General features: G+C 64.0%; 850 protein-coding genes, 7 tRNA genes, 31 pseudogenes and 2 riboswitches (2 of these 890 running past the window's edge). Of the genes and pseudogenes, 510 read left to right on the top strand and 378 right to left on the bottom strand.

Annotated elements, in window-relative coordinates; genetic code table 11:
• From ilvD to AAFG50_RS30295, 5 genes are all read left to right on the top strand, one after another.
• Nucleotides 1-1180 carry the 3' portion of a dihydroxy-acid dehydratase gene (gene ilvD, locus AAFG50_RS30315; protein ID WP_028174452.1) on the top strand. The gene continues 515 nt to the left of window position 1, outside the view, so the window shows 1180 of its 1695 coding nt (coding positions 516-1695); its start codon lies off the left edge, out of view; its stop codon occupies nucleotides 1178-1180.
• A gap of 125 nt (nucleotides 1181-1305) precedes the next feature.
• Nucleotides 1306-2151, top strand: a complete 846-nt coding sequence (locus AAFG50_RS30310; RefSeq protein ID WP_028174453.1) for an ABC transporter ATP-binding protein — start codon at nucleotides 1306-1308, stop codon at nucleotides 2149-2151.
• Nucleotides 2148-2933: an ABC transporter permease gene (locus tag AAFG50_RS30305; protein ID WP_028174454.1), complete on the top strand. Its 786-nt coding sequence runs from the start codon at nucleotides 2148-2150 to the stop codon at nucleotides 2931-2933. The genes AAFG50_RS30310 and AAFG50_RS30305 overlap by 4 nt, the downstream gene beginning before the upstream one ends.
• Nucleotides 2930-3697 carry an ABC transporter permease subunit gene (locus AAFG50_RS30300; protein WP_028174455.1) on the top strand — a complete coding sequence of 256 codons (768 nt, stop codon included), beginning with the start codon at nucleotides 2930-2932 and terminating at the stop codon, nucleotides 3695-3697. The genes AAFG50_RS30305 and AAFG50_RS30300 overlap by 4 nt, the downstream gene beginning before the upstream one ends.
• Before the next feature lie 38 nt (nucleotides 3698-3735).
• The gene (locus tag AAFG50_RS30295) at nucleotides 3736-4782 is read left to right on the top strand and encodes a peptidase M29 (protein WP_028174456.1); all 1047 of its coding nucleotides are present in this window, start codon (nucleotides 3736-3738) and stop codon (nucleotides 4780-4782) included.
• Here the strand turns inward: AAFG50_RS30295 and AAFG50_RS30290 are convergent.
• From AAFG50_RS30290 to AAFG50_RS30270, 5 genes are read right to left on the bottom strand one after another with little or no spacing between them, the layout of a single operon-like run.
• Entirely contained in the window at nucleotides 4779-5771 is a 993-nt protein-coding gene (locus AAFG50_RS30290; protein WP_028174457.1) for a 3-hydroxybutyryl-CoA dehydrogenase, read from the bottom strand. The two genes, AAFG50_RS30295 and AAFG50_RS30290, sit on opposite strands and share 4 nt — an antisense overlap.
• 3 nt (nucleotides 5772-5774) lie before the next feature.
• Nucleotides 5775-6863: an NAD/NADP-dependent octopine/nopaline dehydrogenase family protein gene (locus tag AAFG50_RS30285; RefSeq protein WP_028174458.1), complete on the bottom strand. Its 1089-nt coding sequence runs from the start codon at nucleotides 6861-6863 to the stop codon at nucleotides 5775-5777.
• Nucleotides 6860-8395 carry a long-chain-fatty-acid--CoA ligase gene (locus tag AAFG50_RS30280; RefSeq protein WP_028174459.1) on the bottom strand — a complete coding sequence of 512 codons (1536 nt, stop codon included), beginning with the start codon at nucleotides 8393-8395 and terminating at the stop codon, nucleotides 6860-6862. Before AAFG50_RS30280 ends, AAFG50_RS30285 begins: the two co-directional genes overlap by 4 nt.
• A gap of 2 nt (nucleotides 8396-8397) precedes the next feature.
• Nucleotides 8398-9687, bottom strand: coding sequence for an acyl-CoA dehydrogenase family protein (locus tag AAFG50_RS30275; protein ID WP_028174460.1), 1290 nt, complete (start codon nucleotides 9685-9687; stop codon nucleotides 8398-8400).
• A 7-nt stretch (nucleotides 9688-9694) separates the two neighbouring features.
• Nucleotides 9695-10513: an alpha/beta hydrolase gene (locus AAFG50_RS30270; RefSeq protein WP_028174461.1), complete on the bottom strand. Its 819-nt coding sequence runs from the start codon at nucleotides 10511-10513 to the stop codon at nucleotides 9695-9697.
• Between the two features lie 196 nt (nucleotides 10514-10709).
• Between AAFG50_RS30270 and AAFG50_RS30265 the strand changes: the two genes are divergently transcribed.
• The 3 genes from AAFG50_RS30265 (at nucleotide 10710) to AAFG50_RS30255 (ending at nucleotide 13790) form a co-directional block, all read left to right on the top strand.
• Nucleotides 10710-11471, top strand: coding sequence for an SDR family oxidoreductase (locus AAFG50_RS30265; protein ID WP_028174462.1), 762 nt, complete (start codon nucleotides 10710-10712; stop codon nucleotides 11469-11471).
• Nucleotides 11472-11514: 43 nt separating this feature from the next.
• The gene (locus AAFG50_RS30260; RefSeq protein WP_028174463.1) at nucleotides 11515-12351 is read left to right on the top strand and encodes an enoyl-CoA hydratase family protein; all 837 of its coding nucleotides are present in this window, start codon (nucleotides 11515-11517) and stop codon (nucleotides 12349-12351) included.
• Between the two features lie 188 nt (nucleotides 12352-12539).
• Nucleotides 12540-13790, top strand: coding sequence for a flavin-dependent oxidoreductase (locus tag AAFG50_RS30255; RefSeq protein WP_028174464.1), 1251 nt, complete (start codon nucleotides 12540-12542; stop codon nucleotides 13788-13790).
• 95 nt (nucleotides 13791-13885) lie between these two features.
• On the opposite strand, the gene AAFG50_RS30250 is transcribed toward AAFG50_RS30255, so the two are convergent.
• Together AAFG50_RS30250 and AAFG50_RS30245 are read right to left on the bottom strand one after the other, a co-directional pair.
• On the bottom strand, nucleotides 13886-14341 hold the full coding sequence (locus AAFG50_RS30250; protein ID WP_011088820.1) for a cupin domain-containing protein: 456 nt from the start codon (nucleotides 14339-14341) through the stop codon (nucleotides 13886-13888).
• Nucleotides 14342-14368: 27 nt separating this feature from the next.
• Nucleotides 14369-15544, bottom strand: coding sequence for an ABC transporter substrate-binding protein (locus tag AAFG50_RS30245; RefSeq protein WP_028174465.1), 1176 nt, complete (start codon nucleotides 15542-15544; stop codon nucleotides 14369-14371).
• Between the two features lie 277 nt (nucleotides 15545-15821).
• Between AAFG50_RS30245 and AAFG50_RS30240 the strand changes: the two genes are divergently transcribed.
• The 3 genes from AAFG50_RS30240 (at nucleotide 15822) to AAFG50_RS30230 (ending at nucleotide 18635) form a co-directional block, all read left to right on the top strand.
• On the top strand, nucleotides 15822-16313 hold the full coding sequence (locus AAFG50_RS30240; protein ID WP_011088818.1) for a MarR family transcriptional regulator: 492 nt from the start codon (nucleotides 15822-15824) through the stop codon (nucleotides 16311-16313).
• Between the two features lie 149 nt (nucleotides 16314-16462).
• Nucleotides 16463-18154, top strand: a complete 1692-nt coding sequence (locus AAFG50_RS30235; protein WP_028174466.1) for a benzoate-CoA ligase family protein — start codon at nucleotides 16463-16465, stop codon at nucleotides 18152-18154.
• Between the two features lie 16 nt (nucleotides 18155-18170).
• Nucleotides 18171-18635: a RidA family protein gene (locus AAFG50_RS30230; protein WP_186363042.1), complete on the top strand. Its 465-nt coding sequence runs from the start codon at nucleotides 18171-18173 to the stop codon at nucleotides 18633-18635.
• Between the two features lie 28 nt (nucleotides 18636-18663).
• Here the strand turns inward: AAFG50_RS30230 and AAFG50_RS30225 are convergent, their stop codons facing one another.
• Nucleotides 18664-19392 (bottom strand): CBS domain-containing protein, encoded by a 729-nt coding sequence (locus AAFG50_RS30225; RefSeq protein WP_011088815.1) that lies wholly within the window; start codon nucleotides 19390-19392, stop codon nucleotides 18664-18666.
• Between the two features lie 210 nt (nucleotides 19393-19602).
• Between AAFG50_RS30225 and AAFG50_RS30220 the strand changes: the two genes are divergently transcribed.
• On the top strand, nucleotides 19603-21444 hold the full coding sequence (locus AAFG50_RS30220) for an alpha/beta fold hydrolase (protein WP_028174468.1): 1842 nt from the start codon (nucleotides 19603-19605) through the stop codon (nucleotides 21442-21444).
• Here the strand turns inward: AAFG50_RS30220 and AAFG50_RS30215 are convergent.
• Genes AAFG50_RS30215 through AAFG50_RS30205 form a run of 3 tightly spaced genes read right to left on the bottom strand, consistent with a single transcriptional unit; the run spans nucleotide 21441 to nucleotide 24971 of the window.
• Nucleotides 21441-22415 carry a CHAD domain-containing protein gene (locus AAFG50_RS30215; RefSeq protein WP_028174469.1) on the bottom strand — a complete coding sequence of 325 codons (975 nt, stop codon included), beginning with the start codon at nucleotides 22413-22415 and terminating at the stop codon, nucleotides 21441-21443. The two genes, AAFG50_RS30220 and AAFG50_RS30215, sit on opposite strands and share 4 nt — an antisense overlap.
• 15 nt (nucleotides 22416-22430) lie before the next feature.
• On the bottom strand, nucleotides 22431-23963 hold the full coding sequence (locus tag AAFG50_RS30210) for a bifunctional aminoglycoside phosphotransferase/ATP-binding protein (RefSeq protein WP_028174470.1): 1533 nt from the start codon (nucleotides 23961-23963) through the stop codon (nucleotides 22431-22433).
• A gap of 24 nt (nucleotides 23964-23987) precedes the next feature.
• Nucleotides 23988-24971, bottom strand: a complete 984-nt coding sequence (locus tag AAFG50_RS30205) for a zinc-dependent alcohol dehydrogenase family protein (protein ID WP_028174471.1) — start codon at nucleotides 24969-24971, stop codon at nucleotides 23988-23990.
• Between the two features lie 193 nt (nucleotides 24972-25164).
• Between AAFG50_RS30205 and AAFG50_RS30200 the strand changes: the two genes are divergently transcribed.
• Both AAFG50_RS30200 and AAFG50_RS30195 read left to right on the top strand, forming a co-directional pair.
• Nucleotides 25165-26004: a universal stress protein gene (locus AAFG50_RS30200; RefSeq protein WP_028174472.1), complete on the top strand. Its 840-nt coding sequence runs from the start codon at nucleotides 25165-25167 to the stop codon at nucleotides 26002-26004.
• Between the two features lie 70 nt (nucleotides 26005-26074).
• Nucleotides 26075-28768: a bifunctional acetate--CoA ligase family protein/GNAT family N-acetyltransferase gene (locus AAFG50_RS30195; protein WP_028174473.1), complete on the top strand. Its 2694-nt coding sequence runs from the start codon at nucleotides 26075-26077 to the stop codon at nucleotides 28766-28768.
• A gap of 110 nt (nucleotides 28769-28878) precedes the next feature.
• On the opposite strand, the gene AAFG50_RS30190 is transcribed toward AAFG50_RS30195, so the two are convergent.
• Both AAFG50_RS30190 and AAFG50_RS30185 read right to left on the bottom strand, forming a co-directional pair.
• Complete coding sequence (locus tag AAFG50_RS30190) at nucleotides 28879-29367, bottom strand: phage holin family protein (RefSeq protein ID WP_028174474.1); 489 nt, start codon at nucleotides 29365-29367, stop codon at nucleotides 28879-28881.
• On the bottom strand, nucleotides 29368-29643 hold the full coding sequence (locus tag AAFG50_RS30185) for a hypothetical protein (RefSeq protein ID WP_011088807.1): 276 nt from the start codon (nucleotides 29641-29643) through the stop codon (nucleotides 29368-29370).
• A 174-nt stretch (nucleotides 29644-29817) separates the two neighbouring features.
• Between AAFG50_RS30185 and AAFG50_RS30180 the strand changes: the two genes are divergently transcribed.
• Genes AAFG50_RS30180 through AAFG50_RS30170 form a run of 3 tightly spaced genes read left to right on the top strand, consistent with a single transcriptional unit; the run spans nucleotide 29818 to nucleotide 32843 of the window.
• Nucleotides 29818-30954: an ABC transporter permease gene (locus AAFG50_RS30180; RefSeq protein ID WP_028174475.1), complete on the top strand. Its 1137-nt coding sequence runs from the start codon at nucleotides 29818-29820 to the stop codon at nucleotides 30952-30954.
• A gap of 2 nt (nucleotides 30955-30956) precedes the next feature.
• Nucleotides 30957-31736: an ABC transporter ATP-binding protein gene (locus AAFG50_RS30175; protein WP_028174476.1), complete on the top strand. Its 780-nt coding sequence runs from the start codon at nucleotides 30957-30959 to the stop codon at nucleotides 31734-31736.
• Nucleotides 31737-31739: 3 nt separating this feature from the next.
• A complete protein-coding gene (locus AAFG50_RS30170) occupies nucleotides 31740-32843 on the top strand; it encodes an ABC-type transport auxiliary lipoprotein family protein (RefSeq protein WP_028174477.1) in 1104 nt (367 codons plus the stop codon).
• Between the two features lie 6 nt (nucleotides 32844-32849).
• Here the strand turns inward: AAFG50_RS30170 and AAFG50_RS30165 are convergent, their stop codons facing one another.
• Complete coding sequence (locus AAFG50_RS30165; protein WP_011088803.1) at nucleotides 32850-33167, bottom strand: cytochrome c; 318 nt, start codon at nucleotides 33165-33167, stop codon at nucleotides 32850-32852.
• A gap of 158 nt (nucleotides 33168-33325) precedes the next feature.
• Between AAFG50_RS30165 and AAFG50_RS30160 the strand changes: the two genes are divergently transcribed.
• From AAFG50_RS30160 to AAFG50_RS30150, 3 genes are all read left to right on the top strand, one after another.
• A complete protein-coding gene (locus AAFG50_RS30160; RefSeq protein WP_028174478.1) occupies nucleotides 33326-34039 on the top strand; it encodes a helix-turn-helix domain-containing protein in 714 nt (237 codons plus the stop codon).
• Nucleotides 34040-34134: 95 nt separating this feature from the next.
• The gene (locus AAFG50_RS30155) at nucleotides 34135-34260 is read left to right on the top strand and encodes a hypothetical protein (protein ID WP_257787574.1); all 126 of its coding nucleotides are present in this window, start codon (nucleotides 34135-34137) and stop codon (nucleotides 34258-34260) included.
• A gap of 282 nt (nucleotides 34261-34542) precedes the next feature.
• Nucleotides 34543-35271: a Crp/Fnr family transcriptional regulator gene (locus AAFG50_RS30150; protein WP_011088801.1), complete on the top strand. Its 729-nt coding sequence runs from the start codon at nucleotides 34543-34545 to the stop codon at nucleotides 35269-35271.
• Between the two features lie 10 nt (nucleotides 35272-35281).
• On the opposite strand, the gene AAFG50_RS30145 is transcribed toward AAFG50_RS30150, so the two are convergent.
• Complete coding sequence (locus AAFG50_RS30145; protein WP_028174479.1) at nucleotides 35282-36058, bottom strand: cyclase family protein; 777 nt, start codon at nucleotides 36056-36058, stop codon at nucleotides 35282-35284.
• Between the two features lie 436 nt (nucleotides 36059-36494).
• Between AAFG50_RS30145 and AAFG50_RS30140 the strand changes: the two genes are divergently transcribed.
• From AAFG50_RS30140 to AAFG50_RS30120, 5 genes are all read left to right on the top strand, one after another.
• Nucleotides 36495-36653: a hypothetical protein gene (locus AAFG50_RS30140; protein ID WP_156149851.1), complete on the top strand. Its 159-nt coding sequence runs from the start codon at nucleotides 36495-36497 to the stop codon at nucleotides 36651-36653.
• 22 nt (nucleotides 36654-36675) lie between these two features.
• Nucleotides 36676-37647, top strand: coding sequence for a TRAP transporter substrate-binding protein (locus AAFG50_RS30135; protein ID WP_011088799.1), 972 nt, complete (start codon nucleotides 36676-36678; stop codon nucleotides 37645-37647).
• Nucleotides 37648-37711: 64 nt separating this feature from the next.
• Nucleotides 37712-38260, top strand: coding sequence for a TRAP transporter small permease (locus AAFG50_RS30130; RefSeq protein ID WP_028174480.1), 549 nt, complete (start codon nucleotides 37712-37714; stop codon nucleotides 38258-38260).
• Entirely contained in the window at nucleotides 38251-39543 is a 1293-nt protein-coding gene (locus AAFG50_RS30125; protein ID WP_011088797.1) for a TRAP transporter large permease, read from the top strand. Before AAFG50_RS30130 ends, AAFG50_RS30125 begins: the two co-directional genes overlap by 10 nt.
• A 78-nt stretch (nucleotides 39544-39621) precedes the next feature.
• Entirely contained in the window at nucleotides 39622-40428 is an 807-nt protein-coding gene (locus AAFG50_RS30120) for an SDR family oxidoreductase (RefSeq protein WP_028174481.1), read from the top strand.
• Between the two features lie 536 nt (nucleotides 40429-40964).
• Here AAFG50_RS30120 and AAFG50_RS30115 read toward each other — a convergent pair.
• The 3 genes from AAFG50_RS30115 to AAFG50_RS30105 form a co-directional block, all read right to left on the bottom strand.
• Nucleotides 40965-42029 (bottom strand): IS110-like element ISBj4 family transposase, encoded by a 1065-nt coding sequence (locus tag AAFG50_RS30115; RefSeq protein ID WP_011087397.1) that lies wholly within the window; start codon nucleotides 42027-42029, stop codon nucleotides 40965-40967.
• 102 nt (nucleotides 42030-42131) lie between these two features.
• Nucleotides 42132-43394, bottom strand: coding sequence for an ABC transporter substrate-binding protein (locus AAFG50_RS30110; protein ID WP_231166549.1), 1263 nt, complete (start codon nucleotides 43392-43394; stop codon nucleotides 42132-42134).
• A 14-nt stretch (nucleotides 43395-43408) separates the two neighbouring features.
• Nucleotides 43409-45307, bottom strand: a complete 1899-nt coding sequence (locus AAFG50_RS30105; RefSeq protein WP_011088793.1) for an adenylate/guanylate cyclase domain-containing protein — start codon at nucleotides 45305-45307, stop codon at nucleotides 43409-43411.
• Nucleotides 45308-45749: 442 nt separating this feature from the next.
• Here AAFG50_RS30105 and AAFG50_RS30100 point away from each other — a divergent pair, with 442 nt between their 5' ends.
• Together AAFG50_RS30100 and AAFG50_RS30095 are read left to right on the top strand one after the other, a co-directional pair.
• Nucleotides 45750-46238, top strand: a complete 489-nt coding sequence (locus tag AAFG50_RS30100; RefSeq protein WP_038966995.1) for a hypothetical protein — start codon at nucleotides 45750-45752, stop codon at nucleotides 46236-46238.
• On the top strand, nucleotides 46231-47463 hold the full coding sequence (locus AAFG50_RS30095) for a biotin/lipoyl-binding protein (RefSeq protein ID WP_011088791.1): 1233 nt from the start codon (nucleotides 46231-46233) through the stop codon (nucleotides 47461-47463). Before AAFG50_RS30100 ends, AAFG50_RS30095 begins: the two co-directional genes overlap by 8 nt.
• Before the next feature lie 264 nt (nucleotides 47464-47727).
• Here AAFG50_RS30095 and AAFG50_RS30090 read toward each other — a convergent pair whose 3' ends face one another.
• From AAFG50_RS30090 to AAFG50_RS30075, 4 genes are read right to left on the bottom strand one after another with little or no spacing between them, the layout of a single operon-like run.
• A complete protein-coding gene (locus tag AAFG50_RS30090) occupies nucleotides 47728-48426 on the bottom strand; it encodes a substrate-binding domain-containing protein (RefSeq protein WP_011088789.1) in 699 nt (232 codons plus the stop codon).
• Nucleotides 48423-50549, bottom strand: coding sequence for a molybdopterin cofactor-binding domain-containing protein (locus tag AAFG50_RS30085; RefSeq protein ID WP_028173130.1), 2127 nt, complete (start codon nucleotides 50547-50549; stop codon nucleotides 48423-48425). Before AAFG50_RS30085 ends, AAFG50_RS30090 begins: the two co-directional genes overlap by 4 nt.
• Nucleotides 50546-51013, bottom strand: a complete 468-nt coding sequence (locus tag AAFG50_RS30080; protein WP_028173131.1) for a (2Fe-2S)-binding protein — start codon at nucleotides 51011-51013, stop codon at nucleotides 50546-50548. Before AAFG50_RS30080 ends, AAFG50_RS30085 begins: the two co-directional genes overlap by 4 nt.
• A gap of 15 nt (nucleotides 51014-51028) precedes the next feature.
• Nucleotides 51029-51985, bottom strand: a complete 957-nt coding sequence (locus AAFG50_RS30075) for a tripartite tricarboxylate transporter substrate binding protein (protein ID WP_186363048.1) — start codon at nucleotides 51983-51985, stop codon at nucleotides 51029-51031.
• A gap of 251 nt (nucleotides 51986-52236) precedes the next feature.
• Here AAFG50_RS30075 and AAFG50_RS30070 point away from each other — a divergent pair, with 251 nt between their 5' ends.
• Together AAFG50_RS30070 and AAFG50_RS30065 are read left to right on the top strand one after the other, a co-directional pair.
• The gene (locus tag AAFG50_RS30070) at nucleotides 52237-54324 is read left to right on the top strand and encodes a molybdopterin-dependent oxidoreductase (RefSeq protein ID WP_028173133.1); all 2088 of its coding nucleotides are present in this window, start codon (nucleotides 52237-52239) and stop codon (nucleotides 54322-54324) included.
• A 130-nt stretch (nucleotides 54325-54454) separates the two neighbouring features.
• Nucleotides 54455-55237, top strand: a complete 783-nt coding sequence (locus AAFG50_RS30065) for an enoyl-CoA hydratase/isomerase family protein (RefSeq protein WP_028173134.1) — start codon at nucleotides 54455-54457, stop codon at nucleotides 55235-55237.
• 1423 nt (nucleotides 55238-56660) lie between these two features.
• Here the strand turns inward: AAFG50_RS30065 and AAFG50_RS30060 are convergent.
• Nucleotides 56661-57050: a hypothetical protein gene (locus AAFG50_RS30060; RefSeq protein ID WP_131234203.1), complete on the bottom strand. Its 390-nt coding sequence runs from the start codon at nucleotides 57048-57050 to the stop codon at nucleotides 56661-56663.
• Nucleotides 57051-57333: 283 nt separating this feature from the next.
• On the opposite strand from AAFG50_RS30060, the gene AAFG50_RS30055 reads away from it, so the two are divergent.
• The 7 genes from AAFG50_RS30055 (at nucleotide 57334) to AAFG50_RS30025 (ending at nucleotide 64127) form a co-directional block, all read left to right on the top strand.
• Complete coding sequence (locus AAFG50_RS30055) at nucleotides 57334-57804, top strand: hypothetical protein (protein WP_131234204.1); 471 nt, start codon at nucleotides 57334-57336, stop codon at nucleotides 57802-57804.
• 714 nt (nucleotides 57805-58518) lie between these two features.
• Nucleotides 58519-58881, top strand: a complete 363-nt coding sequence (locus AAFG50_RS30050) for a hypothetical protein (RefSeq protein WP_039185647.1) — start codon at nucleotides 58519-58521, stop codon at nucleotides 58879-58881.
• A gap of 242 nt (nucleotides 58882-59123) precedes the next feature.
• Entirely contained in the window at nucleotides 59124-59768 is a 645-nt protein-coding gene (locus tag AAFG50_RS30045; RefSeq protein WP_157862140.1) for a DUF3102 domain-containing protein, read from the top strand.
• A gap of 219 nt (nucleotides 59769-59987) precedes the next feature.
• Nucleotides 59988-62090, top strand: coding sequence for a MobA/MobL family protein (locus AAFG50_RS30040; RefSeq protein WP_028173138.1), 2103 nt, complete (start codon nucleotides 59988-59990; stop codon nucleotides 62088-62090).
• A 236-nt stretch (nucleotides 62091-62326) separates the two neighbouring features.
• Nucleotides 62327-62491 (top strand): hypothetical protein, encoded by a 165-nt coding sequence (locus AAFG50_RS30035; protein WP_156149850.1) that lies wholly within the window; start codon nucleotides 62327-62329, stop codon nucleotides 62489-62491.
• Nucleotides 62492-62737: 246 nt separating this feature from the next.
• Nucleotides 62738-63670 (top strand): DUF4357 domain-containing protein, encoded by a 933-nt coding sequence (locus AAFG50_RS30030; RefSeq protein ID WP_028173139.1) that lies wholly within the window; start codon nucleotides 62738-62740, stop codon nucleotides 63668-63670.
• A 13-nt stretch (nucleotides 63671-63683) separates the two neighbouring features.
• Nucleotides 63684-64127: a hypothetical protein gene (locus AAFG50_RS30025; protein WP_028173140.1), complete on the top strand. Its 444-nt coding sequence runs from the start codon at nucleotides 63684-63686 to the stop codon at nucleotides 64125-64127.
• On the opposite strand, the gene AAFG50_RS30020 is transcribed toward AAFG50_RS30025, so the two are convergent.
• Nucleotides 64124-64324: a ribbon-helix-helix protein, CopG family gene (locus AAFG50_RS30020; RefSeq protein ID WP_028173141.1), complete on the bottom strand. Its 201-nt coding sequence runs from the start codon at nucleotides 64322-64324 to the stop codon at nucleotides 64124-64126. The two genes, AAFG50_RS30025 and AAFG50_RS30020, sit on opposite strands and share 4 nt — an antisense overlap.
• Nucleotides 64325-64565: 241 nt before the next feature.
• Here AAFG50_RS30020 and AAFG50_RS30015 point away from each other — a divergent pair, with 241 nt between their 5' ends.
• The 6 genes from AAFG50_RS30015 (at nucleotide 64566) to AAFG50_RS29990 (ending at nucleotide 69475) form a co-directional block, all read left to right on the top strand.
• On the top strand, nucleotides 64566-65417 hold the full coding sequence (locus AAFG50_RS30015) for a hypothetical protein (RefSeq protein WP_179883768.1): 852 nt from the start codon (nucleotides 64566-64568) through the stop codon (nucleotides 65415-65417).
• 150 nt (nucleotides 65418-65567) lie between these two features.
• Nucleotides 65568-65759 (top strand): hypothetical protein, encoded by a 192-nt coding sequence (locus AAFG50_RS30010; RefSeq protein ID WP_039185643.1) that lies wholly within the window; start codon nucleotides 65568-65570, stop codon nucleotides 65757-65759.
• Nucleotide 65760: 1 nt separating this feature from the next.
• Nucleotides 65761-66660: a metallophosphoesterase gene (locus AAFG50_RS30005; protein ID WP_080668112.1), complete on the top strand. Its 900-nt coding sequence runs from the start codon at nucleotides 65761-65763 to the stop codon at nucleotides 66658-66660.
• Nucleotides 66661-66682: 22 nt separating this feature from the next.
• Nucleotides 66683-67288, top strand: coding sequence for a hypothetical protein (locus tag AAFG50_RS30000; protein ID WP_028173144.1), 606 nt, complete (start codon nucleotides 66683-66685; stop codon nucleotides 67286-67288).
• Nucleotides 67285-68847 carry an AAA family ATPase gene (locus AAFG50_RS29995; RefSeq protein ID WP_028173145.1) on the top strand — a complete coding sequence of 521 codons (1563 nt, stop codon included), beginning with the start codon at nucleotides 67285-67287 and terminating at the stop codon, nucleotides 68845-68847. Before AAFG50_RS30000 ends, AAFG50_RS29995 begins: the two co-directional genes overlap by 4 nt.
• Before the next feature lie 169 nt (nucleotides 68848-69016).
• Complete coding sequence (locus tag AAFG50_RS29990) at nucleotides 69017-69475, top strand: DUF433 domain-containing protein (RefSeq protein ID WP_182869028.1); 459 nt, start codon at nucleotides 69017-69019, stop codon at nucleotides 69473-69475.
• Between the two features lie 270 nt (nucleotides 69476-69745).
• Here AAFG50_RS29990 and AAFG50_RS29985 read toward each other — a convergent pair whose 3' ends face one another.
• Both AAFG50_RS29985 and AAFG50_RS29980 read right to left on the bottom strand, forming a co-directional pair.
• A complete protein-coding gene (locus AAFG50_RS29985; protein ID WP_257787575.1) occupies nucleotides 69746-69877 on the bottom strand; it encodes a hypothetical protein in 132 nt (43 codons plus the stop codon).
• Between the two features lie 398 nt (nucleotides 69878-70275).
• Complete coding sequence (locus AAFG50_RS29980) at nucleotides 70276-70608, bottom strand: hypothetical protein (RefSeq protein WP_129557349.1); 333 nt, start codon at nucleotides 70606-70608, stop codon at nucleotides 70276-70278.
• Between the two features lie 64 nt (nucleotides 70609-70672).
• Here AAFG50_RS29980 and AAFG50_RS29975 point away from each other — a divergent pair, with 64 nt between their 5' ends.
• Together AAFG50_RS29975 and AAFG50_RS29970 are read left to right on the top strand one after the other, a co-directional pair.
• Nucleotides 70673-70900: a hypothetical protein gene (locus tag AAFG50_RS29975; RefSeq protein WP_129557348.1), complete on the top strand. Its 228-nt coding sequence runs from the start codon at nucleotides 70673-70675 to the stop codon at nucleotides 70898-70900.
• Nucleotides 70901-70933: 33 nt separating this feature from the next.
• The gene (locus tag AAFG50_RS29970; protein WP_231166548.1) at nucleotides 70934-71404 is read left to right on the top strand and encodes a hypothetical protein; all 471 of its coding nucleotides are present in this window, start codon (nucleotides 70934-70936) and stop codon (nucleotides 71402-71404) included.
• 980 nt (nucleotides 71405-72384) lie between these two features.
• Here AAFG50_RS29970 and gspG read toward each other — a convergent pair.
• Nucleotides 72385-72848, bottom strand: a pseudogene (gene gspG / locus AAFG50_RS29965) (type II secretion system major pseudopilin GspG).
• 200 nt (nucleotides 72849-73048) lie between these two features.
• Nucleotides 73049-73447 carry a MarR family transcriptional regulator gene (locus AAFG50_RS29960; protein WP_231166547.1) on the bottom strand — a complete coding sequence of 133 codons (399 nt, stop codon included), beginning with the start codon at nucleotides 73445-73447 and terminating at the stop codon, nucleotides 73049-73051.
• A 718-nt stretch (nucleotides 73448-74165) separates the two neighbouring features.
• Between AAFG50_RS29960 and AAFG50_RS29955 the strand changes: the two are divergent.
• Nucleotides 74166-74492: pseudogene (locus AAFG50_RS29955) on the top strand (hypothetical protein); the annotation flags it as partial.
• 1105 nt (nucleotides 74493-75597) lie between these two features.
• Here AAFG50_RS29955 and AAFG50_RS29950 read toward each other — a convergent pair.
• From AAFG50_RS29950 to AAFG50_RS29920, 7 genes are all read right to left on the bottom strand, one after another.
• Nucleotides 75598-76209 carry a hypothetical protein gene (locus AAFG50_RS29950; protein ID WP_143279747.1) on the bottom strand — a complete coding sequence of 204 codons (612 nt, stop codon included), beginning with the start codon at nucleotides 76207-76209 and terminating at the stop codon, nucleotides 75598-75600.
• Between the two features lie 134 nt (nucleotides 76210-76343).
• Entirely contained in the window at nucleotides 76344-76757 is a 414-nt protein-coding gene (locus tag AAFG50_RS29945; protein ID WP_028173150.1) for a hypothetical protein, read from the bottom strand.
• 453 nt (nucleotides 76758-77210) lie between these two features.
• Entirely contained in the window at nucleotides 77211-77603 is a 393-nt protein-coding gene (locus AAFG50_RS29940) for a hypothetical protein (protein ID WP_028173152.1), read from the bottom strand.
• Nucleotides 77604-77933: 330 nt separating this feature from the next.
• Nucleotides 77934-78224 carry a hypothetical protein gene (locus tag AAFG50_RS29935; RefSeq protein ID WP_039186009.1) on the bottom strand — a complete coding sequence of 97 codons (291 nt, stop codon included), beginning with the start codon at nucleotides 78222-78224 and terminating at the stop codon, nucleotides 77934-77936.
• A gap of 1070 nt (nucleotides 78225-79294) precedes the next feature.
• A complete protein-coding gene (locus tag AAFG50_RS29930) occupies nucleotides 79295-79723 on the bottom strand; it encodes a heme-binding protein (protein WP_028173154.1) in 429 nt (142 codons plus the stop codon).
• The gene (locus AAFG50_RS29925; protein ID WP_028173155.1) at nucleotides 79716-82691 is read right to left on the bottom strand and encodes an FAD-binding and (Fe-S)-binding domain-containing protein; all 2976 of its coding nucleotides are present in this window, start codon (nucleotides 82689-82691) and stop codon (nucleotides 79716-79718) included. The genes AAFG50_RS29930 and AAFG50_RS29925 overlap by 8 nt, the downstream gene beginning before the upstream one ends.
• 103 nt (nucleotides 82692-82794) lie before the next feature.
• Nucleotides 82795-83532, bottom strand: coding sequence for a GntR family transcriptional regulator (locus tag AAFG50_RS29920; RefSeq protein ID WP_028173156.1), 738 nt, complete (start codon nucleotides 83530-83532; stop codon nucleotides 82795-82797).
• 82 nt (nucleotides 83533-83614) lie between these two features.
• Between AAFG50_RS29920 and AAFG50_RS29915 the strand changes: the two genes are divergently transcribed.
• The 4 genes and pseudogenes from AAFG50_RS29915 (at nucleotide 83615) to AAFG50_RS29900 (ending at nucleotide 88361) form a co-directional block, all read left to right on the top strand.
• Nucleotides 83615-84868, top strand: coding sequence for an alanine--glyoxylate aminotransferase family protein (locus AAFG50_RS29915; RefSeq protein WP_074076743.1), 1254 nt, complete (start codon nucleotides 83615-83617; stop codon nucleotides 84866-84868).
• 55 nt (nucleotides 84869-84923) lie between these two features.
• A pseudogene (locus AAFG50_RS29910) lies at nucleotides 84924-86206 on the top strand (MFS transporter).
• 116 nt (nucleotides 86207-86322) lie between these two features.
• Nucleotides 86323-87522: an aminotransferase class V-fold PLP-dependent enzyme gene (locus tag AAFG50_RS29905; RefSeq protein WP_028173158.1), complete on the top strand. Its 1200-nt coding sequence runs from the start codon at nucleotides 86323-86325 to the stop codon at nucleotides 87520-87522.
• Nucleotides 87523-87563: 41 nt separating this feature from the next.
• Complete coding sequence (locus AAFG50_RS29900; RefSeq protein ID WP_342714022.1) at nucleotides 87564-88361, top strand: enoyl-CoA hydratase/isomerase family protein; 798 nt, start codon at nucleotides 87564-87566, stop codon at nucleotides 88359-88361.
• Nucleotides 88362-88448: 87 nt separating this feature from the next.
• Here AAFG50_RS29900 and AAFG50_RS29895 read toward each other — a convergent pair whose 3' ends face one another.
• Nucleotides 88449-88823, bottom strand: coding sequence for a hypothetical protein (locus tag AAFG50_RS29895; RefSeq protein ID WP_049832463.1), 375 nt, complete (start codon nucleotides 88821-88823; stop codon nucleotides 88449-88451).
• A gap of 1327 nt (nucleotides 88824-90150) precedes the next feature.
• On the opposite strand from AAFG50_RS29895, the gene AAFG50_RS29890 reads away from it, so the two are divergent.
• From AAFG50_RS29890 to AAFG50_RS29875, 4 genes are all read left to right on the top strand, one after another.
• On the top strand, nucleotides 90151-91125 hold the full coding sequence (locus AAFG50_RS29890; protein WP_028173160.1) for a tripartite tricarboxylate transporter substrate-binding protein: 975 nt from the start codon (nucleotides 90151-90153) through the stop codon (nucleotides 91123-91125).
• A 224-nt stretch (nucleotides 91126-91349) separates the two neighbouring features.
• Nucleotides 91350-91892: a tripartite tricarboxylate transporter TctB family protein gene (locus tag AAFG50_RS29885; protein WP_028173161.1), complete on the top strand. Its 543-nt coding sequence runs from the start codon at nucleotides 91350-91352 to the stop codon at nucleotides 91890-91892.
• A 12-nt stretch (nucleotides 91893-91904) separates the two neighbouring features.
• The gene (locus AAFG50_RS29880; protein ID WP_028173162.1) at nucleotides 91905-93422 is read left to right on the top strand and encodes a tripartite tricarboxylate transporter permease; all 1518 of its coding nucleotides are present in this window, start codon (nucleotides 91905-91907) and stop codon (nucleotides 93420-93422) included.
• Between the two features lie 228 nt (nucleotides 93423-93650).
• Nucleotides 93651-94418, top strand: coding sequence for an outer membrane beta-barrel protein (locus AAFG50_RS29875; protein WP_231166545.1), 768 nt, complete (start codon nucleotides 93651-93653; stop codon nucleotides 94416-94418).
• Nucleotides 94419-94512: 94 nt separating this feature from the next.
• Here the strand turns inward: AAFG50_RS29875 and AAFG50_RS29870 are convergent, their stop codons facing one another.
• From AAFG50_RS29870 to AAFG50_RS29845, 6 genes are all read right to left on the bottom strand, one after another.
• Nucleotides 94513-95706 carry a CoA transferase gene (locus AAFG50_RS29870; protein ID WP_028173164.1) on the bottom strand — a complete coding sequence of 398 codons (1194 nt, stop codon included), beginning with the start codon at nucleotides 95704-95706 and terminating at the stop codon, nucleotides 94513-94515.
• Nucleotides 95707-95971: 265 nt separating this feature from the next.
• A complete protein-coding gene (locus AAFG50_RS29865; protein WP_131234206.1) occupies nucleotides 95972-96214 on the bottom strand; it encodes a hypothetical protein in 243 nt (80 codons plus the stop codon).
• Nucleotides 96215-96235: 21 nt separating this feature from the next.
• A complete protein-coding gene (locus AAFG50_RS29860; protein ID WP_049832482.1) occupies nucleotides 96236-97420 on the bottom strand; it encodes a glycosyltransferase family 4 protein in 1185 nt (394 codons plus the stop codon).
• Between the two features lie 17 nt (nucleotides 97421-97437).
• Entirely contained in the window at nucleotides 97438-98394 is a 957-nt protein-coding gene (locus AAFG50_RS29855) for a GDP-L-fucose synthase (protein WP_028173165.1), read from the bottom strand.
• A complete protein-coding gene (gene gmd, locus AAFG50_RS29850; RefSeq protein WP_028173166.1) occupies nucleotides 98375-99457 on the bottom strand; it encodes a GDP-mannose 4,6-dehydratase in 1083 nt (360 codons plus the stop codon). Before gmd (AAFG50_RS29850) ends, AAFG50_RS29855 begins: the two co-directional genes overlap by 20 nt.
• Before the next feature lie 237 nt (nucleotides 99458-99694).
• Nucleotides 99695-102685, bottom strand: a complete 2991-nt coding sequence (locus AAFG50_RS29845) for an NF038122 family metalloprotease (protein WP_080668134.1) — start codon at nucleotides 102683-102685, stop codon at nucleotides 99695-99697.
• A gap of 497 nt (nucleotides 102686-103182) precedes the next feature.
• Here AAFG50_RS29845 and AAFG50_RS29840 point away from each other — a divergent pair, with 497 nt between their 5' ends.
• The 16 genes from AAFG50_RS29840 to AAFG50_RS29765 all read left to right on the top strand — a co-directional run bounded on the left by AAFG50_RS29840 (nucleotide 103183) and on the right by AAFG50_RS29765 (nucleotide 118384).
• Nucleotides 103183-103827, top strand: coding sequence for a winged helix-turn-helix transcriptional regulator (locus AAFG50_RS29840; protein ID WP_028173168.1), 645 nt, complete (start codon nucleotides 103183-103185; stop codon nucleotides 103825-103827).
• The gene (locus AAFG50_RS29835; protein WP_028173169.1) at nucleotides 103824-104339 is read left to right on the top strand and encodes a transcriptional activator RfaH; all 516 of its coding nucleotides are present in this window, start codon (nucleotides 103824-103826) and stop codon (nucleotides 104337-104339) included. The genes AAFG50_RS29840 and AAFG50_RS29835 overlap by 4 nt, the downstream gene beginning before the upstream one ends.
• A gap of 106 nt (nucleotides 104340-104445) precedes the next feature.
• Entirely contained in the window at nucleotides 104446-105387 is a 942-nt protein-coding gene (locus tag AAFG50_RS29830) for an ABC transporter permease (RefSeq protein WP_049832464.1), read from the top strand.
• Nucleotides 105315-106724 carry an ABC transporter ATP-binding protein gene (locus tag AAFG50_RS29825; protein ID WP_245285072.1) on the top strand — a complete coding sequence of 470 codons (1410 nt, stop codon included), beginning with the start codon at nucleotides 105315-105317 and terminating at the stop codon, nucleotides 106722-106724. Before AAFG50_RS29830 ends, AAFG50_RS29825 begins: the two co-directional genes overlap by 73 nt.
• Nucleotides 106725-106751: 27 nt before the next feature.
• Nucleotides 106752-107294, top strand: coding sequence for a dTDP-4-dehydrorhamnose 3,5-epimerase (gene rfbC / locus AAFG50_RS29820; RefSeq protein WP_028173170.1), 543 nt, complete (start codon nucleotides 106752-106754; stop codon nucleotides 107292-107294).
• A 34-nt stretch (nucleotides 107295-107328) separates the two neighbouring features.
• Nucleotides 107329-108150: an NAD(P)-dependent oxidoreductase gene (locus tag AAFG50_RS29815; RefSeq protein ID WP_049832465.1), complete on the top strand. Its 822-nt coding sequence runs from the start codon at nucleotides 107329-107331 to the stop codon at nucleotides 108148-108150.
• Nucleotides 108147-108905, top strand: coding sequence for a CmcI family methyltransferase (locus tag AAFG50_RS29810; RefSeq protein WP_028173171.1), 759 nt, complete (start codon nucleotides 108147-108149; stop codon nucleotides 108903-108905). Before AAFG50_RS29815 ends, AAFG50_RS29810 begins: the two co-directional genes overlap by 4 nt.
• A gap of 12 nt (nucleotides 108906-108917) precedes the next feature.
• The gene (locus AAFG50_RS29805; RefSeq protein ID WP_049832466.1) at nucleotides 108918-110039 is read left to right on the top strand and encodes an acyltransferase; all 1122 of its coding nucleotides are present in this window, start codon (nucleotides 108918-108920) and stop codon (nucleotides 110037-110039) included.
• A 25-nt stretch (nucleotides 110040-110064) separates the two neighbouring features.
• Nucleotides 110065-111015: a glycosyltransferase family A protein gene (locus AAFG50_RS29800; protein WP_049832467.1), complete on the top strand. Its 951-nt coding sequence runs from the start codon at nucleotides 110065-110067 to the stop codon at nucleotides 111013-111015.
• 7 nt (nucleotides 111016-111022) lie between these two features.
• On the top strand, nucleotides 111023-112111 hold the full coding sequence (locus AAFG50_RS29795) for a glycosyltransferase family A protein (protein ID WP_060908273.1): 1089 nt from the start codon (nucleotides 111023-111025) through the stop codon (nucleotides 112109-112111).
• An 11-nt stretch (nucleotides 112112-112122) separates the two neighbouring features.
• Nucleotides 112123-112896, top strand: coding sequence for a glucose-1-phosphate cytidylyltransferase (gene rfbF / locus AAFG50_RS29790; RefSeq protein ID WP_028173172.1), 774 nt, complete (start codon nucleotides 112123-112125; stop codon nucleotides 112894-112896).
• Nucleotides 112897-112901: 5 nt separating this feature from the next.
• Nucleotides 112902-114167, top strand: a complete 1266-nt coding sequence (locus AAFG50_RS29785; RefSeq protein ID WP_039185636.1) for a class I SAM-dependent methyltransferase — start codon at nucleotides 112902-112904, stop codon at nucleotides 114165-114167.
• 37 nt (nucleotides 114168-114204) lie between these two features.
• Nucleotides 114205-115164 (top strand): glycosyltransferase, encoded by a 960-nt coding sequence (locus tag AAFG50_RS29780; protein WP_157862139.1) that lies wholly within the window; start codon nucleotides 114205-114207, stop codon nucleotides 115162-115164.
• Between the two features lie 114 nt (nucleotides 115165-115278).
• Nucleotides 115279-116829 (top strand): glycosyltransferase family 4 protein, encoded by a 1551-nt coding sequence (locus AAFG50_RS29775; RefSeq protein ID WP_129557341.1) that lies wholly within the window; start codon nucleotides 115279-115281, stop codon nucleotides 116827-116829.
• Nucleotides 116826-117527 carry a nucleotidyltransferase family protein gene (locus tag AAFG50_RS29770; protein WP_028173173.1) on the top strand — a complete coding sequence of 234 codons (702 nt, stop codon included), beginning with the start codon at nucleotides 116826-116828 and terminating at the stop codon, nucleotides 117525-117527. Before AAFG50_RS29775 ends, AAFG50_RS29770 begins: the two co-directional genes overlap by 4 nt.
• Nucleotides 117524-118384 carry an NAD-dependent epimerase/dehydratase family protein gene (locus tag AAFG50_RS29765; RefSeq protein ID WP_028173174.1) on the top strand — a complete coding sequence of 287 codons (861 nt, stop codon included), beginning with the start codon at nucleotides 117524-117526 and terminating at the stop codon, nucleotides 118382-118384. Before AAFG50_RS29770 ends, AAFG50_RS29765 begins: the two co-directional genes overlap by 4 nt.
• Here AAFG50_RS29765 and AAFG50_RS29760 read toward each other — a convergent pair.
• Nucleotides 118381-119634 (bottom strand): polysaccharide biosynthesis protein, encoded by a 1254-nt coding sequence (locus AAFG50_RS29760; protein ID WP_231166544.1) that lies wholly within the window; start codon nucleotides 119632-119634, stop codon nucleotides 118381-118383. The genes AAFG50_RS29765 and AAFG50_RS29760 overlap by 4 nt on opposite strands.
• A 206-nt stretch (nucleotides 119635-119840) precedes the next feature.
• On the opposite strand from AAFG50_RS29760, the gene rfbG reads away from it, so the two are divergent.
• From rfbG to AAFG50_RS29735, 5 genes are all read left to right on the top strand, one after another.
• Nucleotides 119841-120878, top strand: a complete 1038-nt coding sequence (rfbG, locus tag AAFG50_RS29755) for a CDP-glucose 4,6-dehydratase (protein WP_231166543.1) — start codon at nucleotides 119841-119843, stop codon at nucleotides 120876-120878.
• On the top strand, nucleotides 120865-121806 hold the full coding sequence (locus tag AAFG50_RS29750; protein ID WP_028173177.1) for an NAD(P)-dependent oxidoreductase: 942 nt from the start codon (nucleotides 120865-120867) through the stop codon (nucleotides 121804-121806). Before rfbG ends, AAFG50_RS29750 begins: the two co-directional genes overlap by 14 nt.
• A 7-nt stretch (nucleotides 121807-121813) precedes the next feature.
• Nucleotides 121814-122728 carry an alpha-1,2-fucosyltransferase gene (locus tag AAFG50_RS29745; protein WP_028173178.1) on the top strand — a complete coding sequence of 305 codons (915 nt, stop codon included), beginning with the start codon at nucleotides 121814-121816 and terminating at the stop codon, nucleotides 122726-122728.
• A 233-nt stretch (nucleotides 122729-122961) separates the two neighbouring features.
• Nucleotides 122962-123225 (top strand): hypothetical protein, encoded by a 264-nt coding sequence (locus AAFG50_RS29740; RefSeq protein WP_129557340.1) that lies wholly within the window; start codon nucleotides 122962-122964, stop codon nucleotides 123223-123225.
• A gap of 96 nt (nucleotides 123226-123321) precedes the next feature.
• Complete coding sequence (locus AAFG50_RS29735; RefSeq protein WP_157862138.1) at nucleotides 123322-124194, top strand: glycosyltransferase family A protein; 873 nt, start codon at nucleotides 123322-123324, stop codon at nucleotides 124192-124194.
• Nucleotides 124195-124220: 26 nt separating this feature from the next.
• Here the strand turns inward: AAFG50_RS29735 and AAFG50_RS29730 are convergent.
• Nucleotides 124221-124701: pseudogene (locus AAFG50_RS29730) on the bottom strand (lysylphosphatidylglycerol synthase domain-containing protein); the annotation flags it as partial.
• A gap of 232 nt (nucleotides 124702-124933) precedes the next feature.
• Between AAFG50_RS29730 and AAFG50_RS29725 the strand changes: the two are divergent.
• The 5 genes and pseudogenes from AAFG50_RS29725 to AAFG50_RS29705 form a co-directional block, all read left to right on the top strand.
• Nucleotides 124934-125361: pseudogene (locus tag AAFG50_RS29725) on the top strand (cupin domain-containing protein); the annotation flags it as partial.
• Between the two features lie 209 nt (nucleotides 125362-125570).
• A complete protein-coding gene (locus AAFG50_RS29720; protein WP_080668119.1) occupies nucleotides 125571-126704 on the top strand; it encodes an acyltransferase family protein in 1134 nt (377 codons plus the stop codon).
• Nucleotides 126705-126827: 123 nt separating this feature from the next.
• Complete coding sequence (locus AAFG50_RS29715) at nucleotides 126828-127031, top strand: hypothetical protein (protein ID WP_028173183.1); 204 nt, start codon at nucleotides 126828-126830, stop codon at nucleotides 127029-127031.
• A gap of 347 nt (nucleotides 127032-127378) precedes the next feature.
• Nucleotides 127379-127939, top strand: coding sequence for an HAD family hydrolase (locus AAFG50_RS29710; protein WP_039185975.1), 561 nt, complete (start codon nucleotides 127379-127381; stop codon nucleotides 127937-127939).
• Nucleotides 127940-128846: 907 nt separating this feature from the next.
• Entirely contained in the window at nucleotides 128847-129743 is an 897-nt protein-coding gene (locus AAFG50_RS29705; protein ID WP_049832474.1) for an NAD(P)H-binding protein, read from the top strand.
• A gap of 271 nt (nucleotides 129744-130014) precedes the next feature.
• Here AAFG50_RS29705 and AAFG50_RS29700 read toward each other — a convergent pair whose 3' ends face one another.
• On the bottom strand, nucleotides 130015-131238 hold the full coding sequence (locus AAFG50_RS29700; protein ID WP_028173184.1) for an AMP-binding protein: 1224 nt from the start codon (nucleotides 131236-131238) through the stop codon (nucleotides 130015-130017).
• Nucleotides 131239-131324: 86 nt separating this feature from the next.
• On the opposite strand from AAFG50_RS29700, the gene AAFG50_RS29695 reads away from it, so the two are divergent.
• Nucleotides 131325-132479 (top strand): AGE family epimerase/isomerase, encoded by a 1155-nt coding sequence (locus AAFG50_RS29695; protein ID WP_028173185.1) that lies wholly within the window; start codon nucleotides 131325-131327, stop codon nucleotides 132477-132479.
• Here the strand turns inward: AAFG50_RS29695 and AAFG50_RS29690 are convergent.
• The 6 genes from AAFG50_RS29690 to AAFG50_RS29665 form a co-directional block, all read right to left on the bottom strand.
• On the bottom strand, nucleotides 132476-133315 hold the full coding sequence (locus AAFG50_RS29690) for an ABC transporter ATP-binding protein (protein ID WP_028173186.1): 840 nt from the start codon (nucleotides 133313-133315) through the stop codon (nucleotides 132476-132478). The genes AAFG50_RS29695 and AAFG50_RS29690 overlap by 4 nt on opposite strands.
• 152 nt (nucleotides 133316-133467) lie before the next feature.
• Complete coding sequence (locus AAFG50_RS29685) at nucleotides 133468-134751, bottom strand: ABC transporter substrate-binding protein (protein ID WP_028173187.1); 1284 nt, start codon at nucleotides 134749-134751, stop codon at nucleotides 133468-133470.
• 46 nt (nucleotides 134752-134797) lie between these two features.
• Nucleotides 134798-135871, bottom strand: a complete 1074-nt coding sequence (locus tag AAFG50_RS29680) for a branched-chain amino acid ABC transporter permease (RefSeq protein WP_028173188.1) — start codon at nucleotides 135869-135871, stop codon at nucleotides 134798-134800.
• 3 nt (nucleotides 135872-135874) lie between these two features.
• Nucleotides 135875-136768 carry a branched-chain amino acid ABC transporter permease gene (locus tag AAFG50_RS29675; protein ID WP_011088705.1) on the bottom strand — a complete coding sequence of 298 codons (894 nt, stop codon included), beginning with the start codon at nucleotides 136766-136768 and terminating at the stop codon, nucleotides 135875-135877.
• A gap of 60 nt (nucleotides 136769-136828) precedes the next feature.
• Nucleotides 136829-138760, bottom strand: coding sequence for a long-chain fatty acid--CoA ligase (locus AAFG50_RS29670; protein WP_028173189.1), 1932 nt, complete (start codon nucleotides 138758-138760; stop codon nucleotides 136829-136831).
• Entirely contained in the window at nucleotides 138757-139578 is an 822-nt protein-coding gene (locus AAFG50_RS29665; RefSeq protein WP_011088703.1) for an ABC transporter ATP-binding protein, read from the bottom strand. The genes AAFG50_RS29670 and AAFG50_RS29665 overlap by 4 nt, the downstream gene beginning before the upstream one ends.
• Nucleotides 139579-139915: 337 nt before the next feature.
• On the opposite strand from AAFG50_RS29665, the gene AAFG50_RS29660 reads away from it, so the two are divergent.
• Nucleotides 139916-140590, top strand: a complete 675-nt coding sequence (locus AAFG50_RS29660; RefSeq protein ID WP_011088702.1) for a Crp/Fnr family transcriptional regulator — start codon at nucleotides 139916-139918, stop codon at nucleotides 140588-140590.
• Nucleotides 140591-140599: 9 nt separating this feature from the next.
• Here AAFG50_RS29660 and AAFG50_RS29655 read toward each other — a convergent pair whose 3' ends face one another.
• The gene (locus AAFG50_RS29655) at nucleotides 140600-141850 is read right to left on the bottom strand and encodes an MFS transporter (protein ID WP_028173190.1); all 1251 of its coding nucleotides are present in this window, start codon (nucleotides 141848-141850) and stop codon (nucleotides 140600-140602) included.
• A 504-nt stretch (nucleotides 141851-142354) separates the two neighbouring features.
• Between AAFG50_RS29655 and AAFG50_RS29650 the strand changes: the two genes are divergently transcribed.
• Nucleotides 142355-145675: an adenylate/guanylate cyclase domain-containing protein gene (locus AAFG50_RS29650; protein WP_028173192.1), complete on the top strand. Its 3321-nt coding sequence runs from the start codon at nucleotides 142355-142357 to the stop codon at nucleotides 145673-145675.
• 21 nt (nucleotides 145676-145696) lie between these two features.
• The gene (locus tag AAFG50_RS29645) at nucleotides 145697-146377 is read left to right on the top strand and encodes a redoxin domain-containing protein (protein WP_028173193.1); all 681 of its coding nucleotides are present in this window, start codon (nucleotides 145697-145699) and stop codon (nucleotides 146375-146377) included.
• Between the two features lie 17 nt (nucleotides 146378-146394).
• Here the strand turns inward: AAFG50_RS29645 and AAFG50_RS29640 are convergent, their stop codons facing one another.
• Nucleotides 146395-147234, bottom strand: a complete 840-nt coding sequence (locus AAFG50_RS29640) for a uroporphyrinogen-III synthase (RefSeq protein ID WP_011088697.1) — start codon at nucleotides 147232-147234, stop codon at nucleotides 146395-146397.
• 159 nt (nucleotides 147235-147393) lie between these two features.
• Between AAFG50_RS29640 and purU the strand changes: the two genes are divergently transcribed.
• Nucleotides 147394-148257, top strand: a complete 864-nt coding sequence (gene purU / locus AAFG50_RS29635; protein WP_028173194.1) for a formyltetrahydrofolate deformylase — start codon at nucleotides 147394-147396, stop codon at nucleotides 148255-148257.
• Nucleotides 148258-148418: 161 nt separating this feature from the next.
• On the opposite strand, the gene AAFG50_RS29630 is transcribed toward purU, so the two are convergent.
• A complete protein-coding gene (locus tag AAFG50_RS29630; protein WP_028173195.1) occupies nucleotides 148419-148703 on the bottom strand; it encodes a hypothetical protein in 285 nt (94 codons plus the stop codon).
• 527 nt (nucleotides 148704-149230) lie between these two features.
• On the opposite strand from AAFG50_RS29630, the gene AAFG50_RS29625 reads away from it, so the two are divergent.
• From AAFG50_RS29625 to AAFG50_RS29600, 6 genes are all read left to right on the top strand, one after another.
• On the top strand, nucleotides 149231-150409 hold the full coding sequence (locus tag AAFG50_RS29625; protein ID WP_028173196.1) for an ABC transporter substrate-binding protein: 1179 nt from the start codon (nucleotides 149231-149233) through the stop codon (nucleotides 150407-150409).
• A gap of 196 nt (nucleotides 150410-150605) precedes the next feature.
• On the top strand, nucleotides 150606-151475 hold the full coding sequence (locus AAFG50_RS29620; protein WP_011088693.1) for a branched-chain amino acid ABC transporter permease: 870 nt from the start codon (nucleotides 150606-150608) through the stop codon (nucleotides 151473-151475).
• Between the two features lie 8 nt (nucleotides 151476-151483).
• Nucleotides 151484-152512 carry a branched-chain amino acid ABC transporter permease gene (locus AAFG50_RS29615; RefSeq protein ID WP_028173197.1) on the top strand — a complete coding sequence of 343 codons (1029 nt, stop codon included), beginning with the start codon at nucleotides 151484-151486 and terminating at the stop codon, nucleotides 152510-152512.
• Nucleotides 152509-153264 carry an ABC transporter ATP-binding protein gene (locus tag AAFG50_RS29610; protein ID WP_028173198.1) on the top strand — a complete coding sequence of 252 codons (756 nt, stop codon included), beginning with the start codon at nucleotides 152509-152511 and terminating at the stop codon, nucleotides 153262-153264. The genes AAFG50_RS29615 and AAFG50_RS29610 overlap by 4 nt, the downstream gene beginning before the upstream one ends.
• Entirely contained in the window at nucleotides 153257-153973 is a 717-nt protein-coding gene (locus AAFG50_RS29605) for an ABC transporter ATP-binding protein (protein WP_028173199.1), read from the top strand. The genes AAFG50_RS29610 and AAFG50_RS29605 overlap by 8 nt, the downstream gene beginning before the upstream one ends.
• Before the next feature lie 21 nt (nucleotides 153974-153994).
• Nucleotides 153995-155113 (top strand): cobalamin-independent methionine synthase II family protein, encoded by a 1119-nt coding sequence (locus tag AAFG50_RS29600; RefSeq protein ID WP_011088689.1) that lies wholly within the window; start codon nucleotides 153995-153997, stop codon nucleotides 155111-155113.
• 125 nt (nucleotides 155114-155238) lie between these two features.
• Here the strand turns inward: AAFG50_RS29600 and AAFG50_RS29595 are convergent.
• Nucleotides 155239-156907, bottom strand: a pseudogene (locus tag AAFG50_RS29595) (caspase family protein).
• Nucleotides 156908-157073: 166 nt separating this feature from the next.
• Here AAFG50_RS29595 and AAFG50_RS29590 point away from each other — a divergent pair.
• The 7 genes from AAFG50_RS29590 (at nucleotide 157074) to AAFG50_RS29560 (ending at nucleotide 164756) form a co-directional block, all read left to right on the top strand.
• Nucleotides 157074-158429, top strand: a complete 1356-nt coding sequence (locus tag AAFG50_RS29590; protein ID WP_028173200.1) for a hypothetical protein — start codon at nucleotides 157074-157076, stop codon at nucleotides 158427-158429.
• 63 nt (nucleotides 158430-158492) lie between these two features.
• Complete coding sequence (gene metK / locus AAFG50_RS29585) at nucleotides 158493-159689, top strand: methionine adenosyltransferase (protein ID WP_011088686.1); 1197 nt, start codon at nucleotides 158493-158495, stop codon at nucleotides 159687-159689.
• 123 nt (nucleotides 159690-159812) lie between these two features.
• Nucleotides 159813-161234, top strand: a complete 1422-nt coding sequence (gene ahcY, locus AAFG50_RS29580) for an adenosylhomocysteinase (protein ID WP_011088685.1) — start codon at nucleotides 159813-159815, stop codon at nucleotides 161232-161234.
• Between the two features lie 169 nt (nucleotides 161235-161403).
• Nucleotides 161404-161823 carry a nuclear transport factor 2 family protein gene (locus AAFG50_RS29575; RefSeq protein ID WP_011088684.1) on the top strand — a complete coding sequence of 140 codons (420 nt, stop codon included), beginning with the start codon at nucleotides 161404-161406 and terminating at the stop codon, nucleotides 161821-161823.
• 51 nt (nucleotides 161824-161874) lie between these two features.
• Nucleotides 161875-163341 (top strand): NAD(P)/FAD-dependent oxidoreductase, encoded by a 1467-nt coding sequence (locus AAFG50_RS29570; protein WP_028173201.1) that lies wholly within the window; start codon nucleotides 161875-161877, stop codon nucleotides 163339-163341.
• 142 nt (nucleotides 163342-163483) lie between these two features.
• The gene (locus AAFG50_RS29565; RefSeq protein ID WP_011088682.1) at nucleotides 163484-164146 is read left to right on the top strand and encodes an AAA family ATPase; all 663 of its coding nucleotides are present in this window, start codon (nucleotides 163484-163486) and stop codon (nucleotides 164144-164146) included.
• Nucleotides 164109-164756 (top strand): phasin family protein, encoded by a 648-nt coding sequence (locus AAFG50_RS29560; RefSeq protein ID WP_028173202.1) that lies wholly within the window; start codon nucleotides 164109-164111, stop codon nucleotides 164754-164756. The genes AAFG50_RS29565 and AAFG50_RS29560 overlap by 38 nt, the downstream gene beginning before the upstream one ends.
• A 25-nt stretch (nucleotides 164757-164781) precedes the next feature.
• Here the strand turns inward: AAFG50_RS29560 and AAFG50_RS29555 are convergent.
• The 3 genes and pseudogenes from AAFG50_RS29555 to AAFG50_RS29545 form a co-directional block, all read right to left on the bottom strand.
• A pseudogene (locus AAFG50_RS29555) lies at nucleotides 164782-166016 on the bottom strand (YbfB/YjiJ family MFS transporter).
• A 32-nt stretch (nucleotides 166017-166048) separates the two neighbouring features.
• Complete coding sequence (locus AAFG50_RS29550; protein WP_028173203.1) at nucleotides 166049-166285, bottom strand: 4-oxalocrotonate tautomerase family protein; 237 nt, start codon at nucleotides 166283-166285, stop codon at nucleotides 166049-166051.
• A gap of 19 nt (nucleotides 166286-166304) precedes the next feature.
• Nucleotides 166305-167015 carry an SDR family oxidoreductase gene (locus tag AAFG50_RS29545; RefSeq protein ID WP_028173204.1) on the bottom strand — a complete coding sequence of 237 codons (711 nt, stop codon included), beginning with the start codon at nucleotides 167013-167015 and terminating at the stop codon, nucleotides 166305-166307.
• A 213-nt stretch (nucleotides 167016-167228) separates the two neighbouring features.
• Here AAFG50_RS29545 and AAFG50_RS29540 point away from each other — a divergent pair, with 213 nt between their 5' ends.
• The 4 genes from AAFG50_RS29540 (at nucleotide 167229) to AAFG50_RS29525 (ending at nucleotide 169999) form a co-directional block, all read left to right on the top strand.
• Nucleotides 167229-168152 carry a LysR family transcriptional regulator gene (locus tag AAFG50_RS29540; protein WP_028173205.1) on the top strand — a complete coding sequence of 308 codons (924 nt, stop codon included), beginning with the start codon at nucleotides 167229-167231 and terminating at the stop codon, nucleotides 168150-168152.
• Between the two features lie 145 nt (nucleotides 168153-168297).
• Nucleotides 168298-168453 (top strand): hypothetical protein, encoded by a 156-nt coding sequence (locus AAFG50_RS29535; protein WP_165448167.1) that lies wholly within the window; start codon nucleotides 168298-168300, stop codon nucleotides 168451-168453.
• A 145-nt stretch (nucleotides 168454-168598) separates the two neighbouring features.
• Nucleotides 168599-169528, top strand: coding sequence for an aspartyl/asparaginyl beta-hydroxylase domain-containing protein (locus tag AAFG50_RS29530; protein ID WP_028173206.1), 930 nt, complete (start codon nucleotides 168599-168601; stop codon nucleotides 169526-169528).
• Nucleotides 169529-169540: 12 nt separating this feature from the next.
• Nucleotides 169541-169999 carry a nuclear transport factor 2 family protein gene (locus AAFG50_RS29525; protein ID WP_028173207.1) on the top strand — a complete coding sequence of 153 codons (459 nt, stop codon included), beginning with the start codon at nucleotides 169541-169543 and terminating at the stop codon, nucleotides 169997-169999.
• A 65-nt stretch (nucleotides 170000-170064) separates the two neighbouring features.
• Here AAFG50_RS29525 and AAFG50_RS29520 read toward each other — a convergent pair whose 3' ends face one another.
• The 3 genes from AAFG50_RS29520 to galE form a co-directional block, all read right to left on the bottom strand.
• Entirely contained in the window at nucleotides 170065-170766 is a 702-nt protein-coding gene (locus tag AAFG50_RS29520) for a fumarylacetoacetate hydrolase family protein (protein ID WP_028173208.1), read from the bottom strand.
• Between the two features lie 34 nt (nucleotides 170767-170800).
• Nucleotides 170801-172603, bottom strand: a complete 1803-nt coding sequence (locus AAFG50_RS29515; protein WP_028173209.1) for an ABC transporter ATP-binding protein — start codon at nucleotides 172601-172603, stop codon at nucleotides 170801-170803.
• A 118-nt stretch (nucleotides 172604-172721) separates the two neighbouring features.
• Nucleotides 172722-173735: a UDP-glucose 4-epimerase GalE gene (galE, locus tag AAFG50_RS29510; RefSeq protein WP_028173210.1), complete on the bottom strand. Its 1014-nt coding sequence runs from the start codon at nucleotides 173733-173735 to the stop codon at nucleotides 172722-172724.
• Between the two features lie 126 nt (nucleotides 173736-173861).
• Here galE and AAFG50_RS29505 point away from each other — a divergent pair, with 126 nt between their 5' ends.
• Complete coding sequence (locus tag AAFG50_RS29505) at nucleotides 173862-174899, top strand: glycosyltransferase family 4 protein (protein ID WP_028173211.1); 1038 nt, start codon at nucleotides 173862-173864, stop codon at nucleotides 174897-174899.
• A gap of 175 nt (nucleotides 174900-175074) precedes the next feature.
• Here AAFG50_RS29505 and waaF read toward each other — a convergent pair whose 3' ends face one another.
• Nucleotides 175075-176145: a lipopolysaccharide heptosyltransferase II gene (gene waaF / locus AAFG50_RS29500; protein WP_028173212.1), complete on the bottom strand. Its 1071-nt coding sequence runs from the start codon at nucleotides 176143-176145 to the stop codon at nucleotides 175075-175077.
• Nucleotides 176146-176304: 159 nt separating this feature from the next.
• On the opposite strand from waaF, the gene rfaD reads away from it, so the two are divergent.
• From rfaD to AAFG50_RS29475, 5 genes are all read left to right on the top strand, one after another.
• Entirely contained in the window at nucleotides 176305-177285 is a 981-nt protein-coding gene (rfaD, locus tag AAFG50_RS29495) for an ADP-glyceromanno-heptose 6-epimerase (protein ID WP_028173213.1), read from the top strand.
• 12 nt (nucleotides 177286-177297) lie between these two features.
• Nucleotides 177298-178782 carry a D-glycero-beta-D-manno-heptose-7-phosphate kinase gene (rfaE1, locus tag AAFG50_RS29490; protein WP_028173214.1) on the top strand — a complete coding sequence of 495 codons (1485 nt, stop codon included), beginning with the start codon at nucleotides 177298-177300 and terminating at the stop codon, nucleotides 178780-178782.
• On the top strand, nucleotides 178779-180065 hold the full coding sequence (locus AAFG50_RS29485) for an O-antigen ligase family protein (RefSeq protein ID WP_028173215.1): 1287 nt from the start codon (nucleotides 178779-178781) through the stop codon (nucleotides 180063-180065). The genes rfaE1 and AAFG50_RS29485 overlap by 4 nt, the downstream gene beginning before the upstream one ends.
• Before the next feature lie 85 nt (nucleotides 180066-180150).
• Nucleotides 180151-182064 carry a nucleoside-diphosphate sugar epimerase/dehydratase gene (locus AAFG50_RS29480; protein WP_028173216.1) on the top strand — a complete coding sequence of 638 codons (1914 nt, stop codon included), beginning with the start codon at nucleotides 180151-180153 and terminating at the stop codon, nucleotides 182062-182064.
• Nucleotides 182065-182433: 369 nt separating this feature from the next.
• Nucleotides 182434-182727, top strand: a complete 294-nt coding sequence (locus AAFG50_RS29475) for a hypothetical protein (protein ID WP_028173217.1) — start codon at nucleotides 182434-182436, stop codon at nucleotides 182725-182727.
• Here AAFG50_RS29475 and AAFG50_RS29470 read toward each other — a convergent pair.
• Together AAFG50_RS29470 and AAFG50_RS29465 are read right to left on the bottom strand one after the other, a co-directional pair.
• On the bottom strand, nucleotides 182715-183734 hold the full coding sequence (locus AAFG50_RS29470) for a glycosyltransferase family 4 protein (protein ID WP_028173218.1): 1020 nt from the start codon (nucleotides 183732-183734) through the stop codon (nucleotides 182715-182717). The two genes, AAFG50_RS29475 and AAFG50_RS29470, sit on opposite strands and share 13 nt — an antisense overlap.
• The gene (locus AAFG50_RS29465; protein ID WP_028173219.1) at nucleotides 183731-184690 is read right to left on the bottom strand and encodes a lysylphosphatidylglycerol synthase transmembrane domain-containing protein; all 960 of its coding nucleotides are present in this window, start codon (nucleotides 184688-184690) and stop codon (nucleotides 183731-183733) included. The genes AAFG50_RS29470 and AAFG50_RS29465 overlap by 4 nt, the downstream gene beginning before the upstream one ends.
• A gap of 221 nt (nucleotides 184691-184911) precedes the next feature.
• Here AAFG50_RS29465 and AAFG50_RS29460 point away from each other — a divergent pair, with 221 nt between their 5' ends.
• The 11 genes from AAFG50_RS29460 (at nucleotide 184912) to AAFG50_RS29410 (ending at nucleotide 198704) form a co-directional block, all read left to right on the top strand.
• Nucleotides 184912-185901 carry an SDR family NAD(P)-dependent oxidoreductase gene (locus AAFG50_RS29460; RefSeq protein ID WP_028173220.1) on the top strand — a complete coding sequence of 330 codons (990 nt, stop codon included), beginning with the start codon at nucleotides 184912-184914 and terminating at the stop codon, nucleotides 185899-185901.
• A 7-nt stretch (nucleotides 185902-185908) separates the two neighbouring features.
• Nucleotides 185909-187321: a mannose-1-phosphate guanylyltransferase/mannose-6-phosphate isomerase gene (locus tag AAFG50_RS29455; RefSeq protein ID WP_028173221.1), complete on the top strand. Its 1413-nt coding sequence runs from the start codon at nucleotides 185909-185911 to the stop codon at nucleotides 187319-187321.
• 185 nt (nucleotides 187322-187506) lie between these two features.
• Nucleotides 187507-188511 (top strand): Gfo/Idh/MocA family oxidoreductase, encoded by a 1005-nt coding sequence (locus AAFG50_RS29450; RefSeq protein ID WP_028173222.1) that lies wholly within the window; start codon nucleotides 187507-187509, stop codon nucleotides 188509-188511.
• A 51-nt stretch (nucleotides 188512-188562) separates the two neighbouring features.
• The gene (locus AAFG50_RS29445; protein WP_039185625.1) at nucleotides 188563-189714 is read left to right on the top strand and encodes a DegT/DnrJ/EryC1/StrS family aminotransferase; all 1152 of its coding nucleotides are present in this window, start codon (nucleotides 188563-188565) and stop codon (nucleotides 189712-189714) included.
• A gap of 187 nt (nucleotides 189715-189901) precedes the next feature.
• Entirely contained in the window at nucleotides 189902-191431 is a 1530-nt protein-coding gene (gene murJ / locus AAFG50_RS29440; RefSeq protein ID WP_028173224.1) for a murein biosynthesis integral membrane protein MurJ, read from the top strand.
• 263 nt (nucleotides 191432-191694) lie between these two features.
• Nucleotides 191695-191970 (top strand): DUF1127 domain-containing protein, encoded by a 276-nt coding sequence (locus tag AAFG50_RS29435; protein WP_028173225.1) that lies wholly within the window; start codon nucleotides 191695-191697, stop codon nucleotides 191968-191970.
• 58 nt (nucleotides 191971-192028) lie between these two features.
• The gene (locus AAFG50_RS29430) at nucleotides 192029-192553 is read left to right on the top strand and encodes a GNAT family N-acetyltransferase (protein WP_063623018.1); all 525 of its coding nucleotides are present in this window, start codon (nucleotides 192029-192031) and stop codon (nucleotides 192551-192553) included.
• Between the two features lie 229 nt (nucleotides 192554-192782).
• The gene (locus AAFG50_RS29425; RefSeq protein ID WP_028173226.1) at nucleotides 192783-195092 is read left to right on the top strand and encodes a xanthine dehydrogenase family protein molybdopterin-binding subunit; all 2310 of its coding nucleotides are present in this window, start codon (nucleotides 192783-192785) and stop codon (nucleotides 195090-195092) included.
• Between the two features lie 125 nt (nucleotides 195093-195217).
• Nucleotides 195218-195667: a cytochrome c gene (locus AAFG50_RS29420; RefSeq protein ID WP_028173227.1), complete on the top strand. Its 450-nt coding sequence runs from the start codon at nucleotides 195218-195220 to the stop codon at nucleotides 195665-195667.
• Nucleotides 195668-195862: 195 nt separating this feature from the next.
• A riboswitch (ZMP/ZTP riboswitch) is annotated at nucleotides 195863-195948 on the top strand.
• A gap of 34 nt (nucleotides 195949-195982) precedes the next feature.
• Complete coding sequence (gene glyA, locus AAFG50_RS29415) at nucleotides 195983-197272, top strand: serine hydroxymethyltransferase (RefSeq protein ID WP_028173228.1); 1290 nt, start codon at nucleotides 195983-195985, stop codon at nucleotides 197270-197272.
• Nucleotides 197273-197420: 148 nt separating this feature from the next.
• Nucleotides 197421-198704 carry a cystathionine gamma-synthase family protein gene (locus tag AAFG50_RS29410; RefSeq protein ID WP_028173229.1) on the top strand — a complete coding sequence of 428 codons (1284 nt, stop codon included), beginning with the start codon at nucleotides 197421-197423 and terminating at the stop codon, nucleotides 198702-198704.
• Nucleotides 198705-198713: 9 nt separating this feature from the next.
• Here AAFG50_RS29410 and AAFG50_RS29405 read toward each other — a convergent pair whose 3' ends face one another.
• The gene (locus AAFG50_RS29405) at nucleotides 198714-198944 is read right to left on the bottom strand and encodes a VF_A0006 family four-cysteine protein (RefSeq protein WP_231166541.1); all 231 of its coding nucleotides are present in this window, start codon (nucleotides 198942-198944) and stop codon (nucleotides 198714-198716) included.
• Between AAFG50_RS29405 and AAFG50_RS29400 the strand changes: the two genes are divergently transcribed.
• Nucleotides 198927-199178 (top strand): hypothetical protein, encoded by a 252-nt coding sequence (locus AAFG50_RS29400; protein ID WP_162494043.1) that lies wholly within the window; start codon nucleotides 198927-198929, stop codon nucleotides 199176-199178. The genes AAFG50_RS29405 and AAFG50_RS29400 overlap by 18 nt on opposite strands.
• Nucleotides 199179-199254: 76 nt before the next feature.
• Here the strand turns inward: AAFG50_RS29400 and AAFG50_RS29395 are convergent, their stop codons facing one another.
• Complete coding sequence (locus AAFG50_RS29395) at nucleotides 199255-199674, bottom strand: CHRD domain-containing protein (protein ID WP_011088650.1); 420 nt, start codon at nucleotides 199672-199674, stop codon at nucleotides 199255-199257.
• A 154-nt stretch (nucleotides 199675-199828) separates the two neighbouring features.
• Between AAFG50_RS29395 and AAFG50_RS29390 the strand changes: the two genes are divergently transcribed.
• Complete coding sequence (locus AAFG50_RS29390) at nucleotides 199829-200752, top strand: c-type cytochrome (protein ID WP_028173231.1); 924 nt, start codon at nucleotides 199829-199831, stop codon at nucleotides 200750-200752.
• A 3-nt stretch (nucleotides 200753-200755) separates the two neighbouring features.
• Here AAFG50_RS29390 and AAFG50_RS29385 read toward each other — a convergent pair whose 3' ends face one another.
• A complete protein-coding gene (locus AAFG50_RS29385) occupies nucleotides 200756-201001 on the bottom strand; it encodes an Lrp/AsnC family transcriptional regulator (protein ID WP_014493934.1) in 246 nt (81 codons plus the stop codon).
• 124 nt (nucleotides 201002-201125) lie between these two features.
• Nucleotides 201126-203105, bottom strand: coding sequence for a PAS domain-containing sensor histidine kinase (locus AAFG50_RS29380; RefSeq protein ID WP_231166540.1), 1980 nt, complete (start codon nucleotides 203103-203105; stop codon nucleotides 201126-201128).
• 311 nt (nucleotides 203106-203416) lie between these two features.
• Between AAFG50_RS29380 and thiD the strand changes: the two genes are divergently transcribed.
• From thiD to AAFG50_RS29360, 4 genes are all read left to right on the top strand, one after another.
• Nucleotides 203417-204217 (top strand): bifunctional hydroxymethylpyrimidine kinase/phosphomethylpyrimidine kinase, encoded by an 801-nt coding sequence (thiD, locus tag AAFG50_RS29375; protein WP_028173233.1) that lies wholly within the window; start codon nucleotides 203417-203419, stop codon nucleotides 204215-204217.
• Between the two features lie 216 nt (nucleotides 204218-204433).
• Nucleotides 204434-205246: a UDP-2,3-diacylglucosamine diphosphatase gene (locus AAFG50_RS29370; protein WP_060908231.1), complete on the top strand. Its 813-nt coding sequence runs from the start codon at nucleotides 204434-204436 to the stop codon at nucleotides 205244-205246.
• A complete protein-coding gene (locus AAFG50_RS29365) occupies nucleotides 205246-206319 on the top strand; it encodes a glycosyltransferase family 1 protein (RefSeq protein ID WP_028173235.1) in 1074 nt (357 codons plus the stop codon). Before AAFG50_RS29370 ends, AAFG50_RS29365 begins: the two co-directional genes overlap by 1 nt.
• 63 nt (nucleotides 206320-206382) lie before the next feature.
• Nucleotides 206383-207366: a threonine/serine dehydratase gene (locus AAFG50_RS29360; RefSeq protein WP_028173236.1), complete on the top strand. Its 984-nt coding sequence runs from the start codon at nucleotides 206383-206385 to the stop codon at nucleotides 207364-207366.
• Nucleotides 207367-207448: 82 nt separating this feature from the next.
• Here the strand turns inward: AAFG50_RS29360 and AAFG50_RS29355 are convergent, their stop codons facing one another.
• A complete protein-coding gene (locus AAFG50_RS29355) occupies nucleotides 207449-209257 on the bottom strand; it encodes a caspase family protein (RefSeq protein WP_028173237.1) in 1809 nt (602 codons plus the stop codon).
• A 187-nt stretch (nucleotides 209258-209444) separates the two neighbouring features.
• Here AAFG50_RS29355 and AAFG50_RS29350 point away from each other — a divergent pair, with 187 nt between their 5' ends.
• Together AAFG50_RS29350 and AAFG50_RS29345 are read left to right on the top strand one after the other, a co-directional pair.
• Nucleotides 209445-209888: an RbsD/FucU domain-containing protein gene (locus AAFG50_RS29350; RefSeq protein ID WP_011088641.1), complete on the top strand. Its 444-nt coding sequence runs from the start codon at nucleotides 209445-209447 to the stop codon at nucleotides 209886-209888.
• Nucleotides 209889-210035: 147 nt separating this feature from the next.
• Nucleotides 210036-210395 carry a hypothetical protein gene (locus tag AAFG50_RS29345; RefSeq protein ID WP_039185965.1) on the top strand — a complete coding sequence of 120 codons (360 nt, stop codon included), beginning with the start codon at nucleotides 210036-210038 and terminating at the stop codon, nucleotides 210393-210395.
• 260 nt (nucleotides 210396-210655) lie between these two features.
• Here AAFG50_RS29345 and AAFG50_RS29340 read toward each other — a convergent pair whose 3' ends face one another.
• The gene (locus AAFG50_RS29340; protein WP_028173239.1) at nucleotides 210656-212062 is read right to left on the bottom strand and encodes a hypothetical protein; all 1407 of its coding nucleotides are present in this window, start codon (nucleotides 212060-212062) and stop codon (nucleotides 210656-210658) included.
• A 75-nt stretch (nucleotides 212063-212137) separates the two neighbouring features.
• Between AAFG50_RS29340 and AAFG50_RS29335 the strand changes: the two genes are divergently transcribed.
• Entirely contained in the window at nucleotides 212138-213334 is a 1197-nt protein-coding gene (locus AAFG50_RS29335) for a major facilitator superfamily domain-containing protein 6 (RefSeq protein WP_342714020.1), read from the top strand.
• Here the strand turns inward: AAFG50_RS29335 and dgcA are convergent.
• Entirely contained in the window at nucleotides 213304-214299 is a 996-nt protein-coding gene (gene dgcA / locus AAFG50_RS29330; protein WP_011088636.1) for an N-acetyl-D-Glu racemase DgcA, read from the bottom strand. The two genes, AAFG50_RS29335 and dgcA, sit on opposite strands and share 31 nt — an antisense overlap.
• A 134-nt stretch (nucleotides 214300-214433) precedes the next feature.
• On the opposite strand from dgcA, the gene AAFG50_RS29325 reads away from it, so the two are divergent.
• The 7 genes from AAFG50_RS29325 to AAFG50_RS29295 all read left to right on the top strand — a co-directional run bounded on the left by AAFG50_RS29325 (nucleotide 214434) and on the right by AAFG50_RS29295 (nucleotide 223481).
• The gene (locus AAFG50_RS29325; RefSeq protein ID WP_028173241.1) at nucleotides 214434-215567 is read left to right on the top strand and encodes an ABC transporter permease; all 1134 of its coding nucleotides are present in this window, start codon (nucleotides 214434-214436) and stop codon (nucleotides 215565-215567) included.
• Between the two features lie 2 nt (nucleotides 215568-215569).
• Nucleotides 215570-216352: an ABC transporter ATP-binding protein gene (locus AAFG50_RS29320; protein WP_028173242.1), complete on the top strand. Its 783-nt coding sequence runs from the start codon at nucleotides 215570-215572 to the stop codon at nucleotides 216350-216352.
• 19 nt (nucleotides 216353-216371) lie between these two features.
• A complete protein-coding gene (locus AAFG50_RS29315) occupies nucleotides 216372-217250 on the top strand; it encodes an MlaD family protein (protein ID WP_028173243.1) in 879 nt (292 codons plus the stop codon).
• A gap of 225 nt (nucleotides 217251-217475) precedes the next feature.
• Nucleotides 217476-217652 carry a DUF3311 domain-containing protein gene (locus AAFG50_RS29310; protein WP_028173432.1) on the top strand — a complete coding sequence of 59 codons (177 nt, stop codon included), beginning with the start codon at nucleotides 217476-217478 and terminating at the stop codon, nucleotides 217650-217652.
• Nucleotides 217642-219132, top strand: coding sequence for a sodium:solute symporter (locus AAFG50_RS29305; RefSeq protein ID WP_028173244.1), 1491 nt, complete (start codon nucleotides 217642-217644; stop codon nucleotides 219130-219132). The genes AAFG50_RS29310 and AAFG50_RS29305 overlap by 11 nt, the downstream gene beginning before the upstream one ends.
• 126 nt (nucleotides 219133-219258) lie before the next feature.
• Nucleotides 219259-222831: a PAS domain-containing hybrid sensor histidine kinase/response regulator gene (locus AAFG50_RS29300; RefSeq protein WP_028173245.1), complete on the top strand. Its 3573-nt coding sequence runs from the start codon at nucleotides 219259-219261 to the stop codon at nucleotides 222829-222831.
• Nucleotides 222828-223481: a response regulator transcription factor gene (locus tag AAFG50_RS29295; RefSeq protein ID WP_011088629.1), complete on the top strand. Its 654-nt coding sequence runs from the start codon at nucleotides 222828-222830 to the stop codon at nucleotides 223479-223481. Before AAFG50_RS29300 ends, AAFG50_RS29295 begins: the two co-directional genes overlap by 4 nt.
• A 68-nt stretch (nucleotides 223482-223549) precedes the next feature.
• Here the strand turns inward: AAFG50_RS29295 and AAFG50_RS29290 are convergent, their stop codons facing one another.
• Entirely contained in the window at nucleotides 223550-229261 is a 5712-nt protein-coding gene (locus AAFG50_RS29290) for a negative regulator of septation ring formation (protein ID WP_028173246.1), read from the bottom strand.
• Between the two features lie 399 nt (nucleotides 229262-229660).
• Here AAFG50_RS29290 and AAFG50_RS29285 point away from each other — a divergent pair, with 399 nt between their 5' ends.
• Both AAFG50_RS29285 and AAFG50_RS29280 read left to right on the top strand, forming a co-directional pair.
• Nucleotides 229661-230035, top strand: a complete 375-nt coding sequence (locus AAFG50_RS29285) for an Hpt domain-containing protein (protein ID WP_028173247.1) — start codon at nucleotides 229661-229663, stop codon at nucleotides 230033-230035.
• Nucleotides 230036-230206: 171 nt separating this feature from the next.
• The gene (locus AAFG50_RS29280; protein ID WP_011088626.1) at nucleotides 230207-230527 is read left to right on the top strand and encodes a 2Fe-2S iron-sulfur cluster-binding protein; all 321 of its coding nucleotides are present in this window, start codon (nucleotides 230207-230209) and stop codon (nucleotides 230525-230527) included.
• Between the two features lie 18 nt (nucleotides 230528-230545).
• Here the strand turns inward: AAFG50_RS29280 and AAFG50_RS29275 are convergent, their stop codons facing one another.
• A complete protein-coding gene (locus AAFG50_RS29275; protein WP_028173248.1) occupies nucleotides 230546-231013 on the bottom strand; it encodes a thioesterase family protein in 468 nt (155 codons plus the stop codon).
• A gap of 178 nt (nucleotides 231014-231191) precedes the next feature.
• Here AAFG50_RS29275 and AAFG50_RS29270 point away from each other — a divergent pair, with 178 nt between their 5' ends.
• Nucleotides 231192-232220, top strand: coding sequence for an NAD(P)/FAD-dependent oxidoreductase (locus AAFG50_RS29270; RefSeq protein ID WP_011088624.1), 1029 nt, complete (start codon nucleotides 231192-231194; stop codon nucleotides 232218-232220).
• Nucleotides 232221-232326: 106 nt separating this feature from the next.
• Entirely contained in the window at nucleotides 232327-232941 is a 615-nt protein-coding gene (locus AAFG50_RS29265; protein WP_028173249.1) for a DUF2147 domain-containing protein, read from the top strand.
• Nucleotides 232942-233231: 290 nt separating this feature from the next.
• Here the strand turns inward: AAFG50_RS29265 and AAFG50_RS29260 are convergent, their stop codons facing one another.
• Nucleotides 233232-234332, bottom strand: a complete 1101-nt coding sequence (locus AAFG50_RS29260; protein WP_231166539.1) for a hypothetical protein — start codon at nucleotides 234330-234332, stop codon at nucleotides 233232-233234.
• A gap of 401 nt (nucleotides 234333-234733) precedes the next feature.
• Between AAFG50_RS29260 and AAFG50_RS29255 the strand changes: the two genes are divergently transcribed.
• Nucleotides 234734-235090, top strand: a complete 357-nt coding sequence (locus AAFG50_RS29255; RefSeq protein WP_028173251.1) for a hypothetical protein — start codon at nucleotides 234734-234736, stop codon at nucleotides 235088-235090.
• Between the two features lie 176 nt (nucleotides 235091-235266).
• On the opposite strand, the gene AAFG50_RS29250 is transcribed toward AAFG50_RS29255, so the two are convergent.
• The 3 genes from AAFG50_RS29250 to AAFG50_RS29240 form a co-directional block, all read right to left on the bottom strand.
• Complete coding sequence (locus AAFG50_RS29250) at nucleotides 235267-235536, bottom strand: hypothetical protein (RefSeq protein WP_028173252.1); 270 nt, start codon at nucleotides 235534-235536, stop codon at nucleotides 235267-235269.
• Between the two features lie 190 nt (nucleotides 235537-235726).
• A complete protein-coding gene (locus AAFG50_RS29245; RefSeq protein ID WP_028173253.1) occupies nucleotides 235727-237091 on the bottom strand; it encodes a HAMP domain-containing sensor histidine kinase in 1365 nt (454 codons plus the stop codon).
• Nucleotides 237088-237768, bottom strand: coding sequence for a response regulator transcription factor (locus AAFG50_RS29240; protein ID WP_028173254.1), 681 nt, complete (start codon nucleotides 237766-237768; stop codon nucleotides 237088-237090). Before AAFG50_RS29240 ends, AAFG50_RS29245 begins: the two co-directional genes overlap by 4 nt.
• A gap of 340 nt (nucleotides 237769-238108) precedes the next feature.
• Between AAFG50_RS29240 and AAFG50_RS29235 the strand changes: the two genes are divergently transcribed.
• Together AAFG50_RS29235 and AAFG50_RS29230 are read left to right on the top strand one after the other, a co-directional pair.
• Nucleotides 238109-239002, top strand: a complete 894-nt coding sequence (locus AAFG50_RS29235) for a MipA/OmpV family protein (protein ID WP_039185617.1) — start codon at nucleotides 238109-238111, stop codon at nucleotides 239000-239002.
• A gap of 5 nt (nucleotides 239003-239007) precedes the next feature.
• Nucleotides 239008-239748, top strand: a complete 741-nt coding sequence (locus AAFG50_RS29230) for a hypothetical protein (protein ID WP_028173256.1) — start codon at nucleotides 239008-239010, stop codon at nucleotides 239746-239748.
• A 3-nt stretch (nucleotides 239749-239751) separates the two neighbouring features.
• On the opposite strand, the gene garD is transcribed toward AAFG50_RS29230, so the two are convergent.
• From garD to AAFG50_RS29190, 8 genes are all read right to left on the bottom strand, one after another.
• Nucleotides 239752-241293 (bottom strand): galactarate dehydratase, encoded by a 1542-nt coding sequence (gene garD, locus AAFG50_RS29225; RefSeq protein ID WP_028173257.1) that lies wholly within the window; start codon nucleotides 241291-241293, stop codon nucleotides 239752-239754.
• Between the two features lie 113 nt (nucleotides 241294-241406).
• Nucleotides 241407-242855 (bottom strand): aldehyde dehydrogenase family protein, encoded by a 1449-nt coding sequence (locus AAFG50_RS29220; RefSeq protein ID WP_028173258.1) that lies wholly within the window; start codon nucleotides 242853-242855, stop codon nucleotides 241407-241409.
• A gap of 23 nt (nucleotides 242856-242878) precedes the next feature.
• Nucleotides 242879-244237 carry a glucarate dehydratase gene (gudD, locus tag AAFG50_RS29215; RefSeq protein WP_342714019.1) on the bottom strand — a complete coding sequence of 453 codons (1359 nt, stop codon included), beginning with the start codon at nucleotides 244235-244237 and terminating at the stop codon, nucleotides 242879-242881.
• Nucleotides 244238-244261: 24 nt separating this feature from the next.
• On the bottom strand, nucleotides 244262-245206 hold the full coding sequence (gene kdgD, locus AAFG50_RS29210) for a 5-dehydro-4-deoxyglucarate dehydratase (RefSeq protein WP_028173260.1): 945 nt from the start codon (nucleotides 245204-245206) through the stop codon (nucleotides 244262-244264).
• 123 nt (nucleotides 245207-245329) lie between these two features.
• Complete coding sequence (locus tag AAFG50_RS29205; protein ID WP_011088611.1) at nucleotides 245330-246235, bottom strand: LysR substrate-binding domain-containing protein; 906 nt, start codon at nucleotides 246233-246235, stop codon at nucleotides 245330-245332.
• 122 nt (nucleotides 246236-246357) lie between these two features.
• Nucleotides 246358-247698 carry an MFS transporter gene (locus AAFG50_RS29200; RefSeq protein ID WP_028173261.1) on the bottom strand — a complete coding sequence of 447 codons (1341 nt, stop codon included), beginning with the start codon at nucleotides 247696-247698 and terminating at the stop codon, nucleotides 246358-246360.
• 326 nt (nucleotides 247699-248024) lie between these two features.
• Nucleotides 248025-249977, bottom strand: a complete 1953-nt coding sequence (locus AAFG50_RS29195) for a hypothetical protein (RefSeq protein WP_028173262.1) — start codon at nucleotides 249975-249977, stop codon at nucleotides 248025-248027.
• A gap of 101 nt (nucleotides 249978-250078) precedes the next feature.
• Complete coding sequence (locus tag AAFG50_RS29190; protein ID WP_011088608.1) at nucleotides 250079-251161, bottom strand: YbhN family protein; 1083 nt, start codon at nucleotides 251159-251161, stop codon at nucleotides 250079-250081.
• 428 nt (nucleotides 251162-251589) lie between these two features.
• Between AAFG50_RS29190 and AAFG50_RS29185 the strand changes: the two genes are divergently transcribed.
• From AAFG50_RS29185 to AAFG50_RS29175, 3 genes are all read left to right on the top strand, one after another.
• Nucleotides 251590-252096 (top strand): ferritin-like domain-containing protein, encoded by a 507-nt coding sequence (locus tag AAFG50_RS29185; RefSeq protein ID WP_011088607.1) that lies wholly within the window; start codon nucleotides 251590-251592, stop codon nucleotides 252094-252096.
• Nucleotides 252097-252307: 211 nt separating this feature from the next.
• Complete coding sequence (locus tag AAFG50_RS29180) at nucleotides 252308-253717, top strand: MFS transporter (RefSeq protein ID WP_028173263.1); 1410 nt, start codon at nucleotides 252308-252310, stop codon at nucleotides 253715-253717.
• 113 nt (nucleotides 253718-253830) lie between these two features.
• Nucleotides 253831-256230 (top strand): EAL domain-containing protein, encoded by a 2400-nt coding sequence (locus tag AAFG50_RS29175; RefSeq protein WP_028173264.1) that lies wholly within the window; start codon nucleotides 253831-253833, stop codon nucleotides 256228-256230.
• Nucleotides 256231-256235: 5 nt separating this feature from the next.
• Here the strand turns inward: AAFG50_RS29175 and AAFG50_RS29170 are convergent, their stop codons facing one another.
• The gene (locus AAFG50_RS29170; RefSeq protein WP_011088604.1) at nucleotides 256236-256670 is read right to left on the bottom strand and encodes a hypothetical protein; all 435 of its coding nucleotides are present in this window, start codon (nucleotides 256668-256670) and stop codon (nucleotides 256236-256238) included.
• A 91-nt stretch (nucleotides 256671-256761) separates the two neighbouring features.
• Between AAFG50_RS29170 and AAFG50_RS29165 the strand changes: the two genes are divergently transcribed.
• Both AAFG50_RS29165 and AAFG50_RS29160 read left to right on the top strand, forming a co-directional pair.
• On the top strand, nucleotides 256762-257349 hold the full coding sequence (locus tag AAFG50_RS29165; protein WP_028173265.1) for a hypothetical protein: 588 nt from the start codon (nucleotides 256762-256764) through the stop codon (nucleotides 257347-257349).
• Nucleotides 257350-257411: 62 nt separating this feature from the next.
• Complete coding sequence (locus tag AAFG50_RS29160) at nucleotides 257412-258011, top strand: YdcF family protein (protein WP_028173266.1); 600 nt, start codon at nucleotides 257412-257414, stop codon at nucleotides 258009-258011.
• A 71-nt stretch (nucleotides 258012-258082) separates the two neighbouring features.
• On the opposite strand, the gene AAFG50_RS29155 is transcribed toward AAFG50_RS29160, so the two are convergent.
• The gene (locus AAFG50_RS29155; RefSeq protein ID WP_028173267.1) at nucleotides 258083-259426 is read right to left on the bottom strand and encodes a PLP-dependent aminotransferase family protein; all 1344 of its coding nucleotides are present in this window, start codon (nucleotides 259424-259426) and stop codon (nucleotides 258083-258085) included.
• 183 nt (nucleotides 259427-259609) lie between these two features.
• On the opposite strand from AAFG50_RS29155, the gene AAFG50_RS29150 reads away from it, so the two are divergent.
• Entirely contained in the window at nucleotides 259610-259846 is a 237-nt protein-coding gene (locus AAFG50_RS29150; protein WP_028173269.1) for a DUF1127 domain-containing protein, read from the top strand.
• Nucleotides 259847-260585: 739 nt separating this feature from the next.
• On the opposite strand, the gene AAFG50_RS29145 is transcribed toward AAFG50_RS29150, so the two are convergent.
• Both AAFG50_RS29145 and AAFG50_RS29140 read right to left on the bottom strand, forming a co-directional pair.
• The gene (locus AAFG50_RS29145; RefSeq protein WP_011088599.1) at nucleotides 260586-261011 is read right to left on the bottom strand and encodes a universal stress protein; all 426 of its coding nucleotides are present in this window, start codon (nucleotides 261009-261011) and stop codon (nucleotides 260586-260588) included.
• A gap of 65 nt (nucleotides 261012-261076) precedes the next feature.
• The gene (locus tag AAFG50_RS29140; protein ID WP_028173270.1) at nucleotides 261077-261613 is read right to left on the bottom strand and encodes a histidine phosphatase family protein; all 537 of its coding nucleotides are present in this window, start codon (nucleotides 261611-261613) and stop codon (nucleotides 261077-261079) included.
• A gap of 195 nt (nucleotides 261614-261808) precedes the next feature.
• On the opposite strand from AAFG50_RS29140, the gene AAFG50_RS29135 reads away from it, so the two are divergent.
• The 9 genes from AAFG50_RS29135 (at nucleotide 261809) to AAFG50_RS29095 (ending at nucleotide 275458) form a co-directional block, all read left to right on the top strand.
• Nucleotides 261809-263266 carry an FAD-binding oxidoreductase gene (locus tag AAFG50_RS29135; protein WP_028173271.1) on the top strand — a complete coding sequence of 486 codons (1458 nt, stop codon included), beginning with the start codon at nucleotides 261809-261811 and terminating at the stop codon, nucleotides 263264-263266.
• An 83-nt stretch (nucleotides 263267-263349) separates the two neighbouring features.
• On the top strand, nucleotides 263350-263862 hold the full coding sequence (msrB, locus tag AAFG50_RS29130; RefSeq protein ID WP_028173272.1) for a peptide-methionine (R)-S-oxide reductase MsrB: 513 nt from the start codon (nucleotides 263350-263352) through the stop codon (nucleotides 263860-263862).
• A gap of 270 nt (nucleotides 263863-264132) precedes the next feature.
• Complete coding sequence (locus tag AAFG50_RS29125) at nucleotides 264133-266397, top strand: flagellar hook-basal body complex protein (protein WP_011088595.1); 2265 nt, start codon at nucleotides 264133-264135, stop codon at nucleotides 266395-266397.
• A gap of 34 nt (nucleotides 266398-266431) precedes the next feature.
• On the top strand, nucleotides 266432-268315 hold the full coding sequence (flgK, locus tag AAFG50_RS29120; protein WP_028173273.1) for a flagellar hook-associated protein FlgK: 1884 nt from the start codon (nucleotides 266432-266434) through the stop codon (nucleotides 268313-268315).
• Nucleotides 268316-268336: 21 nt separating this feature from the next.
• A complete protein-coding gene (locus AAFG50_RS29115) occupies nucleotides 268337-270220 on the top strand; it encodes a flagellar protein (protein WP_028173274.1) in 1884 nt (627 codons plus the stop codon).
• 71 nt (nucleotides 270221-270291) lie between these two features.
• Nucleotides 270292-271074 (top strand): hypothetical protein, encoded by a 783-nt coding sequence (locus tag AAFG50_RS29110; RefSeq protein WP_028173275.1) that lies wholly within the window; start codon nucleotides 270292-270294, stop codon nucleotides 271072-271074.
• A complete protein-coding gene (locus tag AAFG50_RS29105) occupies nucleotides 271064-272707 on the top strand; it encodes a hypothetical protein (RefSeq protein ID WP_028173276.1) in 1644 nt (547 codons plus the stop codon). The genes AAFG50_RS29110 and AAFG50_RS29105 overlap by 11 nt, the downstream gene beginning before the upstream one ends.
• A gap of 1 nt (nucleotide 272708) precedes the next feature.
• Nucleotides 272709-273962 (top strand): hypothetical protein, encoded by a 1254-nt coding sequence (locus tag AAFG50_RS29100; protein WP_342714018.1) that lies wholly within the window; start codon nucleotides 272709-272711, stop codon nucleotides 273960-273962.
• On the top strand, nucleotides 273959-275458 hold the full coding sequence (locus AAFG50_RS29095; protein WP_028173278.1) for an aspartate aminotransferase family protein: 1500 nt from the start codon (nucleotides 273959-273961) through the stop codon (nucleotides 275456-275458). The genes AAFG50_RS29100 and AAFG50_RS29095 overlap by 4 nt, the downstream gene beginning before the upstream one ends.
• A 103-nt stretch (nucleotides 275459-275561) precedes the next feature.
• Here the strand turns inward: AAFG50_RS29095 and flbT are convergent, their stop codons facing one another.
• Nucleotides 275562-276002, bottom strand: coding sequence for a flagellar biosynthesis repressor FlbT (gene flbT, locus AAFG50_RS29090; RefSeq protein ID WP_011088588.1), 441 nt, complete (start codon nucleotides 276000-276002; stop codon nucleotides 275562-275564).
• A gap of 321 nt (nucleotides 276003-276323) precedes the next feature.
• On the opposite strand from flbT, the gene AAFG50_RS29085 reads away from it, so the two are divergent.
• The 5 genes from AAFG50_RS29085 to flaF all read left to right on the top strand — a co-directional run bounded on the left by AAFG50_RS29085 (nucleotide 276324) and on the right by flaF (nucleotide 286998).
• The gene (locus tag AAFG50_RS29085) at nucleotides 276324-278597 is read left to right on the top strand and encodes a DUF1522 domain-containing protein (RefSeq protein ID WP_039185607.1); all 2274 of its coding nucleotides are present in this window, start codon (nucleotides 276324-276326) and stop codon (nucleotides 278595-278597) included.
• 358 nt (nucleotides 278598-278955) lie between these two features.
• Nucleotides 278956-281229, top strand: coding sequence for a DUF1522 domain-containing protein (locus AAFG50_RS29080; protein ID WP_039185603.1), 2274 nt, complete (start codon nucleotides 278956-278958; stop codon nucleotides 281227-281229).
• A gap of 323 nt (nucleotides 281230-281552) precedes the next feature.
• Nucleotides 281553-283826, top strand: a complete 2274-nt coding sequence (locus tag AAFG50_RS29075) for a DUF1522 domain-containing protein (RefSeq protein WP_028173280.1) — start codon at nucleotides 281553-281555, stop codon at nucleotides 283824-283826.
• A 217-nt stretch (nucleotides 283827-284043) separates the two neighbouring features.
• Nucleotides 284044-286335: a DUF1522 domain-containing protein gene (locus AAFG50_RS29070; RefSeq protein WP_011088584.1), complete on the top strand. Its 2292-nt coding sequence runs from the start codon at nucleotides 284044-284046 to the stop codon at nucleotides 286333-286335.
• A gap of 294 nt (nucleotides 286336-286629) precedes the next feature.
• A complete protein-coding gene (gene flaF, locus AAFG50_RS29065; protein ID WP_008554779.1) occupies nucleotides 286630-286998 on the top strand; it encodes a flagellar biosynthesis regulator FlaF in 369 nt (122 codons plus the stop codon).
• Nucleotides 286999-287203: 205 nt separating this feature from the next.
• On the opposite strand, the gene AAFG50_RS29060 is transcribed toward flaF, so the two are convergent.
• From AAFG50_RS29060 to AAFG50_RS29045, 4 genes are all read right to left on the bottom strand, one after another.
• Nucleotides 287204-287563: a hypothetical protein gene (locus AAFG50_RS29060; RefSeq protein ID WP_011088583.1), complete on the bottom strand. Its 360-nt coding sequence runs from the start codon at nucleotides 287561-287563 to the stop codon at nucleotides 287204-287206.
• 158 nt (nucleotides 287564-287721) lie between these two features.
• Complete coding sequence (locus tag AAFG50_RS29055) at nucleotides 287722-288219, bottom strand: hypothetical protein (RefSeq protein WP_028173281.1); 498 nt, start codon at nucleotides 288217-288219, stop codon at nucleotides 287722-287724.
• A gap of 11 nt (nucleotides 288220-288230) precedes the next feature.
• Nucleotides 288231-288599: a flagellar assembly peptidoglycan hydrolase FlgJ gene (flgJ, locus tag AAFG50_RS29050; protein ID WP_028173282.1), complete on the bottom strand. Its 369-nt coding sequence runs from the start codon at nucleotides 288597-288599 to the stop codon at nucleotides 288231-288233.
• Nucleotides 288599-289723: a flagellar basal body P-ring protein FlgI gene (locus AAFG50_RS29045; RefSeq protein ID WP_028173283.1), complete on the bottom strand. Its 1125-nt coding sequence runs from the start codon at nucleotides 289721-289723 to the stop codon at nucleotides 288599-288601. Before AAFG50_RS29045 ends, flgJ begins: the two co-directional genes overlap by 1 nt.
• Nucleotides 289724-289992: 269 nt before the next feature.
• On the opposite strand from AAFG50_RS29045, the gene AAFG50_RS29040 reads away from it, so the two are divergent.
• On the top strand, nucleotides 289993-290406 hold the full coding sequence (locus AAFG50_RS29040) for a flagellar assembly protein FliX (RefSeq protein WP_028173284.1): 414 nt from the start codon (nucleotides 289993-289995) through the stop codon (nucleotides 290404-290406).
• Between the two features lie 157 nt (nucleotides 290407-290563).
• Here the strand turns inward: AAFG50_RS29040 and AAFG50_RS29035 are convergent, their stop codons facing one another.
• Nucleotides 290564-290935: a helix-turn-helix domain-containing protein gene (locus AAFG50_RS29035; protein ID WP_028173285.1), complete on the bottom strand. Its 372-nt coding sequence runs from the start codon at nucleotides 290933-290935 to the stop codon at nucleotides 290564-290566.
• 149 nt (nucleotides 290936-291084) lie between these two features.
• Here AAFG50_RS29035 and AAFG50_RS29030 point away from each other — a divergent pair, with 149 nt between their 5' ends.
• Nucleotides 291085-291696: an NAD(P)-dependent oxidoreductase gene (locus AAFG50_RS29030; RefSeq protein ID WP_028173286.1), complete on the top strand. Its 612-nt coding sequence runs from the start codon at nucleotides 291085-291087 to the stop codon at nucleotides 291694-291696.
• Between the two features lie 215 nt (nucleotides 291697-291911).
• Complete coding sequence (gene dksA, locus AAFG50_RS29025) at nucleotides 291912-292277, top strand: RNA polymerase-binding protein DksA (RefSeq protein WP_008554760.1); 366 nt, start codon at nucleotides 291912-291914, stop codon at nucleotides 292275-292277.
• Nucleotides 292278-292557: 280 nt separating this feature from the next.
• On the opposite strand, the gene AAFG50_RS29020 is transcribed toward dksA, so the two are convergent.
• On the bottom strand, nucleotides 292558-292956 hold the full coding sequence (locus tag AAFG50_RS29020; protein ID WP_028173287.1) for a helix-turn-helix domain-containing protein: 399 nt from the start codon (nucleotides 292954-292956) through the stop codon (nucleotides 292558-292560).
• A 96-nt stretch (nucleotides 292957-293052) separates the two neighbouring features.
• Here AAFG50_RS29020 and AAFG50_RS29015 point away from each other — a divergent pair, with 96 nt between their 5' ends.
• Together AAFG50_RS29015 and AAFG50_RS29010 are read left to right on the top strand one after the other, a co-directional pair.
• Complete coding sequence (locus AAFG50_RS29015; RefSeq protein WP_028173288.1) at nucleotides 293053-294081, top strand: aldehyde reductase; 1029 nt, start codon at nucleotides 293053-293055, stop codon at nucleotides 294079-294081.
• 108 nt (nucleotides 294082-294189) lie between these two features.
• The gene (locus AAFG50_RS29010; protein ID WP_028173289.1) at nucleotides 294190-294969 is read left to right on the top strand and encodes a fumarylacetoacetate hydrolase family protein; all 780 of its coding nucleotides are present in this window, start codon (nucleotides 294190-294192) and stop codon (nucleotides 294967-294969) included.
• Nucleotides 294970-295244: 275 nt separating this feature from the next.
• Here the strand turns inward: AAFG50_RS29010 and flgH are convergent, their stop codons facing one another.
• Genes flgH through flgF form a run of 4 tightly spaced genes read right to left on the bottom strand, consistent with a single transcriptional unit; the run spans nucleotide 295245 to nucleotide 298732 of the window.
• Complete coding sequence (flgH, locus tag AAFG50_RS29005; RefSeq protein WP_011088573.1) at nucleotides 295245-296009, bottom strand: flagellar basal body L-ring protein FlgH; 765 nt, start codon at nucleotides 296007-296009, stop codon at nucleotides 295245-295247.
• A 3-nt stretch (nucleotides 296010-296012) separates the two neighbouring features.
• Nucleotides 296013-297155 carry a flagellar basal body P-ring formation chaperone FlgA gene (flgA, locus tag AAFG50_RS29000; RefSeq protein ID WP_028173290.1) on the bottom strand — a complete coding sequence of 381 codons (1143 nt, stop codon included), beginning with the start codon at nucleotides 297153-297155 and terminating at the stop codon, nucleotides 296013-296015.
• Nucleotides 297156-297165: 10 nt separating this feature from the next.
• Nucleotides 297166-297954, bottom strand: coding sequence for a flagellar basal-body rod protein FlgG (flgG, locus tag AAFG50_RS28995; RefSeq protein ID WP_011088571.1), 789 nt, complete (start codon nucleotides 297952-297954; stop codon nucleotides 297166-297168).
• A 16-nt stretch (nucleotides 297955-297970) separates the two neighbouring features.
• Entirely contained in the window at nucleotides 297971-298732 is a 762-nt protein-coding gene (flgF, locus tag AAFG50_RS28990) for a flagellar basal-body rod protein FlgF (RefSeq protein WP_011088570.1), read from the bottom strand.
• Between the two features lie 385 nt (nucleotides 298733-299117).
• Here flgF and fliL point away from each other — a divergent pair, with 385 nt between their 5' ends.
• The 5 genes from fliL (at nucleotide 299118) to AAFG50_RS28965 (ending at nucleotide 302928) form a co-directional block, all read left to right on the top strand.
• Entirely contained in the window at nucleotides 299118-299618 is a 501-nt protein-coding gene (gene fliL / locus AAFG50_RS28985; protein ID WP_011088569.1) for a flagellar basal body-associated protein FliL, read from the top strand.
• Nucleotides 299619-299647: 29 nt separating this feature from the next.
• On the top strand, nucleotides 299648-300850 hold the full coding sequence (fliM, locus tag AAFG50_RS28980) for a flagellar motor switch protein FliM (protein WP_011088568.1): 1203 nt from the start codon (nucleotides 299648-299650) through the stop codon (nucleotides 300848-300850).
• Nucleotides 300847-301293, top strand: coding sequence for a DUF6468 domain-containing protein (locus AAFG50_RS28975; RefSeq protein ID WP_028173291.1), 447 nt, complete (start codon nucleotides 300847-300849; stop codon nucleotides 301291-301293). The genes fliM and AAFG50_RS28975 overlap by 4 nt, the downstream gene beginning before the upstream one ends.
• Nucleotides 301294-301303: 10 nt before the next feature.
• Entirely contained in the window at nucleotides 301304-302065 is a 762-nt protein-coding gene (locus AAFG50_RS28970) for a flagellar protein FlbB (RefSeq protein ID WP_028173292.1), read from the top strand.
• Between the two features lie 662 nt (nucleotides 302066-302727).
• A complete protein-coding gene (locus AAFG50_RS28965) occupies nucleotides 302728-302928 on the top strand; it encodes a hypothetical protein (protein WP_039185590.1) in 201 nt (66 codons plus the stop codon).
• A gap of 22 nt (nucleotides 302929-302950) precedes the next feature.
• On the opposite strand, the gene AAFG50_RS28960 is transcribed toward AAFG50_RS28965, so the two are convergent.
• Nucleotides 302951-308155, bottom strand: coding sequence for a DUF5801 repeats-in-toxin domain-containing protein (locus AAFG50_RS28960; RefSeq protein ID WP_049832477.1), 5205 nt, complete (start codon nucleotides 308153-308155; stop codon nucleotides 302951-302953).
• A 447-nt stretch (nucleotides 308156-308602) separates the two neighbouring features.
• On the opposite strand from AAFG50_RS28960, the gene AAFG50_RS28955 reads away from it, so the two are divergent.
• The 3 genes from AAFG50_RS28955 (at nucleotide 308603) to AAFG50_RS28945 (ending at nucleotide 314225) form a co-directional block, all read left to right on the top strand.
• Nucleotides 308603-309259 (top strand): FecR family protein, encoded by a 657-nt coding sequence (locus tag AAFG50_RS28955; protein WP_028173295.1) that lies wholly within the window; start codon nucleotides 308603-308605, stop codon nucleotides 309257-309259.
• 85 nt (nucleotides 309260-309344) lie between these two features.
• A complete protein-coding gene (locus AAFG50_RS28950; RefSeq protein ID WP_231166538.1) occupies nucleotides 309345-310175 on the top strand; it encodes a tetratricopeptide repeat protein in 831 nt (276 codons plus the stop codon).
• Between the two features lie 306 nt (nucleotides 310176-310481).
• Nucleotides 310482-314225 carry a hypothetical protein gene (locus AAFG50_RS28945; protein ID WP_039185951.1) on the top strand — a complete coding sequence of 1248 codons (3744 nt, stop codon included), beginning with the start codon at nucleotides 310482-310484 and terminating at the stop codon, nucleotides 314223-314225.
• Between the two features lie 54 nt (nucleotides 314226-314279).
• Here AAFG50_RS28945 and fliP read toward each other — a convergent pair whose 3' ends face one another.
• On the bottom strand, nucleotides 314280-315032 hold the full coding sequence (gene fliP / locus AAFG50_RS28940) for a flagellar type III secretion system pore protein FliP (protein ID WP_028173298.1): 753 nt from the start codon (nucleotides 315030-315032) through the stop codon (nucleotides 314280-314282).
• Nucleotides 315029-316009 carry a flagellar biosynthetic protein FliO gene (locus AAFG50_RS28935; protein ID WP_011088558.1) on the bottom strand — a complete coding sequence of 327 codons (981 nt, stop codon included), beginning with the start codon at nucleotides 316007-316009 and terminating at the stop codon, nucleotides 315029-315031. The genes fliP and AAFG50_RS28935 overlap by 4 nt, the downstream gene beginning before the upstream one ends.
• 351 nt (nucleotides 316010-316360) lie before the next feature.
• Between AAFG50_RS28935 and flgB the strand changes: the two genes are divergently transcribed.
• The 9 genes from flgB to atzF all read left to right on the top strand — a co-directional run bounded on the left by flgB (nucleotide 316361) and on the right by atzF (nucleotide 325580).
• Complete coding sequence (flgB, locus tag AAFG50_RS28930; protein ID WP_011088557.1) at nucleotides 316361-316765, top strand: flagellar basal body rod protein FlgB; 405 nt, start codon at nucleotides 316361-316363, stop codon at nucleotides 316763-316765.
• A gap of 39 nt (nucleotides 316766-316804) precedes the next feature.
• Nucleotides 316805-317230 (top strand): flagellar basal body rod protein FlgC, encoded by a 426-nt coding sequence (gene flgC / locus AAFG50_RS28925; RefSeq protein WP_007602149.1) that lies wholly within the window; start codon nucleotides 316805-316807, stop codon nucleotides 317228-317230.
• 16 nt (nucleotides 317231-317246) lie between these two features.
• Complete coding sequence (fliE, locus tag AAFG50_RS28920) at nucleotides 317247-317555, top strand: flagellar hook-basal body complex protein FliE (protein ID WP_011088556.1); 309 nt, start codon at nucleotides 317247-317249, stop codon at nucleotides 317553-317555.
• Nucleotides 317556-317673: 118 nt separating this feature from the next.
• A complete protein-coding gene (fliQ, locus tag AAFG50_RS28915; protein WP_011088555.1) occupies nucleotides 317674-317937 on the top strand; it encodes a flagellar biosynthesis protein FliQ in 264 nt (87 codons plus the stop codon).
• 17 nt (nucleotides 317938-317954) lie between these two features.
• Nucleotides 317955-318725 carry a flagellar biosynthetic protein FliR gene (fliR, locus tag AAFG50_RS28910; protein WP_011088554.1) on the top strand — a complete coding sequence of 257 codons (771 nt, stop codon included), beginning with the start codon at nucleotides 317955-317957 and terminating at the stop codon, nucleotides 318723-318725.
• Between the two features lie 7 nt (nucleotides 318726-318732).
• Nucleotides 318733-319812 (top strand): flagellar biosynthesis protein FlhB, encoded by a 1080-nt coding sequence (gene flhB, locus AAFG50_RS28905; RefSeq protein ID WP_028173299.1) that lies wholly within the window; start codon nucleotides 318733-318735, stop codon nucleotides 319810-319812.
• Nucleotides 319813-319966: 154 nt separating this feature from the next.
• Complete coding sequence (locus AAFG50_RS28900; protein ID WP_028173300.1) at nucleotides 319967-322552, top strand: PAS domain-containing protein; 2586 nt, start codon at nucleotides 319967-319969, stop codon at nucleotides 322550-322552.
• A 471-nt stretch (nucleotides 322553-323023) separates the two neighbouring features.
• The gene (locus AAFG50_RS28895) at nucleotides 323024-324025 is read left to right on the top strand and encodes a Tim44 domain-containing protein (protein ID WP_011088551.1); all 1002 of its coding nucleotides are present in this window, start codon (nucleotides 323024-323026) and stop codon (nucleotides 324023-324025) included.
• A gap of 169 nt (nucleotides 324026-324194) precedes the next feature.
• Entirely contained in the window at nucleotides 324195-325580 is a 1386-nt protein-coding gene (atzF, locus tag AAFG50_RS28890; RefSeq protein WP_028173301.1) for an allophanate hydrolase, read from the top strand.
• A 10-nt stretch (nucleotides 325581-325590) separates the two neighbouring features.
• Here the strand turns inward: atzF and AAFG50_RS28885 are convergent, their stop codons facing one another.
• The 4 genes from AAFG50_RS28885 to AAFG50_RS28870 form a co-directional block, all read right to left on the bottom strand.
• Nucleotides 325591-326316, bottom strand: coding sequence for a Crp/Fnr family transcriptional regulator (locus AAFG50_RS28885; RefSeq protein ID WP_028173302.1), 726 nt, complete (start codon nucleotides 326314-326316; stop codon nucleotides 325591-325593).
• A gap of 90 nt (nucleotides 326317-326406) precedes the next feature.
• A complete protein-coding gene (locus tag AAFG50_RS28880) occupies nucleotides 326407-327246 on the bottom strand; it encodes an ABC transporter ATP-binding protein (protein ID WP_028173303.1) in 840 nt (279 codons plus the stop codon).
• Nucleotides 327247-327266: 20 nt separating this feature from the next.
• Entirely contained in the window at nucleotides 327267-327971 is a 705-nt protein-coding gene (locus AAFG50_RS28875; protein WP_231166537.1) for an ABC transporter permease, read from the bottom strand.
• Between the two features lie 134 nt (nucleotides 327972-328105).
• Complete coding sequence (locus AAFG50_RS28870) at nucleotides 328106-329107, bottom strand: NrtA/SsuA/CpmA family ABC transporter substrate-binding protein (protein ID WP_028173305.1); 1002 nt, start codon at nucleotides 329105-329107, stop codon at nucleotides 328106-328108.
• Nucleotides 329108-329424: 317 nt separating this feature from the next.
• On the opposite strand from AAFG50_RS28870, the gene AAFG50_RS28865 reads away from it, so the two are divergent.
• Both AAFG50_RS28865 and AAFG50_RS28860 read left to right on the top strand, forming a co-directional pair.
• Nucleotides 329425-330099, top strand: coding sequence for a hypothetical protein (locus tag AAFG50_RS28865; protein ID WP_028173306.1), 675 nt, complete (start codon nucleotides 329425-329427; stop codon nucleotides 330097-330099).
• 78 nt (nucleotides 330100-330177) lie between these two features.
• Nucleotides 330178-330885 carry a glutathione S-transferase gene (locus AAFG50_RS28860; RefSeq protein ID WP_028173307.1) on the top strand — a complete coding sequence of 236 codons (708 nt, stop codon included), beginning with the start codon at nucleotides 330178-330180 and terminating at the stop codon, nucleotides 330883-330885.
• 312 nt (nucleotides 330886-331197) lie between these two features.
• Here the strand turns inward: AAFG50_RS28860 and AAFG50_RS28855 are convergent, their stop codons facing one another.
• From AAFG50_RS28855 to AAFG50_RS28845, 3 genes are all read right to left on the bottom strand, one after another.
• The gene (locus AAFG50_RS28855; protein ID WP_011088543.1) at nucleotides 331198-331872 is read right to left on the bottom strand and encodes an isoprenylcysteine carboxylmethyltransferase family protein; all 675 of its coding nucleotides are present in this window, start codon (nucleotides 331870-331872) and stop codon (nucleotides 331198-331200) included.
• Between the two features lie 118 nt (nucleotides 331873-331990).
• Complete coding sequence (locus AAFG50_RS28850) at nucleotides 331991-332164, bottom strand: hypothetical protein (RefSeq protein ID WP_166465998.1); 174 nt, start codon at nucleotides 332162-332164, stop codon at nucleotides 331991-331993.
• Between the two features lie 291 nt (nucleotides 332165-332455).
• Entirely contained in the window at nucleotides 332456-332935 is a 480-nt protein-coding gene (locus AAFG50_RS28845; RefSeq protein ID WP_028173308.1) for a hypothetical protein, read from the bottom strand.
• 248 nt (nucleotides 332936-333183) lie between these two features.
• On the opposite strand from AAFG50_RS28845, the gene AAFG50_RS28840 reads away from it, so the two are divergent.
• The gene (locus AAFG50_RS28840; RefSeq protein WP_028173309.1) at nucleotides 333184-334839 is read left to right on the top strand and encodes a fumarate hydratase; all 1656 of its coding nucleotides are present in this window, start codon (nucleotides 333184-333186) and stop codon (nucleotides 334837-334839) included.
• 181 nt (nucleotides 334840-335020) lie between these two features.
• Here AAFG50_RS28840 and AAFG50_RS28835 read toward each other — a convergent pair whose 3' ends face one another.
• From AAFG50_RS28835 to AAFG50_RS28810, 6 genes are all read right to left on the bottom strand, one after another.
• Nucleotides 335021-335941 carry a hypothetical protein gene (locus AAFG50_RS28835; RefSeq protein WP_028173310.1) on the bottom strand — a complete coding sequence of 307 codons (921 nt, stop codon included), beginning with the start codon at nucleotides 335939-335941 and terminating at the stop codon, nucleotides 335021-335023.
• A 12-nt stretch (nucleotides 335942-335953) separates the two neighbouring features.
• Entirely contained in the window at nucleotides 335954-336250 is a 297-nt protein-coding gene (locus tag AAFG50_RS28830; RefSeq protein ID WP_011088538.1) for a hypothetical protein, read from the bottom strand.
• Between the two features lie 106 nt (nucleotides 336251-336356).
• Complete coding sequence (locus AAFG50_RS28825) at nucleotides 336357-336911, bottom strand: septation protein IspZ (RefSeq protein ID WP_011088537.1); 555 nt, start codon at nucleotides 336909-336911, stop codon at nucleotides 336357-336359.
• Nucleotides 336912-336923: 12 nt separating this feature from the next.
• The gene (locus AAFG50_RS28820) at nucleotides 336924-337499 is read right to left on the bottom strand and encodes a hypothetical protein (protein ID WP_028173311.1); all 576 of its coding nucleotides are present in this window, start codon (nucleotides 337497-337499) and stop codon (nucleotides 336924-336926) included.
• A 75-nt stretch (nucleotides 337500-337574) separates the two neighbouring features.
• Nucleotides 337575-337829, bottom strand: coding sequence for a hypothetical protein (locus AAFG50_RS28815; protein ID WP_028173312.1), 255 nt, complete (start codon nucleotides 337827-337829; stop codon nucleotides 337575-337577).
• Between the two features lie 133 nt (nucleotides 337830-337962).
• Complete coding sequence (locus AAFG50_RS28810) at nucleotides 337963-339360, bottom strand: carotenoid oxygenase family protein (protein ID WP_028173313.1); 1398 nt, start codon at nucleotides 339358-339360, stop codon at nucleotides 337963-337965.
• Nucleotides 339361-339463: 103 nt separating this feature from the next.
• On the opposite strand from AAFG50_RS28810, the gene AAFG50_RS28805 reads away from it, so the two are divergent.
• Nucleotides 339464-340192 (top strand): TetR-like C-terminal domain-containing protein, encoded by a 729-nt coding sequence (locus AAFG50_RS28805; protein WP_028173314.1) that lies wholly within the window; start codon nucleotides 339464-339466, stop codon nucleotides 340190-340192.
• Nucleotides 340193-340214: 22 nt separating this feature from the next.
• Here AAFG50_RS28805 and AAFG50_RS28800 read toward each other — a convergent pair whose 3' ends face one another.
• Nucleotides 340215-340838, bottom strand: a complete 624-nt coding sequence (locus AAFG50_RS28800) for a hypothetical protein (protein WP_074076767.1) — start codon at nucleotides 340836-340838, stop codon at nucleotides 340215-340217.
• 145 nt (nucleotides 340839-340983) lie between these two features.
• Between AAFG50_RS28800 and AAFG50_RS28795 the strand changes: the two genes are divergently transcribed.
• Nucleotides 340984-341544 carry an SET domain-containing protein gene (locus tag AAFG50_RS28795; RefSeq protein WP_011088531.1) on the top strand — a complete coding sequence of 187 codons (561 nt, stop codon included), beginning with the start codon at nucleotides 340984-340986 and terminating at the stop codon, nucleotides 341542-341544.
• A gap of 131 nt (nucleotides 341545-341675) precedes the next feature.
• Here the strand turns inward: AAFG50_RS28795 and AAFG50_RS28790 are convergent, their stop codons facing one another.
• Both AAFG50_RS28790 and AAFG50_RS28785 read right to left on the bottom strand, forming a co-directional pair.
• Nucleotides 341676-342074 carry a hypothetical protein gene (locus tag AAFG50_RS28790; protein WP_028173316.1) on the bottom strand — a complete coding sequence of 133 codons (399 nt, stop codon included), beginning with the start codon at nucleotides 342072-342074 and terminating at the stop codon, nucleotides 341676-341678.
• Between the two features lie 54 nt (nucleotides 342075-342128).
• The gene (locus AAFG50_RS28785) at nucleotides 342129-342359 is read right to left on the bottom strand and encodes a hypothetical protein (protein WP_080668125.1); all 231 of its coding nucleotides are present in this window, start codon (nucleotides 342357-342359) and stop codon (nucleotides 342129-342131) included.
• 199 nt (nucleotides 342360-342558) lie between these two features.
• Between AAFG50_RS28785 and xylB the strand changes: the two genes are divergently transcribed.
• From xylB to AAFG50_RS28755, 6 genes are all read left to right on the top strand, one after another.
• A complete protein-coding gene (xylB, locus tag AAFG50_RS28780; RefSeq protein WP_028173318.1) occupies nucleotides 342559-344004 on the top strand; it encodes a xylulokinase in 1446 nt (481 codons plus the stop codon).
• A gap of 126 nt (nucleotides 344005-344130) precedes the next feature.
• The gene (locus AAFG50_RS28775) at nucleotides 344131-345654 is read left to right on the top strand and encodes a sugar ABC transporter ATP-binding protein (protein WP_028173319.1); all 1524 of its coding nucleotides are present in this window, start codon (nucleotides 344131-344133) and stop codon (nucleotides 345652-345654) included.
• On the top strand, nucleotides 345647-346687 hold the full coding sequence (locus tag AAFG50_RS28770; protein ID WP_011088527.1) for an ABC transporter permease: 1041 nt from the start codon (nucleotides 345647-345649) through the stop codon (nucleotides 346685-346687). Before AAFG50_RS28775 ends, AAFG50_RS28770 begins: the two co-directional genes overlap by 8 nt.
• A gap of 121 nt (nucleotides 346688-346808) precedes the next feature.
• Complete coding sequence (locus AAFG50_RS28765; protein WP_028173320.1) at nucleotides 346809-347756, top strand: ABC transporter substrate-binding protein; 948 nt, start codon at nucleotides 346809-346811, stop codon at nucleotides 347754-347756.
• 241 nt (nucleotides 347757-347997) lie between these two features.
• Nucleotides 347998-348819, top strand: coding sequence for a helix-turn-helix transcriptional regulator (locus AAFG50_RS28760; protein WP_028173321.1), 822 nt, complete (start codon nucleotides 347998-348000; stop codon nucleotides 348817-348819).
• 71 nt (nucleotides 348820-348890) lie between these two features.
• Complete coding sequence (locus AAFG50_RS28755) at nucleotides 348891-349556, top strand: DsbA family oxidoreductase (protein ID WP_028173322.1); 666 nt, start codon at nucleotides 348891-348893, stop codon at nucleotides 349554-349556.
• Nucleotides 349557-349563: 7 nt separating this feature from the next.
• On the opposite strand, the gene AAFG50_RS28750 is transcribed toward AAFG50_RS28755, so the two are convergent.
• The 6 genes from AAFG50_RS28750 to AAFG50_RS28725 form a co-directional block, all read right to left on the bottom strand.
• A complete protein-coding gene (locus AAFG50_RS28750) occupies nucleotides 349564-350733 on the bottom strand; it encodes a GNAT family N-acetyltransferase (protein WP_028173323.1) in 1170 nt (389 codons plus the stop codon).
• Between the two features lie 163 nt (nucleotides 350734-350896).
• Nucleotides 350897-352336 carry a cytochrome c oxidase accessory protein CcoG gene (gene ccoG, locus AAFG50_RS28745; RefSeq protein ID WP_028173324.1) on the bottom strand — a complete coding sequence of 480 codons (1440 nt, stop codon included), beginning with the start codon at nucleotides 352334-352336 and terminating at the stop codon, nucleotides 350897-350899.
• 28 nt (nucleotides 352337-352364) lie between these two features.
• Entirely contained in the window at nucleotides 352365-352754 is a 390-nt protein-coding gene (locus AAFG50_RS28740) for a DUF302 domain-containing protein (protein ID WP_011088521.1), read from the bottom strand.
• Nucleotides 352755-352796: 42 nt separating this feature from the next.
• Complete coding sequence (locus AAFG50_RS28735; RefSeq protein ID WP_011088520.1) at nucleotides 352797-353000, bottom strand: DUF2892 domain-containing protein; 204 nt, start codon at nucleotides 352998-353000, stop codon at nucleotides 352797-352799.
• A gap of 28 nt (nucleotides 353001-353028) precedes the next feature.
• Entirely contained in the window at nucleotides 353029-353472 is a 444-nt protein-coding gene (gene trxC, locus AAFG50_RS28730; RefSeq protein ID WP_011088519.1) for a thioredoxin TrxC, read from the bottom strand.
• On the bottom strand, nucleotides 353469-354755 hold the full coding sequence (locus tag AAFG50_RS28725) for an FAD/NAD(P)-binding oxidoreductase (protein ID WP_028173325.1): 1287 nt from the start codon (nucleotides 354753-354755) through the stop codon (nucleotides 353469-353471). The genes trxC and AAFG50_RS28725 overlap by 4 nt, the downstream gene beginning before the upstream one ends.
• 117 nt (nucleotides 354756-354872) lie before the next feature.
• Between AAFG50_RS28725 and AAFG50_RS28720 the strand changes: the two genes are divergently transcribed.
• The 4 genes from AAFG50_RS28720 to AAFG50_RS28705 all read left to right on the top strand — a co-directional run bounded on the left by AAFG50_RS28720 (nucleotide 354873) and on the right by AAFG50_RS28705 (nucleotide 359877).
• Nucleotides 354873-355172, top strand: a complete 300-nt coding sequence (locus tag AAFG50_RS28720) for a metalloregulator ArsR/SmtB family transcription factor (protein WP_231166536.1) — start codon at nucleotides 354873-354875, stop codon at nucleotides 355170-355172.
• A 127-nt stretch (nucleotides 355173-355299) separates the two neighbouring features.
• Nucleotides 355300-356289, top strand: a complete 990-nt coding sequence (locus AAFG50_RS28715; protein WP_028173327.1) for an efflux RND transporter periplasmic adaptor subunit — start codon at nucleotides 355300-355302, stop codon at nucleotides 356287-356289.
• Complete coding sequence (locus AAFG50_RS28710; protein WP_028173328.1) at nucleotides 356286-359510, top strand: efflux RND transporter permease subunit; 3225 nt, start codon at nucleotides 356286-356288, stop codon at nucleotides 359508-359510. The genes AAFG50_RS28715 and AAFG50_RS28710 overlap by 4 nt, the downstream gene beginning before the upstream one ends.
• Nucleotides 359511-359520: 10 nt before the next feature.
• Entirely contained in the window at nucleotides 359521-359877 is a 357-nt protein-coding gene (locus tag AAFG50_RS28705; protein ID WP_011088514.1) for a carboxymuconolactone decarboxylase family protein, read from the top strand.
• A gap of 79 nt (nucleotides 359878-359956) precedes the next feature.
• Here the strand turns inward: AAFG50_RS28705 and AAFG50_RS28700 are convergent, their stop codons facing one another.
• Both AAFG50_RS28700 and AAFG50_RS28695 read right to left on the bottom strand, forming a co-directional pair.
• Nucleotides 359957-360289: a hypothetical protein gene (locus AAFG50_RS28700; RefSeq protein WP_039185571.1), complete on the bottom strand. Its 333-nt coding sequence runs from the start codon at nucleotides 360287-360289 to the stop codon at nucleotides 359957-359959.
• A gap of 385 nt (nucleotides 360290-360674) precedes the next feature.
• The gene (locus AAFG50_RS28695) at nucleotides 360675-361079 is read right to left on the bottom strand and encodes a hypothetical protein (RefSeq protein WP_028173330.1); all 405 of its coding nucleotides are present in this window, start codon (nucleotides 361077-361079) and stop codon (nucleotides 360675-360677) included.
• 154 nt (nucleotides 361080-361233) lie between these two features.
• On the opposite strand from AAFG50_RS28695, the gene AAFG50_RS28690 reads away from it, so the two are divergent.
• Nucleotides 361234-361467 carry a hypothetical protein gene (locus tag AAFG50_RS28690; RefSeq protein ID WP_028173331.1) on the top strand — a complete coding sequence of 78 codons (234 nt, stop codon included), beginning with the start codon at nucleotides 361234-361236 and terminating at the stop codon, nucleotides 361465-361467.
• A gap of 170 nt (nucleotides 361468-361637) precedes the next feature.
• Nucleotides 361638-361865: a hypothetical protein gene (locus AAFG50_RS28685; protein WP_028173332.1), complete on the top strand. Its 228-nt coding sequence runs from the start codon at nucleotides 361638-361640 to the stop codon at nucleotides 361863-361865.
• A 57-nt stretch (nucleotides 361866-361922) separates the two neighbouring features.
• Here AAFG50_RS28685 and AAFG50_RS28680 read toward each other — a convergent pair whose 3' ends face one another.
• Entirely contained in the window at nucleotides 361923-362165 is a 243-nt protein-coding gene (locus tag AAFG50_RS28680; protein WP_027548601.1) for a PilZ domain-containing protein, read from the bottom strand.
• A gap of 184 nt (nucleotides 362166-362349) precedes the next feature.
• On the opposite strand from AAFG50_RS28680, the gene AAFG50_RS28675 reads away from it, so the two are divergent.
• Nucleotides 362350-362643, top strand: a complete 294-nt coding sequence (locus AAFG50_RS28675) for an HdeA family protein (protein ID WP_028173333.1) — start codon at nucleotides 362350-362352, stop codon at nucleotides 362641-362643.
• A gap of 120 nt (nucleotides 362644-362763) precedes the next feature.
• Here AAFG50_RS28675 and AAFG50_RS28670 read toward each other — a convergent pair whose 3' ends face one another.
• On the bottom strand, nucleotides 362764-363228 hold the full coding sequence (locus tag AAFG50_RS28670) for a PaaI family thioesterase (protein ID WP_028173334.1): 465 nt from the start codon (nucleotides 363226-363228) through the stop codon (nucleotides 362764-362766).
• Nucleotides 363229-363583: 355 nt separating this feature from the next.
• Between AAFG50_RS28670 and AAFG50_RS28665 the strand changes: the two genes are divergently transcribed.
• On the top strand, nucleotides 363584-363883 hold the full coding sequence (locus tag AAFG50_RS28665; RefSeq protein WP_028173335.1) for a hypothetical protein: 300 nt from the start codon (nucleotides 363584-363586) through the stop codon (nucleotides 363881-363883).
• Between the two features lie 101 nt (nucleotides 363884-363984).
• Nucleotides 363985-364239 carry a hypothetical protein gene (locus AAFG50_RS28660; RefSeq protein ID WP_028173336.1) on the top strand — a complete coding sequence of 85 codons (255 nt, stop codon included), beginning with the start codon at nucleotides 363985-363987 and terminating at the stop codon, nucleotides 364237-364239.
• Here AAFG50_RS28660 and AAFG50_RS28655 read toward each other — a convergent pair.
• Nucleotides 364208-364483: a hypothetical protein gene (locus AAFG50_RS28655; protein WP_049832478.1), complete on the bottom strand. Its 276-nt coding sequence runs from the start codon at nucleotides 364481-364483 to the stop codon at nucleotides 364208-364210. The two genes, AAFG50_RS28660 and AAFG50_RS28655, sit on opposite strands and share 32 nt — an antisense overlap.
• Before the next feature lie 142 nt (nucleotides 364484-364625).
• On the bottom strand, nucleotides 364626-364814 hold the full coding sequence (locus tag AAFG50_RS28650; RefSeq protein ID WP_028173337.1) for a hypothetical protein: 189 nt from the start codon (nucleotides 364812-364814) through the stop codon (nucleotides 364626-364628).
• A gap of 520 nt (nucleotides 364815-365334) precedes the next feature.
• On the opposite strand from AAFG50_RS28650, the gene AAFG50_RS28645 reads away from it, so the two are divergent.
• Both AAFG50_RS28645 and AAFG50_RS28640 read left to right on the top strand, forming a co-directional pair.
• On the top strand, nucleotides 365335-365586 hold the full coding sequence (locus tag AAFG50_RS28645) for a hypothetical protein (RefSeq protein WP_162185873.1): 252 nt from the start codon (nucleotides 365335-365337) through the stop codon (nucleotides 365584-365586).
• Between the two features lie 101 nt (nucleotides 365587-365687).
• Nucleotides 365688-365927 carry a DUF2798 domain-containing protein gene (locus tag AAFG50_RS28640; protein WP_028173338.1) on the top strand — a complete coding sequence of 80 codons (240 nt, stop codon included), beginning with the start codon at nucleotides 365688-365690 and terminating at the stop codon, nucleotides 365925-365927.
• A gap of 752 nt (nucleotides 365928-366679) precedes the next feature.
• Here AAFG50_RS28640 and AAFG50_RS28635 read toward each other — a convergent pair.
• Nucleotides 366680-366847: a hypothetical protein gene (locus AAFG50_RS28635; RefSeq protein WP_053815136.1), complete on the bottom strand. Its 168-nt coding sequence runs from the start codon at nucleotides 366845-366847 to the stop codon at nucleotides 366680-366682.
• Nucleotides 366848-367177: 330 nt separating this feature from the next.
• On the opposite strand from AAFG50_RS28635, the gene AAFG50_RS28630 reads away from it, so the two are divergent.
• A complete protein-coding gene (locus AAFG50_RS28630) occupies nucleotides 367178-367411 on the top strand; it encodes a hypothetical protein (RefSeq protein WP_028173339.1) in 234 nt (77 codons plus the stop codon).
• Nucleotides 367412-367422: 11 nt separating this feature from the next.
• Here the strand turns inward: AAFG50_RS28630 and AAFG50_RS28625 are convergent, their stop codons facing one another.
• Nucleotides 367423-367665 (bottom strand): hypothetical protein, encoded by a 243-nt coding sequence (locus tag AAFG50_RS28625; RefSeq protein WP_028173340.1) that lies wholly within the window; start codon nucleotides 367663-367665, stop codon nucleotides 367423-367425.
• Nucleotides 367666-369158: 1493 nt separating this feature from the next.
• The gene (locus AAFG50_RS28620; RefSeq protein ID WP_074076773.1) at nucleotides 369159-369365 is read right to left on the bottom strand and encodes a hypothetical protein; all 207 of its coding nucleotides are present in this window, start codon (nucleotides 369363-369365) and stop codon (nucleotides 369159-369161) included.
• A gap of 399 nt (nucleotides 369366-369764) precedes the next feature.
• On the opposite strand from AAFG50_RS28620, the gene recA reads away from it, so the two are divergent.
• Together recA and AAFG50_RS28610 are read left to right on the top strand one after the other, a co-directional pair.
• Complete coding sequence (gene recA / locus AAFG50_RS28615) at nucleotides 369765-370853, top strand: recombinase RecA (protein ID WP_011088499.1); 1089 nt, start codon at nucleotides 369765-369767, stop codon at nucleotides 370851-370853.
• A 104-nt stretch (nucleotides 370854-370957) separates the two neighbouring features.
• Nucleotides 370958-371953, top strand: coding sequence for a hypothetical protein (locus AAFG50_RS28610; protein WP_039185560.1), 996 nt, complete (start codon nucleotides 370958-370960; stop codon nucleotides 371951-371953).
• Between the two features lie 138 nt (nucleotides 371954-372091).
• On the opposite strand, the gene gcvP is transcribed toward AAFG50_RS28610, so the two are convergent.
• The 3 genes from gcvP to gcvT form a co-directional block, all read right to left on the bottom strand.
• A complete protein-coding gene (gene gcvP, locus AAFG50_RS28605) occupies nucleotides 372092-374956 on the bottom strand; it encodes an aminomethyl-transferring glycine dehydrogenase (RefSeq protein WP_028173344.1) in 2865 nt (954 codons plus the stop codon).
• A 162-nt stretch (nucleotides 374957-375118) separates the two neighbouring features.
• The gene (gene gcvH, locus AAFG50_RS28600) at nucleotides 375119-375487 is read right to left on the bottom strand and encodes a glycine cleavage system protein GcvH (RefSeq protein ID WP_028173345.1); all 369 of its coding nucleotides are present in this window, start codon (nucleotides 375485-375487) and stop codon (nucleotides 375119-375121) included.
• Nucleotides 375488-375498: 11 nt separating this feature from the next.
• Complete coding sequence (gcvT, locus tag AAFG50_RS28595; protein WP_028173346.1) at nucleotides 375499-376644, bottom strand: glycine cleavage system aminomethyltransferase GcvT; 1146 nt, start codon at nucleotides 376642-376644, stop codon at nucleotides 375499-375501.
• A gap of 145 nt (nucleotides 376645-376789) precedes the next feature.
• Nucleotides 376790-376880: riboswitch (glycine riboswitch) on the bottom strand.
• Between the two features lie 231 nt (nucleotides 376881-377111).
• Between gcvT and alaS the strand changes: the two genes are divergently transcribed.
• Nucleotides 377112-379790 carry an alanine--tRNA ligase gene (alaS, locus tag AAFG50_RS28590; RefSeq protein ID WP_028173347.1) on the top strand — a complete coding sequence of 893 codons (2679 nt, stop codon included), beginning with the start codon at nucleotides 377112-377114 and terminating at the stop codon, nucleotides 379788-379790.
• A gap of 4 nt (nucleotides 379791-379794) precedes the next feature.
• Nucleotides 379795-381021, top strand: coding sequence for a cyclic nucleotide-gated ion channel (locus AAFG50_RS28585; RefSeq protein WP_028173348.1), 1227 nt, complete (start codon nucleotides 379795-379797; stop codon nucleotides 381019-381021).
• A 4-nt stretch (nucleotides 381022-381025) separates the two neighbouring features.
• On the opposite strand, the gene AAFG50_RS28580 is transcribed toward AAFG50_RS28585, so the two are convergent.
• Nucleotides 381026-381526 (bottom strand): DUF3455 domain-containing protein, encoded by a 501-nt coding sequence (locus tag AAFG50_RS28580; protein WP_028173349.1) that lies wholly within the window; start codon nucleotides 381524-381526, stop codon nucleotides 381026-381028.
• A 97-nt stretch (nucleotides 381527-381623) separates the two neighbouring features.
• Entirely contained in the window at nucleotides 381624-382838 is a 1215-nt protein-coding gene (locus AAFG50_RS28575) for an NADP-dependent isocitrate dehydrogenase (protein ID WP_028173350.1), read from the bottom strand.
• Between the two features lie 337 nt (nucleotides 382839-383175).
• On the opposite strand from AAFG50_RS28575, the gene AAFG50_RS28570 reads away from it, so the two are divergent.
• Together AAFG50_RS28570 and AAFG50_RS28565 are read left to right on the top strand one after the other, a co-directional pair.
• Complete coding sequence (locus AAFG50_RS28570; RefSeq protein WP_028173351.1) at nucleotides 383176-384372, top strand: TrmJ/YjtD family RNA methyltransferase; 1197 nt, start codon at nucleotides 383176-383178, stop codon at nucleotides 384370-384372.
• Between the two features lie 161 nt (nucleotides 384373-384533).
• The gene (locus AAFG50_RS28565) at nucleotides 384534-387044 is read left to right on the top strand and encodes a patatin-like phospholipase family protein (protein WP_074076777.1); all 2511 of its coding nucleotides are present in this window, start codon (nucleotides 384534-384536) and stop codon (nucleotides 387042-387044) included.
• An 18-nt stretch (nucleotides 387045-387062) separates the two neighbouring features.
• On the opposite strand, the gene AAFG50_RS28560 is transcribed toward AAFG50_RS28565, so the two are convergent.
• From AAFG50_RS28560 to mddA, 4 genes are all read right to left on the bottom strand, one after another.
• Nucleotides 387063-387983 carry a hypothetical protein gene (locus AAFG50_RS28560; RefSeq protein WP_028173353.1) on the bottom strand — a complete coding sequence of 307 codons (921 nt, stop codon included), beginning with the start codon at nucleotides 387981-387983 and terminating at the stop codon, nucleotides 387063-387065.
• A gap of 321 nt (nucleotides 387984-388304) precedes the next feature.
• On the bottom strand, nucleotides 388305-389057 hold the full coding sequence (locus AAFG50_RS28555) for a hypothetical protein (RefSeq protein ID WP_028173354.1): 753 nt from the start codon (nucleotides 389055-389057) through the stop codon (nucleotides 388305-388307).
• 32 nt (nucleotides 389058-389089) lie between these two features.
• On the bottom strand, nucleotides 389090-390067 hold the full coding sequence (locus AAFG50_RS28550) for an NADPH:quinone oxidoreductase family protein (RefSeq protein WP_028173355.1): 978 nt from the start codon (nucleotides 390065-390067) through the stop codon (nucleotides 389090-389092).
• Entirely contained in the window at nucleotides 390064-390843 is a 780-nt protein-coding gene (mddA, locus tag AAFG50_RS28545) for a methanethiol S-methyltransferase (protein ID WP_028173356.1), read from the bottom strand. Before mddA ends, AAFG50_RS28550 begins: the two co-directional genes overlap by 4 nt.
• 139 nt (nucleotides 390844-390982) lie before the next feature.
• Between mddA and AAFG50_RS28540 the strand changes: the two genes are divergently transcribed.
• Nucleotides 390983-392524, top strand: coding sequence for an alpha/beta fold hydrolase (locus AAFG50_RS28540; protein ID WP_028173357.1), 1542 nt, complete (start codon nucleotides 390983-390985; stop codon nucleotides 392522-392524).
• Between the two features lie 107 nt (nucleotides 392525-392631).
• On the opposite strand, the gene AAFG50_RS28535 is transcribed toward AAFG50_RS28540, so the two are convergent.
• Nucleotides 392632-393279 (bottom strand): TetR/AcrR family transcriptional regulator, encoded by a 648-nt coding sequence (locus AAFG50_RS28535; RefSeq protein ID WP_028173358.1) that lies wholly within the window; start codon nucleotides 393277-393279, stop codon nucleotides 392632-392634.
• Nucleotides 393280-393526: 247 nt separating this feature from the next.
• Here AAFG50_RS28535 and AAFG50_RS28530 point away from each other — a divergent pair, with 247 nt between their 5' ends.
• The 3 genes from AAFG50_RS28530 to AAFG50_RS28520 are packed head-to-tail and all read left to right on the top strand — an operon-like array spanning nucleotide 393527 to nucleotide 396165.
• Entirely contained in the window at nucleotides 393527-394069 is a 543-nt protein-coding gene (locus tag AAFG50_RS28530; protein WP_011088482.1) for an OsmC family protein, read from the top strand.
• A gap of 35 nt (nucleotides 394070-394104) precedes the next feature.
• A complete protein-coding gene (locus AAFG50_RS28525) occupies nucleotides 394105-395238 on the top strand; it encodes an acyl-CoA dehydrogenase family protein (RefSeq protein ID WP_028173359.1) in 1134 nt (377 codons plus the stop codon).
• A gap of 48 nt (nucleotides 395239-395286) precedes the next feature.
• Nucleotides 395287-396165, top strand: a complete 879-nt coding sequence (locus AAFG50_RS28520; RefSeq protein WP_028173360.1) for a sulfurtransferase — start codon at nucleotides 395287-395289, stop codon at nucleotides 396163-396165.
• 6 nt (nucleotides 396166-396171) lie between these two features.
• On the opposite strand, the gene AAFG50_RS28515 is transcribed toward AAFG50_RS28520, so the two are convergent.
• Nucleotides 396172-398100: a sigma 54-interacting transcriptional regulator gene (locus AAFG50_RS28515; RefSeq protein WP_028173361.1), complete on the bottom strand. Its 1929-nt coding sequence runs from the start codon at nucleotides 398098-398100 to the stop codon at nucleotides 396172-396174.
• A gap of 159 nt (nucleotides 398101-398259) precedes the next feature.
• Here AAFG50_RS28515 and AAFG50_RS28510 point away from each other — a divergent pair, with 159 nt between their 5' ends.
• From AAFG50_RS28510 to cynS, 4 genes are all read left to right on the top strand, one after another.
• Entirely contained in the window at nucleotides 398260-399639 is a 1380-nt protein-coding gene (locus AAFG50_RS28510; protein WP_053815137.1) for a CmpA/NrtA family ABC transporter substrate-binding protein, read from the top strand.
• Between the two features lie 154 nt (nucleotides 399640-399793).
• Nucleotides 399794-400633 (top strand): nitrate ABC transporter permease, encoded by an 840-nt coding sequence (ntrB, locus tag AAFG50_RS28505; RefSeq protein ID WP_028173363.1) that lies wholly within the window; start codon nucleotides 399794-399796, stop codon nucleotides 400631-400633.
• A 6-nt stretch (nucleotides 400634-400639) separates the two neighbouring features.
• On the top strand, nucleotides 400640-401563 hold the full coding sequence (locus AAFG50_RS28500; protein ID WP_028173364.1) for an ABC transporter ATP-binding protein: 924 nt from the start codon (nucleotides 400640-400642) through the stop codon (nucleotides 401561-401563).
• 15 nt (nucleotides 401564-401578) lie between these two features.
• Nucleotides 401579-402067, top strand: coding sequence for a cyanase (cynS, locus tag AAFG50_RS28495; protein ID WP_011088475.1), 489 nt, complete (start codon nucleotides 401579-401581; stop codon nucleotides 402065-402067).
• A gap of 116 nt (nucleotides 402068-402183) precedes the next feature.
• Here cynS and AAFG50_RS28490 read toward each other — a convergent pair whose 3' ends face one another.
• Nucleotides 402184-402507 (bottom strand): DUF1476 domain-containing protein, encoded by a 324-nt coding sequence (locus AAFG50_RS28490; RefSeq protein ID WP_011088474.1) that lies wholly within the window; start codon nucleotides 402505-402507, stop codon nucleotides 402184-402186.
• 309 nt (nucleotides 402508-402816) lie between these two features.
• Between AAFG50_RS28490 and purC the strand changes: the two genes are divergently transcribed.
• Together purC and purS are read left to right on the top strand one after the other, a co-directional pair.
• Nucleotides 402817-403584: a phosphoribosylaminoimidazolesuccinocarboxamide synthase gene (gene purC / locus AAFG50_RS28485; protein ID WP_008974302.1), complete on the top strand. Its 768-nt coding sequence runs from the start codon at nucleotides 402817-402819 to the stop codon at nucleotides 403582-403584.
• Between the two features lie 13 nt (nucleotides 403585-403597).
• Nucleotides 403598-403837, top strand: a complete 240-nt coding sequence (purS, locus tag AAFG50_RS28480; RefSeq protein WP_014494125.1) for a phosphoribosylformylglycinamidine synthase subunit PurS — start codon at nucleotides 403598-403600, stop codon at nucleotides 403835-403837.
• 155 nt (nucleotides 403838-403992) lie between these two features.
• Here purS and AAFG50_RS28475 read toward each other — a convergent pair whose 3' ends face one another.
• Nucleotides 403993-405009, bottom strand: coding sequence for a magnesium and cobalt transport protein CorA (locus AAFG50_RS28475; protein WP_028173365.1), 1017 nt, complete (start codon nucleotides 405007-405009; stop codon nucleotides 403993-403995).
• Nucleotides 405010-405176: 167 nt separating this feature from the next.
• Between AAFG50_RS28475 and purQ the strand changes: the two genes are divergently transcribed.
• A complete protein-coding gene (gene purQ / locus AAFG50_RS28470) occupies nucleotides 405177-405878 on the top strand; it encodes a phosphoribosylformylglycinamidine synthase subunit PurQ (RefSeq protein ID WP_028173366.1) in 702 nt (233 codons plus the stop codon).
• Entirely contained in the window at nucleotides 405875-406849 is a 975-nt protein-coding gene (locus AAFG50_RS28465; protein ID WP_028173367.1) for a tripartite tricarboxylate transporter substrate binding protein BugD, read from the top strand. The genes purQ and AAFG50_RS28465 overlap by 4 nt, the downstream gene beginning before the upstream one ends.
• A 9-nt stretch (nucleotides 406850-406858) precedes the next feature.
• On the opposite strand, the gene AAFG50_RS28460 is transcribed toward AAFG50_RS28465, so the two are convergent.
• Both AAFG50_RS28460 and AAFG50_RS28455 read right to left on the bottom strand, forming a co-directional pair.
• A complete protein-coding gene (locus AAFG50_RS28460; protein WP_028173368.1) occupies nucleotides 406859-407824 on the bottom strand; it encodes a DMT family transporter in 966 nt (321 codons plus the stop codon).
• Nucleotides 407825-407899: 75 nt separating this feature from the next.
• A complete protein-coding gene (locus AAFG50_RS28455; RefSeq protein ID WP_028173369.1) occupies nucleotides 407900-408379 on the bottom strand; it encodes a PaaI family thioesterase in 480 nt (159 codons plus the stop codon).
• A 183-nt stretch (nucleotides 408380-408562) separates the two neighbouring features.
• Between AAFG50_RS28455 and purL the strand changes: the two genes are divergently transcribed.
• The gene (gene purL / locus AAFG50_RS28450; protein ID WP_028173370.1) at nucleotides 408563-410773 is read left to right on the top strand and encodes a phosphoribosylformylglycinamidine synthase subunit PurL; all 2211 of its coding nucleotides are present in this window, start codon (nucleotides 408563-408565) and stop codon (nucleotides 410771-410773) included.
• Between the two features lie 120 nt (nucleotides 410774-410893).
• Here the strand turns inward: purL and AAFG50_RS28445 are convergent, their stop codons facing one another.
• A complete protein-coding gene (locus AAFG50_RS28445) occupies nucleotides 410894-412084 on the bottom strand; it encodes an acyltransferase (protein WP_028173371.1) in 1191 nt (396 codons plus the stop codon).
• Nucleotides 412085-412260: 176 nt separating this feature from the next.
• Between AAFG50_RS28445 and AAFG50_RS28440 the strand changes: the two genes are divergently transcribed.
• Nucleotides 412261-412434: a DUF1328 domain-containing protein gene (locus AAFG50_RS28440; RefSeq protein ID WP_007612121.1), complete on the top strand. Its 174-nt coding sequence runs from the start codon at nucleotides 412261-412263 to the stop codon at nucleotides 412432-412434.
• A gap of 100 nt (nucleotides 412435-412534) precedes the next feature.
• Here AAFG50_RS28440 and AAFG50_RS28435 read toward each other — a convergent pair whose 3' ends face one another.
• Nucleotides 412535-412894 (bottom strand): DUF427 domain-containing protein, encoded by a 360-nt coding sequence (locus AAFG50_RS28435; protein WP_028173372.1) that lies wholly within the window; start codon nucleotides 412892-412894, stop codon nucleotides 412535-412537.
• A gap of 195 nt (nucleotides 412895-413089) precedes the next feature.
• Between AAFG50_RS28435 and AAFG50_RS28430 the strand changes: the two genes are divergently transcribed.
• Together AAFG50_RS28430 and AAFG50_RS28425 are read left to right on the top strand one after the other, a co-directional pair.
• Nucleotides 413090-413326 carry a BolA family transcriptional regulator gene (locus AAFG50_RS28430; protein WP_011088461.1) on the top strand — a complete coding sequence of 79 codons (237 nt, stop codon included), beginning with the start codon at nucleotides 413090-413092 and terminating at the stop codon, nucleotides 413324-413326.
• Nucleotides 413327-413349: 23 nt separating this feature from the next.
• A complete protein-coding gene (locus AAFG50_RS28425) occupies nucleotides 413350-414543 on the top strand; it encodes a low temperature requirement protein A (RefSeq protein WP_028173373.1) in 1194 nt (397 codons plus the stop codon).
• Between the two features lie 260 nt (nucleotides 414544-414803).
• On the opposite strand, the gene egtD is transcribed toward AAFG50_RS28425, so the two are convergent.
• Nucleotides 414804-415775 carry an L-histidine N(alpha)-methyltransferase gene (gene egtD / locus AAFG50_RS28420; protein WP_028173374.1) on the bottom strand — a complete coding sequence of 324 codons (972 nt, stop codon included), beginning with the start codon at nucleotides 415773-415775 and terminating at the stop codon, nucleotides 414804-414806.
• A 50-nt stretch (nucleotides 415776-415825) separates the two neighbouring features.
• Entirely contained in the window at nucleotides 415826-417124 is a 1299-nt protein-coding gene (gene egtB, locus AAFG50_RS28415) for an ergothioneine biosynthesis protein EgtB (protein WP_028173375.1), read from the bottom strand.
• A 239-nt stretch (nucleotides 417125-417363) separates the two neighbouring features.
• Here egtB and grxD point away from each other — a divergent pair, with 239 nt between their 5' ends.
• The 4 genes from grxD to AAFG50_RS28395 are packed head-to-tail and all read left to right on the top strand — an operon-like array spanning nucleotide 417364 to nucleotide 420842.
• On the top strand, nucleotides 417364-417690 hold the full coding sequence (grxD, locus tag AAFG50_RS28410) for a Grx4 family monothiol glutaredoxin (protein ID WP_027548651.1): 327 nt from the start codon (nucleotides 417364-417366) through the stop codon (nucleotides 417688-417690).
• A gap of 3 nt (nucleotides 417691-417693) precedes the next feature.
• Nucleotides 417694-418245: an O-acetyl-ADP-ribose deacetylase gene (locus AAFG50_RS28405; protein ID WP_028173376.1), complete on the top strand. Its 552-nt coding sequence runs from the start codon at nucleotides 417694-417696 to the stop codon at nucleotides 418243-418245.
• A 46-nt stretch (nucleotides 418246-418291) separates the two neighbouring features.
• Nucleotides 418292-419578, top strand: coding sequence for a serine hydrolase domain-containing protein (locus AAFG50_RS28400; protein WP_028173377.1), 1287 nt, complete (start codon nucleotides 418292-418294; stop codon nucleotides 419576-419578).
• 1 nt (nucleotide 419579) lies between these two features.
• Nucleotides 419580-420842, top strand: coding sequence for a serine hydrolase domain-containing protein (locus AAFG50_RS28395; protein WP_028173378.1), 1263 nt, complete (start codon nucleotides 419580-419582; stop codon nucleotides 420840-420842).
• Between the two features lie 16 nt (nucleotides 420843-420858).
• Here the strand turns inward: AAFG50_RS28395 and AAFG50_RS28390 are convergent, their stop codons facing one another.
• From AAFG50_RS28390 to murI, 6 genes are all read right to left on the bottom strand, one after another.
• A complete protein-coding gene (locus AAFG50_RS28390; protein WP_028173379.1) occupies nucleotides 420859-421926 on the bottom strand; it encodes a threonine aldolase family protein in 1068 nt (355 codons plus the stop codon).
• Between the two features lie 335 nt (nucleotides 421927-422261).
• Nucleotides 422262-422879, bottom strand: a complete 618-nt coding sequence (gene rpsD / locus AAFG50_RS28385) for a 30S ribosomal protein S4 (RefSeq protein ID WP_011088452.1) — start codon at nucleotides 422877-422879, stop codon at nucleotides 422262-422264.
• Between the two features lie 282 nt (nucleotides 422880-423161).
• Entirely contained in the window at nucleotides 423162-423929 is a 768-nt protein-coding gene (locus AAFG50_RS28380) for a hypothetical protein (RefSeq protein WP_028173380.1), read from the bottom strand.
• Between the two features lie 106 nt (nucleotides 423930-424035).
• Entirely contained in the window at nucleotides 424036-424419 is a 384-nt protein-coding gene (locus AAFG50_RS28375) for a cupin domain-containing protein (RefSeq protein WP_028173381.1), read from the bottom strand.
• A gap of 67 nt (nucleotides 424420-424486) precedes the next feature.
• Nucleotides 424487-425260, bottom strand: coding sequence for an aldolase/citrate lyase family protein (locus AAFG50_RS28370; RefSeq protein ID WP_011088449.1), 774 nt, complete (start codon nucleotides 425258-425260; stop codon nucleotides 424487-424489).
• A gap of 61 nt (nucleotides 425261-425321) precedes the next feature.
• A complete protein-coding gene (gene murI / locus AAFG50_RS28365; RefSeq protein ID WP_028173382.1) occupies nucleotides 425322-426119 on the bottom strand; it encodes a glutamate racemase in 798 nt (265 codons plus the stop codon).
• A gap of 173 nt (nucleotides 426120-426292) precedes the next feature.
• Here murI and AAFG50_RS28360 point away from each other — a divergent pair, with 173 nt between their 5' ends.
• Together AAFG50_RS28360 and AAFG50_RS28355 are read left to right on the top strand one after the other, a co-directional pair.
• Complete coding sequence (locus AAFG50_RS28360; RefSeq protein ID WP_039185539.1) at nucleotides 426293-426844, top strand: cytochrome b; 552 nt, start codon at nucleotides 426293-426295, stop codon at nucleotides 426842-426844.
• 171 nt (nucleotides 426845-427015) lie between these two features.
• Nucleotides 427016-427657, top strand: a complete 642-nt coding sequence (locus AAFG50_RS28355) for a glutathione S-transferase (protein WP_028173383.1) — start codon at nucleotides 427016-427018, stop codon at nucleotides 427655-427657.
• A gap of 7 nt (nucleotides 427658-427664) precedes the next feature.
• Here the strand turns inward: AAFG50_RS28355 and AAFG50_RS28350 are convergent, their stop codons facing one another.
• Nucleotides 427665-428471, bottom strand: a complete 807-nt coding sequence (locus tag AAFG50_RS28350; protein WP_028173384.1) for a cyclic nucleotide-binding domain-containing protein — start codon at nucleotides 428469-428471, stop codon at nucleotides 427665-427667.
• A gap of 252 nt (nucleotides 428472-428723) precedes the next feature.
• Entirely contained in the window at nucleotides 428724-429806 is a 1083-nt protein-coding gene (locus AAFG50_RS28345) for a preprotein translocase subunit SecD (RefSeq protein ID WP_028173385.1), read from the bottom strand.
• A gap of 247 nt (nucleotides 429807-430053) precedes the next feature.
• Between AAFG50_RS28345 and AAFG50_RS28340 the strand changes: the two genes are divergently transcribed.
• From AAFG50_RS28340 to AAFG50_RS28325, 4 genes and pseudogenes are all read left to right on the top strand, one after another.
• A complete protein-coding gene (locus AAFG50_RS28340; protein WP_028173386.1) occupies nucleotides 430054-431961 on the top strand; it encodes an acyl-CoA synthetase in 1908 nt (635 codons plus the stop codon).
• Between the two features lie 208 nt (nucleotides 431962-432169).
• Entirely contained in the window at nucleotides 432170-433975 is a 1806-nt protein-coding gene (locus tag AAFG50_RS28335) for a caspase family protein (RefSeq protein ID WP_049832480.1), read from the top strand.
• Entirely contained in the window at nucleotides 433975-435849 is a 1875-nt protein-coding gene (locus tag AAFG50_RS28330; protein ID WP_049832486.1) for a caspase family protein, read from the top strand. Before AAFG50_RS28335 ends, AAFG50_RS28330 begins: the two co-directional genes overlap by 1 nt.
• Nucleotides 435850-436053: 204 nt before the next feature.
• Nucleotides 436054-436475: pseudogene (locus AAFG50_RS28325) on the top strand (hypothetical protein); the annotation flags it as partial.
• 5 nt (nucleotides 436476-436480) lie between these two features.
• Here the strand turns inward: AAFG50_RS28325 and AAFG50_RS28320 are convergent.
• The gene (locus tag AAFG50_RS28320; RefSeq protein WP_028173390.1) at nucleotides 436481-437842 is read right to left on the bottom strand and encodes an extracellular solute-binding protein; all 1362 of its coding nucleotides are present in this window, start codon (nucleotides 437840-437842) and stop codon (nucleotides 436481-436483) included.
• 202 nt (nucleotides 437843-438044) lie between these two features.
• Here AAFG50_RS28320 and AAFG50_RS28315 point away from each other — a divergent pair, with 202 nt between their 5' ends.
• Nucleotides 438045-439898, top strand: a complete 1854-nt coding sequence (locus AAFG50_RS28315; protein ID WP_028173391.1) for an ATP-binding protein — start codon at nucleotides 438045-438047, stop codon at nucleotides 439896-439898.
• A gap of 55 nt (nucleotides 439899-439953) precedes the next feature.
• Here the strand turns inward: AAFG50_RS28315 and AAFG50_RS28310 are convergent, their stop codons facing one another.
• Both AAFG50_RS28310 and purB read right to left on the bottom strand, forming a co-directional pair.
• On the bottom strand, nucleotides 439954-441126 hold the full coding sequence (locus AAFG50_RS28310; RefSeq protein ID WP_011088437.1) for a M20 aminoacylase family protein: 1173 nt from the start codon (nucleotides 441124-441126) through the stop codon (nucleotides 439954-439956).
• A gap of 129 nt (nucleotides 441127-441255) precedes the next feature.
• Entirely contained in the window at nucleotides 441256-442563 is a 1308-nt protein-coding gene (purB, locus tag AAFG50_RS28305; protein ID WP_028173392.1) for an adenylosuccinate lyase, read from the bottom strand.
• Nucleotides 442564-443107: 544 nt separating this feature from the next.
• On the opposite strand from purB, the gene AAFG50_RS28300 reads away from it, so the two are divergent.
• Nucleotides 443108-443695, top strand: a complete 588-nt coding sequence (locus AAFG50_RS28300) for a TetR family transcriptional regulator (protein ID WP_028173393.1) — start codon at nucleotides 443108-443110, stop codon at nucleotides 443693-443695.
• Nucleotides 443696-443710: 15 nt separating this feature from the next.
• Here AAFG50_RS28300 and AAFG50_RS28295 read toward each other — a convergent pair whose 3' ends face one another.
• The 3 genes from AAFG50_RS28295 to AAFG50_RS28285 form a co-directional block, all read right to left on the bottom strand.
• A complete protein-coding gene (locus AAFG50_RS28295; protein ID WP_028173394.1) occupies nucleotides 443711-444016 on the bottom strand; it encodes a hypothetical protein in 306 nt (101 codons plus the stop codon).
• 105 nt (nucleotides 444017-444121) lie between these two features.
• Nucleotides 444122-444775, bottom strand: coding sequence for a response regulator transcription factor (locus tag AAFG50_RS28290; protein ID WP_011088434.1), 654 nt, complete (start codon nucleotides 444773-444775; stop codon nucleotides 444122-444124).
• 7 nt (nucleotides 444776-444782) lie between these two features.
• Nucleotides 444783-446153, bottom strand: a complete 1371-nt coding sequence (locus AAFG50_RS28285) for a histidine kinase (RefSeq protein ID WP_028173395.1) — start codon at nucleotides 446151-446153, stop codon at nucleotides 444783-444785.
• A gap of 199 nt (nucleotides 446154-446352) precedes the next feature.
• Between AAFG50_RS28285 and AAFG50_RS28280 the strand changes: the two genes are divergently transcribed.
• From AAFG50_RS28280 to AAFG50_RS28260, 5 genes are all read left to right on the top strand, one after another.
• Entirely contained in the window at nucleotides 446353-447123 is a 771-nt protein-coding gene (locus AAFG50_RS28280; protein WP_011088432.1) for a MotA/TolQ/ExbB proton channel family protein, read from the top strand.
• Nucleotides 447120-447791: a hypothetical protein gene (locus AAFG50_RS28275; protein ID WP_011088431.1), complete on the top strand. Its 672-nt coding sequence runs from the start codon at nucleotides 447120-447122 to the stop codon at nucleotides 447789-447791. Before AAFG50_RS28280 ends, AAFG50_RS28275 begins: the two co-directional genes overlap by 4 nt.
• Nucleotides 447784-448389: a hypothetical protein gene (locus AAFG50_RS28270; protein WP_028173396.1), complete on the top strand. Its 606-nt coding sequence runs from the start codon at nucleotides 447784-447786 to the stop codon at nucleotides 448387-448389. The genes AAFG50_RS28275 and AAFG50_RS28270 overlap by 8 nt, the downstream gene beginning before the upstream one ends.
• A 117-nt stretch (nucleotides 448390-448506) precedes the next feature.
• Nucleotides 448507-449247, top strand: a complete 741-nt coding sequence (locus AAFG50_RS28265) for a metallophosphoesterase family protein (RefSeq protein WP_011088429.1) — start codon at nucleotides 448507-448509, stop codon at nucleotides 449245-449247.
• Between the two features lie 6 nt (nucleotides 449248-449253).
• Nucleotides 449254-450687 (top strand): bifunctional serine/threonine-protein kinase/universal stress protein, encoded by a 1434-nt coding sequence (locus tag AAFG50_RS28260; RefSeq protein ID WP_028173397.1) that lies wholly within the window; start codon nucleotides 449254-449256, stop codon nucleotides 450685-450687.
• Nucleotides 450688-450713: 26 nt separating this feature from the next.
• On the opposite strand, the gene AAFG50_RS28255 is transcribed toward AAFG50_RS28260, so the two are convergent.
• From AAFG50_RS28255 to rpe, 3 genes are all read right to left on the bottom strand, one after another.
• A complete protein-coding gene (locus tag AAFG50_RS28255; protein WP_028173398.1) occupies nucleotides 450714-450905 on the bottom strand; it encodes a hypothetical protein in 192 nt (63 codons plus the stop codon).
• Nucleotides 450906-450929: 24 nt separating this feature from the next.
• A complete protein-coding gene (locus AAFG50_RS28250) occupies nucleotides 450930-451109 on the bottom strand; it encodes a hypothetical protein (protein ID WP_028173399.1) in 180 nt (59 codons plus the stop codon).
• A 304-nt stretch (nucleotides 451110-451413) separates the two neighbouring features.
• The gene (gene rpe / locus AAFG50_RS28245) at nucleotides 451414-452115 is read right to left on the bottom strand and encodes a ribulose-phosphate 3-epimerase (protein WP_011088426.1); all 702 of its coding nucleotides are present in this window, start codon (nucleotides 452113-452115) and stop codon (nucleotides 451414-451416) included.
• 254 nt (nucleotides 452116-452369) lie between these two features.
• Between rpe and AAFG50_RS28240 the strand changes: the two genes are divergently transcribed.
• Nucleotides 452370-453152 carry an EF-hand domain-containing protein gene (locus tag AAFG50_RS28240; RefSeq protein WP_011088425.1) on the top strand — a complete coding sequence of 261 codons (783 nt, stop codon included), beginning with the start codon at nucleotides 452370-452372 and terminating at the stop codon, nucleotides 453150-453152.
• Between the two features lie 155 nt (nucleotides 453153-453307).
• Here the strand turns inward: AAFG50_RS28240 and AAFG50_RS28235 are convergent, their stop codons facing one another.
• Both AAFG50_RS28235 and AAFG50_RS28230 read right to left on the bottom strand, forming a co-directional pair.
• Nucleotides 453308-454306 carry a P1 family peptidase gene (locus AAFG50_RS28235; RefSeq protein WP_028173400.1) on the bottom strand — a complete coding sequence of 333 codons (999 nt, stop codon included), beginning with the start codon at nucleotides 454304-454306 and terminating at the stop codon, nucleotides 453308-453310.
• Between the two features lie 59 nt (nucleotides 454307-454365).
• Nucleotides 454366-457191 (bottom strand): PAS domain S-box protein, encoded by a 2826-nt coding sequence (locus tag AAFG50_RS28230; RefSeq protein ID WP_074076787.1) that lies wholly within the window; start codon nucleotides 457189-457191, stop codon nucleotides 454366-454368.
• 225 nt (nucleotides 457192-457416) lie between these two features.
• Between AAFG50_RS28230 and AAFG50_RS28225 the strand changes: the two genes are divergently transcribed.
• A complete protein-coding gene (locus AAFG50_RS28225; RefSeq protein ID WP_028173402.1) occupies nucleotides 457417-457803 on the top strand; it encodes a response regulator in 387 nt (128 codons plus the stop codon).
• Nucleotides 457804-457895: 92 nt separating this feature from the next.
• Here AAFG50_RS28225 and AAFG50_RS28220 read toward each other — a convergent pair whose 3' ends face one another.
• The 5 genes from AAFG50_RS28220 to AAFG50_RS28200 form a co-directional block, all read right to left on the bottom strand.
• Nucleotides 457896-459014 carry a branched-chain amino acid ABC transporter substrate-binding protein gene (locus AAFG50_RS28220; protein ID WP_011088421.1) on the bottom strand — a complete coding sequence of 373 codons (1119 nt, stop codon included), beginning with the start codon at nucleotides 459012-459014 and terminating at the stop codon, nucleotides 457896-457898.
• A 150-nt stretch (nucleotides 459015-459164) separates the two neighbouring features.
• A complete protein-coding gene (locus AAFG50_RS28215) occupies nucleotides 459165-459905 on the bottom strand; it encodes an ABC transporter ATP-binding protein (protein ID WP_011088420.1) in 741 nt (246 codons plus the stop codon).
• Nucleotides 459902-460735: an ATP-binding cassette domain-containing protein gene (locus tag AAFG50_RS28210; RefSeq protein ID WP_011088419.1), complete on the bottom strand. Its 834-nt coding sequence runs from the start codon at nucleotides 460733-460735 to the stop codon at nucleotides 459902-459904. Before AAFG50_RS28210 ends, AAFG50_RS28215 begins: the two co-directional genes overlap by 4 nt.
• A complete protein-coding gene (gene livM, locus AAFG50_RS28205; RefSeq protein WP_011088418.1) occupies nucleotides 460732-462057 on the bottom strand; it encodes a high-affinity branched-chain amino acid ABC transporter permease LivM in 1326 nt (441 codons plus the stop codon). Before livM ends, AAFG50_RS28210 begins: the two co-directional genes overlap by 4 nt.
• 11 nt (nucleotides 462058-462068) lie before the next feature.
• Entirely contained in the window at nucleotides 462069-462986 is a 918-nt protein-coding gene (locus AAFG50_RS28200; protein ID WP_011088417.1) for a branched-chain amino acid ABC transporter permease, read from the bottom strand.
• A 277-nt stretch (nucleotides 462987-463263) separates the two neighbouring features.
• On the opposite strand from AAFG50_RS28200, the gene AAFG50_RS28195 reads away from it, so the two are divergent.
• Both AAFG50_RS28195 and AAFG50_RS28190 read left to right on the top strand, forming a co-directional pair.
• Nucleotides 463264-463449, top strand: a complete 186-nt coding sequence (locus AAFG50_RS28195; RefSeq protein ID WP_028173403.1) for a hypothetical protein — start codon at nucleotides 463264-463266, stop codon at nucleotides 463447-463449.
• A gap of 279 nt (nucleotides 463450-463728) precedes the next feature.
• A complete protein-coding gene (locus AAFG50_RS28190) occupies nucleotides 463729-464253 on the top strand; it encodes a hypothetical protein (protein ID WP_028173404.1) in 525 nt (174 codons plus the stop codon).
• Here the strand turns inward: AAFG50_RS28190 and AAFG50_RS28185 are convergent.
• From AAFG50_RS28185 to AAFG50_RS28175, 3 genes are all read right to left on the bottom strand, one after another.
• Nucleotides 464215-464607 carry a carboxymuconolactone decarboxylase family protein gene (locus AAFG50_RS28185; RefSeq protein WP_011088415.1) on the bottom strand — a complete coding sequence of 131 codons (393 nt, stop codon included), beginning with the start codon at nucleotides 464605-464607 and terminating at the stop codon, nucleotides 464215-464217. The genes AAFG50_RS28190 and AAFG50_RS28185 overlap by 39 nt on opposite strands.
• Nucleotides 464608-464735: 128 nt before the next feature.
• Nucleotides 464736-465518, bottom strand: coding sequence for a 3-oxoadipate enol-lactonase (pcaD, locus tag AAFG50_RS28180; RefSeq protein WP_028173405.1), 783 nt, complete (start codon nucleotides 465516-465518; stop codon nucleotides 464736-464738).
• 72 nt (nucleotides 465519-465590) lie between these two features.
• The gene (locus AAFG50_RS28175; RefSeq protein WP_028173406.1) at nucleotides 465591-466946 is read right to left on the bottom strand and encodes a 3-carboxy-cis,cis-muconate cycloisomerase; all 1356 of its coding nucleotides are present in this window, start codon (nucleotides 466944-466946) and stop codon (nucleotides 465591-465593) included.
• A 172-nt stretch (nucleotides 466947-467118) separates the two neighbouring features.
• Here AAFG50_RS28175 and AAFG50_RS28170 point away from each other — a divergent pair, with 172 nt between their 5' ends.
• The 8 genes from AAFG50_RS28170 to AAFG50_RS28135 all read left to right on the top strand — a co-directional run bounded on the left by AAFG50_RS28170 (nucleotide 467119) and on the right by AAFG50_RS28135 (nucleotide 473987).
• A complete protein-coding gene (locus tag AAFG50_RS28170) occupies nucleotides 467119-467565 on the top strand; it encodes a carbon monoxide dehydrogenase subunit G (protein WP_011088412.1) in 447 nt (148 codons plus the stop codon).
• A gap of 135 nt (nucleotides 467566-467700) precedes the next feature.
• On the top strand, nucleotides 467701-468186 hold the full coding sequence (locus AAFG50_RS28165; RefSeq protein WP_028173407.1) for a (2Fe-2S)-binding protein: 486 nt from the start codon (nucleotides 467701-467703) through the stop codon (nucleotides 468184-468186).
• 36 nt (nucleotides 468187-468222) lie between these two features.
• Nucleotides 468223-469029: a xanthine dehydrogenase family protein subunit M gene (locus tag AAFG50_RS28160; RefSeq protein ID WP_028173408.1), complete on the top strand. Its 807-nt coding sequence runs from the start codon at nucleotides 468223-468225 to the stop codon at nucleotides 469027-469029.
• A gap of 62 nt (nucleotides 469030-469091) precedes the next feature.
• The gene (locus tag AAFG50_RS28155) at nucleotides 469092-470000 is read left to right on the top strand and encodes a MoxR family ATPase (protein ID WP_011088409.1); all 909 of its coding nucleotides are present in this window, start codon (nucleotides 469092-469094) and stop codon (nucleotides 469998-470000) included.
• 144 nt (nucleotides 470001-470144) lie between these two features.
• Nucleotides 470145-471347: a VWA domain-containing protein gene (locus AAFG50_RS28150; protein WP_028173409.1), complete on the top strand. Its 1203-nt coding sequence runs from the start codon at nucleotides 470145-470147 to the stop codon at nucleotides 471345-471347.
• A gap of 11 nt (nucleotides 471348-471358) precedes the next feature.
• Nucleotides 471359-471682, top strand: coding sequence for an XdhC family protein (locus AAFG50_RS28145; protein WP_011088407.1), 324 nt, complete (start codon nucleotides 471359-471361; stop codon nucleotides 471680-471682).
• Nucleotides 471683-471684: 2 nt separating this feature from the next.
• On the top strand, nucleotides 471685-472386 hold the full coding sequence (locus AAFG50_RS28140) for an XdhC family protein (protein WP_028173410.1): 702 nt from the start codon (nucleotides 471685-471687) through the stop codon (nucleotides 472384-472386).
• Complete coding sequence (locus AAFG50_RS28135; RefSeq protein WP_039185526.1) at nucleotides 472383-473987, top strand: molybdopterin-binding/glycosyltransferase family 2 protein; 1605 nt, start codon at nucleotides 472383-472385, stop codon at nucleotides 473985-473987. The genes AAFG50_RS28140 and AAFG50_RS28135 overlap by 4 nt, the downstream gene beginning before the upstream one ends.
• Nucleotides 473988-474148: 161 nt before the next feature.
• Here AAFG50_RS28135 and AAFG50_RS28130 read toward each other — a convergent pair whose 3' ends face one another.
• Nucleotides 474149-474640 carry an avidin/streptavidin family protein gene (locus AAFG50_RS28130; RefSeq protein WP_028173412.1) on the bottom strand — a complete coding sequence of 164 codons (492 nt, stop codon included), beginning with the start codon at nucleotides 474638-474640 and terminating at the stop codon, nucleotides 474149-474151.
• Nucleotides 474641-474826: 186 nt separating this feature from the next.
• Here AAFG50_RS28130 and AAFG50_RS28125 point away from each other — a divergent pair, with 186 nt between their 5' ends.
• From AAFG50_RS28125 to adhP, 3 genes are all read left to right on the top strand, one after another.
• Nucleotides 474827-475216 (top strand): DUF4189 domain-containing protein, encoded by a 390-nt coding sequence (locus AAFG50_RS28125; RefSeq protein WP_011088403.1) that lies wholly within the window; start codon nucleotides 474827-474829, stop codon nucleotides 475214-475216.
• 121 nt (nucleotides 475217-475337) lie between these two features.
• Nucleotides 475338-475748 carry a DUF2000 family protein gene (locus AAFG50_RS28120; protein WP_028173413.1) on the top strand — a complete coding sequence of 137 codons (411 nt, stop codon included), beginning with the start codon at nucleotides 475338-475340 and terminating at the stop codon, nucleotides 475746-475748.
• A gap of 143 nt (nucleotides 475749-475891) precedes the next feature.
• The gene (gene adhP / locus AAFG50_RS28115; protein ID WP_028173414.1) at nucleotides 475892-476917 is read left to right on the top strand and encodes an alcohol dehydrogenase AdhP; all 1026 of its coding nucleotides are present in this window, start codon (nucleotides 475892-475894) and stop codon (nucleotides 476915-476917) included.
• Nucleotides 476918-477036: 119 nt separating this feature from the next.
• Here adhP and AAFG50_RS28110 read toward each other — a convergent pair whose 3' ends face one another.
• From AAFG50_RS28110 to AAFG50_RS28100, 3 genes are read right to left on the bottom strand one after another with little or no spacing between them, the layout of a single operon-like run.
• A complete protein-coding gene (locus AAFG50_RS28110; protein WP_028173415.1) occupies nucleotides 477037-477450 on the bottom strand; it encodes a GFA family protein in 414 nt (137 codons plus the stop codon).
• 12 nt (nucleotides 477451-477462) lie between these two features.
• Complete coding sequence (locus tag AAFG50_RS28105; protein WP_028173416.1) at nucleotides 477463-477921, bottom strand: SRPBCC domain-containing protein; 459 nt, start codon at nucleotides 477919-477921, stop codon at nucleotides 477463-477465.
• Nucleotides 477918-478253: a metalloregulator ArsR/SmtB family transcription factor gene (locus AAFG50_RS28100; protein ID WP_011088398.1), complete on the bottom strand. Its 336-nt coding sequence runs from the start codon at nucleotides 478251-478253 to the stop codon at nucleotides 477918-477920. Before AAFG50_RS28100 ends, AAFG50_RS28105 begins: the two co-directional genes overlap by 4 nt.
• Before the next feature lie 110 nt (nucleotides 478254-478363).
• Between AAFG50_RS28100 and AAFG50_RS28095 the strand changes: the two genes are divergently transcribed.
• From AAFG50_RS28095 to AAFG50_RS28050, 10 genes are all read left to right on the top strand, one after another.
• Entirely contained in the window at nucleotides 478364-479044 is a 681-nt protein-coding gene (locus AAFG50_RS28095) for a TetR/AcrR family transcriptional regulator (RefSeq protein ID WP_028173417.1), read from the top strand.
• The gene (locus tag AAFG50_RS28090; RefSeq protein WP_231166534.1) at nucleotides 479041-479964 is read left to right on the top strand and encodes an efflux RND transporter periplasmic adaptor subunit; all 924 of its coding nucleotides are present in this window, start codon (nucleotides 479041-479043) and stop codon (nucleotides 479962-479964) included. The genes AAFG50_RS28095 and AAFG50_RS28090 overlap by 4 nt, the downstream gene beginning before the upstream one ends.
• Nucleotides 479961-480893 (top strand): ABC transporter ATP-binding protein, encoded by a 933-nt coding sequence (locus AAFG50_RS28085; RefSeq protein ID WP_028173419.1) that lies wholly within the window; start codon nucleotides 479961-479963, stop codon nucleotides 480891-480893. Before AAFG50_RS28090 ends, AAFG50_RS28085 begins: the two co-directional genes overlap by 4 nt.
• Nucleotides 480890-482053 carry an ABC transporter permease gene (locus AAFG50_RS28080; RefSeq protein WP_028173420.1) on the top strand — a complete coding sequence of 388 codons (1164 nt, stop codon included), beginning with the start codon at nucleotides 480890-480892 and terminating at the stop codon, nucleotides 482051-482053. Before AAFG50_RS28085 ends, AAFG50_RS28080 begins: the two co-directional genes overlap by 4 nt.
• A gap of 106 nt (nucleotides 482054-482159) precedes the next feature.
• Nucleotides 482160-483467 (top strand): adenylate/guanylate cyclase domain-containing protein, encoded by a 1308-nt coding sequence (locus AAFG50_RS28075; RefSeq protein ID WP_028173421.1) that lies wholly within the window; start codon nucleotides 482160-482162, stop codon nucleotides 483465-483467.
• 28 nt (nucleotides 483468-483495) lie between these two features.
• Nucleotides 483496-483780 carry a hypothetical protein gene (locus AAFG50_RS28070; RefSeq protein WP_231166533.1) on the top strand — a complete coding sequence of 95 codons (285 nt, stop codon included), beginning with the start codon at nucleotides 483496-483498 and terminating at the stop codon, nucleotides 483778-483780.
• Between the two features lie 130 nt (nucleotides 483781-483910).
• Nucleotides 483911-484642, top strand: coding sequence for a GntR family transcriptional regulator (locus AAFG50_RS28065; protein ID WP_028173423.1), 732 nt, complete (start codon nucleotides 483911-483913; stop codon nucleotides 484640-484642).
• Nucleotides 484643-484692: 50 nt separating this feature from the next.
• Nucleotides 484693-485934: an MFS transporter gene (locus tag AAFG50_RS28060; protein WP_028173424.1), complete on the top strand. Its 1242-nt coding sequence runs from the start codon at nucleotides 484693-484695 to the stop codon at nucleotides 485932-485934.
• Nucleotides 485935-485956: 22 nt separating this feature from the next.
• A complete protein-coding gene (locus tag AAFG50_RS28055) occupies nucleotides 485957-486850 on the top strand; it encodes an amidohydrolase family protein (protein ID WP_028173425.1) in 894 nt (297 codons plus the stop codon).
• Nucleotides 486851-486974: 124 nt separating this feature from the next.
• Nucleotides 486975-487889 carry a PhzF family phenazine biosynthesis protein gene (locus AAFG50_RS28050; protein WP_028173426.1) on the top strand — a complete coding sequence of 305 codons (915 nt, stop codon included), beginning with the start codon at nucleotides 486975-486977 and terminating at the stop codon, nucleotides 487887-487889.
• A 122-nt stretch (nucleotides 487890-488011) separates the two neighbouring features.
• Here the strand turns inward: AAFG50_RS28050 and AAFG50_RS28045 are convergent, their stop codons facing one another.
• The 7 genes and pseudogenes from AAFG50_RS28045 to AAFG50_RS28015 all read right to left on the bottom strand — a co-directional run.
• Nucleotides 488012-488473, bottom strand: coding sequence for a DUF488 domain-containing protein (locus tag AAFG50_RS28045; RefSeq protein WP_028173427.1), 462 nt, complete (start codon nucleotides 488471-488473; stop codon nucleotides 488012-488014).
• Nucleotides 488474-488482: 9 nt separating this feature from the next.
• Entirely contained in the window at nucleotides 488483-489319 is an 837-nt protein-coding gene (locus AAFG50_RS28040; protein WP_011088387.1) for a DUF72 domain-containing protein, read from the bottom strand.
• Nucleotides 489320-489927: 608 nt separating this feature from the next.
• Nucleotides 489928-490386, bottom strand: a pseudogene (locus AAFG50_RS28035) (DNA polymerase IV); the annotation flags it as partial.
• A gap of 40 nt (nucleotides 490387-490426) precedes the next feature.
• Nucleotides 490427-490699, bottom strand: a complete 273-nt coding sequence (locus AAFG50_RS28030; protein ID WP_028173430.1) for a hypothetical protein — start codon at nucleotides 490697-490699, stop codon at nucleotides 490427-490429.
• Between the two features lie 125 nt (nucleotides 490700-490824).
• Nucleotides 490825-491553, bottom strand: coding sequence for an SOS response-associated peptidase family protein (locus AAFG50_RS28025; RefSeq protein WP_028173431.1), 729 nt, complete (start codon nucleotides 491551-491553; stop codon nucleotides 490825-490827).
• Nucleotides 491554-491555: 2 nt separating this feature from the next.
• Nucleotides 491556-491888, bottom strand: a pseudogene (locus tag AAFG50_RS28020) (hypothetical protein); the annotation flags it as partial.
• Nucleotides 491889-492050: 162 nt separating this feature from the next.
• A pseudogene (locus AAFG50_RS28015) lies at nucleotides 492051-492218 on the bottom strand (PAS domain S-box protein); the annotation flags it as partial.
• Between the two features lie 34 nt (nucleotides 492219-492252).
• Here AAFG50_RS28015 and AAFG50_RS28010 point away from each other — a divergent pair.
• Nucleotides 492253-492435: a carbohydrate porin gene (locus AAFG50_RS28010; RefSeq protein WP_082901065.1), complete on the top strand. Its 183-nt coding sequence runs from the start codon at nucleotides 492253-492255 to the stop codon at nucleotides 492433-492435.
• On the opposite strand, the gene AAFG50_RS28005 is transcribed toward AAFG50_RS28010, so the two are convergent.
• The 3 genes and pseudogenes from AAFG50_RS28005 to AAFG50_RS27995 all read right to left on the bottom strand — a co-directional run.
• On the bottom strand, nucleotides 492432-492866 hold the full coding sequence (locus tag AAFG50_RS28005; RefSeq protein ID WP_011090440.1) for a DUF3147 family protein: 435 nt from the start codon (nucleotides 492864-492866) through the stop codon (nucleotides 492432-492434). The two genes, AAFG50_RS28010 and AAFG50_RS28005, sit on opposite strands and share 4 nt — an antisense overlap.
• A 5-nt stretch (nucleotides 492867-492871) precedes the next feature.
• On the bottom strand, nucleotides 492872-493213 hold the full coding sequence (locus AAFG50_RS28000) for a DUF3147 family protein (RefSeq protein ID WP_038967813.1): 342 nt from the start codon (nucleotides 493211-493213) through the stop codon (nucleotides 492872-492874).
• Nucleotides 493214-493233: 20 nt separating this feature from the next.
• Nucleotides 493234-493596: pseudogene (locus tag AAFG50_RS27995) on the bottom strand (divalent metal cation transporter); the annotation flags it as partial.
• 370 nt (nucleotides 493597-493966) lie between these two features.
• Here AAFG50_RS27995 and AAFG50_RS27990 point away from each other — a divergent pair.
• Together AAFG50_RS27990 and AAFG50_RS27985 are read left to right on the top strand one after the other, a co-directional pair.
• A complete protein-coding gene (locus AAFG50_RS27990; protein ID WP_211434525.1) occupies nucleotides 493967-494509 on the top strand; it encodes a phosphatase PAP2 family protein in 543 nt (180 codons plus the stop codon).
• A 2-nt stretch (nucleotides 494510-494511) separates the two neighbouring features.
• A complete protein-coding gene (locus tag AAFG50_RS27985) occupies nucleotides 494512-495120 on the top strand; it encodes a cysteine hydrolase (protein WP_074076791.1) in 609 nt (202 codons plus the stop codon).
• Here the strand turns inward: AAFG50_RS27985 and AAFG50_RS27980 are convergent.
• The 3 genes from AAFG50_RS27980 to AAFG50_RS27970 all read right to left on the bottom strand — a co-directional run bounded on the left by AAFG50_RS27980 (nucleotide 495042) and on the right by AAFG50_RS27970 (nucleotide 495864).
• Nucleotides 495042-495236 (bottom strand): hypothetical protein, encoded by a 195-nt coding sequence (locus AAFG50_RS27980; RefSeq protein WP_074076792.1) that lies wholly within the window; start codon nucleotides 495234-495236, stop codon nucleotides 495042-495044. The genes AAFG50_RS27985 and AAFG50_RS27980 overlap by 79 nt on opposite strands.
• A 164-nt stretch (nucleotides 495237-495400) precedes the next feature.
• Nucleotides 495401-495649 carry a hypothetical protein gene (locus AAFG50_RS27975; protein ID WP_038967815.1) on the bottom strand — a complete coding sequence of 83 codons (249 nt, stop codon included), beginning with the start codon at nucleotides 495647-495649 and terminating at the stop codon, nucleotides 495401-495403.
• The gene (locus AAFG50_RS27970) at nucleotides 495646-495864 is read right to left on the bottom strand and encodes a hypothetical protein (protein ID WP_038967816.1); all 219 of its coding nucleotides are present in this window, start codon (nucleotides 495862-495864) and stop codon (nucleotides 495646-495648) included. The genes AAFG50_RS27975 and AAFG50_RS27970 overlap by 4 nt, the downstream gene beginning before the upstream one ends.
• Before the next feature lie 560 nt (nucleotides 495865-496424).
• On the opposite strand from AAFG50_RS27970, the gene AAFG50_RS27965 reads away from it, so the two are divergent.
• Complete coding sequence (locus AAFG50_RS27965; protein WP_231166531.1) at nucleotides 496425-497435, top strand: PAS domain S-box protein; 1011 nt, start codon at nucleotides 496425-496427, stop codon at nucleotides 497433-497435.
• Nucleotides 497436-497641: 206 nt separating this feature from the next.
• Here AAFG50_RS27965 and AAFG50_RS27960 read toward each other — a convergent pair whose 3' ends face one another.
• The 4 genes from AAFG50_RS27960 to AAFG50_RS27945 all read right to left on the bottom strand — a co-directional run bounded on the left by AAFG50_RS27960 (nucleotide 497642) and on the right by AAFG50_RS27945 (nucleotide 500154).
• Nucleotides 497642-497791, bottom strand: coding sequence for a hypothetical protein (locus tag AAFG50_RS27960; RefSeq protein ID WP_156149849.1), 150 nt, complete (start codon nucleotides 497789-497791; stop codon nucleotides 497642-497644).
• 124 nt (nucleotides 497792-497915) lie between these two features.
• A complete protein-coding gene (locus tag AAFG50_RS27955; protein ID WP_074076794.1) occupies nucleotides 497916-498116 on the bottom strand; it encodes a hypothetical protein in 201 nt (66 codons plus the stop codon).
• 1544 nt (nucleotides 498117-499660) lie between these two features.
• Nucleotides 499661-499816: a hypothetical protein gene (locus AAFG50_RS27950; protein WP_157839456.1), complete on the bottom strand. Its 156-nt coding sequence runs from the start codon at nucleotides 499814-499816 to the stop codon at nucleotides 499661-499663.
• A gap of 74 nt (nucleotides 499817-499890) precedes the next feature.
• A complete protein-coding gene (locus AAFG50_RS27945) occupies nucleotides 499891-500154 on the bottom strand; it encodes a hypothetical protein (protein WP_028176062.1) in 264 nt (87 codons plus the stop codon).
• Nucleotides 500155-500533: 379 nt separating this feature from the next.
• Between AAFG50_RS27945 and AAFG50_RS27940 the strand changes: the two genes are divergently transcribed.
• From AAFG50_RS27940 to AAFG50_RS27925, 4 genes are all read left to right on the top strand, one after another.
• Complete coding sequence (locus AAFG50_RS27940; protein WP_038967817.1) at nucleotides 500534-500773, top strand: hypothetical protein; 240 nt, start codon at nucleotides 500534-500536, stop codon at nucleotides 500771-500773.
• Between the two features lie 78 nt (nucleotides 500774-500851).
• Nucleotides 500852-501403, top strand: coding sequence for an RNA ligase family protein (locus AAFG50_RS27935; protein WP_311997709.1), 552 nt, complete (start codon nucleotides 500852-500854; stop codon nucleotides 501401-501403).
• Between the two features lie 1646 nt (nucleotides 501404-503049).
• The gene (locus tag AAFG50_RS27930; RefSeq protein WP_074076795.1) at nucleotides 503050-503970 is read left to right on the top strand and encodes a hypothetical protein; all 921 of its coding nucleotides are present in this window, start codon (nucleotides 503050-503052) and stop codon (nucleotides 503968-503970) included.
• A gap of 72 nt (nucleotides 503971-504042) precedes the next feature.
• Nucleotides 504043-504804, top strand: coding sequence for a hypothetical protein (locus AAFG50_RS27925; protein ID WP_166465999.1), 762 nt, complete (start codon nucleotides 504043-504045; stop codon nucleotides 504802-504804).
• 312 nt (nucleotides 504805-505116) lie between these two features.
• Here AAFG50_RS27925 and AAFG50_RS27920 read toward each other — a convergent pair whose 3' ends face one another.
• The 4 genes from AAFG50_RS27920 to AAFG50_RS27905 form a co-directional block, all read right to left on the bottom strand.
• Entirely contained in the window at nucleotides 505117-505308 is a 192-nt protein-coding gene (locus AAFG50_RS27920) for a hypothetical protein (RefSeq protein ID WP_011090426.1), read from the bottom strand.
• Nucleotides 505309-505524: 216 nt separating this feature from the next.
• Nucleotides 505525-505827, bottom strand: a complete 303-nt coding sequence (locus AAFG50_RS27915; RefSeq protein WP_060910340.1) for a hypothetical protein — start codon at nucleotides 505825-505827, stop codon at nucleotides 505525-505527.
• Between the two features lie 87 nt (nucleotides 505828-505914).
• Complete coding sequence (locus tag AAFG50_RS27910; protein ID WP_063789849.1) at nucleotides 505915-506556, bottom strand: hypothetical protein; 642 nt, start codon at nucleotides 506554-506556, stop codon at nucleotides 505915-505917.
• Nucleotides 506557-506560: 4 nt separating this feature from the next.
• Nucleotides 506561-506737: a hypothetical protein gene (locus AAFG50_RS27905; RefSeq protein ID WP_166466000.1), complete on the bottom strand. Its 177-nt coding sequence runs from the start codon at nucleotides 506735-506737 to the stop codon at nucleotides 506561-506563.
• A gap of 1750 nt (nucleotides 506738-508487) precedes the next feature.
• Between AAFG50_RS27905 and AAFG50_RS27900 the strand changes: the two genes are divergently transcribed.
• The 3 genes from AAFG50_RS27900 to AAFG50_RS27890 all read left to right on the top strand — a co-directional run bounded on the left by AAFG50_RS27900 (nucleotide 508488) and on the right by AAFG50_RS27890 (nucleotide 510715).
• Nucleotides 508488-509366: a hypothetical protein gene (locus AAFG50_RS27900; RefSeq protein ID WP_166466001.1), complete on the top strand. Its 879-nt coding sequence runs from the start codon at nucleotides 508488-508490 to the stop codon at nucleotides 509364-509366.
• Nucleotides 509363-509647 (top strand): hypothetical protein, encoded by a 285-nt coding sequence (locus AAFG50_RS27895; protein WP_166466002.1) that lies wholly within the window; start codon nucleotides 509363-509365, stop codon nucleotides 509645-509647. The genes AAFG50_RS27900 and AAFG50_RS27895 overlap by 4 nt, the downstream gene beginning before the upstream one ends.
• Before the next feature lie 438 nt (nucleotides 509648-510085).
• Nucleotides 510086-510715: a helix-turn-helix domain-containing protein gene (locus AAFG50_RS27890; RefSeq protein ID WP_231166741.1), complete on the top strand. Its 630-nt coding sequence runs from the start codon at nucleotides 510086-510088 to the stop codon at nucleotides 510713-510715.
• 171 nt (nucleotides 510716-510886) lie between these two features.
• Here the strand turns inward: AAFG50_RS27890 and AAFG50_RS27885 are convergent, their stop codons facing one another.
• Together AAFG50_RS27885 and AAFG50_RS27880 are read right to left on the bottom strand one after the other, a co-directional pair.
• A complete protein-coding gene (locus AAFG50_RS27885; RefSeq protein ID WP_028176054.1) occupies nucleotides 510887-511648 on the bottom strand; it encodes a porin family protein in 762 nt (253 codons plus the stop codon).
• A gap of 1004 nt (nucleotides 511649-512652) precedes the next feature.
• The gene (locus AAFG50_RS27880; RefSeq protein WP_028176055.1) at nucleotides 512653-513804 is read right to left on the bottom strand and encodes a L,D-transpeptidase; all 1152 of its coding nucleotides are present in this window, start codon (nucleotides 513802-513804) and stop codon (nucleotides 512653-512655) included.
• 291 nt (nucleotides 513805-514095) lie between these two features.
• Here AAFG50_RS27880 and AAFG50_RS27875 point away from each other — a divergent pair, with 291 nt between their 5' ends.
• From AAFG50_RS27875 to AAFG50_RS27860, 4 genes are all read left to right on the top strand, one after another.
• The gene (locus AAFG50_RS27875) at nucleotides 514096-515295 is read left to right on the top strand and encodes a transglycosylase SLT domain-containing protein (RefSeq protein WP_028176056.1); all 1200 of its coding nucleotides are present in this window, start codon (nucleotides 514096-514098) and stop codon (nucleotides 515293-515295) included.
• A gap of 676 nt (nucleotides 515296-515971) precedes the next feature.
• On the top strand, nucleotides 515972-517312 hold the full coding sequence (locus AAFG50_RS27870; protein WP_028176057.1) for an adenylate/guanylate cyclase domain-containing protein: 1341 nt from the start codon (nucleotides 515972-515974) through the stop codon (nucleotides 517310-517312).
• 317 nt (nucleotides 517313-517629) lie between these two features.
• Entirely contained in the window at nucleotides 517630-519426 is a 1797-nt protein-coding gene (locus AAFG50_RS27865; RefSeq protein ID WP_028176058.1) for an NAD(P)/FAD-dependent oxidoreductase, read from the top strand.
• Between the two features lie 473 nt (nucleotides 519427-519899).
• On the top strand, nucleotides 519900-520145 hold the full coding sequence (locus tag AAFG50_RS27860; RefSeq protein ID WP_039184876.1) for a hypothetical protein: 246 nt from the start codon (nucleotides 519900-519902) through the stop codon (nucleotides 520143-520145).
• A gap of 1234 nt (nucleotides 520146-521379) precedes the next feature.
• On the opposite strand, the gene AAFG50_RS27855 is transcribed toward AAFG50_RS27860, so the two are convergent.
• The 3 genes from AAFG50_RS27855 to AAFG50_RS27845 form a co-directional block, all read right to left on the bottom strand.
• Nucleotides 521380-521697 carry a PilZ domain-containing protein gene (locus tag AAFG50_RS27855; protein ID WP_011090412.1) on the bottom strand — a complete coding sequence of 106 codons (318 nt, stop codon included), beginning with the start codon at nucleotides 521695-521697 and terminating at the stop codon, nucleotides 521380-521382.
• Nucleotides 521698-521717: 20 nt separating this feature from the next.
• The gene (locus AAFG50_RS27850) at nucleotides 521718-521927 is read right to left on the bottom strand and encodes a hypothetical protein (protein ID WP_162185855.1); all 210 of its coding nucleotides are present in this window, start codon (nucleotides 521925-521927) and stop codon (nucleotides 521718-521720) included.
• Nucleotides 521928-522419: 492 nt separating this feature from the next.
• A complete protein-coding gene (locus AAFG50_RS27845) occupies nucleotides 522420-522620 on the bottom strand; it encodes a hypothetical protein (protein ID WP_011090410.1) in 201 nt (66 codons plus the stop codon).
• 173 nt (nucleotides 522621-522793) lie between these two features.
• On the opposite strand from AAFG50_RS27845, the gene AAFG50_RS27840 reads away from it, so the two are divergent.
• Nucleotides 522794-522946, top strand: coding sequence for a hypothetical protein (locus AAFG50_RS27840; protein ID WP_162185854.1), 153 nt, complete (start codon nucleotides 522794-522796; stop codon nucleotides 522944-522946).
• 6 nt (nucleotides 522947-522952) lie between these two features.
• On the opposite strand, the gene AAFG50_RS27835 is transcribed toward AAFG50_RS27840, so the two are convergent.
• From AAFG50_RS27835 to AAFG50_RS27805, 7 genes and pseudogenes are all read right to left on the bottom strand, one after another.
• Complete coding sequence (locus tag AAFG50_RS27835; protein WP_162185853.1) at nucleotides 522953-523540, bottom strand: hypothetical protein; 588 nt, start codon at nucleotides 523538-523540, stop codon at nucleotides 522953-522955.
• Between the two features lie 483 nt (nucleotides 523541-524023).
• A pseudogene (locus tag AAFG50_RS27830) lies at nucleotides 524024-524522 on the bottom strand (ribonuclease HII); the annotation flags it as partial.
• A gap of 315 nt (nucleotides 524523-524837) precedes the next feature.
• On the bottom strand, nucleotides 524838-525479 hold the full coding sequence (locus AAFG50_RS27825) for an HD domain-containing protein (RefSeq protein ID WP_011090406.1): 642 nt from the start codon (nucleotides 525477-525479) through the stop codon (nucleotides 524838-524840).
• A gap of 183 nt (nucleotides 525480-525662) precedes the next feature.
• Nucleotides 525663-526637 carry a GlxA family transcriptional regulator gene (locus AAFG50_RS27820; protein WP_011090405.1) on the bottom strand — a complete coding sequence of 325 codons (975 nt, stop codon included), beginning with the start codon at nucleotides 526635-526637 and terminating at the stop codon, nucleotides 525663-525665.
• A 220-nt stretch (nucleotides 526638-526857) separates the two neighbouring features.
• Nucleotides 526858-527280 (bottom strand): cupin domain-containing protein, encoded by a 423-nt coding sequence (locus AAFG50_RS27815; protein WP_028175787.1) that lies wholly within the window; start codon nucleotides 527278-527280, stop codon nucleotides 526858-526860.
• Between the two features lie 354 nt (nucleotides 527281-527634).
• The gene (locus AAFG50_RS27810) at nucleotides 527635-528306 is read right to left on the bottom strand and encodes an HD domain-containing protein (RefSeq protein ID WP_011090403.1); all 672 of its coding nucleotides are present in this window, start codon (nucleotides 528304-528306) and stop codon (nucleotides 527635-527637) included.
• Between the two features lie 75 nt (nucleotides 528307-528381).
• Nucleotides 528382-529371, bottom strand: coding sequence for an NADP-dependent oxidoreductase (locus tag AAFG50_RS27805; RefSeq protein WP_074076801.1), 990 nt, complete (start codon nucleotides 529369-529371; stop codon nucleotides 528382-528384).
• A gap of 1002 nt (nucleotides 529372-530373) precedes the next feature.
• Here AAFG50_RS27805 and AAFG50_RS27800 point away from each other — a divergent pair.
• The 7 genes from AAFG50_RS27800 to AAFG50_RS27770 all read left to right on the top strand — a co-directional run bounded on the left by AAFG50_RS27800 (nucleotide 530374) and on the right by AAFG50_RS27770 (nucleotide 538731).
• Entirely contained in the window at nucleotides 530374-531675 is a 1302-nt protein-coding gene (locus AAFG50_RS27800; RefSeq protein WP_231166530.1) for a calcium-binding protein, read from the top strand.
• Nucleotides 531676-531797: 122 nt separating this feature from the next.
• Nucleotides 531798-533513, top strand: coding sequence for a type I secretion system permease/ATPase (locus AAFG50_RS27795; RefSeq protein ID WP_231166529.1), 1716 nt, complete (start codon nucleotides 531798-531800; stop codon nucleotides 533511-533513).
• Nucleotides 533510-534871, top strand: a complete 1362-nt coding sequence (locus AAFG50_RS27790; RefSeq protein ID WP_011090398.1) for an HlyD family type I secretion periplasmic adaptor subunit — start codon at nucleotides 533510-533512, stop codon at nucleotides 534869-534871. The genes AAFG50_RS27795 and AAFG50_RS27790 overlap by 4 nt, the downstream gene beginning before the upstream one ends.
• Nucleotides 534872-535049: 178 nt before the next feature.
• Nucleotides 535050-536132, top strand: a complete 1083-nt coding sequence (locus AAFG50_RS27785; RefSeq protein WP_162185852.1) for a helix-turn-helix transcriptional regulator — start codon at nucleotides 535050-535052, stop codon at nucleotides 536130-536132.
• Between the two features lie 17 nt (nucleotides 536133-536149).
• Nucleotides 536150-537160, top strand: coding sequence for a M23 family metallopeptidase (locus tag AAFG50_RS27780; protein ID WP_231166528.1), 1011 nt, complete (start codon nucleotides 536150-536152; stop codon nucleotides 537158-537160).
• Between the two features lie 612 nt (nucleotides 537161-537772).
• On the top strand, nucleotides 537773-538228 hold the full coding sequence (locus tag AAFG50_RS27775; RefSeq protein WP_162185851.1) for a hypothetical protein: 456 nt from the start codon (nucleotides 537773-537775) through the stop codon (nucleotides 538226-538228).
• Nucleotides 538229-538395: 167 nt separating this feature from the next.
• Nucleotides 538396-538731: a hypothetical protein gene (locus AAFG50_RS27770; protein ID WP_028175781.1), complete on the top strand. Its 336-nt coding sequence runs from the start codon at nucleotides 538396-538398 to the stop codon at nucleotides 538729-538731.
• Nucleotides 538732-539246: 515 nt separating this feature from the next.
• On the opposite strand, the gene AAFG50_RS27765 is transcribed toward AAFG50_RS27770, so the two are convergent.
• Nucleotides 539247-540233 (bottom strand): AraC family transcriptional regulator, encoded by a 987-nt coding sequence (locus AAFG50_RS27765; RefSeq protein WP_039185315.1) that lies wholly within the window; start codon nucleotides 540231-540233, stop codon nucleotides 539247-539249.
• A 236-nt stretch (nucleotides 540234-540469) separates the two neighbouring features.
• Here AAFG50_RS27765 and AAFG50_RS27760 point away from each other — a divergent pair, with 236 nt between their 5' ends.
• Both AAFG50_RS27760 and AAFG50_RS27755 read left to right on the top strand, forming a co-directional pair.
• A complete protein-coding gene (locus AAFG50_RS27760; protein WP_028175779.1) occupies nucleotides 540470-540649 on the top strand; it encodes a hypothetical protein in 180 nt (59 codons plus the stop codon).
• A gap of 172 nt (nucleotides 540650-540821) precedes the next feature.
• A complete protein-coding gene (locus AAFG50_RS27755; RefSeq protein ID WP_131234240.1) occupies nucleotides 540822-541100 on the top strand; it encodes a hypothetical protein in 279 nt (92 codons plus the stop codon).
• Between the two features lie 261 nt (nucleotides 541101-541361).
• Here the strand turns inward: AAFG50_RS27755 and AAFG50_RS27750 are convergent, their stop codons facing one another.
• Nucleotides 541362-542027, bottom strand: coding sequence for a methyltransferase (locus tag AAFG50_RS27750; RefSeq protein ID WP_231166527.1), 666 nt, complete (start codon nucleotides 542025-542027; stop codon nucleotides 541362-541364).
• A 95-nt stretch (nucleotides 542028-542122) separates the two neighbouring features.
• Nucleotides 542123-542311 (bottom strand): annotated as a pseudogene (locus tag AAFG50_RS27745) (methyltransferase dimerization domain-containing protein); the annotation flags it as partial.
• 378 nt (nucleotides 542312-542689) lie between these two features.
• On the opposite strand from AAFG50_RS27745, the gene AAFG50_RS27740 reads away from it, so the two are divergent.
• Entirely contained in the window at nucleotides 542690-544432 is a 1743-nt protein-coding gene (locus AAFG50_RS27740) for an adenylate/guanylate cyclase domain-containing protein (RefSeq protein ID WP_028175778.1), read from the top strand.
• Nucleotides 544433-545388: 956 nt separating this feature from the next.
• A complete protein-coding gene (locus AAFG50_RS27735) occupies nucleotides 545389-545625 on the top strand; it encodes a hypothetical protein (RefSeq protein ID WP_049832599.1) in 237 nt (78 codons plus the stop codon).
• 284 nt (nucleotides 545626-545909) lie between these two features.
• Here AAFG50_RS27735 and AAFG50_RS27730 read toward each other — a convergent pair whose 3' ends face one another.
• The gene (locus AAFG50_RS27730; RefSeq protein ID WP_080668282.1) at nucleotides 545910-546119 is read right to left on the bottom strand and encodes a hypothetical protein; all 210 of its coding nucleotides are present in this window, start codon (nucleotides 546117-546119) and stop codon (nucleotides 545910-545912) included.
• Nucleotides 546120-546487: 368 nt separating this feature from the next.
• Nucleotides 546488-546832 (bottom strand): hypothetical protein, encoded by a 345-nt coding sequence (locus AAFG50_RS27725; RefSeq protein ID WP_231166526.1) that lies wholly within the window; start codon nucleotides 546830-546832, stop codon nucleotides 546488-546490.
• A gap of 87 nt (nucleotides 546833-546919) precedes the next feature.
• On the opposite strand from AAFG50_RS27725, the gene AAFG50_RS27720 reads away from it, so the two are divergent.
• The 7 genes and pseudogenes from AAFG50_RS27720 (at nucleotide 546920) to AAFG50_RS27690 (ending at nucleotide 551472) form a co-directional block, all read left to right on the top strand.
• Nucleotides 546920-547582 carry a phytochelatin synthase family protein gene (locus tag AAFG50_RS27720; protein ID WP_011090390.1) on the top strand — a complete coding sequence of 221 codons (663 nt, stop codon included), beginning with the start codon at nucleotides 546920-546922 and terminating at the stop codon, nucleotides 547580-547582.
• 796 nt (nucleotides 547583-548378) lie between these two features.
• Nucleotides 548379-548600 (top strand): hypothetical protein, encoded by a 222-nt coding sequence (locus AAFG50_RS27715; RefSeq protein ID WP_028175774.1) that lies wholly within the window; start codon nucleotides 548379-548381, stop codon nucleotides 548598-548600.
• A 302-nt stretch (nucleotides 548601-548902) separates the two neighbouring features.
• Nucleotides 548903-549043, top strand: coding sequence for a hypothetical protein (locus tag AAFG50_RS27710; RefSeq protein ID WP_166466004.1), 141 nt, complete (start codon nucleotides 548903-548905; stop codon nucleotides 549041-549043).
• 723 nt (nucleotides 549044-549766) lie between these two features.
• Nucleotides 549767-549952 (top strand): hypothetical protein, encoded by a 186-nt coding sequence (locus AAFG50_RS27705; RefSeq protein ID WP_231166525.1) that lies wholly within the window; start codon nucleotides 549767-549769, stop codon nucleotides 549950-549952.
• 91 nt (nucleotides 549953-550043) lie between these two features.
• Nucleotides 550044-550190: a DUF1259 domain-containing protein gene (locus AAFG50_RS27700; RefSeq protein WP_231166524.1), complete on the top strand. Its 147-nt coding sequence runs from the start codon at nucleotides 550044-550046 to the stop codon at nucleotides 550188-550190.
• Nucleotides 550163-550308: pseudogene (locus AAFG50_RS27695) on the top strand (DUF1259 domain-containing protein); the annotation flags it as partial. The gene AAFG50_RS27700 and the pseudogene AAFG50_RS27695, both read left to right, overlap by 28 nt.
• A gap of 588 nt (nucleotides 550309-550896) precedes the next feature.
• On the top strand, nucleotides 550897-551472 hold the full coding sequence (locus AAFG50_RS27690; protein ID WP_028175772.1) for a hypothetical protein: 576 nt from the start codon (nucleotides 550897-550899) through the stop codon (nucleotides 551470-551472).
• 366 nt (nucleotides 551473-551838) lie between these two features.
• Here the strand turns inward: AAFG50_RS27690 and AAFG50_RS27685 are convergent, their stop codons facing one another.
• Nucleotides 551839-552027, bottom strand: coding sequence for a hypothetical protein (locus AAFG50_RS27685; RefSeq protein ID WP_039184865.1), 189 nt, complete (start codon nucleotides 552025-552027; stop codon nucleotides 551839-551841).
• 104 nt (nucleotides 552028-552131) lie between these two features.
• On the opposite strand from AAFG50_RS27685, the pseudogene AAFG50_RS27680 reads away from it, so the two are divergent.
• The 3 genes and pseudogenes from AAFG50_RS27680 (at nucleotide 552132) to AAFG50_RS27670 (ending at nucleotide 553791) form a co-directional block, all read left to right on the top strand.
• A pseudogene (locus tag AAFG50_RS27680) lies at nucleotides 552132-552493 on the top strand (PRC-barrel domain-containing protein).
• A gap of 77 nt (nucleotides 552494-552570) precedes the next feature.
• Entirely contained in the window at nucleotides 552571-552948 is a 378-nt protein-coding gene (locus AAFG50_RS27675; RefSeq protein WP_011090385.1) for a response regulator, read from the top strand.
• 159 nt (nucleotides 552949-553107) lie between these two features.
• Nucleotides 553108-553791: an HAD family hydrolase gene (locus tag AAFG50_RS27670; RefSeq protein ID WP_231166740.1), complete on the top strand. Its 684-nt coding sequence runs from the start codon at nucleotides 553108-553110 to the stop codon at nucleotides 553789-553791.
• 72 nt (nucleotides 553792-553863) lie between these two features.
• On the opposite strand, the gene AAFG50_RS27665 is transcribed toward AAFG50_RS27670, so the two are convergent.
• From AAFG50_RS27665 to AAFG50_RS27655, 3 genes and pseudogenes are all read right to left on the bottom strand, one after another.
• The gene (locus AAFG50_RS27665; RefSeq protein ID WP_342714013.1) at nucleotides 553864-553995 is read right to left on the bottom strand and encodes an SDR family oxidoreductase; all 132 of its coding nucleotides are present in this window, start codon (nucleotides 553993-553995) and stop codon (nucleotides 553864-553866) included.
• Between the two features lie 44 nt (nucleotides 553996-554039).
• Nucleotides 554040-554800, bottom strand: a protein-coding gene (locus AAFG50_RS27660) for an IS5 family transposase (RefSeq protein ID WP_231088440.1) whose coding sequence is annotated in 2 segments (ribosomal slippage) — nucleotides 554040-554461 and nucleotides 554461-554800 — 762 coding nt in all. Because the reading frame shifts where the segments join, the coding sequence is not laid out codon by codon here.
• A 49-nt stretch (nucleotides 554801-554849) separates the two neighbouring features.
• A pseudogene (locus AAFG50_RS27655) lies at nucleotides 554850-555358 on the bottom strand (SDR family NAD(P)-dependent oxidoreductase).
• Between the two features lie 195 nt (nucleotides 555359-555553).
• Here AAFG50_RS27655 and AAFG50_RS27650 point away from each other — a divergent pair.
• Nucleotides 555554-555871 (top strand): annotated as a pseudogene (locus AAFG50_RS27650) (DJ-1/PfpI family protein); the annotation flags it as partial.
• A 150-nt stretch (nucleotides 555872-556021) separates the two neighbouring features.
• Here the strand turns inward: AAFG50_RS27650 and AAFG50_RS27645 are convergent.
• The 5 genes from AAFG50_RS27645 to AAFG50_RS27625 form a co-directional block, all read right to left on the bottom strand.
• Nucleotides 556022-556627 carry a hypothetical protein gene (locus AAFG50_RS27645; protein WP_011090380.1) on the bottom strand — a complete coding sequence of 202 codons (606 nt, stop codon included), beginning with the start codon at nucleotides 556625-556627 and terminating at the stop codon, nucleotides 556022-556024.
• Nucleotides 556617-556919: a hypothetical protein gene (locus AAFG50_RS27640; RefSeq protein ID WP_053815165.1), complete on the bottom strand. Its 303-nt coding sequence runs from the start codon at nucleotides 556917-556919 to the stop codon at nucleotides 556617-556619. The genes AAFG50_RS27645 and AAFG50_RS27640 overlap by 11 nt, the downstream gene beginning before the upstream one ends.
• A 554-nt stretch (nucleotides 556920-557473) precedes the next feature.
• Nucleotides 557474-557830 (bottom strand): PRC-barrel domain-containing protein, encoded by a 357-nt coding sequence (locus tag AAFG50_RS27635; protein WP_011090378.1) that lies wholly within the window; start codon nucleotides 557828-557830, stop codon nucleotides 557474-557476.
• Between the two features lie 393 nt (nucleotides 557831-558223).
• Nucleotides 558224-559336 (bottom strand): FAD-dependent oxidoreductase, encoded by a 1113-nt coding sequence (locus AAFG50_RS27630; RefSeq protein WP_038967337.1) that lies wholly within the window; start codon nucleotides 559334-559336, stop codon nucleotides 558224-558226.
• Nucleotides 559337-559512: 176 nt separating this feature from the next.
• A complete protein-coding gene (locus tag AAFG50_RS27625) occupies nucleotides 559513-561018 on the bottom strand; it encodes an FAD-dependent oxidoreductase (RefSeq protein ID WP_028175740.1) in 1506 nt (501 codons plus the stop codon).
• A 207-nt stretch (nucleotides 561019-561225) separates the two neighbouring features.
• Here AAFG50_RS27625 and AAFG50_RS27620 point away from each other — a divergent pair, with 207 nt between their 5' ends.
• Nucleotides 561226-561741 (top strand): ferritin-like domain-containing protein, encoded by a 516-nt coding sequence (locus AAFG50_RS27620; protein ID WP_011090375.1) that lies wholly within the window; start codon nucleotides 561226-561228, stop codon nucleotides 561739-561741.
• A gap of 80 nt (nucleotides 561742-561821) precedes the next feature.
• On the top strand, nucleotides 561822-562337 hold the full coding sequence (locus AAFG50_RS27615; protein WP_011090374.1) for an inorganic diphosphatase: 516 nt from the start codon (nucleotides 561822-561824) through the stop codon (nucleotides 562335-562337).
• Between the two features lie 1160 nt (nucleotides 562338-563497).
• On the opposite strand, the gene AAFG50_RS27610 is transcribed toward AAFG50_RS27615, so the two are convergent.
• Nucleotides 563498-563908: a hypothetical protein gene (locus AAFG50_RS27610; RefSeq protein WP_028175741.1), complete on the bottom strand. Its 411-nt coding sequence runs from the start codon at nucleotides 563906-563908 to the stop codon at nucleotides 563498-563500.
• A gap of 307 nt (nucleotides 563909-564215) precedes the next feature.
• Here AAFG50_RS27610 and AAFG50_RS27605 point away from each other — a divergent pair, with 307 nt between their 5' ends.
• The 5 genes from AAFG50_RS27605 to AAFG50_RS27585 all read left to right on the top strand — a co-directional run bounded on the left by AAFG50_RS27605 (nucleotide 564216) and on the right by AAFG50_RS27585 (nucleotide 567312).
• Nucleotides 564216-564416 (top strand): hypothetical protein, encoded by a 201-nt coding sequence (locus AAFG50_RS27605; RefSeq protein ID WP_028175742.1) that lies wholly within the window; start codon nucleotides 564216-564218, stop codon nucleotides 564414-564416.
• Nucleotides 564417-564433: 17 nt separating this feature from the next.
• A complete protein-coding gene (locus tag AAFG50_RS27600) occupies nucleotides 564434-564838 on the top strand; it encodes a hypothetical protein (RefSeq protein WP_038967338.1) in 405 nt (134 codons plus the stop codon).
• A 106-nt stretch (nucleotides 564839-564944) separates the two neighbouring features.
• Nucleotides 564945-565154 (top strand): hypothetical protein, encoded by a 210-nt coding sequence (locus AAFG50_RS27595; protein ID WP_028175743.1) that lies wholly within the window; start codon nucleotides 564945-564947, stop codon nucleotides 565152-565154.
• Between the two features lie 131 nt (nucleotides 565155-565285).
• Entirely contained in the window at nucleotides 565286-566419 is a 1134-nt protein-coding gene (locus tag AAFG50_RS27590) for a glycosyltransferase family 4 protein (protein ID WP_028175744.1), read from the top strand.
• Between the two features lie 383 nt (nucleotides 566420-566802).
• Nucleotides 566803-567312 carry a PRC-barrel domain-containing protein gene (locus tag AAFG50_RS27585; RefSeq protein ID WP_011090371.1) on the top strand — a complete coding sequence of 170 codons (510 nt, stop codon included), beginning with the start codon at nucleotides 566803-566805 and terminating at the stop codon, nucleotides 567310-567312.
• A gap of 251 nt (nucleotides 567313-567563) precedes the next feature.
• Here the strand turns inward: AAFG50_RS27585 and AAFG50_RS27580 are convergent, their stop codons facing one another.
• Entirely contained in the window at nucleotides 567564-567791 is a 228-nt protein-coding gene (locus AAFG50_RS27580; RefSeq protein ID WP_011090370.1) for a hypothetical protein, read from the bottom strand.
• A 229-nt stretch (nucleotides 567792-568020) separates the two neighbouring features.
• On the opposite strand from AAFG50_RS27580, the gene AAFG50_RS27575 reads away from it, so the two are divergent.
• The 3 genes from AAFG50_RS27575 (at nucleotide 568021) to AAFG50_RS27565 (ending at nucleotide 570016) form a co-directional block, all read left to right on the top strand.
• Nucleotides 568021-569109, top strand: a complete 1089-nt coding sequence (locus tag AAFG50_RS27575) for a DUF1236 domain-containing protein (RefSeq protein WP_049832594.1) — start codon at nucleotides 568021-568023, stop codon at nucleotides 569107-569109.
• A 186-nt stretch (nucleotides 569110-569295) separates the two neighbouring features.
• A complete protein-coding gene (locus AAFG50_RS27570; protein WP_166466005.1) occupies nucleotides 569296-569463 on the top strand; it encodes a hypothetical protein in 168 nt (55 codons plus the stop codon).
• A 325-nt stretch (nucleotides 569464-569788) separates the two neighbouring features.
• Complete coding sequence (locus AAFG50_RS27565) at nucleotides 569789-570016, top strand: hypothetical protein (protein WP_028175746.1); 228 nt, start codon at nucleotides 569789-569791, stop codon at nucleotides 570014-570016.
• Nucleotides 570017-570085: 69 nt separating this feature from the next.
• Here AAFG50_RS27565 and AAFG50_RS27560 read toward each other — a convergent pair whose 3' ends face one another.
• Nucleotides 570086-570508: a response regulator gene (locus AAFG50_RS27560; RefSeq protein ID WP_231166523.1), complete on the bottom strand. Its 423-nt coding sequence runs from the start codon at nucleotides 570506-570508 to the stop codon at nucleotides 570086-570088.
• A gap of 500 nt (nucleotides 570509-571008) precedes the next feature.
• Between AAFG50_RS27560 and AAFG50_RS27555 the strand changes: the two genes are divergently transcribed.
• The 3 genes and pseudogenes from AAFG50_RS27555 to AAFG50_RS27545 form a co-directional block, all read left to right on the top strand.
• Nucleotides 571009-571473, top strand: a complete 465-nt coding sequence (locus tag AAFG50_RS27555; protein ID WP_028175747.1) for a hypothetical protein — start codon at nucleotides 571009-571011, stop codon at nucleotides 571471-571473.
• A 208-nt stretch (nucleotides 571474-571681) separates the two neighbouring features.
• The gene (locus AAFG50_RS27550) at nucleotides 571682-571930 is read left to right on the top strand and encodes a hypothetical protein (protein ID WP_028175748.1); all 249 of its coding nucleotides are present in this window, start codon (nucleotides 571682-571684) and stop codon (nucleotides 571928-571930) included.
• Between the two features lie 24 nt (nucleotides 571931-571954).
• A pseudogene (locus tag AAFG50_RS27545) lies at nucleotides 571955-572272 on the top strand (cell envelope biogenesis protein TolA); the annotation flags it as partial.
• Nucleotide 572273: 1 nt separating this feature from the next.
• Here AAFG50_RS27545 and AAFG50_RS27540 read toward each other — a convergent pair.
• Nucleotides 572274-572525, bottom strand: a complete 252-nt coding sequence (locus AAFG50_RS27540; RefSeq protein ID WP_049832596.1) for a SemiSWEET family transporter — start codon at nucleotides 572523-572525, stop codon at nucleotides 572274-572276.
• Nucleotides 572526-572619: 94 nt separating this feature from the next.
• On the opposite strand from AAFG50_RS27540, the gene AAFG50_RS27535 reads away from it, so the two are divergent.
• From AAFG50_RS27535 to AAFG50_RS27520, 4 genes and pseudogenes are all read left to right on the top strand, one after another.
• A complete protein-coding gene (locus AAFG50_RS27535; protein WP_049832597.1) occupies nucleotides 572620-573195 on the top strand; it encodes a phosphatase PAP2 family protein in 576 nt (191 codons plus the stop codon).
• A pseudogene (locus AAFG50_RS27530) lies at nucleotides 573182-573788 on the top strand (cupin domain-containing protein). The gene AAFG50_RS27535 and the pseudogene AAFG50_RS27530 overlap by 14 nt, the downstream one beginning before the upstream one ends.
• The gene (locus AAFG50_RS27525; RefSeq protein WP_028175749.1) at nucleotides 573785-574144 is read left to right on the top strand and encodes a DUF3147 family protein; all 360 of its coding nucleotides are present in this window, start codon (nucleotides 573785-573787) and stop codon (nucleotides 574142-574144) included. Before AAFG50_RS27530 ends, AAFG50_RS27525 begins: the two are co-directional and overlap by 4 nt.
• Nucleotides 574141-574605, top strand: a complete 465-nt coding sequence (locus tag AAFG50_RS27520) for a DUF3147 family protein (RefSeq protein ID WP_028175750.1) — start codon at nucleotides 574141-574143, stop codon at nucleotides 574603-574605. Before AAFG50_RS27525 ends, AAFG50_RS27520 begins: the two co-directional genes overlap by 4 nt.
• Nucleotides 574606-574623: 18 nt before the next feature.
• Here AAFG50_RS27520 and AAFG50_RS27515 read toward each other — a convergent pair.
• A pseudogene (locus AAFG50_RS27515) lies at nucleotides 574624-574814 on the bottom strand (DUF892 family protein); the annotation flags it as partial.
• A 1039-nt stretch (nucleotides 574815-575853) separates the two neighbouring features.
• On the opposite strand from AAFG50_RS27515, the gene AAFG50_RS27510 reads away from it, so the two are divergent.
• The 4 genes from AAFG50_RS27510 to AAFG50_RS27495 all read left to right on the top strand — a co-directional run bounded on the left by AAFG50_RS27510 (nucleotide 575854) and on the right by AAFG50_RS27495 (nucleotide 579666).
• Entirely contained in the window at nucleotides 575854-577575 is a 1722-nt protein-coding gene (locus AAFG50_RS27510; protein WP_028175751.1) for a PQQ-binding-like beta-propeller repeat protein, read from the top strand.
• Between the two features lie 90 nt (nucleotides 577576-577665).
• Entirely contained in the window at nucleotides 577666-577992 is a 327-nt protein-coding gene (locus AAFG50_RS27505; RefSeq protein ID WP_162185850.1) for a cytochrome c, read from the top strand.
• 18 nt (nucleotides 577993-578010) lie between these two features.
• Nucleotides 578011-578796, top strand: coding sequence for a transporter substrate-binding domain-containing protein (locus tag AAFG50_RS27500; protein ID WP_028175753.1), 786 nt, complete (start codon nucleotides 578011-578013; stop codon nucleotides 578794-578796).
• Between the two features lie 6 nt (nucleotides 578797-578802).
• On the top strand, nucleotides 578803-579666 hold the full coding sequence (locus tag AAFG50_RS27495) for a sugar phosphate isomerase/epimerase (RefSeq protein WP_028175754.1): 864 nt from the start codon (nucleotides 578803-578805) through the stop codon (nucleotides 579664-579666).
• Nucleotides 579667-579803: 137 nt separating this feature from the next.
• Here AAFG50_RS27495 and AAFG50_RS27490 read toward each other — a convergent pair whose 3' ends face one another.
• Nucleotides 579804-579998: a hypothetical protein gene (locus AAFG50_RS27490; protein ID WP_162185849.1), complete on the bottom strand. Its 195-nt coding sequence runs from the start codon at nucleotides 579996-579998 to the stop codon at nucleotides 579804-579806.
• 567 nt (nucleotides 579999-580565) lie between these two features.
• Between AAFG50_RS27490 and AAFG50_RS27485 the strand changes: the two are divergent.
• Together AAFG50_RS27485 and AAFG50_RS27480 are read left to right on the top strand one after the other, a co-directional pair.
• Nucleotides 580566-581301, top strand: a pseudogene (locus tag AAFG50_RS27485) (IS21 family transposase); the annotation flags it as partial.
• A gap of 45 nt (nucleotides 581302-581346) precedes the next feature.
• Nucleotides 581347-581514 carry a hypothetical protein gene (locus AAFG50_RS27480; RefSeq protein WP_166466006.1) on the top strand — a complete coding sequence of 56 codons (168 nt, stop codon included), beginning with the start codon at nucleotides 581347-581349 and terminating at the stop codon, nucleotides 581512-581514.
• A 176-nt stretch (nucleotides 581515-581690) separates the two neighbouring features.
• Here the strand turns inward: AAFG50_RS27480 and AAFG50_RS27475 are convergent, their stop codons facing one another.
• The 3 genes from AAFG50_RS27475 to AAFG50_RS27465 form a co-directional block, all read right to left on the bottom strand.
• Nucleotides 581691-582200, bottom strand: a complete 510-nt coding sequence (locus tag AAFG50_RS27475; protein WP_231166521.1) for a PAS domain-containing protein — start codon at nucleotides 582198-582200, stop codon at nucleotides 581691-581693.
• 736 nt (nucleotides 582201-582936) lie between these two features.
• A complete protein-coding gene (locus tag AAFG50_RS27470) occupies nucleotides 582937-583182 on the bottom strand; it encodes a hypothetical protein (protein WP_028175757.1) in 246 nt (81 codons plus the stop codon).
• 5 nt (nucleotides 583183-583187) lie between these two features.
• Entirely contained in the window at nucleotides 583188-583406 is a 219-nt protein-coding gene (locus tag AAFG50_RS27465; RefSeq protein WP_028175758.1) for a hypothetical protein, read from the bottom strand.
• A gap of 269 nt (nucleotides 583407-583675) precedes the next feature.
• Between AAFG50_RS27465 and AAFG50_RS27460 the strand changes: the two genes are divergently transcribed.
• Complete coding sequence (locus AAFG50_RS27460) at nucleotides 583676-584605, top strand: Ku protein (protein WP_028175759.1); 930 nt, start codon at nucleotides 583676-583678, stop codon at nucleotides 584603-584605.
• A gap of 12 nt (nucleotides 584606-584617) precedes the next feature.
• Here AAFG50_RS27460 and AAFG50_RS27455 read toward each other — a convergent pair.
• The 3 genes and pseudogenes from AAFG50_RS27455 to AAFG50_RS27445 all read right to left on the bottom strand — a co-directional run bounded on the left by AAFG50_RS27455 (nucleotide 584618) and on the right by AAFG50_RS27445 (nucleotide 586211).
• A pseudogene (locus tag AAFG50_RS27455) lies at nucleotides 584618-585311 on the bottom strand (VIT1/CCC1 transporter family protein).
• Between the two features lie 47 nt (nucleotides 585312-585358).
• A complete protein-coding gene (locus AAFG50_RS27450; RefSeq protein WP_028175761.1) occupies nucleotides 585359-585925 on the bottom strand; it encodes a cytochrome b/b6 domain-containing protein in 567 nt (188 codons plus the stop codon).
• Nucleotides 585926-585935: 10 nt separating this feature from the next.
• On the bottom strand, nucleotides 585936-586211 hold the full coding sequence (locus AAFG50_RS27445; protein WP_028175762.1) for a PepSY domain-containing protein: 276 nt from the start codon (nucleotides 586209-586211) through the stop codon (nucleotides 585936-585938).
• A gap of 147 nt (nucleotides 586212-586358) precedes the next feature.
• Between AAFG50_RS27445 and AAFG50_RS27440 the strand changes: the two genes are divergently transcribed.
• From AAFG50_RS27440 to AAFG50_RS27420, 5 genes are all read left to right on the top strand, one after another.
• On the top strand, nucleotides 586359-586673 hold the full coding sequence (locus tag AAFG50_RS27440; protein WP_028175763.1) for a PepSY domain-containing protein: 315 nt from the start codon (nucleotides 586359-586361) through the stop codon (nucleotides 586671-586673).
• Complete coding sequence (locus AAFG50_RS27435; protein ID WP_028175764.1) at nucleotides 586673-587338, top strand: response regulator transcription factor; 666 nt, start codon at nucleotides 586673-586675, stop codon at nucleotides 587336-587338. Before AAFG50_RS27440 ends, AAFG50_RS27435 begins: the two co-directional genes overlap by 1 nt.
• Nucleotides 587335-588753, top strand: coding sequence for a HAMP domain-containing sensor histidine kinase (locus tag AAFG50_RS27430; protein ID WP_028175765.1), 1419 nt, complete (start codon nucleotides 587335-587337; stop codon nucleotides 588751-588753). Before AAFG50_RS27435 ends, AAFG50_RS27430 begins: the two co-directional genes overlap by 4 nt.
• Nucleotides 588754-588849: 96 nt before the next feature.
• The gene (locus tag AAFG50_RS27425) at nucleotides 588850-589140 is read left to right on the top strand and encodes a PepSY domain-containing protein (RefSeq protein WP_028175766.1); all 291 of its coding nucleotides are present in this window, start codon (nucleotides 588850-588852) and stop codon (nucleotides 589138-589140) included.
• Between the two features lie 126 nt (nucleotides 589141-589266).
• Nucleotides 589267-589395, top strand: coding sequence for a hypothetical protein (locus AAFG50_RS27420; protein ID WP_257787577.1), 129 nt, complete (start codon nucleotides 589267-589269; stop codon nucleotides 589393-589395).
• Here the strand turns inward: AAFG50_RS27420 and AAFG50_RS27415 are convergent.
• A pseudogene (locus tag AAFG50_RS27415) lies at nucleotides 589392-589660 on the bottom strand (hypothetical protein). The gene AAFG50_RS27420 and the pseudogene AAFG50_RS27415 overlap by 4 nt on opposite strands.
• Before the next feature lie 263 nt (nucleotides 589661-589923).
• Between AAFG50_RS27415 and AAFG50_RS27410 the strand changes: the two are divergent.
• Nucleotides 589924-590100, top strand: a complete 177-nt coding sequence (locus tag AAFG50_RS27410) for a hypothetical protein (RefSeq protein ID WP_231166520.1) — start codon at nucleotides 589924-589926, stop codon at nucleotides 590098-590100.
• Here the strand turns inward: AAFG50_RS27410 and AAFG50_RS27405 are convergent.
• Both AAFG50_RS27405 and AAFG50_RS27400 read right to left on the bottom strand, forming a co-directional pair.
• On the bottom strand, nucleotides 590078-590521 hold the full coding sequence (locus AAFG50_RS27405) for a hypothetical protein (protein WP_063623034.1): 444 nt from the start codon (nucleotides 590519-590521) through the stop codon (nucleotides 590078-590080). The genes AAFG50_RS27410 and AAFG50_RS27405 overlap by 23 nt on opposite strands.
• 583 nt (nucleotides 590522-591104) lie before the next feature.
• Nucleotides 591105-592538, bottom strand: coding sequence for an ATP-binding protein (locus AAFG50_RS27400; RefSeq protein ID WP_049832598.1), 1434 nt, complete (start codon nucleotides 592536-592538; stop codon nucleotides 591105-591107).
• Nucleotides 592539-592733: 195 nt separating this feature from the next.
• On the opposite strand from AAFG50_RS27400, the pseudogene AAFG50_RS27395 reads away from it, so the two are divergent.
• The 3 genes and pseudogenes from AAFG50_RS27395 to AAFG50_RS27385 form a co-directional block, all read left to right on the top strand.
• A pseudogene (locus tag AAFG50_RS27395) lies at nucleotides 592734-593276 on the top strand (DNA ligase); the annotation flags it as partial.
• Nucleotides 593277-593738: 462 nt separating this feature from the next.
• Entirely contained in the window at nucleotides 593739-594911 is a 1173-nt protein-coding gene (locus AAFG50_RS27390) for an HWE histidine kinase domain-containing protein (protein ID WP_039184849.1), read from the top strand.
• Nucleotides 594912-594970: 59 nt separating this feature from the next.
• Complete coding sequence (locus tag AAFG50_RS27385; protein WP_039185300.1) at nucleotides 594971-596122, top strand: YihY/virulence factor BrkB family protein; 1152 nt, start codon at nucleotides 594971-594973, stop codon at nucleotides 596120-596122.
• Nucleotides 596123-596545: 423 nt separating this feature from the next.
• On the opposite strand, the gene AAFG50_RS27380 is transcribed toward AAFG50_RS27385, so the two are convergent.
• Nucleotides 596546-596923 carry a response regulator gene (locus AAFG50_RS27380; protein ID WP_039184846.1) on the bottom strand — a complete coding sequence of 126 codons (378 nt, stop codon included), beginning with the start codon at nucleotides 596921-596923 and terminating at the stop codon, nucleotides 596546-596548.
• Nucleotides 596924-597000: 77 nt separating this feature from the next.
• Nucleotides 597001-597362: pseudogene (locus AAFG50_RS27375) on the bottom strand (PRC-barrel domain-containing protein).
• A 103-nt stretch (nucleotides 597363-597465) separates the two neighbouring features.
• Between AAFG50_RS27375 and AAFG50_RS27370 the strand changes: the two are divergent.
• Both AAFG50_RS27370 and AAFG50_RS27365 read left to right on the top strand, forming a co-directional pair.
• On the top strand, nucleotides 597466-597654 hold the full coding sequence (locus tag AAFG50_RS27370; protein ID WP_028175462.1) for a hypothetical protein: 189 nt from the start codon (nucleotides 597466-597468) through the stop codon (nucleotides 597652-597654).
• 543 nt (nucleotides 597655-598197) lie between these two features.
• A complete protein-coding gene (locus AAFG50_RS27365; RefSeq protein ID WP_049832573.1) occupies nucleotides 598198-598770 on the top strand; it encodes an NYN domain-containing protein in 573 nt (190 codons plus the stop codon).
• A 755-nt stretch (nucleotides 598771-599525) separates the two neighbouring features.
• On the opposite strand, the gene fetB is transcribed toward AAFG50_RS27365, so the two are convergent.
• From fetB to AAFG50_RS27350, 3 genes are read right to left on the bottom strand one after another with little or no spacing between them, the layout of a single operon-like run.
• Entirely contained in the window at nucleotides 599526-600332 is an 807-nt protein-coding gene (gene fetB / locus AAFG50_RS27360) for an iron export ABC transporter permease subunit FetB (RefSeq protein ID WP_028175461.1), read from the bottom strand.
• Nucleotides 600329-600925 carry an ATP-binding cassette domain-containing protein gene (locus AAFG50_RS27355; protein WP_028175460.1) on the bottom strand — a complete coding sequence of 199 codons (597 nt, stop codon included), beginning with the start codon at nucleotides 600923-600925 and terminating at the stop codon, nucleotides 600329-600331. The genes fetB and AAFG50_RS27355 overlap by 4 nt, the downstream gene beginning before the upstream one ends.
• A gap of 3 nt (nucleotides 600926-600928) precedes the next feature.
• A complete protein-coding gene (locus AAFG50_RS27350) occupies nucleotides 600929-601960 on the bottom strand; it encodes a Cj0069 family protein (protein ID WP_028175459.1) in 1032 nt (343 codons plus the stop codon).
• A 564-nt stretch (nucleotides 601961-602524) separates the two neighbouring features.
• On the opposite strand from AAFG50_RS27350, the gene AAFG50_RS27345 reads away from it, so the two are divergent.
• The 7 genes and pseudogenes from AAFG50_RS27345 to AAFG50_RS27315 all read left to right on the top strand — a co-directional run bounded on the left by AAFG50_RS27345 (nucleotide 602525) and on the right by AAFG50_RS27315 (nucleotide 608246).
• The gene (locus AAFG50_RS27345; protein ID WP_231166519.1) at nucleotides 602525-602728 is read left to right on the top strand and encodes a hypothetical protein; all 204 of its coding nucleotides are present in this window, start codon (nucleotides 602525-602527) and stop codon (nucleotides 602726-602728) included.
• 17 nt (nucleotides 602729-602745) lie between these two features.
• Entirely contained in the window at nucleotides 602746-603642 is an 897-nt protein-coding gene (locus AAFG50_RS27340; protein WP_028175457.1) for a DUF1259 domain-containing protein, read from the top strand.
• Nucleotides 603643-603669: 27 nt separating this feature from the next.
• Nucleotides 603670-604342 (top strand): annotated as a pseudogene (locus AAFG50_RS27335) (Fe-Mn family superoxide dismutase).
• Nucleotides 604343-604436: 94 nt separating this feature from the next.
• Nucleotides 604437-604871: a hypothetical protein gene (locus tag AAFG50_RS27330; RefSeq protein ID WP_049832572.1), complete on the top strand. Its 435-nt coding sequence runs from the start codon at nucleotides 604437-604439 to the stop codon at nucleotides 604869-604871.
• Complete coding sequence (chrA, locus tag AAFG50_RS27325; protein ID WP_028175456.1) at nucleotides 604871-606055, top strand: chromate efflux transporter; 1185 nt, start codon at nucleotides 604871-604873, stop codon at nucleotides 606053-606055. Before AAFG50_RS27330 ends, chrA begins: the two co-directional genes overlap by 1 nt.
• Before the next feature lie 10 nt (nucleotides 606056-606065).
• Nucleotides 606066-607481, top strand: coding sequence for a YncE family protein (locus AAFG50_RS27320; protein WP_231166518.1), 1416 nt, complete (start codon nucleotides 606066-606068; stop codon nucleotides 607479-607481).
• A 24-nt stretch (nucleotides 607482-607505) separates the two neighbouring features.
• Nucleotides 607506-608246 carry a hypothetical protein gene (locus tag AAFG50_RS27315; RefSeq protein WP_231166517.1) on the top strand — a complete coding sequence of 247 codons (741 nt, stop codon included), beginning with the start codon at nucleotides 607506-607508 and terminating at the stop codon, nucleotides 608244-608246.
• A gap of 71 nt (nucleotides 608247-608317) precedes the next feature.
• Here the strand turns inward: AAFG50_RS27315 and AAFG50_RS27310 are convergent, their stop codons facing one another.
• Entirely contained in the window at nucleotides 608318-608608 is a 291-nt protein-coding gene (locus tag AAFG50_RS27310) for a hypothetical protein (RefSeq protein WP_028175454.1), read from the bottom strand.
• 402 nt (nucleotides 608609-609010) lie between these two features.
• On the opposite strand from AAFG50_RS27310, the gene AAFG50_RS27305 reads away from it, so the two are divergent.
• The gene (locus tag AAFG50_RS27305) at nucleotides 609011-611722 is read left to right on the top strand and encodes a family 16 glycoside hydrolase (protein ID WP_080668248.1); all 2712 of its coding nucleotides are present in this window, start codon (nucleotides 609011-609013) and stop codon (nucleotides 611720-611722) included.
• Between the two features lie 97 nt (nucleotides 611723-611819).
• Here the strand turns inward: AAFG50_RS27305 and AAFG50_RS27300 are convergent.
• From AAFG50_RS27300 to AAFG50_RS27280, 5 genes and pseudogenes are all read right to left on the bottom strand, one after another.
• Nucleotides 611820-613137, bottom strand: a pseudogene (locus tag AAFG50_RS27300) (MFS transporter).
• Between the two features lie 6 nt (nucleotides 613138-613143).
• Nucleotides 613144-616392 (bottom strand): CusA/CzcA family heavy metal efflux RND transporter, encoded by a 3249-nt coding sequence (locus AAFG50_RS27295; protein WP_028175453.1) that lies wholly within the window; start codon nucleotides 616390-616392, stop codon nucleotides 613144-613146.
• Between the two features lie 3 nt (nucleotides 616393-616395).
• On the bottom strand, nucleotides 616396-617556 hold the full coding sequence (locus AAFG50_RS27290; RefSeq protein ID WP_028175452.1) for an efflux RND transporter periplasmic adaptor subunit: 1161 nt from the start codon (nucleotides 617554-617556) through the stop codon (nucleotides 616396-616398).
• 11 nt (nucleotides 617557-617567) lie between these two features.
• Nucleotides 617568-617849: a metal-sensing transcriptional repressor gene (locus AAFG50_RS27285; protein ID WP_028175451.1), complete on the bottom strand. Its 282-nt coding sequence runs from the start codon at nucleotides 617847-617849 to the stop codon at nucleotides 617568-617570.
• A 103-nt stretch (nucleotides 617850-617952) separates the two neighbouring features.
• Nucleotides 617953-618096, bottom strand: a pseudogene (locus AAFG50_RS27280) (nickel/cobalt efflux protein RcnA); the annotation flags it as partial.
• A 905-nt stretch (nucleotides 618097-619001) separates the two neighbouring features.
• Between AAFG50_RS27280 and AAFG50_RS27275 the strand changes: the two are divergent.
• From AAFG50_RS27275 to AAFG50_RS27250, 6 genes are all read left to right on the top strand, one after another.
• On the top strand, nucleotides 619002-619244 hold the full coding sequence (locus tag AAFG50_RS27275; protein WP_156149848.1) for a Wadjet anti-phage system protein JetA family protein: 243 nt from the start codon (nucleotides 619002-619004) through the stop codon (nucleotides 619242-619244).
• Between the two features lie 404 nt (nucleotides 619245-619648).
• A complete protein-coding gene (locus tag AAFG50_RS27270; protein WP_131234230.1) occupies nucleotides 619649-620212 on the top strand; it encodes a TnsA endonuclease N-terminal domain-containing protein in 564 nt (187 codons plus the stop codon).
• A 1287-nt stretch (nucleotides 620213-621499) separates the two neighbouring features.
• Complete coding sequence (locus AAFG50_RS27265) at nucleotides 621500-621880, top strand: hypothetical protein (protein WP_011088386.1); 381 nt, start codon at nucleotides 621500-621502, stop codon at nucleotides 621878-621880.
• Between the two features lie 88 nt (nucleotides 621881-621968).
• Nucleotides 621969-622163 carry a hypothetical protein gene (locus tag AAFG50_RS27260; RefSeq protein ID WP_028175448.1) on the top strand — a complete coding sequence of 65 codons (195 nt, stop codon included), beginning with the start codon at nucleotides 621969-621971 and terminating at the stop codon, nucleotides 622161-622163.
• 244 nt (nucleotides 622164-622407) lie between these two features.
• Nucleotides 622408-623541 carry a glycosyltransferase family 2 protein gene (locus AAFG50_RS27255; RefSeq protein WP_028175447.1) on the top strand — a complete coding sequence of 378 codons (1134 nt, stop codon included), beginning with the start codon at nucleotides 622408-622410 and terminating at the stop codon, nucleotides 623539-623541.
• An 18-nt stretch (nucleotides 623542-623559) separates the two neighbouring features.
• A complete protein-coding gene (locus tag AAFG50_RS27250) occupies nucleotides 623560-625062 on the top strand; it encodes a glycosyltransferase family 39 protein (protein WP_028175446.1) in 1503 nt (500 codons plus the stop codon).
• 44 nt (nucleotides 625063-625106) lie between these two features.
• On the opposite strand, the gene AAFG50_RS27245 is transcribed toward AAFG50_RS27250, so the two are convergent.
• Both AAFG50_RS27245 and AAFG50_RS27240 read right to left on the bottom strand, forming a co-directional pair.
• Nucleotides 625107-626993: an adenylate/guanylate cyclase domain-containing protein gene (locus AAFG50_RS27245; protein WP_028175445.1), complete on the bottom strand. Its 1887-nt coding sequence runs from the start codon at nucleotides 626991-626993 to the stop codon at nucleotides 625107-625109.
• Between the two features lie 37 nt (nucleotides 626994-627030).
• Nucleotides 627031-627552: a FecR domain-containing protein gene (locus tag AAFG50_RS27240; RefSeq protein WP_028175444.1), complete on the bottom strand. Its 522-nt coding sequence runs from the start codon at nucleotides 627550-627552 to the stop codon at nucleotides 627031-627033.
• 685 nt (nucleotides 627553-628237) lie between these two features.
• Between AAFG50_RS27240 and AAFG50_RS27235 the strand changes: the two genes are divergently transcribed.
• On the top strand, nucleotides 628238-629338 hold the full coding sequence (locus AAFG50_RS27235) for a DUF2778 domain-containing protein (RefSeq protein ID WP_028175443.1): 1101 nt from the start codon (nucleotides 628238-628240) through the stop codon (nucleotides 629336-629338).
• A gap of 73 nt (nucleotides 629339-629411) precedes the next feature.
• On the opposite strand, the gene AAFG50_RS27230 is transcribed toward AAFG50_RS27235, so the two are convergent.
• The 4 genes from AAFG50_RS27230 to AAFG50_RS27215 all read right to left on the bottom strand — a co-directional run bounded on the left by AAFG50_RS27230 (nucleotide 629412) and on the right by AAFG50_RS27215 (nucleotide 633023).
• Nucleotides 629412-630236 carry an SDR family NAD(P)-dependent oxidoreductase gene (locus AAFG50_RS27230; RefSeq protein WP_028175442.1) on the bottom strand — a complete coding sequence of 275 codons (825 nt, stop codon included), beginning with the start codon at nucleotides 630234-630236 and terminating at the stop codon, nucleotides 629412-629414.
• 82 nt (nucleotides 630237-630318) lie between these two features.
• On the bottom strand, nucleotides 630319-631668 hold the full coding sequence (locus tag AAFG50_RS27225; protein WP_028175441.1) for a caspase family protein: 1350 nt from the start codon (nucleotides 631666-631668) through the stop codon (nucleotides 630319-630321).
• A 110-nt stretch (nucleotides 631669-631778) separates the two neighbouring features.
• The gene (locus AAFG50_RS27220; RefSeq protein WP_028175440.1) at nucleotides 631779-632417 is read right to left on the bottom strand and encodes a glutathione binding-like protein; all 639 of its coding nucleotides are present in this window, start codon (nucleotides 632415-632417) and stop codon (nucleotides 631779-631781) included.
• A 12-nt stretch (nucleotides 632418-632429) separates the two neighbouring features.
• Complete coding sequence (locus tag AAFG50_RS27215; protein ID WP_028175439.1) at nucleotides 632430-633023, bottom strand: cysteine hydrolase family protein; 594 nt, start codon at nucleotides 633021-633023, stop codon at nucleotides 632430-632432.
• 128 nt (nucleotides 633024-633151) lie between these two features.
• Here AAFG50_RS27215 and AAFG50_RS27210 point away from each other — a divergent pair, with 128 nt between their 5' ends.
• The 6 genes and pseudogenes from AAFG50_RS27210 to AAFG50_RS27185 form a co-directional block, all read left to right on the top strand.
• Nucleotides 633152-633985 (top strand): LysR family transcriptional regulator, encoded by an 834-nt coding sequence (locus tag AAFG50_RS27210; RefSeq protein ID WP_028175438.1) that lies wholly within the window; start codon nucleotides 633152-633154, stop codon nucleotides 633983-633985.
• A gap of 193 nt (nucleotides 633986-634178) precedes the next feature.
• Nucleotides 634179-634248, top strand: a tRNA-Phe gene (locus AAFG50_RS27205).
• A gap of 4 nt (nucleotides 634249-634252) precedes the next feature.
• Nucleotides 634253-634318 (top strand) — tRNA-Asn (locus tag AAFG50_RS27200).
• Nucleotides 634319-634653: 335 nt separating this feature from the next.
• A complete protein-coding gene (locus AAFG50_RS27195) occupies nucleotides 634654-635805 on the top strand; it encodes a slipin family protein (protein WP_028175437.1) in 1152 nt (383 codons plus the stop codon).
• 163 nt (nucleotides 635806-635968) lie between these two features.
• Entirely contained in the window at nucleotides 635969-636715 is a 747-nt protein-coding gene (gene lepB, locus AAFG50_RS27190) for a signal peptidase I (RefSeq protein WP_028175436.1), read from the top strand.
• Nucleotides 636716-636778: 63 nt separating this feature from the next.
• A pseudogene (locus AAFG50_RS27185) lies at nucleotides 636779-637064 on the top strand (GIY-YIG nuclease family protein); the annotation flags it as partial.
• Between the two features lie 182 nt (nucleotides 637065-637246).
• Here AAFG50_RS27185 and groL read toward each other — a convergent pair.
• A complete protein-coding gene (groL, locus tag AAFG50_RS27180) occupies nucleotides 637247-638887 on the bottom strand; it encodes a chaperonin GroEL (RefSeq protein WP_011088372.1) in 1641 nt (546 codons plus the stop codon).
• A 42-nt stretch (nucleotides 638888-638929) separates the two neighbouring features.
• On the bottom strand, nucleotides 638930-639244 hold the full coding sequence (locus AAFG50_RS27175; protein WP_011088371.1) for a co-chaperone GroES: 315 nt from the start codon (nucleotides 639242-639244) through the stop codon (nucleotides 638930-638932).
• Nucleotides 639245-639623: 379 nt separating this feature from the next.
• Here AAFG50_RS27175 and AAFG50_RS27170 point away from each other — a divergent pair, with 379 nt between their 5' ends.
• Entirely contained in the window at nucleotides 639624-639911 is a 288-nt protein-coding gene (locus AAFG50_RS27170; RefSeq protein WP_011088370.1) for an usg protein, read from the top strand.
• An 8-nt stretch (nucleotides 639912-639919) separates the two neighbouring features.
• On the opposite strand, the gene AAFG50_RS27165 is transcribed toward AAFG50_RS27170, so the two are convergent.
• Nucleotides 639920-642046 carry a tetratricopeptide repeat protein gene (locus tag AAFG50_RS27165; protein ID WP_028175434.1) on the bottom strand — a complete coding sequence of 709 codons (2127 nt, stop codon included), beginning with the start codon at nucleotides 642044-642046 and terminating at the stop codon, nucleotides 639920-639922.
• Between the two features lie 217 nt (nucleotides 642047-642263).
• Here AAFG50_RS27165 and AAFG50_RS27160 point away from each other — a divergent pair, with 217 nt between their 5' ends.
• Complete coding sequence (locus tag AAFG50_RS27160) at nucleotides 642264-642791, top strand: cupin domain-containing protein (RefSeq protein ID WP_028175433.1); 528 nt, start codon at nucleotides 642264-642266, stop codon at nucleotides 642789-642791.
• Between the two features lie 149 nt (nucleotides 642792-642940).
• Here AAFG50_RS27160 and AAFG50_RS27155 read toward each other — a convergent pair whose 3' ends face one another.
• Nucleotides 642941-644191 (bottom strand): nucleoside transporter C-terminal domain-containing protein, encoded by a 1251-nt coding sequence (locus AAFG50_RS27155; protein ID WP_028175432.1) that lies wholly within the window; start codon nucleotides 644189-644191, stop codon nucleotides 642941-642943.
• Nucleotides 644192-644352: 161 nt separating this feature from the next.
• On the opposite strand from AAFG50_RS27155, the gene AAFG50_RS27150 reads away from it, so the two are divergent.
• Nucleotides 644353-645591, top strand: a complete 1239-nt coding sequence (locus AAFG50_RS27150; RefSeq protein WP_039185291.1) for an MFS transporter — start codon at nucleotides 644353-644355, stop codon at nucleotides 645589-645591.
• A gap of 294 nt (nucleotides 645592-645885) precedes the next feature.
• Here the strand turns inward: AAFG50_RS27150 and AAFG50_RS27145 are convergent, their stop codons facing one another.
• The 7 genes from AAFG50_RS27145 to AAFG50_RS27115 form a co-directional block, all read right to left on the bottom strand.
• Nucleotides 645886-646644, bottom strand: coding sequence for an SDR family oxidoreductase (locus AAFG50_RS27145; RefSeq protein WP_028175430.1), 759 nt, complete (start codon nucleotides 646642-646644; stop codon nucleotides 645886-645888).
• A 25-nt stretch (nucleotides 646645-646669) separates the two neighbouring features.
• On the bottom strand, nucleotides 646670-647428 hold the full coding sequence (locus AAFG50_RS27140; protein ID WP_011088363.1) for a proteasome-type protease: 759 nt from the start codon (nucleotides 647426-647428) through the stop codon (nucleotides 646670-646672).
• 106 nt (nucleotides 647429-647534) lie between these two features.
• Nucleotides 647535-647942 (bottom strand): carboxymuconolactone decarboxylase family protein, encoded by a 408-nt coding sequence (locus tag AAFG50_RS27135; protein WP_028175429.1) that lies wholly within the window; start codon nucleotides 647940-647942, stop codon nucleotides 647535-647537.
• Between the two features lie 54 nt (nucleotides 647943-647996).
• Entirely contained in the window at nucleotides 647997-649196 is a 1200-nt protein-coding gene (locus tag AAFG50_RS27130) for a flavin-dependent monooxygenase (protein WP_028175428.1), read from the bottom strand.
• 148 nt (nucleotides 649197-649344) lie between these two features.
• Nucleotides 649345-650187 carry a transglutaminase family protein gene (locus AAFG50_RS27125; protein WP_028175427.1) on the bottom strand — a complete coding sequence of 281 codons (843 nt, stop codon included), beginning with the start codon at nucleotides 650185-650187 and terminating at the stop codon, nucleotides 649345-649347.
• Nucleotides 650188-650315: 128 nt separating this feature from the next.
• Nucleotides 650316-651260: an alpha-E domain-containing protein gene (locus AAFG50_RS27120; RefSeq protein ID WP_011088359.1), complete on the bottom strand. Its 945-nt coding sequence runs from the start codon at nucleotides 651258-651260 to the stop codon at nucleotides 650316-650318.
• A gap of 4 nt (nucleotides 651261-651264) precedes the next feature.
• Nucleotides 651265-652683, bottom strand: a complete 1419-nt coding sequence (locus AAFG50_RS27115) for a circularly permuted type 2 ATP-grasp protein (protein WP_028175426.1) — start codon at nucleotides 652681-652683, stop codon at nucleotides 651265-651267.
• Between the two features lie 277 nt (nucleotides 652684-652960).
• On the opposite strand from AAFG50_RS27115, the gene AAFG50_RS27110 reads away from it, so the two are divergent.
• The 3 genes from AAFG50_RS27110 to AAFG50_RS27100 all read left to right on the top strand — a co-directional run bounded on the left by AAFG50_RS27110 (nucleotide 652961) and on the right by AAFG50_RS27100 (nucleotide 655014).
• Nucleotides 652961-653698 carry a molybdopterin-binding protein gene (locus AAFG50_RS27110; protein ID WP_011088357.1) on the top strand — a complete coding sequence of 246 codons (738 nt, stop codon included), beginning with the start codon at nucleotides 652961-652963 and terminating at the stop codon, nucleotides 653696-653698.
• A gap of 38 nt (nucleotides 653699-653736) precedes the next feature.
• Nucleotides 653737-654264 carry a xanthine phosphoribosyltransferase gene (gpt, locus tag AAFG50_RS27105; RefSeq protein ID WP_028175425.1) on the top strand — a complete coding sequence of 176 codons (528 nt, stop codon included), beginning with the start codon at nucleotides 653737-653739 and terminating at the stop codon, nucleotides 654262-654264.
• 132 nt (nucleotides 654265-654396) lie between these two features.
• On the top strand, nucleotides 654397-655014 hold the full coding sequence (locus AAFG50_RS27100) for a hypothetical protein (protein ID WP_028175424.1): 618 nt from the start codon (nucleotides 654397-654399) through the stop codon (nucleotides 655012-655014).
• An 18-nt stretch (nucleotides 655015-655032) separates the two neighbouring features.
• On the opposite strand, the gene AAFG50_RS27095 is transcribed toward AAFG50_RS27100, so the two are convergent.
• Complete coding sequence (locus AAFG50_RS27095; RefSeq protein WP_011088354.1) at nucleotides 655033-656055, bottom strand: methionine synthase; 1023 nt, start codon at nucleotides 656053-656055, stop codon at nucleotides 655033-655035.
• Between the two features lie 109 nt (nucleotides 656056-656164).
• On the opposite strand from AAFG50_RS27095, the gene AAFG50_RS27090 reads away from it, so the two are divergent.
• The 3 genes from AAFG50_RS27090 to AAFG50_RS27080 all read left to right on the top strand — a co-directional run bounded on the left by AAFG50_RS27090 (nucleotide 656165) and on the right by AAFG50_RS27080 (nucleotide 658607).
• Nucleotides 656165-656866 (top strand): glutathione binding-like protein, encoded by a 702-nt coding sequence (locus AAFG50_RS27090; RefSeq protein ID WP_028175423.1) that lies wholly within the window; start codon nucleotides 656165-656167, stop codon nucleotides 656864-656866.
• Nucleotides 656867-657021: 155 nt separating this feature from the next.
• Nucleotides 657022-657630 carry a 2-hydroxychromene-2-carboxylate isomerase gene (locus AAFG50_RS27085; protein ID WP_028175422.1) on the top strand — a complete coding sequence of 203 codons (609 nt, stop codon included), beginning with the start codon at nucleotides 657022-657024 and terminating at the stop codon, nucleotides 657628-657630.
• The gene (locus AAFG50_RS27080; protein ID WP_028175421.1) at nucleotides 657630-658607 is read left to right on the top strand and encodes an NADPH:quinone oxidoreductase family protein; all 978 of its coding nucleotides are present in this window, start codon (nucleotides 657630-657632) and stop codon (nucleotides 658605-658607) included. The genes AAFG50_RS27085 and AAFG50_RS27080 overlap by 1 nt, the downstream gene beginning before the upstream one ends.
• A 118-nt stretch (nucleotides 658608-658725) precedes the next feature.
• Here the strand turns inward: AAFG50_RS27080 and AAFG50_RS27075 are convergent, their stop codons facing one another.
• From AAFG50_RS27075 to AAFG50_RS27040, 8 genes are all read right to left on the bottom strand, one after another.
• Nucleotides 658726-659616, bottom strand: a complete 891-nt coding sequence (locus tag AAFG50_RS27075) for a crotonase/enoyl-CoA hydratase family protein (RefSeq protein ID WP_011088350.1) — start codon at nucleotides 659614-659616, stop codon at nucleotides 658726-658728.
• Nucleotides 659617-659765: 149 nt separating this feature from the next.
• Nucleotides 659766-661187 carry an amidase gene (locus AAFG50_RS27070; RefSeq protein WP_028175420.1) on the bottom strand — a complete coding sequence of 474 codons (1422 nt, stop codon included), beginning with the start codon at nucleotides 661185-661187 and terminating at the stop codon, nucleotides 659766-659768.
• Between the two features lie 2 nt (nucleotides 661188-661189).
• Complete coding sequence (locus AAFG50_RS27065) at nucleotides 661190-662353, bottom strand: M20 aminoacylase family protein (protein ID WP_011088348.1); 1164 nt, start codon at nucleotides 662351-662353, stop codon at nucleotides 661190-661192.
• Nucleotides 662354-662366: 13 nt separating this feature from the next.
• The gene (locus AAFG50_RS27060; protein ID WP_028175419.1) at nucleotides 662367-663872 is read right to left on the bottom strand and encodes a M81 family metallopeptidase; all 1506 of its coding nucleotides are present in this window, start codon (nucleotides 663870-663872) and stop codon (nucleotides 662367-662369) included.
• A 252-nt stretch (nucleotides 663873-664124) separates the two neighbouring features.
• On the bottom strand, nucleotides 664125-665774 hold the full coding sequence (locus AAFG50_RS27055) for an ABC transporter ATP-binding protein (RefSeq protein ID WP_028175418.1): 1650 nt from the start codon (nucleotides 665772-665774) through the stop codon (nucleotides 664125-664127).
• Nucleotides 665775-665901: 127 nt separating this feature from the next.
• Nucleotides 665902-666789, bottom strand: a complete 888-nt coding sequence (locus AAFG50_RS27050) for an ABC transporter permease (RefSeq protein ID WP_028175417.1) — start codon at nucleotides 666787-666789, stop codon at nucleotides 665902-665904.
• A 19-nt stretch (nucleotides 666790-666808) separates the two neighbouring features.
• Entirely contained in the window at nucleotides 666809-667750 is a 942-nt protein-coding gene (locus tag AAFG50_RS27045; protein ID WP_028175416.1) for an ABC transporter permease, read from the bottom strand.
• A 218-nt stretch (nucleotides 667751-667968) separates the two neighbouring features.
• Nucleotides 667969-669099: a M20/M25/M40 family metallo-hydrolase gene (locus AAFG50_RS27040; protein ID WP_028175415.1), complete on the bottom strand. Its 1131-nt coding sequence runs from the start codon at nucleotides 669097-669099 to the stop codon at nucleotides 667969-667971.
• 270 nt (nucleotides 669100-669369) lie between these two features.
• Here AAFG50_RS27040 and AAFG50_RS27035 point away from each other — a divergent pair, with 270 nt between their 5' ends.
• Both AAFG50_RS27035 and AAFG50_RS27030 read left to right on the top strand, forming a co-directional pair.
• Nucleotides 669370-670980 (top strand): ABC transporter substrate-binding protein, encoded by a 1611-nt coding sequence (locus AAFG50_RS27035; RefSeq protein ID WP_028175414.1) that lies wholly within the window; start codon nucleotides 669370-669372, stop codon nucleotides 670978-670980.
• 221 nt (nucleotides 670981-671201) lie between these two features.
• On the top strand, nucleotides 671202-672797 hold the full coding sequence (locus AAFG50_RS27030) for a glycosyltransferase family 39 protein (RefSeq protein ID WP_333937944.1): 1596 nt from the start codon (nucleotides 671202-671204) through the stop codon (nucleotides 672795-672797).
• 201 nt (nucleotides 672798-672998) lie between these two features.
• Here AAFG50_RS27030 and AAFG50_RS27025 read toward each other — a convergent pair whose 3' ends face one another.
• Nucleotides 672999-674249: a multidrug effflux MFS transporter gene (locus AAFG50_RS27025; RefSeq protein WP_028175412.1), complete on the bottom strand. Its 1251-nt coding sequence runs from the start codon at nucleotides 674247-674249 to the stop codon at nucleotides 672999-673001.
• Nucleotides 674250-674527: 278 nt separating this feature from the next.
• Here AAFG50_RS27025 and AAFG50_RS27020 point away from each other — a divergent pair, with 278 nt between their 5' ends.
• The gene (locus tag AAFG50_RS27020) at nucleotides 674528-675484 is read left to right on the top strand and encodes a hypothetical protein (RefSeq protein ID WP_039184824.1); all 957 of its coding nucleotides are present in this window, start codon (nucleotides 674528-674530) and stop codon (nucleotides 675482-675484) included.
• A 95-nt stretch (nucleotides 675485-675579) separates the two neighbouring features.
• On the opposite strand, the gene AAFG50_RS27015 is transcribed toward AAFG50_RS27020, so the two are convergent.
• A tRNA-Leu gene (locus AAFG50_RS27015) sits at nucleotides 675580-675668 on the bottom strand.
• 173 nt (nucleotides 675669-675841) lie between these two features.
• Here AAFG50_RS27015 and AAFG50_RS27010 point away from each other — a divergent pair.
• On the top strand, nucleotides 675842-676258 hold the full coding sequence (locus AAFG50_RS27010) for a hypothetical protein (RefSeq protein WP_011088338.1): 417 nt from the start codon (nucleotides 675842-675844) through the stop codon (nucleotides 676256-676258).
• A 25-nt stretch (nucleotides 676259-676283) separates the two neighbouring features.
• Here AAFG50_RS27010 and AAFG50_RS27005 read toward each other — a convergent pair whose 3' ends face one another.
• Nucleotides 676284-677486, bottom strand: a complete 1203-nt coding sequence (locus tag AAFG50_RS27005; protein ID WP_011088337.1) for an FAD-dependent monooxygenase — start codon at nucleotides 677484-677486, stop codon at nucleotides 676284-676286.
• A 19-nt stretch (nucleotides 677487-677505) separates the two neighbouring features.
• Entirely contained in the window at nucleotides 677506-677751 is a 246-nt protein-coding gene (locus tag AAFG50_RS27000) for a zinc-finger domain-containing protein (RefSeq protein ID WP_007602543.1), read from the bottom strand.
• Between the two features lie 318 nt (nucleotides 677752-678069).
• Between AAFG50_RS27000 and AAFG50_RS26995 the strand changes: the two genes are divergently transcribed.
• Nucleotides 678070-679206, top strand: coding sequence for a hypothetical protein (locus tag AAFG50_RS26995; protein ID WP_028175410.1), 1137 nt, complete (start codon nucleotides 678070-678072; stop codon nucleotides 679204-679206).
• Between the two features lie 35 nt (nucleotides 679207-679241).
• A complete protein-coding gene (locus AAFG50_RS26990; protein ID WP_028175409.1) occupies nucleotides 679242-679997 on the top strand; it encodes an alpha/beta hydrolase in 756 nt (251 codons plus the stop codon).
• Here AAFG50_RS26990 and AAFG50_RS26985 read toward each other — a convergent pair.
• On the bottom strand, nucleotides 679983-681353 hold the full coding sequence (locus tag AAFG50_RS26985; RefSeq protein ID WP_028175408.1) for a hypothetical protein: 1371 nt from the start codon (nucleotides 681351-681353) through the stop codon (nucleotides 679983-679985). The two genes, AAFG50_RS26990 and AAFG50_RS26985, sit on opposite strands and share 15 nt — an antisense overlap.
• A 275-nt stretch (nucleotides 681354-681628) precedes the next feature.
• On the opposite strand from AAFG50_RS26985, the gene cysE reads away from it, so the two are divergent.
• Both cysE and AAFG50_RS26975 read left to right on the top strand, forming a co-directional pair.
• Nucleotides 681629-682453, top strand: a complete 825-nt coding sequence (gene cysE / locus AAFG50_RS26980; RefSeq protein ID WP_028175407.1) for a serine O-acetyltransferase — start codon at nucleotides 681629-681631, stop codon at nucleotides 682451-682453.
• A 125-nt stretch (nucleotides 682454-682578) separates the two neighbouring features.
• Nucleotides 682579-682797, top strand: coding sequence for a DUF3126 family protein (locus AAFG50_RS26975; RefSeq protein WP_007602550.1), 219 nt, complete (start codon nucleotides 682579-682581; stop codon nucleotides 682795-682797).
• An 87-nt stretch (nucleotides 682798-682884) separates the two neighbouring features.
• Here AAFG50_RS26975 and AAFG50_RS26970 read toward each other — a convergent pair whose 3' ends face one another.
• Both AAFG50_RS26970 and AAFG50_RS26965 read right to left on the bottom strand, forming a co-directional pair.
• Nucleotides 682885-683394, bottom strand: a complete 510-nt coding sequence (locus AAFG50_RS26970) for a PaaI family thioesterase (RefSeq protein ID WP_231166516.1) — start codon at nucleotides 683392-683394, stop codon at nucleotides 682885-682887.
• Between the two features lie 166 nt (nucleotides 683395-683560).
• On the bottom strand, nucleotides 683561-684268 hold the full coding sequence (locus AAFG50_RS26965; protein ID WP_028175406.1) for a hypothetical protein: 708 nt from the start codon (nucleotides 684266-684268) through the stop codon (nucleotides 683561-683563).
• Nucleotides 684269-684490: 222 nt separating this feature from the next.
• Between AAFG50_RS26965 and AAFG50_RS26960 the strand changes: the two genes are divergently transcribed.
• Entirely contained in the window at nucleotides 684491-684820 is a 330-nt protein-coding gene (locus tag AAFG50_RS26960; RefSeq protein ID WP_011088330.1) for a hypothetical protein, read from the top strand.
• 86 nt (nucleotides 684821-684906) lie between these two features.
• Nucleotides 684907-685437 (top strand): gamma carbonic anhydrase family protein, encoded by a 531-nt coding sequence (locus AAFG50_RS26955; RefSeq protein ID WP_011088329.1) that lies wholly within the window; start codon nucleotides 684907-684909, stop codon nucleotides 685435-685437.
• A 2-nt stretch (nucleotides 685438-685439) separates the two neighbouring features.
• Here AAFG50_RS26955 and AAFG50_RS26950 read toward each other — a convergent pair whose 3' ends face one another.
• Nucleotides 685440-685604, bottom strand: a complete 165-nt coding sequence (locus AAFG50_RS26950; RefSeq protein ID WP_165448165.1) for a hypothetical protein — start codon at nucleotides 685602-685604, stop codon at nucleotides 685440-685442.
• Nucleotides 685601-685831 (bottom strand): hypothetical protein, encoded by a 231-nt coding sequence (locus AAFG50_RS26945; RefSeq protein ID WP_039184817.1) that lies wholly within the window; start codon nucleotides 685829-685831, stop codon nucleotides 685601-685603. The genes AAFG50_RS26950 and AAFG50_RS26945 overlap by 4 nt, the downstream gene beginning before the upstream one ends.
• Nucleotides 685832-686048: 217 nt before the next feature.
• On the opposite strand from AAFG50_RS26945, the gene AAFG50_RS26940 reads away from it, so the two are divergent.
• Nucleotides 686049-686447, top strand: coding sequence for a hypothetical protein (locus AAFG50_RS26940; protein WP_028175405.1), 399 nt, complete (start codon nucleotides 686049-686051; stop codon nucleotides 686445-686447).
• A 189-nt stretch (nucleotides 686448-686636) separates the two neighbouring features.
• Here AAFG50_RS26940 and AAFG50_RS26935 read toward each other — a convergent pair whose 3' ends face one another.
• From AAFG50_RS26935 to AAFG50_RS26910, 6 genes are all read right to left on the bottom strand, one after another.
• A complete protein-coding gene (locus tag AAFG50_RS26935; RefSeq protein WP_028175404.1) occupies nucleotides 686637-687131 on the bottom strand; it encodes a hypothetical protein in 495 nt (164 codons plus the stop codon).
• A 178-nt stretch (nucleotides 687132-687309) separates the two neighbouring features.
• Nucleotides 687310-688041 carry an aspartate/glutamate racemase family protein gene (locus AAFG50_RS26930; RefSeq protein ID WP_028175403.1) on the bottom strand — a complete coding sequence of 244 codons (732 nt, stop codon included), beginning with the start codon at nucleotides 688039-688041 and terminating at the stop codon, nucleotides 687310-687312.
• 21 nt (nucleotides 688042-688062) lie between these two features.
• Nucleotides 688063-688941 (bottom strand): ABC transporter permease, encoded by an 879-nt coding sequence (locus AAFG50_RS26925; RefSeq protein WP_011088324.1) that lies wholly within the window; start codon nucleotides 688939-688941, stop codon nucleotides 688063-688065.
• Between the two features lie 3 nt (nucleotides 688942-688944).
• Nucleotides 688945-689904: an ABC transporter permease gene (locus tag AAFG50_RS26920; RefSeq protein WP_028175402.1), complete on the bottom strand. Its 960-nt coding sequence runs from the start codon at nucleotides 689902-689904 to the stop codon at nucleotides 688945-688947.
• Nucleotides 689905-689908: 4 nt separating this feature from the next.
• Nucleotides 689909-691198 carry an extracellular solute-binding protein gene (locus tag AAFG50_RS26915; RefSeq protein ID WP_028175401.1) on the bottom strand — a complete coding sequence of 430 codons (1290 nt, stop codon included), beginning with the start codon at nucleotides 691196-691198 and terminating at the stop codon, nucleotides 689909-689911.
• Between the two features lie 42 nt (nucleotides 691199-691240).
• Complete coding sequence (locus tag AAFG50_RS26910; protein ID WP_028175400.1) at nucleotides 691241-692227, bottom strand: ABC transporter ATP-binding protein; 987 nt, start codon at nucleotides 692225-692227, stop codon at nucleotides 691241-691243.
• Nucleotides 692228-692497: 270 nt separating this feature from the next.
• On the opposite strand from AAFG50_RS26910, the gene AAFG50_RS26905 reads away from it, so the two are divergent.
• The gene (locus AAFG50_RS26905) at nucleotides 692498-693205 is read left to right on the top strand and encodes a GntR family transcriptional regulator (RefSeq protein WP_011088320.1); all 708 of its coding nucleotides are present in this window, start codon (nucleotides 692498-692500) and stop codon (nucleotides 693203-693205) included.
• Between the two features lie 17 nt (nucleotides 693206-693222).
• Here the strand turns inward: AAFG50_RS26905 and AAFG50_RS26900 are convergent, their stop codons facing one another.
• The gene (locus tag AAFG50_RS26900; RefSeq protein ID WP_028175399.1) at nucleotides 693223-693432 is read right to left on the bottom strand and encodes a hypothetical protein; all 210 of its coding nucleotides are present in this window, start codon (nucleotides 693430-693432) and stop codon (nucleotides 693223-693225) included.
• 397 nt (nucleotides 693433-693829) lie between these two features.
• Between AAFG50_RS26900 and AAFG50_RS26895 the strand changes: the two genes are divergently transcribed.
• A complete protein-coding gene (locus AAFG50_RS26895; RefSeq protein WP_028175398.1) occupies nucleotides 693830-695185 on the top strand; it encodes an amidohydrolase family protein in 1356 nt (451 codons plus the stop codon).
• Between the two features lie 121 nt (nucleotides 695186-695306).
• On the opposite strand, the gene AAFG50_RS26890 is transcribed toward AAFG50_RS26895, so the two are convergent.
• The 3 genes from AAFG50_RS26890 to AAFG50_RS26880 all read right to left on the bottom strand — a co-directional run bounded on the left by AAFG50_RS26890 (nucleotide 695307) and on the right by AAFG50_RS26880 (nucleotide 698289).
• Entirely contained in the window at nucleotides 695307-695930 is a 624-nt protein-coding gene (locus tag AAFG50_RS26890; protein ID WP_028176078.1) for a transglutaminase-like cysteine peptidase, read from the bottom strand.
• Between the two features lie 330 nt (nucleotides 695931-696260).
• Complete coding sequence (locus AAFG50_RS26885; RefSeq protein ID WP_028176079.1) at nucleotides 696261-696872, bottom strand: PilZ domain-containing protein; 612 nt, start codon at nucleotides 696870-696872, stop codon at nucleotides 696261-696263.
• Nucleotides 696873-697047: 175 nt separating this feature from the next.
• Nucleotides 697048-698289 (bottom strand): MFS transporter, encoded by a 1242-nt coding sequence (locus AAFG50_RS26880; protein WP_257787578.1) that lies wholly within the window; start codon nucleotides 698287-698289, stop codon nucleotides 697048-697050.
• 386 nt (nucleotides 698290-698675) lie between these two features.
• On the opposite strand from AAFG50_RS26880, the gene AAFG50_RS26875 reads away from it, so the two are divergent.
• On the top strand, nucleotides 698676-699827 hold the full coding sequence (locus AAFG50_RS26875) for a zinc-binding dehydrogenase (protein ID WP_028175838.1): 1152 nt from the start codon (nucleotides 698676-698678) through the stop codon (nucleotides 699825-699827).
• A gap of 207 nt (nucleotides 699828-700034) precedes the next feature.
• On the top strand, nucleotides 700035-700547 hold the full coding sequence (locus AAFG50_RS26870; RefSeq protein WP_028175839.1) for a hypothetical protein: 513 nt from the start codon (nucleotides 700035-700037) through the stop codon (nucleotides 700545-700547).
• Nucleotides 700548-700570: 23 nt separating this feature from the next.
• Here the strand turns inward: AAFG50_RS26870 and AAFG50_RS26865 are convergent, their stop codons facing one another.
• Nucleotides 700571-700924 (bottom strand): cupin domain-containing protein, encoded by a 354-nt coding sequence (locus AAFG50_RS26865; RefSeq protein WP_028175840.1) that lies wholly within the window; start codon nucleotides 700922-700924, stop codon nucleotides 700571-700573.
• Between the two features lie 112 nt (nucleotides 700925-701036).
• Entirely contained in the window at nucleotides 701037-701567 is a 531-nt protein-coding gene (locus AAFG50_RS26860) for a hypothetical protein (protein WP_011088311.1), read from the bottom strand.
• Here AAFG50_RS26860 and AAFG50_RS26855 point away from each other — a divergent pair.
• Nucleotides 701554-701898: a hypothetical protein gene (locus AAFG50_RS26855; RefSeq protein ID WP_131234243.1), complete on the top strand. Its 345-nt coding sequence runs from the start codon at nucleotides 701554-701556 to the stop codon at nucleotides 701896-701898. The genes AAFG50_RS26860 and AAFG50_RS26855 overlap by 14 nt on opposite strands.
• Complete coding sequence (locus AAFG50_RS26850) at nucleotides 701895-703832, top strand: DEAD/DEAH box helicase (RefSeq protein ID WP_049832603.1); 1938 nt, start codon at nucleotides 701895-701897, stop codon at nucleotides 703830-703832. The genes AAFG50_RS26855 and AAFG50_RS26850 overlap by 4 nt, the downstream gene beginning before the upstream one ends.
• A 78-nt stretch (nucleotides 703833-703910) precedes the next feature.
• On the opposite strand, the gene AAFG50_RS26845 is transcribed toward AAFG50_RS26850, so the two are convergent.
• Both AAFG50_RS26845 and AAFG50_RS26840 read right to left on the bottom strand, forming a co-directional pair.
• Nucleotides 703911-704228 carry a hypothetical protein gene (locus AAFG50_RS26845; RefSeq protein ID WP_028175843.1) on the bottom strand — a complete coding sequence of 106 codons (318 nt, stop codon included), beginning with the start codon at nucleotides 704226-704228 and terminating at the stop codon, nucleotides 703911-703913.
• A gap of 124 nt (nucleotides 704229-704352) precedes the next feature.
• On the bottom strand, nucleotides 704353-704874 hold the full coding sequence (locus tag AAFG50_RS26840) for a GNAT family N-acetyltransferase (RefSeq protein ID WP_028175844.1): 522 nt from the start codon (nucleotides 704872-704874) through the stop codon (nucleotides 704353-704355).
• A gap of 138 nt (nucleotides 704875-705012) precedes the next feature.
• Here AAFG50_RS26840 and AAFG50_RS26835 point away from each other — a divergent pair, with 138 nt between their 5' ends.
• A complete protein-coding gene (locus AAFG50_RS26835) occupies nucleotides 705013-705402 on the top strand; it encodes a hypothetical protein (RefSeq protein WP_028175845.1) in 390 nt (129 codons plus the stop codon).
• Between the two features lie 82 nt (nucleotides 705403-705484).
• On the opposite strand, the gene AAFG50_RS26830 is transcribed toward AAFG50_RS26835, so the two are convergent.
• On the bottom strand, nucleotides 705485-705898 hold the full coding sequence (locus AAFG50_RS26830; protein ID WP_039185285.1) for a GFA family protein: 414 nt from the start codon (nucleotides 705896-705898) through the stop codon (nucleotides 705485-705487).
• Between the two features lie 199 nt (nucleotides 705899-706097).
• Here AAFG50_RS26830 and AAFG50_RS26825 point away from each other — a divergent pair, with 199 nt between their 5' ends.
• Entirely contained in the window at nucleotides 706098-706904 is an 807-nt protein-coding gene (locus AAFG50_RS26825; RefSeq protein WP_011088305.1) for a transglutaminase family protein, read from the top strand.
• A gap of 34 nt (nucleotides 706905-706938) precedes the next feature.
• On the opposite strand, the gene AAFG50_RS26820 is transcribed toward AAFG50_RS26825, so the two are convergent.
• Nucleotides 706939-707367 (bottom strand): cupin domain-containing protein, encoded by a 429-nt coding sequence (locus AAFG50_RS26820; RefSeq protein WP_028175847.1) that lies wholly within the window; start codon nucleotides 707365-707367, stop codon nucleotides 706939-706941.
• A 508-nt stretch (nucleotides 707368-707875) separates the two neighbouring features.
• On the opposite strand from AAFG50_RS26820, the gene AAFG50_RS26815 reads away from it, so the two are divergent.
• Nucleotides 707876-708361 carry a phasin gene (locus AAFG50_RS26815; RefSeq protein WP_028175848.1) on the top strand — a complete coding sequence of 162 codons (486 nt, stop codon included), beginning with the start codon at nucleotides 707876-707878 and terminating at the stop codon, nucleotides 708359-708361.
• 279 nt (nucleotides 708362-708640) lie between these two features.
• On the opposite strand, the gene AAFG50_RS26810 is transcribed toward AAFG50_RS26815, so the two are convergent.
• Nucleotides 708641-709429, bottom strand: a complete 789-nt coding sequence (locus AAFG50_RS26810) for a Crp/Fnr family transcriptional regulator (RefSeq protein ID WP_038967886.1) — start codon at nucleotides 709427-709429, stop codon at nucleotides 708641-708643.
• A 235-nt stretch (nucleotides 709430-709664) separates the two neighbouring features.
• Nucleotides 709665-710219, bottom strand: a complete 555-nt coding sequence (locus AAFG50_RS26805; RefSeq protein ID WP_028175850.1) for a PAS domain-containing protein — start codon at nucleotides 710217-710219, stop codon at nucleotides 709665-709667.
• A gap of 778 nt (nucleotides 710220-710997) precedes the next feature.
• On the opposite strand from AAFG50_RS26805, the gene AAFG50_RS26800 reads away from it, so the two are divergent.
• On the top strand, nucleotides 710998-711813 hold the full coding sequence (locus tag AAFG50_RS26800) for a rhomboid family intramembrane serine protease (RefSeq protein ID WP_028175851.1): 816 nt from the start codon (nucleotides 710998-711000) through the stop codon (nucleotides 711811-711813).
• A 190-nt stretch (nucleotides 711814-712003) separates the two neighbouring features.
• A complete protein-coding gene (locus AAFG50_RS26795; RefSeq protein WP_011088299.1) occupies nucleotides 712004-712432 on the top strand; it encodes a CBS domain-containing protein in 429 nt (142 codons plus the stop codon).
• Between the two features lie 6 nt (nucleotides 712433-712438).
• Here the strand turns inward: AAFG50_RS26795 and AAFG50_RS26790 are convergent, their stop codons facing one another.
• A complete protein-coding gene (locus tag AAFG50_RS26790) occupies nucleotides 712439-713467 on the bottom strand; it encodes a patatin-like phospholipase family protein (protein WP_028175852.1) in 1029 nt (342 codons plus the stop codon).
• Nucleotides 713468-713715: 248 nt separating this feature from the next.
• On the opposite strand from AAFG50_RS26790, the gene AAFG50_RS26785 reads away from it, so the two are divergent.
• On the top strand, nucleotides 713716-714789 hold the full coding sequence (locus AAFG50_RS26785; RefSeq protein ID WP_028175853.1) for a hypothetical protein: 1074 nt from the start codon (nucleotides 713716-713718) through the stop codon (nucleotides 714787-714789).
• A 192-nt stretch (nucleotides 714790-714981) separates the two neighbouring features.
• On the opposite strand, the gene AAFG50_RS26780 is transcribed toward AAFG50_RS26785, so the two are convergent.
• Entirely contained in the window at nucleotides 714982-715875 is an 894-nt protein-coding gene (locus tag AAFG50_RS26780) for a LysR family transcriptional regulator (RefSeq protein ID WP_028175854.1), read from the bottom strand.
• 101 nt (nucleotides 715876-715976) lie between these two features.
• On the opposite strand from AAFG50_RS26780, the gene AAFG50_RS26775 reads away from it, so the two are divergent.
• Nucleotides 715977-716960, top strand: a complete 984-nt coding sequence (locus AAFG50_RS26775) for an aldo/keto reductase (protein WP_028175855.1) — start codon at nucleotides 715977-715979, stop codon at nucleotides 716958-716960.
• Nucleotides 716961-717260: 300 nt separating this feature from the next.
• The gene (locus AAFG50_RS26770) at nucleotides 717261-717455 is read left to right on the top strand and encodes a hypothetical protein (RefSeq protein WP_018322145.1); all 195 of its coding nucleotides are present in this window, start codon (nucleotides 717261-717263) and stop codon (nucleotides 717453-717455) included.
• A 58-nt stretch (nucleotides 717456-717513) separates the two neighbouring features.
• Here the strand turns inward: AAFG50_RS26770 and AAFG50_RS26765 are convergent, their stop codons facing one another.
• A complete protein-coding gene (locus tag AAFG50_RS26765; protein WP_306421875.1) occupies nucleotides 717514-718506 on the bottom strand; it encodes a zinc-dependent alcohol dehydrogenase family protein in 993 nt (330 codons plus the stop codon).
• 103 nt (nucleotides 718507-718609) lie between these two features.
• Here AAFG50_RS26765 and AAFG50_RS26760 point away from each other — a divergent pair, with 103 nt between their 5' ends.
• Both AAFG50_RS26760 and AAFG50_RS26755 read left to right on the top strand, forming a co-directional pair.
• Nucleotides 718610-719461: a LysR family transcriptional regulator gene (locus AAFG50_RS26760; RefSeq protein WP_028175857.1), complete on the top strand. Its 852-nt coding sequence runs from the start codon at nucleotides 718610-718612 to the stop codon at nucleotides 719459-719461.
• A 1070-nt stretch (nucleotides 719462-720531) separates the two neighbouring features.
• Nucleotides 720532-722994 carry an EAL domain-containing protein gene (locus tag AAFG50_RS26755; RefSeq protein WP_028175858.1) on the top strand — a complete coding sequence of 821 codons (2463 nt, stop codon included), beginning with the start codon at nucleotides 720532-720534 and terminating at the stop codon, nucleotides 722992-722994.
• Here the strand turns inward: AAFG50_RS26755 and AAFG50_RS26750 are convergent.
• The 5 genes from AAFG50_RS26750 to thrS all read right to left on the bottom strand — a co-directional run bounded on the left by AAFG50_RS26750 (nucleotide 722980) and on the right by thrS (nucleotide 729814).
• Nucleotides 722980-724248, bottom strand: coding sequence for a serine hydrolase domain-containing protein (locus AAFG50_RS26750; protein ID WP_028175859.1), 1269 nt, complete (start codon nucleotides 724246-724248; stop codon nucleotides 722980-722982). The genes AAFG50_RS26755 and AAFG50_RS26750 overlap by 15 nt on opposite strands.
• 63 nt (nucleotides 724249-724311) lie before the next feature.
• A complete protein-coding gene (locus AAFG50_RS26745) occupies nucleotides 724312-724875 on the bottom strand; it encodes a nitroreductase (protein WP_028175860.1) in 564 nt (187 codons plus the stop codon).
• A gap of 98 nt (nucleotides 724876-724973) precedes the next feature.
• A complete protein-coding gene (locus AAFG50_RS26740; protein WP_028175861.1) occupies nucleotides 724974-725339 on the bottom strand; it encodes a hypothetical protein in 366 nt (121 codons plus the stop codon).
• 2 nt (nucleotides 725340-725341) lie between these two features.
• On the bottom strand, nucleotides 725342-727036 hold the full coding sequence (locus AAFG50_RS26735) for a YadA-like family protein (RefSeq protein WP_028175862.1): 1695 nt from the start codon (nucleotides 727034-727036) through the stop codon (nucleotides 725342-725344).
• A gap of 735 nt (nucleotides 727037-727771) precedes the next feature.
• Nucleotides 727772-729814 (bottom strand): threonine--tRNA ligase, encoded by a 2043-nt coding sequence (thrS, locus tag AAFG50_RS26730; protein WP_049832605.1) that lies wholly within the window; start codon nucleotides 729812-729814, stop codon nucleotides 727772-727774.
• A 186-nt stretch (nucleotides 729815-730000) separates the two neighbouring features.
• Between thrS and AAFG50_RS26725 the strand changes: the two genes are divergently transcribed.
• Both AAFG50_RS26725 and AAFG50_RS26720 read left to right on the top strand, forming a co-directional pair.
• The gene (locus AAFG50_RS26725) at nucleotides 730001-731170 is read left to right on the top strand and encodes an MFS transporter (protein WP_028175864.1); all 1170 of its coding nucleotides are present in this window, start codon (nucleotides 730001-730003) and stop codon (nucleotides 731168-731170) included.
• A gap of 90 nt (nucleotides 731171-731260) precedes the next feature.
• Complete coding sequence (locus AAFG50_RS26720) at nucleotides 731261-731650, top strand: hypothetical protein (protein WP_011088283.1); 390 nt, start codon at nucleotides 731261-731263, stop codon at nucleotides 731648-731650.
• Nucleotides 731651-731668: 18 nt separating this feature from the next.
• Here the strand turns inward: AAFG50_RS26720 and AAFG50_RS26715 are convergent, their stop codons facing one another.
• Both AAFG50_RS26715 and AAFG50_RS26710 read right to left on the bottom strand, forming a co-directional pair.
• A complete protein-coding gene (locus AAFG50_RS26715) occupies nucleotides 731669-732091 on the bottom strand; it encodes a GrlR family regulatory protein (protein WP_231166515.1) in 423 nt (140 codons plus the stop codon).
• A 75-nt stretch (nucleotides 732092-732166) separates the two neighbouring features.
• Complete coding sequence (locus tag AAFG50_RS26710) at nucleotides 732167-733492, bottom strand: alpha/beta hydrolase (RefSeq protein WP_028175866.1); 1326 nt, start codon at nucleotides 733490-733492, stop codon at nucleotides 732167-732169.
• 328 nt (nucleotides 733493-733820) lie between these two features.
• Here AAFG50_RS26710 and AAFG50_RS26705 point away from each other — a divergent pair, with 328 nt between their 5' ends.
• Both AAFG50_RS26705 and AAFG50_RS26700 read left to right on the top strand, forming a co-directional pair.
• Nucleotides 733821-735188 (top strand): amino acid permease, encoded by a 1368-nt coding sequence (locus AAFG50_RS26705; protein WP_028175867.1) that lies wholly within the window; start codon nucleotides 733821-733823, stop codon nucleotides 735186-735188.
• Between the two features lie 2 nt (nucleotides 735189-735190).
• Entirely contained in the window at nucleotides 735191-736402 is a 1212-nt protein-coding gene (locus AAFG50_RS26700) for a hypothetical protein (RefSeq protein ID WP_271551821.1), read from the top strand.
• A 21-nt stretch (nucleotides 736403-736423) separates the two neighbouring features.
• Here the strand turns inward: AAFG50_RS26700 and AAFG50_RS26695 are convergent, their stop codons facing one another.
• Together AAFG50_RS26695 and AAFG50_RS26690 are read right to left on the bottom strand one after the other, a co-directional pair.
• On the bottom strand, nucleotides 736424-736987 hold the full coding sequence (locus AAFG50_RS26695) for an XRE family transcriptional regulator (protein ID WP_011088278.1): 564 nt from the start codon (nucleotides 736985-736987) through the stop codon (nucleotides 736424-736426).
• A 36-nt stretch (nucleotides 736988-737023) separates the two neighbouring features.
• Complete coding sequence (locus tag AAFG50_RS26690) at nucleotides 737024-737218, bottom strand: hypothetical protein (protein ID WP_028175869.1); 195 nt, start codon at nucleotides 737216-737218, stop codon at nucleotides 737024-737026.
• Nucleotides 737219-737342: 124 nt separating this feature from the next.
• On the opposite strand from AAFG50_RS26690, the gene AAFG50_RS26685 reads away from it, so the two are divergent.
• The 3 genes from AAFG50_RS26685 to AAFG50_RS26675 are packed head-to-tail and all read left to right on the top strand — an operon-like array spanning nucleotide 737343 to nucleotide 740166.
• Nucleotides 737343-738656, top strand: coding sequence for an MFS transporter (locus tag AAFG50_RS26685; protein WP_011088277.1), 1314 nt, complete (start codon nucleotides 737343-737345; stop codon nucleotides 738654-738656).
• Between the two features lie 38 nt (nucleotides 738657-738694).
• Nucleotides 738695-739216, top strand: coding sequence for an MOSC domain-containing protein (locus tag AAFG50_RS26680; RefSeq protein ID WP_028175870.1), 522 nt, complete (start codon nucleotides 738695-738697; stop codon nucleotides 739214-739216).
• The gene (locus AAFG50_RS26675) at nucleotides 739213-740166 is read left to right on the top strand and encodes a PDR/VanB family oxidoreductase (protein ID WP_028175871.1); all 954 of its coding nucleotides are present in this window, start codon (nucleotides 739213-739215) and stop codon (nucleotides 740164-740166) included. The genes AAFG50_RS26680 and AAFG50_RS26675 overlap by 4 nt, the downstream gene beginning before the upstream one ends.
• Before the next feature lies 1 nt (nucleotide 740167).
• Here the strand turns inward: AAFG50_RS26675 and AAFG50_RS26670 are convergent, their stop codons facing one another.
• Nucleotides 740168-740380, bottom strand: coding sequence for a hypothetical protein (locus tag AAFG50_RS26670; protein WP_028175872.1), 213 nt, complete (start codon nucleotides 740378-740380; stop codon nucleotides 740168-740170).
• Nucleotides 740381-740471: 91 nt separating this feature from the next.
• Entirely contained in the window at nucleotides 740472-740810 is a 339-nt protein-coding gene (yidD, locus tag AAFG50_RS26665; protein WP_028175873.1) for a membrane protein insertion efficiency factor YidD, read from the bottom strand.
• 248 nt (nucleotides 740811-741058) lie between these two features.
• Between yidD and AAFG50_RS26660 the strand changes: the two genes are divergently transcribed.
• Complete coding sequence (locus AAFG50_RS26660) at nucleotides 741059-741958, top strand: hypothetical protein (protein ID WP_028175874.1); 900 nt, start codon at nucleotides 741059-741061, stop codon at nucleotides 741956-741958.
• 117 nt (nucleotides 741959-742075) lie between these two features.
• Here AAFG50_RS26660 and AAFG50_RS26655 read toward each other — a convergent pair whose 3' ends face one another.
• Nucleotides 742076-742531, bottom strand: a complete 456-nt coding sequence (locus AAFG50_RS26655; RefSeq protein WP_011088271.1) for an iron-sulfur cluster assembly scaffold protein — start codon at nucleotides 742529-742531, stop codon at nucleotides 742076-742078.
• Between the two features lie 241 nt (nucleotides 742532-742772).
• Between AAFG50_RS26655 and folE the strand changes: the two genes are divergently transcribed.
• The 4 genes from folE to AAFG50_RS26635 all read left to right on the top strand — a co-directional run bounded on the left by folE (nucleotide 742773) and on the right by AAFG50_RS26635 (nucleotide 746525).
• Nucleotides 742773-743462, top strand: coding sequence for a GTP cyclohydrolase I FolE (folE, locus tag AAFG50_RS26650; protein WP_011088270.1), 690 nt, complete (start codon nucleotides 742773-742775; stop codon nucleotides 743460-743462).
• Between the two features lie 27 nt (nucleotides 743463-743489).
• On the top strand, nucleotides 743490-743912 hold the full coding sequence (gene hisI, locus AAFG50_RS26645) for a phosphoribosyl-AMP cyclohydrolase (protein WP_028175875.1): 423 nt from the start codon (nucleotides 743490-743492) through the stop codon (nucleotides 743910-743912).
• A 186-nt stretch (nucleotides 743913-744098) separates the two neighbouring features.
• Nucleotides 744099-745178 (top strand): transglycosylase, encoded by a 1080-nt coding sequence (locus AAFG50_RS26640; protein WP_028175876.1) that lies wholly within the window; start codon nucleotides 744099-744101, stop codon nucleotides 745176-745178.
• Between the two features lie 171 nt (nucleotides 745179-745349).
• Nucleotides 745350-746525 carry a DUF2336 domain-containing protein gene (locus tag AAFG50_RS26635; protein ID WP_028175877.1) on the top strand — a complete coding sequence of 392 codons (1176 nt, stop codon included), beginning with the start codon at nucleotides 745350-745352 and terminating at the stop codon, nucleotides 746523-746525.
• 179 nt (nucleotides 746526-746704) lie between these two features.
• Here the strand turns inward: AAFG50_RS26635 and AAFG50_RS26630 are convergent, their stop codons facing one another.
• The 3 genes from AAFG50_RS26630 to AAFG50_RS26620 form a co-directional block, all read right to left on the bottom strand.
• Nucleotides 746705-747283: an Hpt domain-containing protein gene (locus AAFG50_RS26630; RefSeq protein WP_011088266.1), complete on the bottom strand. Its 579-nt coding sequence runs from the start codon at nucleotides 747281-747283 to the stop codon at nucleotides 746705-746707.
• A 27-nt stretch (nucleotides 747284-747310) separates the two neighbouring features.
• Nucleotides 747311-747856: a response regulator gene (locus AAFG50_RS26625; protein WP_008549760.1), complete on the bottom strand. Its 546-nt coding sequence runs from the start codon at nucleotides 747854-747856 to the stop codon at nucleotides 747311-747313.
• A 108-nt stretch (nucleotides 747857-747964) separates the two neighbouring features.
• A complete protein-coding gene (locus AAFG50_RS26620) occupies nucleotides 747965-748744 on the bottom strand; it encodes an NAD kinase (protein WP_028175878.1) in 780 nt (259 codons plus the stop codon).
• Nucleotides 748745-748990: 246 nt separating this feature from the next.
• On the opposite strand from AAFG50_RS26620, the gene AAFG50_RS26615 reads away from it, so the two are divergent.
• Complete coding sequence (locus AAFG50_RS26615) at nucleotides 748991-750553, top strand: peptidase S10 (protein ID WP_028175879.1); 1563 nt, start codon at nucleotides 748991-748993, stop codon at nucleotides 750551-750553.
• Here the strand turns inward: AAFG50_RS26615 and AAFG50_RS26610 are convergent.
• Both AAFG50_RS26610 and AAFG50_RS26605 read right to left on the bottom strand, forming a co-directional pair.
• A complete protein-coding gene (locus tag AAFG50_RS26610) occupies nucleotides 750543-751928 on the bottom strand; it encodes a serine hydrolase domain-containing protein (protein ID WP_028175880.1) in 1386 nt (461 codons plus the stop codon). The two genes, AAFG50_RS26615 and AAFG50_RS26610, sit on opposite strands and share 11 nt — an antisense overlap.
• Before the next feature lie 108 nt (nucleotides 751929-752036).
• Complete coding sequence (locus AAFG50_RS26605; RefSeq protein ID WP_028175881.1) at nucleotides 752037-752579, bottom strand: tetratricopeptide repeat protein; 543 nt, start codon at nucleotides 752577-752579, stop codon at nucleotides 752037-752039.
• Nucleotides 752580-752830: 251 nt separating this feature from the next.
• On the opposite strand from AAFG50_RS26605, the gene AAFG50_RS26600 reads away from it, so the two are divergent.
• From AAFG50_RS26600 to AAFG50_RS26585, 4 genes are all read left to right on the top strand, one after another.
• Nucleotides 752831-753199: a hypothetical protein gene (locus tag AAFG50_RS26600; RefSeq protein WP_028175882.1), complete on the top strand. Its 369-nt coding sequence runs from the start codon at nucleotides 752831-752833 to the stop codon at nucleotides 753197-753199.
• A gap of 196 nt (nucleotides 753200-753395) precedes the next feature.
• A complete protein-coding gene (locus tag AAFG50_RS26595) occupies nucleotides 753396-753830 on the top strand; it encodes a hypothetical protein (RefSeq protein WP_186363043.1) in 435 nt (144 codons plus the stop codon).
• 286 nt (nucleotides 753831-754116) lie between these two features.
• Nucleotides 754117-754821, top strand: coding sequence for an outer membrane protein (locus AAFG50_RS26590; RefSeq protein WP_342714012.1), 705 nt, complete (start codon nucleotides 754117-754119; stop codon nucleotides 754819-754821).
• A gap of 252 nt (nucleotides 754822-755073) precedes the next feature.
• On the top strand, nucleotides 755074-755316 hold the full coding sequence (locus AAFG50_RS26585; RefSeq protein WP_011088257.1) for a DUF6719 family protein: 243 nt from the start codon (nucleotides 755074-755076) through the stop codon (nucleotides 755314-755316).
• Nucleotides 755317-755337: 21 nt separating this feature from the next.
• Here the strand turns inward: AAFG50_RS26585 and AAFG50_RS26580 are convergent, their stop codons facing one another.
• Complete coding sequence (locus tag AAFG50_RS26580; protein WP_011088256.1) at nucleotides 755338-755592, bottom strand: hypothetical protein; 255 nt, start codon at nucleotides 755590-755592, stop codon at nucleotides 755338-755340.
• A gap of 305 nt (nucleotides 755593-755897) precedes the next feature.
• Nucleotides 755898-756287, bottom strand: coding sequence for a hypothetical protein (locus AAFG50_RS26575; RefSeq protein WP_028175885.1), 390 nt, complete (start codon nucleotides 756285-756287; stop codon nucleotides 755898-755900).
• 103 nt (nucleotides 756288-756390) lie between these two features.
• Between AAFG50_RS26575 and AAFG50_RS26570 the strand changes: the two genes are divergently transcribed.
• The 6 genes and pseudogenes from AAFG50_RS26570 to AAFG50_RS26545 all read left to right on the top strand — a co-directional run bounded on the left by AAFG50_RS26570 (nucleotide 756391) and on the right by AAFG50_RS26545 (nucleotide 761741).
• Nucleotides 756391-756570, top strand: coding sequence for a hypothetical protein (locus AAFG50_RS26570; protein ID WP_028175886.1), 180 nt, complete (start codon nucleotides 756391-756393; stop codon nucleotides 756568-756570).
• Nucleotides 756571-756831: 261 nt separating this feature from the next.
• Nucleotides 756832-757351 (top strand): annotated as a pseudogene (locus AAFG50_RS26565) (methyl-accepting chemotaxis protein); the annotation flags it as partial.
• A gap of 245 nt (nucleotides 757352-757596) precedes the next feature.
• Nucleotides 757597-758316: a class I SAM-dependent methyltransferase gene (locus AAFG50_RS26560; RefSeq protein ID WP_011088254.1), complete on the top strand. Its 720-nt coding sequence runs from the start codon at nucleotides 757597-757599 to the stop codon at nucleotides 758314-758316.
• A gap of 80 nt (nucleotides 758317-758396) precedes the next feature.
• The gene (locus tag AAFG50_RS26555; RefSeq protein WP_028175889.1) at nucleotides 758397-759110 is read left to right on the top strand and encodes a class I SAM-dependent methyltransferase; all 714 of its coding nucleotides are present in this window, start codon (nucleotides 758397-758399) and stop codon (nucleotides 759108-759110) included.
• Between the two features lie 102 nt (nucleotides 759111-759212).
• A complete protein-coding gene (locus AAFG50_RS26550) occupies nucleotides 759213-761051 on the top strand; it encodes a PQQ-binding-like beta-propeller repeat protein (protein ID WP_028175890.1) in 1839 nt (612 codons plus the stop codon).
• Nucleotides 761052-761327: 276 nt separating this feature from the next.
• Complete coding sequence (locus AAFG50_RS26545; protein WP_028175891.1) at nucleotides 761328-761741, top strand: GFA family protein; 414 nt, start codon at nucleotides 761328-761330, stop codon at nucleotides 761739-761741.
• A gap of 19 nt (nucleotides 761742-761760) precedes the next feature.
• On the opposite strand, the gene AAFG50_RS26540 is transcribed toward AAFG50_RS26545, so the two are convergent.
• Nucleotides 761761-761835: transfer RNA gene (locus AAFG50_RS26540), tRNA-Thr, on the bottom strand.
• A 163-nt stretch (nucleotides 761836-761998) separates the two neighbouring features.
• A complete protein-coding gene (locus AAFG50_RS26535) occupies nucleotides 761999-762451 on the bottom strand; it encodes a hypothetical protein (protein ID WP_011088250.1) in 453 nt (150 codons plus the stop codon).
• A gap of 306 nt (nucleotides 762452-762757) precedes the next feature.
• On the opposite strand from AAFG50_RS26535, the gene AAFG50_RS26530 reads away from it, so the two are divergent.
• A complete protein-coding gene (locus AAFG50_RS26530) occupies nucleotides 762758-763243 on the top strand; it encodes a hypothetical protein (protein ID WP_011088249.1) in 486 nt (161 codons plus the stop codon).
• 44 nt (nucleotides 763244-763287) lie between these two features.
• Nucleotides 763288-763767: a hypothetical protein gene (locus AAFG50_RS26525; RefSeq protein ID WP_028175994.1), complete on the top strand. Its 480-nt coding sequence runs from the start codon at nucleotides 763288-763290 to the stop codon at nucleotides 763765-763767.
• 109 nt (nucleotides 763768-763876) lie between these two features.
• On the opposite strand, the gene rlmB is transcribed toward AAFG50_RS26525, so the two are convergent.
• The gene (gene rlmB / locus AAFG50_RS26520) at nucleotides 763877-764707 is read right to left on the bottom strand and encodes a 23S rRNA (guanosine(2251)-2'-O)-methyltransferase RlmB (protein ID WP_028175995.1); all 831 of its coding nucleotides are present in this window, start codon (nucleotides 764705-764707) and stop codon (nucleotides 763877-763879) included.
• A 206-nt stretch (nucleotides 764708-764913) separates the two neighbouring features.
• Between rlmB and AAFG50_RS26515 the strand changes: the two genes are divergently transcribed.
• A tRNA-Tyr gene (locus tag AAFG50_RS26515) sits at nucleotides 764914-764999 on the top strand.
• Between the two features lie 121 nt (nucleotides 765000-765120).
• On the opposite strand, the gene AAFG50_RS26510 is transcribed toward AAFG50_RS26515, so the two are convergent.
• Nucleotides 765121-766152, bottom strand: a complete 1032-nt coding sequence (locus AAFG50_RS26510) for an LLM class flavin-dependent oxidoreductase (RefSeq protein WP_028175996.1) — start codon at nucleotides 766150-766152, stop codon at nucleotides 765121-765123.
• Nucleotides 766153-766292: 140 nt separating this feature from the next.
• Complete coding sequence (locus AAFG50_RS26505) at nucleotides 766293-767216, bottom strand: LysR family transcriptional regulator (protein ID WP_028175997.1); 924 nt, start codon at nucleotides 767214-767216, stop codon at nucleotides 766293-766295.
• Nucleotides 767217-767329: 113 nt separating this feature from the next.
• On the opposite strand from AAFG50_RS26505, the gene AAFG50_RS26500 reads away from it, so the two are divergent.
• The 3 genes from AAFG50_RS26500 to AAFG50_RS26490 are packed head-to-tail and all read left to right on the top strand — an operon-like array spanning nucleotide 767330 to nucleotide 770448.
• Nucleotides 767330-768688 carry an MFS transporter gene (locus AAFG50_RS26500; RefSeq protein ID WP_028175998.1) on the top strand — a complete coding sequence of 453 codons (1359 nt, stop codon included), beginning with the start codon at nucleotides 767330-767332 and terminating at the stop codon, nucleotides 768686-768688.
• Complete coding sequence (locus AAFG50_RS26495) at nucleotides 768685-769188, top strand: GAF domain-containing protein (RefSeq protein ID WP_028175999.1); 504 nt, start codon at nucleotides 768685-768687, stop codon at nucleotides 769186-769188. The genes AAFG50_RS26500 and AAFG50_RS26495 overlap by 4 nt, the downstream gene beginning before the upstream one ends.
• A gap of 12 nt (nucleotides 769189-769200) precedes the next feature.
• Nucleotides 769201-770448, top strand: a complete 1248-nt coding sequence (locus AAFG50_RS26490; protein WP_028176000.1) for an amidohydrolase family protein — start codon at nucleotides 769201-769203, stop codon at nucleotides 770446-770448.
• A gap of 6 nt (nucleotides 770449-770454) precedes the next feature.
• Here the strand turns inward: AAFG50_RS26490 and AAFG50_RS26485 are convergent, their stop codons facing one another.
• Nucleotides 770455-772512, bottom strand: a complete 2058-nt coding sequence (locus AAFG50_RS26485; RefSeq protein WP_028176001.1) for an ATP-dependent helicase — start codon at nucleotides 772510-772512, stop codon at nucleotides 770455-770457.
• 128 nt (nucleotides 772513-772640) lie between these two features.
• Here AAFG50_RS26485 and AAFG50_RS26480 point away from each other — a divergent pair, with 128 nt between their 5' ends.
• Nucleotides 772641-773231, top strand: a complete 591-nt coding sequence (locus AAFG50_RS26480) for a TMEM175 family protein (protein WP_028176002.1) — start codon at nucleotides 772641-772643, stop codon at nucleotides 773229-773231.
• A 15-nt stretch (nucleotides 773232-773246) separates the two neighbouring features.
• Here AAFG50_RS26480 and AAFG50_RS26475 read toward each other — a convergent pair whose 3' ends face one another.
• Nucleotides 773247-773621, bottom strand: coding sequence for a YciI family protein (locus AAFG50_RS26475; protein WP_028176003.1), 375 nt, complete (start codon nucleotides 773619-773621; stop codon nucleotides 773247-773249).
• A 203-nt stretch (nucleotides 773622-773824) separates the two neighbouring features.
• Here AAFG50_RS26475 and AAFG50_RS26470 point away from each other — a divergent pair, with 203 nt between their 5' ends.
• Both AAFG50_RS26470 and AAFG50_RS26465 read left to right on the top strand, forming a co-directional pair.
• Nucleotides 773825-774010: a hypothetical protein gene (locus AAFG50_RS26470; protein ID WP_027549099.1), complete on the top strand. Its 186-nt coding sequence runs from the start codon at nucleotides 773825-773827 to the stop codon at nucleotides 774008-774010.
• A 39-nt stretch (nucleotides 774011-774049) separates the two neighbouring features.
• Nucleotides 774050-774253, top strand: coding sequence for a hypothetical protein (locus tag AAFG50_RS26465; RefSeq protein ID WP_011088238.1), 204 nt, complete (start codon nucleotides 774050-774052; stop codon nucleotides 774251-774253).
• 9 nt (nucleotides 774254-774262) lie between these two features.
• On the opposite strand, the gene AAFG50_RS26460 is transcribed toward AAFG50_RS26465, so the two are convergent.
• A complete protein-coding gene (locus AAFG50_RS26460) occupies nucleotides 774263-774976 on the bottom strand; it encodes a transporter substrate-binding domain-containing protein (RefSeq protein ID WP_028176004.1) in 714 nt (237 codons plus the stop codon).
• Nucleotides 774977-775310: 334 nt separating this feature from the next.
• Here AAFG50_RS26460 and AAFG50_RS26455 point away from each other — a divergent pair, with 334 nt between their 5' ends.
• The 3 genes from AAFG50_RS26455 to AAFG50_RS26445 all read left to right on the top strand — a co-directional run bounded on the left by AAFG50_RS26455 (nucleotide 775311) and on the right by AAFG50_RS26445 (nucleotide 778705).
• Nucleotides 775311-777716, top strand: coding sequence for an ATP-binding protein (locus AAFG50_RS26455; protein WP_028176005.1), 2406 nt, complete (start codon nucleotides 775311-775313; stop codon nucleotides 777714-777716).
• 318 nt (nucleotides 777717-778034) lie between these two features.
• A tRNA-Gly gene (locus AAFG50_RS26450) sits at nucleotides 778035-778108 on the top strand.
• Nucleotides 778109-778495: 387 nt separating this feature from the next.
• Nucleotides 778496-778705, top strand: a complete 210-nt coding sequence (locus AAFG50_RS26445; protein ID WP_011088234.1) for a hypothetical protein — start codon at nucleotides 778496-778498, stop codon at nucleotides 778703-778705.
• A gap of 117 nt (nucleotides 778706-778822) precedes the next feature.
• On the opposite strand, the gene AAFG50_RS26440 is transcribed toward AAFG50_RS26445, so the two are convergent.
• Entirely contained in the window at nucleotides 778823-779062 is a 240-nt protein-coding gene (locus tag AAFG50_RS26440; protein ID WP_028176006.1) for a hypothetical protein, read from the bottom strand.
• Between the two features lie 295 nt (nucleotides 779063-779357).
• Between AAFG50_RS26440 and AAFG50_RS26435 the strand changes: the two genes are divergently transcribed.
• Nucleotides 779358-780650: a c-type cytochrome gene (locus AAFG50_RS26435; protein ID WP_028176007.1), complete on the top strand. Its 1293-nt coding sequence runs from the start codon at nucleotides 779358-779360 to the stop codon at nucleotides 780648-780650.
• Nucleotides 780651-780709: 59 nt separating this feature from the next.
• Here the strand turns inward: AAFG50_RS26435 and AAFG50_RS26430 are convergent, their stop codons facing one another.
• Nucleotides 780710-780991, bottom strand: coding sequence for a hypothetical protein (locus AAFG50_RS26430; protein ID WP_342714011.1), 282 nt, complete (start codon nucleotides 780989-780991; stop codon nucleotides 780710-780712).
• 16 nt (nucleotides 780992-781007) lie between these two features.
• Nucleotides 781008-782978 (bottom strand): 4Fe-4S binding protein, encoded by a 1971-nt coding sequence (locus tag AAFG50_RS26425; protein WP_028176009.1) that lies wholly within the window; start codon nucleotides 782976-782978, stop codon nucleotides 781008-781010.
• 151 nt (nucleotides 782979-783129) lie between these two features.
• On the opposite strand from AAFG50_RS26425, the gene AAFG50_RS26420 reads away from it, so the two are divergent.
• The 10 genes from AAFG50_RS26420 to AAFG50_RS26375 all read left to right on the top strand — a co-directional run bounded on the left by AAFG50_RS26420 (nucleotide 783130) and on the right by AAFG50_RS26375 (nucleotide 792340).
• Complete coding sequence (locus AAFG50_RS26420; protein WP_231166513.1) at nucleotides 783130-783885, top strand: biotin/lipoate--protein ligase family protein; 756 nt, start codon at nucleotides 783130-783132, stop codon at nucleotides 783883-783885.
• A 2-nt stretch (nucleotides 783886-783887) separates the two neighbouring features.
• The gene (locus AAFG50_RS26415; RefSeq protein ID WP_028176011.1) at nucleotides 783888-784427 is read left to right on the top strand and encodes a DUF6505 family protein; all 540 of its coding nucleotides are present in this window, start codon (nucleotides 783888-783890) and stop codon (nucleotides 784425-784427) included.
• Nucleotides 784424-785431, top strand: coding sequence for a DUF6352 family protein (locus AAFG50_RS26410; RefSeq protein ID WP_028176012.1), 1008 nt, complete (start codon nucleotides 784424-784426; stop codon nucleotides 785429-785431). Before AAFG50_RS26415 ends, AAFG50_RS26410 begins: the two co-directional genes overlap by 4 nt.
• Nucleotides 785428-785946: a DUF3305 domain-containing protein gene (locus AAFG50_RS26405; RefSeq protein ID WP_028176013.1), complete on the top strand. Its 519-nt coding sequence runs from the start codon at nucleotides 785428-785430 to the stop codon at nucleotides 785944-785946. Before AAFG50_RS26410 ends, AAFG50_RS26405 begins: the two co-directional genes overlap by 4 nt.
• Entirely contained in the window at nucleotides 785943-786569 is a 627-nt protein-coding gene (locus AAFG50_RS26400) for a DUF3306 domain-containing protein (RefSeq protein ID WP_011088229.1), read from the top strand. Before AAFG50_RS26405 ends, AAFG50_RS26400 begins: the two co-directional genes overlap by 4 nt.
• Nucleotides 786570-786701: 132 nt before the next feature.
• Nucleotides 786702-787481: a molecular chaperone TorD family protein gene (locus AAFG50_RS26395; protein ID WP_011088228.1), complete on the top strand. Its 780-nt coding sequence runs from the start codon at nucleotides 786702-786704 to the stop codon at nucleotides 787479-787481.
• 29 nt (nucleotides 787482-787510) lie between these two features.
• Nucleotides 787511-787729 carry a twin-arginine translocation signal domain-containing protein gene (locus AAFG50_RS26390; protein WP_011088227.1) on the top strand — a complete coding sequence of 73 codons (219 nt, stop codon included), beginning with the start codon at nucleotides 787511-787513 and terminating at the stop codon, nucleotides 787727-787729.
• Nucleotides 787730-787731: 2 nt separating this feature from the next.
• On the top strand, nucleotides 787732-790674 hold the full coding sequence (locus tag AAFG50_RS26385) for a formate dehydrogenase subunit alpha (RefSeq protein WP_028176014.1): 2943 nt from the start codon (nucleotides 787732-787734) through the stop codon (nucleotides 790672-790674).
• Nucleotides 790675-790686: 12 nt separating this feature from the next.
• The gene (fdh3B, locus tag AAFG50_RS26380) at nucleotides 790687-791283 is read left to right on the top strand and encodes a formate dehydrogenase FDH3 subunit beta (RefSeq protein WP_011088224.1); all 597 of its coding nucleotides are present in this window, start codon (nucleotides 790687-790689) and stop codon (nucleotides 791281-791283) included.
• Nucleotides 791284-791326: 43 nt separating this feature from the next.
• A complete protein-coding gene (locus AAFG50_RS26375) occupies nucleotides 791327-792340 on the top strand; it encodes a formate dehydrogenase subunit gamma (protein ID WP_028176015.1) in 1014 nt (337 codons plus the stop codon).
• 17 nt (nucleotides 792341-792357) lie between these two features.
• Here AAFG50_RS26375 and AAFG50_RS26370 read toward each other — a convergent pair whose 3' ends face one another.
• Together AAFG50_RS26370 and AAFG50_RS26365 are read right to left on the bottom strand one after the other, a co-directional pair.
• Entirely contained in the window at nucleotides 792358-792480 is a 123-nt protein-coding gene (locus AAFG50_RS26370) for a hypothetical protein (RefSeq protein ID WP_256380430.1), read from the bottom strand.
• A gap of 114 nt (nucleotides 792481-792594) precedes the next feature.
• Nucleotides 792595-792909, bottom strand: a complete 315-nt coding sequence (locus AAFG50_RS26365) for a hypothetical protein (protein ID WP_028176016.1) — start codon at nucleotides 792907-792909, stop codon at nucleotides 792595-792597.
• 238 nt (nucleotides 792910-793147) lie between these two features.
• Here AAFG50_RS26365 and AAFG50_RS26360 point away from each other — a divergent pair, with 238 nt between their 5' ends.
• On the top strand, nucleotides 793148-793402 hold the full coding sequence (locus AAFG50_RS26360; protein WP_028176017.1) for a hypothetical protein: 255 nt from the start codon (nucleotides 793148-793150) through the stop codon (nucleotides 793400-793402).
• Between the two features lie 52 nt (nucleotides 793403-793454).
• Here AAFG50_RS26360 and AAFG50_RS26355 read toward each other — a convergent pair whose 3' ends face one another.
• Nucleotides 793455-793835 carry a hypothetical protein gene (locus AAFG50_RS26355; RefSeq protein ID WP_028176018.1) on the bottom strand — a complete coding sequence of 127 codons (381 nt, stop codon included), beginning with the start codon at nucleotides 793833-793835 and terminating at the stop codon, nucleotides 793455-793457.
• A gap of 123 nt (nucleotides 793836-793958) precedes the next feature.
• A complete protein-coding gene (locus AAFG50_RS26350) occupies nucleotides 793959-794378 on the bottom strand; it encodes a hypothetical protein (protein ID WP_028176019.1) in 420 nt (139 codons plus the stop codon).
• 345 nt (nucleotides 794379-794723) lie between these two features.
• Between AAFG50_RS26350 and AAFG50_RS26345 the strand changes: the two genes are divergently transcribed.
• Nucleotides 794724-805925 carry an immunoglobulin-like domain-containing protein gene (locus AAFG50_RS26345; protein ID WP_166466008.1) on the top strand — a complete coding sequence of 3734 codons (11202 nt, stop codon included), beginning with the start codon at nucleotides 794724-794726 and terminating at the stop codon, nucleotides 805923-805925.
• A 60-nt stretch (nucleotides 805926-805985) separates the two neighbouring features.
• Here AAFG50_RS26345 and AAFG50_RS26340 read toward each other — a convergent pair whose 3' ends face one another.
• The 4 genes from AAFG50_RS26340 to AAFG50_RS26325 form a co-directional block, all read right to left on the bottom strand.
• Nucleotides 805986-807041 carry a transglutaminase-like cysteine peptidase gene (locus tag AAFG50_RS26340; protein ID WP_039184778.1) on the bottom strand — a complete coding sequence of 352 codons (1056 nt, stop codon included), beginning with the start codon at nucleotides 807039-807041 and terminating at the stop codon, nucleotides 805986-805988.
• A gap of 216 nt (nucleotides 807042-807257) precedes the next feature.
• Entirely contained in the window at nucleotides 807258-808508 is a 1251-nt protein-coding gene (locus AAFG50_RS26335) for an HlyD family type I secretion periplasmic adaptor subunit (protein ID WP_011088217.1), read from the bottom strand.
• Nucleotides 808498-810753, bottom strand: coding sequence for a type I secretion system permease/ATPase (locus AAFG50_RS26330; RefSeq protein ID WP_028171351.1), 2256 nt, complete (start codon nucleotides 810751-810753; stop codon nucleotides 808498-808500). The genes AAFG50_RS26335 and AAFG50_RS26330 overlap by 11 nt, the downstream gene beginning before the upstream one ends.
• 191 nt (nucleotides 810754-810944) lie before the next feature.
• Nucleotides 810945-812663 carry a TolC family outer membrane protein gene (locus AAFG50_RS26325; protein ID WP_028171352.1) on the bottom strand — a complete coding sequence of 573 codons (1719 nt, stop codon included), beginning with the start codon at nucleotides 812661-812663 and terminating at the stop codon, nucleotides 810945-810947.
• Nucleotides 812664-813226: 563 nt separating this feature from the next.
• Between AAFG50_RS26325 and AAFG50_RS26320 the strand changes: the two genes are divergently transcribed.
• From AAFG50_RS26320 to AAFG50_RS26305, 4 genes are all read left to right on the top strand, one after another.
• Complete coding sequence (locus AAFG50_RS26320) at nucleotides 813227-813547, top strand: hypothetical protein (RefSeq protein WP_049832405.1); 321 nt, start codon at nucleotides 813227-813229, stop codon at nucleotides 813545-813547.
• Between the two features lie 507 nt (nucleotides 813548-814054).
• Entirely contained in the window at nucleotides 814055-815125 is a 1071-nt protein-coding gene (gene gmd, locus AAFG50_RS26315; RefSeq protein ID WP_011088213.1) for a GDP-mannose 4,6-dehydratase, read from the top strand.
• On the top strand, nucleotides 815106-816059 hold the full coding sequence (locus AAFG50_RS26310) for a GDP-L-fucose synthase (RefSeq protein ID WP_028171353.1): 954 nt from the start codon (nucleotides 815106-815108) through the stop codon (nucleotides 816057-816059). Before gmd (AAFG50_RS26315) ends, AAFG50_RS26310 begins: the two co-directional genes overlap by 20 nt.
• A 152-nt stretch (nucleotides 816060-816211) precedes the next feature.
• Nucleotides 816212-816415 carry a hypothetical protein gene (locus tag AAFG50_RS26305; RefSeq protein WP_028171354.1) on the top strand — a complete coding sequence of 68 codons (204 nt, stop codon included), beginning with the start codon at nucleotides 816212-816214 and terminating at the stop codon, nucleotides 816413-816415.
• A 34-nt stretch (nucleotides 816416-816449) separates the two neighbouring features.
• On the opposite strand, the gene AAFG50_RS26300 is transcribed toward AAFG50_RS26305, so the two are convergent.
• A complete protein-coding gene (locus tag AAFG50_RS26300) occupies nucleotides 816450-816737 on the bottom strand; it encodes a hypothetical protein (RefSeq protein WP_074076842.1) in 288 nt (95 codons plus the stop codon).
• 183 nt (nucleotides 816738-816920) lie between these two features.
• On the opposite strand from AAFG50_RS26300, the gene AAFG50_RS26295 reads away from it, so the two are divergent.
• From AAFG50_RS26295 to AAFG50_RS26265, 7 genes are all read left to right on the top strand, one after another.
• The gene (locus tag AAFG50_RS26295) at nucleotides 816921-818318 is read left to right on the top strand and encodes an MFS transporter (RefSeq protein ID WP_342714010.1); all 1398 of its coding nucleotides are present in this window, start codon (nucleotides 816921-816923) and stop codon (nucleotides 818316-818318) included.
• A gap of 124 nt (nucleotides 818319-818442) precedes the next feature.
• Nucleotides 818443-819270, top strand: coding sequence for a 3-keto-5-aminohexanoate cleavage protein (locus tag AAFG50_RS26290; RefSeq protein ID WP_028171356.1), 828 nt, complete (start codon nucleotides 818443-818445; stop codon nucleotides 819268-819270).
• A 134-nt stretch (nucleotides 819271-819404) separates the two neighbouring features.
• The gene (locus tag AAFG50_RS26285; protein WP_028171357.1) at nucleotides 819405-820610 is read left to right on the top strand and encodes an MFS transporter; all 1206 of its coding nucleotides are present in this window, start codon (nucleotides 819405-819407) and stop codon (nucleotides 820608-820610) included.
• Nucleotides 820611-820793: 183 nt separating this feature from the next.
• Nucleotides 820794-822023, top strand: coding sequence for a CaiB/BaiF CoA-transferase family protein (locus tag AAFG50_RS26280; RefSeq protein ID WP_028171358.1), 1230 nt, complete (start codon nucleotides 820794-820796; stop codon nucleotides 822021-822023).
• A 207-nt stretch (nucleotides 822024-822230) separates the two neighbouring features.
• Nucleotides 822231-823106, top strand: coding sequence for a 3-keto-5-aminohexanoate cleavage protein (locus AAFG50_RS26275; protein ID WP_028171359.1), 876 nt, complete (start codon nucleotides 822231-822233; stop codon nucleotides 823104-823106).
• Nucleotides 823107-823263: 157 nt separating this feature from the next.
• Nucleotides 823264-823479 (top strand): hypothetical protein, encoded by a 216-nt coding sequence (locus tag AAFG50_RS26270; protein WP_028171360.1) that lies wholly within the window; start codon nucleotides 823264-823266, stop codon nucleotides 823477-823479.
• Between the two features lie 95 nt (nucleotides 823480-823574).
• Nucleotides 823575-823967, top strand: a complete 393-nt coding sequence (locus AAFG50_RS26265) for a RidA family protein (RefSeq protein ID WP_028171361.1) — start codon at nucleotides 823575-823577, stop codon at nucleotides 823965-823967.
• Between the two features lie 3 nt (nucleotides 823968-823970).
• Here AAFG50_RS26265 and AAFG50_RS26260 read toward each other — a convergent pair whose 3' ends face one another.
• The gene (locus tag AAFG50_RS26260) at nucleotides 823971-824642 is read right to left on the bottom strand and encodes a TetR/AcrR family transcriptional regulator (RefSeq protein WP_028171362.1); all 672 of its coding nucleotides are present in this window, start codon (nucleotides 824640-824642) and stop codon (nucleotides 823971-823973) included.
• A 324-nt stretch (nucleotides 824643-824966) separates the two neighbouring features.
• Here AAFG50_RS26260 and AAFG50_RS26255 point away from each other — a divergent pair, with 324 nt between their 5' ends.
• From AAFG50_RS26255 to AAFG50_RS26245, 3 genes are all read left to right on the top strand, one after another.
• Nucleotides 824967-826202, top strand: coding sequence for an acyl-CoA dehydrogenase family protein (locus tag AAFG50_RS26255; protein ID WP_011088203.1), 1236 nt, complete (start codon nucleotides 824967-824969; stop codon nucleotides 826200-826202).
• Between the two features lie 139 nt (nucleotides 826203-826341).
• A complete protein-coding gene (locus tag AAFG50_RS26250; RefSeq protein ID WP_028171363.1) occupies nucleotides 826342-827400 on the top strand; it encodes a phosphotransferase family protein in 1059 nt (352 codons plus the stop codon).
• 220 nt (nucleotides 827401-827620) lie between these two features.
• Nucleotides 827621-828247 carry a LysE family translocator gene (locus AAFG50_RS26245; protein WP_028171364.1) on the top strand — a complete coding sequence of 209 codons (627 nt, stop codon included), beginning with the start codon at nucleotides 827621-827623 and terminating at the stop codon, nucleotides 828245-828247.
• A 123-nt stretch (nucleotides 828248-828370) separates the two neighbouring features.
• Here the strand turns inward: AAFG50_RS26245 and argE are convergent, their stop codons facing one another.
• The 3 genes from argE to AAFG50_RS26230 all read right to left on the bottom strand — a co-directional run bounded on the left by argE (nucleotide 828371) and on the right by AAFG50_RS26230 (nucleotide 832139).
• Nucleotides 828371-829543 carry an acetylornithine deacetylase gene (argE, locus tag AAFG50_RS26240; protein WP_028171365.1) on the bottom strand — a complete coding sequence of 391 codons (1173 nt, stop codon included), beginning with the start codon at nucleotides 829541-829543 and terminating at the stop codon, nucleotides 828371-828373.
• Nucleotides 829544-829667: 124 nt separating this feature from the next.
• Complete coding sequence (locus AAFG50_RS26235) at nucleotides 829668-830234, bottom strand: hypothetical protein (RefSeq protein WP_049832385.1); 567 nt, start codon at nucleotides 830232-830234, stop codon at nucleotides 829668-829670.
• Nucleotides 830235-830441: 207 nt separating this feature from the next.
• Nucleotides 830442-832139 carry a YadA-like family protein gene (locus AAFG50_RS26230; RefSeq protein ID WP_162185847.1) on the bottom strand — a complete coding sequence of 566 codons (1698 nt, stop codon included), beginning with the start codon at nucleotides 832137-832139 and terminating at the stop codon, nucleotides 830442-830444.
• Between the two features lie 451 nt (nucleotides 832140-832590).
• Here AAFG50_RS26230 and AAFG50_RS26225 point away from each other — a divergent pair, with 451 nt between their 5' ends.
• Nucleotides 832591-833589 (top strand): AraC family transcriptional regulator, encoded by a 999-nt coding sequence (locus tag AAFG50_RS26225; RefSeq protein ID WP_049832387.1) that lies wholly within the window; start codon nucleotides 832591-832593, stop codon nucleotides 833587-833589.
• A gap of 901 nt (nucleotides 833590-834490) precedes the next feature.
• Here the strand turns inward: AAFG50_RS26225 and AAFG50_RS26220 are convergent.
• Complete coding sequence (locus AAFG50_RS26220; protein ID WP_028171367.1) at nucleotides 834491-835276, bottom strand: SDR family oxidoreductase; 786 nt, start codon at nucleotides 835274-835276, stop codon at nucleotides 834491-834493.
• A gap of 133 nt (nucleotides 835277-835409) precedes the next feature.
• On the opposite strand from AAFG50_RS26220, the gene AAFG50_RS26215 reads away from it, so the two are divergent.
• Complete coding sequence (locus AAFG50_RS26215; protein WP_028171368.1) at nucleotides 835410-836108, top strand: histidine phosphatase family protein; 699 nt, start codon at nucleotides 835410-835412, stop codon at nucleotides 836106-836108.
• Nucleotides 836109-836248: 140 nt separating this feature from the next.
• Complete coding sequence (locus AAFG50_RS26210) at nucleotides 836249-837016, top strand: SDR family oxidoreductase (protein ID WP_011088190.1); 768 nt, start codon at nucleotides 836249-836251, stop codon at nucleotides 837014-837016.
• A 118-nt stretch (nucleotides 837017-837134) separates the two neighbouring features.
• On the opposite strand, the gene AAFG50_RS26205 is transcribed toward AAFG50_RS26210, so the two are convergent.
• Nucleotides 837135-838358, bottom strand: coding sequence for a serine hydrolase domain-containing protein (locus AAFG50_RS26205; protein ID WP_028171369.1), 1224 nt, complete (start codon nucleotides 838356-838358; stop codon nucleotides 837135-837137).
• Between the two features lie 150 nt (nucleotides 838359-838508).
• Between AAFG50_RS26205 and AAFG50_RS26200 the strand changes: the two genes are divergently transcribed.
• Nucleotides 838509-838584, top strand: a tRNA-Trp gene (locus AAFG50_RS26200).
• A gap of 99 nt (nucleotides 838585-838683) precedes the next feature.
• Here the strand turns inward: AAFG50_RS26200 and AAFG50_RS26195 are convergent.
• From AAFG50_RS26195 to AAFG50_RS26185, 3 genes are all read right to left on the bottom strand, one after another.
• A complete protein-coding gene (locus AAFG50_RS26195) occupies nucleotides 838684-839445 on the bottom strand; it encodes a glycosyltransferase family 2 protein (protein ID WP_039184768.1) in 762 nt (253 codons plus the stop codon).
• A gap of 126 nt (nucleotides 839446-839571) precedes the next feature.
• Nucleotides 839572-840078, bottom strand: coding sequence for a hypothetical protein (locus AAFG50_RS26190; protein ID WP_028171371.1), 507 nt, complete (start codon nucleotides 840076-840078; stop codon nucleotides 839572-839574).
• A gap of 7 nt (nucleotides 840079-840085) precedes the next feature.
• On the bottom strand, nucleotides 840086-840592 hold the full coding sequence (locus tag AAFG50_RS26185) for a hypothetical protein (RefSeq protein ID WP_028171372.1): 507 nt from the start codon (nucleotides 840590-840592) through the stop codon (nucleotides 840086-840088).
• Nucleotides 840593-840723: 131 nt separating this feature from the next.
• Here AAFG50_RS26185 and AAFG50_RS26180 point away from each other — a divergent pair, with 131 nt between their 5' ends.
• Nucleotides 840724-842418 carry a hypothetical protein gene (locus AAFG50_RS26180; RefSeq protein WP_028171373.1) on the top strand — a complete coding sequence of 565 codons (1695 nt, stop codon included), beginning with the start codon at nucleotides 840724-840726 and terminating at the stop codon, nucleotides 842416-842418.
• Here AAFG50_RS26180 and AAFG50_RS26175 read toward each other — a convergent pair.
• From AAFG50_RS26175 to AAFG50_RS26100, 16 genes are all read right to left on the bottom strand, one after another.
• Nucleotides 842408-843409, bottom strand: coding sequence for a Gfo/Idh/MocA family oxidoreductase (locus AAFG50_RS26175; RefSeq protein ID WP_231166510.1), 1002 nt, complete (start codon nucleotides 843407-843409; stop codon nucleotides 842408-842410). The two genes, AAFG50_RS26180 and AAFG50_RS26175, sit on opposite strands and share 11 nt — an antisense overlap.
• Nucleotides 843410-843445: 36 nt before the next feature.
• Nucleotides 843446-844651, bottom strand: coding sequence for a class I SAM-dependent methyltransferase (locus tag AAFG50_RS26170; protein WP_028171375.1), 1206 nt, complete (start codon nucleotides 844649-844651; stop codon nucleotides 843446-843448).
• Nucleotides 844644-845861: a class I SAM-dependent methyltransferase gene (locus AAFG50_RS26165; RefSeq protein WP_028171376.1), complete on the bottom strand. Its 1218-nt coding sequence runs from the start codon at nucleotides 845859-845861 to the stop codon at nucleotides 844644-844646. The genes AAFG50_RS26170 and AAFG50_RS26165 overlap by 8 nt, the downstream gene beginning before the upstream one ends.
• 407 nt (nucleotides 845862-846268) lie before the next feature.
• Complete coding sequence (locus AAFG50_RS26160; RefSeq protein ID WP_039184764.1) at nucleotides 846269-846847, bottom strand: WbuC family cupin fold metalloprotein; 579 nt, start codon at nucleotides 846845-846847, stop codon at nucleotides 846269-846271.
• The gene (locus tag AAFG50_RS26155; RefSeq protein WP_028171377.1) at nucleotides 846825-847490 is read right to left on the bottom strand and encodes a class I SAM-dependent methyltransferase; all 666 of its coding nucleotides are present in this window, start codon (nucleotides 847488-847490) and stop codon (nucleotides 846825-846827) included. Before AAFG50_RS26155 ends, AAFG50_RS26160 begins: the two co-directional genes overlap by 23 nt.
• A 25-nt stretch (nucleotides 847491-847515) precedes the next feature.
• Nucleotides 847516-847908: an LIC12192 family sporadic carbohydrate cluster protein gene (locus AAFG50_RS26150; protein ID WP_011088179.1), complete on the bottom strand. Its 393-nt coding sequence runs from the start codon at nucleotides 847906-847908 to the stop codon at nucleotides 847516-847518.
• Entirely contained in the window at nucleotides 847901-848707 is an 807-nt protein-coding gene (locus AAFG50_RS26145; protein ID WP_028171378.1) for a sporadic carbohydrate cluster 2OG-Fe(II) oxygenase, read from the bottom strand. Before AAFG50_RS26145 ends, AAFG50_RS26150 begins: the two co-directional genes overlap by 8 nt.
• The gene (locus AAFG50_RS26140; protein WP_028171379.1) at nucleotides 848704-849822 is read right to left on the bottom strand and encodes a DegT/DnrJ/EryC1/StrS family aminotransferase; all 1119 of its coding nucleotides are present in this window, start codon (nucleotides 849820-849822) and stop codon (nucleotides 848704-848706) included. Before AAFG50_RS26140 ends, AAFG50_RS26145 begins: the two co-directional genes overlap by 4 nt.
• Entirely contained in the window at nucleotides 849812-850918 is a 1107-nt protein-coding gene (locus tag AAFG50_RS26135) for a DegT/DnrJ/EryC1/StrS family aminotransferase (RefSeq protein WP_028171380.1), read from the bottom strand. Before AAFG50_RS26135 ends, AAFG50_RS26140 begins: the two co-directional genes overlap by 11 nt.
• A gap of 8 nt (nucleotides 850919-850926) precedes the next feature.
• Nucleotides 850927-851886, bottom strand: a complete 960-nt coding sequence (locus AAFG50_RS26130; RefSeq protein WP_028171381.1) for a transketolase C-terminal domain-containing protein — start codon at nucleotides 851884-851886, stop codon at nucleotides 850927-850929.
• Nucleotides 851887-851896: 10 nt separating this feature from the next.
• Nucleotides 851897-852745 carry a transketolase gene (locus AAFG50_RS26125; protein ID WP_039184759.1) on the bottom strand — a complete coding sequence of 283 codons (849 nt, stop codon included), beginning with the start codon at nucleotides 852743-852745 and terminating at the stop codon, nucleotides 851897-851899.
• On the bottom strand, nucleotides 852720-853757 hold the full coding sequence (locus AAFG50_RS26120; RefSeq protein ID WP_039184755.1) for an aminoglycoside phosphotransferase family protein: 1038 nt from the start codon (nucleotides 853755-853757) through the stop codon (nucleotides 852720-852722). Before AAFG50_RS26120 ends, AAFG50_RS26125 begins: the two co-directional genes overlap by 26 nt.
• Nucleotides 853754-854365: a hypothetical protein gene (locus tag AAFG50_RS26115; protein ID WP_231166509.1), complete on the bottom strand. Its 612-nt coding sequence runs from the start codon at nucleotides 854363-854365 to the stop codon at nucleotides 853754-853756. The genes AAFG50_RS26120 and AAFG50_RS26115 overlap by 4 nt, the downstream gene beginning before the upstream one ends.
• A gap of 5 nt (nucleotides 854366-854370) precedes the next feature.
• A complete protein-coding gene (locus tag AAFG50_RS26110) occupies nucleotides 854371-855372 on the bottom strand; it encodes an SDR family oxidoreductase (protein WP_028171385.1) in 1002 nt (333 codons plus the stop codon).
• A gap of 24 nt (nucleotides 855373-855396) precedes the next feature.
• Nucleotides 855397-856962: a PfkB family carbohydrate kinase gene (locus tag AAFG50_RS26105; RefSeq protein WP_097532105.1), complete on the bottom strand. Its 1566-nt coding sequence runs from the start codon at nucleotides 856960-856962 to the stop codon at nucleotides 855397-855399.
• An 83-nt stretch (nucleotides 856963-857045) separates the two neighbouring features.
• Nucleotides 857046-858074: an SDR family oxidoreductase gene (locus AAFG50_RS26100; protein ID WP_011088169.1), complete on the bottom strand. Its 1029-nt coding sequence runs from the start codon at nucleotides 858072-858074 to the stop codon at nucleotides 857046-857048.
• A 160-nt stretch (nucleotides 858075-858234) separates the two neighbouring features.
• Between AAFG50_RS26100 and AAFG50_RS26095 the strand changes: the two genes are divergently transcribed.
• The 14 genes from AAFG50_RS26095 (at nucleotide 858235) to AAFG50_RS26030 (ending at nucleotide 879513) form a co-directional block, all read left to right on the top strand.
• A complete protein-coding gene (locus AAFG50_RS26095; protein WP_231166508.1) occupies nucleotides 858235-858822 on the top strand; it encodes an SIS domain-containing protein in 588 nt (195 codons plus the stop codon).
• Nucleotides 858823-858870: 48 nt separating this feature from the next.
• Nucleotides 858871-859857 carry a lysylphosphatidylglycerol synthase transmembrane domain-containing protein gene (locus AAFG50_RS26090; RefSeq protein WP_231166738.1) on the top strand — a complete coding sequence of 329 codons (987 nt, stop codon included), beginning with the start codon at nucleotides 858871-858873 and terminating at the stop codon, nucleotides 859855-859857.
• Nucleotides 859858-859942: 85 nt separating this feature from the next.
• Nucleotides 859943-861211 carry a class I SAM-dependent methyltransferase gene (locus tag AAFG50_RS26085; protein ID WP_028171388.1) on the top strand — a complete coding sequence of 423 codons (1269 nt, stop codon included), beginning with the start codon at nucleotides 859943-859945 and terminating at the stop codon, nucleotides 861209-861211.
• A gap of 358 nt (nucleotides 861212-861569) precedes the next feature.
• Nucleotides 861570-861761 (top strand): preprotein translocase subunit SecE, encoded by a 192-nt coding sequence (gene secE, locus AAFG50_RS26080; protein WP_007611620.1) that lies wholly within the window; start codon nucleotides 861570-861572, stop codon nucleotides 861759-861761.
• Entirely contained in the window at nucleotides 861761-862315 is a 555-nt protein-coding gene (nusG, locus tag AAFG50_RS26075; protein WP_007602985.1) for a transcription termination/antitermination protein NusG, read from the top strand. The genes secE and nusG overlap by 1 nt, the downstream gene beginning before the upstream one ends.
• A 133-nt stretch (nucleotides 862316-862448) precedes the next feature.
• Entirely contained in the window at nucleotides 862449-862877 is a 429-nt protein-coding gene (rplK, locus tag AAFG50_RS26070; RefSeq protein WP_011088164.1) for a 50S ribosomal protein L11, read from the top strand.
• 6 nt (nucleotides 862878-862883) lie between these two features.
• A complete protein-coding gene (rplA, locus tag AAFG50_RS26065) occupies nucleotides 862884-863576 on the top strand; it encodes a 50S ribosomal protein L1 (protein WP_011088163.1) in 693 nt (230 codons plus the stop codon).
• 107 nt (nucleotides 863577-863683) lie between these two features.
• Nucleotides 863684-864637 (top strand): 2-hydroxyacid dehydrogenase, encoded by a 954-nt coding sequence (locus AAFG50_RS26060; RefSeq protein ID WP_028171389.1) that lies wholly within the window; start codon nucleotides 863684-863686, stop codon nucleotides 864635-864637.
• Nucleotides 864638-865218: 581 nt separating this feature from the next.
• Nucleotides 865219-865737, top strand: a complete 519-nt coding sequence (gene rplJ, locus AAFG50_RS26055; RefSeq protein ID WP_011088161.1) for a 50S ribosomal protein L10 — start codon at nucleotides 865219-865221, stop codon at nucleotides 865735-865737.
• A 54-nt stretch (nucleotides 865738-865791) separates the two neighbouring features.
• Complete coding sequence (gene rplL, locus AAFG50_RS26050; protein WP_011088160.1) at nucleotides 865792-866169, top strand: 50S ribosomal protein L7/L12; 378 nt, start codon at nucleotides 865792-865794, stop codon at nucleotides 866167-866169.
• A 483-nt stretch (nucleotides 866170-866652) separates the two neighbouring features.
• On the top strand, nucleotides 866653-870771 hold the full coding sequence (rpoB, locus tag AAFG50_RS26045; RefSeq protein ID WP_011088159.1) for a DNA-directed RNA polymerase subunit beta: 4119 nt from the start codon (nucleotides 866653-866655) through the stop codon (nucleotides 870769-870771).
• A gap of 131 nt (nucleotides 870772-870902) precedes the next feature.
• Nucleotides 870903-875099 (top strand): DNA-directed RNA polymerase subunit beta', encoded by a 4197-nt coding sequence (gene rpoC, locus AAFG50_RS26040; RefSeq protein ID WP_028171390.1) that lies wholly within the window; start codon nucleotides 870903-870905, stop codon nucleotides 875097-875099.
• Between the two features lie 192 nt (nucleotides 875100-875291).
• Nucleotides 875292-877352 carry an FAD-dependent oxidoreductase gene (locus AAFG50_RS26035; RefSeq protein ID WP_011088157.1) on the top strand — a complete coding sequence of 687 codons (2061 nt, stop codon included), beginning with the start codon at nucleotides 875292-875294 and terminating at the stop codon, nucleotides 877350-877352.
• A 133-nt stretch (nucleotides 877353-877485) separates the two neighbouring features.
• Entirely contained in the window at nucleotides 877486-879513 is a 2028-nt protein-coding gene (locus AAFG50_RS26030; protein WP_028171391.1) for an ABC transporter ATP-binding protein, read from the top strand.
• Here the strand turns inward: AAFG50_RS26030 and AAFG50_RS26025 are convergent.
• Nucleotides 879432-880679 (bottom strand): NAD(P)/FAD-dependent oxidoreductase, encoded by a 1248-nt coding sequence (locus AAFG50_RS26025; protein ID WP_028171392.1) that lies wholly within the window; start codon nucleotides 880677-880679, stop codon nucleotides 879432-879434. The two genes, AAFG50_RS26030 and AAFG50_RS26025, sit on opposite strands and share 82 nt — an antisense overlap.
• Before the next feature lie 687 nt (nucleotides 880680-881366).
• Between AAFG50_RS26025 and rpsL the strand changes: the two genes are divergently transcribed.
• The 29 genes from rpsL to rpsK form a co-directional block, all read left to right on the top strand.
• The gene (rpsL, locus tag AAFG50_RS26020) at nucleotides 881367-881738 is read left to right on the top strand and encodes a 30S ribosomal protein S12 (RefSeq protein ID WP_007603006.1); all 372 of its coding nucleotides are present in this window, start codon (nucleotides 881367-881369) and stop codon (nucleotides 881736-881738) included.
• A gap of 15 nt (nucleotides 881739-881753) precedes the next feature.
• Nucleotides 881754-882224, top strand: coding sequence for a 30S ribosomal protein S7 (rpsG, locus tag AAFG50_RS26015; protein ID WP_011088154.1), 471 nt, complete (start codon nucleotides 881754-881756; stop codon nucleotides 882222-882224).
• A gap of 33 nt (nucleotides 882225-882257) precedes the next feature.
• A complete protein-coding gene (gene fusA / locus AAFG50_RS26010; RefSeq protein ID WP_011088153.1) occupies nucleotides 882258-884330 on the top strand; it encodes an elongation factor G in 2073 nt (690 codons plus the stop codon).
• Nucleotides 884331-884370: 40 nt separating this feature from the next.
• Nucleotides 884371-885561, top strand: a complete 1191-nt coding sequence (gene tuf, locus AAFG50_RS26005) for an elongation factor Tu (RefSeq protein ID WP_011088152.1) — start codon at nucleotides 884371-884373, stop codon at nucleotides 885559-885561.
• A gap of 81 nt (nucleotides 885562-885642) precedes the next feature.
• Nucleotides 885643-885951: a 30S ribosomal protein S10 gene (gene rpsJ / locus AAFG50_RS26000; RefSeq protein WP_002712302.1), complete on the top strand. Its 309-nt coding sequence runs from the start codon at nucleotides 885643-885645 to the stop codon at nucleotides 885949-885951.
• 52 nt (nucleotides 885952-886003) lie between these two features.
• Nucleotides 886004-886720, top strand: a complete 717-nt coding sequence (gene rplC / locus AAFG50_RS25995) for a 50S ribosomal protein L3 (protein WP_011088151.1) — start codon at nucleotides 886004-886006, stop codon at nucleotides 886718-886720.
• A 1-nt stretch (nucleotide 886721) separates the two neighbouring features.
• Entirely contained in the window at nucleotides 886722-887342 is a 621-nt protein-coding gene (gene rplD / locus AAFG50_RS25990) for a 50S ribosomal protein L4 (RefSeq protein ID WP_011088150.1), read from the top strand.
• Nucleotides 887339-887641, top strand: a complete 303-nt coding sequence (locus AAFG50_RS25985; RefSeq protein ID WP_011088149.1) for a 50S ribosomal protein L23 — start codon at nucleotides 887339-887341, stop codon at nucleotides 887639-887641. The genes rplD and AAFG50_RS25985 overlap by 4 nt, the downstream gene beginning before the upstream one ends.
• Nucleotides 887642-887653: 12 nt before the next feature.
• Nucleotides 887654-888487 carry a 50S ribosomal protein L2 gene (rplB, locus tag AAFG50_RS25980; RefSeq protein WP_011088148.1) on the top strand — a complete coding sequence of 278 codons (834 nt, stop codon included), beginning with the start codon at nucleotides 887654-887656 and terminating at the stop codon, nucleotides 888485-888487.
• Nucleotides 888488-888499: 12 nt separating this feature from the next.
• On the top strand, nucleotides 888500-888778 hold the full coding sequence (gene rpsS, locus AAFG50_RS25975) for a 30S ribosomal protein S19 (protein WP_008136357.1): 279 nt from the start codon (nucleotides 888500-888502) through the stop codon (nucleotides 888776-888778).
• A gap of 10 nt (nucleotides 888779-888788) precedes the next feature.
• On the top strand, nucleotides 888789-889178 hold the full coding sequence (gene rplV, locus AAFG50_RS25970; protein ID WP_011088147.1) for a 50S ribosomal protein L22: 390 nt from the start codon (nucleotides 888789-888791) through the stop codon (nucleotides 889176-889178).
• Between the two features lie 18 nt (nucleotides 889179-889196).
• Entirely contained in the window at nucleotides 889197-889922 is a 726-nt protein-coding gene (gene rpsC / locus AAFG50_RS25965) for a 30S ribosomal protein S3 (RefSeq protein ID WP_011088146.1), read from the top strand.
• Between the two features lie 30 nt (nucleotides 889923-889952).
• Nucleotides 889953-890366, top strand: a complete 414-nt coding sequence (gene rplP, locus AAFG50_RS25960) for a 50S ribosomal protein L16 (RefSeq protein ID WP_008549252.1) — start codon at nucleotides 889953-889955, stop codon at nucleotides 890364-890366.
• A gap of 5 nt (nucleotides 890367-890371) precedes the next feature.
• Nucleotides 890372-890578 carry a 50S ribosomal protein L29 gene (gene rpmC / locus AAFG50_RS25955; RefSeq protein WP_011088144.1) on the top strand — a complete coding sequence of 69 codons (207 nt, stop codon included), beginning with the start codon at nucleotides 890372-890374 and terminating at the stop codon, nucleotides 890576-890578.
• A gap of 13 nt (nucleotides 890579-890591) precedes the next feature.
• Nucleotides 890592-890840 carry a 30S ribosomal protein S17 gene (gene rpsQ, locus AAFG50_RS25950; protein WP_011088143.1) on the top strand — a complete coding sequence of 83 codons (249 nt, stop codon included), beginning with the start codon at nucleotides 890592-890594 and terminating at the stop codon, nucleotides 890838-890840.
• A gap of 84 nt (nucleotides 890841-890924) precedes the next feature.
• On the top strand, nucleotides 890925-891293 hold the full coding sequence (gene rplN, locus AAFG50_RS25945) for a 50S ribosomal protein L14 (protein WP_007603030.1): 369 nt from the start codon (nucleotides 890925-890927) through the stop codon (nucleotides 891291-891293).
• The gene (gene rplX / locus AAFG50_RS25940) at nucleotides 891293-891607 is read left to right on the top strand and encodes a 50S ribosomal protein L24 (protein ID WP_011088142.1); all 315 of its coding nucleotides are present in this window, start codon (nucleotides 891293-891295) and stop codon (nucleotides 891605-891607) included. Before rplN ends, rplX begins: the two co-directional genes overlap by 1 nt.
• A complete protein-coding gene (rplE, locus tag AAFG50_RS25935; protein WP_011088141.1) occupies nucleotides 891600-892157 on the top strand; it encodes a 50S ribosomal protein L5 in 558 nt (185 codons plus the stop codon). The genes rplX and rplE overlap by 8 nt, the downstream gene beginning before the upstream one ends.
• 46 nt (nucleotides 892158-892203) lie before the next feature.
• Nucleotides 892204-892509, top strand: a complete 306-nt coding sequence (gene rpsN, locus AAFG50_RS25930) for a 30S ribosomal protein S14 (protein WP_011088140.1) — start codon at nucleotides 892204-892206, stop codon at nucleotides 892507-892509.
• Nucleotides 892510-892523: 14 nt separating this feature from the next.
• On the top strand, nucleotides 892524-892922 hold the full coding sequence (gene rpsH, locus AAFG50_RS25925; protein ID WP_011088139.1) for a 30S ribosomal protein S8: 399 nt from the start codon (nucleotides 892524-892526) through the stop codon (nucleotides 892920-892922).
• 16 nt (nucleotides 892923-892938) lie between these two features.
• On the top strand, nucleotides 892939-893472 hold the full coding sequence (rplF, locus tag AAFG50_RS25920; RefSeq protein ID WP_011088138.1) for a 50S ribosomal protein L6: 534 nt from the start codon (nucleotides 892939-892941) through the stop codon (nucleotides 893470-893472).
• 11 nt (nucleotides 893473-893483) lie between these two features.
• Nucleotides 893484-893846, top strand: a complete 363-nt coding sequence (gene rplR, locus AAFG50_RS25915; protein ID WP_007603036.1) for a 50S ribosomal protein L18 — start codon at nucleotides 893484-893486, stop codon at nucleotides 893844-893846.
• Between the two features lie 44 nt (nucleotides 893847-893890).
• A complete protein-coding gene (gene rpsE / locus AAFG50_RS25910) occupies nucleotides 893891-894484 on the top strand; it encodes a 30S ribosomal protein S5 (RefSeq protein WP_008136332.1) in 594 nt (197 codons plus the stop codon).
• Nucleotides 894485-894508: 24 nt separating this feature from the next.
• Complete coding sequence (rpmD, locus tag AAFG50_RS25905) at nucleotides 894509-894703, top strand: 50S ribosomal protein L30 (protein ID WP_011088137.1); 195 nt, start codon at nucleotides 894509-894511, stop codon at nucleotides 894701-894703.
• A gap of 75 nt (nucleotides 894704-894778) precedes the next feature.
• Nucleotides 894779-895264, top strand: a complete 486-nt coding sequence (gene rplO / locus AAFG50_RS25900) for a 50S ribosomal protein L15 (RefSeq protein WP_011088136.1) — start codon at nucleotides 894779-894781, stop codon at nucleotides 895262-895264.
• A 148-nt stretch (nucleotides 895265-895412) separates the two neighbouring features.
• Nucleotides 895413-896744, top strand: a complete 1332-nt coding sequence (gene secY, locus AAFG50_RS25895; RefSeq protein ID WP_011088135.1) for a preprotein translocase subunit SecY — start codon at nucleotides 895413-895415, stop codon at nucleotides 896742-896744.
• 279 nt (nucleotides 896745-897023) lie between these two features.
• Complete coding sequence (locus AAFG50_RS25890) at nucleotides 897024-897917, top strand: adenylate kinase (RefSeq protein ID WP_028171393.1); 894 nt, start codon at nucleotides 897024-897026, stop codon at nucleotides 897915-897917.
• A 185-nt stretch (nucleotides 897918-898102) separates the two neighbouring features.
• Entirely contained in the window at nucleotides 898103-898471 is a 369-nt protein-coding gene (gene rpsM / locus AAFG50_RS25885) for a 30S ribosomal protein S13 (protein WP_011088133.1), read from the top strand.
• A gap of 123 nt (nucleotides 898472-898594) precedes the next feature.
• A protein-coding gene (rpsK, locus tag AAFG50_RS25880) for a 30S ribosomal protein S11 (RefSeq protein ID WP_007603045.1) crosses the window boundary here: on the top strand, nucleotides 898595-898856 show its 5' portion. The gene runs 128 nt beyond the window's last position; the window shows 262 of its 390 coding nt (coding positions 1-262); the start codon lies at nucleotides 898595-898597; its stop codon lies beyond the right edge, outside the window.

Genomic DNA, 898856 nt, shown 5'->3' with positions numbered 1-898856 from the left:
CGGAGAGATCGACGGCGCCACACTGGAGCGGATCGAGCGCGCCTGCCTGCCGACCATCGGTGCGTGCGCCGGCCAGTTTACTGCGAACACCATGGGAATGGTGTCGGAGGCGATAGGGCTGACCATTCCCAACGTCTCGATGGTGCCTGGTGTCTACGCCGAGCGCGCGCAGATCTCGCGACGCGCCGGGCGGCTGATCATGGAAATGCTGGAACGCGGCGGGCCGCTGCCACGAGACATCGTGACGCGGAAATCCCTGGAGAATGGCGCGGCGATCGTCGCCGCTACGGGCGGCTCGACCAACGCCGCGCTGCATCTGCCGGCGATCGCGAACGAGGCCGGCATCGCATTCACGATCGACGATGTCGGCGAGGTCTTTGCCAGGACACCGCTGATCGGAAATCTGCGGCCCGGAGGCAAATACACGGCGAAGGATGTCCACGATATAGGTGGCGCCGCCGTAGTGATCCAGGAGTTGATCAGAAGCGGTCACATCGACGGTAACTGCATCACCATCACCGGCCGGACGCTTGCCGAAGAATATGGCGCGGCCAACGCGCCGGACGGCGAGGTCGTTTACGCGGCAAGTGCGCCGATCATGCCGGATGGCGGTGTCGCGGTGCTGAAGGGCAACCTCTGTCCGGACGGTGCGGTCATCAAGGTCGCAGGTTTGAAGAGCCAGTCCTTCGAGGGCGTTGCGCGCGTTTTCGAGGATGAGGAGGCCTGTGTCGCAGCGGTTCGCGACCGCAGCTACAAGGCAGGTGAGGTCCTGGTGATCCGCAACGAAGGGCCGGTTGGCGGCCCCGGCATGCGCGAGATGCTCGGCGTCACCGCGCTGATCTACGGGCAGGGCATGGGCGAAAAGGTGGCCCTGATCACCGACGGGCGGTTCTCCGGCGCGACCCGCGGCATGTGCATCGGCTACGTGTCCCCCGAAGCATTCGTTGGCGGTCCGTTGGCCCTCGTTCGCGACGGCGACAAGATCCGGATTGATGCTGCAAACCGGCGTATGGACATGCTGGTCGACGAGCAGGAGCTGGCGGCGCGCCGACGTGATTGGAAGCCGCGCCCGCCGCGTCACCGCGCAGGCGCGCTCGCAAAATATGCGCGGCTGGTTGGCCAGGCGCCGGGCGGAGCGGTCACCCATGAGGGGCCGGCAGAATGGCCTTGGTTCGAATGACGCGGCGTACCTGTGCGAGAACGGCCACCTGTCTGGCAAGTTTCTTGCTAAGCTCCTGCCGCTGACGGAGGACATCCAGCAGACAAGTTGCGCGACGTTCGTGCGCGGGTGAAGTGGGAGACGGGATGAAGGTCGTGCCTTCGAGATCGAGCGAATGGGTGGGAGCGGTGACGCCACAAAAGCCGGCTTCTGCGATCATCGAGATCGACCGCGTCTCGCAGGTTTTTCAGACCTCGTCGCGCAAGGATCATTTGGCGCTATCGGAGATCTCGCTGACGATCGACGAGGGCGCCTTTGTCTCCATCCTTGGTCCGTCGGGGTGCGGCAAGTCGACACTGCTCTACATCGTCGGGGGCTTCGTCAGCCCGACCAGTGGCGCGGCGAAGATCAAGGGACAGGCGATCACAGGACCCGGTCCTGATCGCGGGCCGGTGTTCCAGGAGTTTGCGCTCTTCCCCTGGAAGACCGTGCTGGGCAATGTGATGTACGGGCCGCGTCAGCAGGGCGTGCGGACCCCTGAGGCCGAAGCGCAGAGCCGGGCGCTGATTGAGATGGTTGGCCTCAAGGGCTACGAGAACTTCTATCCCAAGGAGCTGTCGGGCGGCATGAAGCAGCGCGTGGCGCTGGCTCGAACGCTCGCCTACCATCCCGAAGTGCTGTTAATGGACGAGCCGTTCGGCGCGCTCGACGCTCACACCCGGACGCGCTTGCAGAACGATCTCCTGAACATTTGGGAGCGCGACCGCAAGACGGTGCTGTTCGTCACACATTCGGTGGACGAAGCCGTCTTTCTGTCGGACAAGGTCGTGATGATGTCGAAGTCGCCCGGCCGCATCCGGCAGGTGATCGATATCGATCTGCCGCGGCCGCGCCGCCGCAACGAGCTGTTGCTCGATCCGCGCTACCAGAAGTACGTCGTCGATATCGAGCGCATGTTCGACGAGGTCGACGAGACCGGATCGCCGTCATGACATTGCTGGCTACCTCCGCCAGACGTGCTGCCCCGGTGTTCGCCTGCATCGGGCTGCTGGCGATATGGCAGGTCGCCTCGATCGCGCTGAAGAACGACAGCTTTCCGACGGCGATCGAGGCGATCCGGGCGATTCCGGATATTCTCGGCGACAAGGAGTCGCTGATCAATATCCTGGCCTCGCTCCGCCGCATGGCAATCGGGTTCGGTGTTGCAGTGCTTGTTTCGATTCCTCTCGGCCTGCTTATGGGACGCAGCCGCGCAGTTGCGGCCTTCTTCAATCCGCTTCTGATGGTGATCTACCCGGTACCGAAAGCGGCCTTGATGCCGATCATCATGCTGTGGCTGGGGGTCGGTGATATCGCCAAGACGCTGGTGATCTTCCTCGGCGTCAGCCTGCCCGTGATCTATCATAGCTTCGAGGGCGCCAGGGCGGTCGAAGAAAAGATGCTGTGGTCAGGTGCGGCCATGGGGCTCTCGCCCTTGCAACGGTTGGTTCGCATCGTGTTGCCGGCGGCGCTGCCGGAGATCCTGACTGGATGCCGCACGGGCTTGGTGCTGGCGCTGATCACAATGATCACCAGCGAAATGATTGCCCGCCAGTCCGGCGCCGGCAACATCCTGTTCAACGCGCTCGACATGGGTCAGTACGACACCGTCTTTGCGATGATCATCATCGTGGGAGCGATGGGAATCTGCCTCGATGCGATCTTCGAGCGGGTCCGCGCAAGGCTTGTGCGCTGGTCCGAGCCTCAGTTCGACATACCGCTGAGCTTCTCATGACGCCGCGTATTCTCCCATCAAATGTCCTTCTCGGAATCGCGCCAATCGTGCTGGTGATCGCGGTTTGGCAAGGCCTGGTGTCATTCGGCTTTGCGCCTGCGGTCCTGCTGCCGCCGCCCGGGTTCGTCTTCAGCCGGTTGCTCCAGCAGCTCGTGACGTGGACATTTCAGCAGGAGATCGCGGCGACCTTGATCCGGTTGTTTGCCGGCTTCGCGATTGCGGTCGTGCTTGGTGTCAGCTTCGGCATCGCGGCTGCTGCCAGTCCCGCGATCGATGCTGTGGTTCGGCCGATCGTGCGCGTGTTGGCGCCGTTGCCAAAGGTTGCGCTCTATCCGGCGCTCCTGCTGCTGCTCGGCTTCGGCCACGGATCGAAGATCACGCTGGTGGCCGCGGATGCGCTGTTCCCTATTCTGTTGTCCACCTATTACGGCGCCTCGACCGTCGAGCAGAAGCTGATCTGGTCGGCCATGGCGGCGGGAACGCCGCGCTATGAAGTCCTTTTCAAGGTGGTGCTGCCGGCGGCGATGCCGTCGATCCTGACCGGCTGCCGGATCGGCCTTGTCATTTCCTGTATCGTGGTGTTTCTGGCCGAGATGATCACGTCGACGGACGGGCTGGGTCATGCCCTCGTCACGGCGGCCCGGACGTTCCAGGCCGTCGACATGTTCGTGCCGCTGATCACGATCTCGCTGCTCGGGTTGATCTTGAACGCGCTGCTGGGCGTCGTGCGATCGTACCTCCTACGGGGCTTTCCCGAAGCGTGATCTGACGGAACAAGAAACCACGATACCGGGAGTGAACCATGCTGGCTGATCGCATCGAAGCAAAATGGATCGACGCATTTTGTGAGATTTTCGAACGATGCGCCGTCAAGGCCGGCGATACCGCGGCGATCCTCTCGGAGACGCAATCGCGTGCGCTGAATGTACATCTGGCGGAACTCGCGCTGCTGCGGATGGGCGCGCGGCCATTTCATGTGGTGATGCCGACGCCGCGCAATCGCAATATCGTTCCGGTTCGTTCGACAGGCGCGAGCGAGGCGATCCAACGGCTCGGCCCGGTAATCAGCGCGCTTCAGCAGGCCGGCTTTGTGGTTGATTGCACCATCGAGGGCCTGATGCACGCGGTGGAGACGCCCGAGATCCTCAAGGCAGGCGCGCGGATCCTGGTGATCTCCAACGAGCACCCGGAGGCGCTGGAGCGGATGGTGCCGGACCCCGCACTCGAGAAGCGCGTTCGCGCGGCGGCGAAGATGCTGCGCGGGACCAAGCGGATGCGGGTCACCTCGAAAGCCGGCTCGGCGCTCGACGTGGACATGGTCGGTGCTTCAACGGTCGGCGTGTGGGGCTGGACCGACAAGCCCGGCACGCTCGCGCATTGGCCGGGCGGCATCGTCGTCAGCTTTCCCAAGAGCGGGACGATCAACGGTACGCTTGTGATGGCGCCCGGCGACATCAACCTGACATTCAAGCGCTACCTGACGTCACCTGTGAAGATGACGTTGAAGGACGATTACGTCGTCGAGCTGGAAGGGGAGGGCACGGATGCCGCAATGATGCGTGCTTATCTTGCCGCCTGGGGCGATCGCGAGGCTTACGCCGTATCGCATGTCGGCTTCGGCATGAACCCTGGCGCGCGCTATGAAGCACTGTCGATGTACGATCAACGCGACACCAATGGCACGGAGATACGTGCGGTCTCCGGCAATTTCCTGTTCTCGACCGGCGCGAACGAATTCGCCGGCCGCTACACGGCGGGTCATTTCGACCTGCCGATGATGGGAACCACTATCGAGCTAGACGGCGTCGCGGTTGTGCGGGACGGCGTGCTTCAGGACGTCTTCGGTTAGTCGCGGTCGAGCACTGGCGGGCGAGCCAGCTCGAAATGCCGGAGCAGGTCGACCATGGCCTGAAGCCGCTTGGCCCGATAGGCGTCGACATCGAGCCCGGAATAATCGAGAAAGCCTGCGCCGGTTCGCAGGCCGATCCGGCCTTCGTGCATGTTGCGCGAGATGACGTCCGGCGCGCGATAGCGGTCGCTGCCGAGGGCACCTTCGAGATAACGGCTCGCATAGTAGAGGATATCGCCGCCGCCCCAGTCGATGAACTCGAGCAGCCCTAGCACGGCGTAGCGGAAGCCGAAGCCGTAGCGGATCGCCTTGTCGATCTCCTCAGCGCTGGCGACGCCTTCCTCGACCATGCGCGCGGCCTCGTTCATGGCCAGCGCCTGGATGCGCGGGACGATGAAGCCGGGCGTCGCCGCGCAGACCACCGGAACCTTGCCGATCCCTTCAAGCAGCGCCTTGACCTCCTCGATGATGGCTGGATCGGTGGCTTTGCCGGGCGAAACCTCGACCAGCGGGATCAGATAGGCCGGGTTGAGCCAGTGGACGTTGAGAAAGCGGCGAGGGTTCATGATCGCGCCGGACAGATCGTCGACTAGAATGGTCGACGTGGTCGATGCAATGATCGTGTCGGGCTTTACCTGTCTTGAGGCCGCCCCCAGCACCTCCCGCTTGAGTTCGACGACTTCAGGGACGCCCTCAAAAACCATTCCGGCGTCGGCAAGCGCTGCGCCGCTCTGGCTAGCCGTCACAACCGAGACGCGCGCGATGAGCGGATCGACATCTGCCGCGGTCAGCAGCCCCAGGTTCGAGAGGCTCGCGAATGTCTTCCTGATTTCGCCGAGCGCATCCGCTTCCAGCTTGGCGAAGTCCTCGGCGGAACGGGGCTTGACGTCGATCATCGTGACCCTGTGCCCGGCATAGGCGAACGCGACGGCGATGCCGCGCCCCATGCGGCCGGCTCCGAGACATGCGATGTTGGCGCGACTGGTCATCGATCAGAATCCATTGCGAAGCAGCGTCTGCAATTCGGCCTTGCCGAGGCCGCCGAGACCCAGCGTATCGAGCGTTCGGCCGCCTTGGGCAAAATCCTCACCGCAGATCGAGCCACCGATGGCGAGGAAGGCCTTGGCCAGCGGCGTAGCCACGCCCGCAAGGCCGGCGACGGACACCAGCAGCGACAATCCAAGCCGCAAATCCTCACGCATGTAGCGGTGCTCGGTCAGCACGATGCGTTCGCGCCAGTCGCCGGAGTCCGTCAGCCGGTCATGCGAGCCGCGACCATACATCCAGATTTCGCCCTCCTTCGCGTAGTGGTGAGCGAGCGGGAAATGCGGTGCACCGTAGCCGAGCGCCTCCCGTACCGCGATCCGCTCGGCGTCGAGCGCGTCGGTCACCCGGCGGATCGAGGCCTGCGTTCCTTCCTTGTGGATGTCCCATCGCTCGAAATGTTCGATCGGGCCGGTGTTCATCACGATCAGTGGCGGATGGATGATGGGACCTGCATTCATCAGCGCGCCGGACAGCGCATCTCCGCATGGTTCGATTGCGTCGGGGAAGGCGCGTCCGATCACGTCGAGTGCGTGCGGCGCCCGGTCGAGCGGAAAGACGCCAACCGGCAGCCGCTTCGCGCGGATCGTTATCGCGACCTCGAACGGCCCGTGCTTGCGGGTGAGCCAGGGCAGCGTGCCCGTTTCGGCAAAGCTCGCCTTGGCCTGGTTGCCGGCGTCGTGGGCGGCCTTCGCGAAGATCATCGAGCCGAATGTCGCGGGCGGCAGAAACACGACCTGGCCGTCCCGCAGGTGCGGTGCGACGAGCCTTGCAATATCCGGCTGTGCGAAGGCGGGGGCAGGGCACAGGATCAGTTCGACACCGTTCATGGCTTCGGCGATGTCGGTCGTCACCAGCGCCAGCTTCATGTCGTGGCGGCCGTTATGGTCCTTCACCAGAATGCGCGAGCCGTCGGCGCGATGCGCGGCGACCTGATCCCTGTCGCGGCGCCAGAGCCGGACCTCATGTCCCGACAGCGCAAAATCGCCCGCGGCCGCGAAAGAGCCGTTTCCCCCGCCCAGAACTGCAATCTTCAAGAGGCTTCTCCCCGTGCGCGCGACTGCGCGTCAAGCTGCTTCAGCAGAAAATGCTGGACCTTGCCCAGCGCCGTGCGCGGCAGGTCGGTGACGAAGACGATCTCGCGCGGAACCTTGAAGCGCGCAAGCTGCGCCTGGAGATGCGCCCTCAGTTCCTCCGCTTCGAGCCGACAGCCGGATCGCCGGATCACATAGGCGATCGGTACCTCGTCCCAGCGCGGGTCCGGCCTGCCGATCACGGCGCATTCGCTGACATCGGGGTGTTCCAACAGGACGCGCTCGACCTCGGCCGGGTAGACATTCTCCCCGCCGGAAATGATCAAGTTCTTCTTGCGGTCGCGGATCCAGAAGTAACCGTCGGCGTCGCATAGGCCGATATCGCCGGTGCGATACCAGCCATCGTTCAGCGCATCGTGCGTGGCGTCCGCATTACCCCAATATTCGAAGAACACGTTGGGGCCGCGCACCGCGATCTCCCCTGGCGTGCCCGCCGGCACCTCACGGCCGGCCTGATCAATCACCTGCGCTTCGCAGCACAGGCCCGCAAGTCCGGTTGATCCCTCTCGCGAGAGATCGCCGCCAAGCCGCGTATAGATCGCGATGGGGCAGGTTTCGGTCGAGCCATAAACCTGAAGCACGGGAACGCCGCGCGCGACAAAGCGGTCGATCAGGTGCGGCGGTACGATGGTCGAACCGGTGGCCACGGCCTTGAGCGATGAGAGATCGGCCGTGGTCCAGGCGGCATGCTCGCTGACGGCCTGAATGATGGCCGGCACCATCACCGTCAGCGTGGGGCGATCGCGCGCGATCGATGCGAGCGCCGTATCCGGCGCGAAGCGGGCGTGGATCGTGACGGTCGCACCAAGCTGAAGCGCCGGCGTGGTCTGGATATTGAGACCGCCGACGTGGAACAACGGCAGCACCGTCAGCACGTGATCGTCGGACGTCATGTTGTGCATGTGCTGGCTCATGACGCCGTTCCAGAACAGCGCTTCCTGACGCAGCACCGCGCCCTTCGGCCGGCCGGTGGTCCCTGATGTGTAGACGATGAGGAGCGGGCAAGAGAGGTCGGTGTGCGGATTCCGGCTGGAGCCGTCGCTATGCGCCAGCAGGCTTTCGAAAGTCGTGCCGCGCGGCGGCGCAAAGTCGAGGCCGACAACGGATGTCCCCGGCGCTGTCCGCACGAGCTCGGAAAGAACTCCCTCAAATGCCTGCTCGAGCACCAGGACCTTGGCGCCCGCATCGGTGAGAATGAAGAGCTGTTCGGCGATCGCCAGCCGCCAGTTCAAGGGCACCAGCATCGCCCCGAGCCGCGCGCAGGCATAGAGCAGAACCAGATAGTCCGGCCGGTTCAGGCTGAGGATCGCGACGCGATCGCCCCGGCCGACGCCGAGCTCCTGCTTCAAGGCCGTGGCGGTCTGCTCGATACGCGCGGCAAACGCCGCGTAGCTCAGCCGCTCCCCCTCGAAGGCGATAGCCGTCTTGTCTGGCGCGAACGCCGCGTTGCGGTCGATCAGACTACAGAGGTCCACCGTCAGTCGTCCGTTTCGCCAGCCTCATACAGCGCCTCGCGCCCGATACGGTCGAGACAGAGCTCGGCCGTCCAGGGCAGCATCAGCGAGCCGCAGCGGCTGTCGCGATAGATCCGCTCCAGCGGGAGCGAGCGAAGCATCGCCTGGCCGCCGCAGGTGCGGATCGCGAGTGCGGCGAGCTCATTGGCCCCCTCCATCACCGAATATTGCGCGGCGTAGGCGCGCAGCACCTGCTCCTTGCTCGGATTGGCGCGCGCCTCCGTGACGGCCTGGAACCAGATCGACTTGATCTGCTCGAGCTTGATCTGCATCTGCGCGACCGCGATCTGCTTGGTCGGGTACATCCGTCGCTTGACCGGCGGCATGCCCGGCACCTCGCCGCGCAAGTAACGCACGGTGAAATCATAGGCCGCTTGCGCGAGACCCATATAGGTCGGCGACAGCGTCAGGAACATGTGCGGCCAGCGCATCGCGGCCTGGAAATAGACGCCGCGTGGCATCAGCGCGGAATCCTCCGGGACGAACACGTCCTCGAACAGCAGCGTTCGCGAAACAGTTCCGCGCATGCCGAGCGGATCCCAATCGCCGACGACGGAGACGCCCTGCGACTTCGCCAGAATTGCGACGTAAAGCGTGTTGCGGCGCGAGGCCTTCTGGCCCTCCTCGATTTCGGTGCAGAGCACGCCATAATAGTCGGCGTGGCCGGACAGCGATGCAAAGATCTTCTTGCCGTTGACGATCCAGCCGCCCTTGACGGGCTTTGCCTGCGTTCCGAAGGCGACGCCGCCGGCGGCCGCCGCACCGCCTTCGGAGAAGGGCTGCGAATAGATCGCGCCGTCCTCGACGATGCGCTTGTAGTGGACGGCGCGCCGCCGCTCGTGCTCGGCGCGGGTCTCCGCGTCCATGTCGAGATCGTCCGCGAGGGGACCCGACCACAGGGTGGAGCAGACATGCATGTTCCAGGTCAGCGCGGTCGCGCCGCAATAGCGGCCAATCTCGGCTGCGGCCAACGCATAAGTCTGGTAGTTCGCGCCGAGGCCGCCGTGCTTCTTGGGGACGGCGATGCCGAGCAGGCCGACGCGATGCAGGTCGCGATAATTCTCGGTCGGAAAGATCGCCTCGCGGTCGTAGGTCGCAGCGCGCCCGGCGAACACGCTCTGGCCGATCTCGCGGGCGCGCGCGATGATGCCGGCCTGTTCGTCGCTCAGGCGGAACGCGACGGGATCGAAGATCGGTGCATCGAGCACGACCTTGTCACTCGCGCCGATCGTCTTGCTGACTTGCATGGTCATTGCGCAGTCACCTGTGTTTTGCAACGACGGAGTCGAGGAACTTGCCGAGCGCCTCGTCAAAGGCCTCGGGACGTTCAAGGTTCGCGAGATGGCCGACGCCGGCCAGCTCGACATATTGAGCCGAGGGAATGTAGGTCGCCGTCTTCGCCATCATGGGTGCCGGTGCGTTGTTGTCCTTGGAGCCGGACAGCAGCAGCGTCGGCACGGAAATATCCTTGAGCGTGCTGCGCTGATCGAACCCGATCAAGGCCAGCATCATGGCGCGATAGCTCGCTTCGGGTACGCTTCCCATGCACGCACGCGCAAGTTCCATCCCTTCCGCATCAGGATTGTCCCCCACAAGCTCCTTCACCAGCGAGGGCGCCAGCGACCTCATCGTCTCGCCGCGATCGAGCGGTCCGAGCCGTGCTGCGATGAACGATTTCTGCCAGTCGCCATCGGCCTTGCCGAACGCCGGGCTGGTCTGCGCCAGCACGACCGCGCGCGCCAGTTTCGGCGATTGCTCCAGCCATTTCTGGACGATCATGCCGCCGATCGAATGTCCGACCAGAATGGGCGTTGTTGCGCCGAGCTGCTCGATGAATTGCTGGAGCGCATCGGCCAGGGCAGCGATGCTGACGCGGGCAAGCGGCGCCGATCCGCCATAGCCCGGCATGTCCCATGCGATCGCGCGGAAGCGGTCGCCGAATGTGGCAAGCTGGTGCCGCCAGGCGCGCGCCGCGCCGCCAATCCCATGCAGGAAAATCAAGGGTATCGCGCCCGGATCGCCGGCGGCTTCATAGGCGAAGCGTCCGTCCTTTGTTATCATCGGCGCAGGTTGCGGCACGCGATATCCTCTTGCTGGGCCCGGCGATGCTAACAGGCCTATCGTCGATGGAAAGAGATAATTTTATACTTAAAGCAATTTTCGGGCCGGTCTTTCCCGCGTGGGCTTTCGCGACGTCGACTGGCGCCGTCGTTGCAAAAGTTTGAAGGTTAAAATATATCGGAGGCACGATCAGCAGATCCCAAGGAGCCAGCGCATGTCCGGATTGCCGCACTCGCCGCACGCACTGGTAACCGGTGGCGGCCGTGGAATCGGCCGCGCGATTGCAGCATCCCTCGTCGGCGCCGGCGCCACCGTGACGGTGCTCGGCCGGAATGCCGCAGTTCTGGACGAGGCGGTCCGCGCGGGAGCGGCGCATTCTGCAGCTGTCGCCGATGTCTCGGACGAAGCTGCGCTGAAAGCAGCCATCGTGGAGGCGCATGCGCGAAAGCCGATCGACATTCTGATCGCCAACGCGGGCAGTGCGGAGTCCGCACCGTTCTCCAAATCGGACAGCGCCCTGTTTGCGCGCATGATGGACGTCAATTTCATGGGCGTGGTCCATGCCGTTCGCGCCGTACTGCCGGGGATGAAGGATCGCCCTTATGGCCGCATCGTCGCGGTGGCGTCGACGGCGGGGCTGAAGGGGTACGCCTATGTTAGCGCGTACACCGCGGCCAAGCATGCAGTGGTCGGTCTCGTGCGCTCGCTCGCCCTCGAGATGGCCGGCAGCAACGTGACCGTGAATGCGGTGTGTCCCGGCTTCACGGACACCGATCTGGTCGCCGGCAGCATCGAAAACATCATGAAGAAGACAGGGCGAACCCGCGAGCAGGCGATCGCCGAGCTCGCCAAGCACAACCCGCAAGGGCGGCTGATCTCGCCTCAGCAGGTGGCCGACGCCGTGCTTTGGTTGTGCGGCGAGGGTGCCGGTGCGATCACGGGGCAGGCGATTGCCGTTGCCGGCGGTGAGATCTAGCGTGCGCGACGCAGGCCCGGAACAAGGAAGCTAAGGAGATCGTATGAGCAGACCAGCCAATCCCGTGACCCTGCCGCTCGCGGACTATTCGCCGCAGCACTTCCTGCTGGCCGTGGTCGACGGCGTTGCCACGGTGACGCTCAATCGTCCCGAGCGGAAGAATCCGCTGACCTTCGAGAGCTACCGGGAGCTCACTGATTTCTTCCGCGCCTGCGCGTTCGACGATGCGGTCAAGACGATCGTTGTCAGCGGTGCCGGCGGCAACTTTTCGTCCGGCGGCGATGTGTTCGAGATCATCGGCCCGCTCGTGAAGATGGATACCAAGGGGCTCACTGCCTTTACCCGCATGACGGGAGACCTCGTCAAGGCGATGCGGGCGTGCCCTCAGCCGATCGTGGCCGCGGTCGAGGGCATCTGCGCGGGCGCCGGTGCGATCGTCGCCATGGCGTCGGACATGCGCCTTGCCGCGAGCGGGGCCAAGGTCGCGTTCCTGTTCAACAAGGTGGGCCTCGCCGGCTGCGACATGGGGGCGTGCGCGATCCTGCCGCGGATCATCGGCCAGTCCCGGGCCTCGGAGCTGCTCTATACCGGCCGGTTCATGACCGCGGAGGAGGGCGAGCGCTGGGGCTTCTTCAGCCGCATCGTCACGCCGGAGCAGGTGCTGCCCCAGGCGCAGCTCCTGGCAAAGCAGATCGCCGAAGGGCCGACCTTCGCCAACACCATGACCAAGCGGATGCTGGCGATGGAATGGGCGATGTCGGTGGAGGAGGCGATCGAGGCGGAGGCCGTTGCTCAGGCCCTGTGCATGACCACAGCGGATTTCGAGCGTGCCTTCCAGGCCTTCGCCAGCAAGGTCAAGCCGGTCTTCAGGGGCGACTAAGGCGGTTGCTTTTACCCGTGGAGGGGCCAGCAATGGGGGACTTGCGCGAAATTGGGAGCTGAGAATTAAGGCTAAGCCCAAGACCCCGGCCAAGCTCAAGGTGGAGGCGACAAAGCCGCTTGCGGCGGAGTGACCGCCCATGCGACGTTAACCCCATTGCCTGGCGTATTTCGAGTGGAGTAAGGGCGATGAAGGCGATTATCGTCGGTGGCGGTATCGGAGGTCTCACCACGGCATTGATGCTGCGCTCGCGCGGCATCGCTTGCGAGGTTTTCGAGCAGGCCGACACCATTCGCGAGCTTGGTGTCGGCATCAACACGCTGCCGCACGCCATGCGAGAGCTTGCCGGCCTTGGCCTGTTGCAAAAGCTTGACGACGTCGCGATCCGCACCGATCAGCTCTACTACCTCAACCGCCATGGCCAGGAGGTCTGGCGCGAAGCCCGCGGCATCGACGCGGGGCACGACGTGCCGCAATTCTCGATCCACCGCGGTCGCCTTCAGGGCGTCATCCATCGCGCCGTCGAGGAGCGGCTCGGGGCGGAGGCAATCCACACCGGCTGCCGTCTTGGTGCGTTCACGCAGGACGAAGGCGGCGTTACGGCTTTCTTCTTCGATCGCTCAGGCGCACACATCCACACGGCGCGCGGCGATATCCTGATCGGTGCCGATGGCATCCATTCGCGCGTGCGCGACACGCTGTTCCCGAACGAAGGACCGCCGTGCTGGAACGGCCTGATGCTGTGGCGCGGCGCGCGCGACTGGCCGCTGTTCCTCACCGGCAAATCCATGATCGTGGCCGGTGGCCTCAACGCCAAGGTCGTGATCTACCCGATCGCGGAGGGCTCGAGCCCCGCGAGCCGTCTCACAAATTGGGCGGTGCTGGTGAAGGTCGGCGAGGGCAATGCGCCGCCGCCGCGGAAAGAGGACTGGTCGCGTCCGGGCCGGCGCGAGGAACTGATGCCGCATGTGGCGCGCTTCTCGGTGCCCTACATCGATGTGAAAAGCCTGATCTCGGCAACGCCTGAGTTCTACGAATATCCGACCTGCGACCGCGATCCCTTGCCCTATTGGTCCTCGGGACGCGTCACGCTACTCGGCGATGCCGCGCATCCCATGTATCCGGTCGGCTCGAACGGCGCCTCGCAGGCGATCCTCGATGCGCGGTGCCTTGCCGACGCGCTGGTGCGCGCCGAGCATCCGCGTCAGGCGCTGGTCGAATATGAGAAGAAGCGCTTGCCGATGACCGCCGATATCGTTCGCTCCAACCGGCGCGGCGGCCCCGAAGGGGTCATCGACGCCGTCGAGCAGCTTGCGCCTGATGGCTTCGACAATGTCGACAACGTTCTGAGCTATTCCCAGCGTGAGGCGATCGTGCGCGGCTATGCCACCAAGGCCGGCTTCGCTGCGGTGCCGGGGCTCGCGGCGGTGCGCGCCTGAGACGCAAAAGGGCGATGAACCATCATCGCCCTTTTGGTTTTTGATTGAGCAAGACCTTCCGGGAAACCGCCGCGCGCTTTTCCGGGGCCGTGCCGCTAGCCGCCGGGAGGCGGCGGCAGGAAGTGGATGTTGAACTCGGCGGCCATCGCCACCACGTCCTCAGGCTTCTGCTCCTTCATGTTGTGAAGGCCCCAGAACAGGTCGAACAGCTTGCGGCTCGGCGCCACCCAGAACAGCACTTTTGCGGTCTGCTCCGACTTGTTGAAGATGCCGTGCGGCACGCCCATGCCGAGGCGGATCAGGTCGCCTGCGGTTGCCTGTGACTCCGAATTGCCGAGCATGAAATCGAGCTTGCCCTCCAGCATGTAGAGATACTCATCCTGGTCGGGATGAATGTGCGGTGGCACGAATGTGCCCGGCGGCAGCGTTGCGTGCCAGGAGAAGCTGTTCTCGGCATAGCTCTTCGGCACATAGGTCTGGCCGAGGATGTTCCAGGAAATGCCCTGGATGCCCTCATTGGCCCGTGTGATGCCGGTGATTTCGCTCTTCATTGCAGTCCTCCCGTAACGCGATGCGGCTTAGTTTACCGCCTTGCAGTCCTTGGCATAGCGGTCGCCGTAGTTCTCAAACACCTTCTGGACGATCTCGGTCTGGAACTTGCCGTCCGGACGCTTGGCGACCTTGGTCAGGTAGAAATCCTGGATCGGATAGCCGTTGGTGTTGAACTTGAAGGCGCCGCGCAGCGAGGTGAAGTCGGCCTTCTTCAGGGCAGCCGCAACGGCGTCCTTGTTGGAGAGGTCGCCCTTCACGCCCTTGATGGCGCTGTCAATCAGCATGGCGGCGTCATAGGCCTGGAAGGCGTAGGTGCCGGGCACGCCGTTGTAGGCAGCCTCATAGGCCGCGACGAATTTCTTGTTCTGGGGATTGTCGAGATTGGGTGCCCAGTTCGCGCCGCCGAACATGCCGACGGCCGCGTCCTGTTGCGCCGGCAGGGTCGATTCATCCACCGTGAAAGCCGAGAGCACCGGAATGCTATCGGCAAGGCCGGCCTGCCTGTACTGCTTCACGAGATTAACCCCGAGACCGCCCGGCATGAACGTGAAGAGCGCATCGGGCTTCTGCGAGGAAATCTTGGAAAGCTCCGGCTGGAAGTCCAGCGTGTTCAGCGGCATGTAGGATTCCTCGACGATCTCGCCCTTGTAGTCGAGCTTGAAGCCGGCGACCGAGTCCTTGCCGGCCTGATAGTTCGGCACCATCAGGTACATGCGCTTGTAGCCGCGATCCTGCGCGACCTTGCCGAGGATCTCGTGAACCTGATCGTTCTGGTACGAGGTCACATAGAAGAACGGGCTGCAGTCCTTGCCGGCAAAGGTCGACGGGCCGGCATTGGGGCTGATCAGGAAGACTTTCGATTCCGTCACGGGGCGGTGGATCGCCTGGAGAATGTTGGAGAAGATCGGCCCGACCACGAAGTCGACCTTGTCGCGTTCCAGAAGGCCCTTGACCTTGGTCACCGCTGCGTCCGGCTTGAGCTCGTCGTCGACCACCACGACCTCGACATCGCGGCCGCCCATCTTGCTTCCGAGATCCTTCACCGCGAGTGCAAAGCCGTCGCGAACCTGCTGGCCGAGCGCGGCGGCGGGTCCCGACAGGGTCACGATCACACCGAGCTTGATCTTCTCCTGGGCGAGGGCGGGGCTCATTGCCGTGCCGAGCAGCAAGGCGGCTGCGGCCAAGGTCGTTTGCGTCTTCATGGTCTGTCCCCCGTGACATCAGGGCCTGCGCTGCAAGCCGCGTACTCCAATACAAGCTTATGCCGATGATGGCTGCCGCGGCAAGCAAAGCTCAAGACGCCGCCATCTCGCGAGGCAGCGAGCATGCAAGCGGCGCGCCAATTACTTGAAGCCTAAAGAAATCGACGTGCGGTCGATTGCTGCAGCTTTGGACTTGCGGCCGGCTTCAATTTATTTGAAGCTCAAAACGTTGGGAATCCGTGCTGGCGCCAAAGCCTGCCGTCAATGACTGCATCAGATGCTTGATTCCGAGACCAAGGCCGTCGAGACGCCGGAGGACCACGCCGAAGAGCTTCGGCTGTGGCTGCGTATGCTTACCTGCACGACCCTGATCGAGGGCGAAGTCCGCGGCCGCCTGCGGCAGCGGTTCGACGTCACGCTGCCCCGTTTCGATCTGATGGCACAGCTCGACAAGGCGCCCGATGGCATGACGCTGTCCGATGTCTCCAAGCGCATGATGGTTTCCAACGGCAACGTCACCGGCCTCGTCGAGCGTCTGGTGGAATCCGGCCATCTCGACCGGCGCACGTCGGAGACCGACCGCCGGGTCCAGGTGATCCGCCTGACAAAGCTCGGGCGCGCCGAGTTTCGCCGGATGGCGGCGGAACACGAGACCTGGATCGCCGATCTCTTCGCCGACCTGACGCCGAAGGATGTGCGCGAGCTGATGCGGCTCCTCGCCAAGACCAAGGCGTCGGCGCAGAAGTCGGCTGGCCGCCGCCGGGCGTAGGTCCCGCGGGCCGATGCGCCCGCCAATCCCACCTTGCCGCAGGAAAATGCACGGGATGCCCAAAATCCACTATTGCGCCAAATTGTTTTAAGCCTAAAATGTTTCGCAGTTAGTGCTGCCGGGTGCTTCCATGCGCAAAGGAGCGTGCGATGGCCAACGCCGCCAAGGTTCAAATGTCGGGCTCGTCTGACGGCAATGCTGCGACGGCCCATGTCGATACGTTCGCACGGCAACATCTGCCGCCGCGCGAGCTGTGGCCCGATTTCATCTTCACGCGGCCTGAGCTGCAATATCCGCCGCGATTGAACTGCGTCGGCTATTTCCTCGATCGCTGGGTCGAAGAGGGCCATGGCGACGCGCCTTGCGTCATCAGCCCCGCGGTCAGCTACAGCTATCGCGAGCTGCAAGCACTCGTGAATCGCATCGCCAATGTTCTGGTCGGCAAGCTTGGTCTCGTGACCGGCGGGCGCGTGCTGCTGCGCTCTGCCAACAATCCGATGATGGTCGCGACCTATCTTGCGGTGATCAAGGCCGGGGGCATTTGCGTCGCGACGATGCCGCTGCTGCGCGCCAAGGAGCTGTCCTATCCGATCCAGAAGGCGGAGATCACGCTGGCGCTCTGCGACGGAAAGCTCGCCGACGAGATGGAGAAGGCGAAAGCCGCGGCGCCCGGTCTCAAGCAGGCCGTCTATTGGGGTAACGGCGCGGCCGACTCGCTCGAGGCGCTGATCGCCGACGCAAGCCCGGAGTTCAAGGCCGTCGATACCGCCTCCGACGACGTCTGCCTGATCGCCTTCACGTCGGGCACGACCGGCGATCCCAAGGGCACCATGCATTTCCACCGCGACATGCTGGCCGTCTGCGACGGCTACGCGCGCAACATCTTGCGCGCCGAGCAGAAGGATCGTTTCGTCGGCTCCGCACCGCTCGCCTTCACGTTCGGCTTCGGCGGCGTGCTGTTCCCCATGCATATCGGCGCCTCCTTCGTCGTGCTGGAGAAGACGACGCCGGACGACATCCTGACGGCGATCGAGCAGTACAAGACCACGGTCTGTTTCACCGCGCCGACCGCGTATCGCGCCATGATCGGCAAGCTTCCGGGCCGGGACATTTCTTCGCTTCGCAAGTGCGTCTCCGCTGGCGAGACACTGCCCAAGCCGACATTCGATGCCTGGTTCAAGGCCACCGGCATCAAGCTGATGGACGGCATTGGCTCGACCGAGATGCTGCACATCTTCATCAGCGCGACCGAGGACGAGATCCGTCCGGGCGCAACCGGCAAGCCAGTGCCGGGTTATGAGGCGAAGATCGTCGACGACGCCGGCAATGACGTCCCGACTGGGACGATGGGCCGCCTCGTGGTTCGCGGTCCGACCGGGTGCCGCTATCTCGCGGACGAACGGCAGCGCAGATACGTCCAGAATGGCTGGAACATCACCGGCGACACCTACCTGATGGATGACGACGGCTATTTCTGGTACCAGTCGCGCTCCGACGACATGATCGTGTCGGCCGGCTACAACATCGCAGGCACTGATGTCGAGGCGGTGCTGCTGACGCATCCCTCCGTCGCCGAGTGCGGTGTGGTTGGCGCACCGGACGAGGCACGCGGAATGATCGTGAAGGCTTATATCATCGTCGCGCCCGGCGTAGCGCCGGATGCTCAACTTGCGGCCGAGTTGCAGGAATATGTCAAACGCGAGATCGCGCCCTACAAGTACCCGCGCGCGATCGAGTTTGTGACGCAATTGCCGAAGACCGAGACCGGCAAGTTGAAGCGTTTTGCCCTGCGCCAACTGGCTCAGGCTGCGGCGACGTCGTCGGGCGTTGCGGCAGAATGAGGGAAGGACGGAGAATTTGTCCGTGACAACGCCGAAAGGCCCGCAGCTCGCGGTGCTGTCGACCGCCGATGAGAAGGTCACGCTTTCGGCGGCGCAGATCCTCCAGCCGGCCGGCTGGCCGGTGCCGAAAGGCTACGCCAACGGCATGGCCGCCGACGGGCGGATCGTCGTCACCGGCGGCGTGATCGGTTGGGATGCCGAAGAGCGTCTCGCGGACGGCTTTGTCGCGCAGGTCCAGCAGGCCCTGAGCAACATTGCCGCGATCCTGACTGAGGCCGGCGCATGCCCTGAGCATCTCGTGCGTCTGACCTGGTACGTCGTCGACATGGACGAATACCTCGCGAACCTGAAGGAGCTCGGCAAGATCTACCGTGCCGTCTTCGGTGCGCACTATCCGGCGATGGCGCTGCTTCAGGTGGTACGGCTGGTCGAGAAGGCGGCGCGCGTCGAGATCGAGGCCACCGCCGTCATTCCCCGCTGAGCCGCGGTTGCTTCCTCAGCTTGCCTTGTTAGCTCGCTTTGGCGAGGTCGTCGTCCTCGGGCGAGTTCAGATAAACGCCGGACATGGTGTCGACCCAGCACAAATGGTCGTGCACCTTCTTCACGCCCTCGACGTTCTCCGCCGCGACGACCGCGGCCTGCCGTGCGCGTTCTTCGGTGATGACGCCGCTGAGGTGAACGATGCCGTCGCGAACGATGACGTTGAGTCCGAACGGGCACCAATCGTTCCTCTCCATGGTATCGATGATGCGGTTGCGAATATGATCGTCATCGGCCGTCGGATCCGGCACCTCGCGGGCGAGCCCTGCGACAGCCTGCAACAGGTTGGCGCGGGACACGATCCCGACGACCATGTCGCCGCGTACCACCGGCAGGCGCTTCACGTTGTTCCGTTCCATGAGGTCGACGATCTCCGCGAGTGCCGTGTCCTCGGTGATGGTCACGGGCGAGGCGGTCATCACCTCCGAGACCTTGCGGCCGTGCTCGTGGACGAAGTCGCTGGCCGATTTGCCCGGACCGAGGATGAACCGCAACCAGCGCCCCCGCTTGCGCCCGGTGCCGATCTCGCTGCGGCGGATGAAGTCTCCTTCCGAGACGACGCCGACGAGCTTGCCGGTGTCGTCGACCACCGTGAGGCCGCTGACGTGCCGCTTCAGCATGATGTTGGCCGCCTCGACGATGCTGGTATCGGGGGTGACCGAGATGACCGACCGGGTCATGATCTGATGGGCGCGCATGGACGACTCCGCTGGCTTGTCGAATTTCAATGCGCAAAGCCTAGCCCGGCCGTCGGGGTGTGGTTTGACTCAGGTCAAGCGATCCAGGCCGCTTCTCCCTGGTTGAGCAATTGTGATCCGTGCCCAGATTTGATGCAGCTCAACACGTATCGGAAGCGTCGCCATATCCTGCTGCCGACATAGACCAGAAGCCCGCAGGATCATTCAGCCATGAGCGTCGTGAAGGTATTTCCACGGGCCGAAGAGCCGCCGGCACAGGCTCTCCCCGCCAATTCGGCTGCCGAAGCCCCTGCGAAGATCCCCGAAAGGATCCCTGAGAAGCCGGTCGTCGCCAATTCCCTGCCTGCATCGGAGCCGTACCCTTTCGACCGCGCGTTTCATGCGGTGCTGGCGCGGTTCACGGGCGGGATTTCGCCTGTGGCCTTGTCGCTCGCCTGGCTCGACTGGAGCACGCATCTTGCCGCGGCGCCGGAGCGCCGGATGCAGATGTTCCGTAACGGTCTTCGCGATACCGGTATGCTCCTGCAAGCCGTCGCGCACGCGACCTCGCAAAAGCCGTGGTCCGTGATTGAGCCGCAGGGACGCGATCGTCGCTTCAAGGACCCGCAATGGGAGACCGCGCCGTTCAATCTGCTTGCGCAGGCGTTCCTGCTGTCGGAGCGCTGGTGGCACGATGCCACGACCGGCGTGCGTGGCGTGTCGCATGCAAACGAAGCCGTCGTCGAGTTCTCGGTACGCCAGATGCTCGACATGCTGGCGCCGTCGAATTTCGCGGCCACCAATCCGCAGGTTCTCGAAAAGGCGTTCCAGAGCGGCGGCGAAAATTTTGTGTTCGGCTGGCAGAACTGGTGCAGCGATCTGATGCGGCTGCTCTCTGTCTCGAAGCCGGCGGGTGACGAGCAGTTCGTCGTCGGCAAGACGGTGGCAGCTACGCCCGGCAAGGTCGTCTACCGCAACGATCTGATCGAGCTGATCCAGTATCATCCCACGACCGCGCAAGTGCGACCCGAGCCGATCCTGATCGTGCCGGCCTGGATCATGAAGTATTACATCCTCGACCTGTCGCCGCAAAATTCCCTGGTCCGGTATCTGACCGGTCAAGGCTTCACCGTGTTCGCGATCTCCTGGCGCAATCCGGATGCGAAGGACAGGGATGTTGCCTTCGACGACTATCGCAAGCTGGGAGTGATGGCCGCGCTGGACACGATCGGCCGGATCATGCCCGATCGGAAGACCCATGCGCTCGGCTACTGTCTGGGCGGCACGTTGCTGTCGATCGCCGCGGCGGCCATGGCGCGCGACGGCGATGGCCGTCTCGGCACCATCACGCTCCTTGCCGGCCAGACCGACTTCACCGAGGCCGGCGAATTGACGCTCTTCATCAACGAGAGCCAGGTCGCCTTCCTCGAAGACATGATGTGGCAGCGCGGCTATCTCGACACGACACAGATGGCCGGTGCGTTCCAGCTGCTGCGCTCCAACGAGCTGATCTGGTCGCGGCTGTCGCGTGACTATCTGATGGGCGAGAGTTCGCAGCCGAGCGATCTGATGGCCTGGAACGCCGATGCCACGCGGCTGCCTTATCGCATGCACTCGGAGTATTTGCGCAAGCTGTTCCTCGACAACGATCTGGCCGAAGGCCGCTATCGCGTCGAGGGCAGGAGCGTCTCGCTCTCCGACATTCACGCGCCGATGTTTGTGGTGGGCACGCTCGCCGACCACGTGGCGCCGTGGCGATCCGTCTACAAGATCCACTATCAGGCTGATGCCGACGTAACCTTCCTGTTGACCAACGGCGGCCATAATGCCGGCGTCGTCGCGCCTCCTGACGAGCCCTGGCACACCTATCAGGTCATGACCAAGGCCGCGGATGCGCCGTATGTCGGCCCGGACGAGTGGCTGAAGCTGGCGCCGCGTGTTGAGGGATCGTGGTGGCCGGAATGGGCCCAATGGCTGGCGGCGCGCTCAGGTGAGCCCTGTGATCCACCGTCGATCGGTGTCGGGGGTGCTGACGGTCTGCCCGACGCGCCGGGAGACTACGTCCACACCTAATCCTCAGGCTCCGCGCTCGGCGCAAGGTCTGACGAGCGGAAGGGCTTGGCCTTGTCGAGTTTCCGGTAGGCCGTAGAGGCGGTTCGCAGCAGCCTCTTTTCCCGCTTGCGGTCGAGGAAGCGAATGCCAGCCTCGGGGCCGGCGCCGTTCAACGACGCTGCCAGCGCTTGCCCGCGCGCATCGTCGTTCAATTGTCCGAGGGACCTTTGTGCCTTGCGCAATTGCTTGAGGATGGACTTCTGCTTCGTCAGGGAATCGTCATCGAACAGGTCCGTGAGCGACTCGATCGAATAGGTCAGCCGCTTGTTGAGAAGCCGCAACCTGTGTCGCTTCTCGACATCGAGCTTGCGCAGCTTCCTGGCCTTCCTGAGCAGCGTCTCTTCCCACTCGGTCAGCCGCGCCGTCGCGTGGTCGGCGAGCGAGCAACGGCGCAACCTGACGGCTTCCTTGCTGCGCCGGGTCGACCAAGGCCCGCTCTCGATCCACGCCGAGGTCTGCTCGACCAAGCGCTTGTAGCGCGCGGATTGCAGCGCGCGCGCGAGCAGGCGGTGGCTCTCGGCGCGCTTCTCGTCCCAGTGCTGGAGCTCGGCGATCACGGCGAGCTCGTCGCCACTCTCGGCGACGACCCGCTCGATCGCCACGTCGAGATCCCGCACCAGGCCGAGCTGGCTGTTGAGCCATTTCAGCTCGGCCCAGACGTTCGGCCGCAGCGTGTCGTCCACCATGGGCGAGAAGAAGCGGATGGCGGTGCGCAGATGCGTCAGTGCGATGCGGATCTGGTGCAGCGCGTCGGGATCGCCGCGGCAAGTGCCGTCGTGCTGGGCAAGGACCGCACCGAGGTGGCGGCGGGCGATGATCCGGAACGCCGTATCGCAGGCCATGCCGGGGCTGAGGCGGCCGGGCAGGGCATTGCGCCGCGTCGCCGGCTTGGCGCGCGCGGTCGCGGTCGAACTCGTGGTGGGTTGCGACATCCTTGCCCGCGTCAATCAGATTGCCTTATTTTGCCCTGCGATTGCGTCCCGGCAGCGCTGGAGCGTCTGCTCTTGTGTCCCGGATGCATCGATGGTCGCCCAACCGACATGGCCGATATTATAGTGCTCTTGCTGCGCAGCAACCTCTTGCGTGGCGTCGGAGGCATCCCCGTGGCGGCTGCCGATGCGCGCCTGACGGGTCGCGAGGTCGGCGACGAGGAATAGTCCGCTCAGCGGCACGTTGCATTGGCGGGCCATGGCGGCCAGTTGCTCCCGTTCGGATTCGCTTGCAAAGACGGCATCGACGATTGCGGAATGGCCTTGCGCCAGCACCTGTCGGGCGCTCTGCACCAGGACCTCGTAGACGCGTGCCGTGACCTCGGGCCGGTACGTGGACGGCGGCAGCCGGTGGGTGTGTTCCACCTGAAACAGCTGCTTGCGAATGATGTCGCTGCGCAGCACGACGGCTCCCGGTTGCGGCGCGACGTTGGGTGCCAGCGCGCGGGCGAGGGCGGACTTGCCGGTGCCCGATAGTCCGCCGACTGCAATCAGGCGCGGGGTGGGCGGGTGGATCAGAGCCCGGGCGAGATCGAAGTAGCGGTGCGCCTCGTGAAGAATTCCTGTCCGGTCGGCATCGGGCCGCGTCAGCCGCGCCAGCGCCACCTGGGCGCGGATTGCCGCGCGAATGGACATGAACAGCGGCAGGACCGAGAGCGCATCGAGGTTTTCGGGCGGCGTTGCGGCGAGATACCGGTTCAGGACGATATTGGCTGCGAGCGGTTGACCATGGTGCAGCAGGTCCATCAGCGTGAACGCGAGGTCGTAGAGCACGTCGACAGTTGCGATTCTCGCATCGAACTCGATCGCGTCGAACAGCACCGGCTGGTCGTCGATCGCAACGATATTCGCAAGATGCAGGTCGCCGTGGCAGCGGCGCACGTATCCCTGACGGCCGCGTTCTTCGAGCAGCGCCCGCAGGCGCTGCAATATCGTGTACGAGGCTTCGCCGAGTTGCTCGATCTCTTCGGCTTCGAGATGGTTGCCCTTCCGCAAGCCGTCGCCGTTTCCATCGACGAGGCCGGGGATGGAGGCAACCCATGCCGTGCCGTCGGCGCGAGGTGCCATCGCGTGCGACGCCACGATGGCATCAGCGGCAGCCGAGGCGAGGTTCGCATCCAGCGGGCCGGCCTTCGCCAGATGATCCAGCGTCCGGGTTTCGTCGAAGCGGGACATGTCGACCGCATACTCGACCGGCCGGCCGCGGCCGTCGACCTGCAGCGATCCGTCCGGCTCCTCGGTGATCGCCACGACGCGGTGATAGATCTGCGGCGCCAGCGGCCGGTTGATCCTGATCTCCTCCTCGCAGGCCGTCTTGCGTTTCTCGAGCGTCGAATAGTCGAGGAACGGAAATCGGACAGACCGCTTGATCTTCAGCGCGCGGCCGCCGTCGAGAAACACCGACGCGGCATGCGTATCGATCCGTATCACGCCCGGATGCGCGCAGAGCGCCGTGAAGATCCGTTCCTGGGCAGCCGTTTCGTCTGTCATCGAAGCTGGTATTCCGAGATAAGGTCAGGGTCTGAGCACGGCGGCGCCAAGAATCTGTCCATTCCGCAGCATGTCCAGAACTTCGTTGGCCTGATCGAGCGGGAATGCGGTCGTCTCGGTGCGCACGCCCGCCTGCGGAGCGATCCTGAGAAAATCGAGACCGTCCTGTCGGGTGAGATTGGCAACGGAGATCAGCTGCCGTTCCTGCCAGAGCAGGTCGTACGGAAAGCTCGGAATGTCGCTCATATGGATGCCGGCGCAGACCACGCGGCCACCCTTGCGAACGGCGCGCAGCGCGGCCGGCACGAGCTCGCCGGCGGGGGCGTAGATGATGGCGGCGTCGAGCGGTGTGTCGGGAATTTCGTCCGAGGCGCCCGCCCAGACGGCGCCGAGCCGGCGGGCGAGGTCCTGTGCGGCCAGATCGCCGCGCCGTGTAAACGCGTGGACAGAGCGCCCCTGCCAGACCGCGACTTGCGCGACGATATGGCCGGCGGCGCCGAAGCCGTAGATGCCCAGCCTCTCAGCCTGGCCGGCGAGGACCAGCGAACGCCAGCCGATCAGGCCTGCACACAGCAGAGGGGCGAGAGCCACGTCGTCGCCGGCCTCGCCCAGCGGAAAGGCATAGCGCGCATCGGCGACCACGTGCGTTGCATAGCCGCCGTCCCTTGTATAACCGGTGAAGAGCGGGCGGTCGCAGAGGTTCTCCATGCCCTCCCGGCAAAACCGGCAGTTTCCGCAGGTGAACCCGAGCCAGGGAATGCCGACCCGGTCACCCAGCGCATGCGTTGCGACATCGGGGCCGACGAGATCGATACGGCCGACGATTTCATGGCCAGGTACGATCGGGTAGCGGATGTCGGGCAATTCGGCGTCGACGACGTGAAGATCGGTCCGGCAGACGCCGCAGGCGCTGACTCTCACCCGGATCTGACCTTCGCCGGGGATTGGATCGGGGCGCTCCTCCATCCGCAGCCGTGCTCGCGGGGCAGCCAACACCATCGCACGCATCAGTCTCTCCGGGGCGAACCGCTCCGATCGAACTATCCATAGAATGACAGCGCGGGGCCAGTCCTTGACCTCCCTCAATGCTCGCCTTTGCCCGTCTGGACGGTTCCCCAAGGCTTGTTGAGGATCAAAAGGCTTGATGAGGATCAATGGTGTTGACGAAAGCCGGCCTATTCTGGTGGCAAGGAGAACCCCGATGCCTCTGAAGGACGTTTTTCTGCCGCTTGTCGGCCAGCCGCGCGGACCGGCTGTTGCTGCGATCGAAAAATGCGTGGCAGTCGCCGCCGACCTCGGCGCCAGGATCACCGCGCTCGCGCTCGAGGAAGACGTTTTCGTGCGGCCGATGGTGCTGCTCCCCGATGATCCCGATGCCGCCGTGGCAAAGGGGCCCCTTGGAGCGGACGATGTGCAGCATCTTCTGAATGCCTTCACTGATGCGGCGGCTCGCGCCAACGTTCGGACCCAAAGCCGGTCGGGCAAGGTGCCGGCGGACCAGATTGCGTCGATACTGGCCGAACAGGCGCGTTTCAGCGATCTCACGCTGGTTCCCGTGAAGTCGCACGACAGCCGAACGGAGCACATCATCGAGACGATCCTGTTTGAATCCGGGCGGCCGCTGCTGCTCTGCCCGGAGCAGCATGTGGACGTGCTGCGACCGGAATTCGAGAAAGTCATGATCGCTTGGGATCACTCCGCGCGCGCGGCGCGGGCGGTCGGTGACGCGCTGCCGATCCTTCAGGCTGCGGCCTCGGTCCGCGTGGTGACCGTGGCCGACGACAAGACCGACGCGATCGTGCAATCCGGGACCGCCCTCGTCGATCATTTGAGCGAGCACGGTGTCCAGGCCTCGTTCGAGACGGCGAAAGGCGGCGGCAGCTCGATCGGCAAGGTGCTCGGAAGTTGGGCAAATTCCAATGCCATCGATGCGATCGTGATGGGCGCCTATCATCATTCGCGCCTGAACGAGATCGTCTGGGGTGGTGTGACAAAGACTGTCATTGGCCAGCCACCGTGCTGGGTTATGATCTCCCACTAGGCTCGCCGCCAGCTTGCCGGCCTGATCTTTCAACCATCGGAACCACCACCGACGGGGCGCATTTGCTTTCATGTCCACCTATCGCCTGAAGAACCTGCTGTCGCCGCGTTCGGTTGCGCTTGTCGGGGCGAGCGCCCGTCCGGTTTCCGTGGGGCGCGCCGTTCTGGAGAACATTCGCAAGGCTGAATTCACGGGACAGTTCGGCCTCGTCAATCCGCGTCATGCCGAGATCAGCGGCGTTGCCGCAGTGGCGAGCCTCGACAGGCTGGCATTCGTGCCCGAGCTCGTGGTCATCACCGCGCCGGCCCGGGAGGTTCCCGGCATCATCGACCAGGCCGGACGGCGCGGCTCGGCGGGCGCACTGATCGTCACGGCCGGACTCGGCCATGGGCCGGGATCGCTGCAAGAGGCCGTGATCGCCGCGGCTCGCAAATACGGCATGCGGCTGATCGGGCCGAACTGCCTCGGCATCATGATGCCCGGCGTGAGCCTCAATGCCAGTTTTGCCGCGCACATGCCGGGAGCTGGAAATCTCGCGCTGATTTCGCAATCCGGCGCGATCGCCGCCGGCATGGTGGACTGGGCCGCGCAGCGCGGCGTCGGCTTCTCCGGCATCGTCTCGATCGGCGACCAGATCGACGTCGATATTGCCGACCTGCTCGACTATTTCGCGATGGATCACAAGACCCGTGCGATCCTGCTCTATATCGAGGCCATCAAGGACGCGCGTAAATTCATGTCGGCGGCACGCGCCGCGGCGCGTGTGAAGCCGGTTGTCGTGGTGAAGTCCGGCCGCATGGCGCAGGGTGCGAAGGCGGCAGCGACCCACACCGGCGCGCTTGCGGGTGCCGACGCCGTCTATGATGCGGCGTTCCGCCGCGCGGGTATCCTGCGGGTCTCCGATCTGCGCGAGCTGTTCGACTGCGCCGAGACGCTCGGCCGCGTCGAATCGCCGACCGGAAAGCGCCTCGCCATTCTGACCAATGGCGGCGGCATCGGTGTCCTCGCCGTCGATCGACTGGTCGAGCTTGGCGGAATTCCCGCGTCCATCTCGGCGGATGCCCGCAAGAAACTCGATGACGCGCTGCCGCCGACCTGGTCCGGCGCAAATCCCGTCGACATCGTGGGCGATGCCGATGCAGCGCGCTACGCGGCGGCGCTCGAGGTGCTGCTCGCCGACGCCGACAATGACGCAGTTCTCGTCCTCAACGTGCAGACGGCGATCGCCTCGGCTTCCGACATCGCGAGGACCGTGACGGAGCTCGTCGGCAAATATCGCGAGAAGCACCGCAGTTGGGCAAAGCCGGTGCTTGCCGCCTGGGTCGGGGCCGATCAAGCGATCATTCAGACGCTCTCCGGCGGGGGGATTCCGAACTATCCGACCGAGGACGATGCGGTGCGCGGCTTCATGCATCTGGTCCGGCACCGCGAAGTGGTCGAGGAACTGAGCCAGGTTCCCCCTGCAATGCCCGACACGTTCGTGCCTGACGCCCGGGCGGCCAGGCAGATCGTAGCCGCAGCCATCGCCGATGACCGCAAATGGCTCGAGCCTGTCGAGATCAAGCACCTACTCGAAGCCTACGACATCGCGATGGTGCCGACCTATGCCGCGGCCGACGTCGAGCAGGCCGCGGCGTACGCGAACGAGATGTTCGCGCAAGGTGCCACCGTCGTGCTGAAGATCATGTCGCGCGACATTGTGCACAAATCAGATGTCGGCGGCGTCGTGCTCAATCTGACGACGCCGGAGGCGGTGCGTGCGGCTGCCTCCGATATTCTCGCCCGGGCAAGGAAGCTGCGGCCCGAGGCCCGTATCAGCGGCGTCATCGTCCAGGCGATGGTCGTCAAGGCGAAGGCGCGCGAGCTGATCCTCGGTCTTGCCGACGATCCCACGTTCGGCACCGTCGTCGTCTTCGGCCGGGGCGGAACGGCGGTGGAGATCATCAATGACAGGGCGCTGGCGCTGCCGCCGCTCGATGTGCAACTCGCCCGCGACTTGATCGACCGCACGCGGGTCTCGCGGCTGCTGCGCGCCTACCGGGACGTGCCGGCCGTCAAGCAGGACGCCGTCGCCATGGTGCTGGTCAAGCTCGCCCAGATGGCGGCCGATATCCCTGAGATCCGCGAATTCGACATCAACCCGCTGCTCGCGGACGAGACCGGTGTGACGGCAGTCGACGCCCGTGTCGCGGTGGGGCCGTCGCAGCGGAAGTTTGCCGGCTCAGGCCCCGCCAATTTCGCCGTTCGCGCCTATCCCTCGCAGTGGGAGCGCCGCCTCAAGCTCAAGGACGATTGGCGCATCTTCGCGCGGCCGTTGCGCCCTGACGACGAGCCGACCATCCACGAGTTCCTGCGTCATGTGACGCCTCACGACCTCCGCCTGCGCTTCTTCGCGCCGATGAAGGAGTTCACCCACGAATTCATCGCGCGCCTGACCCAGCTCGACTACGCGCGCGCGATGGCTTTCATCGCATTCGATGAGGCTACTGGCGAGATGGTCGGCGTGGTCCGGCTCCATTCGGACTCGATCTACGAGAGCGGTGAATACGCGATCCTGCTGCGGTCCGATCTCAAGGGCAGGGGGCTTGGATGGGCCCTGATGCAACTGATCATCGACTATGCGAGATCCGAAGGGCTGAAGGCCATATCGGGCGACGTGCTTCAGGAGAACACCGTGATGCTCGAAATGTGCCGGCAGCTCGGTTTCGAGGTCAAGCCGGATCCGACCGAGCCTGATATCTGCGACGTCCGGCTGAAGCTCTGAGCGAGCCGGCTAAAGCATGATCCGGAAAAGTGCGTGTCGGTTTTCCGAAAAGATCATGCTCAAACAACAACCCAAAGCACGATGACGATTCATCCCAATCTCATCGCGCTTCAGGAGCGCGCTTCGGCCGACGTTGCAGCGGCAGTCTCCTTGGTCGTTTTCCGCAGGCTCTTGACGATGATCGCGATCAGCGGCACCAGCACTGGCACGATCGTGCTCAGCGGATGATGCACCGCTCCCGACACCTGGGTCTGGAGCGCGCGCGCCTCGAGCTGAAGGGCCTCGATGGATGCGCCGTGAATTTCATTGGCGAGCTCGATGTCGCGGCCGGACGGAGCCCGCCCGGCGATGACGAAGAGGACCGCCGCGATGGCAAAATTGACGGCGCCGAGGATGGCCGCTGCCGCAATGGCGCTCCAGATCTGGACCAGCGCGAAATAGGCCGACAGCTCCAGCATCAGGAGCCCGAATGCCGCGATCAATGCCGCAAAGGCGCGCAGGCCGAGGCCTACCAGCAGATGGCGCAGCCTGATGTCTGCGATGATCCTGTCGGTCCGCCACAGCACGCGCAGATGTTTGACGACGTTCTCGGTATTCACCTAGTGTCTCCTCAGCATGAAGCCGACGACGACGCCGAGCGCGAAGGCGGAGGCGAGCGACGTCATCGGGCGCTCCGCGATGAGGCCCTGAAGCTGCTCCTGCTCGTCGCTGACGGTTTCGCCGAGCTCGGCAAGCGCGGCCTTGATCTGATCGGCCAGAGCCTCGGCGCGGTCCTTCGAACTCTCGAACATTTCCTCGCCGGCCGTGCTCAGCAGGCGGGTGACGTCCACCTTCAACGTCCGCAGTTCTTCGCTCATCCTGTCGCTGTCGAACATGGATTTGATGTCTCCATTGAATGGAGCGAACCTAAGACCCGCCGGCGTGACCGCGCTTGATTTGCGTCAAGGGGTGGGCAGGGGCCTGCCCTTGAGACAGGTCAAACCGCCCGCCACACGCTGGCCTAGAAGTGGCGGCTGAATGGGGACCGATTGTCCCGATGAGGTGGAAGCGTGAACTCCGAACCGCTGTTGCTGGCAACGCCGTCTGGCGAGGGGCTGAAATTGCGCCCGCAAGGGTCCTGGACCGCGGCGAATGTGGCGATGCTCGAAACTCTGTCCCGCTCGGTCGGCGCGGATGTCGATCGATCCAGGGCCGTGACGCTGGACATGTCGGGCGTCAGTGCGCTGGATACGCTCGGCGCCTGGGTCCTGGAGAAGCTGTCGCGCAGGGCCGCAACGTCAGGCAGATCGGCCGAATTCGTCGGCGTCGCCGATCATTTCAGCGGTCTGATGGACGAGGTGCGTGAGGTTAACCGCCACACGCCGGCGCCGGTAGCTGCGCCAAATCCGCTTCTGCTCAGGCTCGGCGATCTCGGCAAGTCCACGGTCGGCGCGCGGGAAGACATTACGATCTTCCTGCAAATGCTCGGCGCATTGTTCATGGCCATTTTCGGTGTGCTGCGCCGGCCGCGGTCGCTGCGGCTGACGTCGCTGGTCTACCAGCTCTACCGCATCGGATGGCAGGCGATTCCCATCGTCGCGCTGATCACCTTCCTGATCGGCGCCATTATCGCCCAGCAGGGATTCTTCCATTTCCGCAGGTTCGGTGCTGAGTCCTATACCGTCGATATGGTGGGCATCCTCGTGCTGCGCGAGCTTGGCGTTCTGATCGTCGCCATCATGGTCGCCGGCCGGTCGGGGAGCGCCTACACCGCCGAGCTCGGTTCGATGAAGATGCGCGAGGAGATCGACGCGCTGTCGACGATGGGGCTCGATCCCGTCGGCGTCCTGATCCTGCCGCGTGTTGCGGCGCTGGTCATCGCACTGCCGATTCTCGCCTTCATCGGATCGATTGCCGCGCTCTATGGCGGCGGCCTGGTCGCGCAGTTCTACGGCGACATGGGGCCGGCGATCTACATCGCACGGCTGCATGAGGCCATTTCCGTCACCCATTTCGAGGTGGGCATCCTGAAGGCGCCGTTCATGGCGCTGGTGATCGGGATTGTCGCCTGTAGCGAGGGCTTGCGCGTCAAGGGCAGTGCCGAGTCGCTGGGGCGGCAGACGACGACGTCGGTGGTCAAGTCGATCTTCCTGGTGATCGTGCTCGACGGCCTGTTCGCAATCTTCTTTGCCTCGATCGGGATGTGACGATGGGCGAACCGCAGGAACAGTTCGCGATCCGCGTCCGCGACCTCGTGGTCGGCTTCGGCCGCCAGACGGTGCTCGACCATCTCTCGCTCGACGTTCGCAAGGGCGAGATTCTCGGGCTGGTGGGAGCGTCCGGCGGCGGCAAGTCGGTCTTGATGCGAACCATCATCGGCCTCATCCCGCGCCGAAGCGGTACCATTGAGGTCATGGGGCACGAGATCGGCGGCACGCATGACCGCGGCACGCAAGGCGCGGCCGCGACATGGGGCATCCTCTTCCAGCAGGGCGCGCTGTTCTCCTCGCTGACGGTCCGCCAGAACGTCCAGTTTCCGCTGCGCGAAAATCTCGTCCTGTCGCAGGAGCTGATGGACGAGATCGCGATCGCCAAGCTCGAAATGGTCGGGCTGCGGGCGCAGGACGCCGACAAATATCCGGCGGAGCTGTCCGGCGGCATGACCAAGCGCGTGGCGCTGGCGCGCGCGCTCGCGCTCGATCCGCCGATCCTGTTCCTGGACGAGCCCACCTCCGGCCTCGATCCGATCGCCGCCGGCGATTTCGACGCGCTGATCAAGACGCTGCAAAAGACCCTGGGACTGACCGTGTTCATGGTCACCCATGATCTTGCCAGCCTCACCACGGTCTGCGACCGCGTGGCCGCGCTCGCCGACGGCAAGATCGTTGCGATTGGCCCGATGCGCGACCTGCTGCAATCCGAGCATCCCTGGGTGCGCGCCTATTTCCACGGCAAGCGCTCGCAGATGCTGCAACACGAGATGAGATGAGACATGGAAACCCGCGCTCCCTACGTGCTGATCGGCACCTTCGTGCTGGCCGCGATCCTCGCGGTGTTCGGCTTCATCTATTGGCTGAACAACACCGGCGGCATCGGGCCGCGCACGAACTACCATGTGCAATTCCAGGGACCGGTACCGGGGCTCCTGGTTGGCGCCGGCGTGTTGTTCAACGGCATCCGCGTCGGCGAGGTGGCCCAGCTTGGGCTCGCGCCGGACAATCCACGCTTCGTTAATGCGACGATTTCGGTTGCCTCCGCCACGCCGGTGCGCGCCGACACCCGGGTCGGGCTCGATTTCCAGGGGCTGACCGGCGTGCCGGTGGTGACACTGGAGGGCGGCATGATCGTCGCCAAATCCGGCGAGCCCCTGACCTTGATCGCCGAGGCCGGCGCCGGCCAGAGCATGACGCAGGCGGCGCGCGGTGCGCTGCGACGGGTGGATTCGGTGCTGGAGGACAATTCCGGCCCGCTGAAGGACACCATCGCGAATTTCAAGACGTTCTCCGACGGGCTCGCGCGCAACACCGGCAAGCTCGACGGCATCCTGGCGGGTCTCGAGAAGATGACCGGCGGCGGCGCGCCGGCGCAGAAGATCACCTATGACCTGCGCACGCCGCAGAACCTCGGACCGGCCGCCAAGACGCTTTCTGCGTCGCTGGCCATTCCCGAGCCGACCGCGGTCGCGATGCTCCAGACCCAGCGCATGCTGTTTGCGCCGGTCGGGGATAATCCAGGCTTTGCCGATTTCCTCTGGGCCGACAGCATTCCAAAGCTGGTGCAGGCGCGGCTGATCGACAGCTTCGAGAACTACGACATCGCCCATGCGCCGTTGCGCACGAGCGATCTCGGGCAGGCGGACTACCAACTGCTGATCGACATCAGACGCTTCCGGATTGCCACGGACGGCGAGACAAGGGTCGAGATCGGACTATCGGCGCGGATCGTCGACAAGAACGGCAAGGTGGTCGCGTCCCGCCTCGTCGAGACCAGCGAGAAGCTCGACAAGGTCGAACCGGCCGCTGCGGTCGCAGCGTTCGACGCGGCGTTCGCCCGCATCGCCAAGGAACTGATCGGCTGGACGGTGCTGGCGGTGTGAGGCCGCCTATTCCAGCGTCTTGAGGTAGGACAGGAGGTCGTGGATCTGGTCCGGACTGAGCTCGAAGGCGGGCATGTCGGCGTGGCCCGTGTAGATGCCTTCGGCCAGCGCCTCGCCAAGGGTCGCGATCGGATAATTCCGGTGCAGCGTGCGCAGCGGCGGGGCGATCTTGAGCGGGCTCTCGGAGACGCGGTCGATCGCGTGGCAGCGCGCGCAATTGGCCCGTGCAAAGGCCTTTCCGCGTTGTTCGGCGGTCGGTGCCGCCAGCGCAGGCGTGATCAGAAAGAGGCCAATCAGGCCCTGGCGGAGCGCATGGTGAAGCATGGAAGGCGGGATCCCGTCGAACTCTCGGCGCAGAATAGAGAGCGGAGACCCGCCAGGATTGATCTGGGTCAACCGCGTTTGTGAGGGTGCAGTAAAATGCGGGTGCGTATGGCGGACTCGGCCGGGGGGCGGAGCTGGACCGACGCTAGGAGCGGTGGATGAAGCCTTCCGTGGTCATGATTGAACCAAACGGGCATTTCTGCAGCGATTGTGCCATACGCACATCGGCGGTTTGTTCGTCGCTGGATGCGGCCGAGCTCAGGGAATTCGAGCATCTCGGACGCCGTGTCCATTTTTCCTCAGGCGAGACCGTGTTCTCCGAGGAGGACATCACGACCTCGTTCTACAACGTTCTCGAAGGCGTTATGCGGCTGTACAAGCTGCTCCCCGACGGCCGGCGGCAAATCGTCGGCTTCGCCTTGCCCGGCGATTTCCTGGGGATGAATCTGTCCGGCCGCCATAATTTTTCCGCCGATGCAATCGGCGCGGTGACCGTGTGCCAGTTCGCGAAGGCGCCCTTCGGGCGTTTCATCGAGGAGCGGCCGCAACTGCTCAGGCGGATCAACGAGCTGGCCATTCGCGAGTTGAGCCAGGCACGCGACCATATGGTCTTGCTCGGCCGCCGCTCGGCGGACGAGAAGGTAGCAAGCTTTCTGCTTGGCTGGCGCGAGCGGCTGCTCGCGCTCAAGGGGGCGTCCGACACGGTTCCACTTCCGATGAGCCGGCAGGACATCGCCGATTATCTCGGCCTGACCATCGAGACCGTCAGTCGCACCTTTACCAAGCTTGAACGCCACGGAGCGATCGCCATCATTCATGGCGGTATCAGCCTGCTCGACCCGGCTCGCGTCGAGGCCTTGGCCGCGGCCTGACAGCCTTTTCACGATGCTCTCGGATTTTTGATCCCGATCAATGACGCCGTCCACCGGCCGCAAATAATGCCCCTCAAACACCCGGGAGGAGCATGATGCCCACTGACGCGTTGCTGATGACCATTGTCGTCGTGGCGATCTTCGTCACTTTCGCCGCAGCTCTGGCATGGGCGGACCGACAAACCAACGCGGGCCGGCTCGACCCCGATTCCAAGCGCTGAAGCCCCCGATCGTAAGCCTCCTCTGACGCGCTAAGCGCCGACGCTCGCCGGGCCGGCTCTTGGCTGTCCGGCAGCGCCTCAACGCAATCGCGGCGTGCGGTGCCTGCAACTCTGCATCGACCGGGACGCATTGGCGCATCCTTCGGATGCGGCCCTTGAGCCGGGCGGCGGGCATTTTCGCCGCATTTGCCTTAAAGCGCGCGCATGCTTTCCGGTTGAAATGCCGGGCAACACTGACTACGCAGGAACTCCAGTGCCTCGCAGTCTTAGGAGCCCAGCGGCGTGCCTCAGGACAAGACCGGCGACCCCCGACAATCGGCGGCGAACAAATTATCGGTCCTGCGCAAGCACCCGATCTTCGCGGATCTGGAGCCGGATGCGCTCGATCAGCTCTGCCGCTACGCCAAGCACACCACCGTGAAGCGCGGTGCGACGATCGCCGCCAAGGGCGACCCCGGCAACAACCTGTTCGCGGTGATCTCGGGGACGGTAAAGATATCCTCCTCTTCGCCCGACGGGCGGAATGCCATTCTCAATCTCATCGGTCCCGGAGAAATCTTTGGCGAGATCGCGGTTCTCGACGGTGCGCCGCGTTCGGCGGATGCGACCGCCAACACCAATTGCGAGCTCTACATCATCGATCGCCGGGACTTCCTGCCGTTCGTGAAGAGCCAGCCGGCGCTGGCGATGAAATTCATCGAGCTGCTCTGCGCGCGGCTGCGCTGGACCAGCCAGCAGGTCGAGCAGGTGATCCTGCAAAATCTTCCGGGCCGGCTCGCAAGCGCGCTGCTCGGTCTCACCGAAGAGCGCAAGTTCGACTCCGGCAGCGGTACGCTCGCCATCACCCAGCAGGAAATCAGCGAGATGGTGGGGATGACGCGCGAGAGCATCAACAAGCAATTGCGCGCCTGGGCCGGACGCAACTGGGTTCGCCTCGAGCACGGCGCCATCGTGGTGCTCGACACCGATGCGCTGCGCGAGCTCGCCGAAAGCGGCCTCGGCGGCGAGTGATTGCGTTCGCTTAACCGTCGATGATGGCGACCGCGCGGGTCCAGCCGGCGGAGGCGCGTTCGATCTTCACCGGGAAGCATGAGACCGTGAAGCCGGCCGACGGCAATCGATCGAGATTGTGCAGCTTCTCGAGATGGCAATAGCCGATGTGCCGTCCCGCCTTGTGGCCTTCCCAGATCAGGCCGGCATCTCTTGTTTCGGCATATCTCTTCGCGGTGTAGACGAACGGAGCGTCCCAGCTCCATCCGTCGGTGCCGGTCAGCCGCACGCCGCGCTCGAGCAGATACATGGTGGCCTCGTAACCCATGCCGCAGCCGGAATTGACGTAGTCGGCCTGGCCGAATTTGGCGCCCGCGCTGGTGTTGACGACGACGATCTCCAGCGGCGACAGCGTGTGGCCGATGCGCTTGAGCTCCTTTTCGACGTCGGCGGCGGTCACGACATAACCATCGGGCAGGTGCCGGAAGTCGAGCTTCACGCCGGGCTGAAAGCACCATTCCAGCGGCACCTCGTCGATCGTCCATGACCGCTCGCCGCGATTCATGGTCGGGTGGAAGTGCCAGGGCGCATCGAGATGCGTGCCGTTATGCGTCGACAACGAGACCTGCTCGACGGCCCAGCCCTGGCCGTCCGGCAGGTCCTGCGCCTTGAGGCCGTCGAAGAACTGGAGCATGCGCGGCAGGCCCTGCTGGTGATCGATGTAGTGGATCGTCGGGTGATTGCCCGGCGGGTCGGACGTCACGTCGTTTCTGAGCGGCACGGAGATATCGATCAGCGTCCGCGGCATGGGCATTCCCTTCGAGATGTTCCGGTCTGTTTCGCAGCATTTTGTCGGGGCTGCGCCGGTGGCGTCAAGTAACGCGCCGGTGTGCGAATATTCGGAAAAACGGACATTTCCTCGATCGCCCTCGTGGAGCGACGGCGTGGCCGATCGATGCAACTCCAGCATTGATCGATGCTGGATTTGGCTTGGACTCAGAATGCCGCCCGCCCTAGGGACGAGACTGGCGACATTGCGCTGATGAAGCGCGCATCGCACAAGGATGGGGCGACCGTCTCGTCCGCACCTCTAAGCCGCAGCCAATAGCGGCCGAGCCTAGAACCAGAGGAACGTCGATGGGTATGACGAGCATCGTCACCTCGCATCCGGCATCGGCCGATGGCGGGGCGGGATTTCAGGGAAGCCGGCACCTGCCGCGCAAGTCCCCGCCGGAGACGGCGCGATGAAGCTCGCACCTTCCGTCGCCGTGATCACCGACCAGTCAAATCCGCTCGACTCCGCCGCGCAATCCTACCAAGGTGGTGCGTTTGTAACGCTTGACTTTACACCTGAAGTGGAGCGACCCAAGGCGGCGCGCAGCAACTGCCCGACAACGACATAATCAAACTCAGGAGGAAGCCCAGATGAAGACACTCACCGGTATCATCGCAGCCGCTGTGCTCGCGGTCTCAGCGCCCTTGGCGACCGCACGCGATTTCCGCTCCGCCGACATCCATCCCGCCGACTATCCGACCGTCGAGGCCGTCAAGTTCATGGGCAAGCAGCTCGCGACGGCGAGCGGCGGCAAGCTCGGCGTGAAGGTGTTTCCCAACGGCGCCCTGGGCTCCGAGAAGGACACCATCGAGCAGCTCAAGATCGGCGCGCTCGACATGATGCGGATCAACGCATCGCCGCTGAACAACTTCGTGCCCGAGACCATCGCGTTGTGCCTTCCCTTCGTCTTCCGCGACACGCAGCACATGCGCACCGTCCTTGACGGGCCGATCGGCGACGAGATCCTGGCGGCGATGGAGCCCGCGGGCCTGGTCGGCCTTGCCTATTACGACAGCGGCGCCCGGTCCATCTACACCGTCAAGGCACCGGTCAAGTCGCTCGCGGACCTCAAGGGTCTGAAGATTCGCGTCCAGCAATCCGACCTGTGGGTCGGCATGATCCAGAGCCTCGGGGCCAACCCGACGCCGATGCCGTATGGCGAGGTCTATACCGCGCTCAAGACGGGTCTGGTAGACGCGGCCGAGAACAACTGGCCTTCCTACGAGTCCTCGCGCCATTTCGAGGCAGCCAAGTTCTACAACATCACCGAGCACTCCCTGGCGCCCGAGGTTCTCGTGATGTCCAAGAAGGTCTGGGACACGCTGAGCAAGGAGGATCAGGCGATGATCCGCAAGGCGGCCAAGGAATCGGTGCCCGTCATGCGCAAGCTCTGGGACGAGCGTGAGCAGGCGTCCCGCAAGACCGTCGAGGCGGCTGGCGTCCAGGTCGTCACGATCGCCAACAAGGCGGAATTCGTCGACGCGATGAAGCCGGTCTACGCCAAGTTCGCCGGCGACGAGAAGCTGCAGGGCCTCGTCAAGCGCATCCAGGACACGAAGTAAGGCCATAGCGTCGGGTCCGGCGTCGCCGCGAGGTGACGCCGGACCCTCGCAGGGAGATGCGGGAATGACCGACCCTCACGTCGCAAGCCACGAGCAGGACGTAGCCGGACGCCCGTCCACCGGCCTGCTGTCGCGGATCAATGCCCCCGTTGCGCGCGTGGGCATGTATCTGTCCGTGACCGGCCTGCTCGTCATCGTCACCATCGTGTTCTACCAGGTGTTCGGACGTTACGTGCTCAACTCCAGTCCGACCTGGACGGAGAACCTTGCGCTGGTCCTGATCCTGTATGTCACGCTGATCGGCGCCGCCGTCGGCGTTCGCGATGCCGGACACATCGGCATGGACAGTCTGCTGGTGATGCTTCCGGATAATGTGCGTGAGAAGATCGAGCTCGTGATCCACGTTCTGGTCGCCGTGTTCGGCGTTGCGATGGCCTACAACGGCTGGATCCTCGGGGCGTCGGTCGGCACCGTGAAGATTCCCAATCTCGGCCTTCCCGAGGTCATCCGCTACGTCCCGCTGATCGCCTCCGGCGTCCTGATCGTGTCCTTTTCAATCGAGCACATCATTGCTCTCCTGCGCGGCGAAGAGGTCGTCCCCTCATGGAACTGATCATCCTCGGCGCCTCCTTCTTCGGCTTCCTGATCCTCGGCGTCCCGGTCGCCTTTGCGATCGGCCTCTCGGCGATCTGCACCATCCTCTACGAGGGCCTGCCGGTTGCCGTCATCTTCCAGCAGATGATGTCGGGGATGAACATCTTCTCGTTCCTCGCCATTCCGTTCTTCGTCTTCAGCGGTGAGCTGATGCTGCATGGCGGCGTCGCCGACAAGATCGTGCAGCTCGCCAAGAATCTCGTCGGACACATCCGCGGCGGGCTCGGCATGTCGAACGTGGTCGCCTGCACGCTGTTCGGCGGCGTATCCGGTTCGCCCGTGGCCGACGTGTCGGCGATGGGCGCGGTGATGATCCCGATGATGAAAAAGGAAGGTTTCGACACCGACTACGCCGTCAACGTCACCACCCACGCCTCGCTGGTCGGAGCCTTGATGCCGACCAGCCACAACATGATCATCTATGCCCTGGCCGCCGGCGGCAAGGTTTCGATCGGCGCGCTGATCGCCGCAGGCCTTCTGCCGGCGCTCGTGCTGATGGTGTGCATGCTGGTCGCCGCTTACGCGGTCGCGGTGAAGCGCGGCTATCCGGCCGGCAAGTTTCCGGGCTGGTCCGAGGTTTTCCGTTCCTTCGCGGCGGCGCTGCCCGGCCTGCTGATCGTCGGCATCATTCTGGCCGGCATCCTGTCCGGCGTCTTCACGGCAACTGAATCCGCAGCGGTCGCGGTCACCTACACGATCCTGCTGACGTTCTTCATCTACCGCACCATGACCCTGCCGAACTTCCTGCGGGCCGCCGCCAAGGCGGTGAAGACGACGGGCGTGGTGCTGCTGCTGATCGGCGTCTCCACCATGTTCCAGTATCTGATGGGACTCTACGAGGTGGCCGATTTCGCCGGCGACCTGATGAGCAAGGTGTCCACGCAGCCCTGGATCATCTTCCTGCTCATCAACGTCATCCTGTTCGTGCTCGGCACGTTCATGGACATGGCGGCGACCATCCTGATCTGCACCCCGATCTTCCTGCCGATCGCGATGAAGGCGGGCATGGATCCCGTGCAGTTCGGCATGCTGATGCTGATCAACTGCGCGCTGGGGCTGAACACTCCGCCGGTCGGAACGACGCAGTTCGTGGGCTGCGCCATCGGCGGCATCTCGGTGGGCGCGGTGATGCGCACCATCCTGCCGTTCTACGCCGCGCTGATCGCGGCGCTGATGTTCGTCACTTACGTTCCCGCATTCTCGCTGTGGCTGCCGCGCCTGCTGATGGGATACAAGGGATAGCTGCCGTGCGCGCGCCGGCACTTGGCCGGCGCAGCGGGCTTGCGTAGTTTGCGTCACAACAACAGGGAGAATCTGTCCGTGACCGACTATCGCAAGCTCTTCGATCTCACCGGCAAGACGGCCGTCGTGCTCGGCGCCGCCTCGGGCATCGGCAAGTCGTCGGCCGAAGCACTGGCCGGGCTCGGCGCCCGTGTCGTCTGCGCCGATCGGGCGCTCGATGCAGCGGAAGCGACCGCCGCGGGCATTCGCGACAAGGGTGGCTGGGCGGAAGCTGCTAGCTGCGACGCCGCGATCGCTGCGGACGTCAACGCGCTCGCCAAGAGCGTGATGCAGAAGTTCCCGCGGCTCGACATTGCCGTGACGACGCCCGGGCTCAACATCCGCAAGACCATCCTCGACTACACCGAGGAGGATCTCGACCGTGTCCTTAACCTCAACGTCAAGGGCACGGTCTGGCTCTTCCAGGCTTTCGGCCGCATCATGGTCGGGCAGAAGGGCGGCAGCATCATCGCCTGCTCGTCGGTGCGTGCGGTGACCATCGAACCGGGCCTTGGCGTCTACGGCTCGACCAAGGCGGCGATCGGCCTCCTGGTGAAGGGCTTTGCCTCCGAGGTCGGTCATGCCGGCGTGCGCGTCAACGCCATCGCGCCGAGCATCGCCGAGACCGCGCTCACCGGCCCGTTCAAGCAGCGGCCCGACATCTACAATCTCTACGCCGGCCACACCGTGTTCAACCGCTGGAGCAGCGCCGACGAGGTCGCAACGGCGGTGGCCTATCTCGCCTCGGACGCGGCCAGCTATGTCAGCGGCAGCACGCTGTTCGTCGATGGCGGCTGGACCGCGGTCGACGGTCCGCCGACCGGTCTCACCCAATTGCACAAATAGGGCGACGATCTGCGCCTAGGGCATGTACTCATAAAGTCGGCTTACCAACGCAAAGCGGAAGTCTGCCACCTTGAGTGTGATCGGCGGCTTGTGACCCGAATGTATGGTCCGGCCGTGCGTAGCAAGAGGTTCGTCGATCAGGTGGTGTGGTCTTGCATCAATGTATCCGGCCTTTGATTGGAGCATTTTCTCCGGGCCATCATGGATATCAGCGCGCGTGCGTTCTCATTAGCGGACAGGCCTCGATTGGGCCATTTGGGTCACCAGTGTTCGCATGCGCCGGGAAGACCGAACCTCCATCTCGTCTCATCCTCTCGCAGACCTCGGCTGGAACCTGTTGATGGGGTTACGTCATCGCTTGCTCCTCCTACCTCGCAGTTCCTGTGTTCGAGCCAGGGGCCGTTCCTTCGTCCCGGCCCGCAGGACGTGCGTCGCGTCGCGCGCACGGGCGGTCAAGGCCGGCCGTTGCGCTTTGCTTGCGGCTGGCTCCGGCGTTGCCAGGCCGCGCCTTGACCGCGCCGAGCACGGCGCGACGATCAAGCGGGTCGGACGCCTGCATCGTTGGTCCTTGTCAGCTCGAAGGCGCGTCCTTTAGCCAGCACCGCCCAGGCGATGCGGGCAAGCTTGTTGGCGAGTGCGATCGCCAGCACGTTGTGGTGCAATCGCTTCTTGGCGGCTTCGATCCAGGATCTGAGTCCGTAACGTTCCCAGTTCTTGATCCTGACCAGCACCACCCATGCCGCCTGGACGAACAGAACGCGGAGGTAGCGATTGCCGCGCCTTGAGATTTTGCCGAGGATCGTGCGGTCTCCCGTCGAGATCTGCTTGGGCACCAGCCCGAGCCAGGCGCCGAAGTCACGGCCTTTGGAGAAGACGTCTCCAGTGCCGATCGCGGCCACCATGGCGCTCGAAATGATCGGCCCGATGCCAGGCACCGTCATCAGGCGCGAACATGCCTGATCTTGACGGGCCAGTGCTTCGATCTCGCCGGAGAGCCTATCGATGCGCTGATCCAGCCGACGCCAGTCGCCTGCCAACTCCTCGATGACACACAACATGCGTGGCGACAGGGCATCGGTGCGCGTCGCAAGGATGGTGGGCAGTTCTGTGCGCAGGAAGCCGATACCCTGGCGCACCGCGATCCCGCGTTCCAGCATGAAGGCGCGAATCTGGTTGATGATGCCGGTGCGTTGCGACACCAGCCGCTCGCGCACCCGATGCAGCGCCTGCAGATCCAGTTGCTCCGCGGTCTTGGTCGCCACGAACTTCATCGTCGGGCGCTGCACGGCTTCGGCAATCGCTTCGGCGTCATTGAAGTCGTTCTTCGGTCCTTTGCTATAAGGGCGGACATATTTGGCCGGCATCAACCTGGCATCGTGACCTAACGATGCGAGTTTGCGGCTCAAATGATGTGCGCCGACGCAGGCTTCCATGCCGATCAGGCAAGGCGGCATATTGGCGAGCCGCGCCTCGACCTGGCCACGCGACCACTTTTGCCGCAGCACGACGGTGCCGCGCGTATCGTGGCCCACGACGTGGAACGAGTTTTTGCCGATATCGATGCCGATCACGGCGATCGCGGTACTGGGTGTCTGGGACATGGCGTGCTCCTTGTCTTGGCGCCCCTGGCCAGCTTATCGCTGGCGGGGCAGGAGCACGGCCGGACCATCCCATTAGCAGACTCCAGGCCGCACCAATCTGGTTCACCATTCCTTGAATGTCGGCTCGGCGCACCCGCCGCATACCCACGGAAATGTCCAGTCGGCGGTAAGCTTTGCGCTCTCTGGAATGTAGCGGCTCCAGACCGAAGCCTTGATCGGGTTGATCGAGCGCCAGACCACGTCGAACCTGCCATCCGGATTGAGCTTGCCGATCATCGCGGGCTTGGAAAGATGATGATTGGTATTCATCACCACCTCAAAACCGCTCGGCGCCTTGATCCTCTGACCGTACATAGCCTGACGGACCGCATTCGCGTCTGATGTACCTGCCTGAGTGACGGCCTGCGCCCACATCCGGAAGCCGATGAAGGTCGCCTCCATCGGATCGTTCGTGATGTTGTCGCGCTGCTCGTTGAAGTCGGTCCACATCTTGACGAATGCGTCGTTCTCCGGCGTCGTGACCGACTGGAAGTAGCTCCGCGCCGCCATGTGCCCAACAAGCCGGCTGACGTCTACACCTCGCAATTCTCGTGCTGTAACGGAGAGCCCCATGACAGGAATCTTGCGGGCCTCAACCTGCTGGGCCGCCAATTCGTTGTACAGATGGCCGTTAGCATCTCCGCTGATGGTTGAAATCACGGCGGTCTTTTTACCCTGTGAGCCAAGGACCTTGATCTTCTCGACGATCTCGCGCCAGTCCGAATGGCCAAGCGGCGCATAGATCGTGGTGACGTCCTCGGCATTCACGCCTTCCGCGGCGAGGTATGCGCCGAGGATCCGGTTGGTCATGCGCGGATAGTCGCTTTCGGTTCCGAGGAGGACCCAGCGGCGAATACCGCCTCCCTCCTTGCTCATCAAGTAGCGAACGGCCGGAATCGCCTGCTGGCTCGGCGCCGCGCCGGTGTAGAAGACGTTCCGCGAGCTTTCCTCACCTTCGTGCTGAACCGGATAGAAAAGCAGGCCGTTCAGTCGCTCGAACACCGGAATGACGGCTTTTCTGGATGTTGAGGTCCAGCAACCGAACACGACCGCGACCTTTTCGTTCGCGAGCAACTCGCGCGCCTTGTCGGTGAATGCGTCCCAGTCCGAAGCGGGGTCGGCGACGACCGGCTCCAGTTTTCTGCCGAGCAACCCGCCCTTCTTGTTCTGGTCCGCAATCATCATCAGAACCGTGTCCTTCAGCGCGGATTCGCTGTTGGCCATGGTCCCGGACAGGGAGTGCAGAATGCCGACCTTAATGGTGTCTTCGGCGCCATGAGCCATCGAAGCAAAAAGAATGAGCGGCACGGCAAAGAACCCGCGCAAGGAACAAATCCACCTCATGCCGAAGCTCCGACGAGTTCGAAAATGCGGGTTTCTTTTGTCATGCCCTTGGCAATGACCGCATCGAAGGCCTTGAATTCGAATTGATCGCGAACGCGCAAGTATACGTCCTCGCTTGCGAGGACGGTTGTCCCGACCTGCTTGTTCAGGCCTTCCAGCCGTGCGGCAAGATTAACCGTGTTTCCGAGAGCGGTGTAATTCATGCGCTCGGACGATCCTACATTGCCGACGACGGCTTCCCCGACATGAATGCCGAACCTTGTGACGAAAGGCGTCAGGCCTTCAGCCGCGAATTCGGCATTGAGCCGTTCGCCCGCTGCTTTGGCCGCAAGCGTCGCCCGGCACGCACGGGCGACATGGTCGGGTTGTGGATGGGGGGCATTCCAGAACACCATGACAGCGTCGCCGATGAACTTGTCGACCGTGCCGCCCTCGGTGAGGAATGCGTCCGTCATCACGGAGAAATACCGCGATGTCTGCCGCATCAACCCATCGGGATCGGCTGCTTCCGCAATCGTCGTAAAGCCCTGAACATCGGTGAAGACCAGCGTGATCTCCTGTTTGACACCGCCGAGCGTGGTGGAGATGGAATTGTCGATGAGGCCGCGGACGATCTCCTTGGGGACGAAATGTGCGAACGACCATATCGCCCGCTGCGCCAGATTGACGGTGCTGCCCAGCTCGTGAATCTCGCGAATATACGAGGTTACCGGCGCGAGGCTGGGTTCAGCCAGCGTCTGAAGCTGGCCAGCCTGCGCCGTGATGCGTTTCAGGGAGTGCGACATTGTGCTGCCGAACATCCAGACCAGCGGCACAAAGGCCGCACCGACGATGATCGCGAGGATCAATCCGGTAAACTGGAGCCGTCGAACATTCTGAACGAAGTCATCCTCGGCAGCCAGCAGCAGGATGCTGCCGTTGTATCCTTCGCCAAGTGTGAACTTCGTCAATCTGAACAGGTAGCCCTGTCCGTCCTCATCGCGGATGAGGCCCTCGTTGTGGTCGCGGTTATGCGACCGTCGAACAACGGAGGCCACCATTCCGGAATTGATCTCGTCGATGCTGGGCAACTGCGATTGCGAAGGATGCGTCATCGCGCTTTCGACAAGTCCCGTAAATTCGGGATGCGCGATGAGCGAGCCGGCTTGGTCGAATATCATGACCGTGCCATTCTGGCCCGGCCGTTGCGCCTGGACGAATGCACTGAAGGTATCGAGCTTGAGATCGGCTGCGAGAACGCCCGGCACCTTGCCCCGCAACGGGGCGCTGACGGTGATCACCGGCGCGTCGATGCTGAACGACAGATAGGGTGCCGAAACATATGGCCGGTCCGACCGCAGCGTTTGCCAGTACCAGGACCGCTTGCGGCCGTCGTATCCGTAGTTCCACAGGTCGATTTCGCCGACCTCGTTGCCCTGACGGTCCTGAAAGACACGGCGCATCGGCAGATCGCCAGCTGGCGTCGGACGAATCAAGCTGATCGCAAATTCGGCGCTCGCCGGCGCCCGCAGCCGGTCGCGCTGGTCTTCGCTGAGACTGCTGGTGCGCCTCACCTGCAGCCATGCGCCATTGTCGAAGCCAGCATAGATGCTGTCCATCTGCGGCATTTCCTGCAGCGCCGCTTTGAACAGGGGGATGGCCCGGCCGGTCTCCGACCTTTCATTGGAATCGGCTACGCTCGAACTGGTCGCCAACACATTCACCAGCGACGCGATGGCATTCAGTTCGCCCTGCAGACGGCCCAACGACTTGGTGCTGGCGGAGTCCATGAATGCCGACGCGGCTTCATGTGTCGCCGCGCGCAGCGAGCGGGCTTGTATGGCTATCAGCAGCCCAGCGAGCGCGACGACAAACGTCATCACCGCCAGTGTGATCGAGGTTCGGAAGGTGAACATGCCAAGCCTCCTCGTCGTTTTGCTCAGGCTATAGTCTTTCCGGAGAACGTCCAGCAATAGATTCGCGGTGCGATTGCGTACATAGACATTCGCAGCCCGCGCAACGTACTCCAGTTTACTGTGTGGCCGTGTAGCGCGGCGAGAGGTCCAGGATGAGGTCTTTGGGCTTCGCCCTTCCTGGAGTGGCCGCGACCTCGTACGCAGCGGCGTCCGAACGGCACCGCTGTCTCACGGCGGATCTCCGTCCTAACAGACCGATCGGATAGTTACATATAGAAGGCGTGGATTGCTGCTGCGAGCGTCGTCGGTGGCGCCGAGCGACCTTTGGAGGTTGTTATGGCGCTGCTGCAAGCAAAGCTTGCCAAGTGTCGTCATTGTGCGAGTATGTAAGCCGCAAGCCCTGTTTTAACACAGTGCCACCCGGTTATTTGGGGGAGTGGACGTGAGCGACCTGCATTCGGCTGCACCTCATCATCTTCCAGGCTTCATCACTGCTCCAGACGACACCGATATCCTCATGTTGGTTGTCGGCATTATCTTGATCGGGGCCGTTCTTTTGGTCGGCAATTTCTATTTGCACCTGCACACGATGCCGGAGCGGATGGCCCATAAGTCGCAGAAGTTTCAGTTTGAAATCGTGGCTATGCTGGGGCTTTTGGCGCTGTTCACGCACAACCACCTATTCTGGGTAATCGGCCTGTTCCTCGCTATGATCGATCTACCAGACTTCAGCACGCCGCTCCGGAAGATCGCTCGAGCAGTCGAAAAAATGGCCGGCGTTGCACTAGAGCCGGACGCTACCGACGCGCCGAGCCACGCTGCCCCTCATGCAGCCAATACGTCAGATGTGATGAAGACCAGTGCCGCCGTCGACGAGATCAAGAGCAGGATTGAACGCGATCTGAAGCGGGGGACGCCGGGCAATGCTTGAACTCCTCCTCTGCGCCACCTTCACCATCCTTCCGGACTATCTCTATCGTCGCTATCGGCAGGGAAAGCGCATAGGGCGTGAAATCACGCTCTATTCAGTCTGGTTCGAACTGCGGTTTGGCATCGTCGCCTGTCTGATGCTGACGGTGTCGCTGATCACAATGATCTTCTATTTTCATCCATCGACCTCGTCGGCGACGATGTTCTATCGGACCGTCCCGATCATGACGGAAGTCAACGGCCGGGTTGCCGAGGTTCACGTCGATGTCAGTGCGGACGTCAAGCAAGGCGACGTGATTTTCAGGCTCGACAGCGCCAAGCAGGAAGCTTCGCTTCTGAGAGCCAAGCGCAAGGTGGCCGAAGTCGATGCCGCTATGCTGTCGGCGCAGGCCGATGTGATGAAGGCGGAAGGCCAGCTTCAGGAGGCAAAAGGCTCGCTGCAGCAAGCGCAGGACGAACTTGATACCAAAACTGAATTGCAGAAGCGCAACCCTGGAATCGTTCCGCAGCGCGACATCGAAAAGCTTGGTGTGGCGGTTGCAGGTCGTCAGGGCTCCCTCGACGCCGCGACCGCCTCCAAGCAATCCGCCTCGACGCGGTTGAACGATCTGCTACCGGCGGAGAAGGCAAGCGCTGAGGCAGCATTGGCCGAAGCCCAGGTCGATCTGGACAAAACTTTCATTCGCGCCGGCGTTGACGGACGGGTCGAGCAGTTCGGACTGAAGCCGGGCGATATCGTCACTCCAAATATGCGCACGGCCGGTGTGCTGATTCCGGAGGGCGCCGGACGGCGTGCTTTAATGGCCGGATTTGGGCAGATCGAGGCTCAGGTTTTGAAGGTCGGAATGGTTGCCGAGGCCACCTGCATCTCCAAGCCATGGACGATCATTCCCATGGTGGTGACCAGCGTGCAGGACTACATCGCGGCGGGCCAATTCAGGGGCGGCGAACAACTGATTGAGGCGCAGCAGGTTGCGCGTCCAGGCACCATTCTCGTCTTCATGGAGCCGATCTACAAGGGCGGGCTGGAGGGCGTGACGCCCGGCAGCAGCTGTGTCGCCAATGCCTACACCAGCAATCACGATAGGATTGAGGACAAGCAGACGGGCACGCTTAAGCGCTTTGCCCTGCACGCTGTCGACGCTACCGGCATCGTGCACGCCATGCTGCTGCGCATCCAGGCGCTGGTGCTACCGGTCCAGACGCTGGTGCTGAGCGGACATTGAGTGGGTGGTCGGATGGTGCTGGCGACGACGTAGCTGTGATTTGCAGAATGCGCACTCGATTCCGTTGATGTGCCTTCTGCGACCTCCAGCGATGTCCGCTATTGCGCTGCTAGGGCCGATGGCGGCTCCTCAGGTCGAACAAAATGTGCGATGTCGCTTGTTGGCCCATCTCGGACCTGAGGTGAGGTGCGCCAACGCGCCGCTATCAGAGGCAGAGCGGACCTCATACGAAGTGCAGCGCAAGTTTATGAGTGCTCGCCCGCCCTAGCCAGCAAAGCCCGCGCGCTCGCGCAGCTCCTTTCGGTCCGCGCCTGTCAGCAAAGCGATCAGCGCGGCGGTTTCCTTCGGATGTGCGGCCTGCGTGGTCACGCCGGCCGTGTACATCGTCATCAGTTCGCAGCCCGGCGGCAGCGATCCCGACAGCACAATGCCGTCGGTCGCGATGATCTCGGTCGCCTGGGTGCAACCGAGCGGTCTTTGCGCGGTGGATGTCGCAAGCTCCCGCATCGCGGTCGCGCCGTTGGGGAATATCTTGAGGCGCGATGCGACCTCGTAGGCGATGCCGAGCTGATCCAGGATCTTTGCGACGTGCTGGCCCGCGGTCGAAGCCCTGGTGTCGGGCACATAGATGGCGTCTGCGGCACGCAGGACCTCGCGCAGGTCGGCTTCAGTCTTCACGGCCACCTTGGGATCGCGGTTGCGGACCGCCAGCGCGGTTTCAACTCTGCCGACATCTGCGATCGAGGAGGGGACGACGAGCTTCTCCTCGGCAAGTTTCGCGAGCAACGCCTGCGTTAATATGACGAGATCGGCCGGCGTGCTCGCACGCAGCTTGTCGGCCATGATACCGACCGCACCGAACTCGCCGTCGATGCCGAACCCGGTCTGCGTCTTGAAGGCCTCGCTGAGGCCGCGCACCAGGCCTTGCGCCGCGCCGCCGCTCAGAATATTCACTGTCGTCACGATGCAAGCTCCATGGCTGCGATGATCTTGTCGCGCGTGATCGGCAGGTCGCGCACGCGCACGCCGAGGCAATCGTGGACCGCGTTCGCGATCGCCGCCGTCACCGGGCCGTGTGCGGCTTCGCCGGCGCCGACCGGCTCGATCTCCGGCCGCTGGATGATCTCGACATCCACCGCCGGCGCCTCGCTGGAGGTCAGGATCGGATAGTCGGTCCACGATGTCGATGTGATGCGTATGCGGTCGAAGCGGACGCGCTCCTTCAACACCCAGCTCGTCGCCTGGATCGCGCCGCCTTCGATCTGGTTGATCACGCCGTCGGGGTTGATGGCTTCGCCGACATCGACCGCCAGCGTCAGCCGCCTCACGCGGATATCGTCGGTGCCTTCGATCTCGGCAATCGCGGCGCAATAGGCGCCCGTGTTCTTGTAGCGCGCAAAACCGACGCCGTGGCCGATACCGGTTCGCTTCTGCGGCTTCCACTGCGCGCGTCGGGCTGCGGCGCGAATGACGTCCTTCGCGCGCTCATCGCGCAGATGGCGCAGACGAAACGCGACCGGATCTTCGCCGCGCAGGGCGGCGATCTCGTCGAGCAGGGATTCGATCGCGAACACGTTGCCTTGCCCGCCCAGGGTCCGCAGCGCCGAGGTGCGCACCGGCATGGTCAGCAGGCGGTGGCTCGTGATCGTCCAGGCCGGGAGGTCATAGAGCGGAACGGAATTGCGGTCGCCGCCGCCGCCATTGGCCGCCGGCGGGTTCGTCGAGATCATGCGCGGATAGGGATTTGCGATCTCGGTTGCCGCGAGCAGCGCCGGCTGTGCCGCGCGTCCCGGCCGCGCCGCGTGGCCGTTGCTCCAGATCGCATGGCGCCAGCCGACGATCTCGTTGTCCGCATCGAGATCGGCCTCGATCTCGATGGCCATGGCCGCGCCGAACGGCGCGTGGGACATCTCGTCGTGGCGCGACCACTGCACCCGGACCGGACGGCCGTCGACCGCTTTCGCCAGCAGCACGGCATCGAGCGCGACGTCGTCGGCCGCATTGTGCCCGTAGCAGCCGGCGCCCTCCATGTGCTCGACGACGATGTTTTCTGCCGGCAGCCTGAGCACGATCGCGAGATCGGCGCGCAGCAGATAGACGCCCTGGCTGTGGGTCCAGACGTGGACACGATCGCCCTCCCACCGCGCCATCGCACAGGACGGCGCGATCGAGGCATGCGCGATATAGGGGCGGGTGTATTGCCGGCGGAGAGTGCGCGCGGCCTTCTGTGGCGACGCGGCCGATCTGGTGTCGATGGTGGTCGTCTTGACCGGTTGGCTCTTCAGGAAGCCCGCCAGATCGTTTTCGTCGGGCAGCGGTTCGCCGGCCGACCATGTCGCGCCCTTGCGCAGGGCATTCAGCGCGGATTCCGCCGCCACCTCGCTGTCGGCGACCACGCCGGCGAAACTGCCGTCGCGAGCGATCGCGACGAGGCCCGGAACGGTGCGCACGGCTGTTTCGTCGAGCGCGGTCAATTTGGCGCCCGAGATGTCCGGCCGCAGCACGCGGCCGTGCAACAGTTCCGGCAGCGCATGGTCGTGGATGAAGCGCGGCCGTGCGAACACCTTGTCGGGAATGTCCACGCGCTGGATCGAATGTCCTGCTACGGCACGCGTGGCGGCGGCCTTCGCAGTCGCGCCAGCAGTGGCATCCTGGTCGAGCGAGACGTCGCCCGCCAGCTCCCAATAGCTGGTCCTGACATTGCCGGGACCTGAGATCGTGCCGTCATCGACATCGAGCCGCGAGGCATCGACGCCGAGCCGCTCCGACGCTGCGGCGAGGAAGATCTGGCGCACTTCGGCGCAAACGTGTCGCAGCGCGCGGCCGGATTGCTGGATCGAAAGGCTGCCCGAGGTGACGCCTTCGTTCGGGCTGGTTGCGGTCGAGGCGCGGATCATTTCGATTCGGCCGATATCGACGTCGAGCTCGTCCGCGGCGATCTGGGCCAGCGCCGTGACGATGCCCTGGCCGATCTCGACCTTGCCGGGCGAGATCGCGACGCGGCCGTCGCCGGTGAACCGCACCCAGGACGACAGTCTTGGACTGGTCACGAGGCTGACCGGCAGTTTCGGGGCAGGGGGCGTCATGGGGTGGCCATCTCCGAGGCCGCGCGCAGCACGGCGCGGACCATGCGGTTATGCGATCCGCAGCGGCACAGGTTGCGGTCAAGCGCCGTTCTGACCTCAGCCTCCGTCGGCGACGGATTGCGCTTCAGCAGGGCCGCCGCACTGATCAGGATTCCCGAAACACAATAGCCGCATTGCATCGCCTGTTCGGAGATGAAGGCGCGTTGCAAGGCGTGTGGCTGCTCCGCCGTGCCGAGGCCTTCGATCGTGACGACGTCTTTGCCGGCAACCGACCACATCGGCATGTCGCAGGAGGCCATCGCGCGGCCGTCCACCATGACGTAACAGGCCCCGCACTCATTGGCACCACAGCCAAAATGCGGACCGGTAACGCCGAGGCGGCCGCGCAGAACATCGAGCAGCCTCTGATCTGGATCAGCGTCCACAGCCGTCGCCGTGCCGTTGAGCTGGAATTGAATCGGCATGGTCGTTCTACGGCCTCAGGACTTGTCGAACTTCTTGACGACATCGGCCCATTTCTCGATGTCGCCGCGCAGGAACTTGTCGAATTCCTCCGGCGTCATCGACATGGGCACGGCACCCTGCGCGGTCCAGAGCTTGACGATGTCCGGACGTTTCACCATCGCGTTCACGGCGGCGTTGAGCTTGTCGATGACTGGCTTCGGCGTGCCGGCCGGCGCCATCAGGCCCAGCCAGATCGTGGCCTCATAGCCTGCTGTGCCGGCCTCGCCCGCGGTCGGCACGTTCGGCAGCACCGCTGAACGCTGCTTGCCGGTGGTGGCGAGCGCGCGGACCTGGTTCTCGGCGATGTTCGGCGCCATCGCCGGCACGGCGTCGATCATCATCTGCACCTGTCCGCCGATCACGCCGCTGCGCGCCTCGCCGCTGTTGCGGTAGGGCACGTGGACGACGTTGATGCCCGCCATCGCTTTGAACAGCTCGCCAGCCATGTGATAGGGCGTGCCCTGGCCGGAGGAGGCGTAGTTCAGCTTCCCCGGTTGCGATTTGGCGAGCGTGATGAACTCTTGCAGCGTCTTGGCTGGAACCTGCGGGTTCACCACGATGACGAGATCGGAATAGTTCACCGGCGCGATCGGCGCGAGGTCGCACATCAGCTCATATTTGCGTTGCTCCGGCGTCAGCAGCGATTCATTCGCGGTCTGGGTGTTGGACATCATCAACAGCGTGTAGCCGTCGGCCGGCGACTTCGCCGCTTCGACGGTGCCGATGACGCCCCCCGCGCCGGTGCGGTTCTCGACCACGAAGGGCTGGCCAAAACTCTCCTGGAGCGCGTTGCCGATCAGCCGGGCCGCGACGTCGGCCGGCCCGCCGGCGCCGAAGGGCACGACGATTCGGACCGCGTGCGTGGGATAATCCTGCGCCAATGAGGGGGCTGCGGCGACTACGCCGAGCAGGCCGGCGGCCAGCGCCAGCATGAATTGTCGGGCCGTCACGCCCACCTCCCTGATATCGTTCTTGTTGGGCGCACTGTAGCGGCAGGGAACGCGGACTGTCGACGCCTCACAACGTCGATCGCGCCGGGAATATCGGGCGGCTTTCGGTGTGGCCGGGCCGGATTTCGTGCTTTCGGCAGGAACCGGCCGCGCGTGCGGTTTGAGCAAATCGCATGGGCGTTGCCGGATAAATGCTCTCGGCCGGCCGGTATTTTGGTGTTACGAACTGGGGCATGAACCAGCACGCCAAGATCGAAATCCGCCATTCGACCTGTCCGCACGATTGCCCCTCAGCCTGCGCCCTCGATGTCGAGGTGGTCGAAGGCCGCAGCATCGGCCGCGTCCGCGGTTCGAAGAAGCAGACCTATACGGCCGGCGTCGTCTGCGCCAAGGTCGCCCGCTATGCCGAGCGTATCCATCACCCTGAACGGGTGATGTATCCGATGCGCCGCACCGGGCCGAAGGGCTCCGGGCAGTTCGCGCGCATCTCCTGGGACGAGGCGCTGGACGAGATCGGACATCGGTTCAACCAGGCCGAGCGCGAGTTCGGCGCGGAATCGGTCTGGCCCTACTACTACGCCGGCACGATGGGGCTGGTGATGCGCGACGGTCTCAATCGCCTCACGCATGTGAAGAAATATTCGCGCTTCTATCAGACGATCTGCGCCAATGTCGCACGGATCGGATATGCGATCGGCACCGGCAAGATCGCCGGCGTCGATCCGCGCGAGATGGCGCTCTCCGACCTCGTCGTGATCTGGGGCACCAATCCGGTCAACACCCAGGTCAATGTGATGACGCACGCCGCGCGGGCGCGCAAGGAGCGCGGCGCCAAGATCGCGGCCGTCGACATCTACGACAACGAGACCATGAAGCAGGCTGACATCAAGATCATCCTGCGTCCCGGCACCGACGGGGCCTTCGCCTGCGGCGTCATGCACGTCCTGTTCCGCGACGGCTATGCCGACCGCACCTACATGGACAAGTACACCGATTGCCCTGCCGAGCTCGAGGCGCATCTGAAGACGCGCACGCCGGAATGGGCCTCCGCCATCTGCGGCGTCCCGGTCGCCGAGATCGAGGCTTTTGCGAAGGCCGTCGGCGAGACCAAACGCACCTTCTTCCGCTATGGCTACGGCTTTACGCGCAGCCGCAATGGCGCCACACAGATGCATGCGGCGAATTGCATCCCCGCAGTGACCGGGGCCTGGCAGTATGAGGGCGGCGGCGCCTTCTTCAACAATTACGCGCTGTGGCACTTCAACGAGGCCATCATCGAGGGCCACGACGCGATCGACCGGACCACGCGTGCGCTCGACCAGTCGAAGATCGGCCGCATCCTCACCGGCGACGCCGAGGCCCTGCTCGGCAAGGGACCGGTCAAGGCGATGCTGATCCAGAACACCAATCCGATGACGGTGGCGCCGGAGCAGGCGCTGGTAGCCCAAGGCTTTGCGCGCGAGGATCTGTTCGTCGCGGTGCACGAGCAGTTCATGACCGAGACAGCGCTGATGGCCGACATCGTGCTGCCGGCGACCATGTTCATGGAGCACGACGACCTCTATTACGGCGGCGGCCATCAACACATCTCGGTTGGACCCAAGCTGATCGACCCGCCCGACGAATGCCGCTCAAACCACCAGGTGTTGCAGGCGCTGGCACCGCGGCTTGGCGCCAGGCATCAGGGCTTCGAGATGACGCCGCGCGAACTGATCGACGCAACGCTGAAGCTCAGCAACCACGGCGACATCGCCGGCCTCGAAGCCGACATCTGGCGCGATCTGCAACCGGATTTCCGCACCGCGCATTTCCTCGACGGCTTTGGCCATGCCGACGGCAAATTCCATTTCAGGGCGGACTGGGCGCATCCGCCGTTCGGCCAGACGATGGGCGATGTCGACCAGATGCCGTCACTGCCCGACCATTGGGCGGTGATCGAGCATGCCGACCAGGCCCATCCGTTCCGGCTTGCGACCAGCCCCTCGCGCAGCTTCCTCAACACCACGTTCAACGAGACGCCGTCCTCACAGGCGCGCGAGGGCAAAGCGAGCGTGATGATCCACCCGCTGGACGCAGCCCCCCTCGATATCGTCGACGGCGACGCCGTGACGCTCGGCAACACCCGCGGCGAGACCACGCTGAATGCGGTGCTGTTCGAGGGCGTGCGGCGGGGAGTCCTGATCGCGGAATCCGTGCATCCGAACAAGAATCATATCGGCGGTCGCGGCATCAACACGCTGACCGGTGCGGACACCATCGCCCCGATCGGCGGCGCTGCATTCCACGACAACAAGGTCTGGATCAGGAAAGCGGCCACCTGAGCGCGCATGGCGATTGCCTTGCAATTTGTGTCGAGGCGCTAAAGCGGCGCTGCGCCGCAGTTTGCGCTTGCACCTCTCGCCCGACCTGCCGCAAATGGCAGCAAAACGGGAGCAAGGAAGCGAGCGTGCCATGACCGACACCACAGCCGTCGTCACCGAGAAGCGCGGGCAGGCGTTCTGGATCACCATCAACCGGCCGGAGAAGCGCAACGCGCTGAACGGCGACGTCATCGCCGGCATCACCAAAGGCTATCGCGATGCGCATGACGACAAGGACGTCCGCGTCATCGTGCTGACGGGCGCGGGCGACAAGGCGTTCTGCGCTGGCGCGGACTTGCAGAATTCCGGTGCGGCCTTTGCGATGGATTTCTCCAGGCCGAATGTCGACTACGCCGATCTGTTGCGCCTGTCGCAGAACGCGACCAAGCCCGCGATCGCGCGGGTCGGCGGCGTCTGCATGGCCGGCGGCATTGGCTTGCTGTGCATGACCGATATGGCTGTGGCGGCCGATCACGTCATCTTCGGCCTGCCGGAGGTGAAGGTCGGCGTGTTTCCGATGCAGGTGCTGAGCCTGTTGCAGGAGATCGCATCGCGGCGCCTCGTCAATGAATGGGCACTCACAGGCGAGCCGTTCGATGCGAAGGCGGCGAAGGACGCCGGCCTGCTCAACTACGTCGTGCCGACGGCCGAGCTCGATGCCAAGGTCGACTGGCTGATCGGCCGTATCGTCGACAAATCCCCGACCGCGATCCGCCGAGGCAAATACGCCATGCGTGCGATTGCCTCGATGTCGTTCGACGAAAGCATCGCCTACACCGAGAGCCAGATCGCACTGCTGGCGATGACCGAGGACGCCAAGGAGGGCCTGAAGGCCTTCAGCGAGAAGCGCAAGCCGAGTTGGCCGGGAAGATAGATGCCGTGCTGCAGCCTCCGTCTCGGCTGGCAGCGTCAGGAAAGCGCATCTTATCCATTGGCGCTAGCTAAACATGGGATTTTCCGGTCGAACAAAAGCGGCTGGTCAACAAGTCGGCGAGCAGACGATAAAGCTGAAGGAGGCTCGGGGGCTCAGAGATCCGGATCCGCTTCTAAGGGAAGCCGCCAGCCGAAGAGGATGTTGTGTGCGCCACTGATGCCTGACGCCAGCGAGATTCGCGCCTCGAACGATCAGGCGAAGCAGTCGAAGCGCGGCCGTGACGATGCTAGAGGGCAGTGGAGGCGTGCCCGACACGACTTACTTGAACGGACAAAACGGGCCTTTGCGATGCGCTCGCCCGCCTTTCCGGCTGGAAAGCAAGAAAGAGCGCCTCCGGAGAGACGCTCTTTTGCCACCCCATTCCGGGGTTAGGACATCCGATTGCACAGAAAGCACTACGCTATCGCACTTTCAACTTCCCCCACGCCTCACGTGGCATAAGGGATTCTTCAGTCGAATTGCCAGGTGGCACACGGGATTAGCTCGAACAACAACATCTAAATGCTAATGGTTAACAACGCAGGAAAGTCTCGAGATGCCCATGAACGCGGAGCACAGTTCCGAGATGAGAGGCGGGGCTCTTCCAAGGCTCAAGCTGGGTGCTCCTAGGAACTCCGATCTGATGGGCAGCATTTTACGATTCACTGCCCTTTGCGGCGAAATTCTAACGAGCGAAGTGGCGGATGCGGGATCACGGTCGATGCGCGCCCGACCCTATTATTCGCGCTGGCAGAAGGCAGCGTTGCGATGCATTAGACGAAAGCAACAAAAGCGCCTCCGGAGAGACGCTCGGTCAACACATGCGATTGCACAGAAAGCACTACGTTATCGCACTTCAACTCCCCCACGCCTCACATAAGGGGTTCCACAATCGGGCACCTAAGTAGCCAACGAGATTAGCTCGAACAACAACATCTCAATGCAAATGGTTAACCACGCCGGAAAATCTGGGACGCTCGCGAACTGGGAGCACACTTCCGAGATGAGAGGCGGAGCTATCCTTCCAAGGCTCGAGCCGGTGCTGTAGGGGACTCCGATCTGATGGGCAGCATTTCACGATTCACTGCCCTTTGCGGATCATCGATACAGGCGAAGAGCCGGCGGTGGTGGCGCTAATCAGGACAGTTGGTGAGATCAAATCCCAATGGAGTATCGTCAGATTTCTTTATGATAGTACTAGTTGGGTAGCCGGTAGGCGCTTGTCTTGATTTAAGAGGCGGGCGTCGCACAGTATAGTGCGGGCGGGTGCCCACGTCAGAGCGTGCTATGTTCGGGCTGGCTCGTTCTGATCCGGAGCGAAATGCCCAGTCCGTATTCGCGCCTCGCACGCAGGCTGTTCACGTGGCGTGTTCGCCGGCAGCATTTAGCACGGGGATTTTTTCTGTAGGGAACGAATTATTGAGGCCGTCATGATCACGGTCGTCGCTCGATCCTGATTACAATCTCCAGCCGGCAGCTTGAGCGCGATGCGCATGCCAGGCGCTAGAGAGGTATAGCCTGCCGCCTGGCATCGATCGTTTTGAAAGCCAATTGCCACGCGCATCTGTCGAGACGACGACACATGGTCTGCGCCGGCAGTTGGCGTCTGCTCGCGACGTTCTCGAATTGGCTCTCTCTGTAATTCGGGATGGCGTCCAGTATTGCTCGATTTCGCCAGGCCGTGATTGAGAGCCAGCTTGCCTGGGTCGCGGATGCGCGGATTGAAAATCAGTAGGTCGCGCGGGGTGTCCCCCGGTGCCAATTCGGTTGTCATTCAAGGTCCGATCGTGCCGGCATTATGCGGGTATAATGCCGGCATTATACGGTGCGATCGGAATTCGAGCTTTTGACTCAAAAGCTTACCATGGGATCTGGCGCGTGTTGAAAACTCAACTCGCGGCCGCGAGAACGCAGGCCGGAGGCGCGTAGGTCGCCCTTGGAGCCCTGAGGGATGAATAGGGTGGTCCTCAACGGCAATGGGTGCAATTTCGTCTTGCAGGAGCAAGCGATGCTGGTGCGTCCGCGTCGTCCATTATACGTTGCGGCCGAAGGCCGCGGTGCAAAAGCTTGTGACCGGGATCATCAATGTGTTGATTGACGATCCAAATTCGGATTGCGTGCGGCAAGACGTGATCGGGTCCATGCTGACGATCTGGGTGTCACTCAATGATCACCTGGTGGTTGGGCAGCGGCTCTCGGTAATGCTGGATGGACGTCCCGGCGAGGCGGAATTGCCGCGCCAGCGGCGCCGGCGACGCCTTTGGCGGGCGTGTCACGCAGTGGTGATGGATTCGATTGCTGAACTCGTGCCTCGCGCCCGTATGGGCGACCATCACCAGGTGTGGCAACTTGGGAACAACCGAAACCCCCGCAGAACGAAGGGGAAAATGGCGATCGCACCGAAGGCGCGCGCGACCGGATTGCCGGTAGCCACGCTCGATCTTGCAGCGGCCGCTCAAGCGAAAACCGATGCGCAGTTTCTCTTGAAGCTGGCGCGCGCCTGCAAGCCTTGGCTGCGCGTCGGTTGAAGACGGCATCTGTAGCGCAGGGGCGCATCGCAAGCTGGATCGCTACCATGATGGAGGCGGCCCACAAGGCCTTAGTTTCCCCCGCGCCGACGAGGCTCGGCGCGGGCCTCGAACGGCTCACGCACCGGGTGACGAAGCGGTCGAGGAGTTAGTTCAGCGTCTCGCCTGCTCGACCAGCAGTCTCAAGCTGTTGAGCGATGCTCCTTTCAGCCTGCAACTGATCAAGGCGTCGCACCGCAAGTGCCTCGCGTCACTTCTGGATTGTGAGCACACTGATCCGTGCGAACGTGCGCTGAGCCGACTGGGGCGCTGGATGGACATGATTTGGACGAGCTGCAGACGCTGGAGGACTCCCGCGCCGAGCGGTGAAACAGCCGTGTCGAAAGAGGTGGTTCGCACGTTGAGGGTGAGGCCAACGAGCCAATGCGCTGCGCGAGGACTGCCGATCCGCACTCTAGAGGCGCGACGTTGAAAAGCTCATCTTCATCAAGATGCGATCTGATGTAGATCCGGACGCTCAACCAGGCGTCCTCTTAACAGGAACTGAAGGATATGGTTGCCAATACTCCCCAGATGCAGGTCACGCACGCGTGTGGGCACTCTGCAATGCGCGTCAAGTCTCAGCATGATACTCTAATGGAGATCAGGATCCGCACTGCCAGACGTACTTTGTGCGAGGCCTGCCTCACTGCGCATAAGGCAAAGCGAGATTGCATGGTCTCCAATTCGGTTCAGCGAACCAAAGAGGCGGCCGCCGCGACCAAGCTGATTGGCAGCAAGAAGCAGATCGAATGGGCCAGCCGTATTCGTGAGAAGTGGCTGTATATCGTTAAGCGCGAACTACCAACGCAGGTTCTGTTCAGTTTTGACAAAGTGCGGGGGGCTGACGTATCCCCCGAGGCCATCGAGCAGGCCGCTACCACCGTACTCGCCGTGCGCCTGGCTGCAATTGATGATGTAGTTACGCACAGCCAGGCTGCCTGGTGGATTGACTTCCGGGACCATCTTGAATCGATGGTTAATCGGCTGACGGATGTCGCCATCAAGTCTGAATGTTCGGCCCTCCTCAACAAGTAAGGCCGATCAAGCAGGCGCGGCCGTCCCTGCAGTCCTCGCGCAACTCTTTCCTTCGATCAGTCGATTCCGCTGCACGCTCCTTGTCCGAGGCAGGGAATGCGAAAATTTTTCGCATTCGGCGCGATGCGCCCACTGAGGCTGTCGCAAGGTGCCATCATTTTGATATTGTTGACAAATTCGAAAAGGCTCTGTCATTATTGAAGCGAGGTTTGCGACGAGAGATGTCATCAGGAGTACTCATCGTGACGAGCGCGGAGCAGTTCAACTACGATCAGGTTGAGCCGGACAAGGCGGAGGAGCTGCGTGAGCTTGCTGGCGTGATCCGCCTGGGTGTGAGACTGCTGACGCGGACGGCCGTGGAAATAGGCAGATCGCTGACCGAGGCAAAGGCCGGCCTGCCAGGTCGGGTGTTCCTGAAGTGGTGCCGTCTGGAAGCGGGCTTCGAGCCGCGCACGGCCCAGCTCTACATGAATCTTGCGGCTCTATACGAGCGCTACGGAGAGGATGTGTATCACGTGCCGCTCAGCGCTGCGCTGGATCTCGCCGCGCCGTCGGTTGACGAGGCCACCTGTGTCGACATCCTGGCGCGGGCCCGCCGTGGCGAACGGCTGACGGTCGAGTTCGTGAAGGAATGCATTCGGCGGGCAAAGAGCAAGGCGGGCAACCCCGACGAGTCGGTGTCCGAGGGTGCTGCCGCGATATCCAACATGCTTGCGAACGAGATCGGCATCGCCACGAAGATGGCGCTGCAGAAGTACCTCGGGGCTAGCCCGGGGGCACATGATCGGCTCTTCATGAAGAGCTTTCGGGAGCGCATCGCGAAAGACCTGCGTCAGAACAGTGTGCGCGTGCGCATGCCATTGACCCACCGGCTGCCCGCAGCCTGAGCGGCGTGTCTTGCTCACCTGGTGATGCAACTTGAGGTCACGACGGGTTGGGCCGGGCGTCTTCGGCCGCGACCTTATGTGTATGCCTTCGGGCACGCGAGCTTTGCTCCGACGGCCGGCCATGATGGCGCGGAGATCTGTTCAGCTCGTCAGCGAGCCTTTCCAATCTATTTGTGAAAGCGCCTCTGCGGAGACGGATTGCTATGGATATGGCCTGGATTGCGCGCGGCCGATGAACAGGGCGGCCCTCAGCGGGAATTGGGTGCAATTTCCGACTTGCAGGAGCGGATGCGATGTTGGCGCGTCGTCCATTATACGTTTGGAGACAACGTGTCGCATTGCTCCATCCACACCCGCGTCATTCAACCCAGCAAGGGTAATACCGCTGCGGCGCGGTTCGCTTACCAGACTTGCTCGACCGCAGACGATCGTTTCGGGCACGTCGACTACCGGTGCTATGCGCCTTACCGTGTCGGAGGCTGCGTGTTGCTGCCGATGGGGGCGCCAGCGGAGCTCGCCGAGTGGGAGAATTTCTCCAAAGCCGTCATTTCCAGGGAGACGCGGCGGAACGCACAAGAAGGCAGAGTTCTCGATTTTGCGTTACCGCGCGGGGTCGCCCGTGAGCTGCTGCTGCCGCTTGCGGCGTTTGCGCTGTTGCCGTTCGTCGAACTCGGGATGGCGGTGCGGCTCGATATCGAGTGCGTGGACGCGAGCGACGGTGAGCCCAATCCGCACGCTCACGCCTGGCTCTCGCAACGTGAGCTGAAGCAGGGCGGTTTCGGTCTGAAGGTGCGACCTTGGAACACGCTGTTCCGGCGCGACGGCTGCAGGCACATACGGGCCCTTGTCGCGGCGAGGCTGACGTTGGGCTGTGCGATCCTCGGCGTAGAAGCCTACGTCGATCCGCGCCGCAATGATGTGAGAGGAGCTGGCGCTCCGGAGCTGCGGCTGACGCGGGTGCTGTGGAGCATGTACAGTGAAGGTAGGCATGTCGAGGCGATCGAGCAGTTGAAGGCGAGCCGCCAGCCGAAGGGAGATCGCATGGCAGCGAAGCATGCCCCGGGGCCGGTGGTTGCGAGTGTAAGGATAACGAACGCAGCAGTGTATTACCGTGACGATGATGAGGAGGCTGCCGAACTCCTGAGGCGGTTTGCGGATGCCGCGCAGGAGGCCGGTTATGAGCTGGAGCTGGCATCGGGCTCGCCGGCGTTGGCGCTGAGCGGGACGGCTGTTGCCTTCGACGGTCGGGCCTTCACGATCGCAGACATCGGCAGCTCGGAAGATGCTGCAATCGTCGCGCGGTTTGCGCGCCGGCTCGAATGGCCAGGCCTGGTGGTCGAGGGAGGTGCACGCCTTGCCGATCTGATCGCGATCGCTGGCGCCGCCGAGGGCGTGTTCATGATCAATCGAGCTCCCTCGGCCGAAGCCCGTGATCGCATTGCGCGGGCGTACTATAGCGAGATGAAGGACGACATTGCGCACCACGATCCGCTCGGGATCGCTGCAGGGTTCTTCGCGAACTCTGAGGCGAACAAGGTTGCCGCGCAGCCGGCGGAGGTGCTCGATGCTGCTCTGCAGGTGAATGTGGGCTGCGATCCTCAATCGCCGGCAAACCTGGTGGTGCCGAACACCGCCCCGGCCGGGTGGAGCAATGTCGCCGAGCCGGCATCCGTCGTTGCGCCGATCGCAACGTCGGACAGTGAGAAGCGCGTGGCCGCCGGTTGGGATGATGTGAGGCGAACCGCTGCTTTCTCGTCCAAGGCGATCGCTCGAACGTCTGGAGATCGCAGTGAGGCTCGCCGGCCGCCCAGAGTGGGCGTGACCTCCAACCCTCCTCGATCGCCGGCAGACCTGAGGGCGCCGAGCACCGCTCCGCTCCGGCCGAACGAGGTCGCCGGCCTGGCTTCAGCGGTTGCGCCCATGGCGACGTCGGGCAACGACAGCCCACGCGGGGCCGCTGGTGCCGATGCGCGGCGAACCGCCGGTTCGTCGTCCCAACCCTTCGAAGGCCTCGAAATGCTCCCGCAGGACGATTCCTGGAAGGTCGCACCCGATCCAAGCAGGTCGGCGCGCGATGCGCTTGCACTCGAGGTCGGTTTCAGGCGGCAGCGGCAAACTCACGAAGAGCTTGACGAATTCCTGCGTCGGAAGACGCGGCAATCGTCCGGGCTTCGGCGTGAGGGCGCCGTTTCGCCTGGGAACGCGAAGCTTCAGCAGCCGACGAGGCGTCCCCAGCCGATCCCGCAGTGGCCTGCCGAAATTCCCGCCGTCGGTCAGGCGGTCGAGACGGAGGAGCCCGACTACCAGGCGCCGCGTCCCTGACGCGCCGACACTGCGGTCTTGCGCTCGTGCATCAGCTCATGCTCGGCATGCAACACCAGCCTGCCTCAAGGGGCTGTCGTTAACCATACGTATTGAACGAGCGCTCTGTTCGGCTGGAATATTCCGAGAACAAGCGCATATTGCAGCTCACCTCGCGGATCCCTGCGAGGCGGCCGCCGCCGGTGCTTCCAACACCGCCGGCAGCCTAACCACAACCGACTATCACGGAGTCAGCCATGGCTAAGCGCCACTATATCGCCGATTCGGCGATCCTTCTTCCGTCCTCTCCGATGCAATGTGCGCTGTCCGATGGGAGCGGCGGCTCATTCATGCCCGATCTCGGGCCCATGGTGGGCGGCATCTCCCTCCTCGCCATTACCTTTACCATCACCATCAGCTAGGCACGGATCGCGAGGCCCGACGTCATGCGGCGCGCCGGCGTCGCATGAATCGGTCCCGGTCCGTTGCCTTGCGTTGGCAATCCCGTGGGTCGGGGACGCCAATCCTGGCGGCCGCGATCTCTGCGGATCATGTCACGCAAGCTGCAATGACGCCTGCGCCCTGCGATGTCTGGCAGGACGTCCCGTGGTGCGTCAGCCGGTCCGAAGTCGACCTCGCGATCTCCCAGAGGACAGAGAGATCGATCCATGAAATTTCCCAACGAGACCATCCCGATGGTGCAGCCCTGCACCCACACGATCTATCGCCCGTTCGGTGGCGTCGAAGGCTATCGCCAGATCCACGATCCGGCCGGCCGGCTCGTCGTCACCGCCTTTCCCCTGGCGATGGCCAGGAGCCTGGCGGCGACCTGCAATCTGTGGTCCGCGTGCTACGTCATTGTCGGGCGAGACGAAGCCTATATCGGGGAGAGCAACCGGGCGGTCAGGTGCGTCGCCGAGCATGCCGCGGACTCCTCCAACGTCTTTGGCGCGGAGGCCTACCTGCTCCACGCGCAGGAGCCGCATACACTGCCATGGTCGGCGCGGCTCCGCCTTGCACACCGTCTGAACGAACTAGCCAAACAGGTGGGTCTGGTCACCTTGGCCAACACCGTTGAGCCGCGGGGGCTTCCTTGCCTGGTCGAACAGGCCGCAGCGATGGAGCGGCTGGTGGCCGATGGCCGTTGCCTGCTGTTCGATGCCGGTTGCCGGATCTTCAACGCCAACGTTGTGGGCGAGCTGCCCGCGGAAGTCGAATCCGATGACAACCAGGATGTGAACGAGATCGTCGAGATCGGCTTGCCGATTGCGCCGCCGCCCGAAGGCGAGCTCGAATTCGATTATTGCGGTATCTGGGCGCGCGGCCACCACGACCAAGAGGGGTTCGTGGTCCGGTCCGGCTCAGAGGTGCGCAACGTCGAGACCCCGAGCCTCAGGAAGAACATCAAAAAGCTCCGCGCAGATCTCCTCGCCATGGGTGTCGTGGTGCCGATCGCCGGCATCAAGGATCGCCTGCGCTTTCAGGTCGACTGGCACTTCTTTTCTGCCGCGGTCGCGGCCAAGTTCGTTGCGGGAGCGCATGTCTCCGGCACCAAGTGGGTGCGCCCGCGCACTCCCTGGCCGATCGCGCGCGCGGAGTAGGGGGAGCGGTCAGATGTCCAATTCCACGACGATGCCGGGGCACCAGCCCCGGCAAGATGGCGAGGCCCGTCTTCCCTGCCATCATGGTGAAGGCGGCGCGCCGATCAGGAGCACCGAGCCGTCCGGCGGGGCGACGACGCATCCGCGCGCGGGCCGTGACGGTCGCATGCTTGATGCCTCATCGCCGATCATCCGTGCGCTCGTCGAGATCTCGCCGCTCAGCTGGTGGCGGTCGATGTCGGCCGACGCCTTTCGGGCGGCGGAGTACCTCGCGGTCCGGTCCGCCCTCGAGGAGGTCGCAAGGCTGATCGAAGGCGCACCGTGCGGAAGCATGCGGAGCATGGCGCGGATGTATGCTGCGCAAAGGACGCCCGAGGGGATCGAACTCGTTGCGAGGGTGCGCTCCAAGTCGCACAAGCCGATCGCGCCCTCGCTGCCGACCCACCAGCAAGGCTAGCGCTTGGGCGCCTTCTTACGCCGCTCGAGCCAGTCTCTCGCAGCTTCCTCAAGAATCTCCGAGGCGCTGGTGTCGTCCTCAAGCGCGACGCGCTTGATCGATTTGATCAGCTCGGCGTCGAGGGTTGCGAAGAAGTTGCGTCTTGGCTGCGGGACCGCCGTCTTGCCTGCTTTTGCGGGTTTTCCTTGCTCGGCCATGGGCTCTCCGTGGGTGATCAGGGGCAAGGATTCGCCGGTAGTCGAATCCTTGAAGCCAGGCCGAATGTAGGCCGGGCTCAGCCAAATGGCCATAGGTAACTTGTTGGATATGGACATATCCTATGTTCATATGGATACAGATGAACGTTGACATGTACGTTTGTTTATGGTTCGTTCCCGGTCGCGGCGGTAGCGAGGGATTGTGATGGCGCGTGACGAGAGGGATTGGCGGAGGGAGCTCGTGCTGGCCTATCCGGATTTATTTCACCCGGCGGGCGATCCGCCGCCAGCGCGGACCTTGCCGGACGTCGCCGACGGCTGGCGCGATTTGCTGGAGCGCGTCTGCGCGCGCATGCAAGCGGCGCTGCAGCCGGGCGAGACGATCCGGATCATCCAGATCGACAAGAAATCCGGCAGCCTGCGGGTCTACTGGCGCGGGGACGTGACGCCGCAGACCGCCGCCAGGCTGTACGAGGCGATTGCGCTTGCCAAGGCACGCTCCACCTGCACCTGCGAGTCGTGCGGCGCGGAGGGGCAGCTTTGCTTTGTCGGCAGTGGCTACATGATCCGTTGCGCCGCCCACGTCCAAGGCGAGCTGATTCCAACCCCGTCTGGCCGGGAGAACGTCCACCTTGTCCGTGTCTCGATGGCGGACGGCTACCGGATTGTGGCGCGGCGCTACGATCGCCTGGCCGACCGTTTCGCTGACGAAGACCCGGCCGTTCGAGAAACGAGGAGGCCTGAGACAACTGTCACAGCGAATTGGCGCATCGATCTCATGCAGGCTCATCCGAAGCTGTTCGCGATCGTCCAGTCCAAGCCTCAAGCGTCGTTCGGCTATCCATCCTGCAACGCAGGGTGGCGCGATGTTCTCGACCAGCTTTGCCGGAGAATTGAAGCCGCATTGGCGCACAATGAGACCTTCAAGTTCGTCCGCATCGGCACCAAACTGGGCCTGCTCTGGATCAAGTGGGAGGGCGAGGTCTCGGGCGAGAGCCGCGCGAAGATCGAAGACGCCATCAGCCTCGCCCTCCAGCGCGCGGGCTCGACCTGTGACATCTGCGGCCTGGAGAGATCGGCCTCAGCATGCTGACGCCTTCAACACGGTGCTTTCCGAACACACCATGGGCATTGCCAGAAGGCCAAGCCATGGGCGGAGCGAGAACATCCGTCGACCGCAGGGGCCTTGCTTCGCGTGCCCCCGGAAGGGGCACCCCGCCTGCGCGAGGAATGGAGCGATAGGATGGCTGGATTCCGGTGCGCGGCCTGTGAGCGCGAGGGCGCGTGCGATTATGAGCCGCACCGCCATGAATGTCCGCTCTGCGGAGCGGCGGACGTCGTGTTCGCGCTTGGCATCGATGAGTTGCCGGACGAGCTCGTGGCGGCGCTGCTTGATGTCGAGCCTCTTGATGACCACGACAATGATGAGGACTGACGTGCGTCTATGGGTTGTGTCGGATCTGCATGTGGAACTAACGCGTGGCTGGGACCTGCCGGCTCCCGATGCGCGGCCGCGGTTCGACGTCCTCGTGGTCGCCGGCGATCTGATCCCGCGCATGGAGCGGGGCGTAAGGTGGCTGCTCGAACGCGTCCCTGATCGGCCGGTGATCTACGTGCCCGGCAACCACGAATTCTATGGTGCCGATATCGATCGGACGGTCGAGAAGGCGAGAGCGGCGGCAGCCGGCACGAACATTCATGTGCTGCAGCACGACTGCGTCCGGATCGGCGATGTCACTTTCGCCGGCGCAACAATGTGGACGGATTTCGATCTGTTCGGCGACGCGGATCGCGCCATGTTTCTCGCGGGCGAGCGGATGAATGATTTCCGGAAGATCCGGATCGGCGGCTATGCCAGGCGATTCCGACCGTCCAACGCGCTGATCCGGCACCAGCAGGCCCGTGCGTTCTTCGAATCGCAGATGCGCGGGCCCCGTCCGGGCAGGCTTGTCGTGATCTCCCATCACGCCCCTCATCCCGGCGCGACTTTGCTGCCGTCCGATCCCCCGAGGCCGGACGACATGCTCAGCGCCGCCTATCGCAGCGACCTGACCGCTCTCATGCGCCCGGCGGCCAATGATGGAGGCCGCGCGCTGAAGCCCGCTGACCTCTGGATCTACGGCCATACCCACGAGTCCGACGACACCGTGATCGGCGCAACGCGCGTGGTTTCGAACGCAAAGGGCTACGGACCCTGGCCGCCGCAGCAGCGCGCCTGGGACAACCGGAGCTTCGATCCAAAACTGACTATCGAGATCCGAAGGGGCAGCGAGAATGCCATGACGGATATCGAAGACGGCCGGACGCAGGCGGACGTGCTTACGTCCTTTCCATGACGGTAAAACAAGGTGCAAGAGTATGTGTGACACGACAGACGCCCAGAGCCCCAACGATTCTTTTATCTCGGCCAAGACCGCGACTGCGATCCCTGTACGGCACCCGGCACTCCGGGATGCGCTGATTCAGGCGTCCCTCGATCCGCAGGTGCGCTCCATCGATTACGTCGCGAGCGCCCAGGTTGCCTCCGCGCAGGTCGCGCTCGATGCCGTCGTCCTCCAGCGCGAGGATGGTCGTTATGTCCTCGACATCGTGCCGGCGCGACGCACCGTCGACCTCGACGAGGGAGGCCTCGTGCTGATCGCATGGGATGAGCTCAAGCTCGAGCCGCTTGAGCTGACCCTTGAGGAAATCCGGCGCGAGCCGCGCCGCAGCAATGCGAACCTGGTCTGGGCGTATAGCGGCGTGGCAGTTCCGGTCGGCTTGCGCCTGCGCATCCAGCAAGTCCTGCTCGAGGAGGGGCCGATGGCGCTCGGCCAGCTCCTGAAGTCTTTGGACGGAGAAGGTGATGCCGCGGTGGCAGTGATGGCGCTCGCCTGCGCCAATCTCGTCTGTCTCGATCTCTTCTCCCAGCCGCTGAGCCCGACCACGCTTGTCCGGCTCTGCATGCAGCCGGAGCGCGCATGAACTCTGAGGATGAGACAGCCGATCTTCCGGCTGTCGTGGAAGACGCCGTCTCGACAGGCGCGGCGGCGGATTCCGTCGACTGTGACGAGCGCCTGAAGGGACTACCACGCCTTCTGCGCTACGCCGTGCTGAGCACCAACGGAGCCCAGCATGTCGCGGAGCGACTGATCGCAGAGATCCATGAGTTGTGCCCGCAGCTGCCGCACAGCGCCGCCTGGGCCTCGGAGCGAACGTTTGATGCCGGAGTGGCACTCGCAGCCGAACTCGATCATCGTGCCGTCACGCGAGACGAGCCGAACTTGCGGAGCCTGGCCGACTGCGTCCGGTTGCTGTCGCTGCCGACGCCGCGCAGTTCTCATCAGCTTGAGGAGCACCAAAGGGTCGGCAAAGCACTGGTTCACGCTCTTTATGAGACCCTTGGGCATGTGGAGAAGGAGCTCAGCTGCGATATCGAGCAGTTCACCTCCGGTTGGGCAGCGCTGCCGGCTTGCACAGGAATGCTGTCCGGCAGCCTTTCGGCAGCGGCGAACGCGATCTACCTCGGAGGCCGCATAGTCGAGCGCCGCCTCGCTGCTGCAAAGGCAAAGATCCGGCAGCAGTTCGAGGAAGAGTACCGGCAGAAAGCTGAGAAGGAGGACGAGAAGTCCGCCGGCGGGGAGGCGCCGGCGAGCGTCGACGCGAAAGCCATTCCCAAGCGCCACGTCATGGTCGCCCGCCTGTCCGAACTCGAGATGAAGAACACCAAGCTCAAGGAAATCCTGGTCCCTCTCAAGCATGCCATCAACACGCCCCTGCCGCTGATCGAGGCGCCGCCGTTGCACAAGGTCCGCAACGCGCTGGCATTCGAGTTTCCCTGGGCGATGAACGTGATCGACTTCGCGCTCGCCGATCTCGTCGGCCGTGCGACGGTCCACCTGCGCCCCCTGCTGTTGGTCGGCCCGCCCGGCGCTGCCAAGAGCCGATTCGCCCGACGGCTCGGTGAGACCCTCGGCGTCAGCATTTGGCGGGAGGATGCCGCGCGCGCCGACGGCGCCGTGTTCGGCGGCACGGACAGGCGCTGGAATTCCGCCGAACCCTGCCACGCATTTCTGGCTATCGCACAAGGCAAAATCGCCAATCCGCTCGTGTTGATCGACGAATTGGAGAAGGCCGGCACGCGCTCCGACTATGGCCGGCTTTGGGACGCCTTGCTCGCCTTTCTCGAGCCCGAGACCAGTGCCCGTTTTCCCGATCCGGCCTTGCTCACGCTCGTCGATGTCTCGCACGTTTCCTACATAGCTACGGCGAACAGCCTCGATCCGCTGCCCTCGCCGATCCGCGACAGGTTTCGCGTGGTGACGTTTCCGAGCCCGGCTCCCGACGACCTCGACGCCCTGCTGCCGGCCGTGATGGTCGATCTCGCGCGGGAGCGCGGCCTCGATGCCGTTTGGGTCCCGCCGCTGGACGGCACCGAGCGCGCGGCGATCGCGCACAACTGGAGGGGCGGCTCGTTGCGGCAGCTGCGCCGCATGGTGGAGGCGATCCTGCGCGAGCGCGATCTGCGGGCGGCGAGAAATTGAAGATGGTGGGCTCTGTGAATATCGGCCTCGTCAATGTGCCTGCAGAACGCTCCCCACGGGCCGGTAGTATCGCCCTCGACGTTAGCGATGGCCTCCCAGAGCGCCCCGTCCAGCGTCGGCAAGCCCACGAAATTCGGACAAGCCGTTTATGCAAGGTCTTATTATGAGATTGCTGGATGCCCAAGTATGCGAGGGCGAGTTGCTGCTCGTCCTCCGCGGAGATTCCGCCGAGATGTTCACCGCTAAGGCGATGATCGCCGATATTCTCGGAACTAGGGTTCATCTCGTCACGCCGGGAATGATGCGCCGGATCAGGAGCGGCCAGAGCAAAGCCGGCGAATCCACGCTGGAGTTCCTCGCTCGGATCGCAATTATCGAGACCATTGCCGGCAGCCTCTCGGCGGATGAGCCGGTCATCGTGCGGTACTCCGGCGTAATGAGCGGCAATCCGGTCTTCCGGGGCACGCGCGTGCCGCCGGGGCCGGTCTTCGCGACACTGGCCAACAGATCGGCCGACGAGATCGTGCGCGTGGACTATCCCTCGCTCTCACCGGATGAGATCAAAACTGCCCTGCAGCAGGCCTGCCGTCTGCTCGAGCGCGATGCGCCGGTGGTGAAGCGGGGCTGAAATGACCCTTGTCTCCACCAAGAGCGACCGGACTACTTGCACACGGCTACGTCACAATGTTCGGCTCGGAGAGGGAGAGCTTAGGTACAGATGGACGTTTTCGGGTTAAACGACCTCACGGCTGCATTGGGTCTCCTCCATGGAGAATAGCTCACGGCCGCTGGGGCTCGAACGCCTTCGCGGCGAGCAAGATCGCTTCCCGCAAAATCGCAAAGACAAGCAGTCGAAGGAGCCGTACCTATCCGCTGAGCGCCGCGATCCTCTCTCGCATCACTGTCCGCGCTCCTCGGGATCGTGCGCGACGAACCCGAAGCGCAAGCCATTGAACTCGCGACCGGCGGCAGCCGCGACGAAATCCCCGGCCGGCCCTTCGCCGAGCCGGACCACGGGCGCAGATATCATCACCCCCAAGATCGAAGCTCAGTCCTGGCTTGCACCCGAGGCCCGATCGCGACTTTGGGAAGGGAAGAGGACGTCTTGCCGAGCTGCGTGCTTCGTTCACGTCGAAATCAGGATCTCGGGCAATTTTCGTGCGCGCTTGGAGACATCATTCTAGCCTCGCAAGTGTCTGCGTTGATTCGCAAAAATCCGATCGCACCGTATGATGCCTGTATAATACCGGCATTATGCCTGCGCGATAGACACTAACCGAGGTAATAAAGTTGCTCGCTGACTTATTGAGCCTCTGAGATCCATTTCGCGTCTTCGAACACCTGCCTTCACGCAAAGGCCCAACGCGTCGCTCACGGCCACGCATGCCCAGTCGGCTTGGGCTTTGGTTGCAGGGGCCTCGAAGGAGATCACAAATCTTGCTTCCAATGAAGGAGACTGCGATTGATTCCGCGGAAGCCTAAATATCTCTGGTGGGCGCCCTGGTGCGGCGCGTTCCGGCCGAGGGATACGACTCGATCGCCGGCGCAACCATCTGGACGGACTTCGACCTGTTCGGCGATCCGCATCGCGCCATGATGGTCGCGGTCGAACGGATGAATGATTTCCGCAAGGTTAGGATCGGCCGCTATGTCGAGCGCTTCCGGCCAAGCCACGCGCTGGCCCGGCACCGGCAGGCCCGCGCGTTCCTCGAACTGGAGATGCGCAAGCCGCGCGTGGGCAAGCTGGTCGTGATCACCCATCACGCCCCGCATCCTGGCGCTGCTTTGGCACCGTCAGATCCCCCGAGGCCGGACGATATCCTCAATGCGGCCTACCGCAGCGACGGCCTTGATGCGGCCTGCGGCGGATGGCGGGCGCGGCGCCTTGAGGCCCGCCGATCTCTGGGTCTACGGCCATACCCACGAGTCCGATGATACCGTCATCGGTGCAACGCGTGTGGCGTCGAACGCCAAGGGCTACGGACCCTGGATGCCACAACAGCGTATCTGGGACAACCGGAGCTTTGATCCCAACCTGATCAACGAGATCTGAAGGCAGAGCACTTATGAGTGAACGTTCAAGGTCATGTACGACACAAAAGAGGCCGAGGGCCTCACCGCTCTCTTCGTCTGGATCAAGACCACGACCGCGATCCCGGTGCGACACCCGGCGCTGCGCGATGCACTGGTCCAGGCCTCCCTCGATCCGCGGGTGCGGTCCATCGATTACGTCGCCTCAGCCCGCGTTGCGTTGGCGCAGGTCACGATCGATGCGGTCGTCGTCAACTATGAGGATGGCCCCTATTTCCTTGACGTTGTCCCAGCGCGGCGCATGCGCGACCTCGAGGACGAGGGCCTCATGTTGATCGCGCTAAGTGAACTCCAGCTCAAGCCGCTTGTTTTGACGGCCGAAGATATTCGGCGCGAACCGCGCCGCGCCAACGCGAACCTGGTCTGGTCCTACTGCGACGTGACTATTCCGATCGGGCTGCGCATTCGCATCATGCAGATCCTCCTCGACGAGGGGCCAATGCCGCTCGGCCAACTGCTCAAGTAAGCGATCCCGCGCCGACGGTGATGGCGCTCGCCTGCGCCAATCTCGTCCATCTCGATCTCTCCGCCCAGCCGCTGAGCTTGACCACGCTCGTGCAACTTAGCAAGCAAGCAGGCTACGAATGAACTCCGACGAAGAAATATGCGAACTGCCGGCTGCCGTCGAAGAGGTTGTCGCAATGGGAGCCGATCCGGCCGACTGTAACAAACACGTCGGCAACCCTACCTCGACTCGGCTCCGGTCCCTGTGATTGTCGAACCAGAGTGGAGATTGTTGGTCGCCGCCACCTCGGGCCCGAAAAGGCGGTCGCTCGGCACGCTACCGGGATGTTCATTGTGGCCGAATAAGCTCGCTCCCGGCCTCCGGAACGTGAACCGGAGTGACCCGGCCGCGAAGCGGCGCAAAATATCGGTTTTCCCCGCATCCCTCGTCGGGCGTTATTGACTCTTCTCGCTACAGAGGTCCGACTAAGCCGCCAAGTGATCCTCAATCCCCTGATGTCGCCAAGGAGTTGTCCGATGAGTCGAAATGCTGCCAAGCCCGTTGCGGCTCGGCCCAAGCTTGTACTCCATACGCCCCCATTCAAGGACGGACGTCCAAACTGGGTTAAATATTGGTACATCGTAGACGGAGCCAGGCTGATCCCGACCGATAAGACCTATAGCGAGGAGAAGAGTGCACGCCGCCTCCTCGCGCAGCACGTGATGGCGAATGCCAAACGTCCCCGACGAGGCGTGGCGGCCCCACGAGTTCGCTAGTCGGCTCGGAGGCCGCTGTAGCTGTCGCGGGGCGGTGTTTCCCGATTTAAGAAGCACCAACGACGATTCGGGCAGAGTAGAAGCCCTGCACCGGCGGAGATCGAAGCCGCGATGGGTCACGTGATGGGGACGGGCGTATCGTGCTCGAAATCGAACGGCCGGGCGCCCAGAGCTCTGCCGATAGCACATCATGTGTCCCAATTGTGAGTCGTCGGGCGACGCGCACTATTTCTGCCAGTTGGCAATATCGGCAGCTTGCTCGGTGCCCCCCTCGCGACTGTCAGCTCCAAGGGATCCGAGGTCATACGCTAACCCATGCGTCCCCGGGAATGCATACGTATAGGGGTTTGCCCCAGGGATCGTTCGGAACCACGTTGCCTTTCAAGTAAGGGCCGTTCCGGCGCTCGACATTGGTCGGCTTCTGCACAAGCACAGCCAATCCAACACCAGTCGCCGGATACGTGCCATTGTCGAGTTAATGCAGGTCAAGCGCCTGGGCGAAGCCTTCGATTTGAATTCTGGCTGCCTTGATTTTCGATTCCGAAAGATGGTTGGCCGACGAGGCCCACGACGAGACCTATGATGGTAATCACGACGAGCATTTCAACGAGCGTGAAGCCGTCCTGCTGTACCAAAAGGCGGTGAAGGGAGCGGTTTGACGGATTCAAACGATGCTGACGTTGGCGCATTACTCGACCTGACCTTGCTAGGAGACCGCAAGAAAAACTCGCTTGGACAGTGGATTGACGCCGCTCAGCCTTTGACCCACACCGCGACTCAGGAGTTGGCTCCGCATGCGCAATCATGCGCTCGATCGAGGCAAGCTATGGTCGCAGCTAGAGGTCCGCTTTCTGACGAGAATGCCGCGCGGATGATGGCTGCGCTTCCTTCAGGGATCCCGCATCCGGTCCAGCGCACGTTGCATTTCCCTGAAGCGGCGCGGTCCAATCCTTTCGGCGATCGCCGTCTCGCATCCGGCGATCGCCGGCCGTAAGCGGCCTAAGAGTGCGGCGCCGGCTTCGGTCAGATAAAGCACGTAGTAGCGGCGGTTGACGGCAGAGGCGGAGCGCTGCACCAGACCGTGCCGCTCCAGATGGTCCACTAGCCTTCCGATTCCAGCGCGATTAATCGATAGCGATTGCGCGATGGCGAACTGATTGGCGCCCGGATTGGCCTCGATCATGGACAGCACGAAGAATTGCGACGGGCCGATCTCAAAGGCCGCGAGCCGGCGGCTGACATCTTTGAACATCCAAAGTTGTGCCCGCCGGATGCGATCGATGAGCAAATGGGATAGATCCGCAGGGGCTAGCACCGCTGGCCCGGCCGGTTCTGCGGCTGGCGCGGCTCGCGGTGGCCTTGCGACGCGCGGCCGCCTCAGTCTCTTGGCGATGCGTCTCCTATCGCCTGCCTTCTCCGGCTCCATCGACGGCCACAATTGTGTTCGGGTTCAGCACGGCTAGAATCGAGTAGTTCCGGTGACGTTTATCATGATGCTCAAATCAAAAAAGGCCGCGTCGCAACAAGTTCATTTTTTTGCTTTCAGCCCAATCTTGACCAGCCGGCGGATGGCTTCGGAGCGTGAGGGAAGGTCCGCCTGTGCGCTGGCCCATTTGTCGACGGCAGTAGCGACATCGGGCGACAATCGGACAGCGGAGACGGGATAGACCCCACCAGCCTTCTTCGGACGCCCTCGAGATTTTTTGTTTACGGAAATTGATTTTTTCATATTTTCAGTTTACAGAAAATCGAGCCGAAACGGAAGTTGCAATTCGGCTCGGCTCTAAACCTGCACCATATAAAGGGTTTTCAAGATGCCAAGGCTGACAGCGTGAATAGCACGCCACGGGCAAACTCGCCCAGAACGGCCAGCGGATTCTGCTGGTGAGCTTTACCGTCGAACCGACATTTCCCCCGAGCAGTTCTTCCAACCGCTCGGGCGCGCCCGCCGGGCCGCCCGTGACGAAATCGAGCGGCTGATAGCCCTCCTCGACGACAGCGACCTGACGGGCTTGAACTGGGTGCTTGCACTGTGCCGGAAGAAGAAATTTTCCGAGTACCTGCTCTACGGCCATTTTGTCGCGAATTCGCTGGCGCACCTGGCCTCACACCATCTCACGGAAGATGGCATCGTCGTCTCGCATTGGGACGACACCTGCCTAGATCGCTCCGCAATCGAAGCGATGATGAAGGCCGCCTCGCCCGACCAGGCCGCGCTTTGCATCCAGTCGTATTCGTCGACCTCGATCGACTACGTCTTCCGGCTGCACTCGCGCGACAGGGGGGCTCCTAATCTTGCTCCCGATCAGTTGGAAAATGCGGCTTTGGATTGAGTAAGGCATTCCGCAATCAACGCGCCGACGTAAGTACCTCGCAAATTGCCGATCTCTCGGCCACGGAGCGCGCGCGAGCTGCTGCCCGTCGTGGATCCTGAAGTCACCGGGTGGCCGAGTTAATCCTCCGCGATATCGAACGGCTGGCCCACACGAAGCGCTGGCGCCGACTGCACAGGAAGCGTGACCGGCAGCGGCCGGCGGCTTTCTTTTTGAGCCGCAACTGCCGATTTGATGATTTGATGGGCTCGTCAGGCAGATCGATCTGACCTATAAGAAGGGCCGCGGTCGGTAGCTGATCGCAATCTACAGTCCAAATAAACTCCCGCTGGCTCGCAAGGCTGGCGGGTTTCTTTTTGCAGTCCGCTTGCTACGGGGCGAAATAACCTGCTTTTGCTGCTACGCACCACACTGCGGAAGTCAGGACGAAAGCCATAAAGACCTTAGGAACGATCGTGCCGTCATCCGGCATGGTACCTTGCGATCGAGCCTTGAGCCTCAGCGCTATGTTGACCACGTTGCTCGCCAATGCGATCGAGCCGACTGCTAGTGCGAGCAGGTTGAGCCCCGCTGCGAAGCAGAAAAGCGCAATGATACCTAAGAACCCAGTCCCTGGCCACCTTCGCCCACTTTAACCAACACACCGCCAAGTAATCGCGATCAGCAACGACTTCAGCTACTGTGCGGTTCCATGGAATACTGGTGGATTGCCCCAACACTGTTCATTTGCGTACTCGCGGCCATCCCGTTCTCTGACCGCCTGGCCCGCTTAAAGTGACGCACTACCTGAAATCGCGGTGCAGTGCACTGGGAAATCTACGGGTGGGCGCCGTTTCACGCTGGCGGGCCCTTCACTAAGTGTTTCGATACCGGAAATTGCGGTGGCTTGCCGCTGTCGAAATCAGGCCCGACCTCAGCCCCCCGGTTGCGGAATCCGCCACAGACAAAGAGCGGCTCGACGTCAGATGCCGGTGCCGCGCAGACCGATGTCCCGCTCGTATTTCCGACCTGGCCGGGGACCCATAGCTTCCAGTGCTTGCAGAGCACGCGGCCGTGCTCGGCCTCCTCCAGCCAACGATTCCAGCGCGCGCAGGTCGTCGTCGCTTTAGGGCGCGCCCTTTGGCGAATAGAGATACAGTTCTTCGCAGAAGCGATCGGTCGGCTTTAGCCAGCGCGGGTTGGTGAAGCGAACCGGCGCCTCCGCCCAGCGGTCGAGTTCGAGCGTGTCCGCGGTCGCGAGCGGGATGTGAAACGCGCGGCGGCGCTTGCGCGTCTTCTTCGGCCGGTACCAGATGCTGTTGCGCCCGCGGTGTTCCGGCCCCATCCGGATCATGTCGCAGCCGCGCTGGCAGGTCATGATGCCGAGCCGCAGCATCGGCACCAGGTCGGCCGGGGCGTGCGCCTGCACATACGCGATCGCCATGGCCAGCCAGGGAACGCGTCCGCGATGGGGGATGTCGAAGTTACGGACCTTGTCGAATGGGTTGGCCTCGGTGAGTGCGAGTTGAGTGGCCCAATCCCAGATCGTGCGGTGCGTGCGCGGGACGCCAAACGCAAGGCGGAATACGAGGCCGAGCTGGCCTGTCCGCCTGTCCGCCGGCTCTCGGTCACGTCTGGAATTAGGCTTGCCGCGCGCCGCTCGGCCGGTTTCTCCGGCAATCCGATCAGTTTCCTTGAGATCGAGGCGTTCCAGCGCTTTGACCGGCTTCCGCTTCATGCCGCTCGAGGCCAGCAGACCCAGCAGCTCGTCGATTTGGCCTTCGGAAATCCCAGGGTGGTTCAACATGGAATGCATCTAGAAAATTGTCGGCCAAGCTAACGGGACAGTTTTCGGTAAGCGCGACGGCGCCGTCACTTGTGCGATCCCGCCGGAGCCGGCCGGCATAACGCGGTTGCTGTCGCTCGAGTAAAGCAGCTGGAGCGGCGATCAAGTTCTGGGGATTGGCTGGTGGCCGCGAGCACGCGCAGCGCGGCGTCGAGGTTTTCGCGCTCATAGATGCGATTGAACGTATCGGCGAACAGCACGACCTCGCGGCCGCTCTCCGGGCCGACCGCTTCCGCAGGCGGCGCGAGCACGTCGTTGCGGAAGGCGGGTAGCGCCCGGTGCGCGCTGATGCCGGCAAAGCGCTCAAGCAGTTTTCGCAGCAGTGGCTGTGATTGCGCAAATTCGCCAGCGGCGAAAAGCGCGAGGCGAGGCCGGCATAGATCCTGCGCCGCGCCCTCGACCAGGCCATCTTCGGCGGCGTCGCGCCCCCTCGCCGACAACCGGCCCTGACGGTTGTGCGATGGTGCCGTCTCAGTTAGAAGGAGGGGTCTTCTCTGGGGCAGTTTGCGTCTGTGGATCATGATTACGTACAAAGAGTACCATATCGAGCGATATGAGCGCGGGCCCAGTCGCTGGGTGGCTCGCATCAGGCGAGCGGACGGACGGAAACTTCGCACGATCATGCCTGCGTCCGAGCATGCCTTCCTGGACACGAAGCCGGCTGAGACCGCCGAAGCGGCCGAGAAGCTTGCAAAGGAAGGCGTGGATTTCGGCGGAGTCGTGTAACCTTAATGCGCCGATGACGGCACGCGGGGAGAGCGCTGGGAACCCGTGCCAGCATGTGGCACTCCAGACAATTTCCGTCAGCTTTCCGCGCGCCGATCCCAAGCTTGCGCGAAGTGCGGGTGGGCGTTGCGGGGGTGGCGGATACTCGTTCCTATGGCGCCTATTGTCTAGCCCTTGCTGTCATCCTCACCGGGCCGATCATCCGCGCGCTGGTCGTACTCTTCCCGAAGTCTGGTCCAAATGGGCTCCAGCGTCTGTTGGCGCTTCTCGCCCTCGTCAGCCTTTTGTCCTCTCCGCAGCCGTCGGCTGAGGGCGTCATACGCTTCGAGGAGCGGCGGCGTTAGCGAGAAGAACACGCCTAGACCGATCGCGATGATGACATGGCGAAGCGAGGCAGGAGGGTCACCGTCCGGCGGGTCCCCATCAGTTCGGATCGGTTCCGGCATAGGGCCGCTGATCGTGCGATCCGACGCCCGCGGCTTCCTCGGCGGGATCATGACGACAACGAACAAAATATTGATCAACAGCCAGACGCAAAGAACGATGAGCAGCGTACGCATAGACAATTCCGAGGGCAGTGCCGCCTAAATCTATGGCAGTATGATATTTTCTGAACTAGTTGCTTCTAAAACCTCACTATCCCGAAGCGGATCGCGGAAGCAACGCAAAACCTTGGGCTGAAGGACGCCTTCCAATTTAAGGCTAATTTCGACCGCGATCGGCAACGGATGCGGTGTCTTGCAGGATTTCAAACGACCGGTGCGCTCGACTTCCTTTCAGCTGCGCGTGCCCATCCTAGGTTTTGCCGATGCCCTTCCCCAAGGGCGACCCCGATTGACCCCAGCTCATTCCGCCCCTGCGAGCCGGGGCCTTTCGTTCACGTGCAGGTCTCACCCCTGCCAGGGCCGGCTGGGGGCGGCGCCGAGCCGGCGCGCCTCGCAGATCTGGTCGTAGCTGACGTTCGATTGCAGCTCGTCCCATGCGCTGCGGAAGTCAGCCTTCGCCGAAGCCAGTGTCGGCGCGATGCCGCGAAAGTGAGAGCGCTGCGGCACGTTCGGCAGAAAGCAGCTCCACGTCCAGCCGTGCCGCCCGCCGACCGCGATCGACTTGAAGATGCGGCCGATCGGTATCTCGTCCCAGATCACGACATAGTCGTCGGGCTTGGTTTCGCCGCCGACCATGGAGCAGGACGTCGCGCCAATCGAGGCGGGGTGGAGACGCTTTTGGGGCCGGTTGCCGAGTAAATAGACGATCCGATCGCCCAAAGCGGAGTCTCGCAGCCCAAAACGGCCAATCGATAAGACTGGCAGATGCGCTATAGATCAATAGGCTGATTTCTAGCGATGGGTCACCGATCAGATGCTGAGGTTGTTGGTGTTAGTCGCCTTCTTGCTTCTGCCGACAAATCCACTAAGGGCCGGCGCTACGATTGTCGGTGCTGGGTCTCAATCCTGCACGGCCTGGACGAACAGAGCCAAGAGCGTCGTTGTCAAAGGCGTTTTTGAATCTTGGGTCGTTGGCTTTATCAGCGGATTAAATGTTAGTGGCGATAGGGAAATTGTAGGTGGCGGCGATTTCGCCGCGATTGTCGGGTGGATGGATCGACGCTGCAAATCGCATCCTGCAGACCAAATCGGGATCGCAGCTTTAGATTTAGCGATGGAGCTAGCTGGCAGCGCGGCCAAGCGCTGACTTTGAATTGGTTGGATTCCTCTTGGCTTGGCCGCTGTGCCGCGGACGCTTGCAATCGGTGCCGCCGATCGCAATTTAAAGTCCACATAAGCGCCCACCGGCTGCGGTTTCAATGCCAAGACGGTCACAGGCAACGGATCCTCTGGTGGAGGCTTATCCCAACCGGGAGCTCGTGCCCGGCGCGCCACGCGACTGCGATGGAGAGGACGGCGACAGGTTGGCGTGGCCGCGATCTAGACGAATGTGCCGGTGGCGTACGGTTAGGTCACTACAGTCGGCCGCTACCAACACTCTGGCAGACTTCGACAGGTGAGCTTCTTCAGCCGGTCCGTAATTCTCACACGGCGGGTCTTAGTGGCGAGACAAGAGTGGTTTTTGAGATCGCGGCCCCTATCGATGGTCCGAACCTGCCCGCCGACGGCAACCTCTCGCCATGCCGTGCCAGGCGGTCGGGCTGTCCTGTAGCTGGGCGTGAGCTGCTTATGTTGTTTTCCCTCAACCGGCAGGCAACTTTCGGCATAGACGCAGTCTTGTGCGTGGCGTACGACGCGGGCGAGCGCTATCCCGGTTTGGCGTCTAGCCCCGCAGCCTCGATGCCGGTTATGGCACAGGCCTCGTCATTGTCGGAGGTGTCGCCGGAGACGCCGACCGCCCCGAGCAGCGTCGCGCCGTCCATGATCAGCACGCCGCCGGGGACCGGCACCAGCGCGCCCTTGGCAATCGTGTTCACGGCGTCGATGAAATAGGCCTGCTCCTGGGCCCGCTGGTACAGTGCGCGCGAACCCATCCCCAAGGCGAGGGCGCCATAGGCCTTGCCGTGCGCGATCTCGCCCCGCATCAAGCTGGTGCCGTCCTGGGCTGCCGCGATCTTGAGCACGCCGCGCGCGTCCAGGATGGTGACGACGAGCGGCTTCAGCTTCAGCTCGGTGGCTTTCGCGAAGGCGGCGTCGAGGATCTTTCGGGCGGTGTCGAGCGTCAGTTCAGCCATGGTTGGGTTCCTTTGCAGCTGGAGAAGTCGAATTCGTCTTGGCGCGATCGAGGCTCATCGCCAGCACGCGCGCGACGTGAAGCGCTTCGCGCTTTGCGCCGTCGTGGATCTGGTGCCGGCAGGAGGTGCCGTCGGCGACGACCAGCGTCGCCTCGTCTGCGCGCCGCACGGCGGGCAGCAGCGACAGCTCGGCCATCTCGATCGAGGCGTCATAGGTCTCAGTGCCATAGCCGAAGGCACCGGCCATGCCGCAGCAGCTGGACTCGATGGTCTCGACCTCAAGGCCGGGAACGAGCCGCAGCACCTGCTCGACGGGCTTGAAGGCGCCGAAGGATTTTTGGTGGCAATGGCCGTGCACCACGGCCTTGTCGGCGACGGTGCCGAGCGGCAGTTGCAGCCGGCCGGCCTGGGCCTCGCGCACCAGGAATTCCTCGAAGGTCAGCGCATGGGCGCTGATGGCCTTGGCGTCATCGTCCTTGCGCAGCGAGGCAAGCTCGTCGCGCAGCGTCAGCAGGCAGCTCGGCTCGAGACCGATGATCGGCACGCCACGTGCAGCGAGGGGGGCAAAGGCGGCCACCAGCCGGTCGAGCTCGGACCTGGCCTCGTCGACGAGACCCGCCGAGAGGAAGGTGCGGCCGCAGCACAGCGGGCGGCTGCCGCTTGCGGGCTTGGGCAGATGCACGCGATAACCGCCGGCCGCGAGCACGCGCAGCGCGGCGTCGAGGTTTTCGCGCTCATAGATGCGGTTGAACGTGTCGGCGAACAGCACGACCTCGCGACCGCTCTCCGGGCCGACCGTTTCCGCAGGCGGCGCGAACACGTCGCTGCGGAAGGCGGGTAGCGCCCGCCGCGCGCTGATGCCGGCAAAGCGCTCGAACAGTTTTCGCAGCAGCGGGCTCCGATTGCGCAAATTCGCGAGCGGCGCGAGGCGCGAGGCGAGACCGGCATAGCGCGGAAGATAGCCGACCAGGCGGTCGCGCAGCGTCAGGCCGTGGGTGGCTGCGCGTGCCGCGAGCACCTCGATCTTCATCTTGGCCATGTCGACGCCGGTTGGGCATTCGTGGCGGCAGGCCTTGCAGGAGACGCAGAGCTTTAGCGTCTCCATCATTTCGTCGGAGGACAGCGCATCGGGGCCGAGCTGGCCGGAGATCGCGAGCCGCAAGGTGTTGGCGCGCCCCCGCGTCACGTCCTTCTCGTTGCGCGTCGCGCGGTAGGACGGGCACATCACGCCGCCCTCGAGCTTGCGGCAGGCGCCGTTGTTGTTGCACATCTCGACCGCGCCCTGGAAGCCGCCGCCGGCGCCGGGATAAGCGGACCAGTCGAGTTTTGTCTTGAGCTCAGCTACGCGATAGTCGGGCTTGAAGCGGAACAGCGAGCGGTCGTCCATCCTGGGCGCATCGACGATCTTGCCGGGATTGAGGACGCCATCGGGATCGAAGCGCTGCTTCACCTCCCTGAAGTCGGCGACAAGACGCTCGCCGAACATCGTTTCGTGGAATTCGGAGCGGACCAGGCCGTCGCCATGCTCGCCGGAATGCGAGCCCTTGTATTCGCGCACCAGCGCGAAGGCCTCTTCGGCGATCGCGCGCATCGCCTTGACGTCCTTCTCCAGCTTCAAATTCAGCACCGGGCGCACATGCAGGCAGCCCTCAGAGGCATGCGCGTACATCGTGCCGCTGGTGCCATGCTTGGCAAAAACCTCGCTCAAGCGTGCGGTGTAGTCGGCGAGATGCGGCAGCGGCACGGCGCAGTCCTCGACGAAGGAGACCGGCTTGCCCTCCTGCTTCATCGACATCATGACGTTGAGGCCGGCGGCGCGGAAATCGGCGATGCCGCTCTGCAGCGCGGGCTCGGTGATCTCGACCACGCCGCCCCATTTGCGCGTGTCGTGATTCCAGCCGAAGCCGAGATCGCCCATCAGCTCGCTGAGCTGCTTCAGGCGCAGGAGATTGTCGGCCTGGTCCTCTTCGGCGAATTCGACCACCAGAACGGCGTCCGGATCGCCCTTGATCGCAGCGGAGATGATCGGCCTGAACATCGCGATGTCGCGGCCGAGTGCGATCATGGTGCGGTCGACCAGCTCGACCGCGATCGGCTTGAGCTTGACCAGATGCTGGGCCGCATCCATCGCCTCGTAGAAGCTGCCGAAATGGCAGACGCCGAGCGCCTTGTTGCGGATAACGGGCCAGAGCTTCAGCTCGACCTTGGTGGTGAAGGCGAGGGTGCCTTCGGAGCCGACCAAGATATGCGCCATGTTGTTCGGCGCATTGCGCGGCACCAGCGCATCGAGATTGTAGCCGCCGACGCGGCGCTGCACCTTTGGGAAGCGCGCGGCGATCTCGTCGGCCTCGCGGGTGCCGAGATCGAGCATGTCGCGAAAGAGTGCCCGTGCGTTGTCGCCCGCATCAATATCGGAGAGATCGCGCGACACCTCGCCGAAGCGGCTGAGCGTGCCGTCGGCAAGCGCCGCCTCCATCGACAGCGTGTTGTCGCGCATGGTGCCGTAGCGCAAGCTGCGGCCGCCGCAGGAATTGTTGCCGGCCATGCCGCCGATGGTGGCGCGGGAGGCGGTGGAGACGTCGACCGGAAACCACAGGCCGTGCTTTTTCAGCTGGCGGTTGAGGTCGTCGAGCACGATGCCGGGCTCGACCACGCAGGTGCGGCCTTCGACGTCGAGCGACAGGATCCGGTTGAGGTGCTTTGAGAGATCGACCACCAGGCCGTCATTGACGGTCTGGCCGCATTGCGAGGTGCCGCCGCCGCGCGGGGTGACCTTCCGGCCCTCGTCACGGGCGATCGCCAGGGCCCGCAGTGCCTCGTCCATGGTCTTGGGCACGACCACGCCTGCTGGCACGATCTGGTAGAACGAGGCGTCGGTGGCGTAGCGGCCGCGGCTGAAGCGGTCGAACAGGACGTCGCCGGTCAATTCCGACCGCAGGCGCCGTTCGAGCGAGGAGGCGTTTGTCATCCCTGATCCCGGACTGACCCAGCGAGGCTCAGCCTTGCTGAGTTATTCATTATTATTCATGACCGATTATATTATGAATTCAAAATGAGCAAGCCGGCCGCCGTCAGGGCGAGGCCGGCGCGTCCTCTTGGGGCTCGGTCAGGTGCTCGATCGCGGCCGTCCGCTTGTTGCGCAGGTGCTGGAACAGGATGTCGCTGAGCTCACTGCCGGCGCGGCGGCGCAGCGCGTCGAGGATGGCCTCGTGCTCGCGCATGGCTTCCGCCCAGCGCTGCCGCTTGCGGGCGAAATTGGCGGAGTAGCGGACGCGGCGGATCCTTCCTGCGAAGTTGGCGTAGGCCGTCTTCAGCGTCTCGTTGCGCGCGGCCGCGACAATGCTCTCGTGAATGCGCTGGTTGGTCTGGAAATAGCCGTGCATGTCGCGGTGCAGATAGCGGCCGTACATCTCGTAATGCAGCTGCTCGATCGCGGTGATTTCCTCGTCCGTAATGGCCTCGCAGGCGAGGCGCCCGGCAAGGCTTTCCAGCCCTGCCATCACGTCGAACAGCTCCTCGAGGTCGCGCTGGCTGAGCTGGCGCACCCGCGCGCCGCGGTTCGGCAGCAGCTCGATCAGGCCTTCGGCGGCGAGCACTTTGAGCGCCTCGCGCAAGGGTGTGCGGGAAATGCCGAGCATCTCGCAGAGCTGGCGCTCGGGAACGCGCGCGCCGTCGGGAATGTTGCCTTCCACCACGTAGTCGCGCAGCCGCAGCAGGATCTCGTCGTGGAGCGAGGCCTCCTGGCGGTCGCCGCCGTTTCCGGCGGGCGGGGTGATCGGAACCCCGGTGTCGGGAATCGTGGATCTCATTTGCAGCACAGTAGTTTGCCCGTTTGGTCACGTCGACGTCCACAATAGAATACCAAATTTCGATTGAAATGACAAAAAATGAATGCAAAATAGTCGCCAGAGCCGGCCAGAACCCGCCGACAGGGAGGTTTTCATGCACCAGGGACGCCATTTCCTTCAGATTCCGGGCCCGAGCCCGGTCCCCGAGCGCGTCCTGCGCGCCATGGACATGCCGGTCATCGACCACCGGAGCGCCGAATTCGGCGAGCTCGGCCGCACCGTGCTCGAGGGCAGCCAGAAGATTTTCCAGACCGTGGGGCCGGTGGTGATCTTCCCCTCGTCGGGGACCGGCGCCTGGGAGGCCGCGATCGTCAACACGCTGTCGCCGGGCGACCGGGTGCTGATGGTCGAGACCGGCCATTTCGCCACCCTGTGGCGCCAGATGGCGGGCCGCTTCGGCATCGAGGTCGACTTCGTTCCCGGCGACTGGCGCCGTGGCGCCGATCCCGCCGTGATCGAGGCCAGGCTCACCGAGGACAAGGCGCGCGCGATCAAGGCCGTCATGGTCGTGCACAACGAGACCTCGACCGGCGCGACCAGCCGCATCGCCGAGATCCGCGCCGCGATCGATCGCACGGGCCATCCCGCGCTGCTGATGGTGGACACCATTTCCTCGCTCGGCTCGGTCGACTACCGCCACGACGAATGGAAGGTCGACGTCAGCGTCAGCTGCTCGCAGAAGGGTTTCATGCTGCCGCCCGGCCTCGGCTTCAACGCGATCTCTGAGAAGGCGCGCGCAGCTTCGAAGACCAACAAGATGCCGCGCTCCTATTTCGACTGGGAGGAGATGCTGAAGCCGAACGCAAAAGGCTTCTTCCCCTATACGCCGGCGACCAACCTGCTCTACGGCCTGCGCGAGGCAATCGCGATGCTGCTCGAAGAGGGGCTCGACAACGTCTTCGCCAGGCATCAGCGGCTTGCGGCGGCCACGCGCGCCGCCGTCAATCATTGGGGCCTCGAGGTGCTGTGCCAGGAGCCTTCAGAGTTCTCGCCGGTGCTCACGGCCGTGCTGATGCCGCCGGGACATGACGCCGACCAGTTCCGCCAGATCGTGCTCGACAACTACAACATGTCGCTCGGCTCGGGCCTGTCGAAGGTCGCCGGAAAAGTCTTCCGCATCGGTCATCTCGGCGAATGCAACGCGCTGACGCTGCTCGGCGCGCTCACCGGCGTGGAGATGGGCCTGTCGGTTGCGGGCGTGCCACATCGCTCCGGCGGCGTCGATGTCGCGATGAAGCTTTTGGAGCAGCGCCCGCAGGGCAATGCGTCGCCGCATCTGAAGGTGGTCGGCACTTAAGTCGCGCGGGACACGCGGGCAGCAATCATAACAACAGCAATTCGGGAGGGGTGAGATGGGAGTTCGGTTCAAGGCCACGCATGTTGTCTTGGCGATGCTCTGCGCGATGTATTTCATCACCTATGTCGATCGGGTGAACATCGGCACGGCGGCGGGCGAGATCCAGAAGGAGCGGGGCCTGTCGAACACCCAGCTCGGCCTCGTCTTCTCGGCCTTCGCCTATCCTTATCTCCTGTTCCAGGTGATCGGCGGCTGGGTCGGTGATCATTTCGGCCCGCGCAAGACGCTGTTCTGGTGCGGCATGATCTGGGCGGCCGCGACCATCATGACCGGCTTCGTCAACGGTCTCGCCGCGCTGTTCGTCGCGCGCTTCGCGCTCGGCTTCGGCGAGGGCGCGACGTTCCCGACCGCGACGCGCGCGATGCAATACTGGACGCCGGCCAACCGCCGTGGCTTCGCGCAAGGCCTGACCCATTCCTTCGCCCGGCTCGGCAATGCCGTGACGCCGCCCGTGGTGGCGCTGCTGATCCTCTGGCTGACCTGGCGCGGCGCCTTCGTCGTGCTCGGCTTCGTCAGCCTCATCTGGGGCGTGATCTGGGTCTGGTACTTCCGCAACGAGCCGAAAGAACATGCCTCGATCACCGAAGCCGAGCTCGCCGCGTTGCCGCCGCGCCCGACCGGCGAGCGGCCGCGCGTGCCGTGGGGCCCGCTGCTCGGCCGGATGTGGCCGGTGACGCTGACCTATTTCTGCTACGGCTGGTGCCTGTGGCTTTATCTCAACTGGCTGCCGCTGTTCTTCAGAACAACTACAGTCTCGACATCAAGAATTCGGCGCTGTTCGCCTCCGGCGTGTTCTTCGCCGGCGTGGTCGGCGACAGCGTGGGCGGCGTGCTGTCGGACAAGATCCTCGACCGCACCGGCAACGTCCGCCTGGCGCGGCTGAGCGTCACCGTTGCGGGATTTACGGGGGCGCTGCTCTCGTTGTTTCCGATCCTGTTCGTCCACGACATTACCATCGTCGCGCTGTGCCTGTCGGCCGGCTTCTTCTGCGCCGAGCTCGTGATCGGCCCGATGTGGTCGATCCCGATGGACATCGCCCCGAAATATTCCGGGACCGCCTCGGGAATCATGAACACCGGCTCGGCCTTCGCGGCCATCGTCTCCCCGCTGGTCGCGGGTTTCGTGATCGACGTGACCGGCAACTGGTACCTGCCGTTCCTGATGTCGATGGGGCTGCTGCTGCTCGGCGGCTTTTCCGCCTTCCTGATGCATCCGGAGCGTCCGTTCGCGGAGGTCGAGGGCAGGCTGCCGTCCGGAAAGGTGGTGGCCGCGGAATAGGGGCGGCGGAGGTCCGCCGCCTGTGCATGGGAGGAGCCTTAAGGAGAGGGGACAAGCCGGTCAAATGGTGCTATTCGGCGGCCATCAAAATCAAGGCAAGACCGGGAAGGACGCCGATGACCGTGCATACTGGAAGGCATTTCCTACAGATTCCAGGACCGACCAACGTGCCCGACCGCGTGCTGCGGGCGATGGACATGCCGACGCTGGACCATCGCGGTCCGGAGTTCGCCGAGCTCGGCTTCGGCGTGCTTGCCGCGATGCAGCGCGTGTTCCGCACCAAGCAGCCCGTGATCATCTTCCCCTCGTCCGGCACCGGCGCCTGGGAAGCGGCGATGGTCAACGTGTTTTCGCCCGGCGACAAGGTCCTGATGTGCGAGACCGGCCAGTTCGCCGTGCTGTGGCGCGGCATCGCCGACAAGTTCAAGCTCGACGTCGACTTCATCCCGAGCGACTGGCGCCATGGTGCCGATCTCGCCGAGATCGAGCAGCGCCTTGCCGCCGACAAGCAGCACACGATCAAGGCGGTCTGCGTCGTGCACAACGAGACCTCGACCGGCTGCGTGACGCCGCCGCTGGAGGTGCGCAAGCTGCTCGATCGCGTCAAGCATCCGGCGCTGCTGATGGTCGACACCATCTCCGGCCTCGGCTCGATGGAATACGAGCACGACGCCTGGGGTATCGACGTCTCGGTCGCAGGCTCACAGAAGGGTCTGATGCTGCCGCCCGGCCTCGGCTTCAACGCCGTCTCGGAGAAGGCGCTCGCTGTCGCCAAGGCCAACCCGGGCATGCGCTCCTATTGGGACTGGCAGGAGGTCATCAGCTTCAACAAGCTCGGCACCTTCCCCTATACGCCCGCGACCAATCTGCTCTACGGCCTGCGCGAAGCGGTCAAGATGCTGGAAGAGGAAGGGCTGGAGAACGTCTGGACCCGCCACAAGCGCCACAGCGCGGCGACCCGCGCCGCGGTCAAGGTCTGGGGCCTGGAGACGCAATGCGCCGATCCTGCCGCGCATTCCCCTGCGCTGACCGGCGTGCGCGTGCCGGATGGACACGACGCCGACGCCTTCCGCAAGGTGGTGCTGGAAAACTTCGACATGTCGCTCGGCACCGGCCTGAACAAGGTCAAGGGCAAGGTGTTCCGCATCGGCCATATCGGCCATTTCAACGATCTGATGCTGATGGGCACGCTCGCCGGCGTCGAGATGGGCCTGGATCTTGCAAAGATTCCGCACCGGAGCGGCGGCGTGCTGGCGGCCATGGACGTCCTGAAGGGACGCGATGTGGTGCCGATGGCCAAGGCCCAAGTAGCTTAAAGGCGCAGGTGGCCTGAACTAACCCAGAAAGTGAGCGCGCGATGAACGCACCGACGACGACCAACGAAGACCTGCTCTACTCCGTCCAGGACGGCATCGCGCGGATCACCTTCAACCGCCCCCAGGCGCGCAACGCAATGACCTTTGCCATGTATGACCGCATGGCGGAGATCTGCCTGGAGATCAGCGCCGACCGCTCGATCAAGGCGCTGATCCTGACCGGCGCCGGCGACAAGGCGTTCGCCTCCGGCACCGACATTTCTCAGTTTCGTGCGTTCCAGACCGCGCAGGATGCACTCGATTACGAGGCCCGCATCGACCGCGTGCTCGGCACGCTCGAGCAGTGCCGGGTGCCCGTGATCGCGGCGATCGCCGGCGCCTGCACCGGCGGCGGTGCCGGCATTGCGGCCTGCTGCGACCTCCGCATCGGGACTGAGACGACGCGAATGGGCTTTCCGATCGCGCGTACGCTCGGCAACTGCCTGTCGATGTCCAACATCAGCCGCGTCGTCGCGCTGGTGGGACCCGCCCGCACCAAGGATCTGATCTTCAAGGCGCGGCTGGTCGAGGCGCCGGAAGCGCTCGCCCTCGGCCTGCTCAACGAGGTCGTGCCCGACGTCGAGACGCTTCAGCGTCGCGCCGACGAGACCGCAAAGCTCGTCGCGAGCCACGCGCCGCTGACGCTCGAGGCGACCAAGGAGGCGGTCCGCCGCATCCGCCGCACGCTGTCGCGCGAGGAAGGCGAGGATCTGATCCTCAAGGCCTATATGAGCGAAGATTTCCGCGAAGGCATGGACGCCTTCCTCAACAAGCGGACGCCGGTCTGGAAGGGTAAGTAAAAACCAGATTGATACTGCAACTATCGAAGCCCGCTGTTCCCGTCCGGGAGTTCCTGGGCGGATTGGCGTTCAGGCCCTTTACTGCGCCTATTTCTCACGAACTTTTTGATAACCCGTAGCTTTATCAATGAGGCGTATCGTACCAGAGCCTTGGAGATGCTCTGAGATAATTCGTACGCGGTCAGCGATGTAGCGCTGGGTGGCGTTTAGGACTCCGGCGCGTTGGGCGCGCGCAAAGACATCACAGACCTCCGGAAGCAAGTTCGCTGAGTAGCCGAGCGCCTTAGCGCCTTGCTTAGTGCGGAATTCAATCTGCTTAGCGATCACAGCAAAGTCTTCGCCGATGAAGGGTTCTAGGTTCTGCAATGTCAAAAGAGAAGGCAGTTTGACGCCGCCCCGGTGATGCTGACGTCCTTTGGAGAGGCGACCTAGGCCCATCATGAAGCCACTGTACGTGATCACTCGCTGCCCATCGTTCAGTCAGAACGGCAGCCTCAATCTCGTGTCTCCAAATCGAATGTCGCCTTCATGCGTCGCCTGCGGCAAATGTCTCGCCCAACGGGCTTTAACGGCCTTGCGAGCAATCTCCCTCCGCTCGTCATCTGATAGCGCAGCTGCTCTTGCCATGCCGCCAGCGGCACGGGCGGGCACTCCCCACTGCACTCTCCACCGCGTTTTCCTCCGCTCGGGGTTGCGATCCGAGCTAACACTCTCCCTTGCACCCATATTTCAGGAGTGTGGTTGGGCCAGACAATCGCAAGCACGAAATTGCACAGACGTATACAAGCTGATGCGGGGAGCTGTTCGGCTGTAGGACGTTTCGGGGCACGGAACCAAAATTGGCCTTACGAAGCGGAGCTGACGGACAGCAACGTTACTCCTCGGGCCGCGCCGGCTCTTCTAATGCGACCTTAACTCGTGCGGGTGAAGAGCAGTGCCAAACTGCTGTACAGAAAGCTTTCAATATCACGTCCTTGCACCCAATTTGTGGAACCGGCGGATACGTTGCCGTGAGAGCTTGCGCAACCCGTAGCGCTTGGTAGACATCCCGCTCCTCATAGAGCTTCGGACCAAAAAGGCCTCCCAGCAATCCGCCCCAAAAGCTATGCTTGTGAGACCGTATTAGGACTCCCTTTTTACCAACAGAGATCCAACAGGCGTCTCCGCTGTCTAAGACAATTGTCGCGTCGTGGCCAAATCTCTCGTTAATGTAGAGAAGCTGCGGCATATTTCTACCAACTATTGTCTTCGACAAATCCGTTTGAACCGACACTTCGGGGGGTAACCGATCTGCGATAAGGCTGTCGGCGAACCGCGGTGCTGCCGAGTCCAGCGCGGGGCGCGGGTATCGCATCGTTCTTTCTTTCGTCAAGCCGTCGTCTTGAATTCGATCGAACGGGCGGCATAGGCTCCGATACTTGTCATCATTTATTCGCAACTGGGCCTTAATCCTTCGCACGCGCGCCCATAGCGACCGTCTCCCTAGCCCCTCCGGACGTCGACACTCCGTGGATCAGGGGGGCGGTCGCAGGTCTTGCTCAGACCTCATCAACATCTGAGTTTCTGTTGCCGGCACAACGACACTCATGGACCGCGCGCTTGCTGCTCAATGTAGTAATTGACTTATTCTACTCAATTTTTGAATAAGTTGTTCTCATCCCAAAGTCATAAGCAATGTTGCGCCGCGTGGCTTGAATCCAGCCGAATTCGCCAGCACAATGGGCGCTGAATTCATCTTTGAATTTCCAATCCGAACAAGAAATTAGGGAAGACGCACGTGGGACATGGAATGAAGGCCACGATCGTGCTGGCGGCCGCGCTTTGTGGCACGCCGGCTTTTGCCGGCTGGGAACCGACCAAACCGGTCGAGATCGTGGTGGCGGCCGGTGCGGGCGGTGCTTCCGATCAGATGGCGCGAATGATGCAGGCCGCGATCCAGAAGAACAATCTGATGAAGCAGCCGATGGTCGTCTCGCTCAAGGGCGGCGCCTCGGGCGCGGAAGCGCTGATGTACATGAAGTCCAGCGAGGGCGACCCCAACAAGGTGCTGATCGCCTATTCGCTGATCTACATGCTGCCGCTGTCGGCGAAGATCCCGTTCAACTGGCGTGAGCTGACCCCGGTTTCGGTGATCGCGCTCGACCAGTTCGTGCTGTGGGACAACAGCGCCGGTCCCAAGACGGTGAAGGAATTCGTCGAGGCCGCGAAGGCGGCGAGCTCGCCGTTCAAGATGGGCGGCACCGGCTCCAAGCGCGAGGATCACGTGCTGACCGTGTTCCTGGAGCAGAAGACCGGCGCGAAATTCTCCTATCTGCCCTACAAGTCCGGCGGCGAGGCCGCGACCCAGCTCGTTGGCAACCATACCGAGGCCAACGTCAACAACCCCAGCGAAAACCTCGAAGTCTGGCGCGCCGGCCAGGTGCGTCCGCTCTGCGTGTTCGACAAGGAGCGCATCTCCTACACCAGCAAGGTGACGGACACGCAGTCCTGGGCCGACATCCCGACCTGCAAGGAGGAGGGCGTCGACGTCCAGTATCTGATGCTGCGCGCGATGTTCCTGCCCGGCAAGGTCACGGCCGAGCAGCAGGCCTTCTATGTCGAGCTGTTCCACAAGGTGACGCAGACCGCCGAGTACAAGGACTACATGGAGAAACAGGCGTTGAAGCCGATCTTCCTCACCGGCAACGACATGGTGCAATTCCTCGAGGAGGACGATGCCATCAACAAGGCGCTGATGACGGAAGCCGGATTCGTCGCGAAGTAGCCGTCTCTCTTTTCCCTCTCCCCGTTCTTACGGGGGAGGGCAGGGGTGAGGGCGGTCTCGGCCAGTCCAGCTTTCCCCGTCCCTGCCGAGAGTCCCCCTCACCCGGCGCTTCGCCATAGCCGAGGCTTTGCTTCGGCGTCCTAGAAAACGGCCGCGGATGCGACCTCTGCCTCTCCCCGCAAGCGGGGGCGAGGTGACATCATTCCGGCTTTGCAAAGCAGCACATGTCCCAAACCGATATAGAAATCGTCGTCGACGATCCGACCGCGCCTGAAGAGGACTCGCCCTCCATCGTCAGCTCAGGCACGATCGAAATCCTTGTCTGCCTCCTGCTGCTCGCGCTGGCCATCACGCTCGGCTACGACAATTGGCGCACCGGGGCTTCCTGGGACGCAACCGGGCCCGAGCCCGGCTATTTCCCGTTCTATCTCTCCGTCATCCTCGGCGGCGGCAGCCTCTACGGCCTGATCGCGGCGCTCGTCGCGCGCCGCGCGGCGTCCGGAAGCTTCGTCACGCGCGCGCAGGCCCGCCGCGTGATGGCGGTGTTCGTGCCGACGCTGCTGTTCTGTCTGGTGACGCAGTTCCTCGGCCTCTATGTCGCGAGCTTCTTGCTGATTGCGGCCTTCATGCGCCTCGTCGGCAAGATCGCGCTGTGGAAGTCGCTGCTCACCGCCTTCCTGTTCACGGCGATCATGTTCGTCACCTTCGACATCGCCTTCGACGTCATCATGCCGAAGGGGCCGCTCGAAGCGGCCTTCGGCCACTAGGACGGACCCGCGATGGAAGCTCTCGGTCTCCTGCTTCACGGCTTCGCCGTCCTGCTGACGTGGAAGACGCTCGTGCTGATGATGGTCGGGCTGGTGCTCGGCATCTTCGTCGGCGTGCTGCCGGGCCTCGGCGGCCCCAACGGCGTTGCGATCCTGTTGCCGCTGACCTTCACGATGGACCCGACCTCCGCCATCGTGATGCTGTCCTGTATCTACTGGGGCGCGCTGTTCGGCGGCGCGATCACCTCGATCCTGTTCAACATCCCGGGCGAGGCCTGGTCGGTCGCGACCACCTTCGACGGCTATCCGATGGCGCAGCAGGGCAGGGCGGCGGAGGCGCTGACCGCGGCGTTCACGTCCTCCTTCATCGGCTCGCTGGTCGCAGTGCTCCTGATCACCTTCCTCGCGCCGATGATCTCGTCCTTTGCGTTGAAGTTCGGCCCGCCCGAGTTCTTCGCGGTGTATCTGCTCACCTTCTGCTCCTTCGTTGGCCTGGGGCGCGAGGCCAAGCACAAGACGGTCATCTCGATGTCGCTGGGGCTGCTGCTCGCCGGCATCGGTATGGACACGGTGTCGGGCAATCTGCGCATGACTTTCGGCTCGGCCGAGCTCTTGCGCGGTATCAACTTCCTCGTCGCCGTCATCGGCCTGTTCGGAATCAGCGAGATCCTGCTGACGATGGAGGAGCGGCTGGCACTGCGCGGCCACGCGGCAAGCATCTCGCTGCGCGTCGTGCTCGGTGTCTGGAAGGACCTGCCGAAATACTGGGTGACGTTGCTGCGCTCCTCCTTCATCGGCTGCTGGCTCGGCATCACCCCGGGCGGGGCGATCGCGGCCTCCTTCATGGGCTACAATCTCGCCAAGCGCTTTTCCAAGGATCCGGAGAGTTTTGGCAAGGGTCGCATCGAGGGCGTGTTTGCGCCGGAAACGGCGGCGCACGCCTCCGGCACCGCGGCGCTGCTGCCGATGCTGGCGCTCGGCATTCCCGGCTCCGGCACAGCCGCGATCCTGCTCGGCGGGTTGATGGTATGGGGGCTCAATCCGGGGCCGCTGCTGTTCGTCGAGCACAAGGATTTCGTCTGGGGCTTGATCGCTTCGATGTATCTCGGCAACGTCGTCGGCCTCGTGCTGGTGCTAACGACGGTGCCGATCTTCGCATCGATCCTGCGCGTGCCCTTTGCGGCGGTGGCGCCGATGATCGTGGTATCCTGCGCGATCGGCGCCTATGCGATCCAGAACGCGATGTTCGACATCTGGCTGATGCTGGGCTTCGGCGTCGTTGGCTACGTCTTCAAGAAGATCGGAATTCCGCTGGCGCCGTTTACGCTCGCCCTCGTCCTCGGCAACCGTGCCGAGGACGCATTCCGCCTGTCGATGATCGGCTCCGGCGGCGACCTCAGAGTGTTCTGGGCGAACGGGCTGGTCGGGTCGATTACCACGCTGGCGATTCTGCTTCTGTTCTGGCCGCTGATCGATGGCCTGCTGGGCCACTTCGGATGGACGCAACGGGCGAAAACCGCATCACGGTAAATTCGCTCTTAAACTATAAGTAGATCAAAAGCTTAGTTTGTCGATGACGTCGCAGTCCAAGTCCTGGCGCCATCCGATTGTTTCCAAATGTTGCCGCCGCGCGACAGCCGCGCTGGAACCGAAGGCGTATGGTCCCATCCAGATTTTGGTTTTTGTGGCAGGGGCGAAGTTATGAAGCGGATTGTGATGGGAATTGCGGCAGCGGCCTCGCTGGTTGGGACGAACGCGATGGCCGCCGATCTGGCGGCGAGGCCCTATGTGAAGGCGCCGCCGATCGTCGATCCCGGTTATAACTGGACGGGATTTTATGCGGGTTTGAACGGCGGCTATAGCTGGGGCAGGACAACCGCGACGGCTGTGATCGGCGCGCCCTTTCCCGCGGGATCCATCGGCACGGCCAAGCAGAACGTGGATGGCGGCCTCGGCGGCGGCCAAGTTGGCTACAATTGGCAGCTGGACCGGAAATGGGTCGTCGGCGTCGAGGCCGACATTCAAGGCACCGGCGAACGCGGGCGATCGAACGACGTGCTAGGCACGATCCGAATCGGCAGGTTTGGTGTCACGGCGTCCACGGCGACCAGCACCGATTTTCCCTGGTTCGCAACCTTCCGTGGACGAGGCGGCTTCCTCGTTGATCCGAGCTTGCTGCTCTATGCCACCGGCGGTCTGGCGGTCGGCGAGGTCAAGTTCTCGAGCACGCCGACGCTTACGCTTCAGGCGTTCGATGGCAACGACCCCGTCGGCGCGCCCATATCGGCCACCGGCGCGACAGTGTCGGAAAGCCGGACCCGGGTGGGCTGGACGCTCGGCGCAGGCCTGGAAAAGAAGTTCGCACCCAACTGGTCGGCGAAGCTAGAATATCTCTACATCGATCTCGGCACCAAGACCTACTTCGCCGGGACAGGGAATGACATCGACGTCAAATTCCGCGACCATATCCTCCGTGCTGGCTTCAACTACCAGTTCACGGCGGGCCCGGTCGTCGCCAAGTACTGAGCCAAGTACTGATCGGCAGGCAGTTACGGATGGAAAAGCCCCGGTTTTCCGGGGCTTTTTTCATGGTTCGAAGTCCGGGCGCCTCGGCGTTCGCTTACACCACCTTGCGCTGCCTGAGCTCCGCGATCTCCTCCTTACCGAAACCGAACTCGGCCAGCACCTCTTCCGTCTGCTCGCCGAACTCCGGTGGCCGCGCCACCATCTTACTCGGCGTGCGCGACAGCGTCACGGGCTGGCCGACCAGGCGGATGTGGCGGTCCTCGTCGCTCGGCACATCCTGCGCGATGCCGAGATGCCTGACCTGCGCGTCCTCGAACATCTGGTCGATGGCGTAGATCGGCCCGCAGGGCACACCAGCGTCGTTGAACTCCTGGACCCACGTCTCGGTCGACTTCGTCACGGTGCGCTTCTCGATCTCGGCGTTGAGCGCGTCGCGGTTCTTCGAGCGGGCCGGCGCGGTCGCATAGTCCGGATGGCTGTAGAGCTCCGGCGCGCCGATCGCCTGCGCGCAGCGCTCCCAGATCCGCCCGCCGGTGGTGGCGATGTTGATGTAGCCGTCCGAGGTCTTGAACACGCCGGTCGGGATGCTGGTCGGGTGGTTGTTGCCGGCCTGCCTGGCGACCTCTTTCTCCATCAGCCAGCGCGCGGCCTGGAAGTCGAGCATGAAGATCTGGGCCTGGAGCAGCGAGGTCTGCACCCATTGGCCCTTGCCCGAGACCTCGCGTTCGAGCAGCGCGGTCAGGATGCCCATGGCGCAGAACAGGCCAGCGGTGAGGTCGGCGACGGGAATGCCGACCCGCATCGGGCCTTCACCCGGCGCGCCGGTGATCGACATCAGCCCGCCCATGCCCTGCGCGATCTGATCGAAGCCTGGCCGCTTGTGATAGGGGCCGTCCTGGCCGAAGCCGGAAATGCTGCCATAGACGATGCGCGGGTTGATCGCGGTGAGGCTGTCATAGTCGATGCCGAGCTTCTTCTTCACGTCGGGACGGAAATTCTCGACCACGACATCGGCCTTGGCGGCGAGCCGCTTGAACACGATGAGCCCGCGCTCGTCCTTCAGGTTCAGCGTCATCGCCCGCTTGTTGCGGTGCAAATTCTGGAAGTCGGAGCCCCGCCGCGGTCCGCCCGGCTGCTCGCCGCCGGCATCCTCGGTCAGCGCATCGATCTTGATCACGTTGGCGCCCCAGTCTGCGAGCTGCCGCACGCAGGTGGGCCCGGACCGGACACGGGTCAGATCGAGCACGGTAAAGCGCGACAGGGCTTGTGAAGCATGCGGGACGGGCATCTGGAAAAGCTCCAAGAGGATGATTTCGGATCGACAATAGAGCTGGAGAGTTATCCAGCAAGCCTGCTCAATGCAGACCACGGTTCTTGAATTCAATGAGTTGGCCAGCTGATGTCTTTTGAAGCCTCGCTTTCATGCTGGCGCCATAGATTCTGTTGTAGAGCCGGAATAGCTTAGTGACAGAAGGCAGGGGATCGTGGAATGGAGCGGCAAAGTAGGCGCGTTCACCAGCTCGTCTGGGGAGCGACGCGCTCCGGAACGGACATTATCGCAAGGTACGCGGTTCCCCTGTTCTCGTCGCGATTTCGATTCGACGCGGGTTGATGCCGAACCGCATTGTAACTAGTTCGCCGACTTCGCCGCGCCGCGTGGCGGTCAGTCGCAGGGGTATGTGAATGGTCGGACGGCTGGGATTGATCCGATTGGCCGCGCTGTGGATCATCCCTGCCTTGGGTGCAGGGGCGACGATGGCGGCGACCTCGTCCCGAATCGAGGTAAGCACGTTCATGGCTGTTTGCTGCGCGGCACTTCAACGTGCGGGTGGAGAGAAGGCCGCCGACAGCGCGGCGCGCTTTTCGTTACTGAGCTTGTTGTAGAGCTCGACGATGGATCGGCCGATGATGTGCGCCGAGAGCTTGTCCTCGACCAGTTTCCGCGCGGCAGCGCCAAAGCGTGCGCGCAACTCCCGCGACTGCGCAAGCGTCAGGATAGCGCTGGCGAGCGCCGGCGGATCTTCGATTGGGACCAATAGCCCGGTCTGATTGGCGATGCAGATCTCGCGGCAGCCGGGCGCATCGGTGGCAACCAGCGGCCGGCCACAAGCCGCCGCTTCCATCAGTGCGACCGGCAGGCCCTCGCGATGCGAGGGCAGCACTGCGATATGCGCCGTGCGCCACAGCGTGGCGATATTGTCGACATAGCCGAGCCGGGCAACGCCGGGACGCCTGATCCAGGATTCGACCTCGTCGGGCGACACGGACGCCGGATTCGCCGGATCCGGATCGCCCCTGATAATCAGATTGATATTGTGCCCCTGAGTCCGCAAGATATCATGGGCCGCGACCAGCGCGCGGATGCCCTTGTCGACCAGGAGTCGTCCGACAAAGCCGATGGTGATCGGGCCATCAGGCTCGGGCAGCGGCTGCAGCCTGTCAGCATCGACGCCGGAGCCCGGGATCAGCGTGATCCGCTCGGGCCTCGCGCCAAGTGCCAGCAGTGCGTCGCGGTCATCAGGATTTTCCACCAGAATGTTGCTGTGCCTGCGGTTGAGTAGCCACGGCAAAAGCAAGACCATGCCCTGTTTCAACAGGCGCGCTAGAAGACTCGGCGAGGTGAAGATGTAGCCGAGCCCGGTGATGGCATTCACGATCGGAAAATCGCGGTCGAGTGCGGCAAGCGAGCCCAACACGCAGCATTGCAGAGCGGAGTGATGCACGACCGCAGGATCGATCGCGTTCTCGATCTTGCGGATCGCAAGCACCGCACGCATGGCCGCAAGCGGCGACAGGCCGCCGCGCTTGAAGGGAATCGGGTGGAGCACAAAGCCTTCCGCCTCGATCGCGGCCCGGCCTTCGTTCACATTGCTCGCGACATGGACCTCGAAACCAGCGTCGCGGGCGGCGCGCGCCATCGGTAGGCGGCTGAGCAGGAAGGCCCAATCCTCGATCACGACATAGAGGAGGCGCGACGGTCGATTGATCGCGCCTGAGGTCATCGGATGAGGGCCGTCGGTCACTCCGTCGCCTGCTTGTTCTCGCTGAGATAGGCGCGGTAGGCCAGCGCAATGCCGTCCTCCAGCGAAGTACGGGCGCGCCAGCCGAGTGCGGCGAGGCGGCTGACGTCGAGCAGCTTGCGGGGCGTGCCGTCGGGACGAGAGGTGTCGTAGCTGATCGCGCCCGTATAGCCGACGGTGCGCGCCACGACATTCGCGAATTCGGCAATCGAGATGTCCTCGCCGGTGCCAATATTGACCATGTCGCTCGACGAATGCACTTTCATCAGGTGCACGCAGGCATCTGCCATATCGTCGACATACAGGAACTCCCGCTGCGGCGTACCGGTGCCCCAGACCACCACGTTTGCAGCTCCGGACAGCTTCGCCTCATGGAACCGACGGATCAGCGCGGCCACCACGTGACTGTATTCGGGATGGTAATTGTCGCCGGGGCCATAGAGGTTGGTTGGCATCACGCTGATGAAATCACAGCCATACTGGCTGCGATAGGCTTCCGCCATCTTGATGCCGGCGATCTTTGCCACCGCATAGGGCTCGTTGGTGATCTCCAGCGGACCCGTAAGCATGTAGTCCTCGCGCAGGGGCTGGGGCGCGAGCTTTGGATAGATGCAGGAGGAACCGAGGAACATCAGTTTCTCGGTGCGGTTCAGATGCGCCGCATGGATGACGTTGGTCGCAATCGCAAGGTTGTCGTAGAGGAACTCCGCGCGCAGCGTGTTGTTGGCGACGATGCCGCCGACCTTGGCTGCCGCCAGGAACACCGCCTGCGGCTTTTTCTTTGCAAACCACTCGAACAGCGCGACTTGGTCGCGCAGGTCGAGCTCGGCCCGGCTTGCAGTCAGGATTTCGACATTCTCCTGTGCCAGCCGGCGGGCAATCGCCGCGCCGACCATCCCGCGATGGCCGGCCACGAAGACCGTCTTGCCCTTCAGCTCAAACGGCGTGCTTGCCATTGGCGACCTCCAGCCGGGCCTCGCTAAGATCGCCCGCCACCATTTCCTTCACCAGCTGAGCAAAGCTCGTCTTCGGCTTCCAGCCAAGCTTCTGCCGCGCCTTGCTGGAATCGCCGATCAGAAGATCGACCTCGGTGGGGCGGAAATAGACCGGATCGATCCGCACCACGGTCTTGCCGGTCTTCCTGTCGATGCCGGTCTCCTCGACGCCTTCGCCGCGCCATTCGACGCTGCGGCCGACCTCGGCAAAAGCAAGCTCCACGAACTCTCGCACCGAGCGCGTCTCGCCGGTCGACAGCACGAAGTCGTCAGGGCTATCCGCCTGCAGGATCGCGTGCATGCCCTCGACATAGTCCCGCGCATGACCCCAGTCGCGCTTGGCCTCGAGATTGCCGAGATAGAGCGTCTCCTCCAGCCCCATCTCGATGCGGGCGACCCCGCGCGTGATCTTGCGGGTCACAAAGGTCTCGCCGCGGATCGGGCTCTCATGGTTGAACAGGATGCCGTTGCTGGCAAACATCCCATAGGCCTCGCGGTAGTTCACCGTGATCCAGTAGCCATAGAGCTTTGCCACGCCGTAGGGCGAGCGCGGATAGAACGGCGTGGTCTCCTTCTGCGGGATCTCCTGCACCAGGCCATAAAGCTCGGAGGTCGAGGCCTGGTAGAAGCGGGTCTCTTTCTCCATGCCGAGGATGCGGATGGCTTCCAACAGGCGCAGCACGCCGATCGCGTCCGCATTGGCGGTGTATTCGGGGCTCTCGAAGCTGACGCCGACGTGGCTTTGCGCAGCGAGATTGTAGATCTCGGTCGGGCGGATCTGCTGCACCAGGCGGATCAGATTGGTCGAATCCGTCATGTCACCATAGTGCATCAAAAACGGCACGTTGCCGACATGGGGGTCCTGGTAGAGATGATCGACGCGGGCGGTGTTGAAGGAGGACGAGCGTCGCTTAATGCCATGCACCGTATAGCCGAGCCCGAGCAGATATTCGGCGAGGTAGGCGCCGTCCTGTCCCGTCACGCCGGTAATGAGCGCCACGCGCTTCTTGTCCTGTGCCTGCATCTTGTCTCCACCAAACGCAGCTGCCGCGGCGCCCTCAGCCCCGTCGCATCGGCCCTGCCGCCTCCGCCGATGCCTCGGCCTGACAGCCCTTGTTCCTTTGCACCGGGAATGACGAGTGCGACCAGCAGCCTCGATAAAGCAAGGCCATAGCATCGGCGCTTTTCAAAGTCTAATGGCAAGGCAGCCGGAACGGGATGGAGACGGCCGGGGTGGCGGTCCGTTGCCGGTCTCAGCGCCTTAAACGAAATGGAAGTCGTTCTGATGGGCGGCGAGCTGGGCGGTCGCGACGCGCTGGAGCGTGATGGTGTCGTGGAGGGCGTCGGTAATGACGGCATTGCCGGAACCGTCGTCATGGGCGGCTGCCAAGAGCGCGGTGACGTCGGCAAAGACGGTCTTGCTGAATTGCAGCGTATCGGTCGCGGGCGCGAAGCCGGGCAGGGTGATGTTGCCGAAATTCGGCGCGAAAACGAAGGTGTCGTGCGCGGCGAAGTTGGAGACTTCGTTTGCGACGGAGGCCAGCGTGGCAGGCGCGGCGGCGGCGACCAACGTTCCACCATTGCCGTCGTCGGCGAAGTGAAAACTGTCCTGTGAATATTGCCCGAGAAACTGCAACGACGCCGCGCTCGACCCGCTGCTCAAGGAGAGTGTACCCGACGCGGTGTTGAAGCCAGTATGCAGGGTGTAGAAGTTGAAGCCGCGCAAATCGACCTGGTCGGAGCCCGTAAGCGTGCCGTCGCCGCCAAAGCCTACGAGCTGCCCACTGAACGCCGACGGCGTATTGAGCGTCAGCGTCTGGCCGTCGAACGAGGTTTGCGAAGCCTGCGCCGGCTGCGCCGCGGCGGGTGACGTTCCGGCAGGGATACCGATCGTGCCGTCGCCGTTGAGGTCCTGGTGGAAGATGGTCTCGAGCGACTGCAGCGCGGCGTTGCTGCCGGGCACCGCAGCAACCAAGAACGACTGCAGGTTGCCGCTGCCATCGGTGCTCCAGACCGTGTACTGATTGGCGCCGGGATTCTTCCAGGCGACATCGAAGCCGCCGCTCACCTGGATTGCGCCATAGGGCACCCAGGTGCCGAACTCGCCGGCTGTCACGGGCAAGCCGTTGTACTTCAGCTCCGGTCCTGTGACGCCGCTTCCGACAGTGTTCAGAAAGTAATTCGATCCGATCTCAACCAGGCTGGTCGTGCCGTCGGTCTGTACCACCGTCGAGAGAATGCCAAAGGTGCCGTCGCCGTTGAGGTCCTGTTGGAAGGTGGTCTCGAGCGCTTCTAACGTGGCGTTATTGCCGGGGGCGGCGCTGACCAGGAACGAGACCAGGTTGCCGTTGCTGTCGGTGTGCCACACCGTGTACTGATTGGCCCCGGGATTTTCCCAGGCGACATCGAAGCCGCCGCTCACCTGGATCGCGCCATAAGGCACCCAGGTGCCGAACGCGCCGGCTGTGACAGGCGCGCCGCCATACGTTAATTCCGGTCCCGTGCTGCTGCTGCCGACGGTGTTCAGAAAATAATTCGATCCGATCTCGGCCAGACTGGTCGTCCCGTCGGTCTGTATGACCGTGGCGATGATGCCGATGCTGCCGTCGCCGTTGAGGTCTTGGTGGAAAGTCGTCTCGAGCGATTCCAGCGTGGCGTTGCTACCGGGCACGGCGCTGACGAGAAACGCGACCAGGTTTCCGTTGCTGTCGGTCTCCCACACCGTGTACTGATTGGCGCCGGCATTTTTCCAGGCGACATCAAATCCACCAGCCACCTGGATCGCACCATAGGGCACCCAAGTGCCGAACTCGCCAGCCGCAACAGGCGAGCCGTTGTAAGTCAGCTCCGGTCCGATGTTGGGGCTGCCGACGGTGTTCAGAAAAAAGTAACCGCCCATCTTGATCAGATTGGTCGTCCCATCGGTTTGCAAGATCGTCGCGGCGGGAAGGCCGATGGTGCCGTCGCCGTTGAGGTCCTGTTGGAATGTTGTCTCGAGCGACTTCAGCGTGGCGTTGCTGGCGGGCACCGCGGCGACCAGGAACGAGATCAGGTTGCCGTTGCTGTCGGTATTCCAAACAGTGAACTGATTGGCGCCAGGATTCTTCCAGGCGACGTCATATCCGCTGCCTACTTGGATCGCGCCATAGGGCGTCCAATTTCCGAACTCGCCGGCTGTCACACCCGAGCCGTTGTACTTTAATTGCGGTCCGGCGCTGCTGCTGCCGACTGTGTCCAGAAAATAACCCGATCCGACCTGCACCAGGCTCGTCGTGCCGTCGGTCTGGATCACGACAGGCGTTTGGGAGGCTAGGTGAAATCCAAGCGCATCCAGCTGTTTCAGGTCGATGGCGGTCAGCTGCTGCAGGGTGCCGTATGAGTAGTATTCGTTGAAGGGATCGCTTCCGCCCTGCACGCCGCTGTTGAGGAAATCGCTGGGATCGGAGTTCCGGCCATAGTCCGCGATCTTGGTATAGCCGCCATCCAGGGAAAAATAGGAGGCGCTCGCGGGGATGTTGTCGGTGAGCAGCCTGACGCCCGGGCTCTTGAAGCGGTAGAGATCGAAAACGTCCGGCTGGGGGCCATACGGCACACGGCCCATCGCATGGGTCAGCTCGTGCAGCGCCACCCCCACCAGGAGATTCGGATCGATGTCGGTTGCGAAGGTCGCGGTGCCGTCGTCGGTCGTGGTGTCGTTGGCTCCAACCAATCCCCAGAGCTTGAGCTGTGCATTCCAGACCGCGACACTCGACTGGCCCTGGATGGTCGATGCTGTCGGCAACGCGTTGAATGAGGTGTCGCCGGGCGAGGCATTGTTGATGAGATCGGCTCTCACCGTCGAATAGCTGACCCATTGGCCGCTATCGGGACCGGCTGCCGCGCCGCCGCCCGTCCCGCTGTAGTCGATGTTGAAGTTCAACGTGATCTTGTCGGAGATCGCGGAGCTCAGGAGCGCGGCCGCCTGCTCGATACCGGCGCGGAAACTGGCAGGCGCAGCCATCGCGGCCGCGTCAAAAATGAGATTGATGGTCAGCCCACCGGAGGTTTCGGCGACCACGGAGCCAGGACCGCCAGGGCCGGAGGCGCTGACTGCCGCCTGGGCTTCGTACGTCTCGGCGGGAAGGACGACGGGGGTCGGCGGCGCGCCGGACTGCCCCTGTTGCAACAGCAACTGGAACGCCGATCCGCTCGAAAAGCTGTCCGACGGATCCGAAGCGTCCAGCGGATCGTGGAGGGTGGATTTCAAGCTCATCGCGGATTTCCAGAACCGGCTGTCCAGCGCGTTGGCTTTGACCGACGCAACGAAGGGATCACGCAATAAACTACTCGAGGACAGAACCCTGTGCGCGATTTAGGAGGATGGCGATCGACCCTTAATTTTGGGTTGTACCCAGCCCTGCAATTGAATCGAGACGCGACCTTGGATCGCAACTGCCGGCGGCGCGGTCAACCCGTTCGTCTACGGCCGATGCTTTCCAGTTGCCGCAACCATTTGCGTCAAAGCAAATGGTATCATGGGACAGCTGACGCAATGATGAAGCTCGAAGGTTGTCGCCGTCGACGGCATCTTGCCCTGCTATATGCGGTCCGGTCGCGCCGCCCTCTATATCGTCCCGCCAAACTTATTTTATCTACGGAGAAAATGTATTTGATTTCAATGGATTATATGTATTCACGTCTTGAACGTTCCGCTTGACGTTCACGGCTTGAACGCGGTAGTAGCCTTCGCTGAGGCTGGAGGCTTGAGAGGTGGAGCGCTTGCTAAACGCAGACCATGAGAACGAGCGAATCGTTCTTGGCCTGTTGAGTTCGGTGGAAAGCGATGGTGCGCGCTCGCAGCGTCACATCGCCGCCGAGCTCGGCATCGCGCTCGGCCTGGTCAATGCCTACCTCAAGCGCTGCATCAAGAAGGGGCTGGTCAAGGTGAGCGATGCGCCCGCGCGCCGCTACGCCTACTACCTGACGCCGCAGGGCTTTGCCGAGAAATCCCGTCTCACGGTTCAATACCTGTCCAATTCGTTTTCCTTCTTCCGGCTGGCCAAGAGCGATTGCGCGCGCGTGCTCGACGAGGCCAAGGCGAGAGGTTTTTCCCGCGTGGTGCTGGCGGGCCAATCGGACCTGGCCGAGGTTGCAATCCTCTGCGCGGTCGAGGCGGGCGTTGCGGTAGTGGCGGTCGTCGATCCCGCAACCGAGATTGCACGCTTTGTCGGCGTCAATGTCTTCAGGTCCTATGACGAGGTGAAGGAGGCGTTCGACGCCGTGATCGTCACCGACGTCGCGCACGCCGGTGCATCCTATGACGCGGCCGCCGCGGTGTGCGGTGCGGAGCGGGTGCTCGCGCCGGGTCTGCTGGGCTTGCGCGAACGAAACGGGAAAGCGGAGGGCGCACCATGAGCGAGGCGGTCGAGGCGCGCTGGTATGTGGTGCAGACCCAGGTGAACGGCGAGGCCAAGGCCGCGCATAACCTGTTGCGCCAGGGCTATGAGATCTATCTGCCGCGCTACCTGAAGCGCCGGCGCCATGCGCGCAAGGTCGATTTCGTCGCAAAGCCGCTGTTTCCGCGTTACATCTTCGTGGCCATCGACATGGCGACGCAGCGCTGGCGCGCGATCCAGTCGACCCAGGGCGTGTCGCATCTCGTCTGCAATGGCGAGGAGCCGGCCGCAGTGCCGAGCGGCGTGCTCGGTGCGTTGAGGGCGCGCGAGGACGAGCGCGGCTTTGTCAGGATGGAAGCCAGGCCGGCGTTCGCGCCTGGCGATAAGGTGCGGGTGCTTGCAGGCGCCTTCATGGACAATGCCGGGCTGTTCGACGGAATGGGGGACCATCACCGGGTCGCCATTCTGCTCGACATGCTCGGCCGCAAGGTCCGCGTTCATCTTGACGTGGATCTGGTCGCAGCCGCCTGAGTGCGGCTTTTCGTGCGGCGATCCGATCGCTGCGCTTTGTGTTCGCTCCCTCTGGGAGTCTCCGGGTGGAGGGCTTTTCACCCGGACTGCGGTAGCATGGACGTTTTTGACGAATGACGACTCTGGTTGGAAATCGCCACGGCTGCAGGGCCGTGCGCAAGGTTGGCAGCCGCGCGGCGAGCGCGCGGGGATCGTGGAGCTCACGATGACGATGGTCTTGGAACCGGTTGGCGAGCTCAACCCCGAACTTCGCTCATTGGAAGAAACCGCCGCCGAGGATCTGGTGCGCGGCCTCTCCAAGCGCGAGCTATGGGGGCGACTGGGCTGGCTCGATGTCAAACGACGCTATCGCAGGACGACGATCGGTCCGTTCTGGACCTCGATCACGCTTGCGATCTACACGCTGTCGGTCGGTTTCGTCGGCGCGGCACTCTGGCACCAGAATATCTATGAATACCTGCCGTTCCTGGCGAGCGGCATGGTCGTGTGGATGCTGGTTTCGACCATTGCCACGGAGGCCTGCAGCATGTTCATCGCTGGGCAGGCGTTGTTCCGAAACATCCGGTTCGACTATTCCGTCCTCGCCTACGCCCTAATCTGGCGCAACCTCCTCGTCTTCCTGCACAACCTCGTTGTCTACTTCCTGGTCGTGCTGGTGCTGAAGCCCTCGCTCATCAGCTTTACGCTGTTGCTGGCGCTGCCGGGGCTCGCGCTGGTGATCCTGAATGCCGTTTGGATCTCGCTGTTCCTGGGGCTGGTCTGCCTGCGATTTCGCGACGTGCCGCAACTAGTGACGAGCGTGATCCAGATTTCGATGCTGGTCACACCATTGTTCTGGCCGGCCGATACGCTGACGGGTATGCGGCGCATCTTGTTCGTGGACCTGAACCCGCTCTATCACGTGCTCGACGTGGTGCGCGCGCCGATGATGGGCAGGGTGCCGGACGCGATCAGCTACATGGTCATGATTGTGATGTGCATCGGTGGATGGTGGTTGAGCTATGCGATGTTCAAGCGCTTCCGCAGGCGCATCGCCTATTGGAGCTGACAGAAGTGGCGACCGTCGTCTTCGAAAATGTGAGCGCGCATTTCCCGATCTATGGAGCGCAGCAGCGTAGCCTGCGCAAAGCCCTGTTCCAGCGCGCGACAGGCGGCGCAATCGAGCGAGAGGGCAAGAATAATGACCGCGTCACCGTCAAGGCCCTGAACGACATCTCGTTCACGCTGCGTGACGGAGACCGTGTCGGACTTGTCGGCCACAACGGCGCCGGCAAGTCGACGCTGCTGAAGCTCATGGCCGGCATCTATCATCCGGTCTCCGGTACCGTTCGGGTCGAGGGGCGCGTCACGCCGCTGTTCGACGCCATGCCCGGCCTCGACGGCGAGGACACCGGTTACGAGAACATCATCACCTCCGGAATGCTGATCGGAATGACCCGACGGCAAATCGAGGCGAAGATTCCGGAAATCGAGGAGTTCTGCGAACTCGGCGAGTATCTCAGCCTTCCGGTGCGCACCTATTCGACGGGCATGACGATGCGTCTCGGTTTCGCGTTGGTGACCTCGCTCGACCCCGGCGTGATCCTGATGGACGAAGGGTTCGGCACCGGCGACCTGCGTTTCACCGAACGCGCCGAGGCGCGCATGAAGGATTTCATCGGACGAAGTCCCATCATGGTTCTGGCGAGCCACTCCGACAAGATCATCAGGTCGATGTGCAACAAGGCCATCCTGATTGAGGCCGGCCGGATCGTCGCGTTCGGTCCAGTGGACGAGATCTGCGACCAATATTACGCGAGCGTTCACGCCGCGGCCGTATCGGCGGAGCGTGCAAGGCACCTAAAGCATGGGAAAGCGGAAACGCACGACGGCGCCCTGGAGTTGGCGGAAGAAGCCGCGGCCGAGAGGGTCGCAGGCAGATCCTCGATGACTTTTGCCCCGGATGCCATTGCACCAGGCGATGACGTCGCGCGGCTCTGCAGCGCACGGCTGGTCGTCGATCAGTTCAATGATACCGATACGGTCGACAGAAACGAGCTGATCAACATCGAGATGAAGTTCGAGGTGCTGAAGCCGGGATATGTCATGGTTCCGAACTTCCACGTGTTTCTGCAGGATCAATACGTCTTTGTAAGCTCTCCGCCGCAAACCTCCGAACTTGCACCCGGTGTCTATAGTTGCACAATGTCCATTCCTCGCGGCTTCCTCAACCTTGGCTCGTTTGTCGTTGGGGTGGCGCTGACGTCCGTCAATCCTCAGAAGGTGCATTTTTACGTGCAGGATGCTCTGCGCTTTTTCGTTTCGGAGCTGCGGGCGACTGGTCTGTTTGACGCGATTCCGGGCCCCGTTCGGCCATCACTGGAATGGAACGTCACCCGTGTGTGACCAGCCGCCGCCCTACCGAAACGTCCCATGATTATCGAGGAACTTCATCTCCCCGGCGCCTTCCGTATCGTGCCGCAGTTGATCTCCGATCAACGTGGAGCTTTCGCCCGGAGATTCTGCGCCGAAACCTTCCGTGCGCATGGGCTCGAATCTGATTTCGTCCAGTGTTCGGTCTCCTACAACACGCGTGCTGGTACGCTGCGCGGCATGCATTTCCAGGCTCCGCCGTATCTCGAGACCAAGTTGGTCCGATGCACGCGCGGTGCGATTTTCGACGTTATGGTTGATCTGCGCCAGAGCTCACCAAGCTACGGTCGGTGGCACGGTGAAGAGCTAAGTGCCGACAATCGTATTATGCTCTACATTCCGGAAGGGTTCGCACATGGTTTTCAGACGTTGGTCGACGACACCGAAGTCGACTACGAAATCACGCCTGCCTACGTTCCGGATGCTGGTCGGGGTTTTCGCTTCGATGATCCGCTGCTGAACATCGGCTGGCCTCTCAACTCCATGATCATGTCCGATCGCGACAAGGCGCTGCTGCCATCGTTCAGGGGCATCACTCTGTGATCATCCGGCGACTGAAGATTCGAGCGTGTGCCGTATGACTGATCGGATCACCGTATTCGGCGCTGCGGGCTACGTCGGATCCGCACTGGTGGAGAGTCTGCGGCGGTCGGGGGCCGACGTGATCGCGGTGACGCGTGACACCATTGCACAGACGCCGGCCGATCTTGGACACGCGGTCTACGCGATTGGCCTGACGTCGGACTTTCGCAGCAAGCCCGTCGAAACCGTTCAGGCTCACGTCGTATGTCTTGCAGACTTGCTTTCGAGCAAGGACTTCACGTCCTTTACTTATCTCTCATCGACGCGCCTCTACAAGTCCGAGCGGACGACGGACGAACTGACGTCCATCGCGGCGTCTTCCGTTGATGCCGACGGTATCTACACGCTGAGCAAGCTCCTCGGGGAGGCGCTAACATTCCGCCTCGCGGGCGATCGCGGCCGCGTTTGCCGCCTTTCGAACGTTTACGGCGGGAACGATCGATCGTCGAATTTTCTGACGTCGATTCTTGCGGATGCGCGCAGTCGTCGGAGCGTTTGGATCATGCAAGCACCCGCGAGCACGAAGGACTACATACATATAGACGATGCATGTCGGGCCATCGCGGCGGTGGCGGTGCAAGGAATGGAACCGATCTACAACGTGGCGTCCGGCCAAAACACGAGCCACCGACAAATTGCGGATCAACTCGGGAAGGCCGGAGTCTCAGTTGAATTCGGCTCGGGTCCGATCGTCAGCTTTGAGCCGATCAACGTTCAGCGACTGCGCGATTTGCTCGACTGGAAGCCGCGGTCTCTTGTCGATGATCTGCCTGGGCTCTTGTCGACGCCAGATGCGATCAAGGAGTTTTCAACGTGATCTTGATTGATGAGAAAGACGGCTGGATTTCTCCGGATAATGGAGCGAGCAAGCTCACTTTTGCCTCAAAGGAGGGCTTCGAGCTGATCTCCAAGGTCTGGCTGCGGGCGACGTGGGACGCAAAATATGTCTATAATTTTGCTTGGATGGGGCGCCCGATCATCCAGTTGCCCGACGATTTGATCAGGCTTCAGGAGCTCATATGGCAATTGAAGCCTGACGTCATTGTCGAGACTGGCATTGCGCACGGTGGCTCGCTGATCTTCCATGCCGGGCTGTTGCAGGTGATCGGGCGCGGTCGCGTGATCGGTGTCGATATCGAAATCCGTCCACACAATCGGAAGGCGATCGAGGAGCACAAGCTCTTCCCCAGCATAACGCTCATCGAAGGCTCGTCGGTAGCGCCGGAGACGATCGCGAAGGTAAGTTCCCTGATTGCTCCCGATGAACGCGTGCTCGTCATTCTGGATGCGAAGCACAGCAAGGATCACGTACTGGCAGAGCTCGCGGCCTATTCTCCGCTGATCAACGTCGGATCCTACATTCTTGCATGCGACGGTATCATGGAGATGGTCGAGGGTGCCCCGCGATCGGCGCCCGATTGGTCTTGGAACAATCCGCGTCAAGCGGCGCTCCAGTTCGTAGAGCAGAATCCCGATTTCAGGATCGAGGAGCCCGAGCTGCCGTTTCGCGAGGGAGTTTCGGCAGCTCGCGTCTCTTATTGGCCGGACAGCTATATCAAGCGAATCGCCTGAAGAGAATCGGCGATGGGCGGCCAAGTCAGATACGGATATATCGACGCGTTGCGCGGCTACGCAATTCTGCTCGTTATTTTTGTGCACTCATCGCAGATGATCGGTGGGCTGCAAGGCTATGTTTACCAAATCGGTGACCAAGGCGCACGCGGCGTCCAACTGTTCTTTGTGGCGAGCGCGATCACACTTTGTATGTCGTACCACAGACGCACCGACGGTGTGGGCGCATTTTACATTCGGCGGCTCTTTCGTATTGCGCCGATGTTTTGGCTTGCCATAATCTACTTTACCCTAAAGGACGGGGTAGGGCCAAGGGGACTTGAGCCCGACGGGATCGGCGCTACGCATATCATTCTGACGACGCTGTTCGCGCACGGCTTTCTGCCGAGTACATTCAGCAGTGTCGTTCCTGGTGGCTGGAGCATCGCTGTCGAAATGATGTTTTATGCCGTCTTCCCGATCCTCGTGAGCTATATCAAATCATGGCGGGCTGCAGCGGTGGCGGCCTTGATTGCGCTGGCGCCGGCCGCAATCGCCTACGCATCGATCCAAGCGGCGGCAAAACATGTCACGCCACAGTCGTGGAACGTCGTATACCAGGTTTTTTCAACGTTGAACTTCGTCCATCAGCTTCCCGTGTTTCTGATCGGGATGACGGCTTACTTCATCATCCGCGATGAGGGGCATGAAGTCGTGCGCCGGCCATTTCAAGTGGCCTTCATCTCGCTCATGCCAGTTATCATTGTACTCGAAGCGTATTATCGGTTCGGTATCGGGTGGGCCGAATTCGGCTTTCACGCCTCTTTCGCGGTAGCTTTTGCGGGGATTGCGATCACACTTGAGAGATTCCGTAGCACTACCTTCGTCAATCAGTATATCGTTTGGATCGGAAAGATCAGCTTTAGCGGATACCTTTGGCATCTTGCGTTGATCCACGCAGTTCCCGTCAATATCTCCTGGCTATCGCCCATGGCAAATTTCGTTTGGTTTTACCTGGCTCTAACGGGCCTCACGCTAGCCGCATCATCAGTCACATATTTCGTGGTCGAAAAGCCCTTCATTGCGTTTGGCAATGCGTGGCTGCGTCGCTCGCTCGCTCGCCAGGACGTACGGAAAAGCGCAGCTACGGCGTGACCGTCTCGATGATTTGCAGTCAGGCGTGACCGAACCACTCGTCACAGTCGGCATACCGACGTTCAACCGAACGGAAGGCCTGGCGCGGACGCTGGCGTCGATTCAAGCCCAGACCTACCGGCATATCGAGATCATCGTATCGGATAACGCGTCGCCGGATCCGGCTGTTCGGGCGACGGTCGACGATTTCGCCAGCAGAGACGAGCGGGTCACGTATTACCGGCATCCGGAAAACATCGGCGCGATGCGAAATTTCTCCTCTCTGTTGCCGAGGGCCCGCGGCGAGTTTTTCATGTGGGCAGCAGACGATGATCGCTGGGAGCCGTTTTTCGTCGAGCGCTGCGTCGAGCGGTTGAAGGCGGATCCCCGGCTCGTCGTGTGCCAGATGGAAGCGCAATACGAAGTCGACGGGAAGATGTTGTTTCCGTTCTTTTTCGAAGGCGCCCCTTTTAAAGCGTTTTCCTCACGGTCGCCGGTGGAGCGGGTGAAGCATCTGCTCCGGCACGTCTACGGCAATCTGGTCTACGGCGTGTTCAGGCGGGAGGCGCTGTTTCACAACGGCAAGCCGATCACAGAATGGATCGGTGCGACGCTCAACGAAATTCCGATGCAGATCTTGTTGGCTTTCCGGGGAGACATACGGGTTATTCCTGAAATCGGTTTCTACAAGACGGCGCCCCGCACCGTTTGCGAGCAGGCGAGATGGGAACAGGTCGGCGGCCGGCTGCCCAACTGGCGGGGATGGCAGAACTACATCAGGGATTGCCGGTCGTTGCACCGATATCACAAGATGGTCATGCACGAGAATTTCGCGGCAATCGACGCGCTCGGTCTGGAATCGCGAACGACCGGGCAGTTGCGTAAGTTCGCCGCGTATTGCCTGTTCAGGCACGAACTCCTGCTGGCCCTGCGCTGGAAGCCGGCCGGCCCTGGCCTGTCGCATCCCATTGCGTCGCATGTGGCTCCACAGAACTGACCGTTAGATGACCGATAGCGTACCTCGTGTTTCCGTTGGCCTTCCAACCTACAATCGCCCCGAACTGCTCGCACTGGTGCTCGAGAGCTTCCAACAGCAGACATTTGCCGATTTCGAACTCATCATCTCGGACAATGCCTCGACCAATCCCGCGGTCAGGCGATTGTGCGAACGCTACGCTGGCACCGACCCGCGCTTCCGTTATATGCGCCAGGAAGCCAACCTGGGGGCGGAAAAAAACTTCTGGTTCGTATACGATCAGGCGCGGGCTCCGCTGTTTCTCTGGGCCTCCGACGACGATTTGTGGCCGGCCGATTTCCTCGAACGGGGGGTCGCAGCGCTTGACCGAAATCCGCGTGCCTCGGCCTGGTTTTGTCAGGTCGTCAATATCAACATGAACGGCGACGTTGTCCGGTCCTACCCGAGTTTCAAACGCTTCCAATCGAGCGCCTTCAAATTCGTCGATTTGGCGCGATTTCTCTGGGAGCCTGAAATCATGGGTAAGGCCAACCTGATCTATTCGATCTTCCGACGGCAGGAGCTGGCGCGGGTGATCGACCTATTTCGCGATCGCCCCTCGACCTGGGGCAGCGACATGAACCTAGTCTATGCCTATTTGTGTCGCTCCAACCTCGTCATCGACGATGGACTGGTGCTGCAGAAGCGCGTCCCAACGGACATCGTCGATTCCGTGGTCAGCCCGCGCTCGCAGATCTATCCGCGGGAAGAGCGCTCGACTTATTTCGAGAACTATCACCGCGCAGCGGCGGATAGCTATTATCGACCGCTGACAGTGGCGGTACTGGCCGTGAGATCTGCGTACGACTATCTCGCATCGGGCAGAGCCGCATGGGACTACGAACATTCGGAGTTGAAGCGCGACCTCGATGAGCGGAAGCACGATTTTGAGAAGTGGAAGACGACAAGGTCGCAAGAGTTCCAGACGTGGAAGGCCCACGCTTCCGGCTTTATCGCGCGGAATGTTGCCAGAACCGCCGGACTTTTCACGCGAAATCTGGCGCGAGCCTCCCGACTTCTCGCGCAGAATCTTGCACGAATTAGAGCTCGAATCCCTGGATCAGGGGGCGGCAGGTAGGGAGTCATGAAATGAAAGCAGTCATTCTCGCAGGTGGCATGGGTACGCGAATATCCGAGGAATCACTGGTGCGGCCTAAGCCCATGATCGAGATCGGCGGGCGACCGATCCTCTGGCACATCATGAAGCTCTATGCGCATCATGGGATCACGGATTTTGTGATCTGCCTCGGCTACAAGGGGTACATGATCAAGGAATACTTCATGAACTTCGTGCTGCATCACTCCGATGTCACCATCGATGCCACGAAGAACAGCGTCACCTACCATCAGAGCAGCGTCGAGCCCTGGCGGATCACGCTGGTGGATACGGGCGAGACTACGCTCACAGGCGGTCGGCTCAAGCGTGTGCGCAACTATCTCGATCCGCAGGAGCCGTTCTGCTTCACTTACGGCGACGGACTGTCTGATATCGATATTGCCGCCAGCATCAAGTTTCACCGCAGCCATGGCAAGCAGGCGACAGTGACGGCGGTGCGACCGCCGGGCCGCTACGGCGCGTTGGAAATCGATGAGTCGACGGTGAAATCCTTCGTCGAGAAGCCACCCGGCGACAATGCCTATATCAATGGCGGCTTCTTCGTGCTCAATACAGCGGTGATCGACCGGATCGAGGGCGACAAGACCTCCTGGGAGTCGACGCCGCTCGAAGCGTTGGCTCGCGACGCGCAGCTCGCCGCTTACCGACATTACGGTTTCTGGCAGCCGATGGATACGCTGCGGGACAAGATGATGCTGGAAGAACTCTGGCAGTCGGGTCGTGCGCCTTGGCGGCATTGGGGCTAGGTGCGATGGCCATTGGCTCTCCGATGTGTCGGTCTTGCGGCGCGCCGCTTACGGCTGTGCTGGTGGATCTCGGCATGACGCCGATTTCGAATGCGTTTGTTCGCGCCGAACATGCCTCGCTCAGCGAGCGGTTCTATCCGCTCAAGAGCTTTGTCTGCGACCATTGCTGGCTGGTGCAGCTTGAGGATTTCGAGACACCGGAGACGCACTTCCACGCGGATTACGTCTACTTCTCGTCCTTCTCGGATAGCTGGCTCGTCCATGCGAGGACCTTTGCGGAAAAGGCCACGGCTCGCCTTGGTCTCGGTGCCAGCTCTCGCGTCGTGGAAGTCGGCAGCAACGACGGCTATCTGCTGCAATATTTCGTTCAGCGTGGCATCCCCTGCCTCGGGGTCGACCCGGCGGCCAACTGTGCCAAGGCGGCCTGGGAGCTGCGGCGTGTACCGACCGAGGTGGCGTTCTTCGGATCAAAGTCGGCGACGCGGTTGCGCGAGCAGGGTGGCACTGCCGATCTGATCATTGCCAACAATGTGCTTGCGCATGTGCCCGACATCAACGATTTCGTTGCCGGTTTCAAGATTTTGCTCGGCGAGAAGGGCGTTGCGACTTTCGAATTTCCGCACGTTCTGGAAATGATCCGCAATGTCGAGTTCGATACCATTTATCACGAGCATTATTCCTATTTGTCGCTGTTGGCACTGGAGCCGCTGTTCGCGCGCCACGGCTTGCGGGTGGTCGATGTCGAACGCCTCTCTACTCATGGGGGCTCGCTTCGACTGTATGTTGCGCACGACGACCGCACGGAAGTGCCTGATGAAGTCAAGCAGCTCAGGCGCGAGGAAGCTCAGGCCGGTCTGGACCGGCTTGCCACCTATGAGACGTTTGGGCATCGGGTCCGGCAATTGAAACGATCGCTGCTGCGTCTTCTGATCGAGCTCATAGAAGCTGGGAAATCGGTAGCGGCCTACGGCGCGCCTGCGAAAGGCAATACGCTGCTCAACTACTGCGGAATCGGCCGCGATTTCATCTCCTTCACGGTGGATCGCAACGTGCATAAGCAGGGTTTGCTGTTGCCGGGCACCAGGATTCCAGTCCTTGCCCCGAGTGAGATCGCAAGCAGGCGACCCGATTATGTTCTCATCCTGCCCTGGAATTTGCGGCAGGAGATCGTTCAGCAGATCAACCAGATTCCCGATTGGACAGGGCAATTCATCATTCCGGTGCCTGAGCCCGTGATTCTGGACAGCCGTGAGAATTCATATAATGACTGATCAGGATCGCGCACCCACCGTCAGCGTCGTGTTGTCGGTGCGTAACGGCGGCGTCGACTTGCCGGAGGCGCTCGGCACGATCCTCAATCAGTCATTCACCGATTTCGAGCTGATTGCGATCAACAACGGCTCGACCGACGGTACGCGAGAGTTCCTCGATCAGGTCGCTGATCCAAGGGTGCGCGTGTATCATCAAGAGGACAGGGGCCTCGCCGCCGCGCTCAATCGCGGCATTTCACTGGCACGTGGCCGGTATATCGCGCGGCAAGATCACGACGATTGGGCGTTGCCGACCCGCATCGCGCAGCAGGTGGCGTTTCTTGATGCCAATCCCGATCATGCGCTGGTCGGCACCCGCGCCGAGGTTTGGATCGGGAATAGCCCGACCGGCCGGTTTCACGATCATCCCACGAATGATGCGGACCTGCGCTTCGCGCTACTGTTCAACAATTATTTCGTCCATTCCTCGGTGATGATGCGCAAGACTGCGCTCGATCAGGTCGGCGTCTACACCACCGACCGCTCGCGCCAGCCACCTGAAGACTATGAGCTTTGGTCGCGCATCGCACGACAGTTTCGGGTCGCCAACCTTCCGGAGCGGTTGACGATCTATCGCGAGGTGCCGACCAGCATGTCGCGCGAGGGCGCCAATCCGTTCATGGAGAAGCTGATCTTGATCTCTGCTGAAAACCTGGCGGCTGCGGCGACCGGCGTGCCGCAGCCTCAGCCCGTTCATCAGGATATCGCGTGCCTAGTCCACGGTCAGCCGGACAAGATGTCGCGAGACGCTGATATCGAAGCCATGTGTGCTGCAATTGCCATGGCTGGGAAATTGATCTTCGGTGATCGGAGCTTTGACCCGGACAGTGATCCCGTCGCGTTCTGGTGCCGGAACCTGCGGCATCATTTCGCCATTCATCGCTATCGGCTGAATGGCGCGCGGACTGTCGCTCGCAGCGTGAGAACAGCGTTGCGTCGATTTGGCTTTCCGATTTAAGGTTGATCGCGTTTGAGCGGCAAATCATCGTTGCGGATAATGAAGGGACATTGATTGCGCCTCCTGCTTTGCTGTGAATCCTATCCGCCGCACCGAGGCGGCGTGCAGGAGGTCATGCGGCAGATCGCCGAACGCATGGCCGCGCGGGGCCATGACGTCACGGTGGCCACGAGTATCCATCCGGACAGGCGATCGAAGGTTGTCAACGGCGTCAGGATTCGCGCGTTCGATGCGGGCGGGAAGTCGGCCTATGGCCTGAACGGCGAGATCGAGGCTTATCGCGAGTTCGTCAGGACGTGCCCCGTCGACGCGATCCTCATCATGGCCGCGCAGCAATGGAGCTTTGATGCGCTGTGGACTGTGTTCGACGACATCAAGGCGCGCAAAGTATTCATTCCTTGCGGCTTTTCGGGGCTCTACGAGCCCGATTTCGCGGACTATTTCCGGAAGCTTCCGGACATCCTCAAGAAGTTCGATCATCTCGTCTTCAACGCCGAAAGATATCGCGACATCGATTTCGTCCGAAACATCGGCCTGACTAATTTGACGGTGCTGCCCAACGGCATCAGCGAGGCCGATTTCGAGCGGGAAGCGGATCCTGACTTTCGCCAACGGATGGCGATACCGGAAGATGCGTTCCTGTTCATGACCGTCGGCAATCCGATCGAGGCCAAGGGCCATCGCGACGTCGTCGAGGCGTTCTTGCACTTGGATACAAGTGGACGATCCGCGGTGTTGCTGTCGATCGCGGGATGGCCCGCCATCGAGTCGGGATATCTCCGGCACGTAAAGGCCGCCGTTCGCTTTGCCATGACCCTAGCTACTCGTGCGGTCGCCGTGACCAGGCGCGAGGGCTGGCCCGGGTTGCGACGGCTTGTGCGGCGGGCGCTGGAAAAATTGCGCCAGGCTATCGTCATCCGTCTGGTCAACTCGCGGCTGGGTCACGTCGCCCGCTTTATCGACTCTGCCGTCCGGCGCGTTGCTCACATCGCGCGGGTCGAAGGATGGCCAGGCATCAAGCAACTGGCCCTGCGCAAGCTTGGCAGGAGGCCGCGCGCACCCATCGGCGTGGCCCCTTGTTCCGATATGCAGCGTGAAGGCGCACACATAGCTACCACGGGCACGCCGCCGCCATCTGCACGCCTTGAGAGCATCGAGAGCATAGCTGCAAGAGCCTCCGCGCAACCGCTGAAGCGGGCGATCCTGACCGATCTGACGCGGCCGGAGTTGATTCAGGCCTACATGGCTGCCGATCTCTTCGTCTTTGCCTCGCGGATCGAATATTCTCCGCTGGTATTGTACGAGGCGGCCGCGGCCGGAACGCCATTCCTGACGGTTCCGGTCGGCAATGCCGACGAGATCGTGCGCTGGACCGGGAGCGGACTGCTCTGCGAGGCTTCAAAAGACACTTTCGGCTATACCCGCGTCGATCCGCAAAACCTCGCCAAGGCGATGGCAAATTGCATGCGCAAACCAGACATGCTTGCCCGGTTGGGGACGACCGGACGAGAGCGGTGGCGCAAGCACTTCACCTGGGAGGTCGTTGCCGGGTACTATGAGGACATTCTTTCGGGCAAGACGCCCGATGTCTGTATCACTGACCTGCAGTCCCGGGATCAGCCAGCGCTGGATCCGCCGGGGCAGCCAATCTCGAGCGTAGCATGAAACACGCAGTCATCCTGGCCGGCGGTCGGGGCACCCGCCTCCGGCCCTACACCCTGACGCTTCCGAAGCCGCTGGTCCCGCTGGTGGACACGCCGATCGTGGAGATCGTGATCCGCAAACTAACGAATGCCGGCTACGATGGGGCGACGCTGGCGATCAATCACATGGGCGATCTGATCAAGGCCTATTTCGGAACCGGCGAGCGATGGGGACTGAAGCTTCGCTATTCCCTTGAAAACGAGCCTCTGGGCACGATCGCGCCTCTTCGACTGATCAGTGATCTTCCGGACAATTTTCTGGTCATCAATGCCGACGTGTTGAGTGATCTGAATCTGTCAACATTTCTTGCAGATCACGTCGCATCCGGCGCGATCTTTACCATCGGTGCGACCAGTCGCGACCAGGTCCTGGACTATGGCGTTCTTGGCGTCGAGGGTGAACGCCTGCTGGAATTCCGGGAGAAGCCGAAGCTGCCCCAACTTGTCAGCATGGGCATCTATGGCGTCAATCGGCGCGTGCTTGATCATATCCCGCCGACCGGCCCCTTCGGGTTTGATCAATTGATGCTCAAACTCATCGCGACCGGCGAGCCGGTCAATGTCAAACGGCATGATGGCTACTGGCTCGATATCGGTCGACCGGACGACTACGAACGCGCCACCATCGAGTTCGAGAAGGACCGGAAGCGCTTCCTGTGACCGACCGTGTGCTGGTGACGGGCGGCCGCGGCTTTGTTGGCCGCAGGCTCGTCCAGCTTCTGAGAGAGCGGGGCGTCGAGGTCCATGCACCGGACCGCGGCGTGCTCGACGTAGCGGCAGGCGCCTTTCCAGACGTTACCGTCGACTGGGTCATTCATCTCGCGGGCCGAACCTTTGTGCCGGCATCATGGAGCGAACCGGCCGATTTCTACCGCATAAATGTGCTCGGCACGGTCAATGTGCTCGACTATTGCCGGAAGACCCAGGCGAGGCTGATCCATGTGAGCGGCTATTGCTACGGCATTCCCGAGACGCTGCCGATCCCGGAAACCGCGCCGCTGAAGCCGAACAATCCCTATGCCTTCTCGAAGAAGGCCGCCGAAGACGCCTGCCGCTTCTTCTTCGAATGCCTGCAGGTCTCGGTGATGATCGTGCGTCCGTTCAACATCTACGGCCCGGGACAGCCGGTGAATTTCCTGATTCCGCACATCGTCGAGCAGGCGATCGATTCTAGCGCCGCCATCGTGGTGGAGGACGATACGCCGAGGCGCGATTACGTGCATCTCGACGACGTCGTCGGCGCTATCGACTGCATTCGCAGGAATCCCAGACCCGGGGCTGTCTTCAATATTGGTTCGGGAAAGTCCTACTCGGTCGCGCAGGTGGCGGAGATCGTGCGCAGCGCCGCCAATGTCGGCAAACCGTTCGTCAGCCGTGGCAACCGGCGCGTCAACGACATACCGGACGTGATCGCCGACATTGCGGCGATCAGGGATGCGACCGGCTGGTCGCCGTCGATTACGCTCGAGGATGGGCTGCGTGGCCTGGTTGCCCACGCCAAAGGCCGGGGCGCCTAGGTGCGGTCGTCCAGGCTGCGGCCGGTCTCGATGTGCTTGAAGCCGGGAACGACAGAGGCGACGTGGCGCGCGATGTCCGATTTCTCCAGTTTCATGCCCGCATCCGTCGCGATCTCGTCGAAAAACGCCAGGGCCGGTTCGAGGGGGATCGGGGGCGGCACGTATCGCAACGCGCTCAACGCGGCGAAGTCCGTCGGTGCTGGCTTCTCGTCGACGGCCACGAACTCTTCGTAGGGTTTTTCGCCACTGGTATCGAGCGGGGTCAGCAGAACGGGATAGGAGCCGCGCTTGAGTTCGGTCTCGGTTGCCGCACATGCCTCCGCCTCGTGCTCGTAGAACGCAGGCTGCAGACCAAGTTCTTGCAGCAGCGCCACGGCAATATCGACCAGGGGCCGCAAGTGTTCGTTCGGATCAAGTCGGGGAAAGGTGATGTGTCCGGGTGCGGCGGCGCCCGCGGTCAACAGACAGATCTCCGCCGCTTCCCTCGGGCTCACAAAGTAGCGGCGTACCTCACGCGGCACGGCCAGGGGCTGTCGGCGGGCGAGCCGGTACAGAAAGCCTTGCAGCAGGCTTCCATTGGAAAAGGCGACATTGGCGAAACGCGTGGATGTCACCGAAGCGCCTTCGTTGCCGATCGAAAACAGCACATGCTCCATCAGACGTTTGCTCGCGCCCATCAGGCTGGTCGGGTTCGCCGCCTTGTCGGTGGATACCGCGAAATAGCGCTTTCCATGGCCGTACTTCTGCAGCCATTTGGTGAAGCGGTGCATCTTGACGACGTTGGTGTCGATCATCTGGATGACCGATGGAACGTCCTTCTCGGACCGGACGTGTTTGTGGGCCGCAAAGTGCAGCACCAGATCGTAGGGCTTCTCCGTCTGCAACAGGCGCTCGGCGGCGGCGCTGCCATAATCGATTGGCAACAGGCGGAATTCGCCGCTGACCAGCGACTGCGGGCGCGAGCGGAAATCACGGACCAGTTCGACAAGGCCGTTTTCGGCAAGGTCGATGACGTGAACGGCGGCAGGGGCGTAAGGGAACAGCAGCTCGAGCGTGGCGCTGCCGATGCTTCCGGCGCCGCCGGTCACCAGGATGCGCCGGCCGGCGATGGCCGACCTGAGCTCAGCATCGTGCGCTTTGATGTCCTCGGCAAAAAGCGAGGTGGTCCGACTTGTGGTCAGACGGCTCAACTCGGGATTAAAGAACAGGGACCCCGTGTCCATCAAACCGTTGCCTGAGAAGGCTTTCATAGCATGTCCCATTCTTGCTAAAGGGGGGCAGGTCGGAATCCCGGCTCGGGCGATCCTCGGGCAGGCTCCCATTCGCAACTTTTTCGTCAGCCCGTGCTCTCTTTAAGGTGATCGGTGTCCATTCTGCAAGGTCGTAAATGAGTGCCATAAGCCCTGAATCTCCTCTGCTCGACTTCGAGCTCGTATTGCGGGGAGCGCGTGTATTCGTGACTGGACACAGCGGCTTCACCGGCGGCTGGCTCGTCAGCTGGCTGAAGCGCATCGGCTGCGATGTCGCGGGGCTTGCGCTTGAACCTGCGACCGAGCCCAGCCTGTTCGTGGCGGCAAACATCGCAGACGGTATCTCTTCGACCATCGGCGATATCCGCGATTTCGCCACGGTGCGCGGCGCGATTGCAAGGCATCGGCCGCAGGTCGTCATTCACCTCGCGGCGCAGCCGCTGGTCTCGAAATCCTTTGCGGACCCGATCGAGGCTTTCGCCACCAATGCGCTCGGCACCGCGCATGTGCTAGAGGCGGCGCGACTCACGCCGGACGTCAAGTGCGTCGTTTGCATCACCACCGACAAGGTCTATCGCGACCAGGACTGGGTGTGGGGCTATCGCGAGCAGGATCCGCTCGGCGGCAAGGATCCCTACAGCGCCTCCAAGGCCTGCGCCGAGCTGGTTGCAGCCTCCTACCGCGCGACGCTGGCCGAGCGCGGCAATGGTGTGCTCATCGCTAACGCCCGCGGCGGCAATATCATAGGCGGCGGCGATTGGTCGGCCGACCGGATCGTCCCGGACTTCGTTCGCGCCGTGACGAAGCGCCAGCCGATCTCGCTGCGCAACCCGGGCGCGGTGCGTCCGTGGCAGCATGTGATGGCGCTGGTCCATGGCTATCTGGTGCTCGCGGCTCGGCTGTTGGGCGGCGACCGCTTGGCCGCGGACAACTGGAACTTCGGTCCGAGCGATGAGGCCGCCCGGACAGTTCGGGATTTGGTCGAACAGCTCAGTGCTAGCTGGACAACGCCGGAAATTACCTACGCGCCCGGCAGTTTCCCCGAAACACGCTTCCTCCATCTCGACAGCACCAAGGCTCGAAGCCTGCTGGGTTGGGCGCCCCCTTTATCCTTCAAGGATACGATCGAACTGAGCGCTGGCTGGTATCGCGACTTTACAGCCAATCCAGCAGACGCTGCGCAAATCACCGATCGGCAAATCGAACACTATCGTAACGCCTTGAGGAATCATGCCGACCGTTAACGTTCTCGTCACTGGCGCCTCGGGCTTTATTGGGGCTCATCTCGTCGCTCGCCTGCTGTCGGAAGGCAGCCGCGTCACGGTTTTGACGAGATCATCCAGCGCGCTGCCGCCGGAATGGCACGACCGGATCAGCGTCATTGCCTGCGACGATTTCACCGAGACGGGCTTGCGGCGGCTGCTTCATGCGCCCTTCGACACGGTCTTCCATCTGGCGGCTTATGGTGTCCGACCGAACCACCGCGACATCGATGAGATGATTCGTATCAATGTGGAGCTACCGGCGACCCTAGTACGGCTTTGTACCGAATGGCGTGCGCGGATGATCATGGCGGGCACCTTTTCGGAGTATCGAAGTCCATCGACCCAGGAACCGCTTACGGAAGATTCGCCCCTAGAGCAGGGCAAGCTCTATGGTTCATCGAAGGCGGCCGGCGGACTCATGGCAAGCGCGATCGCTAAAAGCAACGGCGCCGATTTCCGGCTGTTACGTCTCTTCAAGGTCTATGGTGCGGGTGAAGCACCTCATAGGCTTCTGCCGGCGCTCGTCAGCGGCCTGACGAAACGCGAGCGGGTTGCCATATCGGCCGGCACGCAGATCCTCGACTTCGTCTACATTGACGACGTTATCGAGGCCATGCTTCGGGCCGATTCGCATTGTCGCGACAAAGGTGGCATCGCGACCTGGAACGTTTCTACTGGTCGCGCCCATTCGGTTCGAGATTTCGCCGAGCGCGTCGCGGCGGCGATGGGCGCGGATGCGTCCCTGCTTGGTTTCGGTGCAATCAACATGCGCAGGGACGACGAGCCTTGGCTCGTCGGCTCGCCAGATTTGCTTCGTTCGGAACTCGGCTGGCAGCCTTCGGTCGGGCTTGATGAAGGCGTACGTGCTGCGGTCGCCGTGCTTTGCCGCGCCCACTCAGCGGAATAGGTGCCAAGTGATTACGGTGTCTCTCATCGGCGGGCTAGGTAACCAGATGTTCCAATATGCGGCCGGCAAGGCGCTTGCGGAGCGTCATGGCGTCCCTCTTGCCCTCGACCTCAGCGGATTCCGCAATTATGCGCTCCGCTCGTTTCTGCTGGACCGCCTGCTTGTGCCGGAGGCCGTCGCCTCGTCGGCGCAAGCTGAAATTGTGCCGCAGCCCGATAAAAATTTTTCGCCCGTCAAATGGAGGGGGCGGATCGATCGGCTGCTCGGGCGGGCGGGCCTGCCGAAGCTTGCGCCGTCGCCGCATGAATATCGCGAGCCGCATTTCCACTACGACGCTGCGTTCGAGGCGCTCGGGCCGCAGACCTCGCTGTTCGGCTATTTCCAGAGCGAGCGCTATTTTGGCTCGATCACGGAGAGCTTGCGTGGCTGGTTTTCTCCCCGCGAGCCGTTCGGCGGCGCGGCCGCTGACGTGCTTTCGCGCATCGAAGCCAGCCGGCTGCCCATATCGGTGCATGTCCGGCGCGGCGATTATCTCAATCCTGGAACGGCCGAATTCCACGGCATTCTGGGCGAGCCCTACTACAGCGAGGCGCTCGGCCGCCTCGAAGGAGAGATCGGCGAGCGGACGGAGCTTTTCGTATTCTCCGATGATCCTGCCGCGGCGGAACAGATCCTGAATTTCGTGCCGAAATCGCGCCTCGTTCACGTCCGCGGCGATCCGGAGCGGCCCTGGGAAGACATGGCGCTGATGGCGCGTTGCCGCCATCACGTCATCGCCAACAGCTCCTTCAGCTGGTGGGGGGCGTGGCTCAATCGCGCGCCGGACAAGATTGTCGTCGCGCCGCGGGCGTGGTTTGCGGCGACTGAATTGGCCAAGCGAAAAACTGGTGATCTTTATCCCCCCGGATGGCTTCTGGTCTGATAGACTGGTGATTGACCAGCGCGCGCGATACGGAACAAGGGGGCATCATGCCGCTTCCGAGTGCACGCGTGTTCGTCGGCAAGCTCCCCGCAAGGCTCAGGCCATCAAGTCCCGGACCGTCAAGTCTCGGACCGTCGAGGCTCAGGTTGTCAAAAGCTCCTGGCCTGATCCCGTCCGCAACCCGATCGCGTCCGAGTTCAAGGTCGATCTTCTGGACGCTATCGAGCTTGCTTTTGGAGAAGATCGTACAGGTGGCGGGCACGCACCCATACCCGAAGAACGAATTGCTGCTCATGACTGTCGCGCCATGCCACCTCAAGCCATCGGTGGTGTTCGACTGGGGAACGCATATCGGCGTGTCCGCTCGGATCTTTTACGAATGCGACCAGGCGTTCAAGCTCGGCTATGAAATCCATCACGCGCCGTCGAGGAGACCATGGAAAAATTCCCCTTACGCTTCTGCGTCATCAAGTCCGGCCTCGGGCTGCCGGGCATGACGCTACTGGCCACGATGTGATGCCAGCGCGAAAACTGCGGCGATCACCGGCCTGCAAATGAGCATCCCGGATCGGCCGCCCCTCGTTTCCGTCATCATGTCGATGCGCAACAGCGCCGTGACCGTGGAGGCGGCTGTGCGCTCGGTGCTGCAGCAGACGCTTGCGGATTGGGAGCTGATCGTCATCGATAACGGCTCCTTCGACGAGAGCGGTGCCATTGTCGCTGGCTTCAACGATCCGCGCATTCGGCTGGTCCGCGAGGCGAGCACGTCGTGCCTTGCGGTCCGACTGAATCAGGCGGTCACGCTCAGCCGCGGTGAGTTCATTGCGCGGATGGACGCTGACGATATCTGCTTCCCGGATCGTCTGTCCCGGCAGGTCGCGAGGTTGCGCGAGGATCCCAGGCTCGATCTTATCGGCTGCGGCGCCGTGGTCTTCACCAGCGCGGGTGAGCTCGTCGGCGAGTTGCCGGTCGGTCGTGTCCATCAGGACATCGTGGCGCGGCCTTTTGCCGGCTTTCCGTTTCCGCACCCCACCTGGTGCGGGCGCGCGACCTGGTTCAGAGACAACCCATATGATTCCAGCATTGGCTATGCGGAAGACCAGGATCTCCTGCTACGCAGCTTCCGACACTCCAGGCTGGGCGCCGTCGATGCCGTGCTGCTCGCCTATCGCCAGGATCGGCTCTCCCTGAGGAAACTGGTTACCGGCCGCCTGACCTTCATGGGATCGCTCTGGCGCCATGGGCTTGCGACCCGCGAAGTCCTGCCGGTGCTCGCAGGAATGACAAACCACATCGTCAAGGCGGCGGTCGATATTGCGACCGTAAGCACCGGCCTGAACCGATCCATGCAACTTCGTCGGTTGAGGCCGATTTCGCCGGCGATTGCGCCTCAGTGGCGTGAGCTGCGACAGGTGCTCCTGGCGCCCACGAACCTCGCCGGAAATCCCGGTCCATGCGCGGCATAGCGGGCCGACCTAACGTCGGCGCGCGATCAGTCCTCTACGGCGTGAGCTACCTCGATATGGCCTGACGCTTTCTCTGCGCTGAAGATCCAGACCAGCCCGCCGTGCGCGCCCACGATGAAGTAGACTGCGCCGAACAGGATCGATACCACGGTGCCGTCGGTCTGGGCGAGCCCGGCATAGCCGAACGCCACCATCGTGGTCGCCTCGCGCACCTCCCAACCGGCGATTGAGATCGGCAACATGGTGATGAACGGCGGGGTCAGCATGAACAGCTGCTCGAAATCGCCGGCCGCTGCGATCGAGCGCACGCAGCACCAGGCGATCACCACCGCGAGCACGTGAATGGTGAGCGAGAGGACGGCGATCTTCGGCCCGCTCTTTCCTTGAGAAAAGCACCTGATTGGCAATCACCGAGCAGGCATGGATATGCTTGGTCGCCCACCAGTGCTTCAGCCAGGCCCAATGCAGGCGGCCGAGCAGCAGGAAGCCCAGGCCGCCGGACAACGCCGTGGCCGCGGCGTTCGCGCGCGCGGGCAGCCCGGTGATCGGGTTCGACATCGATGCCGTAAGGGTCCGGGAACTTCAGGCGGGGCAGCACCGCACCGTGAGGTCGAGGCTTCCGACCTTACGCGCGACGCTGGTTTGACTAGCGAGAACGCCAGGCTCCCGCTTGCGACTTTTTCATCATCCCGGTCCCGACTCCGATCGATGCTGCCAACAGGCCCGATTTGAACGCCATGTGCGAGTGGCGACCCAGGCCGCCGTGCTGGTGTCGCGGCAGAGGGACGCCAACGGCCTGAAGCGGCTTGTGGCAAACTCAAGAGGGCGGCGCCGCAGGTCACCATCGATCATCTCAAGGTGCACCGACCCTGTGGCAGCTACCAGTCGGTCGACAATGCGCACGCCCTCAGGTCAAGCGCATCATCGTCAAGCCGGGCCAGCGACTGTCGCTGCAGAAGCACTATCATCGCTCAGAGCACTGGATCGTTGTGCGGGGCGCTGCGCGCGTCACCGTCAACGAGCAAGACCGTGCACGAGAACGAATCGATTTATATCCCGATGGACGCCGCGCATCGGCTTGAAAATCCTGGCAAGATCATGCTGGAACTGATCGAGACCGGCGGCTATCTCGGCGAGGGCGACATCATCCGCATCGAGGACGACTACGCCGCTCGTGAAGCGGAATTCGCGGGGCGTTATCTTGGAATACCGTACGCAGGCGGCAAAGCCGACGACACCGAATCAAAGAGGCAAAGAAAGTGTTTTGAACCGCCATCGCGCTTTAGGTCTTTGATCCGGCTTGCTCCTTTTGGAAACCCGCAGCATACTTTTCCGGATGTTGCTGTTATGCTGCGCTTGGTTTCCAAAGAGGCTGCATGTCCGATAGATTGCCGCAACCCGCGGTTCGCGATGGATTTCTCGACTGCCTGAAGGGTTTTGCGATCCTCACCGTAGTGGCCGGTCATACGTTCCAAGGCGCGACCCTGGAATTTGACGACTACTGGCCGTTCAAATTCATCTACGCATTCCACATGCCCATGTTCATGTTCGTTTCGGGCATGACAGCAGCGTTTTTCTTCAAGCGGCAAGTCCTGGAACGGCACGTCACCGCGCAAATCGATGTTTCCGTCTTTGGCCTTGACCTCTGGAAGAAGGCGCAGCGTCTTCTCATTCCGTTCTTCACCTGGGCTGTTGTCAGCTACGCGCTGAATCCTTCGGGTGACTTTGTCTCCTACATGGTCAAGATCATCCAATATCCGGACAATGGGCTATGGTTTCTGCCAGTTCTTTTCCAATGCAGCATTGGCTTGACGGCGGCAGGCCTGCTCGTGGTTGCGTTCCGTCGCTTGTGTCCGGAAAACTGGTCCATCTCCTGGGACGATCGTAGGACCCAGGCTCTTGCCTTCATCGTTGCAACTGTCCTTGTGAACTACGCCAGTCGTTGTCTTCCCAGCGGGCTTGGTCTTTATCTTGCGCGGCTGCACTTTCCCTACGTTGCCGCCGGCCTCGTTTACCAGATCGGGCTTTCGCGCGGTTTGCCGGCTATTCTTCGTCCGCTTCCCTACGTGATTTTCCTGGCGCTTGTTCCCTTCTGGCACCGCACCGACGTGTCGTCGCTCGTCGCTTATTTCCCGCCTTCCTGGGGGCATCCGCGGTCGATCAATGGCATCTACCTCATGATCGTCGCCATGGCCGGTACTCTGGCATTCGTCGATCTTGCAGGAATTATCTATCGCCGCTTGCCAGCCTTCCTGGAGCGCTCGCTGGTGTTTCTTGGCCAGCGATCCCTGGATATCTATGCCGTCCATTTTCATTTTCTCGGAACGTGGCCTCCGATCATCGCTCCGACATTGTACAGCCTGGCGGTCTCGACGGTGCTGAGACTGAATTCATCGACCGCCTGGATCTTCTTTGGCCAGCGGCAAAGCCTATTGTCGCGAGGTTCGCGTCTTGCCGATCATGCTCCCGTCGTGGTTGATGCGAGGCCGATTGGGCGTGCTGCGCCGTGAAGTGTGTGGCAGGGACGTGGCGCCGGCACCACAACTGGTCCAGGCTCCCAAAAGAGTCGCGTCCGTGCTAGGCTGCTCCGCGATGGATTGCGCCATGGCGAAGGGCCGAGGAGGAGACGCGCGATGCTGATCAATCCGTTTCGCCGTTCGCGGTCCGAAGGCCCGTTTCGGACCCGCGCGCCTGCCCGAGACCATGAGGCGGACAACCAGCTGGTCGGCCAGGTCGCATCCGCCATTGACGAGGCGCTGCAGAAGGTCGCGGCGCAACGAGACGGTCTCAGGCGGCGGCTCGCCCTCGACCATGTGCATCGCCGTCGTAGGTATTGAAAGGCTTTGCTCGCTTCGCTATGAGCGACTTGGATGAACTGAAGAGTGTTGTCGAAACACTTCGGCATGGTTTCGACCGGGTCGCGAGCTTCCATCCGCGAACGAGTAGGGAAAATCTAGCCAATGCGCGGCGCTGCGAAGAATCGGTCTCTGATGAAGCAGCTAATCCGGTCGTCAGATCGCAGGCGCACTCCCTATTTGGGAACAGAGAGCTGACCGCCTGTTGGCATGAGAGTTTCGGCACAGGAGGGCGAACGTTGGGAGACTATTTGTGGCGAGCGGCTCCACGCTCGTGCGTGGTATGACTCTGACCGCTGTCGTCTGTGGGAACGAAGATATTGAAAACCATACGTCCGGCAGTTTTCTTTGATCGTGATGGCGTCCTCAACGAGGACGACGGCTACACTTTTGATCCGAACAAGGTTCGGTGGGTGGAAGGAGCCCAACAGGCCGTAAAAGGAGTCAATGACGCCGGGTATTTTGCGTTTGTAGTGACGAACCAATCGGGAATCGCTAGGGGATTTTACGAGGAGCGACATGTTCGCAACTTGCACGAATGGATGTCGCGTGAGCTTGCTATTGTTGGTGCCCATATCGATGCGTTCGAATTTTGCCCACATCACCCTGATGGCCTGGTTGAGCGTTACCGTGTCCGCTGCAACTGTCGTAAGCCGCAGCCGGGGATGATTAGAGCTCTGCTTGAGCGGTACCCCGTAGCTATCGACGCTAGTTTCATGATCGGCGACAAGCAGAGTGATCTTGCTGCGGCGCAAGCAGCCGGCATCGCGGCCTATATGTTTGACGGGTCAAACCTCCATGCGTTCATCGCCCCGCTGTTAATAGATCGATCCGCCGATCTCCCGCAGCAACCACGGCCGGATCGCGGTGGCTCCGGAACCGAAGATTGATGCCGTCGATTTCGTGAGCGTTTGATCGCTAGCGAAATCAAGGAAGCAAGTTGCGTCAGAGCGACAGCTCGAATCCAATCGCGCGAACGCAGCGAAGAGTACCGGCCCGCAAACAAGGGATGGGTAAGCGTGGAGCCCAGCCAATAGCCGACGAATGCAAGGCTTTATCCGATTTGCCGGAGGTAGGCGAGGGCCAATGGATACGGCCCGCCCAATTTAGCGCCCTGATTCTGATCCCGAAATGGACGAAGGCGACACCTCCGCAAGCCAAGAACTCACTTGGGCGCAGGACCTTCGAGAAAACAACCTCGGCGGATTCAAGAAAGCGATCGGAAAAGGGTTGAACGAAATCGTCTCCAGGCACAAGGATCTTGCTAGGTACGAGGCGCTATTCTGTTCGATGACGGTTCGATAGGTGATTTTCATACAGATCGCCTCTCCGCCGCCGCTCGGGGCATGTCGGAGGGAAGACACTCGACAGTCTAGGCGGTTCTCTCGAGCCGGCTTATCTCATTGGAAAGACGCTCAAGCGTCTGGCGGCGAAGAAGTTTGCTGCGGCGGTTCCGAGACGAGCCAAAGGCCGCGGCGACATTGATTTGCCTTGGAGCCGATGAGATCCATACACCATTGCGCGCCCCTCGCGCGCCGATCTCGGCCGGTGTTTCCGCGTCACAAATCTGCGGAAAGGCACGCTGATCGAGGCGCTGTCGACCGATTTAGGCCGTTCATAGCCGGCCGCTGTGTCGATCTGGGGCGCGCAGCCGCCGATGCGCTTGGCATCGGCGGTCTAGGCTGGGTGCGCGTCGAGACGTTGGATTGATTTCTTAATCAGCAAGACTTGCAGTTCGCGCATTGCCTCCGTAGCCTGTCAAAATAGCCAGATCAGTCTGAATTGAGCGTATGGAAGATGGTGGAATCGAAGAGCTTAGTCATTGGTGCGTCCGGGATAGTCGGATCGCGCATTGTAGAGCGGCTTTTGGTTACCGGCGAGAGGCCGACCGGGCTGTCGCGAAATCATCGAAGATCGGCAGGCGTTACATGGATCAGAGGCGATCTCTTAGATCCTCAGAGCGTTGCGTGGCCTGATGTTGAGATTATCTACTGCACTGCGAGCGCAAGACTTCTAGCAGACGCCATCCCCAGCATGGCACGGCCTTCGCTGAGGCGTGTCGTCCTTTTCACGACCACCAGTATTTCGACCAAAGTCGATTCTGCGGACCCCGAGGAACGGGCCGGCCTCGCCGAATACGCGAGGGCAGAAATGGATGTCATAGAAGGCTGCGAGAGCCGCGGTATTGGTTGGACGGTGTTGCGGCCGACTCTGATCTACGATGAAGGCAGGGATGTAAATGTCACTCGGATAGCAAGCTTAATTTCAAAGATCCGCTTTTTCCCATTGTGCGGTCGTGGGCATGGCTTGCGGCAGCCAGTGCATGCAGCGGATTGCGCTATTGCCGCTGTAAGTGCCGTGTCTACAGCTAGGGCGGAGAACAAAATATATAACCTGCCCGGCGGAGAAACTATAACTTATCGCGAAATGATTGGTCGCATTTTTGACGGCATCGATCGAGCCCGATGCATCGTGCCGGTGCCTCCATTCTTGTGGGAGGCGAGCTTTCATCTTTTGCGTAGTAAATTCCCCCACATCAAACCCGAGATGGGGAAGCGAATGGCCAAGAACATGGTCTTCGATCAAGCGCCTGCCAGATCTGATCTCGAATGGAAACCTCGACCGTTTAAGCCGTCATTCCGAGGTGTACTTGACAGGCGCGCGCCTACGGCGGACCTCGGCGGCGTCGACTAAGCTTCCAGCTCCCGAACGCGAGACCGCAGAGGCTGCGCATCGGCGAACCTAGGATTCCAGTCGGGCCGGAAGGAACGGCTTTGGCGGCCGCGGGCAGGCAGAATTCGAACGCGGTGGCCATGATCGGCAGATGGGGGAGAGACAGTGGAATCGCGAATCCCTTTAGAGTGTTTTGCGGCTCACGTCCGCCGCGAAACATCGCTCGCGTGTCAAAACCAAATTCACGCAAGTATGAAACGCGCCGCCCGGTGTTCTTCGTCGCCCCGGCGTTTTACCGCTCGTCCGCGATCACCTTGCCGTCGTTCGGCAGCGTGCCGGGGCCGACCAGCTCGACCGCGCCACCGAGCTTTGTCACCATCCGCAGCGTGCCCGCGATCTCCTCGCGCAGAACCTCGCTTGCTGCCGCTGCTTCCGCTTTCAGCGTCATCGCATCGGTCTCGCCCTGGCGCGTGACGACGAGACGCAGGCGGCCGAGTGCGGAATGCCGCTTGCTGATTTCGGCGACCTGCTCGGGACGGACGAACATGCCCTTGACCTTGGTGGTCTGGTCGGCGCGGCCCATCCAGCCCTTGATCCGCATGTTGGTGCGACCGCATTTGCTCGAGCCCGGCAGCGCCGCGGTGAGGTCGCCGAGCGCGAGGCGGATCCAGGGATGATGCGGGTCGAGCGAGGTGACGACGATCTCGCCGACATCGCCTTCCGCAACGGGATCGCCGGTGCCGGGCTTGACGATCTCCATGATCAGGCCTTCGTTCACGACCATGCCCTCGCGCGCCTCCGTCTCGAAGGCGATGAGACCGAGATCGGCGGTTCCGAAGGCCTGGTAGGCGTCGATGCCGCGCGCCTTGATCTCGGCCTGGAGCGAGGGCGGGAAGGCCGCACCCGAGACCAGCGCGCGCTTGATCGAGGAGACGTCGCGGCCCGCGGTCGCCGCTGCATCGAGCAGGATCTTCAGGAAGTCGGGCGTGCCGCTATAGCCGACCGGCCGGTAGGCCTCGATCAGCTCGAATTGCTGCTCGGTATTGCCGGGCCCGGCCGGGATCACCGCGCAGCCGAGCGCGCGCGCCGAAGCATCGAAGATGAAGCCGCCGGGGGTGAGGTGGTAGCTGAAGGTGTTGAGCACGATGTCATCGGGCCGGAACCCGGCCGCGAACAGCGCCCGTGCCCCGCGCCAGGGATCGGCCTGCCGGCCCTCCGGTTCGAAGATTGGGCCCGGAGAGGTGAAGAGCCGTGCGAACGAGCCCGGCGCCGCCGCCACGAAGCCGCCGAAGGGCGCGGAGGCCTTGTGGAGGGCCGGCAGTTCCGACTTGCGCAGCACCGGCAGGCGCGCCAGCGCCGCGCGGGTGGTCACTGTGGCCGGATCCACACCTTTGAGCCGTTCGGCGTAGGCGGGCGCCGTCATCGCGCTGCGCAGCACGCTCGGCAGGCGCGAAAACAGCTCGGCCTCGCGCGCGGCTTGCTCGCGCGTCTCGAGGGCGTCGTAATGGGCGGTCATGGCTGATCTTTCCGGGTTGGCATCCGTTGCACGCCGCCGCTGGCATGGGTATCAGACGGCCATTGTCGGGACGTGGAGAGCGCGAGATGGCGGACGAACGGATCAAGGCGGCGGGGGAGGCGGCTGGCGTCGTCGCGCGCCTGAAGCGCCGCATGATCGACGACGCGATGCCGCTGTGGTCGACGGTCGGCTGGGACCCTGTCGCGGGCGGCTTCATCGACCGGCTGCACCGCGACGGCACGGCGGATGCCGCCGCGCCGCGGCGCGTGTTCGTGCAGGCCCGCCAGATCTACTGCTACGCCAAGGCGGCGCAGATGGGCTGGTATCCTGAGGGGCGCGGCATCGCGCTGAAGGGGCTGGAACACCTGCTGGCACGCGCGAAGGCGCCCGACGGCAGGCCCGGCTATGTGCACCGGCTGACGCCGGAGGGCGCGGTGCTGGACGGTCGGCGCGACGCCTACGACCACGCTTTCATCCTGTTTGCGCTCGCGACCGTCTATGCGCTCGACAAGGACGCGCAGGTTCGCGCCGAGATCGACACGCTGCTCGCCTTCCTCGACGGCCACCTGCGCTCGCCGCATGGCGGCGTCCACGAGGGGCTGCCGGTCTCGCTGCCGCGCCGGCAGAACCCGCATATGCACCTGTTCGAGGCGATGATCGCGTGCTTCGACGCGACCCACGATCTGTCGTTCCAGAACCGCGCCGGCGAATTCTTCGCGCTGTTCCTCGCCAACCTCTACGACAAGCAGAAGCACGTGTTGTCGGAGTATTTCGAGGAGGACTGGTCGAAGATCGAGCCGGTCAGTGTCGAGCCTGGCCATCAGGCGGAGTGGGTCTGGCTGCTGAAGGGATTCGAGCGCATCACGGGCTGCCCGACCGGGCAGCGGCGTGCGGAGCTGCTGGCGACCGCGCTGCGCTATCGCGACGAGGCGACGGGCTGCCTGATCGACGAGGGTGATGCCGCCGGCAACATCCGTCGCAGCACGCGCCGGCTGTGGCCGCAGACCGAGATCGCGAAGGCGTGGATTGCGCAGGCCGAATCCGGCGAGGCGGGTGCGGCGGACGAGGCGCGCGCGGCCCTGGTGCGGCTCGAGCGGCATTATCTCAGCCATCCCGTGCGGGGCGGCTGGTACGACCAGTTCGATCGCGACGGCAAATCGCTGGTCGACACCATTCCTGCGTCGTCGTTCTATCATGTTCTCTGCGCAGTCACGGAAGCGGAGCAGGTGTTGGACGGTTAGAGCCAGCGCTTGCGCCGCTTGAAGCTCTTGAGGTTCTTGAAGCTCTTGCGCTGGTCACCGGCGCCGCCCAGGTAGAACTCCTTGACGTCCTCGTTGTCGCGCAATTCGTCCGCGGTGCCGTCGAGCACGACCTTGCCCTGCTCCATGATGTAGCCGTGGCTCGCCACCGACAGCGCAGCGCGCGCGTTCTGCTCGACCAGCAGGATGGTGACGCCGAGATCGCGGTTGATCTTCTGGATAATGGAAAACACCTCTTTCACCAGCAGCGGCGACAGGCCCATCGACGGCTCGTCCATCAGGATCATCTTCGGACGTGCCATCAGCGCGCGGCCGATCGCGAGCATCTGCTGCTCGCCGCCGGAGAGATAGCCGGCAAGGCCGGTGCGCTCCTTCAGGCGCGGGAAATAGTTGAAGACCATGTCGATGTCGGCATCGACCTCGCGGTCCTTGCGGGTGAACGCGCCGAGCTTGAGGTTTTCCAGCGAGGTCATGTCGGAGACGATGCGGCGCCCCTCCATCACCTGGAAGATGCCGCGGCGGACGATCTTGTCGGGGTCGATGCCGTTGATGCGCTCGCCCTCGAACAGGATCTCGCCGCGCGTGACCTCGCCGTCCTCGGTCTTGAGCAGCCCCGAGATCGCCTTCAGCGTCGTCGACTTGCCGGCACCATTGGCCCCGAGCAGCGCCACGATCGCGCCCTTGGGCACGTCGAGGCTGAGGCCGCGCAGCACCAGGATGACGTCGTCATAGACGACCTCGATGTTGCGCACGCCGAGAAGGGGTGGCGCGGGCACGATACTGGGCGAGGGACGAGTGGCTTCGTGAATTTCGGTCATTGGGTGTGCCGCCAATCTGGTGCGCTCGTCATGCCCGGGCTTGTCCCGGGCATCCACGTTCTTCGTGCCGAGTGGTCAGACGTGGATGGCCGGGACATCTGCGCGAAGACGCGCTTCGCGCTTTTGCCCGGCCATGACGTCGAAGGTTACTGTCACCACCCCAGCAATTCCGCCTTGCGCGGCAGTTCGACCGTCTTGACCTTCTCGAGCTTGATCGTGCCCTTGGCCATGAGATCGTTGAGGTCGCCGTCGGTCGCACCCGCGATCTTGGTGCGATAGAGGTCGACCTTCAACGTGCCGCGGTGGTCCTTGTCCGTCCAGGTCGAGGGATTGCAGACGCCGTCCATTCCAGCCGGCACCCAGTCCTTCTTCTGGTAGAAGCCCTTGGCGACGTTGTCGCCGGTGGCGCCGCCGTTTTTGACAGCCCAATCGAGTGCCTCCTTCATGTACAGCGCCGAGCAGACTGCTGCGATGTAATGCACGGGCCGGTAGACCTTGCCGGTCGGGTCGGACATCTTGGAGATCTCCATCACCGTCTTCATGCCGGGCGCATCGCCGCCCCAGCTGACCGCGGTGCGCAGCGGGAAGATCACGCCGTTGGCGGCGTCGCCGGCGGTCTTGGCGGCGTTCTCGTCCATGCCCCAGACATTGCCGAGGAACTGAATCTCGACGCCGGCGGTCTTGCAAGCCTTCATCACCGAGATGTTGGAAGCGGCGGTGTTGCCCAGATAAGCGTAGTTGGCGCCCGAGGATTTCAGGCTCAGGCACTGCGCGCTGTAGTCACCCGGCGCGAGCGCGAACACCAGCGGCGGCAGCACCTCGAAGCCGAGCTCCTGCGCCATCGCTTCGCCTGCGGCCTTCGGCGCGTTCGGATAGGGATGGTTGGCGCCCATGTGCACGAACTTCGGCTTGCCGGGCTTGCCCTTGGCCTTCCAGTCCTCGGCCGCCCACATCAGCATCGCGCGCAGCGAGTCCGAATAGCTCGGGCCGTAGAAGAAATTGTAAGGCGCGGGCTTGGCCTTGCCGCTGACGCCTTCGGGATCGGTCAGTGCGGCGGCATAGGAGCCGGAGAGATCGGGGATCTTGTCCTGGGCGAGGAAGCCGGTCAGCGCCTCGGTGTCAGCGGTGCCCCAGCCCATGATCGCCGCGACCTTGCTGTCCGGCGCCGACCATTTCTTGTAGAGCGCGATCGCGCGCGGCACCTGGTAGCCGTAGTCGTTGGTGTCGACACTGAGCTGCTTGCCGCCGACGCCGCCGTTCTTGTTGACCCACGCGAAGGTGTCGGCGACGGCCTGGCCGTAAGGCGTGCCGACGTCTGAGGTGCCGCCGGAATAGTCGGCGAGATGCCCGATGGCGATCTGGGCCTGCGCGCCCGCCGAGAATGCGGCGATCACCAGCGCGAGCGATGCAGTGCTCAAAAGGGATTTTGTCTTCATTGGTTGCCTCCTCCTGTTTATTCGTTGGTTCGTAAGTTACCCGTTCTCAATGCGAGAACGGGTAGAGTTTCCAGTACGCCTTGATCTGCCGCCAGCGATGCGCGAGCCCGTCAGGCTCGAACATCAGGAACGCGATGATGATCACCCCGATCGCAATCTCGCGCAGGAAGGTAATGTTGTTGTTGAGCGACAGCGCCTTGTCGATCGCGCCGCCCTTCAAGTAGATGCTGAGGAATTCCATCGACTCCGGCAGCAGGACCACGAAGGCGGTGCCCATCAGCGTGCCCATGATCGAGCCGGTGCCGCCGATAATGATCATGGCCAGGAACAGGATCGAGCGCTCGATGCCGAAGCCTTCCTGGGATACCACGAGCTGGTAGTGCGCATAGAGCGCGCCGGCGATGCCGGCGAAGAAGGCGGCGAGCCCGAACGACAGCGTGCGGTATTTGGTGAGGTTGATGCCCATGATCTCCGCGGAGAGATAATGGTCGCGGATCGCCACCAGCGCGCGGCCGTCGCGCGTGCGCATCAGATTGGTGACGAGGATGTAGCTCGCCAGCACATAGGCCAGCACGACGTAGAAATACTGCTTGTCGCCGCGCAAGGTGAAGCCGAAGATCGAGAACGGATTGGCGCTGGCCGGTACCGAGCCGCCGGTGAACCATTCGGCGCGCGAGAAGAAGTCGAGCAGGATGTATTGCGCGGCGAGCGTCGCGATGACGAGGTAGAGTCCCTTCAGCCGCGCCGCCGGAATGCCGAAGACCAGCCCGACCAGCGCGGTGACGACGCCTGCGAGCGGGATCGCGAAAAACACCGGGATCGGCGCATTGTTGGAGATGTAGGCCGAGGTGAAGGCGCCGAGCAGGAAGAAGGCGGCATGCCCGATCGAGATCTGGCCGGTGAAGCCGACCAGGATGTTCAACCCGAGCGCCGCGATCGAGAAGATGCCGATCTGGATCAGAATGCTGAGCCAGTAGCCGCCGAGGAATTGCGGCACGAGGCAGAGCAGAAGTGCGCCTGCGATCGCAAAATTGCGGCTGGTGGCCGTCGGGAAGATCGTGGTGTCCGCCGCATAGGAGGTGCGGAAATCACCAGCAGGGATGAGGGCAGGGCCGGCCATGGGTCAGATCCGCTCGATGTCGTGGGTGCCGAACAAGCCGTAGGGCTTGATCATCAGCACGATGATGAGGACGTAGAACGGCGCGATCTCGTAGAGATTGCCCCAGTGCAGATACTCGCTGTCGACATATTGCGCGACGTTCTCGAGCAAGCCGATGATGATGCCGCCGAGCACGGCGCCGCCGACTGAATCGAGCCCGCCGAGGATCGCCGCTGGAAACACCTTGATGCCGTAGGCGGCGAGGCCCGAGGACACCCCGTTCACCACGGCGACCACCACTCCGGCGACCGCTGAAACCGTTGCCGAGATCGCCCAGGCCATCGCGAACACGCTTTTCACGGAAATGCCGAGCGACTGCGCGACCTGCTGGTTGAATGCGGTGGCGCGCATCGCAAGGCCGTATTTGGATGCGCGGAAGAACCAGGCCATGCCGATCATCATGGCGACCGAGACCACCAGGCTCATGACATAGACGGTCTGGATCTGAAGCCCGAACAAGCTGACGGACTGGCTCTCGAACACGCGCGGGAAGGGCTGCGGGTTGACGCCGAACATCCATTTCAGCGTGGCCTGGAGCACCGTCGAGAGGCCGATCGTCACCATGATGACCGAAATGATGGGCTCGCCGATCATCGGCCGCAGGATCAGCACCTGGATGGCGATGCCGAACACGAACATGAACACCAGCGTCATCGGCATGCCGATCCAGAACGGCACCTGGTATTTCGCAAGCAAGGCCCAGCACACCCAGGCGCCAACCAGCAGCAGCTCGCCTTGCGCGAAATTGACGACCTGCGTCGCCTTGTAGATCAGCACGAACGACATCGCGACCACGCCGTAGAGCGTGCCGACCACGAGGCCGTTGACCAGGAGCTGGATGAGGAAGGCGGTGTTCATGTTATGCTATCCTTCGCCTCTCTCCGCTTGCGCAACGAGCGGCCTGTATCGGAAGCGAGTTCACTCCGCAGCCTCCGCCAGGTGCCCGGGTCCGCCCAGATTCACCACCCGCAGCGTCGTGCGCACTCTCTGCGTGGTGCCGTCCTGGAAGCGGATCACGGTGTCGACGGGGATGTCGGCGTCGCCGCGGTAGATCGCATCGATGATGCCGGCGTATTTCTCGTTGATGACGCTGCGCCGCACTTTTCGCGTGCGGGTGAGTTCGCCGTCATCGGCATCGAGCTCCTTGTAGAGCAGCAGGAAGCGCGAGATGCGTTGCGCCGGCGGCAGCGTGGCGTTGACGGTCTCGACCTCCTTCTGGAGCAGCGTGTAAACCTCGGGCCGCGAGGCGAGGTCGCTGTAGGTCGTGAAGGAGAGGCGGTTCTTCTCCGCCCATTTCGAGATGATGGAGTAGCGGATGCAGATCATCGCCGCGAGCGCGTCGCGGCCCGCGCCGAGCACCACGGCTTCGGCGATATAGGGCGAGAACTTCAGCTTGTTCTCGATGAATTGCGGCGAGAAGCGCTCGCCGCGCGAGGTCTCGGCGAGATCCTTGATGCGGTCGATGACGACGAGCTGCCGGTTGGAGTTGAAATAGCCGGCATCGCCCGACAGCATCCAGCCGTCCTTGATGTCGGCAACGCTTGCCTCCGGGTTCTTGTAATAGCCGAGGAACATGTTGGGATGCCGCACCACGATCTCGCCGACGCCGTGGACGTCGGCATTGTCGATGCGAATCTCGACGCTGTCGGCCATCGGCACGCCCGTCGTGTCAGGATCGACCTTGCCCTCGGGATGCAGCGTATAGGCCCCCAACAGTTCGGTCTGGCCGTAGAGCGTGCGCAGCGGCACGCCCATCGCCTGGAAGAACTTGAAGGTATCGGGCCCGAGCGCCGCGCCGCCCGTCGCAGCCGAGCGCAGGCGGGTGAAGCCGAGCCGGTCGCGCAGCGCGCGAAACAGGATGGCGTCGGCAAAACCCGAGCGCTTGCCGTCGGCAAGCGCGGCCAGGCCCGACTTCATCCCGATATCGAACAGGCGCTGCTTGAAGGGCGTGGCGTCCATCACCTTGGCGCGGACGTCGGCGGCGATGGATTCCCAGACGCGCGGGGCGAACAGCACGAAGGTCGGCGCGATCTCGCGCAGATCGTTCATCATCGTGTCGGGCTCTTCGACGAAGTTGATCTTCATCCGGCACAAGAGGCCTTTGCCGAGCACATAGACTTGCTCCATGATCCACGGCAGCGGCAGCACCGAGACGTATTCGTCGTCGGGTCCCTTCGGATCGAAGGCGAGATAGGTCGCGCAATGGCCGAGCACGCGGCCGGCGGCGAGCATTGCGAGTTTTGGATGCGAGGTGGTGCCTGACGTGGTGCAGAGGATTGCGACATCCTCGCCCTTGGTCGCGTCGACGAGCTTGTCGTAAAGCCCCGGCTCGCGCGCAGCGCGGGCGCGGCCGAGCTCGGCGAATTTCTCCGCCGACAGCAGCCTGGGGTCGTCATATTTCCGCATGCCGCGCGGGTCGGAATAGATGATGTGCTTCAGCCGCGGCACGCGGTCGGCGAGGGTGAGCAACTTGTCGACCTGCTCCTCATCCTCGGCGAAGACCAGCTGCGCCTCGCCGTAATTGAGGAGATAGGAGGCCTCTTCGTCCAGCACGTCGCGGTAGAGCCCGAGGCTCAGGCCGCCGATCGCGTGGGTGGCGATTTCCGCGGCGACCCAGTCCGGCCGGTTGTCGCCGATGATGCCGATGACGTCGTTGTGGCCAAGGCCGAGCTCGACGAGGCCGAGCGCGAAATCGCGCACGCGCGTCTGGTAGTCGTTCCAGGTGAAGACACGCCACAGCCCGAGATCCTTTTCGCGCAGCGCAATCTCGTGGCCATGCTCCCTGGCGTTGAGCCGGAGCATTTTGGGATAGGTATCGGCCTGCGCGACGCGGCCTGCATAATCCATCATGCCGCGCTCTCCTGCGCCGGCGGCGCATCGTCCGGATCGACCAGCACCTCGTCCTCCTCGCCGAGATAGGCGCGCCTGACGTGGGGATCGGCGAGCACCGCACCCGGATCGCCCTCGGCGATCTTGCGGCCGAAATCCAGCACCATGACGCGGTGGGAGATGTCCATCACCACGCCCATGTCGTGCTCGATCATCACCACCGTCATCCCAAATTCCTCGTTGAGATCGACGATGTAGCGGGCCATGTCCTCTTTCTCCTCGAAGTTCATGCCGGCCATCGGCTCGTCGAGGAGGATGAGGCGCGGCTCCAGCGCCATGGCGCGGGCGAGCTCGACGCGCTTGCGCAGGCCGTAGGAGAGGGTGCCGGCTTGCGCTTTCCGCACTGACTGGAGGTCGAGGAAGTCGATGATCTCCTCGACCTTGCGGCGATGCGCGAGCTCTTCCTTGCGCGCGCCGGTGAGCCAGTAGAGCGAGCCCGTGAGGAAATTGTTCTTCAACAGGTGATGGCGGCCGACCATGATGTTGTCGAGCACGCTCATGTGGTGGAACAGGGCCAGGTTCTGGAAGGTGCGGCCGATGCCGAGCGAGGCGCGGGCGTTCGGCGTCAGGCCGGTGATGTCGCGGCCCTGATAGAACAGCTGGCCCTCGGTCGGCTTGTAGCGGCCGGAAATACAGTTCACGATCGAGGTCTTGCCGGCCCCGTTGGGGCCGATGATCGAGAACAGCTCGCCCTCCTTGATGGCGAAGCCGACATCGGTCAGCGCACGGACGCCGCCGAACCGCAAAGACACGCCGCGCACTTCAAGACTGGTAGCCACCAAACAAGTCCCTCCCCGGTGATGGCGCTTTCTGTGGCGCTCTTCGTCGGTTCCTGTCGGGCGATCCTAGTACGGTCGTGCCGGCCAGACCATGCAGCTATTGGTCTCGACCGGACCCGCGAGGCTCTCGCTCCCGTTAGGGATCAAAAGCCGCATCGCCCGAGGTGGCCCTCAATAGGGGAAAGCGCTATTTTGAAATGTCTCCGGCCTGACAATTCTGCGACAAAGTTTTTCAGGCGAGACGGCCTTCATCTTTCGTCGGATGGCGGTCGATGCGGTCGTGTTGCAGTGCAACAGAAGGGCGGAGTGACGAAACGGTGCGGCTGGCTTCGGGATCATGATTTCAGAGGATCAACTGAAGCGCATCGCCGCTTGGTCGCGCGAGCTCACGCAAGCGGAGATCGAGGTCGCTCGCGCCGGAATCACGGAGCGGTCCTACGGCATCGGCGAGGCTGTGTTCATGCGCGGCGACACGTTCGGCTATTGGGCCGGCATGGTCTTTGGCCTTGCCCGGATGGGCGGGGTGTCGCGCGACGGCAAGGAGGCGAGCCTTGCCGGGCTGACTGCGGGGGCCTGGTTCGGCGAGGGCAGCGTGCTCAAGAACGAGCCGCGCCGCTACGACGTGGTCGCGCTGCGCAACAGCCGTGTCGCGCTGATGGAGCGCAGCGCCTTCATGTGGCTGTTCGAGAACAGCGTCGGCTTCAACCGCTTCCTGGTCCGCCAGCTCAACGAGCGGCTCGGCCAGTTCATCGGCATGCTCGAGGTCAACCGTACGCTCGATGCGACCTCGCGCCTCGCGCGCGGCATCGCCTCGTTGTTCAACCCGATCCTCTATCCGGAATCGACCGCGCATCTGGAGATCACCCAGGAGGAGATCGGGGCGCTCTCCGGCATGTCCCGCCAGAACGCCAATCGCGCGCTGAACCGGCTGGAGAAGGAGGGCCTGCTGCGACTCGAATATGGCGGCGTCACCATCCTCGATATCGAGCGGCTGCGCGGGTACGGGGACTAGGGCGCCCCGTCATCGCGCATTGGCGGGGGCGTGCAGGGGCCAGAGGTCCGCGCGCCAGCGCACCGCGATCGCCGCCATCGCGATGAACCCCGAGACGGCATAGAGCGAGCCCGTCGCGGAATAGCCGATGAGGTCGATCAGGCTGCCGGCCGCGAGCAATCCGAGCGGCAAGCCGTAGATCACCATCATGCGGACGCCCATGACACGGCCGCGCAGATGCGCGCTCGCCGTGCGCATCAGGATCACGGCGGCCGATATCATCGACATGCTCTGGGCGATGCCAGCGAGAGCGAGGCAGGCCATGGCCACCGGCATGGTCCTGATTTCGACGAACACCAGCAGCATGGCGTACCAGGCCAGCGTCGCGCCGATCAGAAGCCGGGCAATGCGCAGGCCGCCGACCAGGCTGAGCGTGATGGAGCCGATCAGCGAGCCGACGGCGAAGCTGGCCGAGAGATAGCCGAGCCCGGTCTGGTCGGTGTGAAAGATTTCGCGCGCGATGTAGGGCAGCAATCCGCCCGTGAAGGGAAATGCGGTGAGATTGGCGAGGAAGGCGACACACAGCGCGGCGCCCATTCCGGGGCCATTCCAGGCGTAGACAATCCCTTCCTTCAGCTCGTCGAGCAGTTTTGAAACGGCGCGGCTGTTCGCCGGCAGGTCCATCGTGGCAACGGTCCTTTCCGGTCGGGTCAGGCAGGACATGAGAATCGCGGCCACGAGGTAGAGGCTGGCGACTGCCGCATACACCAACCCAATGCCGAGCACGGCGAAGAGGCCGGCGCCTGTCAGCGCTCCGGCAATGCGGGCGCTGTCCTGGGTCGTCCGTGACAGGCCGATCGCGCCCACCAGCTGCTTGGCCGGCATGATGTCGGCGAGCAGCGCGCTGCGAATGCCGAGATCGGAGGAGCGGATCAAGCCCATGATTGCAACGATGATCATGACGTTGAGTGGCGCCAGACGGCCGGTCAGTGCCAGCACCATGATGGTCGAGGCGAGCGCCGTATAGGTGAGGCGCAGCACGACAAGGAGATCGCGATGACCCATGCGGTCGCCGATCATCCCGAGCACCGGTGCGACCAGCGTTCCCACATATTGCAGCGAGGCGAGAATGGTCAGCAGCAGCACCGATCCGGTCTCGACCAGGATGTACCAGCCGAGCACCAGCGTTTCGATCTCGAAGGCCCAGGAGGTGAGCAGGTCGGACGGCCACTGGAAGCGATAGTTGCGGATGCGGAATGGCGCGAGCGCGGATGTGCTCAAGATGCAATGACGGGTTTCACGGCGATTCCCTGCCCTTATTCTTGTTCTTTCTAATCCGGCAACGTAGCGCTGACACTGCTCGTGTCAATCAGCGCTGCCGCATACCAACCCGCTCGAACGCCACAAGGTTTGCCGCGCGGCTTCTGGGGGCGCTGTTTCTCGTGAGCGTCGTCGTGTCGCCTTCCCAGGCGGGTCCGCAGGACATGCTCGCCTTGATGCAGCGCACTACGTCGCTCGCGAAGGAGACCGCTATGGCGAGGCGGTGTGGCTTGCGCGAAAGCTTGTCGGAGAGGCCGAGATAAGTGCGGGCGACGATCGCCGGGGGTGTCTATCCTCAGCACCGAAAGACGGTCCGGTTGCGGGGAGGGGTGAGGCCGCGCGCGCGGCCGTTAACCGACCACCGCTTGCTCTTCCCGTGCGACGAGCCCATGCTTGCCCGGTTCCTGGGCCCGTCCGGCAGGTCCAGGAGATTGCACCATCGCGGCTTCCGCGAGGTCTTGACCCATGAACTGCTCTTGCTGTGGTTTAGAGGTCCAGAGCGGCTTTGCCTTCTGCCCGAAGTGCGGCACGAAGCAACCGAACGCGTGCCCTGGCTGCGGCTTTCCATGCGCGCCGGATTTCGCCTATTGCCCGAAATGCGGCGCCTTCGTCGCTGAGGTCCCCACAGGCGGGCAGGCATCGGCGCGGACGAGCCCGACGACGCTCCCGATCCGGTCCTCCTCTCCGCCGCTCGCGCCGGCGGAGGAGGCTCAAGCCGCATTTCGACCTCAGCTGGACAAGATCGACAGCGAGGCGAACCGCCGCACCATCACCGTGCTGTTTGCCGACCTCAGCGGCTTCACTGCGATGAGCGAGCGGCTCGACCCCGAGGTCATGCAGACGCTTCAAAACGGGTTGTTCGAGGAGTTGACGGCCGCGGTGCAAAGCTTCGGCGGCTTCGTGGACAAATTCATCGGCGATGCGCTGCTTGCTCTGTTTGGTGCGCCGGCGGCGCACGAGGACGACCCAGAGCGGGCGGTGCGCGCTGCCCTCGACATGATCGACCGGACGGCGCGCCTCAGCGAACGCGCGAAGGCGTATGCAGGTTCACCGCTGCTGCTCCATGTCGGCATCAACACCGGGCACGTTGTTGCGGGCGGGCTCGGTGCGGGCGTTGCCAAATCCTATTCGGTGACCGGCGACACGGTGAATACCGCCCAGCGACTACAATCGATGGCGGCTCCGGGCGAGGTGCTGGTCGGGCCGTTGACCCACCGTCTGACGCGGCATGCGTTCTCCTATGACTCGCTTGGCGAGGTCTCGCTCAAGGGCAAGATGGGCAGCGTACTGGTCCACCGTCTGAAGGAGCCGCTCGACACGCCCCGTGCGGCGCGAGGTCTCGACACGCTGGGCCTCAATGCGCCGTTGATCGGGCGCGACGCCGAGCTTGCGCGCATGATCGGCAGCCTTGATCTCGCGTGCGGCGGCGCGGCTCAACTGGTGCGGCTGGTCGGTGAGGCCGGCATCGGGAAGACGCGCCTGGTCAGGGAGTTCGTCGCCCGCATCCGCGATCAGGATCGATTCGCAGGCGTGGCGATCCGGCAGGCGGCGTGCTCGCCGCTCGGCGAACAGTCCTACGGCACACTCGCCGCCGTGCTGCGCAGCGCCTATGGCATCGCGCAGAAGGCGGGCGCCACAGAGGCGGAGGCGAAGGTCGCCGAAGCGCTATCGGAGCTGGGCCTCGCGACCGACGAAGCCGACCGCCTGATGCCCCTCTATCTGCACGTACTCGGCCTCGGCGACCCCAACGCCGTGCTCAGGCACGTCGAGCCCGAACAGCTCCGCCGGCAGATATTCTTCGCGATCCGCACCGTCTTCGAACGCCGCCTGGCACTGTCGCCACTGCTGATCATCGTCGAGGATCTGCATTGGGCCGATGCGGTGTCGCTTGAAGCGTTGCGCTTCCTGATGGACCGACTGGAGCGGACGCGGCTGATGCTGCTGTTTACGCATCGGCCGATGCTGGAACTGGACCAGTTCGGTTCGAGCAGGATCAGTCACGCTACCCTCCGGCTGCCCCCGCTTGGGGACGCCGACGGACAAAGGCTGCTCGCGGCCTATTTCAGTCACGGTTGGCGTGAACCACCGGGACGTCTGTTCAATCGAATCCTCGATCGCGCCGGCGGCAATCCGCTTTTCCTCGAGGAGATCATACGCGGCCTGATCGAAGCCGGCACTCTGGAGCGCGACGGCGTGCAGTGGCGGATGACGTCGGATGAAGCCGCCGCCGATATTCCGGCAAGCATTCAGGCGTTGTTGCTGGCGCGTCTCGACCGGTTGCCGCATCAGGTGCGCCGCCTGGCACAGGAGGCCGCGGTGATCGGCCCGCGTTTTGATGCGGCTGCTCTCGGTGCGGCGGCAACCGAGCCGGCAAGGGTCGAAGCAGGGCTCGAACTTCTGTGCGACGCGGAAATCGTCGAGGAGATCGCGGGCTCGAATTCGATTTCGCTGCGGACCTACCGCTTCACGCAAACCATGCTTCAGGACGTGATCTATCAAAACCTGCTTCTGCAGCGCCGGATCGAGCTTCATGGACGGATTGGTGGGGCGCTCGAGAGGCTGTATGGCCATGAGCCCGAGCGCCTCGAAGATCTCATACTGCTCGGACATCACTTCAGTCTGAGCGCGAGCAAGCCGAAAGGCGCGCGCTATCTGCGCGCGGCCGGCGATCGCGCACGCGCCAGCTATGCCAATGACGATGCCATCCGTCTCTACCAACAGGCCCTCGCCGTGCTGTTGGCCGGCGGCGAACGGGAGCCGGAACGTCTGGTCCTGTACGAGCGGATCGCGGACCTCTGTGGCGCGGCTGGCCGCCGGAACACGGCCGAGGAGCACTATCAGAGCGCGTTGGAGGGGCACCGCGCCCAACAGGACCGGATCAGCGAAGCGCGAATTCTTCGCAAGCTTGGCCGATTGCTGTGGGACGCCGGCAAGCGGATCAAGGCAGAGACGCATTACGCCGAGGCGGCCAACCTGCTTGGAGGGATCGACGCGCCCATCGAGTGGGCGCATCTCTTGCAGGAGCGCGGCCGTCTCGCGTTTCGGACGGGCGATCACGTGGCCGCCGCAAGATGGGCAGACGAGGCGCTCGGCTATGCACGGTCCGTACCGGCGGACGCGGACAAGCAGGGAGGGCACGAGGCGGCACGTGCCATTGCGGAGGCCCTCAACACCAAGGGGGTTGCGCTGGCGCGGCTTGGACGACACGAGGAGGCGGTGCGCGAGGTGGAGCAAAGTGTTGCAGCCGCCGAAACTGCCGGCTTCCTCAACGTAGCCTGCCGCGGCTATACCAATCTCGGTGTGCTCTACACGATTGTCGACCCGGCGAAAGCCGTGGAGGTCTGCCGGCGTGGACTCGATGTCGCGCGTCGGATCGGGGATCTCGGCTTCCAGGCGCGTCTTCTTGCCAATTTTGCCGTTGCCTGTTGCACCTTCACGGACAGATGTACCGAAGAAGGGGTGCCGGCTGCCGAAAAGGCGATCGAAATCGACCGCGCGCTCGATCAGCGCGAGCATCTCGCCGTGCCCTTGATCGTGCTCGGGCAAATCCATCAATGCCATTTCCGCCCCGATCTGGCCGCCCTCTGCTACAACGAGGCAATCGAGGTGGCGAACCAAACCGGCGAACCGCAGCAGCTTTTTCCATGCTATGATGGTCTCGCCACGCTGAGCCTTGATCGAGGCGACATGCCCGAGGCCGACCGATATTTCGCGCTGGCCCATGATGTCTGCGCCCGCCACGGGCTTGATCCCGCCGGGCTGATCGTACTGCCGTTTCTTGACTAAGTCATATGAAGGAGTTCAACCATGTCAGAACTTCATGTCGACGGACCGCTTCAACCGGGCGATCGCGCACCGAACATCGTGCTGGACGCCATCACCCGCGATGGAACGATCGCGCTCCAGGATTTTCGCGGGCATAGCCCGATATTGATCGGCTTGTTTCGAGGGCTGCACTGCCCGTTCTGTCGGCGCCATATCGCGGCACAGGCGCAACTTGGCGCAGCGCTGCGCGACAAGGGCGTCGAAAGTCTCACGGTCGTGAACACGCCCATCGAACGCGCGCGGCTCTACTTCCGCTATCATCCCTTGCCCAATCTGCTCGCCGCGTCCGACCCCGAGCGGGTCTCGCACCGCGCGTTCGGCCTGCCCAATCTCGAGTTTACGGACCACGAGACCGAGTGGCCGCGCAAGGTGGGTATGGACGTCGTCATGAGCATGCAGGTCGATATGCCCGGCGAAACGCCGGGGCCGATGAATCGGCTGGCGGCTGCCGAATACCTCAACAACAAGGACGGCTACGAGATGATGGAGGCCGATCAGCGCATGGCGGCAACCGGCCAGGGCCAGCTGTTCGGCCAGTTCCTGCTCGATCGCGAGGGGATCGTGCGCTGGACCTTTACCGAGGTTCCTGAAGGCGGCCAGCGCATGTTCGGGGCTCCGAGCCCCCAGGAGTTGATGTCGGCCGCCTCGCAGGTGGCAAGCTAGGCATCGTCGCCTGGTGATTAACCCGCCACCTTCGGCCGTTTCTCGGCGAGCGCTGCGGCCATCGCCGAAATCAGCGGCCGCATGAAATACGCATCTTCCGCCGGTGCGATGTCCGTGCGCAGGCCATGCGCGGCGAGCTCCCCCGACACCGCAGGGCCCACCGACGCAATCAGCGTCCGCTCCAACCCTGCGCGCAACTTCGCTTCGCTGCCATGTGCCTTTGCGGCTTCGATCAGGCGGCGGACCTGGCCGAGATTGGTCAGCGCGATGGAATCGATCCGTCCCTCCGCCATGTCGTCGATGGCGGCGACGATGTTGGCATCCGCCGCCTTTGAATCGTAGACATAGGGCAGCACGGTATCGACCTCGGCGCCTTGCGCCGAGAGTGCGCCGGTCAGGGTGCTGTGGTCCTTGTCCGGATAAAGCTGGAGGCCGAGGCGCCGCCCCTTCAGGTCGAGCTTGCCCAGCATCTCGATCACGCCCTCGGTGGTCGGCTTCTCCGTGGTCTGCTGCGCCTCGAGCGAGATCTCGCGCAGCGCCTTGCCGGGCTTCGGCCCGCGGGTGAATTTTCGCGATTTGGCGAGGGCCGCGACCAGAGCCTGGTCGAGACCACGGGTCCGCGCGAGCTTCATGATCCGCCGCAGGCCTTCGCCGGTCATCAGCACGAGATCGTCGAAGGGCCTGTCGATGGCGCGGCGGATCCAGGCCTCGACCGGGGCTGGGTCCGGCGCATCGTGGATGGTGAACATCGGGCACTGCACGACATCGGCGCCTTGCTCGGCGAGGAGCTTTGAGAACTGCGCCTCCTCGCGCGTTTCCAGGATCAGGATGCGGTAGCCGTTCAAGCGGTCGGCCATGGGCGTGCTCCAGTACAAATCGCAATGGTCCGTTCATCCTGACTCTGCACTTTACGTAGAAGCAAGTCTTGGGATTGGCGCAAGGGCGGGGTCGGTGATAGAGCAGGGCGCAAATCGCGAGTTGTTCCGCATCATTTGCCCAAACCTTCATCAAGAGCCATGCCCGATCACCAATATGTCCTGACCCTGTCCTGTCCGGATCGCCCCGGCATCGTCTCGGCGGTGTCGACCTTCCTGGCCCATAACGGACAGAACATTCTCGACGCCCAGCAGTTCGACGACGTCGAGACCAAGAAGTTCTTCATGCGGGTGGTGTTCACCGCGGCCGATCTCGCCGTGGAGCTCACCGCGCTCCAGACCGGCTTTACCGCGATCGCGGAGCGCTTCGGCATGGAGTGGCAGATGCGCGACCGCGCCGCGCATCGCAAGGTGATGCTGCTGGTGTCGAAATCCGACCATTGCCTGGTCGACATCCTCTATCGCTGGCGCACCGGCGAATTGCCGATGGTCCCGACCGCGATCGTCTCCAACCATCCGCGCGAGGTCTATGCCGGGCTCGATTTCGGCGGCATCCCGTTCCATCATCTGCCTGTGACCAAGGAGACCAAGCGCGAGCAGGAGACGCAGATCCTCGATCTGGTCGCCAAGACCGGAACCGATCTCGTCGTGCTCGCGCGCTACATGCAGATCCTGTCGGACGATCTGTCGGCCAAGCTCTCCGGCCGATGCATCAACATCCACCACTCGTTCCTGCCGGGCTTCAAGGGCGCAAAACCCTATCACCAGGCCCATGAGCGCGGCGTCAAGCTGATCGGCGCCACCGCGCATTACGTCACGCGCGACCTCGACGAGGGCCCGATCATCGACCAGGACGTCGAGCGCATCAGCCACCGCGACACGCCCGAAGATCTCGTCCGCAAGGGCCGCGACATCGAGCGCCGCGTGCTGGCGCGCGCGATCCGCTACCATCTCGACGACCGCGTCATCCCCAACGGCCGCAAGACCGTGGTGTTTATGGATTGATGTTGTTTCACCTCTCCCCGCTTGCGGGGAGAGGTCGGATTGCATCGACGATGCAATCCGGGTGAGGGGGACTCTCCGCGACTCCAACTGTCACCGTCCCCGTGGAGACTCCCCCTCACCCCACCCCTCTCCCCGCAAGCGAGGCGAAGGAGCGCACCGACCTAGCGCACCGCGCCGCTCGACGGAGTGCCCGTCGCGCCTTTCTGCGCCTGCTCTTCCTTCTCGCGATCGGCCGCCGGCAGCAGCCGCTTGCGCTCGCGCTCCTTCATGTAGGCGCCGTATTGCGGCGTGCCTGCCCGCGGCGGGGCGTCGGCCGGCAGGCCGCCGGCCCATTGCGGGACGTAATCGCCGACGCCGGCCGACAGCTTCTCATTGACCGTGCCGCAGCCGGACAGCCCCACGGCAAGCGCGAGGAGGGGCAGGAGGAAGCGGAAAGGCTTGGGCATTGTGGGGGCGCGCTGGTTCGGTCTGGTTGGACGCCGGGTCAGGCTGGCGCCGCGAGAGTAGCCTTCAACAAGGTAAAATAGACTTATTCGAGGTAGGTAATAAGTTACCGGGTTGGAGCCGGCGCGAGGCCCCAGATGTACCAATTCTGCAAAAGAAAGACGAAATCTTCCATCCACGCGGCCCGTCGCGTTTCTAGACTGCGGCGCCGGGCTCGCGACAACGTGGCTTGGCCGGCGAGGGGGCTTTTTCGTTGACAGGTCCATTTTATTTGTACAATCGTACAAATAAAAGCGGCCAAGGTCGGGGCGTTCGGGTCACCTCGACGTAACCGCGACATCACTCCCCGCCGTCGGAAATCGGGACGCTCGGCTTGCGCCGAATGGTCGCCAAACGTCCGATTGACAAGGGGGGCGCCAAGGACGCCATGTGGCGCGCGATAAGGCTCGCGCGTGAGCTAGAGTGAGGCAAGGACCGGGCACTCGGTTCGCCGCACAAGAGGTCAGGAATCAAGGGGAGGGACACTCTGATGTTCGAACGCAAACAACTTTCTTGGGCAGCCGCGGTGGCCGCCGTTGCAGGCCTGGTGGCCGTCGCGCCGGCCAGGGCCGAGGACACCGTCAGGGTCGGCCTGATCCTGCCGATGACCGGCGGCCAGGCCTCGACCGGCAAGCAGATCGAGAACGCGATCAAGCTCTACATGCAGCAGAAGGGCGACACCGTCGCCGGCAAGAAGATCGAGATCATCCTCAAGGACGACGCCGCGATTCCCGACAAGACCAAGACCGCCGCGCAAGAGCTGATCGTCAACGACAAGGTCAATTTCATCGCCGGCTTCGGCGTGACGCCGGCAGCCCTCGCCGCCGCGCCGCTGGCAACGCAGGCCAAGATTCCGGAAGTCGTGATGGCGGCAGGCACCTCCATCATCACCGAGCGCTCGCCCTACATCGTGCGCACCAGCTTCACCCTGGCGCAGTCCTCGACCATCATCGCCGACTGGGCGGTGAAGAACGGCATCAAGAAGGTGGCGACGCTGACCTCGGACTACGCGCCGGGCAACGACGCGCTGAACTTCTTCAAGCAGAATTTCACCGCCGGTGGCGGTGAGGTGGTCGAAGAGGTCAAGACGCCGCTCGCGAATCCCGATTTCGCGCCGTTCCTTCAGCGCATGAAGGACGCCAAGCCCGACGCAATCTTCGTGTTCGTGCCGGCCGGTCAGGGCGGCAACTTCATGAAGCAGTATGCCGAGCGTGGCCTCGACAAGGCCGGCATCAAGGTGATCGGACCGGGCGACGTCACCGACGACGATCTCCTCAACAACATGGGCGATGCCGTGCTCGGCACGGTCACCGCGCACCTTTATTCGGCGGCGCATCCGTCCGCGATGAACAAGGATTTTGTCGCGGCCTACAAGAAGGCCTTCGGCACTCGTCCGGGCTTCATGGCGGTGAGCGGCTATGACGGCATCCACCTCATCTACGAGGCGCTGAAGAAGACCGGTGGCGACACCGACGGCACCAAGCTGGTCGAGGCGATGAAGGGCCAGAAGTGGGAGAGCCCGCGCGGCCCGATCTCGATCGACCCCGAGACGCGCGACATCGTGCAGAACATCTACATCCGCAAGGTCGAGAAGGTCGACGGCGAGCTCTACAATGTCGAGTTCGCGACCTTCGAAGCCGTCAAGGACCTCGGCAAGACCAAGAAGTGACGCGCGAAAGCGCGTCATCCCGGGGGGCGCATTGGCGCGAGCCCGGGATCTCGCGCCCCGCTCTCGTCATGCCCGGGCTTGACCGGTGCATCCACGCGAGAGCCGAAACAGGAACGTGGATGGCCGGGACATTTGTTTGAAGACGGACGCACTTCGTGCTTTTGCCCGGCCATGACCGATAACCCAAGCTGAGACGATGACCTCTATCCTCACCAACCTGTTCGATGGCGTTGCCTACGGCATGCTGCTGTTCGTGCTCGCTTGCGGGCTCGCGGTCACGCTCGGCCTGATGAACTTCGTCAACCTCGCTCACGGCGCCTTCGCCATGACCGGCGGCTATGTCTGCATGGTGCTGGTCAACCGGATGGGCTGGCCGTTCTTCGCCGCGCTGCCGCTCGCTTTCGTCTCGTCGGCGGCGATCGGCATCGTGCTCGAGCGTACGCTCTACCGCCATCTCTATACGCGCAGCCATCTCGACCAGGTGCTGTTCACCATCGGCCTGACCTTCATGTCGGTCGCGGCGGTCGACTACATCCAGGGCTCGTCGCGGGTCTTCATCAACCTGCCGGCCGCGCTCCAGGGCCAGTTCGACCTGTTCGGCGTCGGCATCGGCCGCTACCGGCTGATGATCATCGTGATCTGCGGCCTGCTCACCATCGCGCTCCAGATGGTGCTGGCCAAGACCCGTTTCGGCAGCCGGCTGCGCGCCGCCGTTGACGATCCGCGCGCCGCCAGCGGCCTCGGCATCAACGTGCCGCAGGTGTTCGCTTTCACGTTTGCATTCGGTTGCGGGCTCGCCGGCCTCGGTGGCGCGCTCAGCGCCGAGATCCTCGGCCTCGACCCGTATTTCCCGCTGAAGTTCATGATCTACTTCCTGATCGTGGTCACCGTCGGCGGCTCGTCCTCGATCACCGGCCCGTTCCTGGCCTCGCTCCTGCTCGGCATCGGCGACGTCGCCGGCAAGTACTACGTGCCGAAGATGGGCCCCTTCGTGATCTACACCATGATGATCGTGATCCTGATCTGGCGCCCGAACGGCCTGTTCGGCCGCACGGCCGCGCGTTGAGTTCGCCGATGAGCGCTTCCTCCGACGTCGGTTATCACGCCCAGCGGCATGCGCGCTGGCACTATGGCGAAGTCGCGTTCTGGCTGATCGTGCTGGCCTGCGGCTTTGCATTTCCCACGCGCTATCTGATCATGACCGACATCCTGCGGCTGGCGCTGTTTGCGATGTCGCTCGATCTCATCCTCGGCTATGCCGGCATCGTCTCGCTCGGCCACGCCGCCTTCTTCGGCGTCGGCGCCTATGCGGCGGGGCTGCTTGCTCTTCACGGGATCATCAACGAGCCCGTGCTCGCGCTGATCGTGGCCGGCCTTGCCGCGATGGTGCTGGGCTTCGCCACCAGCTTCCTCGTGATCCGCGGCGTCGATCTCACCCGGCTGATGGTGACGCTCGGCATCGCGCTGCTGCTGGAGGCGCTCGCCGAGCGCTTCTCCAACATCACCGGCGGAACCGACGGCCTACAGGGCATCGAGATGCAGCCGATCTTTGGCGAGATTCCGTTCGACATGTTCGGCAAGGCCGGCTTCTTCTATTCATTGGCCGTGCTGTTCGTGTTGTTCCTGTTCGCCCGCCGCGTCGTGCATTCGCCGTTCGGCCTGTCGCTGCGTGCGATCAAGAACAATCCGCTGCGGGCCGCGGCGATCGGCATCCCCGTCAACCGCCGCCTGATCGCGATCTATACGCTGGCGGCGTTCTATGCCGGCATCGCAGGCGCGCTGTTCACCCAGACCACCGCGATCGCCTCGCTCGACGTGTTCGCCTTCGAGCGCTCCGCCGACCTGATGCTGGTGCTCGTCATCGGCGGCGCCGGCTATCTCTATGGCGGGCTGGTCGGCGCGGTGGTGTTCCGTATGCTCCAGGAATTGTTCTCCACCATCACCCCGCAATACTGGCAGTTCTGGATCGGCCTCGTGCTGGTCGTGATCGTGCTGGTCGGCCGCCAGCGCCTGCATCGCTGGGTGCTGTATGTGCCGAACCTGATCATCAAGCAGGTCGCGGGCCGTAAAGCGGTCGTCGCCGTGCCGGAGAGCGACGCATGACCATCGCGCTCGAAACCCAGAACCTCGAAAAGCAGTTCGGCGGCCTGCGCGTCACCCGCGATCTCTCGCTCAAAATCGAGCAGGGCGCCCGCCACGCGCTGATCGGCCCGAACGGCGCCGGCAAGACCACTGTCATCAACCAGCTCACCGGCGTGCTGAAGCCGAACTCCGGGCGCATCCTGCTGGAAGGCCAGGACATCACGGACGTGCCCGTGCACAAGCGCGTGTTGCGCGGCCTGTCGCGCACCTTCCAGATCAACCAGCTCTACCCCGACCTGACCCCGCTCGAGACCATCGGCCTTGCCGTCTCCGAGCGCCTTGGCCATGGCGGCGACTGGTGGCGGCGGATGGGCACGCGCAGCGACGTCAATGGCGAGATCGCCGATCTCCTGACGCGCTTCCATCTTCTCGATGTGATGAACGAAGAGACCGTGACCCTGCCTTACGGCAAGCAGCGCCTGCTCGAGATCGCGGTCTCCATTGCGGCCAAGCCGCGCGTACTGCTGCTCGACGAACCCGCCGCCGGCGTGCCCGAGAGTGAACGCCACGATATTCTCGCCGTCGTAGGCAGCCTGCCGCGCGACGTCACGGTGCTGCTGATCGAGCACGATATGGATCTGGTGTTCTCCTTCGCCGACCGGATTTCGGTTCTGGTCTCCGGCGCGCTGCTCACAGAAGGCCCGCCCGAGCAGGTCGCGCGCGACCCGCAGGTCAAAGCGGTCTATCTCGGCGAGGAGGCGGTCAATGTCTGACCTGCTCGAGATCGAAGCCTTGCGCGCGGGCTATGGCGAGGCGGTGGTGCTGCCGAAGATGTCCCTGCGCCTCGCCGAAGGGCAGGTGCTGGCGCTGCTCGGACGCAACGGCACCGGCAAGACCACGCTGATCAACTCCATCGTCGGCGTCACCCGCCGCTTCTCCGGCACCGTCGCGCTCGCCGGCACGGATGTCACCACGCTCCGACCCGACCAGCGGGCGCGCGCTGGCATCGGCTGGGTGCCGCAGGAGCGTAATATCTTCCGCTCGCTCACGGTCGAGGAGAACATGACCGCGGTGGCCCAGCCCGGTCCCTGGACGGTCGAGAAGGTCTACGAGATGTTTCCGCGGCTGAAGGAGCGGCGGGGCAATTTTGGCAACCAGCTCTCCGGCGGTGAGCAGCAGATGCTGGCGATCGGCCGTGCGCTGACCCTCAACCCGAAGGTCCTGCTGCTGGACGAGCCGACCGAGGGCCTTGCCCCCATCATCGTCGAGGAGCTGTTGAAGGCGATCGGCACCATCACCCGCGCTGGCGGCATCTGCTCGATCATCGTCGAGCAGAATGCGCAAAAGATTCTGGGGCTCGCCGACCGTGTTGTGATATTGGAACGCGGAACGATCGTCCACGACGCCCCGAGTGCCGCGCTGAAGGCCGACCCCTCGGTCCTGGAGCGCCACCTCGGAGTCGCAGGGGCGGCGGCCCACTAAAAAATCCTCGGGAGTTCAAGAATGCAGCGAACCAAAGCCCCCTTCCGTGCCGACGAGGTCGGCAGCCTCCTGCGCCCCGCCAAGATCAAGGAAGCCCGCGCCAGGCTTGAGAAGGGAGAGATCTCGGCCGACGATCTGCGCAAGATCGAGGACATGGAGATCGAGAAGGTCGTGCACAAGCAGGCCTCGGTCGGGCTGAAGCTTGCGACCGACGGCGAATTCCGCCGCTCCTGGTGGCATTTCGACTTCCTGGCCAAGCTCACCGGCTGCGAGCTGTTTCACCCCGACACCGGCATCCAGTTCGCCGGCGTGCAGACCCGTCACGATGCGGTCCGCGTGATCAGCAAGCTCGACTTCCCCGACGACCACCCGATGCTGGACCATTTCCGCTTCCTGAAGAAGTGCGCCGACCAGGCCCACGTCACCGCCAAGATGACGATCCCCTCGCCGGCGGTGCTGCACTTCCGCGGTGGCCGCAAGTCGATCTCCAAGGACGTCTATCCCGATCTCGATGCCTTCTACGAGGACCTCGGCAAGACCTATCGGAAGGCCGTGAAGGCGTTCTATGACGCCGGCTGCCGCTATCTCCAGTTCGACGACACCGTGTGGGCCTATCTCTGCTCGCCGGACGAATTGCAGAAGGCGCGCGAGCGCGGCGACAATCCGGATGGTCTCCAGCAGATCTATGCGCGCATCATCAACTACGCGCTGGCCGAGAAGCCCGCCGACATGGTGGTGACGACACATGTCTGCCGCGGCAATTTCCGCTCGACCTGGATCTCCTCGGGCGGCTACGAGCCGGTGGCCGAGACCATGCTCGCCGGCACCAATTACGACGGCTACTTCCTGGAGTACGACAGCGACCGCGCCGGCGGTTTCGAGCCGCTGCGCTTCCTGCCCAAGGGCAACAAGGTCGTCGTGGTCGGCGTCATCACCTCGAAGTTCGGTGAGCTCGAGAAGAAGGACGACATCAAGCGCCGTCTGGAAGAAGCCGCCAAGTTCGCGCCGCTGGAGCAGCTCGCACTGTCCCCGCAATGCGGCTTCGCTTCGACCGAGGAGGGCAACATCCTCTCCGAGGAAGAGCAGTGGGCCAAGCTGAGCCTTGCTGTGGAGATCGCGAAGGAAGTGTGGGGCAACTGAGGCACAGCGTCATCCCGGGGCGCGCGTAGCGCGAACTATGGTGCGCGCTTGCGCACCTGAGGATCTCGAGATCCCGGGTCTGGTGCTTGCGCACCATCCCGGGATGACGACGCGCAAGCGCGTCGTCACTTCTCCGCCAGGTAGACCTCACCCAGCAGCGACGAATTCGACCACGGCACCTGCTTGTTCTTCGTAGTCGACACCACTTCCGCCCGCACCCGCGTGAGCATCTGCTGCACCTCCAGCCCGGGCGTGCCGATGTGACGGGATAGCGCGGCGGAGAACGGCGAGTTGGCGCCGTCGCCGTCGAGCGCGACCTGGCCCGGTGCGGTGGCGAAAGCGATCAGCGTGCCGGCGCCGAGTGTCGCCCCGGCGCCGAGGCTCGTTGGAGCCGCGAGGCCCGAGGCGCCCTCGATGCCGCGATTGGCAGCGGCTGAAGCCACCTGCTGTGCCATCGGGTTGTTGCGGCAGGCATCGAAAATCAAAATGTTGGTGCGAACCTGATCGTCGAGGCCGGCCATGATCGTGTCCATGTCGATCATCGCCTCTGTCATGGCCGTGCCCGGCTTGAGTTCGACGTCGACGGGAATGAGATAGTTGCGGCCGTCCACCTGCACGCCATGGCCGGCATAGTAGACCACGGCGACTTGCGCCCGGGCCGCATCGCGCAGGAAGTCGCGCGTCATCTTCTGCATCGCGGCGCGGTCGAGGTCGACGCCCTCCGACACGGTGAAGCCGATGTCGCGCAGGCTCTTGGCGACGGCGCGGGCGTCGTTGGGTGGATTGGGCAGCGCCTTCACATGCGCATAGGCGCCGTTGCCGATAATCAGCGCCATGCGCGTGCCGCGCACGGCCGGAGCAGGCGAGGGCGCGGATGCCGCGCCGGTCTGCTGCGGGGCAGGGGCCGCTGTCGGCTGCGTCGTGGGCAGCGCATCGCGCGGGATCGGCACAGCTGCATCGCTCACCAGCGACAGCCGCACTTTTGCGGTCGCCTGGTTGGCCTTGCTGCCGGCGTCCGACGCCACGATCGCCAGCGTCGCCTTGTAGTCGTCGCGTGCGCGGGCGTAGTCGCCTTTCGCTTCATAGGCCAGCGCGCGATGGGTATAGCCCGAGATCAGCACGCTGTTCGGCGGCGTCATGATGTTGGCCGGCGGCTTTTTCTCGGCGAGCCGGATCGCCTCGCTGCCATCGGCGATGGCGCGATCGAGATCGCCCTTGGCGCGCCAGATCGAGGTACGGTTGATCAGCGGCTGCGGCAGCGTCGGGTCGAGCCGGATCGCTTGGTTGATGTCGGCGAGCGCGCCGTCGAGATCGCCGAGTGCTTCTTTCGAGATGCCGCGGTTCTGGAACGAGAACGCCGATTTCGGATCGGCTTTGATCGACATGTCGTAGTCGGCGATCGCCTTGGTGTAGTCGTGCTTGCCCCGCCAGGCGTTGCCGCGATTGTGGAAGATGATGCCGCTGGGAGGTCCGAGCTTCAGCGCATCGTCGAAATCGGCGATCGCGATGTCGTAGTCGCCCTTGTCGTAATAGGCCGAGCCCCTGAGGTTATAGACCGCCTGGCTCGGCTGCAGCCGGATTGCCTCCGTGGCATCAGTGATGACCTTGGTGTAGTCGCCCTTCTTGTTCCAGCCCACCGCGCGCCAGAAATAGACGGTCGCGAGCTGTTCGCCCTTGAACACCTTCAGCGCGATGATCTTGGTGCAGGCGTCGACCGTTGCGCGCCTGCGCCTGGGCCGACGCCGACCCCAGCACGACGGTGAGCAGGCAGAGCGCGACGAGCAGGCGGCGCATGGCGGTCGTCCCGGAAGAGGAGAAGTGCTTGTTTGTTGCCCGGCGGTACGCCGGGGTTCACGCTCCCGTCGTTGGACCTGGGGTAAAGCAAGCGAGGGTATTCCCCCGGTGGGCAGACTTTGCTAAGAGGTGGGACCCAACATCGCTGCCCACCACCTTCCCACTCATGAAAAACGACGAAATCCTGAGCCAGATCACCGAGTTCTGCCGCAAGGCGGATATGGCGGAATCGACGTTTGGCCGGCGCGCGGTGAACGATGGGAAGCTGGTGCATCGCCTGCGCGAGGGAAAGCGCATCACCATCGACACGCTGGAGCGGATCCAGGCCTATATGGCGGCGTCGATGGCCGGCGGCGTGCCGCCGCCACGAGGCCTTCAGGTGCCTCCGGAAAAGCGCGATCCGCGTGGTAATTTCCGTTTCTTCGAGAACCGGCAGAAATATCTGCTGTTCGTCCACACCTGTAGCGAAAAGCGGGTGATCGCGGACCGGGTTGCGCTGGAACTGGCCGCCATCCATCCGCGCCCGCCGGCGCTGCGCCTGTTCGACGCCGGCGTCGGCGACGGCACGGTGCTGGCGCGGGTGCTGCGCGCGACGCACCAGCGCTTTCCGCACATGCCGTTCTATGTCGCCGGCAAGGAGCTCAGTCTCGAGGACCTGCGCCTGACGCTGGAGAAGGTGCCGGATCGCATTTTCGAGCATCCTGCGTCGGTGTTCGTCTTCACCAACATGTTCTATTCGGAGGCGCCCTGGCTCACGCCGGCATCGCCCGCAGCGGCGGCCGCCACCGTCTGGCACGAGGTTCCGCTACGTGGCGCCTCGTCGGGCGAGTTCGAGCAGCAGATCGCAGAGCTGCGGCCGTTCCTGGAGCAGAACTGGCGCGCCGCGATCAGCCCGCGCACGGCCATGCCGCTCTACGAGCGGCCGGTCGTCCTGGTGCTCTATCGCGAGGATCACCGGTTCCTGCTGGATTCGACCATTCCGCGGCCGGGCCAGACCGAGGCCAATTTCGACCTCGTTATTGCATCCCAGCCATACCGTGCGCTGTCCTCGGTCAATTTCCGGGCAAAGCGGATCATTGCGCCTCTGGCGCGGGCATTGCGGCCGGGGGGGCGCCTGATCGGTATTCACTCCCATGGTCACGATCCGGGCATGGAAATGATCCAGGCAATCTGGCCCGGAGAAAATCCTTTCGCGGTCAGTCGTCATGAGCTATTGCGCGCAGTTAAGTACGAGCTCGGATCGTTGGGCCGCGACCTAAATTTTAATGCCTACGCGGACAACCGCTCGATCTTCAGGTATGATATGGAAGCGCTGCCCAACGAGGTGACGGGTACTATCGGAACCTCGACGGCCTTTGCAGCGTGGAATGCGGCGGTGTATGTCGCTCAGATCGAGGACGACCGGTTGGCAGAAATGACTCAAAACGGCCGCACTCTGGATGCCGCCAGGGACGTGCTGAGAAAGTACAACGGGCTCTGGTTTCTTGACGAATCCTACGTCATCTCGCGCCGGCGTGATTGACATAATCCAAAGGTAAACATCGCAAACGAACCGCCGTGCAGTGGCGGAACAAGGGGTTTCTTGATGCGCGCGTCCTATCTCTTCACCAGCGAGTCCGTGTCCGAGGGCCATCCGGACAAGGTCTGCGACCGGATCTCCGATGAAATCGTCGATCTGTTCTACCGCGAGGGGCCGAAAGCCGGCATCGACCCGTGGCAAATCCGCGCCGCCTGCGAAACGCTTGCGACCACCAACAAGGTCGTGATCGCCGGCGAGACCCGCGGCCCGAAGTCCGTCACGAACGAGCAGATCGAGGGCGTCGTGCGCGCCGCGATCAAGGACATCGGCTACGAGCAGGAAGGTTTCCACTGGAAGACCTGCGACATCGAGATTCTGCTGCATCCGCAGTCGGCCGACATCGCCCAGGGCGTCGATGCGCTTCAGCCGGGTGAGGTCAAGGAAGAAGGCGCGGGCGACCAGGGCATCATGTTCGGTTACGCCACCAACGAGACGCCTGACTTGATGCCGGCGCCGATCTTCTACGCCCACAAGATCCTGCGCCTCATCTCCGAAGCGCGCCACTCCGGCCGCGAGAAGGTGCTGGGCCCGGATTCCAAGAGCCAGGTCACCGTGCAGTACGAGAACGGCAAGCCGGTTGGCGTGCGCGAGATCGTGGTCTCCCACCAGCATCTGGTGCCGGACCTCACCTCCAGCCAGGTGCGCGACATCGTCGAGCCCTATGTGCGCGAGGCGCTGCCGAAGGACTGGATCACGCCGAAGACCATCTGGCACATCAACCCGACCGGCAAGTTCTACATCGGCGGTCCCGACGGCGACGCCGGCCTGACCGGCCGCAAGATCATCGTCGACACCTATGGTGGCGCGGCCCCGCATGGCGGCGGTGCGTTCTCCGGCAAGGATCCGACCAAGGTCGACCGTTCTGCGGCCTACGCCGCGCGCTACGTCGCCAAGAACATCGTTGCCGCCGGTCTTGCCGACCGCTGCACGCTGCAGCTTGCATATGCCATCGGCGTGGCGCGGCCGCTGTCGATCTACATCGACACCCACGGCACCGGCAAAGTGCCGGAGGAACAGCTCGAGAAGGCGGCGGCGCAGGCGATGGATCTCACGCCCCGCGGCATCCGCAGCCATCTCGACCTCAACCGCCCGATCTACGCGCGCACCTCGGCCTACGGCCATTTCGGCCGCACGCCCGACAACGAGGGCGGCTTCTCCTGGGAGAAGACCGATCTCGTCGAGCAGCTGAAGCGCGCGCTCTAGTTCACTTGCGTCATTCCGGGGCGCCGCGACAGCGGCGAACCCGGAATCTCGATCCTCCGGATTCCGGGTTCGCTCTTTTCGCGAGCGCCCCGGAATGACGAGTCAAACAAACAGGAACCCCCTATGAACGCGAAGCCCGGCTTCACCGATTACATCGTCAAGGACATTTCGCTCGCCGATTTCGGCCGCAAGGAACTCTCGCTCGCCGAGACCGAGATGCCCGGCCTGATGGCCACCCGCGAGGAGTTCGGCCCGAAGCAGCCGCTGAAGGGCGCGCGCATCGCCGGCTCGCTGCACATGACGATCCAGACCGGGGTGCTGATCGAGACGCTGGCAGCACTCGGCGCCGACATTCGCTGGGTCTCCTGCAACATCTATTCGACGCAGGACCACGCTGCCGCCGCGATCGCGGCCGCTGGCATTCCCGTCTTCGCCGTCAAGGGCGAGACGCTGACCGAATACTGGGACTACACCGCCAAGCTGTTCGACTGGCACGGCGGCGGTCATCCGAACATGATCCTCGATGACGGCGGTGATGCCACCATGTACGTCCATCTCGGTCTGCGTGCCGAGAACGGCGACACCGCCTTCCTCGACAAGCCCGGCTCCGAGGAAGAGGAAGTCTTCTTCGCGCTTCTGAAGAAGCAGCTCAAGGAAAAGCCGAAGGGCTACTTCGCCGAGATCGCCAAGAGCATCAAGGGCGTTTCCGAAGAGACCACCACGGGCGTGCATCGTCTCTATGACATGCAGAAGGCCGGCACGCTGCTGTGGCCGGCGATCAACGTCAACGACAGCGTCACCAAGTCCAAGTTCGACAACCTCTATGGCTGCCGTGAATCGCTGGTCGACGGCATCCGCCGCGGCACCGACGTGATGATGTCGGGCAAGGTCGCGATGGTCGCGGGCTTCGGCGACGTCGGCAAGGGCTCGGCCGCCTCGCTGCGCCAGGCCGGCTGCCGCGTGATGGTCTCCGAAGTCGATCCGATCTGCGCGCTCCAGGCCGCGATGGAAGGCTACGAGGTCGTGACCATGGAGGACGCCGCCCCGCGCGCCGACATCTTCGTCACCGCGACCGGCAACAAGGACATCATCACCATCGAGCACATGCGCGCGATGAAGGATCGCGCCATCGTCTGCAACATCGGCCACTTTGACAACGAGATCCAGATCGCGGGTCTGCGTAACCTGAAGTGGACCAACATCAAGCCGCAGGTCGACGAGATCGAATTCCCCGACAAGCACCGCATCATCATGCTGTCGGAGGGGCGCCTCGTGAACCTCGGCAACGCGATGGGTCATCCGTCCTTCGTGATGTCGGCGTCCTTCACCAACCAGACGCTGGCGCAGATCGAGCTGTTCGCCAACAACAAGGACGGCAAGTACAAGAAGGAAGTCTACGTGCTGCCGAAGACCCTCGACGAGAAGGTCGCGCGCCTCCACCTCGCCAAGATCGGCGTCAAGCTCACCGAGCTGCGCAAGGACCAGGCCGACTATATCGGCGTGAAGCAGGAAGGCCCTTACAAGAGCGATCACTACCGCTACTGAGCCAGCCTCATCGAAACATCAAAGCCCCGGAGCGATCCGGGGCTTTTTTGTTGCCCACCCGTCTGATACGCTCTCAGGTAGAGCCAGAAAAAGCCTGCCACCTTCGCAGCGGGCGGCCCATTGCCCGGCACATATTGTCTGACACCGAAAGCATTGTGGAGGAAGTGCGATGTCCAACGAGGCCGCTAACGTCAAGATCTTGCAGGACGCCTATCACCGGTGGAACGAGAGCAAGGGAGGTAGCGTCGACCATTGGTTCGACGTCGTCGTTGCTCCGAAGATCAACTTTGCCTCGATCCCGCGCGGCGTCGAGCCGCTGGCATTTGCCACGGAATACCACGACAGCGTGAAGCTCCGCGATTATTTCGACACGCTGCTGTCCGAGTGGAGCATGCAGCATTACACGATAAATGAATACGTGGCGCAGGGCGACGCGGTCGTCGCGCGAGGCTCCTGCGCCTGGATCAACAAGCGGACCGGAAAACTCGCCGAAACGCCCAAGCTCGATTTCTGGCGCTTCAAGGACGGCAAGGCGATCGAATTCTACGAGTATTTCGATACGGCCTGCGTAGTCGCCGCAGCGACCTGACGGTTGCAATTCGGCGCGGCGCCGCCCATCCTGTGTGGAGGGAGAAACGCGATGGCCGAAGCCAAAGAACGTGTCGACGTGCTGATCGTCGGTGCCGGCCTGTCCGGCATCGGCGCGGGCTATCATCTTCAGGCGAAGTGCCCGGGCAAGAGCTACGTCATTCTCGAGGGCCGCGACTGCATCGGCGGCACCTGGGATCTGTTCCGCTATCCCGGCATCCGTTCGGACAGCGACATGTTCACGCTCGGCTATTCGTTCAAGCCTTGGACTGATCCGAAGGCGATCGCCGACGGGCCGCAGATCCTGAACTATGTGCGCGAAACCGCGGCCGAGAACGGCATCGCGAAGCACATCCGCTTCCGCCATCGCGTCAAGCGTGCGGCGTGGTCGACGTCGGATGCGCGCTGGACCGTGGAGGCCGAGCGCATCACGGGCGAGGGCGCGACCGAGGTCGTGCGCTTCACCTGCAATTTCCTGTTCATGTGCTCGGGCTATTACAAATACGAGGCGGGCTATACGCCGGAGTTCAAGGGCGCGGCGGATTTCGCCGGCCGCATCGTGCATCCGCAGAAATGGACCGAGGACATCGACTACGCCGGCAAGCGCGTCGTCGTGATCGGCTCGGGCGCGACCGCGGTGACGCTGGTGCCGGAGCTCGCCAAGAAGGCGGCGCAGGTCACCATGCTCCAGCGTTCGCCGACCTATGTGGTGTCGCGTCCGGCGCAGGACCCCGTCGCCAACAAATTGCGCCGCAACCTGCCGGCGCGGCTTGCCTATCATCTGATCCGCTGGCGCAACGTGATGTGGGGGATGTTCTTCTTCCAGCTCAGCCGGCGCAGGCCCGCGAAGGTGAAGGACCTCATTCTCAAAGGCGTGCAGATGGCGCTCGGCCCGGGCTACGACGTCGCGACCCATTTCACGCCGCGCTACAATCCCTGGGACCAGCGGCTGTGCCTCGTGCCGGATGGCGACCTGTTCAAGGCGATCCGCGAGCAGCGGGCTTCCGTCGTCACGAGCGAGATCGACAATTTTACCCGCGACGGGATCCGCCTGAAGGACGGCCGGGAGCTCGCGGCCGATATCATCGTCACCGCGACGGGGCTGGTGCTCCAGGTCGTCGGCGGTCTCGAGATCAGCGTCGACGGCCGCGCTGTCGATTTCGCCAATACGCTGACTTACAAGGGCATGATGTATGCCGACGTGCCCAACATGGCGTCGGCTTTCGGCTACACCAACGCGTCCTGGACGCTGAAATGCGATCTCACCTGCGAATATGTCTGCCGGCTCATCAACTACATGGCCCGGCACAATTTCCGCCAGTGCATGCCGCACAATGACGATCCGACGATCACCGCGCAGCCGTCGCTCGATTTCACCTCGGGTTACGTGCAGCGCTCGGTCGCCAAGATGCCGAAGCAGGGCTCGAAGCAGCCGTGGCGGCTGTACCAGAACTATGCCCTCGACATCGTCTCCTTGCGCTTCGGCCGGATCGACGACGGTGTGATGCAATACTCCTGATCTTGCTACGTAAATTACCGGGAGAGGCTCGCGATCGCTTGAGACGAATCGCGACTTGGGGTAGAATTTTTGCGCTGCAAGAAGTTTATTTCCGGCGGTGTCTGAGTTCCACGTTGTTGCCGTCCTGAGGAGAACGCGGAACATGTACATCCTTGCTCTGGTCACGCAGAAAGGCGGAAGCGGCAAGAGTACGCTGTCCGTTGGGCTGGCGGTGGCAGCGATGCAGCGCGGCGAGCGCGTCGCTCTCATTGAGGCGGATGCGCAAGGTACGATCTCGAGATGGAAAGGGCGCCGTGAGAAGCCCTATCCTCGCGTCGATTGCGTCACCGATCCCAGCGAAATCGAGCCGGTGATATCCCGCCTCAAGGCCGAAGGGGTTTGGCTCGCAATCATCGACACAGCTGCCACGAACAATGCCTTGGCGACGCGCGCCATTGCCAGTGCCGATCTTTGTCTCATCCCGGCTCGTCCGAGCCCGGCCGATATCGAAGCCGCAATACCAACGCTGATCGCTACCCGCAGGCTCGATCGCCGGTTTGCCTTCATCCTCAATCAGGCGCCCACACGGGGAGGCCGGTTGAGCGAAGCTGCCACGTCGCTCAACTCGCTCGGCTTGCTTGCGCTCCCCTTCATTGGGCAGCGCAACGACCACCAGGATGCGCTCGGGGCAGGGCTGGGCGTAACCGAGTACGCGCCGGAGGGAAAAGCCTCGGAGGAAATTGCGGCCCTGTGGGGTTGGATCTCGGAGCGCCTTATCGTGGAGTCGAATGATCATGGGCAAGCCGCGCTCAAGACAGCCTGCTGACGTTGCACGCGCCGGGCGTCGCTCGCTGGTGGAGCTGGCGGCCGAAGTGAGCCGCGCCGTCGACGAGGGCTTGGCGATGCCGCCGGGCTCGGTCTCCGCCGTCCTGCAAGATGCGCCGCAGATCGCGCAAGCTGCGCCCGCTCCGATGACTGTTCCGGTACAAGAAGCGGCCGGCGTCATCGCTGCAAGACCTGAACCTCCGGGCACTACCACCATTGATCTCATGGTGGACATCGCCAAGGATTGTCAGGCGCGTGCTTTGGACGGCATGAAGACTGGTGCTCACGCTGCGCTGGATTATGCCAGGGACCTCGCCAAGCCACGGCTGGCCGATGTGGCATCGGAGGCCAATGGAATCGCCGCCGGAGAAGGCCACCTCATCGAGGCAATTGGAACGGCGGCTGAGTGTCGCGTCGTCGTGCTCGAACTGATGAAAGTCAATGCGGGCGCGACCTTGGAGTATGCGCGGGAGTTGGGCCGTGCGAGAACCCTGGCGGAGTTGGTTGAGCTGTCGAGCACGCATGCGCGACAGCAATGTGAGTTGGTCCTGAAGCAAACCGAGCTGCTGCGATCGCTTGCTCAAATCATGACAAAGCCCGGTGCCGGGTAGCACCGCTCGCCTGCCGTCATCGCGCTCAGGATCTGCGCGGGACGATCAGTGCGAGGCCGAGATCAATCGCGAGCGCCAGGACCGCTGCGCCGCCGCCTAAACCGAACAGCACGAGATAGTCGCCCCCGGTCTGCGCATAGATCCAGGAGAAGCCGTAAGCCGCGGCCGCCTGGAACAGCGCAAAGCTGGTGGTGGCATGGCTCCATGTCGCGCGCTGCTGCTCGGTTGCGTGCGGGACTAGCTCGTGGATTCGTCCGAGCACCAGCGGCACGATGCCGGGCGTGAAGCCGCCGACCACGACGCTCGACACGATCAGCGAAACCGGCGCGGTGCTGACGGTCGGCAGCAGCACGGCCGCCGCCTCGATCAGGAAGGCTGCTCGTAGCGCCGGACCGAAGCCTGACCGGTCGCCAAGATGGCCGGTGACGAGCGGGCCGACGATCGCGCCGAGACCATACAGCACCCAGTACCGCGATCCCGCGGGAATGCCCTGGCCGAGCCCGCGCGCCACGAAATCGACGATGAACACCATGTGCGGCACCAGCGCCACCGCGTTGAGGCCGTATTGGACCAGCAGCGCGCGGGCCGCCGTCGATGCATGGTGGTGCTTCGCGTGATGCAAAGGCGCAGCATCAGCCTTCGTTTCCGCAGGCCAGTTCCACCAGCTTGCGAGGGTGAGCAGGGCGGAGAGGGCGCCAAGACCATACCAGCTCTGCTGCAAGCCTTGTTGCAGCAGCAGCGGCACCAGCGTGCCCGACGCGGCGACGCCAAGGCCAACGCCCGCAAAGATCACGCCGCCGACGATGCCGCGCCTCGCGGCCGAAATGTGCGGCAGGATGACGGACGCCGCCAGCACCATGATGACGCCGCAGGTGAGACCCGACAGGAAACGCCAGGCGAAGAACCAGGAGAACGACACCGGGGCTGAACTGGCAAAGAAAGAGAGCGTGGCGAGCAGCATCATCGCACGCAACGCGCGGACTGCGCCGACGTGGGCGGCGACGGCCCGGGCCGCGAGTGCGCCCGCAAGGTAACCGGCAAGATTCGCCGCGCCGAGATAGACGACATTCGACGCGCTGAACCACTTTGCCGCGATCAGCGCCGGGATCAGAGGCGTGTATAGGAGAAGCGGGCGAGGCCAAGTCCGACCAGCGAGGCGGACAAGCCCGCCACCGCATATCGCCAAATCTGCGGTGATTCCGATCCCGGCCGCTGATGCGGCCGGGTCTGGGCGTGCTGCTTCGTGTCTGCGTTGGTCATGTCATCCTCCTGCGTGCTCGATCGCGCGCGGATCATCCTGTCTGGGCGGCGCGGCGACGCCGGAATTCCGGCACGGGCAGGCCGCCCCAGCCCCAATTGTCGGTGTCGACTTCCTCGATCACGACGAAGGTGGAATCGAGCGGCTTGCCGAGCACGTCGAGCAGGAGCTGGCTCGATCCCTTGATCAGCGCGGCCTTCTCTTCCGCCGTGAGCGACGCCGCGCCCGGCGTCGTTCCTTCGCGGGTCACTTGAATGGTGACGATGGGCATGGTGTCTCTCCTCTCGCGCTCAGTGGCCGGCGCTCTGGCCGCCGTCGACATGCAGGATCTCGCCGGTGACGAAGGACGCACCCTCGAGATAGAGCACGGCATCGACGATGTCGGACATCTCGCCCATGTGGCCGACCGGATGCAGCGCGCTGAGCTCGGCATGCGTCGAAACCGGATGCATCGGCGACCTGATGACGCCGGGCGCCACTGCGTTCACGCGGATGCCGCGCCTGGCGTATTCGATCGCAAGCGACTTGGTCGCGGCGTTCAGCCCGCCCTTGCTCAGCGAAGCCAGCACCGAGGGCACGTTCGAATTGGCGTGATCGACCAGGGTCGTCGTGATCTGCACGACGTGGCCAGAACCCTGCTTCTCCATCTCGGCGATGGCGAGCTGCGTGATATTGAAGAACCCGGCGACGTTGGTGCCCATCACCGCCGCGTAGTCCTCGGCGGTGTACTGCGTGAACGGCTTTGCGACGAAGATGCCGGCATTGTTGACCAGCGTGTCGACGCGGCCGAAGCGGGCGACGGCTTGCGAAACCACGCGTTCGGCGGTGGCCCGGTCGGCGATGTCGCCGGGAACGGCGAGGACGTCGTCGTCGCCCGACGGCTTGATGGAGCGCGCCGTTGCAACGACGCGATAATTGCGATCGCGAAAACCCTGGACCAGGGCGGCGCCGATGCCCTGCGATGCACCGGTGATTATGGCGACCTTCTGCTCGATACCCATGACGGACTCCTGTTGTTGGGTTTCAGAACCTGCGCCAGCGGCTGCTGGCTTGCGCGCTGAGGTACGCCGCGGCGGCCCGGCTGCGAATACACGTTGTCCGGCAGACACTGTTACGCGGCGCGAACGAATGCCGGATCGGCCGCGGCGGCGGTTGTCGCGGCACGGGCGAACGCCTAGCTTGTCACCGGAATTTGATGGTGTGGCGGGAAGCGTATGGATCGTCTGGATGCGATGAAGGTGTTCGTCCTTGCGGTGGACGAGGGCAGCCTCGCCGCCGCCGGGCGCAAGCTCGGCCGCTCGCCGGCGGCGGTCAGCCGTGCCATCGCCTTCCTGGAGGAGCGGGTCGGCGCCGAGCTGCTGCACCGGACGACGCGGTCGATCAAGCTGAGCGAGGAAGGCGAGCGCTATGTCGCGATCTGCCGCCGCGTGCTCACCGAGCTGGAGGAGGCCGACGACATCGCGGCCGGACCGCGCGCGGCGCCTCGTGGCCTGCTCACGATCACGGCGCCGGTGGTCTCGGGGGAGATGGTGCTGCGGCCGATCCTCGATGCGTTTCTCGACGCCTATCCGACCGTGTCGGCAAAGCTCCTGCTGTTCGACCGCGCGGTCAACCTGATCGAGGAGGGCGTCGACATCGCGCTTCGCATTGGCCATCTCGCGGATTCGGCGATGGTGGCGATGCGGATCGGCGAGATCAGCCGTGTCGTGGTGGCTGCTCCCCGCTATCTGAAGCAGCATCCGCGCATCACCGAGCCCGGCGATCTCGCCAAGCATCAGATCGTGGCGATGGCGCATCTGCCCAATTCCTGGACCTTCGCGCCACAGGCGGGCTCGTCGGCAGCCCGCACGGTTCAATTCACGCCGCGGCTCGTCGTCAACAGCACCTATGCGGCCGTGGCGTCCGCGGTCGCCGGGCGCGGCGTCGCGCGGATGTATTCGTACCAGGTCGCCGAGCAGGTCGCGCGCGGCGAGCTCGAGATCGTACTGGCCGCCGACCAGGATCCGGAGATGCCCGCGCATTTGATCTGCCCGCAGGGGCGGCTCTCGGTGCCCAAGGTGCGGGCGTTCACCGACTTTGCCGTGCCTCGGCTGAAGAAGCAGTTCGCGTTGCTGAAGAAGAGCATCAATGCGCGCTGAGCCGCCGCGCGCCCGGCAATGCGTTGTTTTGCGTATACGGCTGCCGGGCTGAATCGGCGATGCTGCCCTGACGGTTAACGCGGATTTAACGGATGAGTCCTAGCCTGTCTCGGCCGGGGTTACTCGCAAGGCCGAGGTGAGCCCAATGGAAGCCCAGAAGATCGCGGTCGACGCCGTCGTCGCGCTGACCGATTGCGACCGCGACGCCGTCATCGCGTTCATCCGCCGGCTCTATCTCGCCGGCGTAACCGACCCCAAGCGCCTGACCTTCAAGGGTCTCCAGGCACTGGCGCGGGCGTAATTCGACTCGTTTCGGCCGGTTTCAGCCCCAGGTTCCGTACCCGCGCTCTCCCCAGCGTGATTGCAACCTACCGGCGAATATCTTGCCGCTCGGGCCGGCTCGGAGTAGATCACGTCCCCGGCTGGGTCACTCGGGAACTGGGGAAATGCTGAAACAGCTTTTTGCGCCGCAACTCGTCATTCTGTATGTACTCGCGGCATCGACAATCTACGTTCACTTCCGCGGCAAGCAACGGCTGCGCTTCGCGCGCCAGCTTGGCGATCACTCGACCTATCTCGCCCCCTACAATGTGCTGATGTATGCGGGCTCGGCGGTGCCGAACAAGCCGGTGATCCCGGTCGAGCAGTTTCCCGAACTCAAGCCGCTCAGCGAGAATTGGGAGACCATCCGCGACGAGGCCGTGCGCCTGTTCGACGAAGGCTTCATCCGCGCAGCCGCCAAGAACAACGACTGGGGCTTCTACTCGTTCTTCAAGAGCGGCTGGAAGCGGTTTTACCTGAAATGGTACGACGACTTCCTGCCGTCGGCGCGCACGCTGTGCCCGAAGACGGTGGAGCTGCTCAATTCGATTCCGAGCGTGCACGGCGCGATGTTCGCGATGCTACCGCCCGGCGGCAGGCTGGGCGCGCACCGCGATCCCTTTGCCGGCTCGCTGCGCTATCACCTCGGCCTCGTCACGCCGAACTCGAACAAGTGCCGCATCCTGGTCGACGGCGTCGAATGCGTCTGGCGCGACGGCGAGGCCTTCATGTTCGACGAGACCTTCATCCACAGCGCGGAGAACGCGACCGACGTCAATCGCATCATCCTGTTCTGCGACGTCGAGCGCCCGATGAAGTTCGGCTTCATGACCGCGATCAACCGCTGGGTCAGCCATCACATCGTCAAGGCGTCGGCGACCCAGAACGTCGACGGCGAAAGCGTCGGCGTGCTCAACAAGGTGTTCGGCAAGCTTTACGAGATCCATCTCGCCAGCCGCAAGGTCAAGGAGTGGAACCGCAACGTCTACTACACGCTGAAATACTCGCTGACGGCGCTGATCCTCGGTCTGATCGTGATGTCAGCGTTGCGGTAAACCGAGGTGCGAATGGTCCCCTTGCCGACCGCGAACACCGAGATAGTGCAATTCTTCCGCCAGTGGCTGGAAACCTTCGCGGGCTATGTCCGCGAGGTCGACTACGCTTCGGCGAGGCCGCTGTTTCATCCCGAGGTGCTTGCTTTCGGCACGCACAACGATGTCATCCCGGGCCTCGACCAATGGGTCTCAACGCAATGGGACAACGTCTGGCCGAAGACGGCCGACTTCCGTTTCGTGCTCGAGCAGACTTCGGTTCTGGCATCCCCCGACGGCGCGATGGCAACCGTGATCGCGCCGTGGACGAGCACGGGCTATCATCCCGACGGCAGCGCGTTTCCGCGTCCGGGCCGGGCGACGATGGTGTTCTCCAAAACCGCCGACGGCTGGCTGTGCGTGCATTCCCACATGTCGCTCAATCGCGGTGTGCCGCAGGTGAGCCACGCCAATCGGCCGGTGAAGGCCCGATAGATGCGATCCGAACAGAAAAGGCCCCGGACATGTCCGGGGCCTTTCGATTCGAGATGTCGTGCAGCCTATTCCGGCTGACCGATCGAGACCTTCAGGGTGCCGACGCCGTCGACGCCGCATTCGAGCTTGTCGCCGGGCTGGAGCTGGGACACGCCGGCCGGCGTGCCCGTCATGATGATGTCGCCGGCGGCGAGCTTCACCTGCTGCGAGAGCTGCCAGATGATTTCAGGCACGTTCCAGATCAGCTCGCTGAGGTCGCCCTTCTGCGCCTCCTTGCCGTTGACCGTGAGCCAGATCTTGCCCTTGGCGGGATGGCCGATCTTCGCGGCCGGCTGCACGGCGGCGCAGGGCGCGGAATAGTCGAACGACTTGCCGATCTCCCACGGACGCTCCTTCTTGCGCGAGGCGATCTGGAGGTCGCGGCGGGTGAGGTCGATGCCGACGGCGTAGCCGTAGACATGGTCGAGCGCCTTGTCGGCGGGAATGTTCAGCCCGCCGCTCTTCATCGCGACGATCAGTTCGACCTCGTGATGCAGGTCCTTGGTCAGCGGCGGATAGGGGATGGTGGCGCCATCGGGCACCAGCATGTCGGCGTGCTTGGCGAAGAAGAACGGCGGCGCGCGCTCGTCATTGCCCATCTCGCGGATGTGCTCGAGATAGTTGCGGCCGACGCACCAGATGCGGCGCACCGGATAGCGGCCGCTTTCACCGACGACGGGAAGCGAAGCCTGGGGCGGAAGCGGGATGACGTAGGAGGCGGCGTTCATGAAGCGGTCTCGCTGCTCTTGGGGTGAAGGAATTCTATGCGGTTGCGCTGACCGGCGCCAGAGTGCCGGCGTCGTGATGTTGCAACCGGAAGAACGAGGCGTAGCGGCCCGAGCGGCGCAGCAACTCGTCGTGCCGGCCCCGCTCGACGATCTCGCCGCCCTCGACCACCAGGATCGCATCGGCATGCATGATGGTGTGCAGGCGGTGCGCGATCACGATGGTGGTGCGGTTCCGGCAGAGATGCTCGATCGCCTCCTGCACCTGCTTCTCGGACTCGGAGTCGAGCGCGGCGGTGGCTTCGTCCAGCAGGATGATCGGTGCGTTCTTGACCAGCGCGCGCGCGACCGCGATGCGCTGGCGCTGACCGCCCGAAAGCTGCGTGCCGTGCTCGCCTACCGGCGTGTCGTAGCCGAGCGGGAAGCTCATGATGAAATCATGCGCGCAGGCCGCTTTCGCGGCATCGATGATCTGGTCTTCGGTCGCGCCCGGCTTGCCGAAGGCGATGTTGTTGCGGATGGTGTCGCGGAACAGGTAGACGTCCTGGCCGACATAGGCGGTCTGAGCCCGCAGCGACTTGCGCGAAACCGCGCCGATCGACTGGCCGTCGATGACGATGTCGCCCTGCGTCACCTCGTAGAAGCGCAACAGCAGCCCCAGCACGGTCGACTTGCCGCCGCCGGAGGGGCCGACCAGCGCGGTGACCTTGCCGGGCTCGGCGGTGAAGCTCATGCGGTTGAGGACGGTCTCGCCAGCGCGATAAGAAAAGCTGACGTCGCGCAGCTCGATCCGCGCGTCCGACAGCTTCAGCGCAGGCTTGTCGTCGTCGGAGTGCTCGCTCGCCGGGCTGTCGACGACCTCCAGCAGCATGCGCGCGCCGACGAGCTGGCTGTTGAGGTCGATGTTGAGCCGCGCCAGCCGCTTGGCCGGCTCGGTCGCCATCAGGAAGGCGGTCATAAAGGAGAAGAACGCGCCGGGCGTGGCGTTGAGCGCGACCACGCTGTAGCCGCCATAGAGCAAGCAGCCGGCGACCGCGAAGCCGCCGAGCATCTCCATCAGCGGATTCGACCGGTTGGCGACGCGGGCCATCTTGTTGGCGTTGCGCTCGACGATCGCGATGTTCTCGTCGATGCGCTTCTGCATGGTCTCTTCGAGCGTGAACGCCTTGACGGTGCGGATGCCCTGCAGCGATTCCTGCATCGTCTCCATGATGTCGGCGGTGCCGGTGAACTGGTTGAAGGCGAGGCCCTTGATGCGCTTGACCAGCTTGCGCAGCACCAGCATCGCCGGCGGCACCGCAACGAGGCCGATGAACGACATCAGCGGGTCCTGCCAAACCATCACGCTGATCATTGCGAGCAGCATCAGCAAGTCGCGCCCGATGGCGTTGACCAGCATGTTGAGCACGTCGGTGATGGACTTGGCGCCAGCCGTCAGCCGCGCCAGGAATTCCGAGGAGTGCCGCTCGGAGAAGAAACCGATGCTCTCGCGCATCAGCTTGGCGAACAGCTGGCGCTGATTGGTGGCGAGGATCGCGTTGGAGATCTTGGTCAGGATCACCATGTGGCCGTAGGTCGCCACGCCCTTGATGAACAGCAGGATCACCGTGATGCCCGAGAACATCGCGATGCCCGGGATGTTCTTGTCGACATAGGCCTGGTTGATGACCTGGCCGAGCACGTAGGTCGCGCCCGCGGTCGATCCGGCGGCAAGCGCCATCAGCGCGAAGGCGGCAAGGTAACGCCGCCAATAGACGATCCCCTGTTCCGTGACCAGGCGGCGAATCAGGACCGCGGCCGTATAGGGATCGTCGGTGATTTTCTTTGGAAACTGGGCCATCCGTAGTCCATTGACGGCGCAGGACAAAGCCTGCCCGCGCGTCAGGGATCGAAGGGCCTCTGTGCCCGCTAAAGCGGGGTTTTTCAAGCCCAATTAAGGGCTTGCGTCCGGATGGAATCTAGGCCGAGACGGCGTGGCGGAGCTCGCCGTGGCGCTCGCGGTACAGCTTGTCCTCCCAGGCCAGCGCATGGGCTGCGATGGTCTCGAGGTCGTCATATTGCGGCTTCCAGTCGAGCAGGCCGCGGATGCGGCTGGTGTCGGCGACCATGGTCATGATGTCGCCGGGCCGGCGCGGAGCGTATTGCACGGCGAAGCTGCGGCCCGAAACCCGGCGCACCGCGTCGATGGTCTCCAGCACCGAATAGCCGCGGCCATAGCCGCAATTAAGCGTCGTCGAGGCGCCGCCATTGCGCAGGTAAGCCAGCGCCGAGCGGTGCGCCTGCGACAGGTCCGTGACGTGGATGAAGTCGCGGATGCAGCTGCCGTCCGGGGTCGGATAGTCGGTGCCGAACACGTCGATCTTGGCGCGCTGGCCGGTCGCGGCCTCGACTGCGATCTTGAGCAGATGCGTGGCACCGACGGTGGCAAGGCCGATGCGGGCCTGCGGATCGGCGCCCGCGACGTTGAAATAACGCAAGGTCACGTACTGCATGCCGTAGGCGGCGGCGACGTCGTGCAGCATGATCTCGGTCATCAGCTTGGACGAGCCGTAGGGCGACAGCGGCCGCGTCGGCGCGTGCTCGGGCACCGGCACCTGGTCCGGATCGCCGTAGACGGCGGCGGTCGAGGAGAAGATGAAGCGGCCAATGCCGCGCTTGACCGCGACGTTGAGCAGGTTGCGCGCGGTCATGAAGTTGTTGCGGTAGTAGCCGAGCGGATCGCGCATCGAATCCGGCACGACCACCGAGCCGGCGAAATGGATGATGCTCTCGATGTTGTGCTGGGCGATCACGCCTTCGAGCAGGTTCTCGTCGCCGGCGTCGCCAATGAACAGCGGCACGCCCTCCGGCAGATAGGCGGAGAAACCGGTGGAGAGATCGTCGATCACGACGACGTCCTCGCCGGCTTCCGCCAGCGCCAGGACCGTGTGACTTCCGATATAGCCGGCGCCGCCGGTGACTAGCACAGTCATGATCTCACCCGTCTTCGATCAACGCGGGATGCTAGCGTTTGCGCGGTGAAGAGGGGGTTTCGGCGCGGCTGAACTGGTCACTATGCTTAATGTTGCGTATAGGGGGCCTGCTAAACGGAGCGTGACGTGGCGAATCCCCCGGACGATCTGCAAGTGATCGTGCCAAATCTGCACAGGCGCTATTCCGGGGTCACCGCGACCAACCGGATGGTGGCGCCGCGGCTGGCGAAACTATATCGCGCGGCGTGGTTCGGCTCCGACGCGCCGGAGGGGATCGCGCGCCTGAGCGGTGCCGATTTCCTCAAGCTATGGCGCCGCAAGACGCCGCTGATCTGGCATGCGCGCCGCAACAACGAGATGATCGCCGGCGTCGTGCTGCGCGCGCTCGGCTGGCCCTTGAAACTCGTCTTCACCTCGGCGGCGCAGCGGCACCACAGCTGGATCACGCGATGGCTGATCCGCCGGATGGACGCGATCATCGCGACGTCGGACATCTCGGCCTCGTTCCTGAAGGTGAAGGCCACCGTGATCCCGCATGGCGTCGACACCGACGTCTATGCGCCGCCGACCGATCGCACGGCTGCCTTCGCGGAAGCCGCGCTGCCGGGCCGCTACGCGATCGGCTGCTTTGGCCGGGTGCGCGCGCAGAAGGGCACTGACGTGTTCGTCGATGCGATGTGCCGGCTGCTGCCGCGCTATCCTGACTTCACCGCCGTCATCGTCGGTCAGGTCACGCCCGAGCAGACGCCCTTCGCGAACGAACTGAGGAAGCGCATCGAGGCCGCCGGCCTGCAGTCGCGCATCGTCATCACCGGCGAGCTGCCGATCGAAGCGGTGCAGCGCTGGTACCAGCGGCTGACGATCTATGCCTTCACCTCGCGCAACGAAGGCTTTGGCCTGACGCTGATCGAGGCGATGGCGGCCGGCAGCGCGCTGGTCGCCGCGCGCGCCGGTGCGGCCGAACTCGTGGTGGAGGATGGCGTGACGGGAGTGCTGATCCCGACGGGGGATGCCGACGCGCTCGTGGCGGCGCTCGAGCCGCTGATGCAGGACGTCACGGCGGCCACTGCGATGGGCGAGCGCGGACGGGCTCGGGTGCTCGCAAAGTTCAGTCTCGATGCCGAAGCGGCGCGGATCGGCGAGGTCTATCGGCCGCTGCTCTGAGCCGCCGCTGTCGCGTCCCAAACAAAAACCGCGAAAACAACCCCATGCACGAGTCGGTGCCAGCAGAATCAATGGCTTGGCGGCGGGGTCGCCGCGCTGCGGATTTTACGAAGCCAATTTGACTCGTCGGGCAAGACACTGGCAGGATGTCATCATCGGCGCAGCCCGAATGGCCTCAAGTCGTAACGCGCGCGCCCGCCTCCCTCAGCACCCGCTGCGCAATCCCTACCACCTCGCTTGCCGCGATGTCGCGCATGCAGCGGTGGTCGTTCATCTTGCAGATGGTGCTCTGGCAGGGCTGGCACGACAGGACGCTCTTGTCCTGGACCACGGTCGCGGCAAGGCCGTTGAGGGGGGCCCAGAGGTAGGGGCTGGTCGGGCCGAAGATGCCCATGGTGGGCGTGCCGAGCGCGGCCGCGATGTGCATCAGGCCGGAATCGTTGGAGATGGAAACGCCCGCCGCGGCCATGGCCAGCACGCCGTTGCGCAAATCGGTGCCGGTGAGGTCGCGGACCCCCGGGCCGCCGGCCGCGACGATCTCCTGGGCGAGGCCCTTTTCCGCGGGGCCGCCGACCACCCAGACCTCCAGCCCGCGCTCGACCAGCAAGCGGGCGGCCTCCGGATAGTAGGTCCAGCGCTTTGAGACGCCGACCGAGCCAGGGGCAAGCGCCACGGCTGCCCCGGCGCTGAGACCATTGGCCTGCCGCCAACGGACGATGTCCTCAGCCGGGACCCGCAATTGCGGCACCGGCCATTCCGGGGGCAGGGGCGCGCCGTCGGGCTGGGCCAGGGCGGCGTTCTTGTCGATGAAGCGGGGCAGCTTTTTTTCGCCCCAGCGCCAGCGGTTGAGGAGACCGAACCGGAACTCACCGACGAAGCCGACCCGCTCGGGGATGCCGGCCAGCGCGGGCGCGATGGCCGCCTTCCAGGTCCGGGGCAGCACCAGGGCCGTGCCGTAGTTCCGCTCGCGCAGGAGCTTTGCCAGGCCGAACTGGCGGCCAACGGCGAGCCGGCTGCGCGGCAGGTCCCAGACGATTCCAGCGCGCACGCCGGGCATGTAGTCGACCAGCGGCGCGCACAGGGATGTGGTCAGGAGATCGACCGGCCGGTTCGGCCAGCGCTCTTTCAGAACCCGCACCACGGTGTGATTTCGGACGAAATCGCCGATCCACATGTAGGGAACGATCAGGATCGGGCGGGTGTCGCTCCGATCTGCGCTTCCACTAAGTTGCGAATCTCTGTTCATTCGTTAAAAGGACCGAAGGCGAGCTGATGTGGCGGTTCGGTTAGCCGCTCCCGGCCGACAGGTAAAGCCGGGAGAGCGCTGGTCCCAAAATGCTTACACTTTGGCAAATGATGCGCTACGGCAGGGATCGGGCCGCAAACATCGGGCAGGGTAGTTGGAATGTTGCTGGTGACCGGCGGAGCCGGTTTTATCGGGTCGAATGTCGTGGCTGCGTTGAACGACGCCGGCCGCAGTGACGTCGCCGTGTGTGATTTCCTCGGCACCGACGGCAAGTGGCGCAATCTCGCCAAGCGCCAGCTTGTGGATATCGTCCCCCCGGCCGAGCTGCCCGACTGGCTGAACGGCCGCAGGCTCGACGCCGTGATCCATCTCGGGGCGATTTCCGCGACCACCGCGACCGACGGCGATCTCGTGTTCGAGACCAATTTTCGCCTCTCCATGCGCCTGCTCGACTGGTGCACGGCGAATGCGGTGCCGCTGATCTACGCCTCCTCGGCGGCGACCTATGGCGACGGCGAGGCAGGCTTTGACGACGACGCCTCGGTCCCTGCGCTGAAAAAACTGCGGCCGATGAACCTCTACGGCTGGAGCAAGCATATGTTCGATCTCGCCGTGGCCGAACGGGTCGCGCGCGGCGAGAAGCTGCCGCCGCAGTGTGTGGGCTTGAAATTCTTCAACGTGTTCGGCCCCAACGAGTACCACAAGGGCTCGATGATGAGCGTGCTGGCGCGGCGCTTCGACGACGTCAAGGCGGGCCGCGTCGTGCAATTGTTCAAGTCGCATCGCGAAGGCATTGCCGACGGCGACCAACGCCGCGATTTCATCTATGTCGACGACGTCGTGCGCGTCATCATGTGGCTGCTGGCAACGCCCTCGGTGTCCGGGCTGTTCAACGTCGGCACCGGCAAGGCGCGCAGCTTCAAGGATCTGATGCTGGCTGCCTATGCGGCGCTCGGGGCGAGGCCCAACATCGAATATATCGACATGCCCGAACAGATCCGCAACAGCTATCAATACTTCACCCAGAGCGAGGTCGATCGCCTCTGCCGCGCCGGCTATAACGGCGGCTTCACGACGCTCGAGGAAGCGGTGAAGGCCTATGTCGGGGATTATCTCGACCGGCCCGACCGCTTCCGCTGAGGCTCCAGGATCATGCCGACGCCCATTCTCGATTTCGACGCCCTCGCGCAAACGATCTCAGGCCGCATGGTGCTCTGCATCGGCGACATCATGCTGGACGAGTTCGTCTATGGCGAGGTGTCGCGGATCTCGCCGGAAGCGCCGACGCCGGTCATCGTTGCCCAGCGCAGCGAGATCCATATCGGCGGCGCCGGCAACGTCGCGCGCAATGTCGCCTCGCTCGGTGCGCGCTGCATCTTCGTCGGCCTCGTCGGCGAGGACGATGCGGGCAAGCGGCTCGCGGCCGCGCTTGCCGACCAGGCTGCCATCGAAAGCGTGCTGGTGTGCGATCCGTCGCGGCCGACCACGCGAAAGGTCCGCTTCGTCTCCGAGCATTTCTCCACCCACATGCTGCGCGCGGATTGGGAGCAGGCGCAGCCTGCTTCCGACGAGGTCGAGGCGAAGCTGATCGAGGCGATCCTGCCGCAGATCGCGCGCGCCGACATCGTGCTGCTGTCCGACTACGCCAAGGGTGTGCTGACGGCGCGGGTGATCCGCCACACCATCGACGCCGCACGAAAGCTCGGCAAGCCGGTGATCGTCGATCCCAAGAGCCTGAACTGGGCGATCTATCGCGGCGCGACGCTGCTCACGCCCAATCGCAAGGAGTTTGCCGAGGCCACCCGCAGCCGCGCCGACACGCCGCAGAGCATCGTCGATGCCAGCGAGGACGTGATGCGGCTCGCCGATTGCGAGGCGATTCTGGTCACGCAAGGCGAGCACGGCATGACGCTGGTGCCGCGCAACGGCGTGGCCGTTCACGTTCCGGCCGTCCCGGTGAAGGTGCGCGACGTCTCCGGCGCCGGTGACACCGTCGCCGCCGCGCTCGCGGTCTCGCTCGCGGCGGGCGCGGACTGGGACACGGCGCTGCGCGTGGCCAATGCCGCCGCTTCCGTCGCCGTCAGCAAGCTGGGCACCGCCATTGTGAGCACAGCCGAGCTGCGGCGAAAGATCCTGCCGCACGCCTATCTCGCGGCCGAGGAGAAGATCGTGCTCGAGCCGGCGGCGCTCGACGCGCAGCTCGCGGAATGGCGCACGCAGGGCTTGCGGGTCGGTTTCACCAATGGCTGCTTCGACATCCTGCATCCCGGCCACGTCAAGGTGCTGACCGCGGCGCGCGGCGCCTGCGACCGCCTGGTCGTGGGCCTCAACAGCGACGCCTCGGTGCAGCGGCTGAAGGGCGCCGACCGTCCGGTCCAGGACGAGCGCGCCCGTGCCGAGGTGCTGGCCGCGCTCGAAGCGGTCGATCTCGTCGTCATCTTCGAGGAGGACACGCCGATCGACCTGATCACCCGGATCAAGCCCGCTGCGCTGGTGAAGGGCGGCGACTACACCCGCGAGCAGGTGGTCGGCCATGAGGTCGTCGAGGCCGCCGGCGGGGTGGTCGTGCTGGTCGACATCCTCCAGGGTTTCAGCACCACGGCGCTGGTGCATCGCGCCCGGGGAGGGACGAAGTGACGGCACTTGCCCGCGAGACGGCGAGCCAGATGCTGTGGCGGCGCCTGCGCAGCCCGGCGGCCTGGAGCGAGACCGTCGATCTGTTCGCCATCCTCACCGCGGCCTCGCTGCCCTGGTCGACGTCGCTTGCGGGCATCTTCAACGCCCTGATGCTGCTGTGCATGGTGCCGTTCCTCGACGTCCGTGCGTTCGTGCAATCGCTCAAGCGTCCGATCTGCGTTGCGCCGATCGCGCTGGTTCTGCTCGCGCTGGTGGGAACGCTGTGGTCGGACGCGGCCTGGGGCGCGCGTTTCTATGCTGTCAATCCGACCGTCAAGCTGCTCGTGCTTCCGGTCCTGCTCTATCATTTCGAGCGCTCGCGGCGCGGACAATGGGTGTTCATCGCTTTCCTGGTGTCTTGCGGGTTGTTGTCGGTGATGTCGTGGCTGGTCGTTTTCTACCCGAGCCTCGCGCTAAAGACCGACCCCATGGAGCGCGGCATCTTCGTCAAGAACTACATCGACCAGAGCCAGGAATTCACGCTTTGCGCGGTGGCGCTTGCCTATCCGATCGTGATGCTGCTGCGCCAGAAGCGCTACTGGTTCGCCGGGCTGCTCGCGGCGCTGGCGCTGAGCTTCTTCGTCAACATGGCCTTCGTGGTGGTGTCGCGCACCGCGCTCGTCACCGTTCCGATCATGGTCGGCGTATTCGCGCTGCTTCACCTGAAGGGGCGCGGCATCGCGATCATCCCCGCCATCCTGCTCGCCAGCGCCGTTCTCGCCTGGCAGGCCTCGCCGCAATTGCGCAAGACCGCCGACAGGTTTGCCGACGAGTACACGCGCTATGTTGAGAAGGGCGAGCCGACCTCGGCGGGCTTGCGGCTCGAGTTCTGGCGCAAATCTCTCGGCTTCTTCGTTGAGGCGCCGATCGTGGGACACGGCACGGGTTCAACGCGCGGATTGTTCGAGCGCGCCGCGACACCCAGCGGACAGTACCTGGCTTCCGCAGAGGTGATCGGCAATCCGCACAACCAGACGCTGAACGTCGCCGTGCAATGGGGTGTCATCGGCGTCGTCGTCCTCTACGCGATCTGGATCCTCCATCTTCTCCTGTTTCGTGGCGACGGGCTTGCCAGCTGGGTCGGCCTTCTCGTCGTCGTGCAGAATATCTTCACCTCGCTGTTCAACTCCCATCTGTTCGACTTCCACGAGGGCTGGATGTACGTCATCGGCGTCGGGGTCGCCGCCGGCATGGTGATCCGGGCTCAACCGCCAGCCGCAAATGTAGGAGAAGCTGGTTCCTGAACGGCCCGGGCGGCTGGCAAGTCTTGTCGAGATGAGCTATCAGCGCGGTCAGGTTGCACCTAACGGGATATTCATCGGTCGGCGGATGACGCGTCTTTCGCATCTCACCTTGCGCAATTTCCTGATCGCGCTCCACGACCTGCTGGCGACCACCGCGGCGCTGTTCGCAGCATTCTACCTGCGCTTCGAGGGCGGCGATGGCTTCTACGACCGCCTGCCGCTGCTGCTCCAGATCCTGCCCTACTTCCTCGCCTTCAGCGTGGTCGTCTTCTTCGTCTTCAACCTGACCACGACGAAATGGCGCTTCATCTCGCTGCCCGACGCGCTGAACATCATCCGCGTCGCGAGCGTGCTGACGGTTGCCCTCCTGGTGCTCGACTACATCTTCGTCGCCCCCAATGTGCGCGGTGCCTTCTTCCTCGGCAAGGTGACGATCGTCCTCTACTGGTTCCTTGAGGTCTCCTTCCTCAGCGCGTTGCGCGTGACTTACCGCTACTTCCGCTATACGCGGGTGCGGCGCCACGCGAGGACCCAGGATACCGCGCCGACGCTGCTGATCGGCCGCGCTGCGGATGCCGAGGTGCTGCTCCGCGGCATCGAGAGCGGAGCGATCAAGCGGATCTGGCCGGTCGGCATGCTGTCGCCGTCAAGCTCGGATCGCGGGCAGCTCATCCGCAACGTTCCGGTGCTGGGCGGCATCGATGATATCGAGGACGTCATCGGCGACTTTGCCAAGCGCAACAAGGCAATTGCGCGCCTCGTCATGATGCCGTCGGCGTTCGAGCCGGAGGCGCACCCGGAATCGATCCTGATGCGGGCGCGCAAGTTAGGGGTGATCGTCAACCGCATGCCGTCGCTGGAGAGCGGCGATACGCCGCGCCTCACCGCCGTCGCGGTCGAGGACCTGCTGCTGCGGCCGAGCGAGACAATCGACTATGCGCGGCTCGAAGCCCTGATCAGGGGCAAGGCAGTGATCGTCACCGGCGGCGGCGGGTCGATCGGTTCCGAGATCTGCGAGCGCGTCGTCGCGTTCGGCGCCGCGCGCCTCCTGATCGTTGAAAATTCCGAGCCGGCGCTCTACGCGGTGACGGAGGCGCTGGCCGTGCAGGGCTCGGCTGCCGCGATCGAAGGGCGCATAGCCGACATCCGCGACCGCGAGCGCATCATGCGCCTGATGGCCGAGTTCAAGCCGGACATCGTGTTTCACGCCGCAGCGCTCAAGCACGTGCCGATCCTGGAGCGCGACTGGAGCGAGGGCGTCAAGACCAACATCTTCGGCTCGATCAACGTTGCCGACGCCGCGCACAACGCCGGCGCCGAAGCCATGGTGATGATCTCGACCGACAAGGCGATCGAGCCGGTGTCGATGCTCGGCCTGACCAAGCGCTTCGCCGAGATGTACTGCCAGGCGCTCGACCATGATCTCGCCGCAGGCAGCGGCGGCGCCAAGCCGCCGATGCGGCTTATCTCGGTCCGGTTCGGCAATGTGCTCGCGTCGAACGGGTCAGTGGTGCCGAAGTTCAAGGCCCAGATCGAGGCCGGCGGCCCCGTGACGGTGACGCATCCCGACATGGTCCGCTACTTCATGACCATCCGCGAGGCCTGCGATCTCGTCATTACGGCGGCGGCGCACGCGTTCGGAACGCAGCGTTCGGACGTCTCGGTCTACGTGCTCAACATGGGTCAGCCGGTGAAGATCGTCGATCTCGCCGAGCGCATGATCCGTCTCTCCGGCCTCCAACCCGGCTACGACATCGAGATCGTATTCACGGGCATGCGGCCCGGCGAGCGCCTGCACGAGATCCTGTTCGCCTCCGAGGAGCCGACCCGCGAGATCGGCGTCGCCGGCATCATGGCCGCGCAGCCGAACGAGCCGCCGATGCAGACGCTGCGTAAGTGGATTGCGGCGCTCGAGCAGGCGATCGCGCGCGACGATCGCGCCACCATCAGGACCATCCTGAAGGATGCAGTTCCGGAATTCGGGTCCACCGCTGCCTGACCATATAGTTGGCAGCATTGTTGCCGCCTTACCTTAGCACAACCGCGACTCTAGCGCACGAGGGCTGGTCGGTCCGCCGTGCCGTGCTCAGCCCGGAAGGGGAGCGTCGACGAGGTCGTGATCAAATCGACCGGTCCTGAAACCCATTGGCAGACCGCACTCGAAGGCGTCGACGCAGTCGCCGCGCACGTGCATCACAAGCGGGAGAAGCACTCGGTCCAGCTCTATCCGCAACATCAACATTGCCGGCACGCTGCACCCGACTCGCTGCGCGGCGATGGCCGGCGTCCGCCAGTTCATCTTCATCAGCACGGTGCTCGTGCACGGCCGTAGCAATGACGGCTGCACCCCATTCAGCGAGAAGACATTGTGACGCCGCGCGGCCTCTACGGCATGTCCAAGGCCACGGCCGAGGCGGGCTTGAGGACGCTAGCGCGCCAACGACATGAGATCTCGGGAATCAGGCCGCCGCTGATCTATGGCGCAGACGCCAAGGGCAATTTCGCGCTGCTAACGCGCGCGGTGAGCCTGGAACTGCGGCTGCCCTTTGCCGCGATTCGCAATCACCGCGCCTTCCCGGCCGTGCAGAACTTGTCCGGCTGGGAGCCGCAGGTCTCCCTCGACGGGGGCTTGCAGCTCGCGCTGTCGGCTCAGGACGCCTGAGGGTGGGAGAAGCGCCGCAGGACGAAGCCGATGGCGATCGCGCCTGCGAGCAGGCAGGCGATCGTGACCGTGATCGAACCGGCGCGAACGGTGAGGATCGCCAGCAGTGCCAGCACGAGATTGAGCGCGAACACCTCGCCGACCACCCGCCGGACCTTGAAGCCATGGTCGGTCGCGCGCTGGTAAAAGTGCGAGCGGTGCGCCGACCAGAATTGTTCGCGGCGGACGATGCGGCGAAACAGCGTGATGGTGGCATCCGCGAGGTAATAGGCCGGCAGCAGCAGCGCCGCGGCTGGCTGCCCGTGCCAGGCGAGCTCCAGCAGGCACCAGCCGAGCAGAAGGCCGATCGGCAGGCTACCGACATCGCCGAGAAACACCTTGGCGACGGGACGATTGAACGGCGCAAAGCCGAGCGTGGCGCCGCACAGGGTGGTGGCGAGCAGGGCGGCCGGCCAGGACAGGTCGCCGAGCCATCCCAGCAGCAGCAGCGCCGCGGTGATCGGCACCACTTCCACGACCGTCATCAGGTCGAGCCCGTCCATGAAATTGACGAGGTTCACGAACCAGATTCCGGCGAGCAGGAGGAGGCCGCGCTCCAGCGCGAGCGGCAGCGCCGGGACGATGCGCGCCGTTTCGGGCGCGGTGAACACGACGGCTCCGACGGCGGCGGCTTGCAGCAGGAGCCGAACCAGCACCGGCAGCGAGACGATGTCGTCGGCAAATCCCACCAGGGCGATCAGGACCGTCGCAGCGATCAGTGACGGCGGGATCGCGACGTTTACCCAGGCCGCCCAGGCCGATGCGACCAGCAACGTCGCGGCAATCACCGCGATGCCCGCGCCCTGCGGGGTCGGAACGCGATGCGAGGACCGCGCGTTGGGCCGTGCCAGTGCGTAGCGCTGGAGCAGGGGACGGCTGGTCCAGATGATGATGGCCGACACCAGCGCGGCGATCGCAACGGCAAGCAGCGAGGGGACGGCGGCGAGCGCGTCGGCGGCGGGGTTCACTCCGGCACTCCGATCGGAGCCAACCCTTGCGCGGCCTTCTCCGCGCTGAGGATCCAGACCAGGCCGCCGATCGCGCCGACGATGAAATACACGGCACCGAACAGCAGCGAAACGTTGACGCCCTCGCTTGCGGCAAGTCCCGCGAAGCCGAACGCCAGGCCCATCGTGGCTTCACGCAGGCCCCAGCCGGCGATCGAGATCGGCATCATCGTGATCAGCATCACCGGCGGCACGAGCAGGAAGACGTCGCTGAAGCGGACCGGAGCGGCGATCGACTGCACGACGCACCAGGCGACGACGGCGGCGAGCCCATGCACGGTCAGCGACAGGATCGCAACGATCGGCCCGCGCCTGCGGCTGAAGATCACGCGGTTCGCGATCACCGCGCAGGCGTGGATGTGATGGGTGGCCCACCACGTCTTCAGCCATTTCCACTTCAGCGCGCCGAAGACCAGGAAGCCGAGGCCACCCGCGAGCGCGGCAAGGTCGACGAGCAGCAGGGCCGAGCGTCCGTGCGGATCGGTGATGAGGGTATAGCTCCACGGCAGGCTCGCGACGATGAGGATCGCGAGCGCGACGAGGCCGATCGCGCGATCGACGAAGATGGAGTAGGTGGCCGCACGCCATCCGGCGCCGGCGCGCGCGACCAGCCACAGCCGGACCGCATCGCCGCCGATCGCGGAAGGCAGGGTCTGGTTGAAGAAGGATCCGATCACGTTGTAGCGCATGGCCCGGCCGAGCTCGAGCGGCGCGCCGCATTCGGCGCTGATCTGGCGCCAGCGCAGCACGCCGACGAAGATTTGCAGGAACGTGACGGCGATCGCGATGCCGATCCAGAACAGGCTGGTTACGGTGAAGCGCGACAAAAGTTCGGACAGATCGACCTTGCGCAGTGCCAGGTAGAGCAGCGCCGCGGAAATCAGGATCTTGGCCGTCGACAGCAGGATTCGGCGCATCTCGCCCGCATGAACAGGGTTTGCGAAGATTTGAGGCAACCCGACGCGAGGCGCCGAATTAGGCCGCTTTGGTATGGTCTTGGCGCCGATCTTGCAATAGCGGTTATCATGAGCGGTTATCGCGACCCGTCATGGCGGGCGGCGGGGCTATTGCGACCCCCTCGATGCGGCGGCTAAAGAAGCGCCGCAGGTGATCGAGCTAGGGATCCCTTGGGAACAGGATGATGGATCAGGCGATTTTGGTCACGGGTGCCGCCGGCTTCATCGGCTTTCACGTCGCCCGGCAGCTGCTCGCCGAAGGTCGGCCCGTGATCGGGCTCGACAATCTCAACAGCTATTACGACCCGGCGCTGAAGCAGGCGCGGCTCGAGCTGTTGCGTAGCGATTCCCGCTTCTCGTTCGTCAAGGCCGATCTGGCCGACCGCGAGACCATTGCGGCGTTGTTTGGACAACACGCGTTTGCCAAGGTCGTGCATCTGGCCGCCCAGGCCGGCGTGCGCTACTCGATCGAGCATCCGCAGGCTTACGCCGATTCCAATCTCCAGGGCTTTCTCAACGTGCTGGAGGGCTGCCGCAACAACGGCTGTCGTCATCTGGTCTACGCCTCGTCATCCTCCGTTTACGGCGCCAACACAAAACTGCCATTTGCCGTGCAGGACCGGACCGATCATCCGGTGAGCTTCTACGCCGCGACCAAGAAGGCCAACGAAGTGATGGCGCAGTCCTACAGCCATCTCTACCGGCTGCCGGTCACGGCCTTGCGATTCTTTACCATATACGGCCCGTGGGGACGGCCCGATATGGCCATGTTTCTGTTCGTGAACGCGATCATGGCGGGGACGCCGATCCGGCTCTTTAACCATGGCAGGATGCGACGCGACTTCACCTATATTGACGACGTAACCCGTGTCGTGTCCAAGCTGATCGATCGGGTGCCCGCCGATGACCCGGCTGCCGCAAATGCGCCGTCTAAGGTCTACAATGTCGGCAACCACCGCCCCGAGGAGCTGATGCATGTCGTCGGACTTCTGGAGCAGGAGCTGGGTCGGACGGCGATCAAAGAATTGCTGCCGATGCAGCCGGGAGACGTTTTGGAAACGTTCGCGGATGTCGAGGACCTGATGCGCGACACCGGCTTTGCACCGTCAACGCCGATCGAGCACGGGGTTCGTAATTTTGTCACCTGGTATCGGGACTACTTCAAGGTTTGAGATGACGATGGACAAACGCATTATCCCCCTGATCATGTGCGGCGGTGCCGGCACGCGGCTGTGGCCGGCCTCGCGCGAGGTGCGCCCCAAGCAGTTCCTGCCGCTGTTCGGTTCGCGCTCGACCTTCCAGGACACGCTGCTGCGCGTCTCGGACGCCTCGCTGTTCGATCGTCCGATCGTCATCACCAATGCGTCCTATCGCTTCATGGTGCTGGAGCAGCTCGCCGAGATCGGCATCGAGGCCGACGTGATCCTCGAGCCGATGCGCCGCGACTCCGGTCCTGCGATCGCCGCGGGCGCGGTGTTCGCGCAGAACCGCGCCAGTGAAGCGATCGTGCTCGCGCTCGCCGCCGACCACGTGGTGCAGGACAAGGCCGCCTTCGTCGCGGCCTGCCGCGAAGGCCTCACCGCCGCGAGCGCCGGGCGCATCGTCACCTTCGGCGTCAAGCCGGAGCGGCCGGCGACCGAATACGGCTATATCAGCCTGGGCGAGGTGATCTCCGGCGAGGTGCACGCAGTTGCGCGCTTCGTCGAGAAGCCGGACGCGGTGAAGGCGGCCGACTACGTCAATTCGGGCTATCTGTGGAACAGCGGCAACTTCATGTTCCCGGCGACCGTCCTGCTCGACGAATACCGCAAGGTCGATGCGGCGAGCGTGGAGGCGGTCTCCAATGCGGTCACCAACGCCGGCCGCGATCTCGGCTTCGTGACGCTGGAGCCCGAGGCGTTCGGTTCGGCGAAGGCGATCTCGATCGACTACGCGGTGATGGAGAAGACCTCGCGCGCGGCCGTCGTGCCGGTGTCCTGCGGCTGGTCCGACGTCGGCTCGTGGCACGCGGTGTGGGAATTGTCGGAGAAGGACGCGCAGGGCAACGCCGCGCACGGCGCCGCCGTGTTCGAGGATTCGCGCAACTGCAACGTCACCACCGATTCCGCGCTGGTCGCGCTCGAAGGCGTCGACGATCTCGTCGTGGTCGCGACCGCCGATGCGGTCCTGGTCTCGCGCCAGAAGGATGCCAACGGCCTGAAGCGCCTGGTGACCAAGCTCAAGGCGGTCGCGCCGAAGGTCACCGAGGAGCATCTCAAGGTGCACCGGCCCTGGGGCAGCTACCAGTCGGTGGACAATGGCGAGCGTCACCAGGTCAAGCGCATCGTGGTCAAGCCCGGCGGGCGGCTGTCGCTGCAGAAGCACCATCACCGTGCCGAGCACTGGATCGTGGTTCGCGGCGCGGCGCGGGTCACCGTCAACGAGACCGTGAAGACGGTGCACGAGAACGAGTCGATCTACATCCCGATGGGCGCGGTGCACCGGATGGAGAATCCCGGTAAAATCATGCTGGAACTCATCGAGGTCCAGACCGGCAGCTATCTCGGGGAAGACGACATCATCCGGATTGAAGACGACTATCAAAGGTCGTAACCAGCAGGCTCCGAATCACGCGACCCGGGCCGAAAGAGCAGTATCTTTCAGCGGCTTAAGGCCCGGGGAACGTGTAACTTTTTGAATCAAATCGTGTCCGGGCCGGAAGCTCTGCATTCGCCACAAATGTGGCGCCCGTGCTAGAAGCGGCCCGGGGATTTGCGGTTGAATCGGGGTTTGCTCAGATGAGTTCCAAAGGGTCAGCACCTGCCAAAGCAGGCTTGCGTGTCGGTGTCGTCGGCGCGGGCGTGATGGGCAGCAACCATGCGCGCGTGCTCGCGGGTCTTCCCGGCGTCACCCTCGTCGGCGTGGTCGATCCCTCGCCGACGCACCTGACGCGCACCACCGAGCTTGCCAACTGCCAGGGCTTCGAGACGCTCGACCAGCTCCTGGCCGCCGGCGTCGATGCCGTCACCATCGCAGCGCCCACCCATCTGCATCACGAGGTCGCGCTCGCCTGCATCGCCAAGAACATCCACGTGCTGGTCGAGAAGCCGATCGCCTCCACGGTCGCCGAAGGCCGTGAGATCGTCGCCGCCGCGCAAAAGGCTGGCGTCACGCTGATGGTCGGCCATGTCGAGCGCTTCAATCCGGCGGTCGCCGCGGTCAAGCAGGCGATCGCGGGCGAGGACATCCTCTCGATCGCGATCACCCGCGTCGGTCCATTCCCGCCGCGCATGTCCAATGTCGGCGTCGTCATCGACCTCGCCGTGCATGACATCGACCTGATCCGCTGGTTCACCGAATCCGACATCGTCGAGGTGCAGCCGCAATTGTCGAGCGCGGTCGCCGAGCGCGAGGATATCGCGCTGCTCCAGTTCCGCACCGCCAACGGCGTGCTCGCCCACATCAACACCAACTGGCTGACGCCGTTCAAGGCACGCAGCGTCACGGTCGCGACCCGCGGCAAATACGTGATGGGCGATCTGTTGACGCGCCAGGTCACCGAGTGCTTCGGCTTCAAGCCCGACGGCAGCTACTCGATGCGGCATCTGCCTGTCGGCCATGACGAGCCGCTGCGCGCCGAGCTGATCGCGTTCCTCAAGGCCGTACGCCACGGCGAGACGCCGGCGGTCACGGGCGATGAGGGCGTTGCCAGCCTCGAGATCGCCACGCAGTGCCTGGAGACGCCGTCGCGTCCCGCCGCGACGTCGCCCGCCCGCAAGGGTCCGCGCCGCGTCGCCGGCTGATCTCCATCCATGTCGGCTTCCCAAACTTCGCAAGACAATCAGCAAGGCGCCATGAACCAGCATCTGCGGTCCGAACCCATTCCCTTCATCGACGTCGGCTCGCAGCGCCGCCGGCTCGGCGCCTCGCTCGATGCGGCCGTCAAGCGCGTGCTCGACCATTGCCAGTTCGTCAACGGCCCTGAGGTCGCCGAGCTCGAGAAGCAGCTCGCGGCCTATTGCGGCGCCAAGCACGTCATCGGCTGCGCCAGCGGCACCGACGCGATCCTGATGGTGATGATGGCGAAGAATGTCGGGCCCGGCGATGCCGTGCTGTGTCCGTCCTTCACCTTCATCGCGACCGCCTCGCCGGTGGCGCGGACCGGGGCGACGCCGGTCTATGTCGACGTGGACGAGGCGACCTTCAACATGAGCCCGGAATCGCTCAAGCGCGGCATCGCGTCCGCCCGCAAGGCCGGCCTCAAGCCGGCAGCGGTCATTCCGGTCGACCTGTTCGGCCAGCCCGCCGATCACGACGCCATCGCCGAGATCGCAAAGGCCGAAGGCCTGTTCGTGCTCGACGACGCCGCCCAGGGGTTTGGCGCGAGCTACAAGGGCCGCAAGCTCGGCACCCTGGCGCTTGCTACCGCCACCAGCTTCTTCCCGGCAAAACCGCTCGGCTGCTTTGGCGATGGCGGCGCGATCTTCACCGATGACGACGAACTCGCGGCGACGCTGCGCAGCATCCGCGTGCACGGGCAGGGCGTCGACAAATACGACAACGTCCGTCTTGGCCTCACCGGCCGGCTCGACACCATGCAGGCTGCGGTCCTGATCGAGAAGCTGAAGATTTTTGACGACGAGATCGCTGCCCGCAACCGGGTTGCCGAACGCTATGAGCGCGGGCTCAGCAACGTGGTCACCGTGCCGCGCCTTAGCCCCGGTAACACCTCGGTCTGGGCGCAGTACACCATCCGCCTGCCCGAGGGGACCGACCGTGACGGCTTTGCCGCGGCGCTGAAGGCCCAGGGCGTGCCGACCGCGATCTATTACGGCAAGTCGATGCATCAGCAGACCGCCTACAAGCAGTATCCGGTCGCCGAGGGCGGGTTGCCGGGTTGCGAGAGCCTGTCGCAGGACGTCATCAGCCTGCCGATGCACGCCTACCTGACCGAAGCCGATCAGGAGCGAATCATCGCCGCCGTGCGCGGGGCGATTGCGGGTTGATCTTGGTTCACCTCTCCCGCTCGCGGGAGAGGTCGGCGCGAAGCGCCGGGTGAGGGTTCTCTCCTCTGGGGGAGTCTTTCTTGTTGAGACACCCTCTCCCCAACCCTCCCCCGCGAGCGGGGGAGGGAGCAGACCGTCCTCGCGGTTTGCACCTAGACCTGATCTCGCCATGCTCTAAAACAGACGCATGCTCGGACGCATCTTCACGGTCGGTGGTTACACGCTGCTTTCGCGGCTGACGGGGTTTGCCCGCGACATCATGCTCGCGGCGATCCTCGGCGCCGGCCCGGTGGCCGATGCCTTTTTCGTGGCGCTGCGGTTGCCCAACCATTTCCGCGCGATCTTCGCCGAGGGCGCGTTCAACGCCGCCTGGGTGCCGGCCTACGCCCATGTCCATGGCGAACGCGGGGAGGGGGCGGCAAAACTGTTCGCCGACCGCATCTTCACGCTGCTCCTGGCCTCGCAGGTGGTGCTGCTGATCGCCGCCTGGCTGTTCATGCCGCAGGCCATGAGCTTGCTTGCGCCCGGCTTCAGTGAAGATGCCGAGCAGCGCAAGCTCGCGATCGAGCTGACCCGGATCACCTTTCCCTATCTGCTGCTGATCACGCTGGTGACGCTCTATGGCGGCATGCTCAACGTGATGCAGCGCTTTGCCAGCGCCGCGGCCGCGTCGATCTTCCTCAACGTCGCGATGATGATGACGCTGGCAGTTGCCGTCTGGTTTCCGACCGCGGGCCACGCCGCGGCCTGGGGCGTCCTGATCTCGGGCTTCCTGCAATATTTCCTGCTCGCCGGCGATCTCGCCCGCCATGGCGGCCTGCCGCGCTTTGCGCCCTTGAAGCTCGACGAAGACGTTCGCGGCTTCTTCAAGGCGCTGGGGCCGGCGACGCTGGGCTCGATGGGCACGCAGGTCGCGCTGTTTGCCGACACCATCATCGCGACCTTCCTGCCCGCGGGCGCGCTGTCGGCGCTGTATTATGCCGACCGCCTCAACCAGCTCCCGATCGGCGTCATCGGCATCGCCATCGGCACGGTGCTGCTGCCGGAGATGTCGCGGCGCATCACCGCGAACGACCATGACGGCGCGATGAAGGCGCAACGCCGCGCGTTCGACTTCACGCTGCTGTTCTCGATCCCGTTCGTCGCGGCCTTCATCACCGTGCCCGATGCGATCATGCGCGCACTGTTCACCCGCGGCGCGTTCTCCAAGGCGGATGCCGCCGCCGCCGGCGCCACGCTCGCCGCCTATGCCATCGGCTTGATCCCCTTCGTGCTGATCCGCAGCGCGGTCGCGACCTTCTATGCCCGCAAGGACACCGCAACGCCGGTGCGCGCCTCTCTGACCGGCATCGCCGTCAATGTTGCGTTGAAGGTGGCCCTGATGGGATCGCTGGCCCAGATCGGCCTCGCGCTGGCGACCGCCGTCGGCGTCTGGACCAATCTCTTGCTGGTGCTGTTCTTCGCCGTGCGGCGAGGTTTTCTCGTGCCGGACCGCGCCTGGCTGCTGTCGCTCGCGAAGTTCCTGCTGACCGGATTGATCCTCGCCGCAGCCTTCTGGCTGATCGCGCGCTTCAGCCCGGCCGCTCTTGCCTCCGTGCACGCCTTCCGGGACGAATTGGCTCTGGTCCTGCTGGCCGTCGGGGGCACGATCGTCTATGCGCTCGCGATCCTCGTTCTGTTCGGCCGCCGCTGGCTGATCGCGCTGGTGCGCGGCTAGGCGCCGGAGCGTAGCACTCGCCTCCAGGGTGTAAGTGACCTCCGCACATCCCTTGATTTTGCACGATTGCTGTGGTACGGTCGCCTCATGATCAAATCAGTGCGCAACATCAACTCGATGCACGTGACCCGCTTCGGCTGGGCCGTGGGAGGAGTCGCGCGCTAGGAATTCGACGACGACATCTTTCCACCAGGCCCCGCCGGCATCGGACGGGGCCTTTTGTTTGGCCACGCTCCCTGCCGGCACAACAGCAGGAGCGTCCCATGCCACCGCAACAGACTAACATCACCTCCGAGACGGGGGGTGATGCTGCGCGGCTTCGCCTCGACCTCTCCACCGTCTTGAGCCTGCTCAAGCGATATTGGCTTGCATTTCGGGATCGGCGTCAGAGCCCGCGCGTCTCCTTGCAGGACCTGAGTGACAGGGAATTGATGGATATCGGCTTGACACGTGGCGAGATCGACTACCTCACGCCAGAACGCGCAATAGACAGGCTTAGAGATGGCACGACGGGCCTGTGGGGCCGTGGTGTGATGTGACTGACCATAAATCTCTGCTTATGCGATCCCGCGCCACTACAATAGAAAGGTGGCGATCATGACGTCACATGTTGCTATTGCTCAGGCGGACGTAGAAGTCCGGCGATTGACTGTCGATGATCTGGATCTCTTTCGCGAAATTCGCGCGGAGGCGCTTCAGAAGTACCCTCAAACGTTTGGTTCTCCTGAAGAGGACGAAGGGGGTGAAGCGATGTTGATGGCTTATCGCCATTGGCTCAGCGGCACTATTCTTGGCGCGTTTGAATCCGGGAGCTTGATCGGCGTCGCGGGCCTCTATGTCTCACCCTACAAGAGATCGCAGCACCGGGGTCAAATCTTCACGGTCTATGTAAGAGAAAACGATCAAGGGAAAGGTGTCGGAGATCGGCTCATCAAAGAGATTCTTGCCCATGCCGAGGCACGTGTCGAACAGGTACATCTTGCCGTCTTGTTAACAGCAACCGCTGCAATCAAGACCTACAAGCGGAACGGGTTCGAAGTCTACGGCACCGATCCTGGTGCCATCCGCATCGGGGATATCACGTACGACCAGTACCTTATGATGAAGAAATTCATCCGCTGAATTCGATTTGGCATGGCCTGGTCTGGTCGGAAACCGGGCGTAGCGACGGAGCGCCGAATCCTCGGACCCACGGGAAATGAGCGGACTTCAGCCTTTCCAAGCAAATTCCGTTGACGGATGAACGATGCTTTTCCCGGCCTGCGATCAACGTTCACGCCCAAACCCATTTGCCTTGCCACTTTTTCCACGGCAATATGCCGGCAAAACAACCATGAGAACGGGATAGAAAATGGCTGCTCCCATCAAGTTCGGCGTTGGCCAAAGTGTGCTGCGCAAGGAGGATGACGCGCTCATCCGCGGCAAGGGCCGCTATACCGACGATTACGCGCCGCAGGCTGCGCTCCGCTGCTTGATGCTGCGCTCGCCGCACGCGCATGCTAAATACACCATCGATGCGAGCCGCGCCCGTACGCTGCCCGGCGTCGCGCTGATCCTGACCGCCGCCGACGTTGGGGATCTCGGCAATCTGCCCTGCCTGTTCAATCTCGAGACCGATCCCTTCACCGGCCCGCCATACCCGATCCTCGCGAAGGATGAAGTGCGCCATGTCGGCGATTCCATCGCCTTCGTGGTCGCCGAGACCATCGACCAGGCCCGCGACGCGATCGAGGCGATCGAGGTCAAATGGAGCCCGCTGCCGGCGGTGACCGGCGTCGTCAACGCCGTGAAGAAGGGCGCGCCGCAGGTCTGGCCGGACAAGGCCGGCAACGTGCTGTTCGATGTTTCGATTGGTGACAAAGCCGCGATCGAAGCTGCCTTTGCCAAGGCGCATGCGGTCGCCGAGATCGCCATCGTCAATCCGCGCGTGGTCGCAAGCTTCATGGAGACGCGCGCGGCGGTCTGCGAATATGACGCCAAGCGCGACCATCTGACGCTGACGGTCGGCAGCCAGGGCAGCCATCGTCTGCGCGACATCCTCTGCCAGAACGTGCTGAACATCCCGACCGAGAAGATGCGGGTGATCTGCCCCGACGTCGGCGGCGGCTTCGGCACAAAACTGTTTCCGTACCGCGAATACGCCCTGATGGCGGTTGCCGCGCGGCAACTGAAGAAGGCGGTGAAATGGGCAGCCGACCGCTCCGAGCATTTCATGGGCGACGCGCAGGGCCGCGACAACGTCACCACCGCGAAGATGGCGCTGACTGAAGACGGCAAGTTCCTCGCCATGGATTGCGACTTGATGGGCGACATGGGCGCGTATCTGTCGACCTTCGGGCCCTATATCCCGCATGGCGGCGCCGGCATGCTGCCGGGCCTCTACGACATCCAGGCCTTCCACTGCCGGGTGCGCACCATCTTCACCCACAGCGTGCCGGTCGACGCCTATCGCGGCGCGGGCCGGCCCGAGGCGGCCTATGTCATCGAGCGCCTCGTGGACGCGTGCGCGCGAAAACTCGACATGACGCCGGACGCCATCCGCCGCAAGAACTTCATCCAGCCAAAGGCGCTGCCGTACAAGACGGCCACGGGCAAGGTCTATGATTCCGGCGACTTCGCCGCGCATCTGAAGCGCGCCATGGAGATCGCCGAGTGGAAGGAGTTTCCCAAGCGCGCCAAGGCGGCCAAGAAGCAGGGGCTCATTCGCGGCATCGGCCTTGCGAGCTATGTCGAGATTTGCGGCGTGATGGGTGAGGAGACGGCCAACGTCCGCCTCGATCCCAATGGCGACGTCACTGTCCTGATCGGCACGCAGTCGAGCGGACAGGGGCACCAGACCGCCTATGCGCAGATCGTCGCCGAGCAGTTCGGCGTGGCGCCGGAGCGCGTCCACGTCCGTCAGGGCGATACCGACGAGATCGCGACCGGTCTCGGCACCGGCGGCTCGGCTTCGATCCCGTCAGGCGGCGTCAGCGTCGAGCGCGCCACGCGCGAGCTCGGCGCGAAGCTGAAGGAGATCGCGGCGCAGGCGCTGGAAGCCAGCGCCGGCGACCTCGAGATATCGGAGGGCGTGTTGCGCATCGCCGGCACCGACCGTTCGATCTCGTTCGCCGATCTCGCCAAGCGGCCGGGCGTCGATCCGTCGAAGCTGAACGGCAGCGCCACCTTCGCCAGCGCGGACGGCACCTATCCCAACGGCACCCATGTCGCGGAGGTCGAGATCGATCCGGCGACCGGCATCATCAAGATCGTCAACTACGTGATCGTCGACGATTTCGGCAAGACGCTCAACCCGCTGCTGCTCGCCGGGCAGGTGCATGGCGGCGCCATGCAGGGCATCGGCCAGGCCTTGATGGAGCAGGTGGTCTACGGGGCCGGTGACGGCCAGCTGATCACCGCGACCTTCATGGACTACGCGCTGCCGCGGGCGGCTGATGGTCCGGACTTCGTGTTCGAGACCGCCAACGTTCCATGCAAGACCAATCCCATGGGCGTGAAGGGGGCGGGCGAGGCCGGCGCGATCGGCTCCTGTCCGGCCGTCGTCAACGCCATCGTCGACGGGCTCTGGCGCGAGTACAAGATCGACCACATCGACATGCCGGCGACCCCGGAACGGGTGTGGATCGCCATCAGCGAGCACCGTCGCCGTCACAGCCTGTAAGCCACAATCCTGCCGCGCGGGAATAAACGCCCCGCGCGGGGTTCTATCCATGGATGGATCGCGACTCCCGTGAAGCGGGTGGAGGGTCCAATCCCAAGGCATTTGCGAGTCGGAGAAACTAACCAATGAAACGGACGATGATTGTCGTGACGACCCTGCTATTGGGCGCGGGCGCCGTGATGGCGCAGCAGGAGGTCGCGGTTCAACAGGATAATCTGATGCGCTCGCAGGCCAAGAGCCTCTATACGGTCATCCTGAAGATGACCAAGGGCGATATCCCCTACGACCAGAAGGCCGCCGACGAGGCGATCGCCAATCTCGAGACCGACGTCGCCAAGATCGCCAAGACCTTCGAGGTCAATCCCAAGCAGGACGTGGTGAACGCGACCTATGGGGCCTCGCCGAAGGTCTGGAAGAACAAGGCCGATTTCGACTCCAAGATCCCGCCGGTGCAGAAGGCGATCGCGCAGGTCAAGGGCAAGATCACCGACGTCGCGAGCCTCAAGGCCGCCTATACCGCGATCAACGATCGTTGCACCGACTGCCACGAGACGTATCGGCTGAAGTTGAAGTAGCCACCTCACTTTTTTCCACGCTCGACCTCGAAGCCCGGATGAGCGCAGCGATATCCGGGAAGGTGACCCCGCATGTCGCTTCGCTCATGCGGCTCCGAGCGTTGCCTCAACCGGCACGGCCTGCGGGAACCGGTAGTTGCTGCAGGTCCGCAGGTCGGCTAAGCTTTACTTTACGAAGAGTCTCCGTGCTCATTCGTCCTATCGCGCGACTGGCGAGCTAACGTGGAATCGACCACGGTGAAGCGCGAAGGGTTCCGACGCCGATCGCCTGGGCAACCAATCTGCTGGAAAAACAGCGTGTTGAGGAGCCCGAGCATGCCGTCGTTTCGCAACGAACTGTCCATCAACGATCAAGAGATCGCCGCCGCCCTTGCGGGGGAAGAGCGCCGCCAACAGGACGGCGTCGAACTGATTCCGTCCGAGAATTACACCTACCCGGAGGTGCTTGAGCTGCTCGGATCGGTCTTCACCAATAAATATTCCGAGGGATATCCGGGACGCAGATACTACGGCGGCCAGCAGTATACGGACGAAATCGAGCGCCTCGCACGCGAGCGCGCTTGCTCGCTTTTTCGTGCCGAGCACGCCAACGTTCAGCCTCTTTCCGGATCACCGATGAATCAGGCCGTCTATCTCGGCCTGTTGGAGCCCGGCGACACCATTCTCGCCATGGACCTGTCCCATGGCGGTCATCTCACCCACGGCGCGCCGGTGTCCCACATGGGGCGTTTGTTCAACTTCATTCGCTACAAGACGGCTCCGTCAAACGGCGGCGCGATAGATTTCGACGAATTGCGCGCGATTGCGCGTGAAGCGCGTCCGAAGATGGTGTTGTGCGGTTACAGCTCCTATCCGCGCGACCTGGACTATGCGGCATTCAAGAGTATTGCCGACGAAGTTGGCGCGCTCACGATGGCTGACGTGAGCCACTATGGCGGATTGGTTGCCGCGAATGTCATGCGCAATCCGCTTGATGCCGGCTTCGACGTCATGACGACGACATCCCACAAGACACTGCGCGGCCCCCGGGGCGGGATCATCCTGTGCCGGAAAGAAAATGCCGGTCGGATCGATGCTTCCGTATTTCCCGGTTTGCAGGGCGGACCTCACATGAACGTCGTGGCCGGGATTGCCGTGACGCTCAAGAAGGCGGCGACCTCGGATTTCCAGGTTTACGCGCGGCAGGTTTTGCGCAACGCGAAGGTTCTTGCCGGCGCGCTGATGGAGCGCGGGATGAAGCTGGTCACGGACGGAACGGACAATCACATGATGGTCGTCGATACGGCAGCGTCCGTCGGACTGGACGGGCGGGCCGCCGAGGATGTGCTTGATGCCATAGCCATCACCACAAACAAGCAAGTGATTCCGGACGATCCGCGCCCGCCGCTCAGGCCGAGCGGTATTCGCCTTGGGACACCGGCGGCGACTACGCGTGGCATGGGAGAGCCCGAAATGCGTCGTATCGGCGAGTTCATTGCGGCGGCTCTGCAGGCGAACGGCAACGATGTGGTCGTCGCGCGCCTCAGGTCAGAGTGCGTCGAGATGTGCCGGGCTTTTCCTGTTCCAGGCGTGATGTCCAGAGCTAATTCTGTTGCCAAGACCTGACGGATCGTTGTGAGAGTGGTTATCTTCGGTCGAGCCGCCGCGGCGTTGATTCGACCTGCTGGATGCCGGCGCATCTCGCTCCCGATTGCCTCACGATGTTTGGAGTTCCAACGCGCGGCGCGGATCCTAGTCAACAGCGAGACTGGCCATGGTAAAACCCTTTCCGTCGAAGACCCACATCGGCAACCATATGCTGCATCCGGAAACGCTGATGCTGACCTATGGCTATGATCCGCAGCTGTCGGAAGGCGCCATCAAGCCGCCGGTGTTCCTGACCTCGACCTTCGTGTTCAGGACCGCCGAGGACGGGCAGGACTTCTTCGATTTCGTCGCCGGCCGGCGCGAGCCGCCGGAGGGGATGGGCGCGGGCCTGGTCTATTCGCGCTTCAACCACCCCAACAGCGAGATCGTCGAGGACAGGCTCGCGGTCTATGAGCGCACCGAGAGTTGCGCGCTGTTCTCCTCCGGCATGGCGGCCATCGCAACCACGATCCTCGCCTTCGTGCGCCCCGGCGACGTCATCCTGCACTCCCAGCCGCTCTATGGCGGGACGGAAACCCTGCTGACCAACACGCTTGCGCGCCTGTCGATCGGCGCCGTCGGCTTTGCCGATGGCATCGACGAGGCGGCGGTCAAGCAGGCCTCGGAGGAGGCGATGGGCAAGGGCCGGGTTTCGATGATCCTGATCGAGACCCCGGCCAACCCGACCAATGGCCTCGTCGACGTCGCGATGATCCGCCGCATCGCCGACGCGATCGGAAAGGCCCAGGGGCATATGCCGATCATCGCCTGCGACAATACGCTGCTCGGGCCGGTGTTTCAGCGGCCGATCGAGCATGGCGCGGACCTTTCGCTGTACTCGCTGACCAAATATGTCGGCGGTCACTCCGACCTGATCGCGGGCGCCGCGCTCGGCGCGAAGGCGATCATGAAGGGCATCAAGGCGCTGCGCGGCGCCATCGGCACCCAGCTCGATCCGCATTCCTGCTGGATGATCAACCGCTCGCTCGAGACGCTGAGCCTGCGCATGGAAAAAGCCGATGCGAATGCGCGCCTCGTGGCGGCTTATTTGCGCGATCATCCCAAGGTGGCCAAGGTCCACTATCTCGGTCATCACGAGGAGGCATCGCCGGCGGGGCGTGTGTTTGCGAGGCAGTGCCTGGGGGCGGGATCGACATTCTCGTTCGACATCGCCGGCGGCAAGGAGGCCGCGGTCAAATTCCTCAACGCGCTGCAAATCCTCAAGCTGGCGGTGAGCCTCGGCGGCACGGAGTCGCTGGCCAGCCTGCCGGCGACGATGACCCATTCCGGCGTTCCCGCCGACATCCGCCAGAAGATCGGCGTGCTCGATTCCACGATCCGGCTGTCGATCGGCATCGAGAACCCGTCGGATCTGATCGCGGACCTCGCGCAGGCGCTGAACGCGGCTTGAGCGGGGGGATCAAAGCGGATTGGACGCGCGGCATGCCGACATGATCGCCGCGGCAGCCTCGTTGCTCTGCGCGCCCGAGAGCTGCCGCACGAGGCAGACGTAATAGCCCTTGCTGGATGCGTTCAACAGGGAATCGCCGTTGACGACGAGCCAGTTGCAGGCGGAGCGGATGTACTGCACGGCAAGGGGCGATCGTGTATCGCGGATTGCGGACAGCTCGCATTGAGCCTGCTTTTCCATGTCGCTCTGCGCGAGCACCGGTCCGAAGAAGCAAAGAAACGCTCCGGCGGCGACGAGGCCTGGCACAACGTGCCACGGCGCGCGCGCCGATCTTCTGATGCCGGCGTCGCCGGGCCGATCGAAAACGCTGGAAACGAGCCGCACGGTGCCACTCTGGAGATTGGTGAGGCCGAAGTTTACGGCGGAACGCGCGAGGCTGGCAAGGCACGAGGTCCGGACATTCCCGCACGTTAAGGTCCTCGCCCGAATCGAAAAGGCCGGACGCTCCCTCCTTGCGTCCGGCCTTTCCGCGACGAAGCCGCGTTTTCGCTTACTTCGTCACCTGGCCGCGGATCTCGCCGCCCGGATTCGCCGCCGTGTGGATGTTGACGTAGAGCTTGCCGGCCAGCAGATCGGCGGCCTGCGCGTCGGTCAGCGTCGCAGAGCCCTCGACCGGGCTCGACGTCGCATTCGGGATCGCGATCGCTACGCCGGCGTTCTTGCCGGCCTCGGCGGGCCCGTGGAAATGAGCGGCGGTGGCGGGGCCGGAGAGGCCGGAATAGGTCACCTTCCAGGAGAGCTTCTTGCTGGCGGCGTCATAGTCGAGATCGGCCGTTCCGGTGCCGCTGGTGGTGGTGGCGGGCACCTCGGACTTGCCGTCCAGCGTCGCCTTCAGTTTCTCCGCGCTGGCCGGGGCGGCGAACGCGACGGCAGCTCCGAGTGCCAGCGTGGCAAAAATTGCTTTGTTCATGGGTCTCTCCCTGTTGACGTCTGATTGCGGTCAACTTGCAAACAGTGCGCGCAGGAGTTTATTCCCGGATCAAGCTCAAACCATCTAAATTATTCGTGGCTGGAGCGGCCACCGGCGAATCCGTAAGTTCGGCCGATCTCCATGGGATACCTCGATGCTGCGACGAACAATTCTTGTCATGCTGATCGCTGCCGTTGCAGGCTTCGGCGTCTATTGGTGGTTGACGGCGCCGGCCGCATCGGCCGTGCCGTTGCCATCCCGGGCGCCGGATCTTGCCAACGGGCAGGAGATATTCAATGCCGGCGGATGCTCCTCCTGCCATGCCGTGCCCAACCAGCCCGACCGCTTGCGGCTCGGCGGGGGCCTGGCGCTCGGCTCGCCGTTCGGCACGTTCTACGTGCCCAACATTTCCCCCGATGCCGCCGACGGCATCGGGCGCTGGAGCGAGACCGAATTCGTCAGCGCCGTGATGCGCGGCGTGTCGCCCGAGGGCCAGCACTACTTCCCGGCATTTCCCTACACGTCCTATCATCTGGCTAAGGTGGAGGACGTTCGCGATCTCTTCGCCTATCTGAAGACGCTGCCGCCGGTGTCCGGCAGGGTGCGCGACCACGACCTGCCGTTTCCCTTCAACATCCGCCGCAATGTCGGCATCTGGAAATTGGTGTTCATGCAGAGCGGGCCGTTCGTCGTGGACGCGACGCACTCGCCGCAATGGAATCGCGGCGCCTATCTCGTCAACGGCTTCGGCCATTGCGCGGAGTGTCACAGCCCGCGCAATCTGCTCGGCGGCATCATCACCGCGCAGCGTTTCGCCGGCGGGCCCAATCCGGAAGGCGAGGGGTGGGTGCCGAACATCACGCAAAAGGGCATCGGCGAATGGAGCGTGAAGGATATCGCCAATTTCCTGAAGACCGGCGAATTGCCCGAGGGCGACAGCGCCGGCGGCGCGATGGCGCGCGTGATCAAGAACACCTCGCAATTGTCGGATGAGGACATTGCGGCGATGGCGGATTACCTCAAGTCGCTGCCGCCGGTGGACGGACCGCCGCGCCCGAAACGCAAGGATGCTGGTTAGAGGCTAGCTCGCGCCGAACGCCTTGAAGGTGATGATGGTGAGCGTGTCCTGGATGCCGGGCAGCACCTGCACCTTTTCGTTGATGAAGTGGCCGATGTCGGTGTCCTTGTCGACGTAGAACTTCACCAAGAGGTCGTAATGGCCGGCCGTGGAGTAGATCTCGGAGGCGATCTCGGCTTCGGCGAGCGCATTGGCGACCGTATAGGACTGGCCGAGCTTGCATTTGATCTGGACGAAAAAGGGAACCATTGCAGTCACTCCGAAGGCATATCTGGCGGCTAATAGGCCAAAACCGGGGGGGCTTGGCAAGCGAACTTGCCGCCTCGCGGCTGCCCGAGGGATTGGTCCTGGCCAAGCCCCTCTACAAGGCCCTCTAGGAGGGCAGGGGCGCGCCGGCAAACGCCTCCCTGAGCCGCCGGGCCAGCTCGGCATTGCGATAGGGCTTGGTCAGGACGATCGATTGCGCGTGCGCGCGGCCCTGCTCGACCAGGGTCTCCAGGGCATAGCCGGAGGAGAACACGACCGGGAGTCCGGGCCGGATGCGCCGGGCCTGGTCGGCGAGCTCCCAGCCGCTCATTCCGCCGGGCATCACGATGTCGGTGAACAGGAGGTCGATGGCCGGGTTGGTGCGAAGCTGCTGCAAGGCCTCCTTGCCGTTGACGGCCGCGACCACGCGATATCCCAGCGCCTCCACGCGCAGCGTGACGGAGGAGCGGACGAACGGATCGTCCTCGGCGACCAGGATCGTTTCGTGCCCCCGGGGCGCAGCCTCCTCGCGCGCCTCGATGTCGCCGAGCGACTGCTCGCCGCCGGCATGCGGCAGATAGATGCGGACCGTCGTGCCGAGGCCCGGCTCGCTGTAGATCGAGACGTGTCCGCCTGATTGTTTGGCGAAGCCGTAGACCATGCTGAGGCCGAGGCCCGAGCCCTTGCCGACCTCCTTGGTGGTGAAGAACGGCTCGAAGGCGCGCTCGATGACGTCAGGCGTCATGCCCTCGCCGTCATCGGTGATCGAGATCAGGGCGTAGCTGCCGGACTCCACCTCCGGATGCTGGACGCGATAGTGCTCGTCGATCGCGGTGAGCTCGGTGCTGAGGGTGAGATGCCCGCCCGCCGGCATGGCGTCCTGCGCGTTGAGCGCGAGATTGAGCACGGCGGATTCGAGCTGGGCGCGGTCGGCGAAGGCGAGGATGGAGCCGGCGCCGAACGCCGTCGTGATCTCGATGTTTTCGCGCAAGGTGCGCTTGAGCAGCTTGTGCATGGAGGTCAAGAGCTCGCGGCACTCGATCGCGCGGGGTTGCAGCAATTGGCGCCGGCTGAACGCCAGCAGCCGCTGCGTCAGCTCCGCGCCGCGTTCGCCCGACTGGCAGATGTCGTCGGCGAAGCGCCTGAGGTCGGGACGGGCCCTGAGCTGCTCGCTGAGAAACTCCGCGTTGCCGATGATGACGGTGAGCAGATTGTTGAAGTCGTGGGCGATGCCGCCGGAGAGCTGGCCGACCGTCTCCATCTTCTGCGCCTGCTGGAGCTGCTGCTCGGTCAGCTTGCGCGTGGTCAGGTCGTGGACGATGCCGACGTAGATCAGCTCGCCGTCCTGCCACGCCTGGCCCACCGACAGATCCATCGGAAAGGTCGATCCGTCCTTGCGCACACCGGCGGCTTCCCCGGTTGCGATGCGCAGCGTATGACCCGTGGATGAGGGCCTCTCCTCATTGGACATCAGCATACCGATGTCGAGATTCATGACCTCGTCGGCGCGATAGCCGAACAACCGTTCGCAGGCGGGATTGAACAGGAGAATGCGGGCTTGCGCGTCGAACAGGATGACGCCGTCGACCGCGGTCTCGACCACGGCGGTGAGGCGTGTCATGCTCTCGCGCAGCGCGCGCTGGGCTTCACGAACCTGGCCGAGGAGCTGGGCCGCATCCCGGTTCTTGCTCTCCTCCTCCTCGAGCGCGGCCTGGACCTGCCGGAGCTCGAACGGCGAGGGGATGGTCAGGATCTTCGGCAGAAGCGGCCAGAGCGCTCCCGCGGTGATGACCGACGCCACGGCGGTGAGCGCCTTGACGATGCCCTCGACGCCGTAGACGGGCACCCAGAGCGTGTAGATTGACAGCACATGCGTCAGGCCGCACGCCATGATGAAGACGGCGAACGCCCAGAAGACCCACCCGAATTCGAGGTCGCGCCGCTTGGTGACGAGGATCGCGAGTGCAAACGGGATCGAGAAATACGCAAGCGCAATGCAGGCATCCGAAACGACATGCAGCCATATCAGCTCGGGCTCCCAGAGCAGGCAGATGCCGTGCGGGGAGAGCATCGAGGAGTCGAGGATACGTTCGAGGTAGGCCAACATGTGATTGCTTCCCGAAAGGATTGCGGCCGGGGCCGGCCCGCAACATGGCATCGCTGGACGAATCCGCCAATAAACGTCTCACTCACCGGGATGGGCGCCAAGGCCGGGCTATGCCGAGGGCATATTTTCGCGGGATGTGCACACTCGCGGGACGACAAGGCGGGCCGGGCCCTTATCCGGCTGATTCGCCGGGGCCGGACCGGCATGGGTTAGCTCGTCGCGGCGCCCGCGGCCGGCCCGGCTTGCTGGCGCATCCGCGGCACGCTAGGACAAGGCATGGCGGTGTCCCTCTCAAACCAATGTATCCGGCGATGACGACGCCCGTGGCTCTCACCATTGCAGGTTCCGATTCAAGCGGCGGCGCCGGCATCCAGGCGGATCTGAAGACCTTCGCGGCGCTCGGCGTCTACGGCGCCTCCGCGATCACGGCGCTGACGGCGCAGAACACGCGCGGCGTCACCGGCATTCATGCGGTGCCGGCTGATTTCGTCACCGCGCAGATCGATGCGGTGTTCTCCGATCTCGACGTCGGCGCGGTGAAGATCGGCATGGTGGCCCGGGCCGCCAGCATCGATGCGATCGCAGCCGCGCTGGCGCACTGGAAGCCGCGCCATGTGGTGCTCGATCCCGTGATGGTCGCGACATCGGGCGACCGCCTGCTGGCGTCCGAAGCCGTGGAAGCCCTGCGCATGCGACTGACGCCGCTGGCCTCGGTGATCACGCCGAACCTGCCGGAGGCGGCAGCTCTCCTCGGCGAGCCCGCCGCGGCCAGCGAGGCCGGGATCGAAGGCCAGGGGCGCCGGTTGCTGGCGCTCGGCTGCCGTGCGGTCCTGATCAAGGGCGGACACGGCGAGGGCGCCGAGAGCATCGACTATCTCGTCACGTCCGAAAGCACGATCGCGCTCGCCGCGCCCCGCGTCGCGACCAAGAACACCCATGGCACCGGCTGTTCGCTGTCCTCCGCCGTGGCGGCGGGTCTCGCCAAGGGCGAGACTCTCGAGCAGGCGGTGCGCAACGCCAAGGCCTGGATCAGCGCCGCGATTGCTGCTGCCGACCGCTTCGGCGTCGGCCACGGCCACGGGCCGATCCATCATTTTCACAAATTTTACTGACGCCGGCTTCGAGCTGCGCGCCGGCCCCGGCCGTTAACCAACAAGGCGACGGGGACCGGGCTTTTGCGGACAGCCATGGCCGCTTCGTGTCGCCTGATTGTCGCATGCGACTGATATTCGCGGGGAGGGCGAGGCGAGGTTTGATTCGTATCTGAGGGTGCCTCAAAGGTTCAATCGGTCATCCCCCTGTCACGGGATATTGTTACAGGCTGTCGCATGGGAAGCTACGATGTGAGTGACGAAAGCCCTGAAAGGCGCTTTCGCACCTTGTTCATCTCCGACGTTCATCTCGGAGCCCGCGGTTCACAAGCCGACCTTCTGTTGGACTTCCTGCGCTACCATGACGCCGAGACGATCTATCTCGTCGGCGACATCGTCGACGGCTGGGCGCTGAAATCGAGCTGGCACTGGCCGCAATCGCATAACGACCTCGTGCAGAAGCTTTTGCGCAAGGCGCGCAAGGGTGCCAAGGTGATCTACATCCCCGGCAATCACGACGAGTTCCTGCGCAACTATTACGGCACGCATTTCGGCGGCATCGACGTGGTCGAGAACACCGTCCACACCGGCGTGGACGGCAAGCGCTATCTCGTCATCCACGGCGACATCTTCGACCTCGTGGTGCAGAACGCGCGCTGGCTCGCCCATCTCGGCGACAAGGCCTACGACTTCGCGATCCAGATGAATCGCTTCGTCAACTTCTTCCGGCGCATGTTCAAGGTGCCCTATTGGTCGCTGTCGCAATGGGCCAAGCAGAAGGTCAAGAACGCCGTCAACTATATCGGCGCGTTCGAGCAGGCGCTCGCCGCCGAAGCGCGCCGTCACGACGCCGACGGCGTGATCTGCGGCCACATCCACTATGCCGTGATCCGCGACGAGGCCGGCATCCGCTACATGAACTGCGGCGACTGGGTGGAGAGCTGCACCGCGCTGGTCGAGCACGACGACGGCCATTTCGAGATCATCACCTGGGCGGATCAGTTGCAGAAGCCCGCGCAGGTGCCGCAAGTGGCAGCAAGGGCCGCCTGATGCGCATCCTGGTCGCGACCGACGCCTGGCACCCGCAAGTCAACGGTGTGGTTCGGACGCTGACCAAGCTTGCTGACGCCGCCAAAGGGCTTAGCGTTGAAGGTGTTGGCGTCGAAGGTCTTGGCGTCGAGTTCAATTTCCTGACGCCGCAATCGTTCCGCACCTTCGCGATGCCGAGCTATCGCGACGTGCGGCTCGCGATGCCGCGCCCGGCGCGAATCGCGAAGCTGATCGCGGAAGCCCGTCCCGAGAGCATCCATATCGCGACCGAAGGGCCGATCGGCCTGATGGTCCGCCGCTATTGCCGCCAGCGCAAGCTGCCGTTCACGACCAGCTTCCACACTCGCTTCCCTGAATATGTCCGCGCCCGTGTGCCGGTTCCGGGCTCGCTGATCTGGCGGGCGCTGCGTCGCTTCCATGCGCCCAGCCGCGCCGTGATGGCGGCGACCCCGGCGCTTGCCCGCGAGCTGACCGAGCGCGGCTTTGACAATGTCGTGCTGTGGCCGCGCGGTGTCGACACGCACTTGTTCCATCCCCGCGCGATCGATCTCTGCCTGCCGGCCCCGGTGTTCCTCTCGGTCGGCCGCGTCGCGGTGGAGAAGAATCTCGAGGCGTTCCTCGACCTCAAGCTGCCCGGCACCAAGGTGGTCGTCGGCGACGGCCCGGCGCGGGCTTCGCTCGAAGAGGCCTATCCCGACGCGATCTTCCTCGGCGAGAAGCACGGCGAGGCGCTGGCGGAAATCTACGCGGCCGCCGACGTCTTCGTGTTCCCCAGCAAGACCGACACGTTCGGCCTGGTCCTGCTGGAAGCGCTCGCAAGCGGCCTGCCGGTCGCGGCCTTCCCGGTGAAGGGCCCCCGCGACGTGATTGGCGATGCACCGGTCGGGGCCCTCGATCATGATCTGCGCAGCGCCTGCTTCACCGCGCTCAGCATCTCCCGGCAGGATTGCGTCGAATTCGCCGCCAATTACACCTGGGAGGCCTCGGCGAGGGCCTTTATCGACAGCATAAGGGCGGTCGGTGCGGTGCTGCCGGGCCGGAACGGGGCGGAGCAGCGACGCTTCGTCGCCTGAAGAAGAAAAACCCTCGCGCGGAGGTGTCTTGCCCGGGCGTCATCCGCCGCGATAAGGTCGGCCATGACCGAACAGCCCCTTCCGATCGGCCCTGCCGATATCGATGCCGCAGCGCGGGTGATCGCACCCTTCGCCATCCGCACCCCGCTGTTGTCCTTTCCCGTGCTCAACGAGCGCGTCGGCGCAAAAGTGTTCCTGAAGCCGGAGATGCTCCAGCGCACCGGCTCCTTCAAGTTCCGCGGCGCCTTCAACAAGGTTGCCTCGATCCCGCAGGACAAGCGCGCCGGCGGCGTCGTGGCATTCTCTTCCGGCAACCACGCCCAGGGCGTGGCGGCGGCGGCCAAGATCCTCGACATGCAGGCGACCATCGTGATGCCCGCGGACGCGCCGCTGTCCAAGCGCGAGCGCACTAAATCCTACGGCGCCGAGGTCGTGCTGTACGACCGCGACCGCGACGACCGCGAGGCGATCTCGCGCGGCATCGCCGAGAAGCGCGGCGCGACGCTGGTCAGGCCGTATGACGATCCCTTCGTGATCGCTGGCCAAGGCACCGCCGGCCGCGAGATCGCGGACGACATGGCAGCGCTGGGCCTCAGCCCCGACATCGTGGTGGCACCGGCCTCCGGCGGCGGCCTGATCGCCGGCGTCGCGACCGCCGTGAAGGCACGATATCCGCTGGCGCAGATCGTGGTGGCCGAGCCGGAGGCGTTCGACGATCACGGCATTTCGCTGACTGCAGGCCATCGCGAGCCGCATGGGCCGGCAGGCCGCACCATCTGCGACGCGCTGATGGCGCTGATCCCCGGCGAGATGACGTTTGCGATCAACAGCAAGCTGCTCGCGCGCGGCGTCACCGCATCCGACAAGGAAGTCGGTGCGGCGGTAGCGTTCGCCTATCGCGAGCTGAAGCTGGTGGTGGAGCCGGGAGGGGCCGTCGGCCTTGCCGCGCTGCTCGCGGGGCGTCTCGACGTCGCCGGCAAGAACGTCGTCATCGTCCTCTCCGGCGGCAATGTCGATGCCGATCTGTTCGCCGAGCTCGTGGCCTGATTCTTCTCGCCTGATTTCCTGACATGCGTAGGGGCGGAGCATCACTGCTCCGCCCCTTTGTCGTCTGCGCTTCTTGCCGCGATCAGTGCATGAAGCCGCGGTGATTGTTGCCGCTGCCCATGGAGGGCGCCTGGTTCATCGACTGCCGGAAGTTGTTGCCGCCGTTGTTGACCATGCGGTTGGTCGCATTGAACTGCGGGTGGTTGTTCTGCTGGGTGTTCTGGACCTGCACCTTGTTCACCGGGTTGTTGTTGAGCTTCACGATGCCGGTGTTGCCGTTGTTGACGCGGCTCGGGTTGTTCTGCGTCTGAACATTGACCGGCTTGGTCTCGACAGTTGAACCGGCCTTGCCGACATTCACCGGCATGCTCACGATCTTGCCGGGGGTGCCATTGCCGGCGTTCGGCGTGTTGTTGGTCGCGGGCAGCGTCACGATCTTGCCGATGCCGCCATTGTTGTTGGTGGTGTTGGTCGGCGCAGGCAGGGTGACGATCTTGCCCGGGGTCTGCGAGGGCGTGCCGTTCGGCTGGCTCGGCTGGTTGTTGCCCGCCGGCAGGTTGACGACCTGGCCGCCATTGCCGAGCTTGCCGATGACGTTGCTGTCCACGGGCTTCTGCACGACCGGCAGATTTCCATTCATCTGACCACCGCCATTGCCCTGCTGCAGCGGCATGTATTTGGGCTGGCCGAGATTGCCGATCTTGAAGGTCGGCGCAATGTTCTGCGGCGCCAGGAACTTCGTCGCCTGCATCAAGGGGACCAGCTTCGGCTGGGCTGCGAGCTTCAGCGCGGACACGGCGTAGGGGCTGTTGCCATAGCTGTCGTAGAAGGTCTGGTAGCCGAGCGGCGAGTTCGCGAGCACCGCCTTGTGCCAGGCCTGCGTGAGCAGGAGGTTGTTGAGCAGCCAGCGGATGTGATCGCACAGCGGGTCGTGCGGGTACATCTGGATGAACTCCTGATAGTACTCCGGCCGTCCCTCCGAGACGACGTAGTCATAGGCCTGGCGGGTTGAGCGGCTCGGCAGGTTGGAGGCCATCTGCACGACCGGCGCATTCACCGGCGCGCGGTTGGCGGCGACAGCGGTGTTGCCGAAGAAGGTGAAGTCCGACGTCAGCGAGGAGCTTTCCCACGGGATCTGCGCACCGCTGGTGGTCTGGTTCACTGCGAGGCGCACGCGCTTGAAGAGCTGCTCGATCGGCACATTGGGCTCGCGCGCGACGCTCAGGAAGGCCTGGGTGTAGGGGCTGTGGCCGCCGGTGCCGTCGAGCGCCTCGGCGCCCGGCGCGGTCGAGTAACCCACGATCGAGCCGTTCGGCGCATCGACGATTGCCAGGCCGCGGCCGGCATCGTTCACGGAGGGGAAGGGGTTGTTGCGGCAGGCATCGAGGATGACGATGCGCATGCGGCTCGGGATCGTCTCCAGCGTCGACATCACGTCGACCAGACGCACCGAATTGTTGACGAGCTCGGTCGGGCTCGAGACCCTGGCGTCGACGGGAACGAGATAGTTCTCGCCGGCGAGCTGCACGCCGTGACCGGCGTAATAGACCATCGCCACCGTGTTCGGACCGCGCGCGGAGACTTTTGCGGAAAAGTCCTGCACCACGCGGAGCATGTCGTTCTGCGTGAGGTCGGTCGCGGCGACCACCTCGAAGCCGGCCGAATTCAGGAACTTCGCCATCGACTCGGCGTCGTTGTCGGGGTTTTGGAGCTGCGGCGCGTTCTGGTAGTTCGAATTGCCGATCACCAGCGCCACCCGCTGCTCCGGGCCTTGCAGGGCGGTGGGGGCCGGCTCGACCGGGGCGACTTGCGCGGACACCGGGCCGCAGGCAAAGCCGAGCAGGCTTCCCAGGAGGCCTGCAGTCATCAGGAAAGGCTTTAGGCGGAACATGGCGTGCTCCTCTGGCACTGATCTCGATGCGAGATTGGTTGCGAGGAAGCCTTGCCGCGTTCGAGCCCGGGGTCCGTGATCCCTGTCACCATGGGTGGCAGCGTGATCTGAATCACGCATGGAACCTGCTATGGTGAATGACCGGTTTCGCCGGCGAAAGACAAGCCTTCAGGGGAAATGCCGTCACATGCTGAAATCGATCGATCCGATCCTGACGCCCGACCTGCTCTGGCTCCTGGCCTCGATGGGCCATGGCGACGACCTCGTTTTCGTCGACGCCAATCATCCGGCAACGCGTATCGCCAAAACGACATCCTCGCAGCGCCTGATCCAGCTGCCGGGCATGCGCATGGAGACCGCCGCCCGCGCCATCATGTCGGTCTATCCGCTCGACGATTTCGATCCCGATCCGGTGCGCGTGATGATGCCGGTGGACGATCCCGATCGCGTGCCCGACGTGCAGCGTGCGGTGCTCGCGGAAATCGAGCGCGCCGCCGGCCGCACTGTCGCTCCCGGCAAGCTGGCGCGTCCGGATTTCTATCGCGCGGCGGCGGCGGGCTTTGGCGTCGTGCAGGTCGGGGACAGCAGGGGCTATGGATGCTTCCTGATCCGCAAGGGCGTGATCGGTTAGCGGACGCCTTGCGTTCGATCAACAGATCGCCGCTCCTCACGCAGGGTGTGACGCAATTCCCGTCTGCGATATCCTGCGCATGGCTGCAAACAGTTCTGCACTCGAATTTGAATGGTCATCTCGCAACCGGCTGTCTATGGTCGATCCATGTCGCGCCTTATGTGTCTATTCGTTGCTGTCATCCTTTCTCTGCTGCCGGCCGTCGCGCCCGCCGAGCCCGCTCAAAAGCGCCCCAAGCCGGTCTGGCACGGCTACGGCTTCCTGCCGGGCTATCGCCAGCCGCTGAGCAACAGCATTCCGCTCTATAAGCAGAAGGACGCGATGCGCCGTCTTGCGCGCAACGACCGGCGCCACTGGTACATCGATCCGGTTCCCCAATATTATCGCTGGGACGGCGAGTGGCATTATTTCGGCCGCCCCGGCTTCGGCGGCGGCCGCTACAACGGCGGCAGCTTTGGCCCGTGCTGGACGCGGACACCGATCGGCGCGGTGTGGAATTGCGGGTGATGAGCTGATTTCGCGGCAAGGGGATCTAGCACCGTCACCCTGAGGTGCTCGCCTCTTCGGCGAGCCTCGAAGGGCGACGGCCCGGCTGCATCTCGGCCGTTCATCCTTCGAGGCTCGCCGCGTGGCGCGGTGCGCCCCACGGCTCACACCTCAGGATGACGGAGCCCATATCTCACCGAAGCAATCAGACTGTGGCCACGGAAAGACTCTGGATTGCTTCGCCGCGCTCGCAATGATGATGTTGAGAGAGCGCTTGCCGCTTACGAGAAGAACGCGATCTTCTCGGCCTGGGTCATGCGGCGGATCGGCGCGAGCGGGTCGTTGGCGGGCGCGCGGGGTTTTTGCAGGATGCCGCTGGCGAGGATGGTGGCGCCAAGCGAGGACTCGGACAAGGACGCCGACAAGGGCGAGGGCATCGGCAGCGGCGCGGTCGGCGCGGCTGCGAATGAGGCCGTGGCCGCCATGGCCGGGGCGGGTTGCTCCATCACTTCGGCGGCGGCTTCCGCGATGGCATTGGTAAGGCGCGCCAGCGATTCCATCGCGATCGGCGCTTCTTCTGCGTGCGCCTCCACGATCGGCGCGGCGGCGGGTTCCGGCGCGGCCGGCTCCCGAAGCACGGCAGCAACGGGCGCGGCGACCTCCGCGATCAACGGCTCGGGGATGGCCGCTGCCATCTCGACCGGCTCGATGATCTCGTCGAAATCAGGATCGGGCGCGGCCATCTCCAGCGCGATGGCTGCGAGCACGGCTTCGTCCTCGGCTTCCGCGGCGGCGTCGAGTGAAAACTCGTCGGCGACTTCCGCGAACGCGGGCGCTTCGAAAGCGGCGTCTTCCGGGGCGGCATCTTCGAGCGCGATCGGGCTTTCGGCTGCAATCTCCGGCTCGACGGCGGCATCCATTGCCTGCTCGGCAATTGCGAACGCTTCAGCGTCGCCGGCCGTCTCAGCGGCGGCTTCGGGCTCGGCAGCCACCGTGATGTCCTGCGACGGCTCCGCAAAAGCCACGGCGGTTTCGCCCGCCATCGCGGCGGGCGCGGCCGCGAGAGGCGAAGCTTCTGCGACGGACGGCGGTGCTTCCTGCACCGGAGCTGCCGAGGAACGCACTGCCGTCGCCTGCGGCGTTGCGTCGCCGTCGGCATCGAGCTGCTCGACCCGATCCCTGAGCAGATCGAATGCGGCCTTGAGCTCGGTGCGGGGATCGAGGGTCGAAACCTGTCCGCAGGCGGCCTCGATCGAGGCGAGCTGCGAATCAATGAGGTCGCAGATTCGCCCGTCGGCGCCGATCTCGCGCCAGCGCCAGGAGATCTCCTTGATGATGCGCACGCCGCGCGGGATCGGGGCAAGGCTCGCCTCGATCGCCGCGGGGTCGAACGTCGCGATCGCGATCGTCTCGGCTTCCCGGATCGCTCGGCGGATCTCGACCAGCGCCTCGGGCAGACGGTCCTCGACGACGGGTTGTCGCTGTGCCGCAAGGGTTTCTTCGATTTTGGCGACCGCATCGAGCACCATGCTCGTGTCGGCATTGCGGTTGCGCTTGGCATATTCGCCGAGGAACCAGCGGCCGCGCGCGGTCTCCATGAAGGCTTCGCGGATCGCGTCGTAATCCTGCTCGTTCGGCTCGGCCGCGCGGGCAGACATGGGCGAAAGGGCGAATGCTTCGTTGGCCATGACAATCTCGTCGCGCAAATCACCGCGCGTTACTGTAACGATCACCACGATATCGACCGAATCGCAATTGGTTTGATGGCAGGCGAATCACAAATCCCCACGCAAGCCGCCGTGAAGCGGCGATTCGCCGTGAGCCTGGCCCTGTTCTACTCGGCCTTCTTCGCGGTCCTGGGCACGCATATGCCCTTCTTCCCGGTTTGGCTGAAGGCGATAGGTATCGACGCGGCCTGGATCGGCCTCATCAACGCGCTGCCGGCGATCACGCGCTTCACCACGCTGCCGCAGGTCGCGGCCTTCGCCGAAAAGCGACATGCCATTCGCGCCGGCATCATGGTGTCGGTGCTGGCGACCGCGATCGGATTTGCGGCCGTCGGCCTGCAGCAGCAGCCGCTGGCGCTGTTCCTGATCTACGCGCTGACCTGCATGATGTGGACGCCGACGATGCCGCTGACCGATGCCTATGCGCTGCGCGGTGTCGCCCGTTACGGACTCGATTACGGACCCTTGCGGTTGTGGGGCTCGGCGGCGTTCGCCGCCGGCTCGCTCGCCTGCGGCTATTTCGTCGACAGCATCGCGGCGCGCGACCTGATCTGGGTGATCGTCGCGTGGGCCGTCGTTGCGGTTCTCGCCAGCCTGCGGCTTCAGCCGCTCGACGATCTCAGGCGGAGGACGACGGAGACGCATGCCGGCAAGGCGCTGCTGCACGATGCCGGCTTCTGGGCCGTGATCGCCTCGGCGGCGCTGATCCAGAGCTGCCATATCGCCTTCTACACGTTCTCGGCCATCACCTGGCAGCTCCATGGTCACGGCGGGCTGACGATCGCGGGGCTGTGGACGCTGGGTGTGATCGCCGAGATCGTCGTGTTCGCGCTGTCGCCGCGCTTCTCGCTGCATCCGTCCTCGCTGATGGCGATCGGGGGACTGAGCGCCGTGGTGCGCTGGATCGTCACCGCCAGCGAGCCGTCGCTGGCGCTGCTCGCGATCGTGCAGCTCGGCCACGGCCTCTCCTTCGGCATGACCATGGTCGGCACCATGAATCTGCTGGTGCAGCGCGTGCCCTCGCATCAGATCGCGCGGGGGCAGGGCTACTACGCCGCCTGCAACGGGTTGCTGGGCGCAACCACCTCGATCGCGTCAGGCGCGATCTACGCCCGCATCGGCGATGGCCTGTATTACGTGATGGCCGCGATGGCCGCGGCCGGCGCGCTCGTGATCTGGTCGGCGCGACACCGGCTCAAGGCTCATCCCCACAGCGAGGGGGAGGGCGGATAGACCAGGCTGTCGTCATAGCGCAGGCCGTGATCGCGGTCGCGCGCCAGCAGCAGCGGGCCGTCGAGATCGACGAAGCGCGCCTGCGGCGTCACCAGCATGGCAGGGGCCATCGACAGCGAGGTTGCGACCATGCAGCCGATCATGATCTCGAAGCCGAGCGACTGCGCCGCATCCGCCATCGCAAGCGCCTCGGTGAGGCCGCCGGTCTTGTCGAGCTTGATGTTCACGGCGTCGTAGCGCTCGCGCAGGGGAGCGAGGGAGCTGCGGTCGTGCACGCTCTCGTCGGCGCAGACCACGAGCGGCCGCCTGATCCGCGCTAGCGCGTCGTCCTTCCCGGCGGGCAGCGGCTGCTCCACCAGGGTGACGCCGACGGCGTCGCAAGCGGCGAGATTGTGCTCCAGATTGGCCTCGGTCCAGGACTCGTTGGCATCCACGATCAGCTCGGATTCGGGGGCGGCCTTGCGCACCGCTGCGATGCGGGCGTCGTCGCCGTCGCCGCCGAGCTTGATCTTGAGCAGCGGCCGGTGCGCCGCTTTCGCGGTCGCCGCGGCCATGGCCTCGGGTGTGCCCAGCGAGATCGTGTAGGCGGTGGTGCGCTCGCCCGGGATCGGGCGGTCCAGCAGGCTCCAGGCCCGCAGGCCCGCCGCCTTGGCCTCGAGGTCGATCAGGGCGCAATCCAGCGCGTTGCGGGCGGCGCCCGGCGGCATGGCGGCTTGCAGCGCCTGCCGGGTGATACCGCCTGCCACGGCCGCCTGCATGGCCTGGACGGCGGCCAGGGTTGCCTCGGGGGTCTCGCCATAGCGGGGATAGGGCACGCATTCGCCGCGGCCGGTGAGGCCGTTCTGGCTCACTTCGGCCACAACGGTCACGGCCTCGGTCTTGGCGCCCCGGCTGATGGTGAAACTGCCGGCGATGGGAAAGCGCTCGATTCGCGCCCGAAGTGCCGGAACTTTGCTGGAAGTCATTTTGAACTCTGGCGAAATCTGAACCTGCTAGTTACCTCTAGCAACTAACATTAACCAGTTGGGGATACCTTCTCCGGGTAAGGGCGCGTGCGCAACTATCTGATTTCCTCCGCCCCGGCACGGGAGCGGACATCTTGAGCAGCGATCCGAAGCTGGAACGGATTGCGAAGGGCAATGCGCTGGCACTCTGCGCCACCGGAACCTGGACCGCGAGCTTCGCGCCGGTCCTGGAGCGGATGGTGGCGGATGCCGAGAAGTTGGCCGGCAGCCCCCAGAGCATCTTCATCGACGTCTCCGAGGTCGCCAAGCTCGACACGTTCGGTGCGTGGCTGATCGAGCGGCTGCGCCGCAGCCTGACGCAAGGAGCGGTCGAGGCGCAGATCGCGGGCCTTTCCGCCAATTATTCGAGCCTCGTCGACGAGGTCCGGCGGGTGAGGGCGACGCCGGTGGTCGACGCCGGCACGATCACCATCACCGGCATGCTGGAGCAGATCGGCCGGGCCGTGGCCGGTGTCGCCGGGACGGTTGCGGGCCTGATCGACATGCTCGGCGCGGTGCTCGCGGCGGGCGGCCGCGTGCTGATCCATCCGCGCTCGTTCCGCCTGACCTCGACCGTGCACCACATGGAGCAGGTCTGCTGGCGCGCGGTGCCGATCATCGTGCTGATCACCTTCCTGATCGGCTGCATCATCGCCCAGCAGGGCATCTTCCATTTCCGCAGGTTCGGCGCCGACATCTTCGTCGTCGACATGCTCGGCGTGCTGGTGCTGCGCGAGATCGGCGTGCTCCTGGTCGCCATCATGGTCGCGGGCCGCTCGGGCAGCGCCTACACCGCCGAGCTCGGCTCGATGAAGATGCGCGAGGAGATCGACGCGCTGCGCACCATGGGCTTCGACCCGATCGAGGTGCTGGTGCTGCCGCGCATGCTGGCCCTGGTGCTGGCGCTGCCGATCCTCGCCTTCCTCGGCGCCATGGCCGCGCTCTATGGCGGCGGGCTCGTCGCCTGGCTCTATGGCGGCGTCGATCCCGAAGCCTTCCTGCTCCGCCTGCGCGATGCCATCTCGATCGACCATTTCATCGTCGGCATCGTCAAGGCGCCGGTCATGGCCGCCGTGATCGGCATCGTCGCCTGCGTCGAAGGGCTCGCCGTGCAGGGCAGCGCGGAATCGCTCGGACAGCACACCACCGCATCGGTGGTGAAGGGCATCTTCTTCGTCATCGTCATGGACGGCGTGTTCGCCATCTTCTTCGCCTCGATCGGGATGTGACGATGGCCCAGGAAACCCAAAACGGGATCCAAAATCCCATCATCCGCGTCCGCGACATCACCGTGCAGTTCGGCGCGACGCGCGTGCTCGACGGCCTCAACCTCGACGTCAAGCGCGGTGAGATCCTCGGCTTCGTTGGCCCATCGGGCGCGGGCAAGTCGGTGCTGACGCGCACCATCATCGGCCTCGTGCCGAAGGTCGCAGGCTCCATCGAGGTATTCGGCGTCGACCTCGATTCCTCCAACACCTCGCAGCGCCGCAATGTCGAGCGGCGTTGGGGCGTGCTGTTCCAGCAGGGCGCGCTGTTCTCCTCGCTGACCGTGCGGCAGAACATCCAGTTCCCGATGCGCGAATACTTGCGCGTCTCGCAGCGGCTGATGGACGAGATCACCATGGCCAAGCTGACCATGGTGGGCCTGAAGCCCGAGGTCGCCGAGCGCTTCCCGTCGGAGCTCTCGGGCGGCATGATCAAGCGCGTGGCGCTCGCACGCGCGCTTTCGCTCGATCCTGACCTCGTTTTCCTCGACGAGCCGACCTCGGGCCTCGACCCGATCGGCGCCGGCGACTTCGACGAGCTGGTCAGGACGCTCCAGCGCACTTTGGGCCTGACCGTTTTCATGGTAACGCACGACCTCGACAGCCTTTACACCGCTTGCGACCGCATCGCCGTTTTAGGGAACGGTAAGATCATTGCGGCAGGGTCGATCGCCGACATGCAGGCCTCGCAGCATCCCTGGCTGAGGCAATATTTCCATGGCAAGCGCGCCCGCGCGGTCATGGGCTGAGTGGTAGCCGGAGTACCTGATGGAAACGCGGGCGAATTACGTACTGATCGGATCGTTCACGCTGGCAGTGATTGCCGCGGCGATCGGCTTCGTGCTGTGGTTCCAGTCGCTGCACACCACCAAGCAGCGCAGTCCCCTGCGCGTGGTGTTCGAAGGCCCGGCGGCGGGCCTGCGCAACGGCGGCAGTGTCAATTTCAACGGTATCCGGGTGGGTGAAGTGGTCTCGGTGAAGCTCGACAACCCGCGGCGGGTTGTCGCACTCGCCATGGTCGAGAACAACGCGCCGATCCGCAAGGACACCCTGGTCGGCCTCGAATTCCAGGGCCTGACGGGCGTCGCCGCAATCTCGCTCAAGGGCGGCGAGGAGGCAGCGCCGCCGCCGCCGCTCGACGAGGACGGCATCCCGTCGCTGACCGCCGATCCCAACAAGCTCCAGGACGTCACCGAGGCGATCCGCGGCACGCTCCAGAACATCAACAAGATCGTCGCCGACAATCAGGAATCGGTGAAGAACTCGCTGAAGAACCTCGAGACATTCACCAACTCGCTCGCGCGCAACTCCGAGAAGATCGACGGCGTGATGGCCAAGGTCGACGGCGTGATGCTCAAGGCCGACAGCCTCATGCTCGGCCTCAACACGCTCGCCGGCGGCAAGGACGGCGGCGAGCTGTTCCAGGCGGTGAAGTCGATCCGCGAACTCGCCGACGATTTCGACAAGCGCTCCGGATTGCTGATCTCGGACGGCCGCCGCACCCTCGGCGACATCAGCCGCGCCGTGAACAATTTCGACCGCAACCCGACCCGCGTGCTGTTCGGCGCCAGCAACAGCGCGCCGGCAGCCGCCCCGCCGCCAGCCGAGCCGCCGAAGCCGGCGGCGAGCGAGCGCAAGCGGCAGTAGCGGTCCCTCCGTCCATCATTCGTCTCACGCGCGACACGCATCGGCGTCGCGCGATGACCGCGGCGTGCGCGCTGCTCAGGACGGCGAGAGTCCGGTGACGATACGAAAGTATGGGGGTCTGGCCGAGCCAAGGTAGGGGGCGGGGCCGGCGGCGATGTCAGCTATATCGCGCTCAAGTCGCGCGCCAAGGACGCGCGTCGTTTCACTCACAGGGGAGGAGAGCGCGTGGTACGCCTATTGCTGTTGTTGCCGTTCGTCGGCCTGATGATCGTGCCGTTCTACAATATCCGGGAGCCCCAGCTGCTCGGCTTCCCGTTCTTCTACTGGTACCAGCTCGCCTGGGTGCCGCTGACCTCGCTGCTCACCTACATCGTCTACAGGAGCGTGCGTCGTGCTGACTAATGTCGATAGCGCGGCGTTCGCCGTTTTCCTCGCACTGTTCGTCCTCGTCACCGGCATGGGCTTCGTCGCAGCGCGCTGGCGCAAGCCGGAGACGCTCGCCCATCTCGACGAGTGGGGCCTCGGCGGCCGCAAGTTCGGCACCTGGATCACCTGGTTCCTGGTCGGCGGCGACTTCTACACCGCCTACACGGTGATCGCCGTTCCGGCTCTGGTCTATGCGGTCGGCGCCTACGGCTTTTTCGCGCTTCCCTACACCATCATCGTCTATCCCTTCGTATTCGCGGTGATGCCGGTGTTGTGGAAGGTCGCCAAGGAGCGCGGCTACGTCACCGCAGGCGACGTGGTTCGCGGTGCTTACGGCTCGCGCGGGCTCGAGCTCGCCGTTGCGGCGACGGGCGTGCTTGCGACGATGCCTTACATCGCACTCCAGCTCATCGGCATGGAGGTGGCGATCAAGGCGCTGGGGCTGAGCGGCGAGGTGCCGCTCGTCCTCGCCTTCCTGGTGCTGGCGCTCTACACCTATTCGTCGGGCCTGCGCGCGCCGGCGCTGATCGCCTTCGTCAAGGACATCATGATCTACATCGTGGTGATCGCCGCGATCGCGATCGTGCCGTCGAAGCTCGGCGGCTACGGCGCGATCTTCACCGCGGCGGATGCGGCATTCGCCGCCAAGGGCTCGGGCGGCATCCTGCTGTCACCGGCACAGGTCGTGCCCTACGCCTCGCTGGCGCTCGGCTCGGCGCTCGCCGCCTTCATGTACCCGCACACGCTGACCGGCATCTTTGCCTCGTCCGGCGGCAACACCATTCGCAAGAATGCGATGCTGCTTCCGGCCTATACGCTGCTGCTCGGCCTGCTTGCGCTGCTGGGTTACATGGGACACGCGGCGGGACTGAAGCTCGCGAGCAACAACGACGTCGTGCCCGCGCTGTTCAAGACGCTGTTTCCGAGCTGGTTCGCGGGCTTTGCCTTCGCCGCCATCGCCATCGGCGCGCTGGTGCCGGCGGCCGTGATGAGCATCGGCGCGGCCAACCTGTTCACCCGCAACTTCTGGAAGGTGTGGATCGATCCGAAGGTGACGCCGTCGGGCGAGGCGAAGGTTGCCAAGATCACCTCCATGCTGGTGAAGGTCGGCGCGCTGCTCGCCATCCTGCTGATGCCGACGCAGTTCGCGCTCGACCTGCAACTGCTCGGAGGCCTCTGGATCCTGCAGACGCTGCCGGCGCTGGTGTTCGGCCTTTATCTGAACTGGTTCTCGAGCACCGCGCTCCTGGCCGGCTGGGCCGTCGGCCTCGCAGGCGGATCGTGGCTGGCCTGGTCGGACGGGTTGAAGCCGCTGCACGGCATTGACCTCGGGGCTGGCCCGGTTGCGATCTACACCGGTCTGTTGGCGCTCGCCCTCAACATCGTGGTTGCCGTCGTGGTCAACCTGGTGCTCAAGCGCATGCCGCAGGAGCGGCTGTCCCGCGAGGCAGCCTGAGGTTGGCCTCACCGGCGGCCGGAGATCTCCGGCCGCCAATCCCTCCGGCATGAATAGCCTTCCATGCGATTGAAAACGCTCTAGTATCCGCCCCGGCGCTCCGGCCGCTCGTCGGGGGCGGATCGGATGGTCTCGGGTGAGGATGTCTTGCAGGCGTGGTTCGTTCTTGCGGTCGCTGCCGGCTATGTGACCACGCTGTTCCTGGTGGCCTGGTGGGGCGATCGGCGGAGCGCAGGTGGGCCGCTGGTCTCGCCAAATTCCTGGGCGGCCGCGATCAGCTATTGCCTGACGCTTGCGGTCTACAACACCTCCTGGAGCTTCTACGGATCGGTCGGGCGTGCCGCCACCAGCGGACTGGACTTCGCCACGATCTATATCGGCCCGACCCTGGTGTTGTTGTTCGGCCAGACGCTCCTGTCCAAGGTCATCGCGATCGCGAAGGCGCAGAACGTCACCTCCGTTTCGGACTTCATCGCCGCGCGCTACGGCAAGAGCCAGGTACTCGCGGCCTTCGTGACGCTCGCATCGCTGCTTGGCGTGCTTCCCTATATCGCGCTTCAGCTCAAGGCCGTCGGCAAGAGCTTCGATTATCTGATCCTCCAGCCGGAGCGGGCGGGCGGCGAGGCGCTGCGGTTCTGGCAGGACTCCGCATTCGGCGTCGCCGCCTCGATGGCGCTGTTCGCGATCGTGTTCGGCGTCCGGCATGTCCACGCCAGCGAGCATCATCGCGGGCTGATGCTCGCGATCGCGTTCGAGAGCGTCGTCAAGCTGATCGCGTTCCTGATTGTCGCGCTGTTCGTGCTGTTCGGGCTGTCCGGCGGGCCGGGCGCCCTGCTGTCGCAGTTTCAATCGGATCCGCAACTGACGGGAATCCTGAGCTTCGACCCGATGCAGCCGGTCTGGCCTTCGACGATCATCATCTCGGCTATCGCCTTCCTGTGCCTGCCGCAGGCATTTCATGTGGCCGTGGTCGAGAACGAGGCGCCGGTGCATACGCGCACCGCGGCGTGGCTCTACCCGGCCTATCTTGCGCTGTTCAGCCTGCTGATCCTGCCGATCGCTGCGGCGGGGCTCACCAGGTTCGGCGCCATGATGGACCCCGACACCTACGTCATCTCGCTGCCGATCGCGGCGGACGCGAGCACCGTCAGCCTGATCGCCTTCCTGGGCGGTCTGTCGGCCGCCACCGGCATGGTGATCATGACATCCGTCGCGCTCAGCACCATGCTCTGCAACGATGTCATCATGCCGCTGCTGCTGCGCTCGCGGTTCTTCGGCCTGCGTGCGCAGAGCCGGCCGATGACCTCCGTGCTGGTGGCGGTGCGCCGGCTCTCGATCCTCGGCATCCTGCTGCTCGCCTATCTGACGCACCGCCTGGTCAACCAGGCCTATCCGTTGACCGTGATCGGTCTGTTGTCGTTCGTCGCCGTCGCACAGTTCGGACCGGCATTCGTCGGTGGCTTGTACTGGCCGCGCGCCAACAAGGTCGGCGCGTCGGTCGGGATCGCGGCCGGATTCTGCATCTGGGCCTATACGTTGCTGCTTCCCTCGGCCGCGCCGCTCTGGCCCGCGGTCGGGGAGATCGTTCGCCTGGGCCCATGGCAGCTCGCCTGGCTCAAGCCAAACGCGCTGTTCGGTATCGACGGGCTCGATCCGATCTCGCATGCGACGCTGTGGAGCCTTGCGGCCAACCTCGTCTGTTTTCTGGCATTCTCGACGCTCGGACGGCAGTCGACCGTCGAGCGCAACCAGGCCGCCGCATTCGCCGACGGCGTCGTCCGCGAGATGGTCCCGAAGCTGTCCTCGCGCGTGGTGGTTCGCCTCGACGATCTCCGCGCGCTGACGCTGCGTTTTGTCGGCGTGGAGCGGGGCTCGGCGGCTTTCGACGGCTATCTCGCCTCCCGCACGACCGGTACCGGGCCGCGTCTCGACCCATCGGGTCTCGTCGATCTCGACTCGATCCGATTCACGGAGAACCTTCTCGCCGGCGCAATCGGCGCGGCGTCGGCGCGCGTGGTGATCGCAGCTTCGCTGGAAGGGCACTCGCTGTCGCGGCGGGAGGCGATGGCGATGCTGGACGAGGCCTCCGAGGCGTTGCGCTTCAACCGCACGCTTTTGCAGAGCACGCTCGAAAGCGTACCGCAGGGCATCTGCGCGTTCGATGCCGATTTCAACATCACGGCCTGGAACGGCCGCTTCATCGCGCTGTTAGACCTGCCTCCGGACTTCGTGCGTGTCGGCCTCCCGCTGGCGGACCTGATCGCCTTCAACGTCGAGCGCGGCGAATATGCCGCATCCGAATTCGCCGCACTCCTGGTCAATCGTGACGTCGCCACGCAGAGCTGGCCCTATCTGTACGAGCGCAAGCGGCCGGATGGCACCGTGCTCGAGATCGTCTACGATCGCATCGCGGAGGGCGGCTACGTCTCGACCTATACCGACGTAACCGAGCGTCACCGCGCGGCGGAAGCCCTGCGGCGGGCCAACGAGGATCTCGAGCTGCGTGTCCGTGAGCGGACCGAGGCGCTCGAGCGGGCCAAGGCGGAGGCCGAGCAGGCCAATCTCGGCAAGACCCGCTTCCTGGCGGCGGCCAGCCACGATCTGCTGCAACCGCTGAACGCGGCGCGGTTGTTCCTGTCCGCGCTCGACGAGAGTCTGCACATCTCCGCATCATCGGGCGGAGTCGACAAGGAGCGCAACCTGGCGAGCAGCGCGATCACGGCGCTACGCTCGACCGAACATGTGCTCGACAGGCTGCTCGACATCTCCTCCTATGATGCCGGCGCCGTTCGTGCCGAGCCGTTCGAATTCCCGATCGCGGACCTGCTCGTGCAGCTGAAGGTGGAGTTCTCGGCGATGGCGCGGGAGCGCGGGCTTGTCCTGCGCGTCGTCGATTGCGGGCTCGCGGTGCGCAGCGACCCGCATCTGTTACGGCGGATCCTCCAGAACCTGCTGTCGAACGCGCTGCGCTATACGCCCAAGGGCCGTATCCTGCTCGGCTGCCGGCGGCGCGGCGGCGATCTGCGCATCGAAGTGTGGGACACCGGCGTCGGGATCGCGGCGGAGGATCAGAAGCGGATCTTCGAGGAGTTTCAGCGTCTCGCGCCCGGACCGGAGAAGGGCCTGGGCCTCGGCCTTGCGATCGTGGATCGTGTCTCCCGGCTGCTGGGCCACGCCGTCGACGTCCGATCGCGGCCGGGACGCGGTTCCGGCTTTGCCGTCACGGTACCGCTGGCGCGCGGCGCGGGGACATCGCTTCAGCGCAAGCCGGCAAGCCCGGCGCCTGCGGCCGCCGAGCGCGCGATGACGATCCTATGCCTCGACAATGATGTGACCATTCTCGATGGCCTGACGGCACTGCTCGGCGGATGGGGGCACCATGTGCTGGTCGCTGCGGACGCTGACGGAGCGATGCTCGCTGCCGCGGCCAGTCCGCCGGATATCGTGCTGCTCGATTATCACCTCGATGGCGGCCGCAGCGGCTTGGACTTTCTCGATGATCTCAGGCAGAAGTCGGGTCGCGACGTCCGCGCGCTGGTCGTCACCGCCGATCGCAGTGAGGCGGTGCGCAAGGAGGCGGGGGCACGCGGCTGCGCGATCCTGTCGAAGCCGGTCAAACCGGCGGCGCTGCGGCGCTTCCTCGGCGGCGAAGCCCTGAGCCGGCAGTTCGGAGCGAAACAGAGGACATCCCCGGCGTGACCATGCGCATCCTCATCGGTGACGATCACCCGCTGGTACAGGCCGCTTTGCGCAGCGCTCTTTCGACCGTGCTGCCCGATCTCGACATCGTCGCCTGCCAGTCGCTCGACGAGGCGCTGAGCGTGCTGTCATCCCAGTCCGACGAGATCGACCTGATCCTGTGGGACCTGACGATGCCGGGCATTCAGGGATTTGCCGCGCTGTTCATCTTGTCGGCGCAGTTCCCGACGGTGCCGGTCGCGATCATCTCGGCGCGGCAGGATGCCGCCACGATCCGCCGCGCCATTGCCTATGGCGCGTCCGGCTATATCCCGAAATCGCTCAGCCTGCCGGAGATGGCCGACGCGATCACAAAAATCCTCGCCGGTGAAATCTGGATGCCGCCCAATGTCGGGGGACGGGGCTCGATCCAGAGCGCCGATGTCGAGCTGGCCGCGCGCATGGCCACGCTGTCGGCGCAGCAGCTCCGCATTCTCGCGATGATCGTCGAGGGCAAGCTCAACAAGCAGATCGCGGGCGAGCTCGACATTGCCGAGCAGACGGTGAAGGGCCATGTCTCGACCATCCTGCGCAAGCTCGGCGTCGGCTCACGCACGCAGGCCGCCGTCCTGGCCGAGCGGCTGTCGTTCGGCCAGCCCGGCGGCAATTGAGCCCAGGACATCCAAACGAAAACGGAGGCCGCGAGGCCTCCGTTTTTTATTCGCGATTGGCTTGAGTGTTACCCCAGCCGTCCCGCCGCGTGCGCGAGCAGCGTGTACACCAGGCCGGTCTCCGAGGTCAGGTGGCCGCGCAGCTCCTGCGGGCCGCGGCCGTCGCGGGCGACTTCGTCGAGCAGGCGTTCGAACTCAGCGACATAGCGGTCGACCGTGCCCTTGAAGTTGCGGTCGGCGCGATACTTGCGGGCGACCTCGTCGAAGGCCTTCTGGCCGGCGGGCGTGTAGAGGCGCTTGGTGAAGGCCTTGTTCTCGCCGCGCTGGTAGCGGTCCCACATCTCGGCGGCGAGGTTGCGGTCCATCAGCCGGCCGATGTCGAGCGACAGCGATTCCAGCGGATTGCTGCTACCTTGCGGAGCCTGCGGCTGCGGAGCCGGTGCAGGCTGGCGGCCGCGCGGGGCCTCGCGGCCGTTCGGAGCGCCCTGGTTGGCGTCCGTGCGGTTCAAGAGGTCCGACAGCCAGCCGTCGCGGCCCTGGTCGTTGCCAGCCGGCGCAACCGGCGGAGCTTCGGTGCGGCGCGAAGTGGCCGGCATGCCGAGGTCCGGCGGCGGCAGCGTCGAGGCGCTGCCGGTGTCGCGCAGGCGGGTCTCGGTGCTGCGAGCGCCGACGGCCGCCAGCAGCGGCTCTTCCTGGCGCTGCACGCTGGCGCGGCCCGCCGTCGAGACGTCGAGGCCACGGCCATGCTGGGCCACGATGCGGTTGAGCTCGGCGAGGGCCTCGATCTGGTCGACGATCACCTTGCGCATCTGCGCAGTGCTCTCGGCGGCCTCCTGCGGCATCTCGAGCACGCCGCGGCGCAGCTCGTTGCGGGTGGCTTCGAGCTCGTTGTGCATCTCGAAGGCCATCTGCTTCATGCTGGAGACGAGGTTGGAGAACTTCTCCGTCGACTGCTTGAACATCGCATCCGCCTCGTCGGTGGTCTGGCGGTAGATGTCGTGCATGGCGTCGAGGGTCTGCCGGTGCTCTTCCTCGGAGGCCGCGCGCACCGCCTCGAACTGGCGGGTGATTGCGGCGGAACCTGCGCCGGCGGTCTCCGCGACGACGCGGGCGATGTCGCGGGCGCGCTCTTCGGCCGCGGCCAGCGATTCATCGAGCAGGCCGGTGAAGCGCGACAGGCGCTGGTCGAGATCGGCCGTGCGCAGGTCGATCGTGGTGACGAGCGATTCCAGCGCCTGCTTGCGTTCGGCGAGCGAGGCGGTGGTGTTCTTGTTGCTCAGCTCGACGACCTGGGCGGCCTCGACGAGCGCCTTGCCGTGCGCGTCGAACTGGGTGGACAGCTCGCCGAGATCCTGGAGCGCCCGCGTGGTCTTCGTGTTGAAGACGTTGAGCTGGTCTTCCAGGTTCTGCGTCGCAGCGCCGTTGCGCGAGGTGACGTCGTTCATCGCCGAGACGAAGTCGGCAACGCGCGTCACCAGCGCCCGCTCGAGCGAGTTGAGGTTGTCGTGCGCACCGGTCAGCACCTCCTGGAGGAGGATGTTGCCTTCGCGCAGACGCTCGAACAGGGCGACCGTGTCGGTGCGCAGGATCTTGCTGGTCTCCTGCATCTCGGTGACGGCCGCGATCGAGACCTGGCGCGACTGGTCGATCGCCGCGCGCGAAGCCTGCTCGAGGTCCTTGAGCGACTTGCCGACCGCGCCGGTGGCCATCTCGCTCGCCGCGTTGATGGTGCGGGCGACTTCGGAGCCGTTGCCCATCATCGTCTGCGAGAACGCATGGCCGCGCGTCTCGATCGACTTCAGCGCGTCCGAGGTGACTCGGTCGATGTCGAGCGTGAGCTGGCTGGTCTTGGAGCCGATCGCATCGACCAGGGCGCCGCGCTTGGCGTCGATCATGTTCGACAGACGGTCGGCCTGCTGCTGCACATAGGTGACGATCTCGTCGGTCTTGCCGGTCATGGCCTGGCCGAAGCTGCTGCTGGCGGCGAGCACGGAGCGCTCGACGTCGGCCGAACTCGACTTGACCCGCGAGCTCGCCTCGTTGGAGGCGGAGATCAGCGCGTTCTGGGCGTTGAGCGCGCTGGTCTGGATGTCGTTGGTCGCGTTCGCGGTGGCCGCGCTCAGCGCGCGCTCGATCTCGGTCGAGATCGTGCGGATCTGGCTCGCGGCATCCGCCGAGGTCGAGGTCAGCGAGGTCTGGGCCTCACGCGCGCTGTTGAGGATGGTCGAGGCGGTGTCGGCGCCGACCGCGGTCAGCGTGCGCTCGATGTCCGTGGTCAGCGACTTGATCTGGCCTGCCGCGTCCGTCGAAGCGGAGATCAGCGTGCCCTGGGCCTCGCGCACGCCGCTGGTGAGCGCCTCGATGGTGGCGCCGCCGGCGGTCGCCAGCGCGCGCTGCATCTCGGCCGCGAGCGAACGGACCTGGCTGGTCTGTTCGGCCGAGACCGCGAGCAGGGTGCTCTGGGCGTCGCGGGCGCTGGTCGTGATCGTCTCGGCGGTCGACTGGCCGACCTGCGAGAGCGAACGGTGCACTTCGGCCGCGAGCGACTTGACCTGGCTCGCCGCATCCGAGGACGCCGTGACCAGGGTGTTCTGCGCCTCGCGGGCGCCGGTCGTGATGGTCTCGGCCGTCGCGGTGCCGGCCATCGAGAGCGAACGCTGGACGTCCGAGGACAGCGCCTTGATCTGGTTGGCGGTCTCGCTGGAGGCCGCGATCAGCGCGCTCTGCGCATCGCGCGCCCCGGCGGTGATGGATTCCGCCGTGGTGGCGCCGGCCAGCGACAGCGAGCGCTGCACGTCGGCGGTGAGCGTCTTGACGTGGGTGGCCGCATCCGAGGAGGCGGTGACGAGCGTGGTCTGCACCTCGCGGGCGCCGGCCAGGATCGAGGCTGCGGTCGCAGAGCCGGCCGCCGACAGCGTGCGTTCGACGTCGGCCGCGAGCCCCTTGATCTGGTTGGAGGCATCGCCCGAGGCGGCGACCAGCGTCGACTGCGCTTCGCGGGCGCTGGTCAGGATCGAGTTCGCGGCACCGGTGCCGACCGCGGTCAGCGCGCGCTCGACCTCGGAGGAAGTCATCTTGAGCTGGGCGTTGACGTCGGAGGAGACCGTCATCAGCGACTGCTGCGCCGTGCGTGCCCCGGTCTGGATGGTCTCGCTGGTGTTGACCACGAGGTTTGTGAGCGAACGCTCGGCGTCCTCGACATGCGAGCGGATCGCGGTCGAGATCATCTCGGCGCGGGACATCATGTCCTCGCTGGCCTGGCGGCCGCTGCTCTCGATGCGGCCGGCGACTGCCTCGACGCGCGAGCCGAGCAGGTCCTCGAACTGCGCCACTCGCACGTCGATGTCGCTGGCGACCGAGCCGACCTTGGTCTCGATGGCCTGGTGGATGTCCTGGAAGCGCGCCGTGACCGTGTCGGTCAGGTGCATGCTGCGACCGTCGATGATCTCGGTGACGCCGGTGATGCGGCGGTCGACCGCCTCGATCGCCTGCGCGGTGCCGTCCGTGAGGGTCGAGGTCAGGAGGCTGAGGCGCGAGTCGATCGACTGCACGGCCTGCGAGGCGCCGTTCGTCACCGCGCTGGTCAGGTAGGTGAGGCGGGAGTCGATGGATTCGAGCGCCTGCGAGGCGCCGCCGGTGAGCGTGGTCGTGAGGTGCGTCAGGCGCGTATCGATCGTCTGGATCGTCTGGGATGCGCCGTCGGTCAGCGTCGTCGTGAGGCTGGTCAGGCGGGAGTCGATGGACTCTAGCGCCTGCGAAGCGCCTCCGGTCAGCGACGTCGTCAGATGGGTGAGGCGGGAGTCGATCGACTGGATCGCCTGCGCGGCACCGTCGGTCAGTGACGCGGCGAGCGTGTTGAGACGTCCGTCGATGGTCTCGGTGACGGACCTCGCGCGGGTGTCGAACGATTGTTCGAGCGCGGTGACGCGGCCGCCGAGCTGCTCGTCGAAGGTCTTGATGTGGCCGTCGATCGTGCTGTCGAGGCTGGTGATCTTGCCGTTCAGCGAGTCATCGAGGTTGGCGACGCGTTCGCCGACAGTGGTCTCGAACTGCATCAGGCGCTGGTCTAGCACGGCCGTGATCCGGCCGCCGTGCGAGGTGAAGCGGGTGTCGAAATTGTCGACATAGGTCTTCAGCGTCTCGGCAATGTCCTGCGTTCGCTGGCCCATGCGCTCCACGACCTCGCCGCCGAACGTCTTCACGGTGCGGTCGAACTCGGAGATGTGACGGGTGATCAGCGCGCCCAGCGTGCCGGAATCGCGGGCGAACTTCTCGACCAGCTCGGTGCCCTGGTTCTTCACCAGTTCGTCGAACGCGCTCATCTGGAGCGACAGCGAGTCGTGCGCGGTCTCGGTCTGGCTGACGACCTTGGCGACCAGGGTGTTGACGGTGGCGTCGAGCGCGTCGCTCGCCTTGTCGCCGGAGGTCATGATCTGGTTGGCGAGCCGGTTGCCGGCATCGTCGATCTTGGCGGAGAGGTCGTTGGAGCGCAGCTCGAGCTCGAGCAGCAGGGAGTCCGACGAATTCTTCAGGCTGTCGTGCACCTGCTCGGTGCGCTCGGAGATGCCGTCGACGATCGCGGCGGAGCGCTGCTCGAACTCGCCGGTGATGCGGTCGATGCGCTCGTTCAGCATCTCGTGGACGCGGTCGGCGAGGTCGACGAACTCGTCGTGGACGTGGCCGGTCTTGAAGTTGAGGCTGGTGGTCAGCCGCTCGCTGGCGTCGAGCACGGCGCGCGTGGTCTCGTTGCTGGCTTCCTCGAGGCGGTCGAGCAGGTCGCCGCCGCGCTCGCCGAGCGCGAGGATCATGTTGTCGCCGGCATTGCTCAGGGCGCCGGTGATGTGGGCGCCGCGCTCTTCGAGAGCGCCGGTGATGCTCTTGGCGACCTCGTCGACGCGCGAGGCGATCGCATCCGAGATCAGCGCGATGTCGTGGCGCAGGTCGATCTGCACGCCGGAGATGGCGCTGCGGACCTGCTCGGCCTGGCCGACCAGGTTGTCGCGCTGATGCGCGATGTCCTGCAGTAGGGCGCGGATGCGCACCTCGTTGTCGGAATAGGCGCGCTCCAGCGCCGCGACCTCGTTGGCGACCAGCGTCTCGAGCTCGCCGGCGCGCGCGATCGCGCGCTCGATGCCGTCGCCCATCGCCGCGACCTCGCGGCGGATGGCCTGGCCGACGGTGACCATGGAATCGGAGGCCGAGCCTTCCGGCTCGGAGAAGCGGATCGCAACCTGCGCCATCGCCTGTGCGATCATGCGCATTTCCTGGCCGCGCCAGACCAGGCTCGCGAGGAAATAGAACAGCATGATCGGCGCGAAGAACATCGCGATCAGGCCGGCGATGACGAGCACGCCGCCGCTCTGGCCCATGGCGGCCTGGATCGAGGGCAGGAAGCCGACGGTCAGCGCGGCGCAGGCCGCGAGCCAGACGCCGGCGAAGATGGTGGCGAAGGTATAGACGCTGCGGGCAGGGCGGCCCTTCTGGAGCGCCTGGAGCAGCTGGCCGATGGTCTCGCGGTCGTCATTGGCGGCGCGGCGCGTCGAGCGCGGCTCCTCGATCGTATCGAACACGGTGGCCCGCTCGTTCGCGGCAGGGCGCGGCTCGAAGCTCGGCTCGTCAAAGATCGGGGGCTCCGGGGGCGCCACCGAAGACGCCGTTTCGTTGCGCATCGAGGCGTTGCGGCTGGTGTCCGCAGCGGTGTCGCTGATGTTCAGAGCTTCCTGGATCGCAGAAAGCGCAACTTCTGTCGGGTCTTTGACCTTTTTCGGAGTGTTCGCCATGTTCAGTCCGAGCCCTCGTTACTTGTACGCGTCCCCCCGCGAGCCCCGCGCGCTACGCAAGCCCACAGACCGGATCATGCCGCTTGCGCGGATCTTTCAGCCGTCCCCACCCGGACGGCTTGTCCGCCAATTTCTCCAACATCCTATTGGCAGAGCGTCGCGAATGAAATGCCCGCGATTAAGACAATCTTAATCATCGTTAACAGGATCGGGCCGTAACGCCTTAGCAATAAATGCAATTCTCCACCGGACTCGGCCGATTGCGGCAATTTTTCGTCAATAAACGGGCGGATTTACGTAAGGCGGCCCAAACATTTCGTTAACCACTTCCATGCTTGGCTGGGAGGAACCGCACCGCCGAACCGGCGGAACCGTCGCGCGATGCCGGGGTCCTGCGCCATGACGCCTGAACTGCAACGGATGGAATGGATGCCCTCGCCCCCGCTTGCGCCCGTCGACAGCCCGCTCGATCTCGACCACCTCTCCCGCATGACGCTCGGCGACGCCGAGCTGGAGCAGGAAGTGCTCGCAATGTTCGCCGAGCAGGCGGTTCGCCTGCTCGCCGCGATGACCAATTTGCCGGCCGAGGCCGGCGCGCTCGCGCACAAGCTCAAGGGCTCGGCCCGCGGAATCGGCGCCTTTGCGGTAGCGGATGCCGCCGCTCACCTGGAGACCGCGATCCGGACCGGCCACGACCGGCACCACGCCTTCGCCGCGCTGAAGGAGGCCGTGGCCGAGGCCCGCGCCGCCATCGAGGCGATCCTGAAGCACTAGGCCGGCGACCCCCGCAAACGGCGGTGTCTCTAGTCTTTTGTTTTGACGCGTTTTCTGCCCGCAAACCGGGATCCAGCTCGCATCAAAACGCTATGGCGCCGGGCTAACCGACCCGTTATAGGACAGCCCGGACCCTCCTTCATTCCCAACATCGCGGCAGCACGAGCACACATGGCCAAGATTCACTTCGTCGACCACAAGGGCGAAACCCGTACGGTGGAAATCGAGAACGGCGCAACCGTGATGGAAGCCGCCATCCGCAACAGCATTCCCGGCATCGAGGCCGAATGCGGCGGCGCATGTGCCTGCGCGACCTGCCATGTCTATGTCGACGAAGCCTGGCGTGAGAAGGTCGGCAGCCCGACGCCGATGGAAGAGGACATGCTCGACTTCGGTTTCGACGTGCGCCCGAACTCGCGCCTGTCCTGCCAGATCAAGGTCTCCGACGAGCTCGACGGGCTGGTCGTGTCGACGCCGGAACGCCAGGCCTGATCCGACCGTTCCCCTGCATCAGGTGCCAGGCGGCGCGACCTCGATGCCGCGCTTGTGCCAGGGTCTGAGCTTCTCGACGATCTCCGCGGTCAGCGGCGCCGGCCGCCGCGTCGCCTCGTCGAGCATGACGCCGACCGACGTCGCCGAGGCGATGCATTTTCCCTGCGAGAACACGACCTGCTCGAAGGTCACTGACGTCCGTCCCAATTTCACCACGCCGAGGCCGAGCTCGATCGTGTTCGGCCAGTGCAGCTCGGCGCGGAAATGGATGTCGAGCCGCACCATGATCCAGGCGAGGCCCGGCGGCGTCAGCCCGTAGTCCGGGCTCTTCATCAGGGTGACACGGCCGGTCTCGAAATAGGTGGCATAGACCGCGTTGTTGACGTGCTGGTTGGGATCGAGATCGCCGAAGCGGACGTTGTCGCTGAGGCGGTAGGGGTAGTCCTCCAGGCGCGGCGTCGTATCGAGGCGGCTTGGTGCGTTCACCGATTGATCTCCGTCATATCCAGCCTCGTTACAGCCCAGTTATTTTGACCCGGCAAGTGGGCGCGGTTGCGGGGCGCTCCCGCTTTTATGCCTTCCCTGATCCATCCCCGTTGGCTAGACAGGCAGGGTCACCTCGGCCCAAAGGGCGCCGTCCAACCGATAACGATAAAGAGACGACATGAGCGACGTGATCAAAACCGATGTGCTGATTATTGGCGCCGGCCCCTGCGGTCTGTTCGCCGCCTTCGAGCTCGGCCTTCTCGATATGAAGGCCCATTTCGTCGACATCCTCGACAAGGTCGGCGGCCAGTGCGCCGAGCTCTATCCGGAAAAGCCGATCTACGACATTCCCGGCATTCCGCATGTTTCGGGGCAGGGGCTCACCGACGCGCTGATGGAGCAGATCAAGCCGTTCCATCCGACCTTCCATCTCGGCGAGATGGTCGAGACGGTGGAGAAGATCGGCGATCCCGCATTTCGCTGCACCACCGATGCCGGCAAGGTGTTCGAATGCAAGGTGCTGGTGATCGCGGCCGGCGGCGGCTCGTTCCAGCCCAAGCGTCCGCCGGTGCCGGGCATCGAAGCCTATGAAGGCACCTCGGTGCATTACGCCGTGCGCAAGATGGAGACGTTCCGCGACAAGAACGTGCTGATCGTCGGCGGCGGCGATTCCGCGCTCGACTGGACGCTCAATCTGCATCCGGTGGCCAAGCGCATCACGCTTCTGCACCGTCGCGACGAATTTCGCGCAGCCCCTCACAGCGTCGAGCAGATGCGCGCGCTGGTCGCGGCCGGCAAGATGGATCTCCGGCTCGGCCAGGTCACTTCGCTCGCCGGCACTGACGGCAAGCTGACCGGCGCGACGATCAAGGGCAACGACAACAACGTCACCGAGATCGCCTGCGATGCCATGCTGCCGTTCTTCGGGCTGACCATGAAGCTCGGTCCGGTCGCGAACTGGGGCATTGCGTTGGAGAACAATCTGGTACCGGTCGAGACATCCGCGTTCGAGACCAACATATCAGGCATCTTCGCCATCGGCGACATCAACACCTATCCCGGCAAGATCAAGCTGATCCTGTGCGGCTTCCACGAGGGCGCGCTGATGTCGCAAAAAGCCCATCGCTACGTCTATCCGGAGAAGCGGCTCGTGTTCCAGTACACGACCTCGTCCTCCAGCCTGCAAAAGAAGCTCGGGGTCAGCTGACCGCGAGCGGGGCGGGAAGGATGCCCCATGTTTCTGGTGCTGGAACCGTTCGCGAAATCGCCGTAGTCTGCGGCCATTCCAGTCGTGGAATAGCAAGGTGATCATAATGCGGAATCCGTTTCCCAGCTTTCGGCTGCTCTCGCTCCTCACGCTCGCGCTGTCGCTCGGCGCGGTGAGCCCGGCTGCGGCGCAAGCCCCGGTTGCGACGTCGGCCCAGCCAACCGCCGCAGGGCTCTGGCAGAAGGTCGAAGACGGCAAGACGGTGGGATGGTTCCTCTTCGTCGACCACAACGGTGTGTTCGAAGGCGTGATCGCCAAGACGTTCCCGCGGCCCGGCGACGATCCGAACGAGGTCTGTGCGAAGTGCACGGACGATCGCAAGAACGCGCCGGTGCTAGGCCTGTCCTTCATCCGCGACATGAAGCGCGACGGGTTGAAGTATGATGGCGGTAACGTGGTCAATCCGCGCGACGGCAATATCTGGAAGGCCAAGATGACGGTGAGCCCCGATGGCCAGACCCTGACCATGCGCGGCTTCCTCGGCATCTCCCTGTTCGGCAAGGACGAGACCTGGACGCGCCTGCCGGACGCCAACATCGCGCAGGTCGATCCCGCCATCGTCGCCAAATATCTGCCCGCACAGGCCGCAGCGACCAAGCCCGCACCCGCGCCCGCGGCGAAGAAGGGCGGCGCAATGATGGCGCCGGCGCCGAAGCAGTAGGCTCTACAGTCGTTGTTTCACATGCCGCTGTCATTCCCCGCGCAGGCGGGGAATCCAGTACGCCGCAGCCTCTCGATTCAATCACGTCCGTCACGGAGTACTGGATCGCCCGCCTTCGCGGGCGATGACAGCTGAGTGCGTGGCACGTGCGCGCCTCATCTCGTCATTGCTAGCGTAGCGAAGCAATCCAGTAAGGTTGCTTCCGCATTCTCTTGTCGCCCGCATGAGCGAAGCGATATGCGGGACCACTCGTCCCTGATATCGCTGCGCTCACCCGGGCTACGGAATTGTCAATACGTCCGCGCCTTCTTGCACGGCGCATAGAAGGTGCCGTTGCCGGCAACGACCCGCTCGAGGCATTGCCGGGGATCGGTGATCTCGCCGTCGACCTGGAAATAATAGGCCTGCGTGCCCAGGCTCAGGACGTAATGTCCGGGCGCAAGTTCGAGCTCTGAATCGCCGGTGTGAAGCTCGTGCATCTCGGGTGTCCCTGGAATCGGTGACACCCGGAACGGATAGGCGAAGTTGCGGATGACGCCGACGTCGTCTCCGCCATTCAGCGTCTTGCCTGCGGCGTCGGTCGAAAACTCCCTGGCGATCTTCGCCACGACCCGAACCTCGACGCGTTCGGGAATCGCATGTGCGGCGTCGCGGCGGAACACGATGAATTTGACGCGGCCGTTCGGCAGATGCGGCCGGTCGGGCTTCTTGAACTCCGGTGAAATCGCGACGCGCATGTCCGGCGCCATGACGCCGGTCGAATTCAACTCCGCCAGCGATTTGTCGTCGATCAAGGCGTAGACGCCGTAGTCGGTTGGAAGCACGCGCGTCGGTTTCAACGGCGGTGCGACGGCGGTCACCATTTCCGGCTTGCTGACCGTGATCGTCGTCTCCGGTCTGGGCGGGACCAGCGCGATCTCCTGGGCCTGGGACGAAACCAGCCGGCGCAGCGCGGCGATATGGTCTCGCTGCGAGATGAGAAGAACGATGGCGCCGGCGGCAAGCAGGATGGCCCCCGTACGCTTCATCACCGGCCAAAGCGGACCCGAGATCGCAGGCCGCCTGGATGTCTCGATCGCCGATCGCAGGACCGGAGCGTCGGCGGACAGAAGTGGGCCGCCTGTCTCACCCGCCTTCGACGATGTGAGTTGATGTTGCGGCAACCGCTTCAGCGGCGCCTCTTCACGCGAGAACTTCTCGACCTCCTCGATTGCGACCTCGAGCGCCCGCTTCATCTGGTCGATGTTCTTGGCGTCGGCGTAGGTGAACTGCTCCTGGAGCTTGTAGCGGGCAAGATCGTAGACGAGCTGCCGCCTGAACTCCGGATCATCCTTCACCGTCTCCAGCATGCGCGAAATCACCAGCGCAAACTGCACCTCGTTTGCTGGCAAATCGGTCGCGTCCTGCTGGCCAGGGAGCAACTCTCTCGAACTCATAGCGCTGCCGGTCCAATGCCAGTCACGCCGTCACCTGATTTCTCTAATCGAAACAGCTGGTTAAACAAATGCGATAGGTTTCGCGGCCACGTTCGTACACGTTGAGGTGCGACAAGGAAAGCCTCGAAAATGCGCGACAAATCGCCGGCACCCGGAGCATGCAGGACGTGCGTGCCGACATGGGCAACACCGTGCGAGCAGTAGTTCTCCGGAATGCGCGCTGGCGCCGGATTTGCATAGCTGTCGCAAAGCCGCTGGGGAGCGAGTCGCCGTCTCCACGCCTGCCGCCACCGTGCGGAGGGCCGACGGCGGCGCCTGTCCCTCGCGGCGCTGATTGCGATCTGCGGGAAGACGACATGCGACTTGCCAGACTATGTGCGGCGGCGCCGCTGGGGCTGATGGCGCTGCTTGCGACCTCGGCGCTGGCGCGCGACGACGGCCGCTACGCCAACTCGCCGCTCAAGCCCTGGTTCGAGAGCCTGCGCAGCGAATACGGACAATGCTGCTCGGATGCCGACGGCTACGTGGTCGCCGACGTCGATTGGGAATCCGACAAGGGGCGTTACCGTGTGCATCTCGACGACGAATGGGTGGTCGTGCCCGACGGTGCCGTGATCACCGAGCCGAACAAGATCGGCCGGACCATGGTGTGGAAGCACTATATCGACGGCCATCCGCGCGTGCGCTGCTTCATGCCGGGTAGCATGACGTAGAGACGTGCGAGCGCCGAACTCCTGACGGCGCGGAAGAGGTTCGTCATGCCCGGGGCTCGTCCCGGGCATCCACGTTCTGAGTGGCCTCGGCAAGACGTGGATGGCCGGGACGTGCCCGGCCATGACGTTGTGGAAACTTCAGCTCAACGATGCGATCGTTGTCCGGTGACGGACGCTTAGCGCGCCTCGCTCGCCGAACCGGCGCTCGCGAGCCGCTTGACCCGCGGCGACAGCACCGAGACTTGCGCGGGCGAGGCGGGCATGCCGGCGACGGTCATCACGGGCGAAGCCGACTGCTCCTCGACGCCGGCGCCGCCGAGCACCTGCACCTGCGTTGCCGAGATCGGAAACGACTTCATTTCGTAAGAAGGAAGCTCGCCGGCGAACGCCCCGGCCGAGCTCGCAATCATCGCGCCGGCAATGGCAATCATCGAGAGAACACGCATTGGAAAATCTCCGTGAAAGATGGCAATCGGAGGTTTGGTCGCATCGATGTCGCAACAGGTTCGCTGGTGTGCGAGCATTCGATCGCCGCCGGCGCTCTATTTGATTGCGTGATGCGACAGGCGCGAAACGCGGAAGAAGTTTTCCGCGCCAATGTTTCCGGACGGTTTCACGGAAGGGCCGAGGCGATCGCTAGCGCGTTTGCAGATCGAGCTGCCGGGACCTGGTCGTCGCTGCGGCCTCGGGAAAGCACAGGCGCATCGTCGTGCCGCGGCCGGGCTCGGAGGAGATGACCAGCTCGCCGCCGTGGGCGGCCATGATCTCGCGGACGATCGACAGGCCGAGGCCGGCGCCGTCGCCCGCGCTGTTGCCGGTCTGAAACGGCTCCAGCAACTTGTGCTCCGCATCGTCGGGCAGGCCCGCGCCGTCATCGTGGATCGAGATGCTGCCGCGATCGAGCGTGGCGGTGATGCGTCGCGCGCCGCGGGCGTGGATGAGTGCGTTGCCGACGAGATTGGCGAGCGCGCTGCGGATGGCGGCGTCCACGCCCTGCACCAGCAACGGTCCCTGGTCGGCCCGCTCCAGCGCAAGCTCTATGCCGGCGTCCAGCGCCGAGGGGCCGAAATCGGCCAGCACGTCCAGCGTGATCTCGGCAAGGTCGATCGGCCGCTTCTCGATCGCGTGATTTTGCAGGCGCGCGAGGTCGAGCATGGCGGACACCAGCGAGGTGAGGCGGCGGACGTCGCGCACCAGCTCGACCTTCAGGGCTGGATCGGGCACGTCGTCGATCTTCGCGCGCAGCAGCGTCAAAGGCGTGCGGAGCTGATGGGCGGCATTGCCGAGAAAGCGGCGCTGCATCCTGATATAGGCGTCGATCTCGCCAAAGGCGCGGTTCAGCGCCTCGACCAGCGGCTTCAGCTCGCGAGGGACCTCGCACAGGGAGATCAGACCTTGCGGTGCTGCAGGGTCGATTGCGAGCGCGCGAAGCGCCACCCGTTCGATACCGCGTGAGACGAAACGCGCGGCCAGCGCCGCGCCGACGGCAACGGTCGCGGCAAAGGCCAGCGCCAGCAGCGTGATCGAAAAGACACTGCGGATGAGAAAGTTTCTTGCAAGCCGGGCGAAACGGACGTGAGGCTCGCCGACCATCATCGCGAGCTGCAGCGAACCCCTTTGCACGACGGCGAGGCAGAAGGTGCTCTTCTGGTCGAGCGTGCTGAAGACCGATGAGCCGACAGGCCCGTGATAGGGAAACGCGAAGGGGAGGGCCGGCCGGCGTTCGCTGCCGTACTCGCTGACCATGTCGCCTGCGGACACGACGTACCAGAGGTTCGGGCTGTCCGCCTTTAGCTCTTCGAGGGCGGGCGTCGGGCGCACCGTCAGGTTTTGCCCTTCGACCATGGTGGCGCGATCGAGAACGGCGGCCACGACCCGGCAAGCCCTGAACTCGCGTTCCTCCATCGGATAGCGCCAGATGAAGAGGCCGAGCATGATCAGGAAAATCGTCGTCGCGGCGATGCCGAGCGACAGCGCAAAGGTCCGGGCGATCGACGTCATCGCGGCGTTGCCAGCCGCAGGATGTAGCCGATGCCGCGCATGCTGCGGATCTCGACGTCGCCGCCGAGCGCGGCCAGCTTCTTCCTGAGGCGCGAGACCTGCGCTTCGAGCGTGTTGGATTCGATCTCGTCGTCGAAGCCGTAGATCTCCTCGATCAGGGCGGCGCGGGTGATGACGCGGTCGCGGCGCATGAGGAGCGCTCCGAGGATCAGCGCCTCGCGTCGCCGCAGCAGGATTTTGGTGTCGGCGACCACCGCCTCGTTGCTGCCGAGATGCAGCTCGACATTGCCGAGCGACAGCACCGCGGGTGCGAGCAGGCGAGGCCGGCGCAAGACGGCGCGCACCCGCGCAATCAGCTCCTGCGGCTCGAACGGCTTGCCGAGATAGTCGTCGGCGCCGCCGTTGAGGCCGTCGACGACATCCTCCTTGGCGTCCTTGGACGTCAGCATGATGATGGCGGGGCGTTCCGGCGACCGGCTCAGCGCCGTGACCACCTCGAGCGCATCGCCGTCCGGCAGCATCCGGTCGACGATGGCGAGATCGTATTTGAAGTTGTCCAGCGCCTGCCGGGCATCGGCAATCGAGCCGACAAGGTCGACGACGCCGTGCAATTGCCCGAGCAGGCGGCTGACATAGGCGCCGATCTGCGGTTCGTCTTCGATCACGAGGGAGCGCACGCGGGTCGTCCTTGACTCTGCTGGGGCAACAAAACCCCGACCTTGACGCTCGCTGGCCGAATTCCGGCAGTTCGGTTCGTGCGCGAGGTTCCCTTTAAGGCAGCGAGCTTGGCGAATAAAAGGCAGGGACGAGAGCGCTCACCTCGCGCGCGGTCAAAGTTAGGAGCTTGAACGTGGCCCGGGCAATGTTCAGGCAATGTTGATCCGGCGGCGCATCTGGCGCGCGGAATGTCGCAGGGACGGTTGCCCGTTGCAATCTTGGGGCAATTTTGCCGGATCACATGCTGGGCTCCTGACCACACCAGTCGACCGGCCAGCGGGGCCGGTCCGGGGCCCAGTAATGAAGCATCTTGACGAAGCCGCTCTCGATCGTGCCGCGCGCGCGCAGCAAAGCTTGCTGAGCGTATTCCTTGCCGCACTCGGCGCGATCATGGCGATCCCTCAGTCTGCATCGGCGCAGACCGCGTTTACGCTCCCGGCTCCGCCGTTCGATGTACCGATGCTGCCCTCGCCCTCCGGCAACTGGACCGTCATGGTTGGCATCGGCGGCGAATACACGCCGGACTTCGTCGGGTCGAACAACGGAAAATTCCGCCCGATCCCGATCTTCTCGATTCGCCGCGCCGGATCGTTCGACCAGTTTCGCGGCCCCCGCGACAGCGCCAGCATTGCGCTGCTCGACGTCGGCAATTTTCGCGCAGGGCCTGCGTTCAAATACGTCTCGTCGCGCAAGAGCGACAAATATTCCGAGCTGACAGGTCTCGGCGACGTCAAGGCCGCATACGAGCTCGGCGGCTTCGTCGAATACTATCCGGTCGACTGGTTGCGTCTGCGCAGCGAACTGCGTCAGGGCGTGGGTGGCCATACCGGCACCGTGGCCGACGTTTCCGCCGACGTCATCGTGCCGCTGATTCAAAGGCTCACGATCTCGGCCGGCCCGCGCTTCACCTGGAAGAGCACCAAGGCGACCGCGCCGTATTTCGGCGTCGATGCGGCGCAGGCGCTGGCGTCGGGACTGCCGACGTACGATGCCAGGGGCGGTGCGCACTCGGTCGGCTTCGGCAGCCAGATCTCCTATCGCATCAATCCCCAGTGGGAGGTCCATGCCTATGTCGAATACGAGAAGCTGCTTGGCGACGCCGCGGACAGTCCGCTGGTGAGGCTGCGTGGATCGTCGAACCAGACCACGATCGGCCTCGGTGCGTCCTATTCGTTCGACTTCAGGATTCGATAGTCGTCATGCGCCGTCATGTTGTTCTATGGATCGCCCTTGCGGTGACTTCCGTCGTCCTCAGTGCCGCCGCGGCGTTCGAGACGCGCGCGAGCCGGCTCCAGGCGATCAAGACCGTCGGCATCGTCTCGGCCATCGGCGAGGAGATGAGCCTGACGCAGGCCGGCCTGACCGCGCTCGGCAACACCGGGCAAAGCGCCTCGATCAGCGCGTGGGGGCTGGACGAGATGATCGTCCAGCAGGCGACGACGCTTCTGAGCCCACGCTTTCGCGTGCAGCCCGTGAGCTACAGGCGCGCCGCGTTTGCCGCGATCAGGGATTCGGCGGTCGCGCCCGTCAATCTCCTGCGCAGCGATCCGTTCAAGGAGCTGGTTCGCAGCGATGTCACGCCACAGGGGCTGGATGCGTACATCGTCATCACAAGGGCAAGATCGAAGCTTGGAAACGGCCGCAACGTCGAGGGTGTCGGGCTCGCCGAATACCGGACGCTGCTTGCGGATTACGGCCTGATCCACGCGCTCTATGAAGTTCGTGTCATCGACGGCAAGTCATTCGACGTGATCGAGAAGCGGGCGGCTGCGCCGCTCGACAACACCGGCACCCTCCGGCTCGCCGGCCCGAGCGGGCCGGTTGACGAGACGTTCGGCGGTTCGGCTTCGGGCGAACGGCTGCGCGCGGCGATTGCGGACCTCATCACGCGCAGCCTGCCCATCACGCTGGGCGACATGCACCTGACCGACAGTCCGTGACTCTCAGGTCACCGGCGCCGGATTGAACAGCGTGAGGTCGTTGTGGATGCCCCAGCGATCCGACCACGGTTTTGTGCGGCCGGAGGCGACGTCGAGGATCAGGCGGAACAGGTCCCAGCCGCATTCCTCGATGGTCTTCTCGCCGGTGGCGATGCTGCCTGAATCGAAGTCGATCAGGTCCTTCCAGCGCCGCGCGAGCTCGCTGCGGGTCGCGACCTTGATCACAGGCGCTGCCGCAAGGCCGTAGGGCGTGCCGCGGCCGGTGGTGAACACCTGCAAGGTCATGCCGGAGGCGAGCTGGAGCGTGCCGCAGATGAAGTCGGAAGCGGGCGTTGCCGCAAACAGCATGCCCTTCTGCGTCGCCTTCTCGCCGGGCGCGAGCACGCCGGTGATCGCGGACGAGCCGGACTTCACGATCGAGCCCAATGATTTCTCGACGATGTTGGCGAGGCCGCCCTTCTTGTTGCCGGGCGTGGTGTTGGCGCTGCGGTCGGCGCCGCCGCGGGCCAGATAGGAATCGTACCAGGCCATCTCGCGCACCAGCGCGCGGCCGACATCCTCGTTGATGGCGCGTCGCGTCAGGAGCTGAATCGCGTCGCGCACCTCGGTGACTTCCGAGAACATCACGGTGGCGCCGGCGCGCACCAGGAGGTCGGCGGCGAAGCCGACCGCGGGGTTCGCGGTGACGCCGGAGAACGCGTCGCTGCCGCCGCATTGCAGGCCGATGACGAGATCGGAGGCCGGGCAGGTCTCGCGGGTGCGCTTGTTGAGAATCTTCAGGCGCGCTTCGGCCTGTGTCATGATCGCATCGACGATCGCGCCAAAACCGTCGAAGGCTTCGTCCTGCATGCGGACGATGGCATCGCTGATGCCTTCCGGCACCAGCCGCTCGGGCGCGAGCTTCTCGCAGCCGAGGCTGATGACCAGAATTTCGCCGCCGAAATTGGGGTTGAGCGCGAGGTTCTGCAGCGTGCGGATCGGCACCACCGCGTCGGGCGCGTTAATGGCGACGCCGCAGCCATAGGCGTGCGTCAGCGGCACGACGTCGTCGACGTTCGGGTATTTCGGCAAGAGCTCGGCGCGGATGCGCTTCACCGCATATTCCATCGTGCCCTTGACGCATTGCACGGAGGAGGAGATGCCGAGGATGTTCTTGGTGCCGACCGAGCCGTCCGGATTGCGGTAGCCCTCGAAGGTGAAGCCTTCGAGCGGCGGCAGCGGAGCGGGCACGGCGGTCGAGATTTCCAGCTTGTCGAGGGCAGGGGCCTCCGGCATGCGGATGCGCGCCTCATCCACCCATTCGCCGGCCAGGATCGGCGAGAGCGCGTAGCCGATCACCTCGCCGTAGCGGATGATCGGTGTGCCTTCCGCGATGTCGACCAGCGCCGTCTTGTGCCCCTGCGGCACGAAGGCGCGCAGTGTCAGGCCGCAGGCGAAGCGGGAGCCGGCGGGAAGCCCGAAATCATTGACCACGATCGCGACATTGTCGCGCTCGTTGAGCTTGATGTAGCGGGGCTGCTCTTTCGCTGCGACTGACTGGTCCATCTGCGCTTGCCTCCGAAATCGTAGGGTGGGCAAAGGCGCAACGCGCCGTGCCCACCGTCTTCACACCGAGCGTAAGTGGTGGGCACGCTTCGCTTTGCCCACCCTACGATGTCTCAACCCGGATAGGTATAAGCGGTCTTCACCGTCGTGTAGAACTCGCGGGCATAGGAGCCCTGCTCGCGGGCGCCGTAGCTCGAGCCCTTCCGGCCGCCGAACGGCACGTGATAGTCGACGCCGGCGGTCGGCAGGTTGACCATCACCATGCCGGACTCGCTGTTGCGCTTGTAGTGCGAGGCGTATTTCAGGCTGGTGGTGCAGATGCCGGAGGCGAGGCCGAACTCGGTGTCGTTCGAGATCGCGAGCGCTTCCTCGTAGTTCTTGGCGCGAATGACCGCGGCGACCGGGCCGAAGATCTCTTCGCGCGCAATGCGCATGTTGTTGTTGGCTTCGGTGAACAGCGCCGGCTGGAGGTAGTGGCCGGGCGTCTCGCGCTGGAGCAGCTCGCCGCCGAAGGCGAGCTTTGCGCCTTCGTCCTGGCCGATCTTGATGTAGCGCAGGTCCTGGTCGAGCTGGCTCTGGTCGACGACGGGGCCGATATGCACGCCGGCCTTGAGCGCGTCGTCCACCGACAGGCCCTTCAGGCGCTCGGCCATCGCGGCGACGAAGCGGTCATGGATGCCTTCGGTGACGATCAGACGCGAGGAGGCGGTGCAGCGCTGGCCAGTCGAGAAGTAGGAGCCGTTGACGGCGACCTCGACGGCGGTCTTGAGGTCCGCATCGTCGAGCACGACCAGCGGATTCTTGCCGCCCATCTCGAGCTGGAATTTCTTCATCGGGTTCGACAGCACGCAGGCCTGCGCGATCTTGCGGCCGGTCTGCACCGAGCCGGTGAAGGAGATCGCGGCGACGTCGGGGTGATCGAGCAGGGTCTGGCCGACCACGGAGCCGGAGCCGACGACGAGGTTGAACACACCCGCCGGAATGCCGGAGCGGGTGATGATCTCGGACAGCGCATGCGCCGAGCCCGGCACCAGCTCGGCAGGCTTGAACACGACCGTGTTGCCGTAGCAAAGCGCCGGCGCGATCTTCCAGGCCGGGATCGCGATCGGGAAATTCCAGGGCGTGATCATGCCGACGACGCCCATCGGCTCGCGGGTGAGCTCGACGTCGAGGCCGGGGCGGACGGATGCGCCCTTCTCGCCGATCAGCCGCAGCGCTTCGCCGGCGAAGAACGCAAAGATCTGGCCGGCGCGCGCGACCTCGCCGATGCCTTCGGGCAGGGTCTTGCCTTCCTCGCGGGCGAGCAGGCGGCCGAGCTCCTCCTTGCGGGCGAGGATTTCGAGAGAAATCTTGTTCAGCGCGTCGTAGCGCACCTGCGGGGTCGACTGCGCCCAGGCGGGGAAGGCGGCCTTGGCGGCTGCGATCGCCTTCTCGGTCTGCGCCTTGTCGGCCTTGGCGTATTCGCCGACGAGGTCGTTGGTGTTGGAGGGGTTGATGTTCTTGGTGACGCCGGAGCCGTCGACCCATTCGCCGCCGATGAAGTTTTTCAGGATCGCAGTCATCTCATTCCTCCAGGGAAAGTTTCTTACCGAACGAGGCAGGGACGCTTGTCGTCGAAGGTCCAGCCGGGGATCAGGTCCTGCATGGCAATAGCGTCATCGCGGGCGCCGAGTCCATGCTGCTTGTAGAGGTCATGCGCGGCGTCGATGGCCGCCCTGTCGATTTCGATACCCAGGCCCGGCCTGTCGGGGACCGCAATCTTGCCGCCCTTGATCTGGAGCGGCTCCCTGGTCAGCGCCTGGCCGTCCTGCCAGATCCAGTGGGTGTCGATCGCGGTGACCTTGCCGGGGGCGGCGGCGCCGACATGGGTGAACATCGCGAGCGAGATGTCAAAGTGGTTGTTGGAGTGCGAGCCCCAGGTCAGGCCGTTGTCGCGGCAGGTCTGGGCCACGCGCACCGAGCCCTGCATGGTCCAGAAGTGGGGATCGGCCAGCGGAATGTCCACCGCGCCGAGACGCAGCGCATGGGAGAGCTGGCGCCAGTCGGTGGCGATCATGTTGGTCGCTGTGGGCAGACCCGTGGCGCGGCGGAACTCGGCCATGATCTCGCGGCCGGAGAAGCCGGCCTCGGCGCCGCAGGGGTCCTCGGCATAGGCGAGGATGCCGTGCATGTCCTTGCAGAGGCTGACAGCCTCGTCGAGCGACCAGGCGCCGTTCGGGTCCAGCGTGACACGCGCGTTGGGGAAGCGCTTGGCGATCGCGGTGACGGCCTCGATCTCCTGCTCGCCGCAGAGCACGCCGCCCTTGAGCTTGAAATCGGCGAAGCCGTAATGATCCTGGGTGGCTTCCGCGAGCCGCACCACGGTCTCCGGCGTCATCGCCTCCTGATGGCGGAGGTTGAACCACTCCGCCTTGCCGGTCTCGCCCGTGACGTAGTCGAGCCTGGACTTGCTGATATCGCCGACGAAGAAGAGATAGCCGAGCGTCTCGACGCTCTTGCGCTGCTGGCCTTCGCCGAGCAGCGCGGCGACCGGCAGGTTGAGATGCTGACCGAGCAGGTCGAGCAGCGCGGACTCGATCGCCGTGACCGCATGGATCATGACGCGCAGGTCGAACGTCTGCTTGCCGCGGCCGCCGGCGTCACGATCGGCGAAGGCGGTGCGGACGTCGGCGAGGATGTTGTTCATCGCGCCGACGGTCTTGCCGATCACGAGATCGCGCGCGTCCTGGAGCGTCTGCCAGATCTTCTGGCCGCCCGGCACCTCGCCGACGCCGGTGTGGCCGGCATTGTCGGTGAGGATGACGATGTTGCGGGTGAAGAACGGCGCGTGCGCGCCGCTTAGGTTGAGGAGCATGCTGTCGCGGCCCGCGACCGGGATCACCTGCATCGCCGTGACGACCGGTGCGCCGGCGACTGGCGCGCCGGAGATGTCAGTCTGGGCCATCGCACGCTCCTCCCTGTTGTCTTGTTATTCTGCAGCCTGTTGTGACGATCGGATGGCGGGCAGCTTCTTGACCAGCGCGGTCAGCTCCGCAATCTCCTGCTCGGTGAGATCGGTCAGCGGCGGGCGGACCGGGCCGGAGTCGCGGCCGATCACCTTCATGCCGGCCTTGATGATCGAGACCGCATAGCCCTTCTTGCGGTTGCGGATCGCGATCAGCGGCAGGATGAAATCCTTCAGCCCGGCATGGATCGTGGCGTGATCGCGCTTGCGCACCGCGGCGTAGAAATTGATCGCGAATTCCGGCACGAAGTTGAACACGGCGGAGGAATAGGTCGTCACACCCATGTCGAGATAGGGCAGCGCGAAGGTCTCCGCGGTCGGCAGGCCGCCGATATAGGTGAGGCGGTCGCCGAGCTTGGTGTAGACGCGGGTCATCAGCTCGATGTCGCCGATGCCGTCCTTGTAGCCGACGAGGTTCGGGCAGCGCTCGGCGAGACGGGCGAGCGTGTCGGGCTGAAGGATGGCGTTGTCGCGGTTGTAGACGATGACGCCGATCTTCACGGCGGCGCAGACCGCCTCGACATGGGCGGCAAGGCCCTCCTGCTCGGAGTGGGTGAGATAGGGCGGCAGCAGCAACAGGCCGTCGGCGCCGGCCTTCTCGGCGCCAACAGCGATCTCGCGGGCGATCGCGGTGCCGTAGCCGGTGCCGGCGAGCACGGGCACGCGGCCCTTGGTCTCCTCGACGGCGATCTTGACGATTTGCGGAACCTCGGTCGGCGTCAGCGAGAAGAACTCGCCGGTGCCGCCTGCGGCGAACAGGCCCGCGACGTCATAGCCGCACAGCCAGTCCATGTTGGCGCGGTAGGTCGCCTCGTCGAAGGAGTAGTCCGCCTTGAACGGCGTGACGGGGAAGGACAGGAGGCCCGATCCGATCGTCTGGGCCATTTCCTGCGGGGTCATCTTGCTCATGGGCGCGGCTCCCTAATTGCGTGTTGTGGAGGACGCAAGCCTGCGCGTCCATGCGCCGTGGTTTAGGAGACCGTTCGATGCGCGTCCAAGCCAAAGCCTATATCGACCGATGCGAAATCAGCATCAATCTTCCATGGTCTCCGCGGAGGACAATTCACCGGCGATTTTGACCAGCGCCGACAGCAGCGGATTCTCGTCGTCGCGGCGCCAGACCATGAACAGCTCGACCGGGACGCGCGTGCGCAATTTGAGCGGCCGCAGCCGCACGTCGGAGATCTTCAGGCTTGCGGCCGCGGCCGGCACGATGGCAAGGCCGAGGCCGGCGCGGACCATGGCGAGGATCGAGTGGATCTGGCTCAGATGCTGGACATAGCGCGGCAGCACGTCGGCGCGGGTGAACAGCGCCACCAGGAGATCGTGGAAGTAGCGGCTCTCATAGGGCGAATACATCACGAAGGGCTGGTCGTCGAAATCCTTGATGGTGATGCTGTCGGCGCTCGCCAGCGGATGCTTCTTCGGGATCGCGGCAAGCAGGGGCTCGGCGACGACGCGGCGGCTGGCCACTTCGGGGCGCGCGATCGGCGGCCTGAGCAGGCCGGCGTCGATCTGGCCGGAGCTGAGCGCCTCGAACTGGTCGCCGGAGACCATCTCCTTCAGCGAGAAATCGACTTCGGGCAGCTTGGCGCGGCAGGCCGCGACCAGCTCGGGGAGGAAGCCGTAGGCGGCCGCCGCCGTAAAGCCGATCTTGAGCGAGCCGGTCTTGCCCAGCGCGATGCGGCGGGCGACCTGCGAGGCGCTTTCCGCAAGCTTCAGGATGCGCCGCGCCTCCGGCAGGAAGCTGCGGCCGGCCGGCGTCAGGCGCACCGAACGGCTGGTGCGCTCCAGCAGCGGCGCGTCGATGATGTGCTCGAGCACCTGGATCTGCCGCGACAACGGCGGCTGGGTCATGTTCAGCCGCGCGGCGGCGCGGCCGAAATGCAGTTCCTCCGCCACCGTGACGAAACAGCGGAGCTGGTTGAGGTCGAACATCGATACATGCCTTAGATGAATAAGGCGTTTCCCCGGCACTTCTAGCATCGATCATCCCCAAAACAAAGACGGCGGCTTTTGAGCCGCCGTTGAGTTGCCTGGTCAAGCTCCCGCGGGAGCCCTCAGGAGGAACGTTTGAGCACCACCCGCTCGATCTTGCCCACCACGACGAGATAGGCGAACGCGGCGACCAGCGCATTGGCGCCGACGAACAGCAGCGCGCCATTGAAGGAGCCGGTCGCGGCCAGGATGTAGCCGATCACGATCGGGGTGGTGATCGAGGAGAGGTTGCCGAAGGTGTTGAACAGGCCTCCGGAGACGCCGCCGGCTTCCTTCGGCGAGGTGTCGGAGACGACAGCCCAGCCGAGCGCGCCGATGCCCTTGCCGAAGAAGGCGAGCGCCATGAAGCCGACCACCAGTGCATGTCCGTCGACATAGTTGCAGGCGATGATCGACATCGACAGCAGCATGCCGCCGACGATCGGAATCTTGCGCGCCATGGTCAGCGAACCGGTGCTGCGCAGGATCGCGTCCGAGATGATGCCGCCGAGCACACCGCCGATGAAGCCGCACAGCGCCGGCAGCGTCGCGACGAAGCCGGCCTGCAGGATCGACAGGCCGCGCTCCTTGACGAGGTAGACCGGGAACCAGGTCAGGAAGAAATAGGTCAGCGTGTTGATGCAGTACTGGCCGAGATAGACGCCGAGCATCATGCGGTTGGAGAGCAGCTGGCGGATGTGGTCCCACCCGGAGCCGGACTGAGGCGCACGTTCTTCCTTGGGCGCGTCGAGATCGACCAGCGCGCCGCCCTCCTTGATGTAGTCGAACTCCGCCTCGTTGATCCCGGGATGCTCCTTCGGGCCGTAGATGGTCTTGATCCAGACGAGACCCATGATCACGCCGAGCGCGCCCATCACGAAGAACACGTAGCGCCAGCCGTAATCGTGGGCGATCCAGCCCATCAGCGGCGCGAAGATCACGGTCGCGAAATACTGTCCCGAATTGAAGAAGGCGGACGCGGTGCCGCGCTCGTTGCCGGGAAACCAGGCGGCGACGATGCGGGCATTGGCGGGGAAGGACGGCGCTTCCGCGACGCCGACAAGGAGGCGGAGTGCGAACAGCACCACGATGGCAGCGCCGGCGCTGAGGAAGCCGACCCAGCCCTGCATCAGCGTGAACAGCGACCAGACGATGATGCTGAAGGCATAGACGAGGCGCGAGCCGTAGCGGTCGAGCAGCCAGCCGCCCGGCACTTGGGCGATCACATAGGACCACCCGAAGGCCGAGAAGATCCAGCCCATCGCGACGGGATCGAGATGCAGCTCCTTGGAGAGCGCGGGGCCCGCGATCGAGAGCGTGGCGCGGTCGGCGTAGTTGACGGTCGTGACCAGGAACAACATGGTCACGATGAACAGCCTGACGCGAGACCTCCTCACGTCCGCTGCGGACACCACTGCGCTCATCACGCGCCTCCTTAGAACTCGAAATGTTTCCTCACCACGACTCCTAGAGGCGCGCGCGGCAAAGTGTCCAAGTTCAAGGGAGTATCGATCGATGCCGTTTTTGGATTGATGGAACGGCAGGTGGGAGGGAACGATCGTGAGGATGGAGACCGCGCTCGTCCCAATCGTCGTTCTGGCGAAAGCCAGGGCGACTCGGGGAGATAGTATTCGTACTCACAGCGCGTCATTGCGAGCGCAGCGAAGCAATCCAGAATCTTTCGGCGGATGGACTCTGGATTGCTTCGCTGCGCTCGCAATGACGGTGTGGAGAGCGCTCGCTCTTGCTTCTATTGCCGCGCGCTCGGTAGCAGCTGCGGCAGCAGTCCCCGCGTCACGGGCGGCGGTACTGCGTCCAGCCCGAGCACGCTGCTTGCGGCCGGCAGCGCCGCATCCGCCATCGCGGCGTGGCCTTCGGCGCTTGGATGCACGGCGCCGCCATAGACGGCGGAGAGCACGCCCCAGGTGGCGTCGTGGATGTCGGTCGGCTGGCTCGCGGCCGGCAGGCCTTGCGGATAGGTCATCGCGGCGAAGTAGCTGTCATTGGCGTCGCGGATCCAGCGCGCGCGCGGCAGATAGGCGCGATACTCGGAGGCGCCGCGGCCGCACAGCATCGGCTGGCTCGCCGCGCTCACGATATCGGGATTGAAGCTCTGGCCGTTCTCGGCAAAACACGTGCGGTCGAATTCGGGATCGTTGCCCGCATGCGCGCAGAAGCCGTGATCGGCGAACGCTGCCTGATGCGCATCGACGAACGTCATGCGGTCGGCTTCGGGATCGCGGCACAGCGCGCCGCGGGTGCAGGTGGCGAGCCCCTTCAACTGAGGCAGGAATTCGGTGTCGACGAAGGTCGAGACGCGGGCGAGGCGCTGCGGATCGGCGTTGAAGGACGGATGAATGTCGAAGCCGGCGCGGCCGCCGCGGCAGGGCACGCCGCCATCGGCAAGCGCCGGATTGGCGTAGGAGACATAGACCACATGCGAGAGGTCGCCGCCGACCAGCGGCTTCAGCGCCTCGCGCAGCTTGACGAAATTCTGCGGCAGCTCGCGCGCCAGCGCATCGCGGGAATCGTCGACGCTCGCCATCACGCCGGAGCGGCGGAACAGCGCGCGCTCGGTCGCGGTGTCGACGATGACGTCGGCGACGAGACCCGAGAAGTAGACATCATTGGCACCGATCGAGAGCAGCACGAGATCGAGCGTGCGGTCCGGCTGGCGCTTCTTCGCCGCGGTGAGCGCCTCGCGCAGCTCGGCGACCTGCGCGTTCACGCTGGTCTGGCAATTGCCGTTTTTGCTGGGCGCGCATTCGCGGGCGCGCTGCGAGCCGAGCAGCCCGTCGCCGATGCTGGCGCCGGTGCAGGCGAGCGGCAGAAAGGTCACCGCGATGTGGGTGTAGCGCACCGCGAGCGCCAGCGCGGTGCGGGCCTGGTAGCTGTAGAGCGAGCGGTGGCAGGGGGAGTTGAACCAGAGCGCGCCGTAGCGCTGCCAGTTGGCGAGCGTATCCGGCGCCTCGCAGGCGCGGCCGCCTTTATAGCCGGCGCGGCTCGGCCGGTAGTACTGCGCGCCGGCGGTGCCGAGATAGGAGCGGAAGCAGAAACCTTCGTCCGACAGCGCGAGCGGCCGGTCGGGATTGCCTTCGCCCGAGGCGATGCTGTCGCCGAGGCCGGCGACGAAGATGTCGCGGACCTGGATCTCGGTCTGAACGCGCTGGGTCGGATCGGAGCCGGAGGAGACGTCGACGCTCGCGACCGTCTGCCGGCCGTAGCGGACGCGCAGATTGACCGGCTCGGCACAGTCGAAGGTCGAGGTCTGCGGCCCGTCGCCGTCGTCGAACGACCAGGCGCAGGTGGCGCCGACCGGCACCGCGCCGGTCAGGCGCACGGTCACCGGATGGTCGATCGGGGTGAGGTAATTCTCTTTGACGTTGTCGCGGGTGCAGGGCTGGTTGACCCGGCCCTGGAGGTCGATGCAGAGCCGGTTGACCATGTTGCGGGCCCAGCCGCGGCCCTCGCTCTGGAGCTCCAGCGACTGTTCGGCGGCGAGGATGCTGCGGTTACGCGCGTTCTCCACATGAAGCAGAAAGTCGCGCTCCTCGCGGAACAGGCGGAAGCGGTTGCGCACCTCCCAATTGATCTGCATGGCGCCGGCGTCCTGCGCGACTGCGCGCTCGGGCGGCAAAGCGGTCAAAATCCCGGCAAGCAGCAGGGCGCCCGCGAAGAAGGTGCGAAGAGATGGTCGGATCATGGCCCGCGTGTTCAACGGCAAAGTTGAGGCGGAAATAAGAGAGGATTGCTCCCCCCGCCCGCAACCTTGTCTGACGATTTTTGCGGGCGCCGTCCAGCGCCCTAGCGCTTGCTGGCCTGTCGCAGCGACCGCTCGCGCTCCATTGCCGCCACCTGCTTGGGCAGGTTGGCCTGGGCGCAGGCCTCCGCCAGCCGCCGTCGCTCCTGCCAGGGCTCGACCACGTTCATCCAGAGCTCGCGCGTGCCCATGATGGAGATGGCGAGGCCGAACGGGATCACGAAATAGAGCAGGCGGAACACCAGCAGCGTCGCCAGAAGCTGCTCGCGGCCGAATTCCGGCAGCGCCACCAGCATGGCGGCATCGAATACGCCGATCGAGCCGGGGGCATGGCTGGCAAAGCCGAGCAGCGTCGCCAGGATGAACACGACCGCCAGCGACAGGAAGTCGATCGGCGGAGTGGCCGGTATCAAGAGATACATTGCCGTGGCGCAGAAGCCGAGATCGACCACGCCGATCAGGATCTGCACCAGCGTCAGCGGCGCCGAAGGCAACACCACCTTCCAGCCCTTCTGGCCGAGCTCGCGGCGTTTCTCGCCCATGCAGAGCCAGACCAGATAGGCGCCGATCGAGGCGAGGCCGCCGAGCGCGATCAGCCGGTTGATCGACGAGGGCAGCTGATCCATCGAGGAGGCGGCATCGGGATGGACGGCCATGCCGATCGAGAGCACGAAGATGTTACCGAGCCAGAAGGTCAGGCCCGACAGGAAGCAGATCTTTGCGACGTCGATCGCGTTCAGCCCGTAATCCGAATAGATCCGGAAGCGGATCGCGCCGCCGGTAAAGACGGTGGCGCCGATGTTGTGGCCGATCGAATAGGACGTGAAGCTGGAGAGCGCTGCAATGCGATAGGGCACGTGCTTCTTGCCGATCGTTCGCAGTGCAAAAAAATCGTAGAAGGTCAGCGTACAGAACGCGAAGAAGACGCAGATCGCCGCCAGCCCGATATTCCCGCGGGGAATCTCGGTCAATGCGGTCAGGATGACGCCGGTATCGATACCTTTGAGGGTCCGCACCAGCGTGGTGATTGCGAAGGCGATGATGAAGACGCTCGCGGCAATTCCGAGCCGTCGCCAGCCAATCCATCTCTTGAAGCCGCGTTTCAGCGCGGGCAGCAGTCCGTGCATTCATCCTCCCGGCAGGGGGCAAGACCGACAAGGCCAGGCATTGGCCAGTCGGGCGCGATGGTTGCCAAAGGCAGGCGTCGATCGCTAGGCATGATCTTGCTCATTTAAGACAAAAACGGTGACTTGTGCAGCCCTTGACAAGGATAGGTTCTGTGCCGGACCGGCGACTTTTGTCATATGTGGTTCACATCGGACGCGCGTTAAGCATATGAGTCGCCAAACCGGCCAGGCCCGCGCGTTCGTATATTGGCATGCTTTCATATCGTGCCGTCCGCGGCATTGTTCCAGCGCAAGCGATGCCGGCTTTTTTGGAACGTCGATGCCGCGTGCCCGTTAGCGCCCCATCAGCAATCGAACATGGCGGGAATATGCGGCTATTCGTGCGAGCCGGTGCCCCCGTGTTCCCGAAACCCAAGAGGATCGGAACGATGGGACTGTTCACAAAAGACATCAAGACCATGAACGACCTGTTCGTGCACCAGCTCCAGGACATCTACTATGCCGAGCAGCAGCTCACCAAGGCGCTGCCGAAAATGGCCGATAAGGCCACCGACCCGCAGCTGAAAAAGGGCTTTTTGACGCACCTCGAGGAAACGAAGCAGCACGTCAAGCGGCTCGAGGAAGTGTTCAAGATGCACGGCGCACAGGTGAAGGCGGTCGACTGCCCGGCGATCGACGGCATCATCGAGGAGGCCGACGAGACCGCCGGCGAGGTCGCCGACAAGGCGGTGCTGGACGCTGCGCTGATCAATGCGGCGCAGGCCGCCGAGCATTACGAGATCGTGCGTTACGGCAGCCTGATCGCCTGGGCCAAGCAGCTCGGCCGGAGCGACTGCGCCGCCGTGCTCGCCAAGACGCTCGAGGAAGAGAAGGCGACCGACAAGAAGCTCACGGCGCTCGCCGAGAGCAAGGTGAATCTGCGCGCGGCGAGCTAGCGCTGGTGTAGCCTGGAAAGCGCCGCGCGGTGGTTCGCGCGGCGCTTTTGCCCTTGCTTGCCACGGCCGTCGTCATTCCCCGCCTGCGCGGGCGACGACGCCGAGTTTCGGGTGGGCACGCTCGCCACACATCCATCCTTCGGCCATTGTCGAAACATGACGGCAGGCCGGAAGCCTATATGTCGCGTGGGGCTGCAACCGAGGTGGCAGCATGCGAGCAAGCACCATCAAATACGAAGCCTTCGACGACGGAGCCGGCGCGCCGCGCGCCTCATCGCGTCCTGCAACCTCCCTGACGTTGGCCGCGATGAGTCTCGGCTATGGCGTGGTGCAGCTGGACGTCACCATCGTCAACACCGCGCTCGACGCGATGGGCAGGGCGCTCGGCGGCGGTGTCGCCGAGCTGCAATGGGTCGTCAGCGCCTATACCATTGCCTTTGCCGCCTTCATCCTGACGGCCGGCGCACTCGGCGACCGGATCGGCGCCAAGCGCGTCTTCATGGCCGGGTTCGCTATCTTCACTGCGGCCTCGCTCGCCTGTGCGTCGTCCCCCAATGCAATCGTGCTGATCGCGGCACGACTGGTCCAGGGCCTGGCGGCGGCGATCCTGGTGCCGAATTCGCTGGCGTTGCTCAGTCATGCCTATGCCGACGACCGCGCGCGCGGCCGCGCCGTCGCGATCTGGGCTGCCGGAGCGAGCCTAGCGCTGACCGCGGGCCCCTTCGTCGGCGGCGCGCTGATCACGCTGGTCGGGTGGCGCGCGATCTTTCTCGTCAACCTTCCGATCGGCCTCATGGGCCTTTGGCTGAGCTGGCGTTATGCGACGGAGACTACGCGCGCGCCCTCGCGCGAGATCGATCTGCCCGGCCAGCTTACGGCAATCGGCGCGCTGGGGGCGCTCGCCGGCGCGATCATCGAGGGCGGCGCGCTTGGCTGGGACCATCCGGCCGTGCTCGCGGCCTTCGCTTCAGCCCTCGTCCTCGCCGTGCTGTTCGTCTGGCGGGAGAGCCGCGCGGCGCAGCCGATGCTGCCCTTGTCCCTGTTCGGTCACCGGCTGTTTACCTTGACCGCGCTCGTCGGCCTGCTCGTGAACATCGCGATCTACGGCCTGATCTTCGTGCTCAGCCTGTACTTCCAGAGGATCAACGGGCTGTCGGCGTGGTGGACCGGACTCGCCTTCGTGCCGATGATGGCCGCGGTGCTCCCGGTCAATCTGCTGGCGCCGCGCCTCGCCGAGCGCATCGGACCGTGCCCGACCATTGTCGTCGGCGCATGCGTCTCGGCGCTCGGCTGTCTCGGCCTGATCTGGATCGAGGCTGACACGAGCTATTGGATGATCTGCGCGCAGATGATCGCGATCAGCGGCGGACTTGGGCTGCTGGTGCCGCCGCTGACCTCGACCCTGCTGGGCAGCGTCGAGAAGGCGCGCTCCGGCATCGCGGCGGGCGTTCTGAACGCGACGCGGCAGACCGGCAGCGTGCTCGGCGTTGCGCTGTTCGGCTCGCTGGTGGCCTCGGAAGGTGCATTCATGACCGGCCTGCACGCATCGCTGGTGGTATCGGCCACCGTCCTGCTGCTCGCCGCCGCCGTGATCGGGATCGGCGCGCCTTCGCGAAGATGAACAATGTGAGCAAACGTACACATCTTCCGTTCACCATCGCCGAACCCAGCACATAGCCGGTTACCGACTGTCCATCTCTGCCCGCTCTAGTGCGGGTCGGATAGGGGCCGGCAATGTATCAAGTTCTTTACTGTCTCACGGACCAGCATGACTGGCGCCTCGTCGCACTCGGCGGCGCAGTGTGCCTGCTCGCGAGCGCGGCGGCGATCAGCCTGTTCCAGCGCGCGCGTGCGGCAAGCGGCGGTGCTCGCGTATCGTGGATCGCGCTGGACGCCGTCGTCGCAGGCTGCGGCATCTGGGCAACCCATTTCATCGCGATGCAGGCTTACGGGCCGGGCGCCGGCGGCGCCTACAACATCCCCGTGACCGTTCTGTCGCTGATCTTCGCGATTGCGGTCACCTTCGTCGGGCTGAGCATCTCGGTGTCGGTGACGCGGACGATTCCGGTCGCGCTCGGTGGCGCCGTCGTTGGCGGCGGCGTTGCCGCAATGCATTACACCGGCATGATGGCGCTCGAGATTCCCGCGCGCATCGGCTGGGCGACCGACACCGTGGCGGTCTCGATCGTTCTCGGTATCGTCTTTGGATCGCTTGCGCTGGTCGTCGCGGGGCGGCGCGACGGCGTGGCGAATGCGCTCGGTGCGACGGTGCTGCTGACCGTCGCCATCGTCTCGCATCATTTCACCGCCATGGGCGCCGTGGAGCTGACGCCGGATCCTTCGATCGTCATCAGCGGCATGTCGATCCCGCCGGCCTCCTTGTCGGTCCTTACCGCCAGCGCGGCCGTCGCGATCATCGCGATCGCGCTCGCAGCGGCTGTGCTCGACCGCCGCGCCAAGGGCGAATTGGGACGCCAGCAGGTCGTGCTCGATACCGCGCTCGAGAACATGTCGCAGGGGCTGTGCATGTTCGACGCGGACGGCAAGATCATGCTGTTCAACGAGCGCTACGCGGCGATGCTTCGTCGCACCGATATCGCGCTGACCGGCCGCCTCTTGGTCGACGTGCTGCGGGAAGAGCAGGCCAAGGGCCAGTGGCAGGGCGACGCGGATGAATTCTTCGCGCGCCTCGTGATCGACGCGCGCGAGGGCCGTACGACCAGCCAGGTCGTCAACCGGTTTGGCCGCTCCATCCGGGTCGTCAACCAGCCGATGCAGGGCGGCGGCTGGGTCGCGACCTTCGAGGACATCACCGAATGGCTGGAGGCGCAGGCGAAGATCTCGCACATGGCGCGTCATGACGCGCTGACCGGTCTGCCGAACCGCGTGCTGTTCCACGAGCAGCTCGAGCAGGGACTGCGCCGGACGGGTTCGGGCGACCAGCTCGCGGTGCTCTGCCTCGATCTCGATCACTTCAAGGACATCAACGACTCGCTCGGCCATCCCATCGGCGACGCGCTGCTCAAGGAGGTCGGCCGCAGGCTGAAGGCCACCGTCGGCGAGAGCGACACGGTGGCGCGGCTTGGCGGCGACGAATTCGCAGTGGTCCAGATCGGACGGTCGGAGGAAGCCGCAGCGAGGTGCCTTGCCGGCCGCCTCGTCGAGGTGATCTCGGCGCCTTACGAGATCGACGACCATCAGATCGTCATCGGTGTCTCGATCGGCATCTCGCTGTCGCCGCAGGACGGCAGCAACGCGGACGAGCTTCTGAAGAACGCCGACCTTGCGCTGTACCGCGCAAAGGCGGACGGCCGCGGCACCTACCGCTTCTTCGAGACCGGCATGGATGCGCGCGCACAGGCGCGCCGTCTGTTGGAGATGGATCTCCGCGCAGCGCTGCAACGCGACGAGTTCCAGCCGTACTATCAGCCGATCCGCGACGTTGCCAGTGGTCGCGTCGTCGTCTTCGAGGCGTTGCTGCGCTGGAACCATCCGCAGCGCGGCCTGATCGCCCCCATCAACTTCATTCCGCTGGCCGAGGAGACCGGACTCATCGTCCAGCTCGGCGAATTCGTGCTGCGTTCCGCCTGCACCGACGCGGCCACCTGGCCCGACGATGTCGATGTCGCGGTCAACCTGTCGCCGGTGCAGTTCAGGAATCCGAACCTGATCGCATCCGTGACCGCGGCGCTGACCGTCTCGGGACTGCCGGCGCGCCGGCTCGAGCTCGAGATCACCGAATCCGTGCTGCTTCAGAATAGCGAGGCGACGCTGACCACCCTGCACGAGCTGCGCGCCATGGGGGTGCGGATCTCGCTCGACGATTTCGGCACCGGCTATTCGTCGCTGAGCTATTTGCGCAGCTTCCCGTTCGACAAGATCAAGATCGACCGCTCCTTCGTGTCGGAGCTCGCGACGCGGGAGGATTCCATGGCGATCATCCGCGCCGTGACCGGGCTCGGCCGCAGCCTCGGCATCGTGACCACCGCGGAAGGTGTCGAGAACGACGCGCAGCTCGAGCTGCTCAGGCGCGAGGGCTGCACCCAGGCGCAGGGCTATCTGTTCAGCAAGCCGCGGCCTGCCTCGGATGTGGCGTTGATGCTGGAGCGCCCGCGGCTGCGCGCCTCGGCCTAGAAAGGCTAGCCGCGGCGCAGCGCGAAATGCGCGCCGCAGAATGCCATCACGGCGCCGAGGCACAGCGCGGCGAGCCCGGCAAGCACGCCCGAGACCGTCGGGATCGGGCTCGGGGCCGAGGCCACCTGGCCGGCGCCCGCAAGCAGGAGCACGCCGACCGCGATCAGGAATTGCCGCATCCGTTGCGGGATCTGGCCGTGGGCGGCGCTCTGCATCAATGTCGCCGTGAAATACCCGCCGGAAAAGCCGACCGTGGCGATCAGCCACCAGGCGATCGCAGCGCCCGCCGGAATGAACTCATGCGTGTCGGAGCGCCAGAGGCCGCCGAGGTCGAGCCCGTAGCGCGCGCCCAGCATGTGCACCGCGAGCGCGAGCAGCACGCCGCAGATCACGGCAGCCCCGAGAATCAGGCGGCGCGGAAAAAAGGTCGTCTCAGCCATGCCCCGCTTGTAGGATGGGCGAGGGCGACCGCGCAAGCGGGTCGCAGACAGGATTGCGCGGACGGGATTGCAGACGGGGTTGATTGTCGAGATGCGGGTTTCGGACGCGCAGGGCGCCCCAGGCGTGAGCTATGCCTACAAGGCGTCGCTGATCGGCTCGGCGCATCGCTTCGAGCTGACCGACGCGGGACTGTCCTGGCACATCGGCGGCCGTTCCGGCCTGTGGCGCTACGACGAGATCAGCGCAATCCGGTTGTCGTTCCGCCCGGTGTCGATGCAGCAGCATCGCTTTCGCGCCGATGTCAGCCGCAGCGGTGGCGGCCGCATCGCGATCCTGTCGACGAGCTGGCAGACTGCGGCGCTGATGGCGCCGCAGGACAATGGCTTTCGCGACTTCATCGTCGAGCTCCATGCGCGGATGGCGAAAGCAGGCAGCCGCGCGGTGCTGACGGCAGGCCTCGGCCGCAACACCTATGCCGCGGTGCTGGCGTTCATGGCGGTGCTGACGGTGGCGATGACTGGGCTCCTGATCCGCGCGCTCATGATCGACGCCTTCGCCGGCGCGTTGTTCATCCTCGGCTTTGCCGCGCTGTTCGCCTGGCAGGTCGGCGGCTTCGTGCGGCGCAACCAGCCGCAGAGCTACAGCTTCGATCGCGTGCCGAAGGCCTTGTTGCCTTAGCTGCAATCGGCCGCAATCAAACGTGACTTCGCGCCCCGGTGCCGGTGTCGCATCGTGCGGCCATGTCAGCGATGGATTGCAGCACGCGCCGGCCTGCGGCGGATGAGATCGCCAGGATCAACCGCACGCATCTGATCGACACGCCGCTCCGGCCGGCCGACCTCTTGTTCATGTTCGGCACCCGCGAGGACATCGCACTCCGCGCCGACACCGCCGCAAGGCTGTGGCGCGAGGGCTTGTTCCGCTGGTCGATTGTCAGCGGCGGCGTGACGCCGGGCTCGGAGCAATCCGAGTGCACCATCATCAAGGCGGCGATGGTCGCGGCGGGCATTGCGGCGGACCGGATCCTCGAGGAGCATGGCGCGACGAATACCGGCGAGAACGTGATCTTCTCGCTGCCGGTCATCGACGCGGCGCTTGGGCTGCAAAATATCCGCAGCGTGATCTGCCTCGGCAACACCTGGACCGCGCGTCGCTACCCGATGACGCTGCACCGGCACTGGCCCGAGGTCGAGCAGATGCTGCTCACCGTCGACAGCTTTGCGACGCCGCGCGCGCTCTGGCACACCGATGTCGAATTTCGCCGTCGTGTCCTGCATGAATGGGACAAGATCGAGCCGTACAAGGCGAGGGGCTTTATCGCGGAATGGCCGGACGGCTGACGGGCAAGATTCTAGTTTTGACGCGTTTTCTTTACGCGAACCGGTATCCACTTCGCTCGAAAACGCTCAGGTTACTCCGTCGAGTCAAAGTCCTCTTCCTTGGTGCCGAGCAGCGAGACGAGCGTGCGCAGGCCTGAATCGAGCTGCTCGAACGTGGGCGGGGCGAGCGCGAGACGCACCGCATTCGGCGCGTGACCATGCGCGATTGCAAAAGTCGAGGACGGCGTCAGCGCGATGCCGCGCCTGGCGGCTGCGGCAACGAAGGTCTGCGAACGCCAGTGCGGCGGTAGCGTGAGCCAGAGATGATAGGAGCGCGGGTCGGCGGCGAACTGGTAGCCGGCCAGCAGCCTGGCCGCGGTCTGCTGGCGGCGCGCGGCGTCGATGCGCTTCAGGCGCGTCAGCTCGGCGACGGTGCCGTCGGCCATCAGCCGCTGCCCGGATGCGAGCGCATGGCCGGAGGCGATCCAGCCGCCGGTGCGAACCGCGCTCATCACGCTCTCGCGCAGACGCGGCGGGGTGACGAGGATGCCGAGCGCAAGGCCCGGCGCGACCTTCTTCGACAGACTGTCGATCACGATGCAGCGGTCCGGCCCGAGCGCGGCCAGCGGCGTGTCGTCGGCGAGGAAGCCGTAGACGGCGTCCTCGATGATGGTCAGATCGAGCTTCTCGGCGACGCGCATGATGTCGGCGCGCCGCGTCGCGTTCATGGTGACGCCGAGCGGGTTCTGGATGATGGGCTGGAGATAGAGCGCCGACAGGTGCGCCTCGCGATGCGCCTTCTGGATGGCGTCGGGCCGCGCGCCATGCTCGTCCATCGAAATCGGGACCAGCGTCACGCCGAGCCGCGCCGCAATGCTCTTGACGTAAGGGTAGGTGAGCGCCTCGACGCCGCAGCGGCCGCCGGTGGGGACGAGCGCCGTGAGCGCGGCCGCGAGCGACTGCTTGCCGTTGGCGGTGAAGACGATCTGCTCGGCCTGCGGCGCAAAATCCTTGCGCGCGAGATAGGCGGCCGCCGCATTGCGCGCGCTCTTGGTGCCTGTGCTGGTCGAGACGCGCAGCGCGGATTCCAGCGCGTCGACGCGCTCGAGCCCCGCAAGGCTCTTGGCGATCATGGCCCATTGCTGCGGCAATAACGGATAATTGACCTCGAAGTCGATCCGCGCGTCGCGCGGCTCGCTCAGCGCCTCGACTTCGCGCCTGATGTCGCCGGAGATGAAGGTGCCGCGGCCGACTTCGCCGACCACGAGGCCGCGGCGGAGCAATTCCGTATAAACCCGGCTCGCGGTCGAGACCGCAATGCCACGGTCATAGGCAAAATTGCGCTGCGGAGGCAGCCGGTCGCCGGGCCTTAACGTGCCATTAGAGATATCCGAGGCAATGGCATCGGCAAGCTTCACATACTCGAACTTGGACATTATTGCACCGAGAGCAATGTTTTCCTTGCTCCGAGCAATGTACTGGAGCATTTAAGTTCCATCAAGGTCCGCGTTGAGCCGAGGAGAGCGAGAGCAATCCTATGGCAAATGAGGTGCAGGCGCTCCAGCGTCTGCGCCAACGGCGCCCGCTTCGCCGCGTGGACAATAGGCCGGAGAAGAAAAATGACCACGATCTCGCAAGCTGCCGGGCGGAGTTTACGCCCATCCTCGTCGAGCGGATTTTTCCGCGCTCTCGCCAGCGCCATCCATGCGCTGTTCGACCGCCTGGAGCGCCGCTCCGCCGTCAAGACGCTGAGCGAACTCGACGATCACGCCCTGCGCGACATCGGGATCACGCGCAGCCAGATCGAGGACGCGGTCTACGGGCAGTTCAAAGCCGAGATGACGCGGTATCTGTAACGTGTTTTGACGTCCGCCGTGCCCGGTAGATCTGGGCGCGGTGACCTCGCAATGACGGAGTGCGGGCACGGGCATCGCTCGATCAACTCATATCTCACTCGCAGACACACTTTCGCATCCTCGCGGCTTGTTTCGCCCGAGCTTTGCTTCGTCGCGTCACGCCCAACGAAAGAGGGCGCAGGGAAGACCGGGAGCCGGCTGGCTCCCATTGACCGCCATGCGAGAAGCGGATTGCGCTACGATGCACAGCGGGAAACAGGGCAACCGGAGAGACATCCCGGCCTTCCCTGCGCAGTGGTTGGAACGGCTTATGTCGTGCTCTCCCCGGGGAGCGATGCACTATTGCCCCCGTCGCCTTGCGGATGGCTGACGCGCGCGGTCCGGTCGGGCCGCACACATCACCGCAAGACTTGGCGCACAGACCCCGGGCGCCAGGACGACACGATTTGGCCGTACGCCGATCACACCGGTCGTGCGCGCGACGTCCTCGCTCACGGTTGCCCGCCCTGCGAAACCCTTCGCGCCGATGCAACTAGCGTCCACCGCCGCCCGGCCCGCGTTCGTGACGATCGCGATACGCCCCTCTTCCTTGGGCCGGAGTGAGCGCACTATCCGCCAATTCCGAATTTCGGTAAAGTGGAATATTTTGGGCGACGGGAATTGACCTGCCGTTTGGGTGTTTTGCCCGACGGGCAACGCAAGGGCTTGTAGCCCGGAACAACAGGCTACGGAGCAGCCCTCAGTGCCTGACCACCAGCACCGAGCACTTCGCGTAGCGCACCACGTGCCCGGCATTGGAGCCGAGGAAATAGGTGCGCATCGCCGGCCGGTGCGAGGTCATCACGATCAGATCGGCCTTCATGTGCACGGCTTCCTCCAGAATCTCGTGGTAGATGCCGCCCTGGCGGACCACGCTGGAGATGTGGGAGGCCTCGATGCCGGATTCGCGCGCGACGATGGCGAGCGCTTCCTCCGAGGTCTGGCGCTGCTGTTCGTCGAAATCGGCCGGCACGTATTCTGCCAGCATCACCGGCGTCATCGGCAGCACGTTGAGCAGGCGCACCGTGCCGCTCCAGGTCTGCGACAGCGTTGCCGCGGTCGCGATCGCCGGCTTGGCGAGATCGGTGTCGGCGAGGTCGATGGGCACGAGGATGGACTTGAACATCTGCGCCTCCAAATCTTCCAGTCAGCTCTCGATCAGCTGCATCAACCGGTCGAGACCCGCGGGTCTCATCCCGATCGAAGCAGCTTGGGGCTGACGAACAGCACCAGCTTGCCGCGGCGGTAGGCCACGTCCCCCCAATCCTTGACGTCAAAGTCGAAGATCGCAAGCCCCGCGGTGGGCAGGTTGTGGGTGAGCGCCTTGGCGCCGGCCGGATCGCCGCCGCCCATCAGCATCAAGGCGATCTCGTGCATGCCGGGATTGTGGCCGACCAGCAGCAGCCGCTTCGGGTTGCCCGGGTTGGTTGCAGTGCGAATGGATTTTAGGATCTGCGCGGGATCGGCGCCGTAGAGTTCCGGCAGGACCTCGACCTCAGGCGCGGGGACGCGGCCCTTCATCGTCGCCCAGGCGATGTCCCAGGTCTGCCGGGCGCGGACGGCATGCGACACCAGCACGGTATCGGGGAAGGGGGGATGGGAGGCGATCCAGTCGCCGATTTCGGCGGCATCCCTATGGCCGCGGTCGTCGAGCCGGCGATCCTGGTCACGGCCGCTCGGCGCGTCAGTCTCGGTCTTGGCGTGACGCAGCAGCATCAAACGGCGCATGGCACTCTCGAATCGTTGCACGTCCAGAATAATCTACAGGCGCCGGTTGAGGACAAGGTGACAAGCGCCCGATCGGTCCTTTAAAGCGCGATGAGATTTGGACAAACCCTCATCGCGCTTTAAATTTTTGTTCTGAGCATGATCTTTTCGGAAAACCGCTGCACACTTTTCCGGATCATGCTCTAAGAAAACGATATGAGCGAGACTTTCACAAGCGTGTCCCAGGAAGAAGCCGGCTTTCGCGAGCGCGCGCGGCTGTCGTTCGATCTCGATGCCGATATCTGCGTGATCGGGGCAGGGCTTGCCGGGCTCTCCATTGCACTGGAGGCGGCCCGGCTCGGGGCCAGTGTCGCGGTGCTCGAGGGGCGCCATATCGGCTGGAACGCCTCCGGCAACCAGCTCGGCACCGTGATGCCGGGCTTTGCGCTGCCGCTCACCGACCTGATCGAGCGCATCGGCTTCGAGGACGCGCGCGAATTGTGGACGCTGTCGAAGGAGGGAGCCGAGTTCGTCCGCGCCAACGCCACCGAAGAGAACATGCCGGGGATCGCCCCGAGCGACGGCGTGCTCGAGGTCTCCAACGTCGATACCGGCGACCGGTTGATCAGCCGGTTGCAGATGCTGCACGAGGATTTCGACACCGAGGTCGAGGGCTGGCAGGTCGATCGCGTCCGCGACGTGCTCAAGACCGATCGCTACTTCCACGGCGTGTACTATCCCAAGGCGTTTCAAGTCGACGGCCGCAAATACGTGCACGGTCTTGCGGCGCTGGCGCGGCGGGCCGGCGCCCGCATCTTCGAGGATACGCCGGTGGTCAGCATCGACCATTCCGGCATCCGCAAGCGGATCGTCACGCCGTCGGCGCGGCTGCGCGCAACGCACATCGTGCTCGCCGGCAACATCCATCTCGGCGCGCCCTTGAGGCGCCTGTCGGAGACGCTGCTGCCGGTCTGGCGCTATGCCGGCATCACCGCGCCACTCGGCGAGCGCGTGCACGAGATCATCGCCTTCAAGGGATCGGTGATGGATTCCGACGGCGTCGATCATTTCCGTATCGTCGACGGCGACCGGCTGATGTGGGAGAGCCCGGAGACCACCTGGGCCGCACGGCCGCAGCGCTTTGCAGGCGGCGTCAGGCGGCGGATCCGGTCGATCTTCCCCCAGTTCGGCAATGTCGAGATCGCCGATATGTTCGGCGGCGCGACCGGCCAGACCGTGCACGGCATGCCGCAGATCGGCCAGTTGCGCAAAGGTCTGTGGGTGGCGAGCGGGTTCGGCCGCCAGGGCATGAACACCTCGGCCATGGCCGGGCAGATGATCGCGCGCAGCATCCTGTGGGGCGACGAGCGCTGGCGGCTGTTTTCGCCGTTCGAGCTGGTCTGGGCGGGCGGCGCGACCGGACGGGTCGCGGGTCAATTGGTCGGGATCTGGGGCAGGACGAGCTCCGCCGCCGCAGGTACGCTCGCCCGCTACCGCGAGCGGGCGCGGGTCAAGGACAGGGAACGCGAGGCGCGGCTGGCCGAAGCCAACCGGGCTGCCGGCACCGGTCCGCGCCGTCCGCCGCCGGGTGTACGGCCGCGGCCGGCCCCGCCGCCGAAACCCGCGACTGAAGCCTTGGAACCGGCCTCGCACGACGACAGCGTCTCGCAATAAGTTGAGAAAAATCGCGCCTGGACGTGTAACGTCGGCCGTTAGAACCCGTATCTCAGGGCGTGGACTCGCGCACGGAGAATGAGATGTTTGACCGCCGCATCCTGCTAACGACTGTCGCCGGCCTGTTCGGCCTTTCCGCCTTCCGCTGGCTGAGAGGGACACCTGCCGAGGCCGGCGAGAAGGCCGCGGAAAAGTTCGAGATCACGAAGACGGAGGCCGAATGGCGTGCCCAGCTCACGCCGCAGCAATACGAGATTTTGCGCAATCACGGCACCGAGCGGCCGGGCTCCAGCCCGCTGCTCAAGGAGCATCGCAAGGGCGTTTTCGCCTGCGCCGGCTGCGACCTGCCGCTGTTTGCGTCCGACACCAAGTTCGAGAGCGGCACCGGTTGGCCGAGCTTCTATCAGCCGATCGAGGGCAATGTCGGCAAGACCGAGGACCGCACCTACGGCATGCTCCGCACCGAGGTGCATTGCCGGCGCTGCGGCGGCCATCTCGGCCACGTCTTCGACGACGGTCCGAAGCCCACTGGATTGCGCTACTGCATCGACGGTTTCGGGCTGGTTTTCCACCCGGCCGCCGCGTCCGCGACGTAGCTCTCGCTGGAGTCATTCCGGAGCGATGCGTGAGCATCGAATCCGGAATCTCGAGATTCCGGGTTCGGTCCTGCGGACCGCCCCGGAATGACCCGATGCCCCGGCAATTGTTGCCGGCCCGGCAATTGTGCCCCGGTCGTCCGACCGGGGTCCATTCATTTAAGTCATTGATTTCATAGAAATACCCGCCTTGGCATAGCCCTTGCGACTGTCTCTCCCGACTGCGGCCCTGGTCGACCGGCCGCCGAGATCGGATTTGGAGACAAAGTTATGGGTATCTTCGATGCAATGAACACCTCGGTGGGTGGTCTGCAGGCGCAGTCCTACGCGCTTCAGAACATTTCCGGCAACATCGCGAACTCATCCACCACCGGTTACAAGGGCATCGGGACCAGCTTCGTCGATCTCATCCCGGACGCCTCGGTGCCGAGCAAGCAGGTCGCGGGCGGTGTGACGGCCAACGCGAAAGCGACCATCACCACCCAGGGCACGATCTCGTCCTCCTCCGTCGCGACCAACATGGCGATCACCGGCGACGGCTTCTTCTCGATCCAGAAGGCGACTAGCGTCGTCGACAACCTGCCGCAGTTCGGCGGCGTCACCTACTACACCCGCCGCGGCGACTTCCAGCTCAATTCCAACGGCAATCTGGTCAACGGCGCCGGCTACTACCTGATGGGCGTCACGGTCGACCCGAAGACCGGCAACCCTCAGGGCAACGTGGCGACGGTCCTGAAATTCCAGAACAACTTCATTCCGGCGCAGGCGACCACTTCGATCCAGTACGCGGCGAACCTGCCGACCCAGCCGAACACGGCTGCGAGCTCGACCGCAGCCAGCAAGACGCTGCTGGCGGCTGGCGGCCTGAACCCGTCGGACTTCCAGGCCAACCCGCTGCCGGTGGGCACGCCGCCCGCGCCCTATACCAGCGCGACGGTGTCCGGTGCAGCCGCCACCGGCAACATCCGCTCGGCCTATTCGTCGACGACGGGGACGGGCACGGTTCCGCTCCAGAACAACTCGTCCGCGGTGGCTTCGACTTCCACGTCCCTTGACAACACCGTGGGCACGCATCTCGCCTCCAGCATTCTCACCGCGCTGAGCGGCCAGGTCCTGACGATCAACGGCAGCAACACGATCACCTTCAACGGTGGTACCACCGTCTCGACGGTCGGCAACAACACAACGATCGGTCTCGGCGCAGGCACGACGGCCACGGTGGCCAGCATCCTGAACGCGATCCAGACCGCCGGCGGCGCCGGCGTTACGGCCTCGCTCTCCGCCAGCGGCAACATCCAGATCTCGACCGGCACCGGCACCGACGTGTCGATCGGCAGCGGCACGGCAGCCACGGCGCTCGGCATCAGCAGCGTGACACGCGGCGGCAACGTGCTGTCCTCGCCCGCGCTCACCGGCGCCACGGTGCTGAGCGGCAGCGCGACCGCCGGCGGCGCCGAGGTGCTCTCGTCCGGCTTTTCGGCAGGCCCGCCCGCCGACACCATCACCGTCAACGGCCAGACGCTGACTTTCATGGCCTCGGGTGCCTCCGGTCCGAACCAGATCAACATCACCGACAACATCACGACCCTGCTCGGCAAGATCGACGCGCTCTCCGGCGCCTCGGGGTCTTCGATCAGCCCCGGCGGCGTGATCACGCTGAACACCGGCACCGTTTCCAACCTGTCGGTGTCCAGCTCCAACAGTGCGGCTTTCGCCGCGCTCGGCTTCACCTCGACCATCACCAAGAACCGCGACGGTGGCGGCACCGCCGGCACCGGCGGCGTGATCGGCAACGACATCGCGACCTTCACCAAGGAATCGATCAGCGGCGGTGCGGTCACCGCCTACAACGCCGCGGGCACGCCGGTGAACCTGCAATTGCGCTGGGCCAAGACCGACAGCGCGTCGCTGGGCACGGGCCATTCCGATACCTGGAACCTGTTCTACCAGACCGATCCGAATGCGACCGGCACGACGGTCGGCTGGGTCAACACCGGCCAGGCCTTCACCTTCGCCGCCGATGGCTCGCTGACCTCGCCGAGCGGTTCGGGCATCACCATCAACAATGTCAGCGTCGGCGGACAGGCGCTCGGCTCGGTCGCCTTCAACATCTCCTCGGGCGGGCTGACGCAATATGCCAGCACCAGCGGCGCGGTGACCATCAACACCATCACCCAGAACGGCTACGCCGCGGGCCAGCTCCGCTCGGTTGCCGTCAACAACAACGGCCTCGTGGTCGGAACCTTCTCCAACGGCCAGAACCTTGACCTCGCACAGGTATCGCTGTCGCACTTCAACGGCACCAATTACCTGAAGGCGCTCGACGGCGGCGCCTATGCCGCGACCGAACAGTCAGGACCGGCGATCGACGGCGCATCGGGCACCATCAGCGGCTCGTCGCTGGAAGGCTCCAACACGGACATCGCCGACGAATTCACCAAGCTGATCGTGACCCAGCAGGCCTATTCGGCCAACACCAAGGTGATCACGACCGCGAATTCGATGGTGCAGGACCTCCTGAACGTATTGCGCTGATCGGCGCGTGACGTAACCAAAGGCGGCCAGTGATATGGGTTTGAGTTCAGCCCTCGCCAGTGCGATGAGCGGTCTGCGTGCCAACCAGGCCGCGCTCTCGATCGTCTCCTCGAACGTCGCCAACTCGCAGACGCCGGGTTACGTCGTCCAGACGCCGAACCAGATCGAGGTCACCACCGGCGACTTCGGCTCGACGGCGATGACGACCGGCGTCAGCCGGGAGCTCGACAGCTACGTGCTGAACCAGCTGCGCACCGAGACCGGCGGCAGCGGTTACGCCGACCAGATGGCCAACATCCTGAAGCAGCTTCAGAGTGTCTATGGCACGCCCGGTAACAGCGGCACGCTCGAAACCGCGCTGAACAAGTTCACCACCGCGCTGCAGGCGCTGTCGACCAGCGCGGGTGCGTCGTCGGCGCAGACCGTTGCGCTGGGCGCGGCGCAGGCGCTGGCGCAGCAGCTCAACGTCACCACCAAGGGCATTCAGTCGCTGCGCTCCAACGTCGAGCAGGATCTCGGCACCTCGGCGCAGCAGGCCAACGCGTCGATGCAGCAGATCGCCGACATCAACACCAAGCTCCAGGGCCTGTCGGCAAACGACCCCTCGGCTGCGACGCTGATGGACCAGCGCGACCAGGCCATCAACACGCTGTCGAAATATGTCGACGTCCGCGTCACCACCGACGGCTCGAACCAGGCCAACATCTACACCACGACAGGCATCCAGCTCGTCGGCGCCGGGCTCGCCTCGCAATTCACTTTTGCGTCTGCCGGCGCGCTGTCTGCGACCTCGCTCTACAACATGGATCCGGCCAAGTCCGGCGTCGGCGCGCTCAACATCAGGCTTCCGAACGGCTCGCAGGTCGACGTCGTCGCCAACAACGTGGTTTCCTCGGGCCAGATCGCGGCCGACCTCAAGCTGCGCGACCAGACGCTGGTGCAGGCGCAGAACCAGATCGACCAGCTCGCCGCGACGATGTCGAGCGCACTGTCCGACAAGACCACGGCCGGCAGCACCGTCTCCGGCCCGCCGGCCGGGTTCGACATGGACCTTGCCGGGGCGGCGCCGGGCAACACGGTCAACATCACCTACACGGACACGACGACCAACACGCAGCGCCAGGTCACGCTCGTCAACGTGACCGACCCGGCGGCGCTGCCGCTTCAGAATGCGACCAACGCCAATCCGATGCGGATCGGCGTCAACTTCTCCGGCGGCATGGGCGCGATCGCCTCGGCGCTCAACACCGCGCTGTCAGGCTCGCACCTGTCGTTCTCCGCCGCCCCGTCGCCGGCAACCGCCACGACGCTGCGGGTGACCGACGACAACACCGGCCTCGCCAAGGTCAACTCGTCCTCGATCAGCAAGACGATCTCGTCGTTGACCTCGGGCAACCCGCAACTGGCGGTTTTCACCGACGGCGGACAGGCGCTCTACACCGGCGCGATCACCGCATCGGGCTCGCAGATGACCGGCCTTGCCGGGCGCATCGCGGTGAACACGCAGCTGGTCAGCGATCCCACGCGGCTGTCGGTCTACAACACCTCGCCGGTGACGCCCGCGGGCGACACCACGCGTTCGGACTATCTTTATTCGCAGCTCACCAACGCGGTGTTCTCCTATTCGCCGACGACCGGCCTCGGCTCGGCCAACCAGCCCTTCACCGGCAGCGTTTCGAACTACCTCCAGCAGTTCCTGAGCATCCAGGGCAACGCCGCGACCCAGGCGACCCAGCTCCAGCAGGGCCAGAGCGTCGTGGTCTCGACGCTGCAGGCGAAATTCAACTCGACCTCCAGCGTCAACCTGGACTCGGAGATGTCGAACCTGATCCAGCTCCAGAATGCCTATGCCGCCAACGCTCACGTGATGTCGGTGGTGCAGAACATGATGAACACGTTGATCCAGGCTCAAGTGTAACAAGTAACAGGGCTCTGAAACATGTCGATCAGCAGCATCAACTACTCCTCGTCGGTTCTCGGCTCGCAGATCCGCAACATCAATCAGCAGCTCACCGACCTGTCGACGCAGCTCTCGACCGGCAAGCTGTCGCAGAACTATTCCGGCATGGGCACCAACGAGGGCTTTGCGATCGCCGGGCGCGCGCAGATCTCCAATATCGCCGCCTATACCGACACCATCACCAACGTCAACGTCAGCATCAACCTCGCCAATACCGCGTTGCAGTCGCTGACCAAGATCCGCAGCACGGTGCAGACGGGCTCCGCCAACACCGCGCAGGATCTCAACGTCAACGGCCAGACGGTCGCGCAGAACACCGCTGCCGCCCAGTTCGGCTCGATGGTCGGCGTGCTCAACACGCAGACGGGCAACCGCTATCTGTTCTCCGGAACCGCCGTCAACACGCAGTCGGTCGCGGATGCCGGCGACATCATCAACGGCACCACGACGCAGGCGGGTTTCAAGGCCGTCATGGCGGAGCGCCAGGCCGCCGATCTCGGCGCCAACGGCATGGGCCGGCTGGTGCAGACGCAGCCGACGCCAAGCTCGGTGCAGGTATCGGAGGACGTCGCGGGATCGCCGTTCGGGCTCAAGATCAAGGCGGTCTCCTCGACGTTGACGGGCGCGACCGTCACCGGCCCGAGCGGCTCGCCGGTGTCGTTCTCCGTCGATCTCAACGGAACCAATCCCAGCAACGGCGACAAGCTGAGCGTCCAGTTCACGCTGCCTGATGGTACGACCGAGCAGATCGACCTGACGGCGTCGACGGCGACGCCGACGCCGCTCGGGAGCTTTGCGATCGATGCAAGCGTCCCGGTTAACCCGAACAATACCGCGGCAAACCTCAACACCGCGCTGAACACCGCGATCAAGAAGCTTTCCAACACCTCGCTTGTGGCAGCGTCGGCCGTGACCGCCGGCGACAATTTCTTCAACACGGCCAGCTCTGCGATCGGTACTCCGAAGAGCAACCAGGCGGCTCCACCCGCACCGATCAGTGGGGCGACGGCGCTGTCCGGCACGAGCCCCTCGGATTCGATCTCGCCGGGCTTCGTCGCCGGCGACACCATCACCGTCAACGGAACCACGCTCACTTTCGTCAGCTCGGGTGCGACCGGCAACCAGCTCAATGTCGGCGACAGCATCCAGACCCTGATGAGCAAGATCGACCAGATCACGGGGACTTCGAAGCCCTCGACGATCCACGGCGGTTCGATCACGATCAACACGGACGATGCGGCGAGCCTGAACATCACGAGCTCGAATACCGGGGCGCTGGGTTCGCTCGGTTTCAGCGCGACGCCGGTCACCGCGACGCAGCCGCCGCTGCGCGTCGGCTCCTCGCCTGCGAGTTCCGCGACGACGCTGGTGAACGGCTCGGCCACGACGGTGAAATGGTATCTCGGCAATGACGGGCCGGGTTCGCCGCGCTCCACCGCGATGGCGCGGGTCGACGATTCCGTCACGGTGCAATATGGCGCGCAGGCCGACGAGGATGCGATCCGGCGGCAGTTGCAGGCGATCGCCGTGTTCGGGACGTTCTCGACCTCGCCGACCGGGCAGTATTCGGGCGGGCAGGTCTCGGCGCTGAGCCTGCGGGTGACGCAGGCGCTGACCCAGCAGCCGGGCCAGCAGCGTATCGAGGACATCCAGACCGACATCGCGATGGCCCAGAACACGATGAAGGACGCGAGCACGCGCCAGACCCAGGCCAAGGCGCAGCTCCAGACCATCATCGACCAGGCGGAATCGGCCCCGCCGGACCAGGTCGCGAGCGAGATTCTGGCGCTCCAGAACGCGCTCCAGGCCTCCTACCAGGTGACCTCGAAGCTGGCGCAGCTCTCGCTCGTCAAGTTCCTGTAGGGATGCGTTAAGGCGCCGTTAACCATGCCTGTTTACCTCTTGGTGAGGATTGGAGCGGGGCGGGGCTTTCGATGTCGGACAAGATGCAGCTGGTGGTGGCAACGCCTTGCTTCGGCGGGCAGGTGTCGAGCATCTATGCGAGCTCGATCTTCGCGCTCCAGCGCGCCGTGCACGGCATGTCCAATCTCGAGTTCAAGGTGCTGCTCCGCGACGGCGACGCCCTGATCACGCGCGCGCGGGCCAACCTGGCCGCGATGTTCCTGGACGATCCCAAGGCGACGCATTTCCTGTTCATCGATGCCGATATCGGCTTCAAGCCGGAGCAGGTGTTCCGGCTGATCGAATGCGGCGCCGACGTCGTCGCGGGCTGCTATCCGATCAAGCGGGTCAACTGGGACAAGGCGAAACGCGCGGTCGAGGCGGGCCGCGCCGACGTGCCGGCGGCTTCGCTCGACTACGTGCTCGAGATCGAGGACCCCGACCGCATCGTGGTGGTCAACGGCTTCACCCGCGTGCGCTATGCCGGCACCGGCTTCCTGATGATCCGGCGCCACGTGCTGGAGGCGATGTGCCGCCATCCGAATTACGCCGGCCTGCAATTCTTCCGCGAGCATTCGCACGATACGCTGGCGGCGAGCCAGAACCGGTTCGCGCTGTTCGAATGCATGATCGATCCGGCCACCGGCACCTATCTCTCCGAGGACTTCGCCTTCTGCAAGCGCTGGACCGATATCGGCGGCGAGATCTGGGCCGACATCCAGAGCTCGATCGACCATGTCGGGCCGTCGGTGTTCCACGGCGACATTGCCTCGCAATTCGCGCCGGCGCCCGCGGCGGCGGCCGATGCGGCGTGAGCCTCTCGGGATGAGCGTCGGCGCATCCCGTCTGGCAGACCTGGAGCGAGCGTCCGACGGCGACTCGCGCTACCGCTTGCGCGATCTGTTCACGCCGCTCGACACGCTGCTGGTCTGCGGCGGAGATCCGCGCCTGACGCTCGAGCCGAAGGACCGCGTCAACGCCTATGGCTGCGCGGCCTCTCCGGAGCCGGAGATGTGGAATTTCGCCTCCTCGACCGCGTCGGTGATCTCGCAATCGGCCTATGACCGCGCTGCGCTGGCGCGCGAAGAGCTGATGCACAAGTGCCTGTTCGACGAGGTCGAAGTCGCCTTCGATGCGCGCTGCGAGGACATGCGCGAAGAGCTGCGCGGACACCTCCAGGTCTCGCCGCGCGTCGACGTCGTGTTCTCGCCGTCCGGCACCGACTCCCAGCTCCACGCCCTGTTTCTGGCACGCGCGGTGCTCGGCGCCTCGCCGGTGACGATCGTGGTCGGCACTGATCAGACCGGAAGCGGGACGCCCCATACCGCACGCGGGCACCATTTCAGCACGATGACGGCGAGCGGCTTTTCGGTCCGCAAGGACGGTGCGGTAGCGGGGCTCGCCGGCGACAGCGTCGCGGTTCCGCTGCTCGACACGGCGCCCGGCATTGCGATGCGCCCGGATGCGGATGAAGCGGTGCTGCGCGCGGTCGAGACCAGCCTCGCGCAAGGTCGGCGCGTTCTGTTGCAGATCATGGATTCTTCAAAACTCGGCTGGCGCGCGCCGAGCGTGGCCTGCCTCGACGAGATTGCGCGACGCTGGCCCGGCAAGGTCCAAATCGTCGTCGATGCCTGTCAGGCGCGGCTCGGCCGTCGCCGGCTGCGCGCCTATCTCGACCGCGGCTATATGGTGCTGATGACAGGCTCGAAATTTTTCGGCGGCCCCGCCTTCAGCGGTGCGCTGCTGGTGCCGAAAGGCCTGTCGCGCTCGCTCGGCCGGATCGGCGAGATCGCGCCGGGCTTCTTCGATTATGCCGGCCGCAGCGACTGGCCGAAGGCCTGGACGGGGCTGCGCTCGCGCTTCGAGCGCCGGCCGAATTTCGGTCAATGGCTGCGCTGGGAGGCGGCGCTCAGCGAGATCGGCAGCTACTATGCCGTGCCCGGCGCATTCCGCGCCAAGGCGCTGGCCGAGCTCGCGGCCGGCATCGACAGCATGATCGCGCTGTCCCCGTCGCTTCGGGCCGTTCCGGCCGCGATCGGGGTGTCCGGGACGGACGACGAGGAATTCGCGCAAGCCACGATCTTTCCGTTCACGCTGCTGCGCGACGGCAAGCCGGTCTCCATCGCCGAGACCGGCGCCGTGCATCGCGCCCTGGCGCGTGACATGAACGGCGACATCGACGGCAGTGCGGCGGATCGGCAGGTTGCCGCGCAACGCTGCCTCGTCGGCCAGCCAGTACGGTTTGACCAGCCGGACGGCAAGCCGCAGGCCGCGCTGCGGCTGTGCGTCGGCGCGCGGCTCGTCACCGAAGCCTGGTCCGCGGACGCCGCGCAAGCGCAACGCAATTTGCAGCATATCCTCGATCGCATCGCCCACGTTGTGGTGAAGATCGAGCTGCTGCTTGACAGTGCCGCGGCTGCGCCGGGAAAGCCTGTGTTCGAGGTCTAAGATGTTGCATCCTGTTTCAGCGCCGAACGGCGCGACGGCGCCGGACTATTCCGACCGCATCGGCTTTGCGCAGTTGACGCGCCGGGCCTTCGAGGGCGGCGATCTGCATCCGTTGCGCGAGCGGCTTCTGGCGCGGATCGCGGAAGGGACGGCGGAGGCGGGCGAAGGCCTGGATCTGTCGTTGATCGCCCAGCTCCTCGGCGAGAAGGAGGCCGGGCTCGTGATCCAGACCGAGGTGCTCGCCTTCCACCAATTGTTTCGTGCGCCTTGCGCGGTTGCGAAGCCCCGCCTGCGCGTGCTCGCGCTGGCGGCCGATATCGACATGGGTGGCAACACGCCGATCGAGTTTCTGCTCGAAGGCTCCGATATCGAGTTGTTGACGCTCTACGTGGTCAAAGGCGTCGGCCTGCCGGAGACATTGCCTGATCACGACGTCGCCATCGTGGTCGCATCCGATTCCGAGGAATGCCGGGAGGCGCTCGCCGTCATCGAACGGGCCGCGCCGCACTGGCCGCGGCCGTTGCTCAATCGCCCCGAGCTCATCGGCAATCTCGATCGCGACAAGCTGTACCGGCTGTTGGCGGGCATCCCCCGTCTCGACATTCCCGCGACCGTCCATGTGACGCGCGCGCAATTGTCGGATATTTCGGAAGGGAAGATCGCCTGCAAGGACATCGTGAGCGAACTGCACTTTCCGATGATCGTGCGGCCGCGCGGCACGCATGCCGGTGTCGGGCTCGCGAAGATCGACGATGCTGCGGCGCTCGCGGCCTATCTCTCTGATCGGCAGGAGCAGGACTTCTTCGTCGCGCGCTTCGTCAACTACGCGAGCCCCGACGGGCTTTACCGCAAATACCGTCTTACCATGGTCGACGGCAAACCCTACGCCTGCCACATGGCGATCGCCGACCGCTGGGACATCTGGTATCTCAACGCCTACATGGCGTTCAGTGAAGAGAAGCGAGCTGAAGAAGCCGCCTTCATGCTCGAGTTTGATCATGCATTTGCCGCGCGTCATCGCAACGCGCTCGACGAGATGAGCCGGCGCGTCGGCCTCGACTATTTCATCGTCGATTGCGCCGAGAATCAGGACGGCGAGCTGCTGGTGTTCGAGGCCGACAACACCGCCGTCGTGCACAACATGGATCCGCCGGCCGTGTTTCCATACAAGCCGCCGCAGATGCGCAAGATCTTTGCCGCGTTCACGGCAATGCTGTCGCGGCACGCAGGGGCCGGCGAGGAGAGTGCAGCATGAACGAGATCGTCCGCAAGACGCAAGCCGCCGCCACTGACACCTCGCTCGATCCGCAGGACTGGAGCGCGTTTCGTGCGCTCGCCCATCGCATGCTGGACGAGACGATCGACGGCATCGCCAACATTCGTGCGCGTCCGGTGTGGCAGCCGATCCCCGATGACGCCCGCGCGGCATTCAAGGCCGACGTGCCACGCGAGGCAAGCGATCTCGCCGATGTCTATCGCGAATTCGTCGAGCATGTCGCGCCCTATGCGACCGGCAACGTCCACCCCGGCTTCATGGGCTGGGTGCATGGCGGCGGCACTGCGGTCGGCATGCTCGCGGAAATGCTCGCCGCTGGCCTCAACGCCAATCTCGGCGGCCGCGACCACATGCCCATCGAGGTCGAGCGCCAGATCGTCGACTGGATGCGCCGCCTGTTCGCCTTCCCGGAGAGTGCGAGCGGCATCTTCGTCACGGGCACGTCGATGGCCAATCTGATGGCGGTGCTGGTGGCGCGTACCAGCGCACTCGGTACGCTGGCGCGGCAGTACGGCATCGGCAATGACGGCGCGCTGCTCACCGCCTACACGTCGCGTGCCGCGCATGGCTGTATTTCGCGGGCGATGGACATTGCCGGTCTCGGCACCGATGCGCTGCGCAAGATCGACGTCGATGCCGATCATCGCATCGATGTCGCCGCGCTGCGTGCGCAGATCGCCGTCGATCGCGAGGTTGGCTTCAAGCCGTTCCTCGTCGTCGCCTCCGCAGGCACGGTCGATATCGGCGCGATCGACGACCTCAAGGCCGTCGCGGAGCTGTGCCGCGAGGAAGGAATCTGGTTTCACGTCGACGGCGCGTTCGGCGCGCTCGCGATCCTGGCGCCCGAGCTCGCGCCGCTGCTCGGCGGCATCGAGCTTGCGGATTCCATTGCGCTCGATTTCCACAAATGGGGACAGGTGCCCTACGACGCCGGCTTCCTGCTGGTGCGCGACGGCGAGCAGCACCGGCAGGCCTTTGCGCAGCCGGCGGCCTATCTGAGCCGCGAGGCGAGGGGGCTTGCGGCGGGCACGGTCTGGCCCTGCGATCTCGGCCCCGATCTGTCGCGCGGCTTCCGCGCGCTGAAGACCTGGTTCACGCTGAAGACGTTCGGCACCGACCGGCTGGGCACGGTGATCGCGCGAAGCTGCGCACTGGCAAAATATCTGGAAGCGCGCGTGCTGGCCGAGCCGCGGCTGGAGTTGCTGGCGCCGGTGAACCTCAACATCGTCTGCTTCCGTTACCGCGCCAATGATACGGTCAATCGCGAGATCGTCGCTGATGTCCAGGAATCCGGCATCGCTGCGCCATCGAGCACCACGCTGGACGGCAAGTTCGCGATCCGCGCCGCGATCGTCAATCACCGCACCGACGAGACGGACATCGATGCGCTGATTGCGGCCGTGCTGGATTTTGGCGCACGGCGGGTTGGCGAGGGAGTGATCGAGGTCGAGGCGCCGCCGCTCGCGGCGCAGTAGCATCGATGCATGGCCGAAACGACAACGGCCCCGGAGGCGATCCGGGGCCGTTGTCGTTGGGCAGCGTTGTCGTTCGCGCGGCTCGGCCGCGTGAACGCCGTGATCAGGCGGCGGTGCTGACGTCGTCCTTGTCCGCTTCCGCCTTGGGATGCGTGGCCTCGTACTGGCCTCGCAGCTTCTCCTCATAGGCGATCAGCTTGCGGGCATCCTTCAGCGCCCGGTAGAGGTCGCCGTTCAGGATGTTGTTGTTGATGGCTTCGATGATCGGCCAGGAGCTCGGCACCGCTGTGACGATGTCCCGCACGAGGTTGAAATAGGTGCCGTGCTGGGTCTGCGGATCCGGCGAGATATACATGAGCTGGACGGCCAGATAGACGAGCTTGGCGGGCGTGTTTGCGGTCTCCGGCGTGAGGATGTCGCGCTCGCGCAGGATCGGCACGTTCTCGCCGTCGATCAGGAGGCGGGCGCGCTGGTCCGTATTAGTGATCACCGAGTTGCCGACGATGATGCGTTCGTGCGGTTTGAGCTCGACCTTGAGAGCCATGCCTGTTCTCCATCAACGCTTTCGTAACCGAGCGCTCGTTGCGGCTTATCAGGGCGTGATTCTCGCTCGGAATTAGTTAACGAGCTGTAAATCTCCCGCATTTGCGCGAAAAAACTCAATCTTCCCAACGCCATGTCCGTGCGGCGGCGCGGCGACGTGCGGGGCTTCCCCCGGCCGAATCACGCGGCGTTCGGCAAAAGCACGGGTTTCATTTCATGTTTCGTTAGAGGTCTCGACGCCAGGGTCCGCCGGTCGCTGGGTCAATCTCGATCCAAGCAGACGCGTAACAGTAGCGTCGTTTACCAGAAGGGTAACAGAGTCATGTCCGGTATCGTCCTCTCCGCATCGGTTCGTCAGAACCTCCTCTCCCTCCAGTCCACCGCCGACCTCCTCGCCACCACGCAGAACCGTCTGTCGACCGGCAAGAGCGTCAACTCGGCCCTGGACAATCCCACCAACTTCTTCACCGCCCAGTCGCTCGACAACCGCGCCAGCGACATCAACAATCTGCTCGATGGCATCGCCAACGGCGTGCAGGTGCTGCAGGCTGCCAACACCGGCATCACCTCGCTGCAGAAGCTGATCGACTCCGCGAAGTCGATCGCCAACCAGGCGCTGCAGACGACCGTCGGTTACTCCACCAAGTCGAACGTCTCCGCCACGATCTCCGGTGCGACCGCGGCCGATTTGCGCGGCACGACGTCCTTTGCCAGCGCGACGGCGCTCGGCAATGTGCTGTACAACGGCACGGCCGGCGGCACCACCGCGGCAGGTTCGTCCGCCACGCTCGGTGCGAGCCAGGGCTCGTTCGCGGGCACCGGGGGTCTTGCGGCTGACGGTACGACCGGCATCTCGTCGGCCACCACGCTGCTCGGCACCACCGCCAGCGGCAAGCTGACCACCGCTCCGACCGATGGCGACACGCTGACGGTGAACGGCAAGACCATCACCTTCCGTTCCGGCACTGCGCCGGCTTCGAGCGCCGTTCCGAGCGGTTCTGGTGTCAGCGGTCATCTCGTCACCGACGGCGGCGGCAACACCACGATCTATCTCGGTGACACCGCCACGACTTCGACGCTGGCGACCGTGGGCGACATTCTGGCCGCGATCGACCTCGCCAGCGGTGTCAAGACCGCGACGATCTCCGCCGGTGCTGCGACCATCGGTGCCGCCTCCGGCGCATCGCCGTCGACTGCCGCCGCGGGCGTTGTGACGCTCAAGAGCTCGGCTGGTGCCGATCTGTCCCTGACGGGCAAGGCTGACTTCCTGAAGGAGCTCGGTCTGACGGGTGCGACGGGCGGCGGAAATGTCACGGTGACTGCGACCCGCACGACCAGTTCGGGCTCCCTGAGCACGCTGATCTCGGACGGCTCCTCGCTGAATGTCGATGGCCACGTCATCACCTTCAAGAACGCCCCGGTTCCGGGATCGAGCAACGCTCCGGCGATCCCGAGCGGCTTCGGTGTCAGCGGCAACGTCCTGACCGATGGCGCCGGCAACTCGACGGTCTATCTGCAGTCCGGCACGGTTGCCGACGTGCTGAACGCAATCGACCTTGCCACCGGCGTGCAGACCTCCTCGATCGCGGCCAACGGCACGGCGACGCTGAGCCCCGCAACCGGTCAGATCGCCTCGTCGATCAACGCCTCCGGCCAGCTCAAGCTGTCCACCGGCGTCAACGCCGACCTGTCGATCACCGGCACCGGCAATGCGCTGAACGTGCTTGGACTTGCCGGCAACACCGGCACGGCAACCGCCTTCACCGCGGCTCGCACCTCCGGCATCGGCGGCATCAGCGGCAAGACCCTGACCTTCTCCTCCTTCAACGGCGGCACGGCGGTCAACGTCACCTTCGGCGACGGCACCAACGGCACGGTCAAGACGCTCGATCAGCTCAACTCCGCGCTTCAGGCCAACAACCTGACGGCGACGATCGACGCCAACGGCCTGCTGACGGTTTCCACCACCAACGACTACGCGTCCTCGACCATCGGTTCGAGCGCCGCGGGTGGTGCGATCGGCGGTACGCTGACGACGGCGCTGACCTTCTCGACGGCTTCCACCCCCGTCCAGGACACGGTTGCGCAGACCTCTCGTGCCAACCTCGTCAACCAGTACAACAACATCCTGAACCAGATCGACACGACCTCGCAGGACTCCTCGTTCAACGGCGTCAACCTCTTGAACGGCGATCAGCTCAAGCTGGTGTTCGACGAGACCGGCAAGTCGAACCTCAGCATCACGGGCGTGACCTACAACTCCAAGGGTCTCGGCCTTGCTGCGCTGACCAGCGGTGTCGACTTCATCGACAACGCTGCCACCAACAAGGTGCTGACCAACCTGAACGCCGCGTCGAGCACGCTGCGCTCGGAAGCTTCGGCGCTCGGTTCGAACCTGTCCGTGGTGCAGGTGCGTCAGGACTTCAACAAGAGCCTGATCAACGTGCTGCAGACCGGCTCGTCCAACCTGACGCTGGCCGACACCAATACCGAAGCGGCCAACAGCCAGGCGCTGTCGACCCGCCAGTCGATCGCGGTCTCCGCGCTGTCGCTGGCCAACCAGTCGCAGCAGAGCGTGCTGCAGCTGCTCCGCTAACAAGCGGCAGACATCGCAAAACCAATATGGCGGCGGGGCTTCGGCCCCGCCGCTTTCTTTTGTGCCGGCATCAGACTGCCGCTCGGCTGATGAAAGCGATGCATTCCGGTACAGCGAATTGCCCACTCTGGGTTATGGTTGACAAGTGGCAAACGCTTCATCGGTGTATCAAAAAGCATCATCCGATCATGACGATACGGCGAAGCCAGATGCTGCGTCGATCGCCCATATGGTGAATCCCGACAAGGACTGCCGCGACACGCTTCATGCTTTGTTAGCCCTCCGCGTTCACCGTCCCGAGCATCGATTAATCCTAATCGAAGTTTTGTTGCGTTGCGTACCAGAAGGGTAACACTCAATGTCCGGTATCGTTCTCTCTTCCTCGGTTCGTCAGAACCTGCTCTCCCTCCAGTCCACCGCTGATCTTCTCGCCACCACGCAGAGCCGCCTGTCGACCGGCAAGAGCGTCAACTCGGCCCTGGACAATCCCACCAACTTCTTCACCGCACAGTCGCTCGACAACCGCGCCAGCGACATCAACAATCTGCTCGACGGCATTGCCAACGGCGTGCAGGTGCTGCAGGCCGCCAACACCGGCATCACCTCGCTGCAGAAGCTGATCGACTCCGCGAAGTCGATCGCCAACCAGGCGCTGCAGACCACCGTCGGCTATTCCACGAAGTCCAACGTCTCCACCACCATCTCGGGTGCGACGGCGGCCGATTTGCGCGGCACGACGTCCTTTGCCAGTGCGACGGCGCTCGGCAATGTGCTGTACAACGGCACGGCCGGCGGCACCACCGCGGCAGGTTCGTCCGCCACGCTCGGTGCGAGCCAGGGCTCGTTCGCGGGCACCGGGGGTCTTGCGGCTGACGGTACGACCGGCATCTCGTCGGCCACCACGCTGCTCGGCACCACCGCCAGCGGCAAGCTGACCACCGCTCCGACCGATGGCGACACGCTGACGGTGAACGGCAAGACCATCACCTTCCGTTCCGGCACTGCGCCGGCTTCGAGCGCCGTTCCGAGCGGTTCTGGTGTCAGCGGTCATCTCGTCACCGACGGCGGCGGCAACACCACGATCTATCTCGGTGACACCGCCACGACTTCGACGCTGGCGACCGTGGGCGACATTCTGGCCGCGATCGACCTCGCCAGCGGTGTCAAGACCGCGACGATCTCCGCCGGTGCTGCGACCATCGGTGCCGCCTCCGGCGCATCGCCGTCGACTGCCGCCGCGGGCGTTGTGACGCTCAAGAGCTCGGCTGGTGCCGATCTGTCCCTGACGGGCAAGGCTGACTTCCTGAAGGAGCTCGGTCTGACGGGTGCGACGGGCGGCGGAAATGTCACGGTGACTGCGACCCGCACGACCAGTTCGGGCTCCCTGAGCACGCTGATCTCGGACGGCTCCTCGCTGAATGTCGATGGCCACGTCATCACCTTCAAGAACGCCCCGGTTCCGGGATCGAGCAACGCTCCGGCGATCCCGAGCGGCTTCGGTGTCAGCGGCAACGTCCTGACCGATGGCGCCGGCAACTCGACGGTCTATCTGCAGTCCGGCACGGTTGCCGACGTGCTGAACGCAATCGACCTTGCCACCGGCGTGCAGACCTCCTCGATCGCGGCCAACGGTACGGCGACGCTGAGCCCCGCAACCGGTCAGATCGCCTCGTCGATCAACGCCTCCGGCCAGCTCAAGCTGTCCACCGGCGTCAACGCCGACCTGTCGATCACCGGCACCGGCAATGCGCTGAACGTGCTTGGACTTGCCGGCAACACCGGCACGGCCTCCGCATTCTCGGCGGCACGCACCTCGGGTGTCGGCGGTCTCACCGGCAAGACCTTGACCTTCTCCTCCTTCAACGGCGGCACGGCGGTCAATGTCACCTTCGGCGACGGCACCAACGGCACGGTCAAGACGCTCGATCAGCTCAACTCGAAGCTTCAGGCCAACAACCTGACGGCGACGATCGACGCCAACGGCCTGCTGACGGTTTCCACCACCAACGACTACGCGTCCTCGACCATCGGTTCGAGCGCCGCGGGTGGTGCGATCGGCGGTACGCTGACGACGGCGCTGACCTTCTCGACGGCTTCCACCCCCGTCCAGGACACGGTTGCGCAGACCTCTCGTGCCAACCTGGTCAACCAGTACAACAACATCCTGAACCAGATCGACTCGACTGCGCAGGACTCCTCGTTCAACGGCGTCAACCTCTTGAACGGCGATCAGCTCAAGCTGGTGTTCGACGAGACTGCAAAGTCCAGCCTGAGCATCACGGGCGTGACCTACAACTCCAAGGGTCTCGGCCTTGCTGCGCTGACCAGCGGTGTCGACTTCATCGACAACGCTGCCACCAACAAGGTGCTGACCAACCTGAACTCGGCGTCGAGCACGCTGCGCTCGGAAGCTTCGGCTCTGGGTTCGAACCTGACGATCGTGCAGGTTCGTCAGGACTTCAACAAGAACCTGATCAACGTGCTGCAGACCGGCTCGTCCAACCTGACCCTGGCCGACACCAACGTCGAGGCCGCCAACAGCCAGGCGCTGTCGACCCGCCAGTCGATCGCAGTCTCCGCGCTGTCGCTGGCCAACCAGTCGCAGCAGAGCGTGCTGCAGTTGCTCCGCTAACAAGCGGCAGACATCGCAGGCAAGATCCGGCGGCGGGGCTTCGGCCCCGCCGTTTTTCTTTTATCGCTCGAGATTTTGAGAGGCAGGCGACACTCCGAAAAGTAACCAGCGGTTATGGTTAATGGAACGTAAGCGCAAAAAATTGCCAATGATTTCAGGCTGATTGCCATCTCACTCTGAGCTTCCTACCCTCCTATGGTGAACCGGCGCTTATGCAGGCGATGTTCGTTTCACCCTTTGTTAGCCATGTCACGGCACGCTGGCCCCGTCACTCGATCCAGAAGCGATCGAACGAAGACGCGTAAGCCAGAAGGGTAAGAGTCATGTCCGGTATTGTTCTCTCTGCGTCGGTTCGTCAGAACCTCCTGTCTCTCCAGTCCACCGCTGATCTTCTCGCCACCACACAGAACCGTCTGTCGACCGGCAAGAGCGTCAACTCGGCCCTGGACAATCCCACCAACTTCTTCACCGCCCAGTCGCTCGACAACCGCGCCAGCGACATCAACAACCTGCTCGATAGCATCGCCAACGGCGTGCAGGTGCTGCAGGCCGCCAACACCGGTCTGACTTCGCTGCAGAAGCTGATCGACTCCGCGAAGTCGATTGCCAACCAGGCACTGCAGACCACGGTCGGCTACTCCACCAAGTCCAACGTCTCCACCACGATCTCGGGTGCGACCGCCGCTGATCTGCGCGGCACGACGAGCTTCGCCAGCGCAACGGCGAGCAGCAACGTGCTGTATAACGGCACGGCCGGCGGCACGACCGCGGCGAGCGGCACCACGACCCTCGGCGCGTCCATCGGCTCCTTTGCAAGCACCGGCGCAACGGCCGGTGACGGCACCACGGCGCTGACCGGCGCCATCACCCTGATCGCCACCAACGGCACGACCGCAACCGGCCTGGCCGGCAACGCCCAGCCTGCCGACGGCGACACGCTGACCGTGAACGGCAAGACCATCACGTTCCGCAGCGGCGCGGCTCCGGCGTCGACCGCCGTTCCGTCCGGTTCGGGCGTCAGCGGCAACCTCGTCACCGACGGCAACGGCAACACCACCGTCTATCTCGCCTCCGCGACGGTCAACGATCTCTTGTCCGCGATCGATCTGGCCAGCGGCGTGAAGACGGTATCCATCAGCTCCGGCGCTGCGACGATCGCCGTGAGCGCCAGCCAGCCAGGTGCTGCGGTCTCGACCGCCGCCGCCGGCGCCGTCACGCTGAAGAGCTCGACGGGTGCGGATCTGAGCGTCACCGGCAAGGCTGATCTGCTCAAGGCTCTCGGCCTGACGACGTCCACAGGTGCTGGAAATGCCACCGTCAACGTCAACCGGACCACGAGCGCGGCCTCGCTGGGTGCGACCATCGCGGACGGCTCGACGCTGAACGTCGACGGTCACGTCATCACCTTCAAGAACGCGCCGATCCCGGGCTCGACCGGTGCGCCGAGCGTTCCGAGCGGCTTCGGTGCCTCCGGTAACATCCTCACCGACGGCAACGGCAACTCGACGGTCTATCTGCAGGCCGGCACGGTCAACGACGTGCTGAAGGCGATCGACCTTGCCACCGGCGTGCAGACCGCGACGATCAACGCCAATGGCACCGCGACGCTTGCGACCGCCACAGGCCAGTCGAACTCGTCGATCAACACCTCCGGTCAGCTCAAGCTCTCGACCGGCGTCAACGCCGACCTGTCCATCACCGGCACCGGCAATGCGTTGAACGTGTTCGGCTTGGCCGGCAACACCGGCAGCGCAACCGCGTTCACCGCGGCACGCACCTCGGGCATCGGCGGCATCGCCGGCAAGACCTTGACCTTCACCTCATTCAACGGCGGCACGGCGGTCAACGTCACCTTCGGCGACGGCACCAACGGCACGGTCAAGACGCTCGATCAGCTCAACACGAAGCTTCAGGCCAACAACCTGTCTGCAACGATCGACGCCAACGGTTTGCTGACGATCACCGCGTCCAACGACTATGCGTCATCGACGCTTGGTTCGACGTCGGCAGGCGGAGCGATCGGCGGCACGCTCACGTCGGCGCTCACGTTCTCGACGGCTTCCAACCCCGTCCAGGATGGCGTTGCGCAGACGGCCCGTGCGAACCTGGTGTCTCAGTACAACAACATCCTGAACCAGATCGACACGACCTCGCAGGACTCCTCATTCAACGGCGTCAACCTGCTCAATGGTGATCAGCTCAAGCTGGTGTTCGACGAGACCGGCAAGTCGAGCCTGAACATCACCGGCGTGACCTACAACTCCAAGGGTCTGGGCCTTGCTGCGCTGACCGTCGGCGTCGACTTCATCGACAACGCCGCGGCCAACAGGGTGCTGACCAACCTCAACGCCGCGTCGAGCACGCTGCGCTCGGAAGCCTCGAGCCTCGGCTCGAACCTCTCGGTCGTGCAGATCCGTCAGGACTTCAACAAGAACCTGATCAACGTGCTGCAGACCGGCTCGTCCAACCTGACGCTGGCCGACACCAACGTCGAGGCGGCCAACAGCCAGGCGCTGTCGACCCGCCAGTCGATCGCGGTCTCCGCGCTGTCGCTGGCCAACCAGTCGCAGCAGAGCGTGCTCCAGCTGCTCCGCTAGTAAGTAGCTGAAATAACTTGGTAAAATAGAGCGGCGGGGTTTTGTGCCCCGCCGCTTTTTTGCGTCCGGAGGCGGGCAGGGGCGTTCATTCGCCATTAACCCTATCGCTTAAACCGGCGTTAACCATACTTTAAAGGACACCTCCTAAAACTGGACCAAAGCCCGCTTTCGAGACCGCGCGGCCGATTCGTATCCGGTTCAAGAGGAAGACTCGCCAATGTCCAACATCGTTCTCTCGGCGTCAGTTCGCCAGAACCTGTTGTCGCTGCAGTCGACGGCCGACTTGCTGGCCACGACGCAGGAGCGGCTGTCAACCGGTAAGAAGGTCAACACGGCGCTCGACAATCCCACCAACTTCTTCACCGCGCAGGGGTTGGACAACCGGGCGAGCGACATCAGCAACCTGCTCGACGGCATCAACAACGGTGTGCAGGTGCTCCAGGCGGCCAACACCGGCATCACCTCGCTGCAAAAGCTGATCGACAGCGCGAAATCGATCGCCAATCAGGCGCTGCAGACCACGGTCGGTTACTCCACCAAGTCGAACGTCTCCACCACGATTCCCGGTGCGACACCGGCCGATCTGCGCGGAACGACCTCCTACGCGAGCGCAACCGCCAACAGCAACGTGCTCTATACCGGTGCAGCCGGTGGCGTGACCCCGGTGACGGGGACTGCCGCGCTCGGCGCCTCACTGGGTTCGAACGCGGGCTCGGCGGTCGGTTTTGCTGCGACGGCCGCCGACGGCACCACCGTACTGTCAGGTACCGCCACGCTGCTCGGCACCACGGCATCCACCACCTTCGGCGCGCCACCCGCGGACGGCGACACCATCACGGTGAACGGCAAGACCATCACCTTCCGCACCGGTATCCCGCCGACGACGCAGCCGACCGGCTGGGGTCTCGACGCCAGTGGACACATCGCCACCGACGGCAATGGCAACTCGATCGTCTATGAGGGAACCGCGGTTGCGCCCAGGGCGACCGTCAACGACGTCCTCAGCGCGATTGACCTCGCCAGCGGCGTCAAGACCGCAACGATCAGCGCAGGCGCGGCGGCCATCGCTGTCAGCGGTTCGACCGGTCCCATCGGTACGCTTCAGGTGGCATCGTCCATCTCGGGCGGCGGCCAGGTCACGCTGAAGAGCTCGACCGGCGCCGATCTGAGCGTGACCGGCAAGGCTGATTTCCTCAACAAGCTCGGTCTGACCACGGCGACCGGCGCAGGCAATGCGAACGTGACCGCGAACCGGTCGACGACCGCGGGCTCGCTGGGCACCCTGGTCCAGGACGGCTCGACGCTGAACATCGATGGTCACACCATCACCTTCAAGAACGCCCAGACGCCACAGTCGGCGGCCAGCGTGACCTCGGGTGGCGTCAACGGCAACATCGTCACGGACGGCAACGGCAACTCGACCGTCTATATCCAGAGCGCGACGCTCACCGACCTGCTCAACTCGATCGACCTTGCCACCGGCGTCAAGACCGCCAGCATCTTCAACGGCGCGGCGTCGCTGACGACCACTGCGGGCCAGATCCCGTCGTCCGTCAACAGCAGCGGCCAACTTGCGCTCTCCACCGGCATCAACGCCGACTTGTCGATCACCGGCACCGGCAACGCGCTCCACGCGTTCGGCCTCAGCGGCAACACGGGAACAGCGACCGCCTTCACCGCGGCGCGCACCTCCGGTGTTGGCGGTGTCAGCGGCAAGACGCTGACCTTCACTTCCTTCAACGGCGGCACGCCGGTGAACGTCACCTTCGGCGACGGCACCAACGGCACCGTCAAGACGCTCGACCAGCTCAACGCGCAGCTTCAGGCGAACCATTTGACGGCGACGATCGACGCCAATGGCTTGCTGACGGTGACCACCGTCAATGAATATGCTTCCTCGACGCTCGGTTCGACAACTGCGGGCGGCACGGTCGGCGGCACGATCACCGGCATTCTGGCCTTCACCACCGCGCAGCCGCCGGTCCAGGATCCCGTCGCGCAGACCGCGCGCTCGAACCTGGTCAACCAGTTCAACAACATTCTGGCGCAGATCGACACGACGTCGCAGGACTCCTCCTTCAACGGCGTCAACCTGCTCAACGGCGACACGCTGAAGCTCGTCTTCAACGAAACCGGCAGCTCCACGCTCGGCATCAACGGCGTGGTGTTCAACGCGGCAGGTCTTGGCCTCAGCAACCTCGTCAACGGCGTCGACTTCATCGATAACGGCGCCACCAACAAGGTGCTGACCAGCCTGAACGCGGCCTCGAGCACGCTGCGCTCGGAAGGTTCGGCGCTCGGTTCGAACCTCTCGATCGTGCAGGTGCGTCAGGACTTCTCCAAGAACCTGATCAACGTGCTGCAGACCGGCTCATCGAACCTGACGCTCGCCGACACCAATGAGGAAGCGGCCAACAGCCAGGCGCTGTCGACCCGCCAGTCGATCGCGGTCTCCGCGCTGTCGCTCGCCAACCAGTCGCAGCAGAGCGTGCTGCAGCTGCTCCGCTAATTTCGCAGCGCAAGACCGTTACTCGAGATATCGCGGCGGGGCTAACGCTCCGCCGTTCTTTTTACGGAGATCGCTAAGGCAGGATTAGCTGAGATTGATGCCCATCACGCGAAGCAAGTTTACAGCCTGTGTGCGTGCATCTAGCTTTGCGCTGACGAAGAAACTCCGCGACCCGTAATTATCCGGAGTGCTTCCAAGCGCACACGTAAGCAAATCTTAAGCGGTGCTGCCTAGGGTTGGGAAAGAAATCCTTAAGCGCGTTCAACGGGCTAGGTAACCTCCAGGGTGTGATTGATGTCGAATTCCGCTGCCTCGGCTTACGCGCGTGTTGCAACGACCACCGCATCTCCTCGCGACATCGAGGCCCAGACCCTGCTCAAGGCCGCCAACAAGCTCCAGGATGCGGTGAACAACGCTGATCCGCTCAGCGAGCAGACCATGCAGGCGCTGATGTTCAACCGCAAGCTCTGGACGATCTTCCTGAGCGAGGCGATGCGCGACAACAATCCGCAGCCGATTGACGTTCGCCAGAAGATCGCCAACATCAGCGTGTTCGTGCTGAGCCAGACCGCGGCGCTGCAGATGAGCCCGCAGTTCGATCACTTCCGCCCGCTGATCGAGATCAATCGCAATATCGCTGCCGGTCTGTCCGGACGGCCGTGATGGAGGCCCGTCGTGGCCGACATCATGAGCATTTTGTCGACCGCGTATAAGCCGAACGTTCTTTCCAGACGGCTCGTTCCGTTTCGGGAATAGCAAGTTCACGCTGACTGACGCGCGCAAGGCCCAGATCAAGAACGTCGTCACTGATCCAGCGACGGACTCGACTTATCTCGAGACCGCGGTTGCCACGCTCGATACCTGAGCGTCAGGCGCTGACATCCGTATTGAGCGGACGCGAGGGTTTGGACTTCAGATCCTCTGCATGGAAATAAGCTCGCCGGCGCAGCATCGCTTCGTCGGGGAACTGATTGACCACGGCGTCGGTCCTGTCGTTGACGACCTGGAAGACGAAGGATGCGGCGGCCTGGTCGAACACCACCTGCCGCGAGATGTTCTCGCTGTTCGGCAAATCATTGCGCACGGGCGCGCTCGTATCGCTCGCGGCGACCGTCTGGCTCACCGGCAAATCGGTTTGCACGGCCTCGTTCGCCGCCGCATTCGACGTCGTTATGATCTGCGCGGGGGCCGGTATCCCCACCGGCCTGATGCTGAAATCTGTACTCATGGCAGCCTCCTGGTTGCCTCGTCCGAGTCAAATCCCAACCCCTCTCAATGCGCAACCATGGAACACCAGGATTGAAGACCCGGTAAGGAAACGTGACTAACCGCGCGACGATATCGCCGCGCGGTTTTTCGTAAAATTGTCGCTTGTTTTCTGCGCGTTCAGAGCGAGCGGCTGACGGTGAGCGGGGTGATGTGGCGCGGGCCCGGAGTGGCGCGGCGTCCCGCGGCCGTATAGGTGTTCGGCACGTTGCGCTTCTGGATCTCGGCATTGACGCCGCGCACGACGCTCTCGGAGACCGCGTGCGCGGTCGCGAGCACGGTGAGATTGACCTGGAGCATCGCGCGGAACGCATCGTGATGCCGATGCAGCGTCGAAAGCAGCTCGGGCGCCGATTTCGCGAGCTGGGCCTGGTTGGCCTTCAACTGGCTGACGGCGCCGACATAGTTTCGCGACAGCTCCTGTTTCCTGCTCTCGAGCATCATCGCTTCGCGGGCGTTGCCGGCGCGAACGAGTTCGGTCTCACGCTCGATCAGTCCGAGCAGGGCGCTCATCGCATCCATCAGGTCTTCGGCGAGCTTGCGCGCCTGGGCGTTGCCGGGCGCGGTGTTCGGGCGCTGCGCTTGCATCGGCTGACGTGAGGCGGTGAACTGGTTCATCTCGTTTGACCTTATGCCGTGCGGACGGTTTTCGCCTGCTGCATGATGAGAGTGCGATAGACCTCGGTGGCGACGCCGACGCCGCCGGCCTTGGCGAAGTTCTTGGAATACTGCTCGGTCAGCATCGAGCGCCATACGCCGGTGCCCGTTGTGTCGCCGAACGGGCCTTCGCCCTTCAGGCCCGAGGTCATCTGCGAGAACATGCTGTTGAGGAACATCGCCTCGAAATCGGTGGCGGTCTTCTGCGCCTTGGCCTGCTGCTGCGGCGAGACCTTTTGCAGCGCGGCGGCTAGCTCGAAGTCGGGCCGGCCGCTGCGGCTTTCCACCGAGAAGGCCGAGGAGGCGGCGGCGCGCGGGGTGTTGATCATGCTCGTCTGCATCACATCACCTCGATATCGGCTTCGATCGCGCCGGCGGCCTTGATCGCCTGGAGGATGCTGATCATGTCGCGGGGGCCGATGCCGAGGCCGTTGAGGCCGTCGACGAGCTGCTGGAGCGAGACGCCATCCTTGACGAGTGCCAACTTCCTGCCGTCCTCGGTGACGCTGACGCTGCTGCGCGGCGCGACCACGGTCCGCCCTCGGGACAGCGGATTGGGCTGGCTCACCTGCGGGCTTTCGGAGATCGTGACAGTGAGGTTGCCTTGCGCCACCGCGACGGTGGCGACGCGAACGTCGCGGCCCATCACGATGATGCCGCTGCGCTCGTCGATGACGATCTTGGCGGCGAGATCGGGATCGACCTGGAGCTGCTCGATCTCGGTGAGGAAGGCGACGACGTTGCCCTTGAACTCCGGCGGAATCGAAAGCTGCACCGTCGATGGATCGATCGGCTCGGCGGTCTTGACGCCGAGATAGTCGTTGACAGCCGCCGCGATGCGCTTGGCGGTGGTGAAGTCGGCATTGCGGAGCGCCAGGCGCACGTTCGGCAGCCGGTTGAGCGCGAACTCGATCTCGCGCTCGATGATGGCGCCGTTGGCGATGCGCCCCACGGTCGGAACGCCGCGCACGATCTTCGCCGCTTCGCCCTCGGCCTGGAAGCCGGAGATCGCGAGCGAACCCTGCGCAACCGCATAAACGTTGCCGTCGGCGCCGAGGAGGGGCGTGACGAGCAGGGTGCCGCCCTGGAGGTTCTTGGCATCGCCGAGCGCGGAAACGGTGACGTCCATGCGCGTGCCTTGGGTGGCGAAGGCCGGCAGATTGCCTGTCACCATCACGGCGGCGACGTTGCCGGTGCGGATGGTGGCGCCGCGGATGTTGACGCCCATGCGCTCGAGCATCGCTTGCAGCGACTGCTTGGTGAAGGGGATGTTGTTGAGCGTGTCGCCGGTGCCGTTGAGGCCGACGACGAGGCCGTAGCCGATGAGCTGGTTCTGCCGCACGCCCTCGATATTGGCGAGGTCCTTGATGCGCGAGGTCGCGCTTGCGGACGTGACCGACAGTGCCAGCGCTGACAGCGCGGCGCAGGCCACCCCAACAATCCTCACCCAACGAACGCCTGGCATCCTCTGCTCCCCGAGGCTCCTCAAATCTCGGACCATCCTCGACACTCCCATGACGAGCTGGTCCGACGCTTTCCTTGCGAGTGCTGTGCCAACGCGGGGCAGTGGGCGTAGGTCGCTGAATAGGTTGAATAAATCTGTTTCGACCGGTGTCAGCGGGCGTTGTCCCTGAGGAGCGAAACTGCCGCCCGTCGGCAGATTTTGCCGGGCTGTTTACGCGCCGTTAACCATAAAACAGCGAAGGTGAGGCATCGATCACCCGGATTGCTGCGATGCGCATCTACGGACCGAACGGCACCACGCTTGGAACGCCGGCCAGCCAGGCCAGGCGGACGGGCTCCGGCACCTTCGTCTTGCCCGACACCTCGTCGGCGCAGGAGACGCGAGCGGCTGCGGCGCCGAAAGCAGCGGCCAACATCGATGCCCTGCTCGCGTTGCAAGGCATCGAGGAGGATCCGGTCGAGCGCCGCAAGCGCTCGGTCGCGCGCGGCAGGACCGCGCTCGACGTGCTCGACGATCTCAAGATGGGCCTCTTGTCCGGCAATCTCGACGCGTCCACCGTGATGCGGCTGCGCGACGCTGCGGCGAACCTGAAATCGTCCTCGGGCGATCCCGGGCTGGACTCCGTGCTCTCCGAGATCGAGCTGCGCGTCGAGGTCGAGCTGGCGAAGGCGGGACAGGCGTAGTCGGGCAGGCTGTCGTCGCCCGGCTTGACCGGGCGACCCAGTATTCCAGAGAGAGTAGTTTTGAATCGAGACGCCGCGGCGTCCTGGATGCCCCGGTCAAGCCGGGGCATGACAGCGGAATTTCCTGTGAGCGCGCCGCGTACGTTTGAGAAAGGGCTTACGCCGCTTCCTCCTCCTTCTGCGCGTCGTAGCGGCGCTGGGCGGCGAGCACGTCCTTCAGGTTCTGCTCGGCCCAATCGCGCAACGGATCGACGGCCGCGGCGAGTGTCAGCCCGAGCTGCGTGATCGAATATTCCACCGTCACCGGTACGGTCGCGATGGCGCGGCGCTTGATCAGGCCGTCGCGTTCGAGCGATTTGAGAACCTGGCTCAGCATCTTCTGCGAAATGCCTTCAATCGTGCGACGCAACTGATTGAAGCGCATCGGCTCCTCGCGCAGCAGCAGGAGGATCAGCACCGCCCATTTGTCGCCGACGCGATCGAGAATCTGGCGCGTGGGGCAGTTCGCTGCATAGACGTCGGGCTTCATCTTCGGGTCCTCGATCCATTGAAGTCGCTTGCCGGCTCGCTTGCCGGTTACTCCTGCGTAATCAGGTGAGCACAAAGTGCTCTCTTAACACCAGCTTTCTTTGAGATATCTAGTCGCTGCTAGTTACCACAGAAGCAAAGGAGCCTTCCATGAAAATCGCAGTCGCCGGCGCCTCGGGCCGGGCCGGGTCGGAGATCACCAAGGAACTGTCCCGCCGCGGCCATAGCGTCACGGCCATCGCCCGGAACCCCGAGAAGATCGCGGCCCTGCCGAACGTCACACCCACCAAGGGGGATGTGCTCGACCAGGCGGGTCTCGCAAGGCTGTGGGCCGGGCACGACGTCGCCGTGAGTTCCGTGCACTTCCTGGCCAGCGACGCGCTCAAGCTGATCGGGGCAGCCAAGGACTCCAAGGTCGGCCGCTACCTCGTCGTTGGCGGGGCTGGCAGCCTGGAGGTTGCACCAGGCGTGAAGCTGGTCACAACTCCCGGTTTTCCGGCCCAATACAAGGCCGAGGCGGAGGCTGGCTCCGCCTTTCTCGACCTGCTGCGGCTGGAAAAGGAACTGAACTGGACCTTCATCTCGCCATCGGCGCTGTTCGTCGAGGGCGAGCGCACGGCCAAGTTCCGGCTCGGGACCGATCAGCTTCTCGCAGATGCGAACGGCAAGAGCTGGATCAGCTTCGCCGACTACGCCATTGCGCTTGCCGACGAGGTCGAGCGGCCGGCCCATTTGAGGCAGCGTTTCACGGTCGGATACTAGGCCTTCGGCCGCTCCCGGGCCCTTGCGGATAAACCTTCCTGTGCAAGGGCTTGGGGGCGCCGGCTGGGCGATCAGGGAAATATTGTCTGTCACAGGAGGCCGCTATATAACGCCCCGCTCAACGGACCCCGTTCCGTTTGCGAGTCGTTGCTTAGACAGATAGGCCGCCCTTGGAAAAGTTGAAAAACTACCGACCGACCGAAAAAGAGCCTTTCATGAACGACCGGCAGAAGGAGTACTTCCGGTTGAAGCTCCTTGCCTGGAAGGATGAGATCCTCAAAGAGTCCAAGCTCACCCTGCAAGCCCTGCAGGAGGAGAACGTGAACCACCCCGATCTCGCTGATCGGGCATCGTCCGAAACCGACCGCGCCATCGAACTCCGCGCCCGCGACCGCCAGCGCAAGTTGATCGCCAAGATCGACGCCGCGCTTCAGCGTATCGAGGACAACACCTACGGTTATTGCGAGGACACCGGCGAGCCGATCTCGTTGAAACGGCTCGAGGCCCGGCCCATCGCAACACTCTCGGTGGAAGCGCAGGAGCGCCACGAGAAACGCGAGAAGGTCTATCGCGACGAATAGAGTCAGAGCCGCAGCGATGCGGCTCTTTGTTTTTGGACGCAAGGCGCCATTTCGCGCCGCGGTCAGGATATTGCCCGTCGCTTGCCGTCGCGCTTCAACGCGCGACCGCAATCGCGAAAAATGAATCGCGATCAATGAGCTAGAGTCACATCCTCCGAGCTCACGTGAGTTCGGATGAGAAACAGCCTTCACTTCAGGTGCGGGAGATTTTGCGAGTCGCATCAACGGGATCGACTCGAACGCTGAGACACCGATCCAGCTGCATCAAGCATCGCTGCAATCAGGCCTGGTGCGACGCCACGAGGCGCGCGGCCCCATAAAGCCTGGACCAGCTCAATATTTCCTTAAACGCCGGCAACAGGCCGTAGGCCGCATCCGTCAGCTCGTACTCGACCCTCAAGGGCTTCTCCGCGAAGACGGTTCGCGACACCAGTCCGTCCTGCTCGAGCTCGCGCAGCTGCGTGGTCAGCATGTGCTGGGTGATGCCGCCGATCGATCGCCGTAATGCGCCGAAACGGACCGCGCCGTTCATCAGCGCGAACAGGATCTCCAGCTTCCACTTGCCGCCGAGCGCGTGGATGGCCCGCTTGAAGTCGGCGAGCAGGGCAGGGTCGGGGCTGCAATCGCAGTCGCCGTCGCAGGCACTGGTCAGGTTTTCCATACCGGTCTCGAAATCCATTCTACTTGTTCGCAAGCACATAGTGACCAGATGCCGCCTTGAGCAGGGCCTTGATGGAACCAATTCGCCGGCCCGTGCAACGAGGGGAATTTGGCAATGAGCATTGTTCTGGTCACGGGCGGGTCGGGTTTCGTCGGCATCCACGTCGTCCTGCAACTTCTGGCCGCCGGCCACACGGTGCGGACAACGGTGCGCCGGCCGGAGCGGCAGGCCGACGTGCTGGCCATGCTGCGCGAGGGCGGGGCGGCATCGCCCGAGAGCCTGTCCTTCTTCACCGCCGACCTCGTCCGGGACGAGGGGTGGCGTGAGGCCGTCGCGGGCTGCGACTACGTTCTCCATGTTGCCTCGCCGCTCTCGACCAGTGTTCCCAAGGATGAGGACGAGATGATCATCCCGGCGCGCGACGGCACGCTGCGGGTGCTGCGGGCCGCGCGCGAGGCCGGCGTCAGGCGCGTGGTGATCACCTCGTCGCTGGGTGCGATCGGGTATGGCCACAAGCCGCGGGAAAAACCGTTCGACGAGACCGACTGGACCAATCTCGGAGGTGCCGACGTGCAGGCTTACATCAAATCCAAGACGCTGGCCGAGCGGGCGGCCTGGGATTTCGTGGCGCGCGAAGGCGGCGGGCTCGAGCTCTCGGTCGTGAACCCCGCCGGCATTTTCGGTCCCGTGCTGGGGCCGGATTTCTCCGGCTCGATCGAGATCGTCAAATCGCTGCTCGACGGTGCCATGCCGGCGGTGCCGCGGGTCTATTTCGGCGTGGTCGACGTGCGCGATGTGGCCGACCTTCATCTGCGGGCGATGATCGCGCCTGAGGCGAAAGGCGAGCGCTTCATCGCGGTCTCCGGCGAGGCGATGTCGATCCTCGATATCGCCAGGGTGCTGCGGCGGGAACTCGGACCGAGGGCACGCCGGGTTCCACGGCTCCAGGCGCCGGACTGGCTGGTGCGCCTGGCCGCCAACCGGATTCCGCTGCTGCGTGCGGTCGTGCCGATGCTCGGAAGGGTGCGGCATTCCACCAGCGTCAAGGCTCGGTCGCTGCTCGGCTGGCAGCCGCGCGCCAACGATGAGGCGATCCTCGCGACGGCCGAGAGCCTGATCCGGCTTGGCCTGGTCAGGGCGTGAAGCCGCTGTTTGGCCGACCTTAGGACCGTTCTTTGGGCCGCGCTTGTCAGGCCGCAGCGGGGATGCTGAAGTGCCGCCCTCGAATGCGTAGCGTGGGAGGCGGCGCCGATGGACAACATTCTCGAAGCCGCAAAGGCGATCGCGCTGGCGCGCCGCAACCATGCGCCGCTTGCGGCGCTCGAGTTTCCGCCAGCCGACGAGGCCGAGGGCTACCAGGTCCAGCGTGCGCTGCACGATCTCCTGCTGCCGCATGCCGGGCCGCTCGTCGGCTACAAGATCGGCTGCACCAGCCAGGTGATGCAGGACTATATCGGCATCCCGCATCCCTGCGCCGGCGGCGTGTTCCAGAAGGGCGTGCACGATAGCGGGGTGAAGCTCGCGGCTTCCAAATATGTCCGGGTCGGCGTCGAATGCGAGATCGCGGTGCGGCTGCAGCGTGACCTTGCCGCCGGCGAGGCGCCGTTCACGGCCGAATGGGTCGGCGAGGCCGTCGATGCCTATCATCCCGCGATCGAGATCGTCGACGACCGCTATGTGAAGTGGGAGACGATGGGCGCGCCGACGCTGATCGCCGACGATTTCTTCGCCGCCGGCTGCGTGCTGGGGCCGTCGGTTCCGCGCTCGTCGGTGCCGGACCTGAAGGCGGTCAAAGGCCGCGCCATCGTCAACGGCGAGGAGGTCGGCCACGGCACCGGCGCCGACGTGCTCGGCCACCCCCACAACGCGCTCGCCTGGCTCGCCAACCATCTCGCCGCCGAGGGCAAGGGTCTTCACGCGGGGCAGCTCGTGCTCACCGGGAGCCTGGTGAAGACGCTGTGGCTGAAGGCCGGCGACAAGGTGCGGATGGAGCTGGACGGGCTGGGCGTGGTGGAGGCGGAGTTCAAGTGAGGGGCGCAACCGCGCTTCTCCGTCATTGCGAGGAGCTCTTGCGACGAAGCAATCCAGAATCCTTCCGCGGGCGCATTTCTGGATTGCTTCGCTACGCTCGCAATGACGGAATTTGAGGCAACTGCGCCGCTATAATCGCACGACCGGCCTGGTTGAGTGTGGCGCACCACGCCAAAATACATGCGGCCTCCGGCAGGGGAGCTACCGGAGGCCGCGTAGTACATCGTCGTTCGCGCCTAGGTTCGCGAACACGATGTGGGAGCTCTTAAAGAGGCTTAGAAGGGCAGCAGCACGTCCATGACCTGCTGGCCGTAGCGCGGCTGCTGCACGTCCATGATCTGGCCGCGGCCGCCATAGGCGATGCGGGCCTGCGCGATCTTGCTGGAGTCGATGGTGTTGTCGCTCTGGATGTCTTCGGGGCGGACGATGCCGGCGACCACGAGCTCGCGGATCTCGTAGTTGACCCGGATCTCCTGCTTGCCTTCGACCACGAGGTTGCCGTTCGGCAGCACCTGCGTGACCACCGCGGCGACGTTGGTCTGCAACGCTTCCTGGCGATTGACCGAACCCTTGCCGTCGGCGGAGGATGTCGAGTCGGTGGTGAGAAGGCGGCCGGGCAGGACCTTGAGCGGCTGCGTGACCGTCTGGCTGCCGATAAAGTCGGTAATTCCCGAATCTTCCTTGGCGGTGCGGCTGCGCTGGGTTTCGTTGGCGATGTTGGCCTTGTCGGTGATGTTCACGGTCACGGTGAGCAGGTCGCCGATCTGGTGGGCGCGCTGGTCCTTGAAGAAGGCGCGGCTGCCGCTGCGCCACAGCGAGTTCGGATTGTAGGAGGCGACTTCCGGCTTCGGCATCGGCATCTGCACCGGCTTGTAGCCGGGCTGCGCCGTCGGATTGTCGATCGCGGACAGTTTCGGTTGCTCGCCGATCTGCGACAGGCGGTCGATCGAGGAGCAGCCGCTTGCCAGCGCGCCAATGGCCAGCAGCAGGGCAGAGATCGCGATGCGACGAGGACGGAAAGCCGAACTGAACGGGGACATGACTTACTCTGACTTGGCTGGAGCTTGCGAGACGCGGGCTTGCGGGATCTGGGCTTGTGCGATCTGGGCCGGAGACGTGGGCGCCTGGATCAGGCTTTGGGCGAGCGCTGCGGCCGCAGCCGCAGGGGCAGGCGTTTCGTCACGCTTGAGCGAGGAGGTCTGCTCGACTGCAGGCGCCATCGGCGGCGACTGGCTCGCGCCCTGGACCGTGATCTGGCCGCGGCCGGTGACGACGCCGGTTAGCGTGCGCTTGGATTGCAGGTTGAGCACGCTGACGGTGTCACCCTCGGCGCCGCTCTCGATCGCCTTGCCGCGCGTGGTGAGGTAGAGCCCGGGCACCTGGTAGATGATGGTGACGTTCTGGTCGCGCTGCACGAAGTCGGGCTTGACGATGTCCGCGACGCGGATCGGCGTGCCCGCCCGCATCGGCCGGCGCAGCTGCATGCCGATGGTGCGGTCGCGCGAGGCGGCCTCGCCGGTGACCTCGGCCTTGGGCCGGCGCTCCAGCGTGACGTCGGAGGATTTCAGGAGGTCGGCGCGGTCGATGTCGCGCGTCAGCACGGCCACTTCCACGGTCTCGATCGCGGTGCCGGTGAAGCGCAGCTTGGTCGGCGCCGGATTGTTGTCGTTGTTGATCTCGAAGGCGATGTCGAAACGGCCGCCGCGGGCGTCGTAACGCGTCGCGACCGGCTGGAGCGCGCCGGTGTTGGAGGCGTCCAGCCGCATGTCGGCGACGCCGCGGTCGAAGGTGACGGTGATGTTGGCGGCATCGCCAAGGCCGAAGCGGCGCTCGAGCGCGGAAGCCACCGCGTTTTCGAGGTCCTTGTTGGCGAGGGTGCGGGCGAGGCGGGTGACCTGGACTTCCCTGATGTCGCCGGTCATCACGCCGATCACCTGCTTTGCGCGCAACACCGACAGCACATGCGCGACCGGCAGCGCGCCGGTGGTGCCGAGATCGGGCGAGCGGTAGACCGGGATCAGCGCGGCCGAGCCGGCATTGTCGATGAGATCGCCGACCCGCACCACGTCCGAGGTCACGGTGACGCTCGCGCGCAGCGTCGGCGCCGCGATGACGTCGTCGGCGGCCTGCGCCGGCAGCGCCAGCAGCAGGAGAGCGGAGATCGTGGCGAGGGTGGTGCGGATCATCGTCATTGCCTCAGCGGAACAGCGCCGTGGTCGATTGCATCATCTGGTCGGCGGCGCTGATGACCTTGGCGTTCATCTCGTAGGCGCGCTGCGCGGCGATCAGGTCGCTCATCTCCGAGACGACGTCGACATTGGCCTGCTCCAGGCTGCCCTGCGTGATCTTGCCGTAGCCTTCGGTGTTCGCGGTGCCGTCCTGCGGCGGGCCGGAAGAGGGCGTCTCGGTGAACTGATTGTTGCCGACGGGCTGGAGGCCCGCCTTGTTGATGAAGCGGGTCAGGCCGAGCTGGCCCTGAACGGCCGACGTCGAGGAACCCGGCAGCGTCACCGAGACCTGGCCCTGCTCGTTGACGGTGAGGCCGGAGGCGTTGTTCGGGATGGTGATGGTCGGTTGCACCGGGTTGCCCTGCGCGGTGACGACGCGGCCCTGGTTGTCCATCTGGAAGGTGCCGTCGCGGGTGTACTGGAAGGTGCCGTCCGGCATCAGGATCTTGAAGAAGCCTTCGCCCGAGATCGCGAGGTCGAGGTCGTTGCCGGTCTGCGATAGCGTGCCCTGCGTCATGCTGCGCGGCGTGCCGACGGTCTTGACGCCGCCGCCGATGTCGACGCCGACAGGCACGATGGTGCCCTGGTCCGAGGCCTGCGCGCCGACGCGGCGGACGTGCTCGTAGATCAGGTCCTGGAACGCCGCGGTCTGCTTCTTGAAGCCGGTGGTGCGTAGGTTCGCGATGTTGTTGGAGATGACCTGGACGTTGAGTTCCTGGGCCGCCATTCCGGTCGCAGCGGTGTGGAGCGCTTGCATGTCAGTGATCCCCTAGTCAGGCCGGAACGTCGGCGAGCTTCTCGATCGCCGATTTGTGGAGGTCGCTCTGCTGCTGGAGCAGATTGGCGATGGCGGTGTAGCTGCGCATGACTTCGACCATGCGGCTCATCTCGCCGACCGAGTTGACGTTCGACTTCTCGATGTAGCCCTGTTGCACGGTGGACTTGGTGTCGACCTGCTGGTTGGCCGAGCCGGCGCTGTAGAGGTTGGCGCCGAGCTTGGTGAGCTTGGCCGGATCGTCGAAGGTCACCATGCGGATCTTGCCGCGGATCGAGTCGGTCTTGGCCGTGCCCTCGAGCACCGTGACGGTGCCGTCGGGGGCGATATTGATGTCGTGGTCGGTCGGCTGGAAGGTGATCGGGCCGGCGGTGCCGAGCACGAGGTTGCCGTCGGAGGTGACGAGCTGGCCGGTGCTGCTGAGCGTGAACTTGCCGTCGCGGGTGTAACGCTCGGCGCCATTGGCCTGCACGGCGAAAAAGGCGTTGCCGTTGATCGCCATGTCGAGCGGGTTGTTGGTCGCCTCCATCGGCCCCTGGCCGACGTCGCGGAAGGTGCCGCGGTCCTGCACATAGGAGACCCGGCGGTCGGAACCGACGAAATTGTCCTCACGCGCGTTCGAGTTGAGAAACTCCTCGAACAGCGAATGGTCGGCCTTGAAGCCGTTGGTGTTGGCATTGGCGACGTTGTTGGCGATGACATCCATCTGCCGTTCCAACGTCATCTGCCGTGACAAGCCGATCAGAAGCGCGTTCTGCATCGGAAGATCTCCCCTGAGTGAGATCTGCCTCCTCGCTCTCCCAAGCGCCTTGGCGGACCCCGTGAACGAGACCGTCAGGTTCTCCCAAACCCCCGGGTCTCGGTCCTTTCTCAGCGAAAGCCGTGCCAACGTAGAAAATTGTTGAATATCAATGTCTTGCTGATTTTTCGAGGGTGCGGGAGGGCGGCAGAAAGGTTCTGTTAGCCATGTTTGCCCGGCAGATTTTTCCTAGTGGCGGCCCAATCGAAAGGTTCCGTTAACCATTATTACCGTAGCGTTTGCGTGCAAGAGGAGCGCATTGCGCTGGGGCATTTGTATCGCGTCATTGTCTGCCAGGGGGCTTCGCTCTTTCGATTCCTATAAGAGATGAGCGAGCCGGGCGACCATGGCAGAGAATGAAGCGGAAGGCGGCGCAGCCACTGAGGGCGCTGAAGCCGCTCCCCCGAAGAACAAGCTCAAGCTCATCATCATGGCCGTCGGTCTGCTCGCCGTCCTCGGCGGCGGCGCGGCGACCTGGTTCTTCTTCTTCCGCCACGGCGACGACGAGCACCATGCCGAGGCGGCGCCTCCGCCGAAGCCGCCGGCCTTCGTCGAGGTGCCCGACATGATGGTCAACCTCGCCGGCGCTCCGGGCGAGCGCGTGCAATATCTGAAGCTGAAGATCGTGCTGGAGCTGAAGGAAGAAAAGCAGATCGAGGCGATCAAGCCGGCGATGCCGCGCGTCACCGACATCTTCCAGACCTATGTGCGCGAGCTGCGCTCCTCCGACCTCAACGGCTCCGCCGGCATCTTCCGCCTCAAGGAAGAGCTGACCAAGCGTGTCAACGCGGCGGTCGCACCGGTCCAGGTCAGCGCGGTGCTGTTCAAGGAAGTCGTGATCCAGTGACGGCTCAGGGAAGGTAATGGGCTAGCGTCATGGCCGGCAACGAGCAGATGGACCAGGATGCGATTGCCGCCCAATGGGAGGCTTCGCTCGATTCCGAGGATCCCGCGGAGGCCGCGAAGGCCGCTGCCGAAAACGAACTCTCCGAGACCATGGCCCTGCAATGGGCGGCCATGGTCGAGGACGGCAGCCGCGACCTCGGCTCCGGCAAGAACTCCGGCGAGCGGGTGCTGTCGCAGGAGGAGATCGACAACCTCCTCGGCTTCACCGTCGGCGACGTCACGCTCGACGACCATTCCGGCATTCGCGCGATCATCGATTCGGCGATGGTCTCCTACGAGCGTCTGCCGATGCTCGAAATCGTCTTCGACCGCCTGGTGCGGCTGTTGACGACGTCTTTGCGCAATTTCACCTCGGACAACGTCGAAGTCTCGCTCGACCGCATCACCTCGGTGCGCTTCGGCGACTACATGAACTCGATCCCGCTGCCGGCCGTGCTCTCGGTGTTCAAGGCCGAGGAGTGGGACAATTTCGGCATGGCGACGGTCGATTCCAACCTGATCTACTCGATGATCGACGTGCTGCTCGGCGGCCGCCGCGGCACCAGCCAGCTCCGCATCGAGGGCCGGCCCTACACCACGATCGAGACCGAGCTGGTCAAGCGGCTTGTCGAGGTGGTGCTGGCCGACGCCGAGCAGGCGTTCCGGCCGCTGTCGCCGGTGACCTTCACGATCGACCGGCTCGAGACCAACCCGCGCTTCGCCGCGATCAGCCGTCCCGCCAACGCCGCGATCCTGGTGCGCCTGCGCATCGACATGGAAGACCGCGGCGGCAATATCGAGCTCTTGCTGCCTTACGCGACCATCGAACCGATCCGGGGCGTCCTGCTCCAGATGTTCATGGGCGAAAAGTTCGGCCGCGACCCGGTCTGGGAAGGCCATTTCGCCACCGAGATCGGCCAGGCCGAGATCTCCGTCGATGCAGTGCTCTACGAGGCCGACATCCCGCTCAAGCAGCTGATGCGGCTGAAGGTCGGCGACACGCTGCCGCTGGACATGCGCGCGGATGCCAATGTCACCGTGCGCTGCGGCGACGTCACAATCACCGAAGGACGCATGGGCCGGGTCGGCGACCGCGTCGCGATCAGGGTGACGAAACCCCTGCGCAAGCCAAGTACGACACTTGCGATGTTCGAGAAGGTGGACGAGCAGAACAAGATGATGGAGGCCCCATGAACCACTCCCTTGGAATGGCGATCGAGACGCTGGTGGCTATCTTGCTGATGCTCACGATCGGCTACTGCATCCTGCTGAACAAGCGGCTGACGCGGCTGAAGGCGGACGAGCATTCGCTGAAGGCGGTCATCGCCGAGCTGATCACCGCGACCGAGATCGCCGAGCGCGCGATCGGCGGGCTGAAGCTCGCCGTGCGCGACGTCAACGAGAACCTCGGCAGCCAGCTCGCGGCGGCGACCCAGATGTCGGACCAGCTCTACAAGCAGCTGGGCGAAGCCGACAACGTGGTGCGGCGCCTGTCCAAGATCGCGATCGCCGCGCGCCCCGTGACCAGTCCGGAAACGGTTGCCGTGCCCGTGGCCAAGCCCTCGTCGGCGAAGGCGGTGGCGGCTGCGGCCGAAGCCTTCTCCGAGCGTCGACGATCCAACGGCCTTGCCGCATGAAGTCAGGGGTATGAAGTCCTTTCGTAACATCCGCGTCATACCGGTCGTCCTGGTTGCCGTCGCAGGTCTCGCCACGCTCAAGGTCGCGGGCCTCGTGATCAATGGCGGCTATGTCTTCGACTACCAGCCGAACCAGGCCAAGAAGTCCTGGGCGCAGGAGAATCTGAACTTTCCGACGGGACGGGAAGACCCCGACATCACCGGCTCGACCCATGGCGCGCCGAAGGAGGCGCCGAAGCCGGCCGCGCCCGAGACCAAAACCGAAGGCACCGTGGTCAAGGTGGAGGAAGCCCAGCCGCAGGTCTCGGCCTCGGAGCGCGCGATCCTGGAGCGGTTGCAGTCGCGCCGCCAGGAGATCGAGGCCCGCCAGCGCGAGATCGACATCCGCGAGAGCCTGCTGAAATCGGCCGAGAAGCGCATCGAGAACAAGGTCGAGGAGATGAAGGCGGTGGAATCCCGCATCTCCGCGACCCAGGCCGAGCAGAAGGCCGCCGAAGCCCAGCGCATGAAGGGCCTCGTCACCATGTATGAGGGCATGAAGCCGAAGGACGCCGCGCGGGTGTTCGACCGCCTCGAGATGGGCGTGCTGATCGAGATCGCCTCGGCCATCGCGCCGCGAAAGATGTCGGACATCCTGGGGCTGATGTCACCGGAGGCCGCCGAGCGGCTGACCGTCGAAATGGCCCGCCGGGCTAATGGCGGCGGCGATCAATCCGCCTCGGCCGGCGACCTGCCCAAGATCGACGGCAAGCCGACGCAAAAGCCGAATTGAGGGCTCGAGAGCCGCGGCGCGTTACGGCAACCTGCGCGCAATCGCGCGGTCGTTCGGCCTGCACGCGGCTAGACGCCTTGCGTGTCTAGCTCGCGAACCGCTGCTGAACCCTGCGACCTGCCGAGCTCAGCGGTTTCTCGACGGGAAGGAGGGTCTCGCAGTGCTGCTTGATCAGCGCAGCCTTCGTCATTCGAGTCACGAGATGAAGGGTGCTGTGGCAGCAGGAGCACTCGTATACCTTCAGTGCATAACCCCGCGCGATTGGAAAGACGGCTACGACCGCTCTTGCCTGGCTACATACAATGCAGTTGGCTTCTTCGCTCATTGATTGCTCCCCCAAAAAGTTGACCAATCGAATTCGCATCGCAATGATCACATCTGATTCAGAGTCGTTGATGGACCGCAACACCCCTGAGGTTGTGCGCGCCTGTTCGGCAACCGAGCACGCAGATCAAACGCGCCGGGGAGTGGGGTGATCGCCGCGAGTTTGACGTCCTTGCCGCACGAGGCACGTCGACTCGCGTTGCGGATGCAGCCGAAGCAAGAGGCATCTTCTGAGGCTGCGATGAGTTGACGCGTACAAATGTGAAGTGGAGTACAGTGGCGCCGCAGAGTTCGTCCTAGGCTCCCGCCATTCGCAATCCGCAGCGCGGGAGGAAGCTATGAACTACTCGTCCGTAGCAGAACGCGCAATCGAAGCCGTCAATCGGCTGCTCATCGCGGCGATGACGTTCGCCTGGACATCCGCGCTAGACCATCAGCATGCATGGCCGCCGCAGGGGGAAGATGGCGACGCTGAAGATGACGCTGGTCTCGAGCGAGAGAACTCCTCCGCGCCGGATTGCGCGGGACCGCAACACTGAAGAGACGGTCGCCTTGTGTGCGTCACACGATCAGATCGTGCAGCACGTGAGCGCCAGTTGTGCCTGCCCCGTGAGCCGGATCAATATGCGACGGGGACAGTTCGTGCATTGACGCCGCCTCGGATTCGTGGGCTTTCCCGGCGTGCTCGTGATGACCGGACGGGTCTGAGGGATCATCCAATTGGACGCCGTGCTCCGGACCCTGGCCATGCGAAGCGCCATCCTTGAAGTCAAAGGAGTCGCCGACCTGGTGCGAACCGGCAGGCGCAGAGCCGTGCGCTGCATGACCGGCAGAGGGCGGATCGACATCCACCGGGCCGTGCTTCGGCGCATCGTGCTGTCCGGCTGCCTCGCTTGGAAGCGAATGACTGGCGCCGCCGTGGGCATGAGCAGCATTGTGGGCGCTGTCTGGAGCCGATGCACCGTGGTCCTCGTTGCCCTTCTCCAGCGTACGCCCGTGCCGGGCGAGCTGTTCGGCCGCATCTTGGAGCGCCGCGAAAGCAATCTCAGGCATGGGGGCACTTCCGGCGATCGCGTCATTGTTTCCGATCGTCGTATCGGTGCTGTCGGGCAGCGTTAGCTGATCGAAGACAAAGCCGGTCGCCGTCGGTGCGGCCACATCGTGCAGGATCGTGGACAGCCCGCTCGGTGCGGGCGTTACCGCGTCACTGCTGGTAATCTCGGCAGCGCGCGGCTGCACCCCGTCTGAGCTGGCGAAGCTGGGATGTTCGGTCCATGCAAACTGGTCCGAACTGGCAAAGACGCTGTGGGTCTGGTCGGTTGATCTGTCCGTCGCGTTCCAGTCAGCGAGGAGCGTGCCGTCGCTGGGTGTGGTCTCGGACGAACTGGTCGTCGTCACGGCGGTGGCGTCGCCTTGTGTCGTTGCGCTGAGATCGAGCGGGTCGCTGCCGGCCGCCAGCACGGCTGCCGCCGCCGGCGTCAGGGTGAAATCCGACGCGTCGATGGTCGCAATGCCCTGCAGATGGATTTCGATCAGGCCGGAATCGCCAATGTGCAGGGTCTGGTCGCTCGGATTGACATACACGATCGTTTCATTGGCCGCGCTGTCGTAGAGCCAGGCGATCGTGTGAGCCGGCACGGACGTGCTTGCCGAGCTCAAGGCCAGGAGAAGGAAGCCAAGCCCGCCGAGAGCCGTCAAGTCGATCTTGTCGGATCCCGGGTTGAGATCGGTGATGGTGCCGAACCGGCCGGCCTTGGAATCCGCCGCGGACAAATGGACGAAACGGTCGTTCCCGGTGCCGCCGGTCAATTGGTCGGCGCCAAATCCGCCGATGATCGTTTCATTGCCCTTGTTGCCGTTGACCGCATCGATTCCCGCGCCACCGTGCGTCGTGTCATCGCCGTCATTGCCTTTGATCGTGTCGTTGCCGGAGCCGCCATGAAGAATGTCAGCCTGGCCAGTGCCGTTGACGGTATCTTTGCCGGCGCCCGTGGAGATGATCTGGCCCACATCGCCACCGGCCGCGATGGTTTCACTTCCGTGAGTCACAGGGGCGAAGGGAGGATCGCTCGTCACGGCCGGTCCAGCGGCCAGGTTATCGAAACCGTTGGGGGCGTCGCCGGCGCCATGGGCGGCGATGGTCACGACCTGCGTCGTCCCGTCGATGCTGGTCACGGTGAACGTGTCGGTCGGCGTGTCGCCAACATCGAGCGCCTGCACCACACTATTGTTGTTGTCCAGCGTGTAGGTCCACAGGCCCGCCGCGGTCATCGTGAACATACCGTAGCCGCCGTCGCTCGCCGTTGGCGAGCGCACCGCTGTGAAAGTGTTGGGCAGATTGACGTCGGTGTTGGTGAGCGCACCGGAAGCGGTCGGCGTGCCAGGCGCGCCGCCCGCAGCCTCGATCATGGAGCCGGTCGCGGTCCCGGAGAGAGTGGCCCCATCGTTGGTGCCGTTGACGGCAGTCGTCACCGGCTGTGGGGGATCGCTCAAGGTGACACCACTCGCAACGTTAGTGCTGCCCAGAAGGTCTACTTGCAGGCCGGTCGTTGACGCATCGCCGTCACGGTCGACGGCCGTCACGTCAAACAGCAGATCGGTGCTGGGGATCCTGGATCCCTCGCTGTATGTGATGTTGTTGACGGTAAACGTAGCGTTGCCGGCTACCGCGTGATCGTACGACACCTCTATTCGGTTGAATTCCGATCCAACGTAGAGCGTATAGGTCGAAGTTGCGCCATCAAACGAGTAAGTGTTTACAAGCGCGAGATTCGAAGTCTCTTTCACCACGACGTGGGCGTCACCCGATGGCTTTGGAATGTTTATGCTGAAGTCGTGGATGTCGTTGGTGCCATCAAAGACCTTGAAGACGACGTCCGCAGCTCCGTTTCCTTGCCACTGCGTCAGCGCGAAACTGACGTCCGTTTGCACCGGCGTGAAGGCCAGATTCAAGGTTTCGTGTTGATCCATTTGCAGTCCGGTGTCGCCGACCGCGATGCCGTTGCTCGACGCTTTGACGTCAGCAGGGGCACCATTGAAATCGCCGGTGATGACGAGCAGACCGTCCGGAGCGGTGAGTGACGGCTGGCCACTGCCGGATGCTCCGAAATCGGAGCCGGTCACCGTCGTCTGCTGCAAGAAGCCGACGGTCTCGATGTCAAACGTGTAGGTTCCGTCTGGATTGATCAGCAGCCTAAAGTATGGATCGCTCAGCGTCCCGCTTGTATCGGTGAAGAACGCATCCAGCTCCACGCCGCCGCTCACCGCCTTGGTCGTATAATAGAAGGTGTAGTCATCACCGTTCCCGGTCACGTGTACCGACGTGATGCCGCCGCCCAGATCCGTTGTCGCCAGATCGTACCCATTAACAGTGCCATTGTGGACGGCCACGCGCATCGCGCCCTCGCCATCCGCACCGAAGCTCACGTTGTAGGTGCCGTTCGCAACTTGATCGTCCTTGGCGACGATGGTTGCGATGCCAAAACCTCCAATCGTCGGGCCGTCGTCGGTGATGGTCAGCCGGCTGCCGAGATCAAGGCTCGCCGTCTGGAAGTCACCGTCCTTGTCAGTGATTGTCGCCGTCAGGTTCACAATCCCGGCGGTCAGCGAGACGCCTTCCCCGCCGTCGGGGTTGGTGCCGAAAGGCTGCGTCACCGCACGGTACTCGGTGAAGGTCACGATTCCTGTCGCCGGATCGAGCGTGATGGTGAACGCCAGCGTGCCGCCGACGGTGCCAACATGGCCTTCAATGGTATTGCCTTTTTGCACCAGCACATCGGCCTGGCCAGTGTGCGAGTCGAGCAGACCCGACGCCATGCCGTTGCCGCCGGTGACAGACAGCGCATAGCCGATCGTCGCACCGTCCGCCCCCTGGATCGACGTGAACGCTGTCGAGAAGTTGCCTGACGTCGTCGTCAGCGTCGCGTCCGGCGTCGAGCCGGCGATGCTGTCGTCCAGCGCCGTAGCTGTCAGATGCGTCTCGCTCAGCGTCAACGACGGAGCCGTCCCCGTCGCCGCAATCGTCGGGCCGTCGTCGGTGATGGTCAGCCGGCTGCCGAGATCACGGCTCGCCGTCTGGAAGTTGCCGTCCTTTTCGGTGATCGTCGCCGACAGGGTCACAGTCCCTTCGGTCAGCGAGACGCCTTCCCCGCCGTCCGGGTTGGTGCCGGAAGGCTCCGTCACTGCACGGTACTCGGTGAAGGTCACGATTCCTGTCGCCGGATCAAGCGTGATGGTGAATGCCAGCGTCCCGCCGGTAGTGCCAACATGGCCTTCGATGGTGTTGCCGTTCAGGATCAGCACGTCGGCCTGGCCGGTGTGCGAGTCGATCAGGCCCGATGCCGTGCCGTTGCCACCGGTGATCGACAGCGCGTAGCTGATCGTCGCACCGTCCGCCCCCTGAACCGAGGTGAACGCCGTCGAGAAGTCGCCTGACGTCGTCGTCAGCGTCGTGTCTGGCGCCGAGCCAGCGATGTTGTCGTCCAGGGAGGTTGCCGTCAGTTGCGTCTCGCTCAGCGTCAGCGACGGGGCCGTTCCGCTCACCTCAACCAACGGGCCGTGGATGGTGATCGTCACCACCTGCGGGGTGCCGTCGATGCTGGTCACCGTGAAGCTGTCGGTCAGGATGTCGCCGACATGGAGTGCTTGCACCTGACTGTTGGCCTTGTCGAGCGTATAGGTCCACACGCCGGCCGTTGTCATCGTGAAGGTGCCGTACTTGCTCGCGGCCGGCGAGCCGATCGCCGTAAAGGTATTGGGCGGGTCGTCGGGATCGGTATCAGTGAGCGTTCCGGTCGCGATCAGCGTGCCGGGCGAGGCATTGACCACGCCACCGGCCGCGATCGCTGAGCCGGTCGTCGTACCGGAAATGAGGGCTGCATCTTCGACGCCGTTGAGGGTGATCGGGAAGGGCTGACTGACCAAGAGCGAGCCATCCGCCACCGTGATAATGAAGCTTGTGGTCGTTGGCGCCTTCAGCGCATTGATCGCATCACTGTTTGGGACGAAGGTGTAGGCGCCGCTCCCGCTGTTGAGGTAAAGGGTGCCATAGGGGCCGGTTTGCGATACATCATACGTCACCCCGCCCAACACCGTGTTGCCGTTGGTGCCGCCGCTGATACCGAAGGTCAGTGTGGCATCACTGTTGCTGCTGCTTGCGGTGAACGTCCCGCTCGTCGCCGTGAATGTGTCAAACACCACGGTATCGAGTTCGGCCGGGCCGGCTCCGGTGTTCAGCGTCGGCGGCGGATGTATGATCAGAGGCGGAGGGAGGAAAAACGGTGAGACAGGCGCCAGCAAATCTTGCGCCGCGGGAGCCTCGGGCGGAATGAAATTGATCGGCTGTAGCGGCTGGGATTTGACGAAAGGAGGTGTGCCCGACCCGTGGGGGTCTCGCCCTTCCAGATTGGCAAGCGCGTCCTGCTGTGCCGCCCGCAACTCCTCCATGCGAGCAGCCGTGTTCGTGACCTGGTTCACGCTGACCGAGGAGCCGACCTTTTTGACGACGATCGTTTCGCCGGGATCCTCGACGATGATGTGCCGCGGGATCGGCTCCTTGGTCACAAGCTCGTATGCACCGTGCGCAAGGTCCTTGTAAGTAATGGCGTCGTCATCCAGGAACGTTACGTTCGGGTCTGCGGCCTTGACCTGTTTGATCATCGAGAAGAGCATTGCCGTGAGCGACAGCATCCCGAAGCCGCCGGCAGAGGCCCGCTCGCGAATCTGCGCAACGGGTCCATCAAGAGGGCCGCTCTTGGCCGCGTTCACTCGGTGACGCCTGATCGCAGCGGCTTCGCGCTCGTCCCCGGGCCTTCCAGCGGGCGTGACGGACATTGTTCGACCTCGATTGCCCAGCGTCGACCTCAGACATCGCCGTAGCTTTGCTGGCTTGCCGCGTCACGCGATCGGGAGCAATTTTGAACCGGCAACCTTGGCCAGGCCCGCTGAAGGTCGTTGTTTCCGAGAATTCCGCCCAGGCCAGTCACGGCAGAATTGCTGTCGCTTCGCCTGACGGCACGGGGGAAAAGCTCGTTGAAATTGCCCGGCACGGATAGTGGCTCTTTCGGGCACGGCGATCAGCCGTTCGGATTAATCCGGAATAACCAGTTTGCCTGTCGTGGTTTGTTGCCGCTGGTCTGCCATGATGCCCGGTGGTGCCGACACCGTCGGAGCCGTTCGGATGCTCAAAACAACATCTTAAAAAAGGGGTGAGCCATGCGCACTCACGCAGCGACTGTTCTCGTGACAGGTATCGCCCTTGCGCTGGCCGCCTCGTCACCCCACCCAGTCCAGGCGCAGAGCGATTCTCCGCGGCGGGCCGTCCTGGATTCGTCGTCAAAGCCAATCGGGAAAGTTGTGGCAGCCGAGGGCTCGGTCATCATCGAGCATGTGGGAGCTGTCATTGTCCAGGCAAAAGTCCCGGGCGAATCCATCCAGACCAAGATTGGCGATCCGGTCTATTTGGGCGATGTGGTTCGAACCGATGCCGACAGTCGGGTCGGCATCAACTTCGTGGACGGAACTTCGTTCAACTTGTCGAGCAACGCCCGCATGAAGTTGGACGAATATGTCTACGAGCCGGCTGGAAAGTCCAATTCGACGAGCTTCAACCTGACCAAGGGGACGTTCGTCTTTGTTGCCGGCCAGGTTGCGAAGACCGGCGACATGAGGATCGAAACGCCGGTCGCCACGATGGGCGTTCGAGGCACGACACCTCATGTCGAAATCTCAGATGACGGAACCACCAAGTTTTCCACTCTTATCGAAGAGGGCAAGAACAAATATCTGAAGAAGTCCGGCGGCACGGGGTCGCCGCGACCCGAGCAAAGGGCCGAGCACAAGCTCAATCTGAACATCTGCCGCGGGTGCTGACGCTGGTTCTAGCCTCCGCGCAATCGCCAGATCTCAGGGGACGGGGCCTGACATGGAACCAAGATCGTCCGTCGCAAAAAGCGGAGTGGCGCTTGGCGTCCTGCTGTTGATTGGCTTGCCAGTCGCGGCCCAGAATTCCAAGGTGAAGACCAACTATCTCAGTCATATTGAACCGTGCAACGGGGTGGGTGCCACCCCGCTCGATGTCCGGATCGATGCCTGCACGGCTTTCATAGAGGCGAGTCAGGGTACGACGGCAGCTCTGGCTATCGCCTATAACAATCGCGGCAATGCCTACACCGCAAAGGGCGACTACGACAAAGCCATCCGCGATTTCGATCAGTCGATCGCGCTCAAGCCGACATACGCAAAGGCCTTCAACAACCGCGGTGTGGCTTACTTGAGGAAAGGCGAGTATGAGCTCGCGATCGAAGCCTTTGATGATGCGATCAAGCTCGATCCCGACTATGGCGCTGCCTTCGTCAACCGCGCCGGAGCCTATCTGAAGAAGAATGACCACCAGCGCGCGGCGCATGACTACGACGAGGCCATTCGTCTCCAGCCGGATTCGCAGGCCGCACGGAGCGGACGATGCTGGACCCGGGCGGTGCTTGGTGCCTGGCAGGCCGCGCTGGAGGACTGCGACAGAGCGCTTCAATCCGGATCGACCAGTGCTGCCGTGTACGACTCGCGCGGGCTGATTCACCTGAAGATGGGTGAGTTCGGTGCGGCGATCGCCGACTACAATTCTGCCTTGCGAGCCGCCCCGGAATTGGCGAGCGCGCTTTTTGGCCGCGGGCTTGCCAAGCTGAAGCAGGGCGACGCGATTGGCGGAGATTCCGACATTTCGGCTGCAAAGACGATTCAGGGCAACATCGGCGACGAGTTCGCGCATTATGGCGTCGGTCGCGACTGAGTTCACGACTGGATCTGGCTCGTCGATCATCGTGGAGGATTTTGTCGAGACGGCAGGCTGCGGCCCGGGCCGCGCCGGTCCCGCCCGGCGCCGGTGACGACGTGGTGTTAACGTCTCCTTAACCACTTGCTCTCCAGATTTGGAGCGCGAACGCCTAAGCCCACACGCGAGGCGTCGCGACGCGCTGCGCCGGATCAAGTCGCCATTACAGCATTAACAAGTCCTTAATTGGCAAAACCTACATTCGACGACATGGGCCGGCGCAATGTGCCGGTATGGGTCGTCGAACCGGAAGAAATGCCGCCAATGGCGCAGAAGGCTGCCGCTGGATTTGTGTCGCGAGCCCGCGCCCTGGCGTGGGGGCTGTCGCGTCATGTCCGCAACGCACCTGCGCTGGCAACCATCCTCCTGGTCGGCCTGATCGCCGCAAGCCCGGCGCGGGCGGACCCGATCCGGGGCGAGGCCAGTTTTTCGGCCGCCGGCGGCTTCGCGCGTCTCGTGATCAGGCTCGGCGAGGATGTTCCCTCCGAGGTCACGACGGCCGGCTCCATTCTCATCATCCGTTTTGACCGGCCGGTCGACGTGCCCGTCGACCGGGTTCCGGAGGGCGCGCCCGACTACGTCAACTCCGCCCGCCGCGATCCCGACGGTGGCGCCATCCGCCTGTCGCTGGCGCGGCGCGTCACCGTCAACACCATGAATGCCGGCGAGCGCACTTTCATCGACCTCTTGCCCGAGGGCTGGAAGGGGCCGCCGCCGAGCCTGCCGATGGACGTGGTCAAGGAACTCGCCGAGCGCGCCCGCGTCGCCGAACGCGCCTTGCGCGCCCAGCGCGCCGCGGCCGAAAGCAAGAAGCGTCCGCAGATCCGCGTCCGTGCTTCGGTGCAGCCGACCTTCGTGCGCTTCGTGTTCGAGATGCCCGACGGCGTCGGCGTGTCTTCCGTGCTCAACGAGCAGAAGCTCACGCTCGCCTTCAACGCCAACCTCAGTTTCGACCTCGCCGACGCGGTGGTCGCCGCGCCGCCGAACGTTGCCTCGATCAAGCAGAAGGCCGACATCGACCAGACCAATGTCGAGATCGCGCTGATCGGCGATTCCGACGTGCACTCCTTCCGCGACGAGAAGAACTACGTCGTTGACGTCTCCTTCCAGCCGGACAAGGGCAAGACGGCTGCGACGCCGGAGGCCGCGATTGCGCAGGCCAAGCCGGCCAGCCAAGGCCATGGACCGGCACCGGCCGCGGAAAAGCCGGCGGCCGAGAAGAAGGACGCCCATCGCGAGATCGCACCGCCGACCTCCGAGACGATCGCGCGCGAAGCCAAGATCGATATCAAGCCCGAGGTGAAGCCGGAAGCGCCTGCCGCGATGCCCGCCGCCGAAGCGCCGAAACCGGCGCCGGCTCCCGCGGCCGAAGCTGCGCACGCTGCGGAAGCGCCCAAGGAAGCGGCGAAGGAAGCCGCGAAGCCCACCCCGCCTGTTGCCGAGGCTCCAGCCGCGCCTGCAATGGTCGAGGCGCCCAAGGAGGTCGTGAAGGAAGCGGCGAAGGAGCCGGTCAAGGAAGCAGCCAAAGCTGCGCCCGCCGAGGCGCCGGCCGCGCCGCAGCCGGCCGCACCAAGCGTCGATGCGCGCCGCGACAGCGACGGCTTGCGCGTGACGTTCCCGCTTCAGGTCACAACGCCTGCGGCGGCGTTCCGCCGCGGCGATACCGTCTGGCTGGTGTTCGACACGCCGAAGCCGATCGACGTCGAGGCGATCCGCACCAAGGGCGGGGCGATGATCGGCGAGGTCGGCCGCATCCCCCTCGACAAGGGGCAGGCGGTACGCATCCGTCTCACCCGGCCGCTGGTCTACTCGCTGACGAGCGAGGAGGTCGGCAAGGAGACCAACTGGCTGCTGACGCTCGCCGACAAGATCCAGGCGACGCCGCTGCCGCTGATGATGTCGCGCAACATCACCGACCCCGCGCTCGCCAACATCGCGATTCCCTTCGCCAATCCGGGCCTGCTGCACAAGCTCACCGATCCCGACGCCGGCGACATGCTCTATGTCGTCACCGCGCAGCGGCCGGTGCGCGGCTTCATCAAGCGTCAGGACCTCGTCGATCTCTCGCTGCTGGAATCCGCCCATGGCATCGCGATCCGGCCGAACTCCGACGAGGTCGGCGTCGAGGTCGGATCCGACAAGGTCATTCTCGGCAAGAAGGGCGGACTGACGTTGTCGCCGGTCGACATCTCCGCCGAGCGCGCCCCGACCGCGGTGCGCCCGATCTTCAGCCCCGAAGCCTGGCGCAAGGGGCAGTCGGAAAACTTCATGACGCGCCAGAGCGATCTGATCATGGCGATCTCGGCCGTCGAGCCTGCGCTGCGCTCGCTGCCGCGGCTCGACCTCGCGCAGTTCTACATGTCACGCGCGATGTATCACGAGGCCAAGGCCGTGACCGAATTGATGCTGAGCGATCCGCTCAACAAGGAGGAGAGCGGCGCGCTGATCATGCACGCGATCGCGAGCATCCTGATCGGCCGGCCGGCGCAGGGCCTGAAGGACCTCGCCAATCCCGTGATCGGCAACAGCCACGACTCCCAGCTCTGGAAGGCGCTCGCCCATGCGCGTCAGGGCAAATGGGCGGACGCGCGCGAGAAGTTCAAGAACGTCGAATTCGCGATCGCCTCGCTGCCGCTCGACATCCAGCGCATCGTGACGATGGACGCGATGCGCGCCTCGCTCGAGGTGAAGGACTATGCCGGCGCCTCCAAGCGGCGCAGCGAGCTCGAGATCGTCGGCGTATCGCCCGAGGCTGCACCCGGCTTCGCCGTTTTGCGCGGCAGGCTTGCCGAGGCGCTCGGCCACGACAAGGATGCGCTCGACGACTACAAGTTCGCGGTCGCCTCGAGCGACCGGCCGGCTGCGGCCGAGGCCAAGCAGCTCGAGGTCGCGTTGCGGCAGAAGCGCGACGAGATCAGCAAGGAAGACGCGCTGCGCGAGCTCGAGACGCTGTCGATGACCTGGCGCGGCGACGCGATCGAGGTCAAGACACTCCAGATGCTGTCGCAGATGTACGCCGAGAACGGGCGCTACCGGGACGCGCTCACGGCGGCGCGCACCGCGACGAAGCTGCAGCCGAATGCGGAAGCCTCGCGCCAGGCGCAGGATCTCGCCTCCGACCTGTTCACGCAGATCTTCCTGGGGCCCAAGGGTGACGAGCTGCCGCCGGTCGAGGCGCTCGGGATGTTCTACGAGTTCCGCGAGCTGACGCCGATCGGCCGCCGCGGCGACGAGCTGATCCGCCGTCTCGCCGACCGTCTCGCCTCGATCGATCTGCTCGACCAGGCCGCCGAGCTCTTGCAATACCAGGTCGACCACCGTCTCGAAGGCGCCGCGCGTGCCCAGGTCGCCGCGCGTCTTTCCATGATCTATCTCGCCAACCGCAGGCCGGACATGGCGATCTCGGCGCTGCGCGCGAGCCGCATCAGCGATCTCTCCGGCGAGCTCAGGCAGCAGCGTCTGCTGCTGGAGGCGCGGGCGCAGAGCGACGTCGGCCGGCACGATCTCGCGCTCGACATCGTCTCCAACGTCTCCGGACGCGAGGTGCTCCGCCTGCGCTCCGACATCTTCTGGGCGGCGCGGCGCTGGCGCGAGTCCGCCGAGCAGATCGAGCTCTATTACGGCGAGCGCTTCCGCGACTTCAAGCCGCTCAATGCGGTGGAGAAGAGTGACATCATCCGCGCCGCCGTCGGCTACGCGCTCGCCGACGATTCGATCGGCCTGTCGCGCTTTCGCGAGAAATACGCGCCGCTGATGAGCGAGAGCGCCGACCGTCTCGCCTTCGACATCGCCAGTAAGCCGGCCGCGGCCTCCAGCGCCGAATTCGCCGAGATCGCCAAGCTGGCTGCGAGCGTCGACACGCTCGACGGCTTCCTGCGCGAGATGAAGCAGCGCTTCCCCGACGCCACCGCCCGCGCGCCAGCCGGGCCGCAGGCCAAGGAAGAGACCGACCACACCGGCTCGCTGCCGAAGATCCCCGCCCTGCGGCAGATCAAGATGACGCGGTAGCAATCTCGCGACGCGAGACAGGTCCGGCTTCGTTGCCTGAGGACGGCTGTCGCCTCATCCCCCGTAGCTCTGCACCAAGCTCCCAGCCACCAGCGACCAGCCGTCGACCAGAACGAAGAAGATCAGCTTGAACGGCAGCGATATCGTTGCCGGCGGCAGCATCATCATGCCCATCGACATCAGCACGGAGGCGACGACGAGGTCGATGATCAGGAAGGGCAGGAACAGCAGGAAGCCGATCTCGAAGGCGCGCTTCAGCTCGGAGATCATGAAGGCGGGGATGAGGATGCGGAGCGCGAGCTCGTCGGGGGTGGCCGGCGGCGGCTCGCCGGAGAGGTCGAGGAACAGCTTGAGATCCTTCTCGCGCACGTTCTTCTGCATGAAGCCGCGCAACGGGACCGAGGCGCGCTGGAGCGCATCCTCGACGCCGATCTGGTTGGCGACGAGCGGACGGATGCCTTCGTCGTAGGATTTTTGCAGGACCGGCCCCATCACGAAGAAGGTGAGGAACATCGCGAGCGCGATGATCACCGAGTTCGGCGGCGCGGTCGCCGTGCCCATCGCGGTGCGCAGGAGCGACAGCACGACCACGATGCGCGTGAACGACGTCATCATGATCAGGATCGACGGCGCGATCGACAGCACCGTGAGCAGCGCGATGAGCTGAATCGCGCGCTCGGTGACGCCGCCGCCCTGGCCGCCGAGATTGATGCTGATGTCCTGCGCATGCGCCAGGCTTGCGAGCGAAGCCGCGCCGATCAGGACAGAAAGAAAAAGAACTCTACGCGGGAGGGCCGGCAGCCTCACGAAGACGGCTTCGGACGGCCGAGCAGGGAGGCCATCTCGTCTTCGAGATTCTCAAAGCTGGTCTTTTCCGGGGCAGGCTTCGGCGGCGGGGCCGGGGGTGCCGGCGGCTCGCTGCGTGCTGCGCGCGGGGGAGCGGCCGGCGGCTCCGGCGCAACCGGGGGCGCGACCGTCTCGCCGGCCGGGCGGCGCAGCGCAGCCTCTAACCGCTGCGCCATTTCGGCCAGATTCTGTTCGGCGCTCGAGGGCGCAGCAGGCGCGGGGGGCGGCGGCGGAACGGGCGGAGCCTGCGGCACGGGCGGAGGCGGCGGCGCAACCGCGCGCTCGGCGCGCACGGGCGGCACCTTCGCCGGCTCGCTTTGGCGCGGCGGACGCGGCATCAGCGGCGGCTCGCTGCGGGCAACGCGCGGTGGTAGCGGCAGCGGCTCAGGCCGCGGCTCGCGCTCGGGACGCGGCGCGATCGGTTCGGGCGGAAAGCCGGCCAGCGGCGGCTCGCTACGGCGTTCGGCCAGTGCGGGCGCGGGCCGGCGGACTTCGTCGGCGAAGGACGGGCGCGCGGGCCGCGGCGGCGGCTCGGGCATTTGCGGCTCGGGATGATCGAGCATCTCGGGCCGCGGCACTTCGTCGGCCCAGCTGCCGGCATCGGGCATCGGGGCAAGGCGCGGCGGTTCGGCGGCGTTGGGACGCTGCGGAAGCTGGTCGCGGCCGGGCGCGGCGCGCACGATGTTGGGCTCGACGACGATGTCGGTCGGGCCGCCGATCATCAGGAGGTGTTCGACATTGTCGCGCCGGACCAGCACCAGGCGGCGCCGGCCGTCGACGGCGGCAGCATCGATCACGGCGAGCCGGGGCATCCGGCCGCGCTGGGTGTTGGCGCCGAGCCGGCTGCTGGCGAATCGGCGAACCAGCCATGCAGCGACGCCGATCAACGCCAGAACGACGATGAACGCGACGATGAAGGTGATAGGGCTGCCTTGCATACTTGTCCCCGAGAAATGGCGCTCTTCTCGTGCCAATGGTCAGACGCGCCAACCACCGGCCTACGATGCCCCAAACTGCGATCTCTTAACGTCCCACGGCAAGTTTTGCCGTCCCCAACTCTTAATAACCTATGAATCGCCCGATCCAAAACGACTTCTTGGCCTGTGCATGCGCCGCCAAGCGGTTGGGTTAATGCCACTTTTGGAGGCGTAGAATCACGGGGGAACGAATCCGTGTCCCGGCCCGGGACATGCATCTGTGACATCCTTAACCACCTGTTAACCATAAAGGCGGCAAATTCTGCCTAGCTTCGGACCCTGGGTCCGGAAGAGGCGGAAGGAGCCGCGACGATGTCCATCAACGACCTCCCGGTGCTGTCGGCGCTTCGCACCAAGATGCAGTGGCATCAGGAACGCCAGCGCGTCCTGTCCGAGAACGTCTCCAATTCCGACACGCCCAAATTCCGGCCGCGCGACCTGGTCGAGCCGAAGCTCGACAGGGCTGGCGCGGTCACGGGGTCGATGGGCCCGCTGGCAATGACCGTCACCAGCGCGTCTCACATGACGCCATCGGGCGCGGCCTCGGGTTTCGACCAGAACAGGAATGCCGGCTTCGAGACCCGCCCTGCGGGCAACGCCGTCAATCTCGAAGAGGAGATGATGAAGGCCGCCAGCAACCAGATGGACTACGCGGCGGCGACCTCGCTCTATTCGAAAAGCCTGCGTCTGCTCAAGACCGCGATCGGCAAGGGCTAGAGCATGATCCCGGAACAGAAGAGCTAGAGGAGGCGCATCATGGCCAATGACAGCAGCGACTTTGCCCGCTCGATGGCGATCGCGACCTCCGGCCTGCGCGCGCAGGCCGGGCGCATGCGGGTGATCTCAGAGAACATCGCGAACGCGGATTCGACGTCGCAGACCGCAGGCGGCGATCCCTACCGGCGCAAGGTGCCGACCTTCTCCTCCGCGCTCGACCGCACGCTCGACGCGCAGGTCGTCACCCTCGGCAGGATCAAGCCGGACCAGTCGAACTTCCGCACCAAATACGAACCGAACAATCCGGCCGCCGATGCGACCGGCAACGTCAAATATCCCAACGTGAACTCGGTGGTCGAGATGACCGACATGCGCGACGCGCAGCGGTCCTACGAGGCCAATCTCAACATCATCAGTGCGACGCGCCGGATGATCCAGCGCACGCTCGACATCCTCAAGAGCTGAACAGGACATTTGAGCCATGGCATCACCGACAATCGCCGCCAACGCCTATGCCAACCTTGCCCGCGTGCTGGAGAACAGCGGCGCCGGCAAGGGCAGCGAAGCAAGCGGGCAGTCCTTCGCCTCGCTCCTGAAGGACGCCGTCGGCAGCGTCATGGAGTCCGGGCGCAAATCCGACGCGCAGACCGTGGCGATGGCCGCCGGCAAGGCCAACGTGATGGACGTGGTGACGGCGGTCGCTGACACCGACGTTGCCGTCTCCACGCTGGTCTCGGTCCGCGACCGCGTAATCTCGGCGTATGAAGACATCATGAAGATGCCGATCTGATTTTTAGGCACGTCATTCCGGGGCGGTGCGAAGCACCGAACCCGGAATCCCGAGATTCCGGGTTCTCGCTTCGCGAGCCCCGGAATGACGACAAACAATTCAAAGTGAGAAATCGAAAATGACCGGACCCGAGACCCTCGACGTCGCGCGCGATGCGATCTGGACGATCGTGATCGTGTCGTCGCCCCTGATGGTGGTCGGCCTTGTGGTCGGCGTGATCGTGTCGCTGTTCCAGGCGCTGACGCAGATCCAGGAGCAGACGCTGATCTACGTGCCGAAGATTCTGGCCATCTTCGCCACAATGCTGTTGGCGCTGCCGTTCATGGCCGACTCGCTCCACGCCCACATGCTGCGGATATCGTCGCGAATCATCGGCGGCTGAGGCAAGATGCGTAGATTATGCGCATCGACGTCTCGCTGCTGCCGGCGCTTGCGGCGGCCTTCATGCTCGTCTTCGCCCGGGTCGGCGCGATGGTGATGCTGTTGCCGGGCCTGGGCGAGACCAACATCCCGACGCGGGTGAAGCTGTCGATCGCGCTCCTGCTCACGCTGATCATCCTGCCGCTGCATCGCAGCGCCTATCACGTCGACATGGGCTCGCTGGCGCCGCTTCTGGTGCTGATGTTGCATGAGATCGCGATCGGCATCGTGCTGGGGGCAACCGCGCGCGTGACGCTGTCGGCGCTCCAGGTTGCGGGTTCCGTGATCGCGCAGCAGATGGGGCTCGGCTTCGTCACCTCGGTCGATCCGACGCAGGGACAGCAGGGCGTGCTGGTCGGCAACTTCCTGACCATGCTCGGGGTGACGCTGCTGTTCGCCACCGACAGCCATCACCTGGTGATCGCGGCGCTGAACGACAGCTATGCGATCTTCTCGCCGGGCGAGACCGTGTCCAGCGGCGATGTCGCCTCGCTTGCAACGCGCGCCTTCGCCGCCGCGTTCCGCCTCGGCCTGCAGCTCTCCGGACCGTTCCTGGTGTTCGGCCTCGTCTTCAACATTGGGCTCGGGGTGCTGGCGCGGCTGATGCCGCAGATGCAGGTCTATTTCGTCGGCGTGCCGCTGTCGATCTTCGCCGGCTTCCTGGTGCTGGCCGTGGTGCTCACCGCGATGATGGGCACCTTTCTGGACTATTTCATCGGTGTCATGCACCAGATGATGCCGCTCAAGTAGGTGATCGATGGCGGAAGACAACGATCCAGAGAGCCAAACAGAAGACCCGACGCAAAAACGCCTCGACGAGGCGCTCGAACGCGGCGACGTCGCCAAGAGCCAGGAGATCAACACCTGGTTCATGATCGCTGGCGGCACGCTCGTGGTCTCGACCTTCTCGGGCTCGGTGGGCAGCGGGCTGGTGACGCCGATGCGCAACCTGCTCGCCAATTCCTGGATGATCAAGACCGACGGCCGGGCCCTGCTTGCGCTGCTGCAGCAGATCGAATTCGCGGTGCTTGCGGCGATCGGCGTGCCCCTGCTGATGCTGGTGCTGGCGGCCGTCGCCGGCAACATGCTCCAGCACCGCCTGGTCTGGTCGGCCGAATCCCTCAAGCCCAAATTCAGCAAGCTCTCGCCCGCGGCCGGTTTCAAGCGCATCTTCGGCAAGCAGGCGGCCGCGAACTTCCTGAAAGGCCTCGGCAAGCTGATCGTGCTCGGCGTGGTCATGGGCACGATCCTGTGGCCGGAGCGGCATCGCATGGAGGCGATGGTCAGGCTCGATCCGGCCGCCATGCTCGGCGCCACCACCAGCTTGACCATTCACCTGCTCGGCGCGGTGGTCGCGGCGCTCGCGATCATCGCCATAGGCGACTACTTCTTCCAGTACCGAAGCTGGTTCCAGCGGCAGAAGATGTCGCTCCAGGAGATCAAGGAAGAGTTCAAGCAGTCCGAAGGCGACCCGCACATCAAGGGCAAGATCAGGCAGCTGCGGCAGCAGCGCGCCAAGAAGCGCATGATGGCGGCGGTTCCCAAGGCCTCCGTGATCATCACCAACCCGACCCACTATTCGGTGGCGCTGTCCTACGAGCGCGGCATGCAGGCACCGATCTGCGTCGCCAAGGGCGTCGACAATCTCGCCTTCAAGATCAGGGAGATCGCGCGCGAGCACGACATCCCCATCGTCGAGAACGTGCCGCTGGCCCGTGCGCTCTACGCCACCGTCGAGATCGACCAGGAAATCCCGACCGAGCACTACCATGCGGTCGCCGAGGTCATCGGCTACGTCATGCGGCTGAAGCGCGGATTCGGCGCCGGGCGGGGATAAAATACCCGAAAAGTACCGGAAATGGCCGTAATCTGGGAATCAGCGTACCTTTCGCCCTTGCTGCCCTTGCGCCTGCGGGTCCGATTCAGGCAGGGAGGACCCCACGCGCGCCGCAGCGCGTTGATTCTCTGCCGACAGGCTGCGCCAGCTCGAGATGACTGCTGAGACCGACCACGACCTCACACGCGAGCCCGTTGCGGCGCACGAGCCTTCGCCGCGCTCGGGCAGCATTGCGCTGGTGCTGCTGGTGGCCGCCGGCCTGGTCGCGGTCGCCGTCGGGCTGATGACGCTCGGCCGCGCGCAGGCGCAGCCCTATATCCTCGGTATCCTCGCCGTGCTGGCGATGGTCGGCCTGTTCAACCTGTTCGCCTTCGCTGCCGGCATCATCCGCTTCGCCGACCGCAGTCTCGACGATCCAGTCGTGGGTCGTATCGCCGATCATGGCTTCGACGGGCTGGCCGTGACCGATCCGCGCGGCCATGTGGTCTATTCCAACGCGGCCTATCTGACCCTGACCGGCGCCACGGGCCCGCAGGACGTGCGCCCCGTCGAGCGCGTCTTCATCGGCAATCCCGACGTCTCCGAAGCCGTGTTCCGTCTGCTGAAGGCCGCCCGAGAGGGCAAGCGGCAGCAGGAAGAGGTGCGCATCTCCGGCCATGACGGCAGCCAGGGCCGCTGGCTGCGCATGCGGGTGCGCCCGCTCGGCACCGGAAAGCGCGAGGCGAAATACGCGGTGTGGTCGATCGCCGACATCACCCGCGACCGCGAGCGCCAGGAGGACGTGTTCCAGGAGCTCCAGCATGCGATCGAATATCTCGATCACGCGCCTTGCGGCTTCTTCTCGGTCAATCCGGCCGGCGAGCTCGCTTACGTCAACGCGACGCTGGCGAACTGGCTCGATTACGACCTCGCCGAGATCGGCTCGGGCGGGCTGAAGCTCGCCGACATCGTCTCCGGCGACGGCGCTTCGCTGCTCAGCTCCATCGTGGCCGTGCCGGGCGAGGTGAAGACCGAGGTCTTCGACATCGACCTGCGCATGCGCACCGGCAAGACCATGCCGGTGCGGCTCTATCACAAGCTCGCCTTCGGCGCCGACGGCGCGCCGGGGCCGTCGCGCACGCTCGTGATCAGCCGCGCCCGCGACGAGCGCAGCGATCCGGACCGCGCCGCCGAAGTGCGTTTCATGCGCTTCTTCGACCACACGCCGATGGCGATCGCCACCGTCGACCGCGGCGGCAACGTCGTGCGCGCGAACGCGCGCTACGCCAAGCTCGCGCAGGGACTCGGCCTCGACAGCGCCAGCAAGTCGATCTTCCGCGCCATCAATTCACGTGACCGCCACCTTGTGATCACGGCCATCAACCAGGCCGCGGAAGGCAAGGCCGACATCGCGCCGGTCGAGGTGGCGCTGGAAGGAACCAAGGAGCGCTGGGGCCAGTTCTTCGTCACGCCGGTCGACGCTGCCGAGAACGACGCTGAAGCCGCCATCGTGCACATGCTCGAGACCACCGAGCGGCGCGCGCTGGAGAACCAGATCAACCAGTCGCAGAAGATGGAGACGGTCGGCCAGCTCGCCGGCGGCATCGCCCACGACTTCAACAACGTGCTGTCCGCCATTATGATGGCGAACGACTTCCTGCTGAACGCGCACAAGCCGACCGATCCGTCGTTCCAGGACATCATGCAGATCAAGCAGAACGCGACGCGCGCCGCGACGCTGGTGCGGCAGTTGCTCGCGTTCTCGCGGCGGCAGACGCTGCGCCCGCAGGTGCTGGATCTCGGCGATGCGCTTTCCGACCTCACCATGCTGCTGCGCCGGCTGATCGGCGAGAAGGTCAAGCTCGATCTGATCCACGGCCGCGACCTCTGGCCGGTGAAGGTCGACGTCTCCCAGTTCGAGCAGGTGATCGTCAATCTCGCGGTGAACGCCCGCGACGCCATGCCCGACGGCGGCAAGCTGATCATCCGCACCGCCAACGTCGCCACCGAGGATGCGGGCAAGCTCGCCTACAAGGGCATGCCGGCGGCGGACTATGTGCGGATCGAGGTCGCCGACACGGGCACCGGCATCCCCGCCGACATCCGCGACAAGATCTTCGAGCCGTTCTTCTCGACCAAGGAAGTCGGCAAGGGCACCGGCCTCGGCCTCTCCACCGTCTACGGCATCGTCAAGCAGACCGGCGGCTTCATCTATGTCGACTCCGAGCCGGGGCAGGGTACCTCGTTCCACATCTTCCTGCCGCGCCACCATGCCGAGCCGGAGGTGCAGGTCGAGCAGCCCGCGGCAGTGGTCAGCACGGCCAATGGCGCCGCGAAGGAAGCCGTGCCCGCCACGGCCGAAGCAAAGCCGCGCACCGATCTGACCGGACAAGGCACGATCCTTCTCGTCGAGGATGAAGAAGGCCTGCGCGCCCTCAACGCACGCGGCCTGCGCTCGCGCGGCTACACCGTGGTCGAGGCCGAGAACGGCGTCGAGGCCATGGAGATGCTGGAGGAGCAGAGCGGTGCGATCGATCTCGTCGTCTCCGACGTGGTGATGCCGGAGATGGACGGCCCGACGCTGCTGAAGGCGATGCGCGAGAAGAACCCTGATATCAAGTTCATCTTCGTCTCCGGCTACGCCGAGGACGCGTTCGAGAAGAGCTTGCCCGAGGGCCAGCAGTTCGACTTCCTGCCAAAGCCATTCACGCTCAGCCAGCTCGTGGCGGCGGTGAAGGAGACGATGACGAAGCAGGGGTGAGCGCTGCGCGTGGGATGCACACACCGCGCGGCAATCTCTGCCGTCGTCCTGGCGAACGCCAGGGCTTATACCGCGTGATCCATCGATTGCGCGCGCTGCCAATCCCGAACGACCAGTCTTCGCCAAACCGCCTCTTGGGGTAATGGGTCCTGGCGTTCGCCAGGACGACATCGAGGAGACCGCGCGCAATTGTCCCAACACCGTCATTGCGAACGTGGCGAAGCAATCCAGACTGTCTCCGCGGAACCAGACTGGATTGCCTTGTCCCAAGGGCTCAATGACGAGGAAAAAGCGAAATTTTAGCCCTAAAGGCCGCCGGTAACGGGCGACCATGGCCCTTCGCGCGCGGCCCGGCCAAACCCCCGCCAAATATGGGCTTTTGCCACATCCCCGCGACTGAGGGCCGCAGCTACAAGTTCCGAAACCGGCTTCACTTTTCGCTCCGGCTGACCATCTTAGGGGCACGTCCCCATGCCGGGGATTTGGGAAACGAACATGAATTTCTCGCAACGCTCCCGCAGTCTCTTCAAGACGATCGCCGTCGTGCTGGCGCTTGCGCTGCCGACAGCGCTGGCGATCTCGTCCGCCGACGCGCGCGTCGGTGGCGGCATGTCGTCGGGTTCGCGCGGCTCGCGGACCTATTCGGCGCCGCCGTCAACCACGACCGCGCCGGGCTCGACCTCGCAGTTCAACCGCACCTACACCCAGCCGGGCGCAGGCATGAATTCGGCCGCGACCGCGCCCGCGCGCGGCGGCCTGTTCGGCCGCGGCGGCGGTTTCCTGGGCGGCCTTGCGGCCGGCTTCCTCGGTGCAGGCCTCCTGGGCATGCTGTTCGGCGGCGGCCTGTTCGGCGGCCTCGGCGGCCTGTCGTCGATCCTGGGCCTGATCATCCAGATCGTGCTCGTGGTGTTCGTGGTGCGGCTGGCGATGTCGTGGTGGCAGCGCCGCCACACGCCGCAGGCGGCCTATGCCAACGCTGATGCAGGTAGCGGTCCGGGACCGCAGACGAGCTATCGCAGCGGCCTCGGTGGCGGTCTCGGCGGCTTCGGTTTCGGCGCCAACAACGCGCCGCTCGAGATCAAGCCGGTCGACTATGAGGCGTTCGAGCGCCTGCTCGGCGATGTCCAGACCGCATGGTCGAACGAGGACGTGGCCAAGCTGCACACGCTCGCGACGCCGGAAATGGTCTCCTATTTCGAGCAGGACCTCGGCCAGAACCGCGCGCGCAACGTCGTCAACAAGGTCACGAACGTGAAGCTGTTGCAGGGCGACCTCGCGGAAGCCTGGCGCGAGGGCGAGACCGACTACGCCACGGTGGCGCTGCGCTTCGCGCTCACCGACAAGACGCTTGACCGCAACACCGGCGCTGTGGTTGCCGGCAGCGAGCAGCCGGGTGAGGTCACCGAAGTCTGGACCTTCGCCCGACGCCCGGGCGGCACCTGGGAATTGTCGGCGATCCAGCAGACCAACTGATCGCGAGCGAATTGAACAATCAGGGCGTCGTGCTTCGGCACGGCGCCTTTTTCTTTGAGCCGCATTTATCCCCGATCCGGCCGACCATTTGGGCGAAGCACTTAATTGCTTGTTGCCCGCGCGCTGCTCCCGCAATTTCGCGCCTGCCGGTCAGCGAAGGAGATATTCGGTGAGTCAGTCTGTCGCGCGCTCCAGGACAAATCACGAAACCATCGCCAGGAATTCGTCATCGGCGCTGGAGGCGATCGAAACGGCGTACGACCGGATCGAGGCCGAGCGCGAGCGCAATTGCTGGATCTATCTCCGCCCGCGGGAGGAGGCGCTGGAAGAATGCCGCAAGCTGGTGGCGCGCGCGCGGACGGGCGAAAATCTTCCGCTGCTCGGCATTCCCTTCGGTGTGAAGGACAATATCGACGTCGAGGGAATGCCGACCACCGCCGCATGCCCGGCGTTCAGCTACACGCCCTGGCATTCCGCGCACAGCGTCGAACGCCTCACCGCGGCCGGCGCAATTTGTCTCGGAAAGACCAATCTCGACCAGTTCGCCACAGGCCTGTCCGGCGCGCGTTCGCCCTATGGCCCCTGCGCGTCGGTTGCCGACGCGCGCTATGTTTCGGGCGGCTCCAGTTCCGGGTCCGCGGTCGCCGTGGCGGCCGGGCACGTCGCGTTCGCGCTCGGCACCGATACCGGCGGATCCGGCCGCATACCTGCCGGCTTCAACAACATCGTCGGAATCAAGCCGACCGTTGGGCTGGTGTCATCACGCGGGCTGGTGCCGAATTGCCCGACGATCGATTGCGTCTCGGTGTTCTGCAATACCGTCAGCGACGGCGAGGCGATCATCGAAATTATCGAGGGGTTCGATTTCGAAGATCCCTACAGCCGCGTGCCCAGGGCCTTTTCTTTCGCCACAGGGACGGTGCCATCGTTCCGGTTCGGCCGCATCGCGTCCGCCGATCTCGAATGCTTCGGCATGCCGGAATGCGGCGAGCTCTATGAGCGCGCCTGCGAGCGTTTCACGCAGATCGGAGGAACGGCGATCGAGGTGGACTTCGCCCCGTTCCGCCAGGCCGGGGAGTTGATGTTCAGCGGGCCCTGGGTCGCGGAGCGGCACTCGGCCATCGCTTCGCTGATGGACATCGATTCCGGCTCCCTGCTTGACATCACGAGGACCGTGCTGGGCTCAGCCGCCGGCTATTCAGCGATCGACACGTTTGGTGCCATTCACCGGTTGCACCGACTTCGCCGCGACGCCGAGGCGATCTTTGCGGGTATCGATGCGCTGGTGGTCCCGACCGCACCGCGGCCGTTCACGCTGGAGGAGATGGATCGCGATCCGATCACGCTCAACAATCGCCTCGGCTACTACTCGTACTTCGCCAATCTGCTCGATCTCTGCGGCGTGGCGGTTCCGAACGCGACATTGCCGAACGGCATGCCCATGGGCGTGACCCTGCTGGCGCCGGCCTGGCATGATCGCGCGCTGATCGGACTGGCGCGGCGGTTCGAGGCCAGTGCAGGCCGAGCGGCTTTCGAATTGAAGTCTGGCGGCTGAAGGGCGGATATTATTCCATCCCTTGCCCGAGCGTCGAAAGATCCAGGATCGAAATCACGGATCTGTCGTACCTGATCACGCCTTCCTCCTGGAGCCGCGCGAGTTGTACTGTTACCCATTGGCGGGTGGAGCCGATGAGATTGGCGAGATCGCCGTGGGTAAACGGCATCCCGACGACGATCTCGCCGCCGCGCTTCACGCCGTAGACGTGCGACAGGAAGATCAACAGGCTGTGCAGCCGCTCGGTCACCGAGCGCGTCCCGAGCATCTGGGCCATCGCCGAATAGCATCGCGCCTTGAATGCCAGGGCATCCAGCAAGGCGACGGCGATCGTCGGCGATTCGAGCGCAAGCCGCCGCAGCGCCGGTCCGGGCATGAACGTCAACCGGCTGCGTTCGGCCGCAACCGATGTCCACATGTGCGGGCCCGTTCCGAATATATCGGGGCCGCCGACGAAGTTGCCGGGAAACCAGTAGGCGAGCGTGACCTCGCGCCCCGACGGCGCCGCATAGTAGCTGCGGATGCGTCCCTCGCTGATCAGGTAGATCCCGGCCTGTGTGTCGCCCTGAGACCAAACGAGTTGGCCGGCTTCCAGGGCCTTCTCGCGTCCGATCGCACGCAGCCGATTGCAATCGGCCCGGCTGAGACCGTCCAGCAAGCCGGGCAGCGGCCTGACGAGATTGTCCGACTCGGCCAGCATCACGCCTGCCGCTATCGCGCTATTCGCCCTGTGCATCGCCGGCTCCACTGTGAGACCCGGCATCGATTATTCAAGAACCATGCCAGCGCGCTGCCGGCTGCTGCTCGATTTCCGAGTTCTGGGCGATCAGCTCGCGTCCGACTGATTGAACGCCCGCAGCCCTTCTGCGCGGATGACGTCGAGACAATCCTTCTTGAGGGAAAGATAGGTTGGCTCGACCATGACGGCACTCGACCGCGGGCGCGGCAGCTTGACCGCGACTTCGCGCAGGATGCGGCCGGGTCCCGCGCTCATGATGAGAACGCGGTCGGCCAGCACGATGGCTTCATCGATGTCATGGGTGACGAACACGATCGTCGCCTTGATCCGGTCGCGCAGCTCCAGCAGATTGTCTTGCATCACCGCCCGGGTCTGGGCGTCGAGGGCTCCGAAGGGCTCGTCCATCAGCAACACGCGGGGCTGATTGGCCAACGCTCGCGCGATCGCCACGCGCTGTTGCATGCCGCCGGACAGCGTGTTCGGATAGGCGTCGGCGAAACGCTTGAGACCGATCATCGCGATCAGATCGTCGGCGATGGCGTTCGCTTCCGTCGTGGACTTCCCAAGCATCCTGGGGCCGTGGGCGATGTTCTTGCGGACAGACTTCCAGGGGAAAAGATGCGGCTGCTGGAACACCATGCCGACATCGGGGCGCGGGCTGTAGACACGCGAGCCCTCGACCAGGATGTCGCCTTCAAACGGCACTTCCAGTCCGGCGATCGTATTGAGCACCGTCGACTTGCCGCAGCCGGAGGGCCCGACGATGCAAACGAACTCGCCAGGCGCCACGTCAAAGGAAACGCGATCCACCGCGATGGTCTGCCCGCGATTGGTGTCAAATACGATGCTCAGGCTTGAGACTTGAATGGCCGGTTGTTTCCGCGCCGATTCGACGGAGGCCGGCGAACTTGCCAGAGCCAGTTTTATGATCGATCGAGGTCCCGACATCAGCGCCACCAGACGGTACGTTCTGCAAGCGCCGAAAACAGACGGTCGGCAATGAACGAAATCAACCCGAGCGCTGCGAGCCCGCCCATGACCTGGCCCGTTTGCAAATTCTGCTGCGCAATCTCGATCCTGTAGACAATGCCGGCGAAAGCGCCGGCAAGTTCGGCCGCGACAAGCGTGTAGAAGGAGATGCTGACGGCGGTGCGCAATCCGACCACGATGTAGGGAAGCGCGCCCAGCAGGACGATCTCCTGAAGCATCTGCCGCCGTGGCGTGCCGAGCATCAACGCCGCCCGAATGAGGCCGCGGTCGACCTTTTGCACGCCGATGTGGGTCGAAAGCCAAACCGTGAAGAACACGCCCCATACGACGAGGAACAGTTTTCCCGCTTCCGACAGGCCGAACCAGAGGATGACGATCGGCACGAAGGCAATCGGCGGAATTGGCCGCAGGATATGGAATAGCGGGGAGAGCAAGCTCGAGATGACAGGGAATTGGCCGGTGAGGATGCCGAGCAGGATGCCGAGCGCGCCGCCCACGATGAACCCCGTGGTGACGCGAAAGAGGCTGGCCAGCAGATCGCCAAGGAACTGTCCGCTTCGTATCCACTCGAGGACCGCCGCAGCAACCACCGTCGGCGGCGGAAACAGCACCATGTTGACGGCCCCGGAACGGGAGACCAGTTCCCAGAGACCGACGAACAAGGGAAGCGAAAGCGCCCCGACCAGAATGTTGAGACGGCGAAGACGGGCTGAATTCGGCCGCCGACCGTGACCGTCGGTGCGGAGAGCAATTTCCTGTCGTGCTGAAGTGCCGTCCTGCATGGCTGTGCGGGTGTCTATTTCCACGAGAGGGTGACGCGTGCGGGGTCGACCTTCTTCAGTGGCTCGGCGACGACGACCTTGCTGAAGTCGGGCATCGCCGCTCCCGGAGGATGGTTGCCGCTCTCGAGGCGCCATGCGGAGTGAGTCTTGAGGATCTCGATCAGCCGATCGTCGAGACGCACCCGGTAGACATAGTCGGCCCAGATGGGAGCGAGGTCGTCACGCTTCATGCCGACCGCGTCCGCCACCACCGTGATCGCTTCGTTCTGATGTGCCTTCACCCAGACCTCGGCATCGATCAGTGCGGCGATGAACTTCTCGACCACCGCAGGGTTGGCATCCAGATAGGTTTTCATGACGACGATGTTGAACGTCTCGGAGTAGGTGCCCGTTGTATCGAGCTCAGCGACGGCTTCGCCCAGGGCCTTCTTCGCGTTGGCGATGTGGGGTTCCCAAGTGTCGATCGCGTCGATGCTTCCGGCTGCAAGTGCCGGCAGCATTTCCTGCGGCCGCAGGTTGACGAGGGTGACATCCTTGGCAGTCAATCCCGCCGACTTCAGCAACGTCGCCGTGTAGACCTCGCTGCCGGTGCCGGCCGTGAATCCGATTCGCTTGCCGCGAAGCTCTGCCTTGGTCTTGACGCCGGCCTTGGCCGCAACGACCGTCTTGAGGTCGGAATATTCCATGCCGGCGATGAAGGCGATGGGCTGGTTTGCCATCGCCGAAGCGGTGACCGGCGCCTCCGCCGTCGTCGCGATGTCGGCGCCGCCCCCGATCACGGTGTCCAGGCACTGCTTGCCGGACGTGAAGTTCGAGACCGTGATGTCCAGTCCGTTCTTTTCGAAAATCCCCTTCGATTTGGCGACGATTGCAAGGCCGGAGATCGGTCCGAGGTTTTGCGCGAGCCGGGCTTTGAGCAATTCCGCGGCCGAGGCGCAGCCCGGACCGATGGCAAGGCAGCAAAGCGCGGCATAGCCGGCAATTGCCGCGATTGGGCGGACGGTGTTCCAGTGCATGACGATCTCCCCTCGCGCCGCGCCCGGCGGCAGCCCCGATGTGCTCGCGGATGCCGCCCTGAACGGCCCCGCAACGGACTCCCGCGTCCTCCCCTGGGCGATCGCTTGAGGATCGGCCCGTGCTGGGCATGCTCACCCGGCGCTACGGTCGCGGGAAGCAATTAATCGACACGGCCTTCGGGGGCGGCCGGTCCCGCGCCTCCGCTCGAGGTGACGCGCGGTGGGCGGCCGGAATAATGTCCGTCGTGACGGGTTCGTGTCAGAGGGTCAAAGACGGGCCAGCCAAGAGCAATCGCAGGACCAAACGGGAGGATAGGATGAACTTTATTGCCAGAGTCATCGTACCAGCAGGCGCTGCGCTCGCGGTCTTCGCAAGTCCATCGGTGCTGGCGCAGTCAGCCGATATGACCTTCTTCGTGACCTCGAGCGGGCCGGGCAAGGGTGCCGATCTCGGCGGCCTGGAAGGGGCCGATGCGCACTGCCAGAAGCTCGCTCAGGCCGTCGGCGCCGGCGCCAAAACCTGGCGCGCCTATCTCTCGACCCAGGCCGCCGACGGCAAGCCGGCCGTCAACGCGCGCGACCGCATCGGCAAGGGGCCGTGGCAGAATGCGAAGGGCGCGGTCATCGCCAAGGATGTTGCCGAGCTTCATGGCCCCGCCAACAACCTGACCAAGCAGACGGCGCTCAGCGAGAAGGGTGAGGTCTCCAACGGAGTCGGCGATACGCCGAACCGCCACGACATTCTCACGGGGACGCAACCCGACGGCACCGCATTTGCCGCCGGCGACGACAAGACCTGCAAGAACTGGTCGTCCAGCACGCAAGGTACTGCGGTGGTCGGCCATGCCGACCGGCGGGGCCTGCGTGACGACGAGCCGTCGAAATCGTGGAACAGCTCGCACCCCTCGCGCGGTCCCGATGGCGGCTGCTCGCAGGCCGATTTGAAGAGCACGGGTGGCGACGGGCTGCTGTATTGCTTCGCGGCGAATTGAGGCGCGGAACACCGTCCACCGTCATCGAGTTCGTGGTTGCGTGCTACACTTGCCGCAACGCAATCACGGACTGTTTCCATGAAGTACGAGCTTTACTACTGGCCCGAGATTCAGGGCCGCGGCGAATATGTGCGGCTGGCGCTGGAGGAGGCGGGTGCGGCCTACGTCGACGTTGCGCGCGGCCCGCGCGGAACAGCTGCGATGATGAAGATGATGGACGCGCATGAGGGCACGCCGCCCTTCGCGCCGCCATTCCTCAAGGCCGGCAAGCTCGTCATCGGCCAGACCGCCAACATCCTGCTCTATCTCGGCGCCCGCCACGCCCTTGCGCCGCAGACGGATGCAGGCAAACTCTGGGTGCACCAGCTCCAGCTCACCATCGCCGATCTCGTGCTGGAGGTTCACGACACCCATCATCCACTTGGGCCCTCGCTCTATTACGAGGATGCGCGGCCTGCGGCGAAGAAGCGCACGGCCGAGTTCTGGAGCGAGCGCGTGCCGAAATATCTCGGCTATTTCGAACAGCTGCTCGCCGGCAATGGCGGCACTTACGTCACCGGCCGCCGGCTGACCTATGTCGACCTCTCGCTGTTCCAGATCGTCGCCGGGCTGCGCTATGCCTTCCCCAGGCGCATGAAGGCGTTCGAGGCAGACATCCCGGGCCTCGTCGGCCTGCACGACCGCGTCGCCGCGCGACCGAACATCAAGGCCTACCTTGCGAGCGAGCGTCGCATTGCCTTCAACGAGCAGGGCATCTTCCGGCGCTACAAGGAGCTCGATAGTTAGCCGGTCCGGAGGGAGGCTGGCGGCAGCCCCCGTTCCGGACCGGCCGTTTCGGGCGCGATCAATCGCCCGAACGCGTCGTGGCTCCCGAGCATCTGTGAACGCTCCGGACCAGATCGATCGTTTGAATCATGAGGGGCGGGAGCGAGGTCATGCTCGTCAGGGCAGGGGGGCTTGCAGAACATCGTCGCGTCTCCCGTTCACGTGGATGCGGGCTCCCTCTAGCGGGGTTCGGTTGCGGCGACGTCAGTCGATCGGAGGAGGGCAGGCGCTTTCCTAGGAGTTTCGACTCCTGCACGGGACAGTGATGCGCGCTCACCACACGCCGGGCAGCAGACGGTAGCGCACCCGCATCGCATAGTCGGCATAGCCCGGCAGGCCCTCGCGCAGCGTGCGCTCCTCGATGCGGATACGGACTGCTAGCAGCGCGAGGAAGAGCGGCTCCATCGCAAGACCCCACCACGAGCCCAGCAGCAGCGGGACGCCGGCGAAGAACAGGATCATGCCGCTGTACATGGGATGGCGCACATGCGCGTAGGGCCCCGTCGAGATCACGTGCTGCGCGCGTTCGGCTTGCAGCTTCACCACCGGCGCGGCGAACGAGTTTTCGCGGAACACCCACATTGTGAACAGCGTCGAGGCGAGGAACAGCACGAGGCCGAGGACCTGCAAAGCGAGCGGCATGCCGGAGGCAAGCTGGCGCCGGTCGAGGCCCATCGCGACCAGCCAGGCCAGTATCGCGAGCACGAACACGGCGATGAACGCCTTGTCGGCGGGCGGCTGGTCTTTCTGGATGACCGGACGGAGACGCTCGGCGAGCAGCGCCGGATCAAGCCGGTAGAGCCACCAGCCGCAGAGCGGGCCGAGTAGCGCGGAGGCGATCAGCATCACCCAGGCGCCGGGCCACTGCAGCGTGCCGGCGGACGCGAACAGCAGCGCGCCCGTCGCGACGACGAAGACCGTGTTCTGCAACAAGAGCCGTGCGATCATGCGCGCAGGTCCCGGGGCAATCCCACGCCATATTGACCCGGCTATCCGGCAAAGATGCGGCCGGACACGCGAAAAGCCCGATCGACCGGATCGGGCGCTTCAACTTCGGCAGGCCGGATCAGGCGAGCTGATCGATCCGCGTGCCCTGACCCGGCGGCAGCGGCACGGGCGGCTGCGGCTTGTAGGTCGGGTCGGTATCCTCAGTCTTGGCCTGATCGTCCTGCTGCTTGGTCGTGTCGTAGCTCGGGACCACGATCGCGATCGGCGGCGGCGCAACGGTAGAAACGCTCATCCACAAATCCTCACACATGGAAACAATTGAGTCTGTCCTGCGAGGAGCGAAATTTCCCTCAAGCCAATCGTTAAAATGCGAGGGATCTGGTGCGGTGGGAGGCGTCTTCGCGCCTGTCATTGTGCAATTTCAACGGGCGCCAACTCTCTCATCCGTCATTGCGAGCGCAGCGAAGCAATCCAGTCTGTCTCCGCGGAGGGACTCGCAATGACGGAGTATGCAGCGGGCGACGTTACGACACACGCGAGTCGCGCCTGCGGAAAGCGCGAGGCCTGCGGCAGACGCGCCGGCCTACTCGTCCTTCGGACGCGTGATCGCGATCGAGGCTTCCGTCTTGGTGCGCGAGCAATCCATGTTGAGGCGCTTGAAGCGCATCGACACCTTGTCGCCGCGGAGCAGGCCCATGCGCTTCAGGCAGCGCGTTGCGCCTTTGGCGGTGTCGTCCTTCGGCACCGTGAAGATGATCGCGGCCGCGGACGCGACGAGGTCATAGAACTGCGGCGTCGGCTTGCGATCGCCCTTGGCATAGAGCTCGTTGGAATAGTTTTGCCCCTGCGCGCGGCAACCGAGCGAGAGCTCCTTCGCCGCCGGGTGGGTGAGGTAGATGATGTTGGCGGCCTTGAAGTTGACCTTCAGCCTGTCGATGCCGCTCGCAAGCTGCTTTGCGATGTCATCGCACTGGTCCGCGCGGGCAGGCGAGGCGAGGGTCACAAGGCCGGTGATGGCGGCGGCGACCAGGATCGCGCCGCGGACGTTCGGTTCGAAAAACATGATGAAAAGCCCCTTAGGGCGCGCATTCAACCTTCGTCGCGCGCCGAGCGCAAGGGGTGGACGCAAGGCCTGCCGGGCACGATCATCGCCACCTGCGTCCGGCCGACGGTGACCGAAAAAGGACCGTCATGACGTCGAATCGGGATGCCCCGATCGCGCCGGAACGCCTTCCCTTTACGGCAAAAAAGCTTAGAACGCTTCTATGCCAGGGGCCCGCGCGAGGGCTCCAAAACCCCGAGATTCGCTCCATGAACGCTCCCACCGCCTTCCCCGACCCCGCAAAGCCCGTTCCGCCCTACAAGCACACCCCGCTGTTCCCGCTGGGCAAGGACGAGACGCCCTACAAGAAGATTTCGTCCGAGGGCGTCCGGGTCGAGAAGGTCCTGGGCAAGGACATGCTGGTTGTGTCGCGCGAGGCGCTGCGGGCGCTGTCGGAGGCGGCTTTCGGCGACATCAACCATTACCTGCGCCCCGGCCATTTGAAGCAGCTTCGCGCGATCCTGGAGGACGGCGAGGCGAGCCCGAACGACAAGTTCGTCGCGCTCGACTTCTTGAAGAACGCCAACATCGCGGCCGGCGGCGTGCTGCCGATGTGCCAGGACACCGGCACCGCGATCATCATGGGCAAGAAGGGCTGCAACGTCATCACCGACGGTGACGACGAGGCGGCGCTGTCGGAAGGCGCGCGCGATGCGTACCTGCGCCGCAACCTGCGCTACTCGCAGGTCGCGCCGCTCTCGATGTACGAGGAGAAGAACACCGCCAATAACATGCCGGCGCAGTGCGAGATCTACGCCGAGGGCGACGACGCCTACAAGTTCATGTTCATGGCGAAGGGCGGCGGCTCCGCCAACAAGAGCTTCCTGTTCCAGGCGACGCCTTCCGTCCTGACCAAGGACCGCCTGCTCGCGTTCCTGAAGGAAAAGATCCTCACGCTCGGCACCGCGGCGTGCCCGCCCTATCACCTCGCCATCGTGATCGGCGGCACTTCGGCCGAGCTCTGCATGAAGACGGTGAAGCTTGCGTCGGCCCGCTATCTCGACGCGCTGCCGACCCACGGCTCGCCCGACGGCAACGCCTTCCGCGACGTCGAGATGGAGAAAGAGATCCACAAGATGACGCAGTCGCTCGGCGTCGGCGCTCAGTTCGGCGGCAAGTATTTCTGCCACGACGTCCGCGTGATCCGCATGCCGCGCCATGGCGCCTCGCTCCCGATCGGGCTCGGCGTGTCCTGCTCGGCCGATCGCCAGGTGCTCGGCAAGATCACCAGGGACGGCGTCTATCTCGAGGAGCTCGAGCACAACCCGGCGCAATACCTGCCGCAGGTCGAAGAGGCGCTCGGCGGCGAGGTCGTCAAGATCGACCTCAACCAGCCGATGAAGGACATCCTGGCGACGTTCTCGAAGTACCCGATCAAGACGCGGGTCTCGATGACCGGCACCATGATCGTGGCGCGCGACTCGGCCCATGCCAAGCTGCGCGAGCGGCTGGAGAAGGGCGAGCCGCTGCCGGACTACTTCAAGAACCATCCGGTCTACTACGCCGGCCCCGCCAAGACGCCGGAGGGCTATGCCTCCGGTGCATTCGGTCCGACCACCGCGGGCCGCATGGATTCCTTCGTCGACCAGTTCCAGGCCGCGGGCGGCTCCATGGTGATGGTGGCCAAGGGCAACCGCGCGCCGGCCGTGCGCGAGGCCTGCAAGAAATATGGCGGCTTCTATCTCGGCTCGATCGGCGGCGCCGCGGCGAACCTCGCCGAGCATTGCATCAAGAAGGTCGAGGTGCTCGAATATCCCGAGCTCGGCATGGAAGCGATCTGGCGCATCGAAGTCGTGGATTTCCCGGCGTTCATCATCATCGATGACAAGGGGAACGACTTCTTCAAGGAGTTGAATCTGGGCTAGCTCTTCACCTCTCCCCGCTTGCGGGGAGAGGTCGGACTTTGCGCGTCGCGCAAAGTCCGGGTGAGGGGGACTCTCCACGAGTCCAACTGTCACCGTCCTCGCGGAGACTCCCCCTCACTCCAACCCTCTCAGGGCGAGCGAAGCTCGTCGCGTCCCCGCAAGCGGAGCGAGGGGGAAGAGTTCAACTGCAATTCGTGACCTGGTTGGAGCACAGCGCGCGCCACCAGCCGCGGACGCCGTCGTGGCTCTCGACGAGGCCCCAGAGACCGCTGCAAGCGAGCAGGCGCTTGGGGCCGCCGTCGGTATCGATCGCGCCGCCGAGCTCGCGCTGGGCCGGCATCCATGTGGCATCGACGAACGGCGCCTGGAACAGCCCGCCCATGCGCGTGGCGCCGTTGGCGTAGGCGGCGCCGACCTTGTTGGAGGCGACCCAGCCGCGCCCGGCATAGGGCTTTGGCGCGCTGCGCGGATATCTCTTGTCGTCCTCGTAGTCCTTGCCCGGCGGCTTGGCGCCTTCGATCAGAAACCAGCCGTCCTTGAATCCGATGATGCGGAATTCGGTCAGCCAGCCGCCGTCGGGCGTGTTCTCGGCGCCGCCCAGTCTTAGCCGATAGGGTGGCGGCAGCGTGCCGAGCACACGCGCCTTCACTGACGGCTCGGCGCGCACGTTGAGGCCATCAGGGTCCTTGTCGATCGACCAGGCGCCGAGATCGCAGGGCTCGGTGCCGTCGAGCAGCGACGAACGCTTGGCGGCGAGATCGGCGTGCAGTTTTGCGAAATCGGTGTCGTCGTTGTCCGGGTCCGGCCCGGTGCGCGGCTTCAGCTCGGCTGAGACGGCGCGCGTCGCATCCGGCGTCAGTGTGACCACGAGCGCCTGGCGTGCGGCGAACACGCTTGCGGGCGTCTTCGGATCGTTCGATGTCGCCGGATAAACGGCGAGGTAACCGGTCGAGCCGTCGGTGCGATAGGCGGTGCCGGCCACAAAGCCCGCCGGCACCATGGCGAGCGCGCTTGCGCGCCACGCCGGTTCGGTGTCATCCGCGCGCGCTGCTTGTGTGACGACGCACAGCATCGCCGCCGCGATGAAACGGAGCACGCGCATGGCTGCGTGGCCTTACGCCCGCGCGCCCGTGAACGGGAAGCTGCCCATCGGGCCGATGCCCATCTCGCCGCTGATGCTGTCGCCGGAGACGGTACCGCTGAATTCGAGCGTGAGCGGCATCGGTTTGTCGATCGAGACTTTCCAGGAGACGTTGTCGCCAGAGACGCTGCCGTCGAAGATCTCGGCGGAGTTACCTTCCGCAACCTGCGCGCCCGTGAGCGTGCCGCCCGCGGCCTTCAGGCTGAGCGTCGAGTTGCGCTCGCCCATCGGCGTCGTCATGGTCAGATTCCAGTTGCCGTCTACGGCCATTCCCGTCTCCCGAACAAATCCCGGCGGGCCGCGACGATCCGCGGCCAGTCCTGAGCGAGCCTATAACCCAACTCGGCGCGCCTGCCTAACGCTGCATTGGAGGCATTTAGGCGCGGGCCGCGGCGCGCCGGCGGCTGGTGACGATGAGCCGGAGCACGACATACTGCACGGCAAAGGCGAGGATCTTGGCGCCGCCCGCGACCACCGTGATGTAGAACGCCCACAGCTTCAGATCGCCCGTAGCGGCGACCGCGATCATGCCGGCTCCGATCACGAACATCAGCGCCGCCCAGGCATAGCCCGCAGCGGTGACATATTCCGGAACGGTCTCGGCGACGATCGGCGGCATGTAGCGCAGCATCCAGCCGCGCTTGAGCATGATGGCGCCGATCGCGAAATGCGCGATCGAGGGCTTTGCCAGCATGAAGCGGGGATCATTGGTCAGTAGCGTGACCGTGCCCAGCACGACGACGAGCGCGAGGCTTGCATAGGTCATGTAGTTGAGCTGCTGCCCCTTGACGCGGGCGTAGATCACCTGCGCGATCGCACCGGCAATCGCCACCGACGTTGCCAGGACGACGTTGTCGGTGATGAGGTAGACGACAAGGAAGACGATGGCGGAGAGGAAGTCGGAGGCGAGGCGGGCGAATACGTCCTTCATCGTCGATCCTGTTCAGCGGGCGTTGGGCAGCGCGGCGGCCGGCGTACCGTACTTGATCTGGCGATACTCGGGATACCATTTTGTGAAGTAGATCGCGCTGTTGCGGGCGGCGAAGGCGACCGCAAGGCTCGACCAGAGCGGCAGGCCCGGGACATAGAGTAGCACGAGATTGGCGGCTGCCATCAGCAGCGCCGCCGCGGTCCAAGCGCCGGTGATGACGTAATTGGCATAGAGAAAGCCGGGCATCGCCGCGGTCTCGGCCGGGACCGATTCGATCGCATATTGCAGGGTGAAGGGACGGCGGACCAGCATCGAGCCGAGCGAGATGACGAAGATCCCGACATCGACCGACAGCTTGATGCCGAGCGTGCCGAGCGCGGGGTCGATCAGCGCGAGGTAGAGGCCGATCGCGGCGAACTCGATCGCGGAGCCCGCAGCCAGGATCTTCACCGAGCGGCCCTGCGCCACGTCGATGGCCACGGTGGCGAGGCAGATCGCGGAGGCCGCGAAGACGCTGACCGTGGCCGACGTCACCAGCATCAGGAAAGTGTAGGCGCCGTAGGGCGCGAGGATCAGGAAAATCGTCATGGGCCGCCTCGGCGAACCGATCTTTACAATGGAAAGATTCCTACTTCAGGGGCGCGCGTGGGTCAAGCAATATCTTTACAGTGTCAAAATCACGTAGGCGACCTCCAAAAGATGAAGGCCTGCAACGACTTGGTCCGATGCCTCCGCGGCCAATTCCGCCCAGGGCAGGAGCGGCAGCGCGCAGCCGGTCATGAAGCCGGCGGAGAGCAAGATGCCGCCGTTGAAGGTGCCATGGCTTCCCCGCCACAGCCAGGTCATCCAGAGTGCGAGCGCGGCGCAGGCCAGGGCGAGGACGGCGAGACAGTCGGCGGTGATCGAGGGCATGTGCATGGGAAACTCCTCTTTCCGTCATTCCGGGGCACGCGAAGCGTCGAGCTACGATGCGCAATTGCGTGTTTGAGGATCCGTCGAGCCGCAGAAATGGATTCCGGGTTCGCGACTTCGTCGCACCCCGGAATGACGGCTATGCCGCTCCCACCCAATTGCCGTGAAAGCCGTCGGGCACGCGGTGGCCGAGCTGCACCAATGCGGCGGGGCCGGCCTCGATGTCGGTGGCATTGAACACGGCGAGGTCGCTGCGGTTCTCCCGCGCGCGCCACACCACGGCGAGCAGCCAGCCGTCGCCTTCGGCTGCATCGCTCGACCGCTCGACGAAGACCGGCTCGGAGATGGTGTCGCCGGCCGGCAGCAGATAGTGGCCGAGCCGCCGGCCATTGCCGTCGACATGGACGATGCCGGACAGCGCGCCGAACATCGGTAGTTTTGGATTGGCGCAGGCGTACCAGCCGTGACGGCTCTTCAGCCCGGCGCGGCGATCGTCGATGCGCGGGAATTCGCCGGTGAGGTCGTCCAGGTACGTCTGCTGGAAGCGATCGGTATTCCCCGAGAGATCGAAGGTCCAGCGGCAATGGCGGGCGCGCGATTTCTCCGGATCGGTCGGCCGGCCGTCGGGATGCGGGAACAGCGGCGCCTCCTCGAACTGCATGACGTCGGCGATGATGCGGCCATTGTCCTCCCACGCGTTCATGACGTGGAAGACGTAGCAGGCTTCGCCGCGAAACCAGACGATGTCCTTGGCCGTGCCGTTGCGCTTCATCACGCCGACATAGGCGCCCTTGTCCGGCTCCCAGGCATAGGGCGGCCGTCCGCTCATCGCGCGCTCGATGCTGCCGGCGATGGGGAGGATCGGAAACAGCACATGGTTCGCGGTGACGATGAAGTCGTGCACCATGCTGGCATAGGGCGCCTCGAAACGTTCGAACCGCGTCGCCTTGCCGGCGGCATCGATCGATCCGTAGGAGAGGGCAGGCGTCAGCGGTCCCGCGGCGTTGTAACCGAAGAACAGCATCTCGCCGGTGACGGGATCGACCTTCGGATGCGCCGTGAAGCTGCCGGCGACGCGGCCCCGATAGTTGTGATAGCCGCGCGTGGCCAGCGTGCCCGGCTCGATCTCGGTCGGCAGATGCGCTTCTTCCAGCGCCAGCAGCTTGCCGGCATGGAAGATGATGTTGGTGTTGGCGACGCCGCCGTCGGTGAGATCAGGTGGGGCATCCGGCAGCTTGCGGCCGAAGCCGCCGAACAAAGCGCGGCCGGCGTCGTGCTCGGCGAGCCATTTCGGCGTGCGGACCCAGCGGTTGCGGTAGCTGGCGCGGCCATTCTCGAGGTGGAAGGCGTGCAGCATGCCGTCGCCGACGAACCAGTGCGCGCCGGGCGCGTCGAATTGCGGATTGGGGCCGTTGCGAAAGAGCGTGCCGTTCAGCTCGCGCGGCAATTCGCCGATGATCTTGAGGAAGGGCGCGTCGGCCTCGAATGGAATCGGCGCGATATTGTTGCGGCGCTCGGCGATGGCGTCGTGCTGCACGGCGTGCCCCTTATCTTTACATCGTAAAGATCAATTAGCCGCGTCGGCAGTTCTGGTCAAGTGAAATCTTTACACTGTCAATATTGCGTCATATAGCTTGCAAATGGCCAAGACCGACACCAAAGGCGAAACGGCGCGAAGCTCGCGTGCCCCCAGAAGAACGACGTCGACCGCGGCATCGCGCCCGGTGCGCCGTGCGGCGAGTGCGAAGACGGAGGCGCCGTATCATCACGGCGCGCTGCGCGAGGCGCTGCTCCAGGCCGCCGAACGGGTGCTGGAGCGCGACGGGCTTGCGGGCCTGACGTTGCGCGCGGTGGCGCGCGAGGCGGGTGTATCGCATGCTGCGCCGACCCATCATTTCGGCGATCTCACCGGCCTTCTCAGCGAGCTCGCGGCCGTCGGCTTCCGCCAGTTCAACGCGGCGATGGCGTCAGCCTGCGACACCGCGACCACGCCGCTCGCGCGCGCGCTGGCGCGGCCGAAAGCCTATGTCGCCTATGCGCAGGCCCATCCCGGCATGTACGGCATCATGTTCCGCACCGAGCGGCTCGACTATTCCAGGCCCTCGCTGCACGAGGCTGCCGAAGCCTCCTTCGCCGGACTTGCCAACGCCATCGGCGCGATGCGGCAGGAGCAGATCAGCGGCGACGCGCTGACGCTCGACCAGGGCGCCGCGATCGCGCGCGCTTGGTCGATGGTGCACGGCTTCACCACCCTGCTGCTCGACGGACGGCTCAAGGATATTTTGGAGCGGCTGCCCGAGGGGACGACGGCCGAACGGCTGCTTGAGGTGATGCTGACGGCGCCGATTACAGCGAAGTTGCCGACATAGCGCCTTCGATCGGGCGCAGCCCCTACCGCATCGTCGCGAGCTCGACGGCGCGGCCGCGCGTGCCGATGACCTTCACCTCGTCCTTGCAGCAGGTGAAGCCGCGGGCAAAATCGTCCGCGGCCTTGCGTGCGAGCTCATTGGCGTTCGGGTTGGCGATCGCATCGACATAGGCGACGTGGCAGACCGGGCCCGGCGGCAGCCGCGTGACGACCAGCATGGCCTTGGTGTTCGGCCGCCCCTGCTTGTCGGGATCGGTGCCGTCGGCGATGTGCCAGCGCTGGATGATCGCAAACGGCTTTTGGCCGGCGGCGCGCCACTCGACGGTGGTCTCGGATGAATTGAACGGGGCGAACCAGATCTTGGCCGCCGGTTCCTCGGCCGCTTCCTTGCGATTGCGCCCGACCGAGACGATCTCGCGAAGATCGTCCTCGGCGATCAGCACCATCAGGCCATCTTTGCCGGGACACATACGCGTCGTGCTGCCGTCGAGCTCGCTGGGCTTTCCGAGCTGGCGGCAGTCCTTGGGCGCCGTCGAAGTGTACGTGCTGCCCACGGATTGGGCGTTTGCGCCACCAAGGACGGTGCACATCAGCAACACGGCCAGACACGTTGTGGTGATGCGGGTCATCATGAGGCTTTGATGCATCGGGAACTCCGTACCATCAGACGTCTTGATTGTGGGCAAGGTTCAAACAGGCCTACCTGAGACCTGACAGCGGCGCGGAATCGTTCTAGAAGAGCGGCTTCGCTTGGGCCCGTCCGGCCTTGTTCGCGTCCTCGTTCTCCAGATCATGCCAGCCATTTCGTCGAACAAACCTTATCGCGTCGGCCGCTCCAAGACCGGGCTCGGCCTCTTCGCCACCAAACCGATCAAGAAGGGGACCCGGATCATCCGTTATTTCGGACCGATCCTGGACTCGCGGATCCCTGCGCACGACGAGATCGAGAACAAATATCTGTTCGAGCTCAACGGCCGCTGGACCATCGACGGCTCGGTGCGCAAGAACCTCGCCCGCTACATCAACCATTCCTGCCGGCCCAACGCCGAGTCCGACGTTCGCCCGCGCGAGCGCAAGGTCTTCATCCGCGCCATCAAGAACATCGAGCCGGGCGACGAGATCAACTACGATTACGGCACCGACTACTTCAAAGCCTATCTGAAGCCGATCGGCTGCAAATGCGCCTCCTGCGAGACCAAGCGCAAGAAGCTGCGCGCCGAGGAGCGGGCCGAACGCGCCAAGGTGAAGGCGCGCACGGAAGCCAAGGCCAAGAAGGCAGGCGCCAAGGCCGTCAAAAAGAAGAAGCTCAACGGCCACGCCGTCGGCAAGGCCAACGGCAGCGCGCGGGCGTAGCCGTTCATCGCGGTGTCATGCCCCGCGAAAGCGGGGCATCCAGTACGCCGCGGCTTCTCCATATCCCTCAGGCGTCTCTGGAATACTGGGTCGCCCGGCTAAACCGGGCGACGACAGCAGCAGATGCGGCCTCACGCCGCCACGACGCGCCCGCTCTTCCGCAATCCCACATATTGCAGCTCGGCGAACACGCCGGTGGCGATCGCCTGGGCCACGACCATGAGCTCGCCCGCGATGTTCGGCGAGACCGCGCCCGAGAGCAGCAGCGCGATGCTGCCGACCGTCCAGGCCGCGTTGCCGACCACGACGAGCAGGACGAGCGGCTTCGGCACCGCGGCGCGCGCGGCAAGCCAGCCGACCAGCGCGGTGTAGGCGATCAGGAACAGGCCGGTCTCGCGCAGCAGCGCTTCGGGCAGGTTGAACAACGTTGCGAAGGCGCCTGCGCCGAAAGTGAAGCCAAGGGCGGCCACGCCGCTGAAGATCGCGTCGGCGAGCAGGGCGCGGCGCAGGAAGGTGGATGCGTCAATCATCGTAGGTCTCCTTGCTTGGGTTGGGCTTGGGGGTGGAATCTTGGGGGGGGGAATTCAGCGCAGTCTGCGCCACCAGGCGCGGAGCAGGCGGGCGATGCGGAACGGGCAGAGGCTCCTGCCGACGCCGTGCTCGAAGGCGAGCACCTGTGCGACCACATAGTCGCCGGTCGAATGCACCAGCGGCTCGGGCATGTTGAGGCTGCGCGCCAGCATGCGGGTGGCGAGCGCCATGGCCCAGGGAACAAGGTGGTCTGCAACGGTCCGGTAGAGCAGCAGCGCGATCATGGTCATCTCCTGTGCTAGGGAAGATGCGCCGCAGCGACGCCGAATTCGATTACCTCGCAGGTAAGCGGGGCGGCTCTGCGGCTCTTTCAGCCTGGAGATCGACGAATGGCAGAGCCTGCCTTGACGCGATCAGGCTTCTTGGATTGATTGGGCTATCCGACCGCCGTCGTCCATCCGGCGTCGGCAATTGTACGCATCCATGTATCTCGGCATCGATCTCGGCACCTCGGCGGTCAAGACCGTTCTCGTCGACTCCGCGCAGCGCGTGATTGCCAGCGAAAGCCGGCCGCTCGCGACCGCTTCGCCGCGGCCCGGCTACTCCGAGCAGGATCCCGCGCAGTGGGTCGAGGCGACCTTCGCCACGCTGGATGCCTTGAAGGCGACGCATGCCGGCGCGTTGGCCGTGGTCGAAGGCATCGGACTGTCGGGCCAGATGCATGGCGCCACGCTGCTCGACGCGAGCGCAAGACCGCTGCGGCCTTGTATCCTCTGGAACGACGGGCGGTCCGTCGCCGAGTGCCGCATCCTGGAGCAACGCTGGCCCGCCTTGCGCGCGACGACGGGCAACAAGGCGATGCCCGGATTCACCGCGCCAAAGCTGCTCTGGATTGCGACGCACGAGCCCGAGGTTTTTGCCGCGACGAAACGCGTCCTGCTTCCGAAGGCCTATTTGCGCCTGGTCCTGACGGGCGAAGCCGTCGAGGATGTCTCGGACGCATCGGGCTCGCTGTGGCTCGACGCCGCGCGCAGGGACTGGTCGGATGCAGCACTGGCCGCGACCGGCCTGTCGCGCGATCACATGCCGCGACTGGTCGAGGGCTGCGCGCCCGCGGCAACATTGCGCAGCGAGCTCGCGCAACGCTGGGGCATGGTCAGACGGCCGACCTTCGCGGGCGGTGCGGGTGATAATCCGGCGGGTGCCGTCGGCATTGGCGCGATCAGGGCGGGAACCGCGTTCATCTCGCTGGGAACCTCGGGCGCCTTGCTGGTGCCGACGAGCAGGATCGCCGCCAACCCGGATCGCGGGGTGCATACGTTCTGCCACGCCATTCCCGCAATGTGGATTCAGGCTGGCGCGATTCTCTCCGCGGCCTCCTGTCTTGCCTGGATTTCGCGCTTGTTCGGCATTGCCGAGGCGGAATTGCTGGCACCGCTTGGGTCGCGCCCGCAGATGCCCTCGCCGGTGAGCTTCCTGCCTTACCTGGCGGGTGAGCGGACACCGCACGACGATCCTGCCGTGCGCGGCATGCTCGATGGCTTGAGCCACGGCACCGATCGCGAGGCGATCGTGCAGGCCGTGCTCGAGGGCGTTGCCTTCGCGCTCGCGGATTGCCGCGACGTGCTCGCGGATGCCGGCATTGCGGTCGCGGAAGCCGATGCCATCGGAGGCGGTTCACGGTCCCGGTTCTGGTTGTCGGTGCTGGCAAGCGTTCTGAATGTTCCGATCCATCGCTTTGCCGAAGGTGAAACCGGCGCGGCGTTCGGTGCGGCAAGATTGGGGCGTCTTGCTGTCACGGGTGAGGCAATCGACGCCGTCTGCACGCCGCCGCGACGCGTCGAGACGTTCGAGCCTGATCGCGTGCTCGTCGATGCCTATGCCGATCGGCTTCCCGCCTGGCGCGAACTGTATCGGCCACGCCGCTAGCGCCGTTTCGATTTCGCTTTCCCGTCTGTTCGGTATTGCCCTGTGCCGCGGCGTTTTGTTTAATGCGCGAACCGCGCTGAGAAAACGAGACGCGGGTGGGAAACGCATTGTGCGTCGGGAGGCACGATGAACGATCCGATCCTCGAGATGCGCGGGGTCTCGAAAAGCTTCTTCGGCATCAAGGCGCTGCGTGCCGTCGATCTCACCGTCTATCCCGGCGAAATCCATGCCCTGATGGGCGAGAATGGCGCCGGCAAATCGACTCTGATGAAGATATTGTCCGGCGCCTACCGGCCCGATCCGGGCGGAGAGATCCGCATCGAAGGCAGGCCGGTGCGGATCGAAGGCCCGCTCGGCGGCCGCGCCGCGGGCATCTCCATCATCTATCAGGAGCTGTCTTTGGCTCCCAATCTCAGTGTCGCGGAGAATATTTATCTCGGCCGCGAGATCTCGCGCTCGGGCTTGCTGGCGCGCGGCGCCATGCGCCAGGGCGTCGGCCCCATCCTGGAACGGCTGGGCGCGGACTTCCAGCCATCGACATTGGTGGCGCATCTGTCGATGGGCCAGCGCCAGCTCGTCGAGATCGCGCGTGCGCTGCACGCGAGGTCGAAAATCCTGATCATGGACGAGCCGACCACTGCGCTGTCGGCCGGCGAGAGCGAACGGCTGTTCGCGCTGATCCGTCAGCTCCGCGCCGAGGGGCTCGCCATCATCTACATCTCGCATCGCATGGACGAGGTCTACGCGCTCGGCGACCGCGTCACCGTCTTGCGCGATGGCCGTCTCGTGGGCTCACTCGACAAGCCGGAGATCCGCGCCGATACCATCGTGCGGCTGATGGTGGGGCGCGACGTCTCCTCCTTCTACAAGAAGGACCATGACCCGGAGGCGGGGCGGGGACACCCCGTGCTCAGTGCGATCGACATGTCTGACGGCCGGCGCGTCAAGGGCTGCTCGCTCACCGTGCATGCCGGCGAGGTAGTGGGGCTTGCCGGCCTGATCGGTGCCGGACGCACGGAGCTTGCGCATCTCATCATCGGCGCGGCGGCAAAAACGTCGGGCCGTCTCGAACTCGAAGGCCGCCCGATCGACATCCGCACGCCCGGCGAGGCGCTCGAGGCCGGCATCGCCTATCTGACGGAGGACAGGAAGGCGCTCGGCCTGTTTCTCGACATGTCTTGCCTGGACAACATCAATCTCGCGGTGCTCGGGCGCGATGCGAAGCTTGGCTGGTTCCTGGATGGTGACAAGGCGCGCGAGCGCGCCGACAGGGCCTTCGCGGGGCTCAGCATCCGCGCGGCCAATGTCGGCGTGCCGGCCGGGGGCCTGTCCGGCGGCAACCAGCAGAAGGTGCTCTTGTCGCGGCTTCTCGCCATCGCGCCAAAGATCCTGATCCTCGACGAGCCGACGCGCGGCGTCGATGTCGGCGCCAAGTCGGAAATCTATTCGATCATCGACAATCTCGCCAAGGCCGGTACCGCGATCCTCGTGATCTCGTCCGACCTGCCTGAGATCATTGGCATCTGCGACCGCGTCATCGTGATGCGGTCGGGACATATCGCAGGCGAAGTCAGCCGAACCGAGACGGCGCCGCTCAATCAGGAGGATATCATGGCACTTGCTACGGGGATGGAGCATCTCGATGCCTGATAACGGATCGACGCAGGCGAAGGCCGCCACGGCAAACGGCCTGGCCGCCGCCCAGGAGACCAGGCGTCAGCGCATCAGGCTTCTGATCCGCGCGGCCGGCATGCTGCCGGTGCTGCTGCTGCTATGCGCCGGCTTTCACTACCTGTCGGATGGCCGTTTCTTCACCGGACAGAATCTCGGCATCGTCTTGCAGCAGGCCGCCGTCAACACCGTGCTTGCCGCGGGCATGACCTTCGTCATCCTGACCGGCGGCATCGATCTCTCGGTCGGCTCGATCCTGGCGGCGTCCGCGATGGCCGGCCTGACGATCTCGAAACTGCCGGAGCTCGGGGCGCTGTGGCTGCCGGCCGCCGTTCTCACCGGCCTCGGCTTCGGTGTCGTCAATGGCGCGCTGATCGCGCTGTTGCGCCTGCCGCCGTTCATCGTGACGCTGGGCTCGCTCACCGCCGTGCGCGGTCTGGCGCGGCTGCTCGGCGCCGACACCACGGTGTTCAATCCTTCCATTCCCTACGCCTTCATCGGCAACGGCTCGCTGACGCTCGTTCCGGGCGTTGCTTCGATCCCGTGGCTCTCGGTGATCGCTTTGCTCGTCATCCTCGTCTCGTGGCTGGTGCTGCGCCGGACCGTGCTCGGCGTGCACATCTACGCGGTGGGCGGCAACGAGAGCGCGGCGCGGCTTGCCGGCATCAAGGTCTGGGCCGTGCTGATCTTCGTCTACGGCGCGTCGGGGCTGCTGGCCGGACTTGGCGGCGCCATGCAGGCGGCGCGGCTCTATGCGGCCAACGGTCTTCAACTCGGCCAGTCCTATGAACTCGACGCCATCACCGCCGTGATCCTCGGCGGCACCTCGTTCGTCGGCGGTATCGGCTCGATCTGGGGCACGCTGGTCGGCGCGCTGATCATCGCGGTGCTTTCGAACGGCCTGATCCTCACCGGCGTCTCGGACATTTGGCAATATGTGATCAAGGGCCTGGTGATCATCGGCGCCGTGGCGCTGGACCGCTATCGGTTGCAAGGCTCGGCCAGAACCTAAGGGGCTCGGCCAGAACCTGAAAGGTGCGGCGCGCAGCTGAGCGCGGGTGGTTCGATGTGAGATTCCGGTACGGCAACTGGTCAGCCGTGCCGGAGATGAAGACAGACCAGGGAGGAAGCCAATGTTGAAGACGATCACGCTTGCCGGCGCCGCGACGGTGCTTGCCCTAAGCACCGCGCCGTCCTTCGCCAAGGAGCTCAAGTCGATCGGCGTTTCGCTCGGCTCGCTGGGCAACCCGTTCTTCGTCGCGCTGTCGAAGGGCGCCGAGTTCGAGGCCAAGAAGGCCAATCCCAATGTGAAGGTCACCACGGTCGGCTTCGAATACGACCTCGGCAAGCAGGTCACCCAGATCGACAATTTCATCGCCGCCGGCGTCGACCTGATCCTGTTGAACCCCGGCGACCCCAAGGCGATCGGACCGGCAATCAAGAAGGCGCAGGCGGCGGGTATCGTCGTCGTCGCGGTCGACACCGCGGCCGAAGGCGCCGATGCCACCGTGACCACGAACAACGTCCAGGCCGGCGAAATTTCCTGCCAGTACATCGTCGACAAGCTGGGAGGCAAGGGCGACGTCATCATCGAGAACGGGCCGCAGGTTTCCGCCGTGATCGACCGCGTTGTCGGCTGCAAGAACGTCTTCTCGAAGAATCCCGGCATCAAGGTGTTGTCCAACGACCAGGACGGCAAGGGCTCGCGCGAGGGCGGCCTCACCGTTGCGCAGGGTTACCTGACCCGCTTCCCCAAGATCGACGCCATCTTCGCCATCAACGATCCGCAGGCGATCGGCACCGACCTCGCAGCGCGCCAGCAAAACCGCACCGGCATCGTCATCACCGCGGTGGACGGCGCGCCCGACATCGAGGCCGCGCTGAAGGATCCCGCATCGCTACAGATCCAGGCTTCCGCGTCACAGGATCCGTTCTTCATGGCGCGGCGCGCCGTGCAGGTCGGTGTCGGTATTCTCAATGGCCAGAAGCCGGCATCGACCGTCGAACTCCTGCCGTCGAAACTTGTGACCCGGGACAATGTCGCCGAGTACAAGGGGTGGACGTCGGATCGGTCGCAGTAGTCATTCTGCACCTGTCGCGGGACTTATCGGCCGGTGGCGCTCGGACGGTGCAGGCTGCGCGTTCGAGGCCGCCGTGGGCGCGCCGGAAGACGGCCCAGGAAATGCCCGGCAATGGTCTTGCATGACCATTGCGCGGACATCGACGCGCGTCGGCAATCCAGCGATTTCAGGAACTCAAGCGCCAATTCGATTACCTCGCGGGTAATGGAAGGGCTGAAATCCGCGTGCTAGGTTTTCGACCATGAACGCACATGCATCCACGGCGCACGCCGAACGCAGCCAGCCGATCCATATCGGTGACCATTTGCGCGAATGGCGTCAGCGCCGCCGGATGAGCCAGCTCGATCTGGCGGGCGAGGCGGAGATTTCCGCGCGGCATCTGAGCTTCGTCGAGACCGGCCGCGCCGCGCCCTCGCGCGACATGGTGCTGAGGCTCGCCGAACGTCTCGACGTGCCCTTGCGCGAACGCAACGTGCTGCTGGTCGCCGCCGGCTTTGCGCCGGCGTTTCCGCAGCGCGCGCTGGAGGATCCCGCCTTGAAATCAGCCCGCCAGGCGATCGACCTCGTCCTCAAGGCTCACGAGCCCAATCCGGCGCTCGCGGTGGACCGGCACTGGAACCTGGTCTCCGCAAACCGCATGGTGGCGCCGTTGCTCGACGGCATTCCGCAGCGGCTGCTCGGCCAACCGTTCAACGTGCTGCGGCTCGCGTTTCATCCCGAGGCGCTGGCGCCGCGCACGGTCAATCTCGCGGAGTGGTGCGGGCATCTGCTGGAGCGGCTGCACCGGCAATGCGAGGCAACGGCCGATCCGGAGCTGATCAAGCTCTACAACGACCTGAAGAGCTACCCGATCCCGGCACGCTCGGCGCCGCTGTCGAGCGACAATGTCGCCATCCCCTTCAAGCTGCGCCACAACGGCGAGATACTAAGTTTCTTCTCCACCACCATGGTGTTCGGCACGCCCGTGGACATCACCCTGTCGGAGCTTGCGCTGGAGACGTTCTTTCCGGCCGACGAGCGTACCGCGGAGCGGCTGAAGCAGATGGCAGCAGCTATGACATAGCGCTCTTGCCTCGGGCCGGGTTCGGCCTATCTTTGGGCGAACCCTTAAAGTGCCCGAAGGAGGCGCCTGACATGAGCACGCTGAAACCGCTCCAGATCGACGTCGTCTCCGACGTGGTGTGCCCGTGGTGCTATATCGGCAAGCATCGCATCGAAAGCGCGCTGGCGCTCGTGCCCGACGTTCCGGTCAGGCTGAATTTCCGCCCCTTTTTCCTCAATCCGTGGGTGCCGCGCGAGGGCATCAGCCGCGAGGCCTATCTCACCCAGAAGTTCGGCTCGGTCGAGGCCTATAAGGGCATTGCGGGGCGCGTCGTCGCGGCCGCGAGCGAAGAGGGCCTCGTCTACAAGCCGGAGCTGGTCGCACGTCAGCCCAACACGACCGACTGTCACCGCCTGATCCTCTGGGCGGAAGCGATCGGCAAGGCGCCCGAGATGAAGCAGCGCCTGATGGAGCTCTACTTCCGCGATGGCGGCGACCTCACCGACGTCAACGTGCTGGTGCAGGCGGCCGCCGATGTCGGCCTCGATGCCGACGACGTGCGCAAGCGCCTTGCCACCGACGAGGACGTCGCGCGCGTCTCGGCCGACGCGCAGGAAGCCTCCGAGAAGGGCATCTCCGGCGTGCCGACCTATGTCTTCGCGCAGAAATACGCCGTCTCCGGCGCGCAGGACCCGAACCTGCTCGCCCGCGCCATCCGCCAGGTCTCGGCGGAGATCAACGCGCAGGCGGCGGAGTAGGTTTCGCTTATTTGCGGAGGCGGCGGACCACGCGTCGCGTGGCCTCGTGCGCGGCGTTGAGGCCGACCAGTGCTGCGTGAACGAGCGGCACGACCGGATCGTTCCGCCGCAGCGGGATCAGCACGTCACCGATCGCAAACCGCCCGCGCCAGATCGGGTTGATCATGGGGTGGTCGGCGCTCGCGGTGGAATCCGCGCTGGCGATGGCGGGGTCGGCGCAGAGATGGCGGGTGAGGTCGAGCGTGAGCTGCACGCCCGGCGAATATCTTGCAAAGCGTTCGTCGATGCCGAGCTTGAAGAAGAAGGCGCGGTCCTGATGGCGCAGCACGATGCCGGCGGCGACCGGAATCGTGCCGGCGCGCAGCGTGACGATCTCGCACTGCGCGGTCTCTGCCAGCGCCGGCACCGCGCGGCGGATGAAGGTCGCATCGCCCGCATGCTGGATCAGCGCGGTGCCGCGCTTGCCCTTCCAGCCGCTGGCTTCGAGCTGCAAGAATGTTTCGAGTGCGGGCCCGATCTCGTCAGGCCGGCGCGCGACCTCGAACACGACGGGGCCGTGCTCTTCGAGACGATGGCGCTGGCGACGCAGCTCCTTGAGCTTCCTGGCGCCGAGCGCCTCGCGCAGCAGCGTCTCGCCGTCCTGCGTAGCATCGAGGCTGGCGCGGATGTAGGAGCTGAGAACACGCGGCTTCAGGCCGTCGCGATTGAGAGCCTGTTTGAGCGACGCCATGGCCGCGCCGTCGAGCGCGACGTCGTTCAGCACGAGCGCATGCGCGCCGGTCTCTCGCGCCTGCTGCAGCAGACGCGTCGCCGCCTCGATCGGCGCGTCGCGGTCGATCAGCGGGCTGCACAGCGTGCCATAGGGATGCGCGCTCACCAACGCGGGCAGGGGAATCTTCCATGCCCGCCACAGCGAGATCACCGGCATCAGCCCGATCAGTCGCGTCGAATATCCGTCGAATGCGGGCAGTGCCGAGGCCCCCGTGCGGCCGCGCGCGGTCGCGCTGACGGCGAGCTCCCAGGCGGGCAGGTAATATCCGTTCGGCTCGACCGCCCGCTGCGCGAGCGCGCGCCATTGGCCGGCTTCAATTGCATCAAGCGGGACGAGCGCGCGCGTCGTCGTGGCATGCTTTGCCGATGCCGGATTGATCGCTGCCTGGTGCGCGATGTCGACCACGTCCCGTCGTCCCCGTTCACGCGGGCTGAGCCCGGATTACGCGGTCATCCTTAGCGCAAAGATTGGAAAATCCCGTTGGGATACCGCTTCAATTCGAGCGGTAGTGTTAACGTCTCGTTCAGCATCCGGCGGCAGCCGCCGGATGCGCCATGGCATGTGGGAGCTACTGCTCGCCCGGCACGAAATGATCGCGGGCGCTTGCGCGTCCGCCACCGGCGGTGTCGGTGATGGCGATGCCGACGTCGCGGGAGGTCTTCGGCAGGTCGCCGGGACCGACCTGCACCGACAGCCTGACCTCGCGGGTCTGATCCTGCCCGACCTCGATGACGGGCTTGCCGTCGGAGCCGGCTTCGATGCCGGCGACGCGAACGGTGGCGCCGGGCAGGCCGGAGACCTCGAGCGCAAACGATCGCTGCGCGCCCTTGTTGAGGATACGGACGGTGTAGTCGTTGCGCACCCCGCCATCCGAGAGCTGGACGAAGAGGGGATTGCGCTCATGCAGCACGTTGACGTCCATCGTCGTACGCGTCGCGAGGGCATAGAGCATGATGCCGCCGACGATGGCGATGGCCGCGGCATAGGTCAGCGTGCGCGGACGGATGATGCGGTAGAGCGGCGCCTTGCCCTCGCGCCGGCGCTGCATGTTGATGTCGGTATCGTAGCCGATCAGGCCGGCGGGCCGGCCGATCTCGCGCATCACGTTGTCGCAGGCGTCGATGCACAGGCCGCACTGGATGCAGCCGAGCTGGATTCCGTTGCGGATGTCGACGCCGGTCGGGCAGACACTTATGCACTGATGGCAATCGACGCAGTCACCGGCGCGATCGCCATGCGCGCGGGCCGCGTCCGCCTTCTTCACCGACATGCGCGGCTCGCCGCGGTCGCGGCGATAGGTGACGTTGAGCGCCCATTCGTCGGTCAGCGCCGCCTGGATGCGCGGCCACGGACACATGTAGATGCACATCTGCTCGCGGGCGTGACCGGCAAAGACATAGGTCGTGGCGGTGAGGATGCCGATCCAGAGATAGGCGATGAACGGGGCCTGGAAGGTAGCGAGCTCCTTCACCAGCGTCGGCGCGTCGGAAAAATACAGCACCCAGGCGCCGCCGGTCCACCAGGCGATCATGATCCAGAGAAAGTGCTTCAGCGCGACCTTCCGGATGTGATCGAACGTCCAGTAGCGCTTGTCGCCCTGCATGCGCTCGCGCCGGTCGCCCTCGACCCAGCGCTCGACCGCGTAGAACAGGTCGGTCCACACCGTCTGCGGGCACATGTAGCCGCACCACAGCCGGCCGGCGACCGCGTTCATCAAAAACAGCGTCATCGCCGCGATGATCAAGAGCCCGGTGAAATAGTAGACCTCCTGCGGCCACAGCTCGATGAAGAAGAAGTAGAAGCGCCGATGCGGAAGGTCGATCAGCACCGCCTGGTCCGGCAGGCCGGGTCCGCGATTCCAGCGCACGAAGGGCAGGAGATAGTAGGTCCCGAGCGTGACGCAGAGGATCGCCCATTTGATGCGGCGGAAAGGGCCCTGGACGGATTGCGGATAGACCTTCTTCCGCTTCTCGTAGAGAGGTCCCTCGATGAAGGTGTCGTCGCTCATGGTCGGCCTCTGCAATCTGCGAATGGTCTCACGCAATCTCGGCGACGACTTGCTTCAGCAACTCGCGAACCTGTCCGGCGACGGCGCCGAGCTTCGGATTCTCGATCGCCGCCATCGAGGCGACGGGATCCACTGCCGAAATCTCGACCTTGCCGCCCTCCCGCTGCTGAACTACGACGTTGCAGGGAAGCATCGTACCGATCTTGTCCTCGAGGGTCAGCGCCTCATAGGCGAGCTTGGGATTGCATGCTCCGAGGATGAGGTAGGGTCGAAACTCGGCCCCGAGTTTCTTGTTCAGGGTATCCTTGACGTCGATCTGGGTGAGCACGCCGAAGCCATGGTGCTTCAGCGCCGCGGTCGTGGCCGCAACCGCCGCGTCGAACGGCAGGTCGACCGTTTTCGAGAAGTGATAGGTCATGGACTGTCTCCGTGGAATTGGGCTGTCTTCGCCGCGTCGCGCTCAGGAGAACGCGCAGCCGCTGCTCAGGCCGAGCTTCTTGAACACGATCGCAGCGGGGCAGAAGCCCGTGAACGAGGCCTGCAGCATGTTCAGCCCGGCGAACGCCGTCAGCAGATACCAGTACGCATTCACGTAGGTGCCCAGTGCGAGTCCAAGCAGGACGACGAAACCTGCGAAGGCGAGAACGGCTTTGTCGACATTCATGGCATGCTCCTCTTTGACTATGTTGGCGTTACGAACGGGTCAGGCTGGCTTGGGTCCAAGCCACAATGCTGCGTGCATCCATCGCGCCGGCGTGGCGGGCGATCTCGCGGCCGCCGCGCATCAGCAGCAAGGTCGGGATGCCGGTGATGTTGAGGCGCGACGACAACGCAGGAGCGTTGTCCGAATTGAGCTTCAACAGCCGGATCTGCGGCTCCAGTTGCTGCGCGGCGCGTTCGAACATCGGCGCCATGGCGCGGCATGGCCCGCACCAGGGCGCCCAGACGTCGACCAGAACGGGAATGTCGCTGTTGACGACATGACGTCCAAAGGCTTCCTCGTCCACCTCGATGGGATGGCCGGTAAACATCGGCTGGTGGCAGGCGCCGCAGCGCGCGCCTTCCGGCGTACGCTCGGCTGGCAGGCGGTTGGTCCGCCCGCAATGCCCACAGACGATCTGGCGTGTCTCGCTCATGTGCCCGTCCGGACCTCCTTGATCTTGGCGATGTTCAGCTTGTCGAGCAGGAAGCGTTCATAGAACGGTTCGCTCTCGCCGCGTCGCATCTTGCGGAGGAAATACTTCTCGAAGGCGACCTTGGCGTAGTGCACCCACTCGCCCTTGGACGACCAGTTGACATTACGCGGCGGAATCTGCGGTTGCGCCAGGAAGGCGACGCCGGAATCGCCGAAATCGGCAAGGCAGATCGCATTCCAGGTCGGCTGGGCGCTCGGCTCCTTGCCCCGGAGCAGGGCGCCGATATTCAGCGCGGTCGCGGTCACCATGGATTCGATCATGAAGCCGGTTTTCGGCACGCCTACCGACACCGGCGTTGCACCGACCGGCGCGATTGCCACGCAGACGCCGACGGCAAAGACATTTGGGAAGGCGGGGTTGCGCTGGTGCTTGTCGACTATCACGAAGCCGCGCGGGTTGGTCAGCTTGTCGATGCCGCGAACCGCCTCGACGCCGCGGAACGCGGGCAACATCATGGAATATGCAAAGGGCAGCTCGTGTGTCTTGTACACCGCGCCGCCCTCGCCGAGCTCTTCGACGACCATCTTGCCCGCCTCGACGCCCTTGACGCGTGCGTTGGTAATCCACTTGACGTGCTTCTCGCGCATCTCGCCTTCGAGAAGGCCCTTGGTGTCGCCGACGCCGTCCAGGCCGAGGTGGCCGACATAGGGCTCCGAGGTGACGAACGTCATGGGGACTTGATCGCGTAGCTTGCGCCGGCGCAACTCGGTTTCCAGGATGAACAGGAATTCGTACGCCGGGCCGAAGCAGGAGGCCCCTTGGACCGCGCCGATCACGACCGGGCCGGGACGGGCTGCGAGCTTTTCGAATGCGTCCTTGGCGTGCGAGGCGTGATCGACGTGGCAGATTGATTGCGTGTGGCCTTGCGGGCCCAGGCCGGGAATCTCGTCGAAGGCAAGCTCGGGCCCCGTCGCGACGACCAGATAGTCGTAGTTGATCGACGTGCCATCGCTGAGTTCGACGCGGTTCTCGGTCGGGTGCAGGCGCTTGGCGCCCTGCGTCAGTAGCCGCACGCCCTTGCGCTTCATGATGTCAACGAGATCGATCTCGATCTCATCGCGCTTTCGCCAGCCGACCGCGACCCAGGGGTTCGATGGGACGAAATGATAGATAGCGCCCTGCGAGATCACGCTCAGACGATCGTCCTTTCCGAGCTGGGGCAGCAATTCATAGGCCATCAGCGTCCCGCTAAGACCGGCTCCAATTACGACAACTTCCGCCATGGGTTACCTCCGCTGGATAAGCGGCTCCGCCAGTTGGGCCTGGCTGTTCTGCCGCGACGCTTGACAAGATATTCATAAATTCGTATATACGCAAGTATGAAAATAGATAGCGAAACCATGGAGCGGGCGGCCGACCAGGCGAGCGACCTGTTGAAGGCGCTTTCCAACCGCCACCGGCTTCTCATCATCTGCCAGCTCATCGAGGGTGAGCGCTCGGTCGGCGAACTCGCCGAGTTCCTGAGCCTGCGAGATTCCACGGTCTCTCAGCATCTTGCGCTCCTCCGCAAGGATGGCCTTGTGTCCTCACGTCGCGACGCGCAGACGATTTTCTATTCGATCGCGAGCGAGCCGGCCCGCGAGATCCTGAAGACGCTCTATCAGGTGTTTTGTGCACCCAAGTCCGCAAGGTCGAAGTGAAATCTACGAGCGCTCAAGTTGCGGCGCGTTGAGCAAGATCAACGCGCGACCCCGATAAAGCTGAACGAAATCACACAAGGACACCGCGCCGCGGTGCAATGGTTCCATGATTGCCCGGACACGCCCCATGCGACTCCTAGGATTGTTGGCGGTTCTTGCGGCCACCGCCCTGCAGACCGGTCTCGCCGCTGCGGAAGCGTTCACCGTGACACAGCACCCCGTCGCAGACGAAAAGGCCGTGTTTGCAACGGTGGAGAGTGTCAGCGTGGTGCCCGCGCGCGGACGTATCGGCGGAATTGTGGTCCAGCTCAATGTCAGGGAAGGGGATCCTGTTACTGCCGGCCAGGCGATCGCGATCATTGGTGACGAGAAGCTGGCCCTTCAGATGAAGGCCCTCGATGCGCAGATCGAGGCGCTCCAGGCTCAAGCCAATCAGGCGCAGATCGATTTCTCGCGGATCGAAGGCCTTGTCGAACGCGGCACCCTCCCGCGCGTCAAGCTTGACGAGGCGAGGACCGCGCTGAACGTCGCCGAGAACGGGCTGCGCGCGAAGACCGCCGAGCGCGCCGTGATCGCGCAGCAGCTCAGCGAGGGTCAGGTGCTGGCGCCTTCCGGTGGCCGGGTGTTGAGAAAGCTCGTGACTGTCGGCTCTGTGGTGATGTCCGGCGACGCGATCGTCACCGTCGCGCAGCAGCACTTCAAGTTGCGGTTGCGGGTGCCGGAGCGGCACGCGCGTCTGCTCAAAGCCGGCGACAGGATTCGGGTCGACGGCGCCGAGCTTGGCGAGGATGCGTCCAAATGGGGCGTCATCGATCTCGTCTATCCGCAGATCGAGGAAGGTCGTGTCATTGCAGACGCCAGCGTCGACGGTCTCGGCGAATACTTCGTCGGGGATCGGCTGCGGGTGTGGATCTCCGGCGGCCTGCGGCAGGCATTCGTCATTCCGGCAGGCTACGTGACGACCCGGTTCGGGATCGACTACGTGCGGCTTCAGAAGGCGGGCGGGGTTGTCGACGTGCCGGTGCAGCGCGGTCGCGAGCTGCCGACGCCCGCGCTTCCCGATGGGCTTGAGATCCTGTCCGGCATCCGTGCCGGCGACCAATTGGTGCGGCCGTGAATCTCGGACTCTCGGGCCGGCTTACCAAGGCGACGATCGCCTCGCCGTTGACACCGTTGTTCCTGCTCGCGGCGCTCGTGGTCGGCCTCATCGCCGTAGTGGTGATCCCGCGTGAGGAAGAGCCGCAAATCAGCGTGCCAATGGTCGATATCCGCGTCAATGCCGATGGCTTGCGCGGTCCCGACGCAGTTGAACTCGTCACGAAGCCGCTGGAAGCGATCGTCAAGGGCATCGACGGCGTCGAGCATGTCTACAGCCAGACCGAGGACGACCGCGTGATGGTCACCGCGCGGTTCCTGGTCGGAACGAAGTCGGAGGATGCGATCCTCCGCGTCCATGAGAAGATCCGCGCCAATATCGATCGCATCCCAGTCGGCATCCCCGAACCGCTGATCGTCGGTCGTGGCATCAATGATGTCGCGGTGACGGTATTGACACTGGCGCCGAAGCCAGAGGCGGCCGGGCGCTGGACGGACAAGGACCTGTTCGAGCTCGCCGACAAGCTGCGCTCGGAGCTCATAAAGATCGACAGCATCGGACTGACCTACATCTCTGGCGGCGCGGCGCAGCAGATCAGGGTCGAGCCAGATCCGGAAAAATTGTCGCTGTTCGGCGTCACGCTGCAGCAGCTCGTAGCCAAGGTGAAGGACGCCAATCGCTCGTTCCTGGCTGGCCAGGTCCGCGATGCCGGCGTCGTGCGCAATGTCGCGGCCGGCCAGACGCTCGCGGGCATTCCCGACATTGGATTGCTCTTGATCTCGACGCGCGACGGTCGGCCGGTCTATGTCAAGGACGTCGCTTCCGTCATCATCGGACCAAATACGGCCGAGCATCGGGTCTGGAACGACGCGCGCGACGAGAAGGGGCAGTGGACGCGTGTACCCGCGGTCAGCCTGGCGCTCGCCAAGCGCGCCGGCGCCAATGCAGTCGTGGTCTCGGCCGACATCGGCCGGCGCCTCGAGGGATTGAAGGGGCGCCTCATTCCCGACGACGTTCAGGTAACGGTGACGCGCGACTATGGCGAGACTGCCAACGAGAAGGCCAACGAACTCCTATTCCACCTTGGGCTCGCCACGGTCTCGATCGTAGTGCTGATTGCGATCGCGATCGGATGGCGCGAGGCGGTTGTGACCTTCGTCGTCATTCCTACGACCATCCTGCTCACGATGTTCGCGGCCAATCTGATGGGTTACACCATCAACCGGGTCAGTCTGTTCGCGCTGATCTTCTCGATCGGCATCCTGGTCGATGACGCCATCGTCGTGGTTGAGAATATCGCGAGGCATTGGGGCATGCGCGACGGCCGGCCGAGATTGCAGGCGACGATCGAGGCGGTGGCGGAGGTCGGCAACCCGACTATCGTTGCCACGCTCACGGTGGTCGCTGCGCTGTTGCCGATGCTGTTCGTCTCTGGATTGATGGGCCCTTACATGGCGCCGATCCCGGCGAATGCCTCGGCGGCGATGCTGCTCTCCTTCTTTGTAGCGATGGTCGTAGCACCCTGGCTCATGCTCAAGCTGGCGCCGAAAACTGAGGCTGCAGGGATCGAGGCCGGCCACCAGGAAGGGCGGCTGGGGCGGCTCTATCGGCGCTTTGCCACTCCCATCGTTCGGAGTAAGCGCGCCGCCTGGATCTTCCTGCTCGGCGTCGGCATCGCGACTCTGCTGTCAATGATGCTGTTCGCGACCAAGTCGGTCACGGTGAAGCTGCTGCCGTTCGACAACAAGTCGGAAATCGCCGTTGTGGTCGACCTTCCGGAAGGGGCGAGCCTGGAGGCGACCGAGCGCACGCTGTTCGGCGCGGCGGAGATCGCGCGGCAATTGCCGGAGGCCACCTCGCTACAATCCTATGCCGGCACGCCGGCGCCGTTCAATTTCAACGGCCTGGTGCGGCACTATTATCTGCGCGAAAAGCCAGAGATGGGCGAGCTGCAGGTCAACCTGGCTGCCCGCGGCGAGCGCCATCGGGCAAGCCATGACATCGCTCTGGAGCTGCGGCAGAGGCTGAAGGCGCTTGACATCCCGAAGGGCACCAGCATCAAGGTGGTCGAAGTGCCGCCCGGGCCGCCGGTGCTGGCGACGCTGTTGGCCGAAATCTACGGTCCCGACGCCGCGACGCGCCGCGCTGTGACGGCCGAGCTGAAGAAGGTCTTTGCCGAGGTCCCCTTCATCGTCGATGTGGACGATTCCATCGGCGAGAAGCGGCCGCGGCTGCGGCTGTCGATCGACCAGGACCGGCTCGAGTTTTTCGGCGTCGAGCAGCGCGATGTCTATGACACGATCCAGGCATTGTTCGGCGGCATCTCGATCGGCTACTCGCATCGTGGCGAGGATCGCAACCCGATCGAGATCGCGGTGCATCTCGGCAAGCGCCACTTGGTCTGGGACGAGGCACTGGCCTCGACACCGGTGCCGGCCAACACGCTGCCCGGCAGCAAGACGGTCGTCGAGCTGGGCCAGGTCGTGAAGGCGACCATGGAGGAGGGCTCGCCGACGATCTTCCGCCGCGACGGGCGCTTCGCCGACATGGTGATGGCTGAGCTTGCCGGGCGTTTTGAAGCGCCACTCTACGGCATGCTGGCTGTTGCGGATCGCGTGGATGCGCATGATTGGAGCAATCTGCCGAAGCCTGCGATCAGCCTGCACGGTCAGCCGACCGATGAATCCCGTCCCACTTTGCTGTGGGACGGCGAATGGGAGATCACATGGGTGACGTTCCGCGATATGGGTGCCGCCTTCGGTGCAGCCATTCTCGGCATTTACGTGCTGGTCGTCGCTCAGTTCAAGAGCTTCCGCCTGCCGCTCGTGATCCTGACGCCGATCCCGCTGACGCTGATCGGCATCCTGGTGGGACATTGGCTGCTGGGCGCGCCGTTCACGGCCACCTCGATGATCGGCTTCATCGCGCTTGCCGGCATCATCGTGCGCAACTCGATTCTGCTTGTCGATTTCATCCGGCACAGTGGCGGGGAAGGCAAGTCGCTTCGTGAGGTCGTGCTTGAAGCCGGCGCCGTTCGTTTCAAGCCGATCTTGCTGACCGCACTTGCCGCCATGATCGGCGCCGCGACCATCCTGCTCGATCCGATCTTCCAGGGATTGGCGATCTCGCTTCTCTTCGGGCTCGGGTCCTCGACGCTGCTCACCGTGCTCGTCATCCCTGCGATCTACGTCGCCCTGCGCACGCCGCACAAGGCGGCTTCCACGACGACTAAATCCAGCTAGCGAGGATTTGATGGACAAGAACTACGTTGATATCACCCGGAATATCTCCGCCAATCTGCGCAAGCTGCGGAGTGACATTCCCGACACCATGAAGGGATTTGCCGCGCTGGCCCAGGCCGCGACGCGTGACGGCGCGCTGGACAAGAAGACCAAGGAGCTGATGGCGCTGGCGCTCGGCGTCGCCGCGCATTGCGACGGCTGCATCGGCTTTCACACCGAGGCCCTCGTCAAGCTCGGTGCAACGCGCGAGGAGATCGAGGAGACGCTCGGCATGGCGGTCTATATGGGCGGCGGGCCGTCGCTGATGTACGCCGCCGATGCGATCGCAGCCTACGAGCAATTTCAGCAGCAATCGGTTGCCGCCTGACGCCTGTGACCGGATGCAATCATATGTGATGGGACCGGGCGAGTTGCCTCGTCCGGTCCCATCCGTCTTGGTTCTACTTTTACCAGCGGTCGCCGCCGACGCCGACGCCCACGCTGACGCCGGGAGCGCGAATGCCGACGCCGCCTCGCGGGCCGTCGTCCCAGTCGCGATAGGTGCGGCGCTCATAATAGCGCTCACGCGGCATCGTGGCATAGGAGTCGCGCACGATCACGCGCGCGCCGCCGCGGGTGCGATAGCAATTGCCGGCGTCATCGCAGACGAGCCGGACTTCCTGGATGAGATCGGGGTTGACGTATTCGCTGGTCGTGTAGATGTCGGCAGCCTTCGCGCCGCTCGCCGCAGCGAGGGCCGCGACGCCCGCCAGCAGTGCAATCGAAAATGTCCGCATCATATCCTCCTCCGAAACTGCCCACTGCGGTAACAAGAATGGGAGGCGGCGATCGTTCCGGCCCAAATGCAGGATTTTCCCGGAACTGGATTTGGCACGTCGGCAATGTTCCCGGGGGCGAAACCCATCAATCCGGCGAATCATCATGATTGCTTGGAGCCGTTTGCCGATTTCCTTTCTGGGGGAGGCTGAAGCGCTACCGGATGCCGACGGCCGCCATGATCGTCCAAGCCTGCCTTAACGGCGCACGTCCAAATGACATTCACCCTCAACTGCCGGTATCGCGATTGCTCTTCATGATGCAGCTTGAGCGAGCGGAAACGCCGATCTGGTCTCGGATGCCCTCAAGGTATTCCGCCTTACACAGAGCTGACGGCGCCGCTTGTTCCTAGATCGGCTCGTAGGTCTCGGTCCCGCAGATGTCGTCGGCTTCCGCGCGCCGGCGATCGACGACCTTTCCACCAGTGATGGTCACGATGTAGGTCTGGGCGCCGAGCGCGGAGCCGGTTGCGGAGGTGAGCTGCGCGCGGACGCAGGCCGTCCAGCCGGGTCCTCGCACCTCACGATGCGGCGGGGCGACGTGCACTTCGCGCGGATAGGACGTGTTGACGAAGACGACATCGATCTGCTCGCGCACCACGCGCTTGACGTCGGGGGGCGGCTCGGGCGGTGGCTGCTCGGTTTCCTTCATGCGCATGAACTCGGGCACCGGCGCGCGGCTGTCGGCAAAGCCGCAGGCACCGAGCGCGAGCGCGCCGGCCAGCAGCGCCGCATGAGCAATGATCCGCAACATCCGTGAAGGTCCCCCCCGCGGGCCAAGAGATAGGCACGAATGCGATCTGGCAAAATCCCGGCCGATCAAGATTTGCTGAAGGCCTGGAACCCCCGGCATTTGCTATTACGGGATTGCGGGCTAGTTTGTATCCCAGACGAGGGGGATTGCACCGATGAGGATTTTGGTCATAGCGGCGGCGGTGCTGGCGCTGACGGTTGCCTCGGCGCAGGCGCAGATGGGTGGCGGCAGACGCCAGCCGAACGAAGGCGCCCAGAAGACGGACAACAAGCCCAAGGTCGACGAGAAGGCCTACAAGGCTGCGCTTGAGCGCATTCCGGAGCCCAAGGAGAAGTACGATCCGTGGAGCGGAGCCCGTCCGCCTGAACCTGCCAAGAAGCCCAAATGAGCGCGATGGGCACTGGCGACACGCCTGTGCCGTTTGACCGCTCGCATCGCGCTGTTCTTGTCGTCGTCGCGGCCGGGCAACGCGTGAGAAGCGTCGGGGTGGCGATGGGGCGACAAGCGCCCGAACGATAGCGGGTACGCCTCGATACTGGCGACAGTCGGCGCGACGCCGTGATCCGGCCGACCAGGCAGGGTCTTGTCGTCGTGCTCGACCGCGACACCTGCGGGCCGATCTGGCCGGTCGAGAGCGAGATGGTCGCAGTCGATCTGACGGCCGGCAGGATCCTCCGGCGCTCGGCGTCACCGATGATCTCGAACATCCCAGTGCAAGAGTTTGCGGCATCGTCGGCGATCGCACGCGCGATGGCGGGCCTGCGCCTTGCGCCGCTGCCATCGTAGCAGGCACTCATAACCGCATTGTGGATGCGATACGAACAGTCGTTCACATCGTGCGCGCTATTGCACGAAAGCGAGACCGACGCGCCTGTCGCTGCGCCATACGGGGCGGCAAGTCCGCACGAAATTGTCGCGCGCGATCGAGAGTGTGAACGATTGCGGCAATGTGACGGGGGTCTCGAGGTCGATCGCCACGCCGCCCGCGGACATGTTTCGCACGGTGCACGCGATGCCGTTGTTTTCAAAGGTGATCGTTCCACCCTTGAAAACACGGTAACGTTGGGCTGCACGTTTCTCGGTCATCTGCGTTAATCCACAATGATGATTGTGAAGTAGTGCATAGAAATTACGTTGAACTAAACTCAATACTGGCGCTATTTGCACAGCGCTTCAGACTTCGTTTACGACGTTGAAGCGGTCAGTCACGTCCCGCCGACTTTCCTCACAAGCCTTTCCTTTGTGGCCTTACGCGCCGATGGAGATTCCGATGAAGACCATGCTTTCGATCCTGTTCGCCGCAGCGCTCTCGCTGTCGTCGATGCCCGCCCACGCCGTCAAGTGGGACCTCTCGACGATGACCTGCAAGCAGTTCCTCGAGAGCGGCGAAGACAACATCGCGGTCGTGCTGACCTGGATGGACGGCTGGTACAAGGGCGACGAGGACAACGCGATCATCGACACCGAGGTGTTCATCGAGAACGCCAAGAAGTTCGGTGCCTATTGCGGAAAGAATCCGACCGTCAGCGTCGTCACCGCGGCCGACGAGATCCTCGGCAAGTAACTCTTGAAGCGGACTGAAGTGCGGACGCAATCGCGCTTCGGCCTCTCGCTTCGATGCGAACGTGATGGAGAGCCGCGATGCGCCTTGCGTTCACGCGGCTCTCTTCATTTTTCGTGGGGCTCATCCCGGCAACATCGCGAACGCGCTCGACACCATCGCCACCGGCTTGTTGTCGGCGGCCGAGAGCAGCGTGACGCGGCCAAAGCTCATGGTGCGCCCGAGCCGCACCACGCGGGCGTCTGCGAGCACGTCCGACGAGGTGGCGGCGCGCATGAAATGCGTGGTCTGGTCGACCGTCGTCATCGGACGGTAGCCGCGATTGGCGGCGAGGATTGCGATCACCATCGCGGTGTCGGCGAGGGCCATCAGCGCCTGGCCACAGACCACGCCGCCGTTCCGGCACAGCCGCTCCGAAAACGCCATCCGGAGCAGCGCGCCCGGCTGCCAGTCCGTCACATCCGCGGGCTGCGCGTGCTCGATACGCTCGACCGAGAGGTTGAGATCCTGGACCCAGGGTGCAAAGACCTCGCCGAGGATGCGTCTGGCCTCGGTGATGCCGAACTCGGCTTCTGGCTGCGATGGCATTGCTGTCGTGTCCTCCATTGTTGCCGGATGTTTCGGCCATTCTGCGCGGATCGGCGCGGCAAAGTCACCCGGTCTGATGCCGGTCCGGTCGGCTTGAAAATGCCCGACTTCGCCCGATATGATGCCTTGGTTGGGTACGGGTGGGTTATGTTGCGTCGGTATGTCCTCGTCTTTTGTCTGATTGCGCTTGGTCTGGCGCTGAACGGGTGCACCAGGTGCGGCCCGATCTGGGACGACTGGCTGCACGCGCCGAAATCGTGCCGATCGTAGCGGTTCCTGCGGCCCCTCAGCGGCCGCACTGGGATGACAAGGCACGGGCGATCCGCGCCTCCATGAATGGTCTAAGGAGTCAAAGATGAAGCTTTTCCGTATGGCGGCGGTGCTGCTGGCCGTGCTGGCGGGACCGGCCTACGCGCAAATGCCCAATCTCAATTTGTTGCAGGAGGGCCCGGGCAAGACCCCGGAGGAGAAGGCCGCGGAAGCCGAGCGTGACAAGGCCTACAAGGAAACGCTGAAGAAGATTCCGGACGCCAAGGCGTCCAACGACCCCTGGGGCGGCATGCGCTCCGATCCGCCGAAGCAGGCTGCGCCGAAGGCGTCCGCCGCAACCACCGGCGCGCCGAAGAAGACCAAGACCGGCACGGCCGCCAACTGAAGCTGGCGGCCGGAGGCGGCATGCGCCTTTCGGCCGGGACTCCTCATCGTCCGGCCCGCTCCCTACATTATTGGCAGGTGTTGCGTAGAGGAGGACAGGTCATGGCCGATCGTCCGCGAGATCTCGCCGAGCGGATGGCGCGCCGGCGCAGGATCGGCGGCAAGCCGGGCGAGCGCACCGGCGACGGCTATCTGCGCGAGACTTTCAAGCTGCCGCGCGCGGCGGCGCGGGCGAGGGCGCAGGCCTTCTTCGCCCGCTACCCCAAGGCCGGCTATATGAGCGCGGTCGAGACCTGGCGCGAGCTGCCCGGCGGCGACATCGAATTCACCATGCGGCGGCTGCCCAGCGCCGATTGAGGTCCGCGTCTAGTCGAGCGTCTCGGCCGACGATGCGGATGCGGAACACCGGCTCCTTGGCCTCGTCCAGGAGCTCCATGTGCCATTCGGAGTTTTCCTGGAGCTTGCGGGCGATGCCAGCGGCCATGTCGGCGCAGGCGCTGGTCATCTCCTTCCAGGCCAAATCGCGATCGGCAAATTCCGACGCCTGGTCCGCACAGCCGGAATAGCGGCCGTTTCGGATTCGAAAGAAATAGAGCGGCATGGCTGGCCCGATCGCGTGACGGCCCCGCCCCCAAGGCCGTGGCGCGCAGTGCAATCCCAAACCACAGGCAGATCAATTCCGGGCGGCTACGGGATGCGCCGGGGCGCCGCCGATCTGGTGCGTCCGGTTCAGGCCGTGTTGTTCAGGCCGTCTTGCGCCCGATGGCCTTCAGTTCCCGATTGATCCGCAGCTGCACCCGCCGGATCGCCAGCTGGTCGATCTTGGTCTCGGTCTTGCCGGTCTTGACCTGCTCGCCGATTCGGAACTGCCATTGCCAGATTCCAGGAATGGCCGTCTTGGCGACGGTGAACTCGATGCCCCTGTGATTCATGGTTACCTCCCCACGATTCACCTTCGATCACTCTAACATGGTGAGCGTGATTATATTCCCGGGACAAGCAAAATCCGCTGTTAAGCCTTGGACAGTTCACGGAAATTTCGAAAGCGCGCGCGCTCCGAAGCAAACGAAATCGCATTCCGAAAGATGCCAGCCCGCCAAGCGGTGCAAGTCCATCGCCCGCTGCGCTGATGCAGCTGTGCGCGGCTCAGGAACTCTGTTCATGGTCGGAGAACCACGGGGCCATTCGATGGTCATCGGTTAACGATCGGTTGCTCCAGGACTCAGCGCCGGGAATCTTCGCGTCGATGGCCGCAGGCGACATGCCAGGTTGAACGCGGGAGTGGCGAGACATCCTGCGCTCCATCGCAGATGTGAGGAACCGCAACTGTGCGGGCGCGGCTATTCGAAGCGAGCATGTGCGCTTGAAGCATTTCCACTTTTGCGTGCCGGGCACCTATGCTGTGCTGACATCGAAGCACGGCACGAGCACGCCGTCAGCGAAGAGGACCGCGTGAACTGGCTGAGGCGTCTTGCGTTACGTTGGGGTGTACGGAAGTTCTCGCTGGTCTGTCCGCATTGCCGGCATCCGGCGTCGTCCCCGACATTCAGGCGCGGCCGCTTCATGCTCGGTGACGAGACGCTCGTCTGCGAAGAGTGCGGCGAGGCCAGCCTCGTCACCTTCTGGCGCTTCGAAGGATTGTCGTGCTGCTCCGATCGCACCGAGCCGATGCGGGGCGCGCCGCTGTCCAACGCGCGGCACTGACTGACGATCCCGATCGAACGGGAAGAGTCCAGGCCCGCCGCGATGCGGGCCCCGGCATGTGCCTTGCTTGGCCTCGTGACGGCAAGCAACATGGGCGCGTCATGCTCGGCATTCCCCGCCGCTACAGTCATTTCGTCTTCGGTGTCCTCCAGTCCGGACTGACCTCGCTGATCGCGGCGGGGATCGCCAGCCTGCCCGCTGACGGCGCGATGCTGTTCGCCCGGCACTGGATGGTGTCATGGCTGATTGCATGGGCCGCGATGCTGCCCGTGGTGCTGCTGGCGGCGCCCGCGATCCGCGCCTTCTCGCTGCGGCTGACGCGGGAGGAGAGGGGTTCGTGAACCGGCCGGCATGAAAAAAACCCGCCCGGGGAGAGCCAGGCGGGTCAGAGGTTATTGGAGGCTGAGGTGCTGGGCTGCAACACCATAAGCCGGACGACCCTAGCTGGCTGAGCTTACGACAGCCTGACAAGTCCGCGAATCGAATCCTGGCCGGCGCCCACCCATGCCCGCAAACAGAAAACCCCGCTCGGGGGTGAGCGGGGTCGTCGGTTGGGTATGGAGGCCCGGTGTTGGTCCACCGGGCGGGACGACATTAGGCGATCAGGCTTACGGGTGCCTGACGGCGGCATCGAGGCCCGCGCGGGAGAGAGCCGCAGACTGGCCCCGCACCGGTCCCAATTTGGTCACCCGATCGCAACACTCGAGCCACAGCCGCAGGCGAGATTCCGCAAGGTCCGGTGCTGCCATGGGGGAAACGTGGCACGCCGGCAACGGGGTGGCATCATGGATAACGTAGAGCGGTCGTTCGCCGCCGCGACGGCGATTGGCTTCGTCGTGCTGGTGATCGGCATCGGGCTGCTGGCGCTGATGTAGGTCCGGCCGGCATGCGCGGGTAGGGAGATGGCAGCGGGGCAAGGCCGGCATGCGCCGGCGGCTGGCACTGTCTTTCAAGAAATTGGAAAACAACCCCATGCACAGTAGGCGGGCTGGGGATTTCGCTGTTCGATCAATGATTTAGAAGTAGTATCTAGGTACCTTTCGCGCGCAATCGGCCGTGAGGCGGGCATGGCCGACGCGTGATGCCGGGCTCGCTAATGAACCTTGATCACGTCCAGGGGCAGGTGGAGCTCGGCGGCACGCTCCTGGCGATCCCTCTTGCGGAACTCGTTTTCCTTCCGCTCGAACTTGACCATCTCCTCATGCGCCGCCTCGAGCAGATGATTGCGCCTGGTTGCATCCTGGTGCGCGTTTTCCGTCATGACCGAGATCCCCACTGTTGCGGTCCAATCCAGAGAAGCCGCAGACCGCGAAAAGGTTCGATGCCGCAAGATTGCGGAAGCATGACGGCGCCCTGCTCATGCGTCTTTGATGCACGTCAGCTTGAGTCGAAAAAGGACGCTCTTGCTTCAGCTCCGGGCTGGTGCAGTACGATGAGATCGCGAACGGATTGCGCTGGCTGCCTCGCTCGCCCATTTCGAAAAGGCCGCCTTGAGGGAGCGCGGCGACGAAGCGGCAGAACCAAATTAGGCCCGTGTGAAACTTGGAAGGCCGCCAACCGAGGGAGCCTTCAAGATGGAGTCGATCTTCCAATGGCGTACTGGGTGAAGCGCATTTGTCTCAAGAGCGGAGAACTGGTGACGGAGCGCGAGCTTCGGGTCGACGAAAATCTGTTCCAGGGCGAGGCACCCGTCGTTGGCGACACGATCAAGGTCATGTGCCGCGGCCGTTCATTCGACGCGAGGGTTATCTGGGGCAACTGGCCGGGCCGCAATGAAGGCAGGCCGTTGGACGTGGTCGTTCCTCTTCGGGTTGAAGAGATCTGACCGAAGCGGTCTCACTGCCACCGGGTGATATCGAAGACGAACCTGACCTGCATCACAGGGCCATGCGTGTCCCTGACTTCAATCGACATCCTGTGACTTTGCGCGCCTTTGAAGTTTTGCACGGAGTCCCACGAGAGGCCGGCGAGCGCGCGGGCGGCTTCTTCCTGCACCGCGAGCAGGTCTCGCAATTCTACACCTTCTTCGTCGGGAACAATCTCGTCCCCGTCGCGCAGGTCGAAGTAATAGATGGCCATCGCAGGCGCTCTCCAGAATGCAGGCGGGAGCGCGCATCTCTCTCAGTCACCGGCGCCTACGGCAGAGCCCCCGGCCGGTGATGGGGGACAATGAGTTGGCGGCCAGTTGGTTGCAGCCTTCAATCCGGCGGTTGCAGTCCGGGCGATCTCAGCCACTCGCTGATGTGAGCGCCGATCTCGGCTTGCCGGGCTTTGCGGATTGTACGCTCACGCTCGATGCCTGGTGGAAGCGATCTGGCTTCCGCATGGAGTCGTTGCGCTTGTTCGGCAAGGCGCTCTTCAAGGGACGTGGTGTGCTTGACATGGCGTCGCTGCATGGCGCTGCTCCTTTCCGGAGGAGACGGGAGCGCTGGTGGCGTTCTCATCACCGATCAAAGCCAGGGGGCGCGCGGTGACGGCACAGTCTGACATGTCCGCTGCCGGACACATGGTCAATCTTGACCACCTCGGGAAAAGTCAACGAAAGCAAATCAGCCTCCGCGATCTTCAAACCGGCCGCTGAGGCCGGCCACTGCCACGGCCTTAATTCGAGGCGAGAGGCTTGGACGGTTCCTTGCCGCTCCTGCCAGCACCAAAATCCGGGTGCTGTCCAATTGGGACACCCGCAATACCGAATTGGGACACCCGAGGGATGCCCCTTTTGAGCAGTCACGACTTCCCGCTAACGGGCATAGGCTGAATTGGCCCACCGGACGGATCCAGCCCCAGTCCGGAGAGCAGGCGGCCCCACCGCGCATCCAGCGAGGCGGGGCCGCTGCATGTGGGGCACTCGCTTGCAAATCCTGACTAAGCCGATTGCCCCATCGCCCGGGGATGGCGCCCTGGTGCATGTTGATGCGCCTGGGCCGGCGGTAGCCTTGGCTGGCCCAGTACCTTGGCCCCAGCTCCCCGTTCCCCTTGAGTTGGGGCCTTTTGCTGTCCGCAAATAAAAACGCCGCCCGCTCAAATATGGCGCGGGCGGCGGCTTTCCAGCCCCAGGGGGGATGATGCAAAACCCCGGTAATCCTTCGTCTGCACACGCCATGCCAAGGTTCATTGTGCCGGAGCAGGACACCCGCGGAGGGGGAATCAGGACCCAGTTCGGTTTAATGCCGATCGAACTCCAGAAGGACCCCAACGTCATTCAGCCCGGGACACTGGGAATTAGCGAAGGAGCCGCCGACAAACAGGACTACTGGCCGCCAACTGAGGCGGCCTTTATTTATTTTTTTCCAGGGATCTGAGCAAAACCGAACATGCAGGATCGCCGAAGCGGTTCATGCTGAGGTCACGACCGCAAAAGCGAAAAAGCTCACCCATGAAGAGTTCGCCTCTTTGCTCGCGGTCGGTCATGCGGCTGCAAATAGCGCTGCGCCTGCGATCCCTGCCAAACATCGCGCCCGATTGATCGCGCTAGGCTACATGGTCTTTCTTCAGGGCAGGCTGCGAATGACCACGCCGGGACGAATCCGGATCTATGCCGGGCAACTCGATACCTGAGGCGTGCTTTGCGCCTACGCTGGCTTTGGCGGTTGAAGCCCCGGCGATGTGAGCCACTCGCTCATGTGCGAGCCGATCTCGGCTTGGCGGGCTTTGCGCAGGAGGTCCTCTCGTTGAGGACCATGGGGGAGGGCTTTGGCCCGTTCGCGGAGACGTTTCGCTTCTTCGGAAAGTCGCTCCTCAAGAGGGACGGTTTGCGTGAAACGACGGCGCTGCCTCATGACACAACCTCGTCTTGGTCTTTACGGGTCCTAACCGCAGGGTTTGAGTTCTTGCGAGCTTAATATGCAGTCAGCCTGCCTTCTGTTCCAAAGTGAACGTTTCAGGGTGTTCTTCTGGTGGCCAGGGTGTTCTTCTGGCGGAACGCCCCGGCCCTTATACGCTACACCCATAACGAGTTAATCCTAAACGCGCATGAACAGGTTGTGTCCGATCAAGAACAAATTAGGACATTTCCGAATTCAGCTTAGGACACTGGGGGTTAAATACGGACAGTACCGAAGTCCGCAAAAGAACATATTGCGAACCAGGAACAAATAGGGTACATTGCTTTTATCGCCGGCCCGCCTCGCCAATCGTTTGTCCCCCTAGCGAATCCTCGCCATAAGGAGCACGACCCAATGTCCGCAACTGCCCTGCGTATCGTCGAAGGATCTTCCATGGACAAGAGTAAAGCTCTGGCCGCCGCGCTCTCCCAGATCGAGCGCCAGTTCGGCAAGGGCTCGGTGATGAAGCTCGGCAAGAACGATCGGTCGATGGATGTCGAGGCGGTGTCCTCCGGTTCCCTCGGGCTCGACATTGCGCTCGGCATCGGCGGCCTGCCGAAGGGGCGCGTCGTGGAAATCTACGGGCCGGAATCCTCGGGCAAGACCACGCTGGCGCTGCACACGGTGGCGGAAGCGCAGAAGAAGGGCGGCATCTGTGCCTTCATCGACGCCGAGCACGCGCTCGACCCGGTCTATGCGCGCAAGCTGGGCGTCAACATCGACGAGCTGCTGATTTCGCAGCCGGACACCGGCGAGCAGGCGCTGGAAATCTGCGACACGCTGGTGCGCTCGGGTGCGGTGGACGTTCTGGTGGTCGATTCGGTCGCGGCGCTGGTGCCGAAGGCCGAACTCGAGGGCGAGATGGGCGATGCGCTGCCGGGTCTCCAGGCCCGCCTGATGAGCCAGGCGCTGCGCAAGCTGACGGCCTCCATCAACAAGTCCCACACCATGGTGATCTTCATCAACCAGATCCGCATGAAGATCGGTGTGATGTATGGCTCACCGGAGACCACCACCGGCGGAAACGCGCTGAAGTTCTACGCCTCCGTCCGCCTCGACATCCGCCGCATCGGCGCGATCAAGGAGCGCGACGAAGTGGTCGGCAACACCACGCGCGTCAAGGTGGTGAAGAACAAGCTGGCGCCGCCCTTCAAGCAGGTCGAGTTCGACATCATGTACGGCGAGGGCGTTTCCAAGATGGGCGAGATCCTCGATCTCGGCGTCAAGGCCGGCATCGTCGAAAAGTCCGGCGCCTGGTTCTCCTATGACAGCCAGCGCCTCGGCCAGGGCCGCGAGAACTCGAAGGCGTTTTTGAAGGCCAACCCCGACATCACCGCCAAGATCGAGACCGCGATCCGCCAGAACTCGGGCCTGATCGCCGAGCAGATCCTGGCCGGCACCCCCGAGCGTGACGCCGACGGCGAGGAGCCGGCGGACGAGTAAGTCTTAACGCGGAGAGTTTTTCGCGAGGAGCGGGCACTGAGGACGTTGAGTTGCCGACGTCTTCGGGGCCCGTTTCGTTTTGTGTGGGGGCGGGCGCATCGACGATGAAGCGTATGATCCTGACCAGTTCGTCCGGCGTCGGTCTCACCTACGCGGACCGCGCCGACATGGTTGTCCCGCTCATCTTTCGGTTCGTGTCAGGACCGCTGCCGACGTCGCACCACCTCGATAACTACCTCAAAGGGGGCTCTTTCAGAGGCGAGCCGGACGTGCGGTGGTCCGATCTTGTTGTCCAATCGCCCCAGACCGGTCGTGCGCACCGAGAACTCGGACTGGTCTGGTTCTGCGAGACCTGCGGTGTCGAGCTCATCGAGCTGTGGTTTGATCCCAGCCCGAACAATCAATTGCAGTTGGTCTGGATCCTCGACTATCTCCGCGCCGAACCCTACATGGTCGAGCGTCTGCGATTGCGGCTGGTCGATTTCGATTTGCTCGGAGCAGACGTCGCGGGGCTCCGCGAGCGTACCGTGCGGGCGCTCGATGTGACGGAGCGCGACTTCGAGGTTGCCCGCATGGCCTGGGAGGCCTACCGCGCGCCAACGCCTGAGCTCTGTCTCGGGCTCCTGAGCAGGGATTTCCCCAGGCTACCTTTCCTGAAGCCGGCGATGGAAGCATTGCTGGCAGAACTGCCGTCACCAATCACCGGATTGGGCGCGACGGAAGCGCAGCTTCTCGAACTGATTGCAAGGGGACACAACCGTACCAGGGAGCTGTTTCAGCCGGGCGGCCTGCTCGAAACACGTGTGTACGACCAGTGGGAGCTCGGCCCTTTGCTCGAAGGGCTCGCGTCCGGTCCGATGCCGGCGGTCGCGGGTCTCGAGTCGAAACTCGCAACCCTCGCCCCGCACGATGCGCGAGGTCGCAACGCCGCCTATCGGCGGAGCCGGCTGTTGCTGACGGAGTTCGGCAAAGCGGTGCTTGCGGGCCGGGACGATTTCCGCAGCCACAATCCGATCCGGCGCTGGTGGGGCGGCACGCTTCTGACCAACGAACGGCTCTGGCGCTGGGACGCGCAAAGTCGTTCGCTGGTGGCGCCTTGAGCTAGGTTGCAGGATGGGTAGAGTGCAGAGCCGTAAGGTGGGCAAAGGCGCGCGAGAGCCGTGCCCACCATATCTCAACGTGCACAAATGTGGTGGGCACGCTCTGCTTTGCCCACCCTACGAAACTTCCGTCGCGTCTTACTCCGCCGCTTCCGCGTAGTCGCTCACCGGCGGGCACGAGCACACCAAATTGCGGTCGCCATAGACGTTGTCGACGCGTCCGACCGGGCTCCAGTATTTGTCGGTGCGCGAGACGCCGTCGGGGAAGCAGCCCTCGGCACGGCTATAGGCGCGGGCCCACGCATCGTCGGCGATGTCGTGCACGGTGTGCGGGGCGTGGCGCAAGGGCGAGGCCTCGATCTTGAAGCGGCCGGCCTCGACCTCGGCGATCTCCTTCCGGATCGCGATCATGGCGTCGCAGAAGCGGTCCAGCTCCGCCTTCGATTCCGATTCGGTCGGCTCGATCATCAGCGTGCCCGGCACCGGGAAGCTCATGGTCGGCGCGTGGAAGCCGTAATCGATCAGCCGTTTGGCGATGTCGTCCACGGTGACGCCGCTGGTCGTCTTCAGCGCACGCGGATCGACGATGCACTCATGCGCGACGCGGCCCTTCGCGTTCTTGTAGAGCACGGGGAAATGCGCATCGAGCCGTGCGGCGATGTAGTTGGCGTTGAGGATCGCGATCTCGGTGGCGCGCTTCAGGCCTTCGCCGCCCATCATCAGGATGTAGATGTAGGAGATGGTCAGGATCGAGGCCGAGCCGAACGGCGCAGCCGAGACCGGGCCGACCGGTGCGTCGCCTCGCGTCGCCGGATGGCCCGGCAGGAACGGGGCGAGATGCGCCTTCACGCCGATCGGGCCCATGCCCGGGCCGCCGCCGCCATGCGGGATGCAGAAGGTCTTGTGCAGATTGAGGTGGCTGACGTCGGCGCCGTAATCGCCGGGCCGGGACAGGCCGACCTGCGCGTTGAGGTTGGCGCCGTCCAGATAGACCTGGCCGCCATGGCCGTGGACGATGTCGCAGATCTCGCGGATATGCTCCTCGAACACGCCGTGGGTCGAGGGATAGGTGATCATGACCGCGGCGAGGTCATTCGCGTGCTTGTCGGCCTTGGCGCGGAGATCGTTGACGTCGACGTCGCCGTTCTTCTCGCAGGCAACCACCACCACGTCCATGCCGACCATCGCGGCCGAGGCCGGGTTGGTGCCGTGGGCGGAGGAGGGGATCAGGCAGATCTTCCGGTGGCTCTCGCCGCGCGCGGCGTGATAGCCGCGGATGGCCAGAAGGCCGGCGTACTCGCCTTGCGCGCCGGAATTCGGCTGCAGCGAGATCGCGTCATAGCCGGTGATGTCGCACAGCCACTTCTCCAGCCGCGCGAACAGCGCGTGATAGCCCTTGGCCTGCTCGCGCGGGGCGAACGGGTGCAGGCTGCCGAATTCCGGCCAGGTCAGCGGCATCATCTCGGTGGTCGCGTTCAGCTTCATCGTGCAGGAGCCGAGCGGGATCATGGCGCGGTCGAGCGCGAGGTCGCGGTCGCTGAGCTTGCGCATGTAGCGCAGCATCTCGGTCTCCGAGCGATGCGCGTGGAACACCGGGTGGGTGAGGAACGCGGTCGTGCGCTTCAGCGCCTCCGGCAGCGCCTCGCGCGTGGTCGCGTCCAACTCGGCGTAAGCGAGCTGGCCGCCGAAGGCGCGCCAGACCGCCTCGACGGTCGCCGGCGTGGTGGTCTCGTCGAGCGCGATGCGCAGCGCGGTTTCACCGACGCCGAGATTGATCTTCTCGGCCGCCGCGCGCGCGACGATCTCGGCGCGTTTGGCGCCGGCATCGACGCTGAGTGTGTCGAAGAAGGTTTCCGATTGCGGCGCAAAGCCGAGCTTGCGCAGGCCCGCGGCGAGCACGGCGGCGCGGCGATGCACCTGGCGTGCGATCTGCGAAAGCCCCTCGGGGCCGTGATAGACCGCATACATCGCGGCGATCACGGCGAGCAGCACCTGCGCGGTGCAGATGTTGGAGGTCGCCTTCTCGCGGCGGATGTGCTGCTCGCGGGTCTGCAGCGCGAGGCGGTAGGCCGGCATCCCGCGCGAATCCACGGAGAGGCCGACGATGCGGCCGGGCAGCGAGCGCTTCAGCGCATCGCGCACCGCCATGTAGGCCGCGTGCGGTCCGCCATAGCCCATCGGCACGCCGAAGCGCTGCGCCGAACCGATGGCGATGTCGGCGCCGAGCTCGCCGGGCGAGGCGAGCAGTGTCAGGGCCAGCAGGTCGGCGGCAACGATCGCAAGTGCGCCCTTGGCCTTCAACGCCGCGATCGCGGGCCTGAGGTCGCGCAACGCGCCCGATGAGCCCGGATATTGCAGCAGCGCGCCGAGCACGTCGGCCTTGTCGAGATCGGTGAGGGGATCGCCGACGATCAAATTCCAACCCAGTGGCTCGGCGCGGGTGCGCATCACCGCCAGCGTCTGCGGATGCACGTCCTTGTCGACGAAGAAGGCCTTTGCTTCGACCCGCGAGTGCCGCTCCGCCAGCGCCATCGCCTCGGCGGCCGCGGTGGCCTCGTCGAGCAGCGAGGCGTTGGCGACGTCGAGCCCGGTGAGGTCGCAGATCATGGTCTGGAAGTTGAACAGCGCCTCCAGCCGGCCCTGGCTGATCTCGGGCTGGTAGGGGGTGTAGGCCGTGTACCAGGCCGGATTCTCCAGGATGTTGCGCTGGATCACCGCGGGCAGGATCGTGCCCGAATAGCCTTGGCCGATCAGCGAGGTGAAGACCTGGTTTTGGGCAGCGAGCTCGCCCATATGCGCGATCGCCTCGGTCTCGCTGAGCGGCTTGCCGAGATCGAGCGGGGCGGCCTGCCGGATCGAGGCCGGCAGCGTCTCCGCCATCAGCGCGTCGACGCTTTTGGCGCCGACGGTCTCTAGCATCGCGGCGACGTCGCGCGCCGACGGGCCGATGTGGCGGCGAGCGAAATTGGTGGTGTCGCCGTTGGATTTGCGGTGCGCGGTCATCATGGGTCCTCGCTTTAGATTTCGCTGTCGCCGTCATGCCCCGCGAAGGCGGGGCATCCAGTAAACGCAGCCATCACGGCTAGAACCGAGAAGCCGCGGCGTACTGGATCGTCCGCCGTCGCGGACGATGACACCGAATGTGAGGTCAGAGTTCGCTTCATCTCACGCCGTGTGTACCTTGTAGGCGGCTTCATCCATGAGGCCGCCGAGTTCGCTCTTGTCGGCAATCTTGATCTTGAAGAACCAGGCCTTGCCTTGCGCATCCGAGTTCACCAGCGCCGGCTCGGCGGCGAGCGCATCGTTGGTCTCGAGCACCTCGCCCGTCACAGGCGCGTAGACGTCGGAGGCGGCCTTCACGGACTCCACCACGGCGGCGGCTTCCGCCTTCTTCAGCGCGCGGCCGAGCTTGGGCAGCTCGATGAACACGACGTCGCCGAGCTGCGACTGCGCGTAGTCGGTGATCCCGACGGTGGCGACATCGCCCTCGATGGCGAGCCATTCATGGTCGGAGGTGTACAGCGTCGTGGTCATTTCTGAAGTCCTCAGCGTTTGTAGGTGTTTTTCACGAAGGGCATGGCGGCGACCGTCATTGGCAGCCGCTGGCCGCGCACCTCGGCGAACAGGCTTGTGCCGAGCGCGCTCGATGCGGTGGGCACGTAGCCCATCGCGACCGGCGCGTTCAGGCTCGGGCCGAAACCGCCCGATGTGACTTGTCCGATCGGCTCGGCGGATGCGCTATCAGCAAACAGCAGCGCGCCCTCGCGCACCGGCGCGCGGCCTTGCGCGCGCAGGCCGACGCGGCGGCGGGCCGCACCCTGGTCGATATGAGCGAGAATCTTCTCGGCGCCGGGGAAACCACCCGCGCGCGCGCCGCCGCTGCGGCGGCTCTTCTGTACCGACCATTCCAGCGCGGCCTCGACCGGCGTGGTGGCGGTGTCGATGTCGTGGCCGTAGAGGCAGAGCCCGGCCTCCAGCCGCAGGCTGTCGCGGGCGCCGAGCCCGATCGGCATCACGTCGGGGTTTTCCAGCAGCGTTTTCGCCAGACGCTCAGCGTCCGCAGCGGGAACCGAAATCTCGAACCCGTCTTCGCCGGTGTAGCCGGAGCGCGAGACGAAGCACTTGATGCCGGCGACCTCATGCGGACCGGCGTCCATGAACTTCATGGACGGCGCCTTTGCACAGAATTTCGCCAGCACCGCTTCCGCCTTCGGACCCTGCAGCGCGATCAGCGCGCGGTCGGCCAGCGAATCGATGACGCAGTCGTCCGAGAGATGCGCGCGCAGATGCGCCTCGTCCTCTGCCTTGCAGGCGGCGTTGACGACCAGGAACAGGTGGTCGCCGAAATTGGCGACCATCAGGTCGTCGAGAATGCCGCCATCGGCATTGGTGAACTGGGCGTAGCGCTGCCGGCCCGGTGCAATCGCGACGATATCCTGCGGCACCAGCCGTTCCAGCGCGCGGGCGGCGTCCTCGACCTTGCCGGATTTCGGCAGCAAGCGGAGCTGGCCCATGTGGGAGACGTCGAACAGGCCGGCCTGGCTGCGGGTATGGAGGTGTTCCTTCAGCACGCCAGCGGGGTACTGCACGGGCATGTCATAGCCCGCGAACGGCACCATCTTGCCCCCGAGGGACACATGAAGGTCGTAGAGGGGCGTACGTTTCAGGGAGTCTTGGTCGTGAGCTAGCATCACAGGGGCCCTCGGCGGTTCCCCGGGGACGATTCCCCGAGCCAACCAGTCGAAGCCCCATCTGTCGCTGTGCCTGAGAGTATTATCCCGTCGGCGGACGCTGTCCGAGCCTCAAGCTCGTCGGCGCCTCTTTCCAGATGCTGTCAAAGCCACGCGGTCCTTTTGCCTGAGAGTTTCCGGGGCGGTTGCTCCTTCGGCGCCGGCTGCCTAAAGCCGGTCTCTCCCGACGTGGCCGTACGATACAGATGGGTACAGACCACAGGCCAGCCAAGCCTGTCAACGCGGCCTTTGCGTCTTTCAACGGGATTGCAACGGGATTGAGCGCCTGCGGCAACCCTCTGATCTCTCTGCACAGTTTCTGGACAGCGAAGCTGGCCTTGTCTAAAAGCGCTTTGACCCGCAGATATCAGCCTTAATTTCCGGTTTGGACGGCGGTCGCGGGTCCGAACACACCCGATTGGATGAACATGAGCGGCGTCAACGAGATCAGGTCGACCTTTCTGAACTTCTTTGCCGAGAACGGCCACGAGATCGTGCCGTCCTCGCCCCTGGTGCCGCGCAACGACCCCACGTTGATGTTCACCAACGCCGGCATGGTGCAGTTCAAGAACGTCTTCACCGGCGTCGAGAAGCGGCCCTATCAGCGCGCCACCACCTCGCAGAAATGCGTGCGCGCCGGCGGCAAGCACAACGACCTCGACAATGTCGGCTACACCGCGCGCCATCTCACCTTCTTCGAGATGCTCGGCAACTTCTCGTTCGGCGACTATTTCAAGGAGCGCGCGATCGAGCTGGCCTGGACGCTGATTACCCGCGAGTTCGGGCTGAAGAAGGACAAGCTGCTCGTCACCGTCTACCACACCGACGACGAGGCGGCCGGGCTGTGGAAGAAGATCGCCGGCTTCTCCGACGACCGCATCATCCGCATCCCGACCTCGGACAATTTCTGGGCGATGGGCGACACCGGGCCGTGCGGCCCGTGCTCGGAGATCTTCATCGATCGCGGCGAGCACATCTGGGGCGGACCTCCGGGCTCGCCGGAAGAGGACGGCGACCGCTTCCTCGAATTCTGGAATCTCGTGTTCATGCAGTACGAGCAGGTGACGAAGGAGGAGCGCGTGGATCTGCCGCGTCCCTCGATCGACACCGGCATGGGCCTCGAGCGCATGGCCTGCATCATGCAGGGCGTCGACAGCGTGTTCGAGACCGACCTGTTCCGTCACTTGATCGACGCGACGGCCTCCGCGCTCGGCAGCGGGCCGAACGAGCAGACCGTGGCCTCGTTCCGCGTCATCGCCGACCACTTACGCTCCTCGGCCTTCCTCGTCTCCGACGGCGTGCTGCCCTCCAATGAAGGCCGCGGCTACGTGCTGCGCCGGATCATGCGCCGCGCGATGCGCCATGCTCAGCTGCTGGGTGCGAAAGAGCCGCTGATGCATCGGCTGGTCTGGGCGCTGGTCCGCGAGATGGGCCAGGCCTATCCGGAGCTGATGCGCGCGGAGAAGCTGATCGAGGAAACGCTGCGGCTGGAAGAGACCCGTTTCCGCAAGACGCTGACGCGCGGCCTCGCCATCCTCGACGAGAAGAGCGCTTCGTTGAAGAAGGGCGACATGTTCGACGGCGACGTCGCCTTCACGCTCTACGACACCTACGGCTTCCCGCTCGACCTGACGCAGGACGCGCTGAAGTCGCGCGGCATCGGCGTGGACCAGTCCGCCTTCACCGATGCGATGGAGCGCCAGAAAGCCAAGGCGCGCGAGTCCTGGAAGGGCTCGGGCGAGGCGGCTTCCGAAGCGATCTGGTTCCCGCTGCGCGAGAAGCTCGGCGCCACCGAATTCCTCGGCTACGAGACCGAGAGCGCCGAAGGCGTGGTCTCCGCGCTGGTGAAGGACGGCCAGGAAGCCGCCAGCCTCAAAGCCGGCGAGACCGGCGCACTGGTGCTGAACCAGACACCGTTCTACGCGGAGTCCGGGGGCCAGGTCGGCGACACCGGCGTGCTGCTAGGCGAAGGCGGCGTCAAGTTCCGCGTCACCGACACGCAGAAGAAGCTCGGCGATCTCTTCGTCCACGTCGGCACGGTCGAGAGCGGCGAGCTGAAGCTCGGCACCGCGCTGCAGCTCGAGGTCGATCATTCGCGCCGCTCCTCGATCCGCGCCCATCACTCGGCGACGCATCTCATCCACGAGGCGCTGCGCCAGGTGCTCGGCGACCACATCGCCCAGCGTGGCTCGATGGTCGCGCCCGACCGGCTGCGCTTCGACTTCGTGCATCCCAAGCCGATCACGGCGGAGGAGCTTGCCCGCGTCGAGGACATCGCCAACGACGTGGTGCTGGAGAACGACGAGGTCACGACCCGCGTCATGGGCGTCGATGAAGCGCGTGAAGCCGGGGCGCGCGCGCTGTTCGGCGAGAAATACGGCGACGAGGTCCGCGTCGTCTCGATGGGCAGGACCGCGCGCGAGCGCGGCGCCAACGCGCTCGGCTGGTCGGTCGAGCTCTGCGGCGGCACCCATGTGCGGCGCACCGGCGACATCGGCCTGATCACGCTGACCGGCGAGAGCGCGGTCGCCTCGGGCGTGCGCCGCATCGAGGCGCTGACCGGCAACTACGCGCGCAAGCACGCCAACGACACCATGGCGCTGGCGAAAACCGCGGCAAACGAGCTGCGCACCTCGATCGACGACGTGCCGGCGCGCATCACAGCCCTGATGGAGGAGCGCAAGAAGCTCGAGCGCGAGCTTTCCGACGCCCGCAAGAAGCTCGCGATGGGCGGCGGTGCTGCCGCCAGCAATGGCGCAGCCTCCGGCGTGCGCGCGGTCGGCGACGTCAAGCTGATGGCGCGTGCGGTCGAGGGCATCGAGATGAAGGATCTCAAGAGCCTCGCCGACGACGGCAAGAAGCAGATCGGCTCCGGCGTGGTCGCCATCGTCGGCGTCACCGGGGACGGCAAGGCCGGCATCGTGGTGGGCGTCACCGCCGATCTCACCGCGCGCTTCAACGCCGTGAACCTCGTGCGTGTCGCCTCCGAAGCGCTCGGCGGCAAGGGCGGCGGCGGCCGCCCCGACATGGCGCAGGCCGGTGGCCCCGACGGTGCCAAGGCGCCCGAGGCGCTTGCGGCGATCGAAAAAGCCATGGCGGGCGCGTGAGGCCGTGGGCCTCGTTCCGCGAGGACGTGGGCTTCGCGACCCCAATTTGAGGGATCGCCTCTACGAACTGCTGGAGCACGATCCGCTGGCCTATTCGGTCGGGTCGCGCTTCATCCAGCTGATCATCGGCGTCATCGTGCTCGACGTGGTCGCGATGGTCCTCGCCTCGGTGCCGGATCTGGACGCGCAGTTCGGCACGCTGTTCTCGGCGATTAAGGTCTTCGCCGTGATCGTGTTCGCGCTGGAATATGCCGCGCGGCTGTGGACGGTCGCCGGACACACCCAGCGCAAGGCGTCCGCGCTGTCCGACCGGCTCTCCTATGCCTTCTCCGCGCTCGGCATCATCGACCTCATGGCGTTCCTGCCCGCGGCAATCGTGCTCGCCACGGGCCGGCATGCGACGCTGGCGGCGCTCGGCGTGCTGCCGTTCTTCAAGCTGATCCGCTATTCGCCGGCAATGCGCTCGCTGCTCGCCGCCGTGCACGCCGAGCGGCGCGCGCTGATCGGCTGCATCGTCATCCTGATCGGCGTGGTCCTGACCTTCGCCTCGCTGCTCTACGCCATCGAGCGCGACGTGCAGCCGGACAAGCTCGGCACCATCCCGCAGGCGATGTGGTGGGCGATCGTGACGCTCGGCACCGTCGGCTATGGCGACGTCGTGCCGGTGACGGCGCTCGGCAAGTTCGTCTCGGTGTTCGCGATCATCTCAGGCTTTGCCATGATCGCGCTGCCGGTCGCGATCATCTCGACGGCCTTCGCGGAAGAGGTGAAGCGGCGCGACTTCGTCGTCACCTGGGGCATGCTGGCGCGGGTGCCGCTGTTCTCGCATTTGTCGGCCTCGGAGATCGCCGACATCATGCGGCTCTTGCGGGCGCGCACCATCGAGCAGGGCGAGATCCTGGTGCGGCGGGGCGATGCCGCTACGTCGATGTATTTCATCACCGCCGGCGAGGTCGAGATCGCGCTGCCGACCCAGAATGTGCGGCTCACCGACGGCACCTTCTTCGGCGAGATCGCACTGCTGCACAAGACCAAGCGCAGCGGCACGGTGACGGCGACGCGCAAGACGCGCCTGCTGGTGCTCGACGCCCAGGATTTCCACGCCCTGATCGAGCGCATGCCGACGCTCGCGGCCCACGTCCACAAGACCGCGAAGGCGCGGCTGGAAGAGACCGGCGATCTCGCTGCGGCGGAACTGGCCCAGGCCGAGCGCGAGGGCACCGACCGCTGAGCGGTCAGCCCTTCTTCAGGAAAACATAGTCCGCCGAGTACGGCGCGCTTTTGAACTCGCCGGCCTTGTCGCAAGACCCCTCGAGCTTGCCGCCATGGGTGTTGATGCGCTGGACGGTGGTGACCGGCGTCAGGACGCCGCTGCCGCGGCGGGAGGCGACCTCCAGCTTCAGCCAGGGGATGTCGGCGCCCGTGGCGCCCGGCGCGTTGCCGATGGCCTTGCCGACCACGGCGCTGCTGTCGGCAAGCTCCCAGCTCGGACCGGCATAGTGATGGCCGATCGTCTTGCCCTCGGAGAGAAGCGTCGCGATCGGCTCGCGGAAGGCCCAGGCGAGCTTGCCGTCGGCGCCCGCCTTGCACTCGTAGACCTGCGCACCCTCGGCGTGGACGCTGAGCACGACGGTCTCGCCCGGCGCGGCGATGGCCTCGGGAAGCGTCTCCGCAGCCCCGGCCGGTCCGATCAGGGCCGCGAGCATCAGGGTGGGGGCGGCAAGCTTGCTGAACATGGCGGTCTCCGCAAAGGGTTTCAAAAAACAAACGGGCCGCGCTCAAAGGCGCGGCCCGTGATGATGTCCGGCCCAGTCGGGCGAAATTGCGGTCGGCTTACGCCGCCATCGCCTTGGTGAGGTTCTCCGCGACTTTGTCGAGGAAGCCGGTGGTCGAGAGCCAGCGCTGGTCGGCACCGACCAGCAGCGCGAGGTCCTTGGTCATGTAGCCGGCCTCGACGGTGTCGACGCAGACCTTCTCGAGGGTGTTCGCGAACTTGGCGAGCTCGGCGTTGTTGTCGAGCTTGGCGCGGTGGGCGAGGCCACGGGTCCAGGCGAAGATCGACGCGATCGAGTTGGTCGAGGTCTCCTTGCCCTTCTGGTGCTCGCGGTAGTGGCGGGTCACCGTGCCGTGGGCGGCTTCCGCTTCCACGGTCTTGCCGTCGGGGGTGAGCAGCACCGAGGTCATCAGGCCGAGCGAGCCGTAGCCCTGCGCAACCGTATCGGACTGCACGTCGCCGTCGTAGTTCTTGCAGGCCCAGACATAGCCGCCGGACCATTTCAGGGCCGAGGCCACCATGTCGTCGATCAGGCGGTGCTCGTAGGTCAGGCCCTTGGCCTCGAAGTCCTTCTTGAACTCGCGGTCGTAGATGTCCTGGAAGATGTCCTTGAAGCGACCGTCATAGACCTTGAGGATGGTGTTCTTGGTCGACAGATAGACCGGGTAGTTGCGCAGCAGGCCGTAGTTCAGCGAGGCGCGGGCGAAGTCGATGATGGAGTCGTCGAGATTGTACATCTCCATGGCGACGCCGGCGCCGGGGGCCTTGAACACTTCCTTCTCGATCACGGTGCCGTCCTCGCCGACGAACTTCATCGACAGGGTGCCCTTGCCCGGGAACTTGAAATCGGTGGCGCGGTACTGGTCGCCATAGGCGTGGCGGCCGATGATGATCGGCTTGGTCCAGCCGGGAACCAGGCGCGGCACGTTCTTGCAGATGATCGGCTCGCGGAAGATCACGCCGCCGAGGATGTTGCGGATGGTGCCGTTCGGCGACTTCCACATCTGCTTGAGGTTGAACTCCTTCACCCGGGCCTCGTCAGGGGTGATGGTGGCGCACTTGACGCCGACGCCGACCTTCTTGATGGCCTCGGCGGCGTCGATGGTCACCTGATCGTTGGTGTGGTCGCGGTATTCCATCCCCAGGTCGAAATACATCAGCTCGACATCCAGGAACGGGGTGATCAGCTTGTCCTTGATGTACTGCCAGATGATCCGGGTCATCTCGTCGCCATCGAGTTCGACGACGGGATTGGATACCTTGATTTTTGCCATGATCGGGGAAGCCTCTTGGGAACGGCGCTATTGGCGCGCCACGGGAATATCCGCCGCCTCTTAGCACCGCCGCGCGGCGGGCGAAAGCCAAGGGATTATGCACTTTTAGCTCATCCAGCTTCCCCAGATGGGGGGCGGGGAGCGGCCCGCCGGCGGGGGCTGGCCTGAGGCTTCAGAAGAGATTCAAAAGTCGAATCCAAGTCGTTATTTCCCTTGAGAATTTCGTCAGGACAGGCAAACGACAGGCGGCAGGGCGCGCCGGCTGGCGGTGGGCCTTGAATCAATTCCTGAGAGCGCCTTGCCAAGGCCTTGAGACGAAGAGTGAAAGCGAAACGAAATGTCGGGGACTGACAAGAGCAAGGCGGGTCTTTCCCTCGACGGTCCGATCGTGATCCTGGTCGAGCCGCAGCTTGGCGAAAACATCGGCATGGCCGCGCGCGCCATGGGCAACTTCGCCCTGAGCCGCTTGCGCATCGTCAACCCCCGCGACGGCTGGCCCAACATCGCCGCCCAGCGCGCTGCCGCCGGCGCCGACTACATTCTGGAAAAGGTCGAATTGTTCGACACGGTCGGTGAGGCCGTCGCCGATCTCGACCTGCTGTTCGCCACCACCGCGCGCCCCCATGACCAGGCCAAGCCGGTGGTGGGTCCGGAAGCCGCAGCGGCCGAGATCTCCGGGCACGTCGCGACCGGGGGCAAGGCCGGTATCCTGTTCGGCCGCGAGCGCTGGGGGCTGACCAACGAGGAGGTCGGCCTCGCCAACCGCATCATCACCTTCCCGGTCAATCCGGGCTTTGCCTCGCTCAACCTCGCCCAGGCCGTGCTGCTGATCGGCTATGAATGGTTCAAGCTGGCGACATCCGGCGAGCTGCCACACGCCATGCCGGAGCGCTCCGAGCGCGCCTCGCAGCACCAGATGCAGGCCTTCTTCGACAATCTCGTGCGCGAGCTCGATAAGGTCGAGTTCCTGCGGCCGGCCGAGAAGCGCGACACCATGCTGGTCAACCTGCGCAACATCTTCAGCCGGATGGAGCCGACCAAGCAGGACATGCACACCCTCCATGGCGTCGTCATGGCGATCGCGGAGGGGCGCAAGGGCCCGGCCAAGGGCGGCGTGCTCGACGGCGAGCAGGCAACCCGCCTGCGCGCGCTCTTGGCCGAGCACGGCCAGGGCGGCGGTGTCCCCGACAGCGGATCGACCGTGCGCGGGCTCGCCCGTCTGCTCCGCCGCAACCCGACCGACGCCGAGCGCCTGCTCTGGCAGTCGCTGACCCGCGACCGCCGCTTCGCAGGCCAGTTCAAGCGCCAGACCCCGGTCGGCCGCCACATCCCGGACTTCGTCTCGTTCCCGCACCGGATCGCGATCGAGCTGGTGAACCCCGGCGAGGGCGAGACGATCGCGGCGGACCGCGCGGGCCGGCGGACGTGGCTCGAGGCGCGCGACTATCGCGTGCTGGAGATCCGGGCGGCGGATGTGGAGCGGGATCTGGAGAGTGGCCTTACGGTTCTCCAGTCCATGATGTCCAAGACCTGAAGTACCCAAGACTTATCCACCACGGCCGATGCCTCAGCGGGCTGAACTGTGCCGAAATCCAGGTTTTGCCTTTCCGTCCACGGACAAGCGGCTAAGATTGTCGGGCTTGTTCACCTCATTCGCTGGTTGTGGGGGCGCCTGTGCTTTTTCGAAAAAGGAGCTTGACGCAGGCGGGGGCCACAGCGATCGCGCGGCAGCACGAAGCCGCCGTTTTGCAGGATGAACGCGCTGCTGTGGCCGTGGGCCGGAAGAGAGCTGTAACCGGCCCCTGGATTGGGCTCGCGCTGTCAGGGGGAGGCATTCGCTCGGCGACGTTCTGTCTCGGTGCATTGCAAAGATTTGCCAACAGCGGCTTGCTCAAGCATTTCGACTACATATCGAGCGTGTCCGGCGGCGGATATGCCGCGTCGGCGGTGCAGTGGAAATGGCATGACGATCCCAACACCGACGCGGGCGCAAACTTTCCCTATGGCAGCGAGCAAACGCAATCTCTTGCGAGTGAAAATGAGAGCCTGAAGTATTTGCGCTGGCACGCCAGCTTTCTCGCGCCAGGCGGCGGCATCTCGATCTGGTCGGGAATCGCGGTTCTGCTTCGCACGTTTCTGATCAGCGTTTTCTTCTGGCTGCCACTGGCGATCGCGTTCATGCTGGTCGTATTCGTGGCCACCGGCTTTCACGCCTTCTACGAATCGTACGGGACCATGGGAGAGCTAACCGTCCCAAAACTGGAAGCCATGACCCTGTCGTTGCCATGGATCGGCATCTGCGTTTCGGCGTTTGCCGGTGTCTTCATTTTCGCCATTGTGTTGCTTCTGGCGATTGCGCTGATCGGGACGATATTCCTTGCGATCATCTCGATCCTCATTCCTCCCGAGACCACGGAAAACCGCGGTGACCGCATCGCCCGGGCCGGGCGTTGTGCCGCCGTCGGCATCGCCGGGCTGCTGGTCTCCTACTTCACGTTCGGTCACTTCGGAGCACGTTTCGATCTGGCTACTGTCGATCCCGTCACTTCGGCGTTGTTGATTGCGACCGCCGGATTCGGTCTGTTCGGCGCGTGCGCGATTATTGTCGGCATTCTGCAGCTTTCAGGGATACTGGAGTTCGGCGTCAACTATGCGGTGCGGCGCAAATACGAGCTGGCCGCGACGGTGTGGTTTCCCACCCTGATCGCGTGCCTCACGTTCGGATCTCTTCCCTTTGTGTTCGAGGCAATCGCGGATTCCACCAAGAGCTATCCAACCGGGGGAAAGGCGCTGATCGGAATCTTCACCGTCGCCAGCGGATTTCTTTCCGGTCTTTATGGTCACTTCGTGCAGGCGCAGCGGCTCGCGCCCTCTCTTGCCACCCGCGTCGCGGCCACTTTGGCGGCCGGTGCCTTTCTCTATCTCATACTCGTGATCGCCTATGCTGGAGCGAGATTTCTAATCCAGCCGCAACATCTCACCGCAGACCAGGCACAATATTGCCGCGAGTTTTTCGCTGCGCTCCTGGTGTTTTCAGTTGCCTTTGGATGGTGGAGCAACGTCAACTACCTCGGTCTGCATCGCTTCTATCGCGATCGCCTGATGGAAGCCTTCATGCCGACGATTGAGCAAAAGGCGGCGGATGCGCCAAATTATAGCGATGCGGACCGGTTGCCATTGGCGGCGATATGGCCACCCAAACAGACCAGTCCGCTTCCTTATCCACTGATCAACACCAACGTCATTCTGATCAACGACCTCGATCAGACGGTTGCGCTTCGCGGCGGAGCCAGTTTTCTGTTGAGCCCGTGTTATGTCGGGAGTTTTACAACGGGATGGCTTTCGACATCGGACCACGGCAAGCGACATGGTCCAATGACGCTCGCCTCTGCCATGGCAGCCTCGGGCGCCGCTGCCAACGCGAATGCCGGTTTTATCGGGACCGGCATCACGCGTGATCGGTTGATCTCGACCGTCATGATGCTCTTCAATCTCCGCCTCGGCCTTTGGATTGGCGCTCCCGGCGCATCTCGGGGAACGCCGAACTATTTCTCGCCGGGCCTCAAGTACGGGGTGTTTCGGTCCGGCTATCAGCGCGACAGCGATTTTCTCGAGCTGAGCGACGGAGGGCACTTCGACAATCTGGGAGCCTACGAGCTCATCCGGAGGCGCTGCGATGTGGTGATCGTGCTCGACTCGGAGGAGGACCCGTCAACGGCAATGTCGGCCCTCGCCTCGGTATGTCAGCGAGTGCGCGAAGATTTTGGTGTCATCATCAAGATCGAGGCAGAGGCAGATACCATCGCGCCCGCAGGGGACATGGGCTATCCGGCCGGCGCGAAGTTCGCGAAGAAATCCTACTTCGTGGCCTCGATCGATTATCCTGCCGAGCACCGTGCCGGGATTGCGGACCAAGCGAAGACCGGAACATTCGTTTATCTGAAATCGGGAATGATCAAGCAGCTCAGCTTTTCCACCAAAGGGTACAAGGCCAAATATCCTGATTTCCCGAATCAATCCACTGTCGATCAGTTTTTCGACTCGGCCCAGTTCGAGGCATATCGAGACCTGGGCTGGTCCAGCGTCGAAATGATGGCAAATGCATTTGGGTTGGATGCCGCTGCCACAGCAGACGACTTCGTTCGGCGGTTGACGGGGGCCCCGCCTTTTGCTGCTCCGGCTCCGAGCGCGCCCACTGGTCGATGAGTCGCGCTGCCGGCGCTTCTAAGGCTCCCCTCCGGTTGTCGGACCTAGCCGGATTTCCTTCACTCTGCCGAAGTCGAACCCAACCTGTTTCCTGCGATCGAGATCGTTAACTCGGATCACCTGCGCGGTGCCTCGTGGGCTGATCCGGAAGGGTACGCAAGCGATGCCGGCAACTGTCTGATAGGGCTTGATCTCAACCCGACGCTCCCGCAAATTTTCTCTGTTGGCAGAAGCTGGAGGAACAATCAGGGACGCGACCCACCGAAAGCCCCCCGAGGCCGCTTGCGAAGCCGCGCCGCTGATGCCGTGGTCGACGATATCTGTCACAAACGAAAATTGTGAGCGGTTACTTCGCGCTTCGTAGCTTCCATCGTAACGCTTTTTGTCATCCGTTCGCCTGCATTTCTGGTCACGAGAAGCATAGTCCGTTGCGTCGTAGCCAGTATGGAAGTGTTGCAAGGTAGTGAGGCCAGTGTCGCTCCCGTCCGGGCGCTCCAGGATCTCGCCGCGATCGTAACCCAGGTCGTGATAGGCCTCGTATGCGAGCGTTGAAACGCTGTTCAAATATGAACGCTGGCTTCCACAATTCGAGCCGACGCCGGATCGTCGCAACAAGACGCGGCCATAGTCCGGCCGGTCGGAGGTCAGTTGCGGTCCAAGCCTCGCCGTCTTTATCACGATCGCACCGGCCCGGTCATCGCCGGCCGTCTTGACGACGAAATAGAGAGTTGTCCACTTTCGCTGGGGGGCCTCGAACTCATTCGCGGAAATGACCGGGGTCATCGTTCGACCGTCGAATGCGTACAGCGTGTCATCTTCAAGCGCGGCGGATGCCATGGGACAGACGTAGGTTGGGTTCGCCGGCGCCGAACTGTCGCACAGTAGGAAAAATCCAAACAGGCTGGTCGAAAAGAGCAGAGAGGCTGGGGCAAGACGCATCAGGCACTCCTATCGCATAAGCACTATATTTTTGCAGGCGGCGCATTTCGAAACTGCAGCCGCGAGCGCACCAAAGTGATTTTCGAAGCAATCGCACCGCGCGGCGGAAGCCGCCGTCCGAAGCCCGGACGGCCGGCAGAGTAACACAGGTTGCGGTAGTTAAAAATGCCCGATTGAGGTGTGAACAGCCTCGGACCGCCACGGGCCGTTCGGCGTGGCTTGGTCGCATCGCGTTTGGTTGGCCGAAGTCAGCTCATCGCCGCGGCGCTTTTGCTCTTGAAAAGGTATGGGGCGGGGGCTTCTCCCGTCGCCCGCCGAGCATCACCCGCACCCCAGCTGCACCTCGCGCTCCACCGCAATCCATGTTGCCCGCGCCACGGCCAGCAACCTCCCGTTTTCATCATGCACTGCGGCCTCGGCCGTGCGCTTGCGGCCGTCGCGGCCGGTCGGCCAGGCCGTGATGACGCAGCGGTCGCCGGGGGGCGGCCGGGCCTCGATCCGCGCCGACATCCGTCCCAGCAGGAGCGGCGCCTGGTCGAAGCTGTCGCTCTCCTGATTGTAGTTGCAGGCATAGCCGGTGGGACAATCGAGCGCCGACCAGAGAAATTCGCTCGCGACAAGGCCGTCCTCGGCGGCCAGATTCGGATCCGGTATCCAGCTCGCCGCGAGAACGGCATTCCGCACATCACGCCCGAGCGGTCCGGCGAAAATGCGAAGGCCGTCGCCCTTCGCCCTGGCGGGTCCGCACACGAAGCAGGTCGGCAACGGGTGCTCGTGCGGCTTGACCGGCGTCCGCAGCTCGGCGGCGCGGGCCTCCTCGAAGCTGGCTTTCTCCAGCCGCGCCAGTTCGACATTTGTCGGCCGCCCGGTCGCGACGAGCTTGGCGCCATCGCGGAGCTCCCATGTGCCGTCGTCGGTCGCGACCGCATCGAGCGGCCGGTCCAGCGGCGGCGGTGCGCGCAGCGTCACCTCCGCAGCCCCGGGAATGTGCCGTGCCAGCCGGCCGCAGACATAGCCGCCGTTGCCGGAGTTCGGAGGACCGCAATAGCGCTTGTCAATGATGATCCAGGTCATCAGTCTTGTTCTCTCTTCCTCGTCGGCACACTCTACCTGATCTTGAGGACAATTCGTCCCTGAACCGTGCGATTGGCCACGGCGCGCATGGCGTCCCCGGCCTCCTCCAAAGGGAGGACACGGTCGATATGCGGGCGGATTCGTCCGTCGGCCAACAATTGCATCAGAGTGACGTTCATGCGCGCGGCCTCCGCGGAAAACCTCTCCGCCCAGGCGCCGACGAAGACGCCGATGATGGAATAGTTTTTCAGGAGCGGCAGGTTCATCGGGACCTGTGGAATCTCGCCGCTGGCGAAGCCGATCGGCAGCAGCCGTCCGCCCCATTTCATCAGCCGCGCCATCTGCTCGAAGACCGCGCCGCCGACATTGTCGAAGCCGACGTCGATGCCTTGTCCCGATGTGATCGACTTGATCCGGTCGCGCAGGTCCTCGCTGCGGTAGTTGACGATTTCGCTGGCGCCGTAACCGCGCACCAGGGCGGCCTTGTCATCGGAGCCGACACCGGCGACGACGCGCAGGCCGAAATGGCGGCCGAGGTCCACGGCGGCTAGTCCAACGCCGCCGGCAGCGCCGGTGATGAACACGGTTTCGCCGGCTTGCGCCCGTGCGCGCTCGACCAGCGCATAATAGGCCGTGCCGTAATTGTGAAGCACCGTCGCTGCCGCTTCGAACGCGACGCCGTCGGGCAGACGCACGCTCTTCGATTCCTTCGCGGTCATCCGTTCGGCGTAGCCGCCGGTCCAGCTGCTGCACGCCACCCGATCGCCCGGGGCGAATGCCGTGACCTTGTCGCCGACCGCGACGACGATGCCGGATGCTTCCGTGCCGGGCACGAAGGGGGTCGGCGGCCGCATCTGGTAAAGGCCCGAGACCATTAACTGGTCCATGAAGCTCACGGACGCCGCGTGGACGTCGATGAGAATCTCGTCGCCGGCAGGCCTCGGCTCGTCGATCTTGCTGAGGCGCAAGTCCGCAGGGCCGGTGAACGAGCTGCACAGAACCGCTTTCATCGGGGTGCTCCAACGGGACGAGGCGATTTCCGATCGTCCGTCCGGCGGCGGGCGAAAAGGCGCGGCACCAGCATGGGAACGCGGCGGCGATAGTCCTGGTAGGTCGCGCCGAACTCGGCGATCAGATCCCGCTCCTCGAACTGCAACGCGACCAGGATGTAGGCCGTGTTCGCGAGCGCGAACAGCAAGTGGCCGGCGGTCATCGCGGGCGTCGCCCAGAACGCGAGCAGGAAGCCGAGCATGAGCGGATGCCGCACGATCTTGTAGAGCAGCGGCGTCCTGAAGGATTGACCTGATATCTCGGTCCCGCGGAAGGCGACGAAAGCCTGACGCAGACCGAACAGATCGAAATGGTCGATCATGTGGGTCGAGGCAAACGCGATCAGCCAGCCGAGCCAATGCACGCCGATCAGCAACCAGGCCGCTATTGCGCTCGTTTGCCAGACCGGCGTCGGGATCGGACGCCACTGCCAGAACAGCAGCAGGAGGATCAGGCTGGAGAGCAGTACGTAGGTGCTGCGCTGGCAGGCCAGGGGAAGGAATTTGGCCCACCATCGTTTGAAGGCCGGGCGCGCCATGACGCTGTGCTGGATGGCAAACAGGCTCATCAGCAGCAGGTTGACGAGGATGGCCTCGCCCAAGTTCGTGGGGCTGCCGACGTCGATCGACTTCGGCACGACATAATTGCCGACGAAACCGAGGGCGTAGAGAAATGAGACCGTGAATACGGCATAGCTCACGATGGCGTAGAGCAGGATTGCGAGGCGCGCGAACATGTTTTTTCCTATTGTGCGGACGGCGGCAGTGCCGCATGCAGGAGCCTCAATCGCTCACTGGCGAGCGGGCTCGATCTGACCCGACTGTTATCGCTGGACCGTCCCCTGAGCGTCCCCCGGCCGGGGAGGGAGGATTTCCATGACGGCCTTCTCGCTGGGAACATTTGGCTTCCCCGAGGTCCATGCCGACGACCGCCTGATCAAGCTGGCCTTACGCAAGGGTCTTGCGCTGCTGGTCTATGTCGCGGAGGCCAAGGGTGCTGTGGCGCGGGACGTCGTGGCCACGCTGCTGTGGCCCGAGAGCCCCGGCGAGACCGGACGTGCGCGATTGCGGCGGCTGCTTCACCGCATCGAGCAGACGCTCGGCCAGCCGGTTTTCGAGACTGATCGCGCCAGCGTGCGATGGTCACCCGCGATCGCGCTGAAAGTCGATACGCATCTGTTCGAGAGCGCCTGCGACCGCGGCGACTTTGAGCAGGCCTGCCGGATCTACCGGAGTGACTTCCTCGCCGGCTTCGCGCTGGACGACTGTCCCGAATTCGACGATTGGGCGTTCTTCCGCCGGGAGGCGCTGCGGGGGCGGCTCATGAACGCGCTGGAGCGGCTGGTGCAGGACAAGAACGCCGCGGGCGAGCATTTTGCCGCCACAGTGCACGCGGGACGCCTGGTCGAGCTCGATCCGCTCAGCGAAGTCTATGGCCGCCATCTGATCCGCAGCTTGCTGCTGGCCGGCGACCGAAGCGCGGCCGAGCGGCACCACGCGGCACTGACGCAGCGGCTGCGCGGCGAGCTCGGGGTTGCGCCGGAAGCCGAGACCGAGGCGCTGATGAGTCCCGCGGCGGCAGCGCTTGCCGTTCCGACGACACGCTATGTGAAGGGCGCCGGCGTGCATCTGGCGTATCAGACCTATGGCAGCGGCCCGCTCGATATCCTGGTCATGCCCGGCTTCGTGTCGCATGTGGAGCGCGCCTGGGAGCATCCCGCGAGCCGGACGTTTCTGGCGTCGTTGATGAAGCTCGGGCGGCTGATCGTGTTCGATCGTCGCGGCATCGGGCTGTCCGACCGGGTCGGATCGGCCCCTGGCATCGACGTCACCGCGGAGGATATCGGCACTGTCCTGCGCGCGGCGAATGCGCGCCGCGTCGTGCTGTTCGGCGCATCCGAGTGCGGGCCGGCCTGCATCAAATTTGCGGTCGATGAGCCGCGCCTCGTGGCCGGGCTCATCCTGTTCGGCGCCCTGGCCAAGGGCTGCTGGTCGCAGGACTATCCGCATGCGCTGCGCGCCAGCCAGTATGACGCCTGGCGCCAGCAGCTCGTCGCGCAATGGGGCGGTCCGGTCGGGATCGAAACTTTTGCGCCGAGCCTGGCTCGTGATGCCCAGGCGCGCGCCTGGTGGGCGGGGCTGCTGCGCGCGGCCTCCAGTCCCGGCGGCATCTCCGCGGTGCTGGAGGCGTTTCGCGACGCCGACGTGCGGCATCTCCTGGCGCAGATCGCCGTGCCGACGCTCGTGTTGCACCGGCGGGGCGACCGGGCGGTGCGGATCGCGGCCGGCCGCGACATCGCGAGCCGGATCAGCGGCGCGGAGTTCGTCGAGCTCGACGGCAACGATCACTGGTTCTTTGCCGGCGATCAGCAGCCGGTGCTGGCGGCGATCGGGGGATTTATGAAACGGACATTGTAGGGTGGGCAAAGCGAAGCGTGCCCACCATCTCGATCAACAAGGTCGAGAAGATCTGGTGGGCGCAGCGCTTTGCGCCTTTTGCGCACCCTACGGGATCATGGCGAGGCTTACACCGCCTCTAACTGATCCGCGGCGCGCTTCTTCTTCGTTCTGGACTGGCCGAGCAGGGGGCCGGCCGTGAGCGCGGCCGTATCCGCCACGCCCGGGTCGCGCGAGATCATCGCCGCGACGATCGCGCCGTCGATGATGAGGCCGAGCTGGTGCGCGAGCACTGCGGGCTCGCTCGAACCGAGCTCGCCGGCGAGCTTCTCGATGTGGCCGAGCACGATCTTCTTGTGCTTCAGCGCGATGTTGCGGAATTGTTTTGCGTCCTTGTCGTGCTCGCCGACGGCGTTGATGAACGGGCAGCCGTAGAAGCGCTCCTCGGCGAACCAGCTCTTCAGCGCCGGGAAGATGCGCGTGAGTTTTGCCTGCGCGTCGCCGCCGCCTTGCTCCATGGCGCCGATGAACCATTCGCGCCACTGCTTGCCTTCGCTCTCCAGCACCGCGTTGACGAGGTTGGTCTTGGAGCCGAACAATTTATAGAGCGTGGTCTTGGCCGTGCCGGCTTCCTCGATGATCGCGTCGATGCCGGTGGCGTTGATGCCGTTCTTGCAGAACAGATGCGTCGCGGCGCTCAAGAGGCGCCCGCGCGCGGATTCGTCTTCGCCGGCACCGGCGTGGGGCGAGTTCTTCTTCGATGACGTCTTTGCCATGAGTCCAAACTTACCCGCAGCGACGCCGCATCAGCAAGCCGCATCTGTTCCGCGCTGAAAAGATTCGCAAAGCGCAACCCATCTGCATCGCCTTTGAGCATGGGGCGGCTGATCAATCCGCAGGCAGCGCCGGCTAAGCGGCTCCAATGCTTCGCCTTTTGTTTTTGGCCGCCTCTGGCACGCTCCATGCAAGGAAACAGACCGTTCGGTATCCTGCCGATTTCCTCGGCTGCCAGGGAGAAAACTGATGACTGCCGTCGTTCAAAAGACCGTGCTGACGGGTTGCCTCGCGCCCATCGACAAGAATGGCCTCGAGCAACTGATCGCGAGCGGCAAGGCCAATCCGAAGGTCGTCAAGACCTTGAAATGCAAGACGGTCGCGGAAGGAAAATTCCGCCACGCCAACTACATCCGCAATCTGCAGCCCTACATCGTCGACGAGCCGCCGGGCCTTCTGGGTGACGATACCGCGCCCAATCCGTCGGAAGCCTCGCTCGCCGCGCTCGGCTCCTGCCTTGCGGTCGGCCTGCACGCCAACGCCGTGCATCGCGGCTGGATCGTCAACAAGCTCGAGCTCGAGCTCGAGGGCGACCTCAACATCACGGCCGTGTGGGGCACCGGCGATGTCTCCGACAAGCCCGTTGGCTTCACCGACGTGCGCGTCAAGGTCGACATGGAGTGCGAGGGCATCTCGCAGGACGAGATCAACGCGCTGGTCGCCCATGTGAAGAAATGGTCGCCGGTCGCCAACACCTTCACCCGCCCGGTCAATCTCGAGGTCGGCATCTAGGCTGACGGCAACAGGACAAGGTGCGGGAGGCGATCATGGGTTCACTGGCTTTATCGCGGGTCGACGTTTTGGATCAGCCCGCACCGTCCATTGCAGGCGAGGTGGCGCGGATCGCGCGCGAGCAGCTCGCGCCGCTCGCCGCCGGTATCGACGACGGCTCGGTCTATCCGGCCGAGGTGCTGCGCGAATTCGGCGCCGTCGGCGCGTGGGGCAGTCACATGCCGCACGAAGGTCCCGCGGATTTGCGCTGCGCCATCCAGGCGATGGCAGCGATCGGCGAGGTCTGCGGCGCGACGGCGTTCATGGCCTGGTGCCAGAACACGCTGGTCTGGTACGCCGCCAACTCCACCAATATGAAGCTCGCGAGGCGCTTCGGCGATGCCTTCTCGACCGGCCGGGTGCTCGGCGGCACCGGGCTCTCCAATCCGATGAAGAGCTTCTTCGGCATCGAGAAGCTCAAGCTGAAAGGGCGGAAGGTCGAGGGCGGCTACATCGTCCGCGGCGCGCTGCCCTGGGTCTCCAATCTCGGCCCCGATCATTATTTCGGCACCATCTTCCAGTGCGAGGACGATCAGGGCATCGCAAGTGGCGAGCCCGGGACTGTGATGTTTCTGGCCGACTGCTCCGATCCCGCCATCACACTCACGCCATGCAAGCCGTTCCTCGCCATGGACGGCACCGGCACCTATGGCGTGCAGTTCCGCGACGTCTTCGTGCCGGATGAGCTGATCCTCGCCGATCCCGCAGGTCCCTTCGTCAAGAAGATCCGCGCCGGCTTCATCCTGCTCCAGGCCGGCATGGCGCTCGGCCTCATCCGCGACTGCATCAACATCATGGACGAGGTCGGCGGTCCCCTCGGGCACATCAACCGCTATTTGCCGCAGCAGCCGGTGCATTTCGGTGACCTCGCCGCCGAGCTCGAGGCGGAGACCATGGCGCTGGCGCGCGATCCCTACAACGCGGAGGAGACCTATTGGCGCAAGGTGATTGCGCTGCGCCTGCGTGCCGGCGAGGCCAGCGTCGCCGCGGCGCATGCGGCGATGCTGCATTGTGGCGCGCGCGGCTATCTCAAAAGCCACCGCGCGCAGCGACGCCTGCGCGAGGCCTATTTCGTCGCGATCGTCACACCTGCCACCAAGCAGTTGCGCAAGATGCTCGCCGATTCCTGATCTTTGCGAGTCCACCCGAAGACCCCCAACCTCAACGGAGAGGCTGCCATGACTGACGTTCTGATCACTGCCGTCGAACTCGCCGATCTCTTGAAGCTAGAGCCGTGTGTCGTCATCGACACCCGCAATCCCGATGCCTACGCCGCCGGCCATCTGCCCAATGCCGTGAACGTGCACGAGATCTTCACGTTCCTCGCGACCTCGACGCCTGAGGGCATGACTGAACTGAAGACGAAATTCGCCGATGCGTTCGGCGGCGCCGGTCTCTCCGGCAAGGAGACGGCCGTGATCTACGAGCAGTCGATGAACTCGGGCTTCGGCCAGTCCTGCCGCGGCTATTACCTGCTCACCATGCTCGGCTATCCCAAGGTGAAGGTGCTGCATGGCGGCTTCGATGCGTGGTCGGCCGCGGGCTTCCCGGTGACGAAGGACGTGCCGACGCCGGCGAAGGCGTCGTTCGCGATCGTGCCTGAGGCGGGCGAGATCCTGATCGATGCGAAGACGATGCTTGGCGCCGTCGGCAAGCCCGGCATCGCCATCCTCGACGTGCGCGATGTCGACGAGTGGATCGGCGACAGCTCGTCTCCTTATGGAAAGGATTTCTGCCCGCGCAAGGGCCGCATCCCCGGCGCGGTGTGGCTGGAATGGTACCGCATGATGAAGCCGACCGCCGAAGGCCCGCGCTTCAAGTCCAAGGACGAGATCCTGGCCGAATGCGCCACCGTCGGCATCTCGCAGACGACGCCGGTCTATCTCTACTGCTTCAAGGGGGCGCGGGCCTCGAACACGTTTCTGGCGCTGAAGAACGCCGGCGTGAAGGACGTGCGGATGTATTTCGGCTCCTGGAACGAATGGTCGCGCGATCCCTCGCTGCCGATCGAGCAGGGGCTGCCGATCGCATCCGAGGTGACGACCAAGGCGGCGTGAGCGTCGCTAACCGAAGGCCCGCGGACGGGGCGCGATCCCGAGCGCCTTGATCCGCGAGGCCAGCGTGGTCGGCTTGATATCCAGCATTTCCGCCGCGCCGCCGGGGCCGAACACCTTTCCCGCGCAGGCCTCGAGCGCGGCGAGAATATTGGCGCGCTCGTGGTCGCGCATCTCCGCTGACGTCATCACCGCCGGACGCGCATCGGCCTTCTGGCGCGCGGTGCCGGCCGGAGCTGGCGTGCCGGAGGTATCAGGCAGGTCGATGCGCAGGCGGCCGTTCTGCGACAGGATCGCGGCGCGCTCGATCACGTTCTGCAATTCGCGGACATTGCCGGGCCAGTCGTAGCGCGTGAGCCGCCGCGCATCGCCTTCCGACAGGCGCAAATTCGATTTCAGCGCCTTGCCCTCGCGCGTCAGAAAATGCTGGGCGAGCAGGGGAATGTCCTCGCGCCGCTCGCGCAAGGGCACCGTCTCGATCGGAAACACGTTGAGGCGGAAATAGAGGTCCTCGCGAAAACGTCCGCGCTGGACCTCCTGCTTGAGGTCGCGGTTGGTCGCGGCGATGACGCGGACGTCGACCGCGCGGGTGCGCTCCTGGCCGACGCGCTCGAAATTGCCTTCCTGCAACACGCGCAGCAGCTTGCCCTGCAATTCGAGCGGGATCTCGCCGACCTCGTCGAGGAACAGCGTGCCGCCGTCGGCGAGCTCGAACCGGCCGATGCGGTCGCGCGTCGCGCCGGTGAAGGCGCCGCGGACATGGCCGAAGAACTCGCTCTCGAACAATTCGCGCGGGATCGCGGCGCAGTTGACGCGGATCAGCGGCCGGTCGCTGCGGGTGGAATCCTCGTGGATGGCGCGGGCGATCAGCTCCTTGCCGGTGCCGGACTCGCCGGTGATCATCACCGCCGCGGTGGTCGGCGCCACCAGCTTGACCTGCCGCAGCGTCTTCTGGATCGCCTCGCTCTGGCCGATGATGCCGCGCGGGTTGGTCTCGATGCGGATTTCTTCCTGGAGATAGGCGTTCTCGAGCTCGAGCCGCTCACGCAGGCGGTCGACCTCGGTGAGCGCGGCGTGCAGCTTCTCGTCGGCCTCGCGGCGCTGGCTGACGTCGCGAAACACCACGACGGCGCCGACCACGACGCCGCGGTCGCGGATCGGGGTGGAGGTGTATTCGACCCAGGCCGGCGAGCCGTCCTTGCGCCAAAACACCTCGCCGTCAACCTGATGCACGGCGCCGTCGCGGAACGCCGCGTAGATCGGACAGTCATGGTTGTGATAGTGCCGGCCATCGTGATGGGTGTGGTGCACGATGGGGTGGATCTCCTTGCCGACCAGCTCCTCGGCGGTCCAGCCCAGCATGCGTTCGGCCGCGGGATTGACGAAGGTGGTCTTGCCTTCCGCGTTCACGCCATAGATGCCTTCGCCGGCGGCGCGCAGGATCAGCTGGTTCTCGCGCTCGATGTCCTGGAACACCCGCTCGACCCGCTGCCAGGTCGAGATGCCGCTGCGCATGTGGTCTTCGGCGGCGGCATCGACATTGCGGCGCCGGCGCGCGTCGAGATCGGTCAGTGTGAGCAACACCAGCGTGCGGCCGTCATGGGGCAGCACGCAGCCGGCATATTCCAGCCGGAGATTTTGCCCGGTGGCATGGCGGGGGGTGAGCACCGTGGTCCAATAGGCGCCCTTGTGCAGCACGGCCTGGGTGAACACGGTCAGGGCCGGAAGCTCGCCGGCGTGCAGGGTGCTCGCCCTGGTCTGCCGCAGCAGCGCGCGGTCGTAGCCGAGCAGGGCGCAGGCGGCCGGATTGGCATCGATGATCTGGTCGGCATAGGGGTCGACCAGCAGCGTGGCCTCGACCGAGGACTCGAACGCGGCGACGCGCGGATCGATCGCCTCGGCGGTATCATCGGAAACGAGCATTGGCGTCGTTGCCATCACGAAATCTCGTAATTGAACTACGAATTATCGTGTATCACGAATTCTCGTAGCAGCAAAGCGTGACCAAAAGTGCTGCGTCATCAAGGCACTGGACGGCCGAAAGGTGGTGGCATGCTCCTTGCGTAATTGCTCCTGCAATGACGCGCAGGAGGTCCGATGTCCACGTTCGACAATCCGTTTGATCCCGATCGCAACCTTCGAGCCGGCTGTGCCTGTGGCCAGCATCAATCCGCGGCGGAGCACGAGCAGGCCACGGCGTTGCGCTGCGCACAGATCGAGAGCGAGGAGAAGCGCTACGAGGGCGTCGTCGCCTCCGCCGTGATGCGCGCGATGTTTCCGCAGGATGTGGCGCGGCGCGCCTTCCTGAAATCGGTCGGTGCGTCCACGGCACTGGCGGCGCTGTCGCAGTTCTTCCCGCTTCAGACCGCGACCGAGGTCTTCGCGCAGGCCGGCACGCCGGAGAAGAAGGACCTCAAGGTCGGCTTCATTCCGATCACCTGCGCCACGCCGATCATCATGGCGGCGCCGATGGGCTTCTATGCCAAGCACGGCCTCAACGTCGAAGTGGTCAAGACCGCCGGCTGGGCCGTGATCCGCGACAAGACCATCAACAAGGAATACGACGCCGCGCACATGCTGGCGCCGATGCCGATCGCGATCTCGCTGGGGCTTGGCGCCAATGCGATTCCATTTGCTGTCCCCGCGATCGAGAACATCAACGGGCAGGGCATCGTGCTGGCGACCAAGCACAAGGACAAGCGCGATCCGAAGGACTGGAAGGGCCTCAAGTTCGCGATCCCCTTCGATTACTCCATGCACAATTATCTGCTGCGCTACTATCTCGCCGAGCACGGACTCGACCCCGATACCGACGTGCAGCTGCGCTCGGTGCCGCCGCCGGAGATGGTCGCGAACCTCCGCGCCGACAACATCGACGGCTTCCTCGCGCCCGACAACATTTGCCAGCGCGCGATCTATGACGGCGTCGGCTTCATGCACCTGCTCTCGAAGGAGATCTGGGACGGCCATCCCTGCTGCAGCTTTGCCGCCAGCCGCGAATTCATCACGACGGCGCCGAACAGCTTTGCCGCGCTGACGCGCGCCATCGTCGATGCCACCGCCTACGCGTCGAAGGCGGAGAACCGCAAGCAGATCGCGGAGGCCATCGCGCCCGCCAACTACATCAACGCGCCGGTCACGGTGCTGGAGCAGGTCCTGACCGGCACCTATGCCGACGGCCTCGGCGGCGTGAAGACCGACGCCAAGCGCGTCGATTTCGATCCATTCCCCTGGCAGTCGTTTGCGGTGTGGATGCTGACGCAGATGAAGCGCTGGGGCCAGATCAAGGGCGACGTCGACTACAAGGCGGTGGCCGAGCAGGTGTATCTGGCGACGGATACCAAGAAGCTGATGACCGAGATGGGCCTGTCGCCGCCGGCAACCGCCTACAAGTCGTTCGCGGTGATGGGCAAGACTTTCGATCCGGCAAAGCCCGAGGATTACCTCGCGAGCTTCAAGATCAGGAAGGCGTCGTGATGGGCCGTGCGCTCTCTTCACCTCTCCCCGCTTGCGGGGAGAGGTCGATCGCGAAGCGATCGGGTGAGGGAGACTCTCCGCGAGTCCAACTCTCACCTCCCTTGCGGAGGGCCCCCCTCACCCCAACCCTCTCCCCGCAAGCGGGGAGAGGGAGATGAGCACCAACCTCCGCCTCCGCGCCGGCCTCGTCTCGATCGTGCTGCTGGCCGCGTTCCTCGGCATCTGGCATCTCGCCACGCGCTCGACCGCGCCGGTCGCGACGATGAGTCCGGAATATGCCAAGCTGATGGGCCTGACTGCGACGCAGGGCAAATCCGCCATGCCCGGGCCGCTCGATGTCGGCGCCAAGCTGTGGGAGCACCTGAAGCGGCCGTTCTACGACAACGGGCCCAACGACAAGGGGCTCGGCATCCAGCTTGCCTATTCGATCGCGCGGGTCGGCACCGGTTATCTGCTCGCCGTGCTCGTCGCCATTCCACTCGGCTTTTTGATCGGCATGTCGCCGCTGCTGAGCAAGGCGCTCGATCCTTTCATCCAGGTCTTGAAGCCGATCTCGCCGCTCGCCTGGATGCCGCTCGCGCTCTACACCATCAAGGATTCGTCGATTTCGGCAATCTTCGTGATCTTCATCTGCTCGATCTGGCCGATGCTGCTCAATACCGTGTTTGGCGTTGCCAGCGTGCGCAAGGAATGGATCAACGTCGCGCGCACGCTCGAGGTCGGCACCATCAGGCGCGCCTTCACGGTGATCCTCCCCGCAGCGGCGCCGACGATCCTGACCGGCATGCGCATCTCCATCGGCATCGCCTGGCTCGTGATCGTCGCGGCCGAAATGCTCGTCGGCGGCACCGGCATCGGCTACTTCGTCTGGAACGAGTGGAACAACCTCTCGATCACCAACGTCATCATAGCGATCCTCTTGATCGGGATCGTCGGCATGCTGCTCGACCAGATCCTCGCGCGCTTCACGCGCATGGTCACGTTTCCGGAGTAGGGGCCGATGACCGACAAATTCATCTCCATCGAAGGCATCGCAAAACGCTATCCGGGTGCGGGCGGTGCCGCGACCACCGTGTTCGAGAATCTCTGGCTGTCGATGCCGCGCGGCGAGTTCTGCTGCGTGATCGGCCATTCCGGCTGCGGCAAGACCACCGTGCTCAACATTCTCGCCGGCCTCGATGCGCCGAGCGAGGGTGCGGTTATCGTGGACGGGCAGGCGATCTCGGGCACCAGCCTCGACCGCGCTGTGATCTTCCAGAGCCACGCGCTGCTGCCCTGGCGCACCGTGCTCGGCAACGTCGCCTATGCCGTGAGCTCGAAATGGCGGAGCTGGGATCGGGCGAAGGTCAAGGCGCATGCGCAAACCTTCATCGATCTCGTGGGCCTGACGGGCTCGGAGCACAAGCGTCCCTCGGAACTCTCCGGCGGCATGAAGCAGCGCGTCGGTATTGCCCGTGCGCTCTCGATCACGCCGAAAATGATGCTGATGGACGAGCCGTTCTCGGCGCTGGACGCGCTGACGCGCGGCACGCTTCAGGACGAGGTGCGGCGCATCTGTCTGGAGACCGGGCAGACCGCGTTCATGATCACCCACGACGTGGACGAGGCGATCTATCTCGCCGACAAGATCTTCCTGATGACCAACGGGCCCGGCGCGGTGCTGGCCGAGGTCGTTGAAAATCCGCTGCCGAAGGATCGCGGCCGCACCGATCTGCATCGCCATCCTCTGTACTATGCGCTGCGCAACCACATCATCGATTTCCTGGTGACGCGCAGCAAGACATTCGCGGCCGAGAAGCCCGATCACGATCCGCGCAACGTGCCCGTGGTGCATATCGGCAAGCCCGGACTGACGGTCGCAACTGGCGGCGAAGAGCAACGACAGACTTGGACACCCGGGACCAGTCCCGGACTCACTGCCTAAAAAGGAGATCCTGACATGAAACGCGAAGACCTCACCGAGAAGCTGCTCGACATCAAGCGCGAGAAGGGCTGGAGCTGGAAATACATTTGCGAGCAGATCGGCGGCTATGCGGAGGTGCTGATCGTCGGCGCGATCCTCGGCCAGATGAAACTGACGAAACCCCAGGCCGCCAACGCCGGCGAGCTGTTCGGCCTGTCGAAGGCCGAGACCGCGATGCTCAACGAGGTGCCGATGCGCGGCACTGGCACGCCGATGCCGCCGACCGATCCCTTGATCTACCGCTTCTACGAGATGGTGATGGTGAACGGCCCGGCCTGGAAGGCGCTGATCGAGGAGGAATTCGGCGACGGCATCATGTCGGCGATCGACTTCGACATGGGGATCGAGCGCGTCGCCAACCCCAAGGGCGACCGCGTCAAGATCACCATGAGCGGCAAGTTCCTGCCGTACAAATATTACGGCGCCAGCGGCAACGTGCCGGAGTATGGCTTCAAGGAGGGGTGACCTCCCGCTCCGTCATGCCGGGACGATGCGAAGCATCGGACCCGGAATCTCGAGATTCCGGGTTCGGTCCTCACGGACCGCCCCGGAATGACTGCCAGTGTGGGACGCGCGCGGCGCTACTTCCCCGCTTTCACCTCGGCCGCGGCCACAGCGAGCAACTCGCTCATCTTGGCGCGAATCGCCTGCTCGGTGACGACGACGCTCTTGGTGGCGAAATCGGCCATGAGCTTGCGCAGGACGTCGGCGTCGCCGGCCTCCTCGAAATCGGCCGCGACCACCTCCTTGGCGTAGGCCGTGGCGGCCTCGCCGGTGATTCCGAGCTTTTCCGCGGCCCATAGCCCGAGCAGCCGGTTGCGGCGGGCCTCCGCCTTGAACTTCTGCTCCTCGTCGAGGGCGAACTTCTTCTCAAAGCCTTCCTCGCGCTTGTTGATCTCGCTCATGCCTTTTCCAATTCCCTGCTGACTGGACCCGGCGGCCCTCGTTGCGACAGCCCCGGCGCATGCCTAGATAAGGAGCACGAATCGGCAAAACAACGAGCCGTTAAGCCGCAGGCAAAACGGTATAAGTTGGTGCCGGACGGCCGGATCGATTGTGCTCGGACAGCCAATCGGATAGGTTGCCTAAAGGCTTGGTTCCCGTTCTGTTTCTACGGGTTCCCGGCCGTTCACGGCAGCTCCGCTGTGGGTCGTAATCCTAGTCAACCGGAGCACACCAAATTCATGGATTTCAACAAAACACGGTACATCCCAATGAGCCGTCGGCGTCGCATTTATGAAGGCAAGGCAAAGGTTCTTTACGAAGGCCCGGAGCCCGGTACCCTGATCCAGCACTTCAAGGATGACGCCACCGCGTTCAATGCGAAAAAGCATCAGGTGATCGAGGGCAAGGGTGTCCTCAACAACCGGATCTCGGAGTACCTGTTTCAGCACCTCAACGACATCGGGGTGCCGACCCACTTCATCCGCCGCCTCAACATGCGCGAGCAGTTGATTCGCGAGGTCGAGATCGTGCCGCTGGAAGTGGTGGTGCGGAACGTTGCCGCCGGCTCGCTGTCGCAGCGCCTCGGCATCGAGGAGGGCACGCAGCTGCCCCGTTCGATCATCGAATTCTACTACAAGAACGACCAGCTCAACGACCCCATGGTGTCGGAAGAGCACATCACCGCCTTCGGCTGGGCGACGCCCCAGGAGATCGACGACATCATGGCGCTCGCCATCCGCGTCAACGACTTCCTCACCGGCCTCTTCCTCGGCATCGGCATCCGCCTGGTCGACTTCAAGATGGAGTGCGGGCGGCTGTTCGAGAACGAGATGATGCGGATCATCGTCGCCGACGAGATCTCGCCGGATTCCTGCCGCCTGTGGGACATCAAGTCGAACGAGAAGCTCGACAAGGATCGTTTCCGCCGGGATCTCGGCGGGCTGCTGGAGGCCTATACCGAAGTTGCAAAGCGCCTCGGCATCCTCATGGAGAACGAGCGTCCGGCGGGCTCCGGCCCGGTGCTGGTGAAGAGCTAAAGGGGTTTTCGACGTGAAGGCACGTGTCACCGTTACCTTGAAAACGGGCATCCTCGATCCGCAAGGCAAGGCCATCGAAGGCGCGCTGAAGTCGCTCGGCGTCGACGGCGTCGCCAGCGTCCGCCAGGGCAAGGTGTTCGACATCGAGCTCGCCGGCGCCGACAAGGCCAAGGCAGAGGCGGCGCTGAAGGAGGCCGCCGACAAGCTGCTGGCGAACACCGTGATCGAGAATTACCGGGTCGAGATCGTTTAGCCCTGCCTTGTCGCCCCTCATGGTGAGGAGGCGCGAAAAGCGCCGTCTCAAACCATGCAGGCCCGGCTCTCGCACCTTGGCCTTCATCCTTCGAGACGCGCGCAGAGGGCGCGCTCCTCAGGATGAGGAGCTACATTGGTCGTGTACGTTCGCGCTCACAGCCACCCGACGCGGCGGAAGCGCCAGTACAATCCGAGGCAGGCGAGCGCCATCAATCCCAACACGATGAAGTAGCCGTATTCCAGCTGTAGCTCCGGGATGTACTTGAAGTTCATCCCGTAGATGCCGGCGACTGCGGTCGGGACGGCCAGGATCGCGAGCCACGAGGCGAGCTTCTTGGAGACCGCCGTCTCCTGCGCCTGGCCCACCAACAGGCTCGCTTCGAAGGCGAAGGCCAGCACCTCGCGCATGGAATCGATGCGCTCCTGGATGTTCCTGACGTGGTCGGTGACGTCGCGGAACAGCGGTTGCATTGTCGCGCGCACCATCGCCAGCTCGTCATGCTCCAGACGGCGGCAGACCTCCACCAGCGGGCCGATCGCATTCCTGAGCCGCAGCAGGTCGCGGCGCAGCATGTAGAGCCGCTCGATCTGCGCCTTGCTGATCGGCTTGGAGAGCACGTCGTCCTCGATGCCCTCGACCTCGTCGTGGATGCTCTCGAGCACCGGCGAGTAGTTGTCGACGATGAAATCGAGGATGGCGTAGAGGATGTAGTCCTCGCCGCGCGCGAGCGCCCGCGGGCAGCTTTCGCAGCGCTCGCGTACCGGCGTGTAGGAGGTCGAGGCGCCATGGCGCACCGAGACCAGATAGCCTTCGCCGACGAAAATGTGCGTCTCGCCGAAGGCGATCCGGCCCTCGATCAGCTGCGCCGTCCGCGCCACGATGAACAGGGCCTCGCCGTATTGCTCGATCTTGGGCCGCTGGTGGGCGTGGGCGGCGTCCTCGATCGCGAGATCGTGCAGGTCGAACTGCTTCTGCACGGCGCCGAGCAGGGCCGTGTCCGGCTCGTGCAGCCCGATCCAGACCACGTGGCCGGGCTTGGCCCGCCAGCTCGAGGCCTCGCTGATGGCGATGTTGGCGACGCGCCGGCCGTCGACATAGGCACCCGCGGCGACGACGCCCTCAGTGGACACCGGCTGGGAGGAGGATGCAGGCAGCGACGGGACGTTCATGGCTGCAATCCCGGGCAAAATCGTCAGGCAAAAGCGCCGTGGCTATGGCCTGTGTACAAGGCCGTCCGGCGAGGCTAGCACTGGTAAAATCCCCGTCAAATGGCTATGTCTCTGCACGAATTGGCCCTTCGGCCAGCCCGATTCCCGTCACCGTCGGAACCCCTGCCATGAAAGCCGCCATCCTCGTCTTTCCCGGAATCAACCGCGAGCGTGACATGGCGCGCGCGCTGAGGCTGATCTCGGGCAGCGAGCCCGCGATGGTCTGGCACGCCGAGACGTCGCTGCCTGCGGGCACCGATCTCGTGGTCGTGCCGGGTGGGTTCTCCTATGGCGATTACCTGCGCTGTGGCGCAATCGCCGCGCGTGCGCCGGTGATGGACGCGGTGCGCGATTATGCGGCGAAGGGCGGCCTCGTGCTCGGCGTCTGCAACGGCTTTCAGATCCTCTGCGAATCCGGCCTCTTGCCGGGCGTGCTGATGCGCAATGCGCGGCTGAAATTCATCTGCCGCGACGTGCATCTGCGCGTCGAGCGTTCCGACACGCCGTTCACCCGTGGCTACAATGCCGGCCAGGTGATCCGCGTGCCCGTCGCCCATGGCGAGGGCAATTACGAGGCGGACGAAGAGACCATCAAGCGCATCGAAGGCGAGGGGCGGGTGCTCTATCGCTACTGCTCGGCCGAGGGCGTGGTCGACGAGGCCGCCAACATCAACGGCGCGGCGCATTCGATCGCCGGCATCGTCAACGACAAGGGCAATGTGCTCGGCATGATGCCGCATCCGGAAAACCACGTCGAAGACATCATGGGCTGCACTGACGGCCGCGGCCTGTTCGCCGGTCTCGCCCAGCATCTGGAAAAGGCCGCGTGATTTCACCCGTGTTGAAGCGGCTGTCGGTCGCTGCCGCCGTCGCTGCGTTCGCTACGGCCGCGTTCGCCCAGGATTTCCCCAAGCGTCCGATCACCATGATCGTGCCGTTCGCGGCCGGCGGCACCTCGGACGTGATCGCGCGCACCGTCGCCGAGCAAATGAGCGTCGCGCTCGGCCAGACCATCGTGATCGAGAACGTTGCGGGTGCCGGCGGTTCGACCGCGCTGGCGCGCGCCTCACGCGCCGAGCCCGACGGCTACACGATTGCGATCGGCAATGCCGGCACCAATGCCGCGACCTACACGATCTATCCGAAGCTGCCGTTTACGCCGGACTCCTTCGTACCGATCGCGATGGTGGCGAAGACGTTCGGCATCATCGCCGTGCGCAAGGATTTTCCGGCGAAGGACCTCAAGGAGTTCATCGCCTACGCCAGGGCCAATCCGGCCAAGATCAATCTCGGCCATGCCGGCGTCGGCTCCTCGAACTATTTGATCTGCAAGAGCTTCGTCACCGCCGCCGGGATCGACGCGACGCTGGTCGGCTATCGCGGCGCAGCCCCTGCGCTGACCGATGCGATCGGCAGCCAGATCGACGGCGTCTGCGACGCGGCGGCCTCGGTCTCGCAGTCGATCAACGAGAAGCTGGTGAGGGGACTCGTGGTCGGCTCGACCGTACGGCTCGCGACGTTGCCGGACCTGCCGACGTCGTCTGAAGCCGGGCTGCCGGAGTTCGAGGCGCAGGGCTGGAACGGCCTGTTCGCACCCAAGGGCACGCCGCCGGCCGTCATCGCCAGGTTGAATGCGGCGGCGCGCACCGCGGTCGAGACCGATGCGGTGAAGAAGCGCTTTGCCGACCTGTCGACCGTTGCGCCCGACGACAACGAGCATACGCCGGAGCTGCTTCAGCAACTGGTGACGCGCGACGTCGAGAAATACCGGAAGATGCTGGCGGACGACGCCAAGCAATAGCGCCTTGCGCTAGCGCCGCTTCAGCCGCTCCGCCGGCACCGTCATCGCGGCGACGCCGGCCATGACCAGCAGCAGGCCCAGCGCCAGGTTCGAGGGCACGCTTTCGCCGAGCAGCAGCACGGAAAGGCCGACGCCGATCGGGATGCGCAAATAGCCTTGCGCGTTCGTGGTCAGCGTGCCGAGCCGGCCGAGGCAGACGTAGAACAGCATCAACCCCAACGCGCTGGAGACGATGCCCATGACGATGGTGGCGACGATCGCCTGAAACGTCGGGTGCAGCGTCCAGGGCTGGTCGATGATCAGCGAGGGCGGGAGCAGGATGAGGCCGCCGAACAGCAACGAGCCGGCCGCCACCACCATCGGGTCGTAGTCGGATAGCCGGAGGCCGAAGATCGTCGCGCAGGCAAAGGAGATGGTGGCGAGCAGGATCGCGATCTCCGCGACGATCTCGCGGCTGAAGCCGCCGAGGGCATCGAGGCCGACGATGGCGACGGTGCCGGCGAGGCCGAGGATCGCGCCCGCGAGCTTCAACAGCGTGGCCGGCTCGTGCCGCGTGATCAGCGAGGTGATCAGGAAGGCGAAGATCGGCGTGGTCGAGGCCAGCACCACCGTGTTGGACGCCGGCACATATTGCTGCGACCAGGTGATGACCAGGAACGGGAAGGTCGAGTTGATCAGCTGCTGGGTTGCGAACAGCTTCCAGGCCTTCGCGTCGGTCGGGATCCTGACGCCGCGCATCCACAGGATCGCGAACAGGAAGGCGGCCGCGATCAGGGAGCGCGCTGAGATGAAGGTGATGGGCGGAATCGTGTCCAGCGCGAGCTTGGCCAGCGGATAGGTGGAGCTCCAGCAGCAGGCGAGCGCGAACAGCAGCGCATAGTCGCGCCAGCTGCGCGCGCCGGTGGCGGCCATGGACGACAGCGGCGTTGATGCGGACGCCGTCGTGCGACCCGCCCCCGACGTGCTCTTCGGCACCTTGTTCTTGCTCCCCGGCGCGACCGCGCTTCTCGCAAGTCTGGGCGAGGGGGCGCCAAAAGGGAAGGCGTCGAGCTATGCGTTTGGCTGAGGGAGCGACTTCCGCTTGGCCCGCTTGATCGTCCCGGAAAAGGTGAACAGCAGGCGCTCGCCGGAGGCCATCTGCCCGCGCAGGAAGATCAGCGAACCACCGGCGCGGGTGACCTCGCCGGTGCACTCGATCAGCTCGCCCTCATGCCCGGCATCCAGGAACTCGCAGGCGAAATTGACCGTCACGCCGCGGCCGTTCAGCGCGTTCCGGCCGATCGCGAACAGGCAGTAGTCGGCGAAGGCCATGAAGCAGCCGCCATGGACGTTGCCGGAGCCGTTCAGGTGCTTCTTTTCGACCCGGAAGGCGCAGCGGACGCTGCCGTCCGCCTCCAGGCGGTGCCAGAAGGGGCCGATATGGTTCTCAAAGCTGTCCCTGATCCAGGTCTGCCAGCCCTTGAACTCACCCTCGGTCGCGACATGCAGCTCGGGGCGGGGCGGAGCAGCCGTTTTGGTCAATTCGTGCAAGGAAATGGGCCTTCAATTGCGGGTCTTCAGCCCTTAAATCCGATCCGTCCGCGCCGTGCAATTCCCGTTCCCGCACCCCTCGGCCGCAAAACGTGGGACAGTGGGAAAATGCGCCATAAAGGGCTTTTCGCGAGGCCCCGATCTTCCTAAGAACGGCAAAACGCCGTCGAAAGCCCCGAATCCATGAAGAACGAACCCAAGATCACCCCCGAACTGGTTGCCGCCCACGGGCTCAAGCCCGACGAGTACGAGCGCATCCTGAAGCTGATCGGGCGGGAGCCGACCTTCACCGAGCTCGGCATCTTCTCGGCGATGTGGAACGAGCATTGCTCGTACAAGTCCTCGCGCATCCATCTGCGCGGATTGCCGACCAAGGCGCCCTGGGTGATCCAGGGCCCCGGCGAGAATGCCGGCGTGATCGACATCGGCGACGGCCAGGCCGTGGTCTTCAAGATGGAGAGCCACAACCACCCGAGCTACATCGAGCCCTACCAGGGCGCGACCACCGGCGTCGGCGGCATCCTGCGCGACGTCTTCACGATGGGCGCACGGCCGATCGCCTGCCTCAATGCGCTGAGCTTCGGCGCGCCCGAGCATGCCAAGACCCGGCACCTCGTCTCCGGCGTCGTCGCCGGCGTCGGCGGCTACGGCAATTCCTTCGGCGTGCCGACGGTCGGCGGCCAGGTCCGTTTCCACACCCGTTATGACGGCAACATCCTCGTCAACGCGATGGCCGTGGGCCTCGCCGATGCCGACAAGATCTTCTATGCGGCCGCCTCCGGCGTGAACATGCCGATCGTCTATCTGGGCTCCAAGACCGGCCGCGACGGCATCCACGGCGCCTCGATGGCCTCGGCCGAGTTCGACGACAAGTCCGAGGAGAAGCGCCCCACCGTGCAGGTCGGCGATCCCTTCGCCGAGAAGCTTTTGCTCGAGGCGTGCCTCGAGATCATGGAGAAGGGCTGCGTCATCGCGATCCAGGACATGGGCGCGGCGGGCCTGACCTGTTCGGCTGTCGAGATGGGCGCCAAGGGCGACCTCGGCGTCGATCTCGATCTCGACGCGGTGCCGACCCGCGAGACCGGCATGAGCGCCTATGAGATGATGCTCTCGGAGAGCCAGGAGCGCATGCTCATGGTGCTCAAGCCCGAGAAGGAGAAGGAAGCCGAGGCCATCTTCAAGAAGTGGGGGCTCGACTTCGCCGTGGTCGGCTACACCACGCCGAGCAAGCGTTTCGTGGTCAAGCATGGCGGCGACGTCATGGCCGACCTGCCGATCAAGGAGCTCGGCGACGAGGCGCCGCTCTATGACCGGCCGCATGTCCCCTCCGCCGCGCTGCCGGTCGTGCACGCGCGCGAGGTGCCGGCACCGTTGGGCGTAGGTAGCGCGCTGGAGAAGCTGATCGGCACGCCTGACATGTGCTCTAAGCGCTGGGTCTGGGAGCAGTACGACCACGTCATCCTCGGCAACACCATGCAGCGCCCCGGAGGCGATGCCGCCGTGGTGCGCGTGCAGGATGGCCCGAAGGGCCTGGCGCTGACCGTCGACGTCACGCCGCGCTATTGCGAGGCCGATCCGTTCGAGGGCGGCAAGCAGGCGGTGGCGGAAGCCTGGCGCAACATCACCGCGGTCGGCGGCAAGCCGCTCGCGATCACCGACAATCTCAACTTCGGCAATCCTGAACGGCCCGAGATCATGGGCCAGTTCGTCGGCTGCCTGAAGGGCATCTCGGAAGCCTGCCGCACGCTGGACTTCCCGGTCGTCTCCGGCAACGTCTCGCTCTACAACGAGACCAACGGCCGCGCGATCCTGCCGACGCCCTCGATCGGCGGCGTCGGTCTGCTCGACGATTTCACCAAGTCCGCTTCGCTCGCCTTCAAGGCCGAGGGCGAGGCGATCCTCTTGATCGGCGAGACCCATGGCTGGCTCGGCCAGTCGGTGTACCTGCGCGACATCTGCGGTCGCGAGGAGGGCGCGCCGCCGCCGGTCGACCTCGCTGCCGAGAAGCGCAACGGCGACTGCGTGCGCGGCATGATCCATGCGGGCACCGCGACCGCCGTGCACGACCTCTCGGACGGCGGCCTCCTGATCGCGCTCGCCGAGATGGCGATGGCGAGCGGCATCGGCGCAAAGCTGCTGGCGGCGCCGACTTCGCTTGTCTCGCAGGCCTATTGGTTCGGCGAGGACCAGGCGCGCTATCTCGTCACCGTGCCGGAAACGGAGGCCGGCCGCGTGCTCGCCAAGATGCGCGGCTGCGAGGTGCCCTGCGTGCGGATCGGCACCACCGGGGGCGATGCGATCGCGATCGCCGGCGAAGCGCCGGTAACGATCGATACGCTGCGCACCTCGTTCGAGCGCTGGCTGCCGGAGTATATGGGCGGGAAGGCGGCCTAGCGACGCCATCTCCCCGTCCTTGCGAGGAGCGAAGCGACGAAGCAATCCACACTGCTGCCTGCGGTGAGATGGATTGCTTCGCTGCGCTCGGAATGACGATAGGAGGCCGGTGCCGTTTCCTCAAAGCACCTTCGTCGCGCCCGGGATCTGCCGCAATGCTCGCGTCAGCGCCCAGCTCGCCGCGACTGTCAGTACAAACCCGAGCGTGGCCTTGACGACCGCCGGCAGGTCATAGTCGAACAGCCAGTATTGCAGCCACAGTGCGATCGGATAGTGCACCAGGAACATGCCGTACGCGTCGCTCTGCATTGGATCGAGCAGCTTGGCTGAGCCTGATTGCTTGAACCTCTGGAAAAAGGCCAGGATCAGAAACATGATGGCGACGCTGAAGACAGTGAAGCAGATGGCATAGAGCGCTTCATACCAGTCCGGCAACGGCGACGGGTTGCCCAGGATTTCGCGCTTGATGAAGATCAGCACCCACAAGAGGCAATAGGGAACGATCGCCAGTACCATCCAGTCCCAGCTGACCCTCGCCATCCGGCCGTCTGCAGCGAGCAGCCCGCGATCCATTTGCGCAACGCCGATGCCGGCACCGAAAAAGAAGTAGGTCGCGTAGAGCATCACGCGCCCGTGCTGGACCGAGAACGGCCCGAACTCGAACCAACTGCCTGCTCCGAAGTGAACCCGCCCGGGAATGTAGAACGCCGCGGTGACGGCAAGCATGACCGCGAAGAATACGGCGGGCCGACGGCGACCATATAGCGAGAGGCGATTGATCGGATCGAGCAGATTGGGCGACAGCCGGTGCAACAGGCAGGCAACCAGGTCGAAGGCGAACAAGACCCAAAGGAACCAGATCGGCCCGCTCGGCCACGGGCCCTTCGTGACCATATTCCACCAGAATTCCGAAAAGCCGATCTCGGGATGGTGCCGCAGGGAGATCGCGTAATAGGCGAGCGGAATGACCGTAAGGGCGCAGATCGCGAAGGGTAAGCCCAGCCGAAGCAGGCGATCTGCCAAATAGCTCCGCGCTCCCTTCCGGGCGATACCAGACCAGGCGAACAGTCCCGACAGGAAGAAGAACATCGCCATGAAGAAACTGTCGGTGGCGAGCACGATCATGTCGAAGCCGAAGAAGTACTTCGGATCGGTATGACCGAAATAAGTATAGGGGATCACCGCGTGATGCAGCAGCACCACCAGTGTCAGGAAGGTGCGGGCGCGATCGAGCGACACATTGCGCGTCTTGCTCTTCGGCGCGGCGTGAGCCTCCGTACCGATCGTCGCTGAATGTGACATCGTCATCATGGCCGCCCCGGTCTTGCTCCTGTCCCGGCCAGACTGTGCCGCCGGGAACCCGATTCAGCAAGGGCAGTCTGTGCTGCGCCTTGACCCTGCTGTGCCGTTAGGAACCAGTTCCGTGCAGCGAAGTTAGCATCCGCGCATTGGAGGGCCGCGGTGCGGCACCCAAGTCGGAGTTGGCGATGACGATCCTGAAATGGGCGCTGATCTTTCTCTTGGTCTCGATCGTGGCTGGCGTGCTCGGCTTCACCGGCATCTCGGCCGCCTCCGCCGACATCGCCCGCTTCCTGTTCTACGTCTTCGTCGTGATCTTCCTGGTGCTGCTGATATTGGGGCTCACGATCTTCAGGGCGTAGCTCGATATGTCATTCCGGGGCGGTCCGCAGGACCGAACCCGGAATCTCGAGATTCCGGGTTCGCGTCTGCGACGCGCCCCGGAATGACGCCGCCTCCAGACTACCCCACTTCCTCGATCTTCACCTTGTCCGGATAGAAGGCGAGGTGGCCGGAAATCTCCGTCATCGCGGGGAAGGGCGTTTCATAGGTCCAGATCGCGTTGTCGAGCGTCTTGCCGTCGGCCTTGATGCTGTAATAGCTCGCGTCGCCCTTGTAGGGGCAATGGGTGACACGGTCGGTGCGCTCCAGCAGCGTCATGTTGGCATCCTGTCGCGGTACATATTGCACCGCCGGATATTTGGCCTCCTTCAGCGTCAGCGCCTTGCTGGTCTCGGCGATCACGATGTCGCCCGCCGTGACGCGGACGCGCTTCGGGTTTGGGGTGATGGTGATGGGGTGGTCGGGCCCTGGAAGCTTCATGATTTCACGCCTTTTCGATCAATCTGCCGCGCGCGGCACTTTGTCGTGCCTTTATCCTGATGGGATCAGGGATATAGTGCCTGAGTGCGTGACGTAGAAGGCCGTTCACGCTAAGTTTGGCCCTGCCGGTCCGGGGACCCCGGCAGCGATTCGACGACGAGGCTGATCTCAGCCGAGATAAGGAGCAAGACCCGAATGCCCATGGACGCCCACGATATCGAGGCGATGATCAAGGCAGCGATCCCCGATGCCGAGGTGACGATCCGTGACCTCGCCGGCGATGGCGACCACTATGCCGCGACCGTGATCTCGGAATCCTTCCGCGGCAAGTCCCGCGTCCAGCAGCACCAGATCGTCTATCAGTCCCTGCGCGGCCAGATGGGCGGCGTGCTGCATGCGCTGGCGCTGCAAACCGGGGTACCCGGCACCTGACCTGATCGCAGCGGGGACCGATGATGGCTGCGGACAATCCGCGCGGCGCGATGTTTCGCGTCATCCTGCCGAACCAGCCCAGCCGCGTCACCAATGCCGAGCTGTTCTTCGATCTCGTCTTCGTCTTTGCCGTCACGCAGGTGTCGCACACGCTGCTGCACCATTTCACGCCGCTCGGCGCGGTCGAGGTCACGCTGCTGTTCCTGGCGGTGTGGTGGGTGTGGGTCTACACCGCCTGGGTCACCAACTGGCTCAATCCCGATCTGACGCCGGTCCGAATCCTGATCTTCCTGATGATGCTGGGCGGCCTCGTGCTGTCGACGACGATCCCGACCGCCTTCGATGGCCGCGGTCTCTGGTTCGCGATCGCCTACGCAACCATGCAGGTCGGACGCACCGCGTTCTGGCTGTTCGCAACCCCGCGCCACCGCACGGAAGTGCGGCACAACGCGATCCGCATCCTGGTCTGGCTCTCCGGCTCCGCGATCTTCTGGATTCTCGGCGGCCTCGCGCACGGGGAGGAGAGGCTGTGGTTCTGGATCGTGGCGCTCTCGATCGAATACGTCTCGCCCGCCGTGCGATTCTGGGTGCCGAAGCTGGGGTTCTCCTCGGTCGAAGCCTGGGCCGTCGAGGGCGGCCACATGGCCGAGCGCTGCGCCGGCTTCATCATCATCGCGCTCGGCGAGGCCGTCGTCGTCAACGGCGCGACCTTTGCCGAGTTGGAGTGGACCGCGGACAACATCCTGGCCTTCGTCTCGGCGCTCACCGGCGCCATCGCGATGTGGTGGATCTATTTCCACAAGGGCGCCGAGGCCGGCTCCGAGCGCATCTCGAAATCCGCAGAATCCGGCCGGCTGGCGCGGCTCGCCTACACCTATCTGCACATGCCGATCGTCGCCGGCATCATCCTGACCGCGGTGTCGGACGAACTGGTGCTGAAGCATCCGACCGGCCATTCCGACGTCCGCACCATCGTGAGCACGATCGGCGGCCCGCTGGTGTTCCTGGTCGGCACGATCCTGTTCAAGCACGCGATCCGCGGCTTCCTCCAGCTCTCGCACGGCATCGGCATCATCCTGCTCGCGGCGCTGTGGTGGTTCGCGGCGGAGCTCTCGCCGCTATGGCTGTCGGTCGCGACCACGGTGATCATGATTGTGGTCGCGGTGTGGGAATCGGTGTCGCTGGGATCGAAGCCCGAAGAGGCCGAGGAGCACTGAAGCACGGCAGGCCGGAGGGCGTCGTACGTGGCCTCGCGGAGCAGTCCGAGCGCGCGCCTCGTCCTTCGAGACGACCGCTCCGCGATGTCCTCAGGATGAGGCTAATCGGCCTCGGTGCTCCTCGAAACTGCTGCCGCGCACTCCGTCCTCATCCTGAGGAGCCCGCCCGAAGGCGGCCGTCTCGAAGGATGCGCCGCAGGGAAACCGCCTATATTGAATAGGCCCTCAGGCCGGCTGTCCGGGGGAAGCGGTGAGAGCGTTTAATCCGCAACCTGCAGCGCATGCACCGAGAACATCTTCGCCGCATCCGTCCAGCTCTCGCGCACCCGCCAGCCGGCGCCGTGGGCCAGCGCGGCGAAGCGCTCGAGGCTGTATTTGTAGCTGTTTTCGGTGTGGATGCTCTCACCGGGGCGGAACGAGAAGCTGGTGCCGAGCAGGCGCACGGTCTGGTTCTTCTTGCTGATCAGGTGCATCTCGATGCGGTGCCGCTCGCGATTGTAGATGGCGCGATGGGTGAAGGCGGAGAGGTCGAAATTGCCGCCGAGCTCGCGGTTGATGCGGACCAGCACATTGAGGTTGAAGCGCGCGGTGACGCCGGCAGCATCGTTATAGGCGTCATAGAGTACGCGCTCGTCCTTTTCGAGGTCGGCGCCGATGATCATCTGCGCGCCCTTGCCCAGGATCTGGCGCGCGCTCTTCAGAAAAGCCTGCGCCTCATGCGGCTCGAAATTGCCGATGGTCGAGCCCGGGAAGAAGCCGACCTTGGGCATCGATGCGACCGCCTTTGGCAGCTCGAACGGCGTGGTGAAGTCGGCCGCCACCGGATAGATGCCGAGCGAGGGGAAGTCCCGCTTCAGGCCGTTCGCCTGCGCGTTCAGGAAGTCGCCGGAGATGTCCACGGGGACATAGGCGGCGAATTGGCAGTGGTTCAGCAGCAGGCGGACCTTCGTGGTCGCGCCGGCGCCGAACTCGACCAGCGCCGCATGCTCCGGAATGATCTTTGCGATCTCGCTGCCGCGCTCCTTCAGGATCGATAGCTCGGTGCGCGTCGGATAATATTCCGGCAGACGCGTGATCGCCTCGAACAGCTCCGAGCCGGTCGCGTCGTAGAAGTATTTCGGCGACAGCTTTTTCGGCTGCTGCGAGAGGTCCTCGATGGCCTCGCGGGCGAAAGCGGTGGTCTGCTCGTCGGGAAGATGGGCTTCGGCCAAAGCGCTGGCGTGCACATTCATGATACTCTCCTGAACGCGCTGTCCGGCGCGCATTGATCGTCGGATGAGAACTAGTTGTAATCGGCGAGCCGCAGTCCCGTGAATTGCCAGCGGTGGTGCGGATAGAAGAAGTTGCGATAAGTAATACGGCTATGCCCCTCCGGGGTTGCAAGCGAGGAGCCGCGCAGCACCAGCTGGTTGACCATGAACTTGCCGTTGTATTCGCCGAGCGCGCCTTCGATGGCGCGGTAGCCGGGGTAGGGCGAGTAGGACGACCGTGTCCACTGCCAGACGATGCCGAAGGCATCGTTGAGTTGGCCGGCGCGCGCGGCGACCTCCCACTCCATCTCGGTCGGCAGATGTTTTCCGGCCCAGCGCGCGAACGCATCGGCCTCGTAATAGCTGACGTGGCAGACCGGCGCGTCGGGATCGACCGGCCTGAGGCCGGCGAGCGTCATCACCTGCCAGGCGCCATCGACCTCGCGCCAATGGCCCGGCGCCTGCCAGTCTTCCTTGCTGACCACAGCAAAGCCGTCCATCAGCCACAGCGTTGCGTTCGCGTAGCCACCGTCGCGCATGAAGGCGAGCCATTCGCCATTGGTGACGAGATTGCGTGCGATCTTGACCGGGCCGACGAGGGCGCGATGCGCCGGCTTCTCATTGTCGAAATGAAAACTGTCGTCGACATGGCCGACGGTGTGGATGCCTTCGTTGAGGATCAACCAGTCATCGCCGGTGCGCGTCGCGGATGGAAAGCGCCAGTCCGGATCGTAGGCCGGATAGACCGGATTCTGCGCAAAGGCGTGCAGGATGTCGGTGAACATCAATTCCTGATGCTGCTGCTCGTGATTGAGCCCGACCTCGACCAGTGGCGCGATGGCACGGAGCTTGTCCTCACCGGCCTCGCGGAAGAATTTGACGACCGCCGCATCAACGTATCTGCGATAGGCGCCGACCTCGCTGGCACCGGGCCGGGTGATGTCTCCGCGGTGATTCCGAGCATGACGGGGGCCGGCGCTGACGTAATAGGAATTGAACAGGAAGGCGAAATCCGGGTGGAAGGGCTGATAGCCCTGGCAATGCTCGCCGAGCAAAAACTGCTCCCAGAACCAGGTGGTGTGGGCCCGGTGCCATTTCGCGGGGCTCGCATCCGGCATGGACTGGATCTGCTGGTCCTCGGGCGACAGCGGCGCGGCCCGGCGCTCGGTCTCGTTGCGGACGGCGAGAAAGGCGTCCTGAAGCCGCTGGGCGAGCTTGCCTGGGGCGGAGGACGGTGACGAAAGCGGGGCGGGGGCCGTAGCGGAAGCTTGTTTCGTCACGTTTTTCTCCAGACAGGACAAGAGAACGTTGTTGGCGTTGCCCGGTTCCAAAACCAAGGTTCGTCCTAGATAGGGGCTCCGTTACGGTATGAAAGTCCTCCCCGGTGATGATATTCGTGTCATCATGCAATGGCTTCGGGGCTGCCCAGGCCGCTCGCCCAGGGCCTTTTCCCCCCATTTTACTTTGGATGCACAACGGTTTGGGCTACATATATAGGAAGGTATCGGGTTAAATCGGCTGAGCCGGCCCGGAGTGGTTGTTGAGGGCTCCGCCCCAGAAGGACATGGATATGAGCATCGAGGAATTCATCGCCAACGAAGTGAAGTCGAACGACGTGGTTCTGTTCATGAAGGGCACGCCGCAATTTCCGCAGTGCGGTTTCTCCGGCCAGGTCGTGCAGATCCTCGACCACCTCGGCGTTGGCTATAAGGGCCTCAACGTCCTCGAATCCGCAGAACTGCGCAACGGCATCAAGACCTTCTCGAACTGGCCGACCATTCCACAGCTCTATGTGAAGGGCGAATTCGTCGGCGGCTGCGACATTGTCCGCGAGATGTTCCAGGCCGGCGAATTGCAGCAGCTCCTCTCCGAGAAGGGCGTCGCGGTTGCGGCCTAATACGTGACCCAGCTGACGCGCCGGATTGGTGGCGCGGAGTTCGAGGTCATTGTCGCTGACATCACCACACTGAGCGTTGACGCCATCGTCAACGCCGCCAACACGTCGCTCCTTGGCGGGGGCGGCGTCGATGGGGCGATCCATCGGGCCGCCGGGCCCGATCTGGTCGCCGAATGCCGGATGCTCCACGGCTGCGAAACGGGCAACGCCAAGATCACCATGGGCTATCGGCTCAAGGCCGCGCACGTGATCCACACCGTTGGTCCGGTCTGGAATGACGGCACGCTGGACGAAGACGGTCTGCTCGCCTCCTGCTATCGCCGTTCGATGGAGCTGTGCGGGAAGCACAAGCTGACCTCGGTGGCATTTCCCGCGATTTCGACCGGCATTTTCCGCTTTCCCGCCGACCGGGCGGCGGAGATCGCCGTGCGCACGACGGTCGAGGCGCTCCCTGCCGCGCCATCCGTTGCGCGCGTGGTGTTCTGCTGCTTCGCCGAGCCGAGCGCCAGGCTCCATGCCGAGGCGCTAGCACGACACAGCAGCCCTTGTGCCTGATGACGCGGTCAGTACACTCCGTCCAGCCATGTTCCGGGGAGGGGATATGATTTCACAGTCTGGACTGCGTGCGCTCGCCTGCGGCGCGCTGATGTCGCTTGGCGCGATGTCGTTCGCACGGGCAGAGGGCACCTACGAGATTCCGGCCGGCGCGCATTTCAATCAGGACAAGCTCGCCAAGGTCAGCGAGTTCTTCAAGAACGAGGTCGCGACCGGCAAGATCGCCGGCGCAACCGTGCTGATCCAGCAGCACGGCAAGCCGGTCTATCACGAAGCCTTCGGCGTGCAGGACGTGGTCAGCAAGGCGCCGATCACCGACAAGACGATTTTCCGCCTGTTCTCGATGAGCAAGGCGATCACGTCCGTCGTCGCGGTGCGACTGATCGAGGACGGCAAGATCAAGCTCGACGATCCTGTCTCGAAATACATCCCGTCCTTCGCCAATGTGAAGGTCGGCGTCGAGAAGAAGGCCGACGACGGCACCAAGTCGCTCGAACTGGTGCCGCCCACGCGGCCGATCACGGTGCTCGATTTGATGCGCCATACCTCCGGCATCACCTATGGCTTCTATGGCGACAGCCTGGTCCGCAAGGCCTATCGCGACGCCAACATCTATGCCGGCGATTTCGACCTCGCCGAATTCGCCGAGCGCATCGCGAAACTGCCGCTGCACAACCAGCCGGGCGCGCTGTGGCAATATGGCCATTCCACCGACATCCTGGGGCGGGTGATGGAGATCGCGGCGGGCAAACCGCTGACAGACATCATGCGGGAGAAACTGCTCGATCCGCTCGGCATGGTCGATACCGGCTTCTTCGTCACGGCCCCCGAGAAGCAGAAGCTTCTGGCGCAGCCGGTGCCGAACGATGCCGATTTCCGGGTCGGCCGCATCAACGATCCGACGGTGGTCAAGAAGATCCAGTTCGCCAGCGGCGGCATGGTGACGACCATGGCCGATTACGAGCGCTTTGCGCAGATGCTGCTCAATGGCGGCAGCCTCGACGGCAAGACCATTCTCAAGCCCGAGACGTTCAAGCTGATGGTGACCGATCAGGTCGGCCCGGGCTCCGGCGTGGACCGCGACTATTTCTACTTCCCCGGCGACGGTTTTGGCTTCGGCCTCGGCCTTGCGGTCCGCACCGACCCCGGCAATGCCAAGCCGCCGCCGCCCGGCGATCTCGGGGAGTTGAAGTGGGACGGCGCCTCGGGCTGCTATTTCGTGGTCGACCCCAAGCAGGACATGTTCTTCGTGCTGCTGGAGCAGACCCCGACCGAGCGCCAGCGCGTGCAGCGGACACTGAAGCAGTTGGTTTATGAAGCCATGGAGAAGTGACATGACCGGGCGCCGCGCGCTGATCGCGGCGCTCGTCGTTCTGGTCGGTGTGGTCGGCGCGAGAGCAGGCTACGAGGGGCGCCCCGCGCACAGCCTTTCGCCTGAAGGCTTGGCAAAAGTCTCCGACTACATCCGCAACGAGGTCGCGACCGGCAAGATACCCGGCGCGATCCTGCTGCTCCAGCAGCACGGCAAGCCGGTCTATTACGAGAATTTTGGCGTCCGCGACGTCGCGACCGAGATCTCGATGAGCGCGGACACGATCTTCCGCCTCTATTCGATGTCGAAGCCGATCACCTCCGTGATGGCGATGATGCTGGTCGAGGAGGGCAAGCTCGCGCTCGACGATCCCGTTTCAAAATACATTCCGGCCTTTGCCGGCATGAAGGTCGGCGTCGAAAAGAAAGCCGAGGACGGCAAGGTCGGGCTGGCGCTGGAGCCGCTCGATCGTCCGGTGACGATCAAGGATCTGATGCGTCACACCTCCGGACTGCCTTATGGCTATTACGGCGGCGGCGCGGTGCGCGAGCTCTATGCCGAGGCGAAGCTCTTCAACCGCAATCTCAGCAATGCCGACTTCGCCGCGAAGATCGCCACGCTGCCGCTGGTCGAGCAGCCGGGCACGGTGTGGGATTACGGCTTTTCCACCGACGTGCTCGGACGCGTCGTCGAGGTGATCTCGGGAAAGACGCTGCTCCAGTTCGAGAGGGAGCGGCTGCTGGGTCCGCTCGGCATGACCGAGACGGCATTCTTCGTCGCCGATCCCGCCAAGTTTCCCCGCATTGCCGAGCCGATGCCGGAGGACCGCAACATCAATCCGACGACGCAGGTCCGCGATATCAGGCGGCCGGCGACCTGGGAGTCGGGCGGTGGCGGGATGGTTGGCACCGTCGGCGACTACGCCCGTTTCGCGCAGATGCTGCTGAACGGCGGCACCTATGACGGCCGGCGCTATCTCAAGCCCGAGACCATTGCGCTGATGGCGTCGGACCATATCGGACCGGAGACCAGAATCGCGCGCGACCAGAACTATTATCCGGGCGCGTCCTCCGGCTACGGCCTCGGCTTTGCGGTGCGCACGTCCGTGCCGGCGGGTACGTCATGGCCACTCGGCGAATATCGCTGGGACGGCGTCGGCGGCACCTTCTTCTTCATCGATCCCGAAGACGATCTGTTCGGGATATGCATGGCGCAGACCCCGTCGCAGCGCGGCCGGATCCAGCTGGCGCTGAAGACGCTGATCTATCAGGCGATGGGGCGCTGATCGCGGGCTACGGGACTTACGCCCCGCGCACGATCTCGCGCACGTATCCGATCGTTTCCTCGATCTGGCTCGCATTGACGTCGAGATGCGTGCAGGCGCGGATGCGGCCGTCCATCATCGCGAGCGTCACGCCGCGCTGGCGCAGTGCGGCGACCATCTTGTCGCCGGGGACGCCGGCGCCATCGGGCTTGAAGAACACGAGGTTGGTCTCGGGCTCCTGCACCTCGATGCCTGCGATCTGCGACAGTCCGCGGGCGAGTGCGCGCGCATTGGCATGATCGTCGGCAAGGCGATCGACGTGGTGGTCGAGGGCGTAGATGCAGGCGGCGGCGCAGATTCCGGCCTGCCGCATCGAGCCGCCGAGGCGCTGCTTCCACTGCCAGACCGCGTCGATGAAGGCGCGCGAGCCGGCGAGCACACCGCCGATCGGCGCGCCCAGGCCCTTGGAGAAGTCGATCCAGGCCGAATCCCAGCCAGCGGTCATGTCGCGCGGAGAAATGCCGCTCGCCACCGTGGCGTTGAGCAGCCGCGCGCCGTCCATGTGGGTGACGAGGCCGTGCTGCCTGGCGATCTCGACGATCTCGTCGAGTGCGGCCTTCTTCCAGATCGTGCCGCCGCCGATATTGGCGGTCTGCTCGACGCTGACGACGGTCTGCGGCGGCTGGTAGCGCGTGCGCGGGTGCAGAGCTTTCCGGAACGTCTCCGGCGTGAACTGGCCGTCGGCGCCCTTGAGCTGCGTAACCTGGAAGCCGCCGATCGCGGCATGCGCGCCGCCCTCACGGGCGATGATGTGCGCGGTCTCGTGCGCGAGAATCTCGTCGCCGGGCCGGCAATGCACCAGCGTCGCGGTGACGTTGCACATCGTGCCCGAGGGCATGTACACGGCGGCCTCCTTGCCGAGCAGATCCGCAACGCGCTCGCACAGCGCGTTCACGGTCGGATCGTCGCCGACCTGCTCGTCGCCGACCTCAGCGCGCGCCATCGCCTCGCGCATCGCGGCCGTCGGCTTGGTCTGGGTGTCCGACAGCAGATTGATGCGCACCGGCGGCGCCTTGGGATCGATCGGGGGCGGGGTGTAGAGCATGGCTGGTCTCGTCATGTCATCTAGTCGAACAATTGCGACGTACTGCGTGCATCGTTTCTCAGCCACGGGAACGTTGAGCGATGCGGTGTCGCGCGGCAAGAAGGATGTCGTCTGGCGTGTCCGCTGTGAACATATTGCAATCGGGATGAGCGAACAGCCCCCGATATCGGCAGACCTGCTGGTCGCGGGAGAGGGCCGCCCACGCCCGAATCGCCGCTTCAGTGCCGAAGGCAGAGCGTTGGCGAACTGGCCGGCCATCCGAGACATCGATGGCATGCTACCAAACAAAAAGGCCCCGGAAAACCGGGGCCTTTGAACGTTGGTGTGCCGAGTTATCAGCGCGAATAGAATTCGACGACCAGATGCGGCTCCATCTGCACCGGGAACGGCACGTCGGAGAGGCCGGGGATGCGAATGTACTTCGCGGTCATCTTGCCGTGGTCGACGTCGAGATAGTCGGGGGTGTCGCGCTCGGGGAGCTGGCTGGCTTCGAGCACGTGGGCGAGCTGCTTGGAGGCTTCCTTGACCTCGACCACGTCGCCGACCTTGAGCTGGTAGCTCGAGATGTTGACCTTGCGGCCGTTCACCTTGATGTGGCCGTGGTTGATGAACTGGCGCGCGGCGAAGATCGTCGAGACGAACTTGGCGCGGTACACGACCGCGTCGAGACGACGCTCCAGGAGGCCGATCAGGTTCTCGCCGGTGTCACCCTTGAGGCGGCTCGCCTCGACATAGATGCCGTGGAACTGGCGCTCGGAAATGTTGGCGTAATAGCCCTTCAGCTTCTGCTTGGCGCGCAGCTGCACGCCGAAGTCGGAGAGCTTGCCCTTGCGGCGCTGGCCGTGCTGGCCGGGGCCGTACTCGCGGCGGTTCACGGGGCTCTTCGGGCGGCCCCAGATGTTCTGGCCCATACGGCGATCGATCTTGTACTTCGCCTCACTGCGCTTAGTCATCGCGTCCTCTTCGGTTGCATGGTTTGAGGAAACGCGCCCTCCTGTGTGACAGGCCAAAGCCCGGCACCGACAGGTCCGATCCCCAAAGCTTAAGGGAGAGGACCACGGGTCGCGAAACGCTTCGCGGGCCGAAATCGGCCCGCGAGCAGGCGGCTTTTAGGGGAGTTTGGGGTTCGCTGTCAATTCTTTAGCCCGTCATTCCGGGGCGCTCAAAGAGCGAACCGGAATCTCGAGATCCGGGGCTCGGTGCTATCGCACCGCCCCGGGATGACCGCTGAGCGGTCAAGTCCCGACCACCCGGATCGGCTTCGGGCCGGCCGCCCGCAATTCGGCAGCGATTTCAGTGTTCAGGACCTGTTCCAGCCGGGTCAGGACCCGGGCGATGGGGGCGGCGTCGGTGACCCGGTGGTCCCAGCGGATCACGACATGGATGGTCTGGTCGGGCGCGACCACCCCATAGCTGACGATGAAGGGGCCGGGCGTGACGGGATGCAGCTCGCCGCCGCCATAGGCGGCCACCGAGCTCACCGCGAAGCTGCCGAACCAGTTGCCCCGCTGCCGGCCGAAATTGAGCCCGATGGCCCAGGACAGCCGCCGCAGCGGCAGCGGCAGGCGGGTCGCCCGCATGATCTTGCGGAACATGGGAACGTCGTTGATCGGCGCCGTCTTGCCGCGCCGGATCTCGGCATCGACTGCGGCCAGGGAAAGAGCCTCCGGGGCTGCGATTCGCTGCGGCAGCACGCATTCCTCGCCGTCCTCGACCCGCGCGATAGCCACCAGCGCGACGCTCTTCGGCAGCTCGTAGAGCATCGGCCAAGGCCATTTGGCGTAGACCGTGCGCAGAATCGGCTCGTCCCTGGCGACCAGGGCGAAGGCCTTGACGAACATCGCCGCCCAGCCGGCGGGCGCCATCGCGCCCGAGCGCGCCTCCAGCAGGGGGCGGATATTGAGCGAACGGGACAGCGAGACGAAGGGCACGTCCATCGACGCGCGCATCAGGTCGCAGATCAGGCGGCGCGGCAGCGAAATGGTCTTGGGTGTCCCGCGCATGGGTCTTTCGGTTCCTGCGGACTAAAATATGTGCAGCGAGCGGGTCGCCCGCTCGCCGCGTGCTCTAGCACGAACCAACCCGCTTGGGGTCGGTCGGTTCGCCGCATCAGGGGGCTGGCGTCGCCAGCGGCTTGGTCTTGTCGTAGACGTAAATACCAATGATTTTCAATGATTTATCGCCGTTGGTCTTGGCGTCGTGGACGACGCCGGCCGGGATCAGATAGGAATCGCCGGCCTTCAGGTGCTTGTCAGGCTGGCCTTCGACGAGGAGATCGGCCTCGCCTTCCAGCACATAGCCGGTCTCGATCCCGGGATGGGTGTGACGGCCAGCGGCGCCGCCGGGTGGCACTTCGGCGATGGCGGTCAGGGTCGTGTAGCCGTCCGGGAAATCGGTCTTCTGGAGTGGGGTGCGCTTGATGGCGGGCTGCTGGGCGAAGGCCGCAAAGGCAAGGCCTGCGAAGGACAGAACGAGCAAAGTCTTTTTGAGCATTATTTCCTCCCTGGAAGGGCCGACCCTAGCAGCGCGGCAGTTCCCGGCAAGGTGGCAATCGGCCTGTTCAGCGCCTGATGCCCTCGAACGCCGCCATGATGCCGCGCTGGAACAGCGACCAGTCGAAGCCGAGCGCGATGGCGCGGTAGCCACGGTCGACCAGGGCGTTGGCCTGGTCGGCGGTGCGGGCGACGCCGCCGATCGGCACGCCGCTTCTGAGGATGCCGGCCTCGGCGCGCGCGACCAGCTCCAAGAGCTCCGGATCGTCCATCTGGCCGCGCTTGTTGATGGAGGTGGCGAGATCGCCGGGGCCGATCACCGCGACGTCGATGCCAGGCGTGGCCATGATCTCGTCGATGCGGTTGACGGCGTCGACATGCTCGATGGTGATCATGCAGATCATCTCGTCGTCGGCGCCGGCCATGTAGTCCGGCATCGACTGTCCCCAGCGGAATGGCGCGTGGAAGGGACCCCAGAGACGATCGCCGCGCGGCGGATAGCGCACGCTGCGCACCGCTTTCTCCGCCTCGCTGCGGTTCGTGATCATCGGAAAATTGATGCCGAAGGCGCCGATGTCCATCGGCGCCTTCGCAAGCCACGGTTCGTTCGCCGCGATCCGCACCAGCGGCGTGCACGGCGTGCCGGTCGTGGCGGCGATCATCGCATGCGCCTCGGTGAGGCCGATCGGCCCGTGCTCGAGATCGACGATGATCCAGTCGAGCGAGCGCGCCATGATCTGCACGGTCTGCACGCTCGGGATGGTCGCGATGGCGCCGAAGGCGGGGCGGCCCTCGCGCCACAATTGGCGGAGACGGTTGAGCGGCGTGGTCTGGACCGACATGAGAAAACCTGCGCGGAGATGACGACGGCGAAGCCTAGCAGCGCGTCGTTGGCGCGGAAAGTCAGGCCAGCGCGCGGCCGCCGAAGAACGGCGTCAGCGTGGCCGAAAGGTCATGCACACGGTTCGAGGTGAAGATCATCTCGGCGCCGGACTGCATGATGCCGCCGATAGCCGGGCCGAGCAGATCCGATACGCGGCGGGCGATGGCGGGTGCCGGGTCGATCCAGTCCACCGGCCAGGGCGCGAGCCTGGTCAGCCGGTCGAGCAGGAGCGGATAATGCGTGCACGCCAGCACCACCGTGTCGGTACGCGCGCCTGCGTCGGCGGCATCGCCGACGAAGCAGGGGGTGAGCTCGGCAAGGATGTCGTCGTCGCTGATCGGATGGCCGCCGAGTGCGCGTTCGGCGAGCGAGGCGAGTTCGGGCGAGCCGACCAGCGTCACCTCGCATCCCTGCGCGAAGTCGCGGATCAGCGCCTTGGTGTATTCGCGCTTCACCGTGCCCTTGGTGCCGAGCACCGAGACGCGCCGGCTCTTCGACTGCGCACAGGCCGGCTTGATCGCCGGCACCGTGCCGACGAAGGGCAGGGAATAAGCGGCGCGCAGGTGCGATAGGACCAGGGTGGACGCCGTGTTGCAGGCGATGACGACGAGGTCCGGATCATGGGTGCCGATCAGCTCCCCCATCAGCGGCACGACGCGGGCGATGATCTCGTCCTCGCTGTGGTGGCCGTAGGGGAAGAAGGCGTCGTCGGCGACGTAGACGTAATGCGCGTCCGGGCGCGTGGCCACGACCTCACGGAGCACCGTGAGCCCGCCAAGGCCGGAATCGAACACCAGGATCGTCGGGGAATTGGTCACGTCGTTACCTTAAAGCGTCTTGGTTACCATTCGGTTTTTGGGGCGGTTTTGCGGCGGTGGCACCTGGGGCCAATTTTGAACGATTCAATTTCGCGATTGCCGCATGTTCCCGCTATCAGCACGGGTGTTGCACTGCGGACGGGGACATATCCGCAGAATTCCGGGGAGCCGACATGATCAGAAACACCAGTAACGGCTGGGGCAGCGTTTCCCGCTGGCTGCACTGGATTTTGGCGCTGACGATCATCGGTATGATCGGCTTCGGCTGGTGGATGAACCACATCCCGGCGCGGCCCGACCGCTTCTTCTACCGCTCGATCCATGCCGATATCGGCTATGTGATCCTGCTGCTCACGGTGCTGCGCCTGGTCTGGCGCGTCGTCAACCCGACGCCGGCGTTGCCGGCCGACAGCCAGCCCTGGCAGAGGCTGGCCGCCCGCATCAGCCATGGCGCGCTGTATCTCGCCGTGATCGTGGTCATCATGCTTGGCTGGGCGCATTCCGGCGCGCACGCGCCTGATTATTCGGACTTCTTCGGCCTGTTTCACGTGCCGCAATTCACTTCTCCCGACCGTGCGGCGGCGAACGCCTATGAGGACCGCCACATCCTCTTTGCCTATGTGCTGCTCGCCCTGATCGCGGTTCACGTCGTCGCCGCCCTCTGGCACCACTTCATCCGCCGCGACCGTGTCGTGACGCGGATGGTGGCGGACGAGGCGGGGTAGGGCTTTCCCAAACGCGTTGCTCGCAATCCCGTCATCCCCGCGCAACCGCGAAGCGGTTGTCGCTGGAGGCGCGAGGCTTGCGATGCGCACGCATCGCAAGCGGAGCCTCGTAGGGTGACGGCGATGCTATGATGCGGCATCACGATCCATCCCACGGCCGCAGGAGGCGCCATGCTCACCGTCCATCATCTCGGCAAGTCGCAGTCCGAGCGCATCGTCTGGCTGTGCGAGGAGCTCGAAATCCCCTATGAGCTCAAGCGCTACGCTCGCGATTCCGTCACCATGCTGGCGCCTCCCGACTACAAGGCGCTGCACCCGATCGGAGCGGCGCCCGTCATCACCGACGGCGATCTCGTGCTCGCCGAATCCGGCGCGATCGTCGATTACATCATGGCCAGATACGGCAATGGGCGCCTCGTGCTCCGCCCGGACGACCCTGATTTCGCGCAGTTTTTGTACTGGTTTCACTTCGCCAACGGCACGCTGCAAGCCGGCATGGGCCGCTTGATGATCCTGAACCGGCTCAGGCCCGCCGAGGACAATCCGATGCTGGTCGCGACCAGAGGGCGCGTCGACCGCGCCTTCGATCTGGTCGACGCGCGGGTTCGTGACGCCGAATATCTCGCCGGCAACACCTTCACCACCGCCGACATCATGATGGGCTTTTCGCTGACCACGATGCGCTACTTCCAGCCCTATGATCTCCAGCGTTGTCCGAACGTGGTGAAATATCTCGGCCGCATCGGTGCGCGGCCGGCCTACCGGCGCGCGATGGAGAAGGGCGATCCCGGCGTGGCGCTGCTGCTGAGCTGAGCGGCGGTCACGCGATCCTGTTCGTCGTCGCCGCCCGTTCCGTGGCGAGCTGCTTCTGCAAGCGATCGATGTTTTGCAGGAGGCGCTGGCTGGTCAGCACCAGGAAGTAGTAGCCGAACTGCGGATCCTGGAAGTAGATCTCGAGCAGCCGGTCATAGGTGATCGTCAACACCTGGCCGTCTTCGACGCATTCGATCGTTCCGGTGCGCCGGTTGTCCGGCGTCAGGAAGCCGAGCTCTCCCATGAGAGCTCCGGGCCCGATCTCGACATTGATCTCCTTGACCAGGAATTTTCCGGTGACCGTAAGGAGCATCTCCTTGGCCGGATCGCCCAGTTTGAACAGCGTGTCGCCGCGGCGATATTTGCGCTCGGTCATGAACGGCTTGAGCCACTCGATCGACATGTCGCCTTCGGCCGCATGTCGCGCCTTCTTGACCAGCTTGAGCATCTGCCGCAGGCGAAGAGCGTTGATCGGAAGCAGCAGCAGATAGAGCAGGAAGGTCGAGACGTTGGCGGAGAGCGCGCCGAACACGGCGAAGAATGCACAGCCGACCATGTTGGCGACGCGCAGGGGCACCATGGTCCGCATCAGGAGGGTGGCGACGAAGAAGCCGGCGCCTACCGCGGCGAACAGATTGGCCAGGGTGATGTTTTGGACAAAGATCTCCAGCATCCGATTGAAGATCGCGTCGTAGGTGACGTTGTTGGGATCGAGGCCCATCTGGACCAGGATCTTCGCGATCCTGAGGTTGTCCGTCGCCGCATCGAGAATGCGGTCGAGGATCGACGAAATGTCTGCGCTGCCGGACGGCATGGTACTAACCCCGCGTAAGGCCTTCAGTCCTGGTCGGTATTCGTATAGCCGAAATCGAATGACGACCGCTTGAATGGAGCCTTCGGCCGTCATGCCGCAAGAGGCAAATTTTAGCCTGATCGTGCGTTTCGGCAATTGCCCGTTGGTTGCGCGTATCGCCGTGGCGACCTGTGATTCGGCCCCGGGGCGCGGACTTCGGCGCCGTTGACCGACCTGAGGCCCCCGACGAGGGGGCGTGAGGCGATCTTCGCCTTACGGCTTGCTGGCGGGCTGGATCACCTGCTGCTCGACCAGGCCGAGGTGCCCCGGCAGCGAGCCGGCGCGCAGCATCATGGCGACGCTGCTCGCTTCCTCCAGGGTGAAATTGCCGGAGATCTGGCCCGAGCCGCCGGTGATGGGCTCGCGGATCACGGGAGCGGAGATCACCCTGTCGTCGAGCACGATAGCGAAGGGTCTTCCGACGTTCTCTGCGGTGATGTGGGCGAAGCGCCGCGTGCCGCGGCCGTTGAAGCGGAACGAGGCGATCGGGTCCTTCGTGCCGCTCGCAAAGCCGGGACCGGCATAGCTGATGTCGTCGCCGTCGAGCGCGCTCTCCTTGGCAACCAGATAGGGCTGCTTGTCCTTGAAACCGAGCAGGACTTCTGTGCCCGCGGGCAGCGCACCGGATTGGGCCTGCTCCGCCGGCATCGAGAGGTCGACCAGGCGGAGGCTGACCTTGACCTTGGTGGCGAAGATCCTGGTCACCTGCTCGGGCTCCATCATGCCGGGCAGGAAGATGCGGATGCGGTCCGTGCCGTCAGGCTGGACGCTGGCGAGCCTGATGCCGGCATCCTTGAGGCGCTGCTCGATCATGGCGATGGCGTCTTCGACGAGATCGCGCAGCCGCGCGGCGGATGCGGCATCGGTGGGCGCGAGCCGGACCAGTCCGTCGCCACCGTCGGTCATGGCGAGCGCATGCGATGGCAATCCCTCCGCGGCTGAGGCGAGCTTGCGCTTCAGCTCTTCGCGGCCCTTGGCGTCCACGATCTTCAATTCGACGCCGCCGTCGCGGATCGCAAGACCGGAGAAGGCGATCTTGCCCTCGCGCAACGTCTTGTAGACGTCGTCGCGCAAATCCGTGACGACGCTCTCGCGCAAGCCGTCGGTGTCCACCTTGTAGATGATGCGCGAGCCGCCCAGCTTCTCCATCTTGTCCGCGATGAAGGCCGTGATCTTGGCGCGCATCTTGTCGAGCTGGCTGTCCTCGGCGAGCCCCGCGCGGGGCAGCGCGATCGCCGCTGCGATGGCGAGCGCAATAGTAAGCCGTCCGATGCGATCCCGCAGGGGCATAGTCATGATGACCTCAAGTCTTGCGGCAGGACGCTGGCAGGCGAATCCTGTGCATGTTCTTGGTCCCCGGATCGGGCGCGGAGGTTCAAATTCCGTCTGGATGAGCCTTGTCGCTGCAGCCGTTAGGCAATGGACGAACGGCAAATCATCCCTCATTGTGTTGGCGTTCGACCGGCCATCGGTCGAGGCCTCGCCGACCAAAATGTCAAAAGACAGGAGGCGGGGAAATGCACCTGAGGGAGGACGGAATTCCATGGCGGGCATCCACGCGCTCGATCGGCTGATTGGCAACGACTATCCGGACCTGGCGACTGACGAAGAGGTCCGGGCCTTCGAGCAGGTCCCCTACGCGGATCGCGTCGCGGCCGAGAGCACCTATGACGCGATCAAGTTAGGTGCTGCGCGCAATCCCGACGGCGCAGCGATCCAGTTCCTGCAAAACGCCGATCCGGCCGATACGCCGGTTGTGGTCACGTACCGCGACTTCGTGGCGCGCGTCACGCAGGCCGCCAACATGTTTCACGCGCTCGGCGCGGAGAAGGGCGACGTCATCAGCTTCATGCTGCCGCTGGTGCCCGACGCCTTCGTGACGCTGTTCGGCGCGGAAGCTGCCGGCATCGCCAATCCCGTCAATCCGCTGCTCGAGCCGCACCAGATCGCGGAAATCCTGGAGGCCGCGAACACGAAGATCCTGGTGGCGCTCGGGCCGATGCCCGGCACCGACATCTGGCAGAAGGTCGAGCAGATCCGCCCGCAGCTCAAGCATCTCAAGGCGATCGTACAGGTGTTCGGTGGCGGCGACCCGGCGAACGGCGTGTTTGCTTTCAACGATTTGATCAAGCAGCAGCCGTCCGATCGGCCGATCAGCGGACGCAAGATTCTCGGCAGCGATATCGCCGCTTATTTCCATACCGGCGGCACCACCGGTACGCCGAAGCTGGTGCGGCACACCCATGCCAACCAGGTCTACCAGGCCTGGGCGCTCAATCTGCTGCTGAAACCCAAGCCCGGCGCCAACCTGTTGTTCGGCATGCCGTTGTTTCACGTCGGCGGATCGCTGACGCAGGTGCTGCTGACGCTGTCGAGCGGCGGCTCGCTGGTCGTGCTGTCGCCGAGCGGCTGGCGCAATCCGAATGCGGTGAAGAACATCTGGGGGCTCGTCGAGCGCTTCAAGCCCGAGGCGCTGTCGAGCGTGCCGACGGTGCTCGCCGCAACGCTGGCGGTGCCGCCGGGCAATGCCGACATCTCCAGCCTGAAATATGCTGCCGGCGGCGGCTCGGCGATCCCCGTCGCCGTCGGCTCGGCGATCCAGGACAAACTGAAGCTGCCGGTGGTCGAAGTCTACGGCATGACTGAGACCTCGAGCGTGCACACGCTCGCTTATCCGTCACGGCCGATCCGGCTCGGCTCGGTCGGCCTGCCCATGCCCTATGCGCGCGTGCGCATCGTGCAGCTCGATGCCGACGGCCGCCTGATCCGCGACTGCGCGCCGGACGAGATCGGTGTCGTGATCATGGCGGGGCCCGGCGTGTTCGGCGGCTATCTCAACGACGAGCACAACAAGGGCGCCTTCGTCGACGAGGTCTGGGTCAATTCCGGGGATCTCGGCCGGCTGGACGCCGACGGCTATCTCTGGATCACCGGTCGCGCCAAGGATCTCGTCATCCGCGGCGGCCACAACATCGATCCGGCGCCGATCGAGGAGATCATGTTCCGCCATCCCGCCGTTGGCTTCGCCGCGGTGGTCGGCCAGCCCGACGCCTATGCCGGCGAACTGCCGGTCGGTTACGTGCAGTTGAAACCGGGTGCCAAGGTCGAGCCGGGCGAGCTTGAGGCGTGGGTGCGCGAGCGCACGCCGGAGCGCGCCGCCGTGCCGGTGCAGGTCATCCCGATCGATCCGATGCCGGTCACGGGGGTCGGCAAGGTGTTCAAGCCGCAGCTGCGCTGGGACGCGGCCGAGCGCGTGTTCACGAAGGTGCTGGCGCCGCTCGCTGCGCGCGGCATCGACTGCAAGGTCAGGGTCGGCGCTCATGGCAGCCACGGCTCGATCGCCACCGTGACGCTGGCGGGCCTGCCGGCCGACCAGCGCGAGGCGGTCGCGGGCGAGGTGCACACCCTGCTCGCGCCGTTCGTGATGCGGCACGAGGTGGTGCAGGTGTAGCAGGCCCAAACGCAGCCCGGCGTCGGTCTGACCGCGCCGGAAGGGCGACGCTCCCCGCTCGATCATGAAGGTCGTTTGAGTCCCTGTGTGACTAATGTCACATATGGAAGAATTGGCATTCGGCCATACTCCGAATAGTCTCATGGAATTGCATCCGGGGGGACGCAAAGTGATTCCGCTTCGGCTATTTGCTTTGTTGATATTTGCGATGGGCCTAGCCTGCGGACCGGCGCATGCCGACCGGCGGGTCGCGCTCATCATTGGTAATTCCGCCTACAAGAGCGCGCCGAAGCTCGGCAATCCCGTGAACGATGCCACCTTGGTTGGCGGCATGTTCAAGAAAGCCGGCTTCGATTCCGTGGACGTCAGGCTTGATCTCAGCGCCAGCGAGATGCGGCGCATGCTGCGAGAGTTCGCCGGCAGGGCGCGCGACGCGGACATGGCGGTGATCTACTATGCCGGCCACGGCATCGAGCTCGACGGCAACAACTATCTCATTCCGACGGATGCGACACTGGAGACCGATGGCGACGTTCTCGACGAGACTATCCCGGTCGAGCGTGCGCTGTTCGCGGTCGAGCCGGCCAAGCAGCTCCGTCTCATCATCCTCGACGCCTGCCGCGACAACCCCTTCTCAAAGACCATGAAGCGCACGCTGGCCTCGCGCGCGATCGGACGCGGCCTGGCCAAGGTCGAGCCGACCAGTCCCAACACCATGATTGCCTTCGCGGCCAAGGCCGGCTCGACCGCGTCCGACGGCGACTCCCGAAACAGCCCGTTCGCCACCGCGTTGGTCGAGCACCTGCCGAAGCCGGGCCTTGATCTGCGCAAGGCCTTCGGCTTCGTGCGCGATGACGTGCTCAAGGCTACCAGCTACAAGCAGGAGCCTTATGTCTACGGCTCGCTCGGCGGCGACGACGTGCCGCTGGTCCCGACGCGCCCGATTGCGACCGGTCCACAGGCCAATCCGCAGGATGCCGTGCGCAGGGACTACGAGCTCGCGCTCCAGCTCGCCACGCGTGATGGCTGGGAAGCGTTTCTGGCGCAATATCCCGACGGATTCTATTCCAACCTTGCCAAGGGCCAGTTGAACAAGATCGCCGCCGAAGAGACGCGCGCGGCGGCCGAGCAAAAGGCCAAGGCGGCGGAGCAGGAGAAGACAAGGCTCATTGCCGAGCGCGCTCAGAAGGCCGAGCAGGAAAGGGCGGCCGCGGCGGCCAAGGCCGCCGAGGAAGCACGGATCGCGGCCGAAAAGAAGAAGGAGATCGAGCAGGCGAAGGCTGAAGCGGCCGAACGCGAGCGCAAGGCAGCGGAAGCGGCGGCTGCGAAGGCGCTGGCCGAGAAGCAGGCGGCGGAGAAGGTCAAGGCCGAACTCGCCGCAAGGCAAGCCGCCGAGAAAGCGGAGCAGGCGGCAAAGCCGGCGGCCGACCGGCAGATGCCCGAAGTCGAGAAACAGAAAGTCGCCGCGCTTTCGCCTGAGCCGACCTCAACATTATCCGCGGCTGATCTCGCCAAATCAGTGCAGAGCGAATTGCGCCGCGTTGGCTGCCTTGCGTCGGCTGCGGAGGGCGAGTGGACGTCGGCCGCGCAACGTTCGATGACCCTGTTCAACAAATACGCCGGCACCCAGTTCGACGTGAAGCTCGTCAGCGTCGACGCACTCGATGCGCTCAAGGCGAAGCCGGGACGGGTCTGTCCGCTGGTGTGCAATTTCGGTTTCAAGGCCGACGGCGATCAATGTGTGAAGATCACCTGCCGCGCCGGCTATCGCGTCGGCGACGACAACGAATGCGAGAAGATCCCGGAGAAGAAGCCGGTCGCGACGCGGGAGGATTCGAGGAGGCGGGACCAGGACCGCAAGGAGGCGGAGTCCACGGCGCCGAAGTCGCAGTCCTCCGGGCAGATGATCTGCAACAACGCCGGATGCAGGCCGATTGCCAAGGGCTGCCGACTCGGCACGACCAATCATCCTTCGAATCCCGCCTATAAAGTGCCGGCCGAAATATGCAACTGATGACGAAGCATAACTTTCGGACTTCCGCCATCGGGCTCGGAGCTCTTGCTTTTTTTGTTCTTGCAAGCTGCCTCGGCTGCGGCCCGGCACTCGCCGAGAAGCGCGTTGCGCTCGTCATTGGCAATTCCGCCTACAAGAGCGCGCCGAAGCTTGCCAACCCGGTGAGCGATGCCGGCTTGATCGGCGGCATGTTGAAGAAGGCCGGCTTCGATACGGTCGACATCAGGCAGGACTTGAACGCATCCGAAATGCGCAAGGCGCTGCGCGAGTTCGGCGCGCGGACGCGGGATGCCGACGTCGCGATCATCTACTATGCAGGCCACGGCCTCGAGGTCGACGGCACCAACTACCTGATCCCGACCGATGCAGCTCTTGAGACCGACACCGACGTCTACGACGAGGCGTTGCCTATCGATCGCGTGTTGGTGAGCATCGAGCCTGCCAAACAGCTTCGGCTCGTCATCCTCGATGCCTGCCGCGACAACCCCTTCGCCAAGACGATGAAGCGGACGGTCGCCTCTCGGGCGATCGGCCGCGGGCTCGCCAAGGTCGAGCCGACCAGCCCGAACACCATGATCGCCTTCGCGGCCAAGGCCGGATCGACGGCGTCCGACGGAGATTCCAGAAACAGCCCGTTCGCCACGGCGCTTGCAGACCACCTCCCAAAGCCTGGGCTGGACCTGCGCAAGGCCTTCGGCTTCGTGCGCGATGATGTGCTGAGGAGCACCGCGAACAAGCAGGAACCCTTTGTGTATGGCTCGCTGGGCGGCGAGGACGTGCCGCTGGTTCCTGCCAAGCCGGCCGCAACCGGTCCGCAGGCAAATCCGCAGTCTGAGCTCAGGCGCGACTATGAACTCGCGCTTCAGCTCGGCACGCGGGACGGCTGGGAAGCATTCCTGGCGCAATATCCGGAGGGCTTCTACGCGAATCTGGCCAAGGGCCAGTTGAACAAGATCGGCGCCGAGGAGACGCGCGCGGCAGCCGAGCAGAAGGCGAAGGCGGCGGAGCAGGAGAAGACAAGGCTCGTTGCCGAGCGCGCCCAGACGGCCGAGCAGGAGAAGGCGGTCGCGGCGGCCAAGGCCGCCGAAGAGGCGCGCATCGCGGCGGAAAAGCAAAAGCAGATCGAACAGGCGCGGGCCGAGGCCGCCGAGCAGCAGCGCAAGGTCGCCGAGGCGGCGGCCGCGAAAGCGCTGGCCGAGAAGCAGGCGACGGAGAAGGCCAAGGCCGAGCTCGCCGCCAAACAGGCGGCCGAGAAGGCGGAGCAGGCCGCAAAGCTGTCGGCTGATCGTCTGATACCAGAGGCCGAGCAAAAAGTTGCAGCCCTTTCACCGGCGCCGGCTTCCACATTATCTGCAGCTGATCTGACAAAATCCGTGCAGAGCGAACTGCGCCGCGTCGGCTGCCTGTCCGCCGCTGCCGATGGCGACTGGAGCGCCACGTCGCAGCGCTCGCTGACGCTGTTCAACAGATATGCCGGCACCCAGCTCGACGTGAAACTCGCGAGCGTCGACGCGCTCGATGCGCTGAAGGCGAAGCCGGGGCGGGTCTGTCCGCTCGTCTGCAATTTCGGCTTCAAGGCCGACGGAGACCAATGTGTGAAGATCACCTGCCGCGCAGGCTATCGCGTCGGTGACGACAACGAGTGCGAGAAGATCCAGGAGAAGAGGCCGGTCGCCAGGCGCGAGGACTCAAGGAAGCGGGATGCGGACCGGAAGCAGGTTGAGGCGACACCATCCAAGCCGCAAGCATCTGGCCAGATCTTTTGCAATGCTGCCGGATGCCGCCCTGTCGGCAAGGGATGCAGAATAGAGCGCGCCGGCACCGCTGATGCGAGCTCAGTGATGGCGGGCCGGACCAGAGAAGTCTGCGATTGAGGTGAGAGCGAACGAGCCAGGGCTTGCATGCCTCGCCGCACGCGAGCATTCCGCCGTCACCTTCAGCAATTGTCGGGCGTGTTCGGATCCGCCGCGCTGTCCGGGTGGTCGAGGTCCGCATTCAGAGGCGGAGATTCCGCCCGAAGGTATCGGCAAGGACATCCAGCACATCTCCTACAGCGACATCGGCGGCCGGCCCGACCGAATGCGGAGAAATGCGCCAAAGGCCTGTTCCACACATTCGTTGTCGACGTGCGCGCGCCGGAGAATCCGGTGCCGATCGCAACCCTGCCGACCCCGCGCGACCGTGATTTCTGCACGAACGGCACCTTCGGCCCGCATAATCTGCACGAGAACCGCCCGGGCTGGTTCCAGAGCGAGGAGACGATTTTCGCGACCTACAACAATGCCGGCGTCAGGGTGTTCGACATCAGGGACGCCTTCGCACCGAAGGAGGTCGCTTATTGGGTGCCGCCGGTACCGAAAAAGCTCGTCGACCCGCGCCCGAACATCGGGCTCGCAGCCAAGACCTGCGACGCCTATGTCCGGCCCGACGGCTGATGTTCGTGTCCGACTGGAACGCCGGCCTGCACGTGCTGCAATATCAGGTGCAATATCAGGGATGAGCTGGCTACCCGCGGATCGCCGCATTGGCCCTCTCGGCCGCGCCCGTCATCGCTTCCTTCGCCGGCCTCGCACCGTTGACCACTTCGTTCACGCCGATCATGAAGGCGTCCAGGATCAGTCTCGATTGCGGATGGAAAAGAACTGCCTTGGCGCGGTCGACGTCGGCATTCTGCAAGTTTGTCAGCGCCGCCTCGGCTGCCTGCGGGCCGAACGCCTTCTTGAAGCCCTCGCTCGACCAGGCCGACACGCGTGTCGTCGCCAGCCCCGCTGCAGCGGTCCGCAGCGAGGTCGCCTTGCTCGTCGCCCAGAGCAGGAACAGGAAAGCCGCCCGCTTGTTTCGAGATTTGGAATTGATGCACGCCTGCCAGTGCGACATGAAGGGGACGGGTCCGCGACCGGCGAGATGCGGAAAGGTTGCAAACCCAGCCTGCTTGGCGACACGGCTTTTCGCGGGATTGGAGATGTCGGTCGCGAAGTTGCTGCTGTCGATTGCCATGGCCGTCCGCCCCTGCAGGAAGTCGTCCAGCACGTGGTACCATTCGTAGCTGCCGACGCCAGCAGGCCCGGCCTGACCGAGCACCTGTCCGTACATCTCGATGGCCGCGATCCCCTCCGGGCTCGCGAAAGCGACCCTGTTGTGCTCGACCATGGCCCCACCGTAGGAGAACAGGAAGCCCATGGCTGGCGGGGAGGAATTGCCGCTGGCCTGGGCCCGCATCGCGATCCCCGACATCCCGTTGGTCTTGACCGCCTTGGCGGTGACGAGCAGCTCCTCGAAAGACTGGGGAATCGGCAGGCCCTTGGCTGCCAGCGCATCGTTGTTGATGAACAGGGTCATTGCCTCTGAGGTAATCGGGACGGCGTACCGTTCGCCGTCCGACCACAGCGGGAAGGCTCGGGCCGTCTTGAGCAGGTCGCTCTCGTCATACCAGGCGGGGTCGGTCAGCGACCTCAGGGAATAATAGCCGTTCAGTGGCTCCACCCATCCGTTCGAGATGCCCTGGCCATAGGTCGTGAACATGAAGACGTCGGGCGTGCTGCTGCCGCGAGCGAGCCTGACCGGCAGCGCGCCGAGGAAGGCGGTTTCCAGCTGGAAATCGATGGTGACGTTGATGCCGGTGAGTATGGTGAACTCCGGCAACAGCGGCGTGATCGCGTTCGACCACGGATGGATCGCGCCCGAAAGCGCGATCGTCTGTCCCGTAAATTGCTTCCAGTCGATCGCGGCGTTGGCGTAAGCTGCAGCGGTATCCTCGGCAAAGCTCCAGCGCGGCAGCGCGGTCAGGCCCGCGCCAGCCGCCCCCAGTCCCTTGATGAAACTGCGCCGGCTCGCCGGATGGCTCAATGAGTGTTCACCCCGTGCCATGATGATGCTCCTTGAAGCAACCAAGGGCATTCATTCATAGCACACGCACGGGGCCGCAGCCCTGCGACATCACGGCCCTTACGCCGGGCGTATCCGATGAATGTCGGGTTCCCGACCTCCCTATCCGTGCTATTGTCCTGTCATGCTCTGGCGTCGGCACCAGAACACGCGCGGTCACTCGAGCATCGAAGACCCACGGCCAATGTCCGTTCCTGTTCGGGCCCTGCCTCTGCGATGGTTAGCTCGTCCGCTGATCCTTGCGGTCGCAGTGCTTGTGACCCTGTTTGCCGCGACCAGCTTCCTCGGCCTGCAATATTGGCAGGAGCGGCAGGCAGCTCATCACTTCATCGAACACAGCCGCCAGGTCCTCGAAACGCTCGATCGGCTGCGGGCGATCGTCGCGGAACTGGAGACTGAAAGGCGCGGGTATCTCATGACCCTCGACCCCACCTATCTCAAGGCCTACGGCGTCTCTGACGAAAGTGTACGGCGGGAGGCTCAGGCGCTGCAGATGTTGGTCGCGGACGATCCGTTGCAGGGCCTTCGCGCCGGACATCTGGCGCTGACCGTTACAGCCACGCTGCGCGAGATCGACGAACTGCTGAAGACGGCCGGCACATCCGGGCTGGCCGCGCTGGCGATGATCCGCAGCATGGACGAGATCCGCTCGCAAATCGACCAGATGGTGGATCACGAACGCTTTCGGCTCGCCGACCGGGAGGCGCACGCCGAAGCATTCGAGCAACGCTGGACCTGGCTGATCGCCGGCGCCGTTGTCCTCGTCATCGCGCTGGCCGGAGCGGCGCTGGCGCTGGCGCGGCTCGAAGCGAAACGGCGGAGAAAGGCGATCGAGGAGAATATCCAGCTCCAGAGTGATCTTGCAGCACGGGATATCAAGATCAGGCGCCTGTTCGACGCCAACATCATCGGCATCATCATCTGGGAAGTCGAGGGGCGCATTCTCGAGGCCAACGATGCCTTCCTGCGCATCGTGGGATACGACCGGGAAGATCTCATCGCAGGACGCCTGAACCGGACCGACCTCACGCCGCCGGAATGGCGCGCCCGCGACGTGCAAACCGTGGCGGAACTGAAGCGGGTCGGGACGGCCCAGCCATTCGAGAAGGAGTATGTGCGGAAGGACGGAAGCCGTGTGCCGGTGCTGATCGGCGGGACCATGTTCGGAGCAGGTACGGAGAACGGCGTCGGCTTTGTCCTCGATCTGACGCCTCTCAAGCGGGCGGAAGCTGAAGGCCGCGAACACGAGCGGCGCTACCGTGAAGCGCTGATGGAGCTCGCGCACGCCAATCGCGTCACCACGATGGGGCAACTCACCGCGTCGATCGCCCACGAAGTCAACCAGCCGATCGCCGCGATCGTGGCGAACGCCGAGGCCGGGTCGAATTGGCTGGAGGCGCAACCGCCAAATCTGGAGCGGGTTCGACAGACGCTCGACTGGATCACAAAGGACGGCATGCGAGCCGGCGATATCATCGGCCGGATCCGGGCGCTGATCAGGAACGCGCCCCCGCAAAAGGAGACTCTGGAGATCAACCAGGCGGTGCTTGAGGTTATCGCGCTGACACGCAGCGAAGCGTTCAAGAACGGCGTGTCGGTGCGAACGCAATTTGCCGAGGGCTTGCCGCCGGTTCAGGCCGATCGGGTTCAACTTCAGCAAGTGGTGCTCAACCTGATCGTCAACGCGATCGAGGCGATGGCCGCGGTCGGCGAGGGGGGACGCGAGTTGGTGATCAGCACCGGTCGGGATGCATCGGACGGCGTCCACGTCACCTTGCGGGATTCCGGTCCGGGGCTGGATCCGAAGAACGTGGACCGCCTGTTCGAAGCGTTCTACACCACCAAGCCCACGGGCATGGGGATGGGTCTCGCCATCTGCCGCTCGATCATCGAGGCGCATGGCGGGCGGATGTGGGCTGGCGCAAACGAGCCGCGGGGCGCCTTCTTTGAGTTCACCCTGCCTCTCGCGTCAGACGAGAGCGCATCTCGCCCGCTGGAGGCGGATGAGCCAACGGAGCAACGCTCCGCGGCCCGATGACGGGCTCCGCGCAGCCCGGTCCTTTGCGCGAATGTTGCCTGCTGCGAAGCCGGCCTTAACCCGCCGGCATCCTCGTCTCGATCAAGCGCACCCAGAACGAGGCGCCGTGGCCGAGGATGTTGTCGTTGAAGACATAGGACGGGTGGTGGCATTCGTTGCCGTCGCCCATGCCGACCAGCACCATGGCACCGGGACGCGCCTCCAGCATGAAGGAGAAGTCCTCGGCGCCCATCATCGGGATGAACTTGTCGTTGACGCGCTCGGCGCCGACGATGTCGCGGGCGACGTCGGCGGCAATCCCGGCCTCGCGCGCATGGTTCATCGTCACCGGGTACATCCGTGTGTATTTCGTCTCCGCCGAGCCGCCATAGGCGCGCGCGACGCTCTCTGCGACCTCGCCGATGCGGCGTTCGACCAGATCGCGCACCTCGGGATCGAGCGTGCGCACGGTGCCGCCGAGCTCTGCGACCTCCGGGATGATGTTGAAGGCGGTGCCGGAGTGGAATTGCGTGATCGAGATGACGGCGGATTTGAGCGGATCGATGTTGCGCGCGACGATCGATTGCAGCGCATTGACGATCTGCGAGCCGATCAGCACGCTGTCGACCGATTTGTGCGGACCCGCGCCGGCGTGACCGCCCTTGCCATGGACCGTGATCTGGATGTTGTCGGAGGAGGCGAGCATCGCGCCGGGCGTGGTGGCGAAATGGCCTTCGGGCAGGCCCGGCATGTTGTGCATGCCGTAGACCTCCTGGATGTTCCAGCGCGTCATCAGGCCGTCCTCGACCATGGCCTTGCCGCCGCCGCCGCCTTCCTCGGCGGGCTGGAAGATCACGATCGCGGTGCCGTCGAAATTGCGGGTCTCGGCGAGATATTTTGCGGCGCCCAGCAGCATCGCGGTGTGACCGTCATGGCCGCAGGCGTGCATCTTGCCGGGGACCTTGGAGGCATAGGGCACGCCCGAGGTTTCCGTGATCGGCAGCGCGTCCATGTCGGCGCGCAGGCCGATGGTCTTGCCGGAGGCCGATTTGCGGCCGCGGATCACGCCGACGACGCCGGTGCGGCCGATGCCCGTCACCACCTCGTCGCAGCCGAACTCGCGCAAGCGATCGGCGACGATGCCGGCTGTACGGTGGACCTCGTAGAGCAGCTCCGGGTTCTCGTGGAAGTCATGGCGCCAGGCGGCCATTTCGTCGGAGAGGGCGGCGATGCGGTTGACGATGGGCATGAGGGGGATCCGTTTCTTTTGGGTTCTCTCGTCATCCCGGGGCGATGCGTCGCATCGAACCCGGAATCTGGATGTCGTCGCGCGAGATTCCGGGTTCACGCTTCGTGTGCCCCGGAATGACGAGAATAATCAGCTCTCGCCGAACACGCGCTTGAAGATCGTGTCGACGTGCTTGAGGTGATAGGCGAGGTCGAACTGCTCCTCGATCTCGGCGTCGGTGAGATATTTCTTCACCTCGGCGTCCTGCTTCAGGAGCTGGAGGAAGTCGCCTTCGCCGCGCCAGACCGGCATGGCGTTGCGCTGCACCAGCTTGTAGGCGTCCTCGCGGCTCGCGCCCTTCTGCGTCAGCGCCAGGAGCACGCGCTGCGAATGCACGAGGCCGCCGAGGCGGTCGAGATTCTTCTGCATGTTGGCGGGATAGACCAGCAGCTTGTCGATCAGGCCGGCAAGGCGCACCAGCGCGAAGTCGAGCGTCACGGTCGCGTCCGGACCCATCATGCGCTCGGCGGAGGAGTGCGAGATGTCGCGCTCGTGCCAGAGCACGACGTTTTCCAAGGCCGGCGTCACATAGGCGCGCACCATGCGGGAGAGGCCGGTGAGGTTTTCGGACAGCACCGGGTTGCGCTTGTGCGGCATGGCGGAAGAGCCCTTCTGTCCCTCGGAGAAGAACTCTTCGGCCTCCAGCACCTCGGTGCGCTGCATGTGGCGGATCTCGACCGCGATGCGCTCGACCGAGGAGGCGATCACGCCAAGGGTCGAGAAATACATCGCGTGGCGGTCGCGCGGGATCACCTGGGTCGAGATCGGCTCGGGCACGAGACCCATGGCTTTTGCAACGTGCTCTTCGACCCGCGGATCGATCTGCGCGAAGGTGCCGACGGCACCGGAGATAGCGCAGGTCGCGACCTCCTTCCGCGCCGCGATCAGGCGTTCCTTGGCGCGCGAGAATTCGGCGTAGGCATAGGCGAGCTTGAGGCCGAAGGTCACGGGCTCGGCGTGGATGCCATGGCTGCGGCCGATGGTCGGCGTCATCTTGTGCTCGAAGGCGCGCTTCTTCAGCGCCGCCAGCACCTTGTCGAGATCGGCGAGCAGCAGGTCGGCGGCGCGGGTGAGCTGGACGTTGAGGCAGGTGTCGAGCACGTCGGAAGAGGTCATGCCCTGGTGCACGAAGCGCGCCTCGGGGCCGACGATCTCGGCGAGGTGGGTGAGGAAGGCGATGACGTCGTGCTTGGTTTCGCGCTCGATCTCGTCGATGCGGGCGACGTCGAAGGTGGCGTTCTTGGCCTTCGCCCAGACCGTCCTGGCGGCCTCCTTGGGGATGGTGCCGAGCTCGGCCAGGGCGTCCGCCGCATGCGCCTCGATCTCGAACCAGATCTTGAACCGGGTCTGCGGCTCCCAGATCGAGGCCATTTCCGGACGGGTATAGCGGGGGATCATCTGACGGCTCCAGCAAAGGTGGGCGGGCGGCCCTGAGGGGCGGCACCGGCCAAAATGTTTTTTACGCCGTGATTTAACAGAGCGGGGAGGGCGAAACAAACGGCGGAGGCAAGGTAACGGGGGATGACCACCGGACCCGCCCGCGGGGCCGGGGGGGCAAAAAAGTAACTGTCAATCACGGATCATTGACTGACAGATATTGAAATCTGTCAGCGAGACGTGTATATCCGTTTCCGGACGCTCCGATTGGGCGTCCCGCGGCTACCCCCGGAGGCCCCGACGTCCGAAACAAATGCGGATCGAGGGACGAAATTGAAGAGAGGGGACCGTGGACGAATGGAGACTTACGACAATGACGACCGAAATCATCAATTTGACCGGGACGATTGGGCATTGGCTCAATTTACTGGTGGCGCGCCAGATCGCGGCGCAGGCTGCAAAACTGCCTCATTGAGGCGAGAGCGTTCCGAACGACCGGCAAGGGCGCTTCGGAAGCAGCGCCATCGCCGGATAAATGAACCCCGAGCGGGAACATGGTGCTGGCATGAATGAAGCCGTTGTCTTGACGCCGGAGCGGATCCTCGAAGTCACCGAGGACGTACTCAGGCGCTACGGACTTGCCAAAGCCACCGTGGTCGATGTTGCCCGTGCGCTCGATGTGAGCCACGGCAGCGTCTATCGCCATTTTCCGAGCAAGGCCTCGCTGCGCGAGGCCGTTGCCAAGCGGTGGCTTGACCGTATCGACGCGCCGTTGCTCCAGATCGCCAGGGAGGAAGGGCCCGCGCCGGTGCGGCTCGACCGCTGGCTGCGCACGCTGTTCGCCGCCAAGCGTTCGCGTGTGCTCGACGATCCCGAGATGTTCGAGACCTATCTCACGCTGGCGCGCGAGGCCTGCGCAGCCGTCAAATGTCACAAGGACACCATGATCGACCAGATCGCGGCGATCCTGACCGACGGCGTGAAGCAGGGCGTATTCGCTGTGGACGACGTCAAGGCCACCGCGCGCGCGATCTTCGATGCCACCGTCCGCTTCCACCATCCGGCCCATGCCGACGAGTGGAAGGACGCCGATCTGCCCGCGCGCGTCGATGCAACGCTCGCGCTGCTGCTGCGCGGGTTGAAGGCGGCATAGACCGCGACGCCTAACTCACCCTCTTGCCTTGTGAAGAAGCGCGCCCTCGCGAACGGAGGGCGAGGCAGTTGCGTGCCTGCGCGGGTGAAGCGCGCCGTTGGCTGCTGGAACGACCGGCGGGCTCTCCGGATATGCATTGACCGCGATTTCGACGACATCCTTTGACCGCTTTCGAAGCCGGTAGAATGTCAGTTCCTGTTCGAGCATGGGGCAGCGGAAGTGGACGACGGCCGTATCGGGCAAGCGGCAGAGTTCGTCGATAAGCTCGCCTACGGTGATGATCGGGGGATGGTCGATTGCCTTGTGATGAGCCTTACTCATGGCGATTCCTCCACTACTACTAACCGGAGCTGGATGGCCTCCGTTCCATCCCGCTCAGCAGATTCAAGAACAACACGTCGCTTGAGGAATCCGGCAGCCCCGCTGCTAGATCTTCGTCAGCCCGCAACTCGCCGCCAGCCGCACGAGCTGTGCATCGGTGCGCGCGCCGGTCTTGGTCTTGATCAGATAGTGATAATTCTGCACCGTCTTGACGCTGAGATTGAGATGCGTCGCGATCTGCTCGGTGGTGGCGCCGCCGGCGAACTGGCGCAGGATCTCGATCTCGCGTTCGCCCAGTTGGTCCAGCACTGAGCCGGTCGGCGACAGGCTGTCGTCGGCCAGGATATGCGCGATGTCGTCACTCATGGCGCGCTCGCCGCGGGCGACGCTGCGGATTGCATTCACGACCGCGGACGGCTCGCTGCTCTTGGTGACGAAGCCGGAGGCGCCGGCGCTGAAGGCGGCCTTCACCAGCACGGCTTCGTTGTGCATGGTGAAGACGAGGATCCGCGCCCGCGGGCTGCGGGCGCGGATGTTGCGGATCGCCTCCAGCCCGCTGGCACCGGGCATCGAGATATCGAGCACGACGACATCAGGGTCGTGCGCCTTGAAGGCGCCGTAGGCATCCGCGGCGTTGTCGGCTTCCGCCACGACATGGAGGTCACCCTGGCTTTCCAGCACGCGCCGGTAGCCTTGCCGAACGATGGGATGGTCGTCGACCAGCAGCACGGAGATGCCTGTTGCCGCAACCTCGCTCATCTCGGCCTCACGCGGCGAGCGGAATGGTGGCGGCGACGCTGAGGCCGCCTCTGGCCGGCAGGATCGACAGCGACCCGCCGGCGGCTGCGACGCGCTCGCGGATGCCGGTGAGGCCGAAGCCCGCCGACCGCGCCACGCGTTCCGCATCGCCGCCGCCGTCGTCCTCGACCCGGATCAGCAGCGCGTCGTCCTCGCCGGCGCGCCGCTCGACGCGCAACGATATCTCGCGTGCCGCGCCGTGGCGCAGCGCATTGGTCAGGCATTCCTGGGCGACGCGATAGGCGGTGGTGGCGGCCGGGCCGCTGATGTCGGTGAGATCGCCCCTGAGATCGAGCTGGATGGTCGGCCGCGCCGCGCTCTGCGAGCGCCAGCTGTCGACGAGATTGACGAGGCTCGCCTCCAGCCCGAGCTCCTCGGGCAGGGGATTGCGCAGCCGCTTCAGCGCATCGCGCAGTGAGGCCATCAGATGATGGGTCGCCTGCGAGATCATCCTTGCGTCCTGCGCGATGCCGTCTTCCCTGTTCTGCTTCGCGCTCGCCGTCTCGATGGTGTCGGCGAAAGCGAGGATGGCCGCGAGGTTTTGCCCGAATTCGTCGTGCAGCTCGCGGGCGAGGGCGCGGCGTTCGTCGTCGCGGATCTCGATCAGCCGCCGCGTCAGCGCCGCGCGCTGTTCGGTGGCTTCTTCCAGCCGGGTGCCGAGCTCGCCGACGGCGCCCCCGATCATTGCAAGCTCCATCGAGCGGAAGCGCGGCAGTTTGGTGCGATAATGGCCGCGCGCCATGCGCTGGAGCGCGGTGACGATCGCGCGTGCCGGCGCCAGCGTATGCGCGATCGCAAGCGACGCCAGCAGCGCAATCGCCGCCGCCATCAGCAGCGCGACGTCGATGACGTTGAGGATGTATTCCCAGGCGAGCGAGATCGCGGCCGCGGCATCGGGCGTCGCAACCACCGTGCCGGCGGCCGCGGCGCGCGGACTGACCGGCCGCACCACCTCGGCGTGGCTGCCGAGGAAGGTCGGCACGATCGACGCGAACCAGCGCGGCGGCGTCTTGCCCAGCCCCTCGCTCTGGCCGCACAGCGGCTTTTCGAATGCCACGGCGGGCTGGAACTCGACGCAGACGCCGGGCGAGATCAGCTTCATCGTGTCCAGCGTGCGCCATTCCGGAACCGGCAGCAGGTGCTCGCGCGCCCTGCTGCTGCGCAACAACAGCTCGTGCCAGTACAGCGCCTGAAGCGTCTGCGCGACCCGCTGCGCCGAGGCCGCAGTCGCCCGGTCGACGCTGCGATAGGCCTCGAACGTGGCCCATACGGTCGCCGCGCCCAGGCAGAGCGCCACAATGAGAAGCAGACGGGCGACAAGCTGAAGCACGAGGCGCATGCGATCACCCCAAAGTTTGGTAAGGTCAGCCTAACAACGCCGCCGCGCCTTGCCAATCGCAGGGATTGGGCCGGATTGCAGCTCGGGCAAATTTCCCAAGCCGGATTGGGCATGGGTCTTTGGACCGCGTGCGGCGGCTTTGATCTAATCGGGGTGGAATCGTTGCAGGACAATCCCTGCAAGCCAGGAGCGGTGCAGCATGAGTTCGATGACGATTGGACCGATCGCAGGGTCTGCTGCCGACCCGTCCGAGCGCAGCGCGCTCCTGTTCTGGATGATCTTCACCGGGCTTTCGATCTTCGCCGTCGTGCTGTTGTGGCGCTTCGGCCTGATCCACCTGATGCTGACCTCGGACCGGACCTACATTTCCAGCGTGATCGCGCTGCTCTATGTCCTCACCTGCGGCCATTGCTTCCTGCGCACGCGGGCGATCGCGCGGGAGGGGGCGGCGGCGCGGCGCTGCAGGGCGGCGCTCGCGGCGCCCGGCGGCAGCAAGCTGCTCGATGCGAGCGCGACGGCTCTGCCGCGCGGACTGGTGCGCGATCATATCGACAGCCTGGTCACCAAGGCCGCCGCGCAGGATTACCGGCCGGTTGACCAGACGCTGCTGCTGCGGACGCTGGCCGACCGCCTGCGCGGCTCCAACGGCTTCGGCGCCTTCGTCTCGGACACGCTGATGAAGCTCGGCCTGCTCGGTACCATCATCGGCTTCATCATCATGCTGGCGCCGATCGCCGGGCTGGATGCCGCCGACAAGGTCGCGATGCGGTCCTCGATGGGGCTGATGAGCGACGGCATGGCGGTTGCAATGTACACGACGCTGGCGGGCCTCGTCGGCTCGATCCTGGTCCGCATCCAGTACTACATGCTGGACGCCGCGACCCAGCGGGTGTTCTCGGATGCGGTGGTGCTGACCGAGACGTACGTGACGCCGGTGCTGGAACGCAAGGGCGCCGGAATCCCGTCATGATGGATGATTTCGGTCTCTATCCGCGCGAGGAGCCGTTCGATCCCCTGGGCGTGATGCTGTTCAAGGCGCTCCAGGTGATCGCGTTCCTGTTCTTCCTGGCGCTGCTTGCGGTCTCGCCAGATGCGAAGGACGGCAAGATCGACTCCAAGGCCGAGTTCATGATCACGCTGGACTGGCCGGACAATCACCCTGACGATCTCGACCTGTTCGTGCAGGATCCGGCCGGCAACATCGCCTGGTATCGCCATCGCGAGGCCGGCTTCCTCACGCTCGACCGCGACGATCGCGGCGGGGCCAACGATTTCATCATCGTCAACGGCAAGAAGATCGCTTCGCCCATCCGCGAGGAGATCGTCACCGTGCGCGGCATCGTTGCCGGCGAATACACCGTCAACGTCTCCCACTTCGTGGCCACGACCGGCGAGCCTGTGACGGCCAATGTGAAGGTGCAGAAGCTCAATCCGACCGCGCAGGTCATCTTCGACAACAAGTTCACGCTCGACCACACCGGCGACGAGAAGACCGCGGTGCGGTTCCGGCTCGATGCGGAAGGCAAGGTCGTCAATGTGGACCAGCGGCCGAAATCGCTGCTGGAGACGTTCCGCAGCAGCTGGCGCAACGGCGCCGACGTCGATGCGAAGACCGGTGTGAGGATACGCCGTGAGTAACCTGCAGACGGTCATCCTCACGCTGTCGGTCGCCTATGCCGTCATCGGCGCGCTGCTGCTGGTCGTGCTGGTCTATGCGCGGCTGCACTGGGCGCTGAAGGCGGTCGCGGTGGTCGTGACCAGCGCTTTCTACGTCGTCAGCTTCACCGAAATGCGCGGGCTGCTCGGCTGGGCCAGCGCCGACCGGCTGCCTGCTGCCTTCAAGCTGCTACAGGCCCGCATCGTCGAGCCGCATTCGCTGGAGGGCGATCCAGGCTCGATCTATCTCTGGGTCGAGCAGCTCGACGAGGACAATCGTCCGAGCGGCATCCCCCGGGCCTTCCGCGTGCCCTATGACGACCGGCTGGCCAACAAGACCCACGCGGCGCAGAACGAGATCGCGGCCGGGCATCCGCAGGGCGGCCGCGCCGCGGATTTCGGCGGTGGCGAGGGCAGCTTGATCGACATGGTCCGGGAATATGTGACGCCCAAGACCATCCTCGAGACCAGCGGGGGCGATTCCTCGACCGGCGAGTTCAACGCCCCGCCGGCCGGTGCGCAGGGCGCGGTATTCACCCCGCTGCCGCCGCCCCGGATGCCGCCGAAGGACGAGCAATAGACCCTTGACCATCGCGGCGGGGGCACGCTGGAAAACGGCCCCGCGCTGGCGCATCTTCTTGACGTCCCTCAATTTGGCCTTATCGGCTTTCGATAAGAACCTGAGGGTGGAGGGTGCGTGCTTCTCGCTGTCTTTTCGGATATCCACGGCAACCGGCAGGCGTTCGAGGCTTGCCTGAAGGTTGCCCGTGCGAAGGGCGCAGAGCGGTTCATCCTGCTCGGCGACTTCGTCGGCTATGGCGCCGATCCGGAATGGGTCGTGGATACCGCGATGGAGCTCGTCGCCGGGGGCGCCGTGGCCGTGCGCGGCAATCACGACCAGGCGGTCAATTCCTCGGCCGAGACCATGAATGCCGAGGCGCAGATCGCGATCGAATGGACCCGCGGCCGGCTTGATGCCGCGCAGCGCCGGTTCCTGGCCGAATTGCCGATGCTGGTGGCGGACAGCGACCGGCTGTTCGTGCATTCGGAAGCCTCCAGTCCCCAGCGCTGGCACTACGTCCGCTCGACGGCGGATGCCGCCAAGAGCCTGATCGCGACGCCCGCCCATGTCACGTTCTGTGGTCACATTCATCGTCCGGCGCTCTATTCGATGTCGGTGACGGCGAAGATGACGAGCTTCGTGCCGAAGACCGACGTCCCGGTGCAGCTTTTGCGCGGACGGCAATGGCTCGCCGTGCTCGGCTCGGTCGGCCAGCCCCGCGACAGCGATCCATCCGCATCCTTCGTGCTGTTCGACACGGTCTCGTGCCAGATCACCTATTGCCGCGTGCCCTATGACATCGCGAGCGCGGCGAACAAGATCCGCGAGAACGGCCTGCCGCCCTGGCTCGCCGACCGGCTGTCGCAGGGACGCTAGAGGCCGATGCCGAAACCCCTGGTCAAATCAGGCGCGGAGATCAACGGCTACACCATCGGCGAATGCGTCCATGCCGGCGGCATGGCGACGCTGTGGACGGTCACCCATCCCGGCATCGACGTCCCGCTGCTGATGAAAATTCCGCGGGTGTCGGAGGGTGAGGACCCCGCCGCGATCGTCTCCTTCGAGATGGAGATGATGATCCTGCCGCGGCTCGCGGGCCCGCACGTGCCCTCGTGTTTCGGCACCGGCGATTTCGCCCACCAGGCCTATGTCGTGATCGAGCGCATCCCCGGGACCACGCTCTACAAGCGGCTGGCCGACCTGCCGCTGCCATACGAGGAGGCGCGGCTGCTGGTCGCGAAGATCGCGACCGCGCTCGCCGATCTGCATCGGCAGAACGTGATCCATCACGACATCAAGCCGAGCAGCATCATGTTCCGCGAGAGCGGCGAGGCGGTGCTGATCGACTACGGCCTGTCGCACCACAACCATCTGCCCGATCTCCTGCAGGAGGAGTTCCGCCTGCCTTACGGCACCGCGCCCTACATGGCGCCGGAGCGGCTCCTGGGCGTGCGCGACGATCCGCGCAGCGACCTGTTCTCGCTCGGCGTGCTGCTCTATTTCTTCACGACCGGCGAGCGGCCGTTCGGCGAGGGCGAGACGCTGCGCGCGATGCGGCGCCGGCTGTGGCGCGATCCGCACCCGCCGCGCGCACTGCGCGCCGACTACCCGCCTTGGCTCCAGGAGGTGGTGTTGCGCTGTCTCGAGATCGAGCCGGTGCGGCGCTATCCGACCGCGTCCCAGCTCGCCTTCGATCTGACCCATCCGGACCAGGTCAGGCTCACGACACGCTCGGAACGGATGAAGCGCGACCCCCTCGGCGTCGCCTGGCGGCGCCGCTTCAACCAGGGCGTCATGCAGCCGCGCGCGAAATCGGATGTCGCAGCCCAGATCGCATCGAGCCCGATCCTCGCGGTCGCGCTCGACACGGCGGAAGGTGCGCCCGAGCTGAACGAGGCGCTGCGCGTCACCACCGAGCGCATTCTCGCCACGCTGCCCTCGGCGCGGCTTGCCTGCCTCAACGTCCTGAAGCTCAACCGCATCGCGATCGACCGGACGCTGGACGAGCAGGGCTCCAACAAGCATATCGACCGGCTGGTGGCGCTCCGGCATTGGGCCACGCCGCTGAAGCTGGACGAGAGCCGGCTGTCGGCTCATGTGCTGGAGGCGGTCGATCCGGCCGCTGCGATCCTGGAATTCGCCGAGGTCAACCACGTCGACCACGTCATCATCGGGGCGCGGCAGGGCTCATTCAGGCGCACGCTGCTCGGCAGCGTCTCGGCCAAGGTGGCCGCGGAAGCGGCCTGCACCGTCACCGTGGTGCGGCCGCCGCGAATGGCGGGTGATGAGGCCGATGCCGGCGAGGCGGCGGGATAGGCGCGCCCGGCGTCGCCGAGAAGAGATCAGGCCGCGTGGGCGGTATGGCCGGTGCGCCTGCGGCGGATGGGCCAGGAGAATTGCGGACCGGGCTCGCCGTGATCCGCGCTGCCGCCGAAATACTGGATGATCTCGCGGCAGGGCTCGCAATTGAACAGGTTACGCGACGCGGATGCCTTGGTCATTTCCTTCAGGCAGTTCGGGCAATGCGGTTTCATGGATTTGATCCGGAAAGGAGGTTCTCAGTGTCGGCGCTGCGAGGGCAACGAATGGTCGAGCTCCGAATTGTCGAGCTCGGCATCGTCATCCATGGCGCCGTCGGCGCGCTCGAGGCGGCCGAAGAAATAATCGAGGCTCGGATGCGGGCGACGCGGAATCCGGCACCTGCGCTTCGGCTGACATTTTACGACCGCGATCTGCATGGACGTCAGCCCCGGCGATGAAGGCGATGGACGCGAGCGGAACGTGCCGCAACCTTCTCCGGTCCGACCGTTGGGCCAAACACCACAAATGCACTGAAACCAAGCCACAACGCCACGCCAGTCCAAACCAGGGTCGTCGTCATGATGTGCTCCCGTCAAAAGCAGGCAGGAGCCAGTAGCGGTGATTTGCGCGAATCAGTGAAGCCCGGATGAGTACGGGTCGCAGTTGCAATTTTAGGCATCGCGCGCTGCGGCACCCGTAAGAGCCGCAGGTTTTCGCCGCTCGTGCAGAGTCCGATGCGGCTCAGATGGCTTCGCCGCGGGCGCCTGCGGCGGCATTGCGGATCGCGGCAATATTGGTCCTGTAGGCGTCCTGCGTGCCGCCCCTGAACACGGAGGTGCCGGCGACGAAGGCGTTGGCGCCGGCCGCGGCGAGCGCGCCCGCGACGTCGGGACCGACCCCGCCGTCGACCTCGATGTCGATCGGACGGCCCGCCGTCATCGCGCGGATGTCGCGGATCTTGCCGATCGCGGAGGGAATGAAGGCCTGGCCGCCGAAGCCGGGATTGACCGACATCACCAGCACGAGATCGACCAGGTCGATGACGTATTCGAGTACGCCGATGGGCGTGCCCGGATTGAGCGAGACGCCCGCCTTCTTGCCGAGCGCGCGGATCGCCTGGAGCGAGCGGTGCAGATGGGGACCTGCTTCCGCATGGACCGTGATGTGGTCGCAGCCGGCTTTGGCGAAGGCCTCGAGGTAGGGATCGCAGGGCGAGATCATCAGGTGCGCGTCGAACACCTTCTTGGTGTGCGGGCGCATCGCCTTGATGACGTCGGGGCCATAGGAAATGTTCGGGACGAAGTGCCCGTCCATCACGTCGAGATGGATCCAGTCGGCGCCGGCGGCGTCCACCGCGCGCACCTCTTCGCCGAGCCTGGAGAAATCCGAGGCCAGGATCGAGGGGGCGATTGCCAGGGGGCGGGGGGTGAAGGCTTGGGTCATGGCGCTGTTTCCCGTGGCGGCCGGAAGAGGAATGGGCCTCGCCTAACATGGGCCTTCGTGGCGGGCAATGCAGGACAGGCGCGCTGCCTGTGGGCGGAAATTTCTGCCGTCTGCGGCACGAATTGCCGATATCGCCGGGCCGCGCCAGGTGCGCTGGAAGCGGAATTCATTGAGCTTTTCGCGCTGGCACGGCGCTTGCTGACTTCCTCCCCGGAACATTGACCGCGGCATGCCGCATCGGTTGGAGTTGTGCAATGCTGTTTGCTCTTGGCGCCGTCTCGACGGCGCTTGACGCGATCCAGTCGCTGACGAACCCGAAATCGTCGTCGTCGACGCAGAAGACGGGATCATCGCAAAGCGCGCCGACCAATCCGTTCGCGATCGACAGCGGCAGCAACAGCACGAGCAGCGGCGCGACCTCGTCGGCCAACTCGGGCAATTGCTCGCAGATCGCGCCGGAGACGATGAGCGCGCTGATCGCCGCGCAAAGCCAATCGTCGGACGGCACCAGCAGCGCGACGACCTCGACCTCGTCGAACTCGTCGTCCTCGACCCGCCGGGACGCTGCGCTGAAGGACCTGTTCTCGCAGATCGATGCGGACGGCGACGGCAAGATCACCAAGTCCGAATTCGAGAAAGCGCTGGGAGCCGGCGGCACCAATCTGGCGCAGGCCGATGACGTGTTCTCGAAGCTGGATTCGAATTCCGACGGCAGTGTCAACCTCGACGAGATGTCGAAGGCGCTGAAGAGCGGCCATCGCGGCCATGCCCACGGTGCCAGCGGCTCCGGCGAGGGATCGGATTCCTCCTCGAAGCCGAGCGGCGGATCGACCTCGACCACGACGACCGCCGCCGACGGCTCGACCACCACCACCGTCACCTATGCCGACGGCTTCAAGATGTCGACGACGGTCCCGGGCGCCTCCAGCTCCCCTAATTCGGCTTACGATCTGTTCGCGCAGTTGATGCAGCGGCAAGGCGGGCAGGGGCAAGGCGCCTCAGCGACCGCCGGCTCGTCGATGTCGATGAGCGTGTGAGCCAAGAACGCTCTCTCGCCAAATTGCGCTGTCATGCCCCGCGAAAGCGGGGCATCCAGTACGCCGCGGCCTTTCGGTTCAATCACAACCGTCTCTGGAATACTGGATCGCCCGGTCTTCGCCGGGCGATGACACCTGATGTGACGGGCGTTCAACTACCCACCAAACCGGTCCCGCCATGCCGGCTGCGCGCCGCCGAACGGCAGCGCGGTTGCGCAATACACGCCGCGTGCGATTGCGCGCGCGACCACGTTGGCGGCGACGGTGCCGAGCTCGGTGAGGCCGACCAGCGGCTCGATCGACTTCTCGCAGGTCGCAGCCGCGTACAGCACGTCGCCGTCGGTCGGTGCATGCACCGGATAGATGGCGCGCGCGAAGCCGGTGTGGGCGATCATCGCCAGCCGCTTGGCCTGGGGCTTGGTCAGCACCGCGTCGGTGACGACGGCCCCGATGGTGGTATTTTCGCGCGCGCTCGCGGCGGGACCGCCCTTGATGCGCATGCGGAGCATGTCGTCGGTGAACTTGTCGGGCAGGCCGCGTCCGCCGTATTCGCCGTCCACCTCGAACGGCGCCGCCCAGAACCACGGCCCGTTGCCGACGGTGACACTGCCCACCGCGTTGACGGCGACGATCGCCGCGACCTTGACGCCATCAGGCGTCACCGCCGAGGCTGAGCCGAGCCCGCCCTTGAACGTTGCGGTGGTGGCACCTACGCCCGCGCCGACGCTGCCGATCGCGAAGTCCGTGCCGGCGGCGGCTGCCGCGGCGTAGCCGAGGTCGCGATAGGGCGAGAAGCGTCCCCAGGCCTTGTCGCCGCCGTTGAGGAGATCGAACAGGATCGCGCCCGGCACGATCGGGATCAGGGCTTCGCGAACCCGGTGACCGCGGCCCTGCTCGGCGAGCCAGGCCTGCACGCCGCCGCCGGTATCGAGGCCGAAGGCGGAGCCGCCCGACAGCGCGATCGCGTCGACGCGTTCGACGGTATTGGCGAGATCGAGCAGTGCGTCCTCGCGCGTGCCGGGGCCGCCACCGCGGACGTCGATCGCCGCGACCGCGGGGGAATCGAAAATGATCGCGGTCGTGCCGGAGGCGACTTTGGCATCCTCGGCATGGCCGACGCGGACGCCGGCGATGTCGGTCAGCAGATTTTTCAAGGTGGCCTCGCGCGCTGATGAGGAGTTCGCTTCTGCGATAGCGCAGAGATGCCGCAGGCTCAACTGGCGAGCGCCGTTCTGAGCATCTTGGCCAGCTCGGACTTGCGGTAGGGCTTGGCCAGCAGCAGCACGCCGGAGTCGAGCCGGCCGTGATGGACGATGGCGTTCTCGGTGTAGCCCGAGGTGAACAGCGTCTTCAGATCGGGGCGGCGGCGGGCCGCTTCATCGGCGAGCTGGCGGCCGTTCATGGCGCCCGGCATGATGACGTCGGTGAAGAGCAGGTCGATGTCCTTGTCGGCGTCGATGATGGTGAGGGCGTCGGCCGCGTTGGCGGCTTCGAGCGCGGCGTAGCCGAGGCTCTTGATCTGGGTCACGACATATTGCCGTACCAGAGCGTCGTCCTCGACGATCAGGATCTTCTCGCTGCCGCCGGCGACGGGCGCGTTCTGGAGCGCCTCGAACTCGGTCTCCTGCACGCCGGTGGAGCGCGGCAGGTAGATCTTCACGCTCGTGCCGTGGCCTTCCTCGCTGTAGATCTTGATGTGGCCGCCGGACTGCTTGACGAAGCCGAACACCATGCTGAGCCCGAGGCCGGTGCCCTTGCCGACCTCCTTGGTCGTGAAAAACGGATCGAACACCCGCTCGATCAGATCGGCCGGAATTCCAGTGCCGGTGTCGCTGACCGCGATCATCACGTAATTGCCGGCAACGATGTCGGGATTCATGCTGGCATAACCGTCGTCGAGGAAGACGTTGCGGGTCTCGAGCACCAGGGTGCCGCCGTCGGGCATGGCATCGCGCGCGTTCAGCGCGAGGTTGAGGATGGCGGTGGAGAGCTGGCCGGGATCGACCAGTGTCGGCCAGGCGTCCTCGGTGAGCTGGGGCATGATGGTGATCTGCTCGCCCAGCGTCGGATGCAGCAGCTTGGCGGCCTCGAGCGTCAGCGCATTGACGTCGATCTCGCGCGGCTGGAGCGGCTGCTTGCGGGCGAAGGCGAGCAGGTGCTTGGTCAGCTGCGCGCCGCGCTCGGCGGCGTCGTCGATCAGCTTGGTGATGGCGGCGAGTTCGGGACGATCGGCGACCGCATCCGCAAGAATACCGATCGTGCCGGTGATGACGGTCAGCACGTTGTTGAAGTCGTGGGCGACGCCGCCGGTCAACTGGCCGATCGAATCCATCTTCTGGACCTGCCGGAGCTGAGCTTCGGCGGCCTGCTTCTCGGTGAGGTCGCGGCCGATGAAGAAATGGCGCCGCACCGGCTCGGACCAGGTGCCCATCCAGTTCAGCGTGACCTCGTGACCATCGTAGTGATAGTAGCGCGCCTCGAAGCTGCGCTTGACCGCGCCGCGCCGGGCCGCGCGCATCTCGCTGCGCGTCTTCTCGAGGTCGTCAGGGTGGATGAACTCGATCGCACTGTGCCCGACCATGTCGTCCGGGCTGAAGCCGAGGATGTCCTTCACACTGGGGCTGACCTGGATGAAATTGCCGAAACCATCGGTGACCAGGATCAGGTCCTGCGAGGTCTCGAAAATGCGCTGGCGCTCCTCGATCTCCCGATTGAGCGCCATCTCCGCTCGCTTCCGCTCGGTGACGTCGCGGGCCACCTTGGACGCGCCGATGATCTTGCCCTCGGTCGATCGCAGCGGGACCTGGCTCAGCACCACGTCGATGGGTTGACCGCTCTTGTGCAGCCGTACGGTCTCCTGCTGGTCGATGACCTCGCCGTTGCGGGTGCGGGCCAGATTCTCGGCGACATCGTCACGCTGATCGTCCGGCATGATGATGTCGATGGAACGGCCGACCGCCTCGTCGGCGGAGTAGCCGAAGACGCGCTCGGCCGCGCTGTTCCAGGTCGTGATGGTGCCGTCGAGCGACTTGGTGATGATGGCGTCGTTGGAGGATTCGACGACGGCGGTGAACAGCCGCTCGCGCTCGGCGTGATAGTCGCGCTCGGCGTCCGATCGGCGCTTCAGCGCGCCGACCATGCTCGCGGTCTGCGCCTGGAGGCGGACATTCTCGACCAGGAGCACCGCGAGCACGAAGGTCGCCGCGCAGAGGCCGTAGAGGCGGCCGACGTAGAAGCCGAGATCGAAGCGCGCGACGTTCACGATCGCCGAGAGCGCGATATCGAACAGCCAGGCGCACATCACGACCATGAGCCAGACGTCGATCACCGAATGCGGCCTGCGGAACCAGAGCGAGACGAGGGCGGCAAAGCTGAGCGACCATACGAAGGATACGACGCCGATCATGTCCGGCATGTAGTGGCCGTCGCGCAGCAGGACCGGGAGCAGATCGTGCCAGGCGGTGACGATCCAGGCGAAGACGGCCATGGCGGCGGCGACGCCGAACACGATGGCGCAGATCGCCCTGATTGTCGTGCCGCGGATCCTGGCGCCGCCGTCGGCCTCCTTCAGCCAGGCATAGCCCAGCACGAACACCGGGAAGCCGCCGTGCCAGATCATATAGAGCCAGACCGTGGTTTGCCCGCCCGCGCCGAAAAGTCCGGTCGGGGTGAACAGTCCGGGGAAGGTGAGGGCATGAACCAGCGCCGCGGCGGCGGTGAACAGATAGCCGCTCGCGAGCCACAGCAGCGCGCGGGTCCGCAAGACCGAAAACTGCGACAGCAGCAGCACCGCGGTGACGATGTCGCTTACGGCGAGGGCCGATTGATAGCTCGCGACAAAGGCCGGGACGGGCAGGAGCGGGGTACCCGCGAAAGGGACGGCCAATGCGAACAGGATTGCGGATATGCCGACGATCGCCAATGCGGCGGTGCGGTCGGTCGAGGTGGCCGGCAGGGTCGAAAGGAATGTGCTTCGGTCGATCGTCGCGGGCACGTCCACCTCTCGCAGACCGGTCTTCGCCATTTTCATCGACGTCATTCGGATCCCCGCAGGCCGGCGCTATGGTAGCGGGTTACGGGCGCACATCTTGAACTGTTGCGGCCGCGACTCAACCGAAGGTTACAGATTACTTAATTCTGGTGGGACCACGGAATAGGGGTCGGGTAAGATGCGCTTTACTGGACGGTGCCATAATGCCCTCCCGCCGGAGTGGGTTCCAGGTTTGAATCATCGATTTTGATCGATATCCGGGAGTTCTTCCCTATGCCCCGTGTTCTCATCATCGACGACCAGAAGGACGTCCGTGCGATGGTCGCGATCGTGCTTCGGGTCCATCGCTTCGAGGTCGCGGAGGCCGAAAGCGGTGCGGCCGGGCTGAAAACCTTCGCGGAAAGCCCGTTTGACGTGGCGATCGTCGATATCTTCCTTGGCGACACCAGCGGCGTCGACGTCATCGCGAGCCTGCGGGAGCGTGCGCCGGGCCTCCCCATCATTGCGGTGTCCGGGATGACGGCGCTGGATTTCATGGAACAATCGCCTCACCTTGCCAACGTGGTCTGCCTGCAAAAGCCGTTTCGGCCGAACGATCTCCTGCAAGCGCTGCGGAAGGCCCAGGCCGCGGCGGGCGGCGAACTGCCCGCAGCTGTCTGACCCTTGTCCAGGACGCTTGCCCAAGAAGAACGCCCCGGGCAAGCCGGGGCGTGATGATGCTTGGATAACGGCCTTGGGGCCCGGCAAGCGCGTTAGGTGCCGTTGCCTTTGATCTCGGCGTAGCCGCCCTTGGCATCCCATTTGTAGACGACGTAGTCGATCTGCTTGATGTCGCCCTTGGCGTCATACTCGATCGGGCCGATCACGGTGTCCCACTTGCCGGCCTTCATCGCCTCCATCACCTTCTTGGCGTCGGTGGTGCCGGCCTTCTTGGCCGCCTGCGACCAGACCTGCATCGCCGCATACGTGTAGAGCGTGTAGCCTTCGGGGTCGATGTTCTTGGCCTTGAAGGCATCGACGATCTTCTTGGCGGTCGGCTTGTTGCGCGGATCGGGGCCGAAGGTGAACAGCGTGCCTTCGCCGGCCGGGCCGGTGATGGAGGCGTACTCCTTGTCGGCGAGCGCGTCGCCGGCCATCAGCACTGTCTTGAGACCCTGGTCGCGCATCTGGCGCAGGATCAGGCCGCTCTCCTGATGGTAGCCGCCGACATAGACGAGATCGATGTTGTCGCGCTTCAGGCGCGAGACGATCGCGTTGAAGTCCTTGTCGCCCTTGTTGTAGGACTCGTACATCTTCTCGGTGATGCCGGCCTTGTTGAGCGCCTTCTTGGTCTCGTCCGCAAGACCCTTGCCGTAGGTGGTCTTGTCGTTGAGGATCGCAATGTTCTTGCCCTTGTAGTTCTTGGCGATGTACTGCGCCGCGATCAGGCCCTGCTGATCGTCGCGGCCGCAGACGCGCGCCACGTTCCACAGCTTGCGCTCGGTGAAGAGCGGGTTGGTGGAGGCTGGGGTGATCTGGAGGACGTTGCCGTCTGCATAGGCCTCCGAGGCCGGGATCGACGACGACGAGCAGTAGTGTCCGGCGACGAAGGGGATCTTGGCGCCGGCGATCTTTTCCGCAATCGAGCGCGCCTGCTTGGGATCGCAGGCATCGTCCTCGACGTTGAGCGCGAGCTTCTTGCCGTTGATGCCGCCGGCGGTGTTGATATCAGCCACGGCCATCTCGGCGCCGTTCTTCATCTGGCGGCCGAAGGCGGACTCTGTGCCTGTCATCGGGCCTGCGACTGCGATGGTGACATCCTGCGCGAATGCCGCGCTCGACAGCGCGATCGACGCGCCGAATGCCAGACCGATGAGCTTCAGTGATTTCATGAGATACCTCGCGGGTGGTCGCCTGTGGAAGTTGCCGGGCATGCCCGGTCCAAACCGGCGCCATTCTTGAATGAATTCGAGGAGAAGTCACCGGCAAAATACGGGCATTGGCGGAGATATCTCGCCACATTCGGCCGCACGTGGCCCGCCTCAGCCGTGCCGGCCGCCTTCCAGATAGGCGGCCCGAATCTCGGGGCGCTGCAACAACTCGGCGCCGGTCCCGGCCAGCGTGATCAGGCCATTGACCATGACATAGCCGCGATGGGCGAGCTTGAGCGCATGGTTGGCGTTCTGCTCGACGATCAGGACGGTCAGGCCGTCCTGCCGGTTCAGGGTGCGGATCGCATCGAAAATCTGGCGCGCGATCAGCGGCGCGAGCCCGAGCGAGGGCTCGTCGAGCAGGAGCAGGCGGGGACGGCTCATCAAGGCGCGGCCGATCGCCAGCATCTGCTGCTCGCCGCCGGACAGGGTTCCGCCGCGCTGGGCGTAGCGTTCCTTCAGCCGTGGAAACAGATTGAAGACGCGTTCCAGCGTCGCGTCGCGCTCGGAATCGGTGCATCCGGTGGCATCGGCACCCATCTGGAGGTTCTCCGCCACGCTCATGCGCGGGAAGATGCGCCGTCCCTCCGGCGATTGCGCGATGCGCAAATGCGCGATCTCGTGGGTGGGCACGTCGGTGATGTCGCGGCCTTCGTACAGGATCTGGCCGGCACGGGCCCGCGGCTTGCCGAAGATGGTCATCATCAGCGTCGACTTGCCGGCGCCGTTGGCGCCGATCAGCGCCACGATCTCGCCGGCATTGATTTCGACGTCGACGCCCTTCAGCGCCTCGATCTTGCCGTAGGCGGCGCGAAGGCTGCGGATCGCGAGCAGGGGAGTGGGTGAAGTCACGACCCGCTCTCCATCACGGCCACGGCTTCTTCCTCGTCGGCGCCGAGATAGGCGGCGATCACCTTGGGGTCGTCGCGGACCGCGCGCGGCGAACCTTCGGCGATCTTCACGCCGTGGTCCATCACCACGATATGGTCGGAGATTTCCATCACCACCGACATGTCGTGCTCGATCAGCAGGATCGAGGTGCCGAGCTCGTTGCGGATCGAGAGCAGGAGCTCGCTCAAGGCGGCGCTCTCGCGCGCGTTGAGGCCGGCGGCCGGCTCGTCCAGGCACAGAAGCGCGGGCTCGGTGCACATCGCGCGCGCGATCTCGAGCCGGCGCTGGTCGCCATAGGCAAAATTGCCGGCGGCATCGTCGGCGCGGTCGAGCAGGTTGACCCGCCTGAGCCAGTCGGTGGCCAGATCGATCGCGCGCTTCTCGGCATCGCGATAGCCGGGCGCACCGATCAGGCCGAGAAAGGTGAGGCCGGAGGCCCGCATCAAGGCGTTGTGCTGCGCCACCATCAGGTTTTCCAGCGCGGTCATGCCGGGAAACAGGCGGATGTTCTGGAAGGTGCGCGCCACCTTGGCCAGCTTGGCGATGCGGAAATCGTTCAGCCGCTCCAGGGCGATCGTCCGGCCATCGTCATGGGTGAGGCGAATGGTGCCGCCGCTCGGCTTGTAGAAGCCGGTGATGCAGTTGAAGACCGTGGTCTTGCCGGCGCCGTTCGGCCCGATCAGCGCGGTGATCTTCTTGCGCTCGGCCGAGAGCGACAGGTCCTGCACGGCAACGATGCCGCCGAAGCGCATGGTCAGCCGGTCGACGTTGAGAATCTTGTCGCCGCTCATCCGTGCCCTTCCTTGACGAGGTCGGAGGAGATCGCCTGCGCCTTGGTCAGATACACGGTCGGCGCGCGATGGCCGACCAGGCCGCGCGGCCGCCAGATCATGATCAGCACCATGGCCATGCCGAACACCAGCATGCGGTAGGTCTCGAGGCTGCGGAACAGCTCGAAGCCCCCGATCATGGCCAGCGCGGCGAGCGCCACGCCGAGTTGCGAGCCCATGCCGCCAAGCACGACGATGGCCAGCACCAATGCCGATTCCTGGAAGGTGAAGGATTCCGGGCTGATGAAGCCCTGGCGGGTGGCGAAGAACGCACCGGCAAAGCCGCCGAACATCGCGCCGGTCGCGAACGCGGTAAGCTTGGTGGTCGTGGTGTTGATGCCGAGCGCGCGGCAGGCGACCTCGTCCTCGCGCAAGGCCTCCCAGGCGCGGCCGATCGGCAGGCGGCGCAGGCGGATCGTCACCCAGTTGGTGAGCAGCGCGAGCGCCAGGATCAAATAGAACAGGAAGACGATGCGGTGGGTCGCTGAGTACTCGATGCCGAGCTTGGCGGCGAGCCCGTCGTCGCTGTTGTCGAGCGGGATGCCGAAGAAGGTGGGGCGGGGAATGCCGGAGACGCCGTTGGGGCCTCCGGTCAGGCTCTGCCAGTTGATGATGACGAGGCGGATGATCTCGCCGAAGGCCAGCGTCACGATGGCGAGATAGTCGCCGCGCAGCCGCAGCACGGGAAAGCCGAGCAGCACGCCCCAGAACGCGGCGAGGATGCCGGCGAGCGGCAGGCAGATCCAGAACGACCAGCCGAAATTGGTGGCGAGCAGGCCGTAGGAATAGGCGCCGACCGCATAGAAGGCGACGTAGCCGAGATCGAGCAGGCCGGCGAGGCCGACCACGACGTTCAATCCCCAGCCCAGCATGACATAGGTGAGCACGAGGATCGCGAGGTCGAGGATGTAGCGCTGGTTATAGAAGATGACGGGCACCAGCAGCGTGAAGATCAAAAGCGCGGGCGCGAGGTAGCGGCCGACGAACGACATCCCGCGATGCACTGCAGGCGGCACCAGCTTCTCGGCGCCGGTCGGGCCGAGCCATTGCCGGAGCAGCTCGATCACGATCGAGCCGCCGAACACGGCGGCGACAAGCGCTGCGACCTCGCCGAAGCGCGTCCAATAAGTGAGCTGGCCGTCGGAACCGGCCTCGGTCCGGACGCCGACCATCAGTGAGAACAGCACCAGCGCGACCAGTGCACTGAGCAGGGATTTCTTCAGGATATAGGTGATGCCGGCGGTGCGGCTTGCGTGCTTGGTCTCGTGCGGAATGGCTGTCACGCGGCGGTCCGTCAGACTTTTTCGACTTCGGGACGGCCGAGCAGGCCGGTCGGCATGAAGATCAGCACGACGATCAGGATCGAGAATGCCGCGACGTCCTTGTATTCGACCGAGAAATAGGCCGACCAGAACGTCTCGATCAGGCCGATCGCAAGACCGCCGAGCATGGCGCCCGGCAGCGAGCCGATTCCGCCGAGCACGGCCGCCGTGAAGGCCTTGATGCCGGCGACGAAGCCCATGAAGAAATCGACCAGACCGTAATAGAGCAGGTACATGAAACCCGCGACCGCGGCGAGCGCCGCGCCGATCACGAAGGTCATGGAGATCGTGCGGTCGACGTCGACGCCCAGCAGGGCCGCCATGGTCTGGTCCTGCTCGCAGGCGCGCATGTCGCGCCCGAGCCGCGTGTGCGACACCAGCCAGGTAAAGATCGCCAGCAGCACGATGGTGGTGATGACCACCATGATCTGGATGTTGGAGAGCTGGATGACGAATCCGTCCGCGCTCTCATGCAGCGTGTAGCCGCCGGTGATGAAGGGCGGGATCGGCTTGACGCGGGCGCCTTGCGCCACCTGCGAGTAATTGGTCAGCACGAACGACATGCCGATCGCCGACAGCATCGGGGCGAGACGGAAGGAATGCCGCAGCGGCCGGTAGGCGATGCGCTCGATGGTCCAGCCATAGAGCGCCGTGATCGCCATCGCGACCAGCAGCACGACGAGCAGGATCACCGGGATCGCGGTCAGGCCGAGCGAGATCAGGATCAGGAAGGTGATCAGGGCGATGAAGCCGCCGATCATGAAGACGTCGCCATGGGCGAAGTTGATCATGCCGACGATGCCGTAGACCATCGTGTAGCCGATCGCGATCAGGCCGTAGATGGAGCCGAGCACGAGGCCGTTGATGAGCTGCTGGGCGAAATAATCCATAGGCTGCCGTTACCCAAACTTGACGCGGGCTCAAAGGGAGCTCTTCGAGAGAGTTCTTGGGCCCCGGCAGCCCTTGAGCATTCTTCTCGTTTTGTAACAGGAGGGAACTGGCGGCCGCAACTGGGCAGGCCTAGGCATAACGGCTTGTACAGAACTCATTTGGTTACGGATGTCGTCTCCCGGTTCCGCAGCTGCGAGGAACCGGGTTCCGCGTGGCAACCAAATCCGAGGGCGGTTGTTAGCTTCCCTCTGACGTCCAACAAGGGAGTTCCCCCCGATGACGAAGCAGCAGAACCAGAATCCGGGTCAGCAGACTCAGAACCCCGGCCAGCAGCGCCCAGGTCAGCAGCCAGGGCAGCAGCAGGGCGGTGGGCAGAAACCCGGACAGCAGCAGCAGGATCCGATGCGCCAGGGTGACAAGCCCGGCCAGCAGCATGGTGGCCAGCGCGGTCAGGACAACTAGTTTGGGAGCCCAGTGAGTGAGCAGGAGTGAAGAAGGGCCCCGCTGCAAGGTGGGGCCTTTTTTTCGCTGCTTGGCGTCGTTCCGGGGCGGCTCGAAGAGCCGAGCCCGGAATCTCGAGATTCCGGGTCTGGTGCTGACGCACCATCCCGGAATGACGACGTGTGCGGGTGCCCCGTTAAGGTAAACAAAGGGTTTAAATTGCCGCCACGGACTGATGCGAGTTAGCTCTCGGCAAAGCCTTCCCATCGAAGGCGCGTGGCAGGCGAAGCGGGAAGCGGCATGTTCAGGAATTGGCGGATCGACTCGGTCAACGGCGCGCTGCTGGCGGCCTATTTCATCCCGGCCTGGACGCTGGTCGCCTTCAACATCATGGTGGCGCCGGTGCACGGCCTCTACGAACGGCCGAGCGTCGCGGTCGCGCTGTTCCTCAGCGACAATCTCCAGATGGCGGGGATGGACACGGTGCGCGCGGCCTGGCTGCTGGCGCTGGGACGGTTGACCGTGGTGGCGTTCTTCGCGATCTACCTCGCGCTGCTGTGCATTCCCCGCGTCCGCAGGAATGGCGGCAGTGACGAGGCGCTCGGCATTGCGCTGGCGATCGGCAGCGTGATCTCGTTTGCGAGCATGGTCATGGCCTCGAAGGTCGGCGAGATGGACGCGCTCCGGCTGCACGCGACCGAGCTCTTGCTGCTGCTGGGGGCTGCGATCGTGATGGTGATCGAGCGCCCTGTGGCGGCTCCCAAGAGCGTCGAGGCCGCCGCGCCGCTAGGTCTTGAGCAGGCCGAGCTCCTGCACAATCGCTGAGGCCTCCTTGACGGCGTGGTTCGCCGCCGGCACGCCGCAATAGATCGCCTGCTGGAGCAGGATTTCCTTGATGTCGTCGGGCGTGAAGCCGCCCTCGGCGAGCGCCGCGCGGACATGCAGGCGGAATTCGTCCCATTGTCCGAGCGCGACCATGGTGCCGATGACCAGCACCCGCCTTGTGCGCTCGTCGAAATGCGGCCGCGTCCAGATCTCGCCCCAGGCGTAGCGTGTGATCAGATCCTGGAAATCCGTGTTGAAGGCATTGCGATTGGCGACTGATTTGTCGACCCAGGCATTGCCCAGCACCTTGCGGCGCACGTTCATGCCGGCATCGCGGCGCTTCTGGTCGTCCATGTTTGTTTCTCCGGATCAGTCATTCCGGGGCGCCTCGAAGAGGCGAACCCGGAATCTCGAGGTTGTGAATGCCGATCGAGATTCCGGGGGCGATGCTTTGCATCGCTCCGGAATGACGACAGGCGCAATCAGCGTTGCGTCAGGAACCCCACCACCGCATCGGTGAACGCGTGCGGCTGCTCGACATTGGAAATATGGGCGGCGTCGATGATGGTCATGTTGGCGCCGGGAATTTTCGAGCGGATCAGCTCGCCCGCCGAGATCGGCGTCGCCATGTCGTGGCGGCCGGCGATCACCAATGTCGGGCTCTTGATCTTTGGCAGCAACTCGCGTTGGTCGAGCGTCGACAGCGCCTCGCAGCAGGCGAGATAGCCCTCCACGGGTGAGGCGAGCAGCATCGCTTTCATCCGGGCGGTGATGTCAGGCTCGCGCTCGCGGAAATCCTGGGTGAGCCAGCCCGCGATCACGGCATCGGCCACCGCCGCGATGCCGCCCTTCTTCACGGCATCGATGCGTTCCAGCCATTTGGTCGGCTCGGCATAGTAGCAGGAGGTGTTGGCGAGGATGAGCTTGCCGAAGCGCTCCGGCGCATTCGCGCCCAGCCATTGTCCGACCATGCCGCCCATCGACAGGCCGCACCAATGCACCTTCTCGATGTTGAGATCGTCAAGGATCGCCAGCACGTCGCGGCCGAAGCGCTCCATCGTGTAAGGGCCGGGGGGAACGTTCGACTTGCCGTGGCCGCGGCGGTCATAGCGGATGACGCGGAACACCTGCGTCAGCGCCTTCATCTGCGGCTCCCACATCTGAAGCGTGCAGCCGAGCGAATTGGACAGCATCAAGGTCGGCCCGCCGTCGCGGCCTTCGACGGAGACGTTGATCAGGCAACCGTCGGCATCGATCATGGGCATGCGGCGTCTCCGTTCTGGAGCATGATCCGGAAAAGTGTGGAACGGTTTTCCGAAGGGATCATGCTCAAACAATCAATCTCGCTCGAGGCTGTCGAGCAGCCGGTCGATCATGGCTTGGGAAGCCCCTTGATAGGCCATCGGCTCGAACAATGCCGCAATTTTTTCCGGCGAAAGATGCGCTGTGATCTGCGAATCGGCCGCGAGAACCTCGCGCAGATGCTTCTTCTCGGCGACCGCGCGCTTGCTCGCGGCCTCGATGAGATGATGCGCATCGCTCTTGCCGATCCTCTCGGCCAGCGCAAAGGTGACCGCCTCGGCCATGATCAGCCCGTGCGTCGCATCGAGATTGCTGCGCATGCGCGCGGCATCGACGTCCAGGCCCTCGGCGATGTCGACGATGGCGGCGAGCGCGCCCGAAGTGACCAGCATCAGTTGAGGCAGCGTCGGCCATTCCGCATGCCAGGGGCCGGCGCTGCGCTCGTGGTCCTGTACCTGCGCCGCAAAAATCGTCGCGGCGAGCTGCGGGGCCATGGTGGCACATCCCAGCGCGCTTGCGGCTGCGACCGGGTTGCGCTTGTGCGGCATGGTCGAGGAGCCGCCGCGGCCTTCGCCGGCCGGCTCGAACGCCTCGGCGACATCGGTCTGCATCATCAGCGAGACGTCGCGCGCGATCTTGCCGCAGCTTCCGGCGAGAATCGCGAGGGCCGATGCGGCTTCCGCGATGCGGTCGCGATGGGTGTGCCAGGGTGCTTCCGGCAGCGGCAGGTTGAGCTCCTGCGCCAATCGTTCGGCGACCGCGAGCCCCTTGTCGCCGAGGGCCGCGAGCGTGCCGGCCGCGCCGCCGAATTGCAGCGCGAGGCCGTCGCGGGAGAGCCGCCTGAGGCGGCAGCGGGCGCGAGCAAGGCTCGCGGCATATTCGGCGGCCTTGAGCCCGAACGGCATCGGCAGCGCGTGCTGGAGCCAGGTCCGCGCCACCATTGCGGTGTTGCGATGATTGCGCGCCAGTGCGGCAAAACCCTTGATTGCGCGGCTGAGGTCGGCATCCAGCGCGTCGATGGCGGCGCGCAGCGTGAGCATGGTCGCGGTGTCGATGACGTCCTGGCTGGTCGCGCCCCAATGCACGTAGCGTGCGGCCTCCGCATCGGCCTTCGCGACGTTGGCGGTCAGCGCCTTGACCAGGGGAATCGCGAGATTGCCGGACCGTGTCGCGGCCTCGGCCAGCGCGGCGATGTCAAAGGTATCCGCCTTGCAGGCGGTTTCGATCGGGCCCACGGCGGCCGCGGGAATCACGCCGGTGGCGGCTTCGGCGCGCGCCAAGGCTGCCTCAAAATCGAGCATGTTCTGGAGCGTTGACCGGTCGTCGCAGACGGCGCGCATGGCGGCGCTCGACAGCATCGGCGCAAGCAGGGGGGAGAGGGCTGTGCTCATGTTGCGCGGGACCTAACCATCATGGCCCGCCTGTGCCAATCCAAAACCGACCGCGCAAGATTTTTTGCAGTTGCGAATATGCATTGCACGTGGCCGGAGGCCGCCCTTTCCTTTGCGGCCTACGTGCGTTACTTGAACAGCATTATAATTGCACGATCCCGGGAGGCACCCCATGGCCATGACGATGAACGGCGAAGTCCAGCTTGCGGCGCCGCGCGAGGCTGTGTGGGCCAAGCTCAACGATCCCGAGGTGCTGAAGGCCTGCATCCCCGGCTGCGAGGAGCTGGAGAAGACCGACGACGGCGGCTTTCGCGCCACAGCGAAAATGAAGGTCGGCCCGGTGTCGGCGCGCTTCAAGGGCAAGGTGACGCTCTCCGATCTCGATCCGCCGAACGGCTACAAGATCTCCGGCGAAGGCGAGGGCGGGGTGGCGGGCTTTGCCAAGGGCGGCGCCGTGGTCAAGCTGGCGGAGAAGGACGGCGGCACGCTGCTCTCCTACGACGTCGAGGCGCAGATCGGCGGCAAGTTGGCGCAGCTCGGACAACGCCTCATCAACGGCGCCGCCAAGAAGCTGGCCGACGAGTTTTTCGCGAACTTCGCCAAGGCGGTACAGGGCTGAAGGCTATCGCCTTTCGGCATGGCGCCTTGCGTCCGGGGTGATGTTGCCCCGGGGCATAATGGCCCATATGATGGGTTGGAATAATTATAAGAACCGCTTCGACGGGACCCGTCGGGGCGCTGATAGAGAGTGCTTATGGCGAAAATCTCCCTCATCGTGAACGGCAATCCTGTGACGGCCAACGTCGATCCCCGCACGCTTCTGGTGCAGTTCCTGCGCGAGAATCTACGGCTGACCGGCACCCATGTCGGCTGCGACACCTCGCAGTGCGGCGCCTGCGTCGTGCATCTCGACGGCAAGGCCGTGAAGTCCTGCACCACGCTTGCCGTGATGGCTGACGGCCACGAGGTCAAGACGATCGAGGGGCTGGCTGCCGACGGCGCGCCGCTGCATCCGATGCAGGAAGCCTTCCGCGAGCACCATGGCCTGCAGTGCGGCTTCTGCACGCCCGGCATGATCATGACCGCGATCGACATCGTCAATCGCAAGGGGCACGAGGTCGACGACCACACCATCCGCGAGGAGCTGGAAGGCAATCTCTGCCGCTGCACCGGCTACCAGAACATCGTCGCCTCGATCTCCGCCGGCGCCAAGGCGATGGCGAAATCCGACCTCGCCTAAATCGACACGCGCGCATCCCGCGATCAGGACATTCAGATGTACGAATTCAAATATCATCGCCCCGGGACCGTTCGGCAGGCCGCCAACCTCCTGGTGAAGAACGAAGACGCCAAGGTGATCGCCGGCGGCCACACGCTGATTCCGGTCATGAAGCAGCGCCTCGCGAGCCCTCCGCATCTGGTCGACCTCTCCCACATCGAGGGGCTCAACGCGATCGAGATGAAGGGTCGCTCGCTGGTGATCGGCGCCACCGCCAAGCACGCCGAGGTCGCGACCTCCGCCGTCGTCGGCGAAGCGATCCCGGCGCTCGCGAGCCTTGCCGGCGGAATCGGCGATCCCGCCGTGCGCCACAAGGGCACGATCGGCGGCTCGCTCGCCAACAACGATCCGACCGCGGACTATCCGGCCGCGGTGCTTGCGCTCGGGGCGACCATCGTCACCAACAAGCGCCGCCTCAAGGCCGAGGAGTATTTCCAGGGCCTGTTCACGACGGCGCTCGAGGCCGACGAGATCATCACCAAGGTGATGTTCCCGCTGCCGAAGAAGGCCGCCTACATCAAATTCCGCAACCAGGCCTCGCGTTACGCGCTGGTCGGCGTGTTCGTGGCGCGGCGTCCGTCGGATGTCCGTGTTGCCGTCACCGGCGCCGGCTCCGAGGGCGTGTTCCGCGTCACCGCGTTCGAGGAAGCCCTGAAGAAGCGCTTCTCGGCGAAAGCCCTTGATGGCATCGAGGTGCCGGCCGAGGGTCTCAACAGCGACATCCACGGCAGTGCCGAATACCGCGCGCACCTCATCGGGGTGCTGACGCGGCGGGCCGTCGACGCCGCCAATGCCAAGGAATGATGGGCCTCACCAACTGGCCCAACGACTTGCCCCGGTGAGGGCGTAACCAAGACTGGCCTTTCATGACTTCAGCCGCCCTGCCGGCATCGGTTGATGCGATGCTCGAACTCCTGACGTCGCGCGGCTATCTCGCCGAGCGGTCGCTGGCGACGGTGACGTATCTGTCGCTGCGCATGGGCCGGCCGCTGTTTCTCGAAGGCGAGGCCGGCGTCGGCAAGACCGAGATCGCAAAAGTGCTGTCGGCGGCGCTGGGGCGGAAGCTGATCCGCCTGCAGTGCTACGAAGGCCTCGACGTCTCCTCGGCCGTGTACGAGTGGAACAGCGCCGCGCAGATGATCGCGATCCGGATGGCGGAAGCCGCCGGCGACACCGATCGCGATCAACTGTCGAGCGACATCTTCGCCGATCGCTACATGATCAAGCGACCGCTGCTCCAGGCGCTGGAGCCTGACGTCGCGGGTCCGCCGGTGCTCCTGATCGACGAGCTCGACCGCGCCGACGAGGCGTTCGAAGCCTATCTCCTGGAAATCCTCAGTGACTTCCAGGTGACCATTCCCGAATTCGGCACCGTGAAGGCGCCGTATCCGCCGATCGTCATCATCACCTCCAACCGCACCCGCGAGATCCACGACGCGCTGAAGCGGCGCTGCCTCTATCACTGGGTGGATTATCCCGCCGCCGAGCGCGAGCTCGCGATCGTCAAGACGCGCGTGCCCGGCATCTCCACAAAGCTGTCGCAGCAGGTGGTGCGCTTCGTTCAGGCGCTGCGCAACCAGGACTTCTACAAGTCGCCGGGCGTCGCCGAGACCATCGACTGGGCCACCGCGCTGTCCGAGCTCGACGCCCGCTCGCTGACCCCGCAGGTGGTCGGCGACACGCTGGGCGCGCTGCTCAAGTATCAGGACGACATCACCCGGATGCAGGGCGACACCCTGCAGAAGGTGCTGAAGGAAGCGACGAGCGAGGATTGATCTCGCGTCAAATTGCGCCCGTCATTCCGGGGCGCGCGTAGCGCGAACCCGGAATCCATCGGGCCGCAGAGTTCGTGGATGACTGGATTCCGGGCTCGCGCCAAAGAGGCGCGCCCCGGAATGACGAGGGGATGGATACGACCCATGGCCATCAACCACCTAGCGCCCGAGCAGACCGAGCAGTTCGCCGACAACATCGTCGGCTTCGCCCGCGCGTTGCGCGCGGCGGGCATGCCGGTCGGGCCGGGCGCAGTGATCGATGCCATGAGCGCGCTCCAGGTGATCGACATCGGCAACCGCGCCGATGTCTTTGCCACGCTGGAGGCGATCTTCGTCAAGCGCCACGAGCATGCGCTGATCTTCAAGCAGGCCTTCAACCTGTTCTTCCGCGCCTCGGAGGAGTGGAAGCACATGCTGGATTCGGTGCCGCTGCCGGAGCAGGCCAAGAAGAAGCCGCAGGCGGGTGCGCGCCGCGTGCAGGAAGCGATGTCGCAGCCGCGCATGACGGAGACGCCGCAGCACCAGGAGCAGGATCTGCGCCTGTCGGTCTCCGACAAGGAAATCCTTCAGAAGAAGGATTTTGCCCAGATGAGCGCGGCGGAGATCAGCGAGGCCCTGCGCGCCGTCGAGCGGATGCGGCTGCCGCAGGCCGAGCTCCTGACGCGCCGGCACCGGCCCGATTCCCGTGGCCTGCGCCTCGATCTGCGCCGCACGCTGCGTGCGTCATTGCGCACCGGCGGCGACATCATCGACATTCATCGCCTGGGGCGGATCGAGAAACCGGCGCCGATCGTCGCGCTGCTCGACATCTCGGGTTCGATGAACGAGTACACGCGCCTGTTCCTGCATTTCCTCCATGCCATCGGCGATGCGCGCAAGCGCGTCTCGGTGTTCCTGTTCGGCACCCGCCTCACCAACGTCACCCGCGCGCTGCGCCAGCGCGATCCCGACGAGGCGCTGGCGAGCTGCTCGGCCTCGGTCGAGGATTGGGCCGGCGGTACGCGGATCTCGGCCTCGCTGCACAACTTCAACAAATTGTGGGCGCGCCGGGTCCTGAGCCAGGGCGCCATCGTGCTCCTGATCTCCGACGGGCTGGAGCGGGAGGCCGATTCCAGGCTCGCCTTCGAGATGGACCGGCTGCACCGCTCCTGCCGGCGGCTGATCTGGCTCAACCCGCTGTTGCGCTTCGGCGGCTTCGAGGCCAAGGCGCAGGGCATCAAAATGATGCTTCCGCACGTTGACGAATTCCGCCCGGTACATAATTTGAGTTCGATCCAGGAGCTGATCACGACGCTCTCCCGGCCGCTGCCGCCGCATCACCGCAGCCTGATCCGCTCCGCAGCTTGAGAGGTTACCCCATGCTCGATCGCGACGAGGACATTCTGAGGGCGGCGGAGGACTGGCAGAAGGCCGGCCGTGGCGTCGCGCTCGCCACCGTCGTCGAGACCTGGGGCTCGGCGCCGCGCCCGGCGGGCTCGAGCCTCGTCATCAACGACGAGGGCACGTTCTTAGGCTCGGTCTCCGGCGGCTGCGTCGAGGGCGCCGTGGTCACCGAGGCCATGGACGTGATCGAGAGCGGCAAGCCCAAGATGCTGGAGTTCGGCGTCGCCGACGAGACCGCCTGGAATGTCGGGCTGTCCTGCGGCGGCACCATCCGTGTCTTCGTCGAGAAGGTCGGCTAGCCGTGAAGCTCGCGATTTTGCACGAACTCAATGCCGAGCGCGCCGCGCGCCGCCCGGCGATCTTGGTGACGGACACCGAGAGCGGCGAGCAGCGCCTGGTCAAGGCGCAGGATTTTGCGAAAGACCCGCTGCGCGTCGAGCTCGAAAAACAGCTTCGCATGGGCAAGAGCGCCAATGTCGAGGTCGGCGGCAAAAAGCTGTTCCTCAACGTCTACGCGCCGACCGCAAAGCTCGTCATCGTCGGCGCGGTCCATATCAGTCAGGCGCTGGCGCCGCTGGCGCGCTCGCTCGGTTACGACGTCACGGTCGTCGATCCGCGCACAGCCTTTGCGAGCGCAGAGCGCTTCCCAGACATTCCGCTGGTGGCCGAATGGCCCGACACCGCGCTGCCGCCGCTCAACGTGGATGCCTACACGGCTTTCGTCGCGGTGACGCACGATCCCAAGATCGACGATCCTGCGCTGCTGCACGCCTTCGAGCGCGGCTGCTTCTATATCGGCGCGCTGGGCTCGCGGAAGACCCATGCCAAGCGCGGCGACCGGCTGCGGGCGCAGGGCGCCAAGGACAGCGACATCGCGCGCATCCACGCGCCCATTGGCCTTGCGATCGGCGCCGTCTCGCCGTCGGAGATCGCGGTGTCGATCATGGCCGAGATCACGGCGGTGCTTCGGCTGCCACCCAAAGAAAAAGAAGAAGCGGCATGAAATTCGGCCCGGCGAGCCCCAAGGATGCGATCGGCGGGGTGACCGTCCACACCCTGCGCCAGGGACCGCTGGTGCTGAAGAAGGGCACGACGATCGGGCCCGCCGAGGTCGAGGCGCTGGAGCGCGCCGGCATCAAGGACGTCGTCGTGGTGCGGATGGAGGAGGGCGACGTCTCCGAGGATATCGCCGCCGCCAGTATCGCGCTTGCGGTCGGCGGCGAGGGCATCCATGTCGAGCGCGCCTTCACCGGCCGCGCCAATCTGTTCGCGGCATGCCCGGGCGTGCTGGTGATCGACCGCGCCGCGGTCGATCGCATCAACAATATCGACGAGGCCATCACCTTTGCGACGCTCACCGCCTACAAGCCGGTGGTCGAGGGCGAGATGGTCGGCACGGTCAAGATCATCCCGTTCGGCGTCGAGGGCGCTTTGCGCGACGCCGCGGTGAAGGCGGCCGGCCGGGACGTCCTGAAGATCGCGCCCTACGTGATCAAGCGCGTCGGCGTGGTCTCGACGCTGCTGCCGGGCCTGTCCTCCAAGGTGATCGACAAGACGCTGCGCGTCACCGCCGAGCGGCTGGCGCCGGCCGGCGCCGGCATCATCGCGGAGCGGCGGGTCCAGCACGACGAACACGCGCTGTCGGCCGCGATCAAGGAGCTGCTCGCGCTTGGCGCGGAACTCGTCATCGTGTTCGGGGCGTCCGCGATCGCGGATCGCCGCGACGTGATCCCGGCGGCCGTCACCGGGATCGGCGGCGAGATCGAGCATTTCGGCATGCCGGTCGATCCCGGCAATCTGCTGCTGATCGCCCGCGCCGAGGGCGTGCCGGTGCTGGGCGCGCCGGGCTGCGCGCGCTCGCCGGTCGAGAACGGGTTTGACTGGGTGCTGATGCGTCTGCTCGCCGGCATCAAGGTGACCCGCGCCGAGCTGATGGGCATGGGCGTCGGCGGGCTCCTGATGGAGATCGTCACGCGTCCGCAGCCGCGCGCGAGGCCCGAGATCGAGGGCAACAGCCAGGTCGCCGCCATCGTGCTCGCGGCAGGGCGCTCGACCCGCATGGGTGGGCCGAACAAGCTGCTCGCCGAGCTCGACGGCAAGAAGCTGGTGCGGATCGCGACCGAGCAGGCGCTGGCCTCCAAGGCATCCGAGGTGATCGTCGTCACCGGCCATCAGACCGAACTGGTCGAGCAGGCGCTGCAAGGCTTGAAGGTGAAATTCGTCCGCAATCCGGATTTCGCCGGCGGCATCGCGAGCTCGGTCAAGGCCGGCATCGCGGCCGTGCCCGAAGCTTGCGACGGCGCCGTGGTTTGCCTCGGCGACATGCCGCTGATCGATGCCGGCCTGATCGACCGTCTCATCGACAGCTTCGCACCGGACCGCGGCAATCTCATCGTCGTGCCCGTCAGCGAGGGCCGCCGCGGCAACCCCGTGCTGTGGTCGCGCCGCTTCTTCCGGGAGCTGATGACGCTCGATGGCGACGTCGGCGCGCGCCACCTGATCGCCAAGCACACCGAGGCGGTTGCGGAAGTGCCCGTCGACGGCGAGGGCGCGTTCCTCGACATCGACACGCCGCAAGCGCTGGAAGCGGCAAGACGGGGATAGTGTGTAGGGTGGGTTAGCCTTGCGGCTGCGCGCAAGCGCAGTCCGCCAGACGTAACCCGCCAACGTCGCCCCGCATGCATTGAAGCATGTTGGGTTACGCCGAGCGACTGCGCTTCGCGCAGCGCTAACCCACCCTACGATACCGGATTGCTTTCGTCCGCCTACTTCTTGGTGTTCGACAGCTTCTCGCTGCCGGCCTTCAGCTCGACGCCGCTCTTGGTCAGGAGGGCCTTGTCGCCGCTGCTGAACGTGAACGTGTCGGCGCCCGCGCTGATGCCGTTCCACGCCACGGCTTCGGCGAGGGACAGATACCACAATCCCTGGAATCCCGACGCATTGTTCAATTGCCCCGTCCAGACGGTGGTCGATCCGCAGCCGAGGAAGTTCACCGAGAAACTGATCGCAGTGCCCGTGTTGCCGTAGGCCAGCCAACCCGTCACACCTTGCGGCTTGCCCTCGTCACAACTGTTTGCAGCGTTGTTGGTATAGGTCCCCGCGATAGCACCCGTGTTCGAGTTGAAGCTGGCGATGGCCAGGGTCGAGCCATACTGGTTGGTCCAGGTCCAGTTCACCGACTGCGCATATGCGGGCAGGGGTCCGATCAGGGACGCCGACGCAATCATCGCCAAGAGCATTCCGTTGAAGTGACGCATGGTTGTTTCCTCCGGCTCTCTGCTTGGAGCATCAACTACTTTAAATGATGCGCTTCACAAATACAACTAAAAGATGTATGAGGTCGCTCGTGCGTCCGTCAGGCTTTTCAACCACTCGTTCACCATCTGGAAACGGTCCCGCGCTTAGAGTTCCTTCCACCTGCCTTGGGGGGAGGGGTTTTTTCCATGGCTTCGAATGTCGTCGCGCGCCGTTGCGCGATGTTTTTCTTTGCGTTGTCTGTTTGTGTCGCGGGCGCTCGCCACATCACGGATGCACGCGCCGCCGGCGCGTTTGCGGTCGGCAAGTGCGGTGCCTATGGCCAGGCTTTCGATTACGGCGCCGAGCACGAAGCCCGCGCCGCGGCGCAGAAGCAGTGCAAGGGCGACTGCACGACGGTGACGATGAAGCGCGCCTGCGCGGCGATGTCCGTCGATCTGTCCAATCCTTGCGGTGCCTATGGCTATGCCGTCAAGCCGAAGATCTCCGCCTCGCTCAACGCCGCCACGCGCGAATGCTACAAATACGGCGGCAAGGAATGCGTGATCCGCGCCTGGGCCTGCGACGCGAAGGGTTGAATTCTCCTCCGTCATTCCGGGGCGTCGCGCAGCGACGAACCCGGAATCTCGTGCGATAATCTCCAGATTCCGGGTCTGCGCCTGACGGCGCATCCCGGAATGACGATTTGTGGAGACATGTATGCAGTTCGATACCAAGATCGCCGTGGTGATCCGCAGCGATCTCCAGGCCTGGCAGAAGCTCAACGTCGCGGCTTTCCTCACCAGCGGCATCGCCGCCGCCTTTCCGGAATGCATCGGTGAACCCTATGAGGACGCCTCGGGCACGACATATCACGCGCTGATCGGCCAGCCGATCCTGATCTACGGCGCCGAGGGTCCGGCACTGTCGCGCGCGCTCGACCGTGCGCTCACCGGAAACGTGGTGCCGGCCGTCTATACCGAGGACATGTTCAAGACCACGCACGATGCCGCCAATCGCGAAGCGGTAAAGGCGGTGGCACGCGCGGACCTCAATCTCGTCGGGATCGCAATGCGCGCCGAGCGCAAGGTGATCGACAAGATCGTCGACGGGCTGAAGTTCCATAGCTGACGCGATCCGCACGTTGCGCCGCGTCGTCATCGTGATGTCACGATCGCGCGAGTCTTGCGTAAACTTTGTGCGGTTTGACTCCAATCAAGGGGGCGCCGCCCGGTGCCGCTAGTTTGCCTCCGTCATTCAAACGGAGCAGACAGATGCCGACCATGAAAGCCGCAATCGTCAGACAATTCGGCAAGCCGCTCGTGATCGAGGACGTGCCGGTGCCGCAGCCCGGACCCGGCGAGGTTCTGGTCAAGGTCAAGGCGTGCGGCGTCTGCCATACCGATTTGCACGCAGCCTCCGGCGACTGGCCGGTGAAGCCGGTTCCGCCTTTCATCCCGGGCCATGAGGTTGCCGGCATCGTCGCCGCGCTCGGATCCGGCGTGAAAAATCTGAAGGTGGGCGATGCCGTCGGCGTCGCCTGGCTGCACGATGCCTGCATGTCCTGTGAATATTGCGAGACCGGCTGGGAGACGCTGTGCGAGCACCAGCACAACACCGGCTACAGCGTGAACGGGGGCTTTGCCGAATATGTCATCGCCTCGGCTGCCTTCGCCGCCAAACTGCCGGCGACGATCGATTTTGCGGGCATCGCGCCGATCCTGTGCGCGGGCGTCACCACCTACAAGGGCTTGAAGGAGACGGAGGCAAAGCCCGGCGAGTGGGTCGTGATCTCGGGCGTCGGCGGGCTCGGCCATGTCGCGATCCAGTATGCCAAGGCGATGGGCCTCAAGGTCGCGGCCGTCGATATCGCCGACGACAAGCTCGAGCTCGCGCGCGAGACCGGCGCCGACCTCGCCGTCAACGCGCTCGCGGCCGATGCCGTGGACAAGGTCCTGGCGGTAACCGGGGGAGGGGCGCACGGCGTGCTGGTGACGGCGGTCTCGATCGCCGCGTTCGCCCAGGCGCTGAAGATGGTGCGCCGGAAGGGCACCGTCAGCCTCGTCGGTCTGCCGCCGGGCGAATTCCCGACGCCGATCTTCGACGTCGTGCTCAAACGCATCACCGTGCGCGGCTCCATCGTCGGCACCCGCCGCGATCTCGACGAAGCCATCGCATTCGCCGCCGATGGCAAGGTCAAGGCCGAAGTGACGAAGGTGCCGCTCGCTGAGATCAACGACGTCTTCGACCGGATGAAGGCCGGCAAGATCGAAGGCCGCATGGTGCTGGATTTTGGCTAGTGCGTTGTGAAACGAGCCGTTGCCGCGAAGGAGGTGCGCTCCCTCCCCCGCAAGCGGGAGAGGTGCACCGAGTTTGCGGCGATGCTTTTCGTATCAAAGGGACGTCGCTCTCTCGCTGCCTACCCCGGCGGCATGCCTTCGAATTTCGGCAAGTCCGGATCGAGACGATCCCATTGATGGCCGCGCGCGGCGTAAGTCACCACCTGCGGCTTGTAGCGGGCGGGCTCGTCGAGGCTTGCGGCGCGGATGGTGAAGATGTCGGGCATTGCCGCAAAGGTCAGGTAAACCGGCAAGCCGCACCGGGCGCAGAAGCCGCGCGTCTTCACGTTGCCGCTGTCGCCGACGATGTCCCAGTGCTTCGCCTCGCCGGTTACGGTGACGCCGGCGCGCGCGAAGGTCGCGTAGGAGCCGTGGCCGCTTCCGCTTTCCCGCTGGCAGTCCCGGCACTGGCAGTGATTGCTGAATATGGGCTCACCGACAATCGAATAACGGATCGTGCCGCAGGCGCAGCCGCCTGTATAGGGCTTGTCCATCGCGATAACTCCTTACTCGCCACTGATCTCGTCAAGCTGGCGGACGACCTTCTTCCAGCCGCCACTCATCACCGTGTAGGCCGACTCGTTTCTGGGCAGGACGAAGCCGGCATGAACCAGGCGGATCCGCGTGCCGGCTTCGACCGGGGTGAGGGACCACGTCACGACAGTGTCGAGCGGCGCGCCGTAGCCGGTGTTGCGCTCATCGCCGCCCTTCCAGGCGTAGACGAGGCGCCGGTTCGGCACGACCTCCAGAACCCGGCAATGGATGACGCCGTCCCAGTTGCCGCCCGGAGTGGTCTGGAACGTGAAGGCCTTGCCTTCGACGGCTTCAAAACCGGTCGGCGGCATCAGCCAGCGCGCGATCAGCTGGGCGCTGGTCAACGCCTTCCAGATCGTCTCCGGCACGTGAGGGAACACCTCGTCGATGACGATGTCTTTGGTCTCGGCTTTCAACTCGGCAGCACTCACGGATCGATCTCCTTCAAGAGGTCACGCAGGTTCTGGAAGCGCTCGCGCCAGAAGACGCCGTAATGATCCATCCAGGTCACCAGCGGCTCGAGTCCTTGCGGCGCGGCGCGGTAGTAGACGTTGCGGCCCTCCGCGCGCTCGGCCACGAGGCCGGCCTGCTTCAGCGACTTCAGGTGTTGCGAGATCGCGCCTTGCGTCACGCCACTGCCGCGCGTCAGCTCGGCGACGCTGATCTCCTTGCTCTCGAAGACGCGTTCGAACACGGCGCGGCGGGTCGGATCGGCGAGGGCGCGCATCACGGTGGTGACGGGGTTTGGGGCGGCTTCGATCATGGCGATAAATTAGTGAGAGCTAATTCATTAGTCAATGCTAATTTAATTCGGCCGCGCTCTGTCTGGCGTCAGCAATTGACTATGACTGACTAGTCAGTCATAAATTGACTATGACGAAGAAGCCCACCAAAGCCGCCGCGGCATCTGCAGCCCAGGCTGGGAGCCAAATGCTCGAAGCCGCGCCCGCCTCGAACCGTGCCACCCGCGCGGCGGAGCGGCGTGCGGCGATCGTGGAGGCGGCGATGGAGGAGTTCATTGCGCGCGGCTTTGCCGCGACGCGGCTCGACGACATCGCCAGACGTGCCGGCGTCGCCAAGGGCACGATCTACCTGCACTTCAAGGACAAGGAATCGATGTTCGAGGAGCTGGTGCGCGTCGTGATCGTGCCTGTGGTGGCGCGGCTGACGACGTTGCCGCCGCCGGTGGGCTCGGTGCGCGACCTCATCGAAGCCTTCGCCGGCAACTTCCTCAAGGAGGTGATCGGCACCAGGCGCGGTGATCTCGTGCGCCTGATCGTGGCGGAGGGGCCGCGCTTTCCCTCCGTCGCCGACTTCTACTACCGCGAGGTGGTCTCGCGCGGCGTTGCCGCCATGCGCGCGCTGATCGAGCTCGGCATCGCCCGCGGCGAGATCCGCGAGAAGGAGCTTGCGCGCTATCCGCAGATCCTGATCGCGCCTGCGATGATCGCGGTGATCTGGCAAAGCCTGTTTGAGCGCCACGCGCCGCTCGACGCGCGGGACATGCTGCGCGTCCATCTCGATTTGATTTTTGGCGAACGGAGGACGACATGAGGTCGTCGCAAACCATCTCTCACCTCATCCTGAGGAGCGCGGAACGCGCGTCTCGAAGGATGCAGGCCCGGCTGTGGCCCTTCGCCCTTCGAGACGCTGCTTCGCAGCTCCTCAGGGTGAGGGATCGACAGCTTTGGTCGCTGCAAGCAATTTTCAGATTTGCATTGGCCGTCCTTTTCGCAACCGCGCTGGCGGCTTGCAAGGAGAAGCGCGATCCCGGCTTCCAGGGCTGGGTCGAGGCCGACATGATCTTCGTCAGCCCGGACGAAGCCGGCCGCGTGACGAAGCTGAACATCCGCGAGGGTGACGAGGTCAAGGTCGGCGACGCCCTCTATTCCGTCGACGACGATCTCCAGCTTGCCGATCTCAACCAGAACAAGGCGACGCTGGCCAACGCGCAGCAGACCTATGACCGTGCGGCCTCGCTGAACAAGACCGGTTCGGGCACGCAGGCCAATCTCGATTCCGCCGTCTCCGCCCTCCGCGTGGCGGAAGCGCGGGTGGCGACGTCGGAGACGCGGATGGCGCGGCGCAGGGGCTTTGCGCCGGTCGCCGGCACCATCCAGCAGATCTATTTCCGCGAGGGTGAGATGGTGGCGGCGCAGCGGCCGGTGCTCTCGATCATGCCGCCCGGCAACATGAAGCTGCGCTTCTTCGTGCCGGAGACCGAGCTGCCCAAGCTTGCGATCGGCGACACGGTGCGAATCGGCTGCGACAATTGCGCGGCCGACCTGACCGCAAAGATCTATTTCATCGCGACCTCGGCCGAATACACCCCGCCGGTGATCTACAGCCTCGATGAGCGCAACAAGCTCGTCTACCTGATCCAGGCGCGGCCCTCGCGCCCCGATGCCTTGCGCGTCGGGCAGCCGATCGACGTCTATCTCAATCCAAAAACCCCGGTGGCGGACAAGCGATGAACGGCGGCAACGAGATCGCAATCGACGTCAAGGGCCTGACGAAGTCGTTCGGCGGCCGCGAGGTCGTGCACGATCTGTCGATGCAGGTGAAGCGCGGCTCGATCTACGGCTTCCTCGGTCCCAACGGCTCGGGCAAGACCACCACCATCCGCATCCTCTGCGGCCTGCTCACGCCCGACAGCGGCGAGGGGACGTGCCTCGGCTACGACATCCGGCGCGATGCCGAAAAGATCAAGCGCCAGGTCGGCTACATGACCCAGCGCTTCAGCCTGTACCAGGACCTCTCGGTGCGCGAGAACCTCGAATTCGTGGCACGGCTCTATGGCCTTGTCGATCCACGCGACGCGGCGCGTGATATGGTCAAGCGGCTCGGGCTCTCGGGGCGCGAGGAGCAGCTCGCTGGCGAACTCTCCGGCGGCTGGAAGCAGCGGCTGGCGTTAGGTGCCTGCACGCTGCCCAATCCGCAATTGCTGCTGCTGGACGAGCCGACCGCCGGCGTCGATCCCAAGGCACGGCGCGATTTCTGGAACGAGATCCACGCACTCGCCGCCGACGGCCTCACCGTGCTGGTGTCCACCCACTACATGGACGAAGCCGAGCGCTGCCACGAGATCGCCTACATCGCCTACGGCCATCTGCTCGCGCACGGCACGGTGGAGGAGGTGATCGCGAAATCCGCGCTGACGACCTACACCGTGACGGGTGAGGATTTGAACGGGCTCACCGCCGAGCTCACCGGCAAGCCCGGAATCGACATGGTGGCACCGTTCGGCACCTCGTTGCACGTCTCGGGGCGCGACGTCGCCGCGCTCGAAGCCAGCATCGCGCCGTGGCGCGAGAAGAGCGGCCTGCACTGGCAGAGCTCGCATCCTTCGCTCGAAGACGTGTTCATCGAACTGATGAGCCGCTCCAAGGACAATTTCCAATGAGCACCGTCGATCATCCGGCTCCCGCACGCGAAATCCGCGAGCGCTTCGGCTTCCTGCGACGCTCCTATGCGATGCTGATCAAGGAGTTCATCCAGCTGAGGCGCGATCGCGTCTCGTTCGCGATGATCGTGATGCTGCCGGTGATGCAGCTCATGCTGTTCGGCTATGCCATCAACACCACGCCGCACCATCTGCCGAGTGCCGTGCTGCTCCAGGAGGACTCCGATCTCACCCGCTCGATCCTGAAGGCGCTGGAGAACACCGCCTATTTCCGTTTCATCTACGAGGTGCACGACGTCGACGATTTCGACAATCTGCTGAAATCGGGCAAGGTCCTGTTCGGCGTCGAGATCCCGCGCGGATTCGAACGGGCGGTGCGGCGCGGCGACAAGCCGGCGCTGCTGGTCGCGGCCGACGCCACCGATCCGGTCGCGGCGAGCTCGGCGATCGGCTCGCTCGGCATGGTCGTGCAGACCGCGCTCAAGCACGATCTCTATATCGGCAATCCCCCGGAGATGCCGTTCGAGATCCGGGCGCATGCGCGCTACAATCCGGCCGCAGCGTCGAGCCTCAACATCGTGCCGGGTCTCGTCGGCACCATCCTCACCATGACCATGCTGATCTTCACCGCGCTCTCGGTCACGCGCGAGGTCGAGCGCGGCACCATGGAGAGTCTGCTGTCGATGCCGATCAAGCCGGTCGAGGTGATGTTCGGCAAGATCATCCCTTACGTACTGGTCGGCTTCGTCCAGGCCTTCCTGATCATCAGCATCGGCGTCGGCCTGTTCGGCGTGCCCGTGCTTGGCAATCTGTTCCTGCTCGCGCTGCTCTCGACGCTGTTCATCACCACCAACCTGTCGATCGGCTACACGATCTCGACCGTCGTGCAGAACCAGCTCCAGGCCATGCAGATGTCGATGATGTTCTTCCTGCCGAGCATTCTGCTGTCCGGCTTCATGTTCCCGTTCGCCGGCATGCCGGCCTGGGCGCAATATGTCGGCGAGGCCTTGCCGCTGACCCATTATTTGCGCATCGTCCGCGCCATCATGCTGAAGGGGGCGAGCATGCAGAATCTGCGGTTCGACGCGCTGGCGCTGGCGGCCCTGATGCTGATCGCTATGACCATCGCCGTGACGCGCTTCCGCCGTACGCTAGATTGAGGCAAACTAGTCCTTGAGAGTCATTCCGGGGCCTACGAAGTGCGAACCCGGAATCTCGAGATTCCGGGTTCACGCTGCGCGTGCCCCGGAATGACTGGGGGATGGAATGGTCAAGTTTACGAGCAGGAAAGCGCGGCAACACGCCGCCTTGTCGGAGGACTTCGAGCGCGAGCTGACGCGGGAAGTGCTGCGCACCGAGCTGTTGCGGGTGCGGACACTGATCATCACCGGCTGCGTCATGATCTTGTTCCTCACCTCAACCTTCCTGATCGACCCCGCTCTGGTGAACCGGGTCTGGCGCGGGACGGAGGGCCTCGTCCGCGAATATATTCTCTTGGGAGGTTTCATCCTCTTCGAAGTCTGGATCCACAGCCAGATCAGGCGAAACCTCAAGCTCGATCGCGACCTGCCGGTGATCAGGCGCTACGTCGGCGCCTTTATCGAAACGTCGCTGCCGACGATCATCCTGATCCTGCAGATCCGAAGCATGGGTGCGAGCCAGGCGCTCGGTTTCGTGCTGCCGCTGGTCTATTTCATCTTCATCATTCTTTCGACGCTGCGGCTCGATTTCTGGCTGTCGACCTTCACGGGATTCGTGGCTGGAGCCGAACTCCTGGCCGTCGCGCTGCATTACAATTCGGCCAGCGACGCGGGCGAACCCCTGATCTACTTCCACGCCGTGCGCAGCACGGTCATCCTGATCTGCGGCGTGCTCGCCGGCTCCGTCGGTGCGCAGCTGCGGCGGCAATTTGCCGCGAGCATCGCGGCTGCCACCGCGCGCGACCGGGTCACCAATCTGTTCGGCCAGCACGTCTCGCCGCAGGTGGTGGAGCGGCTGATGGCGGAGGGGACGAGCGCGGCCGGCGACCTCCGCCGCGTCGCGGTGATGTTCGTCGATTTCCGCGGCTTCACCGCCGGGGCGCAGTCGCGCACCCCGCAGGAGGTGGTCGACCGGCTCGATGGCGCCTTCGCGGTGCTGGTCGACATCCTCGACCGCCAGGGCGGCATCGTGAACAAGTTTCTCGGCGACGGCTTCCTCGCGCTGTTCGGCGCGCCGCTGGAGGCCTCCGACGCCGCGCACCGCGCGGTCGCCGCGGGCCGCGAGATGCTGGCCGCGATGGACCGCATCAATGCGGAGACGAGCTGGCCGCTGCGGATCGGCATCGGCATCCATTTCGGCGAGGTCGTCGCCGGCAATATCGGTTCGCCCCGGCGCAAGGAGTACACGGTGATCGGCGACACCGTGAACTTTGCCTCGCGGCTGGAGGCGCTGAACAAGGAGTTCGGCTCGCAGCTGCTGATCTCGGCGTCCGTGCGCGAGGCGCTCGGCGATGACGGCGAGGATGCTGTCGCGCTCGGCGAAGTCGAGGTGCGCGGCTACGAGCAGAAGGTGGCGGTGTTTCAGCTCGGGTAGACCGCTCGCGTTTCGTTGAAGGCGCGTGATGAAATATCGCGCCGCGTTCTCCGTTCCTGCACTCTGGAAGCCGAAGCATCGGTTTCCGTTTGTCATGCGGAGAAAACCAATGACCAGATTGTCCGTTGTTGCGGCCGTCCTGATCGCCGCCGCCGTCTACCAAACCCAGGCCGCTGCCGCCCGCGACGCCGCTTCTCGGCGCGCCGCAACCCACGTGACGACGGACTGCGTCAGGGCTCCGGCGGTGGGCGCCTATGCCTCTGCGCCCTACAAGCAACCGCCTTGCCTGCCCAATACGACGACGATGAACTGACGATCACAGCAGACGAACCCGGGCTGGTGAAGTCCGCCAGCCCGGCTTCGCGTCATCCATGGCGGCCCTTCCGCCGGCGGTATTTTCGTAGTGCTTGACTCCTTCATCATATAGTCATCTATATGACTACATGAATTCAGCGCCGCTCGACGACCGCCTGCCACGCTACCAGCGCCTGCGCGACGACCTCGCCGCGCGGATCAACCGCAATGAATGGCGGCCGGGCGAGCCGATCCCGTCGGAAGCCGAGTTGGCTGCGCATTACGGCGTTGCCATCGGCACCGTGCGCAAGGCGATCGACCAGCTCGTCGCGGATGCCGTGCTGGAGCGCCAGCAGGGCCGCGGCACCTTCGTGCGCCGCGCGCGCTTCAACTCCTCGCTGTTCCGCTTCTTTCGCTTCCAGTCGGAGAGCGGCGAGCGGCGCGTGCCGAAGAGCCGCATCATCCGGCGCAAGAGCGTGCTGGCGACATCGGCGGTCGCATCCGCACTCCGCATCCCGGTCGGCGAGCCCGTGATCAGCCTGTCGCGCCTGCGCCTGATCGACGACGTCCCGCTGCTCGCCGAAGAGATCTGGCTGCAGCAATCGCGCTTCGCGCCGATCCTCGACATCGACACCGCCGAGTTCGGCGACCTCCTGTATCCGCTCTACGAGGAGCGCTGCGGCGAGGTCGTGGTTTCCGCCGAGGAAATCCTGACGGTCGAGACCGCCAACGAGATGCAGGCACGCCTGCTGCGGCTCGAGGCGCATGCGCCTCTGATTGTCATCGAGCGTCTCGCGCTCGACCTCGAACGGCGGCCGATCGAATGGCGCCGTTCGCGCGGGCCGGCCAACCGCTTCCGCTACCACGCCGAGATCAGGTGAAGCGGCTCTTCAACGACACCAAGCAATAAACGAGTACAGGGGTAGGAAAAATGTCGAACTGGTACAGCGAAAGCTCGCCGCTGGAGCGGCGCACGTTCTGGGCAAGCTTTGGCGGCTGGGCGCTGGATGCGCTCGACGTCCAGATGTTCGGCCTTGCCATCCCCGCGCTGATCGCGGCGTTCGGCATCAGCAAGGCCGATGCCGGCCTGCTCGGCTCGGTCACGCTGTTCTTCGGCGCGTTCGGCGGCTGGCTCGGCGGTGCGCTCGGCGACCGCTTCGGCCGCGTCAAGGCGCTTCAGATCACGGTTGCGACCTTCGCACTCGCGACCTTCGCCTGCGCATTCGCGATGACCTACACCCAGCTCCTGATCCTGAAAGCGGTCCAGGGCCTCGGCTTCGGCGCCGAATGGGCCTGCGGCGCGGTGCTGATGGCCGAGATCATCCGCGCCGAGCATCGCGGCAAGGCGCTCGGCTCGGTGCAGAGCGCCTGGGCCGTGGGCTGGGGCGCAGCCGTGCTGCTGTCGGCGCTGGTCTTCACCTATGCGCCCGCAGACATCGCCTGGCGGCTGCTGTTCGCGCTCGGGCTGTTGCCCGCGCTCCTCATCATCTTCATCCGCCGCGGATTGAAGGAGCCGCCGCGCGCCATCGCCAGCGAAAAGACGCCGTTCTTCGCGACGCTCTCGGGCATCTTCCATCGCGACGTGTTGCGCGCGACGCTGATCGGCGGCCTGTTCGGCATCGGCGCCCATGGCGGCTACGCGGCGCTCACCACCTTCCTGCCGACTTACCTGCGCGAGGTGCGGCATCTGTCGGTGCTGGGCTCCAGCGGCTATCTCGCCGTCATCATCGTCGCCTTCTTCTGCGGCTGCGTGGCGAGCGGCATCATCAGCGACCGCATCGGTCGCCGGGTCAACGTCGCGTTCTTCGCCAGCGCCTGCATCGTCACCGTGCTGATCTACATCTTCGCGCCGCTGACCGATGGGCAGATGCTGGTGCTCGGCTTCCCGCTCGGCTTCTTCTCCGCCGGCATCCCCGCCAGCATGGCGGCGCTGTTCAGCGAGCTCTATCCGGCCGGCGTGCGCGGCACCGGCGTCGGCTTCTGCTACAATTTCGGCCGGATCGTCTCCGCCGCGTTCCCGTTCCTGGTCGGCTTCCTCAGCGATCATATCGGGCTTGGACCTGCGATCGGCATCGATGCGGCCTTCGCCTATTCGCTGGTGCTGATCGCGGTGCTGCTGCTGCCCGAAACCCGCGGCAAGGTCTTTGAACAGACCGCCGCGACGCGCGCCTGACGCGGGATGGGGAGGAGCCACCATGACATTGTCCCAGCGCGGCCTGACGCGCCGCCAGTTTGGCGCGGGCCTCGCATCGCTCGTGACGCTGGCCGCGACCACAGCCAGCAGTGAGGCGGCCTTGCCGACGATCGATACCCACGCCCATGTCTTTCACCGCGGCCTCAAGCTCGCACCTAGCCGCCGCTACGCGCCGGACTACGACGCGCCGCTGTCGCTCTATCTGGAGCAGCTCGACCGCAACGGCATGTCCAATGGCGTGCTGGTGCAGCCGAGCTTTCTCGGCACCGACAATTCCTATCTGGTTGCATGCCTGAAAGAGGCGGGCGGCCGCCTGCGCGGCATCGCCGTCGTCGATCCCGCTGTTAGCGCGGACGAGCTGCGCATGCTCGATCGCGCCGGCATCGTCGGCATTCGCCTCAATCTCGTCGGCCAGCCCTTGCCCGATCTCGCTGCCGGCGAATGGAAGACGTTGCTCGCGAGCGTGAAAGTGATGGGCTGGCAGGTCGAAATCCAGCGCAACGCGGCCGATCTCGCCGCGCTTGCGCCGCAGCTTCTGGATCTCGGCGTTGCAGTCGTGCTCGATCACTACGCGCTGCCCGATCCAAAGCTCGGTGTCGACGATCCCGGCTTCCAGTCCGTGCTGAAGCTCGGCGCAACGCGAAACGTCTGGGTCAAGATCTCGGCGCCGTATCGCAATGGCGCGGCCGGCGAGAGCTTTGCGAAGCAAGCCTATCCGCTGCTGCGCAAAGCTTACGGCCTCGATCGCCTGTTGTGGGGCAGCGACTGGCCGCACACGCAGTTCGAGGCGTCGCAGGCTTACGGAAAGAACCGGCAGTTTCTCGATACGCTGATCACTGATCAGAGCGAGCGTGCGCAAGTGCTGGCATCGCCGTATCAGCTCTTCCGCTTCTGACACGTTCGGTCGCGATTGCTCCGATTGCTCCGAATTTTGGGGCATGACGGACGATGTCGCCGGCTTGTAGACTGCTGCACGATGCAGCCGACCCGCGGCTGCGATTTGCATGAGGAAAGCAAAGATGCAGCGCCGCTACATCACCGTCGACGTGTTCACCGACCGCGCCTTCGGCGGCAACCAGCTCGCCGTGGTGCTCGATGCCGGCGGCTTGTCGACGACGCAGATGCAGGCGATCGCGACCGAGTTCAACTATTCCGAGACGACCTTCGTGCTGCCGCCGCGCGACAAGGCGAACGATGCGGAGGTGCGCATCTTCACGCCGGTGCGGGAGCTGCCCTTTGCCGGTCACCCCAATGTCGGCACCGCCTTCGTGCTGGCGACGATCGCAAGGGAGCCCAAGCCGCGCCTGCTGTTCGAGGAGAAGGCGGGGCTCGTGCCGGTCGAGATCGTACGGGAGCAGGGCAGGGTGGTCAGCACCGAGCTGACCGCGCCGCAGCCGCTGGCCCGCCTCGCGACATGTTCCGCCGAAGAGGTCGCGGCCTGCATCTCCCTGACCGCGGAGGATATCAAGATCGATCGCCATGCCCCGCAGGTCGTCGGCGTTGGAACGCCCTTCGTGGTGGCGGAAGTGGGGTCGCGTGAGGCTGTGCGGCGGGCCAAGCCTGATGCTGCGGCGTTCAGCCGGATGTTGCCGCGCGATGGCGCCTTCTCGGTCTATTTCTACACGCGCGACGTGCCGGCGGCGGAAGCGCCATGCGAGCGGCAGGCGCGGATGTTCTTCCCCGGCGCCAGCGGCCTGATCGAGGACCCCGCCACCGGCAGTGCCACGGTCGCCGCCGCCGCGCTGTTCGCCGATCTCGATCCCGCGCGCGATGGCGAGTTGAAGCTCACCATCGGCCAGGGGTTCGACATGGGCCGTCCGAGCCTGCTCCTGACGCGCGTGCGCAAGCAGGACGGCAAGATCACGTCCGCTCATGTCGGCGGCAGCTGTGTGCAGATGATGGAGGGGACGTTTGGGCTGGAGGGGGAGGGGTAGGTCCATCAACCCGTCATTCCGGGGCGCGCGCAGCGCGAACCCGGAATCCATTCCTCCACTAGCTCTGCGGCCCGATGGATTCCGGGCTCGCGACTTTTTCGCGCCCCGGAATGACAGCGCAGCTAAATCTGCCGCCCCGCCAAATTCCTCACCGTCACCCCATCGCGCTCCTCGATGATCTCCGCGATCATCTGGCGGTGACAGTGGGTGTGGTCGCGCTCGTAGCAGAGCAGGCACACCGGGCCTGCCTTCTTCACCAGGGCCGAGAGCTCGTCCATCTCTTCCTTCGCCTGCGGCGTCTTCAGGTGCCTTGAATAAATCCTCTCCAGCGCGTCGTACTGGCCGCTGCGAGCGGCAAGGCGCCCCTCCTTCGGCGTGCCGAGCGCGGCGAGATGGACATAGGCGATGCCGCGCTCGTCGAGCCCGGCGGACAACTGCTTCTTGGAAAAACCCGGCCGGCGCGACGACGTCACCGCGCGCACGTCGACCACGAGCTTGACGCCGGCGTGCTCCAGCTCGTCGAGCACGGCCTTGGGCGGCGTCTGCTCATAGCCGATGGTGAAGAGCTTCTTCGCCTTTGCCATGAACAATCCTCAACTCACTCGCGCGATCAGTTCCATGGCGCCGTGCGGTGCGCGCACCTTGCCTTCGTGGATGACGTAGGCGAACACGTCGCGCGGCTCCTTCTTCGGCTTTGCCTTGTCGACCTTCGGCAGATCGTCCGGTTCGCTTCCTTCGGCCCAGTCCTTGAAGCGCTGGGCCCAGGCATCGAGCTGCTTCGGCGGATAGCAGGTCTTGATCTCGTCATTGCCCTTCTGCAGCCGCGCGTAGACGAAATCGCCGGCAACGTCGGCGATGGCGGGATATTTGCCGTGCTCGGCGAACACCACCGGCGTCTCGAATTCGCGGATCAGCGCGACGAAGTCGGGCGTGCAGAAACTGTCGTGGCGGACCTCGACCACGTGGCGCAGCGCGCGCCCGTCGAGCTTGCGCGGCAGCAGCTCCAGGAACTTGCCGAAATCGGCGCCGTCGAACTTCTTGGTCGGCGCGAACTGCCACAGCACCGGCCCGAGATGGTCGCCGAGTTCCAGCACGCCGGAATCATAGAAGCGCTTGATGGAATCGCCGGCTTCGGCCAGCACGCGGCGATTGGTGGCGAAGCGCGGCCCCTTCACCGAGAACACGAAACCTTCAGGCACTTCGCTGGCCCATTTGCGAAAGCTCTCCGGCTTCTGCGAGCCGTAATAGGTGCCGTTGATCTCGATCGAGGTCAGCTTCGAGGCCGCGTAGGACAGCTCTTTCGCCTGCGTCAGCTTCTCCGGATAGAACACGCCGCGCCATGGCTCGAATGTCCAGCCGCCGACGCCGATGAAGATATTGCCGGATTTTTTGGACACGGTTTTTGTTTTGGCCACGGAAGGATCTCGCATCGACGTGGAGGGGAGGCCGGCATCCTAGTCAAACGAGTTGTGATTGGCCAGTTGCCGCGGCCCGTCTAAGCTTCCGACAAGATCATCTGCGTATCGAGAGACAATATAGTTTCTACATCGACAGAAAGTCTTTACCTCGACAGAAAGTTTTTACGGGATAGAACGCTTCTGGTTAGCGCGAAAATTTCACTATTTGTGGCCGATTCAACGATCTCCCGGATCTCTCGCCTGCCTGACGCAGCATCAAGCGGGAAATAGAACCACTACGTCAGATGTGCCGCCCCGCTAACCGCTCGAAATCGCGGGTAAGTTAAATTATACCGTATTACATTCGCGGTACCCTTTCGAAATGCGTCTCGCAAATGGTGGTGGACGGTCGAGCAATAACTGCGAAAGCGTCACCAAATACCGCGAAAGTTTCCACCTCCAACTCCGCAGCACGAGCCGGGCCCACCTGCTCGGCGCCTACCCGCGGGAGGCTATGAGCGGTCTTGGCGACGAGACGCGACAGCTGCTCGTCAGAACGCAGGAGGCAGCGCGGAGTCACGTATCCGAGATTCGTCGCTTTAATCGCGGTGTAGCCCTCATCGAGGCCCAGGACGAGCGCGAGCCGAAGCGTTGAGGCCGGTCTCGGCCTTGATCTTTTCACGAATGCGCAAAGCGATGTCCCTGGCGAGCGGGATGTCTTGAAGATTTTCGGTAACGTCAAGATAGGCCTCGTCGAGCGACAAGGGTTCGATGATCGGCGTGTGCTCGGCGAAGATATCGCGAATCTGTCGGCTGATCGCCTTGTAGACCTCGAAGCGTGGCTTGACGAAGATCAGCTCAGGACATTGTCGCTTCGCGGTCACCGACGGCATCGCGGAGCGAACGGCGAATTTGCGGGCTTCGTAGCTCGCGGCGGCTACGACGCCCCGCTCCGCCGAGCCGCCCACCGCGACCGGCTTGCCGCACAGGTCCGAATTATCGCGCTGTTCCACGGATGCATAGAACGCATCCATGTCGATATGGATGATCTTGCGATGGGGCGCCGTCGAGACGTTTTGCTCCGGATCGGATGGGTCCATGCGCGGATTATCCAGGTCCGCAGTCGAGTCGTCGCAGCCGTTAGACCAGATCCTCGGGCGGACACTCCGGACAGGTGTCGCCGATAGACTCCAAGACCTCTGCGATCGCGACCGTGGCCGCCTCCGGCGAAACGCCGGCCGGTGGATCCCGGCGGACGATATCGAACGCGCGGTCGCGCGCATGGGGATCGGCGCGATCCTGCAACCACCCGTGCTCCTCGCATTCCCTAATGGCGCCGGCATCGTTGAGCACCGAGATGGCCCAACCTCGCAGCGTCCGGACCGCAGGCCACCTATCCTTGAACATCAGCATCGAATTCGCTCCACCGGGACGAATCCTCGTCTCCCGCCGCCGTTCCGGCCGGTTAGCACAGGGCAGGGATTCGAAATCGCGGGCAATGTAGCTTGTCCACGTGTTCCACCTTCCTGCGCACAACACTATGCGGCCGCAGCGGGATCTTCCTTCTCGCCCGTCGCGATGATCTTCAACGCGCCGTCCAGCAGCGGCCGCTGCAGCACCTTTGCCTCGTCCCAGGGCGCGCCCATCCAGACGTCGTACTCCTCCGCCGTCGTTAAGACCACGGGCATCGCTTTGGGATGGACGCGCTTTACCTCAGCGTTCGGATCGCAGGTAAGGAACCCAAAGAGGTCGGCTGTGACCTCGCCTTCCTTTGCCTTTCGCACACAGGTCCAGTTTGTCCAGATGCCGGCGAAAGCGACGAGCGGGCGAGACTCATCGAGGGCGAACCACACCGGCACCTTCTTGCCGTCGATCGTGTCGTACTCGGAAAACGACGTGAGGGGCACTAGACAGCGGTGGTCTGGCTCGAGCCAGCGCTTCCAGTGGCTGCTTCTTGTGTTGCGGATGTTGGTCGTGCCGCTGTCCGGCTCCAGCCGGAGCAGCTGTTTGAAGTCTACGGTCTTGCCCTTGGCCTCGAGCTTCTCCGCGCGCCTCTTGGTTGCGTCCATGATTGCTTTTGCCGAAGACGGCATGCCCCAGCGTGCCATGACAAGCTCGCGCCCCTCGGCCCCGTTGCGCACGATCGGCGCCGGGTAGTCGGGGAAAATGCCCGGCATCGACGGCAGGTTTCCGACGCGGCTGTTCAGCGCCCCGAACAACCGGCGGATCGCATCTACGTTTTTGGTCATCGAATAGAGATTGCACACAATCAGATCTCCGGTGCGGCCTGGCGGGAGCGCGATGCCAGCTGCAGAAGGGTAGCTGAGGGCCGGCGACCTGCCTTGCCACATTTGCTGCAGCGGAGGCGGCTGGCCAGGTCATGGACGAATGTGGTCGGTGGATGGCGCAGCGCCGCCAGGTCGACGTCTCGCCGGGTCTTGCACCGCGAGCACTCGATCTCAAGCCAGGCGTAACCGCCGTTGATGCCCTGGTCGACAGTCGGCGATGGGTCGATCGGTCCTCCGTCGGCCCACATCCTCTCATTCCACGATTCGCAGAGCAGCTTGTCTGCCTGTCGGATAAGGGTCTCGCCCTTAGCGCGGGTTAAGGGCGGCCTCGTAACAATCGGTGGGCGAGGTGCAATGCTGCAATCGCTCCGAAAAGGCAAACAGCGCTGCGTGTTCTTCCATGCGACGGGATAGTGCCTCTCAGCTCGCTTGCGATTGGTGATGTCGTGCTGAACGCGAACCGCATAAAGAAAGCGCCCGTCAGCATCGCGGACGCTCGACGACGTCACCTGGGCCCAGATATGGCCGCCATCCTTGCGGGCAATGCGCTTTTCGATGCTGCAGCGCTCGAACTCGCCCGCGAGCTGGCGCTGGAATTGACGGCGATCCTCCGACACATCTTCCGGATGCGTCTCCTCGAAAATTGTTAGGCCCAGCAGTTGGGCCGCCGAATAACCTGTGAGCGAAGGCCTTCTAACCGCCGTCTATCAGTACCAGATCAGGGATGGCTGGACGCTGCAGCCCAATTTTCAGTACATTATTCACCCCGGTGGAGGAGCAACGAACCCTTCAGGACCTCTAGCCGGAACGCCACTCGAGAATGCTTCCGTGTTCGGCTTGCGGACGACTCTTAAATTTTAGGAGGGACTTCCGAAACGTAGTTCGCGCCGTAGGCGCCACATGAGGACGGCGACCGCGAACCAGACGAGCGAACCCGCTGCGAGGCAGAGCGCGGGCTGTAAAGCGCGTCCGTGCCAGATGAAGAGCGCGAAGCAGGCAAGGCCCAGACTTCCCCATCCGGCCCCGGCGGCATCAAGTGCGGCGGCAGCCTTTCCGCGTCGCTGCCCGCGCAGGCCGTTTTTCTCCTTGCGCTCACGCTCATGCTTCTCGATCAAGGTCGCACTGGCACAGAAGATCGCTGGAAAGGCCAGCATCAGCCCGCCGGCCTCCGGCCCTGCCCCGTCCGCGACAAGGCCAGCCACCACGGTTGCCAACCCGCCCAATGCAAAACGCACGACATATTCGTAAAGTCGTCCCTGCTTGAGTGCGGAGAACTTGAAGTGGACAACCATAGTGGTCAGCCTATCAAAAATTGCTTGAGGCCTATCGCGGCCACAAGCCAGATCGCGAAAGCGGCGAGGGTGGCCTTGAGCGCCGACCATTCGGCCCGTATCAGCAACTGACAAACAGCAACGCTGTAAGCCGCGAGCGCGATCGAACCGAGCATCATCGAGCGGCCTTCGATCGCAACATAGTCGCCGCCATGTTTTGAGAAGGCGAGGCCGAGCGTTGCTAGAGCTACGGAGGGCGCGGCGCCAAACAATCCCGCGAAGCTCTTGGGCCGCAGCACGTCGCCTATGACCGCAAACAGGGAAACGACCAAGCCGCCAATCAGAAAGCGCAGCGCGTAGTCCACCATTTCCTCCTTGATCGCCGTTTCTAGGACGATCTTGGTACCAGCATGCTGACCGCCATGCCGACGATGCAAAGAGCCATCGCCGCCGTCGACGCCCAGCCGAGCCAATACAGCCAGCCTTCGACCACGAGCTTGCCCATCACGTCACGCCGTCTGACAAGCAGCATTAAAACGGTCATTACCGGTGCTGCTAGCACCCCGTTAATGACCGCACTCCAGTAAAGCGTCTTGATCGGATCAATTGGCGTGAAATTGAGCGCCACACCGAGGCCGACCGAGAGGGCAAGCACCGAATAAAACGCCATGGCCTGCCGCGGTTTGCGGGCGAGGCCAACGGGGCATCTGCGGCCTTCGCCAATGGCATAGGCTGTCGAGCCGGCCAGCATCGCATGAATATTACATCAGGGCTGCTCAGGGCACTTTGACAGTCCTTTGGCCGACAGGCTCGCCTGACCTGTGCCGCTGGTTTAATGGTGCCAGAAGATCGCGAGCAGCAGAATGATCGGCAACGGTATGCCCAGCAACCACAACAATGCGCCTCGTCCAAAGCCCATGGCTCTCTCCTCCATTGATCTGTCCCTCGCATCCAACGCGTCCGTCCGGCGCACAGTTCCTCGCCGGGAACGGTTTTCGAGGCGGTTGATTGAAAGACCAGGTCGACTTGCTCTGCTTTCCAATCACTCTTTTACGGAGATTGCTGCAGGGCATAAGGACATCTGCGAGAGAAGGCAGTCGATGACGATACGAGTACATCCTTTGTCCGCCGATATCGAACTTGCGCGTGCGATTGCGCGACACACCCGTCCGCTGCCGGAGCGGATTTCGGGCGCGCTGACCTGGGGAGCGGATGAGCATATTCTGACCGCGGTTGCCGTCGGATGGTGGCTCTGGTGTCGCGCCAAACCACTGCCGCAGCGGCACGCAAGCGATCATGTGCTGCTGACGACGCTCGCCTCTGTCCTGTTGCCACATCTTCTAAAAACGCATTTTGACCAGGTGCGGCCGGACCGGCGCACCGTGCGCGGCCATCTGCATGGCATCCCACTCTCCGGCCGCGCGCTGGATGCGTTCCCCTCGGGGCATGCCGTGCATGTCGGTGCCCTCGCATCCGCCGCCGCGGTCCTGTCGCCCGCCAAGCGCAATCTCGCGTGGGGCCTCGGCGCCGTTCTGGTGTCGACGCGCGTGTTCCTGCTGGCTCACTGGGCAAGTGATGTACTTGCGGGTCTGGCGATCGGAGTCGCGCTGGAGCGCGTCATAAGGCGGCTGACGGGATTTGGTCGTCAGGGAAGATCGGGCTAGTCATGGGGCAACTGCTCGCACCCCCCGGTCCTCACGCCGTCCATCTCTGCATCGACATGCAAAGGTTGTTCGCACCGTATGCCCCGTGGGCAACGCCCTGGTTGGAGCGTGCGCTACCCGAGGCGGTCAGGCTGATTGCGCACGCGCCGCCACGTACCGTCTTCACGCGCTTCATTCCGGTCCGTAACAAGGCCGAGGCGCGCGGCGTCTGGAAAGCCTATTATGAGAAATGGGAATGCGTGACACGCGACAAGGCCGATCCGGGGTTGCTTGAGCTGATGCCGGCCCTGACACGCTTTGTGCCGCCTGCCACAGTCATCGACCGCCAGACTTACTGCGCATTCACCAATAGGCGCCTGCAAGCCTTTCTGGATGAGCATCAGGTGGACACGCTGATCGTGTCTGGCGGTGAGACCGATGTCTGTGTGCTCGCAACGGTGCTGGCTGCGGTCGATATCGGCTACCGTGTTATCCTCGCTGAGGACGCGCTCTGCAGCTCGTCTGATGAAAGTCACGATGCGCTCATCAATCTCTACACCAAGAGGTTCAGCTTGCAGATCGAGGTGGCGCCGGTTGCCAGCATCCTTGCGCGCTGGAGCGTCGTCAGGTGATCAGCCAACCTCGTAAAAAGCTCTCGTTTCTTCGGGGCGGTCGCCAGGTCACGGATGAGGGCGCACTCGGCAGCATCCGTGCGGAGCTTTTCCAATTGAGCCTGCATGCCTTTCATTGCGATCAGTTCCGTTCCCGAGCGGAACCATACCGCTTGTGTACGAAAGCGCACAGACCTGATTGCCAGTTTTTCCTAAGCTAGGGATGCTTAGCGACCCACTACCGCCAAGCACCTCCAACGGTCCCAGCATAGGGGTATGCTGGGGCCGTTTTTATTGGACCTCAGCCTTGATTAAGCCGCACGAAGGTTCCGCTCTCGTGCAGCTCGAGCCAGCCTCTCTCGACCGCATGCTGGATGCCGGTGCCGAACTCCGGGCCCGTCGCCTTGCAGCCGTTCCTGGAGAGGAACGGCGCGTTGATCTTCTCGATGTGAATGCGCCCATTGACGGGCTCGACGCCGGCGGCGAGCTCGAGGAGCTTGCGTGCGGCAACTTGCGGATCTGCGAAGTGGCGGGTCTCGACGTGCTTCATGCGCTGGCGCCGGCGAGCTTGTCGCGCTCGATGCGAGCCAGTTCCTTGGCCTTGGCCTCGGCCTCGTTGCGCGTCAGCAGATCCGGTCGAAGCCGCCGGCCGGGCAGGTCGCCCCAGTAGAAATAGACGCTCGGACGGCCGTCCGCGAAGCGGACCTTATAGCTGCCGGTGTCGGGGACGCGTTCGTGCTTCTTGATCGTGATCGGCGTGGTCATGGGGGCTTTAATAGGAGCTCGGCACGGGCGCTGTCACGTATCAATCTTTGCGGTGGACCGCCAATAGCATAGGTCTAGGAGTTCGGTACCATAGAGCACGTCGCCAACGGGGTCGCGGGGCACCAGGAAAACTTGGCAGCCGCCCTGCCACATAGACAAGGGCCGCCGACTCGCCATCAGCGGCCCCGTCCGGGTTTCAATAATTCCGAGATCAAATGGTCTAGCCAGCCCCGGATTGCCGATTTTTCCCGATCCTAAAGATTCTCGCAAGCACATTTGTGAATCGTCTAATTGATTTTTTCGCTGCCACAGACGCAGCAGATTAGGCGGGTGTCTCCTGTCTGCCCCTGCGAGTGTCTTAACTAGGGCGCGGACTCATAACGCGCAGCCAGCCCTGTCCAGACGCAACGCTTCCGGGCAGGCCCCGGTTGGACACTTACCGAGTAGAAGGGGACCGACAATTTCCGCTGAAACCGTCCCAACGGACACCTTCTTGCCTTTGCTTTCGGTGCTATGATTGGGCACCAACGGCAGTGCAACATCTGGGTTTGGGGGTCCTATTGGCGATTAAAGGAGAGCCGGGACTTCAACGCGAAGCTCTCGTCAGCGAGCTGGCCCTGGACCGTGCCGAGCGGTTGGCCAATCTGCTGGCCTCCATAGTTGAATCTAGCGACGACGTGATCGTTAGCAAGAATCTGGACGGCATTATTACAAGTTGGAATAAGGGGGCTGAGCGCATCTTCGGCTATTCGGCCGCCGAGGCGATCGGCCAGCCTATCACACTTGTGATCCCGGAGGACCGACAAAGCGAAGAACGCGAGATTTTAACCCGCATCCGACGAGGTGAGCGCCTCGACCATTTTGAGACTGTTCGCCGACGTAGGGATGGTAGCTCAATCGTCGTTTCGCTGACCGTTTCTCCTGTCAAAGATGCCCACGGCAACATCATTGGCGCATCTAAGATTGCTAGAGATATTACCGAGCACAAGCGAGCTCAGGAGCAGATTCGCATTCTGGCTCGCGAGGCGGAGCACCGAAGCAAGAACATCCTCGCGAACGTACAGGCAATCATCAATCTTTCTCAGTCCGACACCTCCGAGCGCCTCAAGGAAGTGATCAGCGGGCGCATCCAAGCGATGGCAAATGTTCACTCGCTGTTTGTTGAAACGCGGTGGATAGGAGCCGAGGTCTCGGCGATCGCCAAGCAAGAGCTCGCCCCTTATCTCCAAGAAGGCCAAGACAAGCGGATTGTGATGGAGGGTCTGCAAATTGTATTAGAACCCACCGCTGCACAGGCGATTGCTGTGGTTTTGCATGAATTAGCGACCAACGCTGCCAAGTATGGAGCGCTGTCTAACGCGAAAGGCTGGATTGGATTGGATTGGTCGCGAGCCGAGGATGGACAGCTAATGCTCCGCTGGACCGAATTGGGCGGTCCGAGGGTAAATGCGCCCGAACGCAAGGGCTTTGGTAGCCGCCTCATCGAAGGAACGATCACCCCACTTGGCGGCAAGGTGCATTTTGACTGGCGCGCGGAAGGGCTAGTTTGCGAAATCGCCGTTCCGACGTAAAACCCAATCGAGCTTGGCTTCGCTGCTCTCACGACATATTGCGCTGCCCCAAGAACTTGGTCGCTATAGGAGCAAAGCAGACGTAGTCACCAGTCACATGACGCCGCCGGGTTTATAGGTACACGGCCTAGGACAGCACCCGATAAACCTTCGCGCGTTGAGCCGCTCGATCCTCGAACAGGAGAAGCCGCCAACTGAGGCGGCCTTTATTTGGTGAGATGGAGGGCGATCTTCTCGGCTTCGATTTTCTCGACCATCGCGCCGATTGCGGCGACTGTCTGTGCATCAGTTACCTTCGCAAGCAAGCCTTTCAGGTGGTTGATCCGTCTATCTAGCTCCACGCAATGTTCGCACATGCTTGCCATCCACGGTGGGAGGCGTGAACAAGGACTCGCAGTCACCGGCAAAGGCCAAATGTTGTAACGGTGATGGCGATCAACCGGCCTATGCCGGCAAATGTTCCTGAAACCGCTGAGCGGATTACTCAGGCAGTGGCAATCCGGGCGATCTCAGCCACTCGCTCACGTGCGAGCCGGTTTCGGCTTGCCAGGCTTTGCGGAGCTTTTCTTGGCGCTCCATTCCTGGGGGGAGGGATTTGGCCTCTTCACGGAGGCGTTTTGCTATTTCGGCTAAACGTTCTTCAAGGGACTGTATTTGTTTGAAACGGCGGCGGCGCTGCATGACAACACCTCGTCTTACGGGTCCTAACCGCAGGGTTTGAGTTTTCCGATTCCTAAGATGCGGATCCCGACAAGTTGGTTCCATCTGGAGGAACAACGGTGGTGGGCTATCGTATGTGGCTCGCGAACACTCAGTTCGCAATGAAAATCGAACACTAGACCGCCAACTGAGGCGGCCTTACGCTGGTTTTTCAGCCCGAATATGCAGAACGTAGAGCGTGTTCTGAAACTCGTCGGCCACTTCCATCCGCCAGTCTCGGCCCGGTACTAGGTTCCCGTCAATGCCCTGTAGTATCTGTCCGGCGGTGACAGTGGCCTCCTTCCACGCGGCATGCTTGTCCGGGAGGTCCTCGCCCACGCGGTCGATCTCGGTGCGCTCGTGCGTAATGTGAAAGAAATATCTCGGCATGCGCGGTAATGCGGTACGTCAGGCTCACGTTCCAATCGGGCCGAAAAGCGTGCTCATTCAGCGGGGGCTGAATAGGGTAGTTCGAAAATAACATCGAAAGATCAAAAGGTTGCCCGCGCTTGGGAGACTAGGGTCGGAGGTTCAAATCCTCTCGCTTTGCAGGACGCGCTTCTCGGGACACCGGCCTCGACAGCCTCCGAGCCGGGGCGAATTTCAAGGGCCTTCTTAAAAGCTTTCTCTTGCGGTGTACGTCACCGCCTCAATCTTGTTTCCATCGAGGTCGCGTACGAAGGCACCAAAATAATTCGCGTTGTAATTGTCTCGGATGCCGGGAGTCCCTTCGTCAACGCCTCCAAGCGCAAGTGCGGTCGCGTGGAAGCTCTCACTGTCTCGCGATCCGGTGCTTGAAAAGCTACGTGAGTGCCATTTCCTGCCGTTGCCCGAAGCCCGTCTATCGGGGTTTCGATACTGAAAATGATATCCGAGGCGCCGTAGTGGAGCGAACGGTCCGAGTGTTTGAGGAGCCGCAGTCCGAGAAGGGACATCAGCGGATCGTAGAAAGCTCTTGCGCTGTTGACATCGTTACTGCCGAGCGAGACGTGATGGATCATCTGGTCACCGTTTGAGGCAATACCGTCGCTTCAATCTTTCGGTCGTGGTCTCTGCGGCATAATGGATACGCCCGAAGTCGGCTTCGTCCTTTGCGGTGACATGAAGCCTCCAGGTCACGTCTCGGGCCTCGCCAGCGACGCATTCGACCTCGACAGAAACCGCATGCTCGCCGCCCGGGAAGCTCCGAATCTGCTGAAGCGCCATAAGCTCCAAGTCGGTCTTCGAGATCGATGTTCTTGCCACCGCAGCCTCCTCCCGCCGCCCCGTCCTTTCATCGGCAATCACTCGGCCAACCGACCGCGCGCGGAGATGTTCCTCGGGCGCTTGAAGGCCGCTCGTGCGGTCAGCTCCCTCAAGACTTGTCGAAACGCGAATGTCGCTGAGGACGGCTTTTCGTACGCTCGATATCGCGGCCACGTTCTTTGCCGCTGGGGCGCACCCACACAAAGATCGCTCGATAAGTCAGCTTTTCTCACAGTATTCATCCGGAGCTGTAGTTACACGGACTGGCGACGCCGGCGATCTCAACGGCAGGCGATGTGGCGAAGATGCAGCGAAGAAGATTGCGAATTCGACGAATGCAGGTCGGTATCAGCCTGCAGCGGAAGTGCGCAGTCTTCAGGCCGCGGCTTGGCTGACTGTGCGGATACGAAAACGGCGAAACAGGTGATCGCAAACATCAGCCGAGCACCTGCGAGCGGCCAGCAACCGCGCTCGCACAATATGCGCGGGTGAGCGCCAGACGGATGGCTCTCTACGACGCGCAAAGCGGACATTCACCGTCAGCGGCTTCACCTAGCTGCCGACCAATCTCGCCCATAAGAGCCCGCGGGTCCCAGTTCGTGCCGTCACTCTTGACGACTCTCTTCGCGCGCTCGAAAGCATGGCTCTCGGCCGCATCATCCCCTATGCGGATGGTCACTTGAGAATGGAAGGGGCAGACCGCGATTGCACGGGTCGTCTCTAGAGCAAAGCGCACGGTCGCGCGGAGATCATCGGCGTAATTTTCGGCGGACACGTTAGCCTCCTGTCGCACATCGCCTGCGAGATCAACACACAGTCAGGGGCGGATAGGCAGTTAAGGCGAGGCCCGGTGCGCCTAGGAGCCCAGGGCCTCATAACCTCAGAAGCCTGACAATAGGTTGTTCGGCTACGCGTCCAGTCTGTCCGACATGGCAGGATATCGCTTTGACGCTGCGCAAAGCCCCTCGGACCAGCCCGGCCCACTTGCGGCGGTACGGAGGGGACAGTTGCGGGGCCGAGCGGTCCGACGGGCTGGCGCCGTGAGGAGGCGCCACGCAATTGGAGGCTAGTCCCAGTCGGCGATATCGCTCTGTTCACTTGTGACCCGGAATAGGTATTTGTAATGTTCCCGCACTGGAACATCGAGGCCGCAGATGAAAGACATGCAGGCCCAACTGGAGAAGCTACAGCGAGACGCCGCTGAGTGCGCCCTTATTCGCGACTTGGCGACGGACCCCAAAAAGCGCGAACTGTTTGCCAAACTGGCTGAACACCTTGCGGTGCTCGCATCCGCAGTAGAGCAGGCTATCGGTGAGAGCACGGCAGCGACATCGCTCCTGATCTGCCGCCCAAGCCGTAAAAATGTGGACGCCAGCTTGACCGAGTTGCCCTAAGCTCCATCTCGTAATCAGGCATCGAATGCCTATTTTTCCTGAATGCGTTCATTTGAGTTTTGCCTTCCCAGCAGAGGCGTGGCGGTCCCTAGCGGGCCGGATTGGCTTCATGAAGTAAAGTATGACGGCTACCGTCTTCGCCTTGAGCGCGAGGGCCACCGGGTACGCCTGATCACGCGCGGCGGGTACAACTGGGCCAGTCGCTATCCTTGGATCGTCGAGGCCGCGCGCAAGGTCCGCCAGAAGCATTTCGTCCTCGATGGCGAAGCAGTCGTGCTCGGCGTCGATGGCATCTCCGATTTCAACGCACTTCACTCGCGCAAGCGCGACCACGAAGTGCAGTTCTGCGCCTTCGATATTCTCGCCGAAGGCGGCGACGATCACCGCAGGCTCTCGTTGTCGATGCGGAAGACGAACTTGGAGCGCCTGCTGGCGCGGCGTCCTGAAGGCGTTTTCGTTAATCCCTTTGAGCGTGGCGAGCTTGGACCTGACCTATTCCGCGCCGCGTGCAACATGGGTCTTGAAGGATTGGTATCGAAGCGTCGCGACCAGCCTGATCAGGCGGGCCGGAGCAAGCATTGGGTAAAGGTAAAAAAACGCAGTCACCCCGCGATGGAGCGGGAGCTGTGAGGTCGCGAACAAGCAAGTTGGCAGGCACTAGCATGTTGCACGCAAGCAACTCTTCTCTTGTTCCATGATTTGCACCGTGGTTTCGGCTTCACACGATAAGCCTGACCTGCGTAGATAATCTGCGCTAAAAATTGGCTGGTAATATTGTGATCGGCGGGGAAGAAGCCACGCGCATCCGGCGCCTACAGAAAGACCGTCTGTAGATGGTCTTTCTGTAACGCGCGGCCGTTCGTATTAGTCACGCAGGAAAATATTTTGGGCTTTCTCGCGAAGCCTAAGCCGCTACATTCATACTATTGCGATCTCATATTTTATGATGGGGCCGACTATGTTGGACGACGAATTTAATAGGCAACGTGCGAAAATATTACGTGAACTCGCAGAGCAAGCCGACCCATTCATCAAAAAGCGCCTTTTGAATTTAGTGCAGCGCTACGAACCCAGGCGGCAGCCAACGCCCGTGGACGAGCGGTTTGCAACCCGCGGAGATAACGTCGATAGATAGGCGGCCGTGGCGAGGCCGATCCGTTTCCCCTGACACAAAGCAGAAAGGCCCCGACGATGTCGCACGTCGTCGCCCTTCACGATCATCAGGCCGGTTACGTCCGCCGTGCCTGCTGATCCAAACAGAAACTGACCACCACCGTCTCGACCAAAGGCCAAGTGATATTGCCCAGGGCGATCCGAGACAGCGGCAGTGGCCGGCCAGAACGAAACTGACCACGGAGAACGCCCCCGAGGGCGAACTTGCAACCGCGCCCGGCTCGTCAGCAGCCGACGCCAGAGCAGACGTGGTGGGGATGCGGCCAAATGAACGCGAATGACCCGTTGCAGACATCAAGACAACACTTCGGCCGGCGTAACGACCTGCCAATTGCAATCTTTAGCTGTGCATGTTCAAACCAATTGAATACATTGTAGAGCCACTAGCAGAGTAACTTGTATTCTCGCGGTTCGATTTCCGTAGCCTAACGACTGGTTGAAGGACATGGGAGATGCGCTCGGGCTCGGCGGGTTGGGTATCACTATTGGTCGTGGTACTTCCATCCATATGTTGTGAAGAAGCGATGGGAGGAGATCCGACGACTTTCGATTTCAACTATTTCGAGTCCTTGCCGCGAAAAGAGATTGTAGCGCCGCGCAAACGTATCTGAACAGTCGCTTTCCTGCGGGTTCAGATCTTCAAGTTTTGCAGAAAGAGCTGGTTTCCGCTGGCGCGAGATGCGCGAGGGGAGTCGGGCGGCGCGGCGTGTACTACGAATGTGATTACGAACGATGGGCTGGAGTGCCGCTGGTCACAATGGAATGGAAGATAATATTGCGTCCGGATGCAGTGAGAAGAGGCTGCAAGAGATATCAGTAAACCGTGCACTGACGGGGCTTTAGAACGCGCTGTCCGCTCCTGGCCCCAAGCAGCCACTGGAGAACGTCCGCTATTCCGCCGCTTATCAGGGGCAAGCGGACATCTGATCTGAGGCCATTTGCAAGTGCGCCCGCCCAACGATCCGGCAATCATTGGGCATCACCACAACAATTGCCCTTGAATGCCCAGCCATGTGGCGCAGGCCACAGGTCCATCATTCGCAAATCGGTTTGCTCTCCGTAGGCTAGGAGGCATGACACCATTCTTCCGACGAAAATCACCCATGGAAAAGCTTGAAGCCGAACTGGCCTCGCTGCGCACGCGCGCCGCAGCCTTGAATAGCCGCCATTCCGCTGCGGAAGCGGCCCACGATGACGCCAAAGCGAAACTCCAGCGTCACCACCTCGATGCCGATCTTGATGCCGATGACAAGGCCCGCGCGAAGTTGGAGACGGCGGTCGCCGCCTGCGCTGTGACCCGCGACGGTTACGCGAATGCGCTCGTGGAGGTGCAGGCGAAGATTACCGATGCCGAGCAGAAGCTCGCAGCAGAACGCGCTACTGTCGAACGCAAGGCCGCAAGCGAAAAGCTGGCCAGTGATCTCGATGCCGTCGAGCGGGCGCTGCCGGATTATCTGGCGGCTGGCAAGCGCTTTGCCGACGCCCTGGAGAAACTTCACTTCCACCATGAGAGCGGCGCAATGGTCCGCTTTATCTGCAACACCGCGACGCAGGTCGAAGTCGCTGCCGGTTTTGCGCTCGTGGAGCTGCGCGGCATGGTGGTCGCGGTCCGCGAGGGCGTTGCGCCTATCCCGGCAGCCCAGCCGGTCACCACTTCGGTCCCGATTGCTGAGCCGTCGCCGCCGACGCAAATGATCTTCATGATGAAGTCTGCAAATTTCCGCGATCACGACGGCCGCATCCGTTTCGCCAAGCAATTTGAAGATGCAACCATGCCGGTGACGACTGCGCAGCGTGCTCTGCGCATGGGTGTGGCGGTCTTGGTGACGGATCCGAAGCGCGCTCGGCTCCGTGGTACGCGCGGCGGCGACTTCAATCCGCGCGCGCCCGATGTCATCGATCTCGATGTCGTCGAGGAGCCCAAGAACCTGCCGCACTTCGATCCTGTGCCGCGCTCAGCGAACTTCACTCCGCTCCCCGCCGCGGAACCGCGCACGATCCTGATTGACGTTCCGCGTTCGTGAATAAGATTTCGCGGAGTCGGTGGAAGGCGGCCAGCTCATCGGACGCGATGAGCTGGCCGCAGGAGTTCCGGCATGAATGATGACAACATGAGCTTTGGCGACGAGCACGACGAATACGACGATCTGCTCGCCGAGATCGGTCGCACCGAGTGCGAGGACGAGCGGATTGCAATTCATGGAGCCGGTCACGCCGTGGCAGCGCGCTTGCTCGGCAAGCCGCTCGGCGGAGCGACAATCAATCCCGATCAGAACGGGAAGTACGGCGGTCTCGTGTGGGGGCCGCGCCACAGCGTTGCCTTCGGCAGCGATGACGACGCTGCTGATGTGCCGGAGCTGTGCGGCCAATTGCGGGACCTCATGCCCCAGGATGGCGAGGTTCGCGGCGATGCCGCAGATACGTACTTGCACGTGCTCGACCGTTGCATTGAGCTGGGCGCGGCATCTGTCGCGGAACGTATGCTTCTGCCAGGTGAGCCCGTGCCCTCCGTTAGTGACGTTGAGCAAGCAGTTGCGCTCGCGACATTGGTCTGCAAGTCGGCAGAGGCTGTCGAGCGGTTCCTGTCGTTCTGCGAGCAGCAGGCGCACGATCTGCTGCGCCCACACGGCCCAATCATCATGGCCCTGAGCATCGTGCTGAAAATTCGCCAGACCTTAACGGGCGCGGAGATCGACGACGTTATCGCAACGACGGTCGCGGGTCTACAATTGGCGGCCGAGCGCCGACGGCGCGCCGAGTGGCGCAAGGGCGAGCTGGCGGCCGAGCGCTTTCGCGCCGCATGTGATTACCTCAATGCCGTGCGGCTGCCATCATCTGCACAAAATCGGGTGCAGTAATCGGCGACATCTGGATCAGAGGGCACGGCGGATGTAACCGGCCTGATAATCTTGAAGGGCCCCGACGTGCAAAGCGTCGGGGCCATTTGTTGTGGTCGAACGTAGCCGTCTTTCCCTCGTTCCCTTAATGTCGCCGCTGCGCGTATATGGCGAGGAGACCCACTTGCCTCGCCCCGATCCGCCGATTGGATTTGTCAGCGCCAGAATTGTGCAGGATGTTGTAGGCATGTTGGTATCTTATCCCTAGACGCCGAGCAATTTCCGCAGTGGTCGGGCCGTCGCCCGCCAAAGGTCGTACTCGATCTGAGGTGGTCATTTCGGTCCGACCATAATCGGCGGCGGCTCGACCGTGCTCAGGTCCATTTCCATTGCGGATTGTTCTTCGGACAGCCGCCTTTCGAGGTAGTGCCGTTCGGCCTCACTTAACTCAGTTTCGAGCAGGCGCCGATATCGATCAATATTGTTCCTATGGGTACGTAAACGAGCAATTCGTTCTTCGGTCATCGTCGATCTCTCCGACGGACGTGGTCGCAATTACTTGGGATCGGCGTTGAGGTACTGGACGTCGTAGGTATCCCATTCCGTGGAAGCAGAGGGATTATTTTGACAACCTCGTGGTGAAAACGTGCCTGCTGTCCCATGCTCGGAAATGGCACCTCAAACGGCACGGCGTTACTACGAGCTGCATTGCCTCTCATCACAGAAGGAAGTCAGATCAGGTCATTCATTGCCTTCAGCCTGAACCGGCGGCTTCTGCGCGCCCTGCACACTCTGGCTCAGCGACGCCAGCGCGGTGTTCAGCTCATCAGAGATGGGCGCGAGGTCCCTAATGTCCTCGAAGGCTTGGGCGATGCGCTCATTCGCTGATTTCTCGAACGGCTCGAAGCCTTCAGAGATGCGCGTTCCTGCTCCAAGAACGGTGGAAGCGGCCATCGGCCCAAGCAGGAGGAGTGCGGTTCCGATGATGCCGATCTTGCGGATGCGAGCCATCGGCGGTGGCCGCAGGAGGCGGTCATTGATCATTGTCTTCACCTCACGGCGTACAGTCCGTGCATCATGCCAATCGTTGCGAACAAACGGTAGATCGGGCGTCTACCATTAGGAGGTAACTCAAGCAGAGGCGCGTTCTTGTCGAGTTGCCCGTGGCGCAGATCGTGGGCGCCGCGCAAGTAGGCGTTCTAGATTGGACTTGCGAAGATGCAGCGGCAGCCTCCGCAGATCGTCGCCCGTGTGGCTTTTACGGCCTTGGGCGGCAGGCTTGCCAATCGCCCGCTCCACCTCCGATGCGAGCACAGACAGGTGTTCGGCTAGCCTGGCAAACAGGTAGTGCCAGCGCCCGACGGGGTCAGCGCCGACAGTGCCAGCGTCCTGGCGGCCAGAGAAAGCGAGCGTCAACCTCCGCGCCCCACGCAGCACAAGTGCTTGCGGGCGCGGTTGATGTTTTACAATCCAGGGCCGCTTCATCATCTGACGATTCGTGTACGCTCTCACGCGCTTCTTGCGCGGCTTGACGAACGGCTTCTGATGTCGGCTAAGCGCACGCACAACGCCGACGCGAGCGAAGATCGTCGGGCCTCCGAGATCGACCACCAGCATCAGCGCCTCGATGGCGGCCTGCCATTCCGGAGCATCATGCTCGGGCTTCGGCAGCTTCGTGATGACGGTGGCGGCGTCGTGCAGCGTGATCAGCTTGCGGCCATCTGGCAGTAGGATCGGATCGTCGAAAGTCCCCTGCCAGCCTTGGTTGTTCATTACGCTACTGCGGCTCGTGCTTGTCCGTCAGTTCTCGCGCCGCCAGGCTAAGCTCCAGCTCTCGAAGCCGCTCTATCAGCAGTTCGACGATCTGCTCGTAGTCGGAGGGCGACAGCGAATTCACACCACGCAACGTCATCTGGCCTTGGAGAATGGTCGCCATCATGGCTTTGACGCTCATGGGACCTCGTCTGAAATTAGATCGTCATAAGAACAATCTGAAGTAGACGCCAAACGTTAGGGATGCGCATCGCCGTAGAATTACGGGCTATGGCAAGGACCTTTGCACTGCAAACTCGACAACCATTTTGGCGCCGCTCGACAATTGAGCGCGAATAAGAAGCACGGGTTGCGTCCGTTGTTTTCGGGACGCGATTTGAGGCGTAACGAAAGCCGAATCGCGCTTGCAAACCTAAAAATTGGTTCTGCGTCATAATCATAATGACTCCGACGCAAAAATAGAAAATAGGGTGGAAAAAACAAAGATATTGGGAGGAGTAGGTGGATACTCTAAGTCGCCTGCGCGCGATGGCATCGCTGTGCCGTCAGACTGCTGCGCATCACCCTGATCGAAGTTGGAAACTGCTCGCCGAAGCTGAGTTTTGGGAGCATTTGGCCGATGATGCGCTGCGCGATCAGTCATGCACATCTGCCTTCCCGCTCCCAGCAATTGGAGATGATGCGAACACCACGCAATCGGCCCACAGTAGGGCGGCATGAGCGCTTTCGGTACCAAGTCCCCTTGACGGTCACAGCTAGCTCTCACTCTTTGCAGAGCGTTCTGTTCTAGGGAAGGAGATCTCAAATTTCCTGGCGGGGTACGAGCGAGTCAGCGGTTGGAATCGCAGTAGATCACGGAAAACGCTGAACTGAATTTTTTCGGCAGGGGTTGCGTTCATGGATAGCGTAGAGCGGTGCTTCGCCGCAGTGACGGCAATCAGTTTCTTTGTGACCGTCGTCGGAATGATATTGTTGCAAACGATGTGAGTTCTGCTTGGCCAGCTCGCGACGCGCCGCGCAGCGGCAACGCACCTCCTTCAGCTAGGTGGTGCAGCGATGCGCGCCTGCGCAAGATCGACGCGGCTTGCTTCGCCAGGTTATTAGCCTCGCCCCGTAGCCGAACAACCTGCCGTTCAGGCTGCTGAGGTTATGGGGGCTCGGGCCCGGAGTGTCACCGCTGCGCTACACACGGGAGCACGCAGCGGCGCTGGTCCGCCCGAACAGAGGCGAGCGAAACAGTTCATTAGCTTTCTTGTGGCTTGCTGGGAGCCGTGCCGATTACCGCTGATTACGGCACACGGAATGGGAATGTCGGCCCCGGCTGTTTCTCCCAACCTGCGGCTGGGGCCGATTTGAACTTTCGCTGTATGGTTCAACCCGGTCCACAACCATATTTAGAGGCATAGCTATCGCGCTATTTGGGCTGAGCATTCTTTCGCAGCTCGATCAGGCGCTCTTTTACGGCCGAAATACTGACGCTGCGTTCAGGCTTGTGCGGGAGATTGGCCGCGGTTTTGGGCTGTAGGGCCGCCGCCCTGCATTCAACGGATCAGGCGTCGAACGACGGCTACTTCTTCAATAGTATTCCCATCGTTCGCGCCATTCGCCTCACCGACCCCGCATGGCGGCCCAGTTCGGTGGCTATCTTCGATACGCCAACGCCCTGCCGGGCGAGCCTGACCAAGCGTCGGATTTCCTGCTCGGCCCATTGCTTTGGCTTCGGTGCTTTCATGGTACGGCGCTCAGAACCTGCCGACCACTTAACCAGCGCGCCTAGTCGCCAACACTTGGGAAATTTACGGGTAGCGCCCCACCACGAGGCACAGCGGCACGGCGGATTTGGCCCTCGCGAGAGGGCGCGTAAGCGGCGTCCCGAGTATCCAGGACAGCACCGCGCTTATCCATTGTCGTGCTTCCCTTCATCAACCTCAGTGGCGATCCGGGACAGGATTATTTCGCACACGGACGGCCTGACAACAGATCTCTCGCGAATTCAGGGCAGCTTCGTTATCGCGCGCAACACGGCGTTCACCTACAAGGGCAAGTCGATAGATGCCCGCCAGATCGGGCGTGAACTCGGTGTCCGCTTCGCGCTCGAAGGTAGCGTGCAGCGCGTCGGCGATCAGGTTCGAGTCAATGCGCAGCTGATCGATACTGAAACTGGCGGCCATGTCTGGTCGGACCGCTTCGATCGTCTGCGGAGCAACTATCTGGAATTGCAAGATGACATAACCGGCCGGATCGCCCGCACTCTGGGATTGGAACTGGTTGTTCTAGCGGCCCGCAGCATCGAACTGGAGCACCAGACCAATCCTACCGCGTCGGACCTTGCTTTGCAGGGATGGGCTGCCGTGTACAAGCCGACCACGCCCGAGACGCGTGAGGAAGCTCGGCGCCTGTTTGAGCATGCGCTTGAGATTGATCCGCATACATTAAGGGCGATGACAGGACTTTCCCTGACACTAGCCAATCTGGTGATCAATGGACAATCCCCCGACCCGGCAGGAGATTTAAGTCGCGCCGACGAGCTCTCGCAGCAAGCAGTCGGGCTCGATCCGAATAATGCGGCCGCTCATGCGTTGCGCGCCCGGGCCCTGCAGGCACAGAAGCGGCAGAAAGAGGCCGCCGAGCAGTACAGGATCTCCCTGCAAATCAACGGCAATATAGCGACAACGACGCTTTTCTTGGCGAGACGTTTGTCTTCACCGGGAAATCTCTTGACGCAATCCCGCTGTTCGATCGGGCCATTGAACTCAGTCCACGCGACCCGGGTCTTGGAACGTGGCAGTTTGAAATGGGGCGCGCGATGATCCTGCTCAGGCGCGATGATGAGGCGCTAACCTGGCTCAGCAGGTCGGTGGCGACGAATCCGAGACTGGCATATGGCCAACTTTACTACGCCGCGATCATGGCTATCAAAGACGACATAGCGGCTGCCCGCGCGGCACTCGCGGCGGCGGGTCGCCTGAATCCGAACTACACCAGTCTTGCGAAATTCCGGGCCACCGATCTGTCGGACGATCCTGCCTACGTGGAGCAGCGCGCTTACGTGGAAGGAGCGTTGCGCAAAGCGGGGCTACCGGAGCAGTGACTTCCGCATATGGCCCATCGCGTCCGTAGGCGCGGTGTAGCGGGATGTCAGTTCATAGGGGCAGACCGGAAGTTTGTAGCCGAGCGCCAGACGGTCGCTTTTGACCCATAGCGGGCGTCCATCGACTCCACCCGATATCCAGCTTGATCCTGATCAACATGCGATCCTTTCGCTAGAGCTAATGGAGACGTTGCGTAGCCCCCACTACGCGACCCCACCCCAAAGCCGCTGGCTTCCCCAAGGGCTGGCGGCTTCCTTTTGTACGCATTTTTCCGGCCAGCCAAGAGAAGCACCCGCCTCCGGTTGACTACGTAGGTCCGCCCCAATTTGCGCCTGATCAATCTCGGGGATTTGCTCTATGCTCAACTCCTTGCCAAGCTACAAAATGGGGATGGTTGAACGGTGCTAGTCAATGCGAACGCTGCCACCCGCCAGCCTATTGACGGGCACCTCGCCGATCTCGCTGGCGAGCGCGTCTTCTGCAGCGAGTTCAAGTATCGCAAGGGCATCGAGATTTTTGGCGAAGGGGGGCACGCCGAATACGTCTACCAGATTACTTCCGGAGCGGTGCGGACGTATAAGATGCTCCCAGATGGTCGCCGCCAGATCAATGCGTTCCACCTCCAGGGTGACATGTTCGGATTTGAGAATGGCGTCGCGCACCGGTTTAGCGCTGACGCTCTCGTCGAAACCCACGTTCGCATCATAAAGCGAGGCAGCATCCTCGATGCCATGCAAAATCGAGTAGTCAGCACAAAAAACCTCATTTGCTTTGTTACGCAAAACCTGCAGCACGCGGAAGATCACATGCTTCTCCTGGGGCGGAAGACTTCCCTGGAGAGAGTTGCCGCCTTCCTTCTTGAAATGGATGAACGGCTAGCACATCCCGCGATGATGTTGCTGCCAATGAACCGCCGCGACATCGCCGACTATCTCGGCATCACCTTGGAAACCGTCTCCCGCGCGTTTTCCATACTTCGAGACGAAGCGCTGCTGCGCTTTGACGGAAACATTCAGCGGCGGATCGAATTGCTAGATCGTCATGCTCTCGCGGAGTTCGACGCCTGACTTCCGGTAGCGAAGCGGCGACACGCCTCATTGAGGTCCATTCAACGGGGCATAGCAGACCCGAGCTTACGTTGAGTCCTTCGCATTTTGACCCACCTCAGACGCTAGCAATTCATAGCCCGCAAAAAAGCCCCGGCGAGCCGGGGCTTTGGTTTGCACAGACTGGAGCGATCAGTATCTCGCCGCGATCGGAGCCCCGTAACCACCAAAGCGATAGTTGAACCGAACGGTGACCATGTCCACGTCCTGGCTGATCCGGTCGTTGAGTACCGCCGCAAGGCGCGGATCGACCACGGAGAAGGAGTTATTTGCGTGCCCCATCCACAGGTGGTCGTACTCAACACCGACCGACCAGTTGGGCGTGAAGCCATACTCAAAGCCGACACCCAAGGTACCGCCCCAGCGCGTATTATCTGCCGAGACCAGACCGATCCCGGTGGTGTTGTCGAATATAGTCAAGCGATTGCTGGTCACAGCCGCACCGCCCTTCACATAGAGCAGCGCCGAATTCCAAGCCCAACCGAGTTGCCCGGTGAACAGACCGATGGCGTCAGTCTTTGCCGTGGTTGAGAGCGTCGGATTGAACAGGCTCACCCGCGTGTTCTTGAGGTCGGCCCAATCGCCTTGGGCTTCCAATCCGAACACAAACTGACTGGTTTGCCAGCGATATCCAATTTGCCCGCCGACGACGCCTCCCGACCGATCACCGCACCCGCTCGCGACCGTTCCAAGGGCAGTTACGAAATCCACGCAACTGTGGCTTTGGCCCCAACCGCCGTTGGCACCGATGTAGAATCCCGTCCAGTCATAGATCGGCGCGACCACCGGGGGCGGCGCCTTGGTGTAGGGACGGGCCGCCAGATCAGCCGCCGACGCAGGGGCGGATAGACCCACGGCCATCATCCCGGCCGCGGCAATCAGAAGCTTTTTCATTACGAGAAATCTCCCCAGAAAGAAGTTCAAAAAAGGCACGACGCCCACCTGAGGAATCAACGCTATCCCGTTCGCCTGAAGGTTGATGTAGCTAAGCTGCAACACTCGGCGCAGATATCTAGCGGAAATTCTTTATATATATTAAGAACTTGCTGGGAACCAAATGCACGTCAACGTGCATATTACGGGACTGTAGATCGCGATCGGGGCTTCCGGTCGCCGTTCGACTGTCGCATGGAACCCCGGCGCGAACCGGCGTCACAAGCCTGTGGCATGACCATTGCACAATGCAGGACGACTGGGATTTCAGCGCTCAGTTAGAGAATAAGCGCTGCCGGGACGCTTATTTCGAGCCCGGCGACGCTTCACTTCCTTTCGCTTGCGCCATCACTACGACGCATCTTGTTTCGACGAGCGGGGTATTCGGCGCATGACTTACGACACGGTAACAGTACATATGCTCCGCGACGTTCTAGACGACGTTCTTTCCAGTCCGTCATTCACTCGTCAGCAGCAGCGATCTGCGGTGGAAGTTGCCGAGCGCGTTCTCTTACTCGCTTCCCAAGGCGAGCGTGAACCGATCAGGATCAAACGACACCTGCTAAATGAGTTTTTGGCATCCGCTGCCAGCGAAGCCAACCGGGGCCGCCCCCTTCGCCTGATCGACGGTGAGCCTGCTAGGTGACCAAGTGCCGCTGGTAACGCCCAGCCGGTTCGATCGTGTCTGCCATGCCACCACTGCCGCTCATCGGAGCATTCCCTGCCCCCTGGCAGGTCGGCTTATGGCCCTTAGCGACAGAAGTTCATGTCCGCTCGCATGTCGGCGACCGAGGCAAGAGCGGACTCGTTGTGCTCAACGTGAGGTTTGTCGCTCGTGACCCAGAACGGACCTCGCGCCGTTTTGGCTTAGGTGCGGACATCAAGAATTTTGCACCAGAATTGCGGTCGAACAATTCCAACGGGTTGCGCAGCGGCGTCGTTTGTTGGTGGGTTGCGTCGCCGCATCAATGCGTTACCACGATGAAATCCGTGTCTTTTCCGGTCTCATGGCTAAATCCGTTGTCGGAAATAATCAATGAAGAGGCCGGCGTCAGAAGTTTAGAGATCCTCTCAACCGTATCCTGAGGTATTTCGATGCGGTTGAGGACAGCGTTGGCCTGATCGGGCGACGGTACCGATAGGGCGGTTTGCTTCACGGGCGCCTCGCGCCCTTTCGTGGCACCCTCGATGCGAGGAAATTCGTCCGGAATCGACACGACGGTCCAGCGAATAGCCGTTCCCTCGTTCTGGAATTCCATTGCGGTAAACACGTGTGTTCCCAGCGGCTCCTCCGAATTTTCGATCTTGACCGGGACATCAAACAACGGCGTGAATCCCTGACGCACGAACAGCTTGCTCAACTTACGACTGACGAAGATGGAGATTGGGACGATTTTTTTTGGCGCGCTTGCAGCGGGAACCGAGCCCGGCACCTGGAGACTGGCGGCTTCCGGAGTCTCCGCGTTTGACACCAGTGATCCCTGCGTTGCTGCGGCTGTACCGATGCTCTTGGTTGCGACGGTGGCAGTCTGGAATTCCGACGAAGCGGACGCGGCTTTCGCTTGAAAAAGATGCGGATTGGTTATCTCGACCGGCTGGACATCACCGTGCGCAATGATCACGCGCGTGCCGCGCTTCGTGAGATGCCAGAGTCGAACGGCAAAATCATTCTTCAAACGGATGCAGCCGTGTGACGCCGGATGCCCAGGCACGACACCGGCGTGCAACGCTATCCCTGACCAGGTGATGCGTTGCATGTAGGGCATGGGTGCGGCGCTATAAATATTTGAACGGTGCCATCGTTGTTTGCTGATAACGCTGAACACGCCGAGGGGCGTAGGATGCCCCTCCATTCCCGTGGACACCGAAGAGCGTGCAATCAGGGCGCCGTTGTCAAAAAGCGAGACTCGTTGGTCTGCTATTGAGATGATGATCTGGAGCGGGCCCTTCGGAAGGGGCTCGGGCGCGGTTTCAGAGTTTGTCTGCCGGTGGTGGTGCTTGTGAGCGTATTGGCCCGGCCAGAACGTGTGTTGGGGTTCAAACAGAAATTGAGCGTGTACGATCCCCGCAGGGAGCATGAAGATGGCGAATACAGCCGTTGTTATCGCGCGCTGCATTGCTCGTAATCCCTGAGCGAACATCGCCCGGTCCAATAGGCACGATTCCATCGTTTCGAAACGATGCGCGAAGCCGACGCCTGATGCGTCATCCCGACCAGCGCGCCAAGCCTCTCCTTCAAATCTGGTCGCAGTGGGTCGAAAATAGGACCGTACTCACAATTACGGTGGGAGTTGCCGTTGAGACGGGCGCAATTGCTTGTGATCGGCGCGTTGCAATCGGGCAACATGTTTTGGAGAAATTGACGAGCGGCCGTTTGCGCCATTGCGCGACCCACATTGATCCCAAGAATGAGCCTCTTCGCATGCTTGGCTTTTCTACACGGCTCCGGCGGAGCCTATGGAGGCGACGGCATCATGAACCCGCGGCGATTTGCGATAGTGGCGCCAACGTTTTGCGGGACGGTCGTTCTCGCGGGGGGGATCGTTGGCTGGCTGGCTGGCTTCGGTTCGGCCGGCACCGAGAACGCCCGCGCAGTGCCAATCGAGGACCGCGCAGCATCTCTCGCCGCCACCGCTCGGCTCGCGGATGAACCGCAGGCAATCGCAATGGCCAACGCCGTTGTCGCAAACACCGTTGTCGCGAACGCCACTGTCGCTAGCACCGAAGTGGCGACGGCCGCCGAACCCGCGGCAGGGACGACCACCGACACGACGGCGGTATCGGATAAGCCGGAATCGATCGTCGCGTTGCCCGATCCGTCGCAGATGCTGTCGGCCGATTTACCGCCTGTGCAGGAATCGGTGGGCTTGGGCCACCGTGATGTCGCCCAACCGGCGCCGACAAGGTGTGGTGCATCCGGCGGTTCCTCCAACTCGGGGCCGCAGGATTTTCGGTATCTCATTTGTTATGTCTGGTCCGAACTGCCGCCTGCCGAGAAGCCGGCTGCGATCGTCTTGCGTTCGTTCAAGGACATCCCGGTCGGAACGCCGGTGGAAGAGATCAAACGCGCGTCCGACGCTTTCGGTCTGGATTTCACTTTCATGAAGGCGGTGGCTAAGGTCGAGTCCGGTTTCGACCCCAAGCAACGCACCGGGTCGTATATCGGACTGTTCCAGCTGAGCAAATACGAGTTCGGCAAATTCGGCTCCGGAGACATTCTCAATCCCCGCGATAATGCCGTTGCGGCAGCCTACAAGGTCATCATCGAAGGCATTCTGTTTCAGTGGGTGACGCACAGGGAGCCGGACTTGAACGATCTCTACCTGATCCATCAGCAGGGCTGGGAGGGCGCCGCGGAGCACCTCAGCCAACCCAAGCGCATAGCCTGGAAATCGATGTGCGCCACCAGCGAAGGCAGGGAGAAGGGCGAAAAATGGTGCAGGCGCGCGATCTGGCGCAATACGCTTCCGGCCGTCAAAGAGGCGTGGAAATCGGTGGAGAAGCTAACGTCGGAGGCGTTCGTCGGAATGTGGCGCGAGCGGGTTGCTCATTTCTATTCGAAATACATGACCACCGCCACCGCCGATGCCGAGCGGGCGCACCAGTAAATTTCCGTTGAGTGTTTGGCAGGAGTTGCCGCACCCGCGGGCCGAGCGGGGCCTCACCGCCGCTGGTCGCGCGGATGCACTTTACGTCGTCAACGACGCGCTCGGGTCGTTCCTGCTGCGCGCTAGCGAGGTGATCGATCAGGTGCCGATGTCTGCTTGCGCTTCGCACGCGGCGATATGAGGGACCACATCGTTTCCCACAAAAACGACCACGGAGCTTCGTATGGGCGCTACGGAGCATTGCAGTGGTGGAGCTGGCTAAAATCAGCTTTTGCGAGATTTTCGGCGTCGTTCAGCTTTCGACTTTTGCAACACTATCGGCCCTTCGGCGACATGCAGATCTCGCCTTGTGTCCGCTTTGCGCCCAAGAGCGGCCCTCCCTTCTGGCCCATCGCTGACGTGCGACCCAAATGTTTTCAGATCCGCTAAACGCATCAAAAGGGACGTCGGCCATCGACCGACTTCTTTCATAACATCTCACTTGCGAATCCGCTCGTGGACGCGAAGCGGACATCTGGCGAGATAGTCGACAACGGCTAAGGACCAGAAGGCGAAGCCTGATTGATCTTGGGCAGGCGCATCAGGGAAGCCGTATTGACGCATTGATCCTCCGCCGTGGACTTGCGCAGTGTAGTTGTCGTGGGCGACAATGACGTAATCCGACGGGTACCAGGCTATGGTCCCTGCAACCCACTACGCCAAGAGCGGCGACGTTCACATCGCCTACCAAGTCGTTGGTGATGGGCCCATCGACTTGGTGCTGGTTCATGGCTGGATTTCTCATCTTGAGTACCAATGGGAAGATCCCGCATTAGCCAGGTTCCTCAACCGTTTGGCCTCTTTCAGTCGCCTCATCGTCTTTGACAAGCGCGGCACGGGCCTGTCGGACCGCGTCGCGGAGAGCGCGCTGCCCACCCTCGAAATGCGGATGGATGATATCCGCGCGGTCATGGACGCAGCAGGTTCAAATCGCGCCGTCATCTTCGGCATCTCTGAGGGGGGGCCGCTTTCGACGCTGTTTGCCGCGACCTATCCCGGGCGCACCGCCGCACTGATCATGTACGGCGCTTACGCCAAGTGGATTCGCACCGACGACTATCCGTGGGGCCCCACACGTGAGCAGCACGAAGCCGCCTTCAATGCTTACGAAAAGCATTGGGGAACACCGATCGGCCTCAAGACGCTGGCCCCCAGTGCTGCCAATGACGAACGGGTGCGTCAATGGTGGGCCCAGTTCATGCGCATAGCCGCCAGCCCAGGCGCCGGCATCACGCTCTATCGGATGAATGTCGAGGTCGACATTCGCGCGATCCTTCCGACGATCAGGGTGCCTACCTTGATCCTCCACAGGAGAGGCGATCGATTGCAGCCTTGCGAGGGCGCTCGCTACATGGCCGGGCAGATCCCGGGTGCAAAGTTCGTCGAGCTGCCCGGCGACGATCACATGCTCTGGATCGGCGATGCCGATTCGCTGCTTGCAGAGATCCAAGAATTTCTGACGGGCGAAACTCCGATGTTGGAGGCGGACCGCGTTCTCGCAACGGTCCTCTTCATTGATGTTGTCCAGTCGACCCAGCGCGCCACGGAGATCGGAGACTCACGTTGGCGCGACCTGGTCGACAACTATCATCAGCTCGTTAGCAAGGAAGTCGCGCGTCTCGGCGGTCGCGTCGTGAACACTGCCGGCGATGGTGTGTTCGCAACCTTCGACGGCCCGGCGCGCGCGATCAAATGCGCGCGCGCGGTCAGGGACGTGGTTGGCAGTTTGGGGTTGGCGATCCGCTGCGGTATTCATACTGGCGAGTGCGTAATTGAAGGCGACGACGTGGCTGGCATCGCTGTGCACATCGGTGCGCGCGTGGCAGCCCGCGCTGATCCTGGCGAGATACTTCTTTCCAGCACCGTGAAGGACCTGATCGCTGGCTCAAGAGTAGAATGCTCGGACCGGGGTTCTCATACTCTCAAGGGCGTCCCCGGCCGCTGGCGGCTTTTCGCAGTTCAAGAATGTGCACGTTAGGCCTTGTCGGTTGCGGAAAGCACCTGCTTCGGGTCAACAAGCGACTTGGCCGGATGGCGGGTCCTCGCGCAAAGCGGACATTCGGTCGGACCGGCAGTTCGCAAAAGAGTGGGTCCTATCATCCGCTTGCTGACAAATTTTCGGCAAAGCGACCACGAAACATGAGCAATTTGCGGACTGACGCACCGCGGCAAGGTGCCGCTATCCGATCAGAAGCGCTGCGAAAAAGTTGATCCGCGCGAGTCTGGTTTCGGCCGATCGTTCGGATAAGCTTGCAACAATTGCGGAAAGATCAAAAAGCTTCTTGGGAGGAAATGATGCTCGACACCACGCTTAACGCGCGCATCCAGGCCTTTCTCGACAAATTCGAAGCGGCGCTTGTGGCGGGCGACCTGGACGCCGCCGTAGCGATGTTCGCACCCGAGTGCTACTGGCGCGACCTCGTTGCCTTCACCTGGAACATCAAGACCATGGAAGGTCGCGATCAGATCCGCGAGATGCTCAACTCCTGCTTGGCACAAGCAAAGCCACGCAATTGGAAAATAGCCGACGCGGAAAGCGCTACTGAAGCCGACGGCGTAATCGAATGCTGGATCACGTTCGAGACCGAGGTCGCGCGCGGCTACGGTCTAGTCCGTCTCCAGAACGGCCAGATCTGGACGCTTTTGACGACGATGGTCGAACTGAAAGGTCACGAGGAAAAGGCGGGCTTCACCCGGCCGCTTGGTGCCCGCCATGGCGTCAATCCCGGCGCCAAAACATGGAAGGAATTGCGGGACGAGGAAACCGAGCAGCTCGGCCTTAAGACGCAGCCGTACGTGCTCATCATCGGCGGCGGTCAGGGTGGCATCGCACTCGGCGCGCGGTTGCGCCAGCTCGGCGTGCCCACCATCATCGTCGAGAAGAACGCCCGTCCCGGCGACTCCTGGCGCAACCGCTACAAGTCGCTCTGCCTGCATGATCCGGTCTGGTACGATCATTTGCCGTACATCGACTTTCCGAAGAACTGGCCGGTGTTTTCGCCCAAGGACAAGATCGGCGACTGGCTGGAGATGTACACCAAGGTCATGGAGCTGAACTACTGGACCGGCACCACGGCCAAACACGCTGACTGGGACGACGCCAAAAAGGAATGGACGGTTGTCGTCGAGCGCGATGGCAAGGAGATTACGCTCAAGCCGAAGCAGCTGGTTTTCGCGACCGGCATGTCCGCCAAGCCGAACATGCCGCAATTCAAGGGTATGGACACCTTCAAGGGTGAACAGCACCATTCCTCGCGCCACCCAGGTCCCGATCGCTACAAGGGCAAGAAGGTCGTCGTGATCGGCTCGAACAATTCGGCACATGACATCTGCGCCGCGCTGTACGAGGCCGGCGTCGACGTGACCATGGTGCAGCGCTCGACCACCCATATCGTGCGCTCGGATTCGCTGATGGCATCCATCGCGGACCTCTATTCAGAGCGCGCGGTCCGCGGTGGAATGACGACAGCCAAGGCCGATCTGATCTTCGCTTCGCTGCCCTACAAGATCCTGCATCAGTTGCAGAAGCCGGTTTATGACAAGATCCGCCAGGATGACGCCGATTTCTATGCAGGGTTGACGAGAGCCGGTTTTCGGCTCGACTTCGGCGACGACGATTCCGGTCTGTTCATGAAGTACTTGCGTCGCGGCTCGGGCTACTACATCGACGTTGGCGCCTCGCAGCTCATCATCGACGGAAAGGTCAAGTTGGTCGCAGGCCAGGTCGAGGAAATCACGCCCAATGGTGTCAGACTCTACGACGGGAAGGAGCTGCCCGCCGATGTGATCGTCTACGCCACCGGCTACAGTTCGATGAACGGCTTTGTCGCCGACCTGATCAGCCGGGACATGGCCGACAAGGTCGGCAAGGTCTGGGGACTAGGCTCGAATACCACCAAGGATCCCGGCCCATGGGAAGGCGAACAGCGCAACATGTGGAAGCCGACGCAGCAGGAAGGGTTATGGTTCCACGGCGGTAACCTGCACCAGTCGCGTCACTACTCGCAATTCCTGTCCCTACAGTTGAAAGCTCGCTATGAGGGCGTTCCGACCCCGGTCTATGGCCTGCAGCCCGTTCATCACAAGGCATAAAGCTTCGTAGCACATGGTTGGGTTCGCGGTTTGACGTGGCCCATTGCCGCATGGGCCTGACAAGCTCGTGCGGACCCCGCATCGAAGACCCACTGGTCCGCTGCGCCAGCTTTAGCGCCTGTGTCGCGTCGACCGGTTGAGCCGGCAATGCAAGGCGGAGATCAAGATAGATTTCGGCCCGGTGTCTAGTTTGAGGTCGGTCTATGGCCGACTTCTTCCATAACAACTGATGTGCGCATTGTGGCTTATCTCGCCTTGTTTGCTTTGCGGGCTCCGGTGGTCCGAAAACCCAATTGTCACATAAAGATCGGATGGGTGAAGGCGCGGCTGTTTCTGTCGATACTCGGCTCGCAGCCGGCTTCTTTCGCTTTGCGTGTTCTACTTCCGAAGGCCTTTTGCGCCCGTCTGAAGGCCGGTATCGTTGCTGCGAAAGCCGTGTCCCTTAGGTCCCGGCAGCAGTCGCGGGGGAATAGATGCAAAAGAACGGCGCGGCGATCGTCTTCAGCGCAGGCGACTTGGTCGGGCACCTGAATTGTCGTTACCTCACGTACCTCGATCTCAAGGTCGCGCAAGGCGAGCTGGCGAGGCCAAGGGTCCGCGATGACCCAACTCTCGATGCGCTGACAGAGCGCGGCAAGATCCACGAGCGGGGCTTCGTCGACCATCTTGCCGAGCAGGGCGGCTCCGTCGCTAGGCGATGGTCCGCGGCGACGCAGTGATCGTCCAAGCGGCATTACAGGATGGACATTGGAGTGGTCGCGCCGATGTGCTGCGTCGGGTCGAGATACCAAGCGGCTTGGGCGCTTGGTCTTCCGTTGTGGAAGACAAGAAACAAGCGCTCGACCTCGTCGACAGAGTTCTGTCCAAAAACCCGGCAAGCGCGAGTGCCCATAGGACCAAGGGAGCCATTCTTCTATTTGGACACCCTGAGGAGGCAATGGCTGAATACGATGCAGCGCTCGAAATCGATCCAAATAATCCAGCTGTCTACGCTGCTAAAACAATTACACTTATCGTAACCGGGCGGGCGCGCGAAGCCTTCTCGCCGCTCCAGTTGGCTCACTGCTATGTCTGTTTTGGCCACTGCGCACGAGTTGCGGAGGCACGTTGTTCTATACGAACTCAAGGCGCGGGATTGAGACGCGTAGCCTTATTGGCGCGCTCCCGAACCTAGCTTGGGGAGTGCTTGAGGGTGTGCATGAGGCTCGGGGGGTATGAAGTGTCAGGTGCTATTGAGCTGATCGTGGAGGGTTACGTTTCCCTCAGAGACCAAGCCGCTCTTGATGAGCTTCGGACACAGCGCCGCAAACTTATCGCAGATCTCAATTCATGTACCGGGATCGACTGCACGAGCACTATTCGACAGATCGAGGAAGACATCGTCGTGATTGAGGCTGGGCTGGCGCGGTTGGATGGCGCAGCGACGAGATCGCCAACCAGTTGTTCCCGTTCAGCCCGCCGCCTTAACTTCCTTCTCCGCTCCACGCATCACAATCTTGAGCGCGCCATCCGGCAACGGCCGCTGTAACGCCTTCGCTCATCCCACGGCGCGCGCATCCAGACATCACGCTGCTCGTCTGCGCCGTCAGGATCACGGCATTGTCTTTGAATGAGACCGGCTCCAATCACGAAAACATTCGGCCTGGTCGACAGGAACCATAGACAAGGTGTGGTCCGGGGATTGGCTGCGTGTCTAAGTCGGGACGTAATGCCTCATACCCAAAATGATCCCGGCTCCTCTGAGGACTCATTTAGCCATAACAGAGCTTGTCGCGGCTCTAGAAACAAGACGCGTTCTTCCCTGGCCGATGCTAAATCACCGCTAGAAAGATAGAGGACGAAGCCTCTGCGATTGTCATGCAGTAACGCTTCTCTGGCGTGGCTCTCTGAGAGGGATTGAGTATCGATGAACGGAATAATTCGAGAGGAAATAAGCTGCACTTAAAGATCTTCCTATTGTGAACAAACACGTTGTTTCTCTGCGTTCGCTTTGCCCTTTGTCCGCGCGGTGACGAAATGAATTCCGACCTGAGATCCATCGACCCAAATCAGTTCGCATCGCCGAAATGCCAGACCTGTGGTGGATAGAACGAGGAAAAATTCTTGTGCCTTTAGAGGATCGGTTGAGCCTTCAACCTCAAGTTTGGCACCGCTTTCAGACGCGTCGAGAAGATGACACCTTCGCTGCCATGTCCCATCGGCTCCCATGATCCTAACGATATGTTTGTGGTCAAACCGAACGCGATTTGTCTTTCGATTATTTCCAATCATCTGAAATTCCAATGCTTCAATCAACTTTTCAGAATAGATGCGTCCCTGCGCGCGGCTCCAAGGCGCATATCGATCATCGCAGAATGAGCAAGTAGCGCCTTTCTGACCTCTTCATCCAAATTGGTCTGCCCGACGATCAGCCGGATGCAAGTATTCGCGAGTTCAAGAAGAAAAATGGCCTGGCGGGCGTCATCTGCTGTCTTAATTTTTAGAGCTTCAACCTGCGACAACAGAGCGGCGACGTTCGCTAAAACGTCGGGCAGTCTCTGGTCTGAGGGACTTGTCCCAGATTTCAATTTGCGAGGCCGCTGAAATCTAAGGACCGAAGACATTGTCGTAAATCTCTTTTGCGGTCGGCAATTACTGCCGCAATGACGTTGCTTTGTCGAAAGCGATCAAAAAAACGATGAAAAAAATATAGCTTCACGCGAGACAACGGTCGAACAGACCAACTCCGACTAGAGTTGCCGTGATAATCACGGCTGCCCGATACGCAGTAGAAATCCGTGTTTTAGTTTCACGCCTAAGTGGTTAACGAAAGTTTATCAGGTTGCGCGCGGTCGGTATTGAAGTATCCAAGTTGCAGAAAATAAGTGATCGAATTTCGGCAAGCATCGATTTACCGGATCATCCGGCACTACGCAGGCGCGGGGCATAGCAGTTGACCACGCGGTAGGGCGCGAGGATGGCGCTTGGTCGGGGGTGATGCTGACGCACTCGACCTACATCAATCCCTTATCGGTAACGCGCAAGCGGCGGACGTAATAGCCTTGGCTCTGAACGGCCAGCCTGATCTCGGCGCTGACTTTGAAAACTCTTTTTCTGCTCTTGCGCCACTTATGTGCAGAGTAAAGCACGGGTACGGCAGAGCCTGTACTTAGAACGAGCAAGTCGCGCTTGTCATTGCGATAGACATCAAACACCTTTTGTCCCCCGCTAATCTTATTGAATGAAATATGTTTTGGTCGTCTCAATCGACGAGCTTAGTATCTCAAATGACTGTGCGGGTTGTAAATGTGCAACTGTTAGCCGCGAATCATTGCCGGATCGAAGCGTGGGCCTGATGCCGTGGCAAAGTCTACGGTGCTATCCCACCTTGAGCGCGCTGGATCAGCCCTATGGCGATCCCGGTGCGAAGCGCGAAGGTGCCGAATTGGCGCTGCGCATGCAGCGTTGCGGTGTTTCGCGGTGGCATCCCGATCCCGTTGCCGCCTGCGAAGCCACCGAGGCAGGCCGCGAAGTGAAGTGAGGGCTCTTACGTCACACCCCTTATCGTGACGCGAATGACCTTAACGAACAGATCGAAGCTCGGAATAAGAAGCAGGCCGTATCCGCAGAATGCTAAAAGCAAGAAGCACGTAAGTGCCAACCGATGCTTGACGTCATTCCGGAAAAAATTCTCTATGAGGATCGACCGGAGCAGGCCTTCAAACTTACTCTTTGCTAGATTCCAGTTCCCGACATCGGGATTGTTCCGTCCTGTCGCAACATCGACGAAGCTGTCAAATTCCGCGTCATCATATTTCCCATGCAACGTGCGGTGACCTTCGTGTCTGATAACCCCGTTTAGATCGATGTAATTGTCCACGGTGAAATGAACCAGCGCTCGCTCCACGTAATCAAACTGATCGGTGCCGACCCGGAAAATATAAGGTCGCCGCAATCGGTAAAGGATGTTTGCTGAACCCAAAAAAATTAGGCCAAAGTATATCAGCTTCAGTCGCCCGGACGCCGTGAGGCTAAGCACCGACAGTTGATGTTCGCTTGCAAGATCATTGAACGATATGTGCTGGGAAACACCGTCGTTGAATAAAACTAGATAGCCAACGACGGGTACGGCCATCGCGCATTTCGCGATCCACCCATCCAAGAACCGAACCCAACGAGACCACCCAAGGTTATAGTGAAAGGTGGACCACTCCGTTCTCCAGTAGTCTATCCCGATCATGGATCGAGGCCCGACGCAGGAAGATCGCGACCGCGATCATAAACCGCTTTCCAAAGCGGCTCGGGATGCAGCGCGGAATCGCCCTTTGCGTCGGCAAGTATCTTAGCCACGGCGAAAGCAAAATCGCTGCCGTAGGGGGGGCTCTCGACGAATAGCTCTATAACCCGTCAGGGACTCTGACGTCGGAGCTGCCATGGCCAACCCGAGCCGCCTGCTTATGTTTGCCGCGAGTTGGTTTGCTTTGGCTGGAAGCATGCCGCCTTCGTCGCGCAGTATCTGAGAGATCATTCGTTCAGCCTTGTCAGCGTCAATTCGAATTTCCGCCATTGGGGGCTCGTTTTCCATTTGTGCGAATCAGAGTGGTCACGCTGGCACAATGCGGGGTGGCAACCGTAGCCCCCGGACCGCACGCTGCATAGCCTGGATGCCGGCCCAATAGATATTGATCGCGTCGATCTCCTCGACCTCGACGAACGCCACACACCAACTCTCCGCCTTTTCCTTGATCTCCTTCGCGAGTTCTTCGCGTGCCGCGGCATCGAGCTTTTTCGAGTCGTCGATCCCGACTATCCGCGTGCCAGGTTTCAGGATCACGGCGCCAGCGGAGACCGGCCCGGCGAGAGGGCTCATTCCGGCCTCGTCCACACCTGCCACGGCAGCATGGCCACTTTCCCAGAGGGAGGTCTCGAAGCGGAGCATCTTGCGGAGCCGCTGCCCTTCGGACCTATTCTCGAAGCGGCGTTTATCGATTGAAGCCAAGATCGCCCGCGCTCCCGCGCGGGTGTCTGCCCGCAAGATCTGCTCGACACTTGGCTTCAAGCGGTCTTTTCTCCACGACATAGCGCTGACGCAACACATCGAGTGAATACTGGGACATCGCGGCCTTCGTGGAGACTGACTGTCGGGGTCGTGTCAGTGAACTTTGTGGCGATTGTCTGAAATAGCTGTCCTGTCTCTTCTGTATGCAATGGCCTTTCGGAAGGAACCGGCCGGCTCCCATTTGAGGTCCGATTCTGCGCTGCCCCCCACATCGCGTCCGCCGACCTCAGAGGGAACCAACTGGTGTCTTCATCCCTTTAGAAAGAGCGGAACCTCGATCCCCCTGCGCAACGACATCTCACCGTGCCGATTTCGGTACCTTCAGGACCAGACATGCTCGTATGGGCTGGTATCGGCTGGGAGCAACGAGGGCTCAGTGCGGCCACGCTGAGCCAAGGATGATCGAGCAGAAGTTCTGACGGACGTAGTTCATGTCCTTCAGCGCGAGGACGTCGGCCTTCACGTTTCCGAACGTCGTCAGCGGCTTCTTGATAATTCCATTGGCGAAGTGATCGATGATGTTCTCCTTGAAATTTGCCTCACGCGGATGATGGACGCAGACATGGTCGCGCTGTTCATGCGTGAAGTCGTGATAGGCGATGCCGAGCACGTCCATCTCCACACCGGCGGTCACCAGCGCGATGGTCGGGCGCATGTGCTCGGGGATTCCGGGCGTGGTGTGGAGCGCGATGGCAGTCCAGACGTCCTCGATGTCACGCTCGGGCACGCCGTAGCTTTTCATGAATTTGCGGGCGGCATTGGCGCCGTCGACCTCGAAGCGCAGATCGGGGCTCGAATATTTCTCGGTGAGGCCCAGGTCGTGGAACATGGCGCCGAGGTAAAGCAGCTCCGGGTCGTATTTCAGCCCGCGGCGCTCGCCGGTGAGCGCGCCCCACAGGAAGACACGCCGACTATGGTTGTAGAGCAGGTCGTCTTCGGTATCGCGCACGAGCTGCGTGGCTGCGCGCGCGATGGCGCTGTCAGGCACGCGAATGCCGGCGATGATTTCGGACATGGAGTAATCTCCTCGGTTGGATAACGGGCTGGTTGCTTGTCGGGATTAGGCAACAGAGCTCTGCTCCGGACAACAAGCGGGATGCTACGGATCAGGACAGCCGTACGTCGTTTCCTGACAAAGGGCCGCTCGGAGCTTCAGGGCAGTAGGAGCCCGCAGTTTCGTCCTCGGATAGCTCGCGAACTATTGCGGTTCTGCTCGTCGGAAGCTGGCGCGATATTGGACAGGGGTCACGCCGAGACGGGTGCTGAAGACAATCCTCATCCGATCCGCAGATCCGAAGCCGCAATCGAAGGCAATGGCCTTCAGCGGTCGGTCGCTTGCTTCCAGCATCATGCGCGCGGCATCAATACGGGCGCGCTCGATGAACTCGTGCGGTGTGGTCCCGGTCACCTGCCCGAAATGCCGGGCCAGATTCCGGGGGCTCATGCCGACCACAGCGGCAAGCGACTCCAACGTGTGGCGATCCCCAATATTGGCCATGACATGGTCCTGGATGCGTGCGATTGGCGATTCCGGATCCGCAGGTGCCGTGAGGTAGGGACTGAACTGCGATTGTCCGCCCTGGCGCTGGGCAACTACAACCAGCCGCTTGGCGACCTTGAGCGCCGTTTCCGCGCCGTGTCGCTGCCCGACGAGCGCCAAGCCCAAATCTATCCCCGCAGTCACACCAGCCGCGGTGATCAACCGTCCATCGCGGACATAGATCAGATCCGGTTCGACTTTGGCCTTCGGAAACCTGGCCGCCAGCGCCTGTGCATCCTGCCAATGGGTTGTGACACGCCGATCGTCGAGGAGGCCGGCATAACCGAGCACAAAAGCCCCAGTGCAGATCGATCCATAGACGCTGGAGCGCCACGGTAGCTCCTTGACCCACTGAAGCAGGCACGGTTCGGGCTCCGCTTCCGGTGGCGTCGGAGTGCCGGCCACCAGAACGATGTCGAAGCCGCCCGCCGCCTCATCGAAAGTCAGGTCGGCGACCATGCGTATGCCGTTCGACGCGCGCAGCGGATTGCGGTGAGCAGCAACCAATACCGTTTCGTAGCGATACGCGCTGCCGAGAAACGTGTTCGCCTCGCTGAACACATCCATCGGCCCCGCCACGTCCAGGGCCTGGACCCCCTCACAGACGACGATCGCGACAGCCTGTACCGGCACCTGTTACAGCCTCTCCACTCGGAGCCTTATTATGCAGGTAGTCCGGCCCCCGCAAAAGGCCTGGGGCGATCCGAGAGGCAACAGAACGAACATCCGTGCATCCGGGATAAACCAGGGGCTATGGACCTCTATTGGTCGATTTTGCTCTCCCACCGGCCAATCAAGAGGCCCATGGAGGTCCAAAAAGATCGTCACGGCAACAGGCGAATTTGTCGCGCCATTATTGTGATCCCGGCGCCTTGTCCGGCGTCGTCAATGGCTCGTCCTTGGAATCCACAACGAAGACCGCCAGTAAGCTGGCGGACTCCTTGTCACTCGCGTTCTCACTGACCCTGTGATGCGAACCGGGCATTTCGTAAAAGCTTTCGCCTGCGTGATAGATCTTCGCGGGTTCGTCGCCGACTTGACTACGGATGGCCCCCGACAGCACGTAGGCGTAGATAAAAGCTGACGCTGCGTGGTGATGAGCGAGCGATTTGGCTCCGGGAGGATAAGTCACCGTCACAGCAACCAGCCTCTTTCCTTCGACATTCGGCAGTGCGTGCGCGAAGGCGACTTTCACCTGCTCCCGGTCCTGCGCGATCGCCGGGGAGGCTCCCAGGGCGATCGCTGCTGCTATCAGCGGGACGGCGGCCGTTCGCAGTGCTCTTCTCGCTGCTTTTGCCGACATACCTCGAGGGTCTGATACAGCACCAATCCGATAGGCAAATCCACTGATCGACATCATCGCACATCCTCTTCTAACGAGTTCACGCAACTGCTTGAAACCAGGACTCAGAGCCGAACCGATGGTCATGGTGAAGCTTCCGATGAGAAGCCATTGCCTCCGCCATCACCTTCGGCCTGATGTGCTGCTGCCGCTGAGCAGCACCGACAACAGAGAGCCCGGCGATCATGAACCCCTTCGCCAAGGGTTAACCAGATTGGGGAGGCCAGCGAGTCGGCGCTGGTAACTTGCGCGCGATCGGGCTTGAGCTCCTGGAGCACCGGATAGGTCCTAGTCATGATTGTGAGTCTTGTGCTGGGAATCCGGGAAGGGAGAAGCAGTGATCAGGTCGCAGGCGTTGGGACTCTTGAACCCCGGGATGAAACGCTCGCAAACGGCGGCGTTGACGGTGCCGTACGTGGTCGCTGGCTTGTGCGCAAAACCGGCGAAATACTCCTGAATGAAGCCTTCTCTGAAATTCGTGCGCGGGTACTTGGCGACGATTTCCTCGCGCAGCTCCGCAGGAAATTGCTCGAACCCCACTCCAATGACATCGAGAAGAACACCGGAATTGAGGAGCGCTACTTCAGGACCCATATACTTCGGGATGCCGGGAGTGGTGTGCAGCGCGATTGCTTCCCAGACGGTCTGCATCTGATCTTCAGCGATGTTATGGGTGCTAAGAAACTGCCGTGCGGCATTTGCGCCATCGACCTCGAAGCGCTCGTCTGGGCTCGAGAACTTCTTGATCAGGCCGAGATCGTGAAATGCGGCGGCGACGTACAGAAGCTCACGGTCGAAGCGCAGATTCCTCTGACGACCCTGCTCAGTCGCGAACAGGTAGACGCGGATCGAGTGATTGAACAGCAGATCGGTGGAATGTTCGCGCAGGATGTCTGTCGCCTCTTTCGCGAGCAAGGAATCGGGAATGACGAGAGCCTGGGCGAGATTTCGGGCTGTCATTGTTGCGTCCTTTCTAGGATTACTGTGGGGCTTGGCTGCGCATTGCGCGGGAGCGCAACTGCGACGTTATCCTGATCAACTCGCTCCGACGTCGAGCACGATCTTTCCTTTCGGCTGAGGCCGCACGCGTTCCAGCATCAAATGAGCCTCGCGCGCATCCGCGAGCGGTAAGACTGTCCCCACGTTTGTTCGTAGTTTTCCACCATCGATGAAGCGAGCGACCTTGGTCAGACATTCGCTCCTGACGTTGACCAGAAAGAAGGCGGCTTCAACACCGTAGCGCTTTGCAAGGTCCTGACCCGGGCGAGACACTGCCGAAATCAGCTTGCCGCCGCGACGAAGGACCTGGAATGAGCGTTCTTGAGTTTCGCCGCCGACCAGATCAATAACAGCGTCCGCGTCCTGTACTTCTTTCTCAAAGCGCTGGGTCCGGCAATCAATCACGGTGTTTGCGCCGAGGTCGCGCACGGCGGAAATATCCTCCGTCGATACGGATGCGATGGTTTGCACACCTGCCTGACGAGCCAGTTGAACCGCATAGGATCCTACGTTACCGGCCGCTCCCTGAATGACCACCGTTTGACCTGCTTTGAGTTGGGCGTGATCAAACAATGCCTGCCATGCGGTGACGGCAACGACAGGAACGGAGGCGGCTTCGACGTGGGTTAGCGAGGTTGGCTTAGTCGAAACCATCCCTGCGGAAGCGACAGCGTATTCGGCGTAGGCCCCGACAAACTGCGGGTTCGTAACACCGTACACCTGATCTCCCACAGCTAACTCGGCAACGTCATGGCCCATGGCGACGATTTCACCAGAAAGATCTGAACCCAAAGTGAGAGGAAGCGGTTGCGGCAAAGCGCTCTTGCCAGCCCTGATCCAGCCATCCCATGGTCCGACTCCAGCGGCTTTGACTTTGACCAGGACCTCGCCAGCGCCTGGCTCGGGCCGTGGAACGCGCTCGAACTTCATGATCTCTGGTGGCCCGAACTCGCGAACGCGCCAGGCCATCATTGTTGAAAGAGTTCGCTCTTCAGTAGCGTCACGAATCATGCTGCTCGGAATCATCTGAAACTCCTGGTGCTTAGCTGGCTTGTCCGCATGTGGCCACGGGACGCTGCTTTGAACAACAAACCCGATCCTACGGATCAGGACAGCCGCACGTCGTTTCCTGACAAGATCGGCGCGAACGGGCGCTCTTATCGGGTGCTATCGAGGGCCCTGACAAAGCGACTTGCAGAACCCCACCTTTAGAAGGTCAGGATCTCAAGGCCATGTCAGACTTTCTGTGCCGCGGAGATCTGCTGCAACTTCCGTTGTGAGCAATCTCTGGCCGCGTCGACATAGGGATCAGGCCGAAGCGAGAGTCGTGGGCACGCTCCCACGCTGGCATGTGGTCAGATCGGCAAGTCGTGCTGCGACTCTGCGTCGGCGACCGTCTGCAGCGAGGCAAGCGAGATTCCGGGCAGCCTAGATGCCGACCAGCCCATTTGGCGCGGCAGCTCGAGGTCGACTTTCTGGGCAAATAGGTCGTGCAGGGTTTGGAAAGCGCTGCAACCGGTCTCCGGGCTGATTTAACAGGATCGCAGACCCGGGGTTTGCACCACTGTAGCTGAGCTGATTGGAGGTGGCTCGACGCCAGAATTCATTAGTTTGAATGTACGTGCGTAAGGCTCCAGCGTTCATTCCTCGCCACTGGCACGATCCGAATGATTCCCGAGCAAGTGCGAAGAAGTTGAAGCCAGAGCCATCGAGCAGCACCTCTCGTAACAGCACCACCGTCATCTCCGCTCGCACGCCGACATCACCTTGACGGACTCATCGGTTGAACGAGTGAGGGTCGTTCGCGCCTGAGACGAAGACTGTGGCCGTCATTGGGTCCACCAGCTTGCCGTATTCTTTTGTCCCCAAATGGGGATTGCTGGATCGCTCTTCTTTCATCCAAGGTTGCTTGATCGGAGCCCACATCGATCGGTGATGGGCATCAAGCCAAACCCAAAATCTGCGACGTCCATGACGGGCCGCAATCCGACCCGCGTCGCGCATTTCCATGCAAAGGGAGCGGAGACCATGGCACTCATCAACGGAACAGCAGGCGACGATGTATTGCCCGGCACGGCTGCGGACGATCAGATCAATGGCCTGCAAGGTAACGACACCATCACGGGTCTCGACGGCAACGATACCGTAAGCGGCGGCCCGGGCAACGATAACATCGATGGGGGTGCCGGCAACGATACCCTGGATGGAAATGCCGGTATCGATACGATCGCCGGTGGCGATGGCGATGACACGATCAATGGCGGCGCGGGCGACGATACGCTGAACGGAAATGCCGGCGTGGACACCATCCATGGAAACGCGGGCATCGATACAATCGATGGTGGAACCGGCGACGATCACCTCTTTGGTGACGCCGGCGACGACAGCATCCATGGCGGGGACGGCAACGATGACGTCCATGGCGGCGCAGGCGCGGACACCCTGTGGGGCGACGCCGGCGACGATACGTTGAGCGGCGACGCCGGCAATGACGTATTGAACGGCGGCGACGGTAACGACGTACTTAACGGCGGCCTCGGGGATGACACTCTGAATGGCGACGCCGGTAACGACACGCTGAACGGCGGACTTGGCAATGATCTGCTGAATGGCGGTACGGGCGACGACATCCTGAACGGTGGTGCCGGCGCCGATACGCTGAACGGTGGCGACGGTATCGACACCATGCATGGCGATGCCGGCGATGATCTCATGGATGGCGGCGGCGGCAACGATGTGATGTTCGGCGATGCCGGAGACGACCTCATGGCCGGCGGTGCGGGCAACGACACCATGAGCGGCGGTAACGGCGATGACGAACTCAGCGGCGGAGCCGGCAACGACACGCTGAACGGCGACGCCGGAGACGACACGCTGGCCGGCGGCGACGGCGCCGATGTCCTGAACGGTGGAGACGGGGCCGACTCCCTATCGGGAGGGGCCGGCAACGACACCCTGAATGGCGATGCCGGCGATGACGAGTTGAGCGGCGGCAACGGCGCCGATGTCCTCAGCGGCGGGCTCGGCGACGATGTGCTGACGGGCGGCGGAGGTACCGATACGCACAATTTCGGTGACGGTACGGCAACCAATTTCGGCAATGATGAGGTCACCGACCTCAGTGCCGCTGATGGCGATGTCGTTCATGTCGATGCTCCGGCAGGCTTTGACCCGGCCACGGTCGTCGTGGACGACGACGGCACCAACACGGTGCTGGATTTCGGCTTCGGCACAATCCAGCTCGACGGCGTCTCGGGCGGCGCGACACCGTTCGAGTCGATCGATGATATCAACAATGCCGCCGGTTATACGGCGATCGAAGTTGTCTAGCGCCGACTAGTAGCGTGGCGGCTGTTAGGCCGCCCCGCCCTCATCTCAGTCAGTGATAGTGCTGGCAAGTTATGTATTCGCGTAACCGTGGTGCGATCCCAGCATCTGGTCAGAGATTGCTGGTGGCCTTAATTCCGGGACGATTCGCATTGGTGTGGATCGTGTGTTTCAGTGTGTCCGTAAACCTGCTGCTGCTGGTCGTACCTTTCTATTCCATCGAAGTGTTCGACCGCGTGCTCAGCAGCGGAAGCGTCGAGACGCTTGTCGGCCTGACCGTCATCGCCGTCGGCGCTCTCGCCTTCAGCGCCGCCTTCGACACGTTTCGTAACCGTCTGTTGAGCCGGTTCGCGGTCGGGTTCGAGCACTGCCTCGCTCCGATCATCCTTGAAGGTAGCATCACCGGCGCGGCGCCGGGCGACGGCCGGCAGCACGATCTCGTCAAGCTTCGCGAGTTGAGAAGTTTCCTGTCGAGCGGAACGGTCACATCGCTGATAGATGCTCCATTCCTCCCGGTGTTTATTCTCATCCTGTTCTTCCTGCACCCCTGGTATGGCGTCATAGCCCTGATCGGGGTTGGGGTCCTGCTGGCGATGGGTGTTGCAAGCCACTGGATCGCGCGCGGGGAAATTGCGCAGGCTTCGCAGGCCGCGTTGAAGACGCAGGCGTTGCTCGATGGAATCGTCCGGCACTCCAGCGTGGTGCGGGCGATGGGCTGGACCCGGGGCGCCATCCGCGCGTTCATGAGCCTCAATGACGAAGCCCTGTCTCCGGTGGTGCGGGCCAGCGAACGCATCTACACGATTAGCGCCGCCGCGCGAACGGTCAGGACCATCCTGCAGATTGCCGCGATCGGCTGTGGTGCCTGGCTCGTGCTCCAGAACGAGGTGCTGTCCGGCAGTCTGATCGCGAGCTCGATCCTGATAGCGCGCACATTGCAGCCCATGGAAGGGTTAGTCTCGGCCTGGCGCGCGCTGGTATCTGCGCAGGACGCCTGGACGCAAGTCTGCAACGCCGCGATGCCGGTGCTTGCGCGTCCGCGGAAGACGTTGCTTCCGCCGCCATCCGGCATCCTCCAGGTCGAACGGGTGACATTCCGGATTGGCGGGACGCAGCGTCCCATTCTCGCGGGCATATCCTTTCAATGCCGTCCGTCCGAACTTATCGTCGTGATCGGACCGACCGGTGCTGGAAAATCCACATTGCTGCGCTTGATGGCAGGCCTCGAGCGGCCGACCAGCGGTACGATCCGGTTGGACCACGCAGCACTCCATACCTGGGATCCCGACCAGCTTGGGCAATTCGTCGGCTATCTCCCCCAGGACGTGCAGCTCCTGGATGGAACGGTGGCCGAAGCCATTGCCGGGTTTGATGAATGCGCACGGGACGAGGCCATCGTCGCGGCGGCCATGCTCGCGCAGGCGCATGAGATGATCCTGTCTCTTCCGGCCGGCTACCAGACCGAGATCGGCCGCGACGGCTGCAGGCTATCCGGGGGCCAGCGTCAGCGCCTTGGTCTTGCACGCGCTTTCTTCGGCGATCGCAAATTGATCCTGCTGGATGAGCCCAATGCTAATCTCGACCCGGACGGCGAAGAAGCGTTGTGCTCCGCCATTCAATCGGCCAAAGCGCGCGGCGCAGCGTCGGTGATCGTCACCCACCGGCCGCGGCTGTTGACCATCGCCGATGCCGTGCTGCTGTTGCGGGACGGCAACCAGATCGCCTTCGGACCGCCATATGAGGTTCTTCGTACCCAGCGGCCGGCACCGGTACCGGGTTCGCCAGGGCCCCCTCGCAATGTCGAACCTCAGAGGCTGCCAGGCAGGAGGGTCATTCCATGACGCAGACCGGTCATGCCTCCGCGATGTCCGCGCCTGTTGCCGGCCGGTCGAAGACGTGGCCGACGGAGCAACCGCGATCCGACATGCGACGGATCATCGCCTGGGGTTGTGTATTGCTCGTCCTGCAATTTTGCGGCTTCGGATTGTGGGCAACCACGGTTCCGCTCCGCGGCGCCGTCGTGGCACCGGGATTCATCAAGGTCCATTCAAAGCGCAAGGCGGTGCAACATCTGGAAGGCGGAATCATCAAATCGATCTATGTCCGGGAGAACGATCACGTCGAAGCCGGTCAACTCATTGCACGGCTCGACACCGCGCAGATCGAAGCGACCCTTGGTTCCCTCGAAACGAAGTTCTTTGCCGACCTGGCGATGGAGGCCCGGCTGGCGGCGGAGCAAGACGCCGCCAAGTCAATCCGGTTTCCGGACGAATTGCGGGAAAGTGCGACCCGTCTCTCCGCACGTATCGCCATTCAAACCCAGGAGGCTGAATTTGCCGCGCGACTGGCCGCGATTGAAAACGAGCGCAAGGTGATCGATCAGCAGATGCTCCAAAACGCGGACGCCATCCGCGGCCTGGAGAGCAACACTCAAGGACTTGAACAGCAACTCAAACTTTTGCGAGAAGAGATAGCCGACACGAGCTATCTCCTCGCAAAGGGCCTCGCCCGGAAACCACGTGTGTTGGCGTTGCAACGCGCGGAAGCCGAGGCTGCCGGACAGGTCGATCGCAATGCCGCATCAATTTCGGAGATGCAGGGCAAGATCTCGGAGTTGCAGGACAGACGCCGGCAACTAGGGTTCAACCAAAATCAGGATATCGCCAAGCAGCGGCATGCGACGAGCGAGGAAATCGGTGACCTCAGACATCGAATTGCCGCGTTGCGTGCCCAGCTTGTCCGGTCCGAATTGCGTGCCCCGGAAAGTGGAAGGATCGTCGGCCTCAACAGCAGGGACCTCAATGCCGTGCTTGGACCTCGGGAAACCCTTTTGGAAATCGTTCCGACGCAAGATCGGCTTGTCATCGAGGCGACATTGAAGCCTGCCGATCGGGAAGAGGTCTATGTCGGACAGATGACGCGTGTGCGGGTTCACGCGCTGAACGTTCGTCGCCGGCCGATGCTCGAGGGAAGGGTCGTCGGCGTTGCGGCAGACGCGCTGACCGACACCCGTTCCGGCGAGAGCTCCTATTTGGCCGAGGTTGAGCTGGACCCCAACGCGCCGACAGCCTCCTACATCTCCACATTGATGCCTGGAATGCCTGTCGAGATATTTGTCGAGACGGGGGAACGAACCTTTGCGGAATATCTTTTGCAGCCGATGACGCTACGGATCAACCGTGCGTTCAGGGAGAATTAGGCGCTGGTGAGGGGTGGGCCGGCCTGCGAGGGAGGCGACCGTGCATGAATGCAGTAAGGCACTACCGTCCGCACAGGATGATTTTCGTTCCGGTTGCGTCGAGCGCGCCTCGAAGCAAGGCAATGACGGATGTGGTCTATCAGGGCCGTGTCCGGAGCCGCGCCCGCCACAGATCGCAATGGAATATTTCGCGAAGGCCATGGCGGAATTGCTCGGTTGCCGGAGCTGCTACGTAGCCATGATATCCTCCTCCGGGCTTGAAGAAGTCAGAATCGGAGACGCCCCAACCGACCCGTCATGCACGACGGTGGTTGAGCGAATTGCGCGCACGGGCACCCCTGAGGACGTCGCCTCGCTCGAGCCGATCAATTCCCGGACCTCGTTCGTCCGCAAGTTGATCGGTGCGGAACCCCCGGTAAAGAGTCATTCAGTCATTGGCAGGTTTGCTTCCGATGAGCGAGCCACGGTCGTATTCGTGGCCGGATGGCGACCGGCCGCGCTTGCGGCAGCCGAGATTCCCGGTTTGGCGCATACCGTGCGCCCGTTATGGAAGGCCGCTCATTCACTTGCCCGGCAAACGCCGGAGCATGTCGATGCGCAACTCTGGCTCGAAGAGCTGACCTTTCCCGCCATCGTCGCGGACCAGAGTCTGCACATTTACGCAGTCAATCGTGGTGGACGAGTACTGCTTGCCAAGCGCCAGCTGCTAAGGATGGACGGAGGCAGGCTCGCGGGCTCATGCGGTTCCGTGACCGAGAGCTTGCGGGAGGCAGTCGGGAAGGTGCTGATCGAGAGCGGGACTCATGGATGGTTCAATACCACGGTACCGCTCTCGATGGATCGTCAGCAGTTCGCCTTCGCCAAGATCGGCGCTGTTCCAACGCATGACAAGCTGGGACAGGCCCTCATTGTCGTGCCGCAATTCGACGACGTGCAGGGCGCGCACTGCATTGCATCTGCCTTCGGATTGAACTGGGCCGAGGAAAGAATCGTCACCCGGATTCTTCAATTCCATTGCCCTCGCGATATTGGAGCCGAGCTTCGGCTGACCGAGGCAACGGTGCGAACCTACACCAAGAGGATCATGCTCAAATTAGGGATCAATCGACAGTCGGAATTCTTTCTTCTGTATCATCTCACCCAGTCGCCTTTTGGCGCTGGCAGGCGGGAGAACTCGGTGAGCCGGCCGGCCTTCGACTGTCAATTGGACGAAGAGGGTCCGATGAGATTGCGGAGGGCTGGCAAGCGTTCGCCTGACTGAGTACGGGGGTCTCCGCGATGTCGAGTCGCATGAGCTGCGCAGGTTTGCTCCACCGGGCGTTTGCCGCCCTCGTATTGGTTGGGGCCGGCTTCCATGCCGATGCCCAGAGCATTCAATTGGCGCTTCCTATTGCCTGCGAGCCTGGCCGTACCTGCTACATCCAGAATTACACGGATCTCGATCCGTCTCGGTCGGCGCGAGATTACAAGTGCGGCACGCTGACTTATGACGAACACAACGGCACCGACTTTCGCTTGCCCTCACTGGCAGTGCAAAAGGCCGGCGTGGAAGTGCGCGCAGCGGCAGGCGGCAGCATTCTTCGTATCCGCAATGACGCTCCAGACGGGACTTTTACAAAATTGGGGCGCGAAGCGGTGCGCGAGGCCGAATGCGGCAATGGCGTCGTCATCGAACACCCGGAGCAGTGGGAAACCCAGTACTGCCACCTGGCCGCCGGAAGTGTGTTGGTCAAACTTGGAGACAAGGTCGAACTTGGACAGCCGATCGGCCGTGTAGGTCTCTCCGGCCTCACGGAGTATCCTCACCTGCATTTCACCGTGAGGCACAATGGCGTGGTCGTCGATCCCTTTGCGTATGGCGTTCGTCCCGAGTCTTGCCAAGGCGGTCAATCCCTCTGGCTTACTGCCTTGCGCTCGAAACTCGAGTATCAGGAACGAGCCATCCTCAATGCGGGCTTTACGACGGGTCCGGTCACGATGGAGCTCATCGAGGACGGCAGTGCCGAGAGGCAAATGCCGTCTGCCAGTTCGATGGCGATCGTCGCATTCGTGCGGGCTATCGGGCTCAAGGCAGGCGATGCGCAATGGCTGGTCATCAAGGATCCTCTCGAGAACGTCATTGCGGAAACTCGGTCTGCGCCACTTCAGGCCAACAAGGCGCAATTCATGCTCTTTGCGGGGAAGAAGCGACCTCCTGGGGGGTGGGAACGCGGGTCCTACAAGGCCACTTATGTTGTCGAGCGCGATGGCCAGGTCGTGCTCAGGAAAGACCTGGAGCTCATGCTCTAGCGCTGCGCCTGTGCTCGGGGGGCCTGACTCCACGGGCCTTTTAAGGTCTGATCGGTTGCCGGAACTGGCCCGCTCCCGCTATAGGGCGCGGAGAGGGTGATTTGTTTCAGATGAGATCGCACTGGCGGCCTCCGACGACAGGGGAGACTCGAAACCAACGAAAGTGGTCGCCGATTTGCTTATGATCCGCACCGACGAGAACGGAGCATGCGAACTTGTTAACGTTGAGCTGAAGTCTCAGCGAACCACCGAGACCCACCGTCAAACTCGGGGTTTCTGGCAATTCATGGGGCCAAGCCAAGTGATTCTCTGGCGGGAATTCGTTGACGTTGTGCTGGAAGGCGCCAATCGAACCTGGAAGACCGACAGCGAGAGCAGAGGGATAGTAATTTGGCCTAACGCCGTTAAGCCCTCAAAGTCTACCGCTGAACTCATTGCTCGATACAGGTCGAAAGAGAATATCGAGACGATCTGCTACTCAGGTCCGAATTATAGCCTTGCTCTGGGGTCGTGAGCCTGGCGCGGATCAGCTATTGCGTTAACCAAACAAACAGGTAGCCTTAATCTGGGCAAAATGTCGTCTAGGCTCGATCCCTCGGTGTGGGCATCGCTGTGATCAAGGTCGTCGTACTTGGATTGATTTGTGTTGGGGGCGTCGGAGCTATTGCTGCCGCCACCTCCAAGTCTCCTCCGGTGCCGATGACATCAATCACCTATCCTGCTGTAGCCGGCAATAAGGCTGATCGGCTTTCGCTGGTCAGCATGCAGGACATCCAGCCGAGGGTGGAGCAGGTTGCCCTTGCTTACACAACACCTTCCGAGCCGCCGGTACCACCTCAACCTAAGCCAAGGGAAGTGGCCAAGACGAAGGCTCCAGAATTCATTGCTCGCCACTGGCACGATCCAAATAACACCCGAGCCAGTGCGAAGAAGTTGAAGCCTGAGCCATCGCGAAGCACCTCCCGAAGCGACTCCTCCGCCAAGGTAGCTGCGTCACAAGACTGTCGAACAGATGGCATCGGCTCTCTGATGCGAAGACTTAACTTACAACCGGCCTGCGACCATTGAGGCTCATTGGTCTGCGCCGCCGATAGTTCTAAGAGGTCGTCTATCGTTGATGGCCTAATCCGATTTTGCAGTACCGAATTGGCCGAGTGGCCCTTTGTTTTTGCGCCGTTCATTTTGATCACTGGTGCTTAAGCTGGTCTCTCCAACCTCTGTCCGGTGCACGTGTGATGAACAGCATCCAACCAGCCTTCAGCGAAGGCTCTGCGAGCGAAACTGCGCGGAGAATCGACTCTGTCGCGTGGGCCGCGTTCTTCATTTGGGTAGGCATCGCCATGCTAATGGGGGTGCCGTGGGACTGGTTTCTTGTGGGCGTCGGCGTCCTCACTCTAGCGGCGCAGTTTTTCCACTGGAGCATGGACAATAAGGTTGACCTGTTTTGGATTGCCTGCGGCGTAGCTTTTCTCGCAGGAGGCGTGTGGATGCTTCTGCAGTTTCCCTGGCCGTTGGCACCGATATTGATCATCCTGCTCGGAATAGTGTTGCTCAGCAAAGCCCTTCGCTGAGCCAGAGCGACGATAGATGATCGCATTTCTGCGAAGTGGCGCGCTACGTCGAAGATGTCCGACGACGGCTTGCGCTTCGTACCACCGCAACGAGGCAGCCGCATATCCGCCTATACCGGCGACTTCTTGAGGAGGAGAAGAATGAGGACAAGCGGGCCCTCATCCGAAAGCTCCTAGCCGAAGAAGAAGCCAGAGACGTGCCCGCAACTCCGCGTGGGACACTCACGACAATCCAAAAGCAACAATAACATTCGCGGCTAGATGGGAGTCACCTTTCCCTGTCCGCACAGAACCTCGCCGCGCGGCCCCTCCGGGCGGAGTTTGCTTCTGAGAGGTTGCTTACGTCGGCCGAGACGTACACCGACGCTTTTGACCCCATGCGGAATACCGAGATTGAGCCAGCCGTGCTGTCGGGGACGGCCCCGGCGCGCAGTTACAACTCGAATTTCGGCTCGGCAGAGATGCTGAGCGGCGGCGCGAAACGCCGCCCCATCTTGATTACATGCGTTTGGACGCTACCTCGCTCGCTGTGCTCGCGCGAAAACTTCGGAGGGAAGCTCCCCGAACATTTGCCGGAAATCACCGGCGAAATGGCCCAGATTGCCGAAACCGCATTTGAAAGCGATTTGGGAAACGGAAGTTTTCGGATTCCCTTCCAGGAGCATCTGCCTTGCACGTCGCAAGCGCACGGTTTTTGCAAATCTCATCGGCGAGTACCCGCGGTATTTCTTGAAAGCCGCGTAGAGGCTACGGATGCTGGTGTTCGTCTGTGATGCCAGCTCCTCAATGGTAATAGCGCGAGCCCAATTTGCTTCGACGTATTCTTCAGCCAAGCGGACTACGAGCGGCGCCGGTTCCGTGGCGGAACTCTCCAACAGGTCGGTGAAGTTGTGCCGGTGAGCCGAGAGAAACGAGACGATTAGCGCTTGCTCAAGCTCTTGGAGCATCGACTTGGGCAGCTGCGCTGCCGTTGAATTTAGCTGATTGGCTAGGAACATGATCAGCTCACGCAACAGCTGAGCAGTCGGCGGCTTCGGAGGCGCCGTCGGGTCGAACACCAGCGATCCCCGAGGTTTTGCGCCGAGCAGTGTTGTTAAAGCGTTCTCCAGCGCCCCGGTTTTTATGCGAAGGATCAGCTGCTCGAACCCAGGTTCAAACACAATGGTTGTTGGCTGTCCCGGCGGCGTAATGCCGGGCTGCTGCTCATTCACGGGGATCGTCGCCGTGCTGCCTAAAATGACCCCTGCCTTCCCCTTAAGACCGATTTGTAATCTTGCGAAATCGCCTTCAGGAAACTCGACGACTGTCTTCGCACCATATCCACAAAAGCCAAGCCCGATCTTGGACAATAGTAGGTAATTCGCCACTCCTTCGAAGTCGGCTGGTTTAGCGACCGCAAATCCAGTTGCCCCATACACCGTAAACAGCGCATTCCTCATCGTCTCCGGATCGCGGGTGCGAACGACCGGAGATCGACTGAGCGGGTATTCAAGAAGATCCATGATCCAAATCGACCGGGACCTCGTCACATCATTGTGCCGAGTAGGAAATCGCTACATCGGGAGATGGATGCTGAAACTGATCCAGATCAATACCCAGTCTGGCTCAAAATCTGCAAGGAACACTCAATTTGTGATGACCCAGATTGAGCAATGTCTGCAGGATTTGGCCGTTGAAAATCATTCTTGCTCGCGCACCGCGTACCGTATGAATGAGTGCGTGAGAAGGCGAGGCTCGAATGACTGACTTGGAAAGCTTCATCGTCAGCCAGAACCTAGTTCATTACAAGAAGCTCCTGCGAGAGGAGACGCACCCGGAAAAGCGCAGCATATTGCTCTGGTTGCTCGAGAACGAAATTGGGAAACTACCCCCCTCTGCGAAGCGCGTCGAGATGACTAAGATGTCCGGCTTTCAATGACCTAACTATATTGGTTCGTCGGTGTGGCAGCCCCCCAAACGCTCACCACGTCACACCGAACGAATTGGGCCGTCGAATGTTGGGTTCGACGGCCTTTTTTTAAAGAGCGAGGCGGGCGAGCGAAGTTCAGCAGCAATTCTTGTTTGTAGGTAGTCTCTCTGTGGAGTAGCTGATGGCGCCGACGAAGAGCGAGTGGTCGCACACTTATCCTCGTGCCGTATTGCGAGGTATTCTGGCGAATGCCGCAGAGACGCTGCCCGAAGCAAGGCGAACCCCTTCATTGATGGCATGCCTCGCCGAGAAGATTTTGATCCTGGCCGCTGACGGTCAAAAGAACCCGATCGATCTCCGTCGGGTCGCGATCAAGAGGGTGCAGGACTCTTGTCCTGACTGCCGCGCATGCGACGGGTTGCAATTGACTCAAAACAGGGGTGACTCCTCTGCAAGCTGATAGTCTCGTTCCACCTGTGGCCCGAAGGCGAAGATCGCAACGGCTATCCGCGCGTCGGTTCGCGGCCAAGATCTGTAATTCCCTTTTCCGAAGTAGCGTCTGGCCTCGCGGATGTCCGCTTACTGAGGCATGGGGACTAGACTTGCTCAGGTGAATTCTTCGCGTTGTGACCCGGAACGCACCGGAGGCCGGGCGGGCCGCCTTGTGCTCAATATGGCCGGGCCTCGATGACGTTGATTCTACCCGATGGCACAACGCGCGTCAGCTCGAAGCCAGATTTGGCAAGCAGGTCAGAGAACTCGTCGCGGGTCCGCTCCCGCCCACCGGCAAAGCCAACATGTGGAGGTCCATGAATTTTGTCGCCGGTACTTCGTTCGCAGGCGCGATAATTCGCTCGATGAGAACCAACTTCGCCGTCTCCCGCATCGCACGCCGGCACGCCTTCAAAATGGCGATCGCTTCGTCGTCGTCCCAATCGTGGATTACTACCCGCATGACGTAGGCATCTCCGCCTTCAGGTACCGATTCGAAGAAACTTCCGCTCACCATTCGGCAACGGTCGACGACGCCGTGCGCTTCCAGAACCGCCTCGGCTCCGGCAATGACCCCTGGCTGATCAAACAACGCGCCCTGCATCCTGGGATGAGCGGTCAGAATGGCTGCCAGCATTAAACCGCGTCCGCCACCCACATCCACAACATGATGGAAAGCGGAGAAATCATACGCGCCGATAACGGCTTCAGCGCCGCCGCGCGAAAACTCCGTCATAGCGCGATCGAAGACCGCGCTCTCCTCCGGACGTTCGGCGCGATAATTCCAAATGTCCTTACCGTTGAGACTTTGAAAGGCATTCTCGCCGGTTCGAATGCTGTGCAGCAGATGGCCCCATGTGCTCCAAACGTAGGGACTTCCGACGACTCCGCCCACGCGCCGATCGGTGTCGCGGAGTCAGTGCGCAAACAATCTCCCATTGGTGTCAGCGCAAACCTTCGGTCTTCATCTTCCTCAAGAACGCCCACTGCGGCGAGCGCCCGCAGCAGTCGGTAGAGAGCGCCTGGATGGCTTTGCGTTAAGGGCGCCAACTCCTCTGCCGAACGAGAGCCGCCTTTCAGATGGTCTGCGATACGAAGAGTTGACGCGACATGAATTGCCTGTGTGACCTGGAAGCCGTTGATCAGTCCGAGGAGAGTGAGCCAAGGGTTGGATGTCACGGAAGAACCTCCGTAGGAGAGGAAGCTAAGACGCTAGTTACTGTGCTCGGCGGATGTCCGTTGAACAAGTCTCTCTTATGGCCCTTTTGCGAAGTGGCCGCCGACGCCGGGTCCGTCCGATTAGCGGTGCAGACCGGAAGTGCGCGGGCCGTAGCCAAAACGGCGCTTTTGACCCGTAAGAGACATAGTGCATTGAATTGGCCGGGGCGCTTTGCCTTGCACCCGGCAATGGAAAAGCGAGTGCAGCCCGTGCCACGGCGGCCCCGAATTTTGGGCAAGATAGGGTCTCTCCGGCGATTACCGCTCACATGTCCGCAACAAAGTGCTACGCTCCGCCTTGTCCCAGCGGCGGGGTTAGTCTGGTCGTTCGGAGGGGCTGTGACCGAGCAGCGGGTTCAGAGGCGACTAGCGGCGATCTTGGCCGCCGACGTGGTTGGTTACTCTGCGTTGATGCAACGCGCTGAGGAGGCCACCTACGCCGAGTTCGAGCGGCTCAAGCGAGAATTGATCGAGCCTAGCCTCTCCCGCCACGACGGGCGACTGATCAAGACAACGGGTGATGGCGCGCTCGCCGAATTCGCGAGTCCCTTAGCCGCCGTGAGATGCGCGACTGAGATGCAGGATCATCTCGCCGAGGGGAGCGGTCCATTCAAGCTACGCATCGGGCTCAACCTTGGTGACGTGATCGTTGGGCAGGACGGCGACCTCTATGGCGACGGGATCAACATCGCTGTCCGGCTGGAGGGGATCGCCGATCCGGGCGGCATCCTGATGTCCGAAAAGGTCTATAGCGAAGTCGAAGGCAAGCTGGACGTTGGCTTCGAGGATCGCGGCGAGCAGCAGCTCAAGAACATCGCCAAGCCGGTCCGCGCTTACGCTGTCCGTGCTGGAGCGTCTAGCGCGCTGACCGAGAGACTAAGCGCGGCCCCGCCACTTCCAGCCAAGCCATCCATCGCCATGCTGCCGTTCGAGAACATGAGCGGCGATCCCGAACAGGAATACTTCGCGGACGGAATGGTTGAGGAGATCACCACCGCGCTTTCGCGGTTCAAATGGTTGTTCGTGATCGCCCGCAATTCCAGCTTTACCTACAAGGGCAAGGCGGTGAACGTGAAGCAGGTCGGGCACGAGCTGGGCGTGCGCTATATCCTTGAGGGGTCTGTGCGCAAGGCTGCCGGGAAAGTTCGCATCGCCGGACAGTTGATCGACGCGATTACAGGGGCGCACATCTGGGCGGACAGATTCGAGCGTGATCTGACGGACATTTTCGCTCTCCAAGACGACGTTGCGCTCGCCGTTGTCTCGGCCGTTCAGCCAAAGATGCTTCAAACAGAGATTGCAACGGCTGCGCGGCGGCGACCAGAGAACCTCACTGCCTATGATTTTTTTCTCCGATCCATGCAACAGTATTACCTGACGACCCGCGAAAGTTTGGCCGAGGCGATTAAGCTTGCTCATCGCGCTTTGGAGCTAGACCCGAGGTTCAGCTCTGCAGCGGCTCTGGCAGGTGACTGTCACGCGAGCAACGTCGCTTTAGGCTATGCCAACAATCCCGAGTTCGACGCCAAGGAAGCAATTCGGCTTGCTCGTTTGGCATTGAGCCTCGATGATGGTGATCCGGACACGTTGTCAAGGGTTGCCGTAGTCTCGGCGTGTGTGGTCGGCGATAGTGAAGCCGAAATCGAAATGGCTGACCGGGCGGTCGCGCTCAACCCGAATTCATGGCGCACTTGGAACAATAGAGGCTGGGTCTATACAATGGCGGGGCTGCCCGAAGAGGCTATTCGAAGCTTTGAACGTGCCATTCGCATGAGCCCATTAGACCCGCTGCTGCATATGACGTTTCTGGGCATTGGGCATGCTCTTGTGGGCCTTCGCCGGTTTGACGAGGCGATCATTGTATTGAAGAAAGCCCTTCGTCAGAATCCTTCCTTTATGCCAGCTTGCCGCGGACTGGCGTCTGCCTTCGCCCATCTCGGACGCGACGCTGAGGCGCACGCCGCAGCGGCGCGTGTGCTTGAGATCGATCCAGCCTTTACAATATCGGGGCATATCGCCCGGGTCCCCAAAAGCTCAAAGATGTTTATTGAGGGTCTCCGCAAAGCGGGGTTACCCGAATGAACTGTGCTCGCGCGCGACGACGAGGTGATCAATAGAACCCCCTGTTGCTGCGGTGCATGAGTCAGCAATTGGCCCTTCGCGGACCTGAACAGCGGAGCCGGTGATGTCCGCTCACAGTGGCAAAACAGACCATCCATAGACCCGCCGACTTCCGAGTTTGACCCAAAGGCGACTATGCCTACATGAAACAGATACTCATGATCGCCACCGCGATGAGCGCTACGCCACCGACGACGGCGACGGCAAAACAGATGCGTGCTAAGATCGAGTAAGGGTCGAAGTGAGGTTGTTCGATCACGGCACCCTCGCTTGCTGGGCAGGCGGGAATCCAACCGGCTTTCATCACCAAGCGCCGACCAACCAGCTTGGTAATGTCAATAAATAAGCTCGCCTTAGCCCGGAACCGCGTTCCGCTGATGAATACACTTGCGTTCGCAATCCGTTCGCTGGATCCAAGTTCTTGACGCTATGGGTTGAAGCAGGCCAGCGCCCTGCGAAAGGCGGTGTCCTCATTCCTCATCCGCGAGTGTATGACGCGCAGCAACCCCGCCTCGCTGATCGCGCGGTAGGGCCGCCTGCCTCACGGATTGGGGCTGGAAGGGGCGAGCCAGCCCGATGGGCGAGTTCCAATTTACGCCGGTGAAGTGGAAAAGATGACTGCCCAAAAGGGGCACTCCTTTGGAGCCCAGCGGGGCCGGTCTTAGTGGACTGTGCGCCGCAGCTACGAACCGACGGCCATCGTTCCTTGGCAGAAGTACCGTCCCCGCAATGGGCTCAAGTCAGAAAGTGAACAGCCGACCCCTGGCTGTCTCAACCGCAAAGACACAATGCCGGGCCAGGCTAGACCCGCTTTCTTTGTCTCGGTCTGCGACAAGAGGCATGGTGACTTTTTCGCATTTTAGGAACGAGGCAAGAACGTTGCGTGTTGGTTGAGAAATGGGCGCGCGAGCCTCGCAATGATCAGTGTGTCAAGGAAAAACCTGGAGTTGATAGCGCTGCAGGAGATCCGGAGCTTTTCGGGCGGCGAACTGGTTATCGCGGTCGAAGTTGAATGCGATGAAGATAACCCGAGCACTATGAATTGGCGTTTGAACGTTACTGCGGCCGACGGCGCCGACATTGACCGCATCGATTATGCTGCTCGGACGACAACCGAAAGATTAAAACGTCGATACGCTCTCCAGCGACACTGAATATCAACAGCGAGAGCGTCTGGAGCCAAGGTTTGCACCCAGTACGTAGGAGCAAACGACGCCCAACTTAAGTCAGGATGACATTCGTATTCGTGCCAACGAGCTTGGGCGTGCTGGCGAGCCAAACGGGGACGTGGATGCCTTCTGGTATGAAGCCGAGAAGGAGCTTCTGACGGGACGGTCGCAGCCAGATGAGCTGCCGCCCGGCATGACCGACAATTTACAGGTCTAAGAGCGATCAAGACGCGTGGCGATTACGCCACGCGTCTTCGAGCAACGAGCCGTCAACGTTTAGCGGGCGGGCCGCTCTTGTTTCCCGGCGGACCTTTGATATTCGATGAGTCCTGTTGCTGAGTCGACATGTTCTGACCGACAGTACCTTTTGGAGAGGGGCCGCTTTTGCCACCCGGTGCTCCGGCAATCCCTGTTCCGGAATTTTGAGCGCTAGGTGCTGTTGTCGTGGAATCGGCGCGACCTGAGCTACTGCCCGGGATTTGCGCTGCGGAACCTGGTCTGTCCTGCTCACCGACGTAACCCGACGCGCCGGAGTTCTGAGTTTTGATGCCCTTATCGGCTTCGTTTTGCATGTTTGGCGAGGTCTGTTGAGCCACCACTGGCGTCAAGCCAGCAGCAAGAACGATTGCTGCAAGTGCGATTCGACGCATGCTTTCCTCCTCAGGTTGTTTGCTCAACAACGTGAGAAGGACCCACTGTTTCCTAAGTTCCTGTAATTCTTTGAAGATCGATCGCACCCAAGTTTCACGAGGGCGTCGTTCTGTCCCGGTAGTCTTCGAGTTTCCTGATCGCATTCGCGGCCAGCACGCCGCGACGCGCGAGGTACAGATCAATCACCTTCTGCGCCTTATCGACGCTCCAGCATAGCGCCTCGGCGATCTCCGGCGCCGGCTTCGGCGAGCAGCGTCGCGGCCGTGCCGCGGTTCTCGTGGAAATTAAGGTCCGCCGTTTTGACGTATTCGGCGTTTTTGCCGTTGGCCGCGGTTTCAGCATTGATCGCGTCGACCTTGTCGCAGTCCTTACGCCAGTGCTCGTTGAAATAGCGCTTGGTGTAAGCCCTTCCTGTCGGCGTCAGCATCATCAGCGCGCCGGCCTTCGTTTCTTTAGCTTGTCGAGGTGCGCCTTCAGCTCGGGCGTTGCGGGGATCCGGGACTGGCTGACTGCCGCCATCGAGAGCAGCTGTTGCCCCCATGGGACGCTCACACAATATCTCTCGCCAGTTGGCTTGAAAACATAATCTTGCCGGCCAATGTCGTCATTGCCGCTAAGGTTCTGATCCATGAAGCGATGGCGCTACGCCAGTATCAGCAGCACGGTTATCGCCGTGGGTCTGGTTTGTGCCGGTGCCCTGGTGGTCGGTCAATCGCACGTGCCATCAGACGCCATAGCGTCATCGGTAACACGTGCTCCGGAGCTTATGGAGCGTGCGTGGCACCTGCCCGTGGCAGCCACATTCCAAAGACACGTTGACTGGCAGTCAAATGGCTCTCGCTGCGGACCTGCAGCTGTTGCGAATGCCTACCGGTCGCTTGGCGAGGCGGCACGGACGGAGGGCAAGGTGTTGGCCGGTACATGGAGCTGCTGGACAGGCGTGTGCATCATGGGTCTCACGCTCGACGAGCTGGCCAAAGTCGCCCAGACCAACACGAGCCGGAAAGTCACGGTCTTACGCGATCTCAGCGAGAACCAGTTTCTGGAGCATCTCCGTCGCGCCAACGATCCGGGCCGACGCTACATCGTGAATTTCGATCGCGCTCGAATTTTTGGTGCTGGTAGCGGACATCACTCCCCAATTGGGGGCTATTTCGAAGCCGAGGACCTCGTTTTCGTGCTCGATGTCAATTTCAACTTCCAGCCATGGCTGGTCGAGCGGAAGCGGCTGTTCGACGCTGTAAATACGCTCGACGGCGATAAGAAGCGGGGGCTGCTGTTGATAGAGTAATATCCCACTGCATGTCGCCTATTGGGCCCATCTGCGACCTCGGGGAATGTTCGCTCTTCAGCCACTGTTGGGGGTTGACCGGACATCAGTCGGCCAGCCGCTCATAATGAGTGCATGCTCTAGGATTGCGGGATGCGCCGCCGCGTGGGACGTGGGTCCGGTAAATGCCAGCGGGCCGTTTACCGCGATTTACGCACGCGGTCGCGTCCCACACAGCCCTCACTTGGAAACGCGCGAGTGGCGCACTCTAGCAAACTAAATTCGAAAATCGTCCGGGTGAAATGCGCCGAAAAGGTGCGGTCTCACGTCCCCGCACTTCAAGGGCCCTTTCGGAGAGCCCGCGAAAGCGCTGACACAAATTTCGAGAGTAGCCGGGATGGCGCACCGCTCCGGCGATCCGGCGCGGCCGATGGGGCGTCGCCATCCAAGTCGGTCAGCCGCTCCACCATGCCTTGCAGTCGCAATGGTAGCGGGGTGAGATCGTCCGTGAGGGTGCCGCGAAGTCGCTCACCAATCTCGTTGCAGATCGCCCGGCGATGATCCGGATGATCTAAATTTGGCGGATGGACCACGGGCGCGGTCGAAGGGGTATCTGCCATGGCTGCCACCGTTGGCCTTGACGTGCACCGCCTCCTTGCCATGCACGGATATCCTGCCGCCGCCGTAGTAACGTGCGAGATGCCACCTTGATCCCAGCTTCGCGCTGATACCGCTGCTCCGAGCTTCCGAAGTTTTCAATCGCCAACGGGGTTCGCGTGCTATCCTGCTCTCCCGCGTGGGCTTGGGGAGGCAAGAAGTGTCTACCTACCTGCGATTACAAACCGCCAATTTAAAGCCGGAAATGGTCAGCCGCATCACGGCAGCTTACGAGCAGGCACTCCATACGCTTTGTGTCCAAGACCGCGACGATCCGCTCACGGAAATGGTCGCGAGCAAGATAATCAAGATCGCGCAAACGGAGGTCTTCGCCCCGGCAGAAATTGCGGCTTTGGCGATCAAGGAACTCGAGATGCGTTAGGCATCTTGTGGCTAACGCGCTTGGACCTGAAACATTCCCGACTTCGGCGGGTTGGCTATTGGGCTTCGGGGCTTCGCAATATGCGAGGCACGCTATGACCCCTCTACCACCGGGCGAAGCAATTCTCACTGTCGGCATCATGGGCCTCACTGTCCTAATCGAGGTTGCGCTTTTCGCCTTGATCGGAATGTTCTGAGAGATCCGCGTATGGCGGTTGGCCGGGTGGACGCCTCAATTCCGGCCAAACTTTTTGACCGTCCACGCAACCATGGACCTCGTTCGCGTCAATTGCGGGGCGCGTTATGAACGACGACGAGGAGCTTCAAGATCAGATCATGCGCTACCGCATGATGGAGCGCGACGTCACTAATCCGCTTGCACTGGGCCTGTTGCTCGACATCGTTGCAGAATTGGAGGCGGCTCTGCGAGCGGATCACGAGTAGTCGGTCGCCGCAGCCAGAAATGCGGTGGCCAATCGCTCGCAAGCGGGTCCAGTTACCGTGAAAGGGCGAAGGGCATCTAGCCATTAGCACTGTCATATGTGGAATGGCCACGGCCCCGACGTACCCTCTCATCACCGTCGCCGTTTCTTTTCGCTGTGGAACTCTTTCGGAGCGCCCGCAGCGGAACCAATTTTGAGCGAACACAATTGCCTTGTCGTCAGCGATGGAGGATCGCCATGAGGATAAAATATCTCTCTGCGATTGTGATAGCTGTTCTTGCCGCTGGTGCTGGGCTGGCAATCAATTCCATCGGCTCGCTGCCCACCGAAGGGCGGTCCACGCCTAAGATGCAAGTGGCAGACCGACTAGCTGCCTCGGTCGATCCATTCTTGCTTCGGTCCGGAGGCTAGCAGGGGGCGTTGCAGCCAAGGGTACTTGCATCCAGTGGTAAGTTATTTCGCGCTGTAGTTGGATATTTATTCGCGGAGCAGCGCTCTTAAGTTGTTTGACGAAGTTATGCGGAAACAGAAGGCTGCTATAATCTTTTTTAGGTAATCAGCCCTGTTCCTTTTGCACCGACCTGCAAGCCAGCCAATCGTCCTTTGAGTTTTTGAATTGGCTCGGCCTGTAAATGGTCACATCGGACAGCCATCGCCGGGGCAACGATTATCCGAATCCGTGGTGGAAGTTATCTCTAGCGATACTCAAACGATGGGGGTATCCATGCCCGCCATATTCGACTTGCTCTACCGCGAATATTGCCGCGCCCGCCTCGCCGAAATGCGGAAACAGCTTCTGATCGCGCGTGAAACTCCTCAAGTCCTGCAAGCGGATTATGATCCTGCTGATCAGGGTAGCGTTGGCAGGACAGACACGCGGCACGAAATCAGTCACGGCGCACCAAATTGAAGCGGCAGCGCGACATTAGCCCTCCTCGACGCCGCAATAACTAAGGAGGCGGCGATGGCTCGGGAGGCAAATGTTATACTGGGATGATCGCTTGCGGCGCGAAAGACCGGCTGGTGGTCCGCCACCGTACACCGCCGTGCACAACCATCCCCTGCGCGCGAGCCCTGCGACGTTCTACATGCACGTCGCCGGACATGGCGACCCCGTCAAGCGCTACGTTCCCACGGCATCGATGTGACCGCGCTTCATAGCCGCATGCTGGACAAGCAGCCACGGCTTTCTTCCTGCACTTCTGGGCGAATATGATGCGGTCAAGCTCGCAGAAGGCTTGCGCGGCACTCGATAAGACGGCCAGCAACGAAGAGTTGAGGCAGAGGTCGCAAGACCGAGGCCGAGTTCCGAGCTTCAGAACAACTACGGCGGCGCGGCGAAGCGGCTCAACGCGATCAGCGCGCATCTCGCAATCCCTTGCTTAACGCTGCGACCCTGCGATGTCTGCCCGCTCCAGTGGTCCTGCCGCAATGAAGGCCACGTATGTACGTTTCTCACCACTTCAACGTGCGACTTCCTGAACCGCAACTGCACCGTATTATTCCAGAGATTCCTGCACATAGGACGCATTACCACTGCGGCATGGGAAGACCGTACCCGCGCGGCGACCGTTCACTATCGCTGCCGTTTGCTGGTCTCCCATCACCAATCCGCGTCGAGAACGCAAGCCGCGAACGCCTCCCAAAATAGCCCGCCGCAGCGGGTCATGTTGCCGTAGGCTTCGCCGGCCGCGATCTCGTCAGCCACGTGGGCGAAGTCGGTGAGGAGGAGGATAGCAATTCAAGTTTGCCGGGGCTGCACACGCGCGTGTAACGACGTGCGGTCTTCACGAAGCATCCGCGATCCTCGTTGTTGAGCATGATGATGCCCTTCCTGAACGACGAGCAGGGGTCATGGCGTCGACGGCTTCGAGGAAGATGGATCCGGACGAAGCAGGCAATCCACTGTTCGCGGAGGGCGATCGCAGGCGCCGGTACCTGCTGCAGCCCTATTTGATCTGTCTGCTGATGAGCAAAGGCATTCCGATGCTCTGGCAAGGCGAGGAGTTTGCGGAGAACTATTTTTTGCCCGATTTCGGAATGGGCCGGGTATCGCTGCTGCGGCCCATGCGTTGGGACTTTTTCTACGATGAGTCAGGCCGGCCGATCGTGAGCCTGGTGCGCAGGTTGCTGCGCATTCGGCGGCAGAGAGACCACATTCGTCAAGGCACATACTTCTTCTTCAATGATTGGGATCGGTATCAGCAGTTCGGCATCCTGCTGTTCGCGCGTCACGACGGCGCCCAGTACACCTTGATCGCCACTAATTTCGGCGACACCGACCGGACCGTTCCGTTCTGGTTTCCTAAGGCCGGCAACTACGTCGAAGAGCTGCATGGGGTCGCTCTAGATCTGAAGAATGTTCCTGCGCTGCAGCAGGTCTGGCTGGACATTCCCTCGCACTACGGACGAGTTTGGACGCTGACGTAAGCTCCATCCACGCACGTTTTTCGTCGTCGAGTAAGACTGGCACAACGCCGCTCCGGAGGGACCTGGCGAGGCCGCGGCGGCAGTTGTCGGAGCTTCTCGTTACATGCCGGACGCGATGCCAACTTCGACGATTCGGGGGCGTTTCTCTAACCTGTGAGGCGGCCTCGGCCGATGGCTAAGTTCTGCAGGATCCTGGATACGACGATTATCGTTCCTCCGAACTTGAGGCTCCAGGGTGCCGCCGCGGCATTCCGCTGCCTCGCAGGAACCTTGGACCTGGGCCGCGCTTGCAGGCAAAGCGTTGCGGCCGAGGTCATCCGATCGATCGTTCAGCCGGGAACGGAACCTGGGATTCCCGAATCGCGTTTACGCGGCCGCCGCTCGCCCCGCGTCAGTGATCCGGTATTCGATATCGCCGGATGGAAGCGGTTCGGTTTCCACGAGACCGAGCTCCACCAGCCGGGCCACGATCTCATGGTCGAACATCGGCGGGCTGACCCAGGATTCGCCGAGCAGCTTCCTCAGAAATTCGCGCTCCAGCTCGGTCAGTTCCATGCTCGAACTCCGCTCATCCAAAACTAGGGCCACCGAGGCTTTCAGCCAGGAACGGCGCCATCGTCCTCCCGTTGACTCCAGAAGACAACATTCGGGAGGTCAATATGGCCATGGAAGATCGTGAGACCTTCAGCCTGATCGGAAGCGACAACGTCGAGGGTACGAATGTCTACGGGGCCGACGGCGAAAAGGTCGGCTACATCGAGCGCGTCATGATCGACAAGGTCAGCGGCAAGGTATCGCACGCGGTGCTGAGCTTCGACGGCCTGCTCCGCATCGGCGACGTTCACTATCCGCTGCCTTGGCAGGCGCTGAAGTACGACACCAATCTCTGCGGCTACGTCACCGGCATTACCCAGGACCATCTCCGCAGCGCCCCCAAATACGCCGACGAGAGCAGTTGGAATTGGAGCGATCCCGCGCCGCGCGCTCCGTGAATGCCTACTACGGTGTTCCGGTGGCTTGAGCGGCGGGCCACTCGCGGCCGAACGCACCCGCCGTGACGGGACAGGATCGGCCCCGGTCGCAAAGGAGACTTGAAAAGTGAGCAATGCCCTTCGTGTTCTCGTGGTCGAGGATGAAGCTCTGATCTGCAGCTTCATCGAGGACGCCTTGTCGGACGGCGGCTTCGAGGCCTGCTCGGTCCATTCGGGAGAGGCGGCGATGTCCACCTTTCGGGACGGCCGGGAGCAGTGTCGGGCGCTGCTGACGGACGTCAACCTGGGTGACGGCATCAGCGGATGGGAGCTGGCGCGGCAAATCAGGGAAATCACGCCTGGGTTTCCTGTGGTCTACATGACGAGCGCCAGCGCGCCAGACTGGAAATCGCAGGGCGTCGATGGCAGCCTCCTGATTGAGAAGCCCTTTGCGCCGGCGCAATTGGCTGCCGCCGTCTCGCAGCTACTGGATACCCGGGCCTAGCCGGGTCGAACCGGGATCGTTGTGAAACTCCGATCCTTCGATCAAGCCCGCAATGGTCGCCGGCGGATCCGCGTAGTGGCGATGCCTTGGCCGTGCATGCTCAACCGGCGCATAGCGAAGAACACGCTCTAGCGGATTGGTGCGCATCGCTTGGTCGTGATGGACATGGAGGACAGCGAATTGCCTAAAGCAGCCATTTTCGATCTCGACGGCACGCTTCTGGACTCGGTAGATCTCCACGCGCTCGCCTGGCAGGAAGCGATGGTGGAATTTGGTCACGACGTCACCTTCGAGCAGGTGCGCAGCCAGATCGGGAAGGGCGGGGATAAGCTCATCCCGGTTTTTCTGTCCGATGAACAGCAGCGAGAACACGGCAAGCATTTGGAGGAGTGGCGCGGCAACCGCTTCAAGTCGACTTATCTACCGCTCATCCGTCCCTTCTCGGCGGTCTCACAACTCCTGCAGCGCGTCCGCGAGGCCGGTCTCCGCATCGCTGTAGCATCCTCGGCGAAGGAGGACGAACTCAAGAAGTACCTCGACATCGCTGCCATCTCCGATCTGGTAGACGTCGCTACGTCCTCCGAAGACGTCGATGAATCCAAACCGGCCCCGGACATCTTCGAAGTCGTGCTGAAGAAGCTTGGCATCAAGGGGTCTGAAGCGGTCGCGATCGGCGACACGCCCTACGATGCTATCGCGGCCCGCAAGGCGGGCGTCTCGGCCATCGGCGTCCTCTGCGGCGGATTCACCGAAAACTCGCTGCGGGAAGCTGGGTGCGTCGAAGTGTACCCCGGTCCAGGCACCCTTTACGCTCGGTTCGGCGATACAGCGCTCACAAAATAGGACCGCGACCGGCGCTCTACGGCTATTCCTGCGGCGGTTGCCCATTGGAGGCGGATACGCCCCCGTCCACCGCTAGGCGCCGGTCATGAAGCTCGCGTCTTCGCTTGCCAGGAACGCAATCACGGCGGCAACTTCCTCTGGTTCGCAGACGCGGCCCAACGGAATCCGCTCGGCGAACTTCGCGAGCAGTTCCTTGTCGTCCATCATGTCTTCCGTAATGCCCGTACGCGTCAGGCTAGGGTCCAGACTCAATTGAGCCAATATGCGACGAGAGCGGCGAGATGAACAGCGGCCAAAAAATTACGGGCGAGCTTGTCATATCGCGTGGCGATGCGCCGGAAGTCCTTGAGCCTGCAAAAGCAGCGTTCGATGACATTTCGTCCTTTGTAGGCGCGTTTGTTGAAGCGATGGATGACGACACGGTTAGATTTATTGGGGATTACGGGCTTGGCGCCACGACGAATGATTTCGCCGCGAAGCTTGTCGCCATCATACCCTTTGTCGGCGAGGAGCACGCTCATGGGTGGCGCGAGCGCCAGGACATCGGGAGCCGCAGCGACATCGGCATCCTGGCCTGGAGTCAGATGCAGGACGACCGGCCGGCAGAGCGGATCGCTCAGCGCATGGATTTTTGTCGTGCGGCCTCCGCGCGAGCGGCCGATTGCTTGATTGTGCTCCCCCCTTTTCCGCCGGAGGCACACCGGTGAGCTTTAATCGAGGTCGAGTCGAGCGACAGTACGACGCCGTCTTCGCCAGGCTTGGCCAGCGCTTCGAAGATTGCGCACCATCGTCCTCGCTTGGCCCAGCGATTGAAGCGATTGTAGATCGTCGTGTAAGGGCCGTATTCACGTGGACAATCACGCCATCGTGCACCCGATTGCAGCATGTGAATGATGCCGCTGACGATGCGTCGGTCGTCGTCCCGATCCGGCCCCGTCAGTCCCCTCGGCAGATGCGGTTCGATACGCGCCCATTGCCTGTCGTTCAGCCAAAACAAACCAGCGCGCATTCTCTCGCCCCCGAATCAACACGTAGGCAAGAGAATCACGTGGCGCTATTTAGGTACAGACCCTAGGACAGACCGCGTTCACGCGGATGCCCTTCTTGCCGAGGTCCAGGGCAAGGGCGCGCGTCAGATTGACGACGGCGCCCTTCGCCGCGTTGTAGGGGCTCATGCCCCAATCGCCATCGGTCCCGGAGACTGACACCCTGTTCACGATCGAGCCCCTGGTCTTTTCAAGGTGGGCAGTGCCGCGCGGCAGCCATAGAACACGCCGTCGACGTCAGTCGACATTACCGTCCGCCATTTCTTGTCGGTGATGGAAGCGGGGGCGCCCCCTTCATGGACGCCCGCGTTGTTTACGACAACGTCCAGCCGTCCGAAGCGGTCGACAACCGCCGCGACCATTTCGTCGATGGCGCTCGAGTCCGACACGTCGGTGGCTTGGACCATCACCTGGTCGGCGGGCAGACTCTTGGCGACTTCTTCCAGTAAGGCTCTATTGCGGTCGACGAGGGCTGCCTTCGTGGCCTCTGTAACGAAGCGGCGAGCTGTCGCTTCTCCGATGCCGGAAGCTGCTCCTGTGACGATGACGACTTTGCCATTGAACCTGCCAGCGATGCGAGGCGCTCCTGCTGCTTCTAACCCCTGATAACCGTCGTCTCGGCGGTCGAATCCTAACTCTCGACCGAGCTATCTCTTCAGGAACGATGTTGAGACGATCGATTGTTGGACAAAACCCCGAAACGAAGGATTGGACCCATGGATCTGACCGGCAAAAGGATCGCCATTCTCGCCACGAACGGCTTCGAGCGGGCCGAGTTGGAAGTATCGCAGGATCGCTTGAAGAAGGCTGGCGCAACGGTCGATGTCGTCTCGCTCGCCGCCGGCGAGATCAAAGGCTGGGACAAGAAGGATTGGGGGCGGCCGGTGAAGGTCGACAAGGCGCTCGAGGAGGCATCGGCCCCCGACTACGACGCGATTGTGTTGCCCGGCGGGCAGATCAATCCGGATCTTCTGCGAGTCGAGCCCAAGGCGCTTTTCATCAAGGATATCTTCGATGCCAAGAAGGTCGTCGCGGGCATCTTCTCGAAGGAAAGGTTCGACCGACGCTCGAGTTGGTCGTCGCGGACACGCCAGCTCATCTCAGGCGGAGGAAGAAGCCAGATATAGGCATAGCGCTGATCGATATCGGGACATGAAAGACGTGACGAGTTTGTCGGCGTCAGATTAGGCCATTCCAGGATGGGCTCTGACGTCGCCCGCGAAACGGTTAGTCGTCGTGGTCAATGTCTCTCGGAGAGGTCGGAAGATCCAGCGTGCCGCCTTCACCATGCTCGTGATCGCGGTTCGCACCTCCGTCTTGTCCGCGTCCTTGATGATGGACCCGCGCATCTCGCGCAGTGTCGTTGCGGGGCTCGGGAAGGTGACAGCGACATAAGGGACTCCATGGTTGTTCGATGATGAGGATGGGTGTTTGACGATGAGGTCACCTTGAACATGAAACTTGGGTTGAGCCGTCCAGCGTGAGGTCGCTGGCTGGCCTATCGCCCTGCCGGAGATTTTTGAGAACAGGCGATAAGCTTCGACGACTATTCGGTAGAGCGCCGCGGATTTGGAGCGCGTCCTAGCCAATATCGAAGTCCCGATCGCGTCGCGCCAGGTTTCGTTCCTTCGGTACCTCTCGCGCGTAACTTTTTCGGCCACGCGATCCAACGCGCGGTTTGGATAGTGATAGCTGAGGACGCCATAGATCAGCGCCGTGAGGAGTACAAACGCTCCAAGGAAAAGACGGCTTCGAGACCCGTCTTCCCTTTCGATGACTTTACGCAGCACGTCGTTTTCTGGTCTTGGCCGCCTTTTTGGCGGACCTCGAACGCTCCGATGCCGGCCGCTTGGCCGACGCCGCGCCGCCCAATCTGCCACCTTTGCGGGACGGCGAATGGTCTTCCTCAGTGCCTCGACCCGAGCCGCTCTTCTTCCCGCCGTGGGTCTCCTTGTTTACGGTCGCCCAGGCGCGCCGCTCGGCTTCCTTCTCCGGGACGCCACCGTGTTCATAGCCTTCCTCGATATGCTCGGCCTGTCGCTTCTGCTTGTCGGTGTAACTTGACTTGTCGCCACGAGGCATGACGCTCCTCCCGTCGTTTGGAAATATTCGGTTCAAGATCGGAAAAGCCTGTAGGTTCCATCGGGGTGCGGATACAACGGCCGCCATCGGGGTGCTGGCCGCGATAATGCGGAATGGCTGTCAACATGATTGAGTCGCTATGGTATACGGGGGCATGCGTATTAGCCGCACAGATTTCGCGGATTTTGCCAATTTCGTTGCGTTTCGCCGCGCTCGCGAAGCATCGCAGCTTTCGCCGACCCAATGAACAGCGAACCCGGCAAGGCCGGGCGCGACCGGCATGCCTGCGCATACCGCGATGGAATCAATCCGCTCCAGGATCCCGTGCGCAGATGGACAGAAAGCTCGCTGAGGCCGTCCGATGGCTCGAGCACTCTAGAAGCGGGACCCGGAGGGCTTAGGCGCCGGGCCCCACAACCGTAAGAGCACGTGAGTGCTAACGCCACTCGGTACAACTCCAAGTCTGGCCTTGCTTCGCCTTGACCCATTTCAACTTCGCGTGCGGCACCAGCCGGAAGCGCGCTCGCGACAAAGGGCCTCGACCGCCGGCAAGGCTAGAAGCCGGAATAGTAGTCGTTCACCGCTCTCGCTCGCGTTGGGTCGTCCCAATTCCAGTCGTTATCGTTGCCGTAGTGCGGCGCTCCTTGCAGCCTGTCGGCGCTGAGATTGGTCCGATACCCGCCAAGGTTCGTGTCGTACTTCAGTGACTGCCATGGCAGCGGGTAGTGGTCGTCGCCGATGCCTAAGAACCCGCCGAAGCCGAGAACCGCATACGACACCTGCCCGCTCACCTTGTCGATCATCACGCGCTCGATCGACCCAATCTTCTGGTCACCCGCGCCGTATACCGCCGTGCCTTCGACCTTGTCGCTGCCGATCAGCGTTCCCGTTTCACGTCTTTCCGTTTCCATCGTCGTCCTCCTCCTGAAAAGATTGATGCAAGACAAGTGAGATCGGCAGGTGCTCGTTCCTGCGATTTCTCAGCGCGTGTGGCCGCCGACCTGTTCGCCGCACCGGCGGGAGCACCGCGCTGGCGCGCCGGAATTCACGATATTCGAAGCTGAAACCATCGCGTCCCTGCGCGCGGTCCTCTCCGGCGCGCCGTAAGTCGTCAATCCTACGGTCCCGGCAGAAATTGCAGCACAACGACGCACGCCCCCGCGAGGAGGCACGAAATGGCTTCCAGGGTCCAATTCGGTCTCGTGTGCGGCAGAGTTTGGAAGAGGGGCAACCGCCCGGCCGGGCGCGCGCCTTTCTGCGTGATGTGGTCCGGGAGGCCCCACTGCCGTCGCTGCTCGTCGCCTTCATGCTTGGCTATCTGATGGCGCGTCGTTAGCTGGGAGATCGCGGTCGAGCGCAAGAACGTCGAGCAGGGGCGAAGAGCCTCCTGAAAGCAGCGTGCCCAGCAGTTCCGCCGCGAGGAAGCTAAAGGTAATCCCGTTGCCGCCATAGCCGAAGGCGGCAAGGATATTCCTGTAGCCGGGCACAGCGCCAATCAGCGGCAACCCGTCACGGGTGGTATCGAACGCGCCGGACCAGGTGAAGGCCACCTCGGTGGATGCGCGGGGCCAAAGCGCCTTCAGGCGCTCCTTGAGCGCTCTTACCTTTGCCGGCGTCGCGGCAGCGCGAGCTTCGGGATCGATGATGGCATCATCATCTTCGCCACCAAAGATGACGCGGCCATCCGGCGTAGTGCGCGCATAGTGATAGTTGCGGGTCGCTTCCCAGATCAGCGCTTGCTCGGGCCACAGAGCGTTCGGCCGACGTCGGGTCGCGATTGCCCAGCTGGAGGCTGGCTGGTTCGATGTGGAGCCCACAATATTCGGCATCACATAGCCGGTCGCGAGCACGACATGGCGCGCTTCGATCGAAAGCCCGTTTTCAAGGCCGACGGTCACAGTTGACGCCGCGCTGTCGTAGGCAACCGCGTTGGCCTTCAGGAGGCGGGCGCCGCGTTGGAGAGAGACATCAAGTAGGCCACGTGTGAGTCGCACCGGATCGGCGTCGGCTGCGTCCCTTGACAAAAGGGCGCCTGCCCGCGCGATGCCGAAGCGGTTGAGCAGCTCGACACGATCGAGAAACAGTGTCGGCAGATCAGCGCGGCTCCTCAGGGCATATTCATTCCGAACAAGCTTCGGACTGTCATCGACGGCCAAATAAAGCGAAAGACGTGGCCGCATCTGGCAGGCAATTCCGTGATCGGTGACCAGGGCAAGTAAGCCCCGCGCGGCATGGTGGCTAGCCCGATAGCAGCGGACCGCTTTCTCGAAGTTATAGAGCTGCGCGAGTTCAAAGAGAGGACGGTCGGTCTCCCAGAGCAGCATCGCGGTGCTCGCAACTGTGCTGCCGAGGCTGGGAAGCTCGCGATCGATGATGACCACCTGACGACCTTGCCGTGTCAGGCGTTCGGCCACCAGAGCACCCGTTATGCCGGCGCCGATTACCAGAGCATCGCAACGAAAGCTGTCGGCGATAGGCTTTATCGGTGGGGGAGGTAGGGCCGCCCAAGGGGTGCGGGAGCTGCGCAGATCATCCTGCTCGATGTCTTCGTCCTTAAAGATGGAACTCTCCCGAGAGCATAGAAGCAGTTTCGTTAGACCTTTACGGGTCGCAAGGCGGACACGGCTGGTGCATTGATCGGTTGTCCGTTTGGCGCAAAGATCGAGCCGTGGCATGGACAGTCCCAGCAGGTCTCGAAGCTGTTCCAGTGCAGATGACAACCGATATGCGTGCAGCTTGCCGAATGAAGGTGCAGTTCGCCGGCCTTGTCCCTGTAGGCGGCAATCTTTTCGAAGCCCCGCCGTAGGATGGCGCCCTCACCCGGCTCAATCTTCTCAAGGGAGGCAATTTCACCCGGTGCCACATACTCGGCAAGGTTTTGTAGGATGGTCAGGTTCTCGCGCAAGAAATTCCTGGCGGCCGCAAGTGGTGTGCGGCCAGGCGCATATACAGCACTCCAGGGGTTGTGCTCGCCGAGAATAAGGGACGTGTTCAGCATCGCGCCCATCACGCCATGGGTCAGCCCTTGGCCGGAATCCCCCATCGCGAGGTAGATGCGTTCGCTGCCAGGCTCGCGGCCGATGAAGCCGGCATAGTCAATGGTATCGAGAACCTGGCCGGACCAGCGGTGTGTGACCCTGCCAAGGCCCGGGATCAATTCGCGCGCCCAGCTCTCCAATTTGGCAAAGCGCTTCTCGGCGTCATTTGCTTCACCGCTCTTGTGGTCTTCGCCGCCGATAAGGACGACGTCATGATCGTCGGAACCTAGTTGCAGCCGCACATAGTGATAGGGATCCTCGGTATCCCAATAGAGCGCGTCGGGGAGTTCGCCCCGTGCAATCGCGAAAGCGAGCACGTAGGTGCGGTAGGGAGCGACTTTGGAATGCAGTTGATAGCGGTCGGTAATTGAGGCGTTGGTCGCGATCACGGCGTTACCGGCCGTAATCTGCCCTTGTGCGGTTCGGAGCGTAACGTCGCCATCTCCTTGCGCAACCTCTTCGACCGGACTGTTAGCGAAGAAGCGGACGCCGTGGGTCTGGCAAACTGCGGCCACGCCGGCAAGATATTTGAGGGGGTGGAAGGTCGCCTGGCGCGGATAGCGAAGCACATGACGGTTCTCACATCCCTTGAGAGGAACGCCGACCAGCCGATGGACGGGGGCACCGACTTCGCGCACCGCTTCCAGCTCCTCATCGAGCACATCGGCCGGCATGCCGTGGCCCTGAAAGAGATACCCATCGAGACGCCGAAAGTCACAGGCGATGGTTTCGCTCGCCTGGATTTCCTCGATACGATCGACGGCCGCCGCCTGACTTTCGTAGAACAGCTTTGCGATTTCCGGGCCACGCAGCTTCCTGAATTCACTCATCAGATCATCGCAAAGCGGCGCAAGATGCGCCGAGGTGCGCGCCGTCATACCGCTCGCGATGCCCTTACGGTCGATGACAATCACCGACTGATCACGCTTGGAGAGCTCGTAGGCGGTCGACAGACCGGCAATCCCCGAGCCGACAACGGCTACATCGCAATGCACATCACCTTTGAGCGCACTCGCCTCCGGCAATATCTCGGTATCCATCCATAGCGAGGTGCTGACCATGCAAAACTCCGCAAAAAAGCAAAACACCGGCTTGATGCTAGAGTTCCTTCTTGCCACGCGGCCGGCCGCCGCAACTCCGTTCCCCCGCAGCGCGAATCGTCAATCCCGAAGACGCGAGGGGGTCCTTGGGCGGCCGCTGGACGGAGCCGCGGAGGAACAAGGTTCGCAAGCGCGCGTTCCCATGCCTTAAGAATGAGGAGGGAAGCTATGGGATTCTTCACAAAAGACCTCAAAACAATGGATGACTTGCTCCTACACGGCTTGCAGGACATTTATTACTCCGAGCAGCAGATCATAAAGGCGCTCCCGAAAATGATCGAGAAGGCGACCAACCGCGATCTGGTGGCGGGCCTCAAGAACCATTTGGAAGAAACTAACAAGCAGATCGAGCGTCTCGAAAAGGCTTTTGAGAAGCTGGGCAAGGGGCCGAGCGGCACGCAATGTCCCGCTATCGACGGTCTGATCAAAGAAGCGAACGAGACGGCTGGCGAGATCGAAGATAAGACGGTGCTTGACGCGGCGATTGTCGCGAACGCGCAGGCCGTCGAGCATTACGAGATATGCCGTTACGGTACGCTGATTGCCTGGGCGGAAGAACTTGGCCACGACGATATCGTGCGATTTTTGACCACAAATCTGAACGAAGAGAAGGCGGCGAACACCAAGCTCAATACCGTCGCACTGCGCAAGGGCGTCAACAAGAAAGCGTCCACCGCCGCGTGATGTCAGCAGGGGGCCTGACCGACGCGATTTCGTCGGGCCCGTCCCCGTTGTCGGTGCGAAATGCGTGATCGACTGTTGCGATGACCGATCTGACGAAATTGCCGAGTTGGGCCGACGACGATAATATCTTCGCCGTGGTCGAAACGCCGCGGGGCAGCTCGTGCAAACTTGATTTCGATCCCAAGCTTGGCGTTTTTGCCCTGGCGAAGCCGCTGATGGCAGGTCTGACCTATCCCTACGACTGGGGCTTCATTCCCTCGACGAAAGCCGAGGACGGCGATCCGCTGGATGTGCTGATCCTGCATGACGCGCAGACATACCCCGGTGTCGTGCTGCGCTGTCGTCCAGTTGGCATTCTTGAGGTCGAACAGAAAAGCAAGGGCAAGAAGGAACGAAACGACCGCGTGTTTGCGGTGCCTGACCGATCACCGCTCGAAACGGATATCAAGGACGTCCGCAAACTGCCTTCCCGCGCGCGCGACGACCTTGAACAATTCTTTCGGGCGACGAATGCGCTTGAGAACAAGGAGCTGGAATTTCTCGGATGGCATGGTCCACGCCGGGCGGCTAAGGCAATCCGGCGTCTGGCCCGCTAGAGGCGTAGGCTTGCTGAACGCAGTCTGATACTGGCTGCAGTCAGGGCTCGTCCGAATCCTTTGTGTGCTTCCGCCTCTTTGGAAGCGCTGAGCGCCCCAGCGCGCCTCTTATATTCCTCAGCCAGCGCCTCGATCTTCGCGGCCGCATCTCGATCATTAATGGATGCGGCCACCCCAGCGTTCGCGCGCTGGGGATTTTGCTTCTGCGTGGGGCGAACCACGCCGACGGGCCTATCACGTCGTACTCGTCGAGTCGGTCCCTTATCGGGTCTCCGTCCAATGGCGGCCTTGGCGGCCGCTTCTTGAAATGCCCGCGGATCGGCAGCGGGATCAAGAGACGCTTGCACATCTGATGGAGGGCGTACTCTGAAAGTGGCTTGCTCCAGAGCAGATCGCGGTGCGGCCCGCTCAATTCCTCGATGTCGGTTTCCAGCCATAGGACTGGCGCGGAATTTGGCCAGTGACGTCGATGTCCTTCTCGTCAGAGAGGCGCCAGGCCGCCACTCCAAAGCAGACGGTCAAAATTACCGCGGTAACTAGCAGAAGCGTCGACAGAAACTGGCTCACTCCTACACCCCGGAACGTGGCGCGTGGTTGAGCCACCATGAACTGTCGATTCGGAAAATACAGAAGCGTTGACCTAATGGCAGAATGTCCCCAAGCTTCTGCGAGGGAGAGCGCATGTTGCTCGTGAGTTGCACCGTTAGCCGACGATAACGATGGATATTGTTTCGGTGCGCGCGAAAAGTGCGTCGAACATCATGTTGGCCCATCGCGTCGGTTAGTCCGATGCAGCGGTTTGTCTGGAGTTGGAGGCAAAGCTTCGACACGCGCCTGCGCACCGATGTTCCGAAGATCGCGCGGAGGCTGATCCCATGCCGGAAGAACCGGAGCAATCAGTGGGAGAGGCGATGGCCTCGATGCCTGCAGCACCGCCGTCCGACGCCAAGAAAGAGCCGCCGGCGCGCAAACGCGCAGAAGTTCGCCCGCAGGCGAAGCGGTGGACGAAAATCCGTGAGGAGGCCAGCCGAACCACGGCTGGCGTTCGGCCGGCACGACTTCTTCACCGGCGGATGGTGGTGACCTGCAATATCCTGCTCCACGAAGGCCGCGCCCGTTCGGAGCGCGGCCTGACGGGGGCCTCAAGGGACGGCGCCGTATCACCAGTGGTGATGATGCCAGTGGTGCCGCACGACCGGATAGGCGCCGCGGTAATAGGCGTAGGCGGGCCGGACGACGCGGCGGTACCGGTAGCCATAGGACACCGGCGCGGTGTAGTAGGTCGTGGCGTAGCCGCCGCCCCAGCGGTAGGGCGCATCGTACCCATAGTCATAGGCGTAGGGTCCGCCATAGTATCCGGCGCCGTAGTAGCCCGGACCGTAGTCGTAGTAGCCCGGCCCCCAGGCATACGCCGAGGAGGCAAGCCCGCCGATCACCGCGCCGGCGATCAGGCCGCCGGCTATACCCGGTCCCCAGCCACCTCGCCAATGAGCCTCGGCGGGCGACGTCGCCGCGATCGAGCCGAGACCGAGAGCGCCGACCGTCGCCGCCACCATTGCAATCTTCTTCATCGGATTCCTCCTCTCCACGTTTCTGGCCCGGCCAGACAACGGGAAAAATAGGCAATGGTTGCTGGTTGCCCCGGTGCCGAGGGGCAATGGTGCTCGGCGCCGGGACGTCGTCACTTGAGAGTTTCGAGCTTGGAACACAAACATTTCGACCGAAGACCGGTTCAATCCGCGTGCGGTGCGGCGACTTTTCGGAGCTTGCCGAGCTGGACTTCGAGTGTAGACTTGGCCAGATATTGGGGCGCTTAACACTGTTGATTTCGGCGCCCCCGCGATTGCGCTACGATTATTTCTCCTTTTGGGGCCTCCCATGTTCTATCCGGCAACGACCGCGCTTCTGCGCGCCGTTCTCGACGAAGTCTGCGCAGACGTCTCGCGCTATGAGACCGGCGCACGCAGCTTCGTGGCATCCAGGATTCTGGAAGCCGCCACGAACGGCGACACTTCGCGCGAGAGACTAAAGCAGGTCGGCTGCGAGGCTCTCCACGACGCACCGACGATGTGGCGGTAGCGGAAGGGAGCCGGGGCGTGAACTTCCAGGTCACCGTGCTCAAGATCCTCGTGAGCTATCCCGATGGATTCGCAGTCATGGCGGACCTCAAGCGCGACATGGCGATCCTTGCGACGAGCGGACGTGACTGGGTAGAGCGCACCAAGCGCCTGGCCGCGCGCGTGCCGGATCTGGATATCTTCTCGCAAGGACTGGTCGAGCGACTGAACGGTGGCTGGCGCATAACCGAGAAGGGCCGGGTAGTGCTGGAATTCATGGAAGCGCGGCCTCGCGAACTGGAGCCCACAAGCGAAGGCCTCGGAGCCGAACCTTCATCTCTAGCCCCCGCGCCCCGACCTCACGCCTCCACAACGTCCGGCCGAAGCAACCGACTGCAACGCCGCCGAGCCGCCCGCGAGCGGGCGCGAGGGAGGGCCTCCTGACTCCTCCTCGCGGATCTCCGCCGGTATTTCGAGGCTTCGGGAAAAACTAGAAACTTTCCGAACCCTCTTGAGTTGCCTGCGATTGGTGCGGTCGCCGGAGGTGAAGATGGTCGACGAAGTCGCCTTGATGAGGGCCGCGGAGACCGCCTGGACGGTGTACCGGGCGAGGCACCCCGACGTCGATGCACAGGACAGCCGTCGCTGCCTGCTCGAGCGCCACCTGCAAAGGAGAGGGGATGAGCGAGAGAGCGATGCCGAAGAACTCGCCAGCTTCGGGATAGCCTACCTGCACCGGCTTCCCGAAGACGAATGTTGACGGGGATGAAAATGCTCGCCGCACGCGTGGCTCGCGGAAGCACAAGGCCGAGTTGGACAATGCTCGCGATTTCATCCCTCATTTCCGCGACTATCGTGACGGTCCTGCGGTTCGTGCTCGGGGCCTAGCCGATGCGGATTGCCCAGCTTGCTCCGTTGGCCGAGAGCGTTCCTCCAAAGCTGTATGGTGGCACGGAGCGGGTGATCGCCTGGCTGATGGACGAACTGGTCGAGCTCGGACACGACGTCACCCTGTTCGCGAGCGGAGATTCGAAGACGAAGGGAAAGCTCCACCCGGTGTGGCCGCGCGCACTGCGCCTGGGCCGGAGGGGCGCGGACCCGAGCGCCGCCTGCGCGTTGCTGATAGAAGCCATTGCCGAGCGCGCGAGCGACTTCGACGTGATCCACTCCCACGTCGACTGGTTGCCACTTCCTGTGCTCAGCCGGACCGGGGTGCCTTTCCTCACGACGATGCACGGCCGCCTCGACCTTCCCGGTCTATCGAAGGTGATCGGGGCCTTTCCGAACGCGGGCTTCGTCTCGATTTCCGACAACCAGCGTCGGCCGCTTCCGGATGCGAACTGGATCGCAACGATCCAGCACGGCATGCCCAAGGACCTGCTTCGGCCCTCTTACGACCATGGTTCGTACCTGGCTTTTCTCGGGCGGCTGACGGCAGACAAGGGACCGGAAGCCGCCATACGTATCGCGCGGGCCGCGCGGATGCCGCTGCGGGTCGCCGCCAAGATTCCTCGCGCGGAGACGGCCTACTTCAAGAAGAAGCTCGAACCGAACATCGATGGTGAAGAGATCCGGCTCGTCGGCGAGGTGGACGAAATCAGGAAGCAGCCCTTCCTCGCCGGGGCCGCCGCGTTGCTGTTTCCGATCAATTGGCCGGAGCCCTTCGGGCTCGTCATGATCGAAGCGATGGCGTGTGGGACGCCTGTGATCGCTTACCGGTGGGGCTCGGTGCCCGAAGTGGTGGAAGACGGCGTGACCGGCTTTATCGTCGACAACGAGGAGCAGGCGATCGCGGCGGTGAACGAACTGGGCCGGCTGGACAGAAGAGCAGTCCGCGCCCGGTTCGAGGAGCGCTTCGCCGCGAGCCGGATGGCGAGGGAGTACGAGATCCGATATCGCGAGTTGGTCGATCGCGGAGTCCGCGCAGCCGAGAGTGTTCAGATACCTGGAGGAGACGAAGGATTCGCGAAAGGGGCAGCACAGTCTTCCCGACCTGTCGGAACGGCTTCGGACTCTGGTCGTTGAGTTGGCGATCGAGGACACATGAAAACCATTATTTCCGCAACGGCAGCTTTCGTTCTGCTCGCAACGACGGCGGCTCTTGCGGATGAGGCGCCTCCTCCGCAGCCGCAGGTCCAGCCGGCAAGCGATTCCACGAAGGAAGCGGAAGTCTGTTCGAAGCAGGTTTGGCCGCATTTCTCGGAAGCCTGCCTCCGCTCCGACGGTAAGCGCATTCCCGTCCGGCTTGTTACCACCGAACGTCGGTAGCGCACCGGCGTCCGCAGCGCGGATCGAATCCTTCGCGAGAGCACCGTTCTGAACAAGAGTCAATTCAGGAACAAGTGGCAGCCCCGGGCGTTGGCGCCGGCATCTGTACGGATGTTGGCTCACGTTGGAGGAGATAATCGATGAAAAGCTTTCTTGCCGTCGCTCTGCTTGGCACTGCTGTGATCGGCGGCGCTGCGTACGCGCAAACCACTCAGCCGGCCGATCGCGCCGCGCCGGCGGCCACCCACTCGGCCGATGCGAAGATCGCGCTCAAGGGAAATTGGCGCGCCTCGAAGCTCATGGGCCTGAACGTCTACAACGAGGCCAACGAGAAGCTCGGCGACATCAACGAGCTGCTCGTCGACAAGAGCGGTAAGATCAACGCGGTGGTGATCGGCATCGGCGGTTTTTTGGGGATGGGTGAGCACGACATCGCCGTCTCGATGGACAAGCTGAAGTTCGTCGAAGAGCCGGTCCGGACCAGTTCGAGCAGCACCTCGACCACGTCGCGCGACACCACCACCGGCGCCGCAGCGACAACCACCACGAACCGCAGCACGAACGATTGGGTCCCTGACCACGCCGTCATGAGTGGCAACAAGGAGCAATTGAAGGCGCTCCCGCAGTTCAAATACTCAGATTACAACTAAATGGGACGAGAGTTCAGAGATGAGGGCCCCATCACGGGGCCCTTTTTTGTCCGCCGTGAGCCACCGACGGTTGTCGGGAAAAAAAGACCCGCCCGGATCATCGGGCGGGTCGTCGTTCAGTGCATGTGAATTAAGAAATAGCCGAGGCCACCAATAACGAGGACGGCAGGAACGGCCCACAAAATGAGTACGGGCATTTCCTCCAATTGCTGTCCGAACGCTTCCGAGTGGCCGCCTGAAGCCCGCGATATTTACTGTTCGGTGCACACCTTGGTGGTCTTCACCGCGGATTCGGCCTCGACCTTGGTCTTGTAGACGCCGTTGCCCACCACCGTCGTGGTCGTAGTGGTCGGCTTGGTGTCGACGACAGTGCACTTCTTTGTGGTCGCGTCGCGCACGATGTAGAACTCGGCGGCGCTGGCGGCCTGCGTGCCGAGGGCGAAAGCGGCAAGCGCGCCGCACACAATCAGCTTCTTCATGGTGTGTCCTCCTCAAATGATTCGTAAGTAGTCACTGCCAACGGCGTGGTTTGACTGAAGTTCCGTTTGTTCGCGGCTGCAGCGCCCCAGCGCCATTTCGGCACAACCGCGATCTTGGGCCTACCGGAAGAAATTCACCTCCCGCCGCCACGAGAGCTGCCGGGTTTTCCCGAAAAGGAACCGCGTGCCGCATCGGAGGTTGATCGACATCCGCATTTAGGAGGTTCAGATGGACAAGCGTTTATTCTTGGCTACGACGGCTGCTGTCGCGATCGCGACTTCGGCTCTTGCGCAATCTTCTCCGAGCACGTCGAACTCCAATCCGTCAACTACGCAGCGTCAGCCGGATTCCACCTCGACGACGCCGTCCTCTTCAACACCTTCGGGATCCGCGCAGACCAATCCTTCGACCAATTCGGCCCAGACGCAGTCTCCGTCATCGACCGGCCAGAGCGCTGCAGGCCAAACGACCAATTCCGGTACGGGCACCAACACCACGCAGGCGCCCACCTCGAACAACTCGACCAATCAGGCGCAGACCAGCCAGCCCTCCAACCAGACCAATGCGCCTTCGGACCAGACGCAGACCAACCCGCCTACGGACAACCGGGCGCAGAGCGCGAACCCGCCAGCTTCGGGCGCCAGTCAGGCGCAGTCTCCGACGGGTAGTAACTCGACGAACACGGCCGAGCAGCCGAGCACCCAGCAGAATACGGCCGATCGTTCGTCGAACACGAACGTGAATGCCTCGGTGAACATCAATGATCAGCAGCGGACACGGATCAGCACGTCGATTTCGCACCTCAACGTGCAGCCCCTCAACAACGTGAATTTCTCGTTGTCCGTGGGCACTGCCGTGCCGCGGGATGTCCGTCTGCAGCCGCTGCCGGCGGAGGTCGTCGAGATCGTGCCCCAGTACCGGGGCTACAACTTCGTCCTGGTGAAGGACGAAGTCGTGATCGTGGAGCCCTCCAGCTACAAGATCGTCGCGGTCCTGCCGTACTCGGGCCGGTCCACGGCGGCCGCTCCGGCGCGCACCGAGCAGCGGAAGACCACGTTCAGCGATCGTGATCGCGAGGTGATCCGCAAGCACGTCAAGGCGCGTCCCGTCGAGCGCGAGCGGCAAACGACCGGCAGCACAGTGCGAACTGAGATCCGCCGGGGCGAGCGCCTACCGGACGGCGTGGAAATCGATGCCTTCCCCGACGAGGTCTATCGCGAGGCGCCGAGCCTGCGGGAGTACCGATACATTCACCGGGATAGCCGAACCTACATCGTCGAACCGCAGGAACGTCGCATCATCGAAGAGATCGACTGATTTCGCCAAGGAAGGAGAACATTCATGAAGATCATTGCACTGGGAATGCTCGCCGCCTCCCTTTTGGGATCGGCTGCGAGCGCCGCCCCGCTCAGCGGCTTCAGCTTCGGCAACCCGTAGCCGGTTACCAAGAAAGGGCCGCTCTCCGAGCGGCCCTTTCGATACGGTCGACATTGCGGTGATCGGATGTCCGCTCTTGCGAAGCTGCTGGGACAGAAAGAGCAATTGCTGGCGCGGCTTGAAGCCGGACCCGGCGCGAACGAGCGCGCCGAAATCCAGGCGCTCCTCGCCAAGATCGATACGGCGCTGAAGCTTCTCGGGTCCAAGGACTCTCGGAGCAGAGCCGACGGATAGCTAAGGACCGGGCCGTTACACGCTACCTCAACACTAGCCTCCTCTCGACACCCGACAACCGAAAGCCCCAGCTCGGGGGCCGGGGTGTGAGCTGAGGCCAATTCGAGCTATCGTTCCTTCCGCGTCCCAGAGACGTTTCGAGTCCAGTCGCCCAGGAAACGCGCGAAGGTCCCCGTTCTCCTCTGCGACGCCTTTCTTCGCCGCCGGCCGCCTGCAAACTCCCTGAACGTAGCAAGCGCAGACTACGGAAGTTAAGATTTGCTGCTAAGATGCAATGCTCCCTCAGCAGATCAGTGCTACGCTGCGCCCTGTAGAGGGATAACAATTGGTCATCTACCGGATACTTCAAAACTCGCCTCTGGGGCCCGAAGAGATCACACGGCTTTCGAGAGCTTACGAAGAGGCGCTGCGTTCGATTGGCGTACAGGATCGGAACGACCCTCTCACCGAGTTGATCGCCAAGAAGATCATCGAGATCGGTCAGACGGGCCTCAAGGACCCCTCCGAAATCTGCGTTCGGGCCGTAGAGGAACTGGGCCTGCCCAAAGGGTGATTACGCGGCAAAGGGCATGGTGCGCCCAAGCTGCGGATCCTAGGTGGTCCAGGCTGCGGCGATCGCAGGTTAAGCTAGGCCGCGAGTAGACCGGCTAACTCGGCGGCGCTCCCTTTTCCTCGCCAAGCTCTTTGACCATCCGGACGATCTCGTGCGGATGGAAGGGCTTCCACACGATGCGGCTCCCGGGAACGGGACGTGAAGTGGCGGGAGAGAAGCCCTGGCGTAGATGACCGGCAGTTCCGGATCCTGCTCGCGGAAGCGCTCCGCTAATTGCCATCCATCGACCTGTCCGGGTAGCCTGACGTCGGTGACCAGCACACCCGCGGCGTGGCGCTTGCACCAGGCCAGCGCTTCCTCCCCAGTGCTCGCGTGGATCACGTGATAGCCTGCCTCGCGCAGCGCTTCGACGATGAATTCGCGGATCAAAGGGTCGTCCTCGACAAGAAGTACGCTCGCTGGCGGCTCATATCCGATAGCATTTGTTCTCATGTCGAACGGCCAAAATGCGTAGCCGTTCCTGGGTAGCCCGCCGACGAGTATGACTGGAAGCCGGTTCTGGTGGTCTTATGATGGCTGCGGAAGTCCCCTTGAAGGCGGGCTCGTGGAGGCGTCAGGGTTTCGGAGTTGGTTGCGACGCGGGGCGGGACGGGCTGCGGTGCAGGGCGGTCGCGGGCTGCTGGGGAGGCGCGGCAGACGGCTGATCGTTTCCGCCGTAAGGGACACATGTACCGAGGTTGCTCAGCGGCCGCCCGGAGGTCACGTGCCTTCGGATACTCACGTCGCCGGTCGATGTTTGCTGCGGCCCATCGATCCCCTGCCTCGAACGCGTCAGCGTGGTGCTTTCGCATCTGCTTCTCGGCAGAGAGGCATTGATGGCGAAGGATCAGGCCTCTTGGAACGTAATTGGCCTCGCGGCTTTTCCTGGTATGAAGGGATGCAGCCGGCTCGCTGCCTATGTCTCGGTGGGGGTCTGCGAAGGAGGAGGTTTGATGAAAGCGACAGCTCTGGCGATGGCCATTTTCGCTGTCTCGGCCGCTTCGGTTTCGGCGCAGCCCGTAAGGTGGACGACCTACCGCATTCCACAGACCGGCACGTCGGTCGACTTCCCTTATTCGATCTTCACCGAAGAAGCGGGCCGGCCGGACGGTTACGGGCAACGCTTTCGAACTGCCGACGGCCGCGCCGACCTCACGATACAGGCTGCTCCCAACGTCGGGAGCGATTCGCCCGCTGTTTTCCTCGCGAAAAAAGGACTGCCGGCGCGCATTCAGTACAAGAGAGTGACGCCGCGGTTTTTTGCGGTTTCCAGCTACAAGGGCGACAAGGTCTGGTATGACCGCTGCAACTTCTCCGGCGGGTTGGTCCATTGCGTGCTGATCAATTATCCGGCCAGCGAAGAGCGCGCCTGGGATGGGATCGTTACGCGCATCAGCCTCTCGCTGAATGGCGGGTGATCCATCCGTCTTCGCGTCGGGCGACGGTTTCTGGAATCTTGGGCTCGGCGTTCGGCCAAGCCGGCCAAGAAGCCGGAGAAAGTATCGGCTGGCCAGAAGGAAATGCTGATGTCGATCACCGGGAAGAAGCCGGCGAAGGAAATGGCCGCCAAGAAGCCCTCGGCCAAGCCGCAGCGGAAGTCGGACTGACCCCCTTGTAGGAGGCCGCATGGATATGAAAGAAGTTTCGGCAATGACGGAACCCTCCGGGTTGACGGACGCTCAGGGCGGCATCGAGCGGGCATCGGAAGCTGGGCCGAGTGGCCGGGCGGAGCCGCGAGTATTTCAAAGGCACTCACCCCAATCGGACATGGCGGTGCGCTGGGCCGACCAGTTGCGCGAGGTGACCGTGAAAGCCCCCCTGCAGTCGCTCTTCGTCGCGTTCCTGCTGGGTCTCTGGGTCGCGCGCCGGCGCTAGGAAATCCGCGGGCCGGCACGCTCCATGGCCAGGAAGCTCAAGACATTTCGGACCTCGCTGGGCTTCTACGATCTTGCGATCGCGGCGCCCTCGATGAAGGCGCCGCTGGAGGCGTGGGGCGCCGACAGCAATCTCTTCCATCAGGGCGTCGCCAAAGAGACGGACGATCCGGATGTGGTCGCCGCGACGATGTCGAAGCCGGGCGTGGTCCTCAAGCGGCCGGCGGGGTCGTCCGGACGTTTTGCCGAGCACTCCGATCTACCAATCAATCTGGAGTCCGGCGAGAACCGAATTCAGCGTGAAAAGCGTCGGCCTAAGCCGGCGAAGCGAACCGCTCCCAAGATCAGCGAGCGGGAAGAACGTTGGACAGCACGATGACCCAATCTTCCCGCATCAGGCCGTACACGGCCCAGAGGCCGAGCCCCAGCGTCAGTGCCGTCAGCATGCCGAGCGAAAGATCGTCCGTGGAATTGCGCGGCCAGGCTTTCCGAACCTGCGGAATGTAGGAGAGCGATGCAAGGAAAGCGGCGATGTTGCCGAGGTAGGTGGAGAGAGAGAGAGAGAGAGAGAGAGAGAGCCGGACATGGTCCGTCAACGGGGGCGACTAGCGGCCGTTCCTCGGCGCGAACGCTTGGCACCCAGAGAGCTGCCCCGCGTTTTAGGATTCCCTGTTGAATTTCAGAGGATCGATGTCCCTTCTCACCGTGAAACCGACCAAGATCGACGAGAGGATCGCGCGGACGGTGGCGCGCAAGACTAACCGTCGTGCGGAAACGGTCGCCCGCGGGTTGACCTGGGGCGCCGACGAGAAAATCCTTCTGGCCTTGGCGGCAGCGGGTTGGATCCTGTCACGTACGCAAGGAGAGCCTTTGCGCCGCGCCGGCAATCATGCGCTGCTTGTGGCCGCTGCGGCCTCCGTGCTTCCGCACTTGTTGAAGTCGGTCTTCGACCAAACGCGTCCGGACCGGAAGACGGTGTTGGGGCATGTTCACGGGATCTCGTTTTCCGGCAAACGCGAAGACGCCTTTCCGTCGGGACACGCCCTGCACATGGGCGCGCTGGCATCGGCGGCGGGGCCACTTCCGGCAGGGCCCCGCCGGGCGATCCGCGCGCTGGCGGTGGGCCTCTGTCTGACGCGCATCGTCGTGCTGGCGCACTGGGCGAGCGACGTCGTCGCCGGCTTCGCCCTTGGTGCGGCGCTCGAACGAATGCTTCGCCTATGGACGGGCTATCCCGTCAAGGAGACAGATGATGCCGCTACTTGAGGACCTTAAGGAATACGCCGAACGCGCCACCGGTCTTCGTCGCCCGGGCAAGCGTCGGGCTTCCGAACTGCCTCGTCCGCGGAAGCCACACGTGGTCCGCTTTAGGGATGACGGCCTTGTGCCCAATCACCCGCGCTGGCCCCTGATGCTGTACCGAAGCGCCGTCAGACTCGACGAGCAGCACGATCCTGCGGCGGTGCTCGAAGACCTGTTCGAAGGCAACGGATGGGGGGATAGCTGGCGCGACGGCATCTACGACTATGTTCACTACCATTCGAGAATCCACGAGGTCCTCGGGATAGCGCGCGGCAAGGGGCGCGTCCGCTTCGGCGGCAACAAGGGGCGGACCTTCACGCTGAAGGCCGGCGACGTCGTAGTCCTGCCCGCTGGGACCGGCCATCAATGCCTGGCGGCGGACAAGGACTCTCTCGTCGTCGGCGCCTATCCGTCGGCAGGCACCTACGACGAGTGCACGACTGTCGAGGACCGTCCGCGCGCGCTGAAGACCATTCCGAATGGTACCGGTGCCGCGCAAGGACCCGGCCTATGGCGGCGCGGGGCCGCTCAAGAAGCTTTGGAAGAGGCCGAAATGACCGAGTACCTCATCCGTTTCCTGATCGGAGGCGCAGTCGTTTTGGCGTTCTCGATGTTGGGCGACGTGCTGAAGCCGAAGAGCTTCGCCGGCCTCTTCGGGGCGGCACCTTCGGTTGCGCTCGCGACACTGGGCATCGCGATTTATGAACATGGCGCCGTCTACGCCGGGGCCCAAAGCCTTTCCATGATGGCCGGCGCGGTCGCGCTGGTGGTCTACAGCATCCTGGTCTGCCAGCTCCTCATGCGCGCCCGGATGCGGGCGTTGCCGGCGACGATCGTCTCTATCGTCGTCTGGTTAGGCGCAGCCTTCGGTCTATGGGCGCTCGCGGGAGGGTACGCGCGAGGCTTCCGATGAAGGTCTCGCCCTCGTCGCTGCGGGAAGGGCGGTGGTACGAATACTTGGTGCGTTTCGGCCTAGGCGGCGCCGCCACCGCGTTCACGGGATTGATCAGCAGTCGTTACGGAGCGTCGATCGGAGGTCTCTTTCTCGCGCTCCCGGCGATCTTCTGCGCCAGCGCGACCTTAATAGAGAAGCACGAACTCCGTCGCAAACGGGAGGCTGGTCTCGAAGGGAGGCGGCGAGGGCGGGAGGCCGCCGCGCTAGATGCCGCCGGTGCCGCACTTGGCGCTCTCGGTATGCTCGCCTTCGCCGCAGTGTTCTGGTTCCTCGTCGAGCGGAGCGTCGCAGGCGCATTCATCGGCGCTTCGCTGGCTTGGCTGACCGTGGCCGTCGCCGCCTGGTTCGTGCGCCGGCAGGTCCGCCTTGCCCGATTGGCACAACGAGACAGCGGCACCGCGTTGTCGCGGTGCCGCTGAAACCGCCTTGAAACTCGATCAGGCCGCGCTCGAAGCCTTGGCGTTGACGCCCTTGCGCGGCGCCACTGTGTTGAGCATGGTGCCGGCCGCCTTCTCTTCGTTCAGATTTGGTGAGGAAGCACACGATATCATCGTGACCAAGCTCCTCGGCCCGGGCGCTCAGCGAGCTGTTCGGAGTGCTCGACGGCCTGCACATTCGCGACGATGGCCTCGCTCTTCAACAGCGACTGGACAACAATCGCAATGATTCTGACAGGCGTCGCGCTTACATACGGCACGCGCGTGCTGGCACTATGGATGTTTGAGAAGGTCTGATCAGGCGCGGGATGGCGGCCATAAGCCAGACCGATAGAGCCACTTCGCCGGCTAATTTGGGGAGCGCTTTGGTAAGGAACTGTGTCGCTCTCCTGCGCGCCTTAATCGTGCCAACGGATGCTCGACTGTCTTTCAACGCTGGCGCTTGGCTCGTGTGCTTGCATCCAGGCGCTGCTTCGCAGCTTCAAGCAGAGTCTCATGCTCCATCGCGGAATGCGCCCTGGTCCTGTCAAATGCACTGCGAGTTAAGCGAACAATCTTGATAGGCTGTAGTTCTGTAAGGCCGTGGGGGCTTGCCTTCTCCTCGCTCGTGATTGGTCGATAGGCGAAGTCTGCCTTACCCCAAGGAAGAACGGACTTCCATGCGACGCGCCGGCCGTTTCGGTGTGGGATGCCCGTGAAGTCTTTAGGTCAGCTCAGGTGACGAAATCCCGGTTTAGTGCGCGACCTGCTTGCCGTCTTCACAAAATCGCCTTGGATGATACAACTCGGCGCCGTGTCGCCACATTCCGCGGCAACGATGCCGTCAAGCAAGCCGAAACTCGCTGCAATGGGCCATTCGAGGCTGAGAGGCAGTTAGACGCGATGGCTGCAAACGCTCTGCATGTGCAAAGTGGAAGCCGGCCGCCGATTGTGCGATGCGTCAATCGAGTCGTCCGCAATGCCGCGATAAGCGCGGGCATTGCCTGCAGGCGATATCGTGTGCCCAGCAAACAACTGTTGGACGAAATGACTGACGAGATGCGGGTGCATCTCCGTGCGGAAAGCAGCCCCTTCAGTGGAACTCGACGAAAGCCTCGATGCCGGGGTTCCTATGATGCGAGGTGAGATTGTTGGCACGCCGTATCTATTCGGGTCGACAAATGAACAGGGCGCAGCGCGCCCAGCAAGGCAATGACCAAGTGCCATAAAAATGAAATGGAGGACGAGCATATGAAGAAACGGTGGGGTTATTTGTCTTTGCCTGTGGTTGTTGCGATTGGTGCGACGTTTGCCGCGTCGTCAACCGTTGCCCAAACTGTGGATACCGCGCGCATCGAGACCGGCGGCCAGAACGACTGGCTGACTTATCACGGTTCCTATAAGTCTTATCACTACAGTCCCCTCTCGCAGATCAATACGAGCAATGTCGGTAACTTAAGCGTTGCCTGGATCCATATTCCGGGACGGTCCACCCGTGGCTTGCAGTCAATGCCGCTTGCGGCCGACGGCGTGCTCTACTACACGGGCTCTTACAGTCGAGTGTTTGCGCTGAACGGCGCGACAGGGGAGGTGATCTGGTCCTATTTCCCCGAACTTGACGAAGCCCTGATCGCGCGGCAGACGCACTCTCCCTATAATCGCGGCGCTGCGCTCGGAGAAGGCAAGGTCTACGTCGGCACGATGGATGGCCGGCTCATCGCGCTTGATATGAAGACTGGAAAGGTCGCCTGGGACACCAAGCTTATCGATTCCCAAAAGCTGACGGTCGGTTTCACCGGCGCGCCCCTCTATGCGAAGGGCACGGTGATCATTGGCGCGCAGGGCGGCGAATGGCCGGGCCGCGGCCCGATCTTTGCTGTCGATGCCGCCACAGGAAAGAAGAAATGGGAGTTCCTGACGGTTGCGGGCACCGACGAAGCCATGAAGACTTGGGGCAGTGACTCCTGGCGCACCGGCGGCGGCGGCGGCTGGATGCCAGGCACCTACGATTCCGAGACTAACACCATCTTGTGGGGCACCGCGAACCCGGCGCCGCTCTACGATTGGTCGGGCTCCGATTACAAGACGCAAGGCGCCCGCCCAGGTGACAATCTCTATACGACCTCAGTGATCGGTCTCGATCTCGATAGCGGCAAACTAAAATTCTATCATCAGGAGCTGCCGCACGACGCATGGGACTTCGACAGCGCGGTCGGTGAGTTTGTAATGCTCGATCGCGACGGGCAGAAGCTCGTGGTGCACCCCAATAAGAGCGGCTACATCTTCGTCTATGACCGTAATTTGGGTATCAAGAATGTCTGGCGGATCACTCAGAACAGCAACTTCGTCAAGGATATCGATCCCAAGACAGGTGAGTTGATCGGCCGTCGCGACTTCTCCGCAGGCAAGGTCAATGAACCCCTCTGCCCGCATATTTCCGGCGGTGTCAGCTTCAACTCGGGTTCATACAATCCGAAGACGGGTCTATACTACAAGCTCGGCCAAGAATGGTGCATGACGCTCGAGGTCATGAAGACCACACCGGTGACCGCGCCCCAAGCCCAGCTCAACATCGGCGCCGACTTTAAGATCGCGCCTCCTCCGGGCGGCGAGATCTACGGTCATCTCGACGCGCGCGACCCGGTGACCGGAATCAAGAAGTGGGAGGTTCGCTACCCCGAGCCGCCGCTTGGAAGCGTGCTATCGACCGGTGGCAATCTCGTCTTCGTGCCTGACTCGCGCGGCACCCTTCATGCTTACGACGCCGAGTCGGGTGCCGAGCTGTGGAGCCATTCCGACGGCACTGGCCACCAGGGCGGCATCGTCAGCTACGCCGTTAACGGCAAGCAATATGTCGCCGTGACCGCGGGCTTCGGCGGCATGGCGTCGGACGACTACGCGCCGACCTTCGGCGGCGTTTACAAGAGCATGCCGCGCGATGATGGCGCGCTCATCGTGTACAGCTTGAAATAGGGGTTTTCGGACAATCTGGCGGGGAGCGACAGAAGCTCGCTCCCCGTGCCTTGGAACGGTCAGGGCTAACGGAAAGTGGAGTTCTGCGTCATGAAATTGAGCTTGATGGCGCTGGCCACTTGGTTCGCATGTGCCACGCCTGTCTCCGCGCAGACGGATTCCGCTGCGCCGGACAACGGGAACTTCGATGTTAAGCAGCTGTTCGCAACGACCTGCGGCTGGTGTCATTCCGATGGCGGCCGCGCGGCGGGTAAGGGACCGCAGCTCATGAACACGACGCGCGATGACGATTTTATTCGCGACCGTATCAAGAACGGCAAACAAGGCGCGATGCCTGCATTCGATTCTACCTTCAGCGATGCTCAGATCGACCAAATCATCAAGTACATCCGGGAATTAAAGCCGCGAGAGGGATGAGCCGGCGAGTCAAACTCCATGCGCAAGGTACGCGGAACAGAACTGATCCTCCCGCTCATCATCGTGGCGGTGGCAGGTTTGCTGGGGCCGGCACGGGCTCGATCCCTCGAGACAATCCGCTCGGCCGGCGTACTTGGGTTATGTGCTCACCCGAACTCGCTTCCATTCGCGAGCAAAGCCGGGGATCCTCCCGGATTTCAGGTTGAATTGGGACAAGCACTGGCGCGGGAGCTCGGCGTCTCCCTGAGGCTTGATTGGATCATTACCCAGTACCAAATGCGTAGCGCTGGCTGTGACATTCTTCTCGATGTGATCGCCGACCGCGAGGCGCAAGGCGAAACTCACTTGAGGATCTCGAAACCGTACTATCGCACGGGCGTCGCGTTGGCCGTGCCATCCGCCAGCACGCTTACGTCGTTCAAGAGCCTCAACGAGCATACCAAGGTCGGGGTGCAGGTCGGGTCCGTCGCAGCCATGATAATTAGTCAGCGGCACGTACCTACATCGACCTTTGGTTTCGAGAGCGACAGTCTCGAGGCCCTTTCGAATAACGAGATCGACGCCGCTGCGGTGACGCCCACCGTGGCGAGCTATTTCAATCTGACGCATCCCGACAAGGCGCTCCGCATCCTTGATCGCGACGAGAGCACGGTGGATCTCAACTGGAATGTCGCCGTCGGCATGGTTCGCCCTGATGATGCCTTACGCGAAGCCATGGATGGAGCTCTCGATCGGTTACGAACCGATGGCACCGTCGATCGGATATACAAGAGCTATGGCGTCGTACTGCAGGCACCAAGGTAGCCGAGCGTGCTGGCGCCACTCAGCAGACGCACTGTTTTGGGAGGGATCGCGGCCGGTGCCACGATGGGAATCGAGCCGGTTTCCGGTCGGGAACTGTGGAATATCGGTCTCCAACTCTACACCGTCCGCGACCCGCTGAAGGCCGACTTCGAAGGAACGCTGAGGAAAGTCGCGAATTTCGGGTATCGCGAGCTGGAGTTTGCCGGCATTCTCGGGAACGACCTGAGGCTCACCCGCAAGCTCCTGCGCAGCCTGGATCTCACCGCACCATCGCTGCATCTCGACTACGCCAGCCTGCGGAACAACGCCAACTCAGCATTCGACATCGCCCATTTGCTCGACAGCCGGTTCGTCGTTTGTCCCTGGCTGGACGTATCGGAAAGGCAAACACTCGATGATTGGCAGCGGATTTGTGACACTCTGAACACGATCGGTGAACTGGCGCAGCGTTCCGGGCTAACGCTTGCCTATCACAATCATGATTTTGAATTCGGGAACTTGGCAGGTGGCATCCAGCCATACGACGTTCTGCTCAGCCGCACCGATGAGCGCTTTGTCATGTTCGAGCTCGATGTTTACTGGGCAACCAAGGGACATCTCGATTCAGCGCGCGTCTTGAGAGGGCATCCATCGCGATTTCGCCTCCTGCACCTGAAGGACATGGCAAAGGACGGATCGACCATCGAACTTGGTCACGGTACGATTAACTTCGCCGAGATACTCGAAGCCGCCGCGGAGAGCGGTGTGCAACATGTTTTCGTCGAACAGGACGTTTCGGCTGATCCGATGCGGAGCATACAGACGAGCATCGCCTTCCTTAAGCATCAGCGACTTCTGACGCGCAGCTCTGTTTTGCCACGTACACCTTGACGATTTCGACACCGGATTGTGATCCCTCGACTTCGGTGGAGGAGCTAAGATTGTGTTGCCGGCTATCCCCTTGCCGGTCCCAATCGAGAGGCTCAGCCCCAGCTTCGAAGGTCCGGAGCTGGGGCTATTCTCAGATCTCAGCTCTGGCATGCGCGATCGTCTTCATCGGCGCGACCACCGACTTCGCCGATACGCGAATGGTTCGGCTGAAGAATCGCGAAGGCAATGCTGACCTCGTGATGGCGTTGCCGTGCTCGAATCCGCGCCTGCGCCCTTACGATCAGATCACGGCAGGTCGCTTCATAGAATACGAGGGCAAGCTCAAGAAACATGTTGAAGTCGGAGTGCAAGGCATCAGACGGTAATTTATTGCCGGGTCGAACGATCGCATTTGCGATACTTGACCCGGGTCCGTTCGATGGGGGAGTTTTGCAAAAAATTGCTGAAGATCTTTGCGTCGATGTTGATCGCCTTCCTCCCAGCGCTTGCTGTCGTCCAACCGGTGTGGGCGAAGCGTAAGTGGCATCCCATCTTGTGCGAAGTCAATGCTCTCTTGTTCTTGGTCCGACCGAAGCCCTTATCCGAATAGCCAGCGCCAGAAGCGTTGCCAGAAGTTTGCTGGTGTCTCTCCTGCGAAGAATTGATTTTTGGTCTCGCGCTCCCGGGTGCGCGCCGCAGCGATCTTGTCGTCCGACCATGGGACGTCCCAAGCAACTGCGTTCTGTCGTATCCAGTAAACCTATCAGACCTCCCTGGGCTTCTTCGATCTGGCGACCGCCGCTCCCTCCATGAAAGCGGTTCTGGAAGTCCGTTCACCAGGCTTGACCGGAAGTCCTCGGTGGCCTGTCAAACCGACGCGATTGACCTGAACTGCCCACCATCCTTGCGACGCGCACCGATGCACGCCAGCGTCGGGCTGGGAGAAGGGGCAGGTCGAGAACCAGGTCGGGCTGGTCAGGGAACGCTTCTTCACGCCGCGGCTGCGGTTCAAAAACCTCGACGAGTTAAACGCCTGGCTGCTCGACAAATGCATCGCTTACGCCAAGGCTCATCGCCATCCGGAACTGGTCGATCGGACGACCTGGGAAGTGTTCGAAGCCGAACGCCGCAAACTCGTTGCCTATGCCGGCCGCTTCGACGGCTTCCATGCGGTGACGGCGTCGGTCTCGAAGACCTGCCTGGTGCGCTTCGACAACAACAAGTACTCGGTCGCAGCATCGTTGCCGAGCACCCGGGATCCTTTGGCCGCGGCGATACCGTCTACGGCCCCTGGCATATGTGCCGGTGCTCGCCCGCAAACCCGGCGCCTTGCGCAAGGGTGCTCCCTTCAAAGACTGGGTGCTGCCAGCCGCGATCGAGCGGATCCGGCGCAAGCTTGCCAGCACCGACGATGGCAATCGGCAGATGGTCGACATCCTCAACGCGGTGCTGACTGACGGTCTGCCCGCGGTGGAAGCGTCCTGTGCCGAAGCGCTCAGTCACAGCGTCCATTCCGCCGATGTCGTTCTCAATATCCTGGCCCGTCAACGTGAACCCGACCCACCGGCCAACATTATGACGCCGGCCGCACTGACGCTCCGTCATGCACCGATCGCCGATCGTGCCCGCTACGACAACCTCCGGAGGACCATCTGATGGAACGATTGATTTTATGACGGCCCATTTTTCAGACGGGGGCTCATGAGCGTCAAAGCCATGATGGCGACCATTCTCCAAGACCAGATGACGTTGCGTGGCGTGAATTCGCTGTCGCCCTCCGACTATGAGCAGATCGTCGAACTGCTGATTGAACAGCTCAGAGAGCTTGAGCTGGCGGCGCGAGAGGTGACCGACACGCGCGAGCGTTAGCCGACGAGCTGGCTGATGACCGAGGAAAAGCGCAATCAGGCTGAGGCGCGACGAATTGCAAAGGTCCCCTACCTTAGCTCGGACCGCTGCTTGTGTCGCGATGACATCAAATGATCCGGCTGCGGCGCCGCTCAAGCCGCTACGACGCGCAAAGAGGACATTCACCGTCAGCGGCTTCACTTAGCTGCCGACCAATCTCGCCCATCAGAGCCTTCGGCTCCGTGGACGATCTGACCGGTGACGTCTTCCACGTGATGCAGCAGAAAGACAAGTTGTCCGCCGTCGTCGTGGACCGGCGTGTTGATCGGCTGCCAATGGCACTCCACGAAGGAACCGGCCGTGTCCTTGATGTCGTAGCGCTGGACGGCCATGGCGTGCGGCCTCCCGGTCTGCGCGACCGTCTTCAGCGAATTGTACAGGTTCGTGACGCCGTCCGCGAACGGTTGGTCCGGATCGTCCGGGAAGACCTCGAACAGTGAGCGTCCGAGGATGTCGGCTCGACTTGTAAAGGTCACGACGGCATACGCGGCGTTCACGTCGACAATCTGTAGCCCGGGTCCGGGATCGAGCAGCAGATAAGGATGTGGCGAGGTCCGCGAGAAACGCCTCCCGGATCCGCGAAGCGTCCGCGCCGGGGAGCTGAGGGCCCCGACGCTCGCGGCATCGAGCACCGCCAGTTCGCGCAACTGACTAGCCAGCAGTTTTTCCAGCGTCCTCCGCTGGATTTAGTCGGGCGCGTCTTCCAGCAGTTTGCGGAAATGCGCGATGTTCTGCTCGCAAATGAACTTCTTCATGTTTCCGTCGGTCGGGTGATGTGGGGCCCACCCGCTGCGATCCCGGCGCAGCCTTGGGCCCGTTCGGTCCGATGAAGTGACGGAAAGATGCCACGGGACGCAAGGAGCGTCCAGCGGCCTCGCTGCGGCGTGAGATGCCTCGGCCGCGTCGCGTGCGGCTTCTTCCGAACAATCCCGTGTAGAGGCAGATCAGGAACAACAAGAAGTGAACGGTTGCTCACCACGCCAGCCGTCAGGTTCTGAGTTCGGATGCCGCGCCTGCGCGGTAACTTCCGGCCTCGCATTTCATTCCTCCCGAGCCCAGAGGCTCGAATTGCTCACACTCGCCGAGGGATTTGCCGACCATGTCGCCGAGCGGTCTCCTCACGCGATCTTGAACCGCAGCGGCGCTATCGCCGGGACGTTTCCTCGGAAGCCGGGTTATTGCCTTAGGGGTCTTCAAGCGCGCTGCAGCATGCCTCGTACCAATCAAATTCCGTCTTGCCCGCGTTGCAGGACGCCGATGACGTTGGCCACGCCTCGAACAGGCAAAGGGTCTCCAGTTTGGCGATGTTTCAAATGCGAAGCGGTGGATCGATTCCGGTTTGAGCCGCGGTCCGGTGCGCCGAAGATCATCGACCAATCTTGATTATAGCGCGCTCAAGTCGTCCGGCACCTCGCCGAACTTCCGGATCACCTTGGCGTCGCCGAAGTCGCCGCTGGCCGGATCTCCGGTCCGCGAGAAGGCGACCGCGCCCATGACGCCGGGCTTGCGCGAGAGGGTCTCGGCGCGCATCACGGCGGCGGTGGCTGAGAGGCACTCCGTCGCCTCGCCGACGGCGATTCCATCGTCGGCGGCCACGAAGGGCAGGGCAACGTAGGAGGTGACGTCCATCGCGGTCACTCCTTGCGATCGCGCGATCGATCGAACCGGCCTCGCGCATAGCCGGTGGAGACCGACGCTTGTAGCGCCTCGAGCTCTGCCTCGAGAAAACCGTTGGCCACCAGCAGCGCCTTCACCGCCTCCCGGGCGTCCCCGCGGCAGGTCGCGATGGCCTGGTCGGCGGCGAACTCAAGATCGCCCTCGGAGGGCGCAGCGGGTTCGGGTGCAGCGAGCATGATAGATGTTCGTGTTTTGTTCAATGAGAGTCAAGCGGGCGAACGAACGGCAAGCTCAGGCACGCTCTGCCGAATTCGTCCGCCCGCCCCAAAAAGGGGCGCCGAACCTGCGCTAGATCAAGGTAAAAATACCTACGGAACAGATCGCGAAAGTTCGCTAGCCCCATAGCGGAGGAATGAAATGGGCATCCTCGGTCGGGCATCGTGTCGGAACCAGGCTGCCACGTTCGTCTTGAATCCAAGCCGCCCTGAACTGGAGTTCTGCGTACATGGCCCCGCGCGCCAACTGGAAAGGCTTCCTGCGTCTGTCCCTCGTCACCTGTCCGGTCGCGCTGTATCCGGCGACCTCCGAGAGCGAGAAGATCTCATTCAACCAGCTCAACCGGCAGACCGGCCACCGCGTCAAGTATCTGAAGGTCGACGCCGACACCGGCGACGAGGTGGCCAACGAGGACATCGTCAAGGGCTACATGCTCGACAAGGACCAGTTCATCGAGGTGACGAAGGAGGAGCTCGAGGAGATCGCGTTGGAATCCACGCGCACCATCGAGATCGATGAGTTCGTAGACAAGACCGACATCGACCCGCGTTACCTGATCCGGCCCTACTATCTGCGGCCAGACGGCAAAGTCGGGCACGACGCCTTCGCCGTGATCCGCGAGACCATCCGTGAGATGGACAAGGTCGCGATCGGTCGCGTGGTGCTGACCAACCGCGAGCACATCATCGCCCTCGAGCCGATGGACAAGGGGCTCGTCGGCACCCTGCTGCGCTACCCCTACGAAGTACGCTCGGAGCTTGAATATTTCGACGAGATCCAGGACGTGAAGGTCACGAAGGACATGCTCGATCTCGCCAGGCACATCGTGAACCAGAAGGCCGGTCGGTTTGACCCCGGCAAGTTCGAGGACCACTACGAGACCGCGCTGATCGACCTCATCAACAGCAAGCGCAGCGGCAAGCCGATCACTCCGAAGGAGAAGCCCGCATCGACCAACGTCGTCGACCTGATGGAGGCGCTGCGCCGAAGCGTCGGCGGCGCTGCGGCAGAAGCCAAGGTTCCGAAGAAGCTGGCCAAGAAGCCGCGGAAGGCGGCGGCCGGCCAGAAGGAAATGCTGATGTCGATCGCAGGCAAGAAGCCCGCGAAGGAGGCGGCGGCGAAGAAGCCCACGGCCAAGCCGCAGCGGAGGTCGGCGTAGTTCTCACGAGGTCTAGCCGAACAGGTGCGCAAGCCAATACGCCGCCGCTGCGGCCAATCCACCGACCAGCAATGTTTGCAGCGCCGACTTGATCTTGTTGACGCCTGTGAAGTGCCCTTTGACGGCTCCGAAGCAGAGCAGGGCCAGGCCGGTCGCGGCGACCGAGATCTGCAGGGCCGTCCCGATGTCTTTCGTGAACATGTAGGGCACGAGCGGAATCAGGCCGCCCACCACGTACGAGCCGCCGATCGTTGCAGCGCTGATCAGCCCGTTTCGGATCCGGGCGCTCCAATCCCAGTTCGAAGCGCATCATAAAGTCGACCCATCGCTGCCGGTTTGAAGCGATGGCGCCAACGACGGACTTCAGCACATCTCCTTCGAGACCGTACTCGCGGAAGATCTGCTCCACTTCGTCGATCTCCCGCTCGCGAAGGTGATCGATTTCGTGATGCTCGCGCTGCTCTTCGGCGGCGTAGTGCTCGGCGTCCGTGCGCGCGGCGAGATAGCCGCCGAGGCCCATCGCGATGGCGCCGGCGACCACCTCGGCGAGGCCGGCGGTGACGATTACGTCCGTGTTGGCGACCGCCGCGGAAAGACCGGCCGCCAGCGCGAACGGCACGGTCAGGCCGTCGGCCATCCCGATCACGACGTCGCGGACGCTTTCGGAGGAGGTGAAGTGCTTTTCGATGTGCGGGGTGGCTGGCACAGGGACGCTCCAGGTTGGACGGCATTCGCGGATTCGAAGAGGGCTGCCTATTCGGCGGCCCTCTTGCGGCCGGAGATCATGGACGCGACCAGATTTTCGCGATGCTCGAAGCTTGCGATCAGCACGCCGATAACGTGCGCGACGACCAGGCCGACGGTGAGATTAGCCAGAAACTCGTGGACGTGTTCGATCAGCTTGGAGCCCCAGTAGGCGTCCGTGGTCATCATGTAGCCCGTGGCGCAGGTGCCGATCAGCGCGACCAGGAGCGCCACGATCATGGCTCCGCCCGCGGGGTTGTGCCCGATGAAGCGGGGCGCCCTGAGCATTGCGATGTCGCGAAGGTAGGAGAGGATCTCGCGCGGCGGGCGAACGAAGTTCGCGAATCGCGCATGCTGCGGACCGACGAGGCCCCAGATGATGCGAGCGCCAAGGAGGCCAGCGATGGCGTAGCCGGCGGCGACGTGCACCCGCTCGATCTCGTCGCCGGTGGCATAGGCTACGACGAATAAGGCGACCAGGGACCAATGGAAGATCCGGACGAACGGATCCCAGACCTTGATCGTGGCCGGCGGCGTCGCGCCGCCGGCTCCGATCTTGTTGCTCACGATTCTCATTTGCCGACCATCACATCTGGCCGATGATCTGGCCGTTGGTCGGGTCGACGAACAGCTCGACCCGGTTGCCGCTTTTGTCGAGGGTGTAGAGTTCGCCGCAAGCGTTCTTGAGCTTGGCCTTCTGGACCTTGTAGCCTTGGGCCTCGACCTTGGCCTGCAACTGCGCCATCGGCAGCCACTGTGCCTCGGGGGCCGACGTGCACGGCTTGCCGAGGCTGACGGCCTGAGCGGACGCCGCAGCCCCGAGCGCCATGGCGACAGTGGTGAGGATTGCGATCTTGCGCATAGATGTCTCCTGAAAGTGGCCGGCCGCACCATGCGGCGGCGATGCGGGCAACCTGCCAGAAGCGGCCTGACCGACACCTGTTGAGCCATGTCAGCGATTTGTCAGCCGGGGTTTGGCATCCATATCTTTCGGATGACGAGTTGCCCCATGAACCTGCGCCTGCCTCGCCTTCGCGCCCTGATCCTTGCGGTCGCTCTACTGGCCGCGGGCGGCGGCGCATCGTCGTTCGCCCGGGATCACGACGATGCGCGGCGGGCCGTCGAGGCCGGCGAGATCCGTCCGCTTGCGGACATTCTGAATGTCGTCAGGGGGAAGCTGCCCGGCGACGTCGTCGGCGTGAAGCTCGAACGGGAAGCCGGCGTCTGGAAGTACGAACTGCGGGTCGTCGACGACAAGGGGCGGCTGTTCGAAATCCATGTTGATGCCCGCAGCGGCGAAGTCGAACGGACGAAGGAGAAGTGATGCGCGTGCTCGTTGTCGAGGACGACCCGAGGATCGCGTCCGACGTCGCGCGCACGCTCGAGGCCTCCGGCTACGTGGTTGAGACCGTCGCCAACGGTGAGGACGCCTGGTTTCTCGGAGACACCGAGGATTTCGGAGCCGTTATCCTTGATCTCGGTCTGCCGGGCATGGACGGCCTCGCGGTCCTGAAGCGCTGGCGCGCCAACGGGCGCCACATGCCCGTTCTCATCCTCACGGCGCGGGGTAGCTGGGCGGAGCGCGTAGACGGGATCGACGCCGGCGCCGACGACTACCTGCCGAAGCCTTTCCGGATGGAGGAGTTGCTGGCGCGGCTGCGGTCCATCGTGCGGCGCTCGGCGGGACATGGCTCCTCGGTCATGACCGCCGGCGAGATCGTGCTGGACGAGCGGCAGATGAAGGTGACTCGCCGCGGCGTGCCGATCACGCTCTCGCCGCTCGAGTACAGGCTGGTCGCCCATCTCCTCCGGAATCGCGGGCGCGTCGTCTCGCAGCAGGAGATCGACGAAAACGTCTACGGTCACGGCGAGGAGCACGACTCCAACACGCTCGAGGTGCTGATCGGCCGCGTGCGCAAGAAGCTGGGTGCCGATGCCATCGAGACGCGGCGCGGCTTCGGTTATCTGATGCCCGAGGAACCCGCATGAACCGGCATTCGCTCAGGCTGCGACTGGTCGCAGGCGGGGTCATTGCGATCCTGATCGCGCTTGCGGTCGCCGGCGGCGCGCTCGTCGTGGTCTTCGAACGCCATATCTCGCGCACCCTTGCCCAGGATCTCGACGTCCATCTGAAGCAGCTTCTCGCGGGTATCGACGTCGATCCGCAAGGCAAGCTGGTATTGACGCAAACGCCGGTCGATCCGCGGTTCGCGGATCCTCTGTCCGGGCTCTACTGGCAGGTCGGCGACGACGGCGGGCAGGTCCTGCGTTCGCGCTCCCTGTGGGACTCCGCCATGACGCTCCTGGCCGACCGGCTGGGGCCTGGCGAAACCCATCAGCACGAAGCCACGGGACCCGGAGGCCAGCGCGTGCTGGTCGCCGAGCGCGCCGTCACGCTTTCCGCGGACGGGAAGCCGGTTGTCGTCCGCCTCGCCGTCGCCGAGGACCTGGCGAGGGTGTCGGCCGCGACCTTGGCGTTCGCCAAGGACCTTGCGATCGCGCTCGTTCTGCTCGCCTGCGTGCTGGCCGCTGCGACGTGGGTCCAGGTCGGCGTCGGCCTGCGTCCCCTGGCAGCGCTGCGCCGCGGAGTGGCGGATATCAGGGCGGGCCGAACCCGGCATTTGCCGTCCTCGGTTCCGACGGAAGTCGGGTCCCTGGTCGAGGAAGTCAACGCGCTCATTGATGCGCAAGAAGGCGAGATCGAGCGGTCCCGCGGACGCGCCGCGGACTTGGCGCACGGACTGAAGACGCCGCTTTCGGCGCTCGCAGCCGATGTGTCGCGCCTCCGCGAGCGGGGCGAGCGCGACATCGCCTGCGACATCGAAGCCGTCGGCGAGGCGATGGGGCGCCACGTCGACCGCGAGCTCGCGCGCGCCAGGGTCCGCGGCCGCGCCAGAGGTAGCGCCCCAGCATCCACTTCCGTGAAACCGCTCGTGGGATCCATCGTCGCGACTTTGTCGCGCACTGCCGACGGCGGGCGAGTGAGGTTCGAAAACCTGATCGCCGACAGTGTTTGCGTCCCACTCGACAGAACCGACCTCGCGGAAATCCTCGGGAATCTAATCGAGAACGCCGCTCGCCACGCCGCGGGATGCGTACGCCTCACGGTCGATGGAAGCCGGCCATCCGTTGCCGTCGAAGATGACGGCCCAGGCATCGAACCTGTCCACCTCTCGCGCGTGCTGGAGCGCGGCATCCGCCTCGACGAGCGAGGTGGCGCTGCGGGCCTGGGTCTTGCCATCGTGCAGGACGTTCTGGACGCGTACGGATGGGGACTGGAGCTCTCCACTTCGGAGCTCGGCGGTCTGAAGGCGGCAATCGCTCCGAGACCTGCGCTGCTCGAGAAGCGAAGCGGTCCGGCCGAAAACGCGGCCCCGTCCACAACTGTTGCGCAGCAAGCCTGACGGTTTGCTGACATCGGCCGTCAGCGGCTTGAGGGCCGGGCTGGAGTAACGGTTGCGCGTGCGGCAGACGCCGCGCCTCCAAAACGAGAGATCACAATGCGCAAGCCAGTCATCGACGCCGCCATCGCCCTGTTCGCCGCTTCGACCGGCAGCGCGTTGGCGGAAGACGCCGATACCTCTTTCCACCGGGCCTCGCGAACTGGGGCGATGGCGGCGGACCAGCTCAAACGGCAGATCGACGCCCTCGGTTACGATCTCGGCAGCTTCGAGCCGGACGACGGTGCCTTCAATACCCGCATCGTCGACCGTCAAAGCGGACTCCCGGTGAAGGCGCAGTTCGATAAAGTCACCGGCGAGTTGCTACGGGCTGCTCTCGGTTCTCGATGAGCGTCGATGCCGGCACCGGGGGGCCGGATTCTTACGGTCTCCCCGGTGCGTGATCATTTACGATCCGTGACTACATTGCGTTCGATGAAGAGCGATTACGATCCTCGGCGCGAAGCGGAAGCGGCCATGAAGCTCGCCATGGCCGCCGACGGACCGGAGCGACAACGCCTGATTGGCCTAGCCATCGCTTGGCAACAGCTTGCCCTTATGCACCCGGCCTCGACGCCCAACGGCCGCAAGGAGCAGGCCGCCTAACCGGGCTCCGACGGGCACTCGGGACAGGTATCACCGATCGTGTCGATGAAGTCTTGCACCTCGGCCACGGCTTTCTCGGCGGAGACGCCGTCCGGCGGATCCCGGCGGGCGATGTCGAAGGCACGCTCGCGGGCGTGCGGATCGGCGCGGTCCCGCATCCAGCCGTGCTCCTCGCATTCGCGGATGGCGCCGGCCTCCTGCAGCAGGGAGATCGCCAGCCGCGTAGCGTCCGGATCGTGGGTCGCCTTTCCTTGAGCATCAGCATCGAGATCCCTCCTGCCAGGGCGAATCCTTCCGCCCCCTTGCTCGTTCCGGGCGGTTAGCACGGAGCAGGGATTCCCAATCAGCAGGGCTAGGGATTGTCCACGTGTTCCGCAGCGCCAGAGTTCAGAGTGTCTCCTCAAATTGGCAAGCGCTGGGCGGCTCGTCTGTCGACCCCCCGCTCCGGAGCGGCGCCTTCCTGAATGGACCGCCAGACATTGGCGTTTTCGCGTTCTCCCGTTCGTGCTTCAAGAATGCGTGTAATCCGTGAAGCTTGAAGACTTCATCAAATTCGTCGCTGAACACGACTGCATCCCCGTCAAACGCGATACGAACTTCATCGCCCGGATCCTCTTCGAGAGCCTGGGGAGCTGTGCCGAGTTTCGCTGCGGCGGCCCGCATCTAGTGACGCCGTCTGATTTCATTGGAGAGAAAGAGATCTAACTCCCACGCGGAGATGAACGGGCCGAGCGAGCGGCCGCTGGTATTGGGCAGCTTGCCGCCGCGCCACAACTTCAAATCTAGTCTCGGCTGCCGAGCGACTTTTGAAGCTTCGCGCGCCGCCGCGTGCGCGACTGTCGCGATCGTGTCGCCATTCCGCGAAGGCGCCGTCGGGGATGGTTGGCAGAAGCTCGGCCCATGTGGCCTCGAAGGCCTCCCGGGCGGCCGCGAAGCTGCCGGCGATGCCGCGGCGGTGCGCTTTCGGCTCCATCCCGGGATAAAAGCCGACCGACCGCGCCCCTTGATCGGCGTGGATGGGAATGCCGGCGCGCTCGCCGATCACGCCGACCCGGACGTCGCCGAAGTAGATGTGCCAAGTCTCCTGGAGCGGATTGACGGCGCGGCGGCAGGCGAGGGTGGACATTGGCTAACCTTGATTGGCGAACCTCTGGTAACCCTGAAATATCGCTTGGAGTTGCGCATTTGTGAAGCGCCACTCAGAATAGTCGCGGGACGCCTCCTGGCATCTTTCGCTGCTCAACCTCGCGTTTGCCCTGCGGCGTCGGCCTGAAGCCTTTCGTCACGGTGGCTTGTCGTCGGCACATAGTCGCCTGGCCCGGCGCCAAGAGCGCCTGAGGCCTATATGGCGTCCAGCCAGGGTAAGCTGGTCGACGATCCCAATCCTTCGCCCGGCCCCAAAAAAGCGAGAACGGCCGCCCCCATCGGCACCGAAAGCCAGCCCCATGGCGGGAAGCTAAGGGAGGAACTCATTCTCCGCGGTGCGATTGATTTTCGCGGAGGAGGTCGATGGCCAAGACCACGATGTCGGACGCCCGGCGGGTGTCCGGCAGAGACGTTCGCCAGATGCTGACCCATGGAAGTCCGCTGGAAGCGCATATTCGCCCGCGGCCGGAAGCATAGTACGTCCGCGATCCGAGAAGCGGCGAGCCATCAAGCGTTGGCTTGCAGGCCGACGTGGACGTACCACGTTGCGTCGTATTCTGTGCTCACGCCGGAGATGGTGCCGGATGCGGATCTGGCGCGCGCACCAGTTCTTCCATTTCGAACAGGCACACACCGGCGTCAGTTTCGGCGATCTTTCGCAGTTCGTCCGTGAAGCCCTTGCGGGCGAAGAACACCAGATGCTTCGATCTGGCGTCTTCCGCGTATCTGGTCTTCGCGATGGCCTCTTGGAGGCGCTTGCGGACGGATTCGCCGATCTGAGCGTTCTCCCATTTGCATTCGCCGAATATTGCGGATCCATCGAGAAGGCGACCGGCTACGTCGATCTCGAAGTCGCCGCCCCAAAGGCGCCCGATCTCTCCCGCCGGCACGTCGAACCTCTCCTGCGCATGGTCGCGCAGATGTTCGCGAGACACGGACTCGAAGGCGGACCCCATGTAGTCGTTGAAGTGCGGTTTGACGGCCCGCGTCCAGATGTCGTCTCCGAATCCTCGGCCGAGAGCGCTCAGGTTGGGCCGCACGAAGCGGTACCAGAACCTGAATAGCGGGTCCCGTAGCGAGTACCGGGTGTTGCGCGAGCGCTCGTCGGCGTCGAGAGAGCGTTCGCGCGAGACGATGCGCATCTGCTGAAGGCGGGCGATATAGGGCGACACTTCGGACGCGGCGGTGAATGCGTGCACGCGCGAGACGATCTCCGAAGGTTTGGTGGCACCGTCGGCGATCGCTGCCGCGACGCTCGCGTAGCGTCTGGCATCGTTCAGCTCCGAGCGCAGGAGGAATTCCGGCTCCTCCTGCAGCGGAGCGGAGGGCGTCAAAAACAGCTGCTTGATGTTCTCCGCCAGCGTCAGCGATGGATCGCACTTGTCGAGGTAGTACGGCACGCCGCCGAGGACGGAGAACAACGCGATCGTGTCCGCTGGATCCCACATGGGCATGAACTCGGCGGCCTCCCTGAGCGGCATCGGCCCGATCTCTCGCGATAGCGTCATCCGGCCAAAGAGCGGATTCCGTTCCGCCAGCAGTTCCTCCATCTGTGCGATCAGCGATCCGCAGAGGATGATCTTCAGCGCTCCGGATTCGGCCGCTCCGGAATCCCAGAACTTCTGGATGATGGAAGGCAAGCCGGAGTTGCCTCCGACGAGGTAGGGAAATTCGTCGAGCGCGACGATCAGGCCAGGCTTCTGCTCGGCCTTCCCCGCGACGTAGTGAAGGACGCCCAACCAATCCGACAAACCATCGAGAATCGGGTCGCTCCCCAGCGCACGCGCGATTTCCTTCTTGAAGGCTTCGAGGTTGAGCGAGTCGTCGACCAGCGTTGCCTGGAAATAGATCGCGGGCCTGCCGAGCGAAGCCTGCCGGATCAAGGTCGACTTGCCGATCCGCCTCCGTCCATAGAGGATGGCAAGGGATGCCTTCCGTTGACTGAACTCGCGGTCGAGAACGGCTAGATCCTGCTCCCGTCCAATAAATCCGGTCATTTGCCGCCTCATAATCCAAATTATACTAATTCATACTATACTAACCTGCTTTCTGCAATTGTTCAATGCCCCGTGCTCGTTCTGTACGGATCGAATGCCGTCTTATGCGGCCGTGTTTGCTGCTTGTCGGCTGGTACCTGTCGGGCTCCAACCTGAGGCATTGGCTTCCCCTGCGGAAATGATGCGTAAGGCCACTACCTGAACGGCCGTGATCTGCGGAAGCTTCCCCTCCGCCAACGAAAGGCGGAGCTCAAAAAGATCATCGCCGGGACCGATGTCCAGTTCAGCGAGAGCTTCGAAATCGAAGGCCAGGATGTGTTCGCGCACGCCTGCAAACTGGGGCTGGAAGGCGTGGTCTCCAAGGTCCGCGACAGCACGTAGGTGAGCGGCCGCGGCAACAATTGGGTGAAGAAGACTTGCGCGCAGCGCGAGACGTTGACAATCGCCGGCTTCGCCCTCGACGGCACCAAGTGGGACGGCCTTTACGTCGGCCGGCGGAAGGGCGACGATCTCGTCTACGCGGGCAAGGTCGACCACGGCTTCGACAAGGCCTCGACCGCGGAGCTCCGGAGGCGGCTGGAGCCGCTCGCCCGGAAAACGCAGGCCTTCGCGAAGCGGGTCGCGCACAAAGGCATCTGGGTCGAGCCAAAGCTGAAAGCCGAAATCGAGTACCGAGCGAAGTCCGCAGAAGGGAAGGTTCGGCACCCGTTCTTCAAGGGATTGCGCGAGGATCTTTGATAAGGCTCGAGCGGCCGAACTATATGTGAGAACAGGCGTTTCCGATCATGTCAGACGCTTCCGACTACTTCCGGGCTTACGCTGTCCGCGCTCTGTGTAAGGCCCGATCCATGCTGCTCGGCAGGATGAAGCATCTGCAGCTGCTGGCCGGGCGGATCCTATAATCTCCTCAAGAAAGAGGCCGCTTACGGCCCGAATACGCAGCACCTTGAGGACTTCCGGGCAGCCCAGAAGCTTGAGAGGTCTCTCGACCCGGCGAAGGCTCGGGCGCTGGGAATCGCTTTGGTCCGCCGAGGTCGCAGGACACAGGACGGGAGGCTTGTTGAGTGCCTTCCCTCGACACCCGTGGTGTAACAATCCTAGGCGTTCCTGGCCGGGAGCGGCGAGATCCGCTTGCGGACTTGCTGGTAAGGGCGGCTTGATAGTGTCACGATGTGCTATCGACAAATCCGGGGGTGCTTCATGCGATCGCAGGTCCGGCTTCCCGATCCGATCGCCGCCGTCTTCATCACGGAGCAGCTTGCCGATCGCCAAGCTGCCGCGCCCGACTTCTTGCGCGAGAAGCTCGCCATCCAGAACCTTGCCGAGGTGATGTCCGACCATCCGGACGAGGTGCTGCCCCGGCTGGTCAAACTCGGCATGGAAATCTGCGAGGCTCACTCCGCCGGCATCAGCATCCTCGAGCCGGACGCCGGCCAATTCCGCTGGCACGCGCTCGCGGGCGAACTGGCGACCTTCGAAGGCGCGACGACACCGCGGAATTTCAGCCCCTGCGGGGTCTGCCTCGATCTGGCCCAGCCCATCCTCATGGAACATCCCGAACGTGCCTACGACTGGATCCAAGACGCCGGAATCACGGTGCCCGAGGTGCTGCTCGTCCCATTGACCATGAAGGGGGCGGACGCGATCGGGACGCTTTGGCTGGTCGCCGCCGACACAGGCCACTTCAACAAGGAGCATGCGCGGGTGATGGCCGAACTGTCGGCGTTCACGGGCATGGCCCTGCGCACGGTCCAGACCGCGCAGCGGCTTAAGCTCGCTGTGCAGCAGCAGGAAACCCTCATGCGGGAGATGAGCCACCGCATCAAGAACCTCTTCAGCGTCGCCGACAGCATGGTCCGGATGACGGCCCGGAACGCGGCGACCAAGGAAGAACTGGCCGAGACCTTGTCGGGCCGTCTGCATGCGCTGGCTCAGGCAAATGGTCTGATCCGTCGTTCCTTCGGCTCGGATGTCGCCGCCGTCGCGAGCCTCTCCGATCTGGTCGAACGAATCCTCCGCCCGCACGAAAGACAACCGTCGGTCCTAGAGGGACCGGACCTCGCGATCGGAGAGCAGGCGGTGAACCATTTGGCGCTGATTTTCCACGAACTGGCGACCAACGCCTCCAAATACGGTGCCTTGAGCCACGAAGGGGGCCGTGTGACCGTCACTTGGGCGACGGAAGCGGAGCGGCTCCGGATGGAGTGGACCGAGATCGGCGCTTGCGGGGTTGACGCTCCGAAGACCATCGGTTTCGGCACAAAGCTGGTCGAGACCACGATCGAGCGGATCGGCGGCGAGATCGAGCGCGACTGGCGCCGCGAAGGTCTCCGTGTCCGGATCTCGCTGCCGCTTAAATCGCTGCGAAGCTGACGAGCCTCTCAAGCAGGAACCCAACCTCCGCGGTGAAATTGAAGTTCGCGGAGGACATGATGGCAGAACTCGGAAAGATTGGATCCAGACGCCCCGATGGTCCCGGATGGAGTTTGGCGGCAGCTCTAGGTCTCGTGGCCGTCGCCTTTCTGTGGGATCGCATCTCACCGCCCGACCGAGTCGCTCAGGCGGAAAAGGACGAAACATTCCCAGAAACCGGAGAAGCCGACAGACACGCCTCGCCCACCGAAATCGCGACCGAACGAGGAAATCGCGGACGCCAGGCCAGTTCGCCCGCCGAGATCCCGGCACGAGGATGGAAGGACATCCTCTGGCGGGTCTATGGCAATATCGGCGATCACCGCGTCCTCGCGCTCGCCGCCGGCATGACCTACTACAGCTTGCTCGCCATTTTCCCTGCCATTGCGGCGCTCGTCGCCATCTACGGTCTGTTCTCCGATCCCAGCAGCATCGCCAAACACCTCGACGACGTCTCGGGCTTCATTCCGGGAGGCGCCGTCGAAGTGGCGCGCGAGCAATTGACGCGCGTCGCAACGAAGGGTAATCGGACCCTTGGTTTTACTTTCGCGATCGGTCTTGCGATCTCGCTCTGGAGCGCGAACGCCGCCATGAAGTCGTTGTTCGACACCCTGAACATCGTCTACGGCGAGCAGGAGAAACGCGGTTTCTTCAAGCTGAATGCGATGTCGCTAGGATTCACCGTCGGCGCGATCGCCTTCGTCGTGGCCGCGCTTGGCGCCGTCGTTGTCATCCCGGTGGTGTTGCAGTACGTCGGATTGTCGAATGCGACGGACCTGCTTGTCCGGATCGGACGCTGGCCTGCACTCTTCGTGGCGCTGGCCTTTGCCCTCGCCTGCATCTACCGGTTCGGTCCCAGCCGCCAGGCGCCGCGGTGGACGTGGATCAGCTGGGGCAGCGCGGCTGCGGCCCTGCTCTGGCTCGCGGCATCCGGCCTGTTTTCTTTCTACGCCGCGAACTTCGGCACCTTCAATGCCACCTATGGGTCCTTAGGCGCGGTGGTAGGCTTCATGATCTGGCTCTGGATCTCGGCGATCGTGATCCTGCTCGGAGCCGAGCTCAACGCCGAGATGGAGCACCAGACGGCGCGCGACACCACGACGGGACAGCCTAAGCCGCTCGGCACCAGAGGCGCCAAGATGGCAGACACCGTGGGAGCCCCCCGATCTTGATGCACACCGTCGCGGGCGCGTCGTGGCAGTGGCTGCCGACAGCGACACCGCTTCAGCAAACCGGTGCAGACCATATTACGCTGATGAAAGGGCACGGCGTCGACCGCGACGCCCACGCCGGCGAGTATGTGCGGCAACGGGCGTCTTGCGAAGCACAGCCCTCACCCTAACCTGCGTCAGGTCCACTTCATTCCAAGCGAACTCTTTATGGCCGTCCGCGAGGCGGGTTACGACGTTGGGTCCGGCCAACTCGGCGAGAACGCCGCGGCCTTGACGCCGTCCGTCACCGTGGCGGAGGCTCGCGCTGGGGCCGCACGCACGCTCAATGCATCGCCCCCACGTTGACTATCCGCTGATCCCCCGCCCAACATTGCGGGCTTGATCGAAGGATCGGAGTTTCACAACGATCCCGGTTCGACCCGGCTAGCCCCGGGTATCCAGTAGCTGCGAGACGGCGGCAGCCAATTGCGCCGGCGCAAAGGGCTTCTCAATCAGGAGGCTGCCATCGACGCCCTGCGATTTCCAGTCTGGCGCGCTGGCGCTCGTCATGTAGACTACGGGAAAGTCAGGCGTGATTTCCCTGATTTGCCGCGCCAGCTCCCATCCGCTGATGCCGTCACCCAGGTTGACGTCCGTCAGCAGCGCCCGACACTGCTCCCGGCCGTCCCGAAAGGTGGACATCGCCGCCTCTCCCGAATGGACCGAGCAGGCCTCGAAGCCGCCGTCCGACAAGGCGTCCTCGATGAAGCTGCAGATCAGAGCTTCATCCTCGACCACGAGAACACGAAGGGCATTGCTCACTTTTCAAGTCTCCTTTGCGACCGGGGCCGATCCTGTCCCGTCACGGCGGGTGCGTTCGGCCGCGAGTGGCCCGCCGCTCAAGCCACCGGAACACCGTAGTAGGCATTCACGGAGCGCGCGGCGCGGGATCGCTCCAATTCCAACTGCTCTCGTCGGCGTATTTGGGGGCGCTGCGAAGCTGGTCCTGGGTAATGCCGGTGACGTAGCCCGCGAGGTTGGTGTCATATTTCAGTGCCTGCCAGGGCAGGGGGTAGTGATCGTCGCCGATGCCGAGCAGGCCGCCGAAGCTCAGCACCGCGTACGAAACCTTGCCGCTGACCTTGTCGATCATGACATGCTCGATATAGCCGACCTTTTCGCCGTCGGCCCCGTAGACGTTCGTGCCCTCGACCTTGTCGCTTCCGATAAGGCTGAACGTCTCGCGATCTTCCATGGCCATGTTGACCTCCCGGATGTTGTCTTCTGGAGTCAACGGGAGGACGGATGGCTCCGTTCCTGGCTGAAGCCATGGTGGCCTTGTTCTGGATGAGCGGAGTTCGAGGATGGAACTGACCGATCTGGAGCGCGAATTTTTGAGGAAGCTGCTCGGCGAATCCTGGGTCAGCCCGCCGATGTTCGACCATGAGATTGTGGCACGGCTGGTGGAGCTGGGTCTCGTAGAAACCGAACCGCTTCCATCCGGCGATATCGAATACCGGATCACTGACGCGGGCCGAGCGGCGGCCGCGTAACCGCAATTCGGCCAGTTAAGGCTGGCGCCGCTCAGCTATCTGAACGGCTGCGACCCAAGCGCCGCCGGCTCTTATCCGAATCACAAAGCCGGACCGATCCGGCACCGGCGCCGAGCAGCATCTGAAACAGTGCCCGGTTGGCCCTGTATCTGGCGGCGGGCCGGCTGGCTTCCGAACTCTGGATCAGCAAGCGGCCGTCGGCCGTGCACAAGTACCACGTCCATCTTCGGCCGCGCTTTCTCAAGTGGGTCTCGAAAACAGCGAAGTGGTCTGCCATCGCCACTCTCAAACCGTCAGGGGGACTTCCATTGTAATCTGTCTTGCCATCTGGACGCAGGTTCAATCCGCAGTAACTGCACAGAGACCGCTTAGAGGAAAAGATTTGGACGCTGGAATAATTGGAGGTAGCTCTAGAGTTGAGGTCGAATTTCCGGGCGAAAGCAATATTGTGAGCCTAACCAGCTCACCATAAGCCATTCCGGTGACCTGAGCTTGTGCGGAAGCGCGTCCCTCCGCATCGCTCAAATTTACGGCGGCGCCCGAATGTCATCCGCCCCTGACAAGATCGCGCTTTTCATCGATGGCGCCAATCTATACGCCGCCGCCAAGACATTGGGATTCGACATCGACTACAAGCGCCTTCTGCAGGAATTCCAGGGCCGCGCCACGCTGCTGCGCGCCTTCTACTACACGGCAGTCATCGAGGATCAGGAATATTCCTCGATCCGACCGCTGATCGACTGGCTCGACTACAACGGCTACACCGTGGTCACCAAGGCTACGAAGGAATTCGTTGACGCCTACGGCCGCCGCAAGGTGAAGGGCAACATGGACATCGAACTGGCGGTCGATGCCATGGAGCTTGCCGGGCATGTAGATCAGATTGTACTGTTCTCAGGCGACGGTGATTTCCGACCGTTGGTCGAGGCGCTGCAGCGGCGCGGCGTCCGCATCACAGTGGTCTCGACCATCGCCAGCCAGCCGCCGATGATCGCCGACGAACTGCGCCGCCAAGCGGATGTCTTCATCGACCTCGTCGAGCTCCGTTCCAAGATCGGCCGCGATCCTTCCGAGCGTTCTGGCCCGCGCGAGCGCGGGACGGTGTCGACCGCATAGTCGCTTTCGTCGCTCCCTCGGATTTGATCCGCCCTACGCCGCCATGTCGGCGATGTCCCGACGGGGAATCGGCCGGAGTTCGCGCCAGCGGCTTCGGCATCAGAACATCCCGAGAAGGGCAAGAAAGACGACCTCGGCTATGAAGGCGGTGGTCATGATCACGACCGTGAGAAAGACGTCGCCTATCGGCATCAGGGGCATGACAAGACCCGCGTCCAACGCAGCCCCATCCTCAATTCACGAGGGGCGGAAAATGTTTCCGGGGCCGGGTTCCCGATGTATTCTCGTCTCGGGCAGGGCCCTCGGGGGCCGTTTCATGCGCATACTTGAACTGTCCTGCTGGTGCGTGACCGGGGCAGGCCTGGTGATGATCGCGATTTTCGCGCTGCACTGATTTGAGTGAGATCCTTGCAAACTGTCGTCTGGTGTCCGCCGGGCCGCGCACCGATGTTCGGAAGCTGCGAGATTGCCGCGGGCAGTCCTGCCGGTGGCGCTGAACTTCATCGGCCTATTTATCGAATACCGCCGATCTTCTCGTTCGCGTCCCCGATGGCCCGCGATGATCGTCGCCGTCGGCGCTGGCGCTCATCTATCGCGATGCGGATGATTGGCATGATGCGGCAGTCCGGCGACGGCACGGGCATGGAGACGATCGATGGGCTGGCGTGGGGGACCGGTGGTGCTGCACCCCAGCGACCGGGTCACAGACGGGAGCAGGATTGCGCAGCGAGATGGCCTCTGAACGTCCAGAGCGTTCAAGTGGACTTTTCCGGGGCGAGGCGATCCAGACGCAGCCGATGTCTATGATCAGTGAGCAGGCGTGCGCCGCCCAAGACGGCCGCGAGCGTCCCCAGCCCGGTCCCGCCCGCAATCAGGAACATGATCAGCAGTTGATATTTGACCGCATCGACAGGCTCGACGCCCGCAAGGATCTGGCCGGTCATCATTCCCGGCAAGGAGACAAGGCCGATCGCGGCCATGCTATTCATGATCGGCATGAAGCCGCTTCTCAACGCGTCCCGTATGACCGGCAGCAGGGCCTGATACCGGGTGCCGCCAAGCGCGAGACAAGCTTCCACGGCGGCCCGTTCGCGCACCAGGCTGTTCGTCAGTACGTCCAGGCCCAGGCTTATACCGGTCATGGTGTTGCCCAAAATCATGCCCAGCAGAGGCAGCGCATAGCGCGGATGATACCAGGGATCGGGGCGTAGCTCCGTCAGGAGCGCGAACATTGTGACCGTACCGGCGGCGAGCAGCGTGCATCCGGCGCCTAGGCCGTACTTCCAAACGCCCGGAAGGCGCCGCTTCTGTCGCGCGACGATCTCCCGCGATGCGAAGAGGACCATGATCAGAGCGGCGAGAGCGGTCCAGAGCGGCGACACGGCCGCAAACAGAAACGTCAGCACGTATCCGACGAGGACTAGCTGAACCACCATGCGCGCGGTCGCAATGGCCAGTTGCATTTCAAGCTTGAGGCGGAGAACAAGCGAGAGGACTCCGTCCATGACGACAAGGAGGGCGGGCAGGACCAGATCGCCGTACGAAAGCTGGATGTAGGTCACGGTCGGCGTTCCTCGATGCAGCCGTCCGGCCTCATCGCGAGTATCCTCAACCCGATGCGGCGGGCCTGAGCGTCGTCGTGGGTGCTCCAAACGACGCTCGTTCCACACGAAACGCGCTCCGAGATCAAGGATTCCACGGAGGCGGCAGATGCCGAGTCGAGCGCCGAGGTCGGCTCGTCCAGCAGGAGCACCCGCGATCGCAGCATGAGCGCCCTGACAAGTCCGAGCCGCTGTCTCTCTCCGGAGGAGAGCCTCTGGATCGGCCAGGGTCCGCAGTCATCCGGTAGCCCCAAGCGTTTAACCAGCAGCAGGGCGTCATCCCAGTCCGTGAAGTGCGCTTGCACGGTGTCCGACCACCAGCCGGGCTCGGCGGCGACGTAGGTCACTCGCTTTCGCCAGGCGGGGGCGGGCATCGCTTCTCTCAGCGTTCCGTCCAGCTTGACCGTTCCCTCGTTGGGATCGAGATCCGCGATGGCACGAAGCAGCAGGGTCTTCCCGACCCCGGAAGGCCCTTGCAGGGCGACGCATTCGCCGTCCTGCAAGTCGAATGATACTGAGATGTGCAGGCGCTTGAGCCCGCTGACCGTCAGCATGCGTCAAAGCTTAAACTGCAGCCGATCGGCAACCCGCCTGGCGATCTCCGCCGGCGCCTCGCGCGGGTAGGGATGTACGGAGCTGACGTTGATCTCACCGAGCACGTAGCTGTCGCTCCCGTCGGCTTGGACGGGGCCGAGCATGAAGTCGGCGTCCCAGATGGCAGGCAGGTCGTCTCGCGCGATATCCAGCAACGAGGTCAGTTGTGGCGTCCACTCCTCCTCCATCAGCCGGCGCAGCCGCTGGAAGCGCGGGTCCGCATTCGATGTGTAGAGCCGCGGTCCGGCCTCGGAACGCGCGGCCGGCGAGTCGACCAGGGCTTTGACTTTGTGATAGCCGAAGCCGGCGCAGCGGTCGCCGGCCATGTAGCAGCGGACCACGCCCTCGCTCAGGCGAGGCTGGAACGGTTGGTCGATGACGCTGCCGTTTTCGAAATACTCCGCGCAGCGACGGAGGAAATCATCCAGGGGCAGTTCCTCGGACGCCTCCTTTGTTGCGTCGAGCACCCTTATCTTGAGGGAAGCCGGCAGCTTCTCGACCTTCCAGACGCCTTGACCACCGTTGCCGCGGTTGCGCTTGATCACGCGCGGGCCGTCGGCCAGGCGCGTCGGCAGTTCTGCGCCCATCTCGGCGGCGGTTCGATACAGCGCAGTATCGCTTCCCCATCCCATCGAGCGGGTACGATAGAGTACCTCCTTGGTGCCCATCTTGAGGATGACGTCCGGATGAGCGCTGACCCACACGCCTTGGGCGGCGACGTCGCGCAGCAGGGCGTCGAGACCGGCGCGGTTTCTGCCGTCTTGAATGGGGTTGACCCAGACGAGCACGCCGTTGACCGCGAGCAACTGTTCGCGGACCTCCTCGGTAAAACTTTCATCATAGATCGCCGGGCGCCCTTCGACGCCGACGGCGGCGAGTGCTTCGAAGACGTCGACGAAGCGGCTGTTTTTCGAGGTCGCATCCCGACGCGCGACGGCGTCTCCTCGCGAGAGGATGGCGACGGTGCGTTGAGGGATGTTTCTTTCGGTGTCCATGCGCGAGCTCCACGTGGTGCGTGCTGCGCAGAGCTTGGACCGAAGTCTCACGGGGAGTCTGCTTGTCCCCTCGGGAACATTGTACGGGAGAACGTCAGGGCCTTTCAAGACGAGCGAAGAGGCTTTCTCCCGGGCGCGGCCGCTCGATGTCGGCATCGCCGGAGTGGCTCGGAACCACTGAAATCTACGTGATGTTCCCGCGTGGAGTCTCGGGTGCGGCGTGTTGACAGCTTGGTGCTCCGGGAGTTCAATTCAGGGCATCGGGGATTTGCGATCTCCCCGCGAGGCGACATGCCCAAGAATCGCGTCCACCAAGGGCGCAGCATGCCTTCATTCCTCATCCACATTTCGCCCGACACCTTTCCCAGCGATAGTCGCGTCGACCGCGCCGAGGCTCATCGATCTCGTGCATCGACACGGAGCTCTCCGCCGAACGCTCGTCTTGGCTTGCCGCAACGGCAAGAAGTTGGAGCGGAGGCATCGCGGCCCTTCTCCGCTGCACCCGGGTAGAACTCACATGCCAGGAGAACCCAAATGCGAATACCGATGATTTGTCGCGCCGCCATGCTGACGGCGATCGTGGGATGGCTATCGCCCGCCCAAGCCCTGACACAAGAGGAACTGATCGCCAAGATCCAGACCGCCGGCTACTCGCAGGTCAGCGACATCAAGTCGACGGCAGAAGGCACGACCGCCAAGGCGATGAAGAACGGCAAGCCAGTGACGCTCGTCATCGACAGCAGCGGTCAGATCAAAGAGCGAAACTGAACTCGAGGAGCAGTACGATGAAACGGACAATTCAGGCAACGGTCGCGCTCGGCGCATGCATCGTGGCTTTTGCTGCGCCGGCGCGTGCGCAGAGCGTCGACTGGCAGAAGGTCGACGAGACGCTGGGGCGGAAGGCTGCCGTCTCGGACGACGTCCATCGTTACGGTTTTCCCCGTACTGATCTGTCCGTCACGCTGGACGGGGTGGCGATCAAGCCGGCGCTGGCGCTCGGCGGCTGGGTCGCCTTCAAGCCTGCGCATGGCGACGCCATGGTCATGGGGGATCTTGTGCTGCTTGAGACCGAGATCAATCCCGTCATGGCGAAGATGATCGCGAGCGGCCTCGAAATCACCGCCGTGCACAATCATCTGCTGCGCGCGAGCCCAGCGACCTTCTACATGCACGTCGCCGGTCACGGCGACCCCGTGAAGCTGGCCTCGGCGGTCCACGATGCGCTGGCCGAGAGCAAGACGCCACTGACGGCCGCGGCTCCCGCGAGCCAGCCGCCGGCCCTCGATCTCGACACGGCGAAGCTCGACCAGATCATCGGCGTGAAGGGCCAGGCCAACGGCGGCGTCTATCAGTTCAACGTCAAGCGGCGAGACCCGATCACGCAGGACGGCATGCCCTTGACCCCCGTCGGTCCGATGGGCGTCGCGATCGGCATCAATTTCCAGCCGACCGGGGGCGGGAAGGCCGCCATCACGGGCGACTTCGTGTTGACCGGCGACGAGGTCAACCCGGTCATTTTGGCGCTGCGGACACATGGCATCGAGGTGACCGCGCTGCATAGCCACATGCTCGACGAGCAGCCCAGGCTGTTCTTCATGCACTTCTGGGCGAACGACGACGCCGTGAAGCTCGCCGACGGCCTCCGCGCAGCCCTCGACAAGACTGCCAGTACGAAGAGTTGAGCCAAAGATCGAGCCAAGGAGTCGCCGATGCCTTACGAAACCAAGCCGCTGCCGTTCGATCCGAAATCGATCAGCGGCATCTCCGAGAGGGTGCTAGTCAGCCATTATGAGAACAACTACGGCGGCGCGGTGAAGCGGGCTCAACGCGATCAGCACGCAACTCGCCGAGTTGGACTTCGCCAAGGCGCCGAACTTCGTCATCAACGGCCTGAAACGCGAAGAATTGATCGCGGCGAACTCGATGATCCTGCATGAGAACTACTTCGATGGTCTCGGCGGTGCGGGCAAGCCGAACGGCGCGCTCGCCGAGGCGATCGTGCGCGACTTCGGGAGCATCGAACAATGGCGCGCGGAGTTCGCGGCGATGGGAAAGGCGGAGGGCGAGGGCTCCGGCTGGGTGATCCTTTCTTTTTCTCCCCGCGACAAGCGGCTCGTCAACCAATGGGCCGCCGATCATACGACCACGCTCGCCGGCGGCCGTCCCGTGCTGGTGCTCGACATGTATGAGCACGCCTATCACATGGACTTCGGCGCTGCGGCAGCACGCTATATCGACGTCTACATGGAGGCCTTCGCTGGGACTCGCCTCCGCGCTCTACGATCAATACGCGAAGGAAAACCGGGGAGAGATGAGGTGAGAGGGATGAGAAACCTTGCCGCCGCGGTGTTCGCGTTGGCCGGTCTGCTTGCTGCCCCATAGGCGGCGCGCGCACAAACTTGCAAGGTCTGCGCCGACCAGCGAGCCGCCTGCATGAAGAACTACGCCGGCCCCCCTGCAAGACCGAGTACCAGATGTGTCGGAAGGCGTGCAAAAAGTGAGGCTGGCGGAATCGAAGAGCCAACTTGCGAGGTGTCTCATCGCGGCACTCGCTACCGGCATCGGGGGACTGGTCACTCTCGATGCCGGCTTTGTCGCGGCCGAGAGCGTTCGGACGTTAACCGGCGCGCAGATTCGAGCGGCTTTCACTGGTAAGCAACTGACCGACGAGGTCCACTATCGGTTTGCTTATGACAGCGACGGGACGCTACGAACTTACTCGATGGGCGCAAAGCAGGTGGGAACATGGCGCATCGAGAAGAATGAGCTCTGCCTATTCCTCAAGGACATGGAGGACAGCTGCTATCGCGTGACGCAAAGCGGCGAGCGGTTCGAGCTGAAGCCGACGGGGCTCGGGGGTCCGCTCGACGGCATTTTTGAGCCTGCATATCACGGGGACGGGGAGAAGTGATGACGACGACAACGACGAGCACTGAACGCGGAAGAATGGACGAGATGGTGCGATACCTCCTCAGACTGGGTTTTCTCGGGTTCGGCGGGCCGGTCGCGCTGGTCGGCCAGATGGAACGCGAGCTCGTCGACGACAAGAAGTGGCTTACCAAGGAGCAGATGCGCGAGACCATCGCCATTTGTCAGTCGCTCCCCGGCCCGCTCGCGATCCAGGTCGGGATCTTCATCGCCTATTTGCGCTGCGGCTTCTGGGGGGCGTGGGCCGGTGGCTGGTCCTTCATCCTGCCGAACTTCGTCATCGTCGCGGCGCTCGGCGCACTCTTTGTCCATCTAGGAGATCTGCAGCCGGTCACGGGCATCTTCTACGGCGTCAGCCCCGCCGTGATCGCCCTGATCCTGCATTCCTGCTATCGGCTCGCCAAGCTCGGCATGGAAGACTGGCTGCAGTGGGTGATCGCGGCGGTCTGTCTGGCCGTCACCGTGATCCTGAAGGCCGAGGTCGCGCTGCTGTTCATCGGGGCAGGCATCGTCGGTATCGTCTACTACGGTCACATCAGGCGTCCGGCCGTCGCACTGCAGCTTGCGTTGATCCCTGCAGCGGCACCCGCGGCCGTGCCGGCCGCGACCGGCTCGACGCTGGGCAAGCTGCTGCTGTTCTTCCTCAAGGCAGGCTCGCTCACGTTTGGCAGCGGTCTGGTGATCGTTCCGTTTCTCGAACAGGGCCTGGTTCAGCAGTACGGCTGGCTCAACGAGCGCGAATTCCTGGTGGCCGTCGCGATCGGCATGATGAGCCCCGGGCCGGTCGTGATCACGGCGACCTTCGTCGGCTATCTGGTGGCGGGCTTCTGGGGCTCCCTGGTCTCGACGGTCGGCATCTTCTTGCCGTCCTTCCTGCTGGTTCTGATCGTGGCGCCGTTGCTGGCGCGCCACCGCAAGAATCCGAATGTGCAGGGCTTCGTGAAGGGCGCATATGCGGCGGCGATCGGAACCATACTGGGTGCAAGCTTCCTGCTCGGCAAGATCGCGAGCGGCGACTGGCTGACCGCGCTGATCGGGATCGTGTCGCTCGCCGTGCTGTTCCGCTGGAAGGTGAGCAATCCCTTGCTCATTGCCGCGACGGCGGTCATTGGACTGGTAGCCTATCCGATCCTGCAACCGGCATGGGTGCTCACGGGGCTGAAGTGAGATGCGGACGATGCGAGCGCTGCTCGGGAATGCTCAGACAGGGCTGCGCCTGGCGATCGTAGTCCTGGCGATTCTGCTGACATCGCTCGCCCCGGCGCAAGCGGCTGATGGCGAGACTGTCGTCTTCGTCTGCCAGCACGGGGTGGTGAACAGCCAGATCGCTGCGGCGTATTTCAACAAGGCCGCGCAGGAGCGAGCGCTACCATTCAGAGCGGTCTCGCGCGGCATCGATCTTTATCGGACGCTGCCTGTGCGGATCCAGGACGGCCTTTCACTGGACGGTCTGGAGGCGGCCAACACGCCACAACAGCTCGTCCGGGAAGACATGGCGGCAGGTCTGGTGGTAGCATTCGACGAAATTCCGGCGGAGCGGCGAGGGGACGCCAACGTGACCTACTGGTCCGGCATTCCCTTGGGTATCGATGATTATGAGACGACGCGCGACCTGATCGTCCGGCGCATCGACGGGCTCATTCCGACCCTGGCGGCAGCGACCGAAGCCGCAGCAGAAAAAGCGCCTCTCCAACTCGAAAGCAAGATCCCGCTCGGCGACGTCCGCGGCCGGATCGATCACCTCGCAGTCGACCTGACGCGGCAGCGATTGTTCGTGGCCGAACTCGGCAATGATAGTATCGGCGTGGTCGATCTGGCCGCACATAGCCTCCTCAAGACCATCACGGGGCTGAGCGAACCCCAAGGCGTCGGCTATGAACCATCGACCGACACACTCTACGTCGCCAGCGCGCGCGATGGATCGGTCCGTCTCTACGACGCCAACGAATACAAGGCGACTGGACGGATCGAGCTCGGCAGCGATGCCGACAACATCCGGATCGATACGGCCGCCAAGCGCGTCATCGTCGGCTATGGCGATGGTGGTCTGGCGGTCCTCGATCCGGCGACCCGCAGCAAGGTCCTGAGTGTGCCATTGAAGGCGCATCCGGAGAGCTTCCAGCTTGAGCCCGGCAGCGGGCGCATCTTTGTCAACCTGCCCAATGCGCGCGCGGTCGCAGTGGTGGACGGCGCATCCGCAAAGCAGATCTCCAACTGGCCGATGGACAAGGGCGGCAATTTCGCGATGACCATTGATCCTGGCCGCAGCCGCGTGCTTCTGGCGTTTCGCAGCCCCGCCGCACTTGTCGTATTCGCGACGGACGGCAAGCCGATCGCGCGTGCCGACACCTGCGGCGACGTCGATGATCTCTTCGTCGATGCAAAACGTGAACGTGTCTACGTGAGCTGCGGCGCCGGCTACGTCGACGTGTTTGAAGTCGATGGATCGACTTATCGACGGATCGCACGCCTGCCGACGGCAACGGGCGCGCGAACGTCGCTCTTTGTGCCGGAGTTGGACCGCCTGTTCGTAGCGGTGCGTGCCGGCCCCTCCGGACCGGCAGCGATCTGGGTGTTCAAGCCAATGCCTTGAGATCGACAATGCGGGAGGACGTGCATGCACGTATTGAGCCGAGGCTTTCGCAACTTTTCGAGAAGGCTCGCGTCCAGCCTGTTGGTCGCGTTGGAATTGGTGGCCTGGTCTTCTCCAGCGTCGGCCTATCGCCCCTTCGACGGGACCGATGCGGCCGTCGCAAAGAAAGGGGAAATGGAATTCGAGCTGCAACCGGCCGGCCGTCTGCGCGACGAGAGCGGAGCAAGTCTAATCGCGCCGGCTTGGGTCATAAACTACGGTTTGAGCGAAGACTGGGAAGCCGTCTTCGAGGGTCAGGGACAAACGCCGCTTTCTCCACCTGGACCAACCAGCCTGACCGCAGCCGGAGCGTTCCTCAAGCATGTGGTGGTACCCGGGAGCCTGCAGGACAAGACCGGCCCAAGCATTGCGACCGAATTTGGCGTCCTGTTACCTGACAGCACCGGGGATTCAGGCGTCGGTTTAAGCCTGGCCGGGATCGTCTCACAGCGCTGGGATTGGGGGACCATCCATCTGAATGCCGAGACGGCCCTGACCCGCGACCATCACGGCGACCTCTTCCTCGGTGTCATCATCGAAGGACCGGCGACGTGGACACTGCGGCCCGTAGCCGAGATCTTCTATGAGCATGAGTTCGGAAAGGAGGAGACGTTTTCCGGCTTGGTCGGATTGATTTACCGGGTCCGAGACGATCTGAGCTTCGACGTCGCGGTTCGTCATGCGCTCACCGGGAGGCCCCGGCGAACGAGATTCGAGCGGGCTTGACCTTCGGCTTTCCGCTTTCCTTCTTCGAAGGTCACGCCGCGCGCCAGGCGTCGCCAGTTCCGCCTCGATAGCTACTTGCGCTCCTGGTCCTCGGGATGCGCCCGCCAATCGCGTCCGACGGTCTGATGGCTGTCGTCCGGTGTTGCCTGGTTGGCATGGTCGCTCTCGCCACCCTCGGCTTTCCAGTCCCGCCCGATCTTGACGTCCTCTGCGCGACTGCGATCCTGTTGACGGGATTGCTCGGACTGCTGCGGCGTCTGAGACGGTTGTACTTGGGTGGATTGGGCTTGTGCACAGGTCCCGGCGAATGCGAGAGCCAGTGCGAGAGTTGTCGAGAGTGCCAGCGATCTGGATTTGCTCATAGGTATCTCCCTTCGTCGTTGGAACAGTGCACCAACTCGCCGTCATGAGCATTGTTCGAAAATGAGCGATGTCTTTGCTCCCGAATGCCAGGGCCGCAATGGTCAATATCTCTGCCGGTGTGGCGTGGCCCATTCTCGCGCATGTTCGATCCGCACGTGCTGCACGGACACACTCACGCGCTGCGTCACCGGCAAGTTGTTCATGCGTTTTCGCCAGCGGTGGAATGCCGGCGAGGCGATCTACATCTCCAGTACCCTAAGGCGCCGGCCTTCGCGGCAGAAACAACCTTTGATCATCAGTGTGAAGTAATTCACGTCAAGAACGTCGCTGCGGATCTATAAGCGGTAAGGGCCTGCGCCGTCGGTCCGACGTGAGTGCGAAGCCCAGGATTGGAGTGCTCCATGAACATTGGCTCGTCCTCGCAACCAACCGACTTCGCTCTCGACGTGCTGGGGCGCTACGTCTGCAACACTTTCGACGAAGCGCTCGCCAATTCTGATCCGGCCTATCGCGCCAACGCCCGGGACATCAAGGGCAATCCGTTGCCGGGCCGTGGCGACATGCGGCCGTTCGATTTCGTCGTGATCGGCGGGGGCACGTTCGGCTCTGCCGTCGCCGAGCATCTGTGGTTCCGCAGCACCGGTCGATCCGAACGAATCCTTGTCCTCGAAGCTGGACCGGTTCTGCTTGCCGAGCACATGCAGAACCTCCCGTCGATCAATCTCGGTCGGGAGGTTTGGGGACTGTCGTGGAACGCTGCCCCTGTCCTTGGCTATGCGGCATCCGGGCTGGCCTACTGCGTCGGCGGCCGCTCGATCTGGTGGGGCGGGTGGTCTCCGCGGCTGCTCGATACGGAGACCCGCACCGATTGGCCACAGGCTGTGCTCGACGACCTCAACGCGAAGAAGCTGCCGAACGGCGATAACGGCTACTTCCGCCAATCCGGACAGCAGATCGGCGTCGTGGCGACGAACGACTATATCTTCGGCGAGTTGCACCATGGGATGCGGGAGCAGCTCTACGGCGCGATCACCGCCAATCGGATTTCCGGCGCGGTCGACCTTGCCACTCTGCCCGAGGCCCCTCCGGTAGAAATCCTCGATACGCCGCCCACACTCGATGATCTCGCCGGTCTTCTCGGACTGGCGCCACCAAATCCGCCCTCGGATCCGGCCCAGAGCCAGCAGATCGAAGCCGAGATGCGCAATAAGCTAAAACTGGAAGCGCCGCTCGCTGTCCAGGCGCGGCCCGAACATGCGGGCTTCTTCCCGCTCAACAAATTCAGCGCAGTGCCGCTGCTAATCAAGGCGGCGAGGGGGGCCTTCAGCGAAGCGCCCGGTGACGACGTGCGCAAGCGCTTGATGGTCGTACCGCGTTGCCACGTGTCGCGACTGACCGTGACCAACGATCCGGACGGGGTGCTCGTCGACGGCGTACTCACCGAGCGCGGACGCATTCCGCTCTCGCCCGATGCGAAGGTGATCGTGGCCCTCGGCACCATCGAGAGCACGCGGCTTGCCCTCTCATCCTTCGGAGCCGACGGTCGGATCGGCACCAACCTCATGGCTCACTTACGTTCCAACGTCACGTTGCGTGTGCCGCGCGAGGCATTCAGCACCGTTTCCCCCAGCGTGAAAGCGCTGCAAACCTCTGCACTGCTGCTTAAGGGTCGGCATCCGTTCTTGGGGGCGGACAACAACCCGGACGGCACTTTCGGACACTTCCATTTCCAGATCACCGCGTCGGGCCTCGGTAATGCGGGATCCAATTCGGAGGCGGAGCTGTTTCAGAAGGTCCCCGACATCGACACGGTCCAGCAGCACCTGAATGCCACGGATTCGCATGTCATCGTTACGATCCGCGGCATCGGCGAGATGCAGGCGAATAACGCCGCAAGCAACGTCACGCTCGATCTCGACCCCGCCCAGGTTGACTTCGGCGAACGCAAGGCCTTCGTGAACCTGCAACCGAACCCGAAGGACGTGCAGCTCTGGGAGGCAATGGACAAGGCCTCCGACGAACTCGCGGTTGTCTTTGCGAACGGCCACAAGGTCGACTTCCTGCATCCCGTTACGGGCGCGGACGTGCAGCTCGGCGCGGATGCGACGAGCGTTGCGGCCGTCATTCCTCACGTGCGGCGCGATCAGCACCCAAACGGCCGGCGCGATCCGCTCGGCTCGACGCACCACGAAGCGGGCACATTGCGCATGGGGGACGACCCGACAGCGTCCGTTACCGACGCGAATTGCCGCTTTCACGGGGTCAAGAATGCCTATGTTGTCGGTCCTGCTCTGTTTCCGACGATCGGTTCGCCAAACCCGATGCTGACCGGCATCGCGCTCGCCCGACGTCTGGGCGATCATCTGCTGCCTCCACCACCCGCCGCGGTCGCCGAGGCCGGCTTCCGATATTTATTCGATGGTTCGGAAAAATCCGCCGATCTCTTCGCCAAATGGAACCGGGTGGGAGGCGGAAATTTCGCCCTGGTCCGGCGAACCCTCATCGCGCAGCCCGACTCGAACGGCATCGGGTTGCTTTACTACGCGGCCGAGCAGTTCGACGATTTCACCCTGCGGCTGGACTTCTGCCTCCCGCACCCCCGGGGCAACAGCAACGACAATTCGGGGGTCTTCCTGCGCTTCCGCAATCCGAAGTTGCCCGAGTTGCCGGGAACACCCGGGCCCGACGTACCCGGCAATCTCGCGACTGTGGCGGTCGACACCGGTTACGAGGTTCAGATCGACGAGGAAGCGCGGGGCGATACCCGGAAAGGCGAACTCGACGGCTTCCTCTTCAACCGCACTGGTGCGATTTACAAGGTCAAGACGATCGGCACCTCGCCAGGGCAGCAGAACTATACGAACGGGCAGAGGCTTGCGGCCGGCACATGGCACAGCTTCGACATAACCGTGACTGGTCGTACGTACGAGGTGTTGCTCAACGGTCAGCCGTCGACGAAGTTCACGGCTGACCCTGCCGACCCCAACGAGCGCTTTCGCGGACGCATGACGAGCGAGGATCCGGATTCGGGCTTCATCGGCCTGCAGGTACATACCGGCAGCGTGGCCTTCGCAAATGTCCGCATCCGATCCAACGTTCCCCTCACGGTTTGAACCATCATTCTGTCGCCTGCGGGGGGCAGCAGGTTGATCGAATAGGTCGGAATTTCCGGGGGGAAGCCGCCCCTGATTGGAGGCAACCGCGCGAGTCCTAAGGCCACCGAGGATCCAGGTCGTCGAGCACATAGACGTGCGCGTGATCCGGTGACTGCCCGCGCAAATGCGGGTGATCGGGCGGTAGCTCGGGATGTTGGTGAGGGACGAGGTCCGCCTCGACGGCCGGCCAGAAATAGAACGCCAGCGCGACGCCACTCAACGTCAGGATTGCGAGCACCCAGGCGGTCGGCGCGATCCCGGCGGACGAGCCGAGCCACCCGGCAAGCGGGTACGTCAACAGCCAGCACAGGTGAGACAACGCGAACTGGCGAACACGGCCGGCCGGTCCGCAGCGCCGGCCGACCGGCGCAGCAGGCGCCCGGCGGGCGTCATCACGCCGGAGTAGCCCATCCCAAATAGCACCCACGTCGGCAGAAGTGCGTGCCTGACGACCTCGTGTCCGGATATCGCCATGATCGCGCCGAAGGCGATCAGCGCTGCAGCCAGCATTCCCGCCGACGAGAGCATGATCCTTCGGTCGGGCAGCCGGTCGAGCAGGCGTGGCAGCAGGAGCGCCGCCGCCATAGAGCCGCCGCCGAAGCAGGCGAGTGCGACCGCGACGTTGCCGTCTGCTCCGCCCAGCGTCCCTTCACCAGGACGACGGTATTGACGAACACCATCGATCCCGCCGCAGCCACGGAGAGGTTCAGCGCCAGCAGGCCCCGCAAGCGGGGCGTCGCCAGGTAGATGCGCATGCCGCGTGTGGTGTCCTCGTAGAAGCCGCGGCAGGGTCGTGTCGCCGGCGCCTTGGGAATCGTGACCGAGACCACCAGCGCCGCCGAACAGAAGAGGCCGATCACGGTTCCGAAGAAGAGCCAGTTGAAGGTGACCAAGGTCAGCAGGCCCGCCGCAAGCGTCGGGCTCAGGAGGCTTTCCAAGTCATACGCCAGGCGCGACAGCGACAGCGCCTGTGTGTAGTCGCGCTCCTCCGGAAGCACGTCCGGAATGGTCGCCTGAAACGTCGGAGTGAAGGCGGCGGAAGCCGACTGCAGTACGAAAATGAGGACATAGACCTCCCAAACCAAGTCGATGAAGGGCAGCGCGATGGCGACCGCGGCACGGGTCAGATCCATCGCGACCAGAAAGGTTCGCCGCGGCAAGCGTCCGGCGAGGCCGCCGACGACCGGCGCGACGAACACGTAGGCGACCATCTTGATGGCGAGTGCAGTCCCCAGCACCGTCCCCGCGCTCGCGCCGGCGATACGGAACGCCAGCAATCCTAGCGCGACGGTCATCAATCCCGTTCCGATCAACGCGATGACCTGGGCGGCGAATAGATGGCGGTAGGTGCGGTGGGCAAGGACTGACAGCATGGGCCGCTACTCCGCCGCTCGGTCGTGGACGAGGGGCACGACCGAGCCGCTGCGCCTGTACGCCGCGGCGGGAACGGCGAAACGGGCGTACAAGGCGGGCAGAACGACCAGCGTGAGCAGGGTCGCGGTCAATAGCCCCCCAATGACGACGGTCGCCAGCGGCTTCTGGACCTCGGCACCCGTCCCGGTCGCCAGCGCCATCGGAACGAATCCGAGCGAGGCGACGAGCGCGGTCATCGCGACGGGTCGAAAGCGGGTCAGCGCCCCCTCGCAGATCGCCGTTCCGGGATTCACCCCTTCGACTATCAGCCTCCGGATCTGTGTCAGCATGACCAGACCATTCAGCACGGCCACGCCGGACAGCGCGATGAAGCCGACGGCCGCGGAGATGGAGAACGGCATACCGCGAAGCCAGAGCGCAGCTATTCCGCCAGTCAGCGCGAGCGGAACCGCGCTGAAGACGAGCGCCGCGTCCCGTGCAGAGCCTAGCGCCCCGAACAGCAGCATGAAGATCAGTACGAACACCCCGGGCACGACGAAGACGAGGCGCTGGCGGGCGACCGCGAAGTTCTCGAACTGTCCGCCCCAGGAGAGATAGCTGCCCGGTGGCAACTTCACCTGTTCGGCGACCTCCGCCTGCGCCTCGGTCACCAGGGAGCCGATGTCCCGACCTCGGATCTCGGCGGTGGCCACCACCCGGCGCTTGCCGTTCTCGCGGCTGATCTGGTTGTAGCCGACGGTCTGCTCGAACGAGGCGATGTTTCGGAGCGGGATGGACGCTGCCGGCGCGTTCGCATTCGCATGCGGGAGCGGGACCGGAAGCTCCTCGAGCGCCGGGATGCTGTCCCGCAGTTCGTCCGGGAGCCGCACCACGATCTTGAAGCGCCGGTCGCCCTCGAAGACGAGGCCGGCGTCGGTGCCACCGATGGCGGTGGCGATCAGGTCCTGCACCGCGGCGAGGCTCAGGCCCCGCCGCGCGATCTCCCGCTTGTCGATATTGATGTCGAGGAACGGGAGACCGGTCGTCTCCTCCGTCTTCACGCTCTCGGCGCCGTCGATCTTCCGGATGACGTCGGCGATCTGGCCGGCGGTCTTCTGCATCCGCTCGAAGTCGTCGCCGAAGACCTTGACGGCGAGATCCTCGCGCACGCCGGCGATCAGCTCGTTGAACCGCATCTCGATCGGCTGCGAGAAGCCGATCTTGTTGCCGGGAAGCTTTGCGGTCACCGCCTCGATCTTCTTGATCAGATCCTCCTTCGTCATCGTGGGATCGGGCCATTCGTCCTGCGGCTTGACGATGATGTAGGTGTCCGAGGCCGACGGCGGCATCGGGTCGGCGGCGAGATCGGGCGTGCCGGTGCGCGAGAAGACGAACGAGACCTCGTCCAGGGTGCTGATCTGTTTTTCGATGAGAAGCTGCATCCGCTGCGACTGCGCGAGCGCGGTCGACGGCACGCGCTTCACCTCCATGACGATGTTCTTCTCGTCGAGGGTCGGGGTGAATTCCTGGCCGAGACGCGTGAACAGGAGCGCTGCACCGATGAAGAGAAGCCCGGCGGCGGCGATGATGGGGAGTGGCCTCGCGATCGAGCCAGCGAGGAGCGGGGCGTACCAGCGCTTCAGGGTCCTGACGATGACGTTCTCGCGCTCGCTGACGCGCCCGCGTATCGCGATGGCGATGGCCGCCGGGACGAACGTCAGGGACACTACGAAGGCGACGGCGAGGGCGGTCATCACCGTGAGCGCCATCGGCTCGAAAGTCTTGCCCTCGACGCCGGAGAAGGCCAGCAATGGGGTGTAGACCAGTATGATGATGATCTGGCCGAACACGGACGGGCGGATCATCTCGACGGTGGATGCCGTCACGGTGTCCAGGCGCTCCTGCAGCGACAGGGCGCGGCCGAACTCGCGCTGGCGTTCCGCCAAGTGCCGGAGACTGTTCTCCGCGATGATGACGGCGCCATCGACGATGAGGCCGAAGTCCAGCGCACCGAGGCTCATGAGGTTCGCGCTGATCCGCCCCTGCAGCATCCCGCTCGCCGTGACGAGCATCGTGACCGGGATGACGAGGGCGGTGACGAGCGCGGCACGGAAGTTTCCGAGCAGGACGAAGAGCACGGCGATCACCAAAAGTGCGCCTTCGGCGAGATTCTTCGCGACCGTTTGGATGGTGGCGTCGACCAGTTGGGTGCGGTTGAGGACCGTGTGGGCGTAAATTCCCGGCGGGAGCGTTCTGCCGATCTCCTTGATCTTGGCGTCCGCCGCGGCCGCCACCGTCCGGCTGTTGCCGCCGATCAGCATCAACGCGGTTCCGAGCACGACCTCGCGTCCGTCGACGCTCGCGCTGCCGGTCCGGAGTTCCTTCCCGATCGCTACGTCGGCCACGTCCCTGACGCGGACCGGCACGCCGCCACGCGTCGCGACGACGATGTTCTCTATGTCTCCGAGGTTCTCGACGCGGCCGGAGGCGCGTACCACGTATCCTTCGCCGTTTTGTTCGATATAATTCGCACCGCGGCTGGCATTGTTGGCCTCGATCGCCTCGACCACCTGTTTCAACGACAACCCGTAGCCGACGAGCTTCGCCGGATCGGGCTGCACTTGGTATTGCTTGACGAAACCGCCGATGGCATCCGCCCCGGCGACGCCGGGCACCGTCTTCATCTGCGGCCGCACGATCCAGTCCTGCACCGTCCGGAGGTAGACAGTACGCTGGAAGTCGTCCGTGAGCCGCTCGCCTTCCGGTGTGAGGTAGCTCCCGTCGGTCTGCCAGCCGGGCTTCCCGTCGCGGATCGGTGAGGAAGCGCCGGGTTTTTCGTATTCCACCGCCCACCAGTAGATCTCGCCGAGGCCCGTCGAGACCGGTCCCATCCGGACGTCGACGCCGGGGGGCATACCCGACTTGGCTTCGTTGAGACGCTCGGAGACGAGCTGCCGCGCGAAATAGATGTTGGTCCGGTCGCCGAAGACCGCGGTGATCTGCGCGAAACCATTGCGCGAGAAGGAGCGCGTCGATTCCAGACCGGGTATGCCGGCGAGCGCCGTCTCCAACGTGACGGTGACCTGCTTTTCGATCTCGACCGGCGTCATGGCCGGCGCCACGGCGTTGACCTGCACCTGGACGTTCGTGACGTCGGGCACGGCGTCGATGGGAAGCTTCGTCAGCGACCAGGCGCCCGATGCAGCGGCGGCCAGGGCGATCAGCACGACGAGCCATCTTCGGCGGACCGAGAACTCTACGATGCGTTCGATCATCGATCAGTCCTCGTCGCCGGGCTTTGATACCTCGGCCTTGAGCGGGAACGTGTTCGAGACCGCGACGGTCTCGCCGGCAGTGAGGCCGGAGACGATCTCGACGACCGGTCCGTCCCGTCCGCCGAGCACGACGTCGCGCGCTTCGAATCCGTCCTTGGTCCGGGCGAAGACCGCCTTGCGTCCATCGACGGTCTGGACCGCGGCGAAGGGGACCGCGACCGCCGCATCATGCTTTTCGACCGCGATGTTCGCCGTGACGAAGGAGCCAGGGCGCCATCGGCCGCCAGCGTTGTCGAGCGAGACCACGACGCGGGCTGTGCGCGTGTCCTTGTCGAGCAGGGGGCTGACGAACGTGATCTTGCCCGAGCCGGTCTCGGCGATTCCACGCACGGCCACGGCGACATCCTGGCCCTCCCTGACCAGGGGCAGGTCGGTCGACGAAACCGCCAGATCCACCCAGACGCGGCTGAGGTCGACGATGACGAAGAGTTCGGTCTCCAGGCTGTCCCTTCCGACCGCGGTGCCGAGTTCCACCTTTCGTTCGACGATACGGCCGGAGATGGGGGCGCGGACGTTCTGGCTGCGCAGCGTACCGTCCGGCGCCTGCGGCAGTCCGGAGATCTCCGCGTCGCTGACGCCGAGAGCCATCAGCTTCTGGCGAGCGATGCCGAAGCGCATTTCGGTCTGCGCCGCCGCGTTGCGGGACTTGATGTACTGCTGCTCGGGGACGGCTCGGCCTTCCCAAAGCGACTTGTCGCGGGCGGTGAGGTCCTGCTGCAGTTCGTTCGAGAGTTTGGCGGAGAGGTACTCGCTCTTGGCGTCGGCGACCTCCCGGCTCTCAAGAACGCCCAGAACTTCGTCTTTCGCGACGTCGTCGCCGATGTTCTTCCGCAGATCCGCGACCGTGCCGGAAACCTTGATGGAGACGTGCGCGACCCGGCCTGCGTCGGGAACGATCGTGCCCGGCACGGTCAGCCGCTTGGCGATCGGGGCAGGTCCTGCCTGGCGGAGTTCGATGCCTGCGAGCTTGATGCGATCGTCGTCCATGACGATGGCCGCCGGCTTCGCGGAATTCGACTGCGCGGTTGCAGGCACGATGGTGCCCGCCATCGCCGCGAGCGTCGCGACCAGGATCATGGATGCCGTCCGAAAACGCGGGACCATCTTATGCTCCGCTACAGGTAGCGCGAGATCGCCTTGAATTCGGCGAGGACGCTCTTGGTCGACTTGCCCGCCCCGCCGTTGGCGGCCGCGTCCAAGCAGTGGTCGACGTGATCGTGAATCAGGGTCTTCTTCGCCTCGGAGATCGCTTTCTCGACGGCGTGGAGTTGCTGCGCCAGGTCGAGACACGGTCGACCTTCCGCGAGCATCGCGATGACCTTTTGGAGATGCCCGTCGGCCCGCTTCAGCCGTTTGACGATCTCCGCATGACTTTCGTGTATGTGGTCCTTGCTCATGGCTCCGATATCCTATCCCCTGGGAGGGGATACTGAAGGCCGGGGGTTCCGGCAACGGCCCGCTGCGGTCCGCCGCCACGGCAAATCGACGCGGCCGCCCGGCTCAGATCATCAGTTCGTGCCATCCGGACCAGCCGGTATAGAGACCGACGAGCACGATCAGGGCGGCGGAGACGTAGGGCGCGCGATGGGCGAAGCGGCTGAAGCCACTCCAATAGCGTTCGACGTGCCGCATGCTAAGAGCGGCCCGCCAAGCTCCATGACAGCGGTCGGGACGGTCCGCTTCACTTCGAACCTCGCGCATGCAGCAGGCGCGCGTGCGTCGTGCTTCGGAGCAGGCGCCACACGTCGAACCGTCTCCTGATGGCTCGAAATCGCTCGAGTTTGACGACCGAATCGGCCGGTCCGGTGGTACACAGCGGTGGTCACAAATTCCGACCGGTCTTTTCCGGAATCCTTGTTTTTCGGCGGTTTTCGCGCAACCGCGGCATGGGGGAAGGGAGTCCCATCTCTCCGCCACCTGACAATCAGCGCCGATCGGTGCCCGGTAATACCGCCAAGCGGCAAGGCTGAAATTGCGCGGTTTTGAGGGAATGAGCTTCGCGTTACGGTAACAAACCCTAGCAAATTCAACGCTCCCGCCCAGACTACGAATCTGAGGTGCGGCCGTTCGAATGTCTTGTGGGCCCGCCGGTTTCGCTAGGTTTTGCTTCACCGGGAAGTTGTTACCGAGCGTTACCGTGGGCTCGTTTGAGGTTCTTGAGCGCGGCAAGCACTGGAGCAAAACGACTCGATTGGACCACCAAAGAGCCTGGCAAATCTGTGCCGCGGTATGAATTGAGGACGCCGTAACTGATCCCGCCTGTTTAAACGGGATCTTCGTAGCGCTGAGCCGCGATCCGTCATCTAAAGCACGATTCAAAGCCGCTTCGACTTCGCGACGATACCTTCGTTACCTCGCGCTGATCAGGTCGGAGTAACGTGCTCGTCGTCCGCTCGATCTCCGAGCCGGTAGATTCGATTCCAGGTGCGTGCCCACCTGCGGTTGCGGTCGAGCCAGATCAACTGCGAGGTGCGAATCGTCCTAGCGTCAGAGTGCTGCGGATGCTTGGTGACGCGTCCCACCAGTATCAGGACGGACAGCATCAGATCTTGTTGGCGCCTGAACTGCATCACGGCCGTACGCCAGTTCTCAAGCAAAGGCGCGCAGGCGAGCTCAACCGGCGACGGCTCGCCCGCAACATGCGCCGCATTCTCGCCGGCATGCGTGAGATCGAGGACCGCATCCTGGGTATTCCGAACGCGGCGGCCATCCTTCGTACGTTCTTCCATGACTTCGTCGACGGCCTGCTGATCGCCGACTACAAGCAGCTCAAGACGTCCAACAATCCCTAAACGCCTTAGTAGCGGCCGGTTCTACAAACCTTAACCGAGGCCAGCCTAGAAGGACTCGCTCTCAAGGACGCAGAATTCGCTCGTACCACCTCATCCAGCTGCCGTTCGTAGCGCAGGCACGGGCGGCGAAGGACTGCGCATGGATATCGGCTATGTCGCGTCGACGCTATTCTTGGGACGAAAGGCGGATCGCCAAATAGGTTCGTGTTGGGCGCGGGATAGGGGCGGGCTCACAGTACACTCCATGGCTAACGACCGCGGATGTGCCCTCTCGAGGGCGGAGCCATCGACTATTCTGGAGAAAATCGGCTCGTGTACATCATTTTCTCTCAGACAATGAATACAGTGCGTTCTTGCATCATTGTTATGACGACGATGTAATCGACGTCCGCGAACAATTTCCATTGGATCGGAGCGAGACGATCCTGCTCGCTGACCTGCTCGGCGTTCATCACCCAGTTGATCGCGCATCGAGAACTCCTCTCGTGATGACAACCGACTTGCTTATTACCCGAAGAGCTTCGCGCGGGGATTGCCTGTTTGCTTACGCAATAAAGGAAGACGAGGATCTCCAGAACCTGCGTACGATCGAGAAGTTGGAAATTGAAAGAGTCTACTGGTCGATAAGAGGGATTGCGTGGGAGATACAGCTCAGATCCCAACTCAAGACCAACACCGCGCGGAACCTCGCTTGGCTATTCGACTCAGATCTCTCTGTGCGGGCTGAGAATGCTTGGATACAACGGATAAGAACGCAGGTGCAGACCACGAGCCTTGCTTATCCGACAGTGCCGATCAGACTAGTGTGTCGCCTGATAGATGGTCAGCTTGGACTAGAAAGGGGCTCAGCCCTAGGCGTTGTCCGCGCGCTGCTGGCCAGAAAGGAAGTGCTCGTTGACTTGAACCATGCCCCGCCTCTGGCGGAAGTTCCCTGTGCAAAGTTCTCCTTCGCGGAAAGCCAGACATGACTGGCTTGCGCCCCTCGATAGCATCGCTCGCTATCCGCGTGCTTGTCCGCGATCGGGACGACAACCGGCTGAAGCGAATTGTCCACGTGGACGCCTCGATTGATGAGATATGGCTCAAGGATATTGATGACAGAATTTGGCCGTATCGACTAAGCTATTCAGAGTTTATTGCAGACTATAAAGGACCTTCTCCGCGATATGAGGTAGTGTTCGATGAGCCGCAGCAGGTATACATTGCGCCGCCGAATGGCAACACTGCCACGGACGAGAGACAGAGCACGCATTGGGCGATCGTAGCCGTCCTCCTCGCCGGCGCCAGAGACGAGCGATCGCTTTTGTTTTCGGTTAATCGCAGACCGCTCATCGCGACGGCTTGCAAGCAGTTCGGTGTGACGCGACAGACTGTCGTGAACATTCTATTCCGATATTGGGCGCGCGGAATGACGTCGGACGCGCTGCGGCCGGATTTCCGAAAATGCGGCGCGCCTGGTGTGCCACGAAATATTTTGGGCGGAGTAAGGGCCGGGCGACCAAGCGACTTAAGGACGAGGGGCTTTCGATCGGCAAAGTGGCCTCTCGAATGGGGCTGTCCGTCAGTACCGTCGCGCGTTTGTTTGCAGGAAAAGCGAGCCGGTCCGAGCGTGCACGCGACGAGCGCACGATCGCTCAATTGCGGAGAACATGGCTGAGGACGAGACGACTTGATGTGTATTCCAAGCTCTACGCCCTTGATCGTGGTTGGCTAAAAACCGAGGAAGGTTTGGGTGGCGTGGCTCCACGGGGCCTAAAAAAGACTGGCAAAAATTGGATAAAACGTACGCGCCTCTACTTAGGTCGGCGATGTCGGCGCTGAGGTCGAAGTCTGGGAAAAAGCGAATTTCTTACGCCGCTTTGGGGCGCGAATGCGGTATCAAGAATCTGAAGACAAAGATTGCGAAATTGCCGGAGTGCGCGAGAATCCTATCCAAGCCTTATGTGGGCAGGACGGTGACGAGGCGGAGTCGGCCGACTCTGGCATAGCAACTGCCACGTGCCCTGGAAACCAAGCTCATCAATCGAGAAAAGCGTGCCGCTTCGTTGTGGTCGCAAATGTGCTGGCGCCGATCAAGTGGTCTCGTATGAATTCCCAAGGGGTAAAAACTATTCAGCTAGTACGAACTGCACCCAGAACTCGTAGCCAAAACTTTATGAATCACGCTGGCTCAAAGGGTTTTGAAATGGTTGGGCATTTTGCCGTATCTTTAAAAACTATAATGTCAAATGACATCTGCGAAGAAGGAGAACAAGATGCGGATGCTGATGCTGGGGGCGGCGCTCATGATGATGACATCTGCTGCCATCACATATTCTGCCATGGCGGATGACGACGACGCCAAGGGCGCGCAGAAGCTCGCCATGCAGGGCCGCGACGATTACTGGCATTGCCTGGCGCGGGAATATTCGCGCGACAGCAATCAGGGCCTGTCGGAACAGGATTTTGGCCGTTCGGTTGCGGGCGCCTGTCCGTCGGAGCGGCAATATTACCGGGTGGCATTGCTCGACTATCTCACCACGCAATATCCGAACATCGATTCCGGCGCCCATCTCGCGACCGCGAACAGGGCGGTGGAGTCGGCGCAGAAGGACATCGTGACGGCTTTCATCAAGCATAGGCCGCCGCAGAAATAGGTCGACAGCGGTCGCGGTCCCGTGGCCCTTCCGGCTCCGCGTTCATCCGTGGTATCAATGATCGCATCTGGAACAGGGATGGGCTTCCATGTCGTCTGAGTCGGTGGGTGGCATTTTGGGCGCGATCGTCGCGGCGGTCGTGCTTGCGGTCGCCGTCGTCCTCGGGCCGATCGGCCAGTACGGCAAGCCGCCCAAGCCGGCAAAGGTCGATCCGGGCCCGGCGGCCATGGCGCCGGCAGCCCCCGCGCCGCGCGGCCCGGTGATCAAGGAAGTCCCGAACTAGTCGTCGGCCTGAAAAAGGGTGCTTTTGCCCCTTGAAAAGCGGCTTTGCCGTCCCCATCTAGCTACTAACGGCAACGTTGAGTCACGATCTCCGTTGCTGGAACGACCTTGGAATAGCTAAGGCTGCGCCGGATGTACGCGCGCCCGCCGTTCCGGGGTCGTTGGCATTTTAGGGCCCATTTGGGCCCTTCCCCTTGGAAACCCCGGCTTGGCAGCGCAGGACGCGGCGGATATACGCTGCCGTCATGAATGAAGCGATCAGACCGGGCCCCGACAATCCGCCCCAGGCTCAAGAGGGGCCGGAACTGTCGGTCATCGTCCCGACCTTCAACGAGCGCGACAACGTAACGGTGCTCTACCGGCGCCTGGAGGCGACGCTCGCCAGCGTCGCCTGGGAGGTCGTGTTCGTCGACGACAATTCACCCGACGGCACCTGGGACGTCGTGCGCGCGCTGGCCCAGCGCGACAGCCGCGTGCGCTGTGTCCGCCGCATCGGCCGCCGCGGCCTGTCCGGCGCCTGCATCGAAGGCATCCTGGCCTCCAGCGCACCCTTTGTCGCCGTGATCGACGCCGACCTTCAGCACGACGAGACGCAGCTGCCGAAGATGCTGCTGCTGCTTGCCAGCGACGAGGCCGATCTGGTGGTCGGCAGCCGCTATATCGAAGGCTACAAGAGCGAAGGTTTCAACAAGCAGCGCGCCGGCGCCAGCGCTCTGGCGACCGAGGTCGCCAGGAAGATGCTGCGGGTCGAGATCGCCGATCCCATGAGCGGATTCTTCATGGTCCGCCGCGATCGTTTCGAGGAATTGGCGCCAAAACTTTCGGTGCATGGCTTCAAGATCCTGCTCGACCTGGTCGCGACCGCGCATGGCAGCTTGCGGGCCGTCGAGATTCCCTACACCTTCGGCGCCCGCCAGCACGGTGAGAGCAAGCTGGATTCCATGGTCGCGCTCGACTTCCTGGGCCTCGTGCTGGCCAAGCTGAGCAACGACATCCTCTCGCTGCGCTTCATCCTGTTCGCGATGGTCGGCGGCATAGGTCTCGTGGTGCACCTGGCCACGCTGTTCATCGGGCTTCACGTGTTCAAGGCGCCGTTCGCGGAAGCGCAGGCGGCAGGCGCCGTCGTCGCTATGACCAGCAACTTCGTCCTCAACAACTTCCTCACCTATCGCGATCAGCGGCTGAAGGGCTTTGCGCTGCTGCGCGGCCTGATCGCCTTCTACATCGTGTGCAGCGTCGGCCTGCTCGCCAATGTCGGCGTCGCCTTCTCGGTCTACGACCAGGAGCCGATCTGGTGGCTGGCCGGCCTGGCCGGCGCGCTGATGGGCGTGGTGTGGAACTACGCGATGTCCGGACTGTTCGTCTGGCGCAAGAAATAGCGCGCCAAGGAAACCGGTATGGGCGGGGCTGACGCGCGGATTGTCCGCAACACGGCGCTGGTGATTCTCGCGCTGGTGGCCCTGCGGCTCGTCGCGGCCGCATTCACGCCGATCACTTTCGACGAAGCCTATTACTGGATGTGGTCGAAGAACCTCGCCGGAGGTTATTACGACCACCCGCCGATGGTCGCCTATGTCATCCGCGCCGGCACCATGATCGCCGGCGACACCGAGCTCGGCGTCCGCCTCGTCTCGATCCTGCTCGCGCTGCCGATGAGCTATGCGATCTATCGCTCGGCCGCGATCCTGTTCGGGGGTGCCCGTGTCGCGGCCACCAGTGCCATCCTGCTCAACGTGACGCTGCTGGCCGCGGTCGGCACGCTGATCGTCACGCCCGATGCGCCGCTGCTGGTCGCCTCCAGCTTCGTGCTGTTCTTCCTCGCCAAGGTGCTGGAGACCGGCCGCGGCGTCTGGTGGCTCGCGGTCGGTGCCGCCGTCGGTGCGGCGCTGCTGTCGAAATACACCGCGATGTTCTTCGGGCCGGCGATCCTGATCTGGCTCGCGGCCGTGCCGAAGCTCAGGCGCTGGTTCCTCTCGCCCTGGCCCTATCTCGGCGGCCTCGTTGCCCTTGCGCTGTTCTCGCCGGTGATCCTCTGGAATGCGGATCATCAATGGGTCTCGTTCGCAAAGCAGCTCGGGCGCGCCAGGATCGAGGATTTCCGCCCCGTCTTCATCGCCGAGCTGATCCCGACCCAGATCGCGTTCGCGACCCCGCTGGTCTTCATTCTCGGTGCCATGGGGCTACACGCGCTGACCTGGCGCCGCGCCGGCGCGCTGGCCTCGCGGGTGCTCATCGAGACGATGTTCTGGACCATTGTCGCCTATTTCGTCTGGCATTCGCTGCATGCGCGCGTCGAGGCCAACTGGTTCGCGCCGGTCTACCCGCCCTTCGTGATTGCGGCCGCGGCCGCCGCCAACCTCGTGCAGTGGAAGCCGCGTGCGCGGCGCCTGGTCGATTTTTGCCTGCGCTGGGCTGCACCCGCCGGCATCGTGATGTTTGCGGCCCTGATCGTGCAAGCCAACACGGGCATCTTGTCCGGCTATCGCCGTGACGCGACCGTGCGCAGCGTCGGCGTCGGTTGGCGCGAACTCGCCGCGGAGATCGAAGCCGTGCGCGCCCGCACCGGTGCGACATGCGTGCTCGCGCCGGACTACGGCACCACCGGCTGGCTCGCCTTCTATCTGCCGCGCGGCACTTGCGTGGTGCAGCAGAACCAGCGCATCCGCTGGGTCAACATGCCCGAGCCCGATCCAAAGCAGCTTGCCGGCAAGCTGATCTATGTCGATGAGCTGCGTGAGGGCGGCCATCCCGCCGTCAACGATCTCTTTGCGCAGGTGACGCAGGTTGCGCAATTGCAGCGCAAGCGCGGGCCGCTCGTGATCGAGACCTACGGCATCGATCTGCTCGAAGGCGCCAAGGGCGACGTGCTGGACCGTTCGCCGCCACCGGAAGCGCGGTAATCACCGTCGTCCCGGCGGAGTGTTGGGCGGGTAGCGGTGGCTATTCAGTCGATCATCTCGGCCTTGGCGGTGGCCTGGCTCGGCCTGTGCCGGTCGCGCCAGAACCAGACGGTCACGACGCCGGAGCGGCCGCGGACCTGCGTGAGCAGGGGGCCTGTCAGGACGCCGTTGGGAGTGCCGTGGAAGTCGGCCGCATCCAGCAGCGTGTCGGTCAGCGCGAGCCGCGCATCGTTCTGGGCGGCGACCTCCATCAGCCGGCTTGCGACGTTGACGGTGTCGCCGGTCGCTGTGATGTGCTGGTGGCTTTCGCCGAGACGGGAGGCGACGATCGGGCCGAAATGCGCGCCGATCTTGAAACCGAGCTGGCCCCCGATCGCAGGGGGCAGCGAGGCGATCCAGCGTTCGACGCCGCGATGCAGGTCGATCGAACAATTCAGCGCACGCGCCGCGTCATCCGGCATGGCGTGCGGCAGTCCGAACAGGAGCATGGCGCCGTCGCCGAGAAAGCCGGTGACCATGCCGCCGCAATCGACTGCCGCCTTGTCGATCAACGCGTGAAACGCCTTCAGGAGATCCCTGAGCGCGTCCGGATCGGTCCGTTCGCTCAGCGCCGTAAAGCCGGAGAGATCGATGAAGACCACGGCGGCATCCTGCCGGACGGGCTTCGACAGGAAGTTCGGATCGCGCGCCAGCCACTCCTGCACGGCCGGTGCCTGGAAGAGCGCAAGCGACCTGCTCTTGGCGGCGAAATACTGCGTGCGGCGGCCTCCCGCCCATAGCTGCACGCCGGCAAAGATCGCAACGGGCGGAACCGCGGCCGCAAGCGTGGTCGCGGCGTTCAGCCAGACCCCGTGCGTGAACGCGAACAGATTGAGCCCGGCCCAGGCGATCATCACCGCCGCCGCCGCCATGATGCCGAGCGCGCTGCGCCGCCAGGCGAGCAAGCCCACCAGCAGCACCGGCAGCAGGATGGCGGCAAGCGCGTCGGCGATATGCACCTTGCGGTCGCGCACGATGCCGTCGCCGGCGACGAGATGGGTGATCGCGGTCGAGATCACCTCGACGCCGGGCATGAGGGAATCGAACGGCGTCGGATAGAAATCACCGCCGCCGGCGACCGAGGCGCCGATCACGACGATGCGGTTCTCGATGGCGGCGCGACTGAGCGTGCCGTCGAAGATGCTCTGCGCGCTGACGGTGCGGATGGTGCGGCGCGGGCCGTAATAGGTGATCGGCAGCGCGAAGTCGGTGTCGGTCGGCACCGCGCGATCGCCGAGCATGAGATGATCCGGCGCGATCGTCAGCGGCTTGTCGAGCGCGCGGGTCGCGACCCGCAAGGGGAACGACAGCTCGACCTTGTCGTGCGTCCGGAACAGCATCGGTATCGAGAGCGGCGAGCCGGACTGTCCCGTCGCGACGTTGACGACGCCAACCTCGGCGTGGTCGGCAAATGCGGGCAAGGGCAGCAGGAAGCGCTCGGCTTGCGGCAGGACGGCGAGGGGGCCCCGGCTGCTGGACTCCACGGTCTCGCTGGCGGACGGGAAGATCGCTGCGGCGGCCAGGACCATGGGACCGGTGGCGAGCGTGTTGGCCAGAGTGGCATCGCCGATCGCGGCGCTGCGGTCGACCAGCAAGAGGTCGATCGCGACGACCTTCGGCTTGAACTGCACGATGGTGTCGACGATCCGGGCGAGATCGGCGCGCGGCAAGGGATAGCTGCCGCCGCGTTTGACGACGGTGTCGTCGATCGCGACGATGGTGACGAGATCGGGCGGAGCCTGCACGCCGCGGATTTGCGTCCGCAGGTCGGTCAGCGTCGCTTCGAGGCGGTCGAGAAAGCGCAGATGGCCGTTGGCGTGAGCGGCATAGATGCCTGCACCCCACAGCGCGGTGAGGACGAGTGGCACCAGGATCTGAACGCGTCTAGTCATTACGTACTGCAATCTTCTTCGCTTTGTCGTCCGGGCCTTATTGACCCAGTCTTGCCATCAGCGCGTCGACGCGCGGCTGGCCCCATGTCTTGACGGTCAATGGACCGGTTGCCTCGACATCGACGCCTTCGCCAGGGCCCAGAACGACGCCGCGTCCGCGGCTCCTGCGGCTGACGCCGACACGGCCGTCGGCGACGAAGACCGAGGTTTTTGCATCGGCGACGTCCACGGCCCATTTGGTGCCCCGCACCGCGGCGATCGCCTGCGGTGTCAGCACCTTGAAGGGATTGCCGCCGGGCTTTTTGGGAACCTCGACCAGCAGCGCTTTGCTGCTCAACTCCACGGAGTCAATATGTCCGTCGCGGTTCGCGTCCTTAAGTTCAAATCTGGCGCCGTTTTCCGCAACGATGGTGATGCCGTTGTTGCAGCGCCAGGTTTGCGTGCCGGCGGCGGATGGCGACGGCGTGCAGCCCGCATTGGCGGGCTGCGCGGCCACGTATCCCGTCAACAACGACGACCACGCCAGGGCGAAAAACCCGGCACGTGCGATCCCTCTCATGCCAGCCTCCGTTTGCGTGCGTGGCACAGTTCAAGGCGATGTTGATACGGTACCGTATCACGCGCAGAGGCTGCTGAAAAGTGCCGGGTCTGGCAGCTATTTCGTCGCTGCGGCCTTTTCCAGACCGGCGCGATCAACTTTCGGTCACGGCGCCGTGCTGCGTGAGCGCTCAGTGCGATGTGTGATGTGTGTGTGCGTTGTCGCCATTCCGCTGACATCGGTGCGCCGAAAGACGGAGGGATGGCCAGCGCGACCAGCCTCGCGCAACGCTTCACCGCTATGGTCAGGCCGCATTGAAGACCACGAAAATGACTTGGTTGGATGCGCCTAGAGAGGCCGTCAAAGACGTCCGCTGACCGCACCGATCCAGCCGAGAATTATAGTTAACAGAAGCGTCTAAGTCCGTAGTTCTGCGGGCTTTTTTCTCGAAATGGGACGGCATTAACGAGTTGCCCCATATCTGCCCGAACTTAATCCGCATTTAACTAAAAGTCGCCTTAATGACGCTCCGACCCTCTGCGAGATGCTGTTCCCGGAACCTGACCAGCAGCGGCACTTCGAAGGGGGACTGAGTGACACCGTCCTGGACGCAAGGCGAATGAGTACGAGTATCGCTGCGCAGAGTAACGCGGCACGGAAGTCCAAAAATCCTGGCAAGAATCCACATCGGAAGCCTTCCCGGAAAATGACCACCAAAAACGTGCTTGGCGCCGCTTTGATCGGCTGCGTCGTGCTTGGCGCCGGCTGGACCGTCTACAGCAACATCTTCGCCGCCAGCGTCTATCCGACCGTCGGCAGTAACGGTTACGACGAGCCCGTGATCAAGCGCGCGCCGAAGGTCGCGCTGCGCGAGGCGGGCGATGCCATCAAGGAAGCCTTCGCTCTCCTGCCGGACCGCTTGCAGGTCGCCGCGCCGATCTCGCGCGAGATGTTCAACGAGCGCTTTGCCGCGGCCGCGACGCAAGGGGTGGAATCCAATGCGGCGAGTGCCGTAGCTCAGGCTCCCGCGACGAAGGTCGCCGACACCGCGAAGCCGGGCGTGATCGCGAAGGTCGCCGAAGCGCTGAAGCCGTCCGCCCCGGCCAAGGCCACTGACAAGGCCACTGAAAAGATCGCCGATGCCGCCAGGGCCAAGCGCGCTCCGGATGCTCAGTTGCAACTGGCTTCGGCCGATCCGGCCGAGATCGTGCCGGTGCCCGAAGCGAAGCCAAAATCCTTTGCCGATCGCGCCAAGGCCGCGGTGATGTCGATCACCGGGCCGCGCCAGTCGATGGTCGAGAAGCTCTGGGGCAAGCGCGAGTCCTCCGGCGGACTGCTCGCCTATGCCTCGGCCGATGCCAGCGTGACCGCGTCCATCGCGCCGAGGGAGCAGAACCCCATGCTCGGCGGTTCGGCGCCCTATGAGCGCGACACCGCGGTCTACGACATCACCGCCAAGACGGTTTATCTGCCCGACGGCACCAAGCTCGAGGCGCATTCCGGCCTCGGCTCCAATCTCGATGATCCCCGTTCCTCGCGCGTCCGCATGCGCGGCGTGACCCCGCCGCACATCTACACGCTGAAGCCGCGCGAGGCGCTGTTCCACGGCGTGCCGGCGCTGCGCCTGACCCCGATCGGCGGCGAGAGCGCGATCTACGGCCGCGACGGCCTGCTCGCGCACACCTTCATGCTCGGGCCGAACGGCGACTCCAACGGCTGCGTGTCGTTCAAGGACTACTACGCGTTCCTCGACGCCTACCGCAACAAGGGCATCCGCAAGCTCGCGGTGCTGGCGCGGGTCGATTGATCCCGGTTCATTCCCGATGAGAAAAGGGCCGCTTGCAGCGGCCCTTTTCTTTGTCCTGCGTTGTGGACGCGCTTCAGCCCGGCCAGCACTGTCCGCCGCCGTCGATCCTGAGGACCTGGCCGGAGACGAACGCGCCCATGGGACCGGCGAAGAATTCGACGACGCGCGCGACCTCGTCGACGGTCGCGATGCGGTCGAGCGTGCCGGTCTCGACCATCCGGTCAGGGTCCACCGCGCGCGTGCCGAGGAAGCGGCCGGTGCGGGTATCGCCCGGTGCGATGCAGTTGACGGCGATGTCGTAGGGGCGGAGCTGGTCGGCCAGGCATCGCGTGTAGTGGGTCACGCCGGCCTTCGACACCGCATAGATCGCACCGTTGGTGCGCCCCTTGAAGGCGGCGACCGAGCCAAGCGTGACGATGCGGCCGCGGCGCCGCTCCATCATGCCGCGCGCGACCGCCTGGCAGGTCAGGATGGTCGAGAGCAGATTGCGCTCCAGCACCGCGCGCACATCGGCCTCCTTGATATTCACCGCGTCGTTCGGATCCGGCTTGCCGCCGGCGGCTGCGATGTCGCCGCCGGCGTTGTGCACCAGAATGTCGATCGGTCTGAGCGTGTCTTCTGTCTCGGCTATCACACGCGCGATGTCCTCACCCTTGGTGAGATCGCCGAGCACGCGCTGGGTGCGGACACCGAATTGCCGGCCGATCTCCGCGGCGACCGCGGTGAGGGTGGTACCCTCGCCATATTCCGCCGGCCCGTTCTCGCGCATGCCGTGGATGGCGACGTCGGCGCCGAGCGCGGCAAGCTTCTCCGCAAAGGCGCGACCGAGCCCGCGCCCCGCGCCGGTCACCAGCGCAGTCTTTCCTGCCAAAACCTTGGCCCTGTCATGCGACGTCATGATCTTCTTCCTGTCGTGAGGTGTCAGTCCGCTGCGGGATCGAGGCCGATCGCCTTCGCCTGCACTGCGCGATATCGCACGATCAGCGTTTGACGAAAACCAGGTTGCAGGCACGCGCCTCGTTGCGCTTGCCGCTGCCGCGGGTGCGTTCGAACTGCGCATCGACCGTAAAGGCGTAGGGCGAGCCGGGCGGCAGGTTATTGAGGGTGTAAGTGCTTGCCCCTGTCGTGCCGCGCGCGCTCAAGGTCGTCTTGCCGTCCGGCGGGATCTGGCCATCGATCTCCAGCCGGTTGACGCCGTTCAGGCTCTGCGCCTCGGCGTGGAATACGCCGTTCGCAACGGTGGCGGACAGAGGCCTGGTGAAGCCCTGCGCCTTGCCGGTCGCCTGGCAATTCAACGTCACGTCCCAGTTGCCGTCGAAGTCCTTGCTGCCGCCGGTTCGGGCGTTGCCGGCCGCCGGCGCAAGCGCCGTCTTCTGTTTCAGGCCTTCGATTCGCGCCTTGGCGAGGGTTGCGAAGATGCAATTCGGGAATCGGGCGAGATGGTCTTCGTAGGCACCCAGCGTACCGATGCCATCCGCAGCCTTCCAATGGGCCTCCGCGGCTGCGCAGGGATCAGGCCGCGGCGCGGCTTGCGGGGCCGCTGGCGCGACCGTGACCGCCACCGGCCCGTTCAGGTAGAACTTGCCGATGATCGAGAGCGACAGCTCCGGCAGCTGGGTCTTGCCGCTGGCGTCATAGACGTCGCTGCTGATGTCGCGAAAGACGTCGCCGATCTCCTGCGGCTCCTCGATGTGCTTCAGGAACGCCGTCGTGTAGGGGCTGTTGCGACCGGTGCCATCGGCGGCGACCTGCCCCGATTGCGTCGAGAACGACACGATCGTCCCGCGCGGCGCTTCGACCTTCGACAATCCGCGTCCGAGCGAGGCGGCGCGAGTCGCGGAGCGCTTGAGGTTTTCCGCCAGCGGATTGTCGCGGCAGGAATCGAGCACCAGGATACGCAGGTTCTTGGCCTGTTGCAGGTCGTTCACGATGTCGTCGACGCGCACGAAGCGCTTCAGGTCGGCTTCGTCGGTCAGCACGGCATCGACCGGCATCAGATAGTTCACGCCGTTGTACTGCATCGCATGGCCGCTGTAGTAGAACATGGCGACGTCGGCCCGGCTCGCCGCGCGCGCGAAGCGGATGGTCAGGTCCTGCATGTCGGCCTGGCGCAGGTCGATACCCTCCAGCACCTCGAAACCGCTGCGCCTGAGCGAGCTTGCTACGTCTTCGGCATCGTGCGGCGGGTTGGGAAGCTGCGCCGTCGAGGCATAGGCGCCGTTGCCGATCACCAGCGCCACCCTAGTCTCCGCCGATGCGGGACCCAGGCACAGCCAGCAGGCGAGGAGGGCCAGGAAAAATCGAGGCAAAATTCCAGAAGGAGCACGCATGAATGCCTTCCAGGGAAATATCGAAAAATATCTCTCCAGATTAGCGCATGTCGCGCCGGCATCAATGGCCTCGCTATGGAACCGTCAATTTTGCCGGCCGTGACATCCTGTCACGCCGGGTTCGCCGCCACGGTCTTGCGCAGCGCCATCTCGGTTGCGATCGCCTCCCTCACGGCGGGCCGCGCCTGCATGCGTTCGAGATAGGCCGACAGGGATGGCCATTGCGCGATGTCGACCCCCGCGGGACGCAGCAGCAGCAAGGCCCAGGTGAGGTGGGCATCCGCGACGGTGAAGCTGTGGCCGACGAGGAATTTGCGGTCCGCAAGGTGCGCGGCAGGTACCGACAATGTCTGCGCGATGCGTGCACGCGGCTTGGCGAGCGAGCCGTCGTCCTTGTACCAGAAGGTCGGAAACAGGAACGCCTTGTGGATCTCGGCGCCGATGAAGCTCAGCCATTCCTGGAGGCGATAGCGATCGGGATCGGCGAACCGCGGCGCGAGCCCCGTCTCCGGCTTCAGATCGGCGATGTATTGCAGCACCGCCGCGCTCTCGGTCAGCCGTTCGCCGTTCTCCAGAACCAGGACCGGCACCGCGCCCTTCGGCGAGGCGCCGTGGAAGTCGCTGTCGTCGTCCACGACCTTCTTCGTCAAGAGATGCACCTGATGATAGCGCGCATCGAGGCCGGCTTCCATCAGCGCGATGCGGCTCGCGAGCGAGCAGGCCATCGGCGAGAAATAGAGTTGCAGCATCGCGTTGCTCCGTTATTTCAGCGCATCGCCGCGCGCGATGATCGCGAAGCGGTCGGATAGCTCGGCGAGTGCAACCTCGTGGATGGTCCGGGCGTCCAGCGTGCCGCCGCGGCCGTCGGGCAGGTCGCGCGTGGCGCAGGCGTCGGCGTCGATGGTCGTACGAAAGCCGAGGTCGAGCGCGGCGCGCGCCGTGGAGCTGACGCACATATGCGTCATGAAGCCGGCCAGCACGATGTTCTTCCTGTCGGTTGCGGCAAGGCGCGCCTGCAAATCCGTGCCGGCAAACGCATTCGGCAACTCCTTCTCGATCACCAGTTCGCCGGCACGGGGGCTCAGCTCGGCGACGATGGCGCCGCGCTCGGTGCCGCGATCGAACAGGCTGCCGGCCTTGCCGCGATGGGCAATATGGATGATCGCGGCTCCGCTCTCGCGTGCCCGCGCCAGGAGCGCAGCCGCCCGCGCGATCGCAGCGCGGGCGTCGGGCAACGCGAGAGGGCCTGCGAGATATTCGTTCTGGATATCGATCAGCACCAGCGCGGCGTCGCCAAGGCGCGGCGGGTTGAGATCGGCACCGGCGAGCTGCAGCAGGGTCTTTGCGGTCGTCATGGTCTTGGAAATCTCCGGGGCAAAAGGCTCTGCGAACATAGCCCCGGGAGTGCCTGCCGATATGCAGGGATATTGCAGCGGGTGGCTGCAATATTGCAGGCTGCGCCCGGCCGGTATAACCTCAAACAATGAACTGGGACGATCTGCGCATCATCGCTGCCGTCAGGGACGAAGGCACCTACGCGGGCGCCAGCGCGCGGCTGCGCATCGACGAGACGACGGTCGGGCGCAGGCTGTCGCGCATCGAGCGTGCGCTCGGTTTGCGCCTGTTCGAGGCCGCCGACGGCGTCCGCAGGCCGACGCGGAGTTGCGAGGCGGTGCTGGCGCATGTCGAGGCGATGGCCGCACATGCCGCCGAGATCGGCCGCGTCGGCGAGAGCCTGGCAGGTCCGGTGGGACGCCTGCGCATCGCCTCCACCAACACGGTCGCCGAGGAGGTGCTGTCGCCGCGCGCGAGCGACTTCCTGCGCGCCAATCCCGGCCTGACGCTGCAATTCCTTACCTCGAGCGAGAACGTCAAGTTCTCGCGCTGGGAGGCCGATCTCGCCATCCGGCTGCGCAAACCCGACAAGGGTGACTTCGCGATCTCCAGGCTCGGCGACGTCAAGCTCTATTATTTCGAGCCTGTTACGACCGAGGGCGAGCCGATGCTGTGCGCCTATCCGGACGAGCTCGGTGCCATTCCCGAGATGCAATTCCTGCGAATGAAGCAAGCCCGCGCGCGCTGCGTCACCGACAACGTTCGCGTCATCCGTAACCTGATCCGCGCGCATCAGGCCGCCGGCGTGTTGCCGGAGCATGTTTGCACGGACCTGCTCGGCGATCGCCGCCTGCGCGCCACGCTGCTGCCGAAGCGGCGCGACGTCTGGCTGCTCGTGCAAAACCACCTCAAGCGCGACGCCGCAACGCGCGTGACGATCGACTGGGTGAGGGCGTGTTTCCAGGAGATGTCGCGCAGTTGACGTCACGTCGCGGTGTGACGATCGCGTCACAACGCAAGACGCGCGACGAAAAATCTCAGCTTTCCCCCTTGCAACCCGAACCTGCCTCGTCTATTAGCCCGCTCCTTCGCTAGGCCATGGGTTCGGGCTCTCTGAGATCCCGACTGGCGCGGGCCGGTTTCCGGTTTCGTGTTCCGCCGAATGAAGGAGAAACGCAGGACGTAGCTCATGGAGAGCGTCGGGCTGAACGCCCGAAGGCATCGGTTCGATTCCGGTCTCTTGCACAAGGGATAGCTCAGTTGGTTAGAGCAGATGACTGTTAATCATCTTGTCGCGGGTTCGATTCCCGCTCCATCGCTCCGGGTCAGCCTGAAAAACTGACACCTCTGACGAGGACCGGACGCGCGCTTCAGTCGCAGTCCGGCCGTTTTGCCGAAAGGCTTTCCGTCCGAACCTAGACACTGTGAGACCGGCTTTGCGCCGCGGGTAGATACCGCTTGCGCCTATGCCGGGTGGCTCCGCATGACCGCTCGACACGCGTCGAGCGATCGCGCGCGTGCGCCCGTCGTCACGCAAGCTCAAGCCCAGGCCCGCCGATTTCCCGGGAAGCGTCGTCCGCGTCCTCACGTCCTTTGCAGACGAAGCCTGTTGTCCGGCATCCGGCCGGGCGCAAATGAAGGAGGCGTGCCATGACTTGGCACTTGCTGATGCTGAACGTGACGGTGAAGGATGGCGAGCGTGCGTTGCTGACGCGCAACGGGCAGCTCGTGCGCGTGCTCGCGCCCGGCAAGCACCGGCTGTTCGATCCCCTGCACGAGCTGAAGGCCGAGGTGCTCGACGTGGTTCGCAGCGAATTCTCTGCGGATCGCTACGCGGTGCTGAAGGCCGCGCGGCCTGATCTCGCCGCCGAGCTGTTCGAGGCGGTCGAGACCAAGGCGGACGAGATCGCCATCGTCAGCCTCGACGGCCGGCCCGTGCATCTGATGACGCCCTGGCAGGTGCGCGTCTACTGGAAGGTCGCGACCCGCATCGATGTCGAGCGCATCGATGTGTCCGCCGATCCCAAGGTCAGCGCGCGGCACCTGACCATGATCGAGCGCAACCGCTCGACCGTCGTGATGGAAGCGGTGGTCGAGAACCACGAGGCGGGCCTGCTCTACGTCGAGGGCCGGCTCGTGGAGCGGCTTGCGCCCGGCCGGCACGCCTTCTGGACCGTCGGCCGCAAGATCGAGGTGAAGCGCCTCGACCTGCGGCCCCATGCGGTCGAGATCACCGCGCAGGAGATGCTGACCAAGGATCGCATCGCGCTGCGGGTGACGCTGACGGCGTTCCGCCGGATCGTCGATCCCGAGCGGACGGTTGCGACCGTTCCCGACGTGGATGCGTGGCTGTACCGCCTGGTGCAGTTCGCGATCCGCGAGGCGGTCGCGGGCCGGACGCTGGACGAGGTGCTGTCTGCGAAGGCGGCGCTGGATGCGGAGCTGCGCGACTATGTGCGTGCACGCATCGCGGAGTCTGGCGTCGAGGTGACCGAGCTCGGCGTCAAGGACGTGATCCTGCCCGGCGAGATCCGGGAGCTGGTGAACAAGGTGGTGGAGGCGGAGCGGGTCGCGAAGGCGAACCTGATCCGCCGGCAGGAGGAGACCGCGGCAACGCGTTCGCTCCTGAACACCGCCCGCCTGATGGAGGACAACCCCCTGCTGCTGCGGCTCAAGGAGCTGGAGTCGCTGGAGCGGCTGGTCGAGAAGGTCGGCCGCATCGACCTCCATGCCGGCAACGGCGAGGGCCTCGATGCCCTGCTGACCCGGCTCGTGCGCCTGAAGGCGCCCGAGAACGCGTGAAGCAGAAGGGCCGCCCATGGGCGGCCCTTCACATCTGCGTTGTCCTCTGTCGCGGTGAACGCGCAAGCGGGCCCGTGCGACCAAAATCCTGCGAGGGGATTGCGCGCCCGCAAGGGTTGCGTAATCTCACGATGACGATCACGGTCTTGATCAGGGCAGGCCCATGACCACTCTTGAGCAAACGATCCGCCCCTCGGCGCAATCGCGGGAATGGAAGGCGATCGTCATCCTGATCCTGCTGGTCCCGGTGCTGTGGTCGCCGCCGTTCCTGTTTCGCTTCTTCCTGTACCAGCCGTTCAACATCCCCTCCAATTCGATGGCGCCGACGCTGATGGTCGGCGACTACGTCTTCGCCGCAAAATCGGCCTACGGCTACGACCGGTATTCGTTTCCCTATGCGCCATCCTGGATCTCGGGCCGTTTCTTTGCCGCCGATCCCGGCTACGGCGACGTCGTCGTGTTTCGCACGGCGAAGGACGCCTCGGTGGACTACGTCAAGCGTGTGGTGGCGCTGCCGGGCGACCGGGTCCAGATGCGCGGTGGGCAACTCGTCCTCAACGACAGGCCGGTGACCCGCGTCGCGCTGGCGAGCGTGGCGGGCGGGGCCGTCTGCGGGACCGACGACGGCACGAAGATCAAGCGCTGGCGCGAGACGCTGCCGAACGGCGCGAGCTATGTGACCTACGATTGCGTCGACAATGGCTACCTCGACAACACCAGCGTCTACACGGTGCCGCCGGGCCATTTCTTCGCGCTCGGCGATAACAGAGACAACTCCACCGACAGCCGCATGATATCGGCGATGGGCTTCGTCCCGATGGACCATCTCGTCGGCAAGGTGACGCGGATATTCTGGTCGCTCGACGCCGACGGCCGCTTGCGAGGCGAGCGGATGGGGAAGGTGTGGTAGCTTTGGTCATTCCGGGGCGGCGCAAAGCGCCGAGCCCGGAATCCATAACCCCAGGCGGATGGAATGGCCTACTACGTCTACATCCTCGCGAGCAGGAGCACGGCACGCTCTACATTGGCGTGACCAATGATCTCGTGCGCCGTGTCTACGAGCACAAGGAGCAAAGCCGTCCCCGGCGTCACGACGAAGTATGGCATCGACAAGCTCGTTTTGTTCGAGATCTACGACGACCCCGCGAGCGCCATCGCACGCGAGAAGGAGCTCAAGAAGTGGGCGTCGGGATTGGAAGACGCGCTTGATCGAGGAGCAGAACCCGAATTGGGATGATCTCTATCCTGGGATAGCCAACTCAGGTTCGTGGTTATGGATTCCGGGCTCGCGCTTCGCGCGCCCCGGAATGACGAGGTGGGGAGAGTTGCGCCACAAACAAAAACCCCGGCATCGCTGCCGGGGCTTCGTATTTGTAGAGCGAGATCCCGGATCTGTGGTGCACCGCTTTGCGCTGCACCGCGTCAGGGACGACTTCGTCGCTTAGAAGTCCATGCCGCCCATGCCGCCGCCCGGAGGCATCGCGGGGCCGGCGCCGCCCTTCTTGGGCAGCTCGGCGACCATCGCTTCCGTGGTGATCAGCAGGGCCGCAACCGAGGCTGCGTTCTGGATCGCGGTGCGGACCACCTTGGTCGGGTCGATGATGCCCTTGGTGACCAGGTTGACGTACTCGCCGGTCTGGGAGTCGAAGCCGTAAGCGTACGTCTTGTTCTCCAGGATCTTGCCGACGATCACCGAGCCGTCTTCACCGGCGTTGATCGCGATCTGGCGAGCGGGAGCCGACAGCGCCTTGCGCACGATCTCGACGCCGGTCTTCTGGTCGTCGTTCTTGGTGCGCAAGCCCTTGAGCTGCTCGGAAGCACGGAGCAGAGCGACGCCGCCGCCCGGGACGATGCCTTCTTCCACAGCCGCGCGGGTCGCGTGCATCGCGTCATCAACGCGATCCTTGCGCTCCTTCACCTCGACCTCGGTCGCGCCGCCGACGCGGATCACCGCGACGCCGCCAGCGAGCTTGGCGAGACGCTCCTGGAGCTTCTCACGGTCGTAATCCGAGGTGGTTTCCTCGATCTGCGCCTTGATCTGGGACACGCGCGCCTCGATGTCGGCCTTCTTGCCGGCGCCGTTGACGATCGTGGTGTTCTCCTTGTCGATCATCACCTTCTTGGCGCGACCGAGCATGTTGAGCGTGACGTTCTCGAGCTTGATGCCGAGATCTTCCGAGATCGCCTGGCCGCCGGTCAGGATCGCGATGTCCTGCAGCATGGCCTTGCGGCGATCGCCGAAGCCCGGAGCCTTGACGGCCGCGACCTTCAGACCACCGCGCAGACGGTTCACGACCAGGGTCGCGAGGGCTTCACCCTCGACGTCCTCGGCGACGATGACCAGCGGCTTGCCGGTCTGCACCACGGCCTCGAGCAGCGGCAGCAGCTCGTTCAGCGAGGAGAGCTTCTTCTCGTTGATGAGGATGTAGGCGTCGTCCATCTCAACGCGCATCTTGTCGGCGTTGGTGACGAAGTAGGGCGAGATGTAGCCGCGGTCGAACTGCATACCCTCGACGACGTCGAGCTCGGTCTCGAGCGACTTGGCTTCCTCGACGGTGATGACACCCTCGTTGCCGACCTTCTTCATGGCGTCGGCCAGGAACTTGCCGATCTCCGCGTCGCCGTTGGCCGAGATGGTGCCGACCTGGGCGATCTCGTCGTTCGAGGTGACCTTCTTGGAGTTTTTGACGAGGTCCGCAACGACGGCTTCGACCGCGAGGTCGATACCGCGCTTGAGGTCCATCGGGTTCATGCCGGCGGCAACCGACTTGGCGCCTTCGCGCACGATCGCCTGGGCGAGCACGGTCGCGGTGGTGGTGCCGTCGCCGGCCGCATCAGCGGACTTGGAGGCGACTTCGCGCACCATCTGCGCGCCCATGTTCTCGAACTTGTCCTCGAGCTCGATCTCCTTGGCGACGGTGACGCCGTCCTTGGTGATGCGGGGAGCGCCGAACGACTTGTCGAGCACGACGTTGCGGCCCTTCGGACCGAGCGTGACCTTCACCGCGTTGGCGAGAATGTCGACGCCGCGCAGCATCTTGTCGCGCGCATCAACCGAGAATTTGACTTCTTTAGCTGCCATCTGGATTTTTCCTTGAGGTTGGCTGGGGGCGAGAGGGGGCTCTTAGGCCGCCTTCTTCTTGGAAGCGGGGACGTCGAGGACGCCCATGATGTCGCTTTCCTTCATGATCAAGAGATCGACGCTGTCGATCTTGACCTCGGTGCCGGACCACTTGCCGAACAGCACGCGGTCGCCGACCTTCAGGTCGATCGGGATCAGCTTGCCGGCTTCGTCGCGGCCACCGGGGCCGACGGCGACGACTTCGCCCTGGGAGGGCTTTTCCTTGGCAGTGTCGGGAATGATGATGCCGCCAGCGGTCTTCTCTTCTGCGTCGATGCGCTTGACCACGACGCGGTCGTGAAGCGGACGGAATTTCATGCAGTCCTCCTAAGCAATTGCTCGGGTTGATGATTTCAGATTGTTAGCAGTCTGTGCCCGCGAGTGCTAGCACGGGTGAGGCTGAAATAGGACAGGAATTTTGCGGGGGCAAGGGCTTCTAGCAGAAAAATAAGCACTCGGAAGGCCCGGCTGCCAGAATCTCTTTCCCATCGTTAACCGTCCGCCGGACCGTATTAGCACGGAGCCGTCTCTGCTGCTAACGCATTGAATTTCAACAGCTTGTTAAACTTTTGGGCTTGAGATGGGTTGTCAGTTTGCGTCACATTTCTCTCATGTGAGCGCATCTCCACCGGGTGGCTCGTAAGCAGCGTACCGGATCAAGCCACCCCCTGAATGCGCTCCTGCAAAGGAGGTTGGCATGGTCTCGCGGGTTGGGGTTGTTTCCGACGACTTCCGGAAACAGGTGCTGGGTTACGGGCTGACGACGGCTGAAATTCTCTATCGGATGCCGGATCATCCTTCGCTGCTTCAGACCTATGTCTGGCAGAACTACGATCTCTTCCCGAAATTCCCGGCGCTGACCGATTTCCTGGCGTTCTGGCAGCAAAAGCTCGACGGTCCCCTCTATTCGGTCACCGTCGCGCATTCCAAGCTGATCAAGCCGGCCGAGCTACGTGCGGTGGACGGCGTGTTCAGGCTGCATTGACGCAGCGATCAGGCGTCGCTGCTGCAATAGCGCTTCCACATCGCGCGATAGGCCTCGTCCGCCGCTTGCGCGTAGGCGACCGGGTTGCAGGCGGGCGCAGCCCTGACCTGTCCGGGCAACTCGCGGCGCAATTTGTCGAGGTCGTCGATCTCAGTCGCGCGGCTCACCGCGATGTCGACATATGCCTCCTCGCTGTCCGTAACCCAGTCCGGCAGGCCAAGCGCGGTGAGGATGGAGCCGGCGGCACGGCTGGGCAGACTGTTCCCGAGCTTCGCCACCACGGGCACGCCCATCTGCAAGGCTTCCAACGTGCTGACGCCGCCATTCTGCGGGAACGGGTCGAGGGCAATATCGACGCGATTGAACGATGCCAGATGATCGACTCGCAAGGTGGTTCCGAGCAGATCGACGCGTTCGGCCGGCACTCCGCAAGTTGCAAGCCTCGCCAGCAGATTGTCGCGGACCAGTTGATCGTCCAGCGCAACATCCTTGATCAGCAGTCGTGACCCCGGCACCCGCTCGAGAATCCGGGACCAGGCCTGCGCGGCCTGGTCCGAAATCTTGCTGATGCGGTTGAAGACACCGAATGTGACGAAGCCGTTCGAGATCGCCGGCGTTGAGGCCCGCGCAAGCTCGATCGGCAGCGGCTCCAGCGTCACAAAGCACGGCAGGTCGACAACGGTTTCCGCAAACAGATGCCGGACCGCGGCAGGAATCGCGACCGGGTCGGAGAACAGATAATCGATCGTCGGCAGCCCGGTGCCGGTGCCGTGACCCCAGCCATGGGCCTGGATCGGCGCCGGCTTGCGCGCAAACACGCCGAGGCGGTTTCCTTTGGTGTGGCCGGATAGATCGATCAGGATATCGACGCCATCGGCGCGGATCTCGGCGGCGAGGCGATCGTCGCTCCATTGCGAGGCGTCGCGCCAGCGATCGGCGATCTTTTGAAATTCGTCGGTCGCCGCATCCACTTTCGACGAACAAGAGTAGCACACGATCTCGAATTGTGCCCGGTCACGGTATTGCAGGACCGGCTTGAATATGAACGCGGCCGAATGCGCGTTGAAATCCGACGAGACATAGCCGAGCACCAGGGGGCGATCCGGATCGCGGCTGTTGTCGTGCGGTCTCGCCGCTTCTGAGGCGAACTTCGCGCCGATCCGCTCCCACCAGACTTGCCGCGCTCGCTGATGCTGCTCGACGCTGGCATCCGCCGCGAAATCGAGCGTGAAAATCTTGTTGGAGATCGCGCTCGGGAAGTCAGGCTCGATTTCAAGGGCTCTGTCGTAACTGGCCAGGGCTTCGTCGACCCGCCCAAGTGCGGCAAGACAAATGCCCCGTACCAGGTGAGCTTGAACAGCATCGGGATCGACAGCGATCGCTTTCTCGCTATCGTGCAGCGCTTCGGCCATGTGCTGGACCTGGAGCCAGACACTGGCGCGCCCGAGCCACCCGTTCATATCGTTGGGCTCCACGGCGATTGCCCGATTGCAATCCGCCATGGCTTCGTCAATCCGCAGAAGCTCCTGCAAAGCGAGGGCGCGGTTCGCCAGCGCCGAGGCATAGGCGGGCTTGATCGCTAGCGCACGGTTCAAGCTGGCGATGGCCTCGTCATAATTGCGCAGACGGCAGAGCACCCAACCCCGGCCGTTGTGGGCTTCGGCAAGGTTTCCGTCGATTGCGAGCGCCTTGTCGAAGCACGCGAGCGCTTCCTGAAGATCGAGGGTCACGCTCGCGTTACCGAGATTGGACAGGGCTACGGCGAAGTTGGGGCGCAAGGCGAGGGCCCTTCGATAGCTCTCACAGGCCTCACCGTGACGTCGTAGCCCGTTCAGCGCGACGCCTCGGCTCATGTGAGCATCGGCAGATCGCGGATCCACGGCAACCGCCCGGCTCAGCAGAATTTCGGCCTGCTGATAGTTTTTGGTATCTGACTCCAAGCTGCCGAGCATATGCAGCGCGATGAATTGGTCGGGCGCCAGCTGCAGAACCTGGCGGTAGGCAGCCTGGGCCTGGGCGAGAAGCCCTTGCTTGTGCAACTGGAGGGCCTGCCCGAGCAACGGCAGCACATCGGCTTTCTGCCGCTTCTGAAGCCGGGCATTTTGAAATGCACGCTGACCTACGCTGTTGCTCATGAATCAATCCCCCAGAATCTCCCAGCGAGATTAAATCGGCGAGGGAACGAATACGAGACGACGGCCGTTCGCGACGACAGCTTCGGACAAGCTACGAACGATCCCATTATCGCGCTGCTGATCCAAGCCCTGCAATTGCTGCCTCGTCCAGGACTGGCTAATCTGCCGTCCGGTTGCACCCATCCGGCGGGCGCGGCTGAGATCAGGGAGGCAGACAATGGCCAAGCAAAAGGCATCAAGACCCGCAAGCAAGACCGCGGTGAAGAAGCGGAGCGGCACCAAGGCCGCGGCGCGATCCTCGGCACGCAAGGCGGTCAAGGCGAAGGCGCGCACAGCCTCTCCGAAGAAGCCCGTACGTCCGAAGCAGCGCATCGCGATCAGTCATCACCGCGAGGAAGACTTCAAGGCCGATGGCCTGCGCGCCTACGCGAAGTACCGCGACCTCGGTATCGCCGAAGCAAGCCACGGCCTCGCGCAAGCGCACGTGATCCGGCTGCAGGGCCCCTGCAATCCCGCAGAAGTCTCGAAGCTTCACTTCCACGACGTCGAATTCCAGATGGTCTACGTGCTCAAGGGCTGGGTGAAGACCTACATGGAGGGCGAGGGCGAGACGCTGATGAAGGAAGGCAGCGCCTGGACCCAGCCGCCGAGGATCAAGCACATGATCCTGGATTACTCGGACGACGTGGAACTGCTGGAGGTGATTTTGCCGGCGGAGTTCAAGACGGTGGAGCTGAAGGCGTGAGGCGCTCTCTCTTGGGCTCCGGTCTCTCCGCTCGTCATTCCGGGGCGCCGCATAGCGGCGAACCCGGAATCCATCGGGCGGCAATACGCGCGGTAAAATGGATTCCGGGCTCGCGACTTCGTCGCGCCCCGGAATGACGGTGGAGAGACTTACGCCAACACCCCCACCACCGCTCCCATCAAGCACGTCGTCAGCGTCCCCGACACGATCGACTTCAGCCCGAGCGCGTTGATCTCCTCGCGGCGCTCCGGGGCCATCACCCCCAAGCCGCCGATCATGATGCCGAGGCTGGCGAAGTTGGCGAAGCCGCACATCGCGTAGAGCATGATCAGGCGCGAGCGTGCGTCCAGTGCCTCCGGCGCGAGCTTCGACAGGTCGACATAGGCGATCAGTTCGTTGAGCACGGTTTTCGTGCCCATCAGGCTGCCGGCCGTCACCGCCTGATCCCAGGGCAATCCCATCAGCCAGCACACCGGCGCCATCACAAGCCCCAGCATGCGCTGCAACGAGATCGCCGCGCCGCCGATGTGCGGCAGCAGGCCGAGGATGGCGTTGACGAGGTAGACCAGCGCCACCAGCACCAGCAGCATCGCAATGATATTGATCAGCAGCTCAATCCCCGCGCCGGTGCCCTTCACGATCGCATCCATCGTGCCGGAGACCGCCATCTCGGGATCCTCCAGCGCGCCGCCGGTGCGCTTGTCCGACGTCTCCGGCACCATGATCAGGCTGACAAGGATCGCGGCCGGCGCGCCCAGCACCGAGGCGATGACGAAATGCGCGGCGGCGTCGGGGATGAGCGGAGCAAGGAGCGTCGCATAGAGCACCAGCACCGTGCCGGCGATGCCGGCCATGCCGCCGGTCATCACCAGGAACAATTCGCTGCGTGTCATCTGTGCCAGATACGGCCGCACGAACAGCGGCGCCTCGACCATGCCGAGGAAGATGTTGGCCGCGGTCGACAAGCCCACCGCGCCGCCGACGCCGAGCGTGCGTTCGAGCAGCCAGGCCATGCCGCGCACGATCGGCGGCAGAACCCGCCAATAGAACAGCAGCGTCGTCAGCACGCTCATGACGAGCACGATCGGCAGCGCCTGGAACGCCAGGATGAAGTCGGCGCCCGGTACCTTCAGGTCGAAGGGCAGGGGACCGCCGCCGACATAGCCGAACACGAAGGAGGAGCCGGCGCGCGAGGCCGCCGAGATCGCGCCGACCGCGTCGTTGATGGCGCCGAAGGCATGGGCGACGGCCGGCAGCTTCAGGAGCACGGCCGCGGTGACGAAGGTCATGACAAGGCCGATCGCCGCCTGGCGCAGCGAGACCGCGCGGCGATTCTCTGCCAACGCCCACGCGATCAGCAGCAATGCGAAAATGCCGAGTGCCGATTGCAGCCGCAGCATGATGTCCCCAAACCCTCTGTGATTATGGCCGCGCGTGCGTTGCAAACGCAATGCCGGGACATGCGGGAAACGCCCGGCTGTTGACAAGCCGGCCCGCCTCAGTCACGCGGGGGCATGTCGACGTCAAGGGGGCGAGCGGTCGGAGGGTGACCCAAAAGGCGATGCCAGAGCAGCCAATATCCGAAAATCCGCCGGTCAGCGCCGGCGTGCTCCTCTCCCACCGCGCCTTCCTGTTCTTCCTGCTCTCGCGCAGCCTGTCGCGCTTTTCCAGCCAGATCGCGGCGGTCGCGATCGGCTGGCAGATCTACGACCTCACCGGCTCGGCCTTCGACCTCGGCATGGTCGGCCTCGTGCAGTTCCTGCCCACCGCGCTGCTCGTGTTCGTCGCCGGCCACGCCGCCGACCGCTTCGAGCGCAAGCGCGTGGTTCAGCTCTGCCAGCTCGTGGAGGCCGCGACCGCGCTCTATCTCGCAATCATCACCTATCTCGGCGCAGTCAGCGAAGTGCAGATCTTCATCGCGACCTTCGTGCTCGGCATTGCCGGCGCCTTCGAAAGCCCGACCACCGCGGCGCTGCTGCCGCTGATCGCGCCGCAGGGCTCGCTCCAGCGGGCAACGGCCGTCGCGAGCGGTGCGGGGCAGGTCGCGACCATCACGGGTCCCGCGCTCGGCGGTTTTGCCTACGCGGTCGCGCCGCATCTTGCCTATGCCGTGATGCTGCTGTTCTGGATTCTCGGGATGATCCTGACCGGTTTCATCCGGCCGCGCCCGCAGGCGGTCGCCAAGGAGGGCACGGACGCCGACAACATCTTCGCCGGTGTTCGCTTCATCCGGAGCAATCCGGCGATCCTCGGCACCATCTCGCTCGACCTGTTCGCGGTGCTGTTCGGCGGCGTCACCGCGCTGTTGCCGATCTATGCCCGCGACATCCTCCAGACCGGCCCGGTCGGGCTCGGCGTGTTGCGCGCCGCGCCGGCAGTCGGCGCACTGCTGATGACCATGGTGCTGGCGCGCCACGCCATCTCGCGGCATGTGGGCCTGCGCATGTTCCAGGCCGTGATCGTGTTCGGCATCGCGACCATCGTGTTCGCGCTGTCGTCATGGATGTGGCTGTCGGTGCTGTCGCTCGCGATCCTCGGCGCCGCCGACACGATCAGCGTCGTAATCCGCTTCTCGCTGGTGCAGCTCTCAACGCCCGACGAGATGCGCGGCCGCGTCGGCGCGGTGAATTTCCTCTTCATCAACGCCTCCAACCAGCTCGGTCAGTTCGAGAGTGGAGTGGCAGCCGCGCTGCTCGGCGCCATGCCGGCGGCAGTGTTCGGCGGCGTCTGCACCATTGCGGTGGCGCTGCTCTGGATGAAGCTGTTTCCGACCCTGCGGCGGGTGGAGAGCCTGGAGTAGGGCCCTTCTTCGCCTCTCCCCGCTTGCGGGGAGAGGCCGGAATTCGCGCGTAGCGCGGATTCCGGGTGAGGGGGACTCTCCGCGAGTCCAACTCTCACCGTGATTGCGGAAGCAGCCCCTCACCCCAACCCTCTCCCCGTAAGAACGGGGAGAGGGGGAAGAGAGAGCCGCTGCGCGCGCAATGACGATTGTTGAGATAGCTCGTGGACTTGTGTCGCGTCACCCCGGCGGCCGAGCGGCAGTAGGCGCCTCTTGACGCCTACTGTGCATGGGGTTGTTTTCGCGTTTTTTAGTTCAGCCCCGTCCAACGAACGGCATCTTGGTCGCCATGACCGTCATGGTCAGCACGTTGGCGTCCAGCGGCAGGCCGGCCATGTAGGCGACGGCATCGCCGACCGCTTTCGCGTCCATGCGCGGCTCGTGCTTGGTGGTGCCGTCGGGCTGGAGCACGCCGGGGCCGTTGACCATGCGATCGGTCATCGGGGTCGCCGCATTGCCGATGTCGACCTGGCCGACTGCGATGTCGTACATGCGCCCGTCGAGATTGCTCGCCTTGGTGAGGCCCGTGATGGCGTGCTTGGTCGAGGTGTAGGCCGCCGAGAACGGCCGCGGCGCATGCGCCGAGATCGAGCCGTTGTTGATGATGCGGCCGCCGCGCGGGCTCTGGTCCTTCATGATGCGGAAGGCGTGCTGGGTGCACAGGAACGGGCCGGTGAGGTTGGTGTTCACCACCGCCTGCCACTGCTCGAGGCTGAGATCCTCGAAGTTCACCGCTGGCGCGCCCATGCCGGCATTGTTGAAGAGCACGTCGAGGCGGCCATAGGTCGCCTTCACCTTGTCAAACAGCGCGGCGATCTGGTCCGGCTTGGTCATGTCGGCGGTGACGCAGAGGCTTTTTCCCGCGGGACCGAGCTTCGCCGTTTCCTCGAGCATCTCCATGCGGCGCCCCACGAGCACCACGGTGAAGCCGGTGTTCATCAGCGCCAGCGCGGCCGCGCGGCCGACACCGGTGCCGGCGCCCGTCACCACTGCGATCTTTTTTGCTTCACTCATCGTTTCCTGCCTTTTCTCTAAGCTGTCAGGTTTTGGGTTCTTTTTCGTTCTTGTAGGGCGGGCGCGGAATGTTCTGGTGCGCGGCGCGCAAGGCTGCCGACCAGCGCGAGCGCAGATCGTGGAAATAGGGCTCGCCCGCCTCGATGCGGTGGTTGAGATCGGCATCGCAGGCGTCGGCGCGCACCACCAGCACGTCGATCGGCAGGCCGACGCCGAGGTTGGAGCGCATGGTCGAGTCCATCGAGATCAGGCCGGTCTTCAGCGCCTCGTAGAGCTCGACGTCGTAATGCATGGCACGGTCGAGCACCGGCTTGCCGTATTTGTGCTCGCCGATCTGCAAGTAGGGCGTGTCGGTGGTGCACTCGATGAAGTTGCCGGCGGTGTAGACCATGAACAGCCGCATGCGCGCGCCCTTGATCTGGCCGCCGAACAGGAAGGAGACGTCGAACGAGACGTCCTCGGATTTCAGCGCGGGCCCTTCGGTCGCATGCACCGCCCGGATCGCCCGGCCGATGCGCTGGGCGGCCTGGAACATGGTCGGCGCGTTCATCAGCGTCTCGATCTCGCCCGTATTGGGGTCCTCGAGGCCTTCGGTCAGCGTGGACAGCACCGACTGGCTGATGGCGAGGTTGCCGGCGCTGGCGATCGCCATGATGCGGTCGCCGGGCTTGGAGAAGATGTGCAGCTTGCGGAAGGTCGAGACGTTGTCGAGGCCGGCATTGGTGCGGGTATCGGCGATCATCACCAAACCGTCCCGAACCAGGATTCCGCAACAATAGGTCATTTCCAGTCCCCGAACGCGTTTGCGCGGAATTACTAGCCAATTTCGGGGGCCGCTCCAACCCCAATTCCCGGGATGAGGTCGTCATTCCCGGGCGCGACGGCTGACCTCAGTCGGCGGCGCCGACGAGAAACGCCTCGTCGACGGGAACGCCGAGCGCCGTGACCAGCCGGTTCGTCTCCGCAGCCATGCCGACGATAGCGAGCAGCTCGCCATATTCGGCCTCGGTCATGCCTTTGGCTCGTGCGCCGGCGGTGTGCGAATGGATGCAATAGCTGCAGCCATGCGCCACCGAAACCGCGACATAGAGCATTTCCTTGACCTTGGGATCGAGCGCCCCCGGCGCCATCACCTCCTTGATGCTCTCCCAGGTCCGCCGCAGCGTCTTCGGATCATGCGCCAGCGCGCGCCAAAAATTGTTGACGAAATCCGACTGCCGCACCTTGCGGATGTCGTCGAAAACGGCGCGCGCCTCGCTGGAGAGCTCATCGTCCGAAAGCAGCTTTACGGTCGCCATGGGGGTCCTCGCAGGGTCTGATCTGACCCTGCGAGTGTAGCACGCCCCACGTGGTCAGCCGGCAAGTTCAGTCGAGCGGCGCAAGGCCAGCTTGCCGACATCGACATATTGCCGCTGCTGCGCGTGGGCGTGCTGTGCTGCGACGTGAAGGTCACGCAGGCGCCGCTGCAGCGGCGAGCTGTCGTAGACCGCACTGCTTCCGGCCAGGCTAAAGCAGGCGTCGGCGATGCCGACGCAGGTCGTGGCGAGCCAGGTCGCCGATCGGGTCCCTTCGACGACAAGGTCTTCGTCATTCAACGTTCCGGCCAGCGCGTGACGCCAGTGACTGGCAGCCTGGACCTCGTGAAACGCCTGCGCGGCCCCGAGCTCGGCGGAGATCCGGCCGAGTTCGTACTGGAATATCTCGGACTCCCGCATCGGGACAGCCGCATACAATTGCTGCCTCCCGGTATTGGCCAGCGCGAGCAGTTCATCGACGGTGCTCTCGGCCATGCCTACCACAAATGCGCCGTGCACCAATGGCAGCAATTGCCGCAATGCTCGATAGAGCGGACCCGACTGGCGCGGGGCAGCATCGAGATCGAAGAAATTGGCCTCGGGAACCAGTGTCTTCCGCAGCGTGACGTGATGGCTGCCGGTGCCCTCGAGCCCCGCCACGTGCCAGGTGTCCTCGATCTCCCAGTCGCGAGCCGGCAGCATAACGGCGCGAAGCAGTGGCTTGCCCTGCGGGCCGGGGACCGGTTTGCCATTTTCGGTGACAATGCAGATTCCACCGATCCAGTCCGCATGCATGCAACCGCTGGCGAACGGCCAGCGGCCCTTGACGCGGTAGCCGTCGGCCACGCGCTCTGCCGTTCCACCCGGCTGGGATGAGCCGCAGATCGCCGTATCAGGTCCGTCCTGATAGACGCGCTTGTACAATTCCGGGGGCGACGCGGCGACGAAGAGGCTGCTGACCCCGGCGACAGCCGCGATCCAGCCGATCGAGCCGTCGAGACGGGCCAATGTCTTGATGACCTCCAGTCCCGCCGGAAACTCCAGCTCCAGCCCGCCATGGCTGTGCGGCACGAACATCCGAAAGAGACCGATCGACCTCAGCCGCTCCACCAGGTCGGGCGGGATGCGGCGTGCAGCTTCTATCTCGGCGGCACGTGCCTTGATCTCGGGAGCGAGCTCCCGGATGCCCACCAGCATGTCTTGGTGGGGATCGCGCAGGGGCGCCGAATGGCTTTTGTTTTTTTCGTGAAGCTGCATCTGTTCAACCTCTGTTGCGGAAACGGATCGCGACAGACGTTGAATAGATGGTGCTACGGGGCGGTTTCAGCGCGGCAGTCGTGGATTACAGCTGTAACGTAGCGGCTTGATTACGCCGCAGATGTCTCGCGACGCGATCTCGCCGGATTTAGCTCTGCCGCTGCGACTGCGATTGCCCGCCGCGGCCGGCCTGCTCGACCTTGACGGCCACCGACAGCGTCTCTGCGCCGCCGCCATAGCGGGTGCCGCGCACGGGGGCTGCGCCGAGATAGTCGAGCCCGATCGCGACGCGGACATGGGCGTCGGTGGCGCAGATGCTGTTGGCGGGATCGAAGCCGACCCAGCCGAGATCGGGGACATAGGCCTCCGCCCAGGCATGGCCGGCATCCTGGTGCACCGTGCCGTCCGAGCGCAAAAAGTGGCCGGAGACGAAGCGCGCCGGCACCCCGCCGGTGCGGGCGCAGGCGATGAAGATATGCGCGTAGTCCTGGCAGACCCCGCGCTTGAGCGTGAAGGCTTCCGCCGCCGACGTGCCGCTGTTGGTCGGATCCTCGTCGAACGTCATGTGGTCGCCGATCTCGCTCATCAGCGTGTGCAGGAACCCGAGCGTGTCGCTCTCGGCCTCGCTGCACAACTGGCGCGCGACTGCGGCCATGGCCGGATTGACGGAGGTGAGGTCGGTGGTGCGCAGGAACATGCCGGCCGGAAAGCGCTCGTCGGCGCCGCGCAGCACGCCGCCGGTGTCGTGGGTTTCGATCAGGCCCTCGGCCGTGATCTTGATATCGCCGACGGGCCCGCAGGACAGAACATGGGTGACGTTGCCGAAGGCGTCCTCATGGGTGTCGAGCTTGGTGTCGGTCGAGACGTCGATCTGCCATTCCGCCACATACTGCCCGTCATGGCTGCACGGCGTCATGCGCAGGATCTGGATCACGCTGGTCGCCGGCGGCTCGTAGCGATAGGTCGTGGTGTGCTGGATTCGCAGGCGCATGGTGGACCGTTGTTCTGGCGTCAATCCGGGGCGGTGCACAGCACCGAACTATGGTGCGCAATTGCGCACCTGAGAATCTCGAGATTCCGGGTCTGGTCCTTCGGACCATCCCGGAATGACGGCGTGTATCAGATCAAATACTGCTTCGTGATGATTTCGCCCAGCCTGGAATTGTCCGCGATGAATTCCTGAATGAATTCATGCACGCCATGCTGGAAAATGTCGTTCATATTGCTGTGTTCGAGCCGGTTGCGGATGCCGCGGGCGTGGCGCTGGGCGGGGCCCTGGCGGCCATAGGCGACGCCGATCTGGTCGAGATTGCGCACGAGATTGCCGTAGCAGCTGGCCAGCGAACGCGGCAGCGTGTCGTTGAGGATGAGCAGGTCCGCAATCAACCAGGGCTTCAGCGTCTCGCGATAGACCCAGTGATAGGCGGTCAGCGCCGAGACCGAGCGCAGGATCGAGCTCCACTGATAGAAGTCGAGCGGGCCGCCGACATGCTCTTCCTCGGGCAACAGCACGTGGTACTTCACGTCGAGAATGCGCGCGGTGTTGTCGGCGCGTTCCAGATGCACGCCCATCCGCGAGAACCAGTAGGCGTCGTTGCGCAGCATGGTCCGGTAGGCCGAACCGTCGAAGCGCAGCGAAGTCTCCTGTACGAAGCGCAGGAATTTTGCGAGGTCCTCGCGCGTCGAGGTGCCCTTGCTCCAGACCTCCTGCAATTCGATCCAGGCCGAGTTGATGGTGTCCCACATCTCGCTGGTGAGCGCGGTGCGCACCGAGCGCGAGTTCAGCCGCGCCGCCTCGATGCAGTTCCTGATCGAGGACGGATTGTTCGGCGAGAACGAGAGGTATTCGACGACGTTGTGCTCGTTGGCTTCCTCATAGGTCTGATAGAAGCTTGCGGCGACGCCGGCGGTCAGCAGCGCCGAGTCCCATTCGTTGGTCTTGCCGATATAGGCAGCGGGAAGCGCGGTGACGCGCAGCGTCGCATCGATGGTGCGCGCGAGATACTCGGCCCGTTCGACGTAGCGGGCGAGCCAGTAGAGGTTTTCGGCGGTACGCGACAGCATCTGACTACTCGTCCAAAATCCAGGTGTCTTTGGTGCCGCCGCCCTGGCTCGAATTCACCACCAGGGAGCCTTCCTTCAGCGCGACGCGTGTGAGTCCGCCCGGCACGATCGTAGTGCTCTTGCTGCCGGTCAGCACGAACGGCCGCAAGTCGACATGGCGCGGAGCAAGGCCGGTGGCCGTACAAGTCGGGCAGGTCGAGAGCGCCAGCGTCGGCTGCGCGATGAAGCCTTCCGGCTCGCGCTTGAGCTTCTCGCGGAACGCTTCGATGGTCGCTTTCGTTGCGGCGGGGCCGATCAGCATGCCGTAGCCGCCGGAGCCGTGCACTTCCTTGACGACGAGCTCGCTCAGATTGTCCAGCACATAGGCGAGGTCCTTCGGCTCGCGGCAGCGCCAGGTCGGCACATTCTTCAGGATCGGCTCCTCGCCGAGATAGAACTTCACGATGTCAGGCATGTAGGAGTAGATCGCCTTGTCGTCGGCGATGCCGGTACCGACCGCATTGGCGAGGGTGATGTTGCCGGCCGCGTAGGCCGACATCAGCCCGGGCACGCCGAGCACGGAATCGGGGCGGAAGGTGAGGGGGTCGATGAAGTCATCGTCGACGCGGCGATAAATCACGTCGACCCGTTTCAGCCCCTCGGTCGTCCGCATGAACACTTCGTTGTTCTTGATGATGAGGTCGCGGCCCTCGACCAGCTCGATGCCAAGCTTGTCGGCAAGGAACGAGTGCTCGTAATAGGCGGAGTTGTAGACGCCCGGCGTGAGCAGGGCGACCGTCGGCTCGCCCGAAGCGCCTTGCGGCGCGACCGAACGCAAGGCCGCGAGCAGTTCGTCCGGATAGCGCTCGACCGGCGCCACCCGGTGGCGGGCGAACAGATCCGGAAACAGCCGCATCATGATCTCGCGGTTTTCCAGCATGTAGGACACGCCCGAGGGCGTGCGCGCATTGTCCTCCAGCACGATGAAGTCTTCGGCGTCGACCCGGACGATGTCGATGCCGGCGATGTGCACGTAGACGTCGTGCGGCACCTGCTGGCCGTTCATCTCGGGGCGGAAGACCGGGTTCTGGAAGATCAGATCGTCGGGCACGACCTCGGCGCGGAGGATGTCGCGGCCGTGATAGATGTCGCGCAGGAACATGTTGAGCGCGCGGACGCGCTGCTTCAGGCCCTTCTCCAGCAGCGCCCATTCCTTGCCCGACATGATCCGCGGGATCACGTCGAAGGGGATGAGGCGCTCGGTCGACTCGGATTCGCCGTAGACGGCGAAGGTGATGCCGATCCGGCGGAACAGGAGCTCAGCTTCCTGGCGGCGATATTCGAGCGCCTCGGGAGGCGTCTCCTTGAGCCAGCGAGCCAGCTCCTGATAGGCGGGGCGAAGGTCCCCGCCGGGAATGTTCATTTCATCAAACGCGACTGCCATAGATCCCGACTTGTCCCCGCAAGGCGTTGCGCCATTGGACAGGTCGTCAGGCCTTGGTGAAGACCGCAACGTCCTGGCCATGCGGCAAGAGTGCATGACTTTCAGGTGGTAGCAAGGGGCGGGCCAGCGCGATAAGCATGGACTGGCAGCATTTACCGGGGATGGCCGGCGGCTTGCCTGAAAAAATGGCTGAGGACTGCTTATTTCGGCAGCAAAACCGCGTGACTTCAACGCGTTACCTCGGCAAAGTCGGCGCTACAGGTGAGGGACTTAAGGCATGAGCGAGATCGTCACGGCGGGCATTCTGGTCATTGGGGACGAAATCCTGTCCGGCCGGACCAAGGACAAGAATATCGGCTTCATTGCCGAATACCTGACCAATATCGGCATCGACCTGAAGGAAGTCCGGGTCGTCTCCGACGACGAGGACGACATCATCGCCGCATTGAATGCACTGCGGCATCGCTACACCTATGTCTTCACCACCGGCGGGATCGGGCCGACCCATGACGACATCACCGCCGACAGCGTCGCCAAGGCGTTCGGCGTCGGCATCGACCATCACCCGGAGGTGGTCGCCCGTTTCCGCGAGCGCTGGAGCGAGCAGGATCTCAACGAGGCCCGCCTGCGCATGGCCCGCATCCCCGACGGTGCCGAGCTGATCCAGAGCGCGACCATCCTCGCGCCCGGCTTCAAGATTGGCAATGTCATCGTGATGGCGGGCGTGCCCTCGATCATGCAGGCGATGATGGACATCGTCTCGCCCAAGCTGAAATCGGGCGTGCGCATGCTCTCCGAATCGGTCCGCGCCAATGCGCGGGAAGGTGACATCGGCAGCCCGCTGCGGGCGATCGCCGCCGCTCATCCCGACACCATCATCGGCAGCTATCCCTTCATGGACGAGGACTCGAAGCCGAACACCAATCTGGTGGTGCGTTCGCGGGATGCGGATAAGCTCGCCGCAGCCATGGCCGCGGTGAAGGAAATGCTGGCAGGATTGAACATCACCCGGTAGCAGAAAGGCCGCCGGACGACGATTTGCAGGAGAGGATGATGGGCGGTGAAGCACCGGAACTGAGCGCGCAGGAGCGGGCAGGCAAGGCCTTTCCGGTCTCATGGGACCAGTTTCACCGGGACTGCCGGGCGCTGACCTGGCGGCTCAACGAGGTCGGTCCGTTCCACGCGGTGATCGCGATTACCCGCGGCGGCCTGGTGCCGGCCGCGATCGTGGCCCGCGAGCTCGGCGTGCGCGTGATCGACACGGTCTGCATCGCCAGCTACGACCACAACAAGCAGGGCGAGCTTCAGGTCCTCAAGGGCATCTCGGAAGCTGCGATGAAACTCGGAGGCGGCACCGGCAAGGGGCTCCTGATCGTCGACGACCTCGTCGACACCGGCAAGACAGGCAAGCTGGTGCGCGAGATGCTGCCCGATGCGCATTTCGCCACGGTCTACGCCAAGCCGAAGGGGCGCCCGCTGGTCGACACCTACATCACGGAGGTGTCGCAGGACACCTGGATCTTCTTCCCCTGGGACACCGCGCTGTCCTATCACCCGCCGCTCCGCGACGGGGCGGCGTGAGGGACGGAGTCATTCCGGGGCGATGCAAGGCATCGAACTATGGTGCGCAATTGCGCACCAGGGAATCTCGAGATTCCGGGTTCGGTCCTGCGGACCGCCCCGGAATGACGTCAGTTTAACGGGCGTGCACCCATGCCCCTGCAAAATCGCGTCACGCCGACCGGCGAGATCATCGCCACCCCGCATCGCGGAATGTTCACCGGCAATCGCGGCATCATCCACGATCCCGCGACGAAGACGCTTCTGAAGAAGCGCTGGTCGTCGCCGGCCTGGATTACTTGCCTCTGCGAATTCCGCGGCTGGCGGCGCCCGGTGATGGCGCGCCGGAGCTGGACCGAGCTGTTCTTCCTCGACGAAGCCACCTCGTTTGCCGCGGGCCATCGGCCGTGTTTCTTCTGTCGCCGCGACGATGCCAGGCGCTTTCGCAGAGCGTGGGAAGCGGGGAATGCTGCAAGCGACGTCAGCGCGAAGGCGATCGACGCCGCGCTGCATCGCGAGCGCCTTGATCGCGGCAGGAAGCGGCTGCACGCGCTGCCGATGCCGCTGGCAGAATTGCCCGACGGCGCGATGGTGCAGCAGGGCGAAGAGAGTTTTCTGGTGGCGCGGGGCAGGGCGCTGTTGTGGTCGCCGGCAGGCTATGCGGCAGTTAACCGCGAGCTCGCCGATGCAAAGCTGCTGACGCCGCCTTCTACGCTGCGCGCAATCGTCGCCGGCTATCGGCCTGCGTTGCATCCGACAGCGCGCAGCTAGCGCAGCGGCTTACCGTCATCATCCCAGCTTCTCGCGCGCCATTGCGGCACCTGCGCCGAGCGCCATCAGCTTGGCTTCGGCGATCTCGCGCCGCATCGGCGCCATGCCGCAATTGGTGGTGGCGATGATGTTGCTCTTGGGCACGAATTTCGACACCGCGTCGATCACCTTCACGACGTCCTCGGCGGTCTCCACCGTGTCGCTGGCGACGTCGATCACGCCGGCCTGCACGATCTTGGTCTTGAGCAGCGCCAGCAGGTCGAGCGGCACCTTGGAATTGCGGCACTCGATCGCGACCTGCTGGATCGGGCTCGCGTCGATCGCGGGGAAGATCTGCTCGTACTGCCGCCACTGTGCGCCGAGCGTCTCCTTCCAGTCGGTGTTGGCCTTGATGCCGTAGCCGTAGCAGATGTGCACGGCGGTGGCGCAGGTCAGCCCCTGCGCGGCGCGCTCCAGCGCCTTGATGCCCCAGTCGTTGACCTCGTCCATGTAGACGTTGAAGGCAGGCTCGTCGAACTGTACGAGATCGACGCCGTCGGCCTGGAGTGCCTTGGCTTCCTCGTTGAGCAGCTCGGCGAACGCAAAGGCCATCTTGACGCGGTCGCCATAGTAGCGATCGGCAATCGTATCGATGATGGTCATCGGGCCGGGCAGGGTGAATTTCAGCTTCTTCTTCGTGTGCGTGCGCGCCACGCGCGCCTCAAAGGCATGGACGCGGCCCTTGAGCCGGAGCGGCGCGACCACCTGCGGCACCATCGCCTTGTAGCGGTCCTTGCGGATGCCCATCTCGACCTTGTGGGCGAAATCGATGCCGTCGATCTTCTCCAGGAAACCGTGCACGAAATGCTGGCGGGCCTGCTCACCCTCGGTGACGATGTCGATGCCGGCGTCCTCCTGGATCTTCAGCCAGATCAGTGTCGCGTCCCGCTTGGCGCGGAGCAGCTCATCGCCTTGCGACTTCCAGGGCGCCCAGAGCATGTTGGGCTCGGCGAGCCATTCGGGCTTCGGCAAGGAGCCGGCGATCGTGGTTGGAAACAGCATGGCGGCTCTCCCGGCAGGTTATGTTGCGCCTCTTCCTGCCATGTCTTAACGTCGAGGTACAGAACGACAAAAGTCGCTCTCTATTCCAGCGGCGACGACAGGGAAGGCGATGATCGAACTCTATTATGCGCCGACGCCGAACGGCTGGAAAATCTCGATCATGCTGGAGGAACTCGGGCTCCCCTATTGCGTGAAGCCCGTCAACATCCGCGCGGGCGAGCAGTTCAACCCCGAGTTTCTCGCGATCAGTCCGAACAACCGTATTCCCGCGATCGTCGATCACGAACCCGCCGATGGCGGCGCACCGTTCTCGGCCTTCGAGACCGGCGCGATCCTGATCTATCTGGCAGAGAAGACCGGCCGTTTCCTGGCCGGAGATTTGCGCGGCCGCTCCACCACCATCCAGTGGGTGATGTGGCAGATGGCGGGGCTCGGGCCCATGCTCGGCCAGCACGGCCATTTCGCGCTCTATGCGGCCGAGAAGATCCCTTACGCGATCGAGCGCTACCGCGACGAGGCGGCGCGGCTCTACGGCGTGCTGGACCGGCAGCTCGGCAAGACCGGCGCCTATGTCGCCGGCGACTATTCCATCGCCGACATCGCCTGCTTCCCCTGGACCATGACCCACAAGGCGCAGGGCTTTACGTTAGAGGACTATCCGAACGTGAAGCGATGGTACGCCGAGGTCCGTGCCAGGCCGCCGGTGCAGGCGGGGCTCGCGATCGGCAAGTTCGTGAAAGAGCCGTTCGACGAGGAATCACGCAAGATCATGTTCGGCCAGCGTGCGAAGGAAGTGTTGGGAAAGAAGTAGGCTGCACCCGTCATCCGGGGTGGCGCGAAGCGCCGAGCTAAGGTGCGCAATTGCGCACCTGAGAATCCATCGGGCCGCAATAAAACTGGTGGAATGGATTCCGGGTTCGCGCCCAAGAGGGCGCGCCCCGGAATGACAAGAGCAAAGGAAACGCCATGATCGAATTCTTCTTCGACTGTTCCAGCCCCTGGACCTATCTCGCCTTTCACAACATCCAGCCGCTGGCCAAGGAGCTCGGCGTGGACATCGCCTGGCGGCCGATCCTGGTCGGCGGCATCTTCAACACGGTCAACCCGAGCGTCTACGCGCAGCGGGAGAAGCCGGTGCCGCTGAAGGCGCGCTACATGAAGAAGGATCTCCAGGATTGGGCGCGCTCGGCCGGCCTGTCGATCAAGATGCCGCCGACGGTGTTTCCGGTGAACAGCGTCAAGGCGATGCGCGGCTGCATCTGGCTGGGTCGGGATATGGTGCCGTTCGCGACCGCCGTGTTCGAAACCTATTGGAGCGGCGACAAGGACATCTCGCAGGACACGGTGCTCGCCGAGATCTGCAGGACGTTTGGCATCGATGAGCAGAAATTCTTTGCAGGCATTTCGGAGCAGGGGATCAAGGACCAGCTCAAGGCCAACACCGAAGAGGTCGTCGCGCGCGGCGGCTTCGGCTCGCCGACGATCTTCGTCGATAAGACCGACATGTATTTCGGCAATGACCGCCTGCCGCTGATCCGCGAGGCGCTCAAGCGCCGCAGGGCGAGCGCGGCCTGATGGTGCGCGCTGTCGTCTGCCGCGAGTTCGGCGCGCCCGAAAGCTTGCTGCTGGAAGAGTTTCCCTCGCGTGCCCTGAAGCCGGGCGAAGTGCGCGTCGCGATCCGCGCCGCCGGGCTGAATTTTCCTGACGTGCTGATGGCGGCCGGCGAATATCAGCTCAAGCCGGAGCTGCCGTTTACGCCCGGCATGGAGGCCGCCGGCGACGTGACCGAAGTGGGCGCGGAGGCGAGGGGCGTTGCCGTCGGCGACAAGGTGATCGTGAAGATGCGCCACGGTGCTTTCACCGATGAAGCGGTCGTCGCGCCGTCGCAGCTCACGCCGATGCCGTCCACCTTCGATTACGCGGAGGCTGCGACCTATCTCGCCGGCCACGGCACTGCCTATCACGCGCTGATCGACCGCGGCCGCGTCGAGCCCGGCGAAGTGCTGCTCGTGCATGGCGCCGGTGGCGGCGTAGGCCTTGCCGCCGTCGAGATCGGCAAGATGCTGGGCGCGACCGTGATCGCGACCGCCTCCAGCGACGAGAAGCTTGCCATTGCGAAATCGCGCGGCGCCGATCATCTCGTGCGTTACGACCGCGAGCCGTTTCGCGATGCGGTCAAGCGCATCACCGACGGCCGCGGCGCCGATGTGGTGTTCGATCCCGTCGGCGGCGAGGTGTTCGAGAATTCGATGCGCTGCATCGCCTGGGGCGCGCGGCTGCTGGTGATCGGTTTTACGGGTGGCATCGGCTCGGCCAAGACCAATCTGCTGCTGATCAAGGGCGCCAGTGTACTCGGCGTGCGCGCCGGAGAGGCCGTGCGGAAAAATCCGGCGCTGGGCGAGGTGCGCCTGAAGGCGCTGCTTCAGTGGGCGGAGGAAGGCAAGCTGCGCCCCAACGTCTCGCACCGCCTGCCGCTTGGGGATTACGCGAAGGCGATGCGGTTGCTGATCGACCGCAAGGCGATCGGTCGCGTGGCGCTGGTGATGGAGTGATCTCTATCACCGTCATTCCGGGGCGCCCGAAGGGCGAACCCGGAATCTCGAGATCCTCAGGTGCGCAATTGCGCACCATAGTTCGATGCTTCGCATCGCCCCGGGATGACGCTTCGCGTCACTTGTACTCCCGCTCCGTCCACCACGGGAAATAATCCGGCATGTCGCTGGACACCTTGTTCTTGAACTGCGCCGGACGCTTCTCCAGGAACGACACCACGCCCTCCTTGACGTCGTCCGAGCGGCCGCGGGCGTAGATGCCGCGGCTGTCGACCTTGTGGGCTTCCATCGGATCGTCCGCACCCATCATGCGCCACATCATCTGCCGGATCAGCGCCACCGACACCGGCGCGGTTTTCGCCGCGAATTCCTTGGCGAGCGCGCGGGCGGTCGGCAAGAGATCATCCGGCGGCACCACCTTGCTGACGAGACGCCCCGCAAGCGCTTCCTGCGCCGGGAAGACGCGGCCCGAATAGCACCATTCCAGCGCCTGCGAGATGCCGACGATGCGCGGCAGGAACCAGCTCGAGGCGGCCTCGGGCACGATGCCGCGCTGGGAGAACACGAAGCCGAAGCGGGCGGCGTCGGAGGCAATGCGGATGTCCATCGCGAGCTGCATGGTGACGCCGATGCCGACGGCAGGGCCGTTCACCGCGGCAATCACGGGCTTGAGGCATTTGAAAATACGCAAGGTCACCTGGCCGCCGCCGTCGCGCACCTGCGGATCGCTGTAATCGACCTTGCCGTCGGCGAGGCGCTTGACGGGACCGCGCCGCGCGTCGCGATCAAACGTGTCGGCCCCGGAAGAGAGGTCCGCGCCTGCGCAAAAACCACGGCCGGAGCCGGTGACGATGATGGCGCGGACGTTGTCGTCCTTGTCGGCGGCATCGAACGCGTCGATCAGCTCTGCTTGCATCTGCGCGTTGAAGGCGTTGAGCTTGTCGGGCCGGTTCAGCGTGATGGTGAGGATCTGCTCGGCGACCTCGTATTTGATCGTCTCATACGCCATGGGTTATTTCCTTCCTTTGTTTCTTATTCTCTCTGTAGCACGTCATTCCGGGGCGCGCCTCTTGGCGCGAGCCCGGAATCCATACTCACGATGGTGGTTATGGATTCCGGGCTCGTCGCTTCGCGACGCCCCACAATGACGGAGGATATTCAGCGTGCCGGCGGCTTCGGCCAGGGCCGCTGCGGGCCGCGCAAGCCCTCGAAGGCCTTGGCCATGCCGAGCACGCCGATGTCGTCGAAGCGGCGGCCGACGATCTGCACGCCGATGGGAAAGCCGTTGGCGTCGAAACCGCCGTTGAGGGAGACCGCAGGGTTCTCCGACATATTCCACGGCACGGTATAGGCGATGTGCTCGAACGGCCTCATGGGATCGTTGGTCGGCGACGCCCAGTCGGCCGGATAGTTCACGTTCGGTGCGGTCGGCGAGATCACGTAGTCGAGCTCGCAGAACAGCTTTGACGCCACGGCGCGGATCGCCATGGTCTGGTTGAAGCCGCGGATGACATCCACACCCGAGAGCTTTGCGCCGGATGCGCCCCATTTGAAGATGTAGGGCAGCACCTTTGCCTGCTCGGCCGGCGTCAGCTTGGACAGATCGTCCCACATCCGCGCGCGCCAGAAATTGTCGAGGCCGTCGAGCATCTCGCGGGTCAAAATGCCGTCGACCTCGGTGACGACGCTGCCTGCGGATTCGAACGCCTTTGCGGCTTTCACGGCAACGTCACGGACCGGCCGTTCTGCCGGCAGCCCGACGCCGGCATCGAGCATCAGGCCGATCCGCAATTTGCGCGGAGACTTCTCCGGCCCTTTCCAGTTGAGGGGTTCGGCGGGCAGGCTCATGCCGTCGCGCCGGTCGGGCTTTGCGATCGCGCTCATCATCAGCGCGCAATCGTCAACCGTGCGGGTCATGGGGCCGGCGACGCGTCCGACATAGGTGGGGTCGATCGGTACGCGGCCGAAGCTCGGCTTCAATCCGACGAGGCCGCACCAGCCCGCGGGCAGGCGCACCGAGCCGCCGATATCGGTGCCGAGATGCAGGGGGCCGTAGCCGGCCGCCGCGGCGGCGCCTGCACCGGCGCTGGAGCCGCCGGGGTTCTTGCTGAGGTCCCAGGGGTTGCGCGCGAGCGCGTGGAAGCTGGAGAGCCCGGAGGACAGCATGCCGTAATCGGGCATGGTGGTCTTGGCGAAGATGATCGCGCCGGCCTCGCGCAGCCGCGCGGCGGGCGGGGCGTCCTTCTCGGCCGGCACGAGCTTGACGCTGGCCGCCCCCAGCGGCACCGGCACGCCCTTGGTCGCGATGTTGTCCTTTACCGTGACAGGCACGCCGTCGAGCGGGCCGGACGGCTCGCCGCCGGTCCAGCGCGCGGTCGAGGCCTTTGCGGCCTCGCGCGCGCCGTCGGGGTCGAACGCATAGAGTGCCCTAAGGTGCGGCTCCCACGCCGCGACGTGCGTGAGCACGTCCTCCAGCACCTCGCTCGGCGAGAATTGCTTGGCGCGATAGCCCGCGATCAGATCGACCGCGGACAGATCGTGCAGCGAGGTGACCGCCTCTTCGACGCTCTTTTTGTGCATTGCTAAACGACCGGCATGCGCGTTTCGATGATGCGGGCGAACATGCTGGCGCCGATCGGCAGGATCTTGTCGTCGAGCACAAAACCGGGATTGTGCACCGGCACCGAGCCGTCATGGCCGACCCAGAAATAGGCGCCGGGAATGGTCTCCAGCATGTCGGCAAAATCCTCGCTGCCCATCTTCGGCTGGGTGCGGGTGATCACCTTGGCGGGGTCGACGACGGTGCGCGCCACCTCCTCGACCACCTTGGACTGCTCGACCTGGTTGACCAGCACGTTGAAGGTGTCGCGGATGTCGACGTCGATCGCGCACTGATACGCGGCCGCGATGCCGGCGCAGATGGTGCGGATGCGTTCGCTGACCAGGGTGCGGACTTCTTTCGAGAAGGTGCGGATGGTGCCGCAAAGATGCGCGTCGCCGGGGATGACGTTGTAGGCGGAGCCCGCATGGATCTGGGTGATCGACACCACCGCAGCCTGCAGCGGCTCGACGTTGCGGCTGACGATGGTCTGGATCGCCTGCGCCAGCGTGGTCGCGATGATCACCGCGTCCTTGGAGCGTTCGGGCATTGCGCCATGCGCGCCATAGCCGGTGATGCGGAGGTCGAAGAAGTCGGCGCTGGCCATCGCCGGACCGGGCAGGATCGCGATCTCGCCGTGGTTGAGGTCGGGCGCGTTGTGCAGGCCGTAGAGCTCGTCGCACGGAAACTTCTCGAACAGCCCGTCCTTGATCATCGCGCGGGCGCCGCCGAGGCCTTCCTCGGCCGGCTGGAAGATCAGGTGCACGGTGCCGTCGAAGTTCCTGGTCTCGGCGAGATAGCGCGCGGTGCCGAGCAGCATGGTGGTGTGGCCGTCATGGCCGCAGCCGTGGAAGCGGCCGGGGATTTTCGAGCTCCATTTCAGATTGGTGTTCTCTTCCATCGGCAGCGCGTCCATGTCGGCGCGCAGGCCGATGCGCTTGCCGCTCGACCCCTTGCCCTTGATGACGCCGATCACGCCGGTGCCGCCGAGGCCGCGATGCACCTCGATGCCCCAGCCCTTCAGCTTGTCCGCAACGATGCCGGAAGTGCGCACTTCCTCGAAGCCGATCTCGGGATGGGCGTGGAGGTCGCGCCTGATAGCGGTGAGTTCGTCGGCATAGCCGTCGATGCGGTCGATCGTGGGCATGTGTCCTGTCCGGTTAGCGTGAAGGGGGATCGAAAACGGGGCCGTTCGGCTTGATGCGAATGCCCGGGCGCAGCTTCGTCCAGGGCAGGGAGGCGGTATCGGCCGGCATCGCGCCGGGGGCGGCGCAGATCATCAGCTGTTCCGCGATCGGCTCGAAATCGGCGCGGAAGTGCACCGAGCTCTTGTTGACCAGGATCTTCTGTTCGGTCGGCTCGATGCCGACATAGCGGTACATCGCCTGATCGGCGAGCTGCGCCTTGTGCGAGGAGACGACGACACGAACGTCGCCGATGCGCAGGGCCGCGGAAGGACCCATCTCCATCTCGCGGCCGCCGTAATAGGGGCCGGGCGCGATGAAGCGGCCGTCGGACAATTTTTCGACGACGAAGGTCTCGCGATAGGGCTCGTCGCCTGGAATGCCGGACTTGCCGCCGAGCGACAGCGTCACCGTGGCGCCGACACCGGCCGCATGGGCGGCCTTGGCCGATTCCGGATCGTAGATCGCGCCGGTCGCGGCGCTGGCCTTGTTGCGCACCAGCGCGCGCAGCATGCCGGTGGTGTCGGAATCGCCGCCGGCGCCGGGATTGTCCTGGGTGTCGGCGATGATGATCGGCTTGCTGGCGCCCTTCGCGAGCTCCATCGCATGGCGCACGCCGTCGTCGGGCGACCAGATCTTGCCGTCGAAATCGTCCTCGTGGCTTTCGATCAGCTTGACGATCGCATCCGCGGCGCGATCGGCGTCGGCTTGCGTCTTGCCATAGGCGAACACGCTGGGCCCGCAATCGCGGAAGTCGGCGGCGGGGAAGCCCGGCGCGAAGGACAGCGTCGGAACCCCGTCGCTCTCGAGCGCGGCGAGCTTCTCGTAGATGCCCTTGGTCGGCTGGTCGTTGGTGCACTGCCAGCTGATCGGGATCAGGAACGGCAGTTGCCGGAAGGCTTTCGCAAAGCGCTGCTTGGTCTTCAACAGCAGCGCGAGATGTCGCGCCGAGGCGCGGCCGGTCTCGGCCATGTCGACATGCGGATAGGTGCGGTAGGCGATCAGCGCGTCGGCATGCCCGATCATCGCGGGCGTGACGTTGGCGTGAAGATCGAGGCTTGTGACGAGCGGAACATCCTCGCCGATGACGCGGCGTACCCGTGCCAGGATTTCGCCTTCGCCGTCGTCGAGATGCTCCGTCACCATCGCGCCGTGCAGGTCGAGATAGACGGCGTCGATCGGGCCCGAGGCTGCGATGCCGTCAACCATCACCCTCACGATGCGCTCGAACGCATCCTTGGTGACATGTGCGGAGGGGCTCGCGCCGCAGGCGATGGTCGGAATGAGTTCCCAGCCGTTGGCTTCGGCGCTGTCGACGAAACCGGCGAGTCCGACATTGATGCGGCGCATCACCTTCAGCACGTCGGCACCTTCAGTCATCGCCGGCCAGCCGCCGCCATGCTGGAAGTCCGCGAATGTCGCCTTGGTCGGGGCGAAGGTGTTGGTCTCGTGCAGGAAGCCGCCGACGGCGATACGTGTCATCAATTCAAGTCCAGTCGATTGAAAGTGCGCGCGCTAGCCTTCGACGTTAGCCTTGCCCTTGCGGCGAGAGCAAGGTGAGAAGCAATCGCGCCGTGCATAGGGTCAGATCGTTTTGGGAATGCTGCTCCGCAGTCATTCCGGGGCGCGCCACTTGGCGCGAGCCCGGAATCCATCATGCGACAGAGTCTGCGGCCTGATGGATTCCGGGCTCATCGCTTCGCGATGCCCCGGAATGACGAGGAGAGAGTGGAGTTACGCCGTCGCCACCAAGCCCTCCGACACCGGCCGGAAGTTCGCAAAGTCCCAGCCGCGGCCGGGGGCCGCCTCCAGCAGGGCCCTGGTGTAGGCCTCCTTCGGATGCGTCAGCACTTCGGCGGCGGGGCCCTGTTCGACGACGCGGCCGTGCTGCATCACCACGACCTCGTCGCAGATTTGCGCTGCGACGCGGAGATCGTGGGTGATGAACAGGATCGCGATGCCGAGCCGCTTCTGGATCTCGTCGAGCAGTTCCAGCACCTGGGCCTGCACCGAGACGTCGAGCGCGGAGACCGCTTCGTCCGCGACCAGCACGTCCGGATCGAGCGCGAGCGCTCGCGCAATCGCGATGCGCTGGCGCTGGCCGCCGGAGAACTGGTGCGGATAGCGTGACACGGCATCGGCGGGCAGGCCGACCAGCTCGAGCAGCTCGCGGGCGCGCTTCATCGCGTCGGCATGCGCGACGCCGTAATTGATCGGGCCTTCCGCGATGCTCTCGCCCACCGTGATGCGCGGGTTGAGCGAGCGATAGGGATCCTGGAACACGATCTGGATCTTCTGCCGGTGCGGCTGGAGCAGGCGACGCGAGATGTCGGAGATCTCGCGACCGGACAGGCGCACGCCGCCGGAGGTCGGGTCGATCAGGCGCACGATGCAGCGTGCCACCGTGGACTTGCCCGAGCCGCTCTCGCCGACGATGCCGAGCGTACGGCCCTTGCGCAGCGTCAGCGTCACCTTGTCGGCGGCGACGACCTCGCGGCCTTTGCCGAAGAAGGCGCGCTCCTTATAGACCTTGCTGAGGTCGTTGGCCTCCAGCACCACCGGTTCCTTGGTCTCGGGCCGCGCCGCGCGCGGCACGAGGCTCGGCACCGCCGAGAGCAGGTTGCGGGTGTATTCCATGGTCGGATTGCGCAGCACGGCGTCGAGCTGACCGGTCTCGACGAGGCGACCCTGCCGCATCACGGCGACACGGTCGGCGATTTCCGCCACCACGCCCATGTCGTGGGTGATGAACAGCACGGCCGTGCCGTGATCGCGCTGGAGGTCGCGGATCAGGGTCAGGATCTGTTTCTGCGTGGTGACGTCGAGTGCGGTAGTCGGCTCGTCGGCAATGAGCAGCTTCGGCTCGAGCACCAGCGCCATCGCGATCATGATGCGCTGGCGCTGGCCGCCGGAGAGGCGGTGCGGGTAGGAGGCGAAGATGCGCTCGACCTGGGGCAGGCGCACCTGCTCCATCATGTCGAGGATGCGCTTCTTTCGTGCCCTGGCATCGAGATTGGTGTGCGCGCGCAGCACTTCGTCGATCTGCCGGCCGACCGGCACGACCGGATTGAGCGCGGTCATTGGCTCCTGGAAGATCATCGCCATCTGCGTCGCGCGGAGCTGGCGCAGCCGGCGGTCGGTCGCGGTGAGCAGCTCTTCGCCGACCAGCTTGACGCTGCCGGCGGTGGGCACCAGCGTGCCCTTCGGCAGCAGGCCCATCGTGGTCAGCGAGGTCACCGACTTGCCCGAGCCGCTTTCGCCGACGAGACACAGCGTCTCGCGTTCGCGCACCTGGATCGAGATGCCATCGATGATGTTCGCCGCCTTCGGCTTCTTGCCGACGGAAACGACGAGGTTGTTGATGTCGAGGATGGTGTTGGTCATGCAATGTCTCCACCGTCGTTCCGGGGCGCGCGCAAGCGCGAACCCGGAACCTCGAGATTCTCAGATGCGCAACTGCGCACCATAGTTCGGTGCTTCGCACCGCCCCGGAATGACGGAATCAATGGTTTCACTTCCCCTCCCGCTGCTTCATGCGGGGATCGAGGGCGTCGCGGGCGGCGTCGCCAATCAGATTGATGCTGAGAATGGCGATCGAGAGCAGGAGGCCCGGCCAGAAGATCAGCGACGGCTTGATCTGGAAGTACTGGCGGCCCTCGGCCATGATGTTGCCCCAGGTCGGTGTCTCCGGGGAGATGCCGGCGCCGAGGAAGGAGAGGATCGCCTCGGTGAGGATCGCGGAGGCGCATACGTAACTGCCCTGCACGATCAGGGGCGCGATCGTGTTCGGCATCAAGTGCCGCCACATGATCTTCGGCAGGGATGAGCCGACCGAGATCGCCGCTTCAACATAGGGTTCCTCGCGCGCCGACAGCACGACCGAGCGCACCAGGCGCGCCACGCGCGGAACTTCGGGGATCGTGATCGCGATCAGCACGGTCCAGATGCTGGCACCGGACAGCGACACCACGGCGATCGCGAGCAGGATGCTCGGCATCGCCATCAGGCCGTCCATGACCCGCATCAGGACGGAATCGATCAGCTTGAAGAAGCCGGAGACGAGGCCGATCGCCAGCCCGATGACGATCGACAGGATCGCCGAGCCGACACCGATCAGAAGCGAGATGCGGCCGCCATAGATGACGCGCGACAGCAGGTCGCGTCCGTAGGCGTCGGTGCCGAGCAGGAATTGCGCCGAGGTCGGCTTCAATCGTTGCGACGGCGCGAGCTGGATCGGATCGTGCGGCGCGATCAGCGGCGCCAGAATCGAGATCAGCACGATCAGCGCTAGCAGGACCGTCGCCGTGGCGATGATCGGCGTCGAGGTGAGGAATCCGAAGCGCGGCCGCAGCGGCGACGTGATCGGAATGGACGACTGGGGAAGGGTATCGACCGACATTTTTGTCCTTATCCTTGCCTCAGTACCGGATCCGGGGATCGAGCAGGGTGTAGGCGACGTCGATGAGAAGATTGACGACGACATAGATCAGCGAGGTCAGCAGGATCATCGCCTGGATCACCGGATAGTCGCGCGCCAGCACCGCATCCACGGTGAGGCGGCCGATGCCGGGGATGTTGAACACGCTCTCGGTGACGACGACGCCGGAGATCAGAAGCGCAAAGCCGGTGCCGATGACGGTGATCACGGGCACGGCGGCGTTGCGCAGCGCATGGCGCATCATCACGGCGACTTCATTGATGCCCTTGGCGCGCGCGGTGCGGACATAGTCCTCGCCGAGCACGTCGAGCATCGCCGCGCGCGTCATGCGCGCGATCAGCGCGATGTAGATGAAGGAGAGCGCGCAGGTCGGCAGAATCATGCGCTCGAAGAACGGACCGAAGCCGTTCGAGATGCTCTTGAAGCCCTGCACCGGCACCCAGCGCAGGTCGATCGCGAAGACCTCGATCAGGACATAGCCGACCACGAACACCGGGACCGAGAAGCCGAGCACCGAGAGACCCATCACGAAACGGTCGATCCAGGTGCCGTGCTTCCACGCCGCGATCACCCCCAGGGGGACCGCGACGATGACGGCGAGGATGATGGTCGACAGCGCGATCGAGATCGACGGCTCGACGCGCTGGCCGATCATCTTCATCACCGGCAGGTTGGAGATCAGCGACGTCCCGAGATCGCCGTGCAGCAGCTTGTTCACCCAGGTGATGAACTGCACGATCAGGGGCTCGTTGAGGCCGAGTGAGGTCCGGATGCGCTCCAGCCGTTCCGGCGTCGCGTTGTCGCCGGCGAGGATCGCGGCGGGATCGCCGGGGGTGAGGCGGAGCAGGAGGAAGACGAACAGCGCGACGACGCCCATCACGGGCACGGCGGCGAAGATTCGGCGAAGGAGATATCCGAGCAAGTTGAATCCGTCAGATTAGAGTCAAATCGGCGGCAGCGGTCGTTGCCTGTTCTGCCATCAGCCTAACATTTGAGCAATTCCCGTGCCATCAGGGCCACAGGTTTTGCAGTGCGGCCAGTTATTTTCTTGCGGCGTCATTCCGGGGCGATACGCCAGCATCGAAGAATCTCGAGATTCCGGGTTCGCGTCTTTCGACGCGCCCCCGAATGACGATCTAATCACTCCAGCGTGGCCAGCAGTCCTGCCATCAGGCGGCCGCGTTCGACCAGGCTCTCGACTTCGATATACTCTTCGAGCGTGTGGACATTGCCGCCGCGCACGCCCAGGCCGTCGAGCGTCGGGATGCCCATCGCGCCGGTAAAGTTGCCGTCCGAGCCGCCGCCCGAGCTCGCATGCGGCAGCTCGGCGCCGAGCGATCTGGCGATGTCGCGCGCCTTTTCGTACAGCGCCATGGTGCCGGCATGGGGTTCCCACACGGGCCGGGTGACGCCACGCGTCACCTTGAACGCAACATCATTGGTTGTGCCTGACAGCGCCAGCATCCGCTCGACGCCGCGATCGAGATCGGCCTGGCGCTTGGCCATCGAAAGCGCTTCGCCGGTGGCGATCGTAGCAACGCAATTAACCCATTGTCCGCCATGCACGACGCCGACCGAGAAGGTGCAGTCCTCCGTCGTCATCGCATCGATGGCGAGGATTTGCCGCGCCATCTCGCGAATCGCCGAGCGGCCCGCCGACAATGTCGAGCCGGCGTGGCTCGGCCGGCCGGTCGCCTCGAGATTGAATCGCGCGATCGCGTAACGTCCGGTGGTGACGCCGTTGTCGGCACGGCCGGGCTCGGGCACCAGCACGTATTTGTTGCGCGCAGCCTCGGCCTCGATGATGTCGCGTGTCGAGGGCGTGCCGACCTCCTCGTCCGGCGTGAACAGCACGGTGATCGGCAGCGGCGTGGTGAAGGAGGCGCGCGCCAGCTGCCGGATCGCTTCCAGCGAGAGATAGTTGCCGCCCTTCATGTCGCAGATGCCGGGGCCGTAGCACTTGCTGCCCTCACGCCGCCATTTCAGCTTCTCGATGGTGCCGACCGGGTGGACGGTATCCATGTGTCCGGCGATCAGGATGCCGGGCTCGCCCTGCTTCGGATGGGGAAAGCGCGCACGGATCACGCCGCCAAAGCCCTGGCGGCCGGCGATGCGTTCGATCGTCGCACCCATGATTGCCATATCCCGCGCTGCGATATCGAGCATGCGGTTCACGGCGCCCGCGTCCCAGGTCGGGCTTTCGCATTCCACCCATCCGCGCAGGCCCTCGAGCATCGCCTCGGAATCGAAGGGAAGATTGGCTGGATTCATCGTAATGTCTCTCAAGCTTCGAAAGATGGAACGCGCATTGCATCGGCGCGGGGCAGGACAAGCGGAGAGCGTTGTAGAGCCAAACCGATCTTTGGGGAGCCCGTGCGCGCGCCGCCTGGGCCTGCAGCGAAACCGGATTGACGCGCTCGGCACTGTCTGCAAGTCTCGAAAAGATAAAGGCATTGCATGAGGTTAGTTCGCCCAAAGAACGAACCGAATGCCCAACCAATAACCTGCCTTTGAACAGTTTCACGTCAGGAGAAACTTTTTATGTTCCACTTCATGCGCCGGGCGCCTCGCGCGTTCGCCTCCAAACTTGCGCTGTCGGTCGTCGCGCTCTCGACCGCGCTGGCCTCGCCAGTGCTTGCAGCCGGCAAGACCCTCACCGCGGTAATGCATTCCGATCTGCGCATCATCGATCCGATCTTCACCACGGCCTATATCACGCGTGACCACGGCTACATGGTCTACGACACGCTGGTGGCCACCGATTCGAACTTCAAGATCCAGCCGCAGATGGCGGACTGGAAGATCTCCGACGACAAGCTCACCTACACCTTCACGCTGCGCGACGGCCTGAAGTGGCATGACGGTGCGCCGGTGACCGCGGAAGACTGCGTTGCCTCGCTGAAGCGCTGGGGCGCGGTCGACGGCATGGGCCAGAAGCTCATGGACTTCACCGCGAGCCTCGAGGCGACCGACGCCAAGACCATCACGTTGAAGCTGAAGGAGCCCTACGGCCTCGTGCTCGACTCCATCGGCAAGCCGTCCTCGCGCGTTGCCTTCATGATGCCGAAGCGCCTCGCCGAGACGCCGCCGGACAAGCAGATCCCCGAGCAGATCGGCTCGGGCCCGTTCAAGTTCGTGCAGTCGGAATTCCAGCCCGGCGTGAAGGCTGTCTACGTCAAGAACACCGATTACGTGCCGCGCAAGGAGCCGGCGAGCTGGACCTCCGGCGGCAAGGTGGTGAAGGTCGACCGCGTCGAGTGGATCACGATGCCGGACTCGCAGACCGCGGTGAACGCGCTGCAGTCGGGCGACATCGACTTCGTGGAGAACCTTCCGTACGACATGCTGCCGGTGCTGGAAGCGAACAAGGAGATCACGATCGAGGTCTCGAACAAGTTCGGCTTCCAGACGCTCGGCCGGATGAACTTCCTGTATCCGCCGTTCGACAACGTGAAGGTGCGCCGTGCTGCCTTTCTGGCGATGAACCAGAAGGACGTTCTCGATGCGCTCGTCGGCAACGCCAAATATCAGAAGGTCTGCGGCGCGTTCTTCGTGTGCGATACCCCGCTCGCGACCGACGTCGGCGCCGAGACCCTGGTGAAGGGCAATGGCATGGCGGAAGCCAAGAAGGCGCTCGCCGAGTCCGGCTATGACGGCACTCCGGTCGTGGTGATGGCGCCCGGCGACGTCACGACGCTCAAGGCGCAGCCGATCGTTGCGGCCCAGTTGCTGCGCGAGGCCGGCTTCAAGGTCGACCTGCAAGCGACCGATTGGCAGACGGTGGTGAGCCGCCGCGCCAGCCAGAAGCCTCCGAAGGAGGGCGGCTGGAACATGTTCTTCACCAACTGGGTCGCGGCCGACGTCTCCAACCCGATCGCCAATCTCTCGATCGGCGGCCAGGGCAAGAAGGGCGGCTGGTTCGGCTGGGCGGAAGACCCCAAGATCGAGCAGCTCAAGGATGCTTTCGTCCGCGCGCCGTCGGTCGACGAGCAGAAGAAGATCGCCGCCGACATCCAGAAAGAAGCCTATGAGCAGGTGATCTACGTTCCGCTGGGGCAGTATCTGCTGCCGAGCGGCTGGCGCAAATCGCTGAGCGGTGTGCTCGACGGCCCCGCAACGCCCCTGTTCTGGAACGTCGACAAGTCGGAGTAGGCGGGCGGGTCCTTCCGCCTTTCGTCCGGATCATCACGCGGCGCCGCTGTCACCAGCGGCGCCGTTGTCGTTTGCCGGCTCGAGACGACCGTGGAGCCTTTAACTCTTCCAGTTTCCAATCATTGCTATTTGTTTCCAACCTGAAATAGATGTGCCGTCTTCGCGCATCACTTTCCGTGTCCCAATTGATTCCTGTGCCAGTCGATTTTGCATTCCAGGCGATGGCCGAACGGTCCGATCGCGCGCCGGCGCGATGGCGCCGGCCCTTCCTGCGCTGGCTCGACGGCGTCGAAGCGGGCTGGGCCGTGCCGCTTCTCATCGCCTGCTTCGTTGCGATCTGGACGCTCTATCTGGCCATCGCCTATGCCGGCGGCGGCCTGCACCCCGATACGCTCGAGGCCTGGACGCTCGGACGGAACTTTGCCTGGGGCTATCACAAGCATCCGCCGTTGATGGGGTGGGTCGCGGCGGCATGGACCTTCGTCTTTCCGCTCAGTGACGGGTCGCTGCAACTGTTGGCGATGGCCAATGCCGGGCTTGCGCTGTTCTTCGTCGATCTGATCTCGCGGCAGTTCGTGACCGGGCACAAGCGCGTCCTGGTGCTGCTGCTGTTGATGCTGACGCCGGCCTATCAATTCCACGCCCAGCGCTTCAACGCCAATGCGGTGCTGCTCGCGACCTGGCCGCTGGCGACCTGGTGCTTCCTGCGCGCATTCGAGACGCGCGGCAAGCTGTGGGCGGTCGCTGTGGGATGCACGACGGCGCTCGCGATGGTCAGCAAATATTATTCGATCTTTCTCGTCGCGAGCTTCGCCTTTGCCGCGCTGGCGCATCCGGCACGGCGCGCCTATTTCACCTCGGCTTCGCCCTGGATCTCGGTCGCCGTCGGGCTCGCGGCGCTGTCGCCGCACCTCTACTGGCTCGCGACGACGGGCGCGTCGGCCTTCACCTATGCGCTGGCTCACGCCAACGGCAGCGCTGTGAGCTCGCTCGGTGAGGCGAAGAATTTCCTGTTGGGGTTGGTTGCGGCCATGAGCGTGTCGGCCGTGCTCTGGATGCTCATCGCCGGCACGCGGCTGAAGCAGTTTCCGGCCGACTTCATGGCAATGAGTCCGGGCCTGCGGCTTCTCTTCTACATTGCGATCGGCACGATCGTGCTGCCGGTCCTGACGTCGCTGGTGGTGGGGACGGATCTGCCGTCGCTGTGGGCGTTGCAGGGGCTGTTCCTGTTCGTCATTCTCGTGGTCTGCGGCACGCGCTATCCGATCGAGCGGTTCTACACCGTCAACCTCGCGGTGACCGCGGCCGGCGTCGCGCTCGCCGCCGTCCTGGTCGCGGCCCCGATCCATGCCGTCTATCGCAACAATCACGGCTACGAAGAGGGCCGGAACTTCTACGCGCAGGCGGCCGGCGAATTGACGCGCGAGTGGCGCGAGCTGACCGGCGAGCCGCTGAGCGCCGTGAGCGGCGATGATGCGCTGGCTTTTGCGGCGGCATTCTATAGCCCCGATCATCCCTATTATGCACGGCCGCTCGCGTATCAATACACTTGGGGTTTGCCGCGCAAGAGGACGCTGGATCGCGGCTGGGCCGCGCTCTGTTTCCGCGGCCAGGACTATTGCAACCGTTGGATGGAACGGGTGTCCTCGGGCGCCGGACAGTTCGTCAGGCGTGAATTCACCGTGCAGGCCACGCTGTGGGGCCGGCCCGGTCTCACGCGGGAGGTGGTCGTGCTGATGGTGCCGCCGCGCGGAAGCAGCGCCGCGCCCGAGAGCAGCGCAAATGATTTCAGTGCGAGCCGGCGTCCGACGGAATAGGCTGCGCGCTCAGCAATGGCTGTCGCGCAGCCGCTCGAGGCCTTCGCTTGCGAAAGGCGCGTTGAACGCAGCCTGCTCGGCGTTTGGCTCGGAACGCCCCGTATCAGGCCGATCCGGGGTGGGGTCTTCGCGGTGTTCCGGTTCCATGGCGGCGGCCTCTCGAATTGCTGCACTACAACATCGATGCCGGCCGGAAGTTCCTCATGCGGTGGGGCGATGATGCGGCTTGAACAGCCGGCCCTTCTCCACCACCAGCACGATCGCGAGCGCAGCCAGCGTCGACAGGAAGAAGCCGACCGAGAACGGCAGCAGCGTGCCGTCAAAGCTCTGCCCGATCGCCATGCCGACCGCGATGCCGATCAGCGTCGTGATCGAGCCGTAGAGCGAGGAGGCGGTACCGGCGATATGGCCCTGCGGCTCCATGGCGAGCGCGGTGAAGTTGGCGACCATCATGCCGAACGAGAACATCATCAGCGCCGACAGTGCCATGAACAGGGCAAGCGGCAGCATGTTCAGGATTTCGGTGACCAGCATGACGCTGGCGACCACGGCATAGAGCGTCAGGGCGCCGTGCGAGATCACGCGCATGCCGAGCCGCCCGACCAGCCTCGCATTGAGGAAGCCGGCAATGGCGGTGCCGGCCGCGATCGCAGCGAAGGCGAGCGGGAAGTAGTGGCCGAGGTGATAGACGCCGGTGAAGACCTGTTGGGCCGAGAACACATAGGCGAAGAGTGCGCCGATGACGCTGCCGGCGGCCGTCGCATAGCCGATGGTCTGGCGATTGGTCAGGGTCTGCCGGAACGCCGAGAGCACGTCGGCGGGCGCCAGCGACCTGCGTTCTGACTGAGGGAGGGTTTCGGGCAGCCGCAGCACGGACCATGCGAGCGCGAGCAGGCCGTACAGCATCAGCACGACGAAGATGCCGCGCCATTGCGTGACGAGCAGCACCGCCTGTCCGAACGACGGCGCGATCACGGGCACCGCGATGAACACCATCATGGCAAGCGACATCACGCTCGCCATGCGGCGGCCCACATAGCAGTCGCGTACGATCGAGGTCGCGATCACGCGCGTTGCCGAGGTGCCGAGCCCTTGCAGCGCGCGTGCCAGCAGCAGCGTCTCGAACGAGGGCGCGGCAACCGCCAGCACGCTCGCCACCGCATAGACCGCCATGCCGCCGAGCAACACCGGGCGACGGCCGAAACGGTCCGACAACGGACCCATGACGAACTGACCCACGCCGAAGCCGATCAGGAAGGTCGACAGCACGAGCTGGAGATGGTTGGCGACGGGAATCTTGAAGGCGGTCCCGATATTGGGCAGCGCCGGCAGCATCATGTCCATCGCAAGCGGATTCAGCGCCATGATGGACGCGATCACGATGACGAATTCGGGAAAACCCATGGGCCGGTGTCCCGAGGACACCCAGCTGTCGGCATTGACGTCGGACAAGAAGCTCACCTCTGATTGGAAGGCTTTATGTATTGTCCATGCTGCGGCGCACAACCCATGTTTTGAGATGGCTGTCAGGCGGAGCGGGAGCGGACAAGGCTTGGTGAGGCCCGCCGTCGCTCCGGGACAGGTCGGCTGGGGCGCGAGCGCCGTTGCACCGGCCACGCCGCCTGGAAGGCGTTCGGTCAACAGCCTGACGAAGCGGCGCGGCGATACCACCCAAGGTGGCAGGATTCTTGCTACGGTATCCGTCGCCGGAATGGCCGCGGAGAACCGTGATGCTCTCTACGCAACGCTCGCTCGCGACGGCCCAGCTCGGCCGCAACAGCTTCGAGGAGATCTTCGAGTCCCGGACGCCGTTGCGCGAGGCCGCCCTGGAGTCGTTTCGCCGCAGAAACGCGGTGCTCGACGGAATCTTCTACGACATCGGCAAGGTGACCCAAGAGGAGGCCCACGAGACTGCGCCTTGGCTCGCGCGCGAGGGCGCGATCCTGATCGTCCCGCCATCCGGCGCCGGATCGCTCAAGCTCTGCAACACCGTGGAAGACTTCGTCAATGCTGGCGGCGCCGATGTCCGTATCCTGGCGGTGGCCGGCGTCGGCAGTTCGGCGCTGGGGGCGGCGGCCTTCGCACGGAATGTCGCCGACGCGTTTGGCGTGTCGGCTGCTGCCGTGGTGTCGGGCTACGGGCTTGCCGATCTCCTGACCGAGGCGCTCGGTGGCTGGTTCTGGTTCGGCACGCTCAACCGCCTGCGCCATCAGTTCGAGGAGCTGGACGACGTCAGCCGGGCGCTGAACCGGCCCGAGACCGTCAGTCCGCCGACATCACCGCTCGAACTCGGCCGCGTCAGCCTGGATACAAGGACGGTCATGGCTTTGCTGGCCGATGATCGCTTCAGCTTTTCGCTGGTGACCGGACACTCCAAGGGCAACCTCGTGGTCTCGGAAGCGCTGTACGAGCTGAGGGAGCAGCCGGCGATCGAACAGACCATTCCCGACGACAAGTTCTGGATTGTCACGGTGTCTGCGGCGGTCGCGATGCCGCCCCGGTACAAGAAGATCGTCGACGTGATGGGCACGATCGATGGCTTCGGCGCGCTCAACTCGACGCCGGGAATCTCGATCGAGAAGTCGTGCCCGTTCAGCTGGCACCACACCAACACGGATTTGCCGCTTCACCTGCCGGTCACGAAGGTGTTCAGGGAGCTCAGGGTCGAGCGGAATGTCGCCGTCTGAGTTACGCCGGGACTCGAAATGACGTCAGCGTACCGGGACGAAAGCGATGCGATTGCAGACGGCGCCATCCGCCGTCCTCGCGCCGTCAACTCTCGTGGTGCGGGCAGCCGGGGTCGAACCGGCACAGCGCTTGCGCACCGAGGGATTTTAAGTCCCTTGCGTCTACCAATTCCGCCATGCCCGCTTGATCCAACGAGATCAAACACTTAAGTCCACCTTCGGCCGTTTGGAATTGGCGCTTCGCGGGCCGGGTGGGTGGTTCTTCCTTAAGCGAGCCGGCCGCACAAGGCAAAGCCTCAATCCGGACATCTGTTGCTGCTTTAGGCATTCTCAATCCACGGGGACTATTCATCCGGCATGGTTGCTTCGCTTTCCCATCGCCTGCGCTTTTGCGGCGCGCTTTTCGTGCTGCTCGCGGGCGGCGCGCTGTCCGGCTGCGCGAGCATGAGCGAGACGGTCGCTCCGGCGTTTGCCGATCCGGCAAGATACGATCTGTATGATTGCAAGCAGCTCGAGTCCGAGCGCAAGGGGCTCGCCAGCCGCACCGCGGACTTGCAGAGGCTGATGGACAAGGCGCAGACCGGCGCCGGCGGCGCCGTCGTGGCCGAACTCGCCTATCGCAACGAGTACGTCGCGGTGCGTGGTCAGGCGCAGCTGGCCGAAGAGGCCTGGCGCCGCAACAGGTGCCGCGAAACGCCGCCCGAGCCGGCACCGGCTGCTGCGCCTGCGGCTGCCGCCAAGCCTGCGCCGAAATCCGGGAAAGCGGTCCGCTGAAGCGCCGCGCCTGCAGCGCTTCGCATCAGGGGCGCCAGCCGTAGATCCAGTCCTGCCGCGCCAGCATGCGCTCCGGGCCGAGCGCCCGGATCGCAACATCGCGCGCAATCGCGAGCGGTCCGCTGAAATGATAGATGCGGCCCTGCTGCCGTGCGGTCCGCTGCACCCGTCGCACGCGCGCCTGGCGTGCGCGGCCATATTGCTTCAGCGCTGCGACGATGCCGTCCGTGCTCTCGGCGGTCTCGGGGCTCAGATGCTGTGCCAGCACGGCGGCATCCTCGATCGCCATGCCGGCGCCTTGCGCGGCGAACGGCAGCATCGCATGCACGGCGTCGCCGAGCAGCGCGACCGGGCCTTTGCTCCAGGGGCAGCCGTCGGGCACGCCGAACAGCGCCCATTTGCGCCAGCCATCGACTGCGGCGAGCATCATCCGCGCCTGCGACGGCCAGCGCGGCGCGGCGAACGCATCCATCACCTCGCGCGGATCGCCGGGCGTGCTCCAGCCCGGCCTGTTCCAGGTGCCAGGCAGCACCGCGACCACGTTGATCTGTCGTCCGCCCGCGATCGGATAGGCAACGAGGTGGGCGTTCGGGCCCATCCAGAGCTGGACCCGGCGCGCGGTGTAGTCCTTCGGCAGCTGCGTGGCGTCGAGCGTACCGCGCCAGGCGATCAGCCCGGAGAAGCGCGGCTGCACCTCGGGAAACAGATGCTGGCGTACCGTCGACCAGATGCCGTCGGCGCCGATCAGCGCGCTGGCGAGATCGCTGCGGCGGATCGTGCCGCTGCGATGGACGACGGTCAGCCCCTTGGCATGAGGCGCGACGTCTTCGAAGGTCGCACCTAGCTTCAGGTCGATGTCGGGATGGTCGGAGACCGCGCCGGCGAGCGCGGACTGCAGGTCGGCACGGTGCACCACCCAATAGGGTGCGCCGGCGCGCACCGAGGCCGCTTCGCCGAGCGGCATGCGCAGCAGTTCGCCGCCCGCCCGCGCGCTCATGATCGAGACCGCCTCCGGGACGACGGCACGCAGCTTGAGCCGTTCGGTCAGGCCGAGCCCGACCAGCACGCGGCTCGCATTGGGGGAGAGTTGCAGGCCCGCACCGACTTCCTCGAGGCGCTCGGCTTTTTCCAGCACGACGATACGGAAGCCCCGGGCGGCCAGCGCAAGCGCGGCCGTCAGTCCACCGATTCCGGCTCCGGCAATGACAATCGTTCGGGAGAGCGCCACCCCTGACCGGTGGACGCGGTCAGGCCACCTTGTCCTTCAGAACGCATTCCGGCGGACGGGCTTCGCCGGCCTTCAGGTCGGCCGCGAAGCGGTACAGCGTCGAGCAGTAGGGGCAGATGATCTCGTTGTCGTTGCCGAGGTCGAGGAAGACGTGAGGATGATCGAACGGAGGGTTGGCGCCCACGCACATGAACTCTTGCGAGCCGATCTCGATGACGGGAACACCGGCATCGTTATGGAAGTGCGGGACGACATGGTCGGACATCGTAACTCATCCTGGAGTGGCAGTGGCGGCAGACACAATCACAACTGACGCGGCATCTTTGAGGCGCCGCGGACCATACTGGCGGGTGCAGATGATTGCTAGCCCGGCGGAACCGAAAGGTTCGCAACTGCCCCATGCTCATTTGCTCATGCAAATTCGACACAATCTTGCGGCCTGAGAGAAGCCCTTCTTTCGTCGGGGACGTTGTGTCGCAATTTTGGCATACTATGTCTGTGGACGAGTGGAATTGGGGCAAAAGATCAACCTTCAGGCGCAAACGATCCAGGCAAACGATCTGGGAACATCCGGGCTCTTGGCATGAAGTGGCTGCGAATCAGCACAGCGTTGACCGGCATCGCGGCATGCAGCTTCATGCTCGCGCAGGTCGCGCCGCACGCCCGCGAGGCCGGCGCGATTCTCGCCGCCCGGGATGATCCGGCCGCGCTGTCCGAGCTGAAGCTCGACGCCGTACTGCGACAGAACGACCGCCTGGTTCAGGATAACATCGAGGCCGCGCTCGCCGCCGGCGATGCCGATCTCGCCGACAGTTTTGTCGCGCTGGCGCGTGACCGCAACATCGCGGTGCCCGACGACCTCCTCGCCAGGGTGAGCGATGCGGTCAAGGAGGAAAACTCCACCTCGCATTTCGCCAGGCGCTTCGCGACCGGTCTCGTCACCGGCAGCGCCGACGATGTCGCAAGCCTGTCCGGAACCGTGGTCGGCGATCTCTTCGTGATCGGCGACGTCAGGGACGTCGTGCGCGAGGGCAAGCATCTCGCCATGGGCGAGGACACCGACCGTCTGGTGCTGGGCCTTGCAGCCGCGGGCCTTGCGGTGACGGCGGCAACCTATGTGTCCATCGGCGGCGCCGCGCCCGTGCGCGCCGGCCTGACGCTGGTGAAGGATGCGCGGAAAGTCGGGCGGCTCGGCGAGGGCCTCGCGGCCTGGGCCGGCCGGTCCGCGCGCGAGGTTGTCGACACGCCGGTGCTCCAGAACGCGGTGGCGTCCGGCTCGGTGCTGCGGCCGGGCCAGACCGTGAGCGCGATCAAGGCCGCGTTCCGTGCCGAGAAGGCAGGTGCCCTGGTCCGGCTCGGCAAGGACGTCACGCGCGTTGCCGAGAAGACCAGCACGCGCGGCGCGATGGACAGCTTGCGCATCGCCGAGGGCCCCAAGGACGTCGCGCGCGCGGCGCGGCTTGCTGAAGCGCAGGGCAGCAAGACCCGCGCGATCATGAAGCTCTTGGGCCGCGGCGCGCTGCTGCTCGTCGGCGGCGCGTTCGATCTTGCGCTCTGGCTGTTCGGTGCGGCGCTGACGCTGTTCGGCCTATTGTCTTCGATCAAGGCCACCACCGAGCGCCTGACGCAGGCCTGGTGCGATCGCAGACGGGCGAGGCGGCTTCGCCGGGCGCAGGTCGCCGCCGAAGCCGCTCTGGCAAGTGCGGCCGGTCCGGCCTAGAATCAACCCTTCCCCTCAACACCGCGGAATATCTGATGCCGAGCTTTCACAACGGCGCCGTTGAAATTGCCTATCTCGACGAAGGCGAGGGCGATCCGATCATCCTGGTGCACGGCTTTGCCTCCAGCAAGAACGTGAACTGGGTCTATCCGACCTGGGTCTCGGAGCTGCGCAAGAACGGCCGCCGTGTCATCGCACTCGACAATCGCGGCCACGGCGAAAGCGCAAAGCTCTACGAGCCCGCGCAATACTCGATTCCGACCATGGCCGGCGACGTGCTCGCGCTGATGGACCATCTCGCCATCCCGCAGGCCGACATCATGGGCTATTCGATGGGTGGGCGGATGACGGCGTGGCTCTCCCTGAACGAGCCGCAGCGCCTGCGCTCGGCGATCCTCGGCGGCATCGGCATCGGCGGCCTGATCGAGGGCACCGGGCCCGGCGAGAATGTCGCGAAGGCGCTGGAAGCGCCCGCGCTCGACGACGTCTCCGATCCCGTGGGGCGCACCTTCCGCGCGTTTGCCGATCAGACCCGCTCTGATCGGAGGGCGCTCGCCGCCTGCCTGCGCGGCACGCGCGACCTCATGACCAGGGGCGAAGCTGCACGCATCGACGTGCCCGTGCTGATCGCGGTCGGCTCTACCGACGACGTCGCTGGCTCGGCCAGCGCGCTCGGCGCCATCATTCCGGGCTCGGAAGTGCTCGACATTCCGGGCCGCGATCACATGCGCGCGGTCGGCGACAAGGCCTACAAGACCGGCGTGCTCGATTTTCTCTCACGCCGCGGCTGAGCCTTTAGGTTCCTCGTCGCCGAACGCGCGCGCCAGCGCCATCAGCACCACGAAGGTCGCAACCCACACCATGCGCGCGCCGTAGCGGTCGTGCGGACCGGAGATGACGGCGCAGATGAAGGCGTTGCCGAGCAGCGCGAGCGTCACCGTCGCCGCCAGCAACGTCAGATCGTCGAGCCGGCGGCGCGCCAGCGCATGCGCGAGCAACCCGACCAGCGCCAGCATCGAGGCCAGCGCGACGGGAACATGCAGCCAGTTGACGTAGTCGAAATTGACATCCCATTGCTGTTGCCGCGCCGCGCGCATCGGCGCGATCTGTGCGGGGATGTAGCGCTCGATGATGCCGTAGGTGTGCGGGATCCAGCCGCTGGTGCCTTCGCCGGTCGCCACGTGCAGCAATTGCTGGCCCACCGCCCGCATTGCGGCGCCGGCCTGCCAGGCCGGATAGTCGGCGAGCGAGTGCACGACGATATAGCTCATCTCGTCGTTCATGCCCTCAAACCGGCCGAGCGCGTTGAACACGCTCTTGCCCCACAGGAATTCGTCGGCGGTCGCCGGCAATTCGTTCCGATAGGGACAGAGCTTGAAGCTCTCGCGCGGGCAGTGGTCGTTGAGATAGCGCGCGACGATGCCGTCCTGCATCATGCGGCCGAAGGCGACGCCGTAGCCGCCCGGCGTCCAGGCCCATTTGCCCGACAGCGCATGGTTCGCCGAGACCAGCATCAGGCCGCCCGCGACGATGGTCATGCTCGCCTGCGCCAGTCCGGCGAGCGGAAGCCTGCGGCCCACGAACGGCCGCGCCATCCAGCCGGCGAGGCAGAGTCCGAGCAGCACGCCGAGTGTGGCGCTGTGGGTTGCGGCGGCAAAGGCGGTGAAGACGAACAGCGCGATTTTTTCGTGCGGCGACGTGCGCTGGGCTCCGACGACGAGAAGGAACAGCGACAGCACCGACAGTCCCGCGAAGATGTCCGTGAGCAGCATGCTGGCCAGCCAGGGCAGCGCGGTCGACAGGATCAGGAGCAGGCTGATCGCGACGAAGCGGAACGTCTGCAACAGGCCGAGGACGCGCAAGCTGAGCTGCAACAGCCACAGCGTCGCCAGCGACTGGATCGCGAGGTTGATCCAGAAGCCGAAGCTTTCGCCGGAGTGGAGATAGAGGCCGAACACGGTGGACCGGCTGGGGACGAGATAGCCCTCGTACCAGCGCGCCAGATAGCCGCCGGTATCCCACTGCAACAGCGGATAGCCGTTCCAGAACGCCGGCGCGATCATCAGGAGGGGTAGGGCCAGAGCGGCGAGCCGCACCCAGAACGAGCCCGCGGGGCGCGCGCGCAAATGATCGGTGGTGGTGGTCAAATCCGCTCCGTCGTCGTCCGGACCATGCCTGCAATAAGGGGTGGGAGCGAATTCACCAATAGTTTGACGCTGCCCGGCTTGAATTTGGCAAAACCCTGACCACTTTTAGCCGACCTTGCCGCCTGGGGGCGTCAGAAGAAATTGTTGTGTTTCAACGCGTTGGCGGCTTTCGCGGGGCAAGGTGCTGTTCACTCTCAGGCAAGCCCGTCAGGACTTTGTCGCCTAGACTGTGCTATAGAACCAACAAAACGAGCCCATTCGAAAGAGCAGATCCCATGGCAGTGCATCAGGTCAATCCGGGAGGAAAGCTCGCATCCCTCGATCCGATCTGGGACCGGATCCGGAGCGAAGCGGAGGACATCGTCCATCGCGAGCCGGAGCTTGCGACCTTCATCTATTCGACGGTGCTGCATCACAGCCGTCTCGAGGATTCGGTGATCCATCGTCTCGCCGACCGGCTCGATCATTCCGCGCTGTCGGGCGATCTCGTGCGCCAGACCTATGACGAGGCGCTGCGCGACGATCCCGATCTCGGCAACGCCTTCCGCGCCGACCTCGTCGCCGTCTACGATCGCGATCCCGCGACCTCCCGCTTCATCGATCCGTTGCTCTACTTCAAGGGCTTCCACGCGATCCAGACCCATCGCCTTGCGCACTGGCTCTGGCTGAAGGGCCGCAAGGATTTCGCGTATTATCTCCAGAGCCGCGCCTCTGCGGTGTTCCAGACCGACATCAATCCCGCCGCGCGCATCGGCCGCGGCATCTTCCTCGACCATGCCACCGGCTTCGTCTGCGGCGAGACGGCGGTGATCGAGGACGACGTCTCGATCCTGCACGGCGTCACGCTCGGCGGCACCGGCAAGGAGAACGAGGACCGTCATCCGAAGATTCGCCATGGCGTGCTGATCGGCGCGGGCGCGAAAATCCTCGGCAACATCGAGATCGGCCATTGCGCGCGCATCGCGGCCGGCTCGGTCGTGGTCAAGCCCGTGCCGCACAACGTCACGGTCGCGGGCGTGCCCGCCAAGATCGTCGGCGAGGCCGGCTGCGCCGAGCCGTCGCGCACCATGGATCAGATGATCAACGCGATGGGGCTTTGAGCTCAAGAAGAGGGGCCGGATTCTCCGGCCCTGTCCGTCCCCAAATTCTTTGGCAATTCATGCTGGCGGTTCGTCGCGTCTCGGCCTAAAACCCCGCCAACCCAGATTTCGATTGGAGACTTGCCGTGGACGTCAAGGAAGTAAGGAAGCTCGACGCGTATCTGAAACGCGTATTCGGCAATCCCAAGATCCGCGTCGTGCCGCGGCCGAAGAAGGACGATTCCGCCGAAGTCTATATCGGCGAGGAGTTCATCGGCGTGCTGTTCGTCGACGACGAGGACGACGATCGCTCGTTCCAGTTCCAGATGGCGATCCTCGAGGACGATCTCGTCGATCAGGAATAGCGCGGCGATCGTGTCGCTCAATGGGGCCGCGCACACCGCGACCCCTCATTCTATTTCCTTGTAAGAATGCGCAGCCGCGCCGTGGCATCAGCGACAGTGATGTCCTCTGCATCGACGAGGTCGGCTTGCACGACCATGTCGCGCTCCGTCCGCTCGATGACCCGTGCCCGCGCCGTGATCGGTCCGACCGTTGCGGCGCAGCCGCGCCGTGGCATCAGCGACAGTGATGTCCTCTGCATCGACGAGGTCGGCTTGCACGACCATGTCGCGCTCCGTCCGCTCGATGACCCGTGCCCGCGCCGTGATCGGTCCGACCGTTGCGGGCTTCAGGAAGCGTGTGTCCAGGCTCCGCGTGATCACAGTCTGGTCAGGGGATAGCGCTGCGAGCGCGCAGATCCCGGTGGCGGAGTCCAGCATCGCCGCAAGGAATCCGCCCTGGATGGTCCCATGCCTGTTGGTGAATGCGGGTTGAGCCTGGAAGCGGATCAGCGCATGCCCGCTCTCGTCGAAGCCGAGCCATTCGCGCCCCAGCAGCTGGGCACCGGGTGGGAGATGTGTGGCCGCATCGTTCGATCGGTTACCCCATGCTGACATCATGCCCCTGTCTTGCCCGACGGGTCAAGCGCGACTTCGAAAAATACGAAAGCGCTCTATGCTGCCGATGTTTGGCTACTGTGCATGGGGTTGTTTTCGACATTTTTTATCGGGAGGCCCCTAAGCCCGTCCCGGCAAACTGGTCTCGCCACGGGCGTAGAGGTCGCGCTCAGCTCTTCGGCCCGCGCAACTGCGCCGTCAGCTTTTCCATCGCCTCCGCCGCATCGCGCCATTGCGACAGCCAGCTGCGCGGAAAGCGGAAGGTGAGGTCGGCGCCGCCGACGCGGCGCTCGGAGAGGCACATGCCCGGGGTCGCCGCATCGCGCGTGCAGCGTGCGGTCAGCGCGGGGCTTGCGGCGGAATAGAGATCCTCGCTGCCGTAAGGTGTATCGGCGCGGAACATCCGCATCGTCAGCCCGTCCTCGGGCATCGTCGCGCCCGGCTCGAGATAGCGCGGATAGATCGTGGCGGTCCGCTGCTCGGGCGAGAGCGCATCGTGATGGGCCGCGATCGACAGGAAGATGCGGTCGATCGGCAGCAATGACGCATCCACCGTGTCGGCGCTGACGTGCTTCGGCGTGCCGGGCGGCTCCAGCGAGGGATAGAGGAAGTCGAGATCGATGCGCTCCTGCGGCCCCGAGTGACGCTGGATCTTCATCCGGATTGCCGTCGTCGGCAGGTTGAACAGCGTGCCGCCAACGCTCACCGGCAGCTTGTCGGGGGCGTTGGCGCCGCTGGTGCCCCAGGTCGGCCACAACAGATAGGCGACGAGCGCGACGGCGCACACCGCCGCCGCGCCGCCGAGCACGATCGGGACGATATGCGCCCGGGTGCGCGTCCGGGGGGACCGAGGGGAGGCTGCCGAAAACACCGTCATGACTAGCGCGCGTGGGCCCGTGGTCGGCCGATGGCCGACGAATCAGCGGCGAATATGCCATGCGGCGGCGATTTCGCGGAGCGTTCCCCGGCTGCGGGGAAAGGGGGAGGGCCCTGCGCCGGATGGCCGGCGGCGTTAACCTTCCCTTAAGGATAATGTAGCGTTAACCGGCACTATTTGTCACAGGAAGGCTCCGGCGTTGCGTAAGGGCGGACCGTTCCGATGACACCTGAAGCTCTCAATTCCTTCTTCTCGATTGGCATCGGTTTCGCGCTCGCTGGCGCACTCGTGAACGGATACCAGGCGGTCGCGCAGCGGCCCGCCGGCTTCGGCCTGTTGCAGGATGGCGTGGCCCCGAAGACCTTCGCGGCGGTGCCGTTCCTGGTGTTCGCCGCCCCCTTCATCATCATGCGCAACACGCTGCGCGGCATGCGGCTGGAAAGCCGCCGCCTCGAATTCGTGATGATGGCGACCGTCATCGCCGGCTTCTGGAGCATGATGAGCGGCACCTTCTTCCTGATGACGCTGCGGGCGACCGGCGTCCTGGGCTGACGCTTTGCAGGGCTGCCGGTGCGGGTGGCCCTTTGCCTCCGCGCCGCCGTTTCGCTATGCCAGTCTCAGCGTGACAGGAGACCTCCATGGCGATCTACGAGCTCGACGGGCAGGCGCCCGATCTTCCCGCCGACGGCAACTATTTCATCGCGGAGACCGCAACCGTGATCGGCCGCGTGCGCCTGAAGCCGGGGGCGAGCGTCTGGTTCGGCGCGGTGCTGCGCGGCGACAATGAATGGATCGAGATCGGCGAGGGCGCCAACGTGCAGGACGGCTCGACCTGCCACACCGATCTCGGCTTTCCGCTTGTCATCGGCAAGAACTGCACCGTCGGCCACAACGTCATCCTGCACGGCTGCACGATCGAGGAGGGTGCGCTGATCGGCATGGGTTCGATCGTGATGAACGGCGCGAAGATCGGCCGCAACAGCATCGTCGGCGCCGGTTCCGTCATCACCGAGGGCAAGGAGTTTCCCGAACGCTCCCTGATCATCGGCTCGCCCGCGCGCGTGATGCGCACGCTCGACGATGCCCAGGTGCAGAGGATGGGAAGCGCGGCGAAGTTCTACGTCGCCAACGGACCTCGCTTCACGAAGGGCCTGAAGCGGATCGGGTGAATTCAGCTTCCTTCTGACTCGCGCGCTTCCATCGCGCCTGCGCCCTTCTCGTGCCCCGCAGCCCAGAGCGCATGTTCGTCGCTGCCGTCCGAGTAGGGATTGGCCTCGGCCGGGATGTTGTCGCGCGCGGCGCGCTCGCCTTCTGCAAATGGATCGCGATCGGTCATCGTGATTTGGCATTTCCGGACTTCGGACGCGCGGCCGGCTTGTCCGGTTCGGCGCCGAGCCTGGCGCTCTTGCGCAACGCGTCCCGGAGATCGATGGGGATGCCATGCTTCTTCAGCAGGTCGGCGAAGGCTTCATCCGCAAGCTCTTGGAACGTCGCCATCCGGTCGCGTCCCAGCTGCTTGAGCTTGTCGAACGTGTCCTCGTCGAACGCGATCAGTTTGCGCATGATCGTGCCTGCCTCCTCGTTTCAAGCTGATGTGACGGCATTTGTTCCGGAACGGTCTTGGTCCGGACCGTCTGCTCGACAAGAAGATGAAGAGCATCTGCCGCGGCCGCTGATGCTCGCGCGGAAGTGAGTCAGGATGGCTGTCACGAGTGCCCCGATAGCATTAGCTTGATCCTGCGTTGAAGCGTGGAGCGTGTCCACGCGGAGGATCGAGTAAATGCTACGGAAGATGATGATGGCGGCGCTGACCGTCGCGGCGGTCGGGCTCTCGGCGCCGCAGGCGGCCCAGGCGGGCGGCGGTTTTGGACATGGCGGCTGGGGCCATGGCGGCGGCTGGGGCCACGGTGGTGGCGGCTGGGGCCATGGCGGTGGCGGCTGGGGCCATGGCGGCCATTGGCACGGCGGCGGCTTCTGGCCCGGCCTCGCCATCGGCGCGGGCATTGCCGGTGCCGGCTACTACGGCGGCTATTACGGCTATGGCTACCCCTATTACGGCGCCCCGTATTATTATGGTACCGGCTACGATAACGGCGGCTATGGCGGCTGCTATGTCGTGCGCAAGCGCGTGATGACGCCTTCGGGATGGCGATACCGGCGCGTCGAGGTCTGCGAGTGAGGCGGGAAGACCTGCCAGCCTGCTAAAAAACAAGGTCGTTGACGCAGTATACCGTCAACGACCTTGCCAGCCCCGGATATTGAAATCGGCTCACGCCATCCGGTAGCGGTGAGCATGGCGTGGAATCATACGGGCAAATGTGATCCAGTTCACAAGTGGAGAAAATTAAACCCGCAGACCGTGATCCGCTCAACCGCGCGAGCGCTTGCGCGCGCTGGCATGGACGCGGTGGCGTGCCGGTTTCCTGCGGGTAACCGACGGCGTTTCGGCCTCGGTGGCGCGGGCGCTGGCAAAGGACTGGCGCAGGCCGTCGATGGACTCGTTCAGGGTCGCCACCTGCTCCGACAGGCGCTTGGTATCGGCCTGTTGAGCTGCGAGCAGCCGCTTCACGGTCTGGAGCTGGTCCTGCACGACCTGGAGCTGGTCGATCGATTCCTGCTGGGTTGCCTCCAGCCCCTTGGTCTTCTCGACCAGCTGCTCGGAGGCCTGGGCGGTGCGGGCCTGGAGCTGCCGTGACGCAACCACCCTGTCGGCCTCCGGCGCAGCGCCGGTATAGGCGCGCCAGATCGCGATCGAAGTCACACCGGCGATCAACAGGAGAAGGGCGGCGGCGGTCAGCGCGATGGGCTGGGCGCCGAGGCGAAGCAGGGGGTTGGACGGTGTGTCCTGTGCGAGATCGATCATCGCTGACAAAACCCAAATTGAAACTTGGTGAGTGGCGAAGACCGGCAGCCAAAGGGCCGCCGGGATGTCCCGAAAACGTAACAGTTCGGCAACAAATGGGACCAAAAAGAGGCTGAGGGCGAAAAACCAGCGATCTTCTGGCCTTGAGACCTCCCAAGGCCCCCGCCGGAAGCAGCGATCAGGGCTGAAACGGCGAAAACGGCCCGGAATAGGTCTTCAATCGTGGCGCAGCGTAGGGCCCGAGCCGGGACGTCTTCAGGCCGAGTCGCACCAGCGCTTCCGCCAACGTCACGGCGGCGGCGACGCCGTCGACCACGGGCAGGCCGTGCGTCGCGGCGAGCTCAGCGGCGAGATCCGCCATGCCGGCGCAGCCGAGCACGACAGCCTCCGCACGGTCGTCGCGGATCGCGGCCGTGATCTCCGCGGAGATCTTTGCGAGCGCATCGGCGTTGCGCTCTTCGAGCGCGAGCACCGGCACCTCGGCGGCGCGGACGCGGGCGCAGCGCCCGGCGAGACCGTACTTCGTCAGATTGTGCTCGATCGGCACGATGGAGACACCGAGCGTCGTCACCACGGCAAAGCGCGCCGCGATCAGGCTCGCCATGTGAAAGCCCGCTTCGCCGATGCCGATCACCGGCGCCTTCGCCACCGCGCGTGCCGCGTCGAGGCCGGTGTCGTCGAAACAGGCGATGATGTGCGCGTCCGCGCCGTCTCGGTCGGCCTTGCGGATGCAGCCGAGCATGCCGGGCACGGCGAAGGCCTCGTCGTAAAAGCCCTCGATCGAGACCGGCCCCATCGTCGGCTGGCGCGCGTCGATCTCGGTGCCGGGCAGGGCGACGCTGCGTGCCGCAGCGGCGATCTTCGCCGTCATCGACGCGGTGGTGTTGGGATTGACGACGTGAAGTCGCATCAGATCAGACCAGCCCCTTGTTCAGACAAGCCCTTTGCCGGCGTCCGAGCCCTTGGCCGCCTGCCGCTTGTTCAGCACGTGGATGGTGCCGAGCGCAAGCGTGATCACCGTGAACGAGACGGCGGAGATCACGGTGCCGAGCGCGTAGATGTCGGGGTTCGTCACGGTGGTGGTGAGGCCCTGGAGATCGAGCGGCAGAGTGTTCACCGCCCCGATCGCCTGGCTGGAGCGCGCGAGCTCGTCCCAGGACAGCGTGAAGCCGAACAGGCCGATGCCGATCACGGAGGGCAGGATGATCGGCAGCACGACATGACGGAACGCCTGCCACGGCGTCGCACCGAGATCGCGCGCGGCTTCCTCGAGCCTGGGGTCGAAGCGGTTGAAGATCGCGAACATGATGAGAAGCCCGAACGGCAGCGTCCAGGTCAGATGCGCGCCGAGCCCGGAGGTGAGCAGGCCCATCGAGGTCTCGAAATTCTCGTTCCAATGCGCCTTGATCAGATCGTCGATGATGCGGAATTCAAGCGAGATGCCGAGCGAGGTGATGATCGAGGGAACGATGAGGCTCGCGATCGCCGAGTAGAACAGGATGCTTTGCGCCTTGAACCTGCGGCGGAAGGCCATACCGGCTGCGACGGACAGCACGACGGTGACGATCATCACGATGAGACCGAGCAGCAGTGAGCGGCGGAAAGCCGCGCCGAGATCGACGATGCCGGTGCCCTGGAATAATTTCGCGATCCAGAAGGTCGACACCCCGTTCATCGGGAAGGTGAGGCCGCCCTGCGGCCCCTGGAACGACAGCACGTAGATCGCGATCATCGGGCCGTAGAGAAACAGCACATAGGCCGCGAAGAAGATCGCGAGCACGTAGAAAGAGCGCGGGCGTCCTTCCTTCATCGCTCAGAGCTCCTTCTTGATGTCGACGATGCGCGACATCATGGTGATGATCAGGAAGGTGATCGCGAGCAGGATGACGGCGTTGGCCGCTGCCGCGGGGAACTGCAGTGCGTTCACCCGCGTCTCGATGATCTTCCCGGCCGCCGCAATCTGCTGGCCGCCCATCACGCCGATGGTGATGAAATCGCCCATCACGATGGTGATGACGAAGATCGAGCCAATCACGATGCCGGGCTTGGCGAGCGGAATGACGACGTTCACGAGCGTCTGGAAGCCGGTGGCGCCGGCGTCATAGGCGGCCTCGATCAGCGACTTGTCGATGCGCACCATCGAATTGAAGATCGGAACCACCATGAAGAAGGTGAAGAGATGCACCAGTGCCAGCACGACCGAGAACTCGGAGAACAACAGCCATTCCAGCGGCTGGTTGATGAGACCTGTCTTGACGAGGCCGGAATTGACGAGGCCGTTGCGGCCGAGCAGCGGAATCCACGCGATCATGCGGATCACGTTGGAGGTCCAGAACGGGATCGTGCAGAGCAGCGACAATCCCATCTGCCAGGTCTTGGACTTGATGTGGAAGGCGAGGAAGTAGGCGACCCAGAAGCCGATGAACAGCGTGATCGCCCAGACCAGGAAGCACAGCTTCAGTGTCATCAGATAGGTCTTGCCGATCGTGCAGAGATCGGGGAGCTGCGTGATGCAGCCTTCGAACGTGTCGGTGTAGCCGCGGCCCGAGAAGGCCGGCAGCAGCTGGTATTCGTTGTAGTCCCAGAACGAGACGATGACGACGAATACCAGCGGGATCAGGAAGAAGGCGAGGAACACCAGCATCATCGGCCCGGCCTGGAGCCAGGAGATGAAGGACGGCGACAGGCGCGTCGGCTTTGCGGCGCGCGCTGTGCCCGACCCCGGGATCAATCCCGGGGACGCCTGTTGCAGGATGTCCTCTGACGTGTCCATCAAATTACGCCGCGATGAACTCGTTCCACTTGCGGACCATGTAGTCGTTCTCGTCCATCACCGCGTTCCAGCAGGCGACGCCGCCCATGCGGTCCTCGTAGGAGCCGCCGTCGCGCACCGCGCCGGCCTTCTCCAGCAGCGAGCCGTCGGGCGCCTTGATGTCCTTCTCGGCCGGCTTGCCTTCCATCCAGTAGGCCCATTCGTAGGGCTCCATATGCGCCTTCGCGGTGGAGAGCACGGCGGAGTAGTAGCCCTGGCGGTTGAGATAGGCGCCGGCATAGCCGGACAGGAACCAGTTCACGAACTCGTAGGCCCATTCGAGCTTGGCGCCCGACACGCCCTTGGAGACGCAGAAGCCCGACGCCCAGGAGCGATAGCCCTCCTTGAGCGGCTGGAAGGTGCAGGGGATGCCCATCGAGCGCACCTTCGTGACTGCCGGCGACCACATCGACTGGATCACGGTTTCACCCGAGGCCATCAAATTGACGCTCTCGTTGAAGTCCTTCCAGAAGGCGCGGAACTGACCGGCCTTCTTGGCCTCGGTCATCACCTTCATGGTGAGATCGATCTCTTCCTTGGTCATGTTGCCCTTGTCGGCATATTTGTACTTGCCGGTGGCTTCGACGACCATCGCGGCGTCCATGATGCCGATCGAGGGGATGTTGAGGATCGACGCCTTGCCCTTGAATTCGGGATTGAGCAGCTCGGACCAGGAGCTGATCGGCCGCTTGATCAGGTCGGGACGGATGCCGAGCGTGTCGGCGTTGTAGACGGTGGGGATCAGCGTGACGAACTCGGTCGCCGAGGTGGCGAACTTCTTGGAGTCCTTGCCTTCGAGATAGAGCACCTTCCAGGGCGCGGTGCCCTGGTTGCCGATCTTCTTGCCGCCGGGCGTCTGGCCCTTGGTGAAGACCGGCGTGATGTTGTCGAACTCCTTGATCTTCCTGGCGTCGAGGGCAAGGATGTTGCCGGACGGCACCAGCTTCTTCAGCGAGAAATATTCGGTGTCCAGCACGTCGAAGGAGTTCGGCTGGGTCATCACGCGCTTGGTGACGTCGTCGGTGGTCGCGGTGATGTATTCGATCTTGATGCCGGTGTCTTTCAGGCACTGCTTGGAGATGTCGTCACCCTCGTTCACGGCGGTGCCGAGATAGCGCAGCACTTTCGCATCGGCCGACTTCACATAGGGAAAGCCGGTGATGGCGCCGGAGCCGGCGGCAAGGCCGGCGAGACCCGCGGTGCCTTTGAGCAGCGTGCGGCGGCTGACGCCCTTTGTCCTGGTGGTCTCGGTCATATCAGTCACTCCTCTGTTGCGCATTCCAGTGATCGATCGGCGCTATTGCAGGCGCTGCGCCTTGGCGGGATCCCAGGTGGCCAGCACGCGATCGCCCGGTCGGAACGGGTGAACGTCGAAGGCGGCCTCGGGAAGGTGGGAGAACAGGGCGGTGCCGTCGTCGAGCGTGAGCGAGACGGCGATGTAGGAGCCCTGGTACTCGGTCTGGGTCAGCAGCGCCGGCGCGCCGTACGCACCGTCGGCGAACGGCACGATGCCGAGCTGATCGGCGCGCACGGCGATGAGTTTGCCGGCGTCGCTGAGGACGTTGTGGCCGCCGATGAAGCGCGCCACGAATTCGGTGCGGGGATGGTGGAAGATGTCGCGGGCGGTGCCCTGCTGCTCGATCTTGCCGTGGTTCATCACCACGATGTGGTCGGCGAGCGCCATCGCCTCTTCCTGGCCGTGGGTGACCTGAATGAAGCTGATGCCGAGCTCGCGCTGCAGCCGCTTCAGCTCACCGCGCATCTTCACCCGCAGGAACGGATCGAGCGCGGAGAGCGGCTCGTCGAGCAACAGGATCTGCGGCTCGGTGATCAGCGCGCGGGCGAGCGCGACACGCTGCTGCTGGCCGCCGGAGAGTTGCGCCGGCAGCCGGGCCGCATAGGGGGTCATGGCCACCAGCTCGAGCAGTTCGCCGGCACGCTTGTGCCGCGTCGCCCGGTCGATCCCGCGCATTTTCAGGGCGAATGCCACGTTGTCGAGCACGGTCAGATGCGGAAACAGCGCGTAGGACTGGAACATCATCGCGGTGCCGCGCTTGGCGGGCTCGAGATCGGTGACGTTCTGCGCACCAAGGATGATATCACCCTCGCTGACCGCCTCATGGCCTGCGATCATGCGCAGGGTCGAGGTCTTGCCGCAGCCGGAGGGGCCGAGCAGGCAGCAATAGGTGCCGGCCGGGATCTTGAGGTTGACGTCGTCGACCGCCAGCGTCGTGTCGTAGCGCTTGGTGACGGCGACCAGTTCGAGAGCGGCAGGAGTGGCCATGGCGTGTCCGCTGGGAGGGCGATGCTCCGGCTTTCTCCGCAAGGTCCGTGCCAACCGCCCGGAGACTGCCGAATTCCAAAACTGTGCAGTGGAGTCAGGTCGTTAGATCGAATCCGGCGCAGCGGCGCGGCTCGCCGGGTAGGCAGTAATATGCACACAAAATGTGCTCGGATTGTATAAAGTTTCGCCTGTGATTGGATACAGCTGGTCGACTACCATGCGGGGCCGAACGTCGCCGATCGAGCCCTCAAACCCAAGCCCCTCGAACCGATGGCCGCCAAGACCCGCCAGAAATCCGATGCGCCAGACGCGAGCGATCGCGTCAGCCGGATCAGGGAGGGCGTGACCGCGGCGATCCTCGAGCATCGTCTGCTGCCGGGCACGAAGCTCGGCGAGGACGAGATCGGCGAGATCTACGGCGCGAGCCGCACGCTGGTCCGCACCGCGCTCCAGCAGCTCGCGCATGAGGGCATCGTCAACATCGAGAAGAACCGCGGCGCCTTCGTCGCGCGCCCGACGCCCGCCGACGCGCGCGAAGTGTTCGAGGCGCGCCGCCTGATCGAGCCCACCATCGTCGACCACGCGTGTGAGGCGGCGTCGCCGGCATGGCTCGAGCGCCTCGGCCGACATCTCACTGAAGAGCGCGAGGCGGAACTGCGCGGTGACGCGCGCGCCTCGGTCCGCCTCTCCGGCGAATTTCACAAGCTCGTCGCCGAGATGAGTGGCCACAGCATCTATCTCGGCTTCCTCAAGGAGCTGATCGCGCGCTCCTCGCTGATCATCCTGCTCTATCGCCGCCACGACACGCCGGCCTGCGGCACCGATCACCACGCCGGGATCGTCGCGGCGATCCGCAAGCGCGACAAGCAGGCTGCCCGCGCGCAGATGCTGTCGCATCTGAACGAGATCGAAGCCGAGCTGTTCCTGAAGGATCCCGCCGCCGACGAGACGCGGCTCGCGGATGTGCTGGGCACCTAAGCGAGCCGCACGGTCTTCTATGGCAGCGAAGATCCTTCGTTTCGCCTGACGATCTTCAGCACGAGCAAACCAGCGCCAAGCACCAGGAAGAGGACGCCGACGAAAGTCGTGCCGCTGGATTCAAAGGTCACGCCGACCGCGGTCAGCAGGCATCCGATGATGATTGCGAAGAGCCCGCCGAGCTTCTTGACCAGCAGGACGTGTCCGTCACTCGTTTGTGTCACCATGTTACGCCTCGTCATTTGAGATGCTGCAAAATCCCCTCTGCCAAAAATCCCCCTGCCAAGTGCCCGCAGTCGCGTAGATCGCGCAGGATCGTACTCCTGGGCGAAGACGTTGCAATCTGTCGTTGATCACGCGCCTGGTCGGATATTCGCGTTTTGATTTGAGTTCGACGATGTGCGGCAGTCGCGCTTACCCATTGTCTGTAGAGCTTGACGCCGGGCAGGTCGCTCATCGCGTCGTATGGCTGATTTGCATAATCTCCTGTGGTTGCAAATTGACTCGATGCGGTTTGCGGGCATCAATCCGCAGATAACATCGCACACCGCGCGGCTGGCTGATTTTCGCTCCGGCAACTTGCGGCCAGAACTGCGCAGCGGCGTATCTGCGTGGAGATTGGATATGCGGGATTTGACCACGCCGGCCGGACTCTTCAGAGTCGCCGCACTGCTCATGTCGGTTGGAACGAGCCTCTGTCTCTCGTCGCAAACGCGGGCCCAACAGGACTCCGCCGTTCTGTTCCGCAACGTCCGGATATTCGACGGAAAGAGCGGTGCGCTCTCCGCCGCGTCCAATGTTCTCGTCAGGAACACGAAGATCGAGAAGATATCGACCGCGAACATCACGGCTGACGCCCAGGCAATCGACGGCGGCGGCCGGGTGCTGATGCCGGGGCTGATCGACGCGCATTGGCACGCGATGCTGGTCCGTCCGACGCCGGCCGCGGCCCTCGGCGACGTCGGCTACAACAATCTGCTCGCCGCGAGCGAGGCGACCGCGACGCTGATGCGCGGCTTCACCACGGTGCGTGACATGGGTGGGCCCAGTTTCGGCCTCAAGCGGGCGATCGACGAGGACCTCGTCGCCGGTCCGCGCATCTATCCCTCCGGTGCCATCATCACCATCACCAGCGGTCATGGCGACTTCCGGCAGCTCTCCGATCTGCCGCGAACGATCGGCGGCATGCTCAGCCGCATGGAGCAGGTCGGCGGCAGCATGGTCGCCGACAGTCCCGACGAGGTGCGTGTTCGCGCGCGCGAGCAGCTCATGCAGGGCGCCTCGCAGGTCAAGCTCACGGCGGGCGGCGGCGTGGCGTCGCCCTTCAGCCCGCTCGATGTCTCCACCTTCACCGAGCCGGAGCTGCGGGCGGCGGTCGAGGCCGCCGACAATTGGGGCACCTATGTCGCCACGCACGCCTATACGCCGGTCGCGATCCAGCGCTCGATCGCAGCCGGCGTGAGATGCATCGAGCATGGTCACCTCATGGACGAGGCGAGTGCCAAGCTGATAGCGGAGAAGGGGATCTGGCTCAGCACCCAGCCGTTCCTGGATATGTCCATGGCTGCCGCGCTCGGACCTGCGGAGCAGGACAAGATGCGGCAGGTGGTCACCGGCACCGACCGCGTCTATGCGCTGGCGAAAAAGTACGGCATCAAGACCGCGTTTGGCACCGACGTCCTGTTCTCGAAGGCATTGGCGGACAGACAGGGCTCAATGCTGGCCGCGCTGACGCGCTGGTACACGCCGGCCGAAGCGCTGGCCATGGCGACGTCGGCCAATGCCGAATTGCTGAGCCTGTCGGGTCCGCGAAATCCCTATCCCGGCAAGCTCGGCGTGGTCGAGGAGGGCGCGCTCGCCGATCTCCTGCTGGTCGACGGCAATCCGCTCGACAACATCACCCTCGTTGAAGATCCCGCGAAGAATTTCGTCGTGATCATGAAGGGCGGCAAGGTCTACAAGAATATCGTTCCGCGCTGAAAACTGTTTCCCAAAAAAGTTGCGGCCAGCCATTGGGGGATGGCTGGCCGCGCGCGAACCGGTCTGGGACGGGGAGGGGTGGGGATGTGACCGGGTCGCGTAACTCGCTTGTTCCTGACTGCTAGTCCCTGGCGCTGGCGGTGGAGACCGCCGGCCGGGTATCGCCGAGCGAGACCCAGACATTGGGATCGCTCTGCGACTGGCGCTTGACGAAGCGGTAGCCGGTCTCCGTCCAGGCAACGACGTTCTCGTTCTGATTGTCGAGAACGAACTCGCCCTTGTCGGTCTTCACCGTCAGCACCGCGTGCCCTTCGCCCTTCTTGTCGCGCACGACGGTGATGAGCAGCGCCTCGCGAGGCCAGCCGGCATCCATCAGCATCTTGCGCTTCAACAGCACGTAGTCTTCACAGTCGCCGTAACCGTCCGATGGCAGCGACCACTTCTCGATCACGCCCCAGTGCTCCTGGTCGGTCAAAGGCTTGACGGTCTCGTTGACCCAGCGATTGACCTTGACGAGGTCGCGCCATGCGGTCTGCGACATCACGATGTCGCGCGGCTGCGTCGGCCCGCCCTGGCACTGAGCGGCATTGTCCGCACAGAATTCGACCCAGCCGATCGGCGCACGCGTGGTGTCGCCGAGGCTCGCGTAGAGCAGACGGTTCTCACCGGCCTGCACCGTCGCGCTGATTCCGAAGAGCATGGCGGCGATCGCCAGCCTCTTCCCCTGTCCCCTGAAATCAAACATTGCGGCCCCCGTTTCTTGTTGGGACCACATTTCGCACGGAGCTTTTGCGTTGCCGCTAAGTCAGCCAAGTCAAGTCGAGACGAATGCAAGTAAAATGGGCGGCGAATTCGATCTATACTTGAATCGAATTCGAATAAAATTTGAAATGACTGCAATTGATTCAAGTTTTATCGATTAACGCGGAAACGCTGGCGGAACGGCCGTTCCGAGGCGCAAACAGGTCCCGCGTTAACCCGCGCCGACCCGTCCCCGCGCACGAAAAAGGCGGCGTCCGCATCGCGGCGGCCGCCTTTGAGGCTGGAAAATCAGTGGTTTTGGCGCGCTTTCGCTTTACCGCGCGGTAACGCTCTCTTCGAGTGTCTCGATCGGCTGCTCGTGCATGAACTCCAGCGCGAAGCCGTCTTCGAGGTTCCGGACCACGCGGCCCTGGACCCGGCCGAGCAGCACGATCGATTTCAGTGGCGGGCGGTTCTCGGCGGCGATGGCCGCGCCCGACAGCGACAGGTCGATGATACGGCAGGTCATCTTGGTGCCGTCCTCGAGCGTCAGCACCGCGATCGGGTTGCGCGGCACGATACGGTCGTGGCGGCGATCCTCCGGCAGGTTGAGGATGTCGCGGTTGGCGAGCCAGGTGAGCTGGGCGGCGAGCTTGTCGCGCTTCCTGGGCGTCGCCCCGATCGTCATGGCGAAGCCATTGTCGATGATACGGGTGATCTTGCCCTCGACGCGGCCGATATGGTCGAGATAGGCGACCACGCGGTCGCCGACATTGCCGATGCCGGGGGCGAGCAAAGCGAGGCCGCCCGGCGACATGTTGATCACCTGGCAAGGGAATTCCCGGCGGTCCGGCAGCATGTAGCGGCCGAGCAGGTGCACCTTGACCCGCTGGAAACGCCGACGTTCCTCGGCGGCCGGAAGAAATTTTTTGTTCGCCAACGCCATTTTCACAACCCGACCCCCCGCCTGGCGGAGTCCGGGACGACCCTAAGGTGCATAGGGTTAATGCCGCGTTAGGATCGGGTGCAGCGATGTTGGACGCACGCAATACGCGCGAAAAGCCTCATCAGGGGCGGGCAGGCCGGCCACCGTCAGCGCGACCGGGGTCGAGGGCGGCCGGTCAGGCCTGCCTTGCCCCCCGCCGATACAGCCACAGCAGCAGCGCCAGCAGCACCGCGGCCGAGAGGCCGAGCGACCAGTGAATGCCGATCGCCGCGCCGAACAGCCCGACGGTGATGCCGCTGAAGGCCCGCATCCCGAGCCCGGCCATATTATAAAGGCCGACGACGCGGCCGCGGATGTCGGGCGGCGCGTTCAGCTGCACCAGCGCCTGCGCCATGGTGTTGAAGGACAGTTCGAAGAACCCCGCAAAGAACAGCAGCACGATCGCGATGGGATAGATCCGCACCGCGGCGAAGCCGAGCAGCGCGGCGCTCCACAGCATCGCCAGCATGATCGCGGTGCGCGGCGTGCCCTTCAACCGCCCCCAGGATTCCAGCGCGATGCCGGCGAGCAGCGCGCCGGCGGCGTCGGCCGCGAGCAGCACGCTGTAGGACACGCCGGGATCGCCATGGCCGAGATCGCCGGCAAAGCCCGGCATCTGGGCGTGATAGGCGTTGCCGATCATGAAGGAGGTGAGGCCGGCGAGCCACGTCATCGCCGTCAACACCGGCTGGGTGCCGATGGCGCGCATCGTCAGCACGATGTCGGCGAGACCGCGCACGGCGAAGCGCCGTACCGCGACGCTCTTGTCGCGGACCGGCGCCCAGAACAGCCAGATCAGCATCGGCAGGTAGAACAGCGTGTTGAAGATGATGCCGTGCGAGGTGCCGAGCGTCAGCATGATGACGCCGCCGACCGCCGGGCCCACCAAAATGCCGAGATAGCGCGCCATCGCGTTCAGCCGCACCGCGCTCGGAAGATCGGCCGGGCCGACGAGGTCGTAGAGCAGCAGCTGGTTCGGCGTCTGCCACAACACGCCGGCGCAGCCGTGGATCACCAGCAGCAGCATCGCGTGCCACATCTGGATGCTGTCGGTGATGAAGAAGAAGCCCCAGCCGCTCGATGCCACGATGAACAGCAGCATGCCGCACTGGATGATGCGGCGCGGATCGAACCGGTCGGCGAGCCCGCCGACGGCGACGGAGAACAACAGGAACGGCAGCCAGTGCGACAGCACGGCAAAGCCTCCCAGCGTCGGCGAATGGAATTTCTGGAACACCACCCAGTAGCTGATCACGTGCTCGATATTGTCGGCCATCATCGCCAGCACGTAGGCGATGAACTGGAGACGATAAGGCACGGACTTCATCGCCGCGAACGAACCGGACGCGACCACGGGATTTTGGGGAAGGGGGTTCAAGGGGCACCTGGGTGGGACTTAAGTCGTCCCTACACGGTCGGCGCCGACCGCTCAAGACACTTGGGTGTGCTTGGAGATCAGCCATGCACTGCGGCCACAAGCACCACCGTCATCCTTCGAGGCTTCTCCTTGCGACGCAGACGCGTCGCAAGGCTCGCACCTCCAGCGACAACCGCTTTGCGGTTGCGCGGGGATGACGGTTGAGCTTGTGGCAGGCAGGCGCTGTAGCCTGGATGGAGCGCGGCGAAATCCGGGTCCGCTGCTCCCGCGTGTCGCTCTGCTCATGCGGGCTGCGAGACTTGCGCTTGGCACGACTGCGCATCTCACATACGCTTCGCCTCAGCCCGCGCCAATCAATCATAACAGACGGGCATCGAGGACACACCATGGAGCACATCCGCGTCTGCACTCACGCAGGACCGGGCTCGGAGCCTGTGATCCGCACCGTGCCGTGGCCGAAGGTCGGCCGCAAGGCTGCGCTGATCAAGATCGGCGCCTGCGGGGTCTGCGGCACCGACCTGCACATCCTCAAGGGACACTGGCCGAAGCCGCTGCCCTGGCCGTTCACGCTGGGACATGAGCTCGGCGGAATCATCGTCGAATGCGGCGACGAGTTCACCGAGGACTTCATGAGCAAGCCGCTGACCGTCGGCTCGAAAGTGATGATCCCGCCGCTGATGCCGTGCGGCCGCTGCTATTACTGCATCCATTATCCGCAGACCGCCAACAAGTGCCTGACGCCGGTCTATTACGGTCGCTATCTCGGCTTCGACAAGGCGCCTCACATGTGGGGCGGCTGGGCCGAATATGTCTATGTCGATCTCGACATGCTGCCGGGCACCAAGATCTACAAGCTGCCCGACGACATGTCGTTGCGGCTGGGCGCGCTGTCGGAGCCGCTGACTTCCTGCATCCGCGCCTTCAACCGCGCCAGCCGTGCCGGCGGTTTTTCCTGGGGCGACACGGTGGTGATCCAGGGCTCCGGCCCGATCGGCATTCTCGCAGTCGCGGCCGCGAAGGAGATGGGGGCAGGGCGGGTGATCTGCGTCGGCGCGCCGGAGGAGCCGCGGCTCAAGCTCGCGCGTGAGTTCGGCGCGGAGGCGACGGTGAATATCGACGAGCTGAAGTCACCGCAAGAGCGCATCGCGCACGTGCGCGAGATCGTCGGCGGCTTCGGCGCCGATCTCGTGATGGACTGCTCGGGCCATCCGACCGCCGGCCCCGAAGGCATCGAGATGCTGCGCGACGGCGGCACCTATGTCGAGATGGGCCAGTTCACCGATGCCGGCTCGATCGAGACCTCATGGCATCGCATCTGCACCAAAGACCTCAACGTGCTCGGCTCCTGGGGCTTTACCGGCAACGACCTGCCGCTCGGCGTGGACATGCTCTACCGCACGGCGGGCAAATACCCCTGGCTGAAGATGCAGACGATTTACCCGTTCACGGAAGAGGGCGTCGCGCAGGCGGTGAGGGATGCGATGGCGATGAAGACGGTGAAGTCGACGATCGTGCCGTGGCCGGAACTGGTGGAGTGAAGATCTGTAGCTCGGATGAGCGAAGCGATATCCCGGGCCTTGGCGGGGATTTCCTGCTTCCGCGACCCAGACGGCAATCTATTGGAGGCTACGCGGAGATCTGAGCAGGAGCGATGCCCCAAAAGTTCCATCCGATATCCCCGAACTATCCACGCAGAGGTGAAACTTAGGCCCAAGTTCCGACTTTCACTTCGCGGGAGAGGTGCCGTGAAGCAAATCCTGAAACCTGTCACTTACATCCTGGCTGCGATCTACTTCCTGGTGGATGCGGTCTTCATGGCCGTGGCGAGGCCGATTGGGCGCTGGATCGGGCGGCATTTCGAATTCAGGCGATTGCGCGCCTGGATCAAATCGCTGCCGCCTTATCCGTCGCTCGCCTTGTTCTCCGTGCCCGTCGTTCTTCTGGAGCCGGTCAAGCCGGTTGCTGCGTACCTCGCCGCAACCGGTCAGGTCCTGAGCGGTGCCGTGACTTTCATTGTCGGCGAATTGCTCAAGCTGGTGCTGGTCGAGCGCCTGTTTCATCTCACGCGCGACAAGCTGATGCGAATTCCCGCTTTTGCCTGGACGTACGGAAAATACGCCGCGGCGAAGGCGTGGCTGCAGGCGACCGAAGCCTGGCGCGCCATCCGAGCCCTGTCCCGCGCGGCCAAGAACACTGTTGCGCGCGCAAGAGCCAAGCTGGTTGGCAGCTTCAGCAAACTGGCGACCTCCAGGGATTAGGGCCGCGCCAGGCGCGTTGCCCGCTATGCCAACTTGCGCGCCGCGGCGGTTGCCTTGTCGCCCGTGTTCGGCGTGCCGGTCGGCTCGATCAGCATCAGGTGAACCTCCTCGCGCGCCACCGGGCGATGCTCGACACCTTTGGGCACGACGTAGAGCTCGCCCGGGCCGAGCGTCACCGTGCGATCCCGCAATTCGATGTCCAGATTGCCTTTCAGGACCAGAAAGAAATCGTCGGTGTCGTCGTGCTTGTGCCAGGTGAATTCGCCCTTCACCTTCACCACCATCACGTCGCATTCGTTGAACGTCGTGATCGTGCGCGGAGACCAATAATCCCCAAAGGTCGCGAGCTTGTCGGCAAGCGATATGCTGTCGATCATGTTTCACCCGTTGCTCTCTCGTGAGGCACGATTTGGGATCGAGTGGCGGGCGCGACAAGACTTGCATCCGTCAATCGCGTGATCCTGGCTGGCGAGATCCAAGGGGCGCCGGCTAAGTCGGCGGGGCGCCGCTCCCCGTATCGATCTCGCTTTCCTTCACCACCGCCGCACCCACCACCTTCGTGCCCTCCAGCTCCCGCACGATCCGCTCATCGGGCCCCACGACACCGAGATCGAATTCGCGATCCGGCGTGACGAGGATCATGCGCTGGCCGACGATCACGACCACCGTCATGTTGCTGGTCTCGCCTTCGACGGCCCATGCGCGGATGTCGTCGGCGTAGGGCTGCTTGCGCCAGGCGTCGGGAAAGCCCGGGTCGGATCGGACTTCGATACCGTCCTCGGACGTGGTCAGGACCAGCTTCGACCGGCTCGGCTTCCAGCGCTCGTCGAGGAGATCGTTGACCAGCCACAGGCAGGCGAAGTTCTCGCATTCGGTCGGACGCTCGGCGTAGATCGCGCAGCCGCGGCCGGGCTTGCAATGCCGGCACCAGGCATTCGCGGGCTTGGCCAGCGCCTCGATGGCCATCACCTTGCAGCAGAGCGTGCAATCGCCGCAGGTGCGTTTGATGGAAGAGATCATGCGCGCATTCCCGGCACGTCCAATCGCGCACAATTTAAGCGAGGCGGCCGCGAAAATCAGCCGCTTTGGAGCAAAAGCTCACTATATGCAGCAAAACGGCCCGGAAACGCTGCATGTAGTAGGTCGGACCGCCGGTAAGCTTATTCGCGATGTCGCCAAAGCCATGCGTCATAGGCATGGTGATTTGCCCGCGCTTGGCGTAAAGAGCGTCCAAATCAAATCACCACGCGTGCGGCCGGACCATTTGCCGAGCACGCAGCTTCAGGTCGCGCGGCTCGACGTTCCGCGCCTGGACCAACCAAGGTTTATCCCGTGTCATTCCCGACTATGAGTCCGCCGCTCGCCCGAGCTTTGGCCGAGCGCAACTACGACCGTCCGACCCCCGTTCAGCTCGCCGTGCTCACCGAGGAGGCCGCAGGCCGCGACCTCCTGGTCTCGGCCCAGACCGGCTCCGGCAAGACCCTCGCTTACGGACTGGCCCTGGCCAAGGATCTGCTTGATGGCATCGAGCGGTTCGAGCGGGCGGGCGCGCCGCTCGCCCTGATCGTGGCGCCGACCCGCGAGCTTGCCTTGCAGGTTCAGCGCGAACTGGCCTGGCTGTACGAGCATGCTGACGGGCGCGTCGTCTCCTGTGTCGGCGGCATGGATCCGCGGCGCGAGCAGCGCGAGCTGGCGGCCGGCGCGCACATCGTCGTCGGCACGCCGGGCCGGCTGTGCGATCATTTGCGCCGTGGCCGTCTCGACATCTCCGAATTGAAGGCCGTCGTCCTCGACGAGGCCGACGAGATGCTCAATCTCGGCTTTCGCGAGGACATGGAGTTCATCCTCGAGACCACGCCGGAGACGCGCCGCACCCTGTTGTTCTCGGCGACCTTTCCGCGCGGCATCGTCGCGCTGGCCAAGCAATATCAGCAGCAGGCGTTCCGGATCGAGGTCGCGGGCGACGAAGGCGGTCACGCCGATATCGAGTATCGCGCGATCCGGATCGCTCCCGCCGATGTCGAGCACGCGGTGGTCAACGTGCTGCGCTTCTTCGAGGCGCCGAGCGCCCTGGTGTTCTGCAGCACGCGCGATGCCGTCCGGCATTTGCAGGCGGCACTGCTGGAGCGCGGCTTCTCCGTCGTCGCGCTATCGGGCGAATTGACGCAGAACGAGCGGACCCTGGCGCTCCAGTCGCTTAGGGACGGGCGTGCCCGCGTCTGCGTAGCAACCGACGTCGCCGCCCGCGGCATCGACCTGCCGAGCCTTGACCTCGTCATTCAGGCCGATCTGCCCAACGACGCCGAAGTCATGCAGCATCGCTCGGGCCGTACCGGCCGTGCGGGGCGAAAGGGCACGAGTGTCCTGCTGGTGCCGCCCGCACGGCGGCGGCGTGCGGAGCTGCTGCTCAATCTCTCAGGCATCGACGCGGTCTGGGGAACGGCACCCCAGGCGGACGAGATCCGCAAGCTCGATCACGAGCGCATGAAGGACGTGCTGTTCACCGAGGAGACGACCGCCGACGATCTGGTGCTGGCGCAGGCGCTATTGGCCGAACGGTCGCCCGAGGATATCGCCGCGGCGCTGGCGCGGCTCTATCGCGCGCGGCTGCCGTCGCCCGAAGACATCATCGATCCCGGCGAGCGGGCTGGCCGGCCGCGCGACGATCGCGGTCGCGACAATGTCCGGGCCCAGGGCGGCGATGATCGCCCCGAAAGAGCCCGCCCCAAATCGGGGAAATCGTCGTCGAAGCACGGCATGGCGGAGGGCAGCGTCTGGTTCCGGGCCAACATCGGACGAAGAAAGAATGCGGAAGCACGCTGGCTGTTGCCAATGATTTGCCGTCGTGGCGGCATCGACAAGGGCGACATCGGCGCCATCAAGATCATGGACACGACGACCGAGTTCGAAATTTCCGAGCGGGTCGCGGACTCCTTCGCTGCCAAGATCAAGCGTCCGGACAAGGAAGACAATATCCGCCTCGAACCGATGGCGGATGCGCCGCAGCGGCAAGCGCCTTCGGAAGAGCGGTCAAAGCCGCCTCGGCGCGAGAGCGGCGACAGTGATCATCGTGAACGTCGCGACGATCGCCCACGCGAGGCGGGATTCAAGCCGCGCAGCAAGGCTTTCGGCGAGCGCGGGCCGAAATTCGACGATGCTCCTGCTTTCGGGAAGAAAAAGAAGCATAAGAACAAGCCCGGCCACGCCGGACAGCCGCCTGCGGTCACTGCGTGGCCTGTGAAGGGCGCGCCCGGAAAGAAGGCAAAGAAGAAGCATCGGGGCTGAAATACCCCGCGTGTCCTGGCCGGAACGAATGAACGCCGCTGGCACGAACCAGCGGCGTTCCCGCAAGATCGGGTGGGCTTAGCGGCCGCCGCCACCACCGCCGCCACCACCGCCACCACCGCCGCCTCCGCCACCACCACCGCCGCCGGCATCACGCATCGCCGAATTGTAGCGAGGGTCGGTCTGTTTCATGTAGATCGGCGAGGTATCGTGAGTGAGGCGAACGACGCGTCGTCCGGCCTGCTGCTGCGGCACTTCGACAAAGCCGGCGCAGCCCTCGAAGAAGCCCGTGTCGCAGCCATAGGTCCGCAACTGCACCGCGTTGGCGCTGGTCGCCGTGAACGCGGTCGCCGCAACGCATGCAATGAAAGCAACTTTCGACAATGAGAGTCTCATGAAATTCTCCAGCCTCGGGTCGGCGAGACCGGAACGGCTCGCACGAACCTTCGACGGAAGCTGATCGAAACCGGTTCGAGCCGGTGGCTTCACGCCCGCGTGAGCGGGGAATCGGACGGCGAGCTCATGTGCCGGCGCTCGACCGCTCCGTGAGATCGCGGAGCATGTAGGTCGCGCTGGCGCCGTAGGATTCGAGCTTTGCGCGCAGCTCCGCATCCGCCGTGACGGGCCGAAAGCCGAAACGTTCCCACAGCGGCCGCGTGGCGTAGACCGAGACCAGCGCGAGAGCCGCGATGCCCGACGCGCGCGCCAGGTTCTCGATCGTTTCGACATAGGCACGCGCTATGCCGCCACGATGATCCGGCAGCACGGCGACGTCGTGCACGTAGAGGCAGTCCGCGTCATCGGGCAGTCGTTCGAGGAATCCATCGAGCGGCGGAATCCGGTGCCGACGCCAGGGATGCGATATCCCGTAGCCGGCGATCTCGTCGTCCGCGATGAGCACACGGCAGCCATCGGGATAGAGCCGCATCTTCTCCGCGAACACCTCGAGGCGTTCAGGCAGACCAGGATGGATGCGCGCTGCGATCGCGCCAATCGCGGGCAGGTCGGAGGCGTGCGCGGGACGCCAATGCAGCTTGCTCATGTCGGTCCGTCTCACTCATTCCAGTTTATTCCGGCGCAATGATGCGTGCAGCGAAAAATTTCTTTGCCGCGCTCAAAGGAATACGACGGCTCGCGCGGCGTCCTACCCATGCAAGCCAATTGCATGACAGGAGAGATCATGACGACATCCCCGATCCGCCTCGCGCTCACGCTAGCCGTGTCGCTCGCAATCATTCCCGCCGCGTTCGCCGCGCCGCCGACGAAAACCGGCAAGACCGACAAGGGCAGCGTGCTCACTGACGCCAAGGGCATGACGCTCTACACCTTCGACAAGGACGCGGACGGCAAGTCGGCCTGCAACGGTCCGTGTGCGACGAACTGGCCGGTGCTGAAGGCCGAGGCCGGCGATGCCGCCGGCGACGGCTACACCATCATCACGCGCGACGACGGCTCCAGGCAATGGGCCTACAAGGGCAAGCCGCTCTATACTTTCGCCAAGGATACCAAGCCCGGCGACATCACCGGCGACGGTTTCCTCAACGGCGCCTGGCATCTGGCGATGCCGTGAGCGATTGACAGCACGGGCCGGGGATCGCCGTGGCACGCGATGTCCGGCCCGATAGCGCAGGCGGCGTGTCGCGCGAGGGACTCTATCGCGCCGGGGGAGGGCTGGCGGCCGCTTCCGGCAGTTCCGGCGTCGCGTCCTTGGGGTCGTACCAGCTTGCCGCGTCCGAGCGCCAGATGTGAGCGCGCGCGGGGCCCGCGACCGGCGTATCCAGGCATCCCATGCGCAACAGCACGTTCGGCTGCGCGATCCGTTCCGCCATGATGTGCGAGCCGCAGCGGGTGCAGAAGCGGCGGAATTTGCCGGGCGAGGACTCGAACGCGGCGAGCAACTCGTTGCCGCGCACCCACCGGAACGCCGCGCGCGGCACCGGCATCACGCTGGAAAACGCCGAGCCGTGCGTCTTGCGGCAGGTCTGGCAATGGCAATGCACGAAGGGCGCGGGCTCCGCATCCACTTCATACGCAACGGCGCCGCACAGGCAACTTCCGGTCAGCATGCTCTTCCCATAGATCAAATCCTTTTGGAGCGCACAGCTTAGCCGCGCGGGCCGCGCCGGTGAAGCTGTCAAAACGAACTCGCCAGCCCGTGCGCGAAGTGCAATGATGGCGCGGAGCACGCGCAAGTTCGCCTGCATGCCTTGTAATCGGCGGATTCATCGCCATTTCGAGCTGACACCTAGCAAAAAGGCATTTCGAATGAAATTCCGTGTCGGATTCGAAATGCTCTACGATTTCCCGCAACCGACTCCGATGATCATGGTGCTGGGCACGCATTTCACGCGCGCCTCCGATGTCATCGTGCCGGACTTCCTGACCACCACGCCTGCGGTCGAGATCACGCCCTATCGGGACATGTTCGGCAATTGGTGCAGCCGCATGGTCGCGCCGGCCGGTCGCATGCGCCTTGCAGCAGATGGCGTGGTTCGCGACAGCGGCCTGCCGGATCCGGTGGTTGCGTCGGCGGTTCAGCACAGGATCGAGGAGCTGCCTTCCGATACGCTGGTTTATCTGCTCGGCAGTCGCTACTGCGAGACCGACCGGCTCTCGGAGATCGCCTGGAAGCTGTTCGAGAAGACGCCTCCGGGGTGGGCGCGGGTGCAGGCGATCTGCGATTTCGTTCACGGCCACATCGCTTTCGGCTACGAGCATGCGCGCGCGACCAAGACGGCGTGGGAGGCATACCAGGAGGGCAAGGGCGTCTGCCGCGACTATGCCCACCTCGCCATCGCGTTCTGCCGCTGCATGAACATTCCCGCACGGTATTGCACCGGCTATCTGAGCGACGTCGGCACGCCGCAGCCTTGGGCGGTGGGCGATTTCGCCGGCTGGTTCGAGGCCTTCATCGGCGGGCGCTGGCACACTTTCGACCCGCGCAACAACGTGCCGCGGCAGGGCCGCGTCCTGATCGCTCAGGGGCGCGATGCCTGCGACGTTCCGATCACGCAGACCTTCGGCCCGAACGAGCTGGTCAGCTTCAAGGTCTGGACCGACGAGATCGCATGATGCTCGGTCATTTCCATTCGCCGGCGAGCTTGGCTCACGCAGCCGGCGCCGGCACCAGTCCGTAGCGCAGCATCGTCTCTTTCATCTTCTCGGGATCGGGCGGCGCGCCGGCCGACAGGAGCGCTGCCATCTCGGTGAAATATTGCGGTCCCAGCACCCCGGGGCTCAGGATGCACAGGCATGTCGCAGGCCCCGTCGAACGGTTGGTAAAGCCGTGCACGATGCCGCGCTTGATGAAGACTGAGGCTCCGGGGCCAACATCGGTCTGCTGGCCGTCGATCGTCCAGGTCGAGACGCCGGACAGCCCGTAGATCGTTTCGTCCCAGCGGTCGTGATAGTGCGGGATCGGCATCCGCGCATTCGGCTGCAACGTCATTTCGAAGATGTCGACGCTGCCGCCGGTGTCGTCCTTGCTGTGCAGGAAGCGGAGCTCGAGCGTACCGAAATTGATGATGTCGGGCATGGCTGCTTCGTCCAGGTGAGAGAGGCTGCATCGAGATTGTGGCGCTCGCTCGCGTCGAAACGAAATCTACCGCAGCCCTTCATACACCATCAGCCCGCATAGACCGGCCAATTTGTCGCACAGGGTCCGTTGCAGGCCAACTTGCCGGCTGCGCAGGCGGTAGAACATTCCGGCTCAAACGGCTCCGGGGATCGACGCCTCTGAATAGCTCGCCGGCGCTGATCTGAAGTTGGCGCATGCAATTGCCGCAACTTTAAGGGCGCAGGATTCTCGCTGCGCCGCTTCGTCGCAATATTCGAATAAATTCAAAGCGAGAGTCCGAAAGCGAACCGAAGCGTCGATTGTCGTCGGCCATAGTTGGCTCCGGCAGGGGGCGAGAGCGGAATATCCGCAGCAGCATCCCACCATCGTGAAAGTAGGGGCAGTGGCGTCCCGTTGCAGCACGCACCTGGACGCGTCGGGGAGTCTTCAATCCATCATCTAGTTTCGCTTGAAAGGATGAAAGCCCGTGAGTGATGCCGATATGAAAGTCGAGACGAAAGCCGCTCCGCTGAATGGGACGGCGAACGGAAATACAAAGCTCAAGTTCGACATGCCGTTTTTCAACATCCAGGCGATCTTCGGCGATCTCGCCGCGCCGGCCGCGACACGGGCCAAGGCAAATTTCGAGCAGATGAAGGTGACGTCCGAGGAGATTACCACGGCACTCTGCGACGCCTGTTCGACCAGTGCCAAGCGTTCCGCCGATTACGGCACCAAGGTCATCGAAATATCCAACGCCAATACCAGCTCCGCGCTGGAATTCTTCTCCCAGCTTGCGGATGCGAGGTCGTTTGCGGACCTCGTGAACCTCTCCACCGCCCACGGTCGCAAGACCTTTGAAGCGGCTTCCGCCCAGAATCGGGAGCTTTGGGATCTGGCCCAGAAGGTCGCGACCGAGACGGCCGAGCCGATCAAGAACAGCTTCAACCGGGTTCTGCATAGGGCTGCTTGAATCGAAGCTACTGGCCACGTGGATCGGCTGGACGAGCGTCTTCGCGAGAAGAGACGCCGTCCAGCCGATGGCGGCCAGCCTCGCCGTGAGGTGATGCCAAGCTGGAGGGAAATCAGGGATGGGTATGGTGATGATCAAGTGCCCGGAAACGGGGAGCGCTATTCCGACAGGCATCGAGGTGGATAGCGACAAGTTTCGCTGCAGCGCGGTCTTTTTCTCGCGCACCTATTGCCGGATGTGCGCGGCGACGCACGAGTGGTTCGCCAGGGAGGCCTGGGTCTACGAGTCGGTCTTGGCGAACGGGAAGTCCGGGGGCGGGCAGCCATTCCGCGCCGGCGCGGCGTGAAGGAGCCTTACCGCATCCTGCGACACGATCCGATCGATCCTGCGGCTCATCACCTTGTAGCATTCGCAAGCGACGACCTCGAGACGTTGCCTGTCGATTTCGAGCTGGCCGCGCCGATTGGATTTGATGGCCCTTGATGCTCGCAGTGCGCTCACGACGTGCGTGACCGTGGTGCGCCGGACGCCGAGCAATTCCGACAGCGTCTCCTGGGTCAGGGGCAGGATGTCACCGCCATCCGTCCGGTCGTGAATGTGAAGCAGCCAGCGGGCGAGGCGCGCTTCGACGGAGTGCAGCGCGTTGCAGGCCGCGACGTGCAGGAATTGCGTCATCATCGCCCTGGTGACAATCTGAACCGCGTTTGCGATGGCGGGACTGCGTTCGAGCGCCGCTTGAAATCGTGCGGGTGAGATCTGCAGTGCGGTCCCGGCCACGCGGACAACCGCCGTCAGGGGAGATCGGACGGGGCCGAGCGCCGTCATGAGTCCGACGGCGCCGTCGTTGCCGATCACCGCGGTTGCGGCCGTCTGTCCGTTCGGCAACTCCATGATGAGGGCGATCGCGCCGCTGCAGGGGAAGTAAAGGTGCTCGATCCGGTCGCCCGATCGAACGAGCACTGCGTCGTGCAGGAGCGGTACTTTCCGTAAATGCGGTGCAAGCAAAGCGAAGTCGGCCGGCGGTAACGCAGCTAACAGGCGATTACCAACTCTTGTCGCGCGCTCCATCACGGGAGTAGCCCCTCGACGGAGGCTCGGCGGCGGGCGAAAGCATCGTCACCGGCCGAGCCGCGTTGCCGTGCCGACACTTGCCACGGCAAGTGGACAAACGCACTTCGGCAGGTAAGGTTCCAATAACGGATCGCGCGCCGCGCGCCGACGCGGTCTGACCTTCAATCGACTCGCGCGCTGAAAACTTGGTCGGCCGTTTGCAAAGACTGCGCGCGCGACACGAGGGCTGCTCCTACCGCAACCCCTCATACACCATCAGTCCGCGTGCGATCTGCAATTTGCGGATGGCGCGCGGCAGCAGCTTCTCCGGCTGGTGCAGATAGCGCCAGGAGGTGAGGGTGAACGGGCCAAGCGCGCCGCATTCGTCGTCGAAGGGGGCGAGCACGCCGGTCACGCTCACGGGGGTGTGCGGGCGGGCGTTGAAAGGCAGCAGCAACAGTTCGAGATGCGCCTTGCTGCCGTCCTCGCGCGCGGCGGTGACGCCGGCGATGGCGCCGAGCGTCTCGTCGGCGACGACAGTCGTGATCTCTCCGATCTCGCTGCGGCTGGCCTCAGTGAACAGCGCCGCAAAGCTCTGGTCCTTGAGGTCGAGCCCGGCGAGCGCACAGACGCGCGTGCCGGCGACGCGGAACGGAAACCCGAGGTTTTGTTCGCAGGACAGCACGAAGATGTCACCGAGCAGGCCGCGGACTGCGGCCGGGTCGATGTCGGCCCGGTCGGGGGCCCGCGCAGCGCCGCGCTTCTTGTCCCAATACGCGAAGAATGCGCGGCTCGACGGATGTTTCATGACTGAACGCTTACCCCGGGGCCACACCATGTGGGACAGACCTGTCCCGCTTCAGTGCACCCGCGATCCCTTCTGTTGTTGTGCAGGAGGGGATTTGCAGCGTCCATGCCGCAGGGGCGTTTTCACGCCTGTTAAGCCGGTCTTTGCGTCGTTAACGTTAAATTAACTATGCGCTTTGCGTGTCCCGCAGCCCTGCTATGGTGACCGCGGTCGCAAGCCTCGCCGCTTTTCTCCAGGTTCTCGGCGGGGCCTGTACACAGGCGTCAAACAGTTTGGTCACGGGCCGCGGGGAGGGGTGGGGATACACCTTATTCCCTCGGGGTACCGGAAGTCCGACACGGACAGGCAGGGCTTTCCCAGGGCCCTGCCTTTTCCTTTCTCAGACACACTCTCTCGTGCCCCGGACGCAGCGCAGGCCGTTTCGTTTGCTCGCGAGGATATAGACGAAGAAGGCGGTTTGCATGGGCGTGAGGCAGATCGTTGCAGCTACCTAAAGTTGTATAATTCGAACCCGCTGCCAATCTGGGTCCCGGCTCGGCGGCGCGTCACTTCGTGCCGCACCTTGTCCGGGACACGAGATCGGTCCGGATCGCTAAGGCTCCGTGTCCCGGACGCAGGGCAGCGCCTTAGCGATGCACTGCTGAGCCGGGACCAAGTGCCTCGCTCGGTTCGAGGCGAGTCCCTCGTTCACGATTTCCTTTTGTGCACTTGCGCGAGGCCGGCAAAGGCGACTATCTCCAAGCGTATCGCTCCGATTGCGCCTGAAAGCGAAGCCGCCTTGGATTCCCCGCAAGATTCGCACGATGCTCAGCCGGACGTGCCGGCCCTTGTTGAGGCGGCTCCGCGCGAGCCGATCCTGACGCTGCCGTTCGCGCTGACCGCCTATATCGCCCTGCTGGCGCTGATCCATCTGCGGGTGCTGCTGCCGCCGGAACTGGAGAACTGGACCATCGACGTCTTCGGCTTCATCCCGAAGCGCTACGATTCCTCGCTGCTCAATCTGCAGATCCCGGGCGGCGCCGGCGCCAAGGTCTGGAGCTTCGTCACCTATTCGCTGCTGCACGCCAATCTGACCCATCTCGGCTTCAACGTGCTGTGGCTGCTGCCGTTCGGCAGCGCGCTGGCGCGGCGTTTTGGCGCGATCAGGTTCTTCCTCTTTCTCGCGGTGACGGCGGCGGCCGGCGCGCTCGCCCATCTCGTCACCCATGAGCATGCGGTGGCGCCGATGATCGGCGCTTCGGCCTCGGTGTCGGGCGCGATGGCGGCGGCGATCCGCTTTGCCTTCGTCCGCGGCAGCTTCCTGTCGTTCAGCCGTTCGGACGCCGATACCGCCGCAAAGGTTCCAGCCCTGCCGCTGTCGCGCGCGCTGCGCGACGGGCGGGTGGTCGGCTTCCTCGCGGTGTGGTTCGGCGTCAACATCATCTTCGGCGTCGGCGCGATCGGGGTCGATGCCGAGACCACGAGCGTCGCCTGGCAGGCGCATATCGGCGGCTTCTTCGCCGGCCTGTTGCTGTTCGCGCTGTTCGATCCGGTACCGCGCGTGCGAAGCGATGCTGCGGATGCGTCATCACAGGACGTTTCAGACCGTATTTGAAGCGGCGCTTGCGGCGCGGCCCGAATTCATCCATCATTCGCGTGAAGAATGTTCCGAAGCGACAAGCGGGTAGCGGCTTTGCTTCGTAAAGCGCCTGAGCGTGAAACCGGCGCTGAAACTGTTAGTTGAAGACTCGAGGAACAAGTCCCGACTGCCAAAAGGCGGACGGCTCCGATTCAGGGAGGCGACAATGACGGTACGTTCCATTCTCAACACCAAGGGCCACCAGATCATGAGCGTCGAGCCCGACGCCAAGCTGGCCGCCGCGATAAAGCTGCTCGGTGAGAAGAAGATCGGTGCGGTGCTGGTGATGAACCAGAGCCGGCTGGAAGGCATCCTGTCCGAGCGCGACATCGTGCGCGTGATCGGCGAGCGCGGCGCCGGCGCGCTGGACGAGCCGGTCTCCCAGGTCATGACCCGCAAGGTCGTGACCTGCAAGGAGACCGACACGGTCGCCGAGCTCATGGAGACGATGACGACAGGCAAGTTCCGCCATCTGCCGGTGATCGACAACGGCAAGGTGGTCGGCCTGATCTCGATCGGCGACATCGTCAAGCGCCGCGTCCAGGAATACGAGTCCGAGCAGGAAGCCCTGCGCGACTACATCAAGACGGCCTGACCGCCGTCACTCGCCGGCTTTGGGCGCCGCGCCCTCGGGCGGCGGCGCCAGCGCGTGGATCGCCTCCTGGATCGAGTCCAGCGCACGCTCGGCGGCGCGGGTGCCCAATGCGATGAGGTCGTCGGTGCGGTGGAAGTCGAACCAGCCGAACTGGCCGACCCGCGGCGTGATCAGCAGGTCCGGAGGATCGCCGGCGAGGCGGGCGCGGGTGATGCGGTCCTGCATGATGTTGAAGGCATCGACCATCACCGAGGAGAGGCCGGGCCGGTCCCCGCCGCCGAAGAACTCGCGCTTCACCGTCTTCTCAGGCGAGAAGAATCTCGGGAAGCGCCGTTTTGGCGTCGTCTCTTCGGCCGCAGGTGCGGCCGGTCCGGGTGCCGCGCCGTGCGAATAGACCGTCGTCGAATAGGTGAAGATGTCGCTGGAAAGATTTGCAGCGATGACGATTTCAGCGCCGAGCGCGCGGGCGGCGGAGACCGGCACCGGATTCACCAGCGCGCCGTCGACCAGCCAGCGATCGCCGATCAGCACGGGTGAGAAGATGCCGGGCAGGGCGTAGGAGGCGCGCATCGCGTCGACCACGCGGCCGCGTGTCAGCCAGATCTCGTGGCCGGTGCGAACCTCGGTCGCGACGGCGGCGAACTTGATCGGGAGGTCCTCGATCAAGGTCTGGCCGCACGCTGCCTCGAGCCGGGTCGCCAGCTTCTCGCCGCCGATCAGACCGGAGCCGTTGAGGCGGATGTCCAGATAACCAAGGATGTTGCGCATGCCTTGCAGACCGCGGCCCCATTCCTCCAGCGTATCGAGCTTGCCGGACGCGTAGAGGCCGCCGACCACGGCGCCAATCGAGGTGCCGACCACGACATCGGGCACGATACCGTTGGCGAGCAGGGTCCTGATGATGCCGATGTGGGCGAAGCCGCGCGCTGCGCCGCCGCCAAGGGCAAGGCCAATGACCGGCCGGCGGATGCTGCCGAGGCCGATCTTCTCGCTGTTCGAGCCATTCGCGCCGCGGCCCTTCAATCTGTCCAGCACCAAAACTCTCCTACGCGTGGCCAGCCGCACCACCAGACTAGGCATAGCACCTGCTCTGCGCCAGAACCGGGGCGAAGCATGGTTTATGCCGCTTTGGAAAGGGCACTGGGCAGGAGTATGGCGAGGGGCGGTTGCCTCCTGTCTAATCACGCAGGCGTCAACCAGGTTCCATCAAACCGTGGCGGGGCCGTATTTCCTGGGGTTTCAGAGGCTTGAATTTGCCGCGTTTTCGGTGAAAAGCAGGTGGCATGACTATCGGGGGTGACGGCATCATCGGATGGCGGCGCAGCGTATCGCTGCTGCCGGCGTTGATCCTTGCCGCGTGCCTCGTCATCCTGGGGCAAGGTGTTGCCCAGGCGCAGCTTTTCTCCGATCGGCCTCCGCCGGTGCCCCCTGCATCGGTGCCCGACCCCGGCGGCGCCGTCAGCCTGGCGCCGCCCTCCGGGCCGGGGGCGGCTCCCCCCAGCCTGCCGCCGACCCTGACCCAGCCGATTTCCCCCAGCATGCCGCCACCCGCGGTCACGACCGTGCCGCCGGCCGCGCCGCTCAATGCGGCGGCGCCGGGACAGGGTGTGCTGTCGCTGACCGCGAAATACGGCAAGGACTCGGCCCCGATCACCAGCGGCCTGGTCTGGCGTGTCTTCGCCGACCGTCCCGACGAGAACGGCACGTTCAAGCTGATCCGGGAGGACCGCAACGCGACGCCCAACATCGTGCTGCCGCCCGGCAATTACGTCGTGCACGTCGCCTTCGGGCTCGTCAGCGCGGTGCGCACCGTCAGCCTGAAGGCCGAGACCGACCGCGAATCCTTCGTGCTGCCGGCAGGCGGCCTGCGCATCGAAGGCCGCGTCGGCACCAGCCGCATCCCGCAGAACCAGATCTCGTTCGCGATCTACAAGGGCAGCCAGTTCGAATCCGGCGAGCGCGCCTCGCTGGTGCCGAACGTCGCCGCCGGCGACGTCGTGTTGATCCCGGAGGGCACCTACTACATCGTCTCAAACTATGGCGATGCCAACTCGGTGGTGCGCTCGGACATTCGCGTCCAGGCCGGCAAGCTCACCGACGTCACCATCACCCATCGCGCCGCAGTCATCACGCTCAAGCTCGTCAGCGACAGGGGCGGCGAGGCCCTCGCCAACACCGCCTGGTCGGTTCTGACCCCCGGCGGCGACGTCATCAAGGAATCGATCGGCGCCTTCCCGCGCGTCGTGCTCTCCGAAGGCGAATACCGCGCCATCGCCAAGAACGAGGGCAAGGTCTACGAGCGCGGCTTCAACGTCGTCAACGGCGTCGACGGCGAAGTGGAAGTCGTCGCGCGCTAATTAGCCCGACCGGTGCGGCTACTTCGCCTCTCCCCGCTTGCGGGGAGAGGCCGGAATGCGCGCTGGAAGCGCGGATTCCGGGTGAGGGGGCTCTCCGCGAGTCCAACTCTCACCGTGATTGCGGAGGCACCCCTCACCCCAACCCTCTCCCCGCAAGAGCGGGGCGAGGGAGCACACCGTCTGCGCGGCCCCTCACTTCCGATACCTCAACGCCTCCACCAGCACGGCAAACGCAGGCGTCGGCTGCCGCCGGCTCGGGTAATAAAGGTGATAGCCCGCGAACGGCGCGCACCAGTCGGCGAGCACGCGGATCAGCCGCCCGTCGGCGATCTCCCGCTTCACCAGATCTTCCGGGATATAGGCAAGACCAAGCCCCGCCAGCGCGGCATTCATCCTGAGCAGCCCTGTGTTGAACACGAGCTGGCCGTCGACCCGCACCTTCATGGCGTGGCCGCGCTTCTCGAACTCCCAGGCATAGAGCCCGCCATAGGTCGGCAGGCGGAGGTTGATGCAATTGTGCTCGGTCAGATCCTGCGGCTGCTTCGGCTTGCCGCGCGCGGCGAAATAGGCCGGCGCGCCCACCACCGCCATGCGCATCTCCGGCCCGATCCGCACCGCGATCATATCCTTGGCGACCTGCTCGCCGAGCCGCACGCCGGCGTCGTAACGCTCGGCGACGATGTCGGTGAGGCCGTAGTCGACGACGAGTTCGACCTTGATATCGGGGTAGCGCGGCAGCAGCTTGGCGAGCGCCGGCCACAGGATGGTCTGTGCCGAATGTTCGCCGGTGGTGACGCGCACGGTGCCGGCCGGCGTCTCGCGCAGCGCGGTCAGCGCTGACAGCTCTGCGTCGATCTCCGCAAAGCGCGGCCCGATATTGCGCAGCAGGCGCTCGCCGGCTTCCGTCGGTGCGACGCTGCGGGTGGTGCGGGTGAGCAGCCGCAGGCCGAGCCGCTCCTCCAGCGCGCGCACGGTGTGGCTGAGCGCGGATTGCGACACGCCGAGCTGGGCGGCCGCGCGGGTGAAGCTGCGCTCGCGGGCGACCGCGAGGAAGGCGAGGAGGTCGTTGACGTTGGTGCGGGCCATTCATGAATCCGGGTCATGAGTACATGCCGGTTTTATCACCTAATCGCAGGCTCGCGCGCGACCTAAATTCGCAGCCGAACGTGATTGCAAGGAGAGCTGCGATGCAGATGCGTAAACTGGGCAAGAGTGGTCTGGAGGTCTCGGCGCTTGGCCTCGGCTGCATGGGACTGAGCTATGGCTATGGTCCGGCGACGGAGACCTCGCAGGCGATCGCGCTGATCAGGACCGCCTTCGAGCGCGGCGTGACCTTCTTCGACACCGCCGAGGCTTACGGCCCCTTCGTCAACGAGGAGCTTTTGGGCGAGGCGCTGGCGCCAATCCGCGACAAGGTCGTGATCGCCACCAAGTTCGGCTTCAAGGGCGGCAAGGTCGAAGACGGGCTCGACAGCCGGCCCGCCAACGTCAAGGCGGTGGCGGAGGCCGCCTTGAAGCGGCTGAAGACCGACCGCATCGACCTGTTCTATCAGCACCGCGTCGATCCCGATGTGCCGGTCGAGGACACCGCGGGAGCGGTGAAGGACCTGATCCGCGACGGCAAGGTCCTGCATTTCGGCATGTCGGAGGCGGGCGCGCAGACCATCCGCCGCGCCCATGCGGTGCAGCCCGTGACCGCATTGCAAAGCGAATATTCGCTGTGGTGGCGCGAGCCGGAGCAGGAGATCCTGCCGACTCTGGAAGAGCTCGGCATCGGCTTCGTTCCCTTCAGCCCGCTCGGCAAGGGCTTCCTGACCGGCGCGATCACCGAGAGCACGACGTTCGACAAGAGCGACTTCCGCAACATCGTACCGCGCTTCTCATCCAGCGCACGAAAATCGAACCAGACGCTGGTCGATCTGCTCGGCGAGATCGCAACAGCGAAGAAAGTGACGCCGGCGCAGATCGCGCTCGCCTGGTTGCTGGCGCAGAAGCCGTGGATCGTGCCGATCCCCGGCACCACCAAGCTGCACCGGCTCGAGGAGAATGTCGGCGCGGCCGCGGTGACGCTGTCGGATGCGGATCTCGCTGCCATCGCGGCCGTGCTGGCCAAGGTGGCGGTGCAGGGCGATCGCTATCCTGCGCATCTCCAGGCGCGAGTCGGCCGCTGACATCGTGCATGAACGCCCGGTGAGCGTTCGCTTACCGGGCGTCCTCGTCCTGTGTTCTGATTTGAATACCTCTGTCAGCGCTATCAGGCGCCCGAGCGGCCGCAAAACACCGCAAACATCGGCTTATTCCACGGGCGTCGCGACTTCGTCACAGCCGGTGCAAGATACGCATTTCCGATAATCAATTTTATTCTCTTTCCATCCTGCTGCGTTATATGTCGGGCATCCGTCTAATGGGGGAGGCCGGAGCAGGCGTGTGCGCTTGCGAGACCGGCAGGAGCAGGGACCAAGCCCGTCGGTATGTTCGAAGTGATCCTCACCAGGCGTAAGCGGTTTGGCTGGCGATGGCAGGTGTGCGACCAGTCCGGCAAGATATTTGCCGACGGCTTCGAGCGCACCCGGCCGTCCGCCAAATATCATGGCGAGCGCGCATTGTTCTTCCTGTTGTCGCAGGCCTATTTGCGCAACCGCTCGGCCGCGTCCAGCGAGGACTAGCGCGACCGTCGTTCCGTGGCCCGGACACGCGCGCTCCATCCGGGCTACGAGCCCAACCTCAGACGTCAACGACCAGCTTGCCCTTCGCAGCACGATCCCTGATCAGTGCGTAGGCGTCGCCAACGCTCTCCAGCGTGAAGTGCCTTGCATCGAGCAGCGGCACGAGCTTGCCGGCCTCCACCAGGCGTGTTGCCTCGCGCATGATCTCCCCGTGATGCGCGCGACCTTCGCCTGTCAGCAGCGGCAGCAGTGTGAACACGCCGGAATAGGTGGCAGCGCGGAACGACAGCGGTGCCAGCGCATGCGTGCCCCAGCCGAGCGCGCTCACGACATGACCGAAGCGGCGCACGGCTGCGAAGGAGGCATCGAGCACCTTGCCGCCAACGGTGTCGTAGACGATGTCGAAGCCGCGCCCGCCGGTGTGCTGCGCAACGTAAGTCTCAACCGCGATGTCGCGGTCGATGAAGACGGCGCCAAAGCCTTCTATCGTGGCGCGCTGCGACGCTGAGCCCGTCGCGAACACGTTTGCTCCGAACGCATGCGCGATCTGGATCGCGACATGGCCGACGCCGCCCGCACCGCCATGGATCAACACCTTCTGGCCGGCCTTCAGCGAGGCGCGGTCGATCAGGCCTTCCCAGGCCGTGATGAAGATCAGGGGCAGGGCGGCCGCCTCGCGCATGCTGAGATTGGCGGGCTTGGTTGCCAGCAGATCGGCATCGACGCTCGCGAATTCGGCGAGCGATCCCGACACACCACCGACGCCTCCGGTCATGCCGTAGACCTCGTCGCCCGGCTTGAATCGCGTGACGTCGCGCCCGGTGCGTTCGATCACGCCGGCGAGATCAAGGCCGAGAATAGCAGGCATTGGATGGCGCGCATGCGCCGCGGAGCCTGCATGGATCTTGGTGTCGAGCGGATTGATCCCGCTCGCGCACACCCGGACCAGCACCTGATTGGTGCCAAGCTCCGGCGTGGAAATCTGTGAGACGCGCGGCGGTGCGTTGTACGCCTCCAGGACGCTTGCGCGCATGGTCGAGTGTCCGGTCATGATCGTCTTGCTCCGTTGTCGGCCTCCAATATGCCCATTATTTTTTGCATGGAAAGAAACGAAGATGTACAGTTGTCGTGCATTTATGTATGGGAGGGTTTTGATGGACTGGAGCGATCTGCGCATCTTCCTCGCGATTGCCCGCGAGGGTACGCTCGGCGCTGCCGCGCGAAAGATCGGTCAGACCCAGCCGACGATGGGCCGGCGGCTTCGCGCGCTCGAGACGGCGCTTGGCCAGACACTGTTCCAGCGCACCGCCGACGGCTTTGTCCTCACCGACGAGGGCACCGCCGTGCTGCGGCATGCCGAGCGGATCGAGGAGGAGGCGCTCGCATTGGAGCGGCATGCGACCGGCGCGGAGACGCAGCTCGACGGGTTGCTGCGCCTCTCGTCGTCGGACTGGTTCGGGACGGTGATGCTCTCGCCGGTGATCGCGGCCTTCGGCAAGCGTCACCCCAAGGTGACTGTCGAGCTCCTGACCGACGCGCGCCTCTACAGCCTGCCGCGCCGCGAGGCCGATCTCGTCTTCCGCATCAAGCCGTTCAGTGAACCCGAGGTGATCTCGCGAAAGCTGCTTCACATTCCCTACGCGCTTTACGACAAGAAGGGCAGCAAGCCGCCGCGCGCCGGCGACGGCAGCGGCGTCCGCGTCGTCACCATGAACGCAGAATTCGCCGACATGCCCGATGCAGTGTGGCTGAAGCGCGTGCTGCCGAGGGCGGAAATCGCCTCACGCAGCAATAACCGCCAGGCGCAGGCCGAACTCTGCGCCGGCGGCGGTGGATTGGCCGTGCTGCCGCGTCCGCTCGGCGACCGCGACCGCCGCCTCGTCGCGCTCGACATCGGCTCGACGCCGCCCGGTCGCGACACCTTCGTCGGCTATCACCGCGACCTCAAGCGCCTTGGCCGCCTGCGCGCGATGCTCGACCTTGTGATCGAGCGGCTGGCGGGGTGATGGTCTCGTAGCCAGGGTGAGCGAAGCGATACCCGGGACCGGTGGTGATCGAGAGTCCCGGATGTCGCTTAGCTCACCCGGGCTACAAGACCTTGCGTTGCCCGTCGGGCAAGACACGCAAGATGCCGGTCAACGCCCATCGTCGAAAATATTCCACTTTACCGAAATTCGGAAACGGCGTATGTGTCGCCTCACTCCGGCCCAAGGAAGAGGGGCGTATCGCGATCGTCACGAACGCGGGCCGGGCGGCGGTGGACGTGGGTCACATCGGCGCGAAAGGCATCGCAGGGCGGAGAGCCGTGAGCGAAACCGCGCGCACGACCGGTGTGATCGGCGTACGGCCAAATCGTGTCGTCCTGGCGCCCGGGGTCTGTGCGCTAAGTTCTGCGGTGATGTGTGCGGCCCGACCGGACCGCGCGCGTCAGCCATCCGCAGGGCGACGGGGGCAATAGTGCATCGCTCCCCGGGGAGAGCACGACATAAGCCGTTCCAACCACTGCGCAGGGAAGGCCGGGATGTCTCCGGTTGCCCTGTTACCCGCTGTGCATCGTAGCGCAATCTGCATCTCGCATGGCGGTCGATGGGAGCCAACCGGCTCCCGGCCTTCCCTGCGCCCTCTTTCATCTGAGGGTGAAGTGACGAAGCAAAGCTCGGGCGAGATGAGCCGCGAGAGGGTGAAGGTGTGTCTGCGATGGGGAATGCGAGTTGAAAGAGCGACGTTGTCACCCACACTCCGTCATTGCGAGCGCAGCGAAGCAATCCAGAATCCCTCCGCGGTGACAGTCTGGATTGCTTCGCTGCGCTCGCAATGACGGTGGTGATGCAGTTTGTACACACCTCTCCAATGTCGTCCTGGCTTTCGCCAGGACGACACTGAGAGTGGCGCGACGCTATCGCCATCTCATCGCGCAGCCCGCAAAAACAAAACCGTCATAGTCTCTAACGGCTACTAACCAACGCCTGACTTAAAACTGTCATAATCGCCGAATGGAACCCGCGCCCGCGCGCTCTTTACACGCCGTTAAGTGCACCTGCATTGGATGCGCTCGGAAAGTGCGTTGGGGACTGCGATGAGTGCCGCGAAGAAGATGCCGGGAAAACCGGCCGCCGAAATGTTTGACGACATCCCGGTGCTTCAGCGCAAATGGCGCGCCGCGTTGAAGCCGGGCGAACGGCTGCCGCGCTACGAGGACGTGATGCTCGGCAGCCTCGGCCGGCTCGCCGACCATATCGCACTGCTGAAGAACGACGGTGCGCTCGAGCTATCGCGCAGCGGACGCTACGTGCAGAAATGGCTCGGCGAGGAGCGCTGGGACATCCCCGTCGCCGAGCTCTCGCCCGATTGCGCCACGGCGCTGTCGGAGGCGGCGGCGATTGCGCTTGCGAACGGACGGCCGCATCAGGCGAGCGCGCATTGCGTGCGCGACGGCATGGTCAGGACCTACGATGTGCTGGCGCTGCCGACCGCCTCGCGCTGGGGCGCGACGCTGGTCGGCGCCTATGTCAACGAGCGCGGCACGCAATACAATCTGCTGGATGCGATTTTCGCCTCGACCGACGACGCGGTGATCTCGCTGGCGACGCTGCGCGATGCCGGCGGCAAGCCGTTCGATCTCCAGATCGTGCATCACAACCAGAGCGCCGCCACGCTGCTGAAGGTCGCAAGTGCCGGCCTGCTGTGGCGCCGGATCGGCGAGGGCAACACCCTGCTGGCTGCGTCCGACATCATGGAATTCCTTCTCAAGGCCGTCCGCGGCGGCCGCGGCGAACAGCTCGAGATCGAGCACGAAGGCCGGCATCTCCGGCTCAGCGCCACCGCCTTCGCCGACGTGCTCTCGCTGACGATCTCCGACGTCACCGCGTTGAAGCGGCGCGACGCCTCGTTCCGGCTGCTGTTCGACAACAACCCGATGCCGATGTGGGTGTTCGACGCCGAGACCAAGCAGTTCCTCGGCGTCAACGATGCCGCGGTCCAGCATTACGGCTACAGCCGTGCCGCCTTCCTGCGCATGAAGCTGCACGAGATCTGGCCGGAGGACGAGTGGGACAGCCACGCCGAAGCGCTCGATCGTGTCGGCGACACCTATCATTCCTCGCGCAACTGGCGGCACCTGCGTGCCGACGGCAGCGAGATCGAGGTGCTCACCTTCGGCCGCCGCGTGGCCTTCGACGACCGCGACGGCTATCTGGTCGCGGTGGTCGACATCACCGAACGGCGCAAGGCCGAGGCGCGCATCGCCCACATGGCGCACCACGACGGGCTCACCGACCTGCCGAACCGCGAATACTTCCAGGAGCGCCTGAAGCAGGCGCTCGACCAGGCCGGCGGAAAGCGGGTCGGCGTGCTCTACATCGATCTCGACCTGTTCAAGAACATCAACGATTCCTTCGGGCATCCGGTGGGCGACCGCCTGTTGAAAGAGGTCGCCGAGCGCCTGACCACCGCGGTCCGCGGCGCCAATCTCGCAGCCCGGCTCGGCGGCGACGAGTTCGCCGTGATCCTGGCGGCCGACGTCTCGCCGAACGAGGCCAGCGCCTGCGCGACCCTGTTGATCGACATGCTGAAGGCGCCCTACGAGATCGACGGCCAGGAGATGGTGATCGGCGCCAGCATCGGCATCGCGCTGTCGCCCGGCGACGGCGTGACGTCGGAGGAGTTGATGCGCAACGCCGACATGGCGCTGTACCGGGCCAAGTCCGACGGCGGCGGCGTGCACCATTTCTTCGAGCGCGAGATGGATCTTCAGGCGCAGAAGCGCCGCGACATGGAGCTCGATCTGCGCCGCGCCTTCGCCAACGGCGAGTTCGAGCTGCACTATCAGCCGCTGGTGTCGATCGCCTCCGACCGCATCTCCGGCTTCGAGTCGCTGCTGCGCTGGCGTCACCCCGACAAGGGCATGATCTCGCCGGCGGAGTTTATCCCGGTCGCCGAGGACATCGGCCTGATCACCCAGCTCGGCGAATGGGTGCTGCGCGAGGCTTGTAGCGAGGCGGTGAAATGGCCCGTCGACGTCAAGGTCGCGGTCAATCTGTCGCCGGCGCAATTCCGCAGCCGCAACCTGGTGCAGGTCGTGATCTCGGCGCTGGCGCAGTCCGGCCTGTCGCCGAAGCGGCTCGAACTGGAGATCACCGAGTCGATCTTCCTGGCCGAGACCGATGCCAATCTCGCGATCCTGCACCAGCTGCGCGAGCTCGGTGTCGGCATCTCCATGGATGATTTCGGCACCGGCTATTCCAGCCTCAGCTATCTCCGCAGCTTCCCCTTCGACAAGATCAAGATCGACCGCTCCTTCGTCAAGGACCTGGCGCAGCGGCCCGATTGCGTCGCGATCGTGCGCGCGATCTCCGGCCTCGGCCGCAGCCTCAACATCACCACGACTGCGGAGGGCGTCGAGACCGAGGACCAGCTCGACTGGCTGCGCGCCGAAGGCTGCAACGAAGTTCAGGGGTTTCTGTTCAGCGCGGCGCGGCCCGCCGCCGAGATCGAAAAGCTGCTGGCGGATTTCGGCCAGCGCGCCTCACGGGCGGCGTAACGCGGGTGGAAAGCAGTCGTAGACCAGCGCCTTGAAGGCGGGCGTGATGCGGCTGCGTTCGTTCTGGGTCTGCTGCATCATCAGGTAGACCATGTCGAGCTTGGGATCGACGCCGAAATAGGTGCCGCTGCCACTGTCCCATTTCAACTCGCCGATCGAGCCCGGGGGCGGCGGCTTCGCATTGCCGGGATCGGTGCGCACCGCAAGGCCGTAGCCATAGCCGAAGCCGTCACCCGGGAAATAGAAATAGTCGCGTCCGACGCCGGAGCCGGGACCGACGTGATCGGTCGTCATGGCCTTGAAGGCGGCCGGGCTGAGGTAACGCCTGCCCTCGAACTCACCGCGGTTGAGCAGCATCTGCGAGAAGCGCTGATAGTCGGTGATGGTCGAGAGCAGGCCGCCGCCGCCGGACTGCCATTCGGGATGGTCGAGCCGGTCGCGCTCGGCGGCGAGCAGGATGTAATCGTTCGGCAGCGGCCGCGCCATCCGAGCCAGTTCGTCTTCCGTCGCGAGTGCAAACTTGGTGCTGCTCATGCCGAGCGGGTCGAGGATGCGCTGCTTCAGGAAGTCGTACAGGGTCTGGCCCGAGATGATCTCGATGATGGCGCCGAGCACGTCGGTGGAATGGCCATAGCGCCACAGCGTTCCCGGCTGCCGTGCCAGCGGCAATTTTGCGATGCGATCGGCGAATTTCCTGTTGTTGAAGGGATCCTCGAAAATGTTGGCAGCCTTGTAGGCCTGCTCGACCCATTTGCCGCCGATATAATCGTAGCTGATGCCCGAGGTGTGTCGCAGCAGATCCTCGACGTTGACGGGACGGACCGGCGGCACGAGGTCCAGCTCCAGCTTGCCGTCCGGCTCGGTGACCTCCAGTCCCACCTTGGTGCCGGCAAAGAGGGGGACGTATTTCGATGCGGGATCGGTAAGCGCAAGCTTGCCCTCGTCGATCAGCATCATCGCGCCGAGGCAGGTGATCGGCTTGGTCATCGAGTGGATGGCGAAGATCGTATCCGGCGTCATGGCGAGGCCCGTCCTGACGTCGCGCACGCCGAATGTCTTCAGATAGACCGGCTTGCCGTGCTGCTGGACCATGATCACGGCGCCCGGCAACCGGCCGCTCGTCACCTCGTTGTCGAAGAACGCCGTGATGCGGTCGAGCCCTTCGGGCGCAGGTGCAGGGATGTCGGCGGCCCGGCTTCGCGCCATGGTGCCGGCGAGCAGCGCGGCTCCGACCAGAAATTCACGCCGCTTCATCTGGGCTCCCTCCCTCGCCGGGATCAAAGCCGCAAGATATTCAGGGCGTCAACATGTCATCGATCAAAATCGTGTCACGATTTCCGAAAGGAACGGTCGCGGACGGTCCTCGCTCGGCTTGGTCGGCGTGCCGATATGGATGAAGCCGGCGAGCTTTTCGTCCGGCTTGAGGCCGAGGCCGTCGAGCACGTCGCGGTCGAACGAGAACCAGCCGGTCAGCCAGCATGCGCCGTAGCCGAGCGCGGTCGCGGCCGTGACGATGTTCATGGCGCTGGCGCCCGCCGACAGTTCCTGCTCGAAGGCCGGTACCTTCGGATGCGGCTTGGTGAAGCTGACGATGCCGATCACGAGCGGGGCATCGGTGAGCCGTTTCCGCTCGATGTCGACATCGGCCGCCGGCGCGCCGGGATTCTTCCGCGCAAAGACCTTCGCAATCACCTCGCCGGCACGCTGGCGCGCATCGCCTTCGAAAATGATGAAGCGCCAGGGCGCGAGCTTGCCGTGATCCGGCACGCGCGCGCCGATGGTGAGGATCGTCTCGAGCTCGGCCTCCGAAGGGCCGGGCCCGGTCATCTCGCGCGGCTTGACCGAGCGGCGGGTCTTCAGGAGTTCGATGGCGTCGGGCACGGGCGTCTCTCTCATGGAACCAATTGGGCACCGCATAGCATGCGATCCTCCCGGCCACGAGACTGAACAGGCTCATTTAGACCGATTGTGATCGGGGCCTATTTGTGCCTCGTCGGCGCAGCGACAGCTGGCGTGCCCGGCATACAGTTGATGCTACCGATGCCGTTCGGGCCGTATTGTACGAAACCCGTTGCCGTCGTCGGCGAGTGCGGCGCCGAGATCGGCAGATACACATAGCAGATGGTGCCGTCGACCGGATCGCGCAAGCGCTGGACCACCGTATCCTGGAGCGGGCCGGCGAATTGCCGTTCCAATTGCATGCGCGGAAGCTTGGCCCATTCGCCCGATGGCTGGAATTGTTGCGGCGGCGGTTGTTGCGGCTGTTGCGCGACGACAGGGCGGGAGCCGAGCACGACTGCGGCCAGTACGAAGGCCGGGAAGGGAAGCTTCATCTGCGGCACCAACGTCAGAACTCGACCGCCATGCCGGCGCGGCCGATATGCTCGCTTCCACCGCCATTGGAATAGCCGCCAAACAGCACCGTCGGCGTCGTCCAGTCCAGGCGATGTGAGATGCCGATGCCCACGCCGGATTGGCCGCGATAATATCCGGCGTTCACTGCGACTGTGGTCCTGCCACGCGCCGACGGCATCAGCACCGGTGCGGCTGACACCGCGGCGACGATGCCGCGCCGGGCCTCCTGCTGGTTGGCGGTGATCTCGCTTTGCAGGCTGCCGATCTGCGACTGGAAGCCTGCGACAGCCGACTGGAGCTGGCCGACATTGACTGCATCGGTCTGGTTGACGCCGGCGGCGACATTGGTGAGGCGGCGCTCATTGCCGGCCGAGCCGAACGACACGGTGTTGGCGACGGTGTTGGTCGAGCCTGTGCCGATCGCCACTGAGTTGGCCGCGGTTGCCGAGGCATTGGTGCCCAACGCGGCCGAGTTCGAGCCCGTCGCAACCGCACCGTCGCCGAAGGCCGCGCCGCCATTGCCTGCGGAGGCTGCTGCGCCGACTGCTACCGAGCCGGTTGCCACCGCACCGGTGCCGATCGCAATCGCATTGGTGCCGGTCGAGGCGGAATTCAACCCAATTGCGATCGAGCCGGACTGGGTGGCCTGCGCATTGCCGCCGATCGCGATCGCATCGGTACCGGAGGCGTTGGCCGCTGCGCCAGCGCTGTTGACCTTGGTGTACTGAGTTGTCCCGGCGATGCCGGCCACCGTCGCACTCAGCGAGGCAACGGTCTGGTTCGTGGCGTAGAGCTGGCTGCCGTTGACGGCGTCGGTGCTGGTCGCGTCAACGGCGCCCGCGGCGACGCCAGTCACGGTGCGGTTGCCCGATGTGCCCGACACGTCGACCACGGTGCCATCCGTGCTGCTGCCGATACCGATGACCTTAGTCGACGAATTCTGCTGCACGAGGCCGATCGACCCGTTGTCGATCTGCGTCTGCAAGTTGCTGATGCTGGTCGCCGTGCTGCTTAGCGCAGCGTTCACGGCAGAGAACGCGCTGCCGACGTTGTTGTAGGAGACGCCCTGGATCATGTAGCTCGGCGCAACCATCTGTCCGCCGGCATCGAGCGTTGTGCCGAATGCTGCGGCGACCCTCTGGTTTGCAGTGTAGAGCTGGCCGCCATTGACGACATCGGTGCTGGTGGAAGACAGCGTGCCGGCGGCGACATTGACGATCCTGCGCTCTTTGCCGGCCGAGCCGACCGAGATCGTGTTTGCGACATTGGCGACGGACTTGGAACCGAGCGCAACCGCGTTGGATGCAGTCGTTTGCGCACCTTCACCGATGGCGACGCCCGAAATTGCCGCCGCTGAAACATTTGTATTGAAACCAAGAGCGGTCGAGTCCACGGCGTTGGCGCGCGCGTTCCAGCCAAATGCCGACGCAGCTGTGGCGCCCGCGACACTTGTGTAGCCGTAGGCCGAACTCCCCTGGCCGGTTGCCGCCGCGGCTTGCCCGACGGCCGTACTGTAGTCGCCATAGGCGTGCGCCGTCCGTCCGACGGCGGTTCCGGCGAGATGGGCTTGGGCGGAACTGCCGATTGCGATTGCGCCTGAATTGTCGGCAAGCGCATCCGAGCCGAGTGCGACGCTGTCCGCTCCGGTTGCCTCGGCGCTCTGCCCGATCGCCAGCGCGCTCTGCATCGTTGCCTGACTCTGCCGGCCGAACGCAATGGCGTAGTCACCACCGGCGCTCGCGGCGTAGCCAACGGCGACGGAGGCTACGCCAGTCGCTGTGCTTGAAGCGCCGAAGGCGGAGGACTGTGTCCCGCTCGCCGTGCTCGAATTACCGAAAGCCGAGGCTTGCTGGGCGGTCGTGCTGCTGTAGGAGCCGAAGGCGGAAGTCTGCGCTGCTGTCGCCTCGCTTCCGTAGCCCACCGCCGTCGAATCCGTCCCGCTGGCATTGCTCGTCGCTCCGACCGCGGTGGCGTGGCTTTGCGACGCACTACTCAGAAAACCGACCGCGACACTATAGGCTCCCGCGGCATCTGCATGGTTCCCCACCGCCGTACTGCTGGAAGCCGAAGCGGATGCAGCGTTGCCACAAGCGAATGAATCGGCAACGGGCGCGCTGCCACTGCCGGAATCGAGCAGGCAGGTTTCGGCGTAGACAGCTTCGGGAAAGACAATGAATCCGAGTGCGAACATGACAAGAGCGACGACGGCACCTGAAGCCGGCCGCCGAAACCCGGCCGCCTCGGGCTCGGCTCGCAAATTCGTATCGAGTTCACCAAACATGACCAATGTTCGCGCGGAGCCCGGTACGTCGGTATCCCCAATTCATGGGGTAGTGCTCCGGAAGTCGGGCTGGTATCGCGCTCTGAGGGCGGCCACCTTGCTGCGCAGGCGCGCCCTGTTCGTCAGGTTCAGTGGCAGGTTCTAAACGATGCCCCGTGCCCGCACGACATCAGGCGGGGTCGCTTCCTCGACCAAGGCGGCGATCGCCTCCGCCGTCGTCATCACCTTCTGGCCGTCGCTGCCGAGCCGGCGGACGGAGACCGAATGCGTCTCGGCCTCCTTCTTGCCGACCACGAGCAGTGCCGGGATCTTGGCCAGCGAGTGCTCGCGGACCTTGTAGTTGATCTTCTCGTTGCGCAGGTCGATCTCGACCCGAAGCCCCGCGCGCCGCGCCTGCTCCAGGACCTGCTTGGCGTACTCGTCGCCTTCGGAGGTGATGGTCGTGACCACGGCCTGCACCGGCGAGAGCCAGAGCGGGAAATTGCCGGCATAGTGCTCGATCAGGATGCCGATATAGCGCTCCATCGAGCCGCAGATCGCGCGATGCACCATCACCGGCGGTTTCTTGCCGCCGTCATGGTCGATGTAGAACGCACCGAACCGCTCCGGCAGGTTGAAGTCCACCTGCGTGGTGCCGCACTGCCAGTCGCGGCCGATGGCGTCGCGCAGCACATATTCGAACTTCGGCCCGTAGAACGCGCCTTCGCCCGGGTTGATCTCGGTCTTGATGTGGTTGTTCTGCGACTGGATCTCGCGCAGCACCGTCGCCATCACGCGCTCGGCGTGATCCCACATCGCATCCGTGCCGACGCGCTTGTCGGGCCGGGTCGACAGTTTCACGGTGAGATCGCCGGTGAAGCCGAAATCCGCGTAAGTCGACAGGATGAGATCGTTGATCTTCAGGCATTCCTCGGCGAGCTGGTCCTCGGTGCAGAAGATGTGCGCATCGTCCTGGGTGAAGCCGCGCACGCGCATCAGGCCGTGCATGGCGCCGGATGGCTCATAGCGATGCACCACGCCGAACTCGGCGAGCCGCAAGGGCAGGTCGCGGTAGCTCTTGAGGCCGTGCTTGAAGATCTGCACATGGCCCGGGCAGTTCATCGGTTTCAGAGCGAACCAGCGCTTGTCCTCGGCCTCGTCGCCGGCCGACTGCGCCGCGAACATGTTTTCGCGGTACCAGCCCCAATGGCCCGAGGTCTCCCACAGGACCTTGTCGAGGATCTGCGGCGCATTGACCTCGCTGTAGTCGCCGGTCAGGCGGCGGCGCATATAGGCGATCAGCTGCTGGAAGATGGTCCAGCCCTTCGGATGCCAGAACACGACGCCCGGACCTTCCTCCTGGAAATGGAAGAGGTCGAGCTCGCGCCCGAGCTTGCGATGGTCGCGTTTCTCGGCCTCCTCGATCTGCTTGAGGTAGGCGTCGAGATCCTCCTGCTTGGCGAAGGCGGTGCCGTAGATGCGGGTCAGCATCGGGTTGTTGGAATCGCCGCGCCAATAGGCACCGGCCACCTTCATCAGCTTGAAGGCATTGCCGACCTTGCCGGTCGAGGTCATGTGCGGGCCGCGGCACAGATCGAACCAGTCGCCCTGGTAGTAGATCTTGATCGGCTCGTTGCCGGGAATGGCGTCGACCAGCTCGACCTTGAACGCCTCGCCCTTGTCGCGGAACACCTGCTTGGTCTTTTCGCGATCCCAAACCTCTTTCGTGAAGGGTTTGTCGCGCGCGATGATCTCGCGCATCTTCTTCTCGATCGCGGCAAAGTCTTCCGGCGTGAACGGCTCGTTGCGGAAGAAGTCGTAGTAGAAGCCGTTCTCGATCACCGGGCCGATGGTGACCTGGGTGCCCGGCCACAGCGTCTGCACGGCTTCGGCGAGCACGTGCGCGCAGTCGTGGCGGATCAGCTCCAGCGCGCGCGGATCGTCGCGGTTGATCAGCTCGATCTTGGCATCGGCTTCGATGGGATCGTCGAGGTCGGCGACCACGCCGTCGAGCGCCATCGCGACCGTGCGCTTGGCCAGCGACGGCGAGATGCCCTTGGCGATCTCGAGGCCGGTGATGCTCTTGTCGTATTCGCGCCGGGCGCCGTCGGGGAAGGTGAGGGTGACTTTGGCTGCGGGGGTCACGGGCTTCAGATTCGAGAGGCTGTACTGGAAGCCGGATTCGGATTTGGGCTGGTCGGTCATTGCTTTTCTCCTGAAGCTCACTCCTGCGAACGAGCGCAGGTAAGCGGGAACGAGCGATATATCAGGCGATTCGGCCTGCGCAATCCGGCATTTCCAAGAAAGTGGCACGCAAAAGCTGCGGCCTTGCACCAACTATTTCGGGCAGCGGCCTTTAACAGGCGGCAAGCCGGCTCTACATGCAGTTGCATGCAAAAATCCCCCGCCGCCGGCCGTTTCGCGCCAACCGCCCTCATGCTCGGCAATCTCGTCACCGGCTGTTCGGTGCTGGCGCCGGCGGGGATGCTGCCGGAATTGTCGGCGGGGCTCGGCATCAGCATCCACGCGGCCGGGCTCCTGATCACCTTCGGCGCGATCACGCTATGCATCGGCTCGCCGCTGACGGCCTGGCTCACGAGCCGCATCGAACGGCGGACGCTGCTTGCGACCACGCTGGCGGTGCTCGCCTTCGGCAATCTCGCCTCGGCGTTCGCGCCCGACTATGCGAGCCTCCTCGTCATCCGCCTGGTGATGCTCGCGGTCGGCGCGCTCTATACGCCGCAGGCGGCCGGCACGGCGGCGCTGATCGTGCCGGCGGAGCGGCGCGGCAGCAAGATTGCCTATATCTTTCTCGGCTGGTCGCTGGCGGCCGCCGTCGGCCTGCCGCTGATCACCTTCATGGCCAGCCGCTACGGCTGGCGCGCGGCCTATGGCGGGATCGGCGCGCTCGGCTGCATCAGCTTCTTGTTGTTGCTGCTGCGCCTGCCTGCCGGACTGAAGGGCACGCCGGTGGACCTGAAGACCTGGAGCGCGGTCGGCCGCGACAGGACGGTTCTGCTGCTGCTTGCGATCACCTTGCTGCAAATGTCCGGGCAGTTCGTGGTGTTCACCTTCATGGGCCCGCTGCTCAAGAAGCTGACCGGGGCGGGGCCGGACGCAATCGGCATGGTGTTCGGCATCTACGGCCTCTGCGGTTTCCTCGGCGTCGTGATCGCGACCCGCATCGTCGATACCTGGGGTCCCTATCGCACCTCGCTGCTGTTCACCTGCCTGCTGCTTGCGGGCATTGCGGGCTGGGCGCTCGGCGCCGGCACGTTCGTCCTGATGGCAGGTGCCGTCGCGATCTGGGGCCTCGGCTTTGCCTCGACCAATTCGATGCAGCAGGTGCGGCTGGTCGCGACCGCGCCGCCGCTTGCGTCCGCCACCGTCGCGCTCAACACCTCCGTCCTTTATATCGGCCAGGCGGTCGGCTCCGCCATCGGCGGGCTGCTGTTCGCCCACGAGCTCCTGCACCCACTCGGCTTCGTTGCGGTCGGCTTCGTCGTGCTGGCGCTGGTGCTGGTGATCCTGACCCGGCCCGGGCCGGCTGCCGCCGCCTGAACCTGCGTTTTCGTGCGTGCAAGGTGCTTGGCAAACCGCGCGCGGGAGCGCTAGAAGGCCGGTCATGGGGACCAAAGAGAGTTGACTGAGATGAGGATGATTCTGGCGGTTGCCGCGGTGCTCTATTCAGCCTCCGCGTTTGCGCAAGCCGACAAGCCACCGATGGTGGGGGACAAGCCCTTGGTGCAGGTCAAGCCCAAGGGGACCAAAGCGGGGACCAAGGAGGCAGCGGCCAAGCCGGCCGCAGCGCCGAAGGGCAAGCCGCAATCGATCGCCGCACGGCTCCAGGCCTGCCTCGATCTCGATGACGGCACCAAGGACCGCCTCAATTGCTACGACGCGGTGATCCCGCCGGCGCCGAAGCCGAAGCCGGCGAAGGCCAAGGGCTACGCCGATTGCCGTTTCTTCAAGGAAGAGGACGAGCGGCTGGCCTGCTTCAACGGTTTTGCCGAGAGCATTCCGAAGCTGCCCAAGACCTAAGGTCAAGACGCCGGACGGCTAGTCGCTGATCCGGCTCAGCACAGCCCTGAAGGCAACGCCCGGCGCTTGCAGCGCGTTGCCTTCGAATTCCGCCGCGTCGCCGTCCTCGCGGCCGGTGAGCGTCAGCGTGATCCGGTCGATGCCGAACAGCCCCTTGAAGGACGGGTCGTCGTTGTAGCGCTGGGTCGAGATCTTGACCTTGATCGCGTCGCCTTCGCCCGTATAGGTGCCCATGAAGGCGAAGGCGGAATTGCCGCCGCGCATTTTGCCATCCACCACATAGACGACACCGCACCCGGTTCCGTGAACCGTGTGGAAGTCGACCTTGTACAGTCCCTGACGCACGACCTGTCCCCGCAGAAATTCCAAATCCAACTTGGCCGGCAAACTATGATCGTTGCCAGCGGAAACAATCCGGTGGCTCACGGGGATGTCGGCCATCAACATCACATTTTGATCATGGCTTGAGAGAATTGCAGGCAGCGCACGGAAATACCGGCTGGCGCAATATCGGGACTATCGGTTCGATGCCGATGGAGTGGTCGCCGCCACGCGCGTCAGCGCCAGCGCCGGTGTCGCCGACATCTTCACCAGCACGTCCTTGAGCGGATACTGCGTCCACGCGCGGTTCACGTAGTCGCGATGGGTGATGCCGTCGCCGGTTTCGACGAACACCACGCTGCCGGGACGCAACGGGCCGTCCATGTCCTCGGAGACGTTGATGCCCTTCTGCCTGAGCATACTCATCAGCTCGCGGTCGCGCCGCGCCGTGTAGTGAGTGTACGAGCTGACGAAGAAGCCCGAGCGGTGGCTCGCGATCCAGGAGGCGAACTTGTCCATTTCGCCATAGACGGCGTCGAGCAGCACGACGCCGCGAACGCGGTCGCTGATGCCGCCGACCTCGAGGCTCCAGGCCGTCGGCAGGAAGCCGCCGCTATAGCCGACGATGACGATCGGCATGTTGGCGAACGCGCGCGCGCTGTTGGGATCGCTGGTGAGGCGGGCGAGGTGGCTGGCCGATTCATCCATGAAGCGCTTGAGGCCGCCCGCCTGCCAGAATTTTCCGGCGCTGGAATCGGCGGCGTCGACGGCCATCTGCGGCGCAAGCAGGATGGCATTGGCGCCGGAATCGGTAATCTGCTGCGGCACCAGCTGCCGGTCGCGCACATCGCGCTCGAGCGTCGCGCCATTGCCGTGGAAGAACACCACGATCACGCCCGGCTTGCGGGCGTCGAAATGCTCGGGCACGTGCACCAGCACGCGGCTGTCGCTGTAGGTCTCGTCCTGCCAGTAGACGCGCCCCGAATAGCTGCGGTGGCCGCGGCGGTCACCCTTGGAGATGTTGAGGAACGGCGCGTCGGAGGCAGGGTTGTTGCCGAAATAGGGGAAGGCCGACGACTTCATGCTGACGAGCGTCGTCAGGTCTTCGCGGGGCGGACGCTGGTAGGGCGCCTGCGGTGCGAGCGAAGCGACCTTGTAGGGTGCCTGCTCCGGCTGCGGCTGCTGCTGTACGGCGCGCTTGGGCGAGAAGTCCGACATCTGCCGTTGCAGGAAGCTCTCGCCCACCGAGGGAAAGCGCTCCTTGAACTGCGGGGCAGGGAAGCGATCCTCGAACGTGTCGCCGCTCGCAACTTGCGGATTGGTCTTGGCGACGACCTGGACATTGGCCTGCGAGTTGGCTGCGAGCGCCGTCGGATTCGGCGCTTGGCCGCATTGAACCAGCGTGAGCGACAGCGGCACCAAGGCTGAGATCAGGCCGATCCGGAGCGCACGACCGCGCCGATCGGACGGCGTCCGATCGGCACGAATGTCAGCTCTCGTTTTCGGAACGGCCCCGACCATCCACCCATGACCCCAAGTCATGACCACAAGCCCAGCGGCAATCTTGAGATAATTGAGCCGACTGGCGTTTAGGTGACGTTAAGTGTCCGGAGAAACTTCCCCACATCCGGAACGCTCAAAAGGACCACGCAATCGTGTCGTGATTGTGGGGATCGGAAACGGGATTCTCCGGTGTTTGCGCAGCTTTATCGCCTAGGACCGTGCTAAGAAGGTGCTTTGATACCTATTTCCCTTGCCTCATTTAACCCTTGTTAACCCTGCTTGAATTGACTGGATCAAACTGCACGATGCTTCCCACGAGACGTGAGGCCTGAGGTTAAGGACCCCGATGACGGCATCAGATGCGGGTACTGCGCCCTGGACTGGCCGGTTGACCGGAAGAGGGGCGGGTGTCTCCGTTCTGGTCGCAACCGCCATCGTCGTTGCCGACATGATCGGGGTCGGCGTCTTCACCAGCCTCGGCTTCCAGGTCAAGGACATCCCGTCCGGCTTCTCGATCCTGCTGCTGTGGAGCGTCGGCGGCATCGTCGCACTGTGCGGGGTGTTCTCCTACAGCGAGCTCGGCGCGATGTTTCCGCGCTCGAGCGGCGAATACAATTTCCTCGGCCGTGCCTATCATCCCGCCTTCGGCTTTCTCGCCGGCTGGGTCTCGGCGACGGTCGGCTTTGCCGCGCCGGTTGCACTCGCCGCGATGGCCTTCGGCGAATATGCCAAGTCGGTCGTCCCCGACCTGCCGCCGATCCCGCTCGCCATCGGCGTGGTGTGGCTGGTCTCGCTCGTGCAACTGACCGGCGTCAGGCACTCCTCGACCTTCCAGCTGATCTCGACCATCCTGAAGGTCGTGCTGATCGTCGCCTTCCTGGTCGCCGGCTTCATCATCGGCGTGCCGCAGCCGATCGCCTTCACGCCGCAGCCGGGCGACCTCGCGCATATCGTCAGCGCGCCCTTCGCGATCGGCCTCGTCTTCGTGATGTACTCGTTCTCGGGCTGGAATGCGGCGACCTATATCATCGGCGAGATGAACATGCCGCAGCAGAACCTGCCGCGCGCGCTGCTCGCGGGCACGCTGATCGTGCTCGTGCTGTATGTCTCATTGAATGCGGTGTTTCTCTACTCCACGCCGGTCGGCGCGCTCGCCGGCCAGCTCGATGTCGCCAGTGTCGCCGGCAGCGCCATCTTCGGCAGCCTAGGCGGCCGGATCGTCGGCGCCATGATCTGCGTCGGCCTGATCTCCTCGATCAGCGCGATGATGTGGATCGGTCCGCGCGTGATGATGACGATGGGGGAGGACATTCCGGCGCTGCGCGTGTTCTCGCGCAAGTCGACGAGCGGCGCGCCGGCCTATGCCATCCTGTTTCAGCTCGCGGTCGCGACCCTGCTGCTGTTCACGCGCAGTTTCGAGGCGGTGCTCGACTTCATCCAGTTCGCGCTCTTGTTCTGCTCGTTCTTCACGGTCGCCGGCGTGATCAAGCTGCGCATCACCGATCCTGACCTGCCGCGGCCCTATCGCGCCTGGGGATACCCCTTCACCCCCCTCGTTTTCCTGCTCGTGACCGCGTTCATGATGTACTACCTCTTGACCGAGCGGCCGGTGCAGTCGCTGTCGGGGATGCTCGTCATGCTCTCGGGCCTGTTGATTTATGCTGTTTTCCGCAGGCGGCCGGTCGCCGCTGGCACGTCACACAATCGCGAATAGACATGTTTCGACCCTTGAGAATTGCGGCCGTCGCTGTTGCCCTCCTGGCTGCGGCCGTCTCGTCCGTGCGGGCCGCCGACGTCACCTTCGACGACACCGCGCGTTTCCTTGCGGGCATGCAGCCATCGGCGGACTCGCCGCTGGTGGCGCTGACCAGAGACCCGTCCTGGCAGCATCACGCAAAATTCTTCGACGGCGCCTTTGCCCAGCTCGAGCAGCGGCAACTCTCGAAGATCCGCACCTGGTCCGACGTCAACCTGGCCGCGCCCAGGCCGACCATGTTCTACATGTTCAGCGGCCCGGACTTCCTCTACGCCGACGCCTTCTATTCCAAGGCCAGCACCTACGTGCTCGGTGCGCTGGAGCCGGTTGGCGCCGTGCCCGACCTGACGCGGGTGCCGCGCGGCTCGGTCGGCGCCGCGCTCTACAATGTCGAACGCTCGCTCGGCTCGATCCTGAGCTTCTCCTTCTTCATCACCAAGCAGATGAAGGTCGACCTGCACGCCAACCAGGTCAACGGCACCTTGCCGATCCTCTATGTCTTCCTCGCCCGCTCCGGCAAGACCATCCGCAACGTCGAGATGATTGCGCTCGACGACAAGGGCGGGATTCACGCGGGCAACGACAATCCGGGACCGAACGCGACGCGCGGCGTCCGCATCACCTTCGCCGGCAGCGATGGCGAAGTGCGCACGCTGTATTATTTCTCGACCGATCTCTCCAATCCCGGCGCGCGCGCGGCCGGGTTCCTGAAGTTCTGCGAGACGCTCGGGCCCGGCAACAGCCTGCTCAAGAGCGCGTCCTATCTCTTGCACTCCGGCAACTTCACCGTCGTCCGCGACTGGCTACTGGCCAACAGCGCCACCATCATCCAGGACGATTCCGGCATTCCGCTCGCGAACTACAATGCGCGGCAATGGCGGTTCTTCCCGTTCGGCCGCTACCTCGGACCGATCGCCGAATTCCCCGGCCGTTACCAGGAGCGCTATGCCGAACTGTTCGCGCGCGCCCAGCCGATCGATTTCGGCGTCGGTTATCGCTGGCGCACGCATGAATCGAATCTGCTGCTGTCGGTGAAGGTGCCGGGAAGCGACACCGCGCCGGGGGCGGAGACCACCTCGTCCGCTGAACCGACGCCAAAGCCACCGCGCCCGAAGCGGCCGCGTCCGCCCGAATCCGTCCCGCCGTCCGGGCGTTTCTTCTGGTTCCGCTAGGCTATTTGCCGAAGTCCGGGGTTACGTCGTCGCGTTCTGGGCGACAACGACCAGAACCTCCGCCTTCTGCCGGCCGAGGCTCCGGACCTCGTGCGGCGTCTCGCCCGAAAAATACAGACAATCGCCCTTGCCGAGGACGAGCTCTTCGCCGTCGAGCTTGATCGCAATTTTCCCGTTGATCACGAAGAGCAGCTCCTCGCCGGCATGCGAGGCGCGCGTCGCCGATTTGTGCGGCGGGCTGAGGAGGAACGGCTCCATCATCTTGCGGGTGCGGCCGGTTGCCAGCGGCACCACGCCAAAGGTGTCCTGGAACAGCGGGACATTGCCGCCTTCGCGGCGGAACAGCGTGTAGCGCGGCGCGGGCTCGGCGTTCGGGTCGAAGAAGTTCGCGACGTTGACCTCGAGGGCGGCGGCCATCCGCAGCAGCGCGGCGAGCGAAGGGATCTTGAGGTTGCGCTCGACCAGCGAAATGTAGCCGCGCGTGAGGTCGCTCTGCCTGGCAAGCTGGTCCAGCGTCAGGCCCTTGGCAATCCGCGCCTGGCGGATATTGGCCCCGACCGCTGTCGCTTTGCTGACGTCAAGCACGCATGAGTCTCCTGAACTGCTGATGCTTCTTTTGCATCAGATGCTGCCGAACTGCCAGCCCGGTGGCGCGCGCAGGGCAGTTCCGGGGGACGTGCAGGTGTATTCCAAAGGAAAACTATCGCGCAGAAATTTCGAGCAGCGCCGCGGATATTGTGGGCAGGCGAGCTGGTATATCGCGAAAATCAGCCGAATAATGGTGCAATTGATGCGCTCTGCCGCGATCGGCGGCATTTGCCGCATTCCGTGCCGTTGATTTCCATTAGTAAACATGATCGATTTTACCGCCGCGGCTGCCGATGGGCTCCGCGACAGAACCAACTGCTTTCCCAGGCGCCGGTACCTTTTGGAGAGATCGATGACCGTGGCAGACGACGTAACCCTGAGCGTAGCGCCGGACGAGGCGGCGAGCTTGCGACGGATCGTGTGGTCGAGCGTGATCGGCACCGCGGTCGAATGGTACGATTTCCTCATCTACGGCACGGCGACCGCGCTGGTGTTCAACAAGGTCTTCTTCGCGGCCGGCAATCCCACGCTCGCCACCATCGCCGCCTTCGGCACCTACGCGGTCGGCTTTTTGGCGCGGCCGCTGGGCGCTGCGATCTTCGGTCATTACGGCGACCGGGTCGGCCGCAAGGCGATGCTCGCGATCACGATCATGGTGATGGGCATCGGCACCTTCCTGATCGGCTTGCTTCCGACCTATCAGCAGATCGGCATCGCCGCGCCGCTGCTCCTGATCGGCCTGCGTTTCCTCCAGGGCATCGGCCTCGGCGGCGAGTGGGGCGGGGCGGTGCTGATGGTGGTGGAGAACTGCCCGACCCACCGCCGCGGCCTGCTCGGCAGCATGGTGCAGGTCGGCAATCCCATCGGCAATCTCGCCGCGATCGGCATGTTTGCGCTGGTGGCGAGCCTGCCGGAAAGCGACTTCATGGCTTACGGCTGGCGCATTCCGTTCCTGATCTCGATCCTCCTGGTCGGCGTCGGGCTCTACATCCGCCTCAACATGGAAGAGACCGCGGCCTTCCGTCAGGTCCAGGCCAAGAAGGACGTCGCAAGCATGCCGCTGGTCGAGATCTTCAGGCATCACCGCAGGCCGTTCTTCACTGCGGTTGGTCTGAAGATCTCCGAGATCGCCTATGCCAGCATCGGCGGGGTGTTCGTGATGTCCTACGCCACGGCCAATCTCGGCCTGTCGCGCACGGTGGTGCTGAACGGCGCGTTCGCCGCATCGCTGGTCGCGCTGCTCGCCATTCCCTTGTTCGGCTGGCTGTCCGACCTCGTCGGCCGCAAGACGATGTTCTATGCGAGCTGCCTGTTCTCGGCGCTGTTTGCCTTTCCGCTGTTCTGGCTGCTCAACACCCGCGATCCCGCCGTCGTCATCTGCACCATCGTGGTCGCGATCACCTTCGGCCAGATGGTGATGTTCGGCATCGGCGCGCCCTGGTACTCCGAGCTGTTCTCCGCGCGGCTGCGTTACAGCGGCGCCTCGCTCGGATTTCAGGTCGGCGCGGCCCTGAGCGGCGGGTTGACGCCGCTGATCGCGGCGTCGCTGATGGCCTGGAGCGGCGGCGCAACCTGGCCGGTCTCGCTACTGCTGATCGCCTGCGCGGCCATCACGGCAACTGCGACCACGTTCGCGCCGGAAATGGCGAACAAGGAACTGACCTGATCCCGCGGCGCGCCAACGCCTCTCACAAGGATTTTGTCATGCTCGACACGATCAGCGCCGGCTCGGCGCAGACGACAGCGCAGCTCGGCTGGACCGGCGTGGTGCGCTTCCTCCATCTCGCCCCGCGTGCGTTCCTGCCGATGCGCGCAGCGGAAACGATCACGCTCGTCGCAGGCCGGGGGATCGAGGGCGACCGCTACATGATCGGCAACGAGGAGGGGTTTTATTCGCACAAGCCCGAAGAGGGCCGGCAGGTCACCCTGTTCGAGCTCGAGACGCTGGTCGCGCTCAAGCGTGACGCCGGCATCGAGCTTGGCCCGGAGGAGCATCGGCGCAACGTCACGGTCGAAGGCGTGCCGCTGAACCATCTGGTCGGCCGCCGCTTCTGGCTCGGGGAAACCCTGCTGGAAGCAACCCGGCTGTCGGTGCCGTGCCGGCATATCGAGGAGATCACCGGCAAGGCGATCTTCGATCCCCTCATCAATCGCTCCGGCCTGAACTGCAAGATCCTGCAAGCCGGCATCGTCAAGGTCGGCGATACCGTGCGGAACGCGGCATGAAGGTGCGTCCGATCACGACGATCAAGACGATCGTCACCGGCATCGAGGAGGCGGGGGCAGGCACAAAACTGTTCACGCTGGCCGATCCCGATCGCTGGGAGCTGCCGCCCTTCAAGCCCGGCGCGCATATCGACCTGCATCTGCCGAACGGACTTGTCCGCACCTACTCACTGTGCAACGAGCCCGCCGACAATGCGCGCTATGTTGTTGCGGTCAAGCGTGAGGCTGATGGGCGTGGCGGTTCGCGCGCGCTTCATGAGGTCGGTATTGGCGACGTGATCGGCGTCTCGCTGCCGCGCGGCGGGCTCGATCCCGGTGCAGGCATTGCGCGCCATGTGTTCATTGCGGGCGGCATCGGCGTGACGCCGTTCCTGTCGATGGCGCGGCACCTCGTGCAGACGGGCGATGCCGGCTTCGTGCTGCATCTGATCGTGCGCGAGGAGGTGCCGCTCGCCGCGCATCTCGCGCCACTGATCGAAGCGGGCCGTGTCGTCGTGCACTGCACGTCCCGGATCGGGCGTCCTGATCTCGCTGCGCTCATCGGGGAGGGCGGGGCGGACACGCTGGTCGCCTGTTGCGGGCCGGAAGGCATGACTGAGGATTTCGAGCGGGTCACCGCGGGCTGGCCAGCCGCCAATGTCCATATCGAGCGTTTCGTCGCGCCGCCGCCGGTCATCGATCCCGACACAAAGCCCTTCACGCTGTCACTGGCGCGCTCGGGCGCCGAGATCCAGGTCCGCGCCGGCCAGACCATGCTGGCCGCGTTGCAGGAAGGAGGCATCGACATCGCAACCTCCTGCTGCGGGGGCATCTGCGGCGCCTGCAAGGTCGGATGGATCGAGGGCAAGCCCGTGCACCGCGACCGCATCCTGTCGCCATATGAGCGTGAGCGCTATCTCATGGTTTGCGTCGCCGGATCAGACGCGGAGCGGCTGGTGCTGGATCTCTGAGCTACCAGTGCACACTCTGGCTCGGCACGATGAACGCCGTGTTGCTGGGCGGCGTGGCCAAGCTCGTCGCCAGATACCAGCCGGAGCCGAGCACGAGCGCCAGCAGGGCGACCATGGCGAGCACATCGATTGTTCTTGGATCGTGCTCCCTTGGACTGAATTTGGGATGCGGACCAAGCCTGAAGTGAAGATGAGGGCTGATTTTCCAGCGCATTGTTGTTTCCTCCCGCGGGAGCATCAAAACAACGCGAGGAGAAAGTTCCGGTTCCACTCCGGGCAGCGATGCGCAAAGCACCGCAACAAACTTAGGGTGCGTTGACGCCGTGCCAGCGGCCGTAGCGCCAGGGCAGATACCAGCGTGCGTCTTGCGGCGCGGCGAGGGGCACGTTGTCGATGCCCGACGTGCCGAACGGATTGCAGCGAAGCAGGCGCGCGAGCGTCATCCAGCCACCCGCCCAGAGCCCGAAACGTTCGATCGCCTCGTCGCCGTAGACGGAGCAGGTCGGCAAATGCCGGCAGTTGTAGCCGACCAGCGGCGAGAGTGTATGGCGGTAGAGCCAGATCAGCGCGCGACCGAATCTGCGCGGGAGGCGAAGCGCGCCCTCGAGGGGAGTGGAGCAATGTTCGCAGGCTGAATGCTTCATGTGCGCTTTGCTGCGACGTTAAGCGAGGTGTTGCGCGGTTCCCGAGCAGGGAACAGCAAGCTGTTGTTTGCGCGCCATATTTTACGTGCTTTTTGGGAGCAGTGCAGCAAGTACCTGTGGACGATCTGTATTCCCCCGGATACCATTTTTATGACGCCCGCGTGTAGAAACATACGCCTGTATGATGGACTCAGAGGGCGCTACCGGGGATTGTTGGGGGACCTTTGGGGCTTGGGGAAGGAACCAGATTGAGACTTCTGAACTCCCTTGATCGTCGCGGCTGGTTGGTGCTTGGGGCCGCCGCATTCGGCATCGCCCTGACCGGAGCTGTCGCTACGACCGGCACCAAGGCTCACGCCGGCGCGGCCCTCGAAGAGCGCAAGCTGCCGATGAAGTTCAGCTGGGTCGCCTGCGAGCCGAACTGCCGCGGCTGGGTCAGTGCGGTTGGCATCATTACCGCCGATACGCCCAAGGATTTCGAGGAATTTTCGCGCGGGCGCCAGCTCGGCGGCGCCACTGTCGTGCTCGATTCCAGCGGTGGTTCCGTCAACGACGCGATCACGCTCGGCAGGCGCTTCCGCAATCTCGGGCTTTTGACCACGGTCGGTATCAGCGTTCAGAACCGCGGCGGGCAGTCGGCCCGTCCGGCGGTCGCGCCCGAGGCCTATTGCGAATCCATGTGCGTGTTCCTGCTGCTGGCCGGCAAGAAGCGCTACGTGCCGGACGCCGCCCATGTCCGCGTCCACCAGATCTGGATGGGCGATCGCGCCGACGATGCCAAGGCGGCGAGCTACAGCGCGCAGGACCTGATGATCGTGGAACGCGACATCGGCCGGCTCGCCAAATACACCTTCGACATGGGCGGCGCCGGCGATCTTTTGTCGCTCGCGCTCAGCGTCCCGCCCTGGGAAGATCTGCATGAGCTGGACACCGGAGAGCTCAAGCTCACCAATCTCGTGACGACGGATCTGGTGGCCGACGTGCTGCCGCATGTGGACGTCACAGCGCCGGCCATGGCGGAGCTGGCGCCGAAGACGCAGGCCAGGTTCGGTGTGGAACCGGAGCAGCCGGCCAAGTCGACCAAGACGGCGGAAGCCGTGGTGCCGACGGGTGGGGTGGCGACGCCGAGCGCGGCCTCGCCGAAGTAGGATCTTAAATCTTGGCAGTCATTCCGGGGCGCGCGTAGCGCGAACCCGGAATCTCGCGCTGTAATCTCCGGATTCCGGGATCGTCGCTTTGCGACGCCCCGGAATGACGCGGGCGGTTCAGCCCTGCGCCGTTGCCGGCTGCTTCGCCTTGGCCTCGATCTGACCGATGGCATCGACGACGGCATCGAAGGTCAGGAGCGTCGAGGCATGTCGCGCCTTGTAGTCGCGCACCGGCTCGAGGAACTTGATCTCTTCCCATTTGCCTTCAGGAGGCGCGCCGTTCTCCTTGAGCATCTTGCGAACGGTTTCGCGTAACTCACGGAGTTCGCTCGCAGTCGAGCCGACGACGTGACTTGCCATGATGGATGAGGAGGCCTGTCCGAGCGCACAGGCCTTCACGTCATGGGCGAAGTCGGTGACGGTGTCGCCGTCCATCTTGAGATCGACCTTCACGGTCGAGCCGCACAATTTGGAGTGGGCAGTCGCGGTGGCATCGGGGGCGGACAGCCGCCCGAGGCGCGGAATATTCCCGGCCAACTCGATGATCCGCTTGTTATAAATGTCGTTCAGCATGTGATGGAGTCCAACACTTCCGCACCGGATCGGCCTTGGCGGGCGCCGTCCAGGGTCCTATATAGGGTCGGAACGGGTGGAAAAACAGTCCAGCGGCCCGGCAGTGGTGATCCAGGACCACGCGGGCGACGTCAGAGATTGCGGACCTTTTTCGCCAAAACTGTAGTCTTCAGGCGTCCGGCGGCTTGCCGCCCCGTCTGCCGGTGACACTCCGGCCGCAAGGCCGTCGAACGGAGTCGATATGGACGCTACGATCAAATCCATCCGCCCGAGCAAGCCCTCCGACCGGCAGCCCGAGAGCCGCCCGGCCGAGCTTGACCCTGCCGAATTCCTCGCGGCCGCCGTCCGCGCCGACCAGCCGCGCCCCGCGCGCGCGCAGGCGGAAGCGGCGGTGAAGACGCTGCTGGCCTATATCGGCGAGAACACCGAGCGCGAGGGTCTCTTGGACACGCCGCGCCGCGTGGTCGAGGCCTTCGACGAGCTCTATCAGGGCTACCACCAGTGCCCGGCCGAGGTGCTCGACCGCACCTTTGGCGAGACCGCCGGCTATGACGACTTCGTGCTGGTGCGCGATATCGAGTTCACCTCGCAGTGCGAGCACCACATGATGCCGTTCTACGGCAAGGCGCACATCGCCTATACGCCGGTGGAGCGCGTCGTCGGCCTGTCGAAGCTTGCCCGCCTGACGGATATCTTCGCCCGTAGGCTCCAGACCCAGGAGCATCTGACGGCGCAGATTGCCGCGGCCATCGACGAGGTCCTGAAGCCCCGCGGCGTTGCCGTGCTGATCGAGGCCGAGCATACCTGCATGTCGGTGCGCGGCGTCGCCAAGCATGGCGCTTCCACGTTCACCAGCCGCTTTACCGGCATGTTCCGCGACAATCCGGCGGAGCAGGCCCGTTTCCTGTCCCTGGTGCGAGGCACGCGCTGACCTCGCGAGTTGACTGGCGAGGTTCCTGTGTCCGCTCACTCCCATGAGATCGAGGAAGGGCTATCCTTCCAGCCGCGCTTCGACGCAAGCGGCCTCGTGACCTGCGTGGCGACCGATGTCGCCACCGGCGACGTGCTCATGGTCGCCCACATGAACGACGAGGCGCTGCGCAAGACGATCGCGACCGGCGAGGCCTGGTACTTCAGCCGCTCGCGCAATGCCTTGTGGCGAAAAGGTGAGACATCGGGTCAGACCCAGCGCATGGTCGAGATGCGCACCGATTGCGACCAGGACGCGGTCTGGATCCGCGTCGAGCAGATCGGCGCGGCCTGCCACACCGGCCGCCGGTCCTGCTTCTATCGCAAGGTCGAGGCCGAGGACGGGGGAGCGAAACTGGTCTTTGTCGACGCCGACAGGCTGTTCGATCCGGACGCGGTCTACAAGAAGTAGCCCCTCTGTCATTCCGGGGCGTGCGCAGCACGAACCCGGAATCCATCGTGCGGCATCACGCGGGGTTGGATCGATTCCGGGCTCATCGCTTCGCGATGCCCCGGAATGACTCGGGGAGGGGGGCGATCCCCGAATTAACCCCGCATTAACCATACCTGTCTCACGGTGAGACGACAGGACGCCGAATTGCCGGCGTCGCTCAACGCCGCGCGGGGCGGGCACTTCATCATGTCGGTCGACAATTCCAGTGCCTCTCAGACGGCGGTTCTCGATCCGTCGCGGGCGCGTGTCGCCGGTGCGATCAAGCAGGCCTCGAACGTCAGTGGCGTCAGCTTCCAATACATGCTGACCACCGCAAAGATGGAATCGGATTTCGATCCGACGGCGGGGGCCACGACATCGTCCGCGCACGGGCTTTACCAGTTCATCGACCAGACCTGGCTCGGCACGGTGAAGGAGGCGGGGACCCAGCTCGGCTATGGCAACTACGCCGACGCCATCACCAGGACTTCGTCGGGAACCTACACCGTCGACGATCCCGTGACGAAGCGGTCGATCATGAAGCTGCGCGACGACCCGGAGGCTGCCTCGAGCATGGCGGCGGCGCTGACGCAGTCGAACAGCTTCAAGCTCACCGGTCTGCTCGGCCGCAGGCCGTCCGACAGCGAGCTCTACATGGCGCATTTCATGGGCGTCGGCGGCGCCGCAAAACTGATCGCCAATGCCGAGGACAATCCGCAAGCAGTCGGCGCGCGGCTGTTTCCCAACGCGGCATCCGCCAACCGTTCGATCTTCTACGCCAGGGATGGCCGCGCCCGCAGCGTCTCCGAAGTCTATTCGGTGCTGGACGCGCGCTACGCGAGCGCGGCAAATTCGAAGACCACGCGCAGCGCGATGGCGATGTATGGCGGCACGCCGTCGACGACGCAGGTCGCGAGTGCAAATGCCGTGCTGCCCACCACGCCGGTGATCGACAACGCCGCTTATCTCCAGACCTTTCCGGATGCGCGCGGCGTGACGCCGGTGGGTGCGACATCCTCGATGACGGTCGCGGACAACACGCCGGTCACGCCGGCATTCCGTTCGATCTATCAGCCCGGCGACAGCACGCAGCCGGTCTCGACGACGGTGCAGAAATTGTGGGGCAACAACGCCTCGCTCACCTCGGTCGCGCCCGCGACCTCGGTCGCATCGGCGACGCCGGATGTGCGGCCGCCGCAGCCGCTCGATCTCTTCAGCGATCGCAGCGGCACGTTCTCGAGCTGACATTTCGCCTTTCGCGTCCGGGGCACGTCAACAGGCCGCCTTGGTTCCCTTAACAAAACGTCAATAAAACCAGCCAGTTATGGTGAACGCTTTGTTAAGCGTCGTGGTTTATTTTGTGTTGCAGGTGACGAGCCGTCACCATTTTCGTTTGTTGTGTAAGCCGGAAGCAGCATGATTGTTCGGCAGTTCATCAATTGGATCAGGACGGCGCCCGCCGGCGAGCGGGCCGAGGCAACACGGGCACTGGCCCGGGCCTGGCTGATCTCAGACTTGTCCCATGACGATCGCGTCGCCGCCGAAGGCGCGCTTCTGATGCTGCTCGACGATCCCTCGCCGCTGGTGCGGCAGGCGATGGCCGAGGCTTTTGCGCGCAGCACGGATGCCCCGGCGGCGATCGTGCGGGCGCTGTCGGCGGACCAGCCGACCGTTGCGCTGCCCGTGCTCGAACATTCTCCGCTGCTGATCGATGCGGACCTCGTCGACATCGTCGCAACCGGCGATGACGAGGTGCAGTGCGCGGTCGCGCGCCGCATCGCGCTGCCGGTGTCGGTCTGCGCCGCGATCGCCGAAGTCGGCTGCGCGGCGGCAGCGCTCGAGCTGATCGAGAATTCCCACGCCGAGCTCGCGCCGTTCTCCTGGAACCGCATCGTCGAGCGCCACGGCCATCTCGCCGCGATCCGCGAGGCGATGCTGGTGCTGGAGGATCTGCCGGCCGCAACGCGCGCGGCGCTGGTGGCAAAGCTCTCGGAGACGCTGGCGCAATTCGTCGTCGCGCGGAACTGGCTGAGTGCCGATCGCGCCGACCGCATCACCATCGAGGCGCGCGACCGCTCCACCATCAACATCGCGGCGCGCTCGCGCGGCGAGGACATGCAGGGGCTAGTGCATCATTTGCGCGTCACCGGCCAGCTGACCGCGGGCCTGATCCTGCGCGCGCTGCTGTCGAGCAATCTCGACCTGTTCGACGCCGCGCTGGCTGAGCTCGCCGATTTGCCGCTGGCGCGCGTCACCGCGCTGCTGCACGACCGCGGCGGCAACAGCCTGCACGCGCTGCTCCGCCGCGCCGGGCTTCCCGAGGCGACGTTTGCGGCGTTCCAGGTGGCGCTCGATGCCTGCCACGAGCAGGGCTTCGTCGACAGCGACGACGGCGCGGTGCGGCTGCGCCGGCGCATGGTCGAGCGCGTGCTCACCCATTGCGAGACCGACCGCGGCGCCACCGAGCCGCTGATGGTCCTGCTCCGCCGCTTCGCCACCGAGTCTGCGCGCGAAGAGGCAAGGCTGTTCTGCGACGAGCTGGTCGCGGACGACACGGTCGATCCGGTTTACGACGATCTGATCGCCGCGTAACGAGACGCCGCAGGGTGGGCAAAGGCGCGTAGCGCCGTGCCCACCATCTCTCCACGCAGCTCATGTTGATTGGTGGGCACGCTTCGCTTTGCCCATCCTTCGTTCTGGTCGTGTCGATGGAGCAGCCTGAGGCCCCGTCATTGCTTCGCTGAGCTCGCAATGACAAGACGCGAGAGTGTTTACTCCGCCGGCACGATGCTCGGCGCCAGGATCACCTCAAGGTGCTCGGGGCGGTCGCGGTTGACGTCGGCGAGGTAGTCGTCGGCGACCTTGCGCAGGCGCCGGCTGAGCTCGGCGGAGACGCTGATGCTGTCGAGCTTGGTGTTCTCGTGCACGATGGCCAGGATGGCGTTGATATGGTGCGTGAACAGCTCGGCCGGCACCCTTTCGAGATCGGGCGCGTGCTCGATGACGCGGCACAGGCTCTCGGCGACGCCCGCCGCGGCCGGATAGCCGAATGTCGCAGCGTCGCCCTTGATGTCGTGCGCGGCGCGGAACAGCTCGTCGCGCCTGTCCTTGGTGAAGCCGTCATGGCGGATGGCGACGTAGGCGGCGGACAGGCGGTTGACCTCTGTCGTCATCCAGTCCTTGAACTCGCCGGCGAGGCCGGCGAGCGCCTGCTCGGCGCGGCTGACCGGATCGTCCAGGTCCTTTTCTTCGACACGACGCAGAACTCTGCGCAGCGGATTGGGCTGCGTGATGATTTGATGCGTGGCGAAGGCCGTGACCTCGATGTCCTTTGCGCTGTTCTTCGCCATGATACCTGCCTCGCGTGAGACGTTGCGCTAGATGGAGGAGCGGGCCTTGTCGAGCAGCGAGGGCTGCTGCAGCACCTCGTGCTTTTCGCCGACACGGCGCTCAGGGCCCATATAGGCGGAGTTGGTGTTGCGGCGCCGGTCCGGACCGAAATAGGTCTTGGTCTTGATGAAGGGCCGGGGATTGGCGACCACGTTGAGGATGCGTTGATAGAGCCCCTTGGCCGAGATCGGCTTGGCCAGGAATTCGGTGACGCCGGCATCGCGCGCGACCGTGACGCGGCGCTTCTCGGAATGGCCGGTCAGCATGATGATCGGCGCGTAAGGATTGCCCTTGGATTCCGGCTGCCGGATCATCTGCGCGAGCTCGAGCCCGTCGAAGATCGGCATCGCCCAGTCGGTGATGACGATGTCGGGCACGTAGTGGCTGTACATTTCCAGCGCCGTGGCGCCGTCCTCGGCCTCGTAGACTTCGCGCGCGCCGAAGGAATGCAGCAGCGTCCGCAGGATGCGGCGCATGTGCGGATTGTCGTCGCAGACGAGGAAGCGCAGCTTGTTGAAATCGATGCGGAACATGACGCCTGGGCCAGAGCGGTCAACCTTCGTTAACCATATCGTGGCGGGGGTTAACGAAGGGTTGCGACCGGGCGTCCCCAAGCGCCGGTCAAGCGCCGGGCAGGGGGCTCAGTACCCGAACTGCTCGCGCAAAATACGCTCTTCCAGGCTGTGGCCGGGGTCGAACAGCATGCGCATCGAGATGGTCTTGTCGGACAGCACCTCGACGCGGCGGACGTCGCGCACCTCGTCGTGGTCGGCGACCGCGGCGACGGGGCGCTTGTCGCCCTCCAGCACCTCGATCACGACATAGGCCGTGTTGGGCAGCAGCGCGCCGCGCCAGCGGCGGGGGCGGAAGGCGCTGATCGGGGTCAGCGCCAGCAGCGCGGCGTTGATCGGCAGGATCGGTCCCTGGGCGGACAGGTTGTAGGCGGTCGAGCCTGCCGGCGTCGCCACCATGATCCCGTCGGCGATCAGCTCGGGCATCCGCTCGCGCTCGTCGATCAGGATCCGCAAGCGTGCCGCCTGGTAGGTCTGACGGAACAGCGCGACCTCGTTGATGGCGTGGTGCAGGTGGACGCGGTCGTTGACGTCGGTCGCGCGCATCAGCAGCGGATTGATCTCGGACTCCTGTGCCGCCTCGAGCCGCGCACGCAAATCGTGCGTCGAGTATTCGTTCATCAGGAAGCCGACCGTGCCGCGGTGCATGCCGTAGATCGGCTTTCCCGTGTGCATGTTCTGGTGCAGCGTCTGGAGCATCAACCCGTCGCCGCCGAGCGCGACCACGATGTCGGCTTCGTTCGGGTTGCAATTGCCATAGTCGCTGGTGAGCTGGCCGAAGGCGGCCTGCGCCTCGCTGCTCGGGCTGGCGACGAAGGCGATCCGGTCGTAGCGCGCTGGCTTGGTCATGGCTTCCGGGCAGGGCCGCTGGCTCGAGTAAGTTCCGCCGGGCTCGTCTATACACCCGGGCCTGCATTGTCGAGGATGACCGCCCTTCAAGGCAAACGGGCGGCTGCCGATTCGGGACGAAATCGGGTCGTTTCGAGCCAGATCGGCCTCCTTGGGCGCCTCGAGTCCACAATCCCCCAAACCGTCGCAATTTTGCGCTAGTCTTTTGGGCTCGCCGGGCTCTCACAGCCGGCAGGGAGAGCGATCATGACCACGAGTTTGCCGAGCCGCGCGATCCTGGTGCTGGCGGTGTCGGCCTTCGCGCTTGCGGGCCTTGCGCGCGCGGACGATCCGCCGCAGCCGCGATCTGAGACGGCGGCGCCGGCCGGACAGAAAGGCGGACGCGGCGGCGGCACGCAAAGCGCGCCGCAAGCTTCGCCGTCGGCCGCCGAGCCGCACCGTCTTCCCTCGGATTCGACCACGAAGCAGACGCTCGATCTGCCCGGTCGCACGCTCAACTTCGCCGCAACCGCCGGCTCGATCCGCGTGTTCGATGGCAAGGGCGAGCCGCTGGCCGACATCGCCTACACATCCTATGAGCTCGACGGTTCAGACCGCGCGACGCGTCCCGTGACGTTCCTGTTCAACGGCGGACCCGGCGCGTCCTCGGCATGGCTGCAGTTCGGCGCTGCGGGCCCGTGGCGGCTGCCGCTCGATGGCGAAGCCCTTTCGCCATCGGCCTCGCCCGAGGTGAAGCCGAACGCGGAGACCTGGCTTGATTTCACCGATCTCGTCTTCATCGATCCCGTCGGCACCGGCTACAGCCGGTTCGTTGCGACCGGCGAGGACGCGCGCAAGTCCTTCTATTCCGTCGACGGTGACGTCAATGCGATCGCGCTGGTGATCCGCCGCTGGCTCGAGAGGCATGACCGGCTGGTCTCGCCGAAATACGTTGCAGGCGAGAGTTATGGCGGCATTCGCGGGCCGAAGGTGGTGCGCCAGCTGCAGATCCAGCACGGCGTCGGCGTCAGGGGATTGATCCTGGTGTCGCCGCTGCTCGACTTCCGAGAGTTCACCGGCACCAGCCTCCTGCAATATGTCGCAACGCTGCCGAGCTATGTGGCGGTGGCGCGCGAGGCGAAAGGACCCGTCAAGCGCGCCGATCTCGCCGACGTCGAGGCTTACGCGCGCGGCGAATTCCTGGCCGACCTCGTCAAGGGCGAGGCCGACAGGGAGGCCACCAATCGCCTTGCCGACAAGGTCGCCGAGCTCACCGGCATCGATCGGGCGGTGAGCCGCAGGCTCGCCGGCCGCTTCGACATCGGTGAATTCCGCCGCGAGTTCGACCGCAAGAACGGCAAGGTGACGGGACGCTACGATGCCTCTGTCCGCGGCCTCGATCCCTATCCGGATTCGGGCAATTCGCGTTTCGGCGATCCCTCGGGCGACGCGCTCCAGGCGCCGTTGACGAGCGCCGCGGTGGACGTCCTGACACGCAAGCTCAACTGGCGGCCGGACGGCTCCTATGAAGTCCTCAACGGCGCCGTCGAGGGGCAGTGGGATTTCGGCCGCGGCATCAACCCGCCGCAGTCGGTGTCGGATCTGCGGCAGGTCCTCGCCGCCGACGCGAAGCTGAACGTGCTGGTCGCGCATGGCCTGTTCGATCTCGCCACGCCCTATTACGGATCCAAGCGGGTGCTCGACCAGTTGCCGGCCTTCGCGACGCAGCGGATCAAGTTCGTCGTCTATCCCGGCGGCCACATGTTCTATTCGCGCGACGGCTCGCGGCAGGCGCTTCGTGGCGAGGTCGAGGGATTGATCAGGGAGTAGGCCGACGCTTGCGCGGTGGATATTGGCGTGCGATCTCGCGGGCGACGACGCTCGCAGGCTTGACGTTGGCGCCGGCGAGCCAGATGTCGCTGACCTTGCCGCGAGCATCGCGGACGCGGCGCACCGGCTCGCCATGACTTGAATGGCCGGCGGCGGCGGCAATCCTGCCGGTATCGCGGCCGGTCACCTCGATCTCGCCGGCATCCATGAACGGATTGTTGAACTGCGGGTTGGCGATGAGCACACGGTCGCCCATCGGCACGAGGTCAGTCGCGCCCCAGATCGTCCACCAGCGGCCGGTCCAGTCGCGTACGCGCCGGTCGGGTGCGCCGCGGGTCTTGAACGTTCGCAGGATCTGCATCGCGCCGTCCATCCAGAACGGCGCAGCGCCGTCGATGGAGTTGCTGATGATGCTGATCGCGAGCTCGCAGGCGGGAATGGCGCAGGTCCGCGAGATATAGCCCTGGAAGTGACCGCCATGGCCGACCCAGTCCCAGCCGTCGAGCTTGCCGGCGCCGATGCCCAAGCCGTAATAGGCCTCGAAACTCTGCGGGATACGCCAATGATGTCGTGTCATCTCGCGGCGGCTGGCGACCGACAGCACGCTCTTTCTTGCGTTGGGCGCGAGCTGCGCGAAGAAACGCGCCGTATCGGCGGCGGTGGCGGCGAAGCCCGTGGCGGACGCCATCGCGTGTGTGGGATTGTCGCCGGGGATCACGCAGCGCTCGCCCAGCGGCACTTTTCGCGTGTGACCGCGTGCGAACGCCGCACCTTTGGGGAGCGGCGCGTCCGGCTCGGTCTCGCGCAAACCCGCGGGTTCGATGATCTCGCGCTTGATCCAGGCGGTGTAGGGCTGCTTCGTCACCGCTTCGATCACGAGACCGAGCAGGCCAAAGCCGTGATTGGAATATTTGAAGCGCGTGCCGGGCTCGATCGCGGTCGGTAGCTTCAGCTCCGCGAGCAACTCGTCCGCGTTCAGATACGGACGACGATCGATGAACTGGCCGGAATCGGCGCCGTCGCGCGTCAGCCCGGCGCTGTGCGAGAGCAGTTGCGCGATCGTGGTCTCGGCGACGCGCGGATGCAGGCCGCCGACATACTGCCCAACGGAATCGTCGAGTCGGAGCTTGCGCTGCTCGCGCAGCTTCATGATGCCAGCCGAGGTAAAACTCTTGGAGTGCGAGGCGATGCGGCAGCGGTGGCGCGGCGTGAGCTTCTCGCCGGTGTCGAGATTGGCGAGGCCGAAGGCGTGCTCGGCAACGACATCGCCGCGATAGACGAAGGCGACGATCACACCAGGCTGCTGGATTGTCGTCTGCTGGAATTCGATCCAGGAGCTGATGTAGTCGATCGCGGATCGCAGCCACGTGTCCATTGCGCACCGATTTGCGAGGGAAGGATTGGTGCGCGAGGCTAGCCGAGAAAGCAGAACCGGCACAACCCCTAGGTTGTGCCGGTTCGCGTCGTTCGGAAACGGGATGGCTTAGTAGACGAGCGTCGCGCCGGTCGGCTTGTCCAGCGCCGCGGCAAGCGAGCGATACTCGGAGCTGTCGGTGCCGGCGAGCGAGGCGATCTTGTTCAGGTGATACTGCGCCTGCTCGCGGTTGCCCTGCTCGAGCTGCCAGAGGCCGTAATACTGCCAGGTGCGGACGTGGTTCGGATCGTCCTTCAGCGCCAGCTCGTAATAGACCTTCGACGACTGGTAGTCGCCGAGCTTGCGATAGGAATAGCCGATCAGATTGGCAACGTCGGCGACGTCGTCGCGCTTGAGCGACTTCAACTGATCGATCGCGCCGGTGTAGTCATGATTGTCGTAGATCGTGGTGTAGGCGGTGCGATAGGCAGCAAGGAATTTCGGATCGCTGACGGACGAGCTCTTCTTCTTGCCCTTCTTGGTCGAAGTGTCCGACTTCGGCGGCGACGAGGGCTCGTCGCTCCCCGCGGCATAGGCGCTGGTCAGCACCGGCCCGGCTGCGAGCGTCATGGAAACGAGCCCCGGCAGCAGAAGCATTGAGAGTTTGCGCATCTAAGTTCTCCCGTATGGAACGTGGCGATCCTACACGATTGCCCGAAGACCGGAACACCCAACGGGCGAAAACATTCCCGCTTCGCACGATCTATTCGCCCTGGGCAGATGACAAACTTGTCATCCAGATGAACGGAAGCCTGCAACCGGCTTCAGACTGGGTTCAGCGCGCGAGGCCTAGGCTCCCACCTACGATCGAAGGGTTGGCGAGAGGGCGCCCGCCTGAAGATCCTTCCAAGAGGAGACCAACCATGTTGAAGACCATTTCCGCAGCCTTGCTCGCAGCTTCCGTGATCGCAGCCCCGGCCTTCGCCGCCGAGGCCGGCAAGACCACCACGACCGCGCCGGTGATCAAGGCGGACCAGAGCCAGACCAAGGTGTCGAACACCGCCGCGAAACCGGATGCCGGCGTCAAGGCCGACACCAAGGCCGCCGACGTCAAGGCGGACGCCAAGGTCGACACCAAGTCGAAGACGATGAATGCGAACGCCGCGGTCACGCCTGACGAGCACAAGACCGTGCGGACGCATCGCCATCACCACAAGCATCTGTCGGCCAAGAAGTCGCTGAAGGCGCAGCCGGACGCGACCAAGCCGGTGACGACCGAGAAGCGCAGCTAACGACTGATCCCGCGCGGCGGCATCCCTGGCATTGCCCCGCCGCCGCGTGCGGAATTCAGGCCCGGTCCGCTGTCTCGGTGCCTTGCGCGAAAGCGCAAGGCACCGGCGGCGGGCCGGTGCGCCTGCAAGCGAATTCCCTTCGTGCAACCTTGGGGCTAGAACATCTCCGAGTCTGAGCGAGCGGAGAGCGTGACCTGTGGGGCGATTGGCGAAACGTGCGGTGAGCCTGCTATTGATCCTGGCATTGCCGCTGGCGCTCGCAGCGTGTTTCGGCAGCGACGGTGACCGTCCAACCCTGATGGATGGGACCCAGGCTGGAGGTCCTCAGCCTTTTCCCGACAATTTCCGCGGTGACACGCTCGCCCTGATGCGCGCCTATCTGAACAATCCGGTCGGCGTGCGCGAGGCCAGCATGGCCGAGCCGGTGTTGCGCGAGCTCGGCGGCCGGCAGTTCTACGTGAGCTGCCTGCGCTTCACGCCCCGCGAGACCGACGGCAGCTACAAGGGCATGCGCGAGCGCGCCGTCGTCTTCGTCAACGGACGGGCCGACCGTGTTCTCGATCGCGCCAGCGAGCTCTGTACCGGTGCGGTTTACGCACCCTTTCCGGAACTGGAAAAGATGATGCGGTAGCGCAAAGCCCGTCTTCATCGGCTGGTGCTAGGACTGCAGTCGCCGGAGCCGCTGGATCACATTTTGGCGAGCTTTGAACGGGGCGGGTTCGCCTTGCGACAGATTGTTACGGCAAGCCTTGCGCAGGCGACAAAACAGCCGGTGCAGGGCAACGTGACGGAACAAAATCGCGATGTTGCCACCCCGTCACAGTAGCGAACGATCAACGTTCCGGCATCGCCGCGAAGCAACCTAATTCACGCCACGTTGTTTCCTGAGTGTCGAATTTGAAAGAACGGGGATGATCATGAAAACGATCTTGCTGGGCGCAGTCGCTCTGCTTGCGCTGGCCGCGCCGGCCGCAGCGGCCGACATGCAGCCGCGCGCCTATACCAAGGCACCGGCCTATACGCCGCCGCAGGTGATCTACAACTGGACCGGGTTCTACATCGGCGGCCATGTTGGCGGCGCGTTCGCCGGCGACAGCAGCTTCCAGTCGAGCGACGCCCGCTTCCTCGGCGGTGTGCAGGGTGGCTTCGACTACCAGTTCGCGCCCAATTGGGTCGTCGGTGTCGAGGCCCAGTATTCCTGGCTGCCGACCAACAACAACGGTGTCACGTTCCCACTGGGAACGCAGGTGACGTCCAATACCGACCAGCTCGGGTCGGTGACAGGCCGGATCGGCTACACTTGGGGTCCGGCGCTGGTCTACGCCAAGGGTGGTTACGCCTGGCGCAATGGCGGCCTTGGCGTCAACGTCGCCGGCGTGCCGCAGGGCTTCACCGCCACCGGTAACAACAAGGACGGCTACACCGTCGGTGCCGGCCTCGAATACATGTTCGCGCCGAGCTGGTCGGCCAAGGCCGAGTACCAGTACTACAATTTCGGTAGCACCACCTTCACCTCCGGGCCGGCCGACATCGGCGTCCGCGGCCGGGAGGACGAGCATACCGTCAAGGTCGGTGTGAACTACCGCTTCGGCTGGGGTGGTCCGTCAGCCTCGCGCTACTGACCCGCCAGCGGCAATCGCAGTTCCGACAAAGGCCGGCTCCCGCCGGCCTTTTCGTATGCCGGCCCGTGCTGGCGGCCGGTTCTTTGCTTTGCGTGAACCATCTGGCGCGTCATTTGCAAGCAAACATTCCGGCGCGCGCCTTCTCACGCGTGTCATGGGGCTGGCGTAAAGCAAAAATAATTTTTGCCGCTTACGGAACTCGCGCTCCGGAACGCGTTATATGAGAATTATCGGGCTGGTGGGACGACGGTCATGCGTATCTTGGTGTCGGCAGCGGTGCTCGTGTGCTTCGTCGGCGGGCCGTGCACTGCTCAAACAATCCTCAAATCCGAGCCTCTGATGCTGGCACCTTACGAGGTGGCCTTCGTCAAGGACGCGTCCTGTCCGTCCGGCAAGGTGTTGAAGGTCACCGGCGCGATCCGCGGGCTGCACCGCCGCAAGGCCTGCGTGGCGCTGGCCGGCGAGCAGGCATCGCTGGCGACCGCGACGCCCTGAACCCCGGCTTCCGGCCAGACCTCACAAATTCAACTGAAGCTCTATCCTGGACTGGCGCTCGGCCTCCGCCTTGTTCGTGGCGGGGTCCTCGCCCTGCGCTGCCCGGCAGGGCTTAATCTCGTAGTCGTTGTCGAGCACACGCCGCGGCCCGGCACGGTTGTCGTCGGCGCTGACATCCACGACGAGACCGCTCCGCTGCGCCAATTTCCAGACGTCGGACTCATCAGGATAGGCCTTGCTGATCTGGGCATCGTTGCAAAACAGGGCGTAGGGCATTCTTCCCGCTCCCGGAAAGCGCGTTAACGACTTCAATGGCGAGGGGTTCCGGCCGGCGGCTGATCACGGCGCCGTGATCGCGGTGCCCGGGGTCCTTGAGTCGTAAACGAGTCCTGAATCTCCAAAAAAAGAATCCCTGGGACTCTCCGGCCGGAATCAGCGGATGTTTTCGGCCATGACGAGCGACCTGAAAACCTCCTGCGGGCACATGCTCCTGCCGCTGACAGTGGCGCTGCTCGGCGCCTGCGCAGCCAATCTCTGGCTGGTTTGGTCCTGGCTGTAGGTCGCCAGACGGACGGCCTGCCTTACTTGGCGGCCGGTGGAGGAGGGCCGCCGTCGCGGATGGCGGCGCGGACTTTTGTCAGGGTCGCCGCGCAATATTCCTCGCGCTCGCGCTCGAACCGCTCCTGATGCTTGCGGAAATTTGCGATCCTGGCCTGCATCTCGGTACGGAAATCGCCACCCGTGCGGGGCGGCGGGACCTGGACGGGCCGAGCTTGAGGGGCGGGCGGAGATACGGCCGGTGGCGGGTCGGTTTCGATCGCGATGGCCTGCACGGTCACGATTTCCGTGGTCACCGCGAATGCAGCAGGCGGGCTTTCCGGCGGATGGAGGTCATCCTTCTTGCCGGTTACCGATTGGACGAAGGCCAGTGTCTGCGCGATCAATGCGTCGCGCTCTCGGATCCACTTCATGGGCCACCCCCGTTAGGGGTACTCCACCAAAGCTCGAGGGACGAATCAAGAAGATATCCTCCGAGGGATTGCATATTTTTCCCGGTCGCCCGACAGTGGGCGCATGGATGCCGGAAAAGAGCAGGCGGATGAAGCCGAAGGATTGAGGCTCGTTCGCGCGTTCCTGTCGCTGCCGCCCGACAAGCGGGCGGAGGTGATCGCGTTCGCCGAGGAATTGGCGCGGGCCCATGGCCAGCCCGGGGAGGGCGAGGGCACGTCTCCGAAGGGCACATCCCAGAGGTGAGTGCTATCGCTCGCGCGGGTTGACGTTGGGCACGAAGGGCGCACCGACCACCCGGACCGCCGCCGGGGCTGCGGCCTCGACCGGCCTGCTGTCGGCGACCTGCCTCTCCGGAGCCTGTCCAAAGACGGGCTCGTACAGCGCAAGAGCGCCGGCTACGACGACGCAGCACAGCGTCACCGCCCCCCGGCAAGAATATGTCTCGATGGTCTGCCCTGATCCGCATGGGGCAAGAACGAGCGACGTACGTGCTTGGTTCCGCACCAGATCGGCGACGTGGCCAGGACGGTCGAAGAGTTCAAGTCCAACGGACTCGAAGTGGAGCGGCTCAAGGCGGCGCAGGCCGAAGCCGAGAAGCAGGCGGCCGAGCAGCGTCGCCGCGACATGGTCCGTGCAGTCGGTTGCTACCGCCACGGAAGAGCTGTCCTCCTCGGTCAACGAGATCAGCCTGCAGATTTCCGGCATCCAGACCGCGACCCAGGAATCGGTGAACGCGATCCGCGACATCTCCGCGACGATCGAGCGGCTCTCGGAAGCGTCCTCGACCATTCCCGCGGCGGTCGAGGAGCAGGGCGCCGCGACCCAGGAGATCTCGCGCAACGTGCAGCAGGCCGCCCACGGCACCCAGCAGGTCTCCTCGAACGTCACCGACGTGCAGCGCGGCGCGGCCGAAACCGGCTCGGCCTCCTTGCAGGTGCTCTCGACCGCAAAGATGCTGGCGACCGACAGCAACCGGCTGAAGGACGAGGTCGGAAAATTCCTCCGGACGGTGCGTGCCGCCTGAGTCCGCGCGGCGGCATCCGCCGCGCCAAGAGTCTCTATTGCGGCAGCAGCAACGCTAGCGCGATGACGAACAGCATGGCCGTCATGACGACGGCCGTAATCGCGCCGGCGGCGATCCTGGCCTTCTCTTTGGGCGTGGTAGGGCGCATCGGGTGCGCATGCTACCTGATGTTGAATTCTGATCCAATCTGTGATCAGTAGCCGTCCCCGCGGCGTTCGGCGTCCGCGCCCCTTCGAAGGCAGCCCATGACCGACGATGTCGACGACGGCTGGGCCGCGTCCGCGGCCGCCTGGATCATCGAGCAGGGTGAGGACGGCGACTACGGCCGCCGCTTCGTGCTGGATGCGCCGATGCGCGCGCGGATCGAGGGCCGCGGTTTCCGCAATGCGCTCGACGTCGGCTGCGGGGAGGGACGCTTCTGCCGCATCATGCAGCGCGCCGGCATCCGCACCACCGGCATCGATCCGACCGAGGCGCTACTCGCGCGCGCTAGGGAGCTCGACCCCCGCGGGGATTATCGGCTCGGTCGTGCCGAGACGATGGATATCGATGCGTGTTTCGATCTGGTGGTCAGCTATCTCAGCCTGATTGACATTCCCGATCTCGGTACGGCGATCGCGAAGATGGTGGGGGCGCTCCGGCCGGGCGGCACGCTGCTCATCGCCAATCTGACCAGCTTCAACACCGCGGGCCAGCCCGACGGCTGGGCACGTGACCGCAAGGGCGAGATGCGCTTCGCCATCGATCACTACATGGACGAGCGCCCGATCTGGCTGAGCTGGCGCGGCATCCGGCTCCAGAACTGGCATCGTCCGCTCGGCACCTACATGACGCTGCTGCTCGACCACGGCCTCCAGCTGCGACTGTTTGTCGAACCGGAGCCCACAAGCGGCGACCCCCGCAGAAACGACCTTCATCGCCGGGTGCCCTACTTTCACATGATGGAGTGGCAGAAGCCGGCTTGAGTGGAAAGGCCTGTGATTTCTGACGCGACGTTTCGCGTGTAGACTGCGCTCGCGATGGAATCTGGATTTGGAAGCGTCCGATGATCCCCAACCGTCCGCCCGTGCTCGCCCACGAACGCTTTGCTGCCGATCGTGACAATTTCGCGGCCCTCGATCTCGCCGCGCGGTTCGAGCGGATCGAGAAGACGAACCTGTGGGGCGCGGCCGGCTCGGTCTCGGGCCTCGGCTCGGAGGATCCCGCCACGGCCGCGATCCGGGAGGCGCTTCCTGCACTGCTGCAACGGCTCGGCGCGCGCTCGCTGCTCGATGCGCCCTGCGGCGATGCGGGCTGGATCGGCCGCATGAAGCTCGATCTCGACTACACCGGCATCGACATCGTGCCGTCGCTGATCGAGGCCAATAGCGAGCGCGCGGCACGAGGTGAACTGGCCGGCCGCTTCCGCGTCGCGGACATCACGCGCGATACGCTGCCGGCGGCCGACTTGATCCTGTGCCGCGACTGCCTGGTTCATTTGAGCTTCGACAACATCGCTCGCGCCGTCACGAACTTTCGTGCGAGCGGCGCGCGCTTCCTGCTGGTCACGACGTTTCCCGAATGGGATGCAAATCGCGACTGCGAGGACGGCGACTGGCGCGCGCTGAACATGGCGACGGCGCCGTTCAACTGGCCGGCGCCGCGCGAACTGATCAACGAGCGCTGCGAGGAGGGCGGCGGTGGCTGGCGCGACAAGAGCCTCGGGCTCTGGCGGCTGGATGAATTGCCCGATCGCATCCGCATTGCCACGGGGATGTGACGGACGCACGCGGGACGCCCGTTGCCTCCGCGAATGCCGTCGCGCTACACTTTGGGTTGCATGAAGCCATCTCGCGTTGCGGTGACGATGCCGGAGCACGCCATGAGACCGAGTGTTGCGATTGCCGCCATGCTGATCTGGTACTGCGCGCCGGCGCTGGCGCAGCAGGAGGGCGCTGCGCTCTACGCAAGCCACTGCGCGCAATGTCACGATGGCGGCGATGGCCAAAGCCGTGTGCCGGGCCGTAGCGCCATGCAAGGAATGTCGTTCGATCATGTGCTGGGGACACTGACCACCGGCAGCATGGCAGCGATGGCGAAGGAGCGCAGCGACGAGGAACGCCGCGCGATTGCTTCCTTCGTCACTGGCAAGACTGCGACCGGCGGCGTCGCAGCCGACGCAGAAGGACGCTGCGCGCAGCAGGTCCGTGGCTTTCCAGAGCCGCTTGACGGTCCACGCTGGAACGGGTGGGGCGTCGACGCTGGCAACAGCCGCTTCCAGCCGGCCGACATGGCGGGGCTGACCGCGGAAGAGGTGCCGCGCCTGCGGCTGAAATGGGCTTACGCCTTTCCCGGCGCCTCGGTGTCCTTTGCGCCGCCGACGATCATGGGCGGCCTGCTGTTCATCGGCGGCACCGACCGCAAGGTGCACGCGCTCGATGCGCGAAGCGGCTGCACGCTGTGGACATTCGCGACCGATGCCGCGGTGCGCGCAGCGATCAGCTTCGCGCCGCTTCCCGGCACCGATCAGTTCGTGATCTTCTTCGGTGACTTGCGCGCCAATGCCTATGCCGTGAACGCGCTGACCGGTGCACTGATCTGGAAAACGAAGGTCGAGGAGCATCCGGCCGCGCGCATCACAGGCGCGCCGACGCTGCACTCCGGCGTGCTCTACGTCCCGGTGTCCTCGCTCGAGGAGGCCGCCGGCTCGCAAGCCAGTTACGAATGCTGCACATTCCGCGGCAGCGTGGTGGCGCTGGAGGCTGTGACCGGCAAGCCGGTGTGGCAGGCCTACACGATCCCGGAAGTGCCGCATCCGACCGGCAAGAATACGAAAGGTACGCAGCTGTTCGGCCCGTCCGGCGCCGCGGTGTGGTCGGCACCGACGGTCGATCCGAAGCGCAACGCCGTCTACGTCGCGACCAGCAATTCCTATTCGAATCCGCCGGCCGCAACCGCCGACGCGATCCTCGCGTTCGAGCTTGCGACCGGAAAGCTGCTCTGGAAGCAGCAGGCGACCCCGAAGGACGCCTTCATCGTGGCATGCTACGGCGCGGACAGGACCAATTGTCCTGACGAGCACGGCCCCGATCACGATTTCGGCCAGTCGCCGATCCTCGTGACCTTGCGCGACGGCAGGCGTGTTCTTGCCATCGCGCAGAAGTCCGGTGTCGTGCATGCGCTCGACCCGGATGATGGCGGCAAGATCCTGTGGCAGACGCGGATCGGGAAGGGCGGTGCGCTCGGCGGCAGCGAATGGGGCTCGGCCGCCGATCAGGACCGCATCTACGTCGCGAACTCCGACGTGCGTTTCCTGCACGATGGCACGCGGCGGCTGGATTCCACCCAAGGTGGAGGCCTGTTCGGTCTCGATCTCGCCAGCGGGAAAATTGCGATGGAAGTGCCTCCCGTCGCCTGCGGCGATCGCCTCCAATGCAGCCCCGCGCTGTCGGCGGCGGTCAGCCTGATCCCCGGCGTCGTGTTCTCCGGCGGCGTCAGCGGCGTCCTGCGCGCCTACGCCACAGCTGACGGCAAGCTGCTGTGGGAGTTCGATACCGCGCGAGACTATACGGCCGTGAACGGCGTCCCCGCCCATGGCGGCGCGATCGACGGCCCAGGGCCGGTCATCGCCGGCGGCATGCTCTACACCAATTCCGGCTACGGCCAGTGGAGCGGCGTGGCCGGCAACGTGCTGCTGGCGTTCGAGGTCGGGAAGGAGTGAGGGCGAGCATAGGTGCATCGCTCCACCAACTCGTCATCGCGAGCGTAGCGAAGCAACCGCAAAGTCTTTCCGCGATGACAGTCTGGATTGCTTCGCTGCGCTCGCAGTGACGGAGCAAGATGAGAAGTCATGGTCAATCCAACTCGCATCTCAAACACGGGCACAGCTCTTTCGTAGCGCGCTCCAAGCAGCGGAATGCGGGAACACCGTCCCGGATTGCGCTCCACTCCATCCGGGCCGCAGGACCCGTCGGCCAACCAAGAGGAAGGAACTTCGATGATCGACGCCCGATGTAATTGCGGCGCCCTTGCGCTGTCGCTTCCGGGGCCATCAAGCCTCGTCGCTGCCTGCCATTGCATTGACTGCCAGCGGCGAACAGGCGCGCCGTTCGGTGTCGGTGCCTTCTATCCGGCAGAGGCCGTCACGATCTCAGGCGCGTCGAAGGAATACGTCCGCACAGCCGCAAGCGGCGGCAAGGTCCGCAACTATTTTTGTCCCGACTGCGGTTCAACGGTCTGGTGGAAAGCCGACAAACTGCCTGCGATGATCGGCGTCGCCATCGGTGCCATCGCGGATCCAAACTATCCGGCACCGATCAGATCGGTTTTCGAGCAGTCGAAACATGCCTGGGTGGAAATCACCGGCGCCCAGCATTTCCAGCAGAGCAGCGCGCAGCAGAATTCGGACTGAGTGCTCCCGCCTCGAGCGCTGGTGCCGGCTGAGGGGATTGAACCCCCGACCTTCGGTTTACAAAACCGCTGCTCTACCGCTGAGCTAAGCCGGCGACGCGGGGCAGGGCTCGGCATGTGCCGGAGCTGTCCGCCCGCTCGGGCGTCGCAATATCAGACTTGGTCGGAAAGTGCCAGAACCTGGCAGTGGCGTTTCGCCGGCAAGAAACAGGCGGCCCGTCGGGCCGCCTGCAAGCTTTCAGCCTGATGGCCGGGGCCTTACTGGCAGAGGTGCCGCCGTCCGTCTTCGCCCTTGAACCATGTGCCGGGTCTGCACACGATGCCGTTGCGGGCTGCGTAGGCGTCCCAGTTGCCGTACCAGGCGGGGCCGCCGCTGTCATAGCGCGCGTAGGAATTGCCCCAGCCCTGGAACGGTGCAGCCGCAATCGTTGCGGCGGTGCCGACTGCCGCACCAGCCACCGCGCCCGCGGTGTCGAGCGGCCAGAAGCCCGATTGTGTTCCATCATTCGGATTCACTTGGCCGCGGGCCATGTGCCGGCGGCGATAGGCGCGGTCGGCGGTCGCATTGCCGGGACCGAGATTCTGGCAATTAGGATCCTGGAAGAGCCCCGTGCAGCGGCCCGAATTGTCGACTGTCGCTTGCGCGAAGGCCGGTGTTGCCAGCGTGGACGCGACGATCGCGGCCAAGCCAAGAAGCTTCAGGCTCGTCATGGCATTTTCTCCATGTTGTTGAGACCTGTGCTAAGTGCGGCATCTGGTAGTCGTTCCGCGGATTCTCGCACGCGGGGTCACATCGACGTGAGCCCGCCCAGGATGTGAAGTTTGTGCCACGCAACCTTGCGCGCTCCGGCACGTGCGGCGAGCTTGCGCCGCGTTAACGCTTCGCTAGCGCAGCTTGCGGCATTTGAGCGGCCCGCGCCCCTTGCGCGTTAGGCTTACCGGCATTTGGTGAGCCGGCCTTAACCCTCTGTGTGCCGCGATCGGTTAGGTTGTGTTCCAGACAACCGGGATCCCACCATGCGCGCTCTGGCGCTCGCAGCCTTTCTGATCGGACTGCCCGCGACGGCGTTTGCCGGCGGCGGCTTCGATATCGTCGTGCCCGGCCGCCCCGGCGTGCCGATCATCATCAATGGCATCGACGCGTCCTATAGCGTCGTCGAAGGTGTCTGGGGCCTCGGCAAGAACGTCCAGGTGCAGCCGACGATCTATGGCGGACGCTATATCGCCGAGCGGCAGCCCGACGACGTCGGCCATTATTATCCGACACTGGGCCTGCGGCCCGGCTACGGCCGGCTCGAGGTCGAGCCGCCCGCGAACCGCAGATTGCCGAAGCCGGCCGAGAGCTACCACCAGAGCTGGGGCGCGCAATCGGCGCCGCTGCCGCCGCAGATGGACGTGCCCGCCGATCCGCCGCCGGTGATCCTGGCGCCGGAGATCAATGTGAATCCGCAGCATCGTCGGCCCCGGCCGCGTGCCGAGGTGCCCGGCAAGCCGCCGGGTTAAGAAACGTCAAAAATCCGAGATACGGAAATCAACAGGAGAGAGTAATGCGTCAGATGATTTCGGGACTGGTCGCGGCGGCTGCCGTGATGTTCGTCGGGGCCGCGCCGGCCGCGGCTTGCGGCTTCAATCCGTGCCAGCCGGTTGCGCCCGTCTATTCCGGCTGCAACACCGGTTGCGGCGGTTACGGCTATGGCTATGGCGCCTATGAGCGTCTCGCCGAGCCGACCACGCAGTATTACTACGTCAACCAGGGTCCGACCTACACCGGCCCGGGCGCCTTCGCGCCGTATCCGACCTATCGTGAGGACGCGGTCGTCGCCCCCGCCAACTATGGTTATGGCTATCGCGCCGCCGCCTATCCCTATCACCGCCCGTACTACCGTCCGTATCGCTACGGCTATGGCCCGCGCTACGGCTATCTGCCGCGCGTGCATTACGGCTACGGCCCGCGCTATGGTTACGCCCATCGCCACGCGCCCGCGCCGTACTATGGCGGCCACCGCGTGCTGCGCCGCTACTACTGATCACTTGATCGGTTGAGTTTTTCGAAGCGCCCGTCCGCGTCATGCGGACGGGCGTTTCTTGTTTGTGTCTCTTCGCTTGCGGGGCGAGGGAGCGTAGTTGCGTCCGCGGCTACCGCTTCATCAGCCCGAGCCGGCTCGCGCCGACATAGAGCGAGAGTGCGGCTGCGTTGGAGACGTTGAGGCTCTTGATCTCGCCGGGCATGTCGAGCCGCGCCACGACGCTGCAGGTCTCGCGCGTCAATTGCCGCAGGCCTTTTCCTTCCGCGCCGAGCACGAGCGCCAGCGGTTCGCGCAGTGCGACGTTTGAGAGGTCCTCGCTGCCTTCGCTGTCGAGCCCGACGGTCTGGAAGCCGCGCTCGTTCAGCGCGGTCAGCGCGCGGGCGAGGTTTTGCACCGTCACGACGGGCACCAGCTCGAGCGCGCCGGAGGCGGCTTTCGCGAGCACGCCGGTCGCTTCCGGGCTGTGGCGCGCGGTGGTGACGATCGCCTTCACCGCGAAGGCCGCGGCGGAGCGCAGGATGGCGCCGACATTGTGCGGATCGGTGATCTGGTCGAGCACCAGCACCATGCCCTCCGGCGTCAAGGTCTCGATGTCGGGTGAGGGCAGGGGATCGGCCTCGGCGAGCAGGCCCTGATGCACGGCGTCGGGCGACAGCAGGCGGTCGATCTCCTGGGGCCGGACGATCTCGGGCGTGACGCGGGTCTCGATATTCTCTTCGGCGAGGCGCCTTGCGGCGTTCTCGGTCAGCGTCAGCTTGCGGATCCGCCGCGCCGGGTTTTGCAGCGCCATGGTGACGCTGTGCCAGCCATAGAGGATGACCGGCCCGTCGGATGCCGAATCACGGTCGCGCCAGGCCGGCCGGCCGGCCGATTTCCCGGGCCTGTTGAAGGGCTTAGCCCCGCCGCGGGAGCCCTTGGAGGTGAATTTTCGATCCTTCATGGGCTCGCTTGTGTCACGGGTCCCGTAATATGGCAATTTGAGCGCCTGCGAGGGCGATTTTAGCTGTTCGCCTCGGTTGACTTTGCCCCACCGCATCGCCCATAAACGCGCCCGGTCGCGCCCCCATCCGGGCTGTCGCGGCCTTCACGTTCCATGGCCGTTCTCGGTCGCCGGCAAGGTCCGGCCCGATTGTGCTGCCGTCGAGCGGGGGAGTGTCCCGAGTGGCAAAGGGAGCTGACTGTAAATCAGCCGCCTCATGGCTTCGCAGGTTCGAGTCCTGCCTCCCCCACCAGCCTTCGCTCGCTTCGCGAGCTACGGCTGGGCAAGCCAGCCCAAATCATCGTCACGCGAAGCTAGCGAAGGCTGTCACGCCGTAGCCCGGAGGGCGTAGGCGGACTGCCTCGGAGCGTAAGTCACCCCATCATCTCCCGCACCATCGGCACCACCTTGCGCCCATAAAGCTCGATACTCTTCATCAGCTTCTCGTGCGGCAGGGGGCCGGCCGAATATTTCAACTGAAACCGTGAAATCCCGAGCGCCTTCGCGGTCGCCGCGATCTTGCGCGCCACGGTTTCCGGCGAGCCGACATAGAGCGAGCCGTGCTCGGCTTCGTTCACGAACTCGTCGCGGCCCATCGGCGGCCAGCCGCGTTCCTTGCCGATGCGATCGCGCATGGCCTTGTAGTCGGGCCAGAGCTCCTCGCGCGCCTCTCCATCCGTTTCCGCGACATAGCCGGGCGAGTGCACGCCGATCGGCTGGGCCGGGCGGCCGAATTCCTTGAAGGCGCGGTGATAGAGATCGACGTAAGGTGCAAAGCGCGCGGGATCGCCGCCGATGATCGCGAGCATCAAAGGCAGGTCGTAATGCGCCGCGCGCACCACCGATTGCGGGCTGCCGCCGACACCGATCCAGGTTTTGAGCTGGCCGTTCTCGACGGGGGGATAGACCAGCTGATCCTTCAATGGCGGGCGCAGCTTGCCTTGCCAGGTCACCGGCTTCTGCGACAGCAGCGCCGCGAACAGATCGAGCTTCTCCTCGAACAGCGTTTCGTAAGAACGCAGGTCAAAACCGAACAGCGGAAAGGATTCGGTAAAGGAACCGCGGCCGAGGATCACCTCGGCGCGCCCGTTGGAGAGCGCATCGAGCGTGGCAAAGCGCTGGAAGACGCGGATCGGATCGTCCGAGCTCAACACCGTCACGGCCGAGCCGAGATGGATGCGCCTGGTGCGCGATGCGATCGCGGCGAGCACGGTCTCGGGCGAGGAGATCGCAAAATCAGAACGGTGATGTTCGCCGAGGCCAATGAAGTCGAGGCCGAGCTCGTCGGCCAGCACCGCCTCATCGACGACGTTGCGGATCACCCGCGCATGGGAAAGCATGGTGCCGTCGGCGTCCTTGGTGACGTCGCCAAAGGTATCCAGTCCGAATTGAAGCGATGCGGTCATCGATCGGGTCTCTGCAGGACGCGGGCGGCGCCCGTCATGTGGGAGGAAATGGCTCGCCGTGCAGCTAGGGCGCGGAGGCCGCTTCGGCAATGCCGCTCCGGGAAAGGCACGGTTTCCGGTTTTGCATCACGCCGGCGGGTTCAATCGGATCTGGCGAACATCTCGACCAGGGTCTCGCGCAGCCAGCGCTGCGCCGGCACGGTGTCGTTGCGCTGGTGCCAGAACAGGCTGACGATGCGCGGCGGCGCCTGAAGCGGAAGCGGCATGGCGTGCAGCAACGGCGCATGCCTAGATTGCGAACGCAGGTCGCTCGGCAGCACGGCGATCAGGTCGGACTGGCGCACGACCTCGTAGGCGGCGCTGTAGTGATTGACGGTCGCGACCAGGTTGCGTGACAGCCCGCGCGAGGCGAGAAAGAGGTCGTAGGACGGCATGGTCTTGCCCGCGAGGCTCACATCGACGTGGCCCGCGTTGAGGAAAGTGCGGGTGCTGAGCCGCTTCATGCCCGCGAGCGGATGGCCGCGCCGCATGAAGCAGGCATAGTCGACGGTCCACAGCGAGCGCGAGCGAATGGCGGCCGGTTGTTGCGCCTCGTTGACATAGACGCTCATGACGCAGTCGACCCTGTTGTCCTCGAGCTGGTCGGCGATCTCCAGGATGGTGTTGGGGACGGTATGGACCCGCGCCTTGGGCGCGACCTTGCCGAGATGGCCGAGGAGGTCCGGCATCACGAGCGAGGAGACGTAGTCCGACATCGACAGGCTGAACTCGGTCTGCGCGCGGCCGGGATCGAACACCTGCTCGTCGAGCGCACCACGCACGCTTTCCAGCGCTTCGCCGATCGGCTCCCACAGCACCACGGCGCGCTGGGTGGGACGGATGCCGGTGCCGGATCTCACGAACAGGGGATCGCCGAGCGCGTCGCGCAGCCGCGCCAGCGCGTTGCTGACCGCGGGCTGGGTCATCGTCAGCGCGCTCGCCGCGCGCGTGACGCTGCCCTCGGTCATCAGCGCCTCGAAGACTTTCAAGAGGTTGAGGTCGAGTGCACGGAACGACACGAACATTCACCACAGTGATATATTAGATCATGATTATAAATTATGACGATAATATCTCCTTGTCTATGGTTCCCTGAGGGACACGCGGTGCGCCGGGCCGCCAGACTGAGGGGACTTTCATGTCGATGATATCGGCGCGCATCGAGCGCCTTCCGTTCGCTCGCTTCCACAAGCATCTGCTACTGATGGGCGGGCTCGGCTACATGTTCGACGCGATGGATGCGGCGGTGCTGGCCTTCATCCTGCCGGTGCTGCGCACCGCGTGGAATCTGTCGAGCGTGCAGATCGGCGTGCTCGGCAGCAGCACCTATATCGGCTTCCTGTTCGGCGCGTTGCTGGCGGGCACGCTGGGTGACCTGATCGGCCGCCGCGCCGTGATGATGTCGGCGCTTGCGCTGTATTGCGCGGCGTCCATCGTGAGTGCGATGGTCGATACATGGCCGTCCTTCTTCGCCGCCCGCGTCGTCGCCGGCATGGGCACCGGCGCGGAGAGCGCGATCATCGCGCCCTATCTCGCGGAGTTCGTCGCGCGGCGCTACCGCGGCAGCTTCACCGGCGCACTGGCCGGCTTCTTCTCCTTCGGCTTCGTTGCGGCGGCGCTGCTCGGCTACTTCATCGTGCCCGCCTATGAGAACGGCTGGCGCATCGTGCTGGTCATCACCGCGGTGCCGGTGGTCATGCTGTTGTGGTGGCGCAGGGCCTTGCCCGAATCGCCGCGCTGGCTCGAAAGCCGCGGCAGGGAGAAGGAAGCCGAAGCCTTGCTGGACACGATCGAGGCGGGCTTTGCGCGCCAGGGCCATGTCCTGCCGCAGCCGGTCGTCGAAGCCGTCGCGCCGCAGGGCGCGACCGGAACGCTGCTCGCCAATTTCGCCGCGCTCCTCGCAGGCCGGCAGGCGCGCATCACCATCATGACCTGGATCATGTGGCTGGCGATCACCTTCAGCTATTATTCCTTCTTCGTCTGGATCCCCGGCCTGCTGGTTCAGAACGGCATGAGCATCACCAAGAGCTTCGCCTATTCGATCGCGATCTATTGCGCGCAGATCCCCGGTTATTTCAGCGCCGCGTATTTCAACGAGCGTATCGGCCGGCAGGCGACGATCGCGACCTACATGGTGCTCGGCGGCGCCAGCGCGCTCGGGCTCGCCTTCGCGCAGAGCGACCAGCAGATCATGGCGGCGGGAATCTTCCTGTCCCTGTTCATGAACGGCACCTATGCGGGCGTCTATGCCTATACCGCTGAGGTGTTCCCGACGCCGGTCAGGACCACCGGTGCCGGGCTTGCCTCTGCGATCGGCCGCATCGGCGCGATCGTCTCGCCGATCCTGGTCGGCTATCTCTATCCCAATTTCGGCTTCGCCGGCGTGTTCGGCGTCACCACCACCGTGCTGCTGCTCGGGGCGGTGACCGTCGTGCTGATGGGCGTGCCGACCCGCGGCCGTTCGCTGGAAGAGATTGCGGCGGGTGAAGTTGCATGACGCGGACCAAACCCCAGGCCGATCCGCTGCTCTGTGCCGTCGCGGCGGCGCAGGGCAGGGTGGATCAGCCGGATGCGCTGTTCGTGGCGCTGGACGAAGCCGTGAAGTCAGCGATCGGGCACAAGCTGTTCACGATCCTGACCTATGACGGCGACAGCGGTGAAGCGGCGCGGATCTATTCCAATCTCCCCGGCCCATATCCGACCGGCGGACGCAAGCGCCTCGCGCCGGGCCCGTGGACCGAGGCCGTGCTCGATCGGGGCGATGCCTATATCGGCCGCACCCAGGCCGATCTGCGCATGGTGTTCTCCGACCACGAGCTGATCGCCTCGCTCGGCTGCGAGAGCGTGCTCAACATGCCTGTGCGCTGGCGCGGACGTACGCTCGGCTCGCTCAATCTGCTTCATGAGGCGGGCTGGTACGGCGAGGATGATGTCGCCGCGTGCCTTCCCTTTGCCCAGCTCACATTGCCGGCGTTGCTTGCGCCGGCCCACTTCTGACAGGACGCCGCGATGCCCCGCATCCTCTTCAAGAACGCCGCTCTGCTCGATCCGCTTCAGCCGGACCTGCTGGACGGACATCACGTGCTGGTCGAAGACAATTTGATCAAGGAGGTCTCGGACCGGCCGCTCCAGGTCACCGCCGACCGCACCATCGATCTGAAGGGCAAGACGCTGATGCCCGGCCTGATCGACCTGCATGTGCACGCGGTGGCGGTCGAGCTCAATCTGGCGCAGCAGGTGCACATGCCCAACGTGCTGGTGACGCTGCGCTCGACGCTGCTGCTGCGCGGCATGCTGCGGCGTGGCTTCACCACCGTCCGCGATGCCGGCGGCGCCGGCCATGCGCTGAAGCAGGCGATCGAGACCGGCCTCACTGACGGCCCGCGGCTGTTCGTCTCCGGCCGCGCGCTCAGCCAGACCGGCGGCCACGGCGACATGCGGGCGCGCTCGGATTATCTGGCGAGTGACGCACCATGTCCGTGCTGCGTGCGGGTCGGCGCACTGGCGCGCGTCGCCGACGGCGTCGACGGCGTGCGCAGGGCCGCGCGCGAGGAGCTCCAGATGGGCGCCGACCAGATCAAGATCATGGCCTCCGGCGGCGTTGCCTCGCCGACCGATCCGGTCGGCGCCTTCGGCTACTCCGAGGACGAGATCCGCGCCATCGTCGAGGAAGCGCGCGGGCGCCAGACCTATGTGCTGGCCCACGCTTACACCGCCGCCGCCATCGCGCGCGCGGTTCGCTGCGGCGTGCGCACCATCGAGCACGGCAATCTCGTGGATGAGACGACCGCGCGGCTGATGGCCGAGAAGGGCGCCTATGTGGTGCCGACCCTCGTCACCTATGAGGCGCTGGCCAACGAGGGCGCGCAGTATGGCCTGCCGCCGGAGAGCGTCGCCAAGATCGCCGATGTCCGCGACGCGGGTCTCCGTTCGCTCGCGATCTATCGCGATGCCGGCGTGAAGATGGGGTTCGGCAGCGATTTGCTCGGGCCGTCCCAGCGCCTCCAGAGCGATGAATTCCGCATCCGCGCCGAGATTCTCGGCCCGCGCGCCGTCATCGCCAGCGCCACGGTGATTGGTGCCGAGGTGCTCGGCATGGAGGGCAAGCTCGGCCGGATCGCACCCGAGGCTCTCGCAGACCTGCTGGTGGTCGACGGCAATCCGCTGCGCGATGTCGCTTGCCTGCTCGGCCAGGGCGAGCACATTCCGCTGGTGCTGAAGGCCGGCAAGGTCCAGTTCGACAGGCTGAACGCGTAGTCGGCCCTACCGCCACATCCCGCGCATGCGCGCGCCGATGTCGATCTTCGGCCCTTGCGCCGCGGTACGGGCTCCGCCGGCGGCGGCTTTGGGCCAGGCGGTGCGCTCGAACAGATAGACCAGCTGCTCCGGGATGAAGCGGGTGCGCGAGGCGTAGACGTGGCGGTCGCCCTTGGCGGCTTGGCCGTGGGTGAAGAAGCGCTGCGGCACGACGAGATGGAGATCGTCTTTGGCGCGCGTCATCGCGACATAGAGCAGGCGGCGTTCCTCCTCGAGCTCGGCGCTGGTGCCGGCACCGAGATCGGAGGGCATGCAGCCGTCGACGACGTTGAGCACGAATACCGACTTCCATTCCTGGCCCTTGGCGGAATGGATGGTGGAGAGGATCAGATAGTCCTCGTCGCGGAGCGGTGGCCCGGATTTGTCGCTGGTCGCGTCCGGCGGATCGAGCGTGAGCTCGGTCAAAAACTTTTCGCGCGAGGCGTAGCCGCTCGCGATCTGCTCGAGCTGCATCAGATCGGCGCGACGCGTCTCGGACTCCTCGTGGATGCGGTCGAGATGCGGCTCGTACCAGAGCCGCACGCGTTCGAGATCCGCCGGCCATTCCGAATAGCGCAGATTCTGGGTCGTGCGGACGAAGTCGGTCCAGTCCGCGCCGGTGCGCGGCGGCACCGGGAGCTGGCCGAGTGCAGCAAGCGGATCGGCGCTCTCCGCCATCTGGTCGAGCACGCGCTGCGCGGTCGCGGGGCCGATGCCGGGCAACAGATGCAGGATGCGGAAGCCCGCAACGCGGTCGCGCGGGTTTTCGGCGAAGCGCAGCATCGCCAGCACATCCTTGACGTGCGCGGCGTCGAGAAACTTCAGCCCGCCGAACTTTACGAACGGGATGTTGCGGCGGGTCAGCTCGATTTCCAGCGGCCCGGAATGCGAGGACGTCCGGAACAGCACCGCCTGGTGCTTCAAAAGCGCGCCTTGCTCGCGGTTGGCCAGCACCGCTTCGACGATGTAGCGCGCTTGATCAGCCTCGTCGTGCACGGTGACGAGCTGCGGCTTTTGCGCGGAGGTGCGGTCGGTCCAGAGGTTCTTGGTGAAGCGCTCGCGTGCGAGGCCAATGACACCGTTGGCCGCCGCGAGCACGGCTTGCGTCGAGCGGTAGTTGCGGTCGAGCGTGATCATCTCGGCGCAGGGCGAGAAGCTTTGCGGAAACTCCAGGATGTTGCGCACGGTGGCGGCGCGGAACGAGTAGATCGACTGCGCGTCGTCGCCGACCACGGTGAGGCCGCGTCCGTCGGGCTTCAGCGCCAGCAGGATCGAGGATTGCAGGCGGTTGGTGTCCTGATATTCGTCGACCAGCACGTGATCGAAGCGGCTGCCGATCTCTTCGGCGATCAGCGCGTCGCTCATCATCTGCGACCAGTAGAGCAGGAGGTCGTCGTAATCGAGCACGTGCTGGGCCTGCTTGGCCTCGACGTAAGCCGCGAACAGGCCCTTCAGCTCGGCGGCCCAGCCCACGCACCAGGGATAGTGCTGTCCCAGCACCTTCTCGATCTCCATCTCGGCGTTGACGCAGCGGGAGTAGATCGACAGGCACGTGCCCTTGGCTGGAAAGCGGCTCTCGGTCTTGGACAGGCCGCGCTCGTGCCGAACCAAATTCATCAGGTCGGCGGAATCCTCGCGGTCGTGGATGGTGAAGGCGGGATCGACGCCGATCCGCTCGGCATATTCGCGCAAGAGGCGCGCGCCGATGCCATGGAACGTGCCGGCCCAGGTCAGCGCATCTCGCATGATCGCGGCGTTGTTCTCCCCGAGCACCTTTCGGGCGATCCGCTCGACGCGGCCGGCCATCTCGGCCGCGGCGCGGCGCGAGAACGTCATCAACAGGATGCGGCGCGGATCGGCACCCGCAACGATCAGATGGGCGACGCGATGGGCCAGCGTGTTGGTCTTGCCCGAGCCGGCACCGGCGATGACGAGCAGGGGCGCGCCCACGGTCGCGCCATCGGCCACGCCATGCTCGACGGCGCGGCGCTGCTCCGCATTGAGCGTGTCCAGATATGTTGCCACGAATCGCCCCGGTGAAACCGTGAGATTCGGCGATCTCCTCGCGAATCGCAATGCGGCTGGACGGAACCTTATTTAACACCTAGGGAAAAGACGGCCCAAGGTTCCAGCCCGAGAAGAGCGCGCCCGGCATGACCGAGCTCAAGCCCGACCAGTTCGAGATGCGGCGGCTGGAGTCGCTCAGCAACACCATCTTTGGTGTCGCCATGACGCTCCTGGCCTACGATCTGCCCAAGGCCGCCGTCTTCACCGGCGCACCCGGCTGGAGCGATCTCGCCCATGTCTATTCCGGCAAGCTTGCCGGCTTTGCGCTCAGCTTCATCATCGCCGGGGTGTTCTGGATCAGCCATCACCGGCGGCTGGCGCGCCAGCCGGTGGGCAGCCGCGGCGCGGTGATCCTCAACCTGTTCTTCCTGCTCTCGATCGTGCTGCTGCCGGTGACCAACGGCCTCTATACCAACTACGCCATGAGCAGCGCCGTTGCCGTGCTCTACGGCTTGCACCTAACCGCGATCGCCGGCCTCAATGCCTGGCTGTGGTGGACGATCCTGGGCGGCTGGCGCCATGAGATCATGGCATCGCTGTTTCCGCTGCTCGTGTTCATCCCGGGCACGATCGTGGCGGCGTTTGCGCCGCACGTCGCACCCTTCGTGTGGTTCATCGCCTTCGGCGGCCTGCTGATCCAGCGCTTCTACAGTGCGCAAACCGAACCGGATGCGTAAGGTGGTCGCTTCCCCTTATGTCGCGCCGAACCCGTCGGCCGGCACATAAAGCTTGACCGGGCGGATTTCGTAGACGGCACTCGGATTGACCTGACGCAGCTTCCGTGCCGCCGCGATCGCCTCGTCATCCGTGTCGTATTCCACGAGGTGGAAGCCCAGAAGCTGCTCCTTGGTCTCGGCAAACGGGCCGTCCATCACCACGCCCGCGCCGGGGCCGCGCAAGGTGCGGGCCTTTCGGGTCTCGTCCAGACGGGCGGCCGGCCCAAGGTGTCCGCTTGCCCTGAGCGGCGCCTGAACCTCGATGACCTTGGCCACGACCGCGGCGTCCTCCTCCGGAGTCCAGGACAAGATCTCGTCTTCCACGTGATAGGCCAGGATGGCGTAGAGCATCGTCACCTCGCTTTCTTTTGCTGCGCGCGTCCCAAGGACGTATCACGGCGGCCGGCGCCGACAATCCCCGAGCGCAAAATATTGCGTCGTGCAGGCCTCGACGAAACCGTCCTGAAACCCGATTACCGCCTTGCGGTGTGAACGCTGCCCAAAGCCGAGGCGACTGATGGCCACAAGAACACGGAAGGCCATCGGAGGCGGCAATGTCGGGTCACACTATCAAGATCATCTGCGACGCACGGCGGGCGGCACAATCGGAGCCTGCCGATTTGCACGACCAGAGCGGTCATCACCGCTATTACGGCAGCTCGGCCGAGAACGGCGGCGAACGCATCGTGGAGAGCCGCCGCGGCAAACGCCCGCGCGCGGTCAATGTCTGTGGCTTCTGAAGCCTTTTCTGAAGCTTTGGGCGAGACCGGTCTCCGCTGATGGGTGTCCTGCAAATATCGGTTGCCGCGCTGCCGTTCCTGGTCTCGCTGGCGAGCCGGAGCAGCAAGGCGATCGCGCCATGCCTGCTCGCGAGCATCTTCACAGTGCTGCTCGGCGAGGAGCCTCACCGGGCGGTCTTGGCCTGGTGTGTTGGCGTGCTGATCGCCGCTGTGGCGTTACGCGAACGGCTTCGCGCGACCTGAGCGGCGCTGTTACGGCGCGCTCAGGACCTGCTTGACGAGGACCTCACGCAGCGCCGCCAGCTCGCCGCTCGCCTCCATCTGCGCGATCACCTTGCCGACCTTCGGCACCAGATCGCGATGACGTTCGTGCAGGTAGTGGTAGATGTGGATGCGCTCGAGCGGCGGGGAGAGTGGGTAGATCCTGGCCTGGAGATTGAGCTTCCTCACCGCGACGAGTCCACTGAAGAGGTCGGTGACCATCACGTCGAAACGGTCGGCATCGAGCATCTGGATCATGTTCTCGAGGCTGGTGGTCGCCGTGACACGGGCCATGTCGCGGGTGCCGGCCTCCGATGAGCCGACGCCGCGGACGATGCCGATGTTGTAGTCCCTGATCGAATTCCAGCCGGCGACGTCGAAACGCAGTTTCGTCGTGAACACCGTGGGCTCGATGTAGTTGATCGCCGGCGTGACCTGGATCAGCGTCGGGTAGTCGCGCGAGAGCGTTCCGATCCGCTGGATTTCGCCGTCGACCTCGCCGGCGCTCGACAGCGCGAGTGCCCGCTTGCCGGGGACGTCCTCGAATTCGAGCCTGATGTTGAGCTTGGCGTAGACGGCCCGCAGCATCTCGCCGCCGACATATTGATCGGGGATGTCCGCGATGCGCGCCAGCCGGATCAGCTCCTGCGCCTGCGTTGGACCGGCTGCGAGCAACGACAGGCAGGCGATGGCCATCCGCCACATCACGCGTCTCCTTGGTCGTGCCTTGCTACCACTGGATTCGGAGGCCCGCGCGATCTACCGGGAGTGGCGCGCGCCTGCGCGCCAGCCGCAACGGCCATCACTCGCCGCCATGCAGGCGACTCCGGACTTTAACCGATGTTATTCTAGCACGCGAAGTGATAGTTTGCGCCGGAATCCTGCTGCTGGGCGCAAGATATGACCCCGCCGACCTCAAGCCGCCCATGGGCCGACAGGAATCGCCACGCGCATCGCGTGGAGGGGAAGTCTCAACGATCGAATTGCTCGCGACCGCTGCCGGCCGGAGCAGGATGCCGCCATTCCGGGGACGTGGTGCATGGGCAACGCAGGCGACGAGGATTCCAAGCGCGGCCGCGCCGTTGCCCCGGCGGCCGCGAAGCAGGATTTGAGCGGGATCGGCGCCGCGTTTGCGCCGGCGATGATCGGTGCGTTGCTGTCGCGGATTTTCAACTGGTCGCGCAGCGGCGTCGGGCCGCGCCTCCTGGCCGCCGTGCTGCTGTTCTCCTCAATCGTCACGCTGATGCTGACCGCGCTTCAGCTCTATCTCGACTATGACCGCGAGGTCGGCGTCATCGAGACGCGGCTCGACGAGATCGGCCGGAGCACCACCGGCAGCCTCGGCGAAAGCCTGTGGAATCTCGACCAGAACCAGCTCAAGCTCCAGCTCGACGGCATCCTGCGGCTGCCCGACATCCGCGCCGCCGAGGTGCGCGAGATCGCTGATCGCCCCAATCCGGTCCGTGTCGCGGTCGGCGAGCCGAACACCCGTTCGATCGTCACGCGCGATTACCCGCTGAACTACTCCGTGCAGGGCGCCGCGCGCCCGATCGGCGTGCTCCATGTCGAGGCGACGCTGAGCGAGGTCTATCAGCAATTGCTGCACCGTGCCCTGATCATCCTGGCAAGCCAGGCGGCGAAGACGTTCCTCGTCTCGCTGTTCATCATCTACATGTTCCATCTCCTGGTGACGCGGCACCTTGTTGCCATCGCCGACTTCGTCAGCAAGTACAGCCTGGTGCGGCCGCCGCCGCCTTTGCACCTGGAGCGCCGGCCGCCCTACGATGCGGACGAACTGGACAAGGTGATCGACGCCTTCAACGCCATGTGCGCCAATCTCGAGCGGGCCTATGGCGAGCTGCGTGAGGCCAATACGAATCTCGAGCGCGACCTGAAAATCCGCCAGCGCGCCGAAGGCGACGCGCGCGCGAGCGAGCAGCGCTTCCGTGACTATGCCGAGACCGCGTCCGACTGGTTCTGGGAGACCGGGCCGGATCATCGGTTCACCTACATATCCGACCGCGCAGGGGCCTTCGGCATGGACCATAAGGCGCTGATCGGCAAGCGCCGCACCGATGCCGCCTTCGACCACGACGCCGAGCCGGAGAAATGGCGCGCGCACATGGCGGTGCTGGATCGCCACGAGCCGTTCCGGAAGTTCGAGTATCGCGGCCGCGATATGACCGGACGCGTGCGCCATTTCAGCGTCAACGGCCAGCCGGTATTCGCGGCCGACGGACGCTTCATGGGTTATCGCGGCTCCGCCACCGACCTCACCGAGCAGCACGAGACCGAGGAGCGGCTTCGCCAATCCCAGAAGATGGACGCGATCGGCCAGCTCACCGGCGGCGTCGCGCACGACTTCAACAACGTGCTCACCGTCATCACCGGCACCATCGAGATCATCCAGGAAGGGCTTGCGGACAGGCCCCAGTTCGCCGCGATCGCGCAGCTCATCGACGATGCGGCCGCGCGTGGCGCCGAGATCACCTCGCAGCTGCTGACCTTCGCGCGCCGCCAGCCGCTGGAGCCGCGCGAGATCGACGTCAACGCCCTCGTGGTCGAGACGGCGAAGCTGCTGAAGCCGATCCTGGGCGAGCATATCGAGATCGTGACCCGGCTCGCGGACGACGCCTGGTCCGCGATGGCGGATCCGTCGCAGCTCTCGTCCGCGATCGTCAATCTCGCCGTCAACGCGCGTGACGCGATGCCGGACGGCGGCAGGCTCACGCTCGAGACCGCGAACCGGGAGCTTGACGGCGTGCGCAGCGACGGCGACGTCATTCGCGGCGCCTTCGTGATGATTGCGGTGACCGACACCGGTCACGGCATCCCGGCCGACATCCGCGAGCGCGTGTTCGAGCCGTTCTTCACCACCAAGGGGGTCGGCCGCGGCACCGGGCTTGGGCTGAGCATGGTCTACGGCTTTGCCCGCCAGACCGGCGGCACCGTCGCGATCGAGAGCGAGGAGGGACAAGGCACGGTGATGCGGTTGTTCCTGCCGCGATCGGAGGGCGAGGCGGCAACCAGGACGGGATCGGCTCAGGCGCCCGCCGCGGCGCGCGGGCACGAGACGATACTCGTGGTCGAGGACGATCCGCTGGTGCAGGGCTATGTCATCGCCCAGCTCGGGAGCCTCGGCTATCGCACGCTCGTGGCCGGCGACGGCGCAGCCGCCCTCGCGCTGGTCGACCAGGGCGCCAGTTTCGACCTGCTGTTCACGGACATCATCATGCCCGGCGGCATGAACGGGCGGGAACTGGCCGAAGCCGTCCGGCTCCGGCGGCCGGGGGCGAGGGTGCTCTACACCTCCGGCTATACCGACAACACCATCGTCCACGAAGGACATCTCGATCCCGGCGTGGCGCTGCTTCAGAAGCCATACCGGAAGTCGGAGCTGTCGCAGAAGATCCGCGAGGTGCTTGCGGGCGAGCCGGCCGCCTGAGCGGCGCCCGCCCACGAAAAAGGCGCGGCGGGGAGGCCCCGTCGCGCCCGATTTTGTGCTCGCTGGTCCAGGGCTGAGAGCGCCCCGATGCCAAGCCTTGTTCAAAGCTTAGCGGGCGATCCCAGCGAGGTGACAGCGCTTGAGATAAGACACTGGATCACCTCCTTTCGTTGGTTTCGGGAGACTCCAATATAGGGCCAAATACCCGCGTCGTTAAGAGGTGGGGCGGGCGGCCGGGAACAAGCCCTTCGCGAAGCGGGAAAGACCGATCCGGGGCAGTTGAGGCCGCCGCGCGGCCGTGTTAGGGGAACGCGAGATGCGGGTGTAGCTCAATGGTAGAGCAGCAGCCTTCCAAGCTGAATACGAGGGTTCGATTCCCTTCACCCGCTCCAATGTTTTCAATGGCTTAGCGCGTCAAGAGTTTTCCATTCTGACAAGTCGCGCATTCTCATTCTGACAGACGTTCGCTTTCCTATCGCTTGTCTTGCGCGGCGCTTGACGCGTTTCGCTTGCGCGTCTTGCTTTGCTTCATCGTCGTCATGCACATCAGGCGCCATGGCCGCTGCGTGACGTGTGCATCGAGAGGTCAAGAAAGACCTATTGAACGCAAATGTCAGCAGTCCTTCCACGGCGCACCAGATGACTGGAGCGAGGAACAGCCGCCCCGGCGATGATCAAGAGATGATCAAGAGAAAGAGAGATGTGAGAGATCTCACACGGGAACTTCGAGTCTTGCACTAGTCAGAGCTTCGACTCTCTCAGAACCAACGGAGGTTCGCGTGAAGCTCCTGATGATCTCTGGCTTGGCCGTGTTCGCGGTTTTCGTGGCCGCGACGAATATGCTGCGATCGCATCCATTACCGGTAAGTCGCACATCGGTAGCAGGGATGCCGGTGCAAGAGATGCAAAGACAGGCGCAACAAGGCAAACTGCCGGTTGAAGATTTCGTAGATCGATCTCTTGTGTTTCCAAGGGGAACACAGGAGTAGACGCGTCTCAACCAATCGTGGCCGAGCTGGACGTCTTGGTCGGCTCGTATGTTCTCGAACGGCTATGCGCCAGCGGCTGGTCGGGTCGCGAGCGCAGCAATTGTCGCAGGCGCTGTCTCAAGGACCCATGAAAATCGGGTTGATCCCGATGGGATCGCCGAGCAGTCCCAGGGATTGAAGCTGCGCGCTGTGGATATCGATTTCAAGGACAGCCAAGAGCAGCGCTAACACGACGGCGATGTAGACGAGCAGTGCCGACGCATCCTGGCTGTCGGGATCGCGATTTCGCAGCGGCGACGCGCGAAAGTGCCACAACCGCGCGATGAGCTGCAGATAGGCTTTCGGGTGTACTTGCATGTCCGGCCTCGCTCTCTGAGGCGCCTTTTGCAAGACTGCGACCACGTCGATCGCCAATCAAGGCGCCGCTTGTCGCACCTGGAACCGAATATGAGCTACCCCCGTTGAGCTGGATCAAATGGGTGCGCTTTTGCCCAGAGGCCAGGCCAGTCGGCCACGGACACGCCACGGAAGATCTCCACAGAACGATCGCCGGCAAGAAGCGCGGGACGTCACGGGACGGCATTTGGCCATGGTGCAAAGGCCGGGCAAAATGGCACGGTGGGTGCTTTGCTGTGAGTGTCTCCGACGGCCAATGGATTTGACCTTGCGTCTCGCCACCGCCCTTCTGACGGCATCGCTGCTTCTTCCACTGCGGCCCGCGCAGGCGCAATTGGCGGGGCACGGCGGGCCTGTCCGCGCAATCGCCGTTTCGAGCGATGGCAAGACGGTTTTGTCGGGGAGCTTCGACACGGCAGCGATCCGATGGTCCCTGGCAACCGAGTCGGCCGAACAGGTCCTTCGCTTCCATTCGGGTGCGGTGAACGCGGCTGCCTTCCTCGGAGACGGACGAATGGCAACGGCTGGTGCGGACGGCCAGATTGCCATCTGGACGGCGGGCGGGCTGCAGCCAGACCAGGTTCTCGAAGGTCATACGGGACCCATTGTCGGACTCGTCGTCTCGCCCGATACATCGAAGCTCGCGTCGGCCTCGTGGGACCACACCGTGCGGATTTCATCCCTGTCCGATGGTGGGACGCGCGTGCTGCAAGGTCACTCGCAAAGCGTGAACGGTGTGGCCTTTGCCCCCGATGGAAAATCGCTGGTGAGCGTTGGCTACGATCTGACGGTGCGGATCTGGCCCTTGGCAGGCGGCAGCCCCGAGATCGTTGTGATGCCGGCGCCGCTGAATGCCGTCGCCATCTCGCCTGATGGCGAAATCGCCACCGGCGCGGCAGACGGGAAGCTGCGCATGATGACCGCCGATGGCAAGGAGAACGGCGAGGTCATGGCTGGCGCCAGGCCGATCGTGGCCCTGGCGATCTCGCAAGACGGGGCTTTGATCGCCACGGGGGCAATTGACGGCACCGTTGCGATCGTCGATCGCAAGGCGCGCAGCGTGATGCGCACGCTCGCCGGGCTCGGCGCGCCGGTCTGGTCGGTCGCGTTCCTGCCCGATGGTGCGACGCTCCTGACGGGCGGTGCTGACGGCAAGATCAGGCGCTGGAATGCACTGACCGGCGCGGCGATCGGGTCGAACGTGCTGGGCACGCCGGCGGATCCGCTCGCTGCCTATGTCGGCGATCACGGCGCCGAAATGTTCAGGGCCTGCGTTGCCTGCCATACATTGTCGGAGAATGAGGTACAGCGTGCCGGGCCGACGCTTGCGGGGCTCTTCGGCCGGAAGATTGCCTCGCTGCCGGGCTATCGCTTCACCGACGCGCTCAAGGCGATGGATATCGTCTGGACGCCGGAGACCGTGTCAAAACTGTTCGAGATCGGGCCAAACGCCTACACGCCCGGCACCAAGATGCCGGAGCAGCGGATCGGCTCCGCCGAGGATCGCCGCGCGCTCACGGACTTTCTGGCGCGTGCGACGTCGAAGTAGCCCGCAGCAACGCCTTGCGCGTCTTCAAGCGAAGGCGGCAAGGTCTTGACGTCAACGCCCTAATAGCCCGGCCATCGCTCCACGGGAATATTCGTCAGCTCCGGGTTCTCCTCGAGCATGCGAGCCACGTTGACGCTGGGACGTTCCTTGAGCGCCGTCACGACACACTGATTGACGTATGTCCGGCGTGACAGCCACTTGATCTTCTTGCCCTTTGCCTCGGCCTTGCAGGCGACGATCGCCTGCTTGAGCGCGACCTTTTCCGCCTTGGCGAGGGCGGCGGCCTCGACGGCTGTGCCAGCGAGCACCGTGATGACGAGGCATGTCCAAAAAATCATCATGAAACGAGGCATACGGCTAGTCCTTGTTCTCGCGTTGACGCAGATAGTCGTCCGTCGTCCGCGGTGGCGCGCGTTCCGGAACGTCCTGGATCGGATCGAACTGCTGTTCGCTCATGACAATGACGCGGCAATCGGCGCACATCCGCAAGGCCTCGGTCCGGCGGTCCCCGGTGGGATACATCCAATGGTGCCCCTCGAGCTTCGTCGCGATCCGATCGATCGTGCTCTTCACGCCGAAGGGTGTGCCGCAGCGGACACACAGCGCCGGTTCTTCTTCCTTGATCACTTGCGCCTGCGCACGCCTTGCCCGGAAGTCGATCTGCGGGGTGAGCGTGATGACCTTCTCAGGACAGGTGCTCTGGCACAGACCGCACTGCACGCAGGCGTCCTCCACGAATTTGAGGACGGGACGCTCGGGATCGGCGCGAAGCGCGCCGGTCGGGCAGGCCGAAACACAGGACAAGCATAGCGTGCAACCGCCGGTGTCAACGGTGATCGCACCGATCGGTGCGCCCTCGGGCAAGGCGATCACGTCGACCGGCGTGGGCGCGAGGCGATGCAATTCACTCAGGCCAAAGCGAAGCAGGTCGCCGCGCTTGCCGACCGTCCGGAAAGTCGCAGGATTGTCGAGGCCGGCGAGGGGACCAATCCCCGTCAGTTGGTCAGCTAGCGTGTCGGGATCGTCAGTTTCGATCGTGGCCACGCGTCGGCCCTCAAATCCGAGCCCGGCGAGAATGGTCTCGGCCATGACGATCGTCTGCAGCAATCCGGTCACGCCGTGTCGCGGCTTGGCGCGCAGGAGAAACCGCACGGCCGCCGCGCCATAAGCGAATGCGCCGATAACGGCCTCCAGGCCGACCTGCGTCAACTCGTTGACGGCGAGGGGCAGCACGTTGGCTGGCAATCCGTCGCCATGACGGGCGAGCGCATCGATCAGCGGCGTGCCGTGCGCGCCGTCATGCAGCAGCAGCACCGGATGCGTGCCGCCGGCTTCGCGATAGGCGAGCAACATGGTGCGAAGCATCTGCAACTGGGTGTCGGCGGGCGGCAGCGCGTAGGATGCAGCACCCGTGGGGCAGGCGGCCGCGCATTGCCCACAACCTGCGCAGACGTATGCGTTGACGGCGACATGGTCGCCGTCCGGCGTAATCGCGCCGGTCGGGCATAAGTCAAGGCAGCGATGGCATCCGGTCAGCTTCGAGCGCGAATGCGCGCAGAGGCTGGGCGTGAAGTCGACATATCTCGGCTTGTCGAAACTGCCGACGAGGTCGCGGGCGGCCAGCACAGCGCGCAGCACCGCCGCCGGATCTCTCGGATCGGCGCGGAGATAGCCGTCCCGCAGGTCGTGCGCCGGAAACAGCGGTGGCTCGCCGGAGAGGTCGAGCACCAGATCGCAGCGCGAGGTCGCCCCGTTGCGCGGGGCCTCGAACACGAAGCGGTCGCGCGAAGAGGGGCGCGGTTGCGCGTAGTCGTCGATCGTGAGCTCGAATGCGCCAAAATGTCCCCGCGCGTTGCGGATCTTGCCTTTTACGATCGGAAACACTGCCGCGGCAGGCGGCGTAACGTCTGCCGGCTGCATGAGCATGACCGTGACGTCGAGATGGTCTGCGAGCAGCCGCCCGGCTTCGATCGCGGCCTCGTCGCGGCCATAGATCAGGATGATGCCGTCACTCGACAATGTGACCAGCGGAAAGTCCGGTGCGGGAATTGCGGCTGCCGCAAGCAGCGCCGCCATCTTCGCGCCCGCATTCGCACCGTCGCGCGACCAGCCCGCCGTCTCGCGGATATTGACGAAGGTGATCCCGCCAGGGCGTTCGCCGATCTCATGGGTGAATTGCGCAGCCTGCTGCGTGCAGGCCACCGTCAGCGGGCCATCGGCCTTTGCCGCGTTGCGGAAATGATCGAGCTCCGCGCCGCAGAGATGGCGAAAGCTTCTGATCTCGCAATTGGGGCATCCACGCCGGATCGCGGCCGTGTCGAGGCGCATCGTGTCTTCACACGAACAGATCAGGACGGTCTTCGCTGGCTGCTCCAGGTGAATCCCTCCGTCAGTGCGGCGCCGACTTACGGACTCGCGCCGTTCCTGCACCTCGTATAGATTTTCACTATTGGGAAGAAAAGGAAAGTGGAGGACGGCCTTGCGGTCGACCCCGATCAACCACGTTTCCCTGGTAGAACCGATCCAGCTGCCGCCGCCCTTCACGCTCGTCCGGCTGCGGGAGAGCGGAGACGCCTTTGCCCACGCTTGCGGCATTGCACCCAAGTGCGGCGCCGGCACGCTGGTGTGCGTCGGGCGGTTCGATCTCGCCGAATTCGCCGTGGTGCTCGAGCCAGGCGAACCTTTGAGCACCGCGCGGCGCGCCTTCTACGCCGGCATGGTCGCGCTGACCGACGCTCTTCGCGCCTATGCCCCGCCCAACAAGACGGTTGCGATCGGCTGGCCCGGCTCCGTCGAGATCGACGGCGGGCTGGTCGGCGGGGGGCGGATGGGGTGGCCATCGTCCGCGCGCGAGAACGAGCCGCCCGCCTGGCTGGTGTTTGGCGCCATGATCCGGACGGTCGCAATGGCCGATCAGGGGCCCGGCGTTCATCCGCTCGCGTCCGCGCTGGATGAGGAGGGGTTCGGCGAAGCGGGCGCCGTGCAGGTGACCGAGAGTTTTGCGCGGCACCTGATGCGGGCGATCGATCGTTGGCAGGTCGATGGCTTTGACAGCGTCGCACGCGATTATCTCAGCCGGGTTCCCCGTGAGCGGCGAACCGTCCTCAGCATCGACGAGAGCGGCGATCTCCTCACGCGCCAGGTCGGTACCGGCAAGGTTGAGCGGAGCGAGCTCGTCAAGGCGCTCGCCAGGCCATCCTGGCTCGATCCGAAGCTCGGAGGGCCAAGGACGTGACTGTGAAACTGCTGCGCGCCATCGCGCTCGATCCCTCCGACACCTTCGTGTTCGACGCGGCGGCAGAGCCCGGCGAATGGGCCGTCTCCGGCGCGTTCCGCTTCTGCGACCAGGATCCGGCGACGTTGAGCGGCAAGGCGCGCGCGGCGTTCCGCAGCGGCTTCCTCGGGGTGCAATCCTGGGGCTGGTCGACGCTGGTGCAGATCGTGCCGGCAACGGAGAGCGATTGCCGGGCGCTGATCGAGCTCCTCGCCGGACAACTCATCGATCGTTTCGGCGCGCCGGATCCGGCAACCGCGCGGACGGCCGCCGAAGAGGAGGTCGCCTTCGTGCGGTCGCTCTGCACGCATCCGATCAGTTCGCTCATTGCCGTCCACCGCTCGGTGAGCGACGGCGAAGTCCGCGAGTCGTTCCGCAGGCTGCAGCTGCGGCAAGGGCAGGGGCACGGCAAGGCGTTCTCGTTCATGGAAGCCGAGGATGATGTCGAACCCGACAGCAATGTCAGGCTTGCCGATATGAGCCAGGAGCCGCAGCATCGATGAATGATTTCTGGATCGCATGCGGCCACCATCTGCTCGATCGCGAGGCGGGCGGCGGGCTTTGCGTCACCGACGAGTTCCTGAAGGTCTATTTCGTCCGGCCCGAGCTGATTCCACCGGACGAAGCATGCCCGGTCGAGCGGCGGCTGCACCGCGAGCTGCTTGCCGCTCCCCGCCGGGCGGTCAGCGCGGACGAGATCGCAGCGATTGTCGATGCGGATGCCCGGGAGAACTGGCGGTTCGTGCTTGCCGTTCGCGACCTCCTGGTGCGGCATCCGACCCTGGAGGCCGCCTATCTTGCAACCGTCCGGTCGGGGGGAAACGGATTGCCGCCGCTGTTCGTCAATCAACTCGTGCATGTCATCCTGCGCAATGCGCTGGATGGCTGCGATGACCCGTTCGTGCTGCGCGCCGCCGAGCTGTTCTTCCGCCCACAGCGCATCCTGCCGCATGAACGGGCCTTGCTGCTCGGCGATGAGGAGGTCGTCGGTGGGCAGAGCCCGACCCCGGTGCTCTCGCTGATGTCGATGCTCGGGGCCGTGACCGATGCCGAGCTGGACGTCTTGAACGAGGATAACGCCGACGACTATTGGCACCGAAGCGACCATTTCGACATGGCTTTCGATCTCACCGCGGGCGGGCGCGGGCCGAGGGCGCTGGCGCAGGCGATGGCGCGCTGGATCTCCCATCTGCTCGGGATCGACGTCGGCATTGAGCCGCTGCGCGAACTGCGTGATGCGCGGCTCACCTGGTATGTTGGGCTCGACGCCGATGCGACCAGGCTCGGCGACCGCCTCTGGCATGGCGAGCAACTCGACGACCGCAGCGCCGGCCGCGTGCTTTCATTGTTCCGCCTGACGTTTGCAGATGCGAGTGCGGTCGCAGACGAGATGCAGGGCGAGCCCGTCTATCTCATCCTGTCGATGAACTCCGATCAAAAGCTCCGGATGAAACCGCAGAATTTGCTGACGGGGCTGCCGATCAAGCACCTGGAGAGGGTAACATGAGCCCGGCTGCGCTGCCGCTTGTGCGCATCCCCGTCGGTATCGTGGTCGGGCGGTACAAGGCGGACTCGCCGTGGACCGACTTTGTCTGGCGCGCCGTCGCCGTGCTGCCGGACGAGCCGGACACAAAGTCCTGGACGGTGCTCCGTGACGAGGGCGGTGGGACGACGCTGTTCTATGCCGGCAGCACTATGGTCGATCTCTACATTTCCGAGACGGCGCGCTATCGCGACAATCTTGCTTCGGGTTGTCCGAGCATCTGGACAGTGTTGTCGCCTGCGGAAGGCACCTGGCCCTATTCGGTGGCTGCCGCCACCGCCGATCCTGCGGAAGGCGAGGCGTTCACCGGGGCCGCTGCGAATCTGGTCGAGGCCGTTCCCATGCCGGACGTGCTGCGTGAGCAGATTGAAAGCTTCGTTGCCGAGCACCACGTCGAACGGGAGTTCTTCAAACGGAAGCGGCGGCAGGCCGATCCGGAGGCGCTGGCGCGCCGGCAGCATGAAGGCGGACACGAATGAGTGAGGATAGGTTCCTGACGCGCTGGTCCCGTCGCAAGCAGCACGCAAAGGCGAACCCGACGCAATCGGATCCGGCAAAGCGCGACGACATGCAGTCGGCACTGCCGCCCGCCGCGAAGGATGACGAAGCGGAGTTCGACCCCTCGAGCCTGCCTTCGATCGACTTGATTACGTCGGCGACCGACATCAAGGCGTTCTTGCGCAAAGGGATTCCGCAGGAGCTGACGCGTGCGGCGCTTCGTCGCGCCTGGAGCGCTGATCCCGCCATTCGCGACTTCGTGGGGCTTGCCGAAAGCGCGTGGGACTTCAACGATCCGACCGCGATGCCGGGCTTTGGTCCGCTGGATTGTTCGGAAGCAGAACTGGCCGCGTTCGTGGACAGAATCGTCGGCGGCCTCAGCAAGTCAGCCGAGACGCTGTCCGAGACTCCGGTTGAAGTCACGGATTCTTCGCGGGAATTGCGCCAGGCCGAGAGATCGAATGTCGAGGTCGTCGCCGAAGAAGCTGCGCCCACCAAGCCCGCACCTGTTCCTGCTGCAGCGCAACTAACGGTCCCTGAAAGCACTGCAAGCGAACACCTGTCGCTTCCCCGTCGCCCGCATGGCGGCGCGCTGCCCCGCTAGGGCTCCCCGACGAAAGGCCATAGCCTCAGACTATGTGATGCGATTGACCCTCCGCTGGGCCGGGATTACGCTTCGTCTAGCGCTTTGTAGCAAAAGCAAAATCAGCACCCGGGACTTGGATGGGAGGTCCACGTGCGTGATGATGGCCTTGAGCGAGCCATTGACGCCGCCGGCGGCGTTGCTGGGCTTGCGCGCAAAATCGGCATTAGCCAACCCTCCGTTTCGAACTGGAACCAGGTGCCCGCGCAACGGGTGATTGCGGTCGAAGCGGCGACCGGCGTATCGCGCAAAGACTTGCGGCCTGATCTGTACGGCGAGCCGTTTGTGTCCAATGAGCTGATTGAACCCGTCGATGCGGCGCGTGCGCAGGAATATCTGCTGCTCGCGACGCTCTTGTCCGCAGCACCGTCAAGAAGGCTGCTCGATCAACTGGCCGCATTGACCGGTGATGCGACGCCACTCGGGCGCGCGCATGCTGGGCTGGCCGCGGCCGCCGCCAATGCAGTCGCAACGCAGGTCGAACGCGAATATTTCGATCTGTTCGTCGGTCTCGGCCGCGGCGAGCTCTTGCCCTATGCCTCCTACTATCTGACCGGATTCCTCAACGAACGGCCGCTGTCGCGCCTGCGCGCCGATCTCGCCGCGTCCGGGATCGAGCGCGCCGCGAATAATTCGGAGCCGGAAGATCACGCCGCCATCCTGTGCGAGATCATGGCAGGTTTCGCGGGAGGCCGCTTCCCTACGTCGTTCGAGGCGCAGCGCGCATTCTTTGTCAAACACGTCGAGCCCTGGATAGGGCGGCTGTTCGCCGACATCGAGGGCGCGGAGAGCGCCGTCTTCTATCGTGCGGTCGGCGCGCTCGGTCGCGCCTTTATCGAGATCGAGGCGGAGGCATTCACGTTCGCCAACTGACCTGCACCGGCGGGTCCAGGAGAGATGCGATGAGTGAAGACAGGAAAGCCACAGTCGGGCGTCGCGATTTCCTGCGCAAGGTCGGCGCCGGCACGTTGGGCGCCGGCGCGACGCTCGCGACACCGCTGGTCGGGTCCGCGCAGGCCGATAGCGAAACCAACGATGAGAAGCGCAAGGCGCGCTACAAGGAAACTGATCACGTCAAGGCTTTCTATCGCGTCAATCGTTATCCGGCCAAGGGAGGTTGACCGTGCTGATCAAGCGAGCAAACCAGCGTTCCCTGCGCCATGGTTCCGTTGCCGAGTCCCTTGCAGGGCAGGGCGGCGGTCTCGACCGCCGCAGCTTCTTGCGCAAATCCGGTCTCGCCGGTGGCGCGCTCGCCGTGCTCGGCACGCTGCCGGTCGGCGGCGTGCGCAAGGCGGAGGCGGCGATGGCCGGTCCGCTCACCGCGGGTGCGAGCGTCCGCAAGAGCGTCTGCACGCATTGCTCGGTTGGGTGCACGGTGACTGCCGAGGTCCTGAACGGGGTATGGATCGGCCAGGAACCGAGTTGGGATTCTCCGATCAATCGCGGCTCGCATTGTGCCAAGGGCGCATCCGTGCGCGAGCTCGTGCACAGCGAGCGACGGTTGCGCTATCCGATGAAGCTCGTCGGAGGGCAGTGGACCCGCGTGTCCTGGGATACCGCAATCAACGAGATCGGCGACAAGCTTCAAACCGTACGTGAGAAGTCAGGCCCCGATTCCGTCTATTGGCTTGGCTCGGCCAAGATGACCAATGAAGGCGCCTACCTGTTCCGCAAGCTTGGCGCATTCTGGGGAACCAACAATACCGATCATCAGGCCCGCATCTGCCATTCGACCACCGTCACCGGCGTCGCCAACACCTGGGGCTACGGCGCGATGACCAACAGCTTCAATGATATCCGCAATGCGAAGACGCAGGTCGTCCTGGGCGGCAATCCGGCAGAGGCGCATCCGGTCTCGCTGCAGCACCTGCTCGAGGGCAAGGAACTGCAAAAGGCCAACTTCGTCGTCATCGACCCGCGCCTGACGCGCACCGCCGCGCACGCGACGGAATATGTGCGGATGCGGCCGGGCACCGACATCCCCGTGCTTTACGGCATGATGTGGCACATCCTCCAGAACGGCTGGGAGGACAAGGAGTTCATCCGGCAGCGGGTCTACGGGTTCGACGACCTCCGCAAGGAGGTGGAAAAGTGGAATCCGGAAGAAGTTGAGCGCGTCACCGGCATTCCCGGCGAGCAGCTCAAGCGCGTCGCCAAGATGTTTGCCACCGAAAAGCCGGCCACGCTGATCTGGGCCATGGGCCAGACCCAGAAGACCGTCGGCACCGCCAACGTGCGTGCCAGTTGCATCCTGCTGCTGATGACCGGCAATGTCGGCGGCGCGGGCATGGGAGCCAACATCTTCCGTGGCCACGACAACGTCCAGGGCGCGACCGACGTCGGGCTCGATATCGTCACGCTGCCGTTCTACTACGGCCTCGCCGAGGGCGCCTGGAAGCACTGGTCGCGGGTTTGGGAGGTCGACTACGACTTCCTGAAGTCGCGGTTCGATTCCAAGCAGATCATGGAAACCCCCGGCATCCCGCTGACCCGCTGGTTCGAGGCGGTGACGCTGCCGAAGGATCAGGTCGCGCAGAAGGACAATGTGAAGGCGGTGTTCGTGCAGGGACACGCCTCCAACAGCATCACCCGTATCCCTGAATCCCTCAATGGCCTGAAGGCGCTGGAGCTGCTCGTCATCGCCGATCCGCATCCGACGACCTGGGCCTCGCTCGCAGTCGAGGCGGGACGCAAGGATGGTGTCTACATTCTCCCGGTCGCCACCCAATTTGAGTGCAAGGGCTCTCGCGTCGCCTCCAACCGCTCGCTGCAATGGGGCGAGCAGATTGTGAAGCCGGTGTTCGAGTCGAAGGATGATCTCGAAATCATCTACCTGCTGGCCAAGAAGTTCGGCTTCGCCGACCAGATGTTCAAGAAGATCAAGGTCGAGAACAATCTTCCTGAAGCAGAGGATGTACTTCGCGAGATGAACCGCGGCAGCTGGTCGACCGGCTATTGCGGGCAATCGCCCGAGCGCCTCAAGGCGCACATGAAGAACCAGGCGAAGTTCGACATGCTGACGATGCGGGCGCCGAAGGACGATCCCGAGGTCGGCGGCGACTACTACGGCCTGCCCTGGCCATGCTGGGGATCACCGGAGGTCAAGCATCCCGGAACGCCGCTGCTCTACAATACCAATCTGCACGTGATGGATGGCGGCGGCACGTTCCGGCCGCGGTTCGGCATCGAGCGCGAGGAGAAGCTGCCGGACGGCACGACGCGTAAGGTGAGCCTGCTCGCGGACGGCTCGTACTCGCTGGGGTCGGCCATCCAGGACGGCTATCCGGAATTCACGCTCGCGAGCCTGAAGAAGCTCGGCTGGGACACCGAGCTCACCGAAGCGGAAATGGCCGTGATCAACAAGGTCAACCCCGCCACTCCGGACGCGGTGTCGTGGTCGCTCGACCTGTCGGGCGGCATCCAGCGCGTCGCGCTGGCGCATGGCTGCGTTCCCTATGGCAACGGCAAGGCGCGCATGAATGCCTTCGGCTTGCCCGATCCCATCCCAGTTCACCGCGAGCCGATCTACACGCCGCGCGTCGATCTCGTCGCCAAATACCCGACGCTGCCCGACGCCAAGCAGTTCCGGATGCCCAATATCGGCTTCTCCGTGCAGAAGGCTGCGGTGGAGAAGGGAATTGCAAAACAATTCCCGCTCATCCTGTCGTCTGGCCGCCTGGTCGAATATGAGGGCGGCGGCGAGGAGACCCGGACCAACCCGTGGCTCGCCGAATTGCAGCAGGACATGTTCATCGAGATCAATCCTGCCGACGCCGCCGAGCGCGGCGTCAAGGACGGCGGCTGGGTCTGGGTCACGGGTGCCGAGAACAATTCCCGGGCGAGGATGAAGGCGCTCGTCACCGAGCGTGTCGGCAAGGGCGTTGCCTGGATGCCCTTCCACTTCGGTGGCTGGCTTGCCGGCAAGGATCTCCGCGGCAACTACCCGAAGGGCACCGACCCGATCGTGCTCGGCGAAAGCGCCAACACGATCACGACCTACGGATACGATCCCGCGACGAACATGCAGGAAACCAAGGTCACTCTCTGCCAGATCGCGGCGGCATAAGGAGCAACGACGATGGCACGTATGAAGTTTCTCTGCGACGCCGACCGTTGCATCGAGTGCAACGCCTGCGTCACGGCCTGCAAGAACGAGCACGAGGTTCCCTGGGGCATCAACCGCCGCAGGGTCGTCACCATCGCCGATGGCAAGCCGGGCGAACGATCGGTCTCGATGGCTTGCATGCACTGCACGGATGCGCCGTGCGCGGCAGTGTGCCCGGTGAACTGTTTCTATACCACCGCCGATGGCGTGGTCCTGCACTCCAAGGATCTCTGCATCGGCTGCGGCTACTGCTTCTACGCCTGTCCGTTTGGCGCGCCGCAATATCCGAAGGTCGGCAATTTCGGCTCGCGCGGAAAAATGGACAAATGTACCTATTGCGCCGGCGGACCCGAGGCCGATGGCAGCAAGGAGGAATACGAGAAATACGGTGCGAACCGCCTGGCCGAGGGCAAGCTGCCGCTGTGTGCCGAGATGTGCTCGACCAAGTCGCTGCTCGCCGGCGACGGCGAGATCATCGCCCAGATCTATAAGGAGCGCGTGCTGAAGCGCGGCTACGGCTCAGGAGCGTGGGGCTGGAAGACCGCCTATCGCGAGACGATCGAGTCCTGAAGCAGGCCGCGGGCGACGCGGCACAGATGCCGGGGAGAAGTCTATGTCCTCATTTGCAAGGTTCATTCGACCAACCATCGGCGCGTGGGCGTTGCTTCTGTTGATCATGGCAGCTCCGGCACCGTCGCTGGCCCAGCAGATCAATCCGACGGCGAGCTCGGTCAACGAGCGCCAGTTGCTTCAGGAGATGGATCGGATCCAGGGACGCGTCAGCATCCCCGACCAGCGCTCCAGCGTGCTGATACAACCTGCTGGCCGTGAGTGGCGTGAATTCCGCAACGTTGTGCTGCGGTGGATCGGCGGCGTTGCTGTGCTCGGCATGCTGGCGGTGCTGGTGATCTTCTATTTGACACGCGGCATGATCCGCCTCGAAAGCGGACGATCCGGCCGCACCATCGTACGGTTCAACACCTTTGAGCGCTTCGTGCACTGGATGACCGCGACCTGCTTCGTTATCCTGGCGATCTCGGGGCTGAACATCACGTTCGGGCGGCCGCTGCTGCTTCCGCTGATCGGATTTGACGCCTTCTCCGATTGGTCGCAATGGGCGAAATTCGCGCACAACTACCTGAGCTTTCCCTTCACGATTGGCGTCGTGCTGATCTTTCTGATGTGGATCGGCGGCAATATCCCCAACAAGGTGGATCTGGAGTGGATCAAGCGCGGCGGCGGCCTGATCGGTCACGATCATCCGCCGGCTCGCCGCTTCAACGCGGGGCAAAAGGGGATCTACTGGATTGTTGTGATCGGCGGTGGTCTCGTCGCCGCGACCGGGTATCAGCTCATGTTCCCATTCTACGTGTCGGGAATCGAGGGCATGCAGATTGCCCAGATCGTTCACTCCGTCGTGGCCGTGCTGTTTATCGCCGCGATGCTCGCTCACATCTACATCGGCACAATCGGGATGGAGGGGGCTTTCGAGGCGATGGGATCAGGTGAGGTGGATGTCAACTGGGCGCGCGAGCACCATAGCCTGTGGCTCGACCAGGAGTTGGCACGGAGCGGACCGAACGATTCTCAGCCGCGGCCTCGCCCTGCTGCGTCGGCAGCCGAATAGAGCTGACGGAGCATTGCTTAGAGACGCACGCCTGTCGTCGCAAAGGCCTCTGCGACGGGTTGCTGTATGCTGTCGAGAACGGCAACTCCAGCCGCCGCGATTACGATCGTCGCAACACAGGCAAGGATGAAAGCCTTCATCGCGATCCCTCCTCGCGAGTATTATACAGGACGTCTGGCCGCGAATAAACGCTGTGGTTGGGCAGGTTCGCCTTGTTCACCTGTAGAACCCAAAACGCTCGCGGCGACTTGATACTAGATGTTGGATTCGAAACCGGTGTTTCGTGTCTCCGCGGCTCGTTCAAGATCCCACGCCCGCTGCAGGCGCTCGGCGCTTGTCGACTTCAATATGCCGGCCCAAGCGTTGCCGAGTGCCTTGATGCCGTCGTGCAGACTGGCAGCGTTTCCGACCGACCAATCAGGCAAGCCCATGGGAACGCTTATCGACCAGGACCAGCTGTCTCCGGACCGATGTACGTTGCCGATCACATGCCCCTCGTAGATGACGACGTAGTGGTCCTTGACGTCCGGCCACCGAAGCTTGGCATTGAGGGAAATAGATTGTTTCATGAACAATGCTTGTGTGTAGGGCGAGTGGGCAAATCACTTCGAATGCAATGCTCTGAACGCGCTTGCGATCGACGCGTCCGGTCAACAATTTCCAAAAGAGGCCCACGCACCAGGCGAATGGCCTCGTGATATCGTGGCTGGCCGCTTGCCGAGGAGGGGAATGCCGGGACGACCGAAGTTTCCAAGCTTGATCCCGACCTGCCAGTTTGACACTATGCCGACATATTCGGAGAAAGTCATGTACAAGTCATGTTTTGTTGCGATCGCAACCGCCGTCTGCTTGTACGCATCGCCCGTCAGCGCTCAGGGGCCGTACCCCTTCGGTGATGAACCGTATCGGCTGAACTGGTATCCCGATCCCGAGATCGCGGCTGGCTGCTGGAAATGGAATTGGCAGCAATACCAGTGGGACAACTATTGTCCGGTCTACGTCCGTCCCAAGGCTTACATGTACCCGCGAGCGCGGGCGGTGGCCGTTCGCGCGAAGGGCTAACGGGCGAGGCCGATGCACGGCGCCTTGCGGAGGCGCCGCTCGGTCCTATCGATCAGTAGTTCTCGATCGTGCAGGCGATCTGGCTGTGCTTGCCGAAATTGAGCAAGGCATTGCCGCGGAAGCCGTCGACCCAGACGCCGGGACCGGCATAGCGGTATCCGACTCCCATCGGGACCAGGCGCACATGCACGCCGCCGGAGTGGCTCGTATGCAGCGATGCGGTCACAACCTCACCGGCAATGGACACCGCGATCGGGCACAGGGGGTATTGCCTGCCGTTCTCGCAGGTGAAGACGAGTTCCGAGCAGCTGCCGATCGCGCTCGGTGAAGCCCGCAGGGCCATGTCGGCGGCGGTGGCTGCGCCGGGATTGGCGGCCAAGCCGCCTCCGATGAGAATGGCTGCAGTGAGACTCTTGGCTATCAAATTGCGCATCGTTGCCCCCCAATGGATTCTTAAAATCACCGGCTAACAGAGCAAAAATCCCTAACAGCGTCAAACCGCAATGAATGGCAACACGGCCGGCGGCTTGATCAGCATCGTGAAGAGGTCGCGCGCCTAGATCTTCTGCTGCGCTCCGGGGCCGGCAACGTTGATCGTGATCTTCTGAATTTCCGTCCGACCGCCGGCATATTTGACCTCGATGGTCAGAACGTCGTCGCCGATGAAGTCGGGCTGCGACCTGTAGAACGCGACATAGGCGGGCACCTCCAGCGCAAGGCATGACTTGTAGTTGGTGGCTTTCACCTTCGCCGACTTGACCGTCACCTTCCCGGATGCGGGCGCATTGACCAGGCGGATCGTCGGCAGGGGACCCGACGTGCAATCGGGTAGTACGTTGATGAAGACGCCGACCCGCGTGTCCTTATTGGGGGCGGATTTGACCGTTCGCTCGACGGGAGACAATGCGTCCTCGGCCAAGGCTGGTGCGACGAACCCAGACAACATTGCGATGCCTGCGGACAATAATACCCTCATTGGTGCTCTCCCGCTTACCGGGTTTTCCCGGTCAGTTCGCTGCAAGATGCTCAATCTAAATGCCTTTTCGGCGCCCGGTGTCCCAATTAGCCAATTTACCACGGCGCACCAAAAACCCCTCGTTAACTAGTTGATTTCGTTGACCCCCGCCTCGGTTAACAATAGCTTAATAGCGAGATTTTTCGGATTGCTTTCTAAAGACTTGATTTGAACTGCATAGAGTTTTGGCAGGGGCAGATAATGAACGCACAATTTCAGGTAGCGCAGGCTACCGGCACGGCTATTCCTACCAACACAACTCCAGTTCGAACTTTCACGCTGGCAAAGCCGCTAACAGATCAGGCGGTGGTCGTACATCTCGGATATGACCAGAAGGTCAAGCTCGATTTCTCGGCGATAGCCAATGAAAAGATCACGCTCGTCCATGTCGGCGAGAAGCTGATCATTCTGTTCGACAACAAATCGACGATCACTGTCGATCCGGTCTTCGATTCCCGACACGACGATCAGCACCTGCTGTCCATCGAGCTGGCGCCCGGACGCGACGTCAACGTGCAGGAATTCGCGAGCCTCTTCCCCATCACCACAGACCAGTCCGTGCTGCCTGCAGCCGGTGATGGCAACGGCAACGCCCAGGGAAGCGGCGCCAACTTCTCCAATGCTGCGGTCGATACCCTAAACGCCGGCAATCCGTTGGACCTGCTCGGGCAGGAACAGCTCGGCAATTTCGCCCTCAATCCCGAGACATTCGCCGGACTGCCTGCAACGACTCCGCCGAGCGCAGGCTTTACGCTCTCGGATACGATCGTCATCCACGATGAAACCGTCGATGTACAGATTCTGAACGGCGCGAACGATCAGCCCAGTGCTGGTCTGCCCGCAGTCTTCTCCGCCGTCGGACTGATCGGATGGGCCCAAAGCGCCGTTTCGGAGATCGCGTCGTCGAGCGCCGGTTTCGGCAGCGGCGGGACCGGAACGATCGCCTATGCGCTGACGACCTCGACCGGCGCGGCGTTCGCCGGCGTCGATTCCGGTCTGCAGGCCACGGTCACCGGCAATGAAATCTTCCTGTTCACCGAGGGCAATCTGGTCGTCGGACGTGAGGGCGCCGGCGGCGTGGCCGATCCGAACGGTGCGGTCGCCTTCCAGCTCTACCTCGATCCTGCGAGCCTGAAGCTTGACGTGGCCCAGTATGAAGCCATCAAGCACGGCACCGCGTCCGACTCCGACACGAGCGAAGGCGCGCAGCTTGGCCATGTCGTTTTCGTGCAGCAGACGGTGACGGACGGCTCCGGCAACACGGCGACTGCGCTGTCGACCGGCTCGCTCGGCGTGTCATTCCTCGACGATGGTCCGACGATCCTGGTCACGGTGGCCGACGGAAGCGAAGGACCCACGCGTCTTGCAACCTTGTCGCTAGACGAATCGATCGCCAGTGACCGCGGCGCGAACGGCTTCCCCGACGGAACGTTCGACGACGTCTCGGGCAATACGAGTCCGGATCCGACCGGCACCCATCCGATCGGCACGATGAAGACCGATGTCGGCAATGTCGAAAGCCCGGGCGATCTGGCAGCCCTGTTCAATGTCGTCAAGGATGGCGGCACGGACACCGAGAAGACGACCGACTATGCCTATTCGTTTACTCTCAACGCCGCCGGCTTCTCGGAGGAATCGAAGGGCGGCATCGCCACCACGTTGAAGGTGACGGACCCGAACCACACCTATTCTGACGACACGATCTATCTGTTCAAGGTCAGCGACACCGAGATCGTGGGCCATGTCGGCGACGATCCGAACGGCCCGGTCGCGATTCGCATCACGCTGGATAACGCAGGCAGCCTCTCGGGAGGCCAGCTCGTCGTCGACCAGTACATGGCGATCGACCATGGCGCGGACCTCAACAATTTCGATTCGACGCAGTTCCTCAATCTGGTCGGAGAAGGCGCGAGCCTCGGCATTACGCTGACCGCGACCATCACCGACGGCGACAATGATACCGCGACGTCCTCGGCCACGATCGAGATCGCGGGGCCCCAACAGTCAAGCATCGGCTTCCAGGATGACGGCCCGTCGATTGATGTGACCGTGCATCAGCCGGTGGAGGGTTCGGCCCATCTAGCCACACTGTCGTTCGACGAATCGATCGGCGGCGATCGCGGCGCCAACGGTCTTCCTGACGGAACGGTCGACGACGTCTCAGGCAACACGGGCCCGGATCCGACCGGCACCAATCCGATCGGCGAGCTGAAGACGGTGGCCGGCGAAGGCGAGCTGAAGGGCGATCTGGAGGCGCTGTTCGACGTCACCAAGATTGCCGGCACCGACGGCGAGAAGTCGACCGACTATGCCTATTCGTTCGCGCTCTCGGGCGGCAAAGAAGCGGAGAACGGCGGCATCGCCACCACGTTGAAGGTGACGGACCCGAACCACACCTATTCTGACGACACGATCTATCTGTTCAAGGTCAGCGACACCGAGATCGTGGGCCATGTCGGCGACGATCCGAACGGCCCGGTCGCGATTCGCATCACGCTGGACAACGCAGGCAGCCTCTCGGGAGGCCAGCTCGTCGTCGACCAGTACATGGCGATCGACCATGGCGCGGACCTCAACAATTTCGATTCGACGCAGTTCCTCAATCTGGTCGGAGAAGGCGCGAGCCTCGGCATTACGCTGACCGCGACCATCACCGACGGCGACAATGATACCGCGACGTCCTCGGCCACGATCGAGATCGTGGGTACCGAGGACTCCAGCATCAGCTTCCAGGACGACGGCCCCGCGGTCTCGGTTTCCGCCAATTCGGCTTTCCAGGTCGTTCACGACGAGACCCTGCTGCTGCAGAGCCCGCCGTTCGGCGACGACAATGACATTCTGTTCACGCCGGTGTTCAACGGCGTCAGCAATCCCGGACACGATCCGCAGGTTCTCTTCGGCCTTCCGATCGGGTACGCGCAGAGCAACGTCGCCGCGCTCACCATCGACAATGTGGATTTCGGCACCGACGGCGCGGCCAAGACGGGCGCCCAGCTCTTCTCGCTGACGCTGACCGACGCGCAGGGTCAGAGCACGACCGGCCCGATCGATTCGAATATCGCCACGACGGAAGGGAAAGAGATCTTCCTGTTCCTCGAGAACGGCCTGATCGTCGGCCGTTACGACGGGGGCGATCCCGGCAATGACGTGACCAGCACCAACGATCCGGCCGCGTTTGCGATTGCGATCGATCCGGTGAACGGCAAGGTGTCCGTCGTCCAGTATGTTTCGCTTCACCATAACAGCGCTGATATCGGCGGCGATATCGATGAGGCGGTCTCGCTTGCAGGCGCCCTCGGCCAGGTCAAGGCGACCGTGATGGTCACCGACGGCGACGGCGACCACGCTTCGGCGTCCGCCAACATTGGCGGTGGTATCCAGTTCGAAGACGACGGCCCGCTGGTGGCGGCGACGCTGTCTCGCAATTTCGGGGTGACGGCGGACGAGACACCGGGCAACCAGGCGAACGACGTTACCGGCCCGCTGCAGATCTTTGCTGGCGTGCAGAATCCCGGCGTTGATCCGGATGAGCCCGGAACACCGCTCGCCTACGCGACCAGCAGTGGCGCAGCCCTGAGCATCCTGCCGTACTTCGGCGTCGACGGACCCGATCCGGCTGCGGCGATCACCTATTCGCTCGAACTGAAGTCTTCAAACTCCGGCGTGACGTTGACAGACGGAACGGCGATTTCGTTGTCGCTGGACAGCGCCGGCCGGGTGATCGGCACGGTGGGTACGGATAACGTGCATCCCGAGCTGAGCGGCACCACCGCCTTTGCCGTGGCCATCGATCCGCTCTCCGGCAAGGTGTCGGTGGTCGAATATCTCTCGCTGCATCACTCCGATTCGTCCAATCCGAACGATCAGGTTTCGCTCGCTGCTGGCTCGATTTCCGCCGTCGTAACCATCAAGGATGGCGATGGCGACACGGCGTCCGCGTCGGCGGATATTTCGAGCAAGATCCACTTCAACGACGACGGTCCGGCGCTGACCATCGGCACCGGCGTGACCACGCCGGAACTTGTCGCGCTCGCACTGAATCTGGACGAGACGATCGGCCATGACGGGTCGCCGCCGGATCAATACAATCTCGGCGAGGGCGAGTCGGGCGGCGGAGTGCCGAACGGAACGGCCGACGACACCGGCAACGCCACCGTCACGTTCACGACGGACGCGACCTCGACGGCTCAGATCGGCGAGCTGATGACGGGCGCGGGGCTGCTGGCGCCGTTGTTCACGAATGCGGTGATCGATTACGGGGCTGATGGTCCCGCCCTGGTCAATCCCGTCACGTCCGCGCTCAGCCTCGTCCTGACGGGCGCGCCCGAGGCGGGCGGCATCAAGACCAACCTTGTCGCGACCGCGCTGGCGGATAGCCTGCTCGAAGGCACGTCGCAGGAGCATCGGACCGTCTGGCTGACGATCGAGGGCGGTCAGATCGTCGGCCGCGTCGGTCATGATACGCTGTCCACGGCCGATGATTTCGTCGTGCTGCGTATCTCCCTGAATTCGACCGATCCGGCCACGGCACAGCTCGTGGTCGATCAATTCCTGCCGATCGATCACGACGCGTCGGAGCCTGCCGGGGCCCAGTTGCCCGAGAATCCCTCGCTGTTCGACGAGTCGATCTCGTTGCTCACGGCGATTGCCGGCCAGAGCGTCGGCGTGAAGCTCACCGTGACGGTGACCGACGGCGATGGTGACCATGTCACGAAATCGGCCACCGCGACTGTCATCGACCATAGCAATTCCATCGTCTCGATCGACGATTCTGGTCCGACGATCTCCGCTTCGCAGGATTGCGTCGATACGCCGCTCAGCTATGTCGGCATCAAGGCGGGCAACGTCGACGAGCGCGGTCTCGATGGTCCGAGCGATCAGGACGTGCTGATGTCCGGCGTCGGCCAGGGCAATAGCCCGAACGCGAACACGATCAACACGACAGGGAGTGATATTGGCGTCGGCAACCAGTCGATCGAGGGCCACGAGGTCCACGGAGGCAACGACCTGGCTGCGGAGATACTGCGGCTCGACTTCGTCAACAATGTCACGTTCCCTGCCAATACCTTCGCCTATAATGGGCACTATGAGGTTGATGCGGCCTCGTTCACGATCCACCAGATCCAGGGCAATCCGAGCAATACGGCGACGGTTTTCGTCCAGGTCTTCAATGCCAATGACAACAACGACTTCACCGATGACGGCAATCCGCTGCCGATCACGCTGAACGACGTCACCGTGACCGGGGATGCCAGCTACACCAAAATTCCGGTGTATGACGGCAATACGCTGGTCGGCGTCGTCATCGTCGGCCTGAACGAGGGTGCCACCGTCACGGTTGACACGTCGAACGATTTCAATCGTCTCGTCATTTCCAATTACGACAATGTCGCCTTCTCGAGCACGCCGAACGGCGCGCCGACCCTTCCGGTCGACCCGAACGATTCGCAAGAGCTCAATGTCGGTCATCCGTTCTCGGTGAGCGGCATTTCGTCCGTGGTGTGCGCGCCCGCCACGCTCAGCGTCACCCATGACGAGAGCGCGGGATTCGCTCCGCAGTCCGGCCCGAACCCGGAGAACGACGTCGATCCCGCGACCGCTCCGAGCGTGCTGACAGCCGCGATTGCCGGCGCCCAGATCGGTACGGTTCTCGGCTACGCCGAGTCGACCGGCGCCGCCAACACTCTGTTCACGACGCCCGATTTCGGCACGGATGGACCCGGCCCGGCCGGAGGTGTGTCCTATCAACTGACGAATTCCACCGGTGGCGGGTTCACCGGCCAGGATTCCGGGCTGAACACCACGGTCGGCAACCGCGACATCTTCCTGTTCACGGATTCCGCCAACCCGAACATCGTCTGGGGCGTCGACAGCAACAACCTCCAGACCGGCGAGAAGGTGTTCGCGCTTTATGTCGACACCGACGGGCATCTGTGGGTCGCACAGTTCGCGGCGATCGCGCACAATGTCGATGGCTCGACGCCCGCCGCCTATGACGACGAGGTCTCGATCACCAACGGCCTCGTGTACATCTCGGCCACCGCGACCGACGGTGATGGCGACACCGCCCATGCCGTTTCGCCGGCCGGGCTTCACATCAATTTCCAGGACGATGGTCCGCATGCATTTGCGGAAGCGCCGCAAGATGTCCTCGAAGGTTCCGCGCCGGTCACCGGACAGCTCGACTTCGATCCGGGCGCTGACGGCGCGACCGTCACTGAGATCAACGGGGTGAACTTGTCCTTCGGTGTGGACGGGTATTCCCAGGCGATCGCGCTCGCCCATGGCAGTCTCCAGGTCACCGCGGACGGCGCCTACAAGTTCGTTGCGCAGCCCGACGACGTCTACAAGACCGGCGGGCCGGCGAACTTCACGTACACCGTGACCGATGGTGACGGCGATACGTCGGCATCGACGGTATCGCTCGTGGTCACCGACGACAGCGACCCGACCAAGGTGACGTTGAACGACGTGACGGTGAACGAGGGCGTCGGCACGGCGACGATCTCGGCCAGCGTGGATCATGCGCCGCAGGGCAGCAATCTTGTGCTGACCTTGAGCAACGGCGCGACGATCACGATCCTTAATGGCCAGACGACGGGCACCTCGACGCCGTTCGCGGTGCAGGGCGACGACCCCTATGTCGATCACGAGACCTACCCCGTCTCGGTCACCGGCGCGACCGGCGGCAATTATGAGCTCCTTGACACCACCGACACGTCGACGGTGACGGTCAACGATACGATCACCACCAACTTCGTGACGCTGGACAACGTCGTGGTGTTCGAGAACCAGACGTTCGTCTACACGGCGCACATGGACTACGCCTCGCTGACGTCGTTCACGGTGACGCTGAACAATGGCGTGAACATCACCTTTGCGCCCGGTCAGTTTACCGCGATGTCGGCTCCGCAGGCGGCGCAGGGCGAAGACGTCTATGTGGACGGCCAGGTCATCCCGGTCTCGATCGCCGGCACGTCCGGCGGCAATTTCGAGGCGGTGAACACCACGACCTACGGCAATGCCACGGTCACGTTCAAGGACACGATCGACCCGACCAAGGTGACGTTGAACGACGTGACGGTGAACGAGGGCGTCGGCACGGCGACGATCTCGGCCAGCGTGGACCATGCGCCGCAGGGCAGCAATCTCGTGCTGACCTTGAGCAACGGCGCGACAATCACGATCCTTAATGGCCAGACGACGGGCACCTCGACGCCGTTCGCGGTGCAGGGCGACGACCCCTATGTCGATCACGAGACCTATCCCGTCTCGGTCACCGGCGCGACCGGCGGCAATTATGAGCTCCTTGACACCACCGACACGGCGACGGTGACGGTCAACGACACGATCACCACCAACTTCGTGACGCTGGACAACGTCGTGGTGTTCGAGAACCAGACGTTCGTCTACACGGCGCACATGGACTACGCCTCGCTGACGCCGTTCACGGTGACGCTGAACAACGGCGTGGACATCACCTTTGCGCCCGGTCAGTTTACGGCGACCTCGGATCCGCAGCCGGCGCAGGGCGAAGACGTCTATGTGGACGGCCAGGTCATCCCGGTCTCGATCGCCGGCACGTCCGGCGGCAATTTCGAGGCGGTGAACACCACGACCTACGGCAATGCCACGGTCACGTTCAAGGACACGATCGACGACACCACGGTGAGCCTGACGGCGACGCCGAGTATCACGGAAGCGGACACCAGCATCACCTACACGGCGACGCTGAGCCATCCGGCGCAGGCCGGCCAGCCGGTGACGGTGACGCTGTCGACCGGCGACGTCATCACGATCGCGGGCGGCGCCAGCAGCGGCTCGGTGGTGCACACGGTCGTGCCGAACGAGGACGTCTATCTCGACCCGACCTCGGTCAGCGCGACGATCAGCACGGCGAGCGGCGGCAATTTCGAGCACCTGGTCGTGAACAGCACGCCCGCGGTGACGCAGATCACCGACACGATCGACGACACGACGGTGAGCCTGACGGCGACGCCGAGCATCACGGAGGCGGACACCAGCATCACCTACACGGCGACGCTGAGCCATCCGGCGCAGGCCGGCCAGCCGGTGACGGTGACGCTGTCGACCGGCGACGTCATCACGATCGCGGGCGGCGCCAGCAGCGGCTCGGTGGTGCACACGGTCGTGCCGAACGAGGACGTCTATCTCGACCCGACCTCGGTCAGCGCGACGATCAGCACGGCGAGCGGCGGCAATTTCGAGCACCTGGTCGTGAACAGCACGCCCGCGGTGACGCAGATCACCGACACGATCGACGACACGACGGTGAGCCTGACGGCGACGCCGAGCATCACGGAGGCGGACACCAGCATCACCTACACGGCGACGCTGAGCCATCCGGCGCAGGCCGGCCAGCCGGTGACGGTGACGCTGTCGACCGGCGACGTCATCACGATCGCAGGCGGCGCCAGCAGCGGCTCGGTGGTGCACACGGTCGTGCCGAACGAGGACGTCTATCTCGACCCGACCTCGGTCAGCGCGACGATCAGCACGGCGAGCGGCGGTAATTTCGAGCACCTGGTCGTGAACGGCACGCCCGCGGTGACGCAGATCACCGACACGATCGACGACACCACGGTGAGCCTGGCGGCGACGCCGAGCATCACGGAGGCTGACACCAGCATCACCTACACGGCGACGCTGAGCCATCCGGCGCAGGCCGGCCAGCCGGTGACGGTGACGCTGTCGACCGGCGACGTCATCACGATCGCGGGCGGCGCCAGCAGCGGCTCGGTGGTGCACACGGTCGTGCCGAACGAGGACGTCTATCTCGACCCGACCTCGGTCAGCGCGACGATCAGCACGGCGAGCGGCGGCAATTTCGAGCACCTGGTCGTGAACGGCACGCCCGCGGTGACGCAGATCACCGACACGATCGACGACACGACGGTGAGCCTGACGGCGACGCCGAGTATCACGGAAGCGGACACCAGCATCACCTACACGGCGACGCTGAGCCATCCGGCGCAGGCCGGCCAGCCGGTGACGGTGACGCTGTCGACCGGCGACGTCATCACGATCGCAGGCGGCGCCAGCAGCGGCTCGGTGGTGCACACGGTCGTGCCGAACGAGGACGTCTATCTCGACCCGACCTCGGTCAGCGCGACGATCAGCACGGCGAGCGGCGGCAATTTCGAGCACCTGGTCGTGAACAGCACGCCCGCGGTGACGCAGATCACCGACACGATCAACCCGGTCACCGCCACCCTGACGACCTCCACCACGACCATCTCGGAGTACGGCGGTTCGATCACCTATACAGTGACGCTGTCGAGCGGGCTGAGCCCGTTCACGCCGAAGTCGCCGCTGGATGTCCTGTTGAGCAATGGCGAGCACGTCATCATTGCCGCGAACGCGAGCAGCGGTTCTGTCACCAGGGCGTACACTGACGCCGAGATTACCAGCCAGGTCTCGATCGTCGATTCCATCAACAGTGTTAGTAACGGCGCGCAATATGAGCAGTTGCTGACGACGGGATCGACGACCGTCCCGGTCGTCTATTCGCCGACAATTGCCGTCGGGCCGAACAACGGCTTGCCCGAAGACACGCAGGAGGGAATCCAGTTCACGGCGACCGTCGGCGGCAGCTCGCACGTCACGCAGATCGTGGTCTCCGGTCTCACCGGATGGAACGTGGATGCGACGGCGGCCAACATTGCGCTCACGGGAGGCGGTGGCACTGCCTCGGTCAACAGCGCTTCGTTCAACAGTGGTGTGTTGACCATCAATATCACCGGTGCCGCCGATGGTGCGGCCGTGACGGCTGCGGTGCTGATGTCGCCGCCGCTCAACAGCGACGTTGACGCAACGGTGTCGATGACGGCGACGGCCGCGCAGGGGGCGACGACGTCCACCAGCGCCGCGACCCCGGGCACGATCTACGTCGACGCCGTCGCGGATGCGCCCGCACCGGTGACCGGCCAGAGCCACATCATTTTCGTCAAGGACTCGGCCAGCGACACCAACTCGGCATTCAGCAATGGCGAGACCGGGTCGCTGCAGGTCAAGGCGACGCTCGGGGACGTGCACGACGGGTCGGAGACCCACGTGCTGGACATCCACCTGCAGACCGGCTTTACGGCCGCCCTTGCCGCCAGCGGCACCATCGCCGGGACCTACAACGGTGTCGGCACGAATTTCAGCTACACCTACAGCAGCGGGACCGGGGATATCCACATCATCGTTCCCAACGATACGGCCTTGAACCAGAACACAGGCCAGACCGCCACGATCGATCTGAGCTTCGCCGTGACGGCGCCATTGACCGGCACGCTGCCGGACAACCTGAACTTCAGCATCACGGCAACCTCGACGGAAGCGACCCTGTCCGGTGGCGGCGTGGGCGCTGCCAACGCCGACCTGACCACCGATAACGTGGCCACGTTCCTCGACAGCACGGCCATTCCGGCCGCCAGGCTGCTGTCGGGTGCCTTCAAGACCAACACGAACAGCAATGTGCAGGAGGCGATTCTCAGCTTTGTCGACGAAGCGCAGCCCCTGGATGCATTCGCGCAGCTTATGACGTTCCAGGGCACCGGCCAGGCTTCCACTTTCGCAGGCGATGCGGGTTTCAATATCACCGGCTCGCATACGTTTGAGGTCGTCCTGGAAGCCGCCTTTACCGCCACGAGCCAAGTCAACGTAACCGATTTCACGTTGAACAACGTTACGATGGACAAGGGCGGGTCTGGTGTCACAACCAAGATCGAATATCTGCTGAGCGGCAGCACCGCGGAAGCGCTGACATCAGAGATCGTTCCCGACGGCGCTCACAACGCGGACACCTATGTGAACTCGCAGGATGGATCCAGTGCCGGCAATAATCCGCTGACCGGGACCAGCGTCAACGGCAACTATGTCTATGGTTTCAGTGGCGATGACACTCTGGTCGGCGGGACCGGGAATACGTTCCTGAACGGCGGTGCCGGCGCCGACGTCATCACGGGCGGCAGCAAGAACGACGTCATCGTGTTCGATACGAACGATACCAGCGTCAACGGTGGCGCCGGCTTCGACATCCTGCGTATCGACGAGGGCGCGATCTACAACAGCTCGTTCCAGGTAAGTGGCGCGCCGACCGGCGGTCTCTCCGCCGCCAATTCGCACGTCACCGGCGGCGTCCGGCTGTATGACGTCGATTTGTCGACCGAAAACCTGACCAACCTGGAAGCCATCCAGCTCACGGCGGAGGCTTCCGCCAGCAGCTTGTTTGGCACCGAGCTGCACGGTCTGACGGCTTCCAATGTGGTGGCTTTCACCGGCGGGGCAGGCGCGATCAACAGCCAGACCGGCACGGCCAATACGCTGTTCGTGATCGGATCGGCGGGCGACGACGTCGAGCTGACCGGCTTCTCCGAGACCGCAGCGACCTACACCTCGGCGGGCGGGCAGGTCTTCCACCAATGGGTCTCGACCAGCGGCCCAGCGGCCACGTTGTTCATCGACAATGATCTGCAGGTGAACCACGCCGCGCAGGCCTAGCCGACAGGCAGGTGCCGACGATACCGGAAGCGGCTCGATGAGAGCCGCTTTCTTTCTGTCTCACATCAGCAGCGGGAGCGCGCCCGGCCAGGCACCGCCCGCGGCGACGTCCGTGTCGCCCCATTCGGCGCCTTCATTGTTGGCTGCCGGCGCGGCCTCTGTGGGACCGGCGAACCGGTGCTGGGCGTAGGGCGCGGCGAACAGGTGGACGCCGGCGTGGTCGATGGCGAACAGCGGGGCCAGGTTCGTCGCCCCTGAATCCTCGATCAGCTCGGAGCGCCGGTTGTCCAGCACCAGCCACTGTCCCTCGAGGCGCGCGGCGAGCACGGCGTGGTCCTGCCGCACCGCGCGGTCGCGGACCAGTACGAGCCGCAGATCCTCGCGCGGAAATCCGGCTTCGTGGAGCGCGACATATTTCGCGATCGCATAATCCTCGCAGTCGCCCTTCGCCGTGGCGAAGGTCTCGAGCGGCGAGCTCCAGCGATCGGCTTCGCCGTGCTGCGCATAGTCGCTGACGTAGCGGACGACCATGTTGACCGCGCGATTGACCTCGTCGAGCCTTGCGCGTCCCGATTTCGCTTTCGCGGCGCCGATCAATCGCAGGAACTGCGCTGCGTTCGAGGGGCAATTGGCGGCGTCAGACTCGCACCGCTTCAGGGTCTCTGCGTCCCTGACCAGCCTGGTCTCGAGGCCCCGCCATTTCTGCCACAACAGGCCTTCGGGCGCGCGGAAGGTGAAGAGGCCGAACGGCTCGTCGCCTTTCGCCGGCACGGGCCTGGGCTCCGGGGCCGCGTCGGTCGCGATGTTGGAAGGTGTCAGCGCCGCGAGACGGACGGCATTCGGCCCGCGGCCGCGCATGGCATCGAGCTTCGCCAGCACGTCGTTGATGCGGAAGAACGTCGCCGGCGCACGCGTTGCCGCGTCAATGCCGGGAGCGAGAGTGTCCTGGGCGTCCTGAGCCAGGGCGTCTTGAGTCAGGGCGTCTTGAGTCAAGACGTCCCGAGCCAGGGCGTCATCGGCCCGGGCGGGCGATGTCACGCCGGCAACGACCAATGCAACCAGCCCCACGCCGAGCGCGCACAGGCCTTTGCGCTGCAATTCCCAATGCAGTGTCATAGACGACGTCCCCTGCGCCGGGAGCGTCGTCAACGTCTATTGCGTCGATCCACGCCCCGATCCTGTTGTCGGATCGAGACTGAGGTCTGCGACGCTTAGGTGAGGTTAAAGCGGGGGGAGGGCGGCAGCCTTGTCGCAAAGGCGGTCAATCGCGCGCTTCGAGCGACCGGCAAATTGTCGCCGCGACCTTTGCGCCCTGTTAACCTTGTCGAAGCCTCAACGCTCGCGCAGGGCTTCGTCGCGCAGTGTGCGGGCCGGCCTCACCAGATAATCGAGAACCGATTTCTCGCCGGTCAGCACCTCGACCGTCGCGATCATGCCGGGAATGATCGGGAGCGGCTTCTGCTCCGTGCCCAGGTGGTTCTTCTCTGTCCGCACCATGACGCGGTAGAAGCTCTCCTGGCGATCCGGGGTCTTTTCGGCCTTGTCGTCGACGATCGTATCGGCGCTGATGCGCTCGACCTTGCCCTTCAGCGAGCCGTAGACGGAGGAATCGTAGGCCGAGATCTTCACCACGGCGTCCTGGCCGGGCCGGATGAAGGCGATGTCCTGGGGCTTGATGCGACCTTCGACCAGCAGCGTGTCGTCGAGGGGGACGATGTCCATCACATTGGCGCCGGGCTGCACGACTGCCCCCACGGTGGTCACGTTCAACTTGTTGACGATCCCGTGCACGGGTGCCTTGAGGTCGGTTCGCCGGACCCGGTCCTGCGCCGATTTGATATTTTCATCGAGCACGGCCAGGTCGCCCTTGGACTTCGCAAGATCTTCGTCCGCCTGGGAGCGGAAGGAGGAGACCGTGCTCGCGATCTTGGATTGGGCCTCCGCGAGTTGTCCTCTCATCTCGGTCGCCTGGCGGTCGAGCCGCAACATCTCGATTTCCGGCACCACCTTTTGCTCGTACAGCTTGCGCGTCAACGCCAGCTCCCGATCCAGCAATTTGAGCGTGCCGCCGAGCCGGGCGACCTGCTGGTTCAGGACGTCGACATCCTGCGCCAGTTTCTGCGCGCGCATCTTGAACACGCTGCTTTCCGTGGCCACGGCCGACGGCACCACCTGGTCAAGCTGATCGGGAAAGATCAGCTCGCCCTTTCCCCTGGCTTCGGCCTCAAGTCTGGTGACACGGGCCGCCATCGCAGCCCGCCGTTCCCTGATCTCGCCGAATTCGGATGCAAACTTTGTATCGTCGATGCGCATCAGGGATTGTCCCTGCTGGACGATCGATCCCTCCTGGACGAGGATATCGCCGACGATCCCGCCTTCGAGCGACTGCACCACCTGCATCTGGCGCGCGGGTACGACGCGGCCGTTGCCCCGCTTGACTTCATCCAGCACGGCGAAATGAGCCCAGGTCAGGAACGTGGCGAGCAGGGCAAGGGACGCTACAAGCAGCATGCGGGAGGTCCGCGGCGCACGAAGCGCGGCGGCAGCCCGAACATCGTTGGCAAACGCGAAATCAGACGACATTGGTTCTGGCCATGGGTGAGACGGGTTGCTCGGCAGCCGCCGGCATCGGGGTCTGGCTCGGCGTCGATGGCGCCGGCTTGCCCTGCAGGAGCGCGAGAACCTTGTCGCGGGGGCCGTCGGCGATCAGTCGGCCGTTGTCGAACAGCAGCAGGCGGTCGACCATATTCAGCAGTGAGAGCCGATGCGTCGAGATCAGAATGGTGATCTGCTCTTCGCGCAACGCCCTCAGGCGCTCGAGAAATTCGGCTTCGCTGCGAATGTCGAAATGGGCGGTCGGTTCGTCCAGAAACAATATCCGCGGCTTCCTGATGAGCACCCGCGCAAGGCCGATGGCCTGCTTCTGGCCGCCGGAGAGGCTCCGGCCGCCTTCCGAAATGGGCATGTCGTAGCCCATGGGATGGCCCGCGACGAACGTCTCGACGCCGGCCAGCCGTGCCGCGGCCAGGACTTCCTCGTCGGTTGCCTCGGGTTTGCCCAGCGCGATGTTGTCGCGCAGCTTTCCGAAGAACAGCTCGGTGTCCTGCATCGCAAAGCCAACCCCGGACCGCAGGTCGGACGGATCGTATTGCCGCGAGTCGACACCATCGACGAGGATGCGGCCCTCCTGCGCCTCATAGAAGCCGAGCAGAAGCCGCCCCACAGTCGTCTTGCCGGATCCAATGCGTCCGATGATGCCGACCTTCTCGCCGCCTTCGATCTTGAAGGATACCTTGTCGAGGGCCTTGCCGGGCGCGTTGGGGTAAGTGAAGCTGACGCCGTCGAAAGCGATCGCGCCTTCACGGATCTGTCGAGAGACATAGGCACGCGCAGGGGATCGCTCGCGCTCCAGCGACATAATGCGATCGATGGCCTTTAGCGAACTCAGCGTTTGCGTTCCGCGCGTGATCACCGAAGCGATCCCGGCGATCGGTGCCAGAACGCGCCCCGCCAGCATGTTTGCCGCGACCAGCGCTCCGACCGTGAGCTTGCCGTCGAGTATCAGGAATACGCCGACGACGATCAGGGCGAGGCTGGTGAGCTGTTGGGCCGTATTGGCGCTCGTCAGCGCGAGCGAGGCCCAGAAATGGACGTCTTCGCCCGAGCGGGCCGTTGCCGCGACGGATCGCTCCCAGGCCGTTTGCATGCGCGCTTCGGCGCCGGTCGCGCGTATCGTCTCGAGGCCGGACAGCGATTCGACCAGCACGCCATGACGTGCCGCAGCTTCAGCCTGCTGGCGTTTCATGGCCCGGTCCAGCGGGCGCTGCAATGCCAGGCCGATCAGGAGCATGACCGGCAACATCACCAGAGGTATCCAGGCCAGCGGCCCTGCGATGACAAAGAGAATCCCGACAAACAGCATCGCGAACAGCAGATCCGTCGCGGATACGACGCTGCCGGACGTGAAGAACTCGCGAACCGAATCGAAGTCGCGCAACTGATTGGCGAGGATGCCCACCGACGAGGGGCGCTGCGCCATCTTCACGCCCATCACGTGCTCGAAAATGTTGGCAGCGAGGATGACGTCGATCGTCTTGCCGGTGACATCGATCATACGGCTGCGAACCGTCCGGAAGATGAAGTCGAACGCAATCGCCAACCCCATTCCGATCGACAGGGCGATCAGCGAAGGAAGCGCGCCATTGGGGACAACGCGGTCGTAGACGCTCATGGTGAAGAGGGGCGTCGCCAGCGCGAGCATATTTATCAGGAAGGCTGCAAGCGCGATGTGACCGTAGCCGCGCCAATGCAGCTTGACCACCGACCAAAACCAATGGCTTCGCGGCAGATCGCCGGCAGCGACGGCGCGTGCGTTGCTCTCGACCGTAGCCCTGACGAAGAAAGCGTATCCGGTGTAGCCGGCCGAGATGGTCTGGATCGCGTGAAGCTCAGGGATGCCGGCCTTGAGGGACGGATTGAGGACTTTGACACTGCTTCCGGATTTGTCGAACTCCAGCAGGATCAGCGTCGTGCCATTCTTCATGATGAGGACGGCAGGCAGCACCAGCGCGGGAATATCGGCAATGTCGCGCTTGACGGCTTCGGTCTGGAGGCCCGCGCGCTGAGCCGCACGGTCATAGAGGGGAACTGACAACCGGCCGTCGAGGATCGGCAGGCCGCCTAGCAATGCCTCGCGACTAACGGCACGGCCGTGGTACGACGCCAGGAAAATGAGCGATGATGCAAGTGGGTCGTCGCTTTCGAGGCGACCCGTCGCTTGCTTCGGTTCAGACGCAACGGCTTGCTCCGCGACGGAGTGGCCATGCATGTGCGTTGACTCGGATGCTCGAAACAACAAATGCGAATGTCCAAAATGAAATGATGCGGAGCGAAAAGCGAACCGTCATTCCAGCATAGCGGAAAACGCACGAAATCATTTGGTTAATCGGCAAAAGCGCAACTAAAGGTTAATCTTCGAACCGCCTTTCGCCGATCACGGACGCGCTCGCGGAGTTGGAACTATCTCTGAACCGGCTCGAATGCCGTCGCTAGCCAGTGCGGCTTTCTATCGGCCGCGTACGCGGTAGCGGGAGAGGTGTTGAGTATGACCGGATCGTCGGTGCTTCGCCGCTGCGTGATCCATTCGGATGCTCCCACCATGGTCGGCAGATTGGATCGTGTCGGCCATCTATCCTTGAACGCATCAGGTTCGGGCGCTTCGCTCGCGTAGCCCAGACGGGCGGGAACTCGTTCCGGTGCAGGCACCGGGACGTTCAGCGGTTCGGAACCGGTCTGGGGCAGCTTCACGCGGAGCGTCGGCGCCTTGTAGTCGGGCGTTCCGAAAACCCCAAGATCCACCGGCGCTGCGTCAACAGGCGGCGGAGATTTCAAATATTCAAGCAGCGTGCCCATGGCCGCCAAAAGTTGATAGTCGGCGAATACCACGACGCCACGAGCCGAGGTCAACGAAACCAATGCGTTGAAATACTGGTTCTGGGCATTCAAGAGGTCGATCAGCGAACGCTGGCCCAGCTCATATTCCTTTTGGAAGGCCGCAATCGTCTTGCGATCAGCCTCGAGTTGCCGCGTCAGCGCGGCGATTCGTGTCACGGTGACCGTCCGCGCTGCCCAAGCCTTGTCGATGGATTCGATTGCATCGCGCTGAAGGCGTGCATGCCGCGCGGTACTTTCGACGTAACGTTCGGACATCTCCGACCGCCGCCAGACATCCTGACCGCCGCGGAAGACATCCCAGGACATGACAACCTTGCCGCTGTAGTCGTCGTGAGTAACCCCAAGATAGGGGTAGGTGTTGTCGTTGTGCGTCGCCCGGCCCTCGAGCGAGAAGGTCGGAACAAAAGCGCCGTCCGTCACGCGAAACGCATGCTTTGCCGCATCGGCGTCGGCCTGCGCGGCCTGAATGGTGGGGTTGAACCGTACCGTGGTGGCAAGGGCCTCGTCGCGGGTCGTGGGCAAGCCGCCCAGTGGTCCCGGGAAGCGAAGATTGATGGGTTCAAGTCCGACGACCTTGCGGAATCTGGCGCGGGACTCTTCCAGGCTCCGGCGGAATTCGGCGAGCGTCGCACGCGCATTTTCAACCCGTTCGCGGGCCTGCTCGAGATCGCCTTCACCGGCGCGTCCGCCGGAAAAGCGCGTGTTGACGTTGCTGAAGATCTTCTCGTGGGTGACGACGTTCTGCTCGCTGAGCGTGACCAGCCGCAAATAGCGCACGACGTCGACATAGGCTTCCGCTGCGTCCAGGGCGATCAACTCGGTCCGCTCGCGAACGCGGAAAGCCGCGGCGTTGACGCGCGCCGTCTGCCGCCAGATGTCGTGAATCGAGGCGAAGCCGTCGAACAAGATCTGCCGGACGACGACGGATTCCTGCGATCCGTTTCGCCACGAGCCATTTCCGACGATCGGGACGGGCAGGGCGGTGCCGGTTGATACGGCAGCACTCTGGTCGAATTTTTCGGGACCCCAGCGCGCTTCCACGCGAACCTGCGGAAGCAGCGTGCTCTGGGTCTGGCGAAGCTCGCTCTCGGTAGCGCGGCGGTTAGCCGAGGCTTCACCAACTCCAGGGTTGGTACGTACGGCCTGTTTCAACGCGTCATTGATCGAGAACGGTTCGGCTAATGCGCCGCCGCATGGAACCAGAGCCAATGCTGTGAAAACGAAAATGTACTTGAGCAATTTTACCTCCGCCCGTTTCCGAAATTCGGTCGCGGGGTCCCCCATGAAATTGCCTCAAGTCTCGCAAGGACTGAACCGACAAGCTAGGCGCAATGCGGGAAAATTGAGCAATTGTACCGGGTTGTCGCATTTCTGCCACGTCGGAGGCAGAGCGAAGGTGTAATAATACCTCTGTCTTCGGGGTGGAGGGCGGCGCCAAACCTGGATGTGACGAAGCGCAAGCTTCCGCTGTGCCGCTTTACCTCTCAGCCTGTTGTCGATCCACGATGCCCGTACTGTTCCGCCAGCGGACCATTCTGTATTGGCGAACAGAAACCGGCTTCACGCTCAACCGATCGTCCGAAGGAGCCCGCTGCCACAGCGCGAGGACAGGTCGCGGCCGACACGCGGGCCGGCTTCGGCGCCTGTCATCACAGCCATCGTTGCATGCAGGTGTCGCCGATGCAGAGCGTCGGCGCTGGTAACACTGCACGGTCCTTTAGGCGAGGAGAGCGCGCATTTTGCTTGCGTCCGGCAAGGCACCTAGTGATTGTGACGGAAAGCGTGAACGAATATTCGCAGAAATGACGTGACTGATTTTTTTTCGATTGATATTTTTCGGATTTTCGATGCGAACTCTGCTCATTATTCTTGGCATTTGGCTGCTCATCAATGTCCTCTTCGCCGTGATCATGATCCCCCCGCGGAAGTCGCGGAGGTCGAATGGCGAGCGAGGACAGAGCGGCCTGTCGCCTGCATTGATCGATCCGAAAAGTCGGCTGGAAGAGGACGAGGGTTTTTCGCTTCGTCATGCGATTATTGCAGTCGCGCTCGGCGCCTTCTTTTCTCTGAGCCCGCCGTTGCTGCAAGCTTATGATGCGATCGCGGCATTCGTCAGAAAGCTCCGTCGAGGCGAGGGGGCCGGCGTGAAGCCTTCGGACGACGAATAGGTGCTGAAATCCGTTCATTCGAGGATCCGTGCCGAGCATGAAATGCGGTTTCCCTGACGTCGATTAACGCCGGCTGCATCGCCGCAGAATGAAGAAACTTCAAAGCGGCGTGTTGGGTGGGTGAAGCGCTCGACATCCTTGGCATGCGTGCGGCGCTATCCGGACAGAGGCCGCGAGCGATCGACAATGGCCGGTTTGAGCAGAACCTGCGCCGGCGAGCGCCCCCGACTCGCCGCGTCATGGGTGCCGGCCGTCTTGCGCAGCACACGCGCCAAAGTGAGCCGCGGCTGGAACGTCCAACACGAAACTTGGGGATGATGTAACTTCTTGGAATTACGTATAAAAACGGGAAAGAGATTCTGAGTCGGAGCGCTTCACCCGCTTCAATCTCCATTGCGTCCCGTACGTGTTGACCGGGGCGGCCGTTCTGTCAAAGAAGGGCGTCACATCGACGGCCATGGACGCGCGGACCGCCCCGCCAATGGGTACCAGGAGATCGGGATAGCTATGACCGAGCGGATCGCTCTCATCACCGGCGTGACCGGCCAGGACGGCGCCTACCTCGCCGAATATCTGCTGTCGCTCGGCTATGTCGTGCACGGCATCAAGCGGCGCTCGTCTTCGTTCAACACCGCGCGGGTCGATCACCTTTATCAGGATCCCCATGTCGGCAACGTGCCGTTCCTGATGCATTACGGCGACATGACCGACTCGACCAATCTGATCCGCCTGGTGCAGCAGATCCGGCCGACTGAGATCTACAATCTCGCCGCCCAGAGCCACGTCGCCGTGAGCTTCGAGAGCCCGGAATACACAGCCAATGCCGACGCGATCGGCGTGCTGCGGCTGCTGGAAGCGATCCGCATCCTCGGCATGGAGAAGGAGACACGGTTCTACCAGGCCTCGACCTCCGAGCTCTACGGTCTCGTGCAGGAGATCCCGCAGAAGGAGACGACGCCGTTCTATCCGCGCTCTCCTTACGGCGTCGCCAAGCTCTACGGCTATTGGATCACGGTGAACTACCGTGAGGCCTACGGCATGTTCGCGTCCAACGGAATCCTGTTCAACCACGAGAGCCCGATCCGCGGCGAGACTTTTGTCACGCGCAAGATCACGCGCGGCGTCGCCCGCATCGAGGTGGGATTGGAGGACACGCTCTATCTCGGCAATCTCGAGGCCAAGCGCGACTGGGGGCATGCCAAGGACTACGTCGAGGGCATGCACATGATCCTCCAGGCCGACAAGCCCGACGACTTCGTTCTCGCCACCGGTGAGACGCGCTCGGTGCGGGAGATGGTCGAATTGTCGTTCGCGCAGGTCGGCCGGCGCATCGCCTGGCGTGGCGCAGGCGTCGAGGAGACCGGTGTCGATGCCAAGAGCGGCAAGACGGTGGTGAAGATCGATCCGACCTATTTCCGCCCGACCGAGGTCGATCTCCTCATCGGTGATGCCAGCAAGGCGCGCGAGGTGCTCGGCTGGAAGCCGAAGCGGAGCTTTGCCCAGCTTGTCGAGGAGATGATGGCGAGCGATCTGGCACAGGCGAAACGGGACGCTGCCCATGACAAACGCTCCGTTTGAGCTGAAGGGCAGAAGCGTCTACGTCGCCGGCCATCGCGGCATGGTCGGCAGCGCGCTGGTGCGCCGGCTCGCAGGAGAGGATGTCAAGCTCGTCACCGCGGACCGTCGCGAGGTCGATCTCTGCAACCAGGCCGCCGTGTTCGACTGGTTCGCAAAGGTGCGGCCGCAGGTCGTGTTCCTCGCGGCGGCGAAAGTCGGCGGCATCGTCGCCAACAACACGCTGCGCGCCGAGTTCATCTACGACAACATCGCGATCGCGGCCAACGTGATCCACGCCGCGCATCGGAACGGCGCCGAGAAGCTGATGTTCCTCGGCTCCTCCTGCATCTATCCCAAATTGGCCCCGCAGCCCTTGCGCGAGGAGTCCGTGCTGACCGGCCCGCTGGAGCCGACCAACGAGCCCTATGCAATTGCAAAAATCGCCGGCATCAAGATGGCGGAGGCCTACCGCAGCCAATATGGATGCGACTTCATCAGCGTGATGCCGACCAACCTCTACGGCCCCGGCGACAATTATCACCCTGAGATGAGCCACGTCGTCGCCGCGCTGATCCGCCGCTTCCACGAGGCGAAGGTTTCGGGCGCCAAGGGCGTCGTCGTGTGGGGCACCGGCACGCCGCGGCGCGAGTTCCTCTATGTCGACGACATGGCGGATGCCTGCGTGCACCTGATGAAGACGTATTCCGGTGCCGGGCTGATCAACATCGGCACCGGCGAGGACATCACCATCGCCGAATTCGCGCGCGTCGTTGCCGAGGTCGTTGGTTACAGCGGCGAGATCTCTTTCGACACCTCGCGGCCCGACGGTACGCCGCGCAAGCTGCTCGACGTCAGCCGCCTTGCAGGACTCGGCTGGCGCGCGACCACCTCGCTCGAGGACGGCCTGAAGCGCGCCTATGCGGCGTATCAAGCCGCGCAGCTAGCTGCGCAATAATCCAGCGACTGCTCGCCCGCGTTGTTCGATGCAGGGGGAGATCAGAACGAATACCCATGGGAACCTTCACCGCAAGCACGAGTTGGCTGGTCGGAGGGGGTGACGGCTAACTCGCGCGCGGCCGCAACTCGGGCAGCGACAGGATTTGGACAATGGGCCTTGCTCAATACGCCATCGTGCCGGTCCGGGACCAATGGGGTGTGCTGCACGACGGCAACGTCAACGGCAAATATGCGACCAAGGAATCGGCGTTCGAAGCGGCCGTGGCCGCCGCCTCGCTGGCACTCCGGCAGGGGCACGAGGTCCATGTCAGTGCGCCCGGCCGCGAAGACGGCGAGGCTGACCTCGGGAGCTAGCATCGTCAGTGTGGTGGGCCTCTTGCGCGCCGCATCACACGATCAATCGCCCGCGCCGCGCGGCAATTCCGATCGTGACCTCGGCACCCGCATTGAAATCGAGGCGGTCGGCTTCGACGCCGCCGCTGAAGATGGCGCCGTTTTCCGACATCAGCGAGCGGATGCGCAATTGTTCAGCGGGGGGCGAGTTGGCGGGGAGGGCTGACCAAAGCTGCTGGCGGTCGCAAGCGAGCCGGTGACGATGCTCTCCCGCGGCGGCATGCCGAGCCGCGGTCCGCGAGCCCGCTGCCCGACGTTCGCGCTCCGACGCAAATAACATCATGTTAGGTTTATCACATAACTGGGTAATTGTGTTAGCCCAGCGAAAGCCTATTGTCGCGATTAATCAGACACCCATCGGCAGTGACCAGCGCTCGCGAAGCTTCGCAGAACGCCCGGAGATTGCTGCCCAATTTTCAACGAAGCCCGCCAACGGGACGCCAGAAAACCAGGGAGGAATTTTGAAATGGTCACGACTCGCGCGATGCACCACATGAGTCAGTCGAGGAAGGCTGCTGCCAGCGGCTGGATCGGGTCGGCTCTCGAATATTATGACTTCTTCATCTACGCGACCGCTGCGTCGCTGATCTTCCCGCAGATCTTCTTTCCGTCGGACAATCCCACCGTCGCCATCGTCGCATCGCTGGCGACCTATGGTGTTGGATATGTGGCCCGGCCGATCGGCGCCTTCGTCCTCGGACATTGGGGCGACACCCATGGCCGCAAGACTGTTCTCATCGTCTGCATGTTCCTGATGGGCATCTCGACGATGGCGGTGGGTATCCTGCCGACCTATCAGCAAGTCGGCATCCTGGCGCCGATCCTGCTCGTCATCCTTCGCCTCGTGCAGGGATTTGCCGTGGCCGGTGAGATCTCCGGCGCAAGCTCGATGATTCTGGAGCATGCGCCGTTCGGCCGGCGCGGCTTCTATGCAAGCTTCGCCCTTCAGGGCGTGCAGGCCGGACAAATTCTCGCGGCCGCGGTCTTCCTGCCGCTGGCGGCCTATATGCCGACCGACGCCTTCAATAGCTGGGGCTGGCGGATTCCCTTCCTGCTCAGCTTCTTCGTCATCGTCGCAGGCTACATCATTCGCCGCGAAGTCGACGAAACCCCCGCCTTTGCCCGCGAGGGCGAGCTGGGAGAAACGCCGCGGGCGCCCATTGTCCAGGCTATCAAGCTGAGCTGGCGCGACATGCTCAGGGTCATCTGCATGGCTCTGATGAACGTCATCCCCGTCGTTGCGACCATCTTCGGTGCGGCCTACGCGGTCCAGCCCGCCTATGGCATCGGCTTTGCCAAGGACGTCTATCTCTGGATCCCGGTGCTCGGAAACATGCTGGCCGTGTTCGTCATTCCCTTCGTCGGCCATCTCTCCGACAAGGTCGGCCGCAAGCCTCCGATCATCGTGGGCGCGCTGCTCTCCGGCTTGCTCGCCTTCGGCTATCTCTATGCCATCAGCATCCGGAATGTGCCGCTGGCGATCCTGCTGTCCCTCCTGATGTGGGGCGTCGTCTACCAGGGCTACAACGCGATCTTCCCGAGTTTCTACCCGGAGCTGTTTCCGACGCGCACCCGTGTGTCGGCAATGGCGATCTCGCAGAACATCGGCACGACCATCACCGCGTTGCTTCCCGCTCTGTTTGCGACCGTGGCGCCTCCCGGCTCGGCCAACATTCCCTTGACGGTGGGGGCGATCGCCTTCGGCATCACGGTCATCGCCGCGCTGGCGGCCGTCACTGCCCGGGAGACCTACCGGATCAACATCGAGGATCTCGGTAATCCCGAAGCCGTTCCGATGGCGCGTGCAGACTATGAGCGGCAGCGTGCCGGAGCGGCGAGCGGGGCTGCCGCAGTTCCGACCTGACGGGTATGGTATGAGGCGATTGCCGCTGCGATCGATGATTGTCGCAGCGGCAGGGTTTCGCAGCACTGCGTGGCTGCCGATCCAGAATATGTGCGCGTGAGCGCGATCATCATGAGGTTGCAGGATGAACCCCGTTGTCGTTGCCGTCGCTATCACCGGCTCCGTTCCGCGCAAGAAGGACAATCCCGCGGTGCCGATCTCGCCGTCCGAGCAGATCGAGTCGACGCAACAAGCCTTCGAGGCCGGCGCCACGCTTGCCCATATCCATGTTCGCAACGATGACGAGACGCCGTCCTCCGACCCGGAGCGCTTTGCCCGGGTGCAGGAAGGCATCAGGAAGCATTGCCCAGGGATGATCGTTCAGTTCTCGACCGGCGGGCGGGGCCGCGATCCCTCGGCGCGGGGATCGTCGCTCTATCTGAGGCCGGACATGGCCTCGCTGTCCACGGGATCGGTGAACTTTCCGACGATTGTCTACGAGAACAGCGCTGCCCTGGTCGAGACCCTCGCCACCAGCATGAAGGAAGGTGGCATCCGGCCGGAGATCGAGATCTTCGATTTGTCGCATCTGCATGGCGCCCGCCGCCTGATCGAGGCGGGGCTGATCGACCCGCGACCGCACGTGCAGTTCGTCATGGGCGTCAAGAACGCGATGCCGGCGGACGAGCATGTCCTCGATATCCTCCTGGGAGAGCTCAGGCGGCTGATCCCGAAAGCGACGTGGACCGCGGCCGGGATCGGGCGCCACCAAGCCGAGGTCATGGGCTGGGCGCTCGCGCGCGGCGCCGACGCGGTTCGCACCGGGCTCGAGGACAATATCAGGGTCGACAAGACGCGCCTCGCCGCCAGCAACGCGGAGCTCGTGACCATCGCGGGCGAGGCTGTCGCGCGCCACGGCCGGCGCGTCGCGACCGCAGTCGAGGCGCGATCCGTGCTCGGGATCGCGCGGTAGGGGCTACTGCCTCCGCCTGACATGCTCCCGGCTGCCTTCTGCCATTCGGCGGCCGGCGTTCCCGTGCGCTGAGTCTCCGGGTAAGACGAGTGCCACAGGCGCGATCTGCGCCTGCCGGGCAGGCGACGTTTGGAATGCGGTTCTTGAAGACTGACGGCAGGCTCATCGGGGTCCTGCTGGTGCTTGCAATCACCCAGCTCATCGGATGGGGAACGATCGGTCTTCCGCCGATCGTCGGCCGCGACCTTGCGGCCGATCTCGGCATGAGCCTGCCGATGGTGTTTGCGGGCACCTCCACGCTCTATGTCACCATGGGGCTGTGCGCGCCCTGGCTCGCCAAGGCGTTTGCGCGGCACGGTGCACGCAAGGTGATGATGGTGGGCACCGTCGTTGCCGTGCCGGGCTATGTCGTTCTGTATTTCGCGCGCGAGCCGCTGCTCTATTTCGTGGCCTGGGTCATTCTCGGCATGGGCGGCAGCGCCACGCTGTCGACCGGTGCCTATATCATGCTCAACGAGGTCGCCGGGCGCCAGGCCAAGAATGCCATCGGCGCGCTGATGCTGGTGACGGGCCTCTCCAGCAGCATCTTCTGGCCGACCACCTCGTTTCTCAGCGGCCATTTCGGCTGGCGGGGCACCTGCCTCGTCTACGCCGCCATGCTGATCCTGGTCTCGCTTCCGCTCTATGCCTTTGGTGCGCCGCGCCGGAATATCATGAAGGACGACGGCGGCTCGGCTGCAAGACCTTCCGATGCGCCCGCGATTCCGCGAAGCACCTTCAATCTCGTCGTCATCGCGATCACGCTGAACGCCTTCGTGAATTTTGGTCTCGGCGCCGTGCTCATCGAGCTGCTGCGGGCGGAAGGGCTGGCGCCGGCCCAGGCCATCGCCTTCGGTTCGATGCTCGGTGTGATCCAGGTCAGCGCCCGCGGGCTGGACTTCCTCGGCGGGGGACGATGGGACGGAATCACGACCGGGCTTGTCGCAGGCACGGCGCTCCCCGTCGCCATGCTGCTGCTGATGCTGAGCGAGGGGGCGACCTGGGCGGTCGCAGCCTTCATCCTGCTCTATGGCGCGGGCAGCGGTGCCATGGCGGTGGCGCGAGCGACGATTCCGCTCGTCTTCTACGACCAGGCCGAGTTCGCCAAGGCGATGTCGATGATCGCGCTGCCGCTCAATCTGGCCTCCGCGATCTCGCCGCCGCTCCTTGCAGCTCTGCTCACCCAGTTCGGCAGCCGCGGCGCGCTGGGCCTGACGCTGGTGTTTTCCTGCGCGACCGTGCTGATCCTGGTCCTGCTCGGCCGCCGCCGGCCGCAGGTGGCTGCGGCTGCCGTAACCTGAGGCAATATTCACGGCGCGGAATTCGCTCTCGATGGCCGATCCGGCCGCCGGCGCAGGGATGGCCGTATGCCCGGAGTGCAGTGCTCAAGGCCCGAAAATGGTGTATCCGCAGGGAGCGCAGTCACGGCCGAACCTCAGCGCTCGGGCCGCCGCGCCAACACCAGTTCCCCGGAGGAAACCGACATGTCGGCCTTGCCGCTCTCAGGCATCAAGATCCTTGACCTTACCCGCGTGCTCGCCGGGCCCCTGTCGGCCCAGATGCTGGGCGATCTCGGTGCGGAGGTCATCAAGATCGAGCGGCCGGGCACCGGCGACGACGCGCGTGCCTTCGGCCCGCCTTATCTGACCGACCCCGAGGGCAAGGCGAACAACAACAACTCGTTCTATCTCTGCGCCAACCGCAACAAGAAGTCGGTCACGGTCAACATCGCCAAGCCCGAGGGCCAGGCGATCATTCGCGAGCTTGCCAAGGACGTCGACGTCTTCATGGAGAACTACAAGGTCGGCGATCTCAAGCGCTACGGCCTCGACTACGAGACCATCAAGGCGATCAACCCCGGCATCATCTATTGCTCGGTGACCGGTTTCGGCCAGACCGGCCCGTACGCGCCGCGCGCCGGCTATGACGCCATCCTGCAGGCAATGGGCGGCCTGATGAGCGTCACCGGCCATATCGACGGCGAGCCGGGCGAGGGCCCGATGAAGGTCGGCCCGTCGATCGTCGATTACATGACCGGCATGAATTCCTCGATCGGCATTCTCTCGGCGCTCTACCATCGCGACGCCAATGGCGGTGTCGGACAGCATCTCGACGTCTGCCTGCTCGACACCGTGATTGCCTCGCTCAGCCACTGGCTCCAGATCTACCTCGTCAACGGCAAGACGCCGCCGCGCCGCGGCACCTGGGGCAATGGCGGCATGCCGGCCGGCGTGTTCCGCTGCACCGACGGCGAGCTGATGCTGGTGGTCGGCAATGACGGTCAGTTTCAGCGCACCTGTGCGGTGCTCGGCGAGCCCGAGCTCGCCAACGATAAGCGCTTCATCAAGAACAACGACCGCGTCGTGCACGGCAAGGAGATCATGGCGATCTTCGCCGGCCTGTTCCTGAAGAAGCCGGTGGCCTACTGGCTCGACAAGCTGGAGGAGGCCGGCGTGCCGTCAGGTCCGATCAACAATTTCGAGCAGGTATTTTCCGATCCGCACGTCCAGTCGCGCGGCATGCGGGTGAAGACCGAGCACAAGTTCGAGCCGGAGCTGTCGCTGATCCGCAACGCGCTGACCTTCTCGGAGACCCCGATCAAGAACTACCGCGCCCCGCCGCTGCTCGGCGAGCACACAAAGGAGGTGCTGGGTGGCAAGCTCGGCTATGATGCCGGGAAGATCGAAGCGCTGAAGCAGCAGGGGATTATCTAGCGGTTTCTTACCCTCTCCCCCTGTGGGAGAGGGTGGCTCGCCGCAAAGCGGCGAGACGGGTGAGGGGTATCTCTCCGCGCGCGTAACTGCCTGTTGAGTTCGCGGAGAGATACCCCTCATCCGGCGCTTCGCGCCACCTTCTCCCACAAGGGGAGAAGGAAGATGCCCGCGATCGCGTTGAAACAGACGGGCAAAGGACAGCATCGCATGACCGGCAAAACCATCATCACCTGCGCCATCACCGGCAACCTGACCAAGCCCGAGCAGTCGCCGTATCTGCCGATCACGCCCGAGCAGATCGCGACATCTGCACTGGAGGCAGCTGACGCCGGTGCCGCCATCGCCCATATCCACGTGCGCGATCCCGCGACCGGTCGGCCGTCGATGGCGATCGACCTCTATCGCGAGGTGGTGGAAAAAATCCGCGCCCGCAACAAGAGCCTCGTCATCAATCTTACGACCGGCCCGGGCGGACGCTTTGTGCCTTCAATCGAGGATCCCCGCATCGCCGCTGCAGGCACCACGCTGCTTCCTCCCGAAAAGCGCGTCGAGCATGTCGAGCTGCTCAAGCCCGACATCTGCACGCTCGACCTCAACACCATGAACTCCGGCGGCGAGGTCGTGATCAACACGCCGCGCAACGTCCGTATCATGGCCGAGCGCATGAAGGCGGCCGGCGTGCTGCCGGAGATCGAGCTGTTCGATTCCGGCGACTGCCACCTGGCGCGCGATATGTTCGCCGACGGCACGCTGAAGGGGCCGGGCCTGTTCTCGCTCGTGCTCGGGGTCAAATACGGCTTCTCGGCGACGCCGGAGACGATGTTCTACGCCCGCGGCCTGCTGCCGCCGGGCGCGGTCTGGTCAGGCTTCGGCATCGGCCGCGCCGAATTCCCGATGGTGGCGCAGGCGCATCTGCTGGGCGGCCACGTCCGCGTCGGCATGGAGGACAATCTCTTTATGTCCAAGGGCGTGCTGGCGAAGTCCAATGCCGAGCTGGTCGCGCACGCCGCAGGCATCCTGAAGAGCCTGGGTGCGAGCGTCGCAACTGCGGCGGAGGCGCGTGCGATGCTTGGGCTCGGCTGAGCGCCGTCGAACCAAAAGTGACCGCAGCGTGACGCTTGCTGGCCTTGCGTGAGGCTTGCGCGCAATCCCCAGATAAACCCGGTCCGTACTTACACAGGCTTCCGCTCCGCGCGCGACTCTGATTCGATCTCCCTGCGAGTTCCGGGAGGGGAAGTGCATGTCCTATACGATCGGGTTTCAGTCCAAGAACCAGAAGGCCGTTCTGGCGACCGAGGCGGCAACCGCCAATCAGGCCGTCGCTATCATTGCCGCGCTGCGGCAAAGCGCCGACGAAATAAAGTTCATCCGTTCGCCGCAGGAGGGCGAGATGGGTATCGAGATGCTGCTGCTGCTCGCCAAGGAAGAGGCCGAGGAGATGCCGCAGCGGGCCTGATCCCGCTACGACCACACTTCGATCAGAAGCGAAACATGCCGGCTGCAGTATAATGTAGCAAGGCGCCAGTCTCGCTCGAACCGAAGGTGGCCGCCATGAAACGCGAAGCGCTCCGCGTCGAACCGATCTCGTCGTTTCTCGACCGCTGGAAAGCGCCGACCTCGCCGGTGACGCGCGCCGGCAACATGATCTTCGTCGCCGGGCTGCCGCCATTCGACCCTGACACCGGCGAGATCGCCTCCGCGCCGATCGAGCGGCAGAGCGAGATCATCATGGAGCAGATGAAGCTGTGCCTGGAGACGGCCGGCGCCTCCCTCGACAATGTCATGAAGTGCAACGTCTACTGCACCTCGACGAAGCACTTCGCCGCGTTCAACGCGGTCTATGCGCGCTATTTCCCGGTCGATCCGCCGGCGCGGATCTTCGTCTGCACGCCGGAATGGTTCGCCCCCTTCGACGTCGAGATCGACTGCATCGCGATGATGTGAAGGCTAGCGCGCGTCTCTCGCCAGCGCGCGGGCCGGCGCCTTCGTCTCCATCTTTCCCGCGGTCAGCGCCATCGTCGCCACGCTGACGACGCGCGCGACCACGTCCTCGACGTCGTCGAGATCGCATTTGCCTTCGGACAGTTTCGTCAGCCGCTCGCTCTCGCGGATGGTGTGGTGGGCCATGGCGAGCGCGAAGTTGAGGCCCCAGTAGATGTCGACGTCGCTGCGATCGGGCAGGGATCTTCGCATCGCGCCGGCGAATTTGCGCAGATGGTCGATCTCGCGGTTCTTGATGCGGCGGATTGGCGGCACGGATTCGATCGAGGCGCGGATCATGAAGCGCGCCGCCGTCGAGCGCTGGTTCTCAGGGCCGAGGCAGCCGCGCAAGGTCGGGCCGACGAGGGCGCGCAGGATCACCTCGATCGGCGCGCGACCGCCGCCTTCTTCTTCCGCCGCCTTCAATTCGCGCAGGCGCTCGCGGTTGGTGGCGATCGAGCGGGAGACGAACAGTTCCGCGATCAATTCGTCCTTCGAGCCGAAATGATAGTTCACCGCCGCGAGGTTGACATTGGCCTCCGCGACGATGTCGCGCAGCGTCACGTCGCCGAAGCCGCGATCGGCATAAAGCCGTTCGGCGGCGGCGAGAATGGCAGACCTCGTATGATCGCTGGCCATGGCTCTTTATCCCGTCATTCCGGTGCGCGACATCGTCGCGAACCCGGAATCTCGCGCCGCAACTTCTGGATTCCGGGTTCGACGCTTCGCGTCGCCCCGGAATGACGAGTGGGCGCGAAGGGCCGAGGGAGTTGCAATTCAAACAGTTGTATGAAACTATCGTTTGAAGGCCGGGAAAAGTCAATCCGCAATCGGGACTCGTTCGCAACTGCGATCTGGTTCCGGTGCGCTTCGCAAGCCGCGCATTCGCGCTTGCGGGCCGTATGCAGCGGGAGGACAGTCCGGCGCAAAACCGGTTCGAACGAGAGAAACGAGGAGCGTCCCATGGATTTCGATCTGTCCCCCAAGCAGAAGGAATGGCTCGACCGCGTGCGGTCCTTCATGGCCAAGCACGTACGTCCCGCGGTGCCGGTCTATGACGAGCAGGATCGCAACGGCGAGCGCTGGAAGGTGATCCCGATCCTGGAGGACCTCAAGAAGAAGGCGAAGGCCGAAGGCCTCTGGAACATGTTCATGCCGCCGTCCGAGCATGAGGACGATGAATTCCGTGGCGCGGGATTGACCAATCTCGAATACGCGCTGCTGTCGGAAGAGATGGGCCGCGTCACTTGGGCCTCAGAAGTGTTCAACTGTTCCGCGCCCGACACCGGCAACATGGAAGTGTTCATCCGCTATGCCACCAAGGAGCAGAAGCGGAAATGGCTGCGGCCGCTGATGGACGGCGAGATCCGCTCGGCGTTCCTGATGACGGAACCGGCAGTGGCCTCGTCCGATGCCACCAACATCGAGACCCGCATCGAGAAGGACGGCGACCACTACGTCATCAACGGCCGCAAATGGTGGTCGTCGGGCGTCGGCGATCCCCGCTGCAAGATCGCGATCCTGATGGGCAAGACCGATCCGAAGGCGGCCAAGCACCAGCAGCAGTCGCAGATCCTGGTTCCGCTCGACACGCCAGGCATCAAGGTCGAGAAGATGCTCCCCGTCTTCGGCTTCGACGACGCGCCGCACGGCCATGCCCAGGTGCTGCTCGACAATGTGCGGGTGCCGAAGGAGAACATCCTGCTCGGCGAAGGCCGCGGCTTTGAGATCGCGCAGGGCCGTCTCGGACCGGGCCGTATCCATCACTGCATGCGTACCATCGGCAAGGCCGAGGAGGCGCTGGAGAAGATGGTGAAGCGGCTCTCCTCGCGCACCGCGTTCGGCAAGAAGATCATCGAGCATTCGGTGTGGGAGCAGCGCATCGGCGAGGCGCGCACCGACATCGAGATGAACCGTCTGCTGTGCCTCAAGGCCGCCGACATGATGGACAAGGTCGGCAACAAGGCGGCGCAGCTCGAGATCGCCATGATCAAGGTCGCAGGCCCCAACATGGCGCTGAAGATCATCGATCAGGCGATCCAGGCCTTTGGCGGCGCCGGTGTCTCCGACGAGGCCGGCCTTGCCAAGGACTACGCCCACATCCGCACGCTCCGTCTCGCTGACGGTCCGGACGAGGTGCACAACCGCGCCATTGCCAGACTTGAAGTTCGGAAGTATGCAAACTCTTCCACGCACTAAAATGGGGGAGGGCACAAGCCGCTCTCCACGCCGTCATTCCGGGATGGTCCGAAGGACCAGACCCGGAATCTCGAGATTCCGGGTTCGCCTCTTCGAGGCGCCCCGGAATGACGGACGAAAGAATTGAGGGAGCGTCATCGTGGCCGACGGCGTCAGGAAAGACGAGGAGTTCTCGGGCACCAAGCCGGTCGAGGAGCGGCATCGTTTCGACGAGCTGCGCCTCGAGGCGTGGATGCGCGACAACGTCGAAGGCTATGAGGGACCGCTGGTCGTCCTCCAGTTCAAGGGCGGCCAGTCCAACCCGACCTACCGGCTGAACACGCCGAAGCGCTCCTACGTGATGCGCCGCAAGCCGTTCGGCAAATTGCTGCCGTCGGCGCATGCGGTCGATCGCGAATATCGCGTGATCGCGGCCCTTGGAAAACAGGGCTTTCCGGTCGCGCGCGCCTATGCGCTGTGCCAGGACGACGGCGTCATCGGCGCGGCGTTCTACATCATGTCGATGGAGGAGGGCCGGGTGTTCTGGGATCCGGCGCTGCCGAGCCAGGATGCCGACGCGCGGCGAAAGATCTTCACCAGCAAGATCGAGACGCTGGCGAAACTCCACATGTACGATCCCGTCGCGATCGGCCTTGGCGACTTCGGCAAGCCCGGCAACTATTTCGCGCGCCAGATCGACCGCTGGACCAAGCAATATCGCGCCTCCGAAACCCAGCACATTCCGGAGTTCGAGAAGGTCGCCGAGTGGCTGCCCAAGACCGTGCCGGAGCAGGCGCGCGTCTCGATCGTCCACGGCGACTATCGCCTCGACAACATGATTTTCCACGCAACGGAACCGCGCGTGCAGGCCGTGCTGGACTGGGAGCTGTCGACGCTCGGCGATCCCATGGCCGACTTCACCTATCTGCTCATGCAGTGGATCATGCCGGGCCTGCAGGGCGTCGATCTCAAGGCGCTGAACATACCGAGCCTGGAGGAGGCCGCGCAGATCTACTGCAACGCGACCGGGATGAGCGTGCCCGATCTCAACTGGTACTTCTCCTACAACCTGTTCCGTCTCGCCGGCATCACGCAAGGTATTGCGGGGCGCATCCGCGACGGCACCGCCGCCAACGCCAAGGCGCTGGAATCTGCCAAGCGCACCGTGCCGCTGTCGCAGGCGTCATGGGAATACGCGCAGAAGGCGGGGGCGGTCTGAGGAGCTATGAAGGCGCGGTCGATGGCCGCGCCTTTTTGTTTGTGGTTCACATTCCTCGACACGCTCCGCGTCATTGCCCGCCTTGTGCGCAATTGCGCACTGGGGCGGGCAATCCGGTATTCCAGAGCCGGCAGTGCCTGAACCGGGCCGCCGCGGCGTACTGGATGCCCCGGTCAAGCCGGGGCATGACAGCGATGTTGCGGTGACGTAAGCTCGCGACATGATCGACCACACCACCCTCGTCACCTACATCCTCATCGTACTCGGCTTCGTCTTCATTCCCGGTCCGGCCACGCTGCTCACCATGGCGCGGGCCGCAAGCTCCGGAACGAAGGTGGGTATCGCGACGGGCGCGGGGATTGCGGCGGGTGACGTGATTCACACCAGCATGGCGATCGTCGGCCTCTCGGCGATCATCGCCACTTCGGCGCTCCTGTTCAGCATCGTCAAATATGCGGGGGCCGCGTTCCTGATCTATCTCGGTATTCGCGCCATGCTTGACAAGGCACCGATCGAGCTGAATGGCGGAGCGCCCACGATCAGCGCAGGTCGCGCATTCCGCGAGGCCGTGCTGACCGAGGTGCTCAATCCCAAGACCGCGTTGTTCTTCCTGGCGTTCCTGCCGCAATTCGTCCGTCCGGAACACGGCGCGACCGCGCTTCAGCTTGCGGTCCTCGGCATCGTCTTCGTGCTGCTCGGCTTGTTGAGCACCGTCGTGTTCGCGGTGGGTGCCGGCCGTCTCGGCAATTTCCTGCGCCGCCATCCGGCCGTCGTGAGGTGGCAGGGCAAGGTGGTTGGGACCATCTACTGCGCCGTCGGCGTGCGGCTGGCGTTGCAGGAAAGATGAGGCGGCCCGCGCCAGCTCTCGTAGGGTGGGCAAAAGCGCGCAGCGCTGTGCCCACCATCTTGCCGCGATCGCGGTAACATTGGTGGGCACGCTTCCGCTTTGCCCACCCTACGGCAGCGTCGCTTACCCCTTCGCGCAATGCGCGATCAGCTTCTCGACGAACCCCGCGCATTTCAACAGCTCCGACATCTCCACGAACTCGTCCGGCGTGTGCGCCTGTGCGATCGCGCCGGGGCCGATCACGACCGAGGGGATACCGGCCATGCTGGCAAACAGGCTCGCCTCGGTGCCGAAGGCGACCTTGGCGTGGTCGTTGCGGCCCGCGAGGCTCTTGGCCAGCGTGACGATTGTCGCATCGGCGGCGGTGTCGAGCGCGGGATAGTCGAGGATCTCCTCGAAATCGATGCCGCATTCCGGATGCCGCGCCTTCATCGCCGGCTCGATTTCGGCCTTGGCCCAGGCGACGATCGCATCCGTCACCTCGCGCGACTCGGTGATGCCGATGCCGCGGCATTCGAAATCCACCGTGCAGGTATCGGGCACGATGTTCAGCGCAGCGCCGCCATGGACTATGCTGGTGAGCAGTGTCGAGTGCGGAACGTCGTAGAGGCTGTCCGTCGATCTCTTGCCAGCGAGCAGCACGGCGCGGCGGCGGATCTCGACAATCAGCTCGGCGGCATATTCGATTGCGTTGACGCCGTCGGGCGCGATCGAGGAGTGGCGGGCAAGACCGCGGAAGGTGGCGCGTACGCCGTGCTTGCCCTTGTGGCCGATGATGACCTGCATCTGCGTCGGTTCGCCGATGAAAGCGCCGAGCGGCCTGACCTTCTTCTTGGCGACCTCGCCGAGCATCGGCCGCACGCCGACACAGCCGATCTCCTCGTCATAGGAGATCGCCAGATGAATTGGCGTCTTGAGCCTGGCCTCCACCATGTCCGGCACCATGGCGAGGCACACTGCGACAAAGCCCTTCATGTCGGTGGTGCCGCGGCCGTAGAGCCTGCCGTCGCGTTCCACCAGCTTGAACGGATCATGGCTCCATTCCTGGCCGACCACGGGCACCACGTCGGTATGGCCCGACAGCACGAGGCCCGGGCGGTCCTCCGGCCCGATCGTGACCCACAGCGAGGCTTTCTGCCCGGTCTCGTCGGTGATGCGCTCAAAGCCGACGCCAAGCGCGGCGAGGTAGCTTTCGACATGGGCGATCAGGGGCAGGTTGGTGCGGTCGCTGATGGTGTCGAAGCCGACGAGGTCGGCGAGGAGCTTGCGAATCCGGTCGGGTCTTGTGTCCAGCATTCTCGGGATCATGTGATGGGAGGGATCGTGGTCGGCTCTGCCGCCTGCACGAACCATACCAAGGGAACGGCACGACGTGCAAACCCCGGGCAGGGGGCGAGCCCGCTCGACCGTCCGAATGCGCTCAGTTCTTCTGGGCCGCGTTCTTCTTGGCCGGCGCGGGCGCCGGCGCCGCGGCGGTTTCCGGCGGCGCCTGCGGTGTCGCGACCGAAATGCCGTAGGGCCGCCACTGGTTGGCGACGTTCTGGAAGGTGAGGTCGAAATTGATCTGGAGCGGGCGGGTCGGAAAGAACCCTGTCAGCCGCAGCATCTTGTTGGGATCGAGATAAGGCGGCGTCGAGAGCTGCGGTGCGGCAAGCGCCACCGAGAACAGGTCGAAATTCCGTCGCCGCAGGTCGGTGAATCCCAGCGCGAGGTCGGCGGCGCTGTTCCTGGCCTGGAAGTCGGGCGCGGCGAGATCGCGCAGCACCGAATAGTTGCCGGAGCGGTTGGCATCGTTCAGCGTCAGCAGCGTCGAGCGGATCAGGTACAGCGCCTGCTCGGCGCTGACAGGAAGCTGTGGCTGTTTGGCGGCGGCCTTGTCGTCCTCGGCGCTGATCGGGTTCATCACGATCGGCGACAAGGCGATCACCACGCCCAAAGCGAGGCCGAGATATTTCCGCGAGCGCACGGCCCAACCCAGCCTCACCATCCGGGCCTGACCCCGACACGCGCGCCGAATCTCATCGATCCAGGTCGGGCTCCCACACCCGAGCCAAAAAAATCATGCATCGCTATTCCTCAGACCAACCGAGCCCAACGACACTAGCGGTTCGATCGAACGGAATCTGTCACCGTCCGGCAACATCCGGACACGCGAAGTTGTCGCGGCCCGCAAGATCGGTCGGTAACATCATCCTCAGTTCAGCGTCCACGATGCGCCGGCCCTGACGCCGATGGCGCCTTGCTGTGCGGCCGTGAATGCCGCGTTGAAGCGCATGGCGTCCGAATAGGAATAGCCGAGGCCGACCGCGAGGCCGGATTGTCCCTGGAAATTGCCGAAGCCGCCGGAGACGGAGATCTTGCCGGGGCGAGGATCGAATTGCAGGCTGGACGCCGCGAGCGCCAACGCCACGCCGCCGCGCGACTCCCGTGTCAGGTTGTCGACGCGACCGTTGAGGGCGGCCAGTTGGGAGTTGATTCCGCTGATGTCGCCGGCGGAGGCAAGTCCGAGGCCAGCCAGCGAGGTGGTCGCCAGATTGCCGGCCGCGTCCGATGTGACGAGCTGGGTCGGTCCGGACTGCGCCGCCTTGCTCGCAGCCGAGGTGATGCCGCTCATCGTGTAGGTGCTGCTGGCGGTGCCGACTGCGACCTGGTTGCTCCGCGTCGTGGTCGCGCCGCTGCCGATCGCGACCGAGTTGTCGAAATTCGCGCCGGCGCCGGTGCCCATCGCGATCGCGTTGATGCCCGTAGTGCCCGTGCCATTGCCGATCGCGACAGAGGACGCGCCGGAGACGGTGCTGTTGTTGCCCATCACCACGGCATTGGTGGCGTTGACGGTGTTGCCGCTGCCGAACACGGAGGAGCCCGCGGCGCTGGACGTTGCCGCAATGGTGTTGTTCGAGCCGACCAGCTGGATGTTGTCGCCGCGACCCGCCACATTGGACCCGTTCACCGTGTTGTTGTCGCCGAACACCAAACTGTTGTTGCCGTTGACGATGTTGGGATCGCCGATGGCGAACGTGCCGTTACCGCGGACGTTCTGTCCGGTGCCAAAGGCGCCGCTGTTATTGCCGCTGACGTTGTTGAAGGAGCCAACAGCCGCGCTGTTGCTGCCGGTGACGGTGCTGAAGGAGCCGACAGCCGCGTTGTTGCCGCCGGCGATGCCGATACTGGAGCCGAAGGCCGCGGTGTTGTCGCCGGTGACGCCATTGCCGGAGCCGACAACCGCGCCGTTGTTGCCGGCGACGACGTTGTTGGAGCCGACGGCCGCGTAGTTGGTGCCGTTGATGGCGTTGCCGGAGCCGAAGGCCGCACTGCCGTCGCCGTTGACGGCGTTGGTCGAGCCTACGGCGGCGCTGTTGTTGCCGGTGGCGGTGTTGTTGGTGCCGAGCGCGGCACTGTTGCCGCCGTTGGCGGTGTTGCCGAGGCCGAATGCGCTGCTCTGACTGCCGAACGCGTGGGCATTGGCGCCGAACGCCGACGAATTCGTACCGGTGGCGATTGAATTGGAACCCACGGCCGTATTGCTCAAGTTGTTGCCATTGGCAGCGGCGTTCACGCCGATTGCGATGTTTGTCCCATTGTTGCCGCTGGCATTGGCATGGTCGCCCGTGGCGACGTTCTTTCCGCCGATTCCGGCGGCGTTGGCGCCGAAGCCGGTCGCCACGCTCGTGCCGGAATCGCCGGCGGCGCTGGCGCCGTTGCCGATTGCGACGTTGTTGCTGTTGTCGCCGGTCGCGCTTGCATTCACGCCCGCGGCGAAGTTCGAGCTGGCGTCTCCGCTGGCGTCGGAGTTGACGCCGGCGGCGAAATTGGCGCTAACGAGGCCAAAGGCGTTGGCGTTCGGTCCACAGGCGAAGTTGGTGCTGGCGAGACCGCCCGCGGAGGCGCCCATCGTCGCACCGCCGGACGTGGCGCAGACGAACTGCGCTGTCGCCGGCCGTTTTCCGGACAGCAGACAAAGCGCCGACAAAGCAAAGACCGCGACCAGGCGCACAATGCGGACCGGGCAGGATCGGCCTCGGGCATTGGATGCGCGCCACCTGCGATCCTCGGTTGATCGATACGCTGTCAGCCCCGCCCAATTCAACATCATGTCGCTCTCGCCCATGCCCGCAGCAGGGGCGTCGTCCTCGTTGCGGCACGCTATCGCGATGCGAATGTCGTGCTGCATCGGGCCGAGGCCTGCGACTGCAATGATTTGTGGCTGACGAAATTATCGCCCCGGCCGGTCCGCCTCTACCGCTTGGCACGCAACCACATTGCGTCTATTGCAAATTATTGCCGGAAGATGCGCCGTTCTTCTTCTTCCGTGTTATTTTTTCGTTTGCAACTGGGGCGGGGGGATGTCGGTCTTTCAGAGCCTGATTTTCGATACGACTGTGCTTGACGGCATTACCGATCCCGCCATTCGCGCTCGCGTGTGGGCCGAGTGTTTCGAGCAGATCGTCACCGGCATGGACATGGGGTTTGCCGAGGGGGATGCCCGCATCATCGGGACGCACAAATTCCTCATGAACGAGACGGTCGCGCTGGGGGAGATGTTCAGCTCCTCCTTTATCGGCGCGCGGACCAAAAAGCACATCAACCGCGACGACGAGGACCATGTCTATCTGAGCTTCAACATCGGCGCGACAACTCATATCGGCCGCCAGCTCGGGCGCGAGATCGATGTCCAGCCGGGACAGGCGGGGCTGCTCGTACTGGACGCGAGCACACAGGCCATTGCCCCGAACAGCGGCCATTGCATCAGCCTGAAATTGCCGAACGCGATCTTCAGGGAGTGGGGCCTGTCCCCGGTCGACCTGGCCTGCCGCCCGCTCGATTGCACCGGTGCCGACTATCAGCTCCTGACCGGTTATGCGCGGCTGTTGATCGCGAACGGGGCGGGGCTGGACGAAGGCGGCGCCGCGGAGGCGACGCAGCACCTGATCAAGCTCACTGGCCGCTGGCTCGGCGCCAGGGACGGCGTGCAGGGAGTGGACGGTGAGGAGGCCGTCTACCGCGCGCGGCTCGCCTTGGTTCGGCAGACGATCAGCAAGCAGGCGTTCGATCCCGAGGTCAGCCTCGAGCGGGTGGCTCGGCGGCTCGGCATGCCCTCGCGCACCGTGCAGCACATGCTGGCGAAGGCCGGCGAGAGCTTCTCGCAGGTGGTGATGGCGGCGCGGCTGCGGCGGGCCCGCGTTCATCTGCTCGATCCCGTCTACGCCGATCTGTCGGTCGCGGACATTGCGTTCCGCTGCGGCTTTCTCGACGTCTCGAGCTTCTACCGCGCGTTTCGCGCCGCCTATAACGTCACGCCGAAATCGCTGCGCGAGCAGGCCGGGACGATTCCACCGGAATAAGGCGGGCCGCCGGCGCCATCCGGGCTACGAGACCTTGCGTTGCCCGTCGGGCAAGACACGCAAGATGGCGGTCAACGCGCCTTGTCGAAAATATTCCACTTTACCGAAATTCGGAAACGGCGTATGTGTCGCCTCACTCCGGCCCAAGGAAGAGGGGCGTATCGCGATCGTCACGAACGCGGGCCGGGCGGCGGTGGACGCAAGTTGCATCGGCGCGAAGGGTTTCGCAGGGCGGGCAACCGTGAGCGAGGACGTCGCGCGCACGACCGGTGTGATCGGCGTACGGCCAAATCGTGTCGTCCTGGCGCCCGGGGTCTGTGCGCCAAGTTCTGCGGTGATGTGTGCGGCCCGACCGGACCGCGCGCGTCAGCCATCCGCAGGGCGACGGGGGCAATAGTGCATCGCTCCCCGGGGAGAGCACGACATAAGCCGTTCCAACCACTGCGCAGGGAAGGCCGGGATGTCTCCGGTTGCCCTGTTACCCGCTGTGCATCGTAGCGCAATCTGCATCTCGCATGGCGGTCAGTAGGAGCCAGCCGGCTCCCGGCCTTCTCTGCGCCCTCTTTCATCCGAGGGTGAGGTGACGAAGCAAAGCTCGGGCGAAACAAGCCGCGAGAGGGTGAAGGTGTGTCTGCGATGGGAATGCGAGTTGAAAGAGCGACGCCGTCTCCCACACTCCGTCATTGCGAGCGCAGCGAAGCAATCCAGAATCCCTCCGCACCCCGGTCAGCGTTGCCGAAGCGCGATGTGGCCACCAGCGTTCGCAGCAACCAAGTTCGGCGGCTATGGGTCCTGGCTTTCGCCAGGACGACAGCGAGGGTGTTGCCGCGGTCTCGCGCAAAACGCCGGTCCGAAAATGGCCGGGCTCGCCCGGCCATCATCAACGTAGAGAACGACTTTGCTAAACCGGCTTGCCCGCATACGGCATCGATGCCGTCAGACCGCCGTCCACCGGGAACGCCTGGCCGTTGACATACGAGGCTTCGTCGCTGGCCAGGAACAATCCCATCGCCGCGAGCTCGTGCGGCTGGCCGGGGCGCTTCAGCGGGTTGAGCTGGCCGATCTTGTCGGCGGTGCCGCGCTCCTTGGCGCGGTCGAAGATCGGTTTCGTCATGCCGGTTTCGATCAGGCCGGGGCAGACCGCGTTGATGCGCACGCCGGTGCCGGAGAGCGAATAGGCCGTGGTCTGCACCAGGCTGATCACGCCGGCCTTGCTCGCGGCATAGGGATGACCGCTGGCGCCGGCCTTGAGGCCGGCGACCGACGCCGTCAGCACGATTGCGCCGGACTGCTGCTTCACCATGTGCGGCATCGCGTGCTTCACCGCGAGGAACGGACCGATCAGGTTGACGCGCAGCACCTCCTGCCAGTGTTCCACGGTTTGCTCGCCGAGCGGGATGAGCCCGCCGGAGACGCCGGCATTGGCCCAGATCACGTCGAGCCGGCCGTGCGTCTTCACCGCCCTGTCGATGACGGCGATCACGTCCTTCTCGGAACCCGCATCCGCGACCATCGCTTCCGCGGCACCGCCGGCCTTCTTCACCTCCTCGACGGTCTCCTTCACCGCCTCGGTGCGATCGACCGCAATCAGCCTGGCGCCTTCCCTGGTGAACAGCAGCGCAGCGGCGCGACCGATGCCGCTGCCGGCGCCGGTGATGATGACGGATTTGCCTTGCAGACGGCCCATGCGTTTCTCCCTTTGACGCGTGCGCGACGCTTGCCGCGCGACGGAATTTCAAACAAGATTTCAAACGGTAAAGTGTCTTGAGACACGTTCACACCTGACGTACAGCGACATCACACGGGATGGAAGGGTTTCGATGGCAGGCGCAGACAAGCCGAATGTGGTCACGACACGGTGGTGGTGGGTCCGTCACGCGCCGGTGCGCAATGACGGCGGCAATATCTACGGTCAGAGCGACATCGCCTGCGACACCAGCGATACCTACGTGTTCAATGCTGTCGCCAAGGTGCTGCCACGCAAGGCGGTCTGGTATTCGAGCAATCTGATGCGGACGCATCAAACGGCCGAAGCGATCTGGGCGGCCGGCTTTCCAAGGCCTGCGTCCATGACGTGGGAAGCGGACCTCGCCGAGCAGAATCTCGGCCGCTGGCAGGGCATGAACCGCGCCCAGTTCATCGCCAGCCGTCCGGTCGGCACGAGCTGGTTCGCCGACATCAATGAGCCCGCGCCCGGCGGCGAAAGCTTCATGGATCTCTACAACCGCACGCGCCGCACCATCGAGCGGATCAACAGCGAGGCGGCGGGGCTGGACATCATCGCGGTCGCGCATGGCGGCACCATCAAGGCCGCGCTGGGACTCGCGCTCGACGGCCAACCGGAGCGGGGGCTGTCGTTCGACATCGACAATTGCTCGGTGACGCGGCTCGACTATTTTGCGAGTCCCGAGCGCACGGTCTGGCGGCTGCCGATGGTCAATCAGCAGCCGTGGATCGCGGATGATGCGCACGCGGCGATGCATCAACTGGCGGGCCCGGAAGTCAAGAAGCTCGCCTGAGCAAGCTGTCATTCCGGGACGGTCCGCAGGACCGGACCCGGGATCTCGAGATTCTCAGGTGCGCAACCGCGCACCATAGTTCGATGCTTCGCATCGCCTCGGAACGACACTGAATACGTAAATCAATCTGGGAGAGAAACATGACCTTGTTCGACATGAAGGGGAAAGTCGCCGTCATCACAGGCTCGACGCGCGGCATCGGGCTTGCGATCGCCGAACGCATGGCCGAGCACGGCGCCAAAGTCGTGATTTCCTCACGCAAGGCCGACGTCTGCGACCAGGTAGCCAAGGGCATCAACGACAGGTTCGACAAGGGCACCGCGGTCGCGATCGCGGCCAACATCTCCTCGAAGGAAAATCTGCAAAACCTGATCGACGAGAGCAACCGAGCGTTCGGCAAGATCGACGTGCTGGTCTGCAACGCGGCGTCGAACCCGTATTACGGTCCGCTCGCCGGCATCTCCGACGATCAGTTCCGCAAGATCCTCGACAACAACATCGTCGCCAACAACTGGCTGATCTCGATGGTGGTGCCGCAGATGATCGAGCGCAAGGACGGCTCGATCATCATCGTGTCCTCGATCGGCGGCCTCAAAGGCTCGACCATCCTCGGCGCCTACGCGATCTCGAAGGCCGCCGATATGCAGCTCGCGCGAAATCTCGCCTGCGAATATGGCAAGCACAACATCCGCGTGAACTGCATCGCGCCCGGCCTGATCAAGACCGATTTCGCCAAGGCGCTGTGGGACAATCCGGAGAACCTGAAGGCCTCGACCTCGCGTTCGCCGCTGCTCCGCATCGGCATCCCCGACGAGATCGCCGGCGCGGCCGTGTTCCTGGGCTCGAAGGCCGGCGACTTCATGACCGGCCAGACCATGGTGATCGACGGCGGCGCAACGATCAGTTGACGCGATAGAGCGTCATCCCGGGGCGCGCTTAGCGCGAACCCGGGATCTCGAGAGTCTCAGGTGCGCAATTGCGCACCATCGTTCGATGCTTTGTATCGCCCCGGAATGACCCTTCGGGTCAATCCACCGCCGCGTAAACCAGATCCCGCACCAGCGTGCGCGTGTAGTCGCGTTGGCCCGGGCCCTGGCTCATGAACACCGCGAACAGATCCTCCTTCGGGTCGATCCAGAAGAACGTCCCCGCAATGCCGCTCCAGAAATACTGGCCGACGCTGCCGGGGAAGGGCGCGATCCCGGCCTCGCGGCGCACGGCGAAGCCGAGGCCGAAGCCGTGGCCGGGCGAGAGCAGGGTGCCGTTGGTCTTCACCTCGGGCCCGAGGTGGTCGGAGGCCATCAGCTCCAGCGTCTTGCGGCCGATGATCCTGTTGCCGTCGAGCGTGCCGCCGTTGCGCAACATCAGCGCGAAACGGGCGTAGTCCATCGTGGTGGAGACGAGGCCGCCGCCGCCGGATTCCATCACCGGCTGCTCCAGCATGTTGAACAGCGCGACCTTGTCGCCGGTCCAGGGATCGGCCGCGAACGGTTCGGCGAGCCGGCCGGCTTTGGCCTCGGATGTCGAGAAGCCGGTCTCGGCCATCTGGAGCGGCGCAAGCACGCGTTCGGCGAGGAAGGTGCCGAGCGACTTGCCGCTGACGACCTCGATGATGCGGCCGAGGATGTCGGTGGAGCGGCTGTAGTTGAACTCGTCGCCGGGTTGGCAGACCAGCGGGAAGCTCGCCACCAGTGCGGCGTGCTCGGCATTGGTGATCTTGCGGCTGCGCACCCGCGAGTCCTGGTAGATCTTGTGCACGGGCCCGTCGCCCTGGTGCTCGTAGGTGAGGCCAGAGGTGTGGCGGAGCAGGTCCTGCACCGTCATCGGCCGCTTCGGCGGAACCAGGTCCAGCTTGCCACCGCTGACGATCCCGACCTTCTGGTCGGCAAACTCCGGAATGAACTTGGCGACGGGATCGCCGAGCAGGAGGTGGCCGTCCTCGACCAGCGCCATGACGGCGACGGAGACGATCGGCTTGGTCATCGAGAAGATCCGGAAGATCGAATCGAGCGCCATCGGCGTTGATGCGGCCGGGCTCTGGCGGCCCAGCGCCTCGAACCAGCCGACCTGGCCGCGGCGGGCCACCAGCACGGTGATTCCGGGGACGGTGCCCTTGTCGATCTCGCGCTTGAAGGCGTCCGACATCGCCTGGAGGCGCGGCCGCGACAGGCCCAGCGCCTCAGGCTTGGCCTCGGGCAAAGGCGGTGTTTTCGGCGCGGTTGCGGGGCTAAGGGCGGCTGTCGCGGTCATGGTCACTCCCGGGGGCACATTATTATCGGGAGCGAAATGTGGCCCAGAAGGTGCGGCACAAACAAGCGAAGGGAGCGCGCTTCTCCCTTGCAATCCGGCCGTCCCCTGTGCTTGAAAGCGGCCGTGATCCTAAGGCGACGCAGGGTCCGTAGGAGTGTAGCTCAATTGGTAGAGCACCGGTCTCCAAAACCGGGGGTCGCAGGTTCGAGCCCTGCCACTCCTGCCAGCGAAATCAACCACTTAGACTAGATACTGGCGGGATGGGGCAAGATTGCCCCGGCAGGCGCTCGCGGCCGCCCGCAGCGATGAGGGCCTCGGCCGGGGACTAGCGTGCGGGGGTCCGTCCGGCGTCAACCGGAACCTGATCGCGATCGACATCCCGGATGGGAACGCGGCGGAGCAGCGAGACGATGGTCCCGATGAGCTCCAAATAGGTGCGCAGCCGCAGCGCGCGCGATGACCCCTTCAACTCCGCGTTCAGGCTCACGGGGACCTGGACATAGGTGAGGCCGAGTTGGAGCAGCGAGATCAACGCGCAGATCTGATAGCCGTAGCCGTCGGCCCTGACCGCGATCTGGCGCAGCCATTTCACGGGGTAGACGATCATGCTGTGGTAGTCGGACAGCCAGAAGCCGAACATGCAGTTCAGGACGAAGCGCAGCGAATGCGACTGGATCGAGCGGTTGACGGAACGGTCCGACTGGTTGTCACGATAGGTGATCACCATGTCGGCGGCGCCCAACGCCTTTAACATCCTGGCAATGCCTTCGTTCTGGAAGGCATGATCGCCGGGGATCAGGGTAATGGCATCGAACTTCGCGCGTGACAGGGCGTATTCGAAGCCGGCGCCGACGCCCCGCCGCTCGGCGTTATGATGAACGGTGATCCGCCGGTCGCTGGCTGCGAATTCGTCCATGATCGCGCCGGTGGCATCGGTGCTGCCGTCGTCGATCAGGAAAATCTCGAAATCGTCCAGCAATTCGCGGGCGAGCGGCAACACGCCGTCGATGGTGTCGGCGATCTTGTCCTGCTCGTTCAGCGCAGGGATGACGATCGTAAGACTTTTTTCCGCCCTGGAAGGTGTCATCACATACCGCCGTCGCCGGCCACTCAGTACTGTTGGAACCTCACCTGCAACGCTAGGTGATCAAAATCCGGCCAACAATATCGGTCCAGTCAATCAGGTCAACGCAACTGCGTTGCATTCGGGCAACTAGTCGGCAAAATCGTAGAGTCCGGTATCGCCGATGCCGAAGGCACGCCGTAGCCGCGCGATCCGTTTTGCCATGGTCTGTCCGGCCGCCGTCGCGGCAAACCGCGGATCGACCTGCTCGACCAGACCCCCGTCAATCAAGATCTTGGTCCGTCCGCGGAACAGTTCTGGAACTTGCCCTTCGACGACGTCCGACAGCGGAGCCGCCCGGTCGGGCCGCTCGGCAAGACCCAGCAGGATGTCCAGCGAGACCGATTTGTAGACTGCGCCGAAGGCGAAAACGTAACCCATGACGCCAAAGCCGAAAATCGATGCGGCGTCCCAATAGCGGAATTGCGGAAGGATCAGAACGCCGAGCAGCACGCCGAGAAGATGCGCAACGACTGCGGCGATCGCGAGCACGATCACCGGTGCCAGCGACCATCCCCGAGCGCGAGCGACGAACTGCAGGACAGGCGCCAGCACGGCAAATGCGACGGCAGCGATGAGACCGACAGCAAATGACATCGTGTCGCTATCCAAGACCCGTTGAGAAACGAACGAATTTGACGAGATGCGCCACCGCAAGTCCTTTGGCCGTCGGCGCCAATTTGCCGTCGGCTATCATCACCATCCCCGAAGCGATCAGCAGCTTCAATCGATTGTGTGCGAAGGTGCCGAGATCACCCCCCTGCATGTAGGCCGCAGCCCATTGCTCCAAGGTGAGGGGAGATCCGGCCCGGACGAGTGCCGTGAGCAGCGTCAGGGTGAAGCCCCAGGCCAGCAGGCTGAACAGGACGTAGCAAAGCATCATCGCCGTCGCCAGAAGGAAGAGGCCGCTGACCACGTCGTCGAGAAGCCTTGGACCCGGAATTGCGATGCAGGCGATCACAAAGAGTACGACCACGCTGAGACAGCCCAGCCGAAAACGGCGGCCGGCGCCTCGAATGGCGGCGATACGTGCATAGCAAAGCAAGAGCAGCGGAAGCGCGGCACTGAGACAAATCGCAGTGGTCTGCGCCGGGCCCGGTAGGAAATTCATCGCGGAAATCGCCTCGGACGCCTCTGTGGTGCCCAGCCTGTACGGCGTCTATAGGAGGTCGCATTTTGGGGGTCAATGCCCGTCATCCGGCCCTTGCGGCGGTCGGGTGGGCGTGCGAATTCTTGCCGTCGATGCCATCTCTCTCCCGTCCCAGCACATCCGCAACGCTGCGCGCGACAGTCGTTCTGCTGGCGCTGCTGCTGGTCGCGCATGCGCCGATGCTGCTGAACGACGGCCTCTTCATGGACGACTGGCTGGTGCTCAAGCCGCGTCCGGATTTCGTGATCGACATCGATTTTCTCCTGAGCGCTGCGGGCCATCCGATCTTCTTCAGCTACGACACCTTCGCCAACTGGACCGGCGCGCCCATCGCCGTGATGGTGGCGCTGGCGCTCGCCGGAATTCTCCTCGGTGCGACGTGTCTGGTGCTGACCGCAACGCGTCTCGGTCTGCTTGACCGTGCGGAGGCGGTCGGCTTCGCGCTGATCGTCTGGACCTATCCCGGCTATCAGCTCTGGGCTGGCAAGGCGAACGCGGTCTACGTGTTTAGTTTCGGACTGCTGTTCAACGGTGCCTGGCTGTTGACGCTCGCCTTCACTGCTCGCGGCCTGCGACGTGTTCTGCTTCGTGTCGCCGCTGCGCTCGTGTTCCTGCTGAGCTTCGCGCTCAACTCGACGATCGTGCTCTATGCCTTCATGGTGCTCGGCCTCTTCGTCGCGATATGGCGGGGCGGGGATGCGGCGCATGGCTTCGTTCGCCGCACATGGCTCGCGGCCTGGCGCTGCGCTCTGGGCTATCCGGAATTGATGGTGCTCCCTCTGGTCTATTGGGGCACGCTCAATATCTGGTTCAAGCGGATCGGCGCGTACGCGCAGCACTATGGCGCCCATTTTCCGACGCTCGGCGAGTTGGCGAGCGGCTGGAAGGCGTTTTTCATCACGAGCTATTGGGACGTCATGGCTGGCGCGCTCAAGATGACGATCGAGGTACCGGCGCCGCTCGGCGTTGCCGCACTTCTCGTCGGCGCCGCCCTATTGTTGTTGCGGTCCGAGACGGAGCCGACCACCGCGAAATATACGGTTGCCGCGCCGCTCCTGCTCGCCGTCGTGTTGTTTCTGGCCTTGTCGTTTCCCTATCTGGTCGCCGGCCTGCGGCCCTCCAGCTTGCACTTTTATGAGAGCCGCCATCTGCTGATGTTCGGCCTGCCATTGGCGTTGATCCTTCTCGGTCTCAAGCGATGGGTCGAACACGCGATCGGTCCGAAGGCAGCCTTCGCGGTCGTGCTGGGATTTGGATCGGTGCTGTCGATCGGCCTGCTGTGGGACACATACATCTTCATGCAGGCGAGAACCCTGAAACAAGAGGCCCTGGCGAACGAGCTCGTCAGCCGCGCCCAGCCGGCAGCAACGGTGTTCGCGCTCGATGACGGATTCGTCGACTACCCGTCGCGCCACGTGCCGTTTGGCTTCGCGGAGGTCACCGGCATACTCCGCCTTGCCTGGGGCAATCAGCCATTTGTCGGCTTCGCCTTGCGCGGCGAGAGGTCGAGCGTTCTCCAGGACGTCGAACTGGCCCGGACAGCGCCAGGAAGTGCGTTTCATCATGTCGACCCGTCGGGCCCCCAGGCGACGATCTCGTTCCAGCCGGGGCCCGGTGCGGCGCCAAACTGGGTTCTGGTGCGCAAGTACTATGCATGCCGGCTGCTGGCGCGCTGCGACGTATCGCAGCTTCTGCGTCAACTTGCCGAGGTCACCATCAAGCCAGGGCCGATCGCGGGGATAACGCCGCTCGATCGCCCGAAAGCGGATGCGATGCCTAGCCGCTGACCTGCCGCTTCCAGATCGCCTCGGCGAGCGCGATGTCAGCCACCGAATCTTGGCCGGACGCCAGGGGCGTTCCTTGTTCGACAATATCGGCGACGAAAGCGTCGGCCTGACGCCGAAACGCCCAACTCCCTTCGCGCACCAGCCGCGTGCGTTGTCCGCCTTGGTCGAGAATGACCTCCGCCTCCTGCTCGGCAAAGGGCGGGGGCAGTTCGATGGTCAATGCGCCCCGCTCGAAATCGATCGTCAATCCCTCGCGCCACGCACCTTCGGATCCATTCACCAGATCCAGCGCGCACGCGACGCCGTCGAAGTCGAGGGTTATGCGCGCCGCGCCCGCGATCTCGACGGTGCTTTCGGCGACTGCCGGCGACGATCCGAGCAGGTAGCGCGCCAGATTGATGATATGGCTGAACACGTTCAGAAAATTATCGTAGCCGGGCCGCATCGCGCTCGGCATCCAATCGGGGCCATCCTGCCAGAGCTCGAGCCCGTCCGGCTGGGTTTCGCCGGTCATGACGAAATTGTCGTGCGATCGGCCGGTGTCGCCGCCGAAGCACCAGCCCCTTGCTCCGACAACGCATCCGAGCGAACCGTCTGTGCGCAAACGCGCCAGCTCGGCCAATGCGCGCGCTACGCCGGCGTCGTGACGCTTCATGTAGCCGATGCTGTAGACGAGGCGCTGCCGCCGCGCAGCCTCGACCAGCGACGCGGCCTGAACCGTCGTGTAGGCCATCGGCTTCTCCGACAGCACGTGCCGGCCGCTGTTCAACGCGTCCAGCACGATCGGGCCGGTGGCGCGACGCTTGGTCACGACGACGACGGCGGATACCTCGCTGTCCGCGAGCAATTCCAGGTGCGTGCCGTAGACCCGCGAGATGCCGAATTTCTGCGCCGCGGCGGTTGCCAGGTCAGGTCGGAGATCTGCAATCGCAACGACGCGGCAGGCCGGATTGGCGACGAAATTGGCGAGGTGGCACATCTGGCCGACCATGCCCGTTCCGATGATGCCAATGCCTGGCCTCACTTGCTACGATCCCTCGATGCGCTTCCGGACGACGAGGAAATGCGCCGGCTGCCCCCAGGTGTCGATGAACGCCTGGTCTGACTGGGTGAGGGCGGCGATCGCGGACGCATCGCGCCGTCCGATCGCGCTGAAGATGCGATGGAAACTGTCGAGCGTTGCGGTGATGGCTTCGATGTCGGAAGCATCGTCGGCGAGAATGTCCGTCGTCAGGATCGTCTCGCGTAACGAGGCGAGGCTGGTGATCACGCGGGGCAGGCTGTCGCCGAAGGGCTCGTCGATCATCCTGTCCACATCGAGCACCAGAGCTTCGATCGAAGCCGAGATCGCGCTAACCGCGTCGGCCTTGCCGACCAGATAAAGCTTTCGTCCCCCGAGGAAGCTCAGACGGCTGCGGTCGAGATGGCGTGTGGCGCGACGCAGTTTCTCGTCCGCCGACACGACCTTCTTGTGCCAGTAGACGTCCAGGCTGTCGCGATAGGCGGGCCATGCCGAATGGATGTCGAACCCCTGCTCATGCGCCGCCGTACAGAGGGCCTCCGCATCGAGGAAGTAGCGGTACCGGACGAACGGATTCTCGAGCACGTCCATCAACCAGGATTCGAAGCTGCGGGTGTGCGGAATGCTGTTCCACTTCGGCTCGAACAGCAGCTTCGCCGTCTCCAGCGCGGAGCGGCCCGTCAAGACCTTGCCGGCGGCATGGATCGCCTTGAGTGCGAGCTCGAAGAAGCCGCCGTAACGTTCGTAATAGGAAACGACGGCGTAACCGTCCGGATTGAGCAACCGATGGAAGATGCCGAGCCATTTTTCGCTCGGCTGCACCGTGTAGATGAACCCTTCGGCGTCGATGACGTCGAAACGGCGGTCGCTGCGAAACCCCTCGACGTCGGACAATGCGAGTTCGCGAAGACGTTCCGCCTGGCCGAAATGCGCGAAGTAAGCCTCAATCTTCGGGTGCGCATGCCGGTTCGGTTCGGCGAGCGTCATGTTCGCGCCCCAGCCGGCAAACACCAGGGCGTTCTCACCGGAGTCAGGACCGAATTCGAGAACCTCCGTATCGCGGAACAGCCGCGCAGGCAGCACCAGCTTGTCCGAAAAAAGCTCGCGACGCTGGCCGGCGTAGGCGGTGAGTTCGGCAGAGGATTTGAAATTGCCGAACGTCGGCAGGATGTCCTGGCGTTCGTAGTAGTTGAAGAGCTTGTCGTCAGCCATGCTGCGACCCTGCGGCCGCCTCGAGGCGATCGAGCTCGCTCCAGATATCAGACGGCGCGAAGATGGAGACGATGTGCAGCGGACGCTTCACGTTTTCGCGCAGCCGGCTGCTGACCTTGGCTTCGTTCTCCTGGTTCACGGCAAGAAGGCAGACGAGCGGTTCGGACTTGCCAGCGAGATCCTCGGGCGATCGGATCGGAATCCCGGTGCCGGGCAGGAACAGTCCCTGACGCTCCTTCTGATCGTCGACCGAGAGATCGACGAGATCCGCAAGTTCGTGGGCATTGGTGAAGGTGCAGGCGCGGCAGCCCGCGCCGTAGATGGCGATCTCGGCGCCGCTGGCGCGGGCCTTGGCGAGAATCGGTCGCAGGCGGGCGCCATACTCCCTCGCGCGCTGGCCGAATTTCTCGCCGACGCCGGCGGGGGCGGGCGGTGGCGTCACGTCGCGCGTCGCACGGCGGGCCGCGATCGCGAGGGTGCCGCCGCTGAAATTGTATTTCTTCACGGACACCGCCTCGAAGCCGTGGCGCGCCAGCAGCGCGACCAGGGTCGGCTCGGTGAAATAGCTGACGTGCTCCTCCCAGAGGACTGAGAGGTCGCCGGTCGTCGAGCCCGGCGCGAAATCCGGCACATCGATGAACAGCAGCCCGTCGTCGCTGAGCGCGATCTTCACGCAGTCGAAGAAGTTCTCGAAATCGACGATGTGCTCCAGCACCTGGCGCGAGACGACGAGATCGAATTTGCCGGCCTGCGCCACGGCGTCGTGACACATCGCAGGGCTGATCATGTCGGCATAGACCTTGATGCCGCGCTCGCGGGCGATCTTGCCCGACACCGGGTTGGGCTCCACGCCGACCAAAACTTTCGCGCCGCGCTCGCGAAGCTTGTCCATGAACAGGCCGTCGTTGCAGCCGATCTCGAACACGGATTGATGGCTCGAGAATTTCGCGATGGTATCGAGCTCGTCGACCTGGTGCGGCTCAGGCTTCCAGCTGCTGAAATTGTAGTTGAACTGGCGATACAGGATGTCGGGATCGATCGGCTTGACGATCTGCGGCAGACCGCAATCGCCGCAGGCGAGCACCTCGAACGGATACCGTTCCTCCTGCTCGTTCCGGCTGTGCCGAAGCCGATGCGCAATCGGCATCTGCCCGAGGTCGATGACCGGTCGCAGGTTGGTCGAATGGCAGAGGCGGCAATGGTCGGTCACTGGTTGTTCTCGCATTTGGCGGATCTGACGAGGCGATCTTCAATGAAACCGGCGCGGCCCGCAATGAGATGGTCCCGGATACATCCAACCCGGGGTGCACGGCGCAGCCCTCCGGCCGATGCGTCCTCAATCAATGCAGGTAGCAGTCGTCGGTAGGTCTTGCAATACGTGCCGCCGTCCATCGACGGGAGGCGGGTACGGCCGGATCGGAGAATCCGTTGAGTCAAGAATCGCGACTCTGCTTCTGGATATCGAAGCGCTTTGTGCCAAGGGATCGAAAGTGGCTTCCGCCGTGTCGGCGGTCCCCAATGCGATCTTTCTGAAGTCGCGCGCAACGTAAGCTTCATCGGGTAGGTCGTCCTCGAACGTTCAAGGCGGGATAGTCGAGTAGCGGTATCAGTCGAAATCTAACGTCCCGCCAGATGCTCCGCGGCGAGCACGCTAGTTTTCGCGACATAGTCCTGAACTGCGGCGGCATCGCTGCCATCCGGTGCCCAGTCGGGAAATGCCGTGCGGGAGGGGTCGAAAGGGCCGGCGGTGGTTTCGTGAAACACCAGCCACTCCGAGGTGATCAGGATCGAGTGGAAGACCTGTTCGGGCATCCGGTAGTAGCAGCGCTTGCCCTGGCCGTAGGGCGCCATCTCGAGCACGTCGCGAACGCGGCCGTCATCCTCGAAGATCACGACCTGCGCCGTACCCTCGATCACGTGAAACGATTCAGGTTTGCCAAAATGCTTGTGGGGCCGCACGTAGGCCTCGCGATGATGCACGATCAGCATCTCATGCAGGCCGGACGAGGGATCGGGATGCGTGCACAGCCGGCTGCGCAGGCGCGGGTTGCCGGCGGCAATACGCTTCAGCTCCGCGATCGTGGCGTCGTCCGCCGTGACGATGGCGTCGTCCGAATAGTAGACTTCCGGATTTTGCGCGCGCAGCGAAGTCGGTGGGCGCGGACGCGCCGTCTCATTCGAAGAAGATGAACCCATGGTCGCCCCGATAGCCGCATTTATCGTAGATCCAGGCCCATGTGTCCGGGCCATGGAAGCTCAGGCAGGTGAGTTGCCAGTAGAGGAGATTTGCCTTCTCGCGCTCGTTGCGGAACGATTCCACCATCAGATATTTCGAGGCGCCGCGTCCGACACGCTCGATCTCCGACACCGCGCGGAAGACGTCCTCGAGTGGAAGGTTGTGCAGCACGCCGAGCGACACTACGAGATCGAAGCTGTGATCGGGGTAGGGCAGCTCGACGGCGCTGCCGACCCTCAACTGCGGCCGCACGTCCTCCTTGGCGTTGGCGATGCCATACTCGGAGACATCAATGCCGGCGATCGTGAGGTCGGGGACGAGTTGGGTGAACTCGTAGAGCAGATAGCCCTTGCCGCAGCCGACATCGAGCACGCTCATGCCCGGCTTGATGCCGTAGCGGTCGATCAGGGTCTGGGCGAGCGGACGCCACCGTCCGTCGTAGCGATAGCCGCCATAGCCGTAACGGCGGTCGCCGTCCCAGTAGTCGCGCCCCCATTGCCGCGCCACGGCGGCGGATTCGGCCTTGTCATGCTCGAGCACGCGCTGAACGTAGTCCCGCTTGGTCGATGCGTGCATCGGCTGGAGCAGGTTGATCTCGGTCATGATCGTCAACCGGTCCGCGGCATCGTCACAGGATGGTCGCGAATTTATTGACGAGCAGGATGTCCTCGACGGCCTGGATGTCTTTCTGCGACGAGAGCGTGATCTCCTCCACGGCCGCGTGCAGATCGCAGCCCTCGCGCAGCACGCGGTCGTAGATCTCCCGCCGCCGTGCCTCGTCGGGCGGCAGCATGAAGATGCTGTAAAGGATCAGGCCACGCAGCCGCGGCAGCTCATCCAGGATATCCTCGAGCACCATGTAGCTGCCGGGCATGGTGTGCTCGGCGGCGCTAAGCAGATAGTGCAGGTTCTTCCGCCGGGCATAGTCGCGGATCACGATGTTCTGGACGTGCTGCGGTGTACGGCTGCCGTTCAGCGGGCGGGCGCCGATATAGCCGCGATGGCCGGCTCGCTCAGCCATGGAAGCCTCCGGGCAGCTTGTATTGCATGCCGACACGTGTCGCCGGGCGCAGCAGGATCGGTTCGAAGAATTCGCCGAAGCGCTTGTCCGCGTAGGGGGACATGATGCTCTTGAAGCGGCAGTTCATGCTCCAGCGTGTGCCGGGCTCCTCGTTGATGCGATTGCCGTGCATCAGGGTCTGGTTGAACAGCATCACGTGGCCGTAGGGGATCTCGATGAAGGTCGCGTGCGGCTTGATCGTCTTGTACAGCTCCTCGGCGCTGCGCAGGCTGGCCATCCGGTCCTGCATCTCGCCGTTCAGGGACGGCGGCAGCAGGTACATCGACTTGGTGCGGCGGACGTCGACCAGCGGCACCCACACCACGACCTCGAACGGCGAGTCCCCCGACCAGACGTCGGAATGGGTGGCGAGCAGCGATGAGCTGTCGCCGGGAAGCTGGATGCTGAGATTGACGCGGCGCTGCATGCAGAGCTCGTTGCCGACGATGGTCTCGATCGTCGAGCGCGCCAGACGGAAATAGGTCGGCCGGAACCAGGGCTCGGCGTTGAGGCCGTTGAAGACGTGCAGCCGCAATCCGTTGAGATCATCCACGTTCACGCGCGTGTGGATGGTGTCGAGCATCGCATAGGGATCGTTGCTGTGCGGCAGCTTGAGATAGTCCGCCGCGAGTTCGGCGGCGCGCCGCTGGATGCGGTCGAGCCCGGCGCGGTCGTCGGCCGGCGTGGTGACAAAACCATCGTCGATGAAGCGCTGCGCCAGCGCCTGCTCATCGGCCTCGAGGAAGTCCGTATCCGTCATGCGAAGTACTCCCGGGCGGTCGCGCAGATATAGCTGATATCGGCGGCCGAGAGGAACTGGTTGATGGGAAGGGTGAGGATCTGGTCGGCCTGCTGCTCGGTCACCGGAAATGCGCCGCGACCATGACCCAGATGCGCTGCCGCCGGCTGCAGGTGGATCGGGACCGGATAATGGATCGCGGTCTCGATGCCGTTGTCGGCAAGATATTTCTGGAAGTCGTTGCGGCGGTCGGTCTGCACCACGAAGGTGTGGAACGTGTTGAACTCGATGTTGCGGCAGGGCGGAATGAACAGCGGCAGGCCTGCGAGCTCGGCGCGGTATTGCGCGGCGTTGCGCCGCCGGCGCTCGATCACCGAGGGCAGGTTGCGCAGGCGAATGCGAAGCAGCTCGGCCTGCAGCGTGTCGAGCCGCGATACGATGCCCCATTCCTGGACGTCGCTGCGGTTGATCAGACCGTGATTACGCAGGCGGCGAATTCGTGCGGCAAGCTCGGCGTCGGCGGTGACGAGGAAGCCGGCATCGCCCGCGGCATTGAGGTTCTTCAGCGGATGCGCGGAGAAGCAGCCGAAGGTTCCGATGGTGCCGCTCATTCGCCCGTCATAGGTCGAGCCGACGGCCTGCGCGCTATCCTCGATCACGGCGAGGGCGTGTTTGCGTGCGATCGCCATCAGCGGGTTCATGTCGGCCATGCGCCCGGTCAGGTGCACCGGCATGATCGCCTTGGTCCGCGGCGTGACGGCGGCCTCGACCGCGGCCGGATCGATGTTCTGGTCCGGCAGCACGTCCGCAAAGACCGGCGAGGCGCCGACTGCGATGATCGCGGCGGTCGATGCCACGAACGAATTCGGCGGGGTGATGACCTCGTCGCCGGGACCGATGTCGAGCGCCCTCATCGCGAGGATCAGCGCATCGGTGCCGGAATTCAGCGTCACGACATGCGGCGAGCCGAGATAGGCGGACAATTCCTCTTCGAGCTTTCCGACCGCCGCACCGCCGATGAAATCGCCGCGCTGGAACACGCCCTCGACCGCCTGCAAGATCTCGGCGCGCTCTTCCTCGAATTGCGCCGGAAGGTTGACGTAACCGATGCGCCGGCGGCCGGTGTCAGCGTCCATGGCAGAACTTCCGAACAGTCTCGATGACGCGGTCCTGCTGCGCGCGTGTCAGGTGCTGGTCCACCGGGAAGCTGATGACTTCCTTGGCATGACGGTCGGTAACCGGGAACGTTCCCGGGGCGTAACCGAGATGCTTGAGGCCTTCCTGCTGATACAGCGGGATCGGATAGTGGATCTTGGCTTCGATGCCGTTGTCCAGGCAGTACTTGTAAAGCTCGTCGCGGCGTTCGGCGAACACCATGTAGAGGTGATAGACGTGCTTCACGTTGGGCCGGCGCGGCGGGACGCGCAGGCCGGGCAGGCCGGCGAGGCCTGCGTCGTAATAGGCCGCGTTCTCGATCCGGCGCCGCGTGATCTCGCTGGTCTGGCCGATCAGCCAGTTGCCGACGACGGCCTGCAAGGAATCGAGCCGCGAGTTGCAGCCGAGGATCGCGATCTCGTCGCGGTTCTTCATGCCGTGGTTGCGGATGAGCCGGAGCTTCTCGTTCATGCCGTCGTTATTGGTGACGACGACGCCGGCATCGCCCCAGACGTTCAGGTTCTTGAGCGGGTGCAGGGAAAAGCCGGCCGCGATGCCGTGGGTGCCGGAGCGCTTTCCCGCGAACTCAGACAGGATGCCCTGGCAGGCGTCCTCGACGACGGGGATGTTGTGGCGCTGCGCGATCGCCATCAGCTTGCCCATGTCGGTGACCTCGCCGGTCAACTGAACCGGCATGATCGCCTTGGTCTTCGCTGTGATCGCGGCTTCGACATAGTCGACGTTCATGCAGAACGAATCGTCGCAGTCGACCAGCACGGGCTTCGCCCCGGTCTCCGCGATGGCGCCGACGGTCGCGATGAACGTATTGGCGGCGGTGATGACTTCATCGCCATGGCCAATGCCGAGCGCCTTGAGCGGCAGTTTGAGCGCGTCGGTGCCCGATCCGACGCCGATGGCGTGGCGCACGCCGATCAGCTCGGCAAAGCGCTTCTCGAATTCGGCGACGGGCTTGCCAAGGGTGAAGTCCCCGGTCGCGACCAGCCGGCCGATCTCGGCCAGGATGGGGGCAGGATCGGAGAATTGCTCGAGCAGATAGGAATATCGAACGTCGTACATGTGGCCCGTCAGGTGGAATGGAGTTGAGGGGAGGCGGTGTGCGAGGCGCCAAGCGCGCGCTCGATCGAGGCGGCAATGGCGCCGGCGGAAAGCCCGTGCTTCTTCAGCAGCGAGTCCTGCGAGCCGTAATTGTGCATGAAGCTGTCCGGCAGCGACAGCCGCAGCATCGCCGGCAGGCCTGACCCGAGCTTGTCGATCAGCGTCTCCGCGACCGCGCTGCCGAGGCCGCCGGACGGGACATGCTCCTCGAGAGTTGCCACAAGCTTGATGCCGCGGATCGCTTGCAGCAGCGCCTCGGTGTCGAGCGGCTTGACGGTATGCATGTGCAGGATGCCCGCGCGGACGCCTTGTGCCGCCAGCAGGTCGGCTGCAGCCAGCGCCCGCTGAAGCATGATTCCGGTGGTCACCATGAGGACGTCACCCGGCGGCCGCATCAGGATGGCCTTGCCGATCTCAAAGCCGTGCTCGGCCTTCGAGACGATGGCATCGCCGCCCTTGCCCAGGCGGATGTAGATCGGTCCCTTCCAGTCGAGGGTCTGCTCCATCATGCGCGCCGCCTCGTCGGCATCGCACGGGCAGACCACCGTCATGTTGGGCAGCGCCCGCATGATGGCGATGTCCTCGATCGCCTGGTGGGTGGGGCCGAGCGGCGCATAGACGAGCCCGCCGCCATTGGCGATCAGCCGCACCGGCAGATTGTGCAGGCAGAGGTCGACGGCGACCTGCTCGTAGCAGCGGCGAGTGAGGAATGTCGCGATGGTGTTGACGTAGGGCACGAAGCCTTCCATCGCGAGGCCAGCCGACATGCCGATGATGTGCGCTTCCGAGATGCCTTCGATCAGATGGCGCTTCGGAAACTCCTTGCTCATCGCGCGCAAGGTGCCCGCGCCGGGATCGGAGCCGATGTAAAGCACACGCTCGTCGCGCGCGGCGAGCTTGTGGACCATGTTCATGGCGGTGTTGCGCATGGGGTGCCGATCAAAAATCGCCGACAGCAACGCGTATCGCGTCGAGCTCGCTGTCGGTCAGCTTGTTCTTGTGATGCCAGTCGGCGTTGGATTCTGCGGCCGGCAGACCCTTGCCCTTGACGGTATGGCAGATGATCGCGGTGGGTTTCCCCGCAACGGGCGGGACTTGCTTCAGGACGGTGCGCAGGGCGCCGACGTCGTGGCCGTTGAGCTCCTGCACGGCAAAGCCGAAGCTGCGCCACTTGTCCGCAAGCGGCTCCAGCGGCAGCACGTAGTCGGTGGGTCCGTAGCTCTGGAGCTTGTTGTAGTCGATCAGCGCGACGAGGTTGTCGAGCCCGTGCTTGGCCGCGCCCATCGCCGCCTCCCACACCGATCCCTCGTTGATCTCGCCGTCGCCGAGCAGGACGAAGGTGCGGTAAGTGCGTTCGCGCATGCGTGCGGCGAGCGCAAGGCCGACACCGATCGACAGACCATGTCCAAGCGCGCCAGTCGAGGCCTCGACCCCAGGCACCATTCCGTATTCGGGATGTCCGCCCAGAATACTGTCCGGGCCGCAAAAGCCGTCCAGCTCCGACAGGGGGAAGAAGCCGCGATCGGCCAGGAGCGCGTAGAGCGCCAGACAACCGTGTCCCTTGCTGAGAATCGCGCGGTCGCGGTTCGGATCGCGCGGGTTCTTCGGATCGATCCGCAGCACATCGTCGTAGAGCACGCGGACCATCTCGATCAGCGACAGGGCCGGACCGACATGTCCGCGTCCCGCCGAACGGACAGAACCGAGGACCAGGCGGCGCAGGTAAAGGCTGCGCTCGTCGAGCGTGCAGGTGAGGGCGGCTTCAGCGTGGGGTGAGATCTGGATCACGTTGGCAAATCGTTTGATGGAGCTGGCGGGCTTTGTCGAGCTGACCGGCGAGGCGGACCGTCAGGTCGCCACCTTGCGCAGCCAAGGCGCGCCGGGAGCGGCTTTCCGGCAAATAGGCATTCAGGACAATCAGGCACCAAATCGCTCCAAAGAGAGGATACAGTACGTCAAGGCGGATCGCAAACGCGTCATCCCTAGCCGCGAAGGCTTGCGCGAGGCGTTCGGTCAATCGATTTGCTTTGGCTTCAGGCAGATTGCTACCGGGGTGAATCGCGGTGTCCGACACCAGCTTGACCGGATCGTCCCAGCCGAAATATTCGAAGTCGATGAAGCGCAGCCGGCCGTCCGCGGCGCGCAGCGCATTGTGTAGTCCGAAATCCGACGGGCTCAACGCGCGATGCGCGGGCGCAAGGTCCGCTGCGGGATCCCGGCCGAGTTCCGCATAGCGCTGGCGGAGCCGCCGAATCGCGATGGCAGTGCTGGGAACCAGGCTGTCGTCCATGAACGCGCGCAGGTCCGGATGATCATCCGAAGCGCGCCTCAGTCCGTCCAGGCGCTGCTCGTACTGGGCGACGGCTTCCTCGGGCGAGAAGATGCTGGCCGAAGCGTTCCGCAAAGTTTGCGCCCCGTCGGCGTTGCGCAGTTTCTGCAACGCGATCAGGAAATCAGCCAGTTGATCGGCATCGCCGTCCTGAGGGCGCAGCACCGCCGCTTCGCCGTCGAACCATTGATACAGCGCGCAGAACGCACCCGAATCCTTCGCGATCGGGCGCGGTGTCGACATGATGCCGTGGCGCGACAGAAACGACAGCGCGTCATATTCCTGTCCCAGGCGATCGCGCCCGTCGGACGGATAATGCTTGAGGGCGAGGGGCGGTCCCTCCGCCATCTCCAGCCGAAACACCCTGTTGTTGCCGCCGGCCCGCGCCGGTTGGGCGGCCGCGACCCGCGCTCCGGCCAGGCGGCTGCCGATCGCCATTGCATCCGGCGCGCTGATCTCGGGCTCGCTCATTCCGCAAACACCTCGTGGCGGATGCCGGTCCATGTCGCGATCGGCTTGCAGTGTTCGGGGTGGGGAGGCTGCGAACGCGTGAACAGGATCGATCGCGTGCCCTTCGGAAAATGCGGTTGCTCGAACACCTCGACGAGATCGTCGATGAAGATGTCGAGCTCCAGGCTCACGAGTCGCTCGACCTTGGCGGCCATCGTGTCCTCGAAATACACGTCGCCGGCAGCCACCGCCGCATCCGCAGCGTCGATCAGGCCGGCACCACGCAGCCAGCCGCGCGCGGCTTCACGCAGGTCGGTATGGTCGGGATCCTGATGACCGAATCGGGTCTTGTGGCTGACGATGTACACCTTCGCGCCAGCGTGCCTGCACGCCGCCAGGAATTCCCGCACGCCCGGATAGATTTCGGCGCCGCCAATGCCCTTGCCGTAGACGAAGCCTTGCAGCCCTTGCCAAGCGAGCTCGCCGCCAGTGCGGGATCGCAGATGATCCCGCACATCGGTCTTCGGCCCCTCCCAGCCCTCGGGCACCAGCCCGCGCTGACGCGCGACGGCGGCAAAGACCTTGTCGTAGCAGATGATCGTGTTGTCGAAATCGATGCCGATCCGCACGCCGCTCACTTCAGGCTGATATTCTGCATCATCTTGATGTTGAAGTACCGGGGGTCGTTGAGCGAGTTCGGCAGGCGGCCGGCCTTGAAGGCGTCCACCAGTCCGGACACGGCTTGTTCGATCGTGTGCGTCGGCGCAAATCCGAGTTCGCGGCGGATCTTCTCCGAGGACACATGGTAGGAGCGCAGGTCGTCGGTCGGCTCGACCGCGATGTCGACGTTGTTGCCCACCACCGATTTCACGATGTCGGCGATCTTCATGAGCGAGTGGTTTTCGTAGCCGATATTGTAGGTCTTTCCGTCGATCTTCGCGTCGTCCTGCTGAAGCAGGAACAGATAGGCCGCGGACATGTCCTCGATGTGCAGGTTGGGCCGGCGCTGCGTTCCGCCGAACACGCGGATGCGGCCGGTGTTGACCGCGAGATTGGTCAGGATGTTGACGACGACGTCGAGCCGCTGCCGCGGTGCGTAGCCGCAGACGGTGGCGGGACGAACGGTGCACGCGACGAACCCGGACGCCGCCTCGTCGGCAAGGTCGGTCTCGCACATCGCCTTGAACTTGGAGTAGTCCGTGAGCGGCTCGCAGGACAGCTCCTCGGTCACCTCGGCCTCGTCCTTGATGCCGTAGACGCTCGAGGAGGAGGCGTAGATGAAGCGCTTGATGCCCGCCTTCTTCGCGGCGCGCACCATCGGCCGGAAACAGTCGTAGTTGATGGACTTGCCGAGCGCCGGATCCAGCTCGAACGAGGGGTCGTTGGAGATGCAGGCGAGGTGGATCACCGCGTTGTTGCCGCGCAGGGCCTCGTTGATCGCGGCCTCATCGCGGATGTCGCCCTTGATCAGCCGGAGATTCGGATTGTTGCGAACCGCGTCGAAGACGGATTCGCCATACATGAACAGGTCGAGCACGGTGACCTTGTGGCCCGCGGCCAGCAAGTGGGGAACCAGCACGCTGCCGACATAGCCGGCGCCACCGGTGACCATCACGTTCCATTTCTGATCAATCACTGTCGTTCTCCAGAATTCTTTGCGCTACTTCAGCAACGCGGTGACAAACTTGACCAGGGGGGCCTTTTCGACCGAGTTGCGGTGACCGACGATGCCGACCTTGATCGCGCCTGCGGCATTGCCGATGAAGGCGACGTCCTCGATATTGCCGCCCGCGGCAACCAGCGGCGCCGTGATCGTCAAGAAGGCATCGCCCGCGCCGACGGTGTCGACGACGGTCTTGGTGAAAGCGGGGACACGCGCGACACCCGTCTTCGACGAGAAGGGGTAGCAGCCGAAGGAGCCGTGCGTGATGATCATGTTGTTGCAGTCGATCTTGCGGTGCAGGCCGTTCTCGATCACCGATGCGATGTCGTTGAACTTGTCGGTGGCCGCCAGGCGCGCTTCCGGCGCGTCGATGCAGATGTAGTCGGCGCGCGGATACTTCGTGATCAGATTGTAGCCGTGGTTTCCGCTGTTGCTCTGGGCGTTGATCGCCAGGAACCTGGAGTTCGCGATCAGCGTGTCGATCGTGCTGGGTGCGATCATGCCGTGACCGAAGTCGGTGACGATCACCACATCCCCGCCGCGAACGCGCTCGGCGGTGATACGGTCGATCTCCTTCCGCTCGGTCTCGTCGAGCGGCGTGTCGTCCATGGTGTAGACTTCGAAGAGCTTGTGCAGATAGCCCAGCTCGACGTACCGCAATTTGCGGGTCGTCGGACGGCCCTGAACGCGGATCGGCGTGAGCGTGACATTCGGGCGGACATGCGCGCGGATGAACTCTTCGGGGTAGTCGTTGCCACCCAGCGTCGTGACGATCTCCACCGACTTGCAGAAGCTCGCCACGTGATTGGCCGCGGCGATGACGCCGCCGGCAAATTGCTCGCCGTTCTTGAGCAGGGTGGCGACGATGTTTTCCTTCGAGGCCTTTCCGAGCGCCGTGACGTACTGGTATTCGTCGATGATGGTGTCGCCGACCAGCACGACGTGCATGTCCTGGATCTTGTCGATCAGCTTCAGCAGTCGTTCGGCGCCACCGCCTTCGCGCACCTTCTGGAGGTAGTCGCGCAGAGGGGGATCGTAGATGTCGAAGTAGCGGTTCATCAGCGACGACGAGCTGAAGGTCACGTCGCGCGTGAAGACGATGCGGCCGCCATGACGCTCGACGGCCTCTCGCTCGGTGGCGATCTTGCCGGTGACGTCATCCTCGGGGTTTTCGTAGTCAGAACCCTTCACGTAGATGTCGGGGCGCACGGTATCGAGGATCGGCTCGGCGCTCGATGTCTGGTTGATGCCGACCCAGTCGACCGTGCCGAGCGCGGCCAGCATCTCGGCGCGCATGTTCTCCGGGAAGATCGGCCGCCCGGGGCCCTTGTTGACAAAACGGTCGGCCGTAACGGTCACGATGACGACGTCGGCCTCGTTGCGCGCCGCCAGGATGTGCCGGACGTGGCCAAGATGCACGAGATCGAACACGCCGTGGCAGAGCGCAACGGTGCGGCCCTCGGCCTGCGCGGCGCGCGCGACCGCTCCCAGTTCCTCGATCGTCTTGATCTTCTCGTGCGGCGCCGGATGGACGGCCGCCTTGTCTGTCGCAGAATTGCCCATGTGAGTTACCCAAAAGCGCCGGCCGGCCTCAGCCGGCTGGTCCGAAATTGATCGATTCGCGGTAATGATACCGGCGAACCTGTTCAATAGCTTGCCTTCTGCGGGGTACCGGGCGCCGAATCGCTGTCGTCACCGAGATATTTGAACCAGTCCTTGGTGGCGTCGGCAATCTTGTCCACCGTCCACAGGGGAGCGTCCTTGTACTGGTCCATCGACTTCAGCATCGTCGCGACGCCGTCCTCGAATTTCACCTTCGGCGTCCACTTCAGGACCCGCTTGATCTTGGTGATGTCGGCGTAGGTGCAGTCGGGCTCGCCGGGGCGCTTGGGAATGTGGACCTTGTCGCCGCCGAGCAACTCGACCAGCCGGTTGACGCTGTAGGTGTTGTCCGAGCCGACGTTGAAGATCTCGTGCGAGACGTCGGAACGCGCTGCCGTGACGAAGGCGTCGGCGACATCGCTGACGAAGGTGAAATCGCGGGTCTGCTCGCCGTCGCCGACCACCGTGAAAGGCTTGCCGGCGAGCTTCTGCGCCATGAACACGCCGAACACGGCACCATAGGTCCCCGTGGTGCGATGGCGTGGCCCGAACACGTTGAACAGACGGAGCGCCACCGCCGGAAGCTTGTAGACCTGGCACCAGTGCATGACGCACTGCTCGCCGAGATTCTTGGTGAGCGCGTAGGGGTACATCGGCCGGATCTCGGCGCTCTCCGGCGTCGGATAGATGTCGGGGATGCCGTAGCAGGACGACGACGCCGCATACACGAAGCGGCTGACGCCTGCCTCCCGCGCAGCCTCGAGAACGTTGACCGTGCCGTCGACATTGGCGCGGTGATACGGGATCGGCGATTCGATCGAGGGAACGATGTCGGCGAGTGCCGCGAGGTGAAACACCCAATCGATACCGGAGAAATACGGGCTGATCGACTCGCGGTCAGTGACGTCGGCACGGACGATCTTCAGCCGGCTCGAATCGGCGCGCGACGACAGATTTTCGGAACGTCCGATGACGAAATTGTCGAGCGCGATCACCTCGTGGCCGTCATCGAGGAGGCGATCAACGAGGTGACTGCCGATGAAACCGGCGCCGCCAGTGACGATGCATTTCATAGGAACATCCGTAGCGCGAATGCCCTGCGGGCGTCGCCAATGTTGAGTGAAACCCTGAAGCCGACTAACAGTCGGTCGCAACTTTTGCAAGTATTATACCTTTGCAATCGCTAGTAATAGCCGGTATCAGGGCGTCATGTTGCAGTCGAGCCGTCACGCCATGCCCGCCGAATCTCTCGATCCCGATCACAAGGCTTTCCTCGACGATTACGTCGGACGCCTTCATCGCGCGACGGCGATTGACGACGGTGTTTTTGCCGGCATCTCTGCCACCCGCACGGCCTGGTTGCGCACGCGCGAGCAGGGCGGTCGAGTCATCTTCATCGGTAATGGCGGCTCGGCCGGCATCGCCTCGCATCTGGCGATCGACCTCGCAAAGAATGCATCGGTGCCTGCGCTGTGCTTCAGCGATGCAAGCATGATGTCGTGCCTCGCCAACGACTACGGTTTTGAGGACTGGATCGCGCACGCCGTGCGGCTGAGCGCCCGCGCCGGCGACTGCCTCGTTGCGATCAGTTCGTCGGGGCGCTCGAAGAACATTCTCAATGCGGTCGCGCAGGCGCGTTCGATGAAGCTCGATGTGATCACGATGTCGGGCATGAATGCGGACAATCCCCTGCGTAATCTCGGCGACGTCAATTTCTGGGTGGACAGCCGCAGCTACAACATTGTCGAGACCACGCACCAGTTCTGGATGATGGCCGCGATCGACCTCGTCATCGGTCGCGCGGAATACCCGGCGTCCTGAGGCGGGTATCGGATGCAGTCGCGCTTTAAACAGACAGCTTTGTTTTCGGTGAAGCTGTTGCTGTCGATCGCGGTGCTGGCCTATATCGCGCGCGGCCTCGATCTGGGCCGGTTGCGGACTCATCTCGTCTCCGTCGACCCCTTCCTGTTCGCTCTCGCGCTGGCGCTGATCTTCTTTCAGACCTTCGTGCTCAACGGCCGGTGGGAGCTGATCATGCGTGCGCTCGGCGTGTCGCTGGACTGGTTCGCCGGCTGGCGGATCCTCATGATCAGCCTCTGGTTCAACCAGGTGCTGCCGTCGTCGGTGGGCGGTGACGCGGTTCGGATATGGCTGCTGCGCCAGCGCGGCGTGCAGTGGCCGGAGGCGGTCAAGGGGGTTGCCGCAGACCGTTTCACGGCGTTGATCGGGCTGATCGCGCTGATGGCGGTGGGATTGCCGCTCCTGATGTCGCGCGTGTCCAACGAAGCCGCGATCCTGGCGATCGGCGGGCTGACGCTGGCGGGTGTCGCCGGCACCGTGGTCCTGTTGACGCTCGATCGCCTGCCGAAGCGTCTCATCGCGCTTCCCGCGATCGCAAGCTTCGTCCGGTTCGGAACGCTCGTCAGGTTTCTTCTCGTGCGATCCGAATGCCGCGGTTTGCTGCTCGGATCGGCGCTCCTCATCCATCTCGTGACGGCAGCGGCCTGCTACGTCCTGGCGCGCGGCGTCGGAGCGCAGCTCTCGATGCTGGACGCCGGCATCCTGATTCCGCCGGTGGTGCTGTTGACGGCCGTTCCGATCTCGATCAGCGGCTGGGGCGTTCGCGAGGGGGCCATGGTCGCCTGCCTTGGCCTTGCGGGCGTTCCTTCCGAGGAGGCGCTGTCGGTTTCGCTCCTGCTGGGGGCCGTCAGCGTGGTCATCGGTCTTGCAGGCGGCGTGATCTGGCTCGCAAGTCCGGAGCGCGGCTCGTATTCCGCGGACAAGGCGGCGAAGGCTGCGGAAGAATCACCGAACTACGGGCTGGCGAAGGCCGAGGAGGTATCGAGCCACCCTTGACCCGCTTGAACCAGTTCTGTCCATCTGATCTTCACAGGGTGGGATTGCCCCACCTGCGCGCATCTCTCCGTTTTCCGGTTCCACGATGAAAAACCTGTTCTACGTCCGTCATACCTGCCGCCTCTGTCACTCGGACAAGCAAGAGCTGGTCGTCCCGATGGCCGGCATGCCCATTGGCACGCCGAACTTCCAGGTGCCGGACGCCAGCGTTGACGATCCCGTCTTCAGGGCCGCGGTGCCGATGGCGCTGCATCTGTGCAGGGACTGCGGCCACCTCCAGATTCTCCATGTCGGCAATCCGGAGGTCCAGTACCGCAACTACGTCTACACGACCTCGCTCTCGCTCGGCCTGCGGCAGCATTTCGAAGGCTATGCCAGCGACGTCGTCAGCCGCTTCGGAATCGCGCCGGGCTCGCTGGTGGTCGAACTCGGCAGCAACGACGGATCGCTGCTCGGCTTCTTCAAGGAGCGTGGCATGCGGGTGCTGGGCGTCGATCCCGCCGTCGACATCGCGCGGCGCGCGACTGAGGCGGGCATCGAGACCATCGGCGATTTCTTCACCGACGCTGTCGGGCACCGCATCCTGAAGAGCCACGGTGCGGCGAGCGTCGTGATCGCCAACAACATGATCGCGAATGTCGATAATCTCGATCCGCTGGTGATCGGGGTCCGTGACGTGCTTGCGCCGGACGGGTTGTTCGTCTTCGAAACGCAATACGGCGTCGACGTCACCGAGAAGAACCTGCTCGACACCGTCTATCACGAGCATCTGTCGTATTTTAACATCAAGCCGCTGACGCGCTTCTTCGCGCGGCTCGGGATGGAAGTGATCGACGTCCAGCACATCTGGACCAAGGGCGGCTCGATCCGCGTGACGGTGCAGCGCGCCGGCGGCGCGAAGAAGCCGTCGGCGGAGGTCGCGCGGTTCATCGCCGAGGAAGACCGGCTCGGCGTTGATCAGCCGGCCTATTATGCGCCCTATGTGAAGCGGATCGCGGCGATTCGCGACGAGTTGGTCGCGATGGCCGATGCCGCCCATGCGCGCGGTCAATCTGTCGCCGGCTATGGCGTCTCCGTCGGCACCACGACGTTGCTTCCGCAGTTCGGCCTGGAGAGCAAGATCGACTTCCTGGTGGATGACGATCCCAAGAAGGGGAACGTGATGGCCGGCCCCGGCTACGACATCCCGATCCTGCCGCCCGCCGCCCTTTACGAGCGCAAGCCGGCGTTCGTCGTCGTGTTCGCCTGGCGCTACGTCGACCCGATCCGGGCCAAGCATGCCGGTTATTTCGCTGACGGCGGAAAGTTCGTGGTGCCGTTGCCGGGCATTTCCATGGTCGACCGGGCCGATTGACGCGCCTCCTGCGGGCGCCGTCAGCGTGAGGCGGGTGGTGAGGTCGGTCCGAGCGTCAGGAGGACGCTCGACCCGGCCCGGTAAACCGTTGATTCGCATGGGCTCTGCCGTAGGCCGTCCGGGGACGAGGGACGCTGGACGGGTGAGCCGTGACCTTGACGTTTGGCCCCGTTCGCAGTAGATACCCGCCACCTGCAGCCGGCCCGTTAGACGCGGATCTCCGGCGCGGCTTTGAAATCCCCCGAACAATCGAGCCCGGTTTCCGGCTCATCCTTCGAGACAGAGGGCTGGGCCAACGGCGGCTGTTCGGATCCCTGAAATTCATTCGCGTCTGTCGACGGACGTTGGACATCAAACGATGGCAGTCAGCCCGTTCAAGTTCTTGCAGGAAGTGCGCTCGGAGACCGCCAAGGTCACCTGGCCGACCCGTCGCGAGACCACGATCACCACCATCATGGTGTTCGTCATGGTCGCTGTGGCCTCGATCTTCTTCTTCGCCGCCGACCAGATCATCCGTTACCTCATTACCTTCCTCTTGGGCATTCACTGATGGCTACAGCAACCGCTCAATTGTCCGACAAGCGCTGGTACATCGTCCACGCCTATTCGAACTTCGAGAAGAAGGTCGCCGAATCGATCCGCGAGCAGGCCAAGCAGCGCGGGCTCGAGGAGCTGTTCGAGCTGGTGCTGGTTCCGACCGAGAAGGTCACGGAAGTGCGTCGCGGCCGCAAGATCGACGCCGAGCGCAAGTTCTTCCCGGGCTACGTGCTGGTGAAGATGAAGCTGACCGACGAGGCGTTTCATCTGATCAAGAACACGCCGAAGGTGACCGGCTTCCTCGGCGCGGAAAACAAGCCGATGCCGATCTCGGAAGCCGAGGCCATGCGCATCCTGCACCAGGTGCAGGAAGGCGTGGAACGACCGAAGGCGTCGGTGTCGTTCGAGATCGGCGAGAACGTGCGCGTGGCCGACGGCCCGTTCGCCTCGTTCTCGGGTGTGGTCGAGGAAATCGACGAGGCGCGCTCGCGCGTGAAGGTCGCGGTGTCGATCTTCGGCCGCGCCACGCCGGTCGAGCTGGAATTCGGTCAGGTCGAGAAGGTCTGATCGGGTCGCGCGTGAAGCCGAAGGCTTCGCGCAAAGAGAGGCCGTGGGAGGGAGAGGGCGGTTGCCAGCCGCATCCGACCCAGACCACGAACCTGAAACCGCCGGCGACATGCCGGCACAACAGGAGTGATACATGGCAAAGAAAGTGACCGGATACCTGAAGCTTCAGGTCCCGGCCGGTGCGGCGAATCCTTCGCCCCCGATCGGTCCCGCGCTTGGTCAGCGCGGTCTCAACATCATGGAGTTCTGCAAGGCGTTCAACGCCCAGACCCAGAAGGAAGAGAAGAACACCCCGATCCCGGTGATCATCACCATCTATGCGGACCGTTCCTTCACCTTCGAGATGAAGACGCCGCCGATGTCCTACTTCCTCAAGCAGGCCGCCAAGATCCAGTCCGGCTCGAAGGCGCCGGGCCGCGACAAGGCCGGCAAGGTGACCAAGGCGCAGGTGCGCGAGATCGCCGAGAAGAAGATGAAGGACCTGAATTGCGACACCATCGAATCGGCCATGAAGATGGTCGAGGGCTCTGCCCGTTCGATGGGTCTGGAAGTGGCGGGGTAAGCGGTCATGGCAATCGGAAAGCGTTTGAACAAAGCCCGCGAAGGTGTTGACCGCGAAAAGCTTTACCCGCTCGCGGAAGCCATCAAGATGGTCAAGGAACGCGCGAAGGCGAAGTTCGACGAGACCATCGAGGTCGCGATCAATCTCGGCGTCGATCCCCGTCACGCCGACCAGATGGTCCGTGGCGTCGTAACCCTGCCGAACGGCACCGGCCGTACGCTGCGCGTCGGCGTGTTCGCCCGTGGCGCCAAGGCCGATGAGGCCAAGGCGGCAGGTGCCGACGTCGTCGGCGCCGAAGACCTGGTCGAGAAGGTGCAGAACGGCTCGATCGATTTCGACCGCTGTATCGCCACCCCCGACATGATGCCGCTGGTCGGCCGTCTCGGTAAGGTGCTGGGCCCGCGCGGCCTGATGCCGAACCCGAAGATCGGTACCGTGACCATGGACGTCACCGGTGCGGTGAAGGGTGCCAAGGGCGGCTCGGTCGAGTTCCGCGTCGAGAAGGCCGGCATCCTGCAGGCCGGCGTCGGCAAGGCCTCGTTCTCCGAGGAGAAGCTGGTCGAGAACATCAAGGCCCTGGCTGACGCTGTCTCCAAGGCGAAGCCGGCCGGTTCCAAGGGGACCTACATCCAGCGCGTTGCGGTGTCCTCGACGATGGGCCCCGGCGTGAAGGTCGAGCCGGGCACCATTCTCGGCTAAGGTTTGCCTCGGCTAGAGGTTTGGAAATTGCACGAGGCGAGGGGCGGAATTGGGCAACCGATTCCGCCCCTCTTCGTTTGTGGCGGCGTTCACTGGAAACGAGAACAATGGCTGACAAGGTCCTGATCTACTCGCGCTTCCCCAAGACGATGATGGCGCGCTTCGCCGAGCGGTTCGAGATGCTCGACACCGGCGGCAAGCCCGTGCGGGAGGTGTTTTCGGCGGACGAGCTCGGCGGCATTCGCGCGATGCTGACTGGGGGCGGCACCCCGCTCGGGGCCGAGGCGATGGACCTGTTTCCGAATCTCGGCGCCATCGTCTGCTACGGCACCGGCTATGATGGCGTCGACCTGAAAGCGGCCGCCGCGCGTGACATCGCGGTCGGCCACAGCCCGGGGGCCAATGCGGCCTCGGTTGCCGATATCGCGATGACCCTGATGCTGGCGACGACGCGGCGGATCCTGGTCGCCGACCAGTATGTCCGCAGTGGCGATTGGGCCGCGTCAAAGCCCTCGCCGATGATGCGTCCGCAGGCCGGCATGCCCGGCCGCCGTATCGGCGTCTACGGCATGGGCGAGATCGGCCGCAAGATCGCCGCGCGCTGCGCCGCCTTCGAGAGCGAGGTCGGCTATTTCAGCCGCAGCAAATACGATCTGGCCTATCAATATTTCCCGACGCTGGAGGCGCTCGCCGACTGGTGCAGCGTGCTGATGATCGCGGTCCGGGCAGGGGCCGAGACACAGCACGTCGTCAACGCCGATATCCTGGGGCGCCTCGGGGCGGACGGCTATGTCGTCAACATCTCCCGCGGCTCCGTCATCGACGAGAAGGCCCTGGTTGCGGCGCTGACCGACAAGACCATCGCCGGCGCCGGCCTCGACGTCTTCGAGCAGGAACCGCACAGGCCCGACGCGCTGACCGCGCTCCCGAACGTCGTGTTCGCCCCCCATATCGGCGGCCACACCCTGGACTCGCACGTCGCCATGCAGAACTGTGTACTTGCGAACTTGACCGCGTTCTTCGCGGGCAAGCCGCTGCCTTACGCGGTCAAATCGGCCTGAATCGGTCCTTGTTGGGCCATCTCAAGCCCGCCCGGCAACGGATTGGAACTGGTGTGAATTTTGCTCTTGGCAAGCAGGCCCGGAGCGGTTAAAGAACCGCCTCCGGACGTGCCGGCCTCGGCTGGCGCGTTCGTGCACGCATTCCGAAAACCCGACAAGACAGGAGATCATTCCTTTTCAGGACGTCCGCAAGGATTTGCCGGAAAAGGAAGGAAAACCCGTCGGTTGGTGGAATGCGGGCAGGGGTCGGGCGGTTCGCCGGCTGACCTTGTCCTGTCCAAGACTGCAGGCGCCCGCGGGAAATTTCGATTTCTCAACGGCTTAATCGCATGGCCTGCATAGACGGGTGAAGACCGGATTTCACTTCGCATCCAGCTCTAAGGGCTGGCTTGCGGAACGGGTCTGGTTCGGACCTCGACACGCCGTGGGCTCTAGCGGGCTCCCGGAGGGCAGGCTTTGAATTGTCGTCTTGCCCGGCGTGTCCGAAGGGTTTGCCCCCTGAGGTTCAGGTTTGGGCGGGACGATGGGTGCAACCCGGCGGTCCCGCTTTCGCGATGACCGCCAACCGGAAAGAGCTTGCTGTGGAACGAGCGGCAAAAAAAGAAGCGGTCGAACAGCTCAATGGGGTCTTCAAGACCACGAGCGTCGCGGTCGTTGCTCAATATTCCGGCCTCACCGTCGCCCAGATGCAGAAGCTGCGCCAGCAGATGAAGCAGGCGGGTGCCTCGGTGAAGGTCTCGAAGAACCGTCTCGCCAAAATTGCTCTTGAAGGCACTGACGTCGTTGCCATCGGCCCCATGCTGAAGGGACCGACCGTGATCGCCACTTCGAACGATCCGGTAGCGGCGCCAAAGGTCGCCATCGAATTCGCCAAGGCGAACGAAAAGTTCGTCATCGTCGGCGGCTCGATGGGGAAGACCGTCCTGAATGTCGACGGCGTGAAGGCGCTTGCCTCGCTGCCGTCGCTTGACGAACTGCGCGGCAAGATCGTCGGCCTGATTGTGGCCCCGGCGACCAAGCTCGCTCAGCTCGCCAACGCGCCCGCGGGCAAGCTCGCGCGTGTCATCCAGGCTCATGCCTCAAAGGGCGAAGCGGCCTGACGCCCTTCGCAAAACTCAAACCCGAACCAGACTTACACGTAAGGAAACTGAACAATGGCTGACTTGCAGAAGATCGTTGACGACCTCTCGAGCCTCACCGTGCTCGAAGCTGCCGAACTCGCGAAGCTCCTCGAAGAGAAGTGGGGCGTTTCGGCTGCCGCGGCTGTCGCCGTGGCCGGCCCGGCTGGTGGTGGCGCCGCCGCCGCTCCGGCGGAAGAGAAGACCGAGTTCACGGTCGTCCTCGCCAGCGCCGGCGAGAAGAAGATCGAGGTCATCAAGGAAGTTCGCGCCATCACCGGCCTCGGCCTGAAGGAAGCAAAGGACCTCGTCGAGGGCGCGCCGAAGCCTGTCAAGGAAGGCGTGAACAAGGACGAAGCCGAGAAGATCAAGGTCCAGCTCGAGAAGGCTGGCGCGAAGGTCGAGCTCAAGTAAGCAACGCTTACTGGCGCGAGATCCCGGGCGAGCATCAGCTAAGCCCGGGATCTTGGTCCACCCTCGCGAGGGTGGGCCGGATGCAAAAGGCGTGCGACGGAACGTCCCGACGCGGGCCGAACACGAAAAAGTGTGGGGATTTGAGGGTTTACCCCTCGAATCTGCACTATTGTCGCCCCATATCGGGTCGGCAGCACGAAAGCGCGGTGGGCAGGGATGCGGGATTTCCCTGTAAGCCGTTGGGAGAGCAGGCTATTTCGGGCTTTTGCAGTCCGTGAAGACAATCGTTGTGACGGGCGGGCGTGCCTATGCGCCCCGCGCGTCGTTTTGCGTTTTGAAGGTCTGAAGAACAGATTCAGGACATGACGGCCTGAAACTGGATTTTTGGTCCCCAAAACGGGTTCGAAAAATTCAACCCGGGGAGCGGCGGCAGCTGCGTCCTGGACGGCGCGCCCAGAGCGGGCGACGAAATGAGAGGCCACGATGGCGCAGCAGACATTCACCGGTCGCAAACGCGTTCGCAAGTTCTTCGGACACATCAAGGAAGTCGCCGAGATGCCGAACCTCATCGAGGTTCAAAAGGCGTCCTATGATCAGTTCCTGATGGTCGACGAACCCCAGGGCGGGCGTCTCGACGAGGGTCTGCAGGCGGTGTTCCGCTCGGTGTTTCCGATCTCCGACTTCTCGGGCACCTCGATGCTGGAATTCGTCCGCTACGAGTTCGAGCAGCCGAAGTATGACGTCGACGAGTGCCGCCAGCGCGGCATGACCTTCGCGGCGCCCCTCAAGGTGACGCTGCGCCTCATCGTGTTCGATATCGACGAGGAAACCGGCGCCAAGTCGGTCAAGGACATCAAGGAGCAGGACGTCTACATGGGCGACATCCCGCTCATGACGATGAACGGCACCTTCATCGTCAACGGCACCGAGCGCGTCATCGTCTCGCAGATGCACCGATCGCCCGGCGTGTTCTTCGACCACGACAAGGGCAAGACCCATTCGTCGGGCAAGCTGCTGTTCGCCGCCCGCGTGATTCCGTATCGCGGCTCCTGGCTCGACATCGAGTTCGATGCCAAGGACATCGTCTATGCGCGTATCGACCGTCGCCGCAAGATTCCGGTGACGTCGCTGATGTTCGCGCTCGGCCTTGACGGCGAGGCGATCCTGTCCACGTTCTACAAGAAGATCCTCTACAAGCGGACCAAGGAAGGCTGGCGCGTTCCGTTCGACGCCAACCGTTTCCGCGGCTACTCGACCATCAACGACCTGATCGACGCCGACACCGGCAAGGTCGTGCTCGAGGCCGGCAAGAAGCTCACCGTCCGTGCCGCCCGTCAGCTCCAGGAGAAGGGGCTGAAGGCGCTGCGCCTGTCGGATGAGGAGCTCGTCGGCAACTACCTCGCCGAGGATCTCGTCAATCCGAAGACCGGCGAGATCCACGCCGAGGCCGGCGAGGAGATCACCGACAAGAACATGAAGGCCCTCAACGAGCAGGGCTACAAGGAACTGCCGCTGCTCGACATCGATCACGTCAATGTCGGCGCCTACATCCGCAACACGCTCTCGGCCGACAAGAACATGACGCGCGAGGACGCGCTGTTCGACATCTACCGCGTGATGCGTCCGGGCGAGCCGCCGACGCTGGATTCGGCGCAGGCGATGTTCCAGTCGCTGTTCTTCGACGCCGAGCGCTATGACCTCTCCGCGGTCGGCCGCGTCAAGATGAACATGCGCCTCGACCTCGATGCGCCGGACACCCAGCGCACGCTGCGCAAGGAAGACATCCTCTCCGTCATCAAGACGCTGGTGGACCTTCGCGACGGCAAGGGCGAGATCGACGACATCGACCATCTCGGCAACCGCCGTGTGCGTTCGGTCGGCGAGCTCATGGAGAACCAGTATCGCATCGGCCTGCTGCGTATGGAGCGCGCCATCAAGGAGCGCATGTCCTCGGTCGACATCGACACGGTCATGCCGCAGGACCTGATCAACGCGAAGCCCGCGGCTGCCGCGGTGCGCGAGTTCTTCGGCTCCTCGCAGCTTTCGCAGTTCATGGACCAGACCAACCCGCTGTCGGAGATCACCCACAAGCGTCGCCTGTCGGCGCTTGGACCGGGCGGTCTGACCCGCGAGCGCGCCGGCTTCGAGGTGCGCGACGTACATCCGACGCATTACGGCCGCATCTGCCCGATCGAGACGCCGGAAGGTCCGAACATCGGCCTGATCAACTCGCTCGCGACCTTCGCGCGCGTGAACAAGTACGGCTTCGTCGAGACGCCGTACCGCAAGGTCAAGGACGGCCGCGTCACCGACGAGGTCGTGTACCTCTCGGCGATGGAGGAGGGCCGCTACACGGTCGCGCAGGCCAACGTGCCGCTCGACCCGAAGGGCCGCTTCACCGAAGACCTCGTGGTCTGCCGTCACGCCGGCGAAGTCTTGCCGGTGACGCCGGACAAGGTCGACTACATGGACGTGTCGCCGAAGCAGCTCGTTTCGGTCGCCGCGGCGTTGATCCCGTTCCTCGAGAACGACGACGCCAACCGCGCGCTGATGGGCTCGAACATGCAGCGCCAGGCGGTGCCGCTGGTTCGCGCCGAGGCGCCGTTCGTCGGCACCGGCATGGAAGGCGTCGTTGCCCGTGACTCGGGCGCCGCGATCGCGGCGCGCCGCTCGGGCGTGATCGACCAGATCGACGCCACCCGCGTCGTGATCCGCGCCACCGAAGATCTCGATCCGACCAAGTCGGGCGTCGATATCTACCGGCTGATGAAGTACCAGCGCTCCAACCAGTCGACCTGCATCAACCAGCGTCCGCTGGTGAAGGTCGGCGACATCGTCAAGAAGGGCGACATCATCGCGGACGGTCCGTCGACCGATCTCGGCGAGCTCGCGCTCGGCCGGAACGTGCTGGTCGCGTTCATGCCGTGGAACGGCTACAACTTCGAAGACTCGATCCTGCTCTCCGAGCGGATCGTGAAGGAAGACGTCTTCACCTCGATCCACATCGAGGAGTTCGAGGTGATGGCCCGCGACACCAAGCTCGGGCCTGAGGAAATCACCCGCGACATTCCGAACGTCTCGGAAGAAGCGCTCAAGAACCTCGACGAAGCCGGTATCGTCTACATCGGCGCGGAAGTGCGCGCCGGCGACATCCTGGTCGGCAAGATCACGCCGAAGGGCGAAAGCCCGATGACGCCGGAAGAAAAGCTCCTGCGCGCCATCTTCGGCGAGAAGGCCTCCGACGTTCGCGACACCTCGCTGCGCGTTCCTCCGGGCGTGCAGGGCACGATCGTGGAAGTGCGTGTGTTCAACCGCCACGGCGTCGACAAGGACGAGCGTGCGCTGGCGATCGAGCGGGAAGAGATCGAGCGTCTGGCCAAGGACCGCGACGACGAGCAGGCGATCCTGGACCGCAACGTCTACAACCGTCTTGCCGAGCTCCTCGAGGGGCGGCAGGGCATTGCGGGTCCGAAGGGCTTCAAGAAGGACACCAAGATCACCCGTGCGGTGCTCGAGGAGTACCCGAAGTCGCAGTGGTGGCTGTTCGCGTCGCCGAACGACAAGCTGATGGCCGAGATCGAGGCCATGCGGAAGCAGTACGACGAGTCGAAGAAGGGGCTCGAGCAGCGCTTCCTCGACAAGGTCGAGAAGCTTCAACGCGGTGACGAATTGCCGCCCGGCGTGATGAAGATGGTCAAGGTCTTCGTCGCCGTGAAGCGCAAGATCCAGCCCGGCGACAAGATGGCCGGCCGCCACGGCAACAAGGGCGTGGTGTCGAAGATCGTGCCGATCGAGGACATGCCGTTCCTCGAAGACGGCACGCACGCCGACATCGTGCTCAATCCGCTCGGCGTGCCCTCGCGCATGAACGTCGGACAGATCCTCGAGACCCATCTCGGCTGGGCTTGCGCCGGCCTCGGCAAGCGCATCGGCCAGACGGTCGATGCCTACCTGTCGAAGCAGGACATCAAGCCGCTGAAGGAAACCTTGAAGAAGGTCTACGGCGAGGACGAGACGATCAAGTCGCTCAACGACAACGAACTGATCGAGCTCGGCCACAATCTGAGCCGCGGCGTGCCGATCGCGACGCCGGTGTTCGACGGCGCCAAGGAAGCCGACATCGAGGAGATGCTGAAGCTTGCCGGTCTCGACGCTTCGGGTCAGTCGACCGTCTATGACGGCCGCACCGGCGATCCGTTCGATCGCAAGGTGACGGTGGGCTACATCTACATGCTCAAGCTGCACCATCTGGTCGACGACAAGATCCATGCGCGTTCGATCGGTCCGTACTCGCTCGTTACCCAGCAGCCGCTGGGCGGCAAGGCGCAGTTCGGCGGCCAGCGCTTCGGCGAAATGGAGGTGTGGGCGCTCGAGGCTTACGGCGCGGCGTACACGCTCCAGGAGATGCTGACGGTGAAGTCGGACGACGTCGCCGGCCGCACCAAGGTGTACGAGGCGATCGTGCGCGGCGACGACACGTTCGAGGCCGGTATTCCGGAATCGTTCAACGTGCTGGTCAAGGAAATGCGCTCGCTCGGCCTCAACGTCGACCTGCACAACTCCAAGATGGGACCGGCGCCGACGTCGGAAGCGGCCGAGTAATTCGACCTTTCATGCCCGGCCTTTAGCGGCCGGGCATCGGTGCCCCTTCCCAATGCCTTGAGGGCAGGGCGCCCCGCTTGAGTGATTTTCGAATTTGCGGCCGGAGGCGACCGGCACGCGAGGAGAAGACGATGAACCAAGAAATTATGAATCTCTTCAATCCGACGACTCCGGCTCAGGTCTTCGACCAGATCCGGATCTCGATCGCGTCTCCAGAGAAGATTCTGTCCTGGTCCTACGGCGAGATCAAGAAGCCGGAGACCATCAACTACCGTACCTTCAAGCCCGAGCGCGACGGCCTGTTCTGCGCCCGCATCTTCGGGCCGATCAAGGACTACGAGTGCTTGTGCGGCAAGTACAAGCGCATGAAGTACAAGGGCATCATCTGCGAGAAGTGCTCGGTCGAGGTCACGCTGTCGCGCGTGCGGCGCGAGCGCATGGGCCATATCGAGCTCGCAGCCCCGGTCGCCCACATCTGGTTCCTGAAGTCGCTGCCCTCGCGCATCGGCCTCCTGCTCGACATGACGCTGAAGGATCTCGAGCGGATCCTCTACTTCGAATACTACGTCGTGCTGGAGCCGGGCCTCACCGCGCTGAAGGACCGTCAGCTGCTGTCGGAAGACGAGTATCTGAAGGCGCAGGACGAGTACGGCCAGGATTCCTTCACCGCCATGATCGGCGCCGAAGCGATCCGCGAGCTGCTCAAGGGCATGGACCTCGAGAAGCTCGAGGCCTCCTTGCGCGTCGAGATGCAGGAGACCGACTCCGACATCAAGCACAAGAAGCTCGCAAAGCGCCTGAAGATCGTCGAAGCGTTCCGCCACTCCGGCAACAAGCCGGAATGGATGATCATGACCGTGGTTCCGGTGATCCCGCCGGACCTGCGTCCGCTGGTGCCGCTGGACGGCGGCCGCTTCGCGACCTCGGACCTCAACGACCTCTACCGCCGCGTCATCAACCGCAACAACCGCTTGAAGCGGCTGATGGAGCTGCGCGCGCCCGACATCATCATCCGCAACGAGAAGCGCATGCTTCAGGAAGCGGTCGATGCTCTGTTCGACAACGGCCGCCGCGGCCGCGTCATCACGGGCGCCAACAAGCGCCCGCTGAAGTCGCTCGCCGACATGCTCAAGGGCAAGCAGGGCCGCTTCCGCCAGAACCTGCTCGGCAAGCGCGTCGACTATTCGGGCCGTTCGGTGATCGTGGTCGGTCCCGAGCTGCGCCTGCATCAGTGCGGCCTGCCGAAGAAGATGGCGCTCGAGCTGTTCAAGCCGTTCATCTATTCGCGGCTTGACGCCAAGGGCCTGTCCACCACCGTGAAGCAGGCCAAGAAGCTGGTCGAGAAGGAGCGGCCCGAGGTCTGGGACATCCTGGACGAGGTGATCCGCGAGCATCCGGTGCTGCTCAACCGCGCGCCGACGCTGCATCGTCTCGGCATTCAGGCGTTCGAGCCCGTGCTGATCGAGGGCAAGGCGATCCAGCTGCATCCGCTGGTCTGCGCCGCGTTCAACGCCGACTTCGACGGCGACCAGATGGCCGTGCACGTTCCGCTGTCGCTTGAAGCGCAGCTGGAAGCGCGCGTCCTGATGATGTCGACCAACAACATCCTGCATCCCGCGAACGGCCAGCCGATCATCGTGCCGTCGCAGGACATCGTGCTCGGTCTCTACTACGTCTCGATCATGCGCGAAGGCCTGCCCGGCGAGGGCAAGATCTTCGGCGACATGGCCGAGCTCGAGCACGCGCTGCACGCGAAGGTCATCCACCTCCACACCAAGATCAAGTATCGGTGGCAGGGCATGGACGAGACCGGCAAGGTCTCGACGCGCTGGATCGAGACCACCGCGGGCCGCGTCATGCTCGGCAATCTGCTGCCGAAGAACCCGCGGATTTCGTACGAGATCATCAACAAGCTGATGACCAAGCGCGAGATCTCGGGCGTGATCGACCAGGTCTACCGTCACTGCGGCCAAAAGGAGACGGTGATCTTCTGCGACCGCATCATGGCGCTCGGCTTCTACAACGCGTTCAAGGCCGGCATCTCGTTCGGCAAGGACGACATGGTCGTGCCGCACGGCAAGTGGAAGATCGTCGACACCACCCGTACGCTGGCGAAGGACTTCGAGCAGCAGTACAACGACGGCCTGATCACCCATGGCGAGAAGTACAACAAGGTCGTCGACGCCTGGTCGAAGGCCACGGAAGAAATCGCCAAGGCGATGATGAAGGAGATCTCCGCCACCAAGAAGACGGCGAGCGGAGCCGATGCCGACATCAACTCGATCTACATGATGGCTCACTCCGGTGCCCGCGGTTCGCCGGCCCAGATGCGCCAGCTCGCCGGCATGCGCGGCCTGATGGCCAAGCCGTCGGGTGAGATCATCGAGACGCCGATCATCTCGAACTTCAAGGAAGGCCTCTCGGTGCTCGAGTACTTCAACTCGACCCACGGCGCCCGCAAGGGCCTCGCGGACACCGCGTTGAAGACCGCGAACTCGGGCTACCTGACCCGTCGTCTCGTCGACGTCGCGCAGGACTGCATCATCACGCAGGACGACTGCGGCACCAAGCTCGGCATCAAGATGCGCGCCATCGTCGATGCCGGCACCGTAGTCGCTTCGCTCGGCTCGCGCATCCTCGGACGCACGGCCTGCGAAGACGTGCGTGACAGCTCGGGCAAGGTGATCATCAAGCGCGGTACGCTGATGGAAGAGAGCCACCTCGATGCCATCCACCAGGGTGGCGTCCAGGAGGTGAAGATCCGCTCGGCACTGACCTGCGAACTCGTCAACGGCATCTGCGGCAAGTGCTACGGCCGCGACCTCGCCCGCGGCACGCCGGTCAACCACGGCGAAGCGGTCGGCGTCATCGCGGCGCAGTCGATCGGCGAGCCGGGCACCCAGCTCACCATGCGCACCTTCCACATCGGTGGTGCGGCGCAGCTCAACGAGCAGTCGTTCGTCGAATCCAACTTCGACGGCAAGATCGTGATCCGGAACAAGGCCATCGCCCGCAACAGCGAAGGCCACCTGATCGCGATGGTGCGCAACATGGTGGTGGCGATCGTCGATGCCGACGGCACCGAGCGCGCGACGCACCGTATTCAGTACGGCTCGCGCCTGCACGTCGACGAGGGCGACATGGTCAAGCGTGGCCAGCGCATCGTCGAGTGGGATCCCTACACCCGTCCGCTGCTCACCGAAGTCGAAGGTACCATCGGCTTCGAGGATCTGGTCGAGGGGCAGTCGATCTCGGAAACGCTCGACGAAGCCACCGGCATCGCCAAGCGCGTGGTCATCGACTGGCGCTCGACCCGCGGCGGCTCGGACCTGCGTCCGGCCATCGTGGTCAAGGGCAAGGACGGCAAGGTGCTCAAGCTCGCCCGTGGCGGCGATGCCCGCTACATGCTGTCGGTCGACGCCATTCTCTCGGTCGACATCGGAGCCAAGGTTGCGCCGGGCGACATCCTCGCCCGTGTCTCGACCGAAAGCGCCAAGACGCGTGACATCACCGGCGGTCTGCCGCGGGTGGCGGAACTGTTCGAGGCACGGCGTCCGAAGGATGCGGCGATCATCGCCGAAATCGCGGGCACCATCCGGTTCGGGCGCGACTACAAGAACAAGCGTCGCATCTCGATCGAGCCGATGGACAAGACCGACGAGCCGCGCGAGTACCTGATCCCGAAGGGCAAGCACATCCACCTTCAGGACGGCGACGTCGTCGAAAAGGGCGACTTCATCGTGGAAGGCAACCCGGCGCCGCACGACATCCTGGCGGTCAAGGGCATCGAGGAACTCGCGGCCTATCTGGTCAACGAGATCCAGGAGGTCTACCGGCTCCAGGGCGTGCTCATCAACGACAAGCACATCGAGGTGATTGTCCGTCAGATGCTCCAGAAGGTGGAAGTCACCGACCAGGGCGACACGGACATGATCTCCGGCGAGCAGGTCGACAAGATCGAGTTCGACGCGCTCAACGAGAAGGCCAAGGAAGAGGGCAAGAAGATCGCCACGGGGACGCCGGTTCTGCTCGGCATCACCAAGGCGAGCCTCCAGACCCGCTCCTTCTTCTCGGCGGCCTCGTTCCAGGAGACCACCCGCGTCCTCACGGAAGCGGCGGTCAACGGTAAGGTCGATCCGCTCGAAGGCCTCAAGGAGAACGTCATCGTCGGCCGGCTGATCCCGGCGGGCACCGGCGCCTCCATGGCCAAGATCCGCGAAGTCGCGATGAAGCGCGACAAGTTGATCCTGGACGAGCGCGAGAAGCAGGCGGCCGTCGTGTCGCCGGCGCCGGAAGCGGAGCTTCCTGCGCTGCCGCCTGCGGAATGATCGTTCATCCGTAGGAATACCGAGGACAATGAAAAGGCCGGCGCAAGCCGGCCTTTTTGCTGCTTTGTTTCCCTGTTGCGGTGCAGGATCAACCTTTGTTCATCTTTCCTTCAGGCGTAAAAGCGCTTCTGCTAGGGGAGTTTAGACCGGTGGTCCCGTGACGGGGGCAGGGCCGGAGACCACGGAACTCACATGCTTGATCTCGCAATCGTAGGCGGCGGCCCCGGCGGGCTGATGAGCGCCTGGTATCTGAAGCGTAAGCTCGGCGACCTCTGCCGCGTCACCATCTACGAGGCGTCCGATCGGCTCGGCGGCAAGATCGTCACCCGCAAATTCGATTCGGCGCCGGCGATGTACGAGGCCGGCGTTGCCGAGATCTACGACTACTCGATGACCGGTCCGGATCCGCTGCGCGAGCTGATCCAGCATTTCGGGCTTCAGACCATTCCGATGGATGCCGAGCAGGTGCAGTTCGGCGGCGAGCTGCTGAACGACGTGCCGGGCATGCGCCGCAAATATGGCGCCAAGACCGCGGCCGCGATCGAGGCGTTCCGCAAGCGCTGCACCGAGGCGATGTCGCCGATCGAATATTACGAGGGCGTCGGCGCGCACGACAACGAGAATCCCTGGGCCTACAAGACCGCCGAGCAGGTGCTCGACGAGGAGGTCGAGGACGAGACCGCAAAGCGCTTCTTCAAGGTGATGGCGCGCTCCGACATCGCGACCGAGAGCCACAACACCAATGGCCTCAACGCGCTCAAGAACTACCTGATGGATGTCGACGGCTATATCGGCCTCTATTCGATCCAGAACGGCAACGAGCAGTTGATCGAGTGCCTGCAGTCGGAGGTCAATGCCGACATCCAGCTCAATCACCGCGTGCTCGCCGTCGGCAAGGCGCCGACCGGCCGCTACCAGCTCAAGATGATGAACGGCAAGGGGCCGGAGACGCGCGATTTCGATCTCGTGCTGGTCTGCCTGCCGCATTCCTGGCTCGCGACCATGGGCTGGGAAGGCGAGCAGCTCCGCAAGTCGATGGTCAAGCACGTCTCGTATTTCGACCGTCCGGCGCATTATCTGCGCGTCTCGATCCTGTTCGACACGCCGTTCTGGGGCGACAAGATTGCCGGCGCCTGGTTCATGTCGGAGGCCTTCGGCGGTTGCTGCGTCTACAATGAGGGCGCGCGCCACGACGTCGGCAAGCACGGCGTGTTGAACTGGCTCATTCCCGGCTCCGACGCGCTGGCCTTCGCCAACCTGTCGGACCAGGAATTGATCGACGCCGCGCTGAAATCGCTGCCGGCCTCGCTCGGCGATGCGCGCGCGCATTTCATGGAAGGCAAGATCCACCGCTGGCTGTCGTCGGTGAACGCGATTCCCGGCGGCCTGCCGGTGCGCGACGTCATGACCAACCACCGGCCCGAGCCGAAGGAGCATCCCGGCATCGTCGTGGTCGGCGACTATCTGTTCGACTCGACGCTGAACGGCTTGCTCGACTCCTCGGACGCGGCGACCGACATTATCCTCACCGAGATGATGCGCCTGCGCCGCGAGCGCGCGCAGGACGACAAGCCGCTCTCCGACAGGATCGATCGCGACTATTTCGAGAACTATCGCGGCCTCGGCCCCTATAGCGAGGCGTGGCGCCATTTCACCGATCCCGATTACCTGACCAAGTTGATCGGTATCGTCTGGGGCAAGGCCAAGGGCGCGAAGCTGCTGATCGCGGGCTCGGCCAGTGGCGAGCTGGTTGGCGCGCTGCGCGAGCGCGGCATCGATGCCTTCGGCATCGAGAACAACCGCGCCATCCACGCCAAAACGCCGAAGGCGCTGAAGAAATACAACAAGCTCGGCTCGATCACCGACATGCCGTTCAAGGACGGCGCCTTCGACTTCGTGTTCGAGACCAGTCTTTGCCACGTTTCCCCGAAGCAGGTAGTCCGCGCGATCCGCGAGCTCAACCGCGTCGTCAAGACCGGCCTCGTGTTCGGCTCGATCACCTCGGACATGGCCTCGGCCGTGATCGACCGCTACGACCTCCTGCGCGGGGTCAAGAAGCTCGGCACCTGGTGGGAATGGTCCGAACTGTTCTTCGGCAATGGGTTCGATCTGTCGATGCACCGCAGGGACTGCACCGATGCGCTCTGGGAGGCGACGCTCGCCGCCAACAAGGGGCCGGGCCAGTGGTATGCCGACGCCGACAGTCTGCGCTACTCCTTCTTCGACAAGGTCGAAAACGAGGACGACGACTAGCCGCAACGATCGGACCGGATTCGCCAATTGCTTTGCCGAATTCATTCTGATCGCATAGAATCAGTGCAATAGCGGTTGCCGCTATTTCCTGCTTTCTCTGCGGTCATGCCGGCCGTCAGCATCCGTTGGTTTCATGGCGTCCAAGCCTCCTTCTCCCGACAAACAGAAGCCCCCCGTGGAAGAGGCGGCCGAGCTCGACAAGCTTGCCCCCACCGCCAAGCCGGACCTCGAAGACGACGAGGACGACGAGGACGAGGAGGATGACGAGCTGGAGCTCGATGACGACGACGAGGACGAGGACCTCGTCGTCTTTACCGCGCGCGAGGCCGCCGGCGCGCTCGCCACCATCCTGGGTTTCGTCAAGCCCTATCTGGCCAGCTACAAGCGGATGCTGTCGTTCGTGGCGTTCGGCGTCGTCGTCGAGACGCTGTTCAACGTCATCATGCCGCTCAGCCTGAAGTTCCTGATCGACGACGCGCTCGGCGAGGAGGATTTCCAGGCGCTGTACAAGATCCTCGGCGTGCTCGCGGCCGCCGGCATCTTCACCTCGATCGTGGCGGTCTGGTATGAGCGCTGGGATGCGCGGCTCGCGGCCTGCATCATCTCCGACGTCCGCAAGCACCTGTTCGAGCACGTCCAGGACCTGCCGGCGGCCTATTTCGGCCGCACCAAGCGCGGCGAGATCCTGTCGCGCTTTTCCGTCGACCTCGCGGCCTTCGAGGGCTCGGTCAAGACCTTCGCCAACAGCGCGGCGCTGCCGTTCCTGGAGTTGTTCGCCGGCATCATCCTGATGGTGTTCCTGAACTGGCAGCTCGCGGTGGTCGCGCTCCTGGTATTTCCGATCACGCTGATCGGGCCGCGCATGCTCACGCCGAAGGCGGTGCAGGCCAACTACGAGCAGAAGCTCAATGAATCCGCGCTGCTCGGCATGGTGCAGGAGAACGTGGCGGCGCAGGCCGTGATCAAGGCGTTCAGCCTGCAACGCCGGATGTTCGGCTTCTTCACCTTCCGCAACGACGAAACCCGCAACAGGATCGCCTCAGCCGCGTTCCTGTCGACCATGGTGGAGCGGACGGTCACCATCTCGGTGCTGCTCCTGCATCTCGTTGTGCTGGCAATCGGTGCGTATCTGGCGACCAAGGGCCAGATCACCATCGGCACCTTCGTCACCTTCGAGAGCGCGTTCTGGGAGGTCTCCTACAACATCGCCCATGTGATGCATTTCATCCCGGTGTCGATCTCCTCGGCCGCCGCGATCCGGCACATCCAGGAGCTGCTCGACGAGCCGACGCGCGGGGCAGATCGTGCCGGCGCGCCCGATCTGCCGCGCATTACCCACGACATCACCTTCGACCGCGTCACCTTCCAGTACGAAGGCAGCCAGACGCCGGTGCTGGACAATCTCAGCCTCAAGCTCAATGTCGGCAAGAGCATCGCCATCGTCGGCCCCTCGGGCTCCGGCAAGAGCACGCTGCTCAACCTGATCCTGCGGCTCTACGTGCCCGACGAGGGGCGCGTCACCATCGACGGCGTCGACGTCCGCAAGGTGACGCTGGATTCGCTGCGCCGGAGCATGGCGGTGGTGTTCCAGGAGAACATGCTGTTCAACATGTCGATCCGCGAGAACATCCGGCTCGGCAAGGAGGGCGCGACCGACGCGGAGGTGGAGGAGGCGGCCAAGAAGGCCGAGATCCATCGCTACATCATGAGCCTGCCGCAACGCTACGACACGCCGGTCGGCGAGCGCGGCGATACTCTGTCGGGCGGCCAGCGCCAGCGCATCGCGATCGCGCGCGCGATCATCCGCAACCCGTCCGTGCTGCTGCTGGACGAAGCCACCTCGGCGCTCGACCAGACCACGGAGGCCGCGATCAACCGCACGCTGCTCAAGGTCGCCAAGGGCCGCACCATGATCTGGTCGACCCACCGCCTGACCTCGGTGGTCGAGATGGACGAGATCATCGTGATTTCAGGGGGCAGGGCGATCGAGCGCGGGTCGCATGCCGAACTGCTCGCCAGGAACGGTACCTATCGCAAGCTGTGGAACGACCAGATCCACCAGCCGCATGGCGCTGTGGCTCAGGCCGACGACGACAGCGACGATGACGAGGATGAAGACGACCTCGAGGATGATGAGGACGAGGACGACGAGGAGGAGTGACCGAGGAAGTTCGGCTCCAGATGGAACGCTCCTCCAAGCGGCCGCAGCAGCCCTTGAGCCGACCAGGCGATGAAGCGCGCCCAGCGCTGCGCCGTCCAGTAAGGGCTCGTCGCGATCGAGACTGAGCGGAAGTCGAACGCCTTCGCCGCCGACCATTGATCGCAAGCTTGCTTGACCGGATCGGCGTAGAAGCCGGCGATCTTGGCCGCATTCATCCCGTCGGAGGAAAGCCACTGCGGGATGTAGACGTTGCAGAGCCGCTCGACGTCGGTGAAGACCTTGTCGCAGCCGGTGCCGGCGACGGGGCACGAGGTCGCGAAGGCATCCCCGACCAGCACGATTCCGGGCTGACCGCGAGGGTCGTTCACGTAGAGATCGACCGGGCGGACCTTCAGCTCACCGGGGATGTCGAAGGCGCCGGTGATGCGCTTGAGCCGGGGCAGGGTGGCGTCCAGCGTCTCAGCTGGTGCACGGCGCAGCTCGCGCAGCCAGGGATCGTCGAAGCTTCGGTAGACGAACAGATTGGCGCGCATCCGCGTGCCGACTGGAAACAGCGAGATGTAGGGGGTGCGGTCGCTCGGCCGCTCCGAGAAATAGGTCAGCGCCGGGAAGTCGAACGAATTCCGACCCGCAGGCATCACGTCGAACCCGATCGAGATCGAATGGCAGGCGCTGATGACCTTGCGGGCGATGCCGAGCTGGTGGCGCAGGCCGACGTTCAGGCCGTTGGCGAGCACGACCAGGCGGGCCGAGATCGTCTCGTCGTTGGCGAGCGTGATCTTCTGCCGCTCCGGACTGGTCTCGACCGCCAGGGCCTTGGCGCAGACGCGCTCGACGGTGGCAGGGATTTCGTCGCGGACCGCGTTGACCAGCGAATCGTAGAGGATGTTGAACTGCCGGCTCGGCGCCTTGTCGAGCAGGCGGCCGAAGCGGGCGATCCAGTTCTCGCCGGCAAAGGTCGCGCGGCCCAGCACTGATTCTGCGATTCCGGTCTTCAGGAATCGCTCGACCTGCTCGTGGCCGCTGAGTTTTTCGACTCGAAAGTCCGCCGGATAGCTCTCATGCGGATCGATCAGCACCGTCGAAATGCCGGCGCGGCCGAGCATTGCGGCGGCGGTTGAGCCGGACAATCCCCCGCCGATAATGGCAATGTCGGTGTACCGCATGGCGCCAATCCCCGCCGAAGGCGGCAGTTTGACGCATCAACAGGAAAAAAAGCCTTAGCGCGGGTTATAAAAGTATATTTCACCCGGGCACAAATAGATCTAGGGCTAGCGGAATGGGCTCGTCGTTCCCACATCATGGAAGCGCGGTGAGGGCGGCAAACGGGCGAATTCCATAGGCGCGAGAAGCGCTTTGTGACTGTCGTTTCGCCTTGACTTGATCGATTCCCACTTATAGAAAGCGCCTCACTTAACGACAGGCGGTGAGCATCGCCAACGTCGGAACGGGCCACCCGTTGATCCCCAAGGATTAGATCCACAAGGGATCGTTGAAGACGGGCACCAACCTCGACGAATGCCGCTCAAACGCTGTCGATCATAGCTAGGCAATGCCAGTGCGATTCTAGTTCTCTTGAGCTTGTTCTCTTGAGATCGAATTCGGATGCATGACCTCAGTGCGCGGGCCACAGCTTTACGCTGATTGACCCGGAAACTGCGGTCCTCTGTGGCGTCGTAACGCTTTCCGCTCGGTGATGGAGCGGTTGGCGCAATTTCGCTTTGTGCGGATTGTTCCGCGGAAGGCGGGCCCATCGAGCGGGTGGCTCGAAACGAATTTGCGGTTCCGGCAACGGGCCGCGGCAAGACAGCGGACCCGGAAGGGGCCGCGGCAGAACAAAGGGTAAGGCCAGGATGCCGACGATCAACCAGCTGATCGCTCAACCGCGGGAAGTGCAGAAGTCGCGCAAGAAGGTGCCGGCGCTGCAGCAGTCGCCTCAGAAGCGTGGTGTTTGCACCCGCGTCTACACCACGACCCCGAAGAAGCCGAACTCGGCGCTTCGTAAGGTTGCCAAGGTGCGCCTGACCAACGGCTTCGAGGTGATCGGCTACATCCCCGGCGAGGGCCATAACCTCCAGGAGCACTCGGTGGTCATGATCCGCGGCGGCCGCGTCAAGGACTTGCCCGGCGTGCGCTACCACATCCTCCGCGGCGTTCTGGATACCCAGGGCGTCAAGAACCGTAAGCAGCGTCGTTCGAAGTACGGCGCCAAGCGTCCGAAGTAAGCGGGAACCACGTCCATGTCTCGTCGCCACTCAGCGGAAAAGCGCGAAGTTCTCCCGGATCCGAAGTTCGGGAACATCGTGATCACGAAGTTCATGAACTCGGTGATGTACGCCGGCAAGAAGTCGGTCGCCGAAGGCATCGTCTACGGTGCACTCGGCATCATCGAAACCAAGACCAAGCAGAACCCGCTCGGCGTGTTCGAGCAGGCGCTCGAGAACGTCATGCCGACGATCGAGGTTCGCTCCCGCCGCGTCGGCGGCGCGACCTACCAGGTTCCGGTCGAGGTTCGTTCGACCCGCCGGCAGGCCCTGGGCATTCGCTGGCTGATCTCGGCCGCGCGCGAGCGCAACGAGAAGACGATGACCGAGCGGCTCTCGGCGGAGCTCTTGGACGCATCGAATAACCGGGGGAACGCCGTCAAGAAGCGTGAAGACGTGCACCGGATGGCGGAAGCCAACCGCGCCTTCTCGCACTATCGCTGGTAACGGCGACACACTCGGACTCGCAAGGAACGACCCATGCCCCGCCAACATGCCATCGAGGACTACCGTAATTTCGGTATCATGGCGCATATCGACGCCGGCAAGACCACGACGACCGAGCGCATCCTCTATTACACCGGCAAGAGCCACAAGATCGGCGAAGTGCACGAAGGTGCCGCGACGATGGACTGGATGGAGCAGGAGCAGGAGCGTGGCATCACGATCACCTCGGCTGCGACCACCGCCTTCTGGGCCGGCAAGCGCCTGAACATCATCGACACTCCCGGCCACGTCGACTTCACCATCGAAGTCGAGCGTTCGCTGCGCGTGCTCGACGGCGCCGTCTGCGTGCTGGACTCGAACCAGGGCGTCGAGCCCCAGACCGAGACCGTCTGGCGCCAGGGCGACAAGTACAAGGTTCCGCGCATCGTCTTCGCCAACAAGATGGACAAGACCGGCGCCGACTTCTTCAAGTGTCTGGCCGACATCGTTGACCGCCTCGGCGCCAAGCCGATCGCAATCCAGCTTCCGATCGGTGCCGAGAACAACTTCAAGGGTCTCGTCGACCTCGTGAAGATGAAGGGCATCGTCTGGAACGATGAATCGCTCGGCGCGAAGTTCGACTATGTCGACATTCCGGAAGACCTCGTCGAGCAGGCCAAGGAATACCGCGAGAAGATGGTGGAAGCCGCCGTCGAGCTCGACGACGACGCATTGGCCGCCTTCCTCGACGGCAACGAGCCGGACGAAGCGACCCTGAAGCGCCTGATCCGCAAGGCGGTGCTGACCGGCGCGTTCTATCCCGTGCTGTGCGGCTCGGCCTTCAAGAACAAGGGCGTGCAGCCGCTGCTCGACGCCGTCGTCGACTACCTGCCGTCGCCGATCGACGTGCCCGCGATCAAGGGCACCGACGACCGCGGCAACGAGGTCGTGCGCAAGGCCGACGACAAGGAGCCGCTCGCGCTGCTCGCGTTCAAGATCATGGACGACCCGTTCGTCGGCACCATCACCTTCTGCCGCATCTACTCCGGCGTTCTGCAGAGCGGCACCGGCGTCGTGAACTCGACCCGCGAGAAGAAGGAGCGCATCGGGCGCATGCTGCTGATGCATGCGAACAACCGCGAAGACATCAAGGAAGCCTATGCCGGCGACATCGTCGCCCTGGCCGGCCTGAAGGAAGCGCGCACCGGTGACACGCTGTGCGATCCCGACAAGCAGGTGATCCTGGAGAAGATGGAATTCCCCGAGCCGGTCATCGAGATCGCGATCGAGCCGAAGTCCAAGGCCGACCAGGAGAAGCTGGGCGTGGCGCTGGCCAAGCTCGCGGCGGAGGATCCGTCCTTCCGCGTGTCGACCGACCAGGAGTCCGGCCAGACCATCCTCAAGGGCATGGGCGAACTCCATCTCGACATCAAGGTCGACATCCTCAAGCGCACCTACAAAGTCGACGCCAACATCGGCGCGCCGCAGGTTGCGTTCCGTGAGCGCGTCACCAAGAAGGCCGAGGTCAAGTACACCCACAAGAAGCAGACCGGCGGTACCGGTCAGTTCGCGGAAGTGTCGATCGTGGTCGAGCCGAACGAGCCCGGCAAGGGCTACGAGTTCGAGTCCAAGATCGTCGGCGGTGCGGTTCCGAAGGAATACATCCCCGGCGTCGAAAAGGGCCTCAACAGCGTGATGAGCTCTGGTGTCGTCGCGGGCTTCCCCGTGGTCGACGTCAAGGTTCAGCTCGTCGACGGCAAGTACCACGACGTCGACTCGTCGGCGCTCGCCTTCGAAATCGCATCGCGCGCGGCATTCCGCGAAGCCTTGCAGAAGGGCAAGTCCGTGCTGCTCGAGCCGATCATGAAGGTCGAAGTGGTGACCCCGGAAGACTATACCGGCTCGGTCATCGGCGACCTGAATTCCCGGCGCGGTCAGATCCAGGGTCAAGACATGCGCGGCAACGCCAACGTCATCAACGCGATGGTGCCGCTCATGAACATGTTCGGTTACGTGAATAACCTGCGCTCGATGAGCCAGGGGCGCGCAACCTTCACCATGCAGTTCGATCACTACGCAGAAGCGCCGGCCAACGTGTCGGCAGAAGTCCAAAAGAAGTTTGCCTGATTGTCGTCGGTCTCAAGCTGACGATTGAACGGAGAGTCAAATGGCCAAAGCAAAGTTTGAACGTAACAAGCCGCACTGCAACATCGGCACCATCGGTCACGTCGACCATGGCAAGACGTCGCTGACCGCGGCGATCACCAAGATCCTCGCCGAGACCGGCGGTGCAACGTTCACCGCGTACGACCAGATCGACAAGGCGCCGGAAGAGAAGGCGCGCGGCATCACGATCTCGACCGCGCACGTCGAGTACGAGACCAAGAACCGCCACTACGCCCACGTCGACTGCCCCGGCCACGCCGACTACGTGAAGAACATGATCACCGGCGCCGCCCAGATGGACGGTGCGATCCTGGTCGTGTCGGCCGCTGACGGCCCGATGCCGCAGACCCGCGAGCACATCCTGCTCGCCCGCCAGGTCGGCGTGCCCGCGCTCGTCGTGTTCCTCAACAAGTGCGACATGGTCGACGATCCGGAGCTGCTCGAGCTCGTCGAGCTCGAAGTCCGCGAACTGCTCTCGAAGTACGAATTCCCGGGCGACAAGATCCCGATCATCAAGGGCTCGGCGCTCGCCGCTCTCGAAGATTCGGACAAGAAGCTCGGCCACGACGCCATCCTCGAGCTGATGCGCAACGTCGACGAGTACATCCCGCAGCCGGAGCGTCCGATCGACCAGCCGTTCCTGATGCCGGTTGAAGACGTGTTCTCGATCTCGGGCCGCGGCACCGTGGTGACCGGCCGTGTCGAGCGCGGCATCGTCAAGGTCGGCGAGGAAATCGAGATCGTCGGTCTGCGTGCGACCCAGAAGACCACCGTCACCGGCGTCGAAATGTTCCGCAAGCTGCTCGATCAGGGCCAGGCCGGCGACAACATCGGCGCTCTGCTCCGCGGCACCAAGCGCGAGGACGTCGAGCGCGGCCAGGTGCTGGCGAAGCCGGGTTCGGTCAAGCCGCACACCAAGTTCAAGGCTGAGGCCTACATCCTCACCAAGGAAGAGGGCGGTCGCCACACCCCGTTCTTCACCAACTACCGTCCGCAGTTCTACTTCCGCACCACCGACGTGACCGGTGTCGTGCATCTGCCGGAAGGTACCGAGATGGTGATGCCGGGCGACAACATCGCGATGGAAGTGCACCTGATCGTGCCGATCGCGATGGAAGAGAAGCTCCGCTTCGCGATCCGCGAGGGCGGTCGTACCGTCGGCGCCGGCGTCGTCGCCTCGATCATCGAGTAATACGAGAATAGGGATCGGCGAGTAGCGAATGGTGACATTCGCTATTCGCTATTCGCCACCCACTGAAGAGAGACCACGGCAATGAACGGCCAAAACATTCGTATCCGTCTCAAGGCGTTCGACCATCGTATCCTCGATACGTCGACCCGCGAGATCGTGAACACGGCGAAGCGCACCGGCGCGCAGGTCCGCGGACCCATTCCGCTGCCCACCCGCATCGAGAAGTTCACCGTCAACCGTTCGCCCCACGTCGACAAGAAGAGCCGCGAACAGTTCGAGATGCGCACTCACAAGCGCCTGCTCGACATCGTCGATCCGACCCCGCAGACCGTCGATGCTTTGATGAAGCTCGATCTGGCCGCCGGTGTCGACGTCGAGATCAAGCTCTAAGATTTTTGGATCCCGTTCGCGTAAGCGGACAGAAAGAACAGGAAGCAAGCCGATGCGCTCCGGAGTGATCGCACAAAAGGTCGGGATGACGCGGGTCTTCACGGAGGCCGGCGAACATATCCCCGTGACCGTGCTGAAGCTCGGCAATTGCCAGGTCGTAGGCCACCGTACCGAAGAGAAGAACGGTTACGTCGCGCTCCAGCTCGGTTCTGGCAGCCGCAAGACCGTTTACATGCCCAAGGCGGAGCGCGGCCAGTTCGCGGTCGCCAAGGTCGAGCCGAAGCGCCGGGTCGAGGAATTCCGCGTCACCGCGGATGCCATGATCCCGGTCGGCGCCGAGATCCAGGCCGATCATTTCGTGGTTGGCCAGTTCGTCGACGTCACCGGCACCTCGGTCGGTAAGGGCTTCGCCGGCGGCATGAAGCGCTGGAACTTCGGCGGTCTGCGCGCCACGCACGGTGTGTCGATCTCGCACCGTTCGATCGGTTCGACCGGTGGTCGTCAGGATCCCGGCAAGACCTGGAAGAACAAGAAGATGCCCGGCCACATGGGTGTCGACCGCATCACCACGCTCAACCTTCGAGTCGTTCAGCTCGACGTCGAGCGCGGCCTGATCCTCGTCGAAGGCGCCGTTCCCGGCTCCAAGGGCGGCTGGATCCGCGTGCGCGACGCCGTCAAGAAGCCGCTGCCGAAGGAAGCTCCGAAGCCCGGCAAGTTCAAGGTTGCGGGTGGCGAAGCCGAGGCTGCGGCCCAGCAGGAGGGTGCGTGAGATGGAATTGAAGGTCACCACCCTCGAAGGTAAGGAAGCCGGCTCGGTCCAGCTTTCCGACGCCATTTTCGGTCTCGAGCCGCGCCAGGACATCATTGCGCGTTGCGTGCAGTGGCAGCTCAACAAGCGCCAGGCCGGCACCCACAAGGCCAAGGGCCGCGCCGAGATCTGGCGCACCGGCAAGAAGATGTACAAGCAGAAGGGCACCGGCGGTGCTCGTCACGGCTCGGCCCGCGTGCCGCAGTTCCGTGGCGGTGGCCGCGCCTTCGGTCCGGTGGTGCGTTCGCACGCCACCGACCTGCCGAAGAAGGTCCGCGCGCTGGCTCTCAAGCATGCGCTGTCGGCCAAGGCCAAGGACGGTGATCTGCTGGTGATCGACAAGGCCGCGCTGGAAGCCGCCAAGACCAAGGCGCTGCTCGGTCACTTCTCGGGTCTGGGCTTGACCAACGCGCTGATCATCGACGGCGCCGAGCTCAACAACGGCTTTGCCGCCGCGGCTCGCAACATCCCTAACATGGACGTGCTGCCGATCCAGGGCATCAACGTCTATGACATCCTGCGCCGTCAGAAGCTCGTTCTGACCAAGGCCGCCATCGATGCGCTGGAGGCGCGCTTCAAATGACGAAGAACATTGAGCCTCGCCACTACGACGTGATCGTTGCTCCGGTCGTCACCGAAAAGGCGACGCTGGCGTCCGAGCACAACAAGGTCCTGTTCAAGGTGGCCGCGAAGGCGACTAAGCCGCAGATCAAGGAAGCGATCGAGAAGCTGTTCGACGTCAAGGTCAAGAGCGTCAACACGCTGGTCCGCAAGGGCAAGACCAAGGTCTTCCGCGGCAACCTCGGTTCGCAGTCGAACACCAAGCGCGCGATCGTGACCCTCGAAGAGGGCCACCGGATCGACGTAACCACCGGTCTGTAAGGTCGTACGACGATGGCACTGAAGACATTCAATCCCACGACGCCGGGCCAGCGCCAGCTGGTCATGGTCGATCGTTCGGCCCTCTACAAGGGCAAGCCGGTCAAGGCCCTCACCGAAGGCAAGCATTCCTCCGGCGGTCGCAACAACACCGGTCGCATCACCGTGCGCTTCCGCGGCGGCGGTCACAAGCAGACCCTGCGCATCGTCGACTTCAAGCGCGACAAGGTCGATGCGCCCGCGACCGTCGAGCGGCTGGAATACGATCCGAACCGCACTGCGTTCATCGCACTGGTCAAGTACGAAGACGGCACCCAGGCCTATATCCTGGCGCCGCAGCGCCTTGCGGTCGGCGATTCCGTGGTGGCCGGCAACTATGTCGACGTGAAGCCGGGCAACGTCATGCCGCTCGGCAACATGCCGGTCGGCACGATCATCCACAACATCGAGGTCAAGATCGGGAAGGGCGGCCAGCTCGCCCGTTCCGCGGGCACCTACGCCCAGCTCGTCGGTCGCGACCAGGACTACGTCATCATCCGCCTGAACTCGGGTGAGCAGCGCCTGGTGCACGGCCGTTGCCGCGGCACGATCGGCGCGGTGTCGAACCCGGATCACATGAACACCTCGATCGGCAAGGCCGGCCGCAACCGTTGGCTGGGTCGCAAGCCGCACAACCGCGGTGTTTCGATGAACCCGATCGACCATCCGCACGGCGGTGGTGAAGGTCGTACCTCGGGCGGTCGCCACCCGGTTACTCCGTGGGGCAAGCCGACCAAGGGCAAGAAGACCCGCTCCAACAAGTCGACCAACAAATTCATTCTCCTAAGCCGCCACAAGCGGAAGAAGTAAGGAACGCCGGACATGGTTCGTTCAGTCTGGAAAGGCCCGTTCGTCGAGGGTTCTCTGCTCAAGAAGGCAGATGCCGCGCGCGCGTCCGGCCGTCACGACGTCATCAAGATTTGGAGCCGTCGTTCGACGATCCTGCCGCAGTTCGTCGGTCTGACCTTCGGTGTCTACAACGGTCAGAAGCACGTGCCGGTGGCCGTCAACGAGGAAATGGTCGGTCACAAGTTCGGCGAGTTCTCGCCGACCCGGACCTTCCATGGCCACTCCGGTGACAAGAAAGCCAAGAAGGCTTGAGGATTAAACGATGAGCAAACCTAAGCGCGAACGGAGCCTCGCCGAGAACGAGGCCAAGGCGGTCGCCCGGATGCTGCGGGTGAGCCCGCAGAAGCTCAACCTGGTCGCCCAGCTCATTCGCGGCCGGAAGGCGGCTGCTGCGCTCGCCGACCTGCAGTTTTCGCGCAAGCGGATCGCGGTTGACGTGAAGAAGTGCCTGGAATCGGCTATCGCCAATGCCGAGAACAACCACGACCTCGATGTTGACGATCTCGTCGTGGCGCAGGCTTTCGTCGGCAACGGCCTCGTGATGAAGCGCTTTGCCGCCCGCGGCCGTGGCCGCTCGGGCCGTGTCTACAAACCATTTTCGCAGCTGACGATCATTGTTCGTCAGGTCGAAGCCGAAGCAGCAGCGGCTTAAGGGTCGCAGGAGAAAACGATGGGTCAAAAGATCAATCCGATCGGTCTGCGTCTCGGCATCAACCGGACCTGGGATTCCCGCTGGTTCGCCGGCAAGCAGGAATACGGCAAGCTGCTGCACGAGGACGTCAAGATCCGTGAGATCCTGCACAAGGAGCTCAAGCAGGCGGCCGTCGCCCGCATCGTGATCGAGCGTCCGCACAAGAAGTGCCGCGTCACCATCCACTCGGCCCGTCCGGGCGTGGTGATCGGCAAGAAGGGCGCCGACATCGACAAGCTGCGTAAGCGGGTCGCGGACATCACTTCGTCCGACGTCGTCATCAACATCGTCGAGATCCGCAAGCCGGAGCTCGATGCGACGCTGGTGGCCGAGTCGATCGCGCAGCAGCTGGAGCGCCGCGTGGCGTTCCGCCGTGCCATGAAGCGCGCCGTGCAGTCGGCGATGCGTCTCGGCGCGGAAGGCATCCGCATCAACTGCTCGGGACGTCTGGGCGGTGCGGAAATCGCGCGCATGGAGTGGTACCGCGAAGGTCGCGTGCCGCTGCACACGCTGCGCGCCGACATCGACTACGGCGTTGCGACCGCGTTCACGACCTTCGGCACCTGCGGCGTCAAGGTCTGGATCTTCAAGGGCGAGATCCTCGAGCACGATCCGATGGCCCAGGACAAGAGAATGGCCGAAGGCGAGACCGGCGGCGGTGGTGATCGTGGTGGCCGTCAGCGCCGCGACAACGCTGCGGTCTGAGCCAGCACAGGAATTTGAGGGCTTAAAGCCATGATGCAACCTAAGAAAACGAAGTTCCGGAAGGCGCATAAGGGCCGCATCCACGGCGTTGCGTCTTCGGGCGCGACGTTGGCGTTCGGCCAGTACGGCCTGAAGGCGACCGAGCCTGAGCGCGTCACCGCGCGCCAGATCGAAGCCGCTCGCCGCGCGCTGACCCGTCACATGAAGCGCGCCGGCCGCGTCTGGATCCGCGTGTTCCCCGACCTTCCGGTGTCGAAGAAGCCGGCCGAAGTCCGCATGGGTTCCGGCAAGGGTTCGCCGGAACTGTGGGTGGCGCGCGTCAAGCCGGGCCGGGTGCTGTTCGAGATCGACGGCGTCAACACCCAGACGGCGCGTGAGGCGCTGACCCTGGCGGCCGCCAAGCTGCCGATCAAGACGCGCTTCGTCGAGCGCATTGCGGAGTAATGGCCATGGCCCAGATGAAGATCGAAGACATCCGCGCGATGAGCCCCGACCAGCAGGATGACGCCATCCTGAACCTGAAGAAGGAGCGCTTCAACCTGCGCTTCCAGCGCGCCACCGGGCAGCTCGAGAACACCTCGCGCCTGCGCGAGGCTCGCCGCGACATCGCCCGGATCAAGACCGTCGCCGCGCAGACGCGCGCGAAGAAGAAGTAAGAGGCTTACGAAGATGCCGAAACGTACTTTGCAGGGCGTGGTCGTCAGCGACAAGACAGCCAAGACGGTCGTTGTGCGCGTCGATCGCCGCTTCACGCACCCGATCTACAAGAAGACGATCCGCCGTTCGAAGAACTACCACGCGCACGACGAGAACAACGAGTTCAAGCCGGGCGACATGGTTTGGATCGAGGAATCGAAGCCGATTTCGAAGTTGAAGCGCTGGGTCGTGATCCGGGGCGAACACAAGAAAAGCGCCTGATCTGTTGGCTTTAGCCGACTGTCTTCAGGGAAATGTTGAGCGCCGGCTGGGCTGGCGCAAGAGAGAAGAGGACGAGGTGCATCAATGATTCAGATGCAGACCAACCTCGACGTGGCCGACAATTCTGGCGCACGCCGTGTCATGTGTATCAAGGTGCTCGGGGGCTCCAAGCGCCGCTACGCCACGATCGGCGACATCATCGTCGTCTCGATCAAGGAAGCGATTCCGCGTGGCAAGGTGAAGAAGGGCGACGTGATGAAGGCCGTCGTGGTGCGCGTCCGCAAGGACATCCGCCGCGCCGACGGTTCGGTCATCCGCTTCGACCGCAACGCCGCCGTGCTGATCAACAACCAGTCCGAGCCGGTCGGCACCCGTATCTTCGGGCCCGTGCCGCGCGAGCTGCGCGCCAAGAATCACATGAAGATCATTTCCCTCGCGCCGGAGGTGCTGTGATGGCTGCGAAGATCCGCAAGGGCGACAAGGTCGTCGTGCTGACCGGTCGCGACAAGGGTCGCACCGGCGAAGTGTTCGAGGTTCGCCCCGACGCCGGTACGGCGCTCGTGCGCGGCATCAACATGGTCAAGCGTCACCAGAAGCAGACGCAGGCCCAGGAGGGCGGCATCATCTCGAAAGAGGCGCCGATCCAACTGTCCAACATCGCGTATGTCGGCAAGGACGGAAAGCCGACCCGCGTCGGATTCAAGATTCTGGCGGACGGCAAGAAGGTCCGCATCGCCAAGAGCTCGGGAGCTGAGATCGATGGCTGAGGCTGCTTACACGCCGCGCCTGCGCGCGGAATACGATGCGAAGATCCGCACGGCGATGACCGAGAAGTTCGGTTACGAGAACGTCATGCAGGTTCCGCGCCTGGACAAGGTCGTGCTGAACATGGGCGTTGGCGATTCCGTCAACGACCGCAAGAAGGCCGAGACCGCCGCTGCCGAGCTGACCCAGATCGCCGGCCAGAAGGCGATCGTGACCTATTCGCGCATCGCGATCGCGACCTTCAAGCTGCGTGAGAACCAGCCGATCGGCTGCAAGGTCACGCTGCGCAAGGCCCGCATGTACGAGTTCATCGACCGCCTGGTGACGGTCGCGCTGCCGCGCGTCCGCGACTTCCGCGGCCTGAACCCGAAGAGCTTCGACGGCCGGGGCAACTACTCGCTCGGCATCAAGGAGCACATCATTTTCCCCGAGATCGACTTCGACAAGGTCACGGAAGCCCGCGGTATGGACATCACCGTCTGCACCACGGCCAAGACCGACGAAGAGGCGAGGGCCTTGTTGACCGCTTTCAATTTCCCGTTCCGGCAGTGAGACGCTGACCTAAAGCCTCTCAAACGCGGATACCCAGGAGCCAAGCATGGCAAAGAAGAGTTCAATCGAGAAGAACAACCGGCGCAAGCGGATGGTGAAGAACGCCGCCCCGAAGCGCGAGCGGTTGAAGGCGATCATCGCCGACAAGACGTTGCCGATGGAGGAGCGGTTCGCCGCGACCCTGAAGCTCGCCGAGATGCCGCGCAATTCGTCGGCGACCCGCGTGCGTCTTCGTTGCGAGCTGTCGGGCCGTCCGCGCTCGAACTACCGCAAGAACAAGCTGTCCCGTATCGCGCTGCGCGAACTTGGCTCCAAGGGCATGGTCCCGGGCCTCGTGAAGTCGAGCTGGTAAGGAGGGTCGTTTAGATGTCTACGCACGATCCAATCAGCGATCTGATCACCCGCATCCGCAACGCGCAGATGCGCTCCAAGACCAAGGTCTCCACGCCGGGCTCGCGGATGCGCGAGAACGTGCTCGAGGTGCTCAAGAGCGAGGGCTACATCCGCGGCTATGCCACGGTCGAGCACTCCTCGGGCCGCAGCGAGATCGAGATCGAGCTGAAGTATTTCGACGGCGAGCCCGTCATCCGCGAGATCGAACGTGTTTCCAAGCCCGGGCGTCGTGTTTACGCCTCGGTGAAGAACCTGCCGCGGGTCAACAACGGGCTCGGCATTTCGGTGTTGTCGACGCCGAAGGGGATCATGGCCGACCACAGCGCGCGCGACGCGAATGTGGGCGGTGAAGTCCTCTTCACGGTGTTCTGAGAAGGATTTTTGATCCATGTCACGTGTTGGCAAAAGGCCTGTGGCGGTTCCGTCGGGTGTTACCGCGACCGTCGACGGGCAGACCGTCAAGATGAAGGGGCCCAAGGGCCAGCTTCAGTTCGTCGTCCATGACGACGTCGAGGTGAAGCTCGAGAGCGGCCAGATCAAGGTCAAGCCGCGGCTCGAGACCAACCGAGCCCGGGCGCTGTATGGTACCGCTCGCGCCCAGGTCGCGAATCTGGTCGAAGGCGTCACCAAGGGCTTCGAGAAGAAGCTCGAGATCACCGGCGTCGGCTACCGCGCCGCGATGCAGGGCAAGAACCTGCAGCTCGCGCTCGGCTACAGCCACGACGTGATCTACACGATCCCCGAAGGGATCACGATCACGGTGCCGAAGCCGACCGAAATCACGGTGACGGGCAGCGACATTCAACGCGTCGGCCAGGTCGCGGCCGAAATCCGCTCATACCGCCCGCCGGAGCCCTACAAGGGCAAGGGCGTGAAGTATGTTGGCGAATTCATCTTCCGCAAGGAAGGCAAGAAGAAGTAACGGAGCCGGTCATGTCGAAAGCCAAGGTTACGAATGCCCGGCGCAAGCGGAGTGTGCGGCTGAAGCTGCGCCGCTCCGGTGGTGGCCGTCCGCGTCTGTCGGTGTTCCGCTCGTCCAAGCACATCTACGCCCAGGTCATCGACGATCTGAAGGGCGAGACGCTGGCCTCCGCCTCCTCGCTCGAGAAGTCGATGCGCGACGGCGGCAAGACCGGCGCCGACATCGATGCGGCGAAGGCGGTCGGCAAGCTGCTGGCCGAGCGCGCCGCCGAGAAGGGCGTCAAGGAAGTCGTGTTCGATCGCGGCAGCTACCTCTATCACGGGCGCGTCAAGGCTCTTGCCGATGCGGCGCGTGAGAGCGGGCTGAGCTTCTAACAGAATTTGAGGATTGAGGCGTAAGCCTCTGAAGGATTGGAAAAATGGCAGAACGCGAACAACGTGGTGGACGCGATCAACGCGGCGGCGGACGCGAACGCAAGGAGCGCGAGGAGCGCGACAGCGAGTTCGTCGACAAGCTCGTCCACATCAACCGCGTGGCCAAGGTCGTCAAGGGCGGCAAGCGCTTCGGTTTCGCAGCGCTGGTCGTGATCGGCGACCAGAAGGGCCGCGCCGGCTTCGGTCACGGCAAGGCGCGCGAAGTGCCTGAGGCGATCCGCAAGGCAACCGAGTCCGCCAAGCGCAACCTGACCCGCGTGTCGCTGCGCGAGGGCCGCACGCTGCATCACGACATCGCCGGCCGTCATGGCGCGGGCCGTGTCTACCTGCGTGCCGCTCCGGCCGGTACCGGCATCATCGCCGGCGGCCCGATGCGCGCCGTGTTCGAGACGCTCGGCGTCCAGGACGTGGTGGCGAAGTCGATCGGCTCTTCGAACCCGTACAACATGGTGCGCGCGACCTTCGACGCGCTGAAGCACCAGGATTCGCCGCGTTCGGTCGCAGCCCGCCGCAATATCAAGGTGTCCACCCTCCAGTCGCGCCGTATCGGCGGCGATGCCGAGGCGGCTGCCGACTAACGGAAGCTTTTCGGAGTAGATCAAATGGCCAAGGCCGCAAAGACGATCAAGCTCGAGCAGACCGGCAGCGCGATCCGCCGCCATCACTCGCAGCGTTCGACGCTGATCGGGCTCAAGCTCAACAAGATCGGCCGCACCAGCGAACTGCCGGACACTCCGGCCGTGCGCGGCATGATCGAGAAGGTTCACCATCTCGTCCGCATCGTCGACGAGAAGTAAGCAAAGGCGCATGATCCCGAAAAACGGGTGCCGGTTTTCGGTGAAGATCATGCGCAAGACACAAGGAGAAGGGCGATGAAGCTCAGCGATATCGCCGACAACGCCGGCTCGCGCAAAAAGCGTATGCGCGTCGGCCGCGGCATCGGTTCGGGCAAGGGCAAGCAGTCGGGCCGCGGCGGCAAGGGCCAGACCGCGCGTTCGGGCGTGCGCATCAAGGGTTTCGAAGGCGGCCAGATGCCGATGCATCGTCGTCTGCCCAAGCGCGGCTTCAACAACATCTTCCGCGTCGAGTTCGCCGAGATCAATCTCGACCGGCTCCAGGAAGCGGTCGATGCCAAGAAGATCGACGCCGGCAGCGTCGTGAACGTCGAGGCCCTGGTGAAGGGCGGCGTGCTGCGCCGCGCCAAGGGCGGCCTGCGGCTGCTCGGCCGTGGCGAGCTCAAGTCCAAGCTCAACATCGAGGTGCACGGCGCCACCAAGACCGCGATTGCCGCGGTCGAGAAGGCGGGCGGCTCGGTGAAGATCCTCGCCCCTGCCAAGGAAGAAGGCGAGGCGGCGTAACAACTGCGTCATTGGCCCGCGGCTCGCGGGCCTTTACGCATGCGGGACGTGGACTTATCGATGCCGAGCCCCAGATAATGTCCGGCGTCCGCTAAAGTAGCCCGGCCGCGGGCATGACGGCGCAACAGGCGGCGGGAGAAAGTCCAAGATGGCCTCAGCAGCGGAACAACTGGCAGCCAACCTCAATTTCGGTGCGTTTGCCAAGGCTGACGAACTGAAGAAGCGCATCTGGTTCACCCTGGGCGCACTGCTCGTTTATCGGCTGGGGACCTACATCCCGTTGCCGGGCATCGATCCCAACATTTGGGAGCAGGTGTTCCGCTCCCAGGCGGGCGGCATCCTCGGCATGTTCAACATGTTCGCCGGCGGCGGCATCCACCGCATGGCGATCTTTGCGCTGAACATCATGCCGTACATCTCGGCCTCGATCATCATCCAGCTCCTGACCACCGTCTCGCCGCAGCTCGAGGCGCTGAAGAAGGAAGGCGAGGCCGGCCGCAAGACGCTGAACCAGTACACCCGCTATCTGACCGTCATCCTGGCGGCGTTCCAGTCCTACGGCATCGCGGTGGGCCTTGAGGGTGCCGGCAACGTCGTCAGCGACCCCGGCATGTTCTTCCGCCTGTCCACGGCGATCACGCTGACCGGCGGCACCATGTTCCTGATGTGGCTGGGCGAGCAGATCACCTCGCGCGGCATCGGCAACGGCATCTCGCTGATCATTCTCTCCGGCATCGTCGCCGAGCTGCCCGCGGCGCTCGCCAACATGCTCGAGCTCGGCCGTCAGGGTGCGATGTCGACCGGCCTGATCCTGGTCGTCATCATCATGGCGGTCGCCGTGATCGCCTTCATCGTGTTCATGGAGCGCGCGCAGCGCCGCCTGCTGATCCAGTATCCGAAGCGCCAGGTCGGCAACAAGATGTTCGAGGGTCAGTCCTCGCATCTGCCGCTCAAGCTCAACACCTCGGGCGTGATTCCGCCGATCTTCGCGTCTTCGCTCTTGCTGCTGCCGACCACGGTTGCGAACTTCAATGCGGGCAGCGGGCCGGAATGGTTCCAGTGGATCACCACCCAGCTCGGCCACGGCCGTCCGCTGTTCCTGATCATGTATCTCGCGCTGATCGTGTTCTTCGCGTTCTTCTACACCGCGATCGTGTTCAACCCGACCGAGACCGCGGACAATCTGAAGAAGCACGGCGGCTTCATTCCGGGCATTCGCCCCGGCGAGCGCACCGCGGAATATATCGACTACGTGCTGTCGCGCATCACCGTGCTCGGCGCGATCTATCTGGCGATCGTCTGCTTGATCCCCGAGATCCTGATCTCCTACGCCTCGGTGCCGTTCTACTTCGGCGGTACCTCGCTGCTGATCGTGGTCAGCGTGACCATGGACACGGTGGCGCAGGTGCAGGGCTATCTGTTGGCCCATCAGTACGAGGGCCTGATCCGGAAGTCGAAGTTGCGGGGCCGCCGCCGCTAAGCGCGGCGTCCTCTGAAGGCGGCGCGACTGCGCCGCCGATTCGCCCGCGCGAGAGCAACGCGCGGCGCCCGCAGAGACGACCAGCCAGCCGTTCGATCGCATCGGCGGAGCTGCTCTCAGCGCGATGCAATCCCTGATTTCAAAGGCCTTCTTGGCGACCGGGTATTCGCTCCCCTATGATATGGGTAGCGGTGCGGCGCCGATTATGGTTTGCACTGTTCTTGATCTTCAAACACAGGTGCGCGACGTATCGCTCACCAATCCGGGGGGCGTACGCCGATGAGAATTATACTTCTGGGACCGCCGGGGTCGGGCAAAGGGACCCAGGCGCAGCTGCTGGTGGAGCGCTATGGTATCGTCCAGCTCTCGACCGGCGAGATGCTGCGTGCGGCCGTGGCGGCGGGAACGCCGGTCGGTCTGAAGGCCAAGGAGATCATGGCCAGCGGCGGCCTCGTACCCGACGACGTCGTGGTCGGAATCATCTCCGACCGGATCGACCAGCCGGACGCCAAGAACGGTTTCATCCTCGACGGTTTCCCGCGCACCGTGCCGCAGGCCGAGGCGCTCGATGAGCTGCTGAGGCAGAAGCACCTCAAGCTCGATGCAGTGATCGAGCTCCGCGTCAACGAAAGCGCGCTGCTGAGTCGCGTCGAGACCCGAGTCGCCCAGATGCGGGAGCGCGGTGAGGAGGTTCGCCTCGACGACACCCCCGAGGTCCTGACCAAGCGGCTTGCCAGCTACCGCAGCCAGACGGAGCCGCTGATTCACTACTATTCCGAGCGGCGGAAGCTCTCGACCATCGATGGCATGATGGCCATCGACGAGGTCACCCGTGCGGTTCACCGCCAGCTCCTGGCGCTCGGGGCAGTCGAGCCCAAGACGCATGGCAAGGGAACTGCCAAGGGAACTGCCCAGAGTGCCGCCAAGACGGCGCCGGCCAAGAAGGGGGCGGCCAAGGCCAAAACAACCAAGAAGTCGGCGAAAACGGCCAAAAAAACCGCCAAATCCGCTAAAAAGGCGGCCAAGAAGGCCGCGAAGGGCGCCAAGAAGGCGGTCAAGAAGACCGCGAAGAAGACGGTAAAGAAGGCTGCCAAAAAGACCGCCGGGAAGGCTGTCAAAAAGGGTGCCAAAAAGGCCGCAAAAAAGGTCACGAAAAAGCGAGCCAAGCGCTAGCGGCGGTTGACGAAAGCCCCCGGAATCCCTTAATAAGCCCCGCATCCAAGTCGGATAGTTTCAGACGATGCCGGGCCCCAGGAAGACCGGGGGTGGGCGTCGTGTTCGCGTTTGTGAACACCTGCCCGAGAACACAAGCACTTAAAGCCTGGTCCTGACGAGGACCGGCAACAGGAGAGAAGGCCGTGGCCCGTATTGCCGGCGTGAACATTCCCACCAACAAGCGCGTGCTGATCGCGCTCCAGTACATCCATGGCATCGGTCAGAAGATCGCCGGTGAGATTCTGGAGAAGGTGAAGATCCCGGTGGATCGTCGCGTCAGCCAGCTCAGCGACGCCGAAGTGCTTCAGATCCGCGAAGTCATCGACCGCGACTATCTCGTCGAGGGTGACCTGCGTCGTGAGGTCGGCATCAACATCAAGCGTCTGATGGACCTCGGCTGCTATCGCGGCCTGCGTCATCGTCGCGGTCTGCCGGTGCGCGGTCAGCGTACCCACACCAATGCGCGCACGCGCAAGGGCCCGGCCAAGGCCATCGCCGGCAAGAAGAAGTAAGTCTTCGCATCCAATCGCGGCGTGTGGCGAACCGGGGATAACCCGTTCGCCACGCGCCTTTCGTTCCACAGGTGTAGCCGCTGGCACTACGGCGGCGTTTGAGATCTCCAGGAAAGGTACTCAATGGGCAAGGAAGCCACCCGCGTTCGCCGTCGTGAACGCAAGAACATCGCCTCCGGCGTTGCGCACGTGAACTCGTCGTTCAACAACACGACCATCACCATCACCGACGCGCAGGGTAACACGATTGCCTGGTCCTCCGCCGGCACGATGGGCTTCAAGGGCTCGCGGAAGTCGACCCCGTACGCGGCGCAGGTTGCCGCCGAGGACGTGTCGAAGAAGGCGCAGGAGCACGGCATGCGCACGCTGGAAGTCGAAGTCGCCG

Origin of the sequence: Bradyrhizobium sp. B039 (assembly GCF_038965675.1) — a bacterium.
Taxonomy (GTDB): Bacteria; Pseudomonadota; Alphaproteobacteria; order Rhizobiales; family Xanthobacteraceae; genus Bradyrhizobium; species Bradyrhizobium diazoefficiens.
This window is presented reverse-complemented; position numbering and strand designations above follow the sequence as displayed.

Excerpts from the sequence above, each read along its gene's own strand:
- AAFG50_RS30310 (WP_028174453.1), top strand. The coding sequence starts at position 1,306 with ATGAAGGTCGTGCCTTCGAGATCGAGCGAATGGGTGGGAGCGGTGACG.
- AAFG50_RS30305 (WP_028174454.1), top strand. The coding sequence starts at position 2,148 with ATGACATTGCTGGCTACCTCCGCCAGACGTGCTGCCCCGGTGTTCGCC.
- AAFG50_RS30300 (WP_028174455.1), top strand. The coding sequence starts at position 2,930 with ATGACGCCGCGTATTCTCCCATCAAATGTCCTTCTCGGAATCGCGCCA.
- AAFG50_RS30295 (WP_028174456.1), top strand. The coding sequence starts at position 3,736 with ATGCTGGCTGATCGCATCGAAGCAAAATGGATCGACGCATTTTGTGAG.
- AAFG50_RS30290 (WP_028174457.1), bottom strand. The coding sequence starts at position 5,771 with ATGACCAGTCGCGCCAACATCGCATGTCTCGGAGCCGGCCGCATGGGG.
- AAFG50_RS30275 (WP_028174460.1), bottom strand. The coding sequence starts at position 9,687 with ATGACCATGCAAGTCAGCAAGACGATCGGCGCGAGTGACAAGGTCGTG.
- AAFG50_RS30265 (WP_028174462.1), top strand. The coding sequence starts at position 10,710 with ATGTCCGGATTGCCGCACTCGCCGCACGCACTGGTAACCGGTGGCGGC.
- AAFG50_RS30260 (WP_028174463.1), top strand. The coding sequence starts at position 11,515 with ATGAGCAGACCAGCCAATCCCGTGACCCTGCCGCTCGCGGACTATTCG.
- AAFG50_RS30255 (WP_028174464.1), top strand. The coding sequence starts at position 12,540 with ATGAAGGCGATTATCGTCGGTGGCGGTATCGGAGGTCTCACCACGGCA.
- AAFG50_RS30250 (WP_011088820.1), bottom strand. The coding sequence starts at position 14,341 with ATGAAGAGCGAAATCACCGGCATCACACGGGCCAATGAGGGCATCCAG.
- AAFG50_RS30245 (WP_028174465.1), bottom strand. The coding sequence starts at position 15,544 with ATGAAGACGCAAACGACCTTGGCCGCAGCCGCCTTGCTGCTCGGCACG.
- AAFG50_RS30240 (WP_011088818.1), top strand. The coding sequence starts at position 15,822 with ATGCTTGATTCCGAGACCAAGGCCGTCGAGACGCCGGAGGACCACGCC.
- AAFG50_RS30235 (WP_028174466.1), top strand. The coding sequence starts at position 16,463 with ATGGCCAACGCCGCCAAGGTTCAAATGTCGGGCTCGTCTGACGGCAAT.
- AAFG50_RS30225 (WP_011088815.1), bottom strand. The coding sequence starts at position 19,392 with ATGCGCGCCCATCAGATCATGACCCGGTCGGTCATCTCGGTCACCCCC.
- AAFG50_RS30220 (WP_028174468.1), top strand. The coding sequence starts at position 19,603 with ATGAGCGTCGTGAAGGTATTTCCACGGGCCGAAGAGCCGCCGGCACAG.
- AAFG50_RS30215 (WP_028174469.1), bottom strand. The coding sequence starts at position 22,415 with ATGTCGCAACCCACCACGAGTTCGACCGCGACCGCGCGCGCCAAGCCG.
- AAFG50_RS30210 (WP_028174470.1), bottom strand. The coding sequence starts at position 23,963 with ATGACAGACGAAACGGCTGCCCAGGAACGGATCTTCACGGCGCTCTGC.
- AAFG50_RS30205 (WP_028174471.1), bottom strand. The coding sequence starts at position 24,971 with ATGCGTGCGATGGTGTTGGCTGCCCCGCGAGCACGGCTGCGGATGGAG.
- AAFG50_RS30200 (WP_028174472.1), top strand. The coding sequence starts at position 25,165 with ATGCCTCTGAAGGACGTTTTTCTGCCGCTTGTCGGCCAGCCGCGCGGA.
- AAFG50_RS30195 (WP_028174473.1), top strand. The coding sequence starts at position 26,075 with ATGTCCACCTATCGCCTGAAGAACCTGCTGTCGCCGCGTTCGGTTGCG.
- AAFG50_RS30185 (WP_011088807.1), bottom strand. The coding sequence starts at position 29,643 with ATGTTCGACAGCGACAGGATGAGCGAAGAACTGCGGACGTTGAAGGTG.
- AAFG50_RS30175 (WP_028174476.1), top strand. The coding sequence starts at position 30,957 with ATGGGCGAACCGCAGGAACAGTTCGCGATCCGCGTCCGCGACCTCGTG.
- AAFG50_RS30170 (WP_028174477.1), top strand. The coding sequence starts at position 31,740 with ATGGAAACCCGCGCTCCCTACGTGCTGATCGGCACCTTCGTGCTGGCC.
- AAFG50_RS30165 (WP_011088803.1), bottom strand. The coding sequence starts at position 33,167 with ATGCTTCACCATGCGCTCCGCCAGGGCCTGATTGGCCTCTTTCTGATC.
- AAFG50_RS30160 (WP_028174478.1), top strand. The coding sequence starts at position 33,326 with ATGAAGCCTTCCGTGGTCATGATTGAACCAAACGGGCATTTCTGCAGC.
- AAFG50_RS30155 (WP_257787574.1), top strand. The coding sequence starts at position 34,135 with ATGCCCACTGACGCGTTGCTGATGACCATTGTCGTCGTGGCGATCTTC.
- AAFG50_RS30145 (WP_028174479.1), bottom strand. The coding sequence starts at position 36,058 with ATGCCGCGGACGCTGATCGATATCTCCGTGCCGCTCAGAAACGACGTG.
- AAFG50_RS30140 (WP_156149851.1), top strand. The coding sequence starts at position 36,495 with ATGAAGCTCGCACCTTCCGTCGCCGTGATCACCGACCAGTCAAATCCG.
- AAFG50_RS30135 (WP_011088799.1), top strand. The coding sequence starts at position 36,676 with ATGAAGACACTCACCGGTATCATCGCAGCCGCTGTGCTCGCGGTCTCA.
- AAFG50_RS30130 (WP_028174480.1), top strand. The coding sequence starts at position 37,712 with ATGACCGACCCTCACGTCGCAAGCCACGAGCAGGACGTAGCCGGACGC.
- AAFG50_RS30125 (WP_011088797.1), top strand. The coding sequence starts at position 38,251 with ATGGAACTGATCATCCTCGGCGCCTCCTTCTTCGGCTTCCTGATCCTC.
- AAFG50_RS30115 (WP_011087397.1), bottom strand. The coding sequence starts at position 42,029 with ATGTCCCAGACACCCAGTACCGCGATCGCCGTGATCGGCATCGATATC.
- AAFG50_RS30105 (WP_011088793.1), bottom strand. The coding sequence starts at position 45,307 with ATGTTCACCTTCCGAACCTCGATCACACTGGCGGTGATGACGTTTGTC.
- AAFG50_RS30095 (WP_011088791.1), top strand. The coding sequence starts at position 46,231 with ATGCTTGAACTCCTCCTCTGCGCCACCTTCACCATCCTTCCGGACTAT.
- AAFG50_RS30085 (WP_028173130.1), bottom strand. The coding sequence starts at position 50,549 with ATGACGCCCCCTGCCCCGAAACTGCCGGTCAGCCTCGTGACCAGTCCA.
- AAFG50_RS30080 (WP_028173131.1), bottom strand. The coding sequence starts at position 51,013 with ATGCCGATTCAATTCCAGCTCAACGGCACGGCGACGGCTGTGGACGCT.
- AAFG50_RS30075 (WP_186363048.1), bottom strand. The coding sequence starts at position 51,985 with ATGCTGGCGCTGGCCGCCGGCCTGCTCGGCGTAGTCGCCGCAGCCCCC.
- AAFG50_RS30070 (WP_028173133.1), top strand. The coding sequence starts at position 52,237 with ATGAACCAGCACGCCAAGATCGAAATCCGCCATTCGACCTGTCCGCAC.
- AAFG50_RS30065 (WP_028173134.1), top strand. The coding sequence starts at position 54,455 with ATGACCGACACCACAGCCGTCGTCACCGAGAAGCGCGGGCAGGCGTTC.
- AAFG50_RS30060 (WP_131234203.1), bottom strand. The coding sequence starts at position 57,050 with ATGACAACCGAATTGGCACCGGGGGACACCCCGCGCGACCTACTGATT.
- AAFG50_RS30050 (WP_039185647.1), top strand. The coding sequence starts at position 58,519 with ATGGTCTCCAATTCGGTTCAGCGAACCAAAGAGGCGGCCGCCGCGACC.
- AAFG50_RS30035 (WP_156149850.1), top strand. The coding sequence starts at position 62,327 with ATGGCTAAGCGCCACTATATCGCCGATTCGGCGATCCTTCTTCCGTCC.
- AAFG50_RS30030 (WP_028173139.1), top strand. The coding sequence starts at position 62,738 with ATGAAATTTCCCAACGAGACCATCCCGATGGTGCAGCCCTGCACCCAC.
- AAFG50_RS30025 (WP_028173140.1), top strand. The coding sequence starts at position 63,684 with ATGTCCAATTCCACGACGATGCCGGGGCACCAGCCCCGGCAAGATGGC.
- AAFG50_RS30020 (WP_028173141.1), bottom strand. The coding sequence starts at position 64,324 with ATGGCCGAGCAAGGAAAACCCGCAAAAGCAGGCAAGACGGCGGTCCCG.
- AAFG50_RS30010 (WP_039185643.1), top strand. The coding sequence starts at position 65,568 with ATGGCTGGATTCCGGTGCGCGGCCTGTGAGCGCGAGGGCGCGTGCGAT.
- AAFG50_RS30000 (WP_028173144.1), top strand. The coding sequence starts at position 66,683 with ATGTGTGACACGACAGACGCCCAGAGCCCCAACGATTCTTTTATCTCG.
- AAFG50_RS29995 (WP_028173145.1), top strand. The coding sequence starts at position 67,285 with ATGAACTCTGAGGATGAGACAGCCGATCTTCCGGCTGTCGTGGAAGAC.
- AAFG50_RS29985 (WP_257787575.1), bottom strand. The coding sequence starts at position 69,877 with ATGATATCTGCGCCCGTGGTCCGGCTCGGCGAAGGGCCGGCCGGGGAT.
- AAFG50_RS29980 (WP_129557349.1), bottom strand. The coding sequence starts at position 70,608 with ATGGGTGATCACGACCAGCTTGCCCACGCGCGGCTTGCGCATCTCCAG.
- AAFG50_RS29975 (WP_129557348.1), top strand. The coding sequence starts at position 70,673 with ATGCGGCCTACCGCAGCGACGGCCTTGATGCGGCCTGCGGCGGATGGC.
- AAFG50_RS29970 (WP_231166548.1), top strand. The coding sequence starts at position 70,934 with ATGTACGACACAAAAGAGGCCGAGGGCCTCACCGCTCTCTTCGTCTGG.
- AAFG50_RS29950 (WP_143279747.1), bottom strand. The coding sequence starts at position 76,209 with ATGAAGCGGAAGCCGGTCAAAGCGCTGGAACGCCTCGATCTCAAGGAA.
- AAFG50_RS29940 (WP_028173152.1), bottom strand. The coding sequence starts at position 77,603 with ATGCGTACGCTGCTCATCGTTCTTTGCGTCTGGCTGTTGATCAATATT.
- AAFG50_RS29935 (WP_039186009.1), bottom strand. The coding sequence starts at position 78,224 with ATGGTCGGCGGCGAAACCAAGCCCGACGACTATGTCGTGATCTGGGAC.
- AAFG50_RS29930 (WP_028173154.1), bottom strand. The coding sequence starts at position 79,723 with ATGGCTGAACTGACGCTCGACACCGCCCGAAAGATCCTCGACGCCGCC.
- AAFG50_RS29925 (WP_028173155.1), bottom strand. The coding sequence starts at position 82,691 with ATGACAAACGCCTCCTCGCTCGAACGGCGCCTGCGGTCGGAATTGACC.
- AAFG50_RS29920 (WP_028173156.1), bottom strand. The coding sequence starts at position 83,532 with ATGAGATCCACGATTCCCGACACCGGGGTTCCGATCACCCCGCCCGCC.
- AAFG50_RS29915 (WP_074076743.1), top strand. The coding sequence starts at position 83,615 with ATGCAAAATAGTCGCCAGAGCCGGCCAGAACCCGCCGACAGGGAGGTT.
- AAFG50_RS29905 (WP_028173158.1), top strand. The coding sequence starts at position 86,323 with ATGACCGTGCATACTGGAAGGCATTTCCTACAGATTCCAGGACCGACC.
- AAFG50_RS29900 (WP_342714022.1), top strand. The coding sequence starts at position 87,564 with ATGAACGCACCGACGACGACCAACGAAGACCTGCTCTACTCCGTCCAG.
- AAFG50_RS29890 (WP_028173160.1), top strand. The coding sequence starts at position 90,151 with ATGAAGGCCACGATCGTGCTGGCGGCCGCGCTTTGTGGCACGCCGGCT.
- AAFG50_RS29885 (WP_028173161.1), top strand. The coding sequence starts at position 91,350 with ATGTCCCAAACCGATATAGAAATCGTCGTCGACGATCCGACCGCGCCT.
- AAFG50_RS29880 (WP_028173162.1), top strand. The coding sequence starts at position 91,905 with ATGGAAGCTCTCGGTCTCCTGCTTCACGGCTTCGCCGTCCTGCTGACG.
- AAFG50_RS29875 (WP_231166545.1), top strand. The coding sequence starts at position 93,651 with ATGGCCGCCGATCTGGCGGCGAGGCCCTATGTGAAGGCGCCGCCGATC.
- AAFG50_RS29870 (WP_028173164.1), bottom strand. The coding sequence starts at position 95,706 with ATGCCCGTCCCGCATGCTTCACAAGCCCTGTCGCGCTTTACCGTGCTC.
- AAFG50_RS29865 (WP_131234206.1), bottom strand. The coding sequence starts at position 96,214 with ATGAACGTGCTTACCTCGATTCGGGACGAGGTCGCCGCCATCGTCGCC.
- AAFG50_RS29860 (WP_049832482.1), bottom strand. The coding sequence starts at position 97,420 with ATGACCTCAGGCGCGATCAATCGACCGTCGCGCCTCCTCTATGTCGTG.
- AAFG50_RS29855 (WP_028173165.1), bottom strand. The coding sequence starts at position 98,394 with ATGGCAAGCACGCCGTTTGAGCTGAAGGGCAAGACGGTCTTCGTGGCC.
- gmd (WP_028173166.1), bottom strand. The coding sequence starts at position 99,457 with ATGCAGGCACAGGACAAGAAGCGCGTGGCGCTCATTACCGGCGTGACG.
- AAFG50_RS29845 (WP_080668134.1), bottom strand. The coding sequence starts at position 102,685 with ATGAGCTTGAAATCCACCCTCCACGATCCGCTGGACGCTTCGGATCCG.
- AAFG50_RS29835 (WP_028173169.1), top strand. The coding sequence starts at position 103,824 with ATGAGCGAGGCGGTCGAGGCGCGCTGGTATGTGGTGCAGACCCAGGTG.
- rfbC (WP_028173170.1), top strand. The coding sequence starts at position 106,752 with ATGATTATCGAGGAACTTCATCTCCCCGGCGCCTTCCGTATCGTGCCG.
- AAFG50_RS29815 (WP_049832465.1), top strand. The coding sequence starts at position 107,329 with ATGACTGATCGGATCACCGTATTCGGCGCTGCGGGCTACGTCGGATCC.
- AAFG50_RS29805 (WP_049832466.1), top strand. The coding sequence starts at position 108,918 with ATGGGCGGCCAAGTCAGATACGGATATATCGACGCGTTGCGCGGCTAC.
- AAFG50_RS29795 (WP_060908273.1), top strand. The coding sequence starts at position 111,023 with ATGACCGATAGCGTACCTCGTGTTTCCGTTGGCCTTCCAACCTACAAT.
- rfbF (WP_028173172.1), top strand. The coding sequence starts at position 112,123 with ATGAAAGCAGTCATTCTCGCAGGTGGCATGGGTACGCGAATATCCGAG.
- AAFG50_RS29785 (WP_039185636.1), top strand. The coding sequence starts at position 112,902 with ATGGCCATTGGCTCTCCGATGTGTCGGTCTTGCGGCGCGCCGCTTACG.
- AAFG50_RS29775 (WP_129557341.1), top strand. The coding sequence starts at position 115,279 with ATGCGGCAGATCGCCGAACGCATGGCCGCGCGGGGCCATGACGTCACG.
- AAFG50_RS29770 (WP_028173173.1), top strand. The coding sequence starts at position 116,826 with ATGAAACACGCAGTCATCCTGGCCGGCGGTCGGGGCACCCGCCTCCGG.
- AAFG50_RS29760 (WP_231166544.1), bottom strand. The coding sequence starts at position 119,634 with ATGAAAGCCTTCTCAGGCAACGGTTTGATGGACACGGGGTCCCTGTTC.
- AAFG50_RS29750 (WP_028173177.1), top strand. The coding sequence starts at position 120,865 with ATGCCGACCGTTAACGTTCTCGTCACTGGCGCCTCGGGCTTTATTGGG.
- AAFG50_RS29735 (WP_157862138.1), top strand. The coding sequence starts at position 123,322 with ATGTCGATGCGCAACAGCGCCGTGACCGTGGAGGCGGCTGTGCGCTCG.
- AAFG50_RS29720 (WP_080668119.1), top strand. The coding sequence starts at position 125,571 with ATGTCCGATAGATTGCCGCAACCCGCGGTTCGCGATGGATTTCTCGAC.
- AAFG50_RS29715 (WP_028173183.1), top strand. The coding sequence starts at position 126,828 with ATGCTGATCAATCCGTTTCGCCGTTCGCGGTCCGAAGGCCCGTTTCGG.
- AAFG50_RS29705 (WP_049832474.1), top strand. The coding sequence starts at position 128,847 with ATGGTGGAATCGAAGAGCTTAGTCATTGGTGCGTCCGGGATAGTCGGA.
- AAFG50_RS29700 (WP_028173184.1), bottom strand. The coding sequence starts at position 131,238 with ATGACCGCCCATTACGACGCCCTCGAGACGCGCGAGCAAGCCGCGCGC.
- AAFG50_RS29695 (WP_028173185.1), top strand. The coding sequence starts at position 131,325 with ATGGCGGACGAACGGATCAAGGCGGCGGGGGAGGCGGCTGGCGTCGTC.
- AAFG50_RS29690 (WP_028173186.1), bottom strand. The coding sequence starts at position 133,315 with ATGACCGAAATTCACGAAGCCACTCGTCCCTCGCCCAGTATCGTGCCC.
- AAFG50_RS29685 (WP_028173187.1), bottom strand. The coding sequence starts at position 134,751 with ATGAAGACAAAATCCCTTTTGAGCACTGCATCGCTCGCGCTGGTGATC.
- AAFG50_RS29680 (WP_028173188.1), bottom strand. The coding sequence starts at position 135,871 with ATGGCCGGCCCTGCCCTCATCCCTGCTGGTGATTTCCGCACCTCCTAT.
- AAFG50_RS29675 (WP_011088705.1), bottom strand. The coding sequence starts at position 136,768 with ATGAACACCGCCTTCCTCATCCAGCTCCTGGTCAACGGCCTCGTGGTC.
- AAFG50_RS29670 (WP_028173189.1), bottom strand. The coding sequence starts at position 138,760 with ATGATGGATTATGCAGGCCGCGTCGCGCAGGCCGATACCTATCCCAAA.
- AAFG50_RS29660 (WP_011088702.1), top strand. The coding sequence starts at position 139,916 with ATGATTTCAGAGGATCAACTGAAGCGCATCGCCGCTTGGTCGCGCGAG.
- AAFG50_RS29650 (WP_028173192.1), top strand. The coding sequence starts at position 142,355 with ATGAACTGCTCTTGCTGTGGTTTAGAGGTCCAGAGCGGCTTTGCCTTC.
- AAFG50_RS29645 (WP_028173193.1), top strand. The coding sequence starts at position 145,697 with ATGTCAGAACTTCATGTCGACGGACCGCTTCAACCGGGCGATCGCGCA.
- AAFG50_RS29640 (WP_011088697.1), bottom strand. The coding sequence starts at position 147,234 with ATGGCCGACCGCTTGAACGGCTACCGCATCCTGATCCTGGAAACGCGC.
- purU (WP_028173194.1), top strand. The coding sequence starts at position 147,394 with ATGCCCGATCACCAATATGTCCTGACCCTGTCCTGTCCGGATCGCCCC.
- AAFG50_RS29630 (WP_028173195.1), bottom strand. The coding sequence starts at position 148,703 with ATGCCCAAGCCTTTCCGCTTCCTCCTGCCCCTCCTCGCGCTTGCCGTG.
- AAFG50_RS29625 (WP_028173196.1), top strand. The coding sequence starts at position 149,231 with ATGTTCGAACGCAAACAACTTTCTTGGGCAGCCGCGGTGGCCGCCGTT.
- AAFG50_RS29620 (WP_011088693.1), top strand. The coding sequence starts at position 150,606 with ATGACCTCTATCCTCACCAACCTGTTCGATGGCGTTGCCTACGGCATG.
- AAFG50_RS29615 (WP_028173197.1), top strand. The coding sequence starts at position 151,484 with ATGAGCGCTTCCTCCGACGTCGGTTATCACGCCCAGCGGCATGCGCGC.
- AAFG50_RS29610 (WP_028173198.1), top strand. The coding sequence starts at position 152,509 with ATGACCATCGCGCTCGAAACCCAGAACCTCGAAAAGCAGTTCGGCGGC.
- AAFG50_RS29605 (WP_028173199.1), top strand. The coding sequence starts at position 153,257 with ATGTCTGACCTGCTCGAGATCGAAGCCTTGCGCGCGGGCTATGGCGAG.
- AAFG50_RS29600 (WP_011088689.1), top strand. The coding sequence starts at position 153,995 with ATGCAGCGAACCAAAGCCCCCTTCCGTGCCGACGAGGTCGGCAGCCTC.
- AAFG50_RS29590 (WP_028173200.1), top strand. The coding sequence starts at position 157,074 with ATGAAAAACGACGAAATCCTGAGCCAGATCACCGAGTTCTGCCGCAAG.
- metK (WP_011088686.1), top strand. The coding sequence starts at position 158,493 with ATGCGCGCGTCCTATCTCTTCACCAGCGAGTCCGTGTCCGAGGGCCAT.
- ahcY (WP_011088685.1), top strand. The coding sequence starts at position 159,813 with ATGAACGCGAAGCCCGGCTTCACCGATTACATCGTCAAGGACATTTCG.
- AAFG50_RS29575 (WP_011088684.1), top strand. The coding sequence starts at position 161,404 with ATGTCCAACGAGGCCGCTAACGTCAAGATCTTGCAGGACGCCTATCAC.
- AAFG50_RS29570 (WP_028173201.1), top strand. The coding sequence starts at position 161,875 with ATGGCCGAAGCCAAAGAACGTGTCGACGTGCTGATCGTCGGTGCCGGC.
- AAFG50_RS29565 (WP_011088682.1), top strand. The coding sequence starts at position 163,484 with ATGTACATCCTTGCTCTGGTCACGCAGAAAGGCGGAAGCGGCAAGAGT.
- AAFG50_RS29560 (WP_028173202.1), top strand. The coding sequence starts at position 164,109 with ATGATCATGGGCAAGCCGCGCTCAAGACAGCCTGCTGACGTTGCACGC.
- AAFG50_RS29550 (WP_028173203.1), bottom strand. The coding sequence starts at position 166,285 with ATGCCCATCGTCACCATTCAAGTGACCCGCGAAGGAACGACGCCGGGC.
- AAFG50_RS29545 (WP_028173204.1), bottom strand. The coding sequence starts at position 167,015 with ATGGGTATCGAGCAGAAGGTCGCCATAATCACCGGTGCATCGCAGGGC.
- AAFG50_RS29540 (WP_028173205.1), top strand. The coding sequence starts at position 167,229 with ATGGATCGTCTGGATGCGATGAAGGTGTTCGTCCTTGCGGTGGACGAG.
- AAFG50_RS29535 (WP_165448167.1), top strand. The coding sequence starts at position 168,298 with ATGGAAGCCCAGAAGATCGCGGTCGACGCCGTCGTCGCGCTGACCGAT.
- AAFG50_RS29530 (WP_028173206.1), top strand. The coding sequence starts at position 168,599 with ATGCTGAAACAGCTTTTTGCGCCGCAACTCGTCATTCTGTATGTACTC.
- AAFG50_RS29525 (WP_028173207.1), top strand. The coding sequence starts at position 169,541 with ATGGTCCCCTTGCCGACCGCGAACACCGAGATAGTGCAATTCTTCCGC.
- AAFG50_RS29520 (WP_028173208.1), bottom strand. The coding sequence starts at position 170,766 with ATGAACGCCGCCTCCTACGTCATCCCGCTTCCGCCCCAGGCTTCGCTT.
- AAFG50_RS29515 (WP_028173209.1), bottom strand. The coding sequence starts at position 172,603 with ATGGCCCAGTTTCCAAAGAAAATCACCGACGATCCCTATACGGCCGCG.
- galE (WP_028173210.1), bottom strand. The coding sequence starts at position 173,735 with ATGACTGTGCTAGTCACCGGCGGCGCCGGCTATATCGGAAGTCACACG.
- waaF (WP_028173212.1), bottom strand. The coding sequence starts at position 176,145 with ATGAACAGAGATTCGCAACTTAGTGGAAGCGCAGATCGGAGCGACACC.
- rfaD (WP_028173213.1), top strand. The coding sequence starts at position 176,305 with ATGTTGCTGGTGACCGGCGGAGCCGGTTTTATCGGGTCGAATGTCGTG.
- rfaE1 (WP_028173214.1), top strand. The coding sequence starts at position 177,298 with ATGCCGACGCCCATTCTCGATTTCGACGCCCTCGCGCAAACGATCTCA.
- AAFG50_RS29480 (WP_028173216.1), top strand. The coding sequence starts at position 180,151 with ATGACGCGTCTTTCGCATCTCACCTTGCGCAATTTCCTGATCGCGCTC.
- AAFG50_RS29465 (WP_028173219.1), bottom strand. The coding sequence starts at position 184,690 with ATGCGCCGAATCCTGCTGTCGACGGCCAAGATCCTGATTTCCGCGGCG.
- AAFG50_RS29460 (WP_028173220.1), top strand. The coding sequence starts at position 184,912 with ATGATGGATCAGGCGATTTTGGTCACGGGTGCCGCCGGCTTCATCGGC.
- AAFG50_RS29455 (WP_028173221.1), top strand. The coding sequence starts at position 185,909 with ATGGACAAACGCATTATCCCCCTGATCATGTGCGGCGGTGCCGGCACG.
- AAFG50_RS29450 (WP_028173222.1), top strand. The coding sequence starts at position 187,507 with ATGAGTTCCAAAGGGTCAGCACCTGCCAAAGCAGGCTTGCGTGTCGGT.
- AAFG50_RS29445 (WP_039185625.1), top strand. The coding sequence starts at position 188,563 with ATGAACCAGCATCTGCGGTCCGAACCCATTCCCTTCATCGACGTCGGC.
- murJ (WP_028173224.1), top strand. The coding sequence starts at position 189,902 with ATGCTCGGACGCATCTTCACGGTCGGTGGTTACACGCTGCTTTCGCGG.
- AAFG50_RS29435 (WP_028173225.1), top strand. The coding sequence starts at position 191,695 with ATGCCACCGCAACAGACTAACATCACCTCCGAGACGGGGGGTGATGCT.
- AAFG50_RS29430 (WP_063623018.1), top strand. The coding sequence starts at position 192,029 with ATGACGTCACATGTTGCTATTGCTCAGGCGGACGTAGAAGTCCGGCGA.
- AAFG50_RS29425 (WP_028173226.1), top strand. The coding sequence starts at position 192,783 with ATGGCTGCTCCCATCAAGTTCGGCGTTGGCCAAAGTGTGCTGCGCAAG.
- AAFG50_RS29420 (WP_028173227.1), top strand. The coding sequence starts at position 195,218 with ATGAAACGGACGATGATTGTCGTGACGACCCTGCTATTGGGCGCGGGC.
- glyA (WP_028173228.1), top strand. The coding sequence starts at position 195,983 with ATGCCGTCGTTTCGCAACGAACTGTCCATCAACGATCAAGAGATCGCC.
- AAFG50_RS29410 (WP_028173229.1), top strand. The coding sequence starts at position 197,421 with ATGGTAAAACCCTTTCCGTCGAAGACCCACATCGGCAACCATATGCTG.
- AAFG50_RS29405 (WP_231166541.1), bottom strand. The coding sequence starts at position 198,944 with ATGGAAAAGCAGGCTCAATGCGAGCTGTCCGCAATCCGCGATACACGA.
- AAFG50_RS29395 (WP_011088650.1), bottom strand. The coding sequence starts at position 199,674 with ATGAACAAAGCAATTTTTGCCACGCTGGCACTCGGAGCTGCCGTCGCG.
- AAFG50_RS29390 (WP_028173231.1), top strand. The coding sequence starts at position 199,829 with ATGCTGCGACGAACAATTCTTGTCATGCTGATCGCTGCCGTTGCAGGC.
- AAFG50_RS29385 (WP_014493934.1), bottom strand. The coding sequence starts at position 201,001 with ATGGTTCCCTTTTTCGTCCAGATCAAATGCAAGCTCGGCCAGTCCTAT.
- AAFG50_RS29380 (WP_231166540.1), bottom strand. The coding sequence starts at position 203,105 with ATGTTGGCCTACCTCGAACGTATCCTCGACTCCTCGATGCTCTCCCCG.
- thiD (WP_028173233.1), top strand. The coding sequence starts at position 203,417 with ATGACGACGCCCGTGGCTCTCACCATTGCAGGTTCCGATTCAAGCGGC.
- AAFG50_RS29370 (WP_060908231.1), top strand. The coding sequence starts at position 204,434 with ATGGGAAGCTACGATGTGAGTGACGAAAGCCCTGAAAGGCGCTTTCGC.
- AAFG50_RS29365 (WP_028173235.1), top strand. The coding sequence starts at position 205,246 with ATGCGCATCCTGGTCGCGACCGACGCCTGGCACCCGCAAGTCAACGGT.
- AAFG50_RS29360 (WP_028173236.1), top strand. The coding sequence starts at position 206,383 with ATGACCGAACAGCCCCTTCCGATCGGCCCTGCCGATATCGATGCCGCA.
- AAFG50_RS29355 (WP_028173237.1), bottom strand. The coding sequence starts at position 209,257 with ATGTTCCGCCTAAAGCCTTTCCTGATGACTGCAGGCCTCCTGGGAAGC.
- AAFG50_RS29350 (WP_011088641.1), top strand. The coding sequence starts at position 209,445 with ATGCTGAAATCGATCGATCCGATCCTGACGCCCGACCTGCTCTGGCTC.
- AAFG50_RS29345 (WP_039185965.1), top strand. The coding sequence starts at position 210,036 with ATGTCGCGCCTTATGTGTCTATTCGTTGCTGTCATCCTTTCTCTGCTG.
- AAFG50_RS29340 (WP_028173239.1), bottom strand. The coding sequence starts at position 212,062 with ATGGCCAACGAAGCATTCGCCCTTTCGCCCATGTCTGCCCGCGCGGCC.
- AAFG50_RS29335 (WP_342714020.1), top strand. The coding sequence starts at position 212,138 with ATGGCAGGCGAATCACAAATCCCCACGCAAGCCGCCGTGAAGCGGCGA.
- dgcA (WP_011088636.1), bottom strand. The coding sequence starts at position 214,299 with ATGACTTCCAGCAAAGTTCCGGCACTTCGGGCGCGAATCGAGCGCTTT.
- AAFG50_RS29320 (WP_028173242.1), top strand. The coding sequence starts at position 215,570 with ATGGCCCAGGAAACCCAAAACGGGATCCAAAATCCCATCATCCGCGTC.
- AAFG50_RS29315 (WP_028173243.1), top strand. The coding sequence starts at position 216,372 with ATGGAAACGCGGGCGAATTACGTACTGATCGGATCGTTCACGCTGGCA.
- AAFG50_RS29300 (WP_028173245.1), top strand. The coding sequence starts at position 219,259 with ATGGTCTCGGGTGAGGATGTCTTGCAGGCGTGGTTCGTTCTTGCGGTC.
- AAFG50_RS29290 (WP_028173246.1), bottom strand. The coding sequence starts at position 229,261 with ATGGCGAACACTCCGAAAAAGGTCAAAGACCCGACAGAAGTTGCGCTT.
- AAFG50_RS29285 (WP_028173247.1), top strand. The coding sequence starts at position 229,661 with ATGACGCCTGAACTGCAACGGATGGAATGGATGCCCTCGCCCCCGCTT.
- AAFG50_RS29280 (WP_011088626.1), top strand. The coding sequence starts at position 230,207 with ATGGCCAAGATTCACTTCGTCGACCACAAGGGCGAAACCCGTACGGTG.
- AAFG50_RS29270 (WP_011088624.1), top strand. The coding sequence starts at position 231,192 with ATGAGCGACGTGATCAAAACCGATGTGCTGATTATTGGCGCCGGCCCC.
- AAFG50_RS29265 (WP_028173249.1), top strand. The coding sequence starts at position 232,327 with ATGCGGAATCCGTTTCCCAGCTTTCGGCTGCTCTCGCTCCTCACGCTC.
- AAFG50_RS29255 (WP_028173251.1), top strand. The coding sequence starts at position 234,734 with ATGCGACTTGCCAGACTATGTGCGGCGGCGCCGCTGGGGCTGATGGCG.
- AAFG50_RS29250 (WP_028173252.1), bottom strand. The coding sequence starts at position 235,536 with ATGCGTGTTCTCTCGATGATTGCCATTGCCGGCGCGATGATTGCGAGC.
- AAFG50_RS29245 (WP_028173253.1), bottom strand. The coding sequence starts at position 237,091 with ATGACGTCGATCGCCCGGACCTTTGCGCTGTCGCTCGGCATCGCCGCG.
- AAFG50_RS29235 (WP_039185617.1), top strand. The coding sequence starts at position 238,109 with ATGAAGCATCTTGACGAAGCCGCTCTCGATCGTGCCGCGCGCGCGCAG.
- AAFG50_RS29230 (WP_028173256.1), top strand. The coding sequence starts at position 239,008 with ATGCGCCGTCATGTTGTTCTATGGATCGCCCTTGCGGTGACTTCCGTC.
- garD (WP_028173257.1), bottom strand. The coding sequence starts at position 241,293 with ATGGACCAGTCAGTCGCAGCGAAAGAGCAGCCCCGCTACATCAAGCTC.
- AAFG50_RS29220 (WP_028173258.1), bottom strand. The coding sequence starts at position 242,855 with ATGACTGCGATCCTGAAAAACTTCATCGGCGGCGAATGGGTCGACGGC.
- gudD (WP_342714019.1), bottom strand. The coding sequence starts at position 244,237 with ATGGCCCAGACTGACATCTCCGGCGCGCCAGTCGCCGGCGCACCGGTC.
- kdgD (WP_028173260.1), bottom strand. The coding sequence starts at position 245,206 with ATGAGCAAGATGACCCCGCAGGAAATGGCCCAGACGATCGGATCGGGC.
- AAFG50_RS29205 (WP_011088611.1), bottom strand. The coding sequence starts at position 246,235 with ATGTTCGACCTCAACCAGCTCCGCTGTTTCGTCACGGTGGCGGAGGAA.
- AAFG50_RS29200 (WP_028173261.1), bottom strand. The coding sequence starts at position 247,698 with ATGAGCGCAGTGGTGTCCGCAGCGGACGTGAGGAGGTCTCGCGTCAGG.
- AAFG50_RS29195 (WP_028173262.1), bottom strand. The coding sequence starts at position 249,977 with ATGATCCGACCATCTCTTCGCACCTTCTTCGCGGGCGCCCTGCTGCTT.
- AAFG50_RS29190 (WP_011088608.1), bottom strand. The coding sequence starts at position 251,161 with ATGCACGGACTGCTGCCCGCGCTGAAACGCGGCTTCAAGAGATGGATT.
- AAFG50_RS29185 (WP_011088607.1), top strand. The coding sequence starts at position 251,590 with ATGGGACTGTTCACAAAAGACATCAAGACCATGAACGACCTGTTCGTG.
- AAFG50_RS29180 (WP_028173263.1), top strand. The coding sequence starts at position 252,308 with ATGCGAGCAAGCACCATCAAATACGAAGCCTTCGACGACGGAGCCGGC.
- AAFG50_RS29175 (WP_028173264.1), top strand. The coding sequence starts at position 253,831 with ATGTATCAAGTTCTTTACTGTCTCACGGACCAGCATGACTGGCGCCTC.
- AAFG50_RS29170 (WP_011088604.1), bottom strand. The coding sequence starts at position 256,670 with ATGGCTGAGACGACCTTTTTTCCGCGCCGCCTGATTCTCGGGGCTGCC.
- AAFG50_RS29165 (WP_028173265.1), top strand. The coding sequence starts at position 256,762 with ATGCGGGTTTCGGACGCGCAGGGCGCCCCAGGCGTGAGCTATGCCTAC.
- AAFG50_RS29160 (WP_028173266.1), top strand. The coding sequence starts at position 257,412 with ATGTCAGCGATGGATTGCAGCACGCGCCGGCCTGCGGCGGATGAGATC.
- AAFG50_RS29155 (WP_028173267.1), bottom strand. The coding sequence starts at position 259,426 with ATGTCCAAGTTCGAGTATGTGAAGCTTGCCGATGCCATTGCCTCGGAT.
- AAFG50_RS29150 (WP_028173269.1), top strand. The coding sequence starts at position 259,610 with ATGACCACGATCTCGCAAGCTGCCGGGCGGAGTTTACGCCCATCCTCG.
- AAFG50_RS29145 (WP_011088599.1), bottom strand. The coding sequence starts at position 261,011 with ATGTTCAAGTCCATCCTCGTGCCCATCGACCTCGCCGACACCGATCTC.
- AAFG50_RS29140 (WP_028173270.1), bottom strand. The coding sequence starts at position 261,613 with ATGCGCCGTTTGATGCTGCTGCGTCACGCCAAGACCGAGACTGACGCG.
- AAFG50_RS29135 (WP_028173271.1), top strand. The coding sequence starts at position 261,809 with ATGAGCGAGACTTTCACAAGCGTGTCCCAGGAAGAAGCCGGCTTTCGC.
- msrB (WP_028173272.1), top strand. The coding sequence starts at position 263,350 with ATGTTTGACCGCCGCATCCTGCTAACGACTGTCGCCGGCCTGTTCGGC.
- AAFG50_RS29125 (WP_011088595.1), top strand. The coding sequence starts at position 264,133 with ATGGGTATCTTCGATGCAATGAACACCTCGGTGGGTGGTCTGCAGGCG.
- flgK (WP_028173273.1), top strand. The coding sequence starts at position 266,432 with ATGGGTTTGAGTTCAGCCCTCGCCAGTGCGATGAGCGGTCTGCGTGCC.
- AAFG50_RS29115 (WP_028173274.1), top strand. The coding sequence starts at position 268,337 with ATGTCGATCAGCAGCATCAACTACTCCTCGTCGGTTCTCGGCTCGCAG.
- AAFG50_RS29110 (WP_028173275.1), top strand. The coding sequence starts at position 270,292 with ATGTCGGACAAGATGCAGCTGGTGGTGGCAACGCCTTGCTTCGGCGGG.
- AAFG50_RS29105 (WP_028173276.1), top strand. The coding sequence starts at position 271,064 with ATGCGGCGTGAGCCTCTCGGGATGAGCGTCGGCGCATCCCGTCTGGCA.
- AAFG50_RS29100 (WP_342714018.1), top strand. The coding sequence starts at position 272,709 with ATGTTGCATCCTGTTTCAGCGCCGAACGGCGCGACGGCGCCGGACTAT.
- AAFG50_RS29095 (WP_028173278.1), top strand. The coding sequence starts at position 273,959 with ATGAACGAGATCGTCCGCAAGACGCAAGCCGCCGCCACTGACACCTCG.
- flbT (WP_011088588.1), bottom strand. The coding sequence starts at position 276,002 with ATGGCTCTCAAGGTCGAGCTCAAACCGCACGAACGCATCATCGTCGGC.
- AAFG50_RS29085 (WP_039185607.1), top strand. The coding sequence starts at position 276,324 with ATGTCCGGTATCGTCCTCTCCGCATCGGTTCGTCAGAACCTCCTCTCC.
- AAFG50_RS29080 (WP_039185603.1), top strand. The coding sequence starts at position 278,956 with ATGTCCGGTATCGTTCTCTCTTCCTCGGTTCGTCAGAACCTGCTCTCC.
- AAFG50_RS29075 (WP_028173280.1), top strand. The coding sequence starts at position 281,553 with ATGTCCGGTATTGTTCTCTCTGCGTCGGTTCGTCAGAACCTCCTGTCT.
- AAFG50_RS29070 (WP_011088584.1), top strand. The coding sequence starts at position 284,044 with ATGTCCAACATCGTTCTCTCGGCGTCAGTTCGCCAGAACCTGTTGTCG.
- flaF (WP_008554779.1), top strand. The coding sequence starts at position 286,630 with ATGTCGAATTCCGCTGCCTCGGCTTACGCGCGTGTTGCAACGACCACC.
- AAFG50_RS29060 (WP_011088583.1), bottom strand. The coding sequence starts at position 287,563 with ATGAGTACAGATTTCAGCATCAGGCCGGTGGGGATACCGGCCCCCGCG.
- AAFG50_RS29055 (WP_028173281.1), bottom strand. The coding sequence starts at position 288,219 with ATGAACCAGTTCACCGCCTCACGTCAGCCGATGCAAGCGCAGCGCCCG.
- flgJ (WP_028173282.1), bottom strand. The coding sequence starts at position 288,599 with ATGCAGACGAGCATGATCAACACCCCGCGCGCCGCCGCCTCCTCGGCC.
- AAFG50_RS29045 (WP_028173283.1), bottom strand. The coding sequence starts at position 289,723 with ATGCCAGGCGTTCGTTGGGTGAGGATTGTTGGGGTGGCCTGCGCCGCG.
- AAFG50_RS29040 (WP_028173284.1), top strand. The coding sequence starts at position 289,993 with ATGCGCATCTACGGACCGAACGGCACCACGCTTGGAACGCCGGCCAGC.
- AAFG50_RS29035 (WP_028173285.1), bottom strand. The coding sequence starts at position 290,935 with ATGAAGCCCGACGTCTATGCAGCGAACTGCCCCACGCGCCAGATTCTC.
- AAFG50_RS29030 (WP_028173286.1), top strand. The coding sequence starts at position 291,085 with ATGAAAATCGCAGTCGCCGGCGCCTCGGGCCGGGCCGGGTCGGAGATC.
- dksA (WP_008554760.1), top strand. The coding sequence starts at position 291,912 with ATGAACGACCGGCAGAAGGAGTACTTCCGGTTGAAGCTCCTTGCCTGG.
- AAFG50_RS29020 (WP_028173287.1), bottom strand. The coding sequence starts at position 292,956 with ATGGATTTCGAGACCGGTATGGAAAACCTGACCAGTGCCTGCGACGGC.
- AAFG50_RS29015 (WP_028173288.1), top strand. The coding sequence starts at position 293,053 with ATGAGCATTGTTCTGGTCACGGGCGGGTCGGGTTTCGTCGGCATCCAC.
- AAFG50_RS29010 (WP_028173289.1), top strand. The coding sequence starts at position 294,190 with ATGGACAACATTCTCGAAGCCGCAAAGGCGATCGCGCTGGCGCGCCGC.
- flgH (WP_011088573.1), bottom strand. The coding sequence starts at position 296,009 with ATGTCCCCGTTCAGTTCGGCTTTCCGTCCTCGTCGCATCGCGATCTCT.
- flgA (WP_028173290.1), bottom strand. The coding sequence starts at position 297,155 with ATGATCCGCACCACCCTCGCCACGATCTCCGCTCTCCTGCTGCTGGCG.
- flgG (WP_011088571.1), bottom strand. The coding sequence starts at position 297,954 with ATGCAAGCGCTCCACACCGCTGCGACCGGAATGGCGGCCCAGGAACTC.
- flgF (WP_011088570.1), bottom strand. The coding sequence starts at position 298,732 with ATGCAGAACGCGCTTCTGATCGGCTTGTCACGGCAGATGACGTTGGAA.
- fliL (WP_011088569.1), top strand. The coding sequence starts at position 299,118 with ATGGCAGAGAATGAAGCGGAAGGCGGCGCAGCCACTGAGGGCGCTGAA.
- fliM (WP_011088568.1), top strand. The coding sequence starts at position 299,648 with ATGGCCGGCAACGAGCAGATGGACCAGGATGCGATTGCCGCCCAATGG.
- AAFG50_RS28975 (WP_028173291.1), top strand. The coding sequence starts at position 300,847 with ATGAACCACTCCCTTGGAATGGCGATCGAGACGCTGGTGGCTATCTTG.
- AAFG50_RS28970 (WP_028173292.1), top strand. The coding sequence starts at position 301,304 with ATGAAGTCCTTTCGTAACATCCGCGTCATACCGGTCGTCCTGGTTGCC.
- AAFG50_RS28965 (WP_039185590.1), top strand. The coding sequence starts at position 302,728 with ATGAACTACTCGTCCGTAGCAGAACGCGCAATCGAAGCCGTCAATCGG.
- AAFG50_RS28955 (WP_028173295.1), top strand. The coding sequence starts at position 308,603 with ATGCGCACTCACGCAGCGACTGTTCTCGTGACAGGTATCGCCCTTGCG.
- AAFG50_RS28945 (WP_039185951.1), top strand. The coding sequence starts at position 310,482 with ATGGCGCAGAAGGCTGCCGCTGGATTTGTGTCGCGAGCCCGCGCCCTG.
- AAFG50_RS28935 (WP_011088558.1), bottom strand. The coding sequence starts at position 316,009 with ATGCAAGGCAGCCCTATCACCTTCATCGTCGCGTTCATCGTCGTTCTG.
- flgB (WP_011088557.1), top strand. The coding sequence starts at position 316,361 with ATGTCCATCAACGACCTCCCGGTGCTGTCGGCGCTTCGCACCAAGATG.
- flgC (WP_007602149.1), top strand. The coding sequence starts at position 316,805 with ATGGCCAATGACAGCAGCGACTTTGCCCGCTCGATGGCGATCGCGACC.
- fliE (WP_011088556.1), top strand. The coding sequence starts at position 317,247 with ATGGCATCACCGACAATCGCCGCCAACGCCTATGCCAACCTTGCCCGC.
- fliQ (WP_011088555.1), top strand. The coding sequence starts at position 317,674 with ATGACCGGACCCGAGACCCTCGACGTCGCGCGCGATGCGATCTGGACG.
- fliR (WP_011088554.1), top strand. The coding sequence starts at position 317,955 with ATGCGCATCGACGTCTCGCTGCTGCCGGCGCTTGCGGCGGCCTTCATG.
- flhB (WP_028173299.1), top strand. The coding sequence starts at position 318,733 with ATGGCGGAAGACAACGATCCAGAGAGCCAAACAGAAGACCCGACGCAA.
- AAFG50_RS28900 (WP_028173300.1), top strand. The coding sequence starts at position 319,967 with ATGACTGCTGAGACCGACCACGACCTCACACGCGAGCCCGTTGCGGCG.
- AAFG50_RS28895 (WP_011088551.1), top strand. The coding sequence starts at position 323,024 with ATGCCGGGGATTTGGGAAACGAACATGAATTTCTCGCAACGCTCCCGC.
- AAFG50_RS28885 (WP_028173302.1), bottom strand. The coding sequence starts at position 326,316 with ATGCACAGGGCGAATAGCGCGATAGCGGCAGGCGTGATGCTGGCCGAG.
- AAFG50_RS28870 (WP_028173305.1), bottom strand. The coding sequence starts at position 329,107 with ATGCACTGGAACACCGTCCGCCCAATCGCGGCAATTGCCGGCTATGCC.
- AAFG50_RS28865 (WP_028173306.1), top strand. The coding sequence starts at position 329,425 with ATGAACTTTATTGCCAGAGTCATCGTACCAGCAGGCGCTGCGCTCGCG.
- AAFG50_RS28860 (WP_028173307.1), top strand. The coding sequence starts at position 330,178 with ATGAAGTACGAGCTTTACTACTGGCCCGAGATTCAGGGCCGCGGCGAA.
- AAFG50_RS28855 (WP_011088543.1), bottom strand. The coding sequence starts at position 331,872 with ATGATCGCACGGCTCTTGTTGCAGAACACGGTCTTCGTCGTCGCGACG.
- AAFG50_RS28850 (WP_166465998.1), bottom strand. The coding sequence starts at position 332,164 with ATGAGCGTTTCTACCGTTGCGCCGCCGCCGATCGCGATCGTGGTCCCG.
- AAFG50_RS28845 (WP_028173308.1), bottom strand. The coding sequence starts at position 332,935 with ATGTTTTTCGAACCGAACGTCCGCGGCGCGATCCTGGTCGCCGCCGCC.
- AAFG50_RS28840 (WP_028173309.1), top strand. The coding sequence starts at position 333,184 with ATGAACGCTCCCACCGCCTTCCCCGACCCCGCAAAGCCCGTTCCGCCC.
- AAFG50_RS28835 (WP_028173310.1), bottom strand. The coding sequence starts at position 335,941 with ATGCGCGTGCTCCGTTTCATCGCGGCGGCGATGCTGTGCGTCGTCACA.
- AAFG50_RS28830 (WP_011088538.1), bottom strand. The coding sequence starts at position 336,250 with ATGGCCGTAGACGGCAACTGGAATCTGACCATGACGACGCCGATGGGC.
- AAFG50_RS28825 (WP_011088537.1), bottom strand. The coding sequence starts at position 336,911 with ATGAAGGACGTATTCGCCCGCCTCGCCTCCGACTTCCTCTCCGCCATC.
- AAFG50_RS28820 (WP_028173311.1), bottom strand. The coding sequence starts at position 337,499 with ATGACGATTTTCCTGATCCTCGCGCCCTACGGCGCCTACACTTTCCTG.
- AAFG50_RS28815 (WP_028173312.1), bottom strand. The coding sequence starts at position 337,829 with ATGCACATGCCCTCGATCACCGCCGACTGTCTCGCCGTCCTCGCCCTG.
- AAFG50_RS28805 (WP_028173314.1), top strand. The coding sequence starts at position 339,464 with ATGGCCAAGACCGACACCAAAGGCGAAACGGCGCGAAGCTCGCGTGCC.
- AAFG50_RS28800 (WP_074076767.1), bottom strand. The coding sequence starts at position 340,838 with ATGCATCAAAGCCTCATGATGACCCGCATCACCACAACGTGTCTGGCC.
- AAFG50_RS28795 (WP_011088531.1), top strand. The coding sequence starts at position 340,984 with ATGCCAGCCATTTCGTCGAACAAACCTTATCGCGTCGGCCGCTCCAAG.
- AAFG50_RS28790 (WP_028173316.1), bottom strand. The coding sequence starts at position 342,074 with ATGATTGACGCATCCACCTTCCTGCGCCGCGCCCTGCTCGCCGACGCG.
- AAFG50_RS28785 (WP_080668125.1), bottom strand. The coding sequence starts at position 342,359 with ATGATCGCGCTGCTGCTCTACCGGACCGTTGCAGACCACCTTGTTCCC.
- xylB (WP_028173318.1), top strand. The coding sequence starts at position 342,559 with ATGTATCTCGGCATCGATCTCGGCACCTCGGCGGTCAAGACCGTTCTC.
- AAFG50_RS28775 (WP_028173319.1), top strand. The coding sequence starts at position 344,131 with ATGAACGATCCGATCCTCGAGATGCGCGGGGTCTCGAAAAGCTTCTTC.
- AAFG50_RS28770 (WP_011088527.1), top strand. The coding sequence starts at position 345,647 with ATGCCTGATAACGGATCGACGCAGGCGAAGGCCGCCACGGCAAACGGC.
- AAFG50_RS28765 (WP_028173320.1), top strand. The coding sequence starts at position 346,809 with ATGTTGAAGACGATCACGCTTGCCGGCGCCGCGACGGTGCTTGCCCTA.
- AAFG50_RS28760 (WP_028173321.1), top strand. The coding sequence starts at position 347,998 with ATGAACGCACATGCATCCACGGCGCACGCCGAACGCAGCCAGCCGATC.
- AAFG50_RS28755 (WP_028173322.1), top strand. The coding sequence starts at position 348,891 with ATGAGCACGCTGAAACCGCTCCAGATCGACGTCGTCTCCGACGTGGTG.
- ccoG (WP_028173324.1), bottom strand. The coding sequence starts at position 352,336 with ATGAGCGACGACACCTTCATCGAGGGACCTCTCTACGAGAAGCGGAAG.
- AAFG50_RS28740 (WP_011088521.1), bottom strand. The coding sequence starts at position 352,754 with ATGACCTATCACTTCTCGAAAACGGTCGACCTGCCGTTCGACGCGGCG.
- AAFG50_RS28735 (WP_011088520.1), bottom strand. The coding sequence starts at position 353,000 with ATGAATGTCGACAAAGCCGTTCTCGCCTTCGCAGGTTTCGTCGTCCTG.
- trxC (WP_011088519.1), bottom strand. The coding sequence starts at position 353,472 with ATGAGCGAGACACGCCAGATCGTCTGTGGGCATTGCGGGCGGACCAAC.
- AAFG50_RS28725 (WP_028173325.1), bottom strand. The coding sequence starts at position 354,755 with ATGGCGGAAGTTGTCGTAATTGGAGCCGGTCTTAGCGGGACGCTGATG.
- AAFG50_RS28720 (WP_231166536.1), top strand. The coding sequence starts at position 354,873 with ATGGAGCGGGCGGCCGACCAGGCGAGCGACCTGTTGAAGGCGCTTTCC.
- AAFG50_RS28715 (WP_028173327.1), top strand. The coding sequence starts at position 355,300 with ATGCGACTCCTAGGATTGTTGGCGGTTCTTGCGGCCACCGCCCTGCAG.
- AAFG50_RS28705 (WP_011088514.1), top strand. The coding sequence starts at position 359,521 with ATGGACAAGAACTACGTTGATATCACCCGGAATATCTCCGCCAATCTG.
- AAFG50_RS28700 (WP_039185571.1), bottom strand. The coding sequence starts at position 360,289 with ATGATGCGGACATTTTCGATTGCACTGCTGGCGGGCGTCGCGGCCCTC.
- AAFG50_RS28695 (WP_028173330.1), bottom strand. The coding sequence starts at position 361,079 with ATGTTGCGGATCATTGCTCATGCGGCGCTGCTGGCCGGCGCGCTCGCG.
- AAFG50_RS28690 (WP_028173331.1), top strand. The coding sequence starts at position 361,234 with ATGAGGATTTTGGTCATAGCGGCGGCGGTGCTGGCGCTGACGGTTGCC.
- AAFG50_RS28680 (WP_027548601.1), bottom strand. The coding sequence starts at position 362,165 with ATGACCGAGAAACGTGCAGCCCAACGTTACCGTGTTTTCAAGGGTGGA.
- AAFG50_RS28675 (WP_028173333.1), top strand. The coding sequence starts at position 362,350 with ATGAAGACCATGCTTTCGATCCTGTTCGCCGCAGCGCTCTCGCTGTCG.
- AAFG50_RS28670 (WP_028173334.1), bottom strand. The coding sequence starts at position 363,228 with ATGCCATCGCAGCCAGAAGCCGAGTTCGGCATCACCGAGGCCAGACGC.
- AAFG50_RS28665 (WP_028173335.1), top strand. The coding sequence starts at position 363,584 with ATGAAGCTTTTCCGTATGGCGGCGGTGCTGCTGGCCGTGCTGGCGGGA.
- AAFG50_RS28660 (WP_028173336.1), top strand. The coding sequence starts at position 363,985 with ATGGCCGATCGTCCGCGAGATCTCGCCGAGCGGATGGCGCGCCGGCGC.
- AAFG50_RS28655 (WP_049832478.1), bottom strand. The coding sequence starts at position 364,483 with ATGCCGCTCTATTTCTTTCGAATCCGAAACGGCCGCTATTCCGGCTGT.
- AAFG50_RS28650 (WP_028173337.1), bottom strand. The coding sequence starts at position 364,814 with ATGAATCACAGGGGCATCGAGTTCACCGTCGCCAAGACGGCCATTCCT.
- AAFG50_RS28640 (WP_028173338.1), top strand. The coding sequence starts at position 365,688 with ATGCTCGGCATTCCCCGCCGCTACAGTCATTTCGTCTTCGGTGTCCTC.
- AAFG50_RS28635 (WP_053815136.1), bottom strand. The coding sequence starts at position 366,847 with ATGACGGAAAACGCGCACCAGGATGCAACCAGGCGCAATCATCTGCTC.
- AAFG50_RS28630 (WP_028173339.1), top strand. The coding sequence starts at position 367,178 with ATGGCGTACTGGGTGAAGCGCATTTGTCTCAAGAGCGGAGAACTGGTG.
- AAFG50_RS28625 (WP_028173340.1), bottom strand. The coding sequence starts at position 367,665 with ATGGCCATCTATTACTTCGACCTGCGCGACGGGGACGAGATTGTTCCC.
- AAFG50_RS28620 (WP_074076773.1), bottom strand. The coding sequence starts at position 369,365 with ATGAGGCAGCGCCGTCGTTTCACGCAAACCGTCCCTCTTGAGGAGCGA.
- recA (WP_011088499.1), top strand. The coding sequence starts at position 369,765 with ATGTCCGCAACTGCCCTGCGTATCGTCGAAGGATCTTCCATGGACAAG.
- AAFG50_RS28610 (WP_039185560.1), top strand. The coding sequence starts at position 370,958 with ATGAAGCGTATGATCCTGACCAGTTCGTCCGGCGTCGGTCTCACCTAC.
- gcvP (WP_028173344.1), bottom strand. The coding sequence starts at position 374,956 with ATGACCGCGCACCGCAAATCCAACGGCGACACCACCAATTTCGCTCGC.
- gcvH (WP_028173345.1), bottom strand. The coding sequence starts at position 375,487 with ATGACCACGACGCTGTACACCTCCGACCATGAATGGCTCGCCATCGAG.
- gcvT (WP_028173346.1), bottom strand. The coding sequence starts at position 376,644 with ATGCTAGCTCACGACCAAGACTCCCTGAAACGTACGCCCCTCTACGAC.
- alaS (WP_028173347.1), top strand. The coding sequence starts at position 377,112 with ATGAGCGGCGTCAACGAGATCAGGTCGACCTTTCTGAACTTCTTTGCC.
- AAFG50_RS28580 (WP_028173349.1), bottom strand. The coding sequence starts at position 381,526 with ATGTTCAGCAAGCTTGCCGCCCCCACCCTGATGCTCGCGGCCCTGATC.
- AAFG50_RS28575 (WP_028173350.1), bottom strand. The coding sequence starts at position 382,838 with ATGGCAAAAATCAAGGTATCCAATCCCGTCGTCGAACTCGATGGCGAC.
- AAFG50_RS28570 (WP_028173351.1), top strand. The coding sequence starts at position 383,176 with ATGTCGGGGACTGACAAGAGCAAGGCGGGTCTTTCCCTCGACGGTCCG.
- AAFG50_RS28560 (WP_028173353.1), bottom strand. The coding sequence starts at position 387,983 with ATGCGTCTTGCCCCAGCCTCTCTGCTCTTTTCGACCAGCCTGTTTGGA.
- AAFG50_RS28555 (WP_028173354.1), bottom strand. The coding sequence starts at position 389,057 with ATGACCTGGATCATCATTGACAAGCGCTATTGCGGTCCTCCGAACTCC.
- AAFG50_RS28550 (WP_028173355.1), bottom strand. The coding sequence starts at position 390,067 with ATGAAAGCGGTTCTGTGCAGCTCGTTCACCGGCCCTGCGGACTTGCGC.
- mddA (WP_028173356.1), bottom strand. The coding sequence starts at position 390,843 with ATGTTCGCGCGCCTCGCAATCCTGCTCTACGCCATCGTGAGCTATGCC.
- AAFG50_RS28540 (WP_028173357.1), top strand. The coding sequence starts at position 390,983 with ATGACGGCCTTCTCGCTGGGAACATTTGGCTTCCCCGAGGTCCATGCC.
- AAFG50_RS28535 (WP_028173358.1), bottom strand. The coding sequence starts at position 393,279 with ATGGCAAAGACGTCATCGAAGAAGAACTCGCCCCACGCCGGTGCCGGC.
- AAFG50_RS28530 (WP_011088482.1), top strand. The coding sequence starts at position 393,527 with ATGACTGCCGTCGTTCAAAAGACCGTGCTGACGGGTTGCCTCGCGCCC.
- AAFG50_RS28525 (WP_028173359.1), top strand. The coding sequence starts at position 394,105 with ATGGGTTCACTGGCTTTATCGCGGGTCGACGTTTTGGATCAGCCCGCA.
- AAFG50_RS28520 (WP_028173360.1), top strand. The coding sequence starts at position 395,287 with ATGACTGACGTTCTGATCACTGCCGTCGAACTCGCCGATCTCTTGAAG.
- AAFG50_RS28515 (WP_028173361.1), bottom strand. The coding sequence starts at position 398,100 with ATGGCAACGACGCCAATGCTCGTTTCCGATGATACCGCCGAGGCGATC.
- AAFG50_RS28510 (WP_053815137.1), top strand. The coding sequence starts at position 398,260 with ATGTCCACGTTCGACAATCCGTTTGATCCCGATCGCAACCTTCGAGCC.
- ntrB (WP_028173363.1), top strand. The coding sequence starts at position 399,794 with ATGAGCACCAACCTCCGCCTCCGCGCCGGCCTCGTCTCGATCGTGCTG.
- AAFG50_RS28500 (WP_028173364.1), top strand. The coding sequence starts at position 400,640 with ATGACCGACAAATTCATCTCCATCGAAGGCATCGCAAAACGCTATCCG.
- cynS (WP_011088475.1), top strand. The coding sequence starts at position 401,579 with ATGAAACGCGAAGACCTCACCGAGAAGCTGCTCGACATCAAGCGCGAG.
- AAFG50_RS28490 (WP_011088474.1), bottom strand. The coding sequence starts at position 402,507 with ATGAGCGAGATCAACAAGCGCGAGGAAGGCTTTGAGAAGAAGTTCGCC.
- purC (WP_008974302.1), top strand. The coding sequence starts at position 402,817 with ATGAGCCGTCGGCGTCGCATTTATGAAGGCAAGGCAAAGGTTCTTTAC.
- AAFG50_RS28475 (WP_028173365.1), bottom strand. The coding sequence starts at position 405,009 with ATGAACGTCCCGTCGCTGCCTGCATCCTCCTCCCAGCCGGTGTCCACT.
- purQ (WP_028173366.1), top strand. The coding sequence starts at position 405,177 with ATGAAAGCCGCCATCCTCGTCTTTCCCGGAATCAACCGCGAGCGTGAC.
- purL (WP_028173370.1), top strand. The coding sequence starts at position 408,563 with ATGAAGAACGAACCCAAGATCACCCCCGAACTGGTTGCCGCCCACGGG.
- AAFG50_RS28445 (WP_028173371.1), bottom strand. The coding sequence starts at position 412,084 with ATGATGACGATGTCACATTCAGCGACGATCGGTACGGAGGCTCACGCC.
- AAFG50_RS28440 (WP_007612121.1), top strand. The coding sequence starts at position 412,261 with ATGACGATCCTGAAATGGGCGCTGATCTTTCTCTTGGTCTCGATCGTG.
- AAFG50_RS28435 (WP_028173372.1), bottom strand. The coding sequence starts at position 412,894 with ATGAAGCTTCCAGGGCCCGACCACCCCATCACCATCACCCCAAACCCG.
- AAFG50_RS28430 (WP_011088461.1), top strand. The coding sequence starts at position 413,090 with ATGCCCATGGACGCCCACGATATCGAGGCGATGATCAAGGCAGCGATC.
- AAFG50_RS28425 (WP_028173373.1), top strand. The coding sequence starts at position 413,350 with ATGGCTGCGGACAATCCGCGCGGCGCGATGTTTCGCGTCATCCTGCCG.
- egtD (WP_028173374.1), bottom strand. The coding sequence starts at position 415,775 with ATGAATGTGCACGCCAGCGCTTTGGCCGAAGCCCATCTTCCCGACGAG.
- grxD (WP_027548651.1), top strand. The coding sequence starts at position 417,364 with ATGAGCATCGAGGAATTCATCGCCAACGAAGTGAAGTCGAACGACGTG.
- AAFG50_RS28400 (WP_028173377.1), top strand. The coding sequence starts at position 418,292 with ATGATTTCACAGTCTGGACTGCGTGCGCTCGCCTGCGGCGCGCTGATG.
- AAFG50_RS28395 (WP_028173378.1), top strand. The coding sequence starts at position 419,580 with ATGACCGGGCGCCGCGCGCTGATCGCGGCGCTCGTCGTTCTGGTCGGT.
- AAFG50_RS28390 (WP_028173379.1), bottom strand. The coding sequence starts at position 421,926 with ATGCTCTACACCCCGCCCCCGATCGATCCCAAGGCGCCGCCGGTGCGC.
- rpsD (WP_011088452.1), bottom strand. The coding sequence starts at position 422,879 with ATGACTAAGCGCAGTGAGGCGAAGTACAAGATCGATCGCCGTATGGGC.
- AAFG50_RS28380 (WP_028173380.1), bottom strand. The coding sequence starts at position 423,929 with ATGCGCGGGACACCCAAGACCATTTCGCTGCCGCGCCGCCTGATCTGC.
- AAFG50_RS28375 (WP_028173381.1), bottom strand. The coding sequence starts at position 424,419 with ATGCTCAAAAAGACTTTGCTCGTTCTGTCCTTCGCAGGCCTTGCCTTT.
- AAFG50_RS28370 (WP_011088449.1), bottom strand. The coding sequence starts at position 425,260 with ATGTCGGTCCAGACCACGCCGCTCAACCGTCTCCGCCAATTGTGGCGC.
- AAFG50_RS28360 (WP_039185539.1), top strand. The coding sequence starts at position 426,293 with ATGATCAGAAACACCAGTAACGGCTGGGGCAGCGTTTCCCGCTGGCTG.
- AAFG50_RS28355 (WP_028173383.1), top strand. The coding sequence starts at position 427,016 with ATGCTCACCGTCCATCATCTCGGCAAGTCGCAGTCCGAGCGCATCGTC.
- AAFG50_RS28350 (WP_028173384.1), bottom strand. The coding sequence starts at position 428,471 with ATGCCGTCCGGCAGCGCAGACATTTCGTCGATCCTCGACCGCATTCTC.
- AAFG50_RS28345 (WP_028173385.1), bottom strand. The coding sequence starts at position 429,806 with ATGACTATGCCCCTGCGGGATCGCATCGGACGGCTTACTATTGCGCTC.
- AAFG50_RS28340 (WP_028173386.1), top strand. The coding sequence starts at position 430,054 with ATGGCGGGCATCCACGCGCTCGATCGGCTGATTGGCAACGACTATCCG.
- AAFG50_RS28335 (WP_049832480.1), top strand. The coding sequence starts at position 432,170 with ATGGGCCTAGCCTGCGGACCGGCGCATGCCGACCGGCGGGTCGCGCTC.
- AAFG50_RS28330 (WP_049832486.1), top strand. The coding sequence starts at position 433,975 with ATGACGAAGCATAACTTTCGGACTTCCGCCATCGGGCTCGGAGCTCTT.
- AAFG50_RS28320 (WP_028173390.1), bottom strand. The coding sequence starts at position 437,842 with ATGGCACGGGGTGAACACTCATTGAGCCATCCGGCGAGCCGGCGCAGT.
- AAFG50_RS28315 (WP_028173391.1), top strand. The coding sequence starts at position 438,045 with ATGTCCGTTCCTGTTCGGGCCCTGCCTCTGCGATGGTTAGCTCGTCCG.
- AAFG50_RS28310 (WP_011088437.1), bottom strand. The coding sequence starts at position 441,126 with ATGCCCATCGTCAACCGCATCGCCGCCCTCTCCGACGAAATGGCCGCC.
- purB (WP_028173392.1), bottom strand. The coding sequence starts at position 442,563 with ATGATCCCCCGCTATACCCGTCCGGAAATGGCCTCGATCTGGGAGCCG.
- AAFG50_RS28300 (WP_028173393.1), top strand. The coding sequence starts at position 443,108 with ATGAATGAAGCCGTTGTCTTGACGCCGGAGCGGATCCTCGAAGTCACC.
- AAFG50_RS28295 (WP_028173394.1), bottom strand. The coding sequence starts at position 444,016 with ATGAGTAAGGCTCATCACAAGGCAATCGACCATCCCCCGATCATCACC.
- AAFG50_RS28290 (WP_011088434.1), bottom strand. The coding sequence starts at position 444,775 with ATGAGCGAGGTTGCGGCAACAGGCATCTCCGTGCTGCTGGTCGACGAC.
- AAFG50_RS28285 (WP_028173395.1), bottom strand. The coding sequence starts at position 446,153 with ATGCGCCTCGTGCTTCAGCTTGTCGCCCGTCTGCTTCTCATTGTGGCG.
- AAFG50_RS28280 (WP_011088432.1), top strand. The coding sequence starts at position 446,353 with ATGAGTTCGATGACGATTGGACCGATCGCAGGGTCTGCTGCCGACCCG.
- AAFG50_RS28275 (WP_011088431.1), top strand. The coding sequence starts at position 447,120 with ATGATGGATGATTTCGGTCTCTATCCGCGCGAGGAGCCGTTCGATCCC.
- AAFG50_RS28260 (WP_028173397.1), top strand. The coding sequence starts at position 449,254 with ATGCCGAAACCCCTGGTCAAATCAGGCGCGGAGATCAACGGCTACACC.
- AAFG50_RS28255 (WP_028173398.1), bottom strand. The coding sequence starts at position 450,905 with ATGAAACCGCATTGCCCGAACTGCCTGAAGGAAATGACCAAGGCATCC.
- AAFG50_RS28250 (WP_028173399.1), bottom strand. The coding sequence starts at position 451,109 with ATGCAGATCGCGGTCGTAAAATGTCAGCCGAAGCGCAGGTGCCGGATT.
- rpe (WP_011088426.1), bottom strand. The coding sequence starts at position 452,115 with ATGACCCAAGCCTTCACCCCCCGCCCCCTGGCAATCGCCCCCTCGATC.
- AAFG50_RS28240 (WP_011088425.1), top strand. The coding sequence starts at position 452,370 with ATGCTGTTTGCTCTTGGCGCCGTCTCGACGGCGCTTGACGCGATCCAG.
- AAFG50_RS28230 (WP_074076787.1), bottom strand. The coding sequence starts at position 457,191 with ATGACGTCGATGAAAATGGCGAAGACCGGTCTGCGAGAGGTGGACGTG.
- AAFG50_RS28225 (WP_028173402.1), top strand. The coding sequence starts at position 457,417 with ATGCCCCGTGTTCTCATCATCGACGACCAGAAGGACGTCCGTGCGATG.
- AAFG50_RS28220 (WP_011088421.1), bottom strand. The coding sequence starts at position 459,014 with ATGAAATCACTGAAGCTCATCGGTCTGGCATTCGGCGCGTCGATCGCG.
- AAFG50_RS28210 (WP_011088419.1), bottom strand. The coding sequence starts at position 460,735 with ATGAGCGGCGACAAGATTCTCAACGTCGACCGGCTGACCATGCGCTTC.
- AAFG50_RS28200 (WP_011088417.1), bottom strand. The coding sequence starts at position 462,986 with ATGGATTATTTCGCCCAGCAGCTCATCAACGGCCTCGTGCTCGGCTCC.
- AAFG50_RS28195 (WP_028173403.1), top strand. The coding sequence starts at position 463,264 with ATGACGAAGCAGCAGAACCAGAATCCGGGTCAGCAGACTCAGAACCCC.
- AAFG50_RS28190 (WP_028173404.1), top strand. The coding sequence starts at position 463,729 with ATGTTCAGGAATTGGCGGATCGACTCGGTCAACGGCGCGCTGCTGGCG.
- AAFG50_RS28185 (WP_011088415.1), bottom strand. The coding sequence starts at position 464,607 with ATGGACGACCAGAAGCGCCGCGATGCCGGCATGAACGTGCGCCGCAAG.
- pcaD (WP_028173405.1), bottom strand. The coding sequence starts at position 465,518 with ATGCCCATGATCGATGCCGACGGTTGCCTGATCAACGTCTCCGTCGAA.
- AAFG50_RS28175 (WP_028173406.1), bottom strand. The coding sequence starts at position 466,946 with ATGAGCACAGCCCTCTCCCCCCTGCTTGCGCCGATGCTGTCGAGCGCC.
- AAFG50_RS28170 (WP_011088412.1), top strand. The coding sequence starts at position 467,119 with ATGGCCATGACGATGAACGGCGAAGTCCAGCTTGCGGCGCCGCGCGAG.
- AAFG50_RS28165 (WP_028173407.1), top strand. The coding sequence starts at position 467,701 with ATGGCGAAAATCTCCCTCATCGTGAACGGCAATCCTGTGACGGCCAAC.
- AAFG50_RS28160 (WP_028173408.1), top strand. The coding sequence starts at position 468,223 with ATGTACGAATTCAAATATCATCGCCCCGGGACCGTTCGGCAGGCCGCC.
- AAFG50_RS28155 (WP_011088409.1), top strand. The coding sequence starts at position 469,092 with ATGACTTCAGCCGCCCTGCCGGCATCGGTTGATGCGATGCTCGAACTC.
- AAFG50_RS28150 (WP_028173409.1), top strand. The coding sequence starts at position 470,145 with ATGGCCATCAACCACCTAGCGCCCGAGCAGACCGAGCAGTTCGCCGAC.
- AAFG50_RS28145 (WP_011088407.1), top strand. The coding sequence starts at position 471,359 with ATGCTCGATCGCGACGAGGACATTCTGAGGGCGGCGGAGGACTGGCAG.
- AAFG50_RS28135 (WP_039185526.1), top strand. The coding sequence starts at position 472,383 with ATGAAATTCGGCCCGGCGAGCCCCAAGGATGCGATCGGCGGGGTGACC.
- AAFG50_RS28130 (WP_028173412.1), bottom strand. The coding sequence starts at position 474,640 with ATGCGTCACTTCAACGGAATGCTCTTGGCGATGATTGCGTCGGCGTCC.
- AAFG50_RS28125 (WP_011088403.1), top strand. The coding sequence starts at position 474,827 with ATGGCTTCGAATGTCGTCGCGCGCCGTTGCGCGATGTTTTTCTTTGCG.
- AAFG50_RS28120 (WP_028173413.1), top strand. The coding sequence starts at position 475,338 with ATGCAGTTCGATACCAAGATCGCCGTGGTGATCCGCAGCGATCTCCAG.
- adhP (WP_028173414.1), top strand. The coding sequence starts at position 475,892 with ATGCCGACCATGAAAGCCGCAATCGTCAGACAATTCGGCAAGCCGCTC.
- AAFG50_RS28110 (WP_028173415.1), bottom strand. The coding sequence starts at position 477,450 with ATGGACAAGCCCTATACAGGCGGCTGCGCCTGCGGCACGATCCGTTAT.
- AAFG50_RS28100 (WP_011088398.1), bottom strand. The coding sequence starts at position 478,253 with ATGATCGAAGCCGCCCCAAACCCCGTCACCACCGTGATGCGCGCCCTC.
- AAFG50_RS28095 (WP_028173417.1), top strand. The coding sequence starts at position 478,364 with ATGACGAAGAAGCCCACCAAAGCCGCCGCGGCATCTGCAGCCCAGGCT.
- AAFG50_RS28090 (WP_231166534.1), top strand. The coding sequence starts at position 479,041 with ATGAGGTCGTCGCAAACCATCTCTCACCTCATCCTGAGGAGCGCGGAA.
- AAFG50_RS28085 (WP_028173419.1), top strand. The coding sequence starts at position 479,961 with ATGAACGGCGGCAACGAGATCGCAATCGACGTCAAGGGCCTGACGAAG.
- AAFG50_RS28080 (WP_028173420.1), top strand. The coding sequence starts at position 480,890 with ATGAGCACCGTCGATCATCCGGCTCCCGCACGCGAAATCCGCGAGCGC.
- AAFG50_RS28075 (WP_028173421.1), top strand. The coding sequence starts at position 482,160 with ATGGTCAAGTTTACGAGCAGGAAAGCGCGGCAACACGCCGCCTTGTCG.
- AAFG50_RS28070 (WP_231166533.1), top strand. The coding sequence starts at position 483,496 with ATGAAATATCGCGCCGCGTTCTCCGTTCCTGCACTCTGGAAGCCGAAG.
- AAFG50_RS28065 (WP_028173423.1), top strand. The coding sequence starts at position 483,911 with ATGAATTCAGCGCCGCTCGACGACCGCCTGCCACGCTACCAGCGCCTG.
- AAFG50_RS28060 (WP_028173424.1), top strand. The coding sequence starts at position 484,693 with ATGTCGAACTGGTACAGCGAAAGCTCGCCGCTGGAGCGGCGCACGTTC.
- AAFG50_RS28055 (WP_028173425.1), top strand. The coding sequence starts at position 485,957 with ATGACATTGTCCCAGCGCGGCCTGACGCGCCGCCAGTTTGGCGCGGGC.
- AAFG50_RS28050 (WP_028173426.1), top strand. The coding sequence starts at position 486,975 with ATGCAGCGCCGCTACATCACCGTCGACGTGTTCACCGACCGCGCCTTC.
- AAFG50_RS28045 (WP_028173427.1), bottom strand. The coding sequence starts at position 488,473 with ATGGCAAAGGCGAAGAAGCTCTTCACCATCGGCTATGAGCAGACGCCG.
- AAFG50_RS28040 (WP_011088387.1), bottom strand. The coding sequence starts at position 489,319 with ATGCGAGATCCTTCCGTGGCCAAAACAAAAACCGTGTCCAAAAAATCC.
- AAFG50_RS28030 (WP_028173430.1), bottom strand. The coding sequence starts at position 490,699 with ATGCTGATGTTCAAGGATAGGTGGCCTGCGGTCCGGACGCTGCGAGGT.
- AAFG50_RS28005 (WP_011090440.1), bottom strand. The coding sequence starts at position 492,866 with ATGGTTGTCCACTTCAAGTTCTCCGCACTCAAGCAGGGACGACTTTAC.
- AAFG50_RS28000 (WP_038967813.1), bottom strand. The coding sequence starts at position 493,213 with ATGGTGGACTACGCGCTGCGCTTTCTGATTGGCGGCTTGGTCGTTTCC.
- AAFG50_RS27985 (WP_074076791.1), top strand. The coding sequence starts at position 494,512 with ATGGGGCAACTGCTCGCACCCCCCGGTCCTCACGCCGTCCATCTCTGC.
- AAFG50_RS27980 (WP_074076792.1), bottom strand. The coding sequence starts at position 495,236 with ATGAAAGGCATGCAGGCTCAATTGGAAAAGCTCCGCACGGATGCTGCC.
- AAFG50_RS27975 (WP_038967815.1), bottom strand. The coding sequence starts at position 495,649 with ATGAAGCACGTCGAGACCCGCCACTTCGCAGATCCGCAAGTTGCCGCA.
- AAFG50_RS27970 (WP_038967816.1), bottom strand. The coding sequence starts at position 495,864 with ATGACCACGCCGATCACGATCAAGAAGCACGAACGCGTCCCCGACACC.
- AAFG50_RS27960 (WP_156149849.1), bottom strand. The coding sequence starts at position 497,791 with ATGTGCGAACATTGCGTGGAGCTAGATAGACGGATCAACCACCTGAAA.
- AAFG50_RS27955 (WP_074076794.1), bottom strand. The coding sequence starts at position 498,116 with ATGCAGCGCCGCCGCCGTTTCAAACAAATACAGTCCCTTGAAGAACGT.
- AAFG50_RS27950 (WP_157839456.1), bottom strand. The coding sequence starts at position 499,816 with ATGTTTGCGATCACCTGTTTCGCCGTTTTCGTATCCGCACAGTCAGCC.
- AAFG50_RS27940 (WP_038967817.1), top strand. The coding sequence starts at position 500,534 with ATGAAAGACATGCAGGCCCAACTGGAGAAGCTACAGCGAGACGCCGCT.
- AAFG50_RS27930 (WP_074076795.1), top strand. The coding sequence starts at position 503,050 with ATGGAAAAGCTTGAAGCCGAACTGGCCTCGCTGCGCACGCGCGCCGCA.
- AAFG50_RS27925 (WP_166465999.1), top strand. The coding sequence starts at position 504,043 with ATGAATGATGACAACATGAGCTTTGGCGACGAGCACGACGAATACGAC.
- AAFG50_RS27920 (WP_011090426.1), bottom strand. The coding sequence starts at position 505,308 with ATGACCGAAGAACGAATTGCTCGTTTACGTACCCATAGGAACAATATT.
- AAFG50_RS27915 (WP_060910340.1), bottom strand. The coding sequence starts at position 505,827 with ATGATCAATGACCGCCTCCTGCGGCCACCGCCGATGGCTCGCATCCGC.
- AAFG50_RS27910 (WP_063789849.1), bottom strand. The coding sequence starts at position 506,556 with ATGAACAACCAAGGCTGGCAGGGGACTTTCGACGATCCGATCCTACTG.
- AAFG50_RS27905 (WP_166466000.1), bottom strand. The coding sequence starts at position 506,737 with ATGAGCGTCAAAGCCATGATGGCGACCATTCTCCAAGGCCAGATGACG.
- AAFG50_RS27895 (WP_166466002.1), top strand. The coding sequence starts at position 509,363 with ATGATCCTGCTCAGGCGCGATGATGAGGCGCTAACCTGGCTCAGCAGG.
- AAFG50_RS27885 (WP_028176054.1), bottom strand. The coding sequence starts at position 511,648 with ATGAAAAAGCTTCTGATTGCCGCGGCCGGGATGATGGCCGTGGGTCTA.
- AAFG50_RS27880 (WP_028176055.1), bottom strand. The coding sequence starts at position 513,804 with ATGCAGCGCGCGATAACAACGGCTGTATTCGCCATCTTCATGCTCCCT.
- AAFG50_RS27875 (WP_028176056.1), top strand. The coding sequence starts at position 514,096 with ATGAGCCTCTTCGCATGCTTGGCTTTTCTACACGGCTCCGGCGGAGCC.
- AAFG50_RS27870 (WP_028176057.1), top strand. The coding sequence starts at position 515,972 with ATGGTCCCTGCAACCCACTACGCCAAGAGCGGCGACGTTCACATCGCC.
- AAFG50_RS27865 (WP_028176058.1), top strand. The coding sequence starts at position 517,630 with ATGCTCGACACCACGCTTAACGCGCGCATCCAGGCCTTTCTCGACAAA.
- AAFG50_RS27860 (WP_039184876.1), top strand. The coding sequence starts at position 519,900 with ATGCAAAAGAACGGCGCGGCGATCGTCTTCAGCGCAGGCGACTTGGTC.
- AAFG50_RS27855 (WP_011090412.1), bottom strand. The coding sequence starts at position 521,697 with ATGATTGGAAATAATCGAAAGACAAATCGCGTTCGGTTTGACCACAAA.
- AAFG50_RS27835 (WP_162185853.1), bottom strand. The coding sequence starts at position 523,540 with ATGGCCGTACCCGTCGTTGGCTATCTAGTTTTATTCAACGACGGTGTT.
- AAFG50_RS27825 (WP_011090406.1), bottom strand. The coding sequence starts at position 525,479 with ATGTCCGAAATCATCGCCGGCATTCGCGTGCCTGACAGCGCCATCGCG.
- AAFG50_RS27810 (WP_011090403.1), bottom strand. The coding sequence starts at position 528,306 with ATGACAGCCCGAAATCTCGCCCAGGCTCTCGTCATTCCCGATTCCTTG.
- AAFG50_RS27805 (WP_074076801.1), bottom strand. The coding sequence starts at position 529,371 with ATGATTCCGAGCAGCATGATTCGTGACGCTACTGAAGAGCGAACTCTT.
- AAFG50_RS27800 (WP_231166530.1), top strand. The coding sequence starts at position 530,374 with ATGGCACTCATCAACGGAACAGCAGGCGACGATGTATTGCCCGGCACG.
- AAFG50_RS27790 (WP_011090398.1), top strand. The coding sequence starts at position 533,510 with ATGACGCAGACCGGTCATGCCTCCGCGATGTCCGCGCCTGTTGCCGGC.
- AAFG50_RS27785 (WP_162185852.1), top strand. The coding sequence starts at position 535,050 with ATGGAATATTTCGCGAAGGCCATGGCGGAATTGCTCGGTTGCCGGAGC.
- AAFG50_RS27780 (WP_231166528.1), top strand. The coding sequence starts at position 536,150 with ATGTCGAGTCGCATGAGCTGCGCAGGTTTGCTCCACCGGGCGTTTGCC.
- AAFG50_RS27770 (WP_028175781.1), top strand. The coding sequence starts at position 538,396 with ATGAACAGCATCCAACCAGCCTTCAGCGAAGGCTCTGCGAGCGAAACT.
- AAFG50_RS27765 (WP_039185315.1), bottom strand. The coding sequence starts at position 540,233 with ATGGATCTTCTTGAATACCCGCTCAGTCGATCTCCGGTCGTTCGCACC.
- AAFG50_RS27760 (WP_028175779.1), top strand. The coding sequence starts at position 540,470 with ATGACTGACTTGGAAAGCTTCATCGTCAGCCAGAACCTAGTTCATTAC.
- AAFG50_RS27755 (WP_131234240.1), top strand. The coding sequence starts at position 540,822 with ATGGCGCCGACGAAGAGCGAGTGGTCGCACACTTATCCTCGTGCCGTA.
- AAFG50_RS27735 (WP_049832599.1), top strand. The coding sequence starts at position 545,389 with ATGATCAGTGTGTCAAGGAAAAACCTGGAGTTGATAGCGCTGCAGGAG.
- AAFG50_RS27725 (WP_231166526.1), bottom strand. The coding sequence starts at position 546,832 with ATGGGGGCAACAGCTGCTCTCGATGGCGGCAGTCAGCCAGTCCCGGAT.
- AAFG50_RS27720 (WP_011090390.1), top strand. The coding sequence starts at position 546,920 with ATGAAGCGATGGCGCTACGCCAGTATCAGCAGCACGGTTATCGCCGTG.
- AAFG50_RS27710 (WP_166466004.1), top strand. The coding sequence starts at position 548,903 with ATGAACGACGACGAGGAGCTTCAAGATCAGATCATGCGCTACCGCATG.
- AAFG50_RS27705 (WP_231166525.1), top strand. The coding sequence starts at position 549,767 with ATGCCCGCCATATTCGACTTGCTCTACCGCGAATATTGCCGCGCCCGC.
- AAFG50_RS27690 (WP_028175772.1), top strand. The coding sequence starts at position 550,897 with ATGGCGTCGACGGCTTCGAGGAAGATGGATCCGGACGAAGCAGGCAAT.
- AAFG50_RS27685 (WP_039184865.1), bottom strand. The coding sequence starts at position 552,027 with ATGGAACTGACCGAGCTGGAGCGCGAATTTCTGAGGAAGCTGCTCGGC.
- AAFG50_RS27670 (WP_231166740.1), top strand. The coding sequence starts at position 553,108 with ATGGACATGGAGGACAGCGAATTGCCTAAAGCAGCCATTTTCGATCTC.
- AAFG50_RS27665 (WP_342714013.1), bottom strand. The coding sequence starts at position 553,995 with ATGGACGACAAGGAACTGCTCGCGAAGTTCGCCGAGCGGATTCCGTTG.
- AAFG50_RS27640 (WP_053815165.1), bottom strand. The coding sequence starts at position 556,919 with ATGCCTCGTGGCGACAAGTCAAGTTACACCGACAAGCAGAAGCGACAG.
- AAFG50_RS27635 (WP_011090378.1), bottom strand. The coding sequence starts at position 557,830 with ATGGAAACGGAAAGACGTGAAACGGGAACGCTGATCGGCAGCGACAAG.
- AAFG50_RS27625 (WP_028175740.1), bottom strand. The coding sequence starts at position 561,018 with ATGGTCAGCACCTCGCTATGGATGGATACCGAGATATTGCCGGAGGCG.
- AAFG50_RS27620 (WP_011090375.1), top strand. The coding sequence starts at position 561,226 with ATGGGATTCTTCACAAAAGACCTCAAAACAATGGATGACTTGCTCCTA.
- AAFG50_RS27615 (WP_011090374.1), top strand. The coding sequence starts at position 561,822 with ATGACCGATCTGACGAAATTGCCGAGTTGGGCCGACGACGATAATATC.
- AAFG50_RS27610 (WP_028175741.1), bottom strand. The coding sequence starts at position 563,908 with ATGAAGAAGATTGCAATGGTGGCGGCGACGGTCGGCGCTCTCGGTCTC.
- AAFG50_RS27605 (WP_028175742.1), top strand. The coding sequence starts at position 564,216 with ATGTTCTATCCGGCAACGACCGCGCTTCTGCGCGCCGTTCTCGACGAA.
- AAFG50_RS27595 (WP_028175743.1), top strand. The coding sequence starts at position 564,945 with ATGGTCGACGAAGTCGCCTTGATGAGGGCCGCGGAGACCGCCTGGACG.
- AAFG50_RS27590 (WP_028175744.1), top strand. The coding sequence starts at position 565,286 with ATGCGGATTGCCCAGCTTGCTCCGTTGGCCGAGAGCGTTCCTCCAAAG.
- AAFG50_RS27585 (WP_011090371.1), top strand. The coding sequence starts at position 566,803 with ATGAAAAGCTTTCTTGCCGTCGCTCTGCTTGGCACTGCTGTGATCGGC.
- AAFG50_RS27580 (WP_011090370.1), bottom strand. The coding sequence starts at position 567,791 with ATGAAGAAGCTGATTGTGTGCGGCGCGCTTGCCGCTTTCGCCCTCGGC.
- AAFG50_RS27575 (WP_049832594.1), top strand. The coding sequence starts at position 568,021 with ATGGACAAGCGTTTATTCTTGGCTACGACGGCTGCTGTCGCGATCGCG.
- AAFG50_RS27570 (WP_166466005.1), top strand. The coding sequence starts at position 569,296 with ATGTCCGCTCTTGCGAAGCTGCTGGGACAGAAAGAGCAATTGCTGGCG.
- AAFG50_RS27560 (WP_231166523.1), bottom strand. The coding sequence starts at position 570,508 with ATGAGAACAAATGCTATCGGATATGAGCCGCCAGCGAGCGTACTTCTT.
- AAFG50_RS27555 (WP_028175747.1), top strand. The coding sequence starts at position 571,009 with ATGAAAGCGACAGCTCTGGCGATGGCCATTTTCGCTGTCTCGGCCGCT.
- AAFG50_RS27550 (WP_028175748.1), top strand. The coding sequence starts at position 571,682 with ATGGATATGAAAGAAGTTTCGGCAATGACGGAACCCTCCGGGTTGACG.
- AAFG50_RS27535 (WP_049832597.1), top strand. The coding sequence starts at position 572,620 with ATGTCCCTTCTCACCGTGAAACCGACCAAGATCGACGAGAGGATCGCG.
- AAFG50_RS27525 (WP_028175749.1), top strand. The coding sequence starts at position 573,785 with ATGACCGAGTACCTCATCCGTTTCCTGATCGGAGGCGCAGTCGTTTTG.
- AAFG50_RS27520 (WP_028175750.1), top strand. The coding sequence starts at position 574,141 with ATGAAGGTCTCGCCCTCGTCGCTGCGGGAAGGGCGGTGGTACGAATAC.
- AAFG50_RS27510 (WP_028175751.1), top strand. The coding sequence starts at position 575,854 with ATGAAGAAACGGTGGGGTTATTTGTCTTTGCCTGTGGTTGTTGCGATT.
- AAFG50_RS27505 (WP_162185850.1), top strand. The coding sequence starts at position 577,666 with ATGAAATTGAGCTTGATGGCGCTGGCCACTTGGTTCGCATGTGCCACG.
- AAFG50_RS27500 (WP_028175753.1), top strand. The coding sequence starts at position 578,011 with ATGCGCAAGGTACGCGGAACAGAACTGATCCTCCCGCTCATCATCGTG.
- AAFG50_RS27490 (WP_162185849.1), bottom strand. The coding sequence starts at position 579,998 with ATGTTTCTTGAGCTTGCCCTCGTATTCTATGAAGCGACCTGCCGTGAT.
- AAFG50_RS27480 (WP_166466006.1), top strand. The coding sequence starts at position 581,347 with ATGAGCGTCAAAGCCATGATGGCGACCATTCTCCAAGACCAGATGACG.
- AAFG50_RS27470 (WP_028175757.1), bottom strand. The coding sequence starts at position 583,182 with ATGGACGTCACCTCCTACGTTGCCCTGCCCTTCGTGGCCGCCGACGAT.
- AAFG50_RS27465 (WP_028175758.1), bottom strand. The coding sequence starts at position 583,406 with ATGCTCGCTGCACCCGAACCCGCTGCGCCCTCCGAGGGCGATCTTGAG.
- AAFG50_RS27460 (WP_028175759.1), top strand. The coding sequence starts at position 583,676 with ATGGCCCCGCGCGCCAACTGGAAAGGCTTCCTGCGTCTGTCCCTCGTC.
- AAFG50_RS27450 (WP_028175761.1), bottom strand. The coding sequence starts at position 585,925 with ATGAGAATCGTGAGCAACAAGATCGGAGCCGGCGGCGCGACGCCGCCG.
- AAFG50_RS27445 (WP_028175762.1), bottom strand. The coding sequence starts at position 586,211 with ATGCGCAAGATCGCAATCCTCACCACTGTCGCCATGGCGCTCGGGGCT.
- AAFG50_RS27440 (WP_028175763.1), top strand. The coding sequence starts at position 586,359 with ATGAACCTGCGCCTGCCTCGCCTTCGCGCCCTGATCCTTGCGGTCGCT.
- AAFG50_RS27435 (WP_028175764.1), top strand. The coding sequence starts at position 586,673 with ATGCGCGTGCTCGTTGTCGAGGACGACCCGAGGATCGCGTCCGACGTC.
- AAFG50_RS27430 (WP_028175765.1), top strand. The coding sequence starts at position 587,335 with ATGAACCGGCATTCGCTCAGGCTGCGACTGGTCGCAGGCGGGGTCATT.
- AAFG50_RS27425 (WP_028175766.1), top strand. The coding sequence starts at position 588,850 with ATGCGCAAGCCAGTCATCGACGCCGCCATCGCCCTGTTCGCCGCTTCG.
- AAFG50_RS27420 (WP_257787577.1), top strand. The coding sequence starts at position 589,267 with ATGAAGCTCGCCATGGCCGCCGACGGACCGGAGCGACAACGCCTGATT.
- AAFG50_RS27405 (WP_063623034.1), bottom strand. The coding sequence starts at position 590,521 with ATGTCCACCCTCGCCTGCCGCCGCGCCGTCAATCCGCTCCAGGAGACT.
- AAFG50_RS27400 (WP_049832598.1), bottom strand. The coding sequence starts at position 592,538 with ATGACCGGATTTATTGGACGGGAGCAGGATCTAGCCGTTCTCGACCGC.
- AAFG50_RS27390 (WP_039184849.1), top strand. The coding sequence starts at position 593,739 with ATGCGATCGCAGGTCCGGCTTCCCGATCCGATCGCCGCCGTCTTCATC.
- AAFG50_RS27385 (WP_039185300.1), top strand. The coding sequence starts at position 594,971 with ATGGCAGAACTCGGAAAGATTGGATCCAGACGCCCCGATGGTCCCGGA.
- AAFG50_RS27370 (WP_028175462.1), top strand. The coding sequence starts at position 597,466 with ATGGAACTGACCGATCTGGAGCGCGAATTTTTGAGGAAGCTGCTCGGC.
- AAFG50_RS27365 (WP_049832573.1), top strand. The coding sequence starts at position 598,198 with ATGTCATCCGCCCCTGACAAGATCGCGCTTTTCATCGATGGCGCCAAT.
- AAFG50_RS27355 (WP_028175460.1), bottom strand. The coding sequence starts at position 600,925 with ATGCTGACGGTCAGCGGGCTCAAGCGCCTGCACATCTCAGTATCATTC.
- AAFG50_RS27350 (WP_028175459.1), bottom strand. The coding sequence starts at position 601,960 with ATGGACACCGAAAGAAACATCCCTCAACGCACCGTCGCCATCCTCTCG.
- AAFG50_RS27345 (WP_231166519.1), top strand. The coding sequence starts at position 602,525 with ATGCTGACGGCGATCGTGGGATGGCTATCGCCCGCCCAAGCCCTGACA.
- AAFG50_RS27340 (WP_028175457.1), top strand. The coding sequence starts at position 602,746 with ATGAAACGGACAATTCAGGCAACGGTCGCGCTCGGCGCATGCATCGTG.
- chrA (WP_028175456.1), top strand. The coding sequence starts at position 604,871 with ATGACGACGACAACGACGAGCACTGAACGCGGAAGAATGGACGAGATG.
- AAFG50_RS27320 (WP_231166518.1), top strand. The coding sequence starts at position 606,066 with ATGCGAGCGCTGCTCGGGAATGCTCAGACAGGGCTGCGCCTGGCGATC.
- AAFG50_RS27315 (WP_231166517.1), top strand. The coding sequence starts at position 607,506 with ATGCACGTATTGAGCCGAGGCTTTCGCAACTTTTCGAGAAGGCTCGCG.
- AAFG50_RS27310 (WP_028175454.1), bottom strand. The coding sequence starts at position 608,608 with ATGAGCAAATCCAGATCGCTGGCACTCTCGACAACTCTCGCACTGGCT.
- AAFG50_RS27305 (WP_080668248.1), top strand. The coding sequence starts at position 609,011 with ATGAACATTGGCTCGTCCTCGCAACCAACCGACTTCGCTCTCGACGTG.
- AAFG50_RS27295 (WP_028175453.1), bottom strand. The coding sequence starts at position 616,392 with ATGATCGAACGCATCGTAGAGTTCTCGGTCCGCCGAAGATGGCTCGTC.
- AAFG50_RS27290 (WP_028175452.1), bottom strand. The coding sequence starts at position 617,556 with ATGGTCCCGCGTTTTCGGACGGCATCCATGATCCTGGTCGCGACGCTC.
- AAFG50_RS27285 (WP_028175451.1), bottom strand. The coding sequence starts at position 617,849 with ATGAGCAAGGACCACATACACGAAAGTCATGCGGAGATCGTCAAACGG.
- AAFG50_RS27265 (WP_011088386.1), top strand. The coding sequence starts at position 621,500 with ATGCGGATGCTGATGCTGGGGGCGGCGCTCATGATGATGACATCTGCT.
- AAFG50_RS27260 (WP_028175448.1), top strand. The coding sequence starts at position 621,969 with ATGTCGTCTGAGTCGGTGGGTGGCATTTTGGGCGCGATCGTCGCGGCG.
- AAFG50_RS27255 (WP_028175447.1), top strand. The coding sequence starts at position 622,408 with ATGAATGAAGCGATCAGACCGGGCCCCGACAATCCGCCCCAGGCTCAA.
- AAFG50_RS27250 (WP_028175446.1), top strand. The coding sequence starts at position 623,560 with ATGGGCGGGGCTGACGCGCGGATTGTCCGCAACACGGCGCTGGTGATT.
- AAFG50_RS27245 (WP_028175445.1), bottom strand. The coding sequence starts at position 626,993 with ATGACTAGACGCGTTCAGATCCTGGTGCCACTCGTCCTCACCGCGCTG.
- AAFG50_RS27240 (WP_028175444.1), bottom strand. The coding sequence starts at position 627,552 with ATGAGAGGGATCGCACGTGCCGGGTTTTTCGCCCTGGCGTGGTCGTCG.
- AAFG50_RS27235 (WP_028175443.1), top strand. The coding sequence starts at position 628,238 with ATGACCACCAAAAACGTGCTTGGCGCCGCTTTGATCGGCTGCGTCGTG.
- AAFG50_RS27230 (WP_028175442.1), bottom strand. The coding sequence starts at position 630,236 with ATGACGTCGCATGACAGGGCCAAGGTTTTGGCAGGAAAGACTGCGCTG.
- AAFG50_RS27225 (WP_028175441.1), bottom strand. The coding sequence starts at position 631,668 with ATGCGTGCTCCTTCTGGAATTTTGCCTCGATTTTTCCTGGCCCTCCTC.
- AAFG50_RS27220 (WP_028175440.1), bottom strand. The coding sequence starts at position 632,417 with ATGCTGCAACTCTATTTCTCGCCGATGGCCTGCTCGCTCGCGAGCCGC.
- AAFG50_RS27215 (WP_028175439.1), bottom strand. The coding sequence starts at position 633,023 with ATGACGACCGCAAAGACCCTGCTGCAGCTCGCCGGTGCCGATCTCAAC.
- AAFG50_RS27210 (WP_028175438.1), top strand. The coding sequence starts at position 633,152 with ATGAACTGGGACGATCTGCGCATCATCGCTGCCGTCAGGGACGAAGGC.
- AAFG50_RS27195 (WP_028175437.1), top strand. The coding sequence starts at position 634,654 with ATGACTTGGCACTTGCTGATGCTGAACGTGACGGTGAAGGATGGCGAG.
- lepB (WP_028175436.1), top strand. The coding sequence starts at position 635,969 with ATGACCACTCTTGAGCAAACGATCCGCCCCTCGGCGCAATCGCGGGAA.
- groL (WP_011088372.1), bottom strand. The coding sequence starts at position 638,887 with ATGGCAGCTAAAGAAGTCAAATTCTCGGTTGATGCGCGCGACAAGATG.
- AAFG50_RS27175 (WP_011088371.1), bottom strand. The coding sequence starts at position 639,244 with ATGAAATTCCGTCCGCTTCACGACCGCGTCGTGGTCAAGCGCATCGAC.
- AAFG50_RS27170 (WP_011088370.1), top strand. The coding sequence starts at position 639,624 with ATGGTCTCGCGGGTTGGGGTTGTTTCCGACGACTTCCGGAAACAGGTG.
- AAFG50_RS27165 (WP_028175434.1), bottom strand. The coding sequence starts at position 642,046 with ATGAGCAACAGCGTAGGTCAGCGTGCATTTCAAAATGCCCGGCTTCAG.
- AAFG50_RS27160 (WP_028175433.1), top strand. The coding sequence starts at position 642,264 with ATGGCCAAGCAAAAGGCATCAAGACCCGCAAGCAAGACCGCGGTGAAG.
- AAFG50_RS27155 (WP_028175432.1), bottom strand. The coding sequence starts at position 644,191 with ATGCTGCGGCTGCAATCGGCACTCGGCATTTTCGCATTGCTGCTGATC.
- AAFG50_RS27150 (WP_039185291.1), top strand. The coding sequence starts at position 644,353 with ATGCCAGAGCAGCCAATATCCGAAAATCCGCCGGTCAGCGCCGGCGTG.
- AAFG50_RS27145 (WP_028175430.1), bottom strand. The coding sequence starts at position 646,644 with ATGAGTGAAGCAAAAAAGATCGCAGTGGTGACGGGCGCCGGCACCGGT.
- AAFG50_RS27140 (WP_011088363.1), bottom strand. The coding sequence starts at position 647,428 with ATGACCTATTGTTGCGGAATCCTGGTTCGGGACGGTTTGGTGATGATC.
- AAFG50_RS27135 (WP_028175429.1), bottom strand. The coding sequence starts at position 647,942 with ATGGCGACCGTAAAGCTGCTTTCGGACGATGAGCTCTCCAGCGAGGCG.
- AAFG50_RS27130 (WP_028175428.1), bottom strand. The coding sequence starts at position 649,196 with ATGCAGCTTCACGAAAAAAACAAAAGCCATTCGGCGCCCCTGCGCGAT.
- AAFG50_RS27125 (WP_028175427.1), bottom strand. The coding sequence starts at position 650,187 with ATGCGCCTGCGAATCCAGCACACCACGACCTATCGCTACGAGCCGCCG.
- AAFG50_RS27120 (WP_011088359.1), bottom strand. The coding sequence starts at position 651,260 with ATGCTGTCGCGTACCGCCGAAAACCTCTACTGGCTCGCCCGCTACGTC.
- AAFG50_RS27115 (WP_028175426.1), bottom strand. The coding sequence starts at position 652,683 with ATGGCAGTCGCGTTTGATGAAATGAACATTCCCGGCGGGGACCTTCGC.
- AAFG50_RS27110 (WP_011088357.1), top strand. The coding sequence starts at position 652,961 with ATGAGCGAGATCGTCACGGCGGGCATTCTGGTCATTGGGGACGAAATC.
- gpt (WP_028175425.1), top strand. The coding sequence starts at position 653,737 with ATGGGCGGTGAAGCACCGGAACTGAGCGCGCAGGAGCGGGCAGGCAAG.
- AAFG50_RS27100 (WP_028175424.1), top strand. The coding sequence starts at position 654,397 with ATGCCCCTGCAAAATCGCGTCACGCCGACCGGCGAGATCATCGCCACC.
- AAFG50_RS27095 (WP_011088354.1), bottom strand. The coding sequence starts at position 656,055 with ATGCTGTTTCCAACCACGATCGCCGGCTCCTTGCCGAAGCCCGAATGG.
- AAFG50_RS27090 (WP_028175423.1), top strand. The coding sequence starts at position 656,165 with ATGATCGAACTCTATTATGCGCCGACGCCGAACGGCTGGAAAATCTCG.
- AAFG50_RS27085 (WP_028175422.1), top strand. The coding sequence starts at position 657,022 with ATGATCGAATTCTTCTTCGACTGTTCCAGCCCCTGGACCTATCTCGCC.
- AAFG50_RS27080 (WP_028175421.1), top strand. The coding sequence starts at position 657,630 with ATGGTGCGCGCTGTCGTCTGCCGCGAGTTCGGCGCGCCCGAAAGCTTG.
- AAFG50_RS27075 (WP_011088350.1), bottom strand. The coding sequence starts at position 659,616 with ATGGCGTATGAGACGATCAAATACGAGGTCGCCGAGCAGATCCTCACC.
- AAFG50_RS27070 (WP_028175420.1), bottom strand. The coding sequence starts at position 661,187 with ATGCACAAAAAGAGCGTCGAAGAGGCGGTCACCTCGCTGCACGATCTG.
- AAFG50_RS27065 (WP_011088348.1), bottom strand. The coding sequence starts at position 662,353 with ATGCCCACGATCGACCGCATCGACGGCTATGCCGACGAACTCACCGCT.
- AAFG50_RS27060 (WP_028175419.1), bottom strand. The coding sequence starts at position 663,872 with ATGACACGTATCGCCGTCGGCGGCTTCCTGCACGAGACCAACACCTTC.
- AAFG50_RS27055 (WP_028175418.1), bottom strand. The coding sequence starts at position 665,774 with ATGACCAACACCATCCTCGACATCAACAACCTCGTCGTTTCCGTCGGC.
- AAFG50_RS27050 (WP_028175417.1), bottom strand. The coding sequence starts at position 666,789 with ATGTCGGTCGATACCCTTCCCCAGTCGTCCATTCCGATCACGTCGCCG.
- AAFG50_RS27040 (WP_028175415.1), bottom strand. The coding sequence starts at position 669,099 with ATGAATCCAGCCAATCTTCCCTTCGATTCCGAGGCGATGCTCGAGGGC.
- AAFG50_RS27035 (WP_028175414.1), top strand. The coding sequence starts at position 669,370 with ATGTTCCACTTCATGCGCCGGGCGCCTCGCGCGTTCGCCTCCAAACTT.
- AAFG50_RS27030 (WP_333937944.1), top strand. The coding sequence starts at position 671,202 with ATGGCCGAACGGTCCGATCGCGCGCCGGCGCGATGGCGCCGGCCCTTC.
- AAFG50_RS27020 (WP_039184824.1), top strand. The coding sequence starts at position 674,528 with ATGCTCTCTACGCAACGCTCGCTCGCGACGGCCCAGCTCGGCCGCAAC.
- AAFG50_RS27010 (WP_011088338.1), top strand. The coding sequence starts at position 675,842 with ATGGTTGCTTCGCTTTCCCATCGCCTGCGCTTTTGCGGCGCGCTTTTC.
- AAFG50_RS27000 (WP_007602543.1), bottom strand. The coding sequence starts at position 677,751 with ATGTCCGACCATGTCGTCCCGCACTTCCATAACGATGCCGGTGTTCCC.
- AAFG50_RS26995 (WP_028175410.1), top strand. The coding sequence starts at position 678,070 with ATGAAGTGGCTGCGAATCAGCACAGCGTTGACCGGCATCGCGGCATGC.
- AAFG50_RS26990 (WP_028175409.1), top strand. The coding sequence starts at position 679,242 with ATGCCGAGCTTTCACAACGGCGCCGTTGAAATTGCCTATCTCGACGAA.
- cysE (WP_028175407.1), top strand. The coding sequence starts at position 681,629 with ATGGCAGTGCATCAGGTCAATCCGGGAGGAAAGCTCGCATCCCTCGAT.
- AAFG50_RS26970 (WP_231166516.1), bottom strand. The coding sequence starts at position 683,394 with ATGATGTCAGCATGGGGTAACCGATCGAACGATGCGGCCACACATCTC.
- AAFG50_RS26965 (WP_028175406.1), bottom strand. The coding sequence starts at position 684,268 with ATGACGGTGTTTTCGGCAGCCTCCCCTCGGTCCCCCCGGACGCGCACC.
- AAFG50_RS26960 (WP_011088330.1), top strand. The coding sequence starts at position 684,491 with ATGACACCTGAAGCTCTCAATTCCTTCTTCTCGATTGGCATCGGTTTC.
- AAFG50_RS26955 (WP_011088329.1), top strand. The coding sequence starts at position 684,907 with ATGGCGATCTACGAGCTCGACGGGCAGGCGCCCGATCTTCCCGCCGAC.
- AAFG50_RS26950 (WP_165448165.1), bottom strand. The coding sequence starts at position 685,604 with ATGACCGATCGCGATCCATTTGCAGAAGGCGAGCGCGCCGCGCGCGAC.
- AAFG50_RS26945 (WP_039184817.1), bottom strand. The coding sequence starts at position 685,831 with ATGCGCAAACTGATCGCGTTCGACGAGGACACGTTCGACAAGCTCAAG.
- AAFG50_RS26940 (WP_028175405.1), top strand. The coding sequence starts at position 686,049 with ATGCTACGGAAGATGATGATGGCGGCGCTGACCGTCGCGGCGGTCGGG.
- AAFG50_RS26935 (WP_028175404.1), bottom strand. The coding sequence starts at position 687,131 with ATGATCGATCTCGCACAGGACACACCGTCCAACCCCCTGCTTCGCCTC.
- AAFG50_RS26930 (WP_028175403.1), bottom strand. The coding sequence starts at position 688,041 with ATGCGACTTCACGTCGTCAATCCCAACACCACCGCGTCGATGACGGCG.
- AAFG50_RS26925 (WP_011088324.1), bottom strand. The coding sequence starts at position 688,941 with ATGAAGGAAGGACGCCCGCGCTCTTTCTACGTGCTCGCGATCTTCTTC.
- AAFG50_RS26920 (WP_028175402.1), bottom strand. The coding sequence starts at position 689,904 with ATGGACACGTCAGAGGACATCCTGCAACAGGCGTCCCCGGGATTGATC.
- AAFG50_RS26915 (WP_028175401.1), bottom strand. The coding sequence starts at position 691,198 with ATGACCGAGACCACCAGGACAAAGGGCGTCAGCCGCCGCACGCTGCTC.
- AAFG50_RS26910 (WP_028175400.1), bottom strand. The coding sequence starts at position 692,227 with ATGGCCACTCCTGCCGCTCTCGAACTGGTCGCCGTCACCAAGCGCTAC.
- AAFG50_RS26905 (WP_011088320.1), top strand. The coding sequence starts at position 692,498 with ATGGCCGCCAAGACCCGCCAGAAATCCGATGCGCCAGACGCGAGCGAT.
- AAFG50_RS26900 (WP_028175399.1), bottom strand. The coding sequence starts at position 693,432 with ATGGTGACACAAACGAGTGACGGACACGTCCTGCTGGTCAAGAAGCTC.
- AAFG50_RS26895 (WP_028175398.1), top strand. The coding sequence starts at position 693,830 with ATGCGGGATTTGACCACGCCGGCCGGACTCTTCAGAGTCGCCGCACTG.
- AAFG50_RS26890 (WP_028176078.1), bottom strand. The coding sequence starts at position 695,930 with ATGTTTGATTTCAGGGGACAGGGGAAGAGGCTGGCGATCGCCGCCATG.
- AAFG50_RS26885 (WP_028176079.1), bottom strand. The coding sequence starts at position 696,872 with ATGGCGTTGGCGAACAAAAAATTTCTTCCGGCCGCCGAGGAACGTCGG.
- AAFG50_RS26875 (WP_028175838.1), top strand. The coding sequence starts at position 698,676 with ATGGAGCACATCCGCGTCTGCACTCACGCAGGACCGGGCTCGGAGCCT.
- AAFG50_RS26865 (WP_028175840.1), bottom strand. The coding sequence starts at position 700,924 with ATGATCGACAGCATATCGCTTGCCGACAAGCTCGCGACCTTTGGGGAT.
- AAFG50_RS26855 (WP_131234243.1), top strand. The coding sequence starts at position 701,554 with ATGGAAGAGATCATGCGCGCATTCCCGGCACGTCCAATCGCGCACAAT.
- AAFG50_RS26860 (WP_011088311.1), bottom strand. The coding sequence starts at position 701,567 with ATGATCTCTTCCATCAAACGCACCTGCGGCGATTGCACGCTCTGCTGC.
- AAFG50_RS26850 (WP_049832603.1), top strand. The coding sequence starts at position 701,895 with ATGAGTCCGCCGCTCGCCCGAGCTTTGGCCGAGCGCAACTACGACCGT.
- AAFG50_RS26845 (WP_028175843.1), bottom strand. The coding sequence starts at position 704,228 with ATGAGACTCTCATTGTCGAAAGTTGCTTTCATTGCATGCGTTGCGGCG.
- AAFG50_RS26840 (WP_028175844.1), bottom strand. The coding sequence starts at position 704,874 with ATGAGCAAGCTGCATTGGCGTCCCGCGCACGCCTCCGACCTGCCCGCG.
- AAFG50_RS26835 (WP_028175845.1), top strand. The coding sequence starts at position 705,013 with ATGACGACATCCCCGATCCGCCTCGCGCTCACGCTAGCCGTGTCGCTC.
- AAFG50_RS26830 (WP_039185285.1), bottom strand. The coding sequence starts at position 705,898 with ATGCTGACCGGAAGTTGCCTGTGCGGCGCCGTTGCGTATGAAGTGGAT.
- AAFG50_RS26825 (WP_011088305.1), top strand. The coding sequence starts at position 706,098 with ATGAAATTCCGTGTCGGATTCGAAATGCTCTACGATTTCCCGCAACCG.
- AAFG50_RS26820 (WP_028175847.1), bottom strand. The coding sequence starts at position 707,367 with ATGCCCGACATCATCAATTTCGGTACGCTCGAGCTCCGCTTCCTGCAC.
- AAFG50_RS26810 (WP_038967886.1), bottom strand. The coding sequence starts at position 709,429 with ATGGAGCGCGCGACAAGAGTTGGTAATCGCCTGTTAGCTGCGTTACCG.
- AAFG50_RS26805 (WP_028175850.1), bottom strand. The coding sequence starts at position 710,219 with ATGAAACATCCGTCGAGCCGCGCATTCTTCGCGTATTGGGACAAGAAG.
- AAFG50_RS26795 (WP_011088299.1), top strand. The coding sequence starts at position 712,004 with ATGACGGTACGTTCCATTCTCAACACCAAGGGCCACCAGATCATGAGC.
- AAFG50_RS26785 (WP_028175853.1), top strand. The coding sequence starts at position 713,716 with ATGACTATCGGGGGTGACGGCATCATCGGATGGCGGCGCAGCGTATCG.
- AAFG50_RS26780 (WP_028175854.1), bottom strand. The coding sequence starts at position 715,875 with ATGGCCCGCACCAACGTCAACGACCTCCTCGCCTTCCTCGCGGTCGCC.
- AAFG50_RS26775 (WP_028175855.1), top strand. The coding sequence starts at position 715,977 with ATGCAGATGCGTAAACTGGGCAAGAGTGGTCTGGAGGTCTCGGCGCTT.
- AAFG50_RS26770 (WP_018322145.1), top strand. The coding sequence starts at position 717,261 with ATGTTCGAAGTGATCCTCACCAGGCGTAAGCGGTTTGGCTGGCGATGG.
- AAFG50_RS26765 (WP_306421875.1), bottom strand. The coding sequence starts at position 718,506 with ATGACCGGACACTCGACCATGCGCGCAAGCGTCCTGGAGGCGTACAAC.
- AAFG50_RS26760 (WP_028175857.1), top strand. The coding sequence starts at position 718,610 with ATGGACTGGAGCGATCTGCGCATCTTCCTCGCGATTGCCCGCGAGGGT.
- AAFG50_RS26755 (WP_028175858.1), top strand. The coding sequence starts at position 720,532 with ATGAGTGCCGCGAAGAAGATGCCGGGAAAACCGGCCGCCGAAATGTTT.
- AAFG50_RS26750 (WP_028175859.1), bottom strand. The coding sequence starts at position 724,248 with ATGAAGCGGCGTGAATTTCTGGTCGGAGCCGCGCTGCTCGCCGGCACC.
- AAFG50_RS26735 (WP_028175862.1), bottom strand. The coding sequence starts at position 727,036 with ATGCAGAGCGCGCTGGCGATCGGGCAGAGCGCCGAGGCAACCGGAGCG.
- thrS (WP_049832605.1), bottom strand. The coding sequence starts at position 729,814 with ATGACCGACCAGCCCAAATCCGAATCCGGCTTCCAGTACAGCCTCTCG.
- AAFG50_RS26725 (WP_028175864.1), top strand. The coding sequence starts at position 730,001 with ATGCAAAAATCCCCCGCCGCCGGCCGTTTCGCGCCAACCGCCCTCATG.
- AAFG50_RS26720 (WP_011088283.1), top strand. The coding sequence starts at position 731,261 with ATGAGGATGATTCTGGCGGTTGCCGCGGTGCTCTATTCAGCCTCCGCG.
- AAFG50_RS26715 (WP_231166515.1), bottom strand. The coding sequence starts at position 732,091 with ATGGCCGACATCCCCGTGAGCCACCGGATTGTTTCCGCTGGCAACGAT.
- AAFG50_RS26710 (WP_028175866.1), bottom strand. The coding sequence starts at position 733,492 with ATGGTCGGGGCCGTTCCGAAAACGAGAGCTGACATTCGTGCCGATCGG.
- AAFG50_RS26705 (WP_028175867.1), top strand. The coding sequence starts at position 733,821 with ATGACGGCATCAGATGCGGGTACTGCGCCCTGGACTGGCCGGTTGACC.
- AAFG50_RS26700 (WP_271551821.1), top strand. The coding sequence starts at position 735,191 with ATGTTTCGACCCTTGAGAATTGCGGCCGTCGCTGTTGCCCTCCTGGCT.
- AAFG50_RS26690 (WP_028175869.1), bottom strand. The coding sequence starts at position 737,218 with ATGCCGCCGATCGCGGCAGAGCGCATCAATTGCACCATTATTCGGCTG.
- AAFG50_RS26685 (WP_011088277.1), top strand. The coding sequence starts at position 737,343 with ATGACCGTGGCAGACGACGTAACCCTGAGCGTAGCGCCGGACGAGGCG.
- AAFG50_RS26680 (WP_028175870.1), top strand. The coding sequence starts at position 738,695 with ATGCTCGACACGATCAGCGCCGGCTCGGCGCAGACGACAGCGCAGCTC.
- AAFG50_RS26675 (WP_028175871.1), top strand. The coding sequence starts at position 739,213 with ATGAAGGTGCGTCCGATCACGACGATCAAGACGATCGTCACCGGCATC.
- AAFG50_RS26670 (WP_028175872.1), bottom strand. The coding sequence starts at position 740,380 with ATGCGCTGGAAAATCAGCCCTCATCTTCACTTCAGGCTTGGTCCGCAT.
- yidD (WP_028175873.1), bottom strand. The coding sequence starts at position 740,810 with ATGAAGCATTCAGCCTGCGAACATTGCTCCACTCCCCTCGAGGGCGCG.
- AAFG50_RS26655 (WP_011088271.1), bottom strand. The coding sequence starts at position 742,531 with ATGCTGAACGACATTTATAACAAGCGGATCATCGAGTTGGCCGGGAAT.
- folE (WP_011088270.1), top strand. The coding sequence starts at position 742,773 with ATGGACGCTACGATCAAATCCATCCGCCCGAGCAAGCCCTCCGACCGG.
- AAFG50_RS26635 (WP_028175877.1), top strand. The coding sequence starts at position 745,350 with ATGATTGTTCGGCAGTTCATCAATTGGATCAGGACGGCGCCCGCCGGC.
- AAFG50_RS26630 (WP_011088266.1), bottom strand. The coding sequence starts at position 747,283 with ATGGCGAAGAACAGCGCAAAGGACATCGAGGTCACGGCCTTCGCCACG.
- AAFG50_RS26625 (WP_008549760.1), bottom strand. The coding sequence starts at position 747,856 with ATGTTCCGCATCGATTTCAACAAGCTGCGCTTCCTCGTCTGCGACGAC.
- AAFG50_RS26620 (WP_028175878.1), bottom strand. The coding sequence starts at position 748,744 with ATGACCAAGCCAGCGCGCTACGACCGGATCGCCTTCGTCGCCAGCCCG.
- AAFG50_RS26615 (WP_028175879.1), top strand. The coding sequence starts at position 748,991 with ATGACCACGAGTTTGCCGAGCCGCGCGATCCTGGTGCTGGCGGTGTCG.
- AAFG50_RS26610 (WP_028175880.1), bottom strand. The coding sequence starts at position 751,928 with ATGGACACGTGGCTGCGATCCGCGATCGACTACATCAGCTCCTGGATC.
- AAFG50_RS26605 (WP_028175881.1), bottom strand. The coding sequence starts at position 752,579 with ATGCGCAAACTCTCAATGCTTCTGCTGCCGGGGCTCGTTTCCATGACG.
- AAFG50_RS26600 (WP_028175882.1), top strand. The coding sequence starts at position 752,831 with ATGTTGAAGACCATTTCCGCAGCCTTGCTCGCAGCTTCCGTGATCGCA.
- AAFG50_RS26590 (WP_342714012.1), top strand. The coding sequence starts at position 754,117 with ATGAAAACGATCTTGCTGGGCGCAGTCGCTCTGCTTGCGCTGGCCGCG.
- AAFG50_RS26585 (WP_011088257.1), top strand. The coding sequence starts at position 755,074 with ATGCGTATCTTGGTGTCGGCAGCGGTGCTCGTGTGCTTCGTCGGCGGG.
- AAFG50_RS26580 (WP_011088256.1), bottom strand. The coding sequence starts at position 755,592 with ATGCCCTACGCCCTGTTTTGCAACGATGCCCAGATCAGCAAGGCCTAT.
- AAFG50_RS26575 (WP_028175885.1), bottom strand. The coding sequence starts at position 756,287 with ATGAAGTGGATCCGAGAGCGCGACGCATTGATCGCGCAGACACTGGCC.
- AAFG50_RS26570 (WP_028175886.1), top strand. The coding sequence starts at position 756,391 with ATGGATGCCGGAAAAGAGCAGGCGGATGAAGCCGAAGGATTGAGGCTC.
- AAFG50_RS26560 (WP_011088254.1), top strand. The coding sequence starts at position 757,597 with ATGACCGACGATGTCGACGACGGCTGGGCCGCGTCCGCGGCCGCCTGG.
- AAFG50_RS26555 (WP_028175889.1), top strand. The coding sequence starts at position 758,397 with ATGATCCCCAACCGTCCGCCCGTGCTCGCCCACGAACGCTTTGCTGCC.
- AAFG50_RS26550 (WP_028175890.1), top strand. The coding sequence starts at position 759,213 with ATGAGACCGAGTGTTGCGATTGCCGCCATGCTGATCTGGTACTGCGCG.
- AAFG50_RS26545 (WP_028175891.1), top strand. The coding sequence starts at position 761,328 with ATGATCGACGCCCGATGTAATTGCGGCGCCCTTGCGCTGTCGCTTCCG.
- AAFG50_RS26535 (WP_011088250.1), bottom strand. The coding sequence starts at position 762,451 with ATGACGAGCCTGAAGCTTCTTGGCTTGGCCGCGATCGTCGCGTCCACG.
- AAFG50_RS26530 (WP_011088249.1), top strand. The coding sequence starts at position 762,758 with ATGCGCGCTCTGGCGCTCGCAGCCTTTCTGATCGGACTGCCCGCGACG.
- AAFG50_RS26525 (WP_028175994.1), top strand. The coding sequence starts at position 763,288 with ATGCGTCAGATGATTTCGGGACTGGTCGCGGCGGCTGCCGTGATGTTC.
- rlmB (WP_028175995.1), bottom strand. The coding sequence starts at position 764,707 with ATGAAGGATCGAAAATTCACCTCCAAGGGCTCCCGCGGCGGGGCTAAG.
- AAFG50_RS26510 (WP_028175996.1), bottom strand. The coding sequence starts at position 766,152 with ATGACCGCATCGCTTCAATTCGGACTGGATACCTTTGGCGACGTCACC.
- AAFG50_RS26505 (WP_028175997.1), bottom strand. The coding sequence starts at position 767,216 with ATGTTCGTGTCGTTCCGTGCACTCGACCTCAACCTCTTGAAAGTCTTC.
- AAFG50_RS26500 (WP_028175998.1), top strand. The coding sequence starts at position 767,330 with ATGTCGATGATATCGGCGCGCATCGAGCGCCTTCCGTTCGCTCGCTTC.
- AAFG50_RS26495 (WP_028175999.1), top strand. The coding sequence starts at position 768,685 with ATGACGCGGACCAAACCCCAGGCCGATCCGCTGCTCTGTGCCGTCGCG.
- AAFG50_RS26490 (WP_028176000.1), top strand. The coding sequence starts at position 769,201 with ATGCCCCGCATCCTCTTCAAGAACGCCGCTCTGCTCGATCCGCTTCAG.
- AAFG50_RS26480 (WP_028176002.1), top strand. The coding sequence starts at position 772,641 with ATGACCGAGCTCAAGCCCGACCAGTTCGAGATGCGGCGGCTGGAGTCG.
- AAFG50_RS26475 (WP_028176003.1), bottom strand. The coding sequence starts at position 773,621 with ATGCTCTACGCCATCCTGGCCTATCACGTGGAAGACGAGATCTTGTCC.
- AAFG50_RS26470 (WP_027549099.1), top strand. The coding sequence starts at position 773,825 with ATGTCGGGTCACACTATCAAGATCATCTGCGACGCACGGCGGGCGGCA.
- AAFG50_RS26465 (WP_011088238.1), top strand. The coding sequence starts at position 774,050 with ATGGGTGTCCTGCAAATATCGGTTGCCGCGCTGCCGTTCCTGGTCTCG.
- AAFG50_RS26460 (WP_028176004.1), bottom strand. The coding sequence starts at position 774,976 with ATGTGGCGGATGGCCATCGCCTGCCTGTCGTTGCTCGCAGCCGGTCCA.
- AAFG50_RS26455 (WP_028176005.1), top strand. The coding sequence starts at position 775,311 with ATGGGCAACGCAGGCGACGAGGATTCCAAGCGCGGCCGCGCCGTTGCC.
- AAFG50_RS26440 (WP_028176006.1), bottom strand. The coding sequence starts at position 779,062 with ATGCAAGTACACCCGAAAGCCTATCTGCAGCTCATCGCGCGGTTGTGG.
- AAFG50_RS26435 (WP_028176007.1), top strand. The coding sequence starts at position 779,358 with ATGGATTTGACCTTGCGTCTCGCCACCGCCCTTCTGACGGCATCGCTG.
- AAFG50_RS26430 (WP_342714011.1), bottom strand. The coding sequence starts at position 780,991 with ATGATGATTTTTTGGACATGCCTCGTCATCACGGTGCTCGCTGGCACA.
- AAFG50_RS26425 (WP_028176009.1), bottom strand. The coding sequence starts at position 782,978 with ATGCGCCTCGACACGGCCGCGATCCGGCGTGGATGCCCCAATTGCGAG.
- AAFG50_RS26410 (WP_028176012.1), top strand. The coding sequence starts at position 784,424 with ATGAATGATTTCTGGATCGCATGCGGCCACCATCTGCTCGATCGCGAG.
- AAFG50_RS26405 (WP_028176013.1), top strand. The coding sequence starts at position 785,428 with ATGAGCCCGGCTGCGCTGCCGCTTGTGCGCATCCCCGTCGGTATCGTG.
- AAFG50_RS26400 (WP_011088229.1), top strand. The coding sequence starts at position 785,943 with ATGAGTGAGGATAGGTTCCTGACGCGCTGGTCCCGTCGCAAGCAGCAC.
- AAFG50_RS26390 (WP_011088227.1), top strand. The coding sequence starts at position 787,511 with ATGAGTGAAGACAGGAAAGCCACAGTCGGGCGTCGCGATTTCCTGCGC.
- fdh3B (WP_011088224.1), top strand. The coding sequence starts at position 790,687 with ATGGCACGTATGAAGTTTCTCTGCGACGCCGACCGTTGCATCGAGTGC.
- AAFG50_RS26375 (WP_028176015.1), top strand. The coding sequence starts at position 791,327 with ATGTCCTCATTTGCAAGGTTCATTCGACCAACCATCGGCGCGTGGGCG.
- AAFG50_RS26370 (WP_256380430.1), bottom strand. The coding sequence starts at position 792,480 with ATGAAGGCTTTCATCCTTGCCTGTGTTGCGACGATCGTAATCGCGGCG.
- AAFG50_RS26365 (WP_028176016.1), bottom strand. The coding sequence starts at position 792,909 with ATGAAACAATCTATTTCCCTCAATGCCAAGCTTCGGTGGCCGGACGTC.
- AAFG50_RS26360 (WP_028176017.1), top strand. The coding sequence starts at position 793,148 with ATGTACAAGTCATGTTTTGTTGCGATCGCAACCGCCGTCTGCTTGTAC.
- AAFG50_RS26355 (WP_028176018.1), bottom strand. The coding sequence starts at position 793,835 with ATGCGCAATTTGATAGCCAAGAGTCTCACTGCAGCCATTCTCATCGGA.
- AAFG50_RS26350 (WP_028176019.1), bottom strand. The coding sequence starts at position 794,378 with ATGAGGGTATTATTGTCCGCAGGCATCGCAATGTTGTCTGGGTTCGTC.
- AAFG50_RS26340 (WP_039184778.1), bottom strand. The coding sequence starts at position 807,041 with ATGACACTGCATTGGGAATTGCAGCGCAAAGGCCTGTGCGCGCTCGGC.
- AAFG50_RS26335 (WP_011088217.1), bottom strand. The coding sequence starts at position 808,508 with ATGTCGTCTGATTTCGCGTTTGCCAACGATGTTCGGGCTGCCGCCGCG.
- AAFG50_RS26330 (WP_028171351.1), bottom strand. The coding sequence starts at position 810,753 with ATGCATGGCCACTCCGTCGCGGAGCAAGCCGTTGCGTCTGAACCGAAG.
- AAFG50_RS26325 (WP_028171352.1), bottom strand. The coding sequence starts at position 812,663 with ATGGGGGACCCCGCGACCGAATTTCGGAAACGGGCGGAGGTAAAATTG.
- AAFG50_RS26320 (WP_049832405.1), top strand. The coding sequence starts at position 813,227 with ATGCGAACTCTGCTCATTATTCTTGGCATTTGGCTGCTCATCAATGTC.
- gmd (WP_011088213.1), top strand. The coding sequence starts at position 814,055 with ATGACCGAGCGGATCGCTCTCATCACCGGCGTGACCGGCCAGGACGGC.
- AAFG50_RS26310 (WP_028171353.1), top strand. The coding sequence starts at position 815,106 with ATGACAAACGCTCCGTTTGAGCTGAAGGGCAGAAGCGTCTACGTCGCC.
- AAFG50_RS26305 (WP_028171354.1), top strand. The coding sequence starts at position 816,212 with ATGGGCCTTGCTCAATACGCCATCGTGCCGGTCCGGGACCAATGGGGT.
- AAFG50_RS26300 (WP_074076842.1), bottom strand. The coding sequence starts at position 816,737 with ATGATGTTATTTGCGTCGGAGCGCGAACGTCGGGCAGCGGGCTCGCGG.
- AAFG50_RS26295 (WP_342714010.1), top strand. The coding sequence starts at position 816,921 with ATGGTCACGACTCGCGCGATGCACCACATGAGTCAGTCGAGGAAGGCT.
- AAFG50_RS26290 (WP_028171356.1), top strand. The coding sequence starts at position 818,443 with ATGAACCCCGTTGTCGTTGCCGTCGCTATCACCGGCTCCGTTCCGCGC.
- AAFG50_RS26285 (WP_028171357.1), top strand. The coding sequence starts at position 819,405 with ATGCGGTTCTTGAAGACTGACGGCAGGCTCATCGGGGTCCTGCTGGTG.
- AAFG50_RS26280 (WP_028171358.1), top strand. The coding sequence starts at position 820,794 with ATGTCGGCCTTGCCGCTCTCAGGCATCAAGATCCTTGACCTTACCCGC.
- AAFG50_RS26275 (WP_028171359.1), top strand. The coding sequence starts at position 822,231 with ATGACCGGCAAAACCATCATCACCTGCGCCATCACCGGCAACCTGACC.
- AAFG50_RS26270 (WP_028171360.1), top strand. The coding sequence starts at position 823,264 with ATGTCCTATACGATCGGGTTTCAGTCCAAGAACCAGAAGGCCGTTCTG.
- AAFG50_RS26265 (WP_028171361.1), top strand. The coding sequence starts at position 823,575 with ATGAAACGCGAAGCGCTCCGCGTCGAACCGATCTCGTCGTTTCTCGAC.
- AAFG50_RS26260 (WP_028171362.1), bottom strand. The coding sequence starts at position 824,642 with ATGGCCAGCGATCATACGAGGTCTGCCATTCTCGCCGCCGCCGAACGG.
- AAFG50_RS26255 (WP_011088203.1), top strand. The coding sequence starts at position 824,967 with ATGGATTTCGATCTGTCCCCCAAGCAGAAGGAATGGCTCGACCGCGTG.
- AAFG50_RS26245 (WP_028171364.1), top strand. The coding sequence starts at position 827,621 with ATGATCGACCACACCACCCTCGTCACCTACATCCTCATCGTACTCGGC.
- argE (WP_028171365.1), bottom strand. The coding sequence starts at position 829,543 with ATGCTGGACACAAGACCCGACCGGATTCGCAAGCTCCTCGCCGACCTC.
- AAFG50_RS26235 (WP_049832385.1), bottom strand. The coding sequence starts at position 830,234 with ATGGTGAGGCTGGGTTGGGCCGTGCGCTCGCGGAAATATCTCGGCCTC.
- AAFG50_RS26230 (WP_162185847.1), bottom strand. The coding sequence starts at position 832,139 with ATGGGCGCCTCCGCGGGCGGTCTCGCCAGCACCAACTTCGCCTGTGGA.
- AAFG50_RS26225 (WP_049832387.1), top strand. The coding sequence starts at position 832,591 with ATGTCGGTCTTTCAGAGCCTGATTTTCGATACGACTGTGCTTGACGGC.
- AAFG50_RS26220 (WP_028171367.1), bottom strand. The coding sequence starts at position 835,276 with ATGGGCCGTCTGCAAGGCAAATCCGTCATCATCACCGGCGCCGGCAGC.
- AAFG50_RS26215 (WP_028171368.1), top strand. The coding sequence starts at position 835,410 with ATGGCAGGCGCAGACAAGCCGAATGTGGTCACGACACGGTGGTGGTGG.
- AAFG50_RS26210 (WP_011088190.1), top strand. The coding sequence starts at position 836,249 with ATGACCTTGTTCGACATGAAGGGGAAAGTCGCCGTCATCACAGGCTCG.
- AAFG50_RS26205 (WP_028171369.1), bottom strand. The coding sequence starts at position 838,358 with ATGACCGCGACAGCCGCCCTTAGCCCCGCAACCGCGCCGAAAACACCG.
- AAFG50_RS26195 (WP_039184768.1), bottom strand. The coding sequence starts at position 839,445 with ATGACACCTTCCAGGGCGGAAAAAAGTCTTACGATCGTCATCCCTGCG.
- AAFG50_RS26190 (WP_028171371.1), bottom strand. The coding sequence starts at position 840,078 with ATGTCATTTGCTGTCGGTCTCATCGCTGCCGTCGCATTTGCCGTGCTG.
- AAFG50_RS26185 (WP_028171372.1), bottom strand. The coding sequence starts at position 840,592 with ATGAATTTCCTACCGGGCCCGGCGCAGACCACTGCGATTTGTCTCAGT.
- AAFG50_RS26180 (WP_028171373.1), top strand. The coding sequence starts at position 840,724 with ATGCCATCTCTCTCCCGTCCCAGCACATCCGCAACGCTGCGCGCGACA.
- AAFG50_RS26175 (WP_231166510.1), bottom strand. The coding sequence starts at position 843,409 with ATGGTCGGCCAGATGTGCCACCTCGCCAATTTCGTCGCCAATCCGGCC.
- AAFG50_RS26170 (WP_028171375.1), bottom strand. The coding sequence starts at position 844,651 with ATGGCTGACGACAAGCTCTTCAACTACTACGAACGCCAGGACATCCTG.
- AAFG50_RS26160 (WP_039184764.1), bottom strand. The coding sequence starts at position 846,847 with ATGGGTTCATCTTCTTCGAATGAGACGGCGCGTCCGCGCCCACCGACT.
- AAFG50_RS26155 (WP_028171377.1), bottom strand. The coding sequence starts at position 847,490 with ATGACCGAGATCAACCTGCTCCAGCCGATGCACGCATCGACCAAGCGG.
- AAFG50_RS26150 (WP_011088179.1), bottom strand. The coding sequence starts at position 847,908 with ATGGCTGAGCGAGCCGGCCATCGCGGCTATATCGGCGCCCGCCCGCTG.
- AAFG50_RS26145 (WP_028171378.1), bottom strand. The coding sequence starts at position 848,707 with ATGACGGATACGGACTTCCTCGAGGCCGATGAGCAGGCGCTGGCGCAG.
- AAFG50_RS26140 (WP_028171379.1), bottom strand. The coding sequence starts at position 849,822 with ATGGACGCTGACACCGGCCGCCGGCGCATCGGTTACGTCAACCTTCCG.
- AAFG50_RS26135 (WP_028171380.1), bottom strand. The coding sequence starts at position 850,918 with ATGTACGACGTTCGATATTCCTATCTGCTCGAGCAATTCTCCGATCCT.
- AAFG50_RS26130 (WP_028171381.1), bottom strand. The coding sequence starts at position 851,886 with ATGCGCAACACCGCCATGAACATGGTCCACAAGCTCGCCGCGCGCGAC.
- AAFG50_RS26120 (WP_039184755.1), bottom strand. The coding sequence starts at position 853,757 with ATGAGCGAGCCCGAGATCAGCGCGCCGGATGCAATGGCGATCGGCAGC.
- AAFG50_RS26105 (WP_097532105.1), bottom strand. The coding sequence starts at position 856,962 with ATGGGCAATTCTGCGACAGACAAGGCGGCCGTCCATCCGGCGCCGCAC.
- AAFG50_RS26100 (WP_011088169.1), bottom strand. The coding sequence starts at position 858,074 with ATGAAATGCATCGTCACTGGCGGCGCCGGTTTCATCGGCAGTCACCTC.
- AAFG50_RS26095 (WP_231166508.1), top strand. The coding sequence starts at position 858,235 with ATGCCCGCCGAATCTCTCGATCCCGATCACAAGGCTTTCCTCGACGAT.
- AAFG50_RS26085 (WP_028171388.1), top strand. The coding sequence starts at position 859,943 with ATGAAAAACCTGTTCTACGTCCGTCATACCTGCCGCCTCTGTCACTCG.
- secE (WP_007611620.1), top strand. The coding sequence starts at position 861,570 with ATGGCAGTCAGCCCGTTCAAGTTCTTGCAGGAAGTGCGCTCGGAGACC.
- nusG (WP_007602985.1), top strand. The coding sequence starts at position 861,761 with ATGGCTACAGCAACCGCTCAATTGTCCGACAAGCGCTGGTACATCGTC.
- rplK (WP_011088164.1), top strand. The coding sequence starts at position 862,449 with ATGGCAAAGAAAGTGACCGGATACCTGAAGCTTCAGGTCCCGGCCGGT.
- rplA (WP_011088163.1), top strand. The coding sequence starts at position 862,884 with ATGGCAATCGGAAAGCGTTTGAACAAAGCCCGCGAAGGTGTTGACCGC.
- AAFG50_RS26060 (WP_028171389.1), top strand. The coding sequence starts at position 863,684 with ATGGCTGACAAGGTCCTGATCTACTCGCGCTTCCCCAAGACGATGATG.
- rplL (WP_011088160.1), top strand. The coding sequence starts at position 865,792 with ATGGCTGACTTGCAGAAGATCGTTGACGACCTCTCGAGCCTCACCGTG.
- rpoB (WP_011088159.1), top strand. The coding sequence starts at position 866,653 with ATGGCGCAGCAGACATTCACCGGTCGCAAACGCGTTCGCAAGTTCTTC.
- rpoC (WP_028171390.1), top strand. The coding sequence starts at position 870,903 with ATGAACCAAGAAATTATGAATCTCTTCAATCCGACGACTCCGGCTCAG.
- AAFG50_RS26035 (WP_011088157.1), top strand. The coding sequence starts at position 875,292 with ATGCTTGATCTCGCAATCGTAGGCGGCGGCCCCGGCGGGCTGATGAGC.
- AAFG50_RS26030 (WP_028171391.1), top strand. The coding sequence starts at position 877,486 with ATGGCGTCCAAGCCTCCTTCTCCCGACAAACAGAAGCCCCCCGTGGAA.
- AAFG50_RS26025 (WP_028171392.1), bottom strand. The coding sequence starts at position 880,679 with ATGCGGTACACCGACATTGCCATTATCGGCGGGGGATTGTCCGGCTCA.
- rpsL (WP_007603006.1), top strand. The coding sequence starts at position 881,367 with ATGCCGACGATCAACCAGCTGATCGCTCAACCGCGGGAAGTGCAGAAG.
- rpsG (WP_011088154.1), top strand. The coding sequence starts at position 881,754 with ATGTCTCGTCGCCACTCAGCGGAAAAGCGCGAAGTTCTCCCGGATCCG.
- fusA (WP_011088153.1), top strand. The coding sequence starts at position 882,258 with ATGCCCCGCCAACATGCCATCGAGGACTACCGTAATTTCGGTATCATG.
- tuf (WP_011088152.1), top strand. The coding sequence starts at position 884,371 with ATGGCCAAAGCAAAGTTTGAACGTAACAAGCCGCACTGCAACATCGGC.
- rpsJ (WP_002712302.1), top strand. The coding sequence starts at position 885,643 with ATGAACGGCCAAAACATTCGTATCCGTCTCAAGGCGTTCGACCATCGT.
- rplC (WP_011088151.1), top strand. The coding sequence starts at position 886,004 with ATGCGCTCCGGAGTGATCGCACAAAAGGTCGGGATGACGCGGGTCTTC.
- rplD (WP_011088150.1), top strand. The coding sequence starts at position 886,722 with ATGGAATTGAAGGTCACCACCCTCGAAGGTAAGGAAGCCGGCTCGGTC.
- AAFG50_RS25985 (WP_011088149.1), top strand. The coding sequence starts at position 887,339 with ATGACGAAGAACATTGAGCCTCGCCACTACGACGTGATCGTTGCTCCG.
- rplB (WP_011088148.1), top strand. The coding sequence starts at position 887,654 with ATGGCACTGAAGACATTCAATCCCACGACGCCGGGCCAGCGCCAGCTG.
- rpsS (WP_008136357.1), top strand. The coding sequence starts at position 888,500 with ATGGTTCGTTCAGTCTGGAAAGGCCCGTTCGTCGAGGGTTCTCTGCTC.
- rplV (WP_011088147.1), top strand. The coding sequence starts at position 888,789 with ATGAGCAAACCTAAGCGCGAACGGAGCCTCGCCGAGAACGAGGCCAAG.
- rpsC (WP_011088146.1), top strand. The coding sequence starts at position 889,197 with ATGGGTCAAAAGATCAATCCGATCGGTCTGCGTCTCGGCATCAACCGG.
- rplP (WP_008549252.1), top strand. The coding sequence starts at position 889,953 with ATGATGCAACCTAAGAAAACGAAGTTCCGGAAGGCGCATAAGGGCCGC.
- rpmC (WP_011088144.1), top strand. The coding sequence starts at position 890,372 with ATGGCCCAGATGAAGATCGAAGACATCCGCGCGATGAGCCCCGACCAG.
- rpsQ (WP_011088143.1), top strand. The coding sequence starts at position 890,592 with ATGCCGAAACGTACTTTGCAGGGCGTGGTCGTCAGCGACAAGACAGCC.
- rplN (WP_007603030.1), top strand. The coding sequence starts at position 890,925 with ATGATTCAGATGCAGACCAACCTCGACGTGGCCGACAATTCTGGCGCA.
- rplX (WP_011088142.1), top strand. The coding sequence starts at position 891,293 with ATGGCTGCGAAGATCCGCAAGGGCGACAAGGTCGTCGTGCTGACCGGT.
- rplE (WP_011088141.1), top strand. The coding sequence starts at position 891,600 with ATGGCTGAGGCTGCTTACACGCCGCGCCTGCGCGCGGAATACGATGCG.
- rpsN (WP_011088140.1), top strand. The coding sequence starts at position 892,204 with ATGGCAAAGAAGAGTTCAATCGAGAAGAACAACCGGCGCAAGCGGATG.
- rpsH (WP_011088139.1), top strand. The coding sequence starts at position 892,524 with ATGTCTACGCACGATCCAATCAGCGATCTGATCACCCGCATCCGCAAC.
- rplF (WP_011088138.1), top strand. The coding sequence starts at position 892,939 with ATGTCACGTGTTGGCAAAAGGCCTGTGGCGGTTCCGTCGGGTGTTACC.
- rplR (WP_007603036.1), top strand. The coding sequence starts at position 893,484 with ATGTCGAAAGCCAAGGTTACGAATGCCCGGCGCAAGCGGAGTGTGCGG.
- rpsE (WP_008136332.1), top strand. The coding sequence starts at position 893,891 with ATGGCAGAACGCGAACAACGTGGTGGACGCGATCAACGCGGCGGCGGA.
- rpmD (WP_011088137.1), top strand. The coding sequence starts at position 894,509 with ATGGCCAAGGCCGCAAAGACGATCAAGCTCGAGCAGACCGGCAGCGCG.
- rplO (WP_011088136.1), top strand. The coding sequence starts at position 894,779 with ATGAAGCTCAGCGATATCGCCGACAACGCCGGCTCGCGCAAAAAGCGT.
- secY (WP_011088135.1), top strand. The coding sequence starts at position 895,413 with ATGGCCTCAGCAGCGGAACAACTGGCAGCCAACCTCAATTTCGGTGCG.
- AAFG50_RS25890 (WP_028171393.1), top strand. The coding sequence starts at position 897,024 with ATGAGAATTATACTTCTGGGACCGCCGGGGTCGGGCAAAGGGACCCAG.